852 protein-coding genes, 23 tRNA genes, 1 other RNA gene and 18 pseudogenes (1 of these 894 running past the window's edge) are annotated in these 900,456 nt (G+C 61.7%); 479 read left to right on the top strand and 415 right to left on the bottom strand.

Features of this window, described 5'->3' with window-relative positions:
- The 9 genes from ACZ5TB_RS07675 to rlxS form a co-directional block, all read left to right on the top strand.
- A protein-coding gene (locus tag ACZ5TB_RS07675; RefSeq protein WP_464790761.1) for an ArdC family protein crosses the window boundary here: on the top strand, nt 1-111 show its end. It extends 882 nt beyond the left edge of the window; only the last 111 of its 993 coding nucleotides appear in the window; its start codon lies beyond the left edge, outside the window; the stop codon is at nt 109-111.
- Nucleotides 108-536, top strand: a complete 429-nt coding sequence (locus tag ACZ5TB_RS07670; RefSeq protein ID WP_464790760.1) for a DUF2958 domain-containing protein — start codon at nt 108-110, stop codon at nt 534-536. The genes ACZ5TB_RS07675 and ACZ5TB_RS07670 overlap by 4 nt, the downstream gene beginning before the upstream one ends.
- Nucleotides 537-627: 91 nt before the next feature.
- On the top strand, nt 628-2,415 hold the full coding sequence (locus ACZ5TB_RS07665) for a ParB/RepB/Spo0J family partition protein (protein ID WP_464790759.1): 1,788 nt from the start codon (nt 628-630) through the stop codon (nt 2,413-2,415).
- Between the two features lie 807 nt (nt 2,416-3,222).
- Complete coding sequence (locus ACZ5TB_RS07660) at nt 3,223-3,522, top strand: DUF736 domain-containing protein (protein WP_449473742.1); 300 nt, start codon at nt 3,223-3,225, stop codon at nt 3,520-3,522.
- Between the two features lie 159 nt (nt 3,523-3,681).
- On the top strand, nt 3,682-3,912 hold the full coding sequence (locus ACZ5TB_RS07655; protein ID WP_464777910.1) for a helix-turn-helix domain-containing protein: 231 nt from the start codon (nt 3,682-3,684) through the stop codon (nt 3,910-3,912).
- Nucleotides 3,909-4,490, top strand: a complete 582-nt coding sequence (locus tag ACZ5TB_RS07650) for a S26 family signal peptidase (RefSeq protein ID WP_464790758.1) — start codon at nt 3,909-3,911, stop codon at nt 4,488-4,490. The genes ACZ5TB_RS07655 and ACZ5TB_RS07650 overlap by 4 nt, the downstream gene beginning before the upstream one ends.
- Entirely contained in the window at nt 4,478-5,089 is a 612-nt protein-coding gene (locus ACZ5TB_RS07645) for a lytic transglycosylase domain-containing protein (protein WP_464790757.1), read from the top strand. The genes ACZ5TB_RS07650 and ACZ5TB_RS07645 overlap by 13 nt, the downstream gene beginning before the upstream one ends.
- A gap of 232 nt (nt 5,090-5,321) precedes the next feature.
- Nucleotides 5,322-5,681 (top strand): hypothetical protein, encoded by a 360-nt coding sequence (locus ACZ5TB_RS07640; protein WP_464790756.1) that lies wholly within the window; start codon nt 5,322-5,324, stop codon nt 5,679-5,681.
- Nucleotides 5,682-5,932: 251 nt separating this feature from the next.
- Nucleotides 5,933-7,897 carry a relaxase/mobilization nuclease RlxS gene (gene rlxS, locus ACZ5TB_RS07635; RefSeq protein WP_464790755.1) on the top strand — a complete coding sequence of 655 codons (1,965 nt, stop codon included), beginning with the start codon at nt 5,933-5,935 and terminating at the stop codon, nt 7,895-7,897.
- Between the two features lie 127 nt (nt 7,898-8,024).
- On the opposite strand, the gene ACZ5TB_RS07630 is transcribed toward rlxS, so the two are convergent.
- The 9 genes from ACZ5TB_RS07630 to ACZ5TB_RS07590 all read right to left on the bottom strand — a co-directional run bounded on the left by ACZ5TB_RS07630 (nt 8,025) and on the right by ACZ5TB_RS07590 (nt 17,403).
- Nucleotides 8,025-9,773, bottom strand: a complete 1,749-nt coding sequence (locus ACZ5TB_RS07630; RefSeq protein ID WP_464790754.1) for a hypothetical protein — start codon at nt 9,771-9,773, stop codon at nt 8,025-8,027.
- Nucleotides 9,774-9,958: 185 nt separating this feature from the next.
- On the bottom strand, nt 9,959-11,503 hold the full coding sequence (locus tag ACZ5TB_RS07625) for a hypothetical protein (RefSeq protein ID WP_464790753.1): 1,545 nt from the start codon (nt 11,501-11,503) through the stop codon (nt 9,959-9,961).
- Nucleotides 11,500-12,519, bottom strand: a complete 1,020-nt coding sequence (locus ACZ5TB_RS07620) for a glycosyltransferase family 2 protein (protein ID WP_464790752.1) — start codon at nt 12,517-12,519, stop codon at nt 11,500-11,502. The genes ACZ5TB_RS07625 and ACZ5TB_RS07620 overlap by 4 nt, the downstream gene beginning before the upstream one ends.
- Entirely contained in the window at nt 12,516-12,902 is a 387-nt protein-coding gene (locus tag ACZ5TB_RS07615) for a GtrA family protein (protein ID WP_464790751.1), read from the bottom strand. Before ACZ5TB_RS07615 ends, ACZ5TB_RS07620 begins: the two co-directional genes overlap by 4 nt.
- Nucleotides 12,899-13,813: an NAD-dependent epimerase/dehydratase family protein gene (locus ACZ5TB_RS07610; RefSeq protein WP_464790750.1), complete on the bottom strand. Its 915-nt coding sequence runs from the start codon at nt 13,811-13,813 to the stop codon at nt 12,899-12,901. Before ACZ5TB_RS07610 ends, ACZ5TB_RS07615 begins: the two co-directional genes overlap by 4 nt.
- On the bottom strand, nt 13,810-14,925 hold the full coding sequence (gene rfbG, locus ACZ5TB_RS07605; RefSeq protein ID WP_464790749.1) for a CDP-glucose 4,6-dehydratase: 1,116 nt from the start codon (nt 14,923-14,925) through the stop codon (nt 13,810-13,812). The genes ACZ5TB_RS07610 and rfbG overlap by 4 nt, the downstream gene beginning before the upstream one ends.
- Nucleotides 14,886-15,662, bottom strand: coding sequence for a glucose-1-phosphate cytidylyltransferase (gene rfbF, locus ACZ5TB_RS07600; protein WP_464790748.1), 777 nt, complete (start codon nt 15,660-15,662; stop codon nt 14,886-14,888). The genes rfbG and rfbF overlap by 40 nt, the downstream gene beginning before the upstream one ends.
- 36 nt (nt 15,663-15,698) lie before the next feature.
- Nucleotides 15,699-16,562 carry a transketolase family protein gene (locus ACZ5TB_RS07595; protein ID WP_464790747.1) on the bottom strand — a complete coding sequence of 288 codons (864 nt, stop codon included), beginning with the start codon at nt 16,560-16,562 and terminating at the stop codon, nt 15,699-15,701.
- Nucleotides 16,555-17,403 carry a transketolase gene (locus ACZ5TB_RS07590; RefSeq protein ID WP_464790746.1) on the bottom strand — a complete coding sequence of 283 codons (849 nt, stop codon included), beginning with the start codon at nt 17,401-17,403 and terminating at the stop codon, nt 16,555-16,557. The genes ACZ5TB_RS07595 and ACZ5TB_RS07590 overlap by 8 nt, the downstream gene beginning before the upstream one ends.
- 61 nt (nt 17,404-17,464) lie before the next feature.
- Between ACZ5TB_RS07590 and ACZ5TB_RS07585 the strand changes: the two genes are divergently transcribed.
- The 5 genes from ACZ5TB_RS07585 to ACZ5TB_RS07565 all read left to right on the top strand — a co-directional run bounded on the left by ACZ5TB_RS07585 (nt 17,465) and on the right by ACZ5TB_RS07565 (nt 21,811).
- On the top strand, nt 17,465-18,385 hold the full coding sequence (locus tag ACZ5TB_RS07585) for a class I SAM-dependent methyltransferase (protein ID WP_464790745.1): 921 nt from the start codon (nt 17,465-17,467) through the stop codon (nt 18,383-18,385).
- 57 nt (nt 18,386-18,442) lie between these two features.
- Nucleotides 18,443-19,204 (top strand): class I SAM-dependent methyltransferase, encoded by a 762-nt coding sequence (locus ACZ5TB_RS07580; protein ID WP_464790744.1) that lies wholly within the window; start codon nt 18,443-18,445, stop codon nt 19,202-19,204.
- A gap of 262 nt (nt 19,205-19,466) precedes the next feature.
- Nucleotides 19,467-21,014 (top strand): hypothetical protein, encoded by a 1,548-nt coding sequence (locus ACZ5TB_RS07575; RefSeq protein WP_464790743.1) that lies wholly within the window; start codon nt 19,467-19,469, stop codon nt 21,012-21,014.
- 274 nt (nt 21,015-21,288) lie between these two features.
- A complete protein-coding gene (locus ACZ5TB_RS07570) occupies nt 21,289-21,423 on the top strand; it encodes a hypothetical protein (RefSeq protein WP_464790742.1) in 135 nt (44 codons plus the stop codon).
- Nucleotides 21,413-21,811: a type II toxin-antitoxin system death-on-curing family toxin gene (locus tag ACZ5TB_RS07565; protein WP_464790741.1), complete on the top strand. Its 399-nt coding sequence runs from the start codon at nt 21,413-21,415 to the stop codon at nt 21,809-21,811. Before ACZ5TB_RS07570 ends, ACZ5TB_RS07565 begins: the two co-directional genes overlap by 11 nt.
- A gap of 204 nt (nt 21,812-22,015) precedes the next feature.
- On the opposite strand, the gene ACZ5TB_RS07560 is transcribed toward ACZ5TB_RS07565, so the two are convergent.
- Together ACZ5TB_RS07560 and ACZ5TB_RS07555 are read right to left on the bottom strand one after the other, a co-directional pair.
- On the bottom strand, nt 22,016-22,177 hold the full coding sequence (locus tag ACZ5TB_RS07560) for a tyrosine-type recombinase/integrase (protein WP_464790740.1): 162 nt from the start codon (nt 22,175-22,177) through the stop codon (nt 22,016-22,018).
- 133 nt (nt 22,178-22,310) lie between these two features.
- Nucleotides 22,311-22,631: pseudogene (locus tag ACZ5TB_RS07555) on the bottom strand (integrase core domain-containing protein); the annotation flags it as partial.
- Nucleotides 22,632-22,850: 219 nt separating this feature from the next.
- Here ACZ5TB_RS07555 and ACZ5TB_RS07550 point away from each other — a divergent pair.
- Nucleotides 22,851-22,988 (top strand): annotated as a pseudogene (locus tag ACZ5TB_RS07550) (IS3 family transposase); the annotation flags it as partial.
- A gap of 105 nt (nt 22,989-23,093) precedes the next feature.
- Here the strand turns inward: ACZ5TB_RS07550 and ACZ5TB_RS07545 are convergent.
- Complete coding sequence (locus tag ACZ5TB_RS07545) at nt 23,094-23,399, bottom strand: type II toxin-antitoxin system RelE/ParE family toxin (protein WP_464790739.1); 306 nt, start codon at nt 23,397-23,399, stop codon at nt 23,094-23,096.
- Nucleotides 23,396-23,644 carry a ribbon-helix-helix domain-containing protein gene (locus ACZ5TB_RS07540; protein ID WP_464790738.1) on the bottom strand — a complete coding sequence of 83 codons (249 nt, stop codon included), beginning with the start codon at nt 23,642-23,644 and terminating at the stop codon, nt 23,396-23,398. Before ACZ5TB_RS07540 ends, ACZ5TB_RS07545 begins: the two co-directional genes overlap by 4 nt.
- Nucleotides 23,645-23,895: 251 nt before the next feature.
- On the opposite strand from ACZ5TB_RS07540, the gene ACZ5TB_RS07535 reads away from it, so the two are divergent.
- Both ACZ5TB_RS07535 and ACZ5TB_RS07530 read left to right on the top strand, forming a co-directional pair.
- Nucleotides 23,896-24,153, top strand: coding sequence for a ribbon-helix-helix domain-containing protein (locus ACZ5TB_RS07535; RefSeq protein WP_464790737.1), 258 nt, complete (start codon nt 23,896-23,898; stop codon nt 24,151-24,153).
- A gap of 5 nt (nt 24,154-24,158) precedes the next feature.
- Nucleotides 24,159-24,473, top strand: a complete 315-nt coding sequence (locus ACZ5TB_RS07530) for a type II toxin-antitoxin system RelE/ParE family toxin (RefSeq protein WP_464790736.1) — start codon at nt 24,159-24,161, stop codon at nt 24,471-24,473.
- A gap of 118 nt (nt 24,474-24,591) precedes the next feature.
- Here the strand turns inward: ACZ5TB_RS07530 and ACZ5TB_RS07525 are convergent, their stop codons facing one another.
- Both ACZ5TB_RS07525 and ACZ5TB_RS07520 read right to left on the bottom strand, forming a co-directional pair.
- Nucleotides 24,592-24,777 (bottom strand): hypothetical protein, encoded by a 186-nt coding sequence (locus tag ACZ5TB_RS07525; RefSeq protein WP_464790735.1) that lies wholly within the window; start codon nt 24,775-24,777, stop codon nt 24,592-24,594.
- A 67-nt stretch (nt 24,778-24,844) separates the two neighbouring features.
- On the bottom strand, nt 24,845-24,985 hold the full coding sequence (locus ACZ5TB_RS07520; RefSeq protein WP_464792510.1) for a tyrosine-type recombinase/integrase: 141 nt from the start codon (nt 24,983-24,985) through the stop codon (nt 24,845-24,847).
- Here ACZ5TB_RS07520 and ACZ5TB_RS07515 point away from each other — a divergent pair.
- On the top strand, nt 24,938-25,204 hold the full coding sequence (locus ACZ5TB_RS07515; protein ID WP_464790734.1) for a hypothetical protein: 267 nt from the start codon (nt 24,938-24,940) through the stop codon (nt 25,202-25,204). The genes ACZ5TB_RS07520 and ACZ5TB_RS07515 overlap by 48 nt on opposite strands.
- On the opposite strand, the gene ACZ5TB_RS07510 is transcribed toward ACZ5TB_RS07515, so the two are convergent.
- Together ACZ5TB_RS07510 and ACZ5TB_RS07505 are read right to left on the bottom strand one after the other, a co-directional pair.
- The gene (locus ACZ5TB_RS07510) at nt 25,177-25,473 is read right to left on the bottom strand and encodes a type II toxin-antitoxin system RelE/ParE family toxin (RefSeq protein WP_464790733.1); all 297 of its coding nucleotides are present in this window, start codon (nt 25,471-25,473) and stop codon (nt 25,177-25,179) included. The genes ACZ5TB_RS07515 and ACZ5TB_RS07510 overlap by 28 nt on opposite strands.
- Nucleotides 25,473-25,727 carry a type II toxin-antitoxin system ParD family antitoxin gene (locus ACZ5TB_RS07505; RefSeq protein WP_464790732.1) on the bottom strand — a complete coding sequence of 85 codons (255 nt, stop codon included), beginning with the start codon at nt 25,725-25,727 and terminating at the stop codon, nt 25,473-25,475. The genes ACZ5TB_RS07510 and ACZ5TB_RS07505 overlap by 1 nt, the downstream gene beginning before the upstream one ends.
- Nucleotides 25,728-26,174: 447 nt before the next feature.
- On the opposite strand from ACZ5TB_RS07505, the gene ACZ5TB_RS07500 reads away from it, so the two are divergent.
- Both ACZ5TB_RS07500 and ACZ5TB_RS07495 read left to right on the top strand, forming a co-directional pair.
- A complete protein-coding gene (locus tag ACZ5TB_RS07500) occupies nt 26,175-26,432 on the top strand; it encodes a type II toxin-antitoxin system ParD family antitoxin (RefSeq protein ID WP_464790731.1) in 258 nt (85 codons plus the stop codon).
- On the top strand, nt 26,422-26,715 hold the full coding sequence (locus ACZ5TB_RS07495) for a type II toxin-antitoxin system RelE/ParE family toxin (protein WP_464790730.1): 294 nt from the start codon (nt 26,422-26,424) through the stop codon (nt 26,713-26,715). Before ACZ5TB_RS07500 ends, ACZ5TB_RS07495 begins: the two co-directional genes overlap by 11 nt.
- Nucleotides 26,716-26,803: 88 nt before the next feature.
- Here ACZ5TB_RS07495 and ACZ5TB_RS07490 read toward each other — a convergent pair whose 3' ends face one another.
- Nucleotides 26,804-27,841 carry a tyrosine-type recombinase/integrase gene (locus tag ACZ5TB_RS07490; RefSeq protein WP_464790729.1) on the bottom strand — a complete coding sequence of 346 codons (1,038 nt, stop codon included), beginning with the start codon at nt 27,839-27,841 and terminating at the stop codon, nt 26,804-26,806.
- Between the two features lie 596 nt (nt 27,842-28,437).
- On the opposite strand from ACZ5TB_RS07490, the gene ACZ5TB_RS07485 reads away from it, so the two are divergent.
- The gene (locus ACZ5TB_RS07485) at nt 28,438-28,695 is read left to right on the top strand and encodes a hypothetical protein (protein ID WP_464790728.1); all 258 of its coding nucleotides are present in this window, start codon (nt 28,438-28,440) and stop codon (nt 28,693-28,695) included.
- 200 nt (nt 28,696-28,895) lie between these two features.
- Here ACZ5TB_RS07485 and ACZ5TB_RS07480 read toward each other — a convergent pair whose 3' ends face one another.
- The 4 genes from ACZ5TB_RS07480 to ACZ5TB_RS07465 form a co-directional block, all read right to left on the bottom strand.
- Nucleotides 28,896-30,749: a methyl-accepting chemotaxis protein gene (locus ACZ5TB_RS07480; RefSeq protein ID WP_464790727.1), complete on the bottom strand. Its 1,854-nt coding sequence runs from the start codon at nt 30,747-30,749 to the stop codon at nt 28,896-28,898.
- 117 nt (nt 30,750-30,866) lie between these two features.
- Nucleotides 30,867-31,832 carry an NAD(P)H-dependent flavin oxidoreductase gene (locus ACZ5TB_RS07475; protein WP_464790726.1) on the bottom strand — a complete coding sequence of 322 codons (966 nt, stop codon included), beginning with the start codon at nt 31,830-31,832 and terminating at the stop codon, nt 30,867-30,869.
- Between the two features lie 8 nt (nt 31,833-31,840).
- Nucleotides 31,841-33,643: an AMP-binding protein gene (locus ACZ5TB_RS07470; protein WP_464790725.1), complete on the bottom strand. Its 1,803-nt coding sequence runs from the start codon at nt 33,641-33,643 to the stop codon at nt 31,841-31,843.
- 135 nt (nt 33,644-33,778) lie between these two features.
- Complete coding sequence (locus tag ACZ5TB_RS07465; protein WP_464790724.1) at nt 33,779-35,500, bottom strand: amidohydrolase; 1,722 nt, start codon at nt 35,498-35,500, stop codon at nt 33,779-33,781.
- 692 nt (nt 35,501-36,192) lie between these two features.
- Between ACZ5TB_RS07465 and ACZ5TB_RS07460 the strand changes: the two genes are divergently transcribed.
- The 4 genes and pseudogenes from ACZ5TB_RS07460 to ACZ5TB_RS07445 all read left to right on the top strand — a co-directional run.
- Nucleotides 36,193-38,391 carry a TonB-dependent receptor gene (locus ACZ5TB_RS07460; RefSeq protein ID WP_464790723.1) on the top strand — a complete coding sequence of 733 codons (2,199 nt, stop codon included), beginning with the start codon at nt 36,193-36,195 and terminating at the stop codon, nt 38,389-38,391.
- Between the two features lie 38 nt (nt 38,392-38,429).
- Nucleotides 38,430-38,924, top strand: coding sequence for a nuclear transport factor 2 family protein (locus ACZ5TB_RS07455; protein ID WP_464790722.1), 495 nt, complete (start codon nt 38,430-38,432; stop codon nt 38,922-38,924).
- 49 nt (nt 38,925-38,973) lie between these two features.
- Entirely contained in the window at nt 38,974-40,971 is a 1,998-nt protein-coding gene (locus ACZ5TB_RS07450) for a flavin monoamine oxidase family protein (protein WP_464790721.1), read from the top strand.
- 109 nt (nt 40,972-41,080) lie between these two features.
- Nucleotides 41,081-41,256 (top strand): annotated as a pseudogene (locus tag ACZ5TB_RS07445) (aldehyde dehydrogenase family protein); the annotation flags it as partial.
- Nucleotides 41,257-41,275: 19 nt separating this feature from the next.
- Here ACZ5TB_RS07445 and ACZ5TB_RS07440 read toward each other — a convergent pair.
- From ACZ5TB_RS07440 to ACZ5TB_RS07400, 9 genes are all read right to left on the bottom strand, one after another.
- Nucleotides 41,276-42,694, bottom strand: a complete 1,419-nt coding sequence (locus tag ACZ5TB_RS07440; RefSeq protein ID WP_464790720.1) for an NAD(P)/FAD-dependent oxidoreductase — start codon at nt 42,692-42,694, stop codon at nt 41,276-41,278.
- Entirely contained in the window at nt 42,691-43,056 is a 366-nt protein-coding gene (locus tag ACZ5TB_RS07435) for a cupin domain-containing protein (protein WP_464790719.1), read from the bottom strand. The genes ACZ5TB_RS07440 and ACZ5TB_RS07435 overlap by 4 nt, the downstream gene beginning before the upstream one ends.
- 281 nt (nt 43,057-43,337) lie before the next feature.
- On the bottom strand, nt 43,338-44,063 hold the full coding sequence (locus ACZ5TB_RS07430; protein WP_464790718.1) for an amino acid ABC transporter ATP-binding protein: 726 nt from the start codon (nt 44,061-44,063) through the stop codon (nt 43,338-43,340).
- The gene (locus ACZ5TB_RS07425; protein ID WP_464790717.1) at nt 44,060-44,713 is read right to left on the bottom strand and encodes an amino acid ABC transporter permease; all 654 of its coding nucleotides are present in this window, start codon (nt 44,711-44,713) and stop codon (nt 44,060-44,062) included. Before ACZ5TB_RS07425 ends, ACZ5TB_RS07430 begins: the two co-directional genes overlap by 4 nt.
- Nucleotide 44,714: 1 nt before the next feature.
- Nucleotides 44,715-45,431, bottom strand: coding sequence for a substrate-binding periplasmic protein (locus ACZ5TB_RS07420; RefSeq protein ID WP_464790716.1), 717 nt, complete (start codon nt 45,429-45,431; stop codon nt 44,715-44,717).
- 164 nt (nt 45,432-45,595) lie between these two features.
- On the bottom strand, nt 45,596-46,564 hold the full coding sequence (locus ACZ5TB_RS07415) for a LysR substrate-binding domain-containing protein (protein ID WP_464790715.1): 969 nt from the start codon (nt 46,562-46,564) through the stop codon (nt 45,596-45,598).
- Between the two features lie 226 nt (nt 46,565-46,790).
- Nucleotides 46,791-47,126 carry a c-type cytochrome gene (locus ACZ5TB_RS07410; protein WP_464790714.1) on the bottom strand — a complete coding sequence of 112 codons (336 nt, stop codon included), beginning with the start codon at nt 47,124-47,126 and terminating at the stop codon, nt 46,791-46,793.
- Nucleotides 47,127-47,191: 65 nt separating this feature from the next.
- The gene (locus ACZ5TB_RS07405) at nt 47,192-49,258 is read right to left on the bottom strand and encodes a xanthine dehydrogenase family protein molybdopterin-binding subunit (RefSeq protein ID WP_464790713.1); all 2,067 of its coding nucleotides are present in this window, start codon (nt 49,256-49,258) and stop codon (nt 47,192-47,194) included.
- Nucleotides 49,259-49,307: 49 nt separating this feature from the next.
- Nucleotides 49,308-49,772: a (2Fe-2S)-binding protein gene (locus ACZ5TB_RS07400; RefSeq protein ID WP_464790712.1), complete on the bottom strand. Its 465-nt coding sequence runs from the start codon at nt 49,770-49,772 to the stop codon at nt 49,308-49,310.
- A 365-nt stretch (nt 49,773-50,137) separates the two neighbouring features.
- Between ACZ5TB_RS07400 and ACZ5TB_RS07395 the strand changes: the two are divergent.
- Nucleotides 50,138-50,239, top strand: a pseudogene (locus tag ACZ5TB_RS07395) (transposase); the annotation flags it as partial.
- Between the two features lie 80 nt (nt 50,240-50,319).
- Here the strand turns inward: ACZ5TB_RS07395 and ACZ5TB_RS07390 are convergent.
- The 4 genes and pseudogenes from ACZ5TB_RS07390 to ACZ5TB_RS07375 form a co-directional block, all read right to left on the bottom strand.
- Nucleotides 50,320-50,699 (bottom strand): annotated as a pseudogene (locus ACZ5TB_RS07390) (type II toxin-antitoxin system death-on-curing family toxin).
- A gap of 4 nt (nt 50,700-50,703) precedes the next feature.
- Complete coding sequence (locus ACZ5TB_RS07385; RefSeq protein WP_464790711.1) at nt 50,704-50,925, bottom strand: AbrB/MazE/SpoVT family DNA-binding domain-containing protein; 222 nt, start codon at nt 50,923-50,925, stop codon at nt 50,704-50,706.
- Nucleotides 50,926-51,034: 109 nt separating this feature from the next.
- A complete protein-coding gene (locus ACZ5TB_RS07380) occupies nt 51,035-52,072 on the bottom strand; it encodes a tyrosine-type recombinase/integrase (RefSeq protein ID WP_464790710.1) in 1,038 nt (345 codons plus the stop codon).
- Between the two features lie 545 nt (nt 52,073-52,617).
- Nucleotides 52,618-52,692 (bottom strand) — tRNA-Val (locus ACZ5TB_RS07375).
- A 127-nt stretch (nt 52,693-52,819) separates the two neighbouring features.
- On the opposite strand from ACZ5TB_RS07375, the gene ACZ5TB_RS07370 reads away from it, so the two are divergent.
- Nucleotides 52,820-54,154 carry a dicarboxylate/amino acid:cation symporter gene (locus tag ACZ5TB_RS07370; protein ID WP_464777886.1) on the top strand — a complete coding sequence of 445 codons (1,335 nt, stop codon included), beginning with the start codon at nt 52,820-52,822 and terminating at the stop codon, nt 54,152-54,154.
- A gap of 7 nt (nt 54,155-54,161) precedes the next feature.
- Here ACZ5TB_RS07370 and cpdR read toward each other — a convergent pair whose 3' ends face one another.
- Entirely contained in the window at nt 54,162-54,539 is a 378-nt protein-coding gene (gene cpdR, locus ACZ5TB_RS07365; RefSeq protein WP_449473629.1) for a cell cycle two-component system response regulator CpdR, read from the bottom strand.
- 147 nt (nt 54,540-54,686) lie between these two features.
- Between cpdR and ACZ5TB_RS07360 the strand changes: the two genes are divergently transcribed.
- Entirely contained in the window at nt 54,687-55,580 is an 894-nt protein-coding gene (locus ACZ5TB_RS07360) for an N-formylglutamate amidohydrolase (protein ID WP_464777885.1), read from the top strand.
- Nucleotides 55,581-55,646: 66 nt separating this feature from the next.
- Here the strand turns inward: ACZ5TB_RS07360 and ACZ5TB_RS07355 are convergent, their stop codons facing one another.
- Complete coding sequence (locus tag ACZ5TB_RS07355; protein WP_464790709.1) at nt 55,647-56,951, bottom strand: sugar MFS transporter; 1,305 nt, start codon at nt 56,949-56,951, stop codon at nt 55,647-55,649.
- A 165-nt stretch (nt 56,952-57,116) separates the two neighbouring features.
- Between ACZ5TB_RS07355 and ACZ5TB_RS07350 the strand changes: the two genes are divergently transcribed.
- Nucleotides 57,117-58,211: an aldose epimerase family protein gene (locus tag ACZ5TB_RS07350; protein WP_464790708.1), complete on the top strand. Its 1,095-nt coding sequence runs from the start codon at nt 57,117-57,119 to the stop codon at nt 58,209-58,211.
- Nucleotides 58,212-58,214: 3 nt separating this feature from the next.
- A complete protein-coding gene (locus ACZ5TB_RS07345) occupies nt 58,215-59,072 on the top strand; it encodes an SMP-30/gluconolactonase/LRE family protein (RefSeq protein WP_464790707.1) in 858 nt (285 codons plus the stop codon).
- Here the strand turns inward: ACZ5TB_RS07345 and ACZ5TB_RS07340 are convergent.
- On the bottom strand, nt 59,069-60,058 hold the full coding sequence (locus tag ACZ5TB_RS07340) for a LacI family DNA-binding transcriptional regulator (RefSeq protein WP_464790706.1): 990 nt from the start codon (nt 60,056-60,058) through the stop codon (nt 59,069-59,071). The two genes, ACZ5TB_RS07345 and ACZ5TB_RS07340, sit on opposite strands and share 4 nt — an antisense overlap.
- A gap of 588 nt (nt 60,059-60,646) precedes the next feature.
- Between ACZ5TB_RS07340 and ACZ5TB_RS07335 the strand changes: the two genes are divergently transcribed.
- A complete protein-coding gene (locus ACZ5TB_RS07335; protein WP_464790705.1) occupies nt 60,647-63,265 on the top strand; it encodes a GAF domain-containing protein in 2,619 nt (872 codons plus the stop codon).
- A 325-nt stretch (nt 63,266-63,590) separates the two neighbouring features.
- On the opposite strand, the gene ACZ5TB_RS07330 is transcribed toward ACZ5TB_RS07335, so the two are convergent.
- Genes ACZ5TB_RS07330 through ACZ5TB_RS07320 form a run of 3 tightly spaced genes read right to left on the bottom strand, consistent with a single transcriptional unit; the run spans nt 63,591 to nt 67,116 of the window.
- Complete coding sequence (locus ACZ5TB_RS07330; protein ID WP_464777880.1) at nt 63,591-64,355, bottom strand: FadR/GntR family transcriptional regulator; 765 nt, start codon at nt 64,353-64,355, stop codon at nt 63,591-63,593.
- 11 nt (nt 64,356-64,366) lie between these two features.
- Nucleotides 64,367-65,296 (bottom strand): Gfo/Idh/MocA family protein, encoded by a 930-nt coding sequence (locus ACZ5TB_RS07325; RefSeq protein WP_464790704.1) that lies wholly within the window; start codon nt 65,294-65,296, stop codon nt 64,367-64,369.
- A 17-nt stretch (nt 65,297-65,313) separates the two neighbouring features.
- Nucleotides 65,314-67,116: an IlvD/Edd family dehydratase gene (locus tag ACZ5TB_RS07320; RefSeq protein WP_464790703.1), complete on the bottom strand. Its 1,803-nt coding sequence runs from the start codon at nt 67,114-67,116 to the stop codon at nt 65,314-65,316.
- A gap of 99 nt (nt 67,117-67,215) precedes the next feature.
- On the opposite strand from ACZ5TB_RS07320, the gene ACZ5TB_RS07315 reads away from it, so the two are divergent.
- Together ACZ5TB_RS07315 and ACZ5TB_RS07310 are read left to right on the top strand one after the other, a co-directional pair.
- On the top strand, nt 67,216-68,118 hold the full coding sequence (locus ACZ5TB_RS07315) for a 2-dehydro-3-deoxygalactonokinase (RefSeq protein WP_464790702.1): 903 nt from the start codon (nt 67,216-67,218) through the stop codon (nt 68,116-68,118).
- Complete coding sequence (locus ACZ5TB_RS07310; protein WP_464790701.1) at nt 68,115-68,744, top strand: 2-dehydro-3-deoxy-6-phosphogalactonate aldolase; 630 nt, start codon at nt 68,115-68,117, stop codon at nt 68,742-68,744. Before ACZ5TB_RS07315 ends, ACZ5TB_RS07310 begins: the two co-directional genes overlap by 4 nt.
- 147 nt (nt 68,745-68,891) lie before the next feature.
- Here ACZ5TB_RS07310 and ACZ5TB_RS07305 read toward each other — a convergent pair whose 3' ends face one another.
- Nucleotides 68,892-70,928, bottom strand: coding sequence for a hybrid sensor histidine kinase/response regulator (locus tag ACZ5TB_RS07305; protein WP_464790700.1), 2,037 nt, complete (start codon nt 70,926-70,928; stop codon nt 68,892-68,894).
- 140 nt (nt 70,929-71,068) lie between these two features.
- Here ACZ5TB_RS07305 and ACZ5TB_RS07300 point away from each other — a divergent pair, with 140 nt between their 5' ends.
- The 5 genes from ACZ5TB_RS07300 to ACZ5TB_RS07280 all read left to right on the top strand — a co-directional run bounded on the left by ACZ5TB_RS07300 (nt 71,069) and on the right by ACZ5TB_RS07280 (nt 73,896).
- Nucleotides 71,069-72,112 carry a COX15/CtaA family protein gene (locus ACZ5TB_RS07300; RefSeq protein WP_464790699.1) on the top strand — a complete coding sequence of 348 codons (1,044 nt, stop codon included), beginning with the start codon at nt 71,069-71,071 and terminating at the stop codon, nt 72,110-72,112.
- Nucleotides 72,109-72,429, top strand: coding sequence for a divalent-cation tolerance protein CutA (cutA, locus tag ACZ5TB_RS07295; protein ID WP_464790698.1), 321 nt, complete (start codon nt 72,109-72,111; stop codon nt 72,427-72,429). The genes ACZ5TB_RS07300 and cutA overlap by 4 nt, the downstream gene beginning before the upstream one ends.
- A 131-nt stretch (nt 72,430-72,560) precedes the next feature.
- Nucleotides 72,561-73,040 (top strand): 50S ribosomal protein L13, encoded by a 480-nt coding sequence (rplM, locus tag ACZ5TB_RS07290; protein ID WP_097092068.1) that lies wholly within the window; start codon nt 72,561-72,563, stop codon nt 73,038-73,040.
- Nucleotides 73,040-73,573 (top strand): 30S ribosomal protein S9, encoded by a 534-nt coding sequence (gene rpsI / locus ACZ5TB_RS07285; RefSeq protein WP_464790697.1) that lies wholly within the window; start codon nt 73,040-73,042, stop codon nt 73,571-73,573. Before rplM ends, rpsI begins: the two co-directional genes overlap by 1 nt.
- Before the next feature lie 140 nt (nt 73,574-73,713).
- Nucleotides 73,714-73,896, top strand: a complete 183-nt coding sequence (locus ACZ5TB_RS07280; RefSeq protein WP_464777869.1) for a CsbD family protein — start codon at nt 73,714-73,716, stop codon at nt 73,894-73,896.
- A gap of 64 nt (nt 73,897-73,960) precedes the next feature.
- On the opposite strand, the pseudogene ACZ5TB_RS07275 reads toward ACZ5TB_RS07280, so the two are convergent.
- Nucleotides 73,961-75,359 (bottom strand): annotated as a pseudogene (locus ACZ5TB_RS07275) (alanine/glycine:cation symporter family protein).
- An 89-nt stretch (nt 75,360-75,448) separates the two neighbouring features.
- Here ACZ5TB_RS07275 and glmM point away from each other — a divergent pair.
- From glmM to ACZ5TB_RS07250, 5 genes are all read left to right on the top strand, one after another.
- Nucleotides 75,449-76,789 (top strand): phosphoglucosamine mutase, encoded by a 1,341-nt coding sequence (glmM, locus tag ACZ5TB_RS07270; RefSeq protein ID WP_464790696.1) that lies wholly within the window; start codon nt 75,449-75,451, stop codon nt 76,787-76,789.
- A complete protein-coding gene (locus ACZ5TB_RS07265) occupies nt 76,789-77,013 on the top strand; it encodes a DUF1272 domain-containing protein (RefSeq protein WP_464777866.1) in 225 nt (74 codons plus the stop codon). The genes glmM and ACZ5TB_RS07265 overlap by 1 nt, the downstream gene beginning before the upstream one ends.
- Nucleotides 77,010-77,771, top strand: coding sequence for a bifunctional hydroxymethylpyrimidine kinase/phosphomethylpyrimidine kinase (gene thiD / locus ACZ5TB_RS07260; RefSeq protein ID WP_464790695.1), 762 nt, complete (start codon nt 77,010-77,012; stop codon nt 77,769-77,771). Before ACZ5TB_RS07265 ends, thiD begins: the two co-directional genes overlap by 4 nt.
- Nucleotides 77,764-78,363 carry a ribonuclease HII gene (locus ACZ5TB_RS07255; RefSeq protein ID WP_464790694.1) on the top strand — a complete coding sequence of 200 codons (600 nt, stop codon included), beginning with the start codon at nt 77,764-77,766 and terminating at the stop codon, nt 78,361-78,363. Before thiD ends, ACZ5TB_RS07255 begins: the two co-directional genes overlap by 8 nt.
- A gap of 329 nt (nt 78,364-78,692) precedes the next feature.
- Nucleotides 78,693-79,328 (top strand): L,D-transpeptidase family protein, encoded by a 636-nt coding sequence (locus ACZ5TB_RS07250; protein ID WP_464792509.1) that lies wholly within the window; start codon nt 78,693-78,695, stop codon nt 79,326-79,328.
- Nucleotides 79,329-79,566: 238 nt separating this feature from the next.
- Here ACZ5TB_RS07250 and folP read toward each other — a convergent pair whose 3' ends face one another.
- Nucleotides 79,567-80,691 (bottom strand): dihydropteroate synthase, encoded by a 1,125-nt coding sequence (folP, locus tag ACZ5TB_RS07245; RefSeq protein ID WP_464790693.1) that lies wholly within the window; start codon nt 80,689-80,691, stop codon nt 79,567-79,569.
- A 117-nt stretch (nt 80,692-80,808) separates the two neighbouring features.
- Complete coding sequence (locus ACZ5TB_RS07240; RefSeq protein WP_464790692.1) at nt 80,809-81,948, bottom strand: DNA methyltransferase; 1,140 nt, start codon at nt 81,946-81,948, stop codon at nt 80,809-80,811.
- A gap of 287 nt (nt 81,949-82,235) precedes the next feature.
- Between ACZ5TB_RS07240 and ACZ5TB_RS07235 the strand changes: the two genes are divergently transcribed.
- The 4 genes from ACZ5TB_RS07235 (at nt 82,236) to ahpF (ending at nt 85,796) form a co-directional block, all read left to right on the top strand.
- Nucleotides 82,236-82,580: an ArsR/SmtB family transcription factor gene (locus tag ACZ5TB_RS07235; protein ID WP_464790691.1), complete on the top strand. Its 345-nt coding sequence runs from the start codon at nt 82,236-82,238 to the stop codon at nt 82,578-82,580.
- Between the two features lie 41 nt (nt 82,581-82,621).
- A complete protein-coding gene (gene betI / locus ACZ5TB_RS07230) occupies nt 82,622-83,383 on the top strand; it encodes a transcriptional regulator BetI (RefSeq protein ID WP_464790690.1) in 762 nt (253 codons plus the stop codon).
- A 106-nt stretch (nt 83,384-83,489) separates the two neighbouring features.
- Nucleotides 83,490-84,053 (top strand): alkyl hydroperoxide reductase subunit C, encoded by a 564-nt coding sequence (ahpC, locus tag ACZ5TB_RS07225; RefSeq protein WP_464790689.1) that lies wholly within the window; start codon nt 83,490-83,492, stop codon nt 84,051-84,053.
- Nucleotides 84,054-84,215: 162 nt separating this feature from the next.
- On the top strand, nt 84,216-85,796 hold the full coding sequence (gene ahpF / locus ACZ5TB_RS07220) for an alkyl hydroperoxide reductase subunit F (RefSeq protein ID WP_464790688.1): 1,581 nt from the start codon (nt 84,216-84,218) through the stop codon (nt 85,794-85,796).
- 263 nt (nt 85,797-86,059) lie between these two features.
- On the opposite strand, the gene ubiG is transcribed toward ahpF, so the two are convergent.
- Nucleotides 86,060-86,794: a bifunctional 2-polyprenyl-6-hydroxyphenol methylase/3-demethylubiquinol 3-O-methyltransferase UbiG gene (ubiG, locus tag ACZ5TB_RS07215; protein ID WP_464790687.1), complete on the bottom strand. Its 735-nt coding sequence runs from the start codon at nt 86,792-86,794 to the stop codon at nt 86,060-86,062.
- Nucleotides 86,795-86,836: 42 nt separating this feature from the next.
- Nucleotides 86,837-87,043 carry a hypothetical protein gene (locus tag ACZ5TB_RS07210; RefSeq protein WP_464790686.1) on the bottom strand — a complete coding sequence of 69 codons (207 nt, stop codon included), beginning with the start codon at nt 87,041-87,043 and terminating at the stop codon, nt 86,837-86,839.
- Between the two features lie 164 nt (nt 87,044-87,207).
- Here ACZ5TB_RS07210 and ACZ5TB_RS07205 point away from each other — a divergent pair, with 164 nt between their 5' ends.
- The 3 genes from ACZ5TB_RS07205 (at nt 87,208) to ACZ5TB_RS07195 (ending at nt 90,578) form a co-directional block, all read left to right on the top strand.
- Nucleotides 87,208-88,473, top strand: coding sequence for an aspartate kinase (locus tag ACZ5TB_RS07205; RefSeq protein WP_196224203.1), 1,266 nt, complete (start codon nt 87,208-87,210; stop codon nt 88,471-88,473).
- A gap of 133 nt (nt 88,474-88,606) precedes the next feature.
- Nucleotides 88,607-89,620 (top strand): NAD(P)H-dependent flavin oxidoreductase, encoded by a 1,014-nt coding sequence (locus ACZ5TB_RS07200; protein WP_464790685.1) that lies wholly within the window; start codon nt 88,607-88,609, stop codon nt 89,618-89,620.
- A gap of 130 nt (nt 89,621-89,750) precedes the next feature.
- Nucleotides 89,751-90,578: a hypothetical protein gene (locus tag ACZ5TB_RS07195; RefSeq protein WP_464790684.1), complete on the top strand. Its 828-nt coding sequence runs from the start codon at nt 89,751-89,753 to the stop codon at nt 90,576-90,578.
- On the opposite strand, the gene ACZ5TB_RS07190 is transcribed toward ACZ5TB_RS07195, so the two are convergent.
- Entirely contained in the window at nt 90,575-91,243 is a 669-nt protein-coding gene (locus ACZ5TB_RS07190) for a winged helix-turn-helix transcriptional regulator (RefSeq protein WP_464790683.1), read from the bottom strand. The two genes, ACZ5TB_RS07195 and ACZ5TB_RS07190, sit on opposite strands and share 4 nt — an antisense overlap.
- Before the next feature lie 123 nt (nt 91,244-91,366).
- On the opposite strand from ACZ5TB_RS07190, the gene ACZ5TB_RS07185 reads away from it, so the two are divergent.
- The 15 genes from ACZ5TB_RS07185 to ACZ5TB_RS07115 all read left to right on the top strand — a co-directional run bounded on the left by ACZ5TB_RS07185 (nt 91,367) and on the right by ACZ5TB_RS07115 (nt 105,752).
- Nucleotides 91,367-91,810, top strand: a complete 444-nt coding sequence (locus ACZ5TB_RS07185) for a VOC family protein (protein ID WP_464790682.1) — start codon at nt 91,367-91,369, stop codon at nt 91,808-91,810.
- Nucleotides 91,811-91,838: 28 nt separating this feature from the next.
- Nucleotides 91,839-92,201: a DUF1428 domain-containing protein gene (locus ACZ5TB_RS07180; RefSeq protein ID WP_464790681.1), complete on the top strand. Its 363-nt coding sequence runs from the start codon at nt 91,839-91,841 to the stop codon at nt 92,199-92,201.
- A gap of 13 nt (nt 92,202-92,214) precedes the next feature.
- Nucleotides 92,215-93,018: a VOC family protein gene (locus ACZ5TB_RS07175; RefSeq protein ID WP_464790680.1), complete on the top strand. Its 804-nt coding sequence runs from the start codon at nt 92,215-92,217 to the stop codon at nt 93,016-93,018.
- 11 nt (nt 93,019-93,029) lie between these two features.
- Nucleotides 93,030-93,518: a VOC family protein gene (locus ACZ5TB_RS07170; RefSeq protein ID WP_464790679.1), complete on the top strand. Its 489-nt coding sequence runs from the start codon at nt 93,030-93,032 to the stop codon at nt 93,516-93,518.
- Nucleotides 93,515-93,982 carry an SRPBCC family protein gene (locus ACZ5TB_RS07165; RefSeq protein ID WP_464790678.1) on the top strand — a complete coding sequence of 156 codons (468 nt, stop codon included), beginning with the start codon at nt 93,515-93,517 and terminating at the stop codon, nt 93,980-93,982. Before ACZ5TB_RS07170 ends, ACZ5TB_RS07165 begins: the two co-directional genes overlap by 4 nt.
- 210 nt (nt 93,983-94,192) lie before the next feature.
- Complete coding sequence (gene ptsP / locus ACZ5TB_RS07160) at nt 94,193-96,469, top strand: phosphoenolpyruvate--protein phosphotransferase (protein WP_464790677.1); 2,277 nt, start codon at nt 94,193-94,195, stop codon at nt 96,467-96,469.
- A gap of 90 nt (nt 96,470-96,559) precedes the next feature.
- Nucleotides 96,560-97,501, top strand: coding sequence for a helix-turn-helix domain-containing protein (locus ACZ5TB_RS07155; RefSeq protein WP_464790676.1), 942 nt, complete (start codon nt 96,560-96,562; stop codon nt 97,499-97,501).
- Between the two features lie 132 nt (nt 97,502-97,633).
- On the top strand, nt 97,634-98,539 hold the full coding sequence (locus ACZ5TB_RS07150) for a hypothetical protein (RefSeq protein ID WP_464790675.1): 906 nt from the start codon (nt 97,634-97,636) through the stop codon (nt 98,537-98,539).
- 9 nt (nt 98,540-98,548) lie between these two features.
- Nucleotides 98,549-99,499, top strand: a complete 951-nt coding sequence (tilS, locus tag ACZ5TB_RS07145) for a tRNA lysidine(34) synthetase TilS (protein WP_464790674.1) — start codon at nt 98,549-98,551, stop codon at nt 99,497-99,499.
- Between the two features lie 211 nt (nt 99,500-99,710).
- Complete coding sequence (locus ACZ5TB_RS07140) at nt 99,711-99,902, top strand: hypothetical protein (protein WP_464777844.1); 192 nt, start codon at nt 99,711-99,713, stop codon at nt 99,900-99,902.
- Nucleotides 99,903-99,975: 73 nt separating this feature from the next.
- A complete protein-coding gene (gene ftsH, locus ACZ5TB_RS07135) occupies nt 99,976-101,925 on the top strand; it encodes an ATP-dependent zinc metalloprotease FtsH (protein ID WP_464792508.1) in 1,950 nt (649 codons plus the stop codon).
- A gap of 89 nt (nt 101,926-102,014) precedes the next feature.
- Entirely contained in the window at nt 102,015-102,365 is a 351-nt protein-coding gene (locus tag ACZ5TB_RS07130) for a hypothetical protein (protein ID WP_464790673.1), read from the top strand.
- A 145-nt stretch (nt 102,366-102,510) separates the two neighbouring features.
- On the top strand, nt 102,511-103,968 hold the full coding sequence (gene guaB / locus ACZ5TB_RS07125) for an IMP dehydrogenase (protein ID WP_464790672.1): 1,458 nt from the start codon (nt 102,511-102,513) through the stop codon (nt 103,966-103,968).
- Between the two features lie 12 nt (nt 103,969-103,980).
- Nucleotides 103,981-105,156, top strand: a complete 1,176-nt coding sequence (locus ACZ5TB_RS07120; protein ID WP_464790671.1) for an RsmB/NOP family class I SAM-dependent RNA methyltransferase — start codon at nt 103,981-103,983, stop codon at nt 105,154-105,156.
- Nucleotides 105,157-105,233: 77 nt separating this feature from the next.
- On the top strand, nt 105,234-105,752 hold the full coding sequence (locus ACZ5TB_RS07115; protein ID WP_464790670.1) for a tetratricopeptide repeat protein: 519 nt from the start codon (nt 105,234-105,236) through the stop codon (nt 105,750-105,752).
- Between the two features lie 313 nt (nt 105,753-106,065).
- On the opposite strand, the gene ACZ5TB_RS07110 is transcribed toward ACZ5TB_RS07115, so the two are convergent.
- The 5 genes from ACZ5TB_RS07110 to ACZ5TB_RS07090 form a co-directional block, all read right to left on the bottom strand.
- Nucleotides 106,066-106,629: a DUF4349 domain-containing protein gene (locus tag ACZ5TB_RS07110; protein WP_464790669.1), complete on the bottom strand. Its 564-nt coding sequence runs from the start codon at nt 106,627-106,629 to the stop codon at nt 106,066-106,068.
- Between the two features lie 446 nt (nt 106,630-107,075).
- Nucleotides 107,076-107,924, bottom strand: coding sequence for a 16S rRNA (adenine(1518)-N(6)/adenine(1519)-N(6))-dimethyltransferase RsmA (rsmA, locus tag ACZ5TB_RS07105; protein WP_464790668.1), 849 nt, complete (start codon nt 107,922-107,924; stop codon nt 107,076-107,078).
- Complete coding sequence (gene pdxA / locus ACZ5TB_RS07100; RefSeq protein ID WP_464790667.1) at nt 107,914-108,951, bottom strand: 4-hydroxythreonine-4-phosphate dehydrogenase PdxA; 1,038 nt, start codon at nt 108,949-108,951, stop codon at nt 107,914-107,916. The genes rsmA and pdxA overlap by 11 nt, the downstream gene beginning before the upstream one ends.
- Nucleotides 108,929-110,314 carry a peptidylprolyl isomerase gene (locus ACZ5TB_RS07095; protein WP_464790666.1) on the bottom strand — a complete coding sequence of 462 codons (1,386 nt, stop codon included), beginning with the start codon at nt 110,312-110,314 and terminating at the stop codon, nt 108,929-108,931. The genes pdxA and ACZ5TB_RS07095 overlap by 23 nt, the downstream gene beginning before the upstream one ends.
- A 100-nt stretch (nt 110,315-110,414) precedes the next feature.
- Nucleotides 110,415-112,649 (bottom strand): LPS-assembly protein LptD, encoded by a 2,235-nt coding sequence (locus tag ACZ5TB_RS07090; RefSeq protein ID WP_464790665.1) that lies wholly within the window; start codon nt 112,647-112,649, stop codon nt 110,415-110,417.
- Nucleotides 112,650-112,874: 225 nt separating this feature from the next.
- On the opposite strand from ACZ5TB_RS07090, the gene ACZ5TB_RS07085 reads away from it, so the two are divergent.
- The 3 genes from ACZ5TB_RS07085 (at nt 112,875) to ndk (ending at nt 115,270) form a co-directional block, all read left to right on the top strand.
- Nucleotides 112,875-114,320 carry a leucyl aminopeptidase gene (locus ACZ5TB_RS07085; RefSeq protein ID WP_464790664.1) on the top strand — a complete coding sequence of 482 codons (1,446 nt, stop codon included), beginning with the start codon at nt 112,875-112,877 and terminating at the stop codon, nt 114,318-114,320.
- Nucleotides 114,320-114,757 carry a DNA polymerase III subunit chi gene (locus ACZ5TB_RS07080; protein WP_464790663.1) on the top strand — a complete coding sequence of 146 codons (438 nt, stop codon included), beginning with the start codon at nt 114,320-114,322 and terminating at the stop codon, nt 114,755-114,757. The genes ACZ5TB_RS07085 and ACZ5TB_RS07080 overlap by 1 nt, the downstream gene beginning before the upstream one ends.
- 90 nt (nt 114,758-114,847) lie before the next feature.
- Nucleotides 114,848-115,270, top strand: coding sequence for a nucleoside-diphosphate kinase (ndk, locus tag ACZ5TB_RS07075; RefSeq protein WP_037461517.1), 423 nt, complete (start codon nt 114,848-114,850; stop codon nt 115,268-115,270).
- Nucleotides 115,271-115,450: 180 nt separating this feature from the next.
- Here ndk and ACZ5TB_RS07070 read toward each other — a convergent pair whose 3' ends face one another.
- Nucleotides 115,451-116,125, bottom strand: a complete 675-nt coding sequence (locus ACZ5TB_RS07070; RefSeq protein WP_196224182.1) for a glutathione S-transferase family protein — start codon at nt 116,123-116,125, stop codon at nt 115,451-115,453.
- Between the two features lie 166 nt (nt 116,126-116,291).
- Here ACZ5TB_RS07070 and ACZ5TB_RS07065 point away from each other — a divergent pair, with 166 nt between their 5' ends.
- A complete protein-coding gene (locus ACZ5TB_RS07065) occupies nt 116,292-117,086 on the top strand; it encodes a sulfite exporter TauE/SafE family protein (protein WP_464777834.1) in 795 nt (264 codons plus the stop codon).
- Nucleotides 117,087-117,094: 8 nt separating this feature from the next.
- Here the strand turns inward: ACZ5TB_RS07065 and ACZ5TB_RS07060 are convergent.
- Nucleotides 117,095-117,168 (bottom strand) — tRNA-Cys (locus ACZ5TB_RS07060).
- A 189-nt stretch (nt 117,169-117,357) separates the two neighbouring features.
- On the opposite strand from ACZ5TB_RS07060, the gene ACZ5TB_RS07055 reads away from it, so the two are divergent.
- From ACZ5TB_RS07055 to ACZ5TB_RS07035, 5 genes are all read left to right on the top strand, one after another.
- On the top strand, nt 117,358-117,990 hold the full coding sequence (locus ACZ5TB_RS07055) for a protein-L-isoaspartate O-methyltransferase family protein (RefSeq protein WP_464777833.1): 633 nt from the start codon (nt 117,358-117,360) through the stop codon (nt 117,988-117,990).
- A gap of 15 nt (nt 117,991-118,005) precedes the next feature.
- Complete coding sequence (locus ACZ5TB_RS07050; protein WP_464790662.1) at nt 118,006-119,466, top strand: TolC family outer membrane protein; 1,461 nt, start codon at nt 118,006-118,008, stop codon at nt 119,464-119,466.
- 18 nt (nt 119,467-119,484) lie between these two features.
- Nucleotides 119,485-119,961, top strand: a complete 477-nt coding sequence (locus ACZ5TB_RS07045; RefSeq protein WP_464790661.1) for a DUF2497 domain-containing protein — start codon at nt 119,485-119,487, stop codon at nt 119,959-119,961.
- Between the two features lie 107 nt (nt 119,962-120,068).
- Nucleotides 120,069-122,891: a valine--tRNA ligase gene (locus ACZ5TB_RS07040; protein ID WP_464790660.1), complete on the top strand. Its 2,823-nt coding sequence runs from the start codon at nt 120,069-120,071 to the stop codon at nt 122,889-122,891.
- 35 nt (nt 122,892-122,926) lie between these two features.
- On the top strand, nt 122,927-124,378 hold the full coding sequence (locus tag ACZ5TB_RS07035) for an MATE family efflux transporter (RefSeq protein ID WP_464790659.1): 1,452 nt from the start codon (nt 122,927-122,929) through the stop codon (nt 124,376-124,378).
- 3 nt (nt 124,379-124,381) lie between these two features.
- Here the strand turns inward: ACZ5TB_RS07035 and ACZ5TB_RS07030 are convergent, their stop codons facing one another.
- Entirely contained in the window at nt 124,382-126,034 is a 1,653-nt protein-coding gene (locus tag ACZ5TB_RS07030) for an ATP-binding protein (protein WP_464790658.1), read from the bottom strand.
- A gap of 222 nt (nt 126,035-126,256) precedes the next feature.
- On the opposite strand from ACZ5TB_RS07030, the gene ACZ5TB_RS07025 reads away from it, so the two are divergent.
- Nucleotides 126,257-127,354, top strand: coding sequence for an acyltransferase family protein (locus ACZ5TB_RS07025; protein ID WP_464790657.1), 1,098 nt, complete (start codon nt 126,257-126,259; stop codon nt 127,352-127,354).
- On the opposite strand, the gene ACZ5TB_RS07020 is transcribed toward ACZ5TB_RS07025, so the two are convergent.
- The 11 genes from ACZ5TB_RS07020 to ACZ5TB_RS06970 all read right to left on the bottom strand — a co-directional run bounded on the left by ACZ5TB_RS07020 (nt 127,347) and on the right by ACZ5TB_RS06970 (nt 137,946).
- On the bottom strand, nt 127,347-128,336 hold the full coding sequence (locus ACZ5TB_RS07020; RefSeq protein ID WP_464790656.1) for an LLM class flavin-dependent oxidoreductase: 990 nt from the start codon (nt 128,334-128,336) through the stop codon (nt 127,347-127,349). The two genes, ACZ5TB_RS07025 and ACZ5TB_RS07020, sit on opposite strands and share 8 nt — an antisense overlap.
- 56 nt (nt 128,337-128,392) lie before the next feature.
- Nucleotides 128,393-128,833: an Hpt domain-containing protein gene (locus ACZ5TB_RS07015; RefSeq protein ID WP_464777825.1), complete on the bottom strand. Its 441-nt coding sequence runs from the start codon at nt 128,831-128,833 to the stop codon at nt 128,393-128,395.
- An 84-nt stretch (nt 128,834-128,917) separates the two neighbouring features.
- Nucleotides 128,918-129,133 (bottom strand): sulfurtransferase TusA family protein, encoded by a 216-nt coding sequence (locus ACZ5TB_RS07010; RefSeq protein WP_464777824.1) that lies wholly within the window; start codon nt 129,131-129,133, stop codon nt 128,918-128,920.
- Nucleotides 129,120-130,499 (bottom strand): ribosome biogenesis GTPase Der, encoded by a 1,380-nt coding sequence (gene der / locus ACZ5TB_RS07005; RefSeq protein ID WP_464777823.1) that lies wholly within the window; start codon nt 130,497-130,499, stop codon nt 129,120-129,122. Before der ends, ACZ5TB_RS07010 begins: the two co-directional genes overlap by 14 nt.
- A 116-nt stretch (nt 130,500-130,615) precedes the next feature.
- Nucleotides 130,616-131,965: a PQQ-binding-like beta-propeller repeat protein gene (locus tag ACZ5TB_RS07000; RefSeq protein ID WP_464777822.1), complete on the bottom strand. Its 1,350-nt coding sequence runs from the start codon at nt 131,963-131,965 to the stop codon at nt 130,616-130,618.
- A 10-nt stretch (nt 131,966-131,975) separates the two neighbouring features.
- Nucleotides 131,976-132,674 (bottom strand): tetratricopeptide repeat protein, encoded by a 699-nt coding sequence (locus ACZ5TB_RS06995; RefSeq protein ID WP_464790655.1) that lies wholly within the window; start codon nt 132,672-132,674, stop codon nt 131,976-131,978.
- Nucleotides 132,675-132,748: 74 nt separating this feature from the next.
- On the bottom strand, nt 132,749-133,621 hold the full coding sequence (panB, locus tag ACZ5TB_RS06990; protein ID WP_464790654.1) for a 3-methyl-2-oxobutanoate hydroxymethyltransferase: 873 nt from the start codon (nt 133,619-133,621) through the stop codon (nt 132,749-132,751).
- 204 nt (nt 133,622-133,825) lie between these two features.
- On the bottom strand, nt 133,826-136,306 hold the full coding sequence (locus ACZ5TB_RS06985; protein WP_464790653.1) for a TonB-dependent receptor: 2,481 nt from the start codon (nt 136,304-136,306) through the stop codon (nt 133,826-133,828).
- A 173-nt stretch (nt 136,307-136,479) separates the two neighbouring features.
- Nucleotides 136,480-136,671, bottom strand: a complete 192-nt coding sequence (locus ACZ5TB_RS06980; RefSeq protein ID WP_464777817.1) for a YezD family protein — start codon at nt 136,669-136,671, stop codon at nt 136,480-136,482.
- A 96-nt stretch (nt 136,672-136,767) separates the two neighbouring features.
- A complete protein-coding gene (locus ACZ5TB_RS06975; RefSeq protein ID WP_449473522.1) occupies nt 136,768-137,442 on the bottom strand; it encodes an RBBP9/YdeN family alpha/beta hydrolase in 675 nt (224 codons plus the stop codon).
- A gap of 138 nt (nt 137,443-137,580) precedes the next feature.
- A complete protein-coding gene (locus ACZ5TB_RS06970) occupies nt 137,581-137,946 on the bottom strand; it encodes a PRC-barrel domain-containing protein (RefSeq protein ID WP_464790652.1) in 366 nt (121 codons plus the stop codon).
- Between the two features lie 86 nt (nt 137,947-138,032).
- Here ACZ5TB_RS06970 and ACZ5TB_RS06965 point away from each other — a divergent pair, with 86 nt between their 5' ends.
- Nucleotides 138,033-138,464, top strand: a complete 432-nt coding sequence (locus ACZ5TB_RS06965; protein ID WP_464790651.1) for an OsmC family protein — start codon at nt 138,033-138,035, stop codon at nt 138,462-138,464.
- On the opposite strand, the gene ACZ5TB_RS06960 is transcribed toward ACZ5TB_RS06965, so the two are convergent.
- The 8 genes from ACZ5TB_RS06960 to ACZ5TB_RS06925 all read right to left on the bottom strand — a co-directional run bounded on the left by ACZ5TB_RS06960 (nt 138,456) and on the right by ACZ5TB_RS06925 (nt 147,885).
- Entirely contained in the window at nt 138,456-139,292 is an 837-nt protein-coding gene (locus tag ACZ5TB_RS06960) for a DMT family transporter (protein WP_464779988.1), read from the bottom strand. The genes ACZ5TB_RS06965 and ACZ5TB_RS06960 overlap by 9 nt on opposite strands.
- A gap of 203 nt (nt 139,293-139,495) precedes the next feature.
- Nucleotides 139,496-141,025, bottom strand: coding sequence for a CpaF family protein (locus tag ACZ5TB_RS06955; RefSeq protein ID WP_464790650.1), 1,530 nt, complete (start codon nt 141,023-141,025; stop codon nt 139,496-139,498).
- 221 nt (nt 141,026-141,246) lie between these two features.
- Complete coding sequence (locus ACZ5TB_RS06950; protein WP_449473518.1) at nt 141,247-141,501, bottom strand: ATP synthase F1 subunit epsilon; 255 nt, start codon at nt 141,499-141,501, stop codon at nt 141,247-141,249.
- 156 nt (nt 141,502-141,657) lie between these two features.
- Nucleotides 141,658-143,103 (bottom strand): F0F1 ATP synthase subunit beta, encoded by a 1,446-nt coding sequence (atpD, locus tag ACZ5TB_RS06945; RefSeq protein ID WP_464777811.1) that lies wholly within the window; start codon nt 143,101-143,103, stop codon nt 141,658-141,660.
- A gap of 24 nt (nt 143,104-143,127) precedes the next feature.
- Nucleotides 143,128-144,012 carry a F0F1 ATP synthase subunit gamma gene (locus ACZ5TB_RS06940; protein ID WP_464790649.1) on the bottom strand — a complete coding sequence of 295 codons (885 nt, stop codon included), beginning with the start codon at nt 144,010-144,012 and terminating at the stop codon, nt 143,128-143,130.
- A 53-nt stretch (nt 144,013-144,065) separates the two neighbouring features.
- Complete coding sequence (gene atpA, locus ACZ5TB_RS06935) at nt 144,066-145,595, bottom strand: F0F1 ATP synthase subunit alpha (protein WP_464790648.1); 1,530 nt, start codon at nt 145,593-145,595, stop codon at nt 144,066-144,068.
- Between the two features lie 2 nt (nt 145,596-145,597).
- Complete coding sequence (locus tag ACZ5TB_RS06930; RefSeq protein WP_464790647.1) at nt 145,598-146,152, bottom strand: F0F1 ATP synthase subunit delta; 555 nt, start codon at nt 146,150-146,152, stop codon at nt 145,598-145,600.
- A gap of 185 nt (nt 146,153-146,337) precedes the next feature.
- Complete coding sequence (locus tag ACZ5TB_RS06925) at nt 146,338-147,885, bottom strand: S1C family serine protease (protein WP_464792507.1); 1,548 nt, start codon at nt 147,883-147,885, stop codon at nt 146,338-146,340.
- A gap of 104 nt (nt 147,886-147,989) precedes the next feature.
- Between ACZ5TB_RS06925 and ada the strand changes: the two genes are divergently transcribed.
- Nucleotides 147,990-149,078 (top strand): bifunctional DNA-binding transcriptional regulator/O6-methylguanine-DNA methyltransferase Ada, encoded by a 1,089-nt coding sequence (ada, locus tag ACZ5TB_RS06920; RefSeq protein WP_464790646.1) that lies wholly within the window; start codon nt 147,990-147,992, stop codon nt 149,076-149,078.
- Between the two features lie 138 nt (nt 149,079-149,216).
- Here ada and ACZ5TB_RS06915 read toward each other — a convergent pair whose 3' ends face one another.
- From ACZ5TB_RS06915 to ACZ5TB_RS06905, 3 genes are read right to left on the bottom strand one after another with little or no spacing between them, the layout of a single operon-like run.
- A complete protein-coding gene (locus tag ACZ5TB_RS06915; RefSeq protein ID WP_464790645.1) occupies nt 149,217-149,384 on the bottom strand; it encodes a DUF1289 domain-containing protein in 168 nt (55 codons plus the stop codon).
- Nucleotides 149,385-149,398: 14 nt separating this feature from the next.
- Nucleotides 149,399-151,585, bottom strand: coding sequence for a primosomal protein N' (locus ACZ5TB_RS06910; protein WP_464790644.1), 2,187 nt, complete (start codon nt 151,583-151,585; stop codon nt 149,399-149,401).
- A gap of 45 nt (nt 151,586-151,630) precedes the next feature.
- Complete coding sequence (locus ACZ5TB_RS06905) at nt 151,631-152,296, bottom strand: DUF2490 domain-containing protein (protein WP_464790643.1); 666 nt, start codon at nt 152,294-152,296, stop codon at nt 151,631-151,633.
- Nucleotides 152,297-152,434: 138 nt separating this feature from the next.
- On the opposite strand from ACZ5TB_RS06905, the gene fsa reads away from it, so the two are divergent.
- Nucleotides 152,435-153,088, top strand: coding sequence for a fructose-6-phosphate aldolase (gene fsa / locus ACZ5TB_RS06900; protein ID WP_464790642.1), 654 nt, complete (start codon nt 152,435-152,437; stop codon nt 153,086-153,088).
- A gap of 175 nt (nt 153,089-153,263) precedes the next feature.
- A complete protein-coding gene (locus ACZ5TB_RS06895) occupies nt 153,264-153,614 on the top strand; it encodes an antibiotic biosynthesis monooxygenase family protein (protein WP_464790641.1) in 351 nt (116 codons plus the stop codon).
- Between the two features lie 94 nt (nt 153,615-153,708).
- Here the strand turns inward: ACZ5TB_RS06895 and ACZ5TB_RS06890 are convergent.
- A tRNA-Arg gene (locus tag ACZ5TB_RS06890) sits at nt 153,709-153,785 on the bottom strand.
- A gap of 87 nt (nt 153,786-153,872) precedes the next feature.
- Between ACZ5TB_RS06890 and ACZ5TB_RS06885 the strand changes: the two genes are divergently transcribed.
- Complete coding sequence (locus tag ACZ5TB_RS06885) at nt 153,873-154,592, top strand: queuosine precursor transporter (protein ID WP_464790640.1); 720 nt, start codon at nt 153,873-153,875, stop codon at nt 154,590-154,592.
- A 32-nt stretch (nt 154,593-154,624) separates the two neighbouring features.
- Here ACZ5TB_RS06885 and truA read toward each other — a convergent pair whose 3' ends face one another.
- Nucleotides 154,625-155,368 (bottom strand): tRNA pseudouridine(38-40) synthase TruA, encoded by a 744-nt coding sequence (gene truA / locus ACZ5TB_RS06880; RefSeq protein ID WP_464790639.1) that lies wholly within the window; start codon nt 155,366-155,368, stop codon nt 154,625-154,627.
- Between the two features lie 127 nt (nt 155,369-155,495).
- Complete coding sequence (fmt, locus tag ACZ5TB_RS06875) at nt 155,496-156,404, bottom strand: methionyl-tRNA formyltransferase (RefSeq protein WP_464777798.1); 909 nt, start codon at nt 156,402-156,404, stop codon at nt 155,496-155,498.
- A gap of 53 nt (nt 156,405-156,457) precedes the next feature.
- On the opposite strand from fmt, the gene recR reads away from it, so the two are divergent.
- Entirely contained in the window at nt 156,458-157,054 is a 597-nt protein-coding gene (gene recR, locus ACZ5TB_RS06870; protein ID WP_464790638.1) for a recombination mediator RecR, read from the top strand.
- 48 nt (nt 157,055-157,102) lie between these two features.
- Nucleotides 157,103-157,633 carry a peptide deformylase gene (gene def / locus ACZ5TB_RS06865; RefSeq protein WP_449473490.1) on the top strand — a complete coding sequence of 177 codons (531 nt, stop codon included), beginning with the start codon at nt 157,103-157,105 and terminating at the stop codon, nt 157,631-157,633.
- 154 nt (nt 157,634-157,787) lie between these two features.
- Here the strand turns inward: def and phoB are convergent, their stop codons facing one another.
- The 7 genes from phoB to ACZ5TB_RS06830 all read right to left on the bottom strand — a co-directional run bounded on the left by phoB (nt 157,788) and on the right by ACZ5TB_RS06830 (nt 165,100).
- On the bottom strand, nt 157,788-158,489 hold the full coding sequence (gene phoB, locus ACZ5TB_RS06860) for a phosphate regulon transcriptional regulator PhoB (protein WP_460986193.1): 702 nt from the start codon (nt 158,487-158,489) through the stop codon (nt 157,788-157,790).
- A 2-nt stretch (nt 158,490-158,491) separates the two neighbouring features.
- The gene (gene phoU, locus ACZ5TB_RS06855; RefSeq protein WP_464777794.1) at nt 158,492-159,187 is read right to left on the bottom strand and encodes a phosphate signaling complex protein PhoU; all 696 of its coding nucleotides are present in this window, start codon (nt 159,185-159,187) and stop codon (nt 158,492-158,494) included.
- A 16-nt stretch (nt 159,188-159,203) separates the two neighbouring features.
- Nucleotides 159,204-159,992 carry a phosphate ABC transporter ATP-binding protein PstB gene (pstB, locus tag ACZ5TB_RS06850; RefSeq protein WP_464792506.1) on the bottom strand — a complete coding sequence of 263 codons (789 nt, stop codon included), beginning with the start codon at nt 159,990-159,992 and terminating at the stop codon, nt 159,204-159,206.
- 5 nt (nt 159,993-159,997) lie between these two features.
- Entirely contained in the window at nt 159,998-161,242 is a 1,245-nt protein-coding gene (gene pstA / locus ACZ5TB_RS06845) for a phosphate ABC transporter permease PstA (protein ID WP_464790637.1), read from the bottom strand.
- Nucleotides 161,242-162,636 carry a phosphate ABC transporter permease subunit PstC gene (pstC, locus tag ACZ5TB_RS06840; RefSeq protein ID WP_464790636.1) on the bottom strand — a complete coding sequence of 465 codons (1,395 nt, stop codon included), beginning with the start codon at nt 162,634-162,636 and terminating at the stop codon, nt 161,242-161,244. Before pstC ends, pstA begins: the two co-directional genes overlap by 1 nt.
- 9 nt (nt 162,637-162,645) lie before the next feature.
- Nucleotides 162,646-163,701, bottom strand: a complete 1,056-nt coding sequence (locus tag ACZ5TB_RS06835; protein ID WP_464790635.1) for a substrate-binding domain-containing protein — start codon at nt 163,699-163,701, stop codon at nt 162,646-162,648.
- A gap of 145 nt (nt 163,702-163,846) precedes the next feature.
- Nucleotides 163,847-165,100: an ATP-binding protein gene (locus tag ACZ5TB_RS06830; protein WP_464790634.1), complete on the bottom strand. Its 1,254-nt coding sequence runs from the start codon at nt 165,098-165,100 to the stop codon at nt 163,847-163,849.
- A gap of 200 nt (nt 165,101-165,300) precedes the next feature.
- Here ACZ5TB_RS06830 and ACZ5TB_RS06825 point away from each other — a divergent pair, with 200 nt between their 5' ends.
- Genes ACZ5TB_RS06825 through ACZ5TB_RS06810 form a run of 4 tightly spaced genes read left to right on the top strand, consistent with a single transcriptional unit; the run spans nt 165,301 to nt 167,868 of the window.
- Nucleotides 165,301-165,639 (top strand): hypothetical protein, encoded by a 339-nt coding sequence (locus ACZ5TB_RS06825; RefSeq protein ID WP_464792505.1) that lies wholly within the window; start codon nt 165,301-165,303, stop codon nt 165,637-165,639.
- Nucleotides 165,640-165,698: 59 nt separating this feature from the next.
- Nucleotides 165,699-165,980 carry an HPr-rel-A system PqqD family peptide chaperone gene (locus tag ACZ5TB_RS06820; protein WP_464790633.1) on the top strand — a complete coding sequence of 94 codons (282 nt, stop codon included), beginning with the start codon at nt 165,699-165,701 and terminating at the stop codon, nt 165,978-165,980.
- Complete coding sequence (locus tag ACZ5TB_RS06815) at nt 165,977-166,840, top strand: HprK-related kinase A (protein WP_464790632.1); 864 nt, start codon at nt 165,977-165,979, stop codon at nt 166,838-166,840. Before ACZ5TB_RS06820 ends, ACZ5TB_RS06815 begins: the two co-directional genes overlap by 4 nt.
- Entirely contained in the window at nt 166,837-167,868 is a 1,032-nt protein-coding gene (locus ACZ5TB_RS06810; RefSeq protein ID WP_464790631.1) for a nucleotidyltransferase domain-containing protein, read from the top strand. The genes ACZ5TB_RS06815 and ACZ5TB_RS06810 overlap by 4 nt, the downstream gene beginning before the upstream one ends.
- Here the strand turns inward: ACZ5TB_RS06810 and ACZ5TB_RS06805 are convergent.
- The 5 genes from ACZ5TB_RS06805 to ACZ5TB_RS06785 all read right to left on the bottom strand — a co-directional run bounded on the left by ACZ5TB_RS06805 (nt 167,865) and on the right by ACZ5TB_RS06785 (nt 172,607).
- Nucleotides 167,865-168,452 (bottom strand): arsinothricin resistance N-acetyltransferase ArsN1 family B, encoded by a 588-nt coding sequence (locus ACZ5TB_RS06805; protein ID WP_464790630.1) that lies wholly within the window; start codon nt 168,450-168,452, stop codon nt 167,865-167,867. The two genes, ACZ5TB_RS06810 and ACZ5TB_RS06805, sit on opposite strands and share 4 nt — an antisense overlap.
- A gap of 46 nt (nt 168,453-168,498) precedes the next feature.
- On the bottom strand, nt 168,499-169,848 hold the full coding sequence (locus tag ACZ5TB_RS06800; RefSeq protein ID WP_464790629.1) for an amidohydrolase: 1,350 nt from the start codon (nt 169,846-169,848) through the stop codon (nt 168,499-168,501).
- A gap of 121 nt (nt 169,849-169,969) precedes the next feature.
- Nucleotides 169,970-170,524 (bottom strand): opacity protein, encoded by a 555-nt coding sequence (locus ACZ5TB_RS06795; protein WP_464790628.1) that lies wholly within the window; start codon nt 170,522-170,524, stop codon nt 169,970-169,972.
- Between the two features lie 116 nt (nt 170,525-170,640).
- Entirely contained in the window at nt 170,641-171,432 is a 792-nt protein-coding gene (locus ACZ5TB_RS06790) for a 3-hydroxybutyrate dehydrogenase (protein ID WP_464790627.1), read from the bottom strand.
- A complete protein-coding gene (locus ACZ5TB_RS06785; protein WP_196224133.1) occupies nt 171,429-172,607 on the bottom strand; it encodes a patatin-like phospholipase family protein in 1,179 nt (392 codons plus the stop codon). Before ACZ5TB_RS06785 ends, ACZ5TB_RS06790 begins: the two co-directional genes overlap by 4 nt.
- A gap of 145 nt (nt 172,608-172,752) precedes the next feature.
- On the opposite strand from ACZ5TB_RS06785, the gene ypfJ reads away from it, so the two are divergent.
- The gene (gene ypfJ, locus ACZ5TB_RS06780; protein WP_464790626.1) at nt 172,753-173,628 is read left to right on the top strand and encodes a KPN_02809 family neutral zinc metallopeptidase; all 876 of its coding nucleotides are present in this window, start codon (nt 172,753-172,755) and stop codon (nt 173,626-173,628) included.
- A 16-nt stretch (nt 173,629-173,644) separates the two neighbouring features.
- Here the strand turns inward: ypfJ and ACZ5TB_RS06775 are convergent, their stop codons facing one another.
- Nucleotides 173,645-173,989 carry a hypothetical protein gene (locus tag ACZ5TB_RS06775; RefSeq protein ID WP_464790625.1) on the bottom strand — a complete coding sequence of 115 codons (345 nt, stop codon included), beginning with the start codon at nt 173,987-173,989 and terminating at the stop codon, nt 173,645-173,647.
- A 71-nt stretch (nt 173,990-174,060) separates the two neighbouring features.
- Nucleotides 174,061-174,231, bottom strand: coding sequence for a hypothetical protein (locus tag ACZ5TB_RS06770; RefSeq protein ID WP_464790624.1), 171 nt, complete (start codon nt 174,229-174,231; stop codon nt 174,061-174,063).
- An 89-nt stretch (nt 174,232-174,320) separates the two neighbouring features.
- Here ACZ5TB_RS06770 and ACZ5TB_RS06765 point away from each other — a divergent pair, with 89 nt between their 5' ends.
- From ACZ5TB_RS06765 to xth, 6 genes are all read left to right on the top strand, one after another.
- Complete coding sequence (locus ACZ5TB_RS06765) at nt 174,321-177,041, top strand: bifunctional [glutamine synthetase] adenylyltransferase/[glutamine synthetase]-adenylyl-L-tyrosine phosphorylase (protein ID WP_464790623.1); 2,721 nt, start codon at nt 174,321-174,323, stop codon at nt 177,039-177,041.
- The gene (bcp, locus tag ACZ5TB_RS06760) at nt 177,025-177,486 is read left to right on the top strand and encodes a thioredoxin-dependent thiol peroxidase (RefSeq protein ID WP_464790622.1); all 462 of its coding nucleotides are present in this window, start codon (nt 177,025-177,027) and stop codon (nt 177,484-177,486) included. The genes ACZ5TB_RS06765 and bcp overlap by 17 nt, the downstream gene beginning before the upstream one ends.
- 50 nt (nt 177,487-177,536) lie before the next feature.
- Nucleotides 177,537-178,292 carry a ferritin-like domain-containing protein gene (locus ACZ5TB_RS06755; protein WP_464790621.1) on the top strand — a complete coding sequence of 252 codons (756 nt, stop codon included), beginning with the start codon at nt 177,537-177,539 and terminating at the stop codon, nt 178,290-178,292.
- Nucleotides 178,293-178,401: 109 nt separating this feature from the next.
- The gene (locus tag ACZ5TB_RS06750) at nt 178,402-179,124 is read left to right on the top strand and encodes a M23 family metallopeptidase (RefSeq protein WP_464790620.1); all 723 of its coding nucleotides are present in this window, start codon (nt 178,402-178,404) and stop codon (nt 179,122-179,124) included.
- 81 nt (nt 179,125-179,205) lie between these two features.
- Nucleotides 179,206-179,532, top strand: coding sequence for an iron-sulfur cluster insertion protein ErpA (gene erpA, locus ACZ5TB_RS06745; RefSeq protein WP_464790619.1), 327 nt, complete (start codon nt 179,206-179,208; stop codon nt 179,530-179,532).
- Between the two features lie 214 nt (nt 179,533-179,746).
- Nucleotides 179,747-180,520, top strand: a complete 774-nt coding sequence (gene xth / locus ACZ5TB_RS06740) for an exodeoxyribonuclease III (protein ID WP_464790618.1) — start codon at nt 179,747-179,749, stop codon at nt 180,518-180,520.
- Here xth and ACZ5TB_RS06735 read toward each other — a convergent pair whose 3' ends face one another.
- Nucleotides 180,521-181,402, bottom strand: a complete 882-nt coding sequence (locus ACZ5TB_RS06735; protein ID WP_464790617.1) for a metallophosphoesterase family protein — start codon at nt 181,400-181,402, stop codon at nt 180,521-180,523.
- Between the two features lie 72 nt (nt 181,403-181,474).
- Between ACZ5TB_RS06735 and ACZ5TB_RS06730 the strand changes: the two genes are divergently transcribed.
- On the top strand, nt 181,475-182,365 hold the full coding sequence (locus ACZ5TB_RS06730; RefSeq protein ID WP_464777773.1) for a diacylglycerol/lipid kinase family protein: 891 nt from the start codon (nt 181,475-181,477) through the stop codon (nt 182,363-182,365).
- A gap of 4 nt (nt 182,366-182,369) precedes the next feature.
- Here ACZ5TB_RS06730 and ACZ5TB_RS06725 read toward each other — a convergent pair whose 3' ends face one another.
- Complete coding sequence (locus tag ACZ5TB_RS06725) at nt 182,370-183,530, bottom strand: GNAT family N-acetyltransferase (protein ID WP_464790616.1); 1,161 nt, start codon at nt 183,528-183,530, stop codon at nt 182,370-182,372.
- Between the two features lie 142 nt (nt 183,531-183,672).
- Between ACZ5TB_RS06725 and ACZ5TB_RS06720 the strand changes: the two genes are divergently transcribed.
- Nucleotides 183,673-184,740, top strand: a complete 1,068-nt coding sequence (locus ACZ5TB_RS06720) for a fatty acid desaturase family protein (protein ID WP_464790615.1) — start codon at nt 183,673-183,675, stop codon at nt 184,738-184,740.
- A gap of 127 nt (nt 184,741-184,867) precedes the next feature.
- Here the strand turns inward: ACZ5TB_RS06720 and lptG are convergent, their stop codons facing one another.
- The gene (lptG, locus tag ACZ5TB_RS06715) at nt 184,868-185,968 is read right to left on the bottom strand and encodes an LPS export ABC transporter permease LptG (protein WP_464790614.1); all 1,101 of its coding nucleotides are present in this window, start codon (nt 185,966-185,968) and stop codon (nt 184,868-184,870) included.
- Nucleotides 185,969-185,971: 3 nt separating this feature from the next.
- On the bottom strand, nt 185,972-187,183 hold the full coding sequence (gene lptF / locus ACZ5TB_RS06710) for an LPS export ABC transporter permease LptF (protein ID WP_464790613.1): 1,212 nt from the start codon (nt 187,181-187,183) through the stop codon (nt 185,972-185,974).
- A gap of 136 nt (nt 187,184-187,319) precedes the next feature.
- Between lptF and ACZ5TB_RS06705 the strand changes: the two genes are divergently transcribed.
- Nucleotides 187,320-187,814 carry a DUF2141 domain-containing protein gene (locus ACZ5TB_RS06705; RefSeq protein ID WP_464790612.1) on the top strand — a complete coding sequence of 165 codons (495 nt, stop codon included), beginning with the start codon at nt 187,320-187,322 and terminating at the stop codon, nt 187,812-187,814.
- A 6-nt stretch (nt 187,815-187,820) separates the two neighbouring features.
- Nucleotides 187,821-188,789 carry an acylglycerol kinase family protein gene (locus ACZ5TB_RS06700; protein WP_464790611.1) on the top strand — a complete coding sequence of 323 codons (969 nt, stop codon included), beginning with the start codon at nt 187,821-187,823 and terminating at the stop codon, nt 188,787-188,789.
- A gap of 122 nt (nt 188,790-188,911) precedes the next feature.
- Here the strand turns inward: ACZ5TB_RS06700 and ACZ5TB_RS06695 are convergent, their stop codons facing one another.
- A complete protein-coding gene (locus tag ACZ5TB_RS06695; RefSeq protein WP_464790610.1) occupies nt 188,912-189,760 on the bottom strand; it encodes a class I SAM-dependent methyltransferase in 849 nt (282 codons plus the stop codon).
- 44 nt (nt 189,761-189,804) lie between these two features.
- On the opposite strand from ACZ5TB_RS06695, the gene ACZ5TB_RS06690 reads away from it, so the two are divergent.
- From ACZ5TB_RS06690 to ACZ5TB_RS06670, 5 genes are all read left to right on the top strand, one after another.
- The gene (locus tag ACZ5TB_RS06690; RefSeq protein ID WP_464790609.1) at nt 189,805-190,554 is read left to right on the top strand and encodes a double zinc ribbon domain-containing protein; all 750 of its coding nucleotides are present in this window, start codon (nt 189,805-189,807) and stop codon (nt 190,552-190,554) included.
- 44 nt (nt 190,555-190,598) lie between these two features.
- On the top strand, nt 190,599-190,856 hold the full coding sequence (grxC, locus tag ACZ5TB_RS06685) for a glutaredoxin 3 (RefSeq protein WP_464790608.1): 258 nt from the start codon (nt 190,599-190,601) through the stop codon (nt 190,854-190,856).
- A 5-nt stretch (nt 190,857-190,861) separates the two neighbouring features.
- Nucleotides 190,862-191,692, top strand: coding sequence for a carbon-nitrogen hydrolase family protein (locus ACZ5TB_RS06680; protein ID WP_464790607.1), 831 nt, complete (start codon nt 190,862-190,864; stop codon nt 191,690-191,692).
- The gene (locus tag ACZ5TB_RS06675) at nt 191,689-192,162 is read left to right on the top strand and encodes a DUF1178 family protein (protein ID WP_464790606.1); all 474 of its coding nucleotides are present in this window, start codon (nt 191,689-191,691) and stop codon (nt 192,160-192,162) included. Before ACZ5TB_RS06680 ends, ACZ5TB_RS06675 begins: the two co-directional genes overlap by 4 nt.
- A gap of 34 nt (nt 192,163-192,196) precedes the next feature.
- Nucleotides 192,197-192,273: transfer RNA gene (locus tag ACZ5TB_RS06670), tRNA-Arg, on the top strand.
- Between the two features lie 114 nt (nt 192,274-192,387).
- Here ACZ5TB_RS06670 and ACZ5TB_RS06665 read toward each other — a convergent pair.
- Nucleotides 192,388-194,607, bottom strand: a complete 2,220-nt coding sequence (locus ACZ5TB_RS06665) for an amylo-alpha-1,6-glucosidase (RefSeq protein ID WP_464792504.1) — start codon at nt 194,605-194,607, stop codon at nt 192,388-192,390.
- Between the two features lie 10 nt (nt 194,608-194,617).
- Entirely contained in the window at nt 194,618-195,718 is a 1,101-nt protein-coding gene (locus tag ACZ5TB_RS06660) for a glycosyltransferase family 4 protein (RefSeq protein WP_464790605.1), read from the bottom strand.
- A 251-nt stretch (nt 195,719-195,969) separates the two neighbouring features.
- Between ACZ5TB_RS06660 and ACZ5TB_RS06655 the strand changes: the two genes are divergently transcribed.
- The 8 genes from ACZ5TB_RS06655 to epsC (ACZ5TB_RS06620) all read left to right on the top strand — a co-directional run bounded on the left by ACZ5TB_RS06655 (nt 195,970) and on the right by epsC (ACZ5TB_RS06620) (nt 203,935).
- Entirely contained in the window at nt 195,970-196,407 is a 438-nt protein-coding gene (locus ACZ5TB_RS06655; RefSeq protein ID WP_464790604.1) for a hypothetical protein, read from the top strand.
- Complete coding sequence (locus ACZ5TB_RS06650; RefSeq protein ID WP_464790603.1) at nt 196,404-197,114, top strand: response regulator transcription factor; 711 nt, start codon at nt 196,404-196,406, stop codon at nt 197,112-197,114. Before ACZ5TB_RS06655 ends, ACZ5TB_RS06650 begins: the two co-directional genes overlap by 4 nt.
- Before the next feature lie 125 nt (nt 197,115-197,239).
- Nucleotides 197,240-197,938 carry a carbonic anhydrase gene (locus tag ACZ5TB_RS06645; RefSeq protein ID WP_196224108.1) on the top strand — a complete coding sequence of 233 codons (699 nt, stop codon included), beginning with the start codon at nt 197,240-197,242 and terminating at the stop codon, nt 197,936-197,938.
- A gap of 3 nt (nt 197,939-197,941) precedes the next feature.
- Complete coding sequence (locus tag ACZ5TB_RS06640; protein ID WP_464779892.1) at nt 197,942-199,438, top strand: SulP family inorganic anion transporter; 1,497 nt, start codon at nt 197,942-197,944, stop codon at nt 199,436-199,438.
- A gap of 288 nt (nt 199,439-199,726) precedes the next feature.
- Entirely contained in the window at nt 199,727-200,578 is an 852-nt protein-coding gene (locus ACZ5TB_RS06635; protein WP_464790602.1) for a TorF family putative porin, read from the top strand.
- 194 nt (nt 200,579-200,772) lie between these two features.
- Nucleotides 200,773-201,483 carry a response regulator gene (locus tag ACZ5TB_RS06630; protein ID WP_196224106.1) on the top strand — a complete coding sequence of 237 codons (711 nt, stop codon included), beginning with the start codon at nt 200,773-200,775 and terminating at the stop codon, nt 201,481-201,483.
- A gap of 8 nt (nt 201,484-201,491) precedes the next feature.
- A complete protein-coding gene (locus ACZ5TB_RS06625; RefSeq protein ID WP_464790601.1) occupies nt 201,492-202,814 on the top strand; it encodes an ATP-binding protein in 1,323 nt (440 codons plus the stop codon).
- Nucleotides 202,815-202,924: 110 nt separating this feature from the next.
- On the top strand, nt 202,925-203,935 hold the full coding sequence (gene epsC / locus ACZ5TB_RS06620) for a serine O-acetyltransferase EpsC (RefSeq protein ID WP_464790600.1): 1,011 nt from the start codon (nt 202,925-202,927) through the stop codon (nt 203,933-203,935).
- Between the two features lie 188 nt (nt 203,936-204,123).
- Here the strand turns inward: epsC (ACZ5TB_RS06620) and ACZ5TB_RS06615 are convergent, their stop codons facing one another.
- Nucleotides 204,124-205,770 carry an alkaline phosphatase family protein gene (locus ACZ5TB_RS06615; RefSeq protein ID WP_464790599.1) on the bottom strand — a complete coding sequence of 549 codons (1,647 nt, stop codon included), beginning with the start codon at nt 205,768-205,770 and terminating at the stop codon, nt 204,124-204,126.
- A gap of 78 nt (nt 205,771-205,848) precedes the next feature.
- Between ACZ5TB_RS06615 and ACZ5TB_RS06610 the strand changes: the two genes are divergently transcribed.
- From ACZ5TB_RS06610 to ACZ5TB_RS06575, 8 genes are all read left to right on the top strand, one after another.
- Nucleotides 205,849-207,870 carry a protein-disulfide reductase DsbD family protein gene (locus ACZ5TB_RS06610; RefSeq protein WP_464790598.1) on the top strand — a complete coding sequence of 674 codons (2,022 nt, stop codon included), beginning with the start codon at nt 205,849-205,851 and terminating at the stop codon, nt 207,868-207,870.
- The gene (locus ACZ5TB_RS06605) at nt 207,870-208,607 is read left to right on the top strand and encodes a TlyA family RNA methyltransferase (protein ID WP_464790597.1); all 738 of its coding nucleotides are present in this window, start codon (nt 207,870-207,872) and stop codon (nt 208,605-208,607) included. Before ACZ5TB_RS06610 ends, ACZ5TB_RS06605 begins: the two co-directional genes overlap by 1 nt.
- A gap of 179 nt (nt 208,608-208,786) precedes the next feature.
- Entirely contained in the window at nt 208,787-209,335 is a 549-nt protein-coding gene (locus ACZ5TB_RS06600) for a TspO/MBR family protein (protein ID WP_464790596.1), read from the top strand.
- 49 nt (nt 209,336-209,384) lie between these two features.
- Complete coding sequence (locus ACZ5TB_RS06595) at nt 209,385-209,684, top strand: accessory factor UbiK family protein (protein ID WP_464779885.1); 300 nt, start codon at nt 209,385-209,387, stop codon at nt 209,682-209,684.
- A 108-nt stretch (nt 209,685-209,792) separates the two neighbouring features.
- Complete coding sequence (locus tag ACZ5TB_RS06590; RefSeq protein ID WP_464790595.1) at nt 209,793-210,299, top strand: type III secretion system chaperone family protein; 507 nt, start codon at nt 209,793-209,795, stop codon at nt 210,297-210,299.
- 9 nt (nt 210,300-210,308) lie between these two features.
- The gene (proC, locus tag ACZ5TB_RS06585) at nt 210,309-211,121 is read left to right on the top strand and encodes a pyrroline-5-carboxylate reductase (RefSeq protein WP_464790594.1); all 813 of its coding nucleotides are present in this window, start codon (nt 210,309-210,311) and stop codon (nt 211,119-211,121) included.
- A gap of 67 nt (nt 211,122-211,188) precedes the next feature.
- A complete protein-coding gene (locus tag ACZ5TB_RS06580; protein WP_464790593.1) occupies nt 211,189-211,686 on the top strand; it encodes an asparaginase domain-containing protein in 498 nt (165 codons plus the stop codon).
- Nucleotides 211,687-212,001: 315 nt separating this feature from the next.
- The gene (locus ACZ5TB_RS06575) at nt 212,002-212,244 is read left to right on the top strand and encodes a hypothetical protein (protein WP_196224095.1); all 243 of its coding nucleotides are present in this window, start codon (nt 212,002-212,004) and stop codon (nt 212,242-212,244) included.
- Between the two features lie 291 nt (nt 212,245-212,535).
- On the opposite strand, the gene ACZ5TB_RS06570 is transcribed toward ACZ5TB_RS06575, so the two are convergent.
- From ACZ5TB_RS06570 to ACZ5TB_RS06555, 4 genes are all read right to left on the bottom strand, one after another.
- On the bottom strand, nt 212,536-213,063 hold the full coding sequence (locus ACZ5TB_RS06570) for a CarD family transcriptional regulator (protein ID WP_097091261.1): 528 nt from the start codon (nt 213,061-213,063) through the stop codon (nt 212,536-212,538).
- Between the two features lie 321 nt (nt 213,064-213,384).
- Nucleotides 213,385-213,723, bottom strand: coding sequence for a ferredoxin FdxA (gene fdxA / locus ACZ5TB_RS06565; RefSeq protein ID WP_196224094.1), 339 nt, complete (start codon nt 213,721-213,723; stop codon nt 213,385-213,387).
- An 84-nt stretch (nt 213,724-213,807) separates the two neighbouring features.
- A complete protein-coding gene (locus ACZ5TB_RS06560) occupies nt 213,808-214,104 on the bottom strand; it encodes an RNA-binding S4 domain-containing protein (protein ID WP_449473352.1) in 297 nt (98 codons plus the stop codon).
- A complete protein-coding gene (locus tag ACZ5TB_RS06555) occupies nt 214,097-216,730 on the bottom strand; it encodes a helicase-related protein (protein WP_464792448.1) in 2,634 nt (877 codons plus the stop codon). The genes ACZ5TB_RS06560 and ACZ5TB_RS06555 overlap by 8 nt, the downstream gene beginning before the upstream one ends.
- Nucleotides 216,731-216,903: 173 nt before the next feature.
- Here ACZ5TB_RS06555 and ACZ5TB_RS06550 point away from each other — a divergent pair, with 173 nt between their 5' ends.
- The 10 genes from ACZ5TB_RS06550 (at nt 216,904) to lpdA (ACZ5TB_RS06505) (ending at nt 229,671) form a co-directional block, all read left to right on the top strand.
- Nucleotides 216,904-218,490, top strand: coding sequence for a peptidoglycan DD-metalloendopeptidase family protein (locus ACZ5TB_RS06550; protein WP_464792447.1), 1,587 nt, complete (start codon nt 216,904-216,906; stop codon nt 218,488-218,490).
- A 48-nt stretch (nt 218,491-218,538) separates the two neighbouring features.
- Entirely contained in the window at nt 218,539-219,321 is a 783-nt protein-coding gene (locus tag ACZ5TB_RS06545) for a nucleotidyltransferase family protein (RefSeq protein ID WP_464792446.1), read from the top strand.
- A gap of 122 nt (nt 219,322-219,443) precedes the next feature.
- The gene (locus ACZ5TB_RS06540; RefSeq protein WP_449473346.1) at nt 219,444-220,232 is read left to right on the top strand and encodes a succinate dehydrogenase iron-sulfur subunit; all 789 of its coding nucleotides are present in this window, start codon (nt 219,444-219,446) and stop codon (nt 220,230-220,232) included.
- 4 nt (nt 220,233-220,236) lie between these two features.
- A complete protein-coding gene (locus ACZ5TB_RS06535) occupies nt 220,237-220,698 on the top strand; it encodes a PaaI family thioesterase (RefSeq protein ID WP_464779877.1) in 462 nt (153 codons plus the stop codon).
- Nucleotides 220,695-221,807 (top strand): cell division protein ZapE, encoded by a 1,113-nt coding sequence (zapE, locus tag ACZ5TB_RS06530; RefSeq protein ID WP_464792445.1) that lies wholly within the window; start codon nt 220,695-220,697, stop codon nt 221,805-221,807. The genes ACZ5TB_RS06535 and zapE overlap by 4 nt, the downstream gene beginning before the upstream one ends.
- A gap of 272 nt (nt 221,808-222,079) precedes the next feature.
- Nucleotides 222,080-223,042, top strand: a complete 963-nt coding sequence (gene mdh / locus ACZ5TB_RS06525; RefSeq protein WP_464779875.1) for a malate dehydrogenase — start codon at nt 222,080-222,082, stop codon at nt 223,040-223,042.
- Between the two features lie 97 nt (nt 223,043-223,139).
- Entirely contained in the window at nt 223,140-224,024 is an 885-nt protein-coding gene (gene sucD, locus ACZ5TB_RS06520) for a succinate--CoA ligase subunit alpha (RefSeq protein WP_449473339.1), read from the top strand.
- Nucleotides 224,025-224,111: 87 nt separating this feature from the next.
- Nucleotides 224,112-226,907: a 2-oxoglutarate dehydrogenase E1 component gene (locus ACZ5TB_RS06515; protein WP_464792444.1), complete on the top strand. Its 2,796-nt coding sequence runs from the start codon at nt 224,112-224,114 to the stop codon at nt 226,905-226,907.
- 8 nt (nt 226,908-226,915) lie between these two features.
- Nucleotides 226,916-228,160, top strand: coding sequence for a 2-oxoglutarate dehydrogenase complex dihydrolipoyllysine-residue succinyltransferase (gene odhB / locus ACZ5TB_RS06510; protein ID WP_464779873.1), 1,245 nt, complete (start codon nt 226,916-226,918; stop codon nt 228,158-228,160).
- A gap of 110 nt (nt 228,161-228,270) precedes the next feature.
- Entirely contained in the window at nt 228,271-229,671 is a 1,401-nt protein-coding gene (lpdA, locus tag ACZ5TB_RS06505; RefSeq protein ID WP_464779872.1) for a dihydrolipoyl dehydrogenase, read from the top strand.
- A gap of 54 nt (nt 229,672-229,725) precedes the next feature.
- Here lpdA (ACZ5TB_RS06505) and ACZ5TB_RS06500 read toward each other — a convergent pair whose 3' ends face one another.
- Nucleotides 229,726-230,898: a GGDEF domain-containing protein gene (locus ACZ5TB_RS06500; protein WP_464792443.1), complete on the bottom strand. Its 1,173-nt coding sequence runs from the start codon at nt 230,896-230,898 to the stop codon at nt 229,726-229,728.
- 138 nt (nt 230,899-231,036) lie between these two features.
- Nucleotides 231,037-231,705, bottom strand: a complete 669-nt coding sequence (locus ACZ5TB_RS06495) for an HAD family hydrolase (protein WP_464792442.1) — start codon at nt 231,703-231,705, stop codon at nt 231,037-231,039.
- 155 nt (nt 231,706-231,860) lie between these two features.
- Here ACZ5TB_RS06495 and glmU point away from each other — a divergent pair, with 155 nt between their 5' ends.
- The 3 genes from glmU to glmS all read left to right on the top strand — a co-directional run bounded on the left by glmU (nt 231,861) and on the right by glmS (nt 235,923).
- Nucleotides 231,861-233,153, top strand: a complete 1,293-nt coding sequence (gene glmU / locus ACZ5TB_RS06490) for a bifunctional UDP-N-acetylglucosamine diphosphorylase/glucosamine-1-phosphate N-acetyltransferase GlmU (RefSeq protein ID WP_464792503.1) — start codon at nt 231,861-231,863, stop codon at nt 233,151-233,153.
- Nucleotides 233,154-233,257: 104 nt separating this feature from the next.
- Nucleotides 233,258-234,007: a metallophosphoesterase gene (locus ACZ5TB_RS06485; protein WP_464792441.1), complete on the top strand. Its 750-nt coding sequence runs from the start codon at nt 233,258-233,260 to the stop codon at nt 234,005-234,007.
- 92 nt (nt 234,008-234,099) lie between these two features.
- Entirely contained in the window at nt 234,100-235,923 is a 1,824-nt protein-coding gene (gene glmS, locus ACZ5TB_RS06480) for a glutamine--fructose-6-phosphate transaminase (isomerizing) (protein WP_464792440.1), read from the top strand.
- Here the strand turns inward: glmS and ACZ5TB_RS06475 are convergent.
- Entirely contained in the window at nt 235,910-236,104 is a 195-nt protein-coding gene (locus ACZ5TB_RS06475) for a KTSC domain-containing protein (protein WP_464792439.1), read from the bottom strand. The genes glmS and ACZ5TB_RS06475 overlap by 14 nt on opposite strands.
- A gap of 293 nt (nt 236,105-236,397) precedes the next feature.
- Here ACZ5TB_RS06475 and hisC point away from each other — a divergent pair, with 293 nt between their 5' ends.
- On the top strand, nt 236,398-237,465 hold the full coding sequence (hisC, locus tag ACZ5TB_RS06470; protein WP_464792438.1) for a histidinol-phosphate transaminase: 1,068 nt from the start codon (nt 236,398-236,400) through the stop codon (nt 237,463-237,465).
- A 117-nt stretch (nt 237,466-237,582) separates the two neighbouring features.
- Here the strand turns inward: hisC and ACZ5TB_RS06465 are convergent, their stop codons facing one another.
- Entirely contained in the window at nt 237,583-239,196 is a 1,614-nt protein-coding gene (locus ACZ5TB_RS06465; protein ID WP_464792437.1) for a GNAT family N-acetyltransferase, read from the bottom strand.
- 85 nt (nt 239,197-239,281) lie between these two features.
- Nucleotides 239,282-240,502, bottom strand: a complete 1,221-nt coding sequence (locus ACZ5TB_RS06460; RefSeq protein ID WP_464792436.1) for an NADP-dependent isocitrate dehydrogenase — start codon at nt 240,500-240,502, stop codon at nt 239,282-239,284.
- 162 nt (nt 240,503-240,664) lie between these two features.
- On the opposite strand from ACZ5TB_RS06460, the gene ACZ5TB_RS06455 reads away from it, so the two are divergent.
- Both ACZ5TB_RS06455 and ACZ5TB_RS06450 read left to right on the top strand, forming a co-directional pair.
- The gene (locus tag ACZ5TB_RS06455) at nt 240,665-241,399 is read left to right on the top strand and encodes a phosphatidylserine decarboxylase (protein ID WP_464792435.1); all 735 of its coding nucleotides are present in this window, start codon (nt 240,665-240,667) and stop codon (nt 241,397-241,399) included.
- On the top strand, nt 241,396-242,175 hold the full coding sequence (locus tag ACZ5TB_RS06450) for a CDP-alcohol phosphatidyltransferase family protein (protein ID WP_449471761.1): 780 nt from the start codon (nt 241,396-241,398) through the stop codon (nt 242,173-242,175). The genes ACZ5TB_RS06455 and ACZ5TB_RS06450 overlap by 4 nt, the downstream gene beginning before the upstream one ends.
- 9 nt (nt 242,176-242,184) lie before the next feature.
- On the opposite strand, the gene ACZ5TB_RS06445 is transcribed toward ACZ5TB_RS06450, so the two are convergent.
- On the bottom strand, nt 242,185-242,412 hold the full coding sequence (locus tag ACZ5TB_RS06445) for a hypothetical protein (protein WP_464792502.1): 228 nt from the start codon (nt 242,410-242,412) through the stop codon (nt 242,185-242,187).
- Between the two features lie 245 nt (nt 242,413-242,657).
- Here ACZ5TB_RS06445 and rpsB point away from each other — a divergent pair, with 245 nt between their 5' ends.
- The 12 genes from rpsB to rpmE all read left to right on the top strand — a co-directional run bounded on the left by rpsB (nt 242,658) and on the right by rpmE (nt 254,007).
- Entirely contained in the window at nt 242,658-243,416 is a 759-nt protein-coding gene (rpsB, locus tag ACZ5TB_RS06440; RefSeq protein ID WP_196224072.1) for a 30S ribosomal protein S2, read from the top strand.
- 115 nt (nt 243,417-243,531) lie between these two features.
- A complete protein-coding gene (gene tsf / locus ACZ5TB_RS06435) occupies nt 243,532-244,464 on the top strand; it encodes a translation elongation factor Ts (protein WP_464792434.1) in 933 nt (310 codons plus the stop codon).
- 161 nt (nt 244,465-244,625) lie between these two features.
- Nucleotides 244,626-245,351 (top strand): UMP kinase, encoded by a 726-nt coding sequence (pyrH, locus tag ACZ5TB_RS06430; protein ID WP_464792433.1) that lies wholly within the window; start codon nt 244,626-244,628, stop codon nt 245,349-245,351.
- Between the two features lie 6 nt (nt 245,352-245,357).
- The gene (frr, locus tag ACZ5TB_RS06425) at nt 245,358-245,915 is read left to right on the top strand and encodes a ribosome recycling factor (RefSeq protein WP_196224069.1); all 558 of its coding nucleotides are present in this window, start codon (nt 245,358-245,360) and stop codon (nt 245,913-245,915) included.
- Nucleotides 245,916-245,958: 43 nt separating this feature from the next.
- Entirely contained in the window at nt 245,959-246,702 is a 744-nt protein-coding gene (locus ACZ5TB_RS06420) for an isoprenyl transferase (protein WP_464789076.1), read from the top strand.
- A 3-nt stretch (nt 246,703-246,705) separates the two neighbouring features.
- Nucleotides 246,706-247,476, top strand: a complete 771-nt coding sequence (locus ACZ5TB_RS06415; RefSeq protein WP_464792432.1) for a phosphatidate cytidylyltransferase — start codon at nt 246,706-246,708, stop codon at nt 247,474-247,476.
- Nucleotides 247,473-248,633 carry a 1-deoxy-D-xylulose-5-phosphate reductoisomerase gene (locus tag ACZ5TB_RS06410; RefSeq protein ID WP_464792431.1) on the top strand — a complete coding sequence of 387 codons (1,161 nt, stop codon included), beginning with the start codon at nt 247,473-247,475 and terminating at the stop codon, nt 248,631-248,633. Before ACZ5TB_RS06415 ends, ACZ5TB_RS06410 begins: the two co-directional genes overlap by 4 nt.
- Nucleotides 248,630-249,763 (top strand): RIP metalloprotease RseP, encoded by a 1,134-nt coding sequence (gene rseP / locus ACZ5TB_RS06405; protein ID WP_464792430.1) that lies wholly within the window; start codon nt 248,630-248,632, stop codon nt 249,761-249,763. Before ACZ5TB_RS06410 ends, rseP begins: the two co-directional genes overlap by 4 nt.
- Nucleotides 249,764-249,856: 93 nt before the next feature.
- Nucleotides 249,857-252,523 (top strand): outer membrane protein assembly factor BamA, encoded by a 2,667-nt coding sequence (bamA, locus tag ACZ5TB_RS06400; RefSeq protein WP_464792429.1) that lies wholly within the window; start codon nt 249,857-249,859, stop codon nt 252,521-252,523.
- Entirely contained in the window at nt 252,523-253,185 is a 663-nt protein-coding gene (locus tag ACZ5TB_RS06395) for an OmpH/Skp family outer membrane protein (protein ID WP_464792428.1), read from the top strand. Before bamA ends, ACZ5TB_RS06395 begins: the two co-directional genes overlap by 1 nt.
- An 8-nt stretch (nt 253,186-253,193) precedes the next feature.
- Nucleotides 253,194-253,676: a 3-hydroxyacyl-ACP dehydratase FabZ gene (fabZ, locus tag ACZ5TB_RS06390; protein ID WP_464779853.1), complete on the top strand. Its 483-nt coding sequence runs from the start codon at nt 253,194-253,196 to the stop codon at nt 253,674-253,676.
- A 106-nt stretch (nt 253,677-253,782) separates the two neighbouring features.
- Entirely contained in the window at nt 253,783-254,007 is a 225-nt protein-coding gene (gene rpmE, locus ACZ5TB_RS06385) for a 50S ribosomal protein L31 (RefSeq protein WP_066861944.1), read from the top strand.
- A gap of 210 nt (nt 254,008-254,217) precedes the next feature.
- Here rpmE and aroB read toward each other — a convergent pair whose 3' ends face one another.
- Nucleotides 254,218-255,327 (bottom strand): 3-dehydroquinate synthase, encoded by a 1,110-nt coding sequence (gene aroB / locus ACZ5TB_RS06380; RefSeq protein ID WP_464792427.1) that lies wholly within the window; start codon nt 255,325-255,327, stop codon nt 254,218-254,220.
- Nucleotides 255,318-255,866 carry a shikimate kinase gene (locus ACZ5TB_RS06375; protein ID WP_464792426.1) on the bottom strand — a complete coding sequence of 183 codons (549 nt, stop codon included), beginning with the start codon at nt 255,864-255,866 and terminating at the stop codon, nt 255,318-255,320. Before ACZ5TB_RS06375 ends, aroB begins: the two co-directional genes overlap by 10 nt.
- 82 nt (nt 255,867-255,948) lie before the next feature.
- On the opposite strand from ACZ5TB_RS06375, the gene ACZ5TB_RS06370 reads away from it, so the two are divergent.
- Genes ACZ5TB_RS06370 through ACZ5TB_RS06355 form a run of 4 tightly spaced genes read left to right on the top strand, consistent with a single transcriptional unit; the run spans nt 255,949 to nt 259,831 of the window.
- Nucleotides 255,949-256,137 carry a hypothetical protein gene (locus tag ACZ5TB_RS06370; protein WP_196224058.1) on the top strand — a complete coding sequence of 63 codons (189 nt, stop codon included), beginning with the start codon at nt 255,949-255,951 and terminating at the stop codon, nt 256,135-256,137.
- A 4-nt stretch (nt 256,138-256,141) separates the two neighbouring features.
- Nucleotides 256,142-257,953, top strand: a complete 1,812-nt coding sequence (locus tag ACZ5TB_RS06365) for a hypothetical protein (protein WP_464792425.1) — start codon at nt 256,142-256,144, stop codon at nt 257,951-257,953.
- A gap of 4 nt (nt 257,954-257,957) precedes the next feature.
- Complete coding sequence (locus ACZ5TB_RS06360) at nt 257,958-258,875, top strand: tyrosine recombinase (protein WP_464779849.1); 918 nt, start codon at nt 257,958-257,960, stop codon at nt 258,873-258,875.
- A gap of 11 nt (nt 258,876-258,886) precedes the next feature.
- Complete coding sequence (locus ACZ5TB_RS06355; protein ID WP_464792424.1) at nt 258,887-259,831, top strand: acetyl-CoA carboxylase carboxyltransferase subunit alpha; 945 nt, start codon at nt 258,887-258,889, stop codon at nt 259,829-259,831.
- 331 nt (nt 259,832-260,162) lie between these two features.
- Here the strand turns inward: ACZ5TB_RS06355 and ACZ5TB_RS06350 are convergent, their stop codons facing one another.
- A complete protein-coding gene (locus ACZ5TB_RS06350; protein WP_464791172.1) occupies nt 260,163-261,179 on the bottom strand; it encodes an IS110 family RNA-guided transposase in 1,017 nt (338 codons plus the stop codon).
- A gap of 115 nt (nt 261,180-261,294) precedes the next feature.
- Here ACZ5TB_RS06350 and ACZ5TB_RS06345 point away from each other — a divergent pair.
- Nucleotides 261,295-261,486, top strand: a pseudogene (locus ACZ5TB_RS06345) (transposase); the annotation flags it as partial.
- Nucleotides 261,487-261,727: 241 nt separating this feature from the next.
- Here ACZ5TB_RS06345 and ACZ5TB_RS06340 read toward each other — a convergent pair.
- Nucleotides 261,728-262,744 carry an IS110 family RNA-guided transposase gene (locus tag ACZ5TB_RS06340; protein ID WP_464792501.1) on the bottom strand — a complete coding sequence of 339 codons (1,017 nt, stop codon included), beginning with the start codon at nt 262,742-262,744 and terminating at the stop codon, nt 261,728-261,730.
- Between the two features lie 66 nt (nt 262,745-262,810).
- On the opposite strand from ACZ5TB_RS06340, the pseudogene ACZ5TB_RS06335 reads away from it, so the two are divergent.
- Nucleotides 262,811-263,370, top strand: a pseudogene (locus tag ACZ5TB_RS06335) (IS5 family transposase); the annotation flags it as partial.
- An 826-nt stretch (nt 263,371-264,196) separates the two neighbouring features.
- Here ACZ5TB_RS06335 and ACZ5TB_RS06330 read toward each other — a convergent pair.
- Nucleotides 264,197-264,358 carry a Flp family type IVb pilin gene (locus tag ACZ5TB_RS06330; RefSeq protein WP_464792423.1) on the bottom strand — a complete coding sequence of 54 codons (162 nt, stop codon included), beginning with the start codon at nt 264,356-264,358 and terminating at the stop codon, nt 264,197-264,199.
- Between the two features lie 136 nt (nt 264,359-264,494).
- The gene (locus ACZ5TB_RS06325) at nt 264,495-264,680 is read right to left on the bottom strand and encodes a Flp family type IVb pilin (RefSeq protein ID WP_464792422.1); all 186 of its coding nucleotides are present in this window, start codon (nt 264,678-264,680) and stop codon (nt 264,495-264,497) included.
- A gap of 80 nt (nt 264,681-264,760) precedes the next feature.
- On the opposite strand from ACZ5TB_RS06325, the gene ACZ5TB_RS06320 reads away from it, so the two are divergent.
- Complete coding sequence (locus ACZ5TB_RS06320; RefSeq protein WP_464792421.1) at nt 264,761-265,168, top strand: (deoxy)nucleoside triphosphate pyrophosphohydrolase; 408 nt, start codon at nt 264,761-264,763, stop codon at nt 265,166-265,168.
- A gap of 37 nt (nt 265,169-265,205) precedes the next feature.
- Here the strand turns inward: ACZ5TB_RS06320 and bfr are convergent, their stop codons facing one another.
- The 3 genes from bfr to ACZ5TB_RS06305 all read right to left on the bottom strand — a co-directional run bounded on the left by bfr (nt 265,206) and on the right by ACZ5TB_RS06305 (nt 267,314).
- Nucleotides 265,206-265,685: a bacterioferritin gene (bfr, locus tag ACZ5TB_RS06315; RefSeq protein ID WP_464792420.1), complete on the bottom strand. Its 480-nt coding sequence runs from the start codon at nt 265,683-265,685 to the stop codon at nt 265,206-265,208.
- A 158-nt stretch (nt 265,686-265,843) separates the two neighbouring features.
- A complete protein-coding gene (locus ACZ5TB_RS06310; protein ID WP_464792419.1) occupies nt 265,844-266,014 on the bottom strand; it encodes a (2Fe-2S)-binding protein in 171 nt (56 codons plus the stop codon).
- A 55-nt stretch (nt 266,015-266,069) separates the two neighbouring features.
- Nucleotides 266,070-267,314 (bottom strand): DUF418 domain-containing protein, encoded by a 1,245-nt coding sequence (locus ACZ5TB_RS06305; protein WP_464792418.1) that lies wholly within the window; start codon nt 267,312-267,314, stop codon nt 266,070-266,072.
- A 59-nt stretch (nt 267,315-267,373) separates the two neighbouring features.
- Between ACZ5TB_RS06305 and ACZ5TB_RS06300 the strand changes: the two genes are divergently transcribed.
- On the top strand, nt 267,374-268,141 hold the full coding sequence (locus ACZ5TB_RS06300) for a methyltransferase domain-containing protein (RefSeq protein WP_464792417.1): 768 nt from the start codon (nt 267,374-267,376) through the stop codon (nt 268,139-268,141).
- Between the two features lie 38 nt (nt 268,142-268,179).
- On the opposite strand, the gene purL is transcribed toward ACZ5TB_RS06300, so the two are convergent.
- Nucleotides 268,180-270,357, bottom strand: coding sequence for a phosphoribosylformylglycinamidine synthase subunit PurL (gene purL / locus ACZ5TB_RS06295; protein WP_464792416.1), 2,178 nt, complete (start codon nt 270,355-270,357; stop codon nt 268,180-268,182).
- A gap of 107 nt (nt 270,358-270,464) precedes the next feature.
- Between purL and ACZ5TB_RS06290 the strand changes: the two genes are divergently transcribed.
- On the top strand, nt 270,465-270,908 hold the full coding sequence (locus ACZ5TB_RS06290) for a DUF805 domain-containing protein (protein WP_464779841.1): 444 nt from the start codon (nt 270,465-270,467) through the stop codon (nt 270,906-270,908).
- A gap of 49 nt (nt 270,909-270,957) precedes the next feature.
- On the opposite strand, the gene ACZ5TB_RS06285 is transcribed toward ACZ5TB_RS06290, so the two are convergent.
- Nucleotides 270,958-271,341: a hypothetical protein gene (locus ACZ5TB_RS06285; protein WP_464792415.1), complete on the bottom strand. Its 384-nt coding sequence runs from the start codon at nt 271,339-271,341 to the stop codon at nt 270,958-270,960.
- A 170-nt stretch (nt 271,342-271,511) separates the two neighbouring features.
- Here ACZ5TB_RS06285 and ACZ5TB_RS06280 point away from each other — a divergent pair, with 170 nt between their 5' ends.
- The 5 genes from ACZ5TB_RS06280 (at nt 271,512) to queA (ending at nt 275,159) form a co-directional block, all read left to right on the top strand.
- Nucleotides 271,512-271,772, top strand: a complete 261-nt coding sequence (locus ACZ5TB_RS06280; protein WP_464792414.1) for an exodeoxyribonuclease VII small subunit — start codon at nt 271,512-271,514, stop codon at nt 271,770-271,772.
- Between the two features lie 11 nt (nt 271,773-271,783).
- Nucleotides 271,784-272,692 (top strand): polyprenyl synthetase family protein, encoded by a 909-nt coding sequence (locus ACZ5TB_RS06275; RefSeq protein WP_464792500.1) that lies wholly within the window; start codon nt 271,784-271,786, stop codon nt 272,690-272,692.
- A 3-nt stretch (nt 272,693-272,695) separates the two neighbouring features.
- Nucleotides 272,696-273,205: a pantetheine-phosphate adenylyltransferase gene (coaD, locus tag ACZ5TB_RS06270; RefSeq protein WP_464792413.1), complete on the top strand. Its 510-nt coding sequence runs from the start codon at nt 272,696-272,698 to the stop codon at nt 273,203-273,205.
- A 97-nt stretch (nt 273,206-273,302) separates the two neighbouring features.
- On the top strand, nt 273,303-274,061 hold the full coding sequence (locus ACZ5TB_RS06265) for a peptidylprolyl isomerase (protein ID WP_464792412.1): 759 nt from the start codon (nt 273,303-273,305) through the stop codon (nt 274,059-274,061).
- A gap of 69 nt (nt 274,062-274,130) precedes the next feature.
- Complete coding sequence (gene queA / locus ACZ5TB_RS06260) at nt 274,131-275,159, top strand: tRNA preQ1(34) S-adenosylmethionine ribosyltransferase-isomerase QueA (protein WP_464792411.1); 1,029 nt, start codon at nt 274,131-274,133, stop codon at nt 275,157-275,159.
- Between the two features lie 14 nt (nt 275,160-275,173).
- Here queA and ACZ5TB_RS06255 read toward each other — a convergent pair whose 3' ends face one another.
- Both ACZ5TB_RS06255 and ACZ5TB_RS06250 read right to left on the bottom strand, forming a co-directional pair.
- A complete protein-coding gene (locus ACZ5TB_RS06255) occupies nt 275,174-275,512 on the bottom strand; it encodes a DMT family protein (protein WP_464792410.1) in 339 nt (112 codons plus the stop codon).
- Between the two features lie 195 nt (nt 275,513-275,707).
- A complete protein-coding gene (locus ACZ5TB_RS06250; protein ID WP_464792409.1) occupies nt 275,708-276,628 on the bottom strand; it encodes a DUF2171 domain-containing protein in 921 nt (306 codons plus the stop codon).
- 199 nt (nt 276,629-276,827) lie between these two features.
- Here ACZ5TB_RS06250 and ACZ5TB_RS06245 point away from each other — a divergent pair.
- The 3 genes from ACZ5TB_RS06245 to ACZ5TB_RS06235 all read left to right on the top strand — a co-directional run bounded on the left by ACZ5TB_RS06245 (nt 276,828) and on the right by ACZ5TB_RS06235 (nt 278,182).
- Nucleotides 276,828-276,903 (top strand) — tRNA-Ala (locus ACZ5TB_RS06245).
- Nucleotides 276,904-276,970: 67 nt separating this feature from the next.
- The gene (locus tag ACZ5TB_RS06240) at nt 276,971-277,741 is read left to right on the top strand and encodes an NUDIX hydrolase (RefSeq protein ID WP_464792408.1); all 771 of its coding nucleotides are present in this window, start codon (nt 276,971-276,973) and stop codon (nt 277,739-277,741) included.
- Nucleotides 277,742-277,897: 156 nt separating this feature from the next.
- Nucleotides 277,898-278,182 carry a DUF4242 domain-containing protein gene (locus ACZ5TB_RS06235; protein ID WP_464792407.1) on the top strand — a complete coding sequence of 95 codons (285 nt, stop codon included), beginning with the start codon at nt 277,898-277,900 and terminating at the stop codon, nt 278,180-278,182.
- On the opposite strand, the gene trpE is transcribed toward ACZ5TB_RS06235, so the two are convergent.
- Nucleotides 278,183-279,724 carry an anthranilate synthase component I gene (gene trpE / locus ACZ5TB_RS06230; RefSeq protein ID WP_464792406.1) on the bottom strand — a complete coding sequence of 514 codons (1,542 nt, stop codon included), beginning with the start codon at nt 279,722-279,724 and terminating at the stop codon, nt 278,183-278,185. It abuts the gene before it with no gap.
- Entirely contained in the window at nt 279,708-281,660 is a 1,953-nt protein-coding gene (locus ACZ5TB_RS06225; protein WP_464792405.1) for a peptidylprolyl isomerase, read from the bottom strand. The genes trpE and ACZ5TB_RS06225 overlap by 17 nt, the downstream gene beginning before the upstream one ends.
- Before the next feature lie 171 nt (nt 281,661-281,831).
- On the opposite strand from ACZ5TB_RS06225, the gene tpiA reads away from it, so the two are divergent.
- From tpiA to ACZ5TB_RS06210, 3 genes are all read left to right on the top strand, one after another.
- A complete protein-coding gene (gene tpiA, locus ACZ5TB_RS06220) occupies nt 281,832-282,575 on the top strand; it encodes a triose-phosphate isomerase (protein ID WP_464792404.1) in 744 nt (247 codons plus the stop codon).
- A gap of 233 nt (nt 282,576-282,808) precedes the next feature.
- Nucleotides 282,809-283,186, top strand: a complete 378-nt coding sequence (gene secG, locus ACZ5TB_RS06215) for a preprotein translocase subunit SecG (protein ID WP_464792403.1) — start codon at nt 282,809-282,811, stop codon at nt 283,184-283,186.
- A 91-nt stretch (nt 283,187-283,277) separates the two neighbouring features.
- Nucleotides 283,278-284,909 (top strand): CTP synthase, encoded by a 1,632-nt coding sequence (locus ACZ5TB_RS06210; protein WP_464779817.1) that lies wholly within the window; start codon nt 283,278-283,280, stop codon nt 284,907-284,909.
- Nucleotides 284,910-285,014: 105 nt separating this feature from the next.
- Here the strand turns inward: ACZ5TB_RS06210 and ACZ5TB_RS06205 are convergent, their stop codons facing one another.
- Entirely contained in the window at nt 285,015-286,280 is a 1,266-nt protein-coding gene (locus tag ACZ5TB_RS06205; RefSeq protein WP_464792402.1) for a serine hydrolase domain-containing protein, read from the bottom strand.
- A gap of 100 nt (nt 286,281-286,380) precedes the next feature.
- Entirely contained in the window at nt 286,381-287,514 is a 1,134-nt protein-coding gene (locus tag ACZ5TB_RS06200; RefSeq protein WP_464792401.1) for a PQQ-dependent sugar dehydrogenase, read from the bottom strand.
- A gap of 255 nt (nt 287,515-287,769) precedes the next feature.
- Here ACZ5TB_RS06200 and rimP point away from each other — a divergent pair, with 255 nt between their 5' ends.
- The 13 genes from rimP (at nt 287,770) to ligA (ending at nt 304,048) form a co-directional block, all read left to right on the top strand.
- On the top strand, nt 287,770-288,294 hold the full coding sequence (rimP, locus tag ACZ5TB_RS06195; protein WP_464779814.1) for a ribosome maturation protein RimP: 525 nt from the start codon (nt 287,770-287,772) through the stop codon (nt 288,292-288,294).
- A 12-nt stretch (nt 288,295-288,306) separates the two neighbouring features.
- A complete protein-coding gene (gene nusA / locus ACZ5TB_RS06190; RefSeq protein ID WP_464779813.1) occupies nt 288,307-289,878 on the top strand; it encodes a transcription termination factor NusA in 1,572 nt (523 codons plus the stop codon).
- 7 nt (nt 289,879-289,885) lie between these two features.
- A complete protein-coding gene (locus ACZ5TB_RS06185; protein WP_464779812.1) occupies nt 289,886-290,122 on the top strand; it encodes a tautomerase family protein in 237 nt (78 codons plus the stop codon).
- Nucleotides 290,123-290,319: 197 nt separating this feature from the next.
- A complete protein-coding gene (locus ACZ5TB_RS06180) occupies nt 290,320-290,976 on the top strand; it encodes a DUF448 domain-containing protein (protein ID WP_464792400.1) in 657 nt (218 codons plus the stop codon).
- Between the two features lie 69 nt (nt 290,977-291,045).
- Nucleotides 291,046-293,637, top strand: coding sequence for a translation initiation factor IF-2 (gene infB, locus ACZ5TB_RS06175; RefSeq protein ID WP_464792399.1), 2,592 nt, complete (start codon nt 291,046-291,048; stop codon nt 293,635-293,637).
- A 207-nt stretch (nt 293,638-293,844) separates the two neighbouring features.
- Nucleotides 293,845-294,243, top strand: a complete 399-nt coding sequence (rbfA, locus tag ACZ5TB_RS06170) for a 30S ribosome-binding factor RbfA (RefSeq protein WP_464792398.1) — start codon at nt 293,845-293,847, stop codon at nt 294,241-294,243.
- A 17-nt stretch (nt 294,244-294,260) separates the two neighbouring features.
- A complete protein-coding gene (gene truB, locus ACZ5TB_RS06165) occupies nt 294,261-295,268 on the top strand; it encodes a tRNA pseudouridine(55) synthase TruB (RefSeq protein WP_464792397.1) in 1,008 nt (335 codons plus the stop codon).
- 19 nt (nt 295,269-295,287) lie between these two features.
- Complete coding sequence (gene rpsO / locus ACZ5TB_RS06160) at nt 295,288-295,557, top strand: 30S ribosomal protein S15 (RefSeq protein WP_022681215.1); 270 nt, start codon at nt 295,288-295,290, stop codon at nt 295,555-295,557.
- A 177-nt stretch (nt 295,558-295,734) separates the two neighbouring features.
- Entirely contained in the window at nt 295,735-298,056 is a 2,322-nt protein-coding gene (pnp, locus tag ACZ5TB_RS06155) for a polyribonucleotide nucleotidyltransferase (protein ID WP_464792396.1), read from the top strand.
- A 145-nt stretch (nt 298,057-298,201) separates the two neighbouring features.
- Entirely contained in the window at nt 298,202-299,218 is a 1,017-nt protein-coding gene (locus ACZ5TB_RS06150) for a sensor histidine kinase (protein WP_464792395.1), read from the top strand.
- Nucleotides 299,219-299,285: 67 nt separating this feature from the next.
- Nucleotides 299,286-300,071 carry an outer membrane protein assembly factor BamD gene (locus ACZ5TB_RS06145; protein ID WP_196226413.1) on the top strand — a complete coding sequence of 262 codons (786 nt, stop codon included), beginning with the start codon at nt 299,286-299,288 and terminating at the stop codon, nt 300,069-300,071.
- 110 nt (nt 300,072-300,181) lie between these two features.
- Nucleotides 300,182-301,843, top strand: a complete 1,662-nt coding sequence (gene recN, locus ACZ5TB_RS06140; protein WP_464792394.1) for a DNA repair protein RecN — start codon at nt 300,182-300,184, stop codon at nt 301,841-301,843.
- Nucleotides 301,844-301,903: 60 nt separating this feature from the next.
- A complete protein-coding gene (gene ligA / locus ACZ5TB_RS06135; RefSeq protein ID WP_464792393.1) occupies nt 301,904-304,048 on the top strand; it encodes an NAD-dependent DNA ligase LigA in 2,145 nt (714 codons plus the stop codon).
- A gap of 194 nt (nt 304,049-304,242) precedes the next feature.
- Here ligA and yghU read toward each other — a convergent pair whose 3' ends face one another.
- Nucleotides 304,243-305,118, bottom strand: a complete 876-nt coding sequence (gene yghU / locus ACZ5TB_RS06130) for a glutathione-dependent disulfide-bond oxidoreductase (RefSeq protein WP_464779979.1) — start codon at nt 305,116-305,118, stop codon at nt 304,243-304,245.
- Between the two features lie 386 nt (nt 305,119-305,504).
- Here yghU and groES point away from each other — a divergent pair, with 386 nt between their 5' ends.
- From groES to ACZ5TB_RS06115, 3 genes are all read left to right on the top strand, one after another.
- The gene (gene groES / locus ACZ5TB_RS06125; protein WP_167302842.1) at nt 305,505-305,792 is read left to right on the top strand and encodes a co-chaperone GroES; all 288 of its coding nucleotides are present in this window, start codon (nt 305,505-305,507) and stop codon (nt 305,790-305,792) included.
- 101 nt (nt 305,793-305,893) lie between these two features.
- A complete protein-coding gene (groL, locus tag ACZ5TB_RS06120; protein WP_464792392.1) occupies nt 305,894-307,540 on the top strand; it encodes a chaperonin GroEL in 1,647 nt (548 codons plus the stop codon).
- Between the two features lie 508 nt (nt 307,541-308,048).
- Nucleotides 308,049-310,040: a putative bifunctional diguanylate cyclase/phosphodiesterase gene (locus ACZ5TB_RS06115; RefSeq protein ID WP_464792499.1), complete on the top strand. Its 1,992-nt coding sequence runs from the start codon at nt 308,049-308,051 to the stop codon at nt 310,038-310,040.
- A gap of 3 nt (nt 310,041-310,043) precedes the next feature.
- On the opposite strand, the gene ACZ5TB_RS06110 is transcribed toward ACZ5TB_RS06115, so the two are convergent.
- Nucleotides 310,044-311,000, bottom strand: coding sequence for a crotonase/enoyl-CoA hydratase family protein (locus tag ACZ5TB_RS06110; RefSeq protein ID WP_464792391.1), 957 nt, complete (start codon nt 310,998-311,000; stop codon nt 310,044-310,046).
- Between the two features lie 238 nt (nt 311,001-311,238).
- On the opposite strand from ACZ5TB_RS06110, the gene ACZ5TB_RS06105 reads away from it, so the two are divergent.
- Complete coding sequence (locus tag ACZ5TB_RS06105) at nt 311,239-311,418, top strand: hypothetical protein (protein WP_449471859.1); 180 nt, start codon at nt 311,239-311,241, stop codon at nt 311,416-311,418.
- Nucleotides 311,419-311,479: 61 nt separating this feature from the next.
- On the top strand, nt 311,480-312,610 hold the full coding sequence (gene tgt, locus ACZ5TB_RS06100; RefSeq protein ID WP_464792390.1) for a tRNA guanosine(34) transglycosylase Tgt: 1,131 nt from the start codon (nt 311,480-311,482) through the stop codon (nt 312,608-312,610).
- A 3-nt stretch (nt 312,611-312,613) separates the two neighbouring features.
- On the opposite strand, the gene ACZ5TB_RS06095 is transcribed toward tgt, so the two are convergent.
- Nucleotides 312,614-314,164, bottom strand: a complete 1,551-nt coding sequence (locus ACZ5TB_RS06095; RefSeq protein WP_464792389.1) for a sensor histidine kinase — start codon at nt 314,162-314,164, stop codon at nt 312,614-312,616.
- 194 nt (nt 314,165-314,358) lie between these two features.
- Complete coding sequence (locus ACZ5TB_RS06090) at nt 314,359-314,583, bottom strand: NepR family anti-sigma factor (protein ID WP_464792388.1); 225 nt, start codon at nt 314,581-314,583, stop codon at nt 314,359-314,361.
- A gap of 297 nt (nt 314,584-314,880) precedes the next feature.
- Here ACZ5TB_RS06090 and ACZ5TB_RS06085 point away from each other — a divergent pair, with 297 nt between their 5' ends.
- The 6 genes from ACZ5TB_RS06085 (at nt 314,881) to prsR (ending at nt 321,984) form a co-directional block, all read left to right on the top strand.
- Nucleotides 314,881-315,675, top strand: a complete 795-nt coding sequence (locus tag ACZ5TB_RS06085; protein ID WP_464792387.1) for a response regulator — start codon at nt 314,881-314,883, stop codon at nt 315,673-315,675.
- Nucleotides 315,676-316,018: 343 nt separating this feature from the next.
- Nucleotides 316,019-316,687, top strand: coding sequence for a sigma-70 family RNA polymerase sigma factor (locus ACZ5TB_RS06080; protein ID WP_464779798.1), 669 nt, complete (start codon nt 316,019-316,021; stop codon nt 316,685-316,687).
- A 51-nt stretch (nt 316,688-316,738) separates the two neighbouring features.
- A complete protein-coding gene (locus tag ACZ5TB_RS06075) occupies nt 316,739-317,008 on the top strand; it encodes a hypothetical protein (RefSeq protein WP_464792386.1) in 270 nt (89 codons plus the stop codon).
- A 177-nt stretch (nt 317,009-317,185) separates the two neighbouring features.
- On the top strand, nt 317,186-318,574 hold the full coding sequence (locus ACZ5TB_RS06070; RefSeq protein WP_464779796.1) for a TIGR03013 family XrtA/PEP-CTERM system glycosyltransferase: 1,389 nt from the start codon (nt 317,186-317,188) through the stop codon (nt 318,572-318,574).
- A 9-nt stretch (nt 318,575-318,583) separates the two neighbouring features.
- A complete protein-coding gene (prsK, locus tag ACZ5TB_RS06065; protein ID WP_464792385.1) occupies nt 318,584-320,653 on the top strand; it encodes an XrtA/PEP-CTERM system histidine kinase PrsK in 2,070 nt (689 codons plus the stop codon).
- Nucleotides 320,653-321,984 (top strand): PEP-CTERM-box response regulator transcription factor, encoded by a 1,332-nt coding sequence (gene prsR, locus ACZ5TB_RS06060; protein ID WP_464792384.1) that lies wholly within the window; start codon nt 320,653-320,655, stop codon nt 321,982-321,984. The genes prsK and prsR overlap by 1 nt, the downstream gene beginning before the upstream one ends.
- A 4-nt stretch (nt 321,985-321,988) precedes the next feature.
- On the opposite strand, the gene ACZ5TB_RS06055 is transcribed toward prsR, so the two are convergent.
- Both ACZ5TB_RS06055 and ACZ5TB_RS06050 read right to left on the bottom strand, forming a co-directional pair.
- Nucleotides 321,989-322,333: a GntR family transcriptional regulator gene (locus ACZ5TB_RS06055; RefSeq protein WP_464792383.1), complete on the bottom strand. Its 345-nt coding sequence runs from the start codon at nt 322,331-322,333 to the stop codon at nt 321,989-321,991.
- A gap of 71 nt (nt 322,334-322,404) precedes the next feature.
- Complete coding sequence (locus tag ACZ5TB_RS06050) at nt 322,405-322,983, bottom strand: nitroreductase family protein (RefSeq protein ID WP_464792382.1); 579 nt, start codon at nt 322,981-322,983, stop codon at nt 322,405-322,407.
- A 108-nt stretch (nt 322,984-323,091) separates the two neighbouring features.
- Between ACZ5TB_RS06050 and ACZ5TB_RS06045 the strand changes: the two genes are divergently transcribed.
- Complete coding sequence (locus ACZ5TB_RS06045) at nt 323,092-324,672, top strand: peptide MFS transporter (protein WP_464792381.1); 1,581 nt, start codon at nt 323,092-323,094, stop codon at nt 324,670-324,672.
- Nucleotides 324,673-324,676: 4 nt separating this feature from the next.
- Here the strand turns inward: ACZ5TB_RS06045 and ACZ5TB_RS06040 are convergent, their stop codons facing one another.
- On the bottom strand, nt 324,677-325,147 hold the full coding sequence (locus ACZ5TB_RS06040; RefSeq protein ID WP_464792380.1) for an SH3 domain-containing protein: 471 nt from the start codon (nt 325,145-325,147) through the stop codon (nt 324,677-324,679).
- Nucleotides 325,148-325,272: 125 nt separating this feature from the next.
- Between ACZ5TB_RS06040 and ACZ5TB_RS06035 the strand changes: the two genes are divergently transcribed.
- Complete coding sequence (locus tag ACZ5TB_RS06035) at nt 325,273-326,271, top strand: 2-hydroxyacid dehydrogenase (RefSeq protein ID WP_464792379.1); 999 nt, start codon at nt 325,273-325,275, stop codon at nt 326,269-326,271.
- Between the two features lie 20 nt (nt 326,272-326,291).
- On the opposite strand, the gene copC is transcribed toward ACZ5TB_RS06035, so the two are convergent.
- Complete coding sequence (gene copC / locus ACZ5TB_RS06030) at nt 326,292-326,699, bottom strand: copper homeostasis periplasmic binding protein CopC (protein ID WP_464792378.1); 408 nt, start codon at nt 326,697-326,699, stop codon at nt 326,292-326,294.
- Nucleotides 326,700-326,801: 102 nt separating this feature from the next.
- Here copC and ACZ5TB_RS06025 point away from each other — a divergent pair, with 102 nt between their 5' ends.
- From ACZ5TB_RS06025 to ACZ5TB_RS06010, 4 genes are all read left to right on the top strand, one after another.
- The gene (locus tag ACZ5TB_RS06025; RefSeq protein ID WP_464792377.1) at nt 326,802-328,535 is read left to right on the top strand and encodes a copper resistance system multicopper oxidase; all 1,734 of its coding nucleotides are present in this window, start codon (nt 326,802-326,804) and stop codon (nt 328,533-328,535) included.
- Nucleotides 328,532-329,446: a copper resistance protein B gene (locus ACZ5TB_RS06020; protein ID WP_464792376.1), complete on the top strand. Its 915-nt coding sequence runs from the start codon at nt 328,532-328,534 to the stop codon at nt 329,444-329,446. The genes ACZ5TB_RS06025 and ACZ5TB_RS06020 overlap by 4 nt, the downstream gene beginning before the upstream one ends.
- A gap of 106 nt (nt 329,447-329,552) precedes the next feature.
- Entirely contained in the window at nt 329,553-329,738 is a 186-nt protein-coding gene (locus ACZ5TB_RS06015) for a DUF1328 domain-containing protein (protein ID WP_062120434.1), read from the top strand.
- Nucleotides 329,739-329,742: 4 nt separating this feature from the next.
- Entirely contained in the window at nt 329,743-329,946 is a 204-nt protein-coding gene (locus tag ACZ5TB_RS06010; protein WP_464792375.1) for a DUF5818 domain-containing protein, read from the top strand.
- Nucleotides 329,947-329,972: 26 nt separating this feature from the next.
- Here the strand turns inward: ACZ5TB_RS06010 and ACZ5TB_RS06005 are convergent, their stop codons facing one another.
- A complete protein-coding gene (locus ACZ5TB_RS06005; RefSeq protein ID WP_464779785.1) occupies nt 329,973-330,251 on the bottom strand; it encodes a hypothetical protein in 279 nt (92 codons plus the stop codon).
- Between the two features lie 384 nt (nt 330,252-330,635).
- On the opposite strand from ACZ5TB_RS06005, the gene acnA reads away from it, so the two are divergent.
- From acnA to ACZ5TB_RS05990, 3 genes are all read left to right on the top strand, one after another.
- Entirely contained in the window at nt 330,636-333,305 is a 2,670-nt protein-coding gene (gene acnA / locus ACZ5TB_RS06000; protein ID WP_464792374.1) for an aconitate hydratase AcnA, read from the top strand.
- Between the two features lie 235 nt (nt 333,306-333,540).
- On the top strand, nt 333,541-333,798 hold the full coding sequence (locus ACZ5TB_RS05995; protein ID WP_464792373.1) for a CBU_0592 family membrane protein: 258 nt from the start codon (nt 333,541-333,543) through the stop codon (nt 333,796-333,798).
- Between the two features lie 72 nt (nt 333,799-333,870).
- A complete protein-coding gene (locus tag ACZ5TB_RS05990) occupies nt 333,871-334,572 on the top strand; it encodes a glutamine amidotransferase (protein ID WP_464792372.1) in 702 nt (233 codons plus the stop codon).
- Between the two features lie 16 nt (nt 334,573-334,588).
- Here ACZ5TB_RS05990 and ACZ5TB_RS05985 read toward each other — a convergent pair whose 3' ends face one another.
- A complete protein-coding gene (locus ACZ5TB_RS05985; RefSeq protein ID WP_464792371.1) occupies nt 334,589-335,245 on the bottom strand; it encodes a glutathione S-transferase in 657 nt (218 codons plus the stop codon).
- Between the two features lie 123 nt (nt 335,246-335,368).
- Between ACZ5TB_RS05985 and ACZ5TB_RS05980 the strand changes: the two genes are divergently transcribed.
- Nucleotides 335,369-336,592 (top strand): polyhydroxyalkanoate depolymerase, encoded by a 1,224-nt coding sequence (locus ACZ5TB_RS05980; protein WP_464792370.1) that lies wholly within the window; start codon nt 335,369-335,371, stop codon nt 336,590-336,592.
- A gap of 7 nt (nt 336,593-336,599) precedes the next feature.
- Here ACZ5TB_RS05980 and ACZ5TB_RS05975 read toward each other — a convergent pair whose 3' ends face one another.
- From ACZ5TB_RS05975 to ACZ5TB_RS05955, 5 genes and pseudogenes are all read right to left on the bottom strand, one after another.
- Nucleotides 336,600-336,959, bottom strand: coding sequence for a YbaN family protein (locus ACZ5TB_RS05975; RefSeq protein WP_464792369.1), 360 nt, complete (start codon nt 336,957-336,959; stop codon nt 336,600-336,602).
- Nucleotides 336,959-338,263 carry a sensor histidine kinase gene (locus tag ACZ5TB_RS05970; protein ID WP_464779976.1) on the bottom strand — a complete coding sequence of 435 codons (1,305 nt, stop codon included), beginning with the start codon at nt 338,261-338,263 and terminating at the stop codon, nt 336,959-336,961. Before ACZ5TB_RS05970 ends, ACZ5TB_RS05975 begins: the two co-directional genes overlap by 1 nt.
- Nucleotides 338,264-338,423: 160 nt before the next feature.
- The gene (locus tag ACZ5TB_RS05965; RefSeq protein WP_449471888.1) at nt 338,424-339,089 is read right to left on the bottom strand and encodes a response regulator transcription factor; all 666 of its coding nucleotides are present in this window, start codon (nt 339,087-339,089) and stop codon (nt 338,424-338,426) included.
- 36 nt (nt 339,090-339,125) lie between these two features.
- A pseudogene (locus ACZ5TB_RS05960) lies at nt 339,126-339,462 on the bottom strand (hypothetical protein).
- Nucleotides 339,463-339,507: 45 nt separating this feature from the next.
- A complete protein-coding gene (locus ACZ5TB_RS05955; protein WP_464792368.1) occupies nt 339,508-340,239 on the bottom strand; it encodes an SIMPL domain-containing protein in 732 nt (243 codons plus the stop codon).
- 141 nt (nt 340,240-340,380) lie between these two features.
- Between ACZ5TB_RS05955 and ACZ5TB_RS05950 the strand changes: the two genes are divergently transcribed.
- The 4 genes from ACZ5TB_RS05950 (at nt 340,381) to ACZ5TB_RS05935 (ending at nt 344,206) form a co-directional block, all read left to right on the top strand.
- The gene (locus ACZ5TB_RS05950) at nt 340,381-342,162 is read left to right on the top strand and encodes an ABC-F family ATP-binding cassette domain-containing protein (RefSeq protein ID WP_464792367.1); all 1,782 of its coding nucleotides are present in this window, start codon (nt 340,381-340,383) and stop codon (nt 342,160-342,162) included.
- 26 nt (nt 342,163-342,188) lie between these two features.
- Nucleotides 342,189-342,914 carry a VIT1/CCC1 transporter family protein gene (locus ACZ5TB_RS05945; RefSeq protein WP_464792498.1) on the top strand — a complete coding sequence of 242 codons (726 nt, stop codon included), beginning with the start codon at nt 342,189-342,191 and terminating at the stop codon, nt 342,912-342,914.
- 40 nt (nt 342,915-342,954) lie between these two features.
- Nucleotides 342,955-343,500 (top strand): glutathione peroxidase, encoded by a 546-nt coding sequence (locus tag ACZ5TB_RS05940; protein ID WP_464792366.1) that lies wholly within the window; start codon nt 342,955-342,957, stop codon nt 343,498-343,500.
- Nucleotides 343,501-343,567: 67 nt separating this feature from the next.
- The gene (locus ACZ5TB_RS05935) at nt 343,568-344,206 is read left to right on the top strand and encodes a trimeric intracellular cation channel family protein (protein WP_464792365.1); all 639 of its coding nucleotides are present in this window, start codon (nt 343,568-343,570) and stop codon (nt 344,204-344,206) included.
- 206 nt (nt 344,207-344,412) lie between these two features.
- Here ACZ5TB_RS05935 and sppA read toward each other — a convergent pair whose 3' ends face one another.
- A complete protein-coding gene (gene sppA, locus ACZ5TB_RS05930; RefSeq protein ID WP_464792364.1) occupies nt 344,413-346,296 on the bottom strand; it encodes a signal peptide peptidase SppA in 1,884 nt (627 codons plus the stop codon).
- 153 nt (nt 346,297-346,449) lie between these two features.
- On the opposite strand from sppA, the gene gpmA reads away from it, so the two are divergent.
- From gpmA to ACZ5TB_RS05890, 8 genes are all read left to right on the top strand, one after another.
- A complete protein-coding gene (gpmA, locus tag ACZ5TB_RS05925; RefSeq protein WP_464772169.1) occupies nt 346,450-347,136 on the top strand; it encodes a 2,3-diphosphoglycerate-dependent phosphoglycerate mutase in 687 nt (228 codons plus the stop codon).
- Nucleotides 347,137-347,218: 82 nt separating this feature from the next.
- Nucleotides 347,219-347,710: a 5-(carboxyamino)imidazole ribonucleotide mutase gene (gene purE / locus ACZ5TB_RS05920; protein ID WP_464792363.1), complete on the top strand. Its 492-nt coding sequence runs from the start codon at nt 347,219-347,221 to the stop codon at nt 347,708-347,710.
- A gap of 1 nt (nt 347,711) precedes the next feature.
- Nucleotides 347,712-348,782 carry a 5-(carboxyamino)imidazole ribonucleotide synthase gene (locus tag ACZ5TB_RS05915; protein ID WP_464792362.1) on the top strand — a complete coding sequence of 357 codons (1,071 nt, stop codon included), beginning with the start codon at nt 347,712-347,714 and terminating at the stop codon, nt 348,780-348,782.
- The gene (locus ACZ5TB_RS05910; RefSeq protein WP_464792361.1) at nt 348,779-349,279 is read left to right on the top strand and encodes a dihydrofolate reductase; all 501 of its coding nucleotides are present in this window, start codon (nt 348,779-348,781) and stop codon (nt 349,277-349,279) included. Before ACZ5TB_RS05915 ends, ACZ5TB_RS05910 begins: the two co-directional genes overlap by 4 nt.
- A 43-nt stretch (nt 349,280-349,322) precedes the next feature.
- Nucleotides 349,323-350,264 carry a bifunctional riboflavin kinase/FAD synthetase gene (locus ACZ5TB_RS05905; protein ID WP_464792360.1) on the top strand — a complete coding sequence of 314 codons (942 nt, stop codon included), beginning with the start codon at nt 349,323-349,325 and terminating at the stop codon, nt 350,262-350,264.
- Nucleotides 350,265-350,377: 113 nt separating this feature from the next.
- A complete protein-coding gene (gene ileS, locus ACZ5TB_RS05900; RefSeq protein ID WP_464792359.1) occupies nt 350,378-353,308 on the top strand; it encodes an isoleucine--tRNA ligase in 2,931 nt (976 codons plus the stop codon).
- Between the two features lie 141 nt (nt 353,309-353,449).
- Entirely contained in the window at nt 353,450-353,962 is a 513-nt protein-coding gene (gene lspA / locus ACZ5TB_RS05895) for a signal peptidase II (RefSeq protein ID WP_464779767.1), read from the top strand.
- Complete coding sequence (locus ACZ5TB_RS05890) at nt 353,962-354,375, top strand: DUF3035 domain-containing protein (RefSeq protein ID WP_464792358.1); 414 nt, start codon at nt 353,962-353,964, stop codon at nt 354,373-354,375. Before lspA ends, ACZ5TB_RS05890 begins: the two co-directional genes overlap by 1 nt.
- 12 nt (nt 354,376-354,387) lie before the next feature.
- Here ACZ5TB_RS05890 and ACZ5TB_RS05885 read toward each other — a convergent pair whose 3' ends face one another.
- The 8 genes from ACZ5TB_RS05885 to ACZ5TB_RS05850 all read right to left on the bottom strand — a co-directional run bounded on the left by ACZ5TB_RS05885 (nt 354,388) and on the right by ACZ5TB_RS05850 (nt 362,492).
- On the bottom strand, nt 354,388-354,717 hold the full coding sequence (locus ACZ5TB_RS05885; protein ID WP_464792357.1) for an ArsR/SmtB family transcription factor: 330 nt from the start codon (nt 354,715-354,717) through the stop codon (nt 354,388-354,390).
- Nucleotides 354,704-355,159, bottom strand: coding sequence for an SRPBCC family protein (locus tag ACZ5TB_RS05880; protein WP_464792356.1), 456 nt, complete (start codon nt 355,157-355,159; stop codon nt 354,704-354,706). Before ACZ5TB_RS05880 ends, ACZ5TB_RS05885 begins: the two co-directional genes overlap by 14 nt.
- A 62-nt stretch (nt 355,160-355,221) precedes the next feature.
- Nucleotides 355,222-357,156, bottom strand: a complete 1,935-nt coding sequence (dxs, locus tag ACZ5TB_RS05875; RefSeq protein WP_464792355.1) for a 1-deoxy-D-xylulose-5-phosphate synthase — start codon at nt 357,154-357,156, stop codon at nt 355,222-355,224.
- 51 nt (nt 357,157-357,207) lie between these two features.
- A complete protein-coding gene (locus tag ACZ5TB_RS05870; protein WP_464779763.1) occupies nt 357,208-357,672 on the bottom strand; it encodes a Fur family transcriptional regulator in 465 nt (154 codons plus the stop codon).
- A 46-nt stretch (nt 357,673-357,718) separates the two neighbouring features.
- Complete coding sequence (locus ACZ5TB_RS05865) at nt 357,719-358,045, bottom strand: DUF423 domain-containing protein (protein ID WP_464792354.1); 327 nt, start codon at nt 358,043-358,045, stop codon at nt 357,719-357,721.
- The gene (locus ACZ5TB_RS05860) at nt 358,042-359,862 is read right to left on the bottom strand and encodes a cation:proton antiporter domain-containing protein (protein WP_464792353.1); all 1,821 of its coding nucleotides are present in this window, start codon (nt 359,860-359,862) and stop codon (nt 358,042-358,044) included. Before ACZ5TB_RS05860 ends, ACZ5TB_RS05865 begins: the two co-directional genes overlap by 4 nt.
- Nucleotides 359,862-360,284, bottom strand: coding sequence for an iron-sulfur cluster assembly scaffold protein (locus ACZ5TB_RS05855; RefSeq protein WP_464792352.1), 423 nt, complete (start codon nt 360,282-360,284; stop codon nt 359,862-359,864). Before ACZ5TB_RS05855 ends, ACZ5TB_RS05860 begins: the two co-directional genes overlap by 1 nt.
- A gap of 138 nt (nt 360,285-360,422) precedes the next feature.
- Nucleotides 360,423-362,492, bottom strand: a complete 2,070-nt coding sequence (locus ACZ5TB_RS05850; RefSeq protein WP_464792351.1) for a transglycosylase domain-containing protein — start codon at nt 362,490-362,492, stop codon at nt 360,423-360,425.
- 108 nt (nt 362,493-362,600) lie between these two features.
- Between ACZ5TB_RS05850 and ACZ5TB_RS05845 the strand changes: the two genes are divergently transcribed.
- Complete coding sequence (locus ACZ5TB_RS05845; RefSeq protein ID WP_464779758.1) at nt 362,601-362,783, top strand: hypothetical protein; 183 nt, start codon at nt 362,601-362,603, stop codon at nt 362,781-362,783.
- 10 nt (nt 362,784-362,793) lie between these two features.
- Here ACZ5TB_RS05845 and ACZ5TB_RS05840 read toward each other — a convergent pair whose 3' ends face one another.
- Entirely contained in the window at nt 362,794-364,089 is a 1,296-nt protein-coding gene (locus tag ACZ5TB_RS05840) for an MFS transporter (protein ID WP_464792350.1), read from the bottom strand.
- A gap of 146 nt (nt 364,090-364,235) precedes the next feature.
- Here ACZ5TB_RS05840 and pgsA point away from each other — a divergent pair, with 146 nt between their 5' ends.
- Genes pgsA through ACZ5TB_RS05825 form a run of 3 tightly spaced genes read left to right on the top strand, consistent with a single transcriptional unit; the run spans nt 364,236 to nt 365,503 of the window.
- On the top strand, nt 364,236-364,799 hold the full coding sequence (pgsA, locus tag ACZ5TB_RS05835) for a CDP-diacylglycerol--glycerol-3-phosphate 3-phosphatidyltransferase (RefSeq protein ID WP_460987868.1): 564 nt from the start codon (nt 364,236-364,238) through the stop codon (nt 364,797-364,799).
- Between the two features lie 3 nt (nt 364,800-364,802).
- Nucleotides 364,803-365,063, top strand: coding sequence for a MoaD/ThiS family protein (locus tag ACZ5TB_RS05830; RefSeq protein ID WP_464792349.1), 261 nt, complete (start codon nt 364,803-364,805; stop codon nt 365,061-365,063).
- Complete coding sequence (locus ACZ5TB_RS05825) at nt 365,060-365,503, top strand: molybdenum cofactor biosynthesis protein MoaE (RefSeq protein WP_464792348.1); 444 nt, start codon at nt 365,060-365,062, stop codon at nt 365,501-365,503. Before ACZ5TB_RS05830 ends, ACZ5TB_RS05825 begins: the two co-directional genes overlap by 4 nt.
- Before the next feature lie 3 nt (nt 365,504-365,506).
- On the opposite strand, the gene ACZ5TB_RS05820 is transcribed toward ACZ5TB_RS05825, so the two are convergent.
- Nucleotides 365,507-366,433: a hydrogen peroxide-inducible genes activator gene (locus tag ACZ5TB_RS05820; RefSeq protein WP_464779754.1), complete on the bottom strand. Its 927-nt coding sequence runs from the start codon at nt 366,431-366,433 to the stop codon at nt 365,507-365,509.
- A gap of 39 nt (nt 366,434-366,472) precedes the next feature.
- Nucleotides 366,473-367,246 (bottom strand): sulfite exporter TauE/SafE family protein, encoded by a 774-nt coding sequence (locus ACZ5TB_RS05815; protein ID WP_464792347.1) that lies wholly within the window; start codon nt 367,244-367,246, stop codon nt 366,473-366,475.
- 156 nt (nt 367,247-367,402) lie between these two features.
- Here ACZ5TB_RS05815 and epsC (ACZ5TB_RS05810) point away from each other — a divergent pair, with 156 nt between their 5' ends.
- From epsC (ACZ5TB_RS05810) to ACZ5TB_RS05800, 3 genes are all read left to right on the top strand, one after another.
- On the top strand, nt 367,403-368,125 hold the full coding sequence (gene epsC / locus ACZ5TB_RS05810) for a serine O-acetyltransferase EpsC (RefSeq protein WP_464792346.1): 723 nt from the start codon (nt 367,403-367,405) through the stop codon (nt 368,123-368,125).
- Nucleotides 368,125-368,469, top strand: coding sequence for a DUF2794 domain-containing protein (locus ACZ5TB_RS05805; protein WP_196226357.1), 345 nt, complete (start codon nt 368,125-368,127; stop codon nt 368,467-368,469). Before epsC (ACZ5TB_RS05810) ends, ACZ5TB_RS05805 begins: the two co-directional genes overlap by 1 nt.
- A 92-nt stretch (nt 368,470-368,561) precedes the next feature.
- Nucleotides 368,562-369,506 (top strand): NAD(P)H-dependent flavin oxidoreductase, encoded by a 945-nt coding sequence (locus tag ACZ5TB_RS05800; protein ID WP_464779750.1) that lies wholly within the window; start codon nt 368,562-368,564, stop codon nt 369,504-369,506.
- Here ACZ5TB_RS05800 and ACZ5TB_RS05795 read toward each other — a convergent pair.
- Both ACZ5TB_RS05795 and ACZ5TB_RS05790 read right to left on the bottom strand, forming a co-directional pair.
- Entirely contained in the window at nt 369,489-370,409 is a 921-nt protein-coding gene (locus ACZ5TB_RS05795) for an alpha/beta fold hydrolase (protein ID WP_464779749.1), read from the bottom strand. The genes ACZ5TB_RS05800 and ACZ5TB_RS05795 overlap by 18 nt on opposite strands.
- A gap of 149 nt (nt 370,410-370,558) precedes the next feature.
- Complete coding sequence (locus ACZ5TB_RS05790) at nt 370,559-372,523, bottom strand: hybrid sensor histidine kinase/response regulator (RefSeq protein ID WP_464779748.1); 1,965 nt, start codon at nt 372,521-372,523, stop codon at nt 370,559-370,561.
- 224 nt (nt 372,524-372,747) lie between these two features.
- Here ACZ5TB_RS05790 and ACZ5TB_RS05785 point away from each other — a divergent pair.
- Nucleotides 372,748-372,821, top strand: a tRNA-Gly gene (locus ACZ5TB_RS05785).
- An 8-nt stretch (nt 372,822-372,829) separates the two neighbouring features.
- On the opposite strand, the gene ACZ5TB_RS05780 is transcribed toward ACZ5TB_RS05785, so the two are convergent.
- The 7 genes from ACZ5TB_RS05780 to cyoA form a co-directional block, all read right to left on the bottom strand.
- Nucleotides 372,830-373,363, bottom strand: coding sequence for a response regulator transcription factor (locus ACZ5TB_RS05780; RefSeq protein ID WP_464792345.1), 534 nt, complete (start codon nt 373,361-373,363; stop codon nt 372,830-372,832).
- The gene (locus ACZ5TB_RS05775) at nt 373,353-374,681 is read right to left on the bottom strand and encodes an ATP-binding protein (RefSeq protein ID WP_464792344.1); all 1,329 of its coding nucleotides are present in this window, start codon (nt 374,679-374,681) and stop codon (nt 373,353-373,355) included. The genes ACZ5TB_RS05780 and ACZ5TB_RS05775 overlap by 11 nt, the downstream gene beginning before the upstream one ends.
- On the bottom strand, nt 374,678-375,394 hold the full coding sequence (locus tag ACZ5TB_RS05770) for an SURF1 family protein (protein WP_464792343.1): 717 nt from the start codon (nt 375,392-375,394) through the stop codon (nt 374,678-374,680). The genes ACZ5TB_RS05775 and ACZ5TB_RS05770 overlap by 4 nt, the downstream gene beginning before the upstream one ends.
- Nucleotides 375,391-375,780 (bottom strand): cytochrome o ubiquinol oxidase subunit IV, encoded by a 390-nt coding sequence (gene cyoD / locus ACZ5TB_RS05765; RefSeq protein ID WP_464792342.1) that lies wholly within the window; start codon nt 375,778-375,780, stop codon nt 375,391-375,393. Before cyoD ends, ACZ5TB_RS05770 begins: the two co-directional genes overlap by 4 nt.
- A complete protein-coding gene (cyoC, locus tag ACZ5TB_RS05760) occupies nt 375,777-376,421 on the bottom strand; it encodes a cytochrome o ubiquinol oxidase subunit III (RefSeq protein WP_464792341.1) in 645 nt (214 codons plus the stop codon). Before cyoC ends, cyoD begins: the two co-directional genes overlap by 4 nt.
- Before the next feature lie 6 nt (nt 376,422-376,427).
- A complete protein-coding gene (gene cyoB / locus ACZ5TB_RS05755) occupies nt 376,428-378,446 on the bottom strand; it encodes a cytochrome o ubiquinol oxidase subunit I (protein WP_464792340.1) in 2,019 nt (672 codons plus the stop codon).
- A 204-nt stretch (nt 378,447-378,650) separates the two neighbouring features.
- Nucleotides 378,651-379,793 carry a ubiquinol oxidase subunit II gene (cyoA, locus tag ACZ5TB_RS05750; protein ID WP_464792339.1) on the bottom strand — a complete coding sequence of 381 codons (1,143 nt, stop codon included), beginning with the start codon at nt 379,791-379,793 and terminating at the stop codon, nt 378,651-378,653.
- 166 nt (nt 379,794-379,959) lie between these two features.
- On the opposite strand from cyoA, the gene ACZ5TB_RS05745 reads away from it, so the two are divergent.
- Nucleotides 379,960-381,291: an MFS transporter gene (locus tag ACZ5TB_RS05745; protein WP_464792338.1), complete on the top strand. Its 1,332-nt coding sequence runs from the start codon at nt 379,960-379,962 to the stop codon at nt 381,289-381,291.
- On the opposite strand, the gene ACZ5TB_RS05740 is transcribed toward ACZ5TB_RS05745, so the two are convergent.
- The 4 genes from ACZ5TB_RS05740 to ACZ5TB_RS05725 all read right to left on the bottom strand — a co-directional run bounded on the left by ACZ5TB_RS05740 (nt 381,288) and on the right by ACZ5TB_RS05725 (nt 385,696).
- The gene (locus ACZ5TB_RS05740) at nt 381,288-382,133 is read right to left on the bottom strand and encodes a glycosyltransferase family 2 protein (protein ID WP_464792337.1); all 846 of its coding nucleotides are present in this window, start codon (nt 382,131-382,133) and stop codon (nt 381,288-381,290) included. The genes ACZ5TB_RS05745 and ACZ5TB_RS05740 overlap by 4 nt on opposite strands.
- A 4-nt stretch (nt 382,134-382,137) precedes the next feature.
- A complete protein-coding gene (locus tag ACZ5TB_RS05735) occupies nt 382,138-383,412 on the bottom strand; it encodes an ammonium transporter (RefSeq protein ID WP_464792336.1) in 1,275 nt (424 codons plus the stop codon).
- 265 nt (nt 383,413-383,677) lie between these two features.
- On the bottom strand, nt 383,678-384,388 hold the full coding sequence (locus ACZ5TB_RS05730; RefSeq protein WP_464792335.1) for a head GIN domain-containing protein: 711 nt from the start codon (nt 384,386-384,388) through the stop codon (nt 383,678-383,680).
- A gap of 81 nt (nt 384,389-384,469) precedes the next feature.
- Nucleotides 384,470-385,696, bottom strand: coding sequence for an NAD(P)/FAD-dependent oxidoreductase (locus ACZ5TB_RS05725; RefSeq protein WP_464779739.1), 1,227 nt, complete (start codon nt 385,694-385,696; stop codon nt 384,470-384,472).
- Nucleotides 385,697-385,884: 188 nt separating this feature from the next.
- Here ACZ5TB_RS05725 and ACZ5TB_RS05720 point away from each other — a divergent pair, with 188 nt between their 5' ends.
- Nucleotides 385,885-387,780, top strand: a complete 1,896-nt coding sequence (locus tag ACZ5TB_RS05720) for a potassium transporter Kup (protein WP_464792334.1) — start codon at nt 385,885-385,887, stop codon at nt 387,778-387,780.
- A 57-nt stretch (nt 387,781-387,837) separates the two neighbouring features.
- On the opposite strand, the gene ACZ5TB_RS05715 is transcribed toward ACZ5TB_RS05720, so the two are convergent.
- Together ACZ5TB_RS05715 and ACZ5TB_RS05710 are read right to left on the bottom strand one after the other, a co-directional pair.
- Entirely contained in the window at nt 387,838-388,269 is a 432-nt protein-coding gene (locus ACZ5TB_RS05715; protein WP_464792333.1) for a universal stress protein, read from the bottom strand.
- Nucleotides 388,270-388,436: 167 nt separating this feature from the next.
- Nucleotides 388,437-388,513, bottom strand: a tRNA-Met gene (locus ACZ5TB_RS05710).
- A 219-nt stretch (nt 388,514-388,732) separates the two neighbouring features.
- Here ACZ5TB_RS05710 and ACZ5TB_RS05705 point away from each other — a divergent pair.
- The 5 genes from ACZ5TB_RS05705 (at nt 388,733) to trxB (ending at nt 393,983) form a co-directional block, all read left to right on the top strand.
- Nucleotides 388,733-390,142: a circularly permuted type 2 ATP-grasp protein gene (locus tag ACZ5TB_RS05705; RefSeq protein WP_464779736.1), complete on the top strand. Its 1,410-nt coding sequence runs from the start codon at nt 388,733-388,735 to the stop codon at nt 390,140-390,142.
- Between the two features lie 166 nt (nt 390,143-390,308).
- Entirely contained in the window at nt 390,309-391,241 is a 933-nt protein-coding gene (locus tag ACZ5TB_RS05700; protein WP_464792332.1) for an alpha-E domain-containing protein, read from the top strand.
- Between the two features lie 16 nt (nt 391,242-391,257).
- Complete coding sequence (locus ACZ5TB_RS05695) at nt 391,258-392,130, top strand: transglutaminase family protein (protein WP_464792331.1); 873 nt, start codon at nt 391,258-391,260, stop codon at nt 392,128-392,130.
- Between the two features lie 24 nt (nt 392,131-392,154).
- Nucleotides 392,155-392,892 carry a proteasome-type protease gene (locus ACZ5TB_RS05690; RefSeq protein ID WP_464779733.1) on the top strand — a complete coding sequence of 246 codons (738 nt, stop codon included), beginning with the start codon at nt 392,155-392,157 and terminating at the stop codon, nt 392,890-392,892.
- Between the two features lie 128 nt (nt 392,893-393,020).
- Entirely contained in the window at nt 393,021-393,983 is a 963-nt protein-coding gene (trxB, locus tag ACZ5TB_RS05685; protein WP_464779732.1) for a thioredoxin-disulfide reductase, read from the top strand.
- A 185-nt stretch (nt 393,984-394,168) separates the two neighbouring features.
- Here trxB and ACZ5TB_RS05680 read toward each other — a convergent pair whose 3' ends face one another.
- Together ACZ5TB_RS05680 and ACZ5TB_RS05675 are read right to left on the bottom strand one after the other, a co-directional pair.
- Nucleotides 394,169-394,459, bottom strand: coding sequence for a phosphopantetheine-binding protein (locus ACZ5TB_RS05680; RefSeq protein ID WP_464792330.1), 291 nt, complete (start codon nt 394,457-394,459; stop codon nt 394,169-394,171).
- Between the two features lie 29 nt (nt 394,460-394,488).
- A complete protein-coding gene (locus tag ACZ5TB_RS05675; protein WP_464792329.1) occupies nt 394,489-395,496 on the bottom strand; it encodes a GNAT family N-acetyltransferase in 1,008 nt (335 codons plus the stop codon).
- A gap of 50 nt (nt 395,497-395,546) precedes the next feature.
- On the opposite strand from ACZ5TB_RS05675, the gene ACZ5TB_RS05670 reads away from it, so the two are divergent.
- The 19 genes from ACZ5TB_RS05670 to ACZ5TB_RS05580 all read left to right on the top strand — a co-directional run bounded on the left by ACZ5TB_RS05670 (nt 395,547) and on the right by ACZ5TB_RS05580 (nt 419,275).
- Entirely contained in the window at nt 395,547-397,079 is a 1,533-nt protein-coding gene (locus ACZ5TB_RS05670) for an acyl-CoA ligase (AMP-forming), exosortase A system-associated (RefSeq protein ID WP_464792328.1), read from the top strand.
- Nucleotides 397,076-398,308 (top strand): pyridoxal-dependent decarboxylase, exosortase A system-associated, encoded by a 1,233-nt coding sequence (locus ACZ5TB_RS05665; RefSeq protein WP_464792327.1) that lies wholly within the window; start codon nt 397,076-397,078, stop codon nt 398,306-398,308. The genes ACZ5TB_RS05670 and ACZ5TB_RS05665 overlap by 4 nt, the downstream gene beginning before the upstream one ends.
- A 133-nt stretch (nt 398,309-398,441) precedes the next feature.
- Nucleotides 398,442-399,086: an XrtA/PEP-CTERM system exopolysaccharide export protein gene (locus tag ACZ5TB_RS05660; protein ID WP_464792326.1), complete on the top strand. Its 645-nt coding sequence runs from the start codon at nt 398,442-398,444 to the stop codon at nt 399,084-399,086.
- Nucleotide 399,087: 1 nt separating this feature from the next.
- Nucleotides 399,088-400,605: an XrtA system polysaccharide chain length determinant gene (locus ACZ5TB_RS05655; RefSeq protein ID WP_464792325.1), complete on the top strand. Its 1,518-nt coding sequence runs from the start codon at nt 399,088-399,090 to the stop codon at nt 400,603-400,605.
- Between the two features lie 11 nt (nt 400,606-400,616).
- Nucleotides 400,617-401,534 carry a P-loop NTPase gene (locus ACZ5TB_RS05650; RefSeq protein ID WP_464792324.1) on the top strand — a complete coding sequence of 306 codons (918 nt, stop codon included), beginning with the start codon at nt 400,617-400,619 and terminating at the stop codon, nt 401,532-401,534.
- A complete protein-coding gene (locus ACZ5TB_RS05645; RefSeq protein WP_464792497.1) occupies nt 401,534-403,114 on the top strand; it encodes a hypothetical protein in 1,581 nt (526 codons plus the stop codon). The genes ACZ5TB_RS05650 and ACZ5TB_RS05645 overlap by 1 nt, the downstream gene beginning before the upstream one ends.
- Nucleotides 403,115-403,133: 19 nt before the next feature.
- Nucleotides 403,134-404,345, top strand: coding sequence for an XrtA/PEP-CTERM system-associated ATPase (locus ACZ5TB_RS05640; protein WP_464792323.1), 1,212 nt, complete (start codon nt 403,134-403,136; stop codon nt 404,343-404,345).
- A 9-nt stretch (nt 404,346-404,354) separates the two neighbouring features.
- Nucleotides 404,355-405,203, top strand: coding sequence for an XrtA system polysaccharide deacetylase (locus ACZ5TB_RS05635; RefSeq protein ID WP_464792322.1), 849 nt, complete (start codon nt 404,355-404,357; stop codon nt 405,201-405,203).
- Nucleotides 405,200-406,264, top strand: coding sequence for a FemAB family XrtA/PEP-CTERM system-associated protein (locus ACZ5TB_RS05630; RefSeq protein WP_464792321.1), 1,065 nt, complete (start codon nt 405,200-405,202; stop codon nt 406,262-406,264). The genes ACZ5TB_RS05635 and ACZ5TB_RS05630 overlap by 4 nt, the downstream gene beginning before the upstream one ends.
- Nucleotides 406,261-407,490 (top strand): TIGR03087 family PEP-CTERM/XrtA system glycosyltransferase, encoded by a 1,230-nt coding sequence (locus ACZ5TB_RS05625; protein ID WP_464792320.1) that lies wholly within the window; start codon nt 406,261-406,263, stop codon nt 407,488-407,490. Before ACZ5TB_RS05630 ends, ACZ5TB_RS05625 begins: the two co-directional genes overlap by 4 nt.
- A complete protein-coding gene (gene xrtA, locus ACZ5TB_RS05620; protein ID WP_464792319.1) occupies nt 407,487-409,022 on the top strand; it encodes an exosortase A in 1,536 nt (511 codons plus the stop codon). The genes ACZ5TB_RS05625 and xrtA overlap by 4 nt, the downstream gene beginning before the upstream one ends.
- Nucleotides 409,023-409,033: 11 nt before the next feature.
- Entirely contained in the window at nt 409,034-410,929 is a 1,896-nt protein-coding gene (locus tag ACZ5TB_RS05615) for an XrtA/PEP-CTERM system amidotransferase (protein ID WP_464792318.1), read from the top strand.
- A gap of 94 nt (nt 410,930-411,023) precedes the next feature.
- The gene (locus ACZ5TB_RS05610; RefSeq protein ID WP_464792317.1) at nt 411,024-412,373 is read left to right on the top strand and encodes an exopolysaccharide biosynthesis polyprenyl glycosylphosphotransferase; all 1,350 of its coding nucleotides are present in this window, start codon (nt 411,024-411,026) and stop codon (nt 412,371-412,373) included.
- On the top strand, nt 412,373-413,506 hold the full coding sequence (locus ACZ5TB_RS05605) for a glycosyltransferase (RefSeq protein WP_464792316.1): 1,134 nt from the start codon (nt 412,373-412,375) through the stop codon (nt 413,504-413,506). The genes ACZ5TB_RS05610 and ACZ5TB_RS05605 overlap by 1 nt, the downstream gene beginning before the upstream one ends.
- Before the next feature lie 63 nt (nt 413,507-413,569).
- Entirely contained in the window at nt 413,570-414,322 is a 753-nt protein-coding gene (locus ACZ5TB_RS05600; RefSeq protein WP_464792315.1) for a class I SAM-dependent methyltransferase, read from the top strand.
- A 29-nt stretch (nt 414,323-414,351) separates the two neighbouring features.
- The gene (locus tag ACZ5TB_RS05595; protein ID WP_464792496.1) at nt 414,352-415,641 is read left to right on the top strand and encodes a hypothetical protein; all 1,290 of its coding nucleotides are present in this window, start codon (nt 414,352-414,354) and stop codon (nt 415,639-415,641) included.
- Nucleotides 415,638-416,783 (top strand): glycosyltransferase family 4 protein, encoded by a 1,146-nt coding sequence (locus ACZ5TB_RS05590; protein WP_464792314.1) that lies wholly within the window; start codon nt 415,638-415,640, stop codon nt 416,781-416,783. Before ACZ5TB_RS05595 ends, ACZ5TB_RS05590 begins: the two co-directional genes overlap by 4 nt.
- Entirely contained in the window at nt 416,780-417,532 is a 753-nt protein-coding gene (locus ACZ5TB_RS05585) for an FkbM family methyltransferase (RefSeq protein WP_464792313.1), read from the top strand. Before ACZ5TB_RS05590 ends, ACZ5TB_RS05585 begins: the two co-directional genes overlap by 4 nt.
- The gene (locus ACZ5TB_RS05580) at nt 417,533-419,275 is read left to right on the top strand and encodes an MFS transporter (RefSeq protein ID WP_464792312.1); all 1,743 of its coding nucleotides are present in this window, start codon (nt 417,533-417,535) and stop codon (nt 419,273-419,275) included.
- A 1-nt stretch (nt 419,276) separates the two neighbouring features.
- Here ACZ5TB_RS05580 and ACZ5TB_RS05575 read toward each other — a convergent pair whose 3' ends face one another.
- Both ACZ5TB_RS05575 and ACZ5TB_RS05570 read right to left on the bottom strand, forming a co-directional pair.
- Entirely contained in the window at nt 419,277-420,971 is a 1,695-nt protein-coding gene (locus ACZ5TB_RS05575; RefSeq protein ID WP_464792311.1) for an amidohydrolase, read from the bottom strand.
- Nucleotides 420,968-421,837, bottom strand: a complete 870-nt coding sequence (locus tag ACZ5TB_RS05570) for an NAD(P)-dependent oxidoreductase (RefSeq protein ID WP_464792310.1) — start codon at nt 421,835-421,837, stop codon at nt 420,968-420,970. Before ACZ5TB_RS05570 ends, ACZ5TB_RS05575 begins: the two co-directional genes overlap by 4 nt.
- Before the next feature lie 97 nt (nt 421,838-421,934).
- Here ACZ5TB_RS05570 and ACZ5TB_RS05565 point away from each other — a divergent pair, with 97 nt between their 5' ends.
- Together ACZ5TB_RS05565 and ACZ5TB_RS05560 are read left to right on the top strand one after the other, a co-directional pair.
- Nucleotides 421,935-423,182: a threonine ammonia-lyase gene (locus ACZ5TB_RS05565; RefSeq protein ID WP_464792309.1), complete on the top strand. Its 1,248-nt coding sequence runs from the start codon at nt 421,935-421,937 to the stop codon at nt 423,180-423,182.
- 124 nt (nt 423,183-423,306) lie between these two features.
- Nucleotides 423,307-424,125 carry an arginyltransferase gene (locus ACZ5TB_RS05560; protein ID WP_464792308.1) on the top strand — a complete coding sequence of 273 codons (819 nt, stop codon included), beginning with the start codon at nt 423,307-423,309 and terminating at the stop codon, nt 424,123-424,125.
- Nucleotides 424,126-424,188: 63 nt separating this feature from the next.
- Here the strand turns inward: ACZ5TB_RS05560 and ACZ5TB_RS05555 are convergent, their stop codons facing one another.
- From ACZ5TB_RS05555 to ACZ5TB_RS05535, 5 genes are all read right to left on the bottom strand, one after another.
- On the bottom strand, nt 424,189-424,548 hold the full coding sequence (locus ACZ5TB_RS05555) for a VOC family protein (protein ID WP_464792307.1): 360 nt from the start codon (nt 424,546-424,548) through the stop codon (nt 424,189-424,191).
- A 44-nt stretch (nt 424,549-424,592) separates the two neighbouring features.
- Nucleotides 424,593-425,444 (bottom strand): RcnB family protein, encoded by an 852-nt coding sequence (locus ACZ5TB_RS05550; protein WP_464792306.1) that lies wholly within the window; start codon nt 425,442-425,444, stop codon nt 424,593-424,595.
- Nucleotides 425,445-425,571: 127 nt separating this feature from the next.
- Nucleotides 425,572-426,057, bottom strand: coding sequence for a GAF domain-containing protein (locus ACZ5TB_RS05545; RefSeq protein WP_464792305.1), 486 nt, complete (start codon nt 426,055-426,057; stop codon nt 425,572-425,574).
- A 9-nt stretch (nt 426,058-426,066) separates the two neighbouring features.
- A complete protein-coding gene (arfB, locus tag ACZ5TB_RS05540) occupies nt 426,067-426,471 on the bottom strand; it encodes an alternative ribosome rescue aminoacyl-tRNA hydrolase ArfB (protein WP_196226538.1) in 405 nt (134 codons plus the stop codon).
- Entirely contained in the window at nt 426,458-427,135 is a 678-nt protein-coding gene (locus tag ACZ5TB_RS05535; protein ID WP_464792304.1) for an RluA family pseudouridine synthase, read from the bottom strand. The genes arfB and ACZ5TB_RS05535 overlap by 14 nt, the downstream gene beginning before the upstream one ends.
- Nucleotides 427,136-427,200: 65 nt before the next feature.
- Between ACZ5TB_RS05535 and ACZ5TB_RS05530 the strand changes: the two genes are divergently transcribed.
- Nucleotides 427,201-428,187: an acyltransferase family protein gene (locus ACZ5TB_RS05530; RefSeq protein ID WP_464792303.1), complete on the top strand. Its 987-nt coding sequence runs from the start codon at nt 427,201-427,203 to the stop codon at nt 428,185-428,187.
- A gap of 106 nt (nt 428,188-428,293) precedes the next feature.
- On the opposite strand, the gene wrbA is transcribed toward ACZ5TB_RS05530, so the two are convergent.
- Nucleotides 428,294-428,893, bottom strand: coding sequence for an NAD(P)H:quinone oxidoreductase (gene wrbA, locus ACZ5TB_RS05525; RefSeq protein WP_464792302.1), 600 nt, complete (start codon nt 428,891-428,893; stop codon nt 428,294-428,296).
- A gap of 113 nt (nt 428,894-429,006) precedes the next feature.
- Nucleotides 429,007-429,726, bottom strand: coding sequence for a pirin family protein (locus tag ACZ5TB_RS05520; RefSeq protein WP_464792301.1), 720 nt, complete (start codon nt 429,724-429,726; stop codon nt 429,007-429,009).
- Between the two features lie 109 nt (nt 429,727-429,835).
- Between ACZ5TB_RS05520 and ACZ5TB_RS05515 the strand changes: the two genes are divergently transcribed.
- Both ACZ5TB_RS05515 and ctrA read left to right on the top strand, forming a co-directional pair.
- On the top strand, nt 429,836-430,729 hold the full coding sequence (locus ACZ5TB_RS05515; protein WP_464792300.1) for a LysR family transcriptional regulator: 894 nt from the start codon (nt 429,836-429,838) through the stop codon (nt 430,727-430,729).
- A 209-nt stretch (nt 430,730-430,938) separates the two neighbouring features.
- The gene (ctrA, locus tag ACZ5TB_RS05510; RefSeq protein ID WP_196226306.1) at nt 430,939-431,646 is read left to right on the top strand and encodes a response regulator transcription factor CtrA; all 708 of its coding nucleotides are present in this window, start codon (nt 430,939-430,941) and stop codon (nt 431,644-431,646) included.
- Nucleotides 431,647-431,847: 201 nt separating this feature from the next.
- Here ctrA and ACZ5TB_RS05505 read toward each other — a convergent pair whose 3' ends face one another.
- Both ACZ5TB_RS05505 and ACZ5TB_RS05500 read right to left on the bottom strand, forming a co-directional pair.
- The gene (locus tag ACZ5TB_RS05505; RefSeq protein ID WP_464792299.1) at nt 431,848-432,537 is read right to left on the bottom strand and encodes a hypothetical protein; all 690 of its coding nucleotides are present in this window, start codon (nt 432,535-432,537) and stop codon (nt 431,848-431,850) included.
- A 100-nt stretch (nt 432,538-432,637) separates the two neighbouring features.
- Nucleotides 432,638-433,942 (bottom strand): S8 family serine peptidase, encoded by a 1,305-nt coding sequence (locus ACZ5TB_RS05500; RefSeq protein WP_464792298.1) that lies wholly within the window; start codon nt 433,940-433,942, stop codon nt 432,638-432,640.
- Nucleotides 433,943-434,030: 88 nt separating this feature from the next.
- Between ACZ5TB_RS05500 and ACZ5TB_RS05495 the strand changes: the two genes are divergently transcribed.
- Together ACZ5TB_RS05495 and ACZ5TB_RS05490 are read left to right on the top strand one after the other, a co-directional pair.
- On the top strand, nt 434,031-434,519 hold the full coding sequence (locus tag ACZ5TB_RS05495; protein WP_464792297.1) for an RNA polymerase sigma factor: 489 nt from the start codon (nt 434,031-434,033) through the stop codon (nt 434,517-434,519).
- On the top strand, nt 434,516-435,211 hold the full coding sequence (locus ACZ5TB_RS05490; RefSeq protein ID WP_464792296.1) for an anti-sigma factor family protein: 696 nt from the start codon (nt 434,516-434,518) through the stop codon (nt 435,209-435,211). The genes ACZ5TB_RS05495 and ACZ5TB_RS05490 overlap by 4 nt, the downstream gene beginning before the upstream one ends.
- Before the next feature lie 24 nt (nt 435,212-435,235).
- On the opposite strand, the gene ACZ5TB_RS05485 is transcribed toward ACZ5TB_RS05490, so the two are convergent.
- From ACZ5TB_RS05485 to ACZ5TB_RS05465, 5 genes are all read right to left on the bottom strand, one after another.
- A complete protein-coding gene (locus tag ACZ5TB_RS05485) occupies nt 435,236-435,994 on the bottom strand; it encodes a metallophosphoesterase family protein (RefSeq protein WP_464792295.1) in 759 nt (252 codons plus the stop codon).
- Nucleotides 435,995-436,039: 45 nt separating this feature from the next.
- Nucleotides 436,040-436,594: a dCTP deaminase gene (dcd, locus tag ACZ5TB_RS05480; RefSeq protein WP_464779694.1), complete on the bottom strand. Its 555-nt coding sequence runs from the start codon at nt 436,592-436,594 to the stop codon at nt 436,040-436,042.
- A gap of 8 nt (nt 436,595-436,602) precedes the next feature.
- Nucleotides 436,603-437,046: a cytidine deaminase gene (locus tag ACZ5TB_RS05475; protein WP_464792294.1), complete on the bottom strand. Its 444-nt coding sequence runs from the start codon at nt 437,044-437,046 to the stop codon at nt 436,603-436,605.
- The gene (locus ACZ5TB_RS05470) at nt 437,043-437,678 is read right to left on the bottom strand and encodes a glycoside hydrolase family 25 protein (protein WP_464779970.1); all 636 of its coding nucleotides are present in this window, start codon (nt 437,676-437,678) and stop codon (nt 437,043-437,045) included. Before ACZ5TB_RS05470 ends, ACZ5TB_RS05475 begins: the two co-directional genes overlap by 4 nt.
- Before the next feature lie 63 nt (nt 437,679-437,741).
- Nucleotides 437,742-438,224 (bottom strand): UPF0262 family protein, encoded by a 483-nt coding sequence (locus tag ACZ5TB_RS05465; protein ID WP_460987934.1) that lies wholly within the window; start codon nt 438,222-438,224, stop codon nt 437,742-437,744.
- 119 nt (nt 438,225-438,343) lie between these two features.
- Here ACZ5TB_RS05465 and ACZ5TB_RS05460 point away from each other — a divergent pair, with 119 nt between their 5' ends.
- Nucleotides 438,344-439,828 carry a replicative DNA helicase gene (locus ACZ5TB_RS05460; RefSeq protein WP_464792293.1) on the top strand — a complete coding sequence of 495 codons (1,485 nt, stop codon included), beginning with the start codon at nt 438,344-438,346 and terminating at the stop codon, nt 439,826-439,828.
- 42 nt (nt 439,829-439,870) lie between these two features.
- Here the strand turns inward: ACZ5TB_RS05460 and ACZ5TB_RS05455 are convergent, their stop codons facing one another.
- A complete protein-coding gene (locus ACZ5TB_RS05455) occupies nt 439,871-440,266 on the bottom strand; it encodes an MAPEG family protein (RefSeq protein WP_464792292.1) in 396 nt (131 codons plus the stop codon).
- A 331-nt stretch (nt 440,267-440,597) separates the two neighbouring features.
- On the opposite strand from ACZ5TB_RS05455, the gene cobA reads away from it, so the two are divergent.
- From cobA to ACZ5TB_RS05430, 5 genes are read left to right on the top strand one after another with little or no spacing between them, the layout of a single operon-like run.
- Nucleotides 440,598-441,386: a uroporphyrinogen-III C-methyltransferase gene (cobA, locus tag ACZ5TB_RS05450; RefSeq protein ID WP_464792291.1), complete on the top strand. Its 789-nt coding sequence runs from the start codon at nt 440,598-440,600 to the stop codon at nt 441,384-441,386.
- Complete coding sequence (locus ACZ5TB_RS05445) at nt 441,383-441,679, top strand: DUF2849 domain-containing protein (RefSeq protein WP_449472101.1); 297 nt, start codon at nt 441,383-441,385, stop codon at nt 441,677-441,679. The genes cobA and ACZ5TB_RS05445 overlap by 4 nt, the downstream gene beginning before the upstream one ends.
- A 2-nt stretch (nt 441,680-441,681) precedes the next feature.
- Entirely contained in the window at nt 441,682-443,313 is a 1,632-nt protein-coding gene (locus tag ACZ5TB_RS05440) for a nitrite/sulfite reductase (RefSeq protein WP_464792290.1), read from the top strand.
- A complete protein-coding gene (locus ACZ5TB_RS05435) occupies nt 443,306-443,746 on the top strand; it encodes a DUF934 domain-containing protein (protein WP_464792289.1) in 441 nt (146 codons plus the stop codon). The genes ACZ5TB_RS05440 and ACZ5TB_RS05435 overlap by 8 nt, the downstream gene beginning before the upstream one ends.
- A complete protein-coding gene (locus tag ACZ5TB_RS05430) occupies nt 443,739-444,530 on the top strand; it encodes a phosphoadenylyl-sulfate reductase (RefSeq protein WP_464792288.1) in 792 nt (263 codons plus the stop codon). The genes ACZ5TB_RS05435 and ACZ5TB_RS05430 overlap by 8 nt, the downstream gene beginning before the upstream one ends.
- 170 nt (nt 444,531-444,700) lie before the next feature.
- On the opposite strand, the gene astD is transcribed toward ACZ5TB_RS05430, so the two are convergent.
- Nucleotides 444,701-446,134, bottom strand: coding sequence for a succinylglutamate-semialdehyde dehydrogenase (astD, locus tag ACZ5TB_RS05425; protein WP_464792287.1), 1,434 nt, complete (start codon nt 446,132-446,134; stop codon nt 444,701-444,703).
- Between the two features lie 167 nt (nt 446,135-446,301).
- Nucleotides 446,302-447,696, bottom strand: a complete 1,395-nt coding sequence (locus ACZ5TB_RS05420; RefSeq protein WP_464792286.1) for a protein adenylyltransferase SelO — start codon at nt 447,694-447,696, stop codon at nt 446,302-446,304.
- A 67-nt stretch (nt 447,697-447,763) separates the two neighbouring features.
- Here ACZ5TB_RS05420 and ACZ5TB_RS05415 point away from each other — a divergent pair, with 67 nt between their 5' ends.
- From ACZ5TB_RS05415 to ACZ5TB_RS05400, 4 genes are all read left to right on the top strand, one after another.
- Nucleotides 447,764-448,633, top strand: coding sequence for an alpha/beta fold hydrolase (locus ACZ5TB_RS05415; protein WP_464792495.1), 870 nt, complete (start codon nt 447,764-447,766; stop codon nt 448,631-448,633).
- Nucleotides 448,626-449,765 (top strand): glycosyltransferase family 4 protein, encoded by a 1,140-nt coding sequence (locus tag ACZ5TB_RS05410; protein WP_464792285.1) that lies wholly within the window; start codon nt 448,626-448,628, stop codon nt 449,763-449,765. The genes ACZ5TB_RS05415 and ACZ5TB_RS05410 overlap by 8 nt, the downstream gene beginning before the upstream one ends.
- 94 nt (nt 449,766-449,859) lie before the next feature.
- Nucleotides 449,860-451,263, top strand: a complete 1,404-nt coding sequence (locus ACZ5TB_RS05405; RefSeq protein ID WP_464792284.1) for an NAD(P)H-dependent flavin oxidoreductase — start codon at nt 449,860-449,862, stop codon at nt 451,261-451,263.
- Entirely contained in the window at nt 451,263-451,475 is a 213-nt protein-coding gene (locus ACZ5TB_RS05400; RefSeq protein WP_464779683.1) for a DUF2093 domain-containing protein, read from the top strand. Before ACZ5TB_RS05405 ends, ACZ5TB_RS05400 begins: the two co-directional genes overlap by 1 nt.
- A gap of 545 nt (nt 451,476-452,020) precedes the next feature.
- Here ACZ5TB_RS05400 and purU read toward each other — a convergent pair.
- From purU to ACZ5TB_RS05385, 3 genes are all read right to left on the bottom strand, one after another.
- On the bottom strand, nt 452,021-452,887 hold the full coding sequence (gene purU / locus ACZ5TB_RS05395) for a formyltetrahydrofolate deformylase (protein WP_464779682.1): 867 nt from the start codon (nt 452,885-452,887) through the stop codon (nt 452,021-452,023).
- Between the two features lie 71 nt (nt 452,888-452,958).
- Nucleotides 452,959-453,978 carry a 2-oxoadipate dioxygenase/decarboxylase family protein gene (locus ACZ5TB_RS05390; RefSeq protein WP_464779681.1) on the bottom strand — a complete coding sequence of 340 codons (1,020 nt, stop codon included), beginning with the start codon at nt 453,976-453,978 and terminating at the stop codon, nt 452,959-452,961.
- A 73-nt stretch (nt 453,979-454,051) separates the two neighbouring features.
- The gene (locus tag ACZ5TB_RS05385) at nt 454,052-455,098 is read right to left on the bottom strand and encodes an SPOR domain-containing protein (RefSeq protein ID WP_464779680.1); all 1,047 of its coding nucleotides are present in this window, start codon (nt 455,096-455,098) and stop codon (nt 454,052-454,054) included.
- A 180-nt stretch (nt 455,099-455,278) separates the two neighbouring features.
- Here ACZ5TB_RS05385 and ACZ5TB_RS05380 point away from each other — a divergent pair, with 180 nt between their 5' ends.
- The 3 genes from ACZ5TB_RS05380 to ACZ5TB_RS05370 are packed head-to-tail and all read left to right on the top strand — an operon-like array spanning nt 455,279 to nt 457,848.
- A complete protein-coding gene (locus ACZ5TB_RS05380; protein ID WP_449472118.1) occupies nt 455,279-456,001 on the top strand; it encodes an AAA family ATPase in 723 nt (240 codons plus the stop codon).
- A 16-nt stretch (nt 456,002-456,017) separates the two neighbouring features.
- A complete protein-coding gene (locus tag ACZ5TB_RS05375; RefSeq protein ID WP_464792283.1) occupies nt 456,018-456,536 on the top strand; it encodes a hypothetical protein in 519 nt (172 codons plus the stop codon).
- A 13-nt stretch (nt 456,537-456,549) separates the two neighbouring features.
- Complete coding sequence (locus tag ACZ5TB_RS05370; protein WP_464779678.1) at nt 456,550-457,848, top strand: SPOR domain-containing protein; 1,299 nt, start codon at nt 456,550-456,552, stop codon at nt 457,846-457,848.
- A gap of 239 nt (nt 457,849-458,087) precedes the next feature.
- On the opposite strand, the gene ACZ5TB_RS05365 is transcribed toward ACZ5TB_RS05370, so the two are convergent.
- The 3 genes from ACZ5TB_RS05365 to moaA form a co-directional block, all read right to left on the bottom strand.
- Nucleotides 458,088-458,162 (bottom strand) — tRNA-Asn (locus ACZ5TB_RS05365).
- A 79-nt stretch (nt 458,163-458,241) separates the two neighbouring features.
- Nucleotides 458,242-459,018, bottom strand: coding sequence for an NAD kinase (locus ACZ5TB_RS05360; protein ID WP_464792282.1), 777 nt, complete (start codon nt 459,016-459,018; stop codon nt 458,242-458,244).
- Nucleotides 459,015-460,028 (bottom strand): GTP 3',8-cyclase MoaA, encoded by a 1,014-nt coding sequence (gene moaA / locus ACZ5TB_RS05355; RefSeq protein ID WP_464792281.1) that lies wholly within the window; start codon nt 460,026-460,028, stop codon nt 459,015-459,017. The genes ACZ5TB_RS05360 and moaA overlap by 4 nt, the downstream gene beginning before the upstream one ends.
- Before the next feature lie 121 nt (nt 460,029-460,149).
- Here moaA and ACZ5TB_RS05350 point away from each other — a divergent pair, with 121 nt between their 5' ends.
- Nucleotides 460,150-462,168, top strand: a complete 2,019-nt coding sequence (locus ACZ5TB_RS05350; protein ID WP_464792280.1) for a putative bifunctional diguanylate cyclase/phosphodiesterase — start codon at nt 460,150-460,152, stop codon at nt 462,166-462,168.
- Nucleotides 462,169-462,174: 6 nt separating this feature from the next.
- Here ACZ5TB_RS05350 and ACZ5TB_RS05345 read toward each other — a convergent pair whose 3' ends face one another.
- The 4 genes from ACZ5TB_RS05345 to ACZ5TB_RS05330 all read right to left on the bottom strand — a co-directional run bounded on the left by ACZ5TB_RS05345 (nt 462,175) and on the right by ACZ5TB_RS05330 (nt 467,400).
- Entirely contained in the window at nt 462,175-462,879 is a 705-nt protein-coding gene (locus tag ACZ5TB_RS05345) for a TorF family putative porin (protein WP_464792279.1), read from the bottom strand.
- Between the two features lie 10 nt (nt 462,880-462,889).
- Nucleotides 462,890-463,300 (bottom strand): hypothetical protein, encoded by a 411-nt coding sequence (locus ACZ5TB_RS05340; RefSeq protein WP_464792278.1) that lies wholly within the window; start codon nt 463,298-463,300, stop codon nt 462,890-462,892.
- Nucleotides 463,301-463,426: 126 nt separating this feature from the next.
- Nucleotides 463,427-466,984: a transcription-repair coupling factor gene (gene mfd / locus ACZ5TB_RS05335; protein WP_464792277.1), complete on the bottom strand. Its 3,558-nt coding sequence runs from the start codon at nt 466,982-466,984 to the stop codon at nt 463,427-463,429.
- A 146-nt stretch (nt 466,985-467,130) separates the two neighbouring features.
- Entirely contained in the window at nt 467,131-467,400 is a 270-nt protein-coding gene (locus ACZ5TB_RS05330; protein ID WP_464792276.1) for an FAD assembly factor SdhE, read from the bottom strand.
- 85 nt (nt 467,401-467,485) lie between these two features.
- Between ACZ5TB_RS05330 and recG the strand changes: the two genes are divergently transcribed.
- Together recG and ACZ5TB_RS05320 are read left to right on the top strand one after the other, a co-directional pair.
- Nucleotides 467,486-469,549 (top strand): ATP-dependent DNA helicase RecG, encoded by a 2,064-nt coding sequence (gene recG, locus ACZ5TB_RS05325; protein WP_464792275.1) that lies wholly within the window; start codon nt 467,486-467,488, stop codon nt 469,547-469,549.
- A gap of 61 nt (nt 469,550-469,610) precedes the next feature.
- Nucleotides 469,611-470,702 (top strand): mechanosensitive ion channel family protein, encoded by a 1,092-nt coding sequence (locus ACZ5TB_RS05320; protein ID WP_464792274.1) that lies wholly within the window; start codon nt 469,611-469,613, stop codon nt 470,700-470,702.
- Here ACZ5TB_RS05320 and ACZ5TB_RS05315 read toward each other — a convergent pair.
- Both ACZ5TB_RS05315 and tyrS read right to left on the bottom strand, forming a co-directional pair.
- The gene (locus tag ACZ5TB_RS05315; protein WP_464779670.1) at nt 470,674-471,027 is read right to left on the bottom strand and encodes a PilZ domain-containing protein; all 354 of its coding nucleotides are present in this window, start codon (nt 471,025-471,027) and stop codon (nt 470,674-470,676) included. The genes ACZ5TB_RS05320 and ACZ5TB_RS05315 overlap by 29 nt on opposite strands.
- A 75-nt stretch (nt 471,028-471,102) precedes the next feature.
- Nucleotides 471,103-472,320, bottom strand: a complete 1,218-nt coding sequence (gene tyrS / locus ACZ5TB_RS05310; protein ID WP_464792273.1) for a tyrosine--tRNA ligase — start codon at nt 472,318-472,320, stop codon at nt 471,103-471,105.
- A gap of 130 nt (nt 472,321-472,450) precedes the next feature.
- Between tyrS and ACZ5TB_RS05305 the strand changes: the two genes are divergently transcribed.
- Nucleotides 472,451-473,539, top strand: a complete 1,089-nt coding sequence (locus ACZ5TB_RS05305; protein WP_464792494.1) for an anhydro-N-acetylmuramic acid kinase — start codon at nt 472,451-472,453, stop codon at nt 473,537-473,539.
- A 3-nt stretch (nt 473,540-473,542) separates the two neighbouring features.
- On the opposite strand, the gene ACZ5TB_RS05300 is transcribed toward ACZ5TB_RS05305, so the two are convergent.
- On the bottom strand, nt 473,543-474,718 hold the full coding sequence (locus tag ACZ5TB_RS05300) for a vWA domain-containing protein (protein ID WP_464792493.1): 1,176 nt from the start codon (nt 474,716-474,718) through the stop codon (nt 473,543-473,545).
- Between the two features lie 128 nt (nt 474,719-474,846).
- On the opposite strand from ACZ5TB_RS05300, the gene ACZ5TB_RS05295 reads away from it, so the two are divergent.
- Nucleotides 474,847-476,226, top strand: coding sequence for a methyl-accepting chemotaxis protein (locus ACZ5TB_RS05295; RefSeq protein WP_464792272.1), 1,380 nt, complete (start codon nt 474,847-474,849; stop codon nt 476,224-476,226).
- Between the two features lie 5 nt (nt 476,227-476,231).
- On the opposite strand, the gene ACZ5TB_RS05290 is transcribed toward ACZ5TB_RS05295, so the two are convergent.
- The 7 genes from ACZ5TB_RS05290 to ACZ5TB_RS05260 form a co-directional block, all read right to left on the bottom strand.
- On the bottom strand, nt 476,232-477,254 hold the full coding sequence (locus ACZ5TB_RS05290) for a hypothetical protein (RefSeq protein ID WP_464792492.1): 1,023 nt from the start codon (nt 477,252-477,254) through the stop codon (nt 476,232-476,234).
- 92 nt (nt 477,255-477,346) lie between these two features.
- On the bottom strand, nt 477,347-477,760 hold the full coding sequence (locus ACZ5TB_RS05285; protein WP_464792271.1) for a GFA family protein: 414 nt from the start codon (nt 477,758-477,760) through the stop codon (nt 477,347-477,349).
- Nucleotides 477,761-477,800: 40 nt separating this feature from the next.
- Nucleotides 477,801-478,646, bottom strand: coding sequence for an AAA family ATPase (locus ACZ5TB_RS05280; protein ID WP_449472141.1), 846 nt, complete (start codon nt 478,644-478,646; stop codon nt 477,801-477,803).
- A 66-nt stretch (nt 478,647-478,712) separates the two neighbouring features.
- A complete protein-coding gene (locus ACZ5TB_RS05275; protein WP_464792270.1) occupies nt 478,713-479,393 on the bottom strand; it encodes a DUF6975 family protein in 681 nt (226 codons plus the stop codon).
- 297 nt (nt 479,394-479,690) lie between these two features.
- Entirely contained in the window at nt 479,691-481,739 is a 2,049-nt protein-coding gene (gene rpoD / locus ACZ5TB_RS05270; RefSeq protein ID WP_464792269.1) for an RNA polymerase sigma factor RpoD, read from the bottom strand.
- Between the two features lie 41 nt (nt 481,740-481,780).
- Complete coding sequence (gene dnaG / locus ACZ5TB_RS05265) at nt 481,781-483,685, bottom strand: DNA primase (protein ID WP_464792268.1); 1,905 nt, start codon at nt 483,683-483,685, stop codon at nt 481,781-481,783.
- 12 nt (nt 483,686-483,697) lie between these two features.
- Entirely contained in the window at nt 483,698-484,150 is a 453-nt protein-coding gene (locus ACZ5TB_RS05260; RefSeq protein WP_464792267.1) for a GatB/YqeY domain-containing protein, read from the bottom strand.
- 155 nt (nt 484,151-484,305) lie between these two features.
- Between ACZ5TB_RS05260 and carA the strand changes: the two genes are divergently transcribed.
- From carA to ACZ5TB_RS05230, 6 genes are all read left to right on the top strand, one after another.
- Nucleotides 484,306-485,469, top strand: a complete 1,164-nt coding sequence (carA, locus tag ACZ5TB_RS05255; RefSeq protein ID WP_464792266.1) for a glutamine-hydrolyzing carbamoyl-phosphate synthase small subunit — start codon at nt 484,306-484,308, stop codon at nt 485,467-485,469.
- Nucleotides 485,466-485,831 carry a ribonuclease E inhibitor RraB gene (locus ACZ5TB_RS05250; protein WP_464792265.1) on the top strand — a complete coding sequence of 122 codons (366 nt, stop codon included), beginning with the start codon at nt 485,466-485,468 and terminating at the stop codon, nt 485,829-485,831. The genes carA and ACZ5TB_RS05250 overlap by 4 nt, the downstream gene beginning before the upstream one ends.
- A complete protein-coding gene (locus ACZ5TB_RS05245) occupies nt 485,831-486,346 on the top strand; it encodes a hypothetical protein (protein ID WP_464792264.1) in 516 nt (171 codons plus the stop codon). The genes ACZ5TB_RS05250 and ACZ5TB_RS05245 overlap by 1 nt, the downstream gene beginning before the upstream one ends.
- A 12-nt stretch (nt 486,347-486,358) precedes the next feature.
- Nucleotides 486,359-489,694 (top strand): carbamoyl-phosphate synthase large subunit, encoded by a 3,336-nt coding sequence (carB, locus tag ACZ5TB_RS05240; protein ID WP_464792263.1) that lies wholly within the window; start codon nt 486,359-486,361, stop codon nt 489,692-489,694.
- Between the two features lie 80 nt (nt 489,695-489,774).
- Complete coding sequence (gene greA, locus ACZ5TB_RS05235) at nt 489,775-490,251, top strand: transcription elongation factor GreA (protein ID WP_449472156.1); 477 nt, start codon at nt 489,775-489,777, stop codon at nt 490,249-490,251.
- Nucleotides 490,252-490,276: 25 nt separating this feature from the next.
- Nucleotides 490,277-490,918, top strand: a complete 642-nt coding sequence (locus ACZ5TB_RS05230; RefSeq protein ID WP_464792262.1) for a rhomboid family intramembrane serine protease — start codon at nt 490,277-490,279, stop codon at nt 490,916-490,918.
- A 4-nt stretch (nt 490,919-490,922) separates the two neighbouring features.
- On the opposite strand, the gene ACZ5TB_RS05225 is transcribed toward ACZ5TB_RS05230, so the two are convergent.
- The 5 genes from ACZ5TB_RS05225 to ACZ5TB_RS05205 form a co-directional block, all read right to left on the bottom strand.
- Nucleotides 490,923-491,144, bottom strand: a complete 222-nt coding sequence (locus tag ACZ5TB_RS05225) for a DUF4170 domain-containing protein (protein WP_464792261.1) — start codon at nt 491,142-491,144, stop codon at nt 490,923-490,925.
- A 102-nt stretch (nt 491,145-491,246) separates the two neighbouring features.
- On the bottom strand, nt 491,247-491,834 hold the full coding sequence (locus tag ACZ5TB_RS05220) for a hypothetical protein (RefSeq protein WP_464792260.1): 588 nt from the start codon (nt 491,832-491,834) through the stop codon (nt 491,247-491,249).
- Complete coding sequence (locus ACZ5TB_RS05215) at nt 491,827-492,150, bottom strand: hypothetical protein (protein ID WP_464792259.1); 324 nt, start codon at nt 492,148-492,150, stop codon at nt 491,827-491,829. Before ACZ5TB_RS05215 ends, ACZ5TB_RS05220 begins: the two co-directional genes overlap by 8 nt.
- Entirely contained in the window at nt 492,147-492,524 is a 378-nt protein-coding gene (locus ACZ5TB_RS05210; protein WP_464792258.1) for a phage holin family protein, read from the bottom strand. The genes ACZ5TB_RS05215 and ACZ5TB_RS05210 overlap by 4 nt, the downstream gene beginning before the upstream one ends.
- A gap of 53 nt (nt 492,525-492,577) precedes the next feature.
- Nucleotides 492,578-493,192: a hypothetical protein gene (locus ACZ5TB_RS05205; protein ID WP_464792257.1), complete on the bottom strand. Its 615-nt coding sequence runs from the start codon at nt 493,190-493,192 to the stop codon at nt 492,578-492,580.
- Nucleotides 493,193-493,402: 210 nt separating this feature from the next.
- Between ACZ5TB_RS05205 and eno the strand changes: the two genes are divergently transcribed.
- From eno to ACZ5TB_RS05185, 4 genes are all read left to right on the top strand, one after another.
- Nucleotides 493,403-494,677 (top strand): phosphopyruvate hydratase, encoded by a 1,275-nt coding sequence (gene eno, locus ACZ5TB_RS05200; protein ID WP_464792256.1) that lies wholly within the window; start codon nt 493,403-493,405, stop codon nt 494,675-494,677.
- Between the two features lie 75 nt (nt 494,678-494,752).
- Nucleotides 494,753-495,064 (top strand): FtsB family cell division protein, encoded by a 312-nt coding sequence (locus tag ACZ5TB_RS05195; RefSeq protein WP_464792255.1) that lies wholly within the window; start codon nt 494,753-494,755, stop codon nt 495,062-495,064.
- 110 nt (nt 495,065-495,174) lie between these two features.
- Nucleotides 495,175-496,248: a pyruvate dehydrogenase (acetyl-transferring) E1 component subunit alpha gene (gene pdhA / locus ACZ5TB_RS05190; protein ID WP_464792254.1), complete on the top strand. Its 1,074-nt coding sequence runs from the start codon at nt 495,175-495,177 to the stop codon at nt 496,246-496,248.
- Nucleotides 496,248-497,630, top strand: a complete 1,383-nt coding sequence (locus tag ACZ5TB_RS05185; protein ID WP_464792253.1) for a pyruvate dehydrogenase complex E1 component subunit beta — start codon at nt 496,248-496,250, stop codon at nt 497,628-497,630. Before pdhA ends, ACZ5TB_RS05185 begins: the two co-directional genes overlap by 1 nt.
- Nucleotides 497,631-497,698: 68 nt before the next feature.
- Here ACZ5TB_RS05185 and ACZ5TB_RS05180 read toward each other — a convergent pair whose 3' ends face one another.
- Genes ACZ5TB_RS05180 through ACZ5TB_RS05170 form a run of 3 tightly spaced genes read right to left on the bottom strand, consistent with a single transcriptional unit; the run spans nt 497,699 to nt 501,029 of the window.
- Entirely contained in the window at nt 497,699-498,361 is a 663-nt protein-coding gene (locus ACZ5TB_RS05180; RefSeq protein WP_464792252.1) for a TadE/TadG family type IV pilus assembly protein, read from the bottom strand.
- Nucleotides 498,358-498,963, bottom strand: coding sequence for a TadE/TadG family type IV pilus assembly protein (locus tag ACZ5TB_RS05175; RefSeq protein ID WP_464792251.1), 606 nt, complete (start codon nt 498,961-498,963; stop codon nt 498,358-498,360). Before ACZ5TB_RS05175 ends, ACZ5TB_RS05180 begins: the two co-directional genes overlap by 4 nt.
- Nucleotides 498,963-501,029 carry a Tad domain-containing protein gene (locus ACZ5TB_RS05170; RefSeq protein WP_464792250.1) on the bottom strand — a complete coding sequence of 689 codons (2,067 nt, stop codon included), beginning with the start codon at nt 501,027-501,029 and terminating at the stop codon, nt 498,963-498,965. Before ACZ5TB_RS05170 ends, ACZ5TB_RS05175 begins: the two co-directional genes overlap by 1 nt.
- A 253-nt stretch (nt 501,030-501,282) precedes the next feature.
- Between ACZ5TB_RS05170 and ACZ5TB_RS05165 the strand changes: the two genes are divergently transcribed.
- Both ACZ5TB_RS05165 and ACZ5TB_RS05160 read left to right on the top strand, forming a co-directional pair.
- Entirely contained in the window at nt 501,283-501,807 is a 525-nt protein-coding gene (locus ACZ5TB_RS05165) for a hypothetical protein (protein WP_464792249.1), read from the top strand.
- A gap of 11 nt (nt 501,808-501,818) precedes the next feature.
- On the top strand, nt 501,819-502,283 hold the full coding sequence (locus ACZ5TB_RS05160; RefSeq protein WP_464792248.1) for an EF-hand domain-containing protein: 465 nt from the start codon (nt 501,819-501,821) through the stop codon (nt 502,281-502,283).
- A 12-nt stretch (nt 502,284-502,295) separates the two neighbouring features.
- On the opposite strand, the gene trmFO is transcribed toward ACZ5TB_RS05160, so the two are convergent.
- Nucleotides 502,296-503,660 (bottom strand): methylenetetrahydrofolate--tRNA-(uracil(54)-C(5))-methyltransferase (FADH(2)-oxidizing) TrmFO, encoded by a 1,365-nt coding sequence (trmFO, locus tag ACZ5TB_RS05155; protein ID WP_464792247.1) that lies wholly within the window; start codon nt 503,658-503,660, stop codon nt 502,296-502,298.
- 50 nt (nt 503,661-503,710) lie between these two features.
- Here trmFO and ACZ5TB_RS05150 point away from each other — a divergent pair, with 50 nt between their 5' ends.
- On the top strand, nt 503,711-504,127 hold the full coding sequence (locus ACZ5TB_RS05150) for a VOC family protein (protein ID WP_464792246.1): 417 nt from the start codon (nt 503,711-503,713) through the stop codon (nt 504,125-504,127).
- Between the two features lie 52 nt (nt 504,128-504,179).
- Here ACZ5TB_RS05150 and leuA read toward each other — a convergent pair whose 3' ends face one another.
- Nucleotides 504,180-505,850, bottom strand: a complete 1,671-nt coding sequence (gene leuA / locus ACZ5TB_RS05145) for a 2-isopropylmalate synthase (protein ID WP_464792245.1) — start codon at nt 505,848-505,850, stop codon at nt 504,180-504,182.
- A 269-nt stretch (nt 505,851-506,119) separates the two neighbouring features.
- Between leuA and ACZ5TB_RS05140 the strand changes: the two genes are divergently transcribed.
- Nucleotides 506,120-506,686 (top strand): DUF1993 domain-containing protein, encoded by a 567-nt coding sequence (locus tag ACZ5TB_RS05140; protein WP_464792244.1) that lies wholly within the window; start codon nt 506,120-506,122, stop codon nt 506,684-506,686.
- A gap of 88 nt (nt 506,687-506,774) precedes the next feature.
- On the opposite strand, the gene ACZ5TB_RS05135 is transcribed toward ACZ5TB_RS05140, so the two are convergent.
- The 6 genes from ACZ5TB_RS05135 to miaA form a co-directional block, all read right to left on the bottom strand.
- Nucleotides 506,775-507,398, bottom strand: a complete 624-nt coding sequence (locus ACZ5TB_RS05135) for a YceI family protein (protein WP_464792243.1) — start codon at nt 507,396-507,398, stop codon at nt 506,775-506,777.
- Nucleotides 507,399-507,608: 210 nt separating this feature from the next.
- Entirely contained in the window at nt 507,609-508,628 is a 1,020-nt protein-coding gene (ilvC, locus tag ACZ5TB_RS05130) for a ketol-acid reductoisomerase (protein ID WP_196226240.1), read from the bottom strand.
- Nucleotides 508,629-508,832: 204 nt separating this feature from the next.
- Entirely contained in the window at nt 508,833-509,348 is a 516-nt protein-coding gene (ilvN, locus tag ACZ5TB_RS05125; RefSeq protein ID WP_464779639.1) for an acetolactate synthase small subunit, read from the bottom strand.
- Nucleotides 509,348-509,698 (bottom strand): hypothetical protein, encoded by a 351-nt coding sequence (locus ACZ5TB_RS05120; RefSeq protein WP_464792242.1) that lies wholly within the window; start codon nt 509,696-509,698, stop codon nt 509,348-509,350. The genes ilvN and ACZ5TB_RS05120 overlap by 1 nt, the downstream gene beginning before the upstream one ends.
- A 10-nt stretch (nt 509,699-509,708) precedes the next feature.
- A complete protein-coding gene (locus ACZ5TB_RS05115) occupies nt 509,709-511,457 on the bottom strand; it encodes an acetolactate synthase 3 large subunit (protein ID WP_464792241.1) in 1,749 nt (582 codons plus the stop codon).
- A gap of 101 nt (nt 511,458-511,558) precedes the next feature.
- Nucleotides 511,559-512,503 carry a tRNA (adenosine(37)-N6)-dimethylallyltransferase MiaA gene (gene miaA, locus ACZ5TB_RS05110; RefSeq protein ID WP_464792240.1) on the bottom strand — a complete coding sequence of 315 codons (945 nt, stop codon included), beginning with the start codon at nt 512,501-512,503 and terminating at the stop codon, nt 511,559-511,561.
- On the opposite strand from miaA, the gene serB reads away from it, so the two are divergent.
- The gene (serB, locus tag ACZ5TB_RS05105) at nt 512,502-513,380 is read left to right on the top strand and encodes a phosphoserine phosphatase SerB (RefSeq protein WP_464792239.1); all 879 of its coding nucleotides are present in this window, start codon (nt 512,502-512,504) and stop codon (nt 513,378-513,380) included. The two genes, miaA and serB, sit on opposite strands and share 2 nt — an antisense overlap.
- Before the next feature lie 35 nt (nt 513,381-513,415).
- Here the strand turns inward: serB and ACZ5TB_RS05100 are convergent, their stop codons facing one another.
- Entirely contained in the window at nt 513,416-514,177 is a 762-nt protein-coding gene (locus tag ACZ5TB_RS05100) for a MauE/DoxX family redox-associated membrane protein (RefSeq protein WP_464792238.1), read from the bottom strand.
- 71 nt (nt 514,178-514,248) lie between these two features.
- Between ACZ5TB_RS05100 and ACZ5TB_RS05095 the strand changes: the two genes are divergently transcribed.
- Nucleotides 514,249-514,647 carry a MerR family transcriptional regulator gene (locus tag ACZ5TB_RS05095; RefSeq protein ID WP_464792237.1) on the top strand — a complete coding sequence of 133 codons (399 nt, stop codon included), beginning with the start codon at nt 514,249-514,251 and terminating at the stop codon, nt 514,645-514,647.
- A gap of 19 nt (nt 514,648-514,666) precedes the next feature.
- Here ACZ5TB_RS05095 and ruvX read toward each other — a convergent pair whose 3' ends face one another.
- A complete protein-coding gene (gene ruvX / locus ACZ5TB_RS05090) occupies nt 514,667-515,140 on the bottom strand; it encodes a Holliday junction resolvase RuvX (RefSeq protein ID WP_464792236.1) in 474 nt (157 codons plus the stop codon).
- Nucleotides 515,137-516,255, bottom strand: a complete 1,119-nt coding sequence (locus tag ACZ5TB_RS05085) for a DUF3089 domain-containing protein (protein WP_464792235.1) — start codon at nt 516,253-516,255, stop codon at nt 515,137-515,139. Before ACZ5TB_RS05085 ends, ruvX begins: the two co-directional genes overlap by 4 nt.
- 126 nt (nt 516,256-516,381) lie before the next feature.
- Between ACZ5TB_RS05085 and gatC the strand changes: the two genes are divergently transcribed.
- The 5 genes from gatC (at nt 516,382) to ACZ5TB_RS05060 (ending at nt 520,793) form a co-directional block, all read left to right on the top strand.
- Entirely contained in the window at nt 516,382-516,669 is a 288-nt protein-coding gene (gatC, locus tag ACZ5TB_RS05080) for an Asp-tRNA(Asn)/Glu-tRNA(Gln) amidotransferase subunit GatC (protein WP_464792234.1), read from the top strand.
- 100 nt (nt 516,670-516,769) lie between these two features.
- The gene (gene gatA / locus ACZ5TB_RS05075; RefSeq protein WP_464792233.1) at nt 516,770-518,254 is read left to right on the top strand and encodes an Asp-tRNA(Asn)/Glu-tRNA(Gln) amidotransferase subunit GatA; all 1,485 of its coding nucleotides are present in this window, start codon (nt 516,770-516,772) and stop codon (nt 518,252-518,254) included.
- A 92-nt stretch (nt 518,255-518,346) separates the two neighbouring features.
- Nucleotides 518,347-519,849 (top strand): Asp-tRNA(Asn)/Glu-tRNA(Gln) amidotransferase subunit GatB, encoded by a 1,503-nt coding sequence (gene gatB / locus ACZ5TB_RS05070; RefSeq protein WP_464792232.1) that lies wholly within the window; start codon nt 518,347-518,349, stop codon nt 519,847-519,849.
- A gap of 72 nt (nt 519,850-519,921) precedes the next feature.
- The gene (locus tag ACZ5TB_RS05065) at nt 519,922-520,578 is read left to right on the top strand and encodes a hypothetical protein (protein WP_464792231.1); all 657 of its coding nucleotides are present in this window, start codon (nt 519,922-519,924) and stop codon (nt 520,576-520,578) included.
- Nucleotides 520,566-520,793: a hypothetical protein gene (locus tag ACZ5TB_RS05060; protein WP_464792230.1), complete on the top strand. Its 228-nt coding sequence runs from the start codon at nt 520,566-520,568 to the stop codon at nt 520,791-520,793. Before ACZ5TB_RS05065 ends, ACZ5TB_RS05060 begins: the two co-directional genes overlap by 13 nt.
- A 163-nt stretch (nt 520,794-520,956) precedes the next feature.
- Here ACZ5TB_RS05060 and ACZ5TB_RS05055 read toward each other — a convergent pair whose 3' ends face one another.
- The 3 genes from ACZ5TB_RS05055 to ACZ5TB_RS05045 are packed head-to-tail and all read right to left on the bottom strand — an operon-like array spanning nt 520,957 to nt 524,864.
- Complete coding sequence (locus ACZ5TB_RS05055) at nt 520,957-523,386, bottom strand: TonB-dependent receptor (protein ID WP_464792229.1); 2,430 nt, start codon at nt 523,384-523,386, stop codon at nt 520,957-520,959.
- Nucleotides 523,370-524,296, bottom strand: coding sequence for a FecR family protein (locus ACZ5TB_RS05050; RefSeq protein ID WP_464792491.1), 927 nt, complete (start codon nt 524,294-524,296; stop codon nt 523,370-523,372). Before ACZ5TB_RS05050 ends, ACZ5TB_RS05055 begins: the two co-directional genes overlap by 17 nt.
- A 55-nt stretch (nt 524,297-524,351) precedes the next feature.
- Entirely contained in the window at nt 524,352-524,864 is a 513-nt protein-coding gene (locus ACZ5TB_RS05045) for an RNA polymerase sigma factor (protein WP_464779624.1), read from the bottom strand.
- Between the two features lie 145 nt (nt 524,865-525,009).
- Between ACZ5TB_RS05045 and ACZ5TB_RS05040 the strand changes: the two genes are divergently transcribed.
- The 5 genes from ACZ5TB_RS05040 to ACZ5TB_RS05020 all read left to right on the top strand — a co-directional run bounded on the left by ACZ5TB_RS05040 (nt 525,010) and on the right by ACZ5TB_RS05020 (nt 530,968).
- Entirely contained in the window at nt 525,010-526,209 is a 1,200-nt protein-coding gene (locus ACZ5TB_RS05040) for a serine hydrolase domain-containing protein (protein WP_464779623.1), read from the top strand.
- A 132-nt stretch (nt 526,210-526,341) separates the two neighbouring features.
- Complete coding sequence (locus ACZ5TB_RS05035) at nt 526,342-527,055, top strand: TetR/AcrR family transcriptional regulator (RefSeq protein WP_464792228.1); 714 nt, start codon at nt 526,342-526,344, stop codon at nt 527,053-527,055.
- A 220-nt stretch (nt 527,056-527,275) separates the two neighbouring features.
- Nucleotides 527,276-528,670, top strand: coding sequence for a tyrosine-type recombinase/integrase (locus tag ACZ5TB_RS05030; protein WP_464792227.1), 1,395 nt, complete (start codon nt 527,276-527,278; stop codon nt 528,668-528,670).
- A 39-nt stretch (nt 528,671-528,709) separates the two neighbouring features.
- Nucleotides 528,710-530,061, top strand: a protein-coding gene (locus ACZ5TB_RS05025; protein ID WP_464792226.1) for an IS3 family transposase whose coding sequence is annotated in 2 segments (ribosomal slippage) — nt 528,710-529,046 and nt 529,046-530,061 — 1,353 coding nt in all. Because the reading frame shifts where the segments join, the coding sequence is not laid out codon by codon here.
- A gap of 139 nt (nt 530,062-530,200) precedes the next feature.
- Nucleotides 530,201-530,968: a hypothetical protein gene (locus tag ACZ5TB_RS05020; protein WP_464792225.1), complete on the top strand. Its 768-nt coding sequence runs from the start codon at nt 530,201-530,203 to the stop codon at nt 530,966-530,968.
- 35 nt (nt 530,969-531,003) lie between these two features.
- On the opposite strand, the gene ACZ5TB_RS05015 is transcribed toward ACZ5TB_RS05020, so the two are convergent.
- The 3 genes from ACZ5TB_RS05015 to folK all read right to left on the bottom strand — a co-directional run bounded on the left by ACZ5TB_RS05015 (nt 531,004) and on the right by folK (nt 532,635).
- Entirely contained in the window at nt 531,004-531,834 is an 831-nt protein-coding gene (locus ACZ5TB_RS05015) for a hypothetical protein (RefSeq protein WP_464792224.1), read from the bottom strand.
- A 168-nt stretch (nt 531,835-532,002) separates the two neighbouring features.
- Nucleotides 532,003-532,078: transfer RNA gene (locus ACZ5TB_RS05010), tRNA-Lys, on the bottom strand.
- 44 nt (nt 532,079-532,122) lie between these two features.
- Complete coding sequence (gene folK, locus ACZ5TB_RS05005) at nt 532,123-532,635, bottom strand: 2-amino-4-hydroxy-6-hydroxymethyldihydropteridine diphosphokinase (protein ID WP_464792223.1); 513 nt, start codon at nt 532,633-532,635, stop codon at nt 532,123-532,125.
- Between the two features lie 23 nt (nt 532,636-532,658).
- On the opposite strand from folK, the pseudogene ACZ5TB_RS05000 reads away from it, so the two are divergent.
- The 3 genes and pseudogenes from ACZ5TB_RS05000 to ACZ5TB_RS04990 all read left to right on the top strand — a co-directional run.
- Nucleotides 532,659-533,030 (top strand): annotated as a pseudogene (locus tag ACZ5TB_RS05000) (uracil-DNA glycosylase family protein); the annotation flags it as partial.
- 66 nt (nt 533,031-533,096) lie between these two features.
- A protein-coding gene (locus ACZ5TB_RS04995) for an IS3 family transposase (RefSeq protein ID WP_464791474.1) occupies nt 533,097-534,262 on the top strand; the annotation gives its coding sequence in 2 pieces (ribosomal slippage) (nt 533,097-533,358 and nt 533,358-534,262; 1,167 coding nt in all).
- A gap of 18 nt (nt 534,263-534,280) precedes the next feature.
- Nucleotides 534,281-534,562: pseudogene (locus ACZ5TB_RS04990) on the top strand (uracil-DNA glycosylase family protein); the annotation flags it as partial.
- A gap of 10 nt (nt 534,563-534,572) precedes the next feature.
- Here ACZ5TB_RS04990 and ACZ5TB_RS04985 read toward each other — a convergent pair.
- The 7 genes from ACZ5TB_RS04985 to rpsD form a co-directional block, all read right to left on the bottom strand.
- Entirely contained in the window at nt 534,573-534,863 is a 291-nt protein-coding gene (locus ACZ5TB_RS04985; protein ID WP_464792222.1) for a putative quinol monooxygenase, read from the bottom strand.
- A 16-nt stretch (nt 534,864-534,879) separates the two neighbouring features.
- On the bottom strand, nt 534,880-535,728 hold the full coding sequence (aguB, locus tag ACZ5TB_RS04980) for an N-carbamoylputrescine amidase (RefSeq protein ID WP_464792221.1): 849 nt from the start codon (nt 535,726-535,728) through the stop codon (nt 534,880-534,882).
- Between the two features lie 13 nt (nt 535,729-535,741).
- Entirely contained in the window at nt 535,742-536,095 is a 354-nt protein-coding gene (locus tag ACZ5TB_RS04975; protein WP_464792220.1) for a DUF3147 family protein, read from the bottom strand.
- Nucleotides 536,095-537,078, bottom strand: coding sequence for an agmatine deiminase family protein (locus ACZ5TB_RS04970; RefSeq protein ID WP_464792219.1), 984 nt, complete (start codon nt 537,076-537,078; stop codon nt 536,095-536,097). The genes ACZ5TB_RS04975 and ACZ5TB_RS04970 overlap by 1 nt, the downstream gene beginning before the upstream one ends.
- A gap of 81 nt (nt 537,079-537,159) precedes the next feature.
- On the bottom strand, nt 537,160-537,717 hold the full coding sequence (locus ACZ5TB_RS04965) for a PilZ domain-containing protein (protein ID WP_464779615.1): 558 nt from the start codon (nt 537,715-537,717) through the stop codon (nt 537,160-537,162).
- 175 nt (nt 537,718-537,892) lie between these two features.
- Nucleotides 537,893-539,521, bottom strand: coding sequence for a M28 family peptidase (locus tag ACZ5TB_RS04960; protein ID WP_464792218.1), 1,629 nt, complete (start codon nt 539,519-539,521; stop codon nt 537,893-537,895).
- 156 nt (nt 539,522-539,677) lie between these two features.
- A complete protein-coding gene (gene rpsD / locus ACZ5TB_RS04955; protein WP_097091626.1) occupies nt 539,678-540,292 on the bottom strand; it encodes a 30S ribosomal protein S4 in 615 nt (204 codons plus the stop codon).
- A gap of 232 nt (nt 540,293-540,524) precedes the next feature.
- Between rpsD and ACZ5TB_RS04950 the strand changes: the two genes are divergently transcribed.
- Nucleotides 540,525-540,821 carry a chorismate mutase gene (locus ACZ5TB_RS04950; protein ID WP_464779965.1) on the top strand — a complete coding sequence of 99 codons (297 nt, stop codon included), beginning with the start codon at nt 540,525-540,527 and terminating at the stop codon, nt 540,819-540,821.
- Here ACZ5TB_RS04950 and ACZ5TB_RS04945 read toward each other — a convergent pair.
- From ACZ5TB_RS04945 to rpiB, 4 genes and pseudogenes are all read right to left on the bottom strand, one after another.
- Nucleotides 540,818-541,609: pseudogene (locus ACZ5TB_RS04945) on the bottom strand (RNA methyltransferase); the annotation flags it as partial. The gene ACZ5TB_RS04950 and the pseudogene ACZ5TB_RS04945 overlap by 4 nt on opposite strands.
- A gap of 31 nt (nt 541,610-541,640) precedes the next feature.
- Nucleotides 541,641-542,102, bottom strand: coding sequence for a transcriptional regulator NrdR (nrdR, locus tag ACZ5TB_RS04940; RefSeq protein ID WP_196226215.1), 462 nt, complete (start codon nt 542,100-542,102; stop codon nt 541,641-541,643).
- An 88-nt stretch (nt 542,103-542,190) separates the two neighbouring features.
- Nucleotides 542,191-543,510, bottom strand: a complete 1,320-nt coding sequence (glyA, locus tag ACZ5TB_RS04935) for a serine hydroxymethyltransferase (RefSeq protein ID WP_464792217.1) — start codon at nt 543,508-543,510, stop codon at nt 542,191-542,193.
- Nucleotides 543,511-543,522: 12 nt separating this feature from the next.
- Nucleotides 543,523-543,960, bottom strand: coding sequence for a ribose 5-phosphate isomerase B (rpiB, locus tag ACZ5TB_RS04930; protein ID WP_464792216.1), 438 nt, complete (start codon nt 543,958-543,960; stop codon nt 543,523-543,525).
- A 103-nt stretch (nt 543,961-544,063) separates the two neighbouring features.
- On the opposite strand from rpiB, the gene ACZ5TB_RS04925 reads away from it, so the two are divergent.
- Entirely contained in the window at nt 544,064-544,261 is a 198-nt protein-coding gene (locus tag ACZ5TB_RS04925; protein WP_196226212.1) for a hypothetical protein, read from the top strand.
- Here ACZ5TB_RS04925 and ACZ5TB_RS04920 read toward each other — a convergent pair whose 3' ends face one another.
- A complete protein-coding gene (locus ACZ5TB_RS04920) occupies nt 544,262-545,353 on the bottom strand; it encodes an HPP family protein (protein WP_464792215.1) in 1,092 nt (363 codons plus the stop codon).
- A gap of 124 nt (nt 545,354-545,477) precedes the next feature.
- Nucleotides 545,478-546,134, bottom strand: a complete 657-nt coding sequence (locus ACZ5TB_RS04915; RefSeq protein ID WP_196226211.1) for an alpha/beta hydrolase — start codon at nt 546,132-546,134, stop codon at nt 545,478-545,480.
- Nucleotides 546,135-546,280: 146 nt separating this feature from the next.
- Here ACZ5TB_RS04915 and ACZ5TB_RS04910 point away from each other — a divergent pair, with 146 nt between their 5' ends.
- The 11 genes from ACZ5TB_RS04910 (at nt 546,281) to hisI (ending at nt 555,563) form a co-directional block, all read left to right on the top strand.
- On the top strand, nt 546,281-547,318 hold the full coding sequence (locus ACZ5TB_RS04910; RefSeq protein WP_464792214.1) for a cysteine desulfurase family protein: 1,038 nt from the start codon (nt 546,281-546,283) through the stop codon (nt 547,316-547,318).
- On the top strand, nt 547,315-548,406 hold the full coding sequence (locus tag ACZ5TB_RS04905) for a cysteine desulfurase family protein (RefSeq protein ID WP_464792490.1): 1,092 nt from the start codon (nt 547,315-547,317) through the stop codon (nt 548,404-548,406). The genes ACZ5TB_RS04910 and ACZ5TB_RS04905 overlap by 4 nt, the downstream gene beginning before the upstream one ends.
- 17 nt (nt 548,407-548,423) lie before the next feature.
- A complete protein-coding gene (locus ACZ5TB_RS04900; protein ID WP_464792213.1) occupies nt 548,424-548,759 on the top strand; it encodes a 2Fe-2S iron-sulfur cluster-binding protein in 336 nt (111 codons plus the stop codon).
- A 36-nt stretch (nt 548,760-548,795) separates the two neighbouring features.
- Nucleotides 548,796-549,701 (top strand): SGM family class A beta-lactamase, encoded by a 906-nt coding sequence (gene blaSGM / locus ACZ5TB_RS04895; RefSeq protein ID WP_464792489.1) that lies wholly within the window; start codon nt 548,796-548,798, stop codon nt 549,699-549,701.
- A 41-nt stretch (nt 549,702-549,742) separates the two neighbouring features.
- Nucleotides 549,743-549,840, top strand: an RNA gene (gene ffs / locus ACZ5TB_RS04890) — signal recognition particle sRNA small type.
- Nucleotides 549,841-549,891: 51 nt separating this feature from the next.
- Nucleotides 549,892-551,499: a DNA polymerase III subunit gamma/tau gene (locus tag ACZ5TB_RS04885; protein WP_464792212.1), complete on the top strand. Its 1,608-nt coding sequence runs from the start codon at nt 549,892-549,894 to the stop codon at nt 551,497-551,499.
- A complete protein-coding gene (locus tag ACZ5TB_RS04880) occupies nt 551,496-551,819 on the top strand; it encodes a YbaB/EbfC family nucleoid-associated protein (protein ID WP_196226206.1) in 324 nt (107 codons plus the stop codon). The genes ACZ5TB_RS04885 and ACZ5TB_RS04880 overlap by 4 nt, the downstream gene beginning before the upstream one ends.
- Nucleotides 551,820-551,940: 121 nt before the next feature.
- The gene (lon, locus tag ACZ5TB_RS04875; protein WP_464792211.1) at nt 551,941-554,337 is read left to right on the top strand and encodes an endopeptidase La; all 2,397 of its coding nucleotides are present in this window, start codon (nt 551,941-551,943) and stop codon (nt 554,335-554,337) included.
- A 182-nt stretch (nt 554,338-554,519) separates the two neighbouring features.
- Nucleotides 554,520-554,792, top strand: coding sequence for an HU family DNA-binding protein (locus ACZ5TB_RS04870; RefSeq protein WP_196226204.1), 273 nt, complete (start codon nt 554,520-554,522; stop codon nt 554,790-554,792).
- Between the two features lie 259 nt (nt 554,793-555,051).
- Nucleotides 555,052-555,128: transfer RNA gene (locus tag ACZ5TB_RS04865), tRNA-His, on the top strand.
- 63 nt (nt 555,129-555,191) lie between these two features.
- Nucleotides 555,192-555,563: a phosphoribosyl-AMP cyclohydrolase gene (gene hisI, locus ACZ5TB_RS04860; protein ID WP_464792488.1), complete on the top strand. Its 372-nt coding sequence runs from the start codon at nt 555,192-555,194 to the stop codon at nt 555,561-555,563.
- A 1-nt stretch (nt 555,564) separates the two neighbouring features.
- Here hisI and ACZ5TB_RS04855 read toward each other — a convergent pair whose 3' ends face one another.
- From ACZ5TB_RS04855 to ACZ5TB_RS04845, 3 genes are all read right to left on the bottom strand, one after another.
- On the bottom strand, nt 555,565-555,909 hold the full coding sequence (locus ACZ5TB_RS04855; protein WP_464792210.1) for a hypothetical protein: 345 nt from the start codon (nt 555,907-555,909) through the stop codon (nt 555,565-555,567).
- A gap of 177 nt (nt 555,910-556,086) precedes the next feature.
- A complete protein-coding gene (locus tag ACZ5TB_RS04850; RefSeq protein WP_464792209.1) occupies nt 556,087-556,764 on the bottom strand; it encodes a L,D-transpeptidase family protein in 678 nt (225 codons plus the stop codon).
- 30 nt (nt 556,765-556,794) lie between these two features.
- Nucleotides 556,795-559,062: an NADP-dependent malic enzyme gene (locus ACZ5TB_RS04845; protein WP_464792208.1), complete on the bottom strand. Its 2,268-nt coding sequence runs from the start codon at nt 559,060-559,062 to the stop codon at nt 556,795-556,797.
- A 152-nt stretch (nt 559,063-559,214) separates the two neighbouring features.
- On the opposite strand from ACZ5TB_RS04845, the gene alaS reads away from it, so the two are divergent.
- Together alaS and ACZ5TB_RS04835 are read left to right on the top strand one after the other, a co-directional pair.
- Nucleotides 559,215-561,869, top strand: a complete 2,655-nt coding sequence (gene alaS / locus ACZ5TB_RS04840; RefSeq protein ID WP_464792207.1) for an alanine--tRNA ligase — start codon at nt 559,215-559,217, stop codon at nt 561,867-561,869.
- A 148-nt stretch (nt 561,870-562,017) separates the two neighbouring features.
- On the top strand, nt 562,018-563,514 hold the full coding sequence (locus tag ACZ5TB_RS04835) for a hypothetical protein (protein WP_464792206.1): 1,497 nt from the start codon (nt 562,018-562,020) through the stop codon (nt 563,512-563,514).
- On the opposite strand, the gene ACZ5TB_RS04830 is transcribed toward ACZ5TB_RS04835, so the two are convergent.
- From ACZ5TB_RS04830 to aroA, 7 genes are all read right to left on the bottom strand, one after another.
- Entirely contained in the window at nt 563,501-565,294 is a 1,794-nt protein-coding gene (locus ACZ5TB_RS04830) for a cation:proton antiporter domain-containing protein (protein ID WP_464779602.1), read from the bottom strand. The genes ACZ5TB_RS04835 and ACZ5TB_RS04830 overlap by 14 nt on opposite strands.
- 73 nt (nt 565,295-565,367) lie before the next feature.
- Nucleotides 565,368-565,453: transfer RNA gene (locus tag ACZ5TB_RS04825), tRNA-Leu, on the bottom strand.
- Nucleotides 565,454-565,503: 50 nt separating this feature from the next.
- Entirely contained in the window at nt 565,504-565,791 is a 288-nt protein-coding gene (locus tag ACZ5TB_RS04820) for an integration host factor subunit beta (RefSeq protein ID WP_196226199.1), read from the bottom strand.
- A 161-nt stretch (nt 565,792-565,952) separates the two neighbouring features.
- Nucleotides 565,953-567,665: a 30S ribosomal protein S1 gene (rpsA, locus tag ACZ5TB_RS04815; protein ID WP_464779601.1), complete on the bottom strand. Its 1,713-nt coding sequence runs from the start codon at nt 567,663-567,665 to the stop codon at nt 565,953-565,955.
- A 171-nt stretch (nt 567,666-567,836) separates the two neighbouring features.
- Complete coding sequence (gene cmk / locus ACZ5TB_RS04810) at nt 567,837-568,472, bottom strand: (d)CMP kinase (protein WP_464792205.1); 636 nt, start codon at nt 568,470-568,472, stop codon at nt 567,837-567,839.
- Nucleotides 568,469-568,720 carry a CBU_0592 family membrane protein gene (locus tag ACZ5TB_RS04805; protein ID WP_464792204.1) on the bottom strand — a complete coding sequence of 84 codons (252 nt, stop codon included), beginning with the start codon at nt 568,718-568,720 and terminating at the stop codon, nt 568,469-568,471. The genes cmk and ACZ5TB_RS04805 overlap by 4 nt, the downstream gene beginning before the upstream one ends.
- Nucleotides 568,717-570,057, bottom strand: a complete 1,341-nt coding sequence (aroA, locus tag ACZ5TB_RS04800) for a 3-phosphoshikimate 1-carboxyvinyltransferase (protein WP_464792203.1) — start codon at nt 570,055-570,057, stop codon at nt 568,717-568,719. The genes ACZ5TB_RS04805 and aroA overlap by 4 nt, the downstream gene beginning before the upstream one ends.
- 149 nt (nt 570,058-570,206) lie before the next feature.
- Between aroA and ACZ5TB_RS04795 the strand changes: the two genes are divergently transcribed.
- The 3 genes from ACZ5TB_RS04795 (at nt 570,207) to ACZ5TB_RS04785 (ending at nt 570,918) form a co-directional block, all read left to right on the top strand.
- Nucleotides 570,207-570,542 carry a TIGR02300 family protein gene (locus ACZ5TB_RS04795; RefSeq protein WP_196226195.1) on the top strand — a complete coding sequence of 112 codons (336 nt, stop codon included), beginning with the start codon at nt 570,207-570,209 and terminating at the stop codon, nt 570,540-570,542.
- 88 nt (nt 570,543-570,630) lie between these two features.
- Nucleotides 570,631-570,706 (top strand) — tRNA-Ala (locus ACZ5TB_RS04790).
- Between the two features lie 136 nt (nt 570,707-570,842).
- Nucleotides 570,843-570,918: transfer RNA gene (locus tag ACZ5TB_RS04785), tRNA-Ala, on the top strand.
- Between the two features lie 228 nt (nt 570,919-571,146).
- On the opposite strand, the gene ACZ5TB_RS04780 is transcribed toward ACZ5TB_RS04785, so the two are convergent.
- Nucleotides 571,147-573,423 (bottom strand): ATP-dependent helicase, encoded by a 2,277-nt coding sequence (locus ACZ5TB_RS04780; RefSeq protein WP_464792202.1) that lies wholly within the window; start codon nt 573,421-573,423, stop codon nt 571,147-571,149.
- A 105-nt stretch (nt 573,424-573,528) separates the two neighbouring features.
- Between ACZ5TB_RS04780 and ACZ5TB_RS04775 the strand changes: the two genes are divergently transcribed.
- On the top strand, nt 573,529-573,924 hold the full coding sequence (locus ACZ5TB_RS04775) for a GFA family protein (RefSeq protein WP_464779596.1): 396 nt from the start codon (nt 573,529-573,531) through the stop codon (nt 573,922-573,924).
- A gap of 124 nt (nt 573,925-574,048) precedes the next feature.
- Complete coding sequence (locus ACZ5TB_RS04770; RefSeq protein ID WP_464779595.1) at nt 574,049-574,471, top strand: Fe-S oxidoreductase; 423 nt, start codon at nt 574,049-574,051, stop codon at nt 574,469-574,471.
- Here the strand turns inward: ACZ5TB_RS04770 and ACZ5TB_RS04765 are convergent.
- Nucleotides 574,419-574,907 carry an Rrf2 family transcriptional regulator gene (locus tag ACZ5TB_RS04765; protein ID WP_464779594.1) on the bottom strand — a complete coding sequence of 163 codons (489 nt, stop codon included), beginning with the start codon at nt 574,905-574,907 and terminating at the stop codon, nt 574,419-574,421. The two genes, ACZ5TB_RS04770 and ACZ5TB_RS04765, sit on opposite strands and share 53 nt — an antisense overlap.
- A gap of 115 nt (nt 574,908-575,022) precedes the next feature.
- Between ACZ5TB_RS04765 and ACZ5TB_RS04760 the strand changes: the two genes are divergently transcribed.
- The gene (locus tag ACZ5TB_RS04760) at nt 575,023-575,472 is read left to right on the top strand and encodes a globin domain-containing protein (protein WP_464779593.1); all 450 of its coding nucleotides are present in this window, start codon (nt 575,023-575,025) and stop codon (nt 575,470-575,472) included.
- A gap of 56 nt (nt 575,473-575,528) precedes the next feature.
- Here ACZ5TB_RS04760 and rsmD read toward each other — a convergent pair whose 3' ends face one another.
- Together rsmD and ACZ5TB_RS04750 are read right to left on the bottom strand one after the other, a co-directional pair.
- Entirely contained in the window at nt 575,529-576,077 is a 549-nt protein-coding gene (gene rsmD, locus ACZ5TB_RS04755) for a 16S rRNA (guanine(966)-N(2))-methyltransferase RsmD (protein ID WP_464779592.1), read from the bottom strand.
- Nucleotides 576,078-576,136: 59 nt separating this feature from the next.
- Nucleotides 576,137-577,054 carry a pseudouridine synthase gene (locus ACZ5TB_RS04750; protein WP_464779591.1) on the bottom strand — a complete coding sequence of 306 codons (918 nt, stop codon included), beginning with the start codon at nt 577,052-577,054 and terminating at the stop codon, nt 576,137-576,139.
- A 161-nt stretch (nt 577,055-577,215) separates the two neighbouring features.
- Here ACZ5TB_RS04750 and ACZ5TB_RS04745 point away from each other — a divergent pair, with 161 nt between their 5' ends.
- The 3 genes from ACZ5TB_RS04745 (at nt 577,216) to ACZ5TB_RS04735 (ending at nt 580,235) form a co-directional block, all read left to right on the top strand.
- Nucleotides 577,216-577,674, top strand: coding sequence for a response regulator (locus tag ACZ5TB_RS04745; protein ID WP_464779590.1), 459 nt, complete (start codon nt 577,216-577,218; stop codon nt 577,672-577,674).
- 105 nt (nt 577,675-577,779) lie between these two features.
- Nucleotides 577,780-578,184, top strand: a complete 405-nt coding sequence (locus ACZ5TB_RS04740; protein WP_464792201.1) for a hypothetical protein — start codon at nt 577,780-577,782, stop codon at nt 578,182-578,184.
- 725 nt (nt 578,185-578,909) lie between these two features.
- On the top strand, nt 578,910-580,235 hold the full coding sequence (locus tag ACZ5TB_RS04735; RefSeq protein WP_464792200.1) for an AmpG family muropeptide MFS transporter: 1,326 nt from the start codon (nt 578,910-578,912) through the stop codon (nt 580,233-580,235).
- Here the strand turns inward: ACZ5TB_RS04735 and ACZ5TB_RS04730 are convergent.
- The 7 genes from ACZ5TB_RS04730 to ACZ5TB_RS04700 all read right to left on the bottom strand — a co-directional run bounded on the left by ACZ5TB_RS04730 (nt 580,220) and on the right by ACZ5TB_RS04700 (nt 586,705).
- Entirely contained in the window at nt 580,220-580,660 is a 441-nt protein-coding gene (locus ACZ5TB_RS04730; RefSeq protein ID WP_464779587.1) for a DUF6628 family protein, read from the bottom strand. The two genes, ACZ5TB_RS04735 and ACZ5TB_RS04730, sit on opposite strands and share 16 nt — an antisense overlap.
- Before the next feature lie 70 nt (nt 580,661-580,730).
- Entirely contained in the window at nt 580,731-582,056 is a 1,326-nt protein-coding gene (locus ACZ5TB_RS04725) for a bifunctional folylpolyglutamate synthase/dihydrofolate synthase (protein ID WP_464792199.1), read from the bottom strand.
- Nucleotides 582,057-582,082: 26 nt separating this feature from the next.
- Complete coding sequence (gene accD / locus ACZ5TB_RS04720) at nt 582,083-582,934, bottom strand: acetyl-CoA carboxylase, carboxyltransferase subunit beta (protein ID WP_464792198.1); 852 nt, start codon at nt 582,932-582,934, stop codon at nt 582,083-582,085.
- Nucleotides 582,931-583,758, bottom strand: coding sequence for a tryptophan synthase subunit alpha (gene trpA / locus ACZ5TB_RS04715; RefSeq protein ID WP_464792197.1), 828 nt, complete (start codon nt 583,756-583,758; stop codon nt 582,931-582,933). The genes accD and trpA overlap by 4 nt, the downstream gene beginning before the upstream one ends.
- A 102-nt stretch (nt 583,759-583,860) precedes the next feature.
- Nucleotides 583,861-585,090, bottom strand: coding sequence for a tryptophan synthase subunit beta (gene trpB, locus ACZ5TB_RS04710; RefSeq protein WP_464792196.1), 1,230 nt, complete (start codon nt 585,088-585,090; stop codon nt 583,861-583,863).
- The gene (locus ACZ5TB_RS04705; protein WP_464792195.1) at nt 585,087-585,731 is read right to left on the bottom strand and encodes a phosphoribosylanthranilate isomerase; all 645 of its coding nucleotides are present in this window, start codon (nt 585,729-585,731) and stop codon (nt 585,087-585,089) included. The genes trpB and ACZ5TB_RS04705 overlap by 4 nt, the downstream gene beginning before the upstream one ends.
- Nucleotides 585,732-585,856: 125 nt before the next feature.
- Nucleotides 585,857-586,705 (bottom strand): lysophospholipid acyltransferase family protein, encoded by an 849-nt coding sequence (locus ACZ5TB_RS04700; protein WP_464792487.1) that lies wholly within the window; start codon nt 586,703-586,705, stop codon nt 585,857-585,859.
- 53 nt (nt 586,706-586,758) lie between these two features.
- Between ACZ5TB_RS04700 and ACZ5TB_RS04695 the strand changes: the two genes are divergently transcribed.
- Entirely contained in the window at nt 586,759-587,877 is a 1,119-nt protein-coding gene (locus tag ACZ5TB_RS04695; protein ID WP_464792194.1) for a glycosyltransferase, read from the top strand.
- A gap of 169 nt (nt 587,878-588,046) precedes the next feature.
- Entirely contained in the window at nt 588,047-588,439 is a 393-nt protein-coding gene (locus ACZ5TB_RS04690; RefSeq protein ID WP_464792193.1) for a hypothetical protein, read from the top strand.
- 209 nt (nt 588,440-588,648) lie between these two features.
- On the opposite strand, the gene ACZ5TB_RS04685 is transcribed toward ACZ5TB_RS04690, so the two are convergent.
- Nucleotides 588,649-588,996, bottom strand: a complete 348-nt coding sequence (locus ACZ5TB_RS04685) for a DUF952 domain-containing protein (protein ID WP_464792192.1) — start codon at nt 588,994-588,996, stop codon at nt 588,649-588,651.
- Entirely contained in the window at nt 588,993-591,725 is a 2,733-nt protein-coding gene (gene gyrA / locus ACZ5TB_RS04680; protein ID WP_464792191.1) for a DNA gyrase subunit A, read from the bottom strand. The genes ACZ5TB_RS04685 and gyrA overlap by 4 nt, the downstream gene beginning before the upstream one ends.
- Before the next feature lie 224 nt (nt 591,726-591,949).
- On the opposite strand from gyrA, the gene ACZ5TB_RS04675 reads away from it, so the two are divergent.
- The gene (locus tag ACZ5TB_RS04675) at nt 591,950-593,230 is read left to right on the top strand and encodes a hypothetical protein (RefSeq protein ID WP_464792190.1); all 1,281 of its coding nucleotides are present in this window, start codon (nt 591,950-591,952) and stop codon (nt 593,228-593,230) included.
- Nucleotides 593,231-593,357: 127 nt separating this feature from the next.
- Nucleotides 593,358-594,611, top strand: a complete 1,254-nt coding sequence (locus ACZ5TB_RS04670) for a tetratricopeptide repeat protein (protein WP_464792486.1) — start codon at nt 593,358-593,360, stop codon at nt 594,609-594,611.
- 80 nt (nt 594,612-594,691) lie between these two features.
- Here the strand turns inward: ACZ5TB_RS04670 and ACZ5TB_RS04665 are convergent, their stop codons facing one another.
- On the bottom strand, nt 594,692-595,165 hold the full coding sequence (locus tag ACZ5TB_RS04665) for an Lrp/AsnC family transcriptional regulator (protein WP_196226518.1): 474 nt from the start codon (nt 595,163-595,165) through the stop codon (nt 594,692-594,694).
- Between the two features lie 199 nt (nt 595,166-595,364).
- On the opposite strand from ACZ5TB_RS04665, the gene ACZ5TB_RS04660 reads away from it, so the two are divergent.
- From ACZ5TB_RS04660 to ACZ5TB_RS04635, 6 genes are all read left to right on the top strand, one after another.
- Complete coding sequence (locus ACZ5TB_RS04660; RefSeq protein WP_464792189.1) at nt 595,365-597,122, top strand: sensor histidine kinase; 1,758 nt, start codon at nt 595,365-595,367, stop codon at nt 597,120-597,122.
- A gap of 48 nt (nt 597,123-597,170) precedes the next feature.
- Nucleotides 597,171-598,208, top strand: coding sequence for a polysaccharide deacetylase family protein (locus ACZ5TB_RS04655; protein WP_464792188.1), 1,038 nt, complete (start codon nt 597,171-597,173; stop codon nt 598,206-598,208).
- 25 nt (nt 598,209-598,233) lie between these two features.
- A tRNA-Ile gene (locus ACZ5TB_RS04650) sits at nt 598,234-598,309 on the top strand.
- 222 nt (nt 598,310-598,531) lie between these two features.
- Nucleotides 598,532-598,608 (top strand) — tRNA-Pro (locus ACZ5TB_RS04645).
- A gap of 527 nt (nt 598,609-599,135) precedes the next feature.
- Nucleotides 599,136-599,896, top strand: a protein-coding gene (locus ACZ5TB_RS04640) for an IS5 family transposase (RefSeq protein WP_464778755.1) whose coding sequence is annotated in 2 segments (ribosomal slippage) — nt 599,136-599,472 and nt 599,472-599,896 — 762 coding nt in all. Because the reading frame shifts where the segments join, the coding sequence is not laid out codon by codon here.
- The gene (locus tag ACZ5TB_RS04635; protein WP_464792187.1) at nt 599,896-600,624 is read left to right on the top strand and encodes a DUF6236 family protein; all 729 of its coding nucleotides are present in this window, start codon (nt 599,896-599,898) and stop codon (nt 600,622-600,624) included. Before ACZ5TB_RS04640 ends, ACZ5TB_RS04635 begins: the two co-directional genes overlap by 1 nt.
- A 119-nt stretch (nt 600,625-600,743) precedes the next feature.
- On the opposite strand, the gene ACZ5TB_RS04630 is transcribed toward ACZ5TB_RS04635, so the two are convergent.
- Entirely contained in the window at nt 600,744-600,947 is a 204-nt protein-coding gene (locus ACZ5TB_RS04630; RefSeq protein ID WP_464779573.1) for a hypothetical protein, read from the bottom strand.
- Nucleotides 600,948-601,102: 155 nt separating this feature from the next.
- A complete protein-coding gene (locus tag ACZ5TB_RS04625; RefSeq protein WP_464792186.1) occupies nt 601,103-602,476 on the bottom strand; it encodes a M28 family peptidase in 1,374 nt (457 codons plus the stop codon).
- Nucleotides 602,477-602,578: 102 nt separating this feature from the next.
- Between ACZ5TB_RS04625 and ettA the strand changes: the two genes are divergently transcribed.
- The gene (gene ettA / locus ACZ5TB_RS04620; protein WP_464788801.1) at nt 602,579-604,264 is read left to right on the top strand and encodes an energy-dependent translational throttle protein EttA; all 1,686 of its coding nucleotides are present in this window, start codon (nt 602,579-602,581) and stop codon (nt 604,262-604,264) included.
- Nucleotides 604,265-604,601: 337 nt separating this feature from the next.
- On the opposite strand, the gene ACZ5TB_RS04615 is transcribed toward ettA, so the two are convergent.
- From ACZ5TB_RS04615 to ACZ5TB_RS04605, 3 genes are read right to left on the bottom strand one after another with little or no spacing between them, the layout of a single operon-like run.
- Complete coding sequence (locus ACZ5TB_RS04615; protein WP_464792185.1) at nt 604,602-604,880, bottom strand: acylphosphatase; 279 nt, start codon at nt 604,878-604,880, stop codon at nt 604,602-604,604.
- Nucleotides 604,881-604,882: 2 nt separating this feature from the next.
- Complete coding sequence (locus ACZ5TB_RS04610; protein WP_464792184.1) at nt 604,883-605,650, bottom strand: NYN domain-containing protein; 768 nt, start codon at nt 605,648-605,650, stop codon at nt 604,883-604,885.
- Nucleotides 605,650-606,303, bottom strand: a complete 654-nt coding sequence (locus tag ACZ5TB_RS04605) for a carbonic anhydrase (protein WP_196226104.1) — start codon at nt 606,301-606,303, stop codon at nt 605,650-605,652. The genes ACZ5TB_RS04610 and ACZ5TB_RS04605 overlap by 1 nt, the downstream gene beginning before the upstream one ends.
- A 44-nt stretch (nt 606,304-606,347) precedes the next feature.
- On the opposite strand from ACZ5TB_RS04605, the pseudogene lipA reads away from it, so the two are divergent.
- A pseudogene (gene lipA, locus ACZ5TB_RS04600) lies at nt 606,348-607,305 on the top strand (lipoyl synthase).
- 4 nt (nt 607,306-607,309) lie between these two features.
- Nucleotides 607,310-607,780, top strand: a complete 471-nt coding sequence (locus ACZ5TB_RS04595; protein WP_464792183.1) for a type II toxin-antitoxin system RatA family toxin — start codon at nt 607,310-607,312, stop codon at nt 607,778-607,780.
- On the opposite strand, the gene ACZ5TB_RS04590 is transcribed toward ACZ5TB_RS04595, so the two are convergent.
- Both ACZ5TB_RS04590 and ACZ5TB_RS04585 read right to left on the bottom strand, forming a co-directional pair.
- Nucleotides 607,732-608,244: a CinA family protein gene (locus ACZ5TB_RS04590; RefSeq protein ID WP_464792182.1), complete on the bottom strand. Its 513-nt coding sequence runs from the start codon at nt 608,242-608,244 to the stop codon at nt 607,732-607,734. The genes ACZ5TB_RS04595 and ACZ5TB_RS04590 overlap by 49 nt on opposite strands.
- A 4-nt stretch (nt 608,245-608,248) precedes the next feature.
- Entirely contained in the window at nt 608,249-609,424 is a 1,176-nt protein-coding gene (locus ACZ5TB_RS04585) for a bifunctional 2-C-methyl-D-erythritol 4-phosphate cytidylyltransferase/2-C-methyl-D-erythritol 2,4-cyclodiphosphate synthase (protein ID WP_464792181.1), read from the bottom strand.
- Nucleotides 609,425-609,526: 102 nt separating this feature from the next.
- Between ACZ5TB_RS04585 and dusB the strand changes: the two genes are divergently transcribed.
- The 7 genes from dusB (at nt 609,527) to hflX (ending at nt 618,833) form a co-directional block, all read left to right on the top strand.
- On the top strand, nt 609,527-610,546 hold the full coding sequence (gene dusB, locus ACZ5TB_RS04580) for a tRNA dihydrouridine synthase DusB (protein WP_196226516.1): 1,020 nt from the start codon (nt 609,527-609,529) through the stop codon (nt 610,544-610,546).
- Nucleotides 610,543-611,655 (top strand): two-component system sensor histidine kinase NtrB, encoded by a 1,113-nt coding sequence (locus ACZ5TB_RS04575; RefSeq protein ID WP_464792180.1) that lies wholly within the window; start codon nt 610,543-610,545, stop codon nt 611,653-611,655. Before dusB ends, ACZ5TB_RS04575 begins: the two co-directional genes overlap by 4 nt.
- On the top strand, nt 611,652-613,094 hold the full coding sequence (gene ntrC, locus ACZ5TB_RS04570) for a nitrogen regulation protein NR(I) (protein WP_464792179.1): 1,443 nt from the start codon (nt 611,652-611,654) through the stop codon (nt 613,092-613,094). Before ACZ5TB_RS04575 ends, ntrC begins: the two co-directional genes overlap by 4 nt.
- A 93-nt stretch (nt 613,095-613,187) precedes the next feature.
- Complete coding sequence (locus ACZ5TB_RS04565; protein ID WP_464792178.1) at nt 613,188-615,440, top strand: sensor histidine kinase; 2,253 nt, start codon at nt 613,188-613,190, stop codon at nt 615,438-615,440.
- Nucleotides 615,430-616,803 (top strand): nitrogen assimilation response regulator NtrX, encoded by a 1,374-nt coding sequence (gene ntrX / locus ACZ5TB_RS04560; protein WP_464779564.1) that lies wholly within the window; start codon nt 615,430-615,432, stop codon nt 616,801-616,803. The genes ACZ5TB_RS04565 and ntrX overlap by 11 nt, the downstream gene beginning before the upstream one ends.
- 150 nt (nt 616,804-616,953) lie before the next feature.
- Nucleotides 616,954-617,436 (top strand): RNA chaperone Hfq, encoded by a 483-nt coding sequence (gene hfq, locus ACZ5TB_RS04555; RefSeq protein WP_464792177.1) that lies wholly within the window; start codon nt 616,954-616,956, stop codon nt 617,434-617,436.
- A 65-nt stretch (nt 617,437-617,501) separates the two neighbouring features.
- The gene (gene hflX, locus ACZ5TB_RS04550) at nt 617,502-618,833 is read left to right on the top strand and encodes a GTPase HflX (protein ID WP_464792176.1); all 1,332 of its coding nucleotides are present in this window, start codon (nt 617,502-617,504) and stop codon (nt 618,831-618,833) included.
- A gap of 4 nt (nt 618,834-618,837) precedes the next feature.
- On the opposite strand, the gene mazG is transcribed toward hflX, so the two are convergent.
- The 10 genes from mazG to ACZ5TB_RS04500 form a co-directional block, all read right to left on the bottom strand.
- Nucleotides 618,838-619,626 carry a nucleoside triphosphate pyrophosphohydrolase gene (gene mazG, locus ACZ5TB_RS04545; protein ID WP_464792175.1) on the bottom strand — a complete coding sequence of 263 codons (789 nt, stop codon included), beginning with the start codon at nt 619,624-619,626 and terminating at the stop codon, nt 618,838-618,840.
- 231 nt (nt 619,627-619,857) lie between these two features.
- Nucleotides 619,858-621,159 carry an MFS transporter gene (locus ACZ5TB_RS04540; RefSeq protein WP_464779560.1) on the bottom strand — a complete coding sequence of 434 codons (1,302 nt, stop codon included), beginning with the start codon at nt 621,157-621,159 and terminating at the stop codon, nt 619,858-619,860.
- The gene (locus ACZ5TB_RS04535; protein WP_464792174.1) at nt 621,156-621,782 is read right to left on the bottom strand and encodes a retropepsin-like aspartic protease family protein; all 627 of its coding nucleotides are present in this window, start codon (nt 621,780-621,782) and stop codon (nt 621,156-621,158) included. Before ACZ5TB_RS04535 ends, ACZ5TB_RS04540 begins: the two co-directional genes overlap by 4 nt.
- 4 nt (nt 621,783-621,786) lie before the next feature.
- On the bottom strand, nt 621,787-622,572 hold the full coding sequence (locus tag ACZ5TB_RS04530) for an MBL fold metallo-hydrolase (RefSeq protein WP_464792173.1): 786 nt from the start codon (nt 622,570-622,572) through the stop codon (nt 621,787-621,789).
- Entirely contained in the window at nt 622,569-623,357 is a 789-nt protein-coding gene (locus tag ACZ5TB_RS04525; protein WP_464792172.1) for a TatD family hydrolase, read from the bottom strand. Before ACZ5TB_RS04525 ends, ACZ5TB_RS04530 begins: the two co-directional genes overlap by 4 nt.
- A 3-nt stretch (nt 623,358-623,360) precedes the next feature.
- Nucleotides 623,361-624,935 (bottom strand): methionine--tRNA ligase, encoded by a 1,575-nt coding sequence (gene metG / locus ACZ5TB_RS04520; protein WP_464792171.1) that lies wholly within the window; start codon nt 624,933-624,935, stop codon nt 623,361-623,363.
- Between the two features lie 44 nt (nt 624,936-624,979).
- Complete coding sequence (locus ACZ5TB_RS04515; RefSeq protein ID WP_464792170.1) at nt 624,980-625,951, bottom strand: AAA family ATPase; 972 nt, start codon at nt 625,949-625,951, stop codon at nt 624,980-624,982.
- Entirely contained in the window at nt 625,948-626,574 is a 627-nt protein-coding gene (gene tmk / locus ACZ5TB_RS04510) for a dTMP kinase (RefSeq protein ID WP_464792169.1), read from the bottom strand. The genes ACZ5TB_RS04515 and tmk overlap by 4 nt, the downstream gene beginning before the upstream one ends.
- Nucleotides 626,571-627,734: a D-alanyl-D-alanine carboxypeptidase family protein gene (locus tag ACZ5TB_RS04505; RefSeq protein WP_464792168.1), complete on the bottom strand. Its 1,164-nt coding sequence runs from the start codon at nt 627,732-627,734 to the stop codon at nt 626,571-626,573. The genes tmk and ACZ5TB_RS04505 overlap by 4 nt, the downstream gene beginning before the upstream one ends.
- A gap of 93 nt (nt 627,735-627,827) precedes the next feature.
- Nucleotides 627,828-628,874, bottom strand: coding sequence for a lytic murein transglycosylase (locus tag ACZ5TB_RS04500; RefSeq protein ID WP_464792167.1), 1,047 nt, complete (start codon nt 628,872-628,874; stop codon nt 627,828-627,830).
- 334 nt (nt 628,875-629,208) lie between these two features.
- Between ACZ5TB_RS04500 and ACZ5TB_RS04495 the strand changes: the two genes are divergently transcribed.
- Nucleotides 629,209-629,298 (top strand) — tRNA-Ser (locus ACZ5TB_RS04495).
- 41 nt (nt 629,299-629,339) lie between these two features.
- Here the strand turns inward: ACZ5TB_RS04495 and ACZ5TB_RS04490 are convergent.
- Nucleotides 629,340-630,308 carry a hypothetical protein gene (locus ACZ5TB_RS04490; protein ID WP_464792166.1) on the bottom strand — a complete coding sequence of 323 codons (969 nt, stop codon included), beginning with the start codon at nt 630,306-630,308 and terminating at the stop codon, nt 629,340-629,342.
- A gap of 21 nt (nt 630,309-630,329) precedes the next feature.
- Between ACZ5TB_RS04490 and ACZ5TB_RS04485 the strand changes: the two genes are divergently transcribed.
- Genes ACZ5TB_RS04485 through ACZ5TB_RS04475 form a run of 3 tightly spaced genes read left to right on the top strand, consistent with a single transcriptional unit; the run spans nt 630,330 to nt 633,860 of the window.
- Nucleotides 630,330-631,244, top strand: a complete 915-nt coding sequence (locus ACZ5TB_RS04485) for a hypothetical protein (RefSeq protein ID WP_464792165.1) — start codon at nt 630,330-630,332, stop codon at nt 631,242-631,244.
- 52 nt (nt 631,245-631,296) lie between these two features.
- A complete protein-coding gene (locus tag ACZ5TB_RS04480; protein WP_464792164.1) occupies nt 631,297-631,962 on the top strand; it encodes a hypothetical protein in 666 nt (221 codons plus the stop codon).
- Nucleotides 631,959-633,860, top strand: a complete 1,902-nt coding sequence (locus tag ACZ5TB_RS04475) for a caspase family protein (RefSeq protein ID WP_464792163.1) — start codon at nt 631,959-631,961, stop codon at nt 633,858-633,860. Before ACZ5TB_RS04480 ends, ACZ5TB_RS04475 begins: the two co-directional genes overlap by 4 nt.
- An 11-nt stretch (nt 633,861-633,871) precedes the next feature.
- On the opposite strand, the gene ACZ5TB_RS04470 is transcribed toward ACZ5TB_RS04475, so the two are convergent.
- A complete protein-coding gene (locus ACZ5TB_RS04470) occupies nt 633,872-634,225 on the bottom strand; it encodes a hypothetical protein (protein WP_464792162.1) in 354 nt (117 codons plus the stop codon).
- Nucleotides 634,222-634,800, bottom strand: a pseudogene (gene tnpC, locus ACZ5TB_RS04465) (IS66 family transposase); the annotation flags it as partial. The pseudogene tnpC (ACZ5TB_RS04465) and the gene ACZ5TB_RS04470, both read right to left, overlap by 4 nt.
- A 168-nt stretch (nt 634,801-634,968) precedes the next feature.
- On the opposite strand from tnpC (ACZ5TB_RS04465), the gene ACZ5TB_RS04460 reads away from it, so the two are divergent.
- The 4 genes from ACZ5TB_RS04460 to ACZ5TB_RS04445 all read left to right on the top strand — a co-directional run bounded on the left by ACZ5TB_RS04460 (nt 634,969) and on the right by ACZ5TB_RS04445 (nt 638,808).
- Complete coding sequence (locus ACZ5TB_RS04460; RefSeq protein ID WP_464792161.1) at nt 634,969-635,709, top strand: hypothetical protein; 741 nt, start codon at nt 634,969-634,971, stop codon at nt 635,707-635,709.
- 368 nt (nt 635,710-636,077) lie between these two features.
- On the top strand, nt 636,078-636,827 hold the full coding sequence (locus tag ACZ5TB_RS04455; RefSeq protein WP_464792485.1) for a site-specific integrase: 750 nt from the start codon (nt 636,078-636,080) through the stop codon (nt 636,825-636,827).
- On the top strand, nt 636,824-637,795 hold the full coding sequence (locus ACZ5TB_RS04450) for a tyrosine-type recombinase/integrase (RefSeq protein ID WP_464790803.1): 972 nt from the start codon (nt 636,824-636,826) through the stop codon (nt 637,793-637,795). The genes ACZ5TB_RS04455 and ACZ5TB_RS04450 overlap by 4 nt, the downstream gene beginning before the upstream one ends.
- Nucleotides 637,792-638,808, top strand: coding sequence for a site-specific integrase (locus ACZ5TB_RS04445; protein WP_464790804.1), 1,017 nt, complete (start codon nt 637,792-637,794; stop codon nt 638,806-638,808). The genes ACZ5TB_RS04450 and ACZ5TB_RS04445 overlap by 4 nt, the downstream gene beginning before the upstream one ends.
- A gap of 85 nt (nt 638,809-638,893) precedes the next feature.
- Here ACZ5TB_RS04445 and tnpC (ACZ5TB_RS04440) read toward each other — a convergent pair.
- From tnpC (ACZ5TB_RS04440) to ACZ5TB_RS04420, 5 genes and pseudogenes are all read right to left on the bottom strand, one after another.
- A pseudogene (gene tnpC / locus ACZ5TB_RS04440) lies at nt 638,894-639,880 on the bottom strand (IS66 family transposase); the annotation flags it as partial.
- Between the two features lie 67 nt (nt 639,881-639,947).
- A complete protein-coding gene (gene tnpB / locus ACZ5TB_RS04435) occupies nt 639,948-640,301 on the bottom strand; it encodes an IS66 family insertion sequence element accessory protein TnpB (RefSeq protein ID WP_037487421.1) in 354 nt (117 codons plus the stop codon).
- A complete protein-coding gene (locus ACZ5TB_RS04430) occupies nt 640,298-640,720 on the bottom strand; it encodes a transposase (RefSeq protein ID WP_464792160.1) in 423 nt (140 codons plus the stop codon). Before ACZ5TB_RS04430 ends, tnpB begins: the two co-directional genes overlap by 4 nt.
- 45 nt (nt 640,721-640,765) lie before the next feature.
- Nucleotides 640,766-641,155, bottom strand: coding sequence for a hypothetical protein (locus ACZ5TB_RS04425; RefSeq protein ID WP_464792159.1), 390 nt, complete (start codon nt 641,153-641,155; stop codon nt 640,766-640,768).
- Nucleotides 641,142-641,636, bottom strand: a complete 495-nt coding sequence (locus ACZ5TB_RS04420) for a PH domain-containing protein (RefSeq protein WP_464792158.1) — start codon at nt 641,634-641,636, stop codon at nt 641,142-641,144. The genes ACZ5TB_RS04425 and ACZ5TB_RS04420 overlap by 14 nt, the downstream gene beginning before the upstream one ends.
- Nucleotides 641,637-641,736: 100 nt before the next feature.
- Between ACZ5TB_RS04420 and ACZ5TB_RS04415 the strand changes: the two genes are divergently transcribed.
- Entirely contained in the window at nt 641,737-641,955 is a 219-nt protein-coding gene (locus tag ACZ5TB_RS04415; protein ID WP_464792157.1) for a helix-turn-helix domain-containing protein, read from the top strand.
- Between the two features lie 465 nt (nt 641,956-642,420).
- Here the strand turns inward: ACZ5TB_RS04415 and ACZ5TB_RS04410 are convergent, their stop codons facing one another.
- The 4 genes from ACZ5TB_RS04410 to ACZ5TB_RS04395 form a co-directional block, all read right to left on the bottom strand.
- A complete protein-coding gene (locus ACZ5TB_RS04410; RefSeq protein WP_464792156.1) occupies nt 642,421-643,959 on the bottom strand; it encodes an AAA family ATPase in 1,539 nt (512 codons plus the stop codon).
- A 611-nt stretch (nt 643,960-644,570) separates the two neighbouring features.
- The gene (locus tag ACZ5TB_RS04405; RefSeq protein ID WP_286710968.1) at nt 644,571-644,825 is read right to left on the bottom strand and encodes a helix-turn-helix transcriptional regulator; all 255 of its coding nucleotides are present in this window, start codon (nt 644,823-644,825) and stop codon (nt 644,571-644,573) included.
- A 270-nt stretch (nt 644,826-645,095) separates the two neighbouring features.
- A complete protein-coding gene (locus ACZ5TB_RS04400) occupies nt 645,096-645,935 on the bottom strand; it encodes a hypothetical protein (RefSeq protein WP_464792155.1) in 840 nt (279 codons plus the stop codon).
- A gap of 901 nt (nt 645,936-646,836) precedes the next feature.
- A complete protein-coding gene (locus tag ACZ5TB_RS04395) occupies nt 646,837-648,105 on the bottom strand; it encodes a tyrosine-type recombinase/integrase (protein WP_464792154.1) in 1,269 nt (422 codons plus the stop codon).
- Nucleotides 648,106-648,491: 386 nt separating this feature from the next.
- Between ACZ5TB_RS04395 and ACZ5TB_RS04390 the strand changes: the two genes are divergently transcribed.
- On the top strand, nt 648,492-649,190 hold the full coding sequence (locus tag ACZ5TB_RS04390; RefSeq protein WP_464792153.1) for a hypothetical protein: 699 nt from the start codon (nt 648,492-648,494) through the stop codon (nt 649,188-649,190).
- Between the two features lie 110 nt (nt 649,191-649,300).
- Here the strand turns inward: ACZ5TB_RS04390 and ACZ5TB_RS04385 are convergent, their stop codons facing one another.
- The 5 genes from ACZ5TB_RS04385 to ACZ5TB_RS04365 form a co-directional block, all read right to left on the bottom strand.
- Nucleotides 649,301-649,543 (bottom strand): formate dehydrogenase subunit delta, encoded by a 243-nt coding sequence (locus ACZ5TB_RS04385; RefSeq protein WP_464792152.1) that lies wholly within the window; start codon nt 649,541-649,543, stop codon nt 649,301-649,303.
- Nucleotides 649,544-649,547: 4 nt separating this feature from the next.
- Nucleotides 649,548-652,394 (bottom strand): formate dehydrogenase subunit alpha, encoded by a 2,847-nt coding sequence (fdhF, locus tag ACZ5TB_RS04380; protein ID WP_464792151.1) that lies wholly within the window; start codon nt 652,392-652,394, stop codon nt 649,548-649,550.
- Nucleotides 652,391-653,968, bottom strand: coding sequence for a formate dehydrogenase beta subunit (locus tag ACZ5TB_RS04375; RefSeq protein WP_464792150.1), 1,578 nt, complete (start codon nt 653,966-653,968; stop codon nt 652,391-652,393). Before ACZ5TB_RS04375 ends, fdhF begins: the two co-directional genes overlap by 4 nt.
- Nucleotides 653,965-654,417 (bottom strand): NAD(P)H-dependent oxidoreductase subunit E, encoded by a 453-nt coding sequence (locus ACZ5TB_RS04370; protein ID WP_464792149.1) that lies wholly within the window; start codon nt 654,415-654,417, stop codon nt 653,965-653,967. Before ACZ5TB_RS04370 ends, ACZ5TB_RS04375 begins: the two co-directional genes overlap by 4 nt.
- Nucleotides 654,418-654,509: 92 nt before the next feature.
- On the bottom strand, nt 654,510-655,415 hold the full coding sequence (locus tag ACZ5TB_RS04365) for a LysR family transcriptional regulator (protein WP_464792148.1): 906 nt from the start codon (nt 655,413-655,415) through the stop codon (nt 654,510-654,512).
- 207 nt (nt 655,416-655,622) lie between these two features.
- Between ACZ5TB_RS04365 and ACZ5TB_RS04360 the strand changes: the two genes are divergently transcribed.
- The 3 genes from ACZ5TB_RS04360 (at nt 655,623) to ACZ5TB_RS04350 (ending at nt 657,706) form a co-directional block, all read left to right on the top strand.
- Nucleotides 655,623-655,859: a hypothetical protein gene (locus ACZ5TB_RS04360; RefSeq protein WP_464792147.1), complete on the top strand. Its 237-nt coding sequence runs from the start codon at nt 655,623-655,625 to the stop codon at nt 655,857-655,859.
- A 296-nt stretch (nt 655,860-656,155) separates the two neighbouring features.
- The gene (locus ACZ5TB_RS04355; protein ID WP_464792146.1) at nt 656,156-656,578 is read left to right on the top strand and encodes a DUF983 domain-containing protein; all 423 of its coding nucleotides are present in this window, start codon (nt 656,156-656,158) and stop codon (nt 656,576-656,578) included.
- A 123-nt stretch (nt 656,579-656,701) separates the two neighbouring features.
- Nucleotides 656,702-657,706 carry an IS30 family transposase gene (locus ACZ5TB_RS04350; RefSeq protein ID WP_464792145.1) on the top strand — a complete coding sequence of 335 codons (1,005 nt, stop codon included), beginning with the start codon at nt 656,702-656,704 and terminating at the stop codon, nt 657,704-657,706.
- Nucleotides 657,707-657,768: 62 nt separating this feature from the next.
- On the opposite strand, the gene secA is transcribed toward ACZ5TB_RS04350, so the two are convergent.
- Nucleotides 657,769-660,501, bottom strand: a complete 2,733-nt coding sequence (gene secA, locus ACZ5TB_RS04345) for a preprotein translocase subunit SecA (protein ID WP_464792144.1) — start codon at nt 660,499-660,501, stop codon at nt 657,769-657,771.
- A 163-nt stretch (nt 660,502-660,664) separates the two neighbouring features.
- Here secA and argJ point away from each other — a divergent pair, with 163 nt between their 5' ends.
- Nucleotides 660,665-661,891, top strand: coding sequence for a bifunctional glutamate N-acetyltransferase/amino-acid acetyltransferase ArgJ (argJ, locus tag ACZ5TB_RS04340; protein WP_464792143.1), 1,227 nt, complete (start codon nt 660,665-660,667; stop codon nt 661,889-661,891).
- Nucleotides 661,891-662,688, top strand: a complete 798-nt coding sequence (locus tag ACZ5TB_RS04335; protein WP_464792142.1) for an inositol monophosphatase family protein — start codon at nt 661,891-661,893, stop codon at nt 662,686-662,688. The genes argJ and ACZ5TB_RS04335 overlap by 1 nt, the downstream gene beginning before the upstream one ends.
- Nucleotides 662,689-662,765: 77 nt before the next feature.
- Here the strand turns inward: ACZ5TB_RS04335 and trxA are convergent, their stop codons facing one another.
- From trxA to ACZ5TB_RS04290, 9 genes are all read right to left on the bottom strand, one after another.
- Nucleotides 662,766-663,086, bottom strand: coding sequence for a thioredoxin TrxA (gene trxA / locus ACZ5TB_RS04330; RefSeq protein ID WP_449472362.1), 321 nt, complete (start codon nt 663,084-663,086; stop codon nt 662,766-662,768).
- Nucleotides 663,087-663,116: 30 nt separating this feature from the next.
- On the bottom strand, nt 663,117-666,557 hold the full coding sequence (addA, locus tag ACZ5TB_RS04325) for a double-strand break repair helicase AddA (RefSeq protein WP_464792141.1): 3,441 nt from the start codon (nt 666,555-666,557) through the stop codon (nt 663,117-663,119).
- Nucleotides 666,538-669,513 carry a double-strand break repair protein AddB gene (gene addB, locus ACZ5TB_RS04320; protein ID WP_464792140.1) on the bottom strand — a complete coding sequence of 992 codons (2,976 nt, stop codon included), beginning with the start codon at nt 669,511-669,513 and terminating at the stop codon, nt 666,538-666,540. Before addB ends, addA begins: the two co-directional genes overlap by 20 nt.
- Nucleotides 669,506-670,216: a nucleotidyltransferase family protein gene (locus tag ACZ5TB_RS04315; RefSeq protein ID WP_464792139.1), complete on the bottom strand. Its 711-nt coding sequence runs from the start codon at nt 670,214-670,216 to the stop codon at nt 669,506-669,508. The genes addB and ACZ5TB_RS04315 overlap by 8 nt, the downstream gene beginning before the upstream one ends.
- The gene (locus ACZ5TB_RS04310) at nt 670,213-671,199 is read right to left on the bottom strand and encodes an aminoglycoside phosphotransferase family protein (RefSeq protein WP_464792484.1); all 987 of its coding nucleotides are present in this window, start codon (nt 671,197-671,199) and stop codon (nt 670,213-670,215) included. The genes ACZ5TB_RS04315 and ACZ5TB_RS04310 overlap by 4 nt, the downstream gene beginning before the upstream one ends.
- Nucleotides 671,196-671,633: a tRNA (adenosine(37)-N6)-threonylcarbamoyltransferase complex ATPase subunit type 1 TsaE gene (gene tsaE / locus ACZ5TB_RS04305; protein WP_464792483.1), complete on the bottom strand. Its 438-nt coding sequence runs from the start codon at nt 671,631-671,633 to the stop codon at nt 671,196-671,198. Before tsaE ends, ACZ5TB_RS04310 begins: the two co-directional genes overlap by 4 nt.
- Before the next feature lie 13 nt (nt 671,634-671,646).
- Entirely contained in the window at nt 671,647-673,995 is a 2,349-nt protein-coding gene (locus ACZ5TB_RS04300) for a PAS domain-containing sensor histidine kinase (protein ID WP_464792138.1), read from the bottom strand.
- A gap of 262 nt (nt 673,996-674,257) precedes the next feature.
- Complete coding sequence (ahcY, locus tag ACZ5TB_RS04295; protein ID WP_464779525.1) at nt 674,258-675,667, bottom strand: adenosylhomocysteinase; 1,410 nt, start codon at nt 675,665-675,667, stop codon at nt 674,258-674,260.
- Nucleotides 675,668-675,946: 279 nt separating this feature from the next.
- Nucleotides 675,947-676,507, bottom strand: coding sequence for a YqgE/AlgH family protein (locus tag ACZ5TB_RS04290; RefSeq protein ID WP_464792137.1), 561 nt, complete (start codon nt 676,505-676,507; stop codon nt 675,947-675,949).
- Between the two features lie 137 nt (nt 676,508-676,644).
- Between ACZ5TB_RS04290 and ACZ5TB_RS04285 the strand changes: the two genes are divergently transcribed.
- Both ACZ5TB_RS04285 and ACZ5TB_RS04280 read left to right on the top strand, forming a co-directional pair.
- Nucleotides 676,645-677,127: a redoxin family protein gene (locus tag ACZ5TB_RS04285; protein WP_464792136.1), complete on the top strand. Its 483-nt coding sequence runs from the start codon at nt 676,645-676,647 to the stop codon at nt 677,125-677,127.
- A gap of 79 nt (nt 677,128-677,206) precedes the next feature.
- Entirely contained in the window at nt 677,207-678,661 is a 1,455-nt protein-coding gene (locus ACZ5TB_RS04280) for an AMP nucleosidase (protein WP_464792135.1), read from the top strand.
- A gap of 12 nt (nt 678,662-678,673) precedes the next feature.
- Here the strand turns inward: ACZ5TB_RS04280 and ACZ5TB_RS04275 are convergent, their stop codons facing one another.
- From ACZ5TB_RS04275 to ACZ5TB_RS04255, 5 genes are all read right to left on the bottom strand, one after another.
- Nucleotides 678,674-679,435, bottom strand: a complete 762-nt coding sequence (locus ACZ5TB_RS04275; RefSeq protein WP_464792134.1) for an alpha/beta fold hydrolase — start codon at nt 679,433-679,435, stop codon at nt 678,674-678,676.
- A complete protein-coding gene (locus ACZ5TB_RS04270) occupies nt 679,432-680,127 on the bottom strand; it encodes a DUF2238 domain-containing protein (RefSeq protein WP_464792133.1) in 696 nt (231 codons plus the stop codon). Before ACZ5TB_RS04270 ends, ACZ5TB_RS04275 begins: the two co-directional genes overlap by 4 nt.
- A gap of 8 nt (nt 680,128-680,135) precedes the next feature.
- Nucleotides 680,136-681,161, bottom strand: coding sequence for an aspartate-semialdehyde dehydrogenase (locus ACZ5TB_RS04265; RefSeq protein WP_464792132.1), 1,026 nt, complete (start codon nt 681,159-681,161; stop codon nt 680,136-680,138).
- Between the two features lie 97 nt (nt 681,162-681,258).
- Nucleotides 681,259-683,493, bottom strand: coding sequence for a S9 family peptidase (locus tag ACZ5TB_RS04260; protein ID WP_464792131.1), 2,235 nt, complete (start codon nt 683,491-683,493; stop codon nt 681,259-681,261).
- A gap of 115 nt (nt 683,494-683,608) precedes the next feature.
- A tRNA-Val gene (locus ACZ5TB_RS04255) sits at nt 683,609-683,683 on the bottom strand.
- A gap of 137 nt (nt 683,684-683,820) precedes the next feature.
- Between ACZ5TB_RS04255 and ACZ5TB_RS04250 the strand changes: the two genes are divergently transcribed.
- On the top strand, nt 683,821-683,946 hold the full coding sequence (locus tag ACZ5TB_RS04250; RefSeq protein ID WP_097091531.1) for an entericidin A/B family lipoprotein: 126 nt from the start codon (nt 683,821-683,823) through the stop codon (nt 683,944-683,946).
- A 28-nt stretch (nt 683,947-683,974) separates the two neighbouring features.
- Here ACZ5TB_RS04250 and ACZ5TB_RS04245 read toward each other — a convergent pair whose 3' ends face one another.
- Complete coding sequence (locus ACZ5TB_RS04245) at nt 683,975-684,163, bottom strand: hypothetical protein (RefSeq protein ID WP_449472385.1); 189 nt, start codon at nt 684,161-684,163, stop codon at nt 683,975-683,977.
- A gap of 199 nt (nt 684,164-684,362) precedes the next feature.
- On the opposite strand from ACZ5TB_RS04245, the gene hslV reads away from it, so the two are divergent.
- Together hslV and hslU are read left to right on the top strand one after the other, a co-directional pair.
- A complete protein-coding gene (gene hslV, locus ACZ5TB_RS04240) occupies nt 684,363-684,905 on the top strand; it encodes an ATP-dependent protease subunit HslV (RefSeq protein WP_464789144.1) in 543 nt (180 codons plus the stop codon).
- 133 nt (nt 684,906-685,038) lie between these two features.
- Complete coding sequence (gene hslU, locus ACZ5TB_RS04235) at nt 685,039-686,340, top strand: ATP-dependent protease ATPase subunit HslU (protein WP_464779517.1); 1,302 nt, start codon at nt 685,039-685,041, stop codon at nt 686,338-686,340.
- 136 nt (nt 686,341-686,476) lie between these two features.
- Here hslU and proS read toward each other — a convergent pair whose 3' ends face one another.
- Both proS and phaR read right to left on the bottom strand, forming a co-directional pair.
- Nucleotides 686,477-688,003: a proline--tRNA ligase gene (proS, locus tag ACZ5TB_RS04230; protein WP_464779516.1), complete on the bottom strand. Its 1,527-nt coding sequence runs from the start codon at nt 688,001-688,003 to the stop codon at nt 686,477-686,479.
- Between the two features lie 81 nt (nt 688,004-688,084).
- Nucleotides 688,085-688,675 carry a polyhydroxyalkanoate synthesis repressor PhaR gene (phaR, locus tag ACZ5TB_RS04225; RefSeq protein ID WP_464792130.1) on the bottom strand — a complete coding sequence of 197 codons (591 nt, stop codon included), beginning with the start codon at nt 688,673-688,675 and terminating at the stop codon, nt 688,085-688,087.
- Between phaR and ACZ5TB_RS04220 the strand changes: the two genes are divergently transcribed.
- Together ACZ5TB_RS04220 and ACZ5TB_RS04215 are read left to right on the top strand one after the other, a co-directional pair.
- On the top strand, nt 688,674-689,762 hold the full coding sequence (locus tag ACZ5TB_RS04220) for an alpha/beta fold hydrolase (RefSeq protein WP_464792129.1): 1,089 nt from the start codon (nt 688,674-688,676) through the stop codon (nt 689,760-689,762). The genes phaR and ACZ5TB_RS04220 overlap by 2 nt on opposite strands.
- Before the next feature lie 45 nt (nt 689,763-689,807).
- The gene (locus ACZ5TB_RS04215; RefSeq protein WP_464792128.1) at nt 689,808-690,980 is read left to right on the top strand and encodes an acetyl-CoA C-acetyltransferase; all 1,173 of its coding nucleotides are present in this window, start codon (nt 689,808-689,810) and stop codon (nt 690,978-690,980) included.
- Between the two features lie 45 nt (nt 690,981-691,025).
- Here ACZ5TB_RS04215 and alr read toward each other — a convergent pair whose 3' ends face one another.
- The 7 genes from alr to ACZ5TB_RS04180 form a co-directional block, all read right to left on the bottom strand.
- Nucleotides 691,026-692,072, bottom strand: coding sequence for an alanine racemase (alr, locus tag ACZ5TB_RS04210; RefSeq protein ID WP_464792127.1), 1,047 nt, complete (start codon nt 692,070-692,072; stop codon nt 691,026-691,028).
- A 254-nt stretch (nt 692,073-692,326) separates the two neighbouring features.
- Nucleotides 692,327-694,312, bottom strand: a complete 1,986-nt coding sequence (locus ACZ5TB_RS04205) for an acetyl-CoA carboxylase biotin carboxylase subunit (RefSeq protein ID WP_464792126.1) — start codon at nt 694,310-694,312, stop codon at nt 692,327-692,329.
- A gap of 47 nt (nt 694,313-694,359) precedes the next feature.
- Nucleotides 694,360-694,683, bottom strand: a complete 324-nt coding sequence (locus tag ACZ5TB_RS04200) for a hypothetical protein (protein WP_464792125.1) — start codon at nt 694,681-694,683, stop codon at nt 694,360-694,362.
- 35 nt (nt 694,684-694,718) lie between these two features.
- Nucleotides 694,719-695,720 carry a biotin synthase BioB gene (bioB, locus tag ACZ5TB_RS04195; RefSeq protein ID WP_464792124.1) on the bottom strand — a complete coding sequence of 334 codons (1,002 nt, stop codon included), beginning with the start codon at nt 695,718-695,720 and terminating at the stop codon, nt 694,719-694,721.
- Nucleotides 695,717-697,870 (bottom strand): methylmalonyl-CoA mutase, encoded by a 2,154-nt coding sequence (gene scpA, locus ACZ5TB_RS04190; protein WP_464792123.1) that lies wholly within the window; start codon nt 697,868-697,870, stop codon nt 695,717-695,719. Before scpA ends, bioB begins: the two co-directional genes overlap by 4 nt.
- 164 nt (nt 697,871-698,034) lie before the next feature.
- Complete coding sequence (gene mce / locus ACZ5TB_RS04185; RefSeq protein WP_097091519.1) at nt 698,035-698,472, bottom strand: methylmalonyl-CoA epimerase; 438 nt, start codon at nt 698,470-698,472, stop codon at nt 698,035-698,037.
- 111 nt (nt 698,473-698,583) lie between these two features.
- On the bottom strand, nt 698,584-700,116 hold the full coding sequence (locus tag ACZ5TB_RS04180; RefSeq protein WP_464792482.1) for an acyl-CoA carboxylase subunit beta: 1,533 nt from the start codon (nt 700,114-700,116) through the stop codon (nt 698,584-698,586).
- 123 nt (nt 700,117-700,239) lie between these two features.
- Between ACZ5TB_RS04180 and ACZ5TB_RS04175 the strand changes: the two genes are divergently transcribed.
- A complete protein-coding gene (locus tag ACZ5TB_RS04175) occupies nt 700,240-701,655 on the top strand; it encodes a helix-turn-helix domain-containing protein (RefSeq protein WP_464779505.1) in 1,416 nt (471 codons plus the stop codon).
- Nucleotides 701,656-701,727: 72 nt separating this feature from the next.
- Entirely contained in the window at nt 701,728-702,444 is a 717-nt protein-coding gene (locus tag ACZ5TB_RS04170) for a 2OG-Fe dioxygenase family protein (RefSeq protein ID WP_464792122.1), read from the top strand.
- Between the two features lies 1 nt (nt 702,445).
- On the opposite strand, the gene gor is transcribed toward ACZ5TB_RS04170, so the two are convergent.
- Both gor and pgi read right to left on the bottom strand, forming a co-directional pair.
- On the bottom strand, nt 702,446-703,792 hold the full coding sequence (gene gor, locus ACZ5TB_RS04165; RefSeq protein ID WP_464792121.1) for a glutathione-disulfide reductase: 1,347 nt from the start codon (nt 703,790-703,792) through the stop codon (nt 702,446-702,448).
- A gap of 67 nt (nt 703,793-703,859) precedes the next feature.
- A complete protein-coding gene (pgi, locus tag ACZ5TB_RS04160; protein WP_464792120.1) occupies nt 703,860-705,365 on the bottom strand; it encodes a glucose-6-phosphate isomerase in 1,506 nt (501 codons plus the stop codon).
- A 179-nt stretch (nt 705,366-705,544) separates the two neighbouring features.
- Here pgi and lepB point away from each other — a divergent pair, with 179 nt between their 5' ends.
- The 4 genes from lepB to era all read left to right on the top strand — a co-directional run bounded on the left by lepB (nt 705,545) and on the right by era (nt 708,348).
- On the top strand, nt 705,545-706,369 hold the full coding sequence (lepB, locus tag ACZ5TB_RS04155) for a signal peptidase I (protein WP_464792119.1): 825 nt from the start codon (nt 705,545-705,547) through the stop codon (nt 706,367-706,369).
- Nucleotides 706,324-707,037: a ribonuclease III gene (gene rnc, locus ACZ5TB_RS04150; protein ID WP_464792118.1), complete on the top strand. Its 714-nt coding sequence runs from the start codon at nt 706,324-706,326 to the stop codon at nt 707,035-707,037. The genes lepB and rnc overlap by 46 nt, the downstream gene beginning before the upstream one ends.
- A gap of 80 nt (nt 707,038-707,117) precedes the next feature.
- Nucleotides 707,118-707,402 carry a GIY-YIG nuclease family protein gene (locus tag ACZ5TB_RS04145; RefSeq protein WP_464792117.1) on the top strand — a complete coding sequence of 95 codons (285 nt, stop codon included), beginning with the start codon at nt 707,118-707,120 and terminating at the stop codon, nt 707,400-707,402.
- Nucleotides 707,403-707,439: 37 nt separating this feature from the next.
- The gene (era, locus tag ACZ5TB_RS04140) at nt 707,440-708,348 is read left to right on the top strand and encodes a GTPase Era (protein WP_464792116.1); all 909 of its coding nucleotides are present in this window, start codon (nt 707,440-707,442) and stop codon (nt 708,346-708,348) included.
- A gap of 106 nt (nt 708,349-708,454) precedes the next feature.
- Here the strand turns inward: era and topA are convergent, their stop codons facing one another.
- The 3 genes from topA to plsY form a co-directional block, all read right to left on the bottom strand.
- Nucleotides 708,455-711,010, bottom strand: a complete 2,556-nt coding sequence (gene topA / locus ACZ5TB_RS04135; RefSeq protein WP_464792115.1) for a type I DNA topoisomerase — start codon at nt 711,008-711,010, stop codon at nt 708,455-708,457.
- A gap of 74 nt (nt 711,011-711,084) precedes the next feature.
- Nucleotides 711,085-712,167, bottom strand: coding sequence for a DNA-processing protein DprA (gene dprA, locus ACZ5TB_RS04130; RefSeq protein ID WP_464792114.1), 1,083 nt, complete (start codon nt 712,165-712,167; stop codon nt 711,085-711,087).
- Nucleotides 712,164-712,763 (bottom strand): glycerol-3-phosphate 1-O-acyltransferase PlsY, encoded by a 600-nt coding sequence (gene plsY / locus ACZ5TB_RS04125; RefSeq protein WP_464792113.1) that lies wholly within the window; start codon nt 712,761-712,763, stop codon nt 712,164-712,166. Before plsY ends, dprA begins: the two co-directional genes overlap by 4 nt.
- A 164-nt stretch (nt 712,764-712,927) precedes the next feature.
- On the opposite strand from plsY, the gene murI reads away from it, so the two are divergent.
- The 4 genes from murI (at nt 712,928) to ACZ5TB_RS04105 (ending at nt 717,853) form a co-directional block, all read left to right on the top strand.
- Nucleotides 712,928-713,731: a glutamate racemase gene (murI, locus tag ACZ5TB_RS04120; RefSeq protein ID WP_464792481.1), complete on the top strand. Its 804-nt coding sequence runs from the start codon at nt 712,928-712,930 to the stop codon at nt 713,729-713,731.
- Nucleotides 713,732-713,887: 156 nt separating this feature from the next.
- Nucleotides 713,888-715,108, top strand: coding sequence for a 5-aminolevulinate synthase (hemA, locus tag ACZ5TB_RS04115; RefSeq protein ID WP_464792112.1), 1,221 nt, complete (start codon nt 713,888-713,890; stop codon nt 715,106-715,108).
- A 50-nt stretch (nt 715,109-715,158) separates the two neighbouring features.
- On the top strand, nt 715,159-716,151 hold the full coding sequence (locus ACZ5TB_RS04110) for a ligase-associated DNA damage response exonuclease (protein ID WP_464792480.1): 993 nt from the start codon (nt 715,159-715,161) through the stop codon (nt 716,149-716,151).
- Between the two features lie 118 nt (nt 716,152-716,269).
- Entirely contained in the window at nt 716,270-717,853 is a 1,584-nt protein-coding gene (locus ACZ5TB_RS04105; protein WP_464792111.1) for a cisplatin damage response ATP-dependent DNA ligase, read from the top strand.
- Here the strand turns inward: ACZ5TB_RS04105 and ACZ5TB_RS04100 are convergent, their stop codons facing one another.
- Complete coding sequence (locus ACZ5TB_RS04100; protein ID WP_464792110.1) at nt 717,854-718,528, bottom strand: DUF2726 domain-containing protein; 675 nt, start codon at nt 718,526-718,528, stop codon at nt 717,854-717,856.
- 112 nt (nt 718,529-718,640) lie between these two features.
- Between ACZ5TB_RS04100 and ACZ5TB_RS04095 the strand changes: the two genes are divergently transcribed.
- From ACZ5TB_RS04095 to ACZ5TB_RS04080, 4 genes are all read left to right on the top strand, one after another.
- The gene (locus ACZ5TB_RS04095; protein WP_464792109.1) at nt 718,641-718,988 is read left to right on the top strand and encodes a GFA family protein; all 348 of its coding nucleotides are present in this window, start codon (nt 718,641-718,643) and stop codon (nt 718,986-718,988) included.
- Nucleotides 718,989-719,162: 174 nt separating this feature from the next.
- Nucleotides 719,163-720,368 (top strand): saccharopine dehydrogenase family protein, encoded by a 1,206-nt coding sequence (locus ACZ5TB_RS04090; RefSeq protein ID WP_464792479.1) that lies wholly within the window; start codon nt 719,163-719,165, stop codon nt 720,366-720,368.
- A gap of 137 nt (nt 720,369-720,505) precedes the next feature.
- Nucleotides 720,506-721,678, top strand: coding sequence for a carboxynorspermidine decarboxylase (locus tag ACZ5TB_RS04085; RefSeq protein WP_464792108.1), 1,173 nt, complete (start codon nt 720,506-720,508; stop codon nt 721,676-721,678).
- 149 nt (nt 721,679-721,827) lie between these two features.
- Nucleotides 721,828-723,018, top strand: a complete 1,191-nt coding sequence (locus ACZ5TB_RS04080) for a type III PLP-dependent enzyme (RefSeq protein ID WP_464792107.1) — start codon at nt 721,828-721,830, stop codon at nt 723,016-723,018.
- Nucleotides 723,019-723,088: 70 nt separating this feature from the next.
- Here the strand turns inward: ACZ5TB_RS04080 and ACZ5TB_RS04075 are convergent, their stop codons facing one another.
- The 8 genes from ACZ5TB_RS04075 to ACZ5TB_RS04040 are packed head-to-tail and all read right to left on the bottom strand — an operon-like array spanning nt 723,089 to nt 732,687.
- On the bottom strand, nt 723,089-724,303 hold the full coding sequence (locus tag ACZ5TB_RS04075) for a class I SAM-dependent RNA methyltransferase (protein ID WP_464792106.1): 1,215 nt from the start codon (nt 724,301-724,303) through the stop codon (nt 723,089-723,091).
- Nucleotides 724,300-725,691, bottom strand: a complete 1,392-nt coding sequence (locus ACZ5TB_RS04070; protein ID WP_464792105.1) for an NAD(P)H-hydrate dehydratase — start codon at nt 725,689-725,691, stop codon at nt 724,300-724,302. The genes ACZ5TB_RS04075 and ACZ5TB_RS04070 overlap by 4 nt, the downstream gene beginning before the upstream one ends.
- The gene (locus tag ACZ5TB_RS04065; RefSeq protein WP_464792104.1) at nt 725,688-726,071 is read right to left on the bottom strand and encodes a hypothetical protein; all 384 of its coding nucleotides are present in this window, start codon (nt 726,069-726,071) and stop codon (nt 725,688-725,690) included. The genes ACZ5TB_RS04070 and ACZ5TB_RS04065 overlap by 4 nt, the downstream gene beginning before the upstream one ends.
- Nucleotides 726,052-727,773 (bottom strand): dihydroxy-acid dehydratase, encoded by a 1,722-nt coding sequence (ilvD, locus tag ACZ5TB_RS04060; RefSeq protein WP_464792103.1) that lies wholly within the window; start codon nt 727,771-727,773, stop codon nt 726,052-726,054. The genes ACZ5TB_RS04065 and ilvD overlap by 20 nt, the downstream gene beginning before the upstream one ends.
- A 44-nt stretch (nt 727,774-727,817) precedes the next feature.
- Nucleotides 727,818-728,534 carry an N-formylglutamate amidohydrolase gene (locus tag ACZ5TB_RS04055; protein ID WP_464792102.1) on the bottom strand — a complete coding sequence of 239 codons (717 nt, stop codon included), beginning with the start codon at nt 728,532-728,534 and terminating at the stop codon, nt 727,818-727,820.
- Complete coding sequence (locus ACZ5TB_RS04050; RefSeq protein WP_464792101.1) at nt 728,531-729,400, bottom strand: 4-(cytidine 5'-diphospho)-2-C-methyl-D-erythritol kinase; 870 nt, start codon at nt 729,398-729,400, stop codon at nt 728,531-728,533. Before ACZ5TB_RS04050 ends, ACZ5TB_RS04055 begins: the two co-directional genes overlap by 4 nt.
- Nucleotides 729,387-731,018: a tetratricopeptide repeat protein gene (locus tag ACZ5TB_RS04045; protein WP_464792100.1), complete on the bottom strand. Its 1,632-nt coding sequence runs from the start codon at nt 731,016-731,018 to the stop codon at nt 729,387-729,389. Before ACZ5TB_RS04045 ends, ACZ5TB_RS04050 begins: the two co-directional genes overlap by 14 nt.
- A gap of 16 nt (nt 731,019-731,034) precedes the next feature.
- On the bottom strand, nt 731,035-732,687 hold the full coding sequence (locus tag ACZ5TB_RS04040; RefSeq protein WP_464792099.1) for an electron transfer flavoprotein-ubiquinone oxidoreductase: 1,653 nt from the start codon (nt 732,685-732,687) through the stop codon (nt 731,035-731,037).
- Nucleotides 732,688-732,825: 138 nt separating this feature from the next.
- Here ACZ5TB_RS04040 and ACZ5TB_RS04035 point away from each other — a divergent pair, with 138 nt between their 5' ends.
- From ACZ5TB_RS04035 to ACZ5TB_RS04020, 4 genes are read left to right on the top strand one after another with little or no spacing between them, the layout of a single operon-like run.
- Nucleotides 732,826-733,548, top strand: a complete 723-nt coding sequence (locus tag ACZ5TB_RS04035) for a uracil-DNA glycosylase family protein (RefSeq protein WP_464792098.1) — start codon at nt 732,826-732,828, stop codon at nt 733,546-733,548.
- Nucleotides 733,545-735,332: a lytic transglycosylase domain-containing protein gene (locus ACZ5TB_RS04030; RefSeq protein ID WP_464792097.1), complete on the top strand. Its 1,788-nt coding sequence runs from the start codon at nt 733,545-733,547 to the stop codon at nt 735,330-735,332. The genes ACZ5TB_RS04035 and ACZ5TB_RS04030 overlap by 4 nt, the downstream gene beginning before the upstream one ends.
- Nucleotides 735,332-735,859, top strand: a complete 528-nt coding sequence (moaB, locus tag ACZ5TB_RS04025; RefSeq protein WP_464792096.1) for a molybdenum cofactor biosynthesis protein B — start codon at nt 735,332-735,334, stop codon at nt 735,857-735,859. The genes ACZ5TB_RS04030 and moaB overlap by 1 nt, the downstream gene beginning before the upstream one ends.
- 45 nt (nt 735,860-735,904) lie before the next feature.
- The gene (locus tag ACZ5TB_RS04020; RefSeq protein ID WP_464792095.1) at nt 735,905-736,972 is read left to right on the top strand and encodes a PA0069 family radical SAM protein; all 1,068 of its coding nucleotides are present in this window, start codon (nt 735,905-735,907) and stop codon (nt 736,970-736,972) included.
- Here the strand turns inward: ACZ5TB_RS04020 and dnaE are convergent, their stop codons facing one another.
- From dnaE to ACZ5TB_RS04005, 3 genes are all read right to left on the bottom strand, one after another.
- A complete protein-coding gene (gene dnaE / locus ACZ5TB_RS04015) occupies nt 736,973-740,515 on the bottom strand; it encodes a DNA polymerase III subunit alpha (protein WP_464779475.1) in 3,543 nt (1,180 codons plus the stop codon). It abuts the gene before it with no gap.
- A gap of 315 nt (nt 740,516-740,830) precedes the next feature.
- The gene (locus tag ACZ5TB_RS04010; RefSeq protein ID WP_464792094.1) at nt 740,831-741,520 is read right to left on the bottom strand and encodes an ABC transporter ATP-binding protein; all 690 of its coding nucleotides are present in this window, start codon (nt 741,518-741,520) and stop codon (nt 740,831-740,833) included.
- Nucleotides 741,513-742,763, bottom strand: coding sequence for a lipoprotein-releasing ABC transporter permease subunit (locus tag ACZ5TB_RS04005; RefSeq protein WP_464792093.1), 1,251 nt, complete (start codon nt 742,761-742,763; stop codon nt 741,513-741,515). The genes ACZ5TB_RS04010 and ACZ5TB_RS04005 overlap by 8 nt, the downstream gene beginning before the upstream one ends.
- A gap of 459 nt (nt 742,764-743,222) precedes the next feature.
- Here ACZ5TB_RS04005 and ACZ5TB_RS04000 point away from each other — a divergent pair, with 459 nt between their 5' ends.
- Entirely contained in the window at nt 743,223-743,687 is a 465-nt protein-coding gene (locus ACZ5TB_RS04000) for an Hsp20 family protein (protein WP_464792092.1), read from the top strand.
- A gap of 47 nt (nt 743,688-743,734) precedes the next feature.
- Here ACZ5TB_RS04000 and ACZ5TB_RS03995 read toward each other — a convergent pair whose 3' ends face one another.
- From ACZ5TB_RS03995 to ccmC, 7 genes are all read right to left on the bottom strand, one after another.
- Nucleotides 743,735-745,663, bottom strand: coding sequence for a potassium transporter Kup (locus tag ACZ5TB_RS03995; RefSeq protein ID WP_464779472.1), 1,929 nt, complete (start codon nt 745,661-745,663; stop codon nt 743,735-743,737).
- 133 nt (nt 745,664-745,796) lie between these two features.
- Entirely contained in the window at nt 745,797-746,441 is a 645-nt protein-coding gene (locus tag ACZ5TB_RS03990; protein ID WP_464792091.1) for a tetratricopeptide repeat protein, read from the bottom strand.
- Nucleotides 746,438-746,851 carry a cytochrome c-type biogenesis protein gene (locus ACZ5TB_RS03985; RefSeq protein WP_464792090.1) on the bottom strand — a complete coding sequence of 138 codons (414 nt, stop codon included), beginning with the start codon at nt 746,849-746,851 and terminating at the stop codon, nt 746,438-746,440. The genes ACZ5TB_RS03990 and ACZ5TB_RS03985 overlap by 4 nt, the downstream gene beginning before the upstream one ends.
- Nucleotides 746,848-747,375 carry a redoxin family protein gene (locus ACZ5TB_RS03980; protein WP_464792089.1) on the bottom strand — a complete coding sequence of 176 codons (528 nt, stop codon included), beginning with the start codon at nt 747,373-747,375 and terminating at the stop codon, nt 746,848-746,850. Before ACZ5TB_RS03980 ends, ACZ5TB_RS03985 begins: the two co-directional genes overlap by 4 nt.
- On the bottom strand, nt 747,372-749,303 hold the full coding sequence (locus ACZ5TB_RS03975) for a heme lyase CcmF/NrfE family subunit (protein ID WP_464792088.1): 1,932 nt from the start codon (nt 749,301-749,303) through the stop codon (nt 747,372-747,374). Before ACZ5TB_RS03975 ends, ACZ5TB_RS03980 begins: the two co-directional genes overlap by 4 nt.
- 46 nt (nt 749,304-749,349) lie before the next feature.
- Nucleotides 749,350-749,796 carry a cytochrome c maturation protein CcmE gene (gene ccmE / locus ACZ5TB_RS03970; RefSeq protein WP_464792087.1) on the bottom strand — a complete coding sequence of 149 codons (447 nt, stop codon included), beginning with the start codon at nt 749,794-749,796 and terminating at the stop codon, nt 749,350-749,352.
- A gap of 132 nt (nt 749,797-749,928) precedes the next feature.
- The gene (gene ccmC / locus ACZ5TB_RS03965; RefSeq protein WP_464792086.1) at nt 749,929-750,651 is read right to left on the bottom strand and encodes a heme ABC transporter permease CcmC; all 723 of its coding nucleotides are present in this window, start codon (nt 750,649-750,651) and stop codon (nt 749,929-749,931) included.
- A 183-nt stretch (nt 750,652-750,834) separates the two neighbouring features.
- Between ccmC and purF the strand changes: the two genes are divergently transcribed.
- Nucleotides 750,835-752,313 carry an amidophosphoribosyltransferase gene (gene purF / locus ACZ5TB_RS03960; protein ID WP_464792085.1) on the top strand — a complete coding sequence of 493 codons (1,479 nt, stop codon included), beginning with the start codon at nt 750,835-750,837 and terminating at the stop codon, nt 752,311-752,313.
- A 98-nt stretch (nt 752,314-752,411) separates the two neighbouring features.
- Nucleotides 752,412-753,122: an SDR family NAD(P)-dependent oxidoreductase gene (locus ACZ5TB_RS03955; protein WP_464779463.1), complete on the top strand. Its 711-nt coding sequence runs from the start codon at nt 752,412-752,414 to the stop codon at nt 753,120-753,122.
- A 2-nt stretch (nt 753,123-753,124) separates the two neighbouring features.
- On the opposite strand, the gene ACZ5TB_RS03950 is transcribed toward ACZ5TB_RS03955, so the two are convergent.
- Nucleotides 753,125-754,390: a class I SAM-dependent methyltransferase gene (locus tag ACZ5TB_RS03950; RefSeq protein WP_464792084.1), complete on the bottom strand. Its 1,266-nt coding sequence runs from the start codon at nt 754,388-754,390 to the stop codon at nt 753,125-753,127.
- 36 nt (nt 754,391-754,426) lie between these two features.
- The gene (locus ACZ5TB_RS03945) at nt 754,427-755,803 is read right to left on the bottom strand and encodes a cryptochrome/photolyase family protein (RefSeq protein ID WP_464792083.1); all 1,377 of its coding nucleotides are present in this window, start codon (nt 755,801-755,803) and stop codon (nt 754,427-754,429) included.
- 180 nt (nt 755,804-755,983) lie between these two features.
- Between ACZ5TB_RS03945 and ACZ5TB_RS03940 the strand changes: the two genes are divergently transcribed.
- The 6 genes from ACZ5TB_RS03940 (at nt 755,984) to ACZ5TB_RS03915 (ending at nt 761,799) form a co-directional block, all read left to right on the top strand.
- Nucleotides 755,984-756,469, top strand: a complete 486-nt coding sequence (locus tag ACZ5TB_RS03940; RefSeq protein WP_464792082.1) for an RNA pyrophosphohydrolase — start codon at nt 755,984-755,986, stop codon at nt 756,467-756,469.
- 74 nt (nt 756,470-756,543) lie between these two features.
- On the top strand, nt 756,544-757,767 hold the full coding sequence (locus ACZ5TB_RS03935; RefSeq protein ID WP_464792081.1) for a hydrolase: 1,224 nt from the start codon (nt 756,544-756,546) through the stop codon (nt 757,765-757,767).
- On the top strand, nt 757,764-758,780 hold the full coding sequence (locus ACZ5TB_RS03930; RefSeq protein WP_464792080.1) for an arginine N-succinyltransferase: 1,017 nt from the start codon (nt 757,764-757,766) through the stop codon (nt 758,778-758,780). The genes ACZ5TB_RS03935 and ACZ5TB_RS03930 overlap by 4 nt, the downstream gene beginning before the upstream one ends.
- Nucleotides 758,777-760,036, top strand: coding sequence for an N-succinylarginine dihydrolase (locus tag ACZ5TB_RS03925; protein ID WP_464792079.1), 1,260 nt, complete (start codon nt 758,777-758,779; stop codon nt 760,034-760,036). Before ACZ5TB_RS03930 ends, ACZ5TB_RS03925 begins: the two co-directional genes overlap by 4 nt.
- A 25-nt stretch (nt 760,037-760,061) precedes the next feature.
- Complete coding sequence (locus tag ACZ5TB_RS03920; RefSeq protein ID WP_464779457.1) at nt 760,062-760,283, top strand: hypothetical protein; 222 nt, start codon at nt 760,062-760,064, stop codon at nt 760,281-760,283.
- Nucleotides 760,284-760,344: 61 nt separating this feature from the next.
- Nucleotides 760,345-761,799 (top strand): cobyric acid synthase, encoded by a 1,455-nt coding sequence (locus ACZ5TB_RS03915; protein ID WP_464792078.1) that lies wholly within the window; start codon nt 760,345-760,347, stop codon nt 761,797-761,799.
- A gap of 142 nt (nt 761,800-761,941) precedes the next feature.
- Here ACZ5TB_RS03915 and ACZ5TB_RS03910 read toward each other — a convergent pair.
- Nucleotides 761,942-762,018, bottom strand: a tRNA-Arg gene (locus tag ACZ5TB_RS03910).
- A gap of 33 nt (nt 762,019-762,051) precedes the next feature.
- Here ACZ5TB_RS03910 and ACZ5TB_RS03905 point away from each other — a divergent pair.
- A complete protein-coding gene (locus tag ACZ5TB_RS03905; RefSeq protein ID WP_464792077.1) occupies nt 762,052-762,606 on the top strand; it encodes a hypothetical protein in 555 nt (184 codons plus the stop codon).
- A gap of 45 nt (nt 762,607-762,651) precedes the next feature.
- Here ACZ5TB_RS03905 and ppdK read toward each other — a convergent pair whose 3' ends face one another.
- The 3 genes from ppdK to ACZ5TB_RS03890 form a co-directional block, all read right to left on the bottom strand.
- Complete coding sequence (gene ppdK / locus ACZ5TB_RS03900; protein ID WP_464779454.1) at nt 762,652-765,351, bottom strand: pyruvate, phosphate dikinase; 2,700 nt, start codon at nt 765,349-765,351, stop codon at nt 762,652-762,654.
- A gap of 149 nt (nt 765,352-765,500) precedes the next feature.
- Nucleotides 765,501-767,870: a glycine--tRNA ligase subunit beta gene (gene glyS / locus ACZ5TB_RS03895; RefSeq protein WP_464792076.1), complete on the bottom strand. Its 2,370-nt coding sequence runs from the start codon at nt 767,868-767,870 to the stop codon at nt 765,501-765,503.
- A 73-nt stretch (nt 767,871-767,943) separates the two neighbouring features.
- Nucleotides 767,944-768,816: a glycine--tRNA ligase subunit alpha gene (locus ACZ5TB_RS03890; protein WP_464792075.1), complete on the bottom strand. Its 873-nt coding sequence runs from the start codon at nt 768,814-768,816 to the stop codon at nt 767,944-767,946.
- Between the two features lie 187 nt (nt 768,817-769,003).
- On the opposite strand from ACZ5TB_RS03890, the gene ACZ5TB_RS03885 reads away from it, so the two are divergent.
- The 9 genes from ACZ5TB_RS03885 (at nt 769,004) to ACZ5TB_RS03845 (ending at nt 776,962) form a co-directional block, all read left to right on the top strand.
- The gene (locus tag ACZ5TB_RS03885; RefSeq protein ID WP_464792074.1) at nt 769,004-769,894 is read left to right on the top strand and encodes a TraB/GumN family protein; all 891 of its coding nucleotides are present in this window, start codon (nt 769,004-769,006) and stop codon (nt 769,892-769,894) included.
- On the top strand, nt 769,891-770,769 hold the full coding sequence (locus tag ACZ5TB_RS03880; protein WP_464792073.1) for a TraB/GumN family protein: 879 nt from the start codon (nt 769,891-769,893) through the stop codon (nt 770,767-770,769). The genes ACZ5TB_RS03885 and ACZ5TB_RS03880 overlap by 4 nt, the downstream gene beginning before the upstream one ends.
- 111 nt (nt 770,770-770,880) lie before the next feature.
- A complete protein-coding gene (locus tag ACZ5TB_RS03875; RefSeq protein ID WP_464779450.1) occupies nt 770,881-771,495 on the top strand; it encodes a 50S ribosomal protein L25/general stress protein Ctc in 615 nt (204 codons plus the stop codon).
- A 147-nt stretch (nt 771,496-771,642) separates the two neighbouring features.
- A complete protein-coding gene (pth, locus tag ACZ5TB_RS03870; RefSeq protein WP_464792072.1) occupies nt 771,643-772,212 on the top strand; it encodes an aminoacyl-tRNA hydrolase in 570 nt (189 codons plus the stop codon).
- Nucleotides 772,213-772,346: 134 nt separating this feature from the next.
- Nucleotides 772,347-773,975 (top strand): alpha-D-glucose phosphate-specific phosphoglucomutase, encoded by a 1,629-nt coding sequence (locus tag ACZ5TB_RS03865; protein ID WP_464792071.1) that lies wholly within the window; start codon nt 772,347-772,349, stop codon nt 773,973-773,975.
- A 61-nt stretch (nt 773,976-774,036) separates the two neighbouring features.
- Nucleotides 774,037-774,741: a DUF2490 domain-containing protein gene (locus tag ACZ5TB_RS03860; protein WP_464792070.1), complete on the top strand. Its 705-nt coding sequence runs from the start codon at nt 774,037-774,039 to the stop codon at nt 774,739-774,741.
- Nucleotides 774,742-774,810: 69 nt separating this feature from the next.
- Nucleotides 774,811-775,911 (top strand): redox-regulated ATPase YchF, encoded by a 1,101-nt coding sequence (ychF, locus tag ACZ5TB_RS03855; protein WP_464792069.1) that lies wholly within the window; start codon nt 774,811-774,813, stop codon nt 775,909-775,911.
- A 4-nt stretch (nt 775,912-775,915) separates the two neighbouring features.
- On the top strand, nt 775,916-776,443 hold the full coding sequence (locus tag ACZ5TB_RS03850) for a DNA-deoxyinosine glycosylase (protein ID WP_464792068.1): 528 nt from the start codon (nt 775,916-775,918) through the stop codon (nt 776,441-776,443).
- Nucleotides 776,444-776,500: 57 nt separating this feature from the next.
- The gene (locus tag ACZ5TB_RS03845) at nt 776,501-776,962 is read left to right on the top strand and encodes a MaoC family dehydratase (protein WP_464792067.1); all 462 of its coding nucleotides are present in this window, start codon (nt 776,501-776,503) and stop codon (nt 776,960-776,962) included.
- A 13-nt stretch (nt 776,963-776,975) separates the two neighbouring features.
- Here the strand turns inward: ACZ5TB_RS03845 and ACZ5TB_RS03840 are convergent, their stop codons facing one another.
- Both ACZ5TB_RS03840 and mutL read right to left on the bottom strand, forming a co-directional pair.
- Nucleotides 776,976-777,518, bottom strand: a complete 543-nt coding sequence (locus ACZ5TB_RS03840; RefSeq protein ID WP_464792066.1) for a hypothetical protein — start codon at nt 777,516-777,518, stop codon at nt 776,976-776,978.
- Nucleotides 777,515-779,293 (bottom strand): DNA mismatch repair endonuclease MutL, encoded by a 1,779-nt coding sequence (gene mutL, locus ACZ5TB_RS03835; RefSeq protein ID WP_464792065.1) that lies wholly within the window; start codon nt 779,291-779,293, stop codon nt 777,515-777,517. The genes ACZ5TB_RS03840 and mutL overlap by 4 nt, the downstream gene beginning before the upstream one ends.
- 159 nt (nt 779,294-779,452) lie before the next feature.
- Between mutL and ACZ5TB_RS03830 the strand changes: the two genes are divergently transcribed.
- The 6 genes from ACZ5TB_RS03830 to ACZ5TB_RS03805 all read left to right on the top strand — a co-directional run bounded on the left by ACZ5TB_RS03830 (nt 779,453) and on the right by ACZ5TB_RS03805 (nt 785,298).
- Nucleotides 779,453-780,499, top strand: coding sequence for a rod shape-determining protein (locus ACZ5TB_RS03830; RefSeq protein ID WP_007685698.1), 1,047 nt, complete (start codon nt 779,453-779,455; stop codon nt 780,497-780,499).
- 18 nt (nt 780,500-780,517) lie between these two features.
- Nucleotides 780,518-781,432, top strand: a complete 915-nt coding sequence (mreC, locus tag ACZ5TB_RS03825; protein ID WP_464779441.1) for a rod shape-determining protein MreC — start codon at nt 780,518-780,520, stop codon at nt 781,430-781,432.
- Complete coding sequence (gene mreD / locus ACZ5TB_RS03820; protein WP_464779440.1) at nt 781,429-781,956, top strand: rod shape-determining protein MreD; 528 nt, start codon at nt 781,429-781,431, stop codon at nt 781,954-781,956. Before mreC ends, mreD begins: the two co-directional genes overlap by 4 nt.
- Nucleotides 781,953-783,983, top strand: a complete 2,031-nt coding sequence (gene mrdA, locus ACZ5TB_RS03815; RefSeq protein ID WP_464792478.1) for a penicillin-binding protein 2 — start codon at nt 781,953-781,955, stop codon at nt 783,981-783,983. The genes mreD and mrdA overlap by 4 nt, the downstream gene beginning before the upstream one ends.
- Complete coding sequence (gene rodA / locus ACZ5TB_RS03810; protein ID WP_464792064.1) at nt 783,983-785,098, top strand: rod shape-determining protein RodA; 1,116 nt, start codon at nt 783,983-783,985, stop codon at nt 785,096-785,098. Before mrdA ends, rodA begins: the two co-directional genes overlap by 1 nt.
- A 124-nt stretch (nt 785,099-785,222) precedes the next feature.
- Nucleotides 785,223-785,298: transfer RNA gene (locus tag ACZ5TB_RS03805), tRNA-Lys, on the top strand.
- Between the two features lie 231 nt (nt 785,299-785,529).
- Here the strand turns inward: ACZ5TB_RS03805 and ACZ5TB_RS03800 are convergent.
- The gene (locus tag ACZ5TB_RS03800) at nt 785,530-785,937 is read right to left on the bottom strand and encodes a MarR family winged helix-turn-helix transcriptional regulator (RefSeq protein WP_464792063.1); all 408 of its coding nucleotides are present in this window, start codon (nt 785,935-785,937) and stop codon (nt 785,530-785,532) included.
- Between the two features lie 63 nt (nt 785,938-786,000).
- Between ACZ5TB_RS03800 and ACZ5TB_RS03795 the strand changes: the two genes are divergently transcribed.
- Nucleotides 786,001-787,815, top strand: coding sequence for a chloride channel protein (locus tag ACZ5TB_RS03795; RefSeq protein WP_464792062.1), 1,815 nt, complete (start codon nt 786,001-786,003; stop codon nt 787,813-787,815).
- Nucleotides 787,816-787,997: 182 nt separating this feature from the next.
- Here the strand turns inward: ACZ5TB_RS03795 and ACZ5TB_RS03790 are convergent, their stop codons facing one another.
- The 5 genes from ACZ5TB_RS03790 to ACZ5TB_RS03770 form a co-directional block, all read right to left on the bottom strand.
- Nucleotides 787,998-789,035, bottom strand: a complete 1,038-nt coding sequence (locus ACZ5TB_RS03790; RefSeq protein ID WP_464779435.1) for a rod shape-determining protein — start codon at nt 789,033-789,035, stop codon at nt 787,998-788,000.
- Nucleotides 789,036-789,201: 166 nt separating this feature from the next.
- A complete protein-coding gene (locus ACZ5TB_RS03785) occupies nt 789,202-790,617 on the bottom strand; it encodes a glycosyltransferase family 2 protein (protein ID WP_464792061.1) in 1,416 nt (471 codons plus the stop codon).
- A 23-nt stretch (nt 790,618-790,640) separates the two neighbouring features.
- Nucleotides 790,641-791,612 carry a HEAT repeat domain-containing protein gene (locus ACZ5TB_RS03780; protein WP_464792060.1) on the bottom strand — a complete coding sequence of 324 codons (972 nt, stop codon included), beginning with the start codon at nt 791,610-791,612 and terminating at the stop codon, nt 790,641-790,643.
- Between the two features lie 2 nt (nt 791,613-791,614).
- The gene (locus tag ACZ5TB_RS03775) at nt 791,615-792,736 is read right to left on the bottom strand and encodes a YaiO family outer membrane beta-barrel protein (RefSeq protein ID WP_464792059.1); all 1,122 of its coding nucleotides are present in this window, start codon (nt 792,734-792,736) and stop codon (nt 791,615-791,617) included.
- Nucleotides 792,733-793,107 carry a response regulator transcription factor gene (locus ACZ5TB_RS03770; RefSeq protein ID WP_464792058.1) on the bottom strand — a complete coding sequence of 125 codons (375 nt, stop codon included), beginning with the start codon at nt 793,105-793,107 and terminating at the stop codon, nt 792,733-792,735. Before ACZ5TB_RS03770 ends, ACZ5TB_RS03775 begins: the two co-directional genes overlap by 4 nt.
- A 936-nt stretch (nt 793,108-794,043) precedes the next feature.
- Between ACZ5TB_RS03770 and ACZ5TB_RS03765 the strand changes: the two genes are divergently transcribed.
- From ACZ5TB_RS03765 to ACZ5TB_RS03690, 16 genes are all read left to right on the top strand, one after another.
- Nucleotides 794,044-795,435 (top strand): sugar transferase, encoded by a 1,392-nt coding sequence (locus tag ACZ5TB_RS03765; protein ID WP_464792057.1) that lies wholly within the window; start codon nt 794,044-794,046, stop codon nt 795,433-795,435.
- Between the two features lie 148 nt (nt 795,436-795,583).
- A complete protein-coding gene (locus ACZ5TB_RS03760) occupies nt 795,584-795,775 on the top strand; it encodes a hypothetical protein (RefSeq protein WP_464792056.1) in 192 nt (63 codons plus the stop codon).
- A gap of 400 nt (nt 795,776-796,175) precedes the next feature.
- Nucleotides 796,176-797,249, top strand: coding sequence for a hypothetical protein (locus ACZ5TB_RS03755; protein WP_464792055.1), 1,074 nt, complete (start codon nt 796,176-796,178; stop codon nt 797,247-797,249).
- A 25-nt stretch (nt 797,250-797,274) separates the two neighbouring features.
- On the top strand, nt 797,275-798,093 hold the full coding sequence (locus ACZ5TB_RS03750; RefSeq protein WP_464792054.1) for a polysaccharide biosynthesis/export family protein: 819 nt from the start codon (nt 797,275-797,277) through the stop codon (nt 798,091-798,093).
- Nucleotides 798,090-799,511: an ATP-binding protein gene (locus tag ACZ5TB_RS03745; RefSeq protein WP_464792053.1), complete on the top strand. Its 1,422-nt coding sequence runs from the start codon at nt 798,090-798,092 to the stop codon at nt 799,509-799,511. The genes ACZ5TB_RS03750 and ACZ5TB_RS03745 overlap by 4 nt, the downstream gene beginning before the upstream one ends.
- Entirely contained in the window at nt 799,508-800,866 is a 1,359-nt protein-coding gene (locus ACZ5TB_RS03740) for a GNVR domain-containing protein (RefSeq protein ID WP_464792052.1), read from the top strand. The genes ACZ5TB_RS03745 and ACZ5TB_RS03740 overlap by 4 nt, the downstream gene beginning before the upstream one ends.
- Nucleotides 800,863-801,771 carry a P-loop NTPase family protein gene (locus ACZ5TB_RS03735; protein ID WP_464792051.1) on the top strand — a complete coding sequence of 303 codons (909 nt, stop codon included), beginning with the start codon at nt 800,863-800,865 and terminating at the stop codon, nt 801,769-801,771. The genes ACZ5TB_RS03740 and ACZ5TB_RS03735 overlap by 4 nt, the downstream gene beginning before the upstream one ends.
- A complete protein-coding gene (locus tag ACZ5TB_RS03730) occupies nt 801,768-802,568 on the top strand; it encodes a WecB/TagA/CpsF family glycosyltransferase (protein WP_464792050.1) in 801 nt (266 codons plus the stop codon). Before ACZ5TB_RS03735 ends, ACZ5TB_RS03730 begins: the two co-directional genes overlap by 4 nt.
- 148 nt (nt 802,569-802,716) lie before the next feature.
- Entirely contained in the window at nt 802,717-803,991 is a 1,275-nt protein-coding gene (locus tag ACZ5TB_RS03725) for a lipopolysaccharide biosynthesis protein (RefSeq protein ID WP_464792477.1), read from the top strand.
- Nucleotides 803,992-803,995: 4 nt separating this feature from the next.
- Complete coding sequence (locus tag ACZ5TB_RS03720; RefSeq protein ID WP_464779421.1) at nt 803,996-805,360, top strand: O-antigen ligase family protein; 1,365 nt, start codon at nt 803,996-803,998, stop codon at nt 805,358-805,360.
- Complete coding sequence (locus tag ACZ5TB_RS03715; protein WP_464792049.1) at nt 805,353-806,282, top strand: glycosyltransferase family 2 protein; 930 nt, start codon at nt 805,353-805,355, stop codon at nt 806,280-806,282. Before ACZ5TB_RS03720 ends, ACZ5TB_RS03715 begins: the two co-directional genes overlap by 8 nt.
- A complete protein-coding gene (locus ACZ5TB_RS03710) occupies nt 806,279-807,223 on the top strand; it encodes a glycosyltransferase family 2 protein (protein ID WP_464792048.1) in 945 nt (314 codons plus the stop codon). Before ACZ5TB_RS03715 ends, ACZ5TB_RS03710 begins: the two co-directional genes overlap by 4 nt.
- Nucleotides 807,223-808,191, top strand: coding sequence for a glycosyltransferase family 2 protein (locus ACZ5TB_RS03705; RefSeq protein ID WP_464779418.1), 969 nt, complete (start codon nt 807,223-807,225; stop codon nt 808,189-808,191). The genes ACZ5TB_RS03710 and ACZ5TB_RS03705 overlap by 1 nt, the downstream gene beginning before the upstream one ends.
- Nucleotides 808,188-809,315 carry an endo-1,4-beta-xylanase gene (locus ACZ5TB_RS03700; RefSeq protein WP_464779417.1) on the top strand — a complete coding sequence of 376 codons (1,128 nt, stop codon included), beginning with the start codon at nt 808,188-808,190 and terminating at the stop codon, nt 809,313-809,315. Before ACZ5TB_RS03705 ends, ACZ5TB_RS03700 begins: the two co-directional genes overlap by 4 nt.
- Nucleotides 809,312-810,397, top strand: coding sequence for an acyltransferase family protein (locus ACZ5TB_RS03695; protein ID WP_464792047.1), 1,086 nt, complete (start codon nt 809,312-809,314; stop codon nt 810,395-810,397). Before ACZ5TB_RS03700 ends, ACZ5TB_RS03695 begins: the two co-directional genes overlap by 4 nt.
- Entirely contained in the window at nt 810,394-811,320 is a 927-nt protein-coding gene (locus tag ACZ5TB_RS03690; RefSeq protein ID WP_464792046.1) for a glycosyltransferase family 2 protein, read from the top strand. The genes ACZ5TB_RS03695 and ACZ5TB_RS03690 overlap by 4 nt, the downstream gene beginning before the upstream one ends.
- On the opposite strand, the gene ACZ5TB_RS03685 is transcribed toward ACZ5TB_RS03690, so the two are convergent.
- From ACZ5TB_RS03685 to ACZ5TB_RS03675, 3 genes are all read right to left on the bottom strand, one after another.
- Nucleotides 811,305-812,522, bottom strand: a complete 1,218-nt coding sequence (locus tag ACZ5TB_RS03685; protein ID WP_464792045.1) for a family 16 glycosylhydrolase — start codon at nt 812,520-812,522, stop codon at nt 811,305-811,307. The two genes, ACZ5TB_RS03690 and ACZ5TB_RS03685, sit on opposite strands and share 16 nt — an antisense overlap.
- A gap of 294 nt (nt 812,523-812,816) precedes the next feature.
- Nucleotides 812,817-814,160, bottom strand: a complete 1,344-nt coding sequence (locus tag ACZ5TB_RS03680; RefSeq protein ID WP_464792044.1) for a UDP-glucose dehydrogenase family protein — start codon at nt 814,158-814,160, stop codon at nt 812,817-812,819.
- Nucleotides 814,161-814,430: 270 nt separating this feature from the next.
- A complete protein-coding gene (locus tag ACZ5TB_RS03675) occupies nt 814,431-815,192 on the bottom strand; it encodes a competence/damage-inducible protein A (RefSeq protein ID WP_464792043.1) in 762 nt (253 codons plus the stop codon).
- A gap of 90 nt (nt 815,193-815,282) precedes the next feature.
- On the opposite strand from ACZ5TB_RS03675, the gene map reads away from it, so the two are divergent.
- From map to glnA, 3 genes are all read left to right on the top strand, one after another.
- The gene (gene map / locus ACZ5TB_RS03670) at nt 815,283-816,113 is read left to right on the top strand and encodes a type I methionyl aminopeptidase (RefSeq protein ID WP_464792042.1); all 831 of its coding nucleotides are present in this window, start codon (nt 815,283-815,285) and stop codon (nt 816,111-816,113) included.
- A gap of 233 nt (nt 816,114-816,346) precedes the next feature.
- Nucleotides 816,347-816,685, top strand: a complete 339-nt coding sequence (locus ACZ5TB_RS03665; protein WP_021319928.1) for a P-II family nitrogen regulator — start codon at nt 816,347-816,349, stop codon at nt 816,683-816,685.
- A gap of 103 nt (nt 816,686-816,788) precedes the next feature.
- Nucleotides 816,789-818,201 (top strand): type I glutamate--ammonia ligase, encoded by a 1,413-nt coding sequence (gene glnA, locus ACZ5TB_RS03660; RefSeq protein ID WP_464779410.1) that lies wholly within the window; start codon nt 816,789-816,791, stop codon nt 818,199-818,201.
- A 236-nt stretch (nt 818,202-818,437) separates the two neighbouring features.
- Here the strand turns inward: glnA and ACZ5TB_RS03655 are convergent, their stop codons facing one another.
- Complete coding sequence (locus ACZ5TB_RS03655; RefSeq protein WP_464779409.1) at nt 818,438-819,082, bottom strand: histidine phosphotransferase family protein; 645 nt, start codon at nt 819,080-819,082, stop codon at nt 818,438-818,440.
- Nucleotides 819,083-819,172: 90 nt separating this feature from the next.
- A complete protein-coding gene (locus tag ACZ5TB_RS03650; protein WP_464792041.1) occupies nt 819,173-819,574 on the bottom strand; it encodes a M67 family metallopeptidase in 402 nt (133 codons plus the stop codon).
- A 17-nt stretch (nt 819,575-819,591) separates the two neighbouring features.
- On the opposite strand from ACZ5TB_RS03650, the gene ACZ5TB_RS03645 reads away from it, so the two are divergent.
- The 3 genes from ACZ5TB_RS03645 (at nt 819,592) to mtgA (ending at nt 822,369) form a co-directional block, all read left to right on the top strand.
- Nucleotides 819,592-820,542 carry an RluA family pseudouridine synthase gene (locus tag ACZ5TB_RS03645; protein WP_464792040.1) on the top strand — a complete coding sequence of 317 codons (951 nt, stop codon included), beginning with the start codon at nt 819,592-819,594 and terminating at the stop codon, nt 820,540-820,542.
- Nucleotides 820,543-820,619: 77 nt separating this feature from the next.
- Nucleotides 820,620-821,531, top strand: coding sequence for an RNA polymerase sigma factor RpoH (gene rpoH / locus ACZ5TB_RS03640; RefSeq protein WP_196225951.1), 912 nt, complete (start codon nt 820,620-820,622; stop codon nt 821,529-821,531).
- Between the two features lie 139 nt (nt 821,532-821,670).
- The gene (gene mtgA / locus ACZ5TB_RS03635) at nt 821,671-822,369 is read left to right on the top strand and encodes a monofunctional biosynthetic peptidoglycan transglycosylase (RefSeq protein ID WP_464792039.1); all 699 of its coding nucleotides are present in this window, start codon (nt 821,671-821,673) and stop codon (nt 822,367-822,369) included.
- A gap of 752 nt (nt 822,370-823,121) precedes the next feature.
- Here mtgA and clpX read toward each other — a convergent pair.
- The 5 genes from clpX to ACZ5TB_RS03610 all read right to left on the bottom strand — a co-directional run bounded on the left by clpX (nt 823,122) and on the right by ACZ5TB_RS03610 (nt 828,151).
- A complete protein-coding gene (gene clpX / locus ACZ5TB_RS03630; RefSeq protein WP_464792038.1) occupies nt 823,122-824,390 on the bottom strand; it encodes an ATP-dependent Clp protease ATP-binding subunit ClpX in 1,269 nt (422 codons plus the stop codon).
- A gap of 132 nt (nt 824,391-824,522) precedes the next feature.
- Complete coding sequence (gene clpP, locus ACZ5TB_RS03625) at nt 824,523-825,158, bottom strand: ATP-dependent Clp endopeptidase proteolytic subunit ClpP (protein ID WP_196225949.1); 636 nt, start codon at nt 825,156-825,158, stop codon at nt 824,523-824,525.
- An 89-nt stretch (nt 825,159-825,247) separates the two neighbouring features.
- Nucleotides 825,248-826,225, bottom strand: a complete 978-nt coding sequence (locus tag ACZ5TB_RS03620; RefSeq protein WP_464792037.1) for a glycosyltransferase family 2 protein — start codon at nt 826,223-826,225, stop codon at nt 825,248-825,250.
- A gap of 172 nt (nt 826,226-826,397) precedes the next feature.
- On the bottom strand, nt 826,398-827,999 hold the full coding sequence (gene tig / locus ACZ5TB_RS03615; RefSeq protein WP_464792036.1) for a trigger factor: 1,602 nt from the start codon (nt 827,997-827,999) through the stop codon (nt 826,398-826,400).
- 67 nt (nt 828,000-828,066) lie between these two features.
- A tRNA-Leu gene (locus tag ACZ5TB_RS03610) sits at nt 828,067-828,151 on the bottom strand.
- Between the two features lie 117 nt (nt 828,152-828,268).
- On the opposite strand from ACZ5TB_RS03610, the gene ACZ5TB_RS03605 reads away from it, so the two are divergent.
- The 4 genes and pseudogenes from ACZ5TB_RS03605 to ACZ5TB_RS03590 all read left to right on the top strand — a co-directional run bounded on the left by ACZ5TB_RS03605 (nt 828,269) and on the right by ACZ5TB_RS03590 (nt 829,519).
- Nucleotides 828,269-828,460 carry a hypothetical protein gene (locus ACZ5TB_RS03605; protein ID WP_464792035.1) on the top strand — a complete coding sequence of 64 codons (192 nt, stop codon included), beginning with the start codon at nt 828,269-828,271 and terminating at the stop codon, nt 828,458-828,460.
- A gap of 140 nt (nt 828,461-828,600) precedes the next feature.
- Nucleotides 828,601-829,200, top strand: coding sequence for a sigma-70 family RNA polymerase sigma factor (locus ACZ5TB_RS03600; protein WP_464792034.1), 600 nt, complete (start codon nt 828,601-828,603; stop codon nt 829,198-829,200).
- A pseudogene (locus ACZ5TB_RS03595) lies at nt 829,184-829,234 on the top strand (hypothetical protein); the annotation flags it as partial. The gene ACZ5TB_RS03600 and the pseudogene ACZ5TB_RS03595, both read left to right, overlap by 17 nt.
- Before the next feature lie 75 nt (nt 829,235-829,309).
- Complete coding sequence (locus ACZ5TB_RS03590) at nt 829,310-829,519, top strand: hypothetical protein (protein WP_464792571.1); 210 nt, start codon at nt 829,310-829,312, stop codon at nt 829,517-829,519.
- A gap of 30 nt (nt 829,520-829,549) precedes the next feature.
- Here the strand turns inward: ACZ5TB_RS03590 and ACZ5TB_RS03585 are convergent, their stop codons facing one another.
- On the bottom strand, nt 829,550-830,248 hold the full coding sequence (locus ACZ5TB_RS03585) for an NAD-dependent deacylase (protein ID WP_464792033.1): 699 nt from the start codon (nt 830,246-830,248) through the stop codon (nt 829,550-829,552).
- 104 nt (nt 830,249-830,352) lie between these two features.
- Between ACZ5TB_RS03585 and dapB the strand changes: the two genes are divergently transcribed.
- The 4 genes from dapB to ACZ5TB_RS03565 all read left to right on the top strand — a co-directional run bounded on the left by dapB (nt 830,353) and on the right by ACZ5TB_RS03565 (nt 832,424).
- Nucleotides 830,353-831,117: a 4-hydroxy-tetrahydrodipicolinate reductase gene (gene dapB / locus ACZ5TB_RS03580; protein WP_464792032.1), complete on the top strand. Its 765-nt coding sequence runs from the start codon at nt 830,353-830,355 to the stop codon at nt 831,115-831,117.
- Nucleotides 831,118-831,124: 7 nt separating this feature from the next.
- On the top strand, nt 831,125-831,784 hold the full coding sequence (gene nth, locus ACZ5TB_RS03575) for an endonuclease III (protein ID WP_464792031.1): 660 nt from the start codon (nt 831,125-831,127) through the stop codon (nt 831,782-831,784).
- Between the two features lie 103 nt (nt 831,785-831,887).
- Entirely contained in the window at nt 831,888-832,274 is a 387-nt protein-coding gene (locus ACZ5TB_RS03570; RefSeq protein ID WP_464792030.1) for a hypothetical protein, read from the top strand.
- Between the two features lie 73 nt (nt 832,275-832,347).
- Nucleotides 832,348-832,424 (top strand) — tRNA-Arg (locus ACZ5TB_RS03565).
- A gap of 24 nt (nt 832,425-832,448) precedes the next feature.
- On the opposite strand, the pseudogene ACZ5TB_RS03560 reads toward ACZ5TB_RS03565, so the two are convergent.
- The 4 genes and pseudogenes from ACZ5TB_RS03560 to ACZ5TB_RS03545 all read right to left on the bottom strand — a co-directional run.
- A pseudogene (locus ACZ5TB_RS03560) lies at nt 832,449-832,922 on the bottom strand (methylated-DNA--[protein]-cysteine S-methyltransferase); the annotation flags it as partial.
- A 92-nt stretch (nt 832,923-833,014) separates the two neighbouring features.
- Nucleotides 833,015-835,912 (bottom strand): M16 family metallopeptidase, encoded by a 2,898-nt coding sequence (locus ACZ5TB_RS03555; RefSeq protein ID WP_464792029.1) that lies wholly within the window; start codon nt 835,910-835,912, stop codon nt 833,015-833,017.
- A 107-nt stretch (nt 835,913-836,019) separates the two neighbouring features.
- Nucleotides 836,020-837,399, bottom strand: coding sequence for a DEAD/DEAH box helicase (locus tag ACZ5TB_RS03550; protein ID WP_464792028.1), 1,380 nt, complete (start codon nt 837,397-837,399; stop codon nt 836,020-836,022).
- Nucleotides 837,400-837,673: 274 nt separating this feature from the next.
- Nucleotides 837,674-838,144 carry a pyridoxamine 5'-phosphate oxidase family protein gene (locus tag ACZ5TB_RS03545; protein WP_464779394.1) on the bottom strand — a complete coding sequence of 157 codons (471 nt, stop codon included), beginning with the start codon at nt 838,142-838,144 and terminating at the stop codon, nt 837,674-837,676.
- A gap of 112 nt (nt 838,145-838,256) precedes the next feature.
- Between ACZ5TB_RS03545 and ACZ5TB_RS03540 the strand changes: the two genes are divergently transcribed.
- From ACZ5TB_RS03540 to ACZ5TB_RS03490, 11 genes are all read left to right on the top strand, one after another.
- On the top strand, nt 838,257-838,832 hold the full coding sequence (locus tag ACZ5TB_RS03540; protein ID WP_464779393.1) for a NifU family protein: 576 nt from the start codon (nt 838,257-838,259) through the stop codon (nt 838,830-838,832).
- Between the two features lie 94 nt (nt 838,833-838,926).
- Nucleotides 838,927-839,577 (top strand): tRNA (adenosine(37)-N6)-threonylcarbamoyltransferase complex dimerization subunit type 1 TsaB, encoded by a 651-nt coding sequence (gene tsaB, locus ACZ5TB_RS03535; protein ID WP_464779392.1) that lies wholly within the window; start codon nt 838,927-838,929, stop codon nt 839,575-839,577.
- Nucleotides 839,574-840,053: a ribosomal protein S18-alanine N-acetyltransferase gene (gene rimI, locus ACZ5TB_RS03530; protein ID WP_464779391.1), complete on the top strand. Its 480-nt coding sequence runs from the start codon at nt 839,574-839,576 to the stop codon at nt 840,051-840,053. The genes tsaB and rimI overlap by 4 nt, the downstream gene beginning before the upstream one ends.
- 112 nt (nt 840,054-840,165) lie before the next feature.
- A complete protein-coding gene (locus ACZ5TB_RS03525; protein ID WP_464772441.1) occupies nt 840,166-840,588 on the top strand; it encodes a Ros/MucR family transcriptional regulator in 423 nt (140 codons plus the stop codon).
- A gap of 120 nt (nt 840,589-840,708) precedes the next feature.
- Complete coding sequence (locus ACZ5TB_RS03520) at nt 840,709-841,131, top strand: Fur family transcriptional regulator (protein WP_196225926.1); 423 nt, start codon at nt 840,709-840,711, stop codon at nt 841,129-841,131.
- 131 nt (nt 841,132-841,262) lie between these two features.
- Entirely contained in the window at nt 841,263-841,895 is a 633-nt protein-coding gene (locus ACZ5TB_RS03515; protein WP_464792027.1) for a lysophospholipid acyltransferase family protein, read from the top strand.
- Between the two features lie 9 nt (nt 841,896-841,904).
- Nucleotides 841,905-843,254 (top strand): tRNA (N6-isopentenyl adenosine(37)-C2)-methylthiotransferase MiaB, encoded by a 1,350-nt coding sequence (gene miaB / locus ACZ5TB_RS03510; RefSeq protein ID WP_464792026.1) that lies wholly within the window; start codon nt 841,905-841,907, stop codon nt 843,252-843,254.
- A gap of 122 nt (nt 843,255-843,376) precedes the next feature.
- Nucleotides 843,377-844,381 (top strand): PhoH family protein, encoded by a 1,005-nt coding sequence (locus ACZ5TB_RS03505; RefSeq protein WP_464792025.1) that lies wholly within the window; start codon nt 843,377-843,379, stop codon nt 844,379-844,381.
- Nucleotides 844,382-844,403: 22 nt separating this feature from the next.
- Nucleotides 844,404-844,913 carry an rRNA maturation RNase YbeY gene (ybeY, locus tag ACZ5TB_RS03500; protein WP_464792024.1) on the top strand — a complete coding sequence of 170 codons (510 nt, stop codon included), beginning with the start codon at nt 844,404-844,406 and terminating at the stop codon, nt 844,911-844,913.
- An 11-nt stretch (nt 844,914-844,924) separates the two neighbouring features.
- Complete coding sequence (locus ACZ5TB_RS03495; RefSeq protein WP_464792023.1) at nt 844,925-845,869, top strand: hemolysin family protein; 945 nt, start codon at nt 844,925-844,927, stop codon at nt 845,867-845,869.
- Nucleotides 845,870-846,105: 236 nt separating this feature from the next.
- Nucleotides 846,106-847,554, top strand: a complete 1,449-nt coding sequence (locus tag ACZ5TB_RS03490; RefSeq protein ID WP_464792022.1) for a DUF2142 domain-containing protein — start codon at nt 846,106-846,108, stop codon at nt 847,552-847,554.
- Here ACZ5TB_RS03490 and ACZ5TB_RS03485 read toward each other — a convergent pair.
- Genes ACZ5TB_RS03485 through ACZ5TB_RS03470 form a run of 4 tightly spaced genes read right to left on the bottom strand, consistent with a single transcriptional unit; the run spans nt 847,516 to nt 851,354 of the window.
- The gene (locus ACZ5TB_RS03485) at nt 847,516-848,289 is read right to left on the bottom strand and encodes a phosphatase PAP2 family protein (protein ID WP_464792021.1); all 774 of its coding nucleotides are present in this window, start codon (nt 848,287-848,289) and stop codon (nt 847,516-847,518) included. The two genes, ACZ5TB_RS03490 and ACZ5TB_RS03485, sit on opposite strands and share 39 nt — an antisense overlap.
- Nucleotides 848,267-849,664, bottom strand: coding sequence for a dihydrolipoyl dehydrogenase (gene lpdA, locus ACZ5TB_RS03480; RefSeq protein WP_464792020.1), 1,398 nt, complete (start codon nt 849,662-849,664; stop codon nt 848,267-848,269). Before lpdA (ACZ5TB_RS03480) ends, ACZ5TB_RS03485 begins: the two co-directional genes overlap by 23 nt.
- A gap of 17 nt (nt 849,665-849,681) precedes the next feature.
- Nucleotides 849,682-850,083: an acyl-CoA thioesterase gene (locus ACZ5TB_RS03475; RefSeq protein ID WP_464792019.1), complete on the bottom strand. Its 402-nt coding sequence runs from the start codon at nt 850,081-850,083 to the stop codon at nt 849,682-849,684.
- Nucleotides 850,083-851,354 (bottom strand): pyruvate dehydrogenase complex dihydrolipoamide acetyltransferase, encoded by a 1,272-nt coding sequence (locus ACZ5TB_RS03470; RefSeq protein ID WP_464792018.1) that lies wholly within the window; start codon nt 851,352-851,354, stop codon nt 850,083-850,085. The genes ACZ5TB_RS03475 and ACZ5TB_RS03470 overlap by 1 nt, the downstream gene beginning before the upstream one ends.
- Nucleotides 851,355-851,562: 208 nt before the next feature.
- On the opposite strand from ACZ5TB_RS03470, the gene ACZ5TB_RS03465 reads away from it, so the two are divergent.
- Nucleotides 851,563-852,018 (top strand): universal stress protein, encoded by a 456-nt coding sequence (locus ACZ5TB_RS03465; protein ID WP_460985984.1) that lies wholly within the window; start codon nt 851,563-851,565, stop codon nt 852,016-852,018.
- A gap of 149 nt (nt 852,019-852,167) precedes the next feature.
- On the opposite strand, the gene rnr is transcribed toward ACZ5TB_RS03465, so the two are convergent.
- From rnr to ACZ5TB_RS03450, 3 genes are read right to left on the bottom strand one after another with little or no spacing between them, the layout of a single operon-like run.
- Nucleotides 852,168-854,519 (bottom strand): ribonuclease R, encoded by a 2,352-nt coding sequence (gene rnr, locus ACZ5TB_RS03460; protein ID WP_464792017.1) that lies wholly within the window; start codon nt 854,517-854,519, stop codon nt 852,168-852,170.
- 58 nt (nt 854,520-854,577) lie between these two features.
- Nucleotides 854,578-855,228, bottom strand: coding sequence for an MOSC domain-containing protein (locus ACZ5TB_RS03455; protein WP_464792016.1), 651 nt, complete (start codon nt 855,226-855,228; stop codon nt 854,578-854,580).
- Nucleotides 855,229-855,270: 42 nt separating this feature from the next.
- A complete protein-coding gene (locus ACZ5TB_RS03450) occupies nt 855,271-855,489 on the bottom strand; it encodes a hypervirulence associated TUDOR domain-containing protein (RefSeq protein WP_196225914.1) in 219 nt (72 codons plus the stop codon).
- Between the two features lie 120 nt (nt 855,490-855,609).
- Between ACZ5TB_RS03450 and ACZ5TB_RS03445 the strand changes: the two genes are divergently transcribed.
- The 4 genes from ACZ5TB_RS03445 to ACZ5TB_RS03430 all read left to right on the top strand — a co-directional run bounded on the left by ACZ5TB_RS03445 (nt 855,610) and on the right by ACZ5TB_RS03430 (nt 859,101).
- Nucleotides 855,610-856,788, top strand: a complete 1,179-nt coding sequence (locus tag ACZ5TB_RS03445; protein WP_464792015.1) for a glycosyltransferase family 4 protein — start codon at nt 855,610-855,612, stop codon at nt 856,786-856,788.
- 27 nt (nt 856,789-856,815) lie between these two features.
- The gene (locus ACZ5TB_RS03440) at nt 856,816-858,138 is read left to right on the top strand and encodes a replication-associated recombination protein A (RefSeq protein WP_464792014.1); all 1,323 of its coding nucleotides are present in this window, start codon (nt 856,816-856,818) and stop codon (nt 858,136-858,138) included.
- Complete coding sequence (locus ACZ5TB_RS03435) at nt 858,135-858,995, top strand: hypothetical protein (RefSeq protein ID WP_464792013.1); 861 nt, start codon at nt 858,135-858,137, stop codon at nt 858,993-858,995. The genes ACZ5TB_RS03440 and ACZ5TB_RS03435 overlap by 4 nt, the downstream gene beginning before the upstream one ends.
- Nucleotides 858,996-859,025: 30 nt before the next feature.
- Nucleotides 859,026-859,101 (top strand) — tRNA-Thr (locus tag ACZ5TB_RS03430).
- A 39-nt stretch (nt 859,102-859,140) separates the two neighbouring features.
- Here the strand turns inward: ACZ5TB_RS03430 and ACZ5TB_RS03425 are convergent.
- The 4 genes from ACZ5TB_RS03425 to folE form a co-directional block, all read right to left on the bottom strand.
- The gene (locus ACZ5TB_RS03425; RefSeq protein ID WP_464792012.1) at nt 859,141-859,419 is read right to left on the bottom strand and encodes a hypothetical protein; all 279 of its coding nucleotides are present in this window, start codon (nt 859,417-859,419) and stop codon (nt 859,141-859,143) included.
- A 570-nt stretch (nt 859,420-859,989) separates the two neighbouring features.
- Complete coding sequence (locus ACZ5TB_RS03420) at nt 859,990-860,766, bottom strand: enoyl-CoA hydratase-related protein (protein WP_464779373.1); 777 nt, start codon at nt 860,764-860,766, stop codon at nt 859,990-859,992.
- A gap of 51 nt (nt 860,767-860,817) precedes the next feature.
- Nucleotides 860,818-861,654: an SDR family oxidoreductase gene (locus tag ACZ5TB_RS03415; protein ID WP_464779372.1), complete on the bottom strand. Its 837-nt coding sequence runs from the start codon at nt 861,652-861,654 to the stop codon at nt 860,818-860,820.
- Nucleotides 861,651-862,259: a GTP cyclohydrolase I FolE gene (gene folE, locus ACZ5TB_RS03410; RefSeq protein ID WP_196225909.1), complete on the bottom strand. Its 609-nt coding sequence runs from the start codon at nt 862,257-862,259 to the stop codon at nt 861,651-861,653. The genes ACZ5TB_RS03415 and folE overlap by 4 nt, the downstream gene beginning before the upstream one ends.
- 193 nt (nt 862,260-862,452) lie before the next feature.
- Here folE and ACZ5TB_RS03405 point away from each other — a divergent pair, with 193 nt between their 5' ends.
- Nucleotides 862,453-863,034, top strand: a complete 582-nt coding sequence (locus ACZ5TB_RS03405; RefSeq protein ID WP_464779371.1) for a nucleotidyltransferase family protein — start codon at nt 862,453-862,455, stop codon at nt 863,032-863,034.
- 4 nt (nt 863,035-863,038) lie between these two features.
- Here the strand turns inward: ACZ5TB_RS03405 and ACZ5TB_RS03400 are convergent, their stop codons facing one another.
- Nucleotides 863,039-864,700: an MFS transporter gene (locus tag ACZ5TB_RS03400; protein WP_464779370.1), complete on the bottom strand. Its 1,662-nt coding sequence runs from the start codon at nt 864,698-864,700 to the stop codon at nt 863,039-863,041.
- Nucleotides 864,701-864,849: 149 nt separating this feature from the next.
- Between ACZ5TB_RS03400 and ACZ5TB_RS03395 the strand changes: the two genes are divergently transcribed.
- The 5 genes from ACZ5TB_RS03395 to ACZ5TB_RS03375 all read left to right on the top strand — a co-directional run bounded on the left by ACZ5TB_RS03395 (nt 864,850) and on the right by ACZ5TB_RS03375 (nt 871,443).
- Complete coding sequence (locus ACZ5TB_RS03395; protein ID WP_464792011.1) at nt 864,850-866,058, top strand: acetyl-CoA C-acetyltransferase; 1,209 nt, start codon at nt 864,850-864,852, stop codon at nt 866,056-866,058.
- A 126-nt stretch (nt 866,059-866,184) separates the two neighbouring features.
- Nucleotides 866,185-868,362 carry a 3-hydroxyacyl-CoA dehydrogenase NAD-binding domain-containing protein gene (locus ACZ5TB_RS03390; RefSeq protein WP_464792010.1) on the top strand — a complete coding sequence of 726 codons (2,178 nt, stop codon included), beginning with the start codon at nt 866,185-866,187 and terminating at the stop codon, nt 868,360-868,362.
- A 240-nt stretch (nt 868,363-868,602) separates the two neighbouring features.
- Complete coding sequence (galE, locus tag ACZ5TB_RS03385) at nt 868,603-869,619, top strand: UDP-glucose 4-epimerase GalE (protein WP_464792009.1); 1,017 nt, start codon at nt 868,603-868,605, stop codon at nt 869,617-869,619.
- Nucleotides 869,609-870,298: a 6-phosphogluconolactonase gene (pgl, locus tag ACZ5TB_RS03380; protein ID WP_464792008.1), complete on the top strand. Its 690-nt coding sequence runs from the start codon at nt 869,609-869,611 to the stop codon at nt 870,296-870,298. Before galE ends, pgl begins: the two co-directional genes overlap by 11 nt.
- A gap of 5 nt (nt 870,299-870,303) precedes the next feature.
- Nucleotides 870,304-871,443 (top strand): aminotransferase class I/II-fold pyridoxal phosphate-dependent enzyme, encoded by a 1,140-nt coding sequence (locus ACZ5TB_RS03375; protein WP_464792007.1) that lies wholly within the window; start codon nt 870,304-870,306, stop codon nt 871,441-871,443.
- Nucleotides 871,444-871,515: 72 nt separating this feature from the next.
- Here ACZ5TB_RS03375 and ACZ5TB_RS03370 read toward each other — a convergent pair.
- Nucleotides 871,516-872,516: pseudogene (locus tag ACZ5TB_RS03370) on the bottom strand (IS30 family transposase).
- Between the two features lie 325 nt (nt 872,517-872,841).
- A tRNA-Leu gene (locus ACZ5TB_RS03365) sits at nt 872,842-872,926 on the bottom strand.
- Nucleotides 872,927-873,124: 198 nt separating this feature from the next.
- Here ACZ5TB_RS03365 and zwf point away from each other — a divergent pair.
- The 5 genes from zwf (at nt 873,125) to ACZ5TB_RS03340 (ending at nt 878,657) form a co-directional block, all read left to right on the top strand.
- The gene (zwf, locus tag ACZ5TB_RS03360) at nt 873,125-874,579 is read left to right on the top strand and encodes a glucose-6-phosphate dehydrogenase (RefSeq protein ID WP_464792006.1); all 1,455 of its coding nucleotides are present in this window, start codon (nt 873,125-873,127) and stop codon (nt 874,577-874,579) included.
- Nucleotides 874,572-876,398, top strand: coding sequence for a phosphogluconate dehydratase (edd, locus tag ACZ5TB_RS03355; RefSeq protein ID WP_464792005.1), 1,827 nt, complete (start codon nt 874,572-874,574; stop codon nt 876,396-876,398). Before zwf ends, edd begins: the two co-directional genes overlap by 8 nt.
- A gap of 110 nt (nt 876,399-876,508) precedes the next feature.
- On the top strand, nt 876,509-877,474 hold the full coding sequence (gene glk, locus ACZ5TB_RS03350; RefSeq protein ID WP_464792004.1) for a glucokinase: 966 nt from the start codon (nt 876,509-876,511) through the stop codon (nt 877,472-877,474).
- The gene (gene eda / locus ACZ5TB_RS03345; protein WP_464792003.1) at nt 877,474-878,091 is read left to right on the top strand and encodes a bifunctional 4-hydroxy-2-oxoglutarate aldolase/2-dehydro-3-deoxy-phosphogluconate aldolase; all 618 of its coding nucleotides are present in this window, start codon (nt 877,474-877,476) and stop codon (nt 878,089-878,091) included. Before glk ends, eda begins: the two co-directional genes overlap by 1 nt.
- Nucleotides 878,092-878,144: 53 nt before the next feature.
- The gene (locus ACZ5TB_RS03340) at nt 878,145-878,657 is read left to right on the top strand and encodes a hypothetical protein (RefSeq protein WP_464792002.1); all 513 of its coding nucleotides are present in this window, start codon (nt 878,145-878,147) and stop codon (nt 878,655-878,657) included.
- A 130-nt stretch (nt 878,658-878,787) separates the two neighbouring features.
- Here ACZ5TB_RS03340 and ACZ5TB_RS03335 read toward each other — a convergent pair whose 3' ends face one another.
- The 4 genes from ACZ5TB_RS03335 to ACZ5TB_RS03320 are packed head-to-tail and all read right to left on the bottom strand — an operon-like array spanning nt 878,788 to nt 881,501.
- Nucleotides 878,788-879,375 (bottom strand): gamma carbonic anhydrase family protein, encoded by a 588-nt coding sequence (locus tag ACZ5TB_RS03335; protein ID WP_464792001.1) that lies wholly within the window; start codon nt 879,373-879,375, stop codon nt 878,788-878,790.
- 4 nt (nt 879,376-879,379) lie between these two features.
- Nucleotides 879,380-880,375: a porphobilinogen synthase gene (hemB, locus tag ACZ5TB_RS03330; protein WP_464792000.1), complete on the bottom strand. Its 996-nt coding sequence runs from the start codon at nt 880,373-880,375 to the stop codon at nt 879,380-879,382.
- A 57-nt stretch (nt 880,376-880,432) separates the two neighbouring features.
- The gene (locus ACZ5TB_RS03325) at nt 880,433-880,924 is read right to left on the bottom strand and encodes a 2'-5' RNA ligase family protein (protein WP_464791999.1); all 492 of its coding nucleotides are present in this window, start codon (nt 880,922-880,924) and stop codon (nt 880,433-880,435) included.
- Nucleotides 880,925-880,961: 37 nt separating this feature from the next.
- Nucleotides 880,962-881,501, bottom strand: coding sequence for a redoxin family protein (locus ACZ5TB_RS03320; protein WP_464779357.1), 540 nt, complete (start codon nt 881,499-881,501; stop codon nt 880,962-880,964).
- 96 nt (nt 881,502-881,597) lie between these two features.
- Here ACZ5TB_RS03320 and ACZ5TB_RS03315 point away from each other — a divergent pair, with 96 nt between their 5' ends.
- Complete coding sequence (locus ACZ5TB_RS03315; protein WP_464791998.1) at nt 881,598-882,017, top strand: sugar transporter; 420 nt, start codon at nt 881,598-881,600, stop codon at nt 882,015-882,017.
- 87 nt (nt 882,018-882,104) lie between these two features.
- Here the strand turns inward: ACZ5TB_RS03315 and mltG are convergent, their stop codons facing one another.
- The 5 genes from mltG to fabD all read right to left on the bottom strand — a co-directional run bounded on the left by mltG (nt 882,105) and on the right by fabD (nt 886,642).
- Nucleotides 882,105-883,076, bottom strand: coding sequence for an endolytic transglycosylase MltG (gene mltG / locus ACZ5TB_RS03310; protein WP_464791997.1), 972 nt, complete (start codon nt 883,074-883,076; stop codon nt 882,105-882,107).
- Between the two features lie 10 nt (nt 883,077-883,086).
- The gene (gene fabF, locus ACZ5TB_RS03305; RefSeq protein WP_464791996.1) at nt 883,087-884,346 is read right to left on the bottom strand and encodes a beta-ketoacyl-ACP synthase II; all 1,260 of its coding nucleotides are present in this window, start codon (nt 884,344-884,346) and stop codon (nt 883,087-883,089) included.
- A gap of 175 nt (nt 884,347-884,521) precedes the next feature.
- Nucleotides 884,522-884,755 carry an acyl carrier protein gene (locus tag ACZ5TB_RS03300; RefSeq protein WP_006950224.1) on the bottom strand — a complete coding sequence of 78 codons (234 nt, stop codon included), beginning with the start codon at nt 884,753-884,755 and terminating at the stop codon, nt 884,522-884,524.
- A gap of 192 nt (nt 884,756-884,947) precedes the next feature.
- Nucleotides 884,948-885,688 carry a 3-oxoacyl-[acyl-carrier-protein] reductase gene (gene fabG / locus ACZ5TB_RS03295; protein ID WP_464791995.1) on the bottom strand — a complete coding sequence of 247 codons (741 nt, stop codon included), beginning with the start codon at nt 885,686-885,688 and terminating at the stop codon, nt 884,948-884,950.
- Between the two features lie 18 nt (nt 885,689-885,706).
- Nucleotides 885,707-886,642 (bottom strand): ACP S-malonyltransferase, encoded by a 936-nt coding sequence (gene fabD, locus ACZ5TB_RS03290; RefSeq protein ID WP_464792476.1) that lies wholly within the window; start codon nt 886,640-886,642, stop codon nt 885,707-885,709.
- Between the two features lie 171 nt (nt 886,643-886,813).
- Here fabD and ACZ5TB_RS03285 point away from each other — a divergent pair, with 171 nt between their 5' ends.
- From ACZ5TB_RS03285 to rplI, 8 genes are all read left to right on the top strand, one after another.
- Complete coding sequence (locus ACZ5TB_RS03285; protein WP_464791994.1) at nt 886,814-888,262, top strand: efflux transporter outer membrane subunit; 1,449 nt, start codon at nt 886,814-886,816, stop codon at nt 888,260-888,262.
- Nucleotides 888,255-889,685, top strand: a complete 1,431-nt coding sequence (locus tag ACZ5TB_RS03280) for an efflux RND transporter periplasmic adaptor subunit (RefSeq protein WP_464791993.1) — start codon at nt 888,255-888,257, stop codon at nt 889,683-889,685. Before ACZ5TB_RS03285 ends, ACZ5TB_RS03280 begins: the two co-directional genes overlap by 8 nt.
- The gene (locus tag ACZ5TB_RS03275; protein ID WP_464791992.1) at nt 889,675-890,388 is read left to right on the top strand and encodes an ABC transporter ATP-binding protein; all 714 of its coding nucleotides are present in this window, start codon (nt 889,675-889,677) and stop codon (nt 890,386-890,388) included. The genes ACZ5TB_RS03280 and ACZ5TB_RS03275 overlap by 11 nt, the downstream gene beginning before the upstream one ends.
- 184 nt (nt 890,389-890,572) lie before the next feature.
- Complete coding sequence (locus ACZ5TB_RS03270; RefSeq protein WP_464792475.1) at nt 890,573-891,778, top strand: ABC transporter permease; 1,206 nt, start codon at nt 890,573-890,575, stop codon at nt 891,776-891,778.
- Between the two features lie 122 nt (nt 891,779-891,900).
- Nucleotides 891,901-892,263, top strand: a complete 363-nt coding sequence (locus ACZ5TB_RS03265) for an RcnB family protein (RefSeq protein WP_464791991.1) — start codon at nt 891,901-891,903, stop codon at nt 892,261-892,263.
- 227 nt (nt 892,264-892,490) lie between these two features.
- A complete protein-coding gene (gene rpsF, locus ACZ5TB_RS03260; protein WP_196225883.1) occupies nt 892,491-892,913 on the top strand; it encodes a 30S ribosomal protein S6 in 423 nt (140 codons plus the stop codon).
- Between the two features lie 13 nt (nt 892,914-892,926).
- Nucleotides 892,927-893,151 (top strand): 30S ribosomal protein S18, encoded by a 225-nt coding sequence (rpsR, locus tag ACZ5TB_RS03255; protein WP_004212076.1) that lies wholly within the window; start codon nt 892,927-892,929, stop codon nt 893,149-893,151.
- 13 nt (nt 893,152-893,164) lie between these two features.
- Nucleotides 893,165-893,761: a 50S ribosomal protein L9 gene (gene rplI, locus ACZ5TB_RS03250; protein WP_464791990.1), complete on the top strand. Its 597-nt coding sequence runs from the start codon at nt 893,165-893,167 to the stop codon at nt 893,759-893,761.
- A 189-nt stretch (nt 893,762-893,950) separates the two neighbouring features.
- On the opposite strand, the gene ACZ5TB_RS03245 is transcribed toward rplI, so the two are convergent.
- Nucleotides 893,951-894,661, bottom strand: coding sequence for a helix-turn-helix domain-containing protein (locus ACZ5TB_RS03245; RefSeq protein WP_464791989.1), 711 nt, complete (start codon nt 894,659-894,661; stop codon nt 893,951-893,953).
- 157 nt (nt 894,662-894,818) lie between these two features.
- Between ACZ5TB_RS03245 and lgt the strand changes: the two genes are divergently transcribed.
- Entirely contained in the window at nt 894,819-895,721 is a 903-nt protein-coding gene (lgt, locus tag ACZ5TB_RS03240) for a prolipoprotein diacylglyceryl transferase (protein WP_464791988.1), read from the top strand.
- Nucleotides 895,711-896,781: a class I SAM-dependent methyltransferase gene (locus ACZ5TB_RS03235; protein WP_464791987.1), complete on the top strand. Its 1,071-nt coding sequence runs from the start codon at nt 895,711-895,713 to the stop codon at nt 896,779-896,781. The genes lgt and ACZ5TB_RS03235 overlap by 11 nt, the downstream gene beginning before the upstream one ends.
- Before the next feature lie 55 nt (nt 896,782-896,836).
- On the opposite strand, the gene gmk is transcribed toward ACZ5TB_RS03235, so the two are convergent.
- Nucleotides 896,837-897,502, bottom strand: a complete 666-nt coding sequence (gene gmk / locus ACZ5TB_RS03230; protein ID WP_464779342.1) for a guanylate kinase — start codon at nt 897,500-897,502, stop codon at nt 896,837-896,839.
- A gap of 57 nt (nt 897,503-897,559) precedes the next feature.
- On the opposite strand from gmk, the gene ACZ5TB_RS03225 reads away from it, so the two are divergent.
- A complete protein-coding gene (locus ACZ5TB_RS03225; protein WP_464791986.1) occupies nt 897,560-898,129 on the top strand; it encodes a DUF2585 domain-containing protein in 570 nt (189 codons plus the stop codon).
- Here ACZ5TB_RS03225 and ACZ5TB_RS03220 read toward each other — a convergent pair.
- From ACZ5TB_RS03220 to ACZ5TB_RS03210, 3 genes are all read right to left on the bottom strand, one after another.
- A complete protein-coding gene (locus ACZ5TB_RS03220; RefSeq protein ID WP_464791985.1) occupies nt 898,126-898,464 on the bottom strand; it encodes a hypothetical protein in 339 nt (112 codons plus the stop codon). The two genes, ACZ5TB_RS03225 and ACZ5TB_RS03220, sit on opposite strands and share 4 nt — an antisense overlap.
- Nucleotides 898,465-898,504: 40 nt before the next feature.
- A complete protein-coding gene (gene fumC, locus ACZ5TB_RS03215; RefSeq protein ID WP_464791984.1) occupies nt 898,505-899,887 on the bottom strand; it encodes a class II fumarate hydratase in 1,383 nt (460 codons plus the stop codon).
- 66 nt (nt 899,888-899,953) lie between these two features.
- A complete protein-coding gene (locus ACZ5TB_RS03210; RefSeq protein ID WP_449473174.1) occupies nt 899,954-900,430 on the bottom strand; it encodes an SspB family protein in 477 nt (158 codons plus the stop codon).
- Between the last annotated feature and the right edge of the window lie 26 nt (nt 900,431-900,456).

Genomic DNA, 900,456 nt, shown 5'->3' with positions numbered 1-900,456 from the left:
AGCGCGGCCAGCAAGGCGGCGGACTGGCTGCTGACCCGGCATCGGGAGGCGCAAGCTGCTCGCGAGGCCGGGAGGCCCGAGGCAGACGCGTGGCTGGGGAGGGCAGCATGATTCTCTTGTCCCCTGAAATCCGCTTCGCCCTGCGCGCCAACGATATCGCGCGCCGTGCCCATGAGGCCATGGGCGAGCGCTTCGACCCGCCGCCCGTCGTCAAGCTGTTCAATCCGCTCGGCGCGGCGACATGGCTGGCGAGCGAACTGGCCGAGGATGGCGATGCCCTCTTCGGGCTTGCCGACCTTGGCTTTGGCTGTCCCGAACTCGGCTGCTTCAGCCTGTCCGAGCTGGCCGCCGTCCGGCTTCCCTATGGCCTCTTCATCGAGCGCGACATCGGCTTCGAGAGCGATTTGCCCCTTTCCGCCTGGGCGCAATGGTCCCGCCGCGCGGGGTCGATCCTCGGAGCCGAAACCCTGATCCGCCGTGCCGCCAAGCCGGGTGCGGTCCCCGCTTCTCCTTCGTCCGATCCGGCCGAAGGATGACGTGAAGGCGGCACGTCACGCCGCCACCCCAAGAAACCGGCCCCCCGACGCCGCTAAGTGTGAGGGACCGGCACTCCAAAGGAGCAATGCCATGACACTCGTTTTTATCGCGCCTGACAAGCTTTGTGTGAGCAAGACCAATATGCGCTACGGCCGAAAGGCGCCTGATGTCAGCGATATCCTGCCGACCGTCCGCAAGCGCGGCGTCATCCAGACCCTGCTCGTGCGGCCCAGTTGCGAGGAGGGCCATTTCGAGATCGTCGCGGGTGCGCGGCGCTTTCATGCCGCGCGACTCGTCGCGCAGGAGACGGGCGAGGCCGAACCGCTGCCCTGCCGCGTCCTGTCCGAAACAGATGATGCCGCCGCCATCGAGGCGTCCATGATCGAGAACCTTGCCCGGCTCGATGCCGACGAGGTGACCCAGTGGGAAACCTTCACCCGGCTGGTGAAGGAGGGCCGCGAGGTGGACGACATCGCCGCGACCTTCGGGCTTCCCGACCTCACCATCCGCCGCGTCCTCGCGCTCGGCAATCTCCTGCCTCGCGTCCGCGACCTTTACCGAGCCGAGAAGATTGATCGCGCCACCGTCCGCCACCTGACCCTTGCCAGCAAGAGCCAGCAAAAGGCGTGGCTGGCGCTTCATGACGATCCCGACAGCTATGTGCCGACCGGGCACCAGTTGAAGGCGTGGCTGCTGGGCGGCCAGTCGATCCCGGCGCGCCTCGCCCTGTTCGATCTAGCGGAATATAAGGGCTCGACGGTTGCCGACCTGTTTGGCGAGGACTGCTATTTCGCGGATGCCGATGCCTTCTGGACCGCGCAGAACGCGGCGATCGAGGCGGCGAAGGAAACCTATCTGGATCAGGGCTGGAGCGATGTCGTCATCGTTCCTCCATCGGATCATTTCCATAGCTGGGAATATGAGAAGGCCGCCAAGCGCAGGGGAGGGCGCGTCTATGTCGATGTCCGGGCGACGGGCGAGGTCAGCTTCCACGAGGGCTATGTGACACGCAAGGAGGCGCGAAAGGTGGAGCGCGGCGAGGTGCCCGGCGGCGGCAAAGTCCAGCGCCCGGAACTTACATCAACGTTGCAGACCTATGTGGACCTGCACCGCCATGCCGCCGTGCGCGCCGCGCTTCTGGGTCATCCGGGCATGGCGCTGCGGCTCATGGTCGCCCACGCCATCGTCGGTTCGCCGCTTTGGACGGTACGGCCCGAACCGCAGTCAACGCGCAACGACGAGGTGCGCGAAAGCGTCGAACTGTCGCGGGGCGAGGCGCTGTTCGACGAGCGCCGCCGCGCCGTGCTGGACCTGCTCGGCTTCTCCCCGGAGGAGCCGACTGTCACGGGCGGCCATGGCGATGCTGTTTGGGAGGCACGCGACGCCCAGCAGGGGGTCGCAGGCGTTTTTCTGCGCCTGATCGCGCTGCCGGACCCGGCTCTCATGGACGTGATCGCGGTGGTAATGGGCGAGACATTGGCGGCGGGCAGCGCCGCCGTCGAGGCGGTCGGTGCCGAGATCGGCATCGACATGGCCGCATGGTGGCAGGCCGACGAGGCGCTGTTTTCCCTGCTGCGCGACCGTGAATTGCTCGGTCACATGGTAGCCGAGGTCGCGGGCGAGACGGTCGCGACAGCCAATGGCCAAGAGAAGGTCAAGACCTTGAAGCAGATCATTGCCGACCATCTGGTGGGTGCGGATGGGCGCACCAAGGTCGAGCGCTGGGTGCCGCGCTGGATGGCTTTTCCCCCGGGCGCCTATACCGAGCGGGGCGGCGTTGGCACCGTGGCTGCCCATGCCAAGGTCGTTGCCGCGCGCGACGTCATGGCCACGGCGACAGCCGGGGCGGGCGAGGAGCCGTTCGCCCAAGCGGCGTGAAGGTTGGCGGGCGGTGGAGCATACTGCCGCCCGCTGGCTGGCTGGCTGGAAATTCGCCGCGCGGCCTCGCCCGAGGGCTCGGCCGCGCGGGTTTTGTGTACTGGAAGCTGCGCTCTACCGGAGGCCCGGGCAGCTGATATTGTCTGTTCCATGGTCCAGGAGCGGCAGCGAACAGGTCTCGACGGGTTGTGCCCGGCCCGAATTCCTGGGCGAACAGGTGCGCAAGGAACGCACCGACCGCCGTTTCCTCTAAGTTCGCATCGGCCCGTTGGCTGGTGATCCGGGCTCGCCTTGACGCTCGGCAAGAAGATCGACAGCCATGATATCGGGCAGGGATTGCTGGATCCTGGACCACGGGGCGGCATGATCATGACCATGGTTTGCGGCACCGGCAGCGATGGCAGCCAGGCTTTCGAAACGGTCGTGCCGATAAGCCGGAAGCGGTCGAGCGCCGGGGGGAGCCGGGGCAGGGCAAGCCGGAACGACCCGGATATTGCTCCCCTATTGTTCATCACTGCGGAGGAATCGCGCTTTTCCGATCCTGTCCGAGCTTCCCCCTGTGCTGGTGCGCATGCCGCACCGGCCTCTCTTTCATGGCAGGTCTGGCGCCTGCACGGCTTGTCCGCGCAACGGCTTCGCCGGCTTTCTTCCCCGCCCTTACGGGCTTCCTCGCGAGGCAAGAAAACCGGCTCGGGCCGTCCTTCGCTGACGCTTCGGCCCAGGGGTGCGCGGCGCCGCGCCGTCGCCTGATCGACTGCCATCGAGGCCGCATCGGGCGGCATTCGAGCAAGCAGAAGGAGACTTTCCATGGCACAGATCGGCAGCTTCACCCGCAACGAGGACGGCGTCTATACTGGCGAAATCCGCACCCTCACTCTCCGCGTCAAGGCCACGATCCGGCCTGTCGAACGCGAGCATGACAAGGCTCCGGACCATCGCGTCAGCGCCGGTGGCGTCGAGTTCGGCGCGGGCTGGACCAAGGCGGCGCGCGAGACCGGCGCGGAATATCTGAGCCTCAAGCTCGACGATCCGTCCTTCCCCGCGCCCATCTACGCGACCCTCACCCAGGGCGACGAGGGCGAGCACAAGCTCATCTGGTCCCGCTGACATGACGAGGCTCCGCGCCAGATTCGGCGCGGAGCCTCTTTTCTCCCCGGGTGTCGAAAGTGTGGGAGTGGTTTTCGACACTGATGCCGGGATGTCCCTGTCCGCATCCTGGGTGCCGCGATCGCGCCGTTGCGATCCGCCCAAACAGGAGTTCGCCCCATGGACAGCGACGATGACATTGCCCGTGCGAACCGCGCGAAACGCGGCTCGCCCTTTCTCAACACCGACCAGGCCGCCGCCTATCTCAAAATCTCGAGCCGCCTCCTGAAACGCCTGCGTCGCGACGGAAAGGGGCCGGTCTTTCGCCGCCACTGCCGTTTCGTCCAATATCATATCGATGATCTCGACAGCTGGTCAGCCGAGCATTCGGCGCGGGAGCTGGGCGCATGAGCCGCCGTCGCAGCCCTGCCGCCGACGCGCCGCTGCTTGCCTGGGGCGAGACCCTGCGGACGCAAAAGAGGAAGCGCGTTCGGCTGCGCTGGCGCATCCTGTGCGTTGGTGCTGGCACTATCCTCCTGCTCCTTTCCGCCGCGCTTCCGCCCACGCCGCGCCTCGTCTGGAATGCGAGCGCCAGCGCCCCGATCGGCCTTTACAGGGCAGATCCCGGCGCCCTGGTGGAGCCGGGCGACATGGTCATCGCCCGCGTGCCAGAGCGCTATCGACTGCTCGCTGCGTCCCGTCGCTACCTGCCCATGAACGTGCCGCTGGTGAAGCGCGCCGTGGCCTATGCGGGCGATACGGTCTGCGCGCTGGCTGAGGACATCTTCCTCAACGGGCGATGGATTGCGAGCCGCCGCGCAGCCGACGCCAACGGTCTTCCCATGCCCTGGTGGAGCGGCTGCATGGTGCTGCGGGGGCGGCAGCTGTTCCTGCTGATGGACAGTCCGTCCTCGTTCGACGGCCGCTATTTCGGGCCGACCGACGGCGACGATGTGATTGGAAAGGCGACGCTCCTGTGGCGCAATTGAAGCATGCTGCCATCCTGCTGACGCTCGCCCTTGCGACGCCTGCCAAAGCTGAATCGGTCGCCACATGGCAGCCCTATATCCGCGAGGCATCGTTGCGGTTCGGCATTCCCATCGCCTGGATCGAGCGGGTCATGCGCGCCGAAAGCGGGGGGCAGACTCGCTGGAACGGCCGACCCATCCGCTCTTCCGCTGGCGCCATGGGCCTCATGCAACTCATGCCTGCAACCTGGACGGAAATGCGCGCCCGGCTAGGGCTCGGCCATGATCCTGATCAGCCCCGCGACAATATCCTGGCCGGCACATTCTACCTGCGGCTGATGCATGACCGGTTCGGATATCCCGGTCTGTTCGCCGCCTATAATGCCGGCCCTGGGCGTTATGCTGAGCATCTGACAGGTCGGCGGCCGCTGCCAGACGAGACCATCGCCTACCTCGCAAGCGTGGCGCCGGAGCGGCAGATTAGCGGGGCCAGTGCGAGGGAATCACCACTGGTCGAGCCCCTGTTCGCCATACAAAGAGGCGGCGCATCGGCACCGGCCAGCGCTACCGGCGCGCCATCGCCAAGCCCGATCTTTGTCACTCTGTCGCAGGGGGAATGAGGTGATGTCGCATGTCCGGGAGAGGGTGGAGGCTCGTCTCGACAGACCCAGCATGACGGGTGGCGGAGCGCCTATCAAGGCCCGCAGGTGCCCCCCAATTTGCTGCGCAAATCGGTTCCCCCCGCGTCCGCTTCGCGGCGCCGCGCTTCGCGCTGCGGCCCTGACAGCCGCCCCGCCACCCGTCTCCCGGACGCCGTTCTCGATGGTGAGGACGAAACGCAAGGAGGTCATCATGGGCATGGTTCAGGGCATCGGAACGGCGTCGGACAGCGTCGTGGCAACGCTCGTAGCAGGATTGGAAATCGAGCTGGGACGCGGTGCGGGAGAAGCACTGGCGCAACGCTTCCTGGAGGCGGAGGAGAGCGATTTCCTCTGGGATGCGCGCGGCGAGGAGCGTTGGCTGGGCTCCTATGAGAGCCTCGGCGAGGATGATCTGGAGCTCGACCGGATCGCGATCTGGGGCCGACTGGATGGCCGCTGGTTCATGGCCATCATCCTCGTGGATGGCCAGGGAATGCCACATGGGACGATCGCAAAGCGCATCTGTCGCAGCCGCGATATTGCTCGGAAGGCAATGGCCGATGCGCGCTGACGGCAGCATGAACGTCAGGGAGAGGCGGCGTCGGACCGGCGTCGTCTCTCCCCTTTTTTCGAGCCGAAAATGGGTGGCGCTAGGGGATAAGGGGAAACAAGATAAAGGCAGTGTCTCGCGACCCGGCCTAAGTGATTGTCTGCACATCCTTTTTTCCCGAGACCATGCTCTGAATCCGAGAGACAGGACGATCGGAAACGGCGTTAATCCGCCAGTTTCTGGCCGAATTCGCGAGATGGGGCGGCGTTACCATGTCTGATGACGACCTCACCCCCAGACTCGGCAGGATGCGGAGCAATGACGGCAAGCGCACCGTCAAATATGGCGGGCGCATCCTCGCGGCGACGCGGCTGGCTGGTAACAAGACCGGCAAAAGGTCCCGGCGTTTCGATGGCAGCCGGATCGGCCGGGGCGCGAGCATGGGACGGCTTCTCGCCAGTCGCGACAGGTTGGGCGGTTTCCGTGGACGCCGCGCTGCGGTGAAGGCGAGCCTCATCCGGCTCGGTGGCAAGGCTGGCGAGGCAGCCCGTGCCAATATGCGCTACATCCAGCGCGACGGCGTCACGCGCGAGGGCTTGCCGGGGGAGCTCTATGGTCCGGCGACCGACCGCGCGGATGGCGACGATTTCCTGAAGCGCACGGCTGGTGATCGCCACCAATTCCGCTTCATAATCTCTGCCGAAGATGGGGCAGAATATCCCGACCTCAAACCCTATGTCCGGCGGCTCATGACTCAGGTCGAACAGGACCTCGGCACCAAGCTGGACTGGGTAGCGGTGGATCACTTCAACACCGAGCGACCGCACACGCATATCGTGCTGCGCGGCGTCGATGATCGTGGCGATAATCTCATCATCGCGCGCGAGTATATTTCACACGGCCTGCGCGAGCGCGCGTCCGAACTGGTGACGCTCGACCTGGGGCCGCGGACCGATCACGAAATCGAAGCCCGCCTGCGCCATGATGTCGATCAGGAGCGGTTGACCGCGATCGACCGTCGCCTGCTGCGGAGGATGGATGCTGATCGGATCGTATCGCCTGCCGACAACGAGCCTTTCCAGCAATCGGTGGCGGCCGGGCGGCTGCGCAAGTTGAAGGCGATGGAGCTTGCGGAGGATGTCGGCGGCGGGCGCTACCGTCTTGCCGACGGGATGGACGATACGCTCCGCCGCATGGGCGAACGCGGTGACATTATCCGCCTCATGCAGCGCGAACTCACGGCACGTCGGCTGGACCGTGCGGGCGTCGAGCAGGTGGTAACGGCAGAGGTCCGCGAACCGATTATTGGCCGGTTGATCCAGCGAGGCTTCTCCGACGAGCATCGCGACCGTCATTATGTGATGGTGGATGGCGTCGATGGCCGGGTCCATTATATCGACATCGGCCGGGGCGATGCTGTGCCGCCGGTCCCTCAGAATGCGACTGTACGGATAGAGCCGACGAGGGCGAGCGTGACACAGGCGGATCGTACCGTCGATGCTGTCGCTCGCGCCAACGGTGGACGCTATTCGGTCGATCTTCACCTGGCACATGACGCCCAAGCCAGCGAAGCTTATGCCGCGAGCCATGTCCGGCGGCTGGAAGCCATGCGGCGGGCGGGGGCCGGGCCGGAGCGATCAGAGGATGGGAGCTGGGTCATTCCCGACGATCACCTCACCCGTGCCGAGGCCTATGCCCAGCGGCAGAACCGTGACCGGCCTGTGGCGGTATCGATCCTCTCGCGAACACCTGTTGCCGACCTCCCAATAAAGGAGGCGCCGACCTGGCTCGATCGCGAACTGGCATCAGGTACGCCGAGCGCTGTTCGCGATGCGGGTTTTGGTCGCGAAGTGCGCGACGCAATGTCGGCCAGGCGTCAATGGCTCGTCGAACAGCAATTGGCCGATGGCGAAGGCCAGGTTTTCCAGTTGCGGCGCGGCGCATTGGAGGCCCTCCGCTTGCGCGAGCTTCGCGATGTTGGCGACAGGCTTGGCAAGGAACTCGGAAAGCGATTTGAGTCGATCAATGTGGGCGAGCGCGTGGAGGGTATCATTGGGCGGCGTTTGGACCTTGAGAATGGGCCGTATGCTGTGATCGAGCGCGCGCGGGATTTCACGCTCGTGCCGTGGCGAGATGTGCTTGAGCGGAACATAGGGAAGGCTGTGTCCGGAATCTTGCGTCCGCATGGGATCACCTGGCAGTTTGAACGTGCCCGTTCAGCGCCCTCCATTGCCTGAACTGTGGCTCGAACGGTTAATCTCGCTGCTCCCCAATTCTTAGTACCCCGGAAGCAGTACGAGACCCCTTGGCCCATGCGATTGCGAACAAGCTTATAGTTCATATCGCCGCATACATAAACGTACTTTATCTATGACGCCGACGCGGCACCAAATAGAACGCATGGTAGGATCCGAAGGACTTATCGTCTTGCACATCATAGGCAGTTTTGAAGGCCGCGACCCAGTGCTGATATTCGGCACTGGCCAATATCCACCCCGGGCGGTCGTAAACCTCTGCACCACGCCTAATATAATGTAGGACGTTCGGCTCAGGCAAAGGCACGAAGTTCGCGAGATTATTGACGGGCGTCCATGCCGGATCAGAGGTTCGGGGCATCAGATAATAGCGATCGAGCAAAACGATTGCGCCGGCGCCGTGCTCGCGGAGTTGCTGAAGGCCAGCTACGGCGTCCGGAGGCAACATGGCGGGCTTGTCATCGACTTTTGGCGTGAACCGCGCAAGCAATCTGGCCGATCCAAGGTGCAGCGGACCGACCTGGGTGGCCCCTTCACGCCAAGCTGTGAAGTTGAATGTGACGACGAAACCGATCATGGCCACGAAGAAAGTGTGGATCAGGGATCGCGTGAAAGATTGAGCAGATCCCTCGATACTTTCAATATTGGCCAATAGCCCGAGCAAAAGCAGGGTTAGCAGCGGAAATAGGTTGAGGATGTTATTATCGTGGCTGCGGCTGATATAGTAGGATCCGGCTGCCAGCAAACCCAGCAAACAAACATAGAGCCGTCGCGACCCCGACGACAGCCCCTGCCGCATCAAGATCGATAGGGCTATCGCGATCGATGCCAGGACAAGCCATAACGTCCCAACGAGGTTGACCGGTAAGGCACCCGGAGGATGGAGGATATAGGCGAAAAATTGCTCTGCGGTGATGCTTCTGGCAGACAGCAGCCATAGCGTAGCGGCGAGGGTGCCTATGCCGACGGCGAGAGCAGCAATCCCGCGCAGGATGCCGCGCATGAGCGCGATCACGGTATCGCGTCCTCCGCTTGTGGCCTCGGCGTCACGCATCGCGAGATAGGGCCACCAGATCACTGTCCCGAAAAATGCCGCTTCGGGAGACCAGAAAAGATCGAGCAGCCAAATGGCATGGCCGATCCAGTCTCTCCGGATTTGCCGCTCTTCCGAAAGAAGGATGTGAAACAGAAGGGCGGAAATGGTCAGGAACCGCAGGCCGCCTACCGAAGGCGTCATCACCGGACTTGCGAAGCTGACAGGGAATCCTGTCCAGAGGAATGTGGCGCAGAACATCGCTGCCAGCGCCAGGCAACGCACGCCCTGCGAAGATCGAACCGTCAGGAGGATCGCGCTTCCGGAAAGTGTTGCGAAATAGAGTGCGTTGGCGGAGATGGTGACCATGTACATGCCGCGCCAGCAGTCATGACCACAGCTGGCGAGAAGAAGCGAGGTTGGACCCAGCCCATATTGCAGTGGGAAATCGCGATAGGGCATTCCACCTGCGCGCCAGGCCTCAACCGGAGCGAGATAGGCGCCCCAGTGGTGCCATGCGGTATAAATCGGCTCGGCAGATTCGAACGGGGTTGTCAGCAGCCCCATTGCCAGGCCGACAACGACCGATAGAAGCAGCAAAAAGATGAGGCGGGGCTTCGTTCGGGGAGGGGCTGACAATCTGCCCCAGCGCGTCAGCAGGCCTGCCCCTAGCGCAAGCGATGCGGAAATCACCGTAGAAATCGGCCCGAGATGGATGGGCCATGTCCACCATATCACCGTCGCGAACAGCATGGCGGCGGTGATGCCACCGAGCAGAGACTGCACCCCGAGTCCGACAAGGGGAATGAGGATAAACACGCCCAACAAAGGAAAAGCCCCATGGCGCGCGATTGTCAGGACAATAGCGCCGACAAGGAGCAATGCGCAGATAGGCCAGTTCATGGCTGAACGGCTGGCTTTGCGAGGCCCCAGGAAAGCAGACGCATAGGGTGTCAGCAGCGCGATGGAGAGGAGCGCGGCATAAATTCCGATGATGGTCAGGGAAAACGTCACGCTCGATCCTGCTGTTCTGCGCCGGTTCCGCGCGGCATGCGCCAGGGATAGCTCCAGCAATTCAATGGAGTGGCCGCGCTCACGCGTTCGACCGGCTTGACCCAGAATCGAAAGGCATTGACCGGCACGAAATAGGCTGCATCTGGGGCAGTACGGCTTGTCTGGCGATTCCAGACGGCCGCCAATGAGCAACGTGGCGCGGGAGAGGGGGCAAAGCGGAAAGCCTGCGCAATTTCCACGGCGCCGGTTACGGATCCCAGAGCGACGATGATCAGAAAGGCTGCCTTTTCACGCCTGTGGAGGAGACGAGCTGCCCAGTCGGCAAAAGCAATCGCCACGAGCGCCAGTGGCATGATGGATGCGCGCATCTGAAAATCGCCGAACGTGCCGATCGACCAGCTGGGCATGAGGAATAGGCAAGTAGCTGCGATCAGCTTCGTGGCATGATCGATCACATTGTCTCGGTCATGCAGAATGGGCAGGAGAAACGGTATCACCTCGAACAGCATGACCAGCGTATAGACAAGGGCCTTGGGGGGAAGCAGACCGCCCCCCATGGCAGCGGCATGGATCGACAGGTAGATGAGCGCAGGCGTGGCCAGCGCAGTGGCGACCATGGTGAAGAGGACATCTCGTCCATTCCATGCCCCGGTCAGAAGGACGCGAAGGCCCGCGAGAGCGGCAAAGGGCAGTGCACCGAACAGGACGAGCGGCGACCAGAGTGCGACCAGTGGGAGGCTGGCCGCGAACAGGCCGATAGGAGCGAGATTCCGGCGCCAGAGAATATAGGTCAGCGCGATTGTCCAGCCGGCGAACGCATGTTGGGGAACCCAGAATAGCTGGGTGATGTGCGAGCTATATTCATAACCGTCCGCCCAGCCTTCTAAATGGTCCCATCTGGCTTCGCCGCCGGACCATTGAAGCAGGAGGTTGCCCAGAACATCCCATCCGCTGAACACCACAAAGACGCCGAGCGCAATCAGGCGCGCTCGGCGTCCTTTGAACAAGACAGACGCTTGCGCGAAAAGCAGGCTGAGAATCAGACTATTATGAAGAAGAAGGCTCCAGTCGCGGCCCAGCTGACTGGCCCCGCCTACGGTCGCTGGGACCAGATACATGCCGACAGGCGCGCGCAAAAGCTGCGCTCGTCCGTTGAGCCAGTAGTCGAACGGCCAGCGGTGGGTGCCCATGTCCGCGAGCACAGCATCGCGTACCTGCCAGTCAGTGGACGCATAGAAGAGGCGTCCCTCTCCCCCTAACATCAGGATGATTGCCGCCGCAACGAAACAGACGGCAATGGTTGCGGCGCCCACCCGTGCCCGGCTGGGCATGGTTCTGTAGGTGAGGAATGAGAGAGCCGCCGGGAGAATGATGGCAAGTCCTGCCACCAGCAGATGCGGGCTACCCAACAGGCCAAGCAGCAGAACATTGTCGAGTGCGAAAAGGGCGACAAGCGATGCCGTCAGGCCTCTTAGAGAAACGGACGCCGATATACTGCGCTGGCGATGCGCAGTTTCTGTTGCCGCGAGACTCAGCGTCACGCAGCCTCCGCGCCGAGTTTGCGCTGAAGGGCATGAACCGGATTATCGATGGCAAGCTCGTCGCTGAATTCAGGAGCCATGTTGATCCGCTCCCGCTCCACGACAAGGGGACGCTTGCGGACCTGAGCGTGAATTGACGTCACATATTCACCCAATATGCCCATGAAGGCGAGTTGGATGCCTGACAGGAAGAATAGTGCGACGATCAAGGTCATTGTGCCGCGCGGAGCAAGATCAGGCCGAGCGATATAGACGCCCACCGATACTAATGCGTAGAGCAGGCACAGCATGGCCATTGCAACACCGGCGAAGGTGCACAGGCGCATGGGAACATTGGTGAAGCTGAAAATGCCATTCAACGCCTGATCAACAAGGCGTGGCAAATTGTTCTTTGAAATGCCGGAGCGCCGCGCGGCCCAGGTGTAAGGCACGATGGCGCGACGGAAGCCGACCGAGGCGATGATGCCGCGAATGTAGGGATAGTGATCATCATGGCTGACCACCGCTTCCCACACTTTGCGGTCGAGCAGCTGGAATTCGCCCACGTTGAGCGGAATGTCGATGTCGCTCAAACTCCGCACCGTGCGGTAGAAGATCGCGCGGCAGCTTCGCAGCGCCAAACTCTCCTGCCGGTTGACGCGCGCGCCGGCTACTACCTCGACGCCGCTTTCCCACAGTTTCACAAACTCAGGGATCATTTCCGCCGGGTCCTGGAGGTCGGCGGGGAGAAAAACGACGACCGCATCGCCAGTCGCAGCGCGAAGCGCATTAAAATTGGATCGGAAGGGCCCATAGTTCCGGGCGTTCAGGATCACCTTCATCGAAGGGTCCGCCGCTGCCAGCGAGCGCAGAATGTCCTGCGTGCCGTCGCTGCTGTCATTATCGGCGAAGATATGCTCGCGGCGATAGCCTTCCAGTGGCGCGCCAGAGGCGAAGAGCGCAGCAACCGCATTGCGGCATGCTTCGACATTATCTGCCTCGTTGAAGCAGGGCGTCACGATGGAGATGGTCTTCATGATATCTGCTCCGGCGCGGCCGCGAACACGAAACGGCGCATGGCAAGGAAGGTGAGGGCGAAGATCGGCAGGATGACAGCCTGGGCGAGGAGAGGGCCAAGCCCCGCCCGCATGGCCACCTCCAGCAAGAGAATGTTGAGGCTAAGCATGATCGCGTAGACAGTCAGAAAGCGCGGCAGCTTGCGCAGATCGCGCGACCTGAATACCGCGCTGGTAGTGAGGAAGTTGAACAACACTCCTGCGACTGTGCTGACGGTCACAGCGACATGAGGCACGACCCCCAGCAACACTTGGCCGCTATATACTGCATAGCCGAACAGCGTGTTGAAGCCGCCTGCAACGAGGAAGCTGATGAACCGGCGATCGAGAGCAGAGGCGATCATGCGGCTCGCCTCAGCGCATCGACCACGGTGACTAGGCCATCCTCTATGGCAATGCGCGGGCTCCAGCCCGTCGCTGCAGTGAGGCGACTGCAATCGCCCTCCAGATGCATGATTTGGTTCGGCCCGAAGGGAATGTCGCCGAAGGTCAGCGCCAGGCCGGGACAAGCAAGGTCGCGGATACGCTCGACAATAGAACGCACGGACGTGGCGCGGCCGCTCGACAGGTTGAAGACGCCTTGCGCGCTATCGGTCAACGCTGCGGTCAATATGCCCTGCGCACAGTCAAGGATATGGAGATAATCCCATTTCTGGGTGCCTGGGCTGGTGCGCGGTGCCCGCCCGGCAAGGATCTGCGCGGCGACCGAAGGGATCAGCCAATCGGGATTGTCTCCGGGACCGTAGGGTGAAAAGAGCCGCAACCAGGCAAAGCCCATCCCGGCATCGGCTGCGCGCTGGCGGGTCAGGTGGCAGGCGGAAAGCTTGGCCGCGCCATAGAGAAGGAAAGGCTCGGTCGCGGTGCTTTCGTCGATCCGGCAATCATGGCGGCCATATTCGGCCTGGCTGCCGATACCGATGAAGCGGCTTGCGCCCGCCGCGATTGCAGCGTCGAGCAGTCCTACGGTCGTGCGGATATTGTCGAGCTGAATATCCCCCGCGCGGGTGTGGCCGCCTACGCCTTCCCAAGCGGAATGAATGATGATGTCGGGCCGTGCTTTCGCCATCGCGGCGCTCACAGCGGTTCTATCCGCGAGATCGGCGACGGCGATGGCGCAGCGCCCTTTCAGCGCCAGGACGCGGGGGGAGGAGGAGTTGCGCACCAGCGCCGTCACCTGATGTTCCTGCCGCGCGGCAAGATCGGCCACCGCCGCACCGACGAAGCCGCCTGCGCCCGTGACCAGGATGCGGCTCATGCAGGCACCATGGCGAGGAAATCCTCCGCCTGCGCTCGGGTCGCTGCGTGCTTGTCATCAGCGCGATACCAGTGCGCTGTCAGCGCCAGCGCCCTATCCAGCGACAGGCGCGGACGCCAGCTTAGCGCCTCAGCGGCGGCCGAGGAATCGAGTGTCAGCATTGCCGCCTCGTGCGGATGCTCGCCGGGCTGCATCGTCCATTTCTGGGGGACGCCCCAATGCTCTGCCAGCAGGTCGATGACCTCCCGCACGCTCGCCATGTCGGCGGCGGCGGGGCCGAAATTCCAGCCCCTCGCAAAGCCCGTGGGATCAGCGGCCAGCGCTTCCGCTAGTAGCAAATACCCGCTCAGCGGCTCGAGTACATGTTGCCAGGGGCGCACGGCTTGTGGATTGCGGATTTCAAGCGCTCGCCCTGCCGAGAAGGCGCGGATGGCGTCGGGAACAAGGCGGTCGGCAGACCAATCGCCGCCGCCGATGACATTACCGGCACGCGCCGTGGCAAGGCCTATACCCCGATCTCCAAGAAAGCTGTCACGCCAGCAGGCGCTGACCAACTCGGCGCATGCCTTGCTGTTGGAATAGGGGTCGTGGCCGCCGAGCGGCGCATCTTCACGATAGCCCTCTTTGCGGCCGTCATTGGCATAGCATTTGTCCGTCGTGACGGAGACGATGGTGCGGACCGTGGCAGTCTTGCGGCACGCCTCGAGCACATGTGCTGTGCCCATAACATTGGTGCGATAGGTGCCGATCGGGTCGGCGTAGGAGGCACGCACCAGCGGTTGTGCGGCGAGATGCAAGACAATTTCCGGCTTTGCCTGGGCGAAGATAGTCTCGATCGCGGCGGCATCGCCTATGTCGGAGATATGATGATCGCAAAGCGACGCGCCGCCGATCAGTTCGAACATGTTCGGCGTTGTGTCGGGCTTCAGGGCAACCCCAGTGATCTGAGCCCCGAGCACATCGAGAAGCACCAGCAGCCAGCTCCCCTTGAAGCCCGTATGGCCAGTCACCAGCACGCGCCGACCCGCCCAGAAGGCGGGATCAGGCGCGAGTGCGCGCGCGCTGCTGCGCCTTAATGCCAAGTTTTCCATGGTGCCTCGTGCCGTTCCCACATGCCTTCAAGCATCTGCCGGTCCCGCAGCGTGTCCATCGGTTGCCAGAAACCATCATGGAAAAAGGAGCGCAGTTCGCCGTCAGCGGCCAAACTCTCCAGCGGCTCGCGTTCCCAGACGCAGGCGTCTGAATTGCTCAAATAGTTGCCGATCGAACGGTTGAGCACAAAGAAGCCACCGTTGATCCAGCCCCCTTCCTCCACCGGCTTTTCGGCAAAGGCGGCGACGCGATCGCCGTCGAGGTCGAGCTGGCCGTAGCGGCTGGCGGGACGCACTGCGGTTACGGTGGCCTTGCGACCGTGAGATCGGTGGAATTCAATTGCGGCGCCGACATTGAGATCGCTGACGCCATCACCATAAGTGAGACAGAAATCCTCATCCTCGCCCAGATATTGCATCGCCTGCCGCAGACGGCCGCCGGTCATCGTCTCCGCGCCCGTATCGATCAGGGATATTTTCCAGTCTTCGCAGGCATTGCGATGAATGTCGGTCGTGCCCCGGCGCAGGTCGATTGTCAGGTCCGACATATGGAGCGCGTAGTTGAAGAAATATTCCTTGATCATGTAGCCCTTGTAGCCAAGGCAAACGATGAATTCGTCAACGCCATGCTGCGCATAGATCTTCATGATGTGCCACAGGATCGGCTTGCCGCCGATTTCCACCATGGGCTTGGGCCGAACCGAGGTTTCCTCGGCGAGGCGGGTGCCGAGGCCCCCTGCAAGGATGATCGCTTTCATGGACATATCCTATGAACAGGGATGGTAAAGAAAGCGTTAGAGAGTGAGGCCGCCGATCCGGTTGAGTGTCGCCTGGCTGGCAACCATGTCGCAGATCTCAGGTGACAGGGCGATCGGCTCAATCCGCGCTGCCGCAGGGGTGCCCGCCACCGATTCGGTCAGCCAGGACCCGAAGCCGCCGTCGGCGAGATGATCCTCCAGCGTTATGACCCGTCCATGCCGCGCCAGCTGTTCAGGCTGGTCCGTCTTCGCCGCCATGCTCCAGAGGGGCAGCGACCATACGGCCCGCCCATCCGCGCGAGCGATCGCAGCGCCCAGCGCCGCTCCCGTCGAAAGCATGATCGCATCGCCATCGCCATTATGGACCGGAACCCATCTGCCCGGTGCCACATCAGGCACGCTCTGATGAAAACGCGGTTCTCCCGCCTTGCCCAGACGCAGATAGGAAGGGCCAGGATTGGCCACCAGCCAGCGGAGACACGCCCGCGTTTCGAGTGGATCGCCAGGAGCGGCGATGACCATGTTCGGCATCGCTCGCATCATCGCATAGTCCTGCACCGCATGATGCGAATAGCCAAGCGCGCCATAAGCCACACCCCCGCCTACCGCGACCACAGTTACAGGCAGGCGATGATGATCGACATCGTTCCTGATCTGCTCGGCGCAACGGAAAGTCGGGAAGTTGGCGATGGAATAAGTGAAAACATGATAGCCCTCGCTCGCCATTCCCGCCGCTAGGCCCGTCATATTCTGCTCCGCGACCCCAGCGTTAATGAAGCGGTCGGGGAAGCGATCGGCGAATTCCTCGATCACGCTGTAGCCCAGGTCGCCAACGATTAGAGCGATGTGGTCATTCGCCTCGGCGAGTGTCACCAGTTCCTCGATAAAGGCATTACGCATCCAGAGCTTCCCTTTCGATCTCGGCTAACGCTTCCGCGAGAAGTTCCGGCGTGGGATTGCGGTAGTGCCACTCCACCTTATTCTCCATGAAGCTGACGCCCTTACCCTTGGTCGTATGGGCGATCAGCATCATTGGTTTGTTCACCTGCCAGGGCGACCCCTCCAGCGCATCGATCAGCGCGCCATGGTCATGGCCGTCCACTTCCCGCACGGCCCAGCCAAAGGCTTCGAATTTGGAGTGCAGCGGTTCGAGCCGCAGCGTCTCGTCAACGCTCCGCAGGCTCTGCAGCTTGTTGTAATCGAGAATGCAGATGAGGTTGTCGAGACCGTGATGCGCAGCGAACAGCGCGGCCTCCCAATTGCTGCCTTCGCCCCATTCTCCATCGCTGGTGAGGACAATCGTTCGCCAGGACTGCCCACGCCGCTTCGCTGCCAATGCTTTTCCGGTGCCGAAGGGAAGGCCGTGACCAAGTGCTCCGGTGGAGAATTCCGCGCCGGGAACCTTATGGCTGATATGTGCCATCAGCATCGAGCCATCGGCGCCATAGGTGCCAAGCAGCGCGCGGTCGATAAAGCCGGTTTCAGCCAATGCCGCATAGACTGCAACGCAGGCATGACCCTTTGAGAGAATGAAGCGATCCCGCTCCGAATGGCGCGGTGCTGCCGGGCTTACTCTCAGTGCTCGGCCATAGAGGACCGCAATGATGTCGGCGATGGAAAGCGCCGATCCGATATGCGACGCCCTCGCTTGTGTAACCATATGCAGGGCTTGGCACCGGATACGCTGAGCCAGTGCTTTTGTGTTGTGCGGTTCGGCCGCGACAAGGGGCGCTTCTTTCATGACGGCAATTTCGTCGGATATGGTTAAGATTTGCTCAACCAAGATCCGCTAACCGGATGTCATGATACAGGAAGCCATCGTCACAACTCGCCCATGTCCCCTTTGCGGAGCGGGACCAGATCAGGCTGAGCCTTTTCTATCCGACACGCGTGACGAAAGCCGGGTCAGCGCATCCAGCTTCGCCTCGCGCAAGGTGCCGGAATATATGAGCCACGCGATGGTGCGTTGCAGGTCGTGTGACCTTGCCTATGTGGATCGACCGCCAAGCGTGGAATCGCTGGCTGCAAGCTATCATGCAGCTGACTATGATAGTGCAGAAGAGGCGGAAGATGCCGCCGATGCATATGTCCGCGCGCTTGCGCCCGTACTTGGGCGATTGAACGGCCGGGGCGTGGCGCTGGAGATCGGGACGGGAACCGGGGCATTTCTCGAGCGCCTTAAAGGCTTCGGATTTTCGCAGTTGATCGGGATAGAACCTTCTAGTGCAGCGATTGCCGCCGCGCCGCCCCATCGGCAGGGCTGGATACGCGAGGGCATTTTCCAGGAGGCGGATTTCGCTCCCGAAAGCTTCGATCTCATTTGCTGCTTCATGACTTTGGAGCATGTACAGGACCCGGGCGCCTTGGTTGCGTCGGCTATTCGTCTGCTAAAGCCGGGCGGCGTGTTTGTCGGCGTGACACATGACCGGCGTGCTTGGCTCAACCGGCTGCTTGGTCGGCGGTCGCCGATTGTCGATATAGAGCATATGCAACTTTTTTCGGCCGAGAGCGCGAAAAATTTACTGCAACATCATGGCTATGCGTCGGTCGGCGGGGCCAGCTTCCGCAACAGCTATCGGCCCAGCTATTGGCTGCGGCTGGTTCCGTTTCCTGACAAGCTGAAATACGCACTCACGGCTATGCTGCGGAGTTCCAGCATGGATCGCCGACGGCTTTCGATCAACGTTGGTAATTTCATGAGTTGGGGTTTCAAACCGCTGTGAGCAAGGCGGCGGTTCCTCAAATTTCGCCCTCACCAACCATGTGGATCGGATTTGCACATGTTTGACGTCGCCAGAGACAGTATCGAACATTTCCAACCCGTTCCGTTACGCTTCGGTTCGTCGCTGCGATCCAGACTTGCTTTCAGGCTACGCTGCCTGGTGGATCTTCAACTGGGTACGATTTGGACGTTTCTGGGACCGCAGCTTCCGAATCTGCGTGGTAGCCTGCTTGATGTGGGATGCGGCGAAATGCCGTACAGAAGCTTCCTGCCGCAGGAACTGAAATATGTCGGCATCGATGTGCCGCAAGCGAGCGCTTTCAAGATGCTGGGGCATGAAGAGGTGATTTCATTCGACGGCCGCTGCATTCCTTTTGCTGATGCGACTTTCGACACCGTGCTTTGTACCGAAGTGATGGAACATTCTCCTGAACCTTCCGCATTGATTGCTGAAATCGAGCGCGTCCTGAAGCCGGGAGGAAGGCTGATCGCTACCGTGCCCTTTTCCGCGCGCGTCCATTATGCTCCCTATGATTTCTACCGATTTTCGCGCTACGCCTTGCAGGACATGTTCAAAACATTCGACCATGTGAACATCGACGAGCGCGGCAACGACATAGCGGTGATAGCGAACAAGTTGATAGTCGTGGCGCTTCGTCTGATTCAGCCGTCCCGCTTTCGGTTGCTGAGCTGCATTTTTCTATTACCGCTGCTGCCACTTGCGCTCACCTTCCTGCTTCTGGCCCATCTCACAATGGCTTTTGGTCTTGGGTCCAAAGATGATTGTCTTGGATACGGGATCATGGCCGTCAAACGATGAGGGTTTCACCTCTGCGCAGGTAAGGTTGTTATTATGCATGCGGGAGGCATATGGGACCGTCTGCTCATGCGGTATGTCGTCAAAACGGCGCGGCGTTATCCTGCCATATCCCTCGGCGATACTGTTGCCGTCTCACCGCAGCGAAAGAACATAAGCTCACGAGGCTGGCCTTGAATGCGGTTGGCGCAGATCGATCATATTGATCCCCACCGCAGAATAGATATGCATTGAAGGCAGGTGCATAGCTGCCGCAGGGGGACAGATGGGAAGAAGTACGTCAGCATCCAAGACCCCCGTCGCTTGGCTTTGCGTCACTGCCATCATTCTGATGTTTCAAGCCGCCCTCGTGCTGATGCATGAACCATGGCTTGACGAATGGCAGTCTCTACAGCTGGCAGTGCAATCGCCGAGCTTGGGCCAACTACTCTCCAATTTAAGGTACGAAGGTCATCCCCCCTTCTATTACCTTCTACTCCGTGGAACGGCCGAAATTGTACCCCTTTCTTGGGTTCTTGTCGCCGTTCAGCTACCTGTGGCTCTTGCAATCCAGGCCATAATTCTCTTCCAAAGCTTCCCTGAACGTCGATATCGCCTGTTCTTTGCTCTTAGCCCTTTTGTTCTCATCGACTACGGGACAATAGCGCGCAGCCTTTCCGTTGGTGTCCTGATTTTTCTGACTGCTTGGGCATTCCGTAAGCGTCGGTGGGCTTGGGCGGCGATAGTTCTTCTGCCCGCGGTAGACTTCCTGTTCGGTGTTCTATCGCTAATCTGTCTCGTGATCTTTTGGCGCGATCGAAACTGGTCATGGATCGGTGCCGCCTTGTGGTTGGCGAGCTCTCTATTGGCTGCCTGGACCGTCATTCCGGCGCCAGATGTGGTGCCTGCGATTCCCCCCACCGACAATCCGGCCGTCACGGCTTTTGTCTTTTTAGCGAACCTCGCCCAACTTCTTCTCCCGCTGCCGCTCAGCGAGAAGGGGCTCGTCTGGAATACCACCTTTCCCGTCGTCATGGCGTGCGTCCTCGGCTTCTTTGCCTTGGTCGCCGGATGGTGGATGAGGCCGAGGAGGCCATATCATCAAATTGCCCTTGCAAGTTTCGTGGGCGTTTGCCTGCTATTCAGCCTGTCCGTCTACATGCTCCCAATCCGTCACCTATCTCTTCTCGCGCTGCTTCTCATTGTGCTGCTCTGGCGTGAGCAAGATATGGGTATCGAGCCTTCGCGTCTGTTTTCGGCATGGCTTTTCATAGCGGCAGCATGCGGCGTTTTTCTGGGCGCGGTAAATTTGATCTATCCGTTCGACACCGGGGCGCAAGCTGCCTTATGGCTTCGTCGATCGCATCTTACTGATAAGCATTGGGTTTCTTTTCCAGACAGCAGAGGCCAAGGCGTTGCTTTGCTCAATGGCATGCGTTTCACGCGTTTGGGAGAGTTCTGTCAGCAGGACTTCGTCCGGTGGGACAATAAATTGATTCCTAAGTCTGACGCCATGACAATCCAACAGCTGAGAAAGTTATCAAAAGATTACGGGAAATATTATATACTGAGCGATATCAGGATCATAATGTCGCCAGACGAAATCAGGCAGATGTTCCAGATCCCCAAGGGTTTTAACGGGCAAGAATATTATTTCTATGAGTTTGGCGGTCTTCTACCGGCTTCCAAATTGCGCCCGCCGGAATGCCAGGCGGGCAGGATCCCTGTTCCTCCCGCCTCATTGCAGCAGCAAGCAGTGCGCCAGCGTATACGTCAGCGACTTCAAGCATTTTTGTGGATCAGCCCAACAAAGGGGGAGGTTTCGCTACGCTGAAGTGGGCCGCGCGGCACTGCGGTGGAGAGCGGTCTCCCTATGTATAATATCTACACATTATATCAAAATTGACCGATTTCTATTTGATTGGTCCAGGGATACGCCAGATGTAGGCGCGGAAGGCGTCGCTACTCCATCGCCGACGAACCTACACACACGTTGGGACGGGATCCGTATTTTCCGGCCGGTTTTTTTAAACCGTTTGTTGACCGTCGCGCCAATATACCCATATTAGCCGCGGTATAAACGCAAATAAGAGAGAAAGGAGCTCGATATGCAATCAGTGCAAAAGACGCGTCGCGCTCCGCTGAAGGCGCGACCTCGCGAAGTGACCGACGCTGAGTTCGAGCAGGCGGTTCGTGATTTCAGCGACCGCTACAAGAAGACTCTCAAATACCTTGCCCGTTGAGCCCTTGTGGCTCTCCTACGAGCGCCTTCTAAAGATTCATGACATTCAAATCGAACGCTTTGGCGGCGTCCCGGGGGTCAAGGACCGGAACCTCGTCGAAAGCGCCATGAGCAATCCTCGCAATCTCTTCCATTATGACGATGTCGATGATCTGCTGACACTCGCCGTGCGGCTTTGCTACGCGATAGCGAAGAATCATGGCTTCAATGACGGCAACAAGCGCACGGCCTTCGCGGGCATGGGCGTCTTCCTCGAACTCAACGGCTTCATAATCACAATGAACGATGACACGCTTGCGGGTCGGATGGTCGAAGGATTGATCGATGGCTCGATCAGCGAGGAGGATTTCGCGGACGACATAGCGCCCTGGATCGTCTGTCTGGGCTAAGTGGAGCGTCGATATTGTTAACGCTCCTTGTGTGAGCGATGTGGGTCGCTGGCTTCGCGCCGGAATATCATTTCGTTGCCATGCTTCCTAATTTTGCGAAAAATTGGGGCGGTCGAGGGATTCGAAACCCTCGATCCTGCCTTCCCCATGCCGCCATCCCTTCGGGGGCATGACTGCGCGAGGGCTCAAACGTGGCGGTACGCTTCAGCTCAGCTTATTGATGGAATCGCGCATATGATCCACGCTGACGCTGGAATAGCGCTGGACCATCCGTAGCGATTTCCATCCGCCCATGTTCATGATGGTGATGAGGTCGATGCCAGCCATCACGCAATGGGATGCCCAATGATGGCGCCAGTCATGCACGGTAAAATCCTCGATCCCGGCGCGCGTGCAGGCGGTCGCATGCTGGTTCTTGATCGGGTTGCCGCCGGGGATCTGAGGTGGTGCCGCCTATTTGGACAGGTTTGCGGCTAAGTTAAGCTCATCCGGTTGTTGTTCATGCCGCCATTCTGGTGATCAGATCATGGGGGGCATGCCCCCCATGATCTGATGCGTCGATTTGCCCGCATGCCTCGGCCGGGGTTTTGCCTGCAAGGTGTGAATGAGGGCGGTGATGGTTGTAATAGGCGAACCAGCGGGCCAGGCCTGCGCGCAGTTCGGCACCCGTCTCGAAGGCGTGCAGGTAGACGCACTCGTACTTCACCGATCGCCACAGGCGCTCGATGAAGACATTGTCCATCCAGCGCCTCTTGCCATCCATGCTGATTTTCACTTCGGCCGCCCGCAGCACGCCGGAGAAGGCCTGCGAAGTGAACTGAAACACCGATGCGCGCCAGGACGCAAACCGCCCGGTCAAACATCCAGGCCGGAATCTCGAGGCACCGGTCGGACCTCGGCCCCGTCCTGCTGCAGCGGAAAATATGCGAACCCGCTCGCTCGACTGCTTCATGAATGTGAACATGGCACCCAGTCCAGGGATGCCACGGATAGAGAACTTCCCGAACCACGCTCCCGTGGGCGTCGCGTCGCCGCGTTGTACAACACCGTCCGCCCGCATAGAAGCCTGGGCTATCGACCACCGGCCCCGGAAACGGCGACACCGCCATATCCGGCTTCCGGTTCCGCTTCGCTCCACCTCCGTCCGGATATGGCGGCGATGAGCTTAATCCACTAATAAGCCAATTGGTCCACCCAGTGGGGGCAGATCAGAAATGGGTTGCTGATTTCGCCGCCTGAATGGCAAGAAATGTTAGCACCAGAAAGGTAGTTATACCCCAATTTAAGAGTTTTGAAGAATCGGCGCCAGGTCGCGAAACGCATTGATGACACGCTGGACGGTGACGACCTTCCCGTCCACATTATACGCGATCAATAAGCGGCGCTCGAATGTCAGCGTCCGCAGACCGGCCACCAAGTCATCGCCGGGGGATCCGCGATGGGGGAAATCGGCCAACGCTGCGATGCGATCTTCAATTCTGGTAAGATAGCCGTCTGCCGTGGGAATATCGGCTTCCACGCGCACCCATTGGTGAAGTGCAATCAAATCCTCGATCGCCAATGCCGACAGTTGCACATTATAGGTCATGCCTTGGCGATCGAGGCCCTAATCTGCGCAAATGCCTTGTCGAGCGGCGTGGAGGGGCGGGGATCAGCTAGGGCTTCCGCAACCCGGACGCGCACCAGTTCATCCAAAACAGCCTCTTCGCGATCTAGCGCGCGCAAACCCGCTCGCATCACTTCGCTCATAGAAGCATATCGACCAGACGCCAGATGGCGCTCGGCGTGCGATAACATTTCGCCAAGCGTTACCGTGATTGCCTTCGCAGCCATGCCTACCTCCCTTCTAATATGATTTTATCATATCGTATCTCCGATGCGGATGCTAGTGGCTGGTTAGCGGTAATGCGCCAGAGTTGGGTGCCAAGAACGGGAAAGCGGACTAGCCGCAACCGGGAGTGAAAATCAGCAGTTGAATGACGACAAGGATCGACATCAGCGTGTTGCCAGTGCTCCGTTGCCAACGCATGGCCCCTTGCTCTCGTCCTCATTATTCCTTATTTTGTGGACAGGAGAACGGTTCTATGTCCAAATCTATGACCCTTAATGTGCGCGTCAGTGGCTCTCTCAGCGACTTTGTATCCGCTAACATCGGAGATGCCGGTGCCTATGAAAATGTGAGCGAGTATGTTCGAGACTTGATTCGTCGTGACAAAGAACGGGTCGAGAGAGAACGGTTGGCGCTTTTAAAGGCCGAGTTGACCGCCGCATTTGCCGTGCCAGAAAGCGAGTATCTGCCGCTTGATGCCGACGCAATCATTGCCCGTAACGCTCAGAACTAAGGCCCATGACCATTTATCGCGTGCAGCATGCGGCCGGACGCCGAATCGATGACATATACATCTTCACACGTGAGCGATGGGGACAGGACCAGGCCGAGCGTTATATTCGTGGCCTTTTTGCCCGCTTTGAAGATATTGCCGAACGCCGCGTTGCTTGGCGGGATGTCCCTCGGGAACTCGGCGTCGACGGCTTCTATTGCCGATATGAGCGTCATTATGTCTATTGGCGTGTTTTGTCCGATGGTGCCGTCGGTATCGTCACCGTTTTGCATGAGCGCATGCATCAGATCGAGCGTTTCCAAGAGGATGCGAAGAATTGATCCCCACTCTGCCAGGTTGGATTGTTCGCGATCTTCGGATGATCGCACCCTAAACCGTCGGTCCGCTGCTTGGAACGCGATTAGCCGTTAGAACGTCGCCTTAGGATCGTTCCCACGATCAGAAGCCAAACTCACCCGGCAGCTCGCCGTTTCTCTCGTCAAACAGGCGCGCCTGAATCATTAGCGGCCATAGTCGATAAATGGGCTGAAGGCCGTTCACGATGTCGATCGTGCCCGACGCCAGTAATGAAGCGACCCATACCCGCCGCCGCTCCGGGCCTGAAATTACCGTGATCTGACTCATCGCACCGTCCCGAGTATCGGTGCAAACACCGGCGCTTGCACCGGTGCCATGTCAAAATATCACCCGATCACCGCAAGGCGGCCCTCACCGGAGCCATACGCAGCGACTTCCAGCCGCCCATGTTCATGATGGTGATGAGATCGATCCCCGCCATCACGCAATGGGACGCCCAGTGATGGCGCCAGTCATGGACCGCGAAATCCTCTATCCCCGCGCGCTGGCAGGCGGTGGCGTGCTGGTTCTTGATCGGGTTGCCGCCGGGGATTTTGGCCTTGCGGGTGTCCTGATAGGGTTTGCCGAACCGATTGAGGAAAACGTGGCCCTTGAGCGGCCGTCCACGCTCTTCCCAGATGGGGCGGAGGCGATGGGGGACGAGCGAGGGCCGAAGGTAGCGGCCAATCAGTCCGGGAACAGAATTGTGCCGTAATCCTGGGCACCATGCAGAATATGGATGACAACCACCTTCTCCACCTCGACGCGATAGAAGATCAGATAATTACCAAGCCCGCGACGCCGCACGCCCATCTCTTCATAGCGCGGCACAAATGGGAAGCGTTCGGGCAGGTCTCCTAAGCCAAGACATTTCTCGCGCAACTCACGTAGGAAACTGATCGCCCGTGTTGGATTGTCTCGCGCGATATAGTCGCCGATCGTTTCAAGATCATGTTCGGCCTCGGCCGAAAGATGGACGGCCATCAGGAGGCAGGACCGATGGCTCGATACTTGGCTTCAAGGCGTTCGAACACGTCGTCCGCAGGCGTCGTATTGCCAGCATCGGCATCGGCAAGCCCCCGCGCAACCGATGCATCCAGGGCGGCAAGGCGGGTTTCCCGGTCCTGAATAAGCCGCACCCCTTCGCGCAGCACTTCACTTTTCGAATTATAACGCCCCGTCGCGACTAGACTAGCGACGAAGGTTTCAAGCTGCTGTCCGAGATCCGCGCTAATCATATGGGTGGCTCCTTCGCTCCACATATAGCATCTTATCAATAGTTGATAAAGGCGGGTAAGTGTGGGTACTGGAACCCATGTAGCTCACCCCCTTCGGAAACATGGGTCCGTTCGACCGCGTGCTGGCGCATCCTTTTCGCAGTTAAAGGCGCCAAGCAGCAGGCCGATTTGGGGTGCCGATCCGCCCATTCCACTCTCTTTTGCGGGAAGTGATCGCGCATGTGAGATGCGGAATAATCCTATCGCGATCCATCTGGTTGGTGAGATGATTGACGCCAAGCGCGCCACCTCGGGTTCAGCCTGCTCCGGCTCCGCCTCAGGTCGCAGCATTCAACGCGGCACCCAGCCGCCCGGCTTCTCCCGGTCAATGATTTGCCTCCTTGGGCAGACCATTGTCCTGTATTACTTATTGGTATATTGTGGCTGGTGACGAAAGGGAATATGGCTATGGCGCGCAATACGTCCGTCACGATCGGCGATCACTTTACCAGCTTCATCAACGATCAGGTTCGGGCAGGCCGATACGGCTCTGCGAGCGATGTTGTGCGCGCTGGGCTGCGCCTGCTGGAAGAGCATGAGGCCAGAGTGCGTGGGCTGCAAGATGCCCTTATCGCAGGCGAGCAGTCCGGGGAACCGCAGCCTTTTGACAGCGAAGCATTTCTAGCGCGGATGCACGCAAAGCACGCGACTCAGCGTGGGAACTAGAACTTGCTGGCTGTCGCCACTGGCCGAAGCCGATCTGGAAGAAATCTGGCTCTACACTCTGAAAAATTGGTCGCTTGGGCAGGCTGATAGCTATCACCATGATCTAGTTGCTGCCTTCGGAGCCTTAGCCTCAGACGCACGGCGGGGAAGAATGGTTGAGGTTCGTACGGGCTATCTGAAACATCCTTGCGGCTCCCACATGATCTATTTCCGCGACAACGGCGACCGCATTGAAATCATCCGCATCCTTCATAATAAACAGGACGCGGAACGGCATTTGTGAGGGTCGCTATCGAATCGTATTAGCCTATCTGTTTCCGAAGCAAAATGGAGCAGACCACGCGGCCTGCCCCACGATCCCCTCGTGGTCTTCAACTCAACCTGTTGATGGACTCGCGCATGTGATCCACGGAGACGCTGGAATAGCGCTGAACCATTCGCAGCGATTTCCATCCCCCCATATTCATGATGGTGATAAGGTCGATCCCCGCCATCACGCAGTGAGATGCCCAGTGATGGCGCCAGTCATGGACGGTGAAATCCTCGATCCCGGCGCGCGTGCAGGCGGTCGCATGCTGGTTCTTGATCGGGTTGCCACCGGGGATCTTCGCCTTGCGCGTGTCCGAATAGGGTTTGCCAAACCGGTTGAGGAAGACATGGCCATTTGTCGGCTGTCCTCGTTTTTCCCAGATCGGGCGAAGCACATCGAACACGCGAGAATGCATCGGCACCGATTTGATGACAGCGTTCTTGCTGTGGTTGAGCCGGATCGATCTCTCTTTCATATCGACCCCATCGACGCCCCACGGAATCTGCAATGCCGTCTGGATCCGCGGACCCTGGAAAGCCAGCATGGTGATGATTGGCTGGATGTGCGGTGAATAGGCCGCGATCAGCCGATCGCGATCCTCCTTGCTCAGGAAGCGCACCCGCTCATTGTTGAACGGGATCGCCTTGATCCGGAGCGGTGGAAGGTCATGCAGATCGTGATGGACATTGATCGCTGCCTGGAAAACCGAGCGATAGCGGTCCTGACCGCCCGGATCATGGCCGGTCAGGTAAGCCCGGCGAAAATGCTCCCACGCCTGCTTCGGCTCGCGCAGGCTGAAGTCGCCAATGAGACCATTGAGTTTGCCGATGCGCAAGATGTCGGATGCGCAAGGAGGCTTGGCCTTTGACAGATAGCTGTTGAAGGCATCGGCGATAGTTCCTTGAGCGACGAGCGCAGCGGGGCCGAACATGAGTTGGTGGCGCAGCTTCGTTTCATGTTCTGCCATCAGATGAGCTGCGGCGTCGCGGTCGGCTGTCCTTAGGCTGAACTCCTGTACCTCGATATGCTTGTCGCCAAGCGATACCGAGCCTCGCATATGATATATGCCTTTCTTCCCGCGGGTACGGATTGAGAGCATGTGATGTTTTCCAGTCGCATGTAGTTTCGCGCCTCCGCCGCACGGACTTTATCCGCATTCCTGAACGTGGGGCACGCCATGTTTCGTGAAGGTCTGGCGCATTCCGGTGCATGCCCGGCGGTGGCCATGCCGGGCTGGTATAGAATGTTACGAGACCCGAAGGGCTTGTGTCTGTTTCGGAGGATCGCGGGCTCTATGGGGGGCGGAGGCGGGGTGTCGCCCTTTGCCTGCTGACGAGATTGCTTGTTCTGCCGTGGCACAGCACCGTTTTGCTGCCGTAAAGTGCGGCTCACGCGCAACTGAGGTGCCGGCCCGTCCGTGGGTCGATGACGGCGCATCATGAGGCTTCGCGAGACCGCGTCGGCGAGGCGCCAGCGAATCGGAATTTCGCTGGGGTCGCCCGGTATTTTCATGCCCAGAATTTGCCCAAAGAGGCGCCCATATGCCCAAAATTTGCCCAAAAATCTCTTGGGCAAGGCAGGGTCCGCCGCCTTTTTCAGGCAAACAAAAACCCCGCCAAATCGTTGATTTGACGGGGTTTTCGATGGTGGACATGGCAAGGATTGAACTTGCGACCCCTGCGATGCACCGAATATATGGCGCGACCCGCAGGCAGCACGTTTCAAACGATCCTGCCGGTGGCCAAGGAGCATGAAGTCGGCACCTTCTGCTGGGGCCTGGTCCGGGGCAAGACGCAGACGCACTTGCCATGGGACAAGTGGGAGAATCCCAATCTTGAAGGTCTCAAGGACCGGTGGTTTCACGACATTTTCGATCCGGATGGAACGCCCCACGATGAAGATGAAGTGGCCTTCTTGCGACTCATCAGCCAAGTCGACAGCGTGGCTGTGTGATCTGCAGATCCCGCTCTCATGTGAGGGCGGAACCGGCGGCCGACCTAGATTGGTTTGATACGTCAGCAATGAGAATCGCCGGAACCCACCGGGGGTCGCGGCGCGGCATGAACAAACCGGAGAATAGTTTCCCCGCAGTGGGGAAAACAAGTCGGAAACGGCAGCAGAATGGCGTAGGCGGCTAACGCCGGGCGGCAACTTCACGCCGCGCGGAGGCGGGCAATTACCTGATCGAACTGCTCCCTTAGCTCGCTAGCGCTAACCCGGACAGCTGCTCCGACATTGAGAGTGTGCTCGGCATTAGCCTTCACGGCATCAAGACCTGCGGCAATGGAGCTGATGGCGTTATGCACTGCTTCCGCATCACCTCCGACGCTCTGGCTGCTTGCCAGGATCGTTCGGGCACCCTGATGGTGCTTCTCGGCAGCCGAGGACACTTCCGACACGCTGCATTCCAATTCACGGACGACTATGTTCAGCAGGTTGAGCAACGACGCGATCGATGAAGCAGAGGCGTTTACCGCCTCCGTGCGCTGTTCGATCTGTCCTGCCATGGCCCCGGCCTTGGTCGCCAATATCTTGATCTCGCCGGCGACGATTGCGAACCCGGCTCCCGTCTCGCCGCTACGTGCCGCCTCCAAGGTTGCGTTCAGGGCCAGCATGTTGGTCTGGCTCGCAATCTGCCGGATGGCTCTGGTGGCAAGATCGATCGCTTCGATCTCCCTCTGCAATCGGTCGTGAGCTCCCAGCACTGCCCGCGCCTCAATCTCCGTCTTGCTCATATTCCTGCGCGTGGCGATCGATTGCGTGTGGATCTGGCCTATTGCGACACTCAAATCCTGCACATGGGCCTCTATCTCATGCACGGCCTGTGCCGAGGTACGGCTGCGATCCCGCACAAAAGCCGTTCCGGCAAGTTGTTCCGCCAGCGCCGCCAGCGTGTCGCGCGCACTTACTTCAAGCTGGTCGGCCTGCCTCAATAATGATCTTGAAAGGTCGCCCACGCTTGCCGAGAGTAGGCTGGCGACCTCATGGGCGGCATTCTTCAATGCTTCGCGATGGTCGGCCTCCTCCCGCGCTTGCTTCTCGGCGATAGCGGCGATTTGCCTGCTCGCGCTTTCCGCCTGTTTTCGGGCGTCATCCGCAGCGGCACGCGCGCTCTCTCGATCTGCGGAAATTTGTTCAGCCCGCAAGCGGCCCTCTAACAATAAATGATGAGTGCGTAAAATGGATCGCGAGACTGCCAGGAAAAACAGAAGGAAGAGAATGAATGCCGTGGCCAGCAACCAGGAAAGACTTTCAAGCGCCACCAACCCTGGGCGAACGGCTGTCCAGTGAACATGCCCGATATCGGTTCCTGAGGGGCTGACGAGGGTATGGCCAGAAGATTTTTCCGCATGCGCGCTGGACGACAGGAAGCTGATGCCCGTTATTTGAAAGGCCTGCTCCCAACTGGAAAACAATTCGGGATCAAGCGGGCGGACGACCACGACATAACGCAGCGGCCCAATCGGCAGCAGCCGGTTCGCCGAGAAGGGCGTGATGGGGGTGCCCGCAAACAAGGCGGGTTGTCCCCGGTAAAGACTGATGAAGGAGTGAACGGGAATGCTATGTCGATCTGTCACCTTTTTCGGGAGCATGCGCTTCAAATCTCGAAGCGCGTCTGGAGCTTCCTTCCCCAAGTTCCCAGGGATAGTTGTGCCCGGCCGCCATCCAAAGATCGTCGCACCGCGATCGTCGAGGATGTACGTAGGTTTCGAGCTGCCGAGGTTGGACGCGGCCCATTCATAATCTGTATGCCCGTATAGATGATCTACGGCATCGTCCCACTTCCCGTAATCGCGGGTTTCGGCTACAAGAGCGGTAGCCTCGCGGGTTATCGCGCCCTTGACCATGCGTGCCTTTTCGAGGGCCGCAGCATCGTCCATCTTGGAAACGAGCAAGGCCACGAGCATACCGCACGTCAGGAGAGCGATCAGCGCAAGCGCCGCAAGGGGAAGGATCGCGCTCGGCAGACGGTTGAGGATGCCTGCCAATCGGGCTGAATGCCGCACGTCGTGGAAGCTCCCCTGTTACGACCCACTGTTTCCCTTCCATTTCGCGCAGAATGGTTATCGACGGCTTAACTCAGTCATCGCTCGGCAAATAAATCTGACGTAACCAAATCAAGGTTATTTCAGTTTTTTCAGGCGCGAGAGGCCGGTATTATATTCTGCCTGCCATCGCGCGATAACTTGGGATACAGGCGCGACGTTTGAAATTGCGCCGATGCCCTGTCCAGCGCCCCAAATGTCTCTCCATGCCTTGGCCGCAGCGTCGCCCCCGAAGTTCATCGTCATACGGTCTCCGACCGGCAAGTCTTCTGGATCAAATCCGGCAGCAATGATCGAACTTTTCAAATAATTGCCGTGCACGCCGGTGAAATAGTTTGAATAGACGATGTCCCGGGCACACCCTTGGGTCACCGCATCTTTATAGCTTTGGACAGCATTTGCCTCAGGCGTGGCAATAAAGGCCGAGCCGATATAGGCGAAATCGGCGCCCATGGCCTGAGCGGCAAGTATCCCCCGGCCCGTCGCCATGGCGCCCGAGAGTGCAAGCGGCCCGTCGAACCACTGGCGAATTTCCTGAATGAGCGCGAAGGGGGAAAGTCGGCCAGCATGGCCGCCCGCTCCCGCCGCGACCGCAATCAATCCGTCCGCGCCATGTTCAATGGCCTTGCGCGCAAAGCGATCGTCGACCACATCATGCAAGGTAATCCCGCCCCATCCTTTCACCTCAACATTCACATCTTCGCGTGAGCCGAGCGAAGTAATGATGAGCGGCACCTTCCACTTGGCGCACATATCCATGTCTGCGCCAAGTCTGTCGTTCGACCGGTGCACGATTTGATTGACGGCGAACGGCGCGGATGGACGGTCGGGATTGTCCCTGTCCCACACTGCGAGCTCTTCGGTAATTTGATTCAGCCATTCGTCCAGTAAGGCCTGCGGCCGGGCGTTAAGAGCAGGGAGCGATCCGATGATGCCCGCTTTGCATTGCGCAATGACAAGAGCGGGATTGGATATGATGAACATGGGCGCGCCAATCACGGGAAGGCGCATGGACGAAAACAAGCTGTTATTGGTTATTGTCATCGGCTGGCCTATATGATTTTATGATCGGCATTCAATTCAAATGGCGCCAGCAAATTTTCGGCTTCGCGCTTTTCCTTGTCATCGGGATCGGCGGACCAGATCACCGTTACGTTTCTTGCCCCTATGTCGGTACATGAAATGTCCAATACTTTGGACAATCCCGCCAACTCTTCAACAGCGCGCATGGCCACGGCCTGTTGACGCAACTGAAAGCGGGCAATCTTGCCGACGGCGGTCAGTGGCAAACTGTTAACAAGGAATATCCGTTTCGGCCTGGCGGGCGGCTCCTCGATGTGCTGCGTTACAAAGGCAATCAGGTCTTCTTCGTCGATCAAAGTGCCGGGCTTCCGGGTAACGAAGAGCACGGGAACCTGCCCCGCATAAACATCCGGCATCCCCACCGCCGCCGCCATGGCAACGGCCGGATGGTGACATATTGTTTCCTCGATCGTCTGCGGATCGATATTATGGCCGCTGCGGATGATGACGTCCTTGCTGCGGCCAATCAGCCGGATCTGGCCATCTGACGTCATCTCGGCCAGATCGCCGGTCGCATGCCATTTCTCTTTCGGATGCTCGATCAAACCTTCCACCGTCCGATAGCCCCGGAACAGCATGGGTCCCCGAACATACAGTTCGTCAGGGCCGCCGGGCACGATCGGGACCAACTGGGTTTCGACCAGGGGGGCTGGCCTTCCGATGGCTGGCTGATATTCGATTCCGTCGAGAGGTTGGTTGCCCCCCGCACCTGATAATTCGGTCATGCCCAGCACCTGTGAAAGCGGAATGCCGGTCAGTTCCGTGATGCAGCGCACCAATGAGGGTGCGATGGAGGTTGCTCCCGTCACCAGTGCACGCAATTCAGGCCAAAGGGCAGGCTTGCCGAGTTCGGCGACCTGCGACCAAGTCGGCGGCACCAAAGCGATGACGGTGACTATTTCCCGCGCGGAAATTTCCCAGATTGCCTTGACGGTTTGCCGATCGCGCGCTCCGGCAAGGCCGCAATTCAACAATGTCGATCCCGTCGAAAACAGCGCCATCCCTACGACCACACCGCCGCCCACATGGAAAAAGGGAAGCAGTTGCAACACGCGGTCGTCCGAGCGCCAGCCGATTCCGGCTGCGCTCGCATGCATGGAAGCCATCAAGCCATCAAGGCTCAAATCAGCCAGTTTGGGAGCGCCTGTGGTTCCTCCGGTATGAAACAATGCCGCAGAACGATCTCCATGAATGATCCTGACGGCGGCCGGGTCCGCCGATCCTAAAAGATCCGGCCACCAGGCATATTGCGCCACACAGCGCTGCAATGCGCCGGAGCGGCCCGCACCGCCGTCGATTTCGATGACCAGTTCGACCCCTCCCGCCAGGGCAATGGCATTCGCCACGGTTTCATCCAGCGTAGAATTATCATTCGCCCCAAAGGCGACGACGGCACGCACATTAGCCAAGGCAAATTGGCTCGCCATCGCTTCGGGGCCAAGGAGGAGATTTACCGGGAAAGCGACGGCCACGGAGGACGCCGCGATGATAGCAATCATGCATTCGGGGATCGATGGGGCGATAATGGCCACCACATGATCGGGTCCGATCCGCGCCCCCTGCAAAGCCGCGCCCAGCCGGGCCGCCTGTTCGGCGAGTGTGGCATAATCATAGCGAACTGGCGAAGGATCTTCAGCGTTTCTGAAATAAACCATGGCATCATGGGAAGGCGAACGATCAGCGACGATCCGCAGCATATTTATGGGATCCCGCACGGTCGCCATCCGTTCACGGGCCTGCGCCTCCCGCTTAAGCCGGTCATTGGCGGTCATACTCACCTCCTCTGGCTGCCCGTTTCCGCTTCAAATTCCATTCGATGCTGATCAGGAATTGCGGTTGCGCGCAGATTGACATCTGCTCCCCCGTCGTCCGTCGACGGGAGCGGGAAGTTACTTAAAAATTGCCATTCACCGCTGATAAACGACCTTGCCATCCAGTATTGTCATATCGACAGGAATGTCGCTGAGTTTGTCAGCGTTGATCGTCAGTGGGTCCTGCGCAAGCACGACGAAGTCAGCAAGTTTGCCCGTTTCGATCGAACCTAGCTGCTTTTCCATAAAATTCGCTTCGGCCGACCAGATCGTAAACATGCGGATGCCGTCCATCACGCTGATCGCTTCCTCCGGCTGCACGATCTTTCCGTACTTCGTGTCGCGATGAACGGCCCGCTCGATGGAAAATAGCGGATATGTCGCAAAATTCTGCGTGCCCACGGTATCGACGCCACCAGGAGGGTGCAGGCCGAGACCAATCAGCGTTTTCATCGGGAAAAATTTGACGTTCGGTTCCTTCATGCCGAGGTCCGTCAATCGCCACAGAAAGGCGACCTGTGGGGAGGGGATGACATGGTCGCGCTGCAAACGCGCCAATCGTTCCTGCGTGCGTTGAGGGTCGATCGTCAGATAATGACCAAAATGCTCGATGCGGTCCCTCGCGTCGGCTTTCGGAGACAGTCGGTTGGCGTTTTCGTAGGCTGTAAGCGTCATATCCTGCGCGCGATCGCCATTCGCATGGATTTGAATCTGCCAGCCAGCCTGCCGGACCTTTAGGACGATGTCATTGAGTTGGCTCTGATCCATCATGGGTGTGCCGTAATTGTTGGGCACCCAGGTCGTACCAGCACCTTTCCATTGCGGCCGATAGAGCGCCACGGTCGTTCCCCAGGCACCGTCCATGAATAGCTTGATCGCTCCGACACGAATCCAGTCGTCCCCCATCCCGGTCGTGATGCCGGTCGGTAAGAGCTGGTCTGCGGCAATTGCCCCCTCCATGGGGGAAGTCGTGGCATTCGGGTTTCGGAGGACATAGTTCACACGCACGCGGGTCGGCAACCGGCCTTCCTTGCGCAATTCCTGATAAGCGAGGTAGGTTTTCGGGGGAGACATGTCGGAGACGGTGGTGACGCCTTTTTTAAGATAAAAGTCCTCCAATATCTTTCGCACGCCTTCCTTCATCTCGGGATAGGTGAACTCATGGTTTTTGGGCCACGGGGCCGGAGCATCCCGCACGATCACCACTTCGCCCTGCGCATTGCGTTCATAGCGGCCGCCTGAACTTGCCGGGGGCTCCGGCCAGTTCTTGTCCATCCCCATCACAACCGCAGCTTTATGATTGATGAGCTTGTCGTGCGCGCTCCAGTCGAGGCGTACGGGATTATCCGGAAAAGCCGCGTCGAGTTCCGCTCGCGAGGGCATGACCTGCATATAGGTTCCCTGACCGACCAGCCATGCGCCCGGCGGCAATTTGGCCTGCGCTTCCTTGAGCTTGGCGATGATCGCCTTGCCATCCTTCAGCGGCGGCGCCTGGATATTGATGAAGTTGGCCTCGACGTTGGCCATGCCTTCGACATGCGAATGCGCGTCGATGAAGCCGGGCAGCATGGTTCTCCCCCGCAGATCGACCACCTTGGTCGCGGGGCCGCGCCACGCCTGGACGTCGTCGCTGACGGCGACGATCCGGTTGCCCACGACGGCGACGCTGCTAACGATACTGTCCTTTGGGTCCACTGTAACGATCTTGCCGTTGGTAACGATAAGATCTGCGTAGGTTTGCTCTGCAAAAACAGGCGATGTGGACAGTAACCACACCAAGGCCGATCCACTGAACCCTACCCAATTGCGGTTTTTCATCCCCGTTCCCTGTCCTTCATATATTCGATTACGCGTTCCGCCGCCGAACAATCTTCCTTCGCCCGTTCCGAGTATTCCAATATCCAACCACAAGAAACGGCACGGTATAAGATATGAAGCCCATTTCCTCTCGCCGACTGTATCGTCCGTCATCCGGAGCCTCTTGATCGCAACATGCGATTTTACTTCTACCCCTCGGCCTCGCCATGCAATGGTGTAAACGGCTGTCCGGGTGGTGTCAGAATATCACTGGTCCTGTCATGAGTCACCGATACCGCACCCGGTATATCGCGGCCATTCTGGTGAAAACTTGTTGAATTAAAAGAAGAAATAATGTCAGCAAAGGCATGTCACTTTGTTGCCCGCCTGCGCACCCCTTCCGGGGAGGACCGTGCAAAAATCTGTTGCACGCGGGCGATAGATCGTATCGTTTAAGAGGAATAAGCGCCCTGAAGAGGGATAACCCCTCAGGGAAAATTCGGCGTGTGAAGGGGATTCCGATGATACTTGGAAGACATCGTTTATGCTTGTTCACAAGTGCAGCAATGGTGAGTTTGGGCCTTGCTTCTACAGCAGTTCAGGGCGCCCCACTCCAAGGTGATAGTCAACCTGCCGGACAGTCAACGTCGCCGTCTGATGCGCGTATAAACGACAGCGGCAATGATATTGTCGTCACAGCGACGCGGCAGGAAATGCGCGCCTCCAAAGTTCCGATCAGCATCAGCGCTTATGGCCAGGCCAAGCTTGATCAGCAGGGCATCAAGACTTTCAACGATCTCCAGCGCCAACTGCCCGGCGTCACCATAGATGTCGATACGCGCACCGTAGCGGTACGAGGGATCAGTTCGTCCGCTGGTGCTCCAACGACAGGTGTCTACATTGATGACACGCCGTTTCAGCTTCTGAATATTGGTATCCTCTCGCAAAATGCCTTGCCAACGGTCTTTGATCTGGATCGCATCGAAGTGCTGCGTGGTCCGCAAGGAACCTTGTTCGGTGCTGGCGCACAGGGCGGCGTCGTACGGTACATCACGCCCCAACCCTCGCTGTCTTCGACGAAGATTTACGTCCGCAGCGAAATCGGCGCCATCACGAAGGGTGATTTTGACGCAGAGACGGGCGTCGCGCTCAATATACCTGTCGTCGAGGACAAGATCGCCGTGCGCGTCAGTGCCTTCGCGCGGCGCGATGGCGGCTGGATCGACCAGCTCGATTGGCGAACATACCAGGTCGACGAGAAAGACGCCAATTCCCGCAAGACAGTGTCCTTGCGCGGCGCCGTTCGTTTTGCTTTGGGTGATCTGGAAATCACGCCTTCGCTTCAATATCAATATACGAAGGAGCGAGAGAATTATTTCAATATCGCGGCATCCGACATCAGCGGGGGCGATTTTCGAACTACCGACGCAACCGTCGTGCCGAACCGTGACAGCTGGTATCTGCCGACCATCAAGGCAGAACTGAACCTTGGCGCAGTCGCCGTTCTTTCCAATACTTCCTGGTTCAGACGCCGACAGCGCACCGGTTATAGCGGAACCGACTATCTGGCGCGCTTCTATGACTCGGTGGGCCTTCCGACGCTCAATGACTTTGGCTCGCTGGGCACGCCGATGGGGATCAGGCTTCCGATTGGCGATTATTTTTCCGAAGCGCACATCAACAACAGTCAGAATAATTTCGTTCAGGAAGTTCGCGTTCAGTCAGCCACTGATTCACGTTTGAACTGGGTTATCGGAGGTTTTTACAGCAACAACCGATATAAAAATTATGAAGAGATTGTCGATCCCATGGGTGAGCGCCTCATCCAGGCGTTATATGGCATCAGCTACGAGGATTATTACGGTTCATCCCTTGTAGGAGACCTGAACTATTTCGGGACGAATGGCGTCAAGGATACCCAGCTCGCCATATTTGGCGAGGCGACCTGGGAATTTGTGGACAGGCTAAAACTCACGCTCGGCGCGCGCTATGCGAAGGTGAAGATCAAGTTCCAGAATGACCAGGGCGGCCCCCTTAATGGTGGTCCCACCGGATCGACCGGCCAGCAGTCCGAAAAGCCTTTCACTCCCCGCGCCAGCCTTGCTTTCCAGATCGATCCTGACAACATGGTGTACGCCACCGCCTCCAAAGGCTTTCGCATCGGTGGCGCCAACGCTCCGATCCCGGTGACGCCATGCGCATCCGATCTGGCGCAATTGGGATTGAATCAAGCCCCTTCATCCTATGATGGGGACGTAACATGGAACTATGAAGTCGGGTCAAAGAACAAATTGGGCGATGTCAGCGTTTCCACCAGTGTTTACTATGTGAAATGGACAGGCATTCAGCAGGCTATATCGCTGCCGGTCTGCGGTTTCCGCTACATCGATAATCTGGGCGAAGCGCGCAGCAAGGGTTTTGACCTGCAACTTCAAACCACGATCGGCAATGATTTCGACGTCAATCTGGCGGCGGCCTACACCGATGCACGCCTGACGAAGGCGATCGCGCCGCCGAGCGGGCCAGCGCTGATCGTCAGCCGCGGGCAATCTCTGGGCGCTCCTGAATGGACGCTGGCCGTCGGCGGGCAGTATAATTTCGAGGCGTTGGGCAACAGGAGCTTCGCGCGCGTTGATTACCAGCATATCGATACTTTCGCTGGTCTGACCGCTCAGTTGGATCCCGCGACGACATCTTATGACCCCGCTTTGACGAAGCCTCCCGCGCGGGATTATGTGACGGCCCGCATCGGTACGACCGTCGGCCGCTTCAGTCTTTCCTTCTATGTCGACAATCTGCTCAATTCCAGCGAGCTTCTCACTCGTACCCGTCCCAGTCAGGGCTGGCCCGTATTTTCGGGCACGTCCTGGCGGCCCCGCGCCTTCATTCTGCAAGCGATATTCAAACAATGACCTTCCGGGTACATATCTGTCGATTTGTACGGCGCAGAATGAAGGCGAAGCAAATTCGGGGTGGCCTCATGTCGGCATTCTCATCGGCGAGCCTGGCAGGATGGACCGGTTTGATCGCCCTCGCGGGAGCTCTGCCCGCAAAGGCCGAAACGCCGGTTGTGCCCGCTCGCACGGTGGTGGGGGCATTGCTGGCGGGTATCGCATCGCCAACCCCCAACGTCGATAGTCTGGCCGATCTGTTCGCAGATGACGCGGTCGTTAGTTTCGGTGAATTTGACGAAGCCGGACGCGGCAAATCGGCGGTCATCCAGAAGCTGCGCGAGTTGTTCGCTCGCGGTCAGCGCTACCGGATCAGCGTCCATAGCGCCTATGAGAGCGGCAATGTCGTCGTGAATGATCGCGAAGACACGTCCTTGCTGACAACGGGAGAGCAGGTCCCATTCCGTGTGACAGGGGTTTTCGTGGTGGTCGATGGCAAAATCAGGGCCTGGAGCGATCATGAACCACGCCCCATTCGGCCCGCCAAACCGTGACTGACGCTGTCAACAAGAAGTCAATTTTTACAGAGCCAAGGATGCGATCATGAACGACGACCAACATGAGAACGGCCGTGAGCCCGGCTTGTCCCGCCGCCAGTTGGTCGGGGGTGCCGGATTTCTTGTTGGGGGAGCATCCATCCTGGGCGGCACCGGGATCAGCACGATCGCACAGGCGGCGACGGAGCCGACCGAATCGTCGCCTCCCCTGCCGCCGGGCACTTATTACCCGCCCACGCTGACCGGAATGCGCGGCAGCCACCCGGGTTCATTCGAAGCAGCCCATGCTATTCGGGATGGCTCGGCACTCAAGGAAGCACCCGACATTGGCGAGCGTTATGACCTTGTCGTCGTCGGCGCCGGGATGAGCGGGCTGGCTTCGGCCTACTTCATGAAAAAGAAGGTTCCCAAAGCGAAAATCCTGATCCTCGACAATCACGACGACTTTGGCGGCCATGCCCGCCGTAACGAGACGGATGTCGATGGGCGTACCGTGCTCGGTTATGGTGGGACAATGTACATCCTCAGCCCGCGTGCATACACGGCTGAGGGGCGGCAATTGCTGGCCGATGTGGGCGTCGATATTAAACGCTTTCGGGCGGCGGCGGGACCTCGCAGCGTCTGGCGCGGACTCGATACGGCATTCAACCTTAAACGGGCCGTGTTGTTCGACAAGGCCACATTCGGCGTCGATAAGCTGGTGGTCGATATTCCTGAAGGAGCAGATCGATCGAACCCTAAGGCATGGTCCGCATTTTTGGCCAAGGCTCCCCTGTCCCAGCGCACAAAGGACGATTTGCTTCGTTTGAACACGCGGCCGGTGGATTATCTGGCGGGCATGTCAGCGACCGAAAAGGCCGCCTTGCTGCAAAAGACGAGCTATGCGGACTATCTCACCCGCTATGTGAAGGTGAACCCGGAAGTCATCACCATGATGATCAAGGAGATCCACAGCGGCGTCAACGGGGCAGCCGGTATTGATACGATCAATGCCATGCACGCATTCGAGCGTGGGTTGCCCGGTTTCGCCAAGCTCGGGATCGAGCGACCTGCGTCGCAAAGCTGGATACCGGATAGCGACGGCGACGACATCCATTTCCCGGATGGAAATCATGGGCTGGCCAAATTGCTGGTAAGGTGGCTGATCCCCTCGACTCTGCCTGGCAGCACGCAAGAGGATTCCGTGCTCACCCGCACCGACTACAGCCAGCTGGACCGGCCGGAACATGATATTCGGATAAGGTTGAGCAGCACCGTCGGACGCGTGGTGCACAGCGGAACCCCGGAAAAGTCGACGGGCGTGGAGATTAGTTACATCCGTAACGGCAAGGCGCAAATGGTGCGTGCAGATGCCGTCGTCATGGCCTGTTACAACGCGATCATCCCCTATATCGCTCCGGAAATACCAGAGCCTCAGAAAGCGGCGCTGCACAATGCGGTGCGGATGCCGTTGGTGTACGGGACAGCCGTCGTCCGCAACTGGGAAATGCTGGCCAAGCTGGGCATCGGTGCCGTCAGCTGTCCCGGCAACACCTTCTGGTGGGACACGATCGGTGTGGATTGGCCCTCCAAGGTCGGGGGATATCGACCCGCCGAGACTCCTTCGGATCCCATGCCAATTCACCTTTCAAAGGTTCCCACCAGCCCGGGTTTGAATGCGAAGGACCAGTTCCGCGCCGGGCGCGCGGAACTGTTGGCGACGGATATCGAAACGATCGAGGCGGCGACGCGGGATCTGTTCCGTACCGCGTTCGGGCCGGTCGGTTTCGACGTTGATCGGGATATCGTTTCAATCACCGTCAACCGTCATCCCCACGGCTACGCCGCCTGCGCCAATTCACTATACGACCCGGACTGGGCGCCCGAAGATCGGCCGTGGGTCGTCGGCCGGAAACGTGTCGGCCGAATTGCCATCGCCAATTCCGATGCGGGGGCCATATGCCTAACGCAAGCTGCGTTCGATCAGGCCAATCGCGCCGTGAACGAGATCGTGACGGACGTGATGCAAGCGCTTCATGAATGGCCATGGGGCACACGCATCTAATCAGTGGCATGGGCGGTAGAGGGCGGGGCGTCCTCTACCGAATTGGGGTACACGCCGGGTCGTCAGACAAGCGATAGCTGGTCTTTACTCGTGACGGCGACCGAAGGACCAGGTCACCCCGGCGCTGGAATATGGCGTGATCGGGTTGAACACCGGCCCTATCTCCGCAGAGATGGCGCCATTTGGTGGCGTAAAGGAATCCGGCCTGGGGCGCGAAGCTTCGCGTTAGGGGGCGATGAATTTCTGAACATAAAGATGGTCTGCAGGATCATCGCGCCCGCATGATCGGCGCCCCTTCCCGCGATCATTGCGAGGTCAGATATTCGGCGAGCCGTGCATCGATCGGCGGTGCACGACCCTGATCGTCCGCTTCATCGACCCGCTCCAGTGCGTTCTGCGTATATCGAACGCCTGCCCACCGCAGCGGCTCCCGTTCCCAGCGCGGCGCTTCCGGTCGATGGAACGGCAGGCCTTCCAGGCCTGTGGTCCATCCCCCGATCCGTCCCGCCAGCAGGCGCGCGCACATCGCACTCGTCGCGACGCCGCGGCCCGTATAGCCATATAGCCGCCCGATCCGGCTGACGGGATCGAAATTGACCGAGGGCATCCAGTCGCGTGGAATGCCGAGATAGCCGCCCCACGAATGCGTGAACGAGATGTCATGCAGGGCGGGCCACCATTCCTTCACGGTAGACCGCATCCATACAAAGGTTTCCTCGTCCTGCAACGCGCGTTCCGCCATGTTCGATGCGAAGCGATACGGCGCACCTCGGCTGCCATAGAGTATCCGGCCATCGCGCGTCCGTGTCAGGTAATTTTTCGTGTGAACCTGCGAACTCAGACACTCGCCTTCGGCCCAGCCTATGGCGTCCCACTGCGCAGTCGTCAGCGGTGCCGTCAGCACAATCATCGACGACATCGGCAGCACGTCACGGTGATATTGGGGCATATCCGTCATATATGCCTCCCCTGCCGTCACGACCGCACGCCGGGCGCGAATGGTGCCACGTTCCGTGACGATCGCCGCGTCGTCTCCACCCCGGATAGTCAAGGCGTGCGTCTGTTCGAAGATTGCCGCCCCCATTCGCTCGACCGCCCGCGCCAGCCCGCGCACCAGCTTGCCGGGATGGAGGCTTGCCCCATGACTTGACCGCAACGCGCCCGACAATTTCGTGACATGAACCTTTTCATAGGTTTCATCGGGGCCGAGGAGCTGACTGCCGGTCGAAAGTCCGAGCTTGGCGAAAGTTTCGAAGGTGGAGACAAGCGACGCCATCTGTCCCGGGCTTCGCGCCAGGCTTAGCAGCCCGGTTCGGCGAAAATCGGCATCGATATCAGCCTTGGCGAGAAGTTCCGGGAAATCCTGGACGCAGCGTTGTTGAGCAAGGATCGTCTGACGCGCCAGGTCCATGCCATAGCGCCGGATAAGGGGGCCAGCATCCACTGGAAAGCGCGGAGAGCACCAGCCGCCGTTGCGGCCCGATGCCCCATAGCCGCAGAAATGCTTTTCGACGATTGCAACCCGGAGGCCAGGATTCTCGGTCAGTAGAAAAAAGGCGGTCCACAGACCCGAAAATCCGCCACCTAGAATAGCAACATCGACCAGAGCATCACCGTCTAATGGGGGACGTACTTTAAGATCATCGCCCGATGCGGACAGCCAGTAGTCGCCCTCAATCGTTTGGATTTCTGGGCCGTTGGAAACTGCACGCGACTTGGTCACTGTCCGATGCCCTCGTCATAGACGATGAATAACTTGACGCAGACATCATGCGTTTCCCAGACACCCTGCGTCGATGCGGAAAAATGGACCACGTCTCCTGCGGCGATTTCCAGTGGAGGTCCGTCGTCTGGTGTGAACGTGGCGCGCCCGCTGAGAAAATGACAGAATTCAGCCTGCCACACTTCCCGGCGCCAACGGCCTGGGCTGCACTCCCATATGCCAAAACGGTTCGAGGGATTGGAACCGGAAGTGATCGATGCCGAACGAGCCCGTAGAACGGTATCGGACAGCCGGGGAGCAATGACTTTCGGCGGTCCTGCGGTATCGAGAAGGGTCTGCGGATCGAACAAGACAGCTGGCATTGGGCAATATCCGTGTTTTGATGTCGCTGAACGATGCCTCCTCCGTCCCTCGCGTGACAGTTGTGTATTGCTTCGATGCCGGTGAGTGCCAATCACCATGCTGGCACGATGAGCACGAAATCTGTTGATCCAAACCGGATGGGCGCCGTTCACCACTTTCCCCAAAAGGGGTTGGACCCAATATTACGGAAATCATATGACCGGATCAGGAAGCCAAGAGTTCAGCATGCCCGAAACACGATGTCGCGCGGGTTTTCTTCCGATCGGGTTCTGGTCGAAACCTAAAAAGGGTTGATGACCCGATCCAGAAATTGGCGGGTTCGCGCCGCTTGCGGATTTTCCAGAACCTGCCGCGCCGGGCCATCTTCCACCACGATCCCGTCCGCCATGAAAATGGCGCGATCGGCAACTTCCCGCGCAAAAGCAATTTCATGCGTCACGACGATCATCGTCATGCCGCTTTCCGCCAGCGACTTCATGACCTGAAGGACTTCACCCACGCGCTCCGGGTCGAGGGCGGAGGTCGGCTCGTCGAACAATATGGCTTTCGGGCGCATCGCCAATGCCCGTGCGATGCCGACGCGCTGCTGCTGGCCCCCGGAAAGCTGCCTCGGCATAGCCCCATGCCGGTCGGCCAGGCCGACCTGTTCGAGCAGGGCCATCGCATGGTCTTTTGCTCGCCCCGGCTCTTCCTTGAGCACCTGCACCGGCCCCTCGATGATGTTTTCCAGAACGGTTCGATGCGGCAGCAGATTGAAGCGCTGGAATACCATTCCCACCTGGCGGCGAATGCTGGGATAATTTGCTACCGTGACCGGATGTCCCAGAACATCGATTTCGCCGCCGTCATGACGCTCCAGGCCGTTGATGCAGCGTAGCACCGTGGATTTTCCGGACCCCGAAGGGCCGATGAGACAAGCCACTTGCCCCGGTGGGATCGTGAAACTGACGTCCCGGAGAACGTGGTTCGCACCAAAATGCTTGGTCACCTGAGAGAGGCGGATCATGCGCGAGCCATCCGGCGTTCGAACAGGCGGACCAGCGCCGCAAGGGGCAGGCTTGCAGCCAGATACAGCAGGGCGACCAACAGATAGACCGTTTCATTCTTGAACGTGGATATGGCCAGAAGCTGGCCCGCCCTGGTCAGTTCCGCGATCGTTATGGTCGATGCGATCGACGAATCCTTCAGCAACATCACCGTAGTGTTGCCGAGGGAGGGGAGGGCCGTACGCAGTCCCAGCGGAAACACGATGCGGCGAAAAGCAAGGCCATTGCTCATGCCCAGGGACAATCCAGCCTCGACCAATTGAGGATCGACCGATGCGAACCCTCCGCGAAAATTCTCGGCCTGATACACCGAATAGGCGACGCCCAGCCCGACCACGCCCGCCATGAAAGGCGGCAGGTCGATGCCGAATTCGGGAAGCACGAAATAGACGCAGAACAGCTGAACGATAATCGGAATGCCGCGCACGGTCTGGACGATCGTAACGCTGATCAGGCGCAACAGTCTGGACGGCGAAAGCGCCATCAACGCCCAGATCATCCCCAGCATCAGGCTCAATCCCAACGCGCACAGCGTCAGCAAGATTGTCGTCCCAAGTCCACGCAGCAACAGCGGCATGAACTGCACGGCATCCGGAAGAAACTCGCTCAAATCAACCCTCCAGCTTCCAACGTCGCGCAATATCGAGAAATCGCCCATTCTTCATATGCTCGATCGCCAAATTCACGCGGTGGAGCAGGGGGTCGTCCTTGCGCAATATCAGGCAGAGTTCTTCGCGTGCAGGCGCCTGAAAGCCCGGCGCCAGCCTGACCGCACGCTTCGGGCCTACCCGAAGTTGATAGCGCAATATGGGTGCATCGCCATAACCGGCATCTATACGGCCATTGTCGAGATCGCGAAGGATGTCGAACAGGCCGTCATAGGTCGAGACATTCTGCACACCGGCGTCGCGCAACTGGTCGACGAAACGCGTCCCGACCTGCGCGCCGACACGTAAGTTCCGGACGGCGTGCAGGTCGCGATACATGCGTCGGTCGGCCGCAGGCACGACCAGTGCGGCGGAATAGGCGTAAACCGGTTCGCTGAACGCTACGACCTTCTCACGCTCGGGCGTGCGGAGCATGGCTGCGGCGATGAGGTCGATCTTGTGGGCCAGAAGGGAGGGCAGTAACGCCGAAAAGGGTGTGATCCGCATTTCGGCTTGAAGCGACAGGCTATCGGTGACGGCCTGCGCGATTTCGACGATCGATCCTGTCAGCGCGTTCGTGGCCGGATCAACGAAGCTGAACGGAACGCCTGTCGGCGAAGAGCCGATGATCACTTCGCCGGGCTGCCGGATGCGCCCGCCACACGCGCTCAAGGCGGTCATGCCAAGCGCCGAGGTCAATAGCCTTCGCCGATCCATCGGAACTTCACACAAATTGTCGTTCAAGAATCGTCTCGGCGTTAGTCACAACCATGCCCCTCATTGTGGCTCCAAGAGTAAGAAGCACGTTGCAAGCCGCCAGATGATAAAATCCCGATCTCTGGTGTTTAGGAATCACCGCTCCGGGTTGCGGCAATGGCGTTTTCCAGCCAGCGCCGGAAGCTGGCGATTGAAGTTGCCCGCCAGCAATCCCGGCGCGCCGTAAAATTATAGCTTCCGAGGAACACCTCGGGAAATTGCCCGACTGACACGAGCCGACCGCTGGCTATATCGTTGCTGACAAGCAATGCGTTGGCCAATGCAATACCCTGCCCCTGCCGGGCGGCCGACAAGGTCAGGTGACCCTGGAAGAATTTGGGTCCGGCCAGCGGCCCGATATCGCCAAGACCATGCGCCGCGAACCATTTCCGCCATTGATCGTGGCTTGTCTCATGAAGCAGCGTCTGTCCGACGAGCTCCGCCGGGGTACGGACCACGCCCGTCAGCTCGACAAATTGCGGGCTGGCGACCGCCAGGATCGGCGGTCTGGCGATTTCGACCGAACGAAGTGACGGCAAGACCTGACCGATAGCCCCGTCCGCGACATAATGCAGATATGCGTCAGCTTCATTTGAGCCGAAATCCGGCGCACGATCCGAAGGTTGGAGTTCCAGCTCTATCTGGGCATGCCGTTTGATGAATTCACCGATCTTGCCCGTCAACCATTCCGATGCAAGTCCTGGCGCCACCCACAAGCGCAGGCGGGAATCCTCGTCGCGGCGCATCAGATCCTGGGTCGCACGCGCCACTTCCGCCAACGCCGCGCTGATCCGTTGATGATAAATCCGCCCCTGCGGCGTCAAGGTGCCGTAAGCGCCGCCCACCCTTTCTATCAGCGTCATGCCGGTCCAATGTTCCAGCGCCTGCAAATGACGGCTGACGGCGGCATGATCGACTGACAAGGCAACGGCCGCGCGCCTGATTCCTCCGCAGACCCCGACCGCCTCGAACGCCCTGAGGGCTGCAAATGGTGGGATAGATGCCTTCTGCGTGCGCACCAGGCGCAACGACGCCTCGGCGTCGATCTTTTGGTTCATAATCCAGCCCCCGGAAGCTGTTGCAGCTTGCTCCATCGCATAACAACAACATCGCGAAGCCACTTGGGTGACCGGTTATGCTGTAGCGGAGCGTGCTTGACAACGCGCTTCTGCGTCAGGCGAAGACGCAGCTAATCCAGGAAGTTACGTTTGTGGAATACTGGCAGACGCTGGAGGACGACGACCACGGCATTCCCGGCGTGGTCGCCCAAGTGCGCCAAATCTTTCATTCCTTGAGTGACAGGAGATAGGCAACGATCTCCGCACGCTTCTTCGGGTCTGGAATTCCGATGAACATCCGCGTGCCCGGCACCATCTTGCTTGGCGCCGTCAGGAACTTGTCGAGATTTTCGGCCGTCCATTTCACCTTTGACTGCTTCAACGCAGGTGAATAGGCGAATGCGGTACTGGCAGCCGCTCTATTGCCGACCCCGCTCAGGTTAGGACCCGCTGCGCCCTTAGCGCCGGGTGTGATCGTATGACACATCATGCACCGCTGCTTGAACGTTGCTGCGCCCGCGACCGCAGGCTGAGCCGCCGCTCCCGCAGATGATATGATCATGGTCACTCCGATAACCGCCAGTAATTTCTTATGCATCACCCTGATATACCTCATTCGTTGAACGCTCATGCAGACCAGACCGGCATTGTCGACGACACCGGCAGACGGCGGATTCTTTTGCCACCCAACGCGAAAATGGCGTTGGTGACTGCCGACGCGATGCCGGCGGTCCCGACCTCGCCCACGCCGCCGGGATCGGCTTCGCTAGCCAGAATCTCGACATCCACTTGCGGTGCCGTCGCCATCGTCATCATCGGAAAATCAGCGAAATTGCTCTGCTCGACAGCGCCGTCGGCAATAGTGATCTCACTGAACAGCGCCGCCCCGGCGCCAAAGATGCACCCGCCCTCGATCTGTGCCTTGACTAGGTCGGGATTTATCACCCTGCCGCAGTCGAGCGCGGCCAGCACCTTGCGTACCCTTATGCCACCTTGCTCCTGCGACACATGGGCCGCCAGTCCACAATAGCTTCCGAACGCATGGAACAGCGACAGCCCCCATGCGCCCGATGAGGTTTTGTGGGCTGCCGCCGTCATCATGGTTTCGAGCCGATCGAGAACAGCCAGTGCCCGTTTGTCGCTGAGCATGGCACGGCGATAGGTCATCGGGTTTGCTTTCGCCGCAAATGCGAGTTCGTCGATGAAGCTCTCCACGACGAACAGGCTGCGGGTGGCGCCGACGCCGCGCCACCAGGACGTCGGAATTCCGGATTCGACACGCTGAAACTCGACCTTGAGGTTGGGCAGATCGTAAAGCGGCTTTGCGGCGCATTCCACTGCGTCGCTGTCCACGCCCTTGAACAACTGTGGATACAGGCGCGCTATGATCGAGGAACCGGCGATGCGATGCATCCAGTCGACCGGCCTACCGTGATCGTCGAGGACCGCCTCGATCCGATCCGCATAAGCGGGCCGGTACATGTCGTGCTGCATATCTTCCTCCCGTGACCAGATGACCTGGACGGGTCCTGCCACCTGACGGCCGATCTGCACGGCTCGAAGGATGCCATCGATCTCAAGCCGACGGCCAAATCCGCCACCCATGAGATACACGTTTAGCGTCACGCTGGTGACTGGCAGGCCAAGCTGCTTGGCGACGGCCGCGCGCGCTGTCGTGGCCACCTGCGTGCCGGTCCAGATGTCACATCGTTCGTTCGTGACCTGAACGGTACAATTCATCGGTTCCATCGGCGCATGGGCAAGAAACGGCTGCTCATAGGTCGCCGCTATCCGTCGGCCCGGCACCGCACCCGGTGTTCCGACGCTGCTGGCGACGGCTCCGGGCGCCTCAAGCGCCGCGAGCAACGACGCCCGGATCGCGGCGCTATTGATTGTCGCGGACGGGCCATTGTCCCATTGCGGTTTCAGCAAAGCTGCCGCCTGCCGCGCGTGCGGCATGGTATCGGCGATGACTGCAACAGCATCGTCCAGCCGCACGATCTGGCTGACGCCCGGTGACGCCTTGGCTGCCGCATCGTCCAGCTGAACAAGCTTGCCGCCGAACACCGGGGACTGGATCAGTGTCGCGATGCGTGCACCTGGCACGGCCGCGTCGATGCCGAATACGGCTTCGCCCCGAATTTTCGCGATACCCTCCACGCGAGGAGTGGTGCGTCCGATCAGCTTGAAATGCGGGGGTTTCTTCAGCGGTACGTCGCTGGGCACGGGCAGCTTCGCCGCATCAGGGATCAAGGCAGCATAGCTGACGCTGCGGCCACTTGCGTCGTGGCGCACGACCCCGTTGGCGGTCGAGCAGCTTTCCGGCTTTACGGTCCACCGCGCGGCAGCTGCAGCGATCAGCATCGCTCGCGCCGTCGCTCCGGCACGCCGCATTGGGATCCAGCCGCTTCGGATCGACTGGGAACCGCCCGTTATCTGCGGCCCGTAGCGTTCTTCGTCTGCGGGAGCCTGCCGAAGGCGTACCGCGTCCATGGCGACGTCCAACTCCTCGGCCACCAACATCGCAAGTCCGGTCTGCGCACCCTGGCCCATTTCAATATATGCCATCGTGATCTCAACCGACCCGTCGGCGAGGATCGCGACCCACGCATTGGGTGCGAATCCGGTTTCTCCCGGCGTCTCTGGGACCTTCGCCAGTAATCGCACCGGGATCACCAGGGCCGCCCCGGCCATCACACTCGCACCGAGAAAGTGCCTACGCCCAAAAGCGGGGCGAGATGCATCATCCATGATTATCGGTCTTCGCTGCAAGATGGATCGCCGCCCGGATACGGGGATAGGTGCCGCAGCGGCATAGATTGGTCATCGCTGCGTCGATATCGGCGTCCGTCGGCCGGGGCGTGGACTTCAGCAGTGCGATGGCAGCCATTATCTGGCCGCTCTGACAATATCCGCATTGCACGACGGCCAGCTTTTCCCAAGCCAACTGTACCCGCTGTCCAACGGCATCCGCAGCCGCGCCCTCGATCGTGACTATGCTCGCGTCTCCGATGGAGGCTGTTGGCGTTACGCATGAGCGGCTAGGGCTGCCATCGACCAGCACCGTACATGCGCCGCACTGACCCAGGCCGCACCCAAATTTGGTACCTCGCAACGCAAGTTGTTCCCGCAAGGTCCACAGCAAGGGGGTCTCTTCGTCCGCCTCGACCGACATGCTGCGGCCATTCACGGTGATTTTGTGATCCATGTGGCGCATTCCGAATAAGATACCAGCGACAGCTGGTTCGGCATTACACTGGCATATCCCTAATCCTGGTGACGGTGCCAAATCTTTCGTCCAGGGTGCGCGAATGTCACCATCAACGGATCTATCCTGTCTACCGATTACCAGTCTGTATCTGCATCCCGTTGGAGGGATACGTCCGGCCATGTTGCGCATAGCTACGGCCTTCGCTCGGCAAGGGATCAGGGCATAATGACGCAAGCCATCGCGCAAACGGCGCCTTCCATACCGTCACAGGTAAAGGATTACCTGCTCGCTGGAGACTGGTCCGAATTTTGGTGAGAAATTCCCGGATAGGTTTGGCAGAGGCCAGACGAGGAAGTTGGCGTATGAAGACGTCGAGATTTAGCGAGCAGCAGAGGGCGTTCATTCTCAAACAGGCGGAGGATGGAACGATGGTTGAGGAGGTTTGCCGGAAGGCCGGTCTCTCGATTCGTGGTTGGCACGAGGGGCGATGTCCGGTCACCGCTTAGTGGCAGACGAGGCGAAGACAAGTTGCACCGAACCCAGACTAACGGAGATGCTGGCGGAACCAGTCAGCCATCTCTACCTCTGAGAGTTCGCCGCCAGCAAGGGCGACAAAAGCCACCACCAATTCGGCATCCGTCGCGGCCAACTCGTATCCGTTAAGCATGAGGAATGTTTCGTTCACCACTGCTGCGGTCCGTTTATTACCGTCCACAAAAGGATGGTTTCGCGCGATGCCGAAAGCATAGGCTGCGGCTAAATCCGCGACGTCAGGTTTGCCGTAATTCGCCAGGATCACTGGGCGGGCCATGGCATTATTAAGCAGGCCGGATCGCGTATCCCGTCATCTCCGCCATGCTCCGTCACCTGCTCAGCATGGGCTGCCAAGGCCACCGCTACCGTGACCCAAATCCAGTATTGCACGGGATTATTTGGCGAGTTCGCGCAACGCGCGTTTGCGCCGAAGCATCACTTCACGGGCTGCGGCCATCTGAGCTTCGAACTCTGGTGCCCCAGTCCTCAGTTCGATGCCCCAGGGAGTCGTTACCATCGAGAGCGTCTCACCCACCTGTACATTGAGGTGCGCCAGAACATCCCGGGTGACACCCGCGCTGACTCCGATCTTGGCAATTTTAAGAGCGCCGTTCATACGCATGTTATAACGAAAATGGACGTTAGTGATCAAGGGACGGCGGATCAGGAGTGCGTACGCATTGCGCTTCCCGGTCCGCCAGTATGGTGCCTCCTGGGTGAGGGGGTCAGCTGAGCCTGTTGATGGAATCCCGCATATGATCCACGCTGACGCTGGAATAGCGCTGAACCATTCGCAGCGATTTCCATCCCCCCATATTCATGATGGTGATAAGGTCGATCCCCGCCATCACGCAGTGAGATGCCCAGTGATGGCGCCAGTCATGGACGGTGAAATCCTCGATCCCGGCGCGCGTGCAGGCGGTCGCATGCTGGTTCTTGATCGGGTTGCCACCGGGGATCTTCGCCTTGCGCGTGTCCGAATAGGGTTTGCCAAACCGGTTGAGGAAGACATGGCCATTTGTCGGCTGTCCTCGTTTTTCCCAGATCGGGCGAAGCACATCGAACACGCGAGAATGCATCGGCACCGATTTGATGACAGCGTTCTTGCTGTGGTTGAGCCGGATCGATCTCTCTTTCATATCGACCCCATCGACGCCCCACGGAATCTGCAATGCCGTCTGGATCCGCGGACCCTGGAAAGCCAGCATGGTGATGATTGGCTGGATGTGCGGTGAATAGGCCGCGATCAGCCGATCGCGATCCTCCTTGCTCAGGAAGCGCACCCGCTCATTGTTGAACGGGATTGCCTTGATCCGGAGCGGTGGAAGGTCATGCAGATCGTGATGGACATTGATCGCTGCCTGGAAAACCGAGCGATAGCGGTCCTGACCGCCCGGATCATGGCCGGTCAGGTAAGCCCGGCGAAAATGCTCCCACGCCTGCTTCGGCTCGCGCAGGCTGAAGTCGCCAATGAGACCATTGAGTTTGCCGATGCGCAAGATGTCGGATGCGCAAGGAGGCTTGGCCTTTGACAGATAGCTGTTGAAGGCATCGGCGATAGTTCCTTGAGCGACGAGCGCAGCGGGGCCGAACATGAGTTGGTGGCGCAGCTTCGTTTCATGTTCTGCCATCAGATGAGCTGCGGCGTCGCGGTCGGCTGTCCTTAGGCTGAACTCCTGTACCTCGATATGCTTGTCGCCAAGCGATACCGAGCCTCGCATATGATATATGCCTTTCTTCCCGCGGGTACGGATTGAGAGCATGTGATGTTTTCCAGTCGCATGTAGTTTCGCGCCTCCGCCGCACGGACTTTATCCGCATTCCTGAACGTGGGGCACGCCATGTTTCGTGAAGGTCTGGCGCATTCCGGTGCATGCCCGGCGGTGGCCATGCCGGGCTGGTATAGAATGTTACGAGACCCGAAGGGCTTGTGTCTGTTTCGGAGGATCGCGGGCTCTATGGGGGGCGGAGCCAGCGTGTCGTCTTTTGGGTGCTGGTGAGATAGGCCGCTCTGCCGCGACACGGCATCCCTTTGCTGGCGAGAGATGCATCTTCTGGGCAACTGCCGTAACGACACGTCCTTGGGTCCGCGACGACGCATTATGAGGCTTCGCGAGACCATGTCGGCGAAGCGCTAGCGAATCGGAATCTCGGTGGGTTCGCCCGCCATTTTCATGCCCAAAATTTGCCGAAAGGAGGGCGGATACACCCCAAATTTGCCCAAAAATGCCCTGGGCACGGCAGCGGATCCCATCTCCGTCAGGCAAACAAAAACCCCGCAAAACCATTGGTTTTACGGGGTTTTCGATGGTGGGCGTGGCAAGGATTGAACTTGCGACCCCTGCGATGTCAACACAGTGCTCTACCACTGAGCTACACGCCCACGGGAGTTGCGCCAATAGCGGGGGGTGGTGGGGTGTGCAAGCGCGAAATTCGCTTAAAAGCTAATTCTCTGGACAGGGTGCGCGCAGCCCATATTGTGCGCCGAAAGAGCGGCGGGCCGGAGGCGCATGAAGGACATCCACAACGCAGCGGACGGAGCAGCCGCGCCGCTGCCCTTTTACCGGCAGCTTTACGTGCAGGTGCTCGCCGCCATCGCGATCGGGGTACTGATCGGCCATTTCTTCCCGCAAACGGGCGTTGCGCTCCAGCCCCTCGGCGACGCCTTCATCAAGCTGGTGAAGATGATCATCGCGCCGGTCATCTTCCTTACCATTGTGACGGGCATCGCGGGCATGAAGGAATTGGGCGCGATCGGGCGGGTGGCGGCGAAGGCATTCGCTTACTTCCTCACCTTTTCCACCCTTGCGTTGATCGTCGGCCTGATCGTCGCCAATGTCGTGCATCCGGGCGCGGGGCTGAACATCGACCCGGCGACGCTCGACGCGGGCAAGGTCGCGGAATATCAGCAGCAGGCGCATGACCGGTCGCTCATCGGCTTCCTCATGGACATCATCCCCGCCACGCTGATCTCGGCCGTCGCGGATGGCCACAACATCCTTCAGGTGCTGTTCGTGGCCATATTGTTCGGCATCGCCCTGACCCTGATCGGTGACAAGGCGGACCCGCTGATGCAGGTTCTGGATTCGGCCAGCCACGCGATCTTCAGGCTGGTGGCGATCCTCATGAAGGCCGCCCCCGTTGGGGCACTCGGCGCCATGGCGTTCACCATCGGCAAATATGGCGTAGGCGCTCTTGCGAACCTAGCGGAGCTGGTCGCGACCTTCTATCTCACCTCATTGCTGTTCGTGTTGGTCGTGCTGGGACTTGTCGCCAAACTGGTCGGCTTCAACATCCTGCACCTCATCCGCTATCTGAAGGCCGAACTGCTGCTGGTACTCGGCACCTCCTCATCGGAAGCCGCGCTGCCGAGCCTTATCGAGAAAATGGAGCGGGCAGGGTGCCGCAAGTCCGTGGTCGGGCTGGTCGTGCCGACGGGGTACAGCTTCAACCTCGACGGCACCAACATCTACATGACGCTGGCGGCGCTGTTCATAGCGCAAGCGACCAACGTCCATTTGAGCATCGGCGACCAGATCTTGCTGCTGCTGGTCGCCATGCTGTCGAGCAAGGGCGCGGCGGGCGTCACGGGCGCGGGCTTTATCACGCTCGCCGCCACGCTCTCGATCGTCCCGTCCGTGCCGGTCGCGGGCATGACCCTGATCCTCGGCGTCGATCGGTTCATGAGCGAATGCCGCAGCCTCACCAACTTCATCGGCAATGCAGTCGCGACGGTGGTCGTGTCGGCGTGGGAGAAGGGGCTCGACCGCGATCGATTCGCGGCTGCCATGGCGGGCAGGCCATTGCCTCCGACGCCCGATATGGAAGAAGTCGTCCCCGGCTAAGCGGCGTTCAGTTTAGCTCGCTCATGCTCGTGCTGCCGAAAAGCCGGTCGATCTCCAGCACCAGGTCGCGCAGGTGGAACGGCTTGGACAGCACCTTGGCCTGCGGCACCGCTTTTCCAGCCTTCAACGTCACGGCGGCAAAGCCGGTGATGAACATGATCCGCATGTCAGGCGCAACCGTGGCCGCATGCTGGGCCAGCTCAATCCCGTCCATCTCGGGCATGACGATGTCGGTCAGCAGCAGGTCGAAATGATCGTCGTCGATATGCGGCACGGCCTGCGCGCCGGTGGCGACCGCCACCACCTCATATCCCGACCGCTCCAGCGCGCGGGCGAGATAGACGCGCATGCTGTCATCATCCTCGGCCAGCAAAATTCGAACCATCGCTTGGATCAATCTCGTCTCTGGCCGGTGTCGGCCAATCTCGTGCGGCACCCCTCGCGGGTGGCGCTGCATGCCATTATATGCGACAACCAGCATATATATCCAGCCGGGTAACCATTTTTGCCGCGCCCTGTGGAAGGAGATGATTTGAGTTATTCCGCACCGCGCGCTCCGGCCCAATCCACAGCCTCTCATGATCTCTACGGACCGGACCGCCCGATCGCCCCGGTGGTTATTTCGGTGCCCCATGCCGGGCGCGAATATGCTCCGGCTCTGCTGGGCAGCGCCAGAGTCGCGCCGGACATATTGCGACGGCTGGAGGATCGCTGGGCCGACCTGCTGGCCCATCCGTTGATTGAGCGAGGCTATCATGTGCTTGTCGCGCGCACGCCCCGCGCGATGATCGACCTCAATCGCCATGAACGGGAAATCGATCCCGCGATGGTGACGGGCCTGCCCCGTGACGTCCCCCTTCAGAGCAGCGCAAAGCTGCGTGGCGGCCTGGGCCTTCTACCCCGTCGCCTGCCGGGCGCCTATGAACTGTGGCAGCGGCCCATCGGATGGGACGAAGTCCGTCGCCGGATCGACACGATCCACCGGCCCTACCATGACGCATTGACGCGGATGATGCGCGCGGCGCGCGAAGTCCATGGCCACGCCGTGCTGATCGATCTCCATTCGATGCCGCCGCTCCCCGCTGCCGCTGCCGGACAGCCTGCGCCCAGCGTGGTGCTGGGGGATCGCTTCGGCCGGGCTGCGTCGGCGCGGCTCATGACGCTGGCGGCCGATGTGCTGGAGGGGCATGGGCTGACGGTGGCGCAGAACCATCCCTATGCGGGCGACCATATGATCGAACGCCATGGGCATCCGGCCCACGACTTCTACGCCTTGCAGGTGGAGGTCGACCGCAGCCTTTATCTCGATGCCGCATTGGACAACCCCGGCCCCGGCCTGCCAAGGGTTCAGACGGCCATCAGATCCCTGATCGACGCGCTGGCCAGCGAAGCGCCGCGCGCCGCCTATCCACTCGCCGCGGAATAGCCGCATATGCAAAAGGCCGGGGCGCTGCCTGCACCCCGGCCTTCGCTTGATACCGCTATGCGCGCATCATTCCAGATGCTGATCAGGCAACGCGTGCGTGGGCCTTGAACCCCAAAGGGCATAGAAGAGGATGTAGAGTTCGCAGGCGGCCGTCAGCAGGAAGCTGTTCTGCAAGCCGTAATTGTCGGCGAGCCATCCCTGCACCACCACCAGCGACCCGCCAGCGATTGCCATGATCAGCAGGCCCGAACCCTCTTCGGTCAACGGCCCCAGCCCACGGATGCCCAGGGTGAAGATGGTCGGAAACATGATCGAATGGCCCAGGCCCACCAGGATCAGCGCCCACATGGCGACCGCCCCCTGGCTGAAGACCGCGACCAGCATCACGATGAACGACCCCGTGGCGAAGGCGGCAAGAACCTTGCCCGCGTCCACCTTCTGCATGATCGCCGATCCGACGAAGCGACCGACCATCATGCCACCCCACAGGAAAGTGAGATAACGTCCCGCCTGCTCATGGGTCAGGTTGGCGATGTCAGGCTGGCTGACGAAGTTGACGAAAAGGTTGGCGACGCCGATCTCCGCGATCAGGTAAATGAAGATGGCGGGGATGCCGAACACCAGGTTGCGATGCGCCCAGAGCGAGTGGTTCTTGCGCTCCTCCTTCGCCAGACGCGAGGTGGACGAACCCATGGCGGGCAGGGGAAAGCGAGCGATCACGATCGCCAGCACCAGCAGGACCGCAGCAACCAGCCCGTAGGGCAGGATCACCGATTGCGCATCGGCCAACCGTTCCGCCTGGGTCAGGACGACGTCCGCGCTCGCCGTGCCGCCCTTTGATCGGCCAAGGATCAGATAGGCGCCGAACAGCGGAGCGAGCATCGTACCAGCCGAGTTCATCGCCTGCACCAGATTGAGGCGTGACGACGCTGTCTCCGGCTTGCCGACGACCGCCACATAGGGATTGGCCGCGACCTGCAACAGCGTGATGCCGCTGGCGATGATGAATAGCATGGCCAGTGTGACGCCATAGGATGGCAGGCTTGCCGCCAACATCATGCCCAATGACCCCGCCGCCATGACCAGCAGGCCGATCACCAGCGACTTTTGGTATCCGACGCGCTCGATGAGCTTGGCCGAAGGGATGGATGCCACGAAGTAGGCGATGAACCAGACGGACTCGATCAACGTTGTCTGGGTATAATTCAGTTCGAACACGCTGCGCAGATGCGGCAGCAACGTGTTGTTGATGACGGTGATAAAGCCCCACATGAAGAACAGGCTGGCCAGCAGCGTCAGGGCAGGCCCGTACCGGGTGGCGGGGTGGTCGCCCGCCGTCAGAGTGGCTGATGATGAGGGAGGTGCAGGCATTCATCTTCTCCAACAGGCGCCAACAGGCTTGTGCTGCTTCAATTTGTCCGAGTATATAGCTGCCGGTCGGGCGTCAATATACCCCGGCGGTAAGGGGATCGTATGCAGAGGGGCTGGATCAGCCATGCTTTTCGAACATCGTCGTCCTATTATTTTGCATGTCTGATGGCAAGCGCGTCAGCATGGGCGACCGAAGCCAGCCGCGCTTCCGCAGGACAACTTCCAGACGGCACGGCGGTCGAAGCGATCACGCTCTCTAACGACCACGGCGTTTCGGCCCGCATCCTCACCTATGGCGCGACCTTGCAGTCATTCAGCGGGCCGGATCGTGACGGCAAGCAGGCCGATATACTGCTCGGTTATGATGATCTGGCAGGTTATCTGTCCCGGCCCGATTATTTTGGCGTGACCGTTGGTCGCTATGCCAACCGCATTGGGCGTGGCCGGTTCACTCTGGATGGTCAGACCTACCAGCTGCCCCTCAATGACAAGGGCAATACGCTGCACGGCGGCGGCAAGGGGTTCGACAAGCAGGTATGGAAGGTCGTGTCGGTTCGCCGCGAACCACGGCCCGAAGTCGTCCTCTCCTACAGCAGCCCGAATGGGGAGGCGGGCTATCCCGGCCAGCTTGACACCCGCATCAGCTACGCACTGGACGAAAGCGGCGGCCTGACCATCAGTTACGAGGCGAAGGCGAGCAAGCCCACGATCGTCAACCTCACCAACCATGCCATATTCAATCTGGCGGGCGAGGGGGCGCCGGGCGGCGCCCTTGGTCATCTGCTGACGATACCGGCCAAAGCCTACACGCCCGTCGATGCGGGACTCATTCCCACCGGCGAGATCAGGCCGGTCGCGGGAACGCCGTTCGACTTCCGCGTCCCCCGCCGCGTGGACGATGCGGTGCGCGACGGCGCCGATCAGCAGATCGCCTACGGACGCGGCTATGATCATAATTGGGTATTGGACAAGGGGCAGACGGGAACGCCGGAACTGGCTGCGCGTCTTGAGGACCCTGAGTCAGGGCGCGTGCTTGAAGTGCTGAGCACGGAGCCTGGACTTCAATTCTACTCCGGCAATTTTCTCGACGGGACATTCCTTGGTAAAAACAGTCATCTCTATCGCATGGGCGACGGCTTCGCGCTTGAGCCGCAGAATTTCCCCGATGCGCCCAATCATCCGAACTTTCCTTCGGCCCGGGTCGATCCCGGCAAGCCCTATCGCCACGTCATGATCTATCGCCTCTCGGTAAAGCGCTGACCCATGGCGCAGTGGCAACTCATCAAACGCGATATTCGCGACCAGCTGGGCGAGGGCACTCTCTGGTCGGCGCGCGACAATGCCGTCTATTGGACCGACATCATCGCCCCCGCGCTCAATCGGCTGTCGCTGACGGATGGCCGCATCGACCGCTGGACCATGCCGGAGCCGATCGGCTGGGTTTCCGAGCGACAGGGCGGCGGCTTCATCGCCGGATTGCAGAGCGGCTTCGCGCGGCTTTCCCTTGATCCGCTGACGATCGAGCCGTTCGCCGACCCTGAACAGCATTTGCCCGGCAATCGCATGAACGATGGCAAGGCGGATGCACAAGGGCGCATCTGGTGTGGCACGATGGACATGGCGGAGAAGGAGGATAGCGGGGCCTTCTACCGGCTGGATCCGGACGGTCGCTGGACCCGGATGGACAGCGGCTATCGCGTCCCCAACGGCCCTGCCTTTTCTCCTTGCGGCAACTGGCTCTATCACACCGACAGCGCGCGCCGCACTGTCTACCGCTTCGCCCGCACCGAAGGCGGCGGCCTTTCCGCGCGAGAAGTCTTCATCCAGTTCGGCGACGCGGACGGCTATCCCGACGGCATGACGGTGGATGCCGAAGGACATCTCTGGATCGCGCATTGGAGCGGCAGCCGCATCAGCCGCTTCACGCCCGACGGCAAGCTCGACCGCGCCATCGCCTTGCCCGCGCAGCAGGTGACGAACATCTGCTTTGCAGGCCCCGCGCTCGATCGCATGTTCGTGAGTTCGGCGGCCGTCGGATTGCCCGACAGCGACTATGACGGCGGCCTGTTTGAGGTCGATGCCGGTGTGAAGGGTTTGCCGACGCCGCTTTATGCGGGTTAGGCTGCGGGCGGCGCAGAACTTTCCCGCTGCACCAGCTCGAAATCGAACTGCGGCGCCTTGGCGGGGCGATTGATCAGCGCGTCGATGACGGCTGCCCCCATCTGCGCCAGCGGTTGCCGCACGGTCGTGAGCGGCGGCCAGGCCGTCGCGCTGGCGGGCGTATCGTCGAACCCGACAACCGAAAGATCGTCCGGCACCCTCAAGCCCCGCTGCCGCGCCAGTTGCAGAACGCCCAGCGCCATGTCGTCGTTGGTCGCAAAGATCGCGGTCGGCGGCTCTGCCAGCCCCAACAGCCTCTCACCCGCCGCGATCCCCGACGGATAGTCGAACCCGCCCTCGACGAACAATTCAGGCTCCTCAGCCAGCCCCGCTGCCGCCAGCCCCTCGCGGAACCCGTCCACGCGATGCGTCGCCGCCTCATGGCCGGGCGGGGGCGTGATAACGCCGATCCGGCGATGACCCAGGCCAAGCAGATGATCGGCCACCATCCGTCCCGCAGCCCATTCCGGCGTCACAATATTCAGGCTCTGCGCCCCATTCGGCCCCGCGATCCGCGCGCAGGGCAATTTCTTGCCAGCAAGCCATTCCAGCACGGCGGGATCGTCGGACAGGGGAGGCGCCAGGAATACGCCATCCGGACGCAGCGCCGCCGCCAGCCCCTCCAATATGTCGAACCGCTCCTCACCCGCCAGCGGGATCAGCTCGACCACCAGATGATAGCCCAGTTCCCGGCACCGGTTGACGGCACCCGCCTGAATGCCGCTGATGTAGCTTGCCACCGGATTATTGTAGAGGAAGGCGATCATGAACGACCGACCGCCAGCCAGCCTCCGCGCGGACTGGTTCGGGCGATAGTCCAGCTCCGCTATCGCCGCGGTCACCCGGTCCCGCAGTTCCTCGCTGACATTGGGCGCCTTGTTGACCACGCGCGAGACCGTCTTGATCGAAACGCGCGCCAGTGCCGCCACGTCATTGATGCTGGCCATGAAACTCCCGGCGAATTGCGCCCAATCCTGTGTGACAGCCCCATTGCATCTTTCCGGCCTTGGCACGGAAAGGCCGCCCGGCACAAGGCTGAGGCGCAGGGGCCAAGGATCGCGTCCGGATTTTCGGCTCAAGACAGCAAAAAGGGACTTGATCGATCATCGCAAATGTCTAAAGAAAGACAGCGTTGTCATTCCTTGAATGGCGATGAGGTCATCCCGGACAGCTACGGGCTACTGCACGAGCACGCGGCTGTCCGGGATGCGCTTTCCCAACATCACTGAAAACCTCGGCGGGCATCTGGCGCGGGCGATCCATGTCCGCCATGCCGCCTCCCGGCCATTTTGCTGAACGCCGCGAATCGCTCGTTCTACCTCGGCGTGATCATAGCCGATTGCCCGCTTCGCCGCCCTGACCTTCATCAACCCCCGTTTATGCAATCAGGGTTAAGAGCTTTTCACCATTTTGCGGCAATTCGGGTGGTTGGCGGTTCAAAAACAACGCGTTATGCTGGGGCGTCCCATTCCCCGAAGGCTGTTTTGTTGGACATGTTGCTGCCCGCTCAAGACGCTCCTCACCGATGTACGCCATTGTTCGCGGCAGCGGAGCGTCTGGCGAACGCCCGTTCGCTGGAGGACGTGGTGGAAGTCGTGCGGACGGCGGCGCGTGTCATCGCAGGGGCGCAGGGCATCACGGTCGTGCTGGCGGACGGCGATGACTGCCTCTATGTCGCCGAAGATGCCGTCGAACCGCTGTGGAAGGGGCAAAGGTTCCCGCGTTCAGCCTGTGTTTCCGGCTGGGTGATGACTCATGGGGAGGCGGCGGTCATCCCCGATATTTTCGCCGACGCGCGCGTTCCCCATCAACTGTATGCGGACACTTTCGTCCGCAGCATGGTGATGACGCCGGTCGAAACCGGATCGCAGCCGATGGCGATCGGCGCCTATTGGTCGCGCGCAAATGCGCCGGACGATTTCTCGGTCGATTTGCTCGGCCAGCTTGCCCGGCTTGTCGGGGCCGCCGTGCGCAATGTGTCGTTGCAGACTTCGTTCGAGATCATCAATCGCATAGGCGCCGCCGTCGCGGCCGAGTCCAATCTGGACATAGTCGTTCAGACGATCACCGACGCCGCAGTGGAACTGACCGGCGCTGAATTCGGCGCCTTTTTCTATAATCTGATCGACCAGCAGGGTGAGAGCTACATGCTCTACAGCCTCTCGGGCGTTCCAAGGGAAGCCTTTGCCAACTTCCCCATGCCCCGCAACACGGCCGTTTTCGCGCCCACTTTCCTGGGCGAGGGCATCGTCCGGTCCGATGACATCCGGCAGGACGCCCGTTACGGCCACAATGTCCCGCACAGGGGCATGCCGCCCGGCCACTTGCCGGTCACCAGCTATCTCGCGGTGCCGGTCATCTCGCAAAGCGGTGAAGTGCAGGGCGGCCTCTTCTTCGGTCATCATCTGCCCGGCCGCTTCACGGCTGAACATGAAAAAATCATGGCCGGGGTCGCCGGGCACGCATCGATCGCCATCGATAATGCCCGCCTCCACCATAAGGCGCAGCGGGAAATCGCGGCGCGAACGGTGGCGGAAGGGGAATTGCGCCAGCTGAACGCCACGTTGGAACAGCGTATCGAACAGCGCACCGAGCAGATCCGCGCCGCCTTCCGCGAACTGGAACAAAGCGAGCGGCGCTTCGGCCTGCTGGTTCAGGGCGTGACCGATTACGCCATGTGCATGCTGGATGCGAACGGCACGATTACTAACTGGAATGCCGGGGCGGAACGGATCAAGGGCTATACGGCCCATGAAATCGTCGGGCATCACTTCTCCTGCTTCTACACTGATCCGGACCAGCAAGCGGGCATGCCAGCCCACACCCTTCAGGTCGCGGCCAGCGCCGGGCGGTTTGAGGCTGAAGGCTGGCGGGTGCGTAAGAACGGGTCCGAATTCTGGGCCAGCATCATCGTCGACGCCATTCATGACGATCAGGGTCGTCTGATCGGCTTTGCAAAGGTGACGCGCGACCTCACCGAAAAACGGGCGGTCGAGGATCAGCTACGTCAGGCGCAGAAGATGGAGGCGGTGGGACAACTCACCGGCGGCATCGCGCATGATTTCAACAATCTGCTGACCGTCATTAACGGCAATATCGAATTGGCGCAGCGCAATCTGGAAACGGGATCGGACCCGGCCAAGATCAGCCGCGCGATCGCCAATGCGCGGCAGGGGGCGGAGCGTGCGGCGTCGCTCACCCAGCGGCTGCTCGCCTTTTCCCGGCGGCAACCCTTGTCGCCCAAGCCGCTGTATCTCGACCGGGTGGTGGACGGGCTTTCCGATCTGCTGAAGCGTGCCCTTGGCGAACTCATCCAGTTGGAAACGGTCAGCGGCCCTCATCTATGGCTGGTAGAAGCCGATCCCAACCAGATAGAAAGCGCGCTGCTGAACCTCGCGGTGAATGCGCGCGACGCCATGGCTGATGGCGGGACGCTGACGATCGAAACCGGCAACGCTCATCTGGACAGCGGCTATGCCGCCGCTTGTGGCGACGTGACGCCGGGCAATTATGTGATGATTGCGGTCAGCGACACCGGCACCGGCATGGCGCCGCCGGTGCTGTCGCGTATTTTCGAACCCTTTTTCACCACCAAGGAAATCGGCCGGGGCACGGGGCTCGGCCTCAGTCAGGTCTACGGCTTCGTCAAGCAATCGGGCGGCCATGTCGAAGTGCTGTCGAAACAGGGGCAGGGGACCACGGTAAAAATCTACCTGCCGCGCTTTATCGGAGAGGCGGATGAGGCGCAGGAGGAAAAGGCCGCCCAGCACGACCTGTCAGCCAATGGGGAAACCATATTGGTGGTGGAAGATGACGACGGCGTGCGTGCCTATTCCGTCGAAATCCTGTGCGAACTTGGCTACCGGGCTCTGGAGGCAGCCGACGGCAACGCTGCACTGCGCCTGATCGAAGCGGAGGATCAGCCGATCGACCTGCTGTTCACCGATGTGGTCATGCCGGGAATGTCCGGCAAGGAGTTGAGCGACAAGGCCCGCGCATTAAGGCCCGACCTCAAAATCCTCTATACCAGCGGCTACACCCGCGATGGCTTCCTGCGCGACGGAAAGCTGGACCCCGACATCGCCTTGCTCGCAAAACCCTTCACGCTACAGGAACTGGCAAGCCGCCTACGCGACCTCATCGATCAAAGCTGATCAGGAGCCAAAAAGCTCCCGGTTGCCCCACAACCTCCGTTCGCCCTGAGCCTGTCGAAGGGCTCTACTTCCTATAAGAAGAAAGGTCATGCTTGGCCCGGCATGTGGGGAGCGGGGTTCAGGGGATCAGGATTTTATTGGCGCAGAAGCGTAGGGGTAGGGGGTTGGGCGGTGCCCCGCATCGAAGGCGAGGCTGGCGCGAGAGCGATCGGGGTTTGCCCCCGGCGGGAGGCGCGTGGGTCGAAAGCCCCGAATTCCTCTGCGATCTCTGCGTCTCTGCGCGGACAAAGATGGTTGCTCTCGCCATGCGGCGGCACTCAATGCTCTAAGAACCCACCCCCGGCCCCGAAAGCGCAACATCCATATCCGCCAGAGCCAGCCGCAACAGTTCCGCCATCGCCGATCGCGCCCCGTCCGCATCCCGCAAAGCAATCGCATCGAACACAGCGCGATGATCCGCAAAAGGATCGCGTGGCGACGACTTCTTCCGCTGTTTGAATGTCGTGGTCCAGCTGACCGCCGCGCCCACCGAACTCGCCAGCGCAGCCAGGGCGTCATTTTGCGTCGCGGCAAGGATAGCGTGGTGAAAACGCTGGTCGGCCGCGCGTCCTTCTTCGGACGAAAGGCCATGATCGCGCATGCTCATCAACGCCTGTTCCATCGCCGAAAGCTGCGCATCGGTGCGCCGCCGCGCCGCCAGTTCCGCCGCTGCCGGTTCTATGAGGCCGCGCAGTTCAAACAGATCGCGGACAAAGGCCGGGTCGGGTTCTCCCGCGAACATCCAGGCGAGCATCTCCGGGTCCAGCACATTCCAGCGGATGCGCGGCAGGACGCGCGTGCCCGCCTTGGGTCGGCTTTCCAGCATGCCCTTTGCCACCAGAATGCGCACCGCTTCCCGATAGGCTGTGCGGGATACGCCCAGCCGTTCGGCGGCCTCGATCTCGCCTTCGAAAACATCGCCGGGCTTGTGGACTCCCGCGACGATGGCGGTGCCAAGCTGCCGGGCAATGGCCTGATGGATGCGAAGCCCGCCTTCCTCATGTCCGAACTTGCGTTCGGCTGGATGCCGGTCTTCCCTCCCCAATGCCATGCTCCTTTTGTCTAATCGTCGAACGCCGCCGTAGGGCAATGCTTGCCGCAAAGGAAGGCGTCAGCCACCAGTCGCAGGGGGCTGGTATCCGCCTCGATCGCGCCCCGGCCCACCAGCTCGACGAACAGGCGGTACATATCGGGATATTCATGGTCGGGCGCCTGCACCATGACGTCCCCGTTCAGCGTCAGGCGGTTTCCGCCTTCTGACAGGATCAGCGCGCCATCGTCCGTCTCGACGGCAATGTCCCATGTCTGCGGACCGGTTTGTCGCCAGTCAAACGCTGCATCGATCGGCGCGCCCGATGCGCTCGCCATCTTCAGGGCGGCGGCGATCGGGGCATCCTTATTGGATGGAACGTCCAGGCTGGCGGACAGCATTGTCACCGGCTCCGGCATGATTTCGGTCAGGATCGACAGCGCGTTGATGCCCGGATCGAACACGCCAAAGCCGCCCGCTTCCCAAATCCACGGCTGTCCCGGATGCCAGTGCCGCACATCTTCGCGCCACTCGATCGATACGCGCGTGACCTTGCGCACGGCGAGCCATGCCTTTGCCTGCGCCACGGCGGCGGCATGGCGACTGTGCCAACTCGCATAGAGCGTCACGCCCTGCGCCTTCGCTAGGGCGATCAGCGCCTCTACCTCCGTCACCGTAGCGCCGGGGGGCTTTTCCAGAAATACATGCTTGCCCGCGAGGATCGCCTTGCGCGCGGCCTCATACCGCACCTGCGGCGGCTGGCACAGGATCACCGCATTCATGTCCGGCTCGCCCGCCAGCATCGCGTCGAGCGTGGGATAGTTGTTCACCCCATCCGCCCGCGCATTCCGGCTGGCGACCGCCACCAGATCGATGCCGCTTGTCTGTTCGATAGCGGGCAAATGCTGGTCGCGGGCGATCTTGCCCAGCCCGACCAGCCCCGCCTTGATGATCCCGCTCATGCCGCTTCCCTTATCTCTTAGTGATTGTCGCGCGGCAGGCCCTGAGTCTGGGCAATCCGCTGGAATTTCTCCGCACCCTCCAGGATCGCGCCCTTGTCCAGCTGCCCCACCAGCGCCCGCTGAATCTCCTGCCACGGCGTCTGCGAAGCGGGATAAGGATACCCCCCCTCTGCCCGCAGCGCCGCGCGCCGCGCCTCCAGCTCCTCGTCCGGGATCAGCACATTCACCGTCCGCGCCTCCAGGTCCATCCGCACCCGGTCCCCGGTCTTCAGCAGCGCCAGCCCGCCCATCGCCGCGGCCTCCGGCGAGGCGTTGAGGATCGAAGGGCTACCCGACGTCCCCGACTGCCGCCCGTCGCCGATGCAGGGCAGGGCGGACACGCCTTCGGTGATCAGGTAAGCGGGCGGCCGCATGTTCACCACCTCCGCCGCGCCCGGATAGCCGATCGGCCCCGCGCCGCGCATGAACATCAGCGTATCGGGCGTAATGCCCACCGCCGGATCATCGATCCGCGCATGATAATCCTCCGGCCCGTCGAACACGACCGCAGGCCCCTCAAAAGCATTAGGATCGGCCGGGTTGGACAGGTAACGCTGCCGGAACTCCTCACTGATAACGCTCGTCTTCATGATCGCCGCGTCGAACAAATTGCCCGACAGAACGAGGAAACCCGCTTCCTCCTTCAAAGGCTGGGCGAAAGGCCGGATGACATTCTCATCCTCGATCGCCACCCCTCGGCAATTCTCGCCCATCGTCCGCCCGTTGACCGTCATCGCGCCCTCGCGGATCAAGCCCTGCGCGATCAGCTGCCCCACCACAGCAGGCACGCCCCCGGCATGATAATAATCCTCGCCCAGATACTCGCCCGCCGGTTGCAGGTTCACCAGCAGCGGCACATCATGCCCCACCGTCTCCCAATCCTTCAGCGGCAGTTCGACGCCAACATGTCGCGCGATCGCCGCCAGATGGATCGGCGCATTGGTCGATCCCCCGATCGCCGAGTTGACCAAGATCGCGTTATGAAAGGCATCCAGCGTCAATATGTCGGACGGCTTCAGATCCTCCGCCACCATCTCCACGATCCGCTTGCCCGTGCGCCACGCGGCCTCCTGCCGATCGCGATAGGGCGCCGGAATAGCCGCCGATCCCGGCAGCATCATCCCCAGCGCCTCGGCCAGCGAGTTCATCGTCGTCGCCGTGCCCATCGTGTTGCAATAGCCGGTCGAGGGCGCCGACGAAGCCACCAGCTTGATGAAGCCCTCATCATCGATCTTCCCCGCCGCCAGCAGCTGCCGCGCATGCCAGACGATCGTGCCCGACCCCGTCCGCTGCCCCTTGTGCCAACCGTTCAGCATCGGCCCGACCGACAGCGCGATCGCGGGAATATTGACCGTCGCCGCCGCCATCAGCAGCGCAGGTGTCGTTTTGTCGCAGCCCGTCGTCAGCACCACCCCATCGATCGGATAGCCGTACAGCGCTTCGACCAGCCCCAGATAGGCAAGGTTGCGGTCCAGACCCGCCGTCGGCCGCTTGCCCGTCTCCTGGATCGGATGCACCGGAAACTCCAGCGCGATCCCGCCCATCTCGCGAATCCCCTCGCGGATGCGCTCGGCCAGCACCAGATGGTGCCGGTTGCAGGGCGAAAGGTCGCTCCCCGTCTGCGCGATGCCGATGATCGGCTTGCCACTGCGCAGTTCCTCCAGGCTCAGCCCGAAGTTCAGGTAACGCTCCACATAGAGCGCCGTCATGTCGATATTGTCGGGATTGTCGAACCAGGCGCGGCTGCGCAATTTCCGGTTGGGCTGAGACGAAGCGGCCATGAGAGTTCCTGAAAGACATGAGGTGCGCGATGCATTGACGCTATCGACCGTTGCATATACTCATACAAATAAGCAGACAAGAACGGAAATGACTTCAGCATGAGCAGCTATGATGTCGTTGGCGACTGGGGCACCAGCCGCCTGCGCCTCTTCCGCATGGAGCAGGGGCAAGTCACCGCCCGCCGCGAAGGTCCCGGCATTGCCGAAGCGGGCGCGAACGCCGCGCAAGCCTTCGCGCAAACCATCGCCCCCTGGCTGGAAGATGGCGCGCCCGACAGCATACGCCTGTGCGGCATGGCGGGCGCACGCGATGGCTGGGTGGAGGCGCCCTATGCCGACTGCCCCGCCACCGCGCAGCAATGGCGCGCCGCCGCCATGCGCTTCGACTGGCAAGGCGCTCCCGTCACGATCCTCGCGGGCCTGGCCTGCACGGACAAGGAGGGCGTGCCCGACGTCATGCGCGGTGAAGAAACCCAAATCTTCGGCGCAATGCATCGGAATCCCGATCTTGCACAAGGCCGCCACCTCATCGTCCTGCCCGGCACCCACAATAAATGGTCGCTGGTGGAGGAAGGCCGCATCATCAGCTTCCGCACCGTGCCCACCGGCGAACTCTTCGCCCTGCTGCGTGATCACTCCACCCTCGGCCCCAAATCCGCTCCCACCGAAGCCGCCGAAGAGGCGAAAGGTTTCGCCGAAGGCCTCGACGGGGCAGGGGAGGGCCGCCTCCTCACCAACCTCTTCGCCGCCCGCGCCAAGCGTTTGCGCGCCGGACGCTCCCCCGATTGGGCCGCTGGCTATATCTCCGGCCTGCTCATCGGCTGCGAAATAGCCGAAGTGCGCGCCATGCTCGGCGAAGTAAGCGGCATCACCCTCATCGGCGACCAGCGCCTTTGCGCCCGCTATGCAGAGGCGCTGGAGGCACAGGGCCTTGCTTCCCGATCTTTGAGCGGCGACGATTGCGTCCTCGCTGGCCTCACCCTTCCGGAGAATGCTGCATGACCCTCGATTCCCTTCTTGCAGCCGGAGCGCCCCCCATCGCCGCTATCCTGCGCGGCCTTCGCCCCGAAGAAGCGGTGGAAATCGGCGCGGCTCTCATCGATGCGGGCATCCGCATTATCGAAGTGCCGCTGAACTCGCCCGAACCCTTCGAAAGCATCACCGCGCTCCAACAGGCGTTCGGCGCGACCGCGCTGATCGGCGGCGGCACCGTGCTGACGGTCGAAGCGGTAGACGACCTGCGCCGTACGGGCGGCCGCATCATGGTCACGCCCAATACCGACCCGGCCGTCATCGCCCGAGGCGCGCAATATGGCTTCGACATGCTGCCCGGCTTCATGACCCCCAGCGAAGGCTTTGCCGCCGTCCGCGCTGGCGCCCGCCGCCTGAAACTCTTCCCGGCCGCCAGCCTCGGTCCCGCCTATATAAAGGCCATCAAGGAAGTTCTGCCGCGCCATGTCGGCCTCTGGGCGGTGGGCGGCACAGGCGCTGACACGATCGGCCAATGGCTTGGCGCAGGCTGCGAAGGCATCGGCGTCGGCGGCGCGCTATACCGCCCCGGAGACAATGCCGCGACGGTGGCGGAACGCGCGAGGGCGTTGGTCGCCGCGTGGCGTGCCATTGGTTAGGCGCGCTCCCGCTCCCTCCCTTAGAGATTCGTGCTCCTGCGAAGGCAGGAGCCCAGTTCAAACCTCGCCGCTGGGCTCCTGCCTTCGCAGGAGCACGGGTAACCCCCATTCAGGCTGAGCAAAGTCGAAGCCCACTCTCCCAATCCACTACCCCACCCGTTGCTCTTCCCGCCGGTCCAACATCTCGCGCACCTTCCCCGCCAGTTCCGCGTAAGTGAAAGGCTTGGTCAGCAACTCCACCCCCGGGTCCAACCGCCCATGGTGGAATATCGCGTTGCGCGCATAGCCCGTCGCGAACAGGATCTTAAGCTCTGGCCGCCTCGCCGTAGCTTCCCGGGCAACGTCCGCGCCGGTCATCCCACCGGGCAGCACCACATCGGTAAATAGCAGGTCGACCGGCACCGGGGCGTGCTCCAGCGCGTCGAGCGCCGCCGCTCCGTTACTGGCCTCGATCACCCGATAGCCCAGCTCGTTCAGCACCTCGACCGCATAGGCGCGGACATTATCGTCATCCTCGCACACCAGAACCGTTTCATCGCCCCCGCTCACGGCCGGGCGCGGCGCCTCCTCCAACTGATCATTTGCTGGCACCAGCCCATGATAGCGCGGCAGGTAAATCTTGACGCTCGTCCCTTCGCCGACCTCCGAATAAACCCGGATGTGGCCGCCCGACTGCTTGATGAAACCATAGACCATGGACAGCCCAAGCCCGGTGCCCCGGCCCACCTCCTTGGTGGTGAAGAAAGGCTCGATCGCGTGGCTCAACGTCTCGGCATCCATGCCCTGTCCTGTGTCCGACAGGCTGATCAGCACATATTGCCCAGGCTGCACATCCTCTTCCTTCGCCGCATAATGGTCATCGATATGCGTATTGGCGACCTCGATGGTCAGCTTGCCGCCACCGGGCATCGCATCACGGGCGTTGACCGCGAGGTTCAACAGCGCATTTTCCATTTGATTAAGGTCGATCTCAATCGGCCAGGCGCGCGCGGTCTGAATCGTCTCAACCTCGATCCGCTCGCCCAATGTGCGGCTCAGCAACTCAGACATGCGGCTCACCAGCCGATTGGGGTTCACACGCTCGGGCGCCAATGGCTGGCGGCGGGAAAAGGCGAGCAGCCGCTGCGTCAGCATGGCTGCACGTTCGGCGCCCGCCATCGCATTGTCCGCCGCACGGCGCATCCGCTCATTATCATTGAGGCCGCGCTGGAGCAGTTCAAGATTGCCCGTCACCACCTGCAACAAATTGTTGAAGTCATGGGCCACGCCACCGGTCAACTGGCCGAGCGTCTCCATCTTCTGCGCCTGCCGCAACGCGGCCTCCGCATCGGCAAGCGCGCGGGCATGGGCGCGCTGTTCGGTAACATCCCGCGCCACGCAATAGATCAGCCCATTGTCGGGCACCGCTGTCCAGCTGAAGTTACGATAATCGCCGTCCTTTGTTCGGAACCTGTTTTCAAAGCGCCGCGTGGGAATGCCTTGCTGGAGCGTATCAACCTCGTTCCGGACATGCGCGACATCATCGGGATGCTCCATCCATTCCGACGTGCGGCCGATCAACTCCTCCTGGCTCCATCCCAATATGTCCGTCCATGCAGGGCTGGCCGACAGCCATGTGCCGTCCATGTCGGCTATCAGAAAAGGGTCGCGGGCCAGCGTCCATAATCGGTTGCGATCCGCCAGCATCTCCCGCTCGGTTCGGACGCGCTGCGTCGTCTCATTGACGATGCACAGCGCCCCGCCGATCGACCCGTCCGCTTCGAACACGGGTGAATAGCTGATGTCGAAATAGACTTCCTCGCCCCGGCCGCCATCCCGCTCGATGTAAAAGGGGCGGTCCTTGGCATGCACCGTCTCGCCCTTTTCGAGTACCGACAGCAGCAGCGGCTCCAGATCGTCCCACAGCTCGGCCCAATTCTCCCGTGCCGGACGGCCCAATGCCCCCGGATGCTTGTCGCCAATCGTCGGCGCATAGGCTTCATTATAGAGCGCGCAGAGTTCAGGACCCCAGAACAGCACGATCTCCGCCTTGGAAGACAGCATCAGCCGCACCGTTGATATCAGCGCAGGCGACCATTGGCGGACCGGACCCAGAGGGGACCCGTCGCCGATGCGCGCCGTCAGGTCTCCGATCGGACCCTGCGCAGCGATCATCCCGGCAGTGTCGTTCGCCAGGGCGCTCATCGATTATCCTCTGTTAAGAAGTGCATAGACGGGATACGCCTGTGCGGTGATTTGTATCCGCTCGTTACGGGGCGTTGCGACCTTTTGTCCAATGGGCGCCCTCTTGCAACAATCCGGGCATCGGCGCATGGATCGGCGCCATGACCGAACTTGCCCTTCGCCCGGCCATGGCTACATCCCGCCCACTTTCCATCGCCCGCTGGCTGCTCACGGTAGCCGCGCTGGTTTTCTGCATGGTCGTGGTGGGCGGCATCACCCGGCTCACCGAATCGGGCCTGTCGATAACGCAGTGGAAGCCGATTACCGGCGCCATACCGCCTCTTACCCATGACCAGTGGATGGAGGCATTTCGCCTTTATCAGCAGATCCCCGAATATCAGCAGTTGCGGCAGGGCATGGCCCTGTCCGATTTTCAGTTCATCTTCTTCTGGGAATGGGTGCATCGGCTGCTTGGACGACTGATAGGCCTCGCCTTCGCCCTGCCGCTCCTGTGGTTCGCCTTTCGCCGCGCGATCCCGTCCGGCTATGGCTGGCGTCTGGTCGCTTTGCTGGCGCTCGGGGGGCTTCAGGGCGCAATCGGCTGGTGGATGGTCACCTCTGGTCTGTCCGTGCGCACTGATGTCAGCCATTACCGGCTTGCGGTCCATCTGCTGACGGCACTCTTCATCATCGGCGGCCTTGTCTGGACGGCGCTTGATCTGTTTGCCCTGGCGCGGAGCCCGGCCGTCCGTCCTGCCGCGCTCAGGCCTTTTGCGCTGGTCGTCCTGCTGGCGCTGCTGGTCCAGCTGATGTTCGGCGCGTTCACCGCCGGGCTCGACGCCGGCTATGTCTCGAACAATTGGCCGCTCATGAACGACCATCTCGTGCCGGAAGGGATTTCGTGGCTGGGATCGCTTTGGGCGACCTTGTCCAGCGACCCTTATCTCGTCCATTTCATCCATCGCTGGTGGGCATGGGTTGCCGCCGCGATGTTGATCCTGCTCGCGCGGAGGGCAAAGAGGGCGGGGCGGCGCGGTCCCTCGATCGCCATCAATGCTGCCGTCGGCACGCAGATCGCGCTGGGCATCGCCACCGTCGTCAGCGGCATCGCCTTGCCGCTCGCGGTGCTGCATCAGGCGGTCGGCGCCCTCGTCGTCGCTTCCGCGGCCTGGGGTGCGCATGCGATCGGGGCACGCCGGGCGTGAGCGGCGTCGCGCTCGTCTACACGCTCTTCGGTTCGGCGGAGGCCGCCGACCGCGTCGCGCGCCAGCTTATCGGGGAAGGGCTTGCCGCCTGCGCCAACATGCTCGGGGCTGCGACGTCGCTCTACGAATGGAACGGGGTGCTGGAAAGCGCGGCGGAGGTGCCGGTGCTGTTCAAGACAACGCCCTCGCGCCGCGACGCCCTGATGGCGCGGATCGCGGAACTTCACGACTATGAAGTGCCCGCCATCCTCGCAATACCGGTGGAAAGCGCCGATTTAAGCTACGCAAAATGGGTGGCTGAACAGATCGTGAAGTGACGGGTATCATTTTACCCGTCAGGAAACCCGCCGAATCTCTTGACTTCCTGAACCTCACCGGTCATTAGCGCCCATCTTTGATCGCCCTCAAAACGCGTTCAATTCACTATTTCATTCTGGAGATTGGCACCATGAAGGCGCTGATGAAGACCACTAAGCCGGCAACCCCGGCAACGGTCGAAAAGAAGTGGATCCTGATCGACGCGGAAGGTCTCGTCGTCGGCCGCCTCGCCTCGACCGTCGCGAACATCCTTCGCGGCAAGCACAAGACCAGCTTCACGCCCCACGTCGATTGCGGTGACAATGTCATCATCATCAACGCTGGCAAGGTGAAGTTCACCGGCCGCAAGCTGACCGACAAGGTCTACTACAAGCACACCGGCTATGCTGGTGGCATCAAGGAAACCACGCCTGCCAAGATCCTGGAAGGCCGTTTCCCCGAGCGCGTGCTTGAAAAGGCCGTTGAGCGCATGATCCCACGTGGTCCGCTCGGCCGTCAGCAGATGCGCAACCTGCGCATCTTCGCCGGTGCTGAACATCCGCACGAAGCGCAGAACCCCGAAGTGCTCGATTTCGCATCGCGCAACCGCAAGAACAAGGTGGGTGCATAATGTCCGATAACCGCCAGTCCCTGTCCGACCTCGCGTCGCTGACCGCCAACGCTCCCGCGCCCGCCGCTGGTGAGACCGTCGCTGCCGACGCGCCGATCGCTCCTGTTCAGCCCTCGGCTCCCCTACGCGCCCAGGAAATCGACAGCCTCGGCCGCGCTTATGCGACCGGCCGCCGTAAGGATGCCGTCGCCCGCGTCTGGGTGAAGCCCGGCACCGGCAAGATCACGGTCAATGGCCGCGATCAGGAAGTATATTTCGCTCGCCCGACCCTGCGTCTGGTGATCAACCAGCCCTTCGGCATCACTGAGCGTGAAGGTCAGTATGACGTGATCGCCACCGTCAAGGGCGGCGGTCTCTCGGGCCAGGCTGGTGCGGTCAAGCACGGCATTGCCCAGGCTCTGTCGAAGTATGAGCCGGCGCTGCGCAGCGCGGTCAAGGCCGAAGGCTTCCTGACCCGCGACAGCCGTACCGTCGAGCGTAAGAAGTACGGTCGCGCCAAGGCTCGCCGCAGCTTCCAGTTCTCGAAGCGCTAAGCGTCAGCTACCAATATTTTGGAAGGGGCCGGTTTTCCGGCCCCTTTTTCTTTGTCTGCAACCGTTGCGCAATCGTACCGGTGGCAACCTTCGGTTACTCCAAGTTGTTGACCCATCGTAGCTTTCGATAGGAGGACGTTATGGGTGAAATGACTGACAAGGTTAAAGCGGCAGGCAATAAGATTGCTGGAGCGGTCAAGGAAGCTGCGGGTCGGAACCAGAATGATGCCGACTTGGTCGCAGAGGGTAAGGCGCAGAAGGCTAAGGGCACCGCTCAGGACATCAAAGGGTCTGTGAAGGGTGCGCTTGGCGACAAGATTTGACCCAACCCAACCCGATATAATTTAAGAGAGGCCTCGCCAACTGGTGGGGCCTTTCGCTTATCGGTTAGTCCCTAAGTCCGCTTGGTGAGGCATGTTCTTCCGCTTCGCTCAGATAGGCCCGCACATCTCGCCGCAGCTCTCCCGCGCAGAGATAAAGCGCTATGACGTTGGGAATTGCCATCAGGAAAAAGCTGCTATCGACGATGTCCACGACCCGACCTAGGTCGATCGCGGCCGCAGGAGGCAGCGCGACGATATAGAGGATCTTGTAGCTCCACTGCGCCTTTGGCCCATGACCGAACAGATACCCCCAAGCCTGAAGGCCGTAAAAGCCCCATGCGACAAGCGTGGAATAGGCGAACAGCACAACGACGATCGCTAGCAGCCATGGAAACCACGGTGATACCTGCGAGAAGGCGGCGGACGTGATCGCGATACCTTCCAGTCCCGACGTCCAAGTGCCCGCGACCACCAACGCCAGGCCACCTAGGGAACAGACGATCATTGTGCCGAGCAGCGGTTCAAGCAGGGCCACCAGTCCTTCTGAAACCGGATGACGCACTCGTGCCAAGCTGTGCGCCATGACCGCGGAGCCGACACCGGCCTCGCTCGCAAAGACCGCTCGCCTCATCCCCGAGACAAAGGCGCCGACAGCGCCCCCCCGTGGCCGCGCTGCCATTCCAGGCGCCGTGCCATATCTGGGCCAATGCGTCGGGTATCGCTGGTGCGTGGATGATGAGGACGGCGGCGACACCAACGAGATAGATGGCTACCTTGAGTGGTGTGAGACGTTTCGCGACCTCGCCAAGCCATGCCGCGCCGCCCAGTGTCACCAGCGCCACGGCGGCGGCTAACAGCGCGCCATAGGCCCAGCCGTCAGAGAGGCCGGTTACAACCTTCACCTGCGCGAAGCTCTGGTTCACCTGCACCATCGGGATCGCGCCGAACAGCGCAAAGAAGGCGTAAAGGCCCCCAAGCGTAAGGCCCAGACGAGGCCAGCCGCGCGTCGCGCCGATGGCTCTGAGCACATACATGGGGCCGCCATGCACATGGCCGCGCTGATCGAATGTCCTGTATTTGAGGCCGAGCGTGACTTCGGCCATCTTCACGGTCATCGCGAACCAGCCGATCACGAACATCCACAAGATCGCGCCCGGCCCGCCCATGGTCAATGCAACCGCGACCCCGGCGATGTTCCCGAGACCGATCGTTCCGGCGAGCGCGGTGGTCAAGGCGCCCCACTGACTGACGTCGCCCGTGGCCTCGCCCGCGCGTGGCTGGGTCCGCAATATCCGTAGCGCCCGTCCCACGGCGTGGGCATTGGGGAAGCCCAGCCAGATGGTGAAAAACAACATCGGGATCGCAAGATAGAGGACGATCAGTTCGATCCGAACACCCAGAACGGGAACCTTGAAGAAGACCGCGCCTGAAAGCGCGTCCACCGCTGCATTGAAACCATCCATTTGCTATGGGATGACTGCTGGCCAGTGGAAAGTCGAACAAAGATTGCTATGGACGACGGCAACTTACGCCGCGTTGCAGGACAGAAATCATGAGCAAGCGTTATTTCGGCACCGACGGTATCAGGGGCCGCACGAACCAATGGCCGATGACCGCCGAACTCGCGATGAAGGTCGGCATGGCTGCGGGAAAGCATTTTCAGCGCGGGAGCCATAGGCATAGGGTTGTGATCGGTAAGGACACACGCCTGTCAGGCTATATGGTTGAAAACGCGCTGGTCGCGGGATTCACTGCGGTGGGGATGGACGTCGTTCAATTCGGGCCGATTCCAACGCCCGCCGTGGCGCTGCTGGCGCATTCGATGCGTGCCGATCTGGGCGTCATGATTTCGGCCAGCCACAATCCCTATGCCGACAACGGGATCAAGCTGTTCGGACCTGACGGCTACAAGCTGTCCGATGAAGACGAGCTGAAGATTGAAGCGATGCTGGAGCAGGATATTCCGCTTGCGGCTTCATCGGAAATCGGACGTGCGCGCCGGGTCGAGGACGCCCGGGGCCGCTACATCCATGCGGTCAAGTCCAGCTTTCCCGCAGACCTTCGTCTCGACGGGCTGAAGATCGTCGTCGATTGCGCGAACGGTGCCGCTTATCAGGTCGCGCCCTCGGCTCTTTGGGAATTGGGTGCTGAGGTCATCGCGATTGGCGTGACGCCAAATGGCATCAATATTAATGATGGTTGTGGATCGACCTCTCCGCTTCTGTGCCAGGAAACGGTCGTGTCGTCCGGTGCGGACATCGGGATCGCTCTTGACGGCGATGCCGACCGGCTGATCGTCGTGGATGAGAAGGGCCAGATCGTTGATGGCGATCAGATCATGGCGCTGATCGCGAGCAATTTCGCGCGCGATGGATTGCTGCGGGGGGGCGGACTGGTTGCGACGGTTATGTCCAACCTAGGCTTGGAGCGCTTTCTGGCTGCGCAGGGGATCAATCTCGAGCGTACCAAGGTTGGGGATCGTTATGTGCTGGAGCGGATGCGTGAGGGTGGCTTCAATGTCGGCGGTGAACAGTCGGGGCATATGATCCTGTCCGATTATGCGACGACCGGCGACGGGACTGTTGCAGCGCTGCAGGTGCTAGCGGCGCTTGTTCGCGCGGGCAAGCCCGCCAGTGAAGTGCTGCATCAGTTCGATCCCGTGCCGCAGTTGCTCAAGAATGTCCGCTTTTCCGGTGGCAAGCCGCTGGAGCATGAGGAGGTCAAGCGGGTGATCGCTCAGGCGGAGGGCGAATTGAATGGTTGCGGCAGATTGGTCATTCGTCCGTCCGGCACGGAGCCTGTAATCCGTGTCATGGCGGAGGGCGATCGGGAAGATCAGGTGCAGGATGTCGTCCAACGGATCTGTGACGCTGTCGCGAAGGCTGCGGCCTGATGCTGGATATGCGTCCTGATTGCGAGCGCTGCGGCGTGGATCTGCCAGCTGCGGAGCCGGGCGCTTTCATTTGCTCATTCGAATGCACCTTTTGCACGGCGTGTGCCGAGGCGCTTGATGACCGTTGCCCTAATTGTGGCGGGGAACTGATGGACCGGCCGACGCGAGCAGGGGATGCGCTTGCCAGCTATCCGGCTTCTACCGAGCGTCGCTACAAAGCATGAGGCCCGCGCGCATTTTGGTCATCGCCGGGTCGGACAGTGGCGGAGGGGCTGGCATTCAGGCGGATATCCGCACAGTCACGCTGCTGGGTGGGCATGCGATGACCGCGATCACTGCGATCACTGCTCAGAATACGCTGGGGGTGCAGGGCGTGCATGCGGTGCCCACCGATATGGTGTTGCGGCAGATGGATAGCGTCATCAGTGATATCGGCGTGGATGCGGTGAAGATCGGGATGATCGGTTCGGCTGAGACCGCGCAGGCCGTTGCTGATCGATTGGCCGAATTGGTCGATGTTCCGGTCATATTCGATCCGGTGATGGTCGCTACCAGTGGATCGGTGCTGGCGGATGAGGCGACGATTGCGGCGTTTGAGCGGTTGATGGCGCTGGCGACTTTGGTGACGCCGAATATTCCGGAACTGGAGGCGCTGGGGGGCGAGGAGATTGCGATCCGTTTCGGTACGCATGTGCTGGCGAAGGGTGGGCATGGCGAGGGGGCGATGCTGACGGATCGGCTGATTGGGCCAAAGGGGTTGGTAAAGTCATGGAGCAATGCGCGAATTGAAACGATTCATACGCATGGGACCGGGTGTACCTTGGCCAGTGCTATTGCTGCTCGGTTGGGGCAGGGTTCAAATCTAGTAGAAGCCATTGAATTTGCTCGTAAATATGTCAGGGAAGCGTTGATGTTGGCGCCGGGGCTGGGGCAGGGTCATGGGCCTATGGGGGCACCGTTCGGGTTTCACCAACATGCCTGATTTCGCGCATGAGCGGCTGCATCATCCGGGTCTGGTCGCAGGCGTGGACGAAGCAGGCAGGGGGCCGCTTGCGGGGCCGGTCGTGGCCGCTGCCGTCATCCTGCGGCAGGAGGATTGCCCGGATGGCCTTAACGACAGCAAGCAGTTGACCGCCGCGCGGCGTGCCGTGCTGGAGGTCGAAATCAAGGCACGGGCGCTGTGCTGGGGGATTGGGGTCGCGTCGGTCGAGGAGATTGACGAGATCAACATCCTGTGGGCGACGATGCTGGCGATGACGCGCGCGGTCGAGGCGCTGGCGCATGATTGTGCGCATGTGCTGGTGGACGGCAATCGTTGCCCGAAATGGCGGTGGGCATCGACGGCCGTGGTGGAGGGCGACGCCAAATGCCTGTCGATCGCCGCCGCGTCGATATTGGCCAAGGAAGCGCGCGACCGCATGATGATAGAGGCGGCCGTGGCGCACCCCCATTATGGCTGGGAAAGCAATAAGGGCTATGGCAGCCCGATGCATTTGGCGGCGCTGCGGGAACATGGTCCGACGCCGCTGCATCGTCGCAGTTTTGCCCCGGTCGCGCAGCTGGTGCTGTTGTAGGACTTCGGCCGAATGGTCGCCGGATAGGCCGACTTTGGCCATTCAAGGGTAAACCCGACGCCGGCTGGTTTCTGCCGTGACAAGATCAGTCCGTGGGAGCCGGCTTTCGGGCTTGACCCGGGGTCTCGCTGCCTCGGCAGCATCGGATAAGAAGCGGGACCTCGGAGCAAGTCCGGGGTGACGATCACTCAAACTGATCATGCTCTAACCTGTGCCACCGAGGGATTAAGAAACGCGAGTGGGAGGCCGCTTGTTGGCTGGCGTTTCCGTGCATTATGACTAAGAAAGACTTAATGCGCGTGATGCCGTTCCTGTTGGCGCTTGCCGCCATGGTTTCCCTTCAGCCGCTGAGCGAAACTGTTGCCGAGGCCGCGATTCCCGATGGTGAGGTGGTGCAGCCGGGCGGCTATCGTTGGTTGGAGGAAGGGCCGTTCGATGGGCCGCTTTACCTGATCATCAGCCTTCAGCGGCAGATGGTCCATGTTTATAACGGCGACCGGCTGGTGGGCGTGGCGAGCGTGTCAACGGGCACGGCGAGACATCGGACCCCGACCGGCGAGTTCACGATCCTGCAAAAGCGGGAATGGCATCGGTCGAACCTCTACAGCAATGCGCCCATGCCGTTCATGCAAAGGCTGACATGGGATGGGGTGGCGCTGCATGCGGGGCATAATCCCGGCTATCCGGCGAGCCATGGTTGCATAAGATTGCCTACTGCCTTTGCCCGGACATTATTTGGGATGACTCAGCTTGGGACGCTGGTTCGGGTGAATTCGGATGAGTTGAGGCCTGCGTTGATGCTGGATCGGCTGGTGCTGGATGATCCGGGGACGGCGGTGGTCACTTTCACGCCCGGTGCCAAGCCGCCGGTGGTGGAGCAGGCTAAGGTTGAATTGGCGGCTAGGGATGTGCCTGTGCTGGCGATTGATCCGAGTGTGTTTCGGCCACGGTTGCGGCGGTGGTAGGGTTGGTGCGCGTGTTTTCCGGGAGGTCTGGCGACTTCGTTTTGAACAGGTGAGGGCTCGGTTTTGTTCGGCCTGAACGAAAGTGAGGCGGGACGGCTTACGCGCTGATAACGTGCCTTTGTAGCGTTCCGGGTTGATTGTTGAAGAGAAGGAAGAGGCTTCGACAAGCTCAGCCCGAACGGGGTTGGGTTGTTGGCCTGAAACCCAGGGCGAACAGGGTTAAGAGTGCTTGCGATCCTTAGACCGCACTGAGCCCCGCGTCGGCGAGGCCGCGCCATAGGTGCAGGGCCTGGACGCTTTCCTTTACGTCATGGACACGCACCATTTGGGCGCCCGATTGCGCGGCGCGGAAGGCGAGGGCGATCGAGCCGCCTAGGCGTTCGGGGGCGGGGGCTTCGTTGGAGAGCGCGCCGATCAGACGCTTGCGGCTTCCGGCGAAGAGGAGGGGCACGCCGAGGCCCTGAAAGGTGGCGAGGCCGTTGACCAGCGCCAGATTGTCCGCGAGCGATTTGCCGAAGCCCAGGCCCGGATCGATCATGATCCGGTCGCGAGCGATGCCTGCCGCCACACAGGCTTCGATGCGGCTTTCGAGGATGTCGAACACATCGGCGATGACATCGCCATAGCCGCCCGGATTGTCGTGGGGGTCATCGCCGGAGGAAGGCGCATGCATCAGGATGACGGGGCAGGTAGCGCGCGCGGCGACTTCCATCGCGCGGGGGTCGTGGGCGAGGGCGCTGACGTCGTTGATGACCTTTGCACCTGCTGCGAGCGCCGCTTCCATGACGCCAGCTTTGCGGGTGTCGATGGAGACCGGGACGCCTGCGGCTGCCAGCTTTTCGATGACGGGGACGACGCGGGCGATTTCGTCGCCCTCCCAGACTTTGGGCGCTTTGGGGCGAGTGGATTCTCCGCCTATGTCGATCAGCGCTGCGCCTGCTGCCGCCATGGCAAAGCCTGCGTCGGCGGCGGCTTGCGGGTCGTCCATATGCTTGCCGCCATCGGAGAAGCTGTCGGGTGTGACGTTGAGGATCGCCATGACTTGCGGCGCGTCGAAGCGGATGGTGCGATCGCCTAGTGCGAGCGGCTGCCGTTGGGCGGAAATGTTGGCGGCCAGGCGCTGGGCTCGTTCGGCGAGCGGAGCGGGGAGGGTGGCGATGGTTTCCGTGAACTGGGCGACCGGGATTGTGGTTCGGGCGAGGCGTTGGGAGCCTTGAAGTGCGGTTAGCTCATAGGCCTGGAACCAGAGGAGGCCGTTGGCCATCCGTGCCGCTGACCCATCGGGCAGGCCGATGGGGGAGGGGACGAACCATGTGGGCTTTAGGTACAGCCGGGCGTCTTGAGGGAGAGTAGAGAGGGTCATGGCTGGTCTCGTTCACGCTGCGCCTGTCGAGGGCTTTTCCTTGTTAAAGGAAAGGAAGGGGCTTCGACAGGCTCAGCCCGAACGGAGGTTGGTTTGGAGCCGTGAAATGGGCGCTTATCAGGGCTCGTTCGCCAAGAGGTACGTCTGGCGCAGCGTGTCGATGGGCTTGAGCACGCCATCGACTTCATGATGCCAGAAGGTCCAGCCATTGCAGCTGGGCGCATTTTGCAGGGTTGCGCCCATCTTGTGGATTGAACCGGTGTCCGTGCCGACGCTGAGCGAGCCGTCCGCGCGCACGGTGGCCTGCCAGCGGCGCTTGGCGTCGGTCAGGATCGCGCCGGGCTGAAGATAGCCGGTTTCGACGAGCGTGCCGAAGGCGACCTTGGGCTGGCTCTTGGCGCTTTGCATGATGGTGAGGGCGGATTCGTCCAGCGGCAGGGCGGCTTCGATGCGCTCCATCGCGACTTCGATATAGCTGTCCTCGCGTTCGATGCCGATCCATTTGCGGCCGAGACGCTTTGCGACGGCACCGGTGGTGCCGGTGCCGAAGAAGGGGTCGAGCACGACGTCGCCGGGCTTGGTGCAGGCCAGAAGCACGCGATAGAGTAAGGATTCGGGCTTTTGCGTCGGGTGCGCCTTCGTCCCGTTGCGCTTCAACCGTTCCTGTCCGCCGCAGATTGGCAGCACCCAGTCGGAGCGCATTTGCAGCTCGTCATTGAGCGTCTTCATCGCCTTGTAGTTGAACGTATATTTGGCGTCCTCGCCCTGGCTGGCCCAGATCAGCGTTTCATGCGCGTTGGTGAAGCGGGTGCCCTTGAAATTGGGCATGGGGTTGGACTTGCGCCAGATGATGTCGTTGAGAATCCAGAAGCCTTCGTCCTGAAGGGCAGTGCCGACGCGGAAGATATTGTGGTAGCTGCCTATGACCCAGATGCTGCCATTAGGCTTCAGGATGCGGCGGGCCTGCGCCAGCCATGCCTTGGTAAAGCGGTCGTAGCTGCTGAGCGTATCGAATTTGTCCCAGTCATTGTCGACGGCATCCACCCGGCCGCCTTCGGGGCGGAACAGGTCACCGCCCAGCTGAAGATTATAGGGCGGATCAGCGAAGATCATGTCGATGCAGGCGTCGGGCAGCTTTGCCATTTCGGCGATGCAGTCGCCGCGCAGCAGGCAGTTTGCCGGGACGTTGACCGCCTCTTTTTCAATCGGCGCAACCGCCCTTTTACGCCGCGGTGCGACGCGTTCCATGACACCCATTATGTGACCCCCATTCGTTTCGAGGACCAGCGTTGAGTCGTCGAGAGTCCGGCGTCAAGATCAACGGCTTAGCCGTAGAGCCTCAGACAAAAGTTAACAGCGTGAGAACGAAAGAGGTAGACACGACATGTTGAGTCCGGATTTAGCCACGGGACTCAATATCAGGTGGTGTGACTCAAAAGACTCAGCTGCTGGACCCCGCCAACTTTTTTTGGTTAACGTCGCTTGGACCCTTCAAAAACGGTCTTCGCTTGATCTATTCATAATCATTTGGTTATGACTTCGCAATGAACGATACACTTTCAGGCGGCGACCGCTCGGCGGCATGTGATGAACTTTTCAAGGCGCTTTCCGACGGGACGCGGCGCGCTCTGCTGGAATATCTGGTGAAGGAGGGGGAGCAGAGCGTCCATGCTCTGACAGCCGTTTCCGATGTATCGCAACCGATGGTGTCGCGGCATTTGGGGAAGTTGAAGCGGGCGCGGCTGGTGACGGCTCGCCGTGCGGGGCGTGAGACCTATTATGCGGCGCGGGTGAAGGGCCTGGCTCCGGTCGTGCAATGGATGGCGATTTACGGGGCGCTGTGGTCGCAACGCTTTACCGCTTTGGAAGAATTGAGCGAGCCCGCCTGACGGGGCTACGCGCCACATTTTCCCTTGCATTGCGGGCCTAAATGGTGATCGAAGGCGCGATGATCCATGTTGCGGGAAGGGGCGGGGTGGGCCGCCCTAAGGGCATGCGGCATGGTGACGGGAAAAGAGACGTGGAGAAGATTGCAGGCCGCCTTGGCAAGATTCAGGGGCGCGCGCGCTTTGTCAGGGAAACACCCGATGTCAGGCGTCAGGCGCTGATCGAAGCGACGGCGCAATGCCTTGCGGAGAAGGGCGTGGCCGCGACTTCCGTTCGGGCGATCTGCGCGCGGGCGGGCGTGTCGGCGGGGTTGCTGACGCATTATTTCGATGGTGTCGATGCCCTGATCCTCGCCACCTACCGCGAGGTTGGAAATAAGGTGGCGGCGGCGTTGGAACAGGCCGTGGCGGAGGCGGGGCCTGATCCGCTTGACCGGCTATGGGCCTATATAAGGGCGAATTTGCAGCCGCCGGTGCTGGACCCCAATTTGCTGGCGACCTGGATTTCCTTCTGGAGTCTGGTGAAGACCAGTCCCGAGATCGCTGCGACGCATGCGGAGACCTATGGCGGGTCGCGCGAGCGGTTGGAGGTGTTGCTGCGCGAGGCGGCGCCGCAGATTCCGCGTCCTGCTGCGCGGATCGCGGCGATTGGTTTGACGGCCATGCTGGATGGGCTGTGGCTGGAGCTTTGTCTGGATTCCTCGACCTTCACCATCGATGAGGCGCTGGAGATGGCCAGGGAAGCCATGACCTATGTCCTTCAGAAGCCAAGGGATGAGCCGGTCGATCAACGAGTGGTGGGTTGATCGCTTTTCTCAATCAGTGGTGTGAAGAAAAGCAATTTCCCCTGACCCTGCTACCTCCCTACATAGGCCGGGCAACAGCAACCCCTCAGAAGGAACTGGAAAGCCCATGGCTCTCATCAATACCAGCATCAAGCCGTTCAAGGCGACCGCTTTCAAAGAAGGCAAGTTTGTCGACGTCACCGACGAGGACGTGAAGGGCAAGTGGGCGATCTTCTTCTTCTACCCCGCTGACTTCACCTTCGTGTGTCCGACCGAACTGGAAGACCTGGCCGGCATCTACCCGACGCTGCAGAAGCTGAACGTGGAAGTCTATTCGGTTTCGACCGACACGCATTTCAGCCACAAGGCCTGGCACGACACCTCGCCCGCGATCAGCAAGATCAACTATTATATGCTGGGTGACCAGTCGGGCACGATCACCAACAATTTCGACGTGATGCGTCCGGGCGTCGGCCTTGCCGACCGCGCGACCTTCCTGGTCGATCCCGAAGGCGTGATCCAGTTCATGGAAATCACTTCGGAAGGCGTCGGCCGCAATGCGACCGAACTGCTTCGCAAGGTCAAGGCTGCGCAATATGTCGCCGCTCACCCCGGCGAAGTGTGCCCGGCCAAGTGGGAAGAGGGTGAAGAAACCCTGGCTCCCTCGCTTGACCTCGTCGGCAAGATCTAAGCAAAACTCAGCCTTTCGCCGGGCCGGGTTGAGCAACTCCCCGGCCCGGCGGGGGTTATCCAAACATTTTTACCGCTATCATGCCGGGCCTTGAGGTCGCTCAGTCCGGCAAGCGGACCCGCGTGCCCACGGGCGGTGCGCCAATTCTATGGAGCTACGAAGATGTTGGACGCAAATCTGAAAGGTCAGCTGAAGACCTATATGGCGAACATCACGCAGCCGATCGAGCTGGTGGCGTCGCTGGACGAAGGCGCGAAATCGCGTGAACTGGAAGGGCTGCTGAACGAGATTGCCGAGTTGTCGGACAAGGTGGCGGTCACTTCCGGCAATGACAGGCGCAAGCCGAGCTTCATGATCCGGCGGGCTGGAACCGATATCGGCGTGACCTTTGCGGGCATTCCGATGGGGCATGAGTTCACATCGCTGGTACTGGGGCTGTTGCAGGTGGGCGGCCATCCGTCCAAGGCCGCGCAGGAGTTGATCGAGCAGATCAAGGATCTGGACGGCGACTTCGCTTTCGAAACCTATTTCTCGCTGTCATGCCAAAGTTGCCCGGACGTCGTGCAGGCGCTGAACCTGATGAGCGTCCTAAATCCTCGGATCAAGCATGTCGCGATCGACGGCGCGCTGTTCAAGGAAGAGGTGGATGCGCGTCAGGTGATGGCGGTGCCGACCGTGTTTCTGAATGGCGAGCCCTTCGCTTCGGGCCGGATGGAGCTGGAGCAGATCGTCGCGAAGATCGACAGCGGGGCGGCTGACCGTGCTGCTGACAGGGTTCGTGCGCAGGAGCCGTTCGAGGTGCTGATCGTTGGGGGCGGTCCCGCTGGTGCCGCGTCTGCCATCTATGCGGCGCGCAAGGGCATTCGCACGGGTGTCGCGGCGGAACGCTTCGGTGGGCAGGTGCTCGACACGATGGCGATCGAGAATTTCATCTCGGTGAGCCACACCGAGGGGCCGAAGCTCGCTGCTCAGCTGGAAGCGCATGTGAAGGATTATAATGTCGAGGTCATGAACCTGCAAAAGGCGGCCAAGCTGATCCCGGCCAAGAGCGAAGGTGGCTATCATGAGGTGGTGCTGGAAAATGGCGCGTCGCTGAAGGGGCGCACCGTCATCCTGTCCACCGGCGCACGGTGGCGGCAGATGGGCGTGCCGGGCGAGGACGAATATCGTAACAAGGGCGTGGCCTATTGTCCGCACTGCGATGGCCCCTTGTTCAAGGGCAAGCGTGTGGCAGTGATCGGCGGCGGCAATAGTGGTGTCGAAGCGGCGATCGATCTGGCCGGTATCGTTGCTCATGTGACGCTGATCGAGTTCGATAGCCAGTTGCGCGCCGACGCTGTGTTGCAGCGCAAGCTCGCCAGCCTGCCCAATGTGCGGATCATCACTTCGGCGCTCACTACCAAGGTGGACGGCGATGGAGCCAAGGTTACGAGCCTGTCCTACAAGGACCGCAACGATGGCACCGAGCATTATGTCGAGCTGGAGGGCATTTTCGTGCAGATCGGGCTGGTCCCGAACACGGAATGGCTGAAGGACGCGATCGCGCTGTCGCCACGCGGAGAGATCGAGATTGACGCCAGGGGCGAAACGAGTCAGCCAGGGATATTCGCTGCGGGCGACTGCACGACCGTGCCCTACAAGCAGATCGTGATCGCCATGGGAGCGGGATCGACTGCGGCGCTTTCCGCCTTCGACTATCTTATCCGCCTGCCCGCTTCGGAAGAGGCGGCGCAAGCAGCCTGACGAGACAGCCCCCGAGCGGGGAGCTGGGAAGCGGTCGCCCCCAGGCCCGGTGGCGACCGCTTCTTAGTGTGTTGGGTTGAGGGGGCCGTACCTCTTGATTGAATTCCTCACCCCGTTCGGGCTGTCCGAACGAGTCACTTGCCTCATTCGGATGTCGAAGCCCTCTTTCTTGAAAAAGGAAGTAAAAGCCCTGCGACAGGCTCAGGGCGAACGGTGTTTTTTAGAGGTGGTGCCGATTTACACCTCGATGCTTTGGAACGAGGCTAGCCAGCGTGGCGCGCCGTCAGCAGATAGTTGATCGCCTTGTTCGACGAAAGCGTGAAGCCCTTGCGCGGGTCGAAAGAGAGGCCGGTTACATCGGTCACCTCCAGTCCGGCCTTGGCGAGCATCTCGGTCAGTTCGTCAGGCGTCAGGAACTTGTCCCAGTCGTGCGTTCCCTTTGGAATGCCGCCGATACCTTCGCCGATGCGGATCATGGCGAGGCGTGAGAGTGGGGTGCGGTTTGGCGTGGACATGATGAGCATGCCGTTGGGATTGAGCTTGTCCGCCAGCGCACGGACGAAGGCGGCGGGGTCGGTGACATGCTCCACGACTTCCATGGAGGTTACGAGATCGAAGCTTCCGGCGTCGAGTTGTTCGACCGGCGTCGCTCGATAATCGATCATGAGGCCCTGACCACCCGCATGGGCGCGGGCGATGGCGATATTCTCTTCCGCTGCGTCGAGCGCGGTGACGGCAGCCCCCAACCGCGCCAGGGGTTCGGACAACAGGCCCGCGCCGCATCCCACATCCAGCGCAGATTTGCCTTCAAGCGGGTGGAAGCTGCTTTCTTCGCATAGCCAGTGCCGATCGATGGCGCTGCGGATATAGCGCAGCCTTACCGGATTGAGTTTGTGCAGCATCGCACTGCTGCCCTTGGGATCCCACCAGTCGGCTGCCATCGCGCCGAAGTGGGCGGCTTCGCGGGGGTCGATCGTGCTTGTCGCTGAATTGGCCATGAGCCTTGATTATCAAGCTCCGCAACGGCGCGCCACGGGCATTTATTTCTTGCGCGGTGGCGGGCCTTCGCCGTCGAGATATTTATCCTCGGCATCCAGCTGGCGGTGCAGCTCGCGCGTCGCTGCTTCCGTCCTCGCCAATTCTTCGGGGCTTCTGTGGCGCCGGTTGCTCATCATCACGTAGACCAGCACCGCCGCCAGCAGGATCGGGCCTCCGATCGTGATAAGCCCGTACAGGATTCCGTCCATGGCTTCTTCCTTCCATTCTTTGCGTAAAGGAATGAGTGGTGAGCCGTGGGGTTCCACCCGGCGATGGCTTGCTTGCCATATCCGCCGCTGCTGCTATAGCGGCGCCGTTTTTCCCCGGAGGGGGAGGGACGCTTTCCAGATCAGCAGACAGGTTTGACAGGCAAATGGCGCGCATCGTGATGAAATTCGGCGGCACCTCCATGGCGGGGATGGAGCGAATTCGCAACGTGGCCGCGCGCGTCAAGCATGTCGTCGAGCAGGGGCATGAAGTCGCCGTCGTCGTGTCGGCCATGGCAGGCGAGACGGATCGGCTGGTTGGGTTCTGCAAGGAGGCTTCCGCGCTTTACGATCCGGCCGAATATGACGTCGTGGTCGCGAGCGGCGAACAGGTTACTAGCGGTCTGCTCGCCATGACTTTGAAGGCCATGGGTGTGGACGCGCGCAGCTGGCTCGGCTGGCAGCTGCCCATTCGCACCAATGAAGCCCATGCCAAGGCGCGCATTGGCGAGATCGATACGATCGACCTGCTTTCGTCCATGCGCGGCGGCACCGTGGCGGTTATCCCTGGTTTCCAGGGCATGATGGAGGATGGCCGCATCTCGACTTTGGGTCGCGGTGGGTCGGATACGTCTGCCGTGGCGGTCGCGGCGGCTCTGAAGGCCGATCGCTGCGACATTTATACTGACGTCGACGGCGTCTACACCACCGACCCCCGCATCGTGGCGCGGGCGCGCAAGCTGGACCTCGTCACCTATGAGGAAATGCTGGAGCTGGCCTCGGTCGGGGCCAAGGTGCTCCAGACGCGCTCGGTCGGCCTCGCCATGAAGGAAGGCGTGGTCGTGCAGGTGCTTTCCTCCTTCGATGATCCCACCCAGACCGACCTCCCCGGCACGCTGATCGTCAGCGAGGAGGAACTGGAAGCCAAGCTCAAGGAAGACAAGATGGAACGTCAGCTCATCACCGGCATCGCCCATGACAAGAATGAGGCGAAGATCACCCTGACCCGCGTGCCGGATCGTCCGGGCGCGGTGGCGCACATCTTTGGCCCGCTGGCCGATGCGGCGATCAACGTCGATATGATCATCCAGAATGTCGGCCGCGACAAGGGCGAGACGGACGTCACCTTCACTGTGCCGGGCGCTGATCTGGCGCGTGCGCTGGACGTGTTGGAAAGCCAGAAGGAAGAGATCGGCTTTAATCGCGTGATCCCTGACACGAAGGTCGCGAAGATCAGCGTCGTGGGCGTGGGCATGAAGAGCCATGCGGGCGTCGCTTCGACCATGTTCAAGTCGCTGGCGGAGCGTGGGATCAATATCCTCGCCATCTCGACCAGCGAGATCAAGGTTTCGGTGCTGATCGACGAGGATGAGACGGAGCTGGCGGTGCGTGTGTTGCACACGGCTTATGGGCTGGACGCGCCGGTAGCGTAAAGATTAACTCCCCTCCCCTTCAGGGGAGGGGCCGGGAGTGGGGCCGTGCCCCATAGAACAATGCGTGGGGAAGCCCCCCCACCCCAACCCCTCCCCTGAAGGGGAGGGGCTTTGTGATTCTAGGAATATGCATATGACCAACGCCAAACTCACTTCCCTGATGGCTCGCGGCACCGAATTTCTTGGGTCTCAGGTTGCGATCATGTGCGGGGCGATGAGTTGGGTGTCGGAGCGGAACCTGGTGGCGGCCATCTCCAACGCGGGCGGCTTCGGTGTGATCGCTTGTGGTGCGATGACGCCCGAGCTGCTCGACAAGGAAATTGCGGCGACCAAGGCGCTGACCTCCAAGCCCTTTGGCGTGAACCTGATCACCATGCATCCGCAGCTGTTCGACCTGATCGAAGTGTGCGCGCGCCATGAAGTCAGCCATGTCGTGCTGGCGGGCGGGTTGCCGCCCAAGGGCAGCATCGAGGCGATCAAGGCGAAGGGCGCGAAGCTGATCTGCTTCGCCCCGGCGCTGAGTCTGGCGAAGAAGCTGGCGCGGTCGGGTGTTGATGCGTTGGTGATCGAGGGGATGGAAGCGGGCGGCCATATCGGCCCGGTATCGACCAGCGTGCTGGCGCAGGAGATTCTGCCGGAAATGGCGGCGCAGCTTCCGGTGTTCGTTGCTGGCGGTATCGGCCGTGGCGAGCTGATCGCGGGCTATCTAGAGATGGGTGCGGCGGGCGTGCAGCTGGGCACCCGTTTTGCCTGCGCGGCCGAGAGCATCGCCCATCCGAATTTCAAGAAATCCTTCTTCCGCGCGTCCGCTCGCGACGCGATCGCGAGTGTCCAGATCGACCCGCGTCTGCCGGTCATTCCTGTGCGTGCGCTCAAGAATAATGGCACGGAAGCCTTCACAGCCAAGCAGCGGGAAGTCGCCAATCTGCTCGACAGCGGTTCTGTCGACATGATGGAGGCGCAGCTGCAGATCGAACATTATTGGGCTGGTGCGCTGCGCCGTGCGGTGATCGATGGTGATGTCGAGGGCGGGTCGCTGATGGCGGGTCAGTCGGTCGGCATGGTCACCAAGGAAGAGCCGGTCGCGGAGATCATCGCGCAATTGATGGCCGAGGCTGCGGTTGCGCTGGAGCGCCGTGCCGCCTGAAACATATCCGGACCCGATATCGGGACGAGCCGAATCTCTTGAGGGATGAAGTGATCCGGGCGGTCATCGTCAGGAACGCGCGGCTTTGCCATGAGTTTTGCGCAGACAGTTCATCATAAGGGATATCGGGTTGCCTCTGCGTGCTGCTTCATGTCGTGTCTGGACAATCGCTTCGGTCGCCGCCTTGGCGCTGGTTGCGGGTTGCTCCACGCCCAAGGCTCCGCCGACGCCCCCGCCGCCGATCGTCCGGACGATCAAGCCCCTGCCGCCGATGGGCGCGGTGGAGGATATGAGCATTCCCGACGTTGATCCGCAGGGCAAATATCTGACGCCCAATCGCGGGGTGACGGCCAATACGGCGCTTTGGCATGTCCGGATGGCGCTGAACGTAGCGGCGCTGTCCTGCCATGGCGTGAACGAACCGGCGCGGGTGCAATATAATCAGATATTGCGGGTGCATAAGGACGTTCTTCAGGAGGCCAACGCGGCGGTCGATCGCAACTATACCGCCGCTTATGGGAGCGGTGGCCTTCAGTCGCGTGAGCTGCTGAATACGGTCGTCTATAATTTCTTTTCGCTGCCGCCGGTTCAGCCGACCTTCTGCAAGGCGGCGATTGAGGTCGGGGCGAAGGTGCTTGGCCTGCCGTCGAACCAGTTGTTGACCTATGCTCCGGAGGCTTTGACCGCGCTTGAGCAGCCGTTTCAGGAATTTTACGAGGCCTATGCAGACTATCTGCGGCGGCTGGCGGAGTGGCAGTCCCGCTTTGGCGGGACGGTGACGGTGATCGTGTCTCCGACGCCTTTACCACCGCCGCCCAAGCCGCCTGCGGAGATCGGGGCGGGCTTTGTGCCGCCGCCTGCGCTGCCAAGGTTGCGCGAGGAAAGCGGGCAGGCGCTGGTGCCGGGCGCAACGTCTGCGCCGCGCGTGAATGTGCCGACTTTTCCGGTGACGCGCTAATCGGAGGGATAGGTCGCGGGAGCCTTTGCGGGCAGGGGGAACAGGCGCACGAAGCGTTCCGCCAGGGCGTGGTCGCCCTCGACCTGAAGCGCTCCGGCGACGTCGTTGAAGCTGGCTCCACCATAGACGACGGCGGCCAGGGCGTTCTGGTCTCCGCTGAGGACGACGTCTGCACCCTCGACGAAGCCGCGATCGATGGTGAAGTCGCCACCCTTTAATAGCGCGCGAAATTCTTCCTCGCCGAAGCGGAAGCCGATTATGGCGTTCATGTCGCCGATGCGGTTGCGATCGATCATCGTGCGCATGGAGAGGACGACCGAGACGTTACTCATCGGCTGGCCGGGCTGCATCGTGGGTGAGCGGCTGGCCCAGCGGCCGAGCACCTGGAACAGGATTTCCGACTCGCGGCCCCATTGCGTCAGCTCGTAAATCTGGCTGGCGGCGGGTGGGGGCAGGCGGCGGCGGATGAGGACGCTGGCGGCTTCCAGTTCCTCCAGCCGTTGGGTCAGCACATTGGCGCTGATTCCGGGCAGGCTGGCGCGCAGATCGGTGAAGCGCTTGGGTCCTAGCATCAATTCCCGCATTATAGGCATGGCCCAGCGGTCACCGATAAGGTCCAGCGCATGGGCGACTGCACAGCCATCCTGATAGGCGCGCTTTTTCAATTGCGAGTCCTTAGTTATTTTTTCTAACTTAGATGTTGCATAAGATAATCTATGGGTCCACAAAGTTCAAGGCGGTGAGTCGAGAGCGATAGCTCCTTGCCGCGAAGCTCAAGGAGATGCGTGATGCCTGATGTCCCCGCGCCCAAGATGATTTTCGTCAACCTGCCGGTGAAGGACTTGCCAGCTTCCATCGCCTTTTACGAAGCGGTCGGTGCCGTGCGGAACAATGACTTTGCCGATGACAGCGCGCAGATGGTCAGCTTTTCCGACGCGATCCATGTGATGCTGCTGACGCATGAGCGTTTTTCCAGCTTCACTACGCGGCGCATTCCCAACGCGCATGAGACTGCGCAGGTGTTGCTGGCATTGAGCGAGGCAAGCCGCGCCGATGTTGATGCGACCACGGAAAAGGCGCTGGCGGCGGGCGGCAGCGAGCCCAATCCGCGGCAGGACCATGGCTTCATGTACGGCCGCAGCTTTGCCGATCTGGACGGCCATATCTGGGAAGTCGCCTGGATGGACATGGAAGCCGCGCTGGCGGTGAACAGGCAGGAAACGGCGGCCTGACCGACCCTCACAAGCAAGGAGAGATACGATGAGCTATATGGACGGATTCGTGATCCCCGTGCCCAAGGGCAACAAGGAGCGGTACAAGGAGGTTGCGGCCTATGCCGCGCCCATCTTCATCGAACATGGCGCGTTGCGGGTCGTGGAATGCTGGGCCAATGATGTGAAGCCCGGCAAGACCAATGATTTCCGCACCGCCGTGATTGCGGAAGAGGATGAGGACGTCGTCTTCTCCTGGATCGAATGGCCCGACAAGGCGACGCGCGACGCGGGCGCTGAAAAGGTGATGAACGATCCCCGGATGCAGCCCAAGGAAGGGGAAGACATGCCCTTTTCCGGTGCGCGACTGATCTATGGCGGCTTTGAAGTGCTGCTGGACCAGAAGGCTTGAAGGGAGGAGAGCAATGACGGACCTGATCGGCAAATTCTTCTGGTATGAACTGATGACCAGCGATCCCGACGCGGCGATCGCCTTCTACGGCGAGGTGGTAGGCTGGACGGCGCAGCCCTTTGGTGGCGAGCGGACGGACGATCCCTATAATGTCGTGTCCGGCAGCGCGGGTCCGGTGGGTGGCATCATGCGCATTCCGGCGCAGGCAAAGGATTGCGGCATGTCGCCATGGTGGGGCGGCTATGTCGGATCGGCCGATGTCGATGCGGATGCCGGGCGGTTGAGCGGTGCGGGGGCAAGCGTCAAGCGGCCGCCGGAAGATATTCCGGGCGTTGGCCGTTTTGTCGTGATGAGCGATCCGGGCGGGGCGATCTTCATGCTGCTCAAGGGGTCGAGCCCCGATGGCATGGACGCTGCCCCGCCGATGGCGAACGGCCATGTCGGCTGGCACGAGCTTTACAGCGGCAATTTCGACGCGGACCTTGCCTTTTACACGTCCCAGTTCGGCTGGGGGACGGGCGAGGCGATGGATATGGGGCCGATGGGAAGCTATCAGCTTTTCTCCATGTCCGGCGGAACCGAGTTCAACGCGATGGAGGGCGGCATGATGCGCAAGCCCGAGCAAATGCCGGTGCCGCAATGGCTGTTCTACTTCGTGGTGCCCGACATTGATGTGGGCGTGGAGAAGGTGAAGGCGGGCGGCGGCACTGTGCTCAATGGTCCTGCCGAAGTGCCGGGCGGCGCATGGATCATCCAGGCTACCGACCCGCAAGGCGCGATGTTCGCGCTGGTCGGCATGCGCACCGCCGCAGCGTAAGGAGAGGAACGATGTCGAAGATTTCACCCTGTCTGTGGTTCAACGGACAGGCAGAGGAAGCTGCGCGCTTCTACGTTTCCGTCTTTGGCGGCTCGGTGGATTCGATCAGCCGCTATCCGCATGATGTTCCTGGCCCTGCTCCCTTTAAGGAAGGCGATGTGCTGTTGGTGGAGTTCACCTTGTTCGGGCAGAGTTATCAGGGGCTGAACGGCGGGCCGGAATTCGGCTTTACCGAAGCGGTGTCGCTGTCGATCTCTTGCAAGGATCAGGCGGAGGTGGACCGCTATTTCGACGCGTTGACAGCGGATGGCGGCGCGCCCGGTCCCTGTGGCTGGGTGAAGGATAAATATGGCCTGTCCTGGCAGATCGTACCCGAGGAGGTCATGGAGATGCACCGCAAGGGCGGCCCCGGCATTCAGCCCATGATGGCCGAGATGATGACCATGCAGAAACTCGACCTCGCCCGGATGAAGGCGGCCTATGAAGGAGCAACGGTATGAGCAGCGCGCAACATGAGCTGTCGGTCAGCTGTCACATCGCCGCCCCGCGCGAGATCGTGTGGAAGGTATGGACCGACCTGAAGGATCAATGGTTTTGCCCCAAGCCGTGGCGAGCCGAGGTGATCGAGGAAGATTTACGCGCCGGTGGTCGCAGTGCCGTGCGGATGTACGGCCCCGATGGCGAGGATACCGGGCCGATGGAGGGCATTTTCCTTGAGGTCGTTCCGGGAGAGCGGGTTGTATCGACCGATGCTTATGCGTCCGGCTGGATACCGCAGGAGCCATTCCTGACGTCGATCTGGAGCTTTGCGCAAGAGGGTGAGGGGACCCGTTTTACCGCAACGGCGCGGCATTGGAGCGAGGAAGCGTTGAAGCGCCATGAGGCGATGGGATTTCATCCTGGGTGGGACCAGATGGCGCAGCAGTTCAAGGAATTGTGTGAGACTTCGGCGGCGACGGCTTGATGGGGTAATTCCTTCCTATCGGGAGGTGGGGAGGTGGGCTGACGTTGCGCATTTTCCCCTCCACCGCCTTTGGCGGTCCCCCTCCCCATCTGGCGATGGGGAGGATTTTGGGGGTGCTATGAGGGTCTTTTGACGATTTGATGGGGTTCTCTCCATATTAACCCTGACTTCCTCTTGGAAAGGAGGCCCGCGATCTGTTAGCGCTTGACCATGCCTACGACGCCCGCCGCCGCCGCCCGCCAGATCCTCACCCGATTACAGGAGGTGATGGCTGCGCGAACGAGCGCGCAGGCGAAGCTGAACAAGGTCGTGGACATTATTGGCAAGGCGCTGTCGAGCGAGGTTTGCTCCATCTATCTGGTGCGCGAGGGCCTGCTGGAACTGTTCGCGACGCGCGGTTTGAAGCAGGAGGCCGTCCACGTCACCCGCATGGCGATGGGGGAGGGGCTTGTCGGCCTGATCGCCACCAATGTGGAAACGCTGAACCTGGATGAGGCTGCTGCGCATCCTGACTATAGCTATCGGCCCGAGACGGGCGAAGAGCTGTTCCACAGCTTTGCGGGCGTGCCGATCGTGCGGCGGGAGCGGGCGATCGGCGTATTGTGCGTCCAGCATGTCGAGCCACGCCGATATGAAGAGGTCGAGATCGAGGCGCTTCAGACCGTGGCCATGGTGCTGTCGGAACTGATCGCCAATGCCGAACTGGCCGATGACGGCCCGGCGGATTCGCGGGTGCAGGATACGGGCACGATCATGTTGCAGGGGTTGCAGCTGGTCATGGGGATGGCGCGTGGCCACGCGGTGTTCCACCAGCCGCGTGTTCATGTCGAACATACGGTTGCGGAGGATACCGAGGCGGAGCGCCAGCGCGTCATTTCAGCTTTCACCAAGATGCGCGAGCAGATCGACCGCATGACCGGCGCGGTCGAGTTCGGGATGGAGGGCGAGCATCAGGAGGTGCTCGAGACCTACAAGATGTTCGCCTATGACGAAGGCTGGATCCGGCGCATCAATGAGGCGATCGACAGCGGATTAACCGCCGAGGCGGCGATCGAGCGCGTGCAGCAGCGTACCCGCATGCGCATGCGGCAGATCGACGACGCGTTGTTGCAGGATCGGATGCATGATCTGGAGGACATGGCCAACCGGCTGTTGCGGATCGTGTCGGGACAGTTGGGGACGGCGGCGACGATGGGGCTTAGGCAAGACGCCATCCTGATCGCGCGCAATCTGGGTCCGGCGGAACTGCTGGAATATGACCGGCGGCGATTGAAAGGCGTGATCCTGGAGGAAGGGTCGCTGACAGCGCATGTCACCATCGTCGCGCGCGCCATGGGCGTGCCGGTGCTGGGGCGCGTTCGCGAAATCCGGCACAAGGTGAATGAGGGCGACCTCATCCTGATGGACGTCGTGTCGAACAACCTGTTGATCCGCCCGACGGCGGACATGGATGAGGCGTTCGAGAACAAGCTGCACGTCACGCAGAAGCGCCGGGCAGAATTTGCCGCGATGCGCGATCTGCCATCGGTGACGGCGGATGGGCAGCGTATCGAGCTGATGGTGAATGCGGGCCTGCGTGAGGATGCGCAGGCGCTGGACCTGGTCGGCGCGGACGGCATCGGGCTGTTCCGCACGGAGTTCCAGTTCCTCGTGTCCGCGACTTTGCCGCAGCGGGAAAAGCAGCAGCGGCTTTACAAGGATGTGCTGGACGCGGCGGGCGACCGGCCGGTCATCTTCCGCACCGTCGATATCGGGGGTGACAAGGCGCTGCCCTATATGCAGCGCGACGATGACGAGGAGCTGGAGGACAATCCGGCGATGGGCTGGCGCGCGCTGCGGCTGGCGCTGGACCGCGACGGGTTGATGAAGGCGCAGGCCCGGGCGTTGCTGGAAGCGTCGGCGGGCAAGGTGCTGAACATCATGTTCCCGATGGTGTCGGAGCCGTGGGAATATGAGCAGGCGCGCGCTCTGGTGGAGCATCAGCGTGAATGGCTGCTGTCCCAGCGCAAGAAGGTGCCGACGGCGGTACGCTATGGCGCGATGCTGGAGGTGCCTGCGCTGGCGGAGGTGCTGGATCTGCTGCTGCCCAAGCTGGATTTCCTGTCCATCGGCACCAATGACCTGACGCAATTCCTGTTCGCCGCCGATCGGGCGCATCCCAAGCTGGCGGAGCGATATGACTGGCTGAGCATCGCCATCTTGCGCTTCCTCAGCCGGGTGGTGCGGACTTGTGAGGAGTATCAGGTGCCGGTTGGCGTCTGTGGAGAAATGGGCGGGCGGACGCTGGAAGCGATGGCGCTGGTTGGCCTGGGCGTTCGGCGATTGTCGATTACGCCTGCGTCGGTTGGTCCGGTCAAAGCCATGATCCGGGTTATCGATGCCGCCGAGTTGCAGGCGTTGATGCGCAAGCTGCTGGACGACGGGGTTGTGGATATTCGTGGCGCGCTGACGCAATGGGCGGATGAGCGGGGCATCGAACTGAATTGAACCGGAAAATGGGTCAGACACGACCCCGGCGGCGTTGACAATCCCTGTGCCGGAATGAGACAAGACCGGCTTATAAGATCGCGGAGCAGCATGGCAGAACAACCCGAAGTGGAAAGCGGCGCGACGGCGCCGGACGTGCAATTGGGCACTCCGGGCGCAAAGCTGCGCGCGGCGCGTGAGGCGCATGGCATGTCGATCCAGGACGTCGCGACGCGCACGCGCATCGCGCAACGTCAGTTGGAGGCGATCGAGCGGGACGATTATTCGGCGCTTCCGGGAATTCCCTATGCGGTCGGCTTTGCCCGTGCCTATGCCCGCGCGGTCGACCTGGACGAGGTCGCCATTGCCGCCGATGTGCGCCATGCCGTCCATAATTCCGAACTGGGCGCCAATCGATACGAGGCGTTCGAACCGGCCGATCCGGCCCGTGTGCCATCGCGCGTTCTTGCCTGGACGGCTGCGGCCATCGTGATTGTGCTGGTGGCTGGCTTCACCATCTGGCGTACGCAGATGCTGACCCCGCCGACAGGGCAGGAGATCGCTGCCGAACAGGCCAAGCCTGCCGTTGCCGCGAAACCGGCGCCGGGCGCGCGTCCCGCCGCGCCGGTGGTGCAGACGGTGGTTTTCACCGCTAACGATGATGTGTGGCTGCGCATTTATGACGAGGCTGGCGACCGGCTGAAGGATGGCCTGATGAAGAAGGGTGAGAGCTTCACCCTGCCAGCCACGGCCCGCAACCCCATGATCCTGACCGGCCGTCCGCAAGCGTTGACGGTTACTGTTGGTGGCAAGCCTATTGCGCCGCTTGGCGCACCTGATCGCACGATTTCCGATGTGCCTGTTTCGGCGGCGGCGTTGCTGGCTCGGGCTGCTCCGGCGCCTGCCGCTGCGGTCGCGTCGCCTGCCCCTGCGGTTGCGCCCCCGGCTGCCCCCTCGGCTGCGCAAACGCCTGCTGCGCGGCCCGTGACCGGGAGCGTGGCGCCTGCGATCCCTGCGGAGCCCGCACCAGCGGCCCCACCCACGGCGGATTAAGGCGTCGCCAATCCCTGTTTGAGCCGCACGTCCTGCTTTACGGCGGCGAATATGGCCTTATGGTTAAGAGCGGGGAGCGCGGCCTTTGCGGGCCGTATCGTCGGTGAATTTAAGTTTTAGTCGGGGATCATCATGCGTTACGCCTTGTTTGCGACAACCGCCCTGCTGCTGGGGGCGCCCGCTATGGTTGCGCTGGGGCCAGCGGCGGCCGCCCAGAATGTGGCGCTGGATGTGCGCGTCGACCGGCTGGAAAAGGAAATGCGCGCGGTACAGCGCAAGGTCTTTCCCGCAGGCGCTCCGTTGCAGGCGGAGATTAATCGCCCGGTGACGCCCACAGTCCCGCCCGGCACGCCGTCGTCTTCGCCTGTCGCCGATCTGACGGCGCGCGTGGGTGCGCTGGAATCGCAGCTTGCCTCGATGACCGGGCAGGTCGAGGAAAACAGCTTCAAGATCCGTCAGCTGGAAGAGGCGTTCAACAAATATAAGGCTGAGGCGCAGAGCCGCGCTGAAGTGGTTGCTCCGCCGCCCGTGCGCCCTGTGGTTCCTGCGGATAATGCAGCTCCGGCCACGCCGAAGTCGGGCACCAATGGTGGCGCAACCGAAGCGCGCAAGGCGGCCGTGGCGGCGATCGAGCGGCCATCGACCGGCGATGCGGCGGCCGACGCCTATAGCTATGGCTATCGTCTGTGGGACGCTAAATTCTATCCCGAGGCGCAGGCGCAGCTGAAGGCAACGGTGGATAAATATGGCACGGCGTCGATCGCGAGCCGCGCTTCGAACCTGCTGGGCCGCGCCTATCTGGATGATGGCAAGCCTGCACTGGCATCCGTCGCGTTTTACGACAATTATCAGAAGCGCCCCAAGGGGGATCGCGCCGCCGACAGCCTGGCCTATCTGGGTGAGGCGCTGATCCAGCTCAAGAAGCCCGCCGACGCGTGCAAGGTCTATGCGGAGCTGGAACAGGTCTATGGCGCCACCATGTCGGCCAGCCAGCGCGGCATGATGGACAAGGGCCGCGCCAAGGCGAAGTGCAGCTAAGGCACTCGCATGGCCGCGCCGCATTCGGCTCAGCCTGACCTAGAAGCGCTGCTGACGCGGTCGGTTGGTGCGCTGGTGGGGGACGATGCCTCGCTGCGTTTTGGCGTGGCTGTGTCGGGCGGTCCCGACAGCATGGCGTTGCTCGCCATGGCTGCGCATGCCTTCGCGGGCAGGGTGGAAGCGGCCACCGTTGACCATGGATTGAGGCCAGAGTCTGCGGAAGAGGCCGCAATGGTGGGGCAGTGGTGCCGCAGTAGCGGAGTTCCCCATGCCGTGCTGCATCCGCCCCAGCCTCTCACCGGCAATGTCCAGCAATGGGCGAGGACCCAACGCTATGCGGCGCTGGATCAATGGAGGGCCGATCGCGGGATCGACAGGATCTTCACCGCGCACCATGCCGATGATCAGCTGGAGACCATGCTGATGCGGCTTAACCGGGGTGCCGGGGTCAATGGCCTGGCCGGAATCCGCGCGCGGCAGGGGCATATATTACGACCCTTGCTAGGCGTGCGGCGCGCGCAACTGTTCGACTATGCGAGTGAGCACGGGCTTCCCTTCGTCAACGATCCTTCCAATGTCGATCTGCGATTTGATCGGGCGGTGATTCGACGGCATCTGAAGGAAGCCGAATGGCTCGACCCGCAAAGTGCCGTCCGCAGTGCGGCGGCGCTGGCGGAGTGCGAGGAAGCGTTGGATTGGACGGTCGAGGATATCGCGGCGGCGCATGTTCGCAGGGAAGGGGAGGCGTGGCTGCTTACCCGCACGGATTTGCCCCGTGAGCTGCTGCGGCGCTTGTTGCTGCGCATCATCGCCGAGGCGGAACCCGGCGCGGAACCGCGAGGCGAGACGCTCGACCGGGCGATCGCGGTTGCGATGCGGGGCGGACAGGCGAGCCTCGGCGGATTACTGCTGAAAGGGGGCGCTGTCTGGAAAGTCCGCGTAGCACCGCCGCGACGTTGAGGTAGAATCGATCTTAGGCGCGAAGGCCCACTGATGACCGCGATGATGAGTCTCGTCCGAAACGACGTCGGGCATTGAATTGATCGTTACGGAAAGGTTCCACGGATTAACGCGCCGACGCCTCGCTCCGTCGAATTGTTGCAGCGCAATGACCTTTCCTTAATAGCCTTCAGGCGTATTGGGGTCGGCACTCAGGCATGGAAAGTCATTTATGTTCGAATTTGCGGCGTTGACCTATGGTGTGCTCGCCAGTGTGATCCTTTCGGCGGCGCAACGTAACCGGAAGCTCGCGCGCCCGCATCCGCCGTTGCTGCTGTATGTCGGATATTTGCTGTGTGGCGTGTCGGCGGGCTTGGCCGTCATCCTGGCCTATATCGCCCTGTCGCAGTTCGCGGGCGGATAACGTCAGCAGACCCGTTGACCCAACTTGCGATTTTGCCGGAGCATCCTATCTTGCCCGGTGAAAGAGAGTGATGATGAACGACGAGAAGGACCCTCAGGGTAACCCCTGGATCAAGAGCGCGATGATTTGGGCGGGGGTGATTGTCGCTCTGCTGCTATTCGTCTCGATGTTCGACAGCCGTTCCGCTTCGCAGGCGGGCAGCGGCATCGCCTATTCCGAATTCCGGTCGAAGGTTCAGGAAGGGCAGGTCAAGGACGTCGCGATCGCGACCGACAAGATTACCGGCACACTGACCAGCGGGCAGCGGTTCAACACCGTACCCGTCAATGATCCGGGGCTGACCGGGCTGCTCGACGATTATAACGTCAAATATTCCGGACAGACGGAGGAGCAGCCGAGCTTCTGGCAGATCATGCTCTATCAGTCGCTGCCATTCCTGCTGATCCTGGGCATCGCCTTCTTCGTGCTGCGCCAGATGCAGAAGGGCGGCGGCGCGGGCGGTGCGATGGGCTTTGGCAAGTCCAAGGCCAAGCTGCTGACCGAAAAGCATGGCAAGGTGACGTTTGATGACGTTGCTGGCATCGATGAAGCGCGCGAGGAATTGCAGGAAATCGTCGAGTTTCTGAAGGACCCGACCAAGTTTGCGCGGCTGGGCGGCAAGATTCCCAAGGGCGCATTGCTGGTTGGTTCGCCGGGCACTGGTAAGACACTGCTGGCCCGCGCGATTGCGGGTGAGGCGGGGGTTCCCTTCTTCACCATTTCAGGTTCTGATTTCGTTGAAATGTTCGTCGGCGTCGGTGCGAGCCGTGTCCGTGACATGTTCGAGCAGGCGAAGAAGAATGCGCCCTGCATCGTCTTTATTGACGAAATCGACGCGGTCGGCCGTCATCGCGGCGCGGGTCTGGGCAACGGCAATGACGAGCGCGAGCAGACGCTGAACCAGTTGCTGGTCGAGATGGACGGTTTCGAGGCTAACGAGGGCATCATCATCGTCGCGGCGACCAACCGCCCCGACGTGCTGGACCCCGCTTTGCTGCGTCCGGGCCGGTTCGACCGTCAGGTCGTGGTGCCGCGTCCCGACATTGAAGGGCGCGAGAAGATCTTGGCCGTGCACATGAAGAAGGTGCCGCTGGCGCCGGACGTCAATCCGCGCACGATTGCGCGCGGCACGCCGGGCTTCTCTGGCGCTGACCTTGCGAACCTTGTTAACGAGGCGGCGCTGATGGCTGCTCGTCGGGGCAAGCGGCTGGTTGCGATGGACGAGTTCGAAGCGGCCAAGGACAAGGTCATGATGGGCAGCGAACGCCGCTCCATGGTCATGACCGAGGACGAGAAAAAGATGACCGCCTATCATGAGGCGGGCCATGCTATCGTCGCGGTTCACGAACCGGCGTCCGACCCGATCCACAAGGCGACGATCATCCCCCGCGGCCGTGCGCTGGGCATGGTGATGCGCCTGCCGGAGCGGGACAGCTACAGCTATCACCGCGACAAGATGCACGCGAACATGGCCGTCGCCATGGGTGGCCGCGTCGCCGAGGAGATCATCTTCGGTTACGACAAGGTATCGTCGGGTGCTTCGGGTGACATTCAATATGCCACCAAGCTGGCGCGCGACATGGTCACTCAGTGGGGCATGTCGGACAAGCTGGGGCCGCTCCAATATGAGGAGCAGCAGGGCGAAACCTTCCTCGGCTATTCGCAGAGCCAGCGCGTCCATATGTCGGACGAGACGGCGAAGCTGATCGACAAGGAAATTCGCGGACTGGTGGAGCAGGGCTACACGAGGGCGCAGGAAGTGCTGAAGGGCCATGAGGACCAGCTGCACCTGCTCGCCAACGCCATGCTGGAATATGAGACGCTGTCCGGCGAAGAGATCAAGACGCTGCTCGACAAGGGTGAGATTACCCGCGACGACGGCACCACGATCAAGCCATCGGTCGTCCCGGCGGCGGGTTCCTCCATCCCCAAGACGCGCAAGCGCAAGGGGCCGTTCGGCGATCCTTCGCCTGCCGGGATCTGATCGGCGGTCAAGGGTTTGAAGAGGGCGCTGCCGTTGGGCGGCGCCCTTTTTGTTTGCGGCTATCTCATCGTGGTGAGATAGGGATTGTCATGGCAAAAGCTGACCGACTGGAACGCCTGGACACCCGCCGTTTGGAACTGGAGGCGGAATATACCGAGAAGCTCATCGACGCATTGCGCGTGACTGCTTCGGGGAAATGGGGCCTGTTCGGGCATAAGGAGGACCGGGCAAGCCGCGCCGCGATCGCTCCGGTCATCGAACAGTTGGCGGAAATCGGGGAAGCCATCGACCAGGCGCGGGAGCAACTGTTGATGCCGCCGTTCGAGTTGCAACGGGAGTTTCTTGCGTCGCGCGGCCCGGTCAGTTCACAGGCTGTTGGGGAGCCGAAGCAGGCGCAGGCATGGTTGGATCGGCTTGTGGGTGCCGCCGCTAAATCCTGAAAAGCGCCCGTCCTTCTGTGCCGTGAGGCGCCCAGCAACAAAATGCGCCTAAGGTCTGGCCGTTTCGCTGGTTAATGGTTACATGGGCCGCCACGAATCCCCAGCGATCCCCCGCCAGGTCGCGCAAATAGAAAGTGGCTTTCACATGGACATCCGCCTCGGCCTCACCTTTGACGACGTGCTGTTGCAGCCCGGCGAGTCCGATGTGCTGCCCAGCCAGGCGGACACCAGCACCTATGTGACCAAGCAGATCAAGCTGAACATTCCGGTCCTGTCCTCTGCGATGGACACGGTGACGGAAGCGGACATGGCGATCGTGATGGCGCAGCTGGGCGGTATCGGCGTTCTGCACCGCAATTTGTCGATCGAAGAGCAGGCGGATGCGGTGCGTGCGGTCAAGCGCTTTGAGAGCGGCATGGTGGTGAACCCTATCACGATCACGCCCCGCGCTACCCTTGCTGACGCGCAGATGTTGATGGAGCGGCACCGGATCAGCGGCATTCCGGTCGTTGAGAACAGTGGCAAGCTGGTCGGCATCCTCACCCACCGCGACACGCGCTTCGCGGAAAACCCCAATCAGCCTGTCAGCGAACTGATGACCAAGGATAATCTTGCCACGGTCAAGGCTGGCGTCGGCCAGGAGGAAGCTCAGCGCCTGCTGCACCAGCGGCGGATCGAAAAGCTGCTGGTGGTTGATGACGACTATCATTGCGTCGGCCTGATCACGGTCAAGGACATCGAAAAGGCTGTCACCTATCCGCAGGCGACCAAGGATGGTTCGGGCCGCCTGCGGGTCGCCGCCGCCACTACAGTGGGTGACAAGGGCCTGGAGCGCAGCGAGGCGCTGATCGACGCCGAATGCGACCTGATCGTCATCGATACCGCGCACGGCCATAGCAAGCAGGTCGCGGTCGCGGTCGAGGCGGTGAAGCGTCTTTCCAACCATGTTCAGGTCGTGGCGGGCAATGTTGCGACGGCCGAAGCGACCAAGGCTTTGATCGACGCCGGGGCGGACTGCGTGAAGGTCGGCATCGGGCCTGGCTCCATCTGCACCACGCGCGTGGTGGCGGGCGTGGGCGTGCCGCAGCTGACTGCGGTCATGGATTCCGCCAATGAAGCGGCAAAGCATGGCGTTCCGGTGATCGCTGACGGGGGGCTTCGTACGTCGGGTGATGTGGCAAAGGCGCTCGCGGCGGGCGCGGGCTGCGTCATGGTCGGTTCGTTGCTGGCGGGTACGGCCGAAGCGCCGGGCGAAACCTTCCTCTATCAGGGTCGCGCTTACAAGAGTTATCGCGGCATGGGTAGCGTCGGCGCGATGGCGCGGGGCTCGGCCGACCGCTATTTCCAGGCGGACATCAAGGATCAGATGAAGCTGGTGCCCGAAGGGATTGAAGGACAGGTGCCGTTCAAGGGGCCTGCGAAGGACGTCATCCATCAGCTCGTCGGCGGCGTGAAGGCGGCGATGGGCTACACCGGCAGCCGCACGATCAAGGATCTTCAGGAGCGCGCCCGCTTCGTCCGGATCACCAATGCGGGCCTGTCCGAAAGCCATGTCCATGACGTGACCATCACGCGGGAAGCGCCCAACTATCCTACTCGCTGAGGCTAGGGCGGGGTGACCCCCTCCGCGCGTGTTCAGGCCGCGATCGAGCTGCTGGACGCCATCATCGCTTCGGCGCGCGATGGTGGACCGGCTGCCGATACGTTGATCGCACGCTATTTCAAGGAACGGCGCTATGCCGGTTCACGCGACCGGCGGGCGGTGCGCGATCATGTCTATGACGCGGTGCGCCGGGCTGCGGAACGGCCGGAAAATGGCCGTGCGGCAATGATCGGACTGGCGCTGGAGCGGCCGGATATCGCGGCTCTGTTCGACGGATCGCCGCATGGACCTGCGCCCATCCTTGCCGATGAGGTGGGTGCGATAGCCGGGGGGGTGCCCGCTTGGCTTAAGCCGCTGTTTGCAGCGCCTGTGGAGCAGGAGGAATTGCTCGGCCGGGCGCCCGTGGATTTGCGGGTGAACCGGCTGAAAGCGACGGCGGAGAAGGTCGCGCCGCTATTTCCTGAAGCGGTGCCGATCGACGGCTTGCCAGACGCGCTGCGCCTGCCGGAGGGCTGGCCGGTCGAGCAGAGCGATGCATGGAAGCAGGGGCTGGTCGAGGTGCAGGATGCGGGCAGCCAGCTCATTTCGGCGGCTTGCGGCGCTACGCCCGGCATGACTGTCATCGACCTTTGCGCGGGAGCGGGCGGCAAGACGCTGGCGCTTGCGGCGGCGATGGCCGGACAAGGGGCGCTGATCGCGGCGGACACGATCCGCTCGCGCCTCTCGCGCCTCGACCCGCGAGCCGAGCGGGCGGGGGCAACCTTCATTCAGACATTGCTGCTGGATCAGGGACATGAGGCGCGCGGGCTGGAGAGCCTGCAGGAGCGGGCCGACGTCGTGCTTGTCGATGCGCCCTGTTCCGGGACCGGGACCTGGCGGCGTAATCCCGAGGCTCGCTGGCGCCTGACACCCGCGCGGCTGGAGCGGCTGGTGCGCGAGCAGGCGCGCATATTGGACTTCGCGGCGCCGCTGGTGGCGCCCGGGGGAGTGCTTGTTTACGCGACCTGCGCGCTGACGGATCAGGAGGGCGCAGGGCAGGTCCAGGCGTTTCTTGATCGCCATGAGGGATGGAGAGCTGAGGCAATCCCGATTATGGCAGGGCGGGCGCATGGGCATGGCCGTTTGCTGACGCCGGGCCATGACGCGACGGACGGTTTCTATTTCGCCCGGCTTCGGCGCGGTGCATGAAAGAGGCGATGGACAAGCCCCAGCAAAATGACGACACTCGGGCAGAATCAACGCCTGAAACATGGCTGGAGTTGTGCATGCGTTTTACCCCTGCTTCGATCGCCCTTGCCGTCCTGTTGACCAGCGTGTCGAGCGCCGGTTTGACGCAGCGCCCGGATGCCCAGATTTCGCCTTTGTCTATCGAATGGCAGCAGGCGGGCGTCACTGCGCGCCGGGCAGGAAATTTCAGTGCGGCGAACGATGCGCTGGAAACGGCGCTTGCGGTCGATCCGCGTAATCGCTCAGCCTATATTGAACTGGCTGAGGTGGCGCGCGCGCAGGGCCTTCAGGGCAAGGCCATCCGCCTCTATCGCGAGGCGCTGTTGCTCGACCCGAATGATGTGCATGCACTGGTCGGGCAGGGCGAGGCGATGGTCGAGAAGGGCGCGATCGCCAAGGCAAAGGAAAATCTCGCCCAGGCGCAGAGCGCATGCAAGTCGGACTGCGCAGCTGTCGGCAAGCTCGCCGCCGCGATCCAGAAGGGGCCGCCTGCGACGGTGCTGAGTGCGAAGGATGCTGTCGTAGTGCCGAAGGCGGTGGAGACCGAGACGCCTTGAAGCTTCTTGAAGGGGTTACGCATGACATTCCCTCCCGTAGGTGGGAGGGGTTGTCGATAGGCGCGGGCGAAGCGAGCCTGCGGGTGTGCCGCTGAAGAATAAGGTCGGGCGTTGCGCTGGCCCACCCCCTAACCCCCTCCCGCTTGCGGGAGGGGGGATGACTGAAATCCACCCTCGCCAGTATCGACGGCGCCGATTGTGAGGCGCTGCGCTCCATAGGCGGCCTTCCGGATGGAGAGGGGCGAGCTACTCAGGTCGGTAGTCGACCACGACAGGAGTACTGAAAGCGGTGGCTGGTGATGGAATGCCCCGATCAAGCTGGGGGCAGAACGGATCGTGTCCGCCTGGGCCAGCGCCAACCCATTTTCCGACGTATCCACCGGACCAGCCCAATTGCAATCGCTCCTGCGACAAGCCAGGGCAGAGCGGCAACGATAGCGGTTAAAAGGGCGGCGATACTCGTGCTGAGCGTCTCGCGGGCCTGGGCAATGCTGGTGCGAATGGGAGAGCCGCGTCCCGGCGTATCATTGAAGGCGTAACTGATGGAGATTCGCGACATTGCAACCCGCTGCGCAAGGCTGGCTTGCTCCGTGCGAGCGCTGTCCAATTCCTCTTGCGTAGAAGCATAGGCGCGCTCGGCTTCCACCAACTCGCCCACCTTACCGTTACCGGACTGGATGATAGCCAGCAGCCTTTCTGCGAGTGCTTGCTTGGCACGTACCCGCGCGTCTGTGTCTATGACCTGTCGCGTCACATCTTCTGCCTCGACCTGTCGGTTGGACAGCGTTGCCCCGTCCGCGATAGCGATCGCGTCGAGTTGCGGGTTTATCTCATTGGTTATCCGGGCATCGACTAAGAGTATCGCCTCATCTGTCACGAAGTGGTCATACGGTCCCGGAGTATTGAGCGTCGATTTTACGACCAGACATCGTTGGGGTCCGAGCCGTCGACAAAGTGCGATTTGCCGCCCCTGTACCTTTGCGACAGTTCGTCGGTCGAATGTGTAGGTGACCGTATAGCTGTAGGCAATGCTAGGCCCTGCTATGGTCGTGGCCGAGTTCGGTATACTCGGTGCAGGTTCAGCCGCAATTTGGGGCAAATTGAGCATTTCCGAAGACTTCATGTCCTGAGGCTTGCTTCCGCACGAAGCGAGCAAGGCTACCCCAAGTAGAACTACATTCCGTCGCATCGTCCATCTCCCCCCAGACAGGAACGCCTATGCCAAATCGCGTCATTTAGGAACCCATCTATTGGTTTTGATGGTCTGCTTCTGTGCCAATCTTCCGCTTTAGGCAGACTGTCTGAAATCCACCCCCAACAGATCTATGATCCGCCCCCTCCCATTACACGCGCCACTTCAACAAATTCCTCCACGCTCACCGTTTCGGCCCGCCTCTGGGGATCTATGCCGACTTGGTCCAGCGCATCGAGTGCTCCCGGTAGACCTTTGAGGCTTTGGCGCAGCATCTTGCGGCGTTGGCCGAAGGCGGCGGCGGTGAGGCGTTCGAGATGTTTGAGCTGCACGCCCTCTGGCGCTGCTTTGGGCGTGATGTGGACCACGGCGGACATGACTTTGGGGGGCGGGGTGAAGGCGCTGCGGTGGACCTTCATGGCGATCCGGGCGTCGCTGCGCCACTGGGACAGGACGGCGAGACGGCCATAATGGTCGCCGCCCGGTTTTGCGACGATGCGTTCGGCGACTTCCATCTGGAACATGAGCGTCAGGGAGGACCACCAGGGCAGCGGCTTCCATTCCGTAGACAGCCAGCCGATCAGCAGGGCGGTGCCGACGTTATAAGGCAGGTTGGCTATGATGTGGGCATGTTCGCCAGCTTCGGCGTGCGCGTCCACCTGCATGGCGTCGCCGGATATGACGCGCAACTGGCCGGGGAAGGCATCGGACAATTCAGCAAGGGCGGGCAGGCAACGGCGATCCCGTTCGACAGCGACCAGCCGTGCTCCGGCTCGCAGGATCGCGCGGGTCAGGCCGCCGGGGCCGGGTCCGACCTCGAACGCGGGCTGATCCGTCAGTGATCCGGGGATGGCGGCAATGCGATCGAGCAGCTGTTCGTCGAGCAGGAAGTTCTGGCCGAGCGCCTTGCTCGCTTGCAGGCCGTGCGCCGCGATGACTTCACGCAACGGCGGCAGGACCGGCCGCGTATCAGCCCCCATGGCTTAACCGCGATCGCGCAGATTCCGCCGCCATCTTGAGCGCGGCCATCATCGCGCCGGGGTTTGCGCTGTCCGTTCCGGCAATGCCGAAGGCGGTGCCGTGGTCGGGCGAGGTGCGCACGATCGGCAGGCCGAGCGTGATGTTGACGCCCTCATCGAAATGCAGCGTCTTGAGCGGGATCAGCGCCTGGTCGTGATACATGCACAGCACCGCATCGTAGGTTTCGCGGGCGCGGGCGTGGAACAGGCCATCGGCTGAAAGGGGGCCGACAATGTCCATTCCTTCCGCCCGTAGCGATTCGATCGCGGGACTGATGATGTCGATTTCTTCCCGGCCCAGCGCGCCGCCCTCACCCGCATGGGGGTTGAGTCCGGCGACGACGATGCGTGGGCGCGGGATGCCGAAATTGCGCTGCAATCCCTTGACCGTGGTCATGGCGCGGGCGCGGATCAGGTCGATGGTCAGGGCCGAGGCGACCTCTGCCAGCGGGATATGGATGGTGATGGGCACGACCTTCAATGAAGGACCTGCGAGCATCATCACCGCATTGTGGGGGGCTACGCCGCAACGTTCGGCGATGAACTCGGTCTGGCCGGGATGGGTGAAGCCGACGCCGTAAAGCTGCTCTTTGCCGACAGGGGCGGTGACGATCCCGGCGGCCGATTCGGTGCGGGCGAGGCCGACCGCCACTTCCAGTGCCTGAAACGCAGTGCGCGCACCGTCGATGCTGGGGGAGCCCGGCACGATGTCACCGGCGTCGGCGACCTGGAGGCAGGGAAGCGCGGTATCGAACAGCGCCGCTGCCTCTTGCGGTGTGGCTATGGGCGCGACAGGGCCGGACCAGACCCGGCGCAAGGATGCCGTGTCACCCACGGCGAAAAAAGTGGGCAATCCGCGCGCTTCGCGCATCACCCAGCTTTTTGCTACGATTTCCGGGCCGATCCCCGCCGGGTCGCCCAGCGGGACGGCAAAAGGTGCCAGCTCCGGTCGAGCCGAGGCTGGATCAGTTATAGTCGATGATGGCATCGCGGCGAAGGTCACGCAGATAGATGCGGGCGCGCTTGTTGACCCGTTCTTCCTCCAGCTGAGCCATGATCTGTTCGGCGTTCGGCGCGGCGGCGTTGCTTGCTTCATCGCGGCCGCAAACGACGAGAACGCGCACGCCGTCATTGACCGAGCCAAAGGGAGGGGTCGCTTCACCAACCTGCAGGCCGAGGAGGATTTCCTGCAACTGCGGCGGCAGGTCGCGGACCTTCACATTGTCATTGTCCACGACATCGGCGCCGATCTTGCCACCCAGTTCATTCGCCTGGCCGCATCCCTTGATCGTCTTGATCTGCGCGGCGAAGCTGGCCGCCTTGGCACTCGCTTGCTCCTTGGTCGTGCCGGGCGGGAAGCTGATCGACAATTGCTTGAGGCTGAGCAGAGAGTCGCGCGGGTCAGCGGTCAGCACCTTGCGCTTGTCCATGACATAGATGACGGAGATGCCGCCCGGAACGGGGATGGGGCCAGCGAGCTGCCCGACCTGCATCTCATTGGCGGCCTTGGCCAGTTCATCGGGCAACTGCGCCGGGCGAACCCACCCAAGGTCGCCGCCGACCGCAGCCGTCGATGCTTCGGAAAACTGGCGGGCGTAGGCGGCGAAGCTGCCGCCCTGCTTGATCTGTTCGATGATGTTGCGGGCATTCGAGACGATCTGCGCCTCATTTTCGGGCGTTGCCGACAGGTAGATCTCACCGATGCGATATTCGTCGCTGCCCTTGGCCGCGTTCATGCGATCGACGACCGACTTCACCTCGTCTGCGGAGACGTTGACGAAGGGCTGAATGTTGCGGCGGAGCAGGCGGCTCCATGCCAGCTCGCCCTCGATCTGACGCCTGATGCTGGCGGGCGCGCTACCCTGAGCGCGCAGATATTGGTCGAACTGGGCGGGCGACTGCTTGAAGTTCGCCGCGACACGCTCATAGCTCTGGTCGATTTCTGACTTGTCGATCTTGATGTCGTGGGCGGCGGCTTCCTGAATCTGAAGCGTCTCGTCGATGAGGTTGCGCAGCACCTGCACGCGCAGCCGCTCCCGTTCCTCTGGCGACACCTTGCCACCATTTGCCGCGAGGATGAGCGCCAGGCGCTGATCCACGTCGGTGCCGGTGATGATGCGGCCGTTGACGATGGCTGTAGCCTTGCGGACATTGGGATCGCTTTTGCCAAAGACGGTCACGTCCTTGGGCAGGTTCAACTGCTGCGCGGCGACCCCTTCATCGTCATTGACGGTCTGGGCGGCGACAGGGCTGCCGATCGATCCCAACAGGATGGAGGACAGGAGCAGAGCGCGCGCGCTGGTCCGAAGCGATTGTCCAAGGCGGGAAGGCGGGAAAACGACAGGCTGCATCGTCGACAAAACTCTCCATTACGGTCCGGCGCGTGATGCGCCGGTCCGCCTTAACCGGTCCTGAGCGGCCAGAACCGGTCCTGAACGGGAAGGGTGATCCTTATATGCCGATATTCCGAAAAGCCAGCCGTAGTTGGAAGCTGTTGCCCTTTCGCGCATCACCGGCGGCCAGATAATCGCGGCGCCACGTCAGGCCCAGCGTCAGACAGTCATCCTGATAGGCGATGCCGAGCCGGTGACGGACGGGTTCGTAGCCATCGGCGGCGCTGCCTAGGTCTTCCTTCTTGTCGGTCAGATCGACGACGGTGGACCCGAAAACGGACCAGAAGCGGGCGAATTGCACACGGCCGCCGAAACGCAGTTCCTCGCGGTCCTGCAGATCCTCAAGCCCCGGCGCGGCGTTCCGGTTGAGCCGGAGATAACCGACCATGGCATAGGTCTTGCGACTGCCGATCGTCGCGTCGATTTCGTTGCGGCGTACGTGCAGTCCGTCCTTGTCCAGTCGGAAACGGTGGATAAGGCTGACGAAATCGCGGAAGCGCACGGTCGTGCGGCCGACGATGTCGGACATGCGATCGGAAAGGCCGGTGCCGTCGGGCAGGATGCTCTCGCGACTGTTGAGGCGGTAGCTCTGGCCGACCACGCTTTCCAGCGAAAAGCCGGGCAGGGAGAGGCTATATTCCAGACCGTAGGTGATGCGGGTCGAATCTTCGAACCGGTCATAGCCTGCGAAGCGATTGAGCGCGAAGAGGTTGCTGTCCTCCAGATCGATGGCGCGCGCGTCTTCATTGGGTAGCGAAAGATTTGCCAGCCGGGGCGCTGCTACGATCTGCACGCGGGGGGCGATCCGCTGAACCCCGCCGAATGCCTCACCCATGAAGGGCCAACGGACGTCGATCGCGGCTGCGGCGATGCCGCGCGCCTGCCAGCCGGGATCGCCGGCATAGCGGGCGATGTTGTTCTGCAGATTGTCGCTGCTGTGATAGACGTCGCCGCGAAGATAGGTGGTGAAATTCACCTCCTGACCCATGCCCGTCAGCTTGCGCAGGTTCCATTCAAAGGCAGCGAAGGCGCGCTGCGTATCCTGGCCGTGGGTGCGGGTGATCGCGAGGCTGTTTGCCTGAAACTGAATCCGGCCGCCGAGCAGCGGGTCGATCAGGCGCAGGCGATAGTCGATCACGGGCAGCGCGATCGGCGTTTGCCCCTGCGGATCGCCAAGGCGCAGCGTCTGGACGGCCCAGCCAGCGATGGAGAAATAGCTGTTCTCGCCGATGCGCTGGGCGCCCAGGGTCGAACGCAGTCGATCGTCGCGGCTGATGTCGTAGCGGCGAAGGAAGGTGCGGTCGCTCGCCACGCGGAGCGATCCGTTGACGCTCCATTCCGGCGTCAACTGCATGGCGCCGCTGGCATCCAGATAGCCGCGAAAATCCTTTTCCGATCCTGCTGGCCCGGTGGAGCTGGGCAGGGAGCTGCTGGCGTCGATCCGCCGCGCATGGGTGGCGTAGCCGGTGATCTGATAGGCGCCACGGTCCCAGCGATGGCGGAAATTCGCCTCCAGCATCGGCAGCGTCTTGGAATAGACGTGCGGCGTGATCGTCAGGTCGCGGTTAGGCGCCAGTTTGATGTAATAGGGCAGGGCGACTTCAACGCCGTTATTCCGGTCGTAGCGAAGATTTGGCACCAACAGCCCCGTGCCGCCCGTATCACCGACAGGGTGCGAAAAGCCGGGCAGCGGAATGAGCGGCAGGCCGAACACTTCCACGCTGGCGTTGCGGTATCGCACGCGGGCGGCGACGGGGTCGTAGACGACCTTGACCGCCTTGATCTGCCAGGTGGGTTCCTTGGGGCAGCCGTCGCTGTCCTCCACGCGGCAGCCGGTATAAGCGGCCTTGTGCAGCGTATAGACGCCGTTCACCCGAACGCCCTGCACCGCCGCCAATCGGCCGCCCGACTGAAGCACCAACAGCATGTTTTCGACCGTGCCGTCCTTCAGCGTGTCGGTCACCTGGAAGCGGTCGCCATAAGCGATATTGCCTTCAGGATCGGTCGCCGAGACATTGCCGCGCGCTTCCACCTGCCCCGTGCTGCGGTTCCACACGACCTTGTCCGCGCGCAGCCGGTTGCCCTGGCGCAGCAGCTGGACATTGCCGGTGGCCGTCACGATTTCCGTATTATTGTCATATTCCAGGGCGTCCGCCGCAAAGCCGATTTCTTCGTCGGTCGCAGGTACAGGCGCGTCCGGCGCGCTCACTGGTGTCGGCGGTGATTGCAGTTCCTGCGCGAAGGCATGTGGCATCCCGCCCATGCAGGCGAGTGCCGCGCTTGCGGCCAGCATATGTTTCAGACGCGAGGAAGGGGGAAAATTATGCAAGGGGATCGTGCCTCTTCAGGGGCGCTTCGTTGCCCGCCTATCGCATTGCTTTGCGCGCGCCGCAATCTTTCGTCACGCTTCTTTTGCCGGAAATCGGTCGAACGGCTTTGCCAGATGGGGCAAGCGACATTATCTGGCATGGAGCGCTCCTAGCGCCCTACGATCAGAAAAGCAGAAGAAGGACCCTTGATGGAAATCGCATTCACCCCGGTGCGTCCCGACGCCGACACGCTGGTCTTTGCCGTTCCCAAGGGCGGTTTCGATGCCTTGCCCATCGCGGCGGCGCCTACTCTGGCGGCGGGTGCGGCGGCGGCGCGCTTCACGGGTGAGGCGGGCGGAAGCTTTGAAAGCTTTGCCGAAGAAGGCGGCAAGGTGCTGCGCATCGTTCTCGTCGGCACCGGCAGCGGGAGCGAGGCGGATTATGAACGGGCGGGCGCGGCACTGACTGCGCGCCTGTTGACGAGCGGGGCGAGCCATGCCGCGGTGGAATTTTTCGGCGGCACGACTGGCGATATGGCGGCCCATTTTGCCTTTGGCGCATCCCTGCGTGCCTGGCGGATAGACACCTATCGCACCCGACAGCCGGAAAAGACAAAGCCGACATTGATGAAGCTGTCGGTCGTGGCGAATGACGCGGACGCGCACTGGCAGCGGCTGGCGGCGGTGGCCGATGGCGTCAGCTTCACGCGCGAGCTGGTCTCTGAACCTGCGAACATCCTGTATCCGGAAAGCTTCGTCGAACGCTGTCGTCATCTGGAGCAGCTGGGCGTCAAGGTTACCGTCCTCGACAAGGCGGCGATGGCGGAACTGGGCATGGGTGCGTTGCTCGGCGTGGCGCAGGGGTCGGTGCGCGAGCCCCGCCTGCTGGCGATGGAATGGGATGGCACTGGCGGCGCGGGCGACAAGCCCATCGTCTTTGTCGGCAAGGGCGTGACCTTTGATACCGGCGGCATTTCGTTGAAGCCCGGCGCGGGCATGGAAGACATGAAGTGGGACATGGGCGGCGCAGGCGCGGTCGCGGGCGCGATGAAGGCGCTCGCGGGGCGCAAGGCGAAGGCGCGCGTCATCGGCGTTTGCGGTCTTGTGGAAAACATGCCGGACGGCAACGCGCAGCGGCCTGGCGACATCGTGACCTCCATGTCGGGCCAGACGATCGAGGTCATCAACACCGATGCCGAAGGGCGGCTGGTGCTGTGCGACGTCATCACCTGGGCGCAGAAAACCTATTCGCCTGAAGTTGTCATTGATCTTGCCACCCTGACCGGCGCGATGATCGTGGCGTTGGGCGATCAATATGGCGGACTGTTCGCCAATGACGAAGGGCTTGCCGAGGACCTGCTCGCTGCTGGCAAGGCGGCAGGCGACCAGCTTTGGCGCTTTCCGCTGGGCGATGCCTATAACAAGCTGATCGATAGCCCGATCGCGGACATGAAGAATATGGGCGCGCGCTATGCCGGATCGATCACCGCCGCGCAGTTCATCAAGCGATTCGTCGATGAGGGGGTCAAATGGGCGCATCTCGACATTGCAGGCATGGTCTGGGCCGACAAACCCGGCGCAACCTGGGACAAGGGTGCGACCGGCTATGGCGTGCGCCTGATCGATCGTCTGGTGGCGGACAAGTTTGAGCGCTGATGCAGGTCGATTTCTACCAGCTTAGCCGTGATCCTGTGGACCGGGTGCTGCCCGCCATTGCGGCGCGCATACTCGGCCTGGGGGAACGGCTGCTGGTAGTCGCGCAGGAGGTGGCGCAGCTTGAACGCATTTCGGCTGGGCTGTGGAACGGGCCGCCGGAAAGCTTTCTTGCCCACGGCCGGGTGGGCGAGGGCAGCGAGGCGATGCAGCCGGTACTTCTGGCGCAAGATTGCAGCCCGACGAACGGCGCCCGGCATGTCGCGATTGCCGATGGTATCTGGCGTGAGGAGGCGCTCGATTTCGAGAGGGCTTTCTACTTTTTCGACGCGCTGACCGTCGATGGTGCGCGCGAAAGCTGGCGTGCCCTATCGAAGCGGGAGGGGGTGACGCCCCGCTTCTGGCGGCAGGAGCAGGGGAAATGGGTGCAGGGGCCGTGAGTAAGGGGGGCTATCGACGCCCCCTTGCGGTGCGGAGCGGCGCGGTCTAAAGGGCGCGCCAATTCCAACAATCCGGAGCTTTTGAGCCTTATGGCCGTGACCCGCACCTTTTCGATCATCAAGCCTGACGCCACGCGCCGCAACTTGACCGGCGCCGTGACCAAGAAGCTGGAAGAAGCAGGCCTGCGCGTCGTCGCGTCCAAGCGCATCCGCATGAGCCGCGAACAGGCCGAAGGCTTCTATGCCGTTCACAAGGAACGCCCTTTCTTCGCTGATCTGGTGGCCTTCATGATTTCCGGCCCGGTCGTCGTCCAGGTTCTGGAAGGCGAAGACGCCGTGAAGCGCAACCGCGACATCATGGGCGCCACCAACCCGGCCAACGCCGACGAAGGCACCATCCGCAAGGAATATGCCGAGTCGATCGAAGCCAACTCGGTCCATGGTTCGGACAGCGAAGAAAATGCCGCGATCGAGATCGCCTATTTCTTCAAGCCCGAAGAAATCGTCGGCTGATCTAATCGATCAGGATGAAAGAGGGGCCGGGGACGCAAGTCTGCCGGCCCTTTTTTTGTTTTGGGAGGGAGAAGGTGAGCGATTTCGCCTTTCAGGCCCCTCTCCCGCCTTCGCTGCGCTCGGCACCCTCTCCCCTGAAGGGGAGAGGGAATGGCCCCCAAGACCGAATCCGCCGCAAGCTCAATTCGAAACGGGCGGTGCTTCGAATCGATCGATCACCCATTCCTCAGCCTGTGCGCCGCCGATCCATTCCTGCATCCAGGGATGATTGACGACCGCCTGCATATAGGCTTCGGCAAAACGTGCGACGGGCAGCTGATAGGTTATGAAGCGCGTCACGACCGGGGCGAACATCACGTCCACCGCGCCAAATTCGCCGAACAGGAAATCGCCCACGCCACCATAGCGAGCCCGGGCCTGTGCCCATAGCTGCATGATGCGGGCGATGTCCTGCGCGACAGCTTCGGATGGCGGCACTGCGTCGTAAATCTGGCGGATGTTCATGCTGTGCTCGCGCCGCAGCGCCGCGAAGCTGGAATGCATTTCCGCCGCCATTGACCGGGCCATCGCCCGCGCCGCCGTGTCGGTGGGCCAGAACTTGTCGCCGCCAGCCTTCTCGTTCAGATATTCGATGATTGCCAGACTGTCCCAGACAACGGTGTCGTCGCCGTCCCACAATATGGGCACCTTGCCCGAAGAAGGGGCGAATTCATCGCCTTCGCGCCGCCTTTCCCAGGCTTCATCATAAAGCGGGACCACGACTTCCTCGAACGGCAACCCGCTGAGCTTGCAGGCGAGCCAGCCCCGCAGAGACCAGCTGGAATATGCCTTGTTGCCTATGAATAGCTTCATCATCGCCCTTCTTTAGACGGGCGAAGGAAGGGGTGTCGAGAGCAACCGGACGGCGCATTCGAGTCACTTTCTATATTATTTTGGTAGAAAATACTTTGTGCGGGGCTTGGCGGCATCATGGGCGTCGTCGTATGGCGCGACGGCGAACTGACGCCGAGTGGGGGGAATTATGGACTGGCTGCATGGAATAGCGGGCCTGTTCGTCGGAATCATGGTCGGAATGACGGGCGTTGGCGGCGGGTCGCTGATGGCGCCAATCCTAATCCTGCTGTTCGGCGTCGCACCGGCGACGGCGGTCGGCACCGACCTCTGGTTCGCGGCCATCACCAAGTCCGTGGGCGGTGCGATTCATCACCGTCACGGCGGGCCAGATGGTGGCCCGGATTATCAGGTGGTGAAGCGCCTGTGCCTGGGCAGCCTCCCCGCCGCGCTGATCACGCTGTTGATCCTTTCCCAGACGCATATGCAGCAGATCAAGAGCGGCGTCGTCACGAGCGCGCTGGGTGGCGTCCTGATCATGACGGCGATTGCGACCATGCTACGCGGGCGATTCCACCGTTGGGCCTTGGCTCGCCGCGTTGGTACCGCCGATCGCTTTACGCGTTGGCAGCCTCCACTGACGGTTGCGGCAGGTGCGCTGCTGGGGGCGATGGTAACACTGACCTCCGTGGGCGCGGGGGCGATCGGCGCGACATTGCTCCTTGCGCTCTATCCGCTCCGCATGCGGCTGCAACGGTTGGTGGCGACGGATATTGTTCATGCCGTGCCGTTGACCTTGGCAGCGGGGCTGGGCCATCTGTGGATTGGCCATGTGAACGGCATGCTGCTCGCCAACCTGTTGATCGGATCGATCCCGGGCATCATTATCGGATCGCTGCTGGCGACGCGCGCATCAGACCGCGTGCTTCAGCCGTTGCTGGCGATCATCCTGGTTCTGGTGGGCTGGCGCCTTATCGCAGGATAAGGCAGCTTTGGAGGCCCGAGCCGGAATCGAACCGGCGTGCAAGGATTTGCAGTCCTCTGCGTAACCACTCCGCCATCGGGCCTCGGCGTGGGTGGCCGCAAATGTGCGGCTTTTGATGTAAAGTCAAGCGCGGCCATGTTCGCTGATCCCAAGATTATCGTTCACGGGCGTGGAAAGCCGCTTGGCGTTGCTTGTCGCGTGATCTAGAGGTCCCGATAATGTCAGCGCTGTATTGCCATACCAATACAGTTATGCCAATCGAGGTAGTATCGTGACCGAGCAGAATTTTTCATCGATGCGGGCCGCCATGGTCGAAAGCCAGCTTCGCACCAGCGATGTCGATGACCCACGGGTGATCGCCGTGATGGCGCGCCTGCCACGGGAAGATTTCGTGCCTGCTGAACGGCGCGCCATGGCCTATGTCGATCGTTCGATTCCGCTTTCCTCCGGCCGCGCGCTTAATCCGCCGCTGGCCACCGGACGGCTGCTGAAGGAAGCGCAGGTGGAGGAGGGTGATCGCGTTCTGCTCATCGGCGCGGCCACGGGGTATAGCGCGGCACTTCTTGCCGCTCTTGGCGCCCAGGTGACAGCGGTCGAGACCGAGGATGGCCCGCAATTGTCGGGCAATAGCGCCACGGTCGTACGCGGCCCGTTGGAAGCGGGCGCTCCGCAGGGTGCGCCCTACGACATCCTCTTTATAGATGGCGCGGTGCAGGAAGTGCCCGCGACGCTTGTCGAGCAGCTTGCGGATGGCGCGCGCGTGGTGACGGGTCTTGTCGAGCGCGGCGTCACACGCCTGTGCAGCGGGCGGGTGGTTTCCGGCATTCTGGGTCTTGTCAGCCTGACCGATCTTGAGATGGTCGTCCTGCCCGGTTTTGCTGCGCCGGAGCGTTTCGTCTTTTAATTGGCTGGGGGGGTCATGACCGCAAAGCAGGTGTTTCTTCGGCACTCCGCCGCCACGGTTCTGCTGCTCCTTACCCCCGGGATCGCGCAGGCTGAAACCTTGCAGGGCGCGCTGGCAAAGGCTTACCATTCCAACCCGACGCTTACCGGCACCCGGGCTCAGCAGCGGGCGACGGACGAGAATGTGCCGATCCGCAAGGCGGATGGACGGCCCAATATCGCGACCACCGGCGAATATCAGGAATTGCTGGTAAAGCCTGCACGGTCCTTTCTCGCGCCTGATCGCTCGCTCGTCGGCTCCGCCACGGTCAACGTCCCTATTTATCAGGGTGGCGCAGTCCGCAACGGGGTAAAGGCGGCCAAGGTCCGCGTGCAGGCGGGTCAGGCCAATCTGCGCGGGACCGAGGCATCGATCTTCTCCCAAGTTGTCGCGGCCTATATGGATGTGATCCGTGATAGCGCGATCGTGTCTCTGAATTTGGCGAATGTCAGCGCGCTTGGCGTCAACCTGCAGGCAACGAACGACCGATTTGAAGTCGGCGATCTTACGCGGACGGACGTTGCCCAGTCCGAGTCGCGGCTCGCGTTGGCCCGATCCGACCTGCAAACGGCGCAGGCGAACCTGATCGCCAGCCGAGAGAATTATATCGCCCTGGTCGGCGCGACGCCTGATGATTTGCAGCCGCCGCCGCCGCTCCCCGGCCTTCCTGCTACGCCGGAAACGGCGGTACAGGTGGCGCTTTCGGACAATCCTGACCTCATCGCCGCGAAAAAGGCGCGTGAAGCTGCTCGCTATGACGTGCGGGTGGCAAAGGCAGGCGTCCTCCCGACGCTGTCCGGTTTCGCGCAGGGCAGCTACACCCATTATCTGGGATCGCTCGACGACCCGAGCGATCCATCGCAGATCAACAAGCAGGTGGTCGCAGGAGCGACGTTGCGCCTTCCGCTTTATCAGGGCGGCCGACCCGGAGCGCAGGTGCGCCAGAACCAGGCGCTCGAATCGCAGGCGATGGAGCAAGAAATAGAGGTCGAGCGGGGCGTCATCGCTCAAACGCGGTCAGCGTATGCGAGCTGGCAGGCGTCGCTGCAAAGCATCGAATCCAACCAGAAGGCGGTCGAGGCGGCCAACCTTTCGCTGGAAGGCGTGCGGGCGGAAAATTCTGTCGGCAGCCGCACCATATTGGACATATTGAACGCGGAACAGGAAGCGCTCAACGCCAAGGTGCAATTGGTGTCGGCCCGGCGCAACGCCTATGTCGCGGGCTTCAGCTTGCTGGCCGCGATGGGACATGCGGAAGCGGACGACCTCAGTCTGGAAACAGGCACGCTCTATAATCCCATGGTTAATTATGAGCGGGTGAAGGGCAAGTGGTTCGATTGGGATTTCGATCCCGCGCCCCAGCCTGAAGCGACCAGAACCGTTGACACGCCTGCACAAAATGCCAATGTGCCTGCTGGTTTGGCGCAACAACCTTAAGGTTAACAGGGGTTATTCATGGGCGACATGAGCAAGGAACCCTCGATGGAGGACATTCTTTCGTCCATCAAGCGCATCATCGCTGAGGAAGGTGAGGAGGCTGCGCAGGCGGTGTCGCGCCGTGGTAAAGCCGATGCCGCACCCAAGCAGGCTGCCGAACCCGCCGACCCTGCGGTCGAGGAAGTGCTGGAACTGACTGACGAGGTTGGAGCGGAGGAGCCGATGCCTGCCCACAAGACTGGCCGTGCAACGCAGGTCGAAGTGCCGGGTGAGGAAAGCTCAATCCTCTCGGTTGAAAGCGAAGTGGCCGCGCGGCATTCGCTTTCGGCGCTGTCGTCCATGCTGGTAACGCCCAAGGATGGCGAGGATAATACACTGGACGGTCTGGTCCGGTCCATGTTGAAGCCGATGCTGAAGGAATGGCTGGACGCTCGCCTTCCCGCGCTGGTGGAAGACATGGTGGCAAAGGAAATCGCCCGCATCACTGGCCGCTGATCTGGCGGGTCTCCGCGTTCCGACTTATGGCGCATTGGCTCGGCTGACGGCTGCAAGGCGGTAAAAGCGCTGGAATGGTCAGGGAAGGGGCTTTAAGGCGCCTTTCCATGACCGAACTGCCCAAAACCTTTGACCCCGCTGAAATCGAATCCCGCTGGTATGCCCATTGGGAGCAGAAGGGGCTGTTCCGCCCTGAACGGCCGGACGCCGAACCCTTCACCATCGTCAATCCGCCGCCGAATGTGACCGGCAGCCTGCATATCGGCCATGCGCTCGATAACACGTTGCAGGACATCGTCATCCGGTACGAGCGGCTGCGGGGCAAGGACGCGCTGTGGGTCGTGGGCACCGACCATGCGGGCATCGCGACGCAGATGGTGGTCGAGCGGCAGATGGAGGCGCGGCAGGACAAGCGCACCAACTATACGCGCGAGCAGTTCATTGAGAAGGTCTGGGAGTGGAAGGCCGAAAGCGGCGGCGCGATTACGCGTCAGCTACGACGGCTTGGTTGCTCGATGGACTGGGCCAATGAACGCTTCACCATGGATGAGGGCTTTTCGAAGGCCGTCATCAAGGTGTTTGTGGAGTTGCACAAGCGCGGGCTTCTGTACCGCGACAAGCGGCTGGTGAACTGGGACCCGCGTTTCCGCTCGGCGATTTCTGACCTTGAGGTCGAGACGCAGGAAGTGAAGGGCGGCTTTTGGCATTTCCGCTATCCGCTGGCGGATGGCGTGAAGCTGGCCAATGGTGCGGATCATATCGTCGTGGCGACCACGCGGCCCGAGACGATGCTGGCCGACATGGCGGTGGCGGTGCATCCCGAAGACCCGCGCTACAAGGACGTCATCGGCAAGGACATCCTCCAGCCGATCACCGGGCGTCGCTTCAAGGTGGTGGGTGACGAGCATGCTGATCCCGAACTGGGGTCGGGCGCGGTCAAGATCACGCCGGGGCATGATTTCAACGATTTTGAGGTGGGCAAGCGGGCCGGCTTCCGCGCGGCCGAGATGCTCAACATGTTCGATGCCGATGCCAATGTGGTGCAGACGGCGGACGGGCTGATCCCGGAGCGTTTTCTGGGGCTGCACCGCTTCCGCCGCGATGGCATTGATGGCGCGCGTGAGTTGGTCGTCGCCGAGATGAAGGCGCTGGGTATGCTGGTGCCGCATGTCTCGAAGAACAAGGAAGGCGAGGAGGTCGAAGCCGATTTCGAGCCGCGCACCATCCAGACGCCCTTTGGTGATCGTTCGGGCGTGGTGATCGAACCCTGGCTGACCGATCAATGGTATGTCGATGCCGGGAAGCTGGCGGTCGCGCCGATGCAGGCCGTGCGTGACGGGCGGATCGAGATCGTGCCCAAGACTTGGGAAAAAACCTTCTTCAACTGGATGGAGAATATCCAGCCCTGGTGCGTGTCGCGCCAACTGTGGTGGGGACATCAGATCCCGGCTTGGTATGATGAGGATGGTAATCCCTTTGTCGCGGAGAGCGAGGAGGAAGCGCAGGCGCTTGCTGGCAACAAAAAGTTGGTTCGCGATCCCGATGTGCTCGACACATGGTTCTCCTCCGCGCTCTGGCCTTTCGGTACGCTGGGTTGGCCGGATAACCTCACGCACCCCTCCCCTTCAGGGGAGGGGCCGGGGGTGGGGGCTCTCGGCGAAGCTGAGAGCGTGGGGCACTCCCCCACCCCAACCCCTCGCCTGAAGGGGAGGGGCTTACTTCCCCGTCCCGGTTCGCTTCTCGACCGTCACTATCCCAATGATCTGCTGATCTCCGGCTTCGATATCCTGTTCTTCTGGGATGCGCGCATGGCGATGCAGGGGATGGAGTTCATGGGTGATGTGCCGTGGCGCAAGCTCTACCTCCACGGGCTGGTACGCGCGGCGGACGGGCAGAAAATGTCCAAGTCCAAGGGCAATGTCGTCGATCCGCTGGGCCTGATCGACAAGTTCGGCGCGGACGCGCTGCGTTTCTTCATGTCCGCCATGGAAAGCCAGGGCCGCGACGTAAAGATGGATGAGAAGCGGGTCGAGGGGTATCGCAACTTCGCGACCAAGCTGTGGAACGCGGCGCGCTTCCTGCAATCCAACGGCGTTACCGCATCGACGAGCCATGAGGCGCCTGCCGCCGCAGCGCCGGTCAACCGCTGGATCATTGCCGAGACGGTGGCGACCGTGCAGGCGATCGACACCGCCATGACCGAGCTGCGCTTCGACGCGGCGGCGAATGCCATCTATCATTTCGTCTGGGACCAGTTTTGCGACTGGTACATCGAACTCACCAAGGGTTCGATGGATGAAGAGACAAAGGCTGTCGCGGGCTGGGCGTTCGACCAGATTCTCGTCATGCTCCACCCCTTCATGCCCTTCATCACCGAAGAGCTGTGGAACCTGACCGGCACCCGCGAGACGGAACTGATCGTCGCTCGCTGGCCACAGGCGCTCTGTGCCGTCGATAGCGAGGCGCAGGCAGAGATTGACTGGCTGATCCGCTTGATCAGCGCGATGCGCACGGCGCGAACGGAACTGAACGTGCCGCCGGGCGCCAAGCTGAAGGTCGTGGTCAGCGAAGCGTCGGAAGAAACGCGACGCCGTATCGATCGGCAGGGCGCGGCCTTGGCGCGTTTGGGGCGGGTGGAGAGCCTGTCCTTTGGCGATAGCGTAGCTGGTGGCGCGGCGCAGATCGTTGTCGATGAGGCGACCTTCATCCTCCCGCTGGAGGGCGTGATCGACATCGCGGCGGAAAAGGCGAGGCTGGCAAAGGCGCTTGCCGCTGCGGAAAAGGAACGGGATTCGCTTTCCGGGCGTCTTTCCAATCCGAGTTTCGTGGAAAAGGCCAAGCCCGAGGCGGTCGCCAAGGCGCGTGAAGATCATGCCGAAAAAACCGCAGAGGCGGAAAGGTTGGCGGCAGCGCTGGATCGTCTGGCCTGATCGGTTAATGATGAAGCGCTTAGGGGAGGGCAAGAATGGCGGCAGGGAAGCGTGAAACAAGGGACCTGGTAAACGGGCCTATCGCGTCGTCCTTGCTGGTCTTTGCCGTGCCGACGCTGGCGTCCAACGTGCTTCAGTCATTGAATGGATCGATCAACGCCATATGGGTCGGCCGCTTTCTGGGCGCGCAGGCTCTTGCCGCGACGGCCAACGCGAACATCACCATGTTCCTGATGTTTTCCATCGTGTTCGGATTTGGCATGGCATCGACCGTGGTGATCGCCCAGGCGGCGGGTCGGGGCGATATGGATGCCGCTCGCCGGTCCTTCGGGTCAGCGACGGGCTTTTGCACCATATTGGGCACCGTTGTCGCTGCGGCTGGATGGGCGGCTTCGCCCGCAATGCTGCACTTGCTGGGAACGCCTGCCGAAGCATTTGACATGGCGCTGATCTATCTGCGCGTGATTTTCATTGCGATGCCCGCAACGTTGATCAGCGTGATGATGATGATGGGATTGCGGGGAGCTGGGGACGCGCGCACTCCTTTGATTTTCATGTTCGTCAGCGTCGGGATCGATCTGGTGCTGAACCCGGTATTCATCATTGGGCTGGGGCCGATTCCGGCGATGGGCATCGGCGGATCGGCGGCGGCCACGGCGGCGGCCGGCATCGCCAGCCTGCTTGGCCTGATCTTCTATGTCTATGCCAAGGACCTGCCGCTGCGTTTGCGGGGGAAGGAGCTGCGCTACCTGATCCCCGCTCCCGACCAGCTGCGTATCCTGCTGGGCAAAGGGTTGCCGATGGGGCTTCAGATGATCGTCATGTCGGCGGTCGGCCTGATGATCATCGGTCTGGTTAACCGCGAAGGCCTAATCGTTACGGCGGCTTATGGCGCGGCGCAGCAGATCTGGACCTATTTGCAGATGCCTGCGATGGCCATGGGGGCGGCGGTCAGCGCTATGGCGGCGCAAAATATCGGTGCGGGCCGGTGGGACAGGATTGGCCGGATTACTGCCTATGGATTGGGCTATCTGCTGCTGATTACGGGCGCGATGATTGGCGTGATCCTGCTGTTTCATGCGCCGCTGCTCTCGCTCTTCCTTGGCGACAACAGGGCCGCGATTGATGCCGCCTGGAAAATGCAGTTGCTTGCGACCTGGAGCTATATGCTGTTCGGCGCAACGATGATTCTGTTCGGGGTGATGCGGGCGAATGGCGTGGTGGTGAGGCCGCTATTGATCCTTACCGTCACGCTGTTCGGCGTTCGCCTTGGCTTTTATCACTTCAGCTATCCGTATCTGGGCGCCAATGCCTTGTGGTTGAGCTTCCCTGTGAGTTCAGGATCAGCCCTTCTGATTGCAGGTCTCGCCTATCTGCAGGGCGGCTGGCGCAAGGCGACGCTGCTCGTCCCCGTGCATGAGGAAGAGTGCCGGGAAAGCATCAGCGCGGAGAGTGAACCCGCAGGCCGGTTCGCGCCTGCGGGCTGACGGTTATCGTCCCTGGCTGCGCCAGCGGGTGATGGTGCGGTCGAGAATGTCTGCCTCTCCACCGGACTGGCGCCAAAGGTCCGTGAAACTTGGATCGCCGGACGCGGGCCGTCGGTGCTCTTCCAGATTGTCCAGTGCGACACGGATCGGCACCGCGACACCTTCACCGCAGATGATCGCCTCTCGATTGCGGAGCGCGGGAATGGAGTCGAGGAAGCCGCGCGCGCCTTCGGGCATGGCGGCCTTCACGAATGCCTGGTCGCGATCATTGTTGAGGCGCATGGAAATGATGGTGCCGCATTGCGACAGCACGCCTTCGGCCAAGTCTGACGGCCGCTGCGTGATGAGGCCGAGCGATACGCCATATTTGCGGCCTTCCTTGGCTATGCGCTCCAGGATGCGGCGGACGGCCTGGCCGTTGCCGGTGGTAGTACTGGGAATATAGCGGTGCGCCTCTTCGCAGACGAGCAGGATCGGCCGCTGAGCTTCGTCCCGCGCCCAGATGGCATAGTCGAAGACCAGACGGGACAGTACCGATACCACCACAGAGGTGATGTCCGACGGCATGGCCGACACGTCGATGATAGAAATCGGCTTCCCGCCCGATGGCAGGCGGAAGATCTTCGCCAGAAATTCCTGCATCGTGTCCGCGACCAGCATGCCTGAGAACATGAAGCTGTAACGGGGGTCCGCCTTGATCTCATCGATCTTGGTCTTGAGCCGCATATAGGGCAGGGCGCCCGTGCCCTTGTCGAGTTTCCCCATCTCATTTTGCAGGATGTTGGTGAGATCCGACAGCAAATAGGGGATCGGCGAATCGACGGTCAGCCTGCCGATGCTTTCCGCCAGCCGGTTCTTCTGCCGCGCGGCGAGCAGGCATTTAGCGAGAATGTCGCAGTCGACGGTGCGATCGGAGCCTTCGGAGGTGACGAATACCTCGCAATGCTCCTCGAAATTCATCAGCCAATAGGGCAGCGCAAGGTTGCCTACGTCGAAGACCGCGCCATTCTGGGCAAAGGCCGCACCATATTCGCCATGGGGATCGACCATCACGATATGGCCTTCGGGCGACAGGTCGCAAATGCGGTGAAGAATGAGAGCGGCACTGGTGGATTTGCCCGTACCGGTCGAACCCAGCAGGGCGAAATGTTTGCCCAGCATCGAATCGACATAGAGCGCGGCACGCGTGTCTGTCGTGGGGTATACGGTGCCGATTTGCACATGGGGCCGGTCATCGGCAGCGTAGATTTGCTGCATGTCGGCGCTGGATACGGGGAAAATTTCGGTCCCCGGCGCAGGATAGCGGGTGACGCCGCGACGGAAGTGATGAATGCGGCCGGTGAGCGGTTCTTCGTCACCTTCGCCCAGAAAATCGACATCAGCGATGATCAGGCCGCTGTCCTGCCGATCCATCGTCATGGAGCGCACGCTGGCGATGAGCCATGCACTGCCTACACGCATTTTTACCTGGCTGCCGACTTGCCCGGCCATTGCCGTGCAGGGGTCGCTGTCATGTGCGAGAGTTGCAATGGAGGCGGCGTCGATCAGCACCTTGGAACTGGAACCGGCTATCTGAAAAACCGCGCCCATGGCGTTTGCTGCGGCAGGCTTCGTTTGGCCGTGCGTAAATTCGGCAGCTCCCGGCATGTGGCTCATACACCCCCCTTAAATCTGATTTCCGGCGCGCGCTGCCGGAATTCGGCCTGCTTGTGTAGCCCTGCATAGGTAAAGAAATGGCTTATCGCCGACGTTTTGCACCCGCCTCCGAACCAAGCTGTTAACCTCGCTATCGCCACCTCCCGCCGCGCGTTCGGGCGTCTACTCTGGCGCGAATCGTTCGCCATGCGTATCGGCCGCTGACTGCCGTAAGATCAGGATATGCATTTGACCCAATTGATGACGGCCGATGCGGCGCGCCGATCCGATGCGATTTCCATAGCTCGGGTGATCTGCATATTGGGCGTGGTCTATGTGCACGCCTGGACCGGGTTGAACGGTCATGACCTGGAAATCGCTCGCGGCACGCCTCAGGAAAATCTGCGCTGGTTGCTCATGGAAATATTCGGACGCAGCGCAGTGCCTCTGCTGGGCGTCATTTCCGGCTGGCTGGTGGCGGGATCGTCCCGTGCGCAGAACTGGTTCCGTCATGTGCTGCAAAAGGCGCGGACGATCCTGTTGCCGATGATCCTGTGGAATGGGCTTGGCATCCTGCTGGTATCCGGCGCGGCGTGGTCCCTTGGGTTGTCTGCGCCCGTTCCAGTGTCGTTTGACTGGTTGTTTCAGGAACTGTTCGTTGTCAGCCGGAACCCGGACATCAACGTGCAGATGCCGTTTCTGCGCGATTTGTTCCTTTGCATGGTCATTGCTCCGTTGCTGCTTCGCCTGCCCAATCGCGTGCTGATTGGTGTTGCTGCTGTCGCAGCGGTCGCCCAACTGGCGGGCTGGGGGCCGCCGGTGTTGATGCGGCCGGCAATCCTGTTCTTCTTTGTCATAGGGATGATGGCCCGGCGGGCCGGGCTGGCGGAGCGAGTCGCTGCACTGGGTTGGACGGCCGCAGCAACGCCCTTCCTGTTGCTCATGTCCGTGCAACTTCATTTTTCCCTGCAGGCGGTGCAGGGAGCGGGGATCGGCGTCGGTTTGCTTGACCTTGCAGTGCGTGTTGCGGCGGCCACCTGCTTCTGGCGGCTATCCTGGGCGCTGGCGGAAAGCCCGATGCGGGGGTTGTTGTTGAGGATTGAGCCCTTCGCCTTTCTGCTATTCTGCTCGCATCTCATTCTGATCTGGCTGGGCGGGCCGTTGCTGGGCGTGTTGTTCGGAAAGCTCGGTTCGCCTTTCTATCCCGCTTATCTGCTGATCCAGCCGTTGCTGGTCCTGATCGCGGTCCTGCTGCTGGGATCGCTTCTCAGCCGTGCCTGGCCGGATCTGGCCAAGGTGCTGAGTGGCGGACGCTTGCAGGGAGCTTCGGCGCTCAGCTAATTGTCTTGGCGGCGGCGATGGCGATCTCCAGGCTGCGCTTGCGGGCACTGAAATCATGGATTTGCCCGCCGATGATCAACTCGTCGACACCAGTCCGCTCTATGAAAGCGGCAAGATCCTCCTCGACCTTATCCTGTGTACCGATCGATGTGGCACTCAGGACATCCGAAAGCATCGCCTGCGCGCCGGGAGGTAGGCTTTCGAAATAGCCGGGAATGGGTGGCTGCAACTTGCCCGGCTGCCCCGTGCGGAGACGAACGAAGGCCTGTTGCATGGAGGTGGCGAGCAGTCTCGCTTCTTCCATGCTGTCGGCCGCGAATATATTATAGCCTGCCATCACATAGGGGCGATCAAGCTGGGCCGATGGCCTGAAGTCGCGACGGTAAACCGCGATCGCGTCCTCAAGCGCGCCAGGAGCGAAATGGGAGGCGAAGGCATAGGGCAGGCCCAACGCGGCGGCGAGTTGAGCGCCGTAGAGGCTGGACCCGAGAATCCAGAGTGGCACATCTTCACCCGCGCCGGGCGTTGCCTGAAAGCCGAGCCTTCCATCACCCGCAAAATAGGCCTGCAATTCCAGCACGTCGCGCGGAAATTCATCCGGCCCACCGGAAAGCGTGCGGCGCATGGCCTGAGCCACCCGCTGGTCCGATCCGGGCGCGCGGCCTAGCCCAAGGTCTACTCGACCGGGGAAAAGCGCTGCGAGCGTACCGAACTGTTCGGCTATCAGCAGGGGGGCATGGTTGGGGAGCATGATGCCGCCCGAACCTATGCGGATGGTCGATGTCGCATGTCCGATATGCGCCAGCACCACCGAAGTTGCGGCCGATGCGATGCCCGGCATGCCGTGATGTTCGGCAACCCAATAGCGATGGAAGCCGAGTTGTTCGGCATGAACGGCGAAGGCGGCGGCGTTGACGAGGGCCTCGCCAACGGTGCTTCCTTCGATGACGGGGACAAGGTCCAGAACGGAAAAACGGATCATCGCCCGGATATGGGGCGATGATCCGTTTTATTTCAATACCTAGATATCGTCTCAGATCAGCCTACGCGTCCGAACCCCTGCGACGGTGGTTCGGATCGGCGGCCGAATGTGGCGGGACGACGCGCGACCAACGGATTGGAGTCGCGATCGAGGAGGGACATTGTTTCGGTAAAGCAGGGCCGCAGGCTGACGACAACCTCGATCAATTCGTCAGGACCCTCGCGTGTTTCGACGCAGCGGCGTGCGACCATCTCAATGCGTTCGGCCATGCTGCTCAGGCGGTGGGCACCAAATTGAGCCGATTCGCCCTTCAATGTGTGAGCGGGCGTGACCAGCGCGATGGCGTCGCGTTCGCGGATCGCCTGCTCGATCGCGCTTATGGCCTTGTCGCCATCCTCACGAAAATAGCTGAGAATCCGGAGAAATGCGCTGCCCAGTTCCGACCGGGACTTTGCCAGATCGGCCTGATTGACCAGTTCTGCCTCTCGATACGACACCCTGTCACACTCCCTGTTGCAGCTTCAGAATAGAAGCCGTGCGTAAACAGCAGGTTAAGCGGTGGTGTCAGAAGAAGGGTGGCGTCAGGATTTACGCGACAATTCAAAGCGATCGCCAGCAGCGGCGGAGAAATTCCAGCCATGCTGCCGGGTAAGCGCCTCCAATTCGCGGGCGGCGTTGGGATCGTCTGCTTCAACCGTTACCGCGTCGGCCGACCTCATCGCCCGAGCAGCGCGCAGGGCGGGCCAAGGGCATTTCATTCCCCTGGCATTCACATAGGCGGTATCATTTGCTGGCATAGGGATTGCGCGCGCTGCGTAACGTAAGGCGCACGGGCACGGCGCCGAAGCCCAGTTCCTTGCGGATGCCATTGACGAGATAGCGCCGGTAGCTTTCCGGCAGTTCGTCCAGACGCGTGCCGAACAGTACGAAGGTAGGCGGACGGGTCTTGTTCTGAGTGATATAGCGCAGCTTGATCCGCTTGCCGCCGGGGGCGGGGGGCGGATTGGCCTCCAGCGCGCGTTCGAACCAGCGGTTGAGTATGCCGGTGGAAACGCGCTGCGACCAGGCGGTGCGCGTTTCGAAGGCGACACGGATGAGGTCGTCCAGCCCCTTCCCGGTCGCGCCTGACACGGTCATGATCGGAACGCCGCGTATCTGCGCGAGGCCGTCGGAAAGCGCCTGCTTGATGCCCTGATACAGGGCAGAGCCATGTTCCACCGTGTCCCATTTGTTGAGCGCGACGACGAGGGCGCGGCCTTCCTCCAGCACCTTGTCGGCGATGCGAAGGTCCTGCGCCTCAAGGCCGCGCGTGGAATCGAGCAGAAGCACGACGACTTCGGCGAAGTTCACAGCGTTCAGGCCGTCCGAAACGGCGAGCTTTTCGAGCTTGTCCTGCACTTTGGCGCGCTTGCGCATGCCGGCCGTGTCGATCAGGCGGACGGGGCGGGGGTCGGCTTCCTCATCGCGCGGGTCGGTCCATTCCCAGTCGACCGCGATCGAGTCACGGGTGATGCCCGCTTCCGGGCCGGTCAGCAGGCGGTTTTCGCCCAGCAGCCGGTTGATGAGTGTCGATTTGCCCGCATTGGGACGGCCGACGATGGCGAGCTTAAGCGGAGCGGCCTCTAGATCGGCCTCGCTCGGTTCGGCTTCCTCTTCTTCCTCATCCTCCCGGTCGATATAGGGGAGGAGTGCCTGGAACAGGTCGGCAAGTCCCTGACCATGTTCGGCGGAAAAGGGGATGGGGTCGCCCAGGCCCAGGCTGAATGCCTCCATCACGCCGTCGTCACCGGCTTTGCCCTCGGCCTTGTTGGCCATCAGCACGACGGGCGCGTCGCCTTCGCGCAGCCAGCGGGCGATTTCCTCGTCCAACGGGGTGATGCCAGCGCGTGCATCGACGACGAACAGGGCGACATCGGCATTTTCGACCGCCGCCTGTGTTTGCATCCGCATGCGGCCGGGCAGGGTCTGGGGGTCTTCGTCCTCATAACCAGCGGTGTCGATGATGGTGAATTCGACGCCAAGCAGGTTCGCTTGCCCTTCCCGCCGATCGCGCGTGACGCCGGGCTGGTCATCGACCAGCGCCAGCTTCTTGCCGACGAGCCGGTTGAAGAGGGTGGACTTGCCCACATTGGGCCGCCCTACAATGGCAACTGTGGGCAGCATGATAGCCCGTTTCCTTTAAAACACTGGTGCTCCTGCAATGGCAGGAACCCAGTCCAAGACGTGGAACTGGGCTCCTGCCCTTGCAGGAGCACGATTATCTAACATTATCGTGGGCGTTAACGAAGCGCCGTCAGCTTGCCGTTGTCAGCAAGGATATAAAGCATGTTGTTGGCGACAACGGGGGAAAGCGACATGGACTTGTCCATATCAACAGCCGATTGAACGGCGCCCGTTGCCGGATCGACATAGTTGAGATCGCCATGGGTGGATACCAGGATCAGGCGACCGCCTGCCAGAACGGGACCCGTCCAACGGATGGCGTTCGCCTTCTTCTTTTCCTTTTCCCAGCGGCGAAGCTGGCTGATCCAGCGAATCTTGCCGGTCGCGCGGGCGACGCAAAGCAGCTTCGCGTCGCTGGTCACGACGAATACCCATTCGCCCGCAACCCACGGCGTCGAGATGCCCGCGATGTTGATTTCCCACAGGCGCTGGCCGCTCACCAGCTCATAGGAGGCCATGCGGCCACCCTGACCGATGGCGAAGACGCGGCCACGGTCGATAACCGGATTGGCGTCGATGTCGGTAAGCGATGCCACCGCCGTCGAAATGCTGGTGCGCGAAAGGGCGTCGCCCCATAGCGTGCGGCCATTTTCATAGCGGTACGCGGTGAGTTCGCCCGAGCTATAGCCCGCGATCACCGTGCCCTGCGCAGCGGCGGGGGCGGCGACGCCGAACACGCCGGTCACCTGCAACGTGCCGCTGTCGGTCCATTGGACTTCGCCATCGCTCTGGTTGAGCGCGAAAATCTGGTTGTCCTGCCCCATGACATAGACATGGCCATTGGCGAGCGTCGGTGCGCCACGCAGAGGGCCGCCGGGGCGCTTCTTCCACAGGATGGAGCCGTTCGCGGCGCTGAGCGCGGCTACGTCGCCCACGCCGGTGCTCGCATATACCTTGTCATCGACGATGCTGACGCCGCCGCCGAACAAGGCGCGACCGCTGCCTTCGGCGGGCAGGGCAGTTTGCCAGAGTTTCGCGCCAGTCCCCGCATCGAAGGCGATGACATGGGCGCCCGCGTCGATGACGTAGAGCTTGCCGTTGGCGATGACCGGGGAGGAGGCGAGGCGGGCGCGCGGCGTGCTCCCCTCGATCGAACTGGTCCAGGCGGTGGCGGGGGAAGCGCTTAGCGCTAGATGGCCCATCGCCTTGGAGGGGCCGCCGCCCGGCTGAGACCATTGATCATTGGCATAGGCTTCCGGAAGCGTGACCGAAACATCGGCCAGCGTCGGATCGACCTCCACCCCTTGCTCGTTGGTCAGGATCGATACGCGGTTGCCGACCACGGGGGTCTTGGGTCCACCCTTCTTGCCCCCGACGATACCGCAGCCCGCCAATAGCGCGACCATCGCGGCGACGGTCAGGACCCGGCGCGTGCCCGCAAATTTCGTCATGCTGTGCATCCCCATGCGCTTATCTTCATCCCTGTCCCGGTACGGTCGGCGTTTCGACTGCATCTATGCCCAATAAGCCCGCCATCTGTCGCGCGCGTGAACGGATCGATTGAGGCACGGTGGCATCCTTTGCCATCGCCGCGAACAGCGGGCCAGCAAGATCGGGCTTGCGCATCTTCATATAGGATATGGCGACCAGTTCGCCCGCGCTGCCGAACCATGGCGCGCCCTCAACGGCGAGGGGCTTGAGGCGATCGACCACCTGTTGCGGCTGAAGCGTCTCGAACTCCAGCGTGGTCTGGCGGATCAGGGCGAGGTCGCGATAGGGCTGATCAAGCGAGCTGTCCGCTGCCATTGCCTTGTAAGCGGCGATCGCAGCCTTGTTGTCGCCTTTGCGAGCGGCGACACCGGCCTTCACGAGCAGGGCTGACGCGCGGAAGCCGGGCTGGCTGGCGTCGCTCAGCGTGTCGAGTTGCTTGGCATCGGGCGTCCCGCCGCCCGCAGCGGCCGAGATGACCTTGTCCATTTCCTCGGACACGGCTTGCGACTGAGTGGCGCTGTAATGCTGCCAATAGAGCCAGCCAGCGAAGGCAACGAGGCCGATGACCACGGCCGCGACGATCCAGCGGCCAAAGCGCTGCCAAAAGGTCAGCAACTGGTCCTGACGCACGGCCTCATCGACCTCGCGCATGAATGCTTCGCTATTTTGCGGCGTCAGGGCCACGTGGGTCTCCAGATATGCGTCAGAAAAAGCTCGCGGAAGGCGCGATCAATAGCGGCGGTGGCGCTTAGCGCAAATTACTTTTTGGGGCGATAGACCTGATCTGCGGTGGGGAAGCTGCGATTGCGCACTTCTGCGGCATAGCGTTCGGCTGCATTGCTGATGGTTTCGGCAATGTTTTCGTATCGTTTCACGAAGCGTGGCACTCGTTCGAACATGCCGAGCATGTCCTCCGCGACCAGCACCTGGCCATCGCAATGGGCCGATGCGCCGATGCCGATGACGGGGATGTCGAGGCTGTCGGTGATGGCGACGGCTAGGTCCTCCATGACGCCTTCGAGAACGACGGCGAAGGCGCCAGCCTGCGCGACGGCGCGGGCGTCGTCCATGATCTTGGCATGTTCTTCCTGGCTTTTGCCGCGCGCGCCATAGCCGCCGAGCGCGTTGACGGCCTGCGGTGTGAGGCCGACATGGGCCATGACGGGGATGCCGCGCTGGGTGAGGAAGGCGATGGTTTCCGCCATGGCTTGTCCGCCTTCCAGCTTGACGGCGGCGCAGCCAGTTTCGGCCATGACGCGGCTGGCGCTGGCGAAGGCGTGGGCGGGTGAGGCTTCGTAGCTGCCGAAGGGCATGTCGACGAGGACGAGGCTGTGATAACTACCCCGAACGACGGCGGCGCCGTGGGCGATCATCATGTCGAGCGTGACGGCGAGCGTCGAGGGTAGGCCGTAGATCACCTGACCCAGCGAATCGCCGACGAGCAGCATGTCGCAATGGGGATCGAGCAACTGTGCCTGCCGGGCGGTATAGGCGGTCAGCATCACCAGCGGCTCGTCCGTCTTGCCCTCGACCTTCCGGCGCTGAATGGCGGGGACGGTCAGGCGCTTCATCGGCGCGGGCGTGGGATTGGCGCGGCTGGTGGAGGTGTCGAGCGTGAAGGTAGTGGACATGGGAGCGATGTACCCCAGTGAGATTGCGGGCGCAAATCGGGGGCGAAATCCCGTCATCCCAGCGAAAGCTGGGATCTCCTTGAGCCAGACTGTACCCCTTCGTCTAAGATCCCAGCTTTCGCCGGGATGACGAATTTCTGTCTTCAAAAAGAACGGGAGCGGCAGGCCTGTGCCGCTCCCGCAGGGGTGAACATCGTTACGGTATCAGAACGAGAATTTGATCGTCCCACCCCAGGTCCGGGGATCGCCCACCTGACCAGCGATCAGGCCGGTGTTGCCGGGGGCAACCTGCAGATTTTCGATATAGTTGACGTCGAAGGCGTTGCGGACCCAGCCGAAGACGTCGAACCCTTCGCCACGGAAGCCTGCGCGGAAGTTGGTGAGGGCATAGCCCTTCACCTCGGTATAGCGTGAGGGCGAGGCGTTGGAGTTCCAGTGCGAGCGGTAATTGCCGTCCACGCCCAGATAGACCTGACCTTCCTTCGCCAGCAGCGTCACCGGAATATTATACTCCGCGCCGTAGGAGAAGGCCCATTTCGACACGCCGGGCAGGTCCTGGCCGGAAATGTCGCACTGGCGCGGGCTGGCTGCGCCCGGAACGCCCGGTTGCGAATAGTCGGCCGGCACGCCTGCGGGCTGCGACGGTCCACCGGACAGTTCAGGCAGGCAGGGTGCGTTGGTGAATTTCTTATACTTCGCATCCGTGTAGGCAGCGTTGGCATAAGCGGTGAAGCGGTCGCTAGCGACTACCTTGAAGTCCGCCTCGATACCCTGCGACCGGACCTTCTCCGCATTGGCGAGGTAGCCGCGCACGGTGCCGAACTGGCCGCCGTTCACGGTCGCTTGGAAATCCTTGATCGTGGTGCGGAAGGCGGAGATGTTGAAGGTCGCGCGGCGATCCCACAGCTGGGTCTTGAGCCCGACTTCAAAATGCTGGACCGATTCTGGCTTCACCGTCGCGGCGTCATAATTGACCGTATTGTCCAGATTGAGCGGCAAGCCGTTCTGGTTGATGCCCAGCGTCTTGAAGCTCTTTGCATAGGTCGCATAGGCGAGGATGTCCCGCGCGATCTTGTAGTTGACGTTGAAGTCATAGGTGAAGTTCCACGCGCTGTCCGATGGCGCGCTGACCTGCGGCTGATAGACGCCGCACTGCTGCGACGTACCCGCAATCGTGCCGGGCGCTGCGGGCGTGGTGCAGCTGATTGTCTGACCCTGCGCGTTCGTCACGACACGCTGGTAGAAGCCCGACTTCTTGTCGTAGTTGAGCCGCAGGCCGGGCTGGATCGTGAGCGCGTCGGTGACTTTCCAGCTAAGCTGACCGAACAGTGCGGCGCTTTCGCTCTTGAGCCACTGGGTGTTGCTGGCGGTGAGGCCTGCAAGCGTCACGGGGTTGTTGGCCGGGTTCAGGGGGTCGGGCGATGGCGCGAGGCTCCACTGGGCGGCGGCGCTGCCCTGCTGCTCGGTGCCCTGCGTGTCGATCCGCTGCTTGAAGCCGAACAGGCCGACCACGAAGTCGATCTTCTGGCTTTCGTAATTGTAGCGGAATTCCTGGCTATACTGGTCCTGCTGCGAGGGATTCTGCGACTTGGAGACGATGGGCAGACCGGTGAAGTCGCGGTCATTTTCCGGCTTCCAGTCCCAGAAGCGCCAGGCAGTGACCGAGGTCAGGGTGCCGGGGCCGACATCCCATTTTACCCGTGCCGACACGCCGCCAATCTTGTTGCCAGCGTTGAGGTTGCTGTCGAGATCGGTCAGGCGATCGTAGGGATTGCGGCTGGGCACGACATAGCCCTGCGCGGCGGCGAGTGCGTCATATTGACGGGTGAGCGGGCGCTGCGTCCGGCCGACGCGGACGAAGGTCGTGCCGCAGCATTCCGGGTCCTGCTTGCTGTAATCGCCTGACAGGGTGATGCTGAAATCATCATTGGGCTTGAACAGCAACTGGCCGCGCAGGCCCAGATTGTCCTGTTCATTGATCCAGCGCTGCGACGTGACGTTATAGAGGGTGCCACGGCGGCTGGTCGCCGCAACCGCCAGGCGCGCGGCGATCGTGTCGGACAGCGGGCCGGAGATGGCGGCCTTCGCCTGCCGGTAGTTGAGGTTGCCAACGCTCAGTTCAGCACGGCCTTCGAAATCGAAGGTCGGCTGGTTGGTCGTGATGTTGATGGCGCCTGCCGTGGTGTTCTTGCCGTACAGCGTGCCCTGCGGGCCGCGCAGCACTTCCACCTGGCTGACGTCGAGGAAATCGAAGGTCGCAGCGGCGACGCGCGAGTTATAGACGTCATCGACATAGATGCCGACGCCCTGTTCAAAGCCGTCGCTGGTCAGGCCGAACGGCACGCCGAGGCCACGGATGTTGACCGACGTGTTGCGCGGATTGGTCGTATAGACCTGCAAGGTCGGTGCCAGCTGCTGAAGCTTCACGACGTTGAAGTTGCCGGTGGCTTCGATGCTGTCGCCCTTGATCACGGAGATCGCCAGCGGCACTTCCTGCGCCGTTTCCTGGCGGCGACGGGCGGTGACGATGATCACCTCACCGCGAGGGCTCGAAGCCTGTTCGGCTGCATCGGCGCCCGGGACAGCTGCGTCGGCGGCTGGTACAGGCGCTTCCTCGGCATGAACGCTGGACGCAAAGATGGATGCGCTCGCCACACCGGCGAGCAACAGAGAACGCGCAATCATAAAAATTCCCCTTCCGGACGTCCGGTGAATGTTGATCGCGGCCTTTCCGGTGGTCCGGTCAAAACCGATGGTCTGGGAATGGTATGGACAGTTAGCGGCCCACCCCCTGCCGCCTATCAATAACCGCCTGTCCGGCGGCTTGGTTTTGCAACCCTTAAAGGCCCCCGCCGCTTTCAGGCGGTGAGACGAGTCTTTTCCGTCACGTCGATCTGGACGACGCGGGCATCATGCACGGTCAATGTGATCGACCCGAAACGCAGTGCTTCAAGAACGCCGCGAACCTTTTCGATGCTGACGGAAATGTCCGCCCGCTGACCATCTGCGCGGCCGTTGCGGGCAAATTCTGTTGATCGGCTATCACTCATAAGCACCTCATGGCCTGCTTTTATCTCAACTAATTTAATAGACAAAAAAGCAAATATATAGGGCGCCCAAGTTTGCCTTGTCGCGCCCTTTAAAATTCAGCCGATCAACCGCATCGCCGCCAGTTTGCGGTCATGTTGATGATGGGCGAGGGGAATGGCTGGCCGCATCTGCCGCATGAGCGAAGCCTGTTCATGTGCGTTGTCGACCAGCCGTTCCAGCAGGGATTGGCCGAAATCCCATGTGCCAAGATTGGCTTCAGCATTGATATGTCCGCTAAAGCCCGCATCGACAAAGCTGCTGCCCCAGTTTTTGGCGATACTGTGGGCGCGTTCGAAGAAGATATAAGGGTCATTACGGCTGGCGACGACGATCGACGGGAAGGGTAGCTGTGCTCGTGGCGTCGGCCCAAAGCCGCCGATAGTCTCGGGCGTTTCCATCCGGTCGCAATCAGGCGGCGCGACCAGCAATGCGCCCGTCACCGGCCAGCCATAAGCCTGGCTTTGCAACGCCCCCCACCAAGCGACGGCGAGGCAACCCAAGCTGTGCGCGGCCAGGATGATCGGTCCTTCAACTTCCCGGATCGCCGCATCAAGGCGGGTGACCCATGCATTGCGGTTGGGGCTGGCCCAACTGCCCAGATCGACACGCTCGCAATCGCCGCGCATGCCCTCCCAAAGGGTTTGCCAATGACCGGGGCCGCTGTTGTTGAGACCCGGTATGGTCAGCACGACAGGATTGCGCGCGTCGCCCAGATGTCCGAATCGGTCCATGGTTTGATCCTCGTCCAATTACAGCCCTGATGTATATTCTATTCATTAGGTAGACAATGCTTCAGCGATCAATTGTGTCCAAATTTGGGCGATTGGATTCATCTGGCGTTCAGCTTAGGAAAGCCGCCGTCACGCCTGTCACCAAGGATATATGAGGCCGTAATAGGAGAAGACGTTGCGGCCATAAGCCTCGTCATAATCCGGTCGGCTGTCCGCCATGTAACGAGGGGCGTTATCCAACACCTCTTTGCTCAGATCAACGACATAGCCGCCTTTTTCCGTGTCATAGTTCAGCATCGACCATGGGATGGGGTAATGATCATGGCCAAGGCCGAGGAAGCCGCCAAAGGACAGAACGGCGTAACGCACCTGACCGCTGCGCTTTTCCACCATGAAGTTGGAGATATGGCCCAATCTTTCTCCTTCGCGGTTGTAGACCACTGTTCCTTCCACACGGTCGGACGCGATCAGGTCGCTGGGATTTTCCATTGCAGGGTCAGTCATTGTCACCCTCCTTTATGCGAATCAGGCTATGATGATGAAACCGGGCAGGATCAGCGGGGTTCCCACTCTTCACGCAGGAGGATGACATGAAGATCAATCGCAGTGGTTCGGCGGTATGGAGCGGCGGCCTGAAGGACGGAAAGGGCGCGATTTCGACGCAGAGCGGCGCGCTGGACGCGCACCCCTATGGCTATGCAATGCGCTTTGAAGGCGTGCCGGGGTCCAATCCGGAAGAGTTGATCGCCGCTGCCCATGCGTCCTGTTTCACTATGGCGCTGTCGCTGATCCTGGGCGAAGCTGGACTGACGGCGGACAAGATGGAGACCAATGCTGTCGTCACTCTGGAGCAGCAGGAGGGAGGCTTTGCCATCACGGCAAGCAAGCTGACGCTGAAGGCCACTATTCCGGGTGCTGACGACGCGCAGTTTCAGGAATTGGCGGCGAAGGCGAAGGAAAATTGCCCTGTGTCGAAGCTGCTTAATGCGGACATCAGCCTGGACGCGGAACTGCTAGGCTGAAGCGGGACGGCGGGAGCGTATATGTTCCCGCCACGCGATGTAGAGGCCGCTCATGATGATGAGCGCAGCCCCGATCCATGTCGTGAACATGGGCCATTCGCCCCAGATCAGCAGGCCAAGCATGGTCGACCAGATGATCGTGCTATAGTCCATCGGCAGCACGACCGACACGGGCGCATGACGCAGCGCCCCGGTCATGCACAGCTGCGCAATGCCGCCAGTGACGCCGACGCCCATCAGCATGGCCCAGGTCATGGGATCATGCGCCTTTCCAACGAAGAGCATGAGGATGCCGAGTGGCGGGATGGAGAGCGTCGTGAACCAGAAGACGATGGCGCCGGTCCTTTCCGTACGACCCAGGTCACGGAGCAGCAGGCCAATGCAGGCGGTGATGACAGCGGCGGAAAGCGCGACGGCAAGGCCCAGCGGCGGGAAGTGGGCGCCGTCTGGGCGGACCATGATGATGATCCCCACGAAGCCCAGCAGAATGGCGGCCCAGCGATGCGGGCCTGTCGCTTCCCGCAGCAGAAGCGCGGAGAGCAGGGTGGCGAATATCGGCATGGTGAAGCCGATTGCCGTGGCCTCAGTCAAGGGCAGCAGCAGGTATGAGCCGAAGTTGAGGACCATGCCGGTAAGGCCGAGCACGGTGCGGCTGACATGGGCGCCAAGACGGTTGCTGCGGACCGATGGAAGGCCGTCAGTCATTGCGACCCAGGTGACGATCAGCGGCAGAGCCAGCGCCTGGCGGTAGAAGATAAGTTCGATCAGGCTGACGCCGCGTGTGCCGACGACTTTGCCCAGCGCGAACATGACCGCCATGAACATCATCGCCAGCAGACGCAGACCGATGCCCTTGAGCGGATGCTCCTCTCGCGCGGGGGGTGGGGGCGGAAGCTCCTCCGGCGGGCTGATGGGGGCGGGGGGTTGCACACGGCCGCTTTAACCGGCGGACGCGAACACGCAACCACCGGGCGGACAAATATCGATCATGGTTCGGATAGCGGTGGGTGGCCGCTATCTTCCATGCAGGATCAGAGGCAGGCTTCCAGAAAGGGTTGATCGAAGCCGAATTGCCGCGCCTTGTCGAGCGTATAGGGACGCAGGCCCATCGATCGATATTCGCCGACGATCTTACCACTGTCATCTTCGTCATGATATTCGAACTTGAACAGTTCCTGGGTGACGATGACGTCGCCTTCCATGCCGATCACCTCGGTGATGTTGGTGACGCGGCGCGAACCGTCGCGCAGGCGCTTTACCTGCACGATCAGATCGACCGAGTCGGCAATCTGCTTGGAAATGGCTTCCTTTGGGATCTTGATGTCGCCCATCAGGATCATGTTTTCCATACGGCCAAGGCACTCACGCGGGCTATTGCTATGCAGCGTGCACATGGAGCCGTCATGGCCGGTGTTCATCGCGGCGAGCAGGTCGAAACACTCCGCACCACGAATTTCGCCCAGGATGATGCGGTCAGGACGCATACGCAGGGCGTTCTTGACGAGGTCACCAATGGTGATGGCGCCTTGCCCTTCCAGGTTCGGGGGGCGGGTTTCCAGTGGCAGCCAGTGGGGTTGTTGCAGGCGAAGTTCGGCCGCATCCTCGATCGTGAGGACGCGCTCGCCCGGGTCGATCATCTTCGACAGGGCGTTGAGCATCGTGGTCTTGCCCGAGCCGGTGCCGCCCGAAATCACGATGTTCATGCGTGACGCGCCCGCGATCTTGAGCGCGGTAGCCATCTTCGGGCTCATCGCACCCCATTGGGCGAGCATGTCGATGGTGATCGGCTTGGCGGAAAACTTACGGATCGAGATGGCGGTGCCGCGCAGCGAGAGCGGCGGCACGATGACGTTGACGCGGCTGCCGTCGGGCAGGCGGGCGTCGGCCAGCGGCGTGGTCTGATCGACGCGGCGGCCGACCTTGTTCACGATGCGCTGGGCGATCTGGAACAGATGCTCCTCGTCGCGGAACTTGATCGGCGCGATCTGGAGCTTGCCCTTCTTTTCGATATAGGTCTGCTCCGGGCCGTTGACCATGATGTCGGTTACCTCGGGGTCGGCCAGCAGCTCCTCTAGCGGGCCGAGGCCGAGCAGTTCATCGACCAGCACCTTTTCCAGCGCGAATTGTTCGCGGCGGTTGAGGGTGAGCTTAAGCTCCGCCAGCACTTCCATGATGATCGGGCGGAATTCCTCGGCCAGTTCATCCTTGCTGAGCGTCGCGGCGGCTTCGGGGTCGACGCGCTCGAGCAGGCGGGGGAGGACCTGTTCCTTGATTTTGTGGACGGAGGCTTCGAAGCCTTGAGGGCCTGTGTCGGCTACATGTTCGGCGTTGGCGCGATCCGACAAGCGCTGCAACGCGTCGGCGTTGCGCTGCATCTGGCTGGTGGGCGCGGACAGCGGATCGATTGGGCTTTCGGCGGCGGGCAAGGGAGCCATGTCTAGAGGGGGGAACTGGTCGCCGCCTCGTGCTTCCTCACGCGGGGCGCCGCCCTGCATTGGCCGGGCTACACCGAATCCCGGCTTGATGCCGGCAGGTCCATTTTTCCGTCCAAACGCGCTCATAATTCTCCGCCGCGATATTCCGTAGGATTCGCCTGCCGGAACAGGCTGATCCGAATTGGTTGCAATGGTGAATAAGGCGGAAACTTTGACAAATGGCTAATGGCGCCGACGACGGCGCCCGGTGACCAGTGGGGGGTAAGATTGCCCCCTGATAGGAAAAGGCCGCGCTCCTGTCTGAAGGCGGCCTTTTTCAATCCATCAGCGGGGTCAGCTTGGGTCTGTTAGCCCGCATGCTCTGCTAGGACGGTCAGGCCCTTTTCGTTGACTTCAGCGAAGCCGCCCTGGACGGGGATGATTTCGGGCGCGGCGCCCGCGCTGGCGAAAATCTGGATCGCGCCGTCGCGGACGGTGGACATGAAGGGCGCGTGGCCTTCCAGCACGCCGAAGTCGCCATCGGTGCCGGGGACGACCACCTGATAGACCTCTTCCGAGCGGACGAGCTTTTCGGGGGTCACGAGTTCGAAATGCAGTGCCATCTGTAACTCTCCCCCCTCCCTTTCAAGGGAGGGGCAGGGGGTGGGTGCGATTGCGCAAGCAATCGCCTGCAACATGGCGGGATAGGTTGAAGCTCGCTGGCGCTCGCGGCCCACCCCTTAATCCCCTCCCGCCTGCGGGAGGGGAAATTTGGTAGCTTACGCCGCCTCAGCAGCCAGCTTCTTCGCCTTTTCGATGGCTTCGTCGATGCCGCCGACCATGTAGAAGGCGTTTTCGGGCAGGTGGTCATATTCGCCTTCGACCACGGCCTTGAACGACTTCACCGTGTCTTCGATCTGAACGAACTTGCCCGAGATGCCGGTGAAGACTTCGGCGACGTGGAAGGGCTGCGACAGGAACTTCTGGATCTTGCGGGCGCGGGCGACGGTCAGCTTATCTTCTTCCGAAAGCTCGTCCATGCCCAGGATCGCGATGATGTCCTGAAGCGACTTGTACTTCTGCAGGATCGACTGGACAGCGCGAGCCGTGTCGTAATGTTCCTGGCCCACGGTGCGGGGTTCGAGAACTCGGCTGGTCGAGTCCAGCGGATCGACCGCCGGATAGATGCCCAGTTCCGAAATGGCGCGGTTGAGAACGGTGGTGGCGTCCAAGTGAGCGAACGAAGTCGCAGGCGCCGGGTCGGTCAAGTCGTCCGCGGGGACGTACACGGCCTGCACCGAGGTGATCGAGCCCTTGTTGGTCGAGGTGATGCGCTCCTGGAGAGCGCCCATGTCGGTCGACAGGGTCGGCTGATAGCCCACGGCCGAAGGAATACGGCCGAGCAGAGCTGACACTTCCGCGCCCGCCTGGGTGAAGCGGAAGATGTTGTCGACGAAGAACAGCACGTCCTGGCCTTCCTGGTCGCGGAAATATTCCGCGATGGTCAGGCCCGACAGGGCGACGCGAGCGCGGGCGCCCGGGGGCTCGTTCATCTGGCCATAGACCAGAGCAACCTTCGAACCTTCGCTGATGGCGTTGCCATCGGCATCCTTGGCAATGACGCCAGCGTCGAGGAATTCGTGATAAAGGTCGTTGCCCTCGCGGGTCCGTTCACCGACGCCCGCGAACACGGAGGTGCCGCCATGGCCCTTCGCGATGTTGTTGATCAGTTCCTGGATGAGAACGGTCTTGCCGACGCCCGCGCCGCCGAACAGGCCGATCTTGCCGCCCTTGGCGTAAGGGGCGAGAAGATCGATGACCTTGATGCCGGTGACGAGGATCGAGCTTTCAGTCGACTGATCGACGAACTCGGGAGCCTTGGCGTGGATCGGTGCGGTCAGCGTGGTGGCGACCGGGCCGCGTTCGTCGATCGGCTCGCCGACGACGTTCAGGATGCGGCCGAGGGTGGCCGGGCCGACGGGAACGCTGATCTGCGCGCCGGTGTCGGTCACTTCCTGACCGCGAGTCAGACCGTCGGTCGAGTCCATCGCGATGGTGCGGACGGTGTTTTCACCCAGATGCTGGGCGACTTCCAGAACAAGGCGGTTGCCGTTGTTGCTGGTTTCCAGCGCCGAGAGAATTGCGGGGAGCGCATCGGGGAAGGTCACGTCGACGACAGCGCCGATGACCTGCGAAATGCGGCCTACATTGTTGGTGGTTGCCATGACTGCTTCCTTGCGTGCGTGATCTTAGAGGGCTTCTGCGCCCGAGATGATTTCGACCAGTTCGGTGGTGATCGCGGCCTGGCGGCTGCGGTTATACTGAATGGTCAGCTTATTGATGAGGTCGCCAGCGTTGCGGGTCGCATTGTCCATGGCGGTCATCGATGCGCCCTGTTCGGACGCGTTGTTTTCCAGCAGCGCCTTGAAAATCTGCACCGTGATGTTGCGCGGCAGCAGGTCGTCGAGGATCGCTTCTTCGCTCGGTTCATATTCGACCGTTGCGGGGATGGCGTTGCGATCCGCGTCTTCGGGGATCTTGACCGGGATGATCTGCTGCTCTGTCGGGATCTGGGCGAGGGCCGACTTGAAGCGCGAGAAGAAGAGGTGCGCTACGTCGAACTTGCCGTTCAGATACATGTCGGTCAGCTCATGCGCGATCGCTTCGGCCTGAGAATAGCCCGGTTCCTTCGCGCCGGTTGTCTCGAACTGTGCGGCGATCATGCCGGGGAAGGTGCGGTTGATGACCGGACGGCCCTTGCGGCCGATCAGGTAGAAGCGCACGGTCTTGCCCTGCTGGATCAGTTCGTCCGCCTTGGCGCGGGCGGCCTTGACGATGTTGGCGTTGAACGCGCCAGCAAGGCCACGGTCCGAGTTGGCGACGACCAGCAGATGGACGTCATCCTTGCCGGTGCCAGCGAGCAGCGGCAAGGCGCCTTCGCCCGATCCGCCTGCGATCTTGGACGCGAGCGAAGCGACGACGGCTTCCAGGCGGCTGGAATAGGGGCGCGCTGCTTCGGCGGCAGCCTGCGCCTTGCGCAGCTTGGCCGCGGCGACCATCTGCTTCGCCTTGGTGATCTTCTGGGTCGATTTAACCGACCCGATGCGGATCTTCAGTTCCTTGAGGCTTGCCATCTCAATCCCGAACTCAGTGGAAGGAGGCCGCCGGTCGCCCGGCGGCCCTCATCTTACGCGAAGGTCTTGCCGAAGCTGTCGAGCGCGGCCTTCAGCTTGGCCTTGGGCTCGTCGCCCAAGTCCTTGCTGTCGCGGATCGCGGCGAGGACGTCGGCATGGTCGTGACGCAGATAGGCGAGCATCAGCTCTTCGTAGCGGGTCACGTCCTTGACGGCGACATTGTCGAGATAGCCGTTGGTGCCGGCGAAGATCGACGCGGTCTGCTCTTCGAAGGGCAGCGGCGAGAACTGGGCCTGCTTCAGCAGTTCAGTGAGGCGCGCACCACGGTTCAGCAGCTTCTGGGTCGAAGCGTCCAGGTCCGAACCGAACTGGGCGAAGGCCGCCATTTCGCGATACTGCGCCAGCTCCAGCTTGATCGAGCCCGACACCTTCTTCATCGCCTTGGTCTGCGCGGCGGAACCGACGCGCGACACCGAGAGGCCCACGTTAATGGCCGGACGGATGCCCTGGTAGAAGAGGTTGGTTTCGAGGAAGATCTGGCCGTCGGTGATCGAGATCACGTTGGTCGGGATGTAGGCCGACACGTCGCCCGCCTGCGTTTCGATGATCGGCAGCGCGGTCAGCGAGCCGTTGCCGTTGGCATCGTTCATCTTCGCAGCGCGTTCCAGCAGGCGGCTGTGGAGATAGAAGACGTCGCCCGGATAGGCTTCGCGGCCCGGAGGACGACGCAGCAGCAGCGACATCTGACGATAGGCGACGGCCTGCTTGGAAAGGTCGTCATAGACGATCACGGCGTGCATGCCGTTGTCGCGGAAGAATTCGCCCATGGTGACGCCGGTGTAGGGCGCCAGATACTGGAGCGGAGCGGGTTCCGAAGCGGTCGCGGCGACGACGATGGAATATTCCATCGCGCCATTTTCTTCGAGCTGCTTGACGATCTGCGCGACGGTCGAGCGCTTCTGGCCGATGGCGACGTAGATGCAATAGAGCTTCTTGCCCTCATCGTCGCCTGCGTTGATGCCCTTCTGGTTGATGAAGGTATCGATCGCAACGGCGGTCTTGCCGGTCTGACGGTCGCCGATGATCAGCTCGCGCTGGCCGCGACCGACGGGGACGAGGGCGTCGATCGCCTTGAGGCCGGTCTGCACGGGCTCGTGCACCGACTTGCGGGGGATGATGCCCGGCGCCTTGACTTCAACGCGCTTGCGCTCGGTGTACTGGATCGGTCCCTTGCCATCGATCGGGTTGCCGAGGCCATCGACCACGCGGCCGAGCAGGCCCTTGCCGACCGGAACATCGACGATGGTGCCGGTGCGCTTGACGGTGTCGCCTTCCTTGATTTCGGCGTCCGAGCCGAAGATCACGACGCCGACATTGTCGGCTTCGAGGTTGAGCGCCATGCCCTGCACGCCATTGGCGAATTCGACCATTTCGCCCGCCTGGACGTTGTCGAGGCCATGGACGCGGGCGATGCCGTCACCCACGGTCAGCACGGAACCGACTTCGCTCACCTGCGCTTCGGTGCCGAAATTGGCGATCTGGTCCTTGATGACCTTCGAAATTTCTGCGGCGTTGATATCCATGTTCAGCCTTTCATCGCCTGGGCGAGACTATTCAAACGGGTGCGGATGGAGGAATCGATCATCTGGCTGCCGATCTTGACGACCAGCCCGCCGAGGATCGCGGGATCGACCTTGGCTTCGAGCGCGACGTCGCGGCCGACGCGGGCGCGGAGGTTTTGCGCAAGCGCGGCGATCTGGTTCGAATCGAGCGGATGCGCGCTGGTGACTTCCGCGCGGACTTCGCCCTTGTGATTCGACAGCAGCGTTTCATAGGCGCGGATGACCGCGGGCAGCTGCGACAGGCGGCGGTTCGCGGCGAGAACGCCAAGGAACTTCGTCGTCAGCGCGTCGATGCCGATGGATGCTGCGACCGCTGCGATCGTCTTTCCAGACGCGTCGCGGCTCAGCACGGGATTGTTGATGAGGCTCTTGAAATCAGCCGATTCGGCGATCGCCGCCTTGATCGCACCGAGGCTGGCCGCCACGGTGTCGAGGGCGTTGCCGTCGCGGGCCAGATCGAACAGCGCAAGCGCGTAGCGTCCGCTGAGGCTAGCCTGAATGCCGCCGGTAGTCTCCACGCGCTTACCGTCCTCCAAATAATTTGCCGGTCATGCAAAAAGAGGGGCGCGGTCTTATCCGTCCCGATCCCCTGTCGCCCGGCCGGTTAGCAGCGGCTTTATGACTATGCAAGTCATGGAACGCGATTCCGTCACAAGGATGGAATGGAGGCGACAGGACGGCGCTTTCCGCCGCGCGATTTTGGTCAGTTTGCGGGGTCGGGGGGAGCGAGGCGGCCCTTGCGGCAATGATAGACCAAGCGTTCATTGGGCTGCGCGGGCAGCAGGGAGGCAAGATCGCTTCGCAGGGCGGCGATCCGGGCGAGCAGATCGGGATCGGTGCCGCACGCCTTGATCGGGCCGTCCTTCAGCAAGGCGCGAGCCTTGTCCATCGCATCGCCATCCGGCAGCCAGCGCTGGACGCGCAAGGTGCCGCTCGCCGGGTCAAAACGGCTGACGGTGATGAAGTTGCCCGAATCCGGGACGGCGGCGCGTTCCCATTCATTGCCGACGCTGACATATTGGCTGTTGCCGTTGGCGCAGCCGGTGCCGGTCCAGTTGAAGGGAATGTCGTTGGCCTCCGACACGGTGAGGCGGCTGCGGCTGAGATCGACCGCGCAGACATTGTCGCCTTCCCACGCATAGGCATGGTTGCCCGCCACCCTGCCGTCGTCGGGCAGTTTTACACGCTCATCCACGCTGGAGAAGCTCGGCCGCAGCAGGAACAGCGCGACCGCGCCCAACAGCAAGATGCCGCCGCCCGCGAGCGACCACGTCGCGCGGCGTTCGCGGCCCTGGCTGTAGAAGAGGCCGCCCGCGCCGAACCCAAGCACCGCCAGCGCCAGAAGCACGGCCGCGCCCGCCATCGCATTTTCGCGGCCAGAGATGACTTCGCGTTCCGCCGCGTCGCGCGCCTTGCCTAGCGCGGCTTCGCGCGCGTCGGCCCGGGCGCGCTCTGACTGTTCGCTTTGCTGCGCCGCGCGCTGGGTGAGCGCGGCGTCTGCGGCGTCGGCTTCGGCCATGGATCGGCAGGGAACGACGGTGCGCAGGGACGAAACGCCCGCCTGCCGGAGGAAGGACGCGACCTCGCGCCAGGATACGGCGAACCCGAACTTGGCGTCATTGCCGTCCGAGACGGACCCGAAGCTGTTGACGCCCAGCACCCGGCCGCAATCGTCGACGAGCGGGCCGCCACTGTTCCCGGCGGCGAGGGGGGCGGTGTGGAGGACGGTGTCGAAACTGTGGCTTGACCTGCCCGACGACACGTTGCCGCTGGTCTTTACCGTGCCGAGCGGCTCCACCATTTCCTTGAGACCAAGGCCCTGGGCGCGGTCGACCGTGCCGGGATAGCCGATCGCGGTCACATGCTGTCCATCGCTGACGGCACCGGCATAGAAGGTGCTGACCGGCAGGCGGCCTTCCTCAAGCTGAATGAGCGCGAGGTCGTTGCCGGGGGAGTAGGCGATGACGCGGCCGCCATAGCTTTTGCGGCCTTCGGAAGGGACGACGCCGATGACGAGGTTTTTTTCCTCGCGGGTCAGTTCGACGACATGGGCGTTGGTCAGCACCTTGTCTGGCGCGACCGCAAAGCCGCTGCCATGGCCGACGAAATAGGCTTCGCTGCCGTCCGTCGCCACGATGGCGATGCGGACAACGCCGCGCGCGGCGGCGGCGATGTCCTGCTGTTCGGCGCGCGCTGTCGCGGGCAGGGCGAGGGCGAGCAAGATGCAGAGGCGGCGGAAGAATTCGACCATGATGCGGCGCATTCATATGGTAAAGTCTGGCTGAGGCAATCGGGAAATGCTTTGAGCGCAAGAGGCGGGAAGGCTGGCCCGATCGCGCCTGTTATCCCATATGCATGAACCAGATGACCGAAGTTTCCGCCTCGACACCGCTGCCGATGGATGACGATGCCTGCTGGAACGCGTTCCAGCGGCGTGATCGGGACGTGGATGGGCGGTTTGTGGGCGCGGTGCTGACCACCGGCATATATTGCAAGCCAAGCTGCGCGGCGCGGCATCCCCGACGGGAGAATATGATCTTCTTGCCCGATCCTGCTTCGGCGAGGGCGGCGGGCTTTCGTGCCTGTCTGCGCTGTCGGCCGGATGAGGTTGGCCGGGATCGGTTGGCGGTTGAAGCGGCCAAGGCTTTCATTGCGGGGTGCGAGACGGTGCCCTCGTTGGAGGAGGTCGCAGCCCATGCGGGCTATGCGCCGCATCATTTCCATCGGCTGTTCAAGCGGGATACGGGCCTGACGCCTGCTGCTTATGCGCGGTCCTTGCGGGCTGAGCGGCTGAAGGTGGCTTTGGAGGGAGGAGGGAGCGTGACCAGCGCGATCTATGATGCGGGCTATAATGCGCCGAGCCGGGCCTATGCCGATGCCGAGCGGCATTTGGGCATGACGCCAAGTGCGTGGAAGGATGGCGGGCGGGGCGTGACTATCCGATTTGCGGTGGTGGGGAGCAATCTTGGGCCGGTGCTGGTCGCGGCGACCGATCGGGGATTGTGCCGGATCAGCTTTGAGGAGGATGAGGATGATCTGCGGCGGCGCTTTCCGAAGGCGGACGTAATGCCGGGAGATGCGGCGCTGGACGCGCTGGCGGCGCAGGTGGTGCGGCTGATCGAGGATCCGTCTGAGCCTTTGGATTTGCCGTTGGATGTGAATGGCACGGCTTTCCAGCAGGCGGTTTGGGCGGCATTGCGGGCGATCCCGGCTGGCGAGACTCGGAGCTATGGCGAGATCGCGGCGGCGATTGGGCGGCCGGGGGCAGTGCGGGCTGCGGGGACGGCTTGTGGGGATAATGGGTTGGCTGTGATTATTCCCTGCCATCGCGTGTTGCGGAGCGATGGTAGCCTTGGTGGCTATGCCTATGGGTTGGAGCGGAAAAAGGCTTTGTTGGAGCGGGAGCGTGGGGGGCAGAAGGTAGGCTTGGATTATCGTGGATAATCATCCTCCCCATCGGCAGATGGGGAGGGGGACCGTTCGCGAAGCGAATGGTGGAGGGGGAAATCTCACAGGTCGTGCCACTTTCCCCTCCACCAGCCTGCGGCTGGTCCCCCTCCCCACGCTTCGCGCAGGGAGGATTTAAAGAGGACGGTTGCGTTGCGATCCCTTCAGCCGCTCCATGATCGCGTGGCGCTCCGCTTCGTTCATGTCGCGCCAACGGGCGATTTCCTGAACCGTCCGGCCACAGCCGGTGCAGATGCGGCCTGCCTTGTCCAGCTTGCAGATGTTGACGCAGGGGCTCTCCATAAGCGTTCAGGCCATCACATGAAGCTGTAGGGGTCGACATCCACCGCGACCCGTGTCCCTGATTTCCACGTGATGTTGTCCAGCCATTCGCGGATCGCCGCTTGCACGTCGATCTGGCGGCTGGCGTGGATCAGCAGGCGATGACGGTGGCGGCCGCGCAGGACGGAAAGGGGCGCGGGGGCGGGGCCATAGACGCGCATGCCGTCGATCAGCGGGGCGGACTTGCCGATCAGGCGGGCGACCTGCGCGGCTTCGTCGGCATCCTCGCTGGAGATGATGATCGCGGCGAAGCGGCCGAAGGGCGGGGCATTGGCGCGGCGGCGGTTTTCGGTTTCGACCTCGTAGAAGCGTTCGGAGTCGCCCGCGATGAGGGCCTTGATGACTTCGGCTTCGGGCATGCGGGTCTGGATGAAGACGCGACCGGGTTTCTGTCCACGGCCCGCGCGGCCCGCCACCTGCACGATTTGCTGGAAGGTGCGTTCGGATGCGCGCAGGTCTCCGCCTTCGAGGCCGAGGTCGGCGTCGATCACGCCGACCAGCGTCAGGTTGGGGAAGTGATAGCCCTTGGTCACGAGTTGGGTGCCAATGATGATGTCGACCGCGCCTGCTTCGACCGACTTCACGAACTCGGCGGCCTTGGCGGGCGACCAGAGCGTGTCGGAGGTAACGATGGCGGTGCGTGCCTGCGGCCAGAGCGTCTTCACTTCATCCGCGATGCGTTCCACGCCGGGACCGCAGGCGACGAGACTGTCCTCTTCCTTGCACTCCGGGCAGAAGCGCGGCGAGGGGATGACGTGGCCGCAATGATGACAGGCGAGGCGCTTCGTCAGTCGATGTTCGACCATCCAGGCGGTGCAGTTGGGGCATTGAAAGCGATAGCCGCAATGGCGGCACAGCGTCAGCGGCGCATAGCCCCGCCGGTTGAGAAAAAGGAGACTCTGTTCACCCTTTTCCATCACCTCGTCGATTGCGCGGATCAGCGGCGGCGCGATCCAGCGGCCGCGTTCGGGCGGATCGGTGAGAAGGTTGATGCCCTCGATCGCGGGCATTTCCGCGCCGCCGAAGCGGGCAGGCAGCTTGATTTCGCGATAGCGGCCAAGCTCCACCTGATGCCGGGTCTCGATGGCCGGGGTGGCGGATGCGAGGATGACGGGGAATTTCTCTATGAGGCCGCGCATCACCGCGACGTCGCGGGCGTGGTAATGGACGCCATCTTCCTGCTTGAAGCTGGCCTCATGTGCTTCATCGACGATGATCAGGCCGAGATTGGGATAGGGCAGGAACAGGGCGGATCGTGCACCGACCACAACTGCTGCCTCGCCTGATGCGATTGCCCGCCAGGCGCGACGGCGTTCGGATTGGCGCAGGCCACTGTGCCAGCTGATCGGCACGGTGCCGAAGCGCTTTTCGAAGCGTTCAAGGAACGGCTCGGTCAGGGCGATTTCCGGCAATAGCACCAGGACTTGCCGTCCTTCGCGGATGGCAGCGGCGATGGCTTCGAAATAGACCTCTGTCTTGCCGGAGCCGGTGACGCCGTCGAGCAGGAAGGGGGCGAAGTCGCGCTGATGTACCGCGTTCACGAACTCGGTTGCGGCGTTGGCTTGGCCGTCGGAAAGCTGGGGCGGGGCGTGGTCGGGGTCGGGCCGGGGGAAGGGCGTGTCGATGCTGACTTCCACTGCTTCTAGCGCGCCCGCCTTTGCCAGTCCGCGTATCACGGCGTCGCTCACACCGCCGATCAGCGCCAGCTCGCGGATCAGGCCCTGCCGCTCGCCGATGCGCTCCATCGCTTGCGTGCGCTGTTCGGTCATGCGCCCCTCAAGCTGATTGCCCGGCAGGTCGCCGGTGCGCTTGTATTCGATGACGGTGCGCGCCCCCTCCAGCGCCGACATCGACGCCAGCGTCATGCGCAGCACCGATGCGATGGGGGCGAGATAATAGTCCGCCGTCCATTCGATCAGGCGGCGGAGGCTTTCAGGGATCGGCGGCGCGTCCACGGGTCCGACGATGTTGCGCAGGCGATTGTCGCCGACGCTTTCAACATCGGGGAAGCTATCCTCCTCCCACACCACACCGATGATTTGCCGTGGGCCGAGCGGGGCGACGATAATGCTGCCCGGCTCAACGTTCATGCCGTGGGGCACGCGATAGTCGAGCGGCCCGAGGGCAGCGTTCAGAAGGATGACACGGGCGCGCGAACTCATCCGCCCCTCCCTATCGCCTGGGGGGCGGGAGGCAAGGCGGCGCGTTCAGATTTTCCAGCTGAGCGTCAGCCAGGGGACATGGACGACGGCATCGGGGGCCTGATCGCGGAAGGTCTGCTGGCGCATATAGAGCAGCTGGGCGTCGAGCGACTTGCTGAGCGGTTGGCGTAGGCCGATTTGCTGGCGCATGACGGCGAGGCCGGTCTTGTCGCTGGGCTTGGCGCGGTTGAGGTGAAAGAAGAACTCGGTTGCCGCGATCAGGACCGGGGCTTTCGATGAGCCGAGCGGGATGGATGCCTGAACCCGCTGGCGCAGCCGCCAGCTTGCGCGGTCGGCGGTGTCGAAGAAGCGCTGCTCCATACGGGTGCGGGCCAGGAAAATGCCGCGGGTGAAGGTGGCCTGCTGGAACAGGCGCAGTTCCTGTTCGGGCGCGGAGTGAAAGAAGGCGATGCCGCCGCCGATCTGGGCGCCTGTGGCGACACGGTGGTCGAGCAGGATGCGGGCCGTCTGCTGCTCTCCATTGGAGCTGTCGCGGCGGAAACGCTGGCTGAGATCGAGTGTGATCGTGTCCGCCGGGCTGGCGGTGACGACAAGCGATTCGGTGAGCCAGGCTTGCGATTCCTCCGTTGCGGCGGTGGCGGGCGGAGCGGCGAACGCCGCCAACAGGGTGAGTGCGCCCGATATGTGGCGTGGGCGCAGATAGCGGTGCATCGGTCAGTCCTTTGGAAAGTTGGGTCGTCATAATGTTACGGAGCTGTTTCCGTAAAGCCTGCCGCTGGCAATAATGGCTAAACTGGGGATCACCCGCTAAAGGGGAGCCGATTCGCACATCCCGCCCGGAGCAGACCCATGAAGTTCTTCGTCGATACCGCCGACACCAACGAAATCCGCGACCTCGCCGCGACCGGCCTGCTGGACGGCGTGACCACCAACCCGTCGCTGATCCACAAGTCGGGTCGCAAGTTCATGGAAGTGGTCGAGGAAATCTGCGGCATCGTCGATGGCCCGGTTTCCGCCGAAGTCGTCGCGCTCGACCATGAGACGATGATGAAGGAAGCCGAGGTGCTGCGGAAGATCGCGGACAATGTCTGCATCAAGGTGCCGCTGACCATCGATGGCCTCAAGACCTGCAAGGCGCTGACCAGCGAAGGCACGATGGTCAATGTGACGCTCTGCTTCTCGGCCAATCAGGCCCTGCTGGCGGCGAAGGCGGGCGCGAGCTTCATCTCGCCTTTCGTTGGTCGGCATGATGATAATGGCTTCGATGGCATGAAGCTGATCGAGGATATCCGTCTGATCTACGATAATTATGCGTTCGACACGGAAATCCTGGTCGCGAGCGTGCGCCACCCGATCCATGTTCTGGAAAGCGCGAAGATCGGCGCGGACGTGATGACCGCGCCGTCTTCGGTGATCAAGGCCCTGTTCAATCATGTGCTGACGGATAAGGGCATCGCGGGCTTCCTGGCGGACTGGGAGAAGACCGGGCAGTCGGTTCTTTAAGGTTCATGACATCTCCAACCGTTCGCCCTGAGCCTGTCGAAGGGCTTTCCTTTTCTTGAAAATGCGAAGGAAAGGGCTTCGACAAGCTCAGCTCGAACGGAGGGGGGCGTGCTTTCTCCGCTTGGTTCGCAACCTCTTGCCCGATGCATCATTCTCCTCGTGAAGGAGAGGTGCGATGTTCGTCGCGGTCTATTGGTGGCGGGTGCATCCGGGGAAGGAAGATCAGTTTCGCGCGGCGTGGCGGCGCGGGACTGACCTGATCCGGGAGAAATATGGCAGCTTCGGTTCGCGGCTCCACCGGGACGCGGACGGGCGCTTCGTCGGCTATGCGGAGTGGCCGGACGAAGAGACATGGCGCGCGGCTTTCGACCAGAAGATGGTCTATGATGAGCCGGAAACGCGTGCCGCCTTTGTCGATGCGATCGCGGAAGTGCCAGCCGATGCCGACCCGATCTTCACCATGACGGTGACGGACGACCTGCTGATGCGGGCGCGGCCGGATGACAGTCCGCTCGATGGCGAATAGGAACGGCCTCGACTTTGGCTGGGGTTTCCTGGCCGCCGCGATACTCATCGCCGGGTTGCTGATGCTGCTGTTCGGTTGGCGCTTGTAGCCAAGATGGCGACCCCGACAGGATTCGAACCTGTGACCATTCGCTTAGAAGGCGAATGCTCTATCCAGCTGAGCTACGGGGCCGCATCGGCGCTTCGATAGCGGGGCTTGTGCCCGCGCGCAATCATGCCTGCCATTGCATTTGTGCGGCGGGCCGATATGCAAGGGCGCATGACCGATTTGGGGGTTCGGAAAATCGATGCGGAGGCGCTTGGCCAGCGGCCGATGCGCTATTTCGATTTCTTCATCGTGGCGTTCGTCGCCATATTGCTGCTGTCGAACCTGATCGGCGCGGCGAAGCTGTCGACCGTTGGCGGCTTTACATTCGGTGCTGGCATCCTCTTCTTTCCGCTCGGCTATGTGCTGGGGGACGTGCTGACGGAGGTCTATGGCTATGCCCGTGCGCGGCGATGCGTGTGGGCAGGCTTTGGCGCGATGTTGTTCATGGCGCTGATGAGTTGGGTGGTGGTAAAGCTGCCGCCTGCGGAAGGCTGGCCGGATCAAGCTGCCTATGAGGCGGTGTTCGGCAATACATGGCGGATCGTCTTTGCGTCACTCGCCGCATTTTGGGCGGGGGAGTTCGCCAACAGCTTCGTGCTGGCGAAGATGAAACTGCTGACGCAGGGCAAGCATCTGTGGATGCGGACGATCGGGTCCACGATCGTGGGGCAGGGCGTGGACAGCCTGCTTTTCTATCCGCTGGCCTTTTATGGTGAGTGGAGCAATGCCCAGGTGCTGACGGTGATGGTCACCAACTGGATGCTGAAGGTGACGTGGGAAGCGGTTTTGACGCCGATGACCTATCTGGTGGTGAACAGCCTGAAGCGCGCCGAGGGGCTGGACGTCTATGATGAAGGGACGGATTTCACGCCGTTTCGGACCCGGATTTAGCCGTTTCTCGACTTCGCTCGAAACGAACGGGGTCAGGCGGGGTAGTTCGCTCGTACGAAATATAACCCATCCGGCGGGGCGTTGAGGCCGAGGGCGGCTCGGTCCTTCGCATCCCGGGCGGCGCGCATGTCTGCTATCGACCATCGTCCCATCCCGACCAACGCCAGGCAACCGACCATCGAGCGCACCTGATGGTGGAGGAAGGAACGTGCTTCGGCATGGATGGCGATGCGGTCGCCTTCGCGCTCCACGTCGAGGCGGTCGAGTGACTTCAATGGGCTTTCCGCTTGGCAATGGGCCGATCGGAAGGTGGTGAAGTCGTGGCGGCCGACGAGCAGCTGCGCGGCCTCCTGCATGGCGTCGGTGTCGAGCGGCTGGATGACGCGCCAGACCAGACCGCTCTCGAAGGTGAGCGGCGCGCGTCGGTTGGCGATGCGGTAGACGTAGGCGCGGCCGGTACAGGAAAAGCGGGCGTGCCAGTCATCGGCTACGGTTTCGCAGGCGAGGATGGCGACGGGGTCGGGACGCAGGAGCGCGTTCATCGCTTCCATCAGGCGGAAGGGCGCGATCGGTTTCTCAATGTCTGCATGGGCGCGCATGGCAAGGCCGTGGACTCCGGCATCGGTTCGGCCAGCTGCGTGAATCACGGAGCGCTCGCCGGTGATGGCGTGGATGGCGTCTTCCAGTGCTTGCTGGACGCTGGGGCCGTGCGCCTGCCGTTGCCAGCCCATGAAGGGGCGGCCGTCAAATTCTACGGTGAAGGCGAAGCGGGTCATTGGGGGTTATATCAGCGAAAATATTGGCGCCGTCATCCCAGCGGAAGCTGGGATGTGGGGCCATGTGGCATGCCGTCCCCTGAGATCCCAGCTTTCGCTGGGATGACGGTTGGGAGGTGAAGTGGGATTAACCATCGACGCGCGACCCTGCGGGCATGTCGTAGCCGCGCAGGAGTTCGCCCGGAGACATCGCACCCTTGCCCGCGCGCTGGATCAGGGTGGGGCGGATCGCGCCGTGGCCGCAGCCGATGAGCAGGCTGTTGTCGAGCAGTTCGCCTGGCTGACCGGCATGTTCCTCGACCTGGGCGGCGAGGATGCGGAAGCGTTCTCCGCGATATTCCAGGAATGCGCCGGGGAAGGGGTTGAAGGCGCGAATCTGTCGTTCGACCTGATGCGCGTCGCGGGTGAAGTCGAGACGGGCTTCGCTTTTGTCGATCTTGGCGGCGTAGGTGACGCCCTCTTCGGGCTGAGACACGGGCGGGTGCGCAGGGAGGTCGTCCAAGACCTCGACCATCAATTCAGCGCCTGCCTGCGCCAGCTCTGCGGTGAGCGTGCCAGCCGTCTTGTCCTCAATTGGGGTCACATGCTTGGCGCGCATCGGGCCGGTGTCGAGGCCCGCTTCCATGTTCATGATCGTGACGCCGGTTACATTGTCCCCGGACAATATCGCACGCTGGATCGGGGCCGCGCCACGCCAGCGGGGGAGCAGGGACGCATGGATGTTGAGGCAGCCGGAACGGGGCGCTTCCAGTATGGCGCGCGGCAGGATGAGGCCGTAGGCGGCTACCACCGCGACATCGGCATTGAGAGCGGCAAAGGTGGATTGCACCGCCGCGTCCTTGAGTGAGATCGGCGTGCGCACCTCTATGCCCATCTCCTCCGCCTGAGCCTGAACGGGGGAGGGACGCAACGCCTTTCCACGCCCGGCGGGGCGGGGTGGTTGGCTGTACACCGCCACGATCTCGTGCCCGGCCTTGGCCAGCGTCACGAGGGCGGGGACGGCGAAATCCGGGGTTCCCATGTAGATGATGCGCATAGTCGCCTCTCAACTCTTTTGACCCCGGACTTGCAAGCCCCTATCTCGGTTCCATGGCTTCTCCCGAAATCGATGCGCTGACGCAGGCGCTGTCCCGTCTGCCGGGCCTTGGCCCGCGTTCGGCGCGGCGCGCTGTGCTGCACCTGCTGAAGAAGCGGGAAAGCGCGCTGGAACCGCTGCTGCGTGCGCTTGATGCGGTGAACGACCGGCTGGTTACGTGCGGTTTGTGCGGGAATGTCGATACGGTGGATCCCTGCGGCATCTGTGCCGACCCGCGCCGCGACGCTCGCGCGCTGTGCGTGGTGGAGGATGTGGCGGACCTGTGGGCGCTCGACAAGTCGCGGCTTTTTCCGGGCCGTTTCCATGTGCTGGGGGGGCGATTGTCGGCGCTGGAAGGGGTACGGCCGGAAGACCTTTCCATCGATGCGCTGGTGACGCGAGTCGAAGTGGGCGGCATTGATGAAGTGGTGCTGGCGATGAATGCGACACTGGAGGGGCAGACCACCGCGCATTATCTGGCAGAACGGTTGGAGCGCTTTCCCGTTCGGCTGACGCAGTTGGCCCATGGCGTCCCCGTGGGCGGTGAACTCGATTATCTGGATGAGGGCACGTTGGCGCAGGCTTTGCGGGCGCGGCGGCCTGTTGGGTGAATTTGGCGGTCGCTTGAAAAAGCCCGTCGTTGCGGCTATTTTAACCACATGGCCATTCTTCCAATCCTTGAGGCGCCTGACCCGCGCCTGCGTACCATTTCGTCTCCGGTGGAGGCGATCGATGACGATCTGCAACGCCTGATCGATGATATGTTCGAGACCATGTACGACGCTCCGGGCATCGGATTGGCGGCGATACAGGTTGGCGTACCGAAGCGCGTGCTGGTGATGGATTTGCAGGAACCCGAATCAGACGAGGAAGGTGCGCCTTCGGTGAAAAAGCCGATGGTGTTCATCAATCCCGAGATTTTGGAGGGTTCGGCGGACCTGTCAGTCTATAATGAGGGCTGCCTGTCGGTGCCGGACCAATATGCCGAGGTGGAGCGGCCCGCGACGATCCGGGCAAGCTGGATGGATCGCGAAGGGCGTATTCATGAGGAGCAGCTTGAGGGCTTGCTGGCCACCTGCTTGCAGCACGAGATGGATCATTTGCAGGGCGTGCTGTTCATCGATCATCTGTCGCGGTTGAAACGGGACATGTTGATGAAGAAGCTGGTGAAGGCGCGCAAGGCGGCTTGAAGTCTTTCCCCAATCCTCCCTGCGCGAAGCGTGGGGAGGGGGACCGTTTGCGTAGCAAATGGTGGAGGGGAAAACGGCACGACCTCCGCGTTCGTCCCCTCCACCACCGCTACGCGGCGGTCCCCCTCCCCATGTGCCATGGGGAGGATTTTGTTTAACCCACGCCGTCCGTATCGAGCGCGTAACCCGCTGAACGCACGGTGCGGATGATGTCGCGATATTGGCCGTCGGCGTTGATTGCTTTGCGGAGGCGGCGGATGTGGACATCGACGGTGCGCAGTTCGATGTCGCTGTCCTGCCCCCAGACGCTGTCCAGCAACCGTTCGCGCGAGAAGACCCAGCCGGGATGCTCCAGGAAATGTTTGAGCAGGCGGAATTCGGTGGGGCCGAGGGGGATGACCTGACCGCCACGGCGGACCTTGTGGCCGACCGTATCCATCTCGACATCCGCGAAGGTCAGCGTCTCGCCAGCAAGGGCGGGACGGACGCGGCGGAGGACTGCGCCGACGCGCGCGACCAGTTCGCGGGGGGAGAAGGGCTTGGTGACATAGTCGTCCGCGCCGGTTTCCAGGCCGCGGACCCGGTCTTCTTCCTCGCCTCGGGCCGTCAGCATGATGATCGGGACATTGGCGGTGCCGTTCATGCGGCGCAGACGGCGGCAGACTTCGATGCCGGACAGGCTTTCCACCATCCAGTCGAGCAGGACGATGTCGGGCACATTTTCCTGCGCGAGGAGCAGCGCTTCCTCGCCATCGACGGTGTGGGCGACTTCGAAGTCCTCCCGCTTGAAATGCCAGATGAGAAGTTCTGCGAGGGCCGCGTCATCTTCAACCAGAAGCATCTTGGCTCTCGCCATGCTCAATCCTCCAGGGGTTGGGTGCCGCCGCGTTCGCGTTCCGGGGCCATCTGGCCGGTCGCGGCGTAATAGACCATCTCCGCGACATTCGTGGCGTGGTCGCCGATGCGCTCGATGTTCTTCGCGATGAATAGCAGATGCGCGCACTCGCTGATCGTCTTGGGATTTTCGACCATATAGGTGACGAGGCTGCGGAAAACGCTGTTGTAGAAATCGTCCACCACCGTGTCGCGCTCGATCACCGCCGTGGCGAGATCGGCGTCGCGGGCGGCGAAAGCGTTGAGCGCGTCGTGCACCATTTCGGCCGCTACCTGACCCATGGAGGGGAGGAGGGAGACCGGCTCCAGCGTGCGCTGGTTGGTGGCGATCAGGGGAACGCGCTTGGCGATATTCTTGGCATAGTCGCCGATGCGTTCGACCACGCCGACGATCTTCAGCGCAGCGATGACGTCGCGCAGGTCGTTGGCCATGGGCGCGCGCAGGGCGATGACCTGGATTACCAGCTTTTCAACTTCCGCCTCTATGGCGTCGATGCGCTTGTCGTCGGCGACCACCTGCGCGGCGAGCGTCTTGTCCTGCCGCTGGAGGGCAACCATCGCATTCTCGATGGCCGCTTCGGCGCGGCCGCCCATTTCGGCGATGAGGCCGCGCAGCTTGTCGATTTCCTCGTCAAACGCCTTGATCGTATGTTCTGCCATTATCTCTCTCCCCGGATCAGCCGTAGCGGCCGGTGATGTAATCCTTGGTCCGCTCTTGGCGGGGGTTGGTGAAGATGTCGCTCGTCACGCCATATTCGACCAGTTCGCCCAGATGGAAGAAGGCGGTGCGCTGCGACACGCGGGCGGCCTGCTGCATATTGTGGGTGACGATGACGATCGCGTAGCGGCCGCGCAGTTCGTGGATCAGCTCCTCGATCTTTGCGGTCGCGATCGGGTCGAGCGCCGAGCAGGGCTCGTCCATCAGGATGACTTCGGGTTTGACCGCAATGGCGCGGCCGATGCAGAGGCGCTGTTGCTGGCCACCTGACAAGGCGGTGCCGCTGTCGTGCAGGCGGTCCTTCACTTCTTCCCACAGGCCAGCGCGGCGTAGCGATTTTTCGACGATGACGTCGAGGTCCGCTTTGGCATGGGCCAAGCCGTGGATGCGCGGGCCGTAAGCGATATTCTCGTAAATCGACTTGGGGAAGGGGTTGGGCTTCTGGAACACCATGCCGACGCGGGCGCGCAGTTGCACGACGTCCATCGAGGGGGCGTAGATGTCCTCCCCGTCGAGGGTGATCGTGCCTTCGACGCGGGCGGAAGCGACGGTGTCGTTCATGCGGTTCAGCGTCCGCAGGAATGTCGACTTGCCGCAGCCCGACGGGCCGATGAAGGCCGTCACATTGTCCATATCGACGTCGATCGAGACGCCCTTGATCGCCTGCTTTTCGCCGTAGAAGACCTTCACGTCGCGCGCGGTCATCTTGGTTTCGGTGGCGGGCACCAGTGTCTGTGGTTCGTGCATCATGTTTACCACCGTTTTTCGAACTTGTTGCGCAGGTAGATGGCGAGGCCGTTCATCGCGAGCAGGAAGACCAGCAGGACGATGATGGCGGCGGAGGTCTTTTCGACGAAACCCTTGGAGACTTCGTCGGACCAGAGGAAGATCTGCACCGGCAGGACGGTCGCGGGATCGGTAATCCCGCCCGGCGGCGTGGCGATGAAGGCGCGCATGCCGATCATGAGCAGCGGTGCCGTCTCACCCAAGGCGCGGGCCATGCCGATGATCGTGCCGGTGAGGATGCCGGGTAGGGCGAGCGGCAGGACATGGTGGAAGACCACCTGTACCGGGCTGGCACCGACGCCGAGCGCGGCGTCACGGATGCTGGGCGGGACCGACTTGATCGCGTTGCGCCCGGCTATGACGATGACCGGCATGGTCATGAGTGCGAGCGTCATGCCGCCGACCAGCGCGGCCGAGCGCGGCAGGTGCAGGAAGTTTAGGAAGATCGACAGTCCCAGCAGGCCGAAGATGATGGAAGGGACGGCCGCAAGATTGTTGATCGACACTTCGATGATGTCGGTCAGCCAGTTCTTGCGCGCATATTCCTCCAGATAGACGGCGGTGGCGACGCCGATCGGGAAGCTGAGCACCAGCGTCACCAGCATCGTCAGCAGCGATCCCTTGAACGCGCCCCAGATGCCGACCTGTGTCGGATCGGTGCCGTCGCTGGCGGACAGGAAGCTCATATTGAAACCGGTCGTGAGCAGGCCTGCCTTGTTCAGGCGCTCCACAGCCGCTTCGGCCTCGGGCGAACCCTCGCTTTTTGCCGCCAGATCGATGGTGGTCGCTGCGGGAAGTTTGATGGTGTCGGTGCGGCTAAGGATGCCGGGATCGGCCTTGATAGCGTCGCGCAGAACAATCCAGGCCGTGGGCGACACCCATTCCTCGGCATCCGCGCCCAGCGCCTTTTTCACGACGTCGCCCGTCACCATCGGCAGGTTCGCGTTGGCGAGCGCCTGATCGGTAATTGCGTTCGGATCGAGCAAGATCGGTGACGCGGGGAAGTCGATTTTCACCGCTATTTCCGTTCGCGTGAAACCGCGCAGGCCGTTGCCCAGCATGTTGAACAGCAGGAAGGCAAGAAAGGCGGCCGACAGTGCCACGGCGAGAAGGCCAGCCGCCTTGAAGCGGCGCTCGGAGGCATAGCGCCGGGCGATCCGCTTGCGCATCGCGTCCGACTTCCAGTCGGTGGGGAGGCGTTCGGGTACCATTATTCGTAAGCCTCGCGATATTTTTTCACGACCCGCAGGGCCACGATGTTGAGCAGCAGTGTCACCACGAAGAGGACGAGGCCAAGGGCGAAGGCCGCCAGCGTCTTTGCGCTGTCGAATTCCTGGTCGCCGGTCAGCAGTTGAACGATCTGCGTCGTGACAGTCGTGACGCTGGCGAAGGGGTTCAAGGTGAGGTTTGCCGCCAGACCGGCTGCCATCACCACGATCATCGTCTCACCGATGGCGCGGCTGACGGCCAGCAACACGCCGCCGACGACGCCGGGAAGGGCGGCGGGGATCAGTACGCGGCGGATCGTCTCGCTGGTGGTCGCGCCCATGGCGAGGCTGCCATCGCGCATGGATTGCGGCACGGCTGCGATGCTATCGTCCGCCATGGAAGAGACGAACGGTATGATCATCACGCCCATGACCAGACCAGCGGCCAAGGCGCTTTCCGAAGACGCGCCCTGGATGCCGATCGCCACGGCGAGATCGCGTAGCGCGGGGGCCACTGTCAACGCGGCGAAATAGCCGTAGACGACGGTGGGCACGCCCGCGAGCACCTCAAGGATGGGCTTCATCCACTTGCGCACTGTGGGGCTGGCATATTGGGTCAGATAAATTGCGCTCATCAGGCCGAGCGGGATGGCGACGACCATGGCGATGATCGCGCCGATGAAGATCGTGCCCCAGAAGAGCGGGACAGCACCGAACGCGTCATCATTACCGTAGCCCAACGCCGCCGATTGCGGGCTCCATTTGGTGCCGAAGAGAAAATCGAACGGGTTCACCATCGAGAAGAAGCGAAGGCTCTGCCACAGCAGCGACGCGACGATGCCCAATGTGGTGACGATCGCGAGGAGTGATGCCACAAGCAACACCGCCATCACGAGCCGTTCGACCCGCGTGCGCGCCCGGAAATCAGGCCGCACCCGAGTGAAGGCATAGGCGCCCCCGGCAAAGGCAAGCACCAGTGCGAGCGCTGCGCCCGCGATGCCATATTTGCCGATGGCGTCCTTATAGGGTTGGACAAGGCCCTGCGACAGCGGGTTGAACGCACCCGCTTGCGAACCGCTGGCGATCGCGCGCGCTTCGCCCAATATGGCCGAGCGCGAGAAATCATCTGCCGGCAGGCTGTGCGCAGCCGGGCTGCTCAGCACCTCCTGCGTGACGAGCCCAGGGGCGACGTTCGCCCAGACGGCGAGAAAGATCGCCGCCGGGATGAGCGTCCAGAGCGCGACATACCAGCCATGATAGCCAGGAAGGCTATGCACGGCATCGCGGCGGCCCGAGGCGCGCGCGGCGGTTTGCAGCCGCAGCGCGCGCGTCCGGGCACTGACCCAGGCGATGGCGCCCAGGCCTGCCAGCAGCAGGAAGATTGCAGGACCTGTCATATTTTCCGCTTACTTGAGCTGCGAACCGTCGAGAATGGTAAGCGACTTCACCGCTTCCGCGCTCGCTTTGCGTACATCATCGGGTGCTGCGACCATGCCACGCTTGGTCAGCGCTCCATCAGGGCTCCAGTTCGCGGCGAAAGCATCGAGGAAAGCCTGAAGGCCCGGAATCGCGGTCATGTGCGCTTTCTTCACATAGATGTAGAGGGGGCGCGCACCGGGATATTTGCCCGTGGATACGGTTTCGTAGGTGGCTTCAACGCCGTTAAGGGACACGTCCTTCAGCTTATCCTTGTTTTCCTCAAGATAGCTGAAGCCGAACACGCCGAGCGCGTTCGGATTGGCGGCGAGCTTCTGCACGATGAGATTATCGTTTTCGCCCGAATCCACATATTTGCCGTCCTCGCGGACACGAGTGCAGGTAGCCTTGAACTCGTCCTCGCTCTTTTCCTTGAGCGTCTTCATGGCTGGATCGGTTTCGCAGCCCTTGGTCAGGACCAGCTCAGCCAGCGAATCGCGGGTGCCGCTGGTCGACGGCGGGCCGAAAACGCTGATGGCTGTCGCGGGCAGGCTGGGATCGACGTCCTTCCAGGTTTCGGCCTTGTTCGGACCCTTGCCATAGGGATTGGCGGCAAGCGCTTCATAGACGATCTTGGGCGTCAGCTTGAAACCGGGGCCTTCCTTTGACTCGGCGAAGGCGAGGCCATCGACGCCGACCTGGACTTCGATGATGTCCTTGACGCCATTTTTCTGACAGTCTTCGAACTCGGCCTTCTTCATGCGGCGCGAAGCGTTTGCGATGTCGGGATGCTGTGCGCCGACGCCAGCGCAGAACAGCTTTATGCCGCCGCCGGTGCCCGTTGATTCGATGATGGGCGATTTCATGCCCGAATTGCCCTGAACGAACATTTCGGCAACCGCCGTTGCAAAGGGATAGACGGTGGAGGAGCCAACCGCGCGGATCTGGTCACGCGTGCCACCGGCGCCGCCGCCGGATTGGTCGCCGCAACCGGCCAGAGTAAGAGCGGCCGCTGCGGTAGCAGCCATCAGAGCGAAATGCTTCACGGATAGTCTCCTTCATCAAAGGCCGCGATTCGCAATCGCTGCCCCCCTTGGCGCGCAGTAGCCGCGGTAGGTCGCGCCTTTGTGACAGTCCAATTGCACTTTTATGACATTGGGGGCGGAAGCTCAAAAGATGAGCAGAATTTATTCAATGTTTGGACACTGACAGCCTCTCTTCAGCGGGCATCGGCGGCAGCAGGACCGTGATCGTGGTCCCTTTTCCCGGCGCGCTTACAATGTCGAGCCGACCACGGTGCCGCTCCACGATATGCTTCACGATGGCGAGGCCAAGGCCGGTGCCGCCCACAGCCCGGCTGCGCCCGGAATCAACGCGGTAGAAGCGTTCGGTCAGCCGGGGCAGATGATCCGGGCCGATGCCTTCGCCTTCGTCGGCGACGGTGAGGCGGGTCATTCCGCCCGGACCTTCGGTCAGGCTCACGCGAATCGGTGTTCCGGCCTTTCCATATTTCACCGAGTTGCCGATCAGGTTGTGAAGCAGTTGTGACAATTGCGGCCTGTCTCCCGCGACCTCCGGCAGGCCGGGTGTGACGTCCAACTCCACTTCCCGGCCCCGGTCGCCATGGCTCGTCCGGAAAACGCCCACCACCTCGGCGGCCAAGGAACCAAGATCGACGGGGCTGTCAGGGACGCGGTATTTTTCCGCCTCGATGCGGGAAAGGGAAATGAGATCGTCGATCAGCCGCTGCATTCGGCGCGCCTCACCGTCCATGATCTTGAGGAAGCGTTGCCGCGTATCATTGTCGCGGCCAAGGTCTGGGTCACCCAGCGTTTCGATAAAGCCCAAAATGCCCGCGAGGGGCGTGCGAAGCTCGTGACTGGCATTGGCCACGAAATCGACGCGCATTTTTTCAGCGGCATAGGCGCCGCTATGGTCGGCAAGATGCACCAGCCGACGCACCGCGTCATCGTCGCCGATCGGTGCAATGCGCATCTGCCAGCGTTGATCGCGCGTCCCAAGGCCCACCAGTTCCAGCATCACCGCCTCGCTCATCGGTGCCAGGCTCGCGAGCCGTTCGGCGGCGGCGGGGTGGCGGATGGCGATGCGGGCATCCTCACCCTCGATATGCGCGCCGAGCAAGCGTTGCGCCGCCCGGTTGGCCCGGATGATCCGCCCGCGCTCTATGAGCATCAGGGGGTCTGCAATCGCCTCCATCATGTCGGCGAAGTCGGGATGTTCGACTATATCGGTGACAGGTTCGATGGAGGCAGGCTCGGCAGGGCGGGACGTGGGCGCTTGCGCGGCGATGATCAGGACGGCGATGCCCGCAAGCACAGGAAGAGCGATCGCCCAGAACGCTGCGCCCATCAGCAATGAGGTTCCGGTAGCCAGAAACAGCATGGCGAGCGACGCCGTGATCTGGGAAATGCTCAGTCGATTCATGGTTACCGCGCTGGATTATTGGCTGCTTTGCTGCAATGGCTGGCGCAATAGCGTGGATTCTTTACGCTTTGGCAAGCGCGATAGCGGATCAGGACGGTATGAAAGAGCAATCGCCCGGACAGCATGCTTCCGATTCCGTGTCTTCAGAGGCCACGGAGCGGGACGCCGACTCGATCGCGCCTTCGCGCCGCCAGCTGCTGATGGGTGGCGCCGTTGCCGCATCAGCGATTGTGTCCATCCGTCCGGCCCTGGCCAATACGGCCGCGTCCGTGCTGAACTGCACCATTCCGGTTCCCGATCAGGCGCGTGCAGGAAAATATATCGCGCCCAATGGCCAGCTCCTACCGGCAGGGACAGCGGGCGCCGTCCCTGCGCAAGGGCGCAGCTATAGCGGTGAGCAGGTCCGGCAGGCTCTGCGCGGCGGCAGGCTGCCGGGCACAAGCTATGAGCAGAATCAGGCGTATCTGAACTATATCCGGCGCCTTCAGTCCGGAACCAGCGGCTTTACTTGTTACGCATCATTGCAAATGCCGCGTTAGGCACCTGCTTACTCCTGTGCGCTACAGCGGAGCGCCGCCAAGGAGGTTGAAAGCAGTTTGTGACCGCAGAACGTCGTTATCGTAGAGACAGTGACATAGCCGCGTGCGTGTTGGAGGACATCATCGTCCTCTACCATCGCGCGTCGGGTCAGACGCATATGATGGTCAGCCCTGCTCCAGAGATATTGGAGGCGCTGGATGACGAAGCTGACGCCTCGGCGGCGCAATTGCATGCGCGGCTGGGACGTCACTATGATCTGGGCGAGCGGACGCAGGCGATTGCGGAAATCGAGACGCATCTGGAAGGGCTGACGGCGCTGGGTCTGGTGCGCTGTTCATGAGGCACCAGCTTTCCTTGTCCATCGGCCCCGCGTCATTTCGGATCGGTTCAGCATGGCGGGAACCGATCGACCTGCTGGCGCAGCTGTACGACGGCTATCCTCAGCCAAAGGACAATGTGGCCGACTTTACCGTTCGGCTGGAGCCGACGAGCATGGTCCGGCGCTGGGTCAGGCCGTCGATCTTCATCACCGGCGACCATGGCCTAGCCGATGCGGCGCCGATGAGTTTGACGCATGGGCTGTTGGCGGCGGAAATGGGCATGAACCTGCAAATGGCGCTGGGTTGGCGGCGGCACCTGCTGCTCCATGCGTCGAGCGTGGAGAAGGATGGCCGCGCCCTTGTGATGACCGGGGAGTCCGGGTCGGGCAAATCGACGCTCGCGGCACAGCTTGGCGAACGTGGCTGGCGGCTCATGGGTGATGAATTTGCTCTGCTGGACCTGGCCACCGGGGAATTACTGCCTTTCCCTCGGCTCGTTTCGCTCAAGAACGGCGCCATAGATGTGATCACGGGGGAGGTTTCGGCTGAGCGGATGGGGCCGTTAATGGCTGGCACGGCGAAGGGGGACATTCGACACCTCATGCCGCACCCCGATGCGGTCGCGCGGATGACGGAAGCGGCAAAGCCCGCCCTACTGCTTTTCCCGCGCTTCGGGCATGCCACCGACGTTCGCCCGATGGGGCAGGGTGAGGTTTTCATGCGCCTGACACAGGCGTCCACCAACTATGTCGCATTGGGAGAGGCGGGGTTCGGTGCGCTGACCCGGTTCGTCCAGCATGTACCCGCGCGGGCGATCGACTTTCCCTCAGGCGACGAGGCCATCGCGATGGTCGAGCGGTTGTGGGAAGAACTCGCATGAGCGCCGCGCTTTTGGTCAGGTCGCTCCGCGATCCGGGGTCGGTCAGGCGTCTGGACAGTGCCGGGTGGAATGCTTTGATCGCGGCGGCTCGGGCTGAGCGACTGATCGGGACGCTGGCTATGGTCATCGATGAGGGATTAGTGCCTGAAAGGGTGCGGCCGATCCTGGCAGATGCCCGGCTGGATGCGGAGCGGGAAGCCCGGCAGGCGCTATGGGAAGCCGATCGGGCTGCCCAAGCGCTGGGAGAGCCGGTGCTGCTGTTGAAGGGGACCGCCTATGCGGCAGCTCGCCTGAGGGCAGGCGCGGGGCGGTTTATCGGCGATCTCGACATTATGGTTCCGCGCGGCCGTTTGAAGCAGGTCGAGGACAGGTTGATCGCGGCGGGGTGGGAGTGGGTCAAGGAGGATGCCTATGACGACGCCTATTACCGGCAATGGATGCATGAACTGCCGCCGATGATCCATCGCGAGCGGGACAGGATGATCGATGTGCATCATACGATCCTGCCGCTGACCGCGCGGCCGAGGCCGGACGCGGAGGCGATGCTGGCGGATGCTGTGCAGGTGACTGATCGGTTATCGGTTTTGTCGCCGGAGGATATGATCTGTCATTCCGCCGCGCACTTGTTTGCGGATGGTGATCTGGCGGGCGGTTTGCGCAACCTGTGGGATATTCACTGCCTGTGCCGCGAATTTGGGGAGGGTCAGCAGGATTTTGATCTTGGCTTGCTTGAAAGGGCGGCGGAGCATCAATTGTATGCGGTGGTTTTGCGCGCGCTGAGACTGGCGCACTTCCTGTTTGGCGCCCCTGTCCGGCCCCTTCGCTCACCCATTCCAGTGGACTATCGCCCGAGCTGGAACGACCGCCTTTTCATAGCGCGTCTGCTGGCTCGGGACGGTTGGGGGCGTGAAAGGCGCAAGCTGCTGCGCTTCGCATTTTACGTTCGGTCGCATTGGCTGCGCATGCCCCCGATGATGCTGGTCCGGCATTTGCTGACGAAGTGGCGCAAAGGGCACCGGCCCGTCTAGCGCCTAGCCGTGACATGCAGATGGGGAACAATGTTCTGAAGATTGCCGAGTAAGGCGAAAGGCGTCGGCTTTCCGGAAGGTTCGGTAGAGGCGGAAATCGCCATCCCCATCCACATCACGTCATGCCACTGACCGAATTTGAAGCCGACTTCCCGGTAGATGCCGACCTCCTTCATACCCAAAGCGGTGTGAATCGCCACGCTGGCGCTGTTCGGAAGAGTTATGCCCGCGAAGAGGCTGTGATAGCCCTGATGCCGCAATATCTGGATCAATATCTCGTAGAGACGCCTCCCGATCCCGCGACGATGATGATCAGCCGCCAGATAGACGGAGATATTCGCCGACCAATCATAAGCCGCCCGGCCGCTATGGGGTCCGGCATAGGCATATCCCACTATCTGACCATCCACCTCGGCGATCAGCCATGGGTAATATTTTAAGCAATCGGCCATCCGAAAGCTGAATTCCTCAGCGTCTGGCGGCACGCTTTCGAACGAGATTACGGTATTCAGAACATAAGGGGCGTAGATCGCTGAGATGTAAGGCGCATCGTCCTCAACAGCCGTTCTTATGATTGCCGTCATGTCATGAATCCTGTTGAAACAGGGGGAACCGTGGGATCGCTGCGGCTTACCGCTTCAATATGTTCAACGCGAGCACCGTCATGGCCTCGCTTGCCGTGGCGATGACCTTGTCGGCCTCCGGAGCCCAGAAGGGGCTGTGAAGGGAGGGGAGGGTGAGCTGGCCAGCGGCGGCTTTTGCCATCTGATCGGCGGGAACTCCTCCGACCCAGAAGATGAAGCTTTTGATGCTTTTGTCAGCCCGGTAATAGCGGCCGAAATCCTCGCCTCCCATAGATGGTTTTGTCTCGATGACGCGTCCTTCGGGGAAATGCGCTTTGAGCAGCCGGGCCATGTCGTTGGCGAAGGCGGGCGGGTTGTAAGCTGCGGGCGTGAACTCATCCTTGACCGCGACAATCGGCATCCGATCTTCGGCAATGCCCGCCGCGATTGCCTCACCGCGCGCGATACGTTCGATGCCGTGGATCAGCCGTTCGCGGCTCTCATCGGAATAGCTGCGGACGGTGAGAAGCAGCTTCGCCTCATCAGGGATGATATTATGCTTGGTGCCGCTCACGAAGCTGCCGACCGTGACGACTGCGGGGTCCAGAGGGTCCTGTTCACGGCTGATGAGGGTCTGAAGAGCGCCGACGATGCGGGCGCCCAGCACTATGGGGTCTTTTGTCGTTTGAGGATAGGCGCCATGACCGCCGGTGCCCCGAACGACTATGTCCACGCTGTCTACATTGGCGAGCGCATAGCCGGGGGTGTAGCCGATCGTGCCCGCCGGAAGATTGGCGGCGTCATGGAAGGTGATGGCATGCGTGGGACGGGGGAAGCGCGTGTAGAGACCATCGTCCAGCATCATGCGCGCGCCTCGACCGACTTCCTCGGCTGGCTGGAGGATCATGACCAGCGTACCGCGCCAGCTGTCCTTGCTTGATGACAGCAGCCTAGCTGTTTCGATGAAGGCGGTCATGTGCGTGTCGTGACCGCAGGCGTGCATGACACCGGTTTCAATGCCTTCAGCCGTCTTGGTACGAACTTTCGAGGCGAAAGGGAGACCGGTCTGCTCCGTGACCGGCAGGCCATCCATGTCCGCGCGGATGAGGAGGACCGGTCCCTCGCCATTTTTCATGACCGCGACGACGCCGGTGCCGCCCACCTTTTCGGTGACTTCGAACTTCATCGCCTTGAGGCGGCGGGCAAGCTTTGCGGCGGTCGCTGTTTCCTGCTCCGACAGTTCGGGATGGGCATGGAGATCGCGGTAAAGCGTCATGAGGTCTATCATGTCGCGATCGATCTGGGCGGCTATCCCCTGTGGAACTGGGGGTGCAGGAGCAGGCGCGGCACCGGTCTGTGCCGTGGCGGCAGGCGAAAGAGTGGCGGCGGCCATGATGAGCTTGAACGCGTGACGCATCGGCTATTCTCCCTGTTGGATGGGAGCATAGGAAGATTTGGCGGCGCAAGGAAAGTGGCAGATATGAAAAGGCGCCCGTCCATTGAAGGACGAGCGCCTGTCATGGTCTGTCGCGACGGGATCAGAAGTGGAAGATCACACCCGCGGTCGGACGGAAGCTGTCGAAATCATAGGTTTCGGTCTGGAAGCGCAGGCGAATGCCGCTGTTGCCGGTGATTCCGCCAAGGCCGATGTCCTTCGGGCCAACTTCGACGCCAACGCCGTACATCCAGTCCTTGCGGTTCGGCCAGCCCTGCTTGCCGTTGACCCACTGGTAACCGGCCGATGCGAAGATCATGCCGCTTTCACCAGCGCGCGCGCCGAAGCGGCCCTTCACGCCATATTCCCAATCAATGTCAGCCCAGCCCTTGGTGGCGTTGCCTTCGACGCCCACGAAGACGGGGCCGAGTGGAACGTTGACACCAGCGACGCCGCTTACGATTGCGCCGCTCATGATGGTTTCGCCGGGAACGCTGCCGAACTCCGAACGGCGGTCGAAGCTGTGCCAGCCGCCAAGGATGCCGACATAGGGTTCAACGCCGAATGCTTCAGTGCCGTCAGGTGCCGTTTCTTCCTGCGCATGGGCGAGCGAAGGCAGCGCCGCCAGCATGGCGGCTGCGAAAATATACTTCCTCATATTGGCTACTCCCTTGAGCCTTGTTCATAAGATGCCTGGGAGTAACGGGGGCAGCCGCCTATGGTTTCCCCACGAAAAACAATTGGTTCAACAGCGTGGCAAAATTGCAACGGCTCTTATTGGGCAGTCCAGCCGCCGTCGATATTCATGTTGGCACCCGTAATATTGGCCGCCGCATCACTGCACAGGAAGAGCGCCATCGCCGCAACCTGATCCACGGTCACGAATTGCTTGGTCGGCTGTCCAGCGAGCAGCACATCATTCATCACCTGCTCGCGCGTCATGTTGCGTGCTTTCATTGTGTCGGGAATCTGGTTTTCGACCAGCGGCGTCCAGACATAGCCCGGTGAGATGCAGTTGGCGGTGATACCGAATGTGGCGAGTTCGAGCGCCAGCGTCTTGGTAAGCCCAGCGAGTCCATGTTTGGCGGTGACATAAGCACTCTTGAAGGGAGACGCCGTCAGCGAATGAGCGCTGGCCGTCTGGATGATACGGCCCCACTTTTTCGACTTCATGTAAGGAATGGCGAGGCGGGACGTGTGGAAGGCGCTGGTCAAATTCAGCGCGATGATGAGGTCCCATTTGTCGACCGGGAAATCCTCGACCGGGGCGACATGCTGCATGCCCGCATTGTTGATGAGGATATCGACGCCGCCGAAGATGCTGGCCGCTTCCTGCATCATCGCTTCGATCTCGGCGGCTTTGGTCAGGTCGTGCCCGCTGTAGAGCGCCTTGGCGCCGCTCGCCTGTTCTAGCGCCTGCCGTTCCTGTTCGATCGCTGCGCTGTCGCCAAAGCCGTTGATGATGATGTTCGCGCCCTCGGCCGCAAGCGTCTTTGCATAAGCAAGGCCGATGCCGGAGGTGGAGCCCGTGATCAGCGCTGTCTTTCCGGCGAGGGTCTTGGTCATGCGTTCTTCTCCTTGAGAGTATCGGGGGCCTGGAGGTCGAAGGTGGCGCTTTTGCCGTTCGTGATGTTGCGGGCGATAAGGTCGCCCTTGTGCATCACCTCTTCCACGGCGTCGCGGCCTTGGCTCCAATGGTCCAGCATGGTGGAACGGGAAAATTCAAAGTCGCGGGCGCCACTTTCCCAAGCGCGACTGCGGTAGATGAGGTGGACGATGTTGACCGAGCCACGGTCGAGATATTCCCTGAGGCGCAGGGCGTCGGCATCGTCCTTGAGGTCTGGCGGCAGTTTGTCGAGCAGCGCCTTGATCGCCTTATGCTCGCGGCGCAGGCGTAGATATTGATCGGTGACCTGACGCGTCCGGCTGGAATATTGAATGTCCTTGGCGCGGGAATAAACGTCCGTCATCTGGCGCGGCATCGGACCTTCGGCCGGGAAAAGATCGACCTGAAAGACGAGCATGTCGTCATTTTGATGTTCCAGCACGTGAGCCAGGGGCGTGTTGGAAACGAGGCCGCCGTCCCAATAATGCCGCCCGTCTATTTCCACCGGGGGCAAGCCGGGGGGAAGCGCACCCGAAGCCATGATGTGGCGCGCGTCGATGCGGGTCCGCCCGTCGGGGCCTCGCGTGTCCCAATAGGCGAAGTTGCCGCTTTCTACATCCACCGCTCCGACCGAGAGGCGGACAGGGCCGTCATTCAGCAGGTCCCAATCCACACAGGCGTCGAGCGTTTCCTTAAGAGGCGCGCTGTCATAGAAACTGATGGCTCCCGGCGTGCCTTCGGGCATCATCACGGAAGGCCAGAGGCGCGGGCGGAACATGCCGGGCACGCCGAAGGTGGCAACGGCTCCCGCTGCCATGAGATGTGCGGCCTCCCGAATATGATCGATTTCGGGCAGGACGATATTGGGAAGGCCGCCGGAAACTGTCAGCCAGAATTTCTTCATCCTGCTGATGCGGCGGTGCGGCGGATTGCCTGCTATGATCGCAGCATTGACAGCGCCGATCGAAATGCCCGCGACCCAGCTGACGTCGATGCCAAGTTCATCAAGACGCTGATAAACCCCGGCCTGGAAAGACCCAAGGGCGCCGCCGCCCTGAAGCAACAGCGCAACATCGTGGGGCAAGGGGAGCGGCGTGCTCGCCCGGCGCGGAATGGAAGGATCGATATCGGCCATGTCGCAGTGCAATATAACGACTAGCTCGCGGGTGCCAACTTAATGTGCTGCAACAATCCGATAAGCTGAAAGCAACCAACTCCATATCGCAGCCGTTCCAACCTTCACGCTGATCGGATAGGCATGGGATGAAAGAGAGGGCGTCATGCGGCTGGACGACGAACGGGAAAGCTCCAATTTCGAGGTGCAAAGCGGCCGTGGCGGCTTTGGCGGCGGGCTGGGCGGTGGCCTTGGCATGCTGTTGCCATTCATCGGCAGCCGTTTTGGTTGCGGCGGGATCGTCGTCGCGCTCATCATCCTGATGGTGATGGGCGTCAATCCGCTGAGCTTGGTTGGTGGCGGAGGTGGCGTGCAGCAGGATGTGTCCGTCAGTCGTGATCCGCAGAAATTGTCGGAAATTCAGCATTGGTCTTTGAAGGTCCTGGGATCGACGGAGAAGGTGTGGGGCCAGATTTTCCAGCAATCGGGGCAGCAATATCAGCCGACAGTCCTGTCCTTTTACTCGCAGGCTGGCGCGTCGGGCTGCGGCGCCGCGCAAAGTGCAATGGGTCCCTTTTACTGCCCCAATGACAAAAAGGTGTATCTGGATACCGATTTTTTCAATGAACTACGCCAGCGCTTCGGCGCGCCGGGTGACTTTGCCCAGGCCTATGTGATCGCCCATGAGGTTGGGCATCATGTGCAGGATCTGGAAGGCACTTTGGGGCAGGTGCAACAGCGTCAGCGCAGTGTGGGCGAAGAGCAAGGCAATGCCCTGCAAGTGCGCGTCGAGTTGCAGGCGGATTGCTATGCAGGCGTGTGGGCGAAACGCACGGGGCTGATGGAAGCAGGCGACCTGGAAGAAGGCATGACCGCCGCGCAATCCATCGGCGATGATACATTGCAAAAGGCGGCGGGACGGCGTCCCGTGCCGGAAAGCTTTACCCATGGATCAAGCGAGCAGCGGATGACCTGGCTGCGCAAGGGGCTGGACAGCGGGGACCCGGCGCAATGCGATACTTTTGCGGGGGCGGCGCGCTAAAAAGCGATCTAAACTGTCAGAAGGGCCGGGCTTCCGAACTTGTTGCGGCATCGCTGTTACCGGCTTCGCCCGCGCCGGTCGGCGGTTCACCGGGAAGGCCGTTGCCGGGCGCGAGGAAGGGCTTGCCCGCTTCCGGCATGGGCTGGCCGAAGGATACGGCAGCAGGGGTCTGCTCCATCGGAACTGGCGCTACGACAGCTTGTTGGGTGGGCAATGGCTGTAGAACCGGGGGCTGCGGAACCATGGGTTGAACCACTGGATCTGAGGGCGTCGCCGAAGGGTGCGGCGTGATGCCCTGAACCAACAGAACGATGATTGGGGCGCTGACCAACGTGATGGCGGCGAAAGCCTTGTAGAGCATGCAGGCACATCCTGAACCAAAGACGCGCTGTTTCTAGTGGCTTTCGGTAAATAAAATCCTGCGCAGCCGGTCTAATTTCGGTCGAGCTTTTTCAGCAGGTCCATCATGTCCGATGGCAAGCTATCGCGCTTGGCGCGGAATGTGGACTGCAACGCATTGCCGATGCCTTCATAGGGCTGAGGCGCGCCGACTGTCAGGAATTTGCGATCAGTGGTCTTCCGCCCGTTGCCAGATCGGCTCACTGATTTACGCTGCATTTCCATGTTTCTACAACGGGCGGCAACGGGAAAAGTTTCTGGCATTCATTTGAGGCTCGGGCGATAGCGGCGATATGACAGGAGAGATTGCGGTGGTGGACTGGACGGCGGCGTTGGCGCGGATGCGTGGGCATTCGCCTTTCCTCGCCCGACAGATGGACCGGTTTCCCGAAGTGGTCGATCTGTTGGCGGCCGGAGATGTCGAGGCTGCGCTCAAGGCCGCTCACGGCGTATCGGACGCGGACGAGGGAATCGCCAGGTCACTGCGGCGGCGGAAGGGCGCGCTGTCGCTGGTTACGGCGGCGGCGGATCTGTCGGGCGCCTGGGACCTGGATCGGGTGACGCGCACCTTGTCGGATTTTGCTGACCAAGCTTTGGAAGAAGCACTGCGCGCCACCTTTGCCGAGCGGTATCCGGGCGTGGAGCCGAAGGGATTTGTCGTGCTGGCGCTGGGCAAGCATGGCAGCCGGGAGCTGAATTACTCATCCGACATCGATCCCATCCTGCTCTATGACCCGGCGACCCTGCCGCATGGGGAGCGGGAAGACCCGGCTGATGCGGCAGTGCGGATCGGCAGGCGGGTGAGCGAGCTTTTGAATGCGCGGGACGGCGATGGCTACGTCTTTCGCGTCGATTTACGGCTGCGTCCCTCTCCCGAAGCCACGCCCATTGCGCTGCCGGTCGAGGCGGCGATCGGCTATTATGAATCGACGGCGATGGGATGGGAGCAGGCCGCTTTCGTCCGCGCGCGTCCTGCGGCGGGCGACTTGGCGTTGGGCGATTATTTCATGCAGCAGATACGCCCTTTCGTCTGGCGGCGAAGCCTGGATTTCGGTGCGATCGACGCGATCACCGACATATCGCGACGAATCCGCGACCATTATGCGCAGGGTCAGGCTTTCGGGCCGGGCTATGATCTGAAACGGGGACGTGGCGGCATCCGGGAAGTGGAATTTTTCGCGCAGACCCACCAGTTGATCCATGGTGGCCGCGATCCGGCGCTGCGGTCAGGCAATACGCGGGAGGCGCTGAAAGCCTTGGCGACGGCGGGGGTCTTCGATCCGGAAGTCTCGCGCAAGCTGGACGAAGCCTATGTGCTGTTCCGGACGATCGAGCATCGGCTGCAGATGGTCGAGGACCGGCAAACGCATGAGCTGCCCAAGACCATCGAAGCGATGGACAACGTCGCGCGGCTGCATGGGCTGGACAACGGCGCGGAACTGCTCGCGCTGCTGCGCCCGAAGGTCGAGTGGGTGGGCACCAACTACGATCAGCTGACGCCTGCTGAAAAATCAGAGTCGCTTTCGCATGACGAGGACCGGCTGGCGGCGCAGCTGGCGGAAATGGGCTTTGTTGATCCGCAGGCTCCGGTTGCGCGGATTGCTCGCTGGCGCACGGGCAGCATCAGGGCGTTGCGCAGCACGGCTTCGCGGGAGGCGCTGGAAGATTTGCTGCCGGGATTGATGCGTACGTTAGCGGCGGCGCCCGATCCGGTACGGGCGCTGAACCGCCTTGATGACCTGATCGGAAGGCTGCCGAGCGCCATCAACTTCTTCAAGCTGCTTGCCGCGCGGCCGGGGCTTGCGGAGCTGATGGCGGAGTTGCTCAGTCATGCGCCAACGCTGGCGGATGCGCTGGGACGACGGGCCGAACTGCTCGACGGGCTTATCGATACGTCCGCTTTTGATCCGCCGCCTGCCGTGGAGCAACTGGCCGCACAGTTCGCGCAGCTGGAAGCGGGCGAGGATTATCAGGCGCTGCTGGACCGGGTGCGGCAGCGCGTCAATGATCGGCGCTTTGCGCTGGGCGCGCAGATCATTCGCGGCGGCGATCCGCTGGAAGCAGGGCGTGGTTATTCGCGGGTGGCTGAGGCGGCGATCGAGGCGTTGGCGAGTGCGACCGTCCGGGAATTTGAGGCGGTGCATGGGCGGGTGCAGGGTGGCGAGATGCTTATCCTTGCGCTTGGTCGACTGGGCGGCGGCGTTTTGACGCATGCTTCGGATCTGGATCTGGTTTTTCTTTTTTCCGGCGATTTCATGAAGGAATCCGATGGAAGAAAGCCATTGGGGGCTACGCAGTATTTCAACCGGCTGGGGCAACGCATAACCAATGCGTTATCGGTGCAGACGGCGGCGGGGCCGCTTTATGAGGTGGATACGCGGTTGCGGCCTTCGGGTGCGCAGGGGTTGCTGGCGGTCAGTCTGGACAGCTTCGCCAAATATCAGCGCGAGGAAGCGTGGACCTGGGAACATCTGGCGTTGACGCGCGCGCGGCCCATTTTCGGGTCGGACAGCGGCCGGGCTGCGTTGAGCGCGATATTGGCCGAGACTTTGGAACGGCCGCGCGATTTCCCGGAGCTGGCGCGTCAGGCGGTGAAGATGCGCCGGGATATCGCCGCGCACAAGCCGCCCGCCAGCGAGTTGGACGTCAAGCTGGTGCCGGGGGGCTTGGTCGATCTGGAGTTCCTGATCCATGTGTCGCAGTTCAAGCATGAAATGGCGTTCAGTCCTGACTTGCGCGCCGCTTTGGATGAACTGGTCGAGGCGGGTCATCTTCCAGCCGATCTGATCGATGCGCATGACCTGATCACGCGCTTTCTGATCGTGTCGCGGCTGGTTTCGCCCAAATCGACCGAGCCGCCAGAGGCCACCCGGCCCGTCGTTGCGCGGGCGTGCGGCGTGGAAAGCTGGGACGCGCTGCTTGAAAGCTATGCGCAGGCTCGGCAAAGGGTGAGCGATGCCTGGGCAGCGCTGTCCGCGCCCTATTCGGAGGAAGAAGATGCTGGAAGCCGGTGATGCCCTGCCGAGCGTGACGTTGAAGGATGCCGATGGCGTTGACTTCACATTGGATCGGTTCAAGGGGAAGCCGGTCGTCGTCTATTTCTACCCTAAGGCTGATACGCCCGGCTGCACCAATGAGGCCAAGGACTTCACCGAAATGGCTGGCGAATATGCGGCATTGGGCGTGCCGGTGGTCGGCATTTCCAAGGACAAGCCCGCAAAGCTCAAGAAATTCGCGGACAAATACGGCCTGAACGTGACGCTCGCGTCCGACGAGCCGGGCGAGGCGTGCGAGGCGTTCGGCACTTGGGTCGAAAAGTCGCTCTATGGCCGGAAATATATGGGGATTGAGCGGGCGACCTTCCTTGCCGACGGAACGGGCAAGATTATGCGCGTCTGGCCCAAGGTGAAGGTGAAGGGCCATGCTGCCGAAGTGCTGGAGGCCGTGAAGGCGCTTTGAATTTGCCGGTCGAGATTGAGAGCGTGGGACGGGCCTGCGCTCATGTGCTGATGACGCCGGAGCCACGGGACAAGCTGATGGCGGCGCGCGCGGTGGCCCGCGCCTGGAGGCAGGGCCGATTGGCGCACCAGTTCGACGCCGCGATGCCGGACACGCCTGCTCGGCCCGACGCTCCCGCCCTGCTGCCAGCCAATCAGATGCCCAAACGCGGCAAGATCGGTTCCGACCGGTCGCGGATCGCCATGCTGCATGCCCTGGCGCATATCGAGTTTGTCGCGATCGACCTTGCCTTCGACCTGATTGGCCGGTTCGGGAGGGAGTTTCCGCAAGCCTTCGTCGATGACTGGATGCAGGTGGGCGCGGAAGAGGCGATGCATTTCGCATTGCTGGACCGGCGTCTGCGGCAACTGGGCAGCTTTTACGGCCAATTGCCTGCCCATGACGGGCTGTGGCAGGCCGCTACCGAAACCGCAGGGGATGCCATGGCGCGGCTCGCCATCGTTCCGATGGTGCTGGAAGCCCGCGCGCTGGATATCACGCCCGCCACGATCGCGCGTTTCGAAGGCGTGGGGGACGAGCCATCCGCGCGCATGTTGCGCCGCATTATGACGGATGAGATTAGTCATGTTGCCGCCGGGACAAGATGGTTTGGTCATGCGGCGAACCGAGAGGGGCTGACCCCCGCAAATCATTACCAAATCCTTGTAAAACGCCATTTTCGCGGTTCGTTGAAACCGCCGTTCAACGACTCGGCGCGTCGACAAGCCGGTTTAACGCTGGATTTTTACGGCGCGCTTGCACAATGAAGCGGGAAATGTCCTTTTGGTGACGCGGGTGGCGATTTAGGTCGCATTTGGTCAACACGGGGAGCGCCGAGAGGCTCAAAAAGCCTCCGGAGGATAAGTCGGGGTCGGCATGTTGTTTCTTCGTTCGAATAATGCGCGTAGCGCGCGATGGTTCCTGTCTGCGTGTAAATCCATTGGGGCTATGGGCGTAGTGAGCGCGTTGTGCGCCGCAGTGCCTGTGCAGGCCAAGTCTATCGCCGACGATCCTTATGGCGATGCGTCGGAAATCAATAGCAGCGCGCTTGGCCCGGCAGATGTGGGCTTTTCCAATCTTTTCACCAGCCTTCAGCGGTTGGACGGCGGCGTAAAGGCGGCCAATAATATCCCCACCGGACGGCCTGTCGAAAGGCTGTCGCTGACATCCAACTTTGGCGTTCGTTCCGACCCGTTCAACGGCGGCGCACGGATGCACAAGGGCATCGATATTCCCGGACCAGTCGGCACGCCGATCTACGCGACCGCAGACGGCATTGTGAACCGCGCCGGATGGGCGAGCGGCTATGGCAATCTGGTCCAGATTTCTCATGGCGGCGGTCTTGAGACCCGTTATGGCCATATGTCGAAGCTGATCGCGGCCCCCAACAGCTTTGTGCGTCGTGGTCAGTTGATCGGCCTGATGGGATCGACCGGCCGCTCCACAGGCAGCCATCTTCATTATGAAGTCCGCGTTGAAGGCCGGGCGATCAACCCGATGCCGTTCGTTGTTGGTCCCGATGTTCTCGTAGCGATGAACACGAAACCACCCATCGCCATGGGTGGCCCGACGAAAGCGCAGGAGCATGACGCGGAATAATCCGCGCTACGCCGCTTATCCTTTTCAAAGGCTCGGCACCGATGGGTTGCCGGGCCTTTTGCTTGATCTTATCTAGGCGCCATGACTGATATCGACCTCACCCCTTCCGCCGCTGCCCGCGTGGCTGCGATTGCCGCCAAGCAGGGCAAGCCCGCTATCCTGCGGCTGGCGGTCGAGGGTGGCGGATGTTCGGGCTTTCAATATCGTTTCGGACTGGCCGATGCAGTGGAAGCGGACGATCTGGTCGTCGAACGGGACGGCGTGACGCTGGTCGTCGATGATGTGAGCCTGGACTTGGTGCGGGGTGCTGCCGTTGATTTTGTGTCCGACCTTGGCGGATCGGCGTTCAAGGTGACGAATCCCAACGCCACCGCTGGCTGCGGTTGTGGGTCGAGCTTTTCGATTTAAGCACGGGCTGTGCTTTTGTTCGCCTTTGACGCTTTCACCCGTTCGGGCTGAGCTTGTCGAAGCCCGCTTCTTCTTGAAGAGAAGTAGAGCCCTTCGACAGGCTCAGGGCGAACGGTGCTGAAGAATTGCACCACCAAGCGCTAATCACCGGCTGTGGGTCCCTTGTCTAAGGGGGGCTATTCTCTTTAGGGATGCGCGGGAGGAGAAAAGCCCCATGCGCATCGCGACATTCAATATCAACGGCATCAAGGCGCGATTGCCGCGCCTGCTGGAATGGCTGAGCGAGACGCAGCCGGATGTCGCCTGCCTTCAGGAAATCAAGACTTCGGACGAGACATTCCCGCTGAAGGACATTGAGGATGTCGGCTATGGGGCGATCTGGCACGGGCAGAAGGGCTTTAACGGGGTTGCTATCCTGGCGCGGGGCGAGACGCCGGTCGAGGTGCGCCGGGGGCTGGAGGGCGAGCCCGAGGACGAACATAGCCGCTATATCGAAGCCGATGTGAAGGGCGTGCGGGTGGCCAGCATCTACCTGCCCAATGGCAATCCGCAGCCGGGGCCGAAATTCGATTACAAGCTGCGCTGGATGAAGCGTCTGCGCGACCGTGCGGCGGAGATCTGGGCGGAGGAAGTGCCTGCCATTCTTGCTGGCGACTATAATGTCATCCCGCGCGACCGGGACGTTTATTCGGTCAAGGCGATGGCCGACGACGCGCTGATGCAGCCGGAAAGCCGGGCCGCTTACCGCCGTCTGCTGGGCGACGGATGGACCGATGCGATTGCGAGCCGACACCCGGCGGGTGGGGTTTGGACCTATTGGGATTATCAGATGAACGCCTGGCCGCGCGATGCCGGTTTCCGGATCGATCATCTGCTGTTGAGCCCGGCGGCGGCCGACCGCCTGGTTGACGCGCAGGTGGACAAGGATTTTCGCGGACGGGAGAAGGCGAGCGACCATGCACCGACATGGGTTGAGCTGAGCGAGTAATCAGGCGCGGGCGGCTTGCGCCACGCGGATGCCGGGACGGGCGGATGGGTCGGCCAGCTCATGTGCCTGCCATCCGGCCGCGTCCCGGCTATATTCGACATGGTGGCCGCGCTGAAAGCTCGCGCCGTCCCAGACGATGACCTGCAACTCGATCCGGTCGTTGCGGTGGACATGGAGCCAGTTGAAGCTTTGCGGTTCGGCGTTGCGGAGGCGGGTCGATGTCGCGGTGCCAGCCTGAATGACTAGCGCGCCGCCTGCGTCTGCGACCATCTTCTGCGCCGCTTCGGCATAGGTGCGGTGAAAGTGGCCGGCGAGGGCGATGTGGATACCCGCTTCTGTCACCGCCTCGACGGCGTCCTCATGGCGGCCGACGGCTTCGCTGAGTTCGCTTCCTTTGCCGATGGGCATGGCAAAGAGGGGGTGGTGGGTGACGAGGATGCGCGTCTTTTCCGGCGCGACCGGGGCGAAGCGCTCTTCGATCATCTTCATCTGCTCATGGTTGATGCGTCCGTCCTTGATCGTCAGGGAACGGGCCGTGTTGATACCCAGGATCGCGACCTTTTCATCCTCATACCAGGGGCAAAGCTCATTGCTGATATAGCGTTTGTAGCGATCCAGGGGGGCGGCGAAACGGCGGACTATGTCATAGAGCGGCACGTCATGATTGCCCGGAATGACGAGCAGGCGCATGCCCGCCCCGCGTAGCCGATTGAGCCAGGCGGAGGCGGCGCGAAATTGATCGACGCGGGCGCGCTGCGTGAAATCGCCGCTGATGATGACGAGGTCGGGCTGGCTGCGTTCCAGCCAGGCTTCGGTGGCGGATACTATTTTGGGATCGTTGGCGCCAAAATGGATGTCGGACAGGTGAGCGATGCGAGCCATGGCTTTCCAACGACTGTTCACGCGGATTTGTTGCGGTGAGGAGCCGATAGGGCTCTGGCGAGTTGTTGGGGCATGGAAACGAACTCCCTGCCGCGCGAGGCGGCGCTGATCGTCAATGTTCACAGCCGGAAGGGGGAGGCGCTTTTCGAACAGGCGCGGGAGAAGCTGGAGGCGGCAGGGGTGCGCCTGATTGCCGCGCATGCCGTGCGCGATCCGGCGCGGTTGCAGGAGACGGTGCGCGAGGCGGTGAACAGCGGGGCGCCGATGGTCATCGTTGGTGGCGGCGATGGCTCTTTGTCCGGGACGGTGGATGAGCTGGTGGGGAAGGATTGCGTCTTTGGCGTGTTGCCACTTGGCACGGCCAACAGCTTTGCGCGGACGCTTGGCATTCCGCTGGATTTGGACGGTGCCGTGCAGGTCATCGCGCAGGGCAGGCGGCGACGTATCGACCTGGGGATGATCGACCACGATTATTTCGTCAACGCGGCCTCGCTCGGGCTGTCGCCGATGATCGGGAGGACGGTGCCGCACAAGTTGAAGCGCTATCTGGGGCGGATCGGTTATCTGATCTGGGCGGTGAAATGTTCGGTCGGGTTCCGCGCGTTCCGGTTGACGATCGATGACGGCCAGGCCGAGCGGCGGATGTGGTCGACGGAAGTGCGGATATTGAATGGCTCCTATCATGGCGGGGTCGAACTGTCCGATCGCGCCGACGTGGATAGCGGCGAGATCGTGGTTCAGGCGGTTGTGGGTCGCAGCCATGCAAGGCTGGCGTGGGACTGGTACGCCAAATTCTTCAAGCTGCGTGACAGGGATGCGCAGACGGAAGAATTTCGGGGCCAGTCTTTTAGGATCGAGACGCAGCCTAGGCAGCGCATTTCGGTCGATGGTGAGGTGGTCGCGAAGACGCCCGCGACGGTGAAGGTGGCCGCGGGCGCGATCGATGTGGCGGTGCCGGGTTAGGCCTTCAGGCGAGGTTCTTTTCGTAGATCTGGTAGATCTTGTTCACCTTGCCATCGATGGCATCTGCGATGGCGTTCATCCCCTGATTGTCGTCGAGCACCCAGCCGAGCTCACCCCGCGTTGCGCCATAGCGGCTGACGGCGTTGCGGCGGATATATTCGATCATCATGAAGGCAAGCTGGCTGGCGAGGCGGGATGATTGGAGCCGCTGGACCACGCCCATCAGCGGTACGCGCATGGTGCGGACTTGCGGCTTGCGCAGCCACCAGAGCAGCTTTGCCCAGCCGAAGGGGAAGAGGGAGCCGTTCAATGGCGCGGTGGCTTCGTTGAGGTCGGGCAGGGTCATCATGAAGGCGACCGGTTCGCCGTCGAGTTCGGCGATCATGATCAGGTCTTCGAACACGATGGGCTTCAGTTTCTTGCCGGTGTGGGCGACTTCGGCGTCGGTGATGGGCACGAAACCCCAATTCTTGCCCCAGGCGTCGTTGAGGATGCCGAGCAGGATGGCCGCTTCGGCATCGAATTTTGACTTGTCGACCTGGCGGATGCGGATGCGGTCGCTCTTTTCGCCGGAGGAGACGATCCGCTGGATGAGGGGCGGGAAGGGGTTGGTGATGTCGAGTTCGTACGTCTTGAGCTGCTTGACGGGCTGATAGCCCGCGCCCTCGATCATCGCCTGATAAGCGGGGCTGTTGTGGCCCATCATCACCGTGGGCGGATGGTCATGGCCTTCGATCAAAAGGCCGGGTTCTTCCCAGATGGAGAGCGAAATGGGGCCTAGAACGCGGGTCATGCCCTTTGCGCGGAGCCAGCCTTCCGCCGCTTCGATCAGCGCCTTGCCGGTTTCGGCGTCCTCCGCTTCGAAAAAGCCGAAATTGCCGGTGCCCGGACCCATGCCCTGTTCAACCGGCTGGGCGAGCGCGAGATGATCGATATGGGCGGAGATGCGGCCGACGACCTGACCATCGCGGCGGGCGAGAAAATATTGCGCCTCGGCATGGCCGAAATAGGGGTTCTTACTGGGCTCTATGACGCCATAGACTTCGCTCTTGAGAGGCGGCACCCAGTTGGGGTCATTGGCGTACAAGCGCCATGGCAAGTCCACGAACGCCTTGCGATCGGCCTTGGAAGTGACGGGGGTTATTAGCAGATTCGAGTGAGCCACGGCAGAGCTTTCGCTAAAGGACCGGAGCAGTTCGGCGCTTGTTACGGGATTGTCAATCCGGAGCACGCCTGATGACATAGCAAGGCGATACTGTCATGCCGCTGCCACGATTTCAGCGCATTTACCATTTAGGAGCGCCTGCATGACTGTGCATGATCCCATCATAGCGGGCGCGGCCGTCAAGCGCGCCTCGATTCCGGATGACGCCGCGATGCTGCGCGCCGCAGCGGAACTGTCGCGCGAATTTGCGGTGGCGAACCCGAGGATTTACTGGCCGGACCTGCTGGCGTCGGCGCTAATCGGCTATGCAGCGCTTTCCGGGGCGATTCTGGCCGACAATGTGGCGTTGGCCCTGTTGTGCGGACTGGTGGCGATGCTGGCGCTTTATCGGGCGGCGAGCTTTATCCATGAGCTGACGCATATCCGCAGGGACGCGCTTCCCGGTTTCCGGCTGGGGTGGAACCTGCTGGTCGGCATTCCGCTGATGATCCCGTCCTTCATGTATGAGGAAGTGCATACGCAGCATCATGCGCGCACCCGCTATGGCACGGCGAACGATCCGGAATATCTGCCGCTGGCGCTGATGAAGCCATGGTCGCTGCCCTTGTTCATCCTGATCGCGTCGCTGGCGCCCGTGGGTCTGATCCTGCGCTATGGCGTGTTGGCGCCGCTCAGCGTCTTCATCCCCGCGCTGCGGCGCAAGGTCGTTGCTGAGTTTTCGGCGCTGTCGATCAACCCGGCCTATCGCCGCCGGGCGCCGGAAGGGGAGTTTCGCCGCCGCTGGCTTTGGCAGGAGGCGGGAGCTTCGCTGTTCGCACTGGCCCTGATCGGCAGCGTGTTTGTCTTCGGATGGAAGCCTTTGCTCGTCTATATGGCTGTGCATTCGGGCATGACGGTGATCAACCAGTTGCGCACGCTGGTAGCGCATCTTTGGGAGAATGAGGGCGACGCGATGACTGTGACGGCGCAATATCTGGATTCGGTGAATGTGCCGCCGCCTTCGCCGCTGGCCGCGATCTGGGCTCCGGTGGGGCTGCGCTATCATGCGCTGCACCACCTGCTGCCGAGCGTGCCTTATCATGCGCTGGGCAAGGCGCATGCGCGGTTGATCGCGGCGCTGGGGGAGGATTCGCCTTACCATCGCGGCAATTATGCGGGCATGTGGCCGCTGGTGGGGAAGATTGCGCGCAGTACGATGGGTCGGCGCTGAATTTTTTCGCGCAGAGGCGCAGAGGACGCAGAGAAGAATTGGAATACAGCCTTCGGCTGCTTCTTTAGTGCTGGCGTGTTGGTACCGAAAATTCTCTGCGACCTGCGCCTCTGCGCGAAACCAATAGCTATTCTTCTGTTCTGAACAGCACGGTCTCGCCCACGAGCAGGAACAGGAAGAAGGGTGCCCACGCTGCAAGGATGGGCGGGTAGGCGCCGAGATTGCCCATGGCGAGCGAGAAATTGTCCGCGACGAAATAGGCAAAGCCGAGCGCCATGCCGAGCACCGCGCGGACGAACAATTGGCCCGAGCGCGCAAGGCCGAACGCGGCGACGGACCCCAGGATGGGCATCAGCAGGGCCGAAAGCGGGCCGGACAGCTTGTGCCACAGGCTGCCTTCCAGTTCGGCGGTCGGCCGCCCGGCGTCGCGCAGATCAGCGATCGCGGCGCGCAGTTCGGAAAAGGTCATGGCGTCAGGATCGACCCTGGCCAGCGTGAACTGGTCGGGCCGGATCGCATTGCCGAAACGGACGGTGCCAACCTGCCGTTCCGTGCCGCGGGCCACGTCGAATTGGCGTGCATCCTCCAGTACCCAGCTCTTGCTGGCGGCGTCATAATGGCCGCGAGGCGCCTGGACGATGGTCGTCAGGCTGTTGTTCACGCGGTTGAAAATCTCGACCTTGCGCAACTGCACGGCATTGCCCCGGCCAGCGACGATCGCGGCAGTGACAAGGTTGTTGCCGTCGCGGACCCAGGGATTGGATTTGACGCCGCTATCGGTGGGCACAGGACCGTAATCCACCGCTTGCCACGCGCTGAGCGCTGCGGTTGCGCGGGTAACCACGCGTTCATTGAAGGCGTAGCTGATGATGGCGACGCCGAGCGCGGAGGCGATCAGCGGCGCCAATATCTGGTGCGCGGACAGGCCCGCAGCCTTCATCGATACGATCTCGCTATTCTGGTTCATGCTCGCGAGCATGATGAGCGTGCCCAGAAGCACCGAGAAGGGCAGGAAACGCGCGACGATCTGCGGTATGCGAAGGCCGACATAATGCCACAGCTGCGCATCGCCGTTACCGGCATAGGCCAGGATGTCCCCTGACTCGCCCAGCAGGTCCAGCGTTTGCAGCACGACCACCAACAGGGTCAGCACCGCGAAGGTTCGCGTCAGGAACAGGCGCGCCATGTACCAGCTGATCTGGCTGGACGGAAAGAAATCGAATTGCATGGGTCAGGCTGCTCCCTGCGCGGTGGCCACCCGCTTTCGCCCGAAGCGAAGCAGTTTCGCGATCTGCTTGCCGAGCTTTGCAAAGGCATATTCGAGGGCGCCGATCGGCTGGCCGCCGGGGCGGTGCGCCACGACGTGATACATCCACATGATCAGTCCGGCCGTCAGCAGGAATGGCGTCCAGAGCGCTATGATTGGATCGACTTTGCCCAATGCGCCGACGCCTTGGCCATATTCGTTGATCTTGTGATAGGTCACGATGAAGACGATCGAGAGGAAGACGCCCAGCGCCGACGTCGATCGCTTGGGTGGGATGGCGAAGGCAAGCGCGGCGAGCGGCAGCAGCATCATCATCGCCACCTCCACCAGGCGGAAGTGGAAGTTGGCGCGGATTTCGTTGCGCAGCTTTTCCGGCGTCGCGGGGTCATGGCCCATGACGGCAAGTTCGGGAATGGTCTTTTCCCGGTCCACGCTGCGGCCACGGAAACGCTCTATCTGCGGCAGGTCGATCGGCAGATCGTGGCTGGAGAAGGAAAGGATACGGGGCGACTTATATTTGGGCGCGTCATTGACCAGCACGCCATCGCGCAGGCGGAAGATGATGGTGTCTGGATCGTCCGTTGCCAGGAAGCTGCCCTGTGCAGCGGTGACGGCGACGGTCTGGCCATCCTTTCCAATGGCGCGCACGAAGATGCCCTGAAGATTGCGGCCCTCATCCAGGCTGCGTTCGATGCGCAGGGTCATGCGCTTGCCCAGGCTGGTGAATTCGCCCACTTTGATCGACGCGCCCAGAGCGCCCGAGCGCAGTTCGAAGCGGAGCGCTTCATAGGCGTGGCGGGACAGGGGCTGAACGAAGCCGACGATGCCGAAATTGAGGAGCGCGAGCGCGATCGCGTACATATAGGGGACACGCAGCAGGCGGCCGTAGGACAGGCCGACGCCGCGCATGACGTCCAGTTCCGATGACAGGGCCAGCTTACGGAACGCCAGCAATATGCCCAGCATCAGGCCGATCGGAATGCCGAGTGACAGATATTCGGGCATCATATTGGCGAGCATGCGCCACACGACGCTCACCGGGCCACCTTCCGCCGCCACGAAGTCGAACAGGCTGAGCATCTTGTCGAGCACCAGCAGCATCGCGGAAATGACCAGCGTGCCGAGCATCGGCAAGGCGATCAGACGGGCGAGATATCGGTCGGTGGCGGTCAGCATTCTCTATGTGGTCGTCCCATCACCATGATTTGGCCGCAAACCCCGCCCATAGCAGAGTCACGGAAATGAAGTTCGCGGGGGCGAACAGGGGCTCGCCGTCCGGTTTGATCGGGCGGCTATAGCTTCACGGAGTTGGATGGTCATGTTCAAAGTTGCGATGGGCCTTTTGTCGGCTGGGGCGGTGTTTGCCTCTATTCCGGCCTTGGCTCACGGACAGGAAATCGGGAACGAGCTGGATCGTTGTGGTCCGTCCGCGAAGGGTCCTGCGGTGCTGGTCGACGTCCGGGGTTTTGCGGCGGCGACGGGCAAGGTGCGCGTCCAATCCTATCCCGCCACCAAAAATGCCTGGCTGGCGAAGGGCGCATGGCTGAACCGGATCGACACTGTGGTTCGTCCGAGCAATGGAGGCATGCGCTTCTGTGTGCCGGTGCCCGAACCGGGTAGATATGCGATTGCAGTCCGGCACGACCGGGACGGCAATGGCAAGACGAGCATTTCGCGCGACGGCGGTGGTTTTTCCAACAATCCGTCGATCAGCATCTTTAACCTGGGCAAGCCGTCGGTCGAAAAGGCTGCGGTGAAGGTGGGTCCGGGTGTGACGCGGATCACCATTAAACTTCAATATATGTGAGTTCCGATGGTTCGGGTCGCGCTTCTGTCCAATCCCAAGTCGACGGGCAACCGGCAGACGCTTCCGCGCGTGCGCAGTTATTGCGCCAGCAATCCCGACATCTTCCATTATGAGGTGGAGCATGTCGATCAGATCGGCCGCGCGTTGCAGACTATCGCGCGCGTCGATCCGGTCGTGATCGTCATCAATGGTGGCGATGGGACGGTACAGGCGGCGCTGACGGAATTGTATCAGGGCGAGCATTTCAAGGGGCGCGTGCCGCCGATCGCGGTGCTGCCCAATGGCAAGACGAATTTGATCGCGCTCGACCTTGGCATCCATGGCGATCCGATCAAGGCGCTGGAGCGGATCGTCCAGATCGCCAAGGCGGGCGTGGACGATCATGTCGTGGCGCGTGAGTTGATCGCCCTGTCCGACGGAGGGGCGGAATCGCGGCCGGTGCTGGGCATGTTCCTGGGCGGCGCGGGGCTTGCCGATTACATGCTTTACTGCCGTAACCAGATTTATCCGCTTGGCCTGTCCAATGGGCTTAGCCATTTCCTGACGGTGATAGCGGTGCTGGTCTCGTTGGTTTTCGGCATTCGCGCGCGGTTCCTGCCGCAATCCAGCCATCCGGTGCGCATCTCGCTGATCCGGGAAGGGCAGTTGGCGGGGCGCTTTGCCGTGCTGATCGTGACGACGCTCGACCGGCTGCTGCTGGGCGTGCAGGCGGGGGACAGCCGTCGCGGGAACATGAAGCTGATGGCGGTGGACCAGAGCCTGGCCGCGCTTTTGCGGCTGGCGTGGGCGAGCATCACCCGGCGTGTCGGCAAGGCGCAGGTGCAGGGCGTGCATCTGGAGCAGGGGGATATCATTCGTATCGAGGGTGAACGTAGCAGCGTCATCCTGGACGGTGAGCTGTTTGAGGCTTCGGAGGGCAAGCCGATTGTGCTGCGATCGACGGAGCCGGTGCCTTTCCTGCGGTTGGCGGCTTAGAACACCCCTTCCTCCGTTCGGGCTGAGCTTGTCGAAGCCCTTCTCCTTTCTAAAAGAAGGAGAGCCGTTGGCTTCGTCGGCCTTCGGCTCGCAGGCTCAGGGCGAACGCGGTTGGGGGGGGGCTATTCCTTCCGCTTGAGGGCCTCCGCGAGCGACACGGTTGCGCTGCCTCGCCGGGCTGGCTTGGCCTGGCTGGGGTCGGGCTTCCAGCCGCTGAGATACAGGATCGCCATGTCTTCGGCAGTGCGGCCGTCGGGATCGGCGGCGGCGGCGAAGTGCTGGCTTGCTTCGATCAGTGCGTCGCGGCGCAGGGCTGGGGGATGGGACGCAAGCACATTGCCCGCTCCCATGCCGCGCAGGTCCTGCATCAGGCGTAATATGTCCCCATAGCGTACGGTCAGCGTCTCGCTGTCCGCCACTGGCATGGCGAAACCGGCTCGGCTCAGCAGGTCGCCTGCCGCGCGCACATCGACTTGCGGATGGATGTGCTGGGCGGGGCGATCGCCTTCTCCGGCCATCAGGGCAGCGCGCAGGCGGGGCAGGGTCCCCGCGCCGGTGAAGGCGGCGAGCAGCAGGCCGTCGGAACGCAGTATGCGCCGCATGAGGATGAGCGCGCCGGGCAGGTCGTTCACGCTGTCCAGTGTGCCGCAAGCGATGATCAGGTCGAAACTGTCGTCGGCGAAAGGAAGTGCATCTTCTTCCGCCTGCACCCCGCCTTGAGCGCTCGCGGCTGCGAAGCCGGGGTCGGTGTATATTACCGACTTCCCCAGGGCTTCGAGCGCGGCGCGGGCGCTGCCGTCCGGGCAGCCGATGACGAGAACGTCAGGCAAGTCCCGCTGCACATCGGCGAGCCGGTCGAGCAATTCGTCCAGCATCGCGCGATAGAGAAAGTCATGCTCGGCAAAGCGCGGCATCATCCGGTCCCGCCGCCTGGCGCGCAATGTGCGGTCGAAGATGTCGGGCTGGGTCATGGCGGGCCTTGTGCATCGGTGCCGGAGCGGGAACAAGGGCGATCATGCACCTTGCCTCTCTTCTCAAGGGCGCCGTTCGCCCGGCGCTGGATTATGCGCTGCCGCCGCGTTGTCCCGGATGTGGCATGATCGTTGAGGCCGACGATGCCTTTTGCCTCCCATGCTGGAGCAGGATGCGCTTTCTGGGCGAGCCTTGCTGCGCGCGATGTGGCGTGCCGTTCGAACATGATCGCGGCGGGGACGCGGCATGCGGCGCCTGCCTTGCCGATCCGCCGGCATTCGACAGCGCGCGGGCGGTGCTGGCCTATGGCGATGTCGCGCGGACAGTGGCGCTGCGGCTGAAATATGGACGGCGTATTGGCCTGGCGCGGTTGATCGCGCGGCATATGGCAAGGCGCCTGCCTGCGTTTGATGCGCCGCCATTGATCGTGCCGGTGCCGCTGCATCGCTGGCGGCTGTGGTGGCGGGGCTTCAATCAGGCGGCGCTGATCGCGGATCATCTTGGCAGGGCTTCGGGGCTGGCGGTGGACAAGCATGCGCTGCTTCGCGTCCGTGCGACGCAGCCGCTAAGGGGCATGCATGCGCGGCAGTGGACCAAGGCTGTCGCGGGCGCCTTTGCACTGGCTAAGGATCATGGCGTCAAGGGCAAGGCAGTGCTGCTGATCGACGATGTTCATACCAGCGGCGCGACCGCGGCTGCTTGCGCGCGGGCGCTGAAACGCGGCGGTGCGTCCAGCGTTCATCTGTTGTGCTGGGCGCGGGCTTTGCGGGAAGGCGCGGAAGGGACTGATTGACAAAGCGCCGTTCAGCCACAATTTCAGCGCGCAAGGAGTATTAGATGGCGAAGGTCGAAATCTACACGAAGGCATGGTGCGGATATTGCGCGCGGGCAAAGGCGCTGCTGGAGGGCAAGGGCGTGGCCTTTGAAGAATATGACATCACGATGGGCGGCCCGAAGCGCGGCGAAATGCTGGATCGCGCCAATGGCGGGACCACGGTGCCGCAGATATTCATCGATGGCAGGCATATTGGCGGCAGCGACGACATGGCGGCGCTGGATCGTCAGGGCAAGCTGAACCCGCTGCTAGGGCTGTAAGCGCCATGCGGGCCGCGATCTTCCAGATGACGAGCGGGATCGATCCCGCCGCGAACGCAGCCGCCATCGTCGAGATGGCGAGGCGCGCGGCCGAACAGGGCGCGGACATGCTGTTTACGCCGGAAATGGCGGGATATCTGGATCGCAGCCGCACGCGCGCTGCGGATACCCTGCGGAGCGAGGCCGATGATCCGGTGCTGGATGCGGTTCGCGAGGCGGCGGCGCGGCATGGGTTGTGGGTGCATCTTGGTTCCTTGCCGCTCAAGGAAGAAGGTGGCGATGGCCGTTGGGTCAACCGCAGCTTCATGATCGATGACAAGGGTGGCATTCGGGCGCGCTACGACAAAATCCATCTGTTCGATGTCGATCTCGCGACCGGGGAAAGCTGGCGGGAATCGTCGGTCTATCGGCCGGGGGAAGAGGTGGTGGCGGTCGATACGCCTTGGGCAAGGATCGGATTGTCGGTGTGTTACGACATGCGCTTTCCCGACCTGTATCGCGCTCTTACCAATGCGGGCGCCACGATGTTGCTGATGCCTGCCGCGTTCACCGTGCCAACCGGGCAGGCGCACTGGCACGTCCTGCTGCGCGCCCGTGCGATCGAAGCTGGATGTTTCGTGATCGCGGCTGCGCAGACCGGCCGCCATGAGGATGGGCGGGAAACCTACGGCCATAGTCTGGTAATCGATCCCTGGGGTGAGGTTTTGCTCGACATGGGAGAGGAGCCGGGACTAGCCCTTGCCGAGATCGACCTGTCGCGCGTAGAGGAAGTGCGCGGGCGCGTGCCTGCAATCGCCAACCGACGTAACCTTCCAGCGGACGTGACCATTTCGTGATTGTTTTTGACCTCAAATGCGGTGCCCATGGCCATGTGTTCGAAGCCTGGTTCGGATCAAGCGCGGACTATGAGGATCAGGTCGCTCGCGGCCTGCTGGCCTGCCCCATGTGCGGCGATGCGGAGGTTTCGAAGGCATTGATGGCGCCCGCTGTTGCCGCCAAAGGGAACAGCCGCAAAGGCGATGCACCAGTTGCCACCTCGACCGCGCCGGTCGCCATGGCAGGCGACGAAGTCCGTATGCGCGAGATGATGCAGGCGCTGGCCCAGGCGCAGTCAAAGGTTCTGGAAGATTCGACCTGGGTCGGCAGGGGCTTTGCCGAACACGCCCGTGCCATGCATTATGGTGAGAAGGAACGGGCCAGCATCCACGGTGAAGTGGCGCCCGACGAAGCGCGCGCGCTGATATCGGAAGGTGTGGAGGTTGCTCCGTTGCTGTTTCCGGTCGTGCCGCCCGAAGCGAAGAATTGACCGCGCCTGCGACGCAGCATAGAGCCGTCACCGGGCACCCGTAGCTCAGCAGGATAGAGCATCAGATTCCTAATCTGAGGGCCATGGGTTCGAATCCCGTCGGGTGCACCACATTTGTTTGCGCGATGCCGCCCACCAACCCATCGCGCGGGTTCGACTTCGCTCCGCTCAGCCGCACCACCTTTTTCAAGGCCTTGGGTGACGCGAAGTAGCCAGGCAAAAGCCTCAAGCTATCGTCACCACCCGCGCCGAGCCTGTTCGGTCGAGCGGCTTTACCACGACCTTGTCACCCATCCGGTCAAAGGCGATGTCAATCGATGCTTCGCCAATGCGCAGGCCGTAAAGCCGCAGCTCGTCGAGGAATCGCGGCAGGGCTGGCTCGCGCAGGGAGATTTCAGGGCCTGCCACATCGAAGCCGATCCCAAGGCTTGACTGGATCAATGACAAAGGAGCGGCGGCGGACCATGCCTGGGGGCTACAGGCCACGGGATAGAAGGTCGGCCCTTGCGCACGTCGGCGGGGAAATCCGCAAAAGAGTTCCGGTAGGCGCATGAGATCCACATAGGTGGCGGCCGCGAAGAGCCCTTCGAATATCTGTGCAGCCTCGCGCTTGTAGCCGTAGCGGGAGAAGCCTGCCGCGATGAGGGCATTGTCATGCGGCCAGATCGAGCCGTTATGATAGCTCATCGGATTGTAGCGCGCTTCCGTCGATGCGATGGTGCGGACGCCCCAGCCGGAAAAGGAGGCTGGCGCCATCAGTGTGCGCACCACCGATTCCACGCGCTCTTCCCGCGCGAGGCCGGTAAACAGCACATGTCCGGCATTGGAGGAACGAACGCGGCAAGGCTTCTTTTCTCCATCCAGCGCCAGCACATAGGTGCCGAGTTGGGGGTCGAAGAAGGCGGCATCGAAATGGTCGCGCAAACGGTCGGCGCGTAGTCCGTAGTCCGCCGCACGTTGAGGATTGTCGATCGCCCTGTGGATGCCTTCTGCGGCTCTCCAGGCGCCGTAGACATAGGCCTGAACCTCCGCGAGCGCGATGGGGCCGCGCGCGATCGAACCATCTTCGTGGAAGATCGAGTCATGGCTGTCCTTCCAGCCCTGATTGGTCAGGCCCTGATCGGTGAGCCGCCCATATTCCACGAAGCCGTCGCCATCGCGGTCGCCATGCTGATCGATCCATTCGAGGGCTGCATCCAGATGCGGCAGCAGGCTGGTGATGAAGGGCCGGTCGCCCGTTCGTTCCAGATAGGCGCCAGCCAGCATGATGAACAACGGCGTTGAATCGATGCTGCCATAATAATGGCGGAACGGCACTTCGCCCAGTTCCGCCATTTCACCATGGCGGACCTCGTGCAGGATTTTCCCCGGCTCCGCGTCTGCGGCTGGGTCGAACGCGGTGGCCTGATGCTTGGCCAGATAGCCGAGTACGCCCCGGCTGATCGCGGGATCATACCAAAGCGTTTCCAGCGCGGTGATGATGGCGTCGCGGCCGAACACGGTGCTGAACCAGGGGATGCCCGCATAGGGATAGGGGCCAAATTCGGTGTCCGTGGACAGCATGGTGATATCCGCAACGGACCTTCGCGTAACCTCATCGAACAGAGCATTTGATGACCGAACGGTCGCACCGCGTGCCCTTGCCTGTTTCAGCGACTTCATGGATTCGCGAAGGGTTTTGAGGAACTGGCGTGAGAAGGGTTCCTGCGTCAATTCCGCCCGCTCGCACGCAACGCGCATGTACAGGGTGCGCCGTTCGCCGGGCGGGACCATGACCTCGAACATGGCGTGGCTTTCGGTTAGTTCTTGAGGCGCCGGATCAAAGCAGAGATGGGTTTCGCGGGTCTTGGCGTCGCGGCCTTCATAGACGAGGAGAATGTCGGCGCTTCCCACGACAGGGGGCTTCATCACTCCCTTGCGCAAGCGCGTCATGCCGCGAATTTCGAAAAGATCGGCAAAATCGGCAGCGAAGCTCATGTTCACCTTCACCGTTCGGGCCTCGGTATCGAAGTTGCGGATCGTGATCCGCTCGTGGATGGCGGAGTCCCACAGGAACCTTGTGCGGCGCAGGTGAATGAGGTCATGTTCCACCGCGACCCTGCCATCGTCGCCCGAAAAATCCGGATTTGTGAGGTCGCATGTCAGCATGGCGTTGTCGTCGCGCAGTGCGGAACTCAGCAATATGGGACGGAGTCCATTGACCGTCATATAGAGGTGCGACAGGTGCCGGGTGTCGCGGTGGTAGAGCCCTTCGGGGCTACCCGGTCCTGCGATCGCATCGCCGCTATGATCGAAGACCGCAAAGCTGTCGCCATGCTTCAGCGTTCGCGGACGCCGTTCGTGGAGCGAAGCGGTGGCCGGGATGAAGAACTGGGTCTGCTGCTGGGACAGGGACTTTGCCGGTTCCGTGGCCAAGGCTTCTGGCTGCAACTGGCTCGCCGTCATGGGACTCTCCTTATCCGACGACCTGAAGGTGAAGCTCTGCTTCATCGCCGCGCTCGCGGCGAAGCCGCGCGGCATCGGTGCGCGCGCCGGGCAGGCCATGATAAAGCGAGACATAGTCGGCCGCCATCCGGTCTGCCGTGAAACGTGCGTCAAAGGCGGCGCGTACCCCCCGGCGGTCGAGTTCGCCGAGCCGTGAAACGGCTTCGACGGCCTGATCTTCCGTATCGACGATGAAGCCCGACACGCCGTGGTCGATAATCTCGGGAACCGATCCGCAGCGGAAGGCGATGACGGGGGTCGCGCAGGCCATTGCCTCGATCATCACTAGGCCAAATGGTTCGGGCCAGTCGATCGGGAACAGAAGGGCGCTGGCGCCGCCCAGGAAGTCGGCCTTCTGTGCTTCGTTGATTTCGCCGACGAAATGAATGTTGGGATGAAGGTTTATAAGCGGCGCGATCTCCGCCTCCCAATATCCCTTGTCCACATTGTCGATCTTGGCGGCGATCTTGAGCGGCCTCCCGGAACGGGCGGCTATGCGGATGGCGCGGTCGGGCCGCTTTTCCGGCGATATCCGTCCGAGGAATGCGAGATAGCCGTCATCGCTGTCGATTTTCGGCGGCAGCAGGTCAGCGGGAAGGCCGTGATAGACGGTGCCCGCCCAGTTCACGGGCGGCATAGGCAGCCGTTGGTGGTCGGAAATGGAAACCAGGCTGTGATCGCGGAAGGTTTGGTAGAAAGGGCGCAGGTCCGGCAGGTCCAGACGGCCGTGCAGCGTCGTGACGCATCGGCCGACGATGTCCTGCACCAGTGGCATGTGGACGAGGTCGATGTGGAAATGCAGCGCATCGAACTCATGGGCGCGCTGGCGCACCGCTTCCAGCAGCATCATGTGATAGGGAATCGCGTCGCGAACATGGGGATTGAGGCGAAGCGCCATGTCAGTGACGGGCACCAGTTCCGCGCGCGTGACGGAATCGCCGCTGGCAAACAACGTTACGTCATGTCCCTGATCGACCAACGCTTCGGTAAGGTAGGAAACGATGCGCTCGGTTCCGCCGTACAGCTTTGGCGGCACGCTTTCGGCCAAGGGAGCGATTTGAGCGATTTTCATTCAGCAATCCTCATCATTGGCCATGAAGGCGCCAAAGGCGCGGAAGGCCGTTGACGAGGGTTAAAAGCCTGAGCGCCGGGCGGGTTGCATGCGCCGATCAAACGATGAGGGATTTTGGCGCGTAAAAATGTTTTGCCGCGCCGAAGCGTTTCCGCGCGCGCAGCAACAATTTGTCACATTCGGAAAATTTCAGAGACATTTGCCCCGCCTATGCCTTGGCGAGTGCTTCCTACGCCAAGGAGTTTCTTCGCATGCTTTCCATCTTCGCTTCCGCTGCCGTCATGGCCGTCGTCGCTCCGGTCCACAGCGCGGACATCAGCCATGCGTCCACAGCCTATCGGACGAGCTACGAAACGGTGTCGACGGTTCATGTCCAGCAGGTCGAACCGCGCTTCGCCACCCGTCCGGCCACGCCCGTTTGTCGTTGGCAGGCCGAACTGGGCGTGAACCGCTCGGTGACGGCAGAGGGCAATGCGATTGCAGCAATGGGGAAGGCCATCCATCGCTTCACCCCGCTATCGGGTAGCTACGCCGGCAGCTGTGCAAGCGCGCAGGGTCAGATCGACGCGGAGATCGGGCGCTACGCTCAGGCGCGCGCTGGCGAGGCGCTGGCGGCGGCGCAAGGCGACAGTGCGGTTATCCAGGGTGAGCTTGATGGCCTTCGCAGCCTGTCAGTGAAGGGCGGATGAGTCCACCGCTGATCCTGATTGCCGAGGAAAAGCCCGAACAGCGCCAGCAGGTGCGCGAGTATCTGGAGCAGAGCGGCTTTCGCGCGCTGCCTGCGGCGTCGGCATCGGACATATGGAACGCGATCAAGACCGCGCCCGTCGGTGCGCTGGTGCTGGATGCAGCGCTGCGCGGCCCCGATGGCATGGACCTTTGCCGTGACGTCCGGGAGCGGAGCGACGTGCCGATCATCCTGGTTGGCGCAGGCGGAAGCGAGGTTGACCGGGTCGTCGGACTGGAACTGGGTGCCGACGATTATATGGTCAAACCCTATTCGAACCGGGAACTGGCCGCAAGGCTCCGCGCGGTGCTGCGTCGCAGCAAAAAGGAGCGGTTGATCGGCCTGCGCGCCAGCACGCTGGCTCGGTTCGACGGGTGGCAGGTCGATTTCGCGCGGCGTGAAGTGAAGGACGAGGGTGACCAGCCGATCGATCTTACCGCCGCCGAATTCGCACTGCTCCAGGTCATGCTGGAAAATCCGCAGACGGTCATTCCGCGCGCCAGGCTCATGGAATTGGCCGGTGTGCGCGACGCGCCATCATCCGATCGCAGCATCGACGTGCTGGTTAGCCGCGTCCGGCGGAAGCTGAGCGTTGGTGGCAGAGCCGCGCCGATCGTCACCGTTCGGGGGGCGGGATATATGCTGAGCGCTGCTGTCGAGAGGCAGTGATGACAGAAAATCCAGTCAGACACACTATTTAACAAAACCGCTGCGACGCAGCAAAAGCGCATGCCTATCCTTCAAATTGCGCCGATCCGCCCCCTGATCGGCAATCAAGATGAAGGATAGAAGCCATGAACGAGCTTATCGGTCGCGTCTTCAGTTTCGAAAGCAAGGTCTTTCCGGACAAGAGCACGCTTTACAACCAGCTTGCCAATCACGGACAGAGCCCCAAGGCGCTGATGATTTCCTGCGCTGACTCCCGCATCGTGCCGGAACATATCATGCAGGCTGATCCGGGCGACCTGTTCGTATGCCGCAACGCGGGCAACATCGTGCCCCCGCATGCCAGCCAGCTGGGCGGCGTCACCGCGACGGTGGAATATGCGGTCATGGTTCTGGGCGTACGCGACATCATCGTGTGCGGGCACAGCGATTGCGGCGCGATGAAGGCGCTTGCGACCGACGCCGACCTGACGTCGATGCCCAATGTTGCCGCATGGCTGCGTCACTCGCATGCCGCGCAGAAGGTGTGCCGTGAAAATTACCCGTCCGATCTGAGCGACGCGGAAAAGCTGCGCAACATGGCGCTGGAAAATGTCGTGGTGCAGTTGAACCACCTGCGCACCCATCCGTCGGTGGCGGCGGGCGTGGCGCGCGGGGAAATCGCGTTGCACGGTTGGTATGTCGATATTCATGCGGGCCAGGTTCTGGGGCTCGACGGGGAAACCGGCCGGTTCGTGCCCATGCGCGAAGGCGATCCGCTTCCTGTCGCACAGGCGCAGGCGCGGCGCCTTGCTGGTGAAACCAGCATCGCAATGGCCGCGGAGTAACCCATGCTGAAGGCTCTTTCCGGCGGCACGTTTAGCCGCGACTTCACCGCATCCATCGTCGTGTTCCTGGTGGCGATGCCCCTCTGCATGGGCATCGCGGTCGCCTCCGGCGTGCCGCCGGAAAAGGGACTGATCACCGGCATCATCGGCGGCATCGTCGTCGGCCTGTTGGCCGGTTCTCCCTTGCAGGTCAGTGGCCCGGCGGCAGGCCTTGCCGTCATCGTCTTTGAAATCGTTCGCGAGCAGGGGCTGTCTGCGCTCGGACCGATCCTGATCCTTGCCGGCGCGATTCAGGTCATTGCCGGATTGATGAGGGTCGGGGGCTGGTTTCGTGCCATTTCGCCCGCCGTCGTCCACGGTATGCTCGCAGGCATCGGTGTGCTTATCGTCGTGGGGCAGTTCCACGTCCTGTTTGATGATAAGCCGCTTTCCAGCGGCCTTGCGAATCTGGTGGCGATGCCGGGCCAGCTTTTCGGGTTGAGCAATCAGGACGCAGCGACCGCCTTTGCCGTGGGTCTTGTCACCATCGGCGGCATGTTGGGTTGGGAAAAAATCCGCCCCGCGTCGATGAAGCTGCTGCCCGGCGCCCTTGTCGGCGTGGTTCTGGCCACGCTGGTGGCGTTTCTGTTCAGTCTGCCGGTGGCGCGCGTCGTAGTGCCGGAATCGATCGTCGCGGCGGTGACATTGCCGGGCGAGGGGCTGTTCCAGCAGTTGATGAACCCGACGGTCATCACCACGGCAATTGCGATCGCGTTCATCGCCAGCGCTGAAACATTGCTGTCGGCCGCTGCGGTGGACCGGATGCATGATGGCGTGCGGACCAACTATAATCGCGAATTGAGCGCGCAGGGCGTAGGCAATCTGCTGTGCGGCGTTGCGGGCGCTTTGCCGATGACCGGCGTTATCGTCCGCAGTTCCGCCAACGTCCAGGCTGGCGCCAAGACCCGCATGTCCGCTGTCCTGCACGGCATCTGGATACTCGGCTTCGTCGCGCTGCTGCCCTGGTTGCTGCGTGAAATTCCGATGGCGGCACTGGCGGGCATCCTGGTCGTGACCGGCGTTCGATTGGTCAGCCTGGACCATGTGAAGCACCTGCTTCACCGTTATGGCCCGCTGCCCGCCGTGGTGTGGGCGGTTACGCTGATCATGGTGGTCACGATGGATCTGCTGACGGGCGTGCTGGTGGGTATTGGTCTGTCGCTGCTTGAGCTGCTGCCCCATGCGCGCCGTCTGCGCCTGGGCATGGATGAGGACCGGCGGGATGACGCGCATGAATTGGCACTGCATGGCACGGCCACATTCCTGACACTTCCCAAATTGTCGGCAAAGCTGGAGTCGGTTCCCGCCGAACGTCCAGTCATCCTGAACGTCGAGCGGCTGCTCCATATCGACCATACCTGCGCCGAGATGGTGCGGGAATGGATGGATCGCCGCCGTGGCACCGGAGCCAGCGTCGAACTGGCGGGTGCAACCGGACGCCTGCGTAACCTCGCCGCCTGAACCTCACCCCCATCAGGCGTCGTTAGCCGCCGCACCACTTCCAGGGTGCGGCGGCTTTTTCATGTATGGATGTGCGTGAGAAATCAAATAGACACAATTGGAACGCGATCAGCAAATAACCGTGCCTTTGAGGGCACGGCCTGAATGTCACCTTCGCACTTGCGGTAAAAGTCCATTCCCCTTCATCCGGGCGCGCCTTAGCCTGATGTCAATCCGCCGGGATCCGGGGCATTCAGACCTTTGGGCCAGAGCGGACGCAGGATGGAACATTCTTACCGAAAAAGGGGAATGTTCATGAAAATCGCTAAGTTGCAGATGGCCTGTGCGGCTCTTGCCCTGTTGTCGAGCGCTCCGGCCTTCGCTCAGGAAGAAGCTGAAGGTCCCGTTACCGTTTCAGGCAGCGTCGCGCTGGTTTCCGATTACCGTTTCCGTGGCGTGTCGCAGAGCGACAAGGGTCTGGCCGTTCAGGGCGGCATCACTGCCACTCACGAAAGCGGCGCCTATGCCGGTGCCTGGGCTTCGAACCTTGCTGGCTGGGGTCAGTTCGGTGGTTCGAACATGGAACTGGACCTGTTCGCAGGCTATGCCATCCCGCTGGGCAGCGCGACGCTGGACGTCGGCCTGACCTGGTACATGTATCCGTCGGGCGCGGACAAGACCGACTTCGCTGAGCCTTATGTGAAGCTTTCGAGCCAGCTTGGTCCGGTCAAGGGTCTGCTGGGCGTCGCCTATGCGCCCAAGCAGCAGGCGCTGGGCAACTGGTGCAGCGACGCGGCATGCACGGTTGCCGATCCGGGCGACAAGGATGACAATCTGTACATCTGGGGTGACGTGAGCGGCGCAGTGCCGGGCACGCCGGTTACGCTGAAGGCGCATCTGGGCTATTCGGACGGCAACCCCGGCCTTGGCCCCAATGGCACGTCGATCGCGCCCACGGGCAAGTATCTCGACTGGCTGGTCGGCGCGGACGTCGCGATCCCCGGCACGCCGCTGACGCTGGGCGTCGCCTATGTCGATACCGACATCAAGCGTTCGGAAGAAACCTACATCCGCCCGAACTTCATGGTTCAGGACGGCGACAATTTCGGCAAGTCGATCGCCCGCAGCCAGGTGGTCTTCTCGGTTTCGGCCGCTTTCTGATGAAATCATGCCGGGCCTTTCACGAGGCCCGGCATGGCATTCTTGCTCGTCATGGGGGCGAAATTGTCCCTTGCATGACAAATCATTGCTGAACCTGTTTCCAAGGGTTTCCAATGTAACGTCCGGTTGACCCTGCTGGAAGCCGCCCCTACTTCAGGCGCTATGAGCCGTTTTAGTTGCGCAACATTTCCGGCATGACTGCCCCCACGATCATACTTGTCGAGGACGATCCGCCGCTGCGCACGCTGACCGCGCGCGCTCTTCAGGAACATGGCTATCAGGTGCGTCCGGCCTCTTCGGGGCCGGAAATGTGGGTCGCCTTTGACGCCGGGCCGGTTGATCTGGTCGTGCTGGACGTCATGCTGCCGGGCACCAACGGCATCGACCTGTGCCGCCAGATCCGGCGCAAGAGCGACGTCCCGATCATCTTCATCAGCGCGAAGGGCAGCGAGACCGATCGGATCGTGGGCCTGGAACTTGGCGCGGACGATTATCTGCCCAAACCGTTTGGCACGCGCGAACTGATCGCGCGGATACGGGCTATCCTACGCCGCGTGGGCGTGGAGCGGGGGCCGGACGAACATCGCGAGAATGAGGCGCGGTTCGACGGCTGGGTGGTCAACTTCCCGCGCCGGGAACTGCGTTCCCCCACCGGCGCGATCGTGGACCTGACGGGCGCGGAGTTCGATCTGCTCGGCTCCTTCCTCAGCCATCCGCAGCGGGTCATCGCGCGCGAGCGGCTGATCGAATTGTCGCGCACCCGGATGGGGGATAGCTCCGACCGCAGCATCGATGTGCTGGTCAGCCGGTTGCGGCGCAAGCTGTCGACGCAAGGCGCGGCGGCGCCGATCACGACGGTGCGCGGTGTGGGTTATATGTTCAACGCGGAAGTCAGCCGGGCTTGAGTTTGCATATGAGCCGGTCGCTAGGTCTGGTCGGACGGCTGCTGGCAATCCTGCTGCTGGCGCTCACACTGGAATTTGCGGTCGGTACGCTGATCTACGAGCGGGCTGGTCATCTGTCCTTGCAGGATGACGAGGCGCGGCGGTTGGCCGAGCATTTGGTAATCGCGCGCAAGCTCGTGACCGAGCAGGAACCGGCCGATCGGCACGCAATGGCGATCCAGCTAACCACCGATCGCTATGATGTCCATTGGACTCCTGCGTCACCACCGCCGCCAACGCTGGCGCCGGAATTGCAGCGGATGCGGCGCCAGATCATCGCCTGGGAACCAAGCCTGGAACAGTCGAGACTGTGGCTGCGGCTCGCATCGCCCGGGGGGCGGGTGTCGCAGATCAATGGCGGTTTGCAGCTACCTGATCGCAGTTGGCTCTATTTCGGTATGCGGCATAGTGGCGGGCAGTGGACCTTTACCATCGGCAGGATGGGGCTGGCGCTCATTCCGCTTGTGGCGCTGATGGTGGCGGGGGCCATGCTGATCCGACGGACGCTGGCGCCGCTCAAGGATCTTACCAAGGCGACCGAGCATATCGGCCTGAGCGATGAGGTCGTGGTGGCGGAAAGCGGGACCAGCGATGTGCGGGACCTGATCCGCGCGTTCAATGCGATGCAGACGCGTATCCATCGGCTGATCACCGAGCGTACCGAAACGCTGGCGGCCGTCGGGCATGACTTGCGCACGCCTCTGGCGCGCTTGCAGCTCCGGCTGGAGGGCATCCCCGATGCGGAAGCGCGCGATGCGATGGCCGGTGACCTTGAGGAAATGGGGGCGATGATCGAATCGCTGCTGGCGTTCCTGGGCGGGGAGAAGAATGGCGAGCCACCTGTCCGCGCGGACGTGGCTGTCACGGTCGCGACGGTGGTCGATAGCTTTCAGGATCAGGGCGCCGATGTCAGCTATGAGGGGCCGGATCATCTGGAAATGGATGTCCGTCCGCTCCAGCTGCGCCGCGCGGTCACAAACCTGGTCGAAAACGCGCTCCATTATGGCCAGCGCGCTTATGTCAGTGTCGAGCGTCGCGACGGCGAGGTGGTGATCCGGGTGGAGGATGATGGTCCGGGCATCCCGGAGGACAAGCTGGAGGAGGTGCTGAAGCCCTTTTTCAGGCTGGATGAAGCGCGGGGACGTCATACGCGGGGCCTGGGGCTGGGGCTCGCGATCGTGGCGAAGGCGGTCGAGCAGGAAGGCGGGAGCCTGGTTCTGAAAAACCGGCCCGAAGGCGGGTTGAGCGTGGAAATCCGCCTGCATATGGCTGGTGCCAGTCCAATCCGTTGAAACGGGCCGACGCTTCCGGTTAAAAAGAAACATCGCGGCGACAAGCAAAACTCGTTTACCGGATCGGCTGGTGGCGGTCTATGCCAGCTTCCGTTGAACAAGAGGCGCATATGACCGCAGAAGGCGAAAGCGAAGATCAGCTTCTGGAAGGCTATTGGGACCTGGATCGGCTGGTGAGCGATCTTGGGAAGGTTCGTACAGGCTGGCGCGCGGCGCAGCAGCATCACGCCGAATATGGCGCGGAAGGTTTTCCGTCACGGGCCAATCTTGCCAAGATCATGACGTCGCTATGCGGCGCGCTGTTTCCGTTGCGCCTTGGTCCCAGCTTCATTCGCATCCATAATGAAGATGCTTTCGTAGCGCAGACGTTGCAGACGGCGCTCAGCCGCCTCTATGGTCAGATACGCCTTGAGCTTCTCTATATCATGCATGGCAGGCCGCCTGCCGATATCGATGGCGAAGCAGCGCGCATCATCGGCAATTTCGCCCAAAGCCTGCCGGGCTTGCGGGAGTTGCTCGATTCCGATGTGGAAGCGGCGTTTCTGGGCGATCCCGCCGCGCGCAGCGTGGATGAGGTGCTGATCTGCTATCCATCGATGCTGGCGATCATCCATCATCGGCTCGCCCATCGCCTCTATGATCTGGGCGCGCCGCTGGTCGCCCGCATCATCTCCGAAATTGCCCATTCGCGTACGGGTATCGACATTCATCCCGGGGCAACGATCGGGCGCAGCTTCTTCGTCGATCATGGCACCGGCGTTGTCATCGGCGAGACGGCCATAGTGGGTGACAGGGTACGGCTGTATCAGGGCGTGACGCTGGGCGCGCGCAGCTTTCCTGCCGATGAAAGGGGGGCGCTGGCCAAGGCGATTCCCCGGCATCCGATCATCGAGGATGACGTGGTGATTTACGCGGGCGCCACCATTTTGGGCCGCATCATCATCGGCAGCCGGTCAGTGATCGGCGGCAATGTCTGGTTGACCGACAGTGTTCCGGCGAACAGCAATGTGCGTCAGGCTAAGGCGCAATATGAGGTCACCAGTCGGGTCGAAGTGTCCGCCCCGCACCGCGTCCATTCCCTGATGGACGCGGAACGGGACGGCTTCGCGGAGAATATCTGACCGTTAGAGCGTGCTGCGTTCAATTGGGCGCAAGACGCGCGCTGGAGCTTCCTGCCTTTTATCTGAATCCCTCAACCCCGTTCGGGCTGAGCTTGTCGAAGCCCTTCCCTTTCCAAAAGGAAGGAAGGCCCTTCGACAAGCTCAGGGCGAACGGTAACAGAGGACGATTTTGATTAAGGCACGAAGCTCTAATCCGCCGCGCAGCTGTCGCCTTGGCCTGCCAGCAGATCGAGGCACCTGCCATCTATCTCATTGCCGGGCACGGGCAGATGAATGAGCGCCGCCAGCGTCGGCATGATGTCCGCCACTTCGACGCCGAGCGGCTGTTCGAAATGCCGCATGCCTTTGCGCCAGAAGAGGATCGGAACGCGCCGATCCGTGTCCCAGGGCGAGCCATGCGTGGCGACCGCACCATAGGAAGGATTAGCGATGGGCGACACGCGCGGTTTCAGCAGCAGGACAAGGTCGCCCGAGCGTTCGGGATCGAAGCTGGCCCGGACTAACTGAAGCAGGCTCCAGCTTTCCGGCGGACCTGAAGGAGACGGCGCGGCGGCGATCTGCGCCTTGGTAAAGACGGTTTCGACCTGCGGATGCGCGCGTAACAGGGCGAGTGTGGCGGCTTCGACCTTGGCGCGCTGGACGCGGGTAAGATTGCGGTCGAAATAGAGGTCGCCCGACGGGCCGTCGCCCTGGATCAGTCCCTTGCCACCTACGCCGGTGCGGGCGGCCACTGCGTCTGAAAGCGTTCGGGGCATGAGCGCCGGATCGACGCGCTGTTCCATCGGCATCGCATTTTGTTGATGGCGCTCCGGCAGATCGTGGCCGCCATGATCTGCGGTGAGCATGACGACATAATCAATGCCCTGCTTGTCGAGCCGGTCGAAGAAGGCGCCCAGTTCGCGGTCCAGCCGATCGATCTGGATGCAGCTTTCGGTTCCTTCCGTGCCATAGGCGTGGCCGATGAGGTCGGTCGCCGAAAGGCCGATGGAAATGAGGTCGGTCTGAGGCTGCTTGCCAAGGTCCATGCTTTCGATGGCGGCAGCGGCGAACGCCAGGGTCATGGCATCCTGCTCGGGCGACGCACGGAATGCGCCGAATTGACCGGCGGGCCTTGCGAAGCGGCCGGTGCCGACAACCCGCGAGCCCGCACTTACGGGAAAATCCTTGGCGGCGCATTGCGGGGGGAGATCAAAGCCGGGATTGGGCTCAGCCAGCCGTTGTGCGAACACTTCATTCACCCGTGCGACCAGCGGCGGCGTTGGCGTGCCGGGATAGCTGACATAGCCCTTTGACCCCAGCCACCATGCTTGATCCGTCTTTGCGCCCCCCATCATGATGGCCGCGCGATCCTTTCCGGCGATTGCCACATTGCGGACGGCGGGATTGATTGCCTTCATGCGCTCGCCGAGCGTGGGAACGCGCAGATGGACAGGGGAAGGGATATATTTGGAACTGCTGCTGTCGGGCTGTTTCTCATCCTCCGCGCAGTAGATTGTCTTGTCGGGCCGGGCAGCGCTCTGATCGATCCAGCTGTTGGCGATAATGCCAGTGCGTGACGGGCGGCTGCCGGTCAGGATGGTGCTGTGGCCGGGGCAGGTTTCGGTGGCGGCGTGGCTTTGATATCCACGCGGGAACACGGCGCCTTCGCTCAGGCGCTTGAGGCCGCCGCTATAATAGGGGCGATATTCGCTGAAAAGATCAGCCGAAAACTGATCGACCGAGATCGCGACGATCAGCCGTGGCGGAGCATCGGAAGGAGCCGGACTTGCGGCAGGCTGAGCCAGCGCGGGCAAGGGCGCCAGCAACAGGAGGGTATGAAGCGTTTTCCTGAACATCTTTTCCGATCCCTTCTGTGCCTTGACGGCGCAACCATGCCGACCTAGCCCGCTGTGATCCACACGAACAGAGGCCCGATGCGGATTTTCCATGTCCTCCTGATGACGCTGGCGCTGTTTATCGCGCCTGTTGCCAGCGCCCAGGGCGCATTCGGATCGGGTGCGCCGCATATCGCCGCGCAGTTGGTCGCCGAAAGCGACGCGCCTGCTCCGGGCCGGACCAGCAGCATCGCCTTCGCCATGACGCCAGAGGCTGGCTGGCATGGCTATTGGCAAAATCCGGGTGATGCGGGTCTGGGCATGACCGTGAAATGGGTGCTGCCCAAAGGTGTGAGCATCGGGGCTTTGCGCTATCCGGTGCCCGAGACGCTGCTCATTTCTGGCCTCATGAACCATGTTTATGAAGGGCCTTATGCGCTTCTCGCGCCTGTGACGATTGCGCCCGATGTGGCGAAGGGTACGCGCCTGCCGATCCGTGGGAAGGCGGAATGGCTTGCCTGCACCGACAAGATTTGCGTGCCCGAGAGTGCCGATATCGCGCTGGATCTGGTCGCGGGCGATGGCGCGATGGCGCCCGCGACGCAGGCCCGGTTCGATGGCTGGCGCGCGCGCTTGCCGCGTCCGCTCGGGAGTGAGGGGCGTTATGCCCTTGCCGATGGCAAGCTGCGGATGTCGATCCCTTTTCCGGGGGAAGCTGCGGCGTCTGACGTGCATCTCTTTCCACTGGAAGAGGGTGTGGTTCGCTATGCCGCGCCTCAGTCGGTCCATCGTCAGGGGGACCGGCTGCTGATCGAAACCGAGGCCGGGCAGGGGTTCAAGGGAGATGCGGTGCAGGCGGTGCTGCGCACCGGGGATCATGTCGGCTTTCTGGTGACGGCTCGCCCGGGCGTGGTTTCGGGGGCGAGTTCAGACCTGTTGCGCACGGCGTTTATCGCGCTTGGTGGGGCGATATTGGGCGGGCTGTTGCTCAATATCATGCCGTGCGTGTTTCCGATCCTGGGGCTGAAGGCGCTCAAGCTGGCGCGCGCTGGGGGTGATGAGGCAACGGTGCGGCGGGAGGCGCTGGCCTATGGCGCGGGCGTCATCCTCACCTGTCTGGCGCTGGGCGGGCTGCTGCTGGCGATCCGGGCAGCGGGCGTGGCCGTGGGCTGGGCGTTTCAGTTGCAGGACCCGCGCGTTATCTTGCTGCTTCTGCTGCTGGTCACGGCGGTCGCCTTCAACCTTGCGGGGTTGTTTGAACTGAGCGCCTTTGGAGGTGGTGAGAAGCTGGCGGGGAAGAAGGGCATTGCGGGTTCCTTCTGGACCGGCGCGCTGGTCGCTTTCGTCGCTACGCCTTGCACCGGGCCATTCATGGGGGTGGCGATGGGGGCGGCGTTGGTGCTGCCGGTCGCGGCGGCGCTTGCGGTCTTTGCGGGGCTGGGCCTGGGGCTTGCGCTGCCCTTTCTGTTGCTCGCCTATATGCCGACGCTGCGGGGGCATTTGCCACGGCCGGGAGCGTGGATGGAGACTTTCCAGCGAATATTGTCGATCCCGATGTTCCTGACCGTGCTAGGGCTGGGCTGGCTGCTCGGGCAGCAGCGCGGCGTGCCGGGGATGACGATTGGTCTGGGGGCGGCGTTGCTGTTGGCGCTGCTACTGTGGTGGCTGGGGGAGCGTCAGCATCGCGGCAAGCGGGGTGGGCTGATCGTCATGCTGGGTGCCGTTCTTCTGCTCGGCGCGGGGGGGCTGCTGCTGCCTGCACGGACGGCTGGTGTTGCGCAGGCGCAGGACGGCCTTGTGGCTTTCGACGAAGCGCGGCTTGCCGGGCTGCGCGCGGCTGGAAAGCCGGTATTCCTCTATTTCACCGCCGACTGGTGCCTGACTTGCAAGGCCAATGAGGCTGCGGCCATTGATCGGGCCGAAACGCGGGAGGCCTTTGCCAAGGCGGGGGTGACGGTGATGGTCGGTGACTGGACGAGTGCGGACCCGGCCATCACACGTTTTCTGGAAGCGCAGGGACGATCGGGCGTGCCGCTCTACCTTTGGTATGCTCCGGGAAAGTCGGCTGAGGTGCTGCCGCAGTTGCTGACGGTGTCCACGCTGACGGCGCTGGTGCGCTGATGGCGAAGCTGCGCGCGGATCAGTTGCTCGTCGATCGCGGGCTGGCCGAGAGCAGGGCGCGCGCGCAGGCGCTCATCCTTGCAGGTCTCGTCTTTCTGGGCGATCGGAAGATCGAGAAGGCGGGTCAGCAGGTTGCGGAGGATGCCGCGCTGGAGGTCAAGGGCCGCGATCATCCCTGGGTGTCGCGTGGCGGCATAAAGCTGGCCCACGGCATTGATCATTTCGCGCTGGATGTGGTCGGCATGGTCGCGATCGACGTTGGAAGCTCGACCGGCGGCTTTACCGATGTGCTGCTGACCAACGGCGCAGCGCGGGTTTATGCGGTGGACAGCGGGACGAACCAGCTTGCCTGGAAGCTGCGATCCGACCCGCGCGTGGTCGTGCATGAACAGACGAGCGCGCGCATATTGACCGCCGACCATATCCCGGAGCCGGTCGATATCATCGTGTGCGACGCGAGCTTCATATCGCTGGCGAAGGTGCTGGACCGGCCCCTGAGCTTTGCCCGGCCGGGCGCGCACCTCGTTGCGCTCATCAAGCCGCAGTTCGAGGCTGGACGGGAAGAAGTCGGAAAGGGCGGCGTCGTGCGCGATCCAGCAATCCATGCCCGCGTTTGCGAGGAAGTTAGCCAATGGCTGACGGCGAAGGGATGGACGGTGCTGGGCGTGACGCCGAGCCCCATCACCGGCCCCCAAGGCAATGTCGAGTTTCTGATCGGCGCGAGGTTGGACGGCTAAGGCGCGGGCTTGCTCATGGTCAGGCAGGCGTTTGATTTTGTGACAGATGCCGGTCTTCAACCTCTATTCGCGGTTGCGGGATAAAGTGTTTCACCGCAAACCGTTCACTGGCGGCTTGACAAGACCCTGAAGGATTCGCCCGAAACCGCCGAGTGAGGATTAGTGGAGCTGCGCCGACGATGAACGAAATCGCGTCCCCCGGTCAGTTGCGTTTGGCCTATCTGCGCTGGGCGCTGGTCACGGTTCCGGCGATCGTGTTCCTGGGCTTCCTGTCGGGCAAGCTGGCCAATAGTGGCTATGGCAACCGCTGGTTTGACGCGCTGGTGAAGCCGGACTTCATGCCGCCCGGCTGGGCTTTTGGCGTTGCGTGGACGATCCTTTACATCCTGATGGGTCTTGCTCTGGCCATCGTCATTCATGCGCGGGGAGCGCGGGGCAGGGCGGTGGCCATCATCCTGTTCCTGATCCAGCTGGCGCTCAACCTCGTCTGGTCGCCGCTTTTCTTCCGCGCGCATCAGGTCGATAATGCGCTTGGGTTGATCATCGTCCTTTTCGTCGCCGTGGCCGTAACTGCGTGGCTGTTCTGGCGCATCAGACGCGTCGCGGGGCTGTTGCTGCTGCCTTATCTGGCGTGGCTGGGCTTTGCATCGGCGTTGAATTATGAGATCGGGCGCCTCAACCCGGATGCTGAGACCCTTGTCGCGCCCGCGCTCAAGACCCAGATATGACATCATCGTGGCGCACATTTGCGCGCCAGCAAACAAGGACATTCAGATCATGCAGAGCGAAAACCGCTTTTTCGACGACCTTGCCAAGCTGGTGAACGGCGCTGCGGGAACAGTCGCTGGCATGAGCCGGGAATTTGAAACCAACGCCCGGGAAAAGGCCAAGCAGTGGATCGGCGGCATGGATTTCGTCAGCCGCGACGAATTCGATGCCCTAAAGGCGCTGGCGGCGGCGGCCCGTGAAGAGGTTGAATTGCTGAAGGCCCGGATCGACGCGCTGGAAGGCCGGTCGGCTGAACCAGTGACAAAGACCGTCCGCTCGCCAAAGCCCAAGGCAGGCGACGCGGAATAAGCAGGCTTCGCCGCCTGTCCGTTGGTTTTCTGCAACGATCGCCTATTTTGATGCGTTTCCCTCAGTCGGTGGTTTCCTTGCCGCCGGGAAATGCTCTATGGCCAGCCAATGATGGACAGCGACGAATTTGAAAATGGCGGCCAGGAGGCCGCGCCGATCGATATGCTGGCCGCCTATTTCGAAGCGAATGGGTGGAGTTTCGATCAGGTTGGCGAGGATGAGATCGTCGCCAGCACGCAGGGTAGCTGGGCGCAATATGAGCTTCGCGGCATCTGGCGCGACGAAGATCAGGTGCTGCAATTGCTGGCTCTGCCCGACATTCGCGTGACGGAAGAGAAACGGGCGACGATTTACGAAACGTTGGGCCTGATCAACGAGCAGCTTTGGCTAGGCCATTTCGAGCTTTGGTCGTCGAGCGGCATCGTGCTGTTCCGGCACGGCGCTCTGCTGGGCGCGGGGGGCGTGTTGACGCTGGATCAGGCGCAGATACTGGTCGAAACCGCGATCGACGAATGCGAGCGCTTCTATCCTGTGTTCCAGTTCGTCCTATGGGGCGGCAAGAGCCCCGCGGAGGCGATTTCCGCCAGCCTGATCGAGACGCGCGGCGAAGCCTGAGGATTGTCCATGACACAAGCTTGGCCCGCGCACCTGTTCATGGTCGGCTGCGGCAACATGGCTGGGCAAATGCTCGCCCGATGGTTGGCATGCGGTCTTGATCCGGCGAGCGTCACCGTGTTGCGGCCGAGCGGCCGTGCTGTCGCGGACGGGGTGCGGGTGGTGACAGACTATCCTGCATCGCTGCCAGCGCATGCGACGGTGCTGTTGGGAATGAAGCCCTATCAGCTAGACGATGTAGCAGCCTCGCTTGCGCCGCTTTGCGTGGCTGACACGCGCATTGTCTCGATATTGGCCGGGACCCCGGTTGCGGACCTGCGGCAGCGTTTCCCGGTGGTTCAGGACATTGTTCGGGCGATGCCTAACCTGCCTGTAGCTTTGGGGCAGGGTGTCACGGGACTGTACGCCGACGGCGCGGTGTCCCACTCAATCCGCAGCGAAGTGGACGCGCTTATAAAGCCATTAGGTACGGCCGAATGGATCGATGACGAAGGGCAATTCAACGCGCTGACCGCCCTGTCAGGCTGTGGACCGGCCTTTTTGTTCCGTTTTATCGATGCGTTCGCGCGTGCAGGGGAAGCGATTGGACTTTCAGCCGATCAGGCCGCACGGATGGCGCTCGCCACCGTCCAAGGTTCTGCGAGCCTTGCTGCCCAAGCAAGCGAAAGTCCGGCGATACTGGCCGACCGCGTGGCTAGCCCCGGCGGGATGACGCGCGAAGGGTTGAACGTCCTCGACGCGGATGATCGGCTGTTGAAACTCCTCACCGACACCTTGGCTGCCGCCCGCGACCGGGGCGAGGAAATCGCCCGCGCGCGCTGATCCGCGGTTCCGATGCGATGGTGGCGCGTTTAGACTGAATGCACCTGCCTAAGTTGGGGAGTTCGCCATGCTGGCTGTGAATACGCCGATCCTGGTTCTCACGACGGGCGGGACGATCGACAAAATCTATTTCGATGCCTTGTCGGACTATAAGGTCGGCGAAAGCGTCGTCGCCAAGTTGTTGCAGATTGGCGGGGTGAAGCGTCCCTTTCGAATAGAAGAGGTGACGCGCAAGGATAGTCTGGAGCTGGACGACACCGACCGGACGCTGATCCGCGAGCGGGTGATTACAGCGCCGGAAAGCCATATTGTCATCACCCATGGCACGGACACCATGACGGAGACAGCCAAGGCTCTTGAGGGCGTGAAGGGCAAGACGATCGTACTTGTCGGCGCTCTCGCCCCTGCACGCTTTGGCGAGAGCGACGCCAGCTTCAACCTCGGCATGGCGTTCGCGACAGCTCAGATTGCCGATCCTGGTATCTACATCAGCATGAGCGGATCGGTGTTTCGGGCGGATCAGGTCGTCAAGGATCGATCAAAAGGCGCGTTCGTCCCGCGATAAGCGCCGATATCGGCATCAGCTTTGCGGTGCCTTCTGCCAGTGCTGCGGACCGCTTACCGTATCAGGAGGGATTGGCGCTGGAGTGAGGCCGTTGTTTTAACGTCATCTTCGCGTCTCCGCGCCTCCGCGTGAATATCATTGGCGCAGAGCCCGCAGAGGCTCAGAGCGCGCACGGGAATGCAGATTTTTCTCTGCGCCTTCTGCGGCCTCTGCGCGAGAAATAGGCTGTCGTCGCGCCGACTGAGCATGATCCAGGAACCGCCTCCGCCATTGCGCATTATTCGTGCGGGTGGCGTAACGATGAGGAGGATATTCATGGCCGATTATCAGGAGCGTCCAGCGACGACGACTACGATAGTTGAGCGGCGCGGCGGTGGCGGCACGGCGATTGCGGTGCTGCTGCTGGTAGTGGTGGTGGCGATTGCCGCCTTTTTCCTGATCAGCAGTCAGACGCGCAAGGATAGCGCGGTCGAGAGCGCTGCCACGCAGGTCGGCCAAGCCGCGAGCGATGTTGGAAGCGCTGCCAAGGATGCAGCCGACAGCGCGAAGGGTGAATAAGCCGAACAGCTCTATTAGAGCGGCATGCCTTTTATCCGAATCCCTCAACCCCGTTCGGGCTGTCCGAACGAGTCACTTGCCTCGTTCGAATGTCGAAGCCCCTTCTTTCTGAAAGAAGTAGAGCCGTTGGCTTCGCCGGCCTTCGGCTCGATAGGCTCAGGGCGAATGGTAAAACAAGGTAGGGCTGATTTTAAAGCTCGAAGCTCCAGCGGGCAGAAGAAAGGGCGCTCCAGATCGGAGCGCCCTTTCTAAGTTCATTCACCTGCCGTTGTCGGCTCGGTTGAATTTCGTTCAGCCTTCCACCTTGGCATATTTCGGCGCGGCTTCATTCAGGATGCGCAGGATCTTCTTGAGAGCGCTCGGCTCATCCGTTTCTTCCATCGCAGCCAATTCGCGAGCGAGGCGGCTGGACGCGGCTTCGAAAATCTGCCGTTCGGAATAGCTCTGCTCAGGCTGATCGTCGGCGCGGAACAGGTCGCGGGTCACTTCGGCAATCGACACCAGGTCGCCCGAATTGATCTTCGCTTCATATTCCTGCGCGCGGCGCGACCACATGGTGCGCTTGACCTTCGGCTTGCCCTTCAGCGTTTCGATCGCTTCTTCCAGGGTCTTGTTCGACGACAGCTTGCGCATGCCGACGCCTTCGGCCTTGTTGGTCGGCACGCGGAGCGTCATGCGCTCCTTTTCGAACCGGAGCACGTAAAGCTCCAATTCCATGCCCGCGATCTGCTCCTTTTGCAGTTCGACCACCCGGCCAACACCGTGCTTGGGGTAAACAACATAATCACCAACGTCAAAGGACAGCGCCTTGGCAGCCATTTGAAACCTTTCTAATTCTACCGGAGACGGATATCGCCGCGTCACAGATGCGCAGAGTAGCACAAGCCGAGGATTCCACGGCGCCACCGTCAGGACATGAGCAAATACTCCAGGACGGAATGCGACCGTTTCCGCCTCTTGACCCTTATTTAGCAGATTCGTAACAAAATTGCCACCCCCAGACGCAAAATCCGGGAGTGGGCCTCATGCCGAAACGCTAGGGGTAGTTTGTCAGCGACGATCTGGCATCAATATCATGATCGACAATGATGGACTTTCAGGATCGGGACGCGCCGTCCTGCTCGTCGCCGCCGCATCCGATCAGCTGCCAGAGCCGGGCTCGGGCGAGAAGAACTTCTCCAACTTGTTCTCGACGCCCTTCATCTCGTCAGCGTCGGCAGGCGCATCGCCCTTGACGGTGATGTTGGGCCATTCAGCCGAGAATTTGGTGTTGAGTTCCAGCCACTTCTCCAAACCATTCTCCGTATCGGGCAGAATGGCTTCGGCAGGGCATTCAGGTTCGCACACGCCGCAATCGATGCACTCGTTGGGATTGATGACCAGCATGTTCTCGCCCTCGTAGAAACAATCGACGGGGCAGACCTCGACGCAATCCATATATTTGCAGCGGATGCAGTTGTCGGTCACGACATAGGTCATGGATCAGCACTCTATAGGGGTTCGACAGCGGCGGCCCTGCTATGCCCGGCGCGCGCGAAGGTCAATGAGGATATTTTTGTCTCCCTAATCGCCCAGCTTCAGTTCCTCATAACATGTCTGAGCTTCTGGCGCTGGCCCCCGGCGTCCCGGAAGTTCCACGACGCGGACCACGCGTACCCCGCTGGGGTGAGGAAATGTGATGAGATCGCCCGCGCGCACGGGCGAATGGGCGCGCTCGATGCGGCGGCCATTCAGGCGGATATGACCCTCTTCGGCCAATTTCTGCGCCACCGACCTGCTTTTGGCGAGCCGGGCGAACCACAGGAATTTGTCGATGCGCAGGCTCGGTCCATGATTGCCGAGGGGTGCGCCTTCAGCCATTGCGGCCAAGAAGCTCCGCCAGGCCCGCAAAGGCATTGTTGCCCGCTGGCGCCGCCGCACCAGTCGAAGCGGGGCGGGAAGGCGCGCCACGCGCAGGAGCGCTGCGCCGGTTAGGTCCACGGACTTGCTGCTGATCCGGTCGCGCTTTTTGCCGACCACGGAAGGTCCAGTTCGCCCCGCCCTCGGTCGCTGGCTCGACAGGGCGGAACCCAGCCAGGCGCATCAATTGCAGGAAAGCAGGTTCGTTAAGGCCGAGCGAGACGATCTGCGGGCTTTGGGCGGTGAAGGCCTCGCCCTTCGCGATCGCTTCATGGGCGGCGCGGGCCATGCGCTCCGCCATGTCGATTCGCAGCATCTGATCGTCGAAGCCGCGGAAGCCGGCGATCCGGGCACCCATCTGTTCCGCCTTTTCACCCGTCGGGATAAGCGTCAGGCCGGGCAGGGGCAGGGGCAGGCATGGTTTGGCGATGCGCGCCGCCAGCAGCGCCGCGCGCCATCGTGCCGCTCCGGGCTTCAGAAGGCCCGGATGATAGATGTCGAGCACTCCGATATCGATCCCCGCACGACGCAGCAGGTGGCGTTGATCCTTTTCCAGATGGTTGAGCGCCGAATCGAGATCGGTCCTCGCCATGACCCCGCCAGCATCGGCCAGTTGGGCGAACACGGCCCGCACCACCGCAGGAACCGCCGGATCGGCCGCGCTGGCCGCCATCTTCACCAAGGGCAGAAGATGCTTTTCCTTTTGCGCCTCCACCCAAAGGGCGAGACGCGCACTGACCTGCTTCTGCACATCCTGACCAAGCGCCAGAAGGCCGCGATCAAGCCGGATTTCTGGCGCCAGCAGCGATGGGCCGACGAGCAGAGCCGCCACGGCATTGCCCTGCCAACCGATACCCGGCGCCTGTCCCGGCTCGTCCATCAGCACGAAATCCGTGTCGGGCGCGCCCAGCAATTCGTCAGCCTTCACTCGTAATATCCTTCCAAGACGGCGCTCCGCCGCCGCCAGCAGCATCTTTCTATCCTGATGCCGCGTAGCCGGATCGACCGAGAAACGAAATCCGTCAAGTCGCCCGATCGTCTCACCATCGACGCAGACCGTCCCGTCCTGCTCCACATCGACGGGCAAATTGCTGGCATCCTGCCCCATGTCGCGCAACAGTACAGCGGTGCGGCGATCGACAAAACGCTGCGTCAGCGCGGTATGCAGGGCGTCGGAAAGCCTTTCCTCCAGCGCGCGGGTCCGCTCTGCCATCTCGGCTGGATGCGCCAACCAGTCGGGGCGGTGGGCGATATAGGACCAGGTGCGGGCGGCGGCGATCCGCCCCGACAGCGTATCGATGTCGCCCTGCACCGAATCGAGCCGCGCGAGTTGCTGAGCGAACCAGTCGCGCGGAATGTGGCCCTGACCCTCGGACAGGAACCGCCAGATACGGCCCACGGTGCGCGCATGATGTTCCGCGCCCAGCTTCTGGAAATCGGGAAGGCCACATGCGGCCCACAGCCTTTCGACGGCCTTCTTCCCCTTGACCCGGTCGATGACCAGTGGATCGTCGGACAGCCGCCGGAGCACGGCCAGGTCCACCGCTTCGGGTGCCGCACGCAATTCGTCACGGTCGGGCCGCGTCTCCAGCTCCATGATGAGGCGGTTGACGCTGTCCATGCGGGGCTGACCTTCGCGCCAGAAGAGTTGCTCGACCGGCGGGAAGCGATGCGCTTCGATCGCCTCTATCTCTTCGGGCGTGAAGGCCGCGTCACCATCTTCATGGCCAAGGCTGCCGAAGGTCCCGTCCTTGTGATGACGCCCGGCCCGACCCGCGATCTGGGCCATTTCCGATACGGTCAGCCGCCGCGTCCGCCGCCCGTCGAACTTGCGCAGGGAAGCGAAGGCGACATGGGCGACATCCAGATTGAGCCCCATGCCGATCGCATCGGTAGCGACCAGATAATCGACCTCACCATTCAGGAACATCTGCACCTGAGCATTGCGGGTGCGGGGCGACAGCGCCCCCATCACGACAGCAGCGCCGCCACGAAAACGCCGCAGCATCTCCGCCACGGCATAGACTTCCTCGGCCGAGAAGGCGACGACAGCCGATCGCTTCGGCAGGCGCGACAGCTTCTTCGCCCCGCCATAGGACAGCGTGGAAAAGCGCGGGCGGCTGACGATTTCCACTCCCGGCACCAGTGCTTTCACCACCCGGCCGATGCTGGCCGACCCCAGGATCATGGTCTCCTCCCGACCACGCGCCCGCAGCAGTCGGTCGGTAAAGATGTGCCCACGCTCCGGATCGGAGCCCAGTTGCGCCTCGTCCAGCGCGACAAAGGCAAAGTCGCCAAGGCCGTTGGCTCCGGCCTCCCGGCCTACGCCGATCGGCATCGATTCGGCCGTGCAAAGATAATAGAGCGCGCCCGGAGGGACGATCTTCTCTTCCCCGGTGATCAGCGCGACCTGACCCGGACCTTTGATGGCGACGACGCGATCGTACACTTCGCGCGCCAGCAATCGAAGCGGAAAGCCCATCATCCCGCTGGAATGACCGCACATGCGCTCGACGGCCAAATGCGTCTTGCCGGTATTGGTGGGACCCAGCACGGCTGTGACGGGCGATCGGGCGAATGGAGCCATGATCCTCTCTATGTCGGGGATGAGTGCAGCGAGAGCAAGGGGAGGGGCGCGATTCTCCTTTGAGCGATGCAGCTTGCGTTGTTCAACGGCTGAAGGGCACGTTTCGTCGCTTGAATATGGTTAAAAAATCCGTCTTTATTTGACTTTAACCCTATGCGTTCACAACAATGCCCATGAACGCGCGGCGGGGGTCGGGCGAAATTTCAGCCCGTGGGGGGCTTTTTCAAGTGTTTCACGGTAGCCAGTTCAGTCCTCAGCAGGGGGGCGCATCCGCTTCCCTTTGGGTGACTGACGCCATCGGCAAGGGGCCGTTTACGACCGCCGATGCGCGTGACTGGCGCACCCGCCTGCGCGACTGGGCTGATGAGGTCGAACTGGTCCCCGATCTTGGCCAGCGAGTGGGTAGCCGTACATGGTTTCGCGGGCTTGCTACCTGCTTTGGGCTTTGCGCATCGGCGCTCTACCTCTCCCCCGGCGTTCAGCCTCTGCCCGGCGAGCCGGAGCCACTGCTCGCTCAGCCGCAGTTCGAGGAAGTGCGCAGCCAGATGATCACGCCGCTCGCCATGGGCGCGGACAGTGGTCGGCGGATGGGGCCGACCGATGCCGTCCAGCCTCTGCGCGAAACGCCCGAACGTCCGCAGATCGAATTGCGCGCGCAGATAGGTGGAAGTGATTCGCTTAGCCGGGCCTTGGCGAGGGCGGGGGTCAGCAATGCGGACGCTGCTCAGGTCATGGCGCTCGCCAGCGGCGATATAGCCAAGGGCCTGAAGCCGGGCACGCCGCTCGACATCGTGCTTGGCCGCCGCGCGAGCCGCGACATGCCCCGGCCGCTCGACCATCTCGCCTTCCGCGCCCGGCTCGACCTCGCGCTGGAGATCAATCGGGTGGGCGGGCTGCTGCAAGTGAAGCGCACGGCTATCCATGTCGATGACACGCCATTGCGCATTCAGGGCGTGATCGGCGACAGCATCTATCAATCCGCGCGTGCGGCTGGCGCACCGCCCAAGGCGATTCAGAGCTTCCTGCGTGTCATTGCGCAGCAGGTCGATCTGGGCTCGATCCACAGCGGCGACCGCTACGACATCATCACCGAATATCGCCGGGCGGCAACCGGCGATGTCGAAGTAGGCGACCTGTTGTTCGCTGGCCTGCACCGTGCCAGCGGCCGGGGCATCGACATGCTCAAATGGACCACCGACGGCCGCAGCCAATGGTTCGAGGCATCCGGCGTCGGGGAACGGCGCGGCGTGCTGTCCGCGCCGGTGCAGGGTCGCATGTCCTCTGGCTTCGGTATGCGCCGCCACCCGATCCTTGGCTATACGCGCATGCATGCGGGCATCGACTTCGCCGCCGCCTATGGCTCGCCCATCTATGCGGCGACCGATGGCGTGGTATCCTATTCAGGACGCCATGGCGGTCATGGCAATTATGTCCGGCTGGAACATGGCAACGGCCTTGCCACCGGATATGCCCATATGAGCCGCATCGCCGCGCGCTATGGACAGCGCGTCCGTCAGGGGCAGGTCATCGGCTATGTTGGTTCAAGCGGTCTTTCGACTGGCCCGCATCTCCATTACGAACTGTACCGCAGCGGCCGAACGGTGAACCCGCTTTCGGTCAAATTCACCACGACGGCTCAACTTGCCGGGGGAGAACTGGCGGCTTTCCGGAACCGGCTGAGGCAGTTGAAGAGCCTGCGCGTCGGCGTGCCGGTGACCATCGCGCAGAACAAGTCACAGGCTGCGGCGCCCACCCTGTAGAGCATTTAGCCGCTTCCCGTAATTGGGCCGCTTCGCTAACCCGCCTCCATGACCAAGATCACCGCCCTGCTGCTCGCCGGATCGCGCCCCGGTTCCGATCCTCTGGCGCAGGCAGCCGGTGTCGCGGTAAAGCCTCTCGCGCCTGTGGCGGGCGAGCCGATGATCAATTACCCCGCGCGGGCGCTGCTTGCGCGTCCGTCGGTCGGACAGGTCGTCATTCTCACCCAGACCCCGGAGCTATATTGCGCCGACCCCGCCACAGCCTGGCTCGGCGAAGACCCGCGCGTCCGCTTCGAACAGAGCGGAAGTGGCATAGCGTCCACATTGCTGGGCCTCCTGGAACGGCCAGACCTCCCTTTTCCGTTGCTCGTCACCACGGCGGATCATGTTCTGCTCGACGCCGCCATGCTCGACCAATTTGTGGCCGAGGCAGAAGGGGCCGACATTGCGGTGGCGATGGTCGAACGGGCGACCTCGCTTGCCCGCTATCCCTCGTCGCGGCGGACCTGGCTCAAATTCAGGGACGGCTGGTGGTCCGGCGCCAACCTCTTCTGGTTCGGCAGTGCGAAAGCGCGCGCCGTCATCTCGCTCTGGCAAGAGGTGGAGCAGGACCGCAAAAAGGGTTGGAAGATACTGGCCGCGTTCGGGCCGATCGCCTTGCTCGGTGCCATGCTGCGCCTCTCAACACTGCGCGGCGGCGTAGCGCGCATCGGCCGCCGCTTTGGCCTCGTCGCCCGACTGGTGCCCATGCGCAAAGCGGAAGCCTGCATCGACGCGGACAAGGTTGAGGATGTGGTGCTGATCGAACAGATATTGAGCGACCGCGCCTAAGCGTCAAAATCGCTTCATGCTTTTGCTGCTTTGATGGGTAGCAAATGGTGGAACGAGGCGCTAAGGGCCTCATGCGCGCGCCCCCATATAATTATTGGCGCGGACGGAGGACATCTTAAACCATGGCCGAATTCACCCTGCCCAAGAACAGCAAGATTTCCGGTAAGGGCGTGACCCACAAGGCGCCTGACGGTGCGAGCAACGTCAAGAGCTTCAAGGTCTATCGCTACGATCCCGACTCGGGTCAGAATCCGCGCTATGACACGTTCGAGATTGACCTCGACAATTGCGGTCCGATGGTCCTCGACGCGCTGCTGAAGATCAAGAATGAATATGATCCGACGCTGACCTTCCGTCGCTCCTGCCGCGAAGGCATTTGCGGTTCCTGTTCGATGAACATGAACGGCAAGAATGGCCTTGCCTGCACCACCTCGATCGAGGAGTGCGCGGGCAAGGAAGTGCGCGTCACGCCGTTGCCGCACATGGACGTGATCAAGGACCTCGTTCCCGATTTCACCCATTTCTATGCGCAGTACAATTCGATCAAGCCGTGGCTGCAAACCGTCAGCCCCGCGCCCAGCGGCAAGGAGCGGCTCCAGTCGCCCGCCGACCGTGAAAAGCTGGACGGCCTGTATGAGTGCATCCTGTGCGCCTGCTGCTCGACCAGCTGCCCGAGCTACTGGTGGAACTCCGACAAGTTCCTCGGCCCGGCGATCCTGCTTCAGGCCTATCGCTGGCTGGCCGACAGCCGTGACGAATATACTGGCGAGCGTCTCGATGAGCTGGAAGATCCCTTCCGTCTCTATCGCTGCCACACCATCATGAACTGCGCGAATGTCTGCCCCAAGGGTCTCAGCCCTGCCAAGGCGATCGCGGAGACCAAGAAGATGATGGTCGAACGGCAGCTTTGATGCAGTGAGCGACGAGGCTGGTCCTGTAAGCCGGGTGCTGGAAGGCCCTTGGGCTGACTGGCTGCGCTGGAGCGATCCGGTTCCGGAGACATTCCTCAGCACATCGGTCGGCCCCAGCTATTCGCGAGGTGATGGTGAACGCCGCGCCACGGTGGTGTTGGAAACCCGCCAGTCGCACGCCAATCGCAACGGCGCGCTGCATGGCGGCTTTCTCGCGGCCTTTGCCGACCATGCCTATTTTGCGGCGCTGGCGGCCATGGGACGTCCCGAACAGGCGGCTGCCGTCACTGTCGATCTGTCCATGCAATATTGCGGCTCCGGGAAAGTGGGCCAGCCGCTGCGCGCCGACGTCGAGGTGCTGCAGGAAACCGGGCGCTTATTCTTCATGCGCCTGACTCTTCATCAGGACGACGCGCTTGTCGCTTCCTCCACCGCTACCGTACGCAAGGTGCCAGTCCCCAAATGAGCAGCGTGATCGAGCGTTATCGCGTGCTCGTCGCGGCCGGGGAACTGCGCCCTGATCCGGACCAGCAGGCCGCCGCAGCACGGCTGAACACGCTTCAGCAGGAATTGGAAGCGGCTCCTCCTCGCGGGTCGACCTTGTGGAAATTGCTGCGAAAGGCGCCTGAGCCACCACGCGGCCTCTACATGTGGGGCGGTGTCGGCCGGGGCAAGTCGATGCTGATGGACCTGTTCTTCGACACCGTTCAGGTCAAGCGCAAGAAGCGCGCCCATTTCCACGAATTCATGCTCGACGTGCATGCGCGGCTTGCCGAGGTCCGCAAGGCGGAGAAGGGCGATCCCATCCCTCCGGTTGTGGACTCGCTCGCCGAAGAAGCGCGGCTGCTCTGCTTTGACGAGATGGTCGTGAATAATATGGCGGACGCCGCCATCATGTCACGTCTGTTCACCGGGCTGCTGGACAAACGGGTGACGGTCGTCACGACTTCCAACCGCGCGCCGGATGAACTTTACAAGGATGGCCTTAATCGTCAGCTTTTCCTGCCGTTCATCGACCTCATCAAGGATCGTCTGGACGTCCTGACCCTCGATGGACCGACCGACTACCGGCTGGACCGTTTGGGAGACGCGCAGCTTTGGCATTCGCCCAATGGTCCAGCGGCGACCAAGGCGCTGTCCGAGGCGTTCTTCCGCCTTACTGACTATCCGGTGGAGGATCGGGCGAAGGTTCCTGTGGAGGACATAGAGGTGCAGGGTGGGCGCACCTTGCATGTGCCGAAGAGCCTGAAGGGCGTTGCGGTCTTTTCCTTCAAGCGCCTGTGTGCGGAGGCGCGCGGCGCGCCGGACTATCTTGCGATCGCGCGGCGCTTTCATACCGTCATCCTAGTCGGCATCCCGGTGCTGGGGCCTGAAAACCGCAACGAAGCCGCCCGTTTCGTCACGCTGATCGACGCCTTGTACGAATATAAGGTCAAGCTGCTCGCGGCGGCCGATGCGGAACCCGCACAGCTTTATCCGCGTGGCGATGGCGCGTTCGAATTCGAACGCACGGTGTCGCGGCTGATGGAAATGCAGTCGGACGACTATCTCGCCCTCGGGCACGGCCCGAAATAACGCCGTTCGGCGCTGCGGGGTACTCATTCATCCTATTGAAAATGGCCCGGACGCTTCCTTCTGAGGGGAAGCGCCCGGCAGGTGGCCGCTGCGGGACAAGTCAGCGCCAGGGTAGGAGCGCGTAACGAACAGGGGCGAAAAGGCCATTAATGCAACTGCGAATGAATTGCAAAGATAAATCTCCCAAACCCCGTTTAGTTGGTTGAATCATTAATGAGATCAGCTTAAGCGGGCGGGCAATCCCAATTTCCGTGCTTGGAGGATGATTGCATATGGCCCGTAAGAAGATCGCGCTGATCGGCGCTGGCAATATCGGTGGTACGCTCGCGCATCTCGCCGCTCTCAAGGGTCTGGGCGACATCGTCCTCTTCGACGTGGTGGAAGGCGTTCCTCAGGGCAAGGCGCTTGACCTGTCGCAGTGCGCTTCGGTCGAAGGCTTCGATGCCAAGATCACCGGCTCCAACGATTATGCCGACATTAAGGACGCCGACGTCATCATCGTCACCGCTGGTGTCGCTCGCAAGCCGGGCATGAGCCGCGACGACCTGCTGGGCATCAACCTGAAAGTCATGAAGGCCGTGGGTGAGGGCATCGCCGCCAACGCCCCCAACGCTTTCGTCATCTGCATCACCAACCCGCTTGACGCGATGGTGTGGGCGCTGCGCGAATTTTCCGGCCTGCCGCATAATAAGGTCGTCGGCATGGCCGGCGTCCTCGACTCGTCGCGCTTCAACCATTTCCTCGCGGAAGAGTTCAATGTTTCGGCCAAGGATGTCACCAGCTTCGTGCTCGGTGGCCATGGCGACACGATGGTCCCGGTGATCGAATATTCGACCGTCGCAGGCATTCCCGTCCCCGACCTCATCAAGCAGGGCCGTTCCACCAAGGAGCGCATTGACGCCATCGTACAGCGCACCCGTTCGGGCGGTGGCGAGATCGTCGCGCTGCTCAAGACTGGCTCGGCCTTCTATGCCCCGGCCACCAGCGCGATCGCAATGGCTGAAGCCTATCTGGGCGACAAGAAGCGTCTGCTGCCCTGCGCTGCCAATCTGACCGGCCAATATGGCGTCGATAATCTTTATGTCGGCGTGCCCGTGATCATCGGCAAGGACGGCGTTGAGCAGGTTGTCGAGATCGAGCTCAACGACGAAGCCAAGGCGAACCTCCAGGTGTCGGTCGATGCGGTCAAGGAACTGCTGGAAGCCTGCAAGGGGATCGATCCCTCGCTCGCCTGAGCCAAGAGCTGCACCAGTGCGTCCCAGGTGAGTGAGCAGCCTGGGACATGCTGCCTTCATCTGAAGTGCCACGTCCACAGAATGCAAAGGGACTGACATGTCCATTCTGGTGAACAAGAACACCAAGGTCATCACGCAGGGTATGACCGGCGCCACCGGCACCTTCCACACCGAACAGGCGCTGGCCTATGGCACGCAAATGGTCGGCGGCGTTACGCCGGGCAAGGGTGGCACGACCCATATCGGCCTGCCCATGTTCGACACGGTTGCCGAAGCCAAGACGAAGACCGGCGCTGACGCTTCGGTCATCTACGTGCCGCCGCCGTTCGCGGCTGATTCGATCCTGGAAGCGATCGATGCGGAAATCCCCCTGATCGTCTGCATCACGGAAGGTATTCCGGTGCTGGACATGGTTCGCGTGAAGCGTGCCCTGTCGGGTTCGAAGTCGCGTCTGATCGGTCCGAACTGCCCCGGCGTCTTGACCCCCAATGAATGCAAGATCGGCATCATGCCCGGTTCGATCTTCTCCAAGGGTTCGGTCGGCGTCGTATCGCGTTCCGGCACACTGACCTATGAAGCCGTGTTCCAGACCACTAACGCGGGCCTGGGCCAGACCACCGCAGTCGGCATCGGCGGCGACCCGGTCAACGGCACCAACTTCATCGACGTGCTGGAACTGTTCCTGGCCGACGACGCCACCGAATCGATCATCATGATCGGTGAAATCGGCGGCGACGCGGAAGAACAGGCTGCCCAGTTCCTGATCGACGAAGCCAAGCGCGGCCGCAAGAAGCCGATGGCTGGCTTCATCGCTGGTCGCACGGCGCCTCCGGGCCGCCGCATGGGCCATGCCGGCGCGATCGTGTCGGGCGGCAAGGGCGACGCGGAAAGCAAGATCGCGGCGATGGAAGCGGCCGGGATCAAGGTTGCCGCCAGCCCGTCCGAACTGGGCTCGACACTTGTCGAAGTTCTGAAGGGCTAAGCAAAGGCAGACAAGGTGGCCGGGCTGCACCCCGGCCGTCTTGATACCCGCTTCGCGACTGCACGCGGTCGGCATGGGACTTAAGGCATGGGTTACGAGAACCAGGACTTTGAAATGGAGCGCGGGCCGAGCTGGGCACGCCCCAATTGGCCTCTGGCGGACACTGATGATCTGACCGGTGCGCTCGATCCGACGCAGATGCAGGTGGCGGTGAAGGCTGCCGCCAAGGCTGCGGGCAGGCCGGTTTCGGACGCGGATGCGGTCAGCGCGGCAGATGACGCGATCCGCGCGCAGCTGTTGATCCGGACCTATCGCGTGCGCGGCCATCTGGCGGCCAATCTCGATCCGTTGGGCCTCGTTCAACGGGATCTGCCTGCCGACCTGACGCCCGAATATCACGGCCTTAACGACGTTGATAAAAAGATCTATCTCGGCGGTACTCTGGGCCTGCAATATGCCACGGTAGGCGAGATCGTCGCGATCCTGCGTGCCAATTATTGCGGCAATGTCGGCCTGGAATATATGCACATAGCCGACGTGGAAGAGCGTCGGTTCCTACAGGACCGGCTGGAAGGCAAGAACAAGGAAATCCACTTCACGCCCGAGGGGAAGAAGGCGATCCTGTCCAAGGTGATCCAGGGCGAACAATACGAAAAGTTCCTTGGCCGCAAATATGTCGGCACCAAGCGCTTCGGTCTGGATGGGGGCGAGTCCATGATCCCCGCGCTTGAAGCCATCATCAAACATGGTGGTGCGCTGGGCGTGCGCGAGATCGTTTACGGCATGGCCCATCGCGGCCGTTTGAACGTGCTCGCCAATGTGATGGCCAAGGGCTTCCGCGTCATCTTCCACGAATTTTCGGGCGGCACCGCCAACCCTGAGGATGTCGGCGGTTCGGGCGACGTGAAATATCACCTCGGCACCTCCACCGACCGCGAATTTGACGGCATCAAGGTGCACATGTCGTTGGTGCCTAACCCGTCGCACCTCGAAACCGTCGATCCGGTGGTTCTGGGCAAGGTCCGCGCGCAGCAGACCTTCCGCGATGACCTTGAAAAGCATGAGCAGGTGCTGCCGGTTCTGATCCACGGCGATGCGGCCTTTGCTGGTCAAGGCATCGTTTGGGAATGCCTCGGCTTCTCCGGCGTTTCCGGTTACAATACCGGCGGCTGCATCCACTTCATCGTCAACAACCAGATCGGTTTCACGACGAGCCCGCAATTCTCGCGCGGTTCCCCTTATCCGAGCGATGTGGCGAAGGGCGTTCAGGCTCCGATCCTGCACGTCAATGGCGACGATCCGGAGGCGGTGACCTTCGCCTGCAAACTGGCGATCGAATATCGCCAGACCTTCCATCGCGACATCGTGATCGACATGTGGTGCTATCGCCGCTTCGGCCACAATGAAGGTGACGAGCCGAGCTTCACCCAGCCGCAGATGTATGCGAAAATTCGCCAGCATCCTCCCGTCAGCGACGTCTATTCGGCGCGGCTGAAGGCAGAGGGCGTGGTTGACGATGATTTCGTCAACAAGGTGACGGGCGATTTCGTCAACCATCTGGAAGAAGAGTTCGAGGCGGCAAAGAGCTACAAGGCCAATAAGGCCGATTGGTTCGCCGGTCGCTGGTCGGGCCTGCACAAGCCAGCCGACGCGGAAACCGCCCGCCAGAATGTGGAAAGCGCGATCAGCCAAAAGCTGTTCGATAGTCTGGGCAAGACACTGACCACCGTTCCCGAAGGTCTGAACGTCCACAAGACGCTGAAGCGCGTGATCGACGCCAAGGCGGAGATGTTCAAGAACGCTGTGAACTTCGACTGGGCGACCGGCGAAGCGCTGGCTTTTGGCTCGCTGCTGTCGGAAGGTTATGGTGTTCGTCTGTCGGGGCAGGACTCGGGACGCGGCACCTTTAGCCAGCGTCACGCGGTCTGGGTCGATCAGGACAGCGAGAATAAATATATCCCGCTTTCGACCGTGCCGCATGGCCGCTTCGAGGTGCTGGATTCGCCGCTTTCCGAATATGGCGTGCTTGGCTTTGAATATGGCTTTGCACTGGCTGACCCCAAGAGCCTCGTGCTGTGGGAAGCGCAGTTCGGCGACTTCGCCAACGGCGCGCAGATCGTGTTCGACCAATATATCGCCTCGTCGGAAACCAAGTGGCTGCGCTCCAACGGCCTCGTCTGCCTGCTGCCGCATGGTTATGAAGGGCAGGGGCCGGAACACAGCTCGGCGCGTCTGGAACGCTTCCTTCAGCTCTGTGCGGAAGGGAATATCCAGGTCGCGAACATCACGACCCCGGCCAATTATTTCCATGTCCTGCGTCGTCAGATGCTGCGCTCCTTCCGTAAGCCGCTTATCATAATGGCGCCGAAGTCGCTGCTGCGGCACAAGCTGGCGGTGAGTAAGGCCGAAGACTTTGTGGGTGAGACGCATTTCAAACGCATCCTGTCCGATCCCCATGCCGCAGCGGATGCCGATACGAAGCGGCTGGTTCTGTGCTCGGGCAAGGTTTTCTATGACCTTATGGAAGCGCGCGACGCGGCAGGTGATAAAGATGTGCAGATCCTTCGCATCGAGCAGATCTATCCCTTTGCCACGGAAGCATTGGCCACGCGCATCAAGCGCATGACGAAGCTTGAAGAGGTGGTCTGGTGCCAGGAAGAGCCGCGCAACAATGGCGCCTGGTTCTTCGTTGAACCTTATGTCGAGGAAGCGCTGGCGCAGGCAGGGAAGGCGCCGATGCGCGCGCGTTATGCGGGCCGCAAGGCTGCCGCTTCGCCCGCCACGGGCCTCGCCAAGCGCCACGTCGCCGAACAGGGCGCCCTTGTAGCCGATGCGCTGGGTCACAGCGTTCGTGAAGAAATCCGCCGCCAGAAGAAAGGCTGACACAGCTCATGGCAACTGAAGTCAAAGTCCCCACGCTGGGCGAATCCGTTACCGAAGCGACCGTTGGTCAGTGGCTGAAGAAGCCCGGCGAGGCGGTGAAGGCCGATGAACCGATCGTCAGCCTGGAAACCGACAAGGTGGCGGTGGATGTGCCCGCACCGGTCGCGGGAACCTTGGGCGACATCATCGCCAAGGAAGGCGACACGGTGAACGTCGGCGCGCTGTTGGCGATGATCAACGAAGGCGTTGCCGCCGCTGCGCCTGTGGCTGCCCCGGCTTCCGCTCCGGTTGCCAAGGCAGAGGCTGCGACGCCTGCTCCTGCGACTTCGGCGCCTGCCGATGAGGATGAGGGTGGGAATCTGACTCTGTCGCCAGCCGTTCGCCGCCTGGTGCTGGAGCATGGACTCGACCCGAGCAAGATCAAGGGCACCGGCAAGGACGGCCGCCTGACGAAGGATGATGTGATGGCCGCCGTGGCTGCGGGCACGGCCAAGGCGACGGCGTCGGCACCGGCCGCGGCGCCAGCTGTCGAGGCGCCTGCTGCTGGCCCGAGCCGTCGTCAGGAGCGCGTCAAGATGACGCGCCTGCGCCAGACGGTCGCCAAACGCCTGAAGGAAGCACAGAATAACGCGGCGCTGCTCACCACCTATAATGACGTCGACATGACAAATGTCATCGAAGCGCGCGCGAAGTATAAGGACCTGTTTGAAAAGAAGCATGGCGTCCGCCTGGGCTTTATGGGTTTCTTCACCAAGGCCGTCTGCATGGCGCTGCGCGACATTCCAGGCGTCAACGCGCAGATCGAGGGTGACGAGATCGTCTATAATGACTTCGCCGATATTTCGGTGGCCGTGTCGGCCCCGAACGGTCTGGTCGTGCCGGTGATCCGCAACGCTGAAAGCCTTAGCGTCGCCGACATCGAAAAGACGATTGGCGGCTTTGGCAAGAAGGCCAAGGAAGGCACGCTGACCATGGAAGATATGAAGGGCGGAACCTTCACCATCTCCAATGGCGGCGTCTTCGGTTCGCTCCTGTCGAGCCCCATTATCAACCCGCCCCAGTCAGCGGTTTTGGGCCTGCATCGTATCGAGGACCGTCCGGTCGTCCGTGACGGCCAGATCGTCATCCGTCCAATGATGTATCTGGCGCTCAGCTACGACCATCGCCTGATCGATGGCCGTGAAGCGGTGACCTTCCTCGTCGCGGTCAAGAACGCGATCGAGGATCCGACCCGTCTGCTGATCGACCTCTAAAGATCAACCTTTCATTCCGTTCGGGCTGAGCCTGTAGAAGCCCTGTCCTTTCTAGGGGACGAAAGAAAAAGTAATGCCCTCTGGCAGGCTCAGGGCGAACGGAGATTGAGATGGCTGACTTCGATTATGACGTCCTGGTGATCGGCGCGGGTCCGGGGGGCTATGTCGCGGCCATCCGCGCGGCTCAACTGGGTCTCAAGACTGCGTGCGCCGAGAGCCGTGAGACACTGGGCGGCACCTGCTTGAATGTCGGCTGCATTCCGTCGAAGGCTCTGCTTCACGCGTCGGAGCTTTATGAGGAGGCCGCAGGTGGCGCGCTCGCAAAGCTGGGCGTCAAGATCGACAAGATGAGCCTTGATCTGGATACCATGCAGGGCCAGCGCAAGGATGCCGTGAAGGGCCTAACGGGCGGCATCGAATTCCTGTTCAAAAAGAACAAGGTCGACTGGTTGAAGGGCCGGGCCAGCTTCACCGGCGCGAACACGGTCGATGTTGCGGGCAAGGCTGTGACCGCGAAGAATATCATCATCGCGACGGGTTCCTCCGTGACGCCGCTGCCGGGCGTCGAAGTGGACAACGACAAGGGCCTGATCGTCGATTCAACCGGCGCTCTGGAACTGGACAAGGTTCCGGATCACCTCGTCGTCATCGGCGGGGGCGTCATCGGGCTGGAATTGGGTTCGGTCTGGCGCCGTCTGGGCTCGAAGGTGACGGTCGTCGAATTTCTCGATCAGATCCTGCCGGGCATGGATGGCGAGGTTCGCAAGGAAGCGAACAAGATGTTCAAGAAGCAGGGCTTTGAATATAAGCTCGGCACCAAGGTCACGGGCGCCAAGGCGCATAAGAAGGGCGTCAGCCTGACGGTTGAACCCGCTGCGGGCGGGGCTTCGGAGACGATCGAGGCCGATGTCGTGCTGGTGTCGATCGGCCGCCGTCCCAATACCGACGGGCTGGCTCTGGACAAGATCGGCCTTGAACTCAACGCGCGCGGACAGATCGAAACCGATCATGACTTTGCGACCAAGGTCCCCGGTGTTTGGGCCATCGGCGATGTGATCCCCGGCCCGATGCTGGCGCATAAGGCTGAGGACGAGGGCATCGCCGTTGCGGAGAACATCGCCGGGTTGACCGGGATCGTGAACCACGCGGTGATCCCGTCGGTGGTCTATACCAAGCCTGAGATTGCAGGCGTCGGCCTTACCGAGGAAGCCGCCAAGGAACGCGGTGCGGTCAAGGTCGGCAAGTTCCCGATGATGGCGAACAGCCGCGCCAAGACCAATCATGAGCCCGACGGCTTTGTGAAGGTGATCGCCGATGCGGAAACCGACCGGGTCCTGGGCGTGTGGATCATCGCGACCGTGGCTGGCACGATGATCGCGCAAGCGGCACAGGCGATGGAATTCGGCGCATCGAGCGAGGATATCGCCTATACCTGCCACGCGCATCCGACGCATAGCGAAGCGATCAAGGAAGCCGCGATGGCGGTCATGGGCAAACCGATCCACATGTGATCGGCGCCTTTGGCGAAGTTGGAAAGGGCCGCCGCTGTGCGGCCCTTCTGCTTTTCAGGCGCTGGCGATGCGTGGCGTGGATGCCGCCGCTATGGTTGGCGAGGATAGCGCGCGCCGGATGCAGACGCGGTTCCGGCCACGCGCCTTCGCATCATAGAGTGCTTCGTCAGCGCGAGCGATGGTGTCGTGGATTGACGTGTCGCTGCGTTGAGTGGTCGATAGGCCAAAGCTGGCAGTCAATGGACGGCTGAGCCGCAGTTGCGTTGCAATCGTCGTCGTGAAGCCTTCGCGCAGCTTGTTCGCGATCTCCGCCGCATGTGCTGCATCGATGCCTGGCAGGAACAGGACGAATTCCTCTCCACCGAAGCGGGCCACGACCGCGCCCTCCGGAGCCATTGTGGTCAGAAGACGAGAAAGCGCCCGGATCACCTGATCGCCGGATGCGTGACCATATTCGTCATTGATGGTCTTGAAATGGTCGATGTCACAGACAATGAGACTTCCTGCGGGCAGCTCATCCGATTGCCTACGCTGGATGGCGTCATCGAATCCCCGACGATTGAACAGGCCGGATAACGGATCGACCATGGCTTCCCGCTGGTAGCGGCTCAGTATGTCGATCACCTGAGTCGCAAGAGCAGCGAACGCGAGAAACAAGCCGAATATGCATGCCAGCGCCTGCATCAAAAAGGCATATTCGCTGGTGAGGAAGTCGCCATTCTCCGACAGCGTGAGCGGGACAGTGGTGCCGCGAACGAAATTATCCAATGCGACGAGCGACGCAGCGGCGAACAACGTCCGATCGGCCCCTGTACGCAAGTGATCCTTCGCCGCGACAAGGGGAAGTCCGATCAGGAGAAAGCAGCCAAAGTCCGAGGCGACCAGCTCGAGCGGCAGATTGTCCATCGCATAGGCGAGGATGCACAGCAGGATCGAGCCGCCCCAGATCATCAGCCGCGCCATCAGAAGCCAGGATGGTCGCCAGCGTTGCAACAGGGCCTGACCGAAAAGCAGGAACCCGGTGGCAAACAGCAGATCAGCAATAATGCTCCAGACAGGGTCTGGGATTGCGGCAAAACCAACGGGTGCCGCAAATCCTGCGGCGACGCAGGAGAAGGCCGCGCTCCACCAGGCAGCGGCTCGCACGTGCCAGTTACAGATGATCAGGAACGCGATGCCAAAGCTGGCCATCATGATCGGCAGGAAGAAAGCGAAATTTTCTCCCATGCTGACCGCCTTTACCTGCTGTTACCCTGAAGATCGACAGCACGAAGCCGCCGTTGGGGCGGCGGTATAAGCCTTTGTTTAAAAAATACTTCCAAAATCGACGAGATGTTCATCCGCTATGGATCAAACGGCCGACGATCAGCCTGGCCAACCTTCGAGAAGCGGCATCAGTTCATCGAAATGATCTATGACCGCGTCTGCTTCCAATTGTTCGACGGGGCCGTCGAGGAAGCCGAAACTGACCGCTATGCTTGGTACTCCCGCGTTACGAGCACCCGCGATGTCGTTGATCGTGTCGCCGAGGAATATCGTGCGGCCGCCGCCAGCGCGCGCGATCATCTCGTGGATCGGCGCTGGGTCCGGCTTTGCTACGCCAAGCGTGTCGCCGCCAATGACGCTGACGAAGCGTTCGGAAAGGCCGATCTGATGGAGCAGGGGAATGGTGAAGCGTTCTGCCTTGTTCGTGCAGATCGCGAGTTTCACGCCTGCGCTGTCCAACGCCTCCATGGCGCCCATGAGGCCGGGATAGAGAACCGAATGGATGGCGAGATTCTGCTCATAATAATCGAGCAACGTCGGCAGCATCTGAGCCAGCAGGGCGTCATCATAGCCGCCCGATGCGGTTAGCGCCCGTTCCAGCATGACTTTCGCGCCCTTGCCCACGAACGGGCGGATGGCATCGACGGGAAAAGGCGGGCGGCCATCGGTCGCGATCGCGTAATTGACTGCCGCGGCGAGGTCGCCGCTCGTGTCGAGCAAGGTGCCGTCGAGGTCGAAACCCACTATATCGAAGGGAATGCTGGTCATGCGCGGCTCATGCGGCCTCTCCGGTGGCAAAGGCAAGGCAAACGTGGCAGAGAGCGATCAGATTCATAACCTTCCTGCTAAAGAGGACGCGTTCCGCCGTGACCGCCACCCGCCCACTCGCCATCATCATCCTTGCCGCCGGGCAGGGCACGCGCATGAAGTCCGCCAAGCATAAGGTGCTCCATCCGGTCGCGGGTCGGCCAATGTTGCTGCACCTGTTGGCCAGCGTCGCGGAGCTTCAGCCCGAGCGGCAGGTCGTCGTGGTTGGCGCGGGCCGCGAGCAAGTGGAAGCCGCTGTCGCCGGAACAGGCGCGGTGATCGCCGTGCAGGAGCAGCAATTGGGAACTGGCCATGCTGTTGCCCAGGCGCATGACGCGCTTGCCGGTTTCGCTGGTGACATATTGATCCTCTATGGCGATGTGCCGCTGGTGCGGGCAGAGACCATGCGGGCCATGCTGGACCGTTTGAACCTGGGTGATGACCTGCGCGCCGTGGTGCTGGGCTTCAGGCCGGAGGACGCGGGCGCCTATGGGCGGATCATCACCAGTGGGCAGGGCATCATCGACAAGATGGTCGAATATAAGGATGCCGACGCGGCCGAACGAGCCGTGACGCTGTGCAACTCCGGACTTATGGCTGTGCGATCGACCGACCTTTTTGTCCTGCTCGACAAGATCGGCAACGACAATGCGGCAGGCGAATATTATCTGCCCGACATCATCATGCTGCCCGGCGCTCAAAGTGCCGTCATCGAAACCGAGGCTTGGGAAGTGGCTGGCGTGAACAGCCGGGCGGAGCAGGCCGTGATCGAGGCTGCCTGGCAGGACCGGCGGCGCAGCGAGGCGATGCGCGATGGCGTGACGCTGGTAGCGCCGGAAACCGTGTTCTTCGCGCATGACACTGAACTGGGCCGCGATGTCATGGTCGAGCCCAATGTTGTATTCGGGCCGGGCGTGACGGTGGCTGATGATGTGGTCATCCACGCCTTCTCGCACATCGAGGGCGCAACCATCTCCAAGGGTGCCGAGATCGGCCCCTATGCGCGACTGCGTCCCGGAGCCCAAATTGGCGCAAAGGCGAAGGTCGGCAATTTCGTCGAAATCAAAAAGGCGGAACTGGGCGAAGGCGCTAAGGTCAACCACCTGTCCTATATTGGGGATGCTACCATCGGGGCAGGCGCCAATGTGGGCGCGGGTACGATCACCTGTAACTATGATGGCTTCTTCAAATATAAGACGGAAATCGGCGCGGGGGCGTTCATCGGCTCCAACAGTGCGCTGGTAGCTCCGGTCAGGATCGGCTCAGGCGCGATCGTCGGGGCAGGGAGCGTGGTGACCAAGGAGGTAGAGGCGGACGCTCTTTGCCTCGTCCGGCCCGCGCAGGAGGGCAAGCCCGGATGGGCGGCGCGTTTCCGCGCTGGCATGCAGGCGCGTAAAGCGGCCAAGTGAAATCCCCGTTCAGTCGTGGCGGATGCTTTTGGGCGCTGCTTCTGCTTGGCCTGATCGCGGCAGGCTCTTGCATCTGGCTTTTCACCAATGCGCGGGCTACGCCCATGGTGCGCCGGATAGACATTGCGCTGCCATTTCCGGAAGGCGCGCCGCGGCGGCCGGTAACGGTCGCCCTGATGACCGACTCTCATTTGTCGGGACCGGATAACAGTCCGGACAGAATGGCGCGGATCGTTCGTCAGGTGAACGGACTGAAGCCAGATCTTATCCTGCTGGGCGGGGACTATATCGGCGATCATAAGGGCGGTGCGGTTTATGATCCGCAAGCGAGTATCGCGTCTTTTTCAGCTCTTCGTGCGCCAATGGGTGTGGTGGCGGTACTCGGCAATCACGACGCGCGCCGTTACGCGAAGATCAGCCGCACCCAATGGCGCGCCCTTTTTCGGCGGATCGGGATCATCCTTTTGACCGACCAGGCGGTGCGCCGGGGGCCGCTGGTGATAGGCGGGTTGCGCGATATTTACACCGATCGCCCGGATGTCCCCGCCGTGTTAGACGAGATGAAGGATATCGGCGGCGCGCAGATAGTCCTTTCCCACGGGCCTGACGTTTTTCCCTCCCTGCCCGACAGGCCGTTGCTGGCAATGGTTGGGCACACGCATTGTGGTCAGGTGGCGCTGCCCTTTGCGGGGATCGTCTATGTGCCGTCTCGCTTCGGCACCCGCTATGCTTGCGGGGTCTATCGTGACGATGCGAAATCCATGATCGTGTCGGCGGGGATCGGCACCAGTGGCCTGCCGATCAGACTGCTCTCGCCGCCCGATGTCTGGTTGGTTACAATTCGTCCAGAATGACTGTCTACCCTGTCGCTGTTCCGTCGATCATGGCATAGGTGGGCGCGGAACGGGTTGGTCGTTTGTTTGCATAGCTTTGAGGCTCAGGATTCATGTGCGGTATCATCGGTATCATCGGTAAGGACGATGTGGCGGAGCGTTTGGTCGATGGGCTGAGGCGTCTGGAATATCGCGGCTATGACAGCGCGGGTGTCGCGACTGTCTATGAGGGCGCGATCGAGCGGCGGCGGGCGGAGGGCAAGCTTGCCAATCTGGTGAAGGAATTGGCGGATAATCCGCTGCCGGGGACGACCGGGATCGCGCATACCCGCTGGGCGACGCATGGGGCGCCGACGACGAACAATGCGCATCCGCATGCGACCAATGAAGTGGCGCTGGTGCACAATGGGATCATCGAGAATTTCAAGCCGCTGCGGGAAGAACTGACCGGCCGGGGACGCCGTTTCGATAGCGAAACGGATACGGAAGTTGTCGCGCATCTGGTGAGCGAGTTGGTCGAGCAGGGCGCGTCGCCGAAGGACGCGGTGGCGCAAGTTCTTCCCCGCCTGCATGGCGCCTTTGCGCTGGCCATCCTGTTCCGCAGCCATCCCGGCATGCTGATCGGCGCGCGGCTGGGGTCGCCGCTGGTCGTGGGCTATGGCGAGGGTGAGACCTATCTGGGCTCCGACGCGCTAGCGCTGGCGCCGTTGACCCAGCGCATTGCCTATCTGGAGGAGGGCGACTGGGTCGTCATCACCGCAGAGGGTGCGGAGATTTTTGACAAGGACAACAACCCTGTCGAGCGGCCAATCACCATTTCCGGCGTGACCGGCGAGTTGATCTCCAAGGGCAATCACCGCCACTATATGCTCAAGGAAATCTACGAGCAGCCGGTGGTCGTCGCTCAGACGCTGAAGTCATACCTTCAGCGGATGGAAGACCGGGTGTCGCTCCCCATTCCGGATTTCGACCTGGGGGCGATCCGCCGCGTCACCATCGTTGCGTGCGGCACCAGCTATTATGCGGGGATGGTCGCCAAATATTGGGTGGAGCAATTCGCTCGCGTCCCCGTCGATATCGATGTGGCAAGCGAGTTCCGCTACCGCGCGCCCGTGATGGAGGATGGCGGGCTGATGATCGTCATCAGTCAGTCGGGCGAAACCGCTGATACGCTGGCCGCGCTCCGCCATGCCCGTAGCGAGGGGCAGAAGATCGCGGCGGTCGTCAATGTGCCCACCAGCACCATGGCGCGGGAGGCTGATCTGCTGTTGCCGACCCATGCCGGGCCGGAAATCGGTGTCGCGTCGACCAAGGCCTTTACTTGCCAGCTGGCTGTTCTGGCGGCATTCGCGGCGAATCTGGCGCGGGCCAAGGGGCGACTGGATGCGAAGGGCGAGAAGGAGCTGGTCCGTCACCTCGCCGAAGCGCCTGCCGCTCTTAACGGCGCGCTGGCCTATGACGAGTCGATCGAGGGCATGGCGCACCTGATCGCGGGGGCGCGGGACGTGCTCTATCTGGGCCGGGGTCCGGATTATCCGCTGGCGCTGGAAGGGGCGCTGAAGCTCAAGGAAATCAGCTATATCCACGCCGAAGGCTATGCGGCCGGCGAGATGAAGCACGGGCCGATCGCGCTGATCGATGACAAGGTGCCGGTGATCGTTCTGGCGCCGAGCGGACCGCTGTTTGAAAAGACCGTCAGCAACATGCAGGAAGTGCAGGCGCGCGGCGGCAAGGTGGTGCTGATTTCCGACTATGACGGCGTGAAGGCGGCGGGCGAGGGCTGCATCGCTACGATCACCATGCCCAAGGTCCATCCGCTGATCGCACCGATGGTCTATGCGGTGCCGGTGCAACTGCTCGCCTATCATGTGGCGGTGGCGAAGGGGACCGATGTCGATCAGCCGCGCAATCTGGCAAAGTCCGTCACCGTCGAGTGAAGGGATAGCGATCACGAATGTGGTGGTTGAAAAAGCCGCCCTTCGAGGTCGCTTTGGTCATCTCTGTGGCCAGATTTTCCGGCACATCGAAATAGCTGTAACGCTTCCCGCTGACGAACTGGACGTCCAGCCGGTGTTCGGCGGCGTCATAGTGAAATTCGCGAATGGCTGTCGATGGCACGGCTTATGTAATGATCGATGGCTGAAGATGTTTCATGTTCGAGCGGTGGTGTGGTTTCGATCCCGTGCAGTTGTCCTTTCTCGTCGTCCCAGCGGCAAGCTGGGAGCTCGTGAGGCGAGTTCGAGTGCCATCGACCGAGATGCCAGCGTGCGCTGGCATGACGAAATGAGGAGGGTCGGCTGGCGATCAAAATTGGCCGTCACCCGGGAAAGCTCGCTTCCAAGAAACTGTCATTCAGATCGCGCTCAACCTATAGATTGAGTTAAGAGCCCTTCACTATTAGCACCACCGCCATGAGCCGTTTTTGGAGCCAGTTTGTTCACGATCTCCAGCCGTATGTGCCGGGAGAGCAGCCTCCTATTCCGGGCTTAGTGAAACTTAACACTAATGAATTGCCAATGGGACCGGCCCCTTCTGTGCTGACGGCGATCAGGCAAGAGGCTACTTCTACTCTCAGATTGTATCCTGACCCTCAGTCATCAGCCTTGCGGGATGAGATTGCCGCTTATCATGAGGTGGATGGCGACCAGGTTTTTGTAGGCAACGGTTCTGATGAGGTACTGGCCCACACCTTTGCTGGCTTGCTCAAGCACGATGCGCCGATACTGTTCCCGGACATCACCTACAGCTTCTACCCTGTCTACTGTCGCCTGTACGGGATCGAGTACGAGACGGTGCCGCTGGACGTGGGATTTCACTTGCGCGTTGATGAGTATCGCCCCGGTAACGGCGGGATCATATTTCCTAATCCTAATGCACCCACAGGCATCGCCGTCAGCCTTGCGGAGATTGCTCGTCTGCTGGAACGGCATCCAAACGTGCCGGTGGTAATTGACGAGGCTTATGTCGATTTCGGTGGAGAGACGGCGATCCCGCTCATCGCCGATCATCCTAATCTTTTGGTCGTTCGCACCATGTCCAAGTCGCGTGGACTGGCGGGACTGCGTGTCGGCTATGCGGTTGGCGATCGAGCCTTGATCGAGGCGCTTGTGCGAGTGAAGGATAGCTTTAACTCATACCCGATCGATCGTTTGGCTCAAGTCGGTGCCATCGCCTCACTGCGCGACGAAGCCTATTTCCAGCTGTGCCGAAAACAAATCATGCAGGCGCGCGATGTAATGGTCGATGGCCTCGAAGCGCTCGGATTTGGAGTCCTGCCATCAGCAGCCAATTTTGTATTGGCATGCCATCCCCGGCACGATGGAGCTACGCTCGCGGCGCGCCTCCGCGAAGCGGCTATACTTGTGCGGCATTTCAATTTGCCTCGCATCAGCAACTATCTCCGCATTACGGTAGGAACCGACGAGCAAATTCGTCTGCTGCTGAACAGTTTAGAGAGAATAACGCTTCGCCGCGACTAACTGACGGACGTTCGCAATGCGCTTGAAGATACCGCTCACCGAACTGTCTCCTGACCACCCATCCAAGACATTCCTGTGCATGAGCTAGGGAGCGAAAGGTAGCCACGCTCGCTTTTTTCACCCACCGCCAGGCGCATTGTGGCCTCCAGCGGGCACCGGGCCGCCGCTCGGCGCATGGGCATGATCGGGGCTGCTGTCCCAGTCGATATGATAAAGGTCGAAGCGGCGATCGCGGAGGTTGCGCACCGTGCCTTCCGCTCGCGCCCAGCTGAGGTCGGCTAGGTTGACGTCGGCCATGGTCAGCGTTTCGACATTCTCGGTGGACTCCGCCGCTATGCCGTCCCGGGCGAAGGGTAGGTCGCAGGGTGTCAGGATGGCGCTTTGCGCATATTGAATGTCCATATTGTCGACGTTGGGCAGATTGCCGACATTGCCGGACATGACGACATAGCATTGGTTTTCGATCGCCCGCGCCTGCGCGCAGTAGCGCACGCGCATATAGCCGAGGCGCGAGTCGGTGCAGAAGGGAACGAAGATGATGCGCGCGCCCTGATCCACCAAACGGCGCGCAAGTTCGGGAAATTCGCTGTCATAGCAGATGAGGACGCCGATCGGGCCGCAATCGGTCTGGATCACGTCCAGCGAATCGCCGCCCTTGATGTTCCACCAGAAAGCTTCGTTGGGGGTCGGGTGGATCTTTTCCTGCGTGTGGACCGATCCATCGCGCAGGGCGACATAGGCGATGTTCTGGATGTCGCCATCGTCGGCGCGCGTCGGGTGGGAGCCGCCTATGATGTTGATATTATATTCCAGCGCCATGCGCGTCAGTTCCTTCGTCAGACGCGGTGTGTAGCCGGTGAGCTTGTCTATCGCTTCCAGTGGCGACAGTTTCTTAGTTTCGAAGGAGAGTAGGGGGAGGGTGAACAGCTCCGGGAAGACGATGAAGTCGGAACGATAATCTGCTGCAACATCAACGAAATATTCGATGTTGCGGATAAATTCATCGAAGTCGGCGACGGCGCGGGCCTGAAGCTGGCAGGTGGCTAGGCGAACGCTCTCGACGCCGCGCGGCACCCGCATTTCGGGCGCTTCGTCGGGATCGACATAAGGGTTGCGCCACACCAGATGCGCGGCGTGGCCGTCGGATTGCTTGTCTTCGGGCAGATAGTTTTCGAGGACGCCGAGTGGTTCGAACTGGTTCTTGAGCTGGAAGCTGATGACCTGATCACGCAGCCTGCCCTGGACCACCTTGTCGAGGTAATCGGCGGGGCTATCGACCCGGCGTTTCGCGCGAGCATAGCCCGGCATGCGGCCCGCGATGACGATGCCGTGCAGGTCCAGCTCTTCGGCCAGTTCCTTGCGCTCGTCATAGAGCCGCTGGCCGATGCGAAGTCCGCGCAGCTTGGGATCGACCGCCATTTCATAGCCATAGAGCCATTCGCCAGCCGCGCTGTGCCGGGTGCCGAAGCCGTTGGCGGTGATTTCTTCCCAATCGTGGAAGGAAAAGGCCATTGACCGGCTGACGCGCATGGTCGCGCAATAGCCGACGATTTTGTTGTCGTAGAGGGCGACGAAGCAGCCGTTCGGGAAATTGTTGATCTGGCCGCGCAGGGTTGCCAGCGAATAGTTGGCCATGCCGGGATAGACGCGCGCGATCAGCCTTTGGATGCCGCGAACGTCGGCGGGCACCGCAGTGCGGACCTCCAGCCGTTTGCGTGTTGCTGTCGTCATCGCCGATCTCCCGCCATGGAAAAGGCGGCGCCGTTGGACGGCACCGCCTTATTCCGTTTCCGTACTGAATGCCTAAAAGGCTGGATCAGTTCCAATTGCCCATGGCGGTTTCGAGGTTCGCGCGGATCGCCTCGAAGAACTGCTCGGTGGTCATCCATGCCTGATCCGGACCGATCAGCAAGGCAAGATCCTTGGTCATCGCGCCGTTTTCCACGGTTTCGATGCAGACCCGCTCCAGCGTTTCGGCGAACTTCGTGACTTCCGGGGTGTCGTCGAACTTGCCGCGATAGGCCAGGCCCTGCGTCCAGGCGAAGATCGACGCGATCGGGTTGGTCGAGGTCTGCTTGCCCTGCTGGTGCTGGCGATAGTGGCGGGTGACGGTGCCGTGCGCGGCTTCTGCCTCGACGGTCTTGCCATCGGGCGAGAGCAGGACAGAGGTCATGAGGCCCAGCGAGCCGAAGCCCTGCGCGACGGTGTCGGACTGAACGTCGCCGTCATAGTTCTTGCAGGCCCAGACGAACTTGCCGCTCCACTTGAGGGCGGAGGCGACCATGTCGTCGATCAGGCGATGTTCGTAAACGATGCCCTTCGCGTTGAACTGATCGGCGAATTCCTTGTCGAACACTTCCTGGAACAGATCCTTGAAGCGGCCGTCATAGGCCTTGAGGATCGTGTTCTTGGTCGACAGATACAGCGGCCATCCGCGGTCGAGCGCATAGTTCATGCTGGCGCGGGCGAAGTCGCGGATCGAATCGTCGAGATTGTACATGCCCATGGCGACGCCCGGGCTGGGGAAGTTGAAGACGTCTTTCTCGATCTTCTCGCCGTTCGCGCCGTCCCAGACCATGCGCAGCTTGCCGGGGCCGGGAACCAGGAAGTCGGTGGCGCGATACTGGTCGCCGAACGCGTGGCGGCCGATGACGATGGGGTCGGTCCAGCCTGGAACCAGGCGGGGCACATTCTTGATGACGATCGGTTCGCGGAACACGACGCCGCCTAGGATGTTGCGGATCGTGCCATTGGGCGACTTCCACATTTCCTTGAGGCCGAATTCCTCGACGCGCGCTTCGTCCGGGGTGATGGTGGCGCACTTCACGCCGACCCCATATTGCTTGACCGCATTGGCGCAATCGACGGTGATCTGGTCGTTGGTTTCGTCGCGCTTTTCGACGCTCAGGTCATAATATTTGAGGTCGATGTCGAGATAGGGGAGAATGAGGCGCTCACGGATCCACTGCCAGATGATCCGCGTCATTTCGTCGCCGTCGATCTCCACGACCGGGTTTTTGACCTTGATCTTCGCCATGCGCCTCTTCGCCTTCTTCGTTTGGATGCAATTGCGACACGCCCTAGGGAAAGCGGCGGCAATGTTCAACTGCGCAATAGGTTTTTGCGAAGCAATGTCATTTGGGCGGGGAGGCGGTATCGGCCGTTGTCACTGCAAGTGACTGTGCCTAAAGACGATGCCATGGAAAATGACGAAATCACCGTCGCTTTAGGCGGCAATGTGAAGTGGCGCTTCCCTTCGGTGCATCCGGAGGGGATGAAATTCGGCCTGATTGCTGCGGCGTTTACGATAGTGCTGTTCCTGGTCGGCTGGACGATACCCGGCTGGCTGATGGTGATGGTGACGATCTGGGTGTTCGCTTTCTTCCGCGATCCGGTGCGCGCCGTACCGCAGGATGAGAGGGCGATCGTGGCGCCTGCCGATGGCCTCGTGACGCTGATCCAGCGCGTGCCGCCGCCGCGCGAAATGGCGGGCGCGGATGGCCTTGGCGATCAGCCGATGATCCGCGTTTCGATCTTCATGAGTGTGTTCGACGTTCACATTAATCGCACGCCGATCGGCGGGACCGTGAAGTCGGTCGTCTATATTTCGGGCAAGTTCCTGAACGCCGACCTCGACAAGGCGAGCGAGGACAATGAACGGCAGCACATATTAGTGGAACGGCATGACGGCTTGCGCGTCGGCTTCACCCAGATCGCGGGGCTGGTGGCGCGGCGGATCGTGCCGTTCGTGAAACCGGGCGACATGATCGCGGCGGGGCAGCGGATCGGGCTCATCCGCTTTGGCAGCCGCGTCGATGTATACCTTCCCGCTGGAACGGCGCCGCGCGTGGTGCTGGGCCAAAGGACCGTTGCAGGCGAGACCATCCTGGGCCAGATTGGCGACATGCGGGTCATTTCGGGTATCCAGCAATGAGGCAGCGGCGCGCTATCCCGCGTGGGCTTCGCCGGGGCATCACGCTGCGGATGGTCGCGCCCAATGCCGTCACCGCAATGGCGCTATGCTTTGGCTTGACGGGCGTGCGTTATGGCATTTCCGGAGAGTGGGAGAGGGCGGTCCTGTCCATCCTGATCGCGGGCGTGCTGGACGGGCTCGACGGTCGCATCGCTCGGCTGCTGCGTGGGGAAAGCCGATTCGGCGCGGAGCTGGATTCGCTTTCCGACTCCATCGCCTTTGGTGTTGCGCCAGCGCTGATCCTGTACCTTTGGTCGCTGCATGCCATGCCGAAGTTCGGCTGGATATTCGCGCTGGCGCATGCACTGTCGTGCGCGCTGCGGCTTGCGCGTTTCAACGCCAATATCGACGCCGACATACAGCCGCATAAATCGGCTGGGTTCCTCACGGGCGTGCCAGCGCCTGCGGGGGCTGGACTGGCGTTCGTGCCACTTTATCTGTGGTTAGTCACAGGGCAGGAAATTTTTCGAGCCTGGTATGTGGTTGCGCCCTGGACGGCCTTCATCGCCTTCCTGATGATCTCCAGCATTGCGACCTACACTTGGTCGGCGCTGCGGCTCCGCAAAAGGATCAGACTTGAGGCGATCGCCGTCGCTGGCTTACTCGCCGCGTTGCTGATCACGGATCCCTGGCTGACGCTGCTATTCCTGTGCGCCATATATCTCGTGACGATCCCGTTTGGGATGATGTCCTACGCTAAAGTCCGGCGGCAGCAAGCGACCGCCACCGGGACGTGACGAAACGGATCAGGCGGCGAAAGCGTGCGGCCGTGTTGCAGTGGGAGCGACCGGGCGACTTGGCGTAGCACGGCGGCGGCTGATCCGCAGGCGATACACTGGCGGCTCTTGAGGGATGGGCTCAAACAACAGGGCGGCTACCATCTTTTCATGATAGAGCGCGAACATCCCGATTATCACACTGGCGGCGAGCAGAAAGGCCGCGAAGAAAACCGTAGCTGCAACAATGGTGAACATAAGACCGCTCACTCTTCCTGTGCTGAGAACCGTAGGTCCTGATTGAAGTCCAAACCGGTCGAACGTCCGATTTGTTCCCATGTTCTCTATATGTTCTACTTTGTGGGCGTCGTCAAGCCCTTGCATCGCGCGTAGCGCCGCGCTAAGGGCCGCGCCATTCCACATGGGAATCGCACATATCCGGTGCTGACGGCGTGACGCCCCAGTTCCTGATTCCCAGAGGTTAAACCGGAAGGAGAAATATTATGGCGGCTCCTGTCGTCACCATGCACCAATTGATCGAGGCTGGCGCCCACTTCGGCCACCAGACCCACCGCTGGAACCCGCGCATGAAGCCGTACATCTTCGGCGAGCGCAACGGCATCCACATCCTTGACCTGTCGCAGACCGTGCCGCTCTTCGGCCGCGCGCTCGACTTCGTGTCGGCGACCGTTGCCGCCGGTGGCAAGGTTTTGTTCGTCGGCACCAAGCGCCAGGCGCAGGACCCGATCGCTGAAGCTGCTCGCAAGTCGGGTCAGCACTTCGTCAACCACCGTTGGCTGGGCGGCATGCTCACCAACTGGAAGACCATCTCGGGCTCGATCAAGCGCCTGAAGACCCTCGAAGAGAAGCTGTCGGGCGACACCCACGGTTTCACCAAGAAGGAGGTCCTTCAGATGACCCGCGAGCGCGAGAAGCTCGAGCTGTCGCTGGGCGGCATCCGCGACATGAACGGCATTCCTGATGTCATGTTCGTGATCGACGCCAACAAGGAAGAGCTGGCGATCAAGGAAGCCAACACGCTGGGCATCCCGGTCGTCGCGATCCTCGATTCGAACGTCTCGCCCGACGGCATCGCTTTCCCGGTTCCGGCGAATGACGACGCCAGCCGCGCGATCCGCCTCTATTGCGACGCCATTGCCGCAGCAGCCACCAAGGGCAACCGTGGTGCGCAGCAGGCTTCGGGCGTTGACCTCGGTGCTCTGGACGAGCCCGAAGTTGAAGAGGTCGCCGCTCAGGCCTGATCCCGCGGTCTTCGAACTGCAAGATTAAGAGGCTAGGGCGCGCTCCACCGGAACGCGCCCTAGTGCTTATTCGAACCCCGTTTATTTGAACCCCATCGAAATTAGGAGCCGAAACATGGCCGAGATTACCGCTGCTGCCGTCAAGGAACTGCGCGACCGTTCGGGCGCGGGCATGATGGACTGCAAAAAGGCGCTCGCTGAAGCCAATGGCGACATGGAAGCCGCCGTTGACTGGCTGCGCGCAAAGGGCCTCGCCGCCGCGCAGAAGAAGTCGAGCCGCACCGCTGCCGAAGGCCTGGTCGGCGTTGCCGTTGCTGGCACCAAGGGCGTTGCCGTTGAAGTGAACAGCGAAACCGACTTCGTAGCGAAGAACGACCAGTTCCAGGACTTCGTCCGCACCGTCGCTCAGGTCGCTTTGCAGACCGGCGCGACCGATGCAGAGGCGCTGTCGTCGCAGGCTCACCCGGCTGGTGGCACGATTTCCGAGAAGCTGGTGTCGAACATCGCCACCATCGGTGAGAACCAAACCCTGCGCCGCATCGGTCAGCTGGAAGTGAGCCAGGGCGTTGTTGTTCCCTACGTTCATAACGCCGCTGCGCCGGGCCTCGGCAAGATCGGCGTGCTGGTCGCGCTGGAAGGCGATGCGCCTGCTGACGTGCTGGAGCCGCTGGGCAAGCAGATCGCGATGCACATCGCTGCCGCCTTCCCGCTGGCGCTGTCGGCCGATGACATCGATCCTGCAATCATCGAGCGCGAAGCTGCGATCGCGCGTGAAAAGAACGCCGACAAGATTGCTGGAAAGTCCGAAGAGATCGCTGCCAAGATCATCAATGGACCGGTCGAAAAGTTCCGCAAGGAAAATGCTCTTCTGACGCAGGCCTTTGTGATGGATGGTAAAACTCCGGTGCAGGACGTTATCGCGGCGGCGGCGAAGGATGCAGGTGCTTCGATCAGGCTGAAGAACTATGTCCGCTTCCAGCTTGGTGAAGGCATCGAGAAGGAAACGAGCGACTTCGCCGCTGAAGTCGCTGCGGCCGCAGGCGTTTGATCCGGGCCTGATCCGACAGAATGTTCGCTTAGGGCGGCATGCGGGGGGCAACGCTTCTCGACAAGTTGCCCAAGCACGCTAAGGACTTCACAGAATGGCGCGCGCTGCCTAAGGTGCGCGCCATTCCTTTGTCTGCTCCAATTGATGGAATTTTACTCCGCATGACTCGTCCGCCGTTCAAGCGCATCCTGCTGAAACTCTCGGGCGAAGTGCTGATGGGGCAGGGGCAATTCGGCATCGAGCCGGAAACCGTGAACCGTGTCGCGTCCGAAATTGCTGCGGCGAAGGATGCGGGCTTCGAAATCTGCGTCGTTGTCGGCGGCGGCAACATCTTTCGTGGCCTGGCGGGAGCCGCCAAGGGCTTCGACCGCACGAGCGCCGATTATATGGGCATGCTCGCTACCGTCATGAACGCTTTGGCGGTGCAGAATGCGCTGGAAAAGATCGGCTATGACACGCGCGTTCAATCGGCCATTCCGATGGCGACCGTGTGCGAGCCCTATATTCGGCGCAAGGCGGTGCGGCACATGGAAAAGGGCCGGATCGTCATCTTCGCGGCGGGCACCGGCAGTCCTTTCTTCACCACCGATACCACGGCGGCACTGCGCGCGGCCGAGATGAACTGCGACGCGCTGTTCAAGGGCACCAGCGTGGACGGCATTTATAATGCCGACCCCAAGAAGGTAGCCGACGCTGCGCGTTATGATGAGATCAGCTTCGACAAGGTGCTGAACGATAATCTGAAGGTCATGGACGCGAGCGCCATTGCTCTCTGCCGCGAAAACAATATCCCCATCGTCGTCTTCAACATCCGCGAAACCGGCAATCTGACAAAAGTGCTGGCCGGGGACGGAGTTGCAACGATCGTGCAAAATCAGGAGCACTGAAAGACCATGGCTCAATATGACAAGGCCGACCTCGAACGCCGCATGCACGGCGCCGTCGAATCGCTGAAAGGTGATCTGGCGGGTCTGCGTACCGGCCGGGCCAATATCCAGTTGCTCGATCCGGTCACGGTCGAGGTGTATGGCGCGCATATGCCGCTTAATCAGGTGGCAACCGTCTCGGCTCCCGAACCGCGCATGTTGTCGGTGCAGGTGTGGGACAAGAGCAATGTCGGCCCCTGTGACAAGGCGATCCGCTCGGCGGGCCTTGGCCTTAATCCGATCATGGACGGTCAGACGCTGCGTCTGCCGATCCCCGACCTGACCGAGGAACGTCGCAAGGAACTGGCCAAGCTCGCCAGCAAATATGCCGAGGGCGCCCGCGTCGCCGTCCGCAACGTTCGCCGCGATGGCATGGACCATCTGAAGGCCGACGAAAAGAAGGGCGAAATCAGCGAGGACGAACGCAAGCGGTTGGAGACAGAGGTGCAGAAGCTGACGGATAGCACCATCTCGGATATCGATGCTGTCACGGCGGCCAAGGAGAAGGAAATTCTCGGCCAGTAAGCCGGGACGCTCCCTCCGTGTTCATCGCTCGCGCGCAACTTTGATGGCCAGCCAAGCCAAATCCGACTTCGCTCATGACGGCGCGTCCGGCCATGGTGCGCGCCATGTCGCCATCATCATGGATGGTAATGGCCGCTGGGCGAAGAAGCGGTTCCTGCCGCGTATCGCAGGACATCGGGCTGGCGTCGAAGCGGTCCGTAGGGTTGCTCGGGCCGCGCGAGACCTTGGGCTGGAATGCTTGACGCTCTACGCCTTCTCCTCGGAGAATTGGAAGCGACCGGCAAATGAAGTGGCAGACCTTATGGGGCTGCTGCGGCGCTTCATCGAATCGGACCTCGACGAATTTCATGCCAATGGCGTGCGGTTGCGGGTGATCGGCAACTATCAGGCGCTTGATCCGTCTCTCGTCGACCTGATCGAGCGTGCAGTGGCGCGAACCGCGTCCAACAATGGACCGATCATCGCGATCGCGCTTAATTATGGCGCGCAGGACGAAATGGTGCGAGCGGTCCAGACTATCGCGCAACGGGTGCGGGCTGGCGAAATCGATCCCGAAGCCGTTCGGTTGGAAGATGTTGAGGCGGGATTGGACACGGCCGATCTGCCGCCGCTCGACCTGCTGATCCGGACGTCGGGAGAGCAGCGGCTGAGCAATTTCATGCTGTGGCAGGCAGCGTATGCCGAGCTATATTTTACCGATATGCTTTGGCCCGATTTCGATGCGAGGGCGCTTGCCGAGGCACTTGACGCCTTCCGTTTGAGGGACCGCCGCTTCGGCGGGCTTTGACCGATGTCCAGTGAGCTTCGCACCCGCGCGGTCGTTGGACTGCTGCTTATAGCCTTGGCCTCCGCCGCCCTTTACTTCGGGGGCTTCTTCTTCTGGTTGCTGCTCGTCGTCGCTGGCGTGCTGATGCAGGGGGAGTGGGCGGACCTTACGGGCGCTTCGCCTGAGCATCGGCGGCTTTCGATGTTTGCGGTGTCCGTGCCGCTGGCGCTGCTCTGTCCGCTGGCGGCGGGCCTGTCGTGGACAGCCTTCACGCTTGCGGTCGCCGCTTTCTTCTTTGTAGTCCTGGTCACGCGATCGGCTCGGCTCTCGCTGGGGATATTCTACGTTTTCGTGCCGGTGATGGCGCTCATCTTTCTGCGTCAACAGCAGCCGGGCGGGCTTCTGCTCGCCTTCTGGACTTTGTCGCTGGTGTGGGCGACCGATATTGGCGCTTATTTCGCGGGGCGTTCGATCGGTGGCCCAAAGCTGGCGCCAAGGGTCAGCCCTTCCAAGACCTGGGCGGGGCTGGGCGGCGGCGTGTTGGCGGCGTTGATCCTGGGTTTCGTGCTGCATCGTTTCGCAGGGTTGCCGATCCAGCTTGCCGCGGCGAGCGGGCTGCTGGCGGTGGCGGCGCAACTGGGCGACCTGCTGGAAAGCGCGATGAAGCGCCGTGCCGGTGTCAAGGACAGCGGGACCCTGCTGCCGGGCCATGGCGGCGTGATGGACCGTTTGGACGGGGTCGTCGCGGCGGCGCCGCTCGCTGCTGCCCTCTATCTTTTGCTGGTGTTCCCATGACGCGCAAGGTTTCCATCTTTGGCGCGACAGGGTCGGTCGGCATGTCGACGCTCGATCTGATCGAGCGTGATCGCGATGCGTTTGAAGTGGTGGCACTGACCGCGCATAGCGACGTCGATGGGCTGGCCACGGTGGCGCGCCGGTGCAACGCCCACATGGCTGTGATAGGCGACGCCGCCCACTACGATGCGCTAAAGGCGGCGTTGCAGGGGTCTGGGATCAGGGTCGCAGCGGGCGAAGCTGCTCTGATCGAGGCGGCAGAGACGGGGGCGGACTGGACCATGGCCGCGATCGTTGGCTGTGCGGGCCTGCGTCCCACGATGGCGGCGCTGAAGGCGGGTGGCACGGTGGCCCTTGCCAACAAAGAATCGCTCGTATCGGCGGGTGCGCTGATGATGGACGCAGCGGAGCATTCGGGTGCTACATTGCTGCCGGTCGATAGCGAGCATAATGCTATTTTTCAGTGCCTTGCCGGAAGCGGCTTGGATGATGTGGCAAGGATCATCCTGACGGCGAGTGGCGGCCCGTTCCGCACGCGCAGCCGGGAAGAGATGCGTCACATAACGCCAGCGCAGGCCGTGGCGCATCCCAATTGGTCGATGGGCGCGAAGATCAGCGTCGATAGCGCCACGATGATGAACAAGGGCCTGGAACTGATCGAGGCTGCTCATCTGTTCCCCGTGGGGCTGGAGCGCATCGAAATTTTGGTTCATCCCCAATCGATCATCCATTCGATGGTCGAATATCGGGATCGGTCGACCCTGGCGCAGCTTGGATCACCGGATATGCGCATTCCCATCGCCAGTGCGCTCGCCTGGCCCAATCGGATGGAAACGCCCTGCCAGCCGCTGAACCTTGCCCAGGCGGGGCGGCTTGATTTTGAGGCTCCCGACGATGTCCGCTTCCCCGCGCTTCGTCTGGCGCGACAGGCGGCGGAACAGGGCGGGCTGGCGCCTGCGATCCTGAATGCCGCCAATGAAGTGGCGGTGGCGGCGTTCCTGAATGAGGCCATCGGCTTCCTTGATATCGCCATGATTGTGGAGGACGTTCTGAACCGCTATAGCGCGCCAGTGCCAAGCGGGATCGACGATGTGCTGGAAGCAGATGCACAGGCGCGACGCATGGCGGGCCAAGTGATGGAAAGATTGACGGCTTGATCCAAAATCCCGGGTTCCTGTTGACGGTCCTCGCCTTTGTAGCGGTCATCGGGCCGCTCGTTTTCGTGCATGAACTCGGCCATTATCTGGTCGGCCGCTGGTGTGGCGTGAAGGCGGAAGCCTTTTCGATCGGCTTTGGCCCGGAGATTGCCGCATGGGTGGACCGGCGCGGTACACGCTGGCGCATCGGCGCTTTGCCGCTGGGTGGCTATGTCCGCTTCAAGGGTGACATGAACGCCGCCAGCCAGGCAGATCCCGCATGGTTGCAGCTTCCCGCGAGCGAGCGCGCCGAAAGCTTTCCGGCCAAGCCGCTGTGGCAAAGGGCGGCAATCGTCGCGGCAGGGCCGTTCATCAATTTTCTGTTTGCCATCCTGATCCTGTCCACATTCGCCTTCGCTTATGGCGAGAGCCGAACCCCGGCGGTCGTGGGGAAGGTGCAGCCACGCAGTGCAGCGGCGGCGGCGGGCATCCAGCCCGGAGATCGTATTCTGTCGCTCAATGGGCGGGAAATGGCGACCTTCGACGACCTCCGCCTTTATGCGCAGATCCGTCCCGGTCAACCGGTGACCATCCTGCTCGAGCGGGCGGGCAAAACTGTTGAGAAGCAGGGCAGTGTCGGCGCCGTTCAGGAGCGCGATGGCTTCGGCAACAGTTTCAAGGTCGGGCGGCTGGGCATCGCTCCTGGACAGCCGGTGATTGAGCCGGTGGAGCTCTGGCGCGCGCCTGTTGTCGCTCTCAAGCAGACGGGCCAGATCATCCGTACGATGGTCGAGACGCTGGGGCAGATATTGGGCGGCGGCCGGTCGTATAAGGAACTGGGCGGACCACTCAAGATCGCGGAGGTTTCGGGTCAGGCCGCGACTTTGGGGGTTGAAAGCTTCGTATTCTTCATGGCCCTCATCTCGATTAACTTGGGGTTCATCAACCTGTTGCCAATTCCCATGCTGGATGGCGGACATCTGCTGTTTTACGGGGTGGAGGCGATACAGCGCAGGCCCGTCAGTCCGCGCGTGCAGGATTGGGCGTATCGTTCGGGTCTGGCGGTACTCCTGGCCATGATGATGCTGGTGACTTTCAACGATTTATCTTCTTTCGGGCTCTGGGAACGCCTGTCCGGCTTGATCGGCTAAGCCGTATCGGGCAGGGAGGCGCGATTTAGCGCCGTGTTTCCCGGCGTGAACGAACATATGCTTTTTTGTAAAAGGGTGGAGCGGGTGACAGCGATGATGAGCAGCAAGAGACAGCGCCCGGTTGTCGCGGCCCTTCTGGCAACGACGATGATCGGCGGCCTGTCTGCGGTTCCCGTGCTGGCGCAGGAAGCACCACAGCCTGCCGCGCCTGCACCTGTCCCCGCCGTGGCGTCGGCTATGGGCACCATCCGCAGCATCAGCGTGGTGGGCCAGCAGCGTCTCGAACCCGATACGGTGCTGTCTTACACGAAGTTGCGCATAGGCCAGCCCTTCACCCAGGAATCGCTCGATCAGGCGCTGCGCGACCTGTATGAAACCGAGCTGTTCGCGGACGTCCAGATCCGTAACGACAATGGCGCGCTGACCGTCGAGGTGAAGGAAAATCCGGTCATCAACCGCATCGTGCTGGAAGGCAACAAGCGGCTGAAGGAGGACAAGATCCGGCCGGAGATCAAGCTTGCGCCGCGCCAGATCTACACCCGGTCGAAGGTTCGCGCCGACGTTGCCCGCATCATCGAACTCTATCGCCGCCAGGGCCGCTTCGCGGCCACGGTCGAGCCCAAGATGGTGCAACTCGACCAGAACCGTGTCGATATCGTCTTTGAAATCTCGGAAGGCCCCAAGTCGAAGGTCCGCCAGATCAACGTCATCGGCAATGACAAGTTCAGCGATGGTGAACTGCGTAGCCAGATGGTGACGAAGCAGTCGCGCTGGTTCCGCGTCTTCTCCTCCGGCACCAGCTACGATCCGGATCGCCTGGCCTACGACCAGCAGAAGCTGCGCCAATTCTACCTGACCGAAGGCTATGCCGATTTCCGCGTGATTTCAGCTGTCGCGGAACTGACACCTGACAAGCAGGACTTCATCATCACCTATGTGGTCGAGGAAGGTAAGCGCTACAAATTCGGCGACGTGAAGGTCGAATCCGATATCCGCGACCTGTCGGGTGCGTCGCTGACCAAGACGCTGCCGATGAAGAAGGGCGATTGGTACAACGCCAAGCAGGTTGAGGACACCGTCGACACGCTGAGCGAGACGGCGGGCCTGTTTGGCTATGCTTTTGCCGACGTGCAGCCGGACTTCAACCGCGACAAGGACAGCCTGACGATGGGGATCAATTTCCGCATCGCCAATGCGCCGCGCGTTTATGTCGAGCGGGTGGACATTAACGGTAATACGCTGACCCAGGACAAGGTGGTCCGCCGCGAGTTCCGTCTGGCAGAGGGCGACGCGTTCAACAGTTTCCTCGTCAAGCGTTCGAAGGACCGCATCAACTCGCTCGGTTTCTTCCAGGAGAAGCTCGACATCGAGCAGAAGCCGGGCTCCGCGCCCGATCGCATCGTGCTGGAAACCAACGTCCAGGAAAAATCGACGGGTGAACTGTCGCTGTCGGCGGGCTTCTCGTCGCTTGAGCGCTTCATCGTCTCGGCATCGATCACGCAGCGCAATTTCCGTGGCAAGGGCCAGGAATTGCGCACCAGCGTCAATTATTCCAGCTATTCCAAGTCGGTCGAAGTGGGCTTCACCGAGCCCTATTTCATGGACAAGAATATCGCGCTGGGTGGCGATATTTATCGTCGCGACCTGAACAGCTTCCGCTTTACGGGCAGCGGCAACGATCGCGACACGACATATAAGCAGACGACGACGGGCTTCCAAATTCGCGCGGGCGTGCCGATCACCGAATATATGTCGCTCGCGCTGCGCTACAGCCTCAACCTGGATGATGTCAGCCTGGATGAGGATACATATTATTCCGACGTTGACGGCGACGGCGACAGGGAATGCGACCCTATTCTGGCAGGGCGGTATCTCTGCGACGCGATAGGCAAGCGGACGACGTCCTCCCTGGGCTACTCGCTGATCTACGACAATCGTGACAACCGCATTCGTCCGACGCGGGGTCACAATGTGGTGGTGAGCCAGGACTTTGCTGGGCTTGGCGGCAGCGTCAAATATGTCCGCACCCGCCTGAATGGGTCAAAGTTCTGGCCGCTCGGCGGGGGCTTTATTTTCTCGCTTTCGGCTGAGGGCGGATACATTCACTCGTTGGAGGGTGAGCGCCGCGACGCGACTGGTACGATCGTTGACAAGGTGCGCCTGACCGATCGCTTCTTTCTGGGCAATCCGCAAATTCGCGGATTTGATATTCGTGGCATCGGACCGCGCGTGAAGCGTTTCTCCCTGATCGAAGATCCCGACAACCCGGGTTCATTCATTCGCAATACGGGCAACAATAACACCCGGGACGATGCACTTGGCGGCAAGATCTACTATCTTGCCCGCGCCGAGGTTGAAATCCCGTTGGGATCGGGCGCCCGCGAAATGGGGCTTCGTCCTTCGATCTTCGTAGATGCAGGCGCCGTCGCGGGATTGCGTGATCCTGTGCCGACCAATTTCGCCGGTTTCTGCTCAGTCACTCCGAACACCGGCACGACTGGGTCAGCGAGCACAGTTCGCGCCCCCGCGCTGGGACAGTGTGATCCGGCTCCGACCGGCTTCACGGCTGACTATCTCGACGGCACCGGATTTGAAGAAGTTTATCTCGGCGACACGCTCAAGCCGCGTGTTTCCGTGGGCTTTGGCGTCAACTGGAACTCGCCGTTCGGGCCGTTCCGCATCGACATCGCCAAGGCCCTGCTCAAGGAACCAGGGGACGACACTCAGCTCATCAGCTTCAACGTAGGGACTCAATTCTAATGAATAAGATGCTCAAGGCCGCGGCGCTTGCTCTTGCGCCCATGACTGCCATCGCGCTGACCAGCGTGCCTGCCGCAGCCCAGTCGAAGACTGGAATCGCCGTTGCAGACTTGCAGCGTGCGGTAGCGACCAGCTCGGCCTACACCACGGCTCGCTCACAGATTCAGACGACCTACAAGGCGCAGATCGACAGCTTCACCGCGCGCAAGAACGCGATCGACGCCGACCTGAAGGCCAAGGGAACCGCACTTGAAGCGGCGATGAAGGCAGCGGGGAATAAGCCGACGCCGGCGATCCAGACTCAGTATGAAGCCTATCAGAAGGCTGGGCAGAACGGTCAGGCCGAACTGCAGCGCCTGGGCCAGCCGATCGCGCTCGCCAACGCTTATGTCGAAGAGCAGATTTCGGCCAAGCTGTCGGACGCGCTCAAGTCGGCGATGACGAAGGCGAAGGTCGACCTGATCCTGGCACCCGACGCCACCGTGTCCTACCAGCCGACCGTCGATATCACGCAGCAGGTCGTGACCGAGCTCAACGCGCTGGTGCCGAGCGTCGGCATCGTGCCGCCCGCTGGCTGGCAGCCCGGCGGCGCTCGTGGTCAGGCGCCGACGCCTGCCGCAGCGGCTCCCGCCAACCCGTCGCAGCAGCCGACCTCGCGCTGATCGCAGCGATGACGGGGGAAGTTGAAGCGGCCACCGCCGCCGTGGGTGCCATCGATATTCGTGGCATCATGGCGGCGCTGCCGCACCGCTATCCGATGCTGCTCGTCGACCGCGTGGCCTCTCTCGTCGTGCGAGAGAGGATCCATGCGGTCAAAGCCGTGTCGATCAACGAATCGTTCTTCCAGGGGCATTTTCCTGGTCGGCCAATCATGCCGGGTGTGTTGATCGTCGAGGCGATGGCGCAGGCGGCGGGCGTGCTGACGGTCGAAACGCTCGATCTGCGAGGATCGGGCAAGCTCGTTTATTTCATGAGCATCGACGGGGCGAAGTTCCGCAATCCGGTGGAACCGGGTTGCTTGCTGGACCTGCATGTCGAATTGCTTCAGATTCGTGGCCGTGTCTGCAAATTCGTGGGCAAGGCAACGGTGGATGGCAAGCTTTGCGCCGAGGCAAACTTCGTCGCGATGATCGCCGATCCGCCGGAGGACTGAAGGCCGGAAGGGGTTGCGTTCGCGCGTGATCCCATGTAACCGCGCGCCTTCGCAAGAATTCGCATCCATGGCCGGTCGGAAACCGGCCCATTGACGGAGCAGACTCATGAAGGCCAATACCCATCCCGATTACCACCTGATTACCGTCCAGATGACCGACGGCACCACCTTCCAGACCCGTTCGACCTGGGGCAAGGAAGGCGATACGCTGGCGCTCGACATCGACCCCAAGTCTCACCCGGCCTGGACGGGCGGCAACCGCCAGCTGGACACCGGCGGCCAGGTGGCGCGCTTCAACAAGCGCTTTGGCGGCCTGACGCTGAAGAAGTAATCGGTTCCTTGGTGGAACGAATGGGAAGGGCGCCTGATGGGCGCCCTTTTTGTTTTAGCTGTGATAACGGGCTCAGTATATTCCCCTTCCCCTTCCGCTTGCGGGAGGGGTTAAGAGCGGAGCGAGTTTCTAAGCTGGCCTTTTGAAATGGGCCACGTTGCACTGGCCCACCCCCGGCCCCTCCCGCTTGCGGGAGGGGAGCAATTAGCCTCAGCCTGCCGTGCGATCCTCATCGAGGAAGGCTGCGACATCATTCAGCACCACATCCTTTGACAGGAACGTCTTTCCAATCCCCCGCGCCAGCAGGAAGGGGAGGGCGCCTGCCGCCATTTTCTTGTCGTGCAGCATATGAGCAACCAAAGCGGCGCCGTCGGCTTTCACATGAGCACTTGCAAGATCATGCGGCAGGCCAACGGACTTCAGATGTGCCGTCACCCGATCCGCATCCTCCACCGGACACAGGCCCCGCCGCGCGGAATAGCGGAAGGCGAGCGCCATGCCCGCCGCCACGCCTTCGCCATGCAGCAGCAGATCGGAAAAGCCCGTATCCGCCTCCAGCGCATGCCCGAAAGTATGGCCAAGGTTCAGCAGCGCGCGGCGACCGGATGTTTCCCTTTCGTCATCCGCGACGATGGCGGCTTTCGCTCGAACACTTCGTTCGATCGCGAACTCGCGTGCGTCGCGGTCGCCCGCGAGTAGTTTCTGCCCTTCGGCTTCACACCATGCGAAGAAATCCGGGTCGTCTATCAGGCCATATTTCACGACCTCGGCATAGCCCGCGCGGGTCTCGCGCGCGGGCAGGCTGTCGAGCGTCGATGGGTCGATAAGGACAAGGCTGGGCTGATAGAAGCTGCCGATCAAGTTCTTGCCCGCGCTCGCGTTGATCGCGGTCTTGCCGCCTACGGAGCTGTCCACCTGGGCGAGCAGCGTCGTTGGCACCTGGATGAAGTGGCAGCCGCGCTTAAGGATAGACGCTGCGAACCCGACGAGATCACCGATCACTCCGCCGCCAAGCGCCACGACATGATCGCCGCGTTCCACTTCCAGGGCCAGCAATTGGTCGAGCAATTGCTCAAGGTGTCGCCAGCTTTTCGTCTGCTCGCCTGCGGGCAGGATGATGGGTTCGACGGCTATACCGGCGCCGCGCAGGCTGGTTTCGAGCCGCGGAAGCTGCGCCTTGGCGACATTGGCGTCGGTCACGACGATCAGCCTGCCGCTGCGCGCGTAGGGCGCAAGATGATTGGCCGCCCGGTCCAGCGCGCCTTGTTCGATCACGATATCGTAACTGCGCGCATCCAGCGCGACGCGAACTATTGCCATGCGGCCAGTTTCTCCAGGATGCGCTCGACCGCCACTTCGTGCGGGGCGGCGATGCTCTTCACATGAATGGGCGCGAGCGCGTAGACAGGATTGCGCACCGCCGCGAGTTCGGTCAGCACGACGCGAGGATCCTTACCCTTCAAGAGCGGACGTCCTTCCCGCCGCGACACTCGATCGACCAAAGTGTCGATGTCGGCGTCGAGCCATATCGCAGTCCCCTGATCGAGGATAAGCGCGCGAGTCTCTTCCTGCATGAACGCGCCGCCGCCGGTTGCGATCACCTTTGGCTCGTCGTCCAGCAGCCGGGCGATCACCCGGCGTTCACCGTCGCGAAAATATCCTTCGCCATAGCGTTCGAACATTTCCGAAATCGTCATGCCAGCGGCCTTTTCGATCTCTTCGTCCGCGTCCACGAAGGTAAGGCCAAGCCGCGCCGCCAACCGGCGCCCCACCGTCGATTTGCCGACGCCCATCATCCCGATGAGGACGATGGAACCGCGCTTTGACTGCGGAGGCACGGATTTGCTGTTTCGCTGCATTGCGGAGGGGGCTATACATCCCCCCGTCGCAGAGGCAAATCGCAACTTTCCTCAACTTCACGGCTCGGCCGCACAAGGATTCATGAGAAGCAATCGTTCCTTCAGCACCTTCGAGAGCGGTTCGCGTCGTCGCGGCACGCGCTTGCCCATCATTCCCATCGTCCTGATCGTCCTGGTGATCGGTCTGGTCGCGCTGCTCTGGTCGCGCGGCGGAGAACGGCCGCAGCAGCGAGTGGAAAAGGCCATTCCCGCCGAAAAGCTGGGCAAATAAAGGCATGCGTCAAGGCCGGTTGAATGCGAAATGGGCGCTTGGAACGCTTGCGCTCGCTCTCACGCTGCCGGTGATTGCGCAGGAGTCGCCTGAATCGCTCCTACCCCCCGGCTTTGGAGAGGCGCCCGAGACGCCGTCGGCCGCTGGACCGCAAACGCCTCGTCCGGCAAGTCCGGCTGCTCCCGTTCCGATGATTCAGCCCTTGCCGTCCGGCAGCGCTATGGCTCCTGCCGACAATGCAGCGGGAAATGGTCCAGAGGAAGCGTTGTCAGAAGAAGAACTGGCAGCGCAAAAGCAGAAATATGACCTTCCGGAAGGCGCGCATCGGTCGCTGGACCGGATTGGGCCGCTGACGCCCGAACGGCGTGGCCTGACGCCCGATGCTTTTGGCGCGCAGTCCGGACGATTCCTCGCCACGCTGATGAAGGAAATGCGGGCGCCGATCGCGTCGCGTTGGGCCTCTATTTTGCTACGGCGCGCGCTGCTGTCCGCAACCGACACGCCTCGCGATATCGACGGCGCCGACTGGGTTGCGGAGCGGGCCTGGTTGCTGCTGCGCATGGGTGAGGCGGATAGCGCGCGGCTGCTGGTGCAGAGCGTCGATTCGGACAAGTTCACGCCACGCCTCTATGCGGTGGCGATGCAGACTTATCTGGCCACGGCGGATCCGGCTGGCCTGTGTCCTTTGTCGGCTGGCGCGCTGCGTTACAGCAAGGAGCCGGGGTGGGACATGACGCGGGCGATCTGCCCGGCATTGTCGGGCGATCAGGGGTCGGCGAGCGCTGCGCTCAATCAGGCCCAACGGCGGGGCGTGGTGCGCGGCATAGATTACCGGCTCGCGGAAAAGGTCGTGGGCACCGGGTTTGACGCGCGGCGATCGGTGAAGATCGAATGGGATGGGGTCGATGGGCTGACCGCATGGCGCTTTGGCCTGGCAACCGCGCTCAATGTGGAAATTCCCGAACCGCTATATACCACCGCCGGGCGCCACGTCCGCGCGTGGGAAGCGCGCGCGCCTGCGCTTAGCGCGGTTCGTCGCCTGCCGGGCAGCGAGGCGGCAGCGCGGCTTGGCGTGTTTTCTAGCCAGGCGTTGGTAGGATTTTACAGCCAGCTTGGCGCTGACGGCGACGCGCCGCCCGAAATCGCCGACCGGATCGACGCGCTGCGCACAGCCTATCGCGGTGGTTCGCCCGAAGAGCGGCTTCAGGCCATGCGGACGTTATGGGGGGACAATGGCAGGCCGGATTATGTCGGCCTGATCGCCACGGCCAAAGCCGCCGCCGCTTTGCCGGTCGCGGATGTCGATGCGCAAGACGCCGCCAATCTGATCGCTGCCATGCTGACGGCAGGATATGATCGCAGCTTGGCCCGCTGGAGTGGGGTGGCGCGTCAGGCAGAAGGGGAAGGCGCTGGCGATCTGTGGGCATTGCTCGCAGTGGGCGCGCCCAGTGCCGTCGTCGAGATCAGCGAAGGCCGGATTTCCTCCTTTGCCGAACAGGCCGGTGCGCAGAAGGGGCAGACGTTGATAGCCGCGCTGGCGGGTCTCGCTCGTATCAATTCGCAAACAAGCGCGTCATTGGCGCAGGAAAATGGACTCACCCTGGCGGTGAACAGCCGTTGGGCCAGGGCGATCCATCAGGCGGCGGCGAGAGGGGAAAAGGCCACCGTCGCCCTGCTCGCCGCGGTGGGCATGCAGACGGCAGAGTGGAATCGCCTGCCACCCGCTCATCTCTATCATATCGTCGCTGCTCTGCATCAGGTCGGGCTTGATCCCGAAGCGCGGATGATCGCGGCGGAGGCGATTACGCGGATTTGAGTCCATGGGAGAAGATGGCGCGCTGATCGGTCGGTTTCTGGAAATGATGGCGGCTGAACGGGGTGCATCGCGCAACACCTTGCTGGCCTATCGCGCCGATCTGGAAGGCGCGGCGGCGATTTTGGGCGGCCTTTCGATCGCGACGAAGGATGGCATTGCAGGGCTGGCGACAGCCTGGGCAGAGTTGGCGGCCTCGTCCGTCGCGCGAAAGGTCTCCGCCCTGCGCGCATTCTACGGCTTTCTGGAGGAAGAGGGGCTGCGGGCCGACAATCCTTCCCCCGCATTGCCACGCCCCGCAACGCGAAGGTCCCTGCCAAAGATATTGTCCGCGCAGGAAGTCGAATCGCTCTTTGCCTTGATCGAACAGAAACTGGCGGTCGAGCATCCTTCCGCGTTGGATCTTCGTCTGTCTGCCCTGATCGAGCTGCTATATGGTTCCGGTTTGCGCGCTACCGAACTGGTATCCTTGCCCCGTCGCGCGCTGGCAGCGGATCGGCCGTTCCTGATTTTGAAGGGCAAGGGCGCGCGTGAGCGGTTGGTGCCGATATCGGATCGGGCGCGGGCCGCCGTTTCCACGTGGTTGCCGCATGTCCCGGCTGAAAGTCCCTGGCTGTTCCCGTCGGGCAAAAATTATCTTAGCCGCATTCGGCTCTATCAGTTGGTGAAGCAACTGGCCGCCGCCGCTGGTATCGCCCCGCAGCGGGTCAGTCCCCACGTGCTGCGCCATGCCTTCGCCACGCACCTGCTGGAAGGGGGAGCGGATCTGCGCGCGTTGCAGTCGATGCTTGGCCATGCCGATATCGGAACGACGCAAATCTACACCCATGTCGATAGCCGCCGGTTGGTCGAGCTGGTCAACAGCCGTCATCCACTGGCGACAATGCGCCATCGTTTCGTTGACGAAGAAGCGTCTGCCCCCTAACGCCGTCGGCCATGGTTAGCTTTCTGGAATTTGAAAAACCTATCGCCGAGCTAGAGGCGCGTGTCATCGAATTGCGCGCTACGGCCAGCGCCGGTGACATCGATATCGGCGATGAGATCGACAAGCTTGAGCAGCGCGCGAGCAAGGTGCTTGTGGACACCTATGCCAAGCTGACGCCTTGGCAGAAGACCCAGGTGGCTCGTCATCCCGATCGCCCGCACTTCAAGGATTATGTCGCGGGGATGTTCGACAATTTCATGCCTTTGGCGGGTGACCGGGCGTTTTCAGATGATCAGGCGATCATTGGTGGTCTGGCGATGCTGGGTGACCGCCGAGTCATGGTGATCGGTCATGAAAAGGGCGACGACACCGCCAGTCGTGTTCGTCACAATTTCGGGATGGCGAAGCCCGAAGGCTATCGCAAGGCGATCCGCCTGATGCAATTGGCTGACCGTTTTGGGCTGCCGGTCGTGACATTGGTGGACACATCGGGCGCGTTTCCAGGCGTACAGGCGGAAGAGCGCGGTCAGGCTGAAGCGATCGCCCGCTCGACCGAACAGTGTTTGGCCCTGGGTGTGCCCATGGTCGCTGCGGTAGTGGGTGAGGGGGGCTCCGGCGGCGCAGTCGCATTGGCGGCTGCGAACCGGGTGCTGATGTTCGAGCATGCGGTCTATTCGGTCATATCGCCCGAAGGCTGTGCGTCGATCCTGTGGCGCACTGCTAACAAGGCGAGCGATGCCGCCACCGCTATGCAGGTTACCGCCCAGCATCTTAAGGATTTGGGCGTCATCGACCGGATCATTGCAGAACCCATTGGCGGTGCGCATCGTGAGCCGGTGCAGGCGATCGCCAGTTTAGGTGCCGCCATTGGCGAAGAGTTGGATTCCCTTGCCGGATTGAGCCCGCAGGATCTTCGTACCGATCGAGCCGACAAGTTCCTCGCCATCGGCGCTTGATCTAGGCTGTAGTGACATTTTAGGGATTCACGCGAGCGTAGATTTCTTCTGTGGTTGCCGCCCGTGGCGCAAGAAGTTTCTGATCCGATGCGCGAGTGATCGAGTGCGGTCTTCTGTAAGGCCTTTGAGATGCGGCATTCAGAAGCCGCTGGCCGGTATGGTGATCTGCGGATCAGGTCCAAAACTGATTCTCGAGCTCGAGGACTCATAGAAATCAACTGGTTTTCCGGATCCAGATCTGTTCGATCATTTTGCCCATTCGGGTCGTCGCCTTCTTTCACCTCCCGTTATCCGACATGACGGATTTGTGACATGTGGGTCACGCCGCCACCTATGCCGGAACTCGATAATCCTCATTCTTCGTCAGCATGGCCCAGATTGTGCGTGCCATCTTGTTGGCCAAAGCGATCGCTACGATCATCCTGGGTTTGCGCATGGATATGCGCGCCAGCCAGGAACCTTCAGGAATCGATTTGCGGCCCATCCAGTTCAGGCGCGACATCGCCCCGATAATCAGCAGCTTGCGGATGTCGGATTGTCCGGCCTTGGAAATGCGTCCGAGCCGCTCCTTGCCGCCGGATGAGAACTGACGTGGGACGAGGCCGAGCCAAGCCGCGAAGTCGCGACCGCACCGGAAGTTTTCCATAGGCGGAGCAAAGGCCTCGACAGCCAGGGCGGTCAAAGGTCCTACGCCGGGGATTGTCTGCAAGCGCCGCGCGGTGTCGGCTTGCGCCGCCAACGCTTTGATCTTGCCAGTGCGGACATTGATCCGGACCGTCTTCTCGGCAATCTGCTCCAGCAAATCCCGGCATTCCTCGCGCATCAAATTGGGCAAGTCGCTGTTCGGTGCGTCTAGGATCTCTTCGATCCGCTTGATCTGGTGAATCCCCTGAGGAACGACATGGCCATACTCATAGAGGTAAGCCCGGAGGGCGTTGACCAGTTCGGTCCGCTGGTGGACGAGCCGCTCTCGAGCCCGAAACAAAATAGCTCGGCTCTGCTGCTCAACAGATTTTGGTTCGACAAAGCGCATTTCGGGCCGCTGGGCCGCTATTACAATCGCCTCCGCATCTGCCGCATCATTCTTCTGCCGCTTTACAAACGGCCGCACATAATGAGGCGCAATCAGCTTCACGTCATGACCAAGCTTGGTCACTTCACGGGCCCAATAATGCGCGCTGCCGCAGGCTTCCATCACGACCACCGCTGGAGGCTGCCCTGCAATGAATTTGTAAAAGCCTTGCCGCGATAGCTTCTTACGGAACTGCATCTGCCCCGTCATCGACGCGCCGTGCAACTGAAAGACGCTCTTTGCCAAATCCACCCCGATCATCGTATCCTTTGTCACGGTTGCCGTCCTTTCCGCTCAGTGGCCTCAACACCACATCTTGGCACATTGCGATGCCGTCTGGGGAGGGCGGCAACCACCCCATCTGATTCAACACTGGCTTTTGGAGGCTGGTGTGGAAGGCGAGGTTTTACGGGACGATCAGTGGGAGCGACTGCGCGAGTTTGTGCCGGGCGGACGAAAGGGCAAGCGTGGTCCACGCAGCGATGGCCGCCGGTTTCTTGATGCGCTGCTGTGGCTGGCGCGTTCGGGCGGACGCTGGCGTGATTTGCCCGAGCGTTTTGGCCCCTATCAGACGGCTAAGCGGCCCATATTACCTCTATGGACGGCTCTCCCTTTGCAAGCGGCATTGAAACGTTCTGCGTGGATCAGTTGCAAACATCTATCCGGCGTCAGCTGGTTTCCCAGAGCGCCCAAATGGGGAATCCGCACACGCGCACCTCTACAGCTGGTAGGCCTCACAGGCCTCGATAATAGTCAGGTTCGTCGCGCGTCGGCTCGATCAGTGCAGTCCATTTCTCCGTCTACTCGCAAACTGGTTCCGATCTTCAGGCGGCGGCGCGGTAGTGATCGCCCGTTCGAAGCACGGCCCAGATTATCCGTGCGTTCTTGTTGGCGATGGCAACCGTCGCGCGGTTGAAGCCGCGTCGCTCCCGAAGCTGGTTGGCCCATTGGCTCATGGGATCGTTCTTGTTGGTTGCCGTTCTCACGACGGCGCGAGCGCCATGCACCAACAAGCTGCGCAGATGCTGGCTGCCTCGCTTGGAGATGCCCATGAGTACGGCCTTGTCGCCGCTCGAAAACTGGCGCGGTACCAATCCCAGCCAGGCTGCCATGTGGCGCCCATTTCTGAAGTCCGAAGCGTCGCCGACTGCCGCCACGATGGCTGTCGCCGTTTTGGGTCCAACGCCTTTGATTCTGGCGACGCGCTGACAGGGCTCACTCGCCTTGAAGACCGCTTCGATTTTCTTGTCGAAATGTTCGATGCGGCGATCGAGATCGCAGAAGAAATCCCAGAGCTCGGCAATGGTCTCGCGCGCCATAGTCGAAAGACCGGATTCGGCACGCGCCAGGATTTCCGGGATCATGCGTCTCGCCCGGGTGATCGACTTGGCAAAGGCAATGCCGCGATCAAGCAACAGTCCGCGCATCTGGCTGACCAGGGCGGTTCGATGATTGACTAGGCGCTGGCGGGCGCGGTGGAGCGCCTGGATATCCTGCTGTTCCACGCTCTTTTTGGGCACCAGCGGGATGTGGGGTTGGCGCACGGCCGTGCAGATCGCCTCGGCATCGTTGCCATCGTTCTTCTGCCTGCGGACGAACGGCTTCACATATTGCGGGCTGACGATCTTTACCCTGTGGCCAAGTGCTTCAAACTGGCGCGCCCAGCAAAAGGCACCCGTGCAGGCCTCGATGGCGATCGTGCATGGCTCGATACCGGCGAGCACAGATAATAGCTGATCGCGCATGACCCTGCGTTTGAAAACCGCATTGCCTTTGCGATCCACGCCATGAAGCTGAAACACGTTCTTCGCCAGGTCGATACCGAGGACATCAATGGTCATCACTTCTCTCCTTGCACGTCCGGTCGCACAACGTTGCTCCGGAGTGGGAGAGCCGTCCATCCCATTAGGTGGGTCGAGCAAGGGGTGATTGACCGGATATTCGCGGCGGTATCGGACGATCCCGACATCGAATGGCTTGCGATCGACGCCACCGTGATCCGCGCCCAGGCTCAAGCGGCCGGAGCGCGGGTAAAAAGGGGGGCGTTCAAGCCCAGGCTCTCGGCCGCTCCCGAGGCGGGTTCGGCACTAAAATCCACGCCGTAGTCGATGCCCTTGGTCTGCCGGTGCGCTTCATGCTCGGTCCCGGACAACAGAACGACATGGCGCCTGCTTGCGACCTGATCCGAGGACTGCCCGCAAAGCAGGTTCTTGCCGATCGCGCCTATGATGCCGATAGCCTGTGCGATCTGATCCGTGCCCAAGGCGGTGAGGCCGTCATCCCGCCACGCCGCCATCGCAGCATCCGCCGACCATATGATGTCATCGCCTACAAACAGCGATGGGGCATCGAAGGCTTCTTCGCTCGCCTCAAACAATGGCGCCGCATCGCTACCCGCTACGACAAAATCGCCGCCAACTTCCTCGGCTTCATCAAGCTCGCAAGCATCATGCTATGGCTCAAATGATTAAATCGTCACTACAGCCTAAGACTGCTCTCAGGGAACCTGCATCCCGAACGTCGTTTCGTCTCAGTAACAGGTTGAGCATGTCTGGAAGAGCCGTGAGAGGGGATTAGCGTTGATGAGCCGCAGCCCTTCTTTACGGCGCTTGATCCACGCCAGGGGTCATCGAAGGAAGCCGCTTCCGCCATCCCGACTTGCGTCTAGCTTTCACTGCGCCATCCGGGTTCGGTATGGAAAACAGCGATGACGCAGTTTCGATTCCGCCGCGGGTGGGCAAGTCCAGTTTGATGGGGTCGCCTATTCGTGCGACCTTCCCGGCTATATTGATTCGGCTTTCGCAAAGCTTGGTGGTGGTAACAGCTGCATACCAGCAGGCGAGGTGCGTCGAACGACGATCAATGGAATGGCGGCTGCCGGGCGAACCATCAGGGCAAGCGCCAATTCCAGCCAGGTTGATGCGACGGTATTCGCCTATGATTTTGGTGGCGGGAAGGCCTATCATTTTCTGCTGCTGACTCCTGTGGGGCAGGGCCATTTTCTTCCATTGTGCAATCCGTCACGCAAATTACCTCACAGGAAGCCGCAGCTATAAAGCCGCGTCGCATCAGCGTGGTGATCGTCAAGGCTGGCGATACGGTGCAATCGATTAGCCGACGTATGGCTATACCGACATCAACTGGAGCGCTTCTGGCGCTCAACGCTTTGACCGTCCAAAGCGTCTTAAAGCCCGGCCGACGAGTAAAGATTATTACATAGCCGTCGGGGAGGGTGCAAAACTAAAAAAGGCGGCAGGATCACTCCAGCCGCCTTTTTTAAAATCGTTTCGAAATCAGTTCATGTTGTTCGAAACTTTGTTAAAGGTGTTGCCCAGCTTGCCGCCCAGGCTGCTCATCGCGCCGATGGCGGCAACAGCGATCAGGGCTGCAATCAGGCCGTATTCGATGGCCGTTGCACCTTTTTCATTCTTCAGCATCTTGCGAACGAACTTCATGTGAAGTCTCCTTGACTAGAAAAAATCCCGTTTAACTACCCGGCCGCCCCGCTTGAAATAGGTCAGCTATGGACGGTTTATGAGAGTTAGGTTGACAAAGATTTAATGGCGCGAAGGAAGTGTCAGATATTGATGGTTAATGCGCGAGAACCTCTGTGGCGACGTTGTTCCACATGTTTGTGGTTTTGGTCGCGACATTCGATATCGCCGCGAGTGCGGCAAGGCAGACTAGAGCAAGGATCAGCCCATATTCGACTGCGGTTGCTCCCCGTTGACACTGCAACAACCTCGATCGGGATAGGCGTTTGATCAACCCGCGCATTGCATCACCCGTTTATTGCAGACAGTCCCGTTTGGCCTTGTAAAAGAACCAGAGTTAACAAACCCCTTTTCTGGACGAATATGACGATCATTCATCCCCTGCTGGTAGTGGCTGCCGCACTTGTCGACACGGATGGCCGCGTGCTGCTTCAGCAACGGCCGCCTGGGAAGGCGATGGCGGGACTGTGGGAATTTCCTGGGGGCAAGTTGGAGGAAAGCGAAACCCCGGAGGCTGCACTTGTCCGAGAGTTGGAAGAAGAACTCGGCATTCGCACGCACACAAGTTGCCTTGCGCCCGCAGCTTTCGCCAGTGAGGCGCTGGGAGACCGGCACTTGTTGCTTCTGCTCTATGTGTGCCGAAAATGGGAGGGTGTGCCCGAGGCGCGACATGCCACGGAACTTAAATGGGTCAGGCCCAACCAGATGTATGCACTGGATATGCCGCCGGCGGACCTGCCGTTGATTGGTCTGCTCGATTCGCTGATTTGAAACTGGGCGGGCTGCCGGGGCGACCTCGCCCGCCGAATCACTCTTCCCTGGCTTTGCTCTGCAGCTGAATATAGTTCTGAATGCCCATGCGTTCGATCATTTCGAACTGGGTTTCCAGCGTGTCGACATGCTCTTCCTCGCTTTCGAGGATCGACTGGAACAGGTCGCGGCTGACATAATCGCGCACGCTCTCGCAATGGGCGATGGCGTCCTTCAGGACCGGAAGTGCTTCATATTCCAACTCGAGATCGGCTTTCAGTACCTCTTCGACCGTTTCGCCGATTTTCAAGCGGCCGAGCAGCTGAAAATTGGGCAAGCCGTCGAGGAAGAGGATGCGTTCCGCCACCTTGTCGGCATGCTTCATCTCATCGATCGACTCTTCATATTCGAATTTGGCGAGCTTCTCGATGCCCCAATGATCGAGCATCCGGTAATGCAGGAAATATTGATTGATCGCGGTCAGCTCGTTCTTGAGGACCTCATTGAGATAGTCGATGACTTTTGAGTCACCCTTCATGGCGCTGTCCTCGGGCTATTGGAATGAAGCCGTAACTATAGGGCCATCGCGGGGCTTTGTTAACCGGAAAGCCGCGGAAAAGGGGGATTTTGCAAGCCGCTATTGCGTCGAGTTCGCGGCAAAAGCGAGACGCCCGCTGCGGATGGCACGCAATCGGATCAGGCGGTCGCGCGTTCGGCAGCTATCAGCGTACGAGCGAAAGGTACGCATTGGCCGCATTTGGGTCGACGGCCGAGGCGAGCATAGGCGCTGCAAGGGGTGTCGGCGCCGCTCCGCACCGCTTCCTTCAGTTCCTTTTCGCGAATGGCATTGCAGACACAGACGACCATGAGGCTCTCCCTGACTCGGGAAATATCTCAAATGATAATGGGTCGCAATAGAATATTAGATGCTGTTGCGAATCTTTTGCGGTTTGCCGCGAGCCAAGCTTCGCCACAGCCATTCCAATGGCCCCATGGCGAATCGAGAGAGCCAGGCCGTCGACCAGACAAGCATGAACAGCCATCCACACAGCACAACCAGTGGCAGTTCCGATGGTCGGAGATGCGCAAATAGCCCCAGGCCCCATCCATAGAAGACGGCGGACATGATGAGGCTGGTGCCGAGATAATTGCTGAGAGCAAGGCGGCCCGTGCGTGCGACTGCCATCGTCATGCGCCTCTGGCGATGTCGAGTGAAGATCCAGAGGATCAGTGCCGCCCAGCCCGCTGCTAGCGGGATACGAAACGGAAATGACCAGGCAAGCGATGCGCCCAGGGATGAGACCGCAGGGAAGTCTAGCCAGAGCAGCCAGCCCGCAAGCACTGCCATGGGCGGCAAGCCGACCAGGAAACAATGTCGGGCAGTGCGCCAATATTGGTCCGCTTCCCATCGTCCGGTCAGGAATCCGCCCTTCAACATCGCCATGCCCATGAGCATGAAACCCAGGGTGTCGAATGCGCTCATGAAGAAGGTCCACCACCAATCGCGAATGAGAAGGTGCCAATGATGCGTCAGGATGGTTGAGAAGCTACTGCGATAGGTGGCGATCTCCCGGCGGATGGCTGGATCATCCGGGTTGATGAATGGACCGATATATTGTGCGAAGCTCTCCCGCATGCTGGCGGTTGCGTCCGGTGCGGCAGCTGCATCCGCCCATTGGTGGATGCTCAACATGAATGCCGTGCAGACCAGAAAATGCGCGAGGAAGAAGAAAAAAGCCCATTTGATGAGCGCCAACGGTTCCTTGCGGACGAACAGCATCGCGATCAGCCCGATCAGGGCATAGTTCATCAATATGTCGCCTGCCCAAAGCAGTAGATAGTGGGCAAGGCCGAAGATAAGCAACCAGGCCGCCCGGATGATTTGCGCCCGTTGTCCATCACGCCCCTCCATCTCCTCCCGATCGATCAGCAGCAGCATGGATGCGCCGAACAATAGTGAAAAAAGAGCCCGCATTTTCCCGTCGAAAAACAGGAAGCTGATCAGCCAGAAAAGTTTATCGCCGACGGACAGCGGGCCAACAGCGGTGGCGTTGAAATAGGCCGTCTGCGGCAGGGCAAAGGCGCTGATGTTCATCCACAATATGCCCATGACGGCACACCCGCGCAGCACGTCCATGGCGGCAATCCGGGATGAAGGAGGAGACATGCGGCGAGGTTCCTTAAAGACGCTGGCAAAGTCGGCGGGGCTCTGTCATGCGACTAGCCATGAACACGGGCCGCAAGCAACGGATAAGCGAAGCATTCGGCGCGGCGGTCGGCCATTACGAAGATCATGCCGGTCCCCAACGCGCGGCGGCGGCGCTGGTCGCCGACCTTGCTCAGCGGCAGAAGCCCAGCGGAGTGGGGCGCATCCTGGAGATCGGTTGCGGCACGGGCCTGCTGACTCGCGATATTCAGCAGCGTTGGCAGAGGGCGGAGTTGTTGGTCACCGATCTTTCTCCGGAAATGCTTGCCCGAACGGCTACAGGAGCGTTCGTTGCGGGGACTTTCCTTGCCATGGATGGCGAAGCGCCGCCGTTCGAAGGGGAATGGTTCGACCTCATTCTATCGAGTCTCGCCTTTCAATGGTTCGACGATATGGAAGAGGCCATCGCTCGTTTGGTGGCGTTGTTGAGACCGGGTGGCAGCCTGATCTTTTCTACCATGGGAAAGGAGAGTTTTGGCCGTTGGCGAGCAGCTCATCAGGCTTGCGGTCTTGTTCCCGGCGTGCCCGATTACCCTTCGCTTGATGACCTGTCCTCAATGCTGCGCCGATATGAGGATGCCTTCGCCTTTGATGAAATTTGTCCGCTCAGCTGCACCGGGGCGCGTGGCCTGATTGCTCATTTGAAAGGCATTGGCGCGGTCGTATCGAGCGAAGGCCGGAAGCCGCTCTCGCCAAAAGAACTGAAGAAGGTGATAGCGGCGTTCGATGCCGGGGGTGGTGCTGACGCCTACCAGATATTGTTCGGACGGGTGACCCGGCCTGCCTGACATGGCTCCTGCTGGGCAGGAGCCATGTGCGGTGGCACTTACAGTTCCGCGTCCATCAGATCGGGGAAGAATCCCTCGTGCGCAGCGCGCAGGTCGGCGAGCTTAACGTCCGCCACCTTGTCGCCGCCGACCGCACCGATCCTGACTGCCCCGGCGATCTCCGTACCTGCCGCCGCTGTTACGACATAGCGGCCCTGATCTTCGCCAAAGGCAACTGCTGTGTTCAATTCGATGTCTAGCTGCGCGCCTATTCCGCCAGTCAGCGCCATTTCGGCGACGGTGACCAGCAGGCCTCCGTCTGAAATATCATGGACGGCATTGACCTTGCCTTGCGCGATCAACGTGCGGACAGCTTCAGCATTGGCTCGTTCGGCAGTCAGGTCGACCTTAGGCGCGTCACCAGCTTCACGACCCTGAATTTCGCGCAGCCAAATGGACTGGCCAAGATGTGAGCCCTCGCCGCCGATCAGCCAGATTGCATCGCCTTCTTGTTTGAAAGCGACGGTCGCCATCACATCGACGTCCTTCAACAGGCCAATGCCGCCGATGGCGGGGGTGGGCAGGATTGCCGAGCCGCCGCCCGTCGCCTTGGATTCGTTGTAGAGAGAGACGTTGCCCGACACGATGGGGAAGTCGAGCGCGCGGCAGGCGTCGCCCATGCCTTCCAGGCAGCCGGTGAACTGGGCCATGATTTCCGGCCGCTGCGGATTGGCGAAGTTCAGGCAGTTAGTGACGGCAAGCGGCGTCGCGCCGACGGCTGAGATGTTGCGATAGCATTCGGCGATCGCCTGCTTTCCACCCTCATAGGGATCGGCATAGCAATAGCGCGGAGTGCAGTCGGTGCTGATCGCGATGCCCTTTTGCGAGCCGTGGACGCGCACCACTGCCGCGTCGCCGCCGGGGCGCTGCACCGTGTCAGCGCCGACCATATGGTCATATTGCTCCCAAATCCAACGGCGGCTAGCGATGTCGGGCGAGCCCATCAACTTTACGAGATCGGCGCCGATGTTTGCGCTTTCGGCGATCTCGCCCAGCGGCTGGACACCTGACCACAGCCTATATTCGTCCTTGGGCATCGACGGGCGATCGTAGAGCGGCGCGTCGTCGGCCAGCGGGGCGAGCGGAATGTCGCACACTGTCTCGCCCTTGTGCACCAGAACCATGCGGCCGGTGTCGGTCACATGACCGATCACGGCGAAATCCAGTTCCCACTTGCGGAATATCGCTTCGGCGAAAGCTTCCTTGCCCGGCTGGAGCACCATCAGCATGCGCTCCTGGCTTTCCGAGAGCATCATTTCATAGGCCGTCATGCCGGTTTCCCGCTGCGGCACGTCGTCCATGTTGAGCTGAATGCCTACGCCGCCCTTGGATGCCATCTCTACCGAGGAGGAAGTGAGGCCGGCCGCGCCCATGTCCTGAATGGCGACGATTGCGTCCGATGCCATCAGTTCAAGACAGGCCTCGATCAGCAGCTTTTCTGTGAAGGGATCGCCGACTTGTACGGTCGGGCGCTTGGCATCGGCGTCGTCGCCGAAGTCCGCAGAGGCCATGGTCGCGCCATGAATGCCGTCGCGGCCCGTCTTGGATCCGACATAGACGATCGGATTGCCGATCCCGCTGGCGGCCGAATAGAAAATCTTGTCCGTGTCCGCGACACCCACAGTCATCGCATTGACCAGGATGTTGCCGTCATAGGCAGGGTGGAAATTCACCTCGCCGCCCACGGTCGGCACGCCGACGCAATTGCCATAGCCGCCGATGCCATGCACCACGCCGCTGATGAGATGCTTCATCTTCGGATGATCTGGACGGCCAAAGCGCAGCGCGTTCATGTTCGCCACTGGACGCGCGCCCATGGTGAAGACGTCGCGCAGGATGCCGCCGACGCCCGTCGCCGCGCCCTGATAGGGTTCGATGTAGGACGGGTGATTGTGGCTCTCCATCTTGAAGATCGCCGCCTGCCCATCACCGATATCGACGACGCCTGCATTTTCGCCGGGACCACAGATGACTTGCGGCCCTTCAGTCGGCAGCTTCTTCAGGTGGATGCGGCTCGACTTGTAGGAGCAATGCTCCGACCACATAACCGAGAAGATGCCCAGTTCCGTCAGATTCGGCTCACGGCCGAGGGCGTTCAGAACGCGGTCATATTCTTCCGGCGAAAGGCCATGTTCGGCGACAATTTCCGGGGTGATCTGAGTGGCTGCGGTCGACATGAGCGGGCCTTTAGCGGGGGCGCGGCGGATAGACAATCCTCGTGCGGCTGAAGTCGGGAAAACATGCTATTTATATGCGTTGGATCACCGATCGGAGGAGGGGAAATATGGAATGGATGTTGTTGCCGCTGCGTCGCTACGCCCGTTTTTCCGGCCGTGCCCGGCCAAAGGAATATTGGATGTTCATCCTCTTCCTCCTGCTTTGCTTCATCGCGATCAGCATTGTCGAAGGACTGCTGGGCCTAAGCACCACAGAACATTGGGTGCGCCGGGGTCCCTGGTCGTTCAATACCGGCTATCACACGCGGGGAGGGCCGCTCACCGGCCTGTTCGGCCTTGCCATCCTGATCCCCTGGCTCGCAGTAGCGGTGCGGCGGCTGCACGACACGGACCGGAGCGGATTTTGGCTGCTGATCATTTTCTTCCCGCTGATCGGAAGCCTGGTTCTGCTGGTCTTCTTCATCATGAGCGGGACGCGCGGTCCCAACCGCTTTGGTCCCGACCCCGTCGAGGTTGGTGAACCCGAATTGGTCGGCAGGATAGGGAAATGAAAAAGGCCGGGCTGTTGAGCCCGGCCTGTGAAAGACATGGAAATGTTGATCAGGCTTTGCAGCTAAGGCCGCTTTTGCCCGGAAGGGTGGCGGTGATCTGCTTGCCGCTGCCATCGACCAAATAGCCGCCTTCCGCCGTGAACGGCTTACCAGCTTCGGGAGCGACGAGCTTCGTCGGCGCGCCGTTCTTTTCGGTGCGCAGGTTGGCGGTCTTGTCGTCGCTCAGGAAGTCGACGAAAATGAGGCTGTTATCCTTGCAGCGATACTGGCGGCTTACCTTCACCGAGGGGGGCAGTTCGACAGGTGCGGCATTCGCGAGCTGTTGAGCCATCGGATCGGCAGGGCCGCCGACGACTTCGGGTTCATCATTATTGTTGCAAGCGGAGAGCATGCTGAGAGCAACGGCGGAAATCAGGGGGAGATAATATTTCATAGCGGTCCTTCTATGTGCACTTGCTGGCGCGAGCGTCAACGCAAAACTGCCAAAATCCCGCCAGCTTTGTGCGAGTTTCGATGATGCTTTTGTTACAAGCAGGCCCGGAATCCGCCTTATGGCGCGGTGCAGACTTGACCCGGCCCCCTGCGCTCGCCAATGCATGGGGCATGGCCGAAGACAGCAAGACAGAGCCGGGCGATTTGTCCCAATTGTCGTTTGAGGATGCGCTGCGGGCGCTGGAGTCGATCGTCCGCCGACTGGAAAGCGGTGATGTGCCGCTCGACGAGTCGATCTCGCTCTATGCGCAGGGTGAAGAACTGCGCAAACGCTGCCTTGAACGCTTGCAGGCGGCTGAGGCGCGCATCCAGAAATTGACCATCGATCCCAGCGGCGTCGTCACTGGCGCCCAGCCTTTCGGCGCGGATTGAGCGCCGCGGCCATGGAGGGGCTGACCTCCGGTTCAGAGGTGGTGACCACCCGTGCGGCTGCCGTCGCCGCAGACATTGATCGCGCGTTCGAACTGTTGCTGACCGTTCCCGATGATCCGCGCGCGCGCCTATATGAGGCCATGCGCCATGCGGCCATAGGCGGCGGCAAGCGATTGCGTCCCCTGTTGGTGCAGGCGGCGGGCGAGTTGTTCAACATCTCCCAGGATTCGCTGCTTCGTATCGGGCTGGCTGTCGAATGCATCCATGTTTACTCGCTGGTGCATGACGATCTTCCGGCGATGGATGATGATGACATGCGCCGGGGTAAGCCGACGATCCACAAGGCTTTTGATGAGGCGACGGCGATTCTGGCCGGTGACTGCCTTCACGATCTGGCCTTTGAAATATTGGCCGATGAAGAAACGCATCCGGACCCCTTCGTGCGGGTGGAGCTGGTAAAGGCGCTGGCGCTGTCCAGCGGTCCCGCAGGTATGGCGGGCGGACAGATGATGGATCTGGAGGCGGAAGGCACCAGCTTCGACCTTGTCACCGTAACGCGCCTGCAACAGCTCAAGACCGGGGCGCTCATCGCCTTTTGCGTCGACGCGGCCGCAATCATGGCGCGCATTCCGGCCGATGCTCGCACCAGCCTTCATGGCTATGCGCGTGACATTGGTTTGGCTTTCCAGATTGCCGACGATCTGCTGGACGTCGAAGGTGACGCAGACCTGGCGGGCAAGGCGCTGGGCAAGGATGCGGCGGCGGGCAAGGAAACCTTCGTTTCCCTGCTGGGCGTTGAGCGCGCGCGTGAGCAGGCGCGCTTGCTGGTGGATCAGGCCAAGGCGCATCTTCATGGGTTCGGCGGGGAGGCCGATCTGCTGCGAGCAATCGCAGACTATATCGTGGAAAGGGACCGGTAAGGCATGAGCAGGCAGCGGGTGGGGGTCTATCCCGGCACGTTCGACCCGATCACTTTGGGTCACATGGACATTATTCGCCGAGGGGCCAAGCTGGTCGACAAGCTGGTGATCGGCGTGACCACCAACATTTCCAAATCGCCCATGTTCTCCGATGAAGAGCGGCTGGAGATGGTGCGCCGTGAATGCGCCGACATCGACACGGAGATTGTGGTCACTGGCTTTAATTCGTTGCTGATGGACTTCGCCGAATCGCAGGGCGCCAGCGTCATCATCCGTGGCCTGCGCGCCGTTGCCGACTTCGAATATGAATATCAGATGGCGGGAATGAACCAGCAGATAAACCCGCGCGTCGAAACGGTCTTCCTCATGGCCGACGTCTCGCTTCAGCCGATCGCATCGCGGCTGGTCAAGGAAATCGCGCTTTACGGCGGTCCGATTCACAAGTTCGTAAGCCCCGCCACATGCCAGCAGGTGGTGGCGCGGGTCGGTGAGATTGGAAAGAAGGGCGACTAATAAGGGCCGCTCAGCCTTCGTTCAGTTGCCAATCGCGAAGAGCGCGTTATCAGAGCAGCTTCACCACCAGGCTTTAGATATTAGGGAAAGCTCATCCATGCGGTTCAGTTCGGCGTTCAAGACCGTGGCGATCACTGTCGCTCTCTATGCGTCGGGCGGCGTGGCGCTGGCCCAAGGCGGCGGGGGTGCTAATGCCGAAGAGGCAAAAAGGGCGGAGGCGGCCGCGCGGGCCGAGCAGAATGCCAAGTCGATGGGACAGGACCCCAGCGCGAAACTGCCGCCTGCTTCGGTGCCCGTGGACCCGCAGGATGTCTGGGACCTCGACCTGTCGAGCGGCGGCCGTGTTCGCATCCAACTGCGTCCGGATATTGCTCCCCAGCATGTCGAGCGTATCAAGCAATTGACGCGGCAGGGCTTTTATAACGGCCTGAAATTCCATCGTGTGATCCCTGGCTTCATGGCGCAAGGCGGCGATCCGAAGAATGACGGAACCGGCGGATCATCGCTTCCCGATTTGCAGGCGGAATTCAATCCGATGCCGCATCTTCGCGGTACCGTGTCGATGGCCCGCGCGCAGGACGAAAACAGCGCCAACAGCCAGTTCTTCATCCTTTTCCTGCCCCGCATGCAGCTGGACAAGAAATATACGGTGTTCGGCCGCGTGATCGAAGGCATGCAATATGTCGATGCCATCACGCCGGGCGAGCCGCCCGCAAATCCGACCACGATCCTGCAGGCATCGATTGAAAGCGATGGCAAGCCGCCGGTCATGGCGCTGCCCACGCCGCCCGCGCCTTCCATTATCGCGCCCGCACCCGCACCGGTGAAGAAAGCGTCATCGCAGAAGAAGCGATAAGTCGCACCTGAAGTGGATCATGCCGATCTCGCATCGGCATGATGGCCGTGCCTTGAGGACAGCGCCCGCATGCGCGTAGATCTTTTCGATTTCGAACTGCCGCCTGAAAGCATCGCGCTAAGGCCCGCGTCGCCACGCGATGCGGCGCGCCTGCTGTTGGTCGATGGCGAAAAGCCTTTCGAAGATCGCACAGTCCGGGATTTGCCCGCCTTACTGCGCGCCGGTGATGTGTTGGTGTTCAACGATACCAAGGTCATCCCCGCTCAGTTGGAGGGCATTCGCGGCCAGGCGAAGATTGGAGCAACCCTCCACAAGCGCCTTGGCCTGCGGCAATGGCAGGCGTTCCTTCGCAATGCCAAGCGGGTGCGCGAGGGCGACCAGATAGATTTCGGTGCAGGCGTCACGGCTTTGGCGGGCGCGCGCGATGACGATGGCGGGGTGACACTGACCTTCGAGGGGGATGAGCCTGTCGAAGTGCTGCTGGAGCGGGCGGGGCGCATGCCATTGCCACCCTATATTGCCAGCAAGCGGCCGACGGATGCCCGGGACCGCAGTGACTATCAGACCATGTTCGCTCGCGAGGACGGGGCGGTGGCGGCTCCGACGGCGGCTTTGCATTTTACGCCTGCGTTGATGTCGGCGCTGGGTGAAGCGGGTATCCTATCGGAAACGCTGACGCTTCATGTGGGGGCGGGTACGTTTCTGCCGGTGAAGGCGGAGGATACCGATGATCACCGCATGCATGCGGAATGGGGCCGGATCGAGCAAGCCGCCGCTGACCGCCTGAACGCTGCCCGAAAGGCTGGCGGCCGCCTTATAGCGGTGGGCACGACCAGCCTGCGTCTGCTTGAGAGCGCCTGCGGGGAAGATGGAGTGATCCGTCCGTTCGCGGATGAAACCCGCATCTTCATCGCGCCCGGCTACCGCTTCCGCGCCGTGGACGGCCTCATGACCAACTTCCATCTGCCGCGATCGACCTTGTTTATGCTGGTCAGCGCCCTGATGGGGCGGGAGCGCATGCAGGCGGCTTATGCTCATGCGATAGAAAGCGGATACCGCTTTTACTCCTATGGGGACTCGTCGCTTCTTCTGCCTTAGCTCGCAGATCCGCTTTAGGATCGCCCCACGAACAGAAAGCCGACCGCCGCCATTATACACAGGAAGGCGGCGACGTGACGCCAATGCAGCGGTTCGCCCAGGACGGTCACCATGAAGCCGCCGAATATGATCAGGGCGATCGCTTCCTGCGCGATCTTCAACTGACCTGGGCTCCAGCTGCTGGCGAACCCAATGCGATTTGCGGGTACGGCGAAACAATATTCGACGAGCGCGATGCCCCAACTGATTAGGATTACCAGCAGGATCGGCTTTCCCATCCCGCTCTTCAGGTGCCAGTACCAGGCTATGGTCATCAAGAGATTGGAAATGACCAGCAGCAATATGGTTGGCATGAAAGGGCCTCGTAACGCATGGAGTTTGCGCTCTGGCATTGCTTGAGGCCCAAGGGCAAGGGCTTGATCGCCCTTATCATCCTCCCTCTATCTCGGCCGCATTTGAAGGTGGGATAGGGTCACTGCTGGGGAAAGGACTCGGAAAAGCAAAGGGTCCGGACATCCGCCGGACCCTTGCCCATTTTTTGTCTTAAATTAGCGATGGCGCTCCGTATCGCGGGAGCTGGTGCTGCCAGCGCCCCAGCCGCCCTGTTCGCGCCCTTCACCAAAGAGCGCATTCTGCTCGCCTTCGGTCTGCCACGCATTGTGCGCTTCGTCCGCAGTCTTTTCCAGCGTCACCCTCTGCTCGTCCACCGACCTGATCCAGGACGACGGGATGGAGTGATGCATGCCGCCGGCATCTTGATCGTTCTTCGCCAGTATGATGCGATCGCCGCTTAAGCGATCGACCGTTCCCACATGAGCGCCGTCGCTTCCGACGACTTCCATATGTTCGCGAACCTGTTGCACCGCCTGACGCTGTTCGGTGCGCCGCTTGCGCCAAGTGCCGAACTCACTGTTGAAGCGATCGCGATGTTCCCGCTGATATTCAGCATAGTCGCGGTCCAGCTCATTCATCCGCTGTTGTCGCCACGCATAATAGTTGGCGTCATGATGCTCGCCATAGTCATGCGTGGGGCCGTAGGCGCGTACGCGATTGCCATGATCTTCGCTGCCATAGCCACTGCGTTCCCCTGTGTAGGGCGCATAGCCGCGGTTCGGCAGATACTGGTTGCTGCGCGATGCCGAGGCGAACCCGATGCGGCTGCTTTCATCGCGCGGGTCGCCATAGGGGCGGTTATAATATTCGTCATATTCGCGGCGGCGTTCTGCTTCCTCATCGCCGAACCAACTGCGGATTTCATCTCCCGCGCGATCGAAAAAGCCACGCTCTTCCGGATCATAATGTTCTGGTGACCGCCGGGAATCCGGACCGCTGAACTGGCCGCGCGTGCCGTAGCGATAGCTACGATCATCGCGCCAGTCACGCTGCCCGCGATGGCGGTCGGATCCGCGATCCCAGTCGCTGCGAGCCCTGTCATCGTCGCTATAGCGACGTCCGCCTTGATAGCCCATCGTCCTTCTCCTTGGCTGCTGTTGCTACGGCATAAAAGCCGTTGCATCACCAATGAGCAGCAGGGCGCATCGTTCCGGATGTTACGTGCGGGTAACATCGCTCTTCCGCACCGTGCTGCCGATGTTGCTGCAAGGCCGAGCTTTTCCGAAAAAGCCCGTTGCAAGGGAATCTCCGCTCGCTTATAGGCAGCGCTCCTTTGGGGCCGTAGCTCAGCTGGGAGAGCGCGTCGTTCGCAATGACGAGGTCAGGGGTTCGATCCCCCTCGGCTCCACCACCCCTCAAATGACGGGTGATCCGGAAAGACTTTACCGTTAGCATTGTACGCGCCTATGGCGGCTTTCATGGCATCGACCAAGAGTGAAGGGCGGGCGGCAGCGACAGCTGTGATCGTTCGCGATATGCCCGATGGGCCGCCGCATATCCTGATGATGGAACGCGCTGGGAGCATGGCTTTTGCAGCGGGAGCGCTGGTGTTTCCGGGAGGCGCGGTTGATGAGGCGGATCGGGAATTGGCCCGCGCCGTGGACGCGTCCGGCAACGTGGAGGAGACCGCCGCTCGACTGGCGGCGATCCGTGAAACGCTGGAGGAAAGCGGCCTTGGCATCGGTTTTGGGGTGCGGCCCGATCCGGCGCAATTGTTCGAAATGCGGCGCGCCCTGACGGAAGGTGCAGGTCTTTCGGCGATCATCGAAGCCCACGGTATTAGGCTGGCCCTCGATCAATTGGTGCCATTTAGCCGCTGGCATCCTGCGGGCGCGGAAATGGCTGCGCGCATTTACGATACGCATTTCTATTTGGTGCAGGCGCCAGAAGGACAGGTCGCAAGTGCGGATACGACCGAGAATGTCCGGTTGTTCTGGATGAGCGCGAGTGACACGATCGCTCTGTGCGACGCGGGCGGCGGGCGGATCATTTTCCCGACCCGCCGCAATCTTGAGCGATTGGCCCTGTTCGACAGCTTCGCCGCGATGGCGGCCCACGCAGCGTCCTTTCCCGTCGAAAAGATCAGTCCCTGGCTGGAAGAGAGAGGCGGCGTGCGCCATCTCTGTATCCCCGATCATCTCGGCTATCCCGTGACGTCGGAACCAATGGAGCGTGTGCAGCGTGGTTAGCGCAATCGCTGTCTCAGATGGCGCCTTCCCGCTTATTTCAGCGATCTTCCAGCGCGACTGAAACGCCGCGCGTCAGGACCATCTGGCGGGTGGCTATGCCGTTAGCGTCGTTATGGACTCGCGCCGCACACAGGCATAGATTCGCGCTCTTCACGCATGGAGGTCGTCATGCCGCAGTTCGTGATAGAAAGAGAGATGCCCGGCGCGGGAAGGCTGCGGGGCGATGAGCTCAGGAACGCGTCACAAGGTTCGTGTAATGTGCTGCGCGAACTTGGACCCGAGATACAGTGGGTCCACAGCTATGTGACGGATGACAAGATCTATTGTCTCTACCGCGCGCCCAGCGAAGAGTTGATCCGGCAGCACGCCGAGCTTGCGGGGCTTCCCGCCAACAACATCGCCAGAGTGCGGTCGACGATCGACCCCACCACGGCCGAGTAGTTATTGCCCGAAGCCAGCCTGCCGCGCGAGATCGACGGCCTCCCGCGCTGCCGCGAGGAGTGCGCCACTCTTTGCCTCGCATTCCCGCTGCTCATATTCCGGCGTGGAGTCGGCAACGATGCCCGCGCCTGCCTGGACGTGCATGATGCCATCCTTGAGTACGGCGGTGCGTAGCACGATGCAGCTGTCCATATTGCCGTCGGGTCCGAAATAGCCGACGCCGCCTGCATAGGCGCCGCGCGTCTCCGGCTCCAGTTCCGCGATGATCTCGCAAGCGCGGACCTTGGGCGCGCCCGAAACCGTGCCTGCCGGGAAGCCCGCGAAAAGGGCGTCCAGCGCGTCCTTGTCCGGTGAAAGGCGGCCGACGACATTCGACACGATGTGCATGACGTGGCTGTAAAATTCGACCGTATAGCTGTCGGTTACCGTCACTGACCCGGCAGTGGCGACCCGCCCCACATCATTGCGCCCGAGGTCAAGCAGCATCAGATGTTCTGCCCGTTCCTTTGGATCGGCGAGCAGGCTTTCGCGATTGGCAGCATCTTCGACAGCATTTTTGCCGCGTGGTCGCGTTCCCGCGATCGGGCGGATGGTGACTTCGCCATCCCGTGCCCTCACCAGAATTTCGGGGCTGGAACCGATCAGGGCAAAGCCGGGCAGATCGAGATAATAGAGGAAAGGCGAAGGATTTATTCGTCGCAGCGCCCGGTAAAGGGAGATCGGCGGAAGGGTGAAGGGGCTGGTGAAACGCTGGGCGAGTACCACCTGGAATATGTCCCCGGCGACAATATAGTCCTTGGCCCGCTCGACCATGGCCTTGTAGCGACCCGGCTCCAGCGCGGGGGTCACATCGACATCGGTAATGTCCTGGGGTGCAGGCGTGTGCGGCAAAGGCGCCGCCAGTCGCGCCGCCGCTGCATCGATCCGCTCCAGAGCCTGCGCGATCGCCGCGTCGGCATCGCTGAAGCTGCCCTTCCATACCGGCGCCACGAAATACAGCGCGTCGGCCAGCCGGTCGAACACAAGGATGATGGTCGGCCGGACGAACAGCATGTCGGGCAGTTCAAGCGGATTGGGTGCAGGGCGCGGCAGCTTTTCGACAAGGCCGACCGTCTCATAACCGAAATAGCCCACCAGGCAGGCGAGGGCAGGGGGAAGCGCGGGGTCAAGATCAGCCCGGCATTCCGCCACAAGCGCGCGCAAGGCATCAAGCGCGCCAGCCGCTTCCGGAACAAATGCCTGCGGGTCCGTCGCCCAGTGGCGATTGATCTCCGCCGCCTGTCCCTGCGCGCGGAAGACAAGATCGGGCGCGAGGCCGATCAGGCTATAGCGCCCGCGAACCGCACCGCCTTCGACCGATTCCAGCAGAAAGTCGCCACGATCGGCCACAAACAGCTTGAGCGCGGCGGAAATCGGCGTGTCCGTGTCCGCGATCTGGCGGCGCCACACCAGCGCCGAATTGCCAGCGGCCAGTGCGGCATGAGCAGCCGCTATCCCGTCATTGCCTGCGCTGCCCGAAACCATGTTACTGTGCGCCGCCATTGGTGCTGGCAAGCGCGCGCTGGACGCTGGCTACAGCTGACGGGTTCCGGGTCACACCAAGCTGCTTCTCGACCGCCCGTTCGAATTGCTGCCCATATTCCTGCCCGACGACATCGCCAAGCTGGCTGCGGACCTGATCAAGCAGGGCGGTCTGGCCACCCGCATCGCCATGTTTGATACCGTTCAGCTGCACGACGAAATAGCCGCGATCCTGACCGATCGGCATCGTCTTGACGCTGTTCGTTGCCATGGAGAACAGGATCGCGACCTCGGCGGGGGGGCGCTGACCTTCCCGCATGATATCGGCGCGACGCCCGCCTACGGTCTGCGGCGCGGGCAGGCGGACGCCAGCCTGGGCCACAGCATCGGCAAGCTTCATGCCCTTGGCGACCTTCTCGCGGATCTGCTCGGCCAGGGCCTTCGCCTTTGCGTTGCCCTGCGCCAGCTTATACTGGGCAAGTACCAGCGGCTTCACCTTTTCCAGCGGCGGCGGCGCGGCGGCGCGAATCTCGGCGGGGGCGGCGAGAGCGTAGCGCTGGTCGGGCGTGACGGGCACAAGTTGCGCGTCATCGTCCTGACTCATCTGGAACACGGGAGCCAGCAGCGGACGGACATCAGCCGGAGCCTGATAGGCCTGATCCTCGACCTGCTTGCCGTTGGCGATCAGGAAGGGCGTCGTTTCCAGCTTCAGGCCATTGTCCTTCACCACTTCCTCAAAGCTGCCGCCATCGGCGATCTGATCTTCAACCTTCCCGGTGAACTCGCTCAGCAGGCGCTTCTGCTTTTGCGAGCGGAGCGTCGTTGCGATGTCGTCGCGCACGGCTGACAGCGGCCGCGCGGGAACGGTCTTGACGTTCGATACGCGCAGCAGGATCCATCCGAGTGGTCCTCGGATCGGGCCGACAAACTCGCCTTGCTTGGCCGCAAAGCCTGCATTTGCGATTGCGGCGGACGTTGCGGTGGTCAGGCTTTCACGGCTTTGATCCACCAGCGTCGACGCCTCCAGCCCTGCGCCCTGCGCAGCGGCTGCAAGCGACTTGCCGCCCTTTACCTGCTCTGCGATCGTTTTCGCGGCGGCTTCGCTGGGCAGGATGAGCTGCTCGAAATTGCGGCCTTCCTTGGCGGCATAGTTCGCCTTGTTCTGATTATAGAATTCGGCAATTTCGGCGTCAGTCGGCTGCGAGGCTTGCGCGAAGCGTTCGCCATCGATCACGGCATAGCGAATGCGGCGCTGCTCTGGGATGGTGAAGCGCCCGGCATTCTGCTGATAATAGGTGGCGAGCTGTGCGTCGGTGGGGTCCTTAATGTCCGCAAAGGCTGCGGCGGGGATAGCAGCGATCGTCCCCTGGCGCGCCTCCAGCAGCAGCGAGGCATAGGGCAGGATGATGCTGTTCGGCAGCTTCACGCCAAGGCCGAGCGGAGCGAGCATCTGCCGTTCCAGAATTTCGCGGGTGATGTCTTCGCGCAGGGCCTGTTCCGTGATGCGTTCGCGTAGCAGCAGTTGGCGGAAATTTTCTTGACTGAAATTGCCTGCTGCGTCCTGGAAAGCAGGTATCTGGGCGATCTGCGCATCGACGAGGCGCTTGGAGATATGGACGCCCTGATCCTTGGCATATTCCTTCAGCGTCATCGCGGCGACCAGCTGATCATAGATTTGGCCAGCGGCGCCTTGGGCGAGGAAATCGCTGATCTGGAGGCCGGGGGTGGCGCGGCGGGCATTTTCGAAGACGCGCTGAACCCGCTCCTGGAGCTGGGTTTGTGTCAAACGGGTGCGGCCCGCCTTTGCGACTGTTTCGCCGCCGCCACCCAGTGAGGTGCCGAACTGACCGCTGGACAAATCGCCCATGATGAACGCCGCCGCGATGACGCCTAGGAAAAGGAGCGCGAAGAGGGCGCCGAATTTCGAGTGGATGAAGCGGCGGAAGTTTGAAAGCATGGAGTAAGTCCAGAATAGAAAGACTTTTACGGGCGGCCCGCTTTAGGGGCGGATCGTCGCGGCGGCAAGTGCGGCTTGGCTGGACAAATGCCGTGCCTTTGTTCATCGGCCTGTCGGGGCTGGCCCGGCGCGGGCTGGCGAATGGACGAATGACTGAAGGGGTATGGATTGATGGGCAGGCGCAAGCTGGTGGTCGGCAACTGGAAGATGAACGGCCTGCGTTCACAGCTGCCCGAAGTCGAAGCGATCGGCGCGCTGGCGGCTGAGCGTCCGGTGGCCGAGGTGGGGCTGTGCCTGCCCGCGACGCTGATCGCGGCGGCCGATCAGGTGAAGGGCGGCGCCTTTGTCGGCGCGCAGGACTGTCACATGAACGATAGCGGCGCGCATACAGGCTGCCTGTCGGCGGCGATGCTGGCCGAAGCAGGCGCGAGCTGGACGATCGTTGGCCATAGCGAACGGCGGCAGGATCAGGGCGAAACGGACGCCGATGTCGCGGCCAAGGCGCTCGCGGCTAAGGCTGCGGGTCTGAAGGTCATCCTGTGCGTCGGCGAAAGCCTTGAGGTGCGAGACGCTGGCGGGGCCGAAGGCGTTGTGTCGGCGCAGTTGCTGGCATCGCTGCCGGAAGGCGCGGCGGCGGACTGGCTGGCCATCGCCTATGAGCCGATCTGGGCGATCGGCACCGGGCGAATCCCGACGATGGACGCGGTCGAAACCATGCACAAGGCACTGCGGGCGGCGTTGGCTGGCCGGATCGGCGATGGCGAAGCGGGTGCCATGCGCATCCTCTATGGCGGGTCAATGAATGGCGAGAATGCGGCTGAATTGATGGCGATCGAGGATGTCGATGGTGGGCTTGTGGGTGGCGCGAGCCTGACCGCAGCTAAGTTTGCGCCGGTGATTGCTGCGGCGGGGTAGTAAGCGGAAGGGCTGTTCACTGGCAGCGTTTTTCGACTTCGCTTGAGACGAACGGGGTTAGGGCTGTGTACATTGGCCGCGGGCGTTGGCTCGCTTCGCTCGCACCCACCCCCGGCCCCTCCCTAGAAGGGAGGGGAGATGAAGAGGTGGAGCGGAGACTTAGCCCGGTTGCCCCGGCGGCGCTTCAACGCTATGGGCTCCACAACGCACCCCATTGGGACAGATATTCTCGCATGTTCACCTTCATCCTCGTCGTGCAGGCCATCGTGGCGGCCCTGCTTGTCACCGTCATCCTGATGCAAAAGTCGGAAGGCGGCGGTCTGGGCGTGGGTGGTAGCCCGGCGGGATTGATGTCTGCGCGGGGCGCGGCGGACTTTCTGACGCGGTCGACGACGGTGCTGGCCACCATCTTCGTTCTGCTGTCGGTCGTTCTGGCGGTGATCGCATCGGTGCAGCACGCGCCGAGCGATATCGATACCTCGCTGGTGAAGCAGGCTCCGGCGGCTCCGTCGACCCCTGCGCCTGCCGGTAGTGTCGATCCGTTGGCCGGGGCAGCAGGCGCTGCGAGCAATGGCCAGGCGGCGAATGGCGCGGTTCCGCTCGTCAACTGATCTTTTCGATCACATTTTCGATCTTTTTTTGCTCGCGCGTGGATTCGCGCGCTTGCCCAACTTGTTTGTAAAAGGCTAAGCCTCCTCTCCCATGGCGCGGTATATTTTCATCACCGGCGGCGTGGTCTCCTCGCTTGGCAAGGGCCTTATGGCCGCATCGCTCGCAGCGCTGCTGCAGGCGCGAGGTTTCCGCGTGCGTATCCGGAAGTTCGATCCCTATCTCAACGTCGATCCGGGAACGATGAGCCCGTATCAGCATGGCGAAGTCTATGTGACCGATGACGGGGCGGAAACCGACCTCGACCTTGGCCATTATGAGCGGTTCACCGGGGTTTCGGCGCGCCAGTCGGACAATGTGACGCAGGGCCGCGTCTATCAGACGATCATCCAGCGCGAGCGGCGCGGCGATTATCTGGGCGCGACGGTGCAGGTGATCCCGCACGTCACGGACGAGATCAAGGCCTTCGCAATAGCCGAGTCAGACGATCTGGATTTCGTGCTGTGTGAAATTGGCGGGACGGTCGGCGACATCGAATCGCTGCCGTTCATGGAAGCGATCCGTCAGTTGCATAATGACCTGGGTCGCCGCCAGTCGATCTTCGTCCATGTCACGCTGGTCCCCTATATTGCGGCGGCGGGCGAGCTGAAGACGAAGCCGACGCAGCATAGCGTGCGCGAACTGACGTCGCTGGGCATCCAGCCCGACATTTTGCTGTGCCGTTGCGAACATCCGCTGCCCGACAGCGAACGGGCGAAGATCGCGCTGTTCTGCAACGTCCGCAAGGAAGCGGTGATCCCCGCGCTCGACGCCAGCAGCATCTATGCGGTGCCCGCGCAATATCATGCCGAAGGGCTGGACGAGGAAGTGCTGCGCGCTTTCGGCATCGATGACGCGCCCAAGCCGACGCTCGATCGCTGGATGGACATTATGGACCGCCAGCAGAACCCTGAAGGCGAAGTGACGATCGGCGTCGTCGGCAAATATGTCGGCCTGCCGGACGCCTACAAGTCGCTTTACGAGGCGCTGACCCATGGCGGTTTCGCCAATCGGGTGAAGGTGAAGATCAAGTGGATCGACGCCGAACTGTTCGAGAAGGGCGATGATGTCGCCGCCAGCCTGGAGCCGATGCACGGCATTTTGGTCCCCGGCGGCTTTGGCGTGCGCGGGTCGGAAGGCAAGATCGCGAGCGTTAAGTTCGCTCGCGAACGCAATGTGCCTTTCTTTGGCATCTGCCTTGGCATGCAGATGGCCTGCATCGAAGGTGCGCGGAACACGGCTGGTATCGCCGAGGCGTCCACCACTGAATTTGGCGAGACGTCAGAGCCGGTCGTCGGCCTCATCACCGAATGGATGAGCAGCGAAGGCTTGCAGAAGCGCACGGCCGAGACGGATCTGGGCGGCACGATGCGGCTGGGCGCCTATCCCGCCAAGCTCACCGGCAACAGCGTGGTCGCGGGCATATATGGCACGAGCGAGATCAGCGAGCGGCATCGCCATCGCTATGAAGTTAACGCGGGCTATCGCGAGGCTTTGGAGAAGGGCGGGCTCATCTTCTCGGGCATGTCGCCGGACGGCACGCTGCCGGAGATTGTCGAGCGGCCGGATCATCCGTGGTTCGTTGGGGTGCAGTTCCATCCGGAGCTGAAGTCCAAGCCGTTTGATCCGCACCCGCTGTTTGCGAGCTTTATCGAGGCTGCGGTCAAGCAGAGCCGGTTGGTTTGACGGCTGCGGATTCGGGCTGCGGCGGTTAGAGGGAGGCGGCTTTTCCCCGGACCTGATCCGGGGGCCGCTTGCCCGCCCCAAGCGAGGAAGCGGCTTCCGGTTCTATTATGTCGCGGCGGAGGCCAAATCGGCATGGACCGCGCCCGGTAGCCCGATAGCAAAGTCGAAGACTGACAGATTGTTGATCAGCCCAGTCACTCGAAGCTGTTGTGAGGGCAGGATAAAGCCGATCGTTCCAGCGGCGCCCATCCAACCGAACAAGCCCTTAAGCCCGCCATGGTTGGCAATGCAGCCGCCTGCGCCAAAGCCGACCACCCCAGGTATGCCGACATAGTCCCGCATGTTTACGCCCGGCGGCAGGAGGTTGGAGGTTCCAACTGCCACAGCGGCAGGTGGAAGGACATGTGCTTTGCCCAAGCTTCCATTGTTGGTCAGCATGGTCAGAAAACGGTCGTAATCATGGGCCGATGATATGAGACCGCCACCGCCTGAAGGAAATGCGGGCTTGTCGAGGAAGATTGAAGTCGGACCTGGATCGACTGCGGCCAAATTGGCGCCTCTGCCGCTATAGTTTGTGATAAGGCGCGCCTTCTTACCGGCGGGCACATCGAAGAATGTGTTTTTCATGCCCAGCGGTGCGAAGAACCGCCGTTCCAGAAACTGATCGAACGGCATGCCTGCCGCCACTTCTATAATGCGGCCCAGTAAGTCCAGCCCCACCGAATAGCTCCAGACTGTGCCGGGGTCCGACATTAGGGGAGCAGCCGACAGCCGCTCGGCGAATTCCTTGAGGCTTGCTACTGGGGGGTGCTCCAGCCGGTCAGCGCGGCTGCGCAAGTTCTGGCTCAGACCCAGCCTCTGATATTCGGCTTTGAGCGGCCCCTTCATGTTGAGTCCGCCGCCAAAACCGGCGGTGTGGGTCAAGAGATGGCGTATCGTCATGACAGAGGCAGCGGGACGGCTCTCGAGGCTTTGGCCAGGGTTGGTCAGGACGCGCATATTCGCAAAGCCGGGGATGAAGTCGGCAACCGGCTGATCGAGCTTCATCCGGCCTTCAGCGATCAGCAGCATCACCGCCATGCCGGTGATCGGCTTGGTCATTGAATAGACGCGGAAGAGCGTGTGCTCGTCCACGGCGTGCGGATCATCCAGGGCGATGGTGCCGCTGCTGATATAGGTTGGCCGATCAGTTCCGTGTCCGATCGCCACGATGGCGCCGGGCGCGGCCCGTCCCCCGATCACGCCATTCACCATTCCGCGAACCGCCGCGAAGCGATCGGCTTTACGCGCGCGTCCCGCCGAGGCGCTCATCAGGCCGAGGCAGGCTGCTCCCTTCAACAGGTCGCGCCGTAGGAACATCGCATCTGGCATGGTTGTCCTCCCCCCTCATTATCGCTCGCAACGGTGTAAATATTGTATGAGCTGGGTCAATGATCGAGATATGGGCGCGCGAGCGATCGGCCGAAGCTGGCTAACCCGCTGGCGTCAGTTTCAACAGTCGGGCCTGCGATCCCCGGCCGCCATCCTCCAGCAGCCAGAGCGCACCGTCGGGGCCTTGATCCACTTCCCGAATCCTTGCGCCCATGTCCCATTGGTCGGCTTTTGACGCATTCTCACCGTCCAGTTTTACGCGCACCAGTGACTTGCTGGACAGGCCGCCGATGAAGAGCGAATTTTTCCACTGCGGGAAGAGATCGCCCGAATAATAGAGCAGCCCGGCGGGTGAGATGACGGGATTCCACCAGAGTTTCGGCGGCTCGAAGCCATCATGCGGGCTGTGGTCGGGGATCGGCTTACCATTATAATGGTCGCCGTTTGACGCCTTGGAATAGCCATAGTTGAGGGCGGGTTTGATGAGGTTGAGCTCGTCGCCGCCCTTGGGTCCCATTTCCTGTTCCCATAGCCGACCGTCTTTGTCGAAGGCGATTCCGAGCAGGTTGCGGTGGCCATAGGACCAGACAGCAGGATGGAATCCCTTGGCCGCGAGGGGATTGCCCGCCGCCGGGGTGCCGTCGAGATTGAGGCGTAGCACCTTGCCCAGCGTGGCCTTGGGGTCTTGGGCTGGGTCGAACTTCTGGCGCTCGCCATTGGTGAAGAAGAGGTGGCGACCATCGGGGGAGAAGGCGATGCGACCGGAATAATGGCCGTTGCCTTCGACATAGGGGGTGGCGCGGAAGATGGTTTTTACGCCGTCGAGCCTTGTCGTCCCGTCGCTGGCCTGGTTGAAGATGCCCGTGGCGAGCGCGACGCCCTTGCCGCCAGGGCCGCTTTCCGAGAAGCTGAAATAGACCTTCCTGTTCTGGGCGAACTGGGGATGAAGCACGACATCCATCAGCGCGCCTTGGCCCGCGCTATCGACTTTCGGAATGCCGCTGATCGGAATCTTTGTTCCGTTCTTGGGGTCGAAGAGGATCATCTCGCCCGCCTTCTCCGTGATCAGCGCGCGGCCATCCGGCAGGAAGGTCATGGCCCAGGGCGAATCGAAATCCGCGATGATAGAGGTTTTGAAGGGCTTTTCGGATGTCGTGACATTCTGGCTCTCGGCATCGTCGGGCGAGCAGGCCGTGAGGGCCAAGAGGACGGTGGTGATGAGGCTGCGGTTCATCCAAGTCTCCGTTCGGGCTGAGCTTGTCGAAGCCCCTCCCTTCTTGAAGAAAAGTAGAGCCGTTGGCTATCGCCGCCCTTCGGGTCGACAAGCTCAGGGCGAACGGAAATCTCTATAATCCCTGCTGACGAATAATGTTGCAGCTTTCGCTCCTGCCCCCTATATCGCCCTTGCTTCCTTACATCGTCAAACATGTTGGGGTCGCAGGCGGAACGCTTGCGGCGGCGGGAGCGCACATATTCTGTTGGAGACTGCATGGCGGACATCGCCGAACTGATCGCGCTGATTGAACCGGAGGTGAAGGCCTTGGGGTTTGACCTTGTGCGCGTGAAGCTGTTCGGGTCCGGCGACGAATATACGTTGCAGGTCATGGCGGAGAATCCCGCGACCAAGCAGCTCGTCATTGAGGATTGCGCCACCATCTCGCGGCGCCTGTCCGACGTGCTGGATGAGGTTGATCCGATCGAGGAAGCCTATCGGCTGGAGGTCAGCTCGCCGGGTATCGATCGGCCGCTGACCCGTCTCCACGACTTCATGGAATGGGCCGGGCATGAGGCGAAGGTCGCCACGACTGAAACCGTCGAAGGCCGCAAGAGCTTCCGCGGCATCCTGAAGGGTGTCGAGGGCGATGATGTCCAGTTCCAGGATAACAAGGCCGGGGATGTCTCCATCCCCTTCGCGCTGGTCGGCGATGCCAAGCTGATACTGACCGACGCACTCATTTCTGCTAGCATGCCGCTCTCCTCCGATGGGGCGGACGAGTTCGAAACCGAAGAGTAAGGGTTCACGACCATGGCCAACGCCATTTCCGCCAACAAGGCCGAGTTGCTCGCGATCGCGAACAGCGTCGCCACCGAGAAGATGATCGACAAGGCGATCGTCATCGAGGCGATGGAAGATGCGATCCAGCGCGCCGCCCGCGCGCGCTACGGTGCGGAAAATGACATCCGCGCCAAGCTGGACCCCGACAGCGGCGACCTGCGCTTGTGGCGCGTCGTCGAGGTGGTCGAGGCGGTTGACGACTATTTCAAGCAGGTTGACCTGAAGCAGGCGCAGAAGCTGAAGAAGGACGCTGTTGTCGGGGACTTCATCGTCGATCCGCTGCCCCCGATCGATCTCGGCCGCATCGATGCTCAGTCCGCGAAGCAGGTGATCTTCCAGAAGGTCCGCGACGCTGAGCGCGAGCGTCAACATGAGGAGTTCAAGGACCGCGTGGGTGAGATCATCACCGGCGTCGTGAAGTCGGTCGAATTCGGCCATGTCGTGGTGAACCTTGGCCGCGCCGAGGGCGTGATCCGCCGTGACCAGCAGATCCCGCGCGAAGTCGTCCGCGTCGGTGATCGCATCCGCTCGGTGATACTGAACGTGCGTCGCGAAAATCGCGGGCCGCAGATTTTCCTGTCCCGCGCGCATCCCGAGTTCATGAAGAAGCTCTTCGCGCAGGAAGTGCCCGAAATCTACGACGGCGTCATCACCATCATGGCCGCCGCCCGCGATCCGGGCTCGCGCGCCAAGATCGGCGTCATCAGCCGCGATTCGAGCATCGATCCTGTCGGCGCCTGCGTCGGCATGAAGGGTAGCCGCGTGCAGGCCGTCGTGCAGGAAATGCAGGGCGAGAAGATCGACATCATCCCCTGGTCGGAAGATACGGCGACCTTCGTCGTCAACGCGCTCCAGCCCGCACAAGTCGCCCGCGTCGTCATTGACGAGGAAGAGGAGCGCATCGAAGTCGTCGTTCCCGACGATCAACTGTCGCTCGCCATCGGCCGTCGGGGCCAGAATGTCCGTCTCGCTTCACAGCTGACCGGCAAGGCCATCGACATCATGACCGAAGCCGACGCGTCCGAAAAGCGCCAGAAGGAATTCGTCGCCCGATCCGAACTGTTCCAGAACGAACTGGACGTGGACGAGACGCTGTCGCAGTTGCTGGTCGCCGAAGGCTTTGGTGAGCTGGAAGAAGTCGCCTATGTCGGCGTCGATGAACTGGCGGCGATCGAAGGGTTTGACGAGGATCTGGCCGCCGAGCTTCAGAGCCGCGCTCAGGAAGCGTTGGACCGCCGCGAAGCTGCCGCCCGTGAGGAACGTCAGGCACTGGGCGTCGAGGATGCGCTGGCCGACATGCCGCACCTCACCGAAGCGATGCTGGTGACGCTGGGCAAGGCGGGCGTGAAGACGCTCGATGACCTGGCCGACCTCGCCACCGACGAACTCGTCGCGAAGAAGCGCGTGGACCAGCGCCGCCGCCGTGAGAATAAGGACGAGGATAAGGGCGGGATTCTCGCCGAATATGGCCTCAGTGAAGAGCAGGGCAATGAGATCATCATGGCCGCCCGTGCGCACTGGTTCGAAGGCGAGGAAGCTTAAGCGCTCCATGCCCTTCGTCGATATCCGTCTGGCTGGAAACGCCACCCGTGAGCAGAAGGCAGCGATCGTTGCCGACGTCACTCAGTCGCTCGTCGAGCGGCTGGGGAAACCGGCGTCTGCCGTGCAGGTGGTGATTTCCGAAATCTCGACGGAGAATTATGGGTCGGGCGGACAGCTGATTGCTGATCGCGCGGCTGCCTCCAACCCTGGGGAGGACGCCAATGCCGCGGTCACTTCCCGATGAGAGGCTGACGCCAACATCTAGCGCTGCCCTATCAATCCCCCCTCCCGCAAGCGGGAGGGGCAGGGGGTGGGCACGATTGCGTAGCAATCGCCAGAAAGCTTGGTACGCAGGCATAGGAACGCGCTTCGCACGACCCATTCTTGCCCAGAGTCACGCGCCTCGTGGCGGTCCATCCTTTAACGGGAGGGGCTAAAGTCATGACTGAGCGTAAATGCATCCTCTCAGGCGATCGCGCCGACCCGGATACACTGATCCGCCTCGCCGTCGGTCCAGAAGGTCAAGTGCTGCCCGACATCCGAGCCAAGGCTCCGGGCCGTGGCGCGTGGATTGGCATTCCGCGCGCTGAGCTTGAGCAGGCGCTTGCCAAGGGTAAGCTGAAGGGTGCACTCGCGCGCGCCTTCAAGACCGGCGACTTGCAGATTCCCGACAATCTTCCCGCCCTGATCGAAGATGGCCTGCGCAAGGCTTTGCTGGATCGCCTGGGGCTGGAGGCGAAGGCGTCCATGGTCCTCACCGGCTCGGAAAAGATCGATGTCGCCTGCCGTCAGGCCAAGGTTCAACTGCTGCTCCACGCCGGTGATGCTGCGGCGGACGGCAATCGAAAACTCGATCAGGCGCTGCGCGTCGGACAAGAGGCGGAAGGCACCGAATTGGCGGGCGTCGTCTTGCCTGTGGACCGACAGGCCCTATCTATGGCAATGGGGCGGGACAATGTCGTCCATATCGCAGTGACCGACTCGCGTGCCGCGTCGCGTCTGCGTACGGCCATCGGCCGCTTGGAAAGCTATCTGGGTTGCGCTACCGAGGCGCCCGTGCATGGGGAGCATGACTCCGCCGGTGCGCTGGGCGCCTGAGGCCGCACATGAATAAGGCGCCGACGGGCCTTGCCGGTCGGATGTAAGTGAAGGGTACAGTTCAGTCGTATGAGTGACAGCAAGGAAGACAAGCCGGTTCTGGGCCGCAAGCCGCTGGGCATCAAGCGGACCGTTGAATCCGGCCAGGTGCAGCAGCAGTTCAGCCATGGCCGCAAGAATACGGTCGTGGTTGAGGTGAAGCGGCGCCGCATTCTGGGTAAGCCGGGCGAAGCCGGTGCGCCTGCGGCTGCGCCTCAGGCTGATCCCGCCCCGGCGCCCGCCGCAGCGGCCCCCGCGCCTCAGCCGCAGGCGCGCGCGCCGCAACCCGCCGCTCCCGCGCGCCCCGCTCCGCCGCAGAGCCTGATGTCGCGTCAGGAATTGCAGGCGAAGCTGCTGCGCGAGGCGGAAGAAGCCCGCATGACCGCGCTGGAAGATGCGCGCCGCCGCGAAGACGCCCAGCGGAATGCCGCGAGCGAGGATGAAAAGCGTCGCGCCGAGGAAAATCGTCTGGCTGCGGAAGCTGCTGAGGCCGAAGCCGCGCGCCGTGCCGAAGAAGAAGTCAAGGCCGCCGAGCAGCAGCCCGAGCCAGAGCCCGAGGCTCCCGCCGCGCCTGTCGCTGAGGAAAGCTCCGAAGCGCGTCCCGCTGCCGCTCCGGCCGCGACCACTTCGGCTGCGCCGCCGCCGCGCCGCTTCACACCTGTTACCCCGATCAAGCGTCCCGAACCGGCCAAGCCGGATCGGGCCAAGCGTGCGGGCGAGGACAATCGCCGCCAGTCGGGCAAGCTGACTGTCACCCGTGCGCTCGCGGACGATGATAGCGCTCGTGCCCGCTCGCTCGCCGCATTGAAGCGTGCCCGCGAAAAGGAACGTCGCGCCCATTATGCCGGTGGCGCGCAGCAACGTGAAAAGCAGGTCCGCGATGTCGTGGTGCCCGAAAGCATCACGGTTCAGGAGCTCGCCAACCGCATGGCCGAAAAGGGCGCGGACCTGGTGAAGGCCCTGTTCAAGATGGGCACTGCCGTCACGCTCAACCAGCCGATCGATCAGGATACGGCGGAACTGCTGGTCGAGGAATTCGGCCACCGCATCCAGCGCGTATCCGATGCCGACGTTGAAATCGGCATTGAAGGCGAAGTCGATGCGGCAGAGACGCTGAAGCCGCGCGCGCCGGTCGTGACGATCATGGGCCATGTCGATCATGGTAAGACATCGTTGCTCGACGCGCTGCGCGGGACCGATGTGGTCGCGGGCGAAAGCGGCGGCATCACCCAGCATATCGGCGCCTATCAGGTGACGACCAAGGGTGGCGACGTCATCACTTTCCTCGACACGCCGGGCCACGAAGCTTTCTCGGAAATGCGCGCGCGTGGTGCGAACGTCACCGACATCGTCATCCTGGTGGTGGCGGCCGATGACGGGCTGATGCCGCAGACGATCGAGGCGATCAACCACACCAAGGCGTCGGGCGTTCCGATGATCGTTGCGATCAACAAGTGCGACAAGCCGGAAGCCAATCCGCAGAAGGTGCGCGAGCGCTTGCTGAGTGAAGAGATTGTCGTCGAGGATATGGGCGGCGACGTTCAGGATGTGGAGGTTTCGGCGCTCAAGAAGACCGGCCTTGACGAACTGATCGAGAAGATCCTGCTTCAGGCCGAAGTCATGGAACTGGGCGCCAACCCCGATCGCGCTGCCGAAGGCAATGTGATCGAGGCGCAGCTCGACAAGGGCCGTGGCGCGGTCGCTACCGTGCTGGTTCGCAAGGGTACGCTGAAGGTTGGTGACACGTTCGTCATCGGCGCCGAAAGCGGCAAGGTGCGCGCTCTGATCAACGACAAGGGTCAGAATGTGAAGGTCGCAGGGCCATCGACCCCGGTCGAGGTGCTGGGGCTTTCCGGTGTGCCTCTGGCGGGTGATCAGCTGACCGTTGTCGAAAACGAAGCTCGCGCTCGCGAAGTTGCTGCCTATCGTCAGGAACAGGCGACCAAGAAGCGCACCACCAGTGCCCCGACCAGCTTTGAACATATGTTCTCGGCACTCAACACGACCGTCATCGAATATCCGGTGGTGGTGAAGGGCGACGTGCAGGGTTCGGTCGAAGCGATCGTTAGCTCGCTCAACCGCATCTCGACCGACGAGATCAAGGTCCGCATCCTGCATTCGGGCGTGGGCGCGATCACCGAAAGCGACGTCACGCTGGCCGCCGCCAGCCGCGCGCCGCTGATCGGCTTCAACGTTCGTCCGAATGCCAAGGCGCGTCAGCTGGCGGAGCGCGAGAAGATTTCGCTGCGCTATTATGACGTGATTTACGACCTTCTTGAAGAAGTTCGCGGCGAAATGGCGGGTCAGCTGGCCCCCGAACGCATCGAAACCATCGTCGGCCGTGCCGAGGTGCTTCAGGTGTTCCCGGCGGGCAAGAAGGACAAGGCGGCTGGTCTGCTCGTCCTCGACGGCATCATCCGCAAGGGGCTCAATGCGCGCCTCACCCGCGACGATGTCATCGTGTCGCGCACGAACATCGCTTCGCTTCGCCGCTTCAAGGACGACGTATCCGAAGTGCGGGCGGGCATGGAGTGCGGTGCGGTGTTGCAGGACACGAACGACATCAAGGCTGGCGATACGCTGGAACTGTTCGAGGTCGAGGAACGCGCCCGGACGTTGTGATCCGATAAAGCCCCCCTCCCGCGAGCGGGAGGGGTCAGGGGTGGGCGCGAGCAACGCGAGCGTCCGACCTGGCTCCTGAGCGATTGCTAACGCAATCGCACCCACCCCTGGTTCGGGTAAACAGCGCCCCGCGCTGTTTAGGTCAAGCCGGGGGCTTGACCGACCCGAAACACCCTCCCGCCTGCGGGAGGGGGGAGATTTAGGCTAATGGCCCAACAACCCGAAGGCCCCTCCGTCCGCCTCCTCCGCGTGGGTGAACAGGTGCGCCATGTCTTGTCCGACATTCTCCAGCGCGGTGACGTGCATGATGATGTGCTGGCCAAGCATGTCGTCAGCGTCACCGAGGTTCGCATGTCGCCTGACCTGCGGCACGCCACGGTGTTCATAAAGTCGCTATTGGGTCAGGATGAGGAGGCGGTGCTGAAGGCGCTGCGCACCAACACCGCCTATCTCCAGCGCGAGGTGGCTCACCGCATCCGCCTGAAATATGCGGCCAAGCTCAAATTCCTGGCGGACGAGAGCTTTGACGAAGGTAGCCATATCGACAAGCTGCTGCGTGATCCCAAAGTCGCGCAGGATCTTGAACAGCCGGATGATGAGGGCTGACGCGCTGCGTTGATCCGATGCACGGCTGGATCATCCTCGATAAACCGCACGGACTTGGCTCGACGCAGGCGGTCAGCGCGGTCAAGCGCGCCCTTCGCCAAAGTGGTGCTGGCAAGTGGAAGGTTGGCCATGGGGGCACGCTCGATCCGCTCGCTACCGGCGTGCTGCCGATCGCAGTGGGCGAAGCGACGAAGCTCGCCGGGCGGATGCTCGACAGCGATAAGATCTACGACTTCACGATAGCATTTGGCGCACAGACGGACACGCTGGACCTCGAAGGAAAGGTGATCGCGGAGAGAGACGTGCTGCCTACGCTCGTGGAAGTGGAGGCGGTGCTGCCCCGCTTTACTGGCCCGATCGAACAGGCGCCGCCCGCCTATTCAGCAATCCTCATCGATGGGCAAAGAGCCTATGATCTTGCGCGCGCTGGGCAGGATGTTGAGATGAAGACGCGCAATGTGACTATATCCTCTCTCCGGATACGGGGAGAGGATAGCGAAGCTTGCTCGCAAAGCGGGCTAGCGCAGCTTGGAGAGGGGCAGGGTGCGCCAAACCCCTCCCCAACTCCGGCTAGGCAGCACGCTGCCAAGCCTGCGTATCCTCTCCCCCTCCCGGGAGAGAGGATCAGCCAAGTCACCCTGCGCGCCCATGTCTCCAAGGGCACCTATATTCGCTCGCTCGCCCGCGACATCGCGATCGCCCTCGGCACGGTCGGCCATGTCACCATGCTCCGCCGGGTTAAGGCAGGCCCGTTCACCCTCGAATCCGCTATTTCACTGGACAAATTGGACGAAGCTGCTAGGGGCGGCGGCTTCGGTGGTCTAATGCTGCCGTTGACCGCAGGGCTGGACGACATCCCGGCTCTCGCAGTCTCTCCCGACGATGCGCTGGCTCTCCGACAGGGGAAGGTGCTCGTGGGGAAACCGCATACCGGTCTCATGCTGGCGATGGAGGGCGACACGCCCGTCGCGCTGGTGGAGGCCAGTGGCCCTGAGATCAGGGTGGTGCGCGGCTTCAATCTCTAGATGTTATGAAAGGAAGCCGATGTCGATTACTGCAGAGCGCAAGGAAGCGCTGATCAAGGAACATGCCCGCGCCGAAGGCGATACCGGCTCGCCGGAAGTCCAGGTTGCGATCCTTTCGGAGCGCATTTCGAACCTGACCGAGCATTTCAAGGGTCACCACAAGGATAACCACAGCCGTCGCGGCCTGCTGATGCTGGTCAACAAGCGCCGTTCGCTGCTGGACTATCTGAAGAAAAAGGATGGGGCGCGGTATACCGACCTCATCGCAAAGCTGGGCCTGCGCAAGTAAGCCTGCTAAAGAAGGAGCGGCCCCCGCGCGGGGCCGTTTCCGATTCCGGGGCTCCTGCAATTCGGCAGGATGTTCCGACCAAGGGGCCAGACGATGCTCCGAAACCGCTGCGGGCCGGTTTAGCCCGCATCACAGGCCCCGCCCGGCAATAGGGCCAGGCGGGCGAAGGAAAATATTATGTTCGATGTAAAGAAGGTATCAATCGAGCTGGGCGGAAAGACCCTCACGCTCGAAACTGGCCGTATTGCGCGTCAGGCTGACGCCGCCGTGCTGGCAACCTATGGCGAGACCGTGGTGCTGTGCGCCGTGACCGCCGCCAAGTCGGTGAAGGAAGGACAGGACTTCTTCCCGCTGACCGTCCATTATCAGGAAAAATATTCCGCAGCCGGCCGCATCCCCGGCGGCTTCTTCAAGCGTGAGCGCGGCGCGACCGAAAAGGAAACGCTGACCAGCCGCCTGATCGACCGTCCGATCCGCCCGCTCTTCCCCGAAGGTTTCTACAACGAAATCAACGTCATCGCCCAGGTGCTGTCGTTCGATGGCGAGAGCGAGCCCGATATCGTCGCGATGATCGCCGCTTCGGCTGCGCTGACCCTGTCGGGCGTGCCCTTCATGGGTCCGATCGGCGCCGCGCGTGTCGGTTACAAGGATGGCGAATATCAGCTGAACCCGTCGATGGACGAGGTGAAGACCGGCGAACTCGACCTGGTCGTCGCCGCCACCGGCAACGCCGTGATGATGGTCGAATCCGAAGCCAAGGAGCTTTCGGAAGACGTGATGCTCGGCGCCGTCCTGTTCGCCCATGAAGCGAGCAAGAAGGTCGTCGACGCGATCATCCAGCTGGCTGAAAAGGCCGCGAAGGATCCGTGGGAAGTCGCCAAGGGCGAAGATCTGGATGACCTGAAGAAGAAGCTCAAGAAGCTGATCGGCAAGGACATCACGGCCGCCTACAAGCTGACCGACAAGTCCGCGCGCTCCAACGCGATCAACGAAGCCCGCGCCAAGGCGAAGGCATTCTTCGCTGAGGAAGGTCTCGACGCCCAGACCGTCATGGCCGGCATCAAGCTGACCAAGAAGCTGGAATCGGAAATCGTCCGTGGCGCCATCATCAAGGATGGCAAGCGCATCGACGGCCGCACCACCACGCAGATCCGTCCGATCGAAGCGATGGTCGGCTTCCTGCCGCGCACCCATGGTTCGGCGCTGTTCACCCGCGGTGAAACGCAGGCGATCTGCACCACCACGCTCGGCACCAAGGACGCTGAGCAGATGATCGACGGTTTGAATGGCGTCTATTATGAAAACTTCATGCTGCACTATAACTTCCCGCCCTATTCGGTCGGTGAAGTCGGCCGCTTCGGCGCGCCGGGGCGCCGTGAAGTTGGCCATGGCAAGCTGGCATGGCGTGCGCTGCACCCCGTGCTGCCCAGCAAGGACGAGTTCCCCTACACCATCCGCGTTCTGTCGGACATCACCGAGTCCAACGGCTCGTCGTCGATGGCGACGGTCTGCGGCGGTTCGCTGTCGATGATGGATGCGGGCGTTCCGCTGAAGCGTCCGGTGTCGGGCATCGCCATGGGCCTGATCCTCGACGGCAAGGACTTCGCAGTCCTGTCCGACATCCTGGGCGACGAAGATCATCTGGGCGACATGGACTTCAAGGTGGCGGGCACGGAAGCGGGCATCACCACCATGCAGATGGACATCAAGGTTGCCGGCATCACGCAGGAAATCTTCGAAGTCGCCCTGCGTCAGGCGAAGGAAGGCCGCGCCCACATCCTGGGTGAGATGAACAAGGCCCTGTCCTCGACCCGCACCGAGCTGTCGGCGCATGCCCCGCGCATCGAGACGATCCAGATCGACAAGTCGAAGATCCGTGACGTCATCGGCACGGGCGGCAAGGTCATCCGCGAGATCGTCGCGGAAACCGGCGCGAAGGTCGATATCGACGACGAGGGCATCATCAAGATCAGCTCGTCCGACATCGACCAGATCGAAGCCGCCAAGAAGTGGATCCTCGGCATCGTCGAGGAAGCGGAAGTCGGCAAGATCTACAACGGCAAGGTCGTCAACATCGTCGATTTCGGTGCGTTCGTGAACTTCATGGGTGGCAAGGACGGCCTCGTCCATGTGTCCGAAATGAAGAATGAGCGCGTCGAGAAGCCGACCGACGTCGTGTCGGAAGGTCAGGAAGTGAAGGTCAAGGTCCTCGAGATCGATCCGCGCGGCAAGGTTCGCCTGTCGATGCGCGTCGTCGATCAGGAAACCGGCGAAGAGCTGGAGGACACCCGTCCTGCCCGCGAACCGCGCGAGCCCCGTGGTGATCGTGGCGATCGGGGCCGTGGCCCGCGCCGTGATGGCGGCGACCGTGGCGGCCGTGGTGGTGATCGCGGTGGCGATCGCGGCCCGCGTCGTGACCGTGGCCCCCGCAGCGAAGGCCGGGGTGGCGATGACGATGGCTCCAACGCAGGCCTGCCCGACTTCCTGACCCAGGACTGATTGGTTCCAGACCATTAGTTTAAGCGAAATGAGAAGGGCGCCCCCACCGGGCGCCCTTTTTCGTTGGAGGCCGAATTATTTGATCTCAATCAATTGGAGATGGCCGAACTTCTGTTACTGTACGGCGCAATTTCAGGGGGATTAGATGCAGCGTACCAATGAAAGGTTCGTCGAGCGCCTTCCTCTTGTGCTTCGACGGCCGTTATATGCTTATGTCGTCTCGGCGCTGTTTTGCGGTGTCGCTTTTGTCCTTAGGCTGACGGCGCAAGGTTTCCTGCCGATCGGCTATCCTTTCGTATCCTTCTTTCCGGCTGTCATCCTTTCGACCTTTTTATTCGGGCTGCGTCCCGGGATATTTGCGGGAATAATTTGCGGGATACTGTCCTGGTATTTCTTCATTCCGGCGGGTTCGGGCGGCAGCCTTGATAGCGGCGTCATCCTCGCCCTTATTTTCTATGCGGTCGTGATCGGCATCGACATTGCACTGATTCATCTGATGCAGCGGGCCAATTTCAATCTTGCCGTGGAACGGGAACGCAGCCGTACGCTGGCGGAAAACCGGGAACTTCTGTTCCACGAATTGCAGCATCGCGTTTCCAACAATTTGCAGGTCGTGGCCGCGATGCTGTCATTGCAGCGGCGCCATGTAGACGATGAGCTGGCGAGCAGGGCGTTGGACGATGCCGCCAGCCGCCTCGCGCTGATTGGTCGGATCAGCCGGGCGTTGTATGATCCGGCAGAGGACGGGCAGGACCTGCATGCCTTTCTGACGCGGCTGACGGCGGATGTGCTGGAGGCGAGCGGGCGGGATGACATTTGCGTTACCGTCAGCGCTCCACCGGGCCTCACGCTGGAATCCCATGTCGCCGTGCCGCTGGCGCTGATCGTGGCGGAGGCGGTGAGCAATGCCATTGAGCATGGCTTGCCCAATCGTGGCGGAACGATTGACGTATCACTGGAGGATTCGAGCGGGACGCTGTCGCTGAAGATCGCTGATGATGGCGATGGCCTCTCTCCCGATTTCGAGATCGAGAAGGGCAATTCCATCGGCCTGCGCATTGCAAGCGCGCTGGCGAGCCAGCTCAGCGGCCAGTTCGGCCTGCACGCGCGGCCGGAAGGCGGCGCCATCGTCCGGTTGGACCTGCCTGCGCAGGCGCGTTGAGAGCCTGAAGCGTCCGCACGCTATTCTGCCGCTTGGCGAGTGCCATTCGCTCCGCTATGACCCGGCCATGCTGACGAAAACCATGACGCGCATTGGCGCTGCTACCGCCCCGGTTCTGCTTGCCGCCTTGCTCGCCGGCTGCGCCACGTCGAAGAACAAGGCCGACACTCAATATGTCGCCCGCGACGTGTCCACGCTTTACAATGCGGGCAAATACCGGCTCGATCGCGGGCAGTATAAGATGGCCGCCGCCCTGTTTGACGAGGTGGAACGCCAGCATCCCTATTCCCCCTGGGCGCGCCGGGCGCAGCTCATGTCCGCGTTCAGCTATTATATGAACAAGGATTATAGTGAATCGATCGCGGCGTCGCAGCGCTTTCTGGCGATTCATACCGGCAACAAGGACGCGCCCTACGCCTATTATCTGATCGCACTCTGCTATTATGAGCAGATCGCCGACGTCACCCGCGACCAGAAGATCACGCAGCAATCGCTGGATTCGCTGGGTGAACTGATCCGCCGCTATCCCGATACCCGTTACGCCGCCGACGCGCGGTTGAAGCTGGACTTGGTCAACGATCACCTCGCGGGCAAGGAGATGGAAGTCGGCCGTTTCTACCAGCGTCGTGGGCAGTGGCTGGCGGCGACGCTGCGCTTCCGCGTGGTCATCGACAAATATCAGACGACCACTCACACGCCCGAGGCGCTGGAGCGTCTGGTCGAAAGCTATCTCTCGCTCGGCATTCCGGAGGAAGCGCAGAAGGCTGCGGCTGTTTTGGGCAAGAACTATCCCGGCTCCAAATGGTATGAGCGTAGCTACAAGCTCATGCGGGAACATGGCGCGAAGGCGTAATTGCCGATTTACCGTCACCCCAGCGGAAGCTGGGGTCTCAGGCCATTGGGCACGACCCGGCGGCACGAGATCCCAGCTTCCGCTGGGATGACGTCTGGAGATCGGCCGCATTGCTGACCAATCTTTCCATCCGCAACGTCGTCCTGATCGAGGCGCTGGACCTGGAGTTCGGCACGGGCCTTGGCGTGCTGACGGGGGAAACGGGCGCGGGCAAGTCTATCCTTCTCGATTCGCTTGGGCTGGCGCTGGGGGCGAGGGCTGACAGCGGCCTCGTCCGCAGCGGAGAGGCGCAGGCGAGCGTCACCGCGACCTTCGATATACCCCGTGCCGATCACAGAGCTGCCGAGCTGCTCGCCAGCAACGGCATCGAAATGGATACGGGCGAACCGCTCATCATCCGCCGCACGCTGAAGGCTGACGGGGGAAGCCGGGCATTTGTCAATGATCAGGCCTGTTCCGCCGCCTTGCTGCGCGACCTGGGCGGCACGCTGGTCGAGATACATGGGCAGCATGACGATCGCGGGCTGCTCAATCCGCGTGGGCATCGTCAGTTGCTGGACGTCTATGGCCGTTGCGACAGCGCGTCGGTGGCATTTGCCCACTCTGCCTGGCGCGCGGCGGCGGATCGGCTGGCGGAAAGCCGCGCGGCGGTCGAGGTGGCAGCGCGGGATCGCGACTATCTGACCCATGCCGTTGAAGAATTGGCGCGTTTTGGCCCCGAACCCGGTGAGGAAGCGGCGCTGGCCGAAGAGCGCGCGACCATGCAAAAGGGCGCGCGGCTGTCCGATGATCTATCGACGGTGACGGATTGCCTCACCGGGTCGGATGGCGGGCTGGCGCAGTTGCGGCAGGCGGCGCGGCGGCTCGACCGCATGGTGGGTGAATATGAACCACTTGCCGAAGTGCTCGCCGCCCTCGACCGGGCGGTGATTGAGGCGGGCGAGGCGGAGGACCGGCTGGCGAAGGCAGCGGATGCGCTCAGCTTTGATCCGGCGCGGTTGGACGCGATCGAAACGCGGCTGTTCGACCTGCGTGGATTGGCGCGCAAGCATCAGGTCGCCGCAGATGACCTTGCTGCGCTGCGCGATGAGATGGCGGTAAAGCTGGCCGCCATCGAGGGTGGAGAGGAGCATATCGCCGCGTTGGAAGCCGCTGTCGCTGCCAGCGCGGCCGCCTATCGCGAGGCGGCACAGACGCTCTCCGCCCAGCGCAAGGATGCCGCCGCGCGGCTCGATGCCGCCGTGGCGGCTGAACTCGCGCCGCTGAAGCTCGACGCCGCGCGCTTCCGCACGACCGTCGCCGCGCTCGATGAAGGGCAGTGGAGCGCGCAGGGCATGGACCGGGTGGAGTTCGAGATTTCCACCAACCCCGGCGCTCCCTTCGCGCCCCTGGTCAAGATCGCATCGGGCGGCGAACTTTCCCGCTTCATCCTCGCGCTCAAGGTCGCGCTGGCGGAGCGGGGCGGGGCGGACACGCTGATCTTTGACGAGATTGACCGGGGCGTCGGCGGCGCGGTGGCGTCGGCGATCGGCGACCGTCTGGCGCGGCTGGCGCGGAGCAACCAGATACTCGTTGTTACCCACAGCCCGCAGGTGGCCGCGCGCGGCGCTGGCCATATGCTGATCGCCAAGGCCAGTGACGGCACCGTAACCCGCACTGGCGTCCATGCGCTGAGCGATGGTGAGCGGCGCGAGGAGATTGCCCGCATGCTCTCCGGCGCGGAGATCACCGCCGAGGCAAGGGCACAGGCGGAGCGGCTGCTGGAAGTCTGAACTGCTACGAGCCAATGATCGGTTCTCGACAAGCCCGCCCTGAACGGGGATGGAGCAGATATGAGTGACTCGATCGACCCGACCCTGATGACTGAAGCGCAAGCCGCCAATCGCCTGATGCGGCTGGCCAGAGAGATTGCGCGGCACAATCGCCTCTACCATGATCAGGATCAGCCCGAGATCACGGACGCCGCCTATGACGCGCTGATCCGCGAAAATAATGCGCTGGAGGCTGCCTATCCGCAGCTCGTCCGCGCGGATTCGCCCAATGCGCAGGTCGGTGCCGCGCCGACTTCGGGGTTGAAGAAGGTCCCGCATGCGGTCCGCATGATGAGCCTCGACAACGGCTTTTCGGACGAGGACATTGCCGAGTTCCTTGCCCGCGTCCGCCGCTTCCTCGCGCTGCCGGATGGCGAGCCCGTCGCGCTGACAGCTGAGCCGAAGATCGACGGCCTGTCCTGTTCGCTCCGCTATGAAAAGGGCGAGCTACGCCTCGCCGCGACCCGTGGCGATGGCATGACGGGCGAGGATGTGACCGCCAATGTGCGCCACATCGGCGATATTCCCGACCGCCTGACCGGCGACGACGTACCCGACCTGTTCGAGGTCCGGGGTGAGGTTTATATGGCGAAGGCGGACTTCGTCGCGCTCAATCAGCGCCTGCTCGCGGAGGCCGATGACCCGGAAAAGGCGCGGCAGTTCGCCAACCCTCGCAACGCTGCGGCGGGATCGCTGCGGCAGAAGGACGCCGCCGTCACCGCCAGCCGCCCGCTGCGATTCCTTGCGCATGGTTGGGGCGAGGCGAGCAGTCTTCCGGCCGAGACGCAGCTTGGCGTCATGCAGGCAATTGCGCGCTGGGGCCTGCCGGTGTCGGACATGCTGACCCGCGTCGATACGCTCGACGCCTTGATTGCACATTATCGGGGCATTGAAGCTGCGCGCGCTGACCTTCCGTTCGACATCGATGGGGTGGTCTACAAGGTCGACCGGCTCGATTGGCAACAGCGGCTGGGCTTTGTTGCCAAGGCGCCGCGCTGGGCCATCGCGCATAAATTCCCGGCGGAACGGGCGCAGACCACCTTGGAGGCGATCGACATTCAGGTTGGTCGGACGGGCAAGCTGACGCCGGTTGGGCGGCTCACCCCCGTGACGGTCGGGGGCGTCGTAGTGTCCAACGTGACGCTGCACAATGCCGACGAGATCGAGCGGCTTGGCGTGCGGCCGGGCGACCGGATAGTGGTGCAGCGTGCGGGCGATGTCATCCCGCAGGTGGTCGACAATCTGACCCGCGACGAAGCGCGTCCCGCTTTCCTCTTCCCCGATCATTGCCCGGTATGCGGGTCGGAGGCCGTGCGCGAAGAGGGCGAAGTCGATATCCGCTGCACCGGCGGGCTGATCTGCGGCGCGCAACGGTTCGAACGGCTCCGCCATTTCGTCAGCCGTGGTGCGCTCGACATTGAGGGGCTGGGCGAGAAGACCATTCAGGAATTTCTCGACCTTGGATGGATCACCGAACCGGCTGACATCTTCCGCCTCAAACAGCATCGCGCCGCGTTGCTCGGACGGGAGGGATGGAAGGAAAAGTCCGTCGATAACCTGTTCGCTGCGATTGAGGCGAAGCGTGCCCCGGACGCCGCGCGCCTGCTTTTCGGCCTTGGCATTCGGCACATTGGCGCGGTCACCGCTCGCGACCTGCTGAAACGCTATACGAGCCTGCCCGGCGTCAGGGCGCTGGCAGAGGACATCATCGCCTTACGCGATGCCACCATCTGCGCCGAGGGTGAGGAGGAAGCACGCTTCCGCAATCGGCTGGACAAGGCGATCGCGGAGATGATCGGCGTTGAAAATGTCGGCTCTGCCGTCGGCCATGCCCTCGCCGACTTCTTCCACGAACCGCATAATCGGGAGGCGTGGGACGACCTGCTGTCCGAAGTGTCGCCGCCTGACTATGTTGTTGAAACCACCGCCAGCGCGGTGACGGGCAAGACGGTGGTCTTCACCGGCAAGCTCGAAACCATGAGCCGGGATGAGGCCAAGGCACAGGCCGAGCGCCTGGGCGCCAAGGCCGCCGGGTCGGTCAGCGCCAAGACGGACCTGGTGGTCGCTGGCCCCGGCGCGGGATCGAAGCTGAAACAGGCGGCGGGCCTGGGGATTCCCGTGATCGACGAAGCCGCTTGGGCCGAAATCGTGAAGGCGGCGGGGTAGGGGCGACGCTCCGTCGGATCTACACTACGTCCGTTCGTTTCGAGCGCAGTCGAGAAACGCTGTGCATTCGAGCGGCGTGTAGCAATTAATTGTTGCCGCCGCGCGCCCCGCTTCTCGACTGCGCTCGAAGCGAACGGATCAGAGATAAATCATTTTATTCCAGCTATCAGTTTCAAATGCGGGGCGACAAAGCTCTATCGACCCGCCACCTGAACCTTATCCTGAGTCTTCGTATCGAAATCGCTCGCATCGTGCCGTTCCCGAAGCTGTTCCTCCAGCGGCCCATTCGCCCGGTTCACGATCCGGCCGCGCTTCACGGCAGGGCGCGCGTCGATCTGCTTCGCCCAACGCTGCACATTGGCATAGCTCTGCACGTCCAGAAATTCGCCCGCGCCCACATAGGTTCGGTCAAGTGCCACCCCACCATACCAGGGCCAGATCGCGATATCCGCGATCGTAAATTCATCGCCGGCGATATATTCCTGCTCACCAAGCTGGCGGTCCAGCACGTCGAACTGCCGCTTCACCTCCATCGCATAGCGGTCGATGGCATATTCGATCTTTTCAGGCGCATAGGCGAAGAAATGGCCAAAGCCACCGCCCAACAGGGGTGCGCTGCCCATCTGCCAGAACAGCCAGGACAGGGTCGCGGTACGCTTCGCCGGGTCCGTGGGCAGGAACGCGCCAAACTTCTCGGCCAGATAGACCAGGATGGCGCCGGACTCGAACACCCGCTGCGGCGGTGAAACGCTGTGGTCCATCAGGGCAGGGATTTTGCTGTTCGGATTGACCGAGACAAATCCGCTGCCGAACTGGTCGCCCTCGCTGATGTTGATGAGCCAGGCGTCATATTCGGCGCTCGGATGGCCCGCCGCCAGCAACTCCTCCAGCATGATCGTGACCTTTTGCCCGTTGGGCGTGCCGAGTGAGTAGAGTTGCAGCGGGTGCTTCCCAACCGGCAGTTCCTTGTCGTGGGTCGCGCCCGCGATCGGCCGGTTTATGTTGGCAAAGGCACCGCCATTATCCTTGTCCCATGTCCAGACGCGAGGCGGAGTATAGCTTTCAATCATTTGGCAAAATGCTCCCATGGGGATGTCGTCCCGCAAGTAGGGAGCATCATCCTGTGCCGCAACGGTCGGGCTCAAGGGAAACGGCTTGGACACGCCAACGGTCGCAACAATCCCGCGCATTGGCGCTGCGTGGATGACAAATGGCCGCCCAACGCGCACAAGGCGTACGCTTTCCGTTCGTGACGGGAGGCATAAAAAATCTGCATCCATCTCTTGACCGGCAATTTCATCGCTCCATATTCCGCGACGCTGGCACTCTTCAAAAGAGAGTGCTAACAGAACCTGGTTCATACGGGAGAAGGAACGGCGTTCAGCAGATTCGCGGATAGGGAAATCCCCGCGATTGAACGTCCGACCCAACCCAATAGAGGGAAAGGCAACTCAACATGGCATTTCGTCCGTTGCATGACCGCGTTCTCGTTCGCCGCGTAGAAGCGGAAGAAAAGACTGCCGGTGGCATCATCATCCCCGACACCGCCAAGGAAAAGCCGCAGGAAGGCGAAGTCGTTTCCGTCGGCACCGGCTCCAAGGCCGAAGACGGCAAGGTGACCCCGCTGGACGTCAAGGCTGGCGACCGCATCCTGTTCGGCAAGTGGTCGGGCACCGAGGTCAAGGTCGACGGTGAAGACCTGCTGATCATGAAGGAATCGGACATTCTCGGCGTCGTCGCGTAAAGCTGCGAACCGGATAGTCATTCCATTTTTTCGCGGATTTCAGCCATCAAGAATGGTGTGAACTTCGCAAATTTTACAATCTTTGAGGAAGGTAAAAGATCATGGCAGCGAAGGACGTAAAGTTTTCGCGTGACGCTCGTGAGCGCATCCTGCGCGGCGTCGACATCCTGGCCGACGCGGTCAAGGTGACCCTGGGTCCCAAGGGCCGCAACGTCGTCATCGACAAGAGCTTCGGCGCTCCCCGCATCACCAAGGACGGCGTCAGCGTCGCCAAGGAAATCGAACTGAAGGACAAGTTCGAGAATATGGGTGCGCAGATGGTCCGCGAAGTCGCTTCGAAGACCAACGACGTTGCCGGTGACGGCACCACCACCGCGACCGTTCTGGCCCAGGCCATCGTTCGCGAAGGCATGAAGTCGGTTGCCGCCGGCATGAACCCGATGGACCTGAAGCGCGGCATCGATCTTGCCGTTGCCAAGGTTGTCGAGGACCTCAAGGGCCGTTCCAAGCCGGTTGCTGGCACGAAGGAAATCGCCCAGGTCGGCATCATTTCGGCTAATGGCGACACCGTCGTTGGCGAAAAGATCGCCGAAGCGATGGAGCGCGTCGGCAAGGAAGGCGTGATCACCGTCGAGGAAGCCAAGGGCCTCGAATTCGAGCTGGACGTCGTTGAAGGCATGCAGTTCGACCGCGGCTACCTGTCGCCCTACTTCGTGACCAATCCGGAAAAGATGGCAGTCGAACTGGCTGATCCGTACATCCTGATCCACGAAAAGAAGCTGTCGAACCTTCAGTCGATCCTGCCGATCCTCGAAGCGGTTGTTCAGTCGGGCCGTCCCCTGCTGATCATCGCGGAAGACATCGAAGGCGAAGCGCTGGCGACCCTGGTCGTCAACAAGCTGCGCGGTGGCCTGAAGGTCGCTGCGGTCAAGGCGCCTGGCTTCGGCGACCGTCGCAAGGCCATGCTGGAAGACATCGCCGTCCTGACCAAGGGCGAAGTGATCTCCGAAGACCTCGGCATCAAGCTTGAGAACGTGACCCTGGGCATGCTCGGCACCGCCAAGCGCGTGACCATCGACAAGGACAACACCACCATCGTCGATGGCGCCGGTGATGCCGAAGCGATCAAGGGCCGCACCGAGCAGATCCGCGCTCAGATCGAGACGACCACGTCCGACTATGATCGCGAAAAGCTGCAGGAACGCCTTGCCAAGCTGGCTGGCGGTGTTGCCGTCATCAAGGTTGGCGGTGCTTCGGAAGTCGAAGTCAAGGAGCGCAAGGACCGCGTCGACGACGCGCTGCACGCAACCCGCGCAGCCGTTGAAGAAGGCATCGTCCCCGGTGGCGGCACGGCTCTGCTGTACGCGACCAAGGCTCTCGAAGGCCTTAAGGGCGTCAACGACGACCAGACCCGTGGCATCGACATCATCCGCAAGGCCATCGAAGCGCCGCTGCGCCAGATCGCCCAGAATGCGGGCGTCGATGGTGCGGTTGTCGCTGGCAACCTGCTGCGCGAAAATGACGAGACCCAGGGCTTCAACGCCGCGACCGACACCTATGAGAACCTTGTCGTCGCTGGCGTCATCGATCCCACCAAGGTCGTTCGTGCGGCCCTGCAGGACGCGGCCTCGGTCGCCGGTCTGCTGATCACCACCGAAGCGTGCATCGCCGAAACGCCCGCCGACGACAAGGCGCCGATGGGCATGCCGGGCGGCGGCATGGGTGGCATGGGCGGCATGGACTTCTAAGTCCTTCGCTCACGCGAAAACGAGAAGGGCCGGTGGAGCGATCCACCGGCCTTTTTCTTTGAGGGCTGCGGGAGCGAGGAGCTTGCAGGCCCTATGGCGTGGGCGATGCTATTGAAAGCTGGCATCTCCGGCGGGAGGCATGGCGCAATTTCGTGACATATTGGGGCATCATGCCTCAAATCGGCACAGCCTCCTATTTCCGTTCGCCCTGAGCCTGTCGAAGGGTTCCGTTGCTTTTCAAGAAGAAGAGGGCTTCGACAAGCTCAGCCCGAACGGGGAGGGTAATTCGGATAAAAGCTATGCTGCTCCAGCTTGCACAGGAGGGCTGACGGGGTTGCTCTACCGAGCATTCTATAGGGAAGTCTGAAGGTTAAGCGGCCGGACAAGGCGGCGGCAAATGAACGGGGCAGCCCCACGCCCGACAGCCGCGCAATAGCTCCATTTCGGGCATCTTCCTGCGCCGGAATTTACCAAATAGAAATCATGTTTGGCCAAAGATGACGGAGACGTGTCACGCCTCTTCCTTCATTGGAGCGCAAAATTGCGCGCGCACCTCGCGCCCGATACTCAGCAGAGCGCTGAGGTCCAGGACAGCCTTGTTCAATCGCTCTACGCCTCGCCCAAATCGCTGATGATCGGCGCGCTGGCCGGCGGAGCGCTCAGTTTCGTCGTTGCCGTCCACGCTGGCCGCGCCGAAATCACCACGATCGCGGCGTTGATTTTCCTGGTCGCGGTGAGCCGGTCGGTTTCGGCAGTCTATTTTCTGCGGCAGTTGGCTGATCATCAAGGACCCACGCAGCAAATCTGGGGCCTGGCCTATGAATTGGGCGCGTGGGGCTATGCGGCGCTGCTTGGTCTGCTCGCCTTCGCCACGCTGGTCCTTACCGGCGACGCGTCGTTGCATATATTGAGCGTGACGCTGGTGGCGGCCTATTCAGGCGGCATCGCGGGGCGCAATGCGGGCCGCATTCATATCGCGGTCGGCCAAACCTGTTTCGCGCTGCTGCCAACCTCCCTTGGTCTCTGCATCGCGGGGGGGCTTGGCTATTGGGTTCTGGCGACCATGCTGTTCCTGATGATCTTCGCCATGGCGGAGATCACGCGCACGACCCACAGAATCGTCGTGGAGGCATTGCAGGGCAATTATGAAAAGTCGCAGCTGGCGACGAAGTTCGAGCGGCTGGCGCGGTTCGACAGCCTGACCGGCGTCGAAAACCGCATGGCGATGCAGATGCGCCTGCGGGAATTGTTCGACAAGCGTCAGTCCGATCAGGACCCGATGGCCGTGTTCTGGATGGACCTGGACCGGTTCAAGGAGATCAACGATTCGCTCGGCCATATCATTGGCGATCAGCTACTCTGCACCGTAGCTGCCCGGCTTTCCCATGCGCTTGATAGCCGTGGTCATGTCGCCCGCTTTGGCGGAGACGAATTTATCGTGATTTGCCCCGGCGCGGATCGCTCCATTGCCGAGCAGATCGCCCGTGACGTGATGACAGAGTTCAGCCACGACTTCGACGTCAGCGGCTATCATCTGACGGTCACCGCATCGATGGGCATTGCGGTTGCGCCCGATGACGGGCGCGATAGCGAAGAACTGCTCCAGCACGCTGACATGGCTCTGTATGAAGCGAAACGCACGGGGCGGAACCGCCATGCGCAGTTCGATTGGTCGATGAAAGAGCGGCAAAACCGGACCTATGAGCTGGAAATGGCGCTGCGCAGCGCCATGGCGAATGGCGAACTGCTCCTGCATTATCAGCCGATCTTTGACACCGTCACCGGCAAGATCGCCATCTGCGAAGCGTTGATGCGGTGGGATCACCCGACCATGGGCCGGATTTCACCGGCCGAATTCATACCGGTCGCCGAAAGCAGCTCCCTGATCGAACCGATCACCGCATGGGCGCTGGAGCAGGCGTGCCGTGACGCCATGCTGTGGGAAGATCATGTCCGCGTCGCCGTCAACATCTCGCCCGCGCTTATCAAGAGCGACGGGCTTCCGCGCGCCGTCATATCGGCGCTGATGGGATCGGGCTTGAAGGCCAAGCGGCTGGAACTGGAAGTGACGGAGTCCATCTTCCTTGAAGATAGCGGCCGGACCAGCCTCATCCTGTCGGAGCTTCAGCGGATCGGGTTGCGGCTGGCTCTTGATGATTTTGGAACGGGCTATTCGTCGCTTGGCTATCTGCGCGACTATTCCTTCGACACGCTGAAGGTCGATCAGAGCTTCATGCGCAGCGTGGGGGAAAAGGGCCGGGACCGCGCGATCGCCCAGTCGGTCGCCTATCTGGCCCATTCGCTGGACGTCGAAACGGTGGCGGAAGGTATCGAGACCGAAGAGCAGCTGCGTTATGCGCGTGAGATGGGCTTCAGCAATGTGCAGGGTTTCGTGCTCAGCCGCCCCATGCCAGCCGAGGATCTGCTCAGGATGATGAGTGACATGCGGCGTGAGAAAAGCAACGTCGTCACGCTCATGCAGAGCCGCCGCCGCGCCTGACGGCTATTTGGTCAGGCGCGTCTGGGCAGAAGCAAGCCGACGCATCATGCGCAGGTCCTTGGGATCGAGCTTGAGCGCGGTAGCCGCCCAATTCTCCACAATGTCCTTGAGCTCGGCATAATCGAGCGGATCGACGCGGCGGCCCGCTTCGAACACGCCGACATGGCCTGCATGGTGTGGACGGTTGCCGGTGATATAGTCACGCACGGCCTGTTCGCCCTCTCCATCCTCGGCAAGGATGGTGACCACGCCCATGTCGTACATCTCTTCAGCGGTGTAGACTTTGCCCGACAGGATCATGCGCTCCGCCATGCGACGGCCGAGCTTGCGCGCCAGAATGGAATAGGCGCCCATGCCGGGGAAGAGGCCGAAGAGCATTTCGGGCAAGCCGAAACGAGCGCTCCGCTCCGCCACGACCACATCGAAGCAAAGAAGTGCCTCGAAGCCGCCGCCAAGTGCGTCGCCCTGTGCCAATGCGATGGAGATCAGCGGCATGTCCGCATTGCGCCAGGCGCGATGGACCACGTCGATGCAGGCATGGCCATATTTGACGAGGCCAGGCAGGTCGCCCCGCTCAATGCAGCCAGCAAACAGCTCAAGGTCGCCGCCGAGGTTGAAAACGCCCGGAAAACGTGAACCCAGCACCATATATTTGAGCGGCAGAGCGCCTTCATCAAACAGCCGCTTGGCCTCTGTCTGCCAAAGCCGAATGTCGCGCAGCATCGGCAAACTATAGTTTGGCCGATTCGCGGGCGTCATGAACGCCCATAATGTGTCGGTCGATTCTTCAAAGCTGACGTCGATCTGACCCAGGTCGAACAGCATCGAATGGCCGTTGTCGCGCGCCTGAGGCGCAGCTTCCGTAGCGGCAAATGGCTGAATGTTTTCGACGTGCAGATGCACGGGCGAAGCGTCCTCCACCTCATCACGTGCCGGATTAAACCGTCCGGAATCAATCATCTGTGCCCCCGCATTTCGATATATGCTGAGGAAAACAATATTGTCAGACCTATGCAACCGCTGCGAACCCGAAGAGTGGGTCATTAACCCTTTTTATCGCCGACTGTTGCCTCTAAGTAGCAGAAATGACGCGATCGCTATGGTTAACGTTGCATTAATGCAACAAATGCCGTTAACCAATTTGCAGATGAAGATCGTCTCAGGGCTTTGTTAACCTTTATTAATTATGAAATGGTGCATGGACAGACATCGCACCGATCCCCAGATTGTGACGCTCCTGCTTCATGATGAAGAGGGGACGAGCTGGACCCTTAACCTGGCGGCTGATTGCCTGTGCTTCATCGGCAATTATCGCCGCGTGGAGGGTTTCGACATCGATGCGATCGTGGCGTTCGACGGCCTGCGCAAGGCGGGTTGATCCCGCATAATTTTCAAAAAGCGGTTCCCACTTCTTCGCGCGATGTTCTAGAGCGCGCAGCGTGACTCAATCCCGCTTTTCCTTCGCTATAGCCGCAACGGACGGCAAGGCCCGTACGGGCACGATCCAGATGCGCCGTGGGGAGATCAGAACCCCGGCCTTCATGCCGGTGGGCACCGCCGCGACAGTAAAGGCCATGCGACCCGCTGAGGTCCGCGCGACTGGCGCCGACATCATCCTGGGCAATACCTATCATCTGATGCTGCGTCCCGGCGCCGAGCGTGTCGCAAGGCTGGGCGGGCTGCATGGCTTCATGGGATGGGACCGGCCGATCCTGACGGACAGCGGCGGTTATCAGGTGATGAGCCTGTCCGCGCTCACGAAGATGAGCGAGGAGGGGGTGGCCTTCGCCAGCCATATCGACGGGTCCCGTCATATGCTGACGCCCGAACGCTCGATGGAGATTCAGCGCCTGCTCGACAGCGACATCGTCATGGCGTTCGACGAATGCACGAAAAACGGCTGCACCCACGACGAAGCCGCGCATAGCATGGAGCGGTCGATGCGGTGGGCGAAGCGGTCGCGCGATGGCTTTGACGCGGGTGGCGAGCATGCCGAGCGCGCCGCGCTGTTCGGCATCCAGCAGGGTTCGCTTGACGAAAATCTCCGGCATATTTCGGCGCAGAAGCTGATCGAGATCGGCTTTGACGGCTATGCCGTCGGCGGCCTGGCGGTCGGGGAGGGGCAGGAGGCGATGTTCGGCTGCCTCGACTATGCGCCCGATATGCTGCCCCAGGACAAGCCCCGCTACCTGATGGGGGTGGGGAAACCCGACGACATTGTTGGAGCCGTGGAACGCGGGATCGACATGTTCGATTGCGTCCTGCCGACGCGCAGCGGGCGCAACGGACAGGCTTTCACCTGGGCTGGTCCGCTCAATATTCGCAACGCCCGCTTTGCTGAGGATCTTTCGCCGCTCGATCCGCGCTGCACCTGCCCGGTTTGCGCGACATGGAGCCGCGCCTATCTGCATCATCTGGTAAAGGCCGGAGAAATGCTGGGCGCGATGCTGATGACCCAGCATAACATCCACTTTTACCAGTCATTGATGCAGGCGATCCGCTACAATATCGCGCAGGGCCGGTTTGCTGCCTTCGCGGCGGATTTCCGGCGCGACTATCAGCGGGTCTGATGATCAGGGAATGACGGTGATGGCGATGGCATAGTCGCCAGCGACCGGATCATGATCCAGCGGAGCGCGTAGCTGGCGGGAAAGGCCCGTCAGTACCCGGCCATAACGTTCCTCGATCCGTTCGCCCATCGCATCCGAAGCGCGCAAGGCCGGGGAACTGACGTGAAGGACCGCGCGGTCTTCCCGTCCGGGTTCAAGCTGCACCGTTATGCGCATGCCTGTCCTGGGATCGGACAGCATCGCCAGTTCCACGAGTTCGGTCAGCAGGAATGCGATAGGCACGGCGACGTCCTGACTGATGTGCAGATTGTCGCTGTCGATCTGGATGCCGAACCGACGCGCTTCGGCTGGAGCAGTGCCGCGCAGGCTGGCGGACAATTCGCTGACCAGTGACCGCACGCCGACGCCGCGATGCTCCTCCAATTCCGCATAATGGTTGCGATGGACGACCGACAATGCATCGACGCGGCGCTGGATCGAGGCGTAGGCCTCCACGGCTTCGGGCTCGTGCGCGGCACGGGCATGCAGGCTGATCAGGCTGGCGATGATCTGGAGATTGTTCTTGACGCGATGATGCACCTCCCGCGTCAATTTGCGCTGGGTTTCAAGCCCCTCGGCCATCTCAGCCTCATGCGTTGCGACATCCTCGCTGATCTCGCGAAAGGTTTCGCCCAGCGCCACTATTTCCTGCGCCGGGGTGCGTATGCGGCGCATGGGCTCCAACACTTCGCCGGGATGATAGGCCGCCACAGTGCGGCGCAGCACCACGAGCGGGCGGATAAGCAGCCGGTTTACTACAAACCAGCCGATCGCCGCCGCCGCGAACCACATCACCAGCGGCAGGAACAGCGACAGCATGCGCGCAAGCGTGACCGGCGGATCGCGCAAGGTCATGGTGAGCAGGATGTCCGGCGGATCAAGCCTCGCTGACAGGCTGGTGCTTTTGCCCCGCAGATTGCCTGTTGGATGACTGACCACCAGAAGCTGATCGCCCTGCTGCAAGCTTAACTGCCGGTTCTGGAGCGTGGTGGTCGGGCTGGCGATCGTTTCCAGATAGGAGCGCGAATAATAGGCGATTGCCGCCACCTGCCGATTGTCGCTGACCACGCGGCTGACGAGATAGCCCGACGCTGGCAGCAGCAGCGCCGGGGCCGTGTGAAAACGTGCCGCCTTGGTCAGGCCGTGCGGTTCCGGCTGGGACGATCCGCAGATGCGGCGACCCTTTCGATCGTAGATATAGTATCGGCCGCCTTCCCGGTCGTGGGACGTCAGGAAGAGCGACAGCCGCTGGCACATTTCCGGCCCCTCGCTGCCGGTGGACAGCGCGTTGGCGGTAAGCAACAATGCCGTTCGATCCGAAGCCAGATCTTCGGTCAACTTGCGAGCGCTCTGCGTCACGGACACGCGAAGCAGCGCTTCCTTTTCCAAGTCTGACGTCCGGATGGCCTGCAAGGACGCCACAAGCGCGATAAGGCCCAGCGGCAGCAGGGCGAGCGTCAGGATGAGGAACATCTTGACGCCGGTGGATTGGATCAGGCTGTTCAAGTTACGCATGAGCAATCAACTGGCTGGGACTGGCCGTCCCGTTCATGCGATAATCAGGAATGTATCGACTGGAATAGCTTGGCGCACACGAATATGGGCGGCCCAAGCAGCAGCGGATCGACCCGCGCATATTCCATTTTCGAAAAGCACCAGTCTGCCCTCCGTCCGGGACGCCTCAATGACGTCGTTCCTTGAACCGACGCTTAGTCCAGCTTCCGCAGTAGGTCGAGCATTTCGGAGGGAATGTCTTCATCCACCGCACGCTGATAGACGGAGCGCAGCGCGTTGGCGACTTGTCCGTCACCCTTGGCCGGGGAGGATCGCCGTTTGCGGGGGGCGTTGCCAGTTACGCCCGAATCCGGGGTGTTGGCGCCGACATCTTTCTTGTCCCCTCCCTTCACATCCCGTTCCGTCGTTGAAGCAACCAAAATACGCCCCTCTGCAACGCTAACATGTCAATCGACATTTCTTTTGCGGCTTTCCCGCACGACGTCAATTGACCGCCAGCGGAGCTTTACATCAAAATCCAGATTTCAGTTAAAAAACCGAACGGCAGTGAAACAAATCTTTTCGTCGTTGGTTCCGCACTTCGAAGCATTTTTTGTGGCCTTGTGAAAGGCGACCGAGAGGGGCGGGGGCTTGCCACATCGGCATCGGCAATCCATCCTTTCGCGCAGCGAGTGTTTAGTAGCAATGCGCCCTATGGGCTGGGAGAAGATTTACAGATGTCGCTTGGACAGCAACTGCACCCCCATCTTCCTTTCTTGCGCCGCTATGCCCGCGCCCTGACGGGCAGCCAGGGCCATGGTGACGCCTATGTTCGTGCGACGCTGGAAGCGATCGTCGCGGCGCCCGAAGAGTTTCCGGCCGATGTCGATCCGCGGCTTGGCCTTTACCGGACTTTCCACGCGATCTGGTCGTCCTCCCATCTGGAAGATGGCCCGGTCCTGACGGGGAATGACGGGCAGGAAGCGGTTGCACAGGCACGGCTCGCGCGGTTGACGCCGCTCCCCCGACAGGCGCTGCTGCTGACGGCGCTGGAAGGTTTCACGGTCGATGACGTCGCCTATCTGATCGGTCTGGACCCTGCCGATGTCGAGGCCCTGGTGGAAGAAGCGCTTGGCGAGATCGAGGCGCAGACTCGCGCCAAGGTCTTGATCATCGAGGACGAGCCCATCATCGCCATGGACATCGAAACGATCGTCCGCGACCTTGGTCATGAAGTGACGGCGATTGCCGTGACGCGTGAAGATGCGGTGCGTGAAGCGATGGCGGAGCGGCCGGGGCTGGTGCTGGCCGACATTCAGTTGGCCGACGATTCCAGCGGCATCGATGCGGTGAAGGACATTCTGGCGGAATTCTCCGTGCCCGTCATTTTCATCACCGCTTTCCCCGAGCGTCTGCTGACGGGTGAACGCCCCGAACCGACCTTCCTGATCACCAAGCCGTTCCAGCGTTCGACGGTCAAAGCGGCCATTTCGCAGGCTCTTTTCTTTGACGAGGCCACCGCCCCGGTATGATTGGGCAAAGCCGTCGTGCCATAAAAGACTGAATGAGTGGCGGAACCCGGCTCATTCCCCCGCGTTATTCATGCGTAACGATCGGGAGGTGAATTATGGCGGAAGAGGAAAAGCACGTTGCTACCGAAGACGCCAGGTCAGGATCGACGCCACACATAGTCCGTTACATTCTCGGCATTTCGCTGCCTCTGGTAATTATTGGCATGCTGATCGTGCTGTGGAGCTATTACGGGTAAACAACATTGGTTCCGTGGAACAATGGGTATAGGATGCGGACGCACATATGGCTTTGACGGCTTCGGTTCATGAGGCGAGGGCGACAGCCAGTAAGAGGGTTGTTCCCATGAGCGAAGGGCTTGGCCAGGAGGCGGAGCACCAGGAAGAAGAGCGGCAGTCGCTCTCGGATTCGGATTTCAAACGTGAACTAGCTGCGGTGATCCCGCACTTGCGCGCGTTTGGCCGGTCCCTTTCGGGCAATCGCGATGTCGCCGATGACCTCGTTCAGGAAACGCTTTTGAAGGCGTGGGCGGCGCGTGCCCGTTTCCAGGCGGGCACCAACATGCGCGCCTGGACGTTCATCATTTTGCGCAACCATTATCTGTCGCAGATGCGGCGCTCGCGCTTTCGTGGCGATTGGGATGACCTGACGGCTGACCGCCTGTTGGCGGCGCCTGCTGGTCAGGACAAGCATGTCGAGCTTTCCGATATGCAGCGTGCCCTGTTGCAATTGCCCCAGCCGCAGCGTGAGGCGCTCATCCTCGTCGGCGCGGGCGGTTTTGCCTATGAAGAGGCCGCCGAAATCTGCGGCGTCGCGGTTGGAACGATAAAGAGCCGGGTGGCGCGTGGACGCGCTGCGCTGGAACAGATTCTCGAAAGCGGCGATTTGCCGTCGCGGCGGACGCAGGAGACCAGAGACACAGCCGTGCTGGACGAGATCATGGACGATGTCGATCGCCTCAGTCGGGGGCGTGAGACAAGGCAGAGTCCCGACCTGGATGCCGATGACGTGTAAGGCCGGTTCCTGCCGACCTTCCCGGATGGGAAGGGGGATGGGAGAAGGACTATGGTTGAGGGTGAAAAGAGAGACCCTCCTCTGGACCGCGAACAGCGGGACCCGATGATCGAAACCCAGCGGTCTCGCGGTAGCACCGTGATTTTCGCGATCGTTGCGATTGCCCTGATCCTGGCTATCGGCTTCTTCTACCTGACCAAGGAACGCGAAAGTCGAGTGGGCGACACGCTGATCGAAGCGGCCGATTCACCCGATAGTGCAGCGCATGTCGTCGGCGATGCTGCCCAAAATGAGGCGGAGCGGCTGAACAGCCGGAACTGACCTGCGGGCAGACGCGCTGGCAGCGGAACAGGCGGCGGCGCAGGCCATCTTCAGAAAATCTTTGGGAATTTCCTCCACAGTCAGCGCATTGTCGGATTTTCTTACAGCTACTGTAAGCGATTCCGATGCCAACAAGGCTGCCTTTGCCAATGGCAGCGCCGGGAATGCGCGCGACTGATGATCAGGCTTTTCAAACATTATGTGCCGCATGCCGTGCTGCTGTTGGGACTGCTTGATCTGCTGCTGCTGCTGGGCGCTGCCGAAGCCGGATGGATATTGAGAGCTCGGCAGATCGGCATGGATGTCGATCAGATCACGACGCGCGCCGCGCCACTGATCAGCTTTGCGCTGTCGATACAGACTGCCATGATCGCGGTGGGCGTCTATGGGACGGAAGCGCTCCAATCGATCCGTTTTGCCTTTGCGCGCCTGCTCGTGGCGATCTCGCTGGGCGTCATATTCCTGTCGGTCATGCATTTCGTCCTGCCTGACCTGACGCTTTGGCGATCCAACTCTCTTTATGCCATGGCGCTTGCTGTCGCTCTCCTGTTGGCGGTGCGGCTGCTGTTGGGGTCGATGCTCGGCGGTGAAGCGTTCAAGCGTCGGCTTGTCGTGCTGGGCGCGGGCAATCGCGCCAATCGCATCCGCGAATTGGAACAGCGCAAGGGGGCAGGATTCCTGATCGTCGGATATATCGCGATGAATGACGGGACGCAGGTGATCCCCGAAGCGATCAACCGTAGCGCCATCTATAATCTGGCGGATTTCGTGGTGCGGCTGGCTGCCAGCGAGGTCGTGCTGGCGCTGGAGGAGCGGCGCAACGCGCTCCCCTTGTCCGATCTCCTGCGCATCAAGACGACTGGCGTCCATGTGAACGAGATTTCGACTTTCCTCGAACGGGAGACGGGGCGGGTCGACCTCGACAGCGTAAATCCCAGTTGGCTGATCTTTTCGGATGGTTTCTCCGCAGGCCGCCGCCTGTCCAGCATCGCCAAGCGGCTCTTCGACGTCATCGCCAGTTCGATCCTTCTGCTGCTGACCGGCCCGATCATCCTGATCGCCGCGATCCTAGTGAAGCTCGACAGCAAAGGCCCTGCTTTCTATCGCCAGCAACGCGTCGGCCTGTTCGGTGAAGAATTCTGGATCGTGAAGCTGCGCACCATGCGGCAGGATGCGGAGGTAAGCGGGCAGGCGGTCTGGGCGGAAAAGGACGATCCCCGGATTACCCGGCTCGGCTATTGGCTGCGTAAGCTGCGCATCGATGAACTGCCGCAAACATGGACGGTGTTGAAGGGCGAGATGAGCTTCGTCGGCCCCCGGCCGGAGCGGCGCCAGTTCGTCGAGGATCTGGAACAACATCTGCGCTATTATGCGGAGCGCCACATGGTGAAGCCGGGCATCACCGGCTGGGCGCAGATCAATTATCCCTATGGCGCATCGATCGAGGACAGCCGGAACAAGCTGGAATATGATCTCTACTACGCCAAAAATTATACGCCCTTTCTCGACCTGCTGATCCTGATCCAGACCCTGCGCGTCATCCTGTGGCCGGAAGGGGCGCGCTGAGGCGCGGCGATGGGCACGCTGCTGCAATTTGTCGGAGATTGGGGCCACGCGCTGGCCGCCGTGCTGTTCGCGGCGGTAGGGATATTCGCTCTGCGTCGCCAGGAGCAAGCGGCAGACCAGCGGATGCTGGCCGTCGCCCTGCTGCTGACATCCTGCTGGTCGCTCTATGTCTCCTTCGGCGGGGTCGATAAGCCGCTGACGGGCATTGGCGAGAATATCCGCAACGCCGCATGGCTGTTGTTGCTGTTCATGATGCTGCGCCGGGACGCGGCTGCGCGGGCGGGATCGATGGTGGCGATCGGGTCGGTCTATGCCGCCGTGGCGGGGCTGATCCTGCTCCAGACCTTCACGGACCTCATCTGGCGGGAATTACCCGGCACGAGCGACCTGCACCACATATTGGTGCAGGCATCGCTTAGCCTGCACATGATGACGGCGGTTGGCGGGCTGATGCTGGTCCACCATCTCTACATCAGCTGGCCTCCGCAGCAGCGGGGCCGGGTGGCGTTGCTGCTGGGGGCGCTGGCGGCGATGTGGACCTATGATTTCAACCTCTATGTGATCGGCTATTTCGCGATCGAGCGGGCGAGTTCGCTTTATGCGCTTCGTGGCTTGCTGATGGCGCTGCTCGCTCCGGTGATTGCAGTGGGCATGCGGCGGGATATGGCGGCGCAGGTTCAACTGTCACGATTGCTGACCTTTCGGGCGCTGTCACTCGTTTCGATCACGCTCTACGTGATCCTCGTCGCGTCGGCTGCGCTGGCGATCGAGCTGCTGGCTGGCCCATATGCCCGGATCATCCAGATCGGATGTGTCTTCTTCATGGCCGTCAGCGCGCTGGTGCTGCTGCCTTCGCCCCGGATACGGGCGCTTTGGAAGGTGCAGGTCGCCAAGCATTTCTTCCAGCATCGCTATGACTATCGCACCGAATGGATGCGTTTTGGCGAGACGATCGGCAGGCCGGGCAACGATGCGCCCCCGCTGGGCGAACGGGTGGCGAAGGCGGTGGCCGACATCACCGATTCCCCTGCCGCCATATTGATGCTGCGCGCGGAGGACGGCTCCCTCGCGCTGGAGACCCATTGGAACTGGGATAGTGATCTCGCCCATGATGCGACGGTGCCCGCGCCTTTCGCATTGTTGATTGAGCGGAGTGGCTGGATCATCGACATCGACCAGGACCTCGCGCGGCGTGAGGGCCGCGAAGCGCCCGGATGGATGCGTGCGGACGCGCGGGCCTGGGCGTTGGTCCCGCTGATCCATTTCGGCAAGCTGATCGGTGCGATCCTGCTGGCACGGCCTGCGATGGACCGGCGGCTGGACTGGGAAGACCTGGACATGCTGCGCACCGCAGGTCGGCAGGCGGCGAGCTATCTGAGCGAAGCGCAGGGTCAGCAGGCGCTGGACGATGCCCAGCGCTTTGACGAGTTCAATCGCCGCTTCGCTTTCATCATCCATGACGTCAAGAATTTGGTGAGCCAGCTGTCCTTGCTCGCCCGAAATGCGGAGCGGTATGCCGATAATCCCGAATTCCGGGCGGACATGGTGCTGACGCTCAAGGAGTCGGTGGGGAAGATGAACGACCTGCTGGCGCGCCTGTCTCAGCATAACAAGGCGCGCGCTGCCGAGCGCCAGCCGGTCTCTCTGCAAGAAATTGCGGAGAAGGTTGCCCGGAACCGATCGCGCCAGCATGAGGTTCGGCTGACAGGTGATGCTCCGCTCGCCTTTGCTGATCCGGCGAGGGTCGAGCAAATCATCATCCATCTGCTGCAAAATGCGATCGACGCGAGCGCGGCGGACGAGCCGGTCGAAATCCGGCTGGGCGGGGATGGCCGCTACTCGACGATAGAAGTGATCGATCAGGGCTGCGGCATGACCGCCGAATATGTGCGCCGTGATCTGTTCAAACCATTCTCCTCCAGCAAAGCTGGGGGCTTTGGGATCGGCGCTTTCGAAGCGCGGGCGTTGGCGCAAGGAATGGATGGAAGCATCGAGGTGGAAAGCAAGCCTGGGCAGGGAAGCCGTTTCACGCTGCGCCTTCCGCTCGCGCCGCATGGAACAGAGGGAATGGCCGCCTGATGAGCGACACGCGACCCAAATTGTTGATCGTGGAGGATGACCCCGGCCTGCAACGGCAGTTGCGTTGGGCCTATGAGGATTATCAGCTGTTCATCGCGGGCGACCGGGAGGAAGCGATCGAGATGTTGCGGACAGAGGCTCCCGATGTCGTAACGCTGGACCTTGGCCTGCCGCCTGATCCGGACGGCACCAGTGAGGGTTTTGCGACGCTGGCTGAGATGCTCCAGATCAAGCCCGATACGAAGATCATCGTCGCCTCGGGTCATGGGGCGCGCGAAAGTGCGCTCAACGCCATTTCCGGCGGGGCTTATGATTTTTATCAGAAGCCTGTTGATATTGACGAGCTGGGCCTGATCGTCCGCCGCGCCTTCCATGTCCACGCGCTGGAGAGGGAAAATGCCCGGCTTGCCGAGGTCGCGCCAGAGGAAGCGCGCGTGCTGGGGCGGTTGATAACAGCGGCCCCGGAAATGCTGAAGGTTGCCCGAACCATCGAGCGGGTGGCTGCGGCACAGGTTTCGGTGCTGCTGACCGGCGCAAGCGGAACGGGCAAGGAATTGCTGGCGCAGGGGCTGCATGATGCGAGCCCGCGCCGGAACAACGCTTTTGTCACCGTGAATTGCGCCGCGATCCCGGAGGCGTTGCTGGAAGCCGAGCTGTTCGGCCAGGACGGCGTGGCGGGCAAGATCGAACGCGCGCAGGGCGGGACATTGTTTCTGGACGAGATCGGCGAATTGCCGCCGGCTTTGCAGATGAAGCTGCTGCGTTTCCTACAGGATCGGCTGGTCGCCAGCGGGCCGGAGGCGGTCATGGTGGACACGCGCATCCTGTGCGCAACGCATCAGGATCTGGAGGAGATGATCCGCGCGGGCGATTTCCGCGAGGACCTATATTATCGCCTCGCCGAGATTGTCGTGCGGATACCGCCCTTGAAGGATCGGCCGGGAGACCCCGCGTTGCTGGCGCGTCATTTCCTCAATCGCTTCGCCAAGGAGATGAATCCGCAGGTCAAGGGGCTGGCCCCCGACGCTCTTGCCGCGCTCGATGCGTGGACTTGGCCGGGCAATGTGCGCGAGCTGGAAAATCGCATGAAGCGCGCGGTGATCATGGCGGATGGCAAGCATGTCACGGCCGCCGATCTGGACCTGGATGGCGACCGGACGGAGAGCAGCGACTTCGTGAATCTGAAGGCCGCGCGGGAAATGGCGGATCGGCGCGTCATCAGGCGGGCGATCGCGCGGACGGACGGCAATATCTCAGGCGCGGCAAAGATGCTGGGGATCAGTCGTCCAACTTTGTACGACTTGCTCAAACAATATCAGATACAGGGTTGAGTTATCAGGCTAGTTCAAGCCCGAGGTCCTCAGCCGAAATGCCCAGCCGCTTGATCTGATCGGCGACGGGCGGCCATAATTCGTCCAGAAACCGCCGCCGTTCTGCTTCGCGCAGGCGGCGTGTCGCACCTTCGGCCACGAACATGCCGACCCCGCGCCTGACCAATATCAGGCCGTCATCCTGAAAACATTGATAGGCCTTTGCGACCGTCAGCGGATTGGCGCCTTGTTGAGCGGCTAGCGCGCGCACGGAAGGGAGGATATCACCGTCGCGATAGCTGCCGTCGAGTATCGAGGCAGCGATAATGTCGCGGAGCCGCAGATAGACGGGTTTTGACTCATCGGCCATAAGTGCATCAGTGCCATAATACAGCGATGCAGGCAATGCTATGAGCGGTGTCCGCTACCGCAATCGCCTATCTATCTGTCCCAAATGGAAACTATTTTGTCATATTCTGGCCGAGGCCGTTCCTCTTGTGGCCGCCCCGGCGTGCCGATGAAGATGAATCCGGCAAGGCGTTCCTCGCCATGCGCAAAGGCTTCGCGCACATCCTCACTATAGGCTGGCCAGCCGGTCAGCCATCCCGCCGCAAAGCCTAGGGCGTGGCTGGCGTGCAGCAGGTTCATGATCGCCGCGCCCGAGGATAATTGCTGTTCCCAGACCGGAATTTTGCTCCCGGCGACAGGATCGGAAAGAGCAACGACGAGCGTGGGCGCCTGATGAGCGAACTGGCGCATTGCCTCCAGTTCCAGACGCCCTGCATCTGGCTTCTCGCGTCGATAGGCGTCCTCCAACAGCGTGGCGAGGCTCTCGCGCTTGTCATCCGGAACGATGACGAACCGCCACGGCGCCAGCTTGCCATGATCGGGCGTGCGCAGCGCGATCTCCAATATCTCGCGCAGCTGTCCGGCATCGGGTCCGGGAGCGATCAGGTCGCGCGGCTTGCCCGAGCGGCGGGTGTGCAGGAGCGAGAGCGGGGTCGAGGTGTCGTTGAACATGGCGCTCCAAATGGCGCGGCTCCACGCGAGGCGCAAGTGCGGCCTGCTTTGACAGGGGCGCGATTTCCGATCTAGGCTTCGTATCACCTTGGTCCGGACGGGAAACGGATGGCGACCTCTTCACCTATGACGCCCGCTTCGGGCAGGACATGGCTTGGCCACCCGCGCGGGCTGTTCCTGCTGTTCTTCGTCGAAATGTGGGAGCGCTTTTCCTTCTACGGCATGCGCGCGCTGCTGATCTTCTACCTGACGCAGCATTTCCTGTTTTCGGATCGTGACGCCGCCCATTCCTATGGCGCCTACATGTCGCTAATCTACATTTCGCCCCTGATGGGCGGCTATCTGGCCGACCGTTATCTTGGGCAGCGCAAGGCGGTGCTGTTCGGTGGCATCGTCATCGCGGCCGGGCACATCATCCTTGGCATGGAGGCGGACGGGGCGACGAACAGCATGGGGCTTGGCCTCTTCTGGCTGGGCCTTGCGACGGTCATCGTCGGCACCGGATTTCTCAAGGCCAGCGTGTCGGCAATGGTGGGGCAGCTCTACCCGCGTGACGATATGCGGCGCGACCCGGCCTATACGATTTTCTACATGGGCATCAATGTCGGCGCCACGATCGGGCCGGTAATCTGCGGCTATCTGGGACAGCGCTGGGGCTGGCATTGGGGCTTTGGCGCGGCGTCTGTCGGAATGATCGCGGGCGTCATCGGATTTATGCTGTGCAAGCCGCTGTTGCAGGGCAGGGGAGAGCCGCCCGATCCGGCGCGGCTAGCGGAGCGGGTCGGTGGCATCATCAGCCGCGAGTGGCTGGTTTATCTGTCGAGCCTGCTGTCCATTCTGCTCTGCTGGCTGCTGATCCAGCAGCATGCGGTCGTAGGATGGATGCTGGCGGGCGCGAGTGTGCTGATGGTGATCTACATATTGTGGGAAGCGTTCGGCCGGATGGAGCGGATCGGGCGAGATCGCATGTTGGCGGCGCTATTTCTGCTGGTGATCAACCCGCTCTTTTGGGGCCTGTATGAGCAGACGGGGTCCTCGCTCAGTCTTTTCACCCACCGTTACACGGACAGGAGCATTCTTGGCTTTGAAGTGCCCGCTTCGATGTTCCAGTCGGTCAATGCCGCCTATATCCTGATCTTTGGGCCGATCATGGCAGCCTTGTGGATTGCGCTGGCGAAAAAAGGACGGGAACCATCGACGCCTGCCAAGTTCGGTCTGGCGCTCATCTTGGTCGGCGCGGGATTTCTGATATTGGTGGCGGGCGCGGGAATGCCCGGAACGCTGACGCCGATCCTGTTCATCTTCCTGCTTTATCTTTGCCATACGCTGGGAGAACTGTGCCTGTCTCCGGTCGGTCTGTCGGCCATGTCAAAGCTCGCCCCGTCGCGGATGATCGGCCTGATGATGGGGATATGGTTCCTGGCCATGGCGCTTGGCGAATATGTCGCCGGGATGATCGCGGCTGCCACGGGCGGCACGGAAGGCGCAGCGTCACGCGACAGCGTACTGAGCGTCTATGACCAGATTGGCTGGTGGTCGATCGGCATCGGCGTGGTTGTCATGGCCATCGCGCCGCTGGTGAAGCGGCTGATGCATGTCGATCAACTCGGCGGCGATGAAGGCACGGAGGCAGAGGCGCAGCGAGATAGCTTCGCCATCGTCGATCGTGCAAGCGACAAACCGGCCTGAACCGTCAGGAGGTCGCGCCCCAAATGTCGGTGGCGCGAATGAAGCCGCGCTGACCGCCGACATCGAAACCGCACCAGCCATCATTGCAGGATGACAACCGACCGACCACGCCCTTTTCCGCGCGGAAAACGGTGCGCGCGCTTTCGCGCGCGGAGTCCCGCATGGGCGCGACCGATGCGGTGACGATGGCGGTCGGCGTGTCGCTGAGCAACCGGACGTGCATCCAGCCCTGCGTGCCGCCGGGATCCTCAATCTTGCGCCACAAGCCCAGGACTTGCACCACCTTCACGGGCAAATCGCGGCGGCGATAGACCCAGCTTGACGGATAATCCAGGCTGGGTCCGACGCGCATGCGCGCTTCGTCCTGGCTGAGCGAGGCCCAGTAGGGGACGGGTTTGGATGGTGCGGCCGATGTGCCGCTGGCGAACCACAGCGCAGCGGCGACGATTCCCGCTTGAGGCAAATACCTCTTCATCCCCGATCTTTTCCCCTTGAAGTGACAGCCGGTTATAGCGTCGGGCCGATGCGCCCGACAACCATTGTCTTGGGCCTGTGCCATCAGCGCTTGACCACCGCCATCGCCAGGAATAGCGGCTGATCATGACCAAGAAACCGCGTCCCGCCAAGCCGCGCGTCGTCGTGACACGCCGCCTGCCTCCCAATGTTGAGGCACGGATGGCGGAATTGTTCGACACTGTGTTCAATGTGGGCGACGTGCCCATGGACCGCACGGCGTTGACCCGGGCGATGGCGCAATGCGACGTGCTGGTGCCTTCCGTGACGGATCAGATCGACGCGGCCCTCATTGACCTTGCGCCGGAACGCCTGCAACTGATCGCCAGCTTCGGCAGCGGCGTCGATCATATTGACCTCAGCGCGGCACGGCGGAAGGGCATCATCGTCACCAATACGCCCGGCGTTCTCACTGAAGACACCGCCGATATGACGATGGCACTCATCTTGTCAGTCCCCCGGCGGCTGGCCGAGGGAGAGAAGCTGGTGCGGACGGGCACCTGGCCCGGCTGGAGCCCGTCCGGCATGCTGGGGCATCGCATCGGCGGCAAGAAGCTCGGCATTATCGGCATGGGCCGGATCGGTCGGGCGGTTGCGCGGCGTGCGGCGGCCTTCGGCCTGTCGATTGCCTATCACAACCGCCATCGGTTGCCTTTTGAGGTCGAACATGAACTGGAGGCGGCGTGGCACGCTGATGTCGATACGCTGCTGAGCGAATGTGACATCGTGTCGATCAACTGCCCCCTCAATGCCGACAGCAGGGGCATGATCGACGCACGGCGCATCGCGATGATGCGGGCGGACGCATATCTCATCAACACCTCCCGCGCGGAAATCACCGACGAGCCTGCGCTGATCGCGGCGCTTGCGGAAGGCCGGATCGCCGGAGCCGGGCTGGACGTCTATACACATGAGCCCGCTGTTGACCCGCGTCTTCTCGCGCTGTCCAACGTGGTGTTGCTGCCGCACATGGGATCGGCGACTTTCGAGGGACGGGACGCCACCGGCGCTCGCGTCATCGCCAACATCCGCAGCTGGGCCGACGGACATCGCCCGCCCAATCAGGTACTGGAAGGCTGGGTCTAGAGTGCAGGCGGCGGCGCGGCCTATCTGACCGTAAAGCTGTATTTCCCCGAAATCTTGCGTTGGTCGGCGCCAGCCGCATGCCAGTTGAGGTCATAGCTGCCCACCGGCAAGGAGCGGGGCAGGGTGACCGTCAGGGTCCTGCCATCGCCTTCGATCAATGTCTTGAACCCCTTGATCGGCATGGGTGCATGGCTGGCCATTCCCGGCATCCCTGTCATGACCAGATCGACGCTGCTCAAGGTGGGAAGCAGCTTTTCGGAGAAGGTCAGGCTGAGCTTTGCAGGCTTGCTGACGGTAGCATTGGCCGCAGGGGTAGAGGACATCAATTTCGGTTGCGCGCTTGCCAGAGAAGGTATGGCGGCCAACATAAGGGCGGCGGCGAACAGGGTAGGGCGCATGGTGCTGAACTCCGGTAATTCTTCGGTCACGGGATATGGGCGGCTTCCCTGACCTCGCAAGGATGGGCATAAATTTTTGCATGAGGCTTTGGAAGGTGCAGCATATATCTTTCGGGAAAGGGGGCTGGGATCATGAGCGGCCTTGACCGTCGCGGTGTGATCCGGGGATTGGGCGGCGTTCTGGCGCTGAGCCCGCTATTCCCTGCCTGGGCGCGAAGCGGCACTCCGGGACTGACGCCTCAATCAGGGGTATTGAGCGGGGAAGATATCGCGCTGACCATCGGCGAAGGGCATTTTTCCACGGGCGGACGATCAGCGCATGCGGTCATGGTGAATGGCACGCTGCCCGCGCCACTCATCCGGTTGAGGGAAGGGCAGAATGTCCGCCTGTCGGTCACTAACAGGCTGAAGGAAGATACGTCGATCCACTGGCATGGGCTGATCGTGCCTTTCCAGATGGACGGCGTGCCGGGCGTCAGCTTCCCCGGCATCCGGCCTGGCGAGACTTTCACGTACGAATTTCCCGTGCGGCAGTCAGGCACCTACTGGTATCACAGCCATTCCGGCATGCAGGAGGCGGTCGGCCATTACGGCCCGATCGTCATCGATCCCGCCGACGCCGACCCGGTGCGGGCGGATCGCGAGCATGTGATCGTCCTGTCGGACTGGAGCCCGGTCCATCCCCATATACTGCTGAAGCGGTTGAAGCAGATGGGCGGCTATTTCAACATGCAGAAGCAGACGCTGGCCGGGCTGCTGGCGCGCAAGGATCAGACCGCAAAAGAGCGCCTGCAATGGGGCGCGATGCGGATGGACCCGACCGATATATCGGACGTGACCGGATCGACGTACAGCTTCCTCGTCAATGGGCACGGCACAGCGGAAAACTGGACCGGCCTTTTTATGCCGGGTGAGCGGGTGCGCCTGCGGATCATCAATGCCTCTGCCATGACCAACTTCAATGTCCGGTTGCCGGGGCTGGCGATGACGGTGGTGCAGTGCGACGGCCAGCATGTCCAGCCGGTCGAAACGGACGAGTTCCAGATCGGCATTGCGGAAATCTATGATGTCGTGGTCCAGCCCGCCGAGGCCAAGCCCTATGGCCTGATTGCGGAAGCGATCGACCGGTCGGGCCTGGTCCGCGCGACACTGGCGCCGCGCGTCGGCATGGTTGCGGAGGTGCCGCCGCTACGTGAGCGTCCTCTGTTGGGCATGAAGGATATGGGCATGGACATGTCCGGAATGGACATGGGTCATGGCGGCGTCATGGACCTCAGTCAGCCAGCCAATGAAGGCATGGCTGGGCATTCCATGAAGATGCGGGACAAGTCCGTTGCGCCGCAGGTCAGCATGGGGCCGGGCGTCGCCACGCTTTCTCCCATGCCCGTGGACCGAATGGCTGATCGGCCCACGGGGCTGGAAAATGTTCCGCATCGAGTGTTGACCTATGCTGACCTCAAATCACTGCATCCGCACAGGGACCGGCGGACGCCGTCGCGGACGCTCGACATCCATCTCACTGCGAACATGGAACGTTATATGTGGTCCTTCGACGGGGTGAAGCTGTCCGATGGAGCCGATCCCATCCCGTTCCGCCACATGGAGCGAGTGCGCGTGAACCTTATCAACGACACGATGATGCCGCATCCCATCCATCTGCACGGCCATTTCTTCGAACTCGTGACGGGTGCGGACGAACATAATCCTCTCAAGCATACGGTGAACGTCCTTCCCGGCGGCAAGGTCAGTTTCGACCTGACCGCCGATGCCTTGGGCGACTGGGCATTTCACTGCCACATGCTGATGCACATGCATGCGGGTATGATGCGCGTCGTGACGGTGCGTCATGAGGAGGACGCAGCATGAGATTTGCCGTCGCGGCGCTGGTGCTGCTTTCTCCCACGCTCCCTGCTCAGGCGCAGCAGATGGATCACAGCCACATGCACCATGACGCCATGGAGCAGGTGCCGCAGGAGGATCATTCGTCGCATTCCCCTGCCGACGCGAGCAAAGCCGAGCATGCTGCCGACCAGGATATTCCTCAAGGAACGCCGCCAGCACCGCCCAGCGACCATGCCGCCGATGCCTTCTACGGCGCGGACGAAATGGCGCGCGCCCGCGCGGCCATGCTCAAGGAAAGCGGCGGCATGCGCTTTTCCAAACTGATGCTGGATCGGTTGGAATATCGCGCGGGCAGGGGTGGCGACACCTATCATTGGGAAGGCGAGGGCTGGATCGGTGGCGACATCAACCGTCTGGCTTTCAAATCGGAAGGCGAGGGCAAGATTGGCGGCGGGCTCGAACATGCGGAGGTGCAGGCGCTCTACAGCCGGGCGATCGACCCCTGGTTCAATCTGGAGGCGGGGTTGAGGCAGGACTTCGGCCCCGAAGCCGACCGTACCTATGTGGTCGCCGGGATTGATGGACTTGCTCCCTATTGGTTTGAAGTGAGCGCCCAGGCGTTTCTGTCCAACAAGGGCGACGGACATTTGCGGCTGGAGGCCAGCTATGACCAGCGCATCACGCAGCGGCTGATCCTGCAACCGGCGGCGGAACTGAATTTCGCCGCCCAGGATGTTCCTGAGCTTGGCATAGGATCGGGATTATCGGACGTCGAATTGGGGATGCGGCTGCGCTATGAACTCGCCCGTGAGTTTGCGCCTTATATGGGGGTGAACTGGGAGCGCAAGCTGGGAGGAACGGCCCGCATGGCAAGGGCCAACGGGGATGCCGCATCCGTCGCCAGTTTCGTGTTGGGCGTCCGTTTCTGGTTCTGATCGGAAGCGATCCGGGGCCAAAGGGCGCCTTGATCGAAGGTGGCTGCGGAACCGGCTAGCGCCGTCATCGGTTCAGACAATATCTATTATAGCGAAGGATTACATCATGATCCGTCTTGCCATCATTTCGCTGGTGATCGCTGCGGTGCTGGCCATTCTCGGCTTTGGCGGCGCCGCTGGCACCTTTGTCGGCATTGCGAAGATTCTCTTCTTCCTTGCCATTGCCCTGTTCGTGATCTTCCTTGTTCTGGGCCTGCTTGCTGGAAAAGGGATCAAGAACGCCATAGATTGAGCGCATGATCGAGATTGGCGCTGGAGTTGACGAAACCGGTAGGCTGACGCGAGACGAAGCCGGTTTCCTGCTCCAGCGCGATCTGGGCGGGACTTTCCGCCTCGTTCTGCTGCGAGTTCCTGTCGACCATATGGAAAGGCGCGTTCGCGTGCAGGGCTTTTATGCAGGCGATGAGATCGTGGAAGTGGAAGGCGTCGCCGCCATTTGAATTACTTCAACGGCAACGATCACATGTCACGCGGTTAGGGGATCGCCTGGCGGAACGGCGGTGTGAGTCTGTACGAAACGTGCGCAAGCGCCGACGCCACGGTTATTTTCCAGCGGCAGGGCGGTTTCGCAATAGGCGCATTCGGCCATCAGGCGGCCTACCATCCATTGGCTTCGGCCACAGCTGGGGCAATGGTTGGCTTCCCCGACATGATAATGGATGATGTATCCCCTTAGGGCCGGGTCAAATGACTTGCCGGTCACGAGGTTGGAAACTGGGCGCATCGTCTCTTCCTCCTCAGACATATTTTATCGGTCATCCAGTGAAGAATATCGTCGATATTTCAAAACACTGCGATACCACGACTTAAGTCAGAGCGCGCGACCCGCTTTATTTCCTGGTAACCCGCTCCATCTGTCAGAACGCGGTTACACTTCAATGTATCCCGCGTGCTGGGCCGCCGTCTACAATAAAGATTTGCGGGTCGTCCCATTTCGCGCCTTCGCATTGACTTGGCGACGGCAGTCGCTATGGCGGCGGCCATCAAGGGACATACCCGCTTCGGCCATCGGTTGGGGCGCATCCCGCCATCTTGTCGGTCCATCATTCGATGTACTGGGCAAGTCCATGGCGGAATGTCGTTATCCTCCTAGCCCCTTGGCCGGGCATTGCGAGGAGACGCACGACTCATGACCGCCATCGGACAGGACACTCTCGGCACGCGCGACACTTTGAAGGTCGGCGGCAAGGACATTGCCTATTATTCGCTGAAGAAGGCTGCTGCGAAGCTGGGTGACGTTTCGCGCCTGCCCTTCTCGATGAAGGTGCTGCTGGAAAACCTGCTCCGTTTCGAGGATGGCGTGACCGTCACCACCGACGATATCAAGGCGATCGTCGCGTGGCAGAATGACAAGGGCAAGGCCGAGCGCGAGATCCAGTATCGCCCCGCCCGCGTGCTGATGCAGGACTTCACCGGTGTTCCTTGCGTCGTCGACCTCGCCGCGATGCGCGACGCGATGACCGCGCTGGGCGCCGACGCCGCCAAGATCAACCCGCAGGTTCCTGTCCACCTCGTCATCGACCACTCGGTCATGGTCGATGAATTCGGCACGCCCAAGGCGTTCGAGCAGAATGTGGAAATCGAATATCAGCGCAATATGGAGCGCTATGACTTCCTGAAGTGGGGCTCCAAGTCGCTCGCCAACTTCTACGCCGTGCCCCCGGGCACCGGCATCTGCCATCAGGTGAACCTGGAAAATATCGCGCAGGCCGTGTGGTCGAGCGAAGGCCCTGACGGCGTGACCGTCGCCTATCCCGACACCTGCGTCGGCACCGACAGCCACACCACCATGATCAACGGTCTTGGCGTTCTGGGCTGGGGCGTGGGCGGCATTGAGGCCGAAGCAGCGATGCTGGGCCAGCCCGTTTCCATGCTCATCCCGGAAGTCGTCGGTTTCAAGCTGACCGGCGAGCTGAAGGAAGGCGTGACCGCGACCGATCTCGTGCTGACCTGTACCGCCATGCTGCGCCAGAAGGGCGTGGTTGGCCGTTTCGTCGAATATTTCGGCCCCGGCCTTGCTTCGCTGTCGCTGGCCGACCGCGCGACGCTCGCCAACATGGCGCCGGAATATGGCGCGACTTGCGGCTTCTTCGGCATCGACGACAAGACGCTGGATTACATGCGCCTGACCGGCCGTACCGAAGAGAATATCGCGCTGGTCGAGGCCTATGCCAAGGAGCAGGGCTTCTGGATCGACCCCGCCGTCGAGCCGGTCTTCACCGACACGCTGGAACTCGACCTTGCCACCGTCGTGCCCAGCCTTGCCGGTCCCAAGCGCCCGCAGGACCGCGTCGCGCTGCCCGAAGTCGATGACGTCTTCAACGCCGACATGGCCAACACCTACAAGAAGGCGCAGCAGCGCGTTCCGGTCGAGGGCAAGGATTTCGACATTGGCGACGGCGACGTCACCATCGCCGCGATCACCAGCTGCACCAACACGTCGAACCCCGGCGTTCTGGTCGCCGCGGGCCTTGTCGCCAAGAAGGCGAACGAACTCGGCCTGAAGCCCAAGCCCTGGGTCAAGACCTCGCTGGCGCCGGGTTCGCAGGTCGTCACCGACTATTTGAACAAGGCTGGCCTTCAGGAGCATCTGGACGCAGTCGGCTTCAACCTCGTTGGCTATGGCTGCACCACCTGCATCGGCAACTCCGGCCCGCTGGCCGAGCCGATCAGCAAGGCGATCAACGAAAACGGCCTCGTCGCCGCTGCCGTGATCTCGGGCAACCGCAACTTCGAAGGCCGCGTGTCGCCGGACGTTCGTGCGAACTTCCTCGCCTCGCCGCCGCTGGTCGTCGCCTATGCGCTCAAGGGCACGGTGATCGAGGACTTCATCACTACCCCGATCGGTCAGGGCAAGGATGGGCAGGACGTATTCCTGAAGGACATCTGGCCGACCAATGACGAAGTCGCCACCACCATAGCGGGCTGCATGGACCGCCCGATGTTCCAGGCACGCTATGCCGACGTCTATAAGGGCGATGCGCACTGGCAGGCGATCGATGTCACAGGATCCGCGACCTATAGCTGGCGCGCTGGTTCGACCTATGTCGCCAACCCGCCTTACTTCGAGGGTCTGACCATGACCCCGAAGCCGGTCACCGACATTGTCGAAGCCAAGCCGCTGGCCATCTTCGGCGACTCGATCACCACCGACCACATCTCGCCGGCCGGTTCGATCAAGGCGACCAGCCCCGCAGGCAAGTGGCTGTCCGAGCATCAGGTCGCTCAGGCCGACTTCAACAGCTACGGCGCGCGTCGCGGCCATCACGAAGTCATGATGCGCGGCACCTTCGCCAACATCCGGATCAAGAACCTGATGCTGGACGGCGTCGAAGGCGGCATGACCCGCTATGAAGGCGAAGTCATGCCGATCTACGACGCGGCGATGAAGCACAAGGCGGATGGCACTTCGCTGGTCGTCATCGGCGGCAAGGAATATGGCACCGGTTCGTCGCGCGACTGGGCGGCAAAGGGCACCAACCTGCTGGGCGTTCGCGCCGTGATCGTCGAAAGCTTTGAGCGTATCCACCGCTCGAACCTGGTCGGCATGGGCGTGCTGCCGCTCCAGTTCAAGAATGGCGAGAGCAAGGACACGTTCGGCTTCACCGGCGATGAAACCTTCACCATCCAGAATGTCGCTGGCCTGAAGCCGCGTCAGGATGTGGACGTGATCGTCAAGCGCGCCGATGGTTCGACCTTCACCTTCACTGCGCTCTGCCGGATCGATACCGTCAACGAGCTGGAATATTTCATGAACGGCGGCATCCTCCAGTACGTCCTGCGCAAGCTGGCTGCCTGATCAACTGAGGCGTTGAAAAGAAAACAGAAGGCTCTCTCCGTAAGGAGGGAGCCTTCTGTTTGTCAGAAGATCGTTCGCGCAGAAGCCGCAGAGAATGTTCGAGCTTACCGGCTCACCCTTCTTTCCAGACGCTCACTTGCCGCATTCTGTTGCATCTCTGCGTCCTCTGCGCCTCTGCGCGAAAATCGTTCAACCTTCGCCAAGTCGCTGATAAGAGTTCCGCCGGAGGGTCGGCATGACAATTTTCATCGAACTCGTCGGCTGGCTCGGCGCGCTTCTGGTTCTGGGCGCCTATATCCTCGTTTCGGCTGGACGATTGTCGGGTAGTTCAGTGGTTTTCCAGTGGATGAACGCGCTCGGCGCAGCCTTCTTCGTGCTCAATACCTGGTGGCATGGCGCCATCCCTTCCATGGTGCTCAACATCGTCTGGAGCGCTATCGGCTTCACAGCCCTGTGGCGTATCTGGCGCGGCAAGACTGCGGATGGCCGATAGGATGGTTATCGCCTCCTCAAGAAAGGCTGGGGTAGCGGGCGCGCGTTCGATCGATTAGGCATCTCATCAGCAATGAAAAAAGCACTGATCGTCCGTCATGTGCCGCGAGAGGGAGCGGCCGGGTTTCTCCAGCCGATCGAGGCCGCTGGTTATGAAATTGAGCGGATCGATGTTGCCAGCCCCGAATTCGCCCATGTGGATTTGTGTACGCCGGACCTCCTGATCATGATGGGCGGCCCAATGGGCGTTTATGAACAGGACATCCATCCCTGGATTCCGTTGCAGATCGACAAGCTCGCCGCGCGGCTGGAGCAGGACCTGCCGACCCTGGGCGTATGTTTGGGCAGCCAGATGATCGCTGCGGCGCTCGGCTCGCGCGTCTATCCTGGAGAGGCGATGGAGCTCGGCTTCGCGCCCGTCACGCTGAACGGCGCTGGAGCGGATTCGCCCCTGCGGCATATTCAGGATGTGCCGGTGCTTCACTGGCATAGCGACACATTTGATCTGCCGCGCGGCGTTGAATTGCTGGCTTCAACCGATGCATACGCGCATCAGGCATTCCGTCGGGGCCGCAATCTGCTGGCGCTGCAATTCCATGCCGAGATGGGCGAGGACCCGCGCTTCGAGGATTGGTTGACGCATTTCTGGGCCGATCTGGACATCGCAAAACAGTGTGGCGTGGCCCTGCGGCGTGATCATGATGAACATGGGCCGGGCGCGGTCGCGGCGGGCCGCGCGATGATCGGCGATTGGCTGGCGAAGTTAAGCGGGTGACGGACTGGGCCGAAGTTTAGAATTCGACGTCCAATTCCTCGACCTCGTCCGGCTCTTTCCGGGCATCGTCGATCCACTCGCGCATCAGGTCCCAGCTATTGACCGTGTCGCAATAGGCGGCAGCCGGGCCTTGCAACGCCACGGCATAGGTCAGGAACCGCTGCACGACGGGCGCGAACATGGCATCTGCCACCGTGGGGCTGTCGCCGAATAGCCAAGGGCCGCCATAGGAGCCCAGACATTCGGTCCAGATCGCCTCGACCCGTTCAATATCCGGCTTCGCACCTGAAAAGATCGGGAACTTCTTGTGCCGCACTTTCAGGTTCATTGGCAGGGCGGATCGCAGGTTAGCGAAACCGGAATGGATCTCACCCGATATCGAACGGCAATGGGCGCGTGCGATGCGATCCTTGGGGTACATGCCTGCGTTCGGATATAGTTCGTGCAGATATTCTGCGATGGCCAGCGTGTCCCAAACGCTCGCGTCCTCGTGAGTTAGGCGCGGCACCAGCACGGAAGGTGTCAGCAGCAAAAGCTCAGCGCGGTTTTCCAGATTTTCCAGCGCCACCATCTTCTCGGTCACGCGTAGCCCGGCAAGACGGCACAGCAGCCAGCCCCGCAGCGACCAAGAGGAATAAATCTTGCTCGATATGGTCAATTCCGCAATGGCCATGACGATCCTCCCGATCTTTATAGTTTTCCATCAAACATGATGCAGCGCAATACGCAAAAATCAGTATAACGAACGATGGCGGCCGAATCGGCCGGGGGAACATTTTGGGGCGCCGTTCATATTATGACGATGCTGTATAGTGGCTATCAGGCTCTGGAAGACATGCTGGCTCCCGCGCGCTTCGGCGCGGAACTGGCCTTGAACCTGCGCGACAAGATGGGTCCGGTGGCCGATTGGCCCATGCCCCGCCGCATGTTCGCGCTGATGGATGTATTCCAGGGTGTCCGGCTCACACACAAGCGTCCCGCCTATGGCGTCAACGAAGTCCGTAGCGGCAATGCTCTTGTTGCGGTGCGGGAAGAAGTGCTGCTGGACCTGCCCTTCGGCAACCTGCTTCACTTTGCGAAGGATGACGTGGAAACGGAGCAGCCGCGCCTGCTCCTTGTGGCGCCAATGTCAGGCCATTTCTCAACCCTGCTGCGCAGCACCGTGCGGACCCTGCTGCGCGACCATGACGTGTACATCACCGATTGGAAGAATGCGCGCGATGTTCCCTTGTCGGCAGGGCGCTTCGGTTTTGACGATTATGTCGATTATGTCATCACCTTCATGCAGGAGCTTGGCCCGGGCGCACACATGCTGTCCGTTTGCCAGCCCTGCGTACCGGCCTTTGCCGCCGTCGCGCTGATGGCCGAAGATGGCGATGCCGCGACACCACGATCCATGACGCTGATGGGCGGCCCGATCGACCCGCGTGCGGCGCCGACCGTCGTGAACGAACTGTCCAACGAGCGGCCGATCGAATGGTTCGAAAGGCAACTCATCACTTCCGTGCCGATGCGTTATCGCGGTGCCGGGCGGCGCGTTTATCCCGGCTTCCTGCAACTGTCCGCCTTCCTGTCGATGAACCTGGAACGCCACGGCGCCCAGCATCGCGAGCTGTATCAACTGCTGGCGGACGGGAACGAAGAAGAGGCCGAGAAGATCAAGGATTTCTATCAGGAATATTTTGCGGTTCTGGATATGACCGCCGAATTTTACCTGGAGACGGTAGAGCGCGTGTTTCAGCGCACTCTGCTCGCGAAAGGCGAACTCAGGCATCGCGGCCGGCTCGTCAATCCGGGTGCCATTCGCAAGACGGCGCTGCTGACGGTCGAAGGGGAAAAGGACGATATCTGCGCGGTCGGGCAAACGGCGGCGGCGCACGCGCTTTGCACGGGATTGCGGCCTCACCTGAAACGTCATCACCTGCAAATCGGCGCCGGTCATTATGGCGTGTTCGCCGGTAGCAAGTGGGAGAAGGAGGTTTTCCCGCAGGTCCGCAACATGATTCTGGCGATGAACTGACCAAGGGCTAAGCACCGCCCTCCGGCCGCGACCATATCCAAGTTCCACCGATCAGTGCGGCCGCCACCGGGATCAGGAACCAAGGGAAAGGCACCAGGAATGGCGCCAGCGCTGCACTGAACGCGAAAGCCGTTAGACCCGCCTGCTTTCCCCGGCGGCTGATTGCACCCTTGTCACGCCATCGCCGGATATGCGGCCCGAAATGCCGATGATCGAGCAGCCTGGCTTCCAGTGCCGGGCTTGACCGGGCGAAGCAGAATGCCGCCAATATCATGAAGGGCACCGTGGGCAGAAGGGGAAGGGCAATGCCCAGCGCGCCAAGGGCCAGCGAAATAAATCCAGCGACAAGATAAAGCATGCGCCTCATCAGGCGGCGGGCAGTCGCAGCCGCACCATCAGCCCGCCCAGATCTTCACTTTCCTCCATCGCCACCGATCCGCCATAGATTTCCGCGACGTCGCGCACGATCGCCAGGCCAAGGCCGGTGCCGGGCTTTCCGGAATCCAGCCTGACGCCACGGTCGAAGATGCGGGTACGTTCCTCCTGCGGGATTCCCAGGCCGTCATCCTCGACCAATATCTCGACCATGGCGCCCGCTCTGCCCACGGTGGCGAACACACTGCCGCCACCATATTTTGCCGCATTTTCGATAAGGTTGCCCAGCATCTCGTCCAGGTCCTGACGCTCCACCCGGACGGCAACCTCCTTGTCGCCATCCATGTCGATCCGCGCTTCGGGATAGAGGCGCTGGACGGCGCGCTCGACCGCTTGCAGGCTTGTCCATACTTCCGCCCGGCTCTGCGCCGCGCCACGCCGCCCAACCGCGCGGGCGCGCGCCAGATGGTGATCGACCTGCCTGCGCATCGTCGTCGCTTCCCGAATGACGGTTTCACCCAAGTCCGCCGATTGCGCGGTCGCGGCGTTCATGATGACGGTCAACGGCGTCTTCAGCGCGTGGGCAAGATTGCCCGCATGGGTTCGCGCCTCTTCCGCCTGCCGCTCATTATGAGCGAGAAGGGCGTTCAGTTCCTCTACCATGGGTAGCACTTCGGACGGCATCGGTTCGGTAACGCGGTTCTTTTCGCCCGCCCGCATCCTCACGATTTCCTTGCGCACCCGGCGCAGTGGCCGGAGCCCGTACAGGGTCTGGAGCGTCGTAAGCACGATGAGGCCGAGCGCGAGCAGGGCAAAACTCTGGGTCAGCGTGGACCGCAATGTCGTGATCTGGTCGTCCAGCCCGGCACGGGCGGCCGCGACCATGAACATCCAGCGCGTATCCGAACCCGGCAGGACGATGGTCCGCTCCATGATCCGCAAGTCCTCGCCCGGAAACTGCTTGCTGTCATAGGCATGGAAGCTGCGGTCATCATGCTCGGGCAACACTCTCAGCGCCCGATCCCACAGCGATCGGGAACGCCAGTCCTCATGTCCCTTGGCGCTGATCTGGTAATAAAGGCCGCTATTGGGCTCCAGAAAGCGCTGATCGGCAAGCGGGCGATTGAACAGCACTTCGCCATCCGGCCCGATCTCGGCCGAAGCGATCATCGCCGTCAGCACATAATTGAGCCCGTCATCGAAATTGCGTGTGATCGCCTGCGACAGCACGCGGTCGAGCGCCAACCCGCCGCCCAGCAGCAGGATGCTGATCCACAGCGCCGCGATGCCGATCATGCGTCGACTGAGCGACCCGGTCGAATGGACCGTGGGAGGGGAGGCTGGACTGGTCATTACAGCTGTCTGATGCCCACTCCGTTCGCCCGGGCTTGCCGAAGATCGTCCCGGCAGAAAAGGGGGCTTTGGCGGAACCAGCCCGGGGCAGAATTTGAGGACCTTAGCGGGCGGGCTCGTCCAGGCTGTAACCAAGACCGCGTATCGTCGTGATGACGTCCGCGCCCAACTTTTTGCGGATGCGGGTAACGAACACTTCGATCGTGTTGGAATCGCGGTCGAAATCCTGATCGTAGATATGCTCGATCAACTCGGTGCGGCTCACCACCTTGCCCTTGTGGTGGAGAAGGTAGGACAGCAGCTTATATTCCTGCGCGGTCAGTTTTACCGGCTCGCCCTTCAACGTGACCTTGCCCGAACGCGTGTCCAGCCGGACGTCGCCCGCGATCAGTTCGCTCGACGCATTACCCGAAGCGCGACGGATAAGGGCGCGCAACCGCGCGATCAGTTCCTCGCTTTGGAATGGCTTGGCCAGGTAATCGTCCGCGCCAGCGTCCAGCCCCGCGACCTTGTCCGACCAGCTGTCCCGCGCCGTCAGTACCAGCACCGGGAAGCTTCGCCCCTCCTTGCGCCAACGGTCCAGCACCGTCAGCCCGTCGATCGTGGGCAGGCCAAGGTCCAGGACCACGGCATCATAGCTTTCCGTCGTGCCCAGGAAGTGCCCGTCCTCGCCATCCGTCGCAAGGTCGACGGCATAGCCTGCGCCCTCCAGCGTGTTGCGGAGCTGTTGCCCAAGGCTTGGTTCATCTTCGACGATCAGCAGACGCATATGGCTCCGTTTCTTTGTATTTTGCCCATTGGCGCGTCAGTGCGCCCGGCCGGTTATATCGCCTGTGCGCCCGTCCGCATCAACCCAAACCACCTTGCCGTCCTTCACATATTTCAGGCGATAGCGGTTGGAGGATGGATTGAATTCCGCGCCGAGGTAGGTCGCTCCCCCCATCGCGGCGTCTACCCGCCGTTTGATGAGGGAAAATGGCATGGTTTGCCCGTCCAGCATAGCCCGGCGCGCGGCGTCCTGCTCGCCACGCTGACCGGCCCCGGCGTAGGAGGGCACGGCCACCATCGCGGCGATGGCGGCCATACCCGCAATCAGGCTGCTAAGCTTCATCGTCATGTGGCATGCCATAGGCGACAAGCATTGAACAGGTGGTGAATGGTGGCGTCAGCGCGGTGACAGGTGCCGGTCAGCGTTCCAGCGCATATTGGACGGTGAGGGTCACTGACGATCCAACCTGCCCCGGTTCTACCGGCGTTGCTTCCGCCGCATCTGCCTTGAAGCGGGCGGCGAGCATCGGCATGGGCGGACGGCCGCCGCTATTGCTCTCCGCGATGGAGACAAGTCGAGCGGTACGGTAGCCCGCCGCCTGCGCATAGAAATCCGCCTGCGCCTTGGCGCTCTTCAACGCAGCGCCGCGCGCCTGAACCAGCATCGGGGTCGGGTCCTCGATGGAGAAGGACGGACCATTGACGTTGGTCGCCCCGGCCTCGACCAGTGTGTCGAGCAGTTGCCCCGTCTTCTTGATGTCGCGCAGCTTGATCGTCAGCTGGTTCGACGCTTCATAACCGATGAAACGAGGGCCGGCAGGCTCACCGTTCTGGTTGCTGTAGTCATATTGGGCGCTGAGATTAATGCCGCTCGTCTGAATGTCCTTCTTTGGAATCCCGGCCTTGGCAAGGGTGGCGATCAGCCGGTCCATCTTCACCGCATTCTCGCGCATAGCCTGCGCGGCTGTGGGCGCGCGCGTTTGAACGCCCGTGCCGACCACGACCTGATCCGGCGCCGCCTCAACTGTTTCCGTTACGTTGAGCGTCACGACAGGAGCGGTCTCGGCGATGGTCACGCTGGTCTGCGCGACCGCCATGGCAGGCATCGACACAGCAGCGGCGGCGGCCATCAGGGCCAGGGCGGACTTCATGAGCGTATCTCCTTGAAAAGCGATGCAGCCGGTTTGTAACGGGTGCGATGAATGGACGCTGACAGGCGTTGAAAGCCGTCAGACAGCATCGGGTTCCACGCGCTCTTGCCCCGGCGCGCCGGAAGTCCTAGCTGCACCGCCATGGCCGCACCTATATTCTCCTTCGAAAATCTTGGTCTCAGCCAAGGAAGCCATTGGCTTTTCCGCCATCTCGACATTTTTGTCGGCGACCGTGATCGTCTGGCGCTCATCGGTCGCAATGGCGCGGGAAAGACCACGCTGCTGAAGCTGATCGCGGCGCAGATCGAGCCTGACGAAGGCACGCGCTCGGTTCGTCCGGGCGCGCGCGTCATCATGCTGGAACAGGACCCTGACGTCAGCAGCTTCGCCACCCTGCATGATTTCGCGCTGGCGGGCGAATATGCGCCCCCCGCCCATGAGGTGGAGGCAATCGCCAGCCAGCTCGGCATCGACCTGTCGCGTGAGGCTGCGACCGCCAGCGGGGGCGAGCGACGCCGCGCAGCCATTGCCCGCGCGTTGGCGAGCGAGCCCGACCTGTTGCTGCTGGACGAGCCGACCAATCATCTCGACATCGACGCCATCGATTGGCTGGAGGGATGGCTTGCCCGTTATTCCGGCGCCTTCATCGTCATCAGCCATGACCGCGCTTTCCTTACCCGCCTGACGCGCCAGACCCTATGGCTGGATCGCGGGTCGATCCGCCGCAACGAGATCGGCTTTGGGGGTTTTGAGGATTGGATGGAGGCCGTCTATGCGGAGGAAACCCGTGCCGCCGAAAAGCTCGATGCGAAGCTAAAGATTGAGGCGCACTGGCTGGAACGCGGCGTTACCGCACGGCGCAAGCGCAATCAGGGACGGCTCGCCAAGCTTTGGGAAATGCGCGCCCAACGCGCGGCTATGGTCGGCCCTCAAGGCGTCGCGAAGATTGCCGTCGCTGCCGACGACAGCAAGACCAAGAGCGTCATCACCGCTGAACATGTGACCAAGAATTTCGGTGACCGCACCGTCATCAAGGATTTTTCCCTACGCATCCAGCGCGGCGACCGCATCGGCATTGTCGGCGGCAATGGCGCGGGCAAGACGACGCTCCTGAAGCTCATGACCGGCGAACTCGCGCCTGATAGCGGGGTCGTCAAACAGGCCAAGTCGCTCGACATGATCTTCATCGATCAGCAGCGCAGCCTGATGCAGCCCGACAAGCGTGTCCGCGACGTGCTGGCGGAGGGCGGCGACTGGATCGACGTGCGCGGGGTCCGCAAGCATGTTCACGGTTATCTCAAGGAATTTCTCTTCGACCCCTCGCTGGCCGAGGCGCGCGTCGGCACACTGTCGGGTGGCGAGCGATCGCGCCTGCTTTTCGCCCGTGAGTTCGCCCGCGAATCGAACCTGCTGGTACTCGACGAGCCGACCAACGATCTCGACCTCGAAACGCTCGACCTGTTGCAGGAAGTGATCGCCGACTATGACGGCACGGTGCTGATCGTCAGCCATGACCGCGACTTTCTGGACCGCACGGTGACGGTGACGCTTGGTCTGGACGGGTCGGGGCAAGTCGATGTGATCGTCGGCGGTTATGCGGACTGGGTCGCCAAGCGTCAGCCCAGGAATGCGCCCCGGATGGAGAAGAAGGCTTCCGCCGCTCCGCCCCCGCCAAAGTCCGCGTCGACCAAGCTCAGCTACAAGGATCAGCGGGATCTCGACTTGCTGCCCAAAACCATCGAAAAGCTGGAACAGGACATTGTCCGCGATGAGGAGGCCTTGGCCGACCCATCGCTCTACACTCGCGATCCTAAGCGGTTCGCGGCGCTGACAAAGGCGATTGAAGAGGCGCGCGCCGACAAGGATTCGGCCGAGGAACGCTGGCTGGAACTCGCGGAAAAGGCCGAGGGACTGAGCGGCTGAACGAAGGGGAAAAGGGAATGGCGGCGATGGACGGATCGGCTTCAGGCGCTCTTGACCAGGCGCGCTCGCATCATGCCCTTCATTATGTCAACCGCGTCGGCTGGCTACGCGCTGCGGTTCTTGGCGCGAATGACGGCATCGTATCGACCGCCAGCCTGCTTGCGGGCATCGCCGCGTCGGGCGCCTCGCGCGAAACCATCCTGTTGTCCGGCATAGCGGCTTTGTTCGCGGGCGCCATGTCGATGGCGGCGGGAGAATATGTGTCGGTCAGCGCGCAATCGGACACGGAAAGGGCCGATCTCGCCAAGGAAAAACATGCGATTGCCCAGCAGCCGGATGTGGAATGGCAGGAGTTGCGCGGCATCTATATCGAGCGTGGCCTCACCCCCGAACTGGCGGGGGAGGTCGCGCGACAATTGATGGATGCCGATGCGCTTGCCGCCCACGCCCGCGACGAACTCGGCATTTCGGATATCAGCACGGCGCGGCCGGTTCAGGCAGCACTGACTTCGGCGGCGACCTTTTCCGCCGGTGCGATCGCTCCGGTCATTGCGGCGGCGGTCAGCCCGGCGCCCCATGCGCTGGCGAGCGTCGTCGTAACCTCGCTAATCTGTCTTGCCCTGCTGGGCTATGCTGGCGCGCGGCTGGGTGGAGGCAAGTTAGGTCGGTCGGTCGGTCGAGTGCTGTTCTGGGGCGTGCTCGCCATGGCGATCACGGCAGGTGCAGGCAGGCTTTTCGGCGCTGCGATATGATGGCAAGGTCCGCGCCATCCGGATTTCCAAGGAGAAGATCATGACTGCGATCCAGCAAATTCCGCTCAAGACGATCAAGGGCGCCGACACCAGCCTCGCCGATTATGCGGGGAAGGTGGTGCTGGCGGTCAACGTGGCCTCCAAATGCGGTCTCACCCCGCAATATGAAGGGCTCGAAAAGCTCTACCGCGATTATAAGGACAAGGGGCTGGTGGTCGCCGGTTTCCCGGCCAATGACTTTGCTGGTCAGGAACCGGGCAGCAATGATGAGATCGTGGAATTCTGCACGACCAATTTCGGTGTCGATTTCCCGATGTTCGAAAAGATCGTCGTGACCGGCCCGGAAAAGCATCCGCTCTACGCGGCCCTGACCAGCGAACAGCCCAAGGCTGCGGGCGAGGGCGCTGAATTTCGCGAAAAGCTTCGCGGCTATGGCATGACCCCGACCGAAGAGCCCGAAGTGCTGTGGAATTTTGAAAAGTTCCTGATTGCCAAGGATGGCTCGGTCGCAGGCCGCTTTGCTCCGGGTACGACGCCCGACGACCCGGCGCTGGTGTCGGCGATCGAGGCTGAACTGGCGAAATAAGAGGATGGGCATTTGGGCTGGTGCTGCTTCCTGCGCCCGCCCATAGGCCTGCCCCGCGCAGCACCCCATGCTTTCCCCTGCCAACGCCTTTCAGCAGATCGGACCGGTGCTGGAAACACTCAGCATCGTCGGGATCTTCGTGTTCGCGGCATCGGGCGCGCTGGCGGCCGCCCGGCTGGGGCAGACGCTGGTCACCTTCGCATTCTTTGCGTTGGTGACGGGGGTAGGGGGCGGCACCCTTCGCGACCTGTTGATCGGCGCGCCGGTTTTCTGGGTGCACGATCCGGTTCCGGCAATCACATGCATGGTGGCAGCGCTCCTGATCTGGTTCACGCCGCGCCGCTTCTGGAGCGATCGCGCGCTCGACTGGCTCGACGCCATCGGCCTCGTCTCCTTTGCCGTGTTCGGAGCCGCCAAGGCGATGAGCTACGGCATTCCGCCCTTCGTTGCCGCGCTGATGGGCGTGGTCACTGGCTGCGTCGGCGGTATCTTGCGCGATCTCCTTGCCCATGAGCCGTCCATATTGTTGCGCCCCGAACTTTATGTGACCGCAGCGGCCCTCGCTTCCGGCTTGTTTGTCATGCTGCGTTGGTGGGGGCTGGACGTGCCGGTAGCGGGCGTCGTCGCGGCGCTGCTAGGCTTCCTCCTGCGTGCCTTTGCGATCTGGCGAAGCATTGGCCTGCCGACATATCGAGGCGGGCGGTAAAGCGATAGAAGAAAGGGAGGGGCGCGGACCTCTGTAATCCTCCCCATGTTTGCATGGGGAGGGGGACCGCCGGAGGCGGTGGAGGGGAAATGCGCAAGCCTCGGACATTCCCCTCCACCATGCTTTGCATGGTCCCCCTCCCCACGCCTTCGGCGCAGGGAGGATTAAGCGAATTGGTTAGCCGAACCGCTCGTCGGCCACCGCAATCACCGCCAGAGGCTGGCAAGTATCCCAATCAGCCCACGCTCATCGGCGGCACTCACGCGCCGGGGAGCGCCGTAGCCACGGCATTCCAGACAATCGGCTCGTACGCCCGCGCCACTGATCAGGCCACGCACATCCGCAATAGCCTGCATGGCCCAGCGCCGCTGGATCATCGCCTGCCTGCTCAACATGTCGCGGGGAGCATCCACATCCTCATCTTCCCGTTCCGACATGGACTGGATGAACTCGGCGAACTTGTCGGGCTCCTTCTCGATGCGGTAAATTTTCGCCTTGGCAGGATCGAGTTTGGCGAGTTTCGCCGCTTCGGCAATCGCTTCCTCCAGCCCGCCGAAGCGGTCGACCAGGCCAATTTGCCTCGCCGTGCCGCCGTCCCACACGCGCCCTTGAGCAATGGCGTCAATCTGCTGGGGCGACTTGCGTCGGGCTTGGGCCACCAGCCCGATAAAGCGGCCATAAATATCTTCGATCCCCATCTGCATGATGCGATCGAATTCCGGCGTGGTGCCGCCTGCAATGTCCGGCTGCCCTGACAGCGGGGTGGTCCGCACGCCATCGGTCGTGATGCCCAGCTTGGCGAGCGTCCCTTCAAAGCTCGGCAAGATGCCGAACACGCCGATGGAGCCGGTGATCGTGTCCGGTTCGGCAAAGATCAGGTTGGCGGGCGTGGAAATCCAGTAACCGCCGCTCGCCGCGACATTGCCCATAGACACAACGATCGGCAGGCCCTCGCGCTTCGCTTCCATGATGGCCTGCCGAATCTTTTCCGATGCCATGACGGACCCGCCCGGCGAATCGACCCGCACGACCAGCGCTTTCAGGTCTTTTTCCGACAAGGCCTTGTAGAGCAGTGCCGAAATCGTGTCCCCGGCGGCGCTACCCGGTCCACCCTCTCCATCCACGATGTCGCCGGCGACGGTGATTACGCCGATCTGCCCGTCATTGGCCGGGCGATGCGCCTTGGCATAGCTTCTAAGGTCGATGGTCGCGAAATCCCCGACGCGATCATCGGACGGCTCACCTGCGACCTGCGCGACGCGTTTGCCGAAGGCTGCTTCGTCGCCCAGCCGATCGACCAGCCCGGCATTCTGCGCCGCCTTGGCCAGATTACCCCGCGCCGCTTCCGCCGCACCTGCCGGGTTCGCGACATAGGCCGCCAGCTTTGCGCGGGGCCGTGCCTTGCCAACTTCCTCCTGCCAATCCTGCCACAAGGCATTGGCCAGCGCCTGATTGGCTTGCCGGGCTTCGGGCGATTGATCCGTGCGGATAAACGGTTCGACGAAGCTCTTGTAGGTGCCGACGCGATAGACATGCGTGTTGACGCCCAGCTTGTCGATCAACCCCTTGTAGTAGAGGCCCGATCCACCGCGCCCCAGGATGGCGACGCCGCCCAACGGATCGACCCAGGTCTCGCTGGCATGGGCAGCCAGCTGATAGCTGTCGTCACTATAGATGGTGGCAAAGGCGAAGACCGGCTTCTTTGCTGCACGGACGGCGTCCAGCGCCTTGCCCACGCGGGAAAGCGCCACCTGACCGCCGCCCAGAAACCCGTCGAGGTTCAGCACCACCGCCTTGACCTTGCCATCTGACTTGGCCGTTTCCAGTGCGTCCACGATCTCGGAAAGGCGATATTCCTTTGTCTGCGGCCCGGACGATGTCAGCAACGAAAAGGGGTCCGCCTCTGCTGGTTGCTCGACAATAGTGCCGTCCAGCTTCAGCAGCAGCGCGCCACTGCTCACGCTGCGCGCGGGCTTGGGCGACCATGACAGCGCCGCATAAAGCAGGCCGAAAAAGCCGAGCAGGAACAGCAGAACCAGCCCGTCCTTGACCGCGACCAATATGCGCCAAACGCCCTTCACAAATGCCAAATTGCCGCTTCCTTATGCTTAGCTGCCCGAGCTATCCGATCGTCCGGCCGACTGCAATGTGGGACGCTCCGCTCGGCGCACAAGCTTGCGCCCGTCATTTCCGGCGTTATGGGAGGCGCCAACATTCGCGCTTATGTGCAGGAGAAGCGTTTCATGCCCACACTCGTTCTGATCCGTCATGGCCAATCGGCCTGGAACCTGGAAAACCGCTTCACTGGCTGGTGGGACGTGGACCTGACGGAAAAGGGCGTGGAGGAAGCGCGGGCTGCCGGTCAGCTGATGTCGGCAAAGGGCCTCGACTTCGACCGCTGCTTCACTTCGGTCCAGACCCGCGCGATCAAGACGCTGAACCTAGCGCTTGAAGAAATGGGCCGCCTCTGGCTGCCGGTCGAAAAGGACTGGCGCCTCAATGAACGTCATTATGGCGGCCTTACCGGCCTCAACAAGGCAGAGACCGCCGCCAAGCATGGTGACGCACAGGTGAAGGTCTGGCGCCGCAGCTTCGACATTCCGCCGCCGGTGCTGGAGCCGGGCGGCGAGTTCGACCTGTCGAAGGACCGCCGCTACGATGGCATCGCCATCCCCTCGACGGAGTCCCTGAAGGACACTATCGCCCGGGTCTTGCCCTATTGGGAAAGCCGCATCGTGCCGGAGCTGAAGGCTGGCAAGCGCGTCCTCATCTCGGCTCACGGCAATTCGCTCCGCGCGCTGGTGAAGCATCTGTCGGGCATTCCCGACGACGAAATCACCGAACTGGAAATTCCGACCGGCCAGCCGATCGTCTATGACCTTGCCGATGATCTGACGGCAAAGGACCGCTATTATCTGTCGGAGCGTTGAGCGTTCGAAATCCCGCATTGCCCCTTGCCGGTCGTCCGGCTAAGGGGCTTTGCTTTCCGCGCCATTAGGGGAAGTCAGGCGAATGACCGGAGAGAGCGCCGCGACGGTCGGCATTATCATGGGATCGCGATCCGATTGGGAAACCATGCGCCACGCGGCTGAAACGCTGAGCGCGCTTGGTGTCCTGCACGAATGCAAGGTCGTGTCCGCTCACCGTACCCCGCAGCGCCTTTATGACTATGCGACCGGCGCGGTCTCTCGTGGGCTGAAGGTCATCATTGCCGGGGCAGGGGGCGCAGCCCATCTTCCCGGCATGACCGCGTCGATGACGCGCTTGCCCGTCCTTGGCGTCCCCGTCGAGTCAAAGGCTCTGAAGGGCATGGATTCGCTTCTTTCCATCGTCCAGATGCCCGGCGGCATCCCCGTCGGAACGCTCGCGATCGGCAAGCCCGGCGCGATCAATGCGGCGCTGCTGGCAGCTTCCATCCTCGCCACCACCGACGATGCGCTGGCCGAACGGCTCGATATGTGGCGTGAAAAGCAGACCGACGATGTCGCGGAGACGCCAGAATAAGATGACGACCATCGCGCCCGGTTCCACCATCGGCATCCTTGGCGGCGGCCAGCTCGGCCGGATGATTGCGATCGCCGCCGCGCAGCTTGGCTACCGCACGCATATCTATGCGCCAGAAGAAAGCGGCCCCGCCGCAGACGTGTCCCGCTGCTGGACTCGCGGCGCCTATGAGGATGCCGCCGCACTGGCCGCCTTTGCCGACAGCGTTGATGTCGTCACCTATGAATTCGAGAATATCGAGCCTTCTGCCGTCGAAGTCCTCTCCACGCACGGTCTGGTCCGTCCCGGTGCGCAGGCGCTCCGCGTGGCGCAGGACAGGCTCGCCGAGAAGAATTTCGTCCGCGATCTCGGCGGCCTTACCGCGCCCTTCGCGTCGGTCGAAAGCCTTGATGACCTCCATCAGGCGATCGCCACGATCGGCAGCCGCGCGATCCTAAAGACCAACCGCATGGGCTATGACGGCAAGGGACAGGCGCGGATCAACGATCCGGCGGACGCTCCCGCCGCCTGGGACGCCATCGGCCAGCAAAGCGCGATCCTGGAAGGTTTCGTGACCTTCGAGGAGGAGTTCTCCGTCATCCTCGTGCGCGGCGCGGACGGCGAGGTCCGCTTCTGGGACTCGCCCGCCAACGTTCATGTCGACGGCATCCTCTCCACTTCCACCGCCCCAGCAGGCCCCCGCATAGAGGCGCAGGTGGAAGCGGCGCGCGCCCTCGCCGCGCAGGTGGCGCAAGCACTCGGCTATGTCGGCGTCCTGACGCTTGAATTCTTCGCCAGCGCCGACGGCCCCGTCTTCAACGAGATGGCCCCCCGAGTGCACAATAGCGGCCATTGGACGATCGAAGGCGCGGTCACCAGCCAGTTCGAAAACCATGTCCGCGCCATTTGCGGCCTGCCGTTGGGCGACACCAGACTGGCGGCACGGCGAGTGCAGATGCACAACCTCATCGGCGAAGAAGCCGACGCTTGGGCGGCGATCCTGTCCGATCCCACCGCGCATCTGCATCTCTATGGCAAGCATGAAGCCCGTCCGGGTCGCAAGATGGGCCACGTCACCCGGCTGACCCTGTGAACCAGCAGCAGGAAGTCGTCCTTGTCCTCGCCCGTGCCGATAATGGCGTGGTCGGCAAGGACGGCGGCCTGCCCTGGCGACTGCCCGCCGACCTCAAGCATTTCAAGACCCTGACCCTCGGTCACCCGATGATCATGGGCCGCAAGACGTTCGACAGCCTGCCCGGCCTGCTCCCCGGCCGCCGCCACATCGTCCTAACCCGCGATACTGGCTGGAGCGGGGAGGGGGCAGAGATCGCGCATGACGTCGCGTCCGCCCTTCGCCTGGCGGGCGGTCCTGCCGTCATGGTGATCGGCGGGGCAGAGGTCTATCAGCTCTATCTGCCCCACGCAGACCGCATCGAACTGACCGAAGTGCATTTCGACGCCCCCGGCGACACCGTGATCCCTTATCCCGACGCTACGCAGTGGGAGGAAGTCGCCCGCACCGATCACCCGGTCGAGGGTGCCTATCCCGCCTACAGCTTCGTCACTTTCCGCCGCCGCGCTGCGCCATGAAGCCGCATTGCCAGCGCGCGGCCATCTGCCTATAGCCAGCGCCATGGAGCGGCTTGAAAGCGGCGTCCCGATCCCTGCCCATCTGCGCGGGAGCATCATGGCGCTGGGCAATTTTGACGGATTTCACCTCGGTCATCAGGCTGTCGTTGGCCGTGCGGTGGAGCGTGCGCGGGCGGAAGGGCGCCCGGTTATCGTCGCGACGTTCGACCCCCATCCCATGCGCCTGTTTCGCCCGGAAAACCCGTGGTTCCGCCTCACCAGCCTGGACCAGCGGCAGCGCCTGTTCGCCGCCGCCGGTGCCGACGCGATGCTGGTTTTCGCCTTCACCCGCCAGCTCGCCGCCTTGAGCCCGCAGGATTTCGTCGATCTACTGGTAGACGGCATGGGCGTCGCGGGCGTGGTCACGGGCCAGGATTTCACCTTCGGCCAAGGCCGCACTGGCACCGTCGAAACGCTTGCCACACTCGGCTCCGCGCGGGGCATGAGCGCTGAGGCAGTCGCGCCGGTGACAGACGAAGGTGGGGAGGTGGTCTCCTCCAGCCGCATCCGTACCGCCCTGAAAGCCGGAGACTGCGCCACAGCAACGCGCCTGCTGACACGCCCCTTCGCCGTCCAGGGTGTGGTTCAGCATGGCGACAAGGTTGGCCGCACGATCGGTTTCCCCACCGCCAATGTTGATCTCGGCCATTACATCCGCCCGGCCTATGGCATCTATGCGGTACGCGGCCTGCTGCCCGATGGCCGTATTCTCGACGGCGCGGCGAACCTCGGCATTCGCCCCAGCTTTGACCCGCCGAAGGAATTGCTGGAGCCGCACTTCTTCGATTTCTCCGAAAGCCTCTATGATCAACGTATCGAACTGCAGTTGATCGAATTCCTTCGGCCAGAGGCGAAATATGAAGGGCTTGATGCCCTGACGGCCCAGATCGCCAGAGACTGCGACGCCGCGCGGCAAATCCTTGCGAGAACGCCGCACCTCGCCTAATGCACCGGGCACATTTTCTCACCCGTTCGGGCTGAGCCTGTCGAAGCCCTTCCCTTGTTCTGAATGGGGCGCAGTCTTGGGCCAAATGGCAATGCAAGCAGATACCGGACCAGATGACCGACCAGCCTGACTATAAAAGCACCGTCTTCCTCCCCGTCACCGACTTCCCCATGAAGGCCGGTCTCGCGCAAAAGGAACCGGCAATCCTCGCACGCTGGGAAGAAATGGACCTGTACGGCAAGCTGCGCGAGCGCCGGAAAGGCCGCGAACGCTTCATCCTCCACGACGGTCCGCCCTACGCCAATGGCGACATCCACATGGGCCACGCGATGAACAAGGTGCTGAAGGACATCATCGTCCGCAGCCAGTCCTTGCTCGGCAAGGATGCGCCCTATGTTCCCGGCTGGGACTGCCACGGCCTTCCGATCGAATGGAAGATCGAGGAGGAATATCGCAAGAAGAAGCAAAATAAGGACGAGGTTCCAGCGCAAGAATTCCGCGCCCAGTGCCGCGCCTATGCGGACAAATGGGTCGGCGTGCAAAAGGAACAGTTCAAGCGCCTTGGCGTCATGGGCGATTGGGATGATCCCTATCTCACCATGAAGTTCGACGCCGAAGCTACCATCGTGTCTGAACTGCTGAAGTTTGCGGAGAGCGGCCAACTTTATCGCGGTGCCAAGCCCGTCATGTGGTCCCCGGTCGAAAAGACCGCGCTGGCCGAGGCGGAGGTCGAGTATGAGGACATCGTCTCGACCCAGATCGACGTGGCGTTCGAGATTGTGGAAGCGCCCAACGCGCCGGAACTGGTCGGCGCGCATGCGGTGATCTGGACGACGACGCCTTGGACGATCCCCGTCAATCAGGCTTTGGCTTATGGGCCAGAGGTTGATTATGTCCTGCTGGAGGGCGATGGGCGCAAGTTCGTAGTGGCCGAGGCGCTCGTCGGGGCGTTCAAGGAGCGCACTGGCCTCGTCCACGCGCAACCGCAGAAACATTTCAAGGGCACCGCTCTAGCCGGAGCCACCGCCCGCCACCCGATCTACAACCTCCTCCGTCACCCCGGCGAAAGCCGGGGTCCCGCTTCCTCTTCCACCGCCAGCAGTGGGACCCCGGATCAAGTCCGGGGTGACGAGTGGGAACGGCAGCTAGCCTTCTTCGCCAAGCCGCGCCCGTTCCTGGCGGGCGATTTCGTCACCACCGATGCGGGCACCGGCCTTGTCCACATGGCCCCTGACCATGGCGAGGACGACTTCGCGCTCTGCAAAGCGCATGGCATCAACCCCGTCTTCGCTGTCGAGAATGACGGCAAATATCGCGAGGACTGGGCCTGGCTCGGCGGTCAGGGATCCGTCATCAATCCGAAATTCGTCAGCAAGGACGGCCCGATCTGCACCGATCTGCGCGAGGCAGGCGGCCTGCTCGCCGCCTCGGATGACTTCAAGCACAGCTATCCGCACAGCTGGCGCTCAAAGGCGAAGATCATCTTCCGCTGCACCCCCCAATGGTTCATCCCCATGGACCGCGCGATCAGCGACGGCGTCATCCCACGCTGCGCCGAGGAAGAAGCGATCCTCGCCCGCCAGGACAATGGCGCGACCCTGCGCGGAACAGCGCTCGACGCGATCGAGAACACCCGCTGGGTGCCCGAACGCTCGATCAACCGCATTCGCTCGATGGTCGAAGGCCGCCCCGACTGGGTCATCAGCCGCCAGCGCGCCTGGGGCGTGCCCATCGCTCTCTACGTCCATCGCAAGACCGGCGATTATCTCGTTGATAAAGCTGCCAATCAGCGCATTGTCGAAGCCTTCAAAGCTGGCGGCGCGGATGCTTGGTTCGGCGCCGACCATCAGGCGCTGCTGGGCCCGGATTACGACCTCAACGACTATGAGGTCGTGAACGACATTCTCGACGTCTGGTTCGACAGCGGCTCCACCCATAGCTTCGTGGTCGAAGGGCGCTATGGCGAAGGCGTCCGCGCTGATCTTTACCTTGAAGGCTCCGATCAGCATCGCGGCTGGTTCCAGTCCTCGCTGCTCGAAAGCTGCGGCACTCGCGGTCGCGCGCCCTATGACGCCGTCCTGACCCACGGCTTCGCGCTCGACGGGCAGGGCCGCAAAATGTCGAAGAGCCTCGGCAATGTCGTCGATCCGCTCAAGGTCATCGCCGAAAGCGGTTCCGACATCCTGCGCGTCTGGGTCGCCAGCACCGATTATTTCGATGATGTCCGCATCGGTAAGGAAGTGTTGGCCGGATCGTCCGACGCATACCGCAAACTTCGCAATACTTTCCGTTACTTGCTAGGCGCTCTTTCTGATTTTTCGGAAGAAGAGAGGCTGCCCGTCACCGAAATGCCGGAGCTGGAGCGCTACATGCTCCACCGCCTCGCGGCCCTCGACGCAGAGCTTAAGGGCGTGGTCGAAAAGGCTGCGGGAAGCGAAAACTGGCTGGAGTTCAGCCGCTACACCCGCGCGCTATTCGACTTCGCCAATAGCGACCTGTCGGCCTTCTTCTTCGACATCCGCAAGGACTGCCTTTACTGCGACGCGAAGAGCGATCCCAAACGCCGCGCCTATCGCACTGTGCTCGATACGCTCTTCCACGCTCTTGTCCGCTACGCCGCGCCGATCATTCCTTTTACGGCTGAGGAAGTTTGGCAAAGTCGCTATCCAAACAACGAAGAAAGCGTCCATTTTCTGGAATGGCCAGAGGTCGAGGCGACTTGGCTCAACCGGGGGCTGGACAACAAATGGACCGAAATTCGCAACCAGCGCGATCAGGTCAACGAAGCGATCGAACCTCTCCGCCGTGAAAAGGTCATCCGCTCAAGCCTTGAAGCCGACGTGGCCATGGGTATGCATGTTCCCAGCGACGGTGTGAACTTCGCCGAAATCGCCATCGTGGCGCGCATCGAAACGGGCGTGGGTGACGGTATCATCGTCAAGCCCAGCGACTGGCACAAGTGCGGTCGCTGCTGGCGTCTGCTGCCGGAAGTCGAGGAGGACGGCACACTCTGCAACCGCTGCGACGAAGTGCTGTCGGCCTGATGTTTATTCTGTCCTACAGCCGCCGGACTGCGCTATAGGCGCAACGCGTCCTGCGGTTGTAGATAACAGGAAGAAAATGGCGCTTATCTGGGGATCTCTCGTGTCACCTTTGTTACCCAAATTCTATCACGCGCACCGCTGATGGCACCAGTCAATCACCGGCCGCTCGGCCTGATCGTCGCGATCGTCACGCTCGCACTCGATCAATTGATCAAATACACTGTCACCTATCCGCTCGCGCTGAAAAGCCGCATGGATGAGGGGATCGAGATCCTGCCGATCTTCCGCCTGCGCTGGCTGGAAAATCGCGGTGTTTCGATGGGATTCTTCCATGCCGACACGGACATGATGCGCTGGGTCCTCGTTGGCATGACCATGCTGATCGCTGGCTTTGTCGGCGTGTGGATGTGGCGGGAAAAGGCGCGGCAGGATGTGGCTGCCCTTGGATTGGTCCTTGGCGGCGCCATTGGAAATATCGTTGATCGTGTTCGCCTTGGCTATGTCGTCGATTATGCCGATCTGCACTTTGGCGAATGGCGGCCTTTCCTCATATTCAACCTGGCCGATGCCGCGATCACGATCGGCGTGCTGATCCTGCTTGCACGGGCGTTGCTGCTGCGCGAGAAGAGCGCAAAGACGGAGTCACTGAACTGATGCGTAAACTGATCCTCGCCGCTGGCCTGATTTCCATGCTGTCCGCCTGCGGTGGCGGCGGCGGCCTGTTTAACCGGGCTCGCCCCGATGAGTTCGCCGTCTCGCGTCAGGCGCCGCTTGTGATCCCGCCCGACTATGCGCTGGTCCCGCCTGCGCCGGGTACGCCCGCCGCTGCGTCGGTCGATTCGAGCCGTGCCGCCATGGAAACCATGTTCGGTGGCCCTGCCCAGCGCAGCGCGGCTGAAAGCGCGGCGTTGAACGAAGCAGGCCGTGCCAATGCGGCGGCAAGCATCCGCTCCTCCGTTGGCGATCCGGGCACGGAAGTCGTCGACAAGGGCGCCGCGACCCGCGAAATCATCGCCGCGCCGGAAGGTGACGGGCAGGATGCCCGCGCTGCGATCCCGCAGCAGTAAGGCAGTAACAAGCTAGGGCTGGCTCTCGACGAAGTTCTTGAGCCTGCCCAAAGTCTCGTCCCACTGGCTTGAGACTTGAGCAAGCCAATCCCGTGCGTCCGCGATTGCTTCAGGTTCCAGGGTGAAAAGCACCTCACGCCCGGATCGCGTACGGCGCACCAGTCCCGCGCCCAGCAGGACGTCGAGATGCTTCGCGACCGCTTGACGGCTGATTGGCAGGCCCTCACCTAGTTGCGCGATCGATCGTTCCGCCCCATCGGAAAGCCGCCCAATCAACCCTAAGCGTGTGGCATCACCCAATGCGGCAAACAGCTGCGCAGGTGCTTCTTCAACCTTCGACATATTTTTGGATATTCTTCACCTGCTCTGCCCAACCCCCGTCGTTGGAGCGCATGACATTACCCCTGCGCGGCTCAGGCACCTTGTCAAATCCGCTTTCCGTGACTGTCAGCAAAGTCCCGCCGGGGACAGGTTCAAGCAGAAATTCGACCAATGTCCATTCCGGCACTGGTACGCCGCTTTCCATCAACTGCTTGTCACCGCCCGTCGCAGGCCATTCAAAAGCGAAGCGCCTCATGGGCTCGATTGCAACGACCCGTGCTTCCCAGCGATATTCTTCAAAACCGGGATAGGTCATATGCCCTGTCGACGCCTGACCCGCGACAAAAGGCTGGTCCAGAGCTACCTGGAACCAGGCGCCGAACTTTTCATGGTCGATCAGCGCATCCCAAACTCGCTCCACGGGCGCGGCGATTTCGATGTGTTTCCTGATTGAATCCACCATATAAGCAACCTCCGGGTTGCTTATAGGCGCTTTGCTTCCAGATATGCAACCATTTGGTTGCTTTATGCCCGGGCTTCTGTCGCTATCCCGGCGCTGTTATGCCGTAACGCCGTCAGTACGGTGTCGATGATCGCTGCGGCATCGAGCCGCGCGTCTGCATATTGTAGTTCCGGCTTGTCCTGGTCTTGGAAAACATCCGGCAGGCGCAGCGTACGCAGCTTCAGGCCATTGTCGATCAGCCCCAGATCACTCGCCAGCGTCAATACATGCGCGCCCAAGCCCCCGATGGCGCCTTCCTCAATCGTCACGGCAACTTCGTGCGTGGTGAGCAGGCGACGGATCATCGTTTCGTCCAATGGCTTGGCGAAGCGCAAATCCGCTACCGTGGTGGATAAGCCCTTTGCTTCCAACGCTTCAGCGGCGCGCAGCGCTTCCTCCAGACGAGTGCCGAGCGACAATATGGCGACCTGTCGGCCGTCCCGGACGATTCGTCCCTTGCCGATCTCCAGCTTCTCAGGCGTTGCCGGTAACGGCACGCCCACGCCATTGCCACGCGGATAACGGACGGCGATCGGCCCGCTGTCATGAAGGGCGCAAGTGTGGACCATGTGCACCAGTTCTGCTTCGTCTGAAGCCGCCATGACGACCATATTGGGCAGCGTGGCAAGGTAGGTGATGTCGAAGCTGCCCGCATGAGTCGAACCGTCTGCACCCACCAGCCCGGCCCGATCGATGGCAAAGCGCACCGGGAGATTCTGGATCGCGACATCATGCACGACCTGATCATAGGCGCGCTGGAGAAAGGTCGAATAGATCGCGCAGAAAGGCCGCATGCCTTGCGCCGCAAGCCCGGCGGCGAAGGTCACCGCATGCTGTTCGGCAATTCCGACATCGAACGAGCGTTCAGGGAAGGCCTCCGCGAACTTGTCGAGACCCGTGCCCGACGGCATGGCAGCGGTAATCGCGCAGATAGTGCTGTCGCGCCGGGCTTCGGCGACCAGGGCGTTGGCAAACACCGCAGTATAGCTGGGCGGCCCCGGAGGCGCCTTTGCCTGCGCCCCGGTGATGACATCGAACTTCTGGACGCCATGATATTTGTCCGCCGCCGCTTCAGCAGGCGCGTAGCCTTTGCCCTTCTGGGTCACGACATGAACGAGGCACGGCCCTTCAGCGGCATCCCGGACATTTTCCAGAACAGGTATCAACTGATCGAGATTATGGCCGTCGATCGGACCGACATAGTAAAAGCCCAGTTCCTCGAACAAGGTGCCACCCATCGCCATGCCGCGCGCAAATTCATCGGTTTTGCGGGCGGCATTGTGGAGAGGGCGGGGCAATTTGCGGGCGAGCCGCTTGGCAAGGTCGCGCAGGCCCAGAAATTCGCGGCTCGATACCAGACGGGCGAGGTAAGCGGAAAGGCCGCCGACTGGGGGGGCGATCGACATGTCATTGTCGTTCAGGATCACGATCAGCCTGTTTCCGGCCTCGCGCGCGTTATTCATGGCCTCATACGCCATGCCCGCCGACATGGCGCCATCGCCGATCACTGCTATGCCCTTGCCCGGCTTGCCTGCGAGCTTGCTGGCAACGGCAAAACCCAGTGCCGCGCTGATGGATGTCGAACTATGGGCAGCGCCGAACGGGTCATATTCGCTCTCGGCCCGTTTGGTGAAGCCCGAAAGGCCGCCACCCTGGCGAAGCGTTCGGATGCGGTCGCGCCGACCGGTCAGCACCTTATGCGGATAGCATTGGTGGCCGACATCCCAGACTAGCTTGTCATTGGGCGTGTCGAAAACATAATGGATCGCGGTCGTCAGCTCGACCACTCCCAGCCCCGATCCCAGATGGCCGCCCGTCACCCCGACGGCAGAAATCACTTCCTGCCTGAGTTCATCGGCAAGCTGAGGCAGTTGCTCGGGTTTGAGCGTGCGCAGATCCGCAGGCCAGGTGACCTGGTCGAGCAGCGGCGTTGTGGGACTGTCATTCATTAAAGGCATAGACTCCCAAGCGCGCTAAGCCGTTCCTGATCAAAGCGCAACGCCCGTGTCTCACGCTACGCACTTGGCGCAGGTTCCGAGTATCTCAATCACGGGCCGTTCCGCCCGGAATCCTTGATGTTCCGCAACGGCGCGAACGTCGCTCGTCACGACGTCATTATCGATATGCGTTGCTTCCTTGCAGTTACGGCAGACGAGGAAGATGCAATCATGATGACAACCCGGATGGGCGTTGGCGATATAGGCATTCGCGCTTTCCACGCGCATGGCGATGTTGTTCGCCACGAACAGGTCGAGGATGCGATAGACGCTGTTGGGCGCCACTCGCTTGCCCCGAACCTTGGACACGCTGTCGGCAATGTCATAGGCCGACGTGGGCTTTTCTTCGGCGGCGAGCGCATCGAATATCGCAGCGCGCATGGGCGTCCACTGCTCGTTCTGAGCTTCCAGCGCGTTGCGGGCTGCGTCGGCCAGGCTTGCGCCAGTCGGTTCGTGATGGTGATGGTGTTCGGCCATATGGGTCAATCTATGCGTGGGCGGGTTTGGGGGCAAGGGCGGCCTGTCAGCCGCGCCAATAGACCCAAGCCGCCCACAACCACCCCGCAATCATCAACGTGCCACCAATAGGCGTCACAGCGCCTAGCCAGCGGGGACCTCCCATGGCCATGGCATAGAGGGTCAACGCGAAGATCGCGGCGCCCACCAGAAGCAGCAACGCCGGACCGCGCGCGCCATTGGCTAGCGTCAACGCGGCAACCGCGTGGATCAACTGATATAAGCCGCCAGTCCGCAACCATTCGGCCGCTTCATGGCTGGATGCGCCATGGGCACCGAAAGCGCCAGCAGCGATGGCGAGCGCTGCTGAAAGCGAGGCCAGGACCGGGATCATGCGTTTTCCTCTTCTTCACCCCGAGCCATCAGGCGCATCCGCCTGCCGGGCCTGAACATCAGTTCCTTGGCGGCCAGCAACGTCCCTTGCTCCCCCTGAACCGTCAGCCGCTGATCATCATTTTCGCGATATTGGCGTTCAACCTCTTCTATTTCCGCCTGTGGCACGCCCAGCGTGTCCATCGCCTGGATTCCCATGCAAATGGCGGATTCGAAAACCTCGCGGACAATCCCTGCAAGATCCATATCCTTCAACGCGAGCAACTGCCGCCGGTCGAAGGCGCGAACGAGCAGTGCCGCCTGCGGAAATGCCTCGGCGATAGGTTCCAGTACGCGGCTGTCCAGCGACGGATCGTCATGGCAAAAAGCGATCAAACGGGCTTCTTCGGCGCCGGACCGGCGGAGCAAATCGATTCGCGTGCCGTCGCCATAATAGACTTTCATGTCGAACCGGCTCGACACCTCGATCTGGGCGGGCTTCTTGTCGATCAGAACGACCTCGAACCCATGCCCCATCAGCATCTGGGCGACAGTCTGCCCGAAACGCCCATAACCCACGATAATCGCGGTTCCGCGCGTTGCCTCGTCCGGGCCAGCGGGATTCCGCTGACCTTTCGGCGGCGCGAACTCCAACCTTCGGGCAAAGAGCATGAGAAATGGCGTCGTGGCCATGGAAAAGGTCACAATCGCGCTGAACAGGCTTGCGCCCTGAGGAGCTATCAAAAGGGCGTTTTGCGCCTGGGCGAAAAGAACAAAGCCGAATTCGCCGCCCTGGCTGAGCAACAGGCCCGCGCCGATCGCCTGCGTCCATTCCATGCCGAACAGCCGGGCAAGGCCGGTGATCAGCAATGCCTTTGTGATAACGAGCATCGCCGCCATGCCGATGACGAACAAGGGGTTCGCCGCGACGGCATGCAGGTCCAGCACCATGCCGACCGCGAGGAAGAACAGACCCAGCAGGATCGACCGGAATGGTTCTACATCCGATTCGATTTCATGCCGGTAGGGAGAGTCGGCCAGCATCACGCCCGCGACGAACGCGCCCAGCGCCGTGGACAGGTGAAGCGCATGCATAAGGGCAGCAGCGGCAAGAACCGTGAACAATCCGACTGCCACGAATAATTCACGCTCGCCCAACCGTCCCACCAGCTGAAGCAAAGGGCGCAGGATGAAACGCCCAGCCAGTACCAGTCCTGCGATGGCAGCAACCGTATAGCCCGCAAGCTGGATGCCTGGAGGGCCTCCAACGTCTGCGGGGTTGCGTGACAATGCCGCCACGATGGTGATCAGCGGGACGATCGACAGATCCTGAAAAAGCAGGATCGAAAAGACTTTCTCACCAAAAGGAGAGTTGATGCGTCCACTGCTTTTAAGGCTGGGCAGAACCTGTGCCGTGGAAGACAGCGCCAAGGGGAGGCCGAGCGCAATAGCTGCGCCCCAGGTGAAGCCGGTCGAAAAATAGATGATCGCGGTCAAAGCCAAGCCGCAGAGCACCACTTGGGCAAGGCCGAGGGCAAAGATGTCGCGTTTCAATCGCCAGAGCCGTGCTGGGTGCAGTTCAAGGCCGACGAGGAAAAGCAGTAAAACAATGCCGATTTCGGCAATCGCGAGCTTCGATTCCGCCCCGCCTACAAGGCCAAGGCCTTGTGGGCCGACCAATGCACCGGCAACCAGATAGCCCAGCACTGCGCCAAGGCCGAAGCGGCGAAACAGCATGACGAACAGCACCGCCGCGCCCAGCAGGATTACGCCTTCGGTCAGCAGAAGGTCGGTCGCGTTAAGAGGCGTGTGCGCGGCCGCAGCAGGGGGAGCAGGCATCAAGCCTCTGCCGCGCGTGCAGCTTCTGCCACCGCCTCGAAACTCAGGCGGATGGAAGCGTGCCGAGCCGGATATCCCCGGGCTGGAGCGAGAACGCTCAAGCCCGGCCAGAAATTCAGATCATCGCTTTCGCCAGAGAGATAGGCGGTTAGCTTGTCTCGCGCGGTCCCGAGTTCGGCCGCTGTCAGACCAATTGCCCGAGCCGACATCAGCGAAGCCGAAGCCTGGCCGAGTGCGCAGGCTTTGACATCCAGACCGAGTTCAACCAGCTTTCCGCCTTCCATCCTAACATCTACTGTCACGCGTGACCCGCAAGTGGGGGATCGCTTTTCCACACTTGCATGCGGCTGTGCCAGTCGCCGATGATGCGGGATACTGGCGGCGAGGCGCAATATGTCCTTGTTGTAGAGGGGGGCGCTCATGCTTCCCCTTTAGGACAGCTAGGGCGCATGAGAAAGGCCGCAGACATCATCGGTAGATTATTCGCAGCTTGGCTGCGGCATCAGCGGCATGTCGTCGCGCCGCAGCATGCCGCCAGCCGAGTTCACCCGTCAATCACGTCAAGGTTCCTGGCCTTCATCGGTCGGCTGTGTCGGCACGGTCCGCGGCGGCGGCGGCGGCGGCGTAGGGGGGACGGCGGGGGAGGGTGGCGCTTCAGGTTGGCCGATGGGCAGGCGCAGCTGATTAGGGCCTATGTTGACCGACACACCATTGTCATCGACGCCCAGGCTCATATTACCCAGGCCCCCTTCCACCGTCACATTCGCGATCGCGTTGATTAGGTCGCTATCCTGTTGCTCGGGGGGTGTTTCGACAGGTTCGTTGATCGCATCGGCCATGAAGTTCCGCCAGATGCGCGCAGGCACACCGCCACCTGCCGCGCCGCCTGGAAGGGGAGAGTTATCATCTTTGCCGATCCAGACGGCCGTCACCAGTCCACCGGCATAGCCAACAAAGATCGCGTCGCGGCTGTCCTGTGTAGTCCCGGTCTTACCGAATGTGCTGGTGCGAAGTGCCGCTGCGCTGCCCGTTCCCCGGTTTGCGGCCGACGACAACAGATCGCGGATCATCTCAAGCTGATCCTGGCTGAAGTGACGCTGACGGCTCATCAGGCGGCCGAACCACCCCTGTTCTTCAGGAGGCAGGCCGTGGGCGATGACGGGATAGGCACCCGCAGCTACGGTGGCATAAGCCTGCGCGAGCTGGATGAGGGGAATTTCGGACGTGCCCAGCGCAAGGCTGAGATCTTCTGTCAGCGGTGCCGTGATGCCCAGGTCGCGCGCCACCTTTATGACAGCGTCGACGCCCACCTTTTGTGTCAATCTGACTGCCGCCACGTTGCTCGACGCCGCGAATGCCTGACGCAAGGTGATGCGCCCGCGATATTTACCGCCGTGGTTGGCGGGCCGATAGGTCCCGCTGGTGATCGGCGTGTCCTCGATAAAATCCTCCGGCGTCATTCCGGATCGGAATGCGGCCAGATATACGAAGAGTTTGAAAGTTGATCCGGGCTGCCGCTTTGCCTGCACGGCCCGGTTGAAGCTGCTCGCGCGATAATTTTTGCCGCCGACCATGGCTACAACGCTGCCGTCGGGCTTCATCGCCACCAGAGCTGCTTCGGCTTGACCCAGAGGCGCTCGGCGAATTGCGGCTTCGGCCAGGCGCTGGATCCGCCAGTCGAGCGTCGTTGGAACAGTCTGCGCTCCATAAACCGCGCCCGCGCGGTCACGTGCCTCGGGTAGCACCCAGTCGGCGAAATAGGTGCCGGTCGTCGAATCGGGCGTTTCACGCACGTCCAGCCGCGCTGGACGCAGCCCGTTGCGTTCGGCCTTGCTGATATAGCCAGCGTCCACCATCGCCTGCGTCACGAGGGCGGCGCGCTCCCGTGCTCCTTTCAGATTCGTGGTCGGCGCGAGGCGAGATGGCGCCTTCAGCAATCCCGCGAGCATAGCGGCCTGCGGAATGGTGAGCCGTTCGGGCTGGCGGCTGAAATAGTGCAGCGAAGCCGCGCGCAATCCGTAGACATTGTCGCCGAAATAGACGTTCGACAGATAACGTTCGAAAATCTGATCCTTGGTCAGCCATGCTTCCAGCCAGAAGGCAATCAGCGCCTCCCGCGCTTTTCGTCCGAAAGTTCGGTCGCTGGAAAGGAACACACCCTTGGCAAGCTGCTGGGTGATGGTACTCCCTCCCTGAGACGAACCGTCCGACCATAGATTATGCCAGGCGGCTCGTACTATGCCTCGCGGATCGACGCCCCAGTGGCTGTAAAAGCGCCTGTCTTCGATCGCCATGAAAGCTTGAGGCACATGTTTGGGCAGATCTGCCATCGAAACGGGGCGATCGATTATCGCGCCGCGACGGGCGATGAGATGACCGTCGGCGGACATGAGGCTGACGCTAGGCGGCGCGATCGGCTTCAACGACCGTGAAAGCGGCGCGGTGACTGCCAGCCATGTGATCACGATCATCAGCAGTGCGAGCAGTCCAGCGACGATCCATCCCGTGACATGCAGCCGCCTTCGCCATGGCGTGGATGGAGCGAAGGAACTGGGTGGCCCTGCTCCGAACTCGCGGGGTGGCTGATCGGGCTGAGGCGCGGGGAGGGGATCTTTCATTGGCTCCAGCATGCTGTATTGTCAGATTGATACAGTCAATAGCGTCCTGTCGCGGGACACTCTCGGGTTAACCACGATAATGGGTGGCCGAAATGGTGAATCAGGCGTTAACTCGATGCCATGCGAACGCGTCCGCTTATCCTTACGAACGAAGCTGCCCGTCATCCCTTTCGTCAGCGGCTGCCTCGTCATGTCCTGAAGGTGAAGGACGCTTCGGCCCCTGCCTCGGATGAGAGTGACTGGAAGCTGTTTGTTCTCAGCTTCTGCGCATTTTTTACGGCTTTCTACAGCTTCATCTTCTGATCCGGGGTCCTCAGTCGCAGGCTTTGTGAAGCGTCCATGCGATCCAGGCGCAGGGGAGGCATAGTGCCGCCACCAGCAAAAGCTGGTCGATCACAGACATGCCTGCGATGCTGAGGCCAATCGCAAAAAATGATCCCAGAACCATGGCCCCTGAATTGACGATGTTGTTTGCGGCTACGGTGCGGGCAGCTTCGCACTTTTCGACCGTCGTCGTAAGGAATGCATAAAGCGGGACCACGAACATGCCGCCGAATGTCGCCACACCAAGCAGGCATGCCGATAATGCTAGCGCCAGAGGATGGGCAAGAAAGCCCTTGAGCGAAAGCATCGCGCCGCTTTCGTCGGGTGTCCATAGATCGCACACAATGTGAAACGCTACGATGCAGAGACCCATGCCAATGACGGATGCGGGGGCGTAACGCGCCGACACATGTCCCTGCAGCAGCCGGTTGATCGCGATCGACCCAATCGCGATACCCACGGAAAAAATCGCGAGGAACAGGCTGGCCACCGACTTATCCGCCGCCAGCACATTTTTGACGAGCGGTGGGAACTGGATGAACAGAATTGAGCCGACGGCCCAGAACACGCTGATTGCCATGATGGCCAGATAGAGGCGCCGGATATGCATTGTACCCCGCACCAGCGCGATCGATGATCGGATGATGTGAAAGTCAATCGGCTGCCGTTCCAGCAACGAAGGCGCGGCTGGCACTTCCCGGCCTGCCACATAGCCGATCAATGCTGTCAGGACGATGCCGATGGCTGCGACCTCCACCGGAATGAGGCCCGCCAGGATCGTTCCGGCAAGGATGGCGATATAAGTTCCGGCCTCTACCAGACCGGTGCCGCCAAGCACTTCGTCGTCATGCAGGTGCTGAGGCAGGATGGCGTATTTGATCGGGCCGAAGAAGGTGGAATGGACGCCCATCGCAAAGAGTGCGCAGAGCAACAGCGGAATGGCCACGCCATGGATCGCTATGCCGCTCCAGATCAGCCCCAGGCCCATGGCGCCAATCAGCATAATGGCGATCTCGGCCCCCTTTACATAGCGTATGATGACGGCCTTGTCCCGCTGATCAGCGAGTTGGCCGGACAGTGCGGACAGAAGGAAAAATGGCAGGATGAATATGCCCGTCGCCAACGCGCTGAACCAGGTTTCCGACCGTTCGTCATTATAGACGCTGTACACGACGAACAGCACCATCGCGTTTTTGAACAGGTTGTCGTTAAAGGCCCCGAGCAATTGAGTGATGAAAAGCGGCAGGAAACGTCGCTTGTTAAGGAGCCTGAGGGAGGCTTGCATAGGCAAGAAGGTCTTCTTCGCTGTGGACGAGCGGAGCGGGGTCTAGCGGCTGCCGCGTCGGCTGTCCAACGCATCCGAATGAGAAGTGATCATGCCCTTTGTTACCGCTGCTTGTGCAACGCGGCGGACTGTGGCAGTCCGCCGCCATGCTGACGCTCCCCAATCTGCTGACGCTTTCGCGGATATTGACCGTCCCGCTGCTTGTCGCGTTGCTCTGGCCCGCAGAGGTCGGCGCTCGCTGGACGACGGGCTATGCCTTTGCCTTCGGGCTTTATTGCCTGATGGGCATCACGGACTATTTCGACGGCTATCTGGCGCGAGCCCAAGGGACCGTTTCGAAACTTGGCGTCTTTCTGGATCCCATCGCCGACAAGATCATGGTCGGCGCAGTCATCCTGATGTTGGCTGCCACTCGAGATATCGCGGGTATTCACATCGCTGCCGCCATGATCATTCTGTTGCGTGAAATCGCCGTGTCGGGGCTGCGTGAATTTTTAGCAGGACTTCAGGTTTCGGTGCCGGTGTCCCGCCTGGCCAAGTGGAAAACCACTTTTCAGTTGATAGCTCTCGGAGCCCTGATCCTGGCAGGCGCGGTGCCTGCATTCCCCTTGGTTCAGTTGCTGGGCATCGTGACCCTCTGGGCCGCCGCTATCCTGACTTTGATCACCGGTTGGGACTATCTGCGGGTCGGTATCAAGCATATGGACTGATGCGTGGTTAAACTCGAAATCCTCTATTTCGCCTGGGTCCGAGAAATCATCGGCTGCGATGGTGAACAGGTCGACCGGCCCGCCGCCGATATGAGTGTCGCAAATTTGATCGCGCAGCTTGCGGAACGGGGAGGCTGCTATGCTGAAGCTTTGGGTGATACGGGGCGGCTGCGCGCGGCGTTGGATCAGCGCTTTGTGCCACTCGACACGTTGATCGGGGAAGCGAAAGAGCTAGCGATTTTTCCACCGGTCACTGGCGGATGAAGCGCGTTGCCATCCAGATTGAGGATTTCGACGTGGGCGCCGAGCTGGCTAGGCTGGAAGCTGCCGGAGGCGGGGCCGTTACCAGTTTCACAGGGGTCGTGCGTGGCGATAATGCGCTAGTTTCACTCGAACTTCAGCATTATCCGGCGATGACGGCAGCTCAGGTCGAGCGGATAATCGATGAAGCGACCGCGCGTTGGCCGCTTTTGGCCGTGCGCGTGATCCATCGCTTTGGAAAGCTTAAGCCAGGCGAACACATCGTTTTTGTCGGCACGGCATCTCGTCACAGGGCGGCCGCGCTGGAAAGTTGCGCCTTTCTGATCGATTGGCTGAAATCTGATGCGCCCTTCTGGAAGAAGGAGCATTTTGCCGATGGGGCGGCCGCCTGGGTGGAGGCGCGCGTTGAGGATGAGGCGAAGGCGCGCGATTGGACCCGCTGACGTTCAGGCGGCTTCGCTGGATTGCGGCAAATCGGCAGCATCGCGCAGAAGCTCGGCGAGCAGGCGGAATTCCTTTTCCCTCGGACTATTCTTGCGCCAGACCAAAGCAATGTCACGGTGCGACCGGTCGGATCGCAGAGGCCGTACGGCGATCTGCGTGTGATCCAATATTCCGCCCGTAATGGCCATTTCCGGCATGATCGTCATACCGAGGCCATTATCGACCATCTGAACTAGCGTATGCAAGGATGTGCCCATCATCATGGCGCTCGAACGGATTTCCGGACGGTTGCATGCCGCGAGCGCATGATCCTTCAGGCAGTGCCCGTCTTCCAGCAGAAGCAGCTTTGTCTCATCGATCATGTCAGGCGCCACCCACTCGGGCGGGTCGCGAGGATCGTCTTGAGGGAATGCGACATATAGCCGGTCCTGGAACAGCAGTTCGCTGTCCAACTCGCCGGTGGGAAAGGGCAGGGCAAGGAGTACGCAGTCCACATTGCCGTGGCGAAGAGACTCGATAGCCGTCTGCGTCGTCTCCTCCCGAAGGTAAAGCTTGAGTTCGGGCCTGTCCGCTCTCAGGCGGGGGAGCAGGCGAGGTAGCAGGAAAGGCGCGATCGTCGGGATGACGCTCATGCGCAACTCGCCGGTGAGTGGCTTGCCCGAGGCTTCGGCGATAGCCGCAAGTTCCTCCGCTTCGCGCAGAACGCGATGCGCTTTCTCCACGATACGGTCGCCCAGAGCGGTGAAGCGCACCACCCTTCGCGTCCGTTCAACCAGCGTCACGCCGATCAGCGATTCCAGTTCGCGGATACCCGCCGAAAGCGTTGATTGCGTGACATAGCAGCTGTCGGCTGCCTTGCCGAAATGCCCGTGCTGCTTCAGTGCAACAAGATATTGCAGCTGTTTCAGCGTGGGCATGTAACTCGACATCGATCGCCTTTCTCGATTAGAAAGCCGAAGATAAGAGCGTCAGCCGATATATCCAAGCCATTTGGCTACGCCGAACAAGGATGTGAGCGTCAGGATTGTACCAACCGCTGTGAATAGCATGCGAGGTGCGACGTGACGGGCAAGCATTGCGCCAAAGGGTGCCGCTATTATGCCTCCGAGCAACAGACCGACGGTGTAGGTCGTGAAAGCCTCCCAGCCCAGATGGAGCATGAAGGTGAGGCTGATCGCCAGCGTCAGCACGAACTCGACGGTGTTGACCGTGCCGATCGTATGACGAGGACTGGAGCCTTGGATTAGGAGGTTCGAGGTGACGATCGGCCCCCAGCCGCCGCCGCCCGAGGCGTCCATGAAACCGCCGACGAGGCCAAGCGGCGCCACCCACTTCGGGTCTCGTGGATGAGGTGGCAGATGAAAGCCGCGCCAGATCAGATAAACGCCAATTGCGGTCAGATAGAGTTGAACGAAGGGCTTGATCACTGATCCATCAATGTTCGAAAGAATGTAGGCTCCTGTCACGCCGCCAATGACGCCGGGAATGATGAGGCGTGAAAATAGCCGCCAATCCACGTTCCGGTGGGCGATGTGGCTTATGGCCGAGACAGCGGTCGTGAAAGTTTCCGCAGCGTGTACGCTGGCGGATGCCCGGCTGGGCGGCACGCCCAATGCAAGAAGCAGGGTGCTGGAAATCACGCCGTACGCCATTCCCAAAGCCCCATCGATCATCTGGGCTCCGAAACCGATCAGGATAAAGGGTAGAAGTTCGCTGAGATAAGCGAGGATGGGATCGGTCATTCAAAGGCCCCTGTTGATTGTCTACCGCATTGCTTGGTATATCATGGCTCTCCAAGAAACATTCTGTTTTATGGTCAGAAGCCGAAATAGCCACACATCTGGAAAATGGATTGTCGCAGGCCTATGTAATAGCCTTCGGTTTTCAGGGGCCGCTGCATGCTGCGCAATCTTATTGGTTATTTGGACTCGGTCAAATCGCGTGACCCGGCTCCGCGCTCGCGGGCTGAAATCCTCCTGTATCCGGGGGTGTGGGCTCTTGGGTTTCATCGCGTTGCGCACAGGCTCTACGGCCTTCGGCTCTATTTCATGGCGCGCGCGGTCAATCATTTTTCCCGCTTTCTCACCGGCAACGACATCCATCCCGGTGCACGCATCGGCAAGCGGTTCTTCATTGACCATGGCTTCACGGTAATTGGTGAAACGGCTGAAATCGGTGACGATGTCACTCTTTATCAGAATGTGACACTTGGCGGCACCGATCCCGCGAACGGCATTGCAGGCAAGCGGCACCCGACCCTGGCCGATGGAGTTATCGTTGGATCGGGCGCTCAGGTGCTTGGCCCTGTATATGTCGGTGCGCGTGCGCGCGTGGGCGCTAACGCAGTGGTCACGAAAAATGTGCCCGATGGCGCAATCATGGTCGGTATTCCGGCTCGGCAAATGGTTGTCGATGTCACCGCTTATCAGCGCGAGTTCCTGCCCTATGGCACGCCTTGTAGCGATTGCCATGATCCGGAAAAATATAAGCTGGAACAGCTTCAGCAAGAAATCGAGCAGTTGCAGAAGCGTCTGGCAGAGCTGCTGAAGCAGCGGCAGGAAGGGGCTCATGAACCCCGTGATGATGATATCCCCTTGTTCCAGGAGCGTGGTCGCGCCTGATGAGCAATGTGACCCCGTTCCCATCTCCAGCTAATCTGGCGGGGCAGACGGGGTTCGACCGATTGGAATTGCAGCGCATCATGGACCTTTACGGCCGGATGGTGTCGGCTGGGCATTGGCGTGACTATGCGATTGATCTTGGCCATGACGCAGCTGTTTTTTCTGCCTTTCGGCGGGCTGCCGAACGCCCGGAATATCGCATCGAGAAGCGACCTTCGCTCCGTCACCGGCAAGGAATGTGGGCGCTGATCGGGGAGGCCGGGGGCATCCTAAAACGAGGCACTGAACTTCAGGGCATTCTCGCGCCCGTTGAGCGCAGATTGCTTAAGATTGTGCGGGATTAGCGCTGTTTCTGATTGCGAGTGTCCGATATCGCGAAGACCAAAGGTGGCAGCCGATAGGGGGTGCCAGAGCTAATGACGAATAAGGCCGATTGATGACTTTGCCGAAGCTGCTTGAAGATCGTCTATCCCTGCCGCTGATAGCGTCTCCGATGTTTATCGTTTCTCGGCCCGCGCTTGTAATCGCTCAATGTCGCGCTGGCATCGTGGGCTCGTTCCCTTCGCTCAACGCACGGCCTTCAGGCGTGTTCGAAGAGTGGCTTCAACTTCTCCACCGGGAACTGACTGAGGATGACGCGCCTTTCGCGGTCAACCTTATCGTTCACAAGACGAATGCCCGGTTGGAAGAGGACCTTGCTCTCTGCGTCAAATATCGTGTCCCGATCGTGATTACCTCGCTGGGCGCTCGCCCCGACGTCAACGACGCGGTCCACAGTTATGGCGGGCTTGTGCTCCACGACGTCATCAACAATATGTTCGCCAGGAAGGCGATCGAAAAGGGAGCAGATGGCCTGATTGCGGTTGCTGCGGGGGCCGGGGGCCATGCTGGCACATTGTCGCCGTTCGCGCTGGTGGAAGAAATCCGCGCATGGTTTGACGGCCCTTTGATCCTGTCAGGTGCGATCGCAACCGGCCGAGCGATTGCGGCTGCCCGTATGATGGGGGCTGATCTGGCTTATATGGGCTCTGCCTTCATCGCGACTGAAGAAGCGAACGCTGACCCCGAATATAAGCAGATGATCGTAGATAGCAGCGCGGCCGACATCGTCTATTCGGATCACTTCACGGGCGTTCATGGCAATTATCTGAGACCGAGCATTACGGCAGCCGGATTGGACCCCGACAAGCTGGCGAATGCCGCCGACATGGATATCGCCGCCATGGCCGAGGATGAGAAAAAGGCCTGGCGCGACATTTGGGGGGCGGGCCAAGGCATAGGCGCGGTCGATAAAATTCAGCCCGCCGCTTCTTTCATAGAGCAATTGAAGGCGCAGTATCTTGATGCCATTGCATCCTTCCAATCAAAGGAAGGCGCGTAGTTCTGCAAGGAATACGTCAAACTGGTCGTGGTGCAGCCAGTGTCCGGCTTCGCCAAATTCTACCAGTCGCGCATCACGGAAGTGCGCTGCCCTGCCGTCATTCACCGGATTCGATGCCCAACTGTCCAGACCCAAGCAAAGGAGTACTGGGCAGTGAACTCGCGACCAGAACTGCGGTAGATCATCCCCAACCATGTCTTGCGGCGGCGTTTGACGAAGATAGGGATCGAACTTCCAATCATAGCTGCCATCTTCATTTTGGTTCACGCCATGAACCGTCAGATGCAGCGCTTGTTCTCCTGACAGGTGGTCGTTCCGTTCTCGCATGCGCGCGACTGCCGCCTCGAGCGTCGGATAGTGACGCGGCTGCTTGCGAGCGCTCGCGCGGCGCTGCTCGATCCATTCGCGCCAGCGATCGGGTGCGGGATGGGCTGCCTTGTCCTTAAGCCTCTCCGGGGAAAGGCCCAGCCCCTCGATCGCGACCAGACGGTCGACGCGCTCCGGGAAGAGCCCCGCATAGCGCAAGGCGATAGATCCGCCCAACGAATGGCCCACCAGCACAACCTTGTCCCGCCCCACCTGCTCCACAAGCTGGGCGAGGTCGTAGACGAAGTCCGCCATCAAATAGGTGCCCTCGGTAGACCAGGCGCTGTCGCCATGGCCCCGAAGATCAGGCGCCACGACATGGAAGTCACGCGCGAGTGCTCGCGCGGTCCAATCCCAGCTGCGCGCATGATCCAGGGCGCCATGCACCAGGATCAATGTGGGAGCGGAGCGGTTTCCCCAATCGACATAATGCAGGCGAGTACGCAGTGAAGTGAAGAAATGGGATGTCGGGCTTAGGGTGGCGACGTTGTCCGGACATTCGCCAAGCGGACTGGCAAAATTGGGGGTGATATTCATGTCCTCGGGCGCACTCCGCGGTTCTGGACGGCCAGCATCATAACTTAATCATTATAGCAGCATTTTTGAGAAAATAGATGGTGATAGTGAGCGGGGTGCCCGCCCTTAGCGTACCAAAGTGGGAGACGCTGAAGAAATGATTGGGTCGATCAAAAGCCTTCTGATCGCCCAAACGGAATTACCCGGTCAGCGGCCCGATCATGATGAGCCAAGGCCACCATGCGTGCCAGATCGGCCTGTTTGAATGGCTTGTCGAGCCTCAGCCGTTTTGTGGCGCCAGGGGGCAGTTCGGCATATCCCGTGATGATGATGACGGGCAGGTCGGGATGGCTTTCAGTCAGGGCATCTGCCAGTTGCGCTCCCGTCATATGGGGCATTGCGTGGTCGGTGATGACAAGATCAACGTCACCCTCGGTTAACATCCGTAGAGCATCCGCTCCGGACCCTGCCTGAAACACGGTATGTCCCAATTCCTCGAGCATGCCCGCCGTGTTTGTGAGAACCAAGTCATCGTCATCGACTGCCAATATGACGAGCGGTTGATCTGTGGGCTCAACGATGGTCGGGCTTTGGCGCTCGTCCTCTTCCGCGTCAATCTCATCAGCGGCCACTGGAAGCCAGAGCGAGACAGTCGAGCCCTGTCCCGGCTCGCTTGAGATGATCAGCGACCCGCCGCACTGCTCGGCAAAGCCGTGGACCATGGAAAGGCCGAGGCCAGTGCCCTTGCCTACGCCTTTGGTGGTGAAGAACGGCTCACGAGCCCGGGCGAGGGTATGTTCATCCATGCCTTCCCCTTCGTCGATGACCGAAAGACGGACATAATGACCACAGGGCAAATCGGGCCGTTGTTCCGCCGTAAGATAAGCCTCGGCACCTTCGACAATGATCCGGCCGCCGCCCGGCATCGCATCGCGAGCGTTTACAGCAAGGTTTAGCAGCGCCAGTTCCAGCTGCGCCGGGTCAGCATGCGCGGCGCTGAGGGATAGGGGGAAACGGGTCTCGATCGTGACGGTCGAGCCCAAGGTCGATTTCAGCAGCCCGGCCATGTTTCGTACTAGGGCGATGCAATCGATGCTGGCCAGTTTCAACTCCTGACGCCGGGCAAAGGCCAGCATGCGCTGGGTCAAGATGGCCCCGCGATCGGCCGCCGTCATCGCATTGTCGATATAGCGCGAGATGTCGGCTCCGGTTTGCAGCCGCTGCCTTGCAAGGTCCAGGCTTCCCATGATGACGGCGAGCAGGTTGTTGAAATCATGAGCGACCCCGCCCGTCAGCTTGCCGATCGCGTCCATTTTCTGCGACTGAAAAATGGCTTCGCGCGCTTCTTCCAGTGCCAGTTGAGTTTCCCGCCGCTCGGTCAGATCGCGCGTGATCTTGGCGAAGCCTATGAGGTGGCCCATGGGGTTGCGAATGGCGTCGATGACGACATTGGCCCAGAAGCGCGAGCCGTCCTTGCGAATGCGCCATCCTTCGGCTTCAAACCGCCCTTCTCGGGTCGCTGTTTCCAGAGCGCGGGAGGGTATCCCGGCCATACGGTCTTCATCTGAATAGAAGCGGGAGAAATTCTGGCCGAGTATCTCGTCTGCGGTGTATCCCTTGAATCGCTCTGCGCCCGCGTTCCAGCTTGTGATGGTGCCCACCGGGTCGAGCATATAAATCGCATAGTCCGTGACGCTTTCCACAAGCAGGCGGAAACGCTCCTCGCTCGCCCGTAGCGCCTCATCGGCCGCGCGCCGTTCCGTCAGGTCGCGCGTCACCTTGGCAAAGCCGATCAACTTTCCTGCGGAATCGCGGATCGGGTCGATGACGACGCTTGCCCAAAAGCGCCCGCCATCCTTGCGCACGCGCCATCCTTCGGCTTCGAACCGCCCTTCGTGCTCTGCTGTTTCGAGCGCAAGGGCAGGGATGCCCGCCGCCTGATCTTCCGGGGTGTAGAAGCGGGAGAAATGTTGGCCGACAATCTCTTCGGCCTCATATCCCTTGAACCGGCGCGCTCCTGCGTTCCAACTAACGATCGTGCCATTGGTTGAGAGCATGTAGATCGCGTAATCAGTAACGCTCTGGACAAGCAATTCGAAGCGGTTTCCAGAGTCCTCCGGCGCCGCCGTGTTCATAAGTTCCCCATTAAGTTATTGTATCTTCTGAAAACTGACAAACACCCCGAACGGTTCATCGTTCCGCTGGTGAACCGTCAATATGTCACTCAGCCCATATCGCTCTATTAACTAACGCATATTTTTGAGGGGCTTGGGGAGAAGAACCCATGCGGGGAGCTTTTTGGCGGGGCTGCGGGAGGTCGTTGACCTTCCCCGGATCAGCCGCTAATCCCGGCGGCGTTGCGGGTGTAGCTCAATGGTAGAGCTTTTGCTTCCCAAGCAAGTGACGAGGGTTCGATTCCCTTCACCCGCTCCATTTTTGCATCAGCCGACCTGCCGCTTGGCGAGCTTTCGTGCCAACGTCCTGCGATGCATACCGAGGCGGCGCGCTGCTTCGGATATGTTGAATTCGCTGTCCTTCAACACCTCGTGAATATGCTCCCACTCGAGCGTCTTGATCGATGTCGGACGTGGGGCGAGGGGTGTCGATGGGTCGCCAGTCGACCGGGCGAATGCTGCTTCGATGTCGTCCGTGTTTGAGGGCTTGGCGAGATAATGCGACGCGCCGAGCTTGATCGCTTCGACAGCGGTCGCGATGCTGGCGAAGCCGGTCAGGACGACGATCAGCATGTCGGGATCATGGGCATGAAGCGTCTGGACGCAAACCAGGCCGGACTCGGATGCTAGCTTGAGATCGACTACTGCATAGCGGGGATGGTGTTTCTCCAGCAGGGCGAGCAGGGTGGCATGGTTGTCAGCGGCCAGGACCTGATAACCGCGCCGTTCGAAGGAGCGCTTCAGGGTTTTGGCGAAAGCTTCGTCATCCTCGACAATAACCAGCAGCCGGTCATCCTCCATGGGGTAACTCCTCTTCGAAGGCGACCGTGCTGAGCGGGAAGCGGAGCAGGATGAGTGCGCCGCCGTCTGCGCCATTGCTGGCGGAGACGTTGCCGCCCAGTTTTCGTACGACGTTGACGACAAGGAATAGGCCGAGGCCGCTGCCTTGTTTGCCTTTGCTGGAGCGGTAGGGTTTGCCGAAATCGGCGAGCATCTGATCACTGAAGCCCTTGCCATTGTCGCGGACGGCGATGTTGAGGGCTGTGCTGTCCCGCCCGACAAGAAGATCGATGTAAGTGGCGCCGGCTTCGCGGGCATTGTCGAGGAGGTTGCCGATGGCTTGGCGGATGACGGGATCGGCGATGATGCGGGGGTAATCGTGGGGGCCGAAGTCGCAGTGGAGCGGCATTCCGGGATTGGCGGCGCGCCAGCTTTGGGCGATTGCATCAATGAAGTGGCGAATTGAAGTGATTTCTGGAGCTTCGCCTCGGGCTTCGCCGGATGATATGAGAATGCCAGTCAATATCTGTTTGCAGCGTTGGACGGCGGTCTGCATCTCGCCGACTTCCTCGAGAAGCGAGGGGTGCGCGGTGATTTCGGGCATGTGGCGCCAGTCGCCTAGTACGACGGCGAGCTGGGAGAGGGGGGTGCCCAGTTCGTGGGCGGCGCCGGAGGCGAGGAGGCCCATGCGGACGATATGTTCTTCCTCCGCCGCCTGCTGGCGTAGTTGGGCGAGATAGGCTTCGCGGGCCTGGAGGTTGCGGGTCACGCGGCTCATGAAAAGGACCAGCAGCACCGCAATCATGGCGAGGCAGATCCAAGTGCCGAGGATGTGAAGGTCGAAGAGGCGACCCTCCAGCGCGTGCGTCAGTTCCAGCGGTCGATAGACGACGGACAGAATCGCGGCGCAGAGCAGGGAGAGGAGGACGATGCCCCAGATGCTCCAACGGTCGAGCAGCACCGCGCCCAACGCCACCTGAAGCAGGTAGAGCGCGATGAAGGGATTGGTCGCGCCACCGCTGAGATAAAGCTGGGTGGTCAGCAGCAGCACGTCGAAGACGAGCGCGAGGAACAGCTCGGCGCGCGCAACGTCCGTCCGGCGGCGCAGGGTCGCAAAGGTGACGACATTCACCGCCGCCGCGATGGAGGCGACCAGCAGCATGGCGGCGACCGGCAAGCTGATCCCCATGCCCCAATGGACGAACAGGATTGTGGCGACCTGCCCGGCTATGGCAATCCAGCGAAGTTGAGCCAGCAATGCCATATTCTTGCGCCCGGCGGCATCGGCGGGCCACTGGCTGGGCAGCCAACGCGCGCTGACGGGAAGCCAATGCTTCATGCCCGCCTTTCCTTCCATTCATGACGCATGACGAAGATGTAGCCGCCACCCGCCATCGCCGCCAGCGCGAACCATGTAAGGGCATAGGAAAGATGGCTGTTGGGGAAGGTGAGGACGGTTAGCCCGCCTATCGGCAAGGATGCTGGCGGGCCGTTGCGTTCGGCGTCGATGAAATAATTGGCGACCGGCGCGCGAAGCTGGCGCGCGGTGGCGATGGCGGCAACGTCGCGTGAATACCAGCGATCTGCGGCAGGATCGTTGGAACGCAGGAAGCCGCCGCCCGGTTCGCTGAGGCGCATGAGGCCCGTCACTTGCACCTGCCCGCCGGGTCTGGAAAAGCGGGCGCGCGCTTCCGGCGGTACGAAGCCCCGGTTTACGAGCAGGGTGAAGCTGCCATCGGTGATAAGCGGGGTCAGTATCCAAAAGCCTGCGCCTCGCGCTGTCGATGCCTGCACCAGTGTTGCGCGGTCATGCAGGAAATGGCCTGTCGCGACCACCCGGCGATAGGCGTCATCCTCGGTTGCGGACTTAGGTGCGGGGACAAGGGTGGCGTGGACCCGGCTTTCGACCTTTTCGATCAGGTCGCGCTTCCAGGCCAGGCGATGGATTTGCCAGACGCCAAGGCTGACCAATCCCGCGACCGCCAAAGCGGCGGCGAGAGAGAACAGGATCAGGAACCCCGCCGACGGGCGGCGGGGCGGGTGGCCTGTCACGGCATCTGGCTCATGTCATGCACGCTCATATCCATTTGCGGCATCATATTGTGATTGAGATGATACATGACCCAGATCGACCCGGCGAGGGTGATGACGACCAGCACGATGGTGAAGATCAGCGCCAACATGGTCCAGCCGCCTTCCGAGCGGGTGTTCATGTGCAGGAAGTAGATCATGTGGACCAATATCTGCGCCACCGCAAAGCCCATGATGGTGAAGGCGGTCAGCTGCGGATCGCCCAGAACGCCGGTCATGACGAGCCAGAAGGGGATGGCCGTCAGGATCACCGACAGGCCGAAGCCGATCATGTAGCTGCCGAAGGTGCCATGGGCAGGCGCGTGCCCATGATGATCGTCGTGATGGCTTTGGTCGTGCGCGCTCATCGCAGCATCCCCATGAGATAGACGAAGGTGAAAACGCCGATCCAGACGACGTCCAGGAAGTGCCAGAACATGGACAGGCACATGAGGCGGCGCTGATTGGCAGGGATCAGACCCTTTTTGGCGACTTGCACCATCAGCGTCACCAGCCAGATTATGCCGAAGGTGACGTGGAGGCCGTGGGTGCCCACCAGCGTGAAGAAGGCCGACAGGAAGCCCGAACGCATCGGGGTCGCGCCTTCATGGATGAGGTGGGCAAATTCGTACAGTTCGATGCCAAGGAAGGCGAGGCCGAACAGGCCGGTGATAGCCAGCCAGCCCTGCGTCGCGGCCACCCTGTTCTTTTCCATCGCCAGCATGGCAAAGCCATAGGTGATGGAGGAGAAGAGCAGCATCGCGGTGTTGAGCGCGACAAGGGGGAGGTCGAACAGGTCCTTCGGGCTTGGCCCCGCCGCATAGCTGCCGCCCAGCACCGCATAGGTGGCGAAGAGGCAGGCGAAGATGAGGCAATCGCTCATCAGGTAGATCCAGAAGCCCAGCATGGTGCTGGACCCTTCCGGATGATGGGGCTCGTGTTCCAAATGGAAGAGCGGGTTGCCGTCCTTGTCGAGGAAAGCGGCGTCTACAGTGGGTGCGCTTGCCATGTGCTGTTAGCCCTGCATCGCGAGCTGGCGCGTGCGCTCGCCTTCTGTGCGCTCGACGACATCCTTGGGGATGTAGAAGTCGCGCTTGTAGTTGAACGTGTGGCCGATCGCGACCGCGAGGATGCCGATGAAGCTGAGGCCCGCGAGCCACCACATGTACCAGATCATGCCGACGCCGAAGGCCACGGACAGGCCCGCGATGATGACGCCGGTGCCGGTGTTGCTGGGCATGTGGATGGCTTCGTAGCCGGAGAGAGGGCGCTGATAGCCGCGCTTCTTCATGTCCGCCCATGCGTCGCCATCATGGATGACGGGGGTGAAGGCGAAATTATAGTCCGGCGGCGGAGAGCTGGTCGCCCATTCGAGCGTGCGGCCGTCCCATGGGTCGCCAGTCGTGTCGCGCAACTTGTCACGGTTGATGATGCTGACGGCGAACTGGATGAGCATGCAGGCGATGCCCGCCGCGATCATGACGGCGCCGAGGGCTGCGATCTGGAACCAGATTTGCAGGCTTGGGTCATCGAACACGCGCATGCGGCGGGTGACGCCCATCAGGCCGAGGATATAGAGCGGCATGAACGCGACCCAGAAGCCGACGACCCACAGCCAGAAGCTGCGCTTGCCCCATGTGGTATCCAGCTTGAAGCCGAACGCCTTGGGCCACCAATAGTTGATCGCCGCGAACAGGCCGAACAGTACGCCGCCGATGATCACGTTGTGGAAGTGGGCGATCAGGAACAGCGAATTGTGGAGCACGAAGTCGGCGGGCGGCACCGCAAGCAGCACGCCGGTCATGCCGCCGACCGTGAAGGTCAGCATGAAGGCGACCGTCCACATCATCGGCAGTTCGAACCGGATGCGGCCGCGATACATGGTGAAGAGCCAGTTGAAGAGCTTGGCCCCGGTCGGGATGGAGATGACCATCGTGGTGATGCCGAAGAAGCTGTTGACGCTGGCGCCCGACCCCATGGTGAAGAAGTGGTGCAGCCAGACGAGGTAGCTGAGGATCGCGATGACGACCGTCGCATAGACCATTGAGGAATAGCCGAAGAGCCGCTTTGACGAGAAGGTCGAGGTGACTTCGCTGAACACGCCGAACAGCGGCAGGATGAGGATGTAAACCTCCGGGTGACCCCAGATCCAGATGAGGTTCACATACATCATGGGGTTGCCGCCCATGTCGTTGGTGAAGAAGGCGGTGCCGACATAGCGGTCGAGGCTGAGCAGGGCGAGAACGGCGGTCAGCACCGGGAAAGCCGCGACGATCAGGATGTTGGAGCAGAGCGAGGTCCACACGAAGATCGGGAGCTTCATCATGCTCATGCCGGGCGCGCGCATCTTCACGATGGTCGCGATGAGGTTGACGCCGGAGAGGAGCGTGCCGATGCCTGCTATTTGGAGGCCCCAGATATAGTAGTCGACGCCTACTCCGGGACTGTAGGCGATGCCTGACAGGGGTGGGTAGGCGAGCCAGCCGGTGCGGGCGAATTCACCCACGAACAGCGACATCATGGTGATGACGGCGCCTGCGGTCGTCATCCAGAAGCTGAAATTATTGAGGAAGGGGAAGCTGACGTCGCGCGCGCCGATCTGCAGCGGGACCATATAGTTCATGATCCCGGTGATCATCGGCATCGCCACGAAGAAGATCATGATGACGCCGTGCGCGGTGAAGATCTGATCGTAGTGATGCGCGTTCAGATAGCCTTCGGAGCCGTTGAACGCCCATGCCTGCTGCAGGCGCATCATCAGCGCATCGGCGAACCCGCGCAGGAACATGATGAGGCCGAGGATCATGTACATGATGCCGATGCGCTTGTGATCGACGGTGGTGAACCAGTCGCGCCACAGCATGCCCCAAAGGCGGTATTTGGTGACGAGGCCGAGGATGGCTGCGCCGCCGATGACGACGGCGACGAAGGTGCCCATGACGATCGGCTCATGGAACGGGACGGCGCTCCAGTCGAGGCGGCCGAAGATCAGTTTCCAGATGCCGCTGTTTTCGGATGCGGGATGAGGGGACATGGGGGTCAGGGCCTTGGGAGGGAGGGGGAAGAGATTTTCTTAAGCCCCTCCCCTTGAGGTTCAAACGAGGCACGTGACTCGTTTGAAGGGTTGGGGTGGGGATTGTCGGCTTGGCGCAGCGCTTGGGGCGAGTCCCCACCCCCGGCCCTCGAACGGAGTCGCGTGCCTCCGTTCGACCTGAAGGGGAGGGGTGATGATGTGGCTCTAATGCCCATGATGACCGCCTGCATGCCCATCGGCATCCTTCTGCCCCGGAGCCTCATGACCTTGTGCAGCAGGGGTGCGCTCGGCGGCTGGCGTCATGCCGACGGGCTGGGCGATCTCGCCCTTCTTGCCCGGCTCGACAGGGTGGAAGCCGCCGACGTCGATAGTGCCGTCATGGCGCAGGCCTTGGGTGTCACGCGCCGATTCCTTTCCGCCGCCGCCCATCATGTCGGTCATCATGACTTCGTCCATGCAGCGCTTGCCGGGCTGGGCGCACATGTTGAGCGCGGCGTGGAACAGCTTGGGCTCGACGCCTGCGAAATACATGGGCGGCACTTTTTCGCTCGGCTGCTCCAGCTTCACATAGGTGGCGCGGTCGAGTGTTGCGTTGCTGGCCTTCACCTGCGCTACCCAGCGGTCGAAACCGGCCTGATCCATCGCCTTGAAACGGAAGCGCATGTGGGAGAAGCCTGCGCCGGAATAGTTGGCGGAGAAGCCTTCGAAATTGCCGGGCTTGTTGGCGACGGCGTGGAGGACCGTCTGCATGCCGGGCATGGCGTAGATCTGTCCGGCCAGCGCGGGCACGAAGAAGCTGTTCATGAGCGTCGCGGAGGTGATCTTGAACTCGATCGGTTGATCGACGGGCGCGGCGAGTTCATTCACCGTCGCGATGCCGAGTTCGGGATAGATGAACAGCCATTTCCAATCGAGCGCGACGACTTCGACCTGAAGGCGCTTGGTGGTGGGTTCGACCTTGCGCTCATGGTCGAGGCGATCGATGGGGCGGTACGGGTCGAGCAGGTGGGTGCTGGTCCAGGTGATGGCGCCAAGCGCGATGATGATCAGCAGCGGGGCGGACCAGATCAGCAGTTCAAGGCTCGTCGAATGGTCCCAATCGGGATCATAATCCTTCGCCTGCGCCTTTTCCCGGTAGCGCCAGGCGAACCAGATCGTCGTCGCCATCACCGGCAGAATGATGAGCAGCATAAGCAGCGTCGAAATGACGATCAGGTCACGCTGCTGCACTGCGACATCGCCGGCGGGGGACATGACCACCCAGTTGCATGCGCCGAGCGGCAACAGCAGCAAGGGCGCGAGTCGGCGCAGAAAAGCTCGGGAAAAGGGGCGAGGGCGTGCGGTCATGAAGCCCGGATAAGGGGGATGCTCGGCGATCGACATTGGACCTTTTGTCCTATCCCCTCGCAGGCGCAAAATAGGGCAATGGCCTTTCGACCACCGGGGCGATTCGCTATGCTGCAACGATGTTTGGCATGGATCGTTCCCGCAGCATGAAGGCCAGTCCAGACCGATGAACGCCGCGACCACTACGCCATCCTCCACGCAGATGGAGCGAGATGCACGCCTTGTGACGGCGCGGGATCACAAGGTCGCCCCGGGGGAGATCGCCATTGGCGTCATCATCGGGCGGACGTCGGAATTTTTCGACTTCTTCGTCTATGCGATCGCGTCTTGCATCGTGTTTCCGGCGCATGTCTTTCCCTTTTTGAGTCCCTTGGCGGGGACGCTGTGGTCCTTCGCTATTTTCGCACTGGCGTTTGTGACGCGGCCGATTGGGTCTGTGATCTTCATGGCGGTGGATCGGGCCTATGGGCGGGGCGTGAAGCTTACTATCGCGCTGTTTTTACTGGGCGGATCGACGGCGTTTATCGCGTTTCTGCCGGGATATGAGACGGCGGGTATCTGGTCGGCGGTGCTGCTGGCGGCTCTGCGGGCGGGGCAGGGGATTGCGCTGGGCGGGACGTGGGACGGGCTTGCGTCGCTGCTGTCGCTGAACGCGCCGCAGAACAAGCGCGGCTGGTATGCGATGATGCCGCAGCTGGGCGCGCCGTTGGCGTTGGTGGTGGCGAGTGGGCTGTTCGCTTTCTTCCTGTTTAATCTGTCGCGGGCGGATTTTCTGGATTGGGGCTGGCGCTATCCTTTCTTCGTGGCGTTCGCCATCAATGTGGTGGCGCTGTTCGCGCGGCTGCGGATCGTGGTGACGCATGAGTTCGAGCGGCTTTTCGAGGCGCGTGAGTTGCAGCCTTCGCCGGTGCTGGAGACGGTGCGGACCGATGGGCGGAACATCGTCATCGGTGCCTTCGCCCCGCTGGCGAGCTTTGCGCTGTTCCACATGGTGTCGGTGTTTCCGCTGTCGTGGATCGCGCTTTATACGAAGCAGCCGCTGGAACGATTTCTGGTGATCGAGGCGATCGGGGCGAGCGTGGGCGTGCTGGCGATCGTCGTGTCGGGGTTTGTCGCGGACATGGTGGGGCGGCGTAAGCTGCTTGCCTGGTCGGCGCTGGGCATCGGGATATTCAGCATTGCTGCGCCGCTGCTGCTCAATGGTGGTGAGCTGGCGGAGATCGCGTTCATGATTTTGGGGTTCATGTTGCTGGGGTTGAGCTTTGGACAGTCTTCCGGCGTGGTGGCGTCCAACTTCTCGACGGCGACGCGCTATACGGGGTCGGCGCTGACTTCGGACCTTGCCTGGTTGGTGGGGGCGGGCTTTGCGCCGCTGGTGGCGTTGGCGCTGTCGGTCACATTTGGGTTGGCGGCTTCGGGCGCTTATCTGTTTTCCGGCGCGGTGGTGACGGGACTGGCTCTGTTCATCAACAAGGAACTGGCGGGCAAGGACCGCTAAGCGGCTGCCTGCCTCATTCGCTCCAGTGCTTTCCGGTCGAAAAACCCGGTGGGGCCGGAGCGAGGCGCCAAGCGGGGGAGCCATGCGGCGTAGAGGTTGCGCAGTTCGCGCGGCAGGCCGTTCGGTCCCTCGCGGCCCATGATGTCCGAGACGATGCGGTTCTGGAAGAAGCGCAGCGAATAGTTGGTCATCCGGCGATATTGCATGAGCCAGCTTGCAGGGCTGGTGAGGCGGACGGGTTCGCAGAGGAAGCCTGCCTCTTCGCATGGAGCGACACGCTGACGCTGCCAGGCGGCATCGGTTTGCAGGTCGGTATGAGCCCAGGCGGCGACTAGGCCATCGTCACCGATCAGATCATCGGGCAGGCGCAAGGCTCGCGCGCGGATGCGGTTCACGAAATGGCCGGACAGTGCGTAAAGATCGCCGAAGAGGCCGCCGTCTGTTGACAGCAGGTGGCGGTAATGCGCGGCCATGCGGCCGTTGAGCGGCATGCCCGCCGCTGCATTGATTCCGTTGCATCCTACCGCTGCCACCAGCGCGTCGATGGAGTCGGGTGCGATCTGGGCGTCGCCATCGAGGAGGATGACGGCTTCGTCGGTCCCGTCGAGCAGATCATGGATCAGATGGTTCCACGTTCGCGACTTGCCGCCTTGGGCGATGTCATGCACCCGGACATTGGCTTGCCCGGCTGCGATGTCGCGGGCGCGGGCAGCGGTGGAGTCGGTCGAGCCATTGACGAGGACATGATAGACGGTGCCAGCCCGATCCAGCGGGAGCGAGGCGAGGCAGGTGCCGATCCGCCGCTCCTCCTGATGGGCGAAGATGCCGACGGCGATGCTCATGATGTCAGCGGAAGTCCCAGCCTTGTTGGCCATGGTCGACCTGATCAAGGCCCTCAGCGGCTTCCTCTGCCGTTAGACGCATGGGCAGTACGACCGATAGCAGCAGCGCGACGATGGAGGTTCCCGCCATTGACCAGAGGGCGACGGCGATGACACCGGCCAATTGGCTCAGCATGGCCGCTATGAGGCTGATGTCGCCTTCGAAACCGACGCCGCCAAGGAGCGGCTGAACGAAGATCGGCAACAGCAGGGCGCCGATCAAGCCGCCTAGCCCATGCAGCAGGAAGACCGACGCCGGATCATCGACGCCGCGCCCGAATGTTGCCTTTGCGATGCGGCAGAGAAGCGCGGCGGCAAGGCCGATCAGCATGGCCCCTCCGGGACCCGAAAGGGCGGCGGAGGCGGATATGGCGGCGAGACCAGCGACAGCGCCCGACATGATGCCGGTGGCGCTTATGCGGCCGGTCGCGGCGCGATCCGACAGCGCCCATGCGAGGGCGCCCGCGCAGGCCGCGAAATGCGTGTTGAGGACGGCCGTGGCGGCATTGTCTGTGGCGCCAAGAGCCCAGCCGCCGGAAATGCCCGCCCAACCGATCCAGATCAATGCTCCGCCCGCGAGGCTTAGCACGGGCGCGTGGTTCGCGGCAGCTTGCCGGGGCCGACGGCCGAGGATCAGGGAGAGCGCGAGCGCTGAAAAGCCTGCGCTCATGTGCATGACGAGGCCGCCGGAAAAGTCGATGACGCCGAGCGTTGCAAGCCAGCCGCCGCCCCAGATGCCATGAACCAGCGGGGCATAGACGATCAGCAGCCAGAGCGGGGCAAGGGCCACCATCCAGCCAAAGCGCGCGCGTCCAGCGGTGGCGCCGGGGAGGAGGCAGACGGCAAAGAGTGCCAAGGCCATCTGGAACAGGACGAATGCTGATTCGGGAACGGTCAGCCCGGCCTTCAGGGAGCCGAGGTTGGCGAGTAGGAGGTTCGCTCCGCCACCCAGCCATGCACTGCCCGGTGCGAAGCTGAGGCTGTATCCGGCGACGGCCCAGGCGAGCGATGCCCCCGCCGCGACGACGAGAAGCTGGGTGCTTGCCGAAAGCGCGCTTCGTACATTGACGAGGCCCGCGTGGCGCAGAAGCAGGCCAGGAAGTCCGGCGAGCAGTACCAGGAGGGCGCAGAGGATCATCCAGGCCGTGTCTCCGCTGTCCGCGACGGCCACCGCACCCTGCGCTTCTGCCGTTTGAGGGGAGGCCATGAAGAGGAAGAGGAGGAGGGCGCGAGCGAACATGGGACGATCCGGCAATGTTTGTTGCCCTATGGTCTATGGGGTCGCGGTAAACACTTTGATAAGGTTAGTGGGGGGGTGGGTTTGTGGGGGGTGACAGGTCTAGCGTTCTGCGTTGCTGGAATCACTCAGTCCCGTTCGGGCTGTCCGAAAGAGTCACTCGCCTCATTCGAATGTCGAAGCCCTCTCCTTTCTAAAAGGAAGTAAGGCCCTTCGACAGGCTCAGGGCGAACGGTGAGAGAGGCAGTGCGGTAGAAGGTTCGGCGCGCTAATAGGCTTCGCCGCCGCAGGAGATGCGGCCGGTGCCGCGATTTTCGACCTGGCAGGCGGCCTTGCCGACGATGGTGACGTCACCCGAGCCTGATGCTGATATCTTGGCGGTCACGTCGGCGGTCAGGGCGACATTGCCGGGGCCGTCATTGCTGACCGTCGCCTGGCGGACGCGCAGGCCATCGGCAGCTACCGCGCCCGGGCCGTTCACGCGCACTGTCGCGATTGCGGCTCGCCCCGCCAATGTTGCGCGGCCTGCGCCTGCGACGCCGAGGCTAAGCTGATCGAGGTCAACGGCCGCGACGCTGACATCGCCATTGCCGCCAAGCACGATCTCTCCCCGCAAGCCCTTCATACGGCTGACCGAGATGGAGCCGCCGCCGGTCAGCACTAGCCTTTCGAGCGTGCCGGTCGAAAGGCGGACGGTCGCGCGACCACCGCTTTTCTCGCCGGGTTGGGCGCGGTCCATCCTGATGGTCAGCAAGCGCCCCGATACATCTATGTGCAGCCGTTCGATCAGGGATTGATCGCCATCGACTTTGGCGGAAGCGCCAGCGCCCGTGGTGATGATCACCTCCACAGGCGCATCGACCCGGATCGCGTCGAAGCTGGTGATGGTATAGCCGCGCGTCGCCGATGCGGCGGGCATGGGCAGCAGCGCGGTGCCTGCGATCAGGGGCCAGAGGAGCTGTCGCAATCGACCTGTCATGGCCCTACCTTCCGTCACAAAGCGCGTTGCTTCAAGGTGATAGCAACGCTTTGCGCGGGGGCAAGTACCGATCGCGGGGGCTCAGGCCAGGCCGACTTCCTTTAGCGGGACCGAAGAATCGGCCAGCTGCGCTTGGTCGAGAAGGGCACCCGACAGGACGTGGGCGCGGCCCTGCACATAGTCCTTCACTGCATTGACGCAGTCGAGCGCGATGAGCTTTCCGGCCTTCAGATACAGGACCGAAAAGCTGCGGGTCGCCGGATCGCCGCGCAGGATGGTGTGGTCATGGCCGATCGAAAGGCCCACGGTCTGGAGCTTCAGATCATATTGGTTGGACCAGAACCAGGGCACGGCGTCATAGGCTTCTTCCTTGCCCATGATGTGCGCGACGGCCGTTTTTGCCTGATCATTGGCATTCTGCACCGACTCAAGGCGAAGCTGGGCGCCGCGCGCGAAGCGGTTGGCGTGGGATGCGCAGTCGCCGACGGCGTAGATGTTGGGCAGGCTGGTGCGGCAATATTCATCGACATCGACGCCATTGCCGCCAGTAGCGCCCGCAGCGATCAGCGGGCCGGTTTCGGGGATGATGCCGATACCGACGATCACCATGTCGGTTTCGATCCGTTCGCCATCCTGCATCAGCACGGCGGTCGCCTTGCCATCCTGCACCTCGATGCAGTCCATCTTGGCACCCGTGCGCAGATCGACGCCATGGGCGCGATGTTCAGCTTCATAGAAGCGGGAGAGTTCTTCACCGGCGACGCGGGCGAGGACGCGGTCGAGCGCTTCGAGCAGCACGACCTTCTTGCCGAACTTCGTCAGCACGGCGGCTGCTTCCAGCCCGATATAGCCGCCACCGATCACGACGACATGATTGATCTGGTCCATCTTCGCCATCATGGCGTCGACATCGTCGCGGCGGCGGACGGCATGGACGTTGGGCGCGTCGGCGCCGTCGCAGGTCAGCATGCGCGGGCTGCCGCCCGTGCACCAGATGAGCTTGCCGTAGGAAATCTGCTCATTTCCGATGGTGACGGTCTGGTTTTCCGGATCGACGGCCTTCACCCGGTGGCCGAGCAGCATGTCGATCTTGCGCTCTTCCCAGAAGGCGGCGGGGCGGATGAGGATGCGGTCGAAGACCTTGTCGCCCGCGAAATATTCCTTCGACAGCGGCGGGCGTTCATAGGGCGGGTATTTTTCGTCACCGATCATGGCGACAGACCCTTCAAAGCCGAGTTGACGAAGCGAAATGGCCGCCTGCGCGCCTGCATGGCCCGCGCCTACGATCAGAACGTCATAATGGCTCATCGGCCAGCATCCCCTCAGTCCAAGTTGCTGCCGTCCTTGGCGCGCTTTCCCCGGACTGACAAGGGGTAGGTGGGACTTTTGGAGTTGGCGGGTCGAAATATAAAATAGCGGATGGCCGCCTGTCCCCATGGCGCTGCCATCCCGGATTGTGGCATAGCCGCTCGCTAAAGTTGGGGGTTTTCTGCCTTATGGCTGACAAGGACTTGCCGGTTAGCGGGGGGCATGCGGCGCATGGTCCGCTTCACGGACTCGCACTCGGCGCGTTGGGGGTGGTGTTTGGGGACATCGGAACCTCTCCACTCTATGCGCTGAAGGAAAGCTTTGTCGGTCACCATCCGCTCGCGGTCGATCCGGTCCATATTTATGGCGTGCTGTCGCTGATCTTCTGGACGATGACCATGGTCGTCACGGTCAAATATGTGTTCATCATCCTGCGAGCCGACAATAATGGCGAGGGCGGCAGCATGGCGCTGCTGGCGCTGATCGGGCGGCGGATGGGCGAGACGCGCTGGACGCCCACGATCGCGGCGCTGGGCGTGCTTGCCACCGCGCTCTTTTACGGGGATGCGATCATCACTCCGGCGGTCTCTGTCCTCTCGGCGGTAGAGGGGCTGACGGTGGTGCAGGCGGGGCTGACGCCGCTGGTGCTGCCGATCGCGATCGTCATCCTGATCGCCCTGTTCGTTATCCAGAGCATCGGCACGGCCCGAGTCGGTGCGCTGTTCGGGCCGATCATGGTGGTCTATTTCCTGGTGCTCGCGATCCTGGGTATCGCCAACATAGTGCGGCACCCGGAGATCTTCGCCATCGTCAATCCTTGGTGGGCGCTGCACTTCTTCCTGATCGATCCGAAACTGGCATTTCTGGCTTTGGGATCGGTGGTCCTCGCGGTGACGGGGGCGGAGGCGCTCTATGCCGATATGGGGCATTTCGGGCGCAAGGCGATTAGCATCGCTTGGCTTTACGCGGCGCTGCCGTGCCTGATGCTCAACTATCTGGGGCAGGGAGCGTTGCTGCTGGATGAGCCTGCGGCTGCGAAGAATCCGTTCTTCCTGCTGGCTCCCGAATGGGCGAGGCTGCCGCTGGTGATCCTGGCGACATTGGCGACGGTGATCGCGAGCCAGGCGGTCATATCCGGCGCCTTTTCCGTGACGCGGCAGGCGGTGCAGCTGGGTTTCCTGCCGCGCCTGCGCATCCTGCATACCAGCGCGTCGGCGGCGGGGCAGATCTATGTCCCACTGATCAACTGGACGCTGCTGGTGCTGGTCATCATGCTGGTACTGGGCTTTGGCAGTTCGAGCAATTTGGCGGCGGCCTATGGCATCGCGGTCACCGGGACGATGGTTATCACCACCTGCCTGATGGGGGCGTTGATGTTCAGCGTCTGGCGCTGGAATCCCTTCGTCGCGGGCGTGGTGACGGGCCTGTTCCTGATCATCGATGGCGCATATTTCCTGTCGAATGCCACGAAAATCCCGGATGGCGGATGGTTCCCTCTGCTGGTCGCGGCCATAGCTTTCCTGGCGTTGACGACCTGGGCGACCGGACGGCGGATCATGCGCAATCGTCTGCGCGAGGACGCGATGGACCTGGACCTGTTCATCAAGTCAGCTGGAGCGTCATTGAAGCGGGTGCCGGGCACGGCGATCTTCCTGTCCTCGACGACGGAGGGTGTTCCACCGGCGCTGCTTCACAACGTCAAGCACAACCGCATCCTGCATGAACGCAACATCATCCTGACCGTGCGGGCGGAGGATGTCCCACACTTGCCCTATGACGGCCGTACCAGCGCCGAAGATCATGGCGCGGGTTTCTACCGCCTGATCCTGCGCCATGGCTTCATGGAAAATGTCGATGTGCCAGCCGCGATGAAGGCGGTGCGCGACTGCGGCGGGCCGATCGGCGTGGCTGACACCAGCTATTTCCTCAGTCGCGAGACGCTGGTGCCGTCCTCACGCCCGGGCATGGCCATATGGCGTGAGCGGTTGTTCGCATGGATGGTGCGTAATGCGGAAAGCCCGATGGCGTTTTTCAAGCTGCCGACCAATCGGGTGGTGGAACTGGGATCGCAGCTGGAAATCTGATCCAGCGATCAGGCCGGTTGCCGATGGCGCGCGAGCCATCGGCTGGCGGGGCATCAATTAGCCGATGTTTTTCTGACGCGCGATGAGGACGCTGATCGGCGAATTGCGGACGATCGCGGCGGCGTTGGAACCCAGCACGCGGGATGAAAGCGACGGTTGGTGCGAGCCGATGATGATGAGGTCGGCGCCCACGCGCTGCGCTTCATCCAGAACTTCATCACGCACTCGGCCGCGATGGGATGCGAAAGTGGCATGGGGCAGGCCGAACTCGGCTTTCCATTCGTCGACTTGTCGCTGAGCCTCTGTGATCTCCTGCGTGTCGAAATCGACGGTGATCGCGCCCTCATAATTTACCGGAAGGAAGTATCGCACATAAAGAATATGCACTTTCGCACCGCCCGTGGAAAGCGCCGCCGCCGCCTCCAGTGCGGACTTTGCATGATCAGGATCATGGATGTCGATAGCGACCAATATAGATGAAAAAGCCATGGTCTCTCCTCTCTTGATCAGAAGTGTCTATCAGGAGGGGCGAGCCGAAAGGTGTAGCATCTGTAACAAAGAGTTTCAGCCGGGACGGCAGCGCGCAGATGTCCCGGCGCCAGACGCGAAAGAGCGTCAGGATGGCCCCGACTGCTGATTTTCATGTGGATTATAGGTGGTAGCGGAGGAGGGACTTGAACCCCCGACACGCGGATTATGATTCCGCTGCTCTAACCAGCTGAGCTACTCCGCCCCATGGGCTGCGCCGGGCAGTCGCCCTGCGGTGCGCGCGCTATAGGCAGAGCGACTTGTGGGGTCAACGGGGTTTGGTGCCGCCTATGTAAATTCTCTGAGCCAGGGAATGCGAGCCGCGAAATATGGCCTTGCTACTTTTTGCGCTTGCAATCGTTCGGGCACGTTGCGCTAATGTTGCAATGCACAACCGGGCTATGCCCGAGGGAGGATCGACGCTTTGCCCTTCCACGAAATGTTTGAGCCGGATGGTTCGATACGGCCTTGCTATGCCGAGGTGCAGAATTGGGTGGAACGGACGGGCATCGCCGGGCTCAACCGCAGGTTGGATGAGGCGGAAGCGATCTTCAGGCGGATCGGCATTACCTTTGCGGTCTATGGCGAGGGCGGAGACCCGGAGCGGCTGATCCCGTTCGACCTGTTGCCCCGCATCTTCACCGCGCAGGAATGGCGGGTGCTGGACCGGGGCATCAGGCAGCGGGCGCGGGCGCTCAATGCGTTCCTGCATGACGTCTATCATCGGGGAGAGATTGTGAAGGCGGGGATCATGCCCGCCGATATCATCTATCAGAACAGCGCCTATCTCGCCGAGATGGCGGATTTTACCCCGCCGGGGAAGGTGTACAGCCATATCGTCGGGATCGACATCGTCCGTACCGGGCCAGCGCGGTTTGAGGTGCTGGAGGATAATTGCCGTACGCCGTCGGGCGTGTCCTACATGCTGGAAAATCGCGAGATCATGACGCGCATGTTCCCGGAGCTGTTCGCGCAGGGGCTGGTGGCGCCGGTCGATGATTATCCCGCTGAACTGCTCAAGAGCCTGAAGGAAGTCGCGCCGCCCGCGTGCAAGGGTGATCCAGTGGTCGTGCTGCTGACGCCGGGATCGCTCAACAGCGCCTATTATGAACATAGCTTCCTGGCCGATCTGATGGGCGTGGAACTGGTGGAGCCCGCAGACCTGTTCGTCGATGAGGATCGGGTGTGGATGAAGACGACGCTTGGCCCCAGGCAGGTCGATGTCATCTATCGCCGGATCGATGACGAATATCTCGATCCGCTGGTGTTTCGGCCGGACAGCATGCTGGGCATTCCCGGCATCTTCAACGTGTATCGCAATGGCGGGGTGACGCTGGCGTCGGCGCCGGGTGCGGGGATCGCGGATGACAAGGCGGTCTATATCTACGTTCCGGAGATGATCCGATTTTACCTGGGTGAGCAGCCGATCCTGGACAATATCCAGACGTGGCAGTGCGGGAAGCCCGACGAATGCGCCTATGTGCTGGAACATCTGCATGAGCTGGTGGCGAAGGAGGTTCATGGGTCGGGCGGCTACGGGATGTTGATCGGCCCCAAGTCGACCAGTGCGGAAATCGCCGCCTATGCGGAGCGGATCAGGGCCAATCCGGGCGAGTTCATCGCGCAGCCGACGCTGGACCTTTCGACCGTGCCTACGCTTGGCCCGGCTTCGGTGGTCGGGCGGCATGCGGATTTCCGGCCCTATTGCCTGGTGGGCAAGCAGATCAGGCTGGTGCCCGGCGGGCTGACGCGCGTTGCGCTGACGGAAGGGTCGTTGGTGGTGAACTCCAGTCAGGGGGGTGGGGTGAAGGATACATGGGTGTTGCAGGATTGATGGTGGGCGTCAGCACCTCTCGCAGTCATCGTCATCCCAGCGGAGGCTGGGATCTCGTAAGGTTATGTCGTGCCGTTTGGCCTGAGATCCCAGCTTTCGCTGGGATGACGGAACTGGGTGGGTTGACGGAGCGAGGCGGGATGACGGGCGGAAAGGCGGGCTTGGGATGCTGAGCCGGACTGCCGAGAATCTCTATTGGATGGCGCGTTATATGGAACGGGCGGAGGCTACGGCTCGTCTGCTTACCATGGGACAGCGCATGGCGATCCTGCCGGGGGCACATCATCGCGATGAATGGCGGTCGGTCGTGCGGGCAACCGGGGTCGATGGCCCGTTCCCCCCAGGCATACAGGTCGCCGAAAGGGACGCCATATCCTATCTGATGCTGGACCTGGATAATCCCAGTTCCATCCGGTCCTGCCTGCTGAAGGCGCGGGCCAATGCCAAGTCTGCGCGCACGATGCTGACCCAGGATATGTGGGAGGCGTTGAACGAAGGGTGGCGCAAGCTGGACAGCTATGATGTGGGGGAAGCGCGGCAGCAACTCCCCGCGCTGATCGATTGGGTGAAGACGCGGGTCATGACGTTCCGGGGTGCGGCGCATTCCGGGCAGTTGCGCAATGAAGGGCATGATTTCCTGCGTGCCGGGTCGGCGCTGGAGCGGGCGCAGATGACGTTGCGGCTGCTGGACGTCAAATATTATGTGCTGTTGCCCGAGACCGAGGTGATCGGGGGTAATCGCGATCATTATCAATGGACCTCGGTGCTCTACGCTCTGTCTGGAGCGCGGGCCTATCACCATGTCTATGGCGGCACCTACACGCCCTGGCAGATCACCGATTTCCTGATGCTGAACCGGCTGTTCCCGCGCAGTGTGGCCTATTGCTATGAACAGCTTGCCTATCGGCTGAACCGGCTGGCGGGTTGGCACAATGGGCGGGGCACGTGCCACGAGACAGTGCGGCAGATGGTGAACGATCTGGAAGAACTGGACAGCGGAGAGATTTTTCGCGTCGGCTTGCATGAAACCGTGCTGGGGGGATTGAAGATGACCAACCAATTGGGCGCGGAGATCGCCCAAACCTATCATTTCGGATGAAGGAGCGTCGTACGCCTTGAAACTGCTGGTCCGCCATCAGACGACCTATCGTTATGCCGCGACGGCAGGCCGGGTGGCGATGCGCCTGAAGCTGATGCCGATCGACACGGCCTCGCAAAGGGTGGTGGAATGGCAGGTCAGCGTGAATGGCGAGCCGGTCGAAGGGTTTCGCCGCAACAGCTTTGGCGAGATGGAGGCTGTCTGGATACGGCATGACCGGCTGGACAATGCGGTGGTCGTTGCCGAAGGGCTAGCGGAGACGAGCGAGACGAGCGGTGTTCTGGGACATGGAAACGGCCGGGTGCCTTCGGTCTATTTTCTGCGGGAAACGCAGCTGACCCGAAGTTCCGACGCCATTCGGGACATGGCGCTTTCCCTGCCGGATGATGGGGGGACGCTGGCGCGGCTGCATGCCTTGTCGGCGGCGGTCAGCGATGCGGTGGCCTATCGGGGCGGCGTTACGTCTTCGGATACCACGGCGGCAGAGGCCTTTGCGCTGGGGGCGGGGGTTTGTCAGGACCATGCGCAGATATTCATCGCGGGGGCGCGCGCCCTCGGCATCCCGGCCCGATATGTGACCGGCTATCTGCTGGCGGAGGGCGGGGTCGCCCTGCATGAAACCCACGCCTGGGTTGAGGCGTGTGTACCGGATCTGGGCTGGGTCGGGTTCGATCCGTCGAACCGGGTTTGTGTGACGGAACGTTACCTGCGACTGGCGTCGGGGCTGGATGCCAATGCGGCGGCGCCCATCCGGGGGTCAGTGACGGCGACGGGCGATATCTGGATTGACGCCGACGTCCGGATCGCGCAGGCGGAGGACGGGGTGGAAGAAAGGCAGCTGCAACGCCAGCAGCAACAAAGCCTTCAGACAGCCATCCCGCAGGGTTGAACGAATATAGGAGCCCGATGGGCAATGACCTATTGTGTGGCGGTACGCGTGGACCAGGGATTGGTCATGCTGTCGGACACCCGCACCAATGCGGGGATGGACAATATCGCCCGCTTTCGGAAAAGCTTTACCTATAGCGTGCCGGGCGAGCGTGCGCTGGTGCTCCTATGCTCCGGCAACCTGTCCATCACGCAGGGCGTCAAGACGATGCTGGGCCGTGCGATCAAGGATTCGCAGGTCGATCCGGACGTTGAAAGCATCCTGAACTGCGCCACGATGCACCGCGCGGCGCAACTGGTGGGGGATGCGATGTGCGAGATGCAGCAGCATTATCGCAGCACGATCGAAATGCAGGGATCGGGCGCCGATGCCTCCATCCTGCTCGCGGGGGAACGGCGGGGGGGCAAGCCGCGCCTCTATCTTATCTATTCAGCGGGCAACTTCATCGAAGCGACGGAGGACACGCCCTTCTTCCAGATTGGTGAGCATAAATATGGCAAGCCGATCCTGGACCGGATCATCAAGCGCGAGACGAGCCTAGAGGATGCAACCAAGGCGGTGCTGGTGTCGATGGATTCGACGTTGCGGTCGAACCTGTCGGTCGGCATGCCGCTTGACCTGACGGTGATCGAGCGCGGCCAGTTTGATTTCCGCGTCCGCACCCGGATCGAGGCCGATAACGAGGAATTTCAGCTGCTTTCGCTCAGCTGGTCGGCAGCGCTGCGCAAGGGGTTTGAGGACCTGCCTAACGTCATTGACTGACGGCTTGAGAGGCGGGGGAGGCGCAGCTTGCCCGCGCCCAAGCAATTCCATGCGATAGTCAGGCTTGCGCGCCCGGCGCTGCTGCCTATTTCATCCCGACAAACGAATCCAAAGAGCTGGGGAATCTGATGACCGCTACCCATTCCACTCGCATGCTGATCCTCGGTTCGGGGCCTGCGGGACTTTCGGCCGCCATTTATGGGGCGCGCGCAGGGCTGGCGCCGATCGTGGTGCAGGGCATGCAGCCGGGCGGGCAGCTGACCATCACGACCGATGTGGAAAACTATCCCGGCTTTCGCGATGTGATCCAGGGACCGTGGCTGATGGAGCAGATGCAGGCGCAGGCCGAGCATGTCGGCGCGCAGATGATGTACGACCAGATCGTCGATGTTGACCTGTCGGAGCGGCCTTTCCGCCTGACTGGTGATAGCGGGACGCGCTATTTTGCTGACTCTCTGGTGATAGCGACGGGTGCGCAGGCGAAGTGGCTGGGTACGGAAGGCGAGCAGCTGTTGCAGGGCAAGGGCGTTTCCGCTTGCGCGACTTGCGATGGATTTTTCTATCGCGGCAAGAAGGTGGTGGTGATCGGCGGGGGCAACACCGCTGTCGAGGAGGCGCTGTACCTCACCAACCATAGCCATGACGTCACGCTGATCCACCGCCGCGATTCGTTGCGAGCGGAGAAGATCTTGCAGCAGCGGCTTTTCGCGCACCCGAACATCAAGGTGCTGTGGAATCAGAAGATCGAGCGGTTCGTCGGTGGCGGCAATCCGGAAGGGTTGGTTGGCGTCGATCTGGTCGATACGGTGACGGGCAAGGCGTCGCATATCGAAACGGACGGGGCGTTCGTCGCGATCGGGCATCAGCCTGCGACTGAATTGTTCGCGGGCAAGCTGCCGATGGATGAAGGCTATCTGATCGTGGAGCCGGGCACGACGCGCACCTCCATTCCGGGCGTGTTTGCGGCGGGTGACGTCAGCGACAAGATTTATCGGCAGGCTGTGACGGCGGCGGGCATGGGCTGCATGGCTGCGCTGGACGTGGAGAAGTTCTTGGCCGAGGCGGACTTCGAGGCGATGGCGGCTGAGTGAGAAAGCGTGGAGCGGGGTGCGCGTTGCGTGCCTCGCTTTGCTGGGTGAGCGGGGAGTTTCGCTACCCTCCGTTCGCCCTGAGCTTGTCGAGCCGAAGGCCGGCTTTTCTTTCTTTTAAGTAAAGTGAAGGGCTTCGACAGGCTCAGCCTGAACGGGGATTAGGTGGTTGATGGACTGAGGAGCGTTCAGGCCTCTAGCTTCGTCCGCACGAAGGCGACCAGCGTGCCAAAGGTCTCGAAGGTTTCGCCGTCAATGTCGTCATCCTCGATCAGGATGTCGAGGCGGTCCTCCATTTCCGTCAGCAGCGTGGCGACGGCCATGGAGTCCAGTTCAGGCAGAGCGCCGAACAGGGGCGTGTCGGCGTCGAACGCATCGACGCGTTCCTGCGACAGGGCCAGCACATCGCGAAGCAGATCGCGCATCGCATTTGATATGTCGCTTGTCCGGTCGACCGGCATAGAGGTTTTCGCCCGCATGATGGGGGGTTTACCTAATCGTTCCGCCTTCAGCCCACAAGGGCGGAAATCGCGGTTCGCGCGGCGGGAATCCATGTCGAGGCAAATCGCGGATTGAAGAAGTCCAGGCGGTAAAGCGTCTGACGCTGCTCCATCCATTCCGCCTTGTAGGGATTGTCGCCGGTGCCGTAGTCGATCACGCTGACCTTGTCGGTATCTATGGCATGGGCGAACATCGCATGGCTGAGCAATGTGCCGGGTGAAGCGCCGTCGAAAGCGCGATCATGTGCGAGCTTGTGGATGAGGGCGACGTCATTTTCGACAGTCCACAGCTGGGTTGCCACCGGCTGGCCATTTAGTCGCGCGAAGCCAAGGCGAAGCGTTCCGGCGGCGGCCTCTCGCTCTGCTAGCGCGCGGAGGAAGGAAAGGCCGGGTTCTGGCTGCTTCCAACTGCTCGCATGTACCGTCACATAGTCGTGCCACAGGGCGTCATCGACCTGATCGCGAATCTCGATGGTGAAGCGGCTCGACCGGGCCTTGCGCTGCACCTGATTGCGCAGGCGGCTGGGGCGATCCGCCCAATAGGCGGCGAAGTCGCGGCCGTTCAGGGCGAGCAGATGGCGCCCGCCCATGGGTCGCCGCACGCCGAACCAGCCGCTACGCCGAAAGGCATCGAGGAGCATTTCCGCGTTATCGCCTACCGGGTAGAAGTCGATGTGGCGGCCGGTCTTGAACAGTTCGGCGGCGAGTATCTCTGCCAGACGGCGGCGCATGGGCTCATCAGGATCGCCGAGATATATCGGCGACCAGGCGAAGCTGTACCAGTTGGCAAGCGCGCTCTGGCGCTCGGGAGACGGCGACAGTAGGAACAGCCATGCTTCGACCTGTCCCTCGATCGCTTGAAGGACGCGGACTGGCTGGTGGGTGAAGCAATGTTCGTGCAGTGATTCGAACCAGTCGATGCGGTCGAACAGGGAGGGCGTCGAGGCGCGATCCATCCGTTCGCCCAGCACCTGCCGGGCATCTGCGATCGTGCTGTATTCCCTTGTGACCAGCAAATCATTATCTCCCCGGCACTGTCCCCATGCCTTAGGTGAAAAGTCTGGAAATGGAGTTAAGCAACGCCGCCCTGATCGATGGCGAGGAAGTTCGCCCGATCGACCACCTGTTGTTGCGGGGTGAAGCGGCGCGTCCGGCGCTGGATGGTCGGTCGGGATCGCAGGATTATGCCGAGCTTGAAACGACGTTGGGTCGGCTGGCTGGTTGGCTGGCGGGGTTCGGACTGGAAAAGGGCGCCCGGGTTGCAAGCTGGATTGCCAAGGGTCCGGTTGCCGCGCTGATGCCATTGGCGGCCCCGCGCGCGGGACTGGTGCATGTGCCCGTCAATCCGCTGCTGAAACATGCGCAAGTCGCGCATATCCTCGCCGACAGCGGGGCGCGGTTGTTGATTGGTACTCCGGCGCGGCTTGATACTTTGCAGCAGGGTGATGTTCCGGATGACTGCCGCCTGTTGCGGGAGGAGGACGCAGCGGCGGCCATGAGTGGTGGTGCTGAGTTGCCACCGTCTGAAGCCGGGCCGCATGATCTGGCGGCGATCCTTTATACCAGTGGGTCGACTGGACGGCCCAAGGGCGTGATGTTGAGCCATGCCAATCTGTGGCTCGGCGCGGCGAGTGTGGCTCGGTATCTGGGCCTCAGTGCTGAGGACCGGACCTTGTGCGTGCTGCCCTTCAGCTTCGATTATGGGCAGAATCAGCTGTTTTCGACCTGGTATGCGGGCGGGTGCGTCTATCCGCTCGACTATCTGACGGCGCGTGACGTCATGAAGTCGGTGGACAAGCGCGACATCACGACCTTGGCCGGGGTGCCGCCGCTTTGGGTGCAGTTGACGGAGCTTCAATGGAAGCCGGAGGTGGCTGCGAAGTTGAAGCGACTGACGAATAGTGGAGGCGCGCTCACCCGGCCGTTGGTGACGAAATTACGCGGTCTTTTCCCCAAGGCTGACCTTTATCCCATGTATGGGCTGACCGAGGCTTTTCGGTCGACCTATCTGCCGCCGACCTTGGTGGACAGCTATCCAGACTCGATGGGGTCGGCGATACCGCATGCCGAGATATTGGTTGTGCGGCCCGACGGCAGCCGGACGGACGATGATGAAGCGGGTGAGCTGGTTCATTGCGGGCCGCTTGTGGCGCAGGGTTATTGGCGGGATGAGGCGCGCACGGCAGAGCGGTTTAGGCCTGCGCCGCCATCCTCACGCTATGGCGGCATGGCAGTCTGGTCGGGGGATAGCGTCAGGCGGGACGGGCAGGGGTTGCTCTATTTCGTTGGACGTGATGACGCGATGATCAAATCCTCGGGCAATCGCATCAGTCCGACAGAGATTGAGGAGGCGGCGGTGGCGGTGCCTGGCGTCGCGGAAGCGGTCGCGCTGGGTATCAAGGATGAACGCTTGGGGCAGGCGGTGTTGCTGCTTATCCGGTCTGGCGACGCTGATGTTGAGGTGCTTGTCGAAGCACGGTTGAAGACCGAATTGCCAAACTTCATGCAGCCCCGAACGATCATCAGGCTGGCGGATTTTCCCCGGACGCCGAATGGCAAGATCGACCGAGTGGCACTGGCCAAGGAATATGACAGATGAAGCCGATGGGACCTGTTCCGCCCTTCTTTGAAGGCGAGGAAGGCATGCTGCTGATCGGCGGATGCGGTGCGGCGAGCCTTGTGGATGAGGCGGGGGATACGCCGTTGTTCGTCTATGACATGGGGATCGTCGAGCGGCAGGTGCGCGATTTGCGTGAAGGTATGCCGCCGCAATTGTCTATCCATTATGCGGTGAAGGCGAACCCCTATCCGGCGCTGCTGGAACGCATGGCGTGGTTGGTTGACGGCTTTGACGTGGCTTCTGGCGGGGAAATGGCGCGCGCGCTGGAAGCCGGGATGGATGCCGCGCATGTGAGCTTTGCCGGGCCAGGCAAGCGTGATGACGAACTTGCCGCTGCGATCGACGCGGGGGTTACGTTGAACCTTGAGTCGGAGGGTGAAGCGCGGCGTGCGCTTGCTATTGCCGAGAAGCGGGGGCGGACGCCCCGGCTGGCGGTGCGGGTCAATCCGGATTTTGACCTGAAAGGGTCGGGCATGCGGATGGGCGGCGGGGCCAAGCCCTTTGGTGTTGATGCGGATCGGGCGGCGGGTCTTGCCCGATCGTTGATCGATGCGGGAGCTGACTGGCGCGGCTGGCATATCTTTGCTGGATCGCAGGCGCTGGATGCGGAGGCGCTGACTGATACGCAGGCCGCGACGGTTGGACTGGCAGCGCGTCTCTCGGATGCCGTGGGTGTTGCGCCGCCACTCGTCAATCTGGGCGGCGGATTCGGCATTCCCTATTTCCCGGGCGATCAGCGGTTGGACATTGCGCCGATCGGCGAAGCGCTGGGCCAGACGTTGAACGCCCGCCCGGACATATTGGCGGAGAGCGAGTTTGCGATGGAGCTTGGCCGCTGGCTGGTGGGCGAGGCGGGCGTCTATCTGACCCGCGTGGTCGATGTGAAGCAGAGCCAGGGCGAGACCTTCGTCGTGGTTGATGGGGGGCTGCACCATCAACTGGCGGCTAGTGGCAATTTCGGCACGGTGGTGCGGCGTAACTATCCGATGGCGGTGGCGAACCGTTATGGCGCTGCCCCTGCTGAAGAGGCGGTGACGGTCGTGGGGTGCCTTTGCACACCGATCGATAAGCTGGGGGACAAGGTCGCCTTGCCCCCCGTGGTGGAAGGGGACCTGATCGCGATCTTCGCGGCGGGGGCCTATGGTGCTTCGGCGAGCCCTTCGGCCTTTCTCGGCCACCCGCCTGCGCTCGAACTATTACTTGGCTGATATACCAATAGTTTGACGCCTAACCGTATCTTTACCCTTTAGGGCCAAGAAGAGGCCCAAAGCCCATCGCTTTGCGGCCGCTTCACTTGCTTGGCGGCTGCGCTGGCGTGCGGCCCTGTCATGAGGTGAAGATATGCGTTTCCTGTCGGTTTCCCGGGCTCTGATCGGCGCATCGCTGCCTGCTTTGGCGCTGTCGGGCTGCGTATCGGGAGGCGGTGGTCCCCAGCTGCCACCGGCGTCTTTCGTGGCGCAGCAGGAAGGGCCGGGCGAGGAATATGTGATCGGGCCGCTTGATGATCTGACCGTCTTCGTATGGCGCAATCCGGAACTGGGCGCAAAGGTTCAGGTGCGGCCGGACGGGCGGATTACGACGCCGCTGATCGCCGACATGCCAGCCGTGGGCAAGACGCCCAAGCAGTTGGCCGACGACATGAAGGTGGCGCTTACCAAATATATCGAAAATCCGCTGGTGTCGGTCATCGTCAATAACTTTTCCGGCACCTTCAGCCAGCAGGTGCGGATTGTCGGCGCGACCGAAAAACCCGCCTCCATTCCCTATCGCGCCAATATGACGCTGCTTGACGCCATGATCTCCGTCGGGGGCCTCAGCGAATATGCGGCGGGCAACCGGGCGCGGCTCGTCCGCTTCAACAAAGAACAGGGCAAGCAACAGGAATTCAACGTGCGTATCGGCGACCTGCTGAAGCGCGGCGACAGCAAGGCGAATGTCATGCTGGCGCCGGGCGACGTCATCATCATTCCTGAAAGCATGTTCTGATATGGCCGGTCTTTACGACGAACTGCTGATTGCCCTTCACGGCATCTGGACCCGTCGCTGGCTGGCGCTGGGCGTGGCGTGGGGCGTGTGCATGCTGGGGTGGCTGGGCGTTGCCCTGGTGCCCAACAGCTATGAGAGCAAGGCGCGGGTTTATGTGAACACGCAGTCGCTGTTGCAGGACAAGGTTGGCATCACGCAGGTCCAGTCGCAGCAGGATCTGGACCGTGTGCGCCAGACGCTGGCCAGCACCGCCAATCTGGAGCGGGTGGTCAAGGAGACTGACCTCAACCAGACGGTGAGCGGCCCGCGCGACATGGCGGCCAAGATCACGGCACTGCGCGAAGGCATCACCGTGATGGCGCAGGCTGATCCCAGCATGATCGACATCAGCGCCAAGTCGGCCGACTCCAGCCTGTCGGACGGCGCCAATGCGCGGATCGCCCAGCAGGCGGTGCAGAAGCTGATCGAGATTTTCCAGGAAACTAATCTGTCGTCCGACCGGGTCGAGACCAAGCAGAGCCTTGCTTTCCTTGACCAGCAGATCGCGGCGCGCGGTCGTCAATTGGCTGCCGCAGAGCAACGTCGTGTCGAGTTCGAACAGCGCTATGCCGGGATGCTGCCGGGAGCGGGCTCCATCGGCCAGCGCATGGACGCGGCGCGGATGGAGATCAACAATATCGAATCGCAACTGGTGCAGGCGTCGAGCGCGCTGAGTGCCATGAACGGCCAGCTTGCCGGGACGCCGCAGGTGCTGCCGGGCGTTGGCGCTTCGGGTGGTCCTTCCGCACTGGCGCAGGCGCAGGCGGACCTTGCCGGAATGCGTGCGCGGGGTTGGACCGCTGACCATCCGGACGTGATCGCGGCCCAGCGGCAGGTCGATGCGCTGCGCCGTCAGGGTGGTGGCGGTGGCGGGGCGGCTGGTTCGCCCAACCCTGCTTATCTGTCGATCAAGTCGATGCAGGCGGAGCGGGCGGCGACGGTTCAGGCACTTCAGACGCGCAAGGCGCAGCTTCAGGCTGACCTTAACGCCATGTCATCGCGCCAGACCGATGAACCCGGTCTCGCCGCCGAGCAGGAAAAGCTCGACCGGGATTATGAGGTGCTGAAGACGCAATATGACAAGCTGCTGGCCGACCGTGAGGATGTGCGGCTGCGCGGCGATGTGAAGACCGAGACGGGCTCCGTCCAGTTCCGCGTGATCAATCCGCCGAGTGCGCCCACCGCGCCGACCGCGCCCAATCGGCCGTTGCTGCTGCTGGGCGTGTTGATCGTCGGCATTGGTGCGGGCGTGGGTAGCGCCTTTGCCATGGGGCAGCTCAAGGGCAGCTTCCCGACGGCTGCGCGGCTGGAGCGGGCGGTTGGCCTGCCGGTCATCGGTTCGATCACACAGACGGTCAGCGCCGCGCAGAGGGCGGTCGAAAAGCAGCGGCTCAAATGGTTTGCCGGTGCGAGCGGGGGGCTGGCGGCGCTTTGCGTGCTGCTGATCCTCGTAGAATTCATCCAGCGTGGCATGGCCTGAGGAGCGGCAAGATGAACAAGCATAGCTCCCTTTCCAAAGGTTCGCTGATCGAGCGGGCGACGGAAATCTATGATTTCAGCGCCGCCTTGCAGGGGCGCGCCGCTCCGGCGGTCGAGGTGCCTGCTGGCGAGCCTCTGCCTCCGGTGGTGGAGATCGCCCGGCCGGTCGCGGTGGAGGCGGGATATCGCGCGCCTGACTGGCGTGGGCCGGTGCAGAGCATCGATCGGATTGCTCTGGCCGAAAATGGCTGGCTGTCGCCCGATAGTCCTGCGACGGCGATCAGCGAGGAGTTTCGGCTGCTGAAGCGCGATCTGCTGGCGCAGCTTGGCGATGATCCGCGCGGCAATCGCGTGCTTGTCTGCTCGGCGCATAGCGGGGAGGGTAAGAGCTTCTGCGCGATCAACCTGGCGCTGAGCCTGGCGGCGGAGAAGGATCGGGAGATCCTGCTGGTCGATGCCGACTTCGGCAAGCCGGGCATTCCGGAAGCGCTGGGCCTGACAAGCGGGCCGGGACTGATGGACGCCATCGTCGATCCGTCAGTCGCGATCGAGGATTGCGTGATCCGGACGGACATTCCGTCTTTTGCCGTGCTGCCTGCGGGGCAGCGGAGCAACAATGATACGGAATATCTGGCGTCGGCACGAACCGAGACGCTGTTGCGCCGCCTGACCGAGGGGCGGCCTGACCGCGTCATCCTGTTCGATTCCCCGCCTTTGCTCGCTGCTTCGGCGGGTGCCGTGCTGGCGAGCCATGCGGCCATCGCATTGCTTGTGGTGCGTGCCGACCAGACCAGCGAAAGCGCTTTGCGCGATGCGGCGGGTATGTTGAAGGCGGCGGGACAGGTGCAGTTGCTGCTGAATGGCGTCACCTTCTCCGCCAGCGGTCGCCGTTTTGGCAGCTATTATGGCGAGGGGAGCGACGACGCATGATGTTGCGCACTTCCCTGAGGTTGCTGGGCGCAATATCGCTCGCCGCTTCGCCCGCCGTGGCGCAGGAGCGGAAGGTCGAAGTTACGCCCTATCTGGGCGTCGATCAGACTGTGCTCGTGCCGCTGAAAGGCGGTGGCGATGTCCTGACCTATACCAATGTGACGGCGGGACTGACGGCGCAGTTGCAGACGCGCCGTGTCGAGGCGGTCGCTGACATTCAATATAATCACAGCTTTGGCTGGGGGCGTGAGGCCAGCGATCAGGATGTGATCAGCGGTATCGTGTCGGGCCAGTATCTGGTGTCGCATGGGCTGACGCTTAACGCCGGGGCGCTTGCGACGCGGATTCGTACGGATGGGTTGTCGGGCGCGGCGACGCTGAACGATAGCCAGACGAGCCAGGTTTATGCCGGTTATGTGGGGCCATCCTATGCCTCATCCTTCGGCGACATTGACGTCACTGCCTCTTATCGGCTCGGCTATGCGCGGGTGGATGAGGATGTGAACGCCGACTTTGCCGGAGTGCCTGATGGCGGCTCTTTCAGGGACTCGGTGTCACACAGCCTGGCCGGTTCGGTCGGCGTGGCGCCGGGTGTTTGGCTGCCGCTCGGTATCGTGGCTAGCGCTGGCTATGACCGGGAGGATGCGAGCGAGCTTGATCAGCGGTTCGAGGATGCGTGGGGCCGGGTGGACGCGACGCGGCCGGTGTCGCCGACCGTCGCCCTTGCCGGGGGCGTAGGCTATGAACGTATCAAGATCAGCCAGCGTTCGCCCGAGCTTGATGGGAGCGGGGTGCCGGTCGTTCGCAACGGCCGCTATGTCACTGACGATAGTTCGCCGCGTGCGCTGATCTATGATTTCGATGACATCATCTGGGACGTAGGCGTGCTTTGGCGCCCCAACCGCCGCACCTCGCTGGAGGCGAGGGTCGGCGAACGCTATGGCGGCATGAGCTATACGGGCAGCTTCGTATGGCAGGGGCGGGGCCAGTCCTTCGCGCTGATGGTGTTCGACGGCATCGACAGCTTCGGGCGGATCATCACGTCCAATGTCGCGGCGGTTTCGGGCAGCAGCCTGAATGTCGTGCGCAATCCGTTCACGGGCGATTTCACCGGCTGCGCCTTCTCGCAAAGCGGCGGGGGGCAGTGCTTCAACGACGCGCTTACCGGAGTCACTGACGCAAACTTCCGCTATCGGGGCGTTGCCGCCCAATATGCGGCGCAGCGGGGTCCGTGGGGCCTTGGCATCGGCCTTGGCTATTCGCAGCGCAAGTTCGTGACGCCTTCGGGCCAGACGGTGTTCGTGCGCGGGACTCGGGACCAGAATTGGTATGGCACCGCCTCGCTAAGCTATGTGATCGACAGCCGGTCCAGCCTGGATAGCGCCGTTTATGCCAATTATTTCGATGCGAGCGGCGCGCGGCTCGACGTGCTGAACCTGGGCGCATTCACCAGCTACAACCGCCTCATCAACCGCAATCTTCAGGCATCCGCTTCGCTTGGGCTCGACAGTGCCAAGGCGGACGATCTGGATGCCGTCATCAACGCCATGGGCCAGGTCGGCCTGCGGTACAGCTTTTAATCGCGTCCGGAGACGAGAGATGTACGACCAGTTCTACGGATTTGAGGGCCGCCCTTTCCAGCTGACCCCCGATCCGCATTTCTACTTCGAAAGCGCAACCCACAGGAAGGCGTTGTCCTATCTGGGCTACGGCCTGGCGCAGGGCGAGGGTTTCATCGTGATCACGGGCGACATCGGCGCGGGCAAGACCACGCTGGTCGGGCACCTGATGGCGACGATCGACCCGGCGCGGCTGACCGCAGTCAAGATCGTGTCGACGCAGGTGGGCGGTGACGACATGCTACGCCTCACCGCGCAGAGCTTTGGCCTGCCGACCGACGACATGCCCAAGGCGCAGATTTTGCGGCAGATCGAGGCGTTCCTGCATGGCCAGGCGCGGGCGGGGCGGCGGTCGCTGCTGATCGTGGACGAGGCGCAGAACCTGTCTGTTTCGGCGATCGAAGAGCTGCGTATGCTTTCCAACTTCCAGTTGGGCGGGCAGTCGCTGTTGCAGATATTCCTGCTGGGCCAGCCGGAATTTCGAGATTTGCTGAAATCGGCGCAGCTGGAGCAGTTGCGGCAGCGCGTGATCGCGACCCATCATCTCGATCCGATGCAGCCGGAAGAGATCGAACCCTATATCCTGCATCGCCTGTCGATCGTCGGGTGGAATGGCGATCCGCAATTCACGCCGGAGGCGTTTGCCGCCATCTATGCCGCGACCGGCGGCGTGCCGCGCCGGGTCAATGTGCTCGCCAGCCGCGTGCTGCTGCTGGGTGCGCTGGATCAGTTGTCGGAGATCGATGCGGCGGCGGTGCAGGCGGTGATCGAGGATATGGGGGCGGACAGCGATGTTGCCGTGCAGCCGATGCCGTCATCCGTGCTGGATCGTGCAGAGGAGGCGCCTGTTGCGGCTCCGGTTGCGACTCAGGCTGAGCCTGCGCGCGAGACGTTGCGCGCCGAACTCAATGCGCTGCGGTCGCGTCAGCCCGAGCCATCGCCCGCGCTGATGGACGAGATTGCCACGCTGCGCGCGGAGGTCGACTCGCTGCGGATCGAACAGGTCGCCATCCAGGCAGTGGACCCGGAGGCTCTGAAGGATTGCTTCACCCTGATCGAGGAGCGGCTCTCCTCGCTCGAGTTCCGCGTGGGTGAACAGGATACCGCGCTGCGCCGGGTGCTGACGTTGCTGGTGGACTGGGTGGAGCGTGAACAGCGGATGGGCGACGCGCCGCACAGCGCTGCTGCCTGACGCTTCATCATGGTGCTGAATGCCCTGTCGGTCGATGTGGAGGACTGGTTTCATGTCGGCGCCTTTGAGCGCACGATCAGCCGGTCTTCTTGGGATGGACTGACGCATCGGGTCGAGCGCAATACGGATGCCGTGCTGGCCTTATTTGGCGAGGCGGGGGTCAGTGCGACATTCTTTACGCTGGGATGGGTTGCGGAGCGTTATCCTGCGCTCATGCGGCGGATAGCCGAGGCGGGGCATGAGGTGGCGAGCCATGGCTATGATCATGCGCGGGTGTTTACGCTCGGCCCGGAGGCGTTTTGCGCGGATTTGCGCCGGTCGCGGGCTTTGCTGGAGGATGCCAGCGGGCAGCGCGTCATTGGCTATCGCGCGCCGAGCTTTTCGATCGATCATCGGACGCCTTGGGCGCATACCATATTGGCGGAGGAGGGCTATCGCTATTCCAGCAGCGTCGCGCCGATCCGACATGATCATTATGGCTGGCCTGAATCTCCGCGCTTTGCCTGGCGGCCGGTGGCGGGGAGTGATTTGCTGGAGCTGCCGGTGACGACGGCTGAGTTTGGCGGGCGGAGGCTGGCGGCTGGGGGCGGAGGGTTTTTCCGGTTGCTGCCCTATGGCTTTTCCCGCTGGGCTATCCGGCAAGTGAACGGTCGGGAGAGGCAGCCCGCGATCATCTATTTTCATCCTTGGGAGATCGATCCCGACCAGCCGCGCGTGGCGGGAGCGCCGCTCCGCTCGCGCCTGCGCCATTACAGCAATCTGTCCGTCATGGCGGACAAGCTGCGACGGCTGACTGCTGATTTTTCCTGGACGCGGGTAGATGCGCTGGTCGCTCACCAGGCGGAGTTGGCGGCATGAGACCGGACGGCGGAGTCGGCGTGGTCACGCTCGAACTGGATGATCCCGCGCAGGGGGCTGCGGCAGATGCTTTTGTGAAGAGCAGCGTGGACGGAACGCCTTTCCATCGGCCTGCCTGGATCAAGGCGATTGAGCGTGGCACGGGCAACCGCGCGCATATGCTGGCTGCTGTCGCTTCGTCGGGGCAGATTGCAGGCCTTTTGCCGCTTACCCATATGAAGAGCCGCTTATTTGGTCAGGCCTTGGTTTCTTCCGGCTTTGCAGTCGATGGCGGGATACTGGCTAATGACCATGCCGTTATCGCGGCTCTGGCGAATGCAGCGCAGCGGGTTGCCGGGGATATCGGCGTGTCTTCTGTCGAACTGAGAGGGGGCGAGCTGCCGGGTGAGGGCTGGACGCTTCATCAGGACAGCCATCTCGGCTTTGTCCGGCCGATTGCGGCGGATGATGAGGCGGAGTTGCTCGCCGTCCCGCGTAAGCACCGCGCTGAACTGCGCAAGGCCTTGGCTAACCCGGCGCTGAGGTTTGAGGTTGGGCGGGACGAGCGGTTCCTGCGCGCGCATTATGATGTTTATGCGCAGAGCGTCCGTAATCTCGGGACGCCGGTTTTTTCAAGGCGCCTGTTTCGCGAAGTGCTGGCGGCGTTCGGTGAGGATGCCGATATATTGATGGTCTATGAGGGTGACCGGCCGGTTTCGGGGGTGTTGACGCTCTACCATCAGGGGCGGGTCATGCCTTTTTGGGGCGGGGGTGTCGCCGATGCGCGGCGGCTGCGTTCCAACGAACTCATGTATTACCGGCTGATGGGCCATGGGCGGACGCGCGGCATGCGCCTGTTCGACTTCGGGCGGTCAAAGACGGGAAGTGGGCAGGCCGCGTGGAAGAAGAGCTTTGGCTTTGATCCAGTGCCGCTGGCCTATCATAGCTGGTCGGCGACGGGCGAGCGGCGCGACGTCAATCCCAACAGCGTGCAATATCAGCGCCGCGTCGAGATGTGGAAGAAGCTGCCGTTGCCGATTGCCAACCTGATCGGGCCGCTGATTTCGCGGGGGCTGGGATGACGGGCGAGATAGTTTTCCTCTGCCACCGCATCCCCTTTCCACCCGATCGCGGGGACAAGATCCGGTCCTACCACATATTGAAGCGGCTGGCGGAGATAGCGCCCGTGCATGTCGGCTGCTTTGCGGATGACGATCGCGACTTGAGCTTCGCCCCAGCCATGGCGGAAATGACGGCGAGCCAGTGCGTACTTAAGCGGGACAGGTCGCGCGTTGTGGCTGGGCTGTCCGGATTGGTTAAGCAGCAGCCGATGCTGGTGTCCCTCTTCGATGATCCGCGCATGCATCAATGGGTGCGGAAGATTTTGGCGGAGCGTCCGATCGCGGCGGTGATGGGCTATTCGGTGCAGATGGCGCATTTCGTGCCAGTGCTTCCCGAAGGCGTTCGCTTCGTCATGGATTTCGTTGATTTCGATTCGGCCAAATATGCGAGCTATGGTGCGGCAGGCGGTGGTCCTATGGGATGGATCAACCGGCGGGAGGGACGGGTTCTGCTCGACTTTGAGCGTGCCACGGCCGAGCGCGCCGATGTCAGCGCTTTTGTCAGTGAGGCCGAGGCTGCGCTGTTCAGGGAAGCTGCGGGGCTCGATGCCATGCGGATCATCGGCATGGATAATGGCGTGGCGCTGGATTATTTCGATCCGACGGCCGAGTTTGACGCGATCCCCCGTCCGGTTGGTCCGCTCATCGTCTTTACGGGACAGATGGACTATCGGCCTAATGTCGAAGCGGTGGAAAGCTTTGCGCGCGATACCTTGCCGACTTTGCGGGTCAGGCATCCTGAAGCATGCTTTGCCATCGTGGGGCGCAATCCCTCGCCGCAGGTTAGTGCGCTGTCGCAGTTGCCCGGCGTCGTTGTGACTGGCGCGGTGCCTGACGTTCGCGGCTGGCTGGCGGCGGCGGATATTGTGGTTGCGCCGCTTCAGATCGCTCGAGGCATACAGAATAAGGTGCTGGAGGCGATGGCCATGGCGCGGCCGATCGTTGCATCGCCGCAAGCGGCCGAAGGCATCGATGCGCAGGATGGAGCGCATTTCCTCATCGCGGCTGATCCTGCCGAAGAGGTCGAGAAAATATGCGCGCTGCTGGCCGATCCTGATCGGGCGCGGCGTCTGGGCGAGGCTGGCCGTTCACGGGTGGAGCAACGTTATCGCTGGTCGGAAACGCTCAAGGACTTGCCGGAAATGCTGTTCGGTCCTGTGCCCGCTTTAGGCAGCCGGGCCGCATGACTGAGAGGACGCTGCCTTTGTCTCGAGCGCGCAGCGTTGGTGTGGAAGGCTGGCGCGGGCATCTCGCCGCGCTTGGTGTTCTGGCGTTCCTGATCCTCACGCTGTTCCATCGCGATGCGGCGGGCATGGTGTCGATCTGGTGGAACGCGTCCACCTTTGGCCACTGCCTCTTCATCCCGTTCCTGATCGCGTGGCTGGTGCAGCAGAGACTTCCCGGTCTGCGCCAACTTGAGCCTGTCGCATGGGCGCCCGGATTGATCTGGATAGCGCTGGGTGCTTTCGCGTGGCTGTTGGGAGCGGCGGCGGGTGTCGCTGTGTTCCGGCATGCTGCGATCATCTTGATGTTGCAGGGTAGCGTCGTCACGCTGCTCGGGCCTGTTGTGGCGAGGGCGCTGCTGTTCCCGCTTTTCTACGCCTTCTTCATGGTGCCAGTGGGAGAGGAACTAGTGGCGCCGCTGCAATTGATCACGGCGCGGCTGTGCATGGTCTTTCTCGATATTGTGGGGGTTCCTGCGCAGCTGGACGGCATCTTCATAACGACGCCGACGGGCTATTTTCGCGTGGCGGAGGCGTGCTCGGGCGCGAAGTTCGTGATTGCGATGACGGCCTATGGCGCGCTGGTTTGCAATGTCTGCTTTTCAAGCTGGCTACGCCGCATCCTCTTCATGGCTGGTGCGCTGCTATTGGCGGTGCTGGCCAATGGCTTGCGTGCATTCGGGACTATATGGATCGCGCATCTGACCAATATCGAGGCTGCGGTCGGCTTTGACCATGTCATGTATGGCTGGGTCTTTTTCGCGATTATCATGGCCGTGGTGATGGCGGCGGCGTGGCCCTTTTTCGACCGTCGGCCCGGTGATCCGTGGTTTGATCCCGCCAAGATTGGAAGTGTCGTTCGCGGCCGTCTGGCGCTTGTCGTCGCAGCTGGTGCAGCGAGCGTGTTGGTGCTGGCCGCGCCCGTCTGGTTGATCGTGAGCGCGGCGGCTAGCAAGCCGCTGCCCGGTGCGCCGATCTTCCCTGCGGTCAAGGGCTGGGCACTGACTTCGGCGCCACCCCGCTATCCATGGAGGCCGCGATTCGACGGCGCGGATTATCTTGTCCTTGGGCGCTACCGGAATGGGACGGGAGATGTGGTTGACCTCGCCATCGCCAGCTTTGATCGGCAGGATGAGGGGCGTGAGCTTGTGGGTTTTGCTCAGGGTGCCGCCAATCCTGACCAGCGCTGGTCATGGTCATCCCCTGCGCCCGCTCCTGCGGACGGGCTAGGCGAGCAGATTACCGCCCCCGGTCCGGTGGTTCGCCATGCCGCCAGCTTCTACAAGGTCGGAGACGGCCCCGTTACCGGCAGCGCGCCGCGTGTGAAGATCGACACGATGCTCGCTCGGTTGCTCGGCCGCGACCAGCGCGCCGGTGCGATCATCGTCTCGGCCGAAGAGAGGCAGGGCAAGCCCGCCGATGCCGCCATCGCCCTGTTCCTGCAAGATATTGGCGATGTGAAGGATTTGGCTGACCGCAGCCTCGGCATCCGCTAAAGCCCGTTCGCATGTGCGGAATAGCGGGCATCTTCCATCTTGAAACGGCCAAGCCGGTCGATCCGGGGCGGGTTCGCGCGATGCTGGACGTGATGCCGCATCGCGGACCCGATGGCAGCGGCGTATGGACGGCGCCGGGTGTTGGCCTTGGCCATGTGCGCCTTTCCATCATCGACCTTGGCGGCGGGGCGCAGCCCATGCTGACCGAGGATGAGAGCCTGGCCGTCACCTTCAATGGCGAAATCTATAATTTCGCCGAAGTTCGCGCGGAGTTGGAGGCCAAGGGCCATGTGTTTCGCACGGACAGCGATACGGAGGTCATTCTTCACGGCTACCGCCAGTGGGGCGAGGCCTGTGTGGAGCGGTTTCATGGCATGTTCGCCTTTGCCCTGTTCGACGCGCGGGCGCAGTCGCTGTGGCTGGTGCGTGACCGGCTGGGGGTGAAGCCACTATATTATGCGCAGCTTTCGGATGGCAGTTTGATCTTTGGGTCCGAACTGAAGAGCCTGCTTGCTCACCCGCTGTTGCGCCGCGCGCCTGATCTGGCGGCGGTCGAAGATTTCATGGCCTATGGCTATGTGCCCGACGACGCCTGCATCGTAGCGGGGGTGCGAAAGCTCAAGGCGGGGCACACGCTGCGGCTGGTGCGTGGTCGGCCTGTGCCCCAGCCGCAGCGCTATTGGGATGTGAGCTTTGCCGAACGCAGCAGGGCGAAGCCCGAGGCGCTGGAAGAGGAACTGGTCGCCTTGATGCGGCAGGCGGTCCGGTCACGCATGGTTTCCGACGTGCCGCTGGGAGCATTTCTGTCCGGCGGGGTGGACAGTAGCAGCGTCGTCGCCCTGATGGCGGAGGCGTCCAATCAGGCGGTCAAGACCTGCACCATCGGCTTTGATGTCGCGAGCCTGGACGAAAGTGCCTATGCCGACCGGATCGCCCGGCGCTTTGCTACGGACCACCGTATGCGGATCGTATCGCCCGATGATTATGGGTTGATCGATACGCTCGCCTATCATTTTGACGAGCCTTTCGCCGATGCTTCAGCGCTGCCCACCTATCGGGTGTGCGAACTGGCACGGGAGAAGGTGACGGTCGCCTTGTCGGGCGACGGCGCCGACGAAGCCTTCGCCGGATATCGCCGTCATCGCTTCCAGATGCAGGGGGAGCGGGTGCGCAGCCTCATCCCCGCATCGGTGCGGGAGCCGCTGTTCGGCACCCTGGGTCGTTGGTATCCCAAAGCCGACTGGGCGCCTCGGTCGCTGCGGGCAAAGTCGACCTTCCTTGAATTGGCGGGTGAGGGGAGCGAGGCTTATGCTGCATCCGTCAGCGTCATGCCTCATGCGCTGCGCCAAAAGCTGTTCAGTCAGGACATGCGCAGTCGGCTGGGCGCCTATCGGGCGGAGGATCGCTATATCCGTGCCATGGCGCAAGCGCCCGCGCGCGATCCGCTGGACCGAGCGCAATATGCCGATATTCATATTTGGTTGCCGGGCGACATCCTGACCAAGACCGACCGGATGAGCATGGCCGTGGGGCTGGAGGCGCGCGAGCCGTTGCTCGATCATCGGCTGGTGGAGTTTGCTGCTCGCCTTCCGGTCGCCCAGCGTATCCGGGGGAATAGCGGCAAATATCTGATGAAGAAGGCGATGGAGCCTTACCTGCCCCACGATATTCTCTATCGTCAGAAAATGGGCTTCGTGACGCCGATCAGCAACTGGTTTCGCGGGCCGCTGGCGGGGGAGGCGAGCGCCATTGCGGGTGGGTCGGCGCTTGCCCGAACCGGCTGGTTCGATGCCAAGGCGCTGGGGCGCATCGCTGCCGATCACAAGTCCGGGATGGCCGATCATGGCCGATTGCTCTGGCAATTGCTGATGCTGGACAAGTCGCTGACCCGCTTGTTCGGCCTTTGACCGGCTGGCAAAGAAGGCTCTTTCACGCAAAGCCTTGCATGGCAGTCCCGCCGGTGCCAACGGAGCGGGCGGGTTAAGGACAAGCAGGACGCAAGTGACAGTTTCGAAGGAAATAGTTCGAGCGCGACTTTATCTGCTGTGCCTCCTTGGAGACCTGGCAGGGCTGTTCCTGTCATTTCTGCTGGCGAACTGGTTCGTGCTGGGCGCGCTGCTGGGCGAGCCGGGGAAGCCGCATGGCCTCGTCATGTTCGCCATGGTCGCGCCGCTTTATATCTTGCTGGCGGTGCAGGGCGGGGCTTACGGCATCCACATGCTGGACGACATCCGGCGGGGCATCTTCCGCGGGCTGCTGGCGCTGGCGCAGGCGGCGTTGCTGATGCTGCTGGTGGTCTATTTGGGCAAGATTGCCGAGCAACTGTCCCGCTTGACCTTTGTCGTCGGCCTTGGCCTTTCGGCGGTCAGCGTCGCGCTGGTACGGCTGGCGATAGCCCGGCTGGGCGCTCGCTTGCTGGGGGAGGTGCCGCACCTCACCGCCGTCATCATGGATGGCGTGGAGATAGAGACTGGCGCGCATATGGAAGTGATCGATGCGGCCGCCGCGAACTTGCGGCCTGCCAGCCACGATGCGGACATGGCGGCACGGCTGGCGGCGGCGGTGGGAATGGCCGAGCGTGTGATCGTCGCATGCCCGATGGAGCGGATGAGCGACTGGTCGGTGGCGCTCAAATCCCTGTCTGCGCGGGGAGAGATAGTGGTGCCGGAGCTGCTGCGCTTCGCGCCCGCGCGGGTCGATGAGTTCGATGGGCAACCGACCATCATCGTGGCGGGCGGCCCGTTTCAGTTCCGGGACCGGATCATCAAGCGGATTTTCGACATTATCGTCGCGACCGCCGCGACCATCGCCATTTCGCCGCTGCTGATAGTTGCCGCGCTGGCGGTGAAGCTGACCAGCCCCGGACCCGTCATCTTCAAGCAGCCCCGGATCGGGCGCGATGCGCGGCCCTTCAATATCTACAAGTTCCGGTCTATGCGGATCGAGGCGGCTGACCACAAGGCGGACAAGCTGACAGCGCGCGACGATGATCGGGTGACGCCGGTCGGACGCTTTTTGCGCCGGACGAGCATCGACGAACTGCCGCAGCTTTTCAACGTGCTGCGCGGCGACATGAGTATTGTCGGCCCGCGTCCCCATGCCGCAGCGGCCAAGGCAGGCGACAGCCTCTATTGGGAAGTCGATGAGCGCTATTGGGAGCGGCATTGCATCAAGCCCGGCATGACCGGCCTTGCACAGGTCCGTGGTCATCGCGGATCGACCGACCATCATCAGGATTTGATCGACCGGCTCCAGTCGGACCTTGAATATGTGACGAAATGGTCGATCTGGCGTGACCTGCGCATCATTATGGCGACCATCGGGGTGCTGGTGCATCACAAGGCCTATTGATGCGCGGCGTGGACCTGATCCTCTTGCTCGTCCTTGTTGGGTCGGTGGTGGCGCTGCTTTGGCCGTTCCTCTTCTACCCGCTGATCCTGCGCGCCCTTCCGACGAAGCCCGAAGCGCCGCGCGGGGGTGAGGTACCCTCGGCTTCGCTGCTCTTCTGCGCCTATAATGAGGCGGCGGCGATGCCGGAGAAGCTGGCCAATCTGGCGATGTTGAAGCGCTGCCATCCCGCCCTTGAGATTCTGGCCTTTGATGATGGGTCGTCCGATGAGACGGCGTCGCTCATCGCGGCAGAGGGCGATCTGGTGACGCTGATGCGGGGGCCGGGTCGCAGCGGTAAGGCGCATGGCATGAAACAGCTTGCCGCGCGTGCTGCCGGCGACGTGCTGATCTTCACCGACGCTAATGTCATGCTGGACGAGGACGCGATCGGCAATCTGCTTGCCCGCTATGCTGATCCGCAGGTGGGAGGCGTTCTGGGTTCGCTGCATTATATGGGCGAGGGGGAAAGCGCGACGGCGTCGGTCGGTTCGCTCTACTGGCGGATGGAGGAGCGCCTGAAGGATGAGGAATCGCGCACCGGCAATGTGCTGGGTGCGGACGGCTCGATCTTTTCCATCCGTCGCGCGCTCTATCCTGTGTTTCCGGACAGTGTGCTTGACGACCTGACAGTGTCGATGGCCGTGGTGTTCGCGGGATCGCGGCTGGTCAAGGCGAAGGATGTCATCGCCAGGGAAAGACTGGTTGCGGGCAGGGGCGATGAATATCGGCGAAAGGTTCGAATCGCCGCTCGCGCATGGCATACGCATCTGCACCTTCGGCCTCAGCTTCGGCGTATGAAGGCGCTCGACCGTTTCAAATATGCGTCTCGCAAGATCATCAGGTGGTTCGGGGGCGTCGCCATCCTGACCGGTGGGATTGCGGCCCTGTTGCTGGCTGTCCGTATCTCACCTTTGCTGGCTATTGGTGCGACGGCGCTCGCGTTGCTTCTGCTGGCGCTGGGCTTGCGGGCGAAGTCGGGGCCTTTGGCGGCGGTGACCGACATTCTCATCGCCTATGCCGCGACGCTTCAGGGAGTCATGAAAGCCATGTCGGGCCGCACGGTCACTGTCTGGAATCCCGCAAAGTCACGCTGATCCCTCTCGCCAAAGGCGGGGCATCATGTATAGGCCCTCCCCAATGCTGATCGGAGCCAAGGCGTGATTACTTTCCAGCGGGTGGCGAAAGCCGTCAGCAAGCATCTGACCCGGACCATGCTTGTCCTGCGCAAGGCGATGGGCGCGCGCGCGAACCGGGCGTGCCCGGCATGTGGGCAGTCAGTCGTCGGCTTCTTCCGCTATGGCGAGAATGCGGAATGGGGATGCCCCAATTGCGGAGCCTCGCCGCGCGAACGGCTGATGAACCATTTGATCGCGAAAAAGACGCTGACGGTTCCGAAAGATGGGGCCATCCTGCACATGGCGCCCAATGAAGGCAGCCTTGTCCGCCGCTTTTCTTCCGCCGCCGATTATGTGCCCGCCGATCTCGATCCGGCGCGCTATTCGGTTCCCGGCATGCGCCGCGTGGACCTCATGGCGTTGGAGGAGCCTGAACAATATGACCTCTTCTATGCCAGTCATGTCATGGAGCATGTGCCGGACGATCACGCCGTTTTGCGCAATATCTATCGCGCGCTGAAGCCTGGCGGCGAAGCGTGGTTGATCGTGCCGCTGTGGGACAAGCCGACCGAGGACGGCAGCTTCGACATTCCGCCTCGGGAACGGGAACGGCGATTTGGCCAGTGGGACCATGTGCGCCAATATGGGCTGGATTTCGCCGATCGCATTCGCGCGGCTGGCTTCCTGTTGGAGGAGATCGACGCGAGCGGCATTGATGCCGATACGCGCCATTTCTTTGCGCTGGATGATCGTTTGTTCCGCGCCCGCAAGCCTGTAGGAAGCGCTGCCCGGTGAGCGCGCTGGTCGGCAGGACCATCGCCAGGATGGAGGGGTCTGCCCGGTTCATCGCCCTCATCAAGCTCGCCAATGTCGGGCTGACGTTGATCTGGGGTTTTGCGGTTACTTATGTTTTCGTGCGCGTCCTGCCGCTGCGCGAATTCCAGGCGTTCCTGCTGCTGGTCGCCTTCGGCAACTTTACCATTTCGGCCGAGTTCGGCCTGACCAGCATTATCTATGCCCGGCTGCGGCGTCATTGGCTTGGCCATGGCGGAGACAGCGGGGACGGTTTCCGTCTGGAGGAAATGGGCGTCCTTTTCCTGTTCCTTGGCATGCTGGTCCTTGGCGGGGTAGTGATCCTGCTCGTCGCGCTGGTGGCGGGCGGGATCGGTACGACGATGCCGCTTCTCTTCATCCTCTTTTTCCTGTCCGCCTGCATCAACCTTCCGGCGCTGCTCGCGAAACGGGCGCTGGCGGCGGTCGATGGGAATTTCGTCTGGGAGATGCTGGATTGTTTGCGGCGGATGATGACCATCGCGCTGCTGCTGCTGATCCTCAAAGGATTGGATGCGCGTCTTTCGGTGGCGCTGCAACTGGTCATCAGCATTGCCGCAATCGGATATGCCATCAAGTTGGTGCATGGTCGGTTGGGGATGGCGACGCGGCACTGGCTGGCCTTTCGCCGGGGCGGCGCATATGTGCGCACCCATTATTTGCGGGATATAAGTGCGTCGGCACTGTTCACCGTGTCTGAGATCGTCGCCTATAATGCGCCCTATTTCACCATAGCGATCGCCACGCAGGACGCGCGGCCGATGCTGCTCTTCGATTTCCTGTTCAAGATGTCGCGAGCGCTTTCCATGGCCATCCGCGCGATGGTGGAGGCCGCGCTTCCTCGCATCACCCGCGCTTTTCACGGTGGAGACCGGACCCGCCTGCGCCAGTTGCTGACCCGTGCACTTGCGGCCGGGTTTATCTTTGCCCTTGCCGCGTCGGCTGCGTTGCTGATGCTTGGCCAGTGGGTCTTCGCAAAGCTGTTCGCCGGACGAGCCGCCATTGGCTTGACCGACCTGCTGCTGATTGACGGCGCTTTGCTGGCGCTGACGCTGATTTGCGTGTCGGTCTATGTTCAGGCGGCGCTTGGGCGCTTTTCTCATTTGCTCAAGCGATCGCTACCATTCCTGGCCGGATCGCTGCTCAGCGTGCCGCTGGCAATGCTGTTCGGTGACGGGTTCGATCGAGGCTTTCTCGCAATCTATGCGCTGACGATGATCGTGGTCGCGGCGCTCCATGCCCTGTCGTTGCGCCGTCTGCTGCAAGGTCCGGCCGCGCAATGAAGATTGCAATGGTCGATCCGTCGCTGTTCACCGGGCGATATGATGACAGCCTGTGCAGCGGTCTTGCCGCACAGGGCGCGGATGTGACTTTGTTCGGCCGCCCGATGCGATCAACTGACGCCATCGCGCCGGAAAATTATAGATACGAACCGCGCTTCTTTCGCCGGAGCGAAGCACTGCGAGCGCGATTGGGGGAGGGCAAGGCCTTTCGTCTGATCAAGGCCGCCGAATATGGCGCCGCCTGTGCCCTCGGCCGGGTCAGTGCGCTGACAGCGGCGGATGTTGCGCATTTCCAATGGTTGCCCCTCGCGCCCGCCGACCGGCTGCTGTTGCGCCGATTGAAGGGGCGGGTGCCGATGATCCATACCGTTCATAACGCCGATGCCTATCATGCCGATGCAGGCGTGCAGGGCAGGGGATATCGCGCTTTGCTCGACCTGTTCGATGCGCTGATCGTGCATGGCGATACGACCCGTCAGGCGTTGGCGGCGCAGGGGATCGCATCGGCCCGCATTCATGTGACGCCCCACCCCCCAATGCGTCTGGCACCGGCAACAACGGCTGATCTGGTCGCTATCCCCGATGCCTCCGTCCCGCGCCTGCTCTTCTTCGGTACGATCAGGCCCTATAAGGGCGTCGATATATTGATCGAGGCTTGCATGTCTCTCTGGCGGGCGGGGCATGCTTTTGAACTGGTGGTGGCGGGCAAGCCCTTCATGGACGTAGCGCCATTGCTGGAAGGAGTCCGGGCTGAGGGCTTTGCCGACCGGCTGATTGCCGACCTTGGCTTCCTCACGGAAGGGCGGCTCGACGCGCATATGGCGAAGGCCGACGCCATCATCTTCCCCTATCGGCACATAGATTCAAGCGGCGCATTCCTGTCTGCCCTGCACCATGGCAAGGCGATGGTAACATCGGACGTGGGCATGTTCGCCGCCTTGCCGGAGGGAGTGGCGATCCGCACAGCGGCCGGAAATCCGGACGATCTTGCTCAAGCCCTCTTGCGGCTAATCCAAAGCCCCGCCATCAGGCAGACGGCTGGCGCGGCGGCACGCGCCTATGGTGAGACTATGGGCAGTTGGAAGGACACGGCCTTGGCAACGATCGGCATTTACCGCTCTGTTATGGCCTCGCGCGCATGAGCCGATATGTCCGCGAACTGGCCGACCGCGCGCTAGCGATCCGCCTCGCTATCGCCGGGCGGGTGCATCAATATCCAGAGATCCAGGCGCTTCGTCGGTTCCTCTCTGCCTTTGCGGTCGATTGCGTGTTCGATGTCGGGGCTAATCGCGGGCAATATGCGGTCATGTTGCGAAAAGACGTCGGCTTTTCCGGCACCATCCTGTCCTTTGAACCCAATCCCGACATATTTGCCGAGCTATCCCGCAGGGCGGCGTCCGATGCCAAATGGCATGTGTTCAACCTCGCCTTGTCGGACTTTGAGGGAAACGCCAGTTTCAACATCATGGCGGCCGATCAGTTCAGCTCGCTTAAAAAGCCGTCCGATCGGCAGGATGCGATCTTCGCAGAGCGCAACAAGGTCACCCGGACGGTCGAGATGCAATGCAGGCGGATCGATACGCTTCTGCCGGAACTACGGGCGGAGCATGGATTTTCCCGCCCATTCCTGAAGATGGACACGCAGGGTCATGACCTTTCCGTTTGCGAAGGCGCGGGGAACGCAATCGCGGCCATGGCAGGCGTTCAGACCGAACTTGGCGTGCGCCCCATATACGAAAATGGCGCCGGCTATCAGGCGATGATCGATTGGCTGGGGCAGCGGGATTTCATCCCTTCGGCTTTCTTCGCCAACAACAAGGGGCATTTTCCGCTGCTCGTCGAAATGGATGGCATTTTCGTCAACCGGGCGCTGCTGCCGCAGGAAAGCTGAATGTACGTTCCGCCCGCCCGGCCAATCAATGCCCGCCGCCTTTTCCTGGCGGGTGCCATCGGCCTGACCCTTTGGCTGGGCGCCACCTTCCTGTGGCATGTGACGTACCGGCAGGGTGTCAGCCTGGCCGTCATCCTGTTTCTGGATCAGGATTTTCCCGCGCTGCTGGGCGGGCTGTTACTGCTGACGTTGGCGGCGCTTTTTGCCGAGGGGATGGGGTTCCGCCTGCCCAAGCCCCGCGCGCGGATGATCGTACCGCTGATCGTCTTCTTCGGCCTCGTCGCCTGGGCGGGCCATTACTGGCTGTTCCAGAACTACGCGATTTCGCGGGATGAGGAAGTCGCGCGCTTTGCCGCCGCCTATATGCGCGAAGGATTGTTCGCCCGGCCGATCCCCGCCGAATGGGAAGCCTATCGGCGCGCGATCATGCCGGAATTCTTCTCCCCCTTTGGCGCGGCCGATTATTGGACTGCCGCTTATCTGCCGGTGAACAGCGCGATTCAGGCCCTGTTCTGGCAATTGGGGGACCCGAACCTGGCTGGTCCCGCACTGCTGATTGCCGGGCTTTTTGCCTTGTGGCGCGTGGCGCTGCATCTGTTCCCGACGCGGGACGATGCTGTTTGGGTGACGATGCTGCTTGGGTTGTCGTCCACGCAGCTATGGGTCACGGCGATGACCCCCTATGCGATGACGGGCCATTTCGCGCTCAACATGATCTGGCTCGCGCTTGTCCTGCGGGGTGGCGTGATCGGCCATGTCAGCGCTGGTGCGGTGGCGCTGGTGGCGGCTGGCCTCCATCAATGGCATTTCCCGCCCATCTTCATCGCGCCCTTCATATTGTGGATGCTCCTGTCGCGCCGCTGGGCCGTGGCCGCATTTCACGTCCTGATCCTGATCGCCATCGTTGTCGTGTGGGCAAAGCTTTGGCCCGGATTCCTTGTCCAGTCGTTGGGGCCTGCCGCCGATGTCCGCCCTTCCGCAGGGGTGGCGGACAAGGTCGGCAGCCTGTTCGAACGTTTGGGCGATCGCTGGCAACCGCTGGTGAACCTCAGCCGCTTTGCCGCATGGAACAACATATTGATGGTGCCGCTGGCGGCGCTGGGCGTGATGGCGATGCAATGGCGCAGGGCGTTGCGGGGGCAGGAAATCGCGTTGCCGCTGGCGCTGGGCTGCTTTGCCGGTTGCGCGCTGGCACTGGCGCAGGGCTATGGCTGGGGCTTTCGCTATGCCCATGGCTTCATCGGGCCGTTCTGCCTGCTGGCGGGCCTCGGCTGGTCACGTTTCCGTCCGGCGGCGATGCGGCCCATTTACCTGGCCGTGGCGATAACGATCGCGATGAGCGCCTTTCTTGTCTGGCGCACGCATGTTTTCGTCGCGCCCTATGCCGCCAGTCATCGCATGATTGATGCGTCGAAGGCCGATGTGGTGCTGGTCGATCCGCGCGGCGGATTATATGTGACCGATCTGGTGCGCGGCCGGGACGGTGTGCCGGGGCGGCCCATGGTGATGAACCTTGGGATGTTGACGCTGGGGCAAGTGGACGAGCTTTGCCAGCATTATGTCGTCGAGCTGTTCGACCGCGCCGAGTTCCGCCCGTTGGGCATACCGCTTGCTCGCTGGAATCTCGGGCGCATGGACGCGCTCCGCGCGCATATGAAGGCTGCAGGATGCGACAAACCGGTGCTGCCGCCGCTGCCTGAAACCATCGATGATGCGATGAACGCGTCGGGCGACGTGCTGTAATCTAGGGCTTGGCGCTCTTCATGAAGACCCGTTTGCCGCCGATCCATGTTTCCAGAACCTGCGTCGCCCGTATGTCGACGGGCCGAGCGATGGAAATGTCCCGGTCGATGAGGATGAAATCCGCGCGCTGTCCGGGGATCAAGCTACCGAAGCGTTTTTCCGCGAAACCCGCGAAGGCCGCCTGCCGTGTATAGCCGTCAAGCGTTGCCTCAAAGCTCACCCGCTGCTCCGGCATCCATCCGCCTGCCGGTTCGCCGGTTGCATCCTCCCGGCTCATGGCGACGGCCATGCCGATAAAGGGGTTTGGACTTGTGACCGGTGCGCCGGAGCCGAATGCCAATGGCGCGCGATTGTCGAGCATCGCTTTCCACGCATAGCCGCCCTTCAACCGGTTCTCGCCCATGCGCGCGACCGCCATGCGCCAGTTTGCGGTCTGAAGCGCGGGCTGCATCGACGCTATGACGCCATTTTGCCCAAAGCGGGGCAGGTCCACAAGATCAACGACGTCTGCTCCTTCGATCCGCCAACGCCTGTCGCCCTTGTAGGTCTGGCCCAGTTCCGTGATCGCATCCAGCAGTTCGCTGTTGGCCGCGTCTCCGGTCGCATCCACCGCGATCTGGAAATTATCCATCGCCGCGCGGCTCATCATGTTGCGCAGCTGCGTGGATGGGATCAGCGAATATCCGCGATGCCCCGGCGCGTCGGCATAATCGGCCTTGAGCCATGCCCCGCGCGACGAGAGGGATCCGTCCAGCGCCAGTTTCAGCCCGCCCATGCGCAGCCGGTCATCATAGAGCCACGGCGTCGGTTCAGGGCCTGCAATCAGCACCATATTGTCGAGGCCCAGCGCATAGGAGATGATCCGCACACGCAGCGCGCCGCGATCGGCCGAACGGCGGTATGCCTGCCAATCCTCGATCGTGGTGCCCATGTCGGCAATGCCGGTGACGCCGTTCGCCAGCAACAGCTGCTGAGCCTTTTCCAGCGCGATGTCCCTGTCCTTTGGGGCGGGAGGAGGGACGACCCGCTGGATCATGTCCATCGCCTTGCCGACGAACAGGCCGGATGGCTTGCCCCCGGTCATCTCGATCCGGCCACCGGCAGGCGCCTTGCTTATGGCGCCGATGTTGGCGGCTTTCATCGCCGCTGAATTGGCCCAGCCTGCCTGACCATCCGCGCTTTCCAGCCATATTGGGACATCGGCGGAGGCGGCGTCGAGATCGGCAGCGGTGGGCGCCCGATTAAGCCCCCAAAGCTCGGCATTCCACCCCCGGCCGATGATCCATTTCCGTCCGGGATTGGCGGCGACATATTCCCGTATCTTGCCCTGCGCGTCAGCCAGCGAGCGGGTGCCGGACAGGTCGAGCGTGATCTGCGTCAGGCCCAACGCCATGACATGGCCATGCGCGTCGATCAGGCCGGGGATCAATGTCTTGCCCCCGCCGTCCAGTTGGAAGTCCAGACCCTTCGGCCAGCTCTCACCCTTCTTCAACTTCTTCTTGCGGGGTGGCGCTTCATAGCGTCCGGGCAGCAGTCTTTCGACCTTGCCATCATCGTCGATCAGCAGAGCGCGGAAACGCACGGTGCGTCCATTAGCGTCGACCGCGATGCCGTTCACATTGTCGATGACCCCCGACGCGATAGCGGGAAAGGGCAGGGCGAACGCGGTGGTGGCCGCCAAAAGGGCGCGCTTCATGCCTTGGTGATCCGCCTCACCAGCGCGCTCGTATCCTGTCGGCTTCCGCCCATAGCCTGCACATCGGCGTAGAATTGATCGACCAGCGCTGTGACGGGAAGCGTCGCACCATTCGCGCGGGCCTCCTCAAGGGCGAGGCCAAGGTCCTTGCGCATCCAATCGACGGCGAAGCCGAAATCAAAACTGTCCTGAGCCATTGTCGTCCAGCGGTTATCCATCTGCCAGCTTTGCGCGGCGCCGCCGGACACGGCCTCGAACACCTTGTCCAGATCCAGTTCGGCGGCTTGCGCAAAGCGTAGCGCTTCGGAAAGCCCTTGCAGAACGCCCGCGATGCAAATCTGGTTCACCATCTTGGTCGTTTGCCCGGCTCCCGCGCCGCCGACATGCACGATCCGCGCGGCATAGCTTTGCATGACGATCCTCGCGGCCTCGACTGCCGGTCCCGTGCCGCCGCACATGATCGACAGGCGGCCGTTTTCCGCGCCTGCCTGACCGCCCGATACGGGGGCATCGACGCAATGAAGTCCCCGGCTTTCTCCTTCGACGAACAGTTGCCGCGCGATCCGGGCCGATACCGTCGTATGGTCGATGAACAGGCTGCCCGGCCTCATCGTCCGGAACGCGCCTTCCTTGCCAACGGTTACCTGCGAAAGATCATCGTCGGTGCCAACGCAGCTGATGACGATTTCGGCATCTTCCGCCGCCTTGGCCGGGGTTACCGCCACGGCGCCGCCATAGGCCTCGGCCCACTTCTTCGCCTTTCCGATGGATCGGTTATAGACGGTCAGTTCGTGTCCGGCCTTCGCCAGATGCCCGGCGATCGGGCCGCCCATGACGCCCAGACCGATAAACGCGATATTAGCCATATGCCTCGTACAGTTAGCCGCGTGGCCTTTTGCCATAGGACGAGATTTCGCCAAGGGCCAGTTCCTTCCGAGGTAAATTTCCGCTAGGGGCGAGCGCATGAACACGTTGAGCAAGATCGAAAGCGCGATGCCGCTGCCCGTTACCGTCGATGACATATTGGCGGCGCGCGTGCGGATTTCGGGCGCGGTCGTGCATACGCCGACGCTGATCAGCCAGACGCTGTCCGATATGCTCGGCTGTAAGGTCTACCTGAAGTTCGAAAACCTCCAGTTCACCGCCGCCTACAAGGAACGCGGCGCGCTCAATCGCCTGCTTCAACTGGACACGGCGTCGAAGGAGAAGGGTGTGATCGCCGCTTCCGCAGGCAATCATGCGCAGGGGCTTGCCTATCACGGCCGCCGTTTGGGCGTGCCCGTGACCATCGTCATGCCCGTGACCACGCCGACGGTGAAGGTGACGCAGACGCAAGGGCATGGCGCGACGGTCGTGTTGCATGGTGAGAAGTTCGACGACGCCAGCACCTATGCGCGCCAACTGGCCAAGGAAAATGGGCTGACCTTCGTTCACCCGTTCGATGAACCCGACATCATGGCCGGGCAGGGTACTGTCGCGCTGGAAATGCTGGAGGACGCACCCGAGATCGACACGCTGGTCATCCCGATCGGCGGTGGCGGCCTGTTTTCTGGCATGGCCACTGCGGCCAAGGCGATGAAGCCCGACATCCGCATCTATGGCGTGCAGGCGGAGCTTTATCCGTCGATGTACAGCCATATCAAGCAGGCGGGCCTTGCCTGCGACGGCGATACGCTGGCGGAAGGCATTGCGGTCAAGGAACCGGGCGAGCTGACGCGCCGCTTTGTGGAGCGTCTGGCCGACGACGTCCTGTTGGTCGATGAACGGCATCTGGAGGAGGCGTTGAGCCTGCTGCTCCAGATCGAAAAGACGGTAGTCGAGGGCGCAGGCGCGGCCGGGCTTGCCGCGTTGTTGATGCACAGGGAATTGTTCGCGGGTCGCAATGTCGGGCTCGTCCTGACGGGCGGCAATATCGACACGCGCCTGCTGGCGAATGTGCTGCTGCGCGATCTTGCGCGGTCGGGTCGTCTGGCGCGCCTGCGCATCATCTTGCAGGACCGTCCTGGCGCGCTGTTCCATGTCGCCCGCATCTTCGATCAGGAAGCGGTCAACATTCTGGAGCTGTCGCATCAGCGCATCTTCACCAATCTTCCGGCCAAGGGCCTTAGTCTCGACGTCGAGTGCGAAACCCGCGATGGGGAGCATCTCGATCGGCTGATCACGGCCCTGCGCGCCGCAGGATATGAGGTCGCGCCGATCGAGGTTGCCTGATCGACATCCCGGCGCAGGGAGTACGCATTTTTTTCGTGGTAAATGACCTTTTCACGGAAGGCTGCGGGCGTCATAGTCTGTCCATGACTCAAGTTTCGCGCAGCGTTTTGACGGAGACCGTGGGGTGAGCGCACCATTTCGTTTTCCGCGCTTCTTTGTGACGAACCCCAGCCCGTGCCCCTATATTCCGGGCCGGAGCGAGCGGAAGGTCTTTACCGAACTTAACGGCGACAATGCGTCGGAACTTAATGACGCACTCGGCCGCATCGGCTTTCGCCGCAGCCAGAATGTCGCCTACCGGCCCAGCTGCGCCGATTGCTCCGCCTGCGTGTCGGTTCGCGTGGTGGCAGGAGAGTTTTCGGCCAACGCGACACAGCGCAAACTCATTCGCCGCAACAGCGACTTGATCGTCACGGCATGCAAGCCATGGTCGACGGAGGAGCAATTCGAACTGCTCCAGCGCTATCTGAAGGCGCGCCATCCGGGCGGCGGCATGACCGAGATGGACGAGATGGATTTCGCCGACATGGTCGAGCAGACCCCGGTCGAAAGCCATGTCGTCGAATATCGCGAGCCCGGCAAGAATGGCCGCCCAGGCAAGTTGATCGGCGCATGCCTGACCGACCGGCAGGGCGATGGCCTTTCGATGATCTACAGCTTCTTCGATACGGAGCTGGAGCACCGCAAGGGGCTGGGCAATTTCATCATCATGGATCACATCCTGCGCGCCGCGAAGGCGGGCCTGCCCTATGTGTATCTCGGCTATTGGGTCGAAGGGTCGCAGCGGATGCAGTATAAAGTCCGCTACCGCCCGCTGGAAAAGCTGAGCCGCAGCGGTTGGGTGCGTTTCGACCCGCAGGAGCAGGCGCAGGCCATCCGGGGCGTGCTGCCCCGCGACGAACCGCCGTTGCCGATCGAACTGGCGGGTATCTTCCGGAAATAGCTCTCGAGCCTGCGGGCGCGACAAGGCCGTCCTGCGTCGAGCAAATCTATTTCGCGGCGAAGGTCACGGCCTCGATCTTGTTTCCATCTGGGTCGCGCAGGAATGCCCGTAATAATGGGCGTCATAGTTGGGCCGAACGCCCGGCGCGCCTTCATCGGTCCCGCCGAGCTCCAGCGCCAGTCGATGAAACGCGCGGACGGCTTCCCGGTCTGCCGCTTCGAAACAGATATTAACGCCGTTGCCGGACGACGCTCGATCCCCATTCACCGGTGTTTCGACGCTGAAGGCCACATCCGTCACGCCATAATCCAGTGAATGAGGATAATCGCGTATGTTGCGATAGCCGAGCAGCTTCATCAACGGGTCGTAAAACGCCCGCGCGCGTTCGACGTCGTTTGTCCCAACCGAAACATGATGGATCATGCCGCTTCTCCTGTCTTGCCTTCAGACAGGCTAAACCGCTGATCCTATTTGCAGTTGCACCTGCGTTTGACGCCATGGCGGCGCGTCGTCGTTTCGGTCACATAGCTGGTGGTGGTGACCGTCGGCGTGACGACCACTGTAGTTGTTGTGGCACCCGGATAATAATAGCCGCCCGCGATGTAGCCGGGGGCCTGTGTCGTCGTCACCACCGGGGCGCCTGGGCCATCATGCCGGACGAGGGGTGGGGGTGCGCCATAGGGTGGAGCTTCATAATCCACTCCATAGTTGCTGCGCGCCTCGCCTTCGAAACGGCCCTCATATTCGCCACTCACGGTGCGGCCGTTTTCGTCGCGCCAGGTCCCAGTCCAGCGTCCCTCATATTCATGGGGCGGGGGCGGAGGTCCGTCATGCGCAGTTACGTCATCATCATAGGGAACGCCGGGCCGATCCTGTTCATGATCGCGCGCATCCCATTCGACGTCGCTGCGATGATCCCGGACGCGGCCGTGACGATCGACCATCACAGCGTCGTCATAATAGCGGGACCAACCAAAGCCATCGGCGGGCGCAGGCAGACCATAGCGTCCATAATTGCCGATCCGGTAGGTGGGGCTCACCCAATAGGATGGCAGGACATAGCCCATGACCGGCCGCCGATATGCGCCCCAACCGCCCGGCGCATACCAGCCCGCGAACCAGCGGCCCTGAACGCGCGGTCCCCAGCGGTGGACCACCGTTCCGCGGTGCATTCCGGGATTTACCGGCCGCATGCCGGAAAAACTCTTGCCCAGGATAGGGAGCGTCGCGCCGGTCCCGGCGGCGTCACCTGCTAAAGCCGGTGTTGCAAGGCCGAGGGCAAGGCCCGTGCCCGCCAGCAAGATGCTCCAGATCCGCATGCAAAACTCCCCGTTGTTCATGGCTGCCTTGAGCATGGCCGTGACGTTAACGTCTGGTTTAGCATGATGATCCGCCACGATCCACGCGGCGGGGACGCCCCGCCTGTCCCGAAACGGAGCAGCGCGGTTAAGCGAGGCGAGTGCCCATCCGTTCGATCAGCATCTCAAGCCCATTCTGGTCGGCGATATCGAAACGCGCCGGGACAGGGCTATCGAGGTCAAGCACCGCAACGACGCGACCATCGACCGTAACGGGCACAACGATCTCAGATGCGCTGGCGGCATCGCAGGCGATGTGGCCGGGGAAAGCGTGGACATCCTCGACCAGCTGCGTCTCTCCCTTGGCCGCCGCCGTGCCGCAGACGCCCCGGCCCAGAGGAATGCGGATGCAGGCTGGCTTCCCCTGAAATGGGCCAAGCACCAGTTCACCTTCTACCATGCGATAAAAGCCTGCCCAGTTAAGGTCCGGAAGAAATTGCCAAATCAGCGCAGCGACATTGGCCATGTTAGCGATCGGATCGGGCTCGCCGTCCGTCACTGCCTCGACTGCCGACAGGAGGTCCGCATAGAGCTTGGACTTGTCGCCATCAGCTGGTGCCTTGAAATCAAACATCGGCAATCCTCAATCCATCCGCACCTTGCCGCGCCCTTGCTTTACCGAACTGCGCGCCTTTTTGGCGTCCACCCGGCGTGCCTTTGCCGCCTTGCCCGGCTTGGTGGCGATGCGCCGGGGATCGCGTTTGTAAGCCTGCGCTATCATCTCGGCCAGCCGGTCGCGGGCATCCTGTCGATTGGCCTCCTGTGTGCGGAAGCGGGACGCCTGGATCACGATCTCTCCGCCTGAGGTCAGGCGAGATCCCGCCAGCTCCTTTATTTTCCGGAAGGCATGGACCGGCAATCCCAGCCGATAGAGGGCCACTCTCAACTGGACCGCAGTGGCGACCTTGTTGACATTCTGCCCGCCGGGGCCACCGGCGGTGATGAAACGCTCCTCCAGCGCATCTTCCGGAATGTCAAAGTCCGGCATCATCCAGATACTCCGGCCCGAAACCAGCCGCCGCAAAGGTGGCGGGCAGGGGAGCTGTCGCCTCTGCCGGAGGCTTGCTCCCGCGCGGGACGCTGAGGAAACGGCTGTGCAGCAACATTGGTCCCTCGCCGGTGCCGTATACCGGGTCGCCAGCGATGCCAAAGCCCAGACCATATAATGTATGAGCGCGAATCTGATGGGTCCGTCCGGTTCGCGGCGTGAAGATGATCAGCGCGCGGCCATCCTTCTCCGCCAGCTTTCGCCATTCGGTCACGGCGGACTTTCCGTCCTTGGCCGCGATGATGCGCCAGCCCTTGGCCGCGCTGCTGACTTTCTTCAGCGATAGTTCGATAGTGCCGCTTTCGGTTTCCGGCACGCCGTCCACGACCGCGACATAGCGCTTGCTGACCGTGCCTGCCTCAAACTCTGCGGCATAGCGCTTGTGCGCCTTGGGATTGCGCGCCAGCAGCAGGCAACCGCTGGTGTCCCGATCCAGCCGATGCACTGGCAGGGGCCAGCGCTGAAAGCCGAAGGTCAGTGACGAAAGGTGGTTCTCCAGGCTCAGCGAACCGTCGCGCGGCGCATCGACCGGCAAGCCGGCGGGTTTGTCGAGAATGATGGCTTCACCATCGATGAAGAGAACTCGGTCATGCAATAGGGTCAAGGACTGGTTCCGGGAGCAGTTGGAAAGATTGACGGGCGCGCGCCGTCCTATAGGGCGTGGAAGCCATGGAGAACAGGGGGAACGAGGTCCAGCACAAGTCGGCGCCATCGGAACGGGTGCAGGGTGGTGGGCGGCTGGAATGGATCGATGTGGCGCGCGGCATCGGCATCATCGCCGTGGTGGCAGGCCATGTCTGGACCCGAGGGCCTTTCCGGGACGCGCTCTACAGCTTTCACATGCCGCTTTTCTTCCTGCTGTCGGGCCTGCTTTCCCGTCCGCAGCCGCCCAAGGGGTTCGCCCTGCGGCAATTGGCGTCGCAGATGCGCCCCTATGCGGCGTTCCTCGCACTGCTGATCATCGCGGATCAGATCATCGAGCCCATGAAGGGGCAGCGGCCCATCTTCAACCAATGGCCGGACGATATATTGCCGATCTTTCTTGGCGGATCATGGCTGCGCGGTCCCTATACCATATTCTGGTTCGTGCCCTGCCTGATGGCCGCGCGCATTCTGTTCAACGCGCTGCTGTCCCGTTGGCCCCATCCGCTCGACCGGCGCTGGTTTATCGCGATCATAGCTGTCTCTGTTGTAGCTTATGTAGCAGGGGAGGCGACCCAGACGTCCGTGCTGGGGTTGCTGACCGTGCCCATGGCTTTTGTGCTGCTCTGGATCGGAGCCGTGTGGCAGCAGGTGCCGTGGAGGCATTGGATGTGGCTCCCATTGGGTGCGCTGGCTCTGGCGGGACTGTCCGGTCTTTTTCCAACGCTCAACATGAAGGCTGCGGATTACGGGTGGCCGGTCCTGTCGCTTGCGTCAGCGGTGGCGACATCCCTGCTTATCTTCCGCATCTCGGTCCATGTCGCGCCTTTTGGCGGATGGCTGGCGGCAGTGGGCAGGGGCTCGCTTGTCACCATGTATCTGCACGTCGCGGTCATCCATTACCTGTCGCCCCATTTGGACAAGCCCTGGTTGCTGCTCCATGCGCTGCTGTTGCCCATCGCCGTCTATTACCTCCTGCGCGCCAGCCCGGTCGGCGGTCGCCTGTTCCTCTGAAAAAAAAGAGGCCGGTGCACCCATCCTATGCACCGGCCTCCATCGTTGTGCCTTGCGACCCAAGGCTCAACCGCTGCACCGAGAGGGGGAGGGTGCAGCCAAATTTCTACCCGTGCAGCTTGATCGCGGTCTCCGCGATCCGCCGTCCCTGATACCGGGCGCCTTCCAGTTCATCTTCGTCCGGCTGACGGCTGCCGTCGCTGTGCGCGATAGTCGTGGCGCCATAGGGTGCGCCGCCCCGCACCTTGTCGACGCCCATCTGCCCGGTGTGACCATAGTCCAGCCCCACGATCACCATGCCGAAATGCAGCAGATTGGTGATGATCGAGAATAAAGTCGTTTCCTGCCCGCCATGCTGGCTGGCAGTAGATGTGAAGGCGCCGCCCACTTTTCCGTTAAGCGCACCACGCGCCCAAAGGCCGCCTGCCTGATCAAGGAAAGCCGCCATCTGACTGGACATACGGCCGAAGCGCGTGCCGGTGCCGATGATGATTGCGTCATAGTCTGCAAGTTCTGACACCGTCGTAATCGGCGCATCCTGCTCCAGCTTGAAGCCCGCATTGCGGGCCACCTCCAAGGGCGCGGTTTCGGGCACTCGCTTGATATCGACCTGAGCGCCAGCGCCGACCGCGCCCTCCGCAACAGCCTTCGCCATCGTTTCGATGTGTCCGTAGGACGAATAATAGAGAACGAGCACCTTAGCCATGAAGCGTCTCCAGTCTTGGTAATGCATTGATCGGAAAAAGGTTTCTTGAATAATGCGACCGCTCGCCCCCTTAGGGGGGCAAGGTGAGCGAGCGGCCGATAGGCTCCGCGAGCCTATTCGCTATCGACGAGGACGATTTCGCTATCCTCGATCGCGGTGATCGTGATGGGCTGGCCGCCTAGGATCGCGGCTCCATCGCGTGCTTCAAAGGTCTGGCCGTCAATCTCGATCCGGCCGGTGGCAGACACGAGATACAGGTGTCGTCCCTCGGCGCTTTCATACGTCACGCTGGTGCCAGCCTTTATGGTGCCGCCGAGCAGCCGGGCATCGGCGCGGATACGCAGCGCATCTTGATCCTCCGCATAGCCGCTGGCGAGTACCACCAGCTTCCCGGCACGATCGCCTTTCGGAAAGGGCTTGGCGCCCCAGCTTGGCGCGCCGCCCTGCGCCTTGGGTATGATCCAGATCTGAAACAGCGTGCTTGTTTCATCCTCCAGATTATATTCGGAGTGACGGATGCCCGTCCCTGCGCTCATCACCTGTACGTCGTCAGCCTCTGTCCGGCCCTTGTTGCCCAGACTGTCCTGATGCGTGATCGCGCCCTTGCGAACATAGGTGACGATTTCCATGTCGCGGTGCGGATGCGGAGGGAAGCCGGTGTTCGCGGCGATTTCATCGTCATTCCACACGCGGATCGCGCCCCAGCCCATGCGATCGGGGTCGTGATAGTCGGCGAAGGAGAAATGATGGCGGGCGTTGAGCCAGCCATGGTCGGCATGACCCAGCGTCTCGAAGGGACGACGCTCGATGCGGTTTCCTGCGGCGGTGATCATATTTATGCCTTTCCTTGCGGCGAGAAAAAGTGTTCCCGCTTGCTTCCGATTGATTTAGCGATCAGGATCGTTTCTTAAACCAGCATCATTGAAACGGATTGTTTCCTATATGCGTCTTCCCGACCTTGAAGCATGGGCCATGTTCGCTGCCGTCGTGGAGCATCGCAGCTTCACCGATGCCGCCAAGGCGCTCAGTGTATCGAAAGCGACGGTCTCAAAGGCCGTCACACGCCTTGAGCAACATCTTGAGACCAGCCTGTTCAATCGCACCAGTCGCCGCCTGGCCCTTACCGAAAGCGGCAAGCGTCTCGCCAGTCATGCAGCCCGGATCTTAGAGGAAGGGCAGGCGGCGGAGGAAGCCGCTCGCCAGGATACGGACGAGTTGTCCGGAACCATCCGGCTGGGCGCGCCGATGACATTCGGATTGCTCCGCGTCGCGCCGCTGGTCGCGCAGTTCGCCAAGATTCATCCTGCCGTCGACATCAATCTTCACCTGTCTGACGCGCGGATAGACATGATCGAGATGGGGCTTGATGCCACCCTCCGCATCGCCGACATGCCGGACAGTTCGCTGCGGGCCAGGCGGCTGGGTGACGTCAAACTGCACGTCATTGCTTCTCCGGCCTATCTGGCGGAGCGGGGACGTCCCGCGCACCCGTCCGACCTCGGCACCCATGACTGTCTTTGCTATTCAAACGCCCCCACGCCGGATGTTTGGCGTTTCGCTGGCCCAGGTCAGCAGAATGTCGTGATACAGGTGAGGGCGCGTCTCACCGTCAACAGCGGCGACGCGATGCTGCCCGCGCTCCGGGCGGGCATAGGTGTCGCCCGGCTCCCCGATTTTATTGTGGGTGAAGCGCTCGCTTCAGGTGAGTTGGAAGAGGTTCTGCTGGATTGGAGGCCGCCGCCACTCGGCCTGCATCTGGTCACGCCGCCCTCCCGCTTGCGGCCTGCGCGGGTCGAAGCCCTGCTCGATTTCATCGCTCGCAACCACGGCTGCTAAAGCTTCGTTGCGCAGGTGAATCTATCTTGACTCAAAATGAATCACTTCGACAGAAAATTCTTGCAAACAGATTCAAATTCTCGCGACTCGCGCATTTCTGCGGGTTAGCGAAAAATTAACCTTTGTCCTTCAGAAGTTTTTTGGTTAATGAATTGGAGCAGACGCCGTTCTTAGGGGTTGACGGGATCTGCAAGGACAGGGGCTTCAATATGCGCGTTCTGCTAATAGAAGATGAACCGACAACGGCCAAGGCGATCGAGCTTATGCTCACGACCGAAGGCTTCAATGTCTACACCACTGACCTTGGCGAGGAAGGGCTCGACCTCGGAAAGCTGTATGACTACGACATCATCTGTCTGGATTTGAACCTGCCGGACATGCACGGCTATGACGTGCTGAAGAAGCTCCGCGCCGCCAAGGTGCAGACGCCGGTGCTCATCCTTTCCGGCATTGCGGAGATGGACAGCAAGGTTCGCTCCTTCGGCTTTGGCGCCGACGATTATGTGACCAAGCCCTTCCATCGCGAAGAGCTGATCGCGCGCATCCATGCTGTGGTTCGCCGGTCTAAGGGTCATTCGCAATCGGTCATCCGCACGGGCAAGCTGGCCGTCAATCTGGACGCCAAGACCGTGGAAGTGGACGGCAACCGCGTCCACCTGACCGGCAAGGAATATGCAATGCTGGAGCTGCTTTCGCTCCGCAAGGGCACGACGCTGACCAAGGAGATGTTCCTTAACCATCTCTATGGCGGCATGGACGAGCCTGAACTCAAGATCATCGACGTCTTTATCTGCAAGCTGCGCAAGAAACTGGCTCTGGCGTGCAGTGGCGACAATTATATCGAAACCGTGTGGGGCCGTGGTTATGTGCTGCGCGATCCTGATGAAGCGGAAGAGGTCGCGACCAAGGTCGCCTGACCCCGCAACCTTGCGCGGGTGCCAAAAGGCCGGTGATCCTATGGGATCATCGGCCTTTGTCGTTGACCGGGCCGCGCTGGGATCTGTGCTGATATGAAAAAGGGCCGGCGACCTCTTGGATCACCGGCCCTGTCTTGTCAGGCGGATGGGCGGAAAGGGAGCGGGCTTAAAGCCCGAAGTGGGGAATCCGCCCGAGTGGGGTCAATTGTCCGCCTGACCGGACGGCGTGCTTTCGCTGGAGCCTGATGCCTGGCCGCTTCCCGATAGCGCGCCGGTTGCATTGAGCGCCGCGCCTCCATTGAGAACGTTGCTGGCGCTCCCGGCTGAGTTTGCCGTGCCGGACTGTGCCGCACCCGCTGCGCTACCGGCCGCCGATCCAGCACCGCTAAGTGCGCCACCAGCCCGGTTGCGTGCCGCTTGAGCCGTTGCGCTGGCCTGTCCTTGCGCTGCGGCACCAGCAGTGACCGCGCGATCTCGCGCTGCGCCCGCCGTCTGGCTGACCCGATCCCGCACGCCGCCTACTGCATTGGCGACATCATTGGTGCCCAGCGTGTCGGCGGTCAGGCCACCGCTTGCCGATCCGCTGGCCGATCCCGAAACGTTTGCCCCATGGTTCTTGCCCTTGCGGCTGACAGAACCAGTGGCAGCGCCGTCAGCCCGGCCAGAACCAGAACCCTTCGCCGCAACCCCGCCATTGCCCAGATCGATGCTGCGGTCGAGGCCGATGCCGCCCGAACCGCTCAATGTGCCGCCGAGCGATCCACCAGCGCCGCCCAGTGCGCCGCCAAGGCCACCGCCCAAGCCGCCGCCGCCACCTAGAAGCTGAGCAGACGCAGGAACCGCAGTCAGGGCGGCAAGGCAGGCAGTGGCAAGAATGATTGTCTTCTTCATCGATCGTCTCCTTGTTCGTTGTCGATCCGATGCAAGGACAACGGGATGGCGATGCAACTTCATCCCTGACGTCGAAATATTTTTAACAACTAACTGATATTCAATTGATATTTCTGCAATCGCTACAGATGATACCATGCCCGAACGCTTTGCTGCTTCCCGGTTTGGCTTCCGCGATCAAGCCGTTCAGGCTGCCGCTCAGGAACAACCGCCCCGCAACCAGCGGCGCGGCGAAGGAGGTGCCTCGCACGCGCCCCTTGCCACCTCCGGCGTGAGCTGCATTCATGTCCGCACCGGGCGCCGCGAAATCCACATGCCGCGCACGCCCCGCTTCGGGCAGCAAACGTCCGCCGCCGTCTACGCCCGTCACCGCCACAACATTAGGATAGGAGGCGGGATAGGCGGGAGGGGCGGCCGGGCCATCATTGCCGACCGCCGCTACCACCGTCACGCCCTTGTCTCGCGCCAATCGGACTGCTCCCGCCAGCAGAGGATTATCGGGTCCGACCAGGCTCACCGTGACGACTTTGACCCCGCGCGCCGCCATCCACCCCAGCGCTCGCACGATCGCGAAGGCGCTGCCGCCCGCCGGATCATCGCCATACACGTCCGCCACGAGTAGGGGCGTCCCTGGCGCGGCGCCCCGGATGGGTCCGGTCCCACTGATCAAGGACGCCACCGCCGTGCCATGCGAACTGGCGCGAGGTGCGCCCCGAACGAAGCCGCGCTGCTCGACCGCGCCAGTGAGTGACGCGTGGCGGGCGACACCACCATCGATCAATCCTGCCGCTGGGGACCGGACAGTCCCTGTTCCAGCCAAGGCAGCACTCGCCGACTTGGGTGCTTTGCCGCCAGGGAAATAGAGATTATCCGCGCTCGCCTCCGCCTCTGGTGCGATCGAGCGCACCTGCTTCAATGCACGGGAGAGGCTTCGACCGGGCGGTACAGTCAGGCGCGTCAGCGGCAGGTCGATCCCCTCAACGTCCTCGCTTGCCACCCCATAGCCCGCGCCACGCAACGCTTCGATGCTCGCCTGCTTCGCACCCGTCATCAGGATGACGCCACGCCGCGCCGCTTCCTTCCTGTCGTCCAGTTCCACGCTGTCGCCATGCCGTCGCAGCAGATCACCGATCCGCGCCGCTCTTTCCGCCACGAGGCGCTCGGCAAAACGGGTTGAAGGAACCCGATCCAGCGCGCTGTCCGCCTCGTTGAGCAGGTCCGGAACCACCCTGCCGACCCGACCCAAGGCCCCGTTGGGGGAGGGCAGCAACTGCGCTTGCGCCGCTGGACCTGTCAGCAGCAGTCCCGCAACGATCCAGGAACGTAGGGCCTTCATATCTGTCTCTTCATCCTCGACTGGCGCGGAGGCGAATTTTCCGCTCCTTTCGCATCCATAATGAGTCATCGCGAATTTATTTCCGGTAGATATACGTCTTCGGGGATGAAACGAATGGGCACAGCCGTTTCATCCTTGAACAAGTGATGGAGACCGGATGTCGTTCGAAAACGATCTGTTGGCGATCCTTCCCCGGCTGCGCCGCTTCGCCGTCAGCTTGTCGAGGGATCGGGCCGATGCGGACGACCTTTGCCAGGCGGCGCTGGAGCGGGGGCTGCGGGCGCGCGAACAATGGCAGCCGGGGACTAGGTTGGACAGCTGGATGTATCGTATCATGCGCAATCTCTGGATCGATGAAGGCCGCTCGCGTCAACGCGCCGTGCGGACCTTTGCACCTGAAGAGGCAGGCGAGCATGTCGGCTATGCGGGCGACCAGCATGTGGAGGCGCATGTCATGCTTTCCGACGTCGATCGCGCGATGCAGGCTCTGCCGGACGATCAGCGCGAAGCCATCGCCCTCGTCCTTGTCGAGGGGCTGTCTTACAAGGAAGCCGCCGAAATTCTGGGCGTGCCCATGGGCACATTGACCTCCCGATTGGTCCGGGGACGCGGTGCCCTTATCGAATTGCTGGGAGAAGCAGCATGACCGACATTGACGAAGCCATGCTGATCGCCTGGGTCGATGGCGAGTTGGACGAAATCACTCGCCGCCGCGTCGATCGCGCCGTTGCGGACGATCCTGCCTTGGCGAAGCGCCTCGAAATGCACCGACATTTGCGGCAGCGTCTGTCCCGTCACTACGCGCCTGTGGAAGCTGAGCCCGTGCCACCGGCCATGCGCGCGCTGCTGGAGGAACGGGCGAAGGTCACGCCCATCACCCGTGCTGCGGCCCCTAAATGGCGCAGTTGGGGCATCGGTGGCGCGATCGCTGCCAGCCTTGTCCTGGGTCTTGGTGTCGGCCGTTTGTCGGGCGGCCCCGCTGGCCCGATTGCGGTCAAGGATGGTGTCATATCGGCCAGGGGTGAACTCGTCTCTGCTCTGGAGACTCAACTAGCTTCGGCCCAACAGGACAGATCGATCCGCATTGGCCTCAGTTTTCAGCGCAAAGGCGGAGGTTGGTGCCGCAGCTTCGAAGGCAGCGCCCTGTCGGGAGTAGCTTGCCGCGAGGGGCAAGGCTGGCAGGTTCAGCAACTGATTCCCGGCACCGCCCAATCGACGGATTACCGCCAGGCATCCTCCACCGACGCTCGCATCATGGCTACGATCAATGCCCTGATGGAAGGCTCCCCAGCTGACGCGACCCAGGAGGCCGCTGCGAAGGAGAAGGGCTGGCGTTGAACTTGGGGCGTCTTTCTGTTCTGGCTAAGTCTGCAAATACCAGCGTTCCGTGCCCTCAAGGCCGATCGCCGTCAGTTTGCCGCTGTTCCAGGCACCCGTGTCTATCCCGATCCGGTTGGCCTGCTCATCGACTTCGCTGGTTATGCTGTGCCCATGAACCACCATATAGGGATGGGCTTGCCGGTCATGCAGGAATTCGCCCCTGATCCAGCGCAAGTCCGCCGCGTCCTGCTTCTCCAACGGCAGGCCGGGCCTGATCCCGGCATGAACGAACAGATAGTCGCCCATCACAAGACTATCCGCGAAGTCGTTCAGGAAATCGACATGCTCACGGGGTACATTTTCCAGCATCCATGACGCGATGTCCTTGTCCGTCATCGCTGTGCTGACGTCGGATTCCAGCCCATAGCTGGCAAGGGTGGTATCGCCTCCGATGCGTCGGCAATAGCCCGCATACTGCGCATCGCCCTTCGCGGCTCCGACAAAGACCTCCTCATGATTGCCTTTGATCAGGTACACATTCGGGGATCCCCGCCACAAGGACATCGCATGCCCTATGACGGCGGCAGATTGCGGCCCGCGATCCATCAGATCACCCAGCAGGATGAGATGGCAGGGCAGGGGGGCGCGCGCCGCGTCATCCTGATCGATCAAACGCAGCAGCTGTTCGAACAGGTCGAGCCGCCCGTGAATGTCCCCAATGGCATAGACCCGCCGATTTCCCCCTATATCGGGCATGAAGGAGGGCGCTGGCGATGCACCGCGACGGAAAAACTTCAGCATGACTGGCGCCGATCGAAATTCATCCTCAGCCTTGTGGCACGGCCTTTAGAGTCGAGGCAATGTAACGCCTTGCTGCCCCATATATTTCCCCGCCCGGTCGGCATAGCTGACCTCGCACGGCTCATTGCCCTTGAGGAACAGGAACTGGCAGGCCCCTTCATTGGCGTAGATCTTGGCGGGGAGGGGCGTCGTGTTGGAAAACTCCAGCGTCACATGGCCTTCCCAGCCGGGTTCCAGCGGTGTCACATTCACGATGATGCCGCACCGCGCATAGGTGGATTTGCCAAGGCAGATCACCAGCACATCGCGAGGCACCCGGAAATATTCGACCGTCCGGGCCAGCGCAAAGCTGTTGGGCGGAATGATGCAGCAATCGGTTTTGCGATCGACAAAGCTGTTCGCCGCGAAATCCTTGGGGTCCACCACCGCGCTATCGACATTGGTGAAAATTTTGAACTCGTCGGCCACGCGCGCATCATAGCCATAGGAGGACAGGCCATAGCTGATGCAGCCGTCCCGCCGCTGATTTTCGACGAATGGCTCGATCATCCCTTGGGACATGGCCTGTTCGCGAATCCACTTATCCGACAAAATCGACATGGCTATTCTTAACTCTTACTGGAAGGATTGTGACCCAAGTCATTGGGTCCGAACGAAAAAGGCAAAAGTTCGGTAACGCTGTGTTGGACCACGGACTCGCCGTCGCCCGCCGCACAATAAATGGCGATCGGTCTGCCCGCCACCTGCTCTGCTTCGTTCAGTATCTGGCGACATCTTCCGCAGGGCGTTACCGGGTCAGCACGCCCCCCAACGACCGCAATTGCCCGCACGTCGCCGAGCCGTCCCTGCGCATTCGCCGCTGCCAGCGCCACTGTCTCAGCGCAGAGCGACAGGCCGAAGCTCGCATTTTCGAAGTTGGCGCCGACGACCACTTCGCCATCGGACAAGCGCACGGCTGCCCCGACAGCAAATCGGCTGTACGGCGCATAGGCATTTGCCCTCGCCGCGCGCGCTGCCTCGATCAGGCTTTCGACATCCGCATCAATATTCATGGCGCAACCACACCCCACCTGACCGGGCCATCGATGCCATCGATATGACGCATGTCATTCGCCGTCCACATGACCCATCGGCGGGTGGCATAATCAGGCGGAAAGAAATTTCCATCCAGCCAGAGCGTCCGGTTTATGCCTGACGCGATGTCATATTCCTCCTCGAAAGCCTCCGAGATGTTGAGGAGCACCGGCTTGCCTGCATTGCTTTCGACCAGGTTCACCAGCGTATTGAGTTCCGACAGCACCGCGTCCCGCCCCGGCCGCGCAGTGCAGCCAGGATCGAAGTCGAGCCGGATCACCGGGGGCAGGGCGGCATTATCCCGTGGCACTGTCGTGACGAAGCGTGTCGCCTGACCGGCGGCCCGGCCGCACAGGCTGAAATCCAGCACCGCGCCATAACGCAAACCTGACGATCGCGCCGCAGACCAGTTCCGCGCAAAGGCAGGGTCGCGGCCCTCTGTGCCCTTGGCCGCTCTTATATAGGCGAAATCGACGCCATTGGCGGCCAGCGTGCCCCAATCGATGGTGCCTCCGTCGGCGGAAACGGCCACCCCCTGAACCGGATAAACGTCCCGTCCCGGTGCCCAGCGGCAGGCATAAGCCCACAGCCCAAGCGCCAGCAAGGCAATGACGGCCGCGCCCGCAACAATGCGGACCAGAAACCGGCCGGAAGAATGCTGGCGAATGTTCTCTTACCCCTTGATATGCAGCACGCAGATGAGCGTGAACAGGCGTCGTGCCGTGTCGAAATCGACCTTGATCTTGCCCTCCAGCCGCTCGATCAGCATTTCCGCCGCGTCATTGTGGATGGCCCTGCGCGCCATGTCCACCGTTTCAATCTGTTGCGGGGAGGCGTTGCTGATTGCCTGATAATAGCTGTCGCATATCGCGAAATATTCCCGGATCGGACGCCGGAACCGGCCGAGGCCCAGGATGATCGCCTCCAGCGGCTCGCCATCCTCCCGCTTGATCTCGATCACCAGCCGCCCATCCTCGACGCGCAGCAGCACGCGGTAGGGACCTGCATAATCATCGGCATGGGTGCGCTGGGGCGCGAAATAATTGTCTTCCAGCAGGTCGAATATGGCGATCCGCCGCTCCTGCTCGACGTCCGCATTGCGCCAAAGGATCGTCCGCTCGTCAAGCGTGATGTCGATGATGCGCGGGTCGGTCATGGGTCCATAGTCCCTGCTGCTGCCGACGAGGAAAAGCAAGGGGGAGTTCTCCACAGCTTTGCCTGTCGGGACACAGCTTGCCCCTTGCGCAGAACCCCGGCGAGCGCGATGAGAGGCGCATGGTCGAACTGGTGCAGATTAATCCCGCCGCCGAAGCAGGCATCCCCGAACTCCCGCGCAATGTGGAGGCGGAAGCCGCGCTGCTGGGCGCGCTGATGATCGACAACCGCATTGCCGAGGATGTCCAGCTCAAGCTCAAGGCGGAGCATTTCTTCGAGCCTCTGCATGGCCGCATCTATGAAGCCGTGATGAAGCTGGTTGAGCGCGACATGGTCGCCAATCCGGTCACGCTCAAGCCATTGCTGGAACAGGACCCCGCGCTCAAGGAATTGGGCGGTGTCGGCTATCTCGCACAACTCACGGGCAATGGTGCCGCCTTGCTCGGCGCGCGCGATTTCGCCAGCCAGATTTATGACCTTGCACTCCTGCGTCAGCTTGTGAATGTTGGCCGTGAACTCGTTGAAAATGCTCTTGATACCAGCGAGGATGTCAACCCGCGCGAGCAGATCGAGATGGCCGAAGTCGCGCTTTACAAAGTATCGGAGGGAGAGGGCGAAACCGGCTCGGTCAAGAGCTTCGCTACCGCCACGACCATGGCGGTGCAGGTGGCCGAGCGAGCGCTCAACAGTGGCGGTCACGTTTCGGGCATCACCACCGGCCTCAACAGCCTGAATGAAAAGATCGGTGGCCTTCACAATTCGGATCTCATGATCCTTGCAGGCCGTCCGGGCATGGGCAAGACCTCGCTCGCGACCAACATCGCCTATAACGCCGCGTCCCGCTGGATGCGCGACCATGTCGATGGCATCCCGCCTGAAAAGAATATGGGCGCCAAGACGGCCTTCTTCTCCCTCGAAATGTCCGCCGATCAGCTTGCCACTCGCGTGCTCGCCGAACAGTCGGGCATCAGTGGGGAGGCGCTGCGCATGGGCAAGATCAGCCGCGCGGACTTCCAGAACCTGTCCCGCGCCGCGCGTGACCTTCAGGAACTGCCACTGTTCATTGACGACACGCCGGGTTTGACCATCGCGGCGCTGCGCACCCGCGCGCGCCGGTTGAAACGCCGACATGACATTGGCCTCGTGATCGTTGACTATCTTCAACTGCTACAGGGCAGTGGTCGGGGCAGCGACAATCGCGTGCAGGAAATTTCAGAAATTTCTCGTGGTCTCAAGACTTTGGCGAAGGAACTTAACGTCCCGGTTCTGGCGCTTTCCCAGCTTAGCCGTGCGGTCGAGCAGCGCGAAGACAAGCGCCCGCAGCTGTCCGACCTTCGTGAATCCGGCTCGATCGAGCAGGACGCCGACATGGTCTGGTTCGTCTTTCGCGAGGATTATTATGTCGCCGCGAAGGAGCCGGGCAACAAGGAGAGTAGCGAACATCTTGAATGGGCGCAGGAAATGGAGCGGATCTACGGCCTTGCCGAACTGATCGTCGCCAAACAGCGTCACGGTTCGACCGGCCGTATCCGTATGAAGTTTGACGCGAAAATCACCCGCTTCTCCGACCTCGCGGACGGCGGATATATGGGCGATTATGAATGATCTCCTGAGTTCGGCTCTGCTCGAACTAAGGGGCGAGGGCGCTCAACCCGTAATGAGCGCCTGCAACACCAATATCAGCCCAATCAGCCCAACCATATAGACCAGCGTCCGCACCACCGGCACGCCCATCGCGTAAAGCGGAAGATAGACGATCCGCGCGCCCAGCCACAGCCACGCGCCGATCGCCGTCAGGTCACTCGTCCGTCCCGCAATCACCACGCCGAGCAGCGCGACGATGGCGATCGGGTAGGTCTCAAGGAAATTTGCCTGCGCGCGCACCAGCCGCCCCGCGACCGGCTCCAGCGGCGGCAAACTCTCGTCCCGCGCGCCCATATTCCACTTCGGCCCATATTGCTTCGTCTTGAAATGCGCCGCCGCAAAAATATGCACCATCAGGAGCGCACAGCTCCACGCCAATATCTTGAGCTCGATCGCCATGCGGTATCCCCTTTCCACAGGTAAGAGGGCTAGGTTATCGCCATTCCTGCGCTCGCGCCAAGAGGCTTGCTCGACAGAACGATGCCGTTCGATTATGCGTGGCCAATACTGACGTCCCCTATCTGCGCGACGGCCGGCTCGCGCCACTCAAGCTGTATCCTCACGCTCGTGGAGGTGAGGCGGACGAGTTCCTCCGGGCCGAACGCTACTGATTTTGCGGGGATGCAGGGGGCGGGTGTCGGACCTGGACACCTCATCCCCCAAATTTTCCTTCGCCATGGGCAAAGCATTCTGAATTGAAACGGTTGAGCGCTTCCGCCATCTGGCCAGCATGGCCGAACAACTCCCTGCTACCGTCTTTCTCGTCGGCGCGGGTCCGGGTGATCCGGAACTGCTGACGTTGCGTGCTGCGCGCCTGATCGCGCAGGCGGATGTCATCGTGCATGACGGATTGGTTTCGGCCGAGATATTGGCCATGGCTTCGGTCGACGCTGAATTGATTTCCGTCGCCAAGCAGCGCAGCCGCCATTCGATGCCGCAAGAGGGGATCAACGCTCTGCTTGTGGAACTGGCGCTTGCCGGACGCAATGTCGTGCGGCTGAAGGGCGGCGATCCTTTCGTCTTTGGCCGCGGCGGCGAGGAAATGGAAGCATGCCGCGCCGCTGGCGTTCCGGTCGAAATCGTGCCGGGGATCAGCGCGGCGATCGGCTGCGCGGCGCAGGCCCAGCTTCCCCTTACCCATCGCGATGCGGCAAGTGCGGTGACCTTCGTCGCGGGCCAGTGCAAGGGGCTGACGGATCAGGACTGGTCCGGGCTTGCAGGCCATGGCCGCACACTGGTGATTTATATGGGCGTGGCGACGGCGGCGGATATCGCCGACAAGCTTATCGCCGATGGTGTGTCGCCCGCTATTCCGGTTGCGGTGCTGGAAAATGGCACGCGTTCCGATATGCGCACGCTGCGGACGCTGCTGGCCGATCTGGGTGACATGGTGACGCGTGAAAAAGTAAAAAGTCCGGCCCTGATTGTGGTCGGTGAAGTGGCGGCCTATGCGCTGGCGCAGGACGTGCTGGCTGGCTGGGCCGCACAGGCGAACAATGGGGCGGAGATGCATTCGTGAAGATTTTGACCGGCAATGACCTTGGCACCGGGGACGTGATCTGGTGGGCGGGCGACGGCTGGTCGCGGCAGGTCGGCGAATCCGTCGATGTGGGCGACAAGGGCGACGAGCTTGCCCGTGCCGAGGAAGCCGCGCTGCGGGTGGTCGCGCCTTATGTGATCGACGCCACCCTGACCGACGAAGGCGTGCGCCCGGCCCATATCAAGGACCGCATCCGCGCGCTGGGGCCGACCGTGCGCCCCGACCTGACGCTTAAACCGAATGACGCCGATGCCGGCAACTGGGTGATCTGACCATGTATCGTTATGACAGCTATGACCAGTCCATCGTGGACGCCCGCGTCGAGGAATTTCGCGATCAGGTGCAACGCCGCCTGGCCGGGCAACTGACCGAAGATCAGTTCAAGCCGCTGCGGCTGATGAACGGCCTCTATCTCCAGCTGCACGCCTATATGCTGCGTGTCGCTATCCCTTATGGCACGCTGAACGCGCCGCAAATGCGCAAGCTGGGCGAGATCGCGCGCAAATATGACAAGGGCTATGGCCACTTCACCACGCGCACGAACCTGCAATATAATTGGATCAAGCTGGCCGACGCGCCCGACATCCTCGCCGAACTGGCGACGGTCGAGATGCATGCCATCCAGACCAGCGGCAATTGCATCCGCAACATTTCGTCCGACCAATATGCTGGCGTCGCCGCTGATGAGGTGACGGACCCCCGCCCATGGGCCGAGCTGCTGCGCCAATGGTCGACCTTCCATCCGGAATTCACCTATCTGCCGCGCAAGTTCAAAATTGCGGTGATCGCCAGCGAAGAAGATCGCGCGGCAATGCGGCTGCATGATATCGGCTTGAAGCTGGTATCACGCGATGGGCAGATCGGTGCGGAAGTCTATGCCGGTGGCGGCATGGGCCGCACGCCGATGGTTGCGCCTCTTATCAAAGAGTTCGTGACCGAAGATGAGATCGTGCCTTATCTCGAAGCGTGCCTGCGCGTCTATAACCGCTATGGCCGCCGCGACAACAAGTACAAGGCGCGGATCAAGATCCTGGTTCATGAGCTGGGCGTCGAGGAATATAAGCGGCAGGTCGAGGAAGAGTTCGCGCATATGCGGGAGCTGGGCCTTAACCCGCCACGCGAGGAGCTGGACCGCATCCGGCCTTTCTTCGCCAACCCCGCTTATGAGCAGGGCCTGAGCGACGAGATTGACCGTAGCGACCCGGCCTTCGCCCTGTGGGTCGACCGGCAGGTCGCGGCGCACAAGCAGCCGGGCTATGCGATCGTCAACATCAGCCTGAAGCCGCGCGGCGGTATTCCGGGCGATGCTTCGGCCGAGCAGATCGAGTTGGTGGCGGACCTGGCGGAACGCCATTCGCTGGACGAACTGCGCGTAACCCATGCGCAGAACCTTGTCCTGCCGCATGTGAAGAAGGCGGACCTTTACGCCATCTGGCAGCAGCTGGATGAGGCTGGGCTGGCGGAGGCCAATCTGGACCTGATCGGTGACATCATCGCCTGCCCGGGTCTCGACTATTGCAGCCTTGCCAATGCGCGGTCGATTCCGCTGGCACAGAAGCTTTCGGAACGGTTTGCGGACGCTGGCCGTCAGAAGGAGCTGGGCGAGCTGAAGGTCAAGATTTCCGGCTGCATCAACGCATGCGGGCATCATCATGCCGGGCATATCGGCGTGCTGGGCGTGGACCGTAAGGGCGTGGAGAATTTCCAGCTGTCGCTTGGCGGTTCAGGCGCGCAGGATGCTGCCGTCGGCCAGATCACGGGGCCGGGCTTTTCCGAAGATGGCGTCGTGCATGCCATTGAAAAGGTCACCGACCTCTATCTCGCTCAGCGTCAGGAAGGCGAGCGCTTCCTCGACACCTATCGCCGTCTTGGCATGAAGCCCTTCAAGGAGGCGATCTATGGTTGAGTTCCTGACTTTCCGCGACGGTGAAGCGGCGCAGGAACCCGCCGTCACGGTCGAATCCTTCACTGGCCAGTCCAATTCGACTGCGGTGCGGATCGAAGCGGGCGAGGATGCGCGCGAATTGCTGCCCTATCTCGATCGGCTGTCGCTGGTTGAGGTCAACTTCCCCGCTTATGGCGACGGGCGCGGCTATTCGGCGGCCCGTATCCTGCGCGAGGCTGGGTATCAGGGTGAGTTGCGCGCTGTGGGCGATGTGCTGGTCGATCAGCTCAGTGCCATGCGTCGCTGCGGCTTCGACAGCTTCCGCCCCGACAAGGCGCTGGACGATGCCGCCGTCGATCGCGCCCTAAATCGTTATGCCGACGTCTATCAAAAGACCGTCGATGGTCGCAGCCCGGTTTGGGCGAAGCGGCACCCGGAGAGTATAAATGGCTGAACCTGCCCGCCAGCTTGACGTAATCGACGCCCGGCCTGCCTTCACGCAGGCCGACGCGGACGCGCTGAACGCGCGTTTCGAAGGCGTGGATGCATTGACGATGCTCAAGACCGTCTTTGCCGAAGGTCTGGCAGGCAAGGTGGCGGTTGTGTCTTCTTTCGGCACGGAAAGCGCCGTGCTGCTGGATCTGGTGGCGCGGGCGGACAAGAGCGTGCCGGTGATCTTCGTCGATACGCTCAAGATGTTCGCGGAAACGCTGAACTATCGCGATACGCTTATCAGCCGGATGGGTTTTTCCGACAGCCGGTCGGTCACGCCCAATGCGGAAGTGCTGGCGAAGAAGGACGAAACGGGCCTGCGCTGGTCCTATGACCCCGACGGCTGCTGCGACATCCGCAAGGTCGAGCCGATGCAGCGCGCCAAGGACGGCCTGGACGCTTGGATTTCGGGGCGCAAGGCATTTCAGTCCACCACGCGCCAGAACATGCCGCGTTTCGAGGTGGAAGACGGCCGCCTGAAGATCAATCCACTGGGCGATTGGGCGAAGGACGATCTGGAAGCCTATTTCGCGGAACATGACCTGCCTCGCCATCCGCTGGAGGCGCAGGGTTATCTGTCGGTAGGCTGCGAGCCGTGCACGTCGAAGGTGTTGCCGGGTGAAGACCCGCGCGCGGGCCGCTGGCGCGGCTGGGACAAGGTGGAATGCGGCATTCACTCGCCCGTGACGCCTATCCCGGCGCCCGTGGTTGATCCGGAAGATCCGGCTAATCAGCCTGTCTTCTGATAGACTGAGCCGACTTCGGCTGGCGAAATGAACAGCAACATCGCGTCATCCCGACGGAAGCTGGGATGACGCGATGCTCGTTCGACCTCTTGCGCCCGAGATGTGTAAGCTTACGGCTTTCGCTGGCATGACGTCAGAAAATGGCTGGAATGACGCCCGGGATAACTCCCTCAATCCCCCATCCCACTGACATCCACTTCCTTCAACCCAATCCCGATCGATGCCCGTGGCTGCTCGATTTCCGCCGATGAAACCGGATAGGCGCAATAATCCGCCGCATAAAAAGCGCTAGGCCGATGATTGCCCGAAATGCCTAGGCCCCCGAACGGCGCGGAGGACGAGGCGCCGTTGGTCGGCCGGTTCCAGTTGACAATGCCTGCCCGGATATTCGCCCAGAACTGATTATATTGCTCGGGCGACCCGCCGATCAGCGAAGCCGACAGGCCATAACGGCTATTATTCGCCTCCGCGATCGCTGCCGGAAAATCGGGAACGCGGATTACCTGTAGCAACGGCCCGAATAGCTCCACGTCGGGCCGTTCCGTCATCGCAGTCACGTCGATGATCGCGGGGCTCAACAACGGCCTGTCTTCCGACAGCCGCACCAGATGCTTTATCGGCCGCCCGCCATGGCTCATCAGATAAAGGAAGCTTTCGGTCAGCTGGTCCGCCGCATGATTGTCGATGACCGGTCCCATGAAGGGGGCAGGATCGGCATGCGGATGATCGACGATTAGTCGGTCGGCGATCTTCTTGACCTCGCCGATCAACAGGTCGGCTAAATCCTCCTTAACGATCAACCGGCTTGCCGCCGTGCAACGCTGGCCGCTCGACAGGAAAGCCGACTGCACCACAAGGACGGCGGCACTGGCGATATCGCCGGTATCCCATACGACGATCGGATTATTCCCGCCCATTTCCAGCGCCAATATCTTGGCCGGATTGCTGGCAAACTGCCGATTGATCGCCAGCCCCGTCGATGCCGATCCGGTGAACAAAATGCCGTTCACGTCGGCATGGGCCGCAAGCGCCTTGCCCTCGTCCGGCCCGCCCAGCACCAACCGCACGACATCCTGCGGCACGCCCGCCTCATGGTAGAAACGCACCAGCATCTCTCCCACCGCTGGCGTCTTTTCGGACGGTTTGAACAGCACACCGTTCCCGGCCAGCAGGGCAGGGATGATATGGCCATTGGGCAGATGGGCGGGGAAATTATAGGGGCCTAGCACCGCCATGACGCCATGCGGTTTGTGCCGCACCGACTGGCGGGCACCCATCGCCGATTCCAGTCGTCGTTGCCCCGTCCGCTCCGAATAGGCGGCCACCGAAATGTCGATTTTGTTCATCACAGCCGTGACTTCGGTTCGCGCGTCCCACAGCGGCTTTCCCGTCTCCCGCGCGATCAGGTCGGTCAACGCCTCTTCATTGGCGCGCACGACATTGACGAAGCGCCGCAGCGTCTCGATGCGATAGGAAATCGGTTGTGCAGCCCATGAGGGCCAAGCCGCCCTGACCCTTGCGACCTCCGCCTCTACATCGCTGGCAGTCCCCTGCCATAAAAGTGCGCCAGTGGCGGGTTCAGTCGAAGTCAGCGTCGCGGACATACAGCCGATATGGCGGATAACAGCCCATTAGGGAAGCGCCACAAAGCACCAAAGGCTCCCTCTCCCCTTCAGGGGTCGATGAGAGGCACGTGATCTCATCGAGGCGGGGGGAGAGGGGGCGAGCGCAGCGAGCGTCCCAGCGTCGCGTCCCCATAACCCGAATGACCTTAAGGCACCTCCGGCCCATCCCCCATAGCCTCACCCATCCGCCGAACCGTCGCCACTTTCTCATGCAACAGCGACCAGTCATCCCGCTCGGCAATGGCGCTCCAGATCGCCTCAACCTCGTCAATATGCATCGAACAGGGCGTCGCATCGCTCCAATAGCCATGCTCCTTGCCGCCACTCGCCTCCATCCCCGCGACAACGTCCCGGAACGGAGCCCATGCCTCACCCGAATAGTCCGCCCCGCCACGCGGCTCGCCACCGCGCCAGTCATGGAAGAAGCGATCGATCGGCGTTTCACTCGCGGCCATGCCATTGACGGCCGCCTGGATCATCGCGTTCGCCTCTTCTGAAGGGACCACGCCCAGCCGCCAGCAAAAGCGCCGAACCATTGCCTGCCCGAACAGGTCCGGGAACCGCTCCAGTTGCTCAATCAACGGCTCGGCTTCAACCAGCGGCCTTAGCGATACAGCCAGCTGCGCCACGTCCCAGTGGATCGCTTCCGCTTGCCGTCCGAAGGCATAAAGCCCAGCATGATCGAAATAGGCCGCCGTGAAACCCGGCTCCCATAAAGGCGTGAAGCGCCAAGGCCCATAATCGAAGCTCTCGCCCGTCACATTGATATTGTCGCTGTTCAGCACGCCATGCACAAACCCCGCGACCATATAGCTCGCCGTCAGATCGGCCGTCCGTTCGACCACACGGCCCAGCAATTGCGCGGGCGCGTTATTCCCCGGCTTCTCGTCATAAAGCGTCCGCAGCGAATAATCGGTCAGCCGCTCCAACAGGGGCTTGTCGTCGAAATAGGCGGCGCGCTGGAACGATCCAATACGGATGTGCGAATGGCTGAGGCGCACCATGACCGCAGCGCGGGTGGGGGAGGGTTCGTCATTGCGCTCCAGCGCCTCGCCCGTCTCGATCAGTGAGAAGGTCTTCGATGTGTTGACGCCCAGAGCCTCCAGCATCTCGGTCGCCAATATCTCGCGAACCCCGCCTTTCAGCGTCAGGCGGCCATCGCCAAACCGGCTGTAGGGCGTCTGGCCCGACCCCTTCGTTCCCACGTCCAAAAGCCGTCCTGCATCGTCGCGCAGCTGCGCGAAAAGGAAACCGCGCCCATCTCCTATATCGGGATTGTAGGCCCGGAACTGATGTCCATGATAACGCAGCGCCAAGGGCTGGGGCAGGTTGCCGGGCAGGGGGGCGAATCGCCCGAAATGACGAATCCACTCGTCATCGCTCAGCGTTTCCAACCCCACGCTGGCTGCGGCCCGGTCGTTACGGTATCGTAAAATCGTCTGCGGGAAGTCGGCGGGGGCGACCTCATCGGCGAAATCCGGCTGCAATCCGAAGATTTCCTTTGCCGGATTGTATCTGTTTGCTTGCGAGGATTTGTCCATGCGGCGATATGGGGGAGCGGGGCAGGAAGTTGCAACCGCTGGACATGTATTTGAGGGCGCACGACCGTTGACCAGCTTCACCGACGGCTATTGGTGGTCTCCCGACGGCCTCAGGCTCCATTATCGCGATTATGGCGGCGGTGAAGACGGCCGCCCGCCGCTGCTCTGCCTTCCCGGACTGACCCGCAACGCCCGCGATTTTGAACCCTTGGCCGATCGTCTGGCGGGCGATTGGCGTCTTATCTGCCCCGACATGCGCGGCCGGGCCGAAAGCGCGCAGGCCAAGGACCCGATGACCTATGTCCCGCTGACCTATTTGCAGGACATCAGCCGCCTGTTGGCTGACCTTGCCATCACCCGCTTCGTCGCGATCGGCACTTCGCTCGGCGGCCTCATTACCATGCTGATCGCTGCGACTCACCGCGAATGGCTGGCCGGTGCGCTCTTGAACGACGTGGGGCCGAAGCTCGAGCAGGCGGGCCTGGACCGCATCCGGGCCTATGTGGGCGTTGGCCAATCACATCAAAGCTGGGTCCAGGCCGCCCGCGCCCTCGAAGAGGCGAACCGCGATATCTACCCCCGCTATGGCCTCGAACAATGGCTAGCCATGGCCAAGCGCCTGTACCGCCTCAACAGCGGAGGCCGCGTCGTGCTGGACTACGACATGCGCATCGCCGAACCCCTCCGCTTGGCCGGAGGTGAGGCCGGGGTCGACCTATGGCCCGTAATGTCGTCCTTCCATGGCATTCCTTCACTGATCCTGCGTGGCGAACACTCCGACGTTATCAGCGCCTCAACAGCCGAACGTATGCGGGCAGATATGGGCTCGAGCGCTGAACTGGTGACCGTTCCCGACGTCGGCCACGCGCCTATCCTGGACGAGCCGGAAGCCGCCGCCGCCATCGACAGCCTACTCGCTCGAATCCTGCATGGCTGACACTCCACGGCGGCCGCCCCGCCTTCTTCATGTTCACGGCAGTTTTTCCCTCGGCGGCAAGGAAGCGCGCGCCGTCCGCCTGATGAACCTGTGGGGCAACCGAGCCAGCCACACGATCGTCAGCGCAGCGCCCGAAGCAATGGGCGCCCGATCGGCGATCGCGCCGGAAATCGATGTGAGCTTCCCCGATCCTCCGCTGCTAACCGGCCGCCCTAGCCCAAGGCGCTTCCGGGCACTGGGACGCTTCATGTCCAGCTTTGACCTTGTTCTCACATATAATTGGGGCGCGATGGATGCCGTCATGGCCCATCGTTTCTGCTCATCCTTTCTCCCGATGCCCCCGCTCATCCATCATGAGGATGGCTTCAACATCGAGGAGGCTGAGCGCCTCAAGACAGGGCGGAACCTCTACCGCCGACTGGCGCTTCAGCGCGTCCAGGCCGTCGTCGTGCCGTCCATCCGGCTCAATCAGATTGCCCGCACGATGTGGCATCAGCCTGCGCGGAAAGTTCATTTGATCCGCAACGGGATCGAGGTCGCGCAATATCTCCAACCCGTTCCCGACGCCATTCCAGGGCTGGTGCGCTCACCGGGCAAGTTGCTTGTCGGCACGCTGGCCGGTTTGCGCCCGGTGAAGAATATCCCCCGGCTGGTCCGGGCCGTCGCGCCGCACCGTGATAAGCTGCAACTAGTGGTCATCGGAGAAGGGCCTGAGCGCGACCCGATCATGGCGGAGGCGGCGCGGCATGGGCTCGATGACATCTGCATGCCCGGGTTCCTGCCCAATCCTTCGCGTTTCATAGGCTTGCTCGATATCTTTGCGCTGTCCTCGGACAGTGAACAATTCCCCATCTCGCTGGTGGAAGCGATGGCCGCTCGCCTGCCAGTGGCGTCAACCGATGTCGGAGACGTCGCTCAGATGGTTGCGCCGGAAAACCAGCCATTCATAGCCTCTGATGAGGCGGCACTGTCCGACGCGCTAGGGCTGCTGGCCGCAAGTTCCGAGCTTCGTAACCGCCTGGGTGACGCGAACCTGCACCGGGCTCAGCGCGATTTCGAAGAGGCTGCAATGGTGGATGCTTATGCGGCGCTTTATGGACAGGTACTATCCAGCCCCCATATTTTGCGGTAGGGCGCGGCCGTAAATTCGTCATCAGTCGTGAAAGCTGCTATAGAGCGGCGCTTAGTCGGCGGGTGACCCAGCAGCTGTTGCGCGGGAGATTAGGTTGTTCAAGGGTTTGAAGCCCATCATCTATGGTGGTCGTGAAGTATGGCCGCTGGTCGAGGGCGGGAAGGGCGTGGCCGTCTCCAATCACGCCAGTTCCGGTGCATGGGCCGCTGCGGGCGGCATCGGCACCGTGTCGGCCGTCAATGCCGACAGCTATGACAGCATGGGCAATGTCATTCCCCAGATCTACCACGGTCGTACCCGTCGCGATCGTCATGAAGAATTGGTCGCCTATGCTATCGACGGCGCGGTCGAACAGGTGAAGCGCGCTTTCGAAATCGCTGGCGGCAAAGGCGCGATCAACATCAACATCCTTTGGGAAATGGGCGGCGCGCAGCGGGTTCTGCACGGCGTTCTGGAAAAGACCAGAGGCATGGTGGCAGGCGTCACTTGCGGCGCTGGCATGCCCTATAAGCTCAGCGAAATCGCAGCTTCTTACGGCGTGAGCTACCTCCCGATCGTCAGTTCCGGCCGTGCTTTTCGCGCCCTGTGGAAGCGCGCCTATTCAAAGGCTTCCGAGTGGCTGGCGGCCGTGGTGTATGAGGATCCGTGGCTGGCGGGCGGTCATAATGGCCTTTCAAATGCCGAAGACCCACGGGCGCCTCAGGACCCCTATCCGCGCGTCAAGGCGCTCCGGGAAACAATGCGCGAAGGCGGCATATCCGACGAAGTGCCCATCGTCATGGCGGGCGGGGTCTGGCACCTTAAGGATTGGAACGACTGGATCGACAATCCGGAACTGGGCACCATTGCGTTTCAGTTCGGCACGCGTCCGCTGCTGACGCAGGAAAGCCCTATTCCTCAGCTGTGGAAGGAACGCCTGACCCAGCTGGAACCGGGCGATGTGCTGCTTCATCGCTTCTCGCCGACCGGCTTCTATAGCTCGGCGATCCGTAATCCCTTCCTGCGTCAGCTCGAGGCGCGGTCGGAACGTCAAATCCCGTTCAGCACGGAACAGGCGGGCGATCACACGCACCAGCTTGATGCAGGCGTGAAGGGCAAGAATTTCTGGGTAACGCGCGGCGATCTGTTGCGGGCGCGCGAGTGGGTGGGGCAGGGACTGACTTCCGCTCTCAAGACACCCGACAACACGCTGGTATTCGTCACCGAAGAGGAGAGGGCGGAGATCCGCAAGGATCAGACCGACTGCATGGGCTGTCTCAGCCAGTGCGCATTCTCAAGCTGGATGGACAGTGAGACGAACTCCACCGGCCGTCTCGCCGATCCCAGGAGCTTCTGCATCCAGAAATCCTTGCAAGAGGCGGTGCATGGCGGGGACCTGGACAAGAACCTTCTGTTTGCCGGACACGGTGCTTACAAGTTCAAGCAGGATCCTTTCTATTCCAACGGTTTCGTGCCGACGGTGAAGCAGCTCGTAGACCGTATTTTGACGGGCGACTGATGGCGGAGATTCAGGGATTGGCGGTGCTGGAATATCACACGCCACATTTTGACATAGTGCGCCCGGGCCAGTTCGTCCTTTGTGCGGTTTCGGGCGCACGTATCGATCTTGACGACCTTAAATATTGGAGCGCCGAATTTCAGGAGGCCTATCGGGGTCCCGCTGAGGCGACGGAGTCCTTCCTGCGTCATCGCGGTTTGGTCACGGCCTGACCGGCGCGCCACTTTTTGTTCCTTTTCCTGGTTTGATGCGTTATCCTGTCCACGCAGGCGACAAAGATCGCCGCGTGCGGAAGGATGTCGGCGATGTCGCGAATTGATGTCTATGGCGATCGGATATGTGTCGTCACCAGCTTCCTCATTGTGGGCTGGTTTATTTACGACATTCTATTTTGACCGGGCCTCGGCAACGTCGGCAAGCGTAAGTCGCTGCCATTAAAGCAAAGCTATGTTTCCTTTCGAAAGCGGCACAGTAGAAAAGGCTCGAGCTTAAGGCTCCGCGGCTTTTGAAGGATGACAGCTTGCTCCGCGTCAACAACGGCTAAAGCGCACGGCCCCCATGCGACCACGCAAGGTTTCGTGTTCCTCCGCATAAGGAGAAGACGATGAGCCCTCGACCCATTCTTGCACGCCGCAAATGCCCTCGCGACACGCGGCGCGACATTTACATTCCGCACTCATCCTGGTCTCGGAAGCCTGGTGCCACTGCTGATGCCGTGATCGCGCCCGAAGATTTTTGGGCGAAACTCGGCATCTGATCAGCGGAAAACGACGGTCTTGCCACCGTTCAGGAGCACCCGGCGGTCAGCGATCCAGCCGACTGCCCGCGCCAGAACCTGCGCCTCGATGTCGCGGCCGATGCGGATCATGTCTTCGGCCGTGGCACGATGGTCGACGCGCTCTACCGCTTGTTCGATGATCGGCCCTTCATCGAGGTCGGCGGTCACGAAATGCGCCGTCGCGCCGATCAGTTTGACGCCGCGCTCATGCGCCCGGTGATAGGGGCGCGCACCCTTGAATCCGGGAAGGAAGCTGTGATGGATATTGACGCAACGTCCTTCCAGCTGTTCGACAAGCTTTTCGGACAACACCTGCATGTAGCGTGCGAGGATCAGATAATCCGATCGGGATCGGCTGAAAACGTCCAGCAAAGCGGCTTCCTGCGTTGCCTTGTCCCCATTCGGCGGAAGCTCATGATAGGGGATGCCATGCCATTCGGTAATCCGGCGCATGTCGGGATGGTTCGACACGACCCCCATGATGTCGATGGCCAACGTCCCTGTCTGCCATCGGTGCAAAAGATCGGCCAGGCAGTGCGAGCCCTTGGAAACGGCGAGCAGCATCCGCGGCTTTTCCTGTGCGGCGGTGATACGCCAGTCCATGCCGAAGCGCGCGCCTACAGGATCGAACTCGCCTTGCAGTTGCTCGGTATCCGCGATCCGGTCATCAGTTGCCTCAAAGGCCACCCGCATGAAAAAGCGCTCCGCTTCCCTGTCGGCATATTGCTGGCTGTCGGTGATGAAGCATCCGCGTTCCGCCAGGAACTGGCTAACCGCTGCAACGATTCCCACACGGTCGGAGCAGACAAGCGTCAGCACCCATGATGGGATAATCGGATTGTTCAAAGGGAGCCTCCGCGAATGATCGGGAAAGCCGTTGCCTTATGCCGCTCCCATGATCAAGCCGTTAAAGGAACTCAGCCATTGGCGCTCGTCATCGCGAAAATTCCGGTCGCGTTCCCCGCGTCGAATGACAGGTCCAGCAACCCGCTTGCGGGATCGACGTCCCGACTGATGAATTCGTAGAAAGAGCCGGGTACTTGCCTCACCTTGTTTCCGGCAAATAGCCGTTCGACCGGGTCTGCTCGAAGGGCGGTCTGCTTCACGCGGCCATTGCGGGAGATTTCGACCTCATCCTTGATCGGCCATCCTTCAGCTTTCAGTCGCTGGGCCAAGGCCGCGACATCGGCCACCCGGTCGGTGGCATGGTTGAAGGCGTTGCCCTCCGTCGCGATCCACGCGGCTTCAGGCGACCGCGATAGCAACAGTTCATAGTCCTCCAACGTGGCAGGATCATGCTGCCGATCGAAGGCAGACACCAAGACCGGCAAGGCCGTCCGCGCATGCTCGAATGGGACAAGCTGTCCAGCTTCATAGGCGCGCAATATTGCCAGCGTTTCGGCATCGAGGGGATCGCGCGAGGTGTCAAAAACGCGCGCCGCGACTACGCCAAACTCGGCATCAAACCGATCGACATGCAGTTCCGAAACGAAGAATTGAGGAATGTCCTGAGGCGCATCGGAATGGGCATAGGCGCGCCCTGTCATTTTCAACCGGTCCAGAGGATAAACGCCAGCCAGCGTGTAGCCCAGTGGCTTTAGGATACGGGTGAAGGCGTCCTCTCCGGCGGGCAAAGCTCCCGTGGGGCCTTGGGGCAGGCGGATCGTCCTCAACGCCCCATGATCGAACACCACCTTGCCACCGCTGGCCAGCCTGTCAGCCACATAAGCAGCGCCGCTCGGAACCCGTTGCAGTAGGCCGTGAAACAAAATGACGTTCAAGGCCATGGCAAGTGCTGCCCGAGAGACATAGGGGCCAGTCTCCACGAGCAAAGCCGGTGCGATCGAAAGCGCAGCAAGCACTTGCTCCGCAGCACTATCGCCCAGCGTGGCCCTGACCAACGCTTCTACATTTCCCTGCTCGCTATCGACGGCCATGGCGCGCTCCATATCGGATATGGCCGTTATCGCGCGCCGATCCCCGACTTCCAAGAGCCAGTATTACGCCTCGTCACATTTTCCGGGGCATGCAATCGGCACCAGCAGCTTTGATGGCACTGCAAAGCCGTGACGCTTCCGCGCTGTTCGCCAACGGCCCAGCCTGCAACCTGGTCATGGCGCCGCCCTTCACCAGAAAAAGCTGATAGGCCGACAGGCCAGCCACTTTGCCGCGCAGACTGGTCCAAAGCGCGCGCGCGCGGGCTTCTTCGCTAAATGCCCCTAGCTGTACGCGCCAGGGTCCGCTGGCAGCTACCTTGGGCTCTGGCGTCTTGCTGGCCTTCGCCTTTTCAACGACTGGCTTCGGCGTTTGCGCGGCGGCCACGGCGGCCTTGGGCGCATCAGATTTCGGCTTCGGTAATGGCTTGGCGGGCGCAGGCTTTTCCGGAGTGCGCGCAGGTCGCAGATCGGCGCTCGCCATTGACGGCGTTTCTTCGCGCAGAATAGGCATGGTGGACAGGTGGTCATTGGCTTCCGCCAGCGCCGCTACCTCGTTCTGGCCCATCTCCCGCGCCAGCGCGAGCCCCTGCTGACGTTGATCATCAGGGATATATTTATCCATCTGCTTCAGACTGGCCGTCGCCTGCGCCAGTCCCGCAGCCGACGCGCGGCTCATCAGGGCATAGGCGCGGGGCCAGTTCTTGGCCGCCAGATCTCCGTTAAAAAGGGCGGTGCCGACGATATATTGAGCGCGCGGTTCGCCGCGGGCCGCCGATCGCTGAAGATAGGGGAGGGCGCTCGCCCGCTCGCCCTGCTGAAACATCAGCAGCCCAAGATTGTCCTCGGCGCGAACATGGCCTTGCGCGGCGGCCTTTCGATACCAATCAAGTGCGACGGCCATGTCGGCTTTGACACCGCGTCCAAGCTTGTTCGCCTGACCCATGTTGAATTGCGCATCAGGATCGCCTGCCTGCGCAAGCGGCCGCCAGACACTGACGGCTTTTTCATAATCACCCTGCTGCCAGGCATCGACCCCGGCTTTGACATCGGCAAGGGCAGGCGGCGCCAGACTCATCATCGTTGCGGCGGCCAAGATGCCCCAGATGTACTTCATGTGCATGTGCTCCTGAAAGAACAGCGTAGCCCCAGCCTATGAGCGAACAAGGTTAACGCTCGCTTAGCATTAGAAGGCGCATTCTTGATACCATGCTTCCTTTCGTAGGATGCGCCGAAGTTAACCAATTTTTAGGTGCCGCCGTGGCAGTCCAATAGGCAATTGGATTTTCTGGGGGAAACGCGCGTGCGCATACTCGCATTGGCATCGCAAAAAGGCGGATCGGGGAAGACCACCTTGTCTGGTCACTTGGCCGTTCAGGCGCAAAGGGCAGGCGCTGGCCCCGTGGTCCTGATCGACATCGATCCTCAGGGGTCCCTCGCCGACTGGTGGAATGAACGTGAGGCTGAATTTCCCGCCTTCGCCCAGACGACGGTTGCGCGTCTTGCGGCCGATCTTGAAATCCTCCGTCAGCAGGGCTTCAAACTTGCCGTGATCGATACACCCCCGGCGATCACCATGGCCATTCAAAGCGTCATATCCGTGGCCGAACTGATCGTGGTGCCCACCCGCCCCAGCCCTCATGACCTGCGCGCCGTTGGTGCGACGGTGGACCTGTGCGAACGGGCGGGCAAGCCGCTGATCTTCGTGGTCAACGCCGCCACGCCCAAGGCGCGGATCACATCGGAAGCTGCGGTAGCGCTTTCCCAGCATGGCACAGTTGCGCCGGTAACACTGCATCACCGCACCGATTTCGCCGCATCGATGATCGACGGCCGCACGGTGATGGAGGTTGATCCCAACGGCCGTTCGGCGGGCGAGGTCACCCAATTGTGGACCTATGTCTCCGACCGTCTGGAAAAGAATTTCCGTCGCACGGTCTTCTCGGTGCCCAACGGCACGGCGGGCACCAGCGGTGCGGTTCGTCCGGCGACAGGTGGCTTCGGCCGCCGCGTCGTAGGTCAGTAAAGGGAGGGAAGACATCATGGCCGAACCCAAGCCACTCGCTTCGCTGACCTCCGGACTTCTCGCCCGCAAGGGCGCTGCTCAGCCCGCCATGCGCCGCCCCATAATGGGCTTTGGCCATCAGGCAACGGCGGCGCTGCTGCAGGATGATCTGGGCTGGAACGACATGGGCTTCGACGTGAACGAGCCTGAGCCCGTGCCTGCCGAGCCTCGCGCCGTTATCGGGCTTACTCCGATGACGCTGCCGCCGGTAGCCGCGCCCATCCCTTCCGTCGTTGTAGAGCGAGAAGAATTGGCCGAGCGCATGGAAGAAGCGGTCAAGACGATCGCTCCCGCCATCCGTTCCGGAACCAAAGGCCGCAAGGCCGCCTTCACGCTGCGGCTGGACGCGGATCGGCATCTGAAGCTTCGCCTTGCGAGCGCCGTCGCGGGCCGTTCTGCCCAACAGATGGTGACCGAAGCACTCGATATTTTCCTCGCCAGCCTGCCGGAAATCGACCGGCTCGCGCAGCAACTGCCGCGCGACGAAGCAGAGTAAGAAGGATCAAGCCATGAAGCGCAGCGCTCTTTCCAAGGCGGCACTTTCGTCGCTGATTGTCGGGACCACGATGGTCGGCTGCACCGGCGCGGCATTCCGTCCGTCTGCCATCGCAGCGGCCAAGGAGGATCCCAGCCGTGCGACAGCAGCGATCGATAAGGCTCTGCTTAGCCGGGATGGCGTTCGCGCAGTCGCGGCGGCTGAGGCGGCGGTCCAAGCTGCTCCGCAAGACGCCAATTATCGGCAGTTGCTGGGTCGCGCCTATATTGCGAGTGGCCGTCTCATCTCCGCCGAAACCGCGCTCAGCGACGCAATGACTCTTGGCAATCGCGATCCCCGCACCATCGTCAGCCTCGCCTTGGTGAAGGTGGCGCTAGGCAAAAATGACGCGGCCCGCGAGTTGCTCGCGACCAATTCAGACGTCGTTCCCGCGAGCGACTATGGACTCGCCATGGCAATGGCTGGCGACGCGGCAGAGGGTGTCCGCATCCTGTCCGAAGCCATCCATGATCCCTCGGCCACTGCTCGCACGCGCCAAAATCTCGCCTATGCCTATGCGCTGGCGGGACGTTGGAAGGACGCGCGCGTGATGGCGGGCCTCGACCTTGAACCGCTCGCCGCCAACCAGCGCATCGCGCAATGGGCACAAACCGCTGCTCCCGATTTCGCGCAGCAGCGCATTGCCGGTCTGATGGGCATAGCGGTTGATGGCAGCGACGCGGGCCAACCCGTCGCGCTCGCCCTCGCGACCGAGGCCGCGCCGGTCCAGATGGCAGCGGCAAACGTGCCCGAAGCACCTGCCGCTTCTGGTGCGGAAGAGGTTGTCCCCGAAGCGACGCAGCAGGAACCAGTCCAGCAGGCAGTCGCCTTTACGCCTTATGTCGCTCCGGCGATGCCCATGAAAATCCCCCATGCTCCCGCAAAGGCCGCAGGGCTCCGTCAGCAGGCCGTCGCTCGCGCTCCGCTCGCGGCTCGCCCAGCGCTTCGTTTCGATGGCAATGGGAACAGCCCGTGGGTCGTTCAACTTGGCGCCTATTCAAACGCTGCGATCGCCAAGGAGAAATGGTACGATATCGCTCGCCGGAACAGCGCGATAGCCGCGTTGCCGGTCCTCACCAGCCAAATTACCGTGAACGGCGTCAGCTATGCCCGCCTTGCCGTCAGCGGTTTTGACGATCGCGCGGAAGCAATGGCGCTATGCCACGCAATCCGTGCTCGCCGTGGCCAATGCTTCGTTCGGGAAAAGGCCCCCGGCGCCGCGTCGCAGCGGTGGGCGCTGGCATCCAAACCACGCCAGTTCGCTTCGCGCTAACCTAAAGTTTTTCAGATCGATGACCTCATCCCCTCATGGGGATGGGGTTTGTCGTGTTTATGCTCTCTCGAGACGGTGAAGGGCGTCGCTTCGGCGGCGAGCAGTTCATCTCTACAGCCTCAACGTAAGAAGCAACGCAGCGATATTCCGGGAAGCGAATATGAGCGCGCCCTGTCCGCCCGCTCGGACGAATTCCGCTATATTCCGCAAATTTCTGGAGCCGCCCAAGTGGGCGAAAGTGGCTCCCCGAGTAGGATTCGAACCTACGGCCATTCGATTAACAGTCGAATGCTCTACCGCTGAGCTATCGGGGAGCAGCCCGGCTCTCGCTGGGCAGGCCGCGCCTATAGCAGCGAGATTCTTCGGATGGCAAGGACAGAATTGCGAATTTTTTCAGGCGATGAATTGTTCCGCTGCGATCCGGTCATCCAACGTATGTTCCGGGTCGAAAAGGAGGGTGAGCGGCGTCCCTCGATCGATCTGCACCTCGACCTCGGCGACGTCACGAACTTCGCGTTGGTCCGCCACCGCGCTGACGGGGCGCTTCACCGGATCAAGCACGGTGAAACGGATCGCCGTGTTTTCAGGCAGGATCGCCCCACGCCAGCGGCGGGGACGAAAGGGGCTGATCGGCGTTAACGCGACCAGGCCCGAACCCAGCGGCAGGATAGGGCCATGAGCGGACAGATTGTAGGCCGTCGAGCCAGCAGGCGTTGCGACCAGCACGCCGTCGCATACCAGTTCAGTAAGCGCCGTTCGGCCGTTCACATGGACTTCCAGCTTCGCGGTCTGGCGCGTCTCGCGCAGCAGCGACACTTCGTTGATGGCGGGAATCGAAAAGCGTTCGCCATCGACGGTATCCACCGTCATGCGCAGCGGATTGACCTTGAAAGGCTTGGCCGCCTCGATCCGCTGCTCTAGGCGTTCCAGCCGCCACTCGTTCATCAGGAAGCCGACGGTGCCAAGGTTCATTCCGAACACAGGCATGATCCGGCGGTTCTCCAGCATGGAGTGCAGCGTTTGCAGCATGAACCCGTCGCCACCCAGCGCGATGATCATGTTCGCCTGCTCCACAGGAACGAACTCATAGGCGGCGCGAAGCCGTTCCTCCGCGGCCTTGGCGGCTTGGGTGGGGGACGCGAGCAGAGCGCGGCGCGGCTCTTCGGTCATCCGCCGGTCACGCTCATATGGCGGCTAACGGCCGCGGCAGGCGCATCGCCGCCGATGCGAAAATCATGCTTGGCGGGCTTCAAACGCAGCGCACGATCGATCAGCGGCTCGACCGCCCCGATGCCACCTTCACGGAAGGCGGTCTTAAGGTCGACATGATCCTCATGTCCCAGGCACATGAATATCTTCCCTTCGCAGGTCATGCGCATACGGTTGCAATCTGCACAGAAATTGTTGGTCAGGGGTGTGATAAGCCCCAATTTCACACGCATTCCTTCGACCGCATGATAGCGTGAAGGCCCGCCCGTGCGATGCTCGATAGGCCGCAGCTCATGCTGCTGCCGCAGTTGCTCCACTACTTCCGTCATCGGCAGATAATGATCAGTGCGATCCTCGCCAGTCTCGCCCAGCGGCATCGTCTCGATCAATGTCAGGTCAAATCCCTGCTCATCGCACCACTGGAGCATCGGCAGGATTTCATCATCATTGACGCCCTTCAGCGCCACCATGTTGATCTTGATCGCTAGACCCGCCGCCTTCGCCGCCGCCAGCCCCTCAAGCACCGGCCGGATGTCCCCATTGCGCGTGACATGGGCGAACCGTTCGGGGTCCCGGCTGTCGAGGCTGACATTGATCCGCCGTACGCCCGCGTCAAAAAGCGCCTCGGCATGCTGGGCCAGTCGCGTGCCGTTGGTGGTCAACGTCAGTTCGTCGAGACCCTCGCCCAAATGGCGTCCAATGCGCCGTACCAAATCGACAATATCCCGCCTGACCAACGGTTCGCCACCAGTCAGCCGGATCTTGCGAACGCCCCGGCCGATGAAGAGGTCGGCGAGCAGCGCGATCTCCTCCAGCGTCAGGACCTGATCCTTGGGCAGGAAGGTCATGCGCTCAGCCATGCAATAGCGGCACCGCAGGTCGCACCGATCCGTGACCGAAATCCGCAAATAGCTGATCCGGCGGCCCAACGCATCGGTCATGGCCGTGCGTCCAAGATCGGGCTTGTTCATGCTCGACTAGCTAGGCCATGGCAAAGTCCGGTGCAAGCACTGCCGGTTGCAGGAGCGTGAACGGGTCGCTAACGCCTGTCTGCTATATGCCCGCCATGCGCTGTACCCCGGGAGTTTTGATGTGAGCGGTGAATCCGCACTGCATGGACAGCGCAGCCTTTTCATTCTGTCGCCCGGTGACAGAGATGGCTTGTCGCGCGCGGCTGGTCTGGCTGGCTGGCGTGCCATCGCTGCCCGGCGCACGAAGGATGCGGCGCAACGGTTCCTGCATAGCGATGCGCAGATCGCCCTTGTCGACATGCGCGATGCGGCGGACGGAGCCAGCGGCCTTGTCGATGTCTTTTCCCCGGCCGTAGAGGCGGGCGGTGGAGCGCTCATCGCCCTGATCGACGCGCAGGCGCTGGAGTCTGTCACGGGGCTGCTGGAAGCGGGGGCGACTCATTTTCTCGTCGCTCCATTTTCATCTGATCAACTGCGGGCGACGCTCGCTTCGGCGCAGCGTCTCGTGGACCGCCTGGGTGGGGGTACGATGCCCAGCCAGCGCGCCCAACGTATTCGCCGTGGCGACGCGCTATTCTGGGAATTGGAGCGGGGAGGGCGATCCCTGCGTCTCAGTGACAATCTTGCCCGGCACCTCAACCTGGATCGGCAGACGATCAGCCCTGCGCAGTTTGCTCGCTGCCTACCGCGCGCAGAACGGCGTTCTGTCATTGCGGGCTTGCGCGGCATGATGCGATCGGGTCGGCCAGAATCCTTTGCTCATGCGGCGCCGGGGAGACCGGGCGACCGGCTCGTTCATCATCTCCGCCTGATCGATGGCGTCGTGGCTGCCGATGTCGAGTGGTTGTCCGACACGCATGGGGACGACGCGACCGGCCGGGACGACCTGACCGGCCTTCGTTCGCGGCAGGCGGCGCTGGAGTGGTTGGAAAAGCGTTCCGGCCTTGCGACGACCATCCTCCTGCTCTCCATCAGCCAGTTCGACCGCATGAACGCCGCCTATGGTCAGGTGGTCGGCGACGCCCTGCTCGGCCGGATTGCGAGGAGGATCGAGCGAATGGCGGCAGACGCCGCGCCCGGCGCGATCGTGGCCCGCATCGCCGGGACCGAATTTCTCGTCGGACTCACGGGCGAGGCGGCCGCGAGCGACCGGGCAACCTTCCTCGCGCGCCAGTTGATCGGTGTCATCGGCCGCCCCTTCAGCGCGGGCGATCACCTAATCCGCCTGACGGCCCGCTGCGGCATCGCTCAGTCGCGAGCAGACGATGATGCAACCCGGCTGCTCCGGCGGGCGGGAACCGCTCTGGCGGACGCGCGGGCAGGGGGCGGTGAGGGTATCCGCATCTTTTCCGCCGAAAAGCGCAGCCGTCAGGTCGATGCCGACCAATTGGAAACCGACCTGCGCCTTGCGCTGCACAGGGGAGAAATCGGCATCGTCTTCCAGCCGCAGTATCCGGTAGGGGGCGATCACATGACGGGGGTGGAGGCGCTCGCCCGCTGGAACCATCCTCAATATGGCCCCCTCGGCGCAGGCATGCTTTTCGCGACAGCCGAACGATCCGACTATATGCTTCCGCTTTCGGCCCACATTCAGGCCGAAGCCTTGCGTCAGGCGGCGGCTTGGCCCCGGACCCTCTCGCATCTTCGTCTGTCGATCAACGTGACCGCTGCCGATATCGCGCAGCCGGGCTTCATGTCACAGTTCCTTGCCCTTGTTGACGAGAGCGGCTTTCCCCGTTCGCGCCTGACGGTTGAGATCACCGAAAGCGGCCTTATCGAAAATATTGCTGGGGCCACCGCGCTCCTCACTGCTCTTCGTGCGGAGGGTCTGGCGGTGGCGGTCGATGATTTCGGCACCGGCTATTCCAGCCTTGCCTACCTAAAGAGCCTCCCGCTCGACTATCTCAAGATCGACAGTGGCCTGGCCCAGGACATCGCGGGCACGGCCCGCGACCGGATCGTGGTCCGGGGCGTCATTCACATGGCCAAATCCCTTGGGATGAGTGTCATCGCCGAAGGTGTAGAAACGCAGCAGCAACTGGACCTGCTCGCACGCGAGGGTTGTGATTATTATCAGGGCTTTCTGCGATCGGCCGGGATATCCTCCGCTGAGCTGGCCGCGATGGCGCTGAAGGGCTGAGGCAACCTAAAAGGCGATTCCAGCCCGACCGATCAAGGTTGCTCCTGAGTGACGTGCCCGATCATCGATGCTGCTGTTCGCATAACGGACGCCCGCAAACCATTGTCGCTGCAAATAGTCGATGCTGATCCCATGGTCCCAATATGTGCCATCCGGCCGCAGGCGGGCTGCATCGCCCACATCTCGGGTCCGGCCGCTCGAACGACCGACGTGCGCCGAAACGGTGAACGGCGTGCCGGGAATACCCGCTGATGCCGAAGCCGAGAGGTAAAGATTATCTCCACCAATCGAACCTTGCCGGGGCGCATAGCTGGCGTTGATGTCGATATTTGCCGGGCCGATCAGAAAGCCCGCACCAGCTCCAACCTCGCCATATCCCTGTCCCGACGCGCCTGGAAAAAGGTGATAAACCCCCTTCGCAGAAAGCCGCCAGGCGCCCATTTGCCGGGCATAAGATGTGCCAAGGTCCACCACGGCATCGGCTCCACGGTGACGGCTGCTGTCCCACAAGGACGTTACTGCGGCATCGAAGCTCAATCCCTCCGTCGCCTGCATGGCGATTGTTCCCCGCACGACCGGATCGCCATCGCTCCAGCTCAATCCCCGCCTGCGTTCATCGCTTGCCACCTCGGCGGTTGCCGAAAACCGGTCAGCATATTGCGCCAAGGCGGGGGAAGAGGTGGCGGCCAGCATGATTGCGGCCGCCACCATCAAAGGCGCGTCAGTTTGAGGCAAGATTGCGAACCGCATCCAGCTCGGCCATCAACGGCGCGCGATCCTTCTCGGCCACCGCTACCAGATGTTCGCGGATCGCCGCGTCATGCTGTGCCATATTGCGTTCACCCGATTTGCGGCCGGGGGTACATGCCCCATGCTCGCTGCCGGAAAAACGCTTGTCGTGGGAAACCGTGCGCGCCAGCGCCGGACTATGATTGAGTGCGCGGTCCACGATGACCGTCGCGGTCCACTGGCACCGTTGCATATCCATGCGGTTGGGGGTTTTCGCGCCGACCGTGTTGGTCGTGAACTCTACGCGAGCCGAATAATTGGCTTGCACCGGCGTTCCGCCATGGTCGATCTGCACGCTGTGCGTGGCGGCAACTGCTGCCATCGCTACGAAGGTCGAAATCATGTCAATCTCCTGCTCGATGCCGGACTTTGCTGTCCAGTCATCGACGCAGCATTTAGATAGCGGATGTTGCTGCTACTTTGCTGACGCACGACAAAGCGGTGCTGAAGGAGGCTGAGACAGGCTGTCTCATGCAGCCGACTTCGCCAACCCCTTTGACAATTGCAGCGCTCCGTTCAACCGCGCCGCCGGGTCTGCCCAGGTGCGAGTGACCACGACCTTGCTATCCGGCCGCAACCGCGCCACGCCATTCAGCCGCTGAATATAGGCAACCAGTCCCTCCGGCTTCGGGAAGCGGTCTTCGAAGAAGCTGACCAGCGCGCCCTTTGGCCCCACATCGATCTTCGAGATATTGGCGGTGACGCAATTCTGCTTGATCTCGATGATCTTGAACAGGTTTTGCGTCGGGGTCGGCAGCTTGCCGAACCGGTCGATGAGTTCCGCAGCAAAAGCCTCCAGCCCCTGCCGGTCCTCAACCTCGTTCAGGCGGCGATACAGCCCCATGCGCAGGTCAAGATCGGGTACATAATCCTCCGGAATGAGGATCGGCGCATCGACGGTAATCTGCGGCGAGAAGCTCTCCCGTTTCTCGATCCCCGCGCCACCTGCCTTGGCCTCAAGGATCGCGTCCTCCAGCATCGATTGGTACAGCTCGAACCCGACTTCCTTGATATGGCCCGATTGCTCGTCACCCACCAGATTGCCCGCGCCGCGAATGTCGAGGTCATGGCTCGCCAGCTGGAACCCGGCGCCCAGCGTGTCCAGATCGGACAGCACCTTCAGTCGCTTCTCCGCCGTCTCGGTAATCACCTTGTTAGCAGGCGTCGTGAAATAGGCATAGGCCCGCGTCTTCGACCGCCCCACGCGCCCACGAAGCTGGTACAATTGCGCCAACCCAAACCGATCCGCGCGATGAATGATCAACGTATTGGCCGAGGGAATATCAAGCCCACTCTCAACGATCGTCGTCGACAGCAGCACATCATAACGCTTGTCGTAGAAGGCCGACATGCGCTCCTCAACTTCGGTAGCGCTCATCTGCCCATGGGCGACGATGGGCTTCACCTCGGGCACTTCTGTCCGCAGGAACTCCTCCACCTCGGTAAGGTCGGCAATGCGCGGCACGACGAAGAAGCTCTGCCCCCCGCGATAATGTTCGCGCAGCAGTGCCTCGCGGATGACGACCCCGTCCCAGGGCATGATGTAGGTCCGAACCGCCAGACGATCGACCGGCGGCGTCTGGATCACCGAAAGTTCTCGCAAGCCGGACATTGCCATCTGGAGCGTGCGAGGAATGGGTGTCGCGGTCAGCGTCAGCACATGGACGTCGGTCTTGAGGCTCTTCAGCCGCTCCTTGTGCGTGACGCCAAACCGCTGTTCCTCGTCCACAATGACAAGCCCCAGCCGCTTGAACTCCAGCCCCTTCGCCAACAGCGCATGGGTGCCCACGACAATATCGATCGTCCCATCGGCCAGCCCGGCCTTCACCGCCTTGGCCTCCTTGTCGGGCACCAGCCGCGAAAGCCGTCCGATATTCACCGGAAAGCCTCGGAACCGCTCCTCGAAATTCATATGATGCTGCCGTGCGAGCAGGGTGGTCGGGCAGATCACCACTACCTGCATCCCCGCCATTGCCGCCACGAAAGCCGCGCGCAAAGCCACCTCGGTCTTGCCGAAGCCAACGTCGCCACAGACGAGCCGGTCCATCGGCCGCCCCGCACCCAGATCCTCGACCACGTCCATGATGGCGCGGTCCTGATCCTCGGTCTCCTGATAAGGGAAGCGATCGACAAACGCCGGATAGCCCGCACTATCCGGCTCGGCCACCGTCGCCGCCCGGAGCGCGCGCTCGGCCGCCGTCTTGAGCAATTCACCCGCGATCTCGCGGATGCGCTCCTTCATCTTGGCCTTGCGCCGCTGCCACGCTTCGCCGCCCAGCCTGTCGAGGCTCACCCCCTCGCTGTCAGAACCGTAGCGGGAAAGAACCTCCAGATTCTCCACCGGCACATACAGCTTGTCGCCGCCCGCATATTCCAGCGCCACGCAGTCATGCGCCGCCTTGGCGACCGGGATTTGGGTCAGCCCCTCATAACGGCCGATCCCATGGTCCATATGCACCACCAGATCGCCCGGCGAGAGCGTCGCCAGCTCCTGCAAGAACGCGTCGGCATTCTTCTTCCGCTTGGCCCGCCGCACCAGCCGGTCACCCAGCATGTCCTGCTCGGTCAGCACCGCCACATCGGGCGCGGTAAAGCCATGATCCAGCGGCAGGACGATTAGAGCAACATTATAGCCCCTCCCCTTCAGGGGAGGGGTTGGGGTGGGGGCTGTAGGGTCGGGAGAGCTATCCGAATAGCCCCCACCCCCAACCCCTCCCCTGAAGGGGAGGGGAGCGGCTAGGCCCAATGCTTCCTGCCAATCGTCGGCCGCGCTCAAGCCTGTGACGCCGTGATCCGCGAGCAGCCCAGAAAGCCGCTCCCGCGCCCCCACGGAATAGCTGGCGATGACGACCTTCTTCTTCGCCCGCTGGAGGGAGGCGATATGCTTGCCGACAGCCTCATAGACATTGGCGTTCTGCGCCCGCTCCGGCGCAAAATCGCGCGGCCCATCAACCGCAAAGTCCAGAACGGTCGCGCTTTCCGGCTCATGGAAAGGCGTCGTCGCATGCATCGGCCATGCCCGCGCCACTTCGGCCCACTCGTCTGCGCCGAGATACAGCGCCTTCGGCGCCAAAGGCCGATAAGCCCCCGGGTCGGAAGACTTCGCCTGCACCCGATTGGCGTGATAGTCCCGGATCGCCTCGAACCGGGCTTCGGCCGCGCCCGCCACACCATGATCCAGCACAACCAGCGTATCGTCGCCCAGATGTTCGGTCATCGGCACCAGCCGTTCCTCGAACAGCGGCAGCCAATGCTCCATCCCCGCCAAGCGCCGCCCGTCGCTCACCGCCTGATAAAGCGGGTCGCCCGTCGCCGTGGCCCCGAACGTCTCGCGATAGCGCCCGCGAAACCGCTTGATCGTCTCTTCATCCAGCAAAGCCTCGGAAGCCGGGAGGAGGGTGAAGCCCTCGATACTCCCGCTGGTCCGCTGATCGGCGGGATCAAAACGCCGCACCGTCTCGATCTCATCCCCGAAGAAATCGAGCCGCAGGGGCTGTTCCTCGCCTCCGGGAAACAGGTCGACAATGCCGCCACGAATGGCGAACTCGCCCCGGTCGTGCACGGTATCGGTCCGCACATAACCATTGGCCTGCAACATCTCGGCGAGCCGCGAAATCGCGATCCGCTCCTTGGGCGCCAGCTTCGCGACCAATTGCCGCACACGAAACGGCGTCAACGTCCGCTGCGTCAACGCATTGAGCGTCGTCAGGACAAGCTGCGGCCCCTTGGGCTTACCCTGCAACGCATAAAGTCCCGCCAACCGCGCCGAAGCCGTGCGCAGCGAAGGACTGGCCCGGTCATAGGGAAGGCAGTCCCAGGCAGGAATCTCGACAATCTCGATCTCCGGCGCAAAATAATGCGCCGTGTCGGCCACCGCCCGCATGAGTTGCTCGTCGGGCGCCACGAACAACGTCCGCGAAGGCGCTGCTCGCGCAATGTCCGCGAGCACCCACGGCTGAAACCCCGCCGGAACGCCGGAGAGGGTCATGGGAGAGGAGGCTTTGAGGATCTTCAGAAGGTCGGTCATCTAATTCTCAGTTCCCCTCCCGCAAGCGGGAGGGGGTAGGGGTGGGTAATCCAACGCAGGTGGTGCAGGCCCACCCCGCTGCGACTAGCCGAGCCTGAGGCTCGGCAAGTCTCGCTGCCCCTCCCGCTTGCGGGAGGGGAGGGCAGTCACTTCCTCCCAATCTCCACAAAATCCATCTTCACAAACTTGTCCCACATCGGCCCGCGCCATTGCTCGGGCAACGGCAACGTCCCCAAGGCCCAAGCCATGATGTCGGCATCCTGTTCCTCGATAAACCGCTCGAACCAGTCGATCTCCTCCACGCCCCACTCGGCGTGGTAGCGATCGAAAAATCCACCCACCGCCAGGTCCGCTTCCTTGATGCCGCGATGCCAGGCACGGAATTGCAGGCGGCGGATGCGGGGATCTTCGTTCACAATTTGTTCCTTACGCGGACATGCCGAATAAACCGATCAGATGTTTGCGCATCGTCCCGGCTGGGCTAGATGGCGTCAGATAGCCATGCGACCCGATATCCTCAACCCACTCTTCACCGAAATCGAAGCCCTGAAGGGCGTCGGCCCTGCGCTGGCCAAGCCGCTGGAGCGCCTTGGCCTTGCCCGCGCCGTCGATGTCCTATTCCACCTGCCGGTCAGCTTTGTCGATCGCCGCATGGTGGACGAGTTGATCCTGTCCGACTCAGGGCGGGTCATCGGCATAGAACTCACGCCTACCGACTATCGCGCGTCCGGCAGCGCCCGCGCGCCGTTCCGCGTCATTGCGCAGGACGGGCACGGCAATACGGTCGCGCTGGTCTATTTCGGCCGCAACAGCGCCTGGCCACGCAAACTGCTGCCCTTGAACGAACCCAAATTCATCTCCGGCAAGCTGGAGGCCTATGGCGAAAATCTCCAGATCGTCCATCCCGACTATGTCCTTCCGCCTGAGGAAGCCGCCACCATCCCGGCGCGAGAGCCAGTCTACGGCCTTTCCGAAGGCCTCACCAATAACCGCCTGCGCGATCTCGTCGCCCAGGCGCTGAGCCGCGCCCCAGATCTCCCCGAATGGATCGAACCCAGTCTGCTTGCTCGCAAGGACTGGCCGACATGGCACGAGGCGCTCACCCGCGTCCACGCCGACCCCAGCGATGCCAATGCGCGCGAACGCCTGGCCTATGATGAAATCTTCGCAGGTCAGCTCGCACTCATGCTGGTCCGCCAATCCTCCCGCAAGCGCCGGGGCATCCCCATTGAGGGAGACGGCCGCCTGCGTGCCATGCTCGAACTCCCCTTCGCCCCGACCGGCGCGCAACGCCGCGCCTTCGGAGAGATTGAAGGCGACATGGCGCAGCCCGTCCCCATGCTCCGCCTCCTGCAAGGCGACGTCGGCTCAGGCAAAACCCTTGTCGCGCTCATGGCCCTCCTCAACACGGTTGAGGCAGGCGCTCAGGGCGCACTCCTCGCTCCGACGGAAATCCTCGCCCGCCAGCATTATGAAACGCTGCGAAAGATGGCGTCGGGTTTGCCCGTAACTATCGCCATCCTCACCGGCCGCGAAAAGGGCAGGGTGCGCGAATCCACCCTGATGGGCCTTGCAGACGGCAGCATCGACATCCTCGTCGGCACCCACGCCATCTTCCAGGAAGCCGTCCGCTACAAGAACCTCGCTTTGGCGGTGATCGATGAGCAGCACCGCTTCGGGGTTGCCCAGCGCATGATGCTTGCCGCCAAGGCCGAGCGCACGCCGCACCTGCTGGTGATGACCGCCACCCCGATCCCCCGCACGCTGACGCTCACCTATTATGGCGAAATGGACGTCTCCCGCCTGGACGAAATGCCGCCCGGCCGCCAGCCGATCCAGACCGTCGTCATGTCCGCCAACCGTCTCGACGAAGTGGTCGAAGCACTCGCCCGCCACATCGAAACCGGCGGCCAGGCCTATTGGGTCTGCCCCTTGGTCGAGGAAAGCGAGACCAGCGATCAGGCCGCCGCCGAAGCCCGCGCGGAATTACTACGAATTCGCTTCGGCGAACTCGTCGGCCTTGTCCACGGCCGCATGAAAGGCCCGGAAAAGGACGCCGCGATGGAGGCTTTCTCCTCCGCCCACACCAAAATCCTTGTCGCCACCACCGTCATAGAAGTCGGCGTCGACGTCCCCAATTCCAACCTCATCATCATCGAAGGCGCCGACCGCTTCGGCCTCGCGCAGCTCCACCAGCTGCGCGGCCGGGTAGGACGCGGCCAGAACCACAGCGTCTGCATCCTGCTGCGAGGCGGAGCCTTGAGCGAAACCAGCCGCGCTCGACTGGCGCTCATGCGCGAAACCAATGACGGCTTCCGCATCGCCGAAGAAGACCTTCGCCTCCGTGGCGCAGGCGAAATCCTCGGCACGCGCCAGTCGGGCGAGGCACAGTTGAAGATCGCCACGCCTGAACATCTGTCCGCCCTGCTTGACTGCGCGCGCGACGACGCGCACCTCCTGATTGACCGGGACGGTGGACTGAACGAAGCGCGCGGCCAGGCAGCCAGAACCTGCCTTTACCTGTTCGAACGAGATGCTGCGGTGGGATTGCTCCGAAGCGGCTGATCGACGCGACGAATTGCTGCAACAGCGAAACCATCACCCCGCCGCTGTCGTTGCCCAAAGCATGCAATCCGACATCAGCCTGCACCATGTCACGCCCATCGCGGCGATCTTCATCGCCATTTCGGTCGCCGTCGCCTTCCTGCTTCACTGGCTCGCTTACCGGATAGCGACCCGCGTGGCGCGCCGCATGAAGCTGGACCCGGTGATCCTGCCCGCCATCTATCATCCTACCCGCTGGATCGTCGTCCTGATGACCCTCGCCGCAGGCATTCAGCCGCTGACCTTCAGCGATCGTATAGAGACGATCTGGGCAATCGGATCAAAGATGCTCTTCATCCTGCTGGTCGGTTGGCTGATCTTCGCATCCATGCGCGCCTTCCGCACCATCCTCGAACAGCGCAGCGACATCACCGTCGAAGATAATCTGAAGGCCCGCCGCCAGCATACCCGCATCCGCATCCTCTACCGCGTAGCCCAATGCATCATCGGCTTCCTCATCCTATCGTTGATGCTGATCATGATCCCAGGCGTACGCACGGTGGGCGTCACCTTGATGGCCTCGGCTGGCCTAGCGGGCTTAGCAGTCGGCGCTGCTGCCCAGCCTGCGCTCAAGAACCTGATCGCGGGCATCCAGATGGCCTTTTCCGAACCGATCCGGCTGGATGACGTGGTGATCATCGAAGGAGAATGGGGCCGCATCGAAGATATCCAGCTCACCTATGTCGTGGTGCGCATCTGGGACGATCGGCGCATGGTCGTGCCGGTGTCCTATTTTCTCGAAAAGCCTTTCCAGAACTGGACTACAAAGACGTCCGATCTGCTCGGCACCGTCTTCCTCTATGTCGATCCTGCGGCGGACGTCGAACGCATCCGAACGCGCTTCATCGAAGCGGTGAAGGCCAACAGCTGCTGGGATGGCCGCGTCGCCATACTCCAGGTCACCGATCAAAAAGCTGACGCGCTGGAACTGCGCGGCCTGCTCAGCGCGCGCAATGCTGGGATAGCCTTCGACCTGCGCTGCGAAGTCCGCGAGGCAATGATGCACTTCCTGCGTACCGAAATGCCGGAGGCGCTTGTCCGGTCACGTCAACGCGTCGAAACCGATCAGAGCTTCGACCAGCTCCTTACCAGGCGGTCTGCCGTGGTGGGATGAGCGCCAGCATGGCCTCATAGACTTGCGGATCAATGGGCTGGCAAAACTCCACCCCGACCCGGCCATCCTCTGACCATCGAACGTCGGCCTGAACGTCCTTGACGACGGGCAGCCATATGGCGACCCGTTCGCCAATCGTGATCTCCGCATCGGTGCGGCACATCAAACCGAGTTCAGAGATGTTGATGACCCGAACGCCGTGGGTTCGGCCTCGGGCAGAGATATGGCTGACCATATCCACCAGCACGCGGGGCGTGCGGCGCTGATTGATGGAAGGGTCCCGTGAACGGGCGACCTGGGCGAGGCTTGCGAGCACCGAAGACATGATCGGAGCTTAAGGTGAGGAAGGTGGCGCCTTCCTTACCAGCTTTACTTAATCAGCCTTTAACTCTCTAAAGTTTCAAGCAGTTACCAGCCCATGTTTCTTAGCGCCGAAGCTCACCTTGTCGCCGGGCTTCAGCGCCAGCATGGGGTCGCTCACGACCTCGCCATTGACGCGAATGGCGCCTTCGGCCAGCTTGCGCCGGACCTCTTTGTTGGAAGCGGCAAAGCCAAGCGCTGAAGTGCCCTGAACAATGGTCAGTCCCTCAGCTCCCACGCTGATCGTCGGCAGATTGGCGTCCGAAGCGCCCTCTTCAAAGGTCTTGCGCGACGTTTCTGCGGCAGCAAGCGCGGCATCGGTTCCCCGGCACAGCGCCGTTGCCTCATTGGCCAGAACCTTTTTCGCCTCATTGATCTCCGCGCCCTGAAGCGCGGCCAACCGTGCGACCTCGTCCATCGGCAGGTCGGTGAACAGCCGCAGCCGGTTGGCGACGTCCGCATCCGCCGTGTTCCGCCAGAACTGCCAATAATCATAGGTGGAAAGCTGATCTTCGTTCAACCAGACTGCACCACCCACCGTCTTGCCCATCTTCGTGCCATCGGCATTGGTGAGCAGCGGCGTCGTCAGCCCGAACACTTGCGTCCCATCCACCCGGCGCGCGAGTTCGACGCCGTTGACGATATTCCCCCACTGGTCCGATCCGCCCATCTGCAAGCGGCAGCCCGACCGCCGCGACAGCTCCAGAAAGTCGTAGGCCTGTAGGATCATATAGTTGAATTCAAGGAAGGACAGCGACTGCTCCCGATCCAGCCGCAGCTTCACCGAATCAAAGCTCAACATGCGATTGATCGAGAAATGCTGACCGATCTCGCGCAGGAACGGGATATATTCCAGCCGGTCGAGCCATTCGGCATTGTCGAGCATGATCGCGTCGGTCGGCCCGTCGCCGAAGGTCAGGAACCGCTCGAACACGCGCTTGATGCTCGCGACATTCTCCGCGATCGTGTCAGTGGTCAGCAGCTTGCGCGCTTCGTCCTTGAAGCTCGGATCACCGATCTTGCCGGTGCCGCCGCCCATCAGGACGATGGGCTTGTGCCCCGCCTTCTGCAACTGCCGCAGCATCATGATCGAGACGAGATGCCCGACATGCAAAGACGGTGCCGTCGGATCAAAGCCGATATAGCCCGGCACGATCTGCTTGGCGGCAAGGCCGTCGAGCCCCTCCGCATCGGTCAGTTGATGAATGTAACCACGTGCCTCCAGGAGGCGGAGCAGATCGGACGAGTAGCTGGTCATAATGCGGCGCCCTCTAGCATCACGACACAACAACGTCACTCCCCGTCATCCTGAACTTGTGTCTCGATCCATTCCGCTACACAGAATGGAGGAGAGCAAAAGGATCGAAGCGGTGACACACAGCCAACCCATGCTGGCGATCGGCCTCATGTCGGGCACTTCGCGTGACGGCATCGACGCCGCGCTCATCGAAACCGACGGAGAGGGCTTCAGCAATCCCGTCACCTTCCACGCCATGCCCTATCGGGAGGGCTTTCGCATTCGCCTGGCCGAAGCGTGCCAGCGCGCCATGGCGATGGACAAGCCGGGCTTCGAGCCTCTCATTCAATCCGTGGAAGCCGAACTCACCGAGCTTCATGTCGAGGCTGTCACCGATCTCCTCGCGCGCAGCGGGCATATAGCGCAGGATATCGCCGTTATCGGTTTCCACGGTCACACGGTCGCGCATCGGCCGGAATGGCGCTGGACATGGCAGATCGGCGATGGCTCCGCATTGGCGGGGGCGTTCGGAATTCCCGTGGTCGGTGACCTGCGCAGCGCCGATGTTGCCGCAGGGGGGCAGGGGGCTCCGCTGATGCCCATCTATCACCGGGCCTTGGCGAACGACTTGCGCAAGCCGACGGCCATATTGAACCTGGGCGGCGTGGCCAACATCACCGCCATCGGAAATGATGGCGAACTCCTCGCCTTCGACACCGGCATGGCGAGCGGTCTGATCGACAATTGGATGCAGACGCATGGCGATCGGCCGTTCGACGAAAATGGCGCCACTGCTGCTCGCGGTAAAATAGATGAAGCGCGGCTGGACAGTTTGATGGCAGACCCCTGGTTCGATCTGCTGCCTCCCAAGAGCATCGACCGTGAAGCCTTCACCCTTGATGCGATGCATGGCCTGTCGCTTGAGGATGGCGCAGCGACGTTGACCGCGTTCACCGCCAGAGCGGTTGCGCGCGCGCTTGACCATCTCCCGTCCCGGCCTTCGGCTATCTATGTCGGGGGAGGCGGCCGCCACAACGCGACCCTGATGGGGATGCTGGCTGCTTTCACCAGCGCAGAGGTCCGTCCGGTCGATGATCTCGGCTGGGATGGCGACGCTCTTGAGGCGCAGGGCTTTGCCTATATGGCGGTCCGCCACCTCAAATCCTTGCCGATCAGCTTTCCCGGCACCACCGGCGTTCCTGTCCCAATGACAGGCGGCGTCCTTTTCGATCCCGCCTGACGCTTACCGTTTACGCGTCAGTTCCCGCATCCCGTCATCGATGCCTTCAAGGGTCAGCGGATACATGCGCTGGCTCATGATCTCCCGGATCATTCGCGTCGATTGGCTATAGTCCCAATGCTCGCGCGGCGTGGGGTTCAACCACACGGCAGCCGGATAGGTATGCAGCAAGCGGCTCATCCACACCGCGCCGGGCTCCTCGTTCATATGTTCAACGGAGCCGCCCGGATAGCTGATCTCGTAAGGGCTCATCGCCGCATCGCCGACAAAGATGACTTTATAGTCATGCCCATATTTGTGCAGTATGTCCCAGGTGGGGATACGCTCTGAAAAGCGGCGCCGATTATCCTTCCACACGCCTTCATAAAGGCAGTTGTGGAAATAGAAGAACTCCATGTTCTTGAACTCGGTCGTCGCGGCGGAAAACAGTTCCTCGCAAAGCCGGATGAACGGGTCCATCGATCCGCCGACGTCCAGGAACAGCAATAGCTTGACCGCGTTATGCCGCTCGGGCCGCATCCGTATGTCGAGCCAGCCTTGCCGTGCTGTGCCCCGGATAGTCCCCTCTAGGTCCAGCTCATCCGCTGCCCCCTCGCGCGCAAAGCGCCGCAGCCGCCGCAACGCCACCTTGATGTTGCGCGTGCCCAGTTCCTTGCTGCTGTCGAGGTTCTGGAACTCGCGCTTTTCCCAAACCTTGATCGCGCGCTTGTGCCTGCTCTCGCCCCCAATCCGCACGCCTTCCGGATTATAGCCGCCATTGCCGAAGGGCGAAGTTCCGCCTGTGCCGATCCACTTGTTCCCGCCCTGATGGCGTCCCTTCTGCTCCTCTAGACGCTTCTTCAGCGTCTCCATGATCTCGTCCCAACTGCCTAGGGACTTGATCTTCTCCATCTCCTCGGCGCTCAGATATTTCTCCGCGACCAGGCGCAGCCACTCCTCGGGAATCTCCGCCTCGACCCCGCTCGCATCCAACACGCCCTTGAAGACCTTCGCAAAGATCTGATCGAACCGATCGATCAGCCCTTCATCCTTCACAAAGGTCGCCCGCGCGAGATAATAGAATTCCTCGGGCCGCTGCCCGATCACGTCCCGGTCCAGCGCCTCCAGCAGAAGCAGATGCTCCTTGATGCCAGCGGGTATGCCAGCGGCCCTGAGCGCGTCGAGAAAGTTCAGCATCATGATGACTGCCTTGTCTGACAGCCCTGCCATGGATGCAAGGGGCCACGCATGGTTGATCAAATGTTAAGTGTTGCATCGCATCGTTAATAAGGCACTATTCATAAGCGGGCGGTTTGGGGTGGCACTCCTTGGAAAATGAGCATTTATTGACAGATCTGGGCGAACGCTCCGGCGACGTTGCGCTGCAATGCAGCGAGACGGCGGGTTTCCTCGGGGAACTTACCCGGCGCATTCAATCCGACTCGCTCCGCCTCTCACAGCTGCAAACCAATATGGAGACTCTGGCCGTCAGCCAGAATGAAAGCGTGGTGGCGGCTCAGGAACTCAGCCTCACGTCCCGGCGTGCGGCCCGCATCATTGCCGAAGGGCATGAAGCGATCACCCAGTCTCTCGCCCAGGTTGCGGGGCTGGTCGACCATGCCACGGGTCTGGAGGGAAGGCTTCGTCAGTTTCTTGGGGTCATTGAAACCGTCGGCGGCATCTCCGATCAACTTGGCGCGATCGCACGCCAAACGCGGCTGCTGGGCGTCAACGCCGCGATCGAGGCGGCACGGGGTGGAGAGGCGACGCAGGGTTTTGCCGTCGTGGCCGACGAAATCCGCCGCCTCGCCGGACAAGCGGGCGAGTCTGCCGCATCGGTCGGCGACAAGCTCGGCCAGCTCGACCGCGACGCGCGCCATCTGATCAGCGGCGTCGAAGCCAATATCGGACGTGGCCGGGACGTCAGCGCCCATATTGATACGCTGAGCGTCACCATGGCGGAAATAGCCTCGCTCGTGACGCAATTTGGCGAGCGTTCCCACGCCATCGTCACCTGCACCGATGAAGCCGATGCCGACGTAGGCGCGCTGCGACAAGGCCTCACAAATTTCAGCGACTCCGCTGCTGAAAGCGCCCAGCGCGTCGAAATGGCCAAGGCCCAGCTTGAGCAGCTTGAGGGCATGGCGAACGACATGCTCAACACCGCCGCTCATGGCGGGCATCAGACCCGCAACAGCCGCTACATTGCCTATGCCGAAGATGGCGCGGCAGAAATTTCCCGCCTGATCAATGATGCTCTGGCTGCGGGCGAACTGACGCCATCGGCGCTATTCGACAGCCATTACCGCCTGATCCAAGGCTCCCACCCGCCACAATATGAAAATGGCTTCATGGTCTTTGCCGACCGCCTGATCCGCCCGATTCTGGACCGCCAGACGGGGCAGGATAATGCCATCGTCGGCTGCTGCCTGATCGATATGAACGGCTATCTGCCGACGCATATCACGTCGCGAAGCCAGCCTCAGCGGCCGGGCATGCCGGAATGGAACATGGAATATGCCCGGAACCGGCAGATTTTCATGGACAGCCAAACCCGCCGCGCGCTCGACGGCGACGGAGACTTTTTTCTTTTCACCTACCGTCAGGACCTTGGCGAAGGCCGCTATCGCGCACTTCGCAGCGTGTTCGTTCCGCTGATCTTCGAAGGCCGTCGCTGGGGCCTGTATGAGGTCGGCTACCTCATCTGATCCTGTCAGTTCGCCGCGCCCTTGCGCACTATGACCTCCCCATTGGCCGCATAGGCAGCAGTCGTCCGCGCCTGCGCCGTCTCGGGGTCCTTGCCATCGAGAATCTTCGCGATCTGCCGGGAACTCGGCACGCGGTCATAAACGCCATAGAGCTTCGTCTCGCCGACCGAATGTATCGATAGCTGATAGCCCTTGCCGTCAACCGCTGGATCGAAGGCGAGTACCGTGCCCGCATCGTCGATTGGCACGATGACCGATCCGCCAGCCGCACCCTGCTGCGCCAGAAGATCATAGCTGCCTTCGCTAGTCTGCACCTGTCCCCGGATACAGAAAGACCCGGCCATTTCCCCAATGCGCCGGACATCGGTCCCCTCAGCAGGGATTGAAGCAGTGAGTTGCGCATCCCGGTCATCACCCGCAGGGCAGTCCGCGAACCGCACCGGAGAGACCGGCCGTACCGCAGCCGCATCATCGAAATGCAAGCCGCTAAGCATGCCATCCAGCCCTGCCAACACCTCCTTCCGCCGTTCACTCGGACCTGTGACCCGCAGTTTCACGAGCCAGCGTCCGGCCTGGGCAAAAGCTGCTGCCGTGGTCAGCGCCCCGTCGGCCGCATCATCGTAAACCGCACGGATCGCGCGGCCACCTTTGCCCTGCAACGGCACGCTTTCATAAGCAGTGCGGCGTGTCTTCGGTCCAAAACGATCCGTCACCGCGCGGTCGGTCATATAAGCGGCGATCGACGCGTCCGCATAGCTGGGCAGATAGACGTACAAAGTCGCCTGCACCGCCCCATCCTCCGACAGATATTGGGCATAATTGTCGATGCCCCTGCCGCCATTCGTGACCTCTCCACTTTTGGACAGGGAAAGCCCGGCGATCGTCTGGGGCAGGCTTATCCCCGAAGCGCGTGCGCGAAGGCTCCCATCGCTCGCTACCCACGCTTCCTGCACATCGGCACCCTGCGCCAATGCGGGCACCGGCAAAGCCAAGAGGATCGGCAACAGCGACAAGGCGAGCTTCGGCATAGGCATCCTTCCCATTCCACGCCGTCTTGTCGCGGCTCTGAAATTTATCGGGGAAGGTTGAGCGAAATCGCAAGGCTAAGGCAAGCGGCCTTTTACGCCACGGGCGGAATCTGCGCCGGATAATGGGGCAATTCGGCGTCCAGATGCGCCCAGTGCGGCGCCGCATCCGTCCAGATCACGGCCTGCGGCCCCGACAGGCCCGGATCATCCAGCGCGCCAGCCCTGATGAAGGTCAGATGCGGTCGCGATTCGGCTATGCTGAACAGGGGTGTTCCGCATTCGGGGCAAAAGCCACGACACATCCTGTTTCCGCTATCCGCGATGCTTTCATGCCAACGGACCTCGCCTTCGCTCTGCACCTTCTCCGTCGGAAAGCAGACATTGACCGTGCCTGATCCCCCGCCGAGATATTGGCACAGCCTGCACCAGCACATGCGCGCTGCCATCGGCTCCGCATCGATCTTGATGCGCACCGCTCCGCACAGACATCCCGCTTCATGCGTCATGCACGCCTCCATCATTGCGCCGGGCAGGGCAATCCCGCCTTTACCGCCCCTGCCGCCGTGCCATGAATGCCAGACGTTCGAACATCATGATATCCTGCTCATTCTTCAGCAGCGCGCCATGAAGCGGCGGAATGGCCTTGGTCGGATCGCGATCCTGCAACACCTCCAGCGGCATGTCTTCATTGAGCAGAAGCTTCAACCAGTCGAGCAACTCGCTGGTCGACGGCTTCTTCTTCAGCCCCGGCACATCGCGTATCTCGTAGAAAAGATCGAGCGCGCGGCTGACCAATATCTTCTGAATGCCGGGGAAATGAACATCGACAATGGCCTGCATCGTCTCCCGGTCGGGGAACTTGATATAGTGGAAGAAACAGCGCCGCAGGAAAGCGTCTGGCAGCTCCTTTTCATTGTTGGATGTGATGACCACCACCGGCCGTTCCTGCGCCGCGACCGTCTCGCCCGTTTCGTAGACGTGGAACGCCATGCGATCGAGTTCCTGCAACAGGTCGTTGGGAAACTCGATGTCAGCCTTGTCGATCTCGTCGATCAGCAGGACGGGCAGGGTAGGGGAGGTGAACGCCTCCCACAGCTTGCCCTTGCGGATATAGTTGCTGATGTCATGGACGCGCGGATCGCCAAGCTGGCCATCGCGCAGGCGGGCCACCGCATCATATTCATACAGGCCCTGATGCGCCTTGGTCGTCGATTTGACGTTCCATTCGATCAGCGGGGCATCCAGCGCCTTGGCGATTTCCTGCGCCAGCACGGTCTTGCCCGTGCCCGGCTCACCCTTCACCAGCAGGGGGCGGCGCAGCAGCACCGCAGCGTTGACCGCGACCTTCAGGTCGTCGGTGGCGACATAATCTTCCGTACCTTCAAACCGCATGAATCTTCGCTTTCCTCTACTGCCACCCGAGTAGGGAAAGCGATCCAGCGCCGCAATCGGTTATTCCTACGGTTTCTGCCGCCGAACCTCGGCACGCGCCTTCAGCAGGTCCCAAAGGCCACGCTGCTGGCTGAGCAACTGCCGCGCGCCAAATTGTATGGCCCGATCGGCCGCGCCGTCGCTGCCGATTGCTCGCGCTACGGCAAAGGTCTGCGCCCGGTCGGGAAGATCGGATGGATAGGGTTCAAGCCCCACGCGAATCGCCGCCATGTCGAGCACGTCGCGTACAGCCTGCCAGTCCAGCACCAGCGCCATGGCTGCGCCCATGGCACATCCGCGCCTGTCCGATTGAGCCAGCATATCCAGCGCATGACGTTGCTGGCTGACGATCGTCTCACAGTCGCTCTGCCCCGCTGTGCTGGGTATCGGGCCTAGCGCCACCGCAACTTGCGTCAGATAGGCTCGCTCCCGCGCAAACGCTTGCCCCGCCTGGACTAGCCAGCCCCGAGCCGCGATGTCTGCCGATCGGTTTGCCGCGTGATCAATGACGCCTGGGTGACGTCCGTGCAGCAGGCATAGATAATGCGCGGCATCGGCGAGGTCGGGCAATGTCAGGACAGCGTCACGGCTCATGATCGTCCTTGCGCTGCTCGCATGAGCATGGGCGGCCGTTCCATCAGCCGCCACCAGCGCCTCGATCACCTGAGATATGTCGCCTGTCGCCAAGCGTGTAGCTGCTTCGTTCATGATAACCCCTGCGGCCGCCGCGCCAGTGTGTCTGTTGCGACGACCATAGGAAGTTGAGGTAAAAGAGCGGTTTATGAGACGAAAAAAAGGGCGGCCCTAAAAGCCGCCCTTCTTGTTCGTTTCGCCGATTTCCAACCTTTAGATCGGGGTCGTCCTACACAGGAGCCCCCGCATCAAGGTGTCCTTTTTCTGTCACCCCGGGCTCGACCCGGGGTCCCGCTACCTTGCCGTCGCCAGAAGAAGGGAGGACCCCGGAGCAAGTCCGGGGTGTCTCTCTCACCCAACTAAGATCATGCTCTACTGGTCGAGGAAGCTCCGCATTTTCCGGCTGCGGCTCGGGTGCTTCAGCTTGCGGAGCGCCTTCGCCTCGATCTGGCGGATACGTTCGCGAGTCACGCTGAACTGCTGGCCCACTTCTTCCAGCGTGTGATCGGTGTTCATGCCGATGCCGAAACGCATGCGCAGCACGCGTTCCTCGCGCGGCGTCAGCGAAGCCAGAACCCGCGTGACGGTTTCCTTCAGATTCGCTTGGATCGCAGCATCCACCGGGATGACCGCATTCTTGTCCTCGATGAAATCGCCGAGGTGCGAATCCTCCTCGTCGCCGATCGGCGTTTCGAGGGAGATCGGCTCCTTGGCGATCTTCATCACCTTGCGCACCTTCTCCAGCGGCATGGAAAGGCGCTCGGCCATTTCCTCCGGAGTCGGCTCGCGTCCCTGCTCATGCAGGAATTGGCGGGACGTGCGGACCAGCTTGTTGATCGTCTCGATCATGTGGACCGGAATACGGATGGTCCGCGCTTGGTCGGCGATCGAACGGGTGATCGCCTGACGAATCCACCAGGTCGCATAGGTGCTGAACTTGTAGCCGCGGCGATATTCGAATTTATCGACCGCCTTCATCAGGCCGATGTTGCCTTCCTGAATAAGATCAAGGAATTGCAGGCCACGGTTCGTATATTTTTTAGCGATGGAGATGACCAAGCGCAGGTTCGCCTCGACCATTTCCTTCTTCGCGATCCGCGCCTCGCGCTCGCCCTTCTGCACCATGTTGACGATGCGCCGGAACTCGCCGAGCGACATGCCGGTCGCCTGCGCGATTTCGCTCACCTCGGCACGGATGCGCTCGACGGCGCGCGCTTCGGCTGCCGCAAAAGCGGCCCATTTCTTGTCGAGGCCCTGAACCTTGTCGAGCCAGGCGTCGTCCAGTTCATGGTTCACATAGCGGTCGAGGAAGTCCTTGCGGCTGACCTTATGCCGTTCCGCCAGACGCAGCATCTGCCCGCCCAGCGCCGTCAGACGACGGTTATAGGCATAGAGCTGATCGACCAGATATTCGATCTTCTGCTGGTGGAACTGGACGCTTTCGACCTCGGCGGTCAGCCGCTCGCGCAGTTCCTGATAATTGTCCTCGGCCTTCTGGCTCAGCGTCTCGCTATTGGCCATCGCGGCCATGCGCGATTCCTGAGCACGCGAGAAGGCGCGGAAAATCTCCGTGATGGTCGCGAATTTCTCAAGCGCCATCGGCTTGAGCGTCTCTTCCATCTGGGCGAGGGAGAGGGTGTTGTCTTCCTCCTCTTCCTCTTCCACGCGCCGGGCACGGCGTTCGGTCAGGCCGTCCTCATCCTCGTCGGAATCGGCTGCCTCTTCCTCCGGCTCCTCCTCTTCCTTGAAGCTGGGGCCAGCGGTTTTCTCGCTGATCTCGCCGTCATCATCCTCGGCGCCTTCCTCCAGATTCTCCGGAGCAGGGTCCTTGGAAAGCATCGCGTCGAGGTCCAGGATCTCGCGCAGCTGCATCTCGCCATTGTTAAGGGCGGTCGACCATTCGATGATCGCGTTGAAGGTCGTTGGGCTTTCGCACAGCCCCAGGATCATCGTGTCCCGGCCGGCCTCGATACGCTTGGCGATGGCAATTTCGCCCTCGCGGCTGAGCAGTTCGACCGCGCCCATTTCGCGCAGATACATGCGCACCGGGTCGTCGGTGCGATCGACCGTTTCCTTCTTCTTCTCGGTGACGAGCTTGGGCGCGCCTTCTTCATCGCCCGAATCATCTTCGGCGTCCTCGGCATCTTCGCGCTCGCGCTGCTCGTCGCCGTCCTCGCTGGCTTCTTCATTCTCGACGATGTTCACGCCCATTTCGTTGAGCGCGGCCATGATGTCCTCGATCTGCTCGGAGGACATCTGGTCCTGGGGCAGGGCGTCGTTCAACTCGTCATAGGTGATGTAGCCGCGCTTCTTGGCGCGCGCGATCAGCTTCTTGACCGAAGCCTCATTCAGATCGAGCAGCGGTGCATCGCCGCTATCCACATCCTCGCCCGCACCCTTGCCTGTCGCCTTGCTCGCCATTTATTCGCCTTAGCTCCATCATCCCGCCGGGGGACGATCTATCAAACAATATCTTCGGACTGCGCCAGTTCCGCCAGGCGCTGGTCATGATCCATTTTTAACCGCTGGATCCGCTGCTGCTCGGCAAAGGTTTCCTCGTTAAGGTCTTCCCTCGCCCGCCTCGTCGCCTCCGCCAGCGCCGTCTCCAACTCCGGTCCTTGTGCCATCACCCGGATAGCCTCCTCCAGATCGCGCTGAACGCGACCGGGATCGGTCTTCATCCTGCTGGGGGTGAATGTGAACGTGTCGGCCCGGAGCATCCCCTTCGCCATATTATACACTTCACCTTGGCCCAATATGGTAAGGAGGCCCTCTGTTTCAACTGTTTCTTGTCGGAACGATGCGGCAATCATCGCGCGCATCAGTTCGGCCAGCGCCGAATCGCCGATATGCAGCGCCGAAAGCATTTCCCGGTGCATCATTATCTGCTCGGGATGCCGCAACAAACTCGCCAGAACCGCGCGCAGCAGCCGCTGCTCCATGCCGCTGACGCCGATCGCCCGCGCCTCGTTCCCGACGGGGGGCAGGGGAGGCTTCCAGTTCCCGCGCCGGTCGCGCTGCCACCCTTGCCGAGTCCCGCTCCCGCGCTGATGCCGGGGGGCGTTCGCCTGCGTCTGCCGCGCAAAAAACAGCGCATCATAACGCTCACGGAAAATCTGCACATAATGCGCCCGCACATCGGGATGCGCGATGGCGTCGGTAATCGTGCGCAGCCGCTGCTTCAGCGCCGCCCGCTGCTCGGGCGTATCCAATGGCGCGGCCTTCTGCTCATAAGCCCACAGCCGCTCCACCAACGGTTCCGCCGCATCCAGCACCCGCTCCATCGCGCCCGGCCCCTCTGCCCGGATCAGATCGTCCGGGTCCTGCCCCGCAGGCAGCGTCGCAAAGGCCAAACTCATCCCCGGTCGCAGCAGCGGCAGCGCCCGCATAGCCGCCCGGATCGCCGCCTTCTGCCCCGCCGCATCGCCATCGAAGCACAGCAGCGGCACATCCACCATCTTCCACAGCCGCTCGATCTGATGCTCCGTCAGCGCGGTGCCCAGCGGCGCCACCGCCTCGCCAAAGCCCGCCTGCGCCAGCGCGATCACGTCCATATAGCCTTCGACCACGATCACCCGCCCGCTCTGGCGGCTCGCTGGGGAGGCGCGATCGATATTGTAGAGCGTCCGCCCCTTGTCGAAGAGCGGCGTGTCGGGCGAGTTCAGATATTTAGGCTCGCCAGCCCCCAGAATACGCCCGCCAAAGGCAATCACCCGCCCGCGAATATCCCGGATCGGCAGCATCAGCCGTCCCCGGAACCGATCATAGCTCTCGCGTTTCTTACTTTTTCCGCCGTCCGGCTCGGTGCCATCCGGATCGATCAGTAACCCCGCCTCGATCAGCATCGGCTCGCCAAATTCGTTCAGCGCACCCTTCAGCTTTCCCTTCGAATCCGCCGAATAGCCAAAACCAAAAGCCCGCCGCGTCGCGTCACTAATCCCGCGCCGGACAAGATAATCCCGCGCCTCCGCCCCCTCGATCCCGCCAAGCTGTGCCTCGAACAAAGCCTGCGCCGCCGCCATGACGTCATGCAGACCCTTCGCCTGCTCGGCCCGCTTGGCCGCCCGTGGATCGGGCGCAGGCACATCCATGCCCGCCGTCGCCGCCAACTCCTTCACCGCCTCCATGAAGGGCAGCCCGCGTTGATCCGTCATCCACCGGATCGCGTCCCCATGCGCCCCACAGCCGAAGCAGTGATAGAAGCCCTTCTCATCATTGATGGTGAAGCTAGGCGTCTTCTCATTATGAAAAGGGCAGCACGCCTTATACTCGCGCCCCGCCTTCTGCACCTTCACCGTCCGCCCGATCAGCGTCGACAGCGAAGTCCGCATGCGCAGTTCATCAAGAAAGGCAGGGGAGAGGCTCATTGCCTCTAAATGTCAGCTAAGCGCCGCCTTCACCAGCCCACTAGCCTTGCTCATGTCAATCACCGACCCATGCCGTTCCTTCAGCACGGCCATGACCTTCCCCATATCCTTGACGCTCGCAGCACCAACCTCCGCCTTGATTCCCTCGATCGCAGCCCGCGTCTCATCCTCGCTCAGCTGTTGCGGCAGAAAGCTCCCGATCACGCCCAGCTCGGCCTCTTCCTTCGCCGCCAGCTCTTCGCGCCCGCCATTGCGAAACATCTCGATCGATTCGCGCCGCTGCTTCACCATCTTCTGCAGCACCTCGACAACGATCGTATCGTCATCCGGCACGCTCGACGCCGTGCGCAGTTCGATATCCCGATCCTTCAGCTTCGCCAGGATCAAACGCACCGCGGCCAGGCGTTCCTTGTCCCCCGCCTTCATGGCTTCGACCTGGGCGCTCTTAACCTGCTCGCGAATCATGGCGATACGAATCCTGTTCTGCCGGAAAAGACCAGATATAACGCCTAAAGAGATTTTTTACAGTGGTTGACCGCACGGCCTCACAGGCATAGGTGACCGGCCGTTTAACCCGCTGCAGACGGGTTCCCGCAAAAAGCATAAAGGACGCTACGACCATGGCTGATGCCAAGACCCTCACCGTGCCCAAAGGAGCGACAGGGGTATTGGTTTTCGCCGATGGCAGCGCGGTGTTCGGCCGTGGCTTTGGTGCAGTGGGCGAAGCGGTCGGCGAACTCTGCTTCAACACCGCCATGACCGGCTATCAGGAAGTGATGACCGACCCCAGCTATGCGGGGCAGATCGTCACCTTCACCTTCCCCCATATCGGCAATGTCGGCACCAACCTGGACGATGTCGAAGCGGACAACCCCTTCGCGCTTGGCTGCGTCGTGCGGCAGGACGTGACGGAGCCCAGCAACTTCCGCAACGTCGAACCCTTCGACCAATGGATGCGCGAAAATGGCCGCATCGGCCTGTCGGGCGTAGACACCCGCGCGCTCACCCGCATGATCCGCCTCAAGGGCGCGCCCAACGTCGTCATCACCCATAACCCGGAAGGCAATTTCGACCTCGCCGCCCTCGCGAAAAAGGCCGCCAACTGGCCCGGCCTCGAAGGCATGGACCTCGCCATCGAAGTCACCGCCAAGGAAAGCCGCCTCTGGAAAGACGGCGTGTGGAAGCTCGGCCACGGCTACGGCAAGGATGAAGCGGGGCAGGAACGCCCCCATGTCGTCGCCATCGACTATGGCGCAAAGAACAACATCTTCCGCAACCTCGTAAAGGCGGGCGCCCGCGTCACCGTCCTCCCCGCCACCGCCACCTTCGAACAGGTGATGGAGCAGAAGCCCGACGGCGTCTTCCTCTCCAACGGCCCCGGCGATCCGGCCGCGACTGGCGAATATGCCGTGCCCGTTATCAAGCAGGTATTGGAAGCCGACAAGCCCGTCTTCGGCATTTGCCTCGGCCACCAGATGCTGGCGCTTGCCGCCGGTGCCAAGACCGTAAAGATGCACCAGGGGCATCGCGGCGCCAACCACCCGGTCAAGCGCCTGTCGGACGGTCTGGTGGAAATCACCTCCATGAACCACGGCTTCGCGGTCGACAGCGACACGCTGCCCGCCAATGTGAAGCCGACCCATGTGTCGCTCTTCGACGGCAGCAATTGCGGCATCGAACTGACCGACAAGAGGGCTTTCTCGGTCCAGTATCACCCCGAAGCCTCCCCCGGCCCGCAGGACAGCTTCTACCTGTTCCAGCGCTTCGTTGAGGGGCTTAAGTGAGCCTCAACCTGCCCCCGGTTGACGAAGCCCGCCTTGCGCAGGAGTGGGAGGCGGACAAGGAAGTCCTCGCCAATCTCGCCGCCAATGGCGACGTGGCGCGTCTGGCGCGCCCGGTCGATGTCAGCTTCAAGGGCAGCGAAAAGGATTTCGAACGCGTCCTGACCATCGCCAGCCAGTTCGGCTTCGTCGAGCTGGACCGCGAAGAGGATGAGGATGGCGATCTGTACCTGTTCCTTGAGTGCGAGCAGCCGGTCGATGAACAGTCGATCCGCGCCCTGACGAAGAAATGCCTCCAGATCGAAATCCTCTGCGGCGTCGAATATGACGGCTGGGGCTGCGAAGCTCGAGGGGGCGTGCATTGATGGTTGGATTCCATAAAGCGCGGCTTGTGGTGTTCGCTTCGGCCTTAAGCGTTAATCTCATTCTGAGCGCTGCCTGTTTGGCGCAATCAGTTTCTGAATGCGAAAAGCGCACCGAGGGAGTCTATAAAATTGGTGGTGAGAGCAAATACTACGTGGGAGCTGCTTTTTCCTCTCCTTTGACGGGATCGGAAAAGGCGGTGGCAGACTTTTACAAAAAGGCCTTCAATCGCGCACGTTATTGGTCGATTACAACATGTGGTTCTTACGTTAATGCGTCTGAAGTTGCGCGCCTTCCTAACTTTCAACCGCCGGCTTGCGACAAGGACTGGGGCACTGATCGCGTCATATTTTTGAGGTCGGCTGTTATTCAGTCGCGAGCTCAGTTCGATCAGTTGGTGCGCCAAACGTGCAAGCTGGAAGCGCCGGTTTTCAAGATGGCAAAGTTCGGGCTGATACCCGTTAATCCTCAACCCGAAATAATGTTCGGGCCTCCCCCCTCAAAGTCTAACAAATAACAGAAGGCCGACATGCCCAAACGCACCGACATCTCCTCCATCCTCATCATCGGCGCTGGCCCGATCATCATCGGTCAGGCTTGCGAGTTCGACTATTCGGGCACGCAGGCGGTGAAGGCGCTCAAGGAAGAGGGCTATCGCATCATCCTGGTGAATTCCAACCCGGCCACCATCATGACCGACCCGGAATTCGCCGACGCGACCTATGTCGAGCCGATCACGCCCGAAATCGTGGCGAAGATCATCGAGAAGGAACGCCCCGACGCGGTGCTGCCGACAATGGGCGGCCAGACCGCGCTCAACACCGCGCTCGCGCTCTTCAACGATGGCACGCTGGAAAAGTTCGGCGTCCAGATGATCGGCGCGGATGCCGAAGCCATCGACAAGGCGGAGGATCGGATCAAGTTCCGCGACGCCATGGACAAGATTGGGCTGGAATCGGCCCGCTCGCGCATCGCCCACACGATGGAAGAGGCGATGGAGGCGCTGGAGTTCACCGGCCTGCCCGCGATCATCCGCCCCAGCTTCACAATGGGCGGCACCGGCGGCGGCATCGCCTATAATCGCGACGAGTTCATGAACATCGTGCGCGGCGGGCTGGATGCCTCGCCCACCACCGAAGTCCTGATCGAGGAATCGCTCCTCGGCTGGAAGGAATATGAGATGGAGGTCGTCCGCGACCGCAACGACAACGCCATCATCATCTGCTCGATCGAAAATATCGATCCGATGGGCGTCCATACCGGCGACTCCATCACCGTGGCGCCAGCGCTGACGCTGACCGACAAGGAATATCAGATCATGCGCAACGCGAGCATCGCGGTGCTGCGTGAAATCGGCGTGGAAACAGGCGGTTCCAACGTACAGTTCGCGGTCAATCCGAAGGACGGCCGCCTGATCGTCATCGAAATGAACCCGCGCGTCTCGCGTTCGTCAGCGCTGGCGTCGAAGGCAACCGGCTTCCCGATCGCCAAGGTCGCCGCGAAGCTCGCCGTCGGCTACACGCTGGACGAGATCGAGAATGACATCACCGGCGCGACCCCGGCTAGCTTCGAGCCGACCATCGACTATGTCGTGACCAAGATCCCGCGCTTCGCCTTCGAAAAGTTCAAGGGGTCAGAACCGCTGCTCGGCACCGCTATGAAGTCGGTGGGCGAGGTGATGGCGATCGGCCGCAACATCCATGAATCGATGCAGAAGGCGCTGCGTGGCCTTGAAACCGGCCTCTGCGGCTTCAATGAGGTCCAGCATCTGGTCGGCGCGCCCAAGGACGACATTGTCGCGGCGCTTGCCTCACCGACGCCCGACCGCCTGCTCGTCGCCGCGCAAGCCCTGCGCGAAGGGCTGACCGTCGCCGAAATCCACAATATCGCCAAGTTCGATCCCTGGTTCCTGGAGCGGATCAAGGAAATCATCGACGCGGAAGCCGAAGTGCTGGCGAATGGCCTGCCACAGGACGCGGACGGCATGCGCCGTCTGAAGGCCATGGGCTTTTCCGACCAGCGCCTCGCCCATCTGGCGCTCAAGTCCGCCAATCTGCGCGGCATGGAACGCGGCATCGCACGCGGCTCGGGCCTGATCCATGAAGCGGTCAAGGCGATGACCGGCGGTGTCACCGAAGCCGAAGTACGCAGTCTGCGCCACAAGCTAGGCGTGCGCCCCGTCTTCAAGCGCATCGACACCTGCGCCGCAGAGTTCGAGGCGAAGACGCCCTATATGTACTCCACCTATGAAGCGCCGATCTTCGGCGAGGCGGAGAATGAGGCGCAGCCCAGCGACCGCAAGAAGGTCGTGATCCTTGGCGGCGGTCCCAACCGGATCGGGCAGGGGATCGAGTTCGACTATTGCTGCGTCCACGCCTGTTTCGCGCTGTCGGACGCGGGCTTTGAGACGATCATGATCAACTGCAACCCGGAAACGGTTTCGACCGATTATGACACCTCCGACCGCCTCTATTTCGAGCCGCTGACCGCTGAGGACGTGCTCGAAATCCTGAGCGTCGAAATGTCGAACGGCACGCTTGCGGGCGTCATCGTCCAATTCGGTGGCCAGACCCCGCTCAAGCTCGCGCAGGCGCTGGAGGATGCGGGCGTACCCATCCTCGGCACCTCGCCCGACGCGATCGACCTTGCCGAAGACCGCGAACGGTTCGCGGCGCTCATCGACAAACTCAAGCTCAAGCAGCCCGCCAACGGCATCGCCCGCAGCCGCGAGGAGGCGATCGCGGTCGCCAACCGCATCGGCTACCCGGTCCTGATGCGACCGTCCTATGTCCTTGGCGGCCGCGCCATGGAGATCGTCGATGGCCAGGCGCAGCTTGAGGAATATATCGCCACAGCCGTTCAGGTGTCCGGCGACTCCCCGGTGCTGATCGACCAATATCTGCGCGACGCGACCGAGGTGGACGTCGACGCGCTCTGCGACGGCGAAGACGTGGTGGTCGCGGGCGTCCTCCAGCATATCGAGGAAGCAGGCGTCCATTCCGGCGATAGCGCCTGCTCGCTGCCGCCCTACAGCCTGTCGGATGAGGTGATCGCGGAGATCGACCGTCAGACCGACGTTTTGGCCCGTGCGCTTTCGGTGCGCGGCCTGATGAACATCCAGTTCGCGGTCAAGGACGGGGTCGTTTACCTGATTGAGGTAAACCCGCGCGCCAGCCGCACCGTCCCCTTTGTGGCCAAGGCCATCGGCTCACCCGTCGCGAAGATCGCCGCGCGCGTCATGGCGGGCGAGAAGCTGAAGGACCTGCCGAAAATTGACCGCCACGCGATTTCGCACGTTGCAGTCAAGGAAGCGGTTTTCCCCTTCGCCCGTTTCCCCGGCGTCGATCCGGTCCTCTCGCCCGAAATGAAAAGCACCGGCGAAGTCATGGGCATCGACAGCGATTTTGCGACCGCCTTCGCCAAAGCGCAGATCGGCGCCGGCACCGTTCTCCCCAAGAGTGGCACCGCCTTCGTATCCGTCAAGGACAGCGACAAGCCTGTTATCCTGCCTGCGGTACAGAAGCTGGCAGGGCTGGGCTTCACCATCGTCGCGACCGGCGGCACCGCCCGCTATCTGGAAGAGAAGGGCATCGCGGTCCAGTCGGTGAACAAGGTCGCCGAAGGCCGTCCGCACATCGTGGACAAGATCACCGATGGTGATGTCGATCTGATCTTCAACACCACCGAAGGCTGGCAGTCGCTAAAGGACAGCAAGGCGATCCGCACCAGCGCGCTGCGTGCCAAGGTGGCCAGCTTCACCACGGCGGCAGCATCAGTCGCTGCGGCTGACGCGATTGAAGCTCTTCAAGGCCATGCCCTTGAAGTGCGGTCGCTCCAGTCCTATTATCCCCTGTCGCAAGCCTGATCCCCTGCACAAGGAAGCACGCTGCGGGTGGCTCCGAGTTGGAGCCGCCAAAGGGAAGTTTTGACGAAGGATTTGCAATAATGGCGACCGTCGAAAAGATGCCGATGCTGCAAATGGGCTATGACAAGCTCAATACGCAGCTCCGCGAATTGAAGGCCGAACGGCCTTTGATCGTGGACGCCATCGAGGAAGCTCGTGCCCACGGCGACTTGTCCGAAAATGCGGAATATCACGCGGCTAAGGAACGGCAGGGACAGGTTGAAGCCACCATCGCCGACCTCGAGGACAAGCTCTCACGCGCCCAGATCATCGACCCCAAATCACTGTCGGGTGACAAGGTCGTGTTCGGTGCGACCGTTACCTTGCTGGATGAAGATGAAAAGCCGGTTCGCTACCAGATCGTGGGGCAGGCCGAAGCCGACGCGAAGCTTGGCATGATCAGCTACAATAGCCCATTGGGACGCGCCCTTATCAGCCGTCAGGTCGGGGAAGAAATTGAGGTGTCGGTTCCGGCAGGCGACAAATTCTACCTGATCGACAAGATCGAATTCATCTAAACCGGTGAAACTGCCATCGGGCCGTATGACAAATGGGATCGCGGTGATCACTTTCGCCGCCTTTCTAATATTGTCTCTGACTGGCCAGGTGGACACCGCCGCCATCCTAGGTGGCTTTATTCCGGCCAGGATTGACGATCCTCAGCTTTTTGCAGGCGTAGTTGCTGTGCCTGTGTGGCTGACACCACTCAGTTGCACGCTGATCCATGCGGGTTGGCTACACATTGGTTTCAACCTGTTGATGCTGGTCTTTTGCGGGCGGCAGGTAGAGCAGGTGCTGCAAATGCGTGCGGTTCTGATCCTCTATATCGCCGGTGCCTATGGCGCGGCTTTATTGCAATGGGTGGCAGGACCCGCTTCGCCTAGCCCCATGGTTGGCGCGAGTGGCGCCATATCGGCCGTTCTCGCGACCTATGCTCTACTCTATGGCCAGCGTGCGGTACGGCGGATCGGCCCGTTTTCCGCCAACTTTCTGCGCGTGATCTGGCTGGCCGCTGGCTGGATCATCCTTCAGCTCATGATCGGCGTCGCGTCGTCGCGTGGCGGCTTTGGCGATCTTGGTCAAATCGCCATAGCCGCTCACATCGGGGGCTTCCTTGTAGGCTTGGTGCTGACCCGGCCCTTGCTGCTCTGGCGATTTCGCAAAGGACCCCGGCCAATCGTGTGATTGTTCAGGCTGGTGGCAAATCCGGCTCCAGCAGGCGATGCAGATGAACGATCACATAACGCATTTCGGCGTCATCAACAGTTCGCTGTGCTGCACCTCGCCATGCATTCTCAGCGGATGCATAGTCAGGAAAGACGCCGACCACATTGATTGAGTTCAAATCTTCAAATTCCAGCGTCTGAGGATTTTTGACGCGCCCGCCCATAACTAGGTGGAGTTTGCTCATAATATAATCTGTCTCCCTTAGAAGGAGCGGTCACCTTAGCAACGGCTCCACTCCTGTCCAAGGCTTCGTCACAAAAGCTACAGCTTTCGAACGTTCCGGCGGTCAGCGTTTCGGCAATCGGGCCTTGAGCGCCTCGCTAACAGTGTCGATTTTGCTGGCGACAAGCGACACCAGGTCGTCGGCCATGCGCGAGGCGGTTCCGGTGATATCGGCGGAGGCAGCGGCATCGCGAGCGGAAGCGGCAGTCTTGGTGGCGCTATCTTGCGCATGGTGCAGGGCGTCAGTTGCTCCAGCCTTGATATTCTCCGCGCCTTGGGCGGCGGCCGCGCTCGCTGCCAAAGCCGCTTCCACGACACGGCTGCCCGCCGTAACGGCAATAGCGGGAAGAGCCTTCATCGCCCTGCGGCTCTTGGGGAACAGCCAAGCCACGACGGCTCCAGCAGCTACTGCGCCAGCGACAGCGGCGACAGGGTGTTCCTGAACGATCTCATTGGCCCGAGCCGCAACCCGCTGAGTGCGATCACGCACATCGCTATAGGCGTCACCCGCGCGCTCGCGGCCGGTCTGGATCAGCTCAGCGGCATTTTCCCGAGCCTTCTCTGTAGAATCCCGGAACTTGCCTGTGGCAGTTCCGGCAATGTCGTTCGCTGCGTCGCGCACGCGAGTGATCTGGGCATGAATATCAGCCATGGTCAGTCTCCGCTCTTTCCGGGTTACGGTTAGTAATCCGAACGTATGTCCGTTTGAAAAGTGCCGAAATCGGGTTTCGGAAAAGATAGATCAGCAGAGCCGCTCCTGTCGCTCCAACGGCAATCGGCTGCTCATGAACCTTGGTCGACACATAGGTGCGACCATTGGTGATCCCTCTTGCCGCCTTCTCCTTGAGGTCCTGCTTCAGCCGTCCCGGCGCTATGCGAGCCTTCGCCGCCGACAGACTGGATAGAAACCGAGCCTTCCGCTGCTCCGCATCAATCGCGGCTTGCCGATATTTTTCGGTTCCATTCATGCCTTGATGGCCCTCCGCATGCGCGAGATCCTGGCCTTTGCGAGTAACAGCAATATGGCAGCGATGAGCAAAGCCACGCCGAACACCGCCAGCGCTGACCAGCCTGCTCCCAGATGGGGGCTAAGCGCCATTACGAGTCCCACCAGAAATGCGACCAGACCCGCGAAGCTGAGCAGGAAGCCAATAGTCGCGAAGATCGCAGCATCTCGAACACCGGCACCAGCTATGCCGACGCGCAGCTTCTGCCGCTCAATCTCCGCATCGGCGTAGGCCCGTCCGTCCGTATACAGCTTGGCGAACGTCGCGCGGACGCCGTCCTCCTGCTCATGCCCGGCTTCGGGGGGCTCTGCGATCAGGCTAGGTTCGTCGGTCAAAAACCCCTCCGCCCCAGCGTCGGGGCATTTGCGTGATGGATGGTACGTCGGGCTCAAGCCTTGTCGTCTGAACCCTTGGCCAACCGCATCAGGACGAAGCCGACCACCGCTGCCGCGCCGATTGCCACAGCAGGGCTTTTGCGCACGAAATCGCGCGCTTCGGTCATCAGTTGATCGACGTCCTTGCTGTCCAACGTGTCGGCAGCTCCCGCCACGGCTTCGGCCGCCTGCCGCGCATAGTCGCCATATTGCGGACCCAGCTTCGCATCGACAGTTCCCGCCGTGTCCGTGATCAGCTTGGCAAGGCTTTGCATCGCGGTGCCGGTCTTGTCCTTGGCAACGACCGCTGCGGACATGGCGGTCTTCGTTGCCTGATCCTTCAACGGATCGATATGCGTCTTCCAGTCAACGGTGTTGAATTTGTCAGCTGCCGTCCGAGCGGCCTTTTCCGCCTGTGCTTTCAGCGGTGCGATCTGTGCTGCCCAGCCATGTGACGCGGCGCCGTTACCTGACTTAGTGGTCGGTGCTGGCCGTATCGCCGCTGTCTTGGCCGGAGCGGGCGCGGCGGGGGTCGCTTCGCGGGTCGCAACGGGCTTGCCCTTGGCGGGCTTTGCTGGTGTGGCCTTCTTGGTGCGCTTGACGGGCGGGGTTTCCGGGGTGTCGGCCATCGTCCTATGTCTCCTCAGATTTTGTGGGGTCGCGATGCGGGCGAATGGATATCCGTCCTCAATGCTCGCGGCGGGCCACAGTTCCGTTGCCGTTACTAATTTGAGCATCGGCATTTTTCGAGTCCATGCAAGCCCTGCATTGCTAATCCTGAAGGCGCTGTCTAAGCGGGGCGCGATTTCAAGGCGCATTGCAGCATTCAGGGAGCGACCATGACCGCCATTCTCGATATCCACGCTCGTCAGATTCTTGATAGCCGGGGCAATCCCACTGTCGAAGTCGATGTCATGCTGGAAGATGGCAGCTTTGGTCGCGCGGCGGTTCCCTCCGGTGCATCGACGGGCGCCTATGAGGCGGTCGAAAAGCGGGACGGGGACAAGAGCAAATATCTCGGCAAGGGCGTGCTGGCAGCAGTGGCGGCCGTCAATGATGAGATTGCCGAACAGTTGATCGGCCTTGATGCGGAAGATCAGGCAGAGGTCGATGCGGCGATGATCGCGCTCGACGGTACTGAAAATAAGGGGCGCCTGGGCGCGAACGCCATTCTGGGTGTCAGCTTGGCCACAGCGAAGGCCGCCGCTGATGCTCGGGGCTTGCCGCTCTACCGCTATGTTGGCGGCGTTTCGGCTCATGTCCTCCCCGTGCCGATGATGAACATCATCAACGGCGGCGAACATGCCGACAACCCGATCGACTTCCAGGAGTTCATGATCATGCCCGTCGGCGCGGAAAGCATCGCCGACGCGGTTCGCATTGGTGCGGAAATTTTCCACACGCTCAAGAAGGGGCTTCATGACAAGGGCCTCGCCACTTCGGTGGGTGACGAAGGCGGCTTTGCACCCAACATCGCCTCCACGCGTGACGCGCTCGACTTCATCATGCTTTCTGTTGAAAAGGCAGGGTACAAGCCCGGCGATGATGTGGTGCTGGCGCTGGACTGCGCCGCGACGGAGTTCTTCAAGAGCGGCAAATATGAAATCTCCGGCGAGGGCTTGTCGCTGAACCCGGTCGAAATGGCCGATTATCTGGCGGCGCTCTGTGCGGACTATCCGATCAAGTCGATCGAAGACGGCATGAGCGAGGATGATTTCGAAGGTTGGAAGGCGCTGACCGACAAGATCGGCGGCAAGGTGCAGCTGGTTGGCGACGATTTGTTCGTCACCAATCCCAAGCGTCTGGAGATGGGAATCGGCAAGGGGCTTGCCAACTCGCTGCTGGTGAAGGTGAACCAGATCGGTTCTCTCACGGAAACGTTGGCGGCAGTCAATATGGCTCACCGCGCGCGCTATACCGCTGTCATGTCCCACCGCTCGGGCGAAACAGAGGACGCGACCATCGCCGACCTCGCGGTGGCGACCAATTGCGGTCAGATCAAGACAGGATCGCTGGCGCGGTCGGATCGGCTTGCCAAATATAATCAGCTGATCCGTATCGAAGAGGAACTGGGTGACGTCGCAGTTTACGCTGGCCGATCCATCTTCCGCTAAATTCATTTCAACAACCGGCCGCAAGTTAACCAGTTTTTGCTTGCGGCCGGCTCCGGCCTGTGATTCAACTGTTCCATGGCGCACATCGCGAAGCTCCGCATGTTGTTATTTTCGGCCTTCGGGCCTGCTATTGCGGTTCTGCTGTTGCTGTTCTTCGCCGGATATGTCGTGCTTGGTTCAAACGGCGTTCTCGCGTGGGGGGATTATACTCGCCAGCTACACCGTTCGCAGGCCGAACTTAAGTCGGTTGAAGCGCAACGGAATGAGCTTCGCAATCGCGTAGACCTGCTCAATCCGCGCCGCGTCGACCCCGACTTGAGCGACGAATTGATCCGTCGGCAACTCGGCGTGGTCCACCACGACGAAGTAATCGTCCCGCTCAACTGAGCCACAACGTCGCATGGCGTTATTAGGCGGGCTGTGGCGTTGCAATCCGGGCCGGTCTGTCGCTATATCGGGCTTCCTTCCATCCATCACCAGGCAAAAGGATAAGAGCCTTGGCGAAACCAACGACGCCGCGTCCTTCGCGTGCAAAGGCAAAGGCGCAAAGTCCTGCCAGCGCGGATCACAACCGGCCTCGCCCCGAAACTCCTTCGGATTACAAGGCCACGAAGGAAGAATTGCTGGAATTCTATCGGCAGATGGTCCTCATCCGCCGCTTCGAGGAAAAGGCGGGCCAGCTCTACGGTCTCGGCCTGATCGGCGGCTTTTGTCACCTCTATATCGGCCAGGAAGCTGTAGCCGTCGGCATCCAATCCGCGCTCAAGCCTGGCAAAGACAGCGTTATCACCGGCTATCGCGACCATGGCCACATGCTCGCCTATGGCATCGACCCCAATGTGATCATGGCGGAACTGACGGGCCGTGAAGCTGGCATTTCGCGTGGCAAGGGCGGTTCGATGCACATGTTCAGCGTCGAACATAAATTTTTCGGCGGACATGGCATCGTTGGCGCTCAGGTCTCGCTGGGTGCGGGCCTCGGATTTGCGCACAAATATAATGGTGATGGCGGCGTCTGCGTTGCCTATTTCGGCGACGGCGCTGCCAACCAGGGGCAGGTCTACGAAAGCTTCAACATGGCCGAGCTATGGAAGCTGCCGATCATCTTCGTGATCGAGAACAACCAGTACGCCATGGGCACGAGCGTCAATCGCTCCTCGGCGGAAGATCAGCTGTTCCGTCGCGGTGAAAGCTTCCGTATTCCCGGTATCCAGGTCAATGGCATGGATGTGCTTGCGGTTCGCGGCGCGACCGAGGAAGCACTTAAGTGGGTGCAGGGAGGTAACGGCCCGATCCTGCTGGAGATGAAGACGTACCGCTATCGCGGCCACTCCATGTCCGACCCTGCCAAGTATCGATCCCGTGAGGAAGTGCAGGCGATGCGGGACAAGTCGGACCCGATCGAGGGCGTAAAAAAATATCTGACCGACGCCGGTGTGAGTGAAGACGAACTCAAGAAGATCGATCAGGACATTCGCAAGATCGTGAGCGACGCGGCGGACTTCGCCGAAACGTCGCCGGAACCGGAGATGTCCGAACTTTATACCGACGTGCTGGTGGAGCAATATTAATGGGTATCGAAATCAAGATGCCGGCGCTCTCTCCCACGATGGAGGAAGGCACGCTGGCCAAATGGCTTGTGAAGGAAGGCGACGAAGTCCGTTCCGGTGACATTCTTGCCGAAATCGAAACGGACAAGGCAACGATGGAATTTGAGGCGGTCGACGAAGGAAAGATCGGCGCGATCGTCATTCCTGAAGGCACCGAGGGCGTGAAGGTGGGCACTGTCATCGCCACGATGGCGGGCGAGGGCGGTGAGGTTTCTGCTCCCAAGGCTGAAGCGAGTACGCCCCCGGCAAAAGCCGAAGCTGCTCCCGAAGCACCGAAGAAGGCGGAGAGCGGTACAGCCAAGCTTGCCTCGGAAGCGAAGGCCAGTGTTGCCGACCCCGCTCTTCCTGAAGGCACCGAATATGTGAAGACCACGGTTCGCGAAGCACTGCGCGATGCGATGGCCGAAGAAATGCGCCGCGATGAGCGCGTTTTCGTGATGGGCGAAGAAGTCGCCGAATATCAGGGCGCCTATAAGGTCACTCAGGGCCTGCTCGACGAATTTGGCGACCGACGGGTTATCGATACCCCGATCACCGAATATGGCTTTGCAGGCATTGGCGCTGGCGCGGCGATGGGCGGTCTGCGCCCCGTGGTCGAGTTCATGACGTTCAACTTCGCCATGCAGGCGATCGACCACATTATCAACTCGGCGGCCAAAACCAATTACATGTCCGGTGGGCAGATGCGCTGTCCGATCGTGTTTCGCGGTCCTAATGGCGCCGCGAGCCGCGTGGGCGCCCAGCATAGCCAGAATTATGGTCCCTGGTATGCGGCTGTCCCTGGCCTGATCGTCATCGCTCCTTATGATGCTGCCGACGCCAAGGGCTTGTTGAAAGCGGCGATCCGGTCACAAGATCCGGTGGTCTTCCTTGAAAATGAGCTTGTCTACGGCCGCAGCTTCGATGTGCCCAAGGTCGATGATTATGTTCTGCCGATCGGCAAGGCCCGCATCATGCGCGCGGGCAAGGACGTGACGTTGGTCAGCTACTCAATCGGCGTGGGCATCGCCTTGGAAGCTGCCGAACAACTGGCGGCAGAAGGCGTCGATGCCGAAGTGATCGACCTGCGCACCCTGCGCCCGCTCGATACGGCCACGGTGCTGGCCAGCCTGAAGAAGACCAACCGTCTGGTCGTGGTCGAGGAAGGCTGGCCGGTTTGTTCGATCGCCTCCGAAATCGCGGCAGTGGTGATGGAGCAGGGCTTCGACGACCTCGACGCGCCGGTGCTGCGCGTGACAAATGAAGACGTGCCGCTGCCCTACGCCGCGAACCTCGAAAAGGCCGCGCTCATCGACGCGGCTCGGGTTGTCGCTGCGGTTAAGAAGGTGTGTTATCGCGCCTGACACCATGCGCGGAGGCCCTGGGCGGGAGACAACTCGTCCAGGGCCTCCGCTGCAAGTTCGAAAAAGTCTCAGCTCGCCGAAAAGGTTGAGCAACTGGCCACGGGCGCGTTTTCGCTATTGTAGATGCCATTTGTGCCGCCCGCATAGTCGCGATTGTCGCGCACGGTCATGGCCGCGATTTCCCGTATTTCGGACAATGGCTGGAAGCGCGTACCGATCAGCGGCTGATAGGTGTAGCTGATCTCGACGAACATCACGGCGCCGTCGGATGGCGGGGACACATTGTAGGGATTGTTGGAGACGACGTTCCGCTCCGTCGCGCTCGCTGTGAAATAGCTTGAGGAGACGAAGTTTTTCAGCCCCTTGCAGCGTTGCCACTTGACGAGATAGGTGTTGGCTGCCGCACCAGGCTGAAGGCTCGACAGGATAATGCGCCCGTTCGTGAGCAGGCCAAGCTTGGCCGCTTGGAGATTAGCCCCGGTGAAAAGTTCGTTGATCTGCTTCTCACTGATGGTCTTGTTCGACAAGACCGTACCGGCGCCGATCCGCGAGGCGTTGTCCGCGATCTGCAAGGCGAGTTGGCTGACCCGCATCTTGGTGGTGGTAAAATTGGTGAGTTCCGCCGCCGACATCATGACGAGAACGACGAAAGGCAGGGCGAGGGCGAACTCGACCATGGCAACGCCGCTACGATCATAACGCAGGCAACCGATGTGGGTAAGGAAGGTCATGGGCAATTCCTCACGATCACGGTCGCCTGGTCACCATAGGGCTGGTTCACCAGAGCCGTCGAGGCGCCTAGCGCTACCTTGTCCGGCAAGCCGACCACGTGCATGAAGGGGAAAAGGCGCGGATAGACCACCTGCGCTGAATAGACGACGGTGTCCTGCGCGCCGCCCTGGCCGCCTCGCCCGCTGTCAATGTCCCAGCTGCCGCTGTTATTATTGTCCTGATAGGGTTCGCCAGCGCCACAGGCGCCATTGCCGTCCGTGTCGGTGAAGGGCTCTTTCGCGGGCGTGGCTGCCTTGGTGTAATCGCGAAAATTGGTCCGGGTGATCGTCACGGTCGCATTTTTGGCGAGCCGCTGGACCTGATCGGTGACGGCGGCATCGATCGTCCCTTGCACACTGCTCTGTGTGCCGGTCTCCAGACTCGCGTCGCGCGCTGCTTTCTGCATCGCACCCTGTAGGACGGACCGCATGTAGAGCGTATGCCCTAGGTCGAGCATGCCCATCAGCAAAACGATCAGCACCGGCGCGATCAGGCCGAATTCGACGATCGTGTTTCCCCGTTCCGAACGGGCGATCCCTTGGAGGGCAAGGCGCGCCGACATCAGTTGGTCAACCTTAGTTGCGAGATCTCATTGGCGATCGACTTGAACTTGTCGATCAACTGGGTGCTGTTCGTGGCGTTGTAGAAGCGGCCCGAGCTGGCGCAGGTGTTGAGGCGCGTATAGTCATCGCTGCCGACGGCGCCGTAATAGATGACCCACAGCGTGATGTTCTTGTTTTTGATCGCCTTGCACAGGGCGGCGAGGCGAGCATCGATCGTCGCCTTGAGTACGCTATCGCTGGTCGATGCGGCTTGCCGTCGGTCCCACCAGGGGAGACCGTACGCCAGGAGATTGGTGTTGGAGGCGACCGATGCGCCGTCCGTCATGAAGATCATGTGTCTTTCGATCGTGCCGCCATTTGCCGTCAACGCATTTTCGCTTGCGAACAGCCCGGTCGGGGACATCAGTCGCGTGCCCCAGATCAAACCGATATCATGATATGTGTTGCCGCTTGGAGACAGGGCGTCAACGTAAGTTTTAAAATCGGAAACTTCCCCCGATGCTTTGTAGCTTTGGAGCTTTCGGGCGGGCCGGGGGCAGGTGTAGCTGTAGTTGCGGGGCATGTCATTGACGCCGTAGGTGGTCCACCAGGACGAGTACCACGTCCCCGTTATCGTGATGTCGCTTGTGGTCTTGTTAAGCGATGAGTCCACGCGCCCCCAAACCGCGCCGGGCAGTACCGGCTTCCATTGCGTTTGGGGATCAGGGGTCGGGATCATATCAATATCCATGTCCCAAGCCGCGCTTGGAATTGGATCATAGTCGTTCGATGGATCGCCGTCGGTATTCTGCCATGCCTGTCGTTCCTCGATGCAGCCGTCCCACGTCACAGAGGTCCCCGTGCCATTGTCCCCGACAGGCAGTGTCACGCTACTGTTCCAGCTGCTACCGCCAGCTTTCAGCCCGCGCACGTCAAGTGCCTTTTGCTTGTATATCCACCCACTGAACACAGTTGATGTCGATGTTGTCGTTGTATCAGTGCGGGTATAATATCTTGTAAACGTTGCGTCTTTTTCCTTGTATCTGGTCCGGCAACGGCCGTTGCCGCTACTCCAGTCCCTCATTTCGTAGTCGCGGTATTCGCCGTCTTGAGTGGTCGACCAAGTATAGGTGGTTGTATTGCCGGATGTGCTGGACTGGACGTTTTGTGGATCGCTTTCACTTCCGGTCCAGAGATATCCATCGGCGGGCACCGCAGCCAGACAGTTAGCCTCCGACGAAGTGGTCTGGTTAGGGAGATTCACCCAATTGCTCCAGTTGCCGGAAACGGTCTGGTTGGAGCTGGTTACGATCGGCGTGCCGGGCGTGGTAACGTTCTGCGGAGTGAACTGGGCTTCGCGCGTCTGATAGCTTGGATAATCCTCCATCCACTCATTCTTGAGCAGCTTGCCCACGTTTGCATTGGTCGCATAGGGCACGAAGCCGAACCGAAGCTGGACGGTCGGGCTATTGCCGCCACTGGGCGTGCTGCCGCAATCGACATTATCGATGTCGATCTTCGCCAGCGCCTCATAGAAGCATTTGACCGCCTTCTTGAGGCCGTCGATCTTCTTTACGGAATCTCCGGGAGTGGGATCGTCCATCGACCCGGTCGTATCGAGTACGAACATCACATCGGTGTTGGGGATGCGCATTTCAGAATCGCAGTTCACATAGACCGTCTTTGACGTGTATCCGAAAACCTTCATGATGGTCATGGGCACCGGAGCCGACGCGGTGCCGGTCACGTTGCCGCCGCTCTCGGAAAAGCTGCGCGTGCGCAAGCCCGTGCCATAGCTGCCGGGCGTGAAGTTGGCGTCGAACAGTTGTTCGGCGACGCTGTTGGCCTTGTTGTTGTTGGCGTTCCAGGCGCCGGCACCCATCTGCTTTCGCCCGGCAAGCGCACCGGCGTCGCAGGCCTGCTGCAACCGCGCCTTGGTGAGGTAAAGGCGGCTCATATCGACACCGCCTCCCACCAAGCCTAGCAGCGGAAGGAGGGCCGCCGCCACAATCATCAGCGTGTTGCCCGCCTGATTATGATAAAGCCGCATCAAAATGAACAGCGCGCGCTTGATCCTGTCGGTCATATTTGCTCTCACCCGTGCTCATCCGCCCCGGCCCAGCCACGGCGGCGCACTGCCTGAAAATATGCAGTTAGAAGGACCAATATTCGGGGAATGATTAAAATTTCGACAATCTATAGCGGACGATATATGCGCAATGATTGATCAGACGGAAGATCGACCCTCGATACTAGGCGCTTTACTTTGCGCCTACGCGGGTGGCGACATTTCGCGCCACCGCTTACTATGGACGTTGGATGTGCGTCTTGGTCGTGTCGTGGCTACCACGACAGAACCGATGATCTGTCAGTTGCGGCTCGCATGGTGGCAGGAAGCGTTGACCGATGCAGTGGGCATGAAGGGCAGGGGTGATCCGCTGGTCGATGCGTTGCGCGCGGCTGGCGAAGCTCCACCGGCAGGCCTGACAGCATGGCTTGATGGCTGGGAAGCGCTCATCGCCGACGATGATCTGGATGCTTATGCGATCGGAAGAGGAGGAGGACTGTTCCAATCGCTCGCGGGCGAAGCAGAAGTCCCGGATTGGCTGATCCAGGCAGGGGCCGCATGGGCACTGTGGGATTTTTCAGGTCATGTCAGCAGTCCTAATCTCGCCGCCAAGGCCATCGATCTTGCCCGGCACAAGCTTTTTTCATGCGATCCGGTCTGGCCCGTATCATGGCGGCCAATGCGGATTGCCTATGGCTTGGCGCAAGGGGACATCAGGCGGGGGAAGGCCGCTCCTAACCGGTTGACTCCCGGCCTATATTTTCGGCTATTGCGCGTCGCGTTTAGTGCGCGTTGAGGGGGAATTTCGTGGGACGTATCATGGCTGGCGCCGGGGCTGCTCTGCTTCTTGTGGCGGCAGGACTTTTCTGGTGGCAAGGGCGCGCGGCCAGCAGCGCTGCTCCGGAGGCCATAATCGCTCCCCCGCCGCCGCCTGCGATAGACACATTGCCAGAGGGAAATCCCGGGGCCGTTGGCAAAGCACCTCCCACGCCCGGAGAAGCCAGTCCGCAAAGCCGCGAGCAAAAACGCTTCGGCCGTTATGACCGGAACCGTGACGGCTTTATCACCCGGGTCGAGATGCTGGGCAGCCGGGTCAAGGCGTTCAAAGCGCTCGACAAGGACAAGGACAACCTCCTTTCCTTCGAGGAATGGGCCGTCGCCACATCGGATCGGTTTGCCGACGCTGACGCTAATGGGGACGGCAAGCTCACTCCGGCGGAATTTGCAACGACCGCGCCCAAGCGAACGGCGAAACCGAAATGCCATTGCTGAACAAGAGGGCGCTCAGCTCATTTCAAACTGACTAAACCATTGCGCCAAGGAAGCGCGGGCGCGAGCAGTATAGGCCTCCTTGCGCTGCTTCTTCTTCACATCGTCCAGGGTCGGGAAAAGCCCAAAATTCACGTTCATCGGCTGATAATCCGCCGTCGCGATATTGCCCGTGACGTGACCCAACAATGCGCCAAGGGCCGTATCGCCAGGCGGCGGCGGCATGTGCTGGCCAAGCAGTTCGGCGGCGGCAAAACGCCCGGCCAGCAGGCCTATGGCCGCACTTTCCACATATCCTTCGCATCCGGTCATCTGACCAGCGAAGCGGATATGCGGCGCGCTCTTCAGGCGCAGGGTCCCGTCCAGCAGTTTGGGGCTTTGGATGAAGGTGTTGCGGTGTAGCCCGCCCAGCCGAGCAAACTCAGCCTTCTCTAGTCCGGGAATGGTGCGGAACAGGTCAGCCTGCGCACCATGCTTGAGCTTTGTCTGGAACCCAACCATGTTCCACAGCGTGCCTGACGCATTGTCCTGCCTCAGCTGGATGACGGCATAGGGCCAGCGGCCGGTGCGCGGATCGTCGAGCCCCATTGGCTTCATCGGGCCGTGCCGCAACGTTTCCGGGCCTCGGGACGCCATCACCTCGATCGGCATGCAGCCTTCGAAATAAGGCGTGTTCGTTTCCCACTCCTTGAATTCGGTCTTCTCGCCGTCGAGCAGCCCCTGCACAAATGCCTGATATTGGTCCTTGGTCATCGGGCAGTTGATATAATCCTTGCCTTCGCCACCGCCGGGGCCGATCTTGTCCCAGCGGTTCGCCATCCAGCATTTGTCCATGTCGATGCTGTCGAAGTGCACAACGGGCGCGATCGCGTCGAAGAATGCGAGATGATCCATGCCCGCAGCGGAGCCGATACTCTCCGCGAGCGCTGGTGCGGTCAGCGGTCCGGTCGCGACGATGGTCATCCCTTCGCGCGGCAACTGATCGATGCGCTCCCGCACGATCTCGACATTAGGATGATCGGACAGGGCGCGGGTGACGCCATCGGAAAACAGGTTTCGGTCGACGGCCAGGGCTGATCCAGCGGGGACCTTTGCGGGTTCGGCCTGCGCCATGATGAGCGAGTCCAGTCGTCGCATTTCCTGATGCAGCAGGCCAACGGCATTCTTGTCCGCATCGTCGGATCGGAAACTGTTGGAGCAGACGAGTTCGGCAAGGCCCTCAGTCTGGTGCGCCGGGGTCATGTCGCCACCACCCCGCATTTCCGACAGGCGCACCTTCACACCAGCCTGCGCCAGTTGCCAGGCGGCTTCCGACCCGGCCAGCCCGCCACCGATAATATGCACCTGATGATCTGTCGCTTCGCCCATTTGTCCGTCCATGCGTTGGTGGCTGGCGTTTAGGTCAATTGGCGGCAAAAGGAGAGCGCAAAATGATCGACCATATCGGCATCGCCGTGAGTGACGCGGGACGGTCGCGCGACTTTTACGACGAACTGCTGGGCGCGATTGGGCTGCGGCGTTTGGTGACCATCCCTGCGGCGGATAAGGAGAGCGGCGGTGAGACGCACGGCTATGGCCAGCCCGACGACGCCTTTTTCTGGATCGGCGACAATGAGAGGGTGGGTGAGGGCACTCACGTCGCCTTTCGCGTCGAAAACCGCGCGCAGGTTCATGCCTTTCACGCAGCGGGCCTGCGTGCCGGTGAGCGGGACCATGGCGCGCCCGGCCTCAGGCCGCATTACGGGCTAAACTACTACTCTGCCTTCATCCTGGACCCTGACGGCATCAACGTGGAAGCCGTTTGTCACGCGGAGGTCGATTTGAACGCGGCAGAGAATATCTATTAAGCCTGTTGCAGGCAGCGCTCGCGGTGGCGAGCCGCTGCCGGCATTCTATCGATCAGCCCGCTGCAACACTGTTCGCGGCCGACAATACAGCCTGCACCGAAGCAGTCGCGATGTCCGTGTCGGTGCCGATGCCGAAGACAGTGCGGCCATCGGGCGTGCGGCATTCGACATAGGCGGCAGCGGCGACGTCGGTCCCAGCGCCGATCGCATGTTCGCTATAGTCCGCAACCTCCAGATCGACGCCCAGATCGTCGCGCAGCGCGGCCAGAACCGAGGAGATGAGGCCGTTGCCGCGCCCGGAGATGGACCGTTCGCCACCCTTGTGCGCGATCTTGCCGGTGAAGATACGGTCGCCTGCATGGCCGCTCTCATTATAATCGATCAGCGTGTAGGGCTGGTCGCCGAAGAGGCGGTAATGATCCTCGAACGCGGTCCAGATATCGGCTGCGTTCAGCTCGCGGCTGGTCTGATCGGCCAGCGCCTGGACGACGCGGGAGAAGTCAGCCTGCATGCGCTTCGGCAGCTTCAGCCCCTTATCCTGCTGCAACACCCAGGCGACGCCGCCCTTGCCGGACTGCGAGTTGACACGGATCACGGCTTCATAATCGCGGCCCAAATCCTTGGGATCGATCGGCAGATACGGCACGTCCCAAATCTGGTCGTTGCGGGTTTCCTGAACGGCGAAACCCTTCTTGATCGCGTCCTGATGCGAGCCGGAGAAGGCGGTGAAGACCAGTTCGCCCGCATAGGGGTGGCGCGGATGGACCGGCAGCTGGTTGCAATATTCGACGGTCTGGATGACCTCGTCGATATCGGAGAAATCCAGCCCCGGATTGACGCCCTGCGTGTACATGTTGAGCGCGACCGTCACCAGATCGCAATTGCCGGTCCGCTCGCCATTGCCGAACAGACAACCTTCCACGCGATCCGCGCCCGCCATCAGACCCAGCTCGGCGGCAGCGACGCCGGTGCCGCGATCATTATGGGTGTGCAGCGAGATCACGACGCTGTCGCGCTGCGAAATGTTGCGGCACATCCATTCGATCTGGTCGGCATAGATGTTGGGCGTCGCGGCCTCGACCGTGGCGGGCAGGTTCAGGATCAGCGGGCGTTCGGGCGTGGGCTGGAGAATCTCCATCACCGCCTCACAGCATTCCAGGCTGAAATCCAGCTCGGCGGTGGAGAAGGTTTCCGGCGAATATTCGAAATGCCAGTCGGTGTCGGGCTGCTTCGCCGCATTGTCGCGCAGCAGCTTGGCCGCGTTGATCGCGATTTCCTTGATCTGCGGCCGGTCCATCTGGAACACGATGTTGCGCCAGGCGGGCGACACGGCGTTGTAAACGTGGACGATGGCCTGCTTCGCGCCGCGCAGGCTTTCGAAGGTGGTGGCGATCAGATCATCGCGAGCCTGGGTCAGCACCTGCGGGAAGACGTCATCGGGGATCGCGCCGTCGCGGACGAGACCGGAGATGAAGTCGAACTCGGTCGCGCCCGCGCTGGGGAAGCCGACCTCGATCTCCTTGACGCCGACCCGAACCAGCAGGTCGAAGAAGCGGCGCTTCTTCTCGGCATTCATCGGGTCGATCAGCGACTGATTGCCGTCGCGCATGTCGGTCGAGAGCCAGCGCGGCGGCGAGGTGATGACGGCGCTGGGCCACTGGCGATTGGGCAGATCCACCTGAGGGAAGGGGCGGTATTTCTGCGAAGGGTCGGTCAGCATCATGGGAAGCTACTTCTTTGCAAACGGGCGGCGCGAAGCTGGCCCGGTGGAACGACTATCTGCTTGGATATGCCCTTAGGCGGATTGCTGCGTCATTCAAGCGAAGAGCAGCAGAAATGCCACGCCTAAGGGCGTGTAAGTCGTAGCAGGGGAAGAAGCGCGCGCTGCATGGTGTGGACGCCTTAACCTTTTTTGGGGGCGGGCGTCCAGCTTTTGTTGTGGAAGGGGTTGGGGAGACGGTTCACAATGATCCATCCCATCGCGAGGCCTTCATGTCCCTGACCAACCTCCTTATACCGACCTACAGCCAGATGCTGAAAACGCTCTCTGGCTGGCTTGATAAGGCTGAGGGGCAAATGGGCGCAGATGCGGCCAACGCGCTTCTGTCCGCGCGGCTTGCTCCCGACATGTTTCCGCTGTCCACCCAAATCCGGTTCGCTTGTGTGCAGGCTCAGGAAGGCGTGTTTCTGCTGAAGGGAGAGGAGTTTCCCGCATCGACTCAGGCTCTTCTGGATGAGGGCCGGAACGCGGAGGAAAATCCCGGTTCCATGGCCAGCGCAAAGGCCAGAATTGATGAGACGCTCGTTCTGCTGGGCGATCTTGCTCCGGACGCGCTTGATGCCGACCCGCAAAGCCCGATTGAGCATGCATTGCCGATGGGCATCATTTTCGACCTAACGGCCGAACAATATGCTCGCGACTGGACGTTGCCCCAATTCTACTTCCACGTCATGACCGCCTACGCAATCTTGCGCAACCAGGGGGTAGAGTTGGGCAAGGCGGATTATATCGCGCACATGTTCCCATATATACGGCCGGGCACAATGCCGACTGGCTAAAGCCCGTAGCCACGCCGGTCCCAAGTGGGATAGGATTTATTCCGAGAACGGTCGGGGTGATGACGGCTCATCACCCGGACCTGACAGCTTACTTCTGAAAAGCGGCGACGATCTTCAGTTCCACATTATCGCCGACCATCGGGACGCCGTAACCCATATTGAAGTCGCTCCGCTTGACCGTTGTCGTCGCGACGAACCCGACATTTTCCTTGCCCCCCGCCATGGCCGGAGCCTTGCCCGCACCGTAGAAATCCGCATCGAGCGTCACCGGCTTGGTGACACCCTTGATCGTAAGATTTCCGGTGATTTCTGCGCTGGTCGCGCCATCGGGCTTCACGCTCGTGGAGACGAATGTCGCCTTTGGAAATTTGGCGCTATCGAAAAAGTCCGACTTCATCAGATGTTCGTCCAGCGCGGTGATGCCAGTGCGGACATTGGCGATGGGGACTTCAATCGAGACCTTTGCAGCGGCCACATTTTTGGGGTCCAGAGTCAGTGTGCCGACCGGGCCAGAGATGATGCCGAAATTGTTGGAGAAGCCCATATGGTCATAGGCGAAGGCGACCTGGGTGTGACCCGGATCAACCTGATAGGTGCCGCCGGTGACGCGGGACGGGTCCTTTGCGCCGGGCGCGGCGGGCATCTGCTGGGCGATGAGGGCTGTGCCGGTCAGGGTCGCAAGGGCAGCGACGGATATCAGGAATTTTCGCATGGATAGATTCTCCAGAAGCGGTCAAGGGACGCGCTACCTTAGCGGCGTCCCTTGATTGTTCCAGAGGCGTAACCGGAAACGGAGAGTTACCGAATTGAAATTCTGGGCTGCGCGCCTGTTCCGTCATCCCAGCGCAAGCTGGGATCTCAGCAGAAGGTGCGCAACGAGGCCCGAGACCCCAGCTTTCGCTGGGGTGACGAAGCTGGAGCCTCAGTTCTTTTCCTGATCTACCAGCTTGTTGGCGGCGATCCAAGGCATCATGGCGCGCAGCTTGGCGCCGGTTTCCTCGATCGGGTGACGCTGGGCAGCGAGGCGGCTGGCCTTCAGTTCGGGCTGACCGGCGCGGTTGTCGAGGACGAAGTCCTTGACGAAGCGGCCCGACTGAATGTCGGCGAGGACGCGCTTCATTTCCTTCTTCGTTTCTTCGGTGATGATGCGCGGGCCGGTCTTGATATCGCCGTATTCGGCAGTGTTCGAGATCGAATAACGCATGTTGGCGATGCCGCCTTCATACATCAGATCGACGATCAGCTTGAGTTCGTGGAGGCACTCGAAATAGGCCATTTCGGGCGCGTAGCCCGCTTCGACCAGCGTTTCGAAACCGGCCTGAACCAGCGCGGTCGCGCCGCCGCAGAGCACGGCCTGCTCACCGAACAGGTCGGTTTCGCATTCCTCTCGGAAGTTGGTTTCGATGATGCCCGAACGGCCGCCACCGACACCCGAAGCGTAGGACAGGGCGATGTCATGGGCGTTGCCGGTCGCGTCCTGCGCGATGGCGATCAGGCAGGGGACGCCGCCGCCGCGTTGATATTCGCTGCGAACAGTGTGGCCGGGACCCTTTGGCGCGATCATGATCACGTCCACGTCCTTGCGCGGTTCGATCAGGCCGAAATGCACATTGAGACCGTGCGCGAAAGCGAGCGCCGCGCCGGGCTTCAGGTTCGCGTGAATGTCGTCGGCGTAGATGGCGGCCTGATGCTCGTCGGGCGCGAGGATCATGAGGACATCGGCCCATGCGGCGGCTTCGGCGTTCGGCAGCACCTTGAAGCCTGCGCCTTCCGCCTTCTTGGCGCTGGCCGAGCCGGGGCGCAGCGCAATGGCGACTTCGGCTACGCCGCTGTCGCGCAGGTTCTGGGCGTGGGCGTGACCCTGAGAGCCGTAGCCGAGGATGGCGACCTTCTTGCCCTTAATGAGGCCGATGTCGGCGTCGCGATCGTAATAAACCTTCATGTCCGTTCTTCCTTCAGACCGTGCCTTTTCCTCGCCCCTTCAGGGGAGAGGATACGAAATCTCGGTTCGGCGGAAGCCGGACCTAGATGAAGTTGGAGAGGGGCTTTTCGCCACAGTGAGGGCGCTGCCCCTCTCCAGCTGCGACTAGGCGACAAAGCCGCCAAGTCTCGCTTCCTCTCCCCTGAAGGAGAGAGGATATTCAGTTCAGTTCGGCTCCTTGCCGCGAATCAGGCCGACGACGCCGGTGCGGCCGACTTCAACGAGGCCAATCTGGCGCATGAGGCCGACGAAATTGTCGATCTTGTCGGTGGTGCCGGTGATCTCGAAGATGAAGCTTTCGATCGTCGTATCCACCACCTTGGCGCGGAACACGTCGGCAAGGCGCAGCGCCTCGATCCGGTCTTCGCCAGTGCCCGAAACCTTGACCAGCGCCAGCTCGCGCTCGACGAAGGGGCCGTTGGCGGTCAGGTCCGTCACCTTGTGAACGGGCACCAACCGATCGAGCTGCGCGATGATCTGGTCGATCACCTTGGGCGGGCCGTTGGTGACGATGGTGATGCGGCTGATCGCATGATCATGCGTGATGTCCGCCACGGTCAAGCTGTCGATATTATAGCCGCGCGCGGTGAATAGCCCCGCGATGCGAGCAAGGATACCCGCCTCGTTGGTGACCGTCAGCGACAGGACGTGCCGCTCGCTATATTCTTCCTGAATGTGCATCAGATGCTCGTTCCGTTGTCCGGTTCTTTTTCGCGCTCATGGCGCTCGGAAATCATGCCCGTAAAGGCGTAGTGCCAGCTGCCCTCGTCGCGATGAGCGATGCGAACCGGAAATCCGGCAATGGCATCGAACATGCGGCTCAGATGTTCGCCCACATATCGCGGGCTGATCAACAGGCGGCCTATCCGGCGTTCGTGAAAATCGAAGCCCTCATCCAGGTGAACTTCCCAATCTTCATTCTCCGGATCGCTATGGTCCACGGTCCAGCCTTTCAGCTCGGCCGTGCCGCTCATCCGCTCGAAGTCAAAGGGTTCGCTCACATGGATGCGGAGCTTCAGATGCCCAGTCACGCCATAACCCTCACACCAAAGCCTTTGCCTCGTCCGACATGATACCAGCGACCTGGCTGGGGTCGAGCAGCATGTCAGTATGCGCCGCGCCCGACGGGATCATCGGGAAGCAGTTGGAAAGCTTCGCCACGCGGCAATCCACGATGACAGGGCCGGGTGTGTCGATCATCTGACGAATGCCCGCCGCCAGTTCCTGCGGCCCTTCGATGCGGATGCCGGTCCAGCCATAAGCCTCCGCCAGCTTTACGAAGTCCGGCAGGCTGTCGGAATAGCTGTTGGAATAACGGCTTTCATAGGTCAGTTCCTGCCACTGGCGGACCATGCCCATATATTCGTTATTCAGGATCAGCACCTTGACGGGCAGCCGGTATTGGCTTGCGGTTCCCATCTCCTGAATGTTCATCTGGATAGACGCGTCACCCGCGACACAGACGACCAAGCTGTCGAAATTGCCGACCTGCGCGCCGATTGCGGCAGGGAAGCCATAGCCCATGGTGCCGAGGCCGCCCGAAGTCAGCCACTTGTTCGGCTCTTCAAAACCGAAATGCTGGGCCGCCCACATCTGGTGCTGACCGACTTCCGTCGTGATGATGACGTCCTTGGCCGACTTGGAAGCGCGGTAAAGCTCCGCGATCGCCTCCTGCGGCATGATCTCTTCGCGGCTTTCCGGATAGGCAAGGCTATTACGCGCGCGCCAGCCTTCGATCCTGGCCCACCATTCGCTGAGGTCCGCAGCCTTGTGACCATGCGTTTTCCACGCCGCAATCATGTCGGTCAGCGCATTGCCGACGTCAGCAATGACCGGAAGGTCAACCTCGACCGTCTTGTTGATCGAGCTGCGGTCGATGTCGATGTGGATCTTTTTGCTGTTCGGTGCGAAGGCGTCGAGGCGGCCGGTGACACGGTCGTCAAATCGCGCACCGATGCAGACGATCAGGTCCGCCTTGTTCATCGCCCAATTGGCTTCATACGTGCCATGCATGCCCAGCATGCCCAGCCATTGCGGCGAGGAAGCAGGAAAGGCGCCCAAACCCATCAAGGTCGAGGTAACAGGTGCACCAGTCAGCTCCGCCAGTTCACGCAGCAGGATCGATGCCTTGGGACCTGAATTGATGACGCCGCCGCCAGTGTAGAAGACCGGCCGCTCTGCCTTGGCCAGCATTTCGACGGCCTGAGCGATTGCAGACGCGTCCGCCTTTGTCTGGGGCTTGTAGCTGGCATGCTCAAAGCCAAGCGGACGGGAGTAGGGCGCGGTGGCGACCTGCACGTCCTTGGGAATATCGACGACAACCGGGCCGGGTCGGCCAGTTGTGGCGATATGAAAGGCCTCGTGGATGACGCTCGCCAGCTTGGCGGGCTTCTTCACCAGATAATTATGCTTTGAACAATGGCGCGTGATGCCGACCGTATCCGCTTCCTGAAAAGCGTCAGTGCCGATCAGTGGCGTGCCGACCTGCCCGGTGATGACGACCATCGGGATGGAATCCATCAGCGCATCGGTGATGCCGGTGACCGCATTGGTCGCGCCGGGGCCGGACGTGACGAGAACGACGCCGGGCTTGCCCGTCGAACGTGCATAACCTTCCGCCATATGGGTCGCGCCCTGTTCATGGCGGACAAGGACGTGGCGGATCTTCGGATGATCGAAAAGTGCGTCATAAATGGGCAGCACCGCGCCGCCCGGATAACCGAACACGACCTCGACCCCCAGGTCGATCAGGCACTCAACCAAAATGTCCGCGCCGCTCTTTTCGGCCACGATGAAATCCTTCCACTGGATGCAGGTTGCGCCCTCTGCTCCAGATGAGGAGCGAAGGCAAGGTGGGTGCCTCTATTAGACATAAAATGGCTAGTCAATAGCTATTTGCGTAATTTAATTACCATTTCAGCGGATAAATTGGCATCAACATGTCGTGTTTCCCTGGGCCAACTGGCCGGGGGCTGGCGCGAAAACCAGGTATATTGGCGTTTGGCATATTGGCGGGTCGCAATCCGGCCGCGCTCCAGCATCATCTCGCGGCCAATATCACCGGCAAGCCAGCTCGCAATTTCAGGCACGCCAATAGCGCGCATGACGGGAAGATCGGGCGAGAGATTGCGCGCGAGGAGCGCTTTCACTTCGGCTACGGCGCCACCCTCTACCATCTGTTCGAAGCGTTGGTCGCAACGCGCGATCAACCAATCGCGTGGGGGCAAAAGGACAATCGGTGAAAGACGGATCTGTTCGCCGATGCCTCCCACCTTTCGTTGCTGCCAATAGGCGAGCGGCTGGCCTGTCGAACGAACCACTTCCAACGCACGGGCTACCCTTGTGCTATCGGCAGGCGCCAGCCGCGCGGCAGTTGCCGGGTCTTCGATTGATAATGCGGCATGGGCCTCCGCGACCGGCATGGCGCGGACGGCGGAACGAATGGCGGGATCGATGTCCGGCACCGGAGCAATGCCTTCAAGCAGCGTGCGCAGGTAAAGCCCCGTGCCACCAACCAGAATGGGCAGGCGTCCTTCCGCATGCGCCTTGTCGATCTCCTCGCGCGCTTCGGCCGCCCAGCGCGCAGCAGTACAGGCCTCCGCCCCGTCAATATGGCCGAAAAGGCGGTGTGGGATGTCCCCCATTTCCTCCCGGCTCGGGCGCGCGGAAAGAACTTGAAGATCGGCATATACCTGGCTGGCGTCTGCATTGATGACCGTTCCATTGGCCGCTTGAGCCAGTCGAAGCGCCAGCGCGCTCTTGCCGCTGGCGGTAGGCCCGGCAATAAGCGCGACGCGGGGGCGAGATTCGCCCATAGATGTTTCAGGAGTGTCCATGTTCGTCGCAACCTTAGTGGCAAGTGCGGCCTTGAGTCAGCGGGATATTGAAGATGCCGTGGCTCGGCTGGCGACGGCGGGCTGCGCGCCGGTGGATAGCAGGTGGCTTGATGAGGGCAAGGCTGCCGATATCTTCTTTGGCGGTGATCCTGTGTTGGCGCGGGCGGCATTAACTGGGATCGGCGACAGGATCGATGTCATCGTTCAACTTGCCGAGGGGCGCGAGAAGAAGCTGCTGATCGCGGACATGGACTCCACGATGATCACGGTCGAGTGCATCGACGAACTTGCCGATTATGCGGGCATCAAGCCGCAGATCGCCGATATCACTGAGCGAGCGATGCGCGGCGAGCTGGACTTTGCAGGGGCGCTGCATGAGCGCGTCGCTTTGCTCAAGGGCCTCGCCGATGAAGCGATCGATCGGTGTCGGGCAGAGCGTGTGAAGATCATGCCGGGCGCGGGAGCACTTGTGCGCACCATGAAGGCGAGGGGGGCTGAAACCCTCCTTGTGTCCGGCGGCTTCACCCGCTTCACCGGACCCGTGGCCGAGGAAATCGGATTTGATCGTGCGGTGGCGAATGTTCTTGAGATTGCGAATGGGGCGCTGGTGGGCACGGTAACGCTGCCGATCGTCGATGCGTCCCGCAAGCGCGCGGAACTGGAAGCCGCCATCGAAGCAGGCATTGATCGGGCATTGACGCTCGCGGTGGGCGACGGGGCGAATGACATACCTATGATCCAGGGCGCGGGCCTTGGCGTTGCCTATCATGCCAAGCCCAAAACGCGGGAAGCGGCCGCTGCGGAGATCGTCCACGGCGACCTCTCGGTGCTTCTGTATGCGCAGGGCATCTCTTCGGCAGAATGGGTCCAGGCGTAGTTGCTCTCCGACAGCGATCGGGATGGCATCTGCGGTCAGATACGAACAAGCATCCACAGCGCCATCGCAACCATCATGATGTTTTCCGTTAGGGACACGAACCCCAACGGTACATTGCTGCCGCCGCCGACGCAGGCGCATTTCAGTTCCCGCTTGTCGAGATAGACGGCCTTGAACACCGAAACTGCGCCGATGCCGCCAATGAACAGCGCGACGGGGATGGAAAGCCAGCGCAGAGTGCCGGTCAACATCAGCACGCCTGCGCCAAGCTCCAGAAACGGATATGCTTTCGCATAAGGCACATACCGGCGGGCAAGCAGGTCGTAGTTCAGGAACATGGTGGCGAACCGGTCCACATCCTGCAGCTTCAGCATGGCGAGCAGCATCATGGTGACAGCGATGAAACTTTCGACGGTCATGATGCTGACCAGCGGCATCGCGGTCAGCCAGCTGATCGCGAGCGCCAACAGCGCGCCGACCCCAAAGACAGCGAGGACCGGGATATAGCTGGTGGCGGACGGATCGGCGACTGTCAGGCCGAGGAAGCGGCGCAGATCGTCATGGCCGCCGATCCGTTCGCCATCAATGAAGATTTGAGGCGTCGTCTTGACGCCATGGGCCTGTTTAAACGCGTCCGTTTCCTCGCGGCTGGTGAGCCAGTGATCCTCCACCTCATAACCCTTGTGCCGCAATAGCCAACGGGCCTTGAGGCCATAGGGGCAGACATGACCCGGCATCACCATCCGATAAAGTACCGCCGTTCGTGGCAGGGCGGTCGTTGCTGTTGCGCTCGTCATGTCATCGCTTCCTCTTGGACAATATCGCTCTGCGCCCCATATGGGTTCCGTACCATGGTCCGGAGTCAAGCATGGCGATGACAATTTCTGGTCTGGCGCGCGCTGGTGGCGTGGGCGTGGAGACCGTGCGCTTCTATCAGCGGCGCGGATTGCTGGACACGCCGGATCGGCACGGCAGCGGACTGGCGCGCGGCGTCCGTCGCTATGATGATCAGGATGTGCTACGTTTGAAGTTCATACGCTCGGCGCAGGCGGCGGGGTTCACGCTGGATCAGATTGGCGAGCTTTTACGACTGGACGCCGGGCAGGACAGAGCGCGCGCTCGGGAGCTGGCAGCCGGGCGATTGGCTGCGCTGGACATGAAGATCGCCGAACTCCAGGCGGCACGCGATTCCTTAACGCGGCTCGCCAGCGCCTGTCACGCATCCGATGAGGGGCCTTGCCCCATCATCTCCGCCTTTGAGGGATAGCTCGTAATCCTGATAGGGGTTAGAAGCCTGCCATCAAACCGTCGATGGCGCCTTGCAGGATGTAACTCGCGGCCAGCTTGTCGACCAGCTCGCCCCGGCGCGCGCGGCTCGCATCTGCTTCCAGCAAGGTGCGCGTCACGGCCTGCGTCGACCAGCGCTCGTCCCACAATAGGATTGGCAAGCCAAGATCCGCAATGTTGCGGGCAAAGGCACGGCTCGCCTGGCTGCGCGGACTCTCGCTGCCATCGAGATTGAGGGGGAGGCCGATGACGACGCCCTTCACCTGCTGCTGCTCCATGAAAGCGGCGAGCGCGATCTTGTCCTTGCTGAACTTCCCGCGCGATACCGTGTGCGCCGGGCTCGCGATGGACCAGCCAGCGTCACACAAAGCCAGCCCGATCGTTTTCGTGCCGACGTCCATGCCGAGCAGGCGGCCGCCATAGGGCAGCGCCTCGCGGTAGGCCGCGCGGTCGGTGGTGAGCAGCGTGCTCATCTTTTCAGGAAACTCGCCAGTCGCTGGCGCGCATCTTCCCGAACGTCACCCCAGAACAGGCCATAGTCATAGACGTGATAATTATTGCCCGGCAGCGTGAACGGCCCCATGTCCACCGGCTCCCCGATCATCAATATGCCGCTGCTATCACACCGGGCTGGAACTACGCCCTTCAGCAGGCGTGGCGCTTTCCCTTCATCCCGGCTGTCGATAGTACCGAGATTGGCGCTTGCTGGAGCGGCTCCGTTGAGGGTGCCAGTGATGGGATTGGTGCAAAGCATATGCGTGCCCTTACGAGGGCGGCCGGTAAAACCGGGCATGCGTTCGAATCTTTCCACCATCGGTGCCGGATCAGCAGGCTCGGCATAGCTTTGCCAGCTGACAATGCACCGCGCCTGATCCCGCCGGGCGCAGGCGGGCAGGCCGACGGCGGGCAAATCCGCCTCCATGGAGACCGGCCAGCCAACGGCATAAACCGCCACGACGCGGGAAGCGACAGGCGTCCCCGCAACCTGATCGCGCAGCAACTGGAGCAGGTGGCGCGACCCTTGGCTGTGCCCTGCAAGGATCAGCGGACCCGTGGGATTGGCTTTGAGAAACGCCGCAAAGGCCAAGCGCACATCGCGATAGGCCGCCGTCAGCGCTTGCTCGCCAGCAGGCTTGTCGGTGAGGAATGCGCCATAATTGGCCTGTCGATAGCGCGGCACCCAGACATCGCCGACCGCGTTGAAGGCGCTCGCCTGCCCCTGCACGAAACGCCGCGCAGTCGTCAGCGCATCCTTGTCGTCCAATCGCATGTTCCAATGCGCGCCGCCAAAAGCGGTGATGTAGGAAGTCGGATGGATGAAGAAGACAGCCGCCTTCCGGGCAACCGCTTCATCCTTCTGTCCGGCGGGTTTCCACAAAGCCGGATTGCCTTGCGCGATGTCTGGCCTGGCGAACCACATCCTGGGATCATCATAGGCATTGACCGGAAGCGGGGCGATCGGGGTAAAGGCTTCTCGCGGCACCATGACCGCGCGGATCAGCTGCATCCCCCAGATGCGGTAAACCAGCAATGCCGCAAGAACCAGCACGATAAGGCTGGCGACGACATAGAGGAACTTGCGGGCCAAAACTTTGCTCTCCGCCGATCGCCAGGACCCCCATGGCCTGCGTCGAACGGCGCCTGTCTGGCGCAGGCACCTCTCATGCGCAAGTGCGGACTTGAAGCGGACGTGAGCGGGTGGTAGCGGCGGCCCATGTCGATAGACCTTCAGACCGTAAAGAAGATCGCCAGCCTTTCGCGCATTTCGGTGACCGAAGCCGAAGCCGAAGCGATGGTGCCTGAACTCAACAACATCCTTGGCTGGGTGGAGCAATTGGGCGAGGTGGATGTGACCGGCGTCGAGCCGATGACCGCCGTCATACCCAACACGCTGCGCCTGCGTGAGGACGCCGTGACAGACGGCAATGTTCGCGACAAGGTGCTGGCGAATGCTCCGCAAGCCGAACATGGCTTCTTCGCTGTGCCCAAGGTGATTGAGTGAATCTTTATATCCCCGTTCGGGCTGAGCTTGTCGAAGCCCAGTCCTTTCTTGAAGAAAAGTGCAGCCCTTCGACAGGCTCAGGGCGAACGGAAGTTGGCGCATGACCGATTTAACTGATCTTACAGTAGCCGAAATCCGCGACGGTTTCCGCGCAGGCGACTTTTCCGCGCGCGAAGTGGCCGAAGCGTTCAACGCCAATGTCGCTGCGGCCAAGGCCCTGAACGCCTTCATCGTGGAAACGCCGGAAAAGGCGCTGGCATCCGCCGATGCCGCCGACAAGGCAAAGGCTGCGGGCGAAGCGCTCAAGCCGCTGTCGGGCGTGCCGATCGGCATGAAGGACCTGTTCTGCACCGAAGGCGTGCAGACGACCGCCGCCAGCCACATGCTGGAAGGCTTCAAGCCGACTTATGAATCCACCGTCTCCAAAAAGTTGTGGGACGCGGGCGCCGGGATGTTGGGCAAGCTCAACCTCGACCAGTTCGCCATGGGCTCATCCAACGAGACCAGCTATTTCGGCAATGTGATCTCGCCCTGGCGGCGCGGCGGTGGCGACAATGCCGCGCTGGCGCCGGGTGGCTCCTCGGGCGGTTCTTCGGCCGCGATCTCCGCCCGGCTGTGTCCGGCGGCGACCGGCACCGACACGGGCGGTTCCATCCGTCAGCCTGCCGCCTTCACAGGCATCAGTGGTATCAAGCCGACCTATGGCCGTTGTTCGCGCTGGGGCATCGTGGCCTTTGCCTCCTCCCTGGATCAGGCCGGGCCAATGGCGCGGACGGTGCGCGACAATGCGATCCTGCTGGAAACGATGGCAGGCTTCGATCCCAAGGATTCGACCTCGCTCGATCTGGCCGTGCCGCAGTGGGAAGCCAACCTCACAAGCAGCCTCAAGGGCAAGAAGGTCGGTATTCCCAAGGAATATCGCCCCGATGGCTTGAATGCGGAAATCTCCGCCATGTGGGATCGCGGCATCGATTGGTTGAAGGATGCAGGCGCCGAGGTCGTGGAGGTATCTCTTCCCCACACCAAATATGCGCTGCCGACCTATTATATCATCGCTCCTGCTGAGGCTTCCTCGAACCTCGCCCGCTATGACGGCGTGCGCTACGGCCAACGCGACCTGCCCGATGGCGCGGGCCTCCAGGACATGTATGCCGCCACCCGTGCCTTGGGCTTCGGGCCGGAGGTAAAACGCCGCATCATGATCGGCACCTACGTGCTATCGGCGGGCTTCTACGACGCTTATTATACGCAGGCGCAGAAGGTGCGGGCGCTCATCGCGCGCGATTTCGAGCAGGCTTTCGAGAAGTGCGACCTGCTGCTGACGCCGACCGCGCCGAGTGCGTCGTTTGCGCTGGGGGAGAAGCAGGCCGATCCGCTGGCCATGTATCTGAACGATGTCTTCACGGTGCCTGCCTCGTTGGCTGGCCTGCCCGCCATGGCGGTTCCGGGTGGACTGGACTCGCAAGGGTTGCCGTTGGGGCTCCAGATCATCGGCAAGGCGCTCGATGAGCAGACCGTGCTGAACGCAGGACTCGCGATCGAGGAACGTGCGGGCTTTACCGCGCGGCCGGAGAAGTGGTGGTAATCAAACTCGTCATGCCAGCGCAGGCTGGCATCTCAGGCGATGTGGCACATATGAGAAAGATCCCAGCTTCCGCTGGGATGACGGTGTAGAAGATGACCGAGACAGCATACCGCATTCAGGGCGCAACCGGCGAGTGGGAGGTCGTGATCGGCCTGGAAGTCCATGCGCAGGTGACGAGCCAGGCGAAGCTCTTTTCCGGCGCTGCGACGGCGTTCGGCGCGGAACCTAACACGCAGGTGTCGCTGGTTGACGCGGCCATGCCCGGCATGCTGCCCGTGCCCAACCGTGAATGCATCCGCCAGGCGGTGCGCACCGGCATGGCGATCAATGCAAAGATCAATAAATGGTCGCGCTTCGATCGCAAAAACTACTTCTACGCCGATTTGCCGCAGGGCTATCAGATCAGCCAGCTCTACCATCCGCTGGTCGGCGAAGGCGAGATCGAGATCAATCTCGATGAAAAAAACCCCGACGCCACGACCAAGCGGATCGGGATCGAGCGTATCCATGTCGAACAGGATGCGGGCAAGCTGATGCACGACCAGCATCCGACGCGCTCCTATGTCGACCTCAACCGCTCGGGCGTCGCGCTGATGGAGATCGTGTCGAAACCCGACATGCGCTCGCCCGCAGAAGCTGGCGCCTATTTGTCGAAGCTGCGCACGATCCTGCGCTATGTCGGCTCATGCGACGGCAATATGGATCAGGGTTCGATGCGCGCCGACGTTAACGTGTCGGTGCGCAAGCCCGGCCATGAGTTCGGCACGCGAACCGAAACGAAGAACGTCAATTCCGTCCGCTTTGTCATGGCGGTGGTGGAATATGAGGCCAGCCGTCAGGTCGATGTGCTGGAAGCGGGAGGCAAGGTCGTTCAGGAAACGCGCCTCTATGATCCGGACAAGAATGAAACGCGGTCCATGCGGTCCAAGGAAGATGCGCACGACTATCGCTACTTCCCGGATCCGGACCTTCTGCCGCTCGAACTGGAAGACGCCTTCCTGGAGGAATGCCGCCAGTCCTTGCCCGAACTGCCGGACGCCAAGCGCCGCCGTTATGAGGAGCAACTGGGCCTTTCGGCTTACAATGCCGCCACGCTGACCGCCGACGCCGACACTGCGCGCTGGTTCGAAGCCTTGCTGGCCGAAGCCGCGCGCATTCAGAAGAAGAGCGAGGGCGAGGTCGCCAAGGCTTCGGCCAACTGGCTGCTGTCCGAACTGTACGGCGCTCTCAACCGCCTCGGAAAAAGCCTTGAGGACAGCCCGGTCGGCCCCGAAGAGGGCGCGGAACTGCTCGCACTCGTTGCCGATGGCACGATCAGCGGCACCATCGCCAAGCAGGTGTTCGAGATCATGCTCGAAACCGGCGATCGCGCGCCGAAGATCGTTGAGGAAAAGGGGCTGAAGCAGACCAGCGACACCGGCGCGATCGAAGCTGCCGTGGCTAAGGTCCTTGCGGACAATGGCGACAAGGTTGAGCAATATAGGGCGGGCAAGGAAGCTCTGTTCGGCTTCTTCGTCGGCCAGACAATGAAAGCCATGCAGGGCAAAGCCAATCCGCAGGTCGTCAATGACCTCGTCCGCAAGGCGCTTGCCTAAATCGAAGCCCGCTGTCTAAACCCCTGAGTGGAAAGCGGAAGCGGGGGCGCTTCCGTCCACAGGGGGTAAGACATGAAGCTACGCGGGCTGATCGCGGGACTAGCGCTGTTGGTGGCCTGCGCGCCGCTGAGCGTTCAGGCCGAAACGCTGACCAATGACATGGTCGTGTCGCTCGTTCAGGCGGGATTGGGTGACGACGCCGTGATCGCCAAGATCAAGGCGTCCGCCGGTCATTACGCTCTATCAACTGACGATCTGATCGCCTTGAAAAAGCGCGGCGTGCCCGGTCTGGTCATTGCCGCCATGATCCAATCCGGCGCTGAAGGCGCGGTTTCGTCCAAGGCTGTATTCTCCGCTGACTCGCCTGACCCACTGGTCCCGCACCCATCCGGCGTCTATCTGGCAACCGACGCGCGCATGGTGCGGATCGATCCCACGACATCGAACCAAAGCAAGACCGGCGGCATATTGGGCTATGCCTTTACGGGCGGCATCGCTTCGCTCAGCATCAAGGCCGTCATTCCCAACATCACCGCACGGGTGCGCACCGGCCGAACGCGCCCGGCATTCTATTTCTACTTCGATGAGGCGACGCGCGGCCTTTCCCAGTCTGGCGGCGGCTCATTGTGGCTGTCGGGTCCGGCAAGCGCCATCACTTCTCCCAATGAATTCAGCCTCATCCGGTTCGAGGTGAAGAAGGATCGTCGCGAACACGCGTGGGCAGCATGAACCTGGCAGGCGCGAAGGCAGGGGTGATGGACAAGGACCGCATCCCCTTCGACTATGAACAGGTGACGCCCGGAGTGTTCAAGGTCACCCCTTCATCGGACCTCGCCGCTGGCGAATATGGCTTCCTCTATTCGGTAAGCGCGGGCGCTGGCCCCGGCATGTGGGGCAACGGAACGGGCTCCGCGCGGATTTTCGATTTCGCCGTCCATCCTTGACGGAATGGGACGCCGCCTGAGGAGCAAGCGGCGTCCCGTCCACAAGGCTGTCCCGGGGGACGAGACGGCCTCATGGCAGGTCTGGCGGGCAAAGGAGGGGTGGGCGCCCGCCAGCGTTCATTGGCATGACGTCACCATAGGATCTTTGCCGTAACCGCTGGCGTCAAAAAGCGAAGTCCATTCCAATCCTTAGCGTTCGCGGACGCATCGGCGTCACATAATCGCCGCGCAGATTAAATGGCGTGCCCAGCGAAAAGCGATTGCTGCGGCTGTCCAACAGATTGCTGAGCGACAGCGAGAATTGCAGCGGCCCACGCGAAATGCTCGCGCTCACCGCCGTATCGACATAATCGCCCTGGTCGCGCCCAAGGACAGGACCAACGCCCAGCCGCGATTTGCCGATGTATCTGGCGGACCCATTCAGGTGCAGGGTCATGCTGCCGCTTAGCCGGGTTCGATAGTCGATCGCGATCCGCGCAGCAAGGTTGGCGACATTGGGCAACGTCATCGATTCGTCTGCGGCCACCAGTGCCCGGACATAGGGCGCGGCCTTTTTAAGCCGACTGTCATTATACATAAAACTGCCATCGATGCTCAACGTCGGGAGGGGCCGCACAACGATGCGGCCTTCGACGGTAAAGATGCGTCCGTCACCGATATTGGCCGTCGCGGGCAGACCGATCCTGTCGATCACATCGGCCTGGATATCCCGCCAGTCTGTATAGGCGAAATTCCCGCTGATCGCGACCAGATCGTCACCGGAAACGCGCTTGCGGAACCCGAACTCCAGCGTCGATGCCCGGTCGTTGCTGAACCGCATCACATGCTGGTCATCCACCGCCAGTCCGCCCGGTCGAAAGCCCTGCTGATAGCGGGCGTAGAGGGTCAGGCCCGGAATAGCATCGCTCAGCAGGGAAAGGGACGGCAGGAAGATCGTCTCATGCCGCTTCGCCTCCGCTTCTGCTCGCGCGATCTCGGCACTGGCCAGCAGGGCGACAGGATCGACTGCCTCGCCTGACAGGCTGCTGTTCGTCAGCCGACCGCCGAGGGTGGCGACCAACCCGGCCACGGGTTCAAAGGACATCTCGCCAAAGACCGTCGCTTCCCGGATGCGATTGCGTACCCCCGTTGCGACCGCTGGAGTGCCACTGCCGTACAGCGGGACGCCGGGAATAATCTCATCCCCCACGAAGCCGGGGCCGAAGGAAACCAGCGACCGGCTCAGCTGCGATGTGCTTTCCAGATAGGAAAGGCCGACGATCCAGCCGAGACCATTTTCCCTTTCCCGCGTGAGGCGGTTTTCCGTCGAAAAGATGGAAACCCGATTATGCTGGGTGAAGAGCGCGGGCGGCGTGGAGGGCTGCGTCGCGTCATAGCTTTCGGTCAGAATGTTGCGGACATAGCCGGTCGATGACACGAAGCGCAGGTCATCCCATTGCCTTTCGACACGCACATTGCCGAGCGCATAGTCGGAGGACGAGGGTTGCGCCAAGCTGGACCTCCGGTCGAGGGGACCCGCCGTCCGATCCGCATATTGCGCATCATCCCCGTCGATCCGCTGGTAAAGCCCCGTGAGGTCGATCACCCAATCCTCATTGGGCGCAAAGCGCAGCGCGGCGCGGCCACCATATATATCCGTCCGATTGACGTCATTGCGTCGGCGCTGGAGATCATAGATATAACCGCCCTCCCGAACGCCGTAGCCGACAATGCGCAGCGCCAGCCGTTCCGGAACGACCGGAACGTTCAACATCGCGGAAACATCCCCACCCGGATCGCCATGCTGAGTGATACTGAGGCCGGTGGATAGCTGCCCGCCGATCCGTGCGAGATTGGGGGGATTGGGCACCAGACGAACGATCCCGCCCAGCGACCCCGCGCCGTACAGCGTGCCCTGCGGCCCTTCCAACACTTCGACGCCCTGCATGTCGTAGAGGCGCAGGTCGGGATCAGGTGCCGCATAGTTGAGGCGCATGTCGCCAAGATATTGCCCCGTGGTCGCCTGTGTCGGACCAGCAATGGCGGAATCGGCGATAGCACGCAGGAACAGCTTGTTACGGCCCGGACCAGCATGGGTGGAACTCAGGCTGGCGACACGGCTCAGCAGAGTTGCGGTGCCAGCCGCGGCTTCTGCGCTGGTGAGCGGGGCATAGTCCAGGGCCTCCACGACGCCGGGATAGCGGGGCAATGGAACGTCGCGCTTGGAGGCGGTGACGACGATCTCGGCGAGCGGTGGCGGCTCGGGAATTGCTGACCTGGCGCGAGCGACAATGGCAGGGGCAGGCGTCACAGGCGCTCGAACGATGCGCCAGGTGCTGGCGTTTATCCGCTCGGCATGAGCATTGGTCCCGCGCAGCAATCGGCGTAGCGCCGTCTCAACCGACAAACGGCCCTCGATCGCAGGTGTGGCAAGACCCGCGAGCGACTGGTCCGACATGCCGATGGATGCGCCCGTCTGACGGCCAAGCACAACGACAGCCTCACCCAGCCGGGACGGGGCGATGCTGATCATCTGCCTGTCCGCAGCGTTCGCCGGGGATGTGGCTGCAACGGCTAAGGCAGTGACGATAAGGACGTCAGCGGATCGAGCCATCCTTTTCCTTCAGCAGCCATCCGTCACCTTGCCGCACGGCCGAAAGACCCATGAGCGGGGCGGCGGCTGCGAAAAAGCGCGGCAGGTTTTTGTCCAGCCGGATCGTGCCCGTAAACCGCGTGCCGCCTGCCGCAGGCGTCGTATTCAGCTTCACCCCCAACGATCGTGCGATGTCCGCGCTGATCTGAGCCACCGGCATATTGTCGTAACTCAGCCGCCCCTCGCGCCAGCTGGCCACGCTATCGGGCGCGACGTTCATCAGCCGAACGCCGGTGGGGTCGCTCGACAGCCCCCGGCCTGCGGGCAGGGCAATCGCCTGCCCTTGCGGATCGAAGATCACCTTGCCCTCCGCAACGCCGATCCGTGTCGCATTGCCGCTATGGACGATGTTGAAGACGGTGCCCGCATCCTCGAATACGGCTTTGCCCACGCTTACCCGGAACGGATCACTGCTGTCATGGTGGACGGTAAAGGCAGCTTCGCCCCCATCGAGTGCGGCGAAGCGATTATTCTTGTGATCGAGGCGCAACGTCGAACCACCGTTCAGGTTTATGCGCGTGCCGTCGTCCAGGACGATGTTGCGCACCTCACCCGGACGGGTGGTCACGGTATAGATGTCGCTCCTCGTCCAGTTGCCGATGGAGACGGCCGCCACGATTGCTGCGGCTATCGCGCCTCCCGCAATCCAGCGTCCCGGCCGCGATCCCGGCGTTCCCGGATCATTTGCGGCGGCAGGCTTGGCTTCGGGGGCCGACATGATGGCAGCCAGTCCGGCATCCGCCGCCATCACGGCATCATAGGCTGCCGCATGCGCCGGATCAGCCTCCAGCCAGATGGTGAAGGCGTCCCATTCAGCAAAATCGGGATCGCGCGTGCGGATGGCCCATCCGAGCGCCTCCTCATGAAGCATGGCATTCGCCCCGGTCATATATTGCCCCTTACCGGGCGAGACGCCGCAGTGCCGCTCATTCCGTATCCAGCCTCTGCTTGAGGACGGTCAGCGCGCGATAAGCCTTCTGCAAGTCCTTCTCCACCGTCGTCAGGCTGACCCCCAGTTCCTCGGCGATCACTCGCTGCCCGACTCCTTCGATCCTAAATCGACGGAACACCAGTTCGACACGTGGTCCCAGTTCGCGTAGCACCTCCTGCGCGTTCTCCACGATCTCGGCCAGGATCAGCCGCTCATCAACGGCCATGTCCTCGCCCGGATCGGCCATGACGCCGCCAGCGCTCTCCGCCCAATCATGCTCCCGCTTTCCCCGGCGCGTGCTGGAACGATAACGGTCCAGCATCAGATTGTTGGCCGCGCGATACAGATAGGGCAGGGGGTCAGCGACCGGACCAACATCCCTCGCTTCCAGCTTCATCCACATGTCCTGAAGCAGGTCTTCTGCATCATCCCCCGCGCCACGCGCGCGCAGGAAGCGCAGCAGCGCTCCCCGGTTCGTCAGAAATATCGCAGATAGGCCGCTGGCCATGCCGTTGTAGGTCCAGTGCAGGTGAGGGCGCCTGAAATAGAGGGCTCAACAGGTCTTTGGCAATGGACAAGCGAACTGCCCCCGTCGGCATTGTCCTCGACGCGCCACTACTCTAGCACAAATCGGGTGAGTAACCGGAGGCAGGATGCAGGCGACCACGCAGGTTGACGTAGGGGCAGCTACAGCGACGGACATGAACCCGCAAAAATTGGAGCTGCTTGCCACATCGCTGCACGAAAAATATGTGGCGACAGGCAAGCTGCCTCATTTGCGTCTGCTTGTGTCACGCGATGAGCGGGTTCTGCTGTCGCATATCAGCGGCTTCGCGCGCGCCAGCCATGAACCCCTTGAAGGAGACTCCCTGTTCCGGATCGCGTCGATGACGAAGCCGGTCACATCGGTCGCTTTCATGATGCTGGTCGAACAGGGACTGGTCGCGCTGGACGATCCCGTGACGGATGTCCTGCCGGAATTTGCAAAGCTCTCCGTGGGACGAGATCGGGCGCCCTTAAGGCAGCCGATGCGAATGATCGATCTGCTGCGCCATACATCTGGGCTGACCTACGGCCTCCAGCGGCAGACGATGATCGACGCCGAATATCGTCGGCTCGGACTGGACGAGTTTCAGCAGAAGCGCAGTTCCGAAGAGTTCATCGCGGCATTGTCCCAACTGCCTCTGGAATTTTCGCCCGGAGAACGCTGGAATTACTCGGTCGCAACCGATGTTCTGGGCGTGGTGGTCGAACGGTTGAGCGGCCTTGATCTGGACAGCTTCTTCACTCAGCGCATCTTCCGTCCACTCGGGATGACCGACACGTTCTTCGAGTTGCCCCGCGACAAGGTGGGACGAATGACCGACGCATGGCAGCTGCGCGCCGACGGCGACCTGTCGCTCTACGATCGTGGCGCCCGCAGCGGTTGGCGACGAAGTTTGAAGCTGCGCTCCGGCGGAGGCGGGCTCATATCGACCGTGAACGACTATCATCGCTTTGCCCGGATGCTGTTGCGGGGCGGTGAACTGGACGGAACGCGCTTGCTCGAACCGCAGACCGTAGCCGCCATGTATGCAAATCACCTTCCAGGCGGGGGCGATCTTGCCCGCCATTCCTTGTCCTTGTTCAGCGAGGCGGATTATGCGGGGGTAGGCTTCGGGCTGGGCCTGGCCACTGACCTTGCGACCGGAGAATATTTTTGGGGAGGCCTATTCTCCACCTTCTTCTTCATCGACCCCATGGAAAAAATCATCGGGCTGCTAATGACCCAGCATCTGCCGTCGACCAGCTATCCGATCCGCTGGGAACTGCGCGATGGCGTGCGGGCAGCGATTGCGGCACGCAAGGCCTGAGCAGATGAGATCGGCTTCGTGTGGCATTCGGGCCGAAAGCCAAATTTGCACCTTCATGCATTGCCGCTATGCTGGTGAGCGGGGGTGAAATGCACATAATGAGGCACGAGATTGACCGCCAAGGGTAAGCCGATGCTGAAGGATGTAGGCGATCGTCCGCAAACCTATTCCAGCCCCGCCATCATCGAACGGCGCAAGCGCATTCTGCAAGAAACGCGAAAACTAATCGCTGAACAGGGCATCGCCGCCTTCAGCATGAACGAGATCGGGCACCGCGCGGGCGTTGCCAAGCGAACACTCTATAATGCGTTCCAGACGCGGGAACGGATGATCGCGGCGGCGATCCAGGAATATTTCGACGAATATGTGAGCAATCTCTCCTATGTCAGCGAGCCTGGCACGATGGAGCATAATATCGAACGCATGATTTCCGTCCTTCAGCGCAACGCTAAACTGCGAAATTACGTGAAGGCGGTCATGTCGCTCTATTTCAGCTCCGATGTCGACCACGATATCTGGACCGCCATCCACGCGCCAGCCGTCCACCATAATCGCAGCTGGATCGCGGCGCTGGAAGCGAAGAAGCAGCTTCAGCCATGGGTCGATGTGGATAGGCTTGTCGATGATCTGGTGCGGCTCGAATTCGCGACGATCAACGAATGGGCGCAGGGCCGCATAGCTGACGATGAAGTCATAGTCCGGCTCGTCAGCAGCTACCTGGGCTGCCTTTCGGGCGCGCTGAAAGGCAATGCGCGCAAGGACGTAGAGGCGCTTCTCAAGGACATCGCCGAACGCGGCGCAGATGCCATCCCGGTGCCCCATCGCGCAAAGTCGATAGCAGCTTGAACTTCTGCTTTCGGTTCACGAGGCAGAGACGGCCACCATCGACCAAGCATTTCCCCTTGGGTCTGAGGGAGAGGGGGATGGCGGAAAATGGTGAGCCCTGCTGGACTAGTTTTGTCCTGAAAATTCTGCTAACGAAACCAGAAAGGTATTGAATTTCAAGGTGATTGGCTTCCTTACTGTGACTCAAAGTGTGATACTTTCTACAGGTAGGGAAGAGCTTTTGGCCGCCGCAGTCAAATATGTGAAAACCCGCAACGGGGTTTACCAGTATGTGCGGCGCGTACCTGAAAGCGTGAAGCGTCAGCCCGCGCATTATGCTCATCATTTTGGATCACGACCCTTGTTCCGGGCTTCCTTGAAGACCAAGGATCAGGGGCAAATGCACATTGCAGCAATGGCCGCTCATACGGACTTTGAGCGCCGTCTGGCGTCGATCTCCGGCGGGATTATGCCACAAGCGCCAAAGCTGTTGGCGGTGTCGTCTTCGCCTCTCCGTACCGTCACTCAAGCGGACCTAAACGAACTGACCGCCCGCTACAGAAAGGTAACGGCGGAGTCGTTCGAGCGCGCCTACGTTAAGGCGGATGCCAGCGCAGAAGATGCGGCAGAGTATGAACGTATCCTCTACAACATCGAAGTGGGGGCTGAGGAGGAGCGTAAGGCCTTGGAAGCCAGAGCAGGTGGAGGCAAGGCCAGCGCGCTTTCCGATGATGCGCTTTGGGTCATCGGCAATGATCGATGGAACGCCCCCGCTGGTTCAGAAGCGTTCGGTGCCATCGTCGGCGCAATCCGTGCCGGTACTCAGCAAGGACGAGACGATATACAGGCGCTTATAGAAGGGCGAAAAACTCCCCGCCTCGCGGCGCAGCGCAGCATAGTCGAACCTTCCGTACCAACGCTGAGCGAGGCTGTTGATCAGTACCTAGACCATCGGAAGCTGCCTTTCAGAACGGAAGCGGAAGTTCGATCATCGCTACGTCTCTTCGAAAAATTGTTTGGGAATAAACGGCTCGACGGGCTGACTCGTCGGGACTTCCACAACTACGCTGAGCATCTCGCTAAGCAGGTGATTGGCGGAAAAACTGTGGGAAGCATTGTACGGCCTCCTAGCAGCGCCACGGTCAAAAAGCGGATCGGTTTGCTGCGATCCGTTATCAACCATGCAATAGATCGAGATTGCTTTTCAGGACCGAACCCGGCCAGCGGTATCAAAGTGGATGCCTATGTAGAACGGCCTAACAGGTCGGTCATGCCTGAGAAGCGCCGTCTGAGCGTAGATGAGATGAACCTGCTGTTTCAGCACCCTTGGTTTACAGGCTGTGCGTCAGAGACGAACACGCACGTCACGGGAGGACATCGACTGAGAGGGCAGGAATATTGGGTGCCGGTGGTTGCCGCGCTTACCGGATGCCGTGCGGGCGAGCTTGGCGGCTTGATGCTTTCGGAAGTGATGTTGGAGGGGACGACCCCGCATCTGCTTATTAGAGACAACCGATACCGCAGAACCAAAGAGGGCTACCAGCGCAAGGTTCCAGTGTTGGACGCTTTGTTCGACCTCGGTTTTGCCGATGTTCGCCGTCAGCACCAATGGCACAGATTTGAGGTTGTGATTTAAGGAGGATTTGGGTCTCGTCGTAGTGACGAAGGAACGAAGATGAGACCCAAATCCTCGATTGCCAAGAAGCCTGCCGAGCAGGTGGTGAAGGACATCCGGCGGGCGACCCGGCGGCACTTTTCTGCCGAAGACAAGATCAGGATCGTACTGGACGGACTGCGCGGCGAAGACAGCATCGCCGAGCTGTGCCGCAAGGAGGGCATTGCCCAGAGTCTGTATTACACTTGGTCGAAGGAGTTCATGGAAGCGGGGAAGCGCCGCCTGGCCGGTGACACCGCCCGTGCCGCCACCACCGACGAGGTGAAGGATCTGCGCCGCGAGGCCAGCGCGCTGAAGGAATGCGTCGCCGATCTGACCCTGGAGAACCGCCTGCTGAAAAAAAGCATGATCGCGGATGGGGGCGACGACGAATGAGGTATCCCGCATCCGAGAAGCTCGAGATCATCCGGATCGTCGAGCAATCGCACATGCCAGCCCGCAAGACGCTGGAGCAACTGGGTATCCCGCGCCGGACCTTCTGCCGCTGGTATGACCGCTACCTTGAGGGCGGTCCCGAAGCGCTGGAAGATCGGCCCTCGGCACCGAGCCGGGTGTGGAATCGTATCCCGGCTGAAATCCATGACCAGATTATCGAACTGGCGCTGGAGCAGTCCGAGCTCTCCCCACGCGAGCTGGCCGTGCGGTTCACCGACGAGCAGCGCTACTTCGTGTCGGAAGCCACGGTTTACCGCCTGTTGAAGGCCCACGATCTGATCACGAGCCCTGCCTATGTCGTGATTAAAGCCGCCGATCGCTTCCACACGCAGACCACCCGACCGAACGAGATGTGGCAGACCGACTTCACCTACTTCAAGATCATCGGCTGGGGCTGGATGTACCTCTCAACCGTGCTCGACGACTTCTCCCGCTACATCATCGCATGGAAGTTGTGCAGCACGATGCGGGCCGAGGACGTGACCGACACACTGGACATGGCGCTCGCGGCATCGGGCTGCGATCAGGCCCACGTGCATCACCGGCCACGCCTGCTGTCGGATAATGGCCCTTGCTACATCGCCAGCGATCTCGCCGATTACATCGAGGTCCACAAGATGAAGCATGTGCGCGGCGCGCCCTTCCATCCCCAGACCCAAGGCAAGATCGAGCGCTGGCACCAAACCATGAAGAACCGCATCCTGCTGGAAAACTACTTCCTGCCCGGCGACCTCGAGGCCCAGATCGCGGCGTTCGTCGAGTACTACAACCACCAGCGCTACCACGAGAGCCTGGACAATGTGACGCCCGCCGATGCCTACTTCGGCAGGGCCGTAGCCATCATCAAACAGCGCGAAAGGATCAAGCGACAGACCATCGAACATCGGCGCTTGCAACACCGCAAGCTCGCCGCATAACATCAACCCCCAAACGAGGCCGACACTCCGCTAATCTACGCCGCGAGTTGCGCCAAATGTTCTGACGACGGACACAGAAGGCCTATTGTATCGTACCTTTTCTGTACAAGACCTTCATACGGATCGCTGGCTCGGCGGAATGTACGACAGCGACCTAAGGCCTATAGCTAATGCAATGAAACGAATTGAGAGTGATCACGGTCTAAATGATCAGCAATCCTTCTATACTCATAGCGCGCCGGAAGATTGGTTGAAACTGTCCAAGGCGTACGAAAATGTCTTGGACGTAAAATTTGAAGAAACTCTCCGCGAGTTTGGCCTCGCTGCTGATGCGGACATGTGGCGAAATGACAGGACGCGTTTTGATCAAGAACGTGAGGCCGCAAGACTCAGCATCTTCGAGGCCCTTAACGTTGAGAAGGCGGTGATAGGCGCAATCGCCACCTATGAGCGGGAAGCGGAAGTGTGTGCCGCCGTACGTGCCTATTGCTCTGCAAGTGTTATGCTAGGGGCGGCGGCGGAAGGTAGGTTACTTCTCGCCTGTCTACAAAACCCAGTGAAATGTCAGGCCGCTGCGACATCCCTTCCGAAGAGTGTAAGGCCTAGGAAATCTGATCCGTTGAACTGGACTTTAGAGCATCTTATTAAAGTTGCAGATGCTGCTGGTTGGATAACGAATTTGGCCGACGATGAAGTTGTTTTTATTGTATCAAATTGGCTGGATAAGCTGCGCAATAATAGAAACTTGCTTCATGCTGGTCGTCAAGCGAAATATAAGCCACATATCGATATCGATGAAGAGGCGTATAACGATGCAAATGCTGCGTACCTAGCCTTGCGAACTTGCTTAGACTACCCGGAAGGGATCGATGTGGGAGAGGTATCTATCATGCCGTACGATCTATAAATAACGTAGAAAATTTCTTGGTTTGCCGCCGTCTATCAAGAGAAGTCGTTTCCTCTAGCCGCGATACGAATAGGTCCGCCGTTCTTACCAGCATCTACACCGTGAAATTCAATCTGGAAGCTCGTATGCCGCTTGCGACGAAACATATCTTTGTAAGAAATTTTACCTCTGCCAAAGACAACCGCTCGCCCCTCTAAAATAGCTTTGTGAATATCCTGAGGTAAGGGATTATCCATCTCTAGCTTGATCAAACTAGGCATGTCTGGATGGATTGTTATCGCGGGTGCGTTCTGTAATGCCTCTACATTTTCTGGTTCATTGGCCCAATCCCAATTTGGCGGACGCACGACAACGCTGCTTTGAACGCAACAGTTGATGGCCGGGGTAGCTCCGTAGTTTATAATATGAAATGGTATACTGATCTTTTTGTTTGGTTGAACGATGCCTTCGCCGGTAGGTTCAACTCTTAGGTATGCGCGTTGTTCGCGGCGTGAAATCTCCCGAGTCTCCCACAACGTCCAAACTAGAAGGCCAGTACCAATCCCGCTTATTATCAGCGCCCAAAAGGCATAACGAGCAGCATCGTTAGCGGCGTCAGCGGCCTTCCATTGGGCACATAGATCATCATTGCTTTTATACTTGCCTGAACCGCAAGCGGGTGCTTCTGGCGGAGGCGGGGCCAATTTGATGGGGTTAGTCACTTCAATGCGAAGTGGCTTAGAGCTATCTGCTGGCTTAACTAAGGAGGGAGTAGGTTTGGCGTAGCCACTGCTTGGAGCCAAGCTTGCTTCCAAAAATAGACCGCACAACGCGATAGCCGTTACCTTGGCGGTCGCAAGCGCTGCTCGGATTAACTGCTCTTCCATAAATCCCCCGATTCGTACCCGTCATGCCGATGACGGGCGGGGGAGGGAAGACCTTACATGAATGCGCAGTACGTTCAGTAGGGAAGGCCCATTGGCGATTAAAAACTGTGATACAAAATGTGAGACAATTGCCTCTAAATTTCACCTAAACCATTGATTTAATTGGTTTGGTGAGCCCTGCTGGATTCGAACCAGCGACCTACTGATTAAAAGTCAGTTGCTCTACCGACTGAGCTAAGGGCCCTCTCGTGCGAGGTCCGCACGCACTAGAGGCCGTTATGCGACTGGTCAACCTCTAGGACGCAGCAAAACTTGTGCTTTTCGCAACCTTGCCCGCAGCTGCCGGATGGACAGGCCGGAAACCGGATCGCGCCAACCCGGTGCGATCGTGCAAAGCGGCGACAGCACGAAATCGCGCGACCGAAATGCGGGGTGCGGAATGTTCAGCGTCCTGCTCTGCCAGCGCCCGCCGGACCACAGGATGATATCGATATCGATCCTGCGCGCGCCCCAGCGGCGATGGCGGCGCCGACCGAGTCCCGCCTCAATCATCTTGAGCGCGCTCAACATTGCCTTTGGTGGCAAGTGGCTCTCAATCAACAAGGCGCTGTTCGCATATTCCCGCAACGAAGGCCCGATCGGCGATGACGTCAATGTCGGCGCCATAGCAAGCACCCGGCCAACCCGCTGCAAGCGGGCCGCAGCTTCCTTCACCAGCATCTTGGGCGTCCGCTTCCCCGACAGCGGCCGGTTCGACCCCAGTGCAAGCGCGTAAAGATGAAGAGTGCTTGTCTTGACCATCACACTGCGCCTAACCGCTACGCATGACGCTGCAAAGCCCCATAGCTCATGCGGAAGCTCCGCTCGATTGCCCGCTCTGCCCGCGCCTCGTCGCTTTGCGCGAGGAATGCCGGACCCAGCATCCAGACTGGTGGAACGCCCCGGTGCCTGCATTCGGCGATCCGCTCGGCCGCATCGTCATCGTCGGCCTGGCTCCGGGCAAGCAGGGAGCCAATCGCACCGGCCGGGCCTTCACTGGCGATTTCGCTGGCAACCTTCTCTTCGCGACGCTGCTGAATGTCGGTCTGGCCCAGGGCACCTATGAGGCACGGCCCGATGATCAGCTCGTCCTGCACGACGCCATCATCCTCAATGCCGTGAAATGCCTCCCGCCCCAGAATAAGCCCGTGCCGCAGGTGACGTGACCCCCGATTTTTCCTCCAGTTAGCGCTAGAGTCCGATCCAACGAAGGGACGGACGGAATGAAGCGGAAGCAGTTTTCGGAAGAGCAGATTATCGGCATTTTGAAGGAAGCCGAGGCGGGTGCGGTGGTCACGGAATTATGCCGCAAGCACGGCATGTCGAGCGCGACCTATTATGCGTGGAAGGCCAAGTATGGCGGTTTGGAGGTGTCGGACGCGAAGCGACTGCGGGCGCTGGAGGAGGAGAACTCCAAGCTCAAACGGTTGCTCGCGGACACGATGCTGGACAATGCGGGGTTGAAAGACCTGCTGTCAAAAAAGTGGTGACGCCCGCTGCACAGCGCGAGGCGGTTGTGCATCTCCAGATCACGTTGGGGATGAGCGAGCGGCGCGCGTGCCGGGTGATTTCAGCGGATCGCAAGAGCATGCGCTATCGCTCGTGCCGCCCCGATGATGCCGATTTGCGGTCGCGGTTGCGCGAGTTGGCGCAGCAGCGTCGGCGGTTCGGCTACCGGCGCTTGCACATCCTGCTCCGCCGGGATGGCATTATGATCAACCGCAAGAAGACCCAGCGGCTCTACCGCGAGGAGGGGCTGACGGTTCGGCGGCGGCGGGGCAGAAGGCGCGCCGTTGGGGCGCGGGTGCCGGCTCCGGTGCTGGCGCTTCCCAACCAGCGCTGGAGCCTGGACTTCGTTCACGATCAACTCGCCACCGGCCGCCGGTTCCGTATCCTCAACATCGTCGATGATGTGACGCGTGAATGCTTGCGGGCGGTGCTCGACACTTCGATCTCGGGCAAGCGGGTGGCGCGCGAACTGGGCGATCTCATCGCCGAGCGCGGCGCGCCCAAGATGATCGTCAGCGACAACGGGACCGAACTGACATCGAACGCGGTGCTCGCCTGGTCGGGCGATGTCGGCATCGAGTGGCACTATATCGCGCCGGGCAAGCCGACGCAGAACGGGTTCGTCGAGAGTTTCAATGGCCGCATGCGCGACGAGCTTCTCAACGAAACGCTGTTCTTCACGGTTCGTCAGGCCCGCTCGATCCTCGCCAACTGGGTCGATGACTACAACACCGAGCGGCCGCACTCTTCGCTCGGCTATGCCACACCGGCGGCGTTCGCCGCCGAACTCGAAAAGCAATGGGCGGGTTTAAACCCGCCCATTGCTTCAACCGCGCTCCTGCGCGACAACAACGGTCGGTCTCTGGTTGCAGCTGGATGAAAGGCGGGGGTCACGTCACAGGAAGCACATAATTGCCGCATATTCCTGAAGTCCGCCGTGGAAGCTCTGCCCAACGCACGGATATTCATCGCGCTAGGCGAGATCGCGCATCAATCGGTCGTGAAGGTGCTGGGCGGCAAGCTTCCAAAAGCCCGCTTCGCCCATATGGCGGAACATCGCATGCCAAGCGGTAAGATTGTGCTCGACAGCTATCACTGTTCCCAAAGAAACATAATGACCGGCCGCCTGACGAATGAGATGTTTGCGGCCGTTTTCGAAAGAGCAGTGGCGCTGCTCTGACGCAGACCGCTCAGCTTATCAGATAGTCGAGATAAGCACCTTCCGGCGGCCCATCCATCGCGTCCATCATTGGCCCGAACAGCCCCTTGTCCAGCATCGGCCCCGCCGCCTTGTGCGCATCGACATCAGCCCAGCGCTCGATAAAAACGAAGCGACGCTCATTCCCCAGGTCGCGCAGCATCTCGACACCCTCGCAACCCGGCAGCGGGCGGACGGCGGCGGCAAGCGCGCGAAGGGCAGTTTCCAGCGCCGCGTCCGACCCTTCCTTTGCGTGCATCACATAATGGCGTGCGACCGTCATGGCGTCATTCTCCCAATCAAATGTCTTGTGCGATCCGGGAATAAAGCTCCGGTCGCCGATCGCGGAAGAACCCCATGCCAGCTCGATGTTTGCGCGCCTGGGCCAGATCGATCGTAGCGACCAGCGCGCCATGATCCTTCGCATCGGCTTCCGCCGCGAAATCGCCCCACTCATCGCTGATGAAGCTGTGGCCGTAGAATTTCTGACCTTCCTCGTCACCAATCCGGTTCGCCGCGATGACCGGCATGCAATTGCTGACGGCATGACCGATCATGGCCCGGCGCCACATGCGGCTAGTGTCCAGATCCGCATCATAGGGTTCAGATCCGATCGCGGTAGGATAGAAGAGCAGCTCGGCTCCCATCAGCGCCATGATCCGCGCCGCTTCCGGATACCATTGGTCCCAGCAGATGCCGACGCCGATCGTGCCGTAGCGCGTCTCCCAAACCTTGAACCCGCTATTGCCGGGACGGAAATAATATTTTTCCTCATAACCCGGCCCGTCCGGAATGTGGCTCTTGCGATAGACGCCCATGATCTCGCCTTCATCGTCGATCATCGCGAGAGAATTATAATGATGCTGGCCGTCCCGTTCGAAAAAGCTGGTGGGAATGTAGACGCGCTCCGCCTTTGCCACCTTGCGCATCTCGGCCACGGCGGGATGTTCGCCGATCGGCTTGGCATTGGCGAACAGGGCCTCATCCTCGACCTTGCAGAAATAATGCCCTTCGAACAGTTCGGGCGGCAGGACGATCTTCGCGCCCCGTGCCGCTGCCTTCACCACATGGTCCGACACCATGGCGACATTGTCATCCAGATCCTCTGAAAAGGCGAGCTGAAGGGCGGCAACGGTGACTTTGGTCATATCCTCGATGGTCCTAGAGGCGAATGCCCAACCGGGCGGTGATGGCGACGGTTGCGAGATAGAGAAGGATCGTCATTGCGCAACCGGCGGTCAATGCTGGGGGAAAGGAAATGCCCCGCCGCAGCAGCGCGGGGATCAGCAGGAACATGGGCAGGGACGGCAGGACATAGTAAAAGGTCGCCTCTGCATGCCGCGCCATATTCTCGGCATCGGGCTTGTCATTCCACAGCCATATCATCCCCAGAACCGAAATCAGCGGCAGGGACGCGATCAACGCGCCAAGCGCCGGATATCGCCGGGATACGACAGACACGATGGCGATGATGACGCCCGACAAAAGCGCGCGTATCGCCAGCATCTCGCTCATCACGCGGACGGCATCTGCTGGCTGCAACAATGGAAACTGCCGCCGCCTGACAGGATGGCGTCGCTGCGGAGCCCGATGATCTCGCGATCGGGGAAGAACGGCTTGATCGTGTCCAGCGCCGCCTGATCATTGGGCTGGCCATAGACGGGCACGATGACGGCAGCGTTGCCGATATAGAAATTCATGTAGCTGGCGGGGATCACTTCGCCATCCACCAGCACGCGGCCGGGGGAGGGGATGGACGCCACCTCGACGCCGAACGCCTTTGCGCGAGCGCGGGCATCGGCATAGATGGCGGCGTTGGGATCATCATCCGTGCTTGCTTCGGGCAGTGCCAGCACCCCCGGAGCAACGAAGCGAGCCAGATTATCCACATGGCCGTCCGTATGGTCGTTCAGCAACCCGTCGCCCAGCCACAACATGTCGGAAAGCCCCAGCGATCCCGCCAGCAGCGTTTCGATCTTTCCGCGATCCAGGTCAGGGTTGCGATTGGGATTGAGCAGGCATTGCTCGGTCGTCACGAACAGGCCAGTGCCATCCGTGTCGATGGCGCCACCTTCGAATATCCAATGCTGCGAGGATGTCGCCAACCCGGTGGTCGCGGCCAGACGCGCACCGATATCTTCATCGCCCGACATCTGATATTTGCCGCCCCAGCCATTGAAGCCGAAATCGACCAGAGCCCGCTCGCTTCCGCGCATCACCGCGATCGGCGTTGTGTCTCGCAGCCATACGTCGCCCAGCTTCTGGACGACGATCGTCACATCCGGTCCAGCCAGCGATCGCGCCACTTCCGCGTCGCCCTCGTTGGCGCAGACCAGCCGCACTTCTTCGCCCTTGCCATCGGCATGAAGCGCCCGGGCAAAGGCAGCGATCTGCACCCGCGCATCTTCGAACGCGTCCGGCCATTCCTCCGGATAAGTGGGAAAGCCGATCCAGGTCCATTCATGCGGCGCCCATTCGGCAGGCATACGGAATGTCATCGGCTTTCTCCTGCTGAGATGGCGTTGTCCCCTGCGCTCTACAGGATTGAGGTCGGTGTGACAGCGCCAAATTCAACGGCGTCAGCCCATTATCTGCGCGGTCCACTGATCGAGCAACTTGAATCCCAAGGCTACCTCGAAACTCAGTCCCACATAATCATCCTCACGCCAGCGGACTGTGGCGTCCCGTTTTCCGAGCCCTTCGACGATCACCTGCACCTTCATGTTTTCTCGCAGCTGATCCGCTTCGTCGAGAAGCTTGATCCCAAATAGCGAAATGTCCTGCATAGTGCAGGAATGCATGCCGGTGATCGTCGCCACGGTGACCGGCATGACAATGTTCAGCCGGACTGCTTCCCGCTCGCTGCGGCCCTGCCTTTGTTCCGCGATGATGGTCGATATGGCGATATGCTCTTCGAACAGCAACGACACATGATCGCCCATGTTCATGCCGACGACCGCCGAAACGGAAAACCCGTTGCGCAGGCCCAGGTTGACGCTCTCGCCCGCCTTCATTGGCAGACTTGTTCGCACGAGCGCTTCACGCGGTGACAGTGAATGGACGACGCACAGGCATTCCTTGTGCGCCGTCACCAACTTGCCCACATGCAAGATTGTGACTGACTTATTGACTTCCACGACCCATCCCCATTTTTTTATCGTTACGTTTCCGATTCTTCGGACCCTTTGGTCATAGGGATCAAGTTTCCGTAAGGGAAACAATTAACTGGCTGGCCTAATTTGATAATGGGGCGAGCGCGCGCAGATCGATATTCTGCGTCGGATCGGACAGAAAATAGCGCGTCGGTCGCGCTCAATGATGCTGATGGCTGGCTCGACTTTCGTCCCGGATAGCGCGGAATTCGTCCCCTGCCATCCAGTTCGGCCACTCGGTGGTGTTCGCCAATGCCCTGCCAACCTCGTAATAAAGTTTTAGGTCAGCCTTCACGCCGCTCCAGTCCCATTTTGGATCATATTCGTCCTTTGGGCTGTGGTAACGATGGTCCTCATAATCCTTGGCCGCTGCGGCGCCCGCTTCAATCCCGCCCTTCGCCAGGTCTTGCCCACCTTCGAAATAGAGCATCGGCACGCCATGTTTGGCGAAACTGAAATGGTCGGATCGGTAGTAGAATCCTTTTTCCGGCGTAGGCTCCAGGCTGGCTACACGCTTCTGCGCGGCCAGGGCACGATCCAGATAGGCGTCCAACTGCGATTTGCCCTTGCCGATCACCACGACGTTTTTCGCCAGCCCTGCCATGCTGAGCGCGTCCATGTTGACGCCGCCCACTGTCTGCTTCAGCGGAAAGACGGGGTGGTCCCCATAATAGGCTGATCCCAGAAGCCCGGACTCCTCCGCAGTCACCGCCAGGAAAACCTGACTACGCGCGCTCGGCCCCGCTTTCACATTCGCCTCCGCCAGCGCAACCAGCGCTGCGGTCCCGGTCGCATTGTCGATGGCGCCGTTGCAGATGTCGTCGCCATCGGGCGCGGCTTCGCAGCGGCCAAGATGGTCCCAATGCGCCGCATAGAGCACATATTCATCAGGCCGGGTCTTGCCCGGCAGCAGAGCCACGAGATTCTTGGACATGTGCTTGCGGATGGCATTGTCAAAGGAAACGTTCGCCTTGATGCCTTTCAGTGGCACCGCCTTGAACCCGCGCTTCTTCGCCGCCGCGCTCAATCTATTCAGATTAAGACCCGCACTCGCCATCAGCGCCGCAGCCTTGTCCTTCTGCATCCACCCAATAGCCGCCGATTGTTTCGCATTGCCATCTGCGCTGTCCGCGACATGCTGCGCCCCGGTCCAGCTCGATTGAACGACGTTCCAGCCATAGGCGGCGGGCATAGTGTCATGAACGATGATCGCGGCCGCCGCGCCCTGCCGCGCGGCCTCTTCGAACTTATAGGTCCAACGGCCATAATAGGTCATGGCGCGGCCGTTGAACGGCCCGCTCAGGCTCGGGCTCTGATAATCCGGATCGTTGACCAGAATGATGACCGTCTTGCCTCGGACATCCACCCCGGCATAGTCGTTCCACTTCTTTTCAGGCGCCTTGATGCCATAGCCGACGAAGACGACCGGGCTATCCTTGACCTCGATATGCGGCGCAGCCGTGCGGTAGGTGGCGATTACCATCTGCGATCCATAATCGGCCGAAACCGGCCCCTTGCCGCCAATGAAACGCAGCGGCGAAACATTTTTCGCCGCGATCTCGACCAGCGGGACATCCTGGAACCAGCTTCCCTTGTTGCCCGGCTTCAACCCGATCGCCTCGAACCGTCGCACCAAATAGGAAAGCGTCTTCTCCTCCCCCGCAGTCCCCGGCGCCCGCCCTTCATAGGCGTCCGATGAAATTTCTTTCACCACTTCCTTCATGATATCGATCGACGGACTTATGTCCGATGAGGCCGCCGCCGCGGCACTGCCAGCAACTACGGCCATCAGCGAAATTGAAATAAACGGACGCATCGCAACAGCCTTGAAAAGGGAAGGGCGCAGCATTTCTGCCAGCAGCCCTCCCACGGGACAAGGTTTGTTGAACAAACAAAAAAGGCGGCCCCAAAGGACCGCCTTTCCGTACATTATGACCCTGATGGATCAGCGCGAATAGAATTCGACGACCAGATTGGGTTCCATCTTCACCGGGTAGGGCACTTCGTCCAGCGTCGGGACGCGGACATAGGTGACCTTGGCGGCGCCATCGGGCGACACATAATCAGGGATGTCGCGCTCAGGCAGGCTCTGTGCTTCCAGAACCAGCGCCATTTCCTGCGCCTTCTTGCCCAGGGTGATTTCGTCGCCCGGCTTAACCAGACGGCTTGCGATGTTGCACTTCACACCGTTCACATAGACGTGACCGTGCGAAACCAGCTGACGCGCCGACCAGATGGTGGGCGTGAACTTGGCGCGATAAACTACTGCGTCCAAGCGGCGCTCCAGCAGACCGATCAGGTTCTGGCCGGTGTCGCCCTTCATACGGGCGGCTTCGGTGTAGTTCTTCTTGAACTGCTTTTCGGTGATGTCGCCGTAGTAGCCCTTCAGCTTCTGCTTAGCCTTGAGCTGGATGCCGTAGTCGGACATCTTGCCCTTGCGTCGCTGGCCGTGCTGGCCGGGGCCATATTCACGCTTGTTGACCGGGCTCTTCGGGCGACCCCAGATGTTCTCGCCCATGCGACGGTCGAGTTTGTACTTCGCGCTGGAACGCTTCGACATGATAATTCCTTACAATCGCTAACAACGTTTGCTCACCCTCCTGATCCGAAAACCGGTTCCCACTTTTCGGGGAGGGTGAAATTTATTCCCGGTCCTCGCCTGCTTGCCATAAAGGGGCAGGGCCGCCGCTTCACCGGGGTGCGGGGCCAATCACGAAGGCGCGCCTATGGAGAAGGCAAAGTGGCATGTCAACCCTCGACAGCCGCCCTCGGCGCGCCTAGTCAGCGTCGCCATGGACCCCGAAACCTACACCAGCATGGCGCAAGTCCGGACCGGCGTGGATGAAATCGACCGTCAGCTAGTTGCGCTGCTGGCTCGACGCTTCGCCCACATGCGCGCGGCAGCCCGTATCAAGCCAGACAGAAGCGCCGTCCGCGACGAGGCTCGTAAGGCGGAGGTCATCGACAATGTTCGCGCTGAAGCTGCTCGTCTAGGCGTTCCCGCTGACATTCTCGCCGCTTTGTGGGACCAGTTGGTTGAAGCTTCGATCGCCTATGAAATGAAGGAATTCGATCGCCTCAAGGCTTAGCGTGATCGCGGATTGCTCAAGGCGGAAAGTACGCCGCGCAGCGTCCGCACCTCCAGATGGTTCCAGCCGGGCTTCGTCAGCAGGTTCCGCAACGTTCGCTTGGTCGCGGGTGCCCGATCGGGCGGGAAGAAATAGCCCGCTCCTTCCAGCAAAGTTTCGAACTGGTTTATCATCCCTTCCAGTTCCGCCTGTGGCGCCGGTTTGCCAAGGTCGACGACCGTCGGCTGTTCCAACTGAGCCGGTTTCGACCATTCATAGGCGCACAGGATGACCGCCTGCGCCAGGTTCAATGATCCGAATTCCGGATTGATCGGCACGGTCACGATCTTGCGCGCGAGCGCCACATCCTCCGTTTCAAGCCCTGACCGCTCCGGCCCGAAAACATAGGCCGCCTTTCCCGTAGCCTCGTGAATTTCGCGTGCCGCTTCTTCCGGCGTCACTACCGGCTTGGTCACGCCCCGCTTGCGTACCGTGGTCGCATAAACGTGCGAACAATCCGCGACGGCGTCGGCAAGGCTTTCAAAAACCTCCGCCTTGTCGAGCACGACATCGGCTCCCGCCGCCGACGGACCAGCATCAGGATTTGGCCACCCATCGCGCGGGCTGACCAGCCGCATGTCGGTCAGCCCGAAGTTCAGCATAGCCCGCGCGGCCTTGCCAATATTCTCGCCGAGTTGCGGGCGCACGAGGACGATGACGGGGCGGGGTGCTGAAGGCTCTGACATTATCCCGTTTGCTCTGAAAAATGGCCGAGCTTATCGCAGCTCGATATCGAAGGACTTTTGCGAAGTGGCGAATGGGAAGTTGGGCTGGCTGCCCTCACTCACTCCCAACCTCCTTCACCGAGCCCGCGAAATCCTCAAAGTCCTGAGCATCGGTGAAGTCCTTATACACGCTGGCGAAGCGAATATAGGCGACGCTGTCGAGCCGTTTGAGGCCTTCCATCACCATCTCGCCGATCGCGCGCGCAGGCACTTCGCCGTCGCCGCTGGTTTCCAGCTGCCGCTGAATACCGGAGATGAGCTTTTCCAACCTGCTGGGATCGATTTGCCGCTTGCGACAGGCGATGTCGATGGAGCGCGCCAGCTTGTCGCGATCGAACGCTTCCTTGCGGCCCTCGCTCTTCACCACCCATATGTCGCGCAACTGGATGCGCTCGAAAGTGGTGAAACGGGCTCCACAAGCTTCGCACTGTCGTCTGCGGCGAATGGCGGCACCATCTTCGGTGGGGCGGCTGTCCTTTACCTGACTGTCGTCATGAGCACAGAAGGGGCAACGCATTCAGTAATAAGCTCCGTTCGTTCGGATGAGTCGAGACACGAGATGGCACAGCCGCCGCGCCTCGACCACCCCTGACAGAAGGAAGCTATCAGCCTTCGTAGATCGGGAAGCGAGCGCAGAGTGCTGAGACTCGTTCCCGGACGTTGGCTTCGACCGCGGCGTCGCCATGCTCGCCATGGTCCCGTAGACCTTCCAGGACGTCCGCGATCATGTCGCCGATCGCTTCGAACTCGGCGACGCCGAAACCGCGCGTCGTACCGGCGGGCGAACCCACGCGGATGCCGCTGGTCTTGGTCGGGGGCAGGGGGTCACCCGGCACGCCATTTTTGTTGCAGGTGATGAAGCTGCGCTCCAGCGCCTCGTCGGCATCCTTGCCCGAAATGCCGTAGGGACGCAGATCGATCAGCGCCAGATGCGTGTCCGTGCCGCCCGAAACGACGGCAAGGCCGCGCTGCTCCAGCTTGCCCGCCAGCGCCTTGGCATTAGTGACGATCGCCTGCGCATAGATCCTGAACTCGGGCCGCAGCGCTTCGCCGAAAGCGACCGCCTTGGCCGCGATAACGTGCATCAGCGGGCCACCCTGAAGGCCGGGGAACACTGCCGAATTGATCTTTTTCGCAATGGCTTCGTCATTGGTCAGGATCATGCCGCCGCGCGGGCCGCGAAGGGTCTTGTGCGTGGTCGTGGTGACGACATCGGCAAAACCGAACGGCGTCGGGTGCGCGCCACCGGCGACGAGGCCAGCGAAGTGCGCCATATCAACCATCAGCAACGCGCCCACCTTGTCCGCGATCGCGCGGAACCGGGCGAAGTCGAGGTGACGGGGATAAGCCGATCCGCCCGCGATGATGAGCGTTGGCTTGGCTTCGATCGCCTGGGCTTCGAGGGCGTCATAGTCGATGACGTGCGTATCCTCGCGTACGCCATACTGCACGGCGTTATACCATTTGCCCGACAGCGCGGGCTTTGCACCATGCGTCAGGTGGCCGCCAGCGTCGAGCGACAGGCCCATGATGGTGTCGCCCGGCTTGGTCAGCGCCAGCATCACCGCGCCATTCGCCTGCGCGCCCGAATGGGGCTGCACATTGACGAAACCACAGTTGAATATCTGCTTGGCCCGGTCGATCGCCAGCTGCTCGACCTCATCCGAAGGCGCGCAGCCCTGATAGTAGCGCTTGCCCGGATAGCCCTCTGCATATTTGTTGGTGAAGACGCTGCCCTGAGCTTCCAGCACCGCCTTCGAGACGATATTTTCCGAGGCGATCAGCTCAATCTGGTTCTGCTCGCGCTTCAGTTCCTTGGTGATGCCAGCGAAGACCGCCGGATCTGCATCGGCCAGGTTGCGCGTGAAATAGCCTTCGGCGCGGATATCGGAGAGGTCGGGCTGGGCGAGGGTGGCGGTGCTCATAGGGCTGGCTCCTTAAAGCGCGGGCTGGGAGAGTTTTTCGACACGGCCACTATGGCGGCCACCGCCGAATTCGGTGGAAAGAAAAGCGGCGATGCAGGCTTTGGCCATATCCACGCCGATCAGGCGCGCGCCCAGGGCCAGCACGTTGGCGTCATTATGCTCACGCGACAGCGCTGCGGAAAGCGGCTCGGAAACCAAAGCACAGCGACAGGCCGGATTGCGGTTCACCGCGATGGAAATGCCGATTCCAGAGCCGCACAGCGCAATGCCGCGCTCCGCCGCGCCAGAGGCGATCGCGCTGGCGAGCTTGTACCCGAAATCGGGATAATCCACGCGGTCGGCCGTCGCGGGGCCAAGGTCATCGACCTCGTGCCCTTCGGTGCGCAACCATTCGGCAAGTTCCGCCTTCGGATCAACGGCGGCATGATCGGAAGCTAGGGCGATTTTCACGGCGAAATTGTCCTGTCACACAAAGGGTGATTCGTATCCCGCGCCTCTTAGGGGCAGAGGCGCCCAATTGCCACAGTCCAGCTGGCCGCTTATGGCCTGCTTCATGGCATCGACAATATTATCCATTCTCATGCTCGCGGGACTGTTTCTCACGGGCGGCGGCATCTACGCGATCGTGAAGAAGGGCGATCGCAAGCGTGGCGTCCTGATGATCATAGCCGGACTAGTCATGTTCGCCAATGTCGCGATTTCCGCTATCCCCGGCCCCGATGTACCGATGCTGGAACGCCAGAACCACTGATCAGGCGCGCAGGGCCATCGCCGCCAGCAGATCGGTTTGCGTCACCATCCCACGCAGCTGTCCCTCGCCATCCACGACGATGGCTTCATGCGTCAGTCCACTCGTCAGTGGCCGGAGCAACTCCGAGACTGGCGTATGTTCCGACACGAGCAGCGGCTCCGACGCAATGTCGCGGGCCGTCTCACCCGCCCGCGAAAGGTCGAGTGGACCGACCAGACCTCGAACCCGACCAGCCTCATCCAGCACCGGCAACGACAATAGACGCCGGGTGCGCAGCAGTTCGGCGGCCTCGGCCACGGACTGGCTTTCACGAATGGCCAGTATGTCGCGTGACATGATCTCGCCGCACGTCAGCGTGGCATGGCTGCGCTCGGCCGCGCGAACCTCCGCATCATGCAGCACGACCTGCAAGTCGGCGGCGTTGACGTCCAGAACATCGCCATAGGCCTGCAATGCTTCTTCGACATCTTGCTCGGAAGGTGGCGTTCGCAGCAAGGGCGCCGGATCATTCGTCCCATGTGCGCTCGGAGCTTTGGGCGCGACATGGGGATAGCTGTGCCCGGCGATCCGGTGAAAGATAATCGCTACCGTCACCAGCAGCGCGGTGTTCAGCCCTACCGGGATAAAAGCGAACATATAGCTCGGCGCACCATTGGCCGCGCCCAACACGACCGAAAGTGCGACTGCGCCGCCCGGCGGGTGGAGGCAGCGCAGCAGGGACATGCCCCCAATGGCGCAACCTACCGCCAGAGCAGCAGCTATCGTAGGATCAGGGATTAGTCGCGCGACGGTAATCCCGACTAGCGCCGACACGACATTGCCGCCGAAAACGGACCATGGCTGTGCAAGCGGGCTTGCTGGCACAGCGAACAACAGCACCGCCGAAGCGCCCATCGGGGCAACCAGCAACGGATGCGCTATGCCGTTCCCCAGCATCAGGCCGCAAAGCAATCCCGTGATCGCGATGCCGCCTATCGCGCCGCTCGCCGCTTTCAAACGGTCGAAAAATCCCGGCCCGGGCGGCGCAGGTATGAAGGCGCTGTAATAGCGGCTCCATATCAGGCGAACGTCGTTGTTCTTCTCGTCACTCATGGCCCGCCGCCGCTAGTCGCGGCGACCGCGCAGGCCAAGATATATTTTCTTGATAGCTGATTTGGCCGGAAACAAAGAAGGGCCGCGTTGCGAGCGGCCCTTCTTCAGCAACCTATGGAATGTCTCAGCGGATCGGCGAGTCAGGCGACAGGCGCATGTCGAGATAATTGTCGACCGACTTCATCAGCTGATCCAGCTCATGTTCGAAAAAGTGGTTCGCGCCACGGATTTCGTCATGATGGATGGTGATGCCCTTCTGCGTGCGCAGCTTATCGACCAGCTTCTGCACCGCGTTGGCAGTCACGACCTCATCCGCCGTTCCCTGCACGATGATACCGGAGGCAGGGCAGGGGGCGAGGAAGGAGAAGTCATACATGTTCGCGGGTGGCGCGACCGAGATGAAGCCGCGTATTTCTGGACGGCGCATCAGCAGTTGCATGCCGATCCATGCGCCGAACGAGAATCCCGCGATCCAGGTGGTTTGAGCCTCGGGGTGGAAGCTCTGAACCCAGTCCAACGCCGCGGCGGCATCGGACAGTTCGCCGATGCCATTGTCGAAAGTACCCTGGCTGCGGCCAACGCCCCGGAAGTTGAAACGCAACACGGCAAAGCCGCGCTTCACGAAAGTCTTGTAGAGAGCCTGCGTGATGCGGTCGTTCATCGTGCCGCCACCCTGCGGATGGGGATGCAAGATCATCGCGACCGGTGCGCGGGGACGGGGCGGAGGGCTGAAACGGCCTTCGAGGCGGCCTTCGGGTCCGGGGAAAATAACGTCGGGCATGGCACCTGTTATGGTTCTGGCCGCCACCCGGATAAAGGAGGCCGGCGGTTGGATGCGGGCGCGCGAAAGCCAGTGCTGGCGTTGCGCGGCAGACCGCCTATATAGAAGCCACCGCCATTTTCGCAATCAATGAGTAACATCGCCTCGTGGCCCTTGATCGCCTTTATCTGGACCACGCTGCGACAACCCCCATGCTGCCGCAGGCGAAAGCGGCCATGCGGGAGGCCATGGACCTGTGGGCAAATCCATCCAGCCCGCATGCGGAGGGACGGGCGGCCCGTGCTGCCCTGGAGGATGCCCGATCGCGGATCGCTGCTGCCTTGGGATGGAAGGGGCATGTTCTGTTCACATCGGGCGCGAGCGAGGCGATCGTCATTGGCCTGACGCGAGCAAAGGCCGCCCATATTTTAACGTCTCCGGTAGAACATGATTCGGTTCTCCGCGTGGCGCCTGAGGCCGAACGGCTGAAAGTCACCGCAGAAGGCGCAGTGGTGCTTGCTTCAACTACATTTGGTCCCGGTACGCTCCTCGCCATCCAGCATGTGAATAATGAAACCGGCGTCATTCAGCAGCTCGAAGCATTGGACCGTCAAGGATTGGTCCTCTTTGCCGACTGCGCTCAGAGCGCAGGCAAGCTTCCCCTGCCTGACGCGGACATAATCGCGATCAGTGCCCATAAATTTGGAGGGCCGCCCGGAGTGGGCGCGCTTCTCGTCCGGGATTTGGCGCTCCTGCTACCCAGTGGTGGTCAGGAACAGGGTTATCGGCCCGGCACTGAAAACCTCCCCGGCGTTCTTGCCATGGCTGCTGCCCTGGAAGATCGCCCTGGCTGGTTGCCGGAAGCTGCGCGACTCCGGGAGCGACTGGACCAAGCCATCGAGGAAAGGGGGGGCGAAATCGTTGCACGCGCCGCGCCTCGTAGCCCTGCGATTGCCAGCTACCGCCTGCCCGGCGTTTCAGCCCGCGCCCAACTCATTCAGTTCGACCTGGCCGGAATTTCTGTTTCGGCGGGCAGCGCTTGCTCATCCGGGTCGCTCAAAACCAGCCACGTCCTGCACGCCATGGGTTGGGACGAGGCTGCGGCCGGTGAAGTCATACGGGTCAGCTTCGGTCCATCGACCAGTGATGCCGACATTGACCGCTTCCTCGACCAATGGACAAGGATGGCGAGCAGGCGGCCATGACCATCTATCTGGACTATCAGGCCACGACGCCGCTCGCTCCAGAGGCCTTTGACGTCATGGTCCCACTTCTGCGCGACCAGTTCGCCAACCCCCACAGCGCCCACCGCTTGGGGAGAGCCGCTGCGGCGCAAGTCGAGCTGGCACGCGAAGAAATCATCAGGCTGTTGCCCGAGGGAGGGCGGCTGATTTTCACATCGGGCGCGACCGAAGCGCTGAACCTCGCCATTCTCGGGGCGCCCGTCGGCGACATAGTGACGCTGGCGACCGAGCATGCCGCCGTTCTTGACACGGTGTCCGCGCTCGGAGCCAAGGGACGCAGTGTCACGATCCTGCCAGTCGGCAGCGACGGCCTTGTCGATCTGGACGCAGCGGAAGCCGCGATCAAACCCGGCGTGAGGCTCGTTGCTGCGATGCTGGTGAACAATGAGATCGGCGTCGTTCAGCCGGTGGACAAGATCGCCGACCTTGCTCACCGCGCAGGGGCGCTGTTCCTCTGCGATGCGGTGCAAGGCTATGGCCGTGCCCCGATCCCCGATAGCTGCGACATGATCGCCATAAGCGCGCACAAGATCCATGGTCCAAAGGGCGTGGGTGCCCTCTGGATACGGGACGAGGTGAAGTTGGAACCCGTCATGTACGGTGGCGGGCAAGAGGCGGGCCTGCGATCAGGCACGCTATCGCCTGCCTTGTGCGCCGGTTTCGGCGTCGCCGCTCGGTTGATGCGGGAAAGGGCGGAGCAGGACCACGCCCATGTAGAGGCGCTATGGCAACAGGCGCGCGAGCTGTTCGACACATGGACCCTCAACGGCAGCGTGGACGTGCGCTATCACGGCAATCTCAATATTCGCCGAGACGGGATCGATGGCGCCCGGCTGTTGTCGGAATGCCGTGAAGTCGCATTTTCGCTGGGAAGTGCTTGCGCGAGCGGCTCCGGGCGGCCAAGCCATGTGTTGCGTGCCATCGGATTGTCGGACCGGGAGGCGCGTGGATCGGTGCGGATCGGCTTTGGCCGGTACACGACACTGGCCGAATTGGAGAGCGCCGCAAAGATAATGAACGACGCGGCAGCCGTACAAGCGGCGCCGTAGCCAAGGGAGTCGCAATCATGATCAGGGTCACGTTCGTCAGTGCGGATGGCGAAAATCGTCAGGAGGTCGATGCCGTCGCAGGCTCGGTGCTTCTGGAGGTAGCTCAGGCGGCAGGCCAGCCGCTGGAGGGAACGTGCGAGGGACAGATGGCCTGTTCCACCTGCCATGTGATTGTTGAAGCTGAAGATTTTTCCAAACTGCCGCTAGCCAGCGAGGCGGAAGAGGATATGCTGGACCTAGCCGCAGCAGCCACGCGGACCAGCCGTCTGTCCTGCCAAATCATATTGGAGGATAAGCTCGACGGCCTCACCGTCCGCATCCCCGGCGAATCCTATAATATGCAGGGCATGTAGCGCATGCGCCTTCGTATCGGTGTCGTGGCGGGGGTGATGGTGTCGCTTTCTGGCCCAGTCATGGCGCAACAGGAAGGGGCGCGCCAATCCCTCTTGCCGCCTGCGCCGCGTTACATGGTCAGCGAATCGGCTATGAAGTCCGTGCGCAACCCGCGCGAGATCGAGAAGGAGACCGGCGGCCGCCTCGGCGTGGCTCTGGTCGATAACAAAGGCGCGTTACTGCTTGGCTTCAACCGGGACGAACGCTTCGCCATGTGCTCGACCTTCAAGGCGCCTCTGGCCGCAGCCGTGCTCATGGGCGCCGATGCAGGGCGGTTCGGGCTGGAAGGACAGGTGGCGTTCACTGACGCTGACATTCTCGACTATGCACCCGTGGTTAAGGCGAACCGTAAGCGCGGCCGCCTGTCCCTGGCCGAACTGGCCGAGGCGGCAGTGGAGGTCAGCGACAACAGTGCCGCAAACCTGCTGCTGCCGATGATCGGCGGCCCCGAAGGCCTGACCGCCTTCGCTCGCGCGCATGGCGACACGGTGACGCGCCTCGACCGGACAGAGCCCTCGCTCAACGAAAATGTGGAGGGCGATCCTCGCGACACCACCAGCCCCGCCGCCATGGCGGGCCTCATCGCGCGTCTGCTCTTCCGCGACATGAAGCCCGAAAGCGCCGAGCGTCTCCGAACCTGGCTCAACGCCAGCACAACGGGCGATAAACGCATCAAGGCTGGCCTGCCAAAAGGGTGGATTTCAGGCAGCAAGACCGGCAGCTGCGGCACCGCCTATAATGACGTGGCATTGGTGAAGGCGCCGTCGGGCGAGGAATATGTGCTGGCCGTCTATCTCGATCGGCCGACCACCGATGCCAAGGCGGCCGAGGCCGCCATCGCCGAAGCGGCTCGCGCCGCACTTGATTTCGTCGCAAAGGCGCAGCGAACCGGACTTGAATAACCCGGCCCTTGCCATCGCCACAGCCTTTCGCCATATGCCGCGCCGGGAGTCGGGCGGACGTGGTCGTCGCCAACCTGGTCAGGTCCTGACGGAAGCAGCCACAACGATTTCGCCGCGGGTCGTTCCGGCTCCCACCTTTATTCGGCTTTCCGGCTTCGACAGCCGCTCCTCAAGCCGCTAGATTGTTACCATGTCCGATTCATCTCAGCCCTATCGCGTGCTTGCGCGCAAATACCGGCCGCGCAGCTTTCGCGAACTGATCGGGCAGGATGCCATGGTCCAGACGCTGGGTAACGCGATCCGTCGCGGTAGGCTGGCCCACGCGTTCCTGATGACCGGGGTGCGAGGCGTCGGGAAAACATCGACCGCGCGCCTGATCGCCAAGGCATTGAACTGCGTAGGGCCGGACGGGCAGGGCGGACCCACCATCGATCCCTGCGGCGTGTGCGAACCCTGCCAGGCAATTGCCGAGGGCCGCCACATCGACGTGGTCGAAATGGACGCCGCCAGCCACACTGGCGTCGATGACGTGCGCGAGATTATCGAGGCGGTGCGCTATGCCGCAGTCTCCGCGCGCTACAAGATCTACATCATCGATGAAGTCCATATGCTGTCGAAGAACGCGTTCAACGCGCTTCTCAAGACGCTCGAAGAGCCGCCAGCGCATGTGAAATTCCTGTTCGCCACGACCGAAGTGAACAAGGTCCCCGTTACCGTCCTGTCCCGTTGCCAGCGCTTCGACCTGCGCCGTATTCCCGCTGAACTGCTCGCGGCCCACTTTGCCCATGTGGTCGAGGCGGAACAGGTTGCCGCCGAAGACGATGCCCTCGCGCTGATCGCCCAGGCAGCCGAAGGCTCCGCCCGCGACGGCCTTTCCATCCTCGACCAGGCGATTGCCCATGCGGAGATGGGGGAGGGCGCCCCGCTCGTCACAGCCGCTCAGGTCCGCGATATGCTCGGCCTTTCGGATCGTGGCGCCGTTCGCCGCCTGCTCGGCCTGCTGTTGGAGGGCGATACCGCCGCGCTGCTGACTGCGGTGCGCGAGCAGTATGCGCTCGGTGTGGAGCCCCTGTCGCTGGTCCGTGGCCTGCTTGAACTGGTGCATGCCGTGACGCTGGCGAAGGCGGGGCGGGATATCGCCAACCCCGGCCAGTCTGCGGAGGAACGGGAGGCGCTCTCAACCTGGGCCTCGCAAATCGGTTTCGCGCCGCTTCATCGGCTCTGGCAACTGCTCCTAAAGGGCCATGACGAGGTTGCGGGCGCCGCGTTCCCCATCGAATCCTGCGAGATGGCCCTGCTACGCGTCATGCACGCCGCGACCATGCCCGACCCCGGCGAGATCGCGCGTCTGCTGCGGGAAGGCTCCGTTCCGGCTGCGCAGACAGCTTCGGCTCCTGCTTCATCCGCCGCTGCTCCTGCCGCATCACTGCCCAGGGATGCGAAGGCCCTCGTCGATTTGCTTTGGGAACAAAAGAAGGGCCGGCTCGCTGACTTCCTTCATGATTGCGTGCGCGTCGTCCGGTTCGATCCACCTGAATTGGAATTACAACTAACGCAGGAGTGGGCCGACGGCGATTTCTGCCGTACGCTCGCAGTGGAATTGCAAAAGGCGACGGGTTCCTCGTGGCAAATAAGGCGCAGTGAAGGCAGTGCCGTTCCGTCATTGCTGGAGCAGCAACAGGCAAGTCAGGCGCAAGAGCGCGCCGAAATATTCGATACCCCGGTGGTGAAGGCCGTGCTTGCAGCCTTCCCCGAAGCCGATCTTGATCGGACCGAAGCATGGAGCGCAGAGCGATGAAGGATTTGAACGAAATATTGGGCATGGCCAGCCGCGTGCAGGAAGAACTGCAACGCGCGCAGGACAATCTCGACAAGATCGAGGTTGAGGGAGCCGCAGGCGGCGGTCTGGTAAAGGTCCGCGCTTCGGCCAAGGGGCGTATCGTCGGCGTGTCGATCGACGATAGCCTGCTCGCTCCTAGCGAAAAGCAGATGCTTGAGGACCTGGTAGCCGCGGCTTTCAACGACGCTCGCAAAAAAGCGGACGAGGTAAGTTCTGCCGAAATGTCGAAGATGACGAGCGGCCTCCCGCTTCCGCCGGGGTTCAAGCTGCCTTTCTGATCGGCACTCGGATAACAGTCCGTTCAAAAGGACGGCACCAATTGAATGAGGCCCCGACTGTCCCCATAAAGCCATGAACCGCATGGCAGAGCAAATAATCGTGCGGCCCGCCGGAGATTGAATGACTACGCAATATCCCCTCCTTCCGTTGCGCGACATCGTGGTTTTCCCGCAGATGATCGTCCCGCTTTTCGTCGGCCGCGACAAGAGCGTCTCTGCCCTTGAGTCGGCGATGGAAGGAAATAAGGAAATCTTCCTCGTGTCGCAGCTTGATCCTGCCGAGGATGATCCGAACCGTGACTCGCTGTACGACACTGGGGTCGTTGCCATCGTGCTGCAGCTGTTGAAGCTGCCGGACGGCACCGTCCGCGTGTTGGTCGAAGGAAAGCATCGCGCGCAACTGCAGTCGATCAGTTCGGCCGACAACCATCTGATCGCCGAAGTCGATCCGGTCGATGAGGTCGCGGCCGAGGGGCCTGAGGCCGAGGCGCTGATGCGCTCCGTCGCCGAGCAATTTGAAAACTACGCGAAGCTCAACAAGAAGCTGCCCGCCGAAACGCCGGTTCAGCTTCGTGAGATCGACGATGCAGGCCGTCTCGCCGACGCCGTTGCCGCCAACATCAACGTGAAGGTCGCCGACAAGCAGTCGCTGCTGGTGGAGGCTGATCCCGTAAAGCGTCTGGAGATGGTCTTCGCCTTCATGGAAGGCGAGCTTGGCGTCCTCCAGGTCGAAAAGAAGATTCGCGGCCGCGTGAAGCGGCAGATGGAAAAGACCCAGCGCGAATATTATCTGAACGAGCAGCTCAAGGCGATCCAGCGCGAGTTGGGTAATGGCGAGGGCGAAGAAGGCGACGAACTCGCCGAACTGGCCGAGAAGATCGCCAAGACAAAGCTCAGCAAGGAAGCGCGGGCGAAGGCGACGGCCGAGTTCAAGAAGCTCAAGGGCATGCAACCCATGTCCGCCGAAGCCACGGTCGTGCGTAATTATCTCGACGTGCTGCTAGGCCTGCCCTGGGGCAAGAAGGGCAAGGTCAAGACCGACCTCAAACGCGCGCAGGCGATCCTGGATGAGGATCATTTCGCGCTGGAGAAGGTCAAGGACCGGATCATCGAATATCTCGCCGTGCAGGCCCGGACCAACAAGCTGAAGGGGCCGATCCTCTGCCTCGTCGGCCCTCCGGGCGTTGGCAAGACCTCGCTCGGCCGATCAATCGCCAAGGCGACGGGTCGCGAATTCGTGCGCCAGTCGCTTGGCGGTGTGCGCGACGAAGCCGAAATCCGTGGCCATCGCCGTACCTATATCGGGTCTCTGCCGGGCAAGATCGTGACCAACCTCAAGAAAGCGGGAACGATGAACCCGCTCTTCCTGTTGGATGAGATCGACAAGCTGGGCCAGGATTTCCGGGGCGATCCGGCTTCGGCGCTGCTGGAGGTGCTGGATCCGGAACAGAACAGCAAGTTCCAGGATCACTATCTGGAGATCGATGTCGATTTGTCGGACGTGATGTTCGTCACGACCGCCAACTCGCTGAACCTACCGCAGCCGCTGCTGGACCGCATGGAGATCATCCGGCTGGAAGGCTATACCGAGGATGAGAAGGTCGAGATTGCGCAGCGCCACTTGCTGCAGAAGCAGATCGACGCTCACGGCCTCAAGGAAGGCGAGGTGGAAGTCACCGAAGCCGCGATCCGTGATCTTATCCGCTACTATACGCGTGAGGCTGGCGTCCGCACGCTTGAACGTGAAGTGGCACGGATTGCCCGCAAGGCGCTCCGCAAAATCCTAGAAGGCGTTTTCGAGAAGGTCACGATCACGCCGGAAAATCTTGCCGAATATGCCGGGGTGCGGAAGTTCCGCCACGGCGTCGGTGAGGAGGAGAACCAGATCGGCGCCGTTACTGGCCTCGCCTGGACCGAAGTTGGCGGCGAGCTGCTGACCATCGAAGCGGTCACCGTCCCTGGAAAGGGCGCCATCCGGACCACCGGCAAGCTTGGCGAGGTGATGAACGAGTCCGTGCAGGCGGCCTTCTCCTATGTGAAGGCGCGTTCGCCCGGCTACGGTATCAAGCCCAGCATCTTCACCCGCAAGGACATCCACATCCACCTTCCCGAAGGTGCGGTGCCAAAGGATGGACCGTCCGCAGGCATCGGCATGGTGACGAGCATCGTCTCGACATTGACCGGCATCCCTGTTCACAAGGATGTCGCCATGACGGGCGAGGTGACGCTGCGTGGCCGGGTGCTTCCGATCGGCGGCCTCAAGGAAAAGCTCCTCGCAGCCTTGCGAGGCGGCATCAAAACGGTGCTGATCCCGGCGGAGAATGAAAAGGATTTGGCGGAAATTCCGGCAAATATTAGGGAAGGGCTGGAAATCGTTCCCGTTTCCCATGTGGATGAAGTGCTTGCCCGCGCGTTGATTTCAGTGCCTGAAGCGATCGCCTGGACAGAAGAAGATGACCTGGCCGCCCAGCCGAGTCCGGCTACAGGGCGGGATGGGGACGCGACGCTTCGCCACTGATTGCAGGCACAACGGTAATTAGCCGCCACTTTCAGTAAGATTTAGGCCTATGGTTGAAAATCTCATTGGAGGTGGTGGCTTTGTCGCTTTCCCTTTGACAGCCGATCAAAGCTGGGCCTTATTGCGCCGCCGACGCCGCGATTCCTTAGCTATTCACACAATTAGAAGGGGGTTCCCAAGGTATGAACAAGCAGGATTTGATCAGTGCTGTTGCCGAAAGCAGCGGCCTTAGCAAAAGCGACGCCAGCAAGGCGGTCGAAGGCGTATTCGATTCCATCTCGTCTGCACTTAAGAAGGGCGACGAAGTCCGACTCGTGGGCTTCGGCACCTTTTCCGTTTCGCAGCGCAAGGCGTCCACCGGCCGCAATCCGCGTACTGGCGAAACTATGACGATCAAAGCGTCGGCCCAGCCCAAGTTCAAGGCGGGCAAGGGTCTGAAGGACTCGGTCAACTAACAAGCAGGATGGCGCCTTCCAGGGCGCCTTATCCAGAAACCAAGATGTTGGGCATCGCGGCCTGATTGGTTTAGGAGAGTAGCGTCGCCGAAGGTGAGAAAGCCTCGTTGCGACCATGTACTGAACAGAGGAAAGAGGGGCGCGGACCAGTCGGTCGGCGCCCCGTTTCTTTTTCCATCGTGCGCACGCATTTGCCAGCTTGACGACTAACCAATCGCCGCATATGTGCCGCATCTCTCTTGGGCCGCACGGCCCTGTGGCGATCGTAGCTCAGTTGGTTAGAGCGCTGGTTTGTGGTACCAGAGGTCGGGGGTTCGGATCCCCTCGATCGCCCCATTTTCCTCCTTTTTCTGACGCGATGGGCTTCGCATGAGCCCTCCACCGGACTATAGCGCGACTATGGACGATGCGCGTGACAAGGGCCTGACCCTCAATCCCAAATATGATCGTGACGGACTGATCACAGCGGTCGTGACCGACGCTGGCGGCGGCGATGTGCTTATGGTCGCCCATATGAATGCGGAAGCGCTGGCCCTGACCGTGGAAACCGGATTGGCGCATTTCTGGTCGCGCAGCCGCCAATCGCTCTGGAAAAAGGGCGAGACGTCGGGCCACATGCTGGAGGTACGCGACATCCGGATCGATTGCGACCAGGACGCGGTTTGGGTGAAGGCGGTTCCGGCAGGCCCCGCCTGTCACACAGGCGCGCGTTCCTGCTTCTTTCGCCACGTAGGCCCGGAAGGACTGACTGCTGTCGATACGGTGGAATAGCCTAGCCTTCCTGCCGCTGCTGGTTGCGTGCCAGGGGGACGGCGGGCGCTCTGCAACCTCGACAGGCAATACGGCTTCGGCGGCAGGGCTGGAACGTGCGGCGATTGAAAGCGGCGTCATTGCGGACACCTCCAGATCGACTCCCGTCGGACTTTTCCAGCGTCATCATGAGGCGGGCAGTGACAGCCTGTGCATCATCCCCGGTCGATCCGGCGACTTCCGCTTCGGCGTCGAGGCCATTTTCGGCGAGGATCAGCGCTGTCGGGGGCGGGGCTCGGCAAAGCGAGCCGGAGAGAAGCTGATACTCAGCTTCAATCGCGCCGGGGGTTGCATCATCGTCGCCCAATATGATGGCGATCAGATCGCCTTCCCCGGTGTTCTCGACCTGAAGTGCGCTGATCTTTGCGAAGGCCGGGGCTCACTTGAAGGCGTCAGCTTCCCCCGCGCATCGAGCGACGCCAGCTCTGCGCTGCGCGCCACCGGGGGCGATGGCAATCCGCTTTGTGAACAGGATTGACGCGGTTCAGCCCGCGTCTCGAACCTGGCTGGTGTCCAGCATTTTGCCCTGCGTGATGATCACCAGATCCCCCAGCTTCACCGCCGCGAACAGCTTGCGCGCGAAGGCAGTCGGCACCCCGATGCAGCCATGGGTTGCATTCCCCCATTTGACGTCGCTGCCATGGATCGCCACGCCATCATTCGTCAGTCGCAGCATATAAGGCATCGGCGCATCATAAAGGTTGGACACATGGTCCGCGTCCTTCTGCGTAATGGGGAAGGCGCCCAAGGGGCTGGGCTTGTCATCCGCGCCATAAAGGATCACTGCCGCGCCAATTTCATGGCCAGCGCGAAATGCTGACAGCGTCTGAGCTTTTAGATCCACCGTGATGATGACCGGCCCCGTCGCAGGAGCCTGGCTCTCATCCCAGACATAGTCGCCATGACGGAACGGCCCCTCGATCGGCAGCACGCTTTTGACCACCAGCGCGTGCGGATCGACGGGCAGCGGCTGTGACCGGCTTCGCTCGATCGGTGCGTTGGCAGGAGCACTTTCAGGTGAGGCGGTCTTGTGCGGCGAGGCCTCAAGATCGCGCCCGCGATCCATATACATACTCACCAGCAAACCGGCAGCGCCAAGCACGCCGCCTATGATCAGCTTCGGCCCCGCCGCTTTCGCTACATTCCGGATCAGTCGCGCCATGCCCGTTCTATTGCATGTAAAAGGTTAAGCTCAGCCTTCCCGATCCACCTCGGCCGCCGCGATTGCGGTCAGGTTCAGGACGCCACGAGCGGTGACACCCGGCGTCAACACATGAATGGGTTGCGCCAACCCCATCAGCATCGGTCCCACAGTCGGTGAGCTGGATGAGGCGGACAGCGCGGTGAGGGTGATATTCGCCGAATCGAGGTTCGGCATCACCAGCAGATTGGCAGGCCCTTCAAAGCGTGTATCAGGCACCAACCGTTCCCGCAGCGATTGGCTGAGGGCGGCGTCAGCATGCATTTCACCATCGACGAGCAAATCGGGCGCCTGTGCGCGCACCAGTTGCAACGCCGTTCGCATCTTTCGTGCGCTGGGGCTATGCGACGCTCCGAAGTTCGAATGCGAAAGAAGCGCCACGCGCGGCGAAAGCCCGAAGTGCCGAAGCTCGGTAGCGCCCGCTATAGCCATCTCGGCCACCTGCTCGGGTGTCGGATCGGGGACCATATGCGTATCGGCGATGAACAGCGCGCCTGCGTCCAGGATCAGTCCCGACAGCGCATAGACGCGACTATGTCCCGGCCGACGCTCGATGATCCGCAGGACATGTTCCACCTGACCCCAATATTCGCTGTTGCCGCCGACCAGCGCCGCATCGACACGTCCGGTGCGCAGCAGCATCGCTGCCGTGACCGTCGGGCGCCGGTATACGTGACGCAACAACTCGGCTGTAGGGACGCCCTTGCGCGCTGCAATGGCGCGATAGGCATCCACCAGCTGTCCGAGCAGTTCGTGATCGGTTTCCGGATCGACCACCTCCACATCGCGATCCAGCTCGAACCGTAGGCCAAGGCTGGGCAGCTTATCCTTCAATATCCGCCGCCGGGCGACGATGACGGGGCGAACGATCCCCTCGTCCAGCCCGTCCTGGATCGCGCGCAGCACGCGCTCATCCTCGCCTTCACCATAGGCGATGCGGCGGCAGGTGCCGCGCGCGGCCTCGAATACCGGCAGCATCAGCTGCGCTGATCGCGTGTTCTGTTGGGCCAGTGACCGGCGATAGGCTTCGATATCCAGCGAACGCTTCGCCACGCCGCTGTCCATTGCCGCCTTGGCCACCGCAGGCGCAATTTCCGCTATCAGGCGCGGGTCGAAGGGCGTCGGAATGATATAGTCCGGCCCAAACGCCAGCCGCCGCCCGCCATAGGCCTGCGCAACGCTGTCATGCGCAGGCAAGCGGGCGAGCGCGGCGATCGCTTCCGCCGCTGCGGCCTTCATGGCCTCGTTAATCTCGGTCGCCCGCGCATCCAGCGCGCCCCTGAACATATAGGGGAAGCACAGAACGTTATTGACCTGATTGGGATAGTCGGAACGGCCGGTTGCAACGATCGCATCGGGCCGCGCCTCACGCGCGACCTCGGGCCGGATCTCCGGCTCCGGATTCGCCAAGGCAAAGATCAGTGGATTGGGCGCCAGCAAGGGCAACCACTCCGGCTTCAATACCCCCGGCGCCGACAGGCCCAGGAAAATATTAGCCCCCGGCAGCACTTCGGGCAAAGTCCGCGCATTGGTGTCGCGCGCATAACGGGCCATGTTGGGCAACATGCCCTCGCGGCCAGAATGGATGACGCCATCCTTGTCGGTCAGCGTCACATGCTCGACCGGAAGGCCCATCGACACCAGCAGATCGACACAGGCCAACGCCGCCGCTCCGGCGCCCGATGTGACCAACCGCGCTTCTGACAACGTCTTACCCTGCAAGACCAGCGCGTTGCGCACGGCAGCGGCCACAACGATCGCCGTTCCATGTTGATCGTCATGGAAGACCGGAATCTTCATCCGCTTCTTGAGCTCCGCCTCGATGGCGAAACATTCCGGCGCCTTGATATCTTCCAGATTGATGCCGCCGAATGTCGGCTCAAGCAGCGCCACGGCCTCGATGAACTTTTCCGGGTCGGTCGTGTCCACTTCTATGTCGAACACATCGATATCGGCGAATTTCTTGAAGAGGACGGCCTTGCCCTCCATCACCGGCTTGGACGCAAGCGCACCGATGGCACCCAGCCCCAGTACGGCCGTGCCGTTGGAGATAACCGCAACCAGATTGCCGCGCGCCGTATAATCCATCGCCTTGTCGGGATCTTCGGCGATGTCTAGGCAGGGCGCGGCCACGCCGGGCGAATAAGCCAGCGCCAGGTCGCGCTGGTTCACCATGCGCTTGGTAGGTTCTATCCGTAGCTTCCCCGGCTGCGGAAAGCGGTGATAATCCAGGGCTGCGCGGCGGGTGTTGTCGTCCATGACCCGGCCTTATTATTGATTTGGGATAGGGGCAATGCCGACACGCCCGTAAATGGCCGATTTACGTGTCTTGTCGGATAAGAGAACCCGCTTGACCGCTGCGATGAAAAGCCCCGCTTGTGCGCCGGGGCGCTTCCCACTAAATCGCGCGCATGACATCGACCAACGACATTCGCCGCTCCTTCCTCGACTATTTCGGGGCGAACGGCCACACCATCGTTCCTTCAGCGCCTCTGGTGCCGCATAACGACCCGACGCTGATGTTCGTCAACGCGGGCATGGTGCCGTTCAAGAATGTCTTTACGGGCCTGGAATCGCGGCCCTACACGACCGCGACCAGCAGCCAGAAGTCGGTTCGTGCAGGCGGTAAGCACAACGATCTCGACAATGTCGGCTATACCGCGCGCCACCATACCTTCTTTGAAATGCTCGGCAATTTCAGCTTCGGCGACTATTTCAAGGAACAGGCGATCACTCATGCCTGGACCCTGTTGACCAAGGAATGGGGCATCCCGGCGGAAAAGCTGACCGCGACCGTCTATCATACCGACGACGAAGCCTTCGACCTGTGGAAGAAGATCGCTGGGCTTCCTGAGCATAAGATCATCCGCATTCCGACCAAGGATAATTTCTGGGCCATGGGCGACAGCGGCCCCTGCGGTCCCTGTTCGGAAATTTTCTATGATCATGGCGATCATATCTGGGGCGGCCCTCCGGGATCGCCGGAAGAGGATGGCGATCGGTTCGTCGAGATCTGGAACCTCGTCTTCATGCAATATGAGCAGGAAGCGAACGAGATCGTCGGCGAACTGCCCAAGCCCAGCATCGACACCGGCATGGGGCTGGAACGCGTCGCGGCTGTGCTGCAAGGCGTTCACGACAATTACGACACCGACACTTTCAAGGCGCTGATCGAGGAATCCGGCGCGCTGACCAAGACCGCGATTGATGGCGAGTTCAAGGCTAGCCACCGGGTCATCGCGGATCACCTCCGCTCGACCAGCTTCCTGATTGCGGACGGGGTCCTGCCCGCCAATGAAGGTCGTGGCTACGTCCTGCGCCGCATCATGCGCCGCGCCATGCGTCACGCGCATATCATCGGCGCGAAGGAACCGTTGATGCACCGCTTGGTGAGCAGCCTCGTCTCTGAAATGGGCGGCGCCTATCAGGAACTGGTCCGCGCCCAGCCGTTGATCGAGGAAACGCTGCTACGAGAAGAGACTCGTTTCCGCCAGACCTTGGAAAAGGGCCTCAAGCTGCTCGACGAAGCGACAGTCGATCTTTCCGAAGGCGGCACGTTGCCGGGCGAAACCGCGTTCAAGCTCTACGACACCTTTGGCTTCCCCTATGACCTGACTGAAGACGCGCTGCGCTCCCGCGGCCTAGGCGTTGATCGCGAAGGTTTCGACGCTGCAATGGCCGAGCAGAAGGCCGCCGCCCGCGCTGCATGGAAGGGCTCCGGTGAAAAGGCATCGGACGAAATCTGGTTCGATATCGCCGAAAAGGCGGGCAATACCGAGTTCATCGGCTACAGCTCGACCGAGGGCGAGGGCGAGGTGCTCGCGATCGTCAAGGACGGTGTGAACTTCGACAGCGCAGCGGCCGGTGATACGGTCACGATCATCACAAATCAGACGCCATTCTACGGCGAAAGCGGCGGCCAGATGGGGGACGCGGGCACGATCACGTCGCTGTCCGGTCTTGTGGCTGATGTAGAAGATACCGCAAAGCCACTTGGTCGCCTGCACGCGCATCGGGCAAAAATCGGGACGGGCAGCATCAAGGTAGGCGATACAGTGCATCTCACCGTCGACACCGACCGCCGCGATCGCATCCGGGCGAATCATAGCGCCACCCACCTGCTCCATGCCGCGCTCCGAAACACCCTGGGCGCGCATGTGACGCAGAAGGGCAGCCTCGTGGCGCCCGATCGCCTCCGCTTCGACTTTTCGCATCCCGAAGCGCTGACCCACAGTCAGATCGCCTCGATTGAAAGCCTGGTGAACGAACAGGTCCGCCACAATGAGAGCGTCACGACGCGCCTCATGACACCCGATGACGCCATCGCGGCGGGCGCTATGGCTCTGTTCGGCGAAAAATATGGCGATGAAGTCCGCGTTCTTTCCATGGGTAAGGGCGACGCGAACAGCTATTCGGTTGAGTTGTGCGGCGGCACCCACGTCCGCGCGACGGGCGACATCGCGATTTTCAAGATTATCTCCGAAAGCGCGGTATCTTCAGGAGTTCGCCGCATTGAGGCACTGACGGGAGAGGCGGCCCGCCTTTGGTTGACCGACCGCGAAGATCGCCTGCGCCAATCGGCCGCCGCGCTCAAGACCACACCGGAAGAGGTGCCCGCGCGCATCGCCGCTCTGGTGGAACAGAGCCGCAAACTCGAACGTGAATTGGCTGAAGCGAAGAAGGCCCTGGCCCTCGGCGGGGGCAGCGGCGCTCAGGCAGCCGGACCTGAAAAGGTTGGCCAGATCGACTTCATCGGCCAAGTGATCGAAGGGCTTGATCCCAAGGAGCTGCGCGGGATTGTTGACCAAAACAAGGCCGCGCTGGGCAGCGGCGTGTCGGCCGTGCTCGCCCTGGTGGACGGCCGCGCCAGCATCGCGGTAGGCGTGACGGATGACCTCACCGGAACGATCAGCGCCGTCGATCTTGTCCGTGCGGGTGTCGAAGCGCTAGGCGGGAAGGGCGGCGGCGGTCGTCCGGACATGGCTCAGGGCGGTGGACCGGAAGCAGATAAAGCAGGCGCCGCGATTGATGCGGTCAAGGCGGCCTTGGCCAGCGTTCCGGCATAAAAATTCCGGGTTTCGAAGGCTGTCGACAAGGAGGCGATGCTTAAGCTGCGTTATCGCCACCTTGTTTCTGCTGTCATCACCGCTAATCTGGCGAGAGACAATGATCGGGGGGATCATGCGGTTTCTTGTTGCTATCTGTTTACTGCTGGTGCCCACTGCAGCGCGTGCCGAATGGCTGGAAGCTTCGAGCGACCATTTCGTCGTCTATGCCGAAGCTCGGGCAACCGACGCTCGTCTCTTCTCGCAGCAGCTTGAAAGCTATCATGCGGCCATGGCGGCGGTCACGGGAACGCCGAACCTCCGTCCTAGCCCCTCCAATCGACTGACTATCTATGTAGTGAGCAGTGAAGCCCAGGTCCGAAAGCTGTATGGGGCCAATTCGCAATATATAGGCGGATTTTACATACCTCGTGCTGGAGGATCGGTCGCTATCGTTCCCCGGGTCAGAGCGACGCGCGGTCAAATCGACACGTCGATGATCACGCTGCTCCATGAATATGCACATTATTTTCTGATCGGATCGAGCAACTTCCCGATGCCGCGCTGGATGTCGGAAGGTGCGGCGGAGTTCTTTTCGTCAGCCGCTTTTCCCAATGATGGCGGAGTTGAACTCGGGCGGCCCGCGCAGCATCGCGCCTATGAGCTTTATATGGCGATCGACGTGACCGCGAACGATCTGCTTGATCCTGCCGCCTATGAAAAGCGCCGAGGCAAGGGGTATGATGCGTTCTATGGCAAGAGCTGGCTGCTTTATCATTACCTGACTTTCAGCTCCGACAGGAAAGGCCAGCTTTCGCGCTACCTCACCCTTATGTCCCAGGGTAAGGACCCACGGTCTGCTGCGATCGAAGCGTTTGGAGATTTCGGCCAGCTCGAACATGAGTTAGACCGCTATTTGCTCAAATCCCGCATTGCCATGCTCAAGCTGCCAGCCAGCATGATCAAAACCGGCCCCGTTGTCGTGCAAGGGGTAAGTGCGGGAGCAAATGCAATGATGCCGGTCATCATCCGTTCCAGGCGCGGCGTCGACGATGAAGGGGCCAAGGCCGTTCTGACGGACGCGCGCGCCATAGCTTCGCGCTTCCCGAAAGATCCAGCGGTCCTATCCGCGTTGGCGGAGGCCGAACACGACGCTGGGAACGACAAGGAAGCGATCGCCGCAGCAGATGCTGCCCTGGCTAACGACCCGAAGCAGGTCAACGCCTATGTCCAGAAGGGGCTGTCCCTTTATCGCATGGCGCCAGATGCCCCGGATCAGGACGAGGGCTATAAGCAAGCGCGCGCCACTTTCATTGCACTCAATCGCATAGAAAATGACCATCCGCTGCCGCTCTTTTATTATTATGACAGCTTCGCCCGGCAGGGGAAAACGCCATCTTCGCTCGCGCTTCAAGGATTGGAGCGCGCGTCGGAACTGGCGCCCTTTGATCTCGCCCTGCGTATGACTCTGGCGATGCAGCAATTGCGTATCGGTGACCGCAAGGAGGCGCGACGCAATTTACTGCCCGTGGCCTATAACCCCCATGGCGGCAACCTTGCCGAGACCGCAAGCACAGTATTGGAACGGATGGACAAGGAACCGAACTGGGATGGGACCGGCATGTCCGGCACGGGGCCTGGCAATGCTGTAGCTATTGGACCTTAGGCACCTCGTCAGGGCGGAGACGCCTCAGTTTCGGAGCGGTATCCATCTGCGCCGCATCTTTAATGCCCATGCGCAAGTCCTCACGCGTTTGATGGATCGAGGCAATAACCGGCCCCATCGCCACGCCCAGGTCGATGAGCGCGGTTTCTGCGAGTTGCAGCGAGCTTTCAAGCGTCTCGGGAACCGCATCGCTTGCGCCCGCCTGGTAGAGCTGTGCCGCATGATCAGTATCGCGCGCACGGGCGATGATCGGCAAATCCGGGACCCATCCACGCACCCGTTTCGTGACACGCACCGAAAGCACGGGATCGTCCATGGTAAGGATCAACGCTCGCGCATGGCCCAAACGGAGCTTGTCGAGCATTTCCACGCGGGCTACGTCCCCGAAGAGGATCGGGTAGCCGCCACGACGCCCCTCCGCCACTACGTCCGGATCCGACTCGACAACGGTGAAACGCTGGTTGTGGAGGCGAAGCAGGTCGCACACCATTCGCCCGACGCGCCCGAACCCGATTACGACCGCCGCCGCCTCGGTGCTTTCCTGCTGTAGGTCTGGCGCTTCCTCGCCCAACGCCATTTCCAGCCTGCGCGCAATGTCGTGACCGATACGTGCGAGAAGTGGCGTGATCGTCAGGCCGATGGCTGTGACGATCTGCCAAAAGGCGGCGGTCGACGGGAGGATGAGCTTGGCTGCTGCTGCTGTCGAAAGCACGATGAGGGTGGTTTCAGAAGGACTTGCCATCAGCACGCCAACTTCTAGAGCCACACCCTTTCGCGCGCCCGAAAAATAAAGGAGCGCGGCGGTGACCAGTGTTTTGACCAGGACAACTCCAACGACCGCAAGAACAAGGCTAGGCCAGTTCGCCAGGATCACCCGGACATCCAGGCTCATGCCCACAGTGATAAGGAACACACCAAGCGCCAGCCCCTTGAAGGGCGCTGTCATCACTTCCACCTCACCATGATATTCGGTCTCTGCGATGAGTAGCCCTGCCAGCAGTGCGCCGACGATTGGCGAAAGGCCTGCGAGCGAAGTCGCGATGCTCGAAACGATGACCACCAGCAGACTGGCTGCAAGAAAAACTTCAGGGCTTTTGGTCCGCGCGGCCTGGCTGAAGATATGTGACAGGAAAATGCGGCCAAGAACGAGCATCACCGCGATCGTGATGCCGCCTTTTAGCAGCGTATTGGCCAGTTCGCCCCAGGCACCCTCAGGACTAGAGGCTACTGACGGCGCGAGCGCGCCGAGCATGAATATTATGGGGACCAGCGCCAGATCCTCGAACAATAGCATCGCGAACGCGGCCCGGCCCACCGCGCTTTGCGTGCCCACCATAGGGAGCACCACGGCCGTCGAGGAAAGGGCCAGGGCAAGACCCAATCCGACCGCTCCTGCAGTTGGCTGTCCCAGAAAGTAGAGCCCCAAAGCGATCAGCGATGCGCCGCCGATTAGTTCGGCAGCGCCGACACCAAACACTTGGGCGCGCATTGTCCAGAGGCGACGAAAGCTGAGCTCAAGTCCGATCGAAAAGAGAAGTAATATGACACCAAGCTCAGCGAATGGTTCAATCGCTCCTCTGTTTGAGATGGTGACATGATAAAGCCACGGATATTCGGCGACCAGCGCGCCAAGGCCCGATGGGCCGACGGCTAGTCCCACCAGAATGAAACCAATGACGGGGCTGATCCTCAAGCGTGCAAAGCCGGGGATCACCAACCCGGCGGCACCCAGAATGACGAGGGAATCGCTGAAGCTTTGTGGATTGATTGCACCGGCCATGCGCCATCATTGCGGTAAGCGCGGCAGAATATCCAGCCTTGCGGCAAATTCACGTGCCTATGCGTGATACCCCTGGTGCGGACGGCGGGACTTGAACCCGCATTCCCAGGGGGAGGCGGATTTTAAGTCCGCTGCGTCTACCGATTTCGCCACGTCCGCGTGGCGCTCCCCTGACCCTTCCGAACGCGCAGGTCAAGATGCGCTGGCGTTCACTGCGCTTTACTGTTCAGCCGTTCGCGCATTTCCTTGCCAGGCTTGAAGTAGGGCACCCGCTTGGCTGAAACAGGAACTTGCTCGCCGGTGCGTGGATTGCGTCCAGTCCGTGCATCCCGCGCACGAGTGGTAAACGCGCCGAAACCGCGCAATTCTACCCGGCCGCCACCCGACAGGCGGTCAACAATCTCTTTGAAGAAGAGGTCTACAATCCTCTCGACCTCTTGAAGGCCAAGGTCCGGATTTTCCTCTGCCAGAGTCTGAATTAATTCCGAGCGTATCATTGGTCCTCCAGCTCCCCCTTCTGGTTCCCAGTTTTGTCATAGTGAGTCCCTACCCACATGACAATTATCCAATGTCGGTAGTTGTTTTCTCATTTTGGGATAGAAAAAGCCCGCCGGAAGAAGTTCCGACGGGCCTATTACTTTAGTTGTATCCGAAGGGATTAGCCTTCGTTCTTGGCCTTCAGCGCTTCGCCCAAGATGTCGCCCAGCGACGCGCCGCTGTCGGACGAGCCATATTGAGCGACTGCCTGCTTCTCTTCTGCAATCTGCAGAGCCTTGATCGAGAAGGTCGGCTTCTTGGCCCGATCGAAGCCGGTAACCAGTGCGTCGAACTTCTGACCGATCTGGAAGCGCTCTGAACGCTGTTCGTCGCGGTCGCGGCCAAGGTCGCTGCGCTTGATGAAGCCGGTTGCGCCGTCGTCGCCAGCCTGGACTTCCAGACCACCGTCGCGAACTTCCAGAACCGTGACGGTGATCGTCTGGTTCTTGTTCAGACCAGCTGCAGCGGCGGTGGTGCCGCCAGCGGCCGGGCCGCCACGCTCAAGCTGCTTCATGCCAAGGCTGATGCGCTCCTTCTCGACGTCGATGTCGAGAACAACGGCCTGAACCGACTCGCCCTTGCGGTGCAGAGCCAGCGCGTCTTCGCCCGAAATGCCCCATGCGATGTCCGACATGTGGACCATGCCGTCCACGTCGCCGTCCAGGCCGATGAATAGACCGAATTCGGTCGCGTTCTTGACTTCGCCCTCGACGGTCGAACCGATCGGGTGACGTTCGGCAAAGCTGTCCCAGGGGTTGTTCTGGGCCTGCTTGAGGCCGAGCGAGATACGACGCTTTTCGGGATCGACTTCCAGAACCAGAACTTCGACTTCCTGGCTGGTCGAAACGATCTTGCCGGGGTGGACGTTCTTCTTGGTCCAGGACATTTCCGAAACGTGGACCAGACCTTCGATGCCCGGCTCCAGTTCGACGAACGCACCATATTCGGTGATGTTCGTGACGCGGCCCGACAGCTTGGCGCCGACGGGATACTTGGCGCTGGCGCCTTCCCACGGATCGCTTTCCAGCTGCTTCATGCCAAGGCTGATGCGCTGGGTGTCGCGGTTGATGCGGATGATCTGAACGCGGACGGTGTCGCCGATGTTGATCATCTCGTTCGGGTGGTTGATGCGCTTGTACGACAGGTCGGTGACGTGCAGCAGGCCATCGATGCCGCCCAGATCAACGAACGCACCATAGTCGGTGATGTTCTTGACGACGCCTTCGATGATCTGACCTTCGGCCAGCGTCTGGATGAGGCCGCTGCGCTGTTCGGCGCGGGTTTCTTCCAGAATGGCGCGGCGCGACACGACGATGTTGCCGCGGCGGCGATCCATCTTGAGGATCTGGAAAGGCTGCGGAATGTCCATCAGCGGGGTCACGTCGCGCACGGGGCGGATGTCGACCTGGCTGCCGGGGAGGAACGCCACGGCGCCGTCGAGATCGACGGTGAAGCCGCCCTTGACGCGGCCGAAGATGACGCCTTCGACGCGAGCATTTTCGGTGAACTCGGATTCCAGCTTGTCCCAGGCGGCTTCGCGGCGAGCGCGGTCGCGCGACAGCATGGCTTCGCCATGGGCGTTTTCGACGCGGTCGACATAGACTTCGACTTCGTCACCGACCTTCAGATCAGCCTTCTGGCCTGGCGCAGCGAATTCGCGCAGCGGCACGCGGCCTTCCGACTTCAGGCCGACGTCGATCAGCGCCATGTCGTTTTCGATGCCGGTAACGGTGCCCTTTACGACGCGGCCTTCGAAGCCGCCGTCCTCGCCACCGAGAGAATCATTGAGAAGCGCGGCGAAATCGTCGCGCGAGGGGAATGCCGTAGAGGCCATGGTAGTTCCTTCACTCGTCATTGCTGGCCTACCGGTTGTATCCGGTGGTCTTTCAGGCCAAACCGTCCGCACGGCCGGATTGCCGCGCGAACATCCGTTCGGCCATGTCAGGTGAGACGCTCTTTGGATAAGCGAAAAGGGCGCCGGGGAATCCCAAGCGCCGTCATCGCGTCAGGCCTGTTGCCGACGTTCCAACTGGGCGTCCACCAGAGCAATCGCCTGCTGGACGGCGGCGTCTATAGTCAAATTGCTTGTGTCGAGCAAGTCCGCGCCATCAGCCATTCGCAGCGGCGCATGATCCCGGCTCATGTCGCGAGTGTCGCGTGCCTGAATATCCGCGATCAAGCTATCCATGTCCGGGTGTCCGCCATGGGAAAGCGCATCATCATAGCGACGCTTGGCGCGCACGTGAACGCTCGCCGTGACAAAGACCTTCGCATCCGCATCCGGTGCGATCACCGTCCCGATATCGCGGCCGTCAAGTATCGCGCCACCCGGTCGGGTCGCAAAATCGCGCTGTCGCTGGACGAGTGCCTGGCGAACGCTCGGGTGGATGGAAACGCGGGAAGCGAGCGAGCCGACGGCCTCGCTCCGCAGCGCAGGATCGCAAAGCACCGCGTCATCAAAATCGCAAGCGGCAACCGCGTCGGCTTCATGGTCCGGATCACCCCCAGCCTTGAGCACGGCGAGCCCTACCGCACGATAGAGCAGTCCGGTATCGAGGACTGGCAACCCGTAATGACGTCCGAGCGCCTTGGCGATCGTACCCTTGCCCGATGCTGCGGGACCGTCGACGGCGATGATCATTCTGCTTTGCCTTTTCGCAACGTCTTGGTGAGACCAATGACGGCTATAAAGGCCCAGACGACCTCCAGCACCATCGATGCGACGTTGAAATGAACCGTCAGTGAGTAGATCAGCAGCAACGAACCGATCAGGTTGAGAAAATTGAAGAGCCTGAAGTTCAGCACCTTCGCCATGTTGCTGTAGGCGTAAGCAATAACCATGAGGCCGCTGCCGATAAGGCCAACCACGTTGGGAAAATCGAAATTCACGCCATTGCGCCGAGTGTTTGCAAGAGCGCGGTAAAGCCGGGGAAGCTGGTCGCGACCGGGCGCATGTCATCGATGGTGACGCCGTTTTTGGACACAAGACCGGCCACCGCAAAGCTCATGGCGATACGATGATCCAGCTTCGTCGCGATGGGGCCGCCGCCGGGCAGTAGCGTACCTCCGCTTCCTTCTATGACGATGCCGTCCTCCAGTTCCTCCACTCTAACGCCGATGGCGCGAAGGCCCGCCGCCATGGTCGCGATACGATCAGATTCCTTGACCCGCAATTCTTCAAGGCCTCGGAAGGTGCTGCGCCCTTCGGCAAGGGCAGCCGCGATGAAGGCGACCGGATATTCATCGATCATGGAGGGCGCGCGGGCGGGGTCTGGTTCGACGCCCGTCAGGCGGGACGCAGTGACGACGATGTCTCCCACCGGTTCCCCGCCGACTTCGCGCGGGTTCTCGATGACGATGTCGCCGCCCATCTCGCGCAGCAGATCGATCAATCCTGCCCGGGTCGTATTCAGGCCGATATTTTCAATGGCAATCTTCGAGCCGGGGACAAGCAGCGCAGCGACCATGGGGAAGGCCGCCGATGAGGGGTCGCCGGGGACGGTGATGGCTTGGGGATGAAGTTCGGCTTCGCCCTTTAAAGTGATGATCCGTGTTCCATCCGCATCGACTTCTACGTCCAGGTCGGCGCCAAAGCCCTTGAGCATGCGTTCGCTGTGATCGCGAGTCGGAACCGGCTCGACGACGCGCGTAACTCCGGGGGTGTTCAGACCAGCCAGCAAGATCGCGGACTTTACCTGCGCTGACGCGACTGGAAGGCGATAATCCAGCGCCACGGCAGGACAGGCGCCCCGCATGGTGAGCGGCAGCCGGTGTCCGGGGCTGGTGGTGAAGCTGGCGCCCATATGGGACAGCGGCTCGGTGACGCGTTGCATCGGGCGCTTGCTCAGCGATGCGTCTCCGATGAAAGTCGCGGTGATGCCATGACTTGCGACCAAGCCCATGAGGAGGCGGGTCGACGTGCCACTGTTGCCCATGTCCAAAGCTGTTTGGGGTTGCAGCAATCCGCCCACGCCCACGCCCCGAATGTGCCAGATGCCGTCATCGTCTCGTTGGATCTGCGCGCCCATCGCACGCATCGCCGCGGCAGTGGCCAACACATCCTCTCCTTCCAACAGGCCTTCGACGCGGCTTTCCCCAACGGCCAGTGCAGAGAGCATGAGTGAACGATGCGAAATGCTTTTGTCTCCCGGCACCCTTACACTGCCCGCAAGCGGAGGAGCACTGGAGAAGGTCATGGGAACAGGCTGATCGGAAGAAGTGGTCACGGGTCAATCCGTTTGTCAGGAAACTGAAAAATTGCGCCCGGCTTTTGACAGCGCGGTTCCGCTATGGCAAGGCGCCCGTCGCTTCGCGGGCGACATGGTCGCGCCGCGTGATATTCGTTGAAGCACTCGTAAGAAGGACAAGGCCGGACATGGTCAAGGCTGAATGGGGCACGAAGCGTACCTGCCCGAAATGCGCCACGCGCTTCTATGACCTGGGCAAGGACGACCCGGTCACCTGCATCAACTGCAACACCGCCTGGGAACCCGAACCGGTCCTGAAGTCGAAGCAGCCGCTGCCGTACGAGGAAGCGCCGAAGAAGGTTATCGAAACCGCCGACGGGGAGCTGGAGACGGCAGATGATGATCTGGACCTTGATCTGGACGTTGATGATGATGGCGATTCGCCGGACAATGACGTTGACCTGGGCGGTGACGATGACCTCGGCGTGGATGCCGCCGCCGACGACGGCGACGACGACAATTAAGTAATTTTGTGCTTGCCAAGGAAGTTGCTGCCTCCTAATGGCAGCGACCTCCGAAGCGCCGGTCCCAAGCGGCGCTGACACTGGTAACGGGGCCTTAGCTCAGCTGGGAGAGCGCCTGCATGGCATGCAGGAGGTCAGCGGTTCGATCCCGCTAGGCTCCACCAGTTTTCCGGACGGCCCAAGCCTCACCTGTATAGCCCGGAAGCTATCAAGCGGGTGCTTGGCATCCTATATCGGCCGACGGCTCGATGCCGGACATGGCCCAATCCATTGGGATGCGGTATGATGCCGCGCAACGATGGGGCCTTAGCTCAGCTGGGAGAGCGCCTGCATGGCATGCAGGAGGTCAGCGGTTCGATCCCGCTAGGCTCCACCATCTTCCTTCGCGATAGGCTGGCACTAGTCATCAGCGAATGGCAGCTACGCTCGCCAGATCGTGGCTCAGGGCGTGGTGTAGCGTTTGATCGCCATCGCGCTTCAGCAGGTGGTGAGAGGGAGCGCTGGAATAGTGACCCTCCTCCGGCAAACGACGAGATAGTTTAGGAACGCTGACCAAGCTGATAGTTGACGCGCATGAGCCGCACGAGAACTGACTTGGTCAAGTTCAAGCTGGCTGCACGAAGCTGTCCATCACACGCTTACGGCCAGCAGTTTCAAAATCTATCTCGAGCTTGTTGCCTTCGATCTCCGCAATCGTGCCGTAACCAAATTTCTGGTGAAATACGCGCAACCCCAGATGCATGTCATCTCGCCCCTTATTGCCGAGGGACACAGCCGACGCGCGCGCTTCAACGATCCGTACGGGTTCGCGGGAGAACTGGCCATTTTGTTGCGCCCGCTGCCAGCCTGGGCCGCGCCCGCTGCCTCGTTGCACGTTGGCGAAGGGATCAGCGCGCTCGGACCAGTTGGCACGCCATAGGGATGCGCCGCCCGCCATGCTGCTTTCCTCCTCGACATGTTCCGGAGGTAACTCGCCTACGAACCGTGACGGGATGGAACTGGTCCACTGGCCATATATTCTCCGGTTTGCGGCATGAAGGATGACGCACAGCTTCCTGGCGCGGGTAATCGCCACATAGGCGAGCCGACGTTCTTCCTCCAGACTGTTGAGACCGCCTTCGTCCAACGCCCGTTGCGAAGGAAAAATACCCTCTTCCCAGCCCGCCAGAAAAACGGTGTCGAATTCGAGCCCTTTGGCCGCATGGATGGTCATGATCGTGACCTTCCGTTCCTCGGCTTGCGCATCATTGTCCATGACCAGCGACACATGTTCGAGGAACGCGCCCAGCGTTTCATATTCCTCCATCGCGCGGGTAAGTTCATTCAGGTTTTCGAGGCGACCTGCGCTTTCGGCTGTGCGTTCTGCCTGAAGCATTGCCGTGTAGCCGCTTTCGTCCAGTATCTGGCGCGCGAGTTCGGCATGGGGAAGCTGGGTCGCACGGTCGCGCCAGCGGGCCAAATCCCCGACAAAGGCGCCAAGGCTGCGGCGCGCCTGCGGAGTCATTTCGTCGGTATCGAGAATTCGTGCAGCCGCGAGCGCTAAGGGTATGGCCTCGGCCCGAGCAAGGCGGTGAAGTTTCTCCACGGCTTTGTCACCCAAGCCGCGCTTGGGAACATTGACGATCCTTTCAAACGCCAGGTCGTCGGCCGGTTGGTTGACGAGACGAAGATAGGCAAGCGCGTCGCGTATTTCGGCCCGCTCATAGAAGCGAAAGCCGCCCACAATCCGATACGCGAGACCGATCTGAATGAACCGATCTTCAAATTCGCGGGTCTGGTGCTGTGCCCGGACAAGGATGGCCACATCTTCCAATGATCGCCCCGAGCGCTCGATCGCCTCGATTTCGTCGCCGACGCGGCGAGCCTCTTCTGGCCCGTCCCAAACGCCGATGACGCGGACTTTCTCCCCGATGTCGATGTCGGTCCAGAGCGTCTTGCCTAGCCTGTTGCCGTTTTCGGCGATCACACCGGACGCGGCGCCCAGGATATGGGGCGTGGATCGGTAATTCTGCTCCAGGCGGACAATCTTGGCGCCCGGGAAGTCCTTTTCAAATCGCAGGATGTTGGCGACTTCCGCGCCCCGCCACGAATAGATGGACTGATCGTCATCACCCACGCAGCAAATATTCTTGCGCTGCTGAGCGAGTAGACGGAGCCAGAGATACTGGCTGCTGTTCGTGTCCTGATACTCGTCCACCATGATATAGCGGAACCGCTGCTGATAGCTTTCGAGCACATCCCGGTGACGCTTCAATATGGTGAGTACATGGAGCAGCAAGTCGCCGAAGTCGCAGGCGTTTACATCACGAAGGCGGGCCTGATAGGCAGCATATAATTTCTGCCCGCGCCCATTTCCGTAAGATTCGCTATCTCCCGCGCTGATTTCGTCAGGCGTCAGCCCCTTATTCTTCCATTGATCGATCAAGCCACCCAGCTGCCGCGCTGGCCAGCGCTTTTCATCAATCCCTTCAGCCTGGATCAGTTGCTTCATCAGCCGAAGCTGATCGTCGGTATCAAGAATGGTGAAGTTCGATTGCAGCCCGACCAATTCGGCATGTCTGCGAAGCATTTTGGCAGCGATGGCATGAAATGTGCCGAGCCATGGCATGCCTTCCACCGCCGGACCGATCATACGTCCGACACGCTCGCGCATCTCGCGCGCGGCCTTGTTGGTGAAGGTGACCGCCAGGATTTCCGACGGATAGGCACGGCGCGTAGCTATAAGATGCGCCAGTCTTGCGGTCAGCGCAGCCGTCTTGCCGGTTCCGGCGCCCGCCAGAACAAGAACCGGACCTTCGACAGTGAGGACGGCTTCCCGTTGCGGCTCATTGAGGCCCTGAAGATAGGGCGGATCATCAGGCGAGGGAGCGGGAAGGGTCATGGTCAACAACTAGGGAGCATGGATAGAGGGAGCAAGGGCCAGTCCCCCCTTGCGACTGAAGACGATCCATGAGAACAAAAGGCGAATCATGCAAGGGGAAAGGCTATGGCCACTGGACGGTGCCAATGTGGTGCGATTCATTATGAGGCTTTGGGCGAACCTGTTTACAGCGCTCTTTGCCACTGCAATGACTGCCGCCGCAGCGCTGGAGCGCCAATGGTTGCGTGGACGCTGTTCGCCGAGGACGACGTCAAGGTGACCGGGGAGCCGACCCTTTATCAATCCTCGAAGGAAGCCACGCGGCACTTCTGCGCCAGATGTGGAACAGGTCTTTTTTATCGCAATGCCACGTCCTTTCCGGGGATGGTCGATATTCAGGCATCAACTTTCGACAACCCCTCGGCCTTTCCTCCCGTCATTCATGTCCAATGGGCCGAAGCTGTACCATGGATGGAGAGGGTCCACGCAATGCCGCATGTCGAACGCTATCCCGACGGGTAGGCGTCATTCGTTTGGTGGCGGCATAGCAACAACTCGTCGTCCATATCGGAACGCGTGCGTCACTTATCCGGTTGTTCCCCCGCCAAAAGGCAGAACGGGTTGATGGAACAGGAAAGGATGACCCATGAAATCGATCATGCTTGCGGGTGCCGCTATGCTGGCTTTTACCAACGGCGCTACTGGCATTGCGATCGCTCAGGGTGCGCCGGAAAGCACGGCTCAGCCCCCAGCCACTGATAGCATGCCGACGGATCCGGCGGTTCCAGCTACGCCTGCGAGCCCTGCAACTGCGGCAGATCCCAATGCTGGTCAGCCGACGGGAGAGGTTCCAGCCGACACTGGCATGATACCCGCAACGCCGGGTATGCCCAAGGACCCCGCCGCGCCTGTGGGCAGTTCGGCCAATCCGGTGACCGTTGGCGGTAACATGACCCCTCCGCCTGCGGGCGGTAAAGACTATCCGCTATGCAGTCGTACGGTACAGGATAGCTGCATCAATCCAGGCGAGGCGCCGCGTTCGAAGAAGATGGCGCGCAGGCATCGCTGACCGGAGAAACGGTGCCGGGCAGGGCAGCGATCAGCGCTGCCAGCCCGGTCCTGTCTTTGGCGGCGTCCGCCAGGCTGTGCTGGTCGAGTACCGCCAGAAAAGCTGTAGTTGCGGCCTTCAAAATGCCCGATAGGCCACAAGCGGCGCGGAGGCCGCAGCCTGCGCAGTCTGCCAGGTTCATGTCCGTTTCGGTGTGACGGACAACATCCCCCAGCCTGATTGCTTCAGGAGCGCGGGCAAGGGTGAAGCCGCCGCCTCTGCCGCGCCGGGTCAGGATGAACCCGCCTTGGCCGAGGTGGTGGACGACTTTCATCAAATGATTGCGCGAAAGAGCGTAGGCGTCGGCGACCTCGGGGATGGTTGCGCGACCTGTTGGCGTGACGGCCAGATGGATGAGGACGCGCAGGGCGTAGTCGGTGTGGCGGGTCAATTGCATGAGGGAATGCGTTAATTGAACGGGGTTTGCAGATCAAACATGTAGCTTGTTTACATGTTTAAAGATGTACCGTAAAGGCGTCTTTACCGAGTCTCTAGTTCAAAGGGGTGCATATATGAGCCAGCTCAGCGCTGAAACCATCGCGATCGTCAAGGCAACCGCTCCCGCGCTGCGGAGCCATGGGGTGGAGATCACGACCGCCATGTATGCGCGCCTGTTCCAGGATGCGTCGATCAGGGACATGTTCGATCAGGCGGCACAGGACAGCGGCGAGCAGCCCAAGCGGCTGGCCGCGGCGATCCTGGGCTATGCCGAGAATATCGACAAGTTGCAGGCGCTCACCGGCGCGGTCGAGCGCATGGTGCAGCGGCATGTCGAAACCGGCGTGAAGGCCGAGCATTATCCCAAGGTTGCCGAAGCACTGCTGCCCGCGATCCGCGATGTGCTGGGCGCGGAAGTTGCCACGGACGCTGTGCTGGAAGCGTGGGGCAAGGCCTATTGGTTCCTCGCCGAGATATTAATTGGCAAGGAAGCGCAGGCTTATGAGGATGCTGAGGCTGCTTGATTGATGGGTGGATGGGGATGCCTCCTGGGGCGTTCCCCTCTCCCTAGCCCTCTCCCCTAAAGGGGAGAGGGAATCGCTCTTAACAGGGTCAGGCGGGCTTTGCCGACGTCGCGGGTTGCGTCGATGGTGAAGCCCTTGACCGCCACATCTTCGCGGCGATCGGTTTCGATGCTGATCCAGGTCGCGGGGCCGGTCCAACCCAGACGGCTTAACTTGTCGAGAGCGACGACGCCTGCGCCGCTGTTATAAGGCGGGTCCATGAAAATGAGGTCCAGCGGTTTCAACGCGGGGCCGAGCGACAGGACGCTGCTCTGGCGGATGTCCGGCCGGATGCCGAGCTTGTCGCCATTGGCGCGGATCACATTCAGAGCCGCCTGATCCTGTTCAACGAAAAGGCAGCTAGCCGCACCACGGGACAGGGCTTCAAAGCCCAAGGCGCCCGATCCTGCAAAGAAATCGCCGACGGCCAGCCCTTCAAATGATCCGATGCGGCTCACGAGCATGGAAAAAAGCGTTTCGCGCGTACGGTCGGCCGTGGGGCGAGTGGCGTCGCCCTTGGGAGCTGCCAGCGGGCGGCCGCGCCATTGGCCTGCGATGATTCTCATGATTGGCGTCCATGCAGAAGGAAAGCCCTGAGACAAGCGCAGGGCGAACGGGTTGAGCTTCAGGATTTGGGCGTCTTCAAGCTCTTGCGGAAGACGATGAGGTCGTGCTGGCGCACTTCCTCCACCGCGCCCGACGCGAGCTCGCCGAGGTGGAAAGGGCCATAGCTGGTGCGGATGAGGCGGCTCACCTGTAGGCCCAGATGCTCCAGAACGCGCCGCACTTCGCGGTTCTTGCCCTCCGTGAGGGTCATTTCGATCCACTGGTTGCGGCCGGTGCGGCGTTCCAGATTGGCTTCGATCTGGCCATAGCGAATGCCGTCAATCTCTATGCCCATAAACAGGTCTTCAAGCTGGGCTTGGCTGATTTCGCCAAAGGCGCGGGCGCGATAGGTGCGCGGCACGCCGGTCGCGGGCAATTCCATCTGCCGCTTGAATTCGCCATCGGTGGTAAGGAGCAGCAGCCCCTCCGTGGTCATATCCAGACGGCCGATGGGCATGAGGCGGGGCAGGTCGGCGGGCAAGCGGTCGTAGATGGTGGGACGGCCGCGCGGATCGCGCTCGGTCGTCAAATAGCCCGACGGCTTGTGAAAGAGGAAGAGACGGGCGGGAGCGGGTTGCGCCACCGGGTTGCCATCCACCGCCACGCCATTGAGCGAGGTCAGCAGGGTCGCCGGGGTCGAGATCAATTGGCCATCGAGAGTGACCCGGCCTTCCTCGATCATCCGTTCTACTTCCCGGCGCGAGGCGACCCCGGCGCGGGCGAGCAGCTTTGCGATGCGTTGCGGTTCGTTCGTGCCGCTGGCGGCAGCGGCCATGCGCGCCGGATGGGGATTTGCTGGCTTGGCCGGAGCAGCGCTTCTTTTCTTGAAAGGCGGACGGGCAGGGCGCGACGAACCGGCGGGCTTGCCGTCCGTGGGGCGCCGGGGGCCGCCCGGTCCTGTCCTGCGCGGCGGTGCTGATTTTTTCGGCGGCTCCACGCTCGGTTCCTTTTAACGAAGCGACGGCATTCCCATATCGGAGATGCCGGGAAAATGACGAATAGTGCCGTCCTGTCGCCGAGTGCGCAGGATCGGCCGCAACTCCCTTAAGGGGTCGCGCGTTTGATCGGGTGCATGGCGCATATGGGGCGGATCGGCAAATGTTTTTCGGGCTAGTCAAAGGGGACTCGAAGCCACGGCAGCAGGCACAGGCCATCATCAGCGTGCTGGTGGTGGAAGATGAGCCTTTGGTCGCCTTCGACAATGAGCATGTGCTGGAGCAGGCCGGCTACCGCGTTGCCGCGACGGTCGAGGATTATGACCATGCAATCAGCGTCATTGAGCAGGACGAGGTCGATCTGGTGATCGCCGACATCACGCTGCATGGCGACAAGACGGGCATTGATGTGGCGCGACATGCCTATGCAAAGGGGCTGGCGGTGCTGTTCGTGAGCGGGACCTGCCCGGTGGATGCGCATGAGATGGCGGTCGGGTGCCTGGCCAAGCCCTATTTGCCGCGGGATCTGCTGGCTTCGATTGGGGTGATTGAGGCGGTGCTGCGTGGTGGGGACCTGCCGCGCGTGCCGCGTGGGTTGCATTTGTTTGATCGGGTGGGGTGAGGGTGGCGAGGCGCGGATGCGCTTTTGGTTGATGACAGGTTCAACTGGGGAACAGGTCACTAACGACCACTTGCGGTCGTTGGAGATTGGTGACACCTCCCCTTTATGAGACGCACGTTACACAGTGTGGCAGGGCTTTGCGTCGCTGCCATCTTTATGTTCCCGCCTGCATTCGCAGCCCAACCTGACACGCTCGTCGCCAATCAGTATTTGAAAATGGGCGACATTATCCTTTGCCGCGACCAGATAGCCGACGCCTCATTGTCTGACGCTGCTTTGTCCCTGCTACTTACGGTTTCGGGACGTGAGCTTGTTACGACCGAAACAGCCAAACATGTGGGCAAAAATATCGCATTTCGGTTGGGAGATCAGGTCATCATGGATATCCCAGTTCGTGAACCGATCACTGGTGGCTCACTCCAGATTTCCAGCGATTCGCCGGATGATTTGAGGAGGATGCTCAAAGCGGTACAAATTTCGTGCCCTCATGCCGAGCGGCAACCGAGCTAAGTGCCGATCCCGCCCAAAGCACGACATATGATCTGGCTTGATCCGGTTCGATTAGCCGTCATTGTCTACTTATCCCATCAGATGGATTGGTACTGGACCCGCACCAATGCTCATTCTCGTACAAATCGATACTTCGAGCGCAGACTTTGACTTGTTTGAAAAATATGAGAACAAAGTGCTTGGCTTACTCGGTAAGTACGGAGCGCGAGTGGAGGAGCGGTTACGCGCTTCTGACAGGCAGAGCGAAACCCATCTGCTCTATTTTCCCAACTCCGAATCCCTTGCGAGTTTCCGGGATGATCCGACGCGCGCAGCACTTCAAGACACTTGGCATCAATGTCGTGCCACCTCCATTCTCACAGAGGTCATACGCTTGAAATAGTGGCAGCTTACGAACTAATTCTGCGAGAAGCCGACAGTCGCAAATCCACCCATCCAAGGCATTCCCCTCCCGCAGGCGGGAGGGGTTAGGGGTGGGCGCGAGCGTAGCGAGCCTTGCGTGAGCCCATTTGACGAGGCCGGTGTTGCGCTAGCCCACCCCCGACCCCTCCCGCCTGCGGGAGGGGAGATGATAGGAAGGCTCCCGAAGCGCCATTTTGGAAAAAGTTGGTGACCTTTGGGTTGCATGCCCTGAGCCGGTCATATGTCCGGGGCGAGTTCTGCTTGTTTCTCCGATGATTGGCCATATGGTGGCGCGATAAGCATTTTGGGGGCGCACCTTTTTCATGACTGACATTGCCGTGGGCACCCGAGGCTGGCTGGATGCGGTGAAGCCCTATGTGGAGAAGGCGCCGCTGGCTGCGCTTTTCCTGGGGATTTCGTCGGGTTTTCCCTTTGCCATGATCGGCGCGAACCTGGCGTCGCGGCTGGCGCAGGATGGGATCGACAAGAAGAGCGTTACGGCGTTCAGCCTGGTGCTGCTGGCCTATAATCTCAAATGGCTGTGGGCTTGGGTGATCGAGGGGGTGAAGTTGCCCCTGCTGCATCGATTGGGCCAGCGCGTGTCGTGGATGCTGGTGGCGGGACTGCTGGTGATGGCGGCGGTGGTCAATCTGGCGGTTGTCGATCCGGCCAACGACCTGATGGGGACGGTGCGGGCGGCGATCCTGCTGGGGATTGCGGGGGCGACGTTCGACATCATCATCGATGGGTATCGCATCGAGATATTGCGGCCCGAACAATTAGGTATCGGCGCTGGCATGTCGCAATATGGGTGGCGGATCGGCGCGGCGGCGGCGGGCGCTCTGGCGCTGGTGGTGGCGCAATATTGGGATTGGACGCTGGCTTATCTGGTCTGTTCTCTGTTCGCCCTGCCTGCCATGTTGGCCGCATTGATCGTTGGCGAGCCTGAACGGCATCGGGAGATTGCGTCCCGGAAGACGGGCGGGGAACTGGTGCAGGCGATTATTGGGCCTTTTGTTGATTTCTTCAAGCGCAAGGGCGCGCTGCTCGTCCTGCTGTTCATCATCGTCCACAAGATTGGCGATACGCTGGCCAACCTGACGTTTCGGCTGCTGTTCAACGATCTGGGGTACAGTAATGAGGAGATCGCGATCTACGATGTGGGCGTGGGTTTCTGGGCATTGCTGGCCGGGATTTTCGTGGGCGGCGTGTTGTATGCGCGGTTGGGATTGAAGCGGTCGGTGCTGATCAGCCTGGTGCTGATGGCGGTGTCGAACTTCAGCTTTGCCCTGCTGGCGGCGACCGGCAAGAGCAATGTGGGCATGGCGGGGGCTATCGGGTTCGAGAATTTTGCTAGCGGGATCGGTGGCGTAGCGGTGGTCGCCTATTTCTCCGCGCTGTGCGACCTGCGTTTCACCGCCGCGCAATATGCGATGATTTCGGCGGCGGCGAGCATTGTCGGGCGGTTTCTCACAGGAACGTCGGCGGGGACCTTGATCGAGCGGTTCGGCTATGTCGATTTCTATCTGCTGACAACCGTGCTGGCGCTGCCGGGCATCATCCTGTTCTGGCTGATGATGCGCAGCGGGCTGGTGGATGCGAGTGTCGGCAGCGCCGCTACAGATGAAGGGATTCAGGCTCCGGCGTAAAGGTCCAGCGGGCGGCCTAGGTCGCTGTGGGCCTGGGAGACGGCTTGCAGGCAGGTGAGGGCGCCTAGCACATCGTCCGTGCCGAGCAGCGAGGCGAGTTGCTCATAGGATGAAGGCGGGTCCTGTAGCGCTGTGCTGATGGAGTGCATGAGCGATGCTTCGTCGGCGGTCATGCGCGCGCAGCAGCAAGGCGCGACGAGTATTCGGCGGGTTGCGCAGCGGGCAAGTTCGAGCATCATGGCGCGCATGAGGACTAGCGGGCGGCGGTAGCTGCGCCCGAACGCGCCGAGCATGGCGTTGGCTGCGTGGGCATCATCGACCCCGGCGCTGGCCATTCGTCGCATCGCGTAGAGGAACAGTCTGTTGCCGTAGCCGGCAGGCATTGCGCCGGGCAGGTCTAGGGGGGTGATCTCTCCACTGGGCATATGCGAGCACCTTTTATCCGTTGGGTTACGGAGGACAGGTTACGCTATTGCGAGTCAATCTCAAGTGTATTCAGTCGGGATATTGCTCGTTCAGGCGCAAAATTTCGCCTGCGAGATAGAGCGACCCGGCGATGAACAGGAGTGGGGCTTCGGTTTTGGATGACGCCGCGACGGCTTTGATAGCGGCGGCGGGATCTGCATGCGCTGTGCAGTCGATGCCCCAGCGCTCCGCGATGGCGGCGAAGCGGCTGGCGGGATGGTGCTCGTGGCCGGGGACGGGCAGCGCGTGGATGTGGGCTATGCGTCCGGCGAATGGGGCGAGGAAGGCATCCACTTCCTTGTTGGCGAGCATGCCGATGACGAGGTGCAGTTTGCGTCCAGCGAGGCGATCTGTGGTGAAGAAGGCGCTGATGGCTTCTCCGGCTCCGGCGTTGTGGCCGCCGTCGAGCCAGGCTTCGCTTTCGGGAGGGAGCGGGGCTAGCAGCGGGCCGTGGTCCAGGCGTTGGAGTCGGGCGGGCCAGTGCGCCCAGAGGGGGGCGGCTTTGAGCGCGGCTTCGCTGACGGGCAGGGCCGTTTGATGGCGCAGCATGGCGAAGGCGAGGGCGGCGTTCTGCACCTGATGCGCGCCGGGAAGGCGGGGGAGCGGGGTTTCGATGCGGCCTTGTTCGTCGCGATAGTGGAGGCGGTCGCGGTAGCTGGCTGCATCCCAGCTTTCGCCCATGGGGAGCCAGTTGGTGCGGGCGCGGGCCGATGCTTCGCGCATTGCGGGAGCCAGTGATTCGGGATAGCGCTGGGTTACCAGGGCAGCTCCCGGCTTGGCGATGCCCGCCTTCTCCGCCGCTATGGCGCGCAGCGTGTTGCCGAGGAACGCCTGATGGTCGATCCCGAGCTGGGCGATGCCGCAGACGGCGGGGTTTTCGATGACATTGGTAGCGTCCAGACGGCCGCCCAGCCCTACTTCAAGGATGCAGGCGTCTGCGGGATGCTCGGCGAAGGCGAGGAAGGCGGCGGCGGTAGTGACTTCGAAGAAGCTGGCCCCGATGCCTTCGGCCACGTCCAGCACGCGGGACAGATAATGGGCGAGCGCTTCGTCGCTGATCAACTGACCGTTGAGGCGGATGCGTTCGTTGAAGCGGACGAGATGGGGCGAGGTGAACACATGGACGCTCCGGCCGTCTGCTTCGAGCGCGGCGCGCAGGAAGGCGCAGGTCGAGCCTTTGCCGTTGGTGCCTGCGACATGGAAGACGGGCGGCAGCGCGCGGTGCGGATTGCCCAGCCTGTCGAGCAGGCTGGTGATACGTTCAAGACCCAATATGTCCGCACCGGGCGACAGCGTAGCGAGCCGATCCAGCTGCGATTGGACCGCCGGGTCGTCCGAAATGGCGTGGTCGGGCATGGCCCTATGTTCCTCGCCCGATCGCGTCAGGCAGCGGCGCGAGGGGCTAGATAGCCGATCACTCGGGCCAGCGTGTCGCGTAATTCGCTGCGATGCACGACCATGTCGAGCATGCCATGTTCCAACAGATATTCGGCGCGCTGGAAACCATCGGGCAGCTTTTCGCGGATCGTGCTTTCGATGACGCGCTGGCCCGCGAAGCCGATCAGCGCATTGGGCTCGGCGATCTGGACGTCGCCCAGCATGGCGTAACTCGCCGTTACGCCGCCCGTCGTGGGGTCCGTCAGGACGACGATATAGGGCAGGCCTGCGGCGTGCAACTTCTGGATGGCGACCGTCGACCGCGGCATCTGCATCAGGGACAAAATCCCTTCCTGCATGCGCGCGCCGCCCGCTGCGGTGAAGATGACATAGGGGCATTTGTGGCCAATCGCCTCATTAATGCCTTGGATGAAGGCCGCGCCTACGCCCATGCCCATCGACCCGCCCATATAGGCGAAATTCTGCACGCCCATGACCAGCGGCACATCGTCAATTGCGCCGCGCGCATTGATCAGCGCATCCTGGTCCCCGGTCTGCGCGCGGGCAGCCTTGATCCGGTCGGGATAGCGTTTGGAATCGCGGAACTTCAGCGGGTCTTCCTGCACCGGCGGGGTGGGGAGCAGGATGAAGCCAGCATCGAGGATCTGCTCGAACCGTTCAGACGGGCCGATGCGGCCGTGATGGTCGCAGCGCGGGCAGACGGAAAGATTATCCTCCCACTCCTTGATGAAGATCATCTCGGTGCAGGACGGGCATTTGTGCCACAGCGTCTCGGCGGTGGTTTCCTTCTTTGCGAGGAAGGGAACGGCCTTGCGGACGCGGTTGATCCAGCTCATGCGGCGGTCTCCCGGAAATGGGGGCTGTTGGCTTTGAGAGCGCCGCTCAATGTGGCGACGAACTCCTGAACGAAGGGCGCGGCGGCATCACCATGCGAGCCGACGATGTCGACAATGGCTGACCCGACGACGACGCCGTCAGCAACGCGGCCGATGGCGGCTGCCTGTTCGGCGGAGCGGACGCCAAAGCCGACCGCGATGGGGAGGTCGGTTGCGGCTTTCAGCTTCTCGACGGCCTGCTCGACGGCTGTTTGGGCCGCTTGCTGCTTGCCGGTCACGCCTGCGACGGCGACATGGTAGAGGAAGCCGCTGGCGCCGTTGAGCACGGCGGGAAGGCGAGCCGCGTCGGTAGTCGGCGTGGCAAGGCGGATAAGGTGAACGCCCGCCGCGCGCAGGGCCGGGCCGATTTCGGCGTCCTCTTCAGGCGGGACATCGACGCAGATCACGCCATCCACGCCTGCTTCGCGGCACTGCTGCGCAAACCATTCAGAGCCGCGGATCAGCATGGGATTGGCATAGCCCATGAGGATCAGCGGTATATGCGGGTGGCGGGTGCGGAAGGTGGTGGCGAGGTGGAAAATGTCCTTCGTCTTCGTGCCTGACCCGAGGCTGCGCAGATTGGCGAGTTCGATCGCGGGACCGTCCGCCATCGGATCGGTGAAGGGCATGCCGAGTTCGATGATATCCGCGCCGCCCGCAACGAGGGCGTCGAGGATCGCCGGGGTGGCGGCAACGGTCGGGTCGCCTGCGGTCACGAAGGTGATGAGGGCGGCGCGGCCTGCTTCCTTGCAGGTGGCGAAGCGAGTGGCGAGGCGGTCAGTCATGGTTGAATCCGGCGCAATGTGCTCCTGAGCAGGCAGGAGCCCAGTTCGGGCGTAGGGTCTGGGCTCCTGCCTGCGCAGGAGCACGGCGTGCCAAGGGAGAACTCACATTTCCACTCCCAGCGCGTCGGCGACGGTGAAGATGTCCTTGTCGCCCCGGCCCGAGAGGTTGACGATGATGATCTGGTCCGCGTCCATCGTTGGCGCGACCTTTTCCGCGCTGGCGATGGCGTGGGCGGATTCCAGTGCCGGGATGATGCCTTCGAGAGCGGCTAGCTTCTGGAAGCTGGCCAGCGCTTCGTCATCGGTGATCGGCATGTACTGGACCCGGCCGATTTCGTGCAGCCAGCTATGTTCAGGGCCGATGCCCGGATAGTCGAGACCTGCCGAAATGCTGTGCGCTTCGGTGATCTGGCCGTCTTCGTCCTGAAGCAGATAGGTGCGGTTGCCGTGCAGGATGCCGGACGCACCGCCTGCGAGGGACGCGGCATGTCTGCCGGTGAGGCCTTCGCCTGCTGCCTCCACGCCGATCATCTTGACCTCAACATCATCGAGGAAGGGATGGAAGAGGCCGATCGCGTTCGAGCCGCCGCCGACCGGAGCAATCAGCATGTCTGGCAGGCGGCCTTCGATTTCGAGAATCTGCTCGCGCGCTTCGCGGCCGATGACCGACTGGAAGTCGCGGACCAGTTCCGGATAGGGGTGTGGGCCTGCTGCCGTGCCGATGATGTAAAAGGTATCGTGGACGTTCGAAACCCAATGACGCAGGGCATCGTTCATCGCGTCCTTGAGCGTCTGCGAGCCGGAAACGACGGGGATGACTTCGGCGCCCAATAGCTTCATGCGGAAGACGTTGGGCTTCTGCCGCTCGACGTCCTTTGCGCCCATGAAAATCTTGCATTCCATGCCGAACAGGGCGGCTACGGTGGCGGTGGCGACGCCGTGCTGGCCAGCGCCGGTTTCGGCGATGACCTTCTTCTTGCCCATGCGGCGGGCGAGCAGCGCCTGGCCGATGCAATTGTTGATCTTGTGCGCGCCGGTGTGGTTCAGTTCCTCGCGCTTCAGGTAGATTTTGGCACCCTTGCCTTCGGGGGCGTCGGCGCGGAGCGCTTCGGTTAGACGGCTGGCATAGTAAAGCGGGTTGGGACGGCCGACATAGTTGCGCAGCAGTTCCTCAAACTCTTCCTCGAAAGCGGGGTCCTGCCTCGCTTCCTTGTAGACCTTCTCCAGCTCCAGGATGAGCGGCATCAGCGTTTCCGCGACATAGCGGCCGCCGAAGGAACCGAAATGGCCGGAGGCATCCGGTTGCGAGCGGAGGGAGTTGTTGATGGTCATGATTGCTGTGCCGCTTTGCAGAAGGCCATGATCTTGTCCACACTCTTGATGCCCGGCGCGCTTTCCACGCCGGAAGAAACGTCGATCATCGGGGCGCCGGTGATGCGGATCGCTTCGGCGACATTGTCGATGCCGAGGCCTCCGGAAAGACCCCAGGGCATGGATATGGGGACGCCGCGCAACAGGGTCCAGTCGAAGCGTAGGCCCATGCCGCCCGGGAGCGCCGCGCCGTCCGGTGTCTTCGCGTCGAAGAGGAGGAGGTCGGCCGCGCCGGTATAGGCTTTTGCGGCGTCGATGTCGGCGCGGGTTTTTACGGAAATGGCTTTCCAGACGGGGAGGTTGAAGCGCTTAGCGATGGCGGCGGTGCGCTCCGGGCTTTCCTTGCCGTGGAATTGCAGGGCGGTGAGGGCGTTTGTTGCGGAGAGTTCGGCGAGGGTTTCGTCGGTGGGGTCGACTAGGACGGCGACGCGCTCGATATGGGCGGGGACTGTTGCGGCGAGGGCGCGTAGTTGATCGGCTTCGACGTGGCGTGGGCTTTTGGGGAAGTGGACGAAGCCGAGGTGGGTCGCGCCCGCGCGGATAGCTGCGCCGACCGTGTCGGGTGTGGAAAGGCCGCAGATCTTGATGGCGAGTCGGGACATTTGGGGGCTTTAGCGTGTGTTGGCGTATCGTAGAACCGTTCGTTTTGCGCTCCGCGCTCCTGCGAAGGCGGGAGCCTGGTCGAAAGGGCGGGACTGGGTTCCTGCCTTTGCAGGAACACGGTGCTTCAGGCCGAGGCCAAATCCATGTCATGCAGGGCGAGCCATTGGTCCGCATGATCGACGCAGGCTTTGCCGAGGAAGGCGTCGACCTGATCCAGCAGATCGGCTTCGTCCATGACCAGCGGATCAAGTGGCGGGTGCCAATCGAGACGGAAATGAGCGCCCTTGGTCCTTGCCAAGGTGAAAGGCAGGAAGCGGGCGTTGCTGCGCCGGGCAAGGCGTAGCGCGATGGAAAGATTTCCCGACGGTTCCACATTTCTGCCGAAGCGCGGGAACCAGACCTGTCGATCCCTCCGTTCGTCCACCAAGATGTAGAGCATCGCCCTGTCCTTTTCCGCAAGGTGCCGCAGGATCGATCGGGCGGCGCCGCTGCCGGTGATGGCTTCGCCCATATAGCTTTCCCGTGCCCGCTTCAGCATCTTGGCCTGAGCGGGGTCCGAAGGAGGGTCGTAGACGCCGAGGCCGGGACGATCGGTTGACGCTTTCAAATGAGCGGCGAGCAAATCCCAGTTGCCGATATGGGTGGTCAGAAAGATCATGGGGCGGGCCGAGGCCAGCGCTTCCCGATAGGCTGGTTCGTTCATGATGCTAACATGGCGGTTGTTCACGAGCCGGTCGATATTGGCGAGTTCGGCCATCGTGCGACCGAGATTGAACCAGCGGCGGGTAAGCATTTCTTCGCGGGCGGTTTCGTCCAGGTCCGGGCGCAGGATGGCGAGGTTGGCGCGGGCGCGCTGGTCTCGCAGTTTCATGTTCCTGCGTGCGACGTTCGCCGACAGCCAGCCGCCCAGCCATGACGCGATGGATGCGGGGAGGATGCGGAGGAGGGTGAAGAGAAAGGGGTTGGAGAGCATCGCGCCTGCCGTCATACAGCAGCGGTCGGGGTGGTAAAGGGCTTGGATTTCTTATGGGTTGGGCCTTTTGGCTGTGGGTGGTGTTGCAGGGGCTCTCGCTGCTGGGGGTGCTGAATTACTGGCGGCATCTTCCGGTCGATCGTCAGGAGGAGGCGCCCGGGGGCGTGGTCGTGCTGCTTTCGGTGCGGGATGATTGGGATGGCGGCCCGGAATTGATTGCGCGGTTGAAGGCGCAGACGGCTCGGTTTCGGTTGGTGATTGCTTCGAGCGGCGGGTGCGCGGCGGCGCAGGCTTTGGCGGCGCGGGAGGGGGATTGGGTGCAGCTTGTCCGCGCGGGCGTCGCGGTGGATGAGGGGCAGAAGGTTCATAAGTTGCGGGCGGCTTTGCGGGCTTTGCGGCCGGAGGATCGCTATCTGGTGTTCGTGGACGCGGATATTGAGCCGCCGGTGCGGTTGGTGGGGCGGTTGCTCTTTCCTCTGGTGCGGGGGAAGGCGGATATTGTGACTGGCTATCGGTTACTGTTGCCTGAGCGAAGTGCGGTGGCCGCGCTGGTGGGGGCTGTGGAGATGCAGTTGGCGACTTTGCCTCGGGCTGCTGGCGCGACCATGCCGTGGGGCGGGGCGATGGCCTTGAGCCGGGAGGTGGCGGAGCGGCTCGATCTGGATGCGGCGCTGGCGGGGCGGTTGTCGGATGATATGGCGATCGGGCTGGCCGGGTGGCGGGCGAAGCTGCGGTTGCGGCCGGTGCGGGATTTGTTGGTGGCTTCGCCGATGGAGGCGCGGGGTGCGATTGCTTTTGGGGTGCGGCAGTATTGGCATATTGTGACGAACAGCGTGGGGATGTGGGCGGTCGCGACGCTGGTGGTTGGGGTGCAGGCTTTGGGCTGGGTTTGGGCGCTTGGCTGGGGTGATTGGAGTGCTGTAGCGGTGGGTTATGCGACGGCGGCTGGGCGAGAGCTGGTACGGCGGCGGATTTTGGCGGGCGTGCTGGAGATGGGGCAGGTGCGGGCGGCTCGACGATCGCTGTGGTGGGATGTGCTGGCGCCGTTTTTGGTGTGCTGGGTGCATTTGGGGATGCAGTTGGCGGCGGCTTGGTCGCGGCGGATCAGGTGGGGCGGGTTTGATTATTGGGTGAATAAGGGGATGGTTGTGCGGATGGAGAGGAGCAACTGACCGCTATCATAGGGGGTCATTGGGTGGGTGAGTCCATATCCTAGAAGCTACCGTTTGTTGGCAACTACCGACGAAGCGAACGGTGCATTGCTTTGTCGATCAGAAGCGGCAATGCTGATCCTCGCGGCACGAAGTCAGCCGCGACAATCGAAGAATTTGGACCATACGCATGAGTGCTGTTCTCACTTCCGCAATGCTGCTTCAATGCTTCTTTAACCGCCCTGCGGACGGCTCCGTGGCGCCTGGTGATATACCCGTTGTGAAGGTGCCATTGGGGGCCGAGATGACCAAGAGCTTGAATGCCAAACAGCCGCCCATCAGTCATAACAGCTTTATTGGCGAGAACGGACCTGCGCGCGAATGGGTTTTCGGTAATGCAAGCGATGCAAAAGCGGCAAGTGTTCAATTGTTAAGGATATCTCTGGCCGATGCGCTGCTTTCGCCATCGCCCTACAATGCGCGGTTCGGCACGGCCATCCGCACCGACAATGGTGACTACCGATTTGAAACCAAGATGGTCGGGTACTGCAAATTGCTGCCTTCCGCAGCCCCAGCGCAGTAAATTGCATTCCTCATAACAATGCGACGACTGTGAATCTACCAGTCCGCTACCCACTCCACTTCGTCACTCCCGCAAAGGCGGGAATCTCTCTCCCACAAGCAGGGTCTAGGTGACATGTCTGGTGATGGCTTCCCGCCTTCGCGGGAATGACGGGAGGAGAGGAGGTGCGCTTCGCTGAGTGGTTTCGACTTCGCTCGAAACGAACGGGGTTAGAAGCCCGCAGGGAACAGATGCTTACCCTGCTCATCCAACCGTAGCACCACCTTCCCCGCGACCGCGCTTAGGGGCAGGTCGGCGTACAGATGCGGGAAGAGGGCGCCGCCGCGTGACTCTTCCCATTTCAGCGCTTCGCGGAAGGGGGCGAGGTCCACCATGATCATCACCAGATTGTCCTGGCCCGCGAAGTGTTTGGCGGCGGTTTCGGCGGCCTGCTGCCGGGTGGACATGTGGATGTAGCCGTCGGCGAGATCGACTGGCGCGCCTTTGAACACGCCGTCGGTCTTTAGCTGGTCATACTGATCCTTGGTCAGGATCTTGTAGGCGAAGAGGTCGGTCACTCTTCGGTGAGGTCCGGGTCAGATTCAGGGCTGACTTCCGGGGAGGTTTCGAGGCCTGCGGGGGTGCTGACTTCGGTTTCCTCGTCGCTTTCCTCGATCTTCGCGGCGCTGACGACATGTTCGTCATCCGATACGTTGAAGAGGCGCACGCCTGCCGAGTTGCGGCCGATGACGCGCAGGGTGTCGAGGCCCATGCGGATCAGCTTTGCCTGATCGGTGACGAGCATCAGATGATCGCCGTGGCGCGCGGGGAAGCTGGCGACAACCGGGCCGTTACGCGCGATATTGTCGATGTTGGTGATGCCCTGACCGCTGCGGCCGGTGCGGCGATAGTCGTAGGCCGACGACAGCTTGCCATAGCCGTTGGAGCAGACGGTGAGGATGAACTGCTCCTTCGCCTGTAGCTCGGCGAAGCGCTCCTCGGGCATCTGCGGGGAGCCTTCCTTCTCAGGCTTCCACGGGGCGAAACGGAGATAGTCTTCGCGCTCTTCCTGCGTGGTTCCGGCGCGGTGGAGGATGGAGAGGGAGATGACTTCATCATCCCCCTTCAGCGTCATGCCGCGCACGCCCGTTGAAGTGCGGCTCTGGAATTCGCGCACGTCGGTCGCCTTGAAGCGGATTGCCTTGCCCTGACGGGTGGCGAGCAGGACGTCATCTTCTTCGCTGAGCAGCGCCACGCCGATCAGGCAATCCTCGCTGCCTTCATCGAAGCGCATGGCGATCTTGCCATTACTCGGCACGTTCGCGAAGGCGTCCATGCTGTTGCGGCGCACCGTGCCGTTCGCGGTCGCGAACATGACGTGCAGGTCCTTCCAGCTGTCCTCATCCTCGGGCAGCGGCAAGACGGTCTGGATCGTTTCGCCGGGGCCGAGCGGCAGCAGGTTCACCATCGGGCGGCCGCGTGTCGCCGGGCCGCCTTCGGGGAGGCGCCAGACTTTGAGGCGATAGACCTTGCCCGCCGTCGAGAAGAAGAGAACCGGCGTGTGCGTGGAGGTCACGAACAGTTCGGTGATCGCATCCTCATCCTTGGTCGCCATGCCGGAGCGGCCCTTGCCCCCGCGCGCCTGGGCGCGGAAGCTTTCGAGCGGGGTGCGCTTGATATAGCCTTGGACGGTGACGGTGACGACCATCTCCTCGCGCTCGATCAGATCCTCATCCTCGATGCCGTCGGCGGCAGCGGTGATTTCCGAGATGCGCGGGGTGGCGAAGTCGCGTTCGATCGTCTCGAACTCTTCGCGCATGACGGCGTAGAGCTTCTGACGGTCGCCGAGGATGGCGAGATATTCGGCGATGGCTGCGGCCAGTTCGGCCAGTTCATTGCCGATTTCGTCGCGGCCGAGCGCGGTCAGGCGATGGAGGCGCAGGTCGAGGATGGCGCGGACCTGAATGTCCGACAGGCGATATGTTTCGCCGCCTGCTTCGGTTTCAATCGCTTCGACCAGCTTGAGGTATGGCGCGATTTCCGCCACCGGCCAGTCGCGGGCCAGCAGGGTTTCGCGTGCCTCGGCGGGACTGGCCGATCCACGGATGATGCGGACGACTTCGTCGAGGTTGGTGACCGCGATGACCAGGCCCAGCAAGATATGCGCGCGATCGCGAGCCTTGTTGAGTTCGTACTTGGTGCGGCGGGTGATGACCTCTTCGCGGAAGCGGACGAACGCCTCGATAATGTCGCGGATGTTGAGCAATTCCGGGCGGCCGCCGCGAATGGCGAGCATGTTGGCCGGGAAGCTCGACTGGGCGGGGGTGTTGCGCCAGAGCTGGTTCAGCACGACTTCGGGTGTGGCGTCGCGCTTCAGGTCCATGACGATGCGAACGCCCAGACGGTTCGATTCGTCGCGAATATCGCTGATGCCCTCGATCCGCTTGTCCTTGGCGGCTTCGGCGATCTTTTCAACGAGGCCGTTCTTGCCGACCTGATAGGGGATGGCGGTCAGCACGATGGAGCGGCGGTCGCCGCGACCTTCCTCGATCACATGGCGCGAGCGCATCATGATGGAACCACGGCCGGTATGATAGGCGTTGCGGGCGCCGGATTGACCAAGGATCAGTGGAGCGGTCGGGAAGTCAGGAGCGGGGACGATCTGGATCAGTTCATCGATCGTGATCGCCGGATTATCGATATAGGCAAGGCAGGCGCGGATGACTTCGCCCAGATTATGCGGCGGAATGTTGGTCGCCATGCCGACCGCGATGCCGCCCGCGCCGTTGACGAGCAGGTTCGGGAAGCGGGCGGGCAGCACCTGCGGCTCGCTCTCCGAAGCGTCATAGTTCGGCTGGAAATCGACGGTGTCCTTGTCGAGATCCTCCAGCAGGGCGGTCGTGACCTTGGCAAGGCGCGCTTCGGTGTAACGCATGGCCGCTGGCGGATCGGGGTCCATGGAACCGAAGTTCCCCTGACCATCGATCAGCGGCACGCGCATGGACCAGTCCTGCGTCATGCGCGCCAAGGCGTCATAGATCGCGCTGTCGCCGTGCGGGTGATATTTACCGATCACGTCACCGACGATGCGCGCCGACTTGCGATAGGGCTTGTTATGCTGAAAGCCCGATTCATGGGCCGAGAAGAGAATGCGGCGGTGCACCGGCTTCAACCCGTCGCGCACGTCGGGCAGGGCGCGGGCGACGATGACCGACATGGCATAGTCGAGATAGCTGGCCTTCATCTCATCGACGATGGAGATGGGGCTGATGTCCGAAGGGTCGGCGAGGGCAGTCTCGTCGGTCAATGCGATTCTCTTTTTGGATGGAACTGTTTCGTTGCTCATGCACTAGCGGAGCGAAACAAATCTGTCACCCCTCGCGCGCACGCGCGCTCGCGTCAGATCAAGCTGTAAGAAAGGGCTGACAGGCGGAAAACTGCTGCATATACGATGTTCAAACGTCATTCACGCGCCGCCCCCTAAACGGCGCTTAATCAAGCGGCGCCTTTCCCCAAGGCGCAGAGGAGAAGATGATCATGCGTTTTGTATCCCCCGTGGCGCTTGCCTTGGCTCTTGCGGTCACCAGCGGCGCTGTTTGCGCGCCCGCGATGGCGGCGAAGAAGGAGGACAAGAAGGGCGGAGCGCCCAAGCTCAATGTCTCGCCCGACGTGATCAAGGCTTTGCAGACGGCGCAGGCAGCGGCGCAGAAGAATGACTTTGCCGCAGCCAAGGCGGCGCTGGCCGATGCAGACAGCAAGGCCAAATCGAACGATGACAAATATCAGATTGGCGCCGTCAAGCTGAATGCCTCCATCGCCGCCAAGGACAGCGCGATGCAGAGCGAGGCGCTGACGCAGATGCTGGACAGCGGCCTTACCCCGGCGGATCAGGTCGGGCAATTCAACGCGGTTGCCGCCGATCAGGCGATGCAGGCGAAGAATTATGATCTGGCGATCCAGCGGGCGCAGGCGGCGGCTCAGGCGGGCTACAAGCCTGAAGCGGTCAACGCCACATTGGCGCAAGCCTATTTCGGGAAGGCAGGGACGGCCAATCCTTCCGCTGAACCCGCTCGCGGCCTCAACCAGAAGGGCCTTGCTTCTCTGAAGGCCGCAGCCGACGCCACCAAGGCGGCGGGCGGTCAGGTGCCAGCCCAATGGTATCAGATCGGCGTGAGCCGGGCGGCGGCCGCGCGCCTGCCCGAAGTGACCGAATGGGCGACATTGGCTTATCAGGCGGCACCCAACGGCGAGAATCTTCGCACGCTCATCCGCCTGTTCCAGCAATCCAACCCCAATATCACGACGCGCGAGAATCTGGACGTTCTCCGCTTGATGGCGGCATCGGGCGGCCTGGTGGTGGCAGGCGACTTCCTTGAATATGGTGAAATGGCGTCAAAGACCGGCATCTATGGCGAGGTAAAGTCGGCGATCGATCAGGGCCGCGCCAAGGGAGTGCTGAAGGGTACGGCAGGTGCGGACCTGTACCAGACCACAACGCCGAAGATTGCGGGCGACAAGGCTTCCCTGGCTTCGGCGGAAGCTGATGCCCGCAAGGCTGCCACTGGCAAGATCGCGGCGGCCACTGCGGACGCCTACCTCGGCTATGGCGATTATGCCAAGGCGGCTGCGATGTTCGACCTCGCGAAGCAGAAGGGCGGCGTCGACGCGGACGAAATCAATACGCGCATGGGCATCGCCAAGGCATTGGGTGGCGATGTCGCTTCGGCCAAGGCGGCGTTCCAGTCGGTTCAGGCCGGGACGCGCAAGAAGATCGCCGATCTCTGGCTGGCCTATCTCGCCACCAAGGCCTGATTTGAAACAGGGTGCGCTGATCGGGTGATGGGCGCACCTTCTTTCCTATCATCGACATAACAGGGACCTGCGCCAGATGGCGCACGACAAAAAGGGGACGGCCGACATGATCGCGCTGCGACAATCCATGCTGAAATCAGGCCTTCTTGCGATCACCGCCGTTGCGGCTTTTTCAATACCGGCGGCGGCGAAAAAGGCTTCGGCCAGCGGGCCGGTCATCGTCATGAGCGAAGGGTTTCGTGCAGCGGCTCAAGCAGCCGACAGCGCGATCAAGGCAGGGGACGTCAATACGGCTCAGGCGCAGATCAGCGGCTTGACGCCGACGAGCGATTATGAGGCCTATGCAGCGGCAGGGCTGCGGTTCGAGCTGGCGGTGCTCAAGCAGAATTTCCAAGCGCAGCGGGTTGCGTTGACGGACATGTTCAAAACCAGTTCCGTGCCCAAGAAGGATGCTCCGCGATTACGCTATGTCGCTGGCTACCTGTCTTATGTGGTTGGCAATTATGACGATGCCTTCGCGCAGCTCGATTATGCCAAGACGCTGGGTTATGACGGGATCGACGCGACGATGCTGCGCGCCGACATCTACCTTCGGAAGAACAAAGCCAAGGAAGCGCGCCCCTTCGTGCAGGATGCGCTGGCCCGGCAGCGGGCGTCAGGGCAAGCCGTTCCGGCAGCCTGGTATGACCGGGCGATTTCGCTTGCCTATGCGGCAGGAGATTGGGCGGAGGTTGGTTCGCTCTATCGCCAGCGGCTGGCCCATTATGGTTCGGCGCCGGAATGGCGATCGGCGCTTGCCAACTATCTGACGGCGCCGGGCACAGACGCGCAGCCGCAGTTGGACCTGTATCGGTTGCAGGCGGCGAACGGCGCGATGGCGAGTGAACGGGACTATCAGGCTTATGCACAGCTTGCCGAAAAGGCGGGCAATTATGCGGAGGCAAAGGCGATCATCGAAGCGGGGCGTTCGGCGGGCAAGCTGACGACGACGCAGGCCGCGACCGCCAGCCTGATGAAGAGCGTTGCGCCAAAGGCCGCGAAGCAAATCGCGGCGCTGCCCGCTGCGGCGAAGAAGGCCGCAGGCGCGAAGGATGGATCGGCAGCGTTGGCCGTGGCCGACAGCTATTTTTCGCTCAGCCAGTTCCCGCAGGCTGTCGAGATGTACCGGCTGGCCCTGTCCAAGGGCGGGGTTGATCAGGGGAAGGCCAATGCGCGCCTTGGCATCGCGTTGGCGCGTTCCGGCGATCTGGCGGGGGCCAAGACGGCGCTTGCTCAGGTTACGGGTAATTGGGCCAATGTCGCTGGATTCTGGAGCGTTTGGGTCGATCAGCAGAGCCGCAAGACGGCGTTTCAGCCAATGGCGGTTCCGCCTGTAAGCTAAGTGATTGACCCAAGGGCCAGCACGCGGCGCAGAAGCGTTGCTGGCCTAGTGGCGGCGAGCGATCGCCGCCATTTTGCTGGTCACAGCGGCAGGGGGACACCCGGCAGGTTCTTTGCCATGCGGATGGTGAGCGAGGTCTTGACGCTCACCACGTTGGGCGCGGGCGTCAGTTTCGACGTGAGAAACTGCTGGAAGCTTTGGAGGTCCTTGGCCACGACCTTCAGGATGAAGTCGATCTCACCATTGAGCATGTAGCATTCGCGCACTTCCGGCAGGGTTGCGACATGATCTTCAAAGGCTTTCAGGTCAGCTTCCGCCTGGCTCTTCAGGCTGACCATCGCGAAGACGGTGATGGTGTAGCCCAGCATGGCCGGGTTGACGACGGCGTGATAGGAATTGATGGCGCCGCTTTCCTCAAGCGCGCGGACGCGGCGCAGGCAGGGCGGGGCGGTCAATCCGACCTTTCGAGCCAGTTCCACATTGGTCATCCGGCCGTCCTGCTGCAGCTCGCCCAGGATGTGCATGTCGATGTCATCGATATTTGGGCCAGCCATCCGCTTGCTTATTTCCTTTCTCATTCCTTCCCAACATCATAATAATATTTCAGGGCAATGCAATTGTCCCACTATGCGACGATCCGAAATCGCCACGTCCGCCCCCTTTCCCTAACCGGCGGGAAGGCTTATTCCTGCGGCATGATTTCCTTCCACGATGAAGTTCTGCGCATCGCCGGAAGTCCTCAAGGGGAATAGAGTGCGCTTCAACGATCTGATGCAGACGGTTCTGGCCGCAGAGAATAGAAGCGGCCTGGGCGCGGTGACGCTGTGGCGTCAGTGCGTCGACCTGCTCGCGCAGAATGATCGCGCGGATCGCGGCACTTTGCCGGATGAGGAACGTGCCGCGCTGCTCGATCGGCTCGCGGCGCTGCAATCCCAATTGTCGGAAACGCAGCGGATCGCCACGGTGGTCGAACTGGGCGGCCGCCTTCGTTCGCCAGCGCTGGTGGAGTTTTTTGCCAATGATCGTCCGGCGATCGCGGCGGCGGCGATGTCGCGCGCGCGGTTGCCGGATGACGCGTGGATCGCCCTGTTGCCGCGCCTTACCCCGACCGCGCGCGGTGTGTTGCGCGGGCGGCGCGATCTGGGTGCCGGGACGCAGCAGGCGCTGGAAGCATTTGGCGCGGCCGACCTTGTACTGACGAGCGATCTGGCGGTGGAGCCGGGCGAACAAGCGGAGGACATGCTGCTGACGCCCGCGATGATGGCGCCTGCCGAGCAGTTGCCTCCGTCAGCGGACGTGGAGGAAGCGCCGATCGAGGAGCCTGCCGACGGTGCGGCGGATGATGTCCCGGTGGGCGATGACCAGATCCGGAATCTTGTGGACCGGATCGAACGCTTCACCAGTGCGCGGCGGGTGCCAGATGTGGTCGTTCCGCGGGCTGATACCGGACAGGCGGAGGTCGTCAACGCCTTCGCGTTCGAGACCGACGCCACGGGCATGATCATCTGGGTCGATCAGGGGCCGCGCGCGGCGCTGATCGGGCTGTCGCTGGGTGAGGTCGCCGTTACGGGCGCGAGTGGGCCGGATGGAAGCGTCGCGGGAGCCTTCATGCGGCGCAGCGGGTTTCAGAATGGGCGCTATACCGTTGTCGGTGGCGCGATGGCGGGCGAATGGCGCCTGTCCGCGACGCCATTTTTTGACCCACGATCAGGCCGTTTTCAGGGCTATCGCGGTCAGGCGCGCCGCCCTTATCTGCATGAAGTCGCCGCCCCGCCACAGGCCGAGCCTGTGTCTGTCGCGGGGCTTTCGGCGGACTCGTTGCGCCAGTTGGTGCATGAGCTGCGCACGCCGTTGAACGCCATCCTGGGCTTTGCCGACATTATCGAACAGGAGCTGTTCGGGCCGAGTGGGCCGGAATATCGCGAGATGGCGGGAAAGATCGCGCTGGACGCCCGGCATTTGCTGGCGGCGTTCGATGACCTTGACCTGGCCGCCCGCGTATCGCGAGGCGAAGGGGCGGAGGCGCCGAGCGCCGTCGATCCGGCGCTGTTGATCGCACAGGTTTCCGCCCGGTTCCGCGAGCAGGGCGAAGGCAATGGTGCGCAGATCGACATCAATCTGGCGCGGGCGCTGCCGATGGTGCGGATCGACCCGGTGCAGGGTGAACGCATGGTGCAGCATCTGATGCGGACGGTCGTTTCCGTTGCGGCGCCGGGCGAAGCGCTGAGCGGGGCGTGCTGGTTCCAGCCGGATGGCGGGCATGGCTGCGTCATGCTGGCGGTCGACAGGCCCGCGAGCCTGGACGGAATGGAGGATGAGCGGCTGCTTGATCCGGGCTATACGGCCGATGGCGACTGGGCCGACGGGCCGCTGTTGGGCCTTGGCTTTTCACTGCGGCTGATCCGCAGCCTGGCTGCAGGATGCGGCGGCGCGTTGCAGATCGAAGCTGACCGATTCCTGCTTTCGATGCCCGCCATCACATCGGCAGAGGACGCGGCAGGGAGCCTCTGATCCTCGCGCGAAACTCTATCGCAACCATTGAGGGGTAGGGGAAAGGGCATGAACGCTTTGCCCCATGACGGCAGTTTGCTGCGCGCTCCGATGCCGGACGACATGATCACGCTATCCCCCGATTTCGGGACGCGGTTCATGCTGTTCGTCGATACCGAGGAGGAGTTTGACTGGAACGCGCCATTCAGCCGTGACGGTCATGCCGTGACCGCGCTGGCCGGGATGGCGCGCGGCCAAGCCTATTTTCAGGCGGCCGGAGTGAAGCCGGTCTACGTGACCGATTATCCGGTGATCGATAGCGATGCTGCTGCGGGCATGATGGCGCAATGGGTCGCGGACGCCGCCGCCGATGTGGGCGCTCATCTGCATCCCTGGGTCAACCCGCCGCATGTGGAGGAGGTGACGGAGGCGAACAGCTATGCCGGTTTCCTTCCCGAGGCGTTGGAACGGGCCAAGCTGGAAACGCTGTGTCAGCGCATTGCCGAGCGTTTCGGACAACGCCCGGTCGCCTATCGCGCGGGGCGCTATGGTGTGGGTCATAATAGCGCGCGATTGTTGGAGCAGGCTGGATTTCGTCTGGATAGCTCGGTGCGAAGCCGGTTTGACTATAGCGGCCAGCATGGACCCGATTTTCGCGGCCTGCCGATCAATCCCTATTGGGCCGGGCCGGAACGATCGCTTGTGGAACTGCCGCTTTCGACGGCCTTCACCGGGCTGCTGCGGCATGGTGGCGAGCGGCTTTATGAGAATTTGTGGAATGTCAGCCCCCTGGCATCGGGATTGGCGAGAACGGGCATGTTCAGCCGCATTCCCTTGACGCCGGAGGGCGTGCCGGTGCGCGACGCGACAAGGGCGATCGACGCCTTGATCGAAGAAGGCGCGGCGGTGCTGAACTTCAGTTTTCATTCGCCGACGCTGGAGCCGGGCCACACGCCCTATGTCCGCGATGCGGCAGATCAGGCGGCCTTTTACAGGTGGTGGGACACGGTTCTGGATCACCTTGCGCGGCGGAATGTCCGTGCCGCGTCGCTGGATCAATTATTGGCAGCAGTGCCGGTGCCGACACAGGCTTGCCAAGCGGCGTGATGCTGCTTATCCGGTCGGGCAGGTGGGGCCTGTAGCTCAACGGTTAGAGCTGGCCGCTCATAACGGCTAGGTTGCGGGTTCGAGTCCTGCCGGGCCCACCAATATCTCGTTTCCCGCTATGCTGGTCCGAATGGGGCCGGAACATCGGCGCTCACTCATCCATTTTCCGCCTTGGGAGAGATGGATGGAGGCGAATGATCATGGGCAAGGGTATATTGCTGTGGCTGATCGGCATTCCGATTCCGGTGATTATCATATTGTGGCTACTGTTCCGGTGATGCCGATTGACGGGACGCGTTCTTCGCCGCTAAGGCGCCTTACGTCGGGGAGTAGCGCAGCCTGGTAGCGCATCTGCTTTGGGAGCAGAGGGTCGCAGGTTCGAATCCTGTCTCCCCGACCACTTTCCGGAAAATCTATTAGTATCATTCTTGCCCTCTTGGGGACGAGCTTTGTGGTGCATATCTGTCTTCCATCGGTGGACTGCGGTGCTGTGGATGATTTCGAAGTTTGGCTATGGAATGCCCCAGTCAGCCGCTCTAGATTGAGCTATCGCGCGGTGAAGGGGGCTATTTTGTGAAACGTTGGCCTAGCGGCAGACCGATTGGCTGGAGTGCAAACTCGACATTCGGCATGCCGTCTCGGGGCACTTCATCCGCCGAGAGACCCCAAAAGACGTTGGAAATTGGACCGCCCCAGCTACCGCCCCCGCTTAAAGGCAGCGAGCGAGGCGCGATTATCTTCCCCGAAATGACGTTGAGGCCGGAAGGGAAAGGAACCCGGATTTCAGGGGGTGCGTTCGATCCCGATGCCATACGCGCCGCGCTTCTGCTTTTTGAGCGGTTGGACCACCCTAGGTCGTAAACTCATAAAATGGCTTGAGGATTGGCCATTTGCATGATTCAAGAGCCTCCAGATTTGGAGGGTTTGATGGCACGGCGGCGGTATGAACTGACAGATCGGGAATGGGCGATTATCGAGCCCTTGCTTCCCAACAAGTCGCGCGGCGTGGCCCGGGTGGATGACCGTCGAGTTATCAACGGGATCATGTGGCGCTTTCGCTCGGGAGCGACGTGGGCCGAAGTGCCCGAGCGCTATGGGCCTTCGACAACCTGCTACAATCGGTTCGTCCGCTGGCGCAAAGCCGGGGTGTGGGACCGGCTGCTGGCAGCGGTTTCTGCCGGATATAATGGCGAACTGGTGATGATCGATTCCACCTGCATGCGCGTCCACCAGAATGGTGCGACGGGCAAAAAGGGGGAGGCTGCGATCGTGGCATGGGACGTTCCCGGGGCGGCCTTACCAGCAAACTCCATGCTCTTGTCGATGCTGACGGACGCCCTGTCAGCCTGAGACTGACAGGCGGGCAGGTCCACGACGCCTGTGAAGCCGAGGCGCTGATCGAGGCCATCCCCGAAGGCGCAACCCTGCTGGGCGACAAGGGATATGACAGCAATGCCATCCGTGAGGCCGCTGCCGCCAGGAACGTTTGGGCCAACATTCCCAATCGATCCAACCGCACGCAACGCTTCGCTTTCTCGCCATGGCTCTACAAACAGCGAAACCTCGTCGAGCGCTTCTTCAATCGCATCAAACAGTACCGCGGCATCGCGACCCGCTACGACAAAGACCCGGCCAACTTCCTCGCCGCCATCAAGCTCATCTGCGTTCGCCTCTGGTGCAACGCGTAATGAGTCTACGCGCTAGTAATTCGATGCTCCAAATAGGTCCCGAAATCCCCGAAGGGCTGGAAGGTTGGGATGGCATCCAACGAACGCGCTTGCCTATGTCCGGTATGCTTACGCCTGACCTCTATGCTCATGTTCTGCAACGCTCATTCGAAGCGCTGGACCAGCGCGAGTCGGGCCGCTGGACGCTGACGCGAAGCGCCCAAAGCATCGGCTTCCCAAAAGAAATGATGCGTCCAGATACAGCCTTTTTGATTAGATTGGTCGATGCCTTACCCATTCCTGACAGAAGTGTTCCTTATGATGAGGTCTTGCTGTTCAGGCAGAGGCGCGCTTCGGAGTTGCAGAGCCTTCGCCATCACCTCGAAGGCTTAGCGCTATCCATCGCAGAAAACGGCGCGGGTGGTCTTGGCGAAACCATTGCTTTCGAGAAATTCCAACGATCCTTGGCCGATCATGCGCAGGTCGCTAGAGAGACCAACTTCCTGAAACGGCTCATTAATCTAGAGGTGAAGTTCAGCTGGAGTGACCTATTTTCAGCACAGACCATGGCGTTGCTTGGTAGTGAAGGAGTGGCGGCTGCGAACGGCGCGCCGCTTTATGCTGTCGCAATACCCGCTCTCGTGGGATTACAACCCGCAGTAAGCGTAGAGCCCACGATAGGCTTGAGGCGGACAGCCAAGCATCCGACTCCATTCGAATATTTATTTCAGGCTGGGCGCGAGCTTTAAAATGATCTGGAGTGATGGAGACTGGTCCGTAGCGTCCCAAGTTTCGTCGTCACGTACACAAAGAAAAAGGGCGGACCGTTAGACGGCCCGCCCTCTTGAAAATCTTGCTGACGCGAAGATTATTCGGCGTTTGCAGCGTTCGAAGCAGCGTTCGCAGCGTTGTCAGCGGCATTCGCAGCGTTGTCGGCTGCGTTAGCAGCGTTCTCGACAACGTTTTCGACGACAGCGTTCGAAGCGTTCGCGGTCTCGTTGGCCGGCTTCTCACCGCAAGCGGCGAGGGCCATCAGGCCGGCCGAAGCGAAAACAACAGCGATCTTCTTCATTGTGTACGGCTCCCATAGCATATTGCCGCGTCGGCATATTTGTAACACGCCCGACGCGAGCGACCCGCATTAACGTGTGCGCTGCACAAATCAATGCTTTTCTGCGTCGGTGAAGCGACGGAATCACGCGACGGAGTGTTGTCTACTACAAAAGTTCACTTAACCGCCAGTGATTCTGCCGCATCAGCGATTGCAAAAAGCGTAACCGCCCAGGCGCTGACATTGTGTTGCAGTTGAGCGCGATCGACCTTGTCTAACGTGTCGTCGGCGGTGTGGTGAATGTCGAAATAGCGCGTGCCGTCCTGCTGCAAATCAATGACGGGGACGCCTGCCTTGACCAGCGGTTCAATGTCCGATCCGCCGCCTGCCGCCACACGACTGGGCGCGATCCCCAGCGGAGAGAGCATGCTGGCAATTCGATCCGAAAGTGCTTCATGTCCTGCGGGCAGTTTGAAATCGACGCGCCAGACCCGGTCGGCGCCGAAGTCGGACTCCATGACGACGGCGTGCCGTTCTCCGCCATGTGCCGCGAAATAAGCGCGGCCGCCGTCGCCGCCCACTTCCTCTGCTCCCGCCATCAATATGCGGATGGTTCGACGGAGCGGGCCAGCCTTTGCGGCATGAAGCGCAGCGGCGGTGATGATCCCGCACCCAGAGGCGTCGTCTATCGCTCCGGTGCCCTGATCCCAGCTGTCGATATGACAGGCGGCAAGGATGATCCCGGCCGTCGGATCCGTGCCCGGCAGTTCGGCAATGACATTGCCCGATGGCTGGCCCTTCAGCATTTTGGATGTGAGGGTGAGGCGCAGGCGAACCGGCTGCCCTCTGGAGAGGATGCGCGTCAGTTGGTCGGCGTCCACGGTGCTAAGCGCGGCTGCGGGGATCGGCTTCACGCCATCGGCCCACATCTGGACGCCGCTGTGGGGGAGGCGGTGGCTGTCCGTGCCGATCGACCGTATCACTATGGCCGACGCACCCTTTTTCGATGCAATGCTTGGCCCCTGACGACGTGTGGCGCCGAAATGGCTGTAGGAACTGCCATCCTGCGTCGCCGCCATGGCGTGGCTGACGAAGGCAATCTTGCCTTTCAGACTGCCTTCGGGTGCTGATTGCAGGTCTGAAAGGGTGGGAAAATATATGACTTCGCCTTCGATGCCATTGGCAGAAGTGGACGCGCTATTTCCCAGCGCCGCCAGCGCGAGATTTTGCGGGAAGGGGGACAGGATGCGCGCCTCGTCATGGCCCCGGACCCAGACTGGCATTTTATAGGGTTCGGATCGCACATTGGAAAAGCCGAGCGTCTTGAGCTTCACCACCGCCCACTCGCGGGCGCGCGCTTCCTGAGGCGTTCCGGCGGGGCGGGGGCCGACTTCCGTCGTCAGCCCTTCGGTGAAGTCCCAGGCAATGCTGTCCTGCAACGCCGCCTCTCGAATCGCTGTCGTGTCGGCAGGCGCGGCGGCGAGGGGCAGGGGGGAGGCGATGCTGCCGAGAAGGAGCGCGGCGATGGTGCCCGATCGGATTTTCTGCATGGGTGAAGGCTTAGCCAGCCATCCCGCATTTGCCAATGGCGCCGGGCTTCGCTAACTCCGGCGCGATTTTACCTCATTCGTCCTTTGGAGCGTCTTCAAGCCATGTCCGCCTCCTCGCAATACGCCTTCGTCATGAAGAACATGACCAAGACCTTCCCCGGCGCGCCAAAGCCGGTGCTGAACGGTATCAACCTGCAATTTTATCGCGGTGCCAAGATCGGCATCGTCGGTCCCAACGGCGTAGGTAAATCGACGCTGATCAAGATCATGGCGGGCATCGACACCGATTACAGCGGTGAGGCATGGCCGGGCGAGAACATCACCGTGGGTTATCTGGCGCAGGAGCCGCAGCTCGACCCCGCCAAGAATGTGCTTGAGAATGTGAAGGACGGCGCGCGGGAAGTCGCGGACAAGCTGGACCGGTTCAACGAGATCAGCATGATCATGGCCGATCCGCCGGAAGACGCCGACTTCGACGCGCTGATGGCCGAGATGGGCGAGTTGCAGGAGCAGATCGACGCGGTCGATGGCTGGACGCTCGACAATCAGCTTGAGATTGCGATGGAGGCACTGCGCTGCCCGCCGTCGGACTGGTCGGTGGAAAGCCTGTCGGGCGGTGAAAAGCGTCGTATCGCACTGACCCGCTTGCTAATCCAGAAGCCGGACATCCTGCTGCTCGACGAACCGACCAACCATCTTGACGCCGAGAGCGTGGAGTGGCTGGAAAACCACCTGAAGGAATATGCAGGTGCGGTGTTGATGATCACCCACGACCGCTACTTCCTCGACAATGTGGTGGGTTGGATCCTGGAACTCGATCGCGGGAAATATTTCCCGTACGAGGGCAATTATTCGACCTATCTCGAAAAGAAGTCGAAGCGTCTGGAGCAGGAATCCCGCGAGGAATCGGGCCGCCAGAAGGCGATCAAGGACGAGCTGGAGTGGATCCGGCAGGGACCGAAGGGGCGCCAGACCAAGTCCAAGGCGCGTATCGCCAAGTTCGAACAGCTGGTCGCGAGCCAGGAAAGCCGCACGCCCGGCAAGGCGCAAATTGTTATTCAGGTGCCCGAGCGCCTGGGTGGCAAGGTCATCGAGGCGAAGAACATCTCGAAAGCCTATGGCGACAAGCTGCTGTTCGAGGACCTGTCCTTCACTCTGCCGCCGGGCGGCATCGTTGGCGTGATCGGGCCAAACGGCGCGGGTAAGTCCACGCTGTTCCGCATCCTCACGGGTCAGGAGACGCCGGATTCGGGTGAGGTCGACATCGGTTCGACAGTACGCCTGGGCTATGTCGACCAAAGCCGTGACCATTTGGACCCGTCAAAGAACGTCTGGGAAGAAGTGTCGGACGGCCTCGATTATGTGAAGGTCAATGGCCACGACATGTCGACGCGGGCCTATGTTGGTGCCTTCAACTTCAAGGGACAGGACCAGCAAAAGAATGTCGGCAAGCTGTCTGGCGGTGAGCGCAATCGCGTGCACATGGCCAAGATGCTGAAAAAGGGCGGCAACGTGCTGCTACTCGACGAACCGACCAACGACCTTGACGTTGAAACGCTGGCGGCTCTGGAAGAGGCGATCGAAAACTTCGCGGGCTGCGCCGTGGTTATCAGCCACGATCGCTTCTTCCTCGATCGCCTTGCCACGCACATTCTTGCTTTCGAAGGCAACAGCCATGTTGAGTGGTTCGAGGGCAACTTCGAAATGTATGAAGAGGACAAGCGGCGGAGGCTGGGTGATGCCGCTGACCGTCCGACAAGTCTGGCTTACAAGAAACTCACGCGCTGATGGAGGTTGTGCGGCGCGTCGGGTGAGGATGATTGCAATTATAGCAACGATATCTTCGCCCTTCGCACTTGCACAATGAAGGTGCGAACCACATATCGGAGAGGCCTTTCAGGCATCCTCTCCTAAAACTTTCAGGCCGGCCCGCGTGGGTCGGCCATTTTTTTGGTCGAGGCGCGAGTGAATGGCTCCGTGAATTTATTTGGGCCACTCAATCGGTTCACATGGAAAGCGAGGCCAGCTCACCTGAGTTGCAAACAGCCAAAGGGGCGCGCTTTAAAAGGAAGTAGAGCCCTTCGACAAGCTCAGGGCGAACGGTTTGAGAGGGTAGATCGGCTCTCTAGCAGGTCGGCTTCTTCTCGAAAGACGTCAAACCTTCGACAGGTATGTCGGCTTTATCGACGCGGGACACCTGCGCCGCTGGAGGACCTTCAGCCGCTAAAGCCGTGAACCGTTTCACAGTCTCACTCGCGCCCTCGACTATCGCTTCGACGCTGCCGTCAAGGCGATTGCGGACCCATCCGGCCAAGCCCAACTCGGCGGCCGTCTGTTTTGCCCAATTGCGATAGAATACGCCCTGCACGCGGCCCAGGATCATGAGGTGCCGGGCGACGACCATCGTCAGTGAACCCGTTTGATCCAGGTCTGGCCGTTTTCCCGCGTTTCCGTGATGAAATTGGGGATCGCCTGCACCAGATCCGACAGGCGCTTGAAACCGTAATTGCGCACATCGAAGCTGGAGCGATTGCCGACGCGTTGCCCGACTGGTCCCAGCGCGGCAAAGCCTTTCTCATCGCGCTTGGCCGCATCATAGGCTTCAATCAGGAGACGGATGACTTCATCATCCACCTTCTTGTAGTCATTCCTGACTGGCGCGGCGGCTTTGGGCGATACGTCGAGCGGCATCGGCTCCGGCATCGCTTCGGACGCCGATTCCGCCAGAGATCGGGCGAGCGCGGCTACGTCGATGAAGCGGGTGCAGGCCCGACGGAAGCCTTCGGGAGTCTTGTCCGAACCGAAGCCATAGACGTCGATCCCTTCCTGACGGATGCGCGTCACCAACGGCGTGAAATCGCTGTCGCTGGACATGAGGCCAAAGCCCGTGACCCGGCCCCCCGCCATCAGGTCCATGGCGTCGATCGTCATCTTCATGTCGGTGGCATTCTTCCCCTTGGTGAGGTCGAATTGCTGCTGCGTTTCGATGGCCTGCGTCACGGCCTGCCGCGCCCAGCCCTTGAGCGAGGGCTTGCTCCAATTGCCATAGGCGCGGCGGATGTTGACGGTTCCAAGCTCGGCCAAAACAGTCAATACCGGGTCGAAATGGTCGGCGGAGGCGTTGTCAGCGTCGATCAACAGGGCGACATTGCCGCTGGGGATCGCCGAGGGCATCAGGCCGATTCCAGCGCCGCCGGATGGAATTCTCCGGTCGCTTCATCCAGCAGATGAAGCTGCCCGTCTGCAATCGCGAAGAATGCGCCGACCAACTTCAATTCGCCATTGCGTTCCTTGGTGCGGACGCAGGGGAAGGTACGCAGATTGGCAAGGCTGACCTTGACCCCTTCCTGCTCCATGGCGCGATGCGCGTCGCGGCCGTGATCATCGCCAAAGCGTTCGACGACCTTTTCCCGCGCGCCATCAAGCATGTCTATCCAGTTATGAATGAAGCCGCCTTCTCCGGGAGGGGCATCCTTCAGCTCCTGGCTAAGCGCTGCCTTGCAGCCGCCGCACTTACCATGGCCCATGACGACGATCTCGCCGACCTTGAGCACCTGAACGGCAAACTCCAGCGCCGCCGAAACGCCGTGATGGCCCGGATTGGTTTCAAAGGGAGGCACGAGCGCCGCCACATTGCGGACCACGAATATTTCGCCGGGGCTGGTGTCGAAGATCTGCGCGGGATCGACTCGGCTGTCGGAGCAGGCGATGACCATGACGCGCGGGCTCTGCCCTTCGCTCAATTCATCCCATCGGCCACGCTGTTGAGTCCAGCCGGTGTTGCGGAAGCGGCGATAGCCTTCGAGCATGTCGGAAAAGTCGGTCATGCCCAAATCTCTGCCCAACAATCTGGGGGCTGGCAAGAGTGGGCATGCATCGCTATTTGATGGCGCATGACAGACACCGCTCCGCTACCTGTGCAAGCCACTCCGCAACGTGCGCGCAAGCCCGATTGGATCAGGGTGAAGGCGCCGACGAGTCCGGGCTATAACGAAACCCGGAAGCTGATGCGGGAAAAGGGGCTGGCCACGGTCTGCGAAGAAGCGGCTTGCCCGAATATCGGGGAATGCTGGACCAAGAAGCATGCGACCGTGATGATCCTGGGCGACGTGTGCACGCGGGCCTGCGCCTTCTGCAACGTCAAGACCGGCATGCCGCGCAAGGTCGATCCGAACGAGCCGCAGAATCTGGCCGATGCCTGCGCGGAGATGGGGTTGGAGCATATCGTCATCACCTCGGTCGACCGCGATGACTTGCCCGATGGCGGGGCGTCGCAGTTCGTGAAGGTGATCGAAGCGTTGCGGCGGACGACTCCGGACACGACCATCGAGATTTTGACCCCGGATTTCCGGAACAAGCATGAACGCGCAGTCGAGATGATCGTGGCTGCGCGGCCGGACGTCTACAACCATAACCTTGAGACGGTGCCGCGTCTGTATCCGACGATTCGCCCCGGCGCCCGCTACTATGCGTCGCTGCGGTTGCTGGAGACGGTGAAGAAGCTGGACCCGTCGATCTTCACCAAGTCGGGGATCATGCTCGGCCTGGGTGAAGAGCGTCTGGAGGTCCATCAGGTGATGGACGACATGCGTTCGGCCGACATCGATTTCCTGACCATGGGGCAATATCTGCAACCTACGCCAAAGCATGCCAAGGTGATGGAGTTCGTGACGCCTGCGGCGTTCAATGCCTATGCCGGGATCGCGCGCGCAAAGGGATTTTTGCAGGTGGCATCGAGCCCACTGACCCGTTCCAGCTATCATGCGGGTAAGGATTTCGCCGAAATGCGGGCCGCCCGTGAAGCTCAGTTGGCACGGGCAGCGCGCTGAAAACATGCCGAAGCATCACGAAACGAGGCCACTTCCCTACACGCCTGACCAGATGTTCGACCTTGTTTCGAATGTGTCGTCCTATCCTGAATTCCTGCCGTGGGTCAGCGCCATCCGCGTTCGTCAGGACAATGATTCGGAGATGGTCGCTGACATGATCGTCGGCTTCAAAGGCATCAAGGAAAGCTTCACGTCCCGCGTGCACAAGCATCGACCTGATTTCGTGCGCGTGGATTATCTGGAAGGGCCGCTCAAGCACCTGCACAACCAGTGGCGGTTCCGCGATGACGGGAAGGGCGGCGTCCTTGTCGATTTCGAGGTTGAATTCGAGTTCAAGAATCGGCTGTTCGAGATGATCGCCGGGCAGATGTTCGACAAGGCGCTGCGCAAGATGATCGGCGCCTTCGAAACCCGTGCGGCCGAACTTTACGCGGACTCGGGCAGCAGAAGCTCAAGCGCGCAAAGCGCCGCCTGAAGGCGAACGCCGCCCCGGCCGCTATCCTCAAAATGGTGCATATCCGCGACGACCTTATCCGGGTTGCCGCCGCGTTCGGCGCGAGCGAACACGACGGTGCCCACGGGCTTTTGCTCTGATCCGCCGCCGGGACCGGCGATGCCGGTTATGGCAACGGCTACATTAGCGTGGCTTTTGGTGAGAGCGCCCTGCGCCATTGCCCAGGCGGTGGCGATGGAAACGGCCCCGAAGGTTTCCAGCACATCCTGGGAAACCTTCAGCAGTTCATTCTTCATGTCATTGGAATAGGTGATGAATCCTGCTTCAAAAACCTCTGAAGATCCAGCGATTTCGGTGAGGGCAGCGGACACAAGGCCGCCGGTGCAGCTTTCCGCAACAGCGATGGTGCGGCCAGCGCGGCGATTGGCGATGATGACGCGTTCGGCGAGGTCCACCAATTCGGCGGGGAGGATGCGATCTGGCATGGGGTCAGAATAGCGCGGGGAGGGAGATGGTTGCAACGGCTTGTGCAGCGATGCCTTCGCGGCGTCCGGCAAAGCCCAGACGTTCGGTGGTGGTGGCCTTCACGCTGACCCGGTCGATGGGAATGGCTAGCAACTTGCTGATGCGCTGGCGCATTGCATCGCGGTGAGGGCCGATCTTCGGCGCCTCGCAAATGATCGTGACGTCGATATGATCAATGCGGCCGCCCCGGAACGTTACCCGCTCTCCGGCATATTCTAGGAATCGGGAGGATGCCGCGCCGCGCCATTGCGGGTCGGATGGAGGGAAGTGAGTGCCGATGTCCCCTTCGGCAAGAGCGCCGAGAATGGCGTCTACAATCGCGTGGATCGCGACATCGGCATCGCTGTGACCCGCGAGACCCGTTTCATGGGGGACCTGAATGCCGCAAAGCCAAAGCTCTTCGTCCGCAGCGAGCCGATGCACATCATAGCCCATGCCGACGCGGGTCGTTCGTTGCGATGCCAGCAGCGCTTCGGCCCGGATAAAATCCTGGGGATAGGTCAATTTTTCCAACCTTTCGTCGCCGGGAACCAGCGTGACGTCATGACCCGCGTGACGCAGCATCTGGGCATCATCGGTGGCTTCGCGGCCATTGTCCCAGTTGCGATGCGCGGTGAGGATGGCGTCGAAGTGAAATGCTTGCGGGGTTTGCACCCGGAAGAGCGCCGATCGATCCACAATGTCGCCCACCAGGTCGCCAGCTGACTTTACCAATGTGTCGGCGACGGGGAGGGCGGGAATGGCGCCCGGCGCGAAGTCGAGCGCGGCCAGCAGTTGATCGATCATGGAAGCGGACAGGAAAGGACGGGCAGCATCGTGAATTAGCACTCTGTCCGCGCCACCGGCGGCGGCGATGGCCTCAAGCCCGGCGCGGACCGATCCGCGGCGGCTGTCCGCGCCCTGGAGAATTGAAGCGACCTGATCCTCGTCAATCAGCGACCGGACTGTTTCCTCCTGCCCGGCGCCGATGACCAGGTAGACCGCACCGACCAGCGGATGAGCCGCCAGTGCCTGAACGGAGTGGGCGATGACGGCCTTACCCCCGATGGGACGGAATTGCTTAGGTGTATCGCCCCCGGCGCGACTGCCCTGTCCGGCGGCGAGCACCAGCGCGGCGACCCTGTGATTGCTCCCTGTCATCGCAGCGCGTGTAGCGAACGGCGGGCCGCTCCGCCAGACGGCTTGCTTGCCGCATCGCCGCTTTTCCGCTAAGGGCTGCCTGTTTTTTAGGCAAAGCTGGTGATGCGCATAATTTCCCCCATCTCCGTTGGTCCGGTGACGATCGACATGCCCGTGATCCTGGCGCCGATGACTGGCGTCACGGATATGCCGTTCCGCACTCTGGTCCGCCGTTACGGATCGGGCCTGAATGTGACGGAGATGATCGCGAGCGCGGCAATGATCCGCGAGACGCGGCAGTCTTTGCAGAAGGCGGCCTGGCATCCGGTGGAGGAGCCGGTGTCCATGCAGCTTGCAGGATGTTCACCGCAGGAAATGGCCGAAGCGGCGAAGCTGAATGCCGATCGTGGCGCGGCGATCATCGACATCAATATGGGCTGTCCGGTCAAGAAAGTTGTAAACGGCGACGCGGGTAGCGCTCTGATGCGCGACCTGCCTCTGGCCGCTGCGCTGATTGAGGCGACCGTGAAGGCCGTCGATGTGCCGGTTACCGTCAAGATGCGCATGGGGTGGGATCATGCCAGCCTCAACGCCCCTGAACTGGCGCGGATTGCGCAGGATCTGGGCGCGAAGATGATCACTGTACATGGGCGGACGCGCTGCCAGATGTACAAGGGCAGCGCCGATTGGGCGTTCGTTCGAAATGTGAAGGATGCCGTGTCGCTGCCCGTGATCGTCAATGGGGACATCTGCTCGATCGAAGATGCGGAAACAGCGCTGGAGCAGAGTGGCGCGGACGGCGTCATGATCGGTCGGGGCGCCTATGGTCGGCCTTGGCTGATCGGACAGGTGATGCACTGGTTCCGCACGGGGCAGCGCCTTCCCGATCCTTCGCTAGCCGAACAATATCAGCTGATAACAGAGCATTATCGTGCGATGATCGAGCATTATGACGGCCTGACGGGCGTCAACATGGCTCGCAAGCATATCGGTTGGTATACAAAGGGGCTCACCGGATCGGCGGAGTTTCGTAACGCCGTCAATCAGGAGCCGGATGGCGACGTGGTGCTGGATATGCTGGCGCGCTTTTATGAGCCGCTGATTGCGCAGGACGGAGCGATCGAGACGCGCAAGGCGGCATGACCATGCCACTGACGACTGTCCCGCCGCCCCCGATGCAGCAGGATGGGCCATCGCCGTCGGAATTGATGATCGCACTCCCCGTGGCGACATTAATCGTGGCGCCTGACAACAGCATTGCGGATGCGAATGTTCGGGCGGAAACTTTGCTAAACATGGCCCGGTCCGCGATCGTGGGAAGTGATGTCACGCGCACGGTTCGAATGGCGGATGCGAGCTCTCGCTTCGACATTTGGCATAGCAGCAAGCCAATCGCCGCTTATGACGTCAAGGTGCATGCGGGGCGAACGGCGGAGATGGAAGTCGATCTGATGATCGCGCCGATTGTCGATCATGAAGGGTGGCGAGTGGTGTCGATCCACGCTCAAAGCCATGCGCGGCAAATTGGTCATCGTGGCACCCCGGGCGGCGCGCGATCGGCCATGGGGGCCGCAGCCATATTGGCCCATGAGATCAAGAACCCACTGTCGGGCATCCGTGGCGCAGCGCAGCTTCTGGAGTCCGGCAACGATGGACGCGATGCCGTGCTGACCCAGTTGATCTGCAACGAGGTCGATCGGATCGCCGCCCTGATCGACCGGATGCAGGATTTTACGACCGATCACAGGTTGGAATGCCGCCCAGGCAACATCTATCCCATGATAGATCGGGCGGCCAACATCGCTGCTGCCGGTTTTGCAAGAAATATGAGGATCATAAAGCGTTACGATCCGTCATTGCCATTTGCCGTCATCAATGACGATGCACTTGTGCAGATCATGCTCAACCTGCTGAAAAATGCCGCCGAGGCGCTGGATGAAGTTAGAGAGCCCTGCATCCGCGTCGAAACCGCGTTCCGCCATGGCGTGTCGGTCGTGCTAGGCGATGGAAAGGGCAGCGCGGTACTGCCGATCGAGATACTGGTCATCGATAATGGGCCGGGCGTGCCTGAACATATATTGGATCACCTGTTCAACCCCTTCATCACGGGCAAGCGCGACGGGCAGGGGCTGGGGCTGGCATTGGTGGATAAGCTGGTGCGGGACATGAATGGGTTCGTCCAATATTCACGCGATCCCGACGCGGGCGAATCGACGTTTCGAATCCTGCTTCCCATGGGGATGGGAGCATGACGACCACGGGGTCGATACTGGTCGTCGATGACGATCCCGCCATTTGCATGGTGGTCGGGGAAGCGCTGCGTCGGCAGGGGCATAAGGTAAAGACCGCCTCGTCCATTCGGGAGCGTAGCGCCCTGATCGACAGTTTTGCGCCGGATGTACTCATAACTGACGTCATGCTGCCGGATGGAGATGGCTTGGACGGCGTCGCGGAGATCCTGGAGCGCAGGCCGGGCCTTAGCGTGATCATATTGTCGGCGCAGAACACTTTGAACACTGCGATCCGCGCCACGGAGAAGGGGGCCTTCGAATATCTTCCCAAGCCGTTCGACCTCAATGAATTAGCGCGGGCGGTGGGGGACGCCCTGGGCATGAACAAGGCCGAGGAGGGCAATCAGGAGGATGGCCTTCCGCACGATGGCCTGCCTCTCGTCGGACGATCTCCCGCCATGCAGGAGGTTTACCGGACTATCGCGCGGGTATTGTCCAACGATCTTAGCATTCTGGTGCTGGGGGAGTCGGGTACGGGCAAGGAACTTGTCGCCGAAGCGATCCATGGGCTGGGGCAGCGCCGCACCAAGCCGTTCGTTGCCATCAACATGGCGGCAATCCCGCGCGAACTGATTGAGGCCGAACTGTTCGGCTATGAGAAGGGCGCGTTTACGGGAGCCAACGTCCGCACCGCCGGCAAGTTCGAGCAGGCGCAGGGCGGAACCCTCTTCCTCGACGAGATTGGCGATATGCCGATGGAAGCGCAGACGCGCCTGCTGCGGGTTTTGCAGTCGGGTGAGGTGACGACGGTCGGTGGATCGAAACCCGTGCGGGTGAATGTCCGCATCGTCGCGGCGACGAACAAGGATCTTCCCAAGCTGATCGAGGAGAACAGGTTCCGGGAAGACCTTTATTACCGGCTGAATGTCGTGCCTATCCCCTTGCCTGCCTTGCGCGAGCGGCGGGAGGATGTGATCCTGCTCGCAAGGCATTTCCTGGAACGCGCCGCGCAGGAGGGGCTGCCCCGAAAGACGCTGTCGGACGATGCCGCGCAATTGCTGATGGCCTATCATTGGCCGGGCAATGTGCGTGAGCTTCAGAACCTGATGCAGAGGCTGGCGGTGCTGAGCCGTGAGACTGTGATCGCGGGAGAGATGTTGCGCAACAGCCTGCCACTGGACTTGGTGCCTCCTGAGTATGCCGCGCCTGCCGATCAATTGGTCCTGGCCGTGCGCGAATGGGCAAAGCGGCAGTTGGGGGTCGGCATCGGACAGCCCAATCGGAACCTGCATGATGATATGCTGGCGGTCGTCGAACCGATCCTGTTGCAGGAAACGCTGGCGAGCGTGGATGGTAACCAGATCCGGGCCGCCGGGTTGCTGGGGATCAACCGTAACACGTTGCGCAAGAAGTTGACCGACTATGGTTTGGACCCGCTGCAGTTGCGCGTTTCGGACTGAGCCGGGACGAAACGACACAGGCGTTCGGCCAAGGGACAATCTGTCCCAAATACTGTGTTTGATCAGGCACGGCGTTGTTGTAAGAAAGCCACTATGGAAGGTGCAGTGACTCTCTCCACGCGAGGTCGGGCATGGAAGAGATATTTTCCGCCCTTCCTTCGACGTCATCTCGCTCCGCTGGTGGAGGCGGTCACGTTGATGCTGTTCCTTGGAACGGCGGGCATCACCTATTTCCTGTTGTCGGGCCAGGGGCAGTCCTACACGCTGCTCACGCCGCCGATCGTCGCGTTGCTGCTGGTGGGAAATCTGGTTCCGGCGATCGCGCTTCTCGTGCTGCTTGGACGCCGGGTCGCGAAGCGCCGCGCCGCCCAGTCCGCGATAGGCAGCGACGGGCAACTTCACGTCAGGCTGGTGGCCATCTTCTCGATCGTGGCCAGCGTCCCGATGTTGCTGGTCGTCATCTTTGCCTCACTGTTGTTCCAATATGGCGTGCAATTCTGGTTTTCGGACAGCGCGCGCGGGATGTTGCAAAATGCCAGCGACCTTGCGCGCGGCTATTATGAGCAGAATCTTCGCGAGGTGGGCGACGAAACCGTCACCATGGCGAGCGACTTGCGGGATTATCTCGGCCAATCGAAGGTATCGAGCCCGCGTTTTGCCGAAGGTTATATTTATCAGGTTGTCACACGAAAGCTCAATCGCTCGGCAATCATTGAAGTGGGTAAGGACGGCGTGGCGCGTACCGCCGCAACGGTTGATCCGGATAGCCGACCCGCCTCAGACATGCTGTCACCCGATGCGATCAAGCGACTGGAAGCTGGCGAGAATGTGGTTGTCGCCGCGAAGCCAAACCAGATCGAAGCGGTGACGCTGCTCTACCCCGGCGCGAAAATCTATCTTTATGCCACTCGGGATTCCGGTTCGACTGCGTTCAGCAACGTGGAGCGCGCCCAGAAGGTCCTGTCCGACTATGATATCTTCGCCGCCCAATCACGCGCCCTTCAGCTACGATTTAACGTTGCCCTTTTCGTGGGATCGCTTCTGCTGGTTGGCATAGCGGTCTATATCGCTTTGGCAGTTGCGGATTGGATGGTTCGCCCGGTGAATGAGTTGGTGACCGCCGCCCGGCGGGTGACGGCAGGTGACCTGTCCGCTCGCGTTACCAGTCCCCAGTCCCGCGATGAAATCGGAACGCTCGCATCTGCCTTCAACAGGATGACCCAGAGGTTGGAAGCGCAGACCGGCGCGCTCGTCGCCGCAAACAGCCAGTTGGATGAACGTCGCGCCTTTATCGAAGCCATCCTGTCAGGGGTTTCCGCAGGCGTATTGTCGGTGGACAGGGAAGGGGTGATCCTGCTTCTCAACAGTTCGGCCGCCGCCATTCTGGTGAAGGACGGCGATGATCCGGTAGGGCGACCGCTGAGCGCCGTTTCGCCAGAACTGGCGGCCCTTATCGCTTCGGAGGAGGGGGCGGGGATTGTCCAGACACGCGCGCATGGCGAAGTACGGACCTTGGCCGTCAAAGTGTCGGAGGACGCGTCCCGCCATATCCTGACGTTCGACGACATCACGCAGCAATTGTCCGATCAACGACGCGCCGCGTGGTCAGATGTGGCTCGTCGGATAGCGCATGAGATCAAGAACCCGTTGACGCCCATCCAGCTCGCGGCCGAGCGTTTGCAGCGGCGCTATGCCGAGGAAGTGACGAGCGACAAGGCCACCTTCGCTCGCCTGACCGGGACCATCGTCAGACAGGTAGGCGACCTGCGACGGATCGTGGATGAATTTTCTTCGTTTGCCCGGATGCCCAAACCTGTGTTCCGCCGCGAGGCTGTTGCGGATATCGCCCGTCATGCCCTGTTCCTGCACGAAGTGGCACATCCCGACGTCAAGTTTGAATTCCATGGCGGGCCACATGATATGGAACTTGTTTGCGACCGGCGGCAGTTGGGGCAGGCGCTGACCAATATCGTAAAAAATGCCGTGGAGGCTATCGAACCCAAGCCCGAACCTGCCGAGGGTGGAGTCCGTGGTCATGTTCGCATGACGGTCGGTCAGGAGGACGGCAACCTGCTCATCAACGTCAGCGATGACGGGATCGGGCTTCCGCCGGAGCGGGAGAGGGTGCTGGAACCCTATATGACGACCCGCAGCAAGGGGACGGGCTTGGGGCTCGCGATCGTCAAGAAGATCGTCGAGGAACATATGGGTGAAATCCGCCTGGAAGATGCGGAAGGCGGAGGGACGAGCGTTACGTTGCGCTTCCCCACTGCCGCTCTTGAGAAATTGGAAGAAGGGCAGGTCGTAGCATTGCCCAAGGGAAAAGTGACAGCCAATGGCGCTTGATATTTTGGTAGTCGATGATGAAGAGGACATCCGTGATCTGGTCGCGGGCGTGCTTGAGGATGAGGGCTTTACCACTCGCACTGCCGCCAACAGCGACAGCGCGATCGAGGCGCTGGATACCAGACGTCCTTCGCTGGTCCTGCTGGACGTCTGGCTTCAGGGGTCGACGCTGGACGGTCTGGAATTGCTGGACGTGATCAAGCAACGCGACGCGACCATTCCGGTGCTCATGATTTCAGGGCATGGAAATATCGACACGGCCGTGGCTGCGATCCGCAAGGGCGCGGCGGACTTTATCGAAAAGCCTTTCGAGGCCGACCGGCTGTTGCATCTGGTCGCGCGCGCTACAGAGACCGAGAGATTGCGGCGGGAAAATCAGGTCCTGCGTGCCCGGTTTGGACAGGATGACGAACTCACGGGCACGTCGGCCGCAATCAATGCGGTTCGGGCGACGATAAAAAAGGTCGCGGGCACGGGCAGCCGGGTGCTGATTTCCGGTCCTGCGGGCGTCGGCAAAGAAGTAGCGGCTCGCATGCTTCACAGCTGGAGCGGGAGGGCCGACGCGCCCTTCATCATCGTCGCGGCGGCGCGAATGGACCCCGACCGGGTCGAAGAGGAACTGTTCGGCGTCGAAGATCCCAGCGGCCTTGTGCGTCCCGGCTATCTTGAGCAGGCGCATGGCGGCACGCTTTACCTTGACGAGATCGCGGACATGCCCGTCACGACGCAGGGCAAGATATTGCGGGTTCTGACGGATCAGAGCTTCACGCGCGTGGGCGGGCAACGGCAGGTGAAGGTGGACGTACGCGTCATCTCTTCGACCGCGCGGGACCTGGCGGCGGAAATTGAGGAGCGGCGGTTCCGGGAAGACCTGTTCTATCGCCTCAACGTCGTGCCCCTCATCATCCCTTCCTTGTCGGAACGGCGAGATGACATACCACCGCTGGTCGAGCATTATCTCGCACGGTTCGCGGCGGAACGGCGGGTGCCGTCGCCGGAGATCGCCAGTGATGCCATGGCCGCGCTTCAGGCGAACGAATGGCCCGGCAACGTTCGCCAACTGCGCAACGTCATCGAGCGGACGATGATCCTCGCTCCGGGCGAGCGGATTGGCCGGATCGAGCTGGACATGCTGCCTAGCGAACTTTCCAGCAATGGCGCAGGCGAAGGGATGGGTCAGTCCGCGATCATGGGGGCGCCGTTGCGGGAAGCACGCGAAAGTTTCGAACGCGAGTATCTGCGCATTCAGATCAGGCGATTTTCCGGCAACATATCCCGGACGGCCACGTTCATCGGCATGGAGCGGTCTGCGTTGCACCGCAAGCTCAAGCTGCTTGGGATCACGGATGGAAAAGACAATTGATGCAAGGGGATGAACGATAGCCCATCTGGGGCATGGACGCCCCTTCGCAATTGCGGTAGCTTTCTGATTGCCCCCGGTGAGCGGGGGCAGGCAAGACACCCTGCCCAGGGGTGCAAGAGCGGGTAACGTCCCGCCAATAAGGTGAAGACCATGGCAGAAAAACTCAATAATCTTCAGGACATATTCCTGAACAACCTGCGCAAGAGCAAAACCCCCGTGACCATGTTTCTGGTAAAGGGTGTGAAGCTGCAAGGGATCATCACCTGGTTCGACAACTTCTCAGTTCTGTTGCGGCGCGATGGGCAATCGCAGCTTGTCTACAAGCACGCAATTTCCACTGTGATGCCCGCTCAGTCGATGGACCTGACGGACCTTCGCAAGGCGAGCGACGGCAATGCCAAGCCCAAGCTGCTTCAGGAAATCTTTCTGAGCGCCGTCCGCAAGTCCGGGAGCCCGGTAACCATGTTCCTGGTCAACGGCGTGATGTTGCAGGGCGAGATCGCTGCATTCGATCTTTTCTGCATGCTGCTGGAGCGCGACGGCATGGTGCAGCTTGTCTACAAGCATGCCATCTCCACTGTTCAACCTCTCCATGCGCTCGACCTGAGTGGCGAAGGCGAGGGTGAGGATTGATCAATCTATTTCGGTACGGCCCGCCTTCTGATGAGGCGGGTCGGCGCCTGATGCGTTAGCCGCTTATGGCCGTCTTCAACCGGGACTCTGCCGACGAAGTGTCGCGCGGCGCGCGGGCCATAGTCGTGCGCGCTGAAACTCACGGCGTCGAAAGGCGTGATAGTGACGCCCGTCTTGAGGAGGCGAAAGGCCTCGCTCTGGCTATCGGCATAGACGTGCGCGCGGCGCAAGCGTTTCGTGTGCGGGATCGGAAGCCCGCAACGCTGTTCGGAAGTGGTCAGGTCGATCAGATCGCGACCCTGGCGCGGATGGAAGATGCCGAACTGGTCATTGTCGACAACGCGTTGAGCCCGGTCCAGCAGAGCAATCTTGAAAAGGCGACCGAAGCCAAGGTGATCGACCGAACCGGGTTGATTCTGGAAATCTTCGGCGAACGCGCGGCCACCAATGAGGGACGCCTTCAGGTCGAACTGGCCCATCTTGATTATCAGGCGGGCAGGCTGGTGCGCAGCTGGACCCATCTTGAACGGCAGCGTGGCGGCTTTGGATTCCTTGGCGGCCCCGGCGAAACGCAGATCGAGGCGGACCGGCGGATGATCCGGGATCGCATGGCAAAGATCAGGCGTGAACTTGACCAGGTGACCCGCACCCGCAGTCTGCATCGGGCGCGGCGGCAGCGGGCTCCCTGGCCGGTGATCGCGCTCGTCGGTTATACCAATGCTGGCAAGTCCACGCTTTTCAACCGCATGACGGGCGCCGATGTCATGGCGGAAGATTTGCTGTTCGCGACGCTGGACCCGACCATGCGCCAGATCGCATTACCGGGATTGGACAAGGCGATCCTGTCGGACACGGTCGGCTTTGTGTCGGACCTTCCGACTCAGCTTATTGCGGCGTTTCGCGCCACGCTGGAAGAGGTTCTGTCCGCTGACCTCATCATACATGTCCGCGACATCGCGCATCCCGATAGCGAGGCGCAGCGCGATGATGTGCTGGACGTGCTGAGTGAGCTTGGTGTTGCGGGTGAGGGCGCTCTTGAGGGCGGAGCAGGGGACGACGCTCCCCCGATTATCGAGGCGTGGAATAAACTTGATCTGCTCGGTGAGGAAGAAGCTGCGCAACTTCGGGAAATTGCGGAGCGGCGCGGAGATGTCGTGATCCTTTCCGCTCTGACTGGGGACGGCGTGGATGATCTGCAACGATGCATAAGCGCCCGACTGACTGCTGGCGCGCAAATCCATCAACTTCGAGTGCCGTTGGCGGATGGCGCTGCCGTTGCCTGGCTGCACGAGCATGGTGAAGTGATAGGCAGCGAAACAGTGGATAGCGAGCTTGTCGTCAAGGTTCGGCTGTCCGACTCTGCCTTTGCTCGTTTCAGGAAACGCGCGGGTTCTTGATCGATCAAGGGCGGGCCAATTCGCGTTTGGCCTGCCGCCACAGAGCTTCTTTTCCATCAAGGTCGAGGCTTTGAAATCGATCGCCAGCGGTCTGTTCCATGACGCGGAAGCGGGCTTCGAATTTCGCGCTGGCGGCCCGTAGCGCGGCTTCTGGATCGACCTTCAGGTGCCGGGCCAGATTGACGACAGCAAACAGCAGGTCGCCGACCTCCTCCTTATGTTCTTCGGGCGATGTGGCGTCGTGAACTTCCTGCAATTCCTCTTCAATCTTTGCGACCGCACCTTGGGTGTCGGGCCAGTCGAAGCCAGTGCGGGCGGCGCGCTTCTGGAGCTTTTCGGCGCGGAGTAGTGCTGGGAGCGCGTTGGCAACGCCTGCGAGAGCGCTGCTGTCGGGTTCTCTGGCGGCGCGTTCGGCTGCTTTAATCGCTTCCCATTGGGCGTGGCCATGTTCGCGTTCGGCACCTTCGCCGAAGATGTGCGGATGGCGGCGGATCATTTTGTCGGTGACGCCGTCGATGACGTCCTGGAGATTGAAGTGCCCGGCTTGTTCGGCCATGCGACTGTGGAAGGCTACCTGTAGCAGGAGGTCGCCGAGTTCGTCGCAGAGCGCGGGCATGTCGTTACGTTCGATCGCGTCGGCCACTTCATAGGCTTCCTCGATCGTGTAGGGAGCGATGCTGGCGAAATCCTGCTGGATATCCCAAGGACATCCGGTGTCCGGATCGCGGAGACGGGCCATGACGTTGGCGAGCGGCATGATGTCGGCGGGGCTCGCTTTGGTGCTGGATGACATGGGGGTCCTGAAATCAAGAAGGAAGTGGCGAGAAGATAGAGTTTTGGTTGGGGGAAGGCTATCCCTTCCGGACTGACGTTTGTTCGATAATATATATTATGTTAAATATCAACATAGGTGACCGTTCGTAGCGTAGCCAGATGAGGCAATTAGTCGCTGTCACCGATAGTCACCTGCCACCGAAACGTGAACGCTCCTTTTATCAGGCGATACCGAGAACGCCCCCGCATATTAGTCTTCCCGGATCTGACTATGGCGGCGGGTGTCGGGCATTTTGATGTAGATGATCAGCGATATGGCGATCATGACGCTTACATAGATGTAAAATGCCTGTTCGATGCCGATCTGCTTGAAATAGAGCGCCACGAATTCGGCCGTTCCGCCGAACAATGTGTTCGCCAAAGCATATGGCAACGCGACGCCGAGCGCGCGGATATGGGCTGGGAAAAGCTCCGCCTTCACGACGGCGTTGATCGATGTGTAGCCGGTGACGATGATCAAGCCCGCCATCACCAGCAGGCCCGCTATCAAGGGATCACGAGTTACGGCAAGCGTGGCGAATATCGGATAAGTGAACAGCAAGCCCAGGATGCCGAACCCGATCATCAACGGTTTACGCCCGATCCGGTCGGAAAGCGCCCCGGCTACAGGTTGCAACAACATGAAAAAGAACAAGGTTATCCCATTGATCTGTGATGCTGTTTCCCGGCTTAGCCCCGACGTGTTCACCAGGAATTTCTGCATGTAGATGGAATAGGCATAGAAAGCGATGGTGCCGCCCGCCGTGAGCAGCATCACGGTCAGCGTTTCGCGAGGATGCTTGGTGATGAGCTCGACAAAGCCGGATCGCGGCGCTCCTTCGGCTTTCGCCGCGTGGTAGCTCTGCGTTTCACTGAGCCCACGGCGCAGCCAGAAGACGATCACGGCCAGCGCACCACCAATCACGAAAGGTATCCGCCATCCCCAGGCATCAAGCTGCGCAGTGGTCAGCACGCCCTGAAGGACAAGCAGCACGCAAATTGCGACGAGTTGCCCGGCGATAAGCGTAACATATTGAAAGCTTGAGAAGAAGCCGCGCCGATCTCGTCCCGCCATTTCAGACAGATAGGTTGCGCTGGCCCCATATTCGCCGCCGATCGAAAGGCCCTGCATCAGGCGGGCAAGGACGAGTAGCAGGGGCGCCCCTACCCCGATCACATCATAGCCGGGCGTCACGGCAATAAGCAGCGAACCCGCGCACATGAGAGCCACGGACAGGGTGAGACCGCTTTTGCGTCCATGTCGGTCAGCATAAATGCCCATCAGCCAAGCGCCGATCGGCCGCATCAGGAAGCCCACGGCGAATATCCCTGCGGCGCTCAAAAGCTGGGCGGTGCGATCTTCGCTCGGGAAGAAATGCGGTGCGAAATAGAGTGTGAAGGCGGCATAGGCGTACCAGTCATACCATTCCACGAGATTGCCGGTGGAACCGCCGATGATCGCCTTCAACCTTTCACGCTGGGTCGGTGCGCGCAGCGCCAAGGTTGCCGTCATGGATTCAGCACCATCTCACCATTTTCGACGCCCCAGCTTTTGAGCCGGGACAGCATGTTCATCCCTATGACGTTCACCTCACCAAAGGCGGGCGATATGACGATCGGAAGATCGCTAGACCGGATTGGGCCGATGGCGAGGGTGGAGATGGAGGAACGCTTGGCGTCAATCTGACCGTTGGCGGTCATCATCGACACGCCCGGTGCGTTCAGGTCAAAATTGAGCCCGGCCGCACGCGCCGAGGGGACGGAAAGGGCCGTGATGCTGGCGCCGCTGTCTATGAGGAAACGGGTGGCAGTGCCATTGACTGTTCCTTCGACCCAGAAATGTCCGTCAGGCGCCATGGGAATGCGAAGTGCCTGACCTTCGGCGCGGGCAGGAGGCGGTGTTGGGGGCGTTTCCTGCGAAACCGGCCCTGCCCCTTCCCCAGCCATTCTGGTAGAGAAAAGTCCGGCTTTCTCACCAATTTTGAACAATCCCAGCAGGGCCGCGAATATGGCGACCCAGACCAGTGCAAGGCGGAGCATGCCAGCCATGGGCATGCGGCGAGCCAGCAAGGCGGAGCCGACGAGAACAAGCGCGAGCACATACCAGATGCTGGAAGCCGCCTGATCCCCATTCATGCCGTCAGCCCCCATCCCCGTTCAATTCGATCCACATGCCATCATAGCCGGGCTCCACGCCGTCCGGCAGCGTTTTCAACAGAGCCGCATAGTCCATGCTTTGATCCATATGCGTGAGAACGGCGCGGCCGGGACGGACGGCCGAAATGCCATCGAGGGTCAGGGCCAGATGCGGATGGGTCGGATGCGGCTTTTCGCGGAGGGCGTCGACAACCCAGACGTCCAACCCGTCGTAAAGGCTGATCATGTCGGCTGTAAGATCATGAAAATCAGTGGCATAGCCTATCGACCGGCCACCCGATGTGAAGCGAAAGCCGGTTGAGTAAATCTCGCCATGGGGCTGGTCTGTGCAAGCGATGTCGATGTCACCGATGCGCAGGCCATCGGGCAGCACATGCGGTTCAATGGTCTGATGATAGCCCTGTCGTCCTTCAAAGGCGTAGGCAAAGCGTTCCTTCAGAAGTTTGAGCGTCTGGCGGCGGGCATAGCCTGGCACGGGCGTGCGGCGGTGGTGGTAAAGCTGGCGCGCGTCATCGATGCCGTGACAATGATCGGCATGGTCGTGGGTCCAGAGAATGGCGTCGATATGGATGACATCGGCGGCCAGCAGCTGGGCGCGCATGTCGGGGGACGTATCGATCAGGAGACGCGTGGTGGGGCTTTCTACCAGGATCGAGGCCCGTGTCCGCCGGTTCTTCGGCTCGGCAGGGTCGCAGCTTCCCCAGTCATTGCCGATCCGCGGGACGCCCGATGAGGTGCCACAACCCAGGATGGTGAGCTTAAGGCTCATGCCGTCTGCGCTGCTCCGGCCTTGCTGAACAAGCTGTGGAAGTTCGCTGAGGTTGCGGCGGCTAGTTGCTCCTCGCTTTCGCCGCGCAGCTTTGCCAGAAAGCGCGCGGTGTCGGCCACGAATGCCGGTTCGCAGGACTTGCCACGGTGAGGCACGGGCGCGAGGAAGGGGGAGTCCGTTTCGACCAGCAGCCGATCGAGCGGTAGACGGGCAGCGGTTTCCTGAAGATCCTTCGCGCTTTTGAAGGTCACGATGCCCGAAATGCTGATGTAAAAGCCGAGGTCCAACGCCGCATCGGCAAAGGCTCCGCTGGCGGTGAAGCAATGGATGACGCCGGGATAGGCGCCCTGCCCCATTTCCTCGCGCAGGATGGCGAGCGTATCCTCCTCGGCATCGCGGGTGTGGACGATGAGCGGCAGGCCGGTCGCGCGGGACGCGGCGATATGGGCGCGAAAGCTGCTTTGCTGTCGGGCGCGGTCGCTATGGTCATAATAATAATCGAGGCCGGTTTCCCCGATGCCTACGACCCGTGGATGGGCGGCGCGTTCGATCAGCTTGGCTGTGTCGATGTGGGGATGCTCGTCGGCCTCGTGGGGATGGATTCCCACTGTGGCGTAGACATCGGGTTGCTGTTCGGCTGTCGCGAGCACCGCATCCCATTCGCTTTCGCGGGTCGCGATGTTGAGCATCAGATCGATGCCAGCGGAGCGCGCCCGTTCAAGCACATTCTGCTGATCTTCGACCAAGCCTTTGTAATTCAAGTGACAATGGCTGTCGATCAACATGGATCAGGCGTCCGCTTCGGTAAGTTCGAGGCGCGGGAAGAGTGGCTTGGGCGCGCCGAGGGTGAACCCGCTGGCGCGGAGATCGGCGTAGCTGCTGCTGCCGATCGCTTCGTAGGTCCGGCTCGTCTGCGGAACGCCCATCTGGTCTAGGAGCGCGGTGGCGCTGGCGGGTATCACGGGCTGGATGATGATGGCGAGGTTGGCGATGGCTTCGTAAAGCGTCGCCAGCACCGCCTCCATCCGGGCCGGGTCGGTCTTGCGCAAAGCCCAGGGCGCTTGCGCGTCGATATAGGCGTTGCATGCGAATACCGCGCGCATCCACGCTTCGATCGCCGTAGAGGGGGCAAGATCGGCCATGGCGGTCTGGAAGGTTTGGGCAGCGTCGCTGATCGTTTTCAGCAGATCGCTGTCCACATCATGCGGCGCGGGTTCGGGCAGGCGGCCTTCCAGATTCTTGGCGATGAAGCTCAGGGTGCGCTGCGCCAGATTGCCGAAGCTGTTGGCTAGGTCGCTGTTCGATCGGGCGACGATCGCCTCTGCGCTGTAGCTGCCGTCGTTGCCGAAAGTAACTTCGGACAGGAGGAAATAGCGGAGCTGATCGACGCCGAAACGCTCGGCCAGTTCCATTGGGTCGGCGACGTTGCCGACCGACTTCGACATCTTCTCACCACGGTTGAGGAGGAAGCCGTGGCCGAAGATCTGCTTGGGCAAAGGCAGTTTCGCACTCATCAGGAATGCTGGCCAGTAAACGGTATGAAAACGCACGATATCTTTGCCGATGATGTGCGTTATGTCGCCGCCTTCGGACCAGTAGCGCGCCATGCGTTCGGCGTCGTCGGGATAGCCGCAGCCAGTCAAATAATTGGTGAGCGCGTCGACCCAGACATACATGACATGAGATGTACCGGCTTCGGCACTGCCCGGCACCTTGACGCCCCAGTCGAAGCTGGTGCGCGAGACGCTGAGGTCAGAAAGGCCGCCCTCCACGAAGCGCATGATTTCGTTGCGGCGGCTGTCGGGCTGAATGAAGTCGGGCTGGCTGTTGTAGAGGTCGAGCAGCTTTTGCTGATAGGCGGACAGGCGGAAGAACCAGCTTTCCTCGACCGTCCATTCGACCGGCGTGCCCTGAGGTGAGAGCTTTTCGCCCCCTTCCCCATCGACCAGTTCCTTTTCGTCGTAAAAGGCTTCGTCGCGGACGGAGTACCAGCCTTCATAGCGGCCGAGATAGAGGTCGCCATTGGCCTCCATCGCCTGCCAGATGGCTTGGGATGCGCGGTGATGGTCAGGCTCGCTGGTGCGGATGAAACGATCATAGCTGATGTTCAGCCTGTCGTTCATATCCTTGAAATATCCGGACATTTCGTCAGCCAGCGCGCGCGGTTCGATGCCGCGCGCGCGGGCGGCCTGATCCATTTTCAGGCCATGTTCGTCAGTGCCGGTCTGGAAAAAGACGTCGCGGCCCATCATCCGCTGGAACCGGGCGATCGCGTCAGTGGCGATCACCTCATAGGCATGGCCGATATGGGGGCGGCCGTTGGGATAGCTGATGGCGGTGGTGATGGTGTAGGGCTGCGACATGCGCCTTCCCTAGCGGCTGTTAAGGCGCGCGCAAAGCCTGCTTTTCAACGCTGATCGGGCGCGAGGGCGGCAACATGGCCCGCGAGTTCGAAAGCGACGGCAGCGGGATCGAGCGAGAGGATGATGGCGCCGCTGGCGAGTTGGCGCGCGGCTTCCCAATGGTCGAGCGCGCTGCCGAGCGCGGGGCCGCTGCGCTCGCGGGCGGCGTCGGCGATGAAGGCGGGGACGCGTTCGAGGAATGCTTCATAGCGCGGGCGCGCAGCTTTGCCGGAGAGCTGCTTTGCGAGGATGAGGCGGTGGCGGTTGCCGGGGTCGCCATCGGCTGCGATCGCGCGGAGCATGCGGTCCAGGTCGGTTACGTCGAGGCCCGCGTAGCGCAGGGCTTTCCCGGGGGCGCCCTCTCCCAGGGCGGCGAGCGCTTCTATGTCTGCGGGTGAGAGGTCCGGCTGCTCTCGGCGGAGGATGGTGCGCATGGCTTCGTGGTCCAGCGGGTCGAAGCGCAGGGTGCGGCAGCGCGAGCGGATGGTCGGCAAAAGGCGGCCGGGCGCGTGGCTGACGAGGAAGAAGAGCATGTCGGCGGGCGGCTCTTCCAGCGTTTTGAGTAGCGCGTTGGCGGCGCCGCGTTCGAGGTCGTCGGCGCTGTCGATGACGACGATGCGGCGTTGGGACAGGGAGGGGGCGGACTGGACGAGGCGCTGGAGGCCGCGCACCTGATCGACGGAGATGTTGCGGGCGGTGCCGGTTTCTTTTTCCAGACAGTAGAGTTCGGCGTAGTCGGGATGGGCTTCCGCTTCGATCAGCTTGCGGATGGGGTGATCGGTGGGGACGGACAGGCCTTCGCCGTCGGGTGCGGGGCCTGCTGCTTCGGCTAGGAGGCGAAGGGCGAGCGCACGGGCGAAGCTCGCCTTGCCGATGCCGCGCGGGCCAGCGAATATCCAGCCATGATGCATGCGGCCACTGCGGGCGGCGGCGAGCAGCATGTCGGCTTGGGTGTCATGGCCGAGGATCGCGGTCATGACAGTAGGTCGTGGAGCGCTGCGAGGAGGCGCGAGGTTACGGCTTCGGGGTGGCCCGACGCGTCTAGGGTGCGGATGCGGGCGGGGTCTTGCTCGGCGAAGCGGGTGAAGGCGGCGGCGACATTGGCGTGGAAAGCGGCGTCGCGGCCTCCGATGCGGTCGGCGGCGTCTCCGTCGCGGGACCAGGCGCGTTGCTGTGCCTCGGCTTCGGGGAGCGTGAGGAAGAAGGTTCGGTCGGGGAGGAAGTCGGCGCTGCCGATGCGGTGGAGGGCCAATATGTCGGTGTCGGTGAGGTCGCCCATGCCTTGATAGGCGCGGCTGCTGTCGAGGAACCGGTCGGACAGCACCCATGCGCCGCGATCCAGCGCGGGGCGGATCGTCTTTTCGATATGATCGGCGCGAGCGGCGGCGAAAAGGAGCGCTTCGGCGCGGGGGTTCCAGCGGTCGGCGGCTCCGGTGAGGAGGAGGGCGCGGATGGCTTCGGCGCCTTCGCTGCCGCCGGGTTCGCGGGTTTCCACGACTTCCAGGCCCTTGGCGCGCAAGGCGGCGGCGAGGGCGCGGAGTTGCGTCGATTTACCGGCGCCCTCCCCGCCCTCCAAAGTGATGAACCGGCCGCGTGTCACCCGAAGAAGGACTTCAGACCGTTCCAGAGGCGACCGAAGATGCCCGCTTCGGACACTTCCTCGCCCGCCACCAGAGGCAGGACCTGCGGCGGGGTGTCGGGGGTGGAGACGATCAGTTCGGCGACCTTCTGCCCCTTTGCGATGGGCGCCTTGATCGGGCCGGTATAGGCGACCTTGACCGAGATGTTGCCCGATGCGGTGCGAGGCAGCGTTACGGCCATGTCCTGCGGCGCGACGAGCGGCACGCTGGTTGCGCTGCCCAGCTGAACTTCGGCGGTTTCGACGGTCTGGCCCTTTTTGAAAAGCGGCTGCGCCTTCCACGCCTTGAAGCCCCAGTCCATGAAACGGACCGACTCTGCGATGCGGCCGTTGAAGCTGGTAAGGCCTGCCACGACCATGACCAGGCGGCGGCCGTCCTGTTCGGCTGAACCAGTGAAGCCGTAGCCTGCTTCTTGCGTATGGCCGGTCTTGAGGCCATCTGCGCCCGCGATTTTGCCAAGAATGGGATTGCGGTTCCCCTGCGCGATGTCGGAGCCGCCCATGGTCTTGCCCCAGGTGAAGGAGCGCGTGGCGTAGAAGCGCTTGTAGAGGTCCGGCGTTTCTTCGATCGTGGCTTCGGCAAGAAGGGCAAGATCCTGCGCAGTTACGTAGGTGACGCCTTCATCGGGCCAGCCGTTGCTGGTGCCGAAATGGCTGTTCTTAAGACCAAGGCGCTTGGCTTCGTCATTCATCTGCGCGACGAAGGCCTGCTCCGTTCCGGCGATCCCTTCGGCTAGCACGACGCAGGCGTCATTGCCCGAAAGGGTCACGATGCCGTGGAGGAGATTTTCCACCGACACCTGCTCACCCGCCGACAGGAACATGGTCGAACCGGCCGCAGGGCCGTGCCACTGCTTCCAGGTTTCGGGGCGGACGGTGAATTTCGTGTCGAGCTTCAAATCGCCCTTCTGGATCAGGCGGAAGGCAACGTGCGCCGTCATCATCTTCGCCATGGAAGCAGGCGGGATGCGCGTTTCGCCGCCCTTGTCATAGAGCACGGCGCCCGATGACAGGTCCTTCATGTAAGCGATGGGCGCCTCACTGGTGTAGGGAGGCGCCGCAGCCGTGAGAGGCTGCGCCAGCAATCCGACGAAGAGGATGGCGGCTAGTGACTTGTTCATGAGGACTGCCTTCGCACTGATGGATTCGGGTGATGAGAATGCCGTGCCCCTGTCATTAGCCATGACAGACACATTCTCAAGAGGGCTGGCGCTTTACTGCCTGACGGCGTCTGCAAGCAGCCCGACCGACAGCGCGTAGAAATTCGAGCAATTATAATCAAGGATCGCCCGGTAATTGCTGGTGAGCAGATAGGCGGTCTTGCCCGGACCATCGGGTTCGAGCAGCGTTGCCAGCACCGTGTCCGCTGGCCAGCTGCCGCCCGTCGGGACGATGCCCCGGCTGCGCCATTCGGCCATTGTCAGCCAGCGGCTGTGACGGTTGAACACGCGGGGACAGCGCGCGGGTGAAAGCCGTGCCGACACGCTCGCCCGGTTGAACCCGGCGGGCACCGATACGGCGACGCCCCATGGCTGGCCGCGCCGCCAGCCTGCGTTGACGAAATAATTGGCGATAGAAGCGAGCGCGTCGGCTTCGCTGTTCCAGATATCGGCGCGGCCATCGCCGTCGCCATCCTTGGCCAAGCGCAGATAGACGCTGGGAAGAAATTGGGGATAGCCCGTCGCCCCTGCCCAACTGCCGATCAGGCGGCTGCGCGGCACGCCATTGTCCAGCATCTTGAGCGTCGCCAGCAATTCCGGTTCGAACAGGGTGCGGCGGCGGCCTTCATAGGACAGCGTCGCGAGCGAACGGATGAGGTCGAAGTCGCCGGTATAGGAACCGTAGTTGGTTTCATGGCCATAGATCGCGACCATGATTTCCTCCGGCACGCCGGTTTCCGCCTCTATCCGGGCAAGCCGGGCGCGGTTCGCCTGATAAGCGGTGCGGCCACGGCTGATGCGCGCGGCATCGACATGCTGACGCCGATAGGGTTCGAAATTTGGAATGGGCGAATAGGCCCCTCCCCCCGGCTGGTTCTGATCCAGTTGGACGACGCGCGGGTTCGGCGTGAGCGTGGGGAAGACGGAATCTAGCGTGGAAGAGCGGATGCCCATCGCCTGCGCCTTTGGCCGCAGCGTTTCCAGATAGCTGCGAAAACCCGCGTCCTGAGCCATGTCCTGCGTCATGCCAGGCCCCGCCATCAAGCTGCCCGCCGTGACGACGGCAAGACGCAGTAGAAGCGAGTGAATGGTTGAACGCATTAGAGAATCTCCCTCAGCCCTTTGTGGCACAGCGACAGCAGGAGGCGAAATCCCCCTTGTCGCTTCCGTTCCCACAAGAACGCGCCGAAAGCGGATTTTGGTCATTTTACGCTTGGCATGACGCAAAGCTTCGCTAGGAAGCGAGCGGACGGACAGGTGGCCGAGTGGTTTAAGGCAGCGGTCTTGAAAGCTAACGGGGGTTTCGACGCTCGGCGGCACGGACTGACAAAAAAGGAGCGTAGTTAGAATCGCTTAGCGACGGGTCGGGAAATGGAAAAAGCGAGCGGCAGCGCCGCCATCTAGCAGATTTCTAGCCGCGCCGCTGAATCGGTATGGAAGAGTGTCCGAGTGGTTTAAGGAACTGGTCTTGAAAACCAGCGACGGGGCAACCCGTCCGTGGGTTCGAATCCCACCTCTTCCGCCATCCCCGTCATCGCGTCGTGGGGGCTATGCAGGTGCTTCTCGTCAGAACGGCACATCGTCATCGAGGTCGCTGTCAAACGGGGAGGCCAATGACGAAGCCAGCTTCCTCGGAGCGCTAAGAGCCTTAGCCGGCACCACCGCCGGAAGCTGCTTGGTTTCGTCTTCGGCAGCCTTCGCTTCTGCGACCGTCTGCATAATACTAGTAGTCAGCTTATGGGTGATGTCTACCGACGCCCAGAGCGTACCGGGAACGCTTAGGATCAAATAAGCCAAACGTGCGACGGCCAACATATTAAGCCGACGCTTCTCCAGTTCAGCTTCAAAGGCATCGAGTTTCTTTAATAGAGCCTCACGCTTAGCGGCGCTCATATTGCCATTCTCAATGCATTGCTTGAGCCCGCTAAGATACGTTCTTAGTTGATCTTTTGTCTTGGGTAGAACCTCAACAGAATCACGTTTCGCGCGAAGGCTATTATCCAATATCAATTGCGTGACATAGTGATCTAAATCAGATTTGAATTGACGATGATCTGTGTCTCGAAAATTGGAATATTGAGGCACCTCCATCGAATAAAATGGCTCAATCTCGAAACGTTTCGCAGCCGCGACAACCACGTTCATAAAACTGTAGCGAAGCTCTTCGATCTTCTGCCACTCATACTGATTTTCCGGATCAAGCGCACCAATTTTGGTGGAAAGGCTCCGTTGAGTTGCGTTGACGAGCTGCATAAACGCCATGCGCGGATCTTCGTCGAGATCGTCAAGTTCGTCCTGATTAACAAATTCCAGAATGCTCATCGGCCACACGCCCCACTGATGCCCTCTGTTGCGATCGGTAGCATGAACATCCGCAGTTTCCCAGACGTTCTCACTTCGTTCTAGAGCGTCGTGCTGCGAAGCAAAGCGTGCCATCCCATACGCCGCCGCTTTTCCATAGCAACCTGAAGTCCCGTTGATACAAATCGCCAGCAATACAGAGGATCGATACGACAGCAACTTGTCGGTACCCATCGTGCACGTCATTAGTGTGGAATGGAGAACGTGAAAACAGACGGACCAACTGGCGGCCCCGATTTGACGGGCGAACAACTCGCGCGTGCCGTGGCGGCCGATTTTGAATCCTTCTTTCTACCATGGGGACCGCTCGAAGTGAGGATTGCTGTCGAGGCAGCTCATAGCGCGTGTATCCGGCGCAGCGGTGAAGAAACACGGATTGTCATTCCACCTGATATGGCACGCGAGGAGATCGACAGTCCTGATCGACTCTTCTTTCATCTGCTCATCCTAAGCCACGAGTTAGCCCATCTGGTGCACCGGCACCTTTATGCCGGGGTCCAAGAGGCAGCCGATTATCGTGCCCTCGAATATTGGGCGGATTTTTATGGCGCGAAAGTGATGATGACGCTGGTGACCTTTGGGGAACGCGTGAACAAAATTTTCCGCGTATTCTTTCCTGCCACGCACTTTTTCGAGGCGGCATTGGAGAGTGTCGGACGAGCAGTCGGACGACTCGTTGAGACCGTTTATACGGACGACGATCGTTATCCGCCTAAGCTGCTCAGGGTAGGCCTGACCTCCAATGGGGTGACCTCGTTCCTACGCCATGACATGATCAATCCCCCGCCCATTTGGTATTTCAGTGTATTCAAGCGCGTATTTGCCTCCCAGCCGGTTCGCGAGCTGATGCTTCTGTATCCCGAACAGATGGACCTTAACGTGGACCCGATTGAACGCGCCCGGAAGTGGCACCGCGAAATGCAGGGCGATAAGATCGCGATCACGCCATGGTTTAAGCCAGAGGTCGTCATCTATCTCCACACCAGCTTCGATCAGACAGATGAGGAGAGGGCCGCCTCGGAACGGATGCGCCTCGAAGAATTGCAGGCTGCCGGTTATCTGCTCAACGAGCCGAAACCCGGCGGAAGTGAAGCGGATGCACGGTTGTAACCTTAGCGCAAGCGTTCTTGGAATGATCGCACCCCATCGATAGACTTTGGTTATGGTAGAAAGCCTGATGCCCGAAAGAGTCGAACAAACGGAGAAGCCTGATCCACGCATTTTTTGCTTCGAGCGAGATGAAGATGATCGCGCATTCGAAACCTCTGTGACCGCCCTAATGGGAAGGATGCAGGAGCAGTCGCGCCAGATGTTCATTAACGAGCACAATGTTCTTCGTATGAATCATGGCGCAAACTGGGTCCATTCGGCGCGCGACGCAGAGCCTGACACAACGATGCACAGCATTTCTGCGGAATGGACGATCCCATTCGCAGGGATCGCGGAGAACGATCTGAATCTGATTGCTCAGACCATTCTCCCCGTGAACGAGGAGATGGAGCGCCAGTTCGCTCAAAACATATATGGCGTGATGGGTGCGGCAGCGGAAAAGGTCGGCAACGTTGTCGATGCCAAGGAGGCCGGATCGTTCGCGCTTTCGATGCTGGAGATGTTCCGAAAGATTGAGTTTGGTGTCGATCGTGACGGAAATGTCTCGATGCCTCAGATACATGTCGGGCCGGGTATGTATGAGCGCATTGTAAGCGAGATGCAGGACGTGCCGCCCGAACTTTCTGCGGAGATCGAACGGGTAAAAGCGGAGAAAATTCAGCTAGCTCTGGACCGAGAGGTCGAACGGAAGGCCAAGTTTAAGCGGGCGAGCGGATGAGTGGGCGTGCGCTGATCGCCATTGGTTGTAACGGCTATGAACATCTGAACCCATTGACTGGCGCGGAAGCCGATGCCGCCGGAATTTACGATGCGCTCATACAGCCCCAGATCGGTGACTATGATGTCTCGCGATCATACATCTTGCGCTCTCCCTCTCTCCAAGAAGTGCGCGACACCCTAACTACGACCTTATTTTCCGGTGAGGCACTGGACACGCTGACCATCGCTTTCGCCGGTCACGGCGCCGTCAGCGGGGGCAGCTTCTACATGGCGCTGCGCGATTCACGAGGGCAAGCCTTGTCCGCCACTGCGCTGTCGCTGGCGGACCTATTTCGGATGATCGCCGAGGCCGGCCCCAAGCAGACCTATCTCATTATCGATGCTTGCCAATCCGGCGGGTTGATTGCGGACCTCAATGTTATCCTTAAATCGGAGGTAATGGGCGAGCTTGGGACACCCGGCGTCACCTTGCTAGCAACGGCTGCATCTAATGAATCGGCCGTGGAAATCGGCGGCCATGGTATAGGCACGGCGGCGCTACTCCAATGCATTCGGGGCGAGATCTTTCTTCAGGACAGCAATCCTGCGCTCGACCTTGTCGAAATTGGGCGCGCGGTATCGCAGCGCCTCAGCGCGGCGGGCGAGCAGACGCCGGTGGTCTGGGGCCTCAATCTTTACGGCCCGTCAAGCTTCAGCAAGAACCCGCATGTGGGAACCGGAAACGCGCCGCTCAGAAGCGTACTGGCTGGATGGCCCGACGCCAAGAGCGCGGCGGCGATTCGATCAAACTTGCCGCGCCTCTGGGAGCCTTATGTCGCCTTGACTCGGCGATGGGACCCGAGGGGATTTGTCGACCGGCTTTCGCCACTGCTTGATCAATTACAAGACGATCCGATGGTGCTTCTGAACTTGAGTGAGCGCGTCTCGGAAGCTTGCGCAGCTCAGGCCCGGGAGGCGCGAGACCGGTTTCGTGAGATTGAGGTTCAGGCGGCCTGCATCGTCGCGTTGCTCCCATATTCGTCGCAGCCCGCCGTGGCCGATCACCTTGTCCGGCAATGTGTCGAGCTCGGCGTACAGGTTGAAGTGGCCTTGCAGGAGGTGATCGCCGCCGCCGAAGCATATCAATATGCACTGGTAACCGGCGGTCTTGGCGATCTCTACTATCTACCTATTCGTATCTCAAAATTGCTCGGCTGGAGCGGTTTTGCGATCCATGTGCGACTGTTGACTGGCAACGATCCCGGACCGGCTAAAGCTGTGCTCTCGGGTCTCCTGGCAAAGGTATTTGAGACTTACTCGCTTTCGCTTGTGGCGATGAGCGACTGTCAGGCGTCATTTCTCATTGCAGCAATAACGGCGTGCTCTCGCGTCGGCCTCATCGATGAAGCCGAACGATTGCTGGGACATTATTTCGCGTCCGTCGTGAGTTGCGGTGGTAAGATCGCGCGGACTGACCTCGATCCCTCTAGGGTTCTCTCCTATTTGGTAGCGCGCAGCAGTCCGCCAATCGGGCTTGGCCTCGACGTGATCGCGCAGCCCACCGAACTCGTGCTTGCGCTTCTGCGCTTGTCACGGCTAGCCGACCTTACCGACGAGTTCGACCTCGCACTTTCTGAACTCGATCACCTAGCACTTAACGCTTATCTGCCTGATGACTATCGGCAGTTCGGCGACGAGCATATCGCCAATGGTGTGAATGCTGTATTCCACATCGGGCATGATTTCTGGCGTGTGGCTGACCTCGAATCTGCCTGGCCAGTATTTCCCGGTCCCGCGGATGCGGGCACATCCATGGCGTCCCTGCTGGCGTCCCTCATCTTCCCGGACCGATGCCCTTGGTTTCTCTTACCTGTCCCCTCGCTCGTTGAAGGCAACGCGCTAACGGGCATTGATTAGCTCTATGGAAATCATCCGACCTTTTCGGCATAAAACGCCGTGAGATTTACAAGGAAGGTTTTGGCAATATCCTTCTCGTCAAAGGTTGCCGCACGCCTGCTGCCTTCAACTTTGATCGCAATGGTTTTGGCGTGAGCGATAGCTTCCATATCCTCGATCGACACATAGATGAGGCCGGTTTCACGGAGACTGGATGATGCCGACCGGCTCATGGAATTGTATTGGATGCCGTCGCCGAATGCGGAACCTCCCCGCACGAACGAGGCGGAAACGCGCTTCGAGCTGTCGATTATGAACACGATGCTCTGCGGCACGCCGATACTGTTGGGCGTAAGCGCTAAAACACTCCCACTGGGAGGCGTCACGCGGCCTGATCGATGACGGTGTTGGTGGCGGCGCGGCTATCTACCCAGTTGTAGGGGAGCAGATCATCGACCGGATCTGCGTCGCCGCGCAGGACGATACGGGCGAGGACGTCGGTGAGGTAGGCCTGCGGGTTGATACCGCTCAGTTTGCAGGTTTCGATGAGGCTGGCGAACGTCGCCCAGTTTTCAGCCCCCAGATCATGACCTGTGAACAGGGCATTTTTCCGCTGGAGCGTAAGCGGCCTGATTGACCGCTCAACGGTGTTGTTGTCCAGCTCGATCCGTCCATCCTCGAGGAAGCGGACGAGGCCTTTCCAGTGGTTGAGGGTGTAGCCGATGGCCTCAGCCGTGTTGGAGCTCCGCGGCAGCTTGGGCAGCATTTCCTCAAGCCAGGGCCGCATGTCGGCGATGATTGGGGCGGATTCAGCCTGACGCACCGCCAACCTGTGTTCGGGGCTGGAGCTTCGGATACGCGCCTCGATCTTATAGAGGCTGGCGATCCGCCGCAGCGCCTCATCGGCGACCGGAGCGTTGCCACCCTTGGCGTCGTCAAAGAAGCCACGCCTTACATGCGCCTTATGTCGATCTCGACATAAGGCGCATTATCCAGAGCATGGTTTTATCTGGGGTATTTTGGGATATAGTCCGTGCTTGCCGGAGATTTCGGCCTACTGGGCTCCAGATAAAAGCCGCGACCTCGCTGTTGGGGGCCGCCGCGTGCGGGGGCGACGTTGCAGATACCATTGCGTACCAGGTCGACGATCGAGGACTATGTCGCCACGCAGGAGTGGCGGCGCGCGCGACTGTTGCGCTGCCCGCTCCATCCGAGCGGCGGCTGTGCATTTCGCCGTCACGGTAGCTATGCGCGCCTGACCAGCCCGGGTGTACGGATCGCTCGTTGCTACTGCCCACAGGGGCACATAACATTCAGCCTGATCCCGGATTTTCTCGCCGCTCGGCTGCCCGGTTCGCTTGCCGCGATCGATCGCATGGTTGGGATAGCCGCGTCGGAGCGAAGCATGGAAGCCGCCGCAGACGCAGCACGCGGCCCGGATATTTCCCTTCCAGGCGCGGTGCGCTGGCTTCGCCGCCGCGTTGTTGCGGTGCGCAGATCCGTTGCCGCCGTCAAAGTGATGGCGCCCCGGATGGCGAAGCCGAGCTTGCCGGTGAGCGACGTTCCAGCCCTTGCGACGCTCCGCCTAGCCCTTTCCCCGCAGCTGTTGCACTGTATTCCGGCACCCTTGGGATTCCGACCCATCCAGAGGATAGGCATTGTCGGCGATGCCGATGGCTCTTGCCAACACGATGCGGGGCGTGATCATGCTTTCACCGTCAGCTACGCTTTGCCGATCGAGGTAAAGCCATGCCCGTACATGTCGATCATATCGCCGCAGCCGACCCTGCCGCGCCCACCTCCGACGATATCCGCCGTATCTGGAGCGCGGAGCGGCGCCTTGGGGCAGGAACAGCGATTGTCTATCTGAACCGCATCCAGCAGTTTCGTACCTATTGCGCCTTGCACGGTTTGGTCGAGCGAGATGAGTTGACCCTCGAACGCGTTGGCCGCTTCAAAGACTGGTATGCAAAGCGACGAGGGCTAGATCCGCTTTCTCTCAGACTTTCCAGCAGCGCCCTGCTGTCGCTCAGCCGTGTCTATCATTGCTTGGGGCTTGCCCCACCTGACTGGCGACCGCCTCGTCCAGGGAAGGCTTTGCTGCCGCCGTTGCTCGCGCAGTATGCCGCCTATCTGACTCAGCATCGCGGTAATCCAGAGGTGACGGTTCACAAGAAGCTGGGCCACATCAGTAGGCTTCAGGATCACTTGATCCAGGCCGGCAAGGACTGGCACTCGATGCAGATAACCGATGTCGACGCATTTCTGGTTGGCCGCGCCGCGCGATATTCCCGATCGCATGTGAGCGACATTGCTTGCACGGTACGCTGCTTTTCCCGTTTCCTGCACTGGAGTGGGCAGAGTCCGGTCGATATCAGCGAGGCCGTGATCGCGCCCGTGCAACGACGGCACGAGCGACCGAGACGCGCCCTTTCCTGGGACGATGTGAAGCGGCTCCTGATGGCCGTGGACAGATCGAGTCCGCAGGGCCTTCGCGACTATGCGATCCTGCTGATGATGAGCGCCTATGGCTTTGGCGCCGGCGAGATCATCCGCTTGCAGTTTCGGGATGTCGACTGGGATAACAGCACGCTGTCAGTCCTGCGCCCAAAGACGGGCGTCGCATTCACGCTACCGCTGTTGCCACCCGTCGCCAAGGCGCTGGCAGAGTATCTACGGGACGGCCGACCCGCTGATACACCCACCCGCCATCTTTTCGTGCAGATGAAGATGCCGCTGGAGCCATTCGCGGCTTCGAGCGCGATACGCCACATCGTGATGAAGCATGCGAAGATCGCGGGGATCGATGCACCATTTCTGGGCAGCCATGTCTTGCGACATTCTCACGCGGCGCGCCAGATAGATCTGGGTGCGCGGCCCCAAGTGGTATCGGATCTCCTTGGTCACCGGGATCCTGAGTCGGTCTCGGCCTATGTGCGGATCGCCACCGCATCCCTGCGCGAGATCGCATTGCCGGTGCCGACATGACCACCGTCATCGTCCTGGAAGAGTTGAGGAACGACGCAGCGAGCTTCCTGGCGTTCAAGCGCGCCATGGGCCATCCCTATCGACGCGGCGAGTTTGAGATCGAACGCTTCCTTCACTTCGTCGAAGACCAGTGGGGCAACGATGTCGATATTTCGCTGGCCGAAGCGATTAGCCGCTGGTGTGAGCGTTTGCCCGACCGCAAGGCGGTCACGCTCGGCAATGAGTTCGGGGTAATTCGTCAACTTTGCCTGCATCGCCGGCGTCGCGATCCCACCAGCTATGTGCCCGAGCACGCCTTTGCGCCGGTGAAGGAGTCGACGTTCTTCCCTTATATTTTCAGCCGCGACGAGATCCGCCGCATTCTCGCCGCCGCGTCAGCGCACCAAGGCCGCTTCATATGGGCATCGATGCTTCGAAGGCTGATTCTCGTGCTCTACTGCACCGGCCTCAGGCTCGGCGAGGCGGTGCGCCTGACCATGGATGATGTCGATCTCGACCGTGGGACTTTGCTCATCCGCAACAGCAAGCGGCGTACGCGGATCGTCCCCATGCGCGACGATCTTGTCGCAGAGCTTGGTCTCTATGTCGATGATCGATGCCGACTGCTTCACGATCGTGGTCAAGGGGATTGCGAAGCGCTGTTCGTTCGCCTCAACGGCGCGCCACTCCACACCCACGCTGCGTCCGACGCTATTCGCAACCTCCTGCGCCGCCTCGATATTAAGCCCGCGCAGGGCCGCGTCGGAGCGCGCCCATATGAGTTTCGGCATGCGTTCGCGGTTCACCGCCTGACAGCATGGGCGGAGGAAGGCGCTGACATTCACGCCAAGCTCCCGTGGCTTTCTGCCTATCTCGGGCATCAGAACGTCATTGGCACCGAGGTCTATCTGAAGGCGACGCCGCAACTCCTGGAACTCGCGAGCACGCGCTTCGAACAACATATGCGCCACGCCCGGCAGCCACGATGAAGAAGGCCGGACCTCAGGTGCTGTTCGCTCTGGTGGAGTCGTTCTTCTCCAACTATCTGCCGCGCCAGCGCGGCGCGAGTCCACATACGACGCGCGCCTATCGAGACACGCTCAAGCTGCTGTTTCAGTTCGTTGCCCAGCGTCGCGGCCGCGAGGTCGCCGCGCTTGTGCTGGAGGATCTCGACGCCGAGACCGTCGCCGGGTTCCTCGATCATCTCGAGGGCGGAAGATCCAACTCCACCGCGACACGTAACTGCCGCCGTGCCGCGCTTCGCAGCTTCTTCAAGCACCTCTTGCGCAACGATCTCGATAATGCGCTCCGCTACACGCAGGTGTTGGCGCTGCCGTCGAAGAGGGCGAGGCAGAAGCCCGCAACCTACCTCGAAGCAGCTGACGTGCGGGCCATCATCGCCCATCCCGATCGGCGGACCCGCAGTGGCTGGCGCGATTACACGCTGCTGCTTTTCCTCTATAATTGCGGCGCCAGAGTGAGCGAAGCAACCGGTCTGCTGTGGCAGGACCTTCAACTGACGCCACCGCACCAGGCCCGATTGCGTGGGAAGGGCCGCAAGGAGCGGCTCGTTCCGCTATGGCGCGAGACGGCCGACGCGTTGCGGCGCCTGCAAAACCTGTCGGGCGCTGCGGGCCAGCAACATGTTTTCATGAACCGCCACGGCGAACCGCTGACCCGCGATGGAGCCGCGTACATCCTTACCAAGCATGCCTCGCCAGTCGTCCAGGATCGACCCAGGCTGGCGCGTGACCGCATCACTCCTCACGTTTTCCGCCACAGCTGCGCCGTCGCGCTTCTGCAGTCGGGCACCGACGTGACCGTGATCCGCGATTATCTCGGTCATTCCAGCATCGCGACCACGAACCGGTATATCTCGACGAACCTGAAGATGAAGCGCGATGCGCTACAGAACTTTTGGAAGCACGCCGGTATCGAACCCGCAACGGCCACGCCTTGGAAGCCAAAGCCGGATCTGCTTTCGTATCTCCGGTCCCTATGATTTTATCACGAGTTCCACACTGACCTTTTCCGCCGATCCCGGACGTCAGAAACGCGTGGCCCCAGATAAAACCATGCTCTGGATAATGCGCCCAGCAGAAGGCGAGCGTTCCCGGGCCGCCCTTCCGGTCCGGCGCCTCTATGTGCTTATAGGCACCATAGCCATCGCATTGAACGATGCCGGTGAAGTCCCCGAGCAGCTTTTCCGCCCAGACTTTCCCGCGCCCGGGCATGTAGGTGTAGACGACCGCCGGTGGATCGGCGCCGCCATGCGCGCCATCATCACGAGCGATCGCCCAGAGATACCCCATCTTCACTTTGCCGGTTCCGGGCGCCAGGACCTTGGCAGTGGTCTCATCGACGAACAACCTCGCGCCTGTCAGCAGGTCGGCTTTCATGCGGCTGCTCAGCCGCCCGAGCCAAGCCGCAGCTCGACCCGCCCAGTTGCACATGGTTCCCCGGTCGATCTCGATGCCCTGCCGCCGCAGCGCCTGCGCTTGCCGATAGAAGGGCATGTGATCGGCATATTTCTTGACCAGAACATCGGCGATCAGCGCCTCGGTGGGAAGGCCGCCTGGCACCACATGCTTGGGTGCGGGCGCCTGGAACACGCCGTCGCTGCAGGCGCGGCACGCCATTCTCGGCCGGGACGTGACGATCACGCGATATTGGACCGGGATCACATCAAGCCGGCTCGATATGTCGCTGTCTATGCAGTGCAGCGTGCCTCCGCAGCAGGGACATTCCTTCTCGTCTGGAAGGATCACTTCCTCAACCCGGGTCAGGTGCGCGGGCAACGACGCCCGTGCTGCCCCGCTTTCCCTCCGCGCCCGTTCCTTCTTCTGGCCTGCCGCCTGCTCGCCAAGCGCCTCCAGTTCAGCACGGGCGACGTCGAGATCATCGAAGGCAAGCGCCAACTGATCTTCACTCAGCTTCTCGGACCGCTTCCCGAATGTCGTGCGGGTGATCTGGTCGATGATATGCTGCATCCGAGCTTCACGCTCGAGGCCGGCCAGGACCATCGCCTTGAGGGTGGCGACATCGTCAGGAAGGTCGGCTGCCGTGGCGGACATGCTCCATTTCTGGCAGTTTTGGGGTGGTCCGCAATGGCCTATCGATCAGGGGAATCAGGCGTGCGACCTATCGCGTCGTCACCGGAACCTGGGTGCGCGGCGTGTGCATTTTCGACCATTGCAGCCCTTCGAACAAGGCTGACGCCTGCGATGCCGACAGCCGCATCACGCCATCATGCGCCCGGGGCCAGTGAAAGCCTCCGGTCTGCAAGACCTTGCTCACAAGCACCAGGCCGGTGCCGTCCCAAACCAGCAGCTTGATCCTGTTTGCCCGCTTCGAGCGGAAGATGAAGACTACCCCCGAGAAGGGCTTGAGTCCGAGTTCATGCTCGACCAGCGCCGCCAGGCTGACGGCACCTTTCCTGAAATCGACCGGCTTTGTCGCCACCATCACCTTGAGCGGCCCTGGCGGGATGATCATCCCGACCGGCTCACAGCGGCGAGCACCCGGGCGATATGATCCTCGCGCGCGCCCGGCGGCACGTGGATCGCGAGGGCGCCCGTGCGGATCACGATCTCATCGCCTCCACCGTCAGGCGAGCCGGTGCCGCCCGCATCTTCAATCACCGCCGGAACAAAGCCCAGCTTTTTGCTGGCCATGCGCTTGCCCGGAATGCTGTCATGCCGCCATGCGTAGAGCTGCTGCGGCAGCAGTCCATGCGTTCGTGCAATTTCCGCGATGTTGGCGCCGGGCTCGAAACTCGATGCGATGATCCGTGCCTTGGCTTCCGCCGTCCAGCGGCGCCGCATCGGCCCTGCTGGAATGACGTCCATACGCGAGGGCCGCTGACCCTCCTGCCTTTCGAAACCTGTTTCGAATGTTCTTACATCATCAGCCACTACGATACCCCTCAGACGAGGGGCAAAACATAGCCAGATCAGCGCCTACGAAAATGTGGGGAGGTTCTCGCGCTTACTGTTGGGCGATCCGTAGGTGGTGTCTATTTCCGTCTCATTGTGGAAGAAGAAGCCGACCCTTGCGATTTTTCCATCCGCTCGATTCCGCATCACTAACGGCTCAAGGTAGAGTCCCTGCCCGTTGATGTAGATTCCCCCGGCCGGGGACTTTTTCGAAATACGATTGTTCAACCCCATGAACGTGATCGTCGGGGCATCCGAGAATCGGTCGTCCGTTTGCTCGATCTTGAATTTGCCGGGACCGAATAGACCTTGCGCGGATGCCGGAGCGGTCAGCGCCATGCTTCCGGCAAGCAAAACCCCGACGCTGACCAGCTTCCCAAGCGTTCGCATATGGCGGTAGTTACGCAACGTCATATTCACGCACTCCTACGCGCCGGCGAGCAGCTTCCACACGGGAGCGCAGCTCCTCCCGCAGTGATCGGGCATCTTCGACGTTGCCGATTCGAAAGGTCGTTCTCCGCCCTTCGCCGACCCCTGTCGCATCGGATGAGATGATCGAAAGATCGCCATTGCCGAAGAATTGCTGCACCAGCGAGAAATGAGCCTTGATGTCCTTGATCCGGTAGAGTTCGATTTCCTCCTCGCTGCGCATGAGAATACCGCGCCGCATGAAAAGGCGGTCACCTTCCAGCCAATAAAGGCTGGTGCGATTGGTCAGTGCCTTCAAGGCGAGAATTGGAAGCGTCACAATCCCCGCCCCACCCATGGTAAGTAGCGTTATCGCGATCATAAACCAGCCGGTTGCTGACTTGAGCAAAAAGGCTTTTGTCGAGGAACGAAACTCGATTGTGTGGGATATATTGGCTCTGGTGTCCCTGAACGCGGCGGTCGCCATGGCATTCTCCTTCGTCTGGCATAACCTCCAAATAGCCCTGACAGGTTAATAGGGACTATATTCCCTAGAGAATATATACCCGATCGCCTTCCATCGTCAGATGGACGACTGGCGCGCCATTGTTGGGAAGAATGTGCGGCGATTCCGCCAGCGCGCCGATATGACGCAAGAGCAACTGGCATTCGCGGCGGAGATCGACCTGACCTATGTCGGCGGCATAGAACGCGGAAAGCGCAATCCGTCCGTTCTGGTTCTGGTCAGGATCGCAACGGCGCTTGGCACGGAACCAGCCGAATTGCTCAAGGCTGTTTCTGAATAGGCCAAGTTGTGCAGATCAGCGATCCGGCGTTAATGTGTTAATTTCTGCATTAGTCATATCTATCAATCGCTTGTAGGCATAATTTCGTGTTTCTTTTATGTTGATTTAGATACCCACCGCTGCATCCAGAAGTTGGCGCATGGCGCAGCGGCGAAATGGGGCGATTACAGCGCTGGCTCGCGGCATGGGTATGTGTACGGGGCGGCAACCCATGTTTAGCGCCCCAGCGCCCGGCGCTGTCGGCCTGTGCGGCAACTTGTGGCGTGCGCAACGCACCTCCCCACAAACTGGGGGCAATTTTCGCGTGAATGCCGGTGGCTGATGCGCGTTGAAAAAGGTGCGTTGCCCCTAAAGGGGTAACCCAGCTACGCACCCTGCGGGGTGCTGCTGGCCCTTGTGGGGTTCGGGGAGCGTTAGAACGGGATAACGCGCCCTCAACGCACCCGGGGCGCGTGGCAACGCCCCTCATTGTGTCACCAGATAGACGTTCCCCGAGGGTGCCTTCTCGTCGGCATCTACCAGACGACTTGCCGCCCGCAGCCTGTGGATCGCGTCGCGAAGCCTGACCTGCGTGAGCTTGCGCTCTTGGTTCATCTGGTTGGCGCGCTGCCCTTCCAGCGACCTGCCGCTGGGATATTCGCCGTTCTCGACCGCGCGCTTCACCCATTCCCAAACAAACTGCTCGTCCTCCGCGTCCTCGGCACTCCTGTCCTGTTTGAACGGGTGGTCAGCGCCAGACGCTTCTTCCGCTGGCATGGGAGCAACAACGAGCGACGACATATAGTCACCGTCCTCGTCCATTCCGATCTGGACCACTTCCAGCCGGAACCGCGTTCGAGCGCCGGTGCTGCCGTCCTTCACCTTCGCGAGGACAAATTCAGCCGCGAGCGCTGGGTCGTCCTTGTCGCGCTGACACTCAATCACAAAGTCCATCGCCGCATGGAGGCCGGACCAGCCGCGCATCCCGCGCGAACTGTCTTTGCCACTGTGATGGATCAGCAAGACGACGCCGCCAAGCCGCAATTGCAGGTCGCGGAAAATGCTGATCATCTCCGCCATCGCGCTGCTATTCTCGTCAATGCCTGCCGAAGCGTGCGCGAGCGTGTCAATGCACAACACCCCGCCAGCCCAGCCCTGCTCCGTCAACGTCGCGACCAAGGTGTCCCGGTCCACCTGCTCGCGCAGATTGATCGGTTCCATGATGACCGAAATGTTGGTTCGCACGTCATCGGGCGGGATAACCGAAAACAACATTTCCGGGTTCTGCCGTGCAGCCTGCGCCAGCCGCCATGCTTTCACGCGATTGGGGATGCCACCTTGCCCTTCGAATGGGACATAGACGGCGGGAGCAGCCCGCACCCGATTGCCGAACCACTCGTTTCCGTTCGAGATGTGGGCCATCAAGTCGAGAGTGAGGAAAGATTTGAAGGTGCCAGAGTCACCATAAATCGCACCGATACCGGCATCGGGAATGATGCGCTTCACCAGCCATCGCAATTGGGGGAGACGGTCCAAATCTCCATCGCTGAGCAGGCTGAAATGGCGCTGGCTATGCGGTGGCGGTCCCTGCCACAGCAATCCCGCCGCCATCGCTTGCCCGTGCTGTATGCTTGCAGCGTCGTTGGCGAGGTGTTGCATCGCCAATGCCATTGTGGATTGCGCGTAGTCGATTCGCTTAGCCTTCTTCCGTTCGCCAAGCTTTGATACGCGAAACGTTCCCCAGCATTCGCCGGGGGATTCGGTGAGCGGCACGAGCAGCTTGATAAGGGCCAAGTCTGCCTCCGATTGCGAAGGATAGCGTCCCTCCCAGTCCCCGCCGAACAAGCGCCCCAGTTCTCCGCCGTCCTCTGCGGCGCGTGCTGCGGCGCTCCAATCCGCATGATCTTCGCCCCAAAGCGCAATCTTGGAGGGAGCTTCCGGTGTCATCAGTGAGACCATGTTGGTGAGCAGCGCCTGGCGTTCCGCGATAGGCTGATCCCGCACGACATTGCCCGTGCAGATCATGAAGCGCGCTTGCGAACACCTCCACCCCATCGCGGCGCTTGCCATCGCCGATCTTACCCCTCACCCAAACATGGAAGCCGCGCCCGGATTGGGAATGTTCGGTGTAACTGTCGAACCGGTCGATGATGGACTGGTAGCGATCAAGTGCCTCGCGCGACGTTCCATCCTTAACGTCCATGTCGATGCACGAATATGGATCGTCCGCCGTCTGCACATATCCAATGCCGCAACCTCGCGCGACCGCACTGCGGCTGGCGGTGTCGAAATCCGTCCATGTGGCAGGATCGGTAACGCTGGCAGGGCGACCATCCGCTGTCAGGGGACGCTTGTTCTGCCCTGCCAAACACCATTGCGAGCGTTCGCGAAGCTCTGCGGGAATACGAGGCCAATCAATCATGACGGGCCTCCCTGCCGGTGGGGGTAGGATGGGATTTTCGCGCAACGCCGCCTGCATCCGGCAAATTTTTACGCGGCGCGAATTTCTCGAATAGTTCGAAACACGTTGATGTTTGCGACCTATCGCCGCTTTCTGTTACGCTGCTGTGCACGGTGATACTCCGGCGGCAGGACATGGTGAACGCCCGGTCCTGCCGCTATTCATGAGGAAAGGGTCAGGCGGCGATTTGCTCGCTGGTGCTGTATCGCGCCCCGGTCGCCAGCCATGCCAGCACGTCGCGTTCAGCATACCGGACGATACGAGTTCCGGGCGGGGCGAAATGACGGAGGGGAATACCGCGCCCTCGGTAGCCTTCGAGGGTATCGACCGACACGCCGATAAGTTTGGCGCATTCCTTGGGATCGAGGGGACGCCCTTTGGGCGTATAATTGAACAGCTCGCAAAGCTGCTCGAAAGACAGGTCAGACATACACGCAACTCCGCGCATCCCGCCAATGGCAGGTCCGTCATGCCTCCGAGTTTTGTGTCGTCACCTGCCCCAGTCGGCATCGGGGGTGTCCGGGGCCTAGGGGGCTTTCACCCTTGCGCCTCACCGGCTTGCGTCTCTGGAATTTTCCTCGTGGGTACGCCCCAGTGCGGCGCTGTCACCTGTAGGTAACGGTGAAAACCTTATGCTACCGGCAGCCAGTCGCGCAACCCCGTTTGCCTTGTTTATTTTCGTCGCCGGGACGATCAATTATCAATGTCCTAGAATAGTTTCCATTCGACCTTGCAGAGCGTTCGCCAAGGCTGCTCGTCCCTCCGCGTTGTTCAAATATCGGATATATCGCAGGTGACGAAGATCGAACGGAATATCATGCTCGCTCTGCGTGATGAGGATGACCTCTCGCCCCAGCGTGTGAGCAATACCTGCCTCATAAAACACGTTCGGATTTCGGCCCGAGCAGTCGCAGATCACCACGCGAGAGCGGTCGATGAGCGATACCACGTCTTGGATAATCGCCGGGTTTTCCCAAATGTCATCTGCTCGACGGCAGCGTAGGCCCGCATTGTCAGCGGCAAGCTGGATCACCGCATAGACATCGTTAAATCCGGCATCAAAGGGCATCATTGCGGACGCAAGCGTCGGTTCAATATTCTCATGTTCGGCAATTTGAAACACCGTCGGGCGTTGGCGGCGCGGTCGGACATTGCGAAGAAGAAAACGGTAGAGGTCCACCTCCTTCACTGCCCAATGATTGCGCGAAAACTCAAAGTCGTGAGGCATATCCAGTGCGTTGCGGTTCGCCCAGATCAAACTGTTCTGCAATGGCGGCACATCGGCATCTAGCGCATATTCAAAATGAATCTCGCGGTTGGCGATACGCGCCCGTGTGATTGAACCAACGTGACAGACCTGCTCTTCGTTGCCTTCATTCATGAATAAGCATGGCAATCGGGTGAGTCGGTCGAGGGCAGGATTACCACCGTCACGGAACTGATCGGCAATACGCTCATCGGTATATTCAAACATCCGGCTCAAAGGGAGCGTCCCGGTATTATCGCCCCACTCAAACCAGCGCATAATCAGATTGAACATTTATGCCCCCCCAAGTCTCTCCCACATTGCGAGATTAGCCTGCGAATGTCACGGCTTAGCTGCACCGATATGCGACCGCCGCACACAACGGCCCAGCGTCGCCTGCTGGGGGCGATCAGCACCGTGCCGCCGTACACCGGCTCCCCTTGCCGGCCAAGGCTGTGCGCGAGTCTACGTGGCCCCAGTTATCTGCGAGGGCAGTTCATCTGCGCCAATCGCTTTCGCGTTTTCCAATTCAATATGCGCGGGGCGGTAGGCTCAGATCGTCTTTGCGTATAGATATTAGACATGAGCGGACGATCATTGGATGACTTCAATCACGAAAGGCAGGCACTGGATGCCGCGCACGCACAAAATGAAGCTGGGCGAGATGCCTTCATAGCCTTGGCGCACACCGCTTTGTTTGCGGCATCTGTATCATTCGTAGGCGACGTTGCGCCAATAACAGAAGCGATTTGGCGACCGGCATTGATCCTAGGCTGGTCCGCTGACGTCGTGGGCCTTCTCGCACTCACCTTTAGCTTTGGCGCGGCCCGTAAGGCTATCGACGCACGCCGAGCGGCATTGAATGATCCCGATCCACCGAACGACCGCATTTGTGAGTGGCTTAATGCAACAGCGCTCTGGTCTTTTCCTGTCGCCCTTCTATGTTTGTTCTCGTTCGTCACTGCAAATGTGGTTCATGCCGATGTCCGACAAACCAAGCCCTCCGATACCGCCGAATTACGAGAGACGGGGAGCAGTGCCGCCCCCGCGAGCGCCAGCGCACGGAGGCATATCCAAACCAGCAAGCGGAGTGATCCCGGCACCACGAGCACCGGCGGCACCGCCACCCCCTCCGCCGCCCCCCAAGAAGTAAGTGCGAACGGCGCGAAACCTATCCGATCAGAGCAATAGCCAATCAGGCCCGCAGTGCTACGACGTTCGCGCCATTCGCCTTCTCCGCCTGCTCCTCGATCCAATCCGCAATGCGCTGGGTTTCGGGCTTGAGATATTGCAGGCGTGAGGTTTCAAGATAGTGCTTGGCGGTGACGGAACTGTTCGGAATGTGGTTCGTCAGCAACTCAATCTTCGTGAAGTCCACGGCGCAGTTTGCAACGCCGATGGTGATGTAGGTGCGTCGTAGATCGTGGTTCGTGACTTTGGTCCCGGCGACCTCGCTGATCTTCCGGCGCGTGTCGCGCGGGTCGATGATGTGGCCCGATCGCGACCACGAGGCGAACACATGCGGATTGCCTTCTACCCTTGCCCGTGATTCCAGCAGCGAAACCGCTTGCGACGACAGCGGGAGCCACACCGGATTACGGTTCTTTGGGTCGGGCAGATGGAACCAACCTTCCTCCAGATTAACGCGATCCCATGTGAGCGAGGCGGCTTCCTTGAGGCGGCACCCGGTCAGCAGCAAGAACATCGACAGGTCGATGGCAGCGAGGGTCTCGCGGTTGTGGGTCTCGCCGCGCCACTGTTCCAGTGCGTTCCATACCGCGCCAACCTTGGGGTCGGGCACGCGACTGGTGCGCGGCTTCAACTGAATCCAATCGTCCTTGAGCGCCCCGACAGGGTTGTGCGTGATGACGGGCGAGCCGTCCGAACGCCGATAGCGACGGCTGGCGAAGTTAATCAGAGCGCGAAGCACTGCAAATCCTTGATTCGCTTGGCCCGGTGCCCCTGCCTTCCCGCGCAAGCCCTTCGTCAGCATGTCGCGATAGCGCTTCCGCACATCGTCCTCGCTGATGGACGCGATGGGCTTGGACAGCCACGCCTCAAACGTGGTCGTCACATGGCGCTCGATCACGTCTGCGCTCGAACCCTTCAACTTGCCCGGTCGGTCCTTGTAGGCGTCAGCCACATCGCGGAGTGTCACCGCCACGGCGGCGTCGTGCTTCTTGGCATCGCGCGGGTCGATTCCCTCGCGCATGTCCTGCAACAGCTTCTGCGCCCGCTTGCGCGCAGCGTCCTCGGTGTAGGTGCCGTATGCGCCAATAGTGAATTGGATCGACTTACCGGCAACCCTTCCCATGACGATGAACACCCGGCGCGGCGGCTTCCCCGGTGCTGGGGGTGGAGCCACCCGCAACCCATAGCCCTTCACCGCCTCGTCCCAATGGACCTGATAACCCTTCTCCGGGGCTTGAACCTTGTCGATAAACGCCTTGGTGAGCTTCACCATATGACCTCCTTCTAGCGCATTTCTAGCACGCGGCACAGTGCTACGACGTGCTGCCACGAGGCTGCAAGGAGGTTATATTATTGATTCATAAGGCGTTTTAAGGCGTCTGCGTGCCACTACAGGTTACTGCCGGGTCGGGTGTCCCAAACTTGAAAACCGCCGTGGGTTTACGCTCACCGTGGGTTCGAATCCCACCCTGTCCGCCATTTTTGCTATTGATGGATTGATTTTGCTGTATCTTTTAAAGAGATTGCAGCTCAACCCACAATCCAGCGGCTAAATCGGCGAAAAAGGCTTTGTGGAATGAAACGCTGTTTCCACCCCGACATATGCGCCTCGCGTTTGTACGGTATATAGGGTGAAATTTTATTCATTCGAGGGGTGGTATGGGCGTTGATTGGCCGGTCGTTTTCGAAGGCGCGAAAACAGTTCTTGACCCTCTTTCGAACGCGTCGTGGCCCATTGCCGTAGGCGTGATTACATGGATCTTCCGTGAGCCAGTTAAAGCCATGATCGGCCGTGTGCGGCAACTTAGCGGGTTTGGCGGTACGGCGGATTTTACGGCGAGTGATGCGATTTCGCAGCGGCAGTCAGCCGAAGGCTCTGCGACTGCTTCGCTTCCAGCGCTTGCCGACACGAACAATCTTCCGCCGCCCGACCCCGTGTTTGACATTCTCGACGGGCAGTTGGCAACTGTATTGGAACAGCACGTTCAAGGTGGCGATAACGTCAAGCTCGCTTGGGCGATCCGCCAGCGCTCCGTAAGTGAAGCGACGCGCATTCACGAGACGAATTATCGCGTGATATTCGGTTCGCAAATCCAAGCACTCAAAACCTTGAATGTCGTCGGGACTGGCGCGGTGAGTGAGTTCGAAGCGTTCTACGAAACCGTGCGAACAAATCCTGCTTGGGAAGCAATGCACAAGGACCGTACGTTCGATCAATGGGGGCAATTTTTAATAGACGCAGCGTACGTGGCGTTGGTTGAAGGTTCGGAGCCACCAACGGTGAAGATTACACCGTTCGGCAAGCAATTCCTGCATTGGATGGTTCTCGCGGGAGTGCCCGACGCGAAGCCGGGCTGATTTAGGCGGGTTGGCGAAGGCTGCGAGGGCGCTAATTGCCCCCGATCAAACTGGCTGAAGAGGAGAAACCGGTGGGCGGTGTCGCTGTCTATATCAGCGGTCTGGATTGATCAGGAACCTGCGGCGCGCAACAGGGTGATCGCCCTGGCGGCAGCCGGGACGAATGACGCCACCCCCTTCTCATGCAGAGCGAATATCTGCGTCCGCATTCGCGGTTCCCAGAATTTGGCGATGTGGTCAGCGACGGCCTGTGCCGCTTTCTCTTCGCCCATCGTCATGAAATTTCTGGCGATCTGGTTGGCCATATAGACCAGCCGGTCCTGATTGGACATCATCGATTGGTCTTCAGTCATGCCGTCATTCCGCTGCGTGGATCATGTCGATGCGCCGACTGCGCCGTGCTTGCGCGTCATAGCTTTTCTGCCAGTCGCTGGGACCATTGGACGCGGACACCTGCACCGCCGTCACCTTATATTCCGGGCAATTGGTGGCCCAGTCCGAATAGTCGGTGGTGATGACGTTCGCCTGCGTTTCGGGATGGTGGAAGGTCGTATAGACAACGCCCGGCGCGACGCGTTCGGTCACCAGCGCTCGCAGGGTGGTTTCCCCTGCCCTGCTGCGGAGCGTTACCCAATCACCGTCCTTAAGGCCCCTGTTTTCCGCGTCGCTGGGATGGATTTCCAGTCGATCTTCGGGATGCCAGGCAGCATTGGCGGTGCGGCGGGTCTGCGCGCCGACATTATATTGGCTAAGGATGCGCCCTGTGGTCAGCAATAGCGGGAAGCGCGGGCCGGTCTTTTCATCGGTCGGCACATAGTCGGTGACGACGAACTTGCCCCTGCCCCGCACGAAACCGTCAATATGCATGGTCGGCGTGCCGTGGGGAGCCCGGTCGTTCGCGGGCCATTGCAGCGACCCTTCCGCGTCCAGGCGGTCATAATGCACGCCCGCGAAGGTCGGGGTGAGCGCGGCGATTTCATCCATGATCTGCGCCGGGTGGCTGTAGGTCCAGTCCAGCCCCATGGCGTTGGCGACCAGTTGCACGATCTCCCAATCTTCATAGCCGTTGAGTGGCGTCATCACCTTGCGCACGCGCTGAATGCGCCGTTCGGCATTGGTGAAGGTCCCGTCCTTTTCCAGGAAGGTGGAGCCGGGCAGGAAGACATGGGCGTAATTGGCGGTCTCGTTGAGGAAGAGGTCCTGCACCACGACGCACTCCATCGCCGCCAGCCCGGCCGCGACATGGTGCGTATTGGGGTCGGACTGGAGAATGTCTTCGCCCTGGATGAAAATGCCCTTGAAGGTGCCGTCGGTCGCCGCATCCAGCATGTTGGGGATGCGAAGCCCCGGTTCGGGGTCCAGCGCCACGCCCCAGCTTTGTTCGAACAGCGCGCGGGTGGCATCGTCGGAAACGTGGCGATAACCGGAAAATTCGTGCGGGAAGCTGCCCATGTCACAGGCGCCCTGCACATTATTCTGCCCCCGCAGCGGATTCACGCCCACGCCCTCACGCCCGACATTGCCGGTCGCCATCGCGAGGTTGGCGATCGCCATGACGGTCGAGCTGCCCTGGCTATGTTCCGTGACGCCGAGGCCGTAATAGATCGCGCCGTTGCCTCCGGTGGCGTAGAGGCGAGCGGCGGCGCGGACCTCCTCCGCCTTTACTCCTGTCAGCGGTTCGATCGCTTCGGGAGAACGGGCTGGCTGTGACACGAACTCGGCCCATTCGGCAAATTCGTCCCAATCGCAGCGCGCGCGAATGAAAGCTTCATCGTACAGCTTTTCGGTCACGACGACATGAGCGAGAGCCGTCAGCATGGCGACGTTGGTGCCCGGGCGCAGCGGCAGATGATGTTCCGCCTCGACATGCGGGGACTTCACTATGTCGATGCGACGCGGGTCGATGACGATCAGCTTGGCGCCCTGCCGCAAACGCTTCTTCATGCGCGAGGCAAAGACCGGGTGGCCGTCAGTCGGGTTGGCGCCGATGACGAGGATCACGTCGGACTGCATCACGCTGTCGAAATCCTGCGTCCCGGCTGAGGTGCCGAAGGTCGTACTGAGGCCATAGCCGGTCGGCGAGTGGCAGACGCGGGCGCAGGTATCGACATTATTGTTGCCGAAACCCTGGCGGATCAGCTTCTGGACTAGGAAGGTTTCCTCATTGGTGCAGCGGCTTGATGTGATGCCGCCGATGGAACGCGTGCCATATTTGGCCTGGATCCGGCGGAACTCCGCTGCCGTGTGGGCGATTGCTTCGTCCCACGATACCTCGCGCCAGGGCTGGTCCACGGACGTGCGGATCATGGGGTTGAGGATACGGTCCTGATGCTGGGCATAGCCCCAGGCGAACCGGCCCTTGACGCAGCTATGGCCGCGATTGGCCTTGCCCTCTTTCCACGGCACCATGCGTATCAGCTCCTCGCCCCGCATTTCCGCGCGGAAGGTGCAGCCGACGCCGCAATAGGCGCAGGTAGTGACGACGGCCCGGTCGGGCGTGCCGACCTCAACCACCTTCTTTTCGATTAGCGAGGCGGTGGGACAGGCTTGCACACAGGCGCCGCAGGATACGCATTCGGAGCCAAGGAAATCCTCGCCCTGCGACGCCGAGACTTTCGATCCAAAGCCCTTATCCTCAATCGTCAGCGCGAAGGTGCCCTGCACCTCTTCACAGGCGCGCACGCAGCGGGAGCAGACTATGCATTTGCTGGGATCGAAGTCGAAATAGGGGTTCGACTGGTCCTTGGCCTGCCCCATATTGGTCGCGCCGTCATAGCCATAGCGGACCTCGCGCAGTCCCACCGCACCGGCTTGATCCTGCAATTCGCAGTCGCCATTGGCCGCGCAGGTCAGGCAGTCGAGTGGATGGTCGGAGATATAAAGTTCCATCACCCCCCGGCGGAGCTGCTTCAGCCGATCGCTTTGGGTGCGAACCACCATGCCTTCGGCGATGGGGGTGGTGCAGGATGCGGGATAGCCGCTGCGCCCCTCTACTTCGACCAGGCATAGGCGGCAGGAGCCGAAACTCTCTAGATTGTCGGTCGCGCATAGCTTTGGAATGGAGCAACCGGTGAGCGAGGCGGCGCGCATGATGCTCGTGCCCTCGGGCATGGTGACGCTTTGGCCGTCAATGGTGAGCGTGACGGGCTTGCCCGTGGTGAGGGCTGGCGGGGTGCCATGATCGGCTTCGCGGGTGAAGGTCATTCCGCAGCTTCCTTGGTAGACGCAGGCGCGCCAAAGTCTTCGGGGAAATGGTCGAGCGCGCTCAGCACGGGATAGGGGGTGAAACCACCGAGCGCGCAGAGTGAGCCATATTTCATGGTGTCGGCCAGGTCGCGCAGCAGCACGGCTTGCGCCTCCAGCGAGGTATCGATCCGCGCCGGAGACCGGGAATAGAGCGCCTTGCCGAGATAGCTGTCGGAAGCATCACTCGCCGTTACGGGTGCATCGTTTCGTGTCGCGATGATCCGATCCATGATCTCCACCCCGCGTGTCGATCCAATCCGGCACGGCGTACATTTGCCGCAGCTTTCGACCGAACAGAACTCCATGGCAAAACGCGCCATATGCGCCATATCGACGCTGTCATCGAAGACGGTGATGCCCGCATGGCCGATCAGCCCGCCAGCTTGCGCAAAGGTTTCATAGTCGAACGGCAGATGGAACATCGATGGCGGGAAGTAAGCGCCAAGGGGGCCACCCACCTGCACCGCGCGAACGGGGCGACCGCTCGCCGTGCCGCCGCCAATCTGGTTCACCAACTCTGCCAATGTTATGCCAAAGCCGATCTCATAAAGGCCGCCATGCTTTACGTTGCCTGCGAGCTGCACCGGCATGGTTCCGCGCGAGCGGCCAAAACCAACCGCCGCATAGGCGTCCGGCCCCTCTGCCAGGATGAAGGGCACCGCAGCCAGCGACAGCACATTGTTGATGACTGTGGGTTGACCAAACAGCCCCTGCAAAGCCGGGAGCGGCGGCTTTGCCCGCACCTGTCCGCGTTTGCCCTCGATACTGTCGAGCAGCGCTGTTTCCTCGCCGCAGACATAGGCGCCCGCGCCCTCGCGCACCTCCAGCGTGAAAGGCGCGATGAGATGCGCGCTGGCGTCGATCGCCGCGCGCATGGTGGCGATGCTATAGGGATATTCGCTGCGAATATAGATATAGCCATGGGCCGCGCCGACGGCATGGGCGGCGATCGCCATCCCTTCGATCAGGCAGAAGGGATCGCCCTCCATCAGCATCCGATCCGCAAAGGTGCCGCTGTCGCCTTCATCGGCATTGCAGACGATGAACTTGGGGACGCCCGGCGCATCCAGCACCGTCTGCCATTTGATCCCGGTCGGGAAACCGGCGCCGCCGCGTCCGCGCAGCCCCGACGCCTTTACCGCGTCGACCACTTGCTGGGGGGGCATGGCGCGAGCCTTTTCCAGCCCCTTCCAACCATCATGGGCGGCATAGTTGGTAAGGCTAAGCGGATCGATGATGCCGCACCGTGCGAAGGTAAAGCGCTGCTGACCAGCGAAGAAGGGCAAATCGTCCACCTTGCCGAGCCTGGCAGGATGTGTGCCGTCCAGCACCGCCGCGACATCCTGTGGCCCGACCGGACCGTAACCGATGCGGCCTGCATCCGTTTCCACTTCGACCAATGGCTCGATGGAAAACAAGCCGCGCGATCCCGTGCGCACCACTTCGCACCCTGCCTGCGCGAAGCCGCGCGCGACTTCGTCAGCGCCGAGCGCGACGGAAGCCATATCTCGGCTGATAAAGACCCGGCTCATGCCGCCATCTCCGCCGCGATCCGCTCCAGGGCTTTGGCATCGATCCCTGCAACCGGCCGGCCGTCCACCAGCGCGTTCGGCCCGATCGCGCAAAGGCCCAGGCAATAGACAGGCTCCAGGCTTAGCTGGCCGTCCGCCCGCGTTTCGCCCATGGCGACGCCCAGAATTTGCGCCGCCTGACGTTCTACCGCCGCGCCGCCGCGTGACTGACAGCTTTCCGCGCGGCAAAGCTTCACAATGTGGCGGCCGGGCGGAACACGCCGAAAATCATGGTAGAAGGTGATGACGCCATGCACGTCCGCGCGGGTGAGGTTCAACGCCTGCGCAATTAGCGGGACCTGCGCATCGTCGATATAACCCGCCTCGTTCTGCACCGCATGCAGAAGGGGCAGTAACTGGTCGCGCGTGGCGCCGTGACGCGCGGTCCAGCTTTCGATAAATGCTTCCATTCTGCCCTGCCTGCAGCCTTCGATCCGCCGCCATGGTGCCGGGCCACCCGGCTCGGGTCAAATTGAAGCCCCTAATGGGTGATAGAGATATTCTATGAAGCGGCGCGATACCCGTTGGGCAAGCGCAGGTCGCGCGCGACGCTGAGGACCGCTTGAGCCAACGGTCCCATCGGTGCACGATCCGACACTATGACGCCCACCCGACTGCCCTCCGCCGTGGCGGGCAGCGGATAGGTGCGCGCCCAGGCCAGCCCCTCCAGCAAGGTCGCATGATTTTCCGGAATGATGGAACAGAGCCGCCCCTGCTGCACGAGGCCGAGCAGCGCGACATAGCTGTCCGCCGTGACCACCGGGCGCAGGGCAAGCCCGCGTTCGGCCAGACGCGCGTCCAGAATCCGCCTGTTCTGCATGCCCTGATGCAACAGGCACAGCGGCAGGTCCGCAAGATCGGCCCAATCGAGCGGATCGGGTATCGCCGCACAGCCGACCGCACCGATGAGGATGGCCCGCTCCGTATAAAGAGGCACCGACAAGGCGTGAGCCGGGGGCTCAAAATCGAGATAGGTGATCCCGGCGTCCAGTTCGAAGGCAGCAAGGCCCCGCTCGATCTGCCGGGAAGTGAGCGCGCGGACGGAGATGTTAAGGCCCTGATGGCGCTCCAGCATCGCTTCGGTGAGATGGCCGATCACCGGCATGGCGGCCGGGATCGCGCCCAACCTTAATTCGCCCTTCAACGGACCACGGGCCGTTTCCGCCGCGTGACCAAGGGCTTCGGCAGCGGCGATCAGTTGCCGTGCCCATGGCAGGATAGCCTCTCCCTCAGCCGTCAATCCCACATATTTGCGATCGCGCCGGATCAGCCGCTTTCCCAGTTGCGCTTCCAGTGACGCGATGCCCACGGACAGGGTGGGTTGCGAGACATTGCAATAGGACGCGGCGCGCGCGAAATGACCTTCGCGCTCCAACGCCAGGAAATATTCGACAAGGCGCGTCTGCATGCTGTCATCTACACTGGATCGGGCGCAAGTTCATAGAGCGAAACTATGGCCGCCGTTTGGAGCAGTGATCGGGGCGCGAATTCGGCCGTATGCGCATCCTGTTGGCCGATTATGCAGATGATCGCACCTGCGCCTCGCCTTAACCCTCGTTAAGGAGTATCGTGAACCAGCATGCTATCACTTCCACCTCACCATCTGGAGGTTGCAATGTCTGGGCAAACGGATGCACCTTATTTGTTCCGGCGCGCACGGGAGGAAGCTGCCAAGGTAAACGAGGCCTTGGCAAGGCACGCTCCGGCCGAAGAGGTCGCGGCGCATCGGGAATTGGCGTTGCGGTACAAGGTGCGGGCGCTGGCCGCTTCCTGTCCCGATCAGGTCCTGCATGACGCCATGGAAAATTTTGACGTGCCGGGCGACCCCGTAGGCGGAAAGCCTGCGCATTAATAACCCAGGGGGATTGCAGCCGATACAAATGAAAGCGCCCCCGAGCAAGGGATGCCGGGGGCGCGACTTGTATGCTGTCGGGCATCCAAATCGCGGCGCGTTTAACAGAAATTGTTGACGGCCGCAATCCAGTGATAACTTTCCAGCGGCCATGCCGTAACGTCAGCACGGCACGTCGCCTGTCCAACTGTGCAATTTACTGATGGGACAAAAAGGCCAATTGAATTAGCGTCCCCTGCCATCACATGGAGCTTGCCAAGCGAAGGCCCGGAATGTGCGCAGGGGGAAAGCAGGATATGGTTCAACCGTCGAATAAGTGGCTACGGCGATCGCCGATCGAAACCGGCGCGCTGGGCCGCTGCCCCCGGTGCGGTAAGGGACATATTTTCAAAGGCTTCCTCACCGTTCGCGATCGGTGTGAGGTTTGCGGACTGGATTATTCCTTTGCGGACCCGGCGGATGGCCCAGCGGTGTTCGTGCAGCTGTTCGCCTGCGTTCCGGGCGTCATATTCATCGTGATGCTGGAGATATTGGCGCGGCCACCTCTATGGGTGCACATCGCCGTCGGTATCCCGGTGCTCATATTGACGACAGTGTTACCGTTACGCCCGATCAAGGGCTGGCTGGTCGCCGCCCAATATGTGACGAAGGCGCAGGAGGCAGGGACGGCGGACTTATGGGCCAAGCTGCACGGAGATGGGCCGGACAAGCGGGATTGAGCGATCGGGGCGTATGGATCGCTCCTCGGTGGAATTCTTCAGACGCGAGCTGCGCCGGTAATTGATGCCTGAGATGCCCTGAGTTCACGGAACAAGTGCAACACCTGCTAGGGTGTTGTTGCGATGGGACAGAGATATGGCCAGCTCAGCCTTGAGGAGCGGATCGAGATTTACCACCTGCATGCAGGCGGTAAATCGCAAAGAGCCATAGCGGCGCATCTCGGGCGGGCGCCAGCTACGATCAGTCGCGAACTGCGGCGCAACAGCGTGCGAACCAAGGTCTGGCCCGGTGGCTATGAGCCTGTCCGCGCCCAGCAGCTTGCCGAACGCAGGCGCCGATGGGATTGCCGCTTCAAGCTGGAACGCCAACCGGACCTGCGCGGCCTTGTGAGGGACGGCCTTGCGATGGGATGGTCCCCCGAGCAGATCGCAGGCCGATTGACGCGCGAACATGGTCGCACCCTCATCAGCCCTGAGTCAATCTACCGCTTCATCTACCACCGTTCGGCACAGAAGGATTATTGGCACCGCCTGCTGCCGCGCGCCCGGCACAGGCGCGGTCACCCTGTCCCTACCGGCGGGAGCATGCTCGACATCATCAAGCATCGCCGCTCCTTGAGCGAGCGCCCTCCTGACGCCGATGATCGGCAAAGCCCAGGCCATTGGGAAGCCGATTTCATGCTGTTTGCCCGCTATGGCCAGGCCATCCTCGTCGCCCATGAACGCGCCTCCCGGTTCACGATCATCCACCGGCCACAGGATCGAAAGGCCCCAAGAACCGCAGGCCATCTGGCGGACATGCTGGCCGACCTGCCCAAAACCCTCCGGCGCTCCATCGCTTTCGACAATGGACCAGAGTTCGCCCGGCATCACCAGCTCGCAAGCCAGATCGGCATCCAGACCTTCTTCTGCGATGTCCGATCACCCTGGCAAAAAGGCGGCGTCGAAAATGCCATCGGACGCCTCCGCCGCAGCCTGCCGCGCAAAACCAACCTCGATGCCATCACCCCCGATGACATCCTCGCCGCCGTACAGCGATACAATCATACGCCAAGAAAATGCCTCGACTTCCTTACTCCCGCAGAGGCATTCTCACGCTTCAATCCAAATGTTGCACTTCAAACGTGAATCTACATGCCAGCTTACGCTGGCATGACGGATCTAGGGCGCGCTCCGTTAAATCGGAGCGCTCAGGCGAGCGCGCCGTGGCAGTGCTTGTATTTTTGACCGGAGCCACACGGGCATAGCGCGTTGCGGCTGATATCCAGATTAGTGAACTCACCGGGCTGAGCATTGCCGACCGGCGGACGCGGCAGCGTGGTCGTGATGCTGCCCAACTGGCCCGCGTCGATGTCACCGCTATTATCTTCGCCCGAGAAGGGGTCGATGTGCGTGGTGATGAAGTCGGGGAGCACCGGCAAGTCGAACTCAGGCAGCGGCTCTTCCATCCTGAACTGGACGCGCGCGATCGAGCCGGTCACATCCTCGCGGATGTTGCTCAGCATGCGCTCGAAAAGGGCGAAGGCTTCCTGCTTATATTCGTTGATCGGCGTCTTTTGCGCATAGGCGCGCAGGTGAACGACCTGGCGCAGCGCGTCGAGGGTCGACAGATGCTCTTTCCAATGATGGTCCAGGCTCTGGAGCAGGATCGATTTTTCGATCATGTGCCAGTTTTCCGGATCGATCCCGCCAATCTTTTCGGCGACCGCTTCATCGGCAAGAGCCTTGAGGCGTTCCTCGATCAATTCCGGATCGACGGCATCTTCCGTCAGCCATGCGTCGAAGTCGGGTTCAAGCCCGAGGATTTCCGCGGTGCGCGCCTTCAGCCGGTCGATATCCCACTGTTCGGGATACGTGCCCGGAGGACAGGATGCGCCGACAAGGTCGTTGACCGTTTCGTGCCGCATGTCCGTCACGACGTCATCAACGGTGTCAGCGTCCATGATGTCGGCGCGCTGTTCATAAATGACCTTGCGCTGGTCGTTCATGACGTCGTCATATTCGACGACCTGCTTGCGGATGTCGTAGTTGCGCGCTTCGACTTTCCTCTGCGCGGTTTCGATCGCCTTGCTGAGCCACTTGGACGGGGGCAGCGCCTCGCCATCCTCAAGGTTCGAACGGATCATCTTGGCGAACATGGTGTCTGGGCCGAAGATGCGCATGAGATCATCGTCGAGGCTGAGGTAGAAGCGCGAGAGGCCAGGGTCGCCCTGACGCCCTGACCGACCGCGCAGCTGGTTGTCGATGCGGCGGCTTTCATGCCGTTCGGTCGCGAGGACGAAGAGCCCACCGGCGGCAAGCACCTCGGCCTTTTCAGCCTCGATCTCGGCATCGATGCGGGCGATGGCGGCTTCGCGCTCCGGTCCTTCCGGCATGTCGCGCAGCTCGTCTTCGACGCGCATTTCCAGGTTGCCGCCCAATTTGATGTCGGTGCCGCGACCAGCCATGTTCGTGGCGATGGTGACGGCGCCCTTGCGGCCCGCCTGCGCCACGATATGCGCTTCGCTCTCATGGAAGCGGGCGTTCAGGACGGCGTGCTTCACCCCCTCTTGATTGAGGAATTCGGACAGCATTTCCGACTTTTCGATCGATACCGTGCCGACGAGGACAGGCTGCCCCTTTTCGGCATGGACCTTGATCGTCTTGGCAATGCCGCGGAACTTGTCTTCCAGATTTTTGTAGAAGCTGTCTTCTTCATCGACACGTTGCACCGGCCGGTTGGTCGGAATGGTGACGACGTTCATCTTGTAGATTTCGTAGAATTCGGTCGCTTCGGTCGCGGCCGTGCCGGTCATGCCGCCGAGTTTCGGGTACATGCGGAAAAAATTCTGGAAAGTGATGGAGGCGAGCGTCTGGTTTTCCGGCTCGATCTGGACGCCTTCCTTGGCTTCCACCGCCTGGTGCAAGCCATCCGACCAGCGGCGGCCATCCATCATACGGCCGGTGAACTCATCGATGATGATGACCTTGCCGTCTTTCACGATGTAATCGATGTCGCGGCGGAACATCACGACAGCGCGCAGCGCCTGGTTGACGTGGTGAACAACGGCGGTGTTTTCGAAATCGTAGAGGTTCGCGCCCTCCAGCAGGCCAGCATCTTCCAGCAGACGCTCGATCTTTTCCGTGCCGTCCTCGGTCAGGGTGACGGTGCGCTGCTTCTCGTCCTTCTCATAATCGGCTTCGTCCAGCTGCTTCACGATCGCATCGACGGCGACATAAAGCTCCGACTTGTCATCGGTCGGACCCGAGATGATCAGCGGGGTGCGCGCTTCGTCGATCAGGATCGAGTCCACCTCGTCAACGATGGCGAAGTTGAAGGGCCGCTGCACCATCGATGCGCGGTCGTACTTCATATTGTCGCGCAGATAGTCGAAGCCGAGTTCGTTGTTCGTGGCGTAGGTGATGTCGGCGTTATAGGCTTCGCGACGCTGATCCTCGCTGAGGTTCGGCACGATCACGCCGGTGGTGAGGCCGAGGAAACGATAGACCTGCCCCATCCATTCGCAGTCGCGGCTGGCGAGATAGTCGTTGACGGTGACGACGTGGACGCCCTTCCCCTCCAGCGCGTTCAGATAGGTGGCGAGCGTCGCGACCAGCGTCTTGCCCTCGCCCGTGCGCATTTCGGCGATCTCGCCGCGATGGAGGACGATGCCGCCGACCATCTGCACATCATAATGGCGCTGATGAAGGGTGCGCTTGGCGGCCTCGCGGACGGTGGCGAAGGCTTCTGGCAGCAGGTCGTCGAGCGTTTCGCCCTGCGTCAGGCGTTCGCGGAATCGCGCCGTCTGGGCCGTCAGTTCCTCGTCGCTCATCGCCGAAATGGCGGGTTCGAAAGATGCGATGCGTTCGACGATCTTGCCCAACGACTTTACGTAGCGTTCGTTGGACGATCCGAAGATGGACTTGGCGAGTGCGCCGAACATGCAAGTTCCTGACAAAAGGGGAGCGCGCGCCCTTTTAAGGCAACGCACACGGATATGCGCGGCGATTTAGGGTTTGGCTGTGGGATAGTCAATTGATGAGCGGCCTGAACGCTTCGATCGAGGCAATGATTGACGGACGGATGATATGCGCTAATCCGCGCTCATGACACAGCGCTCTCCCCTCGCCCCCGCAGCCTTTCCCGAACTTCCCGCCATTTCGGGCGTCACCGCGCGCGTTGCCAGCGCGCGATACAAGAATTGGGATCGGTGCGACCTGACCTATGTGGAACTGGCCGAGGGTACGGCGGTTGCTGGCGTCACGACGCAGAGCAAGTGCCCCTCGCCCGAGGTTGAGTGGTGCCGGGACGCCATTCCGCTCGGGTCGGCGCGGGCGCTGGTGGTGAATGCGGGCAATGCCAATGCTTTCACAGGCCATCGCGGGCGGGCGGCTGTCGAAGCGATCGCTGCTAAGGTCGCCAATCATCTTGGGTGCCTGCCTTCGGATGTGTTCGTGTCTTCGACTGGGGTGATCGGTGTTCCCTTGCCGGTGGACAAGGCTGAGGCTGGGCTGGAGGCGGCTTTCTCCGCCCTGCCTTGCGAGTGGGAAGAGGCGGCGAACACGATCGGCACGACTGACACCTATGCCAAGGGCGCGCGCACGAGCGCCATGATTGGCGGGACGCGCGTGGAATTGGTGGGGATCATCAAGGGATCGGGCATGATCGCGCCGGATATGGCGACGATGCTCGGCTATATCTTTACCGACGCGGCGATCGAGCCGAAGCTGTTGCAGCAGATGCTGTCGGCGGCGAACCGGCGGACTTTCTCCTGCATCACGGTTGATAGTGATACATCGACCAGTGATACGGTGCTGGCCTTTACCACGGGCAAGGCAGGCAACGCCCCGTTGGCGTCGATGGACGATGCGGGAGCGGATGCCTTTCAGGCGGCGCTGAGCGACCTTTGCCTGCAACTGGCGCATCTGGTGGTGCGCGATGGCGAGGGCGCGTCGAAGTTCATCGAGATCAGCGTCGAAGGCGCGGAAAGCGACGCAAGCGCGCACCGGATCGCGATGTCTATCGCCAATTCCCCGCTGGTGAAGACGGCGATCGCGGGCGAGGACGCCAATTGGGGCCGCGTGGTCATGGCCGTGGGCAAGGCGGGCGAGCCAGCGGATCGCGACAAGCTGTCCATCCGGTTCGGCGTGACGCAGGTGGCCTCGGGCGGGCTTGCCGTAGAGGGATATGACGAAGCGCCGGTTGCCGCGCACCTCAAGGGGCAGGATATTCAGATCGGCGTGGACCTTGGCCTTGGCGAGGGCCGCGCGACGGTCTGGACCTGCGATCTGACGCATGGATATATCTCGATCAACGCGGATTACCGTAGCTGATGCCGATTGAGCTGCATGACGATGTCGTCACGTTGATGCGTGAGGTGGCGCGGGATATCGTCATGCCGCGCTTCCAGAATTTGCGCGCCGACGAGATCAGCGAGAAGGCCGTCGATGACTTCGTCACCGTTGCCGACAGGGAAAGCGAGATCAGACTGGCCGAAGGGCTCAGCCGCATTTTGCCCGAGGCAGGCATCATCGGTGAGGAAGCCTGTGAGGCGGACCCGGCGATATTGGATCGGGCGGGTGACGGGCTTAACTGGATCATCGACCCGATCGACGGGACAGGTAATTTCGCGGCGGGGCGGCCGCCCTTTGGCATCATGATCGCGCTGGCGGATGCCGGGACGACGTTGGCGGGGTGGATATTGGACCCGCTCACCGGCCGCTTGTGTCACGCCATATTGGGCGCGGGCAGTTATATCGATGGCGAGCAGGTCCGGGCGCGGGAGAGCGGTGATCCGCTGCCGATTGCGGCGCTGGCGGTTTATTTCATGACGCCGGACGAGCGAGCCGATATTCAACGGCGGGCGGAAGGCCGCTTTGCGCTTGTGGACATTCCGCGCTGTGCGGCGGAGCAATATCCCCGGCTGGTGCTGGGGCAGAATGATGTTTCGGTCTTTGCGCGGACATTGCCGTGGGACCATGCCGCTGGGACGCTGTTTCTGAATGAGGCTGGCGGTTGTTGTCAGCGGTTGGATGGGTCGCCTTATGTGGTGGGCGATTTGCGGCGGGGGTTGTTGGGGGCTTCGTCGTCGCGGTTGTGGGAGGCGGCGGCGGAGGTGTTGTTTCATTGAGATGTGTGGGTGGAGAGGTTGCGCTTTCCCCTCTCCCCAACCCTCTCCCCTGAAGGGGAGAGGGAGTCAGAGGTGCGTTAGAGGACGCTTTCGATCCAGCCTTTTAGGGCGCTCTTGGGCGCCGCGCCGACCTTGGTGGCGGCTGCTTCGCCATTTTTGAACAGGATCATCGTCGGGATGCCGCGCACGCCATATTTGCCGGGCGCGTCGGGATTTTCGTCGATGTTGATCTTGGCGATGATGACTTTGTCAGCCAGTTCCTCGGAGATTTCTTCCAGGGCGGGGCCGATCATTTTGCAGGGGCCGCACCATTCCGCCCAGAAATCGACAAGCACGGGCTTGTCTGCGTCGATCACGTCCGCCTGGAAGCTGGTGTCGGTGACTGCCTTGGTAGCCATGTTATAATTCTCCTTCAGTTGGGCGGATATCTAGGACGGTGACGCGTCCGTCTCAACGGGTGAAAGCGGCAAATTCTCCTGCGCGGGGGGAAAGCCCGGCTTGTGCGCCGCGAGAAGATCGTGCGGAAGCGTGATGAGGCGCGGGGCGCTGGTGTAGAGCAGCGCGGCTTCTATCCGCCGGTCGGGGAAGATGACCTGAAGCGCGGCGGCGTAGGCTGCCATCTGGCGGACATGGGCGGCGGGGACTTCCTCCACGCTGAGTGGCGCTATGCGGCCCGTCTTGAAATCCACGACCTGCACGCGATCGGGGGCGATACATAGCCGATCCACGGTGCCGGAGATGACTATCTCGCCGACGACCGCAGCGACGGGCGCTTCAGCAAGGGCGCCGGGAGCAAAGAGCGGCGCGAAGTTGCTGTCCTCGATGACGCGGAGGGCCTGCGCGATGACGTCATGACGCAGTGATGCGTCGGCCGCGCCCTGTTGTTCGAGCCAGCGGTCAGCGCGTTCGCGACGTTGTTCGGGCGAAACATCCGGCAACCGTTCAAACAAGGCGTGCAGCCAGCGCCCACGCTCACTCGCCGCCCGCATGGCAGGCGTGGGCGGGGGATAGGGCACGTCATCCTCTACCGGGGCGGAAGGCGCGAGCGGCCGGGGCGGACGCGCTTCCTCTGGCGCGGGCTGACGCAGCCAGTCGGGTTCGGCATGCGACGCCGCTTCAACGGCAGCGGCCTTTTGCAGGGCACGTGGAGGCAAGGTTTCCGCGCCCAGCCAACGCCGCCGCGCGCCCCACAAATGATCGTCCTCCCATTCCGCGCCAAGGGCGATCATGGCGTTCTCGACTGCCGTGAACCAGCTTTCGGGTTGCGGCATGCCTCGGGCGCGTGGGCCTAGCGATCCGGTGACGACCAGCCTTTCCTCCGCACGAGTCAGCGCGACGTATAGCAACCGCCAATGCTCCTCCCGTTCGGCGGCGCGGGCTTCCTCCAGAACTTGCCCGATGGGACCCAGACGCTCGGACTTTCGGGGAGCGAGGATGGGCAGGCCGTTCCATTCGAGGGAATCGCTGCGCGTTCCAGCATCGGGATCAAGGCAGGCATCGGCCAGGATGACGACCGGCGCCTGCAAACCCTTCGCGCCGTGGACGGTGAGGAGCCGGAGCGAATCTCCCTGCGCGGCGGCATCGCGGACGATCTCCACTTCACCCCGGTCGAACCAGTCCACGAAACGCTGCAAGGAGGGGTGATCGTCCGTCTCAAAGGCGAGTGCAGCGTTGAGCAGTTCCTCGATCGGGTCGGCGGCTTCAATGCCGAGACGCTCGATGAGTTGGCGGCGACCTTCCATCGGGCCGGACAGGATCGATTCGAGATAGCGGTAGGGCGTGGTCAGATCCGCGCGGTTCAGTAGGGTGCGAAGCGGGGCGAGCGCCTCCTCGTCCTGGGTGCGGGTGAGATGCTGCCAAAGTCCAACGCGGCGGTTCATGGCGCGGGCCATGAGATCGTCCTGCGACCAGCCGATCAGCGGCGATACCAGCAGCGAGGCAAGATTGAGATCATCTTCAGGCTGAACGGCGAAACGGAGGGCGGCGAGGAGGTCGCGCACGGCAAGCGGTGCGTTCAGGCGAAGGCGATCGATGCCTGCAACGGCGACGCCTTCCTCATAGAGGCGAGCAACGATCAGGCGGGCTAGTTCGCTGCGACGGCGGACGAGGATCATGATGTCGCCTGCCGTGACCGGGCGGCCACGACTTTCGAGCATCATGCCGTCGTCGATCCACTGGCGGATTTGCCGCGCGATATTCTGGGCGAGCAGGCGTTCCTGATCGGCGGCCCAATCCTCCTCGCCTTCTGCGTCTTCCGACAGAACGGCGATGGCGGGTTTCCAAAGCAGGACTTCGCCGGGGAAGCGGTTGGCGCTGATGTGCTGGACGGCGCCCGAGAGGAGGCCGAGCCGCTCGGCGCTCAAGGTCGCGATCGTCTGATCGACTACGTCGAGTACGGCGGGCGTCGAGCGAAAGCTGCGTTCGAGCGACAGGTCGTGGAAGATATGGTCGGCATCTTCCGCATTGCGCTGGAACGCTATCTGCGCGGCGGCGAACGCCTGCGGGCTGGTGCCCTGAAAACCGAAGATCGCCTGCTTGAAATCGCCGACGGTGAAGATGGTGCGGACGCGATCGCCCTTGGCCCCCTCCCCTGCGAAAAATTCGGCGGCGAGCGCGCCGACGATCTGCCATTGGCTGACGTTCGTGTCCTGCGCCTCATCGACCATGATGTGGTCGATACGCTGGTCCAGCTTGTAGCGAATCCAGTCTGCGATGCCGGGTTGGGACAGAAGATTGGCGGTGCGGGCGATGAGGTCGTTGAAATCCACGGCACCGGCGAGCTGCTTCGCCTCTTGATAGGCGCGGGCGTAGGCGCGTCCTGCATGTAGCCCCTCGGCGAGCAGATCGGCATAGGCGGCGAGCGCCTTGAGGTTCAGAAGCTCGACGCAACGGGAGTGGAGGCGCGCGCTTGCCTCTCCATAGCCATCGACCGGGGGAACCCAGCCCTTGGTCGTAATGAGGTCCCCATCCTTCTTCGCCCAAGCGGCGTGCAGATCCTCCAAAGCCTCCGCGCGGTCGCGAGCGCTCAGGGCTCGCCACCGGGCTATGCGGTCACAGCGCTCCAGGGCACGGCCGGTGCCCCAATCGGCATTGGCCTGAGCAATCCAGGCGAGGGTTCGCATGTCGAACTGTGCGTCGTCGCACTGGCTGGCGAGGTGAGCGATGACGTCACCTTCAGGAAGGCCCAGTTCGCGATAGAGCGAGGCGGCGATGTCTTCAGGCAATTGCTCCAGCGCGGGCAGATGGGCAGCGCAGCGCAGGAGGAATTGTTCGGCGCCGCCTTCCCCCAAACGCAGGCTGATCGCTTGTAGCGCTTCCATGAGCCGGTCGTCGCCCTGATCCTGCGCGCGGACAGCCAGATCGGCCAGGGTCTGGCGGGCGAGCGCGGCCTGCTCCCGCTGGTCGAGGGGGCGGAAACCCGGCGGCAGGTCCGCTTCGAGCGGGAAAGCGGTCAGCAATTGCTGGCAAAAGCCGTGGATGGTCTGGATACGAAGGCCGCCGCCGGTGGATTCCAACACCTCCGCGAAGAGGCGCCGGGCGCGATCGCGAGCCTCCGGGCCGCTATCCTCGTGCAGCGCCTCCAGATCCTCGAACAGTTCGCCTTCCTCCATCTGGACCCAGGCGGCGAGGCGATCATGGATGCGGTCAGCCATTTCCGCCGCGCCAGCTTTGGTGAAGGTGAGGCAGAGGATATTTTCGGGCCGCACGCCCTGTAACAGCAGGCGGAACACGCGAGCGGTCAGCACGTGCGTCTTGCCCGTGCCTGCCGAAGCCGACAGCCACACATGGGCGTCAGGCGACGCGGCGCGCGCCTGCGCTCCCGCGAGCGGTTGAAGGGCCGAGGTCTTCCTAGACATCGTCGCGGCCATACCATTCCTCCAGCCGCATCAGCTGGTCATAGTCGCCGTAGTTTGCGACTTCGGGATTTACTTGCGCGTCGAAGGGGGCGTTACCCGTCAGATAATCCCCGGCGATTTTCTCGAACCATTCGTGGACGAGCGCGGTGAAAGACGATGTCACGATCTTGTCGCGCTTGCCCATCGGATCGACGGGGCTTTCCCGGTAGCCGAAGGCGTCGTTCTTCTTGGCGAGGGACCAATATTCGAAGCATCCTGTGGTTCCAGCGCCGTCGATGGCCGGGAAGCCCCCCTGTTCGACGATGAGGCCCAATAGCCCTAATTGGAGCGAATAGCCCGCCTTGACCTGCTTGGCGCTGGGCGGTTTGCCGGTTTTGTAATCGACTATGGCTAGCGATCCGTCCGGCATCCGGTCGATGCGGTCAGCCTTGCCGGTGAGGGTCACGCCAGCGATGTCCGCACGGCCGTCCGTCTCCACCGCCAGGATGGAGCGACCTGCTGCCTGATCGTCGGTCACCTCGGCAGCGATCCAGCGGATGGCCTCGATCAAACGTGGTTGCCAGAGCGCTTTCAGCAACGGGTGCACATCGGGCCGGTCGAACATCGCGCGGGCGCGAGCTTCCAGATCGGCGGGATCGCGCCGTCCGGCCTCCGCCCAGTGCTGGAGGATTTCATGGACAGCCGTGCCGCGCCATGCGGGGCCAGCGTCGGCATCGACCGGGTCGAGGCGATTGAGGCGCAATATCCGCTTGGCGTAAAAGGCGAAGGGGTCAGCCTTTAGGCGGTCCACATCCGTGACAGGGATCAGCTTCGGGCGGACGGAGGCGGGTGGCACTGGCGCGGGGCGGCGGCTGGGCTGGTGCCGCGCTGGGCGGTCGAGTGCCTGCGCCAGCGCGGCGTAACGATCCGCGCTCTTCCATTGCGGGCCAGCCATTGCCTTCAGGCGCAACCAGAAGCGGGAGGCTATGGCGGGGCCTCCCGCCCCCCTTCTTGCGCGGGTGATGAGGACGTGGGGGGCGCCCAATGCGCTCGCAAAGTCATGGGCTGCGCGGCCGATGCGGGTTTCGAGCCCCGGAAGACCGAGTTCCCTCCGGATGCGCGGAGCAAGCCAGGGATCGGGCGATGGCAGGCCGGGCCATGTACCCTCGTTGAGGCCGCCGAGAATCATGAGGTCGGCCTGAACCAACTGGGCCTCGATCAGACCCAATATAGAGATGCGCGGATGGCCGCCCTGAATCGGGCGCACAGAAATGCCGCCCAACATATTGTCGAGCAGCGTCGGGAGGGAGCGGATGTCAGACTGTTGAGGGCCTTCCGGGGCCGCCTGTTCCAACTCCGCGAACAGATCGGCGGCGGCGTGGCCCTGCACACCGGACCATATGGCATCGCCGGTCAATGCTCCGGCTTGTTCGCGGAGGGCCGCCAGTTGCGCGGCAAAGGTCGGGGCGGCTGCGCAGGCTTGCTCCAGCGGTTCGAGCAGCGCGCGCGCCTGGGACCACCATTGCCGTGTCTGGGTTCGCAGCGCCTGCTGGCGATCCTCTCCTTCGCGTTCGTTCAGGAGCAGATCGATCCCTTGAAGGCCCGCAGGAGGACGCGGGCCGCGTAGTAATAGATCAAGATCACGCACACCCTCCAGCCAAGGGAGCCGCCCTTCACCGCGCATGACCAGCGGATGTTTGAGCAGGGTCAGCAGCGCGACGGGCGCGAAGCGTTCTGCCACCGCTTGGGCGAGCGCAATGAGCAAGGTGCCGGGCGGCAGGCGAGACAGGGGCAGACCAGCGGAATCGTCGGCTGATATTCCCCAGCGCGCCAGATGCGCCGACACGCGCGTGGCAAGCTGGCGGTCGGGCGTAACCAGCGCGGCGGTACGGCCCTGCGTTTCCACCGCCTCGCGCAGGGCGATGGCGATCGCCTGCGCTTCCTCGCCGGGCGTTGCAACTTCCAGAGCCTCTACCCCTGTGAGTGACCGGTCGGCCGTCCTGAGATCGCGCCAACGGCTGGTGAGGCGCGGGGGGAGCATGGCGTTGGAGATGTTGCGGCTGCGGACGGCGCGTGCATCATGCTCGCTGCCCCAGCGCCACAGCGCTACGTCATCGCGGGTGGCGCTCATTTCGTTGAGCAACCGCTTCAGGGCATATTGGGGATGAGTTTCATGCGCAGGGGGCGCACGGCCGGTTACCGGGTCCGGCGCGAAGGGACCGATGGCATCCCATGCGGCTTCGTCCATTTCATGGTCGAGGCCAGCGAAAACGACGCTGCCGCGTGGCAGGACGGCAATCCTTCGAAGCAGACCCGCGACCGCCGGAGCGGTCGTGGCTATGCCAGCGGCGATGACGAAACCGGACGGCGGCTCTGAGGCCCAACGTGTGGCGAGACGATCGAACAGGCGATTGCGGCGGTCGGCCAGGTCAATGAGGCCAAGCCGTGCCAATTCCTCGGGCCAGCGGCGAATGAGGATGGAGAATAGATCGAGCGATCTTTGCCAATGGCCCGACAGTTCATCCGACAGCGTGAGTTCGGAAAGCGCGGTGATGGGAACCCGCTCCACCTGCATCTGGTCGAGCACTGTGCCAAGCGCCTGACCGAGCTTGATCGCCTGCGCGGCGTCCATTGGCTGGCCAGATGCCTGCTGAACCATGCGGGCCAGGATCATCTGGCGGCGCATGGGCGCAATTGCCGGGGGAATGGCCTCTCCCTCCGCCAGAGGATCGAGCGCGCCGCCCGCCTGTTCGCCAAGATCAGGATCGCCGATCGCGACCAATCGGGGAAGAAGCAGGCCGCCGCCCGATCGGCGAACAAAAGCGTCGCTGACGGCACGGATGGCGCGGTTGGTGGGCAGCAGAATCATGCCCTGCGCCAGCGCCATGGGATCGCCGCCATGCTGCGCGACTATGCCCGCTGCCAAGGCGTCGGAAAAGGCGCGGTGCGCGGGGATGTTGAACAAGGCGGGCCGGGTGCGGTCACCCATAGGCGAGCATCGATTCCACAAAAGGAATGGCACGCGGCGTGCCGACGTCGAACCAGAGGCCCTGATGTGACACGCCGTAGAGCCGCCCCGCTTCTATAGCGCGGTTCCAGAAGATATTGGTCGAAAAGACGTCGGATGGCGGATCGACCAGCAGGCTGGGCGAAAGGATCTGCACGCCGGTAAAGACGAAGGGCGCGACATGGCTCGTCTTGCGGCGGCTCAACCGGCCAGAGGCGTCCATGTGGAAGTCGCCCGGTCCCGTATGACAATGGGCGCGGGCGAGCGGCACCAGCAGCAGCAGAGCGTCCATGCGATCGGGGTCCCACAGGCGCTGCATCATGCTCAGCGTTTCCTGCGGCCCGTCAATCCAAAGATTGTCGCTATTGGCGCAGAAGAAGGGCTTTTCGCCCAGCAGCGAACGCGCATGGATCAAGCCCCCGCCCGTTTCCAGCAGCTTGGGGCGCTCGTCCGAAATCAGCACCTGCATGCCGTTCGAATGGGCATTGAGATGCGCCTCGACCGTGTCGGCGAGGTAATGGACATTGACCACCACCTTGCGGATGCCGCCAGCGGAAAGCCGGTCCAGCGCATGGTCCATCAGCGGCTTGCCGGCCACCTTGACCAGCGGCTTTGGACGCGTGGCCGTGAGCGGGCGCATCCGCTTCCCAAGGCCAGCCGCCATCAGCATTGCCGTGTCGATCATGCGGGGACGTTATCCTGAAGCGCGAGGTGGCGCTTTTCCGCTGGGATGTTGGCGGCGAACCAGTCCGCTACCGGCGCGAGCGCGGGGTGCGCCAAGTCGCGTTCCAGTAGGTCCCACATGCGCGGCAGGAAGGACAGGTAGCGTGGCTTTCCGTCCCGCTTCCAAAGCCGCGTGAAGATACCGATGATCTTCGCATTCCGCTGCGCGCCCAGCACGGCATAGGCGGCGTCGAAGTCGGCCGGGGGATTTGCGATGGCCTTATAATGGCCAACCATCGCGGCCTCCACCTCCGGCGGCACATCGCGTCGAGCGTCCTGAAGCAGCGACACGAGATCGTAAGCCGGATGCCCGGCAAGCGCGTCCTGAAAGTCGAGCAGGCCAAGCCCGCGCGCCTCGGGCCGATCGATCAGCATGATATTTTCGGCATGATAATCGCGCAGCACCGTGACAGTGGGGCTGACGGATTGCTCCACGATCGGCAACACGGCATCCCAGGCGCGGGTATAAGCGTCCGCATCCACGGAAAGGCCTATCGCGGGGCAGTACCATTCAGTGAGCAGCCCGGCTTCGCGTTGATAGACAGCGCGGTCATAGGGTGGCAGTTCTGCGGCAGGCAGGCGATGAAGATCAGCGAGCAGCTCGACTGCGCGGCTATAAACGCCTTCCTCGTCGGCGGGGACATCGTCCAGATGTTCCTTGACCCGCAAGTCGCCGAAATCCTCGATGAGCACCAAACCTTGTTCCAGGTCGCGGGCAAGGATCGCCGGGGCAGCAAAACCCTGCCCGGTCAGATGTTCGGCAATGGCGATAAAGGGGCGCGGGTCCTCATGTGGCGGCGGCGCGTCCATCAGCACGGCACGGCGCGCGCCATCGACCACGCGGAAGTAGCGGCGAAACGATGCATCACCCGCCAGCGGGACGATAGCGGCGTGCCCCCACCCCGCAGCTGAGAGAAAGGCGGGAGCGGAAGCGGGCGGGATCATATCTGCGACCATCGCTCTGTCCAAGCGTCCGGCACGCGCACTGTCAAGCGCCGAGCGCCGTCGGGTTCAATGTCGATGTGGAGCCGCAGCGCGTGGGGCCATGCATCCGGACCCAGACGGTCGGGCCATTCCACGATCAGCAGGCTGTCCATCAGATATTCGTCGAGCGCCAGTTCCTCCGCTTCCTTGGCATCATCAAGACGATAGAGATCGACATGGGCGACGGGCAGCTTCACCTCCGGCACATCATAGGGCTGGACGATCGCGAAGCTGGGGCTTGGCGCCTCTCCTTCAAGACCAAGCCCCTCCAATATGCCGCGCGCGAGCGTCGTCTTACCCGCGCCAAGGCCGCCCTCCAGCGCAATGACGTCTCCGATGCGCGCCACGTCAGCCAGACGGCGGCCGAGCACCAACATCGCCGCTTCGTCGGGCATGGTCAGGCTCTGCTCAGCCACGGGGTAGCTCGATCACCGCCATGGTGCCCTGCCCCGGCTCCGACACGAGCTGGAGGGTGCCGCCATGCGCCTCGGCCAATTGCTTGGCGAGCGGCAGGCCTATCCCGGCCTTTTCGCCGCTGCGCGCCTGTTCCGCCCGCGCCGCCGCATCAAAGATCGTGGCTCGACGCTGCGCACTGATCCCGGGACCGTTATCGGACACGACCAGCCGCGCGGAGTCGCTGCTACCGTCGCCGTGCAGCAATACGCGTGCGCCGCGCCCGCTGTAGCAGACCGCATTTTCCAGCAAATGATCGAGCGCCTGGCCGATCCGGCGGCTGTCGCCTTCCACCTTCCCCAATGTTTCATGCAGGGAGATCGCAAGGTCGATACCCTTGGCCGTTGCCTCACCCTTGATCCGTTCGATGCTTTCCTTTGCCAGGACGGCGAGATCGACAGGAGCGCGGTCGATCGGGAGCATCCCTGCTTCTCCTTGTGTCAGGTCCAGCACATTGTCGATCAACATGGCCAGGCGATTGGTACTCTGAAGAATGCCATCGACATATTCCTTGGCGGAATCGCTCATCTCCCCGGCATAACCGGCGCTCATCATTTCGGCGAAACCCGCGATGGTGGTGAGCGGCGTACGCAATTCGTAGCTCATATTGGTGACGAAGGCGGTCTTGACCCGATCAGCCTGCTCAAGCGCTTCGTTGCGGTCGCGCAGCACCTGTTCGACCCGGCGGCTGTCGGTCACATCCAGCATCGTGAAAAGCGCATTGCCGTCGGGGAGAGGGATGGCCGCAAATTCGAAGATGCGGCCGTCTGCAAAGCCGACATGGCCGACGCGCTGCTTACGCTCCACTGTCGCGGCGCGGACCAGTTCGCGGACGAGATTGGCTTGCTGCGGCTTGGCGAGGCGGGATTGGACGGCGCGGAGAAGCTCGTCGATGCGCGGGTGCTGCGCCAGGAGATCTTCGGAGATTTCCCAGATCGAGCGGAAACGGCTGTTCCACAGCGACAAACGACCATCGGACGAAAAGACGCCGATCGACTCGAACAGATTGTCGAACGTAGCCGTGCGGACTCGCAGCAGCGTGTCGCGCGCGCTGGAAAGCTGGACCTGTTCCGTCCGATCCTCAAAGATCAGGAGCAGACCGCCGTCAGGCAGTGGCTGACCATAGACGCGCAAATGCGTCCCATCGGCGAGCAGCCAGTTTTCCTCACGCGGATCGGGGGAGAGGAACCAATCGCGGCGTTCGGCGCGCCATGCCGGAAAATCGCGATGTTCGGGCAGGCGGCGAGCCTCGCGCATGCGGTCGAGGACGCGTTCAAATACCGGCTGGTCGGCCAGATGTTCCTGATCCAGCCCGAACAGGCTCATGAATGGCTGGTTCCAGAAACGCAGGGTGCGATCCGGGCCAAAGCGGGCCACGCCTGCGGAGAGGCGATCGAGCAGGTCGCGCTGAGCCGCTTCAAGGCGGCGATGCTCGACCCGAGCCTGTTCAAGCTCATTCTGGTCCATCGCGAAACCGGCGACGCCAGCTTCGCCAAGCGGCACATCGACGACCCGCATCGTTCGGCGTTCGCCATCGATTGTCGCTGGCACCATGCGCTCGACCACCCGATCCTCGGCCAGCGCCTGCTCTGCAGATGACTGAGGGCCAAGGCCGCCCACCGCCTCGACCAATTCTGTCCCATGGGCAATGACGTCAGCTGCATTGGCCCCATCCACCGCGCGGACATAGGCAGCGTTGACGAGGCTGAGGCGCATGTCGGCGGTGCGATGCCACATTGGGAAAGGCGCGGCTTCCACAAGGCCAGCGAGCGCTTCCAGGGCCTCGCGCAACTGCTCCACCTTGCTCTTCAGCGCCTGGATTTCCGACTGGCTGTCGGTCGCGTCGAATATCCACAGGACTACGCCGCCGCTTTCGGCGAGCACTGGCCCGGCAGGCGCGCCGCGCACCAGCAGGAGCCGGGAGGACCCCTCTCCTCGCACAGGCAGGGCGAAGCTGCGTCCGGCGCGCTGGGCCGCCGCTATTTCCTGCGCGAGAGCCGCTGCGTCCTCCGGTTCCAGGCCGCCGTCGGGCGCGGTCAGTTCGGATACGAAAGCGGGCACCCGGTCCTTGCCAAGCCATTTGGCGAGCCGGTCGGCGGCCTCGATCCGGCCATCGGCATGAATGATGATGGGGGCGGCGGGCGCTGAAGCGAGCAGGCTGGACAGGCGGTCGAACTTGCCCTGAACCTGCGTGCCCTCGCGCCGCATGCGCTGCCCGGTCGAAAGCGCCCACACTGCGGCGGCCAGCCAGGCGGCCAGCACGATCCCCAATATGACTGCGGCAAATGGGGTCAATGACGTCATTGCGCCTGTTCACCCCTCATCGCGACCTGCCACCCCTTTGCATGATTATCAGGGGACTAACCCAAGTCGGGAGCAGCGTGAAGCGGGGAGTTGGAAGAAATGCGCAGCTCCTTAAAGACGGACACGCCCCCATCTTCGTCATGCCAGCGAACACTGGCATCTCAGCCGGACGCCGTTGGCAATAGATCCCAGCTTTCGTTGGGATGACGGGAGGCTAAGCATAAAAAAGGGGGAGACTTTCGCCTCCCCCTTTCCGGTTTGCTTAGTAGCGGTAATGGTCCGGCTTGAACGGACCTTCCGGCTTCACGCCGATATAGGCGGCCTGCTTGGGGGTCAGCTTGGACAGCTTCACGCCGAGCTTTTCGAGGTGAAGCGCCGCCACCTTTTCATCCAGATGCTTGGGCAGCACATAGACGTCGTTCTTATACTGGTCCGACTTGGTCCACAGTTCGATCTGCGCCAGCACCTGATTGGTGAAGCTGGACGACATGACGAAGCTCGGGTGGCCGGTCGCGCAGCCCAGATTGACCAGGCGGCCCTTGGCAAGGACGATGATCTTCTTGCCGTCGGGGAATTCGACTTCGTCGACCTGCGGCTTGATTTCGGTCCACTTCATGTTGCTGAGGCCCGCAATCTCGATCTCGCTGTCGAAATGGCCGATGTTGGACACGATCGCCATATTCTTCATCGCGCGCATGTGATCGACCGTGATGACGGCTTCGTTGCCGGTCGCGGTGACGAAGATGTCGGCGCGGGTGGCGGCTTCTTCCATCGTCACGACTTCATAGCCTTCCATCGCGGCCTGAAGCGCGCAGATCGGATCGACTTCCGTCACGAGCACGCGGGCGCCGCCGTTGCGGAGCGAGGCTGCCGAACCCTTGCCAACGTCGCCGAAACCAGCAACGCAAGCGACCTTGCCCGCCAGCATGACGTCAGTGGCGCGGCGGATCGCGTCGACCAGCGACTCCTTGCAGCCGTAGAGGTTGTCGAACTTCGACTTGGTGACGCTGTCGTTCACGTTGATCGCCGGGAAAGGAAGCTTGCCCTTCTTCGCCAGCTCATAAAGGCGGTGGACGCCGGTGGTGGTCTCTTCCGACACGCCCTTGATCGCGGCAACGGTCTTTGTGAGGTAGCCCGGACGATCGGCCAGGAAGCGCTTCAGCGTGGCGACGAAGATTTCCTCTTCCTCGTTACCCGGCGTGAACAGCTCTTCGCCAGCTTCAACGCGGGCGCCCCACAGCGCGAACATGGTGGCGTCGCCGCCATCGTCCAGGATCATGTTGCAGGGCGTGTCACCCCAGTCGAAGATGCGGATGACATAATCCCAATATTCCTCCAGCGTCTCGCCCTTGACGGCGAAGACGGGGATGCCGCGCGCGGCAATGGCAGCAGCGGCATGGTCCTGGGTTGAGAAGATGTTGCACGAAGCCCAGCGGATTTCCGCGCCCAGTTCCGCCAGCGTTTCGATCAGAACGGCGGTCTGGATCGTCATGTGGAGCGATCCGGTGATGCGCGCGCCCTTAAGCGGCTTAGCGGCGCCAAATTCCTGACGCAGCGCCATGAGGCCCGGCATTTCGGTTTCGGCGATCTCGATTTCCTTGCGGCCGAACGCGGCAAGGTTGATGTCGGCGATCACATAGTCCTGCGCCTGGGTGGCGGGTGCTGTGGCCACGAGCGTGTCTCCATCGGTTTAGAATGTGCCGGAGCCGCTCGCATGGCGAAACGGCGGCGATGGTCTGCGCTTTACCAATCGCCGCCGGTGATGGCAACTCGATATAAAGTTTTCTTTATGTCACTCTTCTCCGGGTCGGGAGGCGACCGCGACCCTCGTTTCGCCCAAATCAGCCGATGGCTCCGCTTCCCGACCCCGATCGCCATGACAACGTCGCAGCGAGCGTCCGAAAAATGCGGATTGATGCCCGCAGCGTCCTTCGCAAGTTATGCGACGCAATCAGGCGGAGCCAGCGCCGCTCACAAGATGAGACGCATCGACTCCGGCAGCGGCATAGGCCGCTGCCCATTTTTTTTCCGCCGGAACGTCGAACAATATGTCCGCGCGGCATTTCGCCGGGAACCAGCTTTCGCCAGTCATCTCCTGATCGAGTTGCCCTGCCCCCCAACCGGCATAGCCGAGGGCGACGATATAGCGACTAGGGCCAGTGCCTTCCGCGATCGCCTTCAATATCTCCAGCGAGCCCGAAAGCCCCCAGTCCTCGCCGACCTCCACCATGTCATGCCCTTTCCAATCGAGGGAATGCAGCACGAAGCCCCGGCGCGGTTCGACCGGCCCGCCGCGAAGCACGGGTATGTCGGGGACATTGGCGGGGTTGATGTCAAAGCTTTCGAGCAGCTCATGCAGCCCCACGCCCTCAATCTCATCGCTGACCGCGATGCCGAGAGCGCCATTTTCATCATGGACGCAAATGGCGATCACGGAATGATCGAAGCGCATGTCTTCCATGCCCGGCAAAGCGAGCAGGAAGTGACCGGCATAGGAGCGAAGCTGATCCATAAGATGAATATACGCTGCCCAGCGGCTTTGCCAATGGCAGGCTGTCGTTCACCGGGGGCGATGCGGCACGTTCGCGCACCTTGACACAGGACCGCCAAGCGCCGACCTCCCGCCTCATCAACGGTAGGAGACAGAATATGACCATCGCAAAAGGGGATCGCATCCCCACCACCACCTTTGCCAAGATGACGGAAAATGGGCCGGAGCAGGTCTCCTCCGACGAATTTTTCAAGGGCCGCACGGTGGCGCTCTTCTCCGTTCCCGGCGCCTTTACCCCGACCTGCTCGGCCAAGCACCTCCCCGGCTTTGTCGAGAAGGCCGACGCGCTGAAGGAAAAGGGCGTTGACGAGATTGCCTGCACCGCCGTCAATGACGCATTTGTCATGGGCGCCTGGGGCAAATCAGCCGGGGCAGACGATAAGGTCACCATGCTGGCGGATGGCAATGGCGACTTCGTCAAGGCTGCGGGCCTGACGATGGACGGCAGCAAGTTTGGCATGGGCACACGCGGCCAGCGCTTTTCCATGATCGTAAAGGATGGTGTGGTGACCGAACTGAATGTCGAGGCACCGGGCGAGTTCGAGCTTTCGTCGGCGGATCATCTGCTGGGGCAGCTCTGACGCGATGGCCGCGCGACGATAACCCCGTCGCGCGGCTACCGGCCTTCCTTCCGTCACATATCTGCGGTAGCAAGGTTCGATGACAAAAAGCATCGGCAGCGCGGCGGTCGCGCAACTGGACCGGATCTACCAGACCTCTATCGGAAATCTGCGCGAGGCCATGCAGGCCTATGCCCGGGATGGCAGCGTACCGCCGCCAGAGGCAAAGTCCGATCGCCGCTTCTGTTATCCCGAACTGCGCATCGTCCATCATGCCGAAACCGATGCCCCGCCGCCGGGGCGATCCTTCGCCCGTTTGTCCAAGCCCGGCCTATATACCACCACGGTTACCCGGCCGGAGATGTTCGGCGATTATCTGGCCGAACAGATCGATTTGCTCGTCCGGGATTATGGAGTGGAGGTCGAAACAGCGGTCAGCGATCAGCAGATACCCTTTCCCTATGTGCTGGATGGGCTGGACATCAGCGCTCTTGACGGCACCCCTCCCACCGAACTGGCGCGTCATTTCCCCGCCACCGAGTTAGCGGAGATCGGGGACGAGATCGCCGATGGCCTGTTCATGCCCGATGCGGAAGGGCAAAGGCCGCTCGCGCTGTTCGACGGGCTGCGCACCGATTTCTCGCTGGCCCGACTGAAACATTATACGGGGACGCCAGCCGAGCATATTCAGCGATACATCCTCTTCACCAACTATCATCGCTATGTCGATGAGTTCGTGGCCTGGGCCTGCGCGGAACTGCAAAGAGACGGCTCACCCTACACCGCCTTGTCCGGCGCAGGCGGCGTCTATGTGACGCGGGAGACGGCCGATCCAGCGCGCATGATCGCCGACAGTGCATGGCGCAAGCATCAGATGCCCGCCTATCACCTGATCGCGCCCAATCGCAGCGGGATCACGCTGGTCAATATCGGCGTTGGTCCTGCCAATGCGAAGACCATCTGCGATCATCTGGCGGTGCTGCGGCCGGAAGCCTGGCTGATGATCGGCCATTGCGGCGGCCTGCGACCCAGCCAGCGGATCGGCGACTATGTGCTGGCCCATGCCTATTTGCGCGACGACAAAGTGCTGGATGATATGCTGCCACCCGAAATACCGGTGCCAGCCATTGCAGAGGTTCAGGTCGCGCTGGCCAAGTCCGCCGAGGCGGTGTTGGGTGGCAGCGGTGATGAGGATTTCAAGCGGAGGCTGCGCACCGGCACGGTGGTGACGACAGACGATCGCAATTGGGAGCTACGCTATTCCAGCTCAGCGCTGCGGTTCAGCCTGTCGCGCGCGGTCGGGATCGACATGGAGTCCGCTACGATCGCGGCACAGGGCTATCGTTTCCGCGTTCCCTACGGAACATTGCTCTGCGTGTCGGACAAGCCGATCCACGGCGAACTGAAGCTGCCGGGGCAGGCGAACCGCTTTTATGAGGAAGCAATCGCCGGGCATTTGCGGATCGGCCTGATGACGTGCGAACTGCTGCGGCAGGAAGGCCCCAAGCTGCACAGTCGCAAGCTGCGGGCCTTCAACGAGCCGCCATTTCGGTGATCGATTGGCGGGTTAGTTGGTCAGGAACTCTACCATGGCCTCGCCCAATTCCTTCTTCGTGACTGCGGCCATGTGATTGCCGGGTATCTCGACATAGCGGCCATTGGGCAGCGTATCGACCAGTTCCTGCGCAATCCCATTATCCTGATCATCGACGCCGCAGATGACTTCGGTTGGCTGCGTAAAGGTCGCAATCGTCTCGGCTGATGTATCCACGAAGGTGTTCAGGATATGCAGGAGCGCGACCGGATCGCCCTTCGTTGTTTTCAGGAAGGCTTCCGTCATCCATTCCGACGTGCCGCGCTCGAACGTGCCGAGGTTGGTGAGGACGTTGCGATAATAGCCGCCCTTGTCGAGCGTATTGACGAGGCCGCGCAGTCCCATGCCGGCAAGGATCACCCGGCGCGGGTTCGCGCCGCGCGCCAGCATCCGTACCGTCGTCCGCGCACCCAGCGAATAGCCGCCCAGGTCATAATCGGTCAGGCCAAGCTGGTCGATGACCGCCAAATTGTCCTCCGTCAGGGCATCGGGCGGATAGGCGGCGGGATCATGCGGTTTGCTGCTTTCGCCATGCCCGCGCAGGTCCGGCATGATCAGCCGGAAGCCAGCCTCCACAAGCCGCGCGGCATGGCCGTAACGGATCCAATTGGTCCAGGCGTTAGAGAAATAGCCATGGATGAGGACGAGGTCGCGCCCCTCCCCAACGATATGAACCGCAATGGGAAGACCGCCGAGCCCCTCAACTTCCATCTTCTGTAGTTCAAGGTCGGTCATGATAACTCCCTCACTGTGTCGGCGCTGCTCGATATGGCCTTGGCGCCGCCTTGTCGATGGCGGCGTAGGCCAAGGATCAGCAGGGCGATTAGTGCACCGACCTGAGCGGCGGCCATGTCCTTCTGCGGGTCCCAGACATCGCCTTGCTGGCCATTATACCAGTCGGCGGTTTCTCCTTCCGCCATTAGTGTCAGCAGCCATTCGAAGGATTCATAAAAGGCGCTGATGAAGCCGATTGTGACGAAGCCGAAGGCCAGGCTCCAACCCAATGACATGCCGCCTCGCCGCTGCGCGATCTGTGCCAGCGGGTGCGTCAGAAGCAGGCCAAACGCGAAATGGACGAGCCGGTCATAACCATTGCGCCGCCACCCGAAGGTGCTGGAAAAATCATGGCCTGTCATCGAGCGCGCCCAATCGTCATAGGGCACATAGGAATAGATGTAGCGTCCGCCCAATGTATGCAGGAGCAGAAACAAGGTGATGCAAGCCACTGCGCCATTGCTTAGAGGCCAGCGCCGCAGAAGCCATGGCGCAGCCAAGGCGAGGGCTAGCGTCGGCCCATGCTGTAACGGCGCGAGTTCGGGAAATGGCTGATTGATCTGCGCGGCGGCGATGGCGCCGATCAGCAGCAGGATCATCCGGCGCTGCGCTATCGGAAGGCTTTTCCAAACAGCGGCAGCGCCGGATATCATAGAGGGCCTCAGCCCTTCTTCAGGTGACGACGGCCCAGCAGTTCAGCGATCTGCACGGCATTAAGCGCAGCGCCCTTGCGGAGGTTGTCGCTGACGCACCAGAGGTTCAGGCCATTTTCGATGGTCGAATCCTCGCGGACGCGGCTGACAAAGGTCGCATAGTCGCCAACGCACTCGACGGGGGTGACGTATCCGCCATCCTCGCGCTTGTCGACGAGCATCACGCCCGGCGCTTCACGCAGGATGTCCTGGGCTTCCTTGGCCGAAATCTCGTTCTCGAACTCGATGTTCAGCGCCTCGGAGTGGCCGACGAACACGGGCACGCGCACGCAGGTCGCCGTGACCTTCACCTTGGGATCGAGGATCTTCTTGGTTTCCGCGACCATCTTCCATTCTTCCTTGGTCGAACCATCGTCCAGGAAGCTGTCGATGTGCGGGATCACGTTGAAGGCGATTTGCTTGGTGAACTTCTTGGGCTCGGCCGGATCACCGACGAAGATGTTGCGCGACTGTTCGAACAGCTCGTCCATGCCTTCCTTGCCCGCGCCGGACACCGACTGGTAGGTCGCAACGACGACACGCTTGATCTTCGCGGCGTCATGCAGCGGCTTCAAGGCCACGACCATCTGCGCGGTCGAGCAGTTCGGGTTCGCGATGATGTTCTTCTTCTTGTAGCCATCGATCGCGTCCGGGTTCACTTCGGGCACGATCAGCGGGACATCGGGGTCCATGCGATAAAGCGACGAATTGTCGATCACCACGCAGCCAGCCGCAGCCGCCTTGGGCGCATATTCAGCCGTCGGGCCGGAGCCAGCGGCGAACAGGGCGATGTCCCAGCCCGTGAAGTCGAAATGTTCGATATTTTTGACTTTGAGCGTCTTGCCAGTGTCACCGAAATCGATTTCGGTGCCCTGCGACCGGGGCGATGCGACCGCCGCGATCTCGTCAATCGGGAACTCGCGCTCGGCGAGAATGGTCAGCATTTCGCGGCCCACATTGCCCGTGGCACCAACGACGACGACCTTGTAACCCATGACTAAAGACTCCACTCCATGCAAAATTGCGGAGTGGGCGCCATAACGTTGTCCCGGCAATTGTCCAGCATGAAGCAGCTTTGCGCGCCGATAGCCTTTATTTACCCGGCTGCGGCTCGTCGGGCGCGGTTCCGTTGCGGCGGAGGAAATCCTCGATCGTGCGCCACAGGTGGATGCTGATGCCGGGGCCGCCCACGCGGTGTGTCTGGCCGGGATAGACCATCATCTCGAACGGCACGGCAGCAGCCTGCATCCGGGCCATCAGGGCGGTAGCGTTGTCGAACACGACATTGTCATCGGACATGCCATGGATCAGCAGCATCGGGTCCGTGATGCTGGCAGCGTCATCGACGGCTCCGGCCGAGGGATAGGCGCTCGGCCGATCCTGTGGCTTGCCCAGATAACGCTCGGTATAATGTGTGTCGTAAAGCTCCCAGCGTGTAACGGGAGCGCCCGCGATCGCAGCCGAGAACAGGCCTGGCGCCTTTTCCAGCAGCTTGACCGACATATAGCCGCCATAGGACCAACCATAGGTCGCGATCCGCTGCGGATCGACATAGGGCTGGGATTTCAGCCACTCGACGCCCTTCAACTGGTCATCGACCTCGACCGTTCCCATCGCCCGGTAGAGTTGGTCCTCGAACGCCTTGCCGCGATCCGGGGTGCCGCGATTATCGATGGCAAAGACGATCCAGCCGCGATCCACCAGATATTGATAGATGGGCGATCCCCATTGGTTAGTGACGACCCTCCCCGCCCCCGGCCCTCCATAATGCAGCATGAAGACGGGGTATTGCTTGCCCGGCTCCAGCGGCGGGGTCATGATCCGTGTATAGAGCGTTGATCCGTCCGCCGCCTTGATAGTGCCGAAGCGCGTATTTGCATGGCTGGCGAGGTAGGGGGCATAGGGGTGATCCCCGGTCATGGCATTTTCTGACAGCCACCGAAGCCGCTTGCCGCTGCCATCGGCCAGATAGACCTGCTTGGGCTGGTCCGTGTTGCTGCGAGAGATCACCAGATACGTTGCGCCGCTGTCCATCACCGCATCGTTCCACCAGCCATTGCTGGTCAATTGCCGCAACGGCCCCTTTCCAGACAGGGCGGCAGCGTAAAGCTGCTGCTCCAAAGGCGTTTCGCGATTGCCGGTGAAATAGACGGTGCCCTGCCGTTCATCTACCGCCACCACGTCCCGCACTTCCCATGTGCCACTGGTCAGCGCGACCCACTTGCCGCCGCGAACATGGTAGAGATGGCCGTGCCCCGTCTTCTCCGACCACCACAGGAAGCTGCCGTCATCCAACGGCTTGAAGTTATTGCTGAGGTTGATCCAGCTTTTCGCCCTTTCGGTCAGGACGATCCTGGACTTGCCCGTCGCGGGATCGACCGCCAGCAGATCGAGCCGCTTCTGGTCACGGGTCTGGCGCTGGACGTAAAGGGTCCGACCGTCCTTGGACCAATCGACCCGCGCCAGATAGATGTCGCTGTCATCGCCAAGGTCGACCTTCACTTGGCCACTGCCATCCGGCCGCATGACATAAAGGTCGACCAGCGCGTTGGGTGTCCCCGCCGCGGGATAGCGTTGCTGATAGACTTTCGTGCCTTCGCCGCCGATTGCGGTGCGGGTGACGATACCGACCGGTCCTTCATCCACGCGAGCAACCGCGATCAACTGGTCGTCAGGCGACCACCAATAGCCGGTCCGCCTGTCCATTTCCTCCTGCGCCACGAACTCGGCCACGCCCCAGCTGACCGTGTCACTCGCCCCCTGCGTCACTTGCAACTCCCGCCCGCCGATCGGCTGCACGAAGAGGTTGCCGTCGCGTACGAAGGATACAAAGCCGCCCTTGGGACTGACCACGCCATTCAATTCACTGGTAGGACTGTTGGTCAGGCGCGACACCTCGCCATCGAGCGATGCAAGGTAAAGATCGCCATCCACCGGGACGAGGATGCTCCTGCCATTGGGAGCCCAGTCATAGCTGACGATCCCGGTGCTGCCCGCGACCGACCGATCCCGCTCGCGCTGCATCTTTTCCGCTTCGGAAAGTTCGGCGCCGCTGCCGGTCTTCCTTGAATCCACCAGCATGCGCTCAGCCCCAGTCGCGCTGTCGATGGCCCAAAGGTCCAGCCGTTCCTTCTCGTCCGGGCGGGGCTTGAGCAACGTGACAAGCTTGCCATCTGGCGAGAGTTTCAGAGCTCGCGGCTGAGGCCCCGACAGGTCGGGATTGGCGAAGATGCGCTCCAGCGTCAGTTGCTGTTGTGCGGCAACCGGGATTGCAGCACTTGCCAGCAGTGCCACAGCGGCTGCGCTGCCCTTCAACAATGAGGACATTTTTATCCTTTCGCCTCGGCCAAGACAGCCGGATGTATCGCCGCGAGTTAACGCGGAGCGGACGAAAAGATCAATGTAGGGACATAATCTTTCTCACCATGACCTAAGGAGATCATGGTGGGCGCGACAGGGATTGAACCTGTGACCCCACCCGTGTGAAGGGTGTGCTCTACCGCTGAGCTACGCGCCCCCTGAAAGGAGGATGCGGCCATTGGCATCGGCCACGGCTCCTGTCAAGACGAGCTTAGACGGGGAGTTGCAAATTGCACTCATTGCCTTTTAAGCATGAAAGTTTAGTGGCAGGAACGATACAGGGAGTGACTATCGATGCGTCAGACCATTGCCCTCATGATCACTGGGCTTCTTCTCACCAGCTTGGCGGCCTGCAACACCGTCAAGGGCGTTGGCCGGGACATTGAATCGGTCGGTCGGGCCGGTGAGAGGGCGATGTAAGGACAGATCGGCCCTACCTTCACACCGATTATTGGAGGACGCGGTTAGTCATGGCCGCGCTTCTTTCCAGTTTCACGCCATCGCAATCCGGCTGGCCGCAGTTGCATGCCGCGATGGTGTAGCGGACGCCGCACATCACAAGGACGTCATGGTCGAAGGTATAGTTGGAAATCCCTGCCCGCTCGACCTTCTCTCGCGCTCTGGCTTTCAGAGACATGTGAAATTTCCTCCCACTCACCGTCCGGACATGATCTTTGCTGCTCTGCACAAAGTCAATTGACCGAGATCGGTTCCTGAATGGATTGTCATAAATCTGTCCAGAAAATGACACGATCCAACGCCCTCCGCTACTATGCTTGCGCGGTAGCCCATTCGCACCCATATGCCGCGCCATGAACGACCAACGCTCCTCCGCCATGCCCGTCTGGCACGGCACCACCATCATGTCCGTACGAAAAAATGGGAAGGTGATCGTGGCCGGTGACGGCCAGGTTTCCATGGGTCAAACGGTGATGAAGCCTAACGCCCGCAAGGTTCGTCGGCTGCATGACGGTTCCGTCATCGGCGGTTTTGCGGGGGCCACGGCCGACGCCTTCACCCTGTTCGAACGCCTTGAAGCGAAGCTGGAACGGCACAATGGGCAGTTGATGCGCGCTGCGGTGGAGTTGGCGAAGGACTGGCGCACGGACAAATATCTCCGCAATCTGGAAGCGATGATGATCGTCGCCGACAAGGAAGTGACGCTGATCCTGACGGGTAATGGCGATGTGCTGGAGCCGGTTGGCGGCGTGGCGGCTATCGGATCAGGCGGCAATTTCGCGCTCGCAGCGGCCCGCGCGCTGGTGGAGTATGAGGAAGATGCAGAGACGCTTGCGCGTAAGGCTATGGCCGTGGCGGCGGATATCTGCGTCTATACCAACGATCAGCTTGTGATCGAAGAATTGGCGAGCGTGACTTGATGTAAAGCCCCTCCCGCAGGCGGGAGGGGTTGGGGTGGGCATTTTCCCTATCCCTAAAAGTTGAAGTCGATTGCTTTCGCAATCGCCCCCCACCCCCGGCCCCTCCCGCTTGCGGGAGGGGAGTGAGAAGAAGATGAACGACAATCTGACCCCAAAAGCCATTGTTTCCGCTCTCGATGCGCACATCATCGGTCAGGCCGATGCCAAACGCGCCGTTGCCGTGGCGCTGCGCAACCGCTGGCGTCGGCAGCGCCTCTCGCCCGACCTGCGCGATGAGGTGACGCCGAAGAATATCCTGATGATCGGCCCCACCGGCTGCGGCAAGACCGAGATCAGCCGCCGCCTTGCCAAGCTCGCCGATGCCCCGTTCGTCAAGGTTGAAGCCACAAAGTTCACCGAAGTCGGCTATGTTGGCCGCGATGTGGAACAGATCGTGCGCGATCTGGTAGAGGAAGCGGTACGTCTGGAAAAGGATCGCCGCCGCGAAGCCGTACGCGAAGCCGCGTCGGAGGCGGCGATGAGCCGTCTGCTCGATGCCCTCACCGGCAAGGAAGCGAGCGAGGCGACCCGCCTCTCCTTCCGTCAGCGGATTGAAAACGACCAGATGAATGATGTCGAGGTTGAGGTGGAAGTCGCCGACAGCCCCTCCATGCCGATGGAAATCCCCGGCATGGGCGGCCAGATCGGCATGATCAACCTGTCCGACATGATGTCAAAGGCATTCGGCCAGACCCAGAAGAAGCGTCGCAAGCTGCGCGTGGCCGAGGCTTGGGACAAGCTGGTCGAGGAAGAGCAGGACAAGCGGCTGGATCAGGACGATGTTGCCCGCGTCGCCATCGCAAGCGCTGAACAGAATGGCATCGTCTTCCTCGATGAGATCGACAAGATCGCCGTCAGCGACGTGCGCGGTGGCTCGGTCAGTCGCGAAGGCGTGCAACGCGACCTGTTGCCGTTGATCGAGGGCACGACGGTCTCGACAAAATATGGGCCGCTAAAGACGGACCACATCCTGTTCATCGCATCGGGCGCTTTCCACGTCGCGAAGCCCAGCGACCTCCTGCCGGAGCTTCAGGGCCGCCTGCCGATCCGCGTCGAACTAAAGGCGCTGACGGAGGATGATTTCGTCTCAATCCTGTCAGACACCAAGGCGAGCCTTGTTGCGCAATATCGCGCACTGCTGGCGACGGAAGGCGTCACGATCGACCTCACGCCCGACGGTATTCGCGCGGTCGCGAAGATCGCCGCCGAGGTGAACGGCGAGATCGAGAATATCGGCGCCCGCCGCCTCCAGACGGTCATGGAAAAGCTGCTGGAAGATGTGAGCTTTGATGCGGAGGATCGTCAGGGCGAGACTCTGGTGGTCGATGCGGCCTATGTCGAGAAGCAGCTGAGCGAAGTGGCGCGCAACACTGACCTCAGCAAATATGTGCTGTAACTAACATAAAGCCCCTCCCTTTTAAGGGAGGGGTTGGGGTGGGTGCGAGAGTAGCGAGCCTCCTTCGGAGGCCCCACCCCTTGATCCTTCAAACGAGTCACGCGCCTCGTTTGAACGCCTGCGGGAGGGAGATTGATTAGTAAGAACGCCCTACCAAGACTCGCTCCACCGCCTTCTCGCCGGTGAAGATGCACGCACCATCAGCAGCGTCCGCATCCAGCGGCACGTTGCGCAGCGTCAGCTTCTCGCCCTTCAGCCACTCGATCACCTTATCGAGCGCCGGACCCGTGGGCTTGGCCCATTGCACCAGCGCCCAGCCCTGCTTCTTGCTCGCAGCGAAATGGGCTTTGAGCGCATCCAGCGACGCAATCGACTTGTCGATATTCCCATGCAGCCGCGACTGGGCGTCGGCGAAGAGCGCCTGCTGAATCTCCTCCAGCATGCCGGTCGCCGCGCTCAGGAAATCGCCCTTTGCGACGATCTGGCTGTCGAGCTTCCCGTCCTCCCGATACAGCCGGTCACGGCGCAGAACCGATACGTTCCCGCCCGCAACATCGCGGCCGCCCACTTCGATGACGATCGGCGCGCCCTTCTTCACCCAGCCCCAGCGCTTGTTGGCGGCCTTGGCGGGTCGCTTGTCCAGAAGCGCGCGGACGGGCTCGCGGAATACGTCCTGCTTGTTCAACTCGGCGACCAGATCGGCGCAATACTCCAGGATCGCGGCATCCTCGTCATTGTCGCGCAGCATCGGGACGACCACGACCTGATAGGGTGCCAGACGCGGCGGCACGCGCAGGCCGTCATCGTCGCCATGCACCATGATGAGGCCGCCGATCATGCGGGTCGACATACCCCAACTGGTCGTCTGCGCCAGCTCCTGTTGCCCTTCCGCATTCTGGAACTTGATGTTCTGCGCCCGCGAAAAAGTCGTGCCGAGGAAATGCGACGTGCCCGCCTGAAGCGCCTTGCCGTCCTGCATCATCGCTTCGATGGAATAGGTCGCGACAGCGCCGGGAAAGCGCTCATTTTCCGGCTTCTCGCCAGCGACCACCGGGAGCGCAACGCATTCCTCCGCGAAGCTGCGATAGACCTCCAGCATCTTCATCGTCTCTTCCATCGCCTCATCGACGGTGGCGTGCGCCGTATGCCCTTCCTGCCAGAGGAACTCGGCGGTGCGCAAGAACATGCGCGTGCGCATTTCCCAGCGAACGACATTGGCCCATTGGTTGATCAGCACCGGCAGGTCGCGCCAGCTCTGCACCCAGCGTGAGAAGGCCGCGCCGATAACCGTCTCCGAAGTCGGACGAACCACCAGCGGTTCCTCCAGCTTTGCCTCCGGATCAGGCACCAGCTTGCCGTCTTTCTGGATCAGGCGGTGATGCGTGACGACCGCCATTTCCTTGGCAAAGCCGTCAACATGCTCCGCTTCCTTTTCGAAATAGGAAAGCGGGATGAAGAGGGGGAAATAGCAGTTTTCGTGGCCGGTTGCCTTGATCCGTTCATCCAGCAACTTCTGGATGCGTTCCCAGATGCCATAGCCCCATGGCCGGATGACCATGCTGCCGCGAACGCCGCTTTCCTCGGCCATATCGGCTTCGCTGACGACGGCCTGATACCAGGCGGCGAAATCCTGTTCGCGGGTAACGGAAAGGGCGTGCTTCACGGGTCCGGCCTTGTTCTTCGACTTAAAGGATGGCGCGCCATAGGCGAAGCGCGCCGTCCCGTCGACCCCGAACGCGCGGGTTCAGCCCAGCTTGTCGATCTTCGCATTGAGGGCGGAAAGCTGCGCCTTCAAATTCGCGATCTCGTCATCCTTGCTACTTTCGGAAGCGGGCTGCGCAGGAGTAGGCGCGCCCGGCATTCCCGGCATGGTGGGCATTCCGGGCACGTTGCCAAAGGCATTCGCAGCGGCTTCGATCATCTGCATGTTGCGCTTCGCGATCTCCGCCAGCGGACCGCCGCCAAAGGCGCCCTTCATCGCTTCCTGGAACTGCATCTGGTTCTTGCGGAACGCGTCCATGGACGCTTCCAGATATTGCGGCACCATGGACTGCATGGAATCGCCATACATGGCGATCAGCTGGCGCAGGAAGTTGACGGGCAGCATGTTCTTGCCCCGCTGCTCTTCCTCCATGATGATCTGCGTGAGGACATTATGCGTAATGTCCTCCCCGGTCTTGGCATCCACGACCACGAACTCGCGCCCCTCACGAGTCATTTGCGACAGCAGATCAAGGGTGATGTAACTGGACGTTTCCGTGTTATAGAGACGCCTGTTCGCATATTTCTTGATAACGACCGGCTCTGATTCATTGGCGGTCTTGGTTTTGGCCATGGATTCCTCTCCCACACCTGCACTTTCCGCATTAGCACAAGGCGTTGCCGCACCGCAACATGGCCCTCGCCCATTGCCCCTCTTTCTCGACATTTTATGGCGGGAAACGGAGCATGACCCTGATCTGCGACGGGCAGCTTTCCAAGGTCTGCGCAAATATCAGCACGCCACCCGGCCGCCTCCGCCACCGGCGCCCGCCGTCTTTGCTGCAGCCGGAAGCGCCAGATTGCTGCGATACGGCACGGAAAATAGCCGTGCGCCGGTGGTCTTCATCCCTTCGCTGATCAATCCGCCGCAGGTTCTGGACCTGTCGGAAGGGCGATCCATGCTGCGCCACATGGCCGCAGCAGGACATGACGCCTATTTGGTCGATTGGGGCAGCCCCCGTGCCGAGGACGCGCAACTCGACCTTGAGCATCATGTGACGAAGCGCTTGCTTCCTCTGCTGGAATCGCTCCCCCACCCGCCCATCCTCGTCGGCTATTGCCTGGGGGGCAGCCTTGCTCTGGGGGTTGCGGCGGTTGCCGAGGCGAAGGCCGTCGCCACCATCGCGGCGCCGTGGCAATTTGATGGCTTTCCCGATGCCGACCGCAACCTTATCGCATCGCTCTGGCGTGGCGCGAAGGCCACCAGCGAGCAGCTCGGCTATGTGCCGATGGAAGTGCTGCAATCGGGCTTCTGGGCGATGGACCCGGCCCGCACCATCCGGAAATATGCGGCATTCGCCGGAATGGAGCCAGGCTCTGAAGCGGAGCGCGCTTTCCTGGCCGTGGAGGATTGGGCGAATGGTGGATCGCCCCTGACCTTCGCGGCGGGCCAGGAGCTGTTCGAAAACTTCTACGGAAGCAATGTCACTGGCCACCGGCAATGGCGAGTCGATGGCAAAACGGTCGATCCTGAAAGCCTTCGCTGCCCGACATTCTCCGTCCGATCCGCCACCGACCGCATCGTCCCGGCCAGCGCCGCGCCGGAACTGGCCGATGGTTTTACACTGCAACTCGGCCATGTCGGGATGATCGTCGGAAGCAACGCCCCTCAACTCCTCTGGCACCCTTTGTCCCTATGGCTTTCAACCCATGGAGGTTGATGATATTGCAGCCCCGAGCCGAAACCCTTCATCGAGGACAGGATTTTGTCAGACATCGTCATAACCGCTGCAAAGCGTACCGCCGTCGGCAGTTTCATGGGCGCATTCGGGTCCACGCCTGCGCATGAGTTGGGACGCACCGCCATCATCGCGGCGCTCAATCAGGCCGGGATTGCGGCGGAGGAAGTCGACGAGGTCATACTGGGCCAAGTCCTGAGTGCGGCGCAGGGGCAGAACCCCGCGCGTCAGGCCGCCGTCAACGCCGGAATACCTGTGGAACGCACGGCCATCGGCATCAACCAGCTATGCGGTTCGGGTCTTCGCGCGGTCGCGCTCGCGGCGCAGGCGATCAAGGCGGGTGATGCCCGCATCATGATAGCGGGCGGGCAGGAAAGCATGTCGCTCGCTCCCCATGCGCAATATCTGCGTGGCGGCGCGAAGATGGGGCAGATCTCATTCATCGACACGATGACGCACGATGGCCTGACCGATGCGTTTAACAACTACCACATGGGCGTCACTGCCGAAAATCTGGCGGAGCGGTATCAGATCAGCCGCGAAGCGCAGGATGAGTTCGCCGTGGCAAGCCAGAACAAGGCGGAAGCCGCGCGGGCGTCCGGCCGGTTCAGGGACGAGATCGTCCCGGTGACCGTGAAGGGTCGCAAGGGTGATACCATCGTCGATGCCGACGAATATATTCGCGCTGGCGCTACACTGGAAGCAATGCAGAGCCTGCGCCCGGCGTTCAAGAAGGACGGCAGCGTAACCGCAGGCAATGCCAGTGGCATCAATGACGGCGCTGCCGCACTCGTCCTCATGACCGCAGCCGATGCCGCCCAGCGGGGCACTGCCATTCTTGGGCGCATCGCAGGCTTTGCTACCTGTGGGGTTGATCCTGCGATCATGGGCATCGGCCCCGCCCCCGCGTCGCGCAACGCGCTTGCCAAGGCGGGTTGGTCGGTGGCCGACCTTGACCTGATCGAAGCGAACGAGGCTTTCGCGGCCCAGGCGCTAGCGGTTGGTCAGGAACTGGGATGGGACCCGGAAAAGGTCAATGTGAACGGCGGAGCGATCGCCATCGGCCATCCGATTGGAGCGTCGGGCGCGCGCGTGCTGACCACGCTGCTTTATGAAATGCAGAAGCGTGATGCGAAGAAGGGCCTTGCAACCCTCTGCATCGGTGGTGGCATGGGCGTTGCCATGTGCATCGAAAGATAATTGGCAATTGGGCCGCCGGATCGAGTTCGGCGGCCTACCACATCCTTATTCCCAGAGCCGATCGTAACGGGGACCGAGGCCCGTCAGCAATTCATATTGCGACAGGCCGGATAGCGTAGCGGTCGCGGGCAAGTCGTAGGCGATGTCGAGCCAATCCCCTTCCGACACTGACGGCATCGCAGAGACATCCACCGCGACGAGGTCCATCGAAACCCGTCCCACGACCGGCAGTTGAACGTCGCCCGCGCTAACCATCCCTCGACCGGAGAAGCAGCGCAAATAGCCGTCCGCATAACCGATGTTCAACACAGCTATTTCCATGTCGCGCTCGGCGATATGCACCGCGTTATAGCCGATGCCATCGCCTGCGGGCACATGGCGCCTTTGCAGGACCTGCGCCTGTGGAAAGACGACCTGCGCGATGTTTCCGGCCGCTTCGGTTCTGGGAATGCCCCCATAAAGCGCCAGCCCCGGCCGCGTCAGGTCAAAGGCATAGGATTGGCCTAAGCAAATGCCCGCGCTGTTCGCCAAGCTGTGACGGCGCGCGGTAGCTTCACCCTGCAATGCCCCGAACCGATCAAGTTGCAGTTTGCTCAGCCCGCTATCCTCATCGGCCGAAGCCAGGTGACTGAGCAGCGTATCGACCGTCAACCCGTCCAGAGCGGCGGCGACGTCACTCCGCCAATCCAGCCCGAGCCGGTTCATTCCCGTGTCAACCATGACGTCGCAGGCGCCTCCGCCCGCCGCCTTCCACCGCGCGATCTGACCCGCCGTGCAGAGGACCGGCCGCGCGCGCGATGCGATCGCCGTCTGCATATCCTCGCGGCGCACGCCGTGGAACACGGACAGGTTAATCCCATCCTGTAGCATCGGCTCCAGCAAAGCCGCTTCAGCCCAGTTCGACACGAAAAAGTCCCGGCAACCGGCGACAAGCAGGCGGCGCATCACCTCGACCGCGCCGGTGCCGTATCCATTCGCCTTGATAGCAGCGCCACATGCAGCGCCGCCGCTATGCCGTTGCAACCAGCGCCAGTTATTCACAAGTGCGCCGCCATCGAGGCGAAGGCGCAGCGGAGCGGTAAATGCGGTCATCGCCGTTGCGATAGCGGCATCCTGTACAGGCGTCGAGGGTTTCGAAGGGCGCGGCTTCTTGCTCCGGGGTCAGCGGCACTGCCGACGTGACAGCCTCTGAGAGCTGAACCCTTCATGCGACCGCAGACAGCCCATCGGACCCTGAAAGACCGAACCTGACGCAGCCCCTATCGGCTTACGCAGCGCGGGGTTTTGGCATCAACAAGATTTGGGCGCGGAAAGGAGACAATCCCCACCGCACCCAACTCCAATTCCTATTCCAGTTCCAGGATGATCGCGTCCACCGGCAGGCTTTCGCCCTGCGCCGCCGACACGCTCTTGACCACGCCCGCCTTGGCAGCGCGCAGGATATTTTCCATCTTCATCGCCTCAATCACGGCGAGCGGCTGACCGGCCTCGACCTTGTCGCCTTCCTTGACGTGCAATGCAACGAGCAGGCCCGGCATCGGACAGATCAGGAAGCGCGACAGATCGGGCGGGATCTTTTCGATCATGTGCTTGGCATGGACCGCTGCATGGGCGGGCAAAATGCGCAGCTTGTGGCTTGCGCCATGAGCCGTCAGCACGAAGCCGGAGCGAACCGGCGCGATCTTCACCGCCAGCAGTTCCTCGCCAAACTCCGCCTCGATCAGGCGGTCACCCGGCGTATATTCCAGCGCCAGGTCGATCGCTTCGCCATCAACGGCGACGTCATCCCCGTTGATGACCACGTCGTGGACCGCCTCGCCGATCTTCACCTGCCAGTTGGTGGGAGCGCGCAACTTCTTGCCAAGCTGCCCATCGATGCGGCGGGCACGATCGGCCTGCGCCATCGCTGCAAACGCGCCAATCGCCGAAAGCTTCTTCAACAGCGTTTCGGAAGCAGGCGCACCGGTAAAGCCCTCCGGATATTCCTCCGCGATGAAGCCGGTGGTGATGTTACCCGAACGGAAACGCTCATGCTGCATCAGGGCCGAGACGAAATCGATATTGTGGCCCGGCCCTTCGATCTCGAACTGGTCGAGCGCCGCGATTTGCTTGTCGATCGCTTCCAGACGGGTCGGCGCCCAGGTGATGAGCTTGGCGATCATCGGGTCATAGAACATCGACACTTCGCCGCCTTCGACCACGCCGTCATCCACGCGCACGCCGTCGCCGGTCTCAGGCGGGTTGTAGCGGATCAGGCGCCCGGTGGAGGGCAGGAAGCCGCGATAGGGGTCTTCGGCATAGACGCGGTTCTCGATCGACCAGCCGTTGATCTTCACATCTTCCTGGCGGAAGGACAGTTCCTCGCCATTGGCGACGCGGATCATCTGCTCGACGAGGTCGAGGCCGGTGATTTCCTCCGTGACCGGATGCTCCACCTGAAGCCGCGTGTTCATTTCCAGGAAGTAGAAGCCATCGCCGGTCTTGTCCGCGCCCGACACGATCAATTCGACCGTGCCCGCGCTGAAATAGCCGACCGCGCGAGCGAGAGCGACGCACTGTTCGCCCATCTTCTTGCGCATTTCGGGGCTGACGAAGGGCGACGGCGCTTCCTCGACCACCTTCTGGTGGCGGCGCTGGATCGAACATTCGCGCTCATTGAGGTAAACGATGTTGCCGTGCTGATCGCCCAATATCTGGATTTCGATATGGCGCGGGCTTTCGATGAACTTCTCGATAAAAACGCGGTCGTCGCCGAAGCTGTTCAGGCCCTCACGCTTGGTGGCTTCAAAGCCCTCGCGGACGTCCTGTTCGGAGTAAGCAAGGCGCATGCCCTTGCCACCGCCGCCGGCCGACGCCTTCATCATCACCGGATAGCCGATCTCGTTTGAGATTTTCACGGCATGTTCGGTGTCCTCGATCACGCCGACATAGCCGGGGACGACATTGACGCCCGCTTCCATGGCAAGCTTCTTGGATTCGATCTTGTCGCCCATCGCCGCGATGGCATTGGCGGGCGGGCCTACGAAGATGATGCCCTCGGCGTCCAGCGCTTTGCGGAAGCTCTCACGCTCCGACAGGAAACCATAGCCGGGGTGAACGGCATCAGCGCCCGTATCCTTACAGGCCTGAATGATCTTCTCGGCAATCAGGTAGGACTGAGCGGCGGGCGACGGGCCAATATGCACCGCTTCGTCGGCCATCAGTACATGGGGTGCACGCGCGTCGGCATCGGAATAGACCGCAACGGTTTTGATGCCCATCTTCTTCGCCGTGCGCATGACGCGGCATGCGATTTCGCCACGGTTCGCTATCAGGATCTTGGTGATTGCCATTATCTGTCCTTGCCCCAGTACTGATCATTGCCCGCAGGCAGTTGGCGCTACCAACTCAATCGAGAGTCGGAATTCGCTGGAAAGCCTCGTTCAAAAGCTGAGGGAACAGAGCCTTCCGCTTTGTAGCTTCCGGCCTCACACCAGAACCCAGCCTTAGCAGGCTCTTTTTGCTCAGCTTTGGCCAACGCTTCCACGTTGGCGTTCAACAACCGTGATGCCATGAGGCAATTGCCACGATTGTAATCCCCTTCCTCCTTTGCATCGAAAGTCGCCCAATGAACTCTTTCGGAGAGCATCAGCGGGGAGTTCCGGTAAAGGGTATAGCTGTTGTCCGCTTTCCCTTCACAACCGCTCAAGATGAAGGCGGTCACGATTGGGAATAGTCCAGTGCACAGGACTGGCAACTTCACTCCGCCGCCTCCAGATGCCCGTGCGGCTGCGCCATCATTGGCGTCAGCCCGAGCTTCGAAAGCAGCGCGCTATCCTTGTCGTCCCCGGCATTGGCTGCGGTGAGCAGCTTGTCGCCGGTGAAGATGCTGTTCGCCCCAGCCATGAAGCAGAGCGCCTGACAGGCCTCGCTCATGCTCTCGCGGCCCGCCGAGAGGCGCACCATCGATTGCGGCATGACGATCCGCGCCACTGCAACAGTGCGCACGAACTCCACCTCATCGATCTTGGCGAGCGGCGTGTCCTTGAGCATATCGCCAAGCACGGTCCCGGCCACCGGCACCAGCGCGTTGATCGGCACGCTTTCAGGGTGCGGCATCGTGCCAAGCGCATGGAGGAAGCCAATGCGGTCAGAGCGCGTCTCGCCCATGCCGACGATCCCGCCGCAGCACACATTGATGCCGGCCGAACGTACATTTTCCAGCGTCTCTATCCGGTCCTCGAAGGTCCGGGTGGTGATGACGTTGGCGTAATTTTCCGGCGAAGTGTCGATATTGTGGTTGTAATAATCGAGACCGGCATCCGCGAGTTGCTTCGCCTGATCGGACGACAGCATCCCCAGCGTCATGCAGGTTTCCATCCCCATCTGGCGCACGCCCTTCACCATTTCGATGAGCTTGGGCATGTCCCGTTCCTTGGGATTGCGCCACGCCGCGCCCATGCAGAACCGGCCTGAACCATGGTCCTTCGCCTGAGCCGCCGACTGTAGCACGGCCTGCACGTCCATCAGCTTGGTGGCTTTGAGGCCGCTTTCCGCCTCGGTCGACTGGCTGCAATAGCCGCAATCCTCCGGGCAACCGCCCGTCTTGATCGACAGCAGCGTCGAAAGCTGCACTTCATTGCGCGGGAAATTCGCACGATGGATCGACTGCGCTTCGAACATCAGGTCGTTGAAAGGCAGATCGAACAGCGCGGCAATTTCGTCGCGGGTCCAGTCGGTGCGGGCAGCAGTCTCGGTCAAGCGGCTTCCTCCAGCCCCGCCGGGGGCATGTTGTGGCCGAGGAGGCGCAGCACATCGGCGGCGCATTCCACGACGTTGGAGCCCGGTCCATAAATGCCCTGAACGCCCGCGTCACGGAGATAGTCGTAATCCTGCGGGGGGATCACGCCGCCCGCGATAACCTTGATATCGTTACGGCCCTTTTCGCGCAGCTGGCGGATGAGTTCGGGGATCAACGTCTTGTGCCCTGCGGCCAGCGACGAAGCGCCTACCACGTCCACGCCACTGTCCAGCGCCAGAACCACAGTTTCCTCCGGCGTCTGGAACAGCGGGCCGGACACGATGTCGAAGCCCATGTCCCCAAATGCGGACGCGATCACGTTGGCGCCCCGGTCGTGGCCGTCCTGTCCCATCTTGGCGATGAGTAGTTTCGGTTTGCGACCGAGGCGCCGCTCGACGGCCTGCACGCCGTCAAGAACCTGCTTCCAGCGGCTGTCCTGCGCATAAGGCTTGCCATAGACGCCCTTCACCGGCGTCGGGACAGTGCCGTAGCGGTCAAAGCTGTCCTCCATGGCGGAGGAGATTTCGCCCAGCGTGGCGCGGGCGCGCGCTGCTTCAACGGCATGGGCGAGGAGGTTGTTTTCGATGGACTGCGGACCAGCGGCGGCCTGACGCAGCGATTCCAGTGCAGCCTGGCACTTGGCTTCGTCGCGCTCTGCCTTCACCCGGTTGATGCGGGCGATCTGCGCTTCGCGGACCTTGGTGTTATCGACTTCCAGTGTTTCCAGCAGGTCTTCGTTGGCGAGGCGATATTTGTTGACGCCGACAATGACGTCCTCGCCCCGATCTACCCTCGCCTGACGGGCGGCGGCGGCGGTTTCGATCATTGCCTTGGGCCAGCCAGCGCCGACAGCCTTCGCCATCCCGCCTTCGGCTTCCACGCGGTCGATGATCTCCTGCGCGGCATCGACCAACTGCTGGGTCAGCGCCTCGATATAATAGCTGCCGCCAAGCGGATCGACGACATTGCACATGCCGGTCTCTTCCTGGATGACGATCTGCGTGTTGCGAGCGATGCGGGCGGAGAAGTCGGTCGGCAGTGCGATCGCCTCGTCCAGCGCATTAGTGTGCAGCGACTGGGTCCCGCCCAGCATCGCCGCCATCGCCTCGATGGTGGTGCGCATAACGTTGTTATAGGGGTCCTGCTCGGTCAACGACACGCCCGACGTCTGGCAGTGCGTGCGCAGCATCTTGGAGCGCTCGTCCTGCGCTCCCAGCTTGGTCATGGCGCGATGCCACAGCACACGCGCCGCGCGCAGCTTGGCGATCTCCATGAAGAAGTTCATGCCAATGGCGAAGAAGAAGCTGAGGCGTCCGGCGAACTTGTCGATGTCGAGGCCCGAAGCCACCCCATATTTCACATATTCAATGCCGTCTGCGATGGTGAAGGCCAGTTCCTGCACCTGCGTCGCGCCGGCTTCCTGCATATGATAGCCGGAGATGGAGATGCTGTTGAACTTGGGCATCTCGCGGCTGGTATAGCCGAAAATGTCCGAGATGATCCGCATGCTCGGTTCAGGCGGGTAGATATAGGTGTTGCGGACCATGAACTCTTTCAGAATGTCGTTCTGAATGGTCCCGTCCAGCAGCTTGCGCTCGACCCCCTGCTCCTCACCCGCCACGATGAAAAAGGCGAGGATCGGGATCACCGCGCCGTTCATGGTCATGGAAACCGACATCTTGTCGAGCGGAATGCCGTCGAACAGGATCTTCATATCCTCGATCGTGTCGATCGCCACGCCCGCCTTGCCGACGTCGCCGACGACGCGCGGATGGTCGCTGTCATAGCCGCGATGGGTGGCGAGATCGAAGGCGACCGAAAGACCCTTTTGCCCTGCGGCCAGATTGCGGCGGTAAAAGGCGTTGGATTCCTCGGCGGTCGAGAAGCCCGCATATTGCCGGACGGTCCAGGGGCGCCCCGCATACATGGATGCGCGCACGCCACGGGTGAAGGGCGCGAAGCCGGGCAGACCGGGGTCGACGGTCACGTCTTCGGCAGTATAGAGCGGCTTGACGGTGATCCCTTCCGGGGTCTCCCAGTTCAAATCCTTGCCCTTCACTTCCTTGGCGGCGGCGGTCGCCCACTGATCCAGCGTCGGCTTGTCGGTCATCGTTTCCATTCCTTTCCTCGCCCCTTCAGGGGAGAGGATACGCAGGCTTGTCAGCTTGGCTGACTAGCCGAAGTTGGAGAGGGCCTCTGCCCACCCCGCTGCGACTAGGGCCTGCTGCGCAGACCCAAGTCTCGCTGCCCCTCCCGCCTGCGGGAGGGGTGAATTCAATGCGCCTCTTTCGGCGTCTCCATGATCTCCGTCAGAACCCCGTTCATATCCTTGGGGTGAACGAAGAAGATCAACGTCCCATGCGCGCCGATGCGCGGCTCGCCCAGAACCTTCTTTCCGAGCCCCTCGAACCAAGCCTTGGCCTCGTGAATGTCGGGCACCTCATAGCACATATGATGCTGCCCGCCCGCCGGGTTCTTGGCGATGAAGCCGTGGATCGGGCTGTTCTCACCCAAAGGTTCGATCAGTTCGATCTGCGTGCCTTCGGTGCCATTTTCGCCCGGCGTATCCACGAAGCATACCTTCACCCCCTGCGCGGGCAGGTCGAACGGTTCATGCGTCAGCGTCGCGCCCATGACGTCGCGATAATAAGCGAGTGACGCTTCCAGCGAAGGCGTCGCCACGCCGATATGGTTCAAGCGACCGAGTTTCATCACGTCTTCCCTACTTCGTCACCCCAGCGAAAGCTGGGGCCTCGTGCCTTGAAGGTCCAGCCAAGCCGCCTGAGATCCCAGCCTGCGCTGGGATGACGACCTTGCGAGCCATCAAAGCGGAATATTGTCGTGCTTCTTCCACGGATTTTCGAGGCTCTTGTTGCGCAGCTTGCGCAGGCCCAGAGCGATCCGCTTGCGGGTCGAATGCGGCTGGATCACCTCGTCGATGAAGCCCTTGCTCGCCGCCACGAACGGATTGGCGAAGCGGTCCTCATATTCCTTGGTCTTTTCCGCAATCTCTTCGGGCGTCTTGCCACGGAAGATAATCTCGACCGCGCCCTTCGCGCCCATCACCGCGATTTCCGCGGTCGGCCAGGCATAGTTGAGGTCGCCGCGCAGATGCTTGGACGACATAACGTCATAGGCGCCGCCATAGGCCTTGCGCGTGATGACGGTGATCTTCGGCACGGTCGCCTCGGCATAGGCGAACAGCAGCTTCGCGCCATGCTTGATGATGCCCGAATGTTCCTGCGCGGTCCCCGGCAGGAAGCCCGGCACGTCAACGAACGTCACGATCGGAATTTCGAACGCATCGCAGAAGCGGACGAAACGCCCGGCTTTCTTGGACGAGTTTATGTCGAGCACCCCGGCAAGCACCATCGGCTGGTTGGCGATGATGCCGACGGTCTTGCCCTCGATCCGGCCGAAGCCGCAGAGGATGTTGCCCGCATGAGCAGGCTGAACCTCGAAAAAGTCGCCTTCGTCCACGACCTTGCGGATCAGCTCATGCATGTCATAGGGCTGGTTCGCATTGGCCGGGATCAGCGTGTCCAGGCTCTCTTCCATCCGGTCCCACGGATCAGCGCTCGGTCGCTCGGGCACCGGCTCCCTGTTCGACGCGGGCAGGAAGTCCACGAAATCACGGGTCGCCAGCAGCGCCTCGATATCATTCTCAAACGCCACGTCCGCCACGCCTGACTTGGTGGTATGCGTCACCGCACCGCCCAGTTCTTCCTGCGTCACGATCTCGTTGGTGACGGTCTTCACCACATCGGGGCCGGTGACGAACATGAAGCTCGAATCCTTCACCATGAAGATGAAGTCGGTCATGGCAGGCGAATAGACCGCGCCGCCAGCGCACGGCCCCATGATCACGCTGATCTGCGGCACCACGCCGGAGGCAAGCACGTTGCGCTGGAAGATTTCGGCATAGCCAGCGAGCGAAGCCACGCCTTCCTGAATGCGTGCGCCGCCGGAGTCGTTAAGGCCGATCACGGGCGCGCCGACCTTCAGCGCCATGTCCATGATCTTGCAGATCTTCATGGCGTGCCGTTCGGATACCGCACCGCCATAGACCGTAAAATCCTGGCTGAACACGAAGACCAGACGGCCGTTGATCGTGCCCGATCCTGTGACCACGCCGTCGCCCGGAATATGCTGCTCGTTCATGCCGAAGTCGACGCAGTTATGCTCGACATACATGTCGACTTCTTCAAAGCTGTCTTCGTCCAGCAGGACTTCCAGACGCTCCCGCGCGGTCAGCTTGCCCTTGGCATGCTGCGCGTCGATACGGCGCTGACCACCGCCCAGGCGCGCGGCCTCGCGCTTGGCTTCCAGCTGTTCGATAATGGCGAGCTTCGACATATAGAATATCTCTCCGGTGACGACACGGTCGGCTACATCTGCCCCCTTTCCCTTCTTTCGCAATTTTCGCAAATGCAAATTTGCCAATTTGCAAATCACGATTTCGCAAATTATGGGCAGTGGATGGCACGAGGCAATCGTATTTTCGCAGGTCCACGGCTGCGGCAGCTTCGCCTGGACCACCGAATGGACCAGGCCACCATGGCGCAGGCGTTGGGGATTTCCGTCTCTTATCTCAGCCAGCTGGAAAATGACGACCGCCCCCTGACCGCCAAGGTAAAGGCTGCCGTTGCCAGCGCTTTCCCCACTGATTGGGCCAGCTTCGACAGCCGCGAGGAAGAGCAATTGCTCGGCGCCTTCACCTATGCGCTGGCCCATCCCGAACTGCCCGGTCCGCTGATGGAACCGGAGCGGATCGAGAAGCTCCACCTCCAGTTCCCGGAGTTCGCAGCCCGCTATATCGATCTCTACAACGCCCATATGCGCGCCAACGAACGCATCAATATGATCGAGGAGGCGATCGCCAACGATCATGAAGTTCAGGCGCGCCTGCCCTGGGAAGCGGCACGCGACTGGTTTCATGAGGCGGGCAATTATGTCCACGCGCTCGATTGCCTGGCGGAGGACATGGCGTCCAGCTTCACGGCCGGACAGGTTCTGGACGAAGGCATGCTGGTGGAGGCGCTTGCCCGCCGCCACGGCATTGAAACACTGATCGCCGACACGCCCGATTCCGCCCTGCGCGCCTATTCGTCGAACGATCGCCGCCTGTTCGTGAACGCGGCTCTCCCGACGGAAAGCCGCAAGTTCATGCTGTCTCACCAGCTCATGATGCTGGAGGGGCAGGCCGTGATTGCCGACGTCGTGAATCGGGCCGCCTTGCCGGTGGAAGGCGCCGACAGGCTGCTGGCCATCGGTCTCGGCAATTATGCGGCGGGCGCGCTGCTGATGCCCTATGCCCAATTCCGTGCGGCGGCGCGTGAAGTGCGTCATGATATCGACCGGCTGGCCCGCCGTTTCGGTGTGAGTTTTGAACAGGCTTGTCACCGCCTGTCGACCCTTCAACGACCCGGCCTGCGCGGCATCCCCTTCTTCTTCTGCCGCGTCGACATGGCGGGCAACATCACCAAGCGACACAGCGCCACGCGCCTGCAATTCGCCCGTTTCGGTGGCGCCTGCCCCTTGTGGAACGTCCATGAAGCCGTCGCCATACCCGATCGCATCAACGTCCAGCTCGGCGAAACGCCCGACGGGGTGCGGTACGTGTCCATGGCCAAGGGGTTGGTAAAGCCTTCGGGCAGCTATTCACGCACCCCGCGCCGCTACGCCGTTGTTTTGGGATGCGAAGTCGCCCATGCCGCGAACTTCGTCTATGCTGACGGGCTACAGCTAGAGATGGAGGGGGCCGCCACCCCCATCGGCATAACCTGCCGCCTCTGCCCGCGCCAAAGCTGTGACCAGCGCGCCTTCCCGCCCGCCGACCGGCCGATCCGCGTCGATCCGGACAACCGCCAGATCGTGCCCTATTGGATCGGCTGATCCGCCTCGCCAGCACCCAGCTTGCGGAAACTGGCCCTTTGCGGGCTTCGATGGCTGCTTAAGATCGGACTTATGGACCACGGCCTTTTTCACCGCGCCGAATTGCAGGCAGACCTTACACGCGATGGCTTTGCCCGCATCGCCGGACCTCACATGCTGGCGGTGCTGAAAGCCGATGAACCATGCTGGGAGCAATTCGCCGATAGCTGGAACGACCTTGGTCCTGACCTCTACATGGCGGACGGGGGACGTTATCGGCGGCGGCGGCATGCCGCATTTCGCTGTGAGCAGGGACATTTTACGCGCAAGCCACACCAACCGCATTTCCAGAGCCGCGATTACAACCCACTGAACGGCGATGTGCAGCGCTGGTTTGATCCGGTTCATCAGGAGACGATCGACAATCCTGTCATGCAGGCGATCTTCGCCTTTTGCGCGGCGAATTTTGGAGCCGATGTCGCACGGGAGTGGCATGTCGAAATGCATCAGTTCCGCATCGAGACGCGCGAGGAGCATATCGGCCGCCCGACGCCTGAGGGACTCCACCGCGACGGAGTGGACTGGGTCCTCGTGATGCTGATCGAGCGGCGCAATGTGGACGAAGGCGTGACTCGCATCGGCGCGCCGGACGGCACGGCTCTAGGCGAATTCACCCTCGCCCAACCGGGGGACACGGTGCTGATCGACGACCGCCGCATCCTGCATGGCGTCACGGAAATCCACCCCGTAGATCCACGACAAGCCGCGTGGCGCGATGCTTTGGTCGTGACCTTCGCGGCGGCTCGCTGACCTATTTCAGCAGCACCAGTTCCTCAGCCATGCTGGGGTGGAGCGCCACAGTGTCGTCAAACTGCTGCTTGGTCAGTCCCGCTTTCACCGCCACCGCCGCAGCCTGTAAAATCTCCGGTGCATCCGGCCCGATCATGTGCAGCCCGACCACGCGGTTCGTCGTCGCGTCCACCACCATTTTGTACAGCGCGCGTTCATCCCGACCGGCAAGGACGTTCTTCATGGGGCGGAAGTCTGAAGTATAGACCTTCACCGTCCCCAGCTTGTTCTTCGCCTGCGCCTCGGTCAGTCCCACGCCAGCCAGGGGCGGGTGACTGAATACGGCAGACGGGACGCAGTCATAATCCACCGTCCTGGGATTGTCGCCAAACACCGTGTCGGCGAAGGCATGGCCTTCCCGGATGGCGACAGGCGTTAACTGCAGCCGGTCGGTGACGTCGCCGACCGCATAGATGCTCTCGCAACTCGTGCGGCTATATTCATCGACCTTGATCGCCCCCTTGTCGTCCAGCTCCACGCCTGCATTTTCAAGGCCGAGCCCCTCGACATGCGGCTGACGTCCCGTCGCAAACATCACCGTGTCGCAGGCTATGGGATCGCCATTGCTGAAATGCATGCACAGCGTGCCATCCTCATTCTTTTCGATCCGCTCCATCTCCGCATTGAAGCGGAACTGGATGCCTTTCATCGTGGAAATCTGGAGAAGCCGGTCGCGGATCTGTTCGTCATAGCCGCGCAGCAGCGTCGATGACCGGTTGACGATGGTCACATGGCTGCCAAGCTGATGGAAGATGCCCGCAAATTCATTGGCGATATAGCCGCCGCCGACGATCACCATCCGCTTGGGCGCGTCCTCCAGATGAAAGGCTTCGTTGGACGTGATGCCATGCTCCGCTCCTTCCATCTCCGGGATAGCGGGCCAGGCCCCCGTCGCGACCAGGATATATCTGGCGCTGATTTCCCGACCGCTTGAGAGCTTAACCGAATGCGGCCCGGTGATCGTGGCGCGTTCCGCGATCAACTCGACCTTATGGCTCTCGAGCGTGTTCCTGTAGAGCCCTTCCAGCCGATCGACATCGGCCAGCACATTGTCGCGCAGGACTTTCCATTCGAAATCGCAATCGGGGACATGCCAGCCAAAGCGTCGCGCATCCTTCAGATCCTCAGCAAAATGGGCGCCGTAGATCAGGAGCTTCTTGGGCACGCAGCCGCGAATGACGCAGGTGCCGCCGACCCGATATTCCTCGGCGACCGCGACCTTCGCGCCATGCGCCGCCGCCACGCGCGATGCACGCACCCCTCCCGATCCCGCACCAATGACGAAAAGGTCGAAATCGTAGTCGGTCATGCTGTTCTCCGCTGGATGGAGGCCGGATATGGCGGCTATCCAGCGGAGTTACAATCATCTTGGGCCTCTATGCACCGCCCAACGCCAGATCGATCAGTGCCATGGTCGAGGGGTCAAAGCCCTTCGCCCCTTCCGCCTCGATCGACTTGGCGATTTCCTTGCCCAGTTCCACGCCGAATTGATCGAAGGGATTGACCCCCATCAGCACCGCATTGGCAAAGGTGCGATGTTCGTAAAAAGCGATCAGCGCGCCCAAAGCATCGGGCGTCACATCCTCCAGCAGAATAGTGGTGGACGGCCGATTGCCCGGATAGGCGCGAGCGGGATCGTCCGCATTCTCCTTGCCCCGCATCAACGCCGCACCTTGTGCGAAGCAGTTGACCAGCAACGCCTTGTGATGCGCCGGATCCAGGGCATGGCCGGGATCAATCGAGGCGACGAACTCGACGGGCGCCACGATCGTACCCTGATGCAGCAACTGGAACACAGCATGCTGCGCGTCGGTGCCGACGCCACCCCATGTAATCGGTGCCGTCGGCCCATCGACAGGCTGGCCATCGCGCGTCACGCTCTTGCCATTGCTCTCCATCTCCAGCTGCTGGAGATAGGATGGCAGCAGCCGCAGCCGCTCATCATAGGCGAACAAGGCGCGCGTCTGGCACCCCACGACACGCGCATAATATTGGTCCACGAAAGCCGCGATCAGCGGGGCGTTCCGGGCCGGATCGGACAGCCGGAAGTGCCGGTCCATCGCCGCCGCGCCCTCCAGCAGGCTTTCAAACGCATCCCAGCCAAGCGCCAGAGCAGCCGGGAAACCGATGGACGACCAGAGCGAATAGCGCCCGCCTACCGTCTCGGAAAATGGCAGGATGCGCGTTTCGTCCACGCCCCATTCGATCGCCTTGTCAGGATTGGCGGTCAGCGCAATCACCTTGCCATAGGGATCATCCACCCCCGCCTCGACAAGCCAGTTGATCGCGCTCGCGGCGTTCAACATGGTTTCGGTGGTGGTGAAGGTTTTGGACGCAATGGCGATCAGTGTCGCTTCCGGATCAAAGCGCGCGATCGCCCGCTCCAGCGCGGTCCCGTCAACATTGGACACGATCGCCACGTCATAGCGCGCACCGTCGCCGCCCAGCGCGTCGATGATCAGGTCAGGCCCCAGCGCCGACCCGCCGATGCCGATATGCAGGATATGGCGGATCGGGCCTAGCGCCTCCCCCTCGATCGCGTCGATCAGCGCGCGCATGCGGGCGTGCAGCATCTTTGCCCGCGAAACGCTTTCCGCATTGCCTTCGCCACGTTCTGCGGGATGTTCGGCGGCGCGACCTTCGCTATTATTGATTGGCTCGCCCGCGAAAAAGGCGTCACGCCATTTGGCGAAATCCTTCTCCTGCGCCAGCTTCAGAAAGCCGTCCAGCAGATCGCTGGTCAGATGCGTTTTGGACCAGTCGAAACGGATAGGCCCCTGGGTCAGCGTGAACTTGCTCAGCCGGTTCGGGTCCGCCGTGAAGATGGACTTCAATTCGGGCTGCGGGATGGCCGCAATGGCCTCCAGTGCAGGGCTGGTCATGGAAGGGTAAATCCTCATTTTCCGTGGTTAGCGACGACGCCGCACCTGTCGATTCTCCCGTCTCTTACCCAAGCGTAACGGCCAATGCACCGCCCGCTATGCTTGACGGCGGGTTTACAACGCAGCAAAAGCCGCAACGGCCTGTTTTCAAGGCGGATCGAAGGACTAGACAATATAGCATGAGCGCAAAATCCGAAACGCGGGACTTCCTTTGGTTTCTCGCCAAGCTGGCGGTGTTCGTCTTTGTCCTGCGCAGCTTCATCGTATCTCCGTTCAATATACCGTCTGAATCGATGCAGCCCCGCCTGTTGATCGGCGACTATCTGCTCGTTGCCAAATGGCCCTACGGCTATTCGCGCTATTCGCTGCCCTTCAACCTACCGCTGATCCCCGGCCGGATCCTGGCATCCACGCCCCAGCGCGGTGATGTGGTGGTGTTCAAGGCGCCGCCGAGCCAGAAGAATGACTATATCAAGCGGGTGATCGGCCTGCCCGGCGACATGATTTCAGTACGCGGCGGGACGGTTTATCTGAACGGTCAGGCCATTCGGAAACAGAGGGTCGCCGACCTCGTCATCCCCGTCTCACCTAACATGGTCGATGCCGCAGCCAAGGAGGGCAGCCCCTCCCCCTGTTACCGCCCGAAGTTCGAGCAAGATGCGCCAAGCGGCGGGCGTCAGTGCCGTTATCCACAATATCGAGAGACATTGCCCGGCGGCAAAAGCTACAACGTCCTCGACCTCGTCCCCGACGGGGCCGCCGACGATCGCGACACGGTGCTGGTGCCTGAAGGTCATCTATTCATGATGGGCGACAATCGTGATCGCAGCGCGGACAGCCGCTTCCCGGCGGTCGAAGGCGGCGGCATCGGGCTGGTGCCTGAGGAAAATCTGGTTGGAAAGGCGATGATTTCGGTCTTCTCCACCGATGGCAGCGCTAATTGGCTCCTCCCCTGGACATGGTTCACCGCAGCGCGCTGGAACCGCATCGGGGAAGGCTTTTGACGAAGCCCGACACGTCTGGCTGGCTCGCCGGGCTGATCGGACGAGCGCCGAAGGACGAGGCGCCTTTCCGTCAGGCGCTTACCCACGGCAGCGCGAATGCCGTCAATTATGAGCGGTTGGAATTTCTCGGTGACCGGGTGCTCGGCCTGATCGTCTCCGAATGGGTTTATGAGCGTTTTACCGGAGAACCCGAAGGCAAGCTGTCGCGCCGCTTCAACGCGCTGGTGTCGGGTGAGACATGCGCCGAAGTTGCGCGCGCGGCTGGCGTCCCCACGCATCTTATCCTCGGCAAACAAGCCCGCGACGACGGCGCGGCCGACAGCGACAATGTGCTGGGTGACGTCATGGAGGCGCTGATTGGCGCGCTTTATCTGGAAGCAGGCATTGACGATGCCCGCGGGCTAGTGCGTCGTCTCTGGGCCGACCGGGTGGACACGCAGGAAAGCGCGCCAAAGCATCCCAAGTCCACCCTTCAGGAATGGGCCGCCGCCAACCGCCGCAAGCCCCCGGAATATGCGATGACTGACCGCTCCGGGCCACACCATGCGCTGCGCTTCACGGTGACGGTGAGCATCAAGGGCGCAGGTGAAGCAAGCGCGACGGGAGGAAGCAAGCAAGAGGCGGAGACGGCTGCGGCGAAGGCATTGTTGGATAAGCTAAACGGCTGAATCCCGCCCCTCCAACATGCCACCTCACTCCGTTCGCCCTGAGCTTGTCGAAGGGCTCCGCTTCCCTTCTTCAAGCCAACATGCCTTTCTACACCTACATGCTCCACTGCGCAGACCGCAGCTTTTACATCGGCCACACGGACGATCTGCAAACCCGGATCGCTCAGCATGAAGTCGGCGCGATGCCCGGCTACACGCAAAACCGCCGCCCGGTAAAACTGGTCTGGTCGCAGGAGTTCGGAACCCGTATGGAGGCGCTAGAAGCCGAGCGTCAGATCAAGGGCTGGAGCAGAGCCAAAAAGCTCGCTCTGATCCGAGAAGATTGGAGACTAATCTCCACATTGGCGCGCCCAAAATTAAAGTAGAGCCCTTCGACAAGCTCAGGGCGAACGGAGTTTTTGTTTGACGATTGATCCTGAATCCCAACGCTGCGGCGTCATCGCCATAGTCGGCGCCCCCAACGCTGGTAAATCCACGCTGGTCAACGCCCTGGTCGGCCAAAAGGTCGCGATCACCAGCCCCAAGGCGCAGACGACCCGCACCCGCGTCATGGGCGTCGCTATCGAAGGCGACACGCAGATTGTCCTGGTCGACACACCCGGCATCTTCGCACCAAAGCGCCGCCTTGATCGCGCGATGGTTCAGGCCGCATGGGGCGGCGCGCAGGGCGCTGACCTGATCGCATTGATCGTCGATGGGAAGGCGGGCCTCGGCTCAAAGATGGAGCCGATCATCGAGGCGCTGACACATCGGCCCGAACGCAAATGGCTGATCCTCAACAAGGTCGATATCGCCATCAAGGAGAAGCTGCTGGTCCACACCCAGAAGCTTTATGAACGGATTGGCTTCGAAGAGACATTCTTTATCAGCGCCACGACGGGCGATGGCCTGCCCGAGCTCAAGACCGCTTTCGCCAATGCCATGCCCGAAGGCCCCTGGCACTTCCCGGAAGATCAGGTCTCCGACGCAACCGATCGCATGCTGGCCGCCGAAATCACGCGCGAGCAGCTTTATCACCAGCTCCACGCCGAACTGCCTTACGCGGCCGCAGTCGATACGGAACAGTATAAGGAACGCGAGGACGGATCGGTCGAAATCCATCAGCAGATCCTTGTCGGCCGTTCCAGCCAGCGTGCCATCGTGCTCGGCAAGGGTGGCCAGCGCCTCAAGGAAATCGGCTCAAAAGCCCGCGCCGAACTGGCGCAGCTACTGGGTGTCAAGGTCCACCTCTACCTCCACGTCAAGGTGAAGGAAGATTGGGAGGACGACCGCTTCATCTACCGCGACATCGGGCTTGATTGGGTGGAGTAGCGCTCATCTATCCCCGTTCGCCCTGAGCCTGTCGAAGGGCTCTTCTTCCTTTCAAAAAAGTAAGAGGCTTCGACAAGCTCAGCCCGAACGGGAGGTGGGGGGAGATCTATTCCGCCGCCGCCTTCTTCTTCGCGGGCGCCTTCTTGGCAGCAGGCTTCTTCGCCGCAGCCTTCTTGGGCGCCGCCTTCTTCTTACCCTTCTTCGCAGGCGCTGCAGCCGCCCGCGCGTCGATCAACTGCGCCGCTTCCTCCAGCGTCAATGCATCCTGCTCGATCGTCTTGGGCAAGGTCGCATTGGTCGTGCCGTCGGTGACATAAGGGCCATAACGCCCCGCCATCAGCTTGATCTCCGCCTCGGTACGCGGATGCTTGCCCAGCACCTTCAAAGGCTCACGCGAGGCGCCACCGCGCCCGCCCTTGTTCGCCGCGTCCGCCAGCTTGGCGACGGCGCTATTCATCCCCACCTCGAAAATCTCGGCGGTGGAGGACAGCCGACCATATTTGCCGTCATGCAGCAGATAAGGCCCAAAGCGTCCGATATTCGCTACGATCGGCTTGCCCGTTTCCGGATGCAGCCCGACCTCACGGGGAAGGCTCAATAGCTTCACCGCCCAATCCAGCGTCATTTCGCCATCAGGCAGGTCCTTGGGAATCGATCCGCGCTTGGCCTCCTTCCCCTCGCCCATTTCGATATAGGGACCAAAGCGTCCAGACTTGCGCACGATGTCCTGCCCGGTTTCGGGATGCTGCCCCAGCACCTCCGGCCCCTTGTCCTCACCGCCATCGCTGCCGCCCGGTTGCCCGAACTTGCGCGTAAATTTGCACTCCGGATAGTTGGAGCAGGCGATGAACGCGCCGAACCGGCCGCCACGCAATGCCAGCTGTCCGTCGCCGCACATCGGGCAGGCGCGCGGGTTGCTGCCGTCAGCCTTCGGCGGGAACAGCATCGGTTCCAGGAACTTGTCCAGCTCCGCCGTGATGTCCGACGGCTTCTGCTCCATGACCTCGGCGGTCTTGGGCTTGAAGTCGCGCCAGAAGGCTTCCAAAACGGCCTGCCATTGCGCCCGGCCGCCCGAAATTTCGTCCAGCTCGTCCTCAAGGCCCGCCGTGAAATCGTAGCTGACATAACGCTCAAAGAAGCGCTCCAGGAACGCCGTCACCAGCCGTCCGCTTTCCTCGGCGAAGAAGCGGTTCTTTTCCACCCGCACATAGTCGCGGTCCTTGAGAACCTGCAGAGTCGAGGCGTAGGTGGAAGGTCGCCCGATCCCCAGTTCCTCCAGCTTCTTGACCAGCGATGCTTCCGAATAACGCGGCGGCGGCTGGGTGAAATGCTGTTCCGCCGTCACCTTCTTCTTGGCAGGCGCATCGCCCGCCACGAGACGCGGCAGCAGCTTGCTGTCGTCATCCTCGGCATCATCGCGCCCTTCTTCGTAGAGCGCGAGGAAGCCCGGAAAGATCACCACCTGACCTGTCGCGCGCAGCGCGTGCTGCCCGGTGCCATCGACCAGATCGATCACCGTCCGCTCCAGCCGCGCCGAAGCCATCTGGCTCGCCAGCGCCCGCTTGAAGATCAGGTCATACAGCCGCGCATGATCGCCCGAACCAACCTTGTCCCGTCCGAACTCCGTCGGGCGAATGGCCTCGTGCGCTTCCTGCGCGTTCTTGGCCTTGGTCTGATATTGGCGCGGCTTCTCCGGCAGATAGCCGCCATCATAGCGCTCTGCGATCGCCTTGCGCGCCGCCGAAATGGCGCTGCCATCCATCTGCACGCCATCGGTACGCATGTAAGTGATCGCGCCATCCTCATAGAGCTGCTGCGCGATCCGCATCGTGTGGCTGGCGGAGAAGCCGAGCTTGCGCGCGGCCTCCTGCTGCAATGTCGACGTCGTGAACGGCGCGGGAGGATTGCGCGAAACGGGCTTCGTCTCGACCTTCTCGACGGTGAAGCGCCCGGCCTCCACGTCCGCCTTCGCGGCCATGGCGTCGCCTTCCTTGCCGATGGTCAGCCGGTCGATCTTCTCGCCCTTCCAACGCACCAACCGCGCGGTAAAGCCCTGCCCCCCCTGCTCCATCTCAGCCGCGACCGACCAATATTCCTGAGCGACGAAGCTCTCAATCTCACGCTCGCGATCAACGACAAGACGCAGCGCGACCGATTGCACACGCCCCGCCGACTTGGCCCCTGGCAGCTTGCGCCACAGCACGGGCGAAAGTGTAAAGCCCACCAGATAGTCAAGCGCCCGCCGCGCCCGATAGGCGTCGATCAAATCCTCATCCAGCGCGCGAGGCTTCGCCATCGCGTCCAGCACTGCGGCCTTCGTGATCGCGTTGAAAGTCACCCGGTCCACGGTCGCGGGCAGCGCCTTCTTCGCGCGCAGCACTTCCTGCACATGCCAGCTGATCGCCTCCCCTTCGCGATCAGGGTCAGTCGCCAGGATCAAGCGCGTCGCCTTCTTCGCCTCATCGGCGATGGCTTTCAGCTGCTTGCCCTTGTCCCCATAATTTTCCCACGACATCGCAAAGCCATTGTCGGGGTCCACTGACCCGTCCTTCGGCGGCAAATCGCGGATATGGCCATAGCTGGCGAGGACGTGGAAATCGCCGCCCAGATATTTCTCGATGGTCTTCGCCTTGGCTGGCGATTCAACGATGACAAGCTGCATTCATGCCCCGGTTTTTGAGTTCTCTCACGTACACGCGCGAGTCTGGAAGGCGGCGGTGCCCTGCGTCAAGAGCATCACGACAGGCTTACCTTGCCGCCCGCATGACGTTCCAGCCGACCGGCCAGTTCCAACTCCAGCAGCACGGTCTGAACGATGGCAGGGCTGAGATTAGAAAGGCGAATGACCTCATCGACAGGCGCCGACGCATGGCCGAGCAGACCCAGAACGATCTCCCGCTCCTGCCCCGCCACATCCGACGAGACCGGCGCGCCGCTAAAGTCGAGCCGCCCCTGCCGCACCATGCGCGCGTCGATGCCTCCAATTGCCTCGATCACGTCCGCGCCATTCTGCACCAGCGTTGCACCTTCGCGAATCAGGTGATTGCATCCTTGCGCCCGTGGATCAGCTGGCGATCCCGGCACCGCCATGACCTCCCGCCCGGCCTCGACAGCCAGTCGCGCGGTGATGAGCGATCCGGACTTCGGCGCCGCTTCCACGACCACCGTCCCTGCCGCCAATCCAGCGATAATGCGATTACGCGCCGGAAAGTGACGCGCGAGCGGCTGCGTTCCGGGAGGATGCTCGGTAACCAGCAGACCCTCATTCGCCACCTGCTCCTGCAAGTCGCCATTTTCTGGCGGAAACACGACATCGATACCGCAGGCGATGACCGCGATCGTCCCGGTTCCCACCGACCCTTGATGCGCGGCCGTATCGATACCCCTCGCAAGGCCCGACACCACCACCGCGCCCTGCTGTCCCAATTCCTGCGCCAGCGTCCGCGCGAAACGGCAGGCGGCGGCGGAGGCATTTCGCGCACCCACAATGGCCACGCACTGCCGCCCGGTCAGCCCAACATCGCCGCGCACGATCAATGCAGGCGGCGAACCATCCATCTGTTCCAGCAGAAAGGGATAGTCCTGATCCCCCATCAACAAATAGCGCGCGCCGAGCGCCCGGCTGCGGGCAATCTCCTGCTCGACGGCGCCTGCGTCCGCCACAGCCGCCTTCCCGCCGCCTCTTGCAGCAAGCTCCGGCACCGCCCGCAAAGCCTCTCCCGCCTTTCCGAAGCGCGCCATCAACTGCCGGAAAGTAACCGGCCCGATGCGGGGCGAACGGATCAGGCGGAGGCGATCAAACCGCTCCTGCTCGCTCACCCTTTGGCAGCCCCGATCTTGGGTTCGGTCCCCTTAGCAAGCCGCGCGATATTGGCCCGGTGCCGCCACAGCAGGATCAGCGTCATTGCCAACGCTACAGGAACCAGATCAAACCGCCCCATGAACCACAGCGCGACCGGAGCGCTGATCCCCGCCGCCATGCCTCCAACTGAAGACCATTTCGTCCCGAACAGCGCGCCCAGCCATACAAGCGCGAACACTATTCCCGCAGGCCAGTGCAGCGCGGTCACCACGCCCATCATCGTCGCCACGCCCTTGCCCCCCGCAAAGCGCAGCCACACCGGATAGCAATGCCCGATAAAGGCCATCGCCCCCGCCATCGGCCCGCCATTGTCGATCAACGCCGCGCCGATCAGGACGGCCGCCGCGCCCTTTAGCAGGTCAAGCAGCAAGGTCGCTGCCGCCAACCCCTTGCGCCCCGTCCGCAGCACGTTGGTCGCACCGATATTGCCCGACCCGATCTGCCGCAAATCCCCGGCGCCGGTGACGCGCGTCAGCAGGAGGCCAAAGGGAATGGACCCCAGCAGATAGGATATCAGCAGGACGAATGTGGGAAGTAGCCAGGGAGGGTTCATGATCTCGCCGAAATGATTGCGGCGCGACCATAGCGTTGCCGCCGTGGGGGGCAATGGCGAAGCTGCCCCAACCGAAACAAATCCTCCCCACGCCTTCGGCGCAGGGCGGATCAGGAGACCCCAATATTGACAGCCTCATCCTCACCCGCGACATGTGCGCCATAATGAAGGTCGCCGCATCAGCCCCCCTGCTCTTCTTCGATTCCGGCGTCGGCGGGCTCTCCATCCTCGCGCCAGCACGTACAGCGTTGCCCAGCGCCCCTATCGTCTATGCCGCCGACAGCGCAGGCTTCCCCTATGGAACGAAGAGCGAGGCAGAGATCGCCGCTCGCGTGCCCGCGCTGCTCGGCCGCCTGGTCGAACGCTTCCGCCCGCGCCTTGCCGTGATCGCCTGCAACACCGCCTCGACCATCGCGCTCTCCGCTGTCCGTGCTGCGCTCGACATCCCCGTCGTCGGCACCGTCCCCGCTATCAAGCCCGCCGCGCTTCTTTCCAAAAGTCGCGTATTCGGCGTGCTAGGCACCGATGCCACCGTGCGCCAGCCCTATGTCGATCGCCTAACGGCCGAGTTCGGAGCAGACTGCACCGTCCTGCGTCACGGTTCCGCTGCCCTTGTGCAGTTGGCCGAAGCCAAGCTGCGCCGCGAGCCTTTAAACCCCGCTATCGCCCGCGACGCTCTCGCTGGTCTTCTCGATCAGCCCGGCGGCGACCTTATGGATACGGTCGTCCTCGCCTGCACGCACTTCCCGCTGGTGGAGGCGGAACTCGCGGCCGCCGCACCCAGGCCCCTCACCTTCGTCCACGGCGGGGAAGGCATCGCGCGCCGCATCGCCTACCTCACACAAGGGCAGGATTGGCCAGCTTCCCGCCCGTCCGGAAAAGCCGTGTTCACGCGCCTGGACAATAGCGTCGCGGCGCTCGCTCCCGCACTCGCCGACTTCGGCCTCACCCAGATGGAAGCGCTGTGAAGGGGTGGGACCTTTAGTCCACTCCCAACTTCCGCTATCATCGTGATAGGTAATTCTCCCTAACGCTGCGAACGGTTATCGCTGGTAATGAAGCGCGGCAGCAGGTAAACGGCCCGCAAGAGGGGAATGCGGGCCACTAAGGGACTAGGGCGTTACGTGAACTACAAGCATATCTTCGCGCAGGCGATCGACCGGCTTCACAGCGAAGGCCGCTACCGCGTGTTCATCGATATCCTGCGGAACAAGGGTGCCTTCCCTAACGCCCGCTGCTTCCATGGCCATAATGGCCCGAAGCCGATCACCGTCTGGTGCTCCAACGACTATCTCGCCATGGGGCAACATCCCAAGGTCGTCGCCGCCATGGAAGAGGCGCTGCACGATGTCGGCGCAGGCTCCGGCGGCACCCGCAACATCGGCGGCAACACTCATTATCACGTCGATCTGGAAGCTGAACTGGCTGATCTGCATGGCAAGGAAGCGGCTCTACTCTTCACGTCCGGCTATGTGTCGAACGAAGCGGCACTTTCCACTCTCGCCAAGCTGCTTCCCGGCTGCATCGTCTTTTCCGACGAACTGAACCACGCCTCGATGATCGCGGGCATCCGCAACTCGGGCTGCGAAAAGCGCGTTTTCCGCCACAATGACGTCGATCATCTGCGCGAACTGCTCGCCGCAGAAGATCCCGACGCGCCCAAGCTGATCGCCTTTGAAAGCGTCTATTCGATGGACGGCGACGTCGCCCCCATCGCCGAAATCTGCGACCTGGCCGATGAATTCAACGCGCTCACCTATCTGGACGAAGTGCATGCGGTCGGCATGTACGGCGCGCATGGCGGGGGCATTTCCGAACGTGACGATGTCGCGCATCGCCTGACGATCATCGAAGGCACGCTGGGCAAGGCTTTCGGCGTCATGGGCGGCTATATCACGGCCGACCAGATGATCGTCGATGTGATCCGCAGCTACGCGCCCGGCTTCATCTTCACCACGTCACTCTCGCCCGTCCTCGTCGCGGGCGTCCTCGCGAGTGTCCGCCACCTCAAGCAGTCGAACGAAGAGCGCGAAGGCCAGCAGGTCGCCGCTGCGACGCTCAAACGTTTGATGGCGGAATCGGGCTTGCCGGTCATGCCGTCCGTCACCCACATCGTCCCGCTGATGGTCGGCGACCCAGTCAAGGCCAAGCGGATCAGTGACATCCTGCTCGCCGAATATGGCGCCTATGTGCAGCCAATCAATTACCCCACCGTCCCACGCGGCACCGAGCGGCTGCGCTTCACGCCCGGCCCGGCGCATACCGTGGAGATGATGCAGGACCTGGTTCAGGCGCTGGTCGAAATCTGGGATCGGCTGGAGCTGGAACTTAAGAAGGCCGCCTGACCGGACCTCTTGCGGAACAATAGGGGCATTTCCCATCTTCTTGGATGGATATGCCCCACTGGATCGAACCGCACCCCACCGGAATATACGTCCGCCCCGCTGACGCCTGGATCGATCCATCACAGCCAGCCGAACGCGCGCTCGTCACCCACGGTCACGCCGACCACGCGCGCGGCGGCCACGGCCATGTCTGGGCGACCCAAGAAACCCTCGCCATCATGACCCTGCGCTACGGAACGGCCAGCGGCACCCCCGTCGGCTATGGCGAGCAAGTCCGCATGGGCGGCGTCGATATATCCTACATCCCCGCCGGCCACGTCCTCGGCTCCGCGCAAATCCTGCTCGAACATGCAGGGGAGCGCGTCATCGTCACCGGTGACTATAAGCGCCGTCCCGACCCCACCTGCAAGCCGTTCGAGCCAGTCCCCTGCGACATCTTCGTCACCGAAGCGACCTTCGGCCTCCCCGTCTTCCGCCATCCCGATACCGGCAGCGAAGTCGATCGCCTTCTGGCCGCACTTCACGCCCACCCCGACCGCTGCGTCCTCGTCGGCGCCTATGCGCTGGGCAAAGCCCAACGCCTGATCTGCGAAGTCCGAGCGCGCGGGCATCATAACCCAATCTACATCCACGGCGCGATGGAGCGCATGTGCGCCCTCTATCAGGATTTCGGCATCGATCTCGGCAAACTCCGCCCCGCCACCGGCGTCCCGGCGAAGGAGATGCGCGGCCACCTCATCGTTTCGCCCCCTTCCGCCCTCAACGACCGCTGGAGCCGCCGCCTGCCCGATCCAATCACCGCCATGGCATCAGGCTGGATGCGCGTGCGCCAGCGCGCGCGACAGAAGAATGTCGAACTCCCCCTCGTCATTTCCGACCATGCCGACTGGGACGAGTTGACCAGCACCATCCGCGAAGTCGCGCCCACCGAAACCTGGATCACCCACGGCCGCGAGGAAGCCCTGCTCCACTGGTGCATGACCCACCAGATGCGCGCCCGAGCGCTGGAACTGGTCGGCCGCGAAGATGAGGATGAGGGGTGATGATCACCAAACGCCCCCTATCGCCGTTCGCCCTGAGCCTGTCGAAGGGCTTTTCTTTCTTGAAGAGAAGTAAAGGGCTTCGACAAGCTCAGCCCGAACGGAAGAGAGGTTTCATTTTGTGAGACAATTCTCCCAACTCCTGGACGGCCTCGTCTACACCCGCTCCCGCAACGGCAAGCTGGACCTCATCGCCCGCTACATGCGCGAAGCCCCTGATCCCGATCGAGGCTGGGCACTCGCCGCCCTAACCGGCAATCTCGACATAAAAGCCGTCAAAGCCTCCGCCATCGGAGAGATGATCCGCGCCCGCACCGACCCCGTCCTCTTCGAAATGAGCCGCGACTATGTCGGCGACCTCGCCGAAACCGTCGCCCTTCTCTGGCCCAAGCGCGAAGACCAACCCGCAGAAATAGGCGACGCCACCCTCACCCTCTCCGCCATCATCGACCGCCTGCACAGCGTCAGCCGAGCCGCAGCCCCAGCCACCCTCGCCCAAATGATGGACCACCTGGACGCGTCCGGCCGCTTCGCCCTCCTCAAGCTCGCCACCGGAGGCCTGCGCGTCGGCATCTCCGCCCGCCTCGCCAAGACCGGCTTCGCCCAAGCCTTCAACCTCGACGTCGATGATGTGGAGGAATGCTGGCACGCCCTCAGCCCACCCTACACAGCCCTGTTCGACTGGGCCGAAGGCAAGTCCGACCGCCCCGACCCCGCAGGCACCCCCTTCTTCCGCCCCTTCATGCTCGCCCACCCGCTGGAGGCCGACAGCGTGGACCTGACCCACTATGCCGCCGAATGGAAATGGGACGGCATCCGCATCCAGATCGTCGGGACCGGCGAGCAGACCCGCCTCTACAGCCGCGCCGGGGATGACATCACCGGCAGCTTTCCCGAAATCGCTCAAGCCTTCACCGCCCACGCAGTCCTCGACGGCGAACTCCTCGTCAAAGGCGAATTTCAGGGGGGCGAGGCGGCCAGCTTCAACGCCCTCCAGCAACGCCTCGGCCGCAAGGCGGTGACGGCCAAGATGATGGCCGACTACCCCGCCTTCGTCCGCCTCTACGACATCCTCCTCCACGCCGACGAAGACCTCCGCGCCCTGCCGTGGGATCAACGCCGCCCCCGCCTCGAAGCCGTCGTCCCGACCCTCAACCCCGACCGCTTCGACATATCCGCCCTAATCGAAGCGCCAGACTTCGAAAGCCTCGCCGAAATTCGCGCAGGCGCCCGCGACGCCGCCATCGAAGGCGTGATGCTCAAGCGCCGCGACAGCCCCTATGTCGCCGGACGCAAGGCCGCGCTCTGGTATAAATGGAAACGCGATCCCCTGACCGCCGACTGCGTGATGATGTACGCCCAGCGCGGCCACGGCAAACGCTCGTCCTTCTATTCGGACTACACCTTCGGCTGCTGGACGGAAGAAGGCGAACTGCTCCCCGTCGGCAAAGCCTATAGCGGCTTCACCGACGAGGAACTGAAATGGTTAGACCGCTTCGTGCGCACCAACACGGTCAACCGCTTCGGCCCCGTCCGCGAGGTGGAAAAGTCACTGGTGCTGGAAGTCGCCTTCGACAGCATCCACGACAGCAAACGGCACAAGTCCGGGCTGGCGATGCGCTTCCCGAGGATAGCCCGAATCAGGCGGGATAAGCCTGCGGGGGAGGCGGATACTGTCGAGGGGTTGAAGAGGTTGGTGAGTTAGTCAGGCGGCAGGAGGCGCCGGTTTCATTTTATGCTCATTGGCCAGCTTGCGAACCATATCCCGCACCTCTGCTGGAGTGTTCCCGCTGACCACTTCCACATACCCAATGCCAGCGCGACGCAAGGCTTCCTTCTTTATAGCATCTCTCGCGGCGGTTTCCGGACTGCCGTGATGACCCGTACCTTGAAACTCGACGGCATGTAGCGGTCGGCAGTCGCGGTCGACAATCAGCAAATCCACTCTCTTGGCATTGATTGCCCAGAAAGCGTCTTTATCCCGGCTATAGAGAATTTCGCCCAGGGACACTTGGCCCATTGCGCGCCATCCCGGACACTCATCGGCGAGCACCTGATCAATGCAGCCAAGTAAGCGGCGCTCAGGCTTGTTGAGTAGCGCGCGCCACTGAAAATCTGCGTTCATGACCACTTTCAGTTGGTCAGCCGCCATTTGCGTTGAATCTTGTGATCGAGCAGCTTCCACTGGAATAGCCGAGGGAAACCGGGTTTTCGAAGCCCGCGACTTGGTGGAATTTCGCCCACGCCAATATGCCCGCCGCTTATCCCGATCTATGGCAGCAAATGTCTTTTCAAACGCGACACCGATTATAGCGCCAACCGCCAAAACGGCAAAAAGCGTAACCGGCATATCGAGCATGGCATCGAGTTCTTTTAACATGGCACCCCGAGGTCGATCCCAAACAAGAATGAAGTTAATATGATTGCCGCGTCAATGACCGTGAACTGGTCCAACTGAAGTTGCTGGTCAACCACGTGAAAGGAGAGCCCCCATGCCCTACACCGGAAGCTGCCACTGCGGCGCGGTCACCTTCACCGTAGCCGCCGACGCGCCCACCGAGGCCATGTCCTGCAACTGCTCCCATTGCAGCCGCAAGGGCTTCCTCCTCACCTTCGTGCCCGCCGACCAGTTCACCCTCGGCAGCGGCAAGGACAAGCTGACCGACTATCAATTCTACAAGCACCAGATCACCCACCGCTTCTGCAACATCTGCGGCACGCAATCCTTCGCGGAAGGCGATTCCGCGAACGGCCCGATCCGCGCCGTCAATCTGCGCTGCGTGCCCTCGGTGGAAATAGACGCGCTCACGATCAACAAGGTCGACGGCGCGAGCTTCTAGCCCCCCCTCCGTTCGTTTCGAGCGTAGTCGAGAAACGGCAAGCGCAAACATGTCATTTCTCGACTTCGCTCGAAACGAACGGCGGTAGCTTATGTCTGACTTTGCGCTGTCACGCTCACCCCCTATATGGGCGCTTTCGCGCAACGGGCGCGCTTCACCTATGGAGCAGTGGAATTGAGCAAGGTTCTGGTCATCGGCGCGGGCGGCGTCGGGTCTGTCGCGGTTCACAAGATGGCGATGAATCCTGACATTTTCAGCCATATCACGCTCGCCAGCCGCCGCCTCATCAGCTGCGAAAAGGTCGCCGAATCGGTGAAGGCTCGCACCGGCGTCACCATCGACGTGGCGCAGGTCGATGCCGACAATGTCGCGGAAACCATTGCGCTCATCGAGAAGGTTCAGCCCAAGCTGGTCGTCAATCTGGCCCTGCCCTATCAGGACTTGGCGATCATGGAGGCCTGCCTCGCGACCAAGACCGACTATCTCGACACCGCCAATTACGAACCGCGCGACACGCCCAAGTTCGAATATAGCTGGCAGTGGGCCTATCAGGATCGTTTCAAGGAAGCAGGCATCATGGCGCTGCTCGGCTCCGGTTTCGACCCCGGCGTCACCAGCGTTTTCGCATCCTACATCAAGAAGCATCTGCTCGACCGGATCGACACGCTCGACATTCTGGACTGCAATGGCGGCGACCACGGCCAGCATTTCGCCACCAACTTCAACCCGGAAATCAACATCCGCGAAGTGACCGCCCCCTCGCGCCACTGGGAAGGCGGCAAGTGGGTCGAAGGCCCGGCGCTCAAGCACAAGCAGGTCTTCGACTTCGATCAGGTCGGCGAAAAGAACATGTACCTCATGTATCATGAGGAACTGGAAAGCCTCGCCAAACATTATCCCGAAATCAAGCGCATCCGCTTCTGGATGACCTTCGGCGACGCTTATCTGAAGCATCTTGAAGTGCTCCAGAATGTCGGCATGACCCGCATCGATCCGGTGATCTACAATGGCCAGGAGATCATTCCGCTCCAGTTCCTGAAGGCCGTTCTGCCCGAACCGTCAAGCCTCGGCTCCACGACCAAGGGCAAGACCAACATCGGCGACATCGCGACCGGCGTGAAGGATGGCAAGCAGAAGACCGTCTATGTCCTCAACGTCTGCGACCATGAAGACGCCTATGCCGAAACCGGCAATCAGGCGGTCAGCTACACCACCGGCGTCCCCGCGATGATCGGCGCCGCCATGATGCTGACCGGCGCATGGAAGGGCGAAGGCGTGTTCAATATCGAACAGTTCGATCCCGATCCCTTCATGGACATGCTGAACAAGCACGGCCTGCCCTGGCAGGTGAAGGAACTGGACAAGCCACTGGATTTCTAATCCTAAATTCCCTCTCCCCTTCAGGGGAGAGGGTGCCGAGCGCAGCGAAGGCGGGAGAGGGGAATGACCCGTCCCTAGCGTTGTTCCCCTCTCCCCGACCCTCTCCCCTCAAGGGGAGAGGGAGATAGGAGCTGTCCATGGAAACCAAAGCCGGCGACCCCGCCGCCTTCGCGCATTTCGACCTCCACCGTGTCCCCTCCCCCGCCTTCGTCGTGGATGAGGCCGCGATCCGCCGCAACCTGTCCATCCTGCGCGACATAGGCGACCGCGCAGGCATCAAGGTCCTGGGCGCGCTCAAGGCCTTCTCCATGTGGTCCCTCGGCCCCGTAGTCACCGAATATCTCGACGGCGTCTGCGCGTCCGGCATCTACGAAGCACGCCTCGGCCGCGAAGAATATGGCGGCGAAGTCGCGACCTACTGCGCCGCCTACAAACCGGACGATCTGGCAGCGATCCTCAAAATCTCGGACCACGTCATCTTCAACAGCCCCGGCCAAATCGCGCGGCTCAAACCCGTCATCGATGATGCCAGAATGAACGGTGTGAACTTCGACATCGGTTTGCGCATAAATCCCCTCCACGCCGAGGGAGAAGTACCCAAATATGACCCCTCGCAGCCCCACAGCCGCCTCGGTTTCCCCATCGATCAACTCCGCCCGGAACATCTTGAAGGCGTCGATGGCCTCCATGTCCACAACCTGTGCGAACAGGATTTCCTGCCGCTCGAACGCACCTGGGCCGCGATAGAATCGCGCGTCATGCCGCATGTCAGCGGCCTGAAATGGCTCAACTTCGGCGGCGGCCATCATGTCACGCGTGCTGACTATCAAATCAACGACCTGATCGCCTTTCTCCAGCAGATCAAGGCGCAGACCGGACTTGAACTCTATATCGAACCCGGCGAGGCGATGGCCCTCGATGCGGGCATCCTGATCGGCGAAATCCTGGACGTCATCGACAATGGCATGCCCGTCGCCATCACGGACATTTCCGCCACCTGCCACATGCCCGACGTCATAGAGGCGCCCTACCGCCCCGCCATGCTCCATGAACAGGATGAAGGGCCAGTGACGCGACTCGGCGGCCCCTCCTGCCTGGCGGGCGACATTATCGGCGACTATCGAATCCCCGGCGGAGCGACTCCGGGACGCCGCATCGCCTTCCTCGATCAAGCCCACTACTCGATGGTAAAGACTAACACCTTCAACGGTGTACCTCTCCCCTCCATCTGGCTGTGGAACTCAAAGACCGACGAACTCAAGCAAATCCGCCGGTTTTCCTACGAGGATTTCAAGTCCCGTCTCTCCTGACGCACGGTTCATACCCGCCCGCGCAACAAAATTTACACACGCGCTTTACAGGGGGGACCCCTACGCATATATCGCCGTTCCGCTGCCCCATGGGACTTCCACCGCAAGGCAGCTTTTAATGCCCTGAACTACACTGGAGGTCCCTTGAGTTGCACAAGCACCATAGCGCGCTGGGGGTAGCGACCGCCCTCAAACCGGCAGCACCGGTAACGCTGATCCGCCCGCAGGCTGCGGCCCGCGCCGCCCGATTCTTCGCTGAGAAGTTTCCGGGGCGCTCGCTCTACGCTGTAAAGGCCAATCCCTCGCCGGACTTGCTCCGGACGCTTTGGGACAGCGGAATCACGCATTATGACGTTGCGTCCATCGCCGAGGTTCGCCTCGTCGCGGAAACGCTGCCCAACGCGAAGCTGTGCTTCATGCACCCCGTGAAGGCTGAAGAAGCCATTGCGGAGGCTTATCACGTCCATGGCGTGCACACCTTCTCGCTCGACACGATCGACGAGCTGGAAAAAATCCTGCGTGCCACCAAAGACGCTACGGACCTTGAACTCTGCGTCCGCCTGCGCGTCTCGTCCGAACATTCGGAATTGAGCCTCGCTTCCAAGTTCGGTGCGGAACTCGGCGAAACCCGCGAACTGCTGATGGCCACCCGTCAGGCGGCTGACGCGCTTGGCATCTGCTTCCATGTCGGAAGTCAGGCGATGAGCCCGCAAGCCTATAGCGACGCTATCGAACGCGTCCGCGCGGCCATTGTCGATGCAGCCGTCACGGTCGATATCATCGATGTCGGCGGCGGCTTCCCCTCGGTCTATCCCGGCATGGAACCGCCAGCACTGGAAGCTTATTTCGACGCCATCTATCGCGGTTTCGAAAGCCTGCCGATCAGCTATTCGGCGGAACTGTGGTGCGAGCCTGGCCGCGCGCTTTCGGCCGAATATAGCTCCATCATCGTGCGGGTAGAGCGTCGTCGCGGCACGGAACTCTACATTAACGATGGCGCTTATGGCGCGCTGTTCGACGCCGCACATATCGGCTGGCGTTTCCCAGTCGCGCTGCTGCGCGAGGAAGAGAGCGAGGCGGATTTGACCGGCTTCTCCTTCTACGGCCCGACCTGCGACGACATGGATCACATGGTGGGTCCGTTCATGCTGCCCGACGATGTGGTGGCGGGTGATTATATCGAGATCGGCATGCTCGGCGCATATGGTGCGGCGATGCGCACCGGCTTCAACGGCTTCACCTCGGAAGCGGTCATTGAAGTTGAGGACGAGCCGATGGCCAGCCTCTACGCCGATCCGGTTCCGGCACGCCGTCGCGCAACTGTCATCAAGCTGGGCTAAAAGGCTCAAGCTCCCCTTTGGAGAGGGTGCCTGTTCCCTCGCCGCAAATATGTGGCGAGGGATCATTTTTTTACGAGCGGCGAAAGACCGCCGCCAGTTCGACATGGGTCGACCATCGGAACTGGCCAACCGGCTTCACCTTGTCCAAAACATATCCGCTTGCGACAAGATGCGCTGCGTCGCGGGCAAAGCTCGCCGGGTTGCACGAAACATAGGCGATCACCGGCACTGTTGACGCCGCCAACTGCATCACCTGCTCCCGCGCGCCCGCCCGGGGCGGATCGATCACCACCGCTGCAAACCGATTGAGCTCTTCAGGAACCAGCGGCCGCCTGAACAGATCGCGATGGTCGGCAACCATTCGCCGCTGTACCCGATTGGCCGCCAGTTTGAGCGACAGCACCAGATCGCGCGCACCCTCGGCCGCATAAACCGGACGCTCCTTACCAACCCCGAGGGCGAATGTACCAAGCCCGCTAAAGAGGTCGGCAACCGCACCGCTTACGGGTAGAGCCTCTCTCACGACCCCCAGCAGAGCAGATTCCCCATCTGGAGTGGCCTGAAGGAAGGCGAAGGGAGGAAAGGCTACGGCAACGCCACCAAATGTCATCGTGCCCGGCTCAGGTTCCCAGCGCGTTTGCTGGCCATCACCTTCATCGATCGTCAATCGCGCCAAGCTGTGAACAGCAGCAAAGTCACGCAACGCCTCGTCCGCCGTCAAGCCGGGAACCTGAACATTTTCCAGAAGCAGGTCCACGCCTTGATCGATAAGGGACATGCGAACGTGCGCCGCCCGCCTATCCGGCAGGATCAGCGGCAACAACGCTCTCAGCGGCTCGATCAGGGCAAAAAGCCGAGGTTCCAATATTTCGCACATCGCAAGATCGATCAGCTTGTGACTACCCGATTCAGCAAAACCGATGGCGATCCGCCGCCCCTCCCGAACGGCCCGTAAGGACGTCCGGCGCCGTGTCCTGGGCGGCGACAAATGAGGCAACAGCAATGACCCAGCCGCCAGCGGCAGGCCCTGCCCCATCAAGGCGCCGGTCACGCGCCCCGTGACGAACTCAGCGAGGCTTTGTTCATCGACATGCTGCAGTTCACACCCACCACAGGCGGGGAAATGAATACAGGGAGCTTCAACATGATGGGGACCAGTTGAAAGACTGCCATCGGCCGCCAGCCTGTCTCCCGGCGCTGCGAGCGGCACGTGCCTCCCGTCGGCGGTTACACCATCGCCCTTTGCGGCGATGCGAATTATAAGGTCATTGTTGATGTCGGTCACAGGCGGGAGGCGATAGCCGCTGGCAACCGGGTGATCAAATCATCCGCAATAAACGCCGCTCCTGCACGTCTCGCTGCCTCGCCATGAAGCCACACGGCTTCGCTCGCCGCGCGAAACGGGTCTCCCCCAACCGCCAGCCGTCCAGCAGCCAGGCCTGCCAGAACATCCCCCGTCCCGGCTGTCGATAGCCAGGATGACGCGCCGGTTGCTACAGCAACGCAGCCATCGGGTGCCGCGATGATGCTATCCGATCCTTTTAGGATCACTATGGCCCCCGTTCGCTGGGCTGCTTCAGCCGCTCGATCAATCTTGCTACCGGGCAGATCGCCAAACAGCCGCACGAACTCCCCCTCATGTGGCGTCAGGATCGACGAAGGCGGAACTGGCCCCACCTGCCCCGTTGCCAACAATGTTAGTGCGTCGGCGTCGAGCACCAGTGGATGACCGCATTGCAGCACTGCTTTCAAACGATCGGCTGCATGCTCATCATGGCCCAAGCCAGGCCCGACCAGCACCGCCGCAAACCTGTCGTCCTGAAGTTGCGCCTTAACCTGATCGGGCTCGTCAGCCCGCAACGTCACGATGGCGTCCTCAGCGGAAGAAGCTGTGTCCATGACCAGATGTCGAACCATGCCTGCGCCGGAACGCGCCGCAGCCTCGGCAGCAAGCCGCCCCGCCCCCGCCATGCCGCCACCCACTATAGCCACCAGTCCACGGCTATATTTATGATCTGTTGCTCCCGGCGCTGTCAGGCGAGGCGGAGCAAGCCTATGAACGGCTCCGCCACCCCCCACGCCAATGTCCACACAAATCAGCCGCTTGAACGTACCGGCCGCAGGATGCAGCACATGAGCAGGCTTGAGCGCCCCCAGCGCAATGCAGACGTCGAATTGCGGCACCGGGGACAGCAGCGCACCACTGTTCGTATCGACCCCACTCGGCAGGTCGATGGTGTAGCTGAGACCGGATCGCTCCGTGAGGCTGTTCAGCCGTTCGGCAACAACCGTATCCAGCCCACGCGAAAGCCCTGTGCCGAATAGAGCATCGACCAGCTGGGTTGCCGAACCAGCGTCATTGAGGGGCTCGATCGGCCCATTCCATGCGGCCCGCGCACGGCGGCTCGAATCCGTGCGGCTTTCCCCCAATGCCGCGACACGGACGGGCACGCCCCGCGCCCGCAGCAAACGCGCAACGACAAAGCCATCGCCGCCATTATTCCCTGGACCGCACAGCACCAGAAGGTCCCGCCGACCGCCCGCGCGCCAAATGACCTCTGCCGCAGCGGCCCCCGCGCGCTCCATGAGTTCATATTCTGGGATACCACTCGCGAACACGGCCTGCTCGGCTTGCCGCATCTGGTCGGCAGTCAGGATGGCCGTCCCCATCATGGCACGGCCGCCGGAGGGATGGTTGCTGGCAGCCTATAATGATCCTGACCCGCGCTTACTTCGATAACGGCGTCGCTAATTACGGCGATCTTCGCGGGCTCCGCGCCATCAGCCGATGCTAAACCCCGCCTGTCTCCCAGAATATGAAAGCGGCGGAACCCACCATCTGGGTGGCGGATGGTTAGAAGCTGTCCGTCCTGCTCAACCAGGCAAGTACGCGCCCATTTGGCGTCGGCACCGATCGCGCAGTCCGCAAGAGCCCTTTTTTCCGATGCAGAGTTCGCAAAGGGGCTCTGCGCCCCTTCGCCCTGATCACAGCCTGCCAGGGCAAGGCACATCAGCCCCGCCCCGGCGATCTGTTCAGATATCCGCATAGACATGGGTTTCGGTCTTTGCTCCGGGATGCGTCACTGCCCCCTTGTAAGCCGGTCCCACATTCTGTGCATAGCGCCACAGAGCGCCTGATTGATAATCATTCTGGCGAGGCTTCCAGTTCTTTTGCCGCTCGGCCAGCACGGACTCGGAAACCTTGAGGTCGATCGTGCCTGCTTCGGCGTCGATAGCGATGACGTCGCCATTCTCGACCAGCGCGATCGGACCTCCCTCGGCAGCTTCCGGCCCCACATGCCCAATGCAGAAGCCGCGCGTCGCGCCAGAGAAGCGTCCGTCGGTGATCAACGCCACCTTCTCGCCCATGCCCTGGCCGTACAGCGCGGCCGTGGTCGATAGCATCTCGCGCATGCCGGGACCGCCCTTAGGGCCTTCATAGCGGATGACGATAACCGATCCTTCGGCGATGTCGCGCGCTTCGACCGCAGCAAAAGCGTCTTCCTCACAATCGAAAACGCGAGCAGGCCCTTCGAACTGGAGGCGGTGCATGCCCGCGACCTTCACGATCGCGCCATTGGGAGCAAGCGAACCCTTCAGACCCACGACGCCGCCCGTCGGAGTGATCGGCGACTTGACGTCATAGATGACCTTCTGGTCAGGATTCCAGGTCACTTCCTCGATATTCTCGGCGATCGTCTGGCCGGTGACGGTCATGCAATCGCCATGCAGCAGGCCGTTGTCGAACAACGTCTTCATCAGCATGTAGACGCCGCCAGCATCATACATGTCCTTGGCGACATATTTACCGCCTGGCTTGAGGTCAGCGATGTAAGGCGTCGACTTGAAGATTTCCGCCACATCGAACAGGTCGAAATCGATGCCGCATTCGTTCGCCATAGCGGGCAAGTGCAGCGCTCCGTTGGTCGAGCCCCCCGTCGCGGCAACGATCCGGGCCGCATTCTCGAAGGCTTCACGAGTGCAGATATCACGCGGACGGATGTTCTTCGCCAGCAACTCCATCACCTGACGGCCAGCGGCGACGGCAACTTCTTCGCGGCTCTTGTAGGGAGCCGGCGCCATGTTGCTGTTCGGCAGCGAGAGGCCGATCGCCTCACCCACACAGGCCATGGTGTTCGCCGTATACTGACCGCCGCAAGCGCCGTGTCCGGGGCAAGCGACCTTTTCCAGCGCGATCACATCCTTCAGCGGACAGGCACCCGCCGCATATTTGCCGACCACCTCGAACACATCGACGACGGTAACGTCGCGATTTTCAAAACGGCCCGGCAGGATCGACCCGCCATAAACGAAGATCGACGGCACATTCAGGCGCAGCATCGCCATCATCATCCCCGGCAACGACTTATCGCATCCGGCGAAAGTGACGAGAGCGTCATAGCAGTGGCCGCGAACCGAAAGCTCGACCGAATCCGCGATGACTTCGCGGCTCGCCAGCGAGCTCTTCATACCCTGATGGCCCATAGCGATACCGTCGGTGACGGTGATGGTGTTGAACCGGCGCGGCATGCCGCCTGCTTCGTTCACGCCCTGACGACAGAAGTCCGCCTGCATGTCGAGCGTCGTGTTGCAAGGTGCGCTGTCATTGCCCGCCGAAGCAATACCTACGAAGGGGCGGCCAATCTCTTCTTCAGTCAGGCCCATCGCATAATAATAGCTACGATGCGGAGCGCGCTCCGGACCAACCGAGACATGGCGGCTCGGCAGTTTCGACTTGTCGAATGTATGAGACATAAAACCTACCCTTCTTGCGCGCCTCCTTTCCAAAAAGGGACGAGTCACGCAAGGCTATTGCGGCATTGTAGCACGATGGGGCCAATTATGCTGGCGAAGCGGCCTTGTCCTTCGCCATCGCTCACCAGATCCTGCCGCATCTCGATACCAAGATAGGGTATGCCATTGGCTTCGGCATGACGGTTCATGGTCGCGTTCAGCAGCCGCCCCGAATAGGGTAGCTGATCGCCGACCATCAGGCCAGCCTCCACCAGCATCGGAATGGCGATGCGGGCCGCACGGTCATCTTCATTGTAAAGCACGCCGATGTCCCATGGCCGTTCCGCCTCGGGGTCACTTGCCAACTGCGGCGTGAAGCTGTGCACTGAGAGGATGAAAGGCGACGTCATTCCGTCGAGCAGTCGGCCGATCTGATGATGATAGGGATGATGAAAGCGGATCATCCGGTCGGAAAGGTCTGCATGGCGATTGCCGGGAATGACATGGCCGTCGCTCATCACGGGTAGCAGGCCCGGCGCGTCATCCTCACGATTAAGGTCGATCACCAGTCTGGAAACGCCACCCAATATCGCGGTGCATCCCAACTGCTCCGCGAGTAACCGGCTGACCTCGGCCGCTCCGATGTCTATGGCGATGTGGTTGCTCAGCAGGGCAGGATCGATACCCAGATCGATGTCGGCAGGCACATGAGCCGACGCATGATCCGCGATGATGAGCAGGTCGAGGGGGCCGCCTTCCACCTGTGTAAATGCCTCGCTCACGCTCTGCGAATCTCCGTTTCCATGACCCACCAGCGGGGTTGCATCGCTGATATTGCGCGCGCAGCCGCTGCTCCCTCACCCGAATCATTGAACAACGCAAAGCAGGTTGCGCCAGACCCTGACATCCGAGCCAGCCTGACGCCCGCTTGCTTCCGTAGCAGTGAAAGCACGTCGGCAATGACAGGCGCTACCGCGATCGCCGCCGGTTCCAGGTCATTGCGCGCCGTTGCTATCACGTCGTCAAGGACAGCGGCAGTCAGGGGGCCTCGATCAAGCCGGTCCCATCGACTGAAGACATCCGCCGTGGAAACGCCGACACCTGGATTGACCAGGAGCATCGCGGTCCCCTCCAAGCCTTGGACATCGAGCGGCTCGAGCACTTCGCCCCGCCCGCGCACCATCTGCGTAACGCTGCTGACGCAGGCTGGCACGTCCGAACCCAGGCGCAAGCCGATGCGCTCCAGTTCAGCGCCGGGGAGTTGTGCATCCCACAGCCGGTTCAGCAATCGCAACGCCGCCGCCGCGTCGGCAGAGCCGCCGCCAATGCCCGATGCTACCGGAAGGTTCTTTGTCAGCTTCAACACCGCGCCGCGCGCTTCACCCAGATGGTCCTGCAAGGCCCGCGCGGCTCTCATGACGAGATTATCTGTGCCGGAGCCCAATACCTTGCCGAACGGCCCATCCAGCGTCAGGCTGATTTCCTCTCCATGGCCTAGACTTCCGCTGAGGAAGTCTCCGTCCTTCGCAAAGACAAACAGGCTTTCCAGCGCATGATAGCCATCCGGCCGCCGATCTCGCACGTGCAGGGCCAGATTCACCTTGGCGAAGGCGGTTTCCACCAACATTGCAGCTTCAGGGCGCGACATATTCTGGCGTCATCCCGGTTTTCGCCTTCGCATGAAGTCGCGCCGCCACCTCTCCTTCCGCGAAGACAGCAGCAGCCCGCCAGGCGTAGCGCGCTTCATAGCGGCGTCCGGCGGCCCATAGCGCATCGCCCAAATGCTCGTTGATGGTCACATCAGCCGGAGCGCCTTCGGCCGCACGCTCCAGCACCGGCACCGCCGTTTCCATATCTCCGGTCACGAAATGCGCCCATCCAAGAGAATCCGTTATGGACGGGTCGTCTGGTTTCAGGGCGCTCGCCTTCTTCAGAAGTTCCAGCGCAGCCGGAACATTCTGCCGCCGTTCGACCTGAGCGTAGCCCAGATAGTTCAGCACCGCCGGTTCATTGGGCGCAATCTTCGCGGCGCGCTCCAGGGCTCCACGCGCTTCGTCCCAGCGGCCCGCCTGCTCAAGCGCACTGCCCTGCATCAGCAACAGAGGCCAAGGCATATTAGCCGCGTCATAACGTGCTTCAGCCATACGAAATACGTCAGCAGCCCCGCCGAAATCCTTCGCTTGCGCCAGCAATTGCCCCAGCTTCACCATAAGGTCCACATCCGCGCCAGGCGCCTCAGCAAGTGAGCGGGCGAGCGATATGGCCCCGGCGCTATCATTAGCTGCCGCCAAGGCATTGACCATCGCCGTCTGCCTAAGCGACCCAAACCAACCTTCTGGCGCGACCTGGTTCAGTTCAGACACAGCCTGTTCCCCGCGACCAGCTTCGGTCAGCAATTGCGCCAGGACCAGCCTGCCATCAGCGCCGCCGGGATTGGCGAAGCTGGCGATGCGAGCCAGCCTGATCGCCAGCATCCGCGTGCTCTCATCAGATGAAATGTCGGCAGCCAAACGCACAAGCAGCCGGGCAAACCCCTGCGCTGGCGTCAGCGCTCGCCCCGCTTCCCCGGCTCCGCGTTTGCGCGCGATATCCTTCCGCGCCAGAGCATAATCGGCACGCCCATCAGGAAGCAAAGCCATCGCCTCCGTTCTCGCGCCCCGAGCCGCAAGCTGCGCCGCGAAGGTCAGCCGCATTTCGGCGAGTTCGACCGTGCGCAACCCCAGCGCGCGATTGATCGCCAGCCCAGCATCCGCAATGTCTCCACGGCCAAGCGCCTGGAGCGCGATATGCTCATCAATGTATCGGCGCGCGAGGAAGGCATAGCGATCCGCCGGGTCGATCTCTGGCGGCGCAACCCGGCCTTCGCCCACCGCAATCCAGCTGCGAACTATCGGTGCCAGAAACCCGAAATTGCCTTCAGCCGCGACCCGATCCGTGATCTGACCGGCCGCCTTCCAATCCTTGCGGGCCAAAGCTTCGCCAAGGAACAGGAGCGTTCCGTCCCTTGGCAGCAGACCCTTGGCGTCAAGCAGCCTTGCCGATCGCAGAGCCAGAGCCATGTCCCCGCTCAGCAGGGCATGCAGGTAGGAACGCCTCGCGACCTCCACACTGTCCGAATCGCCGACTAGTGCATCGCGATAGCTATTAAGCGCAATGCGCGCCGCTCCATCACTGTCGGCCAACCTGCCCCGCGCATAGGCATGCAGCGCGCTCGACCGATCCACCGATGCGCCAGCAGGGGAAGCCAGCAGCATCGGCAACAACATCGCAGAGAGCAGGCGCCTACATGTTGGGATAGTTCGGCCCCCCGCCGCCTTCGGGCACGACCCAGTTGATGTTCTGCGTCGGGTCCTTGATGTCACACGTCTTGCAGTGGACGCAGTTCTGGGCGTTGATCTGGAACCGAGGATTGCCCTCATCCTGCCCAACCACTTCATAGACCCCTGCCGGGCAGTAGCGCTGGGCCGGTTCGTCGTACATGGGGAGGTTGTAGGCAATCGGGACGGACGGGTCCTTCAACTGAAGATGAACCGGCTGGTCCTCCTCATGATTGGTGTTCGACAGGAACACAGAGGACAGGCGATCAAAGCTGATCACCCCATCAGGCTTGGGATAGTCGATCTTGTGCCCGATCTCCTTGGGCCAGATCTTTTCATTGTCCGGCTTGTGCTTCATCGTGAAAGGCAGGCCGATCTTCAGCGTGCGCATCCACATGTCGATGCCTGCGAGCAACGTGCCGATCGTATTGCCGAACTTGGCCAGCAGCGGCTCGGCATTCTTGACCAGCTTCAATTCGTCCGCGATCCAGCTCGACCGCAGGCGATCATCATAGTCGTGCAGGACATCGCGCGAGCGCTCGTTCTGGATCGCCTCAAATGCCGCCTCGGCCGCCAGCATGCCGGACTTCATCGCCGTATGCGTGCCCTTGATGCGCGGCACATTGACGAATCCTGCCGAGCAACCAATCAGCGCACCGCCGGGGAACACCAGTTTCGGCACCGACTGCCAGCCACCTTCATTGATCACGCGCGCGCCATAGGACACGCGGCGGCCGCCTTCCAGATACTGGCGGATCGCCGGGTGCTGTTTCCAGCGCTGGAACTCCTCGAAGGGATAGAGGTAAGGATTGCGGTATCCGAGGCCGACCACGAAGCCGATCGCGACCTGCCCGTTTGCCTGATGATAAAGGAAGCCGCCGCCATAGGCGTCAGTCAGCGGCCAAGCCTGCGTGTGGATGACCAGGCCCGGCTTGTGCTTGGCGGGATCAATATCCCACAATTCCTTCATGCCCAGCCCATAGACCTGCGGTTCACAATCCTTGTCCAGTTCGAACTGGCGCTTGAGGATCTTGGTCAGGTGGCCGCGCGCGCCTTCGGCGAAGAAGGTATATTTGGCGTGCAGTTCCAGCCCCGGCTGATAATCGCCCTTGCGATTGCCTTCCCGGTCGATGCCCATGTCGCCGGTGGCAACGCCTTTTACGCTACCATCTTCATTGTAGAGAATTTCAGCGGCGGCGAAGCCAGGGAATATTTCGACACCCAGGCCTTCGGCCTGCTCGGCAAGCCAGCGGCACAGATTGCCCAGCGACCCGGTATAGGTCCCCTTGTTGTGCATCCAGCGCGGCGTGGCGATGTGGGGCACAGGCAATTTGCCGCGCTTGGTCAGGAACCAATGCTGGTTATCGCGCACGGGAACCTCGGCAAGCGAGCAGCCCATCTCACGCCAGTCCGGCAGCAGTTCATCGAGCGCCTTGGGATCGACCACCGCGCCCGACAGGATATGAGCGCCGATCTCGGACCCTTTTTCCAGAACGCACACCGCCAGTTCCTGACCCGCGTCGTTGGCCAGCTGCTTCAGCCTGATCGCCGCAGACAGCCCCGCCGGTCCCCCGCCGACGATGACGATGTCATAGGGCATCGATTCCCGTTCGCTCATAATCCCTCCATCGAGACGGGCCGGATAGTTTCCCTCTCCTGTCCGGCCGCCGCATTACTCAAACGATTTACCACTGGTTGCCGATGAAGATTCTTGACCCCGGCGTCAACCTCTGGCCCTAGAAGAACGATGCGGGGAATGACGGAAGACTTGGCCGATGCTGCCAGCGCCTATCTGGCATGGTGGGACATGGCGGGCGTTGATGGCGCGACGACGGAAACGCCGGTGAATTGGCTGCGCCCAACTACAGCTGCCGCTCCGCCATCGTCCACTGCTTCTCCCGCCACTTCTCCCGCCACAGTGGAGAAGCCCGGATCGCTTCAGGATTTCACGACCTGGCTCACCGAGGACGCGGGACAACCCGAGCGCCGCTGGTCCGGACCATCGATATTGCCGCAGGGACAAGCCGGATCGCCGCTGATGATAATCACGGACATGCCCGATCCGGCCGACATGGAAGCAGGCGCATTGCTTGCCGATCGCGCCGGACGCTTGTTCGACGCCATGCTCTCTGCCATCGGCCTGTCGCGTGAGACGGTCTACATCGCCTCCCTCTTTTGCGCGCGCCCACCCGGCGGCATGGTGGAGGCGGCGGACCTGAATGCTGCGGCCGATCGCATGCGGACCCATGTTTCCCTCGCCGCTCCCGGCAAGCTCCTGCTTCTGGGCGACCGGACGATCCGCACATTCCTTCCCGTACAAGACAAGCAAGGGATGGAAAGTTTACACTTTTTTAACCATGATGGCGGCATTGTGCCTGCTTTAGCCACTTTCCACCCGCGGCTCCTGCTCGGGCAGCCTGCGGCGAAAGCGGAATGTTGGCGCACATTGCAACGCCTGGTCGAGGATATGCATCAGTGATTCGCGCGCTCACCCGATCTTCCTGTCTGGCTCTGGCCGCCATGAGTGCCGCCGCAGCCATGCCCGCAAAAGCGGATAACGCGCCGTCGGCCGCAGCGTTCAGGTCCGACTTCAACTCCGCCTTATCCATCAATGACGCCGACAAGGGGCGTTACTCGGCCATTTACGGCGCACTGGCGAATCAGAGTTGGGTTGACGCAAAAGCCATGATCCTGACATTGGATCCGCAGGACCCGATGCGTTTCGCTGCCCTCTCCGACCTCTATGTGGCGAAGGACTCTCCACGCGTTGAGCTGTTCGATGTGCTCGACCTGGTGAACAAGGCAGCTTGGCTTCCCAACGCGGATCAACTTTCGCGTCTGGCGCAAAAGCGCGGCGCGACGATCCTGCCCACCCTCCCGCAAATCCAGAAGATGGTATGGCTGGGTTCCGCACCTCGCCGCGAATATGTCGCCACGACGAAGACCGACCTGCTGGCCCAGGCGCTGGTTGGCCAGATCACGCCTTTCATCAAGAATGATGATCCTGTCGGAGCGGAAACGCTGCTGGCGTCCGGGGAAATCGGCCTCACCCCTGAAGGCGTGACGGAAGTGCGCCAGCGTGTCGCCTGGTCCTATTATATTGAGAATAACGACGCCGACGCACGCCGCATGGCCAACCGAGCGCTCGAAACCCGTTCGAGCAGCGACTGGGCGGTGCAAGCGCACTGGACGCTGGGCCTTGCATCGTGGCGGCAGCATGACTGTGCCACAGCCGCGCCTGCGTTCGCCAATGTTGCGGCCCTCGCTGGAAATGCCGACATGCGGGCAGCGGGAGCCTATTGGGCTTCCCGTGCCTATATGGTTTGTGGTCAGGCCGAAAAGGTCGAAAGCCTTCTGAAGACTGCGGCTCGATCCGATGAAACCTTCTATGGCCTGCTCGCCCGCGAGACATTGGGCCTGCCGGTTGGGGGCGCCAAAGTGGCGCCCCGCTTTGGCGCCGCCGATTGGCAGCAGCTCAAGGACAGCCCGAATGCCCGCGCGGCCATTGCTCTTGCCTCCATCGGGCAGATCTCGAAGGCCGACCAGTTCATCCGCCACCAAGCGCGGATCGGCGGCGCGGCCCAATATGACGCGCTGCTGAAGCTGGCCAACGCTCTCAGCCTTCCCGCCACCCAGCTTTGGCTCGCGCATAATGGTCCGGCGGGTAAACAGCCTGGCAGCTTCGCCCGTTTCCCGACGCCCGACTGGCGTCCGGATGGCGGATGGCGTGTCGATCCCGCGCTGATCTATGCGCACACGCTTCAGGAATCAGGGTTCCGTAGCGACGTGGTCAGCAGTGCCGGCGCCCGCGGCCTGATGCAGGTCATGCCCGGCACCGGCAGCGACATGGGCCTTTCCTCCCCTGCCCAACTCTTCGTTCCATCGATCAACATGGAATATGGTCAGCGTTACCTGGAAAATCTCCGCAACATGAGCGCCACCGGCGGTCTTCTGCCCAAGGTCATGGCCGCTTATAATGCAGGCCCGCTGCCCGTCGAACGGTGGAACAGCGAGGTCAAGGACAATGGCGACCCTCTCCTGTTCATGGAGTCGCTGCCCTATTATGAAACCCGCGCTTATGTGAACATCGTCATGCGCAACTACTGGATGTACCAAATCCAGGCGAAGGGCAGCGCCGATTGCCTCACCGGCATGGCGCAGGGCATGTGGCCGACCTTCCCCACCGCCAAGGGGACGCGCATGGTGAGGCTGAGCCAGAACAGCAACCTGTCCGCACCCAGCATCGCGGGCGGCTCTGACTAATGCCGATCGATGAGGACCGGCCATTTCTGCCGGTGCGGATTGCGGTCCTGACTGTGTCCGACAGCAGAGGCCTTGCAGACGATCGCTCCGGCGACACCTTGGTGGAACGGATAAAGGCGGCGGGCCACATATTGGCTGCGCGCTATATCGAAAAAGACGATCGAGCCGCGATCGTTGCCCGCCTCCATAGCTGGATTGACGATCCACAGATCGACTGCATCATTACCACCGGAGGCACGGGCGTCACCGGTCGCGATGTGACCCCGGAAGCGATCGCACAGGTCCAGGACAAGGAAATACCCGGCTTCGGCGAACTGTTCCGCTGGCTCAGCTACCAGACAATCGGAACCTCGACGATACAGTCACGAGCCACCGCCTGCGTCTCGCGGGGGACCTATATCTTTGCACTGCCGGGTTCTACCGGCGCGGTGAAGGACGCTTGGGACGGCATCCTCTCCACCCAGCTCGACAGCCGTTATCGGCCGTGCAATTTCGTCGAATTGATGCCTCGCTTGATGGAGCGCTGACTTACTAAGGCTTGCCACCGTGTTCCCTATATGTTCTAAGGAAGCATGGTTGCTGAAAAGGGTCGAGGCGCGACGTTGAATGTCGCTAGTCACCGCTTCAATGTCGCGGAACAGATCGCTGACGGCGACTGGCTCGATACGCTTGATGCCATCGATGGCCCCGCACCGCGCCGTCGCACACAAGTCACCGTCGAACATCCCCGCACTATCATCAGCCGCAACAAGTCGCCTGATCTCTCCTTTAGCCAATCGATCAACGCTTATAGAGGCTGCGAGCATGGATGCATCTACTGTTTCGCCCGGCCAACCCACGCCTATCACGATCTGTCACCCGGTCTGGACTTCGAAACGCGGCTCTTCGCCAAGCCGGATGCGCCCGCCCTGCTCCGCGCCGAACTGTCAAAGCCGTCCTACCGAGTCTCCCCTATCGCCATGGGGACGAACACCGATCCCTATCAACCGATCGAACGGGATTGGAAGATCACCCAGCAATGCATTGAGATATTAGCTGAATGCCGCCACCCACTCTTCATCACGACAAAGTCCGACCGGGTTCTTCGTGACCTCGATCTTCTGAAGGAGATGGCGCGCGACCGGCTCGTCGCCGTGATGATCTCCGTAACGACCCTTGACCCGAAGGTCGCGCGCACTCTCGAACCTCGCGCAGCCCATCCACTTCGGCGGGTGGAGGCTATCCGTCAGCTGGCGCAAGCAGGCGTGCCAGTCGTCGCCAGCGTCTCTCCCATCATTCCCGCCATCACGGACCACGAGATAGAGGCCATAGTCGAGACGGTCGCCGCCGCCGGAGCTCGCGACGCCACCTTCATTCCGGTGCGGCTCCCCTTCGAAGTGGCGCCCTTGTTCCGCGCCTGGCTTCAGGAACATTACCCAGACCGAGCCGCGAAGGTCATGGGAATCATTCGTGAAATCAGGGGAGGCCGCGACAATGATCCTGATTTCGGGAGCAGAATGCGAGGGCAGGGGGTTTGGGCCGACCTGATACGCACCCGCGTCATCAAAGCGCGAAAACGCGTCGGCTTTTCAGGCGAGAGGCTAACACTCAGGACCGACCTGTTCCGTCCGCCCGCAGGTCCACAGCTTCAACTCTTTTGATCAGGCCGTTGCCGCGACCAGCCTGAAGCCGGAGCGCCGAGTCCGTGCCCGATACCCATCCGCTTTCGGCTCCATCCGTTCGAAGCTTTGGATGGACAAGCCCGGAATGAGCGCGATCGCATCCACCTGGTCCGCCCCGATCAGGAAATCATCCCCAACGAACATCCGCGCAGCCTTACCGCCCGCCAGTGGGGTACGCAGGAAAACCTCGCTGCGCCCACCCCTGTTGCGCAGCAGCAGTTCCGCCAACGCGTTTACAGCTGAAGCATCCTGCACGTCCACCACCAATTCCATCCGCGATGCGCTGGCGAGTTGATTGAACTGCTCCACGCCTCTGATCGTCACTCGAGGTGTTTCTTCGCCCGGCATACGATCCAGCTCTACCATCAACAGGGCGCAATCACCGTCCCGCGCCATAGCCTCGATAGCCTTGCATGCATCTTCATCGAAGCAACTCGCCTGGAATTGCCCGCTGCTGTCGGAGAATGTCGCTGCCGCATATCGCGCGCCGCGTCGCGTTTCGCGCCAGCGCACCTCTTCCACCATCGCGGCCATGACCGCGTTGGCGCGACCGCCCTCCGCCACCTGCTCGGCACAGATCGCTCCGTAGCTTTTCGCACCGCGCGCCTCAGCCAGATGACGATAGCGATCGACAGGGTGCGCCGAGAAATAAAAGCCAAAGGCTTCTTTTTCCTGCGCCATTCTGTCCGCAGTGGACCAGGTCTGATGGGGCGGAATCCGGACGTCTGCATGCGGCGTCTCGACGTCGCCAAACAAGCCGCCCTGCCCGCTTTCGCGCGCTTCAGCAGCACTGGCGGCAACGCTCAGGATAGTGTCTGCCGCTGCATGCACTCCAGCCCGATCAGGATGGATTTCGTCGAACGCGCCTGACGCTGCCAGGCTTTCAAGCTGGCGGCGGTTCAACAGTCGCGGCTCTATCCGATCCGCAAAGTCATCAAGGGACTTGAACGAGCCGCCCGCATCCCGCTCGGCAACCAGCTGCTCCATCGCCTTTTCACCGACGCCCTTTAGGCCCCCCAGGGCATAGCGCACCGCGAAACCTAGGCGCGCATCCTCACCCTCATACTGGATCGGTTCAACGGAGAAGTCGGCAAGGCTGCGATTGATATCGGGCGCAAGGCAGCTGAGGCCCATGCGTCGCATGTCATCAACAAAGATGGTCAACTTATCCGTGAGATGGATATCGAATGCCATCGAGGCGGCATAGAATTCCGCCGGGTAATGCGCTTTCAACCATGCCGTCTGATAGGCAAGCAGCGCATAGGCCGCGGCGTGGGACTTGTTGAAGCCATAGCCCGCAAACTTGTCGATCAAATCGAACAGCTCATTGGCTTTGGCGGCCGGAATGTCGCTCCCGGCGCAACCTTCCACGAACCGCGCTCGCTGAGCATCCATCTCCGCCTTGATCTTCTTGCCCATGGCACGACGAAGAAGGTCAGCGTCCCCAAGGGAATAGCCCGCCAATATCTGGGCGGCCTGCATCACCTGTTCCTGATAGACGAAGATGCCGTATGTCTCTTCGAGGATAGGCTTCAGAAGAATATGAGGATATTCAATATCTTCCTGGCCATTCTTACGGCGTCCGAACATGGGAATATTGTCCATCGGGCCGGGTCGATAGAGCGAAACGAGCGCGATGATGTCGCCGAAATTGGTGGGTCGAACGGCGGCCAGCGTCTTGCGCATGCCTTCCGATTCCAGCTGGAACACGCCGACTGTGTCACCCCGCTGAAGAAGGTCATAAACCGCCGGATCGTCCCAACTGAGGACGCTTAAATCGATCTCGACGCCGCGCCCGGCCAGCAGCTGGACCGCCTTTTGCAGAACAGACAGCGTTTTGAGACCCAGGAAGTCAAACTTCACCAATCCCGCGCCTTCGACATATTTCATGTCGAACTGGGTCACCGGCATGTCCGACCGCGGATCGCGATAGAGCGGCACAAGCTGTGACAGCGGCCGGTCGCCAATGACGACGCCCGCCGCATGCGTTGAACTATGCCGGGGGAAGCCCTCCAGCTTCATCGCATAGTCAATCAGTCGTTTGACTTGATTGTCATTGTCATATTCGGCCTTGAACTCTGCCACTCCGTTCAACGACCGTTCCAGCGTCCAGGGGTCTGTCGGATGATTAGGCACCAGCTTGGCAAGCCGGTCGACATGGCCATAGCTCATTTGCAGGACGCGTCCGGTATCCTTCAACACCGCGCGCGCCTTCAGCTTACCGAATGTGATGATCTGCGCCACATGGTCGGAGCCATATTTCTGCTGAACATAGCGGATCACTTCACCACGCCGCGTTTCGCAAAAGTCGATATCGAAGTCCGGCATGGAAACGCGTTCGGGGTTGAGGAATCGTTCGAACAGCAACCCCAGTTGCAGGGGATCGAGATCGGTAATGGTGAGCGCCCAGGCGACCACCGAGCCAGCGCCCGATCCGCGGCCCGGACCCACCGGAATATCCTGCTCTTTCGCCCATTTGATGAAGTCGGCAACGATCAGAAAGTAGCCGGGGAAACCCATCTGAATGATGATGTCGGTTTCGAACTTCAGCCGGTCGAAATAGGGCTGGCGGGCCTCCTCTCCCTCGATCCCCGCCTTTTCCAGCCGCCACTCCAGTCCTGCCGTTGCCTGCTCGCGCAACATCTGCGCCTCGCCTTCGATGTCGCCAGCGAGGCTCGGCAAGATCGGCTTGCGTTTTGGTGCAGCGACCGCGCAACGCTGGGCGACTATAAGCGTGTTGGCGATTGCTTCCGGCAAATCCTCAAACAGCCGCTTCATTTCTGCGGCCGGTTTCATCCAGGCGTCAGGCGAACTCGTCCGCCGGTCGGGAGTTTCGACATAGGCCCCATCGGCGATGCAGAGCATCACATCATGCGCCTCGTGAAAGTGAGGTTCGGCAAAGCAGGTCGGATTGGTAGCGATCAGCGGCAGATCACGCGAATAGGCAAGTTCGAGCAATTCAGCTTCCGCCTTGCCTTCGACGGGATCAAGCCTCCGGCAAATTTCGACATATAGACGATCCGGAAAGAGGGTCTGAAGCCGGTCAGCATAGGCAAACGCGGCGTCAGGCTGGTCCTCCGCGAACAATCGAGCAAGCGCTCCCTCCGCCCCAGCGGTCAGAGCGATAAGCCCTTCCGTCCTGCCAACCAGCGCATCCAGAGTAACGTGGGGAACTTCTTCGACCGGACGGTCGAGGTGGGCCATCGAAACCAGCGCGCAAAGATTATCGTATCCCGCTTCATCCTGGGCATAAAGCGCCAGCCAATCATGGACAGCAGCGGCATTGGCAGGGCGCCCCGGTCGCAATATGCCCAGCATGGCTCCAATTATTGGCTGAACGCCCTCGCCCTTACAGGCATCTGAAAAAGCCATCGACCCATAAAGGCCATTGCGGTCAGTAATCGCTGCTGCCGGAAAGCCCAGCGTTCGCGCTTGCTTCGCGATCTTCTTCGGCTCGATCGCGCCTTCCAGCATGGTGAAAGAGGAAAAGATGCGAAGGGGTACAAAACCGGCATGAGGCATTTTGCATTGATAGCGCCGCTACCACCTCGGGCGCCAGTCCTTCTTGAGAAATGCTGTGGATAAACGGAAGCGTCCGTCAGCTCGCCAGCTTCACCGATGCGGCGCAATCTCGGGGCCGCTTTCCCCATGATTAAGCGTCCTCCAACTTATCACACATAATTGGACGCATATGCGTTTACGGCTTCATTCGGGCTCGCCGCCTATCCCGATCATGGCAAACCTGGGCAACTCGTCCAAACCCCCGACGCAGCGCTCCTCCGCGCCAACACGCAGGGGCGAAACCAGATCGTGGTAGCCACTGTCCGGGAAGGTGCCTCAGCTCAAGTCTGAAGCCTCTTCCAGCAACCCTTCATGAAGGCGGACGACGCGATCCATCTTTTCCGCGAGCCTTTCATTATGGGTCGCGACCAGAGCGGCCGAGCCTTCCTCCCGCACAAGGCGGAGAAACTCTGCTAGCACGATATCGGCTGTCCGTTCATCCAGGTTGCCCGTCGGTTCATCGGCTAGGATCAAGGCAGGCCGGTTTGCGAGTGCCCGCGCCACCGCCACACGTTGCTGCTCGCCGCCGGAAAGTTGGCTAGGCCGATGATCCAGTCGATGACCGAGGCCCAAAGATGTGAGGAGCGATTCAGCCCGAGCGCGCGCCGCATTGACTTCCTTGTCGCGGATAACCTGCGGCAGGATGACATTCTCCGCAGCGTTAAAATCCGGCAGCAGGTGGTGGAATTGATAAACGAACCCCAATGCATCCCTGCGCAAGCGAGTCCGCCCGTCATTATCGAGGCGCGCAGCTTCCTCGCCGTCAATGCAGATAGAGCCGTCGAACCCGCCTTCCAACAGCCCGACTGCCTGCAACAGGGTCGATTTGCCGGACCCTGACGGCCCCAGCAGCGCCACGATCTCTCCCTCTCCCACGGTCAGGTCGATGCCGCGCAGGACCTCGATCGTGACGTCCCCTTGAGTGAAGCTGCGCTTCAGGCCCGCAACCTTCAATATGTCATTCATAGCGCAGCACCTGAACGGGGTCAGTATTGGCAGCCTTGAAGGCCGGATAAAGCGTAGCAAGGAAACTGAAAATCAGCGCCATCAGGCAAATAATCGTGATTTCGATGGGATCTGGCTTGGCCGGTAGTTCGGTCAAAAAACGGATCGAGGGATCCCACAAATTTTGCCCGGTCAGGAACTGGATCGTATTCACAACACTCTGCCGGAAAAAGAGGAAGGTGAAGCCCAGCACCAACCCGGCCAGCATGCCCAGCGATCCGATGGTCACGCCCACGGTCATGAATATCTTGACGAGCCCGACCCGGCTTGCACCCATTGTTCGCAGGATCGCAATGTCACGCGTTTTCGCTCGCACCAGCATGATCAGCGAGGAAAGGATGTTGAAAACCGCGACCAGCACGATGATCGAAAGCACCACGAACATCGCGACCCGCTCAACCGCCAGCGCTTCAAAAAGGGAGGCGTTCATCTGACGCCAATCGGTCACGACAGCCCGACCCGCGACCTTTCCAGCCAGCGGTTCCAAGATCGTTCCCACCCGATCAGCGTCCACAGTCTCGATCTCGATCATCCCGACCACGTCGCCGAGCAACAATAGGGTCTGCGCATCTTCCACCGGCATCACGACGAACGCCTTGTCGTAGTCGTAGACGCCCACCTCAAAGATCGCCGCCACCTGATAGGATATCTGGCGCGGTACAGTACCGAATGGCGTCGATCGCCCTGCGGGATTTATTATGGTGATGCTGTCGCCAAGCTGAAGGCCCAGATTTTCAGCCAGTCGCGATCCTATGCCAACCTTGCCCGCGTTGGCGGTGAGGTTATCCATGCTCCCCGCCAGCACCTTCGCCTTTAGTGTCGCATTGTTCCGGATGTCCTTGACGGTCATGCCGCGAACGAGGACCGCTTCAACCCGTCCCTGAAAACTGCCGAGCAGCGGCTGTTCGATAAGCGGCGTTGCGCTGGTTACGCCAGGCGTCGCCTTTGCTTCTTTCAGAATGGATCGCCAATCGGGCAACCGCCCACCATAGCCCTGCACCACCGCATGGCCATTCAATCCCACAATTTTGTAGAACAACTCAGCGCGAAACCCATTCATCACACTCATCACGATGATCAGCGCGGCCACCCCCAACATCACGGCGGCGAGGCTTATCCCGGCGACGAGGAAAATGAATCCTTCCCCCTTCCCAGGCAGCAGATAGCGCTTGGCAATCATGCGTTCGTAGCGTGACAAGATCATGGTGGCGCGAACGGCCCTTTGCGTGATGGTAATTACTGCCCGTCTAGCAGGGTCTCCACTAACGGCAAGCATCGCAGATTGTTGCACCTCAGCCACAGGCATGAAGCTAAAATCTTCCCGTACGGAAATAGCCCGTGACAGCGGGCCTTCGGAGCCATAGCAAAGTCAGCGAAGCACAGGTTAATGGCCGTGGTTCAGGGATACTGCTTCCCGCTTCGAGCTTAGGGGGCTAAGAAGTGGTTGAGGCAGACCAAGGGGGAGACGAGCAATCGTCCATTAGTGCCCGGATCGTGGAAACATGATCCGGGCACTTTTGATTCCGGCCGAAACAGGCCTCTTGAAACCCGATTTCGTTCAACCATATCAACGACGCGCGGCCGCCTGATGGGGTCGCGCATCGTATCGCCGGACGCCAGCATGGGTCCGGTATGATCATTTTGCTCTGATGGAGATTATGACATGCGTGGTTTTGACCTTACCCCCTATCGCCGCTCCACGGTGGGTTTCGACCGACTTTTTGATCTGATCGAAAACAATGCCCGCCTGCAGCAGGGCGACAATTATCCCCCCTTCAATATCGAGCGTCTTTCGGAGGACCGATATCGGGTTACGCTTGCGGTGGCGGGCTTTCGGCCTGACGAAATCGACATCACTGCCCAGCAAAATCTGTTGCAGGTTGTCGGTCGCAAGGAAGATAGCCCGAACTCTGATCGCTCCAAATTCCTTCATGTCGGCATCGCCAATCGCAGCTTCGAGCGGCGTTTCGAGCTGGCCGACTTCGTGCGGGTGGAACAGGCCGATCTCGCAGACGGGCTGTTGACGATCGAACTCGTCCGCGAAATTCCTGAAGCGATGAAGCCCAAGAAGATCGCTGTGAATGGCGGGCAGCTGGTCGATATCAACAAGGATCGCGACGCAGCCTGATCGGATGTTCATGGGGCGCGGCCTGATGGTCGCGCCCTTTTTGCATCTCAAATCTCTACCTGGCTCCCCAGCTCGACAACGCGGTTGGTGGGAAGGCGGAAAAACTCCATCGCGCTTTCCGCGTTTCGCAGCATCCAGGCGAAGATTTTCTCTCGCCACAGCGGCATCCCTGGGTTGGCAGACGGCAACAGCGTTTGGCGTGCCAGGAAGAAACTGGTTTCCATCATCCTGAATGCCTGACCACATCCGGTGACATTCTTGAGGGCCGCTGGAACGTCCGGTTCCTGCATGAACCCATATTCCAGAACAAGGCGGAAAAATCCTTTCCCCAGATCCTCCAACCTGCATCGGCCATGATCCTCAACGACCGGTACATCCCTGATCTTCACCGTCAGCAGGATGACCCGCTCATGCAACACCTTGTTGTGTTTCAGGTTGTGGAGCAAGGCATGGGGAACACCGTTTGGCGTGGATGTCATGAAAACGGCCGTCCCCGGAACGCGTACGGCGCTGTTGGCGGCCGAGGCCACGAACACGGGGATCGGCATCGCGCCTTCGCGCAAGCGATCCTGTACCAACCGACGCCCCCGCGACCATGTGGTCAGCAGCGTGAATACGACGAAACCGATCAACAGCGGGAACCAGCCGCCATCCGGCACCTTGGTAAAATTGGCCGCGAGATATGCGCCATCCACGATAAAGAATACCGCAAGCAAGGGTGCGGAATAATACCAGCGCCACTTCCATAACCTGTAGAGCAGCACGGTCAGCAGCAGATTGTCGATGAACATCGCTCCTGTGACGGCAATGCCATAGGCGGCAGTCAGATTTGACGATGTCTGGAACACCAGCACCAGCAGGATGACCATCACCATCAATCCCCAATTGATAAGGGGGATATATATCTGCCCGGCGGTCGAAGCACTGGTATGCGCAATCCGCAAGCGGGGCATGAAGCCCAGTTGGATCGCCTGCTGCGTCACTGAAAATGCGCCGGAAATGACCGCTTGACTGGCGATTATCGCAGCCAAAGTTGCGAGGCCAACCAAAGGCAACTGCGCCCATTGGGGTGCCAGATAATAGAAAGGGCTGTGGAGCGCAGCCGCACCTTCTCGGAACAACAGAGCTCCCTGCCCCATATAGTTCATCATCAATGCCGGGAGCACGAAGCAAAGCCAGGATACGCGGATAGGGCTCCGCCCGAAATGGCCCATGTCAGCATACAGCGCTTCAGCCCCGGTCACCGCAAGGACGACCGCGCCCAAGGCGAGGAATGCCGGCAGCGGATCGGTCATGAAAAACATGAACGCCCAATAGGGGTTGAACGCGAAGAGAATGCCAGGCGTCTTGATGATGCTGATGACGCCCAAGGCCGCGATTGTGACGAAATACAGGAGCATGATGGGGCCGAAGAGGGCAGCAACCCGATTGGTCCCAAATCCCTGTATCCAGAACAGACCTACCAATATGATCACCGCAGCAGGCAAAATCGCAGGTGCCAGTTCAGAGTTGTAAACGGCCAGACCTTCCACCGCCGACAGCACTGACACCGCAGGGGTGATCATGGAATCGCCATAGAAGAGAGCGGTGGCAAACACGCCCAAAAGGACGATGCCGCGCGACCATCGCTGAGTCTTCGTTTGCCCGTTAATCAGCGCGAGCAGCGCAAGGCTGCCACCTTCGCCCTTGTTGTCGGCGCGCATGATGATCGAAACATATTTCAGCGTCACGACCAGCATCATCGACCAGAACATCAGGCTGATGACGCCAAGAATGTGGTCGGGATCGAGCGCCAGATGATGATGGCCGGCGAAAGTTTCACGAAAAGCGTAAAGCGGGCTGGTGCCGATGTCGCCGAACACGATGCCGATCGCGCCGACGACAAGCTTGGTCGTCGCCTTCTGGCCTGCGTGGCTGTGTCCTTCAGACTCGTCGTCCTGCGCGTTCGCGGCGGCGCTCGCCAATTGATCAGCCATGAAGGAAACGCCAGATGGTCATGATCATACGACACTCAAGCCAAGGCATGCGCTCGGGGACGACCCCGCCTGCCTCACAAAGATGGCGCGCGCCCTATCACGCCTCCTTGACCAGCGCAATTCACGAGCCATGTCATTGAACCGCAGACGCGCTGTCAGCCAGCATCGCGTCGATACGCCCGACGTTAAGTTCCAGTTCCGCCTTGATTTTCGAGCCTTCAGGCGCCCTTGCAGCCAAAGGCGCCCAAAGATCGCGGGCGGCCTGCAATTGGCCCGCCCGAACGAGAGCCAGACCGTAGAAATAAGGCGGAGCAGGAGCTTGTGGGTCAAACGACATCGCGCGTCGGTAAGCAAAGTCAGCGCTCGGTGAAACGACGCCGCCAGCATGCGCCACAAGCGCATTGCCAAGGCCGAGCCACAGGTTGGGATCACCTGGCGATTGTTTGATCCCGGCGAGCAGCACATTCGCCGATTCTTTCGTCTTGCCCTGCCTGCCAAGTCCGTCTGAGAGCATCAACCATTGCCCTGCCGGACCATAGCGTTCCGCCATGCCGCGGCGCTGTTCGGCGACTTGCTCATCAAACTGCTTGCCAGTTGACGCAGCAGCACTTCTGGGCGCTCCCACCAAGCCAGGATTTCCCTGCCACGCATAACCGGCAAGGCCGAGTAGCAGAGCGGTAGCCGCTAGCTCCCATGAAACGCGCGGAATACGTCCGACGGCTACCAGAAGCGCCATCAGGCAAACTGCAAACCCAGTCGCTATGACCCAGCCTGTCATCGCCGTCCTTTCCGCTTGATCCGTCCGCGAACGAGCAGCAGCCCAAGGCCAATCAGCAATAATGGCGCGCCCCAAAGCGGCCAAAGGACCGGGTTCGCCGTAGGTTCATAACTTACCCAATCGCCATAACGTTCGATCAGCCAACTCCGGATATGCTCGGGTTCTTCCCCGGCGATGATCCGCTCTCTGATTTGGGAACGCATATCACCTGCCAGACTGGCGTTGCTGTCAGCAATGGATTGGCTCTGGCAAGTGAGGCAGCGGATCGTCTCCATCAACGCCTTCGCTTTCCGCTCGAGTGCCGGGTCGTCAATCTGCCGATCTGCATAGGGAGCTGGAGGGAGGGCGGACTGCGCCAGCACTGGCGAACTGATCAGCAATGCAAGCAATGTCAACAACAGCCGTGTCATCGCGCAGCCTCTAAACGCTCTAGAATCATCGGGATGTCGTCCGCCCTGATGTCCCCGACATGCTGATAGGTGATGCGCCCTCTTCCGTCGATGATGAAGCTTTCCGGCACGCCCGAGGATCCGATCGCGATCTGTACACTGCTGCGTGCGTCAAGGCCGATCCGGCTGTATGGATTACCATAGCGCTGGAGGAAGCGATCGACGTCGGGACGGGCGTCGCGAATCGCGATCGCGTCAATTTCCACTCCCGCCTGTTTAAGCGCCAGAAGCTGTGGAGCCTCAGCAGCACAGGGGACGCACCAACTGGCAAAAATGTTCAATAGACGTGGCTTACCCGTTGCCAGTTGCGCGCTCGCCAAAGCGGGACGATCGCTAGCCGCTGCGGGCAATGTGAATTCGGGCAATGTCTTGCCGACGAGCTTGGAGGTGATGACCCGATCGTCCGGTTGCAGCAAACCACTGGCGAACAGGATGAAAAATCCCGCAAAAAACACAAGAGGTAGCCAGATCAGAAGCTTCTTCATGTCGCAAACGTCCTGCTACGCCATTTAAGAAGCCATCCGCGCCGCTCGCGCCCTACCAATGCCAATGCGCCACCAAGGGCGATCAGCCCGCCGCCAAACCAGATCAGCGTGACGAAGGGCTTCCACCAGACCCGCAGTTGCCAACGTCCCTCGGTCGCCTCCTGGCCGAGCACCACATAAAGCTGGCCGTTCCACCGGGTCAGCAGGGCCGCTTCAGTGGTGGTCGTGGGGGGGGAAGGGAAGAAACGAGATTGTGGATGCAGGGTAACCGGTGCCCCATTCCCCCGGCTCACCTCCATGTCAGCTTGTAACGCTGTCCAATTGTCTCCGGCGACCGGCGAAATCTGCACGAGGCGGAGTTTCCAATCGGCAGCTTCGACGACGTCACCGGGGCGGACGGCCGCCAGCTTTTCAACGGTAAACGCGGAATCACAAGCCATGCCCGCGAGACTGACAGCGCATCCCAGATGGGCGATGACCATTCCCCAGGTAAAAAGCGGCGTGCGCCGCAAGTTGCGCTTCCACAAGGGGGCAATGCTCCCGGCGGCCACAGCCAAGGCGATGACCAGACCAAGAAACGGCAGCACGCCGATCCGGCCCCAAGCGAAAATCGCCATCATGGCAACAGCGGTCAACGCGATTGCCGCAGGGATGATCATGCGCCCGGCAACCTCTGTCAGCTTGTCCCGGCGCCAGCGGGTCAAGGGGCCGGCCGCCATAAAGATCATCAGGATGAGCGCAATTGGACCAACTATCCTGTCGAAATAGGGAGCACCGACCGATACCTTGTGCCCAAATGCCTCGGTTAGCAGCGGATAGAGGGTCCCGATCAACACCAGACCAAGGATGACCGTCAGCAGCAGATTGTTGATCACCAACATGGTTTCGCGGCTGACAAGCTCAAATGGCGCACCCTCACGAACTGCGCCAACCCGCCAACCGAACAACGCCAGCGCCCCCCCGATATAAAGGCCCAGGAGGATGAGGATGAAGCTGCCGCGTTCCGGATCGACAGCGAAGGCATGGACGCTCGTCAATATGCCTGAACGGACGAGAAAGGTCCCAACCATCGACATCGAGAATGCGACAACAGCCAACATCACGGTCCAGGCCCGTAACGCATCGCGGGTGGCAAGCACTGTCACGCTGTGCAGAAGTGCCGTTGCCGCCAGCCACGGCATCAACGAAGCGTTTTCCACAGGATCCCAGAACCACCAGCCTCCCCAGCCCAGCTCATAATAGGCCCAGTAGCTGCCAGCCGTGATTCCGAGCGTCAGAAGTATCCATGCTGCCAGCACCCAAGGACGCATCGCCTTAGCGAAATCTGCATCAACCCGCCGCGTCAGCAGCGCGCCGATGGCAAAGGAGAAGGCGACGGAGAGGCCGACATATCCAAGATAAAGGGTCGGCGGGTGGAACGCGAGGCCGGGGTCCTGCAACAAGGGATTGAGCCCCTGACCATCCGCTGCGGGAGGAGTGATCCGTGCGAAGGGGTTGGAGGCAAAAAGCAGGAAGGCATAAAACCCCAGGCTAATAGCCGCCTGACCGCCCAGCGTCGCCATATGCGTTTCTCGCCGTAGCGCCCGTTCAAACAGGGCAACCGCAGCCCCCGCGACGCCCATGACCGTAACCCAGAGCAGCATGGAGCCTTCGTGGTTGCCCCAGGTTCCAGCGAACTTGTAAAGCCACGGCTTCATGGAATGGCTGTTGGTGGCCACTAACAGCACCGACATGTCCGATCGCATGAAAAGCGTTACCAGCGCCACAAAGGCAATGGCGGTGAGAGCGCCTTGGGCGACAGCTACCGGTCGGACAGCCTGAAGCAATTCGCTCTTCTTTCCCGCCAGCCCGAAAGCCACCAGGCTCAGTTGTAAAAACGCCAGCGCCGCCGCAAGCCAAAGTGCAGCCAGACCCGCTTCGGCGATCATGCCGCCTTCTCCGCTCGTTCCCGCCCTATGGCCACCCCAACAGCGTTCACTGGCCTGCCTTCATCTCGTGGGTCGTCTCATTATACTGAATGCCTTCGAGTTCCCGCGGCATGTACCGTTCATCATGCTTGGCCAGCAGGTTGGTGGCGATGAACGTGCCCGTGCCATCGAATGATCCCTCCGCGACCACGCCTGATCCTTCCTTGAAAAGATCTGGGGCGATGCCCTTGAAAACAGCGGGAACTGTCGCTTTCCCATCCGTCACGTCAAAATGCATGGTAACGCCATCGGCGGCTCGCTTGAGACTGCCTTTCACCACCATTCCGCCTAGACGAATGGACTTGCCCGGTTCGACACCTTTGGCACCAACGTCGGCGGGCGCGTAGAAATAGGCGGCTTCGTCGCGCAATGCCGATGCTGCGAGCAAAGCCGCTCCGATCAAGGCGAGCAAGGCGACGACCGCCAGAATGAGGCGCTGATGCTTCGCTTTCATGGCCGGTCTGACAATCTCTGCGCGGCTGACTCTGCATCCCGCATAGCGCGCCAGCATGCAAAGCATAGGGCCAAGGTGCCCAAAAAGGTCAGCGCATAGGCGCCGACAACGAAAACCCATTGGTTCATGCCACTATCCCCGCGCCAGCCGCTGCATGCGCGCTTCCACCTTGTTGCGCGCCAATATCGTGCGCATCCGCATCAACACGATCGCCCCAAACAAAAGGGAAAACCCGATAAGGGTAAATCCAAGCGGCCAGAGAATCGAAGCGTCGATACTCGATCCGCGCATCGTGATGCTGGGTCCCTGATGGAGGCTGTTCCACCACACGACTGAGCGGTTTATGATCGGGATATTGACCGCCCCCACCAACCCAAAAATGGCTGTGGCCGCACTCACGCCCCCCTGTTCCTGACGTGCACTGGCATTCGCCAGCGCTATATATCCAAGATAAAGGAAAAGGAGCACGAGCATGGACGTCATCCGGCCGTCCCACTCCCACCAGGTTCCCCAGGTGGGACGCCCCCAAATGGACCCTGTCGCAAGACAAATCGCCGTAAACAGCGCGCCCGGAACAGCAATCGCGCGCCCTGCAACGGCAGCCAGCGGATGCCGCCAGACCAGCTGCATCAGCGCCGAGACAGCAATACCTGTCCATCCGGCCATTCCAAGCCATGCCGCGGGCACATGGATATAGAGTATGCGAACCGTCTCACCCTGGAGATAGTCCGCCGGGGTGATGAACAACCCGCAGCCCGCACCCACAAGAAGCAGAACGAAACCTGGCCAGAACAGCCAAGTGGTCAGTGGCCGAGCGATCTTCAGGAAACGGGTAGGATTGGCGAAGCGATGCATTTGGACAGGCTCTTTAGCTGCGCCGAACGCGCAAAGCCAGTGGCGCTTTTTCTGTTACGCACAGTACATAATGTCGCTGCCACAGCGGCCCAAACAGCCTTTTTTGTTTCAGACAGGCGACAAATCAGGATCGAACCACTATATGCGCGCGCAGCAGCCATTTTTAGGCGCACAGCATCGGCTATGGATCCGCTCGCACCCATGTTTACGACAAACCCGCTCGACGACGACAAGCTGCGTGAAGAATGCGGCATTTTCGGCGTCATTCAAGCCGAGACCGCTTCGGCGATCGTCGCGCTTGGCCTTCATGCGCTTCAACACCGTGGACAAGAGGCCGCTGGTATCACCAGCTGGGACGGTCACGACTTCCATACCCACCGCGCCATGGGGCACGTGGCGGGAAATTTCGACCGTGACGAAGTGATTCGCGGCCTGCCAGGCAACACGGCATCGGGCCATGTCCGTTATTCGACTACGGGCGAAACATCCCTCCGCAACGTACAGCCCCTCTATGCCGAACTCAATTCCGGCGGCTTCGCCATTGCCCATAACGGCAATATCTCGAATGCGATGAAGCTCCGTCGCGAGCTGATTCGTCGAGGTTCGATCTTTCAGTCGACCTCCGACACCGAAGTGATCATCCACCTGGTCGCGACTTCGACCTACCGTACTCTGCTCGACAAGTTCATCGATGCGCTCAAGCAGATCGAGGGTGCCTACTCGCTGATCGTGACCACGCCCGAGGGCATGATCGCGTGCCGCGACCCGCTCGGCATCCGGCCGCTGGTCATGGGCAAGTTGGGCGACGCCACCATTTTCGCGTCTGAAACCGTCGCCTTTGACGTAGTAGGCGCCGACCATATTCGCTCCATCGATCCGGGTGAGCTGGTCATCGTCACTCATGATGGGCAGATGCGCAGCCATCGTCCCTTCGGCGATGTGCATCCGCGCCCCTGCATTTTCGAACATGTTTATTTCAGCCGCCCCGATTCGATCGTGGATGGCTCGAGCGTTTATTCGGTTCGCAAGGCGATCGGCGCTCAACTGGCAATAGAAAATCCTGTCGATGCCGACCTGGTTATTCCCGTTCCCGACAGCGGCGTGCCTGCGGCCATCGGCTATGCCCAGCAGTCCGGGCTTCCCTTCGAACTGGGCATCATCCGTTCCCACTATATCGGACGGACCTTCATTCAGCCGGGCGACAAGGTTCGTCACCTTGGCGTCAAGCTCAAGCACAACGCCAATCGCGCGCTAATCGCCGGGAAGCGCGTCGTCCTTATAGATGATTCGATCGTGCGAGGAACGACCAGCCTCAAAATCGTGCAGATGATGCGCGAGGCAGGCGCCAAGGAAGTGCATATGCGCATTGCCAGCCCGCCGACTAAACATAGCTGTTTCTATGGCGTCGATACGCCGGAACGCACGAAGTTGCTGGCTCATCGGCTGGACATTGGCGGCATGCAGGACTTCATCCATGCCGACAGCCTTTCCTTCATTTCGATCGACGGCCTCTACAAGGCGCTGGGCGAAACGAAACGAGCGGACATCCGTCCTCAATATTGCGATGCCTGCTTTACCGGCGACTATCCGACCACGCTCACTGATCAGGATGATGTCGTGGTGCAGAACCAGCTTGAACTGCTCGCTGAACGGGTCGTCTGATCGATAGGTCATTTCTGGATGGCTGCCCGGTCATGGGCAGCCACTACCTTTTCCACTAAACCGGCCCTCTCCATCCGGAAGGGCGAACAGGATGCTTCATGTCCACTTTTCCTCTTTCCGGTAAGCTTGCCCTGGTGACCGGCGCGAGCCGTGGTATCGGTGCCGCCACTGCCAAGGCCCTTGGCGCTGCCGGTGCTCATGTCATTCTGACAGCCAGAACTGCCGGTGGTCTTGAGGAGGTGGAAGAATATATCCACGACGCTGGAGGCAGTGCCACCATAGCGCCGCTCGACCTTGTCGATGGCGAAAGCATCGGGCGGCTTGCTCAGGCGGTTTCGGGCCGGTGGGAGGCGCTGGATATTCTGGTTCTGAACGCGGCGACCCTAGGCAGCCTGGCTGCGGTGCCCGCGATCGACGTGAAGGAATTCGCCCGGCTCCTGACGCTGAACATAGCAGCACCACAGGCCTTGATCGCAGCTTTCGACAGAATGCTCCGCGCAAGTTCCGACGCGCGTGTCATTGCTATCACATCATCGGTCGCTACCGCGCCGCGCGCTTATTGGGGGGCCTACGGCGCGTCGAAGGCAGCGCTCGAAACACTCGTAAGCACTTATGGCGAGGAAGTGAAAAATATCTCGGCTATACGCACTCACATCGTTGACCCGGGCGCGACCCGGACGGCGATGCGCGCCAGAGCCTATCCGGGTGAAGATCCCGCGACGGTGAAAGACCCCGAGGTCGTGGGCCAGGCTATAGCTGATCTCGTCCTTTCGGATCGGCCAAACGGCTATCACCAACGTTTGGATTGATCTTAGCCCGGCTTGACCAGCGTCACTTGGGCGACGTCGATCGTGCCGCCGCGAAAGCCGCCTTCGCAATACATCAGGTAATAGCGCCAGAGCGCAACGAAATGCTGGTCGAAGCTGGGCGGTAAAAGACCGCGGTCGACGGCTCGATCGAACCTTTCCCGCCAGCGCCGAAGAGTTTCCGCATAATGGAAGCCAAAATGGTGGACCTCCCTCCATTCCAGCCCATTGGCTTCCGCCAAAGCCCTGAAACGGCTTTCCGACAGCAGCATTCCGCCGGGGAAAATGTAGGTCTGGATAAAATCCGCGCCCCGCGCATATTTCTCGAATATGGCGTCGTCGATGAAGATATATTGGATTGCCGCCTTCCCGCCGGGTTTCAACAGCCTCTCTATGGCGGCGACATAAGCGGGCCAATATTCCTGGCCCACCGCTTCTACCATTTCGACGCTTGCAATCGCGTCATATTGTCCTTGAGCGTCCCGATAATCCGTCAGCAGGATGTTTGCGCCAGCACCAAGCCGCTCTCGCGCATAGTCGGCTTGCTCGGTCGACAGGGTCAGTCCGTCATAGCGGATAGCGCAACGTTGCAGCGCCTGCTCGGCCAAGCCTCCCCACCCGCAGCCTATCTCGAGCAGTGTGCTGCCGTCCTTGAGGTCGAGCCGGTCGAGGATGGCGTCCACCTTGCGCTGCTGCGCTCGTTCAAGGCTCTCGATCCGGTCATCGGGATCACGGAACAAAGCACTGGAATAATGCATGTCCCGGTCCAACCATAGGCGGTAGAAGTCGTTCCCGAGATCATAATGATAGGCGATGTTACGACGTGACCCCTTCCGGTCGTTGCGACGCACCCAATGCCCGAACCGGCCAATCCATCGGGCCGGGCCATTTGGGCGAGCCACATTACCCAGTGTCGCGGCGTTCGCCATGAACAACTCGAACAAGGGGACCGGGTCCGGACTACTCCATTCACCAGCCGCCCATGCCCGATACCATCCAGCCGATCCCCCGGCGACCAGCCGCAACAGAGCGCGCCAGCGGACCAGCCGGACTTCGCAGACAGGCCCTGCTCCACGCCCCCCCAATATTCTCGCGGTTCCATCCGGCAGCGTGGCTTCAAGCCTACCTTTCAGAAGGCCCGAATCGATACGGTCCAGCAAGCGGTGAAATTGAGGAGCAACCAAGCGCGATACCCATCCGCGCCTATGTTCCCCGGCCGGGCGCCGCACGGTCGGCGCTCGTCTGCCATGCCTGGGATCGATCGCGTTCATCCTTTCACCCCTGCTCCCTTGTCTACGCGTCCATCCTTAAGCCCTGCTTTGCCGGTAGGTCGCAAGCGCGCGTTCGCGTGCTTCGCGATGACCAACGCGCTTGGGAGGATATGAGGCCGGTCGTGCATCATAGGCTTCAGGATCGTGAATCGCCGTGTCATCGAGATGAGCCAATTCGGGCACCCATTGTCTGATATAATCACCCGCTTCGAATTTTGGAGACTGGGTCAGCGGTGCCATGATTCGGGAAAACAGGTTTGCGTCAACGCCACTGCCCGCCACCCATTGCCAGTTCACGCTATTGTTGGCGTAATCCGCGTCCACCAATGTGTCCCAGAACCATTCCGCCCCGTGTCGCCAATCTATCAGAAGATGTTTGATGAGGAAGCTGGCCGCGATCATGCGAACCCGGTTGTGCATCCATCCGGTCGCCCAAAGCTGGCGCATACCGGCATCCACTATCGGGTAGCCCGTTCGTCCTGTTTTCCAGGCGGCAAAATCATCACCCGCTTCGCGCAAGCTGCGCCAGGCAAAGCGGTCGAAATCGGAGCGGGCATTTTGTGACCCATAAGTCGGTAATGCCCAAATCTGCGTATGCGCATAGTCCCGCCAGATCAGTTCCTTGAGAAAGGTGGTCGCATCTGCCGCCGCCTCGATCACCCGATGCCAGACATAGGCGGGAGAGACTTCCCCGAAATGGAGATGAGGAGAAAGCCGCGAAGTTCCTTCCACGGACGGAAGGTTACGCGCCACATCATATTCATCCGCCTCGTCGATAAAGGAGGCGACGCGGTGACGTGCCCCAGCTTCACCAGGCGACCAGTCCTCGGCAAAGCCTGCTGCCCAGTCGGGATGACGGGGGCATAGTTCCCAATCGTCGAGCGAATCGCTCACGGGCCATTTTGCTGGCGCGTCGATCCTTGACGGGGTCACGACGGGTTCGGCCGGTGGCATGTGAAGCATCGTTGCCCGGGCGAACGGCGTGTATATCTGATAGAGATTGCCGCCCGACGTGCGGACGCTCCCAGGCGGCAACAACAGCATACCGTCGTGAAGCTGAAGATCGATCCGCTTCGCTGCTGCCCTTTCGGCATTCCGCCACCATGGCTCATAATGAGCGAGCGCATGCACTCGCTTGGCACCGGTTTCGCGGGCGAGCCTCTCTAGCTGCTCGGCGCTCTCCCCTTTGCGCAGGATGAGGCGAGACCCTTTGCGACGAAGGCTATCGTCCAGCGATTTCAGGCTGTGATGAAGCCACCACCGCTGCGCGCTGCCCATTTTCCATTGCTTTGGGGATGTATCGTCCAGGATATAGACCGGGATCACCGGCCCTTCCTTCGCTGCCGCCGCCAGAGCTGCTTGATCAGATAAGCGGAGGTCTTGGCGGAACCAAAGGATCACGGGATTGGACATTTGCCAGCTTTGCCATTGCCAGGCCGAGCTTCCAATCCCCTCTCCCATTTCGGCGCGAAAAGCTGTCCGGATATGGTGCTGTGCGTTTTAGCGCATGGACGGCCGCTGCTTCGCCCATTATCATTGCACTGCACAAAGCGGGCCAATGGCTTGCGGCCAGGACAATGATCAGGGGACATCATGGCATCGGCGCCAAATGATTCGGAACTCGCGTATCGGCCCTGCGTCGGCGTGATGCTCGTCAGCATGGATGGCAAGGTCTTTGTCGGCCAGCGGATCGATAGCCAAGTGGAAGCCTGGCAGATGCCTCAGGGCGGAATCGATCATGGGGAGGAGGAAAGAACTGCCGCCCTGCGTGAGCTTGGCGAGGAAACCGGCATCGGGCAGCATCATGTAGAGATCATCGCGAAGGCGCGAGACGAACATTTTTACGACTTGCCGCCTGAACTTGTCGGAAAATTATGGGGCGGCAAATATCGCGGTCAGCGCCAGATATGGTTCCTCGCGCGCTTCCTCGGCAGTGACGAGGATATCAACATCGCCACTGATGATGCCGAATTCTCAGAGTGGAAATGGATCGAGCCGGAAGCCCTTCCCGATGTGATCGTTCCGTTCAAGCGGAAGCTGTACCGGGACATCTTGCAGGAATTCAAGGCCCTGATCTGACCGTTCACAAACAGGGATAAATAGCCAGATCGCAAGGCTGGAGACGATCAGCTTCGTCTGATAAGCTCCTACACATGAACGGCCTTTCGTCGTCAGACCGCGAACTACTGGATCGCGCCGCAGCCGCCCCGATGCTGGATCAGGTGCAGAAATGGGCGGCTATTAATAGCGGATCGCGGAACCTGCCCGGTTTGGCGATGACTGCCTCCATGCTGGCAGATGCCTTCTCCACGCTACCCGGCGATATTCGCCTGATCGAAGGCGCGAAAGTCGATGCCGTTGATTCCGAAGGGCGCGTTCAACTGGTCGAACATGGACAGCATCTGCTGCTTTCGGTGCGTCCCGACGCTGCGATCAGGCTCCTCCTGACCGGACATATGGATACGGTCTTTCCGGCGGATCATGGATTCCAATCGCTTCGATGGATCGATCCCAGCAGCCTGAACGGTCCCGGCGTAGCCGACATGAAAGGCGGCCTTGCCGTCATGCTATCGGCGCTCGAAGCGTTCGAGGGATCTCCCGCTGCCCGCCGGATCGGCTATGACGTCGTCATAAACAGCGATGAGGAAGTTGGCAGTCCTTCTTCGGCAGGCCTTCTCATGATGGCCGCAAAGGGGAAAGTTGCAGCGCTGACCTATGAACCGGCGCTTCTCGATGGCACGCTTGCGGGAGCGCGGCCGGGCAGCGGAAATTTCTCGTTCATAGTCAGTGGGCGCAGCGCCCATGCCGGTCGCAATCCGGAAGAAGGTCGCAACGCCTTGCTCGCGGCGGCCGATCTCGCCCTCAAACTTAAAGCTGGCAGCGGCGCTGGCTTTACGTGCAATCCCGCGCGGATAGATGGAGGCTCCCCCAACAATGTCGTACCCGACCGCGCGATCCTGCGGGTGAATTTCCGGCCTCGGACTGCGGAGGCTGAAGAGAGCGCGAAGCGACTCATCAGTCATTCCGTCCAGGAGGTTGCTCGCGATCATGATGTGAGCTTGAAAGTTCATGGAGGATTTGGTCGGCCGCCTAAACCCCTCGACAAAAAAGCCGCCGCCCTCTTTCAGTTGGTCAGGCAATGTGGCGCAGAACTAGGCTTGGCCGTGAACTGGCGGGACACAGGAGGCGTTTGCGATGGCAACAACATCGCGGCGTGCGGCGTGCCTGTCGTGGACACGATGGGCGTTCGCGGCGGTGCCATTCATAGTGACGAGGAATATTTGATCGTCGAAAGCCTTGCCGAACGCGCGCAACTTTCCGCGCTCACCTTATTGCGGATTGCGGAGGGCAAGTTTCCACAGGAGAAGATAGCTTGAGCTTTGTCATGCGGACTGCGCGGGCGGATGATCTGCAAACCCTGTATGAATTAGCGAAAATAACGGGGGGCGGATTTACCAACCTGCCTGCTGATCGGAGGGCGCTGGAGCAGAAGCTGATCCGGACTGAGACCGCGCTCGCTCGGGAGAGTGGAGGGGTGGAGGATGAGCTTATCCTGATGGTGCTTGAAAACTGCACCACAGGGCAGGTTCGTGGCACCTGCCAGATCTTCAGCAAGGTGGGGCAAAGTTGGCCCTTCTATTCCTATCGCCTGGGCGTTCTGACCCAGCATAGCCGGGAATTGTCCCGCACATTCCGGGCGGAGATGCTGTCGCTCGTAACCGACCTGGAAGGTTCGACGGAGGTCGGCGGCCTCTTTCTGCATCCACGAGAGCGCGCCGAGGGCCTGGGCCTGCTGCTCGCCCGCAGCCGCTATCTCTATATCCGCAGTCATCGCGAACGTTTCGGAGATCGGGTGATTGCCGAGCTGCGCGGCGTGATCGATGAGGCGGGAGGCTCGCCTTTCTGGGACGGGCTCGCCGGGCGCTTTTTCGGCATGACTTTTCAGGAAGCGGATGAATTCAATGCGATCCATGGAAACCAGTTCATCGCGGACCTGATGCCCAAGACGCCGATCTATACCGCCATGCTGAGCGACAGCGCAAAGGCGGTGATCGGCCTGCCCCATCCCAATGGCCGCGCTGCCATGCGGATGCTGGAGACGGAGGGTTTTACGAATCCCGGCTATATCGACATCTTCGACGGCGGCCCGACGATGGTGGGACAGACGGACGCACTGCAAACCATTTCCCATGCGCAGGATGTGATCCTGTCCGCCGTTCACGACAGCGGAGGAGAAAGACAGCTGGTCGCCACCGGCGAACGTGCGGATTTTCGTTGCACATATGCAATGGTCAAGGAAGACAGCGATAGCCTGTCGCTTGACCGGCAAAGCGCCGAACGGCTGGGACTGGAACCGGGGCAGCATTTCACCATGGTGTCCCGCGCATGACGGTCAGGGAAATCAATTTCGACGGCTTGATCGGGCCGAGCCACAATTATGCAGGGCTAAGCCTGGGAAATCTGGCATCGGCGGGCAGCGCTGGCACGGCCTCGTATCCGCGGGCCGCAGCGCTGGAGGGCATCGAGAAGATGCGCGCGAACCTGCGCCTGGGACTGGTACAGGGCATATTCCTGCCCCAGTGGCGGCCGGACGGCCGCTGGCTAAACGCGTTGGGCACAAATATCGGTGAGGCTGAACCCCATATTCGGGCGGCGACGATGTCCGCGTCCTCCATGTGGGCGGCGAACGCCGCGACCGTGTCGCCCGGCCCCGATACGGCCGACGGACGCACGCATTTGACCATCGCCAACCTCGTCACCATGCCGCATCGAAGCCATGAGTGGCAGCAGACGCTGGCCCAGTTGCAGATCGCTTTTTCCGACAAGGATGCCTTTGCGATCCATCCCCCTATCCCCGCGCCCTACGGCGATGAAGGCGCGGCTAATCACATGCGCCTGTGCGACAATCATGCGGATCGGGGAGTCGAGATATTCGTCTATGGCCAATCCGGCGGCCCCTACCCCGCCCGGCAGCATGTAGAGGCCAGCAAAGCCATAGCGCGGCTCCATGGCCTTGATCCGGCACGGACATTGTTCGTCATGCAGTCCGAAGAGGCGATAGCGGCTGGCGCCTTCCACAATGACGTCGTGGCCGTTGCCAACGAGACCGTGCTTTTCACCCATGAGCAGGCCTTCGCCGACAAGGCGCGATTCTACGAGCAACTGCGCGCCATGTTGCCCGCCGTCCAAATCATCGAGGTGCCAGCGGCGGTCGTTAGTCTGGCCGATGCCATCCAAAGCTATCTGTTCAATGCGCAACTGGTGACACTGCCGGATGGCGGCATGGCGTTGATCCTGCCTGCCGAGGCCAAGGGGGTTGCGAGTGTCTGGAACTGGCTGGAAAAGCTGGTTGCGGGCAACGGCCCCATTCGCGAGTTGATCACCGTGAATGTGCGGCAATCCATGGCAAATGGGGGCGGCCCGGCCTGTCTGAGGCTGAGGGTCGTGGCTGATCCCGCCAATGTCGATCCCCGGTTCTTGGTGAACGAGGCCAGGTTGGATGAGATCGCCAGCATAGTCGAGCGCTATTGGCCCGAGCGGATCGAGCCTGCCGATCTGGCCGACACTCGGCTGATCGCCCAGATCGAACAATCGTGGTTAATGCTTGTTGACCATTTACAGCTTTCGGGCGACTTAATTCCCTAGAGCAGGTCGCAGCTCGAGTGGGACTATGAAACGGATCAAGCGCCTCTTCACGATCAAGACGAAATTCGAGGCATTTCTGGTCATCTATGCGCTTGCGCTGGGCGCCACCGAACGCGGGATCGTCTATCTCCAGCAATATCCCGGTTTTGGCGGGCAATTGCTTGCCCTGGCATGCACCGGATCGGTGTTCATGGCAGGCGGAATGATCATCGATGCCGTCGAGATGCGGCGGCGCCTGATCTTCTGAATAATTGCCTTCCGCAGAGCGGCGGTTGACCGGCAACGGACAGCCATGCAGGAGCGGCATCATGGCCGCTATCATGCTTCAGGGAACAGGGTCCGACGTTGGGAAGTCGGTGCTCGTCGCCGGATTGTGTCGGGCGCTGGTGCGTCGGGGCTACAGCGTGCGCCCGTTCAAGCCGCAGAATATGTCCAACAACGCCGCCGTCACCATCGATGGCGGAGAGATTGGCAGGGCGCAGGCTCTACAGGCGCTGGCCGCTGGCGTAGAGCCGCACAGCGACATGAACCCCGTACTGCTGAAGCCGCAGGCGGATCGTACATCGCAGTTGGTGGTCCATGGGAAGGTTCGCGGCGCGCTGAGCGCCGGTAACTTCCGGACGGCTCGCGCCGAACTATTGGACGCGGTGTTGGCAAGCTACGACCGACTACAGCAGCAATGCGATATCGTCGTGGTCGAGGGGGCAGGATCTCCGGCGGAGATCAACCTGCGGGCTGGAGACATCGCGAACATGGGGTTCGCACGTGCCGCCAATGTGCCGGTCATACTGGTCGGCGACATAGACCGGGGCGGCGTGATCGCAGCGATTGCGGGCACGAAGGCTGTCATCGATCCGGCGGATGCGGCGATGATTCAAGGATTCCTGATCAACAAGTTCCGGGGTGACCCGGCCCTGTTCGAAGACGGTTATCGGCAGATCGAGCAATTATCGGGCTGGCGCGGCTTTGGCGTGGTGCCATGGCTTGTCGCTACCGCCCGGCTGCCGAGCGAGGATGCGGTCGTGCTGGAGCGGGCGGGCGGCGGGGGTGGCAAGCGCATCGTCATCGCCTGCCCTATCCTGCCCCGGATCGCGAATTTCGATGATCTTGACCCGTTCAAGCTGGAACCCGACGTGGCGCTCGTCATGGTGCCGCCCGGCCAACCCATTCCGGCCGAAGCCAGCCTCATCATACTCCCGGGTTCCAAGGCGACGATCGCCGACCTGGGTGCAATGCGAGCAGAAGGATGGGACATCGATATCCTTTCGCATCATCGTCAGGGCAAGCCGATATTCGGAATTTGCGGCGGTTATCAGATGCTTGGTAGTAGAATTTCCGACCCCGATGGAATTGAGGGTGAGTCCGGGAGCGTCGAGGGGCTGGGCCTGCTCGACATCGAAACGCGACTGACCCCGACAAAATCGCTGGAGAGAGTGACGGGCACGGCCTGGGCGCAGAGTTTCCATGGGTATGAAATGCATCTGGGCTCCACCGATGGGCCGGACTGCACGCGCCCGTTCGCTCGATTGGACGATGGGCGGGTAGATGGCGCGATTAGCGCCGATGGCCTTGTATCCGGCACCTACGTCCACGGCCTGTTTGCCAGCACAGGCGCTCGCACCGGATTAATGGCCTCGATCGGCATTCATTCTGAAGGCGTGGATTATGCCGCGTCGGTCGATCGGGCGCTGGACGACATTGCAGAACAACTGGAACGACATGTTGATATCGATGCGATGATCAGGATCGCCACCTGCGGCTGAAGGATCGCGATCGCGCTTAAACTAGCGCTGGATATGCTCGGGCCTGCAAAGCTCTGCATGATCTGAAATCATGCAAACAGGAACAGCTACAATACTCTCAGAGGAGCATCTGATAAGCTACTGATTTTCCGTGAAAAGAAAATGGTGCGCCCGGAACGATTCGAACGTCCGACCCTCAGATTCGTAGTCTGATGCTCTATCCAGCTGAGCTACGGGCGCGTTGTGGAGCGGCAGATAGAGGGGGGCGGGAGATTGGGCAACCCCCTTTTTTCAGTTTTTTTACGGCGTCTGCCCGGCAGTTTCGCCAGCGCAACTTTTTGCAGCGCTGGCTCGTTGCGAAGAGGGGCAAGGAGGCGAAGCATGGCTTTCACTTTGAACGAGATTTCGCTGCTCGTGATCGCGCTGGTTATTGGATTGGTGATCGGCCTGATGATCAGCGGCCGTGGAAAATATAAGAGGTTGTGGCGCGATGAGCAGATGGCTCATCGCGAAACGATCAAGGAGCGCGATGCGCGGCTCGCAACCGTTGCTTCCGACCGAAGAGCGGAAGCTGGAGATATTCGCGGCGAACGAAATGACCTGACGCGGATCCGGGGAATTTCGGCAAAAGACGCTGCTCAGTTGGAGGCTGCAGGCTATCACAGCTATGCGCAGCTCGGATCGATTGATCATGAGGAGCAGGCTGCGCTGGAATCAAGGCTGGGGCGAGAGCCGGGGACCATCGAACGCGAGGAATGGCGCCTGCAGGCGCGGCTGCTCGAAGCGGGCAAGATGCGCGAGCATGAGCGGCGCTACCTGGAGGTGTAATAGGATCCGGGTGCCCCTCCCACGGTCGCGGGAGGGGCTGGAGCCTTACTTCTTCGCCAATGCGGCCTGAGCGGCGGCAAGACGCGCGATCGGCACGCGGTAGGGCGAGGCCGAGACATAATCGAGGCCGGTCTGCTCGCAGAAGGCGATGGAGGCCGGATCACCGCCATGTTCGCCGCAGATGCCGAGCTTGATCCCCGGACGGGTCGCGCGGCCGCGTTCGGCGGCTAGCTCGATAAGTTGGCCCACGCCCTCCACATCGATGCTGACGAACGGGTCGCGGGCGAAAATGCCCTTGTCCACATATTGCGTCAGGAAGCGACCCGCATCGTCGCGGCTGATGCCGATGGTGGTTTGGGTGAGGTCGTTGGTGCCGAAGGAGAAGAATTCGCCCACTTCGGCAATCTCGCCTGCCTTCAGCGCAGCGCGCGGCAGTTCGATCATGGTGCCGACGAGATATTCGACCGAAGCGCCCTGCTCCGCAAAAACTTCGCTGGCGACGCGATCGACGATCGCCTTCATCAGTTCCAGCTCCTTCTTGGTCGCGACGAGCGGGATCATGATTTCCGGGATCGGCGCCTCGCCGCTGCGCTGCTTAACGAGCAGCGCGGCTTCGAAGATGGCGCGGGCCTGCATCTCATAGATTTCGGGGTAAGTGACGCCGAGGCGGCAACCACGATGGCCGAGCATCGGGTTGAACTCATGCAGTTCGGCGGCGCGGCGCTTGAGCGCGTCCACACCCACGCCTGCGGCCTTGGCCACTTCCTCGAACTCCGCTTCGCCATGCGGCAGGAATTCGTGGAGCGGCGGGTCGAGCAGGCGGATGGTGACGGGCAGGCCCGCCATGACCATGAATATCTGCGCGAAGTCGTCGCGCTGCTCGGGCAGCAGCTTGTCGAGCGCCACGCGACGGCCCTTTTCGCTGTCGGCGAGGATCATCTCACGGACGGCGGTGATGCGGGCTGCGTCGAAGAACATATGTTCGGTACGGCAGAGGCCTACGCCCTCGGCGCCGAACTCACGCGCGACCTGGCAGTCCTGCGGGGTTTCGGCATTGGCGCGGACACGCAAGCGGCGGACCTTGTCGGCCCAGGCCATCAGGACGCCAAAGTCGCCCGCCAGTTCGGGCTGCACGGTCGGGACCTCGCCCGCCATCACCTCGCCGGTCGCGCCGTCGATGGTGAGGATGTCGCCTTCCTTGAGCGTGCGATCAGCGATGCGCAGCGTCTTGGCGGCGTTGTCGATCGACAGGCTTCCCGCGCCGGACACGCAGGGACGGCCCATGCCGCGCGCCACCACGGCGGCGTGTGACGTCATGCCGCCGCGCGCGGTCAGGATGCCCTTGGCCGCGTGCATGCCGTGAATGTCTTCGGGCGAGGTTTCGACGCGGACGAGGATGACCGAATCGCCCAGCTCATTGCGACGCTCGGCAGTGTCGGCGTCGAACACGATCGCGCCCGAAGCGGCGCCCGGCGAGGCGGGCAGGCCCTTGGTCAGCACGTCGCGGGGTGCCTTGGGGTCGAGCGTCGGGTGGAGAAGCTGGTCGAGCGCGGCGGGATCGACACGGGCGACGGCTTCTTCCTCGGTGATCAGGCCTTCGCTCGCCATTTCGACCGCGATCTTGAGCGCGGCCTTGGCGGTGCGCTTGCCCGAGCGGGTCTGGAGCATCCAGAGCTTGCCCTGCTGCACCGTGAACTCAATGTCCTGCATGTCGCGATAATGGGTTTCGAGGATCTGGAACACCCGCGCCAGTTCGGCATAGGTTTCCGGCATCGCCTCTTCCATCGACAGCGGCTTGGCCCCTGCCCGCTCGCGCGCTTGCTTGGTCAGGTACTGCGGCGTGCGGATACCCGCCACCACATCTTCACCCTGCGCGTTGATCAGATATTCGCCATAATAGGCGTTTTCGCCGGTTGCAGGATCGCGGGTGAACGCGACGCCAGTGGCCGAGGTATCGCCCATGTTGCCGAAAACCATCGCCTGCACGTTGACGGCAGTGCCCCAATCGTGCGGGATCGAGTTCAGGCGGCGATAGACTTTCGCGCGGTCGGCCTGCCAGCTGCCGAACACGGCGCTGATCGCGCCCCAGAGCTGGTCGTTTACGTCCTGCGGGAAGGGCTTATTCCAGAGCTTTGAAACAAGGGCCTTATATTCAGCAACGAGCGCCTTCCAGTCATCGGCGGTCATTTCCGTGTCGAGCGTATAACCCTGATCTTCCTTCGCGACTTCGAGCGCTTCCTCGAAAGCGCCATGGTCGAGTTCCAGCACCACGTCGGAATACATCTGGATGAAGCGGCGATAGCTGTCCCAGGCGAAACGCTCGTCGCCCGATGCGGTGGCGAGGCCGAGGACGGTTTCGTCGTTCAGGCCGAGGTTGAGGACCGTGTCCATCATGCCTGGCATGGAAATGCGCGCGCCTGAGCGGACGGAGACGAGCAGCGGATCGGCCGCGTTGCCGAACTTCTTGCCCGTCACACCCTCGATATGGGCGATGCCGTTTCCGACTTCCGCCTTCAGACTATCCGGGAATACGCCGCCATCTTCATAATAGCGGGTGCACATCTCGGTCGTGATGGTGAAGCCCGGAGGAACAGGCAACCCGATGGCGGCCATGCCGTCGAGATTGGCGCCCTTGCCGCCGAGGAGATTCTTGTTACCCTTTCCACCATCATCGACGCCGCCGCCGAAACGATAGACATAACGCGTCGCGGTCGTGCTCATGCTGGCCTCTTCCATTGTCAACATAGTCCCGGCTCTCCCTGCACTGATTGCCGTGTATTTGTGCGTTGCAGCAACTTTCCTACAACAGGCGGGGCGGTGAACGCACCCGCTTTTACGATGATCCTTTGTTCTTCTCTATCCTCTATTGCTGTGAAGCGTCGGACTTTTCCGAACTACCCTGCAATTTTCGAGAAGTCGGCGACCGCATGCACGGCGTCCCGCACCCGCGCCAGCAGCGCGAGGCGAGCCGACCGCTTGTCCGGATCAGCGTCGTTCACGGTCACCTTGTCGAAGAAAGCGTCGATCGGCGCGCGCAATGTTGCGAGTGCGGCCATGGCGCCTTCGAAATCTTCCGCCTGAACAGCTGCGGTTGCGTGTGGTTCGGCGGTGTCGAGGGCGGCGATGAGATCGGCTTCGGCGGGTTCGGGGGTGTAGGTCAGTTCGACCTTTTCAGCGGTTTCGACGCCTTCCTTCTTCAGGATGTTGGCGGCGCGCTTGTAACCGGCGAGGAGGTTGGTGCCGTCGTCGGTGGCGATGAAGGACTGGAGCGCCTTCACGCGGGCGAGCAGGCGGACGAGGTCGTCCTCGCCGCCGAGGGCGAAGACGGCGTCGATGAGGTCGTGGCGGACGCCCGCTTCCTTTTGCTGGACCTTGAGGCGGTCGGCGAAGAAGTCGATAATCGCTTCTATTATACTCGCCACTGATCCCAAGAATGCCACATGTTCGGCTACTGCCGTGCGATCGAGATGTAAGCCTTGCTTCGCCTGAGCGCCAAACCAATATAAGCCGACTTGCTCAACGTCGTAGCCGCCAAGAGTATAACGAAAGAAATCGTCCCAACATTCAGATTCTCGAGGCGCATCATAGAGCCGACCGTATTCTTCAATCGGCTCGTTGTTCTTATCAAAGCTAGTGAAGCGAATATCTTCGGAGAAGATATTCAGCCGACCTTCACGCAACCAAGCTTGCAAGCTCTGCCAATAGGTATGCCCCACAACATTACTCAAAGGCAGACGCAATGCGTTTTCGAGAATAAGAGAAATTGCTCCGAGGACCGAGCGCCGCAGCGCAAATGGGTCTTTGGAACCCGTCGGTGTTAAACCGACAGCAAAGAAGTGAATGATGCTGTCCAGCTTATCCGCCAGCGACACCGCCACCGTCACCGGCGCGGTTGGCACATCGTCGCCCTGCCCGACCGGCTTGTAGTGGTCGCGGATGGCGTCGGCCACGGCATCAGGCAGACCTTCGGCGCGGGTGTAGTAGCCGCCCATGATGCCCTGAAGTTCGGGGAACTCGCCGACCATTTCGGTGACGAGGTCGGCTTTGGCTAGGCGGGCGGCTTGTTCGGCTAGGTTGGCCAATTCAGCGACCGTTGGCGCCTGCCCACCCCCGGCCCCTCCCGCTTGCGGGAGGGGGGAAGAAGTTATGATGCCTTGTTCTACCAGCCAGCGGGCTAGTTTGGCTACGCGTTCCACCTTGTCGGCGACGGTGCCTAGCTTTTCGTGGAAGGTGATGCGTTCGAGCTTCTTGGCGTGGTCTTCAAGGCTCGTCTTGCGGTCCTGTTCCCAGAAGAAGCGAGCGTCGGAGAGGCGGGCGGCGAGGACCTTGCGGTTGCCTGCGATGATGGCTTCGCCGCCGTCCTTCGCCTCGATGTTGGCTGTGCAGATGAAGGCGGGGGCGAGTTTGCCCGCGCCATCACGCAGCACGAAATATTTCTGGTTTATCCGTAGGGTTAGCTGGATGACTTCAGGCGGAACCTCAAGAAACGCCGGATCGAAATCGCCTAGCAGCGGGACCGGCCATTCCGTCAGCCCGGCATTCTCCGCGATGAGGCCCTTGTCCTCGATCACGGTGTAGCCCTTCGCGGCGGCGGCTTCGTTCGCCTTTGCCTCGATGATCGACTGGCGTTCCTGATGACTGACGATCACATGGCAGGCGCGCAGCTTTTCGACATAGTCGTGGGCGCTACCGATCGTGATTTCGCCGGGGTGGTGGAAGCGGTGGCCGAGGGTGGCGTAGCCGCTGCGGACGCCTTCGATTTCAATGTCGACCAAGTCTTCGCCGAGGATCGCGACGATGCCTTGCAGCGGGCGGACCCAGCGGAGGCTTTCGGTCGTCTGGGAGGCCGTGCCCCAACGCATCGACTTGGGCCAAGGGAAGGCGCGGACGATGGTGGGGACGGCTTCGGCCAGAACCTGCGCCGTCGCGCGGCCGGGCTTGTTGACCGTGGCGAACCAGACGCCGTCGCGGTCTTCGAGCTGGTCTTGTGTCAGGCCGGTCTTGCGGAGGAAGCCTTCAAGCGCCTGCGCGGGGGCGCTGGTGCGGGGGCCTTTGAATTCCTCGCTGACGGCGGCGGTTTCCAGCGGGAGGTTGCGCGCGATCAGGGCGAGGCGGCGGGGGGTGACGAAGCTGTCGATGTTTTCGGGCTTCAGGCCAGCCTTTGCCAGTTCTTCGGTGAAGAGGCGGGCGAGGTCTTCCGATGCCTTGAGCTGCATCCGGGCCGGGATTTCTTCGCAGCGGAGTTCGAGGAGGAAGTCGCTCATTCCGACACCATATTCTGAAGAGAAGTAAGGGGCTTCGACAGGCTCAGCCCGAACGGGAAGAGAGGGGCGCGCATCACGCGGCCCACCCGTTGACTTCCATCCACTTTTCGCAGGAGCCTTTTGCAAGGTCGCGGACGCGGCCGATGTAGCTGGCGCGTTCCTGCACCGATATCACGCCGCGCGCCTGGAGCAGATTGAAGACATGGCTCGCCTTGATCGCCTGATCATAGGCGGCGAGCGGGACGCCCGCCTCCAGCGACGCCTTGCACTCGGCCTCGGCGTCCTTGAACCAGCGGAACAGCTTTTCCGTGTCGGCGATCTCGAAATTCCATTTCGACATCTGCTGCTCGTTGGCGAGGAAGACGTCACCATAGGTGACGCCCGCGTCGTTGAACTTCAGGTCATATACGCTGTCCACACCCTGAATATACATGGCGAGGCGTTCGAGGCCGTAGGTCAGCTCGCCCGCGACCGGCTTGCAGTCGAAGCCGCCCATCTGCTGGAAATAGGTGAACTGGGTGACTTCCATGCCGTCGCACCAGACTTCCCAGCCTAGGCCCCATGCGCCAAGCGTCGGGCTTTCCCAGTCATCCTCGACGAAGCGAATGTCGTGGATCAGGGGATCGATGCCGATCTCGACCAACGACCCCAGATACAGCTCCTGAAGGTTGGCCGGGGACGGCTTCATGATCACCTGATATTGGTAATAATGCTGGAGCCGGTTGGGATTTTCGCCATAGCGACCGTCGGTCGGGCGGCGGCTGGGCTGCACATAGGCGGCATTCCAGGCATTGGGACCAAGGCTGCGCAAGGTGGTGGCGGGGTGGAAGGTGCCCGCGCCGACCTCCATGTCATAGGGTTGCAGGATGACGCAGCCCTGCTTTCCCCAATAGGCGTGCAGGGTCAGGATCAGGTCCTGAAAGGAGAGCGGCTTACCTGTCGCCACGGACGGTCCCTTGCGAAAATGACGGTTTGATCGCGCGCGCCTTGGCGCAGGAGGGCTTTTGGGTCAAGGAAAAGCGGGTGCGAAGGGGGTTAATCCACTTGCCCAAATGCCGCCTGCCCCGCATGGATATGGCGAAACTCTTCGCAATGGATCGACAGCCGGTATGAAATGGTCGCTTTCGCGCTTGATGGTCGCGGGTTTACTGCTGCTAAGCGGCTGCACTCAGGAACAGCAGGCCACCGCTCGGCCGCCAGCGACGAAGACCGCCTATGCGACGCCCGCCCTGTGGCAGGTGAAGGATGAGGATACCACCATCTACCTGTTCGGCACGGTGCATGTGCTGAAACCCGGGACCGAATGGTTCAGGGGCGGGATCAAGCAGGCATTCGATGCGTCAGACGAGCTGGTGCTGGAGATCGTGGAGCCGGAAGATCCGCAGGCGATGGCCGCAACCATGGCGCATACGGCGCTGGCGCATGACGGGGTGAAGCTGTCGGATCGTCTGGATGCCGACATGCGGGGTAAATATCAGGCGGCGATGGCGGCGAACGGCTTGCCATGGCAGATGTTCGAGCCCTTCAATCCCTGGATGGCTGGCATGGCGCTGGCGGTAAAGCCGCTCGAAAAGCTTGGCTATCAAGCGGACCTTGGCGCGGAGAAGACACTGACGTCCGCAGCAAAGGCGGCGGGCAAGAAGATAGGCGCTCTGGAGACGGTGGAGCAGCAACTGGGCTATTTCGCCGGGCTGCCGATGGACAGCCAGGTCAAGTTCCTGAACGCGACCGTGGAGGGTCTGCCGGACATGGACAAGGAATTCTCCCGCCTGATCGCGCACTGGCAGGAGGGTGATCCGGACAAGCTGGCCGCTGAAATGAACGAATCGCTCGAAGCTACGCCGGAACTGGCTCAGGTGCTGCTGATTCAGCGGAACATGAATTGGGCCAAATGGATCAAGGAACGGCTGGCGCACCCCGGAACGGTGTTCATCGCTGTCGGCGCCGGGCATCTGGCAGGCAAGGGCAGCGTACAGGAGCAGTTGAAGGGAATGAACGTCGCATCGGCCAGGGTCGCCGAGTGAGCTTGCTACGGTGGCTGGGCCTATGCGCGCTGCTGCTGATCGCGGCGTGCGGGCCGGAGCCGGTGTCGCCTCCGACAGGTGGCGGGCCTGCACTATGGCGAGTGCAGGGGCATGGAGTCGATGGATGGCTGTTCGGGACCATTCATGTGCTGCCCAAGGGGGTCGACTGGCGGACGGAGAAGATCCAGCAGGCGATGGACGCTTCTGACCAGTTGGTGCTCGAATCTGCGGAAATTCAGGACCAGATGCGAACGAGGGCGCTGTTCGAGAAGATGGGCCGCAGCCCCAATCTCCCCACGCTCGAAGCCCGTGTGCCTGCGGACAAGCGGGATGAGCTTCAGCGGATCGCTGGCGAAGGGGGCGCTAATATGCAGCTTCTGTCCGGATATGAAAGCTGGGCAGCCGCGATGCTGCTTTCGGCGGCGGCTCAGCAGTCGCTGCGCCTGAGCGCCGATGAGGGTGTCGAGCCCGTGCTGATCGCCGCATTTCAGAAGGCGGGCAAGCCAATTGGCGGACTGGAGACGGTGGCGCGGCAGTTCGGCGCCTTTGATACCTTGCCCGAGGCCTCGCAGCGGCAACTTCTGACCCAGACTGTGGCGGAGGCCAAGGGGATGAAGATGCTATATGAACGCATTCTTCATGCCTGGCTGAAGGGTGACATGGCTGCGATCGCGCGCGAGGATCAGGGTGGAGAACAGCCCGATCCGGTGGTTGAAAGGGCGGTGTTGATTGCCCGCAATCGGGACTGGAGCGAAGTTATCGCCAAGCTGAAGGGGCACCCCTTCATCGCGGTGGGCACGGGGCATCTTACGGGGCGGGACAACCTTATCAGCTTGCTTGAGGCGCGCGGCTACAAAGTGACACGGGTGCAATAGCGCCGCGCCCTTGCCTTTGCCCGCCTTTCTGCTACAGGGCCGCCTTCCCGTGATGGTCATCCCTGGAGGCGTTGCGGGAAGTTTTGACATATCAGCTTTTGGAGACACGCAATGAGCGAGCAGCTTACGCTGTCGGCAGAGGCACGCGATCGGGCAGGCAAGGGAGCCTCCCGCGCTCTCCGCCGTGAGGGCCGCGTACCCGCCGTCATCTATGGAATGAACGAAGAACCCCAGTCGATCCATGTCGAGGAAAAGCTCCTCAACAAGCTGCTCGGCACCGGCCACTTCTTCAACTCGGTCGTCATGGTCGAGGTTGGCGGCAAGCAGGTTCGTACCCTGCCCAAGGATGTCGCTTTCCATCCCGTGACCGATCGTCCGCTGCACGCCGACTTCCTGCGCGTTTCGGAACATGCCACCGTTCACGTCAATGTGCCGGTTCGCTTCGCCAATGAAGACGCTTCGCCTGGCCTGAAGAAGGGCGGCGTGCTCAACATCGTCGCGCATGAAATCGAACTGATCGTCGACGCGGCCGAAATCCCCGACGACGTCGTTGTTGACCTGACTGGCCTCGACGTGGGCGAATCGATCCACATCGGCACGGTGAAGCTGCCCAAGGGCGCGAAGGCTGCGCATGATGAGAGCGACTTCACCGTCGCGACCATCGTTGCACCGTCCGCCATGAAGAGCGCCGAGGGCGACAACGAAACTCCGGCGGAAGGCGAATAAGCCTTTCACCCCCGGCTAACCGATTGCCGGTTTGCTCACCCCCGTTTGGGCTGAGCTTGTCGAAGCCCTTTGCTTTTCCTTGAAAGAGAAGAGAGGTCCTTCGGCAGGTTCAGGCGAACGGGGGTTCGCTTTGTTTGGAGACGTGGGATGCAGATCTGGGTCGGGCTGGGCAATCCGGGCACCCAATATGCGATGCACCGGCATAATGTCGGCTTCATGGCGGCCGACGTCATCGCCGACATGCACAGCTTCTCCCCGCCCAAAAAGCAGTTTCAGGGATGGGTGCAGGAAGGTCGTATTGGACCTCAGAAGATCATCCTGCTGAAGCCCGCCACCTTCATGAACGAAAGCGGCCGGTCGGTCGGCGATGCCATGCGCTTTTATAAGCTGACGCCGCAGGACGTGACCGTCTTTCACGACGAACTGGACCTTGCGCCGATGAAGGTGAAGGTAAAGCGCGGCGGCGGCAATGCGGGACATAACGGCCTGCGATCGACGGATGCGCATATCGGCCCGGACTTCCGCCGCGTGCGGATCGGAATTGGGCATCCGGGGCACAAGGACCGGGTGCATGGCTATGTGCTTGGCAATTATCACAAGAGCGAGATGGATGCGCTGGCCGACATGCTGGGCGCGATCGGCGTCGAGGCAGAATGGCTGGCCAAGGGCGACGACGCGCGCTTCATGAATGAGGTGGCGCTGAGGCTGGCGGACTGATCTGCGGGCATGCGCTAATAAGTGAAAGTCCGTTCCGCCGCCCTGTCTGTGCGGTGAAATCAGGGGAATGGATTGCGCAGTGCAGCATTGCCGGGCCATAGAAGACGCCTGCTCCACTTCCCAAAGGGATACAGGTGATACTGACCGTCTCGACTAAGCCTTTCAATGACCAGAAGCCGGGCACTTCCGGTCTGCGCAAAAAGGTGCGCGTCTTTCAACAGCCTCATTATGCCGCCAACTTCGTGCAGTCGGTGTTCGACAGTCTGACCGGATTTGAAGGACAGACCCTGGCGGTCGGCGGCGACGGGCGATATCTCAACCGCGAAGTCATCCAGATTGTGCTCAAGATGGCGGCCGCCAATGGCTTCGGCCGTGTGCTGGTCGGGCAAGGCGGCATATTATCGACCCCTGCGGCATCGCATTTGATCCGATCGTCAGGCGCGTTCGGTGGTCTGCTTCTGTCGGCCAGCCATAATCCCGGAGGCCCGGACGAGGATTTCGGCATCAAATATAATGTGGGCAATGGCGGCCCCGCGCCGGAGAAAGTGACGGACGCGATCCATGCCCACACGCTCACGATCGACAGCTATCGCATCATCGATGCGGACGACATCGACATCGACACCATCGGCACGGCCCAGCTTGGCGGAATGACGGTCGAAGTGCTCGATCCGGTTGCCGCTTATGCCGACCTTATGGAGCAACTGTTCGACTTTCCAGCCATTCGGGAGATGATCGGCCAAGGCTTCACCCTCTCCTTCGACGCAATGAGCGCGGTCACCGGCCCTTATGCGACAGAGATTTTCGAGCGGCGCCTGGGCGCACCCTCCGGAACCGTGCGCAATGGCACACCCCTGCCCGACTTCGGGCATCACCACCCCGACCCCAATTTAGTCCACGCAAAGGAATTGTACGACCGGATGATGGGCGAAAACGCGCCCGATTTCGGTGCTGCGTCGGACGGCGATGGCGATCGCAACCTGATCATCGGCCGCAACTGCTATGTGACGCCATCGGACTCGCTCGCGGTGCTGGCGGCCAACGCGCATCTTGCGCCCGGCTATGCGAAGGGCCTCAAGGGCATTGCGCGGTCGATGCCCACCAGTGGCGCTGCCGACCGGGTGGCGGCAAAGTTGGGCATTTCGCTTTACGAGACGCCGACCGGATGGAAATTCTTCGGCAACCTCCTGGACGCGGGCATGGCGACGATCTGCGGCGAGGAAAGCGCGGGCACGGGTTCGGATCATGTCCGGGAAAAGGATGGCATCTGGGCCGTGCTACTGTGGCTGAACATCCTGGCGGCCCGCAGGCAAAGCGTGACGGAGATCATGCAGGCGCATTGGGCTACTTACGGCCGCAACTATTATGCGCGGCACGATTATGAAGCCATCGCCAAGGATCGCGCCGAAGCGCTGATGGGTGCGCTGCGGGACAAGCTTTCCACCTTGCCCGGAACCTTGAACAGTGGCGGCACCGTGAAGAGCGCGGATGATTTCGCCTATACTGATCCTACCGACCAGTCCATCAGCCGCAATCAGGGTATCCGCATCCTGTTCGAAGATGGTTCGCGCATAGTGTTTCGCCTCTCCGGCACCGGCACCGAAGGCGCTACCTTGCGCGTCTATATTGAACGCTATGTAGATCGTGACGGCAACCTTGGTATGGAAACCGCCGACGCCCTCGCGCCGCTGGTCCGGGCCGCGCAAGACATCGCGGATATCGAAGGATTTACCAGCATGGACCGGCCGAGCGTGATCACCTGACAGACATAAAAACTTATCCGAGGGACATGGGACGGCAAGAGCGAAAGACTAGGTACGCGCCATGTTTCGCTCCCGCACTATTGCTCGTTCTTTCCGCGCATTTCTAGGCGCCTGCCCCCTTCTAACCGGCGCTGCCGCGCATGCGGCGACGGCCGAAGATGAGCAGGTCTGGGTGAATCTGACTGCCATGGGACCGGTCAGCGGCGACCTCATCTATTTCGCCGAGATCCAGCCCCGGTTCGGCAATGGCGCCTCACGGGCCGACCAGACTCTCCTGCGCGGTGCGGTTGGATGGAAGCTGTCGCCCGATCTATCCGTCTATCAGGGCTATGCGCATATCGTCCTGCCGTCGCAGGGCGGGCGCGACGTCAATGAAGAGCGTAGTTTTCAACAGATCAACTGGACGATCGGCAAGCCTTGGGACGGCGAACTATCGTCCCGCACGCGGCTGGAGCAACGCTGGCGTTCGGATGGCAACGGCATGGGATGGCGACTGCGGGAGATGCTCCGCTATGAAAGGCCGCTGAAAACTGACAGTCGGGCCGTCAATGCGCTGGTTTATGCGGAAGGATTTGCCGCTCTCAACAGCACGGATTGGGGGCAAAGGGCGGGCTTCGACCAGCTACGCAGCTTTGTCGGCGCGGAGGTCAAGCTGATGGGCAAGTCCACGGCTGAGATTGGCTACCTCAACCAGATCATCAACCAGCGGGGCGGGAACGAGCGCATGAACCATGTCGCGTCGATCACCCTCTTCTTCCGGCGCTGAGCACAGGCTGGCCTTCGGACGCGGAACAGGCTATCGGCCCGGCCATCATTTTGACGTGAAGGCAGTTCCATGGGTTTTCGTTGCGGTATCGTCGGGCTTCCCAATGTGGGCAAGTCCACCCTGTTCAATGCGCTGACTGAAACGCAGGCGGCGCAGGCGGCGAATTATCCCTTCTGCACCATCGAGCCCAATGAAGGCCGCGTCGCCGTGCCCGACGACCGGCTTCAGACCATTGCGAAGATTGGCGGCAGCGCCAAGATCATCGAAACGCAGCTGTCCTTCGTCGATATTGCAGGCCTGGTTCGCGGCGCTTCCAAGGGCGAAGGGCTGGGCAACCAGTTCCTCGCCAATATCCGCGAGACGGACGCCATCGTCCACGTCCTGCGCTGTTTTGAGGATGGCGACATCACCCATGTCGAGGGCAAGGTCGATCCTATCGCGGACGCGGAGACCGTCGAGACTGAGTTGATGCTGGCGGACCTGGAAAGCCTGGAAAAGCGCGTGCCGAACTTCGCCAAAAAGGCGGCGCAAGGCGACAAGGAAGCAAAGGTGGCCGCATCCGTGCTGGGCAAGGCGCTGGACTTGCTGCGCGACGGCAAGCCCGCGAGGCTGACGCAGCCCGCCGATGACGAGGAGGCCCGCATCTTCCAGCAGGCCCAGTTGCTGACCGCCAAGCCTGTCCTCTATGTCTGCAATGTCGAGGAAGAAGCGGCGGCGGAGGGCAATGTCCATTCCGCTCGTGTGTTTGAGAAGGCTGCGGCAGAGGGCGCGAAGGCGGTCATCGTATCGGCCGCGATCGAAGCGGAACTCATCACCATGCCGGTCGAGGAGCGCGCCGAATATCTGGAAGCGCTGGGCCTGACCGAAGCAGGTCTCGCCCGCATCATTCGGGCAGGTTATGAATTGCTCGGACTCATCACCTTCTTCACCGTTGGTCCGAAGGAAGCACGCGCCTGGACTGTGACCAAGGGGTCGAAGGCGCCCCAGGCGGCAGGCGCGATCCATACGGATTTCGAAAAAGGCTTCATCCGCGCCGAAACCATGGCCTATGCCGACTATGTCCAGTTCAATGGCGAAGCCGGAGCCAAGGAAGCGGGCAAGTGGCGGTCCGAAGGCAAGGATTATGTGACGCAGGACGGCGACATCATGCTGTTCCGCTTCAACGTCTGACGCCGTGACGCTGCGGCCCGGCCAGATACCGGCCCAGCGCAAGGCCGCCTTTCCACCGAGCGTCGATGAACGCACGACACTGCTGATTCTCGGCAGCCTTCCGGGGGATGCCTCGATCAGGCAAGGCGAATATTATGCTCATCGCGGCAATGCTTTCTGGTCGCTGATGGGTGATGTGCTGGGCGAGGATTTGCGCGCCCTTCCCTATGCCATGCGGCTGAAGCGTTTGCGTGGGCGAGGCGTTGGTTTGTGGGACGTGATCGAGAGCGCAGACCGGGAAGGTAGCCTCGACAGCGCGATCCGTGGCGCGGAACTTCGGGATTTACGCGCCTTTATCGCGCGCCTGCCTGCGCTGCGAGCGATTGCCTTCAACGGCAAGACGGCGTCTGTGCATGGCCGCCGCCAGATCGGCGCAGACACGGGGCTGTCCTTGATCAACCTGCCGTCCAGTAGTGGCGCTAACACCATGCTATCCCGCGACAAGAAGGCAGAGCTGTGGCGGATGCTGCGCCAATGGATCGCGCCATCCTGACATTGACGTAAACGTAAGCCTTGCCTAGATCATCTGCAACGTGAGAGGTGCTGGATCATGAGCGAGATTGTCTATTTCGAAGATGTGGAAGTCGGCAGCAAGCTGGAGTTCGGTTCAATCACCGTCACCCGCGACGAGATCATTGCCTTCGCCGCTGAATTCGATGCCCAGCCCTTTCACCTTTCGGACGAAGCTGCGGCAGAAACGCATTTTGGCAGCCTGTCGGCCAGCGGATGGCACACCACTGCGCTGTTCATGAAGATGTTCGTCGCGAAAATGCAGGCTGGCGGACATCAGGATGCGAGCCTGGGTGCCATGGGCATAGATGAACTGCGCTGGTTGCGGCCGGTCAGACCGGGCGACACGCTGCGGGGCGCATCAGAGGTTGTGGAAAAGAAGGCCTCGCGCAGCAGGCCGGAGATGGGCATCATCAAGAGCAAGGTGACGATCTTCAACCAGGATGACGAGCCGGTCATGACGCTGATGCCCATCGTGCTTTTTCGCACCCGTCCGAACTGAACGGATCGGCAGCCTATCTGTCGCGCTTTGGCGGCAGTGGCTGGTTGGCGAGAGCATCCGCAGCCATCAGGCGTATCTGGCTGGCTGACGAGTTCGACAGTTGAACGAGGTGCAGGCCCGGCGGCAGATCGAACCAGACGATCTTCTTAATGCCCGAACATGCGGAGCCATGACCATGGGCGGCAGAGGCGACTGCGCTGCGGCCGGTGACGATATCGACCCAGGCGGAACCAGACAGGCCTATACCCACCCGTGCAGGTGCCTTGATCGCCAGGCTGAAGAGGCCGCCATAGCTTTTAGGCTGCTGACGTCCGGGCTTCACAGCATATTGGACCTGCGCTGAAGGACGCAAGGTTGCGACGATCGGCTTGCCGAGGATCAGCCGGGGCGCGGAAGCTGCTTCGCCCGCCGCTGTCTCCGAGCCGCTCTGGTTCCAACTTGTCCATGGTTCGGGGGGAAGCGGCGCATTGCGGCATGGGTCAGCGCCGTGCGTTGCGGCAAGGGCGGGCACGGACAGGCTCAAGGTAGCCAAGCAGGCGATCATGCGCATGGTCATTTCCTCCCAAACAGCTTCTCGATGTCGCCATGACCCAGCTTCACCCAAGTCGGACGGCCGTGGTTGCACTGGCCACTACGCGGCGTGATTTCCATCTCGCGCAGCAGCGCGTTCATTTCCGTGACGCTCAGCATACGACCGGCGCGCACCGATCCGTGGCATGCCATCGTCGCCGCGACCAGATCGAGCCGTTCCTTCAAGGACAGAGCATCATCATAGGCAGCCAGATCATCGGCGAGGTCGGTGACGAGTCCCTGCACATCACCCTGCCCCAGCATTGCGGGGACCGCGCGCACGAGCATGGCGGAGGGACCGAACCGCTCCAGTTCGAGACCGAAGTCGCGCAACTCATCGATGCGCGTTTCGAGGCGGTCGCAGGCGGGCTCGTCCAGTTCGACTACTTCGGGCAGCAGCAGCGCCTGTGCGGCGACGCCCTGTCCCTCCATGGCGCGGCGCATGCGTTCGAGCGTCAGGCGCTCATGCGCGGCGTGCTGATCGACGATCACAAGCCCGTCCTCAGCCTCTGCGACGATATAGGTTCGCGCTACCTGCCCGCGCGCGACGCCAAGCGGGAAGCTGGTTCCTTCCGGCGCGGGTGCGGCGGCGGGTTCCGCGCGCGCTTGCGGCGGAGGGGCGAAGAAGGAAGGGCGGCGATCGGCGAATGCTGCGGCGGGGGGCGTGTAGGATGCTGACGCAGCTTCGAAGATGGGGAGTGCATTGATGGGGGTGGGCGATACAGGCTCTGCCCTCCAGGCGGAAAGGCTCGCCGGGTCGGCCTGCTGCACGGATCGGAACCCTTCCGCATCGAGTGCCCGGCGCACGCCTGAAACGATCATGCCCCGGATCATGGCTGGATCACGGAAGCGGACCTCGGTCTTTGCCGGGTGGACATTGACGTCCACCTCCAGCGGCGGAACGTCGAGGAACAGAGCCACCACGGGATGCCTGTCGCGTGCGAGCATGTCGGCATAGGCACCGCGCACCGCTCCTATCAGCAGGCGATCGCGAACCGGGCGGCCGTTCACGAAGAGGAACTGATGATCCCCGACGCCACGATTATAGGTCGGGAGCGATGCAACGCCTGACAAACGAACGCCTTCCCGTTCGAGCGAGACTATCACATGATTCTCGGCAAGCGCACGGTCGGTGAGCGCGGCAACCCGATCCTCCCGCGCTTCTCCTGCCTGCACGGCGACGGCTCGGCGGCCGTCATGCTCCATGGTGAAGGCAACGGAGGGGTGCGCCATCGCCAGGCGGCGGACGATGTCGAGGCAGGCGGCATATTCCGCCTTGGCCGAGCGCAGGAATTTGCGGCGGGCGGGCACCCGCGCGAAAAGCTGCTCCACGGTCACGCGAGTGCCGGGCGGTAGGGCGGCAGGCCCCTCAGACAACAGCGCGCCATTATCGACAGTGCGGTTCCAGCCGTCCTGCCCCTTGGGCCTACTGTCGATCGACAGGCGCGCGACGCTGGCGATGGATGGCAGCGCCTCACCGCGAAAGCCCAAGGTCGATACATTTTCGATCGCATCGTCCGGCAATTTCGACGTCGCATGCCGCTCCAGCGCCAGTGCGATCTCGTCAGGCGCCATGCCGCAGCCATCGTCGCTGACCTCTATCCGGTCGAGCCCGCCGCCGCCTAACCTTATGGAAATGCGGGTTGCTCCGGCATCCAAAGCGTTTTCAACAATTTCCTTGAGCGCGCTGGCGGGTCTTTCGACCACTTCACCGGCAGCGATACGGTTGACCAGATGTTCGGGCAGGCGGCGTATTGACATTGATTAGTGACTAGCCCAAGCGAGCGCTTTCCGCGAGCCGTTGCCCCCGAAAATTTTGCCTCATCACACGGAATGATGACAGGGGCGGCGGAACGTGGCAGGGACCTCCGAACGCCCCGGTTCGCGTCGCCGGGACGGGCGGGCTGAACAGGAACAAGCATGTCGATCTTTTCGCGACTTTTCAAACTCTCCTCCCAGGATATGGCTATCGATCTCGGCACGGCGAACACCGTCGTTTATGTGCGGGGCCGCGGAATCGTGCTGAATGAGCCATCGGTCGTGGCGGTGGAGACACTGAACGGCGTGAAACGGGTCAAGGCCGTGGGCGACGATGCCAAATTGATGATGGGCAAGACGCCCGATTCGATCGAGGCGATCCGCCCCCTGCGCGACGGCGTGATCGCCGACATCGATGTCGCCGAACAGATGATCAAGCACTTCATCACGAAGGTGCATGGCGGCAAGTCGCGCCCCTGGCGCTTCCCTGAGATCGTGATCTGCGTGCCGTCAGGCTCCACCAGCGTCGAACGCCGCGCGATTCGCGATGCGGCGAGCAATGCGGGCGCGAGCCAGGTCTTCCTGATCGAGGAACCGATGGCCGCCGCGATCGGCGCCGACATGCCAGTGACCGAGCCCATCGGATCAATGGTCGTGGACATTGGCGGCGGCACCACCGAAGTCGCAGTGCTTTCGCTTCGCGGTCTTGCCTATACCACTTCCGTACGTGTCGGCGGTGACAAGATGGACGAAGCCATCGTTTCGTTCGTCCGCCGCCACCACAATCTGCTGATCGGTGAGGCCACCGCCGAGCGCATCAAGAAGCAGTTCGGCGTGGCCCAGCCCCCCGAAGACGGTGTGGGCGAAACCATCCACATCAAGGGTCGCGATCTCGTCAACGGCGTGCCCAAGGAAATTTCCATCAACCAGGGCCAGATCGCCGACGCGCTGGCGGAACCGATCAGCACCATCGTTGAGGGTGTCCGGATCGCTCTGGAAAATACTGCGCCGGAACTGGCGGCGGACATTGTGGATCAGGGGATCGTTCTGACTGGCGGCGGCGCGCTGCTGAAGGGTCTGGACGATGAATTGCGCGACGAGACCGGCCTGCCCGTCACGATCGCCGAAGATCCGTTGACCTGCGTTGCCATCGGCACCGGCCGCGCGATGGAGGACCCGATCTTCCGAGGCGTGCTGCAGACCGCTTAAGGTCAGGGGGACCACAGCATGGCGCGGCCATCCAGCCGACGTCCCGGCCATAACCGCAAGGCGCAGTACAGCCTGTTCGCCAGCTATGTTGTGGCGGTAACGGGTGCGGCTGCTGGCCTGCTGCTGGTCGCCGTGGCAATTTTCGATCCCACAGGATTCGCGGCGATCCGTATGGCTACGGCGGAAATCTCCCGCCCCGCGTCGCTCGGCCTGCGCAACATGGTGAGCGGAGCCAGTTCGCTGGACGACGTGCTGACCGCCTATTGGCGCGCCGGATCACAGAATATCGCCTTGCGCCATCAGGTGGATGCTGATCGCAACCGAATCATCGAGGCGAAGGCGATCGCGCAGGAAAATCTGCGCCTCAAGAAGCTGTTGAAGCTGGTCGATGAAGATCAGAGCGACCTTCTCACGGCACGACTGATATCCTCCTCTTCCTCCAGCGCCCGCCGTTTCGCCCGCCTGAACGCCGGCCGATGGCAAGGCGTCCGCCCCGGGATGCCGGTACGTGCATCCGAGGGCCTGGTGGGCCGCATCCACAGCGTTACGCCCAACACGGCTGACGTGCTGCTGCTGACCGACAGCAGCAACATCGTGCCGGTCCGTCGTGCGACGGACAGCGTCGCGGCTATCTCAACCGGACTAGGCGATGGAACCGTCGAAATCCGTTCCCTCGCGGCAGGCCGAAATCCGTTCAGTCCCGGCGACATCCTGGTTACATCAGGTGTCGGCGGTATATATCAACCCAATATTCCGGTTGCGGTTGTCGTGCGCATAGCGGGCGAGATCGCCTATGGTGTGCCGCTCGCCAATCCGTCGAAAGTGGATGCCGTGATCGTCGAACGCTCCTTTGAAGAGGTCGTGAGCCGCAGCAGCCCGACCACACCTGAAGCCGCGTCAGCCGAAGCGGCGGCGAACGCCAGCGCGCCATGATCGACCCGCACCTCCAGCATGTTCCCAGGCTGGGCCGCTCTCCGTCCACCTTTCGTCTGACCGGAACGCCCGTCATCACGGTCATGCTGGGATCGTCGATCACAATCCTGCCGATTATCGCGCAGGCGCCGATCATGCCGCCCTTCGGTTTGCTGCTATTGCTGTCATGGCGATTGCTGCGCCCAGAGTTGTGGCGCGTCTGGATCGGCGTTCCACTCGGCCTGTTCGACGACATCATGAGCGGGCAGCCAATCGGATCGGCGATGTTCCTGTGGACCATGATGTTGATCGGGATTGACGCCGTAGAACATCGCATGGTGTGGCGCAGCTATCGGCAGGACTGGCTAATCGCGGCGGTAGCCATTATCTTCTGTATCGCCGGTGGCCTGTTCTTTGCTCGGATTACCGGCGGAGGAAACATCAAGCTGGAACTGGTCGCCCCACAAATGCTCTGGACGATCCTGCTCTTCCCCTTCGTGGTGCGGCAATGCGCCCGGATCGATCGCTGGCGCGTGATGGCATGAAGCTGCCCAAGCTCAAGCGTAAGATCGTCACCGAGGCATCGCTATCTTTCACCTTCACCCGTCGAGCGATGGTCGTTGGGGGACTGCAAGCCGGGATCGGCGCCATGCTGATTGGCCGAATGGGTTGGATCAGCGTCGCGGAGAACGAGAAATATAATCTTCTTTCGGAAAGCAATCGCGTCAACCTGACGCTCACTCCCCCGCGTCGTGGGTGGATATTGGATCGGAACGGCCGCGCGCTGGCGAATAACCGAACGGATTTTCGCGTCGACCTGATTCCGGAGCGTGTCACTGATCCGGAAGGCACGTTGCGCAACCTGGCGCACCTTCTGGGATTGGCTCCGGACGAGGTTGAGCGGATCAGGACCGAACTGGACAAGGCGCCCGGTTTCCGGCCAGTCCAGGTCGCTGAAAAACTAACCTATGACCAGTTTGCAGCCGTCAGCGTTCGTTTGCCCGACCTCCCCGGGGTCGCCCCTAGCCAGGGGTTTTCTCGCTATTATTCCACGGGATCAACGGTTGGCCACCTACTAGGCTATGTTGGCGCAGCATCAGCGAAGGATTATGAGAAGCGCAAGGACCCGCTGCTGATTACCCCAGGCTTCAAGGTGGGCAAAGAAGGCCTGGAGAAATGGTTCGACCTTGAGCTTACAGGGAAGCCCGGGGCCAAGCGGGTCGAGGTGACGGCGCGCGGCAAGATCGTTCGGGAGTTGACTACGCGACCCGACGCGCCGGGTAATGCAGTGAGACTTACCATCGATGCCGGACTTCAAGATTATGCTGGGCGTCGGCTAGGTGCAGAATCCGGTTCCTGCATTGTCATCGATTGTCTGACAGGAGAAATCCTGTGCATGGCGTCGATGCCCGCCTATGATCCCAATAATTTCTCTGACGGCATCAGCCATGATGAATGGGACATGCTGTCGAGCGATGAACGCCATCCGCTGATCAACAAATCCTTGAACGCCCTTTATCCGCCGGGTTCGACCTTCAAGCCGATGGTGGCGATGGCATTGCAGAGCGCCGGGATCGATCCGAAGGAACGGGTGCACTGTCCGGGAGGATACCGGCTGGGCAACCGGTTCTTCCGTTGTCTTGGCCGCCACGGTTCGGTGGACATGCACCGCGCTCTGGCCAAGAGCTGCAACACCTATTTCTACACGATGGGCAACCGGGTCGGCATCGACGTGATCGCTCGGATGGGACATGCCATGGGGTTTGGCGAAAAGTTCGACCTTCCGGTGACTTCGCAAAGCTATGGTACCATGCCTGATACCGAGTGGAAGATGCGTCGCTATGACCAGAAATGGACCGCATCCGACACGCTCAATGCGTCCATCGGCCAAGGTTATGTGGTCGTGAATCCTCTGCAACTGGCCGTCATGGCCGGGCGGATCGCGTCGGGCCGTAACATTCAGCCCCGTTTGGTGAAAGGCCGCTATCCCGAAGCACCGTTCATGCCCTTTCCCAAGGAGCATTTCGACGCCGTGCGAGCGGGCATGTGGGAAGTGGTGAACGGTGATGGAACTGCGGGACGCAGCCGCCTGGACCTGCCCGGCATACAGATGGGCGGGAAGACCGGCACTGCGCAGGTCCGAAAGATAGCGGGCAGCCAGCGCGGGCAAAGCGGTGCATGGAAATATCGCGACCATGGCCTGTTCGTCTGCTTCGCTCCCACAAGCAATCCGCGCTATGCCGCATCGGTTGTGATCGAACATGGGATGGGCGGCTCACGCGCCGCCGCCCCTGTAGCCAAGGATGTGCTGACCTTTCTGTTCGATCCAGCAAAGGCTATGGCAAGGCTGATTGAATTGGAGAAAGGCTGGGGTGGCACCCCTGCTGAGCGCATGGAGCGGCAGATGGCAGCCTATCGCCTCGCCAAGGCGATCAGGAAGGGAGAGGCCGTGCCTGATGGGGCCAAGGCTTCAGAGGCGGTGAGCAGCGGCAACGCAGCATCGCCAGCCAATGCGTCGGCCACTGCTAACAGCGCTCAGCCTCAGCGCGGTCCGAACACGGAAGCAGATTGATGAGCATTGTTCCCCAGCCACTTACGGAATTCCCTTGGCGGGTGGTGGGCCTTCTAGTCGCGATCGCGGGCTTTGGCACTCTCGTACTCTACAGCGCTGCGAGCGGCAGCATTACGCCATGGGCGATCAACCAGGGTGTGCGGTTCGTCATCTTTTCGGTGATGGCCTTCGTCATCAGCCGGGTGCCGCTCGAAATTTTCGCGCGGTTCGCTTTCCCCGCCTACGGGGCTGTTCTCATCTCGCTGGTGCTTGTCGAACTGATCGGCGGCGTTGCGGGCGGCAGTCAGCGATGGATCAACCTTGGCTTCATGCAGTTGCAGCCATCGGAATTCATGAAGCCGATCATCGTTCTGGCCGTCGCGCGCTTTTATGCTTTGCTCCCGGTAGGTGAAATCCGCCGCTGGACGGCGATATGGCCCGCGCTCGTCCTCATCGGGGTGCCATGGGCGTTGGTTCTGGTACAACCGGACCTGGGGACAGCGACGATGATCGCGGCGGGCGGCGTAACAGTCATGTTCCTGGCCGGATTGCCGCTGCGCCTGTTCGTGGGGTCGGGCCTGGTGATAGCGGCGATCATCCCGATCGCCTTTAGTTTCCTGCACGACTATCAGCAAAAGCGCGTGCTCATCTTCATGGATCCGGAAAGCGATCCGCTGGGTGCGGGCTACCATATCAGCCAGTCGAAGATCGCGATCGGGTCGGGCGGCATCTGGGGCAAGGGCTTCCTAAAGGGCACCCAGAGCCACCTCGACTATCTTCCCGAAGGTCATACCGACTTCGTCTTCGCCACCATGGCGGAGGAATGGGGTCTTGTCGGCGGGATATTCCTGATCGGCGCGTTCCTGCTGCTCTTCCGGTGGGGTATCGGCGTATCGCTGCGCGCGCAGGACAAATATGCGCGGCTGGTCGCGGCGGGCCTGACCACGACGATCTTTTTCTATGTCGCGATCAACCTCATGATGGTGATGGGCCTCGCTCCTGTCGTTGGTATTCCCCTGCCTTTCATGTCCTATGGCGGGTCGTCCATGTTGACCGTCATGCTGTGCATCGGGATCATCATGGCCATTGACCGGTCCAGCCGACGGGGCGGGAGACGGCCCGGAAATTGGGGCTGAAAGTAGCCGCTAGCCAAAATTTTCCGCACTGCGGCGATTTACTGTTTGCAAAGCCGGAGGATAATGCTAACCGCCCGGCCACGCCAAGGCGAGGCTCCAAACGGAGCGATCCGAAAGCGAGTGTGGACGCATAGCTCAGTTGGTAGAGCAGCTGACTCTTAATCAGCGGGTCCTTGGTTCGAGCCCAAGTGCGTCCACCATTTTTCCCAGAACAACAGCATTTCATTCCGGGATGGCACTGGCGCGCCTTGTTCTACCGGACCTGCCGTAAGAAGATTTCTCGTCCCGGATGCTGCGACCGGATTTCGCTTCACAGAAGCGCGCCGTCGGCTAGTTTGGCTGGCAGAGGCCCAGCGATCCCACCCTCATCCAAACATGACGAAGTTACGCGTCACGCGTAGAATTTACACGAAGCGCGCAGGGTCTGCTCCTTAAACCGCAACCCTTTCCAATAACTCCATCAACAGCGGCCGCAGCCGCCCGATTTCCTGCCGATGCGCGGCGCTGAGTGTGGTGAGTATCCCGTGCGCCTGCTCAGTTAGTTCGAGCAGCGCCTGTCGGCGATCCTGCTCCGATAAACGGCGCCGCACGAGGCCCAGCGCCTCCAGTCGGTCGACAAGGCCGGTCGCGCTATGGGGTTTCAGGATCAGCCGTTCCGCGACATGCCCTACCGTCGCCCTACCCCGTGGTGCGGCGCGGATCGCGAGGAGAGCTTGATGCTGCTGGGGCGTCAGACCGCACTGCGCCGCCTCCCTTTCGCTGAACGCCTGAAACTGCCGCAGGGAGAAGCGGAAATCGGCAAGGGCCGCATAGTCATTGTCGGTCAACTCATCGGCCATGCAACATCATAGCGTGCTAAGGGGCGTTGATAAATATCGTAATACGATATAGTTGCTCCCCGCATGGCATCATCGACCTCCTCTCCATCGCAAAGCCTTCTTGCCGATCATAGCGCCAACCTACGCATGATGATGCTGGCCGCCGCCGCACTGATCGTGGGGACGGGCGGTGCTCTGGGCGCATGGCTGCTGCTTCGGGCGATTGCGGTGGCGACTAATCTCTTCTGGTTTGGCCGTCTCTCTGCCGCCCCTGCTGCGATCACGGACAACGCGCTAGGGATCGGCGTCATCGCAGTTCCGGTCATAGGCAGCCTGATCGTGGGCGTGATGGCGCGTTACGGGTCGGAGAAGATCCGGGGGCACGGCATTCCAGAAGCGATCGAGGCGATCCTCTATGGCGAAAGCCGCTTGTCGCCCAAGGTCGCGGTGCTGAAGCCCCTCTCCTCTGCCATTTCCATCGGCAGCGGCGGCCCGTTCGGCGCCGAGGGGCCGATCATCATGACCGGCGGAGCGATCGGGTCTCTATTCGCTCAACTCTTTCATCTGAGCGCGGCGGAGCGCAAAACCCTTCTGGTCGCGGGCGCGGCGGCGGGTATGACAGCGATCTTCGGCACGCCAATGGCCGCTATCCTGCTCGCCGTTGAGGTTCTGCTGTTCGAGTGGAAACCGCGCAGCTTCGTGCCAGTGGTTATTGCGGTACTGATCTCACTGCTATGGCGGCCAGTGCTGATCGAAAGCGGGCCGCTCTTTCCCGTGCATCATGCGGTAATGCTAACTCCCGTGCTGATTGGCATCGCACTGGGCATGGGGGCGATCGCAGGGGTGCAAGCGACGTTGCTGTCCGCGCTGCTGTATCGGATCGAGGATATGTTTGGGCGTCTGCCCGTCCACTGGATGTGGTGGCCAGCGATCGGGGGGCTTGCCGTCGGTATCGGCGGACTGGTGGACGCGCACGTGCTGGGCGCGGGTTATGAGAGTATCAGGGGACTCCTGGACGGGTCGTTGGCGGTGCGGGTGGCGCTGGCGCTGTTGGTGGTCAAGGCGGCGGTGTGGCTGATCGCGCTAGGATCGGGCACATCGGGCGGCGTGCTGGCGCCGCTCTTGATGTTGGGCGGAGCGTTGGGCTTTTTGCTGGGCCAATATCTGCCGGGCGGGAGCGCACTATGGGCAATGGCCGGGATGGCCGGGACGATGAGCGGGGCGATGCGCGCGCCGCTGACCGCCGCCTTGTTCGCGGCCGAGCTAACCGGGGATTTCGCGATGCTGCCGCTGACGATTGCGGCGTCGGTAGGGGCCTATGCGGTGAGCGTGCTGTTGATGCGGCGGTCGATACTAACCGAAAAGATTGCACGGCGCGGGCGGCATGTTCTTCAGGAATATGCGGTTGATCCGTTCGATTTCCTTCAGGCAGGGCAAGTGATGACGCGAGAACCGCAGACGCTGGAAGGAACGATGTCCATTGGCGCGGTCATCGCCTTCTTTGCGGGGCAGGCCGTCCATCGCAGTTATCCGGTGGTGGACAAGGAAGGGCGGCTCATCGGCCTTGTTTCCCGTTCCGATGCGCTGCGCTGGCAGGTGGACGGCGCACCTACCCAAGCGACCCTCGCAGAAGTCTTGTCCGATGCATCGCAGCCCTATGGCACGCCAAGTGATCCGATCAGCCGCATCGCGGACATGATGGTCGATGCGGGCATCGGCCGCATCCCGATCGTCGAGCCCGCATCGGGCAAGGTCATCGGCATTGTGGCGCGGCAAGACCTGCTCAAGCTGCGCTCCGTCCATCACGGCGCGGAGGTGGCTCGTACGAGGGGAGCCGTTCGGTCGGCGGGGGTACACGATCAAGGCAATACGGTTATGGCGGCCCGCGAAGATCGCTGATCCAACCATTAACCCAAGGAAGGAATTTAGGGCATGATCCGTGTCAGGAAGGCGCGATGCGCTCTATCGTGACGATCCGGGCACGACATCTTCAGAAACGATATTGCTCGATCGACCACCCCGTTGGGCGGAGCCATCTGAGCCACCTTTCTCCGCGCCTCAGCGCCTGATTTCCCGGATGATCAGGAAATGGCCAGAACGCCCTGATAGGCGGGATCTTCCAGAGCTTTGCCCGCTCCCATTGCCACGCACATCAGCGGCATTTCCGCGACCTTCACTGGCAAGCCGGTCTCCTCCATCAGCGCCTGGTCCAGTCGCCGCAGCAGCGCGCCGCCGCCCGTCAGGGTGATGCCTTCCTCGATGATGTCCGCCGCCAGTTCCGGCGCGGTCTGCTCCAGCGCCGTCCTGACCGCCATCTTGATCTGGCCGACAGGTTCGGCGAGCGCGTCCGCGATTTCCGCCTCGCTGATCGTCATTTCGGCAGGGCGGCCATTCACCAGATCGCGGCCCTTGACCACTATCCGCCGTCCTTCGCCATCGGGTAGCGTCGCCGCTCCGAGTTCACACTTCACCCGTTCGGACGTTGCTTCGCCGATCAGCAGGTTGTGGTTGCGCCGGATATGCGATGCGATCGCGTCGTCCATCCGGTCACCGCCGACCCGCGCGGAATTGCTGTAAGCGATACCACGCAGCGACAGGACCGCGACTTCCGTTGTTCCGCCGCCGATGTCGACCACCATGGCGCCGCGCGGTTCCGTAACCGGCAATCCCGCGCCGATCGCCGCCGCCATCGGTTCCTCGATCAGTTGGACATGGGCGGCCCCGGCATTGGCGGCGGCGTCGCGCAGCGCGCGCCGTTCCACCATGGTCGATCCAGAGGGAACGCAGACCACAACCTCATGGCGTCGGCCAAAGCGGCTGCCGTTCAGCGCCTTGTCGATAAAATGCTTGATCATCTGTTCGGCCACATCGATGTCCGCGATAACGCCATCGCGCAGAGGCCGGATCGCCTGAATGTTGGCGGGCGTCTTCCCCATCATCAGCTTGGCTTCATTGCCTACGACCTTTACGCGGCGAAACCCCTGGCGGGTCTCGATGGCGATGACCGACGGCTCATTGAGGACGATCCCCCGGTCGCGGACATGGATAACCGTGTTAACGGTGCCGAGGTCGATGGCCATGTCAAAGGCAGAGGACGAGAAAAACCGGGGCAATTTCATCGAAAGAAGGCAATCTTTTTGCGGGAGAGAAAGACAGGTCTGCCCCTGCCGATGCCTCTAGGCGAGCAGAAGAGCGCTGCGACGACCCGTCCGGTAACCGGGTCCAACCGAAAGGCCGAACCGTGGCACTAGCGCTTTAAAAATCCGCGCTCACCCGGAACAACGCTCATTCTTTAGAGAAGCCCGCCCTCCCCGCTGCGGCCCAATGATTGTCCTTCCTGTAGAAACGCCACATGCCATAAGTCCGGAAGGCCAAATTCACCTGACGATATCCCAGATTTTCAACAACGGCAGCGACGCCGATCATGAAAAGGTCGCGTGCACTTGGCGTCCGTCTGAGCTGCATTTCCTCAAGCGCCAGGGTTCCAAGACTAAGCGCGGTTCCGAACAGCACCGTCAAGGAGAAGAAGGCAAGCACGACCGTGCCCGATCCGATCCCCAAAAAGTAGAGGATGGGTATCAGAAGATAGCCGAATAGTTCGCAAGGCGGTCCGAGCACATCTTCAATCACGATTAGCGGCATACCGATCAGGCCGATGCGGCCGTATCGCGGATTGAACAGCATGCGCCTATGCTCGACAATCGTCTCCAGCGCGCCCTGCTCCCACCGTGCGCGCTGGTTGCGTAGTCCTCGCCAGCTTTCGGGCGCGTCGGTCCAGCATACCACTTCAGGGACGAAGGCAATGCGATAGGGCCGCTTTTGCTCCCGCATACGGCGATGGATGCGGGTGACGACTTCCAGATCCTCGCCAACCGTATCGTGCCGATACCCGCCAATTTCCACCAGTGGCGCCCGCCGGAATATGCCGAAGGCTCCAGAAATCAGCATCAGCATATCCAGCCGCGCATTGGCGATGCGGGCCGTCAGGAAGGCCCGAAGATACTCCAATATCTGATAGCGCGGCAACCAGCGACGCGGCAGCCGAATCTGGCGAACATGCCCGCCTTCGACAATTGATCCGTTCGCGATGCGAATTGCTCCGCCTACTGCCAACAACGAACCGTCATCTGTCATGAATGGCTCGGCAGCGCGCAGCAGGCCATCGGGCTCAATAATGGAATCGGCATCGATGACGCAAACCAGCGGCGCGGCGGCAAAGCCCAATCCGGCGTTCACTGCATCCGCCTTCCGCCCATTTTCCTTGTCGATCAGAATGAGGTTCGGATAGCGAGCGGAGGCATAAATGCCCAAAATGCGAGTTTTCTGAAGTACTGCCAATTGTTCTCGTTCAATCGGACGGAGATCAAATTCCTGAATCAGTACGGACAAGGTTGCGTCGTTGGACCCGTCATTGACCAGAATCACTTCATGGTCAGGGTATTCCAGAGCCAGCAAGGCGCGCACACTGTCTGCTATCGACAACTCCTCGTTAAAGCAGGGTGCAATGACAGACACGGGAAGGGCAAGGTCCGCATAGCGAGACCAGAGGTCATAGGATCGCTGAGCAGGTCTGACGCGCGTGGCAAAGACTCGCGCAGCAAGCAGCAACTGGATCGTCGAAACGAGATTGCGGATGGTCACGACCAGAAAGGACAGGACGCCAATCGCGACCATGGCGTTCAGCCCGATGTTTTCCAACATAGAGGATATAGAACCCACCCCCATCAGGCAGTCCCCAGCACCTGTTGAGCCTGCTGCGCGCGAAGGCGTACCCAAGGGGAAGGATCTTTGCGCAGTTCCGCGATAGCAGGCAGGCTGCTGTTCAGCCTCATCAACTGACAGGCGCGGATAGCTCTGGCACGGACGGGAGGCACGGGGTCGTTCAAAAGCGGCAATATCCATTTGGCGCTGCCGGGGTGCCCCAATCGGGCGGCCGAATCCAATGCGGCCAGACGAACGGGCGCATGGGTGTCGGCGGCGGCAGCTTCCAATAGTGGAAGCGCGGAGAAATCCTCCGTCCACCCAAGCGCGTCGATCACCAGTGCCCGCACCGCTGGCGGCAAATCGGCGGACTGAGCCAAGCTGAACAGTTCGGATGGATGGCGTGCAGCGATCAACCTGAACAAGGTTCGATGTAGCGGCGTGATTTGCGCGCTTCGCAGGTCCAGATGGTCGATCAATTCGTTTGGCGGAGGCAAGGCATCCAACCGAGCAAGCAGCGACGCGGCCTCCAACCGGGTGTCGAGCTTCGGATCCTCCCGCAGCACAAGGTAGAGCATATCGATCGCCTGCCCTCCTCCTATACTGCCGAGTAGTCGCAGGGCGTCGATCTGCCGCCTCGGTCGGGACCGCCTTGCCGCGACCAGCGCCTGCTTGAGCAACCCTTGCTCCTCCACCAGGGCAACAAGTCGCTCCCGGTCTTCTCCCCTGAGTAGTTGAACAATTCGGCTGATCGCCGCCAGCCTTTCAGCTGGACGGGCGAGCCGGAAAGCAGGCGACGCGGCGATATTCTGGCCAGCCCCCATGATTTCCCTCGTCAGGGCGCGGGTCAATTCCGCTCTGGCGATACTGGCGCGCTCCTTTCGATCACGACGCATCACCAAGAAGAGCAGCCAGGCGGCCATCGCCAGCGCCCCGTAGACGGACATGAATATGGCGATCCGGGCAACATGATCGGCGATGGGGAAGCCCGGCACGATCAGAACCTGACCTGAAGACCTAGCGTCCCACCTGTCCGCCTGTAGGTAGCGCGACGGCGGTCATAGTCGACCCCCGCCCGAAATGAGACCTTGTCAGCGATCGGCACCGTCGCGCCCGCGAATAGGGAATGAACCTGTCGGGTTATCCCTGCTTCCGTGTCGGGATAGGTGGCAGCTCCGGCATAGAGTGTTGCTCCGCCCGAGAAGGTGCGATCCATTCGGCCGGACACGCCCCATCGGTGGATGCCATCTTCATCCCACAGGTTGATCATCCGGGCAGTGGCAGCCAGTCCCAACTTTTGCGCTGCAAGCCGAACGCCGGGCTGAAAGACGGTGACCGACGCATCGCGATATTCCGCATGCCGTAAATCAGCCACCACCGTCGCAAATGAGGTGATGTCCGCCTCCATTCCGGCTGTCACCCCCCATTTTTCCCGGAAATTCGCATTCGGCGTCACGGCCAAAGCGAGGAAGGTCCGAAACTTGTTGCCAAACCGATGGTCGATGCGGGTTTCCAGGCGGGTGTCAGCAAATGATCGCCGGTCTTCTCTTTCCACGGTCAAGGCTGCCGACGTATGGGAATCAATGGCGCCGAAAAGAGCGATATTTGTGTCATACCAGGTTTGGCTGGGCCGATTTGCAAAGGACACGCGGGAAACGTTCTGCGTGGCCGCCAAGCCCCAGTGCGTCGGCGCGGCACTGGCAGGATCGCGATCGTCCAATTGACGCCTGATCGCAACAGCGTCCGCATTTGCTGGCGAGCGCTGCTCGATGGCGACAAGCTCTCGCTCTGCCGCTGCCCGATCACCAGACCACAGGTAAGCGCGCGCCAGCGCTGCGCGGATGTCGAGGTCTTCTGGTGCCAGCAGTTCTGCCCGACGGAGCGTTGACATCGCCTGCGGATAGCGTTTGTCAAAGGCATAGGCACTGCCAAGCATGCGCAAGATTTCCGCATCATCTGGATTGGCGGCATCCGCCTGCTCCAGCCTGCCAATTGCGGCAGCGAAGTCTTGCCGTGCCAAGGCTGCCCGTGCTTGTGCGATCAATTCCGCACGCTGCGGAACAATCGTGCCATCCGGCGCGACGGCTGCCGCTGCAATCGTCAGAACGAGCAGGCTCATTGAACGGGCCTTGCAGATTTCAGGATCGCGTTTACCCGCACGACAAGTTCATCCGGGATGAACGGTTTCGTCAAATAGTCACGAGCGCCAGCGGTCAGCGCCGCCAATATGTCGGCCTGCGCCTTCCGCGACGTCAGCATGACAACAGGCATCCCAGGCCTCTCTTCTGCTAAAGCTCTGAGTACATCGGGACCGGACATCACCGGCATCATGGCATCGAGTACGAGAAGATCGTACTCGCCTCTCCGAGCCTCTTTAAGCGCAGATGCGCCATCCTGCTTGATCGTCACATCATGACCTGCCGCTTCAAGCTTGAACCGAACCAGTTCGCCCAGCAGATCGTCATCGTCTGCGACCAGGATATGCGCCACCTGACCTTTTCCTCTTTTTTGCCGATCCCTTAAGTATCAGCTACATGCGACTAGTGCGAAAAATTTCTTTTCTTAACAATGGGTAAACCACCATTCCGGTTCAATTCGCCGTAGCGGAAAAACGCTTTGGCAGACTTGCCATGCTTTGTGGAAAGCTGATTTGGGCGCTGTGGCGAGAAATTGAAACGGCGCGACAAGGTCTGTCCTGCCCCCGAAGTGGACGACACATCCGACAAATTGGATGTCGGACACGCCATGATTTAACAGCGAGTCTCGAACTGCTCATTTAATGTGCTGCACGCCCCAAAATGACGCGGAATTCGCTCACCAAAATTTACAAATCGAGTAGAAAGCTCTTCTTTTTTACATCAAAAGTTCTATTTGTGAGGGGCGTATCGCATTGGGGCTATTGCAGATGATCGACCTGTCACCTCAACCTCAGGATGAGACTTCCGACGGGGCAGAACTTCAGTCGGAGCCGCGTCACGATACGGCCGTTCGGAGCCGCCCCGCAGAACCTCATAATCGCGCGGGGCTGTTCACCTATGAAAGCGCCGAGGCGAGCGTACGGTTTTTATCGCGTTGGGCGGGACCGATCGCCTTAGCCGGGACTCTTGTTCTTCTCGGATGGTGGTTCGTCGCCTGATTCGCGAAAATGACGGCCTGATTCGAACAAGCGCTTCGTAAGTGCGGTAAATTTTCGCTTGCACATTTCGGCCATTGAATTTCGGGTCGTCGCAGATGTGGGGCGCCGTACCTTCCCATCCTAACGGATCATCGGAAAAGAGCATCCGAGCGTCCCAGCAATGATTGCCAGCCCGATACAATTATGTCCTGCTGCTCCGCAACATAATCACAAGGCAGCGGATGCCTGATGTACACATTCGTCTTTCGGGATGAAGCGTAGTTGACGTCAGGACACGAAAAGGGTTGCAGATGTCGAAAATCGATCTGGCGATCGAGGGATTTCCCGGTCGCCAGCCTACAACATCCGCCGTTCAGCGGAACGTAAGGCTTTGGCTGTGCCTGTTGCTCGTGGCAGCGGACATGGCCGCTCTCGCAACTGGCTTTGGTCTTGGCTTGCGCGCGGCTGGCGTGCCCTTGCTCTTCGCGGGGCTGTGGCAACCACTTGGCGGGGGCATGATCGTCTACGGGATCGTCGCCTTCCACAATCAGGCATTCAATCCCATCTGCCTGACACAATTGACGCCCAGCTTGCGCAATGCATCGCTTGCACTGGCTGGGACGCTGCTGATCTTCCTGCTCACGGTTTTTTCGCTGAAGGCGACCGGCCATCTTTCGCGGCTGGGCATTTCGGCGGGCATTCTTTGCAGTGCGTCTCTACTTGTGATGCAGCGCCTAGTCATCGTTCACACGGTGCGGAGACATTTCAGCGACAATTTATTCGCACAACTGATGATCATCGATGGAGGCATGATTCCTGAAGATGTCAGCGGCATGGTAATTGTCGACGCGGAAGGTGCGGGGATCAAGGCAGACCTCGACGATCCTTATATGCTGCACAGACTAGGCACCTTGCTGCGCGATTTCGACCGTGTGGTCATATCCTGCCCTGCCGATCGCAAGACGGATTGGGCACAGATGCTCAAGGGCGGCAATATCCTTGGTGAGATCATTGTGCCGGAACTGGATTCGATGGCGCCCTTGGCTGTGCAAACATATCGCGGCGTCTCCACTCTCGTCGTGGCACGCGGTCCTCTGAACCTCGCGAACCGCGCGCAAAAGAGGCTTTTGGATATTGCCATCACCGTGCCGTTGCTGATCGCACTGGCGCCCTTGCTGGTTGCGATCGCGATCGCGATCCGGCTCGATTCACCTGGCCCCATCTTCTTCAAACAAGAACGTATCGGCCGCGGAAATCGACTGTTTCACATTCTCAAATTCCGAAGCATGCGCGTTGAACAATGTGATGCGGCTGGGGCGTCTTCCACCCGACGGGACGATGATCGCATCACTCGGGTAGGTGCGTTCATCCGCAAAACCAGCATCGATGAACTGCCTCAACTGATCAATGTTCTGCTAGGCGAGATGAGCCTGGTGGGGCCGCGTCCCCACGCTCTGGGCTCGACGGCGGAAGAACAACTGTTCTGGCAAGTCGATCGACAATATTGGCATCGACACGCACTGAAGCCCGGCATCACAGGCCTTGCTCAAATCCGCGGATTCCGTGGCGCTACCGAGACGCGCCGGGACATTCTCAATCGCGTGGAGGCCGACCTGGAATATCTCCACGGCTGGAGCCTTATGCGCGACATCGCTATCCTGATTGGAACATTCAACGTCCTGATTCATCGCAACGCTTACTGATGGGCAGGCGGTATCGCCCTCTACGTAGGATTTTTGCACCACCCCATTGAATTTGCGACGGAATGAGTGACGCTGAACGCGTACGTGAACTATTTGTTAAGCGTAAAATAGGATATGTCTGCTATCTCGAACAGGGCGGACAAATCACGTGGCAGACGATCTTGCGCCGGTTACCGTTGCGCAACATTCTTCCTTTGATAGCAGCAAGGATTGTGCGCCGAAACTGGTGTACTCATCCTTCGCGGATCGCGCCGATCGCGGCGTCGAAATTCTGTCCCGTTGGGCAGGGATCGTCACCTTCGCAGCTGCAACCTGTTTGATCATCTGGTATTTGCTCTGACTAGGACTCGGCCTAATCTTGCTGCCAGATGAACGGCGTCCGGTTTGATACCTTGCTGGCAGATTAACAGCCCTCAACCGCAACAAAGCGCCGATGATCGCTCGTTTTCACGATGAAGCGAAGCGTGGCATAGTCGCGACAAGTTGCATGTTAAGAGGTTCGTTTTGCGCGCAAAGGCGCCTAGCATGCCCTGATTGCTGCAATGCAATAAAGGGTTGCACATTTGGTTATCACTTACACTCCACATTTTTGGAGGCGCTTTAACGCGCCTGCAAGCCATGATTTTTCTCCGGTCACGCGGGTAGTCGCCGCAGCCATTGGCTGCGCCGCGCTCACCACTATGTCTTGTCCCGTCAGCGCTCAGACAGCGACTGTCGATGACGCTTCACGGCTCAAGACGATGGGCCTCCATGCGACGGCTGGCGTCGACCTTTTATATGACGACAATGTTTATCGTGTGGATGATCGGCTGGAAGCCCCCACCGATGACATCATCGTAACGCCTTGGGCTGAATTGACTTATGGGAAGCCGATAGGACGACATGACCTGCTGCTGAGAAGCCGGGTTGGCTATGATCGGTTTATTTCGGAAGGGCAGCGCAGCAAATTGCGGCTCGACGCCGAGGCGAAGGCAGTCATTCGTTTTGGCGCGACCTGCTCCATCACGCCCGTTGCATCTTACAGGCAACAGCGTGCTGATTATGGCGACATCAATCAGCAAACGGAAAATCTGCAGCGGTTCACCACTTTTGGCGCAGACCTGAGTTGCGAGCGTCCGGGCTTGTTCCCGGTGGCATCCTACCGTCGCGACATGACACGCAACGATAACGCCTTCGATTATGCGGATCAGACCAGCGACACATTTGTAGCCGGGATCGGCTATAACATGCCGAGCCTGGGTACGCTGACCGCCTTTTATGAGCGCGTGAACAGCGACCGGAACAAGCTTGGCATCGAAAATCGAACCAATAGTTATGGCCTGCGGTTCAAGCGTGCGGTGTCTCCAATCACGCAACTTGATGCCGAAGTGCGTTGGCTGGATGTGAGCAGCGATTCGGCGGCCGTTGGCAATTATGACGGCCCAGGCTGGGATGTGAGTATTTCGACCAGCATCGTTCCCCGGCTCAAACTGACAGCCACGACGGAACGCAGCATTGTTAACGACAGCCTGATAGCCAGTGGTTTTGCCATCCGGACCAGATATCGACTGGAGGGCGAGTTCACGATTTCGGAACTCACCTCTGCCGGACTCTACGGTGAATTGGAGCGGCGCAGGTTCCGCCAGGACACCGCTTTGCGGCCATTTTCCATAACCGCCGACCGCAACCAGCGGTTCGGAGCAATGCTGAAACGCAAGCTGTCGGATCGGGTCGACATCTCGCTCGATGCGCAACGCTACAAGCGGCGCACCGATACGGATGTGGCCGAATATAGCGGAACCCAGGTGACGCTGGGCACGGCGATCCGATTTTGACCTCGAACATAAAGGAGCATGAACTGTGAAAGCAGAGGCTCTCCTGACCAGCTTTTCGATCTTCCTTGCAGTCGCCGCGGCAGCACCCGCTGGCGCGCAGACGGCCGAAATGGCGGTCACTACTGCGCCGCCGTCGGCCAAGCCCGAAGCCGATGCGGGTTATCAATTGGGGCCTGACGACGAAGTAAGAATTGCGATCTTCGGTCAGCCAGACCTGTCATCCACTACTCGCATCAAGGCAGACGGCACCGTCACTCTCGCCTTGATCGGGCCGGTCCAGGCGCGAGGCAAGACGACGTCGCAACTGGCTCAGGCAATCGCGGCCAGTTATGCGAGCGGGGGATTCCTCGCCAATCCTTCGGTCAACGTCGAGGTGAGCAATTATGTCAGCCGCTTTGTGACCGTTCTGGGCAATGTGCCTCAAGCGGGCAATTATCCGCTGGATCGCAACTATACGGTGGCGTCGATGCTTGCCAAGGCTGGTGGCTCGACGAAGGACGGCGCCAACGCCGTCATCCTGACGCCCGCCGACGGCAGCGGTGCCGTCCGCATCTCGCTCGCCGACATGGCTGTCGGGGGCAGTCGCCAGCTGAAGCCCGGAGACATCCTGTTCGTCCCGCCAGCGGAGAAGGTCTATGTCTACGGCCAGGTGCAGCAGCCTGGCGCCTTCTCGTTCGCGCCGGGCCAGAGCTTCCGCCAAGCGCTCGCGCTGGCGGGAGGGCCAACGCTCGCAGGTTCTACCAAGCGCATAAAAGTACGCCGGGGAGGCAAGGAAATACAGGCGAACCTGGATGATCCGGTTCAGCCTGAGGACGTCCTCATCATCCGGGAGAAGCTGTTTTGACGACAATCGATCATGGCTTCGCGCAGGATCGGTCCGGCGGCATGCGGGACTGGCTCCTGTCCTTTCGCCGCAGCGCGGCACGTGCCAAGACTCCCAATGGTGGGCCTCGCGCAGCAATGGCTGAGCCTCTGCTGCTCGACACGCCCGTGGCGCCGGGGTTCCGGCAACAGCAAGATGAGATGACGGACGTGCCGCGCGCCCTTTCGATGGGAGCGATGGCCGCGCCCCTGAAGCCGATCAGCTTGCGGCGGGATTCCATCTACAGCGCTTTCAGCACGGCGATGCCGGTGACGGATCGTCATGGGCTGGCGGGGCGGAATAGCGAGCTGGAAAAGCTGGTCGAGGCCATTGTTGTTCAGCGCAAGCATGCCGTCATTTTTGGGACGCGGGGGTCGGGCAAGACTTCGTTGGCGCGGGTTTTTGGCGATCTGGCGGATGAGGCCGGATGCATCGCGCTTTATGGGTCGGCGAGCGGGGATGCGGACTTCGACGCGTTGTTCCGGCCGTTCCTGAGCGAATTGCCGATGAGTGCTGGGGGGCAGGAAAAAGCGCGGAAATTAATGAATGAAACCATTGATGGAACGCGGTTGGCGAACCTGTTGGTGGAGGACGTACGTCAGCGTACCATCTTGATCCTGGACGAGTATGACCGGGTCCGGTCCGACGAGGCAAAGGCGGATGTGGCGACGCTTTTGAAGTTGCTGACCGACATTCATTCGCCGGTTCAGGTGGTGCTGGTCGGCATCGCGGGAGATGTGGATGGGCTGATCGCGGCGCATCCGTCCTTGCGGCGGCATATCGCGCCTCAGCGGGTTGCGCCTATTCCAAAGCCGGAGCTGGAGCGGTTGTTGATGAGCTGCGCGGACAATGCGCGGCTGAAGCTCGATCCCGACGCGCTCGACGCGCTGGCGGGGGCGGCGATGGGGTCGCCCTATCATGCGCGGCTGTTCGGCATGCAGGCGGCGCTCGTCACCGAGTCAGCCGGGCGCGAACGCATGACGCTGGCCGATGTGGAGCAGGGTCTCGCGTCGGCGCTGGAAGATTGGGCGGAGATGAGCGGGGCGACCCACGCGCTGTTCCGCCGCGTGCTTTGGGAAGCCAATGCGAGCCGCCGGATGATCGCGCTGGCAGGCGTTGCTGCTTCGCAGATGTCGGTCATTTCCTATGATCGGCTGGTGCGCCTGGGCCATGAAGTGTTGGGCGGCGGATCGATCAATGAAGGTCAGGCGGCCGATGCGATGCGGCGGCTGGAGCCGGCGCTGACGCCAATGCCCGGCGGCGAGCTGTTCATGTTCGAGGACACGCTGGCGCCGCAGTTTCTGTTGTTGATGGCGAAGCAGCCGGTGCCCGCGACGCCCCCTGCCCCCACCCCGGCTGAAGAAATGCGGGCCATGTTGCGAGGAGTTGACGGGCTATGACCATGAACCCGATCGATCTGCTGTCGGCCGTGCAGGCGCGATGGCGGACGGCGGCGCTGCTGGGCGGCGCGCTGTTCCTGATCATCGCCATATTGGCGTTTATCCAGCCGCGCCAATATGCGGCGACATCCTCACTGCTGCTGGACCTGTCGCAGACCGACCCCACGGACGCCAACAACCAGCCCGGCGTTCGCGTCGAGGTGGACAGCATCCTGGGCACGCAGACCGACGTTATCCGATCCGCCAAGGTGATCAATGCCGTGGCAAAGGAAGCCGGTTTCGTCGATGCCCTGCCAAAGGACATTCCCCTGGACGCGCGTGTGCAGCAAGCCGCCGACCGGGTGCGAGCCAATCTGACCGTGACGACGGGACGGCAGAGCAATGTGCTGCAATTGCAGTATCTGGATGCCGATCCGGCGATAGCAGCCAAGGTCGCGAACCTGGCCGCCCAGATTTACATGCGTGAGCAGGTCGAACTGCGCGCCTCCCCCGCGCGTGGTTCTGCCAAATGGTTCGACGAGCAGACGCAGGAAGTGCGCCGCCGCTACGAACTGGCGCAGAAACGGCTGTCCGATTTCCAGCGGGCGCATGACATTATCGGCATCAACCGCATGGACCTTGAGGCCGAGAAGCTGAAGAACATGTCCTATCAGCTGACGCAGGCGCAGGCCGAGGCGGCGGCGGCACGATCCAAGGCAGGTGCGGGGTCCGTTTCGGACATCGAAGGATCGCTGATCGTCCAGAATTTGCAGGAACAGGTGGCGACACAGTCCGGGCGGGTTTCGGAGCTGTCGAAGACATTAGGTCCGAACCACCCGAGCATGGTCGCGGCCAATGCGCAATTATCGGAACTGCAATCCAAGCTGGCATCTGCGCGGTCGAGCCAGGCAGGCGCGGTGAATGCGAACAGCGTCGCTGCGAACCGTCGTGAAGGCGACCTCAAATCCAACATGGCGGGCCAGGAAGATCGTATGATCCGCATGTCGGAGGTGCAGGACCAACTGATGGTCCTGCAACGGGATGTGGATGCCGCGCGACAGACTTATGATACGGTTCGGCAGCGCTTCAACGAGGCCACGCTGAAAAGCCAAATCTCGCAGCCCAATGCAAGCCTGCTGGATAAAGCTTCCGTCCCGCTGATACCAGCCAAGCCCAATCTGATGCTGTGGCTGATCGCGGGGGTCGCCTTGGGCCTGATCGGCGGGGTGGCGGCCGTCGTGATCGCCGAGATTCTGAAGCCTCGCGTTCGATCCGCCGCTGGCGTCGCAAAGGCGACGGAAGTGGAAGTCATCACCGAACTGCTGCCGGTCCCGACCCGGGGCGGCTGGTTCCTCAATCGGCAGGAGGCCGCATGAGACTGCGTTCCACGGCAGGCGCCCCACCCCAGTTGATGCCCGGCGGCGGGACCGCCGCGTTACGCCCGAGAGGACGGGACAAGCAGAGCTTCGCGAAGCTGGCGGTCGATCACGGGTTCCTGGCGGAATCCGACGTCACCCGCGTTGACATGCATGCGCGCGAACATGGCCTTGCCTTCCATGAGGCGGCTGTTGAGATGGGCGCGCTGGATGCCGAGGCGGCAAATCTGCTGGCGGCGCTGGCGGGTGGGTTTTCGCTATTGCCAGCGGGTGACGAGCGGATCGACCCGGCCGTGGTCGCGGCCTTCGACCCCGCAAGTCCCTATGCAGCCAAGGTCAGGACGATCCGCGCGAAGATGCGGTCAGCCGCGAAGGCGGGCGATCCATCCGCATTACGGTTGGCGGTGCTGTCCGTCGATGCGGGGGATGAGGCCGCAGTCATGGCCGCGAACCTTGCCGTCGTACTGGCGCAGATGGATGGGCAGACGATGTTGATTGACGTCGATATGGGCAACCCGTCGCTCGACCGACTTTTCCGGGTGGCGAACAAGTCGGGGCTTGCCGAACAGCTGATGGGTAGCGCAGCGTTGCTGCCCGCAGCCAAGACCGCGATCGAGGGCTTGTGGCTGATGACCGCAGGGCGCGCCTCCGGCAGTGCGTCGAGCCTGATCACACGCGGCCCGCTGGCGGACACGGCCAATGGATGGGGCCTTAAGGAAACGTCGATGCTGTTCTACCTTGCCGAGCGCAAGGGCGAGCAGACTCCGGTTGGCAGCATATTGGCGGGTTTCGACGCCGTGGTCATCGTGGCGCGGCGGGGCGATACCGCGATCGCCGATTTGCGCCGCATCATCGACGATCTGGACCGGCAAGGCGTGCCGATCGCCGGGACGGTCATTGCATGAGCGCAGAGAGAGCCATCCCCCAGCCTTTTCCGTCCGTCGAGCCGCAAGACAAGAGCGTGCTGGTCGGCGGCGTGCCGGTTTCGACCCTCTCGCTTGATGCCCTGATTGCGAAGATGGTGCGCGAGGCACCGCTGCGCCGAATGCAGAAGGAAGCACCATTGCTGGTGTTCGACTGCAACGGACAGGGGCTGTCGATGAATGCTGTCGATGCGAACTTTCGCGCCGATCTGGCTCAGGCGGACCTGATCCACGCCGATGGGCAAATCATCGTCATGGCGTCACGCTGGTTCAGCAAGACGCCGATTGCCGACCGGTCGAGCACGACCGACATGTTCATCGACAGCCTGCCGCAGGCGGCTGCGGGCGATGTCCGCTATTATCTGCTGGGCGGCGAGGAGAAGGTGAACGCCGAATGCGCGCGGCGGATCACCGATTCAACGCCGGGCCTGAAGCTGGCCGGGCGGCGCAATGGCTTCTGGAGCGCGGAGGAAGAAGGCGCGCTGATCGAGGAGATCAACGCGGCGGCGCCGGATGTGCTGTGGGTCGGTACAGGAAAGCCGCGAGAGCAGGCCTTTTGTGTCCGCAACCGGCACCGGATCAAGGCGGGATGGATCGTCACCTGTGGCGGCCTGTTCAACTATGTGACGGGCGATTATCCGCGCGCGCCGATGTGGATGCAGAATGCGGGCGTGGAGTGGCTGCACCGGATGGTCACGCGGCCCCGGCAATTGGCCTGGCGCTATATCACCACCAATCCCCATGCGCTCTGGCTGATCTGGAAGCATCGCCATGGCTGATGGGATCGGGCCTCAATCCCAGTCGGTGAGAGCCCCCCTCCCGCGCGCGGGAGGGGCCGGGGGAGGGTTTGTGCAGGACTCTCTTCCGTCGCTAGCGCTGAGCGATGGAACAGCGGTTGCGCAGGCCCACCCCCTAACCCCCTCCCGCTTGCGGGAGGGGGAACCCGAAGGGCGCGTGCGGAAACTTGGCGGCATCTTTGGCCGCTTCGGCTTGGCCAGCCTCTCGTCCGCCATCGTGTCGGTCAGCCATCTGGCCGTGCAACTGTTTTCCATTCATCATCTGGGCACAGCGGCGATCGGTACGCTGGCGTTCCTGCTGGTCATCATCCAGTTCGGCTATGGCCTGTCGAACGCGCTGGTTTCGACGCCTTATACGATCGCGGTCAATCAGGATGATGAGGCCGATCACAAGTCTTTCGACTTCTTTTTTCCGGTGAACCTGCTGCTGGCGGCAAGCCAGGGGCTGATCTGCGCGGGCATTGCCTGGGCGACGGCTTCTCCGGCAGCCGCAGCAATGTTCGGGTTGGCTGGCGCATTGTCCCTCATTCGCTGGTTCGGGCGGTCCAATTCCTATGCGCATCACCGGCCAGCGCGGGCGGCACGATCCGACCTTGCCTATGCCGGGACGATCGTTGCCGGTCTGTTGGTGGCCTCCCGGACGGGTGCTGATCTGGCGAGCATCGGCGCGATGCTGGTGGTGGCGAGCCTTGCCGGACTGCTGCCGTTCGGGCTCTCCTATTTGCGGCGGCACTTTGCCCTGCGGCTGACCAGGGCGATCAGCGCCTATCGTCCGGTGTGGCGCGAGCAATCCGGATGGACCCTCGTCGGCGTGCTTTCGACCGAGGCGACGTCCAACGCGCACAGCTATATCGTGACGCTGCTCGCGGGTCCGGCGGCCTTTGCGCCGGTCGCGGTGGGCATGCTGTTCTTCCGCCCCGTCAATGTATGCATCACCGCGCTTACCCAGCTGGAACGGCCGCGCATGACGCGGGCCGTGGCGCGCGGCGATCACCACGCGGCGATCAGGTCCGAGCGTATCTTCATGGGCGCGCTGGTCTTCCTTTGGGCGGGGACATGCCTGCTCGCGGCGCTGGTGCTGTTCGTGTTTCCGCAACTGATCCTGAAGCCGACGCTTGACTGGCGGCTGGTCGCGATCGCCGTCGGGCTTTGCGCGCTGCTGTCGCTGGTCCAGTGCGTGCAGACGCCGATGAGCGTCATGACGCAGGCGCGTAAGGCGTTCCGGCCGCTTGCTCATCAGAGCCTGCGCAGCTGCGGCGTGGGGATCATCGCAGTGACGCTGCTGACACTGGCGGTTGCGCCGATCTTCTCCATCGCTGGCGTCGTGCTGTCACAGCTGGTGATGATGCTGGGCATCTGGCAGCTCGACCGCAAGTGGCGGGCGAGCCAGCGGGCGGAAGGCTGAAGCCATGGCGTCGACATGGCATCGCATGGGCACCGCGCCGTCCCTCCCCTCTCCTGCTGCTTCGCAGGAAAGCCGGATGGTCGTGGTCGCGCAGATCTTTTACTATGTGTTCCTGATGATGGTCTTCATCGGCCAGCAGCCTTTCGCTTCCCGCACGCAAGACGAGCTGGTCGCGATGGCGCAGGCCAATGACGGGTCGGACCTGTTCAAGCAGGCGCTGTTCATCGGCTTTGCGCTGTTGCTGACGGTGGTTCAGGTCTTGCGGCAACATCCGCTGAAATACCGTTTCACCTTTTGGCCGCTGGCGATCATGCTGGTCTGGTTCCTGATCACCTGTAGCTGGGGCGTCGATCCGTTCGTATCCTTCAAGCGGGTGATGCAGCAGTTCATCGTGATCTACATCACCTTTTGCGCATTGGCTCTGATCGGGCCGGAGCGGTTGTTCACTGCGCTACGATGGGCGCTGATTACCTCGCTTCTCATATGTTGGATTTCGATGCCGCTGACCTCGGCCGCAGTGCATCCGCCCACCGAGAGCGACAAGGCGCTGATCGGCGCGTGGCGGGGTTTCTTCTTTCACAAGAATATTGCGGGCGCGGTGATGGCACTGTGCTTCATCGTGTGCGGCAATGCGTGGGTGGATCGCCGGAAATGGTATTATGCGCTGTTCGCGATCATGGCGTTCGTGTTCGTGATCGGGACGAAGAGCAAGACGTCGCTGGCGCTGTGCATCGGCATGTTGGCGATCAGCAACATCTACCGGGCGCTGAGCGACAATACGCAGAAGCGGGCGATATTGCTCATCATGCTCGGGTTTGGGATGGTGGGGTTTCTGGCGCTCTACATCGCCTATCAACCTACGATCGAGCGGCTGTTTGCTGATCCGACAAGCTTCACCGGGCGGGTGTCGATCTGGCGCGTGGCGTTGGATTATCTGGCCGATCATCCGTTCCTGGGGGCGGGGTTTGGCGGCTTCTGGCAGGTCGGGGCGAACTCTCCGGCGCATGATTATCTCAATCAGCAATTCCAGATGCTGACGGCGCATTCGCATGATGGATATCTGGAGATCTGGGTGACGACCGGGCCGTTGGGGCTCGTCATGCTGCTAGTGAGCTTTCTGGCGCTGCCCGCTTACTGGTTCCTGACCGGATCGACCAAGGAGAACCAGCATCTGATGGTTCCGGCTTTCGCCATCTGGGTGTTCGTCATGTACCAGAATCTGCTGGAAACCTCCTTCTTCGACAAGGACCGGCAGGTCTGGGTGATCTTTCTCGCCGCGGTTGCCACCGCGCACGCCACTTTCAAGGCCAAGCCGCGCCCGCAATGGCAGCGGCGGCGCATTTCTTCCCCGGAGGCTGTTAATGGCTAGGGTTATTATCTGCATCGCGACGTGCAATCGGCCGCAAGGGTTGCGGCGGACGCTGGAGTCGATTGCGGCGCTGGAGACGAGGCACAAGCTGGAAGTGCTGGTCGCGGACAATGATGCCGCGCGGGCCGAGGGCATGGGCGTGGTAGAGAGGCTGGCTTCGCAAGGCTATCGTTGGCCGATCAAGGCGCTGCTGGTGGCTGAGCGGGGGATACCCGTGGTGCGCAATGCTCTGGTGGCGGAGGCGCTGGGACGGCCGAACGTGACGCATGTCGCGATGTTGGACGATGATGAAGCCGCCTCCCCCGGTTGGATCGATGCGCTGGTGGATACCGCCATGCGTTGGAATGCGGATGTCGTGGGCGGCGCGGTGGCGCGGGAGATGGACGCGCGGGTTGCGCCCTGGGCCGCGCGGCATCCCTTGTTGCAGGCCAAGCGACGCGGGACGTCCGGGCCTGTCGCGCTCGTCGATAGCACGGCCAATGTGCTGATGTCCGCGCAGGCGCTGCACCACATGGGCGAGCGGCCGTTCGATGAACGCATGGCGCTGACCGGCGGGTCAGACAAGCAGCTGTTCAGCCGCATGGCGCGCAAGGGCTTTCGCTTTGCCTGGTCGGAGGAGGCTCTGGTGACGGAGCTTATTCCGGCGAGCCGGGTCACTACCAAATGGCTGCTTATGCGCGGATACCGGCTGGGGATGACCGACATGATGGTCGAGCGGTTCCATAGGGGGCGGCTGCGCACCTTGCTGGGCGAAATGCCGCGCATCATGGCGGGGTTTCTGGTGGGCACACTGGGCGCTGCGGCCACGCTGGACCGGGGCAAGCGCGTCGTGCGGCTGGGCAAACTCTACCGCGCTATCGGCAAGATCGCCGGAATCGTGGGCTTCCGTTACGAAGAATATCGAAAGGTGCATGGCGCATGAGCGATGCGGCTCCCTTCTTTTCCGTCGTCATCCCGCTCTATAACCGCGCCGATATCGTGGGTGACACGATCCGGTCGGTGCAAGCGCAGGACTGGCAGGATTTTGAAATCGTCGTGATCGATGACGGATCGCGCGACGATCCGGCGCCGGTGATCGAAGCCATTGGCGACGTGCGCGTGCGCTACATAAGACAGGATAATGCCGGGGGTGGCGCGGCGCGCAATCACGGGATCAAGACCGCGAGGGGCCGATATATCGCGTTCCTCGATTCCGATGATCTGTTCCTGCCGGGCAAACTGTCGATCATGGCGCAGGCGCTCAAGGATGATGACGGCCGCATCGTCCTTTATTCCCGGATGAAGGTGGACCGGGGCGTCGATCGTTACTGGATCAGGCCTGATCGCGGCATCCGGGACGGCGAGGATGTTGGCGAATATCTGTTCTGCGCCAACCAGTTCATGCAGACATCGACCATGGTCGTGCCAAGCGACATGGCGCGAAAGGTGCTGTTCGATCCGGCGCTAAAAAAGGGGCAGGATCTGGATTTCTGCGTCCGGTTGCAGGGCGCAGGGGCGCGGTTCAAGATGATCGACGAGCCTCTTACGGTCTGGCTGGACGCGACCGAAGCTGGCCGGACGTCCTATGTCCGGGGCTATGAAACCTCGCTCGACTGGCTGGATCGCTGCGGTCATATGCTCACCGGCCGGGCGCGGCGCGGCTATCGCGCCACGGTGCTGGCCTATCATATGGCGCCAGTGCGCCCCGTCGCGGCGCTGCGCGATCTGATAATCGGCCTGTTCGCGGGAGGGGTGCCGCCCAAGGTGGTCGCGCGGCAGATATTGCGGTCATATCTTCCAAAGCCGATCTACCGCTCGCTGGTGAATCTCTTCGTGCTGCGGTTCGGCAAGGGCGAACCGGCCCATGGCGGGGCACGGTCGTGATGAGCGCCTGGCAACCCCCATCGCAGCTTCAGGCTGCCGTCGCCCAACCGCTTTTTTCGGTTGTGATTCCCACTTATCAACGCCGCGACGCCGTGGTCGCAGCCGTGCTTTCTGCACTTGAGCAGAGCATCGCGGTGATCGAGGTGATCGTCGTCATTGACGGCTCCACCGACGGCACCGAATTGGCGTTGGGAGCAATCAAGGACCCACGCCTGACCATCGTCGTGCAGCAGAACCGGGGCGCGTCGGCGGCGCGCAATGCCGGTGTCGATCGGGCGCGGGGCCGCTACATCGCCTTTCTGGATTGCGATGACCGTTTCCTGCCGCATCACCTTGCCGACCTGTTGCCGCTGCTGGAAGAGAGTGAGCATGTCGTAGCCTATGGCCAGGTGCTGGCCGACCGGGGCGGTGGACGGAACTTCCTGAAACCGCCGCGCGCGATCCAGCGGAATGAGCCAGTCGATCGCTACCTGATGTGCGATCGCGGCTTCATCCAGACCAGCAGCGTGGCGCTGAGCCGTTCGCTGGCCGAGAAGGTCCGTTATCGCGAAGATGTAAAGTTTGGGGACGACACGGATTTCGCGTTGCGGCTGTCGCTGGCGGGCGCGCGCTTCGTGATGACCAGCCGCCCCGGAACGATCTGGGCGGACCGTCAAGCGGAGGACCGGCTGTCGCAGGTTCGTGGCAATGCGGGCAGCCTCACCTGGCTGGCGGACCTGCGTCCCCATATCTCGGCGCGCGCCTTTTCCGGTTATATGGGTTGGCATGCGGCAAAGAGCATCTGGCCGACTAAGCGGCTTCGAGCCATCCGTTACTATCTGACCGCGCTGATGCATGGAGCCTATGGGCCGCGCCTGGCGGGTGCGGTTCTGATGCAGATCGTTCTGCCGGACGGCGTTTATCGCAAAATCTGCGATCGCTGGATCGATGTCATGCGACTGTTGAGCGGGCGGAGGCAAAGCCTGTGAGGCGGCGGGATTTTCTGGCGGGGGCAGCGACGCTGGCGGCCTGCTCTCCCCTGCCGCCCGGCGCGGCCCGCGTCGCGTCGCGCGACGGATTGGCCGATCATGCCAAGCGTTCCGGTCGCCATTTCGGTGTTGCCGTCAAGTCGCGACTGCTGCGGGAGGACAAAGCCTATCGGGCCACAGCCGCGCGGGAATGCAGCATCCTGGTGCAGGAATATGAACTGAAGCGTAAAACCACAGAACCCAAGCCCGGCAAATACGACTTTAGCGGCGCTGACCAGATCATCGACTTCGCGCAGGCGCATGGGATGCGAGCGCGCGGGCACACATTGGTCTGGTACACCGCCAATCCGCCCTGGCTGGAACCGGCGGTGCGGCGGGCAAGCGATGCACAGCAACGGCGGTTGATGACGAGCTACATCGACGTCGCCATGCGGCGCTATGCGGGCCGGATTTCAGAATGGGACGTGGTCAATGAAACGATCGAGCCCAATCAGGGCCGCGCCGACGGGATGCGCGCGGAGAACCTATGGATGAAAGCCATGGGCGAGCATTATATCGACCTGGCGTTTCACCGCGCGCGGGAAGTCGATGGCGAAGCGACGCTGTTTCTGGGCGATTATGGGCTGGAACATGACTCCCCCCGTTGCGAACGACGTCGAACCGCTATGCTGAAGCTGGTCGACCGGCTGCTGAGCCGGGGGGTGCCTGTGGACGCCATCGGCATTCAGGGCCACCTCAAGCCCTATAAGGAGCCGTTCAATCAGCGGCAATTTGCCGACTTTTTGCAGGCGCTGAGTGGATATGGGCTGAAGTTGGCGATCACCGAACTGGATATCGCTGACCGCAGTGGCCCGCCCAATCCGGAAAAGCGCGATCGGGAGGTGGCAGCTTTTGCCAAGGCGTTTCTGGACGTGGCGCTAGACAATCCGGCGGTGGGATCGGTCCTGTGCTGGGGGGTGTCGGACAAGGATTCATGGCTGTCCAAATATCCCGATTATAAATGGCCTGACGGGCAGCTGTCCCGTGGTCTGCCCTTTGACGGTAAAATGGCCCGGAAGCCATTTTGGGACGCAATCGCTGGCGCCTTCGATGCGGCGCCGCCTGCCAAGAGGAACCGGGCATGAGGGTCGCCTCACTCACCGGCCTGCGCGGGGTCGCGGCCGTTTCCGTCCTGCTTTATCACATCCCGCACCAACCGGCCTTTGCGCAGTTCGCCATCCCGCTATTTTCGCGCGCTTATCTGGCCGTCGATCTCTTCTTCATCCTGAGCGGCTTTGTGATTTCCTACGGCTATCATGACCGGGTGGTGAAGCATCTGGGCCGAGCGAGCTATATGGATTTCCTCTTCAACCGCATGGCTCGGGTCTGGCCGCTGCACCTGATCGTGACATTGGTTTTTGGGCTACGCATCCTGCTCAACGTGTCGGGTAATCAGTCGATAGATTTGAACGCCGCGAACATCGTCAGTAACCTGTTCATGGTGCAGAGCTGGGGCTGGGGCACGGAGCCGATCGCAGGCAATAGCTGGTCGGTCAGCACGGAAGTTGCGGCCTATCTAATCTATCCATTTATCGCGATCCTTGCCTTTTCGCGCTGGGCATGGACGCAGGTGACGCTGTGCATTGGATTGCTCCTGCTGGTTGCGTCGTCGGGACTGGGGGCCAGCGGACCACTGGACGTCAATGACAGCGACAGCGTGCTGACGCTGCTGCGCTGCATTGCGGGTTTTTCGTTGGGGGTTCTGACATATCGTGTTGCGGACCATCCTTTGTGCAAGGCCGTGATTGGCTGCAAAGGCGGCTTTGCGGCGGTTTGTGGTCTGATCGCGCTGGCGCTGCTGTTGCCGGGAGCCGATGTGCTGGTGGTGTGCCTGATGCCCGCGCTGGTGCTGAGCTGCTATTATGACGGACCAGCCGCGCGCGCGGTGATGGCCAACCGGCTGAGCTTTCACCTCGGCCTCATCAGCTATTCCATCTATCTTTGGCATCCGCTGGTGCGCGACGTCGCCGCACGCGCGATGGGCGTGGCGCAGCGGCATGGAATCGGGGGCATGGATTGGTTGTTCGTGATCGGGATGCTGGTCGCCACCTGGCTGATCTGCTGGGTTAGCTATCTGCTGATCGAAGTGCGAGGACATCAGTTTATCAAATGGCTGCAAAAGGGGCGTCCGCAGCGCCCCACGGCGCTGGAACCGGCGGCGCCATGATGGGCAAGCCTATCTGGATCGCCATTCCGACGTTCCGGCGACCCGCCGAATTGCGGCACTTGCTGGAAACCTTGGCAAAGCTGGTGCAGCGGCAGGATGTCATGGTGCTGGTCGCCGATAATGACGGGGACGCGGCAGAGGGCGCGGTTGTGGTGGAGGCGTTAAGGGCGAGCGGCTATCCCCTGCCCCTTACTCTGTTGCCGGTGGCGGAGCCGGGGCTTTGCTCGGTTCGCAATGCGATATGTGATGTTGCGATGGCCGATCCCGCGATGCGGTTCATTGCGATGATCGATGATGACGAGTGGCCGCAGCCGGGCTGGCTCGACGCGCTACTTGCCTGTCAGGCGCAGGTGGGTGCCGATGTGGTCGCGGGGCCTGTTGATTTTCACTTCAAGGATGGCCCGCCGCGATGGGCGCAACAAACTTTGGTGTTCCGGCCGGAGCAGCGCGCATGGGGCGCGACGGGCATGTTATGGGCGAGCAATAATCTGCTGGTGAACCGCAGGGCGCTGGAGATGGTGCCACGGCCGTGGTTCGATGTGCGCTTCAACCGCAGCGGGGGTGAAGATCTGGATTTCCTTGCGCGATTGCGGGAAGCGGGCGCGCGGTTCGCTTGGGCACCCGATGCCCGGGTGAGCGAATGGGTGCCGCCGGAACGGGCGAAGCTCAGCTGGGTGTTGAAACGGATGTGGCGGATCGGATTTACCGAGACACTGGCGCGGCGGAAGCGGCGGCCGGGGCGCGTTGCGCAGGTTGTGCTGGTAGCGCGGACACTCGGCATTCTGGGGGTGCGCACCGTCGGCCTTGCAGGACTGGTCCTGCCCGGCGTTCGCCGCGTGGACGTTGCCGGGCAGTGGGTCAAATGCTGGGGGCGCCTCTATGCCCTGTCAGGCGGCGCCCACGCCCATTATGGCGCGCTGTAGATGCGCAGGCTCTTGATGATCATGTCTCCAGAGCCATCATCATAGGCGCCACTGGTCTTCACCGCGACATCCATGATCGGATACCAGCGGTGCCCCTGGAAGGGATTGACCGACTGGTATGTTTCCACCCCATCCACGAACCAGGTGATATAATCGCGCTGAATATCGACGGCGAAGCGGTGAAAGTCTTGGGCGAAGCCATTGAGGCCGTAAGCCTGCTCAGCCTGGATCGTGACGCCCCGCTGGAAGCTGCGGACGCCGTCCTTGCCGCCATGGATGGTGTGGGCGATGTGGCGATCGAAATCCCAAAAGCTTTGATAGCCGAAGCCTTCATAGATATCGATTTCGGGCGGCCATCCGCTGGTGGAGATCAGCCAGAATGCAGGCCATGACCCGCGGCGGTTGGGCATCCGGGCCACCCACTCATACTGGCCATAGCCGATCTGCGAGGCGATGAAGTTGCGGCCGTCCAGTACCGACGCGCCATAATACCAGTTCCGGCCTTCATACCAGATGGGCGACTTCAGCTTCTGGCTGTGCAGGACGAGGCCCTGTGTGCCCCAGTAGACTGGACCTTCGACGCCGGGGAATAGCGACGAATCCAGATAGAGGCCGGTCTCTCCATTGGCTATCTGGGTACGGCCATGCGACAGCGAGGTGGCCCAGCGATCCCAGCCGCCGTCGGGCGAGCGCTTGTGCGCGTCCTTCTTCAGCTCGAACTGGAGCGTGCCCGTCGCCGAGAAAGTCCGAGGCTGGCGGAAGGTGCCGCTTGCCTTGGGTGTGGGCGCTACGTAGCTGGTCGCGGTGATGGTCGCCAGCGACTGGCCCTGCAAGGCACCCCAGGGCGCCTCACGCAGCTTCAACTGGAATTGCTGTCCTTGAGCAAGACCGATGATCGGCACTTCCACCGTCTGAACAAGCGGGTCGCCGGGACGGAAGATCACGACGGTATCCACCGTCTCGTAGTTATAGCCCGACAGCGCGCGCAGCGTGCCTGAGCCGTTCACGGTAATGACTCGTGCGATGACCGTGTTCGGCGTCGGACGATCAAGCTTTACCGACACATAGGCCGTACCGCTGCCCGGACGGACGGTCGCGTTGCTCAGCCATAAGGTCGACTTGCCCGGCAGCTTTGTACCATTGGCGAAATCGAAAGTGGAAAAGCTGGATGAAACGGTCGAAGTGGTATCGGTAGGCGACAAAGTTGTCGCATTCGTTGTCGATGTTAATCCACTGCTAAGTAGGGTCGTGGTGGACCCCGTCTGCAAGTTAGTCGATGTCGATCCACTCGATAACATCGTTGCGGCCCCCGCCGCCATGATGCATAGAAGCGATAATCCGACTCCACACATGGAGCCGGTCAATTTGATATTCATTTTTGCAACCCCCGCTTATTAGCCCCTTGAGGGTCCTATACGAAGATTAACAAAAACTTCCGGTCAAGCACGGCTCATCGCAAAGCCGGAGCTTTTGCGATGAGCCGATACAGCTAGGCTTTATTCTGCTGCCTGGATGAGCGCTTCAGGCTCCGGTTCTGCGCCCCTGCCTACGCTGACATAGGAGAAGCCCGCCGCCTCCGCGTCGGCGGCCCGGTAGATGTTGCGAAGATCGACAAGGCCCTCGCCGATCATCACGGATCGCAGGCGCGGCAGGTCGAGCGCTCGAAGCGCATCCCATTCGGTGACGATCACCACGGCCGCAGCGCCCTGGGCGGCCTCATAGGGATTGGCGCAGAAATCGACGCCGCGCAGCATCGATCGAGCGGCTTCCATGCCTTCCGGATCATAGGCGCGAACCTGTGCGCCCGCATCCTGCAATGCCTGGATGATAGAGAGTGAGGGCGCGTCCCGCATATCGTCCGTGTTGGGCTTGAAGGTAAGGCCCAGCACGCCGATCGTCTTGCCGCGAACGGAGCCATTGCACACCGCTACCACCTTGCGGGCCATGGCGCGCTTGCGGCTTTCGTTGATCGCGACCGTCGTTTCGATAAGACGGATGGGCGCGCCTGCGTCCTCTGCGGTCTTCACCAGCGCCAGCGTGTCCTTGGGGAAGCAGGAGCCGCCATAGCCGGGACCAGCGTGAAGGAACTTGCTGCCGATGCGGTTGTCGAGGCCGATGCCACGCGCAACCTGCTGAACGTCCGCACCGACATGTTCGCACAGTTCGGCGATCTCGTTGATGTAGGTGATCTTCATCGCGAGGAAGGCATTAGCCGCATATTTGATGAGTTCGCTGGTGCGCCTGCCAGTGAACTGGATCGGCGCCTGGTTCAGGTAAAGCGGGCGATAGACCTCCTCCATTACCGGGCGCGCACGATCATCCTCAATGCCGATGACGATACGGTCGGGCCGCTTGAAATCCTGGATCGCCGCGCCTTCGCGCAGGAATTCGGGGTTGGAGGCGACGGCAAACTCCGCTGCAGGGTTGGCTTCGCGGATGATGCGATCAACCTCGTCCCCTGTTCCGACGGGAACAGTCGATTTGGTGACGACGACCGTAAAGCCGCGCAATGCGGATGCGATTTCGCGAGCGGCGTCATAGACGTAGCTAAGGTCGGCGTGACCATCGCCCCGGCGCGCGGGCGTTCCGACCGCGATGAAGACGACGTCCGCTTCTGCCACCGAAGCGGCCAGGTCCGTGGTGAAGGTGAGACGCCCCCCCTTCACATTGCGGGCAATGAGGTCGGCGAGCCCCGGCTCGTAGATCGGTACGCCGCCATCGCGCAGTACCTCGATCTTCGCAACGTCCTTGTCCACGCAGACGACATCATGCCCAAAGTCGGCAAGGCATGCGCCTGAAACCAGCCCAACATAGCCCGATCCGGTCATCACGATCCGCATCACCTATTCTCCTTAACAAGCGGCTCACCTTGCGCAGCGATCCAAAGAAAAAGGGCGCGAAAAGCCGATCCCGCGAGCGCGGAATTAATGGGCTTAGCCTTTCACCATGGATCGGATGCACAAGCGTAAAGCCCGACATCCAAAAGCTGGAACCAGCCAGCTATTGATGCAGCGCAGCATAGCGTTTCGTACCAAGTGCATGCAACGCAACCCGCCGCTAAGCAGACACATATGGGCGTGGAACCAGCCGGTTGCTGGTAGGAAACCGTGCTAGATGCCGCCAGCGACGACCGGCCAGCCGCCTTGCTCCAGTCGGGCACTCAAATCGGCAATGCACTGTTCCAGCGCTGCGGCCCGAGTTGAGCGGATAACGAAGTTTGCCCCCGTCCGGCCTTCCCGGAAGAAGGGATAGCTGCCGATCTGGCAGCCTTCATGCGTACGCTCCGTCGCGGCGAGAAGGTCGGCTATTTCGCTTTCCGCGACCCAGCAGCCAATCTGCGCCGATAGCAAGGGCTGTCCGCCCTCCAACGTGCCGGTCAGCATATCGAGCATGCCAGCCGTGATGTGCGGCACGCCCGCCATGATGAAGATATTGCCATGTCGAATGCCAGGCGCGCCCGACATGCGGTTTTCGATAAGGTCGGAACCGGCAGGCACCCTGGCCATGCGCAACCGCGCTTCGGTCAGCCCGCCGCGTGTTTCATAATAGCCCTGGAGCATGGCGCGGGCCTGGGGGTGAATTTCGACATCGACATCAAGGGCGCGGGCGATCGCATCGACGGTGATGTCGTCATGCGTCGGCCCGATCCCGCCGGTGGTGAACAGATAATCGTGGCGTGCCCGAAGCGCATTTACCGCTTCGACTATGGAGTCGCTGTCATCGGCGATCACGCGTACTTCCCGCAGCCTGATCCCCTGCACATTCAGCCAGGACGCGATCTGCGCGATATTCTTGTCCTGGGTTCGGCCGGACAGAATCTCGTCTCCGATCACGATCAGCGCGGCGGTCCAGATACGTTCGGTTGCGGGCATGAGGCTGGCCATAGCGTTTGACAGGTCGGCTGCCTAGCCCGACGCGATCGGGGCCTCGCAATATCCTGCTGCCCCGCCTATAACCGGGACATGACCGAATATATGACGATGACGGCCGATGCGCCGATTTCGCGATCGACCGCGATCAAATTGTATGACGCTGCTGGTTTCGAAGGCATGCGCAAGGCGGGACGGCTGGCTGCCGAAATCCTGGATGCGCTGGTGCCACATGTGGTGCCGGGCGTGACCACGGGCGAACTGGACGACATCGTCCGGCGCATGACACTCGACGGCGGCGGCGTGCCAGCCACCCTTGGCTATCGCGGCTATACGCACAGCTGCTGCATCTCACTGAACAATGTCATTTGCCATGGCATTCCCGGCGACATGAAGCTGAAGGATGGCGATATCCTGAATATCGACGTCACCCCCCTGGTCGATGGGTGGCACGGCGATACGAGCCGCATGTTCATCGTCGGCGAAGCCAGCATCAAGGCGCGGCGGCTGATCGAAGTGACCTATGAATGCCTGATGCTGGGCATCGAGCAAGCAAAGCCCGGCAATCATCTGGGCGACATCGGCCATGCTATTCAGAAGCACGCCGAAAAGCATCGCTATGGCGTGGTCCGCGATTTTTGCGGCCACGGTCTGGGCCGCGTATTTCACGACAGTCCCGAAGTCGTCCATGTCGGGCGTCCCGGCGCGGGGCCGGAACTGCGCCCCGGCATGTTCTTCACCATCGAACCTATGATCAACATCGGAAAGCCCGGCGTGAAGATGCTGGAAGATGGCTGGACCGCTGTTACGCGCGATCGCACGCTGTCCGCGCAGTTCGAACATAGCATCGGGATCACCGAAAATGGCTGCGAGATTTTCACGAAGAGCCCGGCGGGCCTGGACGCACCGCCTTATCTGAGTTGAAAAACCCTGCCTAAAAATCAGGCACCGCGGGACAATATTGCCTTCAAATCAGGCAATATGGACAAAGATTGCGGCATCGCCGAAAGCGTGGCGTAGCGATTCGCCGTTTGGCACGGTAATTGATTGTTGAAAGGCACGGCGCATGTCTCGGGGGCATGAAGATCGTCGCTTTTGAATGATGAGGGCGAAGATCACTTCGTCATCGCGCGCGCGTTTGAGTTGGGATTAGAGTGATGAAAAAGATCGAGGCGATCATCAAGCCGTTCAAGCTCGACGAGGTGAAGGAAGCGCTGCACGAAGTGGGCGTGTCCGGCATCACGGTTACGGAGGCCAAGGGCTTTGGCCGTCAAAAGGGCCATACCGAACTGTATCGTGGCGCTGAATATGTCGTCGATTTCCTGCCCAAGGTGAAGCTGGAGGTCGTCGTGGACGACTCGCTGGCGGACCGCGTGGTGGAGGCCATCTCCGCCGCCGCGCAAACCGGGCGGATCGGCGACGGCAAGATCTTCATCTCGGCAATCGAAGGCGCGGTTCGTATCCGCACCGGCGAGCGGGACAGCGACGCTATCTGATCCCTACCAGTTTTGATTTCGCGTCGGCTTCGTAGAGGAGCGGGCGAACTGCAACATCCACTACCCCTTCGGGGGGGCAAATATGAAAGAAGGGCAAGCGCACATGGCCAACACGCCAAAAGACATCCTGAAGATGATCGAAGAAAAGGAGATCGAGTGGGTCGATCTGCGCTTCACCGATCCCAAGGGCAAGTGGCAGCACCTGACCATGGTGTCTTCGGTCCTGGGCGAAGATGAGCTGAACGAAGGCCTGATGTTCGACGGTTCGTCGATCGAAGGCTGGAAGGCGATCAACGAGTCGGACATGATCCTGAAGCCCGACCTGGACGCGGTCTATGTCGATCCGTTCAGCGCAACCCCGATGCTGATCCTGTTCTGCGACATCGTCGAGCCCGACACTGGCGAACTCTACGCCCGTGACCCCCGTTCGACCGCGAAGCGTGCGGAAGCGTTCGTCAAGTCGGCCGGTTTCGGCGACACCGTCTATGTCGGCCCCGAAGCCGAATTCTTCATGTTCGACGATGTCCGCTTCAACAACGACTATAACGAGTCCTTCTACAAGATCGACGACATCGAACTGCCGACCAACACCGGCCGCGAATATGAGGGCGGCAACCTTGCCCACCGTCCGCGCGCCAAGGGCGGCTATTTCCCCGTCGCTCCGGTCGATCCGGCCACCGACATTCGCGCCGAGATGGTCACCACCATGCTCGAAATGGGCCTGCCCTGCGACAAGCACCACCATGAAGTGGCCGCTGCCCAGCACGAACTCGGCCTGACCTTCGGCACGCTGGTCCAGACTGCCGACCGCATGCAGATCTATAAGTATGTGGTGCAGATGGTCGCCCAGGCCTATGGCAAGACCGCGACCTTCATGCCGAAGCCTATCGCGCAGGACAACGGTTCGGGCATGCACACGCACATGTCGATCTGGGACAGCGGCAAGCCGCTTTTCGCGGGCGAAGGCTATGCCGGCCTCAGCGACATGTGCCTCTACTTCATCGGCGGTGTCATCAAGCACGCGAAGGCGCTGAACGCCTTCACCAACCCGACCACCAACAGCTACAAGCGCCTGGTGCCGGGCTTCGAAGCGCCGGTTCTGCTGGCCTATTCGGCCCGCAACCGTTCGGCTTCCTGCCGTATTCCGTACGGCGCGGGTTCGAAGGCAAAGCGCGTGGAATTCCGCTTCCCCGACGCGATGGCGAACCCCTACCTCTGCTACGCAGCGCTGCTGATGGCTGGTCTGGACGGCATCGAGAACAAGATTCATCCGGGTTCCGCGATGGACAAGAACCTCTATGACCTGCCGCCGGAAGAACTGAGCCAGGTGCCGACCGTCTGCGGTTCGCTGCGTGAAGCGCTGAACAGCCTGGAAGCTGATTATGAGTTCCTGCTGAAGGGCGACGTGTTCACCAAGGACCAGATCGAAGCCTATATCGAGCTGAAGTGGCCCGAAGTGTACCGCTGGGAAATGGCTCCCTCGCCGGTCGAATTCGACATGTACTACAGCGCCTGATTTTTTCAGGTTGCCGTCAAGAAAGAAGCTCGGTCACGCAAGTGGCCGGGCTTTTTCTTTGGGTAGGGCCAACGAAGTCAGAAACATTTGCACGCGGCAACGGATTACAAGGTGTTCGACAACCGCCTGAAGCCCTTCGGCCCGGATGCGGACCAAGGGTCGAATCGCTTCTTCATATCCGAAGAACAGTCGGGGAATATTATGACCTGAACAGGCGATGCCGGATCAGGACAGCTTCATCCGGGGATAGAAGCGCCGAAGAGCAGCACGGGCTCTCCGGCAGGCGATAGCGCAACCTCCCCTCCCGCGCTCGTCACCAGACTGCGGATCATCCACGCGGCCGCCGTCCGGGACGCGAGGCTGTCTTCCGGGAGCGTTCCTGCCAGAGCGGCGCGAAGATCGGGGTCCAGTACCAGCTTGGGACCTTCGGCACGAACCACGATTTCCGTCACGCCAGGCCGCTTCTCAGCGCCGATGTCCAGTTGGCCACCGCGCACCAGTGCGTCGCCCGCGATGAGGGCGAGGTTCAGCAACACCTTGACCGGCAGCTTGTCGAGCATGTCGTCTTCGACCAGCCAGCCAACCTTGACCCGGCCCGCCGCGAACATGCCCTCGATCGCGACGCGGGCTTCATGCGTGGGCACCGCATCGCCGAAGCCGCCCGCCGATCCGAAGGCAAGCCGGAAGAATTTCAGCTTGTTGGCCGAAGTTTTCGCGCTGTCGGCCAAAAGATCAAGGCAGCGCTGGCGCATTTCCGGGTCGGTTTCATCCGCCATCAGCTCCAGGCCGTTGTTAAGGGCACCAACCGGACTCAGCAGATCATGGCACAGGCGCGAACAAAGCAAGCTGGCAAATTCGATGCTGTCGGTCGGGTTGGTCATGAAGGGTTCTGCCGCCGGAATAACTGGAAGGAATGACAGGCTAATGCGCTGCCGGGCCAGATGATGCAACCCCGGCCTACCGCCTTTGCCTCACATGATGTCGAGCATAGCCTCGGAAAATGTCACCTTTTCCGTCCGCCCCATGCTCGCGATCCAAAGCCGCGCCTCCCCACGGCCTATGATAAGCCACAGGCTGCCGTCGGGGGCCGCGCAGGCCGCATCCGTCGCGGACGGTTCAGAGCAACCGCCAGGGTGCGAGTGATAATGGCCCATCACGGGTGGCCCACCCGCCCTCGCAGCCTTATGAGCGGCAAGGAGCGCTGCGGGATCAAGTTCGAAATGCCGTGAAGGATCAGGTGCGACATTTGCCGCCGGACGCGCTTCCGTGATGCAGCCGGAATGCCCCAGCAGCAGCCCGCAGACTTCGTCATCGCTTCCAGCAGCGTGAGACATGATCTGTTCCAGCAGCAATCTTGAAATGCGGACCATCATTCTTACATGCTTAACCAATGGGTTCGGGGGATTCTATCATCGAGACGACGATAGGCGAAGCGCAGCATGGGCTTCGCCTGGACAAGGCACTTGCCGAGCTGGTTCCGGAACTTTCACGCGAACGATTGAAGAGCCTGATCGTCGATGGTCAAGTGACATTCGCGGGGCGAACGCTGAGCCCGTCGATGAAGGTGGCCGCAAGTCAGACTTTTACGATCAGCGTTCCAGCGCCCATTGATGCCGAGGCGATCGCCCAGGATATTCCGCTGACCATCGTGCATGAGGATGCCGACCTGATCGTCGTCGACAAACCAGCGGGTCTGGTGGTCCACCCGGCGGCTGGCAATCTGGACGGGACGTTGGTGAATGCCCTGCTGCATCATTGTCGCGGGCAACTATCCGGCATCGGCGGCGTCGCTCGCCCGGGTATTGTCCATCGCATCGACAAGGATACGTCGGGTCTTCTGGTCGTGGCGAAGTCCGACCGAGCGCATGAAGGGCTGGCACAGCAGTTCAAGGCGCATAGCATCGACCGGCTATATGCAGCGATCGTCTACGGACATCCCCAACCGGCGGCCGGAACGATCGACACATGGATCGGAAGGTCGGATTCGGATCGCAAGAAAATGGCGGTCCATCGCGAAGGGCGTGGCAAACATGCCGTCACCCATTATCGCACCATAGAGCGCCTTGCCGGAGCGGCTTTGGTTGAATGCAGGCTGGAAACTGGACGGACCCATCAGGTGCGCGTTCACATGGCGCATCTGGGTCACCCCTTGATCGGCGATCCGGTTTACAGTAGAGAGAGAAAAGGTTTCAAAACGATACTGGAAACGATGCGTTTCAGAAGGCAGGCATTGCACGCGAAACAGCTGGGGTTCATACATCCCGCGACGGGGCAAAAACTTAGCTTTGACAGCGCACTGCCTGCCGACATGCAGGAACTGTTAAGCGAGCTCCACGTATAGTTTTTGACAAGTTTGCGACGGCGCATCGGATGCCTCTTCTGGGTCCCGCCGCGCACGAAAGGGAAAGGTGAAGCGACATGGCTGCAAAAAGCAATGTCCCCGCGGTTCCAGCGCTGGGCGGTGAAGCCAGCCTCAACCGCTATCTGTCGGAAATCCGCAAGTTTCCGCTGCTGACGCCTGAGCAGGAATATATGCTCGCCAAGCGTTATGCGGAACATCAGGATCCGGAGGCGGCGGCCCAACTGGTGACGTCCCATCTACGTTTGGTGGCGAAGATCGCCATGGGTTATCGCGGCTATGGCCTGCCGGTCAGCGAGCTGATTAGCGAAGGCAATATCGGCCTGATGCAGGGCGTGAAGAAGTTTGAGCCGGAACGCGGTTTCCGCCTGGCTACTTACGCCATGTGGTGGATTCGCGCGTCGATCCAGGAATTCATTCTTCGCAGCTGGTCGCTGGTGAAGATGGGCACCACTGCGGCGCAAAAGAAGCTGTTCTTCAACCTTCGCCGGATGAAGAACAATATCGAAGCGTTCGAGGACGGCGACCTGCATCCCGACGACGTCAAGAAGATCGCTACCGACCTGGGCGTGACCGAGGAAGACGTGGTCTCCATGAACCGTCGTATGGCGATGGGCGGCGACACGTCGCTCAACGTGCCGATGCGCGAGGACGGCGAAGGGCAATGGCAGGATTGGCTCGCCGACACCGATCCGTTGCAGGACGAGCTGGTCGCGGATGAGCAGGAAAAGACGCTGCGTCACGACATGCTGGTCGAGGCGATGGATGATCTGAACGATCGTGAAAAGCATATCCTTGCCGAGCGGCGTCTGGCCGAGGAGCCCAAGACGCTGGAAGAACTGAGCCAGGTTTATGGCGTGTCGCGCGAGCGTGTCCGCCAGATCGAGGTGCGCGCCTTTGAGAAGCTGCAAAAGGCCATGATGCGTATTGCTGGCGACAGGCTGGGCAAGATGCGGTTGGCACTGGCCTGACGCTCCTTACAATGAGTTAGAAAGCCCCGGAGTGATCCGGGGCTTTTTTTGTGGGCATTTCCGGCCCCCAGCTATGGCGGATTGCCTCGGCGGTGCGTGCCAACTTGAATGCTCGACGGATCGCGCTACGAACGAGCAAATGAGTTCCACCATCGCCGCTTCGTCTCGCCACCGCTTCCGTTGGGTCGGCTTCGTCATCCGGATATTGGGCGGCTTTGTCGCGCTCTCATTGCTGTTGGTACTGCTCTATCGCTTCGTACCGCCACCCGTGACGTTGACGATGCTGGCCGATCCGAATGGCATCACCAAAGATTGGGTGGGTCTGGACGATATCGACCCGAACATGGCACGCGCGGCCATCGCAGGCGAAGACAGCCGCTTTTGCAGTCATCATGGTTTCGACGCAGTCGCGATCGCGCAAGCGCTGCGCCACAATGCCAGTGGCGGGAGGATTCGCGGCGGATCGACTATCAGCCAGCAGACCGCGAAAAATGTGTTCCTGTTTCAGGGTGGCGGCTTCATCCGCAAGGGGTTTGAAGCCTGGTTTACTATCTTGATCGAGGCGATTTGGGGCAAGCGGCGGATCATGGAGGTGTATCTGAACGTCGCGGAGACGGGGATTGGAACCTATGGCGTGCAGGCTGGTGCCATGCGCTATTTCCATCATGGCGCGGGCAAGCTGACGCGCGCGGAAGCGGCGCGAATTGCTGCCGTATTGCCGTTGCCCAAGAAAAGGGGCGCGATTGCACCGCGTGGCTTTACCCGGCGCTATGGCAACAGCATCGCGAACCGGATTGGGGTGGTGCAGCGGGATGGTTTGGATAGTTGCGTTCGGTGAATGAGGGGGGCGTATTTGGGTGGTTCGCGGAATGGCGGCTATCAGGCGGAATTTGTAGGAAGCCGCCGTTGATGTGGTAGCGCTTTGCCTTCGACCTCCTTATCACGTCCGTTATGAGCCGAGACGCAAAGCTATTCTTCAAACGTGCCCTTATGTCCGCCGTATTGGGCAGTGCGGTGGCAGCCATTGCATACTCCACATTCCTACTGCTGTTTGGACAGGTAAGAGGCAGCGTGGCATGGCTTCCCGTCGCCTTACTCCTTTTTGGTCCACCGGCCTTCTTCCTAGGGACGCCGATTACCTTGGTCGTAATGGGCCTTGTCGTGGCACCTTGCACTTGGCCCCTACGCCGTTTGCTCGTTCGACATCGCCATGCCTCGACCGTCTTGTTGGGCATTTCCGGTTGGCTGTTAGGTAGTGCGATCTCCGTGCAATGGCTAAGGGACGGTGCCCCCTCGATGCCCTACGACCCTGATGGATATGCGGGGCCGATCTTTGGCTTAATGTGCTGTGCAACGTGGGCCATAATGATGCCCACTACATCATGCGGTTTGTCCACCGAAACGGGCTTGGAGAAAGGATGACCTTTCTAGCGATGTGCGCGCGGCCCTGTCGAACGTCCGCTTGCTGCATGGACCCTTAGCCACTCAAATGACCAACTTTGGTCGAAAGCCACCCTGTTTCCCGACCCACCAAAAAGCCCCGCTGGAGCAATCCAGCGGGGCTTTTGAACGCCTAAGAGAACGCCGCGATCAGGCAGCGTCTTCGGCGCGTTTGTCCTTTTCGCTGAAGACCCGAATCGGTTCCTTGGTTCCAGCCACGACATCCTTGTCGACGACGACTTCGCCCACGCCTTCCATCGACGGCAGATCGAACATCGTATCGAGCAGGATAGCTTCCAGGATCGACCGCAAACCGCGTGCGCCGGTCTTCCGCTCGATCGCCTTCTTGGCAATTGCTGTCAGCGCATCGTCGGTGAAGCTCAGTTCGACATTTTCCATGTCGAACAGCTTGCCATATTGCTTCACCAGCGCGTTCTTCGGTTCGACCAGAATCTTGACCAATGCGGTCACGTCGAGATCTTCCAGTGTCGCAATCACCGGCAGACGGCCGACGAACTCGGGAATTAGGCCGAATTTCAACAGATCTTCCGGCTCAGACTGACGCAGCAACTCGCCCGTCTTGCGCTCTTCGGGGGCCGCGACATGGGCACCGAAGCCGATCGACTTGGCTTCCAGACGATCGCCAATGATCCGTTCCAGCCCGGCGAAGGCGCCGCCGCAGATGAACAGGATGTTGGTCGTGTCGACCTGAAGGAACTCCTGCTGCGGATGCTTGCGGCCGCCCTGCGGAGGAACCGAAGCGGTCGTGCCTTCCATAAGCTTCAGCAGTGCCTGCTGCACGCCTTCGCCCGATACGTCGCGGGTGATCGACGGGTTCTCGGCCTTGCGGCTGATCTTGTCGATTTCGTCGATATAGACGATGCCGCGCTGCGCCTTCTCGACATTATAGTCCGAGGCCTGAAGCAGCTTGAGGATGATATTTTCCACATCCTCACCGACATAGCCCGCCTCGGTCAGGGTCGTGGCATCAGCCATGGTGAAGGGCACGTCGAAGGTCTTGGCCAGCGTCTGCGCGAGCAGCGTCTTGCCGCAGCCGGTGGGTCCGACGAGCAGGATGTTCGACTTGGCAAGTTCCACCTCGCCCGGCTTGGTGCCGTGGTTGAGGCGCTTATAATGATTGTGGACCGCGACGGACAGGACACGCTTCGCCCGATTCTGGCCGATCACATAATCGTCCAGCACATCGCAGATTTCCTGCGGGGTCGGCACACCGCCATCCTTCTTGCCGACGAGACCGCCCTTGGTCTCCTCCCGGATGATGTCGTTGCACAGTTCCACGCACTCGTCGCAGATGAAGACGGTCGGCCCCGCGATCAGCTTACGCACCTCATGCTGCGACTTGCCGCAGAAGGAGCAGTAAAGCGTGCTTTTGGAATCGGAGCCTGTAAGCTTAGTCATTCGCCAATCTTTCCTCCCTGCCCCAAGCGAAAAGCCGCGACGGCGAGGGATATTCTGGTCCTAGGATCATCCTAGACCGCGTCACGCCGATTTCACAAGGGGAGAAAACGGCGCGCGCGATTAAGATCCATGTTAGCTGTCAGTCGTTTCGGGTGCCGCTGGACGGCGATCAAATACCTCGTCCACCAGCCCGAACGCCTTCGCCTCATCGGCTTCAAGGAAGGTATCGCGGTCCATCGCGCGCTCAACCTCGTCCAGCGACCTGCCGGTGTATTGCACATACAGGTCATTGAGACGGCGGCGAATCCGGAGGATTTCCTTCGCCTGGATTTCGATGTCCGAAGCCATGCCCTGGGCGCCGCCGGACGGCTGATGCACCATGATCCGTGCATTGGAAAGCGCGATGCGCTTACCCGGTTCACCCGCTGCCAGAAGGAAGCTGCCCATGGATGCGGCCTGACCGATGCAGACGGTGCCGACCTGGGGGCGGATATATTTCATCGTGTCATGGATCGCCATGCCCGCCGTCACCACGCCGCCGGGGGAATTGATGTACATCCAGATGTCCTTCTTCGGATTTTCCGACTCGAGGAACAGGAGCTGAGCGACGATGAGCGAGGCCATATGATCCTCAACCTGACCGGTCACGAAGATGATCCGTTCACGCAGCAGGCGGGAGAAAATGTCAAAACTGCGTTCGCCGCGATTGGATTGTTCGATGACGATAGGAACAAGCGCGGCCATGGGATCAGACATGATATTGGTCATTTTGCTCTTTCAGGGTGATTTTTGCCCGTTCTCTACATCGGCACAAAAGCGGGCGGGTTCAAGGGGTCCTGTGATCGCCGGTCGCGAGTTCAGCGGCGCGGTTCAAAATCGGAAGGCGCACGGAATGTCAGATAAGCAAGGCGCCGCACTTCCCGACGTCCGCGCACTACGGTGTCGAGGATCAGCCCACACATGCCCGATAGGGTAGCGAGTATCATCAGCCCCGTCACGAGGATCGCGGTCGGAAAGCGTGGCACAAGCCCGGTATCGAGATAGGTAAGGATCAACGGCGTGGCCAGAATGACAGCGGTGACTGCCAGCAGCGCCGCGATGATGCCAAAGAAAAGGATCGGCTTTTCGATCCGGTAGAGCGTGAAGATCGTTCGCAGGATACGCCACCCGTCGCGATAGGTCGACAGTTTGCTGACCGAACCTTCCAGCCGGGCGCCATAGGCAGTCATGATTTCGGAAACCGGCATCGCCAGTTCCAGCGCATGAACGCTGATTTCCGTTTCGATTTCGAAACCTGCGGACAGGACAGGGAAGCTTTTGACGAAACGGCGTGAAAAGACGCGATAGCCCGACAGTATGTCGGTGAAGCTACGACCGAAAAGTTGCTTCAGCAGGCTGGTGAGTGCCCAGTTTCCAAAGCGATGACCGCGGCGATAGGCTTCTTCCACCTCGCTCTTGCGCGCGCCAACAACCATGTCGAGATTATCCTCCAACATGGCGGCCACAAGCCGGGGCGCGGCGGCGGCATCATAGGTCGCATCACCGTCGGCCATGACGTAGATGTCAGCATCCACATCGGCGAACATGCGGCGCACGACATGGCCCTTGCCCTGCTGCGTCACGCGGCGAACGATCGCGCCAGCTCCAGCGGCGAGTTCAGCGCTGCCGTCGCTGCTGTTATTATCGAAGACGTAGATGTCGGCGGCGGGCAGTGCGCGACGGAAATCCTGCACCGTCTTCACGATCGCGCCCGCTTCATTATAGCAGGGCAGGATTACGGCAATGCGCGGACCTACCGCCCCCTGCCCGCTTGCCACTGCCGGAAATTCCTTCATCTGCCCCAAACCTCACCCGAACTTATCGCGGCATGACGTGCCGGGATTAACATTTCGTCTGCCATGCCGAGTGCTAAATGAAAAGCGCCCGTCTTCCATCTGGAGACGGACGCTTTTCATGTTTTGGTAGTGGCCCGGCGCACATAAGCGCTCAGCCGGGCAACCCCAATCCTTATTCAGCCTTGGCAGCAGCCTTCTTGGCCGGAGCCTTCTTGGCCTTGGGCTTTTCGTCAGCGGCAGCTTCTTCAGCCACGGCCTCGTCCTTCTTGGCGGCGGCCTTCTTAGCCGGAGCCTTTTTCGCCGGAGCTTCTTCAGCCGCAGGCGCGGCTTCGTCAGCGTCCGCAGCCTTCTTCTTGGGAGCAGCCTTCTTCGCCTTGGGCTTTTCGTCGTGATCATGATGATCATGGCCGCAACCCGGGCCGTGGACATGCGGCTTCAGATCGCCATCTTCCGCTTCAATCGCGGCTTCCAGCTCTTCGCGGCTGACGGCGCGGTCGGTGACTTCAGCCTTGCCGAACAGGAAGTCTACGACCTTGTCTTCATAGAGCGGCGCGCGAAGCTGAGCGGCTGCCATCGGGTCCTGACGGACATATTGGACGAACCGTTCACGATCCTGCGGGCCGTACTGTTGAGCGGCCTGCATGATCAGGCGGTTCATTTCCTGATCGGAAACCGCCACGCCATTTGCCTGACCGATTTCGGACAGAAGGAGACCAAGGCGCACGCGGCGAACGGCGATCGCACGATAATCTTCCTTCTCGGCTTCCATTTCCTTGAGAGCAGCTTCCGGGTCCGCCTCATGGCTGGCTTCGTGCTGAAGCTGTGCCCAGATCTGTTCGAACTCGGCTTCCACCATGCTCGGCGGCACGTCAAAATCATGGGCAGCGGCAAGCTGATCGAGCAGCTTGCGCTTCATGTGCGTGCGGGTGAGGCCATTATGTTCCTGCTCGATCTGGCCCTTCAACAGCTCCTTGAGCTTGTCGAGGCCTTCCAGACCCAGCGACTTGGCGAAATCATCGTCCAGCTTGGGCTTGTCGGCGTTCAGGATTGCCTTGACCGTGATGTCGAAGGTCGCTTCCTTGCCAGCGAGATGCGCAGCGCCATAATCCTCCGGGAAGGGGACGGTGATGGTCTTCTCGTCGCCCTTCTTCACGCCGGTCAGCTGTTCTTCAAAGCCGGGGATGAACTGGCCCGAACCGATCTTGAGCTTCACATCTTCGGCCGAACCGCCTTCAAAGGGCTCGCCGTCGATCTTACCGACGAAGTCGATAGTCAGCGTGTCGCCATCCTTCGCCTTGTGCGAAGCGGCATGTTCTTCCAGCGCGCCCTGCTGGGTCGCGATGCGGCCAGCGGCTTCATCAACCTGCGAATCAGCGACTTCGACGGTCAGACGCTCCAGCTTCAGACCTTCGATGCTGGGCGCGGCGATTTCGGGCAGCACTTCCAGCGCGACCTTAACCTCTGCGTCCTTGCCGAATTCAAAACCTTCGTCCAGCTCCACGGAAGGCTGCATCGCCGGGCGCAGCTTGTTGTCCGCGATCAGCTTTTGAATGCCTTCCTGGATCGAATTGTTAAGGGCGTCGCGCTGAAGCGATTCACCATGCATTTTCTTGACGAGGTTGGCAGGCACCTTGCCGGGGCGGAAGCCGGGCATCCGAACCTGCGGTGCGATCGCCGCCACTTCCTTTTCCACGCGGGCGTCGATGTCCTTCGACGTGATGGTCACGGTGTAGGCGCGCTTCAGGCCCTCGTTCAACGTCTCGACAGTCTGCATCTCTTCTCTCAAACGCTTTCTTCAGCTGAATTCAGGTGGCGCCTGACATGATCAAAGCCGGGCGCACTGGTGCGGGCGAAGGGACTCGAACCCCCACATCTTGCGATACCAGAACCTAAATCTGGCGCGTCTACCAGTTTCGCCACGCCCGCATCGGCCGCCGGTCGGCGCGGCATAGAGAAAAGCATCCGGGGAGGCAAGCAATTGTGGATAACTTGCCCGGAACTCACGCAGGGCCTCAGGCGTAACGTTTCGACAAGGAGAGAAATATGGCCACTCAGCCTGATCCGGAACCGATCGGCGTACCCCCGCCCGACACGATTCAGCCGCAGTCACCCCCGGAGTCGCCTCCCCCCTCTACCCCGGATGAAACGCCCGCAGGCGAACCACCCGAGGTCGTGCCGACGCGGCCCGATTTTGACCAGCCGGATCGGTCTATCCCGGAATTGCCGCCAGACTGAGCGTATGAGTGGCGTCATATTCTTGCAGTAGCGAGAAATTTTCTCCCTCTCCCGTGCTGGACAGGCCCCTGCAAGCATGATTGAACCACGGCAGATAGAAGAAAAGCGGGAGAGGCGCGGCTGACATCAAGGGGGTCATCGTGCATCGGGTTCGCGCCAAATTAGACTGGTTCAAGGCCGTTATATTACCACAGGAAGCTGCGCTTCGGGGACGACTCCGGAGAATTTTGCCATCCTTCCTGGAACTTGACGACATGGTCGCCGAGGTCATGGTCCGTGCCTATGCCACGGAAAATTGGAACAATGTAACGACGGGCCGTGCCTATCTGTTCACGATCGCCCGCAATCTGATCATCGACAATGCCCGGCGCAACAAGGTGGTCAGTTTCGAAACAATCGCTGACCTGGACCTGCTGCAAGCCGAAAACAGTGTCGAGGCTCAACTTCATGCCCGCGAAGCCCTGCGGCAGATCGAAGCGATCGTCGAAACGCTTCCGCCGCAATGCCGGAAGGTATTTGTCCTGCGCCGTATCCATGAAAGATCGATGATCGAAATAGCGGCAGAAATGTCCTTGTCCGTTTCTACAGTTGAAAAACATCTGGCCAAAGCCATCGCGATAGTTATGCGGGCATGGTCGGAACGTCAGGAAACGGATTTCGAACGTGCAAGCGTCGGGGCGAGGGTCAAGCAGCAGGGAAGAAATCGAGGCGAAAGCCGCGCGTCTGCTGGTCAGGCTTAACGCGGACCCGACTGCTCAGGATGAGGCGGAACTTTCCGCGTGGATCGAAGCGGACCCGCAGCACGCAATAGCTTACGCACGGGCGGAGGCGGCCTGGGAATCCGCTGAAGTGCTGAAGAGCGCGACGCCTGACAACGATTTGCCGACTATCGCGCACATCGCTAGCGAACCGCAGCGCCGCTTGTCGCGCAATATCATGATCGCGGGTGGAGTTGTCGTAATCCTGTTCATCATCGCCGCCATCTTTTCGGTGCGCACGGTCGATGACGCCGATCATCAGGAAACGCGAATCGGAGAGGTGCTCCTTCGCTCCGCTTGACGAGTGACGCCGAGGCATCACTGACGGCATCTAGGCCAGTAATTCTCTTACCAGATCAGGCACGAGATCGCTGGCAAGACCGATGCGAGTTTCTTCGAAATAGAAGCTGCCCGCCGAGGGCTCCAAATTCAACTCCACCGTCCGGGCGCCAGCATGCCGCGCCGTCTGGACAAAACCTGCGGCCGGATACACCGCGCCAGAGGTGCCGATCGAGACGAATAGGTCGGCCCGGCGGAGCGCCGCATCGACAACATCCATCTGGTACGGCATTTCACCGAAGAATACGATGTCCGGACGCAGGCTCGCACTGCGGCACGCTCCGCACGGCGCGCCCGGTGGCAAGGGATCAGACCACGACACCGCCTTGCCACAAGCGGCGCAGAGGGCCGATCGAAGTTCGCCGTGCATGTGTATCAGGCGACGAGCGCCCGCCCTTTCATGAAGATCATCGACATTTTGCGTGACGATGAGCAGCTCGCCTGGCCATTGCGCGTCCAAGGCCGCCAAAGCCTGATGCGCCGGGTTCGGCTCAACTTCATGCAGCTTCGCGCGCCGTTCGTCATAGAAGCGATGCACAAGTGCGGCATTGCGCTCCAGCGCCTCTGGCGTGCAGACATCTTCCACATGATGGCCTTCCCACAGGCCATCAGGTCCTCGAAATGTCGCGAGTCCGCTTTCGGCGGAAATTCCGGCGCCAGTCAGAATGACGATGTTGAAGATGTCGTCCATCTCTTCATCATGTCTGCTGCTCAATCCAAAAGCTACAGCTTCCAGATGACAAGGCTGGGTCATTCTGGCATCGGACGGGCGGATTTCCGGGGACAAGCACCATCATGACGAAGATCGGACTTTTTGGAGCAGCGGGCCGCATGGGACGCACGATCGCCCAGGTCGCGATCGAAGCAGGGCTGAACATCAGTGGCGGTACAGACCGCGAAGGCAGTGGAGAGCTTCTGCCGGGACTTGCGATCACATCCGATCCGCTGGCGTTGGCGGAACACAGTGACGTGCTGATCGACTTTTCGGTTCCGGCTGCTCTTTCCTCCCATCTTGATGCGTGCGTTGCGGCCAGGAAGCCGATCCTCATCGGCACCACCGGGCTGGAACAGGTGCATCACAATCTGATCGATGAAGCCGCTCGGATGATCCCCGTGCTTCAGACGGGCAACACCTCTCTGGGCGTAAACCTGCTGTCAGCATTAGTCGAACAGGCTGCGGCGCGCCTTGGAGATGATTGGGATATCGAAATCGTCGAGATGCATCATCGGCACAAGGTTGATGCGCCGTCGGGCACCGCGCTTCTGCTGGGTGATGCAGCGGCACGTGGCCGAGCCATCGAGCTTTCCAGCAACAGCGAAAGGGGCCGCGACGGCATTACCGGCGCGCGGGCGCAGGGTGCGATCGGGTTTGCGGCGCTGCGGGGCGGGTCGGTTGCGGGCGATCATCAGGTGATTTTCGCCACCGATGGCGAGCGCATTGAACTCAGCCATCGCGCGGAGAGCCGCGTCATCTTCGCACGCGGTGCCGTGAAGGGCGCGGCCTGGCTGATCGGCCAGCCTGCCGGGCGCTATGACATGAAGGCAGTGCTTGGCCTTTGATCCTGCGATGAACAAGGCGCAGATCTTCGACTTCTTCAGCCGCCTCGCGGAGGCCAATCCGGCGCCGCGAACGGAACTGGAATATGGCAACGACTATCAGCTTCTGGTCGCGGTCGTGCTGTCCGCCCAGGCAACCGACGTCGGCGTCAACAAGGCCACGCGCGCGCTTTTCAAGCAGGTGGAAACGCCCGCCGAGATGGTCGAACTTGGCGAAGAGGGCTTGAAGCAGCACATCAAGACGATCGGCCTTTTCAATGCCAAAGCGAAGAATGTCATCGCCCTGTCCGAAATATTGGTGGGCGATTTTGGCGGCGAAGTCCCGCAGGATCGCGACATACTCACGACGCTGCCGGGGGTGGGCAGGAAAACGGCGAATGTGGTGATGAACACGGCCTTCGGGCATGAGACGTTCGCCGTCGATACCCATATCTTCCGCGTAGGCAACCGTACCGGCCTTGCACCGGGCAAGACGCCCCTGGCGGTCGAACAAAAGCTGGAGAAGCGCGTACCTGGCCCATTTCGCCGCGATGCACACCACTGGCTCATCCTTCATGGCCGCTATGTGTGTAAGGCGCGTCGGCCGGAATGCTGGCGCTGCATCCTCGCCGACCTCTGCCGCTTCAAGCCCAAGACCCCTGCTCCCAAAGGAGCCACGCCGATCAGCTGAACGCCCGCCATTTTCATGCGGTTCAGCCAAGCTGTGCTAGGGCAAAGACGGAACGCGCCACTCGATGACGTGTTACCCGTGACGACAATAAGGAGAGACAATCATGTTCGTCCCTGTTTCCCCGGCGCTTCGGCTGGGTGTCGCCGTGGCGCTCATGTCCCTGGTTGCCCCGGCCACGGCCAAGACGCGGCCCGACAATCTGGTCGCAGCTGGCAAGCCTGTTGATTGCATCCAGATAAATTCGATCCGCCAGACCGATGTTCGTGATGATCGGACGATCGATTTCATTCTGAACGGCAGTAAGGTGTACCGGAACACACTTCCAAACAGTTGCCCAAGCCTGGGTTTCGAACGACGCTTCATGTACAAGACAAGCCTGTCGCAGCTATGCTCCGTCGATATCATCACGGTTCTGTACAATTCGCCTGATCTGAGGCGCGGTGCCAGCTGCGGGCTCGGCAAGTTCCAGCCCATGAAGAAGATCAAATAGTCGGCGCGTCGCGATTTTGGTGCTGGCGTCGGCAGTTGGGCTTTGCTAAGCGGCGCTTCGCACCAAGCGACATGCACCCATAGCTCAGCTGGATAGAGCGTTGCCCTCCGAAGGCAAAGGCCAGTGGTTCGAATCCACTTGGGTGCGCCATTCTCCTCCGGTTCGCAGCACAGACTGCTCATGATCCAGCAGGTATCGCTTGGCTTCCAGCCCGCCAGCAAAGCCGGTCAGCGCGCCCGCCGATCCAATCACCCTGTGGCAGGGCGCGATAATGGAGAGCGGGTTGCGGCCGTTAGCAGCGCCGACCGCGCGGGAGGCTGAGGGATGGCCGATATCCGCTGCCACCTGACCATAGCTGCGCAATTGCCCGAACGGAATGCGTAGCAGGGCCGCCCAGACCTGCTTCTGAAAATCCGTCCCCTGAAAATCGAGCGGAATATCGAAGCGAGTGAGCCGACCCGAGAAATAGGCGCGCAATTGCCTCGACGTTTCCTGAAGCAGTGGGTGATCCGGGGTCTTCGCCCCAGGCCTGACCCGTACGCGCAGGGGATCGTCATTTTCCCACAGCAGGGCAGCCAGGCCCTTTCCGCTGGCGATCATGGTGAGATCGCCCACCGGGGACCGGAATATGTCAAAGGCGAATGTCACGGCCTATCCTCTCAACTTCGGAAGGTCTGACGAATAGCCCGCCCTCTTTGCGTTGGCTTCCTGCCACTTGCCTTCAAAAGACCGTCGTACCGTCAGCGAGCGTCCACCCCCTCCGGCAGCACCACAGCCGACCAGCTCTTCCCCGGAACCAGATATTTGGCGGCAAGCGCCTGAAGCTGAGCGGGGGTCACCGACAGCATGTCCTTCGCCATGGTCTGCATTGCCTGCACATATTGCGGGTTCTGGGTCGCGCCTTCCATCTGGTTCATCCAGAAGGCATTGCCAGTGCTCGCCCGCATCAGCAGCTGGCGCATCGGCGCGACGGCGCGCTGAAGCTCGTCGTCGCTGACCGGGTTTTTGGCGAGGTCAGCCGCCGTATCCTTAACGACGCCGTAGAAATAATTGATGCGGTCGGGACGCACCTGGCTGGTCACCAGAATGTAGCCGCCGCTTTCATAGGAAAACGGCCAATTATTCTGCACGCTGGGCGAATAGGCGGCTCCTTCCGTCGACCTCAGCCGATCGAATAGACGATCATTGAAGATTTGCGTCAGGATTTCGAGCTGACGCGCTTCCTTCGTAAGCGCAAAACCCCCTGCCGTTGGCCAGGCCATGACCGCTGCGGCTTGCTCCTTGTCGCCCTTGTGCCGCAGAACGACCGGCGTCGCGACATGGGCGGGGAAGCGCATCTGCTTGTTCGCGGGCGGAACCGGAACGTCCGGCCTTGCGGGCAGCGCGCCAAAGGTGGCGGCCACCGCTTCGATCGCCTCCTCAGGCTTCACCTGCCCAAAAATCTGCACTTCAATTGGTCCAGAAGCCAGCAGTGGCTCCCAGGTGGACCGAAACGCCTGCGGGGTCAGCGCCTCTATCTCGTTTCGCGAAGGGGTGCGGAACCGAACGTCCTTGTCATGAAGCAGCCAGTTGAGATCGCGTGCCAACACTGAATCTGGCGCGCGCGCCATGGCGTCATAAGCAACTGCGGCGCCTGTCTTCACTCGGGCGATCGGTGCCGGGTCCCAGCCCGGCGCGGCCAATTTGGTCGCGAAGAGTTGCAACTGATCCCGGTAATCAGCCGGGCGAGTGACGGCCTGCATTTCGAAAGCATCGTCATCGATTGAGAAATCCATTCCCATGCGGCGACCATTTGTCAGGTCATCCAATTCACGCTGACCCAGCTTGCCGATTCCACTCGCCACCAACGCATAATTGGCGGCCCAGCCGGGTGCTGCCTTCGTAGGCGAAAAGGCCAGCTGTCCGTGGCCGAAGCGGACGTTGATCCGCACCTTTTCCGTTTCAGCATTATTGGCGAACAGGGTGAGTTTCACACCATTAGCGAAGGTCACGCTCTCCATGCCGGGCAAGCCGACCTGCGCCCGCGACACCACTTTTCCGGGAGGACCAAGCTTAGGAAGGTCCGCCATCGTGATCGCCTTGTCCGCCAACCGGGCGTTGGTGGCAGCCTTCACGGGCGCGGCAAGGGCAGCGGACAGGCGGGCGTCGATCCCCGGCACCGGCTTGCCCGTAATCAGGAGGGCTCGGAACACGCCGGCAGAAAACAGGCGGCGCGTGGAGTCCAGTATCTTCTGCGGCGTCATGGCCGGTTTGCCGGATCGGAATATCTCCAGCGCAGCCTGAGGGCTGACGGTGGTTTCGCGAATATCGACGGCGCTCACGAGATCGCTCGCCTGCTTGGCGCCCGCTTCCGTGTCGGCGTTCTCGACCTGAATGGCGAGCGCCGTGTCGATCTGGGCATATTCCCTGTCAATTTCGAGCTGACTCGGCGCGCTGGCCTTCGCGTCTTCGATAATCGCGCGGACATCGCCCAAGGCCTTTTCCCAATTCTCGCCCGTGGGGACCAAGGTGACGAAGGTCCCGTCGGCCGATCGGCTGACATCCTGCTGATCGACGCTCGCCTGAATGAAGCTGCCTCCGCTGCGGGCTGCTTGTTCGAGGCGGCGGCTGATGATCTGCAGCGCCAGCATATCCGTCAGCTTGTCCTGATTGTAGACGATGGTGTCGGCATGGAGCTTCCATGGACGGAGCCAGGCCATGGTCAGGCCCGTGGGCGCGCCCGGCTCGACCGCGACACTGGTCGCAGGTGCTTTAGCATCCGGCTCACCGAAATCCGGGAGCGCAGCCCCCTGCCCCGGCACCGACCATGACGCGAAATTATCCTTGATGATCTGCTCGGCTACAGCGGGATCGATGTCGCCCGCTATCGAGATCACTGCATTTTCCGGGCGATACCAGCGCTGATGAAAGGCCTCCATCCGCGCGGCAGTGGCAGCATTGAGGCTGGCGACCGTGCCAATGGGGCTGCGCTCCGCAAGAAGCTGACCTGCGAAGAAGTGGCGGCGGCTTGCGTCGGAGATGCGCATTTGCGGCCCATCCCCTTCCCGCCGCTCAGCCAGCACGACCGCCCGCTCCGCTTCAACGGCACTATCCACGATGTTGGGATCGACCATCATGCCCGCGAGAATTTTCATGCTCTCGCCAAGGCTGGCCGATGTCGCCTGAGGAAGGTCGAGCGCATAGGTGGTGCCGGTGGGCGTCGTCTGCGCATTGCTGTCGCTGCCGAAGGTAACGCCCAGCCGCTGCCATATTCGTTTGGACTCGCCATCGGGCACATGGCGCGATCCGCGGAAGGTCAGATGCTCCATGAAGTGCGCATAGCCCTGCTCATCGGGCTGCTCCATCAGGGCGCCGACATCCATGCGCAGGCGGACGGAGACCTGCCCCGGCGGAACGCCATTGCGGCGAACGGCATAGCGCAGGCCATTGGGCAAGGTGCCGAAGTGCCATGCCGGATCGATGGGCACGTCGCTATTTTCATAGAGCCACGGCCTGACCTGCGCCTGCGTATCGTTGGTGGCCGACGCCGACTTTGCCGGGGTCGTGCCAGTTCTGGCCGACAGGGAAGCCGGGATGCCCGAAAGCAGCAATGCAATGACGGACAGCGAAACGGCAGGACGCCGGAGGGAAAAGCTCATGGCGCCGTAGCCTAGAGCCAAAATTCTGAATGGCTACTGACAAAGAGCAACCATGTTCCGCCAGGAAAGGTCAGGATGGCGCCACCCGGCGCCATCCTGCCTGAAACTTAACGGCCGCCGGTCTTTTGCACAGCACCCTTGTGTGCGCCGACCCCATTCCGGTTGCGACGGAAGTTCTTCTTCGCGGGCTTTGCGTCTCCATCGGGGCGATGAGCCCGTTCGGCGGTGCCGCGCTGCTGCTGCTTCTGCTGGTCCTGATAGCGACGCTGGCCGTCGGCCCGACGCGTTTTCTGTTCCGGCGTTTGCTCGCGGCCTTTGCGCTGAGGCGCTGCCTTCGGGAGGTTGCGGACGGCTTCGGTGAAATTATCAGGCAAGGGCACGATCTCGAGCTTCACCTTAGCGGTACGCTCGATCGCCTTGAGATAGGGCCGTTCATCATCGGCCACGAAGCTGATCGCAATACCTTCCGCGCCTGCCCGCGCGGTGCGGCCGATGCGGTGGACATATTGTTCGGGCACATTGGGAAGCTCGAAATTGATGACATGGCTGACGCCCGACACGTCGATGCCACGCGCAGCGATGTCGGTGGCGACGAGCAGCTTTACATGACCGTGACGGAAAGCCTGGAGGGCAGTGGTGCGCTGCCCCTGGCTCTTGTTGCCATGGATCGCGACCGCCTGGATGCCAGCGCCTTCCAGGAAGCGGACGACGCGATCGGCGCCGTGCTTGGTGCGGGTAAAGATCAGCGCACGATCGATCGGCTCGTTGCGAACCGTGAGAGTGAGGAGCGCCTGCTTTTCCGCCTGATTGACGAAGGTCGCCTGCTGGCGGACGCGCTCGGCCGTGGTGGACTGGGGCGCTACGCTGACCTTGACCGGGTTGTTCAGGAACTGGGCGGCCAGCGCCTCGATCTCGCCGGGCATGGTGGCGGAGAAGAAGAGGTTCTGCCGTTCCTTGGGAAGCAGCTTGGCGATGCGCTTCAAGGGGTGGATGAAGCCCATGTCCATCATCTGGTCGGCTTCGTCGAGGACGAAGATTTCCGTGTCCTTGATGGTGAAGGCGCGCTGGTCGATCAGGTCGAGGAGACGGCCCGGCGTGGCGACTACGATGTCGACGCCGCGCCCCAATGCCCGGATTTGACGGTTGATGGGGACACCGCCGAAGACGACTTCGACCGACAGCTTCAGGAAGCGGCCATAGTCGCGGAAGCTCTGCGCGATCTGGGCTGCGAGTTCGCGGGTGGGGGACAGGACCAGCATCCGGCAGCCCTGAAGCGGCGTCGGCTTGGGATTGCGGGCGAAATGGTCGAGGCTGGGCAGCGCGAAGGCAGCGGTCTTGCCGGTGCCTGTTTGGGCGATGCCGCACAGGTCCTTGCCCTGAAGCAGGACGGGAATCGCCTGCGTCTGGATGGGTGTGGGGTTGGCGTAATTCTTGGCGGCGAGCGCCTTCAGGATGGACTCGGCGAGGCCAAGGTCGGTGAATTGCATGAATGAACTCTCGAATTAGAAAGGCTCAGGCGGCCATGGGTTGCGAATCGCAACTGGACGCAAAGCGGGTTGCGAAACGACCCGCGTGAATAGGGAAGCCTCAAAAGCTTGGCGCAGACTTTCATTGGCCGGCCCCGTCACCCCTCAAGGGTCGGGACGATCACGCTGCCAATCGCTGATGGGCCATGAAGGCCGCCCGCTGCGTTGCGGGCCATATGCTTTCATTCATGCAAAAAAGCAAGGGCTTCGCCGAAACGAAGCCCCACTCGAGACATTAGAGCGAGATTTCCACATGCTTCCCGCGCATCTCATCGCGCACGTCGCCGCCGAACAATTGCTTGAAGACCCCGCCCAGCGACATGTCCGCGCGCCAGATTTCCGCATGGCCAAGATCAAAGCGGAGCATGAGCAGATTGGGGTCCTGCCGCCCGCCGGGATACCAGGCCGCGACTTCGTGGGTCCAGTAGCGGTCGATCACCGCCGGGTCGGTTTCCTCCACAAGAGTGCCGTCGATGCAGGCGAACAAATAATGGCCCTTCCCCGAAAACTGCGCCATGGCCGGGCCGCCCTTCGCCAGACGATTGTCCCGGGTCGTGTAGAACCAGAAGCAATGGTTGGCACCGGGGTCGAGCTGCGCCGTCATCGGCAGGCTGTGTTCGTGCGATCCCAGCAAGCCGATCATCAGAAAGGGGCTCTGCGACAATTCGGTCCAGAAACGGTGGCGGATATCGGATTCGGTGCTCATCCTTTGTCTCCTGCTCATGCTGATAGGAGTTTAATCGCCAGCATCTGGCGAAGTTCCCCAAAAGCCCGTCAGAAAGCTTGATCTTGAGCAACCTTCTCTCCACATAGCGGCCATGCTGATCGAGACCGAACCAACGCCAAATCCGGCAACCGTCAAGTTCATCCCCGGCCGGGTGGTCATGGGCATGGGCACCCGCGATTTCGCGACGCCGGAGGAAGCGGAAGCCTCTCCGCTCGCCGATGCCCTTTTCGGCCTTGGCGACGTCACCGGCGTCTTTTTCGGCGGCGACTTCATTTCCGTCACCATCGCGCCCGGCGCGCAGTGGAGCGATGTGAAGCCCGATATCCTGTCGATCCTGCTGGAGCATTTTTCGGCGAACATGCCGCTGTTCACCCCCGGATCGGCAGGCGAAATCTTCATCCCCGAAGAGGAGGAAGAGTTCACCGATGATCCCGCCGACGCGGAGATCGTCGCGCAGATCCGCGACCTTATCGACACGCGAGTCCGGCCCGCCGTCGCCAATGACGGCGGCGACATCGTCTATCGTGGCTTTGATCGCGGAACGGTCTATCTGCGGATGCAGGGCGCCTGTTCCGGTTGCCCGTCCTCAAGCGCCACGTTGAAGAACGGGATCGAGCAACTGCTCAAACATTATGTCCCGGAAGTGACGGAAGTGCGCGCCGTCTGAAATAGCGGCGGCGGCGTTTGGCAAAACGATCGCGATCGACTAACCGCTTGCCATAGGCCGCCCGCTCCCACGCCGGTTTTCACAGGGGATTTTCTTGCGCACTCTCGTCATCGACACCGCTACGCAGGCGCTGTCCGTGGCGCTGCTGGAGGACGGCAGGCCGATCGGCCATTTCCATGAGATAGTCGGCCGGGGCCATGCCGAAGCGCTGGTGCCCGCGATTGCCGCCCTGCCCGACGGCGGCCGGGCGAACGCGATTGCGGTCGACCTTGGCCCCGGCAGCTTCACGGGCGTGCGCATCGGCATAGCGGCCGCTAGAGCGCTTGCCCTCGCATGGTCGCTGCCCCTACAGGGTTATTGCGCGCTGTCGCTGATCGCGGCCAAGGCGGCCCAAGGTCAGGATCAGCATCAGGATGGCGGGCCGATCGCGGTCACCATTACGGGGGGGCATGGCGAACTGTTCTGGCAATGTTTTGAGGCCGATGGCCTGACCGCCATCACCCAGCCCTCGTCCACCCCGATCGCGACGCTTGCCACAATGCTGGACCAGCCGGTGATATATGGCACGGGCGCCGAAGCATTGGTGACCGCGCGTGGCCATGGAACGGCCGTCAGCCTTTATCCCAACTCCGCCGATTATCCGTTGATCGCAGAACTGCCGCCCCTGCCGCCCTCCCCCATTTACTGCCGCGATGCCGACGCGCAGCCCATGATGCAGCCTACGCCGCAGCAGGGCCGTTCATGATCCCCGGCCTTACGCTGGACATATATGAGGATGGCGAGCGCAACGCGCTGGCCGACGCGATGGATGTCATGGCAGAGGCATTCGACCCCGCCTATGGCGAGGCATGGACGCTGCCACAGCTTTCCGGCGTCATGATGATGCCGGGCACATGGCTGACGATCGCGCGGGTGGATGCGGCGGCGATGGGTTTCGCACTGGTCCGGTCGGTGTTGGACGAATGCGAACTGCTGTTGCTGGCCGTCCATCCGGCATGGCGCGGACGGGGCATTGGCCGGGAACTGTTGATCGATAGTTTGAAGACGGCGCGACGGCGAGGCATCAAGTCGATGAATCTCGAAGTCCGTTCGTCAAATACAGCGATCAAATTATATGAAAGAGCAGGGTTCGAATATGTACATAGGCGTCCTGGTTACTACCGGGGTGCCGATGGACAACTTCACGATGCCCTGAGCTTTCGTATAGAAATGCTGGGATAGACTGGATCACCCTTGCTAATCGGCGTATCCGGGTATAACGCTGACATACCGCTCCTGAAACGAATTCACCTGGGCGGGTCGCACTAAATTTAGCATTCGCGGGATAAAAGAAATGGAAATCGAATCAGCCCAGAGCGAGCTGCTCATTACTTTGACTTCGGACATTGTGGCAGCACATGTTTCTAACAACAGTGTCGCCGTGTCTGACGTTTCAACGCTTATCCAGAACGTTCACGCGGCCCTGTCTGGCCTGACCAAGCCAGCTGCTGTCCCGGAAGTAAAACCGGAACCAGCAGTGTCGGTGCGTTCTTCGATCAAGCCCGACTATATTATCTGCCTGGAAGACGGCAAGAAGCTGAAGATGCTGAAGCGGCACCTGATGACTCACTATCAGATGACGCCGGACGATTATCGCGCGAAGTGGGGTCTGCCCGCCGACTATCCGATGGTCGCCCCCAACTATGCCGAACAGCGCCGTTCGCTGGCGAAGAAGATCGGGCTTGGGACAAAGCGCCGCCGCACCCGCGCGAAATAAGCAGCAACTGCGGGCGATCCGCGATGAGAGGGGCGCATTTGCCATGCGCCCCTTTTATAATGACGTTTATGCCGCTAGATTTCCGCTGATTATCCGACACACCTGAATGAGCGAGCCCGCATGAACCGCAAGATCGATGTAGAAGCCCTTTGCCATGAGAAGGGCCTGCGCATCACTGAACAGCGCCGCGTGATCGCTCAAGTGCTGAGTGACGCGGTGGACCATCCCGATGTGGAGGAACTGCACAAGCGGTCGTCCGCCATCGATCCGGGCATTTCGATCGCGACCGTGTACCGCACCGTCCGCCTGTTCGAAGAGGCGGGCATTTTGGAGCGGCACGACTTTGGCGATGGACGCGCCCGTTATGAGGCAGCGCCCGAAGCGCATCACGACCATCTGATCGATGTCGAGACGGGCAATGTCATTGAGTTCGTCGATCCGGAACTGGAGCAGTTGCAGAAGCAGATCGCCGAGAAGCTGGGTTTCCGCCTGGTCGACCATCGCATGGAATTGTACGGCGTATCGTTGGACCGCAAGAACTGACAGCCTTGCGGCGGCTTCGCTTTCTCTATCGGCTGAGCGCTCTGGCGGCATGCCTGCTGCTTTGCCTGATCCCGCATCTGCTATGGCGGGCCGTTGGTGCTCGATCGCCCTGGCCTCCCCGCTTTCTGGGAATGGCGGCAAGGGCCGTCGGTGCGCGGGCGCGGGTAGAAGGGCATCCCTTTCACGGCGACAGTTTCATTATCGCCAATCATGTCAGCTGGGTCGATATATTGGTGCTGGGCGGTGCAACCTCCGCCGCATTCGTCGCGCATGACGGGATTGCGGGCTGGCCGATCGTCGGGTGGCTGGCGGCCCAGAATAATACGCTGTTTGTGGCGCGGAACCGGCGAGGCGCGCTTGGCGGACAGATCGAAGCGCTGCGCGCGGCGCTGGCGGGGCACCAGCCGGTTGCGCTGTTCCCAGAGGGTACGACCAGCAATGGGCAGGGCCTGCTGCCGTTCAAGCCGTCGCTGCTGGCGGTTTTGCTGCCCCCGCCGCGCGCGGTGATGATCCAGCCGGTGCATATCGATTATGGCGCGGCCACGGCGGAGATTGCGTGGCATAGCGACGAACCGGCGGGGCAAAATGTGCGGCGGCTGCTGGAGCGGCGCGGTCGGCTGAACGTCACGCTGCGTTTTCTGGAGCCGTTCGACCCGGCGCTGTACCCCGATCGCAAGCAGTTAGCGGCAGTGGCGCGGGAAAGGATCGCCGCGAGCATTGCGATGCACCTGCCGCCTTTCACTCCGGTCGTGGCCCCTGTATAGATGGACGGCATGAATCGTAACGACGCCCCAAAGACTCCAGCGACATTCCACGTCAAATCCTTCGGCTGCCAGATGAACGTCTATGATGGCGAGCGCATGGCCGAGATGCTGGGCGAACGGGGCATGACCGCAGCGGCCGATGGCGCTGAGGCGGATCTGGTCATCCTGAACACCTGCCACATTCGCGAAAAGGCGGTGGATAAGGTTTATTCCGATATTGGCCGGTTGAACCGCGAGGATGGCACACGGCCGATGATCGCGGTCGCTGGCTGCGTCGCGCAGGCGGAGGGGGGCGAGATCAGCCGCCGGGCGAAGACTGTCGATATTGTGGTGGGGCCGCAGGCTTATCACCGGCTGCCTGATTTGATCGAAAAGGCCGGGCGTGGCGAGGAGGCGGTCGATACCGACATGCCGCTGGCGTCGAAATTTGCTGCCCTGCCGGGACGAACGAAGCAGGCTCGGCCGACCGCCTTCCTGACGATCATGGAAGGATGCGATAAGTTCTGCACCTATTGCGTGGTGCCCTATACGCGTGGGGCGGAGATCAGCCGGACTTGGGGCGCGATCCTCGATGAAGCGAAGGCGCTGGTGGATGGCGGCGTGCGGGAGATCACGCTGCTGGGGCAGAATGTGAATGCCTGGGCTGGCGAGGATGACAAGGGCCGCTTGCAGGGCATGGACGGCCTTGTGCGCGAACTGGCGAAGATCGGCGGGCTGGCGCGCATCCGCTATACGACCAGCCATCCCAATGACATGAGTGATGGGTTGATCGCGGCTCATGGCGACGAGGCGAAGCTGATGCCTTTCCTGCATTTGCCGGTGCAGTCGGGGAACAACCGCATATTGAAGGCGATGAACCGCAGCCATGATGTGGACAGCTATTTGCGGATCATCGAGCGGGTGCGCCAGGCTCGGCCGGATATTGCGCTGTCGGGCGACTTCATCGTCGGCTTTCCGGGCGAGAGCGATGCGGAGTTCGAGGATACGCTGAAGATCGTCGAGCAGGTGCGTTATGCGCAATGCTATTCGTTCAAATACAGCCCCCGCCCCGGCACGCCTGCGGCAGAAATGGACGGGCAGGTTCCGGCGGCAGTGATGGACGAGCGGCTGGCGCGGCTTCAGGCGGTGATCAACCGGCACCAAGTGGAATTCAACGCCGCCACGGTGGGGCGCACGACCGAGATATTGCTGGAGCGCAAGGGGCGCCATGCCGGGCAGTTGATCGGGAAGACGCCTTGGCTGCAATCTGTCCATGTCACAGCGCCCGAACTTGTCATCGGCGACATGGTCGAAGTGGATATCATCAGTGCCGGCCCGAACAGTCTGGCTGGCGAACTCAGCAGGAGGAAAGCCGCTTGAACCCAAAACCCGTCGTTCCCGCTTTTGCAGGAACCCATCTCCGAGCCTGTCCACCGGGATCGAAGACCAGGAGATGGATAACCGCCAGCGCGGTTGTGACGGATGGAAAGGGAGGCTGCTGAATGTCCAAGAAACCGAACCAAAATCATCGCGCGGACGTTGCCGAACGCGCGCGGTTGGAAGTGACTTTCGAGAAGCCGCACCTGTTGGGTGCACTGTTCGGGCAGTATGACCAGAATCTGGTGGCGATCGAAAACCGGCTGGGCGTCTATATCGCAGCGCGGGGCAATAAGTTGCAGATTGAGGGCGATGCCGAAGCGGCGGCGCGGGCGCGGGACGTGATGACGGGCCTCTATAACCGGATCGTCGCGGGGCAGGAGATTGACAGCGGCGCGGTCGAGGCGGTGATCGCCATGTCGGCCGAACCGATGCTGGACGGCATCATCCGGCACGATGTCGCCGAGCCGCCCAAGGTGATGATCCGCACGCGCAAGAAGACGATCGTCCCGCGCTCGGCCACGCAGGTCACCTATATGGAGGCGCTGACCCGGAACGACATCATCTTCGCGCTGGGTCCGGCAGGCACGGGCAAGACCTATCTCGCCGTCGCGCAGGCGGTGAGTCAGCTGATCACGGGCAGCGTCGATCGGCTGATCCTGTCGCGCCCGGCAGTGGAAGCGGGCGAGCGGCTGGGCTTCCTGCCCGGCGACATGAAGGAGAAGGTCGATCCCTATCTGCGGCCGATCTATGACGCGCTCTATGACACGCTGCCCGCCGAGCAGGTGGAGCGGCGGATCGCGAGCGGGGAGATAGAGATCGCGCCGCTGGCCTTCATGCGCGGGCGGACGCTGGCCAACGCGTTCATCGTACTGGACGAGGCGCAGAACACGACCATCGCGCAGATGAAGATGTTCCTCACCCGCTTTGGCGAGGGTAGCCGGATGGTGATCTGCGGGGATCCGAGGCAGGTGGATTTGCCGCAGCCGGGCATTTCGGGACTGGCTGACGCGGTGGCGCGGCTGGAAGGGGTCGAGGGCATATCGGTCGTGCCGTTCGGGATCGGCGACGTCGTGCGCCATCCAGTCGTGGGGCGGATCGTGCAGGCTTATGAGGGGCCGGATGCGTGAATGGGCAGTGGAGCGCATATAGATGATTGAAGTTGCGGTCCTTCATGATGAAGGCTGGCCGGGCGAAGATTGGCAGTTGCTGGCGCAGCGGGCGGTGGTGGCGGCGATTACGCATAGCCCCTATGCCGCCTTTGCCGCGGACCAGGCGCTGTATGAGGTCGCGGTCAAGCTGACCAGTGACGAGGAGGTGCATCAGCTGAACCGCGCCTATCGGGACAAGGACAAGCCGACCAACGTCCTGTCATTCCCGATGGTGCAGTCCGACCTGCTGGAAGGGACCGGCAACACCGACGATGGCGAGGTTCTGCTGGGCGATATCGTGCTGGCGGAGGGCGTTTGCGCCAGCGAGGCTGCGGAAAAAGGCATATCGGTGGCCGAACATGCCACTCATCTGATCATCCATGGGACTTTCCATTTGCTGGGATATGATCATATGGAGGATGCCGAGGCGGAGGCGATGGAGGCGTTGGAGACGCAATCATTGCTGAGCCTTGGCATTTCCGATCCCTATGGGGATCGACTGACAGGATAATAGGAAGAACGATGGCTGAGGGCAGTCCGAAGGACGGCAACGGTTCAAAGGAATCGGACAGTAGTAGTCACGAGGGCGGTTTATGGAGCGGCCTGAAGTCGCTGCTGTTTGGTGAGGAAGAAAGCCCCAGCCTGCGACGCGAGCTGGAAGAGGCGCTCGACGATTATGATGAGGATGAGCAGGACGAAGGCGCGTCCGCTCCCGCCAAGGGCGACCTGTCGGCGATAGAGCGGCAGATGGTCCGCAATCTCCTGCATTTTTCCGAACATACGGTTGATGACGTCGCGGTGCCACGCGCCGACATCATCGCGATCGAGGAGCGGGCGAGCTTTGCCGAACTGGCCGCGCTGTTCGCCGAAGCGGGGCATAGCCGCATCCCGGTTTATCGCGAGACGCTGGATACGATCGTCGGCATGGTCCACATCCGCGACGCCTTTGCGATATTGGCGGGCAAGTCGCCTGTTCCAGACAGCCTGGAGCCGCTGATCCGCCAGCCGCTTTATGTGCCCGAAAGCATGGGCGCGCTGGACCTGCTGGCCGAAATGCGGGCCAAGCGCACCCATCTTGCCATTGTTCTGGACGAATATTCGGGGACTGAGGGCCTGCTGACTTTCGAGGATCTGGTCGAGGAAATCGTCGGCGACGTCGAGGATGAACATGACGAGGCGCCCGAAGCGCTGCTGGTCCCGCTGGAGGGCGGATTGTGGGAGGCGGATGCTCGCGCCGAACTGGAGGATGTCGCCGAGGAGATTGACGAACGGCTGGCCGATGTCGAGGAAGATGTCGACACGCTGGGCGGTCTGGCGTTCGTCATCGCGGGGCGCGTGCCTGATGCGGGCGAAATATTGGATCATGAACAGAGCGGCTGGAAGCTGGAAATCGTGAGCAGCGATGGACGCCGGGTGACGCGGCTGCGGCTGCATCCTCCGGTTGAAAAAGAAAATGAAGCGGAATGAGCGGGATTCCTGCGCCACAATGGAAAAGCGCGGGCAATGCTGGGGAAATGTTAAGAGCTGACCGTTAGGGTTGCGCCCGCCTTGTTGCTTTCCGGCTGGGAGCGATTTGGTGAGGGTGTGAGTCCGACGGGTGTTGCGCCGCCCCCTCTCCCTGCCTTCTCCCCCAGGGGAGAGGGTTAAGTTGGTGGAGCGGCTTCTTGCGGCACGAAAGACTATCGATTTCTTCGGCGCGGGCGATGCTTTCGCCCATTGCCGTGCCGGTGACAAGGTTGGAGCGCTGGCTGCTGGCGCTGGTCTGCGCCTTCACATTGTCATTTGCGGTGATTACGCCCCCCTTTCAGGCACCCGACGAAAATCAGCATTATATGAAGGCGCTGCTGCTGGCGGACGTTCGGGTCATGACGGAGCGGCGGGGCGAGGAGATTGGGGCTGAGCTGCCGCGATCTGCGCTGGAACTGCACGGGATCGATTTTCCGACCGACGTTACGGGCCAGGCGCGGCACTTTGATCGCATGATGGTCGAGCGGGCATGGAGGGCGGACGCGGGGCGGCCGGGCACTGCCTTTGCCGACTTTCCCAACGTCGCCAATTATGCGCCGACGCTCTATGCGCCTTCAGCCGCAGGACTGATGATTGGTGACGCGTTGGACCTGCCGCGCATGGGGAGCTTCTATGTGGGGCGGATCATCAATGCTGCGGGCGGGCTGATATTGCTGGCGGTGGCGTTCGGCCTGATGCCCTTTGGTCGATGCGCGCTGCTTGGGACGGCGTTGTTGCCGACATTCTGCTATCAGACGGGCTCTCTTTCGCCGGACGCCGTGATCAACGGGATGGGCTTTGTAGGATTGGCGCTGTCATTGCGCCTTGCCGCAATGGGTAGCAGTCCGGCCCGGTCGGCCGGCCTGATGATTACCGCACCCCTGCTCGCGCTGGCGAAGGGGGTGTATCTGCCGCTGATGGCGGCGGGGCTGCAATGGCCGCAGCATCGGCGGGACAGGCGGCCCTGGCTGCTGCTGGGCGCGATGGCGGTTGGAGCGGCGGCCTTCATTCTGTGGATGAAAATGTCCGGCGGCAGTCAGGCGCTTTATCATATCGTGTCGCGCAAGACGGGCGAGAATGTCATGACCGCGCCGTTTGGGGCGCAGTTGGGGGTCATTCTGGCTGATCCCGTTGCCTACGCCCATGTTTTGGCGACCAGCATTATCGAGCGGTCGCCGGTTTATGCGTTGCAGATTGTCGGGCGTTTCGGGTGGAACGCGATACTGTTGCCGCTGGGGGCTTATCTGCTGGCGGCTGTCATGCTGGGGGCGGCTGTTTTGAGTGGATCAGGCGTCCGGGTCGGCGCGGGGCAGAGGCTGTGGTGGCTGGCTGTAGCTGGTGGCACCGCTTTGCTGATCGAAACGGCTATGTATCTGACGGGCACGCCATTGGGGGCGGATTATGTGCAGGGGACGCAGGGGCGCTATTTTCTGCCGCTGCTGCCTTTGGTGTTGCTGGCGATGATGCCGGAGACGGGGTTGCGGGTGGCGCGGCCGGTCTTTGCCGGATCGGCGCTGCTGTTGCTGATGATTGCGCTGGGCAGTGCCTATGACAGCTTCTGGGTGCATGGCTTCGTCACAGCTGACGGAATGCCGCCGCATGATCGGCTAAGCGACGCGTTGCTCCTGCCCTCGCCCCGCTGGTAGCCAGTAGCGGCAGAGGCATAGCCAGCCGAGCCCCTCGATCCAACCGGCGAGGACGTCGCTTGGCCAATGGACGCCGAGCCAGACGCGGCTGGTGCCGATGAGGGCGATGATGAGCGCGGCGGTGAGATAAGGTAGAACAGGCTGCTTTTTACCTGAATTACTCCATCCCGTTCGGGCTGAGCTTGTCGAAGCTCTCTTCTTCTCAAAAGAGGAAGGAAAGCCCTTCGACAAGCTCAGGGCGAACGGTGATGGTGGGGCGCCAAGTTCCAAACGTGTCAGCATGGCGAGCGCGCCGAACAGGATCATGGTCCCGGCGGAATGGCCGCTGGGAAAGCTGTAGCTATGCACGATGTCGATGTGCGGCAGAAGATCAGGGCGCGGTGCGGCGAAAATCTGTTTGAGGCCGGTGTTGAGGAAGGTGCCGCCGACCGTCACCAGCGCGAGCCATTGGGCGGCATATCGCTGGCACCGGTAGAGCAGGCCGAGCGCAACGGCGGCCATGATGAGCAATCGCCCGACCGTGTCGCCGATAATCGACGCAGCCACCATGACCGGGGTGATCCATGGGGCGGCTGCCCTGCCCGCCCCCGCCGCCTTCATCGCGGCGATGTTCAGTGGATCGAACCAACCCGATCGCTGGAGCAGCGCGATTGCCAGAACGGCGAGGAGCGCGAGGAGGAATATCCCCGCGCCCTTTTGCCATGAGCGGCGATCAGATATGGAGCGCGCGTCCATAAGCGGCGAGCACGCTTTCGTGCATCGATTCCGAGATGGTGGGATGCGGGAAGACGGTGTGCATCAACTCCGCTTCGGTCGTTTCCAGCGTCTTGCCGACCGTGAAGCCCTGAATCATTTCGGTGACTTCGGCGCCGACCATATGCGCGCCGAGCAGTTCGCCGGTTTTGGCGTCGAACACGGTCTTGGTGAAGCCTTCTGCTTCGCCGAGCGCGATCGCCTTGCCATTGCCGATGAAGGGGAACACGCCGACCTTCACCTCATAGCCTGCTTCCTTCGCCTTGGCTTCGGTGAGGCCGACGCTGGCGATCTGCGGGTGGCAGTAGGTGCAGCCCGGAATGTTGCGCGGGTCCATGGCGTGGGGATGCTTGCCCGCGATGGCTTCGGCGGTGATGACGCCTTCATGGCTGGCCTTGTGCGCGAGCCATGGCGGGGCGGTGATGTCGCCGATCGCCCAGATGCCTTCGACATTGGTGCGGCACATCTCGTCGGTTTTCAGGAAGCCGCGATCGTCCATCGCGACCCCCAGTTCCTTGAGGCCGATATTTTCGGTGTTGGGGACGATCCCGATGGCGACGATCATGTGGCTGAATTCTGCGGGGCTTTCCTTGCCCGCCTTGTCCTTCAGCTTCGCCTTGATGCCGTTGGCGCCAACCTGAATATCGCTGACGCCTGCGCCGGTCAGGATGGTCATGCCCTGCTTTTTGAGGGCCTTTTCGAGGAAGGCGGAGACGTCCGCATCCTCTACCGGGACGACGCGGTTCATCATCTCGACCACGGTTACGTCAGCGCCCATGTCGTTGTAGAAGCTGGCGAATTCGATGCCGATCGCGCCTGATCCGATAACCAACAGCTTGGTCGGCATTTCCGGCGGGGTCATGGCGTGGCGGTAGGTCCAGACGCGCTTGCCGTCGGCGGGGGTGCCGGGCAGGTCGCGGGCGCGGGCGCCGGTGGCGAGGATGATGTTCTTGGCGGTCAGTTCTTCGGTCTTGCCGTCCTTGGTGACGGACAGCTTTCCCTTGCCGGTCAGCTTGCCGTCGCCCATGTGGACGGTGATCTTGTTCTTCTTCATCAGGTGCGTGATGCCCTGATTGAGTTGTTTGGCGACGCCGCGCGAGCGTTTGACGACGGCGGCGATGTCCGCGCTGATCTTTTCAGCGGCAAGGCCATAGTCGCCCGCATGCTGCATATAGTGGAAGATTTCGGCCGAGCGCAGCAGCGCCTTGGTCGGGATGCAGCCCCAATTGAGGCAGATGCCGCCGAGATTTTCGCGCTCGACGATGGCGGTCTTTAGGCCCAACTGCGCCGCGCGGATCGCGGCCACATAGCCGCCGGGGCCGGAGCCCAGAACGATGAGGTCGTAATTCTCAGCCATTGTGGTGGTCTCTCTTCTTATGCCGCAGTCATGGGCGGAACGGTGCGGGGCTGGCGATCCTCTCCGATCGCCACGAAGGTGAAAGTGGCGCGGGTCACGCGGTAGGAGCGATCGTCATGACGGGTGCGGCGCCAGGCTTCGACATCGATCTTCATCGAGGTACGGCCGACCGAAGCGAGCTTGGCGAACACCGAAACTTCGTCGCCGACCACCACCGGGCGGAGAAAAGTCATGCCTTCGACGGCGATGGTCACGGCGCGGCCCTTGCTGTGGCGGGCTGCGACGGAGCCTGCCGCCGAGTCCATGAGGCTCATCAGCCAGCCGCCGAAAATATCCCCATAGGGATTGGTGTCGGCGGGCATGGCGATGACGCGTACCGCCGGGCTTTCCTCCGGCGGCAGCTCGTCGGCGGCGCGCATCAGGCGAGCATGCCGAGGGGGTTTTCGACCAGCTCGCGGAAGACCTGCATCAGGCGGGCGCCGTCCGCGCCATCGATGGCGCGGTGGTCGAAGCTGCCGGTGGCGGACATGACGGTCGCGATCTGGAGCGAGTCATCGACGACGAAGGGACGCTTTTCGCCTGCGCCGATCGCCATGATCATGGCCTGGGGCGGATTGATGACGGCTTCGAACTGCTTGATGCCGAACATGCCCATGTTGGACAGCGAGGCGGTGCCGCCCTGATATTCTTGCGGCGCGAGCTTGCCGTCCTTTGCGCGGGCGGCGAGGTCTTTCATCTCGTTCGAGATGGCGGCGACGCCCTTGCTGTCGGCGCCGGTCACGATCGGGGTGATGAGGCCGCCGGGGATCGATACGGCGACGCTGATGTCGGCGCGGCTGAATTGCAGCATCTGGTCGCCCGCAAACTGGACGTTGCATTCGGGCACCTGGATGAGGGCGACGCCGAGCGCCTTAATGAGGAGGTCGTTGACGGACAGCTTGACGTTGCGGCTGGCGAGACCGGCGTTGAGTTCGGTGCGCAGCTTCAGGAGCTTGTCGAGCTGAATGTCCACGGTGAGGTAGATGTGGGGAACCTGCTGCTTGGATTCGGTCAGGCGGCGGGCGATTGTCTTGCGCATGCCGCTGAGCTTGATGACTTCGTGCGGGATGCCGAAGTCCTGCGCGGCTGCGGGTGCGGCGGCCGGGGCTGCTGCGGCCGGAGCCGGGGCGGCGGTCGGAGCCTTGGCTGAAGCGCCTTCCAGATCGGCCTTCACGATGCGGCCGTTGGGGCCGGAGCCGGAGAGGTTGGCGAGGTCGAGGCCCTTTTCCTCGGCGAGGCGGCGTGCGAGGGGGCTGGCCTTTACGCGGTCGCCGGATTGGGCGGGCGCAGTCTCGGCTTTGGGTGCGGGGGCTTCTGCCTTTGCGGGGACGGGATCGGCCTTGGGTGCGGCGGCGGCTGGCTTGGCGGCAGGAACGGAGTCGCCTTCGGCTGCCTGGGCGAGGTCTTCGCCTTCTTCGGCGATGATGGCGATGACGGTGCCGACTTTCACGCCTTCGGAACCTTCGGAGACGAGGATCTTGGCGATCTTGCCTTCGTCCACGGCTTCAAATTCCATCGTGGCCTTGTCAGTTTCGATCTCGGCGAGCAGATCGCCCGACGACACAGTGTCGCCTTCCTTCACCAGCCATTTAGCCAGCGTCCCCTCTTCCATCGTGGGGGACAAGGCGGGCATCTGGATTTTCTTGCTCATGCGTGAAGGCCTCTCTTCTTTTCCCGGGCGAGCGGGTAAGCGTTGGAAGCCGTTTTGACCCTTTGGGCGGGAGGGTCAAGAGCGTGGCTTGCGCCTTGGGCGATAATCCGCCACATTTCACCAGACTGGTTCATAATTTACCAGATGGGTTCAGACAGGAAGGCAGCGGGAAACCGAACTGCCCATTTTGGCGTGGGGTGCGGCGGCTATGCGGACTTATCTGGTTGTAGTGGACGAATCGCCGGAGGCGGAGACGGCGCTGCGTTTTGCCGCGCGCCGTGCGGCCAAGACGGCGGGGTCTATCCGTATCCTCGCGCTCGTGCCGCCTGCCGAGTTCGTGCAGTGGGGCGGCGTGCAGGCGACGATGGAGGATGAGGCGCGGCAACGGGCCGAGGCGCTCGTCACCAGCGCGGCGGGCACGCTGACCGAGGAGTCCGGTATTCGCCCGAGCATTACCGTGCGACAGGGCGACGCAGTGGCACTGGTGCGCGAGACGCTGGACGAGATGCCCGATGTCGCGGCGCTGGTGCTGGGGGCGGCGGCGAGCGGGCATCCCGGCGCGCTGGTGTCGCACTTTGCGGGCGCGGATGCGGGCAAGTTGCCCTGCCCTATCATGGTTATTCCGGGCGGGTTGAGTGCGGAGGCAATTGATCGGCTAAGTTAGGGTTTATGCTCCCAAGTTGGCATCGCCCTTCCATACCGTTCACCCTGAGCTTGTCGACCCGAAGGGCGGCGATAGCCAACGGCTCTACTTCTTTAAGAAGGGAAGGGCTTCGACAAGCTCAGCCCGAACGGGGTTAGGTATGCCTAGTCTCAGCGGCGGTGCTTGCCACGTTTTGCGCCCATGTGGCGGATGTTCGCGGGGCGGCCACGTTTCGCGCCGGGACGTGTCCTGTCCTTCTTGAAGCTGGGGCGTTGCGGCGGGGCGTCGGGGAGTTCGAAGCGGAGGGAGCCGTTGATCGGGTCGGCTTCGGCAAGGCGTAGCTGGAGATGCTGACCGACAGTGTAGCGGTCGCCGCTCTCCACGCCTTCCAGCGCGCGGCCTGCTTCGTCGAAGAAGAAGCGTTCGTCACCCATGGTGGAGACGGGGACGAGGCCGTCGCCACCGAGTCCTTCAACAGTCGCGAAGAAGCCGAAATTCTGCACGCCCGTAATGCGCGCATTGACCATTTCGCCAACATGAGCAGCGAGAAAGGCGGCGACATAGCGGTCGATCGTCTCCCGCTCCGCCTCCATCGCGCGGCGTTCATGCTGGCTGATCATCTCGCCGACGCGCCCCATATTTTCATGATCGTCGGCGCTGAGCGAAGTGCGGTCGGGCAGCGCGCCACCCTTTGGCGCTGGAAGTTCAAGCTTGTAGCCGCCGACCAGCGCGCGGTGGACCAGCAAGTCGGCGTAGCGGCGGATGGGCGAGGTGAAATGCGCATAGGAACCGAGCGCGAGGCCGAAATGGCCCATGTTCGCGGGGCTGTAATAGGCCTGGGTCTGGCTGCGCAGGATCTGCTCCATGATCTGGGGCTTTTCCTCCGCCTCGCCGATGCGGTCGATCAGGCGGTTGAAGGTCGACGGCTTGATGACCTGCCCCAGCGCGAAGTCGATGTCGAAGGTCGCGAGATAGTCCTTGAGCGCGACCAGCTTGTCACGGCTGGGCGGTTCGTGGACGCGGTACATGACGGGGGCCTTCTTACCTTCCAGCGCCTTGGCGGCGGCGACGTTGGCGGCGATCATATAATCTTCGATCAGCATATGCGCGTCGAGCCGTTCGCGGACGGCAACGCTGACGATCTTGCCATGCTCATCGAGGACGACGCGGCGTTCGGGGAGGTCGAGGGCTAGCGGGTCGCGCTTGTCGCGGGCCTTGCGGAGGAGTTTCCAGCAGGCCCAGAGGGGCTTCAGGGCGGTTTCGAGGAGGTCCGGCTGATTTGGCGGGGTTTCGCCTTGCCCACCCCCGGCCCCTCCGGCCTGCGGGAGGGGAGATGTGCCGTTTATTGCGGCTTGAGCGTCTTCATAGGCGAGGACGGCGGCGACGCGGATGATGGCGCGGGTGAAATGCCAGTTGGTGACTTTGCCGGATGCGTCGATGGTGAGGTGGCAGGCCATGGCCGCGCGATCCTGACCGGCGCGCAGGGAGCACATGTCGGACGACAGCTGGTGCGGCAGCATGGGTACGACCAGATCGGGGAAATAGACGCTGTTGCCGCGCTTGCGGGCTTCCTTGTCGAGCGCGCTGCCAGGGCGGACATAGTAGCTGACGTCGGCGATGGCGACGATGGCGCGATAGCCGCCGGGGTTGGCGGGGTCTTCGTCGGGTGCGGCCCAGACGGCGTCGTCATGGTCGCGGGCGTCGACCGGGTCGATCGCGACGATGGGCAGGTGGCGCAGGTCCTCGCGCTTGTCCTCATTCAGGGCGATGTTCGAAGCGGCGACAGCCTCATCCTCTACCTTTTCAGGAAAGACGTGCGGGATGCCATATTTGTGGATCGCGATGAGGCTGAAGCTGCGGGGCGCGAAGGGATCGCCCAATATGTCGGTCACACGGGCGCTGATGCGCGGCGGGCGGCCTACGGGTTCGGCCAGAACGAGATCGCCGGGAGTGGCATTGCCCGCGTCGCTGATCGGCGTGTCCTTGCGGATGCGCTTGTCGACGGGGCGTAGCCACAGCTTGCCGCCCTCCCCCGCTTCCACCACGCCAAGCAGTTCCTCGGTCGCCTTGGCGAGCTTCTTCATCGGGTGGGCGACCCAGCCGCGCCCGGCCTCTTCCGTGCGAGCGAGGATGCGGTCGCCGATGGTCAGCGCGCCCCTTTTGCCGCGTTCCATTACGCGCAGGCGGGGTGCGGGCTGGCCTTCGGCTTCCCAGCGCTCGGGCGTGGCGATGAGGGTTGTGCCATCGACATCGACGATGCGCAGGACGGTGACCTTTGGCACGCCGCCCATTTTGTGGAAGGCGCGCGCGGGGCCGATGTCCAGCAGCCCTTCGTCGGCCATGTCCTTCAGCAGTGCTTTCAGCGCGATCTTTTCCTGCCCCTTGAGGCCGAACGCTTTGGCGATTTCCCGCTTGCCTGCGGGCTGATCGGAGGAGGTGACGAATTCCATCACCTGATCGCGAGTGGGGAAGCCGGCGGGCCGGACTTTTTCGGGTTTCTTCTGCTTTTGGGTCGATGCCATGGATCAGCTATAGGGAAGGCCCCGGCGGCATACCAGATGGCGGGGTAAATTTGGACCGCTATTCCACCAGCTTGCCGGCTCGATCGCGCCAGACTTCAGCCAGGACGGGCATATTTGCCAGCGCCCGGACGGCGTCGGGTTCAACTTTGTGCCGCCCGCCGATCAGCAGGCGAAAGACGCGCGCGATCGGCCATTGCGGAAAGGGGCGGTCGAGCAGTTCCATGCGCCCTTTCGCTTCCGCCTCCCCTTCGCGCAGCACGCGGAAATAGAGACCTGCGCGACCGGTCTTCACGATGGTGGCCAGTATGTCACGCGAGCCGAAGCGGTGGTCGAGCTTCCAGCAGGGTTGCCGTCCGTGGCTGACCTCCACCAGCGCGCTGCCGAGGGAGAAGCGGTCGCCGAGGCAGATTTCCTCCTCCGTCATGCCAAGGGATGCGATGTTTTCGCCGAAAGCGCCGGGTGCGTCGAGCAGCGGGTGATCGGGTTTTCGTTCGCGCCACCAGTCATAATGGTCGTGCGGGTAGAGGTGGATCGCCTTGTCCCAACCGCCATGATGGACAGGGTCGGCGACGGCATCCCCTTCAAACCCCTGCCATCCTATGCGGACGGCGCCATCCACCGGCCGTTTCGCAATGGCGCTATAGTCGCCGTCGCGAAAGGGCATGGGCGTGCCGGTCAGCAATGCCGCGATGGTAAGATGCTCAGCCATTCCGCCCCTATGACAGCGGCGCGGAAGGTTGGCGAGAGGGGGTCAGGCGCGGCTTAATTCTGACGCCAGTTTCAACACCTCGCTGCCGCTGTCGGTCTGGACGAGATAGGCGGGGTTCTTTGCCGTTCCATTGCGACGGATCAACGCGCCCTCGATCGTCTTTTCCACATGGCGGTCGAACCTTTCGGCCACGCGCCCACGGCCTACGCCCTGCCCCCAATTCCACTTAACGCGCATTCCCCTGCGGAAAGCTTCGGACATCTTCATCCTTCTCCTGCCGCAACATCATGGCAGCGTTTCGATACGGTGATGATGACAAAAATCCCGGTTGCGGATGCGGTTCCCTTGGGTTTTTCGTTTGGCTGGGTTAAGGGGCGGCTGATGGACGTTACTGGCCTTCGCGTCGCGCTCTTCAGCGGCAATTACAATTATGTGCGCGATGGCGCGAACCAGGCTCTCAACCGCTTTGTGGGCTATTTGCTGCGTCAGGGTGCTGCCGTGCGCGTCTATTCGCCGACCGTTGCGACACCCGCGTTCGAGCCGACCGGCGATCTGGTGAGCGCGCCATCCCTGGCGATACCGGGGCGGAAGGAATATCGCGTGCCCTATCGCATGTCGGGGCATGTGCGGCGCGACCTGAAGCGGTTTCGGCCTAATCTGGTTCATGTGTCGAGCCCTGATCCATTGGGGCATCGGGCGGTAACATGGGCGCGGAGCAAGGGTCTGCCAGCGGTTGCATCGGTCCATACGCGGTTTGAGACCTATCCGCGCTATTATGGACTGGCCTTTCTGGAGCCGGTGATCGAATCGATGCTGCGGCGATTTTACCGGCGTTGCGATGCTATCGTCGCTCCTTCGGAGTCCATGGCGCAGCTGCTGCGCGAACAGCGCATGAGCTATGATGTCGGCATCTGGACGCGGGGGATCGACCGGGACATCTTCAATCCGGGACGTCGCGACATGGCGTGGCGGCAATCGCTGGGGATCGAAAATGATGAGCCGGTGATCGGCTTCATCGGCCGTCTGGTGATGGAAAAGGGGCTGGACGTCTTTTCCGATGCGATCGATCAGCTGAAGATGCGCGATGTGCGGCACAAGGTGCTGATCATCGGCGAAGGCCCGGCGCGGGAGTGGTTCCAGAACCGGCTGCCGGACGCTGTTTTCACCGGGTTCCAGAAGGGTGATGAGCTGGGCCGCGCGGTTGCGAGCATGGATATGCTGTTCAATCCCTCGATCACCGAGACGTTCGGCAATGTGACGCTGGAGGCGATGGCTTGTGCGCTTCCCACGGTGGCGGCGCGAGCGACGGGTAGCGAAAGCCTGGTGACCGAGGGCGTGACTGGCCGCCTGATCCGTCCGGGGGCGATCGGGGCCTTTGCCGATGCGTTGGCGAGCTATTGCACACATCCTGACGCGCGGGCCGATGCCGGCGCTGCCGCGATGGCGGAGGCGGAGCGCTATGGGTGGGATCAGGTGAACCAGGCGCTGGTCGATACTTATATCCGGGTGATCCGCCAGCGGACACAGGGCGCGCGGTTACGCTCCAGCCCGGTTCCTTAAACCGCGCACTTTCCCTATATCGGGGCGATGGTCGATCTTTTTGCTTCCGATGCCGTGAACGAGCCCGCTGACGCCGGGGAGAATGCGCCGCTGGCCGACCGCCTGCGGCCTCGTACTTTGGCCGATGTCGTGGGGCAGGAGCATCTGACCGGGCCGGAAGGCGCGATCGGGCGAATGGTGGCGGCGGGGCGGTTGTCTTCGATCATCCTGTGGGGGCCTCCGGGTACGGGCAAGACGACGATCGCGCGCCTGCTGGCGGACGCGGTGGATATGCGGTTCGAACCGATCTCTGCGGTGTTTTCGGGCGTGGCGGACCTCAAGAAGGTCTTTGCGGCGGCTAAGGAGCATGCGCGGCGCGGGGACAAGACTTTGTTGTTCGTGGACGAGATCCACCGCTTCAACCGGGCGCAGCAGGACAGTTTCCTGCCCTTTGTCGAGGATGGGACCGTGACGCTGGTGGGGGCGACCACCGAGAACCCCAGTTTCGAATTGAACGCGGCGTTGATGTCACGGGCGCAAGTGTTGATCCTGCATCGGCTGGATGCGGCGGCTTTGGAGTTGTTGCTGGAGCGGGCGGAGGCGATCACGCAGCGGCCTTTGCCACTCACTCCGGCGGCGCGGGATGCTTTGCTGGCGAGTGCGGATGGTGACGGGCGGTTCCTGCTCAATCAGGTCGAGACGCTGTATTCGATCGACATAAGCGAGCCGCTTGATCCCGCTGGGCTGTCGGCGCTGCTGCACCGGCGCATGGCGGTTTATGACAAGGATCGGGAGGGGCATTACAATCTGATCTCGGCGCTGCACAAGGCGCTGCGCGGATCGGACCCTCAGGCGGCGCTCTACTATCTGGCGCGGATGCTGACGGCGGGGGAGCAGCCGCTTTATGTGCTGCGGCGGCTGGTGCGCTTTGCGAGCGAGGATATTGGGCTCGCCGATCCGCAGGCGCTGGTGCAATGTCTGGCTGCCAAGGACAGCTATGACTTTCTGGGAAGCCCGGAGGGGGAGCTGGCGATCGTGCAGGCGTGCCTCTATTGCGCGACGGCTCCCAAGTCGAACGCGGCCTATGCGGCGATGAAGGCGGCATGGAAGTCGGCGCGGGATACCGGGTCGCTGATGCCGCCGAAGAATATCCTGAACGCCCCTACCCGGCTGATGAAGACGATCGGCTATGGCAAGGGCTATCAATATGATCATAACAGTGCAGAGGGCTTTTCGGGCGACAATTATTGGCCCGAAGAGATGGAGCCGCAGACCTTCTTCGCGCCGACCGATCGCGGGTTCGAGGCGCGCATAGCCGAGCGCATGGCCTATTGGGACAAGCTGCGGGCCGAGCGCGGCGGGGGCGAATGACTCCGCGCTTCACCCGTTATGCCGCGATCGATTGGTCGGGCGCGAAGGGGGTGCGGCACAAGGGGATAGCGGTGGCGCTGTGCGAGCGTGGCGATGCTGTGCCCCGGCTTATCCATCCGGATGGCGGAGGCTTCTGGTCCCGTTGCGCTGTTGGGGAATGGCTGATCGCGGCGGCTGCCGAAGCGCCGACGCTGTTCGGATTCGATTTCAGCTTCGCGCCGCCCTTCGTGGCGCGGGAGGCTTATCTGCCGGGCGATGAGGTGCCGGTGACGGGGCCTGACTTCTGGGCCTATGTGGATCGCGTTTGCGATGATTCCGATCTGGGTGCGGGCAGCCTGCTGCACGTCACGCACCGCCGCCATTTCTACTTCGGCAAGGCGGACGGGGTGAAGGCGGACTTCATGCACAACCGGGTGTGCGAAGCGCATTATAATGCGGGCGGTGGGGGCAAGCCCTCCACCGTCTATGACGCGATCGGCGCGGCTCAGGTGGCGAAGGCGAGCTTTGCGGGGATGCGCCTGCTCCATCATGTGCGGGATCATGTTCCCGTCTGGCCTTTCGACCCTGCGCCACGCGAGGGTTCGCTGGTGGTGGAGATTTATACCAGCATCGCGGCAAGGGCGGCGGGGCGGCCCAAGGGGCGGACGAAGATGCGGGATCTTGGCACTTTGGACGATGCGCTATCTACGCTCGGCTCTCAGCCTTATGAGGGATTGCCGCCGGACGATCATGGCGCGGACGCGATCGTCACTGCCGCGTGGATGCGCAACGTCGCGCCAAGACCCAGCATCTGGACCCCACCCGCACTCAATCCACATATTGCCGCAACGGAGGGCTGGACGTTCGGTGTCATCTGATAGTAAGGCGCTTTTCCGTCCAAAAGACGTGCCGGCTTAGCTCAGTTGGTAGAGCACCTGATTTGTAATCAGGGGGTCAGGGGTTCGAACCCTCTAGCCGGCACCATCGCTCTTGCAGGACGGGTTTTACACAGATCGGTGAGACCTACGTGCGCGGTTTATCCCGTGGCACTTCCACCGTCTTTATCCCGGTGTCCAGCGAGCCATATTTGGGCGTGGAATCGAGGCCGGGTTTGGCGCCGCTGTCCCTGGGGCCTCGGTCGCCTCCGCCCCCACCGCCACTGGATGCGGCGATGGCTTCGGAGCTTAGCGAAGTGGACAAAAGGATGGTCATGGCGGGCGGGACCGTTGCAGCGAATCTGCCGCAGGTCTTCAGAAAATTGCGTCTGTCCTCCGTTACCGACGAATTCAGCTGGTTATCCATGATGCGATCCTTCTCTATCCTCATCATAGAGTACAGAAGAGCCGCGCCGATGGATTGGCAATAAAGAGACATAGACTTTAGGATAATGGGGAACCGCGCAGGGCAGCCCAAAAGCAAAATGGGGGCCGACATTGCTGTCGGTCCCCACTTCCGTCGTGTCCCGGATCCGCTTCCCTTTCAGGATGCGATCATCGGACTCGGCGCGCGATGCTTCTACCGAGAAGGTTTGGCATCGTGTTTGCTCCGGCTGTCCGGCTATTCGCCATGTTCCGCAGCTGTCTTCAAAAATTCCATGTCCGACGTTCGCTTTCGCGCGTGCATGACAGGTCTTTAGAAGACCATCAGTTTCCATTCGAACCTTGCAGTTCCAATTTCAGCCTGATGACCGAAACGTCAGTCAAGTCTTTGATATGATCGCCGATTTGATGATCCGGATTTCTCCGTTTCTTCTTTCGTTTCGATAAGCCGAAGGTCTCACCAAATGTGAGTCGTTCAAAGCGGAATCTGACGGTTCAGCGACAGCCCCTGTCTAAAGCTGTGGATAAGTGTGGATATTTTTTTTCGCGCCGGTTAGCGGCCCTTCCAAACACCCGGGCGCTTCTCGACGAAGGCGGTCATGCCCTCTACCCGATCTTCCGTCGCGGTGAGCAGCTGGAACAGGCGCCTTTCGGTCAGTAGCCCCTGCTCCAGCATGGTTTCGAAGGCGAGGTTCACCATCTCCTTGTTCACCATAGTGGCCATGGGGGGCATGGAAGCAATGGCCGCAGCGGTCTTGAGCGCGTCATCCAGCAGCTCGGCCGCCGGTACGATGCGCGAGACCAGGCCCGAACGCTCGGCTTCTTCCGCGCCCATCATGCGGCCGGTGAGGCACATTTCCATCGCCTTCGCCTTGCCGACCGCCTTGGTCAGGCGCTGCGACCCGCCCATGCCGGGTGCGACGCCAAGCTTGATTTCCGGCTGACCGAATTTGGCCGTGTCCGCCGCGATGATGAAGTCGGCCATCATGGCCAGTTCGCACCCGCCGCCCAGCGCAAAGCCCGCGACAGCCGCGATCCACGGCTTGCGCGTTGCCACCACATGTTTTTGCCAGCCGGAAAAAAAGTCCTCCAGGAAGAAGTCGGCGGCTTCCTTGCTGACCATTTCCTTGATGTCCGCACCTGCGGCGAATGCCTTTTCGCTGCCGGTCAGAACCAGGCACAGTTGTGAGGGGTCAGCGTCATAGGCCGCGAAAGCAGCGCTCAGGTCCGCCAGCACCTGCGTGTTGAGCGCGTTCAGCGCCTGCGGACGGTTAAGCGTAACCAGCGTCACCGCTTCGCGCTGTTCGACCAAAATCGTTTCGAAAGTCATCGTTAGGTTTCCTTCAAATCTGCGGTGCAACGCGGCAGCAAGAGCCGCCGATCACCGTCCCATATGCATGAAGTCGCGGTCGTAGCTGCGCATATGTGCGCCGCCATCGACATAAAGCGTCTGCCCGGTGACGGCGCTCGCCTGCGCCAGATAGAGGACCGCTTCTGCAATCTGCTCCGCCAGCGGCAAGCGGCCGAGCGGCATGGCCGATTGCAGCCGTTCCATCTGTGCCTCATCATAATCGGGCGTGGCGATGGTGAGACCGGGCGCGACTGCATTGACCCGGATATGTGGGGCAAGGCTGGCGGCGGAAAGGCGGGTTAGCCCCGCCAGCGCCGACTTCGACAAGGTGTAAGCCAGCTGATCGGCGTGCGGATGATCGATCCGCTGATCAAGGATATTGATGATGCACCGATCCGCGACCCCGGCCGGGATGGTTGCGAACGATTTTGTGAGCAACGCGGGCGCGGCGCAGTTGACGGCATAATGCCGCATGAGATCGTCGGCGGAGACATTATCCAGCCGGTCCTGACCGAAAATCGCGGCGCTGTTTACCAATATGTCGGGCGGACGGCCGAAGCGTTCTGCGACCTTGGCGACGAGTTCCTCGGCGCTTTCAGGATCGGAGAAGTCGGCGGTAAAGCCGTCCCATTCCGTGCCATTTTCATCGAGGGTCAGGGCAAGCGCCGAGTCCAGCCGCGTGTCATGGCTGCCATGGATTGCGAGGGAATAGCCGACGCGCGCGAACCCGGCGGCAATGACGCCGCCCAGCCGCCTGTGGCCGCCGGTGATCAGCGCCAACCGCTTGTTCGCCAGCGGCAGCGGCCCTTCGGCCTGCCCGCGCGCGCCGCCAAGGGGCCGGTAAGCGGGTGTTTCCTCGTCGTTCACGATTCGATGAGCTTCAGCACTTCCTCGCGACTTTTTTCGTCCTCGCGGAATACGCCGAGCATGCGACTGGTCTTCATCAGGACATTGGGCGTGCGAACGCCCCGCCCGGTCATGCAGCCATGCGTCGCCTCGATCACGACGGCCACTCCCTGCGGCTTCAGATGCTCCCAGATGCAGTTGGCGACTTCGGCGGTCAGGCGTTCCTGAACCTGAAGGCGGTTGGCGAAGGCGTGCAGAACGCGCGCCAGCTTTGAAATGCCCACCACATATTTGCCGGGCAGATAGGCGATGTGCGCGCGGCCGATGATCGGCGCCATATGATGTTCGCAATGCGACTGGAACGGAATGTCCTTGAGCAGCACGATGTCGTCATAGCCGCCCACTTCATGGAAGATGCGCGACAGATGGAAAGCCGGATCGTCGCCATAGCCACGGCAATATTCGCGCCACGCCCGCGCGACGCGTTCGGGCGTTTCCAGCAGCCCCTCCCGTTCGGGATTGTCGCCCGACCAGCGGATCAAGGTGCGGATAGCTTCCGCCACTTTCGCGGGCACAACTTCCTTAATCGCTTCGCCTACAGCCTCGGCATCGGGATCATAGTCCATGGACGGCACTACTCCTCATTATCTTTGTTCAGGGCGCATATGGCGGCTATGTTTGCGGAACGCCAGCCCCCTTTGCCGGGACTATGGACAGGGGTCATGCCGGGTGGCACATCAACGCGCATCACAAGAAGCCGATCCGATAAGCATGGCCGTCCCGTCGCCCTTCCCCCACCCATGGCATCAAGGCTGAGGCGTGCGGACTGAACGTATCGCAGCCGTGTTGCTGGCCGCAGGGATGTCGTCGCGCTTTGGCGAGGCGGACAAGCTGATGGCTGATCTCAATGGCAAGCCGGTCGTTGCCCATACGCTGGAAGCCGTCGCCTCCCTCGCCTTCGCAGAACTGGTGGCGGTGACGCGGCCCATCGCCGATGCTCCCGATATTCATCGGAAACTGGAGAGGCGTGGTTACAGCATATTGGTCAATGACAAGCCTGAAGAAGGGCTGGCGAGCAGTATCGTGCTGGCCGTAAACCATGTCATGCCGATCAGGCGCTGCCGGGGCATTCTCATCTGCCTGGCCGACATGCCCTATGTGCCGCAGTCACATTATAACCGGATATGCCTGGCGGCGGAGGATGTGCGGTCGGTGGTGGCGAGTACGGATGGCTTTTCTTCCTTGCCGCCCGCCTTCATCGGACGAAAGCATTTTCCCGAGTTGCTGACACTGCGCGGTGATCAGGGCGCGAGGGCGTTGTTAAGCCGAGGGCTTCAGATCGAAGCGATGAGCAGTTCGCTGGTCGATATCGACACGCCGGACGACCTGCCGCACGGATAGGCGATCAACTCGACCGGGTGGGGTCGGTCATCGGGTCGTCCATCTCCCGCACGTCAGGCATCCGGCCGATCGGCAGCGAGCCGGTCTGCCGTTCCAGCATGCGGTGAACGACTGGCGGATGAGGTCCGCTGTGCAGCAACGCAAGAGCGTCGGAATTGGCGGTATCGGCCATGGTCCGGCGGCTATTGTGGCGGACATAGTCCAGCCAGGTCGAGACGTGATAACGCTCGACCCATAATTCGGGATCGGCCAAGTCCCTGAGGAGCGACCAGCCATGCGCGCCATCGCGGCGGCGGATGCGGCGGCGCTCGCTCATCGCTGTGAGGAAAGGCACGACGGAACCCGCCGGAATGCGATATTCGATGGTGATGACAACCGGCCCGCTGCGGGGTTCTATTGGCACGGAGGTTTGCGGTTCCTGCCAGCGGTTCAGAAGGTCGAGATTTTCATCGCCGGTCTGGGATAGCGGCAGGAAAAGGCCGACCATCGCCGCCACGAACTGCACCCCGGCGGCGACGTAGAGCGACGTCACCACGCCCATATGTTCCGCCAGCCAGCCGAACAGCCAGGCGCCCAGCGCCATGCCGCCGAAAGCTGTCATCTGGTAAAGCGCGACGGCCCGCGCCAGCACCCAGCGGGGAGCGGACATCTGGACCGACACGTTGAAGGTCGACAGCGCGATGACCCAGCCTGCGCCGCAGAGCAGGAGTCCTGCTATGGTCACAAGCAGCCAGCCAGTGGAAGCTGTGATCGCGGTTCCGATGGCCAGCGCAAGGGCGGCCGAGCGCACGATGGTTTCGATGGCGAAGCGGCGGCGGAGCCTGCCTGACGAGAGCGCGCCGAGGACTGCGCCTATGCCGAACGCGCCGCTCAGGATGCCGAAGGTAAGGGCGTCGCCCTTCAATAGGTCGCGCGCCACTAGAGGCATGAGGGCGGACACCGCGCTCGCGCCAATGCCGAAGGCTGCGGCGCGCAGGAGGACCAGTTGTATCTTCGGCGACATGGCCACATAGCGCACACCCGCCCTCATCGCGAGGCCGAGGCGTTCGCGCGGAAGGAGTTTCGGCCCGCGTTCCGGCTGCCAGCGGAGGAGTACGACAGTCAGGGCAATGTAGCTCAGCGCATTGGTGAGGAAGGCGGCGGCAGCGCCTGCCGCTGCGACGATGATGCCGCCGAGTGCGGGACCGACACTGCGCGCAAGGTTGAAGCCCATGCTGTTGAGCGCGACGGCGCTGGGCAGTTGGGAACGCGGGACCATGTCACCGACCGATGCTTGCCACGCCGGGCCGTTGATGGCGGTGGCGCAGCCGACGAGGAATGTAAAGGCGAGGAGCGACCAAGGGGTGAGCAGCCCGAGCCACGCGAACAGGGCGAGCAACGCCGATACCAGCAGCATCGAGAGCTGGCAGGCGAGCATGACGAGGCGGCGGTCGAGATTATCCGCGACCGCGCCTGCCCATAACGAGAGCAGCATGATCGGCAAGGTGGTCGATGCCGGCACCAGCGCGACGAGCATGGGGGAGCCCGACAGCGAGGTCATCATCCACGCAGCGCCGACCGACTGGATCAACCCGCCGAAGTTGGACGCGAGGCTGGCGAACCATACCGCGCGGAAGATGGGGATGGCGAAGGGCGATGGCGCTGGAGGAGAATCTGCCTCTGACACGAAAAATGCATGAACCCGAAAACGATTGGAGCGTCAAACGCGGAAGGAAGGGAAGCAGTTCAATGTTAAAGCGAATAGGCTTGCACTTTACGTAAACGTAAATACATTTGCGGCGCGCCGGACGCCAAGCGGAGAGGAATGACAGAGCGATGGAAGCCTTTATCTACGATGCCGTGAGGACGCCCCGTGGCCGGGGCAAGCCGGACGGATCGTTGCATGAGATCACCCCTGTCCAGCTGGCGACCCAGGTACTGCAGGCGGTGCGGGACCGCAACGCCATCGACACGGCTGACGTGGACGATGTGATACTGGGTTGCGTCACACCGATAGGCGAACAAGGCGGGGACATCGCCCGCGCGGCCGTACTGAACGCCGATTATGAGCAGACGGTGCCGGGGGTGCAGATCAACCGTTTCTGCGCATCGGGGCTGGAAGCGGTGAACATGGCTGCGGCGAAGGTCTATTCGGGCGAAGCGGGCCTGGCGATCGGCGGCGGTGTCGAATCGATGAGCCGGGTGCCGATGTCATCGGACGGCGGCGCGATCGCGATGGACCCGGCGGTCGCCTACAAGACCTATTTCGCCCCGCAGGGCATTGGGGCCGATGTGATCGCAACCAAGTTCGGCATCAGCCGCGACGACGCCGACGCTTATGCGGTAGAGAGCCAGCGGCGGGCGAAGGTCGCGTGGGATGAAGGGCGGTTCGCCAAGTCGATCATTCCTGTTCGCGACGTGATCGGCTCGGTGGTGCTGGACCATGATGAGCATATGCGGCCCGACGCGACGATGCAATCACTCGCCGCGCTGAAACCCAGCTTTACCGCGCTGGGTGAGGAAATGCCGGGGTTCGATGCGATCGCGCTGCTCAAATATCCGGAGCTGGAGCGGGTCAACCATGTCCATCATGCGGGGAACAGCAGCGGCATCGTCGATGGCGCGGCTGCGGTGTTGGTCGGCAACAAGGATATGGGCGAGAAATATGGGCTGAAGCCCCGCGCTCGGATCAGGGCCATGGCGTCGATCGGGTCCGAGCCGCTGATCATGTTGACCGGGCCGGAATTCGTCGCGGGCAAGCTGCTCAACCGGGCGGGGATGAGCAGTCATGACATCGACCTGTGGGAACTGAACGAAGCCTTTGCGAGCGTCGTGCTGCGCTACATGCAGGCGATGGACCTCGACCATGACAAGATCAACGTGAATGGCGGTGCGATCGCGATGGGCCACCCGCTGGGTGCGACGGGCGCGATGGTGCTGGGGACGGCGCTGGATGAGCTGGAACGGTCCGGCAAGGGCACGGCACTGGTGAACCTGTGCGTGGGTGCGGGCATGGGAACCGGGATTATTATCGAGCGGGTTTGACCGGGATTGTTCCCCCTCCCGCTCGCGGGAGGGGGTTAGGGGGTGGGCAGTCTAGGCGCAACGATAGCGCGGACACCCCCCACCCCAACCCCTCCCTTAAAGGGGAGGGGCTTTAGGGAGCCAATTATGCAGACCATCAATTTCGACATCGATGCAGACGGTATCGCCACGCTGACCATCGATGTGCCGGGCCAGTCGATGAACGTCATCGGGCCGGATTTCATCGCCGATCTGGATGCGGCGATCACGCGCATCGGTTCGGAAGAGGCGATCAAGGGCGCGGTCATTGCTTCGGGCAAGGACAGTGGGTTCATGGCGGGTATGGACCTTAAATATTTCGGGTCGATGCTGGCGAGCGGTGGGGGCAAGCGCCCTGCCCCGGCCGAGATTTTTGACAAGGTTTTCGTGCTCAATCAGCTGTTTCGACGGCTGGAAACATGCGGCAGGCCGGTGGCCTGCGCCATTGAGGGCACATGCGTCGGGGGCGGTTTTGAGCTCGCGCTGGCCTGTCATCGGCGCGTGGTCGGCGATAGTCCCAAGACACAGCTTGGGTTGCCGGAGATATTGATTGGCCTCTTCCCTGGCGGCGGCGGGTCGCAGCGCTTCCCGCGCCTGATCGGCGTGCAGGCGGCGCTGATGTACATGTTGCAGGGCAAGCTGTTCCGGCCCGCAGAGGCGGCGATGCTGAAGGCCGTCGATGAAGTGGTGCCGCAGGGCACGGCGGTCGAGAAGGCGAAGGAATGGGTAAAGGCAAACCCGTCCGCCAACGCGCAGCCGTGGGACGTGAAGGGCTTCAAGTTCCCCGGTGGCGCGGGGGCTTTCAACCCCGGCTTCGTGCAGACGATGGTCGGCGCGGTGCCTATGACGCTGAAGCAGACCCAGCGGAACATGAACGCGCCGGTCGCTCTGCTGTCTGCTGTCTATGAAGGCGCGCTGTTGCCGTTCGACCGGGCGATCCGGGTGGAGAGTAAATATTTCGCCAAGGTCGCGGCCGATCCGCAGGCGGCAAACATGATCCGCAGCCTGTTCGTGAACAAGAATGCCGCCGAACGCGGCGCGCGGCGGCCGAAGGACCAGCCCAAGGCGCCGACGAAGAAGCTCGCCATGCTGGGCGCGGGCATGATGGGCGCGGGGATTGCGACGGTGGCAGCGCAGGCAGGCATGGAGGTCATGCTGTTCGACCGCGACCTCGCCTATGCTGAAAAGGGCAAGGCGCATGTCGAGGATGTGCTGAAGAAGCGGCTGGGCCGTGGCATGACGCCCGAGAAGTTGGCGGAGACTCTGGCACGCGTCACACCGACGACCGACTATGCGGCGCTCGCGGGAGCGGACTTCGTGATCGAGGCGGTGTTCGAAGATGTGGCGATCAAGGCCGAGGTCACGAAGAAGGTCGAGGAGGTTTTAGGGCCTGATGTGATCTTCGGGTCCAACACATCGACGCTGCCGATCACCAAGCTGGCCAAGGCATGGAGCAAGCCCGCCAATTTCATCGGCATCCATTTCTTTTCGCCCGTGGAAAAGATGCCGCTGGTCGAGATCATATTGGGCAAGGAAACCGGCCCGGCCGCAATCGCCAAGGCGCTGGATTTCGTCAGCCAGATCAAGAAGACTCCGATCGTCGTCAATGACTCGCGCGGCTTCTATACCTCACGCTGTTTCGGCACCTATGTGCAGGAAGGTGTGGAGATGGTGGCCGAGGGGATCAACCCGGCGCTTATTGAAAATGCGGGGCGGCAGTTGGGGATGCCGGTTGGCCCCCTGGCTGTCGGCGACGAGGTGTCGATCGAGCTGGGCCACAAGATCGTCGTCGCCGCGCAGAAGGAATTGGGTGACGCCTATGTAGCGCAGCCGTCCGATGCGGTGATGGCGCGGATGGTCGAGATGGGGCGGCTGGGCCGCAAGAGCGCGAAGGGCTGGTACGATTATCCTGAGGGCGGGAAGAAGCATCTGTGGGCGGGGTTGGATGACATGTTCCCGCGTGCGGCGGTGCAGCCTGATGTGGAGGAAGTGAAGGAACGGCTGCTTTATCGGCAGTTGATCGAATGCGCCCGCTGCTATGAGGAAGGTGTGCTGGAAACGGTGGAGGATGGCGACCTCGGCGCGATCTTCGGTTGGGGCTTTGCGCCTTGGACGGGTGGGCCGTTCAGCCATATGGACACGGTTGGAATTGGGCATGTTGTGGCCGTGCTGGAGCGGTTGGCGGCTCGGCATGGGGATCGCTTTGCGCCGACTGTGCAGTTGCAGGACATGGCGGCTAGCGGGGCGACTTTCTATGATGCGGGGGTGAAGGCTGCGGCGGCTTGAGGGCTTAAGCTGATGGTTTAGGTTCCTCTCCCCCGTTCCGGCTGAGCCTGTCGAAGCCCCTCTCCTTCTAAGAAGAAAAGTTCTTCGACAAGCTCAGGACGAGCGGGGGTTGGGTGGGGGAAGCCGTGCCCCCCGGTCGCGGCGTTCGTTCAGATGATCTCGCAGCGCAACACGGAAGGCTGTTAATCGTTCGGACAGTGCGTTAGGTCTCGCCCGACATTTTCGGGAGACATGCCTTTTATGAGCGAAAAGCCGACGGTTCTGGTCACGGGTGGTGCCGGTTATATTGGAAGCCATGCAGTGTTGGCGCTGCGCGATGCTGGTTATGACGTCGTCGTGATCGACAATCTGGTGACGGGTTTTCGTTGGGCGGTGCCGGACGATGTGGCCTTCGTTGGGGGCGATATTGCCGACCAGCCACTGGTGCAGCAAGCTCTGCGCGATCATGACGTGAAAGCGATCATGCATTTTGCCGGATCGGTCGTGGTGCCGGAATCGGTCGAAAATCCGCTGAAATATTATCACAACAACAGCGCCAAGACCCGCGACCTGATCGAGAGCGTGGTGACGGTGGGCGTGCCGCATTTCATCTTTTCCTCGACGGCTGCGACCTATGGGATTCCGGACGAGAGCCCGGTCAGGGAGACGACGCCACAGCGGCCGATCAATCCCTATGGCATGTCCAAGCTGATGACCGAATATATGCTGCGCGATGTCAGCGCGGCGCATGCGATGAATTTCTGTGCGCTGCGTTATTTCAATGTGGCGGGCGCTGATCCGGCGGGGCGGACGGGCCAGTCCACGGCGGGGGCGACGCATCTGATCAAGGTGGCGGTCGAAGCGGCGCTGGGCAAGCGGGAGTTTGTGTCGGTGTTCGGGACGGATTTCGACACGCCTGACGGGACGGGTGTACGCGACTATATCCATGTGACCGATCTGGCGGCGGCGCATGTGCTGGCGCTGGACGCGTTGATGGCCAGGCCCGAACAGAATTATCTGCTGAATTGCGGCTATGGGCGCGGTTTTTCGGTACTGGAAGTGTTGGATGCGGTCGATCGGGTGACGAACATCAAGATCGACCGGCGGATGGAAGGACGGCGCGCGGGCGATCCGGACTCGCTGATCTCCGACAATCGGGCGATCATGGCCGAATTTCCGTGGCAGCCGCGCCATGCCGATCTGGACCAAATCGTCACTCATGCGTTGGCATGGGAGCGCAAGCTGACTGACATAAGGGGCGATCGCGATGCCCACTGAACATCTTTTTGTTGATGGTGGCCTGGCGGCTGCCGACATGGCGCGGCGGATCGAGTTCGTGCTGGGCGATGCGATCGCGGCGCGGGGGGTGGCGACGATCGCGCTGTCGGGCGGGCGATCGCCTCGGCCGGTGCTGGAGGCGCTTTCGGCGGCGGGATTGGAATGGGACAAGGTCATCGTGACGCTGGTCGATGAGCGATGGGTCGCGCCCGATCATGCGGACAGCAACGAGCGTCTGGTTCGCGAGACGCTGTTGCAGGGCGCAGCGGCGAAGGCGCGGTTTGTGGGCATGAAGAATGACGCTGCGGATGCCTATGCGGGGCAGGCTGCGTGTGAAGCGGCACTGGCAGAGCTGCCTTGGCCGCTCGACATCGTGCTGCTCGGCATGGGCGAGGATGGGCATACGGCTTCGCTGTTCCCGGAGGCGAAGGAGCTGGCCGAGGGGCTAACCACTAGCGCCCTTACGCTGGCCGTGACGCCGCCTGCCGCGCCGCATCAGCGCATGTCGCTTAGCGCCAGGGCGATCCTGAAGAGTCGGCATATCTTCCTGCAAATCGGTGGTGTGGCGAAGAAGGCGGTTTACGACCGGGCGCTGGCCGGTGGGCCAGTTGAGGAGCTGCCGATCCGGGTGGCGCTGTGCCAGCATGGCGTTTCGGTCGAGGTCTGGATTTCGGAGTGAGGCGCATGATTGCGCAGATCGATCCTTTTCATGCCATCGCGATCGGGGTGGAGGCGCATCGGCTGGAGGCCGAAGGACGCTCCATCCTGCATATGGAGTTCGGCCAGCCTTCGACGGGCGCTCCTGGTGCCGCGATTGCAGAGGCTCATCGGGTGCTGGACAGCGATCCGATGGGCTATTGGGAAAGCCCGGCGCTGAAAGAACGGATCGCGCTGCTGTACCGGGAGCGTTATGGCGTGACGGTGGCGGCGGAGCAGATTTTGCTGACCTGCGGCGCTTCGCCCGGCTTGGTGCTGGCGCTCAGTTGCCTGTTCGCGCCGGGCGCGCGGGTGGCGACGGCTCGGCCGGGCTATGTGGCTTATCGCAATACGATGCGGGCAATGTATCTGGAGCCGGTCGAGGTGGATTGCGGGCCTGCCGAGCGGTATCAGATCAGCGCGGCGGCTCTGGAGGCAATGGAGCCCGCGCCCGACGGCGTGATCATCGCGAGTCCGGCTAATCCTACCGGCACAATCATTCCTGCCGACGAGATGGCGCGAATCGCGGAGGTTTGTGCGCGGCGCGGGATCAGGATCGTGTCGGACGAGATTTATCACGGCCTGTCCTATGGCGAGGCGGCGCATTCCATGCTGGAGTTTGCGCCCGATGCAGTCGTCGTGAACAGCTTTTCGAAATATTTTTCGATGGCCGGGTGGCGGCTGGGCTGGGTAGTGTTCCCGCAGGCGCTGGTCGAGGCGGCGCGGGCGCGGATGGGGAATTTGTTCCTGACGCCCCCTTCCCTCGCCCAGCATGCGGGGTTGAAGGCTTTTGACTGCCTCGCTGAGCTTGAGGGGCACGTCGCGAGTTATCGTCGGAATCGGGAATTGTTGTTGGCGGCGCTGCCTGCGCTGGGGTTGAAGGAAATCGCGCCGCCGGATGGGGCCTTCTACATCTATGCCGATGTGGGGCATTTGACGGACGACAGCCTTGGCTTTTGCCGGAGGTTGCTGGAGGAGACAGGCGTGGCGACGGCGCCAGGGATCGATTTTGATCCTGTCGATGGGCACCGGCATATCCGGATCAGCTTTGCCGTGTCGACCGACCGGGTGGAGGAAGCGATCAGGCGATTGGTGCCGTGGTTTGCGGCTCAGCAACGGCGGGTTTAGGGCTTTTCACGCGGAGGCGCGGAGAAAATGGAGAGAGACTCAGATCATCCCAGCGCAAGCTGGGATGTAGATTCACGTTTGAAGTGCAACATTTGGATTGAAGCGTGAGAATGCCTCTGCGGGAGTAAGGAAGTCGAGGCATTTTCTTGGCGTATGATTATAGCGCTGTACGGCGGCGAGGATGTCATCGGGGGTGATGGCATCGAGGTTGGTTTTGCGCGGCAGGCTGCGGCGGAGGCGTCCGATGGCATTTTCGACGCCGCCTTTTTGCCAGGGTGATCGGACATCGCAGAAGAAGGTCTGGATGCCGATCTGGCTTGCGAGCTGGTGATGCCGGGCGAACTCTGGTCCATTGTCGAAAGCGATGGAGCGCCGGAGGGTTTTGGGCAGGTCGGCCAGCATGTCCGCCAGATGGCCTGCGGTTCTTGGGGCCTTTCGATCCTGTGGCCGGTGGATGATCGTGAACCGGGAGGCGCGTTCATGGGCGACGAGGACGGCCTGGCCATAGCGGGCAAACAGCATGAAATCGGCTTCCAATGGCCTGGGCTTTGCCGATCATCGGCGTCGGGCGGGCGCTCGGTCAACGGGCGGCGCTGCTGGATGATATCGACCATGCTGCCGCCTTGAGGGGGATAGCGGCCGCGCCTGTGGCGGGCGCGTGGCAGCATGCGATGCCAATAATCCTTCTGTGCCGAACGGTGGTAGATGAAGCGGTAGATTGACTCAGGGCTGATGAGGGTGCGACCATGTTCGCGCGTCAATCGGCCTGCGATCTGCTCGGGGGACCATCCCATCGCAAGGCCGTCCCTCACAAGGCCGCGCAGGTCCGGTTGGCGTTCCAGCTTGAAGCGGCAATCCCATCGGCGCCTGCGTTCGGCAAGCTGCTGGGCGCGGACAGGCTCATAGCCACCGGGCCAGACCTTGGTTCGCACGCTGTTGCGCCGCAGTTCGCGACTGATCGTAGCTGGCGCCCGCCCGAGATGCGCCGCTATGGCTCTTTGCGATTTGCCTGCATGCAGGCGGTAAATCTCGATCCGCTCCTCGAGGCTGAGCTGGCCATATCTCTGTCCCATCGCAACACCACCCCTAGCAGGTGTTGCACTTGTTCCGTGAACTCAGCGGATCTCGTGAGGCTAGGCGGTGCCCTATCGCCGGAGATGCCAGCTTTCGCTGGCATGACGTGAAGCTCTTTGAGCTCTGCTCGAAGAACGGCGATGTGAATGTTGACCGGCCATCCGGCGCTGTTTGATCCATTATGGATCGAACGCTCCCGATTAACTGGAATTGTCATCTTTTTGCGCTAGGGAAGCCCCGCGACCCGAGGCTTTTACCTGGTAAAAGTCCCACTTGGCCCGGTGGCTTCGTGCTGCCGGGTCTTTCTTTTTCATCGATGAAGGATGGTGCGGGCGGTCGGAATCGAACCGACACTCCTTTCGGAACCGGATTTTGAGTCCGGCGCGTCTACCAGTTTCACCACGCCCGCATGCATGGCCTGCCCGCGCCAAATGGCAAAATCAGCTGCCAGCGTCCAGACAAAAATCAGCCGAGGTGCAGGATAAGGCTGTCGGGCGGTTGCAGGGGCGGCCCTGCGCCGATAGCCTGCTTGCGTAACGAAACCGTACCGCTATAGGACCGTTTCGTGCAGACCTGAAAAATTCCTCCCAACGGAAAAGGGCATCCTTTGACCGATCCGTCTGCCACGTTCCTGCTTTTCGGTGCCACCGGCGATCTGGCGCACCGCATGATTTTTCCGTCGCTCTATAATCTGGTTGCGGACGGTTTGCTGCCCGATGACTTCATGATCGTGGCGTCGGGCCGCACGGAGATGGACGACGAAGCATTCCGCGCCGACATCGACAAGGCACTGCAAAAGTTCGTCGGCGCCGATCGCTATGATGCGGAAGTCGCGGCACGGCTGAAGGCGATGATCGGTTATCAGCCGGTCGAAGCGGGGAAGCCGGAGCAGTTCAAGAAGCTGGCAAAGCGGCTGGATGGTCGGGCGGAGCGTGGGCTGTCGGTCTATCTGTCGACACCCCCTTCTCTCTTCGCGCCCACGGCCCAAGGGCTGGCCGATGCGGGGTTGATTACCCCGACGACGCGGATCGCGATGGAAAAGCCGATCGGCAAGGACCTCGCCTCCTCCAAGGAGGTCAACAACGGCATCGGCGCGCTGTTCGACGAGAGCCAGATTTTCCGGGTCGACCATTATCTGGGCAAGGAGACGGTGCAGAACCTGCTCGCCCTGCGCTTTGGCAATGTGATGTTCGAGCCGTTGTGGAATGCCACGGCGATCGACCATGTGCAGATCACGGTGGGCGAGACCGTCGGGCTGGAAGGCCGGGTGTCCTATTATGACGGAGTCGGCGCGCTGCGTGACATGGTGCAGAACCATGTGCTGCAAATCCTGTCGATCATCGCGATGGAGCCCCCTGCCCGCATGGACCCCACCGCCGTGCGCGACGAGAAGGTGAAGGTGCTGCGATCACTGCGGCCGATGACGGCGGAGACGGTGAAGACCAACAGCGTACGCGGCCAATATACGCCGGGCGCGGTCGGCGGCGAGATCGTCACCGGCTATAGTGACGAATTGGGCAAGCCGTCCGACACCGAAACCTTCGTCGCGTTGAAGGCCCATATCGACAATTGGCGCTGGCAGGGCGTTCCCTTTTACCTGCGCACGGGCAAGCGGATGCCGACGCGCCAGTCGGAAATCCAGATTCAATTCAAGCCTGTGCGCCATTCGATCTTCGGCCGCAATGGCGGGCTGGAGGCCAACGCCATGATCATTCGCCTGCAACCGGAAGAATTTATCCGGCTGCTGATCATGAGCAAGAGGCCGGGTTTGGAACGCGAGGTGCATCTGGAGGAGGTGACGCTGGACGTGTCGCTGACCGCCGCCTTTGCCGGGCAGCGCCGTCGTATCGCCTATGAAAGGCTTATCCTGGACCTGCTATCAGGTGACCAGACGTTGTTCGTGCGCCGGGACGAGGTCGAGGCGCAGTGGACATGGATCGATTCCATCATCGACGGCTGGAAAGAAGCGGGAGTGAAGCCTTCACCCTATGCTTCGGGGAACTGGGGGCCGTCTTCGGCCATTGCCCTGATTGAACGAGACGGAGCCAGCTGGCATGACTGACCTTCATCCGGTGATCGCCAAGGTCACCGAACGCATCGTGAAGCGGAGCGCGCCACGCCGCCGCCAATATCTGGACTTGATCGAGCGTGGCCGCGACGCCGGGACCAACCGCGCGCAGCTGTCCTGTGGCAATCTGGCGCATGGCTTCGCGGCGAGTGGCGAGGACAAGCCGGTGATCCGCACTGGCAGGGCGATGAATATCGGCATCGTTACCGCCTATAATGACATGCTGTCGGCGCATCAGCCCTATGGCCGCTATCCCGAAGCGATCAAGATCGCGGCACGCGAGGTCGGCGCGACGGCGCAGGTGGCGGGCGGCGTGCCCGCCATGTGCGACGGCGTGACGCAGGGGCAGGCAGGCATGGACCTGTCGCTTTTTTCCCGCGACACGATCGCGCTGGCGACGGCAATATCGCTGAGCCACGCGATGTTCGAGGGTGCGGCGCTGCTGGGCATATGCGACAAGATCGTGCCGGGGCTGCTGATCGGCGCGCTGCGTTTCGGGCATCTGCCGACGATCCTGATTCCCGCTGGGCCGATGCCTTCGGGCCTTGCGAATAAGGACAAAGTTCGCATCCGCCAGCTCTATGCAGAGGGCAAGGTGGGCAAAGAGGAACTGCTGGAGTCCGAAAGCGCCAGCTATCATGGCGCGGGCACCTGCACCTTCTACGGCACGGCCAACAGCAATCAGATGATGATGGAAGTGATGGGCCTGCACATGCCCTGCGCGTCCTTCGTCAATCCGGGCACTAAGCTGCGCAGCGAACTGACGCGGGCGGCGGTGCATCGGCTGGCGAGCATCGGCTGGGACGGCGATGATTATCGGCCGCTTGGCCACTGCGTCGATGAGAAGGCGATCGTCAACGCTATCATCGGCCTGATGGCGACGGGTGGATCGACAAACCATGCGATCCACGTGCCCGCCATCGCTCGGGCGGCGGGCATCAGCGTCGACTGGACCGATTTCGCGGAGATTTCCGACGTCGTTCCGCTGCTGGCGCGGGTCTATCCCAATGGCGCTGGCGATGTGAACAATTTCCACATGGCTGGCGGCATGTCCTTCGTCATCCGCGAACTGCTGGACAACGGACTGCTGCACCGGGACATCATGACGGTCGCTCGGGCCGACCTGACCGATTATGGCAAGGAGCCGGTGCTGGAGGATGAGGCGCTGCGATGGCGTGACGTTCCGGTATCGCGCGATGACGCCATCCTGCGGCCGGTGTCGAGCGCCTTCAGCCCTGATGGCGGCATGCGCCTGCTGGCGGGCAATCTGGGCCGCTGCGTCATGAAGGTGAGCGCGGTCGAGAAGGAACGCTGGACCATCGAGGCTCCGGCGGCTGTGTTCCACGATCAGGATGATGTGCTGCGCGCCTTTAAGGCGGGTGAGTTGGAACGCGACGTCGTGGTCGTGGTCCGTTTTCAGGGGCCGCGCGCGAACGGGATGCCGGAATTGCACAAGCTGACCCCGGCGCTGGGCGTTTTGCAGGATCGCGGGTTCCGCGTGGCGCTGGTGACGGACGGGCGCATGTCGGGGGCTTCGGGCAAGGTGCCTGCTGCCATTCATCTGTCGCCCGAAGCTTTGGGTGGCGGGCCGATCGGCAGGCTGCGCGATGGCGACATGGTGCGGGTCTGTGCTGACAAGGGATTGATCGAGGCGCTGGTCGATGCGGCGGAGTGGGACGCACGGGACATGCCCGTGCCCCCGCCGGCTCCTTATGACACTGGCCGCGAACTATTTGCGCTTTTCCGCCATCATAGTGATCTGGCGGAAAGCGGCGCTTCGCCCATTTTGGCTGCGATGGAAGCTGAATTATAATCCCCCACCCGTCATGCCAGCGCATTGCTGGCGTCTCAGGCGAGAGGGCACGGCCCGGCCTCATGAGATTCCAGCTTACGCTGGGATGACGCCATGATTGGAGTGGTCCTATGACCGACATCATCGCTGCCGACATTGGCGGCACTAACGCCCGCTTCGCACGGGCCAAGCTGAACGCGCGCAATGTCCCGACGCTGGGCAAGGTGCGGAAATACAAGGTTGCCGACTTCCCCAGCCTGCAAGCCTGCTGGGCCGCTTTCGCGCATGATGAAGGCGGCAATCTGCCCAAGGCGGCATCGATCGCCTTTGCCACCGCGATCGGACGTGATGTTATCAAGCTGACCAACAGCAGCTGGATGATCCGGCCCGACACGCTGGACGAGGAACTGGGCCTGAAGCAGATGCGGCTGGTCAATGATTTCGAAGCGGTGGCGCATGCCGTCGCGCGCCTGCCGGACGACAATCTGCCGCTGCTGTTCGGGCAGGACCGGCCATTCCCCCGCGACGGCGGCGTTACTGTGGTGGGTCCGGGCACGGGCCTTGGTGTCGCGATGATCGCATTCGACGATGGCGAGCCGCATGTAATCGCGACCGAAGGCGGGCATATCGACTTCGCGCCGCTCGACACGATGGAGGAGAAGATCCTCGCCTATCTGCGCGACAAGTTCCTGCGCGTATCGACCGAGCGGATCGTGTCGGGGCCGGGCCTCAACAATATCTACAAGGCGATGGCGACCATCGGTCATGACCGCGTCATCCTGATGGAGGATGCCGAATTGTGGCAGGCAGCCATTGACGGCACGGACGAGTTCGCTCGGGCGGCGTTCGATCGCTTGTGCCTTTGCTATGGATCGGTCGTGGGCGACCTGGCGCTGGCGCAGGGGCCGAACGCGGTCGTGCTGGCAGGCGGACTGACGCAGCGGATGCGCGGCTTGCTGCCTCAGAGCGGATTCCATCGGCGCTTCACTGCCAAGGGGCGGTTTGAAAGCCTGATGGCGACAGTGCCCATCCGCCTTGCGGTGCATGAAGAGATTGGACTTTACGGGGCGGCCGCCGCCTTTCGGGAGAAGAAATAATGTCGCTCAGCGTTGAACAGGTGATGGAGCTGGCGCCGGTCATTCCGGTGCTGGTGGTAGATCGGGTGGAGGACGCGCTGCCCATTGCGCAGGCGCTGGTGAAGGGCGGCCTGCCTGCGCTGGAAGTCACGCTGCGCACGCCCGCCGCGCTGGACGTGATCCGCGAGATGGCGAAGGTCGAGGGCGCGGTAGTCGGCGCGGGCACGGTGCTGAACCCGTCGCAGATGGACGCGGCGATGAAGGCAGGCGCGCGGTTCATCGTTAGCCCCGGCCTCACTGAACCGCTGGGCAAGGCGGCGGTAGCGGCGCGGGTGCCATTCCTTCCCGGAACAGCCACGGCGGGCGACATCATGCGCGGGCTGGACCTGGGCCTCACCCATTTCAAATTTTTCCCGGCGGAAACTTCGGGCGGGCTGCCCGCTTTGAAGGCGCTGGCCGCCCCGCTGCATGTCGCGCGTTTTTGCCCGACGGGCGGAATTACTGCGGAAAGCGCGCCCAAATGGCTGGCCGAACCCTTTGTGAAGTGCGTCGGCGGTAGCTGGGTCGTGCCCAAGGGGCCGGTCGATGCCGCAAAGATCGAGGCTTTGGCGCGAGAGGCTGCGGCATTGCCGCGCTGACGTTTCGCGCCGCCGCCATTGCACAGCGGGATTTCCCGCCCTAGATCAGCGCCATGATCCTGCGTAGGCTGCTCCCTTCCATCGCCCTTTTCCTTTCTGGCTGTGCCGGGACGCTGACGGGCTATCCTTCACTCGCCAAGCGGGCGGTGGAGAATGCGCCGGTTGGAGAAGCTCCGGCTGCTCCGGTGCCGGTTGAGGCTGATCCGGCTTTGCGGGCGCAGGTTGACCGACTTGCGGCGCAGGCACAGGCGGGCAGCGCGGCGTTCGACAAGGCATGGCCCGGCGCGGATCGGGCAACGCGGGCTGCTTCGGGCGCGGCGGTGTCCAGCGAGTCCTGGGTCACGGCGCAGCTTGCGATCAGTGCGCTGGAGGCGGCGCGCAATGATAGCGTTTCGGCGCTCGCCAGTCTCGACACGCTTTATGTCGAACGCAGCAATGCGCTGGCCGAGGACCAAGCCAAGGGTGGGGTGGAGCAGATCGATGCGGCGCGCAAGGTGGCGCTGGCGATCGTGGATGCGCAGAATGACCGGATCGATGCGGTGAAGGGGCGGCTGGCGCAGCCTTGAGTTTTGGGGCTATGCGAACGTTATATTTCCGTTCCGGCTGAGCTTGTCGAAGCCCTTTTCTGTTGTTCAAGAAAGTGAAGCCCTTCGACAAGCTCAGGGCGAACGGGGATGTCGGAAGGACCCTTTTCCTTCATCCCTCCGTCTTCAGCGCGCCTTTGTGGGCCTTCGCATTGTGGACATAGCGGTCAACGCCTTCGCGCATGTTAATCAGCGCTTCATCGCTCAAATCGCGCACATATTTGGCCGGGCGGCCGGTCCAGAGCTGGCGGTGTGGGACTGTGCGGTTGGGCGCTAACAGGGCTCCGGCTGCCAGCATTGCATCGCTTTCGATGACACAGCCGTTCATCACCACCGCGCCTAGGCCGACGAACGCCCGGTCCTTGAGTTCGCAGCCGTGGATCATCGCCATATGGCCGATCAGGACATCATCGCCGATGATCGTGGGCCAGCCGTCCGGCTTGGCGGGATCGGGGCCGTCGCAGTGGATGACGCTGCCGTCCTGAATATTCGTGCGCGCGCCGATGCGGATCGCGTTGACGTCGCCGCGCACCACGCAATTATACCAGATGCTGCTATCCGGCCCGATCTCCACATCGCCGATGATGCGCGCGCCCGGCGCGATGAAGGCGCTGGGGTGGATGACAGGCGTCTTGCCGCCAAAGGTCAGGATGGTGGCACCGGGATGATCGGCATGGGCGGCGTGCGGATGATCGGGCATGGCGTCAGGCTCCCAGCAGCCGCGCGGCGTGGAGCGCATGATAGGTGAGAACGCCCGAGCAACCGGCGCGCTTGAACGCAAGCAGCGTTTCCAGCACCAGCGCATCGCGATTGCCCACTCCCGCAGCGACGGCGGCTTCGATCATCGCATATTCGCCCGACACCTGATAGGCGAATACGGGCACCTCGAACCGGTCCTTCACCCGGGCGATGATGTCGAGATAAGGCAGGCCCGGCTTCACCATGACGCTGTCGGCGCCCTCCGCGAGGTCTAGCGCGACTTCGCGCAAGGCTTCCTCGCTGTTGGCGGGGTCCATCTGGTAGCTTTTCTTGTCACCCTTCAGCAGGCCGCTGGAGCCGACCGCGTCGCGGAATGGGCCGTAAAAGGCGCTCGCATATTTGGCGGCATAGGCCATGATCTGGACATTGGCGTGGCCTTCTTCCTCCAGCGCCTCGCGGATCGCGCCGACGCGGCCGTCCATCATGTCGCTGGGCGCGATGATATCCGCGCCCGCCGCCGCCTGATTGAGGGACTGGCCGATCAGGACATCGATCGTGGCGTCGTTGATCACATAGCCCTGCTCATCGAGCAGGCCGTCTTGACCATGGGCGGTGTAAGGATCGAGCGCGACGTCGGTGAGGATGCCGATGTCCGGCACGGCATCCTTGATCGCGCGGATAGCGCGGCACATCAGGTTGTCTGGATTGAGCGCTTCCTCCCCATCATCGCTGCGGCGGTCAGCCTGCGTGTTGGGGAAAAGGGCGAGGCAGGGAATGCCAGCGTCACGTGCTTCCCGCGCGCGGGCCACTATGCCATCGACCGACCAGCGCGAGACGCCGGGAAGGGACGCGATCGGCTCTTCCACCCCCTGCCCTTCGGTCACAAAGAGCGGCCAGATGAGGTCGCTTGGGTGCAGGCGGTTTTCGGCGTGCAGCGCGCGGGTCCAGGCGGCGGCGCGGGTGCGGCGCAGGCGGAGCGCCGGATAAGAAGCGTGGGTCATCGGCGGGGTTTAGGCCGCCCGGATCGCCCGATCAAGTTCCGCTGCCCCATGTCGGAGCTATGTAAGGATGCGGGTGGAGCGAAAACTCACCTTCTTGGCGAGATCCCACGATCCGTCGTCGCGATAATACCAAGCGGCTAGGCCCGCGATGCGGAGCGGGCGGGGTCGGAACTCTGCCTTCAACTGATCGGCAAGTGCGCGAGCGACCGAAGGCTCCACCTTGTTCTGGACGGTGATGTGCAGGCGGGGACGCGCTTGATCCTGCGGGGTGAGCAACCCCCAAAAAGCTTCGGCCAGTTCATCCCGGATGGCGAGCAGACCGTCACTATTAAGGCCAAATGCGACGCCCCGGCCGAGCAACATGACGCCGGTTATCATGGCGAGGGGCGACGGCGCTGCGCACAACCGCTTCATCCTATCGCTCAGTTCCGGCAGCAGCGTCGGCGGCAGATGATGGAACAGCGAAATATGGGCGGGCACCTTGTTGCGTTCCGGCGGGAAATGGGCGCGGCGGAGGCCATCCGCCCAGGCGAAGTCCTCCGCTCCCATAAGCGCCGTCGCTACGACCGGCGCGGTGCCCGTGCCTTCAGTCAGCCGGATGCTCCTTCAGCCATTGCAGCACCGGTTCCGGGCTCGTCTGGCCGTAGGGATCATCATCCTCCCCGATATCGTTGATGCCGGGCTCCTCGAACCATGCGACCACCTGACCGTCATCGACGACCATGGCGTAGCGCCAACTCCGATCACCAAATCCAAGATGGTCCTTCTTCACCAGCATGCCCATGCGGCGCGTGAAGTCGCCCGATCCGTCCGGCAGCAGCTTCACATTCCTGACGCCCAGATGCTTGCCCCATTGGTACATGACAAAGGCGTCGTTGACCGAGATGCAATAGACATCATCGACTCCCAGCGCCTTGAAATCGTCGTAGAAGCGTTCGAAGGCGGGACATTGTTCGGTCGAACAGGTCGGGGTGAAGGCGCCGGGCAGCGAGAATACGACTACCCGCTTGCCCTTGAAAAGGTCGCCCGTCTGGACATCCTGCCAGCGGAAAGGATTGGGGCCGCCGACGCTTTCATCGCGCACGCGGGTCTTCAGCGTTACATCAGGTACGGAACGTCCGAGCATTTCATCATCTCCCGGTCAGCATCGCTTTCACGCGGTGAAACGCATCTATATGATGGTCGGCTACGTGGGCAAAGGCTTCAGGGAGGCGAAACTCATATGAGCGCGTCACGATCCTTCAAATTCATCGCAATCGGCCTGCTGATCTGGAATTTGATCGGCGTGGCGGCCTTTGCCATGCAATATGGCGCTGATCTGGCGGCGCTGGCGGAAAGCGATCCCTACACCGCCCGCATCTTTGCAGGGATGCCGGATTGGGCTTGGGCGGCCTATGCCGTCGCGGTGGGCGCAGGCACGGCCGGAGCCATGTTATTGTTGCTGCGAAAGGCGGCAACGGTGGCGTTGTTCGCGCTGTCGATGGTCGCTGTCGTGGTGCAGTTCGGGTACAGCTTTTTGGGCACCGATTTGTGGGCGGTGAAGGGCGCGGCGGCGGCGGTGTTTCCGGCGGTGATCTTCGCTGTTGCGGTTGGGCAGTGGCTTTATGCCGTTCGGTTGAGGGCGAGGGGTGCGCTACGGTGATTAGCGGAGGAGGTGCTATTTCCCCTCCACCACCGCTTCGCGGCGGTCCCCCTCCCCACGCTACGCGCAGGGAGGATTAGGTGGTTTTCAAAGCTCTCCGCGTGCGCGGCGGATTTCGAACCATTTGCGGACATTCTCATTATGCTGCTGGAGCGTGTCCGCAAAGATATGGCCGCCCTTCCCATCAGCGACGAAATAGAGCGCCTTTGTTTCGGCGGGATGCAGTACGGCCAGGATCGACAGCTTGCCCGGATTGGCAATCGGCCCCTTGGGCAGGCCCGTCATCGCGTAGGTGTTATAGTCGTTGACCGCAGCGATCTCCGACTTTTTGATGCGACGGCCAAGCGGCTTGCCCTTGGTGATCGGGTAAATGATCGTCGGGTCGGCCTGAAGCATCATCCCGGCCTTCAGACGATTGCCATAGACGCCCGCGACGGTGGGCCGTTCAGACGGGACGGCGGTTTCCTTTTCCACGATGCTGGCAAGAATGATCGCCTCTTTGGGCGATTTCGCCACGCTGTTGGGCGCGCGTTCGGCCCATAGCTTGGCGAGAGCGCGCGTCATCGCGTCCTGCATACGCTTGAGCACAGCGACGCGGCTTTCGCCCTTGTCGAACGCATAGCTGTCGGGAAGCACGCTGCCCTCAGCAGGGACCGAGACATCCCCAGTCAACTCGTCATTCGCCATCAGCCGTTCATGGACCATTATGGAAGGCATGCCCTCCGGTATGGTGACCAGCCGGGTCAGAGTCTTGCCACCCTGAAGGATGGAGAAAATGTCGGCGTTGCTGGCGCCCTTGGGGATTAGAAATTCGCCCGCCTTGATCGACTTTCCACGCCCGAACACCTTGGTCCGGATGAGGAATGCGTCGGCTGAACGCACCACGCCCGCCTGTTTCAGGAGGACGGCGGCATCCGCGACGGTGGCCCCATCGGGCACGATGACAGTGACGTCGCGCGGCGCAGGCCCCGCTTCGGTCCAGCCATAGACGAAGCGGAACGCCACGAAGGCGGCGACGGCCAGGCCGATCGCAAGGATAACCAGCCCGAACCGCCGCATGGCTCTGTCCTCAGATCGCCTTCATGATGAGCGACGCATTGGTGCCGCCAAAGCCGAAGCTGTTGTTCAGCACGGCGCGCACCTTGCGCTCCTTCGCCACATGGGGGACGAGATCGACACCCGCGCAGCTTTCGCTCGGTTCGTCGAGGTTGAGCGTTGGGGGCACGATCTGGTCGCGGATGGCGAGGATGCAGAAGATGCTTTCCACCGCGCCCGCGCCGCCGAGAAGATGGCCGATGGCCGACTTGGTGCTGCTCATCGACATGGTCGAGATATTGTCGCCGAACAGGCGCTTGACCGCGCCCAGTTCCAGTTCGTCGCCGAGGGGGGTCGATGTGCCGTGGGCGTTCACATAGTCGATGTCAGCGAGGCTGAGACCCGATTTCTTGAGCGCCATCTCCATCGAACGGTAGCCGCCGCTACCCTCTGGATGCGGGGCGGTGACATGATAGGCATCGCCGGACAGGCCATAGCCGATGACTTCGGCATAGATGTGAGCGCCGCGCTTCTTGGCATGCTCATATTCTTCGAGCACGACCACGCCCGCGCCTTCGCCCATGACGAAACCGTCGCGGTTGACGTCATAGGGACGGCTCGCCTTTTCGGGCGTGTCGTTGAAGGCGGTCGACAGCGCGCGCGCCTGGGCGAAACCTGCGATGCCGATCGGGCAGATCGCGCTTTCGGCGCCACCCGCAAGCATAACGTCGGCGTCGTCCATCGCGATCATGCGCGCAGCGTCGCCGATCGAGTGCGCACCGGTCGAGCAGGCGGTGACCACCGCATGGTTGGGACCCATCAGACCGTACTTGATCGAAACCTGGCCGGAAATCAGGTTGATGAGGCGGCCATGGACGAAGTGCGGGCTAACGCGGCTCGGCCCCTTGTTGGCCAGCACCAGCGATTCGCTTTCGATGCCCGGCAGGCCACCGATCCCCGAACCGATGGAGCAACCGGCGCGCAGACGCTCTTCCTCGCTCATATTGTCGAGGCCCGCATCGCGCAGCGCCTGGCTGGCGGCGGAAATGCCATAGACGATGAAGGGATCGACCTGACGCTGGATCTTGTGATCCACGTCCAGGCTCGGATCATAGCCATATTCATGGTCGGCGGGCTTCACTTCGCAGGCGATGCGGCACTTATATTCGCTGGCATCAAAGCGCGCGATCGTCGCCGCGCCGGACTTTGACGCGAGGATATTCTTCCACGTGGTTTCGACATTCCCGCCAAGCGGGCTAACCATGCCGAGGCCGGTTACGACTACGCGACGCATATATCTGCTCCGAAAATCTTCATAGGTTTGGCCCGCTCCTTAGCTGCTTCGAGAGCGCTTGTGAACGGTGCACCAGATACGAAAAGGCTCCCCAAGACCGGATTCGCCGGACAGGAGGAGCCATTTCCTTCAAAAAACGCAGGCAGCCGACCCCCCGGTCAGCCGCACAACATTCTTACTGCTTGCTGTCGATATAATCGATCGCATCCTTGACGGTGCCGATCTTCTCAGCCGCGTCGTCGGGGATTTCCACGCCGAATTCTTCTTCGAACGCCATCACCAGCTCGACGATGTCGAGGCTGTCTGCGCCCAGATCATCGATGAAGCTTGCATCCTCGGTCACCTTTTCGGCTTCGACGCCCAGATGTTCGACGACGATTTTCTTAACGCGATCCGCGGTCTCACTCATGAGTGGTCCTTTTTTACTGGGTATCGTTGAGGTTGTGAATATTTGTTAAGGCATGCCCTAGAGGCAAGCCCCGACGGAGGCAAGAGGCAAGAAAAGATCGAAACGCATGATTCCCGCCCCTCCATGCGCCTGAATGGCACATTGCCGCCCGATTGGGACGGATCGGCGAGCCCTTTCAGCCTCTTGCGAGGGTCAGATCATCGCCATGCCGCCATTAACATGCAGGGTCTGGCCCGTGACATAGCCTGCCTCGCGGCTGGCGAGATAGACAACCGCAGCGCCGATATCCTCACCAGTACCGAGGTCGCCCGCAGGTATCTTCTGAAGGATGGCACCCTTCTGCGCGTCATTCAGCGCATCGGTCATGGCCGAACGGATGAAGCCGGGCGCGACGCAGTTGACGGTGATCCCCCGGCTCGCCAGTTCCTGGCCGAGCGACTTCGACATGCCGATGATGCCTGCCTTTGACGCGGCATAATTGGCCTGGCCGGGATTGCCGGTGACACCGACGATTGAGGTGATCGAGATGATGCGGCCGAAGCGCGCCTTCATCATCGGCTTGGCAGCGGCACGGGCAAGGCGGAAGGCCGCTTCCAGATTGACCGAGATGACATCGGACCATTCCTCATCCTTCATCCGCATGATGAGGTTGTCGCGGGTGATCCCGGCATTGTTGACGAGAATGTCGATCTTGCCGCCCAACGCTTCGACCGCTTGAGCGACGAGGGCATCGACGGCCGCTGGATCGGACAGATTGCAGACCAGCGTCTTGTGATCGCCGCCCAACTCAGCAGCGAAGGCCTTGAGCTTCTCCTCATTGCTACCCGAAAGCGCCAGCGTCGCACCCTGCGCCGCGAGTGCGCGGGCGATCGCTGAACCGATGCCACCCGATGCGCCGGTCACCAGCGCGGTCATGCCTGTCAGATCGAACATAGCTTTTTTATCCTTATCTTAGAGAGCGGCGAGCGCCGCCTCGATGTCGTCCATGGTGACGACGCTGCGGACGGTGGCGTCGGGGGCGATGCGCTTGACCATAGGGCCGAGCACCTTGCCGCCAAGTTCGACGAACTCGGTCACGCCCGCGTCCCACATGGCAGCGACGGATTCGCGCCAGCGGACGCGGCCGGTCACCTGTTCGACCAGGCGGCGCTTGATTTCCTCCGGGTCCGCGATGGGCGCGGCGAGGACGTTGGCATAGACGGGGAGCAGCGGGGTGTTGATCGCTGCCTTAGCCAATGCCTCATCCATCGCTTCGGCAGCGGGCTGCATCAACGGGCAGTGGAAGGGTGCCGAGACGGGCAGCAGCACGCCGCGCTTGATGCCATGGTCCTTCACCAGGGCGACCGCGCGCTCGATCGCGCCGCGATGGCCGGAAATCACCACTTGGCTCGGATCATTGTCGTTGGCGACGGTGCAGACTTCGCCTTCCGCAGCGGCGTCGGCCAAGCCTTGCGCCTTTTCGATGTCCGCGCCGAGCAGAGCCGCCATTGCGCCCTCGCCCACCGGAACAGCCGCCTGCATGGCCTGACCGCGCAGCTTAAGGAGGCGCGAGGTCGTGCCGATGTCGAAGGCTTCGACGGCGCAGAGCGCGCTATATTCGCCAAGGCTGTGCCCGGCAACGAAATCGCCCTTCTCCGCCAGCGAGAAGCCGCCTTCGCGCTGCATTACCCGCAACGTCGCCAACGCATTGGCCATGATCGCAGGCTGGGCATTCTCCGTCAGGGTCAGGTCGCTTTCCGGACCTTCCACCATGATGCGGAACAAATGTTGCGACAGGGCGTCATCGACCTCTTGAAACAGTTCCTTCGCGGCCGGGCTCGCTTCGGCCAAAGCCTTTCCCATGCCAACCGACTGGCTACCCTGCCCCGGAAACAGAAATGCCCTCATCATTCACCTTCTGACGCAAGGACGCCTACAAAAGCGCCGTTTTTCAACATCGTTACACTTTGAGACACAAATGCCGTTGAGACATCAGGCCCCTTTCGGCAGTTTCCCTGACTGGACCGCCTTAACCCCCAAGGTGGCGTCCCTTTAACGACGACGGAGTGCAAGGAAAAGGTGCGATATCGCATTGGCTGGATAAGCGGGGCGGCGTTGACGCTCTCGGCCTGCGCGGCGGGACCTGACTATCGGGCGCCGCAACCGGCTGCCTTGGGTGTGCCGGGCAGCTATTATACCGCACCGGCGGGCGGCGCGCTGAGCGAAGCGGAGCTTGCGGGCTGGTGGACCCGGTTGAACGATCCGGTGCTGACAGGGTTGATCGACCAAGCGGCGGCCAACAACCTCGACATCGTGCAGGCGCAGGCGCGGTTGCGGCAGGCGCGGGAGTCACTTGTGCAGGCGCGGGCGGCCTTCCTGCCGCAGGTCAATGCGTCGGGGTCCGGCGGGCGTAACTATTCCAATCGCGGCGGCGGCACGCGCGTAATCGACGGCAATGTCGTGTCCACCGGATCGGATAGGTGGAGCAGTAGCTATTCGCTGGGTGCGAATGCGAGTTGGCAGATCGACCTGTTCGGGGAGTTGTCCCGATCGACCGAGGCGGCGCGCGCGGATCTGGCCGCGTCCGGCTATGACCTTGCCAATGTGCGGATGACCATCATAGCCGAACTGGTCACCAACTATATTCAGGCGCGGCAAGCGCAGGAGCAGTTGCGCATCGCTCGGGAAACGCAGGCGATCCAGCAGGATAATTATAATATCGCCAACTGGCGGCTTCAGGCCGGACTTGTTTCATCGCTGGATGAGCAGCAGGCCCGCGCCCAGCTTGCCCAGACGAACGCGGCGATCCCGCAGCTGGAGGCCAGCCTGCGCGGCAGCCTGAACCGCATTGCTGTACTGACCGGGCAAGCGCCGGGCGAGGCGACCCGCGCGCTGGAAGCCCCTGCTCCAATCCCGGTTGCTTCGACCATGATCGCCACCGGCATTCCCGCCGATACCCTGCGCCAGCGGCCCGACGTTCGGGCAGCAGAGAGGAATTTGGCGGCGGCGACAGCGCGGATCGGCGTGGCGCAGGCGCAGCTTTACCCGTCATTGGGGATCAGCGGGAATATCGGCACTAACGCGACCAGCATCAAAAGCCTGTTCGACATCATTACCGGCGGCGTGTTCGCCAATGTCGCGCAGGTCATCTTCGATGGCGGACGGCTCGCTTCCCAGGTGCGATCGCAAAGGGCGGCTACAGATGCTGCCTTTGCCGCCTATAAGCAGAGTGTGCTGACGGCGCTTGAAGATGTCGAAAATGCCATGACGTCCCTGAACAGCGCCCGCCAGCGCAAGGCCGAGTTCGCCACCGCCTTCGATGCGTCGAACAACGCCGCCCTGCTGGCGCGCAGCCAGTATCAGTCTGGGCTGATCGATTTCCAGACGCTTTCCAACACCGAAACCACGCTGTTGAACGCGCGCAATAGCCTTGCGGCTGCGCAAGCCGACGAGGCCCTTGCCATCGCCCAGCTCTACAACGCGCTGGGTGGCGGCTGGCAGAATATGGACAACCGCCCCAATGAGTGAAGATGTGAGCACGGACAAGGATCTGGACGAATTTCTCGGCGCGCGTCCCGAAAAGCCGTGGCGCAAATGGGTGGTGCGGGGTGCGGTCGGGCTGGCGCTGCTGATCCTGATCCTGCTGCTCGCCCGCTGTTTTTCGGGCGAGGACAAGCCGAACTTCGCCACGCGGGAGGTGCGACGCGGCGACTTGACGGTGACGGTGTCGGCGACCGGGAATCTGAAGCCCATCAATCAGGTGGATGTGGGCTCTGAACAGTCGGGCAAGATCACGCGTGTTTATGTCGATGTGAATGATCGCGTGACGAAAGGGCAGCGACTAGCTGAACTCGATACCCGGCGCCTTGTGGATTCGGTTACTCAGAACCGGGCACAGGTTACGGCGTCGCAGGCCAGTGTCAGCCAGGCGCAGGCGCAGGTCGCGCTGGCCAAGGCGACGCTCGACCGGCAACTGAACGTCTTTCGTCTGTCGGGCGGGCGCGTGCCTGCCAAGACGGAACTGGATGCGGCGCGGGCTGATTATCAGTCCGCTTTGGGCAATTTGCGGGCGCAACAGGCGCAAGTCAGTGTGTCGCGGGCTCAGCTTGCGACGGCGCAGACTAACCTGTCGATCGCGCAGATCGTGTCACCGGTGACCGGCGTCGTCTTGTCCCGCGACATCGAGCCCGGCCAAACAGTAGCCGCGTCCTTCAATGCCCCTGTGCTGTTCACAATCGCCGAAGACCTGACCAAGATGGAGGTGGAAGTCGCGGTCGATGAAGCCGATGTCGGTCAGGTGAAAGAAGGCCAAACGGCGACCTTTGCCGTCGATGCCTTTCCGGGCCGAACGTTCCCCGCGCGGGTGACGCGGGTCAATGTCGGCTCCAATGCTTCAAGCAGTTCCTCCTCCTCATCGGGGAGCAGTACGACGGCCAGCACGGCTGGAACTGTGGTGGCATACACGGCGGTCCTCGCCGTCGATAACAAGGATGAGACGCTGCGCCCCGGCATGACGGCAACAGCCGACGTCGTGACGCAGCAGTTGAGTGACGTTTTGCTGGTTCCAAACGCGGCGTTGCGGTTCAAGCCGAGTACGGGCGCGGGACAAGGCGGCGGCATTACGAGTCAGATCGTGCCCGGCCCTCGCCGCTTCCGCCGTGGCGGCGCCAACCGGCAGGTTAGCTTCGGTATTGGCAGCAGCCAGACTGTCTATGTCGTCGGCGAAGATGGCAATCCCAAGGCCGTGCAGGTGACAGTCGGCGCCAGCGACGGCGCGCGCACGGCCATCACTGGCGGCGGGTTGAAGCCGGGCATGCGGGTCATCACGGGCCAGCTGGCGGCGGGACAGGAACAGCCTGCCGAGGATAGCTCGAACGGTGGCGGCCAGCGGCGTGACCGTTCCGGTGGCGGCGGAGAGCCTCGCGGCACCGGCCGGCAGAATGGAAGCTGACGCAGTGGCTGATCCGATCATCTCCTTGCGCGGCGTCACCAAACTCTATGGTTCGGGCGCCACCGCCTTTCAGGCGTTGAAGGGTATCGACCTGGACATTGAGGAGGGGGATTTCGTCGCGGTCATGGGGCCTTCGGGTTCGGGCAAGTCCACAGCGATGAACATTATCGGCTGCCTCGACGTACCCAGCAGCGGGGAGTTCCTGTTCAAGGGACGCCATGTCGAAACGCTGGACCGCGACCAGAGGGCGCTGCTCCGCCGCCGCTATCTTGGCTTTGTGTTTCAGGGCTTCAACCTCTTGTCCCGGACGAGCGCGCTGGAGAATGTCGAATTGCCGCTTCTCTACCGGGGCGAGGACAAGAAGGCGCGTTATGATGCGGGCATGGCCGCGCTCGACAAGGTGGGTCTTAAGGAATGGTGGGACCATACGCCCGCTGAATTATCAGGCGGGCAGCAGCAGCGCGTTGCCATCGCGCGGGCGATCGTGACGCATCCTGCAGTGCTGCTGGCCGACGAGCCGACGGGCAATCTGGATTCGGAACGGTCGGTGGAGATCATGGAACTGCTGACCGACCTCAACCGGAACAGCGGCATTACCGTGCTGATGGTCACGCATGAACCCGACATGGCCGCCTATGCGCGCACGATCGTGCATTTCAAGGACGGGCTGGTGGAGCGGATAGATGCGGGGGTGAAGGTGTGAGGACTGTACGCCCCCAACCTTCTCCCTTGAAGGGAGAAGGATACGAAGCCTTGCTCGCGCCGCGAGCTAGGCGAAGTTGGATGAGGGTGAGAGGCTGCGCGCCTCCCCCTCACCCAGCTTCGGCTAGGCAGCAAGCTGCCAAGTCTGCGCAACCCTCTCCCCTGAAGGGGCGAGGGACGTGGAAATGCTAGGCACGACCGTCACCCTGGCGTTCCGGGCGATCAACCGGCACAAGCTGCGCAGCTTTCTGACGACGCTGGGCATCATCATCGGCGTGGCGGCGGTGGTCACCATGGTGACGCTGGGCAATGGCGCGACGGCGGCCGTGCGGGAGCAGATCAGCTCGCTCGGCGCCAACGTCTTGCAACTGCGGCCGGGCCAAGGCTTTGGCCGGGGCGGCGGCGGGCCGAGGCCACCCGACTTCAAGCCAGCCGACCTAACGGCGATCGAGAACCAACTGACGGGCGTCCGCGCCGTCGCGCCACTGGTGCAGTCCAGCGGCACAGCTATCTATGAAGGCAGCAATTGGTCGACCACCGTCTATGGCACAACCGCCGCCTATTTCGAGGTGCAAAGCTGGAAGGCTGACGCGGGCCGCCTCTTCATGCCGGAGGAGGAGGAAGCGGGCAAAGGCGTCTGCATCATCGGCAATACGGTACGCACGAACCTGTTCCAAGGGAGCGATCCGACGGGCAAGCGCCTGCGCATCAAGGGCGTATCCTGTCAGGTCATCGGCGCTTTGGCGACACGCGGCCAAGGGGGCTTTGGCGATCAGGACGATGTCGTCGTCATGCCGATCAAGTTCGTCCAGCGCCGCTTCACCGGCGACCGCGACATAAGCCAGATCATGATCGCGGTGGACGACGCTTATGACACCTCCACGGTACAGGCGAGCCTGGAAGAACTGATGCGCGAACGGCGCAAGGTGAAGCCGGGGGCGGACGATAATTTCAACGTGTTCGATACCAAGCAGATCAGCGACACGCTGACCGGGACGACCACCATATTGACTCAGATCGTGGCGGCGGTCGCGGCCATTTCGCTGCTGGTGGGCGGAATCGGCATCATGAACATCATGCTTGTGTCGGTGACGGAGCGCACGCGCGAGATCGGCATTCGCCTCGCCATCGGCGCTGTCGCGCGGGAGGTGCTGATGCAGTTCCTGGTGGAGGCGATCGTTCTGTCCTGCCTGGGTGGGCTGATCGGCCTGATCCTTGCCCTGATCGCCTCGGTCATCATTGCGCCGTTGATGCAGGTGCCCTTCATCTTCGACGTGAAGGTGAACATGATCGCCTTCTTCTTTTCGGCGGCGATCGGGGTGGTGTTCGGCTATTTCCCGGCACGGCGGGCGGCGGCGCTCAATCCCATCGACGCGCTGCGGCACGAATGATGCCTGTTACAATTTCAGACAGTTAAGCCGCATTCCCGGCACAAGCTTGCGACAAATCCCGCCTAAATCTGTCTTCAACGCCGGAGCAACGGCGCAACAGATTAAAGCAAGGAGCAAGCGAGATGATCAAGAAACTGCTGATGACGCTGGCCGCGACCACGATGGTCGCAAGCCCCATGGTCGCCGCGCAGGCGCAGGCCGCGCCGCATCGCGAAGTGACCCGCGTGGTGAAGCAAGGCCCGCATGGCCGCGCCGTGGTCAAGCACAAGACGGTCGTGCGCAAGAACGACTATCGCCGCTGGGGCAAGGGCCAGCGCTTCGACCGCCGCTATGCCCGCGATTATCGCGTGATCAACAATTATCGCGACTACCGCCTTAACGCCCCGCCGCGCGGTTATCACTGGGTCCGTTCCGGCAATGACGCAGTGCTGGTCGCGATCACCAGCGGGATCATCGGCGCGGTGATTGGCAGCGCGATCCGTTAAGGCTTCGCTCCACCGAGCAGCCAGAAAGCGCCCCGGGGATCTCTCTCCCTCCGGGGCGCTTTCTCTTGCGTCCACCCTTGCCAACCCGGCGCATTTCCGCCATAGGCGCCGCTTCGCGTGGGCCGGGGTGACTCGGGAACGCGCGGATGAGTGCTTGAGACGACAGCCGGAGGGGCGTTCCACATGGGGTGGGCGTCAGCGATCGGCCAACAGATGAGGCAATACCCATGGCTCTTTACGAGCATGTGTTCCTTGCGCGCCAGGACCTGGCACAGGCGCAGGTGGACGCACTGGCGGAAACCGCCACCAAGATCGTCGAGGATAATGCTGGCAAGGTGACCAAGGTGGAAACCTGGGGCCTGCGCAGCCTCGCCTACAAGATCGCCAAGAACCGCAAGGCTCACTATGTGATGCTGAACATCGACGCCCCCGCCGGTGTCGTCGCGGAACTGGAGCGCCAGACGCAGATCAACGAAGACATCATCCGCTACATGACCGTCAAGGTCGATGAGCTGGAAACCGGCCCGTCTGTGATGATGCGCAAGCAGGAACGCGCCGAGCGTGGTCCGCGCGGTGATCGTGGTGACCGTGGTCCTCGCGAAGATCGTGGCCCGCGCCGCGATCGCGATGAAGCCCCGGCTGGCGAATAAGGAGATCTGAAACATGGCACGCCCGTTTTTCCGCCGCCGCAAGAGCTGCCCCTTCGCCGCCAAGGATGCGCCGAAGATCGATTACAAGGACGTCCGTCTGCTGCAGGGCTTCGTGTCCGAGCGCGGCAAGATCGTCCCCAGCCGCATCACTGCGGTGTCCGCCAAGAAGCAGCGTGAGCTGGCCCAGGCCATCAAGCGCGCCCGTCACCTGGGCCTGCTGCCCTACATCGTGAAGTGAGGGAGTAAGACTCATGGAAATCATTCTCCTCGAACGGATCGAGAAGCTGGGCGCCATCGGTGACATCGTCACCGTGAAGGACGGTTACGCGCGTAACTTCCTGCTGCCCAACAAGAAGGCGCTGCGCTCCAACAACGCCAACAAGAAGGTCTTCGAAGCCAACCGCGCGAAGATCGAGGCCGACAACGCCGCCCGCCGTGGCGACGCTGAAAAGGCTGCCGAAGGCGTCAATGGCAAGCAGATCGTCCTGATCCGCCAGTCGTCGAACGCCGGTCACCTCTACGGCTCGGTCGCGGTTCGCGACGTCGTCGAGGCGCTGCACGCCGATGGCGTGACCAACGTCACCAAGGCGATGGTCGTGCTGGAACGTCCGATCAAGACGCTCGGCGTGTTCGACGTCAAGGTCGCGCTGCACCCCGAAGTTGCCGTCACCATCCAGGTGAACGTCGCTCGCTCGCCGGAAGAAGCTGATCTGCAGGCGCAGGGTGTCGACGTGATGGCCGACCTGTTCGAAAAGGACGAGGCTGGCTTCACCGAAGATTATGATCCGAACGCGGAACCCGGCGAAATCGCCGTGGAAGCGGAAGATGCTCCGGCTGAAGAAGCCTGAGTTTTTCTCACCGGACCAAAAAGAAAGCCGCCCCTCACCGGGCGGCTTTTTTATTGGATGGTCAGCGGGGTGCTGGAGGTTGCGATCCTGCTGGCATGTCATGCCTATTATTTACATAACTAAATCCGTTCGGGCAGGCTACGGACCAACGGTCGCATGGGAGCAAATTCGACCCCATCCGATGGCGCTTCAATAATCGATGCGGATCTGCACCTGCGAGACATCGACGCCTGCGTGTTTCGCGACTTCCCGCTTCGCTGAGTCGATGACATCATGAAGCTGCTGACCCAGACGGGCATTGCCCACCCCTGCGGAACCCTGCGGCGGCGCGACCGCCTCGCCCACAAGCAACTGCTGCTCGGTCAGGCCGAATGCCTGGGCGAGGGCGATCAGGCTCCTGCGCCGGGGCATGGTTTTGCCCACTTCCCACGCCCAGAGCGAGGGTTTGCTGAAACCCGTCAACTTGGACAACGCTTCCCGGCTGAGGCCGCGTTCGCGGCGCAACCGGCGCAGACGCGCAGGAAACATTTCAGGGCTTTGCGCATCGGCGGCATGATCGACCGGCCTGCCATTGCTGCGCACCGTGCTGCGAAGCCGGGTCGCACTGACAGCGGCTTGGGGGAGCGCCTCATCGAAACGGCATCCAAATAGCGGTTCATCCTGCCACACAACGCGGGCGGAGACGGAACCCGCTTCGGGCAGGGACAAAAGCACGCCTTGGCCAAGCTGTAGTTTTGAGCTCGTTTCAATCAGCATCCCCGCCGTGGAGATATCGTGAACCACGACGTCGGCTGATCCCTCACCCAGTGCTTCGGACACCTCAAGGCGAATGGGCCAACGAATATCGGCGCGCTTGTCGCCGGGTTCGGGGGATTGCTCCATGATCGGATCGATAGCCATGCTATGATACTCGCATTTAACGGGTTTACAGCAAGTTAATGCCTGAAGCGGGGTTGGACCGATCCGGGCCATTCTTCCCCCGCCCCATTCTGTTCAGCCGTCACCCCCACCCGGATGAAAATAACAGCCCTCTTTCCTCCTTACCCTATCCTGCTCTATGGCGAAGGCCATATTTCCGAAGGGGACCGACAACTTGATCCTAGACCTTGCCGCCGCGGCTTCGGGCGCCATTCGTTTCGATCAACTGGGGCTGAGCCCGGTCGCGCTCGACCTCGGCTTCTTCACGCTCAAATGGTACAGCCTTGCCTATCTGGCGGGCATATTGATCGGCTACTGGTATCTGCTGAAACTCATCGCCCAGCCGGGTTCGCCGATGGCGCGACGGCATGCCGATGACATGATTTTCTATGCAACGCTCGGCATCATCATCGGCGGACGGCTGGCCTATGTTTTCTTCTATCAGCCCGAAATCCTGCGTAATCCGCTCGACATCTTCAAACTGTGGAACGGCGGCATGTCCTTCCATGGCGGGGCGGCTGGCGTGTCGCTGGGCATCCTCTACATGGCGCGGAAGGAAAAGCTGTCATGGCTGCGCATCCATGATTTCGTCGCCTGCTGCGTACCCTTCGGGCTGTTTTTCGGCCGCCTCGCCAATTTCGTGAATGGCGAGCTATGGGGCAAGGAAACGGACGTGCCGTGGGCTATCATCTTCCCGACCGGCGACCCCTTCCCCCGCCATCCGAGCCAGCTTTACGAAGCCTTTTTCGAAGGTATCGTGCTGTTCCTCATCCTCGCCTTCGCCTTCTGGAAGACGCGCGCGCGCTACAAGCCGGGAATGCTCGTGGGGATTTTCCTGCTGGGCTACGGCATATTCCGTTTCGGCGTGGAATATTTCCGCGAAGCTGACGCGCAGCTGATGGAATTTGCAGCGCGCACCGGCCTTCACATGGGCCAGTGGCTGTGCGTGCCGATGATCCTGGGCGGCCTATACCTGATAGCAACCGCGAAGGGCCGCCGCGTTCGCGTGGAGCCAATCGCGGGGAGCGCGAGTGTCAGCTGAACCGCTGAACCTCGCCCAGCGGCTGGCTCGGCAGATTGACGCCGGGGGGCCGATCTCGGTCGCGCACTATATGGCTGAGGCGAACCAGCATTATTACGGCACGCGCGATCCTCTGGGCGCGGCAGGCGATTTCACCACCGCGCCGGAGATCAGCCAGATGTTCGGCGAACTGGTCGGCCTGTGCCTGGCAGACTTGTGGATGCGATCGGGCAGCCGTCCGAACGCACTTTATGTTGAGCTTGGTCCAGGGCGCGGCACTCTCGCGTCCGATGCGCTGCGCGCCATGGGCAACGCGGGATTAACGCCCCAACCCCATTTCGTCGAAACCAGTCCGTCCTTGCGCGAGCGGCAACGCGCTCTCGTCCCGAACGTCTTTCACCATGACAGCGTCGGCGCCCTACCGGACAATGCGCCGCTACTGGTCGTCGCCAACGAGTTTTTCGATGCCCTGTCCGTCCGCCAGATCATCCGTTCGGGTGAAGAATGGCGCGAGCGGGTGGTCATCTGCCCTGATGAGGCCGACTCGAACCGTTTCGAGGCCGTGCCGGGCTATCGGCGCGTCGAATCGGGCATTCCCGCCATCGCGGCGGACGCTCCGGATGGAGCGATCATTGAAATACCGCTGGCAGGGACCGCCATCGCGCTGGAACTGGCGCAGCGGATCGCGCGGCAAGGCGGCGCCGCGATCATCATCGACTATGGCTATGAAGGTCCTGCGATCGGCGACACGTTGCAAGCCGTGCGCGAACACCAATTTGCGGACCCTTTCCTGGAACCGGGCGAAAGCGATCTTACGACCCATGTCGATTTCACCATGATCGGCAACATGGCGCGGCAGGCGGGCCTGCGAGTGATAGGGCCGGTGAACCAGGGTGAGTTGCTGCGAAAGCTAGGCATTGACGCGCGGGCGGATCAGCTCGCGCGCACATCCCCCGCACGGGCGGCAGAGGTGGAGGCTGCGCGGCTGCGGCTGACTGCCGATGACGCCATGGGGACGCTGTTCAAGGCGATGGCCTGGGTGCATCCGGATTGGGCGGAACCGGCGGGATTTGAGAGGTAGACCAGTCTCTCTCGCCTTCGATCGAAACTAACGGAGGCGAGAAAACTAGGCTTCCTCAATCTTCCTGATGATAACGGCTCAACCGGCGAATGAAGCCGATAAGGCCGGTCTGGCGGCTGCGCTTCATGCGCTCGGCGTGAAGGATCGTCTGAACCCGCCTGAAGCAATCGTCCGCATCGACATTGCAGAGAACATAATCATAGCCGTCCCAATGCGCGATTTCATTGGCCGCGCGGGACATGCGGCCTTCGATCACTTCCTCGCTGTCGGTCGCACGGCCGCGCAGGCGGCGTTCCAGCTCTTCCATCGAGGGAGGCAGGATGAATACCCGCACGACATCGCCCCCGGCGATCTGGTGCAGCTGCTGAGCGCCCTGCCAGTCGATGTCGAAAAGTACGTCGCGGCCGCTCTTCAACATGGCCTCGACAGGCGCGCGCGGCGTGCCGTAGCGCTGGCCAAAAACGTGCGCCCATTCGAGAAATTCATGCTCCGCCGTCATCCGGCGAAATTCCTCCAGATCGACGAAATGATAGTCCTTGCCGTCCACTTCACCCGGCCGCATCGGCCGCGTGGTGGCGGAAACGGACATGGCAAGGTCCGACTCAGCAGCCAGAAGCTTGCGCGCGATGGTGGATTTGCCCGCGCCCGATGGCGAGGAAAGAACGAAGAGCACGCCACGCCGCTTGAAATCGGGCGCCTCAATAGGGATGCTGTCGGCCATGGCCGCTAGTGACGCCGTGGAGCGCGTTTGGCAAGAGGCCGTGAAGGGGGACGATCGTTGAGACGAAAGGCACTACGCAACCGCCGGGGCTTCGTTGCCGCCGGGATCATCGTACTGCTGACCTGCGCGCTGCTGTTCCTGATGGCGCGACCGCCGATCTGCACTTGCGGCCATGTCGAGCTGTGGCATGGGGCGCTCGACAGCGGCAACAGCCAGCATATCGCGGATTGGTACAGCCTGAGCCACGTAATCCACGGCTTCCTCTTCTACGCAGGCGCGTGGGCTTTGATGCGGCGGCAACCGATTGGCCCACGCTTTGCACTGGCGGTGCTGGCCGAATCCGTCTGGGAAATATTGGAAAACTCGCCGATCATCATCGACCGCTACCGCGCGGCGACGATCGCGCTGGGCTATAGTGGCGACAGCATCCTGAATTCGATGAGCGATATCGGCATGATGGCGCTCGGCTTCCTCTTCGCGGCCCGCGCGCCGGTCGCCGTGACGATATGCGCTGGCATCTCATTGGAAATCATCGCGCTAGTGGCGATCCGCGACAATCTTACGCTCAACGTGCTGATGCTGGCTTGGCCGATTGAAGCGATAAAAGGCTGGCAGTCAGCCCTTTAGGCTTTTTTCGTGCGGGCTTCGGCGATCGGCACCGGTTCGTTGCTAAGATCAGGCAGCGCTTTCACCGCACGTTTGCGATCGACTTCGCGCTTGGTCTCATAGGCTTTGCCCGCCAGATAAGCGCCGGTGACGAACAGCGCGCCCATCGGATAGCGCATGATCAAACGCTTTGCGCCGATGCCCGCGATAAGTCCGACCACGCCCTTCTTTCCGGTAGCCGCAGCGACGCGGGCCGCGACGACGGCCGCGCCTAGGCGTGCCGTCTTTCGCAGCAGCCCTGCCTTGCGCGGCGGGCGGACGGTGACAAGCGGCTGTTTGGAAGTGATCTTCTTCATATGGCGATCAATGTATCGCAGGACGGGCGGTTCCGCCAGTTCACACCATATTTTCCGGCCGGACCAGCCGATCAAAACTTTCCTCATCGATCAGGCCAAGGGCTAAACCCGCCTCCTTGAGCGTGATCCCTTCTGCATGCGCATATTTCGCGATCTTCGCGGCGTTGTCATAGCCGATCTCGGGCGCGAGGGCGGTGACCAGCATCAGCGACCTGTCGACCAGTTCGGCAATGCGCTTCTCATTCGCCTCCAGCCCCTCGACGCAGCGTTCGGCAAAGCTGTCCATGCCTACGCTCAGCAAATGGATGGAGCGCAGAACGGCAGCGCCGATCATCGGTTTGAAGACATTCAATTCCAGATGCCCCTGAAGGCCGCCGACCGTGACGGCCTGATGGTTGCCGATCACCTGTGCGGCCACCATGGTCAGCATCTCGCACTGGGTCGGATTGACCTTGCCGGGCATGATGGAACTGCCCGGTTCATTGGCGGGAAGGTCGAGTTCGCCGAGCCCGGAACGCGGCCCGCTGCCAAGCAGGCGGATGTCGTTGGCGATCTTGGTGAGCGCAACGGCCAGCGTGGCGAGGGTCGAGGAGAGATGGACCAGCGGATCGTTGGAGGCGAGCGCCTCGAACTTGTTATCCGCTGTGCGGAACGGCAGGCCTGTGATCGCCGCAATCTCCTTTGCCATGGCGACGTCGAAGCCCTCGGGCGCGTTCAACCCCGTGCCCACGGCGGTTCCCCCTTGGGCGAGCGCCATCATCCCGTGCATGACGGCAGGCTCGATCCGGTTGCGACAGCGGTACAGTTGATGGGCATAGCCCGAAAATTCCTGCCCCAGCGTCAGCGGCGTCGCATCCTGAAGATGGGTGCGGCCGATCTTCACGATGCCGCCCCAGGCCTGCGCCTTGTCATCCAGCGCCCTGTGAAGCCGGTCGAGCGCCGGGAAGAGCTGCTCCGTCGCGGCGCGGGCGGCGGCGATGTGAAGCGCGGTCGGAAAGCTGTCGTTGGACGACTGCCCCATATTCACATGATCGTTCGGATGAACGGGTGACTTGCCACCCCGCTTGCCAGTCAGCGCTTCATTGGCGATGCCCGCGATCACCTCATTCACATTCATGTTGGATTGCGTGCCGCTGCCCGTCTGCCAGATGACGAGCGGGAATTGGTCGTCATGATCGCCCGCGATCACTCGGGCGGAGGCCGCCTCTATCGCCTCGGCCAGTTCCGGCGCCAATCCTTCAGCGCGATTGACCCGCGCCGCAGCCTGTTTGACGATGGCGAGCGCGTGGACGATCCCGATCGGCATGCGCTCCATCGCTCCGAAGGGAAAATTTTCGATGCTGCGTTGGGTCTGCGCGCCCCAATAGGCGCTTGCAGGCACCTCTATGGCGCCGATGCTGTCGGTTTCCGTGCGGCTTTTCATGCAAAGGCTCCCGGAACATAAGGTCAGGTAGCCAATCTGGGAGGTAAGGCGGCTATCCGCCAGCCCTTATTTCTTCTTGCCGAAATCCACCGTCACGACGTTGGAGCCGTCTTCGGTCGTGACCAGCGGCGCGTCATTCTCCGCTTCTTCATGCGGTTCGGGCAATCCGTCCGACTGCACCTGGAATTGGAGCGCGAAATTCACCGCAGGATCCACGAAGGCCGTGATGGCGGCAAAGGGTATTACAAGATGCGACGCAACCTGATTGAAAGTCAGGCTGACCTCGAACCCGTCGCTGCTGACTTTCAGATCCCAGAATTTATTCTGAAGGACGATCGTCATCTCGTCCGGGAATCGCTCCACCAATTGCTTGGGAATCGCGACTCCGGGAGCCTGCGTCTTGAAGGTGATGTAGAAATGATGCGAACCCGGCAGACCGCCAGAATGCTCGACTTCGCCCAGCACGCGGCCGACCACGGCACGCAGCGCCTCCTGCACGATTTCATCGTAGGGAATCAGGCTGTCAGGCAAGTCGTCGCTCATCCCCCATTGTCCTAACGGCGCGGCGC

The organism is Sphingobium sp. TomTYG74, from assembly GCF_055393875.1.
This window is presented reverse-complemented; position numbering and strand designations above follow the sequence as displayed.

What these genes read in the sequence shown, in the direction of transcription:
- ACZ5TB_RS06055 (WP_464792383.1), bottom strand. Translation starts at nt 322,333, where the DNA reads ATGGCCGATGAGTCAAAACCCGTCTATCTGCGGCTCCGCGACATTATC.
- ACZ5TB_RS05245 (WP_464792264.1), top strand. Translation starts at nt 485,831, where the DNA reads ATGGTTGGATTCCATAAAGCGCGGCTTGTGGTGTTCGCTTCGGCCTTA.
- ACZ5TB_RS03475 (WP_464792019.1), bottom strand. Translation starts at nt 850,083, where the DNA reads ATGCGCGCCGCCGACGAGCTGCCGCCGGAGGAAAGCCCGGCGGTACGC.
- ACZ5TB_RS07040 (WP_464790660.1), top strand. Translation starts at nt 120,069, where the DNA reads ATGACCGAACTGCCCAAAACCTTTGACCCCGCTGAAATCGAATCCCGC.
- ACZ5TB_RS03280 (WP_464791993.1), top strand. Translation starts at nt 888,255, where the DNA reads ATGAGTGAAGATGTGAGCACGGACAAGGATCTGGACGAATTTCTCGGC.
- ACZ5TB_RS06695 (WP_464790610.1), bottom strand. Translation starts at nt 189,760, where the DNA reads ATGACCCAGCCCGACATCTTCGACCGCACATTGCGCGCCAGGCGGCGG.
- atpD (WP_464777811.1), bottom strand. Translation starts at nt 143,103, where the DNA reads ATGGCAACCACCAACAATGTAGGCCGCATTTCGCAGGTCATCGGCGCT.
- ACZ5TB_RS04575 (WP_464792180.1), top strand. Translation starts at nt 610,543, where the DNA reads ATGACCATGCCACTGACGACTGTCCCGCCGCCCCCGATGCAGCAGGAT.
- ACZ5TB_RS05035 (WP_464792228.1), top strand. Translation starts at nt 526,342, where the DNA reads ATGCTGAAGGATGTAGGCGATCGTCCGCAAACCTATTCCAGCCCCGCC.
- mdh (WP_464779875.1), top strand. Translation starts at nt 222,080, where the DNA reads ATGGCCCGTAAGAAGATCGCGCTGATCGGCGCTGGCAATATCGGTGGT.
- ACZ5TB_RS05175 (WP_464792251.1), bottom strand. Translation starts at nt 498,963, where the DNA reads ATGTCGGCGCGCCTTGCCCTCCAAGGGATCGCCCGTTCGGAACGGGGA.
- ACZ5TB_RS06665 (WP_464792504.1), bottom strand. Translation starts at nt 194,607, where the DNA reads ATGACGGCGAGCCAGTTGCAGCCAGAAGCCTTGGCCACGGAACCGGCA.
- ACZ5TB_RS06885 (WP_464790640.1), top strand. Translation starts at nt 153,873, where the DNA reads ATGACCGATTTGGGGGTTCGGAAAATCGATGCGGAGGCGCTTGGCCAG.
- ACZ5TB_RS06450 (WP_449471761.1), top strand. Translation starts at nt 241,396, where the DNA reads ATGAGGCAGCGGCGCGCTATCCCGCGTGGGCTTCGCCGGGGCATCACG.
- wrbA (WP_464792302.1), bottom strand. Translation starts at nt 428,893, where the DNA reads ATGGCTAAGGTGCTCGTTCTCTATTATTCGTCCTACGGACACATCGAA.
- glmS (WP_464792440.1), top strand. Translation starts at nt 234,100, where the DNA reads ATGTGCGGTATCATCGGTATCATCGGTAAGGACGATGTGGCGGAGCGT.
- ACZ5TB_RS05945 (WP_464792498.1), top strand. Translation starts at nt 342,189, where the DNA reads ATGGACGGATCGGCTTCAGGCGCTCTTGACCAGGCGCGCTCGCATCAT.
- ACZ5TB_RS06200 (WP_464792401.1), bottom strand. Translation starts at nt 287,514, where the DNA reads ATGAACCGCAGCCTCATCACCACCGTCCTCTTGGCCCTCACGGCCTGC.
- ACZ5TB_RS05840 (WP_464792350.1), bottom strand. Translation starts at nt 364,089, where the DNA reads ATGCAAGCCTCCCTCAGGCTCCTTAACAAGCGACGTTTCCTGCCGCTT.
- ACZ5TB_RS04375 (WP_464792150.1), bottom strand. Translation starts at nt 653,968, where the DNA reads ATGAGCCGGGTCTTTATCAGCCGAGATATGGCTTCCGTCGCGCTCGGC.
- ACZ5TB_RS04065 (WP_464792104.1), bottom strand. Translation starts at nt 726,071, where the DNA reads ATGTCTATGCGGATATCTGAACAGATCGCCGGGGCGGGGCTGATGTGC.
- ACZ5TB_RS05055 (WP_464792229.1), bottom strand. Translation starts at nt 523,386, where the DNA reads ATGGCTCGATCCGCTGACGTCCTTATCGTCACTGCCTTAGCCGTTGCA.
- ACZ5TB_RS07500 (WP_464790731.1), top strand. Translation starts at nt 26,175, where the DNA reads ATGGCGCGCAATACGTCCGTCACGATCGGCGATCACTTTACCAGCTTC.
- ACZ5TB_RS07655 (WP_464777910.1), top strand. Translation starts at nt 3,682, where the DNA reads ATGGACAGCGACGATGACATTGCCCGTGCGAACCGCGCGAAACGCGGC.
- ACZ5TB_RS04145 (WP_464792117.1), top strand. Translation starts at nt 707,118, where the DNA reads ATGCCTTTCTACACCTACATGCTCCACTGCGCAGACCGCAGCTTTTAC.
- ACZ5TB_RS06610 (WP_464790598.1), top strand. Translation starts at nt 205,849, where the DNA reads ATGCGGATTTTCCATGTCCTCCTGATGACGCTGGCGCTGTTTATCGCG.
- ettA (WP_464788801.1), top strand. Translation starts at nt 602,579, where the DNA reads ATGTCCGCCTCCTCGCAATACGCCTTCGTCATGAAGAACATGACCAAG.
- ACZ5TB_RS06290 (WP_464779841.1), top strand. Translation starts at nt 270,465, where the DNA reads ATGGAATGGATGTTGTTGCCGCTGCGTCGCTACGCCCGTTTTTCCGGC.
- ACZ5TB_RS06340 (WP_464792501.1), bottom strand. Translation starts at nt 262,744, where the DNA reads ATGACCATTGATGTCCTCGGTATCGACCTGGCGAAGAACGTGTTTCAG.
- cobA (WP_464792291.1), top strand. Translation starts at nt 440,598, where the DNA reads ATGGCCGAACAACTCCCTGCTACCGTCTTTCTCGTCGGCGCGGGTCCG.
- ACZ5TB_RS06700 (WP_464790611.1), top strand. Translation starts at nt 187,821, where the DNA reads ATGGTTCGGGTCGCGCTTCTGTCCAATCCCAAGTCGACGGGCAACCGG.
- ACZ5TB_RS06970 (WP_464790652.1), bottom strand. Translation starts at nt 137,946, where the DNA reads ATGACTGACCCTGCAATGGAAAATCCCAGCGACCTGATCGCGTCCGAC.
- ACZ5TB_RS03605 (WP_464792035.1), top strand. Translation starts at nt 828,269, where the DNA reads ATGGCCACTCAGCCTGATCCGGAACCGATCGGCGTACCCCCGCCCGAC.
- ACZ5TB_RS06095 (WP_464792389.1), bottom strand. Translation starts at nt 314,164, where the DNA reads ATGCGTAACTTGAACAGCCTGATCCAATCCACCGGCGTCAAGATGTTC.
- def (WP_449473490.1), top strand. Translation starts at nt 157,103, where the DNA reads ATGGCCATTCTTCCAATCCTTGAGGCGCCTGACCCGCGCCTGCGTACC.
- ACZ5TB_RS04390 (WP_464792153.1), top strand. Translation starts at nt 648,492, where the DNA reads ATGGGCGTTGATTGGCCGGTCGTTTTCGAAGGCGCGAAAACAGTTCTT.
- ACZ5TB_RS05550 (WP_464792306.1), bottom strand. Translation starts at nt 425,444, where the DNA reads ATGCGGATCTGGAGCATCTTGCTGGCGGGCACGGGCCTTGCCCTCGGC.
- ACZ5TB_RS06910 (WP_464790644.1), bottom strand. Translation starts at nt 151,585, where the DNA reads ATGAGTTCGCGCGCCCGTGTCATCCTTCTGAACGCTGCCCTCGGGCCG.
- rimI (WP_464779391.1), top strand. Translation starts at nt 839,574, where the DNA reads ATGATCCCCGGCCTTACGCTGGACATATATGAGGATGGCGAGCGCAAC.
- ACZ5TB_RS05820 (WP_464779754.1), bottom strand. Translation starts at nt 366,433, where the DNA reads ATGTCGAGTTACATGCCCACGCTGAAACAGCTGCAATATCTTGTTGCA.
- ACZ5TB_RS06750 (WP_464790620.1), top strand. Translation starts at nt 178,402, where the DNA reads ATGTTGTTTCTTCGTTCGAATAATGCGCGTAGCGCGCGATGGTTCCTG.
- ACZ5TB_RS04540 (WP_464779560.1), bottom strand. Translation starts at nt 621,159, where the DNA reads ATGACGGCAACCTTGGCGCTGCGCGCACCGACCCAGCGTGAAAGGTTG.
- infB (WP_464792399.1), top strand. Translation starts at nt 291,046, where the DNA reads ATGAGTGACAGCAAGGAAGACAAGCCGGTTCTGGGCCGCAAGCCGCTG.
- ACZ5TB_RS05290 (WP_464792492.1), bottom strand. Translation starts at nt 477,254, where the DNA reads ATGCCGAAGCTCGCCTTGTCGCTGTTGCCGATCCTCTTGGCTTTGCCG.
- ubiG (WP_464790687.1), bottom strand. Translation starts at nt 86,794, where the DNA reads ATGGCCAATTCAGCGACAAGCACGATCGACCCCCGCGAAGCCGCCCAC.
- edd (WP_464792005.1), top strand. Translation starts at nt 874,572, where the DNA reads ATGACTGACCTTCATCCGGTGATCGCCAAGGTCACCGAACGCATCGTG.
- ACZ5TB_RS05065 (WP_464792231.1), top strand. Translation starts at nt 519,922, where the DNA reads ATGAAGCTACGCGGGCTGATCGCGGGACTAGCGCTGTTGGTGGCCTGC.
- ACZ5TB_RS04885 (WP_464792212.1), top strand. Translation starts at nt 549,892, where the DNA reads ATGTCCGATTCATCTCAGCCCTATCGCGTGCTTGCGCGCAAATACCGG.
- ACZ5TB_RS05205 (WP_464792257.1), bottom strand. Translation starts at nt 493,192, where the DNA reads ATGGCCGACACCCCGGAAACCCCGCCCGTCAAGCGCACCAAGAAGGCC.
- phaR (WP_464792130.1), bottom strand. Translation starts at nt 688,675, where the DNA reads ATGGCCAAAACCAAGACCGCCAATGAATCAGAGCCGGTCGTTATCAAG.
- lspA (WP_464779767.1), top strand. Translation starts at nt 353,450, where the DNA reads ATGGCACCAGTCAATCACCGGCCGCTCGGCCTGATCGTCGCGATCGTC.
- ACZ5TB_RS06795 (WP_464790628.1), bottom strand. Translation starts at nt 170,524, where the DNA reads ATGAGGAAGTATATTTTCGCAGCCGCCATGCTGGCGGCGCTGCCTTCG.
- ACZ5TB_RS06395 (WP_464792428.1), top strand. Translation starts at nt 252,523, where the DNA reads ATGAATAAGATGCTCAAGGCCGCGGCGCTTGCTCTTGCGCCCATGACT.
- ACZ5TB_RS03495 (WP_464792023.1), top strand. Translation starts at nt 844,925, where the DNA reads ATGGCTGAGGGCAGTCCGAAGGACGGCAACGGTTCAAAGGAATCGGAC.
- ACZ5TB_RS03440 (WP_464792014.1), top strand. Translation starts at nt 856,816, where the DNA reads ATGGTCGATCTTTTTGCTTCCGATGCCGTGAACGAGCCCGCTGACGCC.
- ACZ5TB_RS07435 (WP_464790719.1), bottom strand. Translation starts at nt 43,056, where the DNA reads ATGCCAGCTGTCTTGTTCGATCCGCAGACCCTTCTCGATACCGCAGGA.
- ACZ5TB_RS06045 (WP_464792381.1), top strand. Translation starts at nt 323,092, where the DNA reads ATGGCGACCTCTTCACCTATGACGCCCGCTTCGGGCAGGACATGGCTT.
- ACZ5TB_RS03710 (WP_464792048.1), top strand. Translation starts at nt 806,279, where the DNA reads ATGAGCGATGCGGCTCCCTTCTTTTCCGTCGTCATCCCGCTCTATAAC.
- ACZ5TB_RS06595 (WP_464779885.1), top strand. Translation starts at nt 209,385, where the DNA reads ATGCAGAGCGAAAACCGCTTTTTCGACGACCTTGCCAAGCTGGTGAAC.
- ACZ5TB_RS07575 (WP_464790743.1), top strand. Translation starts at nt 19,467, where the DNA reads ATGGGAAGAAGTACGTCAGCATCCAAGACCCCCGTCGCTTGGCTTTGC.
- nth (WP_464792031.1), top strand. Translation starts at nt 831,125, where the DNA reads ATGAACAAGGCGCAGATCTTCGACTTCTTCAGCCGCCTCGCGGAGGCC.
- ACZ5TB_RS03920 (WP_464779457.1), top strand. Translation starts at nt 760,062, where the DNA reads ATGAAACGGATCAAGCGCCTCTTCACGATCAAGACGAAATTCGAGGCA.
- topA (WP_464792115.1), bottom strand. Translation starts at nt 711,010, where the DNA reads ATGCAGCTTGTCATCGTTGAATCGCCAGCCAAGGCGAAGACCATCGAG.
- odhB (WP_464779873.1), top strand. Translation starts at nt 226,916, where the DNA reads ATGGCAACTGAAGTCAAAGTCCCCACGCTGGGCGAATCCGTTACCGAA.
- ACZ5TB_RS06225 (WP_464792405.1), bottom strand. Translation starts at nt 281,660, where the DNA reads ATGCTTTCAAACTTCCGCCGCTTCATCCACTCGAAATTCGGCGCCCTC.
- ACZ5TB_RS06895 (WP_464790641.1), top strand. Translation starts at nt 153,264, where the DNA reads ATGTTCGTCGCGGTCTATTGGTGGCGGGTGCATCCGGGGAAGGAAGAT.
- ACZ5TB_RS07405 (WP_464790713.1), bottom strand. Translation starts at nt 49,258, where the DNA reads ATGGCCGGGGCGGCCCTGGTGATCCCGGTGCGATTACTGGCGAAGGTC.
- ACZ5TB_RS05565 (WP_464792309.1), top strand. Translation starts at nt 421,935, where the DNA reads ATGAACACGTTGAGCAAGATCGAAAGCGCGATGCCGCTGCCCGTTACC.
- ptsP (WP_464790677.1), top strand. Translation starts at nt 94,193, where the DNA reads ATGCCTACGACGCCCGCCGCCGCCGCCCGCCAGATCCTCACCCGATTA.
- ACZ5TB_RS06705 (WP_464790612.1), top strand. Translation starts at nt 187,320, where the DNA reads ATGGTCATGTTCAAAGTTGCGATGGGCCTTTTGTCGGCTGGGGCGGTG.
- coaD (WP_464792413.1), top strand. Translation starts at nt 272,696, where the DNA reads ATGAGCAGGCAGCGGGTGGGGGTCTATCCCGGCACGTTCGACCCGATC.
- ACZ5TB_RS03995 (WP_464779472.1), bottom strand. Translation starts at nt 745,663, where the DNA reads ATGGCTGATCAATTGGCGAGCGCCGCCGCGAACGCGCAGGACGACGAG.
- ACZ5TB_RS05590 (WP_464792314.1), top strand. Translation starts at nt 415,638, where the DNA reads ATGAAGATTGCAATGGTCGATCCGTCGCTGTTCACCGGGCGATATGAT.
- ACZ5TB_RS07210 (WP_464790686.1), bottom strand. Translation starts at nt 87,043, where the DNA reads ATGGACGGAATCCTGTACGGGCTTATCACGATCGGAGGCCCGATCCTG.
- grxC (WP_464790608.1), top strand. Translation starts at nt 190,599, where the DNA reads ATGGCGAAGGTCGAAATCTACACGAAGGCATGGTGCGGATATTGCGCG.
- fabZ (WP_464779853.1), top strand. Translation starts at nt 253,194, where the DNA reads ATGACGGGGGAAGTTGAAGCGGCCACCGCCGCCGTGGGTGCCATCGAT.
- serB (WP_464792239.1), top strand. Translation starts at nt 512,502, where the DNA reads ATGTTCGTCGCAACCTTAGTGGCAAGTGCGGCCTTGAGTCAGCGGGAT.
- rplI (WP_464791990.1), top strand. Translation starts at nt 893,165, where the DNA reads ATGGAAATCATTCTCCTCGAACGGATCGAGAAGCTGGGCGCCATCGGT.
- ACZ5TB_RS04170 (WP_464792122.1), top strand. Translation starts at nt 701,728, where the DNA reads ATGGACCACGGCCTTTTTCACCGCGCCGAATTGCAGGCAGACCTTACA.
- ACZ5TB_RS03705 (WP_464779418.1), top strand. Translation starts at nt 807,223, where the DNA reads ATGAGCGCCTGGCAACCCCCATCGCAGCTTCAGGCTGCCGTCGCCCAA.
- ACZ5TB_RS03830 (WP_007685698.1), top strand. Translation starts at nt 779,453, where the DNA reads ATGTCGATCTTTTCGCGACTTTTCAAACTCTCCTCCCAGGATATGGCT.
- yghU (WP_464779979.1), bottom strand. Translation starts at nt 305,118, where the DNA reads ATGATTGAAAGCTATACTCCGCCTCGCGTCTGGACATGGGACAAGGAT.
- ntrC (WP_464792179.1), top strand. Translation starts at nt 611,652, where the DNA reads ATGACGACCACGGGGTCGATACTGGTCGTCGATGACGATCCCGCCATT.
- ACZ5TB_RS05975 (WP_464792369.1), bottom strand. Translation starts at nt 336,959, where the DNA reads ATGAGGCGCATGCTTTATCTTGTCGCTGGATTTATTTCGCTGGCCCTT.
- rplM (WP_097092068.1), top strand. Translation starts at nt 72,561, where the DNA reads ATGAAGGCGCTGATGAAGACCACTAAGCCGGCAACCCCGGCAACGGTC.
- fabD (WP_464792476.1), bottom strand. Translation starts at nt 886,642, where the DNA reads ATGAGGGCATTTCTGTTTCCGGGGCAGGGTAGCCAGTCGGTTGGCATG.
- ruvX (WP_464792236.1), bottom strand. Translation starts at nt 515,140, where the DNA reads ATGAGCACGCTGCTCACCACCGACCGCGCGGCCTACCGCGAGGCGCTG.
- queA (WP_464792411.1), top strand. Translation starts at nt 274,131, where the DNA reads ATGCGCGTAGATCTTTTCGATTTCGAACTGCCGCCTGAAAGCATCGCG.
- ACZ5TB_RS06325 (WP_464792422.1), bottom strand. Translation starts at nt 264,680, where the DNA reads ATGCGCGGGTTGATCAAACGCCTATCCCGATCGAGGTTGTTGCAGTGT.
- gpmA (WP_464772169.1), top strand. Translation starts at nt 346,450, where the DNA reads ATGCCCACACTCGTTCTGATCCGTCATGGCCAATCGGCCTGGAACCTG.
- ACZ5TB_RS04530 (WP_464792173.1), bottom strand. Translation starts at nt 622,572, where the DNA reads ATGAGCCTTAAGCTCACCATCCTGGGTTGTGGCACCTCATCGGGCGTC.
- ACZ5TB_RS03515 (WP_464792027.1), top strand. Translation starts at nt 841,263, where the DNA reads ATGGCGGCAAGGGCCGTCGGTGCGCGGGCGCGGGTAGAAGGGCATCCC.
- ACZ5TB_RS07320 (WP_464790703.1), bottom strand. Translation starts at nt 67,116, where the DNA reads ATGGCCGCTTCGTCTCAGCCCAACCGGAAATTGCGCAGCCGCGCCTGG.
- ACZ5TB_RS03730 (WP_464792050.1), top strand. Translation starts at nt 801,768, where the DNA reads ATGAGCGCAGAGAGAGCCATCCCCCAGCCTTTTCCGTCCGTCGAGCCG.
- ACZ5TB_RS03335 (WP_464792001.1), bottom strand. Translation starts at nt 879,375, where the DNA reads ATGCCCGATCATCCGCACGCCGCCCATGCCGATCATCCCGGTGCCACC.
- ACZ5TB_RS04830 (WP_464779602.1), bottom strand. Translation starts at nt 565,294, where the DNA reads ATGGCCGGTGCAATCAATCCACAAAGCTTCAGCGATTCCCTCGTCATT.
- lpdA (WP_464792020.1), bottom strand. Translation starts at nt 849,664, where the DNA reads ATGGCTGAGAATTACGACCTCATCGTTCTGGGCTCCGGCCCCGGCGGC.
- ACZ5TB_RS05880 (WP_464792356.1), bottom strand. Translation starts at nt 355,159, where the DNA reads ATGGTGGATTCAATCAGGAAACACATCGAAATCGCCGCGCCCGTGGAG.
- rnc (WP_464792118.1), top strand. Translation starts at nt 706,324, where the DNA reads ATGGTTCACCGCAGCGCGCTGGAACCGCATCGGGGAAGGCTTTTGACG.
- ACZ5TB_RS06575 (WP_196224095.1), top strand. Translation starts at nt 212,002, where the DNA reads ATGGCCGATTATCAGGAGCGTCCAGCGACGACGACTACGATAGTTGAG.
- thiD (WP_464790695.1), top strand. Translation starts at nt 77,010, where the DNA reads ATGAGGCCCGCGCGCATTTTGGTCATCGCCGGGTCGGACAGTGGCGGA.
- ACZ5TB_RS05725 (WP_464779739.1), bottom strand. Translation starts at nt 385,696, where the DNA reads ATGAGCCATTATGACGTTCTGATCGTAGGCGCGGGCCATGCAGGCGCG.
- acnA (WP_464792374.1), top strand. Translation starts at nt 330,636, where the DNA reads ATGACCGCCATCGGACAGGACACTCTCGGCACGCGCGACACTTTGAAG.
- ACZ5TB_RS06460 (WP_464792436.1), bottom strand. Translation starts at nt 240,502, where the DNA reads ATGGCGAAGATCAAGGTCAAAAACCCGGTCGTGGAGATCGACGGCGAC.
- fumC (WP_464791984.1), bottom strand. Translation starts at nt 899,887, where the DNA reads ATGAAAAGCCGCACGGAAACCGACAGCATCGGCGCCATAGAGGTGCCT.
- ACZ5TB_RS06180 (WP_464792400.1), top strand. Translation starts at nt 290,320, where the DNA reads ATGACTGAGCGTAAATGCATCCTCTCAGGCGATCGCGCCGACCCGGAT.
- ACZ5TB_RS04020 (WP_464792095.1), top strand. Translation starts at nt 735,905, where the DNA reads ATGGTTGCTGAAAAGGGTCGAGGCGCGACGTTGAATGTCGCTAGTCAC.
- rpsF (WP_196225883.1), top strand. Translation starts at nt 892,491, where the DNA reads ATGGCTCTTTACGAGCATGTGTTCCTTGCGCGCCAGGACCTGGCACAG.
- ACZ5TB_RS07090 (WP_464790665.1), bottom strand. Translation starts at nt 112,649, where the DNA reads ATGCTGGCCGCAAGCGCGGCACTCGCCTGCATGGGCGGGATGCCACAT.
- folK (WP_464792223.1), bottom strand. Translation starts at nt 532,635, where the DNA reads ATGGTCAAGACAAGCACTCTTCATCTTTACGCGCTTGCACTGGGGTCG.
- ACZ5TB_RS04425 (WP_464792159.1), bottom strand. Translation starts at nt 641,155, where the DNA reads ATGACGTTGCGTAACTACCGCCATATGCGAACGCTTGGGAAGCTGGTC.
- hisC (WP_464792438.1), top strand. Translation starts at nt 236,398, where the DNA reads ATGAGCCGTTTTTGGAGCCAGTTTGTTCACGATCTCCAGCCGTATGTG.
- rpmE (WP_066861944.1), top strand. Translation starts at nt 253,783, where the DNA reads ATGAAGGCCAATACCCATCCCGATTACCACCTGATTACCGTCCAGATG.
- ACZ5TB_RS07330 (WP_464777880.1), bottom strand. Translation starts at nt 64,355, where the DNA reads ATGGCATTGGGGAGGGAAGACCGGCATCCAGCCGAACGCAAGTTCGGA.
- ACZ5TB_RS04985 (WP_464792222.1), bottom strand. Translation starts at nt 534,863, where the DNA reads ATGACGGTCGCACGCCATTATGTGATGCACGCAAAGGAAGGGTCGGAC.
- ACZ5TB_RS04035 (WP_464792098.1), top strand. Translation starts at nt 732,826, where the DNA reads ATGACGGAAGACTTGGCCGATGCTGCCAGCGCCTATCTGGCATGGTGG.
- xth (WP_464790618.1), top strand. Translation starts at nt 179,747, where the DNA reads ATGCGCATCGCGACATTCAATATCAACGGCATCAAGGCGCGATTGCCG.
- ACZ5TB_RS03735 (WP_464792051.1), top strand. Translation starts at nt 800,863, where the DNA reads ATGAGACTGCGTTCCACGGCAGGCGCCCCACCCCAGTTGATGCCCGGC.
- pstB (WP_464792506.1), bottom strand. Translation starts at nt 159,992, where the DNA reads ATGCACGAACCACAGACACTGGTGCCCGCCACCGAAACCAAGATGACC.
- greA (WP_449472156.1), top strand. Translation starts at nt 489,775, where the DNA reads ATGGCGACCGTCGAAAAGATGCCGATGCTGCAAATGGGCTATGACAAG.
- hslV (WP_464789144.1), top strand. Translation starts at nt 684,363, where the DNA reads ATGCCCGTCTGGCACGGCACCACCATCATGTCCGTACGAAAAAATGGG.
- ACZ5TB_RS05845 (WP_464779758.1), top strand. Translation starts at nt 362,601, where the DNA reads ATGCGAACGCGTCCGCTTATCCTTACGAACGAAGCTGCCCGTCATCCC.
- ACZ5TB_RS06515 (WP_464792444.1), top strand. Translation starts at nt 224,112, where the DNA reads ATGGGTTACGAGAACCAGGACTTTGAAATGGAGCGCGGGCCGAGCTGG.
- ACZ5TB_RS03465 (WP_460985984.1), top strand. Translation starts at nt 851,563, where the DNA reads ATGCGGACTTATCTGGTTGTAGTGGACGAATCGCCGGAGGCGGAGACG.
- purF (WP_464792085.1), top strand. Translation starts at nt 750,835, where the DNA reads ATGGATCCGCTCGCACCCATGTTTACGACAAACCCGCTCGACGACGAC.
- ACZ5TB_RS04490 (WP_464792166.1), bottom strand. Translation starts at nt 630,308, where the DNA reads ATGGGTACCGACAAGTTGCTGTCGTATCGATCCTCTGTATTGCTGGCG.
- ACZ5TB_RS04950 (WP_464779965.1), top strand. Translation starts at nt 540,525, where the DNA reads ATGGACCCCGAAACCTACACCAGCATGGCGCAAGTCCGGACCGGCGTG.
- plsY (WP_464792113.1), bottom strand. Translation starts at nt 712,763, where the DNA reads ATGAACCCTCCCTGGCTACTTCCCACATTCGTCCTGCTGATATCCTAT.
- ACZ5TB_RS07465 (WP_464790724.1), bottom strand. Translation starts at nt 35,500, where the DNA reads ATGAAAAACCGCAATTGGGTAGGGTTCAGTGGATCGGCCTTGGTGTGG.
- mce (WP_097091519.1), bottom strand. Translation starts at nt 698,472, where the DNA reads ATGAAACTCGGTCGCTTGAACCATATCGGCGTGGCGACGCCTTCGCTG.
- ACZ5TB_RS04630 (WP_464779573.1), bottom strand. Translation starts at nt 600,947, where the DNA reads ATGAAGAAGATCGCTGTTGTTTTCGCTTCGGCCGGCCTGATGGCCCTC.
- ACZ5TB_RS06410 (WP_464792431.1), top strand. Translation starts at nt 247,473, where the DNA reads ATGACGCGCAAGGTTTCCATCTTTGGCGCGACAGGGTCGGTCGGCATG.
- ACZ5TB_RS07430 (WP_464790718.1), bottom strand. Translation starts at nt 44,063, where the DNA reads ATGATCCGCCTCTCTCAGGTGACCAAGCATTTTGGTGCGAACCACGTT.
- ACZ5TB_RS04275 (WP_464792134.1), bottom strand. Translation starts at nt 679,435, where the DNA reads ATGACCGACCTTGAACTACAGAAGATGGAAGTTGAGGGGCTCGGCGGT.
- rsmA (WP_464790668.1), bottom strand. Translation starts at nt 107,924, where the DNA reads ATGGGGGCTGATACGCGGCCGGTCCTGCCGCCGTTGCGTGAAGTCATC.
- pnp (WP_464792396.1), top strand. Translation starts at nt 295,735, where the DNA reads ATGTTCGATGTAAAGAAGGTATCAATCGAGCTGGGCGGAAAGACCCTC.
- ACZ5TB_RS07535 (WP_464790737.1), top strand. Translation starts at nt 23,896, where the DNA reads ATGTCCAAATCTATGACCCTTAATGTGCGCGTCAGTGGCTCTCTCAGC.
- ACZ5TB_RS07475 (WP_464790726.1), bottom strand. Translation starts at nt 31,832, where the DNA reads ATGACAATAACCAATAACAGCTTGTTTTCGTCCATGCGCCTTCCCGTG.
- ACZ5TB_RS07170 (WP_464790679.1), top strand. Translation starts at nt 93,030, where the DNA reads ATGTCGAAGATTTCACCCTGTCTGTGGTTCAACGGACAGGCAGAGGAA.
- ACZ5TB_RS06085 (WP_464792387.1), top strand. Translation starts at nt 314,881, where the DNA reads ATGTCGCTTGGACAGCAACTGCACCCCCATCTTCCTTTCTTGCGCCGC.
- ACZ5TB_RS06285 (WP_464792415.1), bottom strand. Translation starts at nt 271,341, where the DNA reads ATGAAATATTATCTCCCCCTGATTTCCGCCGTTGCTCTCAGCATGCTC.
- ACZ5TB_RS07305 (WP_464790700.1), bottom strand. Translation starts at nt 70,928, where the DNA reads ATGAGCGCCCTGGCGAACGACACTGCCGGGATGATCGCTGCGCAGGGT.
- ACZ5TB_RS06540 (WP_449473346.1), top strand. Translation starts at nt 219,444, where the DNA reads ATGGCCGAATTCACCCTGCCCAAGAACAGCAAGATTTCCGGTAAGGGC.
- rodA (WP_464792064.1), top strand. Translation starts at nt 783,983, where the DNA reads ATGAGCATTGTTCCCCAGCCACTTACGGAATTCCCTTGGCGGGTGGTG.
- pyrH (WP_464792433.1), top strand. Translation starts at nt 244,626, where the DNA reads ATGACTCGTCCGCCGTTCAAGCGCATCCTGCTGAAACTCTCGGGCGAA.
- ACZ5TB_RS05575 (WP_464792311.1), bottom strand. Translation starts at nt 420,971, where the DNA reads ATGAAGCGCGCCCTTTTGGCGGCCACCACCGCGTTCGCCCTGCCCTTT.
- ACZ5TB_RS05215 (WP_464792259.1), bottom strand. Translation starts at nt 492,150, where the DNA reads ATGAATGGAACCGAAAAATATCGGCAAGCCGCGATTGATGCGGAGCAG.
- cyoD (WP_464792342.1), bottom strand. Translation starts at nt 375,780, where the DNA reads ATGAGCGCGCACGACCAAAGCCATCACGACGATCATCATGGGCACGCG.
- aroB (WP_464792427.1), bottom strand. Translation starts at nt 255,327, where the DNA reads ATGGCAATAGTTCGCGTCGCGCTGGATGCGCGCAGTTACGATATCGTG.
- ACZ5TB_RS03375 (WP_464792007.1), top strand. Translation starts at nt 870,304, where the DNA reads ATGATTGCGCAGATCGATCCTTTTCATGCCATCGCGATCGGGGTGGAG.
- ACZ5TB_RS06730 (WP_464777773.1), top strand. Translation starts at nt 181,475, where the DNA reads ATGGAAACGAACTCCCTGCCGCGCGAGGCGGCGCTGATCGTCAATGTT.
- ACZ5TB_RS03675 (WP_464792043.1), bottom strand. Translation starts at nt 815,192, where the DNA reads ATGCCCGCAACCGAACGTATCTGGACCGCCGCGCTGATCGTGATCGGA.
- ypfJ (WP_464790626.1), top strand. Translation starts at nt 172,753, where the DNA reads ATGCGGCTGGACGACGAACGGGAAAGCTCCAATTTCGAGGTGCAAAGC.
- ACZ5TB_RS03840 (WP_464792066.1), bottom strand. Translation starts at nt 777,518, where the DNA reads ATGACCATGCGCATGATCGCCTGCTTGGCTACCTTGAGCCTGTCCGTG.
- ACZ5TB_RS05980 (WP_464792370.1), top strand. Translation starts at nt 335,369, where the DNA reads ATGACGATGCTGTATAGTGGCTATCAGGCTCTGGAAGACATGCTGGCT.
- ACZ5TB_RS05520 (WP_464792301.1), bottom strand. Translation starts at nt 429,726, where the DNA reads ATGATCACCGCCGCAGGAAACCGCATCGAGCGTCGTCCCTTCGAGACG.
- secA (WP_464792144.1), bottom strand. Translation starts at nt 660,501, where the DNA reads ATGTTCGGCGCACTCGCCAAGTCCATCTTCGGATCGTCCAACGAACGC.
- alaS (WP_464792207.1), top strand. Translation starts at nt 559,215, where the DNA reads ATGACATCGACCAACGACATTCGCCGCTCCTTCCTCGACTATTTCGGG.
- ACZ5TB_RS04095 (WP_464792109.1), top strand. Translation starts at nt 718,641, where the DNA reads ATGCCCTACACCGGAAGCTGCCACTGCGGCGCGGTCACCTTCACCGTA.
- groL (WP_464792392.1), top strand. Translation starts at nt 305,894, where the DNA reads ATGGCAGCGAAGGACGTAAAGTTTTCGCGTGACGCTCGTGAGCGCATC.
- ACZ5TB_RS03220 (WP_464791985.1), bottom strand. Translation starts at nt 898,464, where the DNA reads ATGAAGAAGATCACTTCCAAACAGCCGCTTGTCACCGTCCGCCCGCCG.
- ACZ5TB_RS04270 (WP_464792133.1), bottom strand. Translation starts at nt 680,127, where the DNA reads ATGATATCCGGCGCTGCCGCTGTTTGGAAAAGCCTTCCGATAGCGCAG.
- ACZ5TB_RS07665 (WP_464790759.1), top strand. Translation starts at nt 628, where the DNA reads ATGACACTCGTTTTTATCGCGCCTGACAAGCTTTGTGTGAGCAAGACC.
- mreC (WP_464779441.1), top strand. Translation starts at nt 780,518, where the DNA reads ATGGCGCGGCCATCCAGCCGACGTCCCGGCCATAACCGCAAGGCGCAG.
- ACZ5TB_RS05915 (WP_464792362.1), top strand. Translation starts at nt 347,712, where the DNA reads ATGACGACCATCGCGCCCGGTTCCACCATCGGCATCCTTGGCGGCGGC.
- miaB (WP_464792026.1), top strand. Translation starts at nt 841,905, where the DNA reads ATGAATCGTAACGACGCCCCAAAGACTCCAGCGACATTCCACGTCAAA.
- ACZ5TB_RS04180 (WP_464792482.1), bottom strand. Translation starts at nt 700,116, where the DNA reads ATGTCGAAGCTCGCCATTATCGAACAGCTGGAAGCCAAGCGCGAGGCC.
- nrdR (WP_196226215.1), bottom strand. Translation starts at nt 542,102, where the DNA reads ATGCGTTGCCCCTTCTGTGCTCATGACGACAGTCAGGTAAAGGACAGC.
- ACZ5TB_RS04730 (WP_464779587.1), bottom strand. Translation starts at nt 580,660, where the DNA reads ATGCCCAGTGGAGAGATCACCCCCCTAGACCTGCCCGGCGCAATGCCT.
- ACZ5TB_RS04505 (WP_464792168.1), bottom strand. Translation starts at nt 627,734, where the DNA reads ATGAACAAGTCACTAGCCGCCATCCTCTTCGTCGGATTGCTGGCGCAG.
- phoB (WP_460986193.1), bottom strand. Translation starts at nt 158,489, where the DNA reads ATGGCGAGAGCCAAGATGCTTCTGGTTGAAGATGACGCGGCCCTCGCA.
- epsC (WP_464792346.1), top strand. Translation starts at nt 367,403, where the DNA reads ATGCTGCGCAATCTTATTGGTTATTTGGACTCGGTCAAATCGCGTGAC.
- trpE (WP_464792406.1), bottom strand. Translation starts at nt 279,724, where the DNA reads ATGGCGGCGCACAGTAACATGGTTTCGGGCAGCGCAGGCAATGACGGG.
- ACZ5TB_RS03325 (WP_464791999.1), bottom strand. Translation starts at nt 880,924, where the DNA reads ATGGGAGCGGAGGACTTCGCCTGGGCGGATGGCCTCCGCCGCGCCCAT.
- ACZ5TB_RS03420 (WP_464779373.1), bottom strand. Translation starts at nt 860,766, where the DNA reads ATGACTTTCGAAACGATTTTGGTCGAACAGCGCGAAGCGGTGACGCTG.
- guaB (WP_464790672.1), top strand. Translation starts at nt 102,511, where the DNA reads ATGGACATCCGCCTCGGCCTCACCTTTGACGACGTGCTGTTGCAGCCC.
- ACZ5TB_RS06655 (WP_464790604.1), top strand. Translation starts at nt 195,970, where the DNA reads ATGCTTTCCATCTTCGCTTCCGCTGCCGTCATGGCCGTCGTCGCTCCG.
- rsmD (WP_464779592.1), bottom strand. Translation starts at nt 576,077, where the DNA reads ATGAGAATCATCGCAGGCCAATGGCGCGGCCGCCCGCTGGCAGCTCCC.
- ACZ5TB_RS04590 (WP_464792182.1), bottom strand. Translation starts at nt 608,244, where the DNA reads ATGCCAGATCGCATCCTCCCCGCCGAATTGGTGGACCTCGCCGAACGC.
- ACZ5TB_RS04880 (WP_196226206.1), top strand. Translation starts at nt 551,496, where the DNA reads ATGAAGGATTTGAACGAAATATTGGGCATGGCCAGCCGCGTGCAGGAA.
- betI (WP_464790690.1), top strand. Translation starts at nt 82,622, where the DNA reads ATGGTGATCGAAGGCGCGATGATCCATGTTGCGGGAAGGGGCGGGGTG.
- ACZ5TB_RS05285 (WP_464792271.1), bottom strand. Translation starts at nt 477,760, where the DNA reads ATGACGCATGAAGCGGGATGTCTGTGCGGAGCGGTGCGCATCAAGATC.
- ACZ5TB_RS03680 (WP_464792044.1), bottom strand. Translation starts at nt 814,160, where the DNA reads ATGCGGATCGTGATGACCGGATCGGGCTATGTTGGGCTGGTTTCAGGC.
- ACZ5TB_RS07265 (WP_464777866.1), top strand. Translation starts at nt 76,789, where the DNA reads ATGCTGGATATGCGTCCTGATTGCGAGCGCTGCGGCGTGGATCTGCCA.
- ACZ5TB_RS05605 (WP_464792316.1), top strand. Translation starts at nt 412,373, where the DNA reads ATGCGCGGCGTGGACCTGATCCTCTTGCTCGTCCTTGTTGGGTCGGTG.
- ACZ5TB_RS05220 (WP_464792260.1), bottom strand. Translation starts at nt 491,834, where the DNA reads ATGGCTGATATTCATGCCCAGATCACTCGCGTGCGCGACGCAGCGAAC.
- ACZ5TB_RS04515 (WP_464792170.1), bottom strand. Translation starts at nt 625,951, where the DNA reads ATGACCGCGATCCTCGGCCATGACACCCAAGCCGACATGCTGCTCGCC.
- ACZ5TB_RS06555 (WP_464792448.1), bottom strand. Translation starts at nt 216,730, where the DNA reads ATGGCTCCATTCGCCCGATCGCCCGTCACAGCCGTGCTGGGTCCCACC.
- ACZ5TB_RS07050 (WP_464790662.1), top strand. Translation starts at nt 118,006, where the DNA reads ATGACCGCAAAGCAGGTGTTTCTTCGGCACTCCGCCGCCACGGTTCTG.
- rpsO (WP_022681215.1), top strand. Translation starts at nt 295,288, where the DNA reads ATGTCGATTACTGCAGAGCGCAAGGAAGCGCTGATCAAGGAACATGCC.
- ACZ5TB_RS04010 (WP_464792094.1), bottom strand. Translation starts at nt 741,520, where the DNA reads ATGAATGACATATTGAAGGTTGCGGGCCTGAAGCGCAGCTTCACTCAA.
- ACZ5TB_RS04310 (WP_464792484.1), bottom strand. Translation starts at nt 671,199, where the DNA reads ATGATCCCGCCCGCTTCCGCTCCCGCCTTTCTCTCAGCTGCGGGGTGG.
- ACZ5TB_RS05885 (WP_464792357.1), bottom strand. Translation starts at nt 354,717, where the DNA reads ATGTCGAAGGTTGAAGAAGCACCTGCGCAGCTGTTTGCCGCATTGGGT.
- ACZ5TB_RS04040 (WP_464792099.1), bottom strand. Translation starts at nt 732,687, where the DNA reads ATGAGCGAACGGGAATCGATGCCCTATGACATCGTCATCGTCGGCGGG.
- rpsD (WP_097091626.1), bottom strand. Translation starts at nt 540,292, where the DNA reads ATGTCGAAGCGTTCCAGCGCGAAGTACAAACTCGACCGTCGCATGGGC.
- ACZ5TB_RS06645 (WP_196224108.1), top strand. Translation starts at nt 197,240, where the DNA reads ATGAACGAGCTTATCGGTCGCGTCTTCAGTTTCGAAAGCAAGGTCTTT.
- ACZ5TB_RS04005 (WP_464792093.1), bottom strand. Translation starts at nt 742,763, where the DNA reads ATGATCTTGTCACGCTACGAACGCATGATTGCCAAGCGCTATCTGCTG.
- ACZ5TB_RS04850 (WP_464792209.1), bottom strand. Translation starts at nt 556,764, where the DNA reads ATGGCGCGACTGATCCGGAATGTAGCGAAAGCGGCGGGGCCGAAGCTG.
- ACZ5TB_RS06985 (WP_464790653.1), bottom strand. Translation starts at nt 136,306, where the DNA reads ATGATTGCGCGTTCTCTGTTGCTCGCCGGTGTGGCGAGCGCATCCATC.
- ACZ5TB_RS06980 (WP_464777817.1), bottom strand. Translation starts at nt 136,671, where the DNA reads ATGAGTGATAGCCGATCAACAGAATTTGCCCGCAACGGCCGCGCAGAT.
- ACZ5TB_RS06545 (WP_464792446.1), top strand. Translation starts at nt 218,539, where the DNA reads ATGACCAAGATCACCGCCCTGCTGCTCGCCGGATCGCGCCCCGGTTCC.
- moaB (WP_464792096.1), top strand. Translation starts at nt 735,332, where the DNA reads ATGCCGATCGATGAGGACCGGCCATTTCTGCCGGTGCGGATTGCGGTC.
- cpdR (WP_449473629.1), bottom strand. Translation starts at nt 54,539, where the DNA reads ATGGTTCGAATTTTGCTGGCCGAGGATGATGACAGCATGCGCGTCTAT.
- ACZ5TB_RS04420 (WP_464792158.1), bottom strand. Translation starts at nt 641,636, where the DNA reads ATGGCGACCGCCGCGTTCAGGGACACCAGAGCCAATATATCCCACACA.
- ACZ5TB_RS06775 (WP_464790625.1), bottom strand. Translation starts at nt 173,989, where the DNA reads ATGCTCTACAAGGCTTTCGCCGCCATCACGTTGGTCAGCGCCCCAATC.
- ACZ5TB_RS04670 (WP_464792486.1), top strand. Translation starts at nt 593,358, where the DNA reads ATGCTGAAATCAGGCCTTCTTGCGATCACCGCCGTTGCGGCTTTTTCA.
- ACZ5TB_RS06355 (WP_464792424.1), top strand. Translation starts at nt 258,887, where the DNA reads ATGGTTAGCTTTCTGGAATTTGAAAAACCTATCGCCGAGCTAGAGGCG.
- ACZ5TB_RS03340 (WP_464792002.1), top strand. Translation starts at nt 878,145, where the DNA reads ATGATCCTGCGTAGGCTGCTCCCTTCCATCGCCCTTTTCCTTTCTGGC.
- ACZ5TB_RS04625 (WP_464792186.1), bottom strand. Translation starts at nt 602,476, where the DNA reads ATGCAGAAAATCCGATCGGGCACCATCGCCGCGCTCCTTCTCGGCAGC.
- ACZ5TB_RS05495 (WP_464792297.1), top strand. Translation starts at nt 434,031, where the DNA reads ATGTCGTTCGAAAACGATCTGTTGGCGATCCTTCCCCGGCTGCGCCGC.
- rpsI (WP_464790697.1), top strand. Translation starts at nt 73,040, where the DNA reads ATGTCCGATAACCGCCAGTCCCTGTCCGACCTCGCGTCGCTGACCGCC.
- ACZ5TB_RS03775 (WP_464792059.1), bottom strand. Translation starts at nt 792,736, where the DNA reads ATGAGCCTGCTCGTTCTGACGATTGCAGCGGCAGCCGTCGCGCCGGAT.
- aguB (WP_464792221.1), bottom strand. Translation starts at nt 535,728, where the DNA reads ATGACCAAAGTCACCGTTGCCGCCCTTCAGCTCGCCTTTTCAGAGGAT.
- ACZ5TB_RS06500 (WP_464792443.1), bottom strand. Translation starts at nt 230,898, where the DNA reads ATGGGAGAAAATTTCGCTTTCTTCCTGCCGATCATGATGGCCAGCTTT.
- lgt (WP_464791988.1), top strand. Translation starts at nt 894,819, where the DNA reads ATGGCGAAGGCCATATTTCCGAAGGGGACCGACAACTTGATCCTAGAC.
- ACZ5TB_RS04360 (WP_464792147.1), top strand. Translation starts at nt 655,623, where the DNA reads ATGTCTGGGCAAACGGATGCACCTTATTTGTTCCGGCGCGCACGGGAG.
- ACZ5TB_RS03985 (WP_464792090.1), bottom strand. Translation starts at nt 746,851, where the DNA reads ATGACACGGCTGTTGTTGACATTGCTTGCATTGCTGATCAGTTCGCCA.
- rpsA (WP_464779601.1), bottom strand. Translation starts at nt 567,665, where the DNA reads ATGGCCTCTACGGCATTCCCCTCGCGCGACGATTTCGCCGCGCTTCTC.
- ACZ5TB_RS05865 (WP_464792354.1), bottom strand. Translation starts at nt 358,045, where the DNA reads ATGATCCCGGTCCTGGCCTCGCTTTCAGCAGCGCTCGCCATCGCTGCT.
- ACZ5TB_RS06590 (WP_464790595.1), top strand. Translation starts at nt 209,793, where the DNA reads ATGATGGACAGCGACGAATTTGAAAATGGCGGCCAGGAGGCCGCGCCG.
- ACZ5TB_RS05775 (WP_464792344.1), bottom strand. Translation starts at nt 374,681, where the DNA reads ATGAAGCATTGGCTTCCCGTCAGCGCGCGTTGGCTGCCCAGCCAGTGG.
- trxB (WP_464779732.1), top strand. Translation starts at nt 393,021, where the DNA reads ATGACCGCTACCCATTCCACTCGCATGCTGATCCTCGGTTCGGGGCCT.
- ACZ5TB_RS05320 (WP_464792274.1), top strand. Translation starts at nt 469,611, where the DNA reads ATGCAATCCGACATCAGCCTGCACCATGTCACGCCCATCGCGGCGATC.
- gor (WP_464792121.1), bottom strand. Translation starts at nt 703,792, where the DNA reads ATGACCGACTACGATTTCGACCTTTTCGTCATTGGTGCGGGATCGGGA.
- ilvC (WP_196226240.1), bottom strand. Translation starts at nt 508,628, where the DNA reads ATGAAGGTTTATTACGATCGCGACGCCGACATCGGCCTCATTAAGGGC.
- ACZ5TB_RS07030 (WP_464790658.1), bottom strand. Translation starts at nt 126,034, where the DNA reads ATGAGCCACATGCCGGGAGCTGCCGAATTTACGCACGGCCAAACGAAG.
- ACZ5TB_RS05140 (WP_464792244.1), top strand. Translation starts at nt 506,120, where the DNA reads ATGTCCCTGACCAACCTCCTTATACCGACCTACAGCCAGATGCTGAAA.
- ACZ5TB_RS06640 (WP_464779892.1), top strand. Translation starts at nt 197,942, where the DNA reads ATGCTGAAGGCTCTTTCCGGCGGCACGTTTAGCCGCGACTTCACCGCA.
- lptF (WP_464790613.1), bottom strand. Translation starts at nt 187,183, where the DNA reads ATGCTGACCGCCACCGACCGATATCTCGCCCGTCTGATCGCCTTGCCG.
- ACZ5TB_RS05700 (WP_464792332.1), top strand. Translation starts at nt 390,309, where the DNA reads ATGCTGAGCCGGACTGCCGAGAATCTCTATTGGATGGCGCGTTATATG.
- ACZ5TB_RS03715 (WP_464792049.1), top strand. Translation starts at nt 805,353, where the DNA reads ATGGCTAGGGTTATTATCTGCATCGCGACGTGCAATCGGCCGCAAGGG.
- fsa (WP_464790642.1), top strand. Translation starts at nt 152,435, where the DNA reads ATGAAGTTCTTCGTCGATACCGCCGACACCAACGAAATCCGCGACCTC.
- ACZ5TB_RS03935 (WP_464792081.1), top strand. Translation starts at nt 756,544, where the DNA reads ATGAACGGCCTTTCGTCGTCAGACCGCGAACTACTGGATCGCGCCGCA.
- ACZ5TB_RS06020 (WP_464792376.1), top strand. Translation starts at nt 328,532, where the DNA reads ATGAGATTTGCCGTCGCGGCGCTGGTGCTGCTTTCTCCCACGCTCCCT.
- cyoA (WP_464792339.1), bottom strand. Translation starts at nt 379,793, where the DNA reads ATGACCGCACGCCCTCGCCCCTTTTCCCGAGCTTTTCTGCGCCGACTC.
- gatB (WP_464792232.1), top strand. Translation starts at nt 518,347, where the DNA reads ATGACCGAGACAGCATACCGCATTCAGGGCGCAACCGGCGAGTGGGAG.
- dnaE (WP_464779475.1), bottom strand. Translation starts at nt 740,515, where the DNA reads ATGCCTCATGCCGGTTTTGTACCCCTTCGCATCTTTTCCTCTTTCACC.
- ACZ5TB_RS05095 (WP_464792237.1), top strand. Translation starts at nt 514,249, where the DNA reads ATGGCGATGACAATTTCTGGTCTGGCGCGCGCTGGTGGCGTGGGCGTG.
- ACZ5TB_RS04410 (WP_464792156.1), bottom strand. Translation starts at nt 643,959, where the DNA reads ATGATCTGCACGGGCAATGTCGTGCGGGATCAGCCTATCGCGGAACGC.
- ACZ5TB_RS03695 (WP_464792047.1), top strand. Translation starts at nt 809,312, where the DNA reads ATGAGGGTCGCCTCACTCACCGGCCTGCGCGGGGTCGCGGCCGTTTCC.
- ACZ5TB_RS06720 (WP_464790615.1), top strand. Translation starts at nt 183,673, where the DNA reads ATGACTGTGCATGATCCCATCATAGCGGGCGCGGCCGTCAAGCGCGCC.
- ACZ5TB_RS04205 (WP_464792126.1), bottom strand. Translation starts at nt 694,312, where the DNA reads ATGGCAATCACCAAGATCCTGATAGCGAACCGTGGCGAAATCGCATGC.
- lpdA (WP_464779872.1), top strand. Translation starts at nt 228,271, where the DNA reads ATGGCTGACTTCGATTATGACGTCCTGGTGATCGGCGCGGGTCCGGGG.
- ACZ5TB_RS04445 (WP_464790804.1), top strand. Translation starts at nt 637,792, where the DNA reads ATGAAGAAGGCCGGACCTCAGGTGCTGTTCGCTCTGGTGGAGTCGTTC.
- ACZ5TB_RS05360 (WP_464792282.1), bottom strand. Translation starts at nt 459,018, where the DNA reads ATGACCGAAGAGCCGCGCCGCGCTCTGCTCGCGTCCCCCACCCAAGCC.
- ACZ5TB_RS07470 (WP_464790725.1), bottom strand. Translation starts at nt 33,643, where the DNA reads ATGACCGCCAATGACCGGCTTAAGCGGGAGGCGCAGGCCCGTGAACGG.
- ACZ5TB_RS03620 (WP_464792037.1), bottom strand. Translation starts at nt 826,225, where the DNA reads ATGAAGGAATTTCCGGCAGTGGCAAGCGGGCAGGGGGCGGTAGGTCCG.
- phoU (WP_464777794.1), bottom strand. Translation starts at nt 159,187, where the DNA reads ATGGCAGAACATACGATCAAGGCGTTTGACGAGGAAATCGACAAGCTG.
- ppdK (WP_464779454.1), bottom strand. Translation starts at nt 765,351, where the DNA reads ATGTTGACAATGGAAGAGGCCAGCATGAGCACGACCGCGACGCGTTAT.
- ACZ5TB_RS07510 (WP_464790733.1), bottom strand. Translation starts at nt 25,473, where the DNA reads ATGGCCGTCCATCTTTCGGCCGAGGCCGAACATGATCTTGAAACGATC.
- ACZ5TB_RS07130 (WP_464790673.1), top strand. Translation starts at nt 102,015, where the DNA reads ATGGCAAAAGCTGACCGACTGGAACGCCTGGACACCCGCCGTTTGGAA.
- ACZ5TB_RS05390 (WP_464779681.1), bottom strand. Translation starts at nt 453,978, where the DNA reads ATGGCCGTCGATAGCGAGCAGGGAAATGTAGAAGCGTTGGTCAGGGCC.
- secG (WP_464792403.1), top strand. Translation starts at nt 282,809, where the DNA reads ATGTTCACCTTCATCCTCGTCGTGCAGGCCATCGTGGCGGCCCTGCTT.
- folP (WP_464790693.1), bottom strand. Translation starts at nt 80,691, where the DNA reads ATGACCCTCTCTACTCTCCCTCAAGACGCCCGGCTGTACCTAAAGCCC.
- ACZ5TB_RS04300 (WP_464792138.1), bottom strand. Translation starts at nt 673,995, where the DNA reads ATGACGTCATTGACCCCATTTGCCGCAGTCATATTGGGGATCGTGCTG.
- ACZ5TB_RS05385 (WP_464779680.1), bottom strand. Translation starts at nt 455,098, where the DNA reads ATGCACATGAAGTACATCTGGGGCATCTTGGCCGCCGCAACGATGATG.
- ahpF (WP_464790688.1), top strand. Translation starts at nt 84,216, where the DNA reads ATGTTGGACGCAAATCTGAAAGGTCAGCTGAAGACCTATATGGCGAAC.
- miaA (WP_464792240.1), bottom strand. Translation starts at nt 512,503, where the DNA reads ATGGACACTCCTGAAACATCTATGGGCGAATCTCGCCCCCGCGTCGCG.
- ACZ5TB_RS03955 (WP_464779463.1), top strand. Translation starts at nt 752,412, where the DNA reads ATGTCCACTTTTCCTCTTTCCGGTAAGCTTGCCCTGGTGACCGGCGCG.
- pth (WP_464792072.1), top strand. Translation starts at nt 771,643, where the DNA reads ATGCAGATCTGGGTCGGGCTGGGCAATCCGGGCACCCAATATGCGATG.
- ACZ5TB_RS05870 (WP_464779763.1), bottom strand. Translation starts at nt 357,672, where the DNA reads ATGGCCGAACACCATCACCATCACGAACCGACTGGCGCAAGCCTGGCC.
- rfbF (WP_464790748.1), bottom strand. Translation starts at nt 15,662, where the DNA reads ATGAAAGCGATCATCCTTGCAGGGGGCCTCGGCACCCGCCTCGCCGAG.
- tnpB (WP_037487421.1), bottom strand. Translation starts at nt 640,301, where the DNA reads ATGATCATCCCGCCAGGGCCGCTCAAGGTGATGGTGGCGACAAAGCCG.
- ACZ5TB_RS07025 (WP_464790657.1), top strand. Translation starts at nt 126,257, where the DNA reads ATGCATTTGACCCAATTGATGACGGCCGATGCGGCGCGCCGATCCGAT.
- trpB (WP_464792196.1), bottom strand. Translation starts at nt 585,090, where the DNA reads ATGACCATCAACAACTCCCTCCGCTCGCAACCGGATGCCTCCGGCCAT.
- ACZ5TB_RS07450 (WP_464790721.1), top strand. Translation starts at nt 38,974, where the DNA reads ATGAACGACGACCAACATGAGAACGGCCGTGAGCCCGGCTTGTCCCGC.
- ACZ5TB_RS03555 (WP_464792029.1), bottom strand. Translation starts at nt 835,912, where the DNA reads ATGAGCTTTTCCCTCCGGCGTCCTGCCGTTTCGCTGTCCGTCATTGCA.
- ACZ5TB_RS04000 (WP_464792092.1), top strand. Translation starts at nt 743,223, where the DNA reads ATGCGTGGTTTTGACCTTACCCCCTATCGCCGCTCCACGGTGGGTTTC.
- cyoC (WP_464792341.1), bottom strand. Translation starts at nt 376,421, where the DNA reads ATGGCAAGCGCACCCACTGTAGACGCCGCTTTCCTCGACAAGGACGGC.
- hisI (WP_464792488.1), top strand. Translation starts at nt 555,192, where the DNA reads ATGGACGATGCGCGTGACAAGGGCCTGACCCTCAATCCCAAATATGAT.
- clpX (WP_464792038.1), bottom strand. Translation starts at nt 824,390, where the DNA reads ATGACTAAGCTTACAGGCTCCGATTCCAAAAGCACGCTTTACTGCTCC.
- ACZ5TB_RS05670 (WP_464792328.1), top strand. Translation starts at nt 395,547, where the DNA reads ATGGAGTTAAGCAACGCCGCCCTGATCGATGGCGAGGAAGTTCGCCCG.
- ACZ5TB_RS03650 (WP_464792041.1), bottom strand. Translation starts at nt 819,574, where the DNA reads ATGATGGTCCGCATTTCAAGATTGCTGCTGGAACAGATCATGTCTCAC.
- truB (WP_464792397.1), top strand. Translation starts at nt 294,261, where the DNA reads ATGCACGGCTGGATCATCCTCGATAAACCGCACGGACTTGGCTCGACG.
- ahpC (WP_464790689.1), top strand. Translation starts at nt 83,490, where the DNA reads ATGGCTCTCATCAATACCAGCATCAAGCCGTTCAAGGCGACCGCTTTC.
- ACZ5TB_RS06825 (WP_464792505.1), top strand. Translation starts at nt 165,301, where the DNA reads ATGGGTGGCGCCGTTGCCGCATCAGCGATTGTGTCCATCCGTCCGGCC.
- ACZ5TB_RS04845 (WP_464792208.1), bottom strand. Translation starts at nt 559,062, where the DNA reads ATGGACGACAACACCCGCCGCGCAGCCCTGGATTATCACCGCTTTCCG.
- ACZ5TB_RS04610 (WP_464792184.1), bottom strand. Translation starts at nt 605,650, where the DNA reads ATGCCCTCGGCGATCCCCAGCGGCAATGTCGCCCTGTTGATCGACGCT.
- leuA (WP_464792245.1), bottom strand. Translation starts at nt 505,850, where the DNA reads ATGATGCTGACCGACCCTTCGCAGAAATACCGCCCCTTCCCTCAGGTG.
- hemB (WP_464792000.1), bottom strand. Translation starts at nt 880,375, where the DNA reads ATGACCCACGCTTCTTATCCGGCGCTCCGCCTGCGCCGCACCCGCGCC.
- mtgA (WP_464792039.1), top strand. Translation starts at nt 821,671, where the DNA reads ATGAGTTCCACCATCGCCGCTTCGTCTCGCCACCGCTTCCGTTGGGTC.
- ACZ5TB_RS06275 (WP_464792500.1), top strand. Translation starts at nt 271,784, where the DNA reads ATGGAGGGGCTGACCTCCGGTTCAGAGGTGGTGACCACCCGTGCGGCT.
- ACZ5TB_RS05455 (WP_464792292.1), bottom strand. Translation starts at nt 440,266, where the DNA reads ATGGCGATCGAGCTCAAGATATTGGCGTGGAGCTGTGCGCTCCTGATG.
- ntrX (WP_464779564.1), top strand. Translation starts at nt 615,430, where the DNA reads ATGGCGCTTGATATTTTGGTAGTCGATGATGAAGAGGACATCCGTGAT.
- ACZ5TB_RS05260 (WP_464792267.1), bottom strand. Translation starts at nt 484,150, where the DNA reads ATGATTCGCGAGCAGGTTAAGAGCGCCCAGGTCGAAGCCATGAAGGCG.
- ACZ5TB_RS05410 (WP_464792285.1), top strand. Translation starts at nt 448,626, where the DNA reads ATGGCTGACACTCCACGGCGGCCGCCCCGCCTTCTTCATGTTCACGGC.
- ACZ5TB_RS05815 (WP_464792347.1), bottom strand. Translation starts at nt 367,246, where the DNA reads ATGACCGATCCCATCCTCGCTTATCTCAGCGAACTTCTACCCTTTATC.
- eda (WP_464792003.1), top strand. Translation starts at nt 877,474, where the DNA reads ATGTCGCTCAGCGTTGAACAGGTGATGGAGCTGGCGCCGGTCATTCCG.
- ACZ5TB_RS06320 (WP_464792421.1), top strand. Translation starts at nt 264,761, where the DNA reads ATGACGATCATTCATCCCCTGCTGGTAGTGGCTGCCGCACTTGTCGAC.
- ACZ5TB_RS05555 (WP_464792307.1), bottom strand. Translation starts at nt 424,548, where the DNA reads ATGATCCATCATGTTTCGGTTGGGACAAACGACGTCGAACGCGCGCGG.
- ACZ5TB_RS06255 (WP_464792410.1), bottom strand. Translation starts at nt 275,512, where the DNA reads ATGCCAACCATATTGCTGCTGGTCATTTCCAATCTCTTGATGACCATA.
- ACZ5TB_RS05180 (WP_464792252.1), bottom strand. Translation starts at nt 498,361, where the DNA reads ATGACCTTCCTTACCCACATCGGTTGCCTGCGTTATGATCGTAGCGGC.
- glnA (WP_464779410.1), top strand. Translation starts at nt 816,789, where the DNA reads ATGGCCAACACGCCAAAAGACATCCTGAAGATGATCGAAGAAAAGGAG.
- ACZ5TB_RS05340 (WP_464792278.1), bottom strand. Translation starts at nt 463,300, where the DNA reads ATGATTTCGACCTTCGTAGCGATGGCAGCAGTTGCCGCCACGCACAGC.
- ACZ5TB_RS05740 (WP_464792337.1), bottom strand. Translation starts at nt 382,133, where the DNA reads ATGAGCATCGCCGTCGGCATCTTCGCCCATCAGGAGGAGCGGCGGATC.
- ACZ5TB_RS03940 (WP_464792082.1), top strand. Translation starts at nt 755,984, where the DNA reads ATGGCATCGGCGCCAAATGATTCGGAACTCGCGTATCGGCCCTGCGTC.
- ACZ5TB_RS07400 (WP_464790712.1), bottom strand. Translation starts at nt 49,772, where the DNA reads ATGGATCACAAAATCACCGTGAATGGCCGCAGCATGTCGGTCGAGGCG.
- ACZ5TB_RS06915 (WP_464790645.1), bottom strand. Translation starts at nt 149,384, where the DNA reads ATGGAGAGCCCCTGCGTCAACATCTGCAAGCTGGACAAGGCAGGCCGC.
- hfq (WP_464792177.1), top strand. Translation starts at nt 616,954, where the DNA reads ATGGCAGAAAAACTCAATAATCTTCAGGACATATTCCTGAACAACCTG.
- ACZ5TB_RS04245 (WP_449472385.1), bottom strand. Translation starts at nt 684,163, where the DNA reads ATGTCTCTGAAAGCCAGAGCGCGAGAGAAGGTCGAGCGGGCAGGGATT.
- ACZ5TB_RS04500 (WP_464792167.1), bottom strand. Translation starts at nt 628,874, where the DNA reads ATGCGTTCAACCATTCACTCGCTTCTACTGCGTCTTGCCGTCGTCACG.
- ACZ5TB_RS03570 (WP_464792030.1), top strand. Translation starts at nt 831,888, where the DNA reads ATGTTCGTCCCTGTTTCCCCGGCGCTTCGGCTGGGTGTCGCCGTGGCG.
- ACZ5TB_RS06765 (WP_464790623.1), top strand. Translation starts at nt 174,321, where the DNA reads ATGACAGGAGAGATTGCGGTGGTGGACTGGACGGCGGCGTTGGCGCGG.
- ACZ5TB_RS05500 (WP_464792298.1), bottom strand. Translation starts at nt 433,942, where the DNA reads ATGACTCATTATGGATGCGAAAGGAGCGGAAAATTCGCCTCCGCGCCA.
- accD (WP_464792198.1), bottom strand. Translation starts at nt 582,934, where the DNA reads ATGAGCTGGATCAACCGCGTCCGCAAGGCCGTTCCCTTCCTCGCAAAG.
- ACZ5TB_RS04070 (WP_464792105.1), bottom strand. Translation starts at nt 725,691, where the DNA reads ATGATGGGGACGGCCATCCTGACTGCCGACCAGATGCGGCAAGCCGAG.
- ACZ5TB_RS03275 (WP_464791992.1), top strand. Translation starts at nt 889,675, where the DNA reads ATGGAAGCTGACGCAGTGGCTGATCCGATCATCTCCTTGCGCGGCGTC.
- ACZ5TB_RS05570 (WP_464792310.1), bottom strand. Translation starts at nt 421,837, where the DNA reads ATGGCTAATATCGCGTTTATCGGTCTGGGCGTCATGGGCGGCCCGATC.
- ACZ5TB_RS03915 (WP_464792078.1), top strand. Translation starts at nt 760,345, where the DNA reads ATGGCCGCTATCATGCTTCAGGGAACAGGGTCCGACGTTGGGAAGTCG.
- ACZ5TB_RS05170 (WP_464792250.1), bottom strand. Translation starts at nt 501,029, where the DNA reads ATGACCGACAGGATCAAGCGCGCGCTGTTCATTTTGATGCGGCTTTAT.
- ACZ5TB_RS05585 (WP_464792313.1), top strand. Translation starts at nt 416,780, where the DNA reads ATGAGCCGATATGTCCGCGAACTGGCCGACCGCGCGCTAGCGATCCGC.
- ACZ5TB_RS07570 (WP_464790742.1), top strand. Translation starts at nt 21,289, where the DNA reads ATGCAATCAGTGCAAAAGACGCGTCGCGCTCCGCTGAAGGCGCGACCT.
- ACZ5TB_RS03545 (WP_464779394.1), bottom strand. Translation starts at nt 838,144, where the DNA reads ATGAGCACCGAATCCGATATCCGCCACCGTTTCTGGACCGAATTGTCG.
- ACZ5TB_RS05475 (WP_464792294.1), bottom strand. Translation starts at nt 437,046, where the DNA reads ATGAATATTGATGCGGATGTCGAAAGCCTGATCGAGGCAGCGCGCGCG.
- ACZ5TB_RS04740 (WP_464792201.1), top strand. Translation starts at nt 577,780, where the DNA reads ATGAGACGCACGTTACACAGTGTGGCAGGGCTTTGCGTCGCTGCCATC.
- ACZ5TB_RS07420 (WP_464790716.1), bottom strand. Translation starts at nt 45,431, where the DNA reads ATGACCGCCTTGAGCGCGTGTGGCGGGCGCATCCGGCAGCCCGGCGAA.
- mrdA (WP_464792478.1), top strand. Translation starts at nt 781,953, where the DNA reads ATGAAGCTGCCCAAGCTCAAGCGTAAGATCGTCACCGAGGCATCGCTA.
- ACZ5TB_RS03875 (WP_464779450.1), top strand. Translation starts at nt 770,881, where the DNA reads ATGAGCGAGCAGCTTACGCTGTCGGCAGAGGCACGCGATCGGGCAGGC.
- ACZ5TB_RS07150 (WP_464790675.1), top strand. Translation starts at nt 97,634, where the DNA reads ATGCGTTACGCCTTGTTTGCGACAACCGCCCTGCTGCTGGGGGCGCCC.
- zapE (WP_464792445.1), top strand. Translation starts at nt 220,695, where the DNA reads ATGAGCAGCGTGATCGAGCGTTATCGCGTGCTCGTCGCGGCCGGGGAA.
- epsC (WP_464790600.1), top strand. Translation starts at nt 202,925, where the DNA reads ATGACCGCAGAAGGCGAAAGCGAAGATCAGCTTCTGGAAGGCTATTGG.
- ACZ5TB_RS03505 (WP_464792025.1), top strand. Translation starts at nt 843,377, where the DNA reads ATGTCCAAGAAACCGAACCAAAATCATCGCGCGGACGTTGCCGAACGC.
- glyA (WP_464792217.1), bottom strand. Translation starts at nt 543,510, where the DNA reads ATGAGCACCGCCACCCTCGCCCAGCCCGACCTCTCCGATATCCGCGCC.
- ACZ5TB_RS03790 (WP_464779435.1), bottom strand. Translation starts at nt 789,035, where the DNA reads ATGAAATTGCCCCGGTTTTTCTCGTCCTCTGCCTTTGACATGGCCATC.
- ACZ5TB_RS06015 (WP_062120434.1), top strand. Translation starts at nt 329,553, where the DNA reads ATGATCCGTCTTGCCATCATTTCGCTGGTGATCGCTGCGGTGCTGGCC.
- ACZ5TB_RS04900 (WP_464792213.1), top strand. Translation starts at nt 548,424, where the DNA reads ATGATCAGGGTCACGTTCGTCAGTGCGGATGGCGAAAATCGTCAGGAG.
- cyoB (WP_464792340.1), bottom strand. Translation starts at nt 378,446, where the DNA reads ATGTCCCCTCATCCCGCATCCGAAAACAGCGGCATCTGGAAACTGATC.
- ACZ5TB_RS04480 (WP_464792164.1), top strand. Translation starts at nt 631,297, where the DNA reads ATGGTAGAAAGCCTGATGCCCGAAAGAGTCGAACAAACGGAGAAGCCT.
- ada (WP_464790646.1), top strand. Translation starts at nt 147,990, where the DNA reads ATGAACCAGATGACCGAAGTTTCCGCCTCGACACCGCTGCCGATGGAT.
- ACZ5TB_RS06660 (WP_464790605.1), bottom strand. Translation starts at nt 195,718, where the DNA reads ATGAAAATCGCTCAAATCGCTCCCTTGGCCGAAAGCGTGCCGCCAAAG.
- eno (WP_464792256.1), top strand. Translation starts at nt 493,403, where the DNA reads ATGACCGCCATTCTCGATATCCACGCTCGTCAGATTCTTGATAGCCGG.
- ACZ5TB_RS05615 (WP_464792318.1), top strand. Translation starts at nt 409,034, where the DNA reads ATGTGCGGAATAGCGGGCATCTTCCATCTTGAAACGGCCAAGCCGGTC.
- ccmE (WP_464792087.1), bottom strand. Translation starts at nt 749,796, where the DNA reads ATGAAAGCGAAGCATCAGCGCCTCATTCTGGCGGTCGTCGCCTTGCTC.
- mfd (WP_464792277.1), bottom strand. Translation starts at nt 466,984, where the DNA reads ATGACCGACCTTCTGAAGATCCTCAAAGCCTCCTCTCCCATGACCCTC.
- ACZ5TB_RS04335 (WP_464792142.1), top strand. Translation starts at nt 661,891, where the DNA reads ATGCCGATTGAGCTGCATGACGATGTCGTCACGTTGATGCGTGAGGTG.
- ACZ5TB_RS06600 (WP_464790596.1), top strand. Translation starts at nt 208,787, where the DNA reads ATGAACGAAATCGCGTCCCCCGGTCAGTTGCGTTTGGCCTATCTGCGC.
- purL (WP_464792416.1), bottom strand. Translation starts at nt 270,357, where the DNA reads ATGTCGACCGCAGCCACTCAGATCACCCCGGAAATTGTCGCCGAACAT.
- der (WP_464777823.1), bottom strand. Translation starts at nt 130,499, where the DNA reads ATGCTGCCCACAGTTGCCATTGTAGGGCGGCCCAATGTGGGCAAGTCC.
- ACZ5TB_RS07080 (WP_464790663.1), top strand. Translation starts at nt 114,320, where the DNA reads ATGCAGGTCGATTTCTACCAGCTTAGCCGTGATCCTGTGGACCGGGTG.
- ilvD (WP_464792103.1), bottom strand. Translation starts at nt 727,773, where the DNA reads ATGTCTCATACATTCGACAAGTCGAAACTGCCGAGCCGCCATGTCTCG.
- ACZ5TB_RS05650 (WP_464792324.1), top strand. Translation starts at nt 400,617, where the DNA reads ATGAACAAGCATAGCTCCCTTTCCAAAGGTTCGCTGATCGAGCGGGCG.
- mutL (WP_464792065.1), bottom strand. Translation starts at nt 779,293, where the DNA reads ATGTCAATACGCCGCCTGCCCGAACATCTGGTCAACCGTATCGCTGCC.
- ACZ5TB_RS04770 (WP_464779595.1), top strand. Translation starts at nt 574,049, where the DNA reads ATGAAATCGATCATGCTTGCGGGTGCCGCTATGCTGGCTTTTACCAAC.
- ACZ5TB_RS07180 (WP_464790681.1), top strand. Translation starts at nt 91,839, where the DNA reads ATGAGCTATATGGACGGATTCGTGATCCCCGTGCCCAAGGGCAACAAG.
- fabF (WP_464791996.1), bottom strand. Translation starts at nt 884,346, where the DNA reads ATGCGTCGCGTAGTCGTAACCGGCCTCGGCATGGTTAGCCCGCTTGGC.
- ACZ5TB_RS07205 (WP_196224203.1), top strand. Translation starts at nt 87,208, where the DNA reads ATGGCGCGCATCGTGATGAAATTCGGCGGCACCTCCATGGCGGGGATG.
- ACZ5TB_RS04665 (WP_196226518.1), bottom strand. Translation starts at nt 595,165, where the DNA reads ATGGCTGGCCCAAATATCGATGACATCGACATGCACATCCTGGGCGAG.
- ACZ5TB_RS05050 (WP_464792491.1), bottom strand. Translation starts at nt 524,296, where the DNA reads ATGCTTCATGAGGAGGCGCTCGGATGGGCCATCCGCACGCGCGATCCC.
- ACZ5TB_RS03925 (WP_464792079.1), top strand. Translation starts at nt 758,777, where the DNA reads ATGACGGTCAGGGAAATCAATTTCGACGGCTTGATCGGGCCGAGCCAC.
- ACZ5TB_RS03315 (WP_464791998.1), top strand. Translation starts at nt 881,598, where the DNA reads ATGAGCGCGTCACGATCCTTCAAATTCATCGCAATCGGCCTGCTGATC.
- ACZ5TB_RS06485 (WP_464792441.1), top strand. Translation starts at nt 233,258, where the DNA reads ATGGTGCGCCGGATAGACATTGCGCTGCCATTTCCGGAAGGCGCGCCG.
- ACZ5TB_RS03445 (WP_464792015.1), top strand. Translation starts at nt 855,610, where the DNA reads ATGGACGTTACTGGCCTTCGCGTCGCGCTCTTCAGCGGCAATTACAAT.
- ACZ5TB_RS04280 (WP_464792135.1), top strand. Translation starts at nt 677,207, where the DNA reads ATGACAAAAAGCATCGGCAGCGCGGCGGTCGCGCAACTGGACCGGATC.
- ACZ5TB_RS05400 (WP_464779683.1), top strand. Translation starts at nt 451,263, where the DNA reads ATGGCGGAGATTCAGGGATTGGCGGTGCTGGAATATCACACGCCACAT.
- ACZ5TB_RS06615 (WP_464790599.1), bottom strand. Translation starts at nt 205,770, where the DNA reads ATGTTCAGGAAAACGCTTCATACCCTCCTGTTGCTGGCGCCCTTGCCC.
- ACZ5TB_RS07010 (WP_464777824.1), bottom strand. Translation starts at nt 129,133, where the DNA reads ATGCCAGCAAATGATACCGCCTATGTGAATGCCAGGGGAATGAAATGC.
- ACZ5TB_RS05530 (WP_464792303.1), top strand. Translation starts at nt 427,201, where the DNA reads ATGGAGAACAGGGGGAACGAGGTCCAGCACAAGTCGGCGCCATCGGAA.
- mltG (WP_464791997.1), bottom strand. Translation starts at nt 883,076, where the DNA reads ATGCGGCGGTTCGGGCTGGTTATCCTTGCGATCGGCCTGGCCGTCGCC.
- dusB (WP_196226516.1), top strand. Translation starts at nt 609,527, where the DNA reads ATGCGCATAATTTCCCCCATCTCCGTTGGTCCGGTGACGATCGACATG.
- tig (WP_464792036.1), bottom strand. Translation starts at nt 827,999, where the DNA reads ATGCAGACTGTCGAGACGTTGAACGAGGGCCTGAAGCGCGCCTACACC.
- sucD (WP_449473339.1), top strand. Translation starts at nt 223,140, where the DNA reads ATGTCCATTCTGGTGAACAAGAACACCAAGGTCATCACGCAGGGTATG.
- rpoD (WP_464792269.1), bottom strand. Translation starts at nt 481,739, where the DNA reads ATGGCGAGCAAGGCGACAGGCAAGGGTGCGGGCGAGGATGTGGATAGC.
- ACZ5TB_RS05485 (WP_464792295.1), bottom strand. Translation starts at nt 435,994, where the DNA reads ATGCTGAAGTTTTTCCGTCGCGGTGCATCGCCAGCGCCCTCCTTCATG.
- ACZ5TB_RS06605 (WP_464790597.1), top strand. Translation starts at nt 207,870, where the DNA reads ATGGCGAAGCTGCGCGCGGATCAGTTGCTCGTCGATCGCGGGCTGGCC.
- ACZ5TB_RS06370 (WP_196224058.1), top strand. Translation starts at nt 255,949, where the DNA reads ATGAGAAGCAATCGTTCCTTCAGCACCTTCGAGAGCGGTTCGCGTCGT.
- bcp (WP_464790622.1), top strand. Translation starts at nt 177,025, where the DNA reads ATGCTGGAAGCCGGTGATGCCCTGCCGAGCGTGACGTTGAAGGATGCC.
- ACZ5TB_RS04050 (WP_464792101.1), bottom strand. Translation starts at nt 729,400, where the DNA reads ATGTCGCGCCCTGAAGCTGCAATGTTGGTGGAAACCGCCTTCGCCAAG.
- pgi (WP_464792120.1), bottom strand. Translation starts at nt 705,365, where the DNA reads ATGACCAGCCCTGCACTGGAGGCCATTGCGGCCATCCCGCAGCCCGAA.
- ACZ5TB_RS05195 (WP_464792255.1), top strand. Translation starts at nt 494,753, where the DNA reads ATGGCGCACATCGCGAAGCTCCGCATGTTGTTATTTTCGGCCTTCGGG.
- ACZ5TB_RS07020 (WP_464790656.1), bottom strand. Translation starts at nt 128,336, where the DNA reads ATGATCCGTTTTTCCGTTCTGGACCTTGTCCCCGTCATCGAAGGAAGC.
- prsR (WP_464792384.1), top strand. Translation starts at nt 320,653, where the DNA reads ATGAGCGACACGCGACCCAAATTGTTGATCGTGGAGGATGACCCCGGC.
- ACZ5TB_RS07590 (WP_464790746.1), bottom strand. Translation starts at nt 17,403, where the DNA reads ATGAAAGAAGCGCCCCTTGTCGCGGCCGAACCGCACAACACAAAAGCA.
- ACZ5TB_RS05970 (WP_464779976.1), bottom strand. Translation starts at nt 338,263, where the DNA reads ATGATCGGCATCGCGGCGCTGTGGATCAGCATCCTGCTGCTGGGCGGC.
- ACZ5TB_RS03665 (WP_021319928.1), top strand. Translation starts at nt 816,347, where the DNA reads ATGAAAAAGATCGAGGCGATCATCAAGCCGTTCAAGCTCGACGAGGTG.
- ACZ5TB_RS05730 (WP_464792335.1), bottom strand. Translation starts at nt 384,388, where the DNA reads ATGACAGGTCGATTGCGACAGCTCCTCTGGCCCCTGATCGCAGGCACC.
- bfr (WP_464792420.1), bottom strand. Translation starts at nt 265,685, where the DNA reads ATGAAGGGTGACTCAAAAGTCATCGACTATCTCAATGAGGTCCTCAAG.
- ACZ5TB_RS03435 (WP_464792013.1), top strand. Translation starts at nt 858,135, where the DNA reads ATGACTCCGCGCTTCACCCGTTATGCCGCGATCGATTGGTCGGGCGCG.
- alr (WP_464792127.1), bottom strand. Translation starts at nt 692,072, where the DNA reads ATGACCGCATTTACCGCTCCGCTGCGCCTTCGCCTCGATGGCGGCGCA.
- ACZ5TB_RS04585 (WP_464792181.1), bottom strand. Translation starts at nt 609,424, where the DNA reads ATGACAGGGAGCAATCACAGGGTCGCCGCGCTGGTGCTCGCCGCCGGA.
- rpsB (WP_196224072.1), top strand. Translation starts at nt 242,658, where the DNA reads ATGGCGGCTCCTGTCGTCACCATGCACCAATTGATCGAGGCTGGCGCC.
- ACZ5TB_RS07200 (WP_464790685.1), top strand. Translation starts at nt 88,607, where the DNA reads ATGACCAACGCCAAACTCACTTCCCTGATGGCTCGCGGCACCGAATTT.
- ACZ5TB_RS07235 (WP_464790691.1), top strand. Translation starts at nt 82,236, where the DNA reads ATGAACGATACACTTTCAGGCGGCGACCGCTCGGCGGCATGTGATGAA.
- ACZ5TB_RS07670 (WP_464790760.1), top strand. Translation starts at nt 108, where the DNA reads ATGATTCTCTTGTCCCCTGAAATCCGCTTCGCCCTGCGCGCCAACGAT.
- ACZ5TB_RS03945 (WP_464792083.1), bottom strand. Translation starts at nt 755,803, where the DNA reads ATGTCCAATCCCGTGATCCTTTGGTTCCGCCAAGACCTCCGCTTATCT.
- ACZ5TB_RS07240 (WP_464790692.1), bottom strand. Translation starts at nt 81,948, where the DNA reads ATGGGTGTCATGGAACGCGTCGCACCGCGGCGTAAAAGGGCGGTTGCG.
- ACZ5TB_RS05935 (WP_464792365.1), top strand. Translation starts at nt 343,568, where the DNA reads ATGCTTTCCCCTGCCAACGCCTTTCAGCAGATCGGACCGGTGCTGGAA.
- ccmC (WP_464792086.1), bottom strand. Translation starts at nt 750,651, where the DNA reads ATGCATCGCTTCGCCAATCCTACCCGTTTCCTGAAGATCGCTCGGCCA.
- blaSGM (WP_464792489.1), top strand. Translation starts at nt 548,796, where the DNA reads ATGGTGTCGCTTTCTGGCCCAGTCATGGCGCAACAGGAAGGGGCGCGC.
- ACZ5TB_RS03950 (WP_464792084.1), bottom strand. Translation starts at nt 754,390, where the DNA reads ATGAACGCGATCGATCCCAGGCATGGCAGACGAGCGCCGACCGTGCGG.
- ACZ5TB_RS07325 (WP_464790704.1), bottom strand. Translation starts at nt 65,296, where the DNA reads ATGAGCGGGATCATCAAGGCGGGGCTGGTCGGGCTGGGCAAGATCGCC.
- ACZ5TB_RS07280 (WP_464777869.1), top strand. Translation starts at nt 73,714, where the DNA reads ATGGGTGAAATGACTGACAAGGTTAAAGCGGCAGGCAATAAGATTGCT.
- xrtA (WP_464792319.1), top strand. Translation starts at nt 407,487, where the DNA reads ATGACTGAGAGGACGCTGCCTTTGTCTCGAGCGCGCAGCGTTGGTGTG.
- ACZ5TB_RS05020 (WP_464792225.1), top strand. Translation starts at nt 530,201, where the DNA reads ATGTACGACAGCGACCTAAGGCCTATAGCTAATGCAATGAAACGAATT.
- ACZ5TB_RS04795 (WP_196226195.1), top strand. Translation starts at nt 570,207, where the DNA reads ATGGTCAAGGCTGAATGGGGCACGAAGCGTACCTGCCCGAAATGCGCC.
- ACZ5TB_RS06050 (WP_464792382.1), bottom strand. Translation starts at nt 322,983, where the DNA reads ATGTTCAACGACACCTCGACCCCGCTCTCGCTCCTGCACACCCGCCGC.
- ACZ5TB_RS06680 (WP_464790607.1), top strand. Translation starts at nt 190,862, where the DNA reads ATGCGGGCCGCGATCTTCCAGATGACGAGCGGGATCGATCCCGCCGCG.
- dapB (WP_464792032.1), top strand. Translation starts at nt 830,353, where the DNA reads ATGACGAAGATCGGACTTTTTGGAGCAGCGGGCCGCATGGGACGCACG.
- tyrS (WP_464792273.1), bottom strand. Translation starts at nt 472,320, where the DNA reads ATGACCAGCTACTCGTCCGATCTGCTCCGCCTCCTGGAGGCACGTGGT.
- bamA (WP_464792429.1), top strand. Translation starts at nt 249,857, where the DNA reads ATGATGAGCAGCAAGAGACAGCGCCCGGTTGTCGCGGCCCTTCTGGCA.
- ACZ5TB_RS06185 (WP_464779812.1), top strand. Translation starts at nt 289,886, where the DNA reads ATGCCCTTCGTCGATATCCGTCTGGCTGGAAACGCCACCCGTGAGCAG.
- ACZ5TB_RS05460 (WP_464792293.1), top strand. Translation starts at nt 438,344, where the DNA reads ATGGTCGAACTGGTGCAGATTAATCCCGCCGCCGAAGCAGGCATCCCC.
- ACZ5TB_RS06635 (WP_464790602.1), top strand. Translation starts at nt 199,727, where the DNA reads ATGTTCATGAAAATCGCTAAGTTGCAGATGGCCTGTGCGGCTCTTGCC.
- truA (WP_464790639.1), bottom strand. Translation starts at nt 155,368, where the DNA reads ATGACCCGCTTCGCCTTCACCGTAGAATTTGACGGCCGCCCCTTCATG.
- ACZ5TB_RS03245 (WP_464791989.1), bottom strand. Translation starts at nt 894,661, where the DNA reads ATGGCTATCGATCCGATCATGGAGCAATCCCCCGAACCCGGCGACAAG.
- folE (WP_196225909.1), bottom strand. Translation starts at nt 862,259, where the DNA reads ATGGACTATGATCCCGATGCCGAGGCTGTAGGCGAAGCGATTAAGGAA.
- ACZ5TB_RS06310 (WP_464792419.1), bottom strand. Translation starts at nt 266,014, where the DNA reads ATGGTCGTCTGTGTCTGCAATGCCATTCGCGAAAAGGAACTGAAGGAA.
- ACZ5TB_RS04475 (WP_464792163.1), top strand. Translation starts at nt 631,959, where the DNA reads ATGAGTGGGCGTGCGCTGATCGCCATTGGTTGTAACGGCTATGAACAT.
- ACZ5TB_RS04355 (WP_464792146.1), top strand. Translation starts at nt 656,156, where the DNA reads ATGGTTCAACCGTCGAATAAGTGGCTACGGCGATCGCCGATCGAAACC.
- ACZ5TB_RS05630 (WP_464792321.1), top strand. Translation starts at nt 405,200, where the DNA reads ATGAGACCGGACGGCGGAGTCGGCGTGGTCACGCTCGAACTGGATGAT.
- ACZ5TB_RS04535 (WP_464792174.1), bottom strand. Translation starts at nt 621,782, where the DNA reads ATGAATGGGGATCAGGCGGCTTCCAGCATCTGGTATGTGCTCGCGCTT.
- ACZ5TB_RS05735 (WP_464792336.1), bottom strand. Translation starts at nt 383,412, where the DNA reads ATGTTCGCTCGCGCCCTCCTCCTCTTCCTCTTCATGGCCTCCCCTCAA.
- ACZ5TB_RS07045 (WP_464790661.1), top strand. Translation starts at nt 119,485, where the DNA reads ATGGGCGACATGAGCAAGGAACCCTCGATGGAGGACATTCTTTCGTCC.
- ACZ5TB_RS03540 (WP_464779393.1), top strand. Translation starts at nt 838,257, where the DNA reads ATGCTGATCGAGACCGAACCAACGCCAAATCCGGCAACCGTCAAGTTC.
- ACZ5TB_RS06755 (WP_464790621.1), top strand. Translation starts at nt 177,537, where the DNA reads ATGACGCCGGAGCCACGGGACAAGCTGATGGCGGCGCGCGCGGTGGCC.
- ACZ5TB_RS03525 (WP_464772441.1), top strand. Translation starts at nt 840,166, where the DNA reads ATGGAAATCGAATCAGCCCAGAGCGAGCTGCTCATTACTTTGACTTCG.
- ACZ5TB_RS03520 (WP_196225926.1), top strand. Translation starts at nt 840,709, where the DNA reads ATGAACCGCAAGATCGATGTAGAAGCCCTTTGCCATGAGAAGGGCCTG.
- ACZ5TB_RS05045 (WP_464779624.1), bottom strand. Translation starts at nt 524,864, where the DNA reads ATGGCCAGCGGCCTATCTGCGATATTTCTGACGAACCGGGGAGCGCTG.
- ACZ5TB_RS06110 (WP_464792391.1), bottom strand. Translation starts at nt 311,000, where the DNA reads ATGATTGATTCCGGACGGTTTAATCCGGCACGTGATGAGGTGGAGGAC.
- ACZ5TB_RS04350 (WP_464792145.1), top strand. Translation starts at nt 656,702, where the DNA reads ATGGGACAGAGATATGGCCAGCTCAGCCTTGAGGAGCGGATCGAGATT.
- ACZ5TB_RS05655 (WP_464792325.1), top strand. Translation starts at nt 399,088, where the DNA reads ATGGCCGGTCTTTACGACGAACTGCTGATTGCCCTTCACGGCATCTGG.
- argJ (WP_464792143.1), top strand. Translation starts at nt 660,665, where the DNA reads ATGACACAGCGCTCTCCCCTCGCCCCCGCAGCCTTTCCCGAACTTCCC.
- erpA (WP_464790619.1), top strand. Translation starts at nt 179,206, where the DNA reads ATGACTGATATCGACCTCACCCCTTCCGCCGCTGCCCGCGTGGCTGCG.
- pgsA (WP_460987868.1), top strand. Translation starts at nt 364,236, where the DNA reads ATGCTGACGCTCCCCAATCTGCTGACGCTTTCGCGGATATTGACCGTC.
- moaA (WP_464792281.1), bottom strand. Translation starts at nt 460,028, where the DNA reads ATGAACAAGCCCGATCTTGGACGCACGGCCATGACCGATGCGTTGGGC.
- ACZ5TB_RS04760 (WP_464779593.1), top strand. Translation starts at nt 575,023, where the DNA reads ATGAGCCAGCTCAGCGCTGAAACCATCGCGATCGTCAAGGCAACCGCT.
- recR (WP_464790638.1), top strand. Translation starts at nt 156,458, where the DNA reads ATGGCTTCTCCCGAAATCGATGCGCTGACGCAGGCGCTGTCCCGTCTG.
- ACZ5TB_RS04415 (WP_464792157.1), top strand. Translation starts at nt 641,737, where the DNA reads ATGGACGACTGGCGCGCCATTGTTGGGAAGAATGTGCGGCGATTCCGC.
- ACZ5TB_RS07255 (WP_464790694.1), top strand. Translation starts at nt 77,764, where the DNA reads ATGCCTGATTTCGCGCATGAGCGGCTGCATCATCCGGGTCTGGTCGCA.
- ACZ5TB_RS06250 (WP_464792409.1), bottom strand. Translation starts at nt 276,628, where the DNA reads ATGGGCTATCAAGGCGGACGTCGCTATAGCGACGATGACAGGGCTCGC.
- ACZ5TB_RS06785 (WP_196224133.1), bottom strand. Translation starts at nt 172,607, where the DNA reads ATGGCCGATATCGATCCTTCCATTCCGCGCCGGGCGAGCACGCCGCTC.
- ACZ5TB_RS06070 (WP_464779796.1), top strand. Translation starts at nt 317,186, where the DNA reads ATGATCAGGCTTTTCAAACATTATGTGCCGCATGCCGTGCTGCTGTTG.
- ACZ5TB_RS05635 (WP_464792322.1), top strand. Translation starts at nt 404,355, where the DNA reads ATGGTGCTGAATGCCCTGTCGGTCGATGTGGAGGACTGGTTTCATGTC.
- ACZ5TB_RS04745 (WP_464779590.1), top strand. Translation starts at nt 577,216, where the DNA reads ATGTTTTTCGGGCTAGTCAAAGGGGACTCGAAGCCACGGCAGCAGGCA.
- ACZ5TB_RS06960 (WP_464779988.1), bottom strand. Translation starts at nt 139,292, where the DNA reads ATGATGTTCATGGCGGTCATGTTCGCGCTGGGCAAAGTCGTCGGCACA.
- atpA (WP_464790648.1), bottom strand. Translation starts at nt 145,595, where the DNA reads ATGGATATCAACGCCGCAGAAATTTCGAAGGTCATCAAGGACCAGATC.
- ACZ5TB_RS05905 (WP_464792360.1), top strand. Translation starts at nt 349,323, where the DNA reads ATGGAGCGGCTTGAAAGCGGCGTCCCGATCCCTGCCCATCTGCGCGGG.
- ACZ5TB_RS06415 (WP_464792432.1), top strand. Translation starts at nt 246,706, where the DNA reads ATGTCCAGTGAGCTTCGCACCCGCGCGGTCGTTGGACTGCTGCTTATA.
- prsK (WP_464792385.1), top strand. Translation starts at nt 318,584, where the DNA reads ATGGGCACGCTGCTGCAATTTGTCGGAGATTGGGGCCACGCGCTGGCC.
- ACZ5TB_RS05580 (WP_464792312.1), top strand. Translation starts at nt 417,533, where the DNA reads ATGTACGTTCCGCCCGCCCGGCCAATCAATGCCCGCCGCCTTTTCCTG.
- hflX (WP_464792176.1), top strand. Translation starts at nt 617,502, where the DNA reads ATGGCCGTCTTCAACCGGGACTCTGCCGACGAAGTGTCGCGCGGCGCG.
- ACZ5TB_RS07610 (WP_464790750.1), bottom strand. Translation starts at nt 13,813, where the DNA reads ATGAGCCGCATCCTGGTCACGGGCGCAGGCGGCTTCGTCGGTGCGGCG.
- ACZ5TB_RS04405 (WP_286710968.1), bottom strand. Translation starts at nt 644,825, where the DNA reads ATGTCTGACCTGTCTTTCGAGCAGCTTTGCGAGCTGTTCAATTATACG.
- glk (WP_464792004.1), top strand. Translation starts at nt 876,509, where the DNA reads ATGACCGACATCATCGCTGCCGACATTGGCGGCACTAACGCCCGCTTC.
- gmk (WP_464779342.1), bottom strand. Translation starts at nt 897,502, where the DNA reads ATGGCCGACAGCATCCCTATTGAGGCGCCCGATTTCAAGCGGCGTGGC.
- ACZ5TB_RS06455 (WP_464792435.1), top strand. Translation starts at nt 240,665, where the DNA reads ATGGAAAATGACGAAATCACCGTCGCTTTAGGCGGCAATGTGAAGTGG.
- ACZ5TB_RS04925 (WP_196226212.1), top strand. Translation starts at nt 544,064, where the DNA reads ATGGCATCGACAATATTATCCATTCTCATGCTCGCGGGACTGTTTCTC.
- ACZ5TB_RS05505 (WP_464792299.1), bottom strand. Translation starts at nt 432,537, where the DNA reads ATGAAGAAGACAATCATTCTTGCCACTGCCTGCCTTGCCGCCCTGACT.
- ACZ5TB_RS03300 (WP_006950224.1), bottom strand. Translation starts at nt 884,755, where the DNA reads ATGAGTGAGACCGCGGATCGCGTTAAGAAAATCGTCGTCGAACATCTG.
- ACZ5TB_RS05860 (WP_464792353.1), bottom strand. Translation starts at nt 359,862, where the DNA reads ATGCCTGCTCCCCCTGCTGCGGCCGCGCACACGCCTCTTAACGCGACC.
- rimP (WP_464779814.1), top strand. Translation starts at nt 287,770, where the DNA reads ATGGCGGACATCGCCGAACTGATCGCGCTGATTGAACCGGAGGTGAAG.
- ACZ5TB_RS03720 (WP_464779421.1), top strand. Translation starts at nt 803,996, where the DNA reads ATGGCGTCGACATGGCATCGCATGGGCACCGCGCCGTCCCTCCCCTCT.
- ACZ5TB_RS04870 (WP_196226204.1), top strand. Translation starts at nt 554,520, where the DNA reads ATGAACAAGCAGGATTTGATCAGTGCTGTTGCCGAAAGCAGCGGCCTT.
- ACZ5TB_RS04780 (WP_464792202.1), bottom strand. Translation starts at nt 573,423, where the DNA reads ATGACCCTTCCCGCTCCCTCGCCTGATGATCCGCCCTATCTTCAGGGC.
- ftsH (WP_464792508.1), top strand. Translation starts at nt 99,976, where the DNA reads ATGAACGACGAGAAGGACCCTCAGGGTAACCCCTGGATCAAGAGCGCG.
- ACZ5TB_RS05780 (WP_464792345.1), bottom strand. Translation starts at nt 373,363, where the DNA reads ATGGAGGATGACCGGCTGCTGGTTATTGTCGAGGATGACGAAGCTTTC.
- ACZ5TB_RS06105 (WP_449471859.1), top strand. Translation starts at nt 311,239, where the DNA reads ATGGACAGACATCGCACCGATCCCCAGATTGTGACGCTCCTGCTTCAT.
- ACZ5TB_RS05375 (WP_464792283.1), top strand. Translation starts at nt 456,018, where the DNA reads ATGGCCGAACCCAAGCCACTCGCTTCGCTGACCTCCGGACTTCTCGCC.
- ACZ5TB_RS04085 (WP_464792108.1), top strand. Translation starts at nt 720,506, where the DNA reads ATGGAAACCAAAGCCGGCGACCCCGCCGCCTTCGCGCATTTCGACCTC.
- ACZ5TB_RS05645 (WP_464792497.1), top strand. Translation starts at nt 401,534, where the DNA reads ATGTTGCGCACTTCCCTGAGGTTGCTGGGCGCAATATCGCTCGCCGCT.
- ACZ5TB_RS07310 (WP_464790701.1), top strand. Translation starts at nt 68,115, where the DNA reads ATGACCCTCGATTCCCTTCTTGCAGCCGGAGCGCCCCCCATCGCCGCT.
- ACZ5TB_RS04725 (WP_464792199.1), bottom strand. Translation starts at nt 582,056, where the DNA reads ATGCCCGACCACGCCATTTCGGACGACCCGGCGGTCCAATCGCAGCTG.
- ACZ5TB_RS04920 (WP_464792215.1), bottom strand. Translation starts at nt 545,353, where the DNA reads ATGAGTGACGAGAAGAACAACGACGTTCGCCTGATATGGAGCCGCTAT.
- ACZ5TB_RS03755 (WP_464792055.1), top strand. Translation starts at nt 796,176, where the DNA reads ATGGGCCTCCATGCGACGGCTGGCGTCGACCTTTTATATGACGACAAT.
- fdxA (WP_196224094.1), bottom strand. Translation starts at nt 213,723, where the DNA reads ATGACCTATGTCGTGACCGACAACTGCATCCGCTGCAAATATATGGAT.
- ACZ5TB_RS05315 (WP_464779670.1), bottom strand. Translation starts at nt 471,027, where the DNA reads ATGTCTTCGGTGCTCGCAAGCCTCGCCCAGGTCGCCCGTTCACGGGAC.
- ACZ5TB_RS04970 (WP_464792219.1), bottom strand. Translation starts at nt 537,078, where the DNA reads ATGACATTCCGTATGCCTGCCGAATGGGCGCCGCATGAATGGACCTGG.
- ACZ5TB_RS04565 (WP_464792178.1), top strand. Translation starts at nt 613,188, where the DNA reads ATGGAAGGTGCAGTGACTCTCTCCACGCGAGGTCGGGCATGGAAGAGA.
- ACZ5TB_RS05150 (WP_464792246.1), top strand. Translation starts at nt 503,711, where the DNA reads ATGATCGACCATATCGGCATCGCCGTGAGTGACGCGGGACGGTCGCGC.
- ACZ5TB_RS06205 (WP_464792402.1), bottom strand. Translation starts at nt 286,280, where the DNA reads ATGCCAGATGCGATGTTCCTACGGCGCGACCTGTTGAAGGGAGCAGCC.
- ACZ5TB_RS05965 (WP_449471888.1), bottom strand. Translation starts at nt 339,089, where the DNA reads ATGCGTCTGCTGATCGTCGAAGATGAACCAAGCCTTGGGCAACAGCTC.
- ACZ5TB_RS06975 (WP_449473522.1), bottom strand. Translation starts at nt 137,442, where the DNA reads ATGGACCGATTCGGACATCTGGGCGACGCGCGCAATCCTGTCGTGCTG.
- ACZ5TB_RS07540 (WP_464790738.1), bottom strand. Translation starts at nt 23,644, where the DNA reads ATGGCTGCGAAGGCAATCACGGTAACGCTTGGCGAAATGTTATCGCAC.
- ACZ5TB_RS05640 (WP_464792323.1), top strand. Translation starts at nt 403,134, where the DNA reads ATGTACGACCAGTTCTACGGATTTGAGGGCCGCCCTTTCCAGCTGACC.
- pdxA (WP_464790667.1), bottom strand. Translation starts at nt 108,951, where the DNA reads ATGCCATCATCGACTATAACTGATCCAGCCTCGGCTCGACCGGAGCTG.
- ACZ5TB_RS07140 (WP_464777844.1), top strand. Translation starts at nt 99,711, where the DNA reads ATGTTCGAATTTGCGGCGTTGACCTATGGTGTGCTCGCCAGTGTGATC.
- nusA (WP_464779813.1), top strand. Translation starts at nt 288,307, where the DNA reads ATGGCCAACGCCATTTCCGCCAACAAGGCCGAGTTGCTCGCGATCGCG.
- ACZ5TB_RS04905 (WP_464792490.1), top strand. Translation starts at nt 547,315, where the DNA reads ATGACCATCTATCTGGACTATCAGGCCACGACGCCGCTCGCTCCAGAG.
- ileS (WP_464792359.1), top strand. Translation starts at nt 350,378, where the DNA reads ATGACCGACCAGCCTGACTATAAAAGCACCGTCTTCCTCCCCGTCACC.
- ACZ5TB_RS06360 (WP_464779849.1), top strand. Translation starts at nt 257,958, where the DNA reads ATGGGAGAAGATGGCGCGCTGATCGGTCGGTTTCTGGAAATGATGGCG.
- ACZ5TB_RS05490 (WP_464792296.1), top strand. Translation starts at nt 434,516, where the DNA reads ATGACCGACATTGACGAAGCCATGCTGATCGCCTGGGTCGATGGCGAG.
- ACZ5TB_RS07175 (WP_464790680.1), top strand. Translation starts at nt 92,215, where the DNA reads ATGACGGACCTGATCGGCAAATTCTTCTGGTATGAACTGATGACCAGC.
- ACZ5TB_RS04975 (WP_464792220.1), bottom strand. Translation starts at nt 536,095, where the DNA reads ATGAGCGAGATGCTGGCGATACGCGCGCTTTTGTCGGGCGTCATCATC.
- ACZ5TB_RS06925 (WP_464792507.1), bottom strand. Translation starts at nt 147,885, where the DNA reads ATGGTCGAATTCTTCCGCCGCCTCTGCATCTTGCTCGCCCTCGCCCTG.
- ACZ5TB_RS06005 (WP_464779785.1), bottom strand. Translation starts at nt 330,251, where the DNA reads ATGTCTGAGGAGGAAGAGACGATGCGCCCAGTTTCCAACCTCGTGACC.
- ACZ5TB_RS05665 (WP_464792327.1), top strand. Translation starts at nt 397,076, where the DNA reads ATGAAGCCGATGGGACCTGTTCCGCCCTTCTTTGAAGGCGAGGAAGGC.
- clpP (WP_196225949.1), bottom strand. Translation starts at nt 825,158, where the DNA reads ATGACCAATATCATGTCTGATCCCATGGCCGCGCTTGTTCCTATCGTC.
- ACZ5TB_RS05995 (WP_464792373.1), top strand. Translation starts at nt 333,541, where the DNA reads ATGACAATTTTCATCGAACTCGTCGGCTGGCTCGGCGCGCTTCTGGTT.
- ACZ5TB_RS05305 (WP_464792494.1), top strand. Translation starts at nt 472,451, where the DNA reads ATGCTGGCGATCGGCCTCATGTCGGGCACTTCGCGTGACGGCATCGAC.
- ACZ5TB_RS07455 (WP_464790722.1), top strand. Translation starts at nt 38,430, where the DNA reads ATGAAGGCGAAGCAAATTCGGGGTGGCCTCATGTCGGCATTCTCATCG.
- ACZ5TB_RS04690 (WP_464792193.1), top strand. Translation starts at nt 588,047, where the DNA reads ATGAGTGCTGTTCTCACTTCCGCAATGCTGCTTCAATGCTTCTTTAAC.
- ACZ5TB_RS06690 (WP_464790609.1), top strand. Translation starts at nt 189,805, where the DNA reads ATGCACCTTGCCTCTCTTCTCAAGGGCGCCGTTCGCCCGGCGCTGGAT.
- ACZ5TB_RS04675 (WP_464792190.1), top strand. Translation starts at nt 591,950, where the DNA reads ATGATCATGCGTTTTGTATCCCCCGTGGCGCTTGCCTTGGCTCTTGCG.
- ACZ5TB_RS07315 (WP_464790702.1), top strand. Translation starts at nt 67,216, where the DNA reads ATGAGCAGCTATGATGTCGTTGGCGACTGGGGCACCAGCCGCCTGCGC.
- pgl (WP_464792008.1), top strand. Translation starts at nt 869,609, where the DNA reads ATGCCCACTGAACATCTTTTTGTTGATGGTGGCCTGGCGGCTGCCGAC.
- ACZ5TB_RS07580 (WP_464790744.1), top strand. Translation starts at nt 18,443, where the DNA reads ATGTTTGACGTCGCCAGAGACAGTATCGAACATTTCCAACCCGTTCCG.
- ACZ5TB_RS07095 (WP_464790666.1), bottom strand. Translation starts at nt 110,314, where the DNA reads ATGCAGCCTGTCGTTTTCCCGCCTTCCCGCCTTGGACAATCGCTTCGG.
- rpsR (WP_004212076.1), top strand. Translation starts at nt 892,927, where the DNA reads ATGGCACGCCCGTTTTTCCGCCGCCGCAAGAGCTGCCCCTTCGCCGCC.
- ACZ5TB_RS04960 (WP_464792218.1), bottom strand. Translation starts at nt 539,521, where the DNA reads ATGGCCGTAGTTGCTGGCAGTGCCGCGGCGGCGGCCTCATCGGACATA.
- ACZ5TB_RS06150 (WP_464792395.1), top strand. Translation starts at nt 298,202, where the DNA reads ATGCAGCGTACCAATGAAAGGTTCGTCGAGCGCCTTCCTCTTGTGCTT.
- ACZ5TB_RS05850 (WP_464792351.1), bottom strand. Translation starts at nt 362,492, where the DNA reads ATGCTGGAGCCAATGAAAGATCCCCTCCCCGCGCCTCAGCCCGATCAG.
- ACZ5TB_RS05545 (WP_464792305.1), bottom strand. Translation starts at nt 426,057, where the DNA reads ATGTTTGATTTCAAGGCACCAGCTGATGGCGACAAGTCCAAGCTCTAT.
- ACZ5TB_RS06035 (WP_464792379.1), top strand. Translation starts at nt 325,273, where the DNA reads ATGACCAAGAAACCGCGTCCCGCCAAGCCGCGCGTCGTCGTGACACGC.
- ACZ5TB_RS06570 (WP_097091261.1), bottom strand. Translation starts at nt 213,063, where the DNA reads ATGGCTGCCAAGGCGCTGTCCTTTGACGTTGGTGATTATGTTGTTTAC.
- ACZ5TB_RS06420 (WP_464789076.1), top strand. Translation starts at nt 245,959, where the DNA reads ATGGCCAGCCAAGCCAAATCCGACTTCGCTCATGACGGCGCGTCCGGC.
- ACZ5TB_RS04820 (WP_196226199.1), bottom strand. Translation starts at nt 565,791, where the DNA reads ATGATACGCTCGGAATTAATTCAGACTCTGGCAGAGGAAAATCCGGAC.
- pstC (WP_464790636.1), bottom strand. Translation starts at nt 162,636, where the DNA reads ATGACAGGTCCTGCAATCTTCCTGCTGCTGGCAGGCCTGGGCGCCATC.
- ACZ5TB_RS05595 (WP_464792496.1), top strand. Translation starts at nt 414,352, where the DNA reads ATGGAGGGGTCTGCCCGGTTCATCGCCCTCATCAAGCTCGCCAATGTC.
- ACZ5TB_RS03450 (WP_196225914.1), bottom strand. Translation starts at nt 855,489, where the DNA reads ATGTCCGAAGCTTTCCGCAGGGGAATGCGCGTTAAGTGGAATTGGGGG.
- ACZ5TB_RS04110 (WP_464792480.1), top strand. Translation starts at nt 715,159, where the DNA reads ATGCCCCACTGGATCGAACCGCACCCCACCGGAATATACGTCCGCCCC.
- ACZ5TB_RS05990 (WP_464792372.1), top strand. Translation starts at nt 333,871, where the DNA reads ATGAAAAAAGCACTGATCGTCCGTCATGTGCCGCGAGAGGGAGCGGCC.
- ACZ5TB_RS07640 (WP_464790756.1), top strand. Translation starts at nt 5,322, where the DNA reads ATGGGCATGGTTCAGGGCATCGGAACGGCGTCGGACAGCGTCGTGGCA.
- astD (WP_464792287.1), bottom strand. Translation starts at nt 446,134, where the DNA reads ATGTCCGCGACGCTGACTTCGACTGAACCCGCCACTGGCGCACTTTTA.
- ACZ5TB_RS04595 (WP_464792183.1), top strand. Translation starts at nt 607,310, where the DNA reads ATGCCGAAGCATCACGAAACGAGGCCACTTCCCTACACGCCTGACCAG.
- trxA (WP_449472362.1), bottom strand. Translation starts at nt 663,086, where the DNA reads ATGGCTACCAAGGCAGTCACCGACACCAGCTTCCAGGCGGACGTGATC.
- ACZ5TB_RS05100 (WP_464792238.1), bottom strand. Translation starts at nt 514,177, where the DNA reads ATGACGAGCGCAACAGCAACGACCGCCCTGCCACGAACGGCGGTACTT.
- gatA (WP_464792233.1), top strand. Translation starts at nt 516,770, where the DNA reads ATGACCGATTTAACTGATCTTACAGTAGCCGAAATCCGCGACGGTTTC.
- trpA (WP_464792197.1), bottom strand. Translation starts at nt 583,758, where the DNA reads ATGACTGACCGCCTCGCCACTCGCTTCGCCACCTGCAAGGAAGCAGGC.
- ACZ5TB_RS04370 (WP_464792149.1), bottom strand. Translation starts at nt 654,417, where the DNA reads ATGGAAGCATTTATCGAAAGCTGGACCGCGCGTCACGGCGCCACGCGC.
- ACZ5TB_RS04260 (WP_464792131.1), bottom strand. Translation starts at nt 683,493, where the DNA reads ATGTCCTCATTGTTGAAGGGCAGCGCAGCCGCTGTGGCACTGCTGGCA.
- ACZ5TB_RS07035 (WP_464790659.1), top strand. Translation starts at nt 122,927, where the DNA reads ATGGCGGCAGGGAAGCGTGAAACAAGGGACCTGGTAAACGGGCCTATC.
- ACZ5TB_RS04635 (WP_464792187.1), top strand. Translation starts at nt 599,896, where the DNA reads ATGAGTCTACGCGCTAGTAATTCGATGCTCCAAATAGGTCCCGAAATC.
- ilvN (WP_464779639.1), bottom strand. Translation starts at nt 509,348, where the DNA reads ATGCACATTCAGGAAGAATATAGCGAGCGGCACGTCCTGTCGCTGACG.
- ACZ5TB_RS06025 (WP_464792377.1), top strand. Translation starts at nt 326,802, where the DNA reads ATGAGCGGCCTTGACCGTCGCGGTGTGATCCGGGGATTGGGCGGCGTT.
- ACZ5TB_RS05280 (WP_449472141.1), bottom strand. Translation starts at nt 478,646, where the DNA reads ATGCGGTTTGAAGGTACGGAAGATTATGTCGCCACCGACGACCTGAAG.
- ACZ5TB_RS07615 (WP_464790751.1), bottom strand. Translation starts at nt 12,902, where the DNA reads ATGATCGCCTCTGCTCTCGATCGCCGGTTCATCAGCTTCCTCGTTGCA.
- ACZ5TB_RS06465 (WP_464792437.1), bottom strand. Translation starts at nt 239,196, where the DNA reads ATGACGACAGCAACACGCAAACGGCTGGAGGTCCGCACTGCGGTGCCC.
- panB (WP_464790654.1), bottom strand. Translation starts at nt 133,621, where the DNA reads ATGTCCACTACCTTCACGCTCGACACCTCCACCAGCCGCGCCAATCCC.
- ACZ5TB_RS05690 (WP_464779733.1), top strand. Translation starts at nt 392,155, where the DNA reads ATGACCTATTGTGTGGCGGTACGCGTGGACCAGGGATTGGTCATGCTG.
- rlxS (WP_464790755.1), top strand. Translation starts at nt 5,933, where the DNA reads ATGTCTGATGACGACCTCACCCCCAGACTCGGCAGGATGCGGAGCAAT.
- tsaE (WP_464792483.1), bottom strand. Translation starts at nt 671,633, where the DNA reads ATGCCCGACGAAGCGGCGATGTTGGTGCTCGGCCGCCGTCTGGCTGAC.
- dcd (WP_464779694.1), bottom strand. Translation starts at nt 436,594, where the DNA reads ATGTCGATTTTGTCGGATAAGTGGATTCGCGAACAGGCCATGTCCCAA.
- ACZ5TB_RS06080 (WP_464779798.1), top strand. Translation starts at nt 316,019, where the DNA reads ATGAGCGAAGGGCTTGGCCAGGAGGCGGAGCACCAGGAAGAAGAGCGG.
- ACZ5TB_RS05795 (WP_464779749.1), bottom strand. Translation starts at nt 370,409, where the DNA reads ATGAATATCACCCCCAATTTTGCCAGTCCGCTTGGCGAATGTCCGGAC.
- ACZ5TB_RS07660 (WP_449473742.1), top strand. Translation starts at nt 3,223, where the DNA reads ATGGCACAGATCGGCAGCTTCACCCGCAACGAGGACGGCGTCTATACT.
- ACZ5TB_RS06815 (WP_464790632.1), top strand. Translation starts at nt 165,977, where the DNA reads ATGAGGCACCAGCTTTCCTTGTCCATCGGCCCCGCGTCATTTCGGATC.
- ACZ5TB_RS07490 (WP_464790729.1), bottom strand. Translation starts at nt 27,841, where the DNA reads ATGCTCTCAATCCGTACCCGCGGGAAGAAAGGCATATATCATATGCGA.
- frr (WP_196224069.1), top strand. Translation starts at nt 245,358, where the DNA reads ATGGCTCAATATGACAAGGCCGACCTCGAACGCCGCATGCACGGCGCC.
- ctrA (WP_196226306.1), top strand. Translation starts at nt 430,939, where the DNA reads ATGCGCGTTCTGCTAATAGAAGATGAACCGACAACGGCCAAGGCGATC.
- ACZ5TB_RS04525 (WP_464792172.1), bottom strand. Translation starts at nt 623,357, where the DNA reads ATGTTGATCGACAGCCATTGTCACTTGAATTACAAAGGCTTGGTCGAA.
- glyS (WP_464792076.1), bottom strand. Translation starts at nt 767,870, where the DNA reads ATGAGCGACTTCCTCCTCGAACTCCGCTGCGAAGAAATCCCGGCCCGG.
- ACZ5TB_RS06735 (WP_464790617.1), bottom strand. Translation starts at nt 181,402, where the DNA reads ATGGCTCGCATCGCTCACCTGTCCGACATCCATTTTGGCGCCAACGAT.
- ACZ5TB_RS06630 (WP_196224106.1), top strand. Translation starts at nt 200,773, where the DNA reads ATGACTGCCCCCACGATCATACTTGTCGAGGACGATCCGCCGCTGCGC.
- ACZ5TB_RS04175 (WP_464779505.1), top strand. Translation starts at nt 700,240, where the DNA reads ATGGCACGAGGCAATCGTATTTTCGCAGGTCCACGGCTGCGGCAGCTT.
- fdhF (WP_464792151.1), bottom strand. Translation starts at nt 652,394, where the DNA reads ATGACCTTCACCCGCGAAGCCGATCATGGCACCCCGCCAGCCCTCACC.
- ACZ5TB_RS04450 (WP_464790803.1), top strand. Translation starts at nt 636,824, where the DNA reads ATGACCACCGTCATCGTCCTGGAAGAGTTGAGGAACGACGCAGCGAGC.
- ACZ5TB_RS03320 (WP_464779357.1), bottom strand. Translation starts at nt 881,501, where the DNA reads ATGCTCGGACGTTCCGTACCTGATGTAACGCTGAAGACCCGCGTGCGC.
- ACZ5TB_RS05805 (WP_196226357.1), top strand. Translation starts at nt 368,125, where the DNA reads ATGAGCAATGTGACCCCGTTCCCATCTCCAGCTAATCTGGCGGGGCAG.
- ACZ5TB_RS04265 (WP_464792132.1), bottom strand. Translation starts at nt 681,161, where the DNA reads ATGGGTTACAAGGTCGTCGTCGTTGGTGCCACGGGCAATGTGGGCCGC.
- ACZ5TB_RS03785 (WP_464792061.1), bottom strand. Translation starts at nt 790,617, where the DNA reads ATGTTGGAAAACATCGGGCTGAACGCCATGGTCGCGATTGGCGTCCTG.
- ACZ5TB_RS06625 (WP_464790601.1), top strand. Translation starts at nt 201,492, where the DNA reads ATGAGCCGGTCGCTAGGTCTGGTCGGACGGCTGCTGGCAATCCTGCTG.
- ACZ5TB_RS06240 (WP_464792408.1), top strand. Translation starts at nt 276,971, where the DNA reads ATGGCATCGACCAAGAGTGAAGGGCGGGCGGCAGCGACAGCTGTGATC.
- ACZ5TB_RS03265 (WP_464791991.1), top strand. Translation starts at nt 891,901, where the DNA reads ATGATCAAGAAACTGCTGATGACGCTGGCCGCGACCACGATGGTCGCA.
- ACZ5TB_RS07585 (WP_464790745.1), top strand. Translation starts at nt 17,465, where the DNA reads ATGATACAGGAAGCCATCGTCACAACTCGCCCATGTCCCCTTTGCGGA.
- ACZ5TB_RS06905 (WP_464790643.1), bottom strand. Translation starts at nt 152,296, where the DNA reads ATGCACCGCTATCTGCGCCCACGCCACATATCGGGCGCACTCACCCTG.
- ACZ5TB_RS06445 (WP_464792502.1), bottom strand. Translation starts at nt 242,412, where the DNA reads ATGTTCACCATTGTTGCAGCTACGGTTTTCTTCGCGGCCTTTCTGCTC.
- ACZ5TB_RS04655 (WP_464792188.1), top strand. Translation starts at nt 597,171, where the DNA reads ATGAACGCTTTGCCCCATGACGGCAGTTTGCTGCGCGCTCCGATGCCG.
- ACZ5TB_RS05185 (WP_464792253.1), top strand. Translation starts at nt 496,248, where the DNA reads ATGGGTATCGAAATCAAGATGCCGGCGCTCTCTCCCACGATGGAGGAA.
- ACZ5TB_RS06560 (WP_449473352.1), bottom strand. Translation starts at nt 214,104, where the DNA reads ATGGCTGAAGGCGCACCCCTCGGCAATCATGGACCGAGCCTGCGCATC.
- ACZ5TB_RS04455 (WP_464792485.1), top strand. Translation starts at nt 636,078, where the DNA reads ATGCAGATAACCGATGTCGACGCATTTCTGGTTGGCCGCGCCGCGCGA.
- ACZ5TB_RS05940 (WP_464792366.1), top strand. Translation starts at nt 342,955, where the DNA reads ATGACTGCGATCCAGCAAATTCCGCTCAAGACGATCAAGGGCGCCGAC.
- ACZ5TB_RS04700 (WP_464792487.1), bottom strand. Translation starts at nt 586,705, where the DNA reads ATGCTCTCCAACCCCTTTCTCTTCACCCTCCTCCGCATCCTCCCCGCA.
- ACZ5TB_RS05345 (WP_464792279.1), bottom strand. Translation starts at nt 462,879, where the DNA reads ATGGTGGCGGCCGCAATCATGCTGGCCGCCACCTCTTCCCCCGCCTTG.
- ACZ5TB_RS04220 (WP_464792129.1), top strand. Translation starts at nt 688,674, where the DNA reads ATGGATTCCTCTCCCACACCTGCACTTTCCGCATTAGCACAAGGCGTT.
- ACZ5TB_RS05890 (WP_464792358.1), top strand. Translation starts at nt 353,962, where the DNA reads ATGCGTAAACTGATCCTCGCCGCTGGCCTGATTTCCATGCTGTCCGCC.
- ACZ5TB_RS04400 (WP_464792155.1), bottom strand. Translation starts at nt 645,935, where the DNA reads ATGTTCAATCTGATTATGCGCTGGTTTGAGTGGGGCGATAATACCGGG.
- metG (WP_464792171.1), bottom strand. Translation starts at nt 624,935, where the DNA reads ATGTCGCAGCCCTACACCATCACCACCGCCATCAGCTATCCCAACGGC.
- lon (WP_464792211.1), top strand. Translation starts at nt 551,941, where the DNA reads ATGACTACGCAATATCCCCTCCTTCCGTTGCGCGACATCGTGGTTTTC.
- ACZ5TB_RS06300 (WP_464792417.1), top strand. Translation starts at nt 267,374, where the DNA reads ATGAACACGGGCCGCAAGCAACGGATAAGCGAAGCATTCGGCGCGGCG.
- ACZ5TB_RS05230 (WP_464792262.1), top strand. Translation starts at nt 490,277, where the DNA reads ATGACAAATGGGATCGCGGTGATCACTTTCGCCGCCTTTCTAATATTG.
- ACZ5TB_RS07115 (WP_464790670.1), top strand. Translation starts at nt 105,234, where the DNA reads ATGCGTTTTACCCCTGCTTCGATCGCCCTTGCCGTCCTGTTGACCAGC.
- ybeY (WP_464792024.1), top strand. Translation starts at nt 844,404, where the DNA reads ATGATTGAAGTTGCGGTCCTTCATGATGAAGGCTGGCCGGGCGAAGAT.
- ACZ5TB_RS03885 (WP_464792074.1), top strand. Translation starts at nt 769,004, where the DNA reads ATGGTCGCGGGTTTACTGCTGCTAAGCGGCTGCACTCAGGAACAGCAG.
- ACZ5TB_RS03765 (WP_464792057.1), top strand. Translation starts at nt 794,044, where the DNA reads ATGTCGAAAATCGATCTGGCGATCGAGGGATTTCCCGGTCGCCAGCCT.
- ACZ5TB_RS03425 (WP_464792012.1), bottom strand. Translation starts at nt 859,419, where the DNA reads ATGGATAACCAGCTGAATTCGTCGGTAACGGAGGACAGACGCAATTTT.
- ACZ5TB_RS03390 (WP_464792010.1), top strand. Translation starts at nt 866,185, where the DNA reads ATGCAGACCATCAATTTCGACATCGATGCAGACGGTATCGCCACGCTG.
- ACZ5TB_RS07650 (WP_464790758.1), top strand. Translation starts at nt 3,909, where the DNA reads ATGAGCCGCCGTCGCAGCCCTGCCGCCGACGCGCCGCTGCTTGCCTGG.
- ACZ5TB_RS04315 (WP_464792139.1), bottom strand. Translation starts at nt 670,216, where the DNA reads ATGATCGACACGGCAATGCTGATGGCGGCTGGCCTTGGGAAGCGGATG.
- ACZ5TB_RS07460 (WP_464790723.1), top strand. Translation starts at nt 36,193, where the DNA reads ATGCGCGCCTCCAAAGTTCCGATCAGCATCAGCGCTTATGGCCAGGCC.
- ACZ5TB_RS04285 (WP_464792136.1), top strand. Translation starts at nt 676,645, where the DNA reads ATGACCATCGCAAAAGGGGATCGCATCCCCACCACCACCTTTGCCAAG.
- lepB (WP_464792119.1), top strand. Translation starts at nt 705,545, where the DNA reads ATGAGCGCAAAATCCGAAACGCGGGACTTCCTTTGGTTTCTCGCCAAG.
- ACZ5TB_RS06950 (WP_449473518.1), bottom strand. Translation starts at nt 141,501, where the DNA reads ATGGCACTGCATTTCGAACTCGTGACCCCCGAAAAGCTCGTCCGCTCG.
- ACZ5TB_RS05040 (WP_464779623.1), top strand. Translation starts at nt 525,010, where the DNA reads ATGCAGGCGACCACGCAGGTTGACGTAGGGGCAGCTACAGCGACGGAC.
- rbfA (WP_464792398.1), top strand. Translation starts at nt 293,845, where the DNA reads ATGGCCCAACAACCCGAAGGCCCCTCCGTCCGCCTCCTCCGCGTGGGT.
- ACZ5TB_RS04915 (WP_196226211.1), bottom strand. Translation starts at nt 546,134, where the DNA reads ATGCCCGACGTTATTTTCCCCGGACCCGAAGGCCGCCTCGAAGGCCGT.
- ACZ5TB_RS03690 (WP_464792046.1), top strand. Translation starts at nt 810,394, where the DNA reads ATGATGGGCAAGCCTATCTGGATCGCCATTCCGACGTTCCGGCGACCC.
- ACZ5TB_RS03740 (WP_464792052.1), top strand. Translation starts at nt 799,508, where the DNA reads ATGACCATGAACCCGATCGATCTGCTGTCGGCCGTGCAGGCGCGATGG.
- ACZ5TB_RS05225 (WP_464792261.1), bottom strand. Translation starts at nt 491,144, where the DNA reads ATGAGCAAACTCCACCTAGTTATGGGCGGGCGCGTCAAAAATCCTCAG.
- ACZ5TB_RS05745 (WP_464792338.1), top strand. Translation starts at nt 379,960, where the DNA reads ATGAACGCCGCGACCACTACGCCATCCTCCACGCAGATGGAGCGAGAT.
- ACZ5TB_RS07085 (WP_464790664.1), top strand. Translation starts at nt 112,875, where the DNA reads ATGGAAATCGCATTCACCCCGGTGCGTCCCGACGCCGACACGCTGGTC.
- ACZ5TB_RS05720 (WP_464792334.1), top strand. Translation starts at nt 385,885, where the DNA reads ATGGCTGACAAGGACTTGCCGGTTAGCGGGGGGCATGCGGCGCATGGT.
- ACZ5TB_RS03395 (WP_464792011.1), top strand. Translation starts at nt 864,850, where the DNA reads ATGGAAGCCTTTATCTACGATGCCGTGAGGACGCCCCGTGGCCGGGGC.
- ACZ5TB_RS06145 (WP_196226413.1), top strand. Translation starts at nt 299,286, where the DNA reads ATGCTGACGAAAACCATGACGCGCATTGGCGCTGCTACCGCCCCGGTT.
- ACZ5TB_RS05625 (WP_464792320.1), top strand. Translation starts at nt 406,261, where the DNA reads ATGACGGGCGAGATAGTTTTCCTCTGCCACCGCATCCCCTTTCCACCC.
- ACZ5TB_RS04775 (WP_464779596.1), top strand. Translation starts at nt 573,529, where the DNA reads ATGGCCACTGGACGGTGCCAATGTGGTGCGATTCATTATGAGGCTTTG.
- ACZ5TB_RS05370 (WP_464779678.1), top strand. Translation starts at nt 456,550, where the DNA reads ATGAAGCGCAGCGCTCTTTCCAAGGCGGCACTTTCGTCGCTGATTGTC.
- carA (WP_464792266.1), top strand. Translation starts at nt 484,306, where the DNA reads ATGGCTGATGCCAAGACCCTCACCGTGCCCAAAGGAGCGACAGGGGTA.
- ACZ5TB_RS06040 (WP_464792380.1), bottom strand. Translation starts at nt 325,147, where the DNA reads ATGAAGAGGTATTTGCCTCAAGCGGGAATCGTCGCCGCTGCGCTGTGG.
- ACZ5TB_RS04765 (WP_464779594.1), bottom strand. Translation starts at nt 574,907, where the DNA reads ATGCAATTGACCCGCCACACCGACTACGCCCTGCGCGTCCTCATCCAT.
- cmk (WP_464792205.1), bottom strand. Translation starts at nt 568,472, where the DNA reads ATGATCATCGCCGTCGACGGTCCCGCAGCATCGGGCAAGGGTACGATC.
- ACZ5TB_RS04705 (WP_464792195.1), bottom strand. Translation starts at nt 585,731, where the DNA reads ATGTCCCGACTCGCCATCAAGATCTGCGGCCTTTCCACACCCGACACG.
- tilS (WP_464790674.1), top strand. Translation starts at nt 98,549, where the DNA reads ATGGCCGCGCCGCATTCGGCTCAGCCTGACCTAGAAGCGCTGCTGACG.
- ACZ5TB_RS07000 (WP_464777822.1), bottom strand. Translation starts at nt 131,965, where the DNA reads ATGGGGATGCACAGCATGACGAAATTTGCGGGCACGCGCCGGGTCCTG.
- ychF (WP_464792069.1), top strand. Translation starts at nt 774,811, where the DNA reads ATGGGTTTTCGTTGCGGTATCGTCGGGCTTCCCAATGTGGGCAAGTCC.
- mazG (WP_464792175.1), bottom strand. Translation starts at nt 619,626, where the DNA reads ATGTCATCCAGCACCAAAGCGAGCCCCGCCGACATCATGCCGCTCGCC.
- ACZ5TB_RS06790 (WP_464790627.1), bottom strand. Translation starts at nt 171,432, where the DNA reads ATGACCAAGACCCTCGCCGGAAAGACAGCGCTGATCACGGGCTCCACC.
- ACZ5TB_RS03980 (WP_464792089.1), bottom strand. Translation starts at nt 747,375, where the DNA reads ATGAAGAAGCTTCTGATCTGGCTACCTCTTGTGTTTTTTGCGGGATTT.
- ACZ5TB_RS03795 (WP_464792062.1), top strand. Translation starts at nt 786,001, where the DNA reads ATGGCATCATCGACCTCCTCTCCATCGCAAAGCCTTCTTGCCGATCAT.
- ACZ5TB_RS05435 (WP_464792289.1), top strand. Translation starts at nt 443,306, where the DNA reads ATGGTTGAGTTCCTGACTTTCCGCGACGGTGAAGCGGCGCAGGAACCC.
- ACZ5TB_RS07595 (WP_464790747.1), bottom strand. Translation starts at nt 16,562, where the DNA reads ATGCGTAATGCCTTTATCGAGGAACTGGTGACACTCGCCGAGGCGAAT.
- rnr (WP_464792017.1), bottom strand. Translation starts at nt 854,519, where the DNA reads ATGGCATCGACCCAAAAGCAGAAGAAACCCGAAAAAGTCCGGCCCGCC.
- ACZ5TB_RS06365 (WP_464792425.1), top strand. Translation starts at nt 256,142, where the DNA reads ATGCGTCAAGGCCGGTTGAATGCGAAATGGGCGCTTGGAACGCTTGCG.
- rpoH (WP_196225951.1), top strand. Translation starts at nt 820,620, where the DNA reads ATGGCTGCAAAAAGCAATGTCCCCGCGGTTCCAGCGCTGGGCGGTGAA.
- glmM (WP_464790696.1), top strand. Translation starts at nt 75,449, where the DNA reads ATGAGCAAGCGTTATTTCGGCACCGACGGTATCAGGGGCCGCACGAAC.
- ACZ5TB_RS04385 (WP_464792152.1), bottom strand. Translation starts at nt 649,543, where the DNA reads ATGACTGAAGACCAATCGATGATGTCCAATCAGGACCGGCTGGTCTAT.
- ACZ5TB_RS07545 (WP_464790739.1), bottom strand. Translation starts at nt 23,399, where the DNA reads ATGACCTATAATGTGCAACTGTCGGCATTGGCGATCGAGGATTTGATT.
- ACZ5TB_RS07415 (WP_464790715.1), bottom strand. Translation starts at nt 46,564, where the DNA reads ATGAACCAAAAGATCGACGCCGAGGCGTCGTTGCGCCTGGTGCGCACG.
- ACZ5TB_RS04735 (WP_464792200.1), top strand. Translation starts at nt 578,910, where the DNA reads ATGACTGACATTGCCGTGGGCACCCGAGGCTGGCTGGATGCGGTGAAG.
- ACZ5TB_RS05515 (WP_464792300.1), top strand. Translation starts at nt 429,836, where the DNA reads ATGCGTCTTCCCGACCTTGAAGCATGGGCCATGTTCGCTGCCGTCGTG.
- ACZ5TB_RS06955 (WP_464790650.1), bottom strand. Translation starts at nt 141,025, where the DNA reads ATGAGCGCGTTTGGACGGAAAAATGGACCTGCCGGCATCAAGCCGGGA.
- ACZ5TB_RS04250 (WP_097091531.1), top strand. Translation starts at nt 683,821, where the DNA reads ATGCGTCAGACCATTGCCCTCATGATCACTGGGCTTCTTCTCACCAGC.
- ACZ5TB_RS03210 (WP_449473174.1), bottom strand. Translation starts at nt 900,430, where the DNA reads ATGAGCGACGACTTGCCTGACAGCCTGATTCCCTACGATGAAATCGTG.
- glmU (WP_464792503.1), top strand. Translation starts at nt 231,861, where the DNA reads ATGAAGTCCGCCAAGCATAAGGTGCTCCATCCGGTCGCGGGTCGGCCA.
- ACZ5TB_RS04290 (WP_464792137.1), bottom strand. Translation starts at nt 676,507, where the DNA reads ATGGATCAGCTTCGCTCCTATGCCGGTCACTTCCTGCTCGCTTTGCCG.
- ACZ5TB_RS03800 (WP_464792063.1), bottom strand. Translation starts at nt 785,937, where the DNA reads ATGGCCGATGAGTTGACCGACAATGACTATGCGGCCCTTGCCGATTTC.
- scpA (WP_464792123.1), bottom strand. Translation starts at nt 697,870, where the DNA reads ATGACCGACAAGCCGACGCTGGATCAGTGGGCGACCGCCGCCGCCAAG.
- ACZ5TB_RS04395 (WP_464792154.1), bottom strand. Translation starts at nt 648,105, where the DNA reads ATGGTGAAGCTCACCAAGGCGTTTATCGACAAGGTTCAAGCCCCGGAG.
- recG (WP_464792275.1), top strand. Translation starts at nt 467,486, where the DNA reads ATGCGACCCGATATCCTCAACCCACTCTTCACCGAAATCGAAGCCCTG.
- pstA (WP_464790637.1), bottom strand. Translation starts at nt 161,242, where the DNA reads ATGGTACCCGAACGCCTCCCCACCGACTGGAAGTCGGACGCGATGCGC.
- ligA (WP_464792393.1), top strand. Translation starts at nt 301,904, where the DNA reads ATGAGTGACTCGATCGACCCGACCCTGATGACTGAAGCGCAAGCCGCC.
- ACZ5TB_RS05955 (WP_464792368.1), bottom strand. Translation starts at nt 340,239, where the DNA reads ATGAAGTCCGCCCTGGCCCTGATGGCCGCCGCCGCTGCTGTGTCGATG.
- ACZ5TB_RS03485 (WP_464792021.1), bottom strand. Translation starts at nt 848,289, where the DNA reads ATGGACGCGCGCTCCATATCTGATCGCCGCTCATGGCAAAAGGGCGCG.
- ACZ5TB_RS04045 (WP_464792100.1), bottom strand. Translation starts at nt 731,018, where the DNA reads ATGTTGTTGCCGATGCTGCTGGCTTCCCCTGCTGGCGCATCGGTGGAT.
- carB (WP_464792263.1), top strand. Translation starts at nt 486,359, where the DNA reads ATGCCCAAACGCACCGACATCTCCTCCATCCTCATCATCGGCGCTGGC.
- ACZ5TB_RS07340 (WP_464790706.1), bottom strand. Translation starts at nt 60,058, where the DNA reads ATGGCCAGCATCAATGACGTGGCGGCACTGGCGCGCGTTTCGATCAAG.
- ACZ5TB_RS03975 (WP_464792088.1), bottom strand. Translation starts at nt 749,303, where the DNA reads ATGATCGCCGAAGCGGGTCTGGCTGCACTTTGGCTTGCGGCGGCGCTG.
- ACZ5TB_RS05790 (WP_464779748.1), bottom strand. Translation starts at nt 372,523, where the DNA reads ATGAACACGGCGGCGCCGGAGGACTCTGGAAACCGCTTCGAATTGCTT.
- ACZ5TB_RS06235 (WP_464792407.1), top strand. Translation starts at nt 277,898, where the DNA reads ATGGAGGTCGTCATGCCGCAGTTCGTGATAGAAAGAGAGATGCCCGGC.
- ACZ5TB_RS05420 (WP_464792286.1), bottom strand. Translation starts at nt 447,696, where the DNA reads ATGGACAAATCCTCGCAAGCAAACAGATACAATCCGGCAAAGGAAATC.
- ACZ5TB_RS05715 (WP_464792333.1), bottom strand. Translation starts at nt 388,269, where the DNA reads ATGGCTTTTTCATCTATATTGGTCGCTATCGACATCCATGATCCTGAT.
- ACZ5TB_RS03645 (WP_464792040.1), top strand. Translation starts at nt 819,592, where the DNA reads ATGGGTTCGGGGGATTCTATCATCGAGACGACGATAGGCGAAGCGCAG.
- ACZ5TB_RS07355 (WP_464790709.1), bottom strand. Translation starts at nt 56,951, where the DNA reads ATGCCTGCACCTCCCTCATCATCAGCCACTCTGACGGCGGGCGACCAC.
- ACZ5TB_RS06805 (WP_464790630.1), bottom strand. Translation starts at nt 168,452, where the DNA reads ATGACGGCAATCATAAGAACGGCTGTTGAGGACGATGCGCCTTACATC.
- ACZ5TB_RS07155 (WP_464790676.1), top strand. Translation starts at nt 96,560, where the DNA reads ATGGCAGAACAACCCGAAGTGGAAAGCGGCGCGACGGCGCCGGACGTG.
- ACZ5TB_RS07380 (WP_464790710.1), bottom strand. Translation starts at nt 52,072, where the DNA reads ATGCTCTCAATCCGTACCCGCGGGAAGAAAGGCATATATCATATGCGA.
- ACZ5TB_RS03845 (WP_464792067.1), top strand. Translation starts at nt 776,501, where the DNA reads ATGAGCGAGATTGTCTATTTCGAAGATGTGGAAGTCGGCAGCAAGCTG.
- ACZ5TB_RS04100 (WP_464792110.1), bottom strand. Translation starts at nt 718,528, where the DNA reads ATGTTAAAAGAACTCGATGCCATGCTCGATATGCCGGTTACGCTTTTT.
- ACZ5TB_RS07485 (WP_464790728.1), top strand. Translation starts at nt 28,438, where the DNA reads ATGGCGCGACCCGCAGGCAGCACGTTTCAAACGATCCTGCCGGTGGCC.
- ACZ5TB_RS05440 (WP_464792290.1), top strand. Translation starts at nt 441,682, where the DNA reads ATGTATCGTTATGACAGCTATGACCAGTCCATCGTGGACGCCCGCGTC.
- galE (WP_464792009.1), top strand. Translation starts at nt 868,603, where the DNA reads ATGAGCGAAAAGCCGACGGTTCTGGTCACGGGTGGTGCCGGTTATATT.
- ACZ5TB_RS07620 (WP_464790752.1), bottom strand. Translation starts at nt 12,519, where the DNA reads ATGAAGACCATCTCCATCGTGACGCCCTGCTTCAACGAGGCAGATAAT.
- ACZ5TB_RS06010 (WP_464792375.1), top strand. Translation starts at nt 329,743, where the DNA reads ATGATCGAGATTGGCGCTGGAGTTGACGAAACCGGTAGGCTGACGCGA.
- ACZ5TB_RS05430 (WP_464792288.1), top strand. Translation starts at nt 443,739, where the DNA reads ATGGCTGAACCTGCCCGCCAGCTTGACGTAATCGACGCCCGGCCTGCC.
- ACZ5TB_RS06075 (WP_464792386.1), top strand. Translation starts at nt 316,739, where the DNA reads ATGGTTGAGGGTGAAAAGAGAGACCCTCCTCTGGACCGCGAACAGCGG.
- ACZ5TB_RS03470 (WP_464792018.1), bottom strand. Translation starts at nt 851,354, where the DNA reads ATGAGCAAGAAAATCCAGATGCCCGCCTTGTCCCCCACGATGGAAGAG.
- ACZ5TB_RS06305 (WP_464792418.1), bottom strand. Translation starts at nt 267,314, where the DNA reads ATGTCTCCTCCTTCATCCCGGATTGCCGCCATGGACGTGCTGCGCGGG.
- ndk (WP_037461517.1), top strand. Translation starts at nt 114,848, where the DNA reads ATGGCCGTGACCCGCACCTTTTCGATCATCAAGCCTGACGCCACGCGC.
- lptG (WP_464790614.1), bottom strand. Translation starts at nt 185,968, where the DNA reads ATGCAATTCGATTTCTTTCCGTCCAGCCAGATCAGCTGGTACATGGCG.
- ACZ5TB_RS03655 (WP_464779409.1), bottom strand. Translation starts at nt 819,082, where the DNA reads ATGACCAACCCGACCGACAGCATCGAATTTGCCAGCTTGCTTTGTTCG.
- ACZ5TB_RS07385 (WP_464790711.1), bottom strand. Translation starts at nt 50,925, where the DNA reads ATGAACGGCGCTCTTAAAATTGCCAAGATCGGAGTCAGCGCGGGTGTC.
- addB (WP_464792140.1), bottom strand. Translation starts at nt 669,513, where the DNA reads ATGGGTGACCGCACCCGGCCCGCCTTGTTCAACATCCCCGCGCACCGC.
- ACZ5TB_RS06375 (WP_464792426.1), bottom strand. Translation starts at nt 255,866, where the DNA reads ATGCAGCGAAACAGCAAATCCGTGCCTCCGCAGTCAAAGCGCGGTTCC.
- ACZ5TB_RS06330 (WP_464792423.1), bottom strand. Translation starts at nt 264,358, where the DNA reads ATGAAGTTCGTTCGCAAGATGCTGAAGAATGAAAAAGGTGCAACGGCC.
- ACZ5TB_RS05985 (WP_464792371.1), bottom strand. Translation starts at nt 335,245, where the DNA reads ATGGCCATTGCGGAATTGACCATATCGAGCAAGATTTATTCCTCTTGG.
- ACZ5TB_RS06800 (WP_464790629.1), bottom strand. Translation starts at nt 169,848, where the DNA reads ATGCGTCACGCGTTCAAGCTCATCATGGCCGCCGCCACTCTTTCGCCT.
- ACZ5TB_RS06940 (WP_464790649.1), bottom strand. Translation starts at nt 144,012, where the DNA reads ATGGCAAGCCTCAAGGAACTGAAGATCCGCATCGGGTCGGTTAAATCG.
- ACZ5TB_RS06265 (WP_464792412.1), top strand. Translation starts at nt 273,303, where the DNA reads ATGCGGTTCAGTTCGGCGTTCAAGACCGTGGCGATCACTGTCGCTCTC.
- ACZ5TB_RS07505 (WP_464790732.1), bottom strand. Translation starts at nt 25,727, where the DNA reads ATGATTAGCGCGGATCTCGGACAGCAGCTTGAAACCTTCGTCGCTAGT.
- ACZ5TB_RS06965 (WP_464790651.1), top strand. Translation starts at nt 138,033, where the DNA reads ATGAAGATCAATCGCAGTGGTTCGGCGGTATGGAGCGGCGGCCTGAAG.
- ACZ5TB_RS07185 (WP_464790682.1), top strand. Translation starts at nt 91,367, where the DNA reads ATGCCTGATGTCCCCGCGCCCAAGATGATTTTCGTCAACCTGCCGGTG.
- ACZ5TB_RS05135 (WP_464792243.1), bottom strand. Translation starts at nt 507,398, where the DNA reads ATGCGAAAATTCCTGATATCCGTCGCTGCCCTTGCGACCCTGACCGGC.
- fabG (WP_464791995.1), bottom strand. Translation starts at nt 885,688, where the DNA reads ATGTTCGATCTGACAGGCATGACCGCGCTGGTGACCGGCGCATCGGGT.
- tsf (WP_464792434.1), top strand. Translation starts at nt 243,532, where the DNA reads ATGGCCGAGATTACCGCTGCTGCCGTCAAGGAACTGCGCGACCGTTCG.
- ACZ5TB_RS06810 (WP_464790631.1), top strand. Translation starts at nt 166,837, where the DNA reads ATGAGCGCCGCGCTTTTGGTCAGGTCGCTCCGCGATCCGGGGTCGGTC.
- map (WP_464792042.1), top strand. Translation starts at nt 815,283, where the DNA reads ATGACCGAATATATGACGATGACGGCCGATGCGCCGATTTCGCGATCG.
- ACZ5TB_RS03550 (WP_464792028.1), bottom strand. Translation starts at nt 837,399, where the DNA reads ATGCAATTCACCGACCTTGGCCTCGCCGAGTCCATCCTGAAGGCGCTC.
- ACZ5TB_RS03585 (WP_464792033.1), bottom strand. Translation starts at nt 830,248, where the DNA reads ATGGACGACATCTTCAACATCGTCATTCTGACTGGCGCCGGAATTTCC.
- ACZ5TB_RS03490 (WP_464792022.1), top strand. Translation starts at nt 846,106, where the DNA reads ATGCTTTCGCCCATTGCCGTGCCGGTGACAAGGTTGGAGCGCTGGCTG.
- ACZ5TB_RS07165 (WP_464790678.1), top strand. Translation starts at nt 93,515, where the DNA reads ATGAGCAGCGCGCAACATGAGCTGTCGGTCAGCTGTCACATCGCCGCC.
- hslU (WP_464779517.1), top strand. Translation starts at nt 685,039, where the DNA reads ATGAACGACAATCTGACCCCAAAAGCCATTGTTTCCGCTCTCGATGCG.
- ACZ5TB_RS06550 (WP_464792447.1), top strand. Translation starts at nt 216,904, where the DNA reads ATGAACGCGCGGCGGGGGTCGGGCGAAATTTCAGCCCGTGGGGGGCTT.
- ACZ5TB_RS05465 (WP_460987934.1), bottom strand. Translation starts at nt 438,224, where the DNA reads ATGACCGACCCGCGCATCATCGACATCACGCTTGACGAGCGGACGATC.
- ACZ5TB_RS06650 (WP_464790603.1), top strand. Translation starts at nt 196,404, where the DNA reads ATGAGTCCACCGCTGATCCTGATTGCCGAGGAAAAGCCCGAACAGCGC.
- arfB (WP_196226538.1), bottom strand. Translation starts at nt 426,471, where the DNA reads ATGCCGGACTTTGACATTCCGGAAGATGCGCTGGAGGAGCGTTTCATC.
- ACZ5TB_RS06210 (WP_464779817.1), top strand. Translation starts at nt 283,278, where the DNA reads ATGGCGCGGTATATTTTCATCACCGGCGGCGTGGTCTCCTCGCTTGGC.
- ACZ5TB_RS07410 (WP_464790714.1), bottom strand. Translation starts at nt 47,126, where the DNA reads ATGATCATATCATCTGCGGGAGCGGCGGCTCAGCCTGCGGTCGCGGGC.
- ACZ5TB_RS07350 (WP_464790708.1), top strand. Translation starts at nt 57,117, where the DNA reads ATGGCAAGCGCGTCAGCATGGGCGACCGAAGCCAGCCGCGCTTCCGCA.
- ACZ5TB_RS03990 (WP_464792091.1), bottom strand. Translation starts at nt 746,441, where the DNA reads ATGACAGGCTGGGTCATAGCGACTGGGTTTGCAGTTTGCCTGATGGCG.
- ACZ5TB_RS05660 (WP_464792326.1), top strand. Translation starts at nt 398,442, where the DNA reads ATGCGTTTCCTGTCGGTTTCCCGGGCTCTGATCGGCGCATCGCTGCCT.
- ACZ5TB_RS06580 (WP_464790593.1), top strand. Translation starts at nt 211,189, where the DNA reads ATGCTGGCTGTGAATACGCCGATCCTGGTTCTCACGACGGGCGGGACG.
- groES (WP_167302842.1), top strand. Translation starts at nt 305,505, where the DNA reads ATGGCATTTCGTCCGTTGCATGACCGCGTTCTCGTTCGCCGCGTAGAA.
- ACZ5TB_RS07525 (WP_464790735.1), bottom strand. Translation starts at nt 24,777, where the DNA reads ATGAGTCAGATCACGGTAATTTCAGGCCCGGAGCGGCGGCGGGTATGG.
- tpiA (WP_464792404.1), top strand. Translation starts at nt 281,832, where the DNA reads ATGGGCAGGCGCAAGCTGGTGGTCGGCAACTGGAAGATGAACGGCCTG.
- ACZ5TB_RS05275 (WP_464792270.1), bottom strand. Translation starts at nt 479,393, where the DNA reads ATGAACGAAGCAGCTACACGCTTGGCGACAGGCGACATATCTCAGGTG.
- ACZ5TB_RS05680 (WP_464792330.1), bottom strand. Translation starts at nt 394,459, where the DNA reads ATGCGGGCGAAAACCTCTATGCCGGTCGACCGGACAAGCGACATATCA.
- ACZ5TB_RS04615 (WP_464792185.1), bottom strand. Translation starts at nt 604,880, where the DNA reads ATGGTCGTCGCCCGGCACCTCATGATCCTGGGCCGCGTGCAGGGCGTA.
- ACZ5TB_RS07070 (WP_196224182.1), bottom strand. Translation starts at nt 116,125, where the DNA reads ATGATGAAGCTATTCATAGGCAACAAGGCATATTCCAGCTGGTCTCTG.
- ACZ5TB_RS05950 (WP_464792367.1), top strand. Translation starts at nt 340,381, where the DNA reads ATGGCCGCACCTATATTCTCCTTCGAAAATCTTGGTCTCAGCCAAGGA.
- ACZ5TB_RS07530 (WP_464790736.1), top strand. Translation starts at nt 24,159, where the DNA reads ATGACCATTTATCGCGTGCAGCATGCGGCCGGACGCCGAATCGATGAC.
- ACZ5TB_RS04605 (WP_196226104.1), bottom strand. Translation starts at nt 606,303, where the DNA reads ATGACCGACTTTTCCGACATGCTCGAAGGCTATCGCCGCTTCCGCAAC.
- ACZ5TB_RS06280 (WP_464792414.1), top strand. Translation starts at nt 271,512, where the DNA reads ATGGCCGAAGACAGCAAGACAGAGCCGGGCGATTTGTCCCAATTGTCG.
- ACZ5TB_RS07370 (WP_464777886.1), top strand. Translation starts at nt 52,820, where the DNA reads ATGAAGGACATCCACAACGCAGCGGACGGAGCAGCCGCGCCGCTGCCC.
- dxs (WP_464792355.1), bottom strand. Translation starts at nt 357,156, where the DNA reads ATGCCTTTAATGAATGACAGTCCCACAACGCCGCTGCTCGACCAGGTC.
- ACZ5TB_RS04695 (WP_464792194.1), top strand. Translation starts at nt 586,759, where the DNA reads ATGGGTTGGGCCTTTTGGCTGTGGGTGGTGTTGCAGGGGCTCTCGCTG.
- ACZ5TB_RS05825 (WP_464792348.1), top strand. Translation starts at nt 365,060, where the DNA reads ATGAAGCGCGTTGCCATCCAGATTGAGGATTTCGACGTGGGCGCCGAG.
- ACZ5TB_RS06830 (WP_464790634.1), bottom strand. Translation starts at nt 165,100, where the DNA reads ATGAATCGACTGAGCATTTCCCAGATCACGGCGTCGCTCGCCATGCTG.
- ACZ5TB_RS05800 (WP_464779750.1), top strand. Translation starts at nt 368,562, where the DNA reads ATGACTTTGCCGAAGCTGCTTGAAGATCGTCTATCCCTGCCGCTGATA.
- purE (WP_464792363.1), top strand. Translation starts at nt 347,219, where the DNA reads ATGACCGGAGAGAGCGCCGCGACGGTCGGCATTATCATGGGATCGCGA.
- ACZ5TB_RS06495 (WP_464792442.1), bottom strand. Translation starts at nt 231,705, where the DNA reads ATGACCAGCATTCCCTTCGATATAGTGGGTTTCGACCTCGACGGCACC.
- ACZ5TB_RS05855 (WP_464792352.1), bottom strand. Translation starts at nt 360,284, where the DNA reads ATGAGCGCCCCCCTCTACAACAAGGACATATTGCGCCTCGCCGCCAGT.
- ACZ5TB_RS03860 (WP_464792070.1), top strand. Translation starts at nt 774,037, where the DNA reads ATGTTTCGCTCCCGCACTATTGCTCGTTCTTTCCGCGCATTTCTAGGC.
- ACZ5TB_RS07300 (WP_464790699.1), top strand. Translation starts at nt 71,069, where the DNA reads ATGACCGAACTTGCCCTTCGCCCGGCCATGGCTACATCCCGCCCACTT.
- dnaG (WP_464792268.1), bottom strand. Translation starts at nt 483,685, where the DNA reads ATGAGCCTCTCCCCTGCCTTTCTTGATGAACTGCGCATGCGGACTTCG.
- ACZ5TB_RS07250 (WP_464792509.1), top strand. Translation starts at nt 78,693, where the DNA reads ATGGTTTCCCTTCAGCCGCTGAGCGAAACTGTTGCCGAGGCCGCGATT.
- gatC (WP_464792234.1), top strand. Translation starts at nt 516,382, where the DNA reads ATGTCGATAGACCTTCAGACCGTAAAGAAGATCGCCAGCCTTTCGCGC.
- ACZ5TB_RS05300 (WP_464792493.1), bottom strand. Translation starts at nt 474,718, where the DNA reads ATGATGCTGAACTTTCTCGACGCGCTCAGGGCCGCTGGCATACCCGCT.
- addA (WP_464792141.1), bottom strand. Translation starts at nt 666,557, where the DNA reads ATGGCCGCGACGATGTCTAGGAAGACCTCGGCCCTTCAACCGCTCGCG.
- proC (WP_464790594.1), top strand. Translation starts at nt 210,309, where the DNA reads ATGACACAAGCTTGGCCCGCGCACCTGTTCATGGTCGGCTGCGGCAAC.
- ACZ5TB_RS03455 (WP_464792016.1), bottom strand. Translation starts at nt 855,228, where the DNA reads ATGGCTGAGCATCTTACCATCGCGGCATTGCTGACCGGCACGCCCATG.
- ACZ5TB_RS05015 (WP_464792224.1), bottom strand. Translation starts at nt 531,834, where the DNA reads ATGGAAGAGCAGTTAATCCGAGCAGCGCTTGCGACCGCCAAGGTAACG.
- murI (WP_464792481.1), top strand. Translation starts at nt 712,928, where the DNA reads ATGAAGGTCGCCGCATCAGCCCCCCTGCTCTTCTTCGATTCCGGCGTC.
- ACZ5TB_RS04365 (WP_464792148.1), bottom strand. Translation starts at nt 655,415, where the DNA reads ATGCAGACGCGCCTTGTCGAATATTTCCTGGCGTTGGAGCGCGAAGGT.
- ACZ5TB_RS07065 (WP_464777834.1), top strand. Translation starts at nt 116,292, where the DNA reads ATGGACTGGCTGCATGGAATAGCGGGCCTGTTCGTCGGAATCATGGTC.
- trmFO (WP_464792247.1), bottom strand. Translation starts at nt 503,660, where the DNA reads ATGGACGGACAAATGGGCGAAGCGACAGATCATCAGGTGCATATTATC.
- ACZ5TB_RS07515 (WP_464790734.1), top strand. Translation starts at nt 24,938, where the DNA reads ATGGGACGCCCAGTGATGGCGCCAGTCATGGACCGCGAAATCCTCTAT.
- ACZ5TB_RS07345 (WP_464790707.1), top strand. Translation starts at nt 58,215, where the DNA reads ATGGCGCAGTGGCAACTCATCAAACGCGATATTCGCGACCAGCTGGGC.
- ACZ5TB_RS03270 (WP_464792475.1), top strand. Translation starts at nt 890,573, where the DNA reads ATGCTAGGCACGACCGTCACCCTGGCGTTCCGGGCGATCAACCGGCAC.
- fmt (WP_464777798.1), bottom strand. Translation starts at nt 156,404, where the DNA reads ATGCGCATCATCTACATGGGAACCCCGGATTTCGCCGTCCCCGCCCTC.
- mreD (WP_464779440.1), top strand. Translation starts at nt 781,429, where the DNA reads ATGATCGACCCGCACCTCCAGCATGTTCCCAGGCTGGGCCGCTCTCCG.
- ACZ5TB_RS04485 (WP_464792165.1), top strand. Translation starts at nt 630,330, where the DNA reads ATGGAGAACGTGAAAACAGACGGACCAACTGGCGGCCCCGATTTGACG.